This window comes from Streptomyces sp. LZ34 (genome assembly GCF_053890475.1).
In genome coordinates, this window is record NZ_CM132680.1 from 1607654 (window position 1) to 2530399 (window position 922746).

At 72.1% G+C, this 922746-nt stretch carries 653 protein-coding genes and 14 pseudogenes (2 of these 667 only partly in view); 314 read left to right on the top strand and 353 right to left on the bottom strand.

Annotation, left to right across the window (positions count from 1 at the left end):
- The 6 genes in view from ACWY4P_RS05785 to ACWY4P_RS05810 are tightly spaced (at most 47 nt apart) and all read right to left on the bottom strand, a layout consistent with a single transcriptional unit that may run on beyond the window.
- A protein-coding gene (locus tag ACWY4P_RS05785; protein ID WP_456209040.1) for an MFS transporter crosses the window boundary here: on the bottom strand, positions 1–827 show its 5' portion. The gene continues 457 nt to the left of window position 1, outside the view; the window shows 827 of its 1284 coding nt (coding positions 1–827); the start codon lies at positions 825–827; its stop codon lies beyond the left edge, outside the window.
- Positions 824–2800 carry an ABC transporter permease subunit gene (locus ACWY4P_RS05790; RefSeq protein WP_456209041.1) on the bottom strand — a complete coding sequence of 659 codons (1977 nt, stop codon included), beginning with the start codon at positions 2798–2800 and terminating at the stop codon, positions 824–826. Before ACWY4P_RS05790 ends, ACWY4P_RS05785 begins: the two co-directional genes overlap by 4 nt.
- A gap of 47 nt (positions 2801–2847) precedes the next feature.
- Positions 2848–4344 carry an ABC transporter substrate-binding protein gene (locus tag ACWY4P_RS05795; protein WP_456209042.1) on the bottom strand — a complete coding sequence of 499 codons (1497 nt, stop codon included), beginning with the start codon at positions 4342–4344 and terminating at the stop codon, positions 2848–2850.
- A gap of 34 nt (positions 4345–4378) precedes the next feature.
- Positions 4379–4981: a GNAT family N-acetyltransferase gene (locus ACWY4P_RS05800; RefSeq protein WP_456209043.1), complete on the bottom strand. Its 603-nt coding sequence runs from the start codon at positions 4979–4981 to the stop codon at positions 4379–4381.
- Positions 4982–4997: 16 nt separating this feature from the next.
- Complete coding sequence (locus ACWY4P_RS05805) at positions 4998–5789, bottom strand: ABC transporter permease (protein ID WP_456209044.1); 792 nt, start codon at positions 5787–5789, stop codon at positions 4998–5000.
- Complete coding sequence (locus ACWY4P_RS05810; protein WP_456209045.1) at positions 5786–6697, bottom strand: ABC transporter ATP-binding protein; 912 nt, start codon at positions 6695–6697, stop codon at positions 5786–5788. The genes ACWY4P_RS05805 and ACWY4P_RS05810 overlap by 4 nt, the downstream gene beginning before the upstream one ends.
- Before the next feature lie 102 nt (positions 6698–6799).
- On the opposite strand from ACWY4P_RS05810, the gene ACWY4P_RS05815 reads away from it, so the two are divergent.
- Together ACWY4P_RS05815 and ACWY4P_RS05820 are read left to right on the top strand one after the other, a co-directional pair.
- Positions 6800–8059, top strand: a complete 1260-nt coding sequence (locus ACWY4P_RS05815; RefSeq protein WP_456209046.1) for a sensor histidine kinase — start codon at positions 6800–6802, stop codon at positions 8057–8059.
- Between the two features lies 1 nt (position 8060).
- A complete protein-coding gene (locus ACWY4P_RS05820; RefSeq protein WP_456209047.1) occupies positions 8061–8711 on the top strand; it encodes a response regulator in 651 nt (216 codons plus the stop codon).
- A gap of 463 nt (positions 8712–9174) precedes the next feature.
- On the opposite strand, the pseudogene ACWY4P_RS05825 reads toward ACWY4P_RS05820, so the two are convergent.
- The 9 genes and pseudogenes from ACWY4P_RS05825 to ACWY4P_RS05865 form a co-directional block, all read right to left on the bottom strand.
- Positions 9175–9525: pseudogene (locus ACWY4P_RS05825) on the bottom strand (GtrA family protein); the annotation flags it as partial.
- 23 nt (positions 9526–9548) lie between these two features.
- The gene (locus ACWY4P_RS05830) at positions 9549–10511 is read right to left on the bottom strand and encodes a glycosyltransferase family 2 protein (RefSeq protein ID WP_456212829.1); all 963 of its coding nucleotides are present in this window, start codon (positions 10509–10511) and stop codon (positions 9549–9551) included.
- A gap of 28 nt (positions 10512–10539) precedes the next feature.
- A complete protein-coding gene (locus ACWY4P_RS05835; RefSeq protein WP_456209048.1) occupies positions 10540–13206 on the bottom strand; it encodes a YfhO family protein in 2667 nt (888 codons plus the stop codon).
- Between the two features lie 209 nt (positions 13207–13415).
- The gene (locus ACWY4P_RS05840) at positions 13416–14387 is read right to left on the bottom strand and encodes a lysylphosphatidylglycerol synthase transmembrane domain-containing protein (protein WP_456209049.1); all 972 of its coding nucleotides are present in this window, start codon (positions 14385–14387) and stop codon (positions 13416–13418) included.
- 47 nt (positions 14388–14434) lie between these two features.
- The gene (locus ACWY4P_RS05845) at positions 14435–15706 is read right to left on the bottom strand and encodes a glycosyltransferase 87 family protein (protein ID WP_456209050.1); all 1272 of its coding nucleotides are present in this window, start codon (positions 15704–15706) and stop codon (positions 14435–14437) included.
- The gene (gene mptB / locus ACWY4P_RS05850; protein WP_456209051.1) at positions 15703–17136 is read right to left on the bottom strand and encodes a polyprenol phosphomannose-dependent alpha 1,6 mannosyltransferase MptB; all 1434 of its coding nucleotides are present in this window, start codon (positions 17134–17136) and stop codon (positions 15703–15705) included. Before mptB ends, ACWY4P_RS05845 begins: the two co-directional genes overlap by 4 nt.
- Before the next feature lie 66 nt (positions 17137–17202).
- On the bottom strand, positions 17203–23832 hold the full coding sequence (locus ACWY4P_RS05855; RefSeq protein WP_456209052.1) for an SDR family NAD(P)-dependent oxidoreductase: 6630 nt from the start codon (positions 23830–23832) through the stop codon (positions 17203–17205).
- Positions 23833–23899: 67 nt separating this feature from the next.
- Positions 23900–25240 (bottom strand): beta-ketoacyl synthase N-terminal-like domain-containing protein, encoded by a 1341-nt coding sequence (locus ACWY4P_RS05860; protein ID WP_456209053.1) that lies wholly within the window; start codon positions 25238–25240, stop codon positions 23900–23902.
- A 386-nt stretch (positions 25241–25626) separates the two neighbouring features.
- Complete coding sequence (locus ACWY4P_RS05865; RefSeq protein ID WP_456209054.1) at positions 25627–26076, bottom strand: cupin domain-containing protein; 450 nt, start codon at positions 26074–26076, stop codon at positions 25627–25629.
- 152 nt (positions 26077–26228) lie between these two features.
- On the opposite strand from ACWY4P_RS05865, the gene nsrR reads away from it, so the two are divergent.
- The 4 genes and pseudogenes from nsrR (at position 26229) to ACWY4P_RS05885 (ending at position 30008) form a co-directional block, all read left to right on the top strand.
- On the top strand, positions 26229–26672 hold the full coding sequence (gene nsrR / locus ACWY4P_RS05870; protein ID WP_456209055.1) for a nitric oxide-sensing transcriptional repressor NsrR: 444 nt from the start codon (positions 26229–26231) through the stop codon (positions 26670–26672).
- Between the two features lie 91 nt (positions 26673–26763).
- Positions 26764–27996: pseudogene (locus ACWY4P_RS05875) on the top strand (globin domain-containing protein).
- A gap of 109 nt (positions 27997–28105) precedes the next feature.
- Positions 28106–28687: a ParH-like protein gene (locus ACWY4P_RS05880; RefSeq protein WP_456209056.1), complete on the top strand. Its 582-nt coding sequence runs from the start codon at positions 28106–28108 to the stop codon at positions 28685–28687.
- Positions 28668–30008: an MAB_1171c family putative transporter gene (locus tag ACWY4P_RS05885; protein ID WP_456209057.1), complete on the top strand. Its 1341-nt coding sequence runs from the start codon at positions 28668–28670 to the stop codon at positions 30006–30008. The genes ACWY4P_RS05880 and ACWY4P_RS05885 overlap by 20 nt, the downstream gene beginning before the upstream one ends.
- Here ACWY4P_RS05885 and ACWY4P_RS05890 read toward each other — a convergent pair.
- Positions 29956–32676, bottom strand: coding sequence for a LuxR C-terminal-related transcriptional regulator (locus tag ACWY4P_RS05890; protein ID WP_456209058.1), 2721 nt, complete (start codon positions 32674–32676; stop codon positions 29956–29958). The two genes, ACWY4P_RS05885 and ACWY4P_RS05890, sit on opposite strands and share 53 nt — an antisense overlap.
- Before the next feature lie 162 nt (positions 32677–32838).
- On the opposite strand from ACWY4P_RS05890, the gene ACWY4P_RS05895 reads away from it, so the two are divergent.
- Positions 32839–33303, top strand: a complete 465-nt coding sequence (locus ACWY4P_RS05895; protein ID WP_456209059.1) for an XRE family transcriptional regulator — start codon at positions 32839–32841, stop codon at positions 33301–33303.
- Between the two features lie 124 nt (positions 33304–33427).
- On the opposite strand, the gene ACWY4P_RS05900 is transcribed toward ACWY4P_RS05895, so the two are convergent.
- Positions 33428–33589, bottom strand: a complete 162-nt coding sequence (locus tag ACWY4P_RS05900) for an LxmA leader domain family RiPP (RefSeq protein WP_456209060.1) — start codon at positions 33587–33589, stop codon at positions 33428–33430.
- Between the two features lie 321 nt (positions 33590–33910).
- Between ACWY4P_RS05900 and lxmK the strand changes: the two genes are divergently transcribed.
- The 3 genes from lxmK to ACWY4P_RS05915 are packed head-to-tail and all read left to right on the top strand — an operon-like array spanning position 33911 to position 37256.
- The gene (gene lxmK / locus ACWY4P_RS05905) at positions 33911–35062 is read left to right on the top strand and encodes a class V lanthionine synthetase subunit LxmK (RefSeq protein WP_456209061.1); all 1152 of its coding nucleotides are present in this window, start codon (positions 33911–33913) and stop codon (positions 35060–35062) included.
- Positions 35059–36255, top strand: a complete 1197-nt coding sequence (locus ACWY4P_RS05910) for a T3SS effector HopA1 family protein (RefSeq protein ID WP_456209062.1) — start codon at positions 35059–35061, stop codon at positions 36253–36255. The genes lxmK and ACWY4P_RS05910 overlap by 4 nt, the downstream gene beginning before the upstream one ends.
- Positions 36256–36293: 38 nt before the next feature.
- Positions 36294–37256, top strand: a complete 963-nt coding sequence (locus ACWY4P_RS05915) for a hypothetical protein (protein WP_456209063.1) — start codon at positions 36294–36296, stop codon at positions 37254–37256.
- 69 nt (positions 37257–37325) lie between these two features.
- On the opposite strand, the gene ACWY4P_RS05920 is transcribed toward ACWY4P_RS05915, so the two are convergent.
- Positions 37326–37823, bottom strand: a complete 498-nt coding sequence (locus tag ACWY4P_RS05920) for a MarR family winged helix-turn-helix transcriptional regulator (RefSeq protein ID WP_456209064.1) — start codon at positions 37821–37823, stop codon at positions 37326–37328.
- A 46-nt stretch (positions 37824–37869) separates the two neighbouring features.
- Between ACWY4P_RS05920 and ACWY4P_RS05925 the strand changes: the two genes are divergently transcribed.
- From ACWY4P_RS05925 to ACWY4P_RS05935, 3 genes are all read left to right on the top strand, one after another.
- The gene (locus tag ACWY4P_RS05925) at positions 37870–38811 is read left to right on the top strand and encodes an EamA family transporter (protein ID WP_456209065.1); all 942 of its coding nucleotides are present in this window, start codon (positions 37870–37872) and stop codon (positions 38809–38811) included.
- A gap of 2 nt (positions 38812–38813) precedes the next feature.
- Positions 38814–39455 carry an NAD(P)-dependent oxidoreductase gene (locus tag ACWY4P_RS05930; protein ID WP_456209066.1) on the top strand — a complete coding sequence of 214 codons (642 nt, stop codon included), beginning with the start codon at positions 38814–38816 and terminating at the stop codon, positions 39453–39455.
- 187 nt (positions 39456–39642) lie between these two features.
- The gene (locus tag ACWY4P_RS05935) at positions 39643–39990 is read left to right on the top strand and encodes a hypothetical protein (RefSeq protein ID WP_456209067.1); all 348 of its coding nucleotides are present in this window, start codon (positions 39643–39645) and stop codon (positions 39988–39990) included.
- Positions 39991–40048: 58 nt separating this feature from the next.
- Here ACWY4P_RS05935 and ACWY4P_RS05940 read toward each other — a convergent pair whose 3' ends face one another.
- Positions 40049–40504 (bottom strand): winged helix-turn-helix transcriptional regulator, encoded by a 456-nt coding sequence (locus ACWY4P_RS05940; protein WP_456209068.1) that lies wholly within the window; start codon positions 40502–40504, stop codon positions 40049–40051.
- A 137-nt stretch (positions 40505–40641) separates the two neighbouring features.
- Here ACWY4P_RS05940 and ACWY4P_RS05945 point away from each other — a divergent pair, with 137 nt between their 5' ends.
- Together ACWY4P_RS05945 and ACWY4P_RS05950 are read left to right on the top strand one after the other, a co-directional pair.
- Positions 40642–41508 carry a pentapeptide repeat-containing protein gene (locus ACWY4P_RS05945; protein WP_456209069.1) on the top strand — a complete coding sequence of 289 codons (867 nt, stop codon included), beginning with the start codon at positions 40642–40644 and terminating at the stop codon, positions 41506–41508.
- Between the two features lie 202 nt (positions 41509–41710).
- A complete protein-coding gene (locus ACWY4P_RS05950) occupies positions 41711–44545 on the top strand; it encodes an AfsR/SARP family transcriptional regulator (RefSeq protein ID WP_456209070.1) in 2835 nt (944 codons plus the stop codon).
- 128 nt (positions 44546–44673) lie between these two features.
- Here ACWY4P_RS05950 and ACWY4P_RS05955 read toward each other — a convergent pair whose 3' ends face one another.
- The 3 genes from ACWY4P_RS05955 to ACWY4P_RS05965 all read right to left on the bottom strand — a co-directional run bounded on the left by ACWY4P_RS05955 (position 44674) and on the right by ACWY4P_RS05965 (position 46940).
- Positions 44674–45504 (bottom strand): SAM-dependent methyltransferase, encoded by an 831-nt coding sequence (locus tag ACWY4P_RS05955; protein WP_456209071.1) that lies wholly within the window; start codon positions 45502–45504, stop codon positions 44674–44676.
- 54 nt (positions 45505–45558) lie between these two features.
- Positions 45559–45882, bottom strand: coding sequence for a hypothetical protein (locus tag ACWY4P_RS05960; protein ID WP_456209072.1), 324 nt, complete (start codon positions 45880–45882; stop codon positions 45559–45561).
- Positions 45883–46058: 176 nt separating this feature from the next.
- The gene (locus ACWY4P_RS05965) at positions 46059–46940 is read right to left on the bottom strand and encodes an alpha/beta fold hydrolase (protein WP_456209073.1); all 882 of its coding nucleotides are present in this window, start codon (positions 46938–46940) and stop codon (positions 46059–46061) included.
- 230 nt (positions 46941–47170) lie between these two features.
- Here ACWY4P_RS05965 and ACWY4P_RS05970 point away from each other — a divergent pair, with 230 nt between their 5' ends.
- Positions 47171–48133 (top strand): anti-sigma factor RsbA family regulatory protein, encoded by a 963-nt coding sequence (locus ACWY4P_RS05970; protein ID WP_456209074.1) that lies wholly within the window; start codon positions 47171–47173, stop codon positions 48131–48133.
- A 230-nt stretch (positions 48134–48363) separates the two neighbouring features.
- On the opposite strand, the gene ACWY4P_RS05975 is transcribed toward ACWY4P_RS05970, so the two are convergent.
- The 3 genes from ACWY4P_RS05975 to ACWY4P_RS05985 are packed head-to-tail and all read right to left on the bottom strand — an operon-like array spanning position 48364 to position 50571.
- Positions 48364–49050, bottom strand: a complete 687-nt coding sequence (locus tag ACWY4P_RS05975) for an alpha/beta fold hydrolase (RefSeq protein WP_456209075.1) — start codon at positions 49048–49050, stop codon at positions 48364–48366.
- Positions 49051–49060: 10 nt separating this feature from the next.
- A complete protein-coding gene (locus ACWY4P_RS05980; protein WP_456209076.1) occupies positions 49061–50200 on the bottom strand; it encodes a flavin-dependent oxidoreductase in 1140 nt (379 codons plus the stop codon).
- A 2-nt stretch (positions 50201–50202) separates the two neighbouring features.
- The gene (locus ACWY4P_RS05985) at positions 50203–50571 is read right to left on the bottom strand and encodes a YybH family protein (RefSeq protein ID WP_456209077.1); all 369 of its coding nucleotides are present in this window, start codon (positions 50569–50571) and stop codon (positions 50203–50205) included.
- Between the two features lie 123 nt (positions 50572–50694).
- Here ACWY4P_RS05985 and ACWY4P_RS05990 point away from each other — a divergent pair, with 123 nt between their 5' ends.
- Positions 50695–51573, top strand: a complete 879-nt coding sequence (locus tag ACWY4P_RS05990) for a LysR family transcriptional regulator (protein ID WP_456209078.1) — start codon at positions 50695–50697, stop codon at positions 51571–51573.
- Between the two features lie 8 nt (positions 51574–51581).
- Here the strand turns inward: ACWY4P_RS05990 and ACWY4P_RS05995 are convergent, their stop codons facing one another.
- Positions 51582–52493, bottom strand: a complete 912-nt coding sequence (locus tag ACWY4P_RS05995; RefSeq protein WP_456209079.1) for an endonuclease/exonuclease/phosphatase family protein — start codon at positions 52491–52493, stop codon at positions 51582–51584.
- Between the two features lie 248 nt (positions 52494–52741).
- On the opposite strand from ACWY4P_RS05995, the gene ACWY4P_RS06000 reads away from it, so the two are divergent.
- The 3 genes from ACWY4P_RS06000 to ACWY4P_RS06010 are packed head-to-tail and all read left to right on the top strand — an operon-like array spanning position 52742 to position 55640.
- A complete protein-coding gene (locus ACWY4P_RS06000) occupies positions 52742–53890 on the top strand; it encodes an acyltransferase family protein (RefSeq protein ID WP_456209080.1) in 1149 nt (382 codons plus the stop codon).
- 45 nt (positions 53891–53935) lie between these two features.
- The gene (locus ACWY4P_RS06005; protein WP_456209081.1) at positions 53936–55330 is read left to right on the top strand and encodes a nicotinate phosphoribosyltransferase; all 1395 of its coding nucleotides are present in this window, start codon (positions 53936–53938) and stop codon (positions 55328–55330) included.
- A gap of 22 nt (positions 55331–55352) precedes the next feature.
- Entirely contained in the window at positions 55353–55640 is a 288-nt protein-coding gene (locus tag ACWY4P_RS06010; RefSeq protein ID WP_456209082.1) for a DUF1876 domain-containing protein, read from the top strand.
- A 34-nt stretch (positions 55641–55674) separates the two neighbouring features.
- Here ACWY4P_RS06010 and ACWY4P_RS06015 read toward each other — a convergent pair whose 3' ends face one another.
- Positions 55675–57231, bottom strand: a complete 1557-nt coding sequence (locus ACWY4P_RS06015) for a hypothetical protein (protein ID WP_456209083.1) — start codon at positions 57229–57231, stop codon at positions 55675–55677.
- Positions 57231–60440 carry a CHAT domain-containing protein gene (locus ACWY4P_RS06020; protein WP_456209084.1) on the bottom strand — a complete coding sequence of 1070 codons (3210 nt, stop codon included), beginning with the start codon at positions 60438–60440 and terminating at the stop codon, positions 57231–57233. Before ACWY4P_RS06020 ends, ACWY4P_RS06015 begins: the two co-directional genes overlap by 1 nt.
- A gap of 124 nt (positions 60441–60564) precedes the next feature.
- Here ACWY4P_RS06020 and ACWY4P_RS06025 point away from each other — a divergent pair, with 124 nt between their 5' ends.
- Positions 60565–60942 carry a hypothetical protein gene (locus ACWY4P_RS06025; RefSeq protein ID WP_456209085.1) on the top strand — a complete coding sequence of 126 codons (378 nt, stop codon included), beginning with the start codon at positions 60565–60567 and terminating at the stop codon, positions 60940–60942.
- Complete coding sequence (locus ACWY4P_RS06030; RefSeq protein WP_456209086.1) at positions 60939–62060, top strand: hypothetical protein; 1122 nt, start codon at positions 60939–60941, stop codon at positions 62058–62060. The genes ACWY4P_RS06025 and ACWY4P_RS06030 overlap by 4 nt, the downstream gene beginning before the upstream one ends.
- A gap of 43 nt (positions 62061–62103) precedes the next feature.
- On the opposite strand, the gene ACWY4P_RS06035 is transcribed toward ACWY4P_RS06030, so the two are convergent.
- From ACWY4P_RS06035 to ACWY4P_RS06045, 3 genes are all read right to left on the bottom strand, one after another.
- Positions 62104–63504 carry a S1 family peptidase gene (locus tag ACWY4P_RS06035; protein ID WP_456209087.1) on the bottom strand — a complete coding sequence of 467 codons (1401 nt, stop codon included), beginning with the start codon at positions 63502–63504 and terminating at the stop codon, positions 62104–62106.
- Positions 63429–64178, bottom strand: a complete 750-nt coding sequence (locus tag ACWY4P_RS06040) for a hypothetical protein (RefSeq protein WP_456209088.1) — start codon at positions 64176–64178, stop codon at positions 63429–63431. The genes ACWY4P_RS06035 and ACWY4P_RS06040 overlap by 76 nt, the downstream gene beginning before the upstream one ends.
- A gap of 344 nt (positions 64179–64522) precedes the next feature.
- On the bottom strand, positions 64523–65311 hold the full coding sequence (locus ACWY4P_RS06045) for a DeoR/GlpR family DNA-binding transcription regulator (protein ID WP_456209089.1): 789 nt from the start codon (positions 65309–65311) through the stop codon (positions 64523–64525).
- A gap of 185 nt (positions 65312–65496) precedes the next feature.
- On the opposite strand from ACWY4P_RS06045, the gene ACWY4P_RS06050 reads away from it, so the two are divergent.
- Complete coding sequence (locus ACWY4P_RS06050; RefSeq protein ID WP_456209090.1) at positions 65497–66003, top strand: mycothiol transferase; 507 nt, start codon at positions 65497–65499, stop codon at positions 66001–66003.
- A gap of 249 nt (positions 66004–66252) precedes the next feature.
- Positions 66253–67167: a S1 family peptidase gene (locus ACWY4P_RS06055; RefSeq protein ID WP_456209091.1), complete on the top strand. Its 915-nt coding sequence runs from the start codon at positions 66253–66255 to the stop codon at positions 67165–67167.
- Positions 67168–67262: 95 nt separating this feature from the next.
- Here ACWY4P_RS06055 and ACWY4P_RS06060 read toward each other — a convergent pair whose 3' ends face one another.
- The 6 genes from ACWY4P_RS06060 to ACWY4P_RS06085 all read right to left on the bottom strand — a co-directional run bounded on the left by ACWY4P_RS06060 (position 67263) and on the right by ACWY4P_RS06085 (position 77049).
- Positions 67263–67523 carry a WhiB family transcriptional regulator gene (locus ACWY4P_RS06060; RefSeq protein WP_456209092.1) on the bottom strand — a complete coding sequence of 87 codons (261 nt, stop codon included), beginning with the start codon at positions 67521–67523 and terminating at the stop codon, positions 67263–67265.
- Positions 67524–67869: 346 nt separating this feature from the next.
- A complete protein-coding gene (locus ACWY4P_RS06065) occupies positions 67870–71484 on the bottom strand; it encodes a hydantoinase B/oxoprolinase family protein (RefSeq protein WP_456209093.1) in 3615 nt (1204 codons plus the stop codon).
- Positions 71481–72797 carry a GDSL-type esterase/lipase family protein gene (locus ACWY4P_RS06070; RefSeq protein WP_456209094.1) on the bottom strand — a complete coding sequence of 439 codons (1317 nt, stop codon included), beginning with the start codon at positions 72795–72797 and terminating at the stop codon, positions 71481–71483. The genes ACWY4P_RS06065 and ACWY4P_RS06070 overlap by 4 nt, the downstream gene beginning before the upstream one ends.
- A complete protein-coding gene (locus ACWY4P_RS06075) occupies positions 72794–74077 on the bottom strand; it encodes a glycosyltransferase (RefSeq protein ID WP_456209095.1) in 1284 nt (427 codons plus the stop codon). Before ACWY4P_RS06075 ends, ACWY4P_RS06070 begins: the two co-directional genes overlap by 4 nt.
- A gap of 352 nt (positions 74078–74429) precedes the next feature.
- The gene (locus ACWY4P_RS06080; protein WP_456209096.1) at positions 74430–75560 is read right to left on the bottom strand and encodes a glycosyltransferase family 4 protein; all 1131 of its coding nucleotides are present in this window, start codon (positions 75558–75560) and stop codon (positions 74430–74432) included.
- A 73-nt stretch (positions 75561–75633) separates the two neighbouring features.
- The gene (locus tag ACWY4P_RS06085) at positions 75634–77049 is read right to left on the bottom strand and encodes a HEAT repeat domain-containing protein (RefSeq protein WP_456209097.1); all 1416 of its coding nucleotides are present in this window, start codon (positions 77047–77049) and stop codon (positions 75634–75636) included.
- Between the two features lie 319 nt (positions 77050–77368).
- Here ACWY4P_RS06085 and ACWY4P_RS06090 point away from each other — a divergent pair, with 319 nt between their 5' ends.
- Complete coding sequence (locus ACWY4P_RS06090) at positions 77369–78898, top strand: PP2C family protein-serine/threonine phosphatase (RefSeq protein WP_456209098.1); 1530 nt, start codon at positions 77369–77371, stop codon at positions 78896–78898.
- A gap of 36 nt (positions 78899–78934) precedes the next feature.
- Here the strand turns inward: ACWY4P_RS06090 and ACWY4P_RS06095 are convergent, their stop codons facing one another.
- Positions 78935–80470, bottom strand: coding sequence for a DNA-binding protein NsdB (locus ACWY4P_RS06095; RefSeq protein ID WP_456209099.1), 1536 nt, complete (start codon positions 80468–80470; stop codon positions 78935–78937).
- A gap of 353 nt (positions 80471–80823) precedes the next feature.
- Between ACWY4P_RS06095 and ACWY4P_RS06100 the strand changes: the two genes are divergently transcribed.
- A complete protein-coding gene (locus ACWY4P_RS06100) occupies positions 80824–81915 on the top strand; it encodes an aminoglycoside phosphotransferase family protein (RefSeq protein ID WP_456209100.1) in 1092 nt (363 codons plus the stop codon).
- 218 nt (positions 81916–82133) lie between these two features.
- The gene (locus tag ACWY4P_RS06105; protein ID WP_456209101.1) at positions 82134–84143 is read left to right on the top strand and encodes an N-acetylmuramoyl-L-alanine amidase; all 2010 of its coding nucleotides are present in this window, start codon (positions 82134–82136) and stop codon (positions 84141–84143) included.
- Between the two features lie 24 nt (positions 84144–84167).
- Here the strand turns inward: ACWY4P_RS06105 and ACWY4P_RS06110 are convergent, their stop codons facing one another.
- The 3 genes from ACWY4P_RS06110 to ACWY4P_RS06120 all read right to left on the bottom strand — a co-directional run bounded on the left by ACWY4P_RS06110 (position 84168) and on the right by ACWY4P_RS06120 (position 90164).
- The gene (locus ACWY4P_RS06110; RefSeq protein WP_456209102.1) at positions 84168–86513 is read right to left on the bottom strand and encodes a glycoside hydrolase family 95 protein; all 2346 of its coding nucleotides are present in this window, start codon (positions 86511–86513) and stop codon (positions 84168–84170) included.
- A gap of 48 nt (positions 86514–86561) precedes the next feature.
- A complete protein-coding gene (locus ACWY4P_RS06115) occupies positions 86562–87062 on the bottom strand; it encodes a hypothetical protein (RefSeq protein WP_456209103.1) in 501 nt (166 codons plus the stop codon).
- Positions 87063–87227: 165 nt separating this feature from the next.
- Positions 87228–90164, bottom strand: a complete 2937-nt coding sequence (locus ACWY4P_RS06120; RefSeq protein WP_456212830.1) for an ATP-binding protein — start codon at positions 90162–90164, stop codon at positions 87228–87230.
- Positions 90165–90414: 250 nt separating this feature from the next.
- Here ACWY4P_RS06120 and ACWY4P_RS06125 point away from each other — a divergent pair, with 250 nt between their 5' ends.
- Positions 90415–91488 carry an isoafricanol synthase gene (locus ACWY4P_RS06125; RefSeq protein ID WP_456209104.1) on the top strand — a complete coding sequence of 358 codons (1074 nt, stop codon included), beginning with the start codon at positions 90415–90417 and terminating at the stop codon, positions 91486–91488.
- On the opposite strand, the gene ACWY4P_RS06130 is transcribed toward ACWY4P_RS06125, so the two are convergent.
- A complete protein-coding gene (locus ACWY4P_RS06130) occupies positions 91485–92087 on the bottom strand; it encodes a CGNR zinc finger domain-containing protein (protein WP_456209105.1) in 603 nt (200 codons plus the stop codon). The genes ACWY4P_RS06125 and ACWY4P_RS06130 overlap by 4 nt on opposite strands.
- Before the next feature lie 48 nt (positions 92088–92135).
- Between ACWY4P_RS06130 and ACWY4P_RS06135 the strand changes: the two genes are divergently transcribed.
- The 3 genes from ACWY4P_RS06135 (at position 92136) to ACWY4P_RS06145 (ending at position 96057) form a co-directional block, all read left to right on the top strand.
- Positions 92136–92864 carry a maleylpyruvate isomerase family mycothiol-dependent enzyme gene (locus ACWY4P_RS06135; RefSeq protein WP_456209106.1) on the top strand — a complete coding sequence of 243 codons (729 nt, stop codon included), beginning with the start codon at positions 92136–92138 and terminating at the stop codon, positions 92862–92864.
- A 33-nt stretch (positions 92865–92897) separates the two neighbouring features.
- Positions 92898–93626: a leucine-rich repeat domain-containing protein gene (locus tag ACWY4P_RS06140; protein WP_456209107.1), complete on the top strand. Its 729-nt coding sequence runs from the start codon at positions 92898–92900 to the stop codon at positions 93624–93626.
- 124 nt (positions 93627–93750) lie between these two features.
- Complete coding sequence (locus tag ACWY4P_RS06145; RefSeq protein ID WP_456209108.1) at positions 93751–96057, top strand: HelD family protein; 2307 nt, start codon at positions 93751–93753, stop codon at positions 96055–96057.
- 9 nt (positions 96058–96066) lie between these two features.
- On the opposite strand, the gene ACWY4P_RS06150 is transcribed toward ACWY4P_RS06145, so the two are convergent.
- The 5 genes from ACWY4P_RS06150 to ACWY4P_RS06170 form a co-directional block, all read right to left on the bottom strand.
- Complete coding sequence (locus ACWY4P_RS06150) at positions 96067–96309, bottom strand: DUF397 domain-containing protein (RefSeq protein WP_456209109.1); 243 nt, start codon at positions 96307–96309, stop codon at positions 96067–96069.
- 151 nt (positions 96310–96460) lie between these two features.
- Positions 96461–97627, bottom strand: a complete 1167-nt coding sequence (locus tag ACWY4P_RS06155; RefSeq protein WP_456209110.1) for a thiolase domain-containing protein — start codon at positions 97625–97627, stop codon at positions 96461–96463.
- Entirely contained in the window at positions 97624–98739 is a 1116-nt protein-coding gene (locus ACWY4P_RS06160) for a thiolase domain-containing protein (RefSeq protein ID WP_456209111.1), read from the bottom strand. The genes ACWY4P_RS06155 and ACWY4P_RS06160 overlap by 4 nt, the downstream gene beginning before the upstream one ends.
- Positions 98736–99695: an OB-fold domain-containing protein gene (locus ACWY4P_RS06165; protein ID WP_456209112.1), complete on the bottom strand. Its 960-nt coding sequence runs from the start codon at positions 99693–99695 to the stop codon at positions 98736–98738. Before ACWY4P_RS06165 ends, ACWY4P_RS06160 begins: the two co-directional genes overlap by 4 nt.
- Before the next feature lie 61 nt (positions 99696–99756).
- Entirely contained in the window at positions 99757–100563 is an 807-nt protein-coding gene (locus ACWY4P_RS06170) for a crotonase/enoyl-CoA hydratase family protein (RefSeq protein WP_456209113.1), read from the bottom strand.
- 163 nt (positions 100564–100726) lie between these two features.
- Here ACWY4P_RS06170 and ACWY4P_RS06175 point away from each other — a divergent pair, with 163 nt between their 5' ends.
- Positions 100727–102388 (top strand): acyl-CoA synthetase, encoded by a 1662-nt coding sequence (locus ACWY4P_RS06175; RefSeq protein WP_456209114.1) that lies wholly within the window; start codon positions 100727–100729, stop codon positions 102386–102388.
- 32 nt (positions 102389–102420) lie between these two features.
- On the opposite strand, the gene ACWY4P_RS06180 is transcribed toward ACWY4P_RS06175, so the two are convergent.
- Complete coding sequence (locus ACWY4P_RS06180; RefSeq protein WP_456209115.1) at positions 102421–103404, bottom strand: AraC family transcriptional regulator; 984 nt, start codon at positions 103402–103404, stop codon at positions 102421–102423.
- Positions 103405–103538: 134 nt separating this feature from the next.
- Here ACWY4P_RS06180 and ACWY4P_RS06185 point away from each other — a divergent pair, with 134 nt between their 5' ends.
- Entirely contained in the window at positions 103539–104588 is a 1050-nt protein-coding gene (locus ACWY4P_RS06185; RefSeq protein WP_456209116.1) for a saccharopine dehydrogenase family protein, read from the top strand.
- Here the strand turns inward: ACWY4P_RS06185 and aroQ are convergent.
- The 15 genes and pseudogenes from aroQ to ACWY4P_RS06260 form a co-directional block, all read right to left on the bottom strand.
- Positions 104566–105264 (bottom strand): gamma subclass chorismate mutase AroQ, encoded by a 699-nt coding sequence (gene aroQ / locus ACWY4P_RS06190; protein ID WP_456209117.1) that lies wholly within the window; start codon positions 105262–105264, stop codon positions 104566–104568. The two genes, ACWY4P_RS06185 and aroQ, sit on opposite strands and share 23 nt — an antisense overlap.
- The gene (locus tag ACWY4P_RS06195; protein ID WP_456209118.1) at positions 105261–105956 is read right to left on the bottom strand and encodes an alpha/beta fold hydrolase; all 696 of its coding nucleotides are present in this window, start codon (positions 105954–105956) and stop codon (positions 105261–105263) included. The genes aroQ and ACWY4P_RS06195 overlap by 4 nt, the downstream gene beginning before the upstream one ends.
- Positions 105957–105975: 19 nt before the next feature.
- The gene (locus ACWY4P_RS06200; RefSeq protein ID WP_456209119.1) at positions 105976–107535 is read right to left on the bottom strand and encodes an acyl-CoA synthetase; all 1560 of its coding nucleotides are present in this window, start codon (positions 107533–107535) and stop codon (positions 105976–105978) included.
- 77 nt (positions 107536–107612) lie between these two features.
- Positions 107613–108716, bottom strand: a complete 1104-nt coding sequence (locus ACWY4P_RS06205; RefSeq protein WP_456209120.1) for an NAD(P)H-dependent flavin oxidoreductase — start codon at positions 108714–108716, stop codon at positions 107613–107615.
- 98 nt (positions 108717–108814) lie between these two features.
- Positions 108815–110368, bottom strand: a complete 1554-nt coding sequence (locus tag ACWY4P_RS06210) for a phytoene desaturase family protein (RefSeq protein ID WP_456209121.1) — start codon at positions 110366–110368, stop codon at positions 108815–108817.
- A gap of 71 nt (positions 110369–110439) precedes the next feature.
- The gene (locus ACWY4P_RS06215; protein ID WP_456209122.1) at positions 110440–112680 is read right to left on the bottom strand and encodes a tetratricopeptide repeat protein; all 2241 of its coding nucleotides are present in this window, start codon (positions 112678–112680) and stop codon (positions 110440–110442) included.
- A gap of 61 nt (positions 112681–112741) precedes the next feature.
- Positions 112742–113277: pseudogene (locus tag ACWY4P_RS06220) on the bottom strand (oxygenase MpaB family protein).
- 120 nt (positions 113278–113397) lie between these two features.
- Positions 113398–113799: pseudogene (locus ACWY4P_RS06225) on the bottom strand (iron chelate uptake ABC transporter family permease subunit); the annotation flags it as partial.
- A complete protein-coding gene (locus ACWY4P_RS06230; protein WP_456209123.1) occupies positions 113757–114020 on the bottom strand; it encodes a hypothetical protein in 264 nt (87 codons plus the stop codon). The pseudogene ACWY4P_RS06225 and the gene ACWY4P_RS06230, both read right to left, overlap by 43 nt.
- Positions 114021–114046: 26 nt before the next feature.
- The gene (locus ACWY4P_RS06235; RefSeq protein WP_456209124.1) at positions 114047–115237 is read right to left on the bottom strand and encodes an acyl-CoA dehydrogenase family protein; all 1191 of its coding nucleotides are present in this window, start codon (positions 115235–115237) and stop codon (positions 114047–114049) included.
- 329 nt (positions 115238–115566) lie between these two features.
- On the bottom strand, positions 115567–116277 hold the full coding sequence (locus ACWY4P_RS06240) for a glycerophosphodiester phosphodiesterase (protein ID WP_456209125.1): 711 nt from the start codon (positions 116275–116277) through the stop codon (positions 115567–115569).
- A complete protein-coding gene (locus ACWY4P_RS06245) occupies positions 116274–117620 on the bottom strand; it encodes an ABC transporter substrate-binding protein (RefSeq protein ID WP_456209126.1) in 1347 nt (448 codons plus the stop codon). The genes ACWY4P_RS06240 and ACWY4P_RS06245 overlap by 4 nt, the downstream gene beginning before the upstream one ends.
- Entirely contained in the window at positions 117617–118474 is an 858-nt protein-coding gene (locus ACWY4P_RS06250; RefSeq protein WP_456209127.1) for a carbohydrate ABC transporter permease, read from the bottom strand. The genes ACWY4P_RS06245 and ACWY4P_RS06250 overlap by 4 nt, the downstream gene beginning before the upstream one ends.
- Positions 118471–119385: a carbohydrate ABC transporter permease gene (locus ACWY4P_RS06255; RefSeq protein WP_456209128.1), complete on the bottom strand. Its 915-nt coding sequence runs from the start codon at positions 119383–119385 to the stop codon at positions 118471–118473. Before ACWY4P_RS06255 ends, ACWY4P_RS06250 begins: the two co-directional genes overlap by 4 nt.
- 207 nt (positions 119386–119592) lie before the next feature.
- Complete coding sequence (locus ACWY4P_RS06260; protein WP_456209129.1) at positions 119593–121692, bottom strand: pyridoxamine 5'-phosphate oxidase family protein; 2100 nt, start codon at positions 121690–121692, stop codon at positions 119593–119595.
- Between the two features lie 141 nt (positions 121693–121833).
- Between ACWY4P_RS06260 and dhaK the strand changes: the two genes are divergently transcribed.
- The 10 genes from dhaK to ACWY4P_RS06310 all read left to right on the top strand — a co-directional run bounded on the left by dhaK (position 121834) and on the right by ACWY4P_RS06310 (position 137649).
- Positions 121834–122826, top strand: a complete 993-nt coding sequence (dhaK, locus tag ACWY4P_RS06265; RefSeq protein WP_456212831.1) for a dihydroxyacetone kinase subunit DhaK — start codon at positions 121834–121836, stop codon at positions 122824–122826.
- Between the two features lie 109 nt (positions 122827–122935).
- Positions 122936–123541, top strand: coding sequence for a dihydroxyacetone kinase subunit DhaL (dhaL, locus tag ACWY4P_RS06270; RefSeq protein WP_456212832.1), 606 nt, complete (start codon positions 122936–122938; stop codon positions 123539–123541).
- 121 nt (positions 123542–123662) lie between these two features.
- Positions 123663–124094, top strand: coding sequence for a PTS-dependent dihydroxyacetone kinase phosphotransferase subunit DhaM (locus ACWY4P_RS06275; protein WP_456209130.1), 432 nt, complete (start codon positions 123663–123665; stop codon positions 124092–124094).
- A 152-nt stretch (positions 124095–124246) separates the two neighbouring features.
- Positions 124247–126844, top strand: coding sequence for a polysaccharide lyase family 8 super-sandwich domain-containing protein (locus ACWY4P_RS06280; protein WP_456209131.1), 2598 nt, complete (start codon positions 124247–124249; stop codon positions 126842–126844).
- Positions 126845–126994: 150 nt separating this feature from the next.
- Positions 126995–129526 (top strand): Pls/PosA family non-ribosomal peptide synthetase, encoded by a 2532-nt coding sequence (locus ACWY4P_RS06285; RefSeq protein ID WP_456209132.1) that lies wholly within the window; start codon positions 126995–126997, stop codon positions 129524–129526.
- A 15-nt stretch (positions 129527–129541) separates the two neighbouring features.
- On the top strand, positions 129542–132850 hold the full coding sequence (locus tag ACWY4P_RS06290) for a non-ribosomal peptide synthetase (protein WP_456209133.1): 3309 nt from the start codon (positions 129542–129544) through the stop codon (positions 132848–132850).
- A gap of 44 nt (positions 132851–132894) precedes the next feature.
- Positions 132895–133926, top strand: coding sequence for a TauD/TfdA family dioxygenase (locus ACWY4P_RS06295; protein ID WP_456209134.1), 1032 nt, complete (start codon positions 132895–132897; stop codon positions 133924–133926).
- Entirely contained in the window at positions 133923–135002 is a 1080-nt protein-coding gene (gene sbnB, locus ACWY4P_RS06300) for a 2,3-diaminopropionate biosynthesis protein SbnB (RefSeq protein ID WP_456209135.1), read from the top strand. The genes ACWY4P_RS06295 and sbnB overlap by 4 nt, the downstream gene beginning before the upstream one ends.
- Before the next feature lie 37 nt (positions 135003–135039).
- On the top strand, positions 135040–136020 hold the full coding sequence (gene sbnA / locus ACWY4P_RS06305; RefSeq protein ID WP_456209136.1) for a 2,3-diaminopropionate biosynthesis protein SbnA: 981 nt from the start codon (positions 135040–135042) through the stop codon (positions 136018–136020).
- A gap of 198 nt (positions 136021–136218) precedes the next feature.
- On the top strand, positions 136219–137649 hold the full coding sequence (locus tag ACWY4P_RS06310) for an MFS transporter (RefSeq protein WP_456209137.1): 1431 nt from the start codon (positions 136219–136221) through the stop codon (positions 137647–137649).
- A 75-nt stretch (positions 137650–137724) separates the two neighbouring features.
- Here the strand turns inward: ACWY4P_RS06310 and ACWY4P_RS06315 are convergent, their stop codons facing one another.
- The 3 genes from ACWY4P_RS06315 to ACWY4P_RS06325 all read right to left on the bottom strand — a co-directional run bounded on the left by ACWY4P_RS06315 (position 137725) and on the right by ACWY4P_RS06325 (position 141213).
- Complete coding sequence (locus tag ACWY4P_RS06315; protein WP_456209138.1) at positions 137725–139734, bottom strand: helix-turn-helix domain-containing protein; 2010 nt, start codon at positions 139732–139734, stop codon at positions 137725–137727.
- Positions 139735–139850: 116 nt separating this feature from the next.
- Positions 139851–140678: a 3-hydroxybutyrate dehydrogenase gene (locus ACWY4P_RS06320; protein WP_456209139.1), complete on the bottom strand. Its 828-nt coding sequence runs from the start codon at positions 140676–140678 to the stop codon at positions 139851–139853.
- A gap of 55 nt (positions 140679–140733) precedes the next feature.
- Entirely contained in the window at positions 140734–141213 is a 480-nt protein-coding gene (locus ACWY4P_RS06325; protein WP_456209140.1) for an NUDIX hydrolase, read from the bottom strand.
- Positions 141214–141460: 247 nt separating this feature from the next.
- Between ACWY4P_RS06325 and ACWY4P_RS06330 the strand changes: the two genes are divergently transcribed.
- Complete coding sequence (locus ACWY4P_RS06330) at positions 141461–142507, top strand: O-antigen ligase family protein (protein ID WP_456209141.1); 1047 nt, start codon at positions 141461–141463, stop codon at positions 142505–142507.
- 17 nt (positions 142508–142524) lie between these two features.
- Here the strand turns inward: ACWY4P_RS06330 and ACWY4P_RS06335 are convergent, their stop codons facing one another.
- From ACWY4P_RS06335 to ACWY4P_RS06380, 10 genes are all read right to left on the bottom strand, one after another.
- Entirely contained in the window at positions 142525–143901 is a 1377-nt protein-coding gene (locus tag ACWY4P_RS06335) for an aminotransferase-like domain-containing protein (protein ID WP_456209142.1), read from the bottom strand.
- Positions 143898–145079 carry an alpha-hydroxy acid oxidase gene (locus ACWY4P_RS06340; protein ID WP_456209143.1) on the bottom strand — a complete coding sequence of 394 codons (1182 nt, stop codon included), beginning with the start codon at positions 145077–145079 and terminating at the stop codon, positions 143898–143900. The genes ACWY4P_RS06335 and ACWY4P_RS06340 overlap by 4 nt, the downstream gene beginning before the upstream one ends.
- Positions 145076–146125: a 4-hydroxyphenylpyruvate dioxygenase gene (hppD, locus tag ACWY4P_RS06345; protein ID WP_456209144.1), complete on the bottom strand. Its 1050-nt coding sequence runs from the start codon at positions 146123–146125 to the stop codon at positions 145076–145078. The genes ACWY4P_RS06340 and hppD overlap by 4 nt, the downstream gene beginning before the upstream one ends.
- A gap of 121 nt (positions 146126–146246) precedes the next feature.
- Positions 146247–147575: a cysteate synthase gene (locus ACWY4P_RS06350; RefSeq protein WP_456209145.1), complete on the bottom strand. Its 1329-nt coding sequence runs from the start codon at positions 147573–147575 to the stop codon at positions 146247–146249.
- A 53-nt stretch (positions 147576–147628) separates the two neighbouring features.
- Positions 147629–155467, bottom strand: coding sequence for an amino acid adenylation domain-containing protein (locus ACWY4P_RS06355; RefSeq protein ID WP_456209146.1), 7839 nt, complete (start codon positions 155465–155467; stop codon positions 147629–147631).
- Entirely contained in the window at positions 155464–169947 is a 14484-nt protein-coding gene (locus tag ACWY4P_RS06360) for a non-ribosomal peptide synthase/polyketide synthase (RefSeq protein ID WP_456209147.1), read from the bottom strand. Before ACWY4P_RS06360 ends, ACWY4P_RS06355 begins: the two co-directional genes overlap by 4 nt.
- 18 nt (positions 169948–169965) lie before the next feature.
- Positions 169966–170184, bottom strand: coding sequence for an MbtH family protein (locus ACWY4P_RS06365; protein WP_358647784.1), 219 nt, complete (start codon positions 170182–170184; stop codon positions 169966–169968).
- A gap of 74 nt (positions 170185–170258) precedes the next feature.
- Complete coding sequence (locus ACWY4P_RS06370; RefSeq protein ID WP_456209148.1) at positions 170259–171386, bottom strand: beta-ketoacyl synthase N-terminal-like domain-containing protein; 1128 nt, start codon at positions 171384–171386, stop codon at positions 170259–170261.
- A gap of 44 nt (positions 171387–171430) precedes the next feature.
- Entirely contained in the window at positions 171431–172618 is a 1188-nt protein-coding gene (locus ACWY4P_RS06375) for a beta-ketoacyl-[acyl-carrier-protein] synthase family protein (RefSeq protein ID WP_456209149.1), read from the bottom strand.
- A gap of 59 nt (positions 172619–172677) precedes the next feature.
- Positions 172678–172923, bottom strand: coding sequence for an acyl carrier protein (locus ACWY4P_RS06380; protein WP_456209150.1), 246 nt, complete (start codon positions 172921–172923; stop codon positions 172678–172680).
- Positions 172924–173483: 560 nt separating this feature from the next.
- Between ACWY4P_RS06380 and ACWY4P_RS06385 the strand changes: the two genes are divergently transcribed.
- The 6 genes and pseudogenes from ACWY4P_RS06385 to ACWY4P_RS06410 all read left to right on the top strand — a co-directional run.
- Positions 173484–174365 (top strand): TauD/TfdA family dioxygenase, encoded by an 882-nt coding sequence (locus ACWY4P_RS06385; protein ID WP_456209151.1) that lies wholly within the window; start codon positions 173484–173486, stop codon positions 174363–174365.
- Between the two features lie 36 nt (positions 174366–174401).
- The gene (locus ACWY4P_RS06390) at positions 174402–176315 is read left to right on the top strand and encodes an ABC transporter ATP-binding protein (RefSeq protein WP_456209152.1); all 1914 of its coding nucleotides are present in this window, start codon (positions 174402–174404) and stop codon (positions 176313–176315) included.
- A gap of 102 nt (positions 176316–176417) precedes the next feature.
- The gene (locus tag ACWY4P_RS06395; protein ID WP_456209153.1) at positions 176418–177110 is read left to right on the top strand and encodes a thioesterase II family protein; all 693 of its coding nucleotides are present in this window, start codon (positions 176418–176420) and stop codon (positions 177108–177110) included.
- A 149-nt stretch (positions 177111–177259) separates the two neighbouring features.
- A complete protein-coding gene (locus tag ACWY4P_RS06400; RefSeq protein WP_456209154.1) occupies positions 177260–186535 on the top strand; it encodes an amino acid adenylation domain-containing protein in 9276 nt (3091 codons plus the stop codon).
- Positions 186532–187827, top strand: a pseudogene (locus ACWY4P_RS06405) (condensation domain-containing protein); the annotation flags it as partial. The gene ACWY4P_RS06400 and the pseudogene ACWY4P_RS06405, both read left to right, overlap by 4 nt.
- Before the next feature lie 153 nt (positions 187828–187980).
- Positions 187981–200196 (top strand): annotated as a pseudogene (locus ACWY4P_RS06410) (amino acid adenylation domain-containing protein); the annotation flags it as partial.
- Positions 200197–200309: 113 nt separating this feature from the next.
- Here ACWY4P_RS06410 and ACWY4P_RS06415 read toward each other — a convergent pair.
- From ACWY4P_RS06415 to ACWY4P_RS06425, 3 genes are all read right to left on the bottom strand, one after another.
- Complete coding sequence (locus ACWY4P_RS06415; protein WP_456209155.1) at positions 200310–201326, bottom strand: methyltransferase; 1017 nt, start codon at positions 201324–201326, stop codon at positions 200310–200312.
- Between the two features lie 117 nt (positions 201327–201443).
- On the bottom strand, positions 201444–202013 hold the full coding sequence (locus ACWY4P_RS06420) for a hypothetical protein (protein WP_456209156.1): 570 nt from the start codon (positions 202011–202013) through the stop codon (positions 201444–201446).
- 107 nt (positions 202014–202120) lie between these two features.
- Positions 202121–202945: a glutamate racemase gene (locus tag ACWY4P_RS06425; RefSeq protein ID WP_456209157.1), complete on the bottom strand. Its 825-nt coding sequence runs from the start codon at positions 202943–202945 to the stop codon at positions 202121–202123.
- A 76-nt stretch (positions 202946–203021) separates the two neighbouring features.
- Here ACWY4P_RS06425 and ACWY4P_RS06430 point away from each other — a divergent pair, with 76 nt between their 5' ends.
- Positions 203022–204242: a glycosyltransferase gene (locus ACWY4P_RS06430; RefSeq protein WP_456212833.1), complete on the top strand. Its 1221-nt coding sequence runs from the start codon at positions 203022–203024 to the stop codon at positions 204240–204242.
- Positions 204243–204251: 9 nt separating this feature from the next.
- On the opposite strand, the gene ACWY4P_RS06435 is transcribed toward ACWY4P_RS06430, so the two are convergent.
- Positions 204252–205595: a TerD family protein gene (locus ACWY4P_RS06435; RefSeq protein WP_456212834.1), complete on the bottom strand. Its 1344-nt coding sequence runs from the start codon at positions 205593–205595 to the stop codon at positions 204252–204254.
- Between the two features lie 232 nt (positions 205596–205827).
- Here ACWY4P_RS06435 and ACWY4P_RS06440 point away from each other — a divergent pair, with 232 nt between their 5' ends.
- Both ACWY4P_RS06440 and ACWY4P_RS06445 read left to right on the top strand, forming a co-directional pair.
- A complete protein-coding gene (locus ACWY4P_RS06440) occupies positions 205828–206328 on the top strand; it encodes a DUF6643 family protein (protein WP_456209158.1) in 501 nt (166 codons plus the stop codon).
- Positions 206329–206421: 93 nt separating this feature from the next.
- Positions 206422–207300: an MOSC domain-containing protein gene (locus ACWY4P_RS06445; RefSeq protein ID WP_456209159.1), complete on the top strand. Its 879-nt coding sequence runs from the start codon at positions 206422–206424 to the stop codon at positions 207298–207300.
- A gap of 269 nt (positions 207301–207569) precedes the next feature.
- Here ACWY4P_RS06445 and ACWY4P_RS06450 read toward each other — a convergent pair whose 3' ends face one another.
- The 3 genes from ACWY4P_RS06450 to ACWY4P_RS06460 form a co-directional block, all read right to left on the bottom strand.
- Positions 207570–208271 (bottom strand): response regulator, encoded by a 702-nt coding sequence (locus tag ACWY4P_RS06450; RefSeq protein ID WP_456209160.1) that lies wholly within the window; start codon positions 208269–208271, stop codon positions 207570–207572.
- A gap of 133 nt (positions 208272–208404) precedes the next feature.
- A complete protein-coding gene (locus ACWY4P_RS06455; protein ID WP_456209161.1) occupies positions 208405–209001 on the bottom strand; it encodes a TlpA family protein disulfide reductase in 597 nt (198 codons plus the stop codon).
- 54 nt (positions 209002–209055) lie between these two features.
- Positions 209056–209505: a cyclic nucleotide-binding domain-containing protein gene (locus ACWY4P_RS06460; RefSeq protein WP_456209162.1), complete on the bottom strand. Its 450-nt coding sequence runs from the start codon at positions 209503–209505 to the stop codon at positions 209056–209058.
- Positions 209506–209640: 135 nt separating this feature from the next.
- Between ACWY4P_RS06460 and ACWY4P_RS06465 the strand changes: the two genes are divergently transcribed.
- The 6 genes from ACWY4P_RS06465 to ACWY4P_RS06490 all read left to right on the top strand — a co-directional run bounded on the left by ACWY4P_RS06465 (position 209641) and on the right by ACWY4P_RS06490 (position 218926).
- Positions 209641–212022, top strand: a complete 2382-nt coding sequence (locus ACWY4P_RS06465) for a phosphoketolase family protein (RefSeq protein WP_456209163.1) — start codon at positions 209641–209643, stop codon at positions 212020–212022.
- 210 nt (positions 212023–212232) lie between these two features.
- Positions 212233–212667, top strand: a complete 435-nt coding sequence (locus ACWY4P_RS06470; protein WP_456209164.1) for an ATP-binding protein — start codon at positions 212233–212235, stop codon at positions 212665–212667.
- A gap of 143 nt (positions 212668–212810) precedes the next feature.
- Positions 212811–213707 carry a universal stress protein gene (locus tag ACWY4P_RS06475; protein ID WP_456209165.1) on the top strand — a complete coding sequence of 299 codons (897 nt, stop codon included), beginning with the start codon at positions 212811–212813 and terminating at the stop codon, positions 213705–213707.
- 182 nt (positions 213708–213889) lie between these two features.
- Entirely contained in the window at positions 213890–215608 is a 1719-nt protein-coding gene (locus tag ACWY4P_RS06480; protein ID WP_456209166.1) for a GAF domain-containing protein, read from the top strand.
- A gap of 109 nt (positions 215609–215717) precedes the next feature.
- Entirely contained in the window at positions 215718–216320 is a 603-nt protein-coding gene (locus tag ACWY4P_RS06485; RefSeq protein ID WP_456209167.1) for an Rv1733c family protein, read from the top strand.
- Between the two features lie 170 nt (positions 216321–216490).
- A complete protein-coding gene (locus ACWY4P_RS06490; protein ID WP_456209168.1) occupies positions 216491–218926 on the top strand; it encodes a right-handed parallel beta-helix repeat-containing protein in 2436 nt (811 codons plus the stop codon).
- Here ACWY4P_RS06490 and ACWY4P_RS06495 read toward each other — a convergent pair.
- The gene (locus ACWY4P_RS06495; protein ID WP_456209169.1) at positions 218896–221247 is read right to left on the bottom strand and encodes a hypothetical protein; all 2352 of its coding nucleotides are present in this window, start codon (positions 221245–221247) and stop codon (positions 218896–218898) included. The genes ACWY4P_RS06490 and ACWY4P_RS06495 overlap by 31 nt on opposite strands.
- 197 nt (positions 221248–221444) lie before the next feature.
- Between ACWY4P_RS06495 and ACWY4P_RS06500 the strand changes: the two genes are divergently transcribed.
- Both ACWY4P_RS06500 and ACWY4P_RS06505 read left to right on the top strand, forming a co-directional pair.
- Positions 221445–222278 (top strand): DeoR/GlpR family DNA-binding transcription regulator, encoded by an 834-nt coding sequence (locus ACWY4P_RS06500; protein WP_456209170.1) that lies wholly within the window; start codon positions 221445–221447, stop codon positions 222276–222278.
- A gap of 70 nt (positions 222279–222348) precedes the next feature.
- Positions 222349–222822 carry an SRPBCC family protein gene (locus ACWY4P_RS06505; protein WP_456209171.1) on the top strand — a complete coding sequence of 158 codons (474 nt, stop codon included), beginning with the start codon at positions 222349–222351 and terminating at the stop codon, positions 222820–222822.
- A 49-nt stretch (positions 222823–222871) separates the two neighbouring features.
- On the opposite strand, the gene cds1 is transcribed toward ACWY4P_RS06505, so the two are convergent.
- Positions 222872–224002: an L-cysteine desulfhydrase Cds1 gene (gene cds1, locus ACWY4P_RS06510; protein WP_456209172.1), complete on the bottom strand. Its 1131-nt coding sequence runs from the start codon at positions 224000–224002 to the stop codon at positions 222872–222874.
- A gap of 183 nt (positions 224003–224185) precedes the next feature.
- Here cds1 and ACWY4P_RS06515 point away from each other — a divergent pair, with 183 nt between their 5' ends.
- The 5 genes from ACWY4P_RS06515 (at position 224186) to ACWY4P_RS06535 (ending at position 227838) form a co-directional block, all read left to right on the top strand.
- Positions 224186–224515, top strand: coding sequence for a hypothetical protein (locus tag ACWY4P_RS06515; RefSeq protein WP_456209173.1), 330 nt, complete (start codon positions 224186–224188; stop codon positions 224513–224515).
- 502 nt (positions 224516–225017) lie between these two features.
- On the top strand, positions 225018–225560 hold the full coding sequence (locus ACWY4P_RS06520; protein ID WP_456209174.1) for an ATP-binding protein: 543 nt from the start codon (positions 225018–225020) through the stop codon (positions 225558–225560).
- A 79-nt stretch (positions 225561–225639) separates the two neighbouring features.
- A complete protein-coding gene (locus tag ACWY4P_RS06525; protein ID WP_456209175.1) occupies positions 225640–226218 on the top strand; it encodes a TetR/AcrR family transcriptional regulator in 579 nt (192 codons plus the stop codon).
- 40 nt (positions 226219–226258) lie between these two features.
- Positions 226259–226858 (top strand): DUF4865 family protein, encoded by a 600-nt coding sequence (locus ACWY4P_RS06530; RefSeq protein ID WP_456209176.1) that lies wholly within the window; start codon positions 226259–226261, stop codon positions 226856–226858.
- 35 nt (positions 226859–226893) lie between these two features.
- The gene (locus tag ACWY4P_RS06535; RefSeq protein ID WP_456209177.1) at positions 226894–227838 is read left to right on the top strand and encodes a phosphotriesterase family protein; all 945 of its coding nucleotides are present in this window, start codon (positions 226894–226896) and stop codon (positions 227836–227838) included.
- A gap of 60 nt (positions 227839–227898) precedes the next feature.
- On the opposite strand, the gene ACWY4P_RS06540 is transcribed toward ACWY4P_RS06535, so the two are convergent.
- Entirely contained in the window at positions 227899–229125 is a 1227-nt protein-coding gene (locus tag ACWY4P_RS06540; protein ID WP_456209178.1) for an ROK family protein, read from the bottom strand.
- 17 nt (positions 229126–229142) lie between these two features.
- On the opposite strand from ACWY4P_RS06540, the gene ACWY4P_RS06545 reads away from it, so the two are divergent.
- The 4 genes from ACWY4P_RS06545 to ACWY4P_RS06560 all read left to right on the top strand — a co-directional run bounded on the left by ACWY4P_RS06545 (position 229143) and on the right by ACWY4P_RS06560 (position 232480).
- The gene (locus tag ACWY4P_RS06545) at positions 229143–230399 is read left to right on the top strand and encodes an MFS transporter (RefSeq protein ID WP_456209179.1); all 1257 of its coding nucleotides are present in this window, start codon (positions 229143–229145) and stop codon (positions 230397–230399) included.
- A gap of 56 nt (positions 230400–230455) precedes the next feature.
- The gene (locus tag ACWY4P_RS06550) at positions 230456–231193 is read left to right on the top strand and encodes a maleylpyruvate isomerase family mycothiol-dependent enzyme (RefSeq protein WP_456209180.1); all 738 of its coding nucleotides are present in this window, start codon (positions 230456–230458) and stop codon (positions 231191–231193) included.
- 74 nt (positions 231194–231267) lie between these two features.
- Entirely contained in the window at positions 231268–231531 is a 264-nt protein-coding gene (locus ACWY4P_RS06555; RefSeq protein WP_456209181.1) for a DUF6332 family protein, read from the top strand.
- 61 nt (positions 231532–231592) lie between these two features.
- Positions 231593–232480, top strand: coding sequence for a DUF2797 domain-containing protein (locus ACWY4P_RS06560; protein WP_456209182.1), 888 nt, complete (start codon positions 231593–231595; stop codon positions 232478–232480).
- 67 nt (positions 232481–232547) lie between these two features.
- On the opposite strand, the gene ACWY4P_RS06565 is transcribed toward ACWY4P_RS06560, so the two are convergent.
- The 4 genes from ACWY4P_RS06565 to ACWY4P_RS06580 form a co-directional block, all read right to left on the bottom strand.
- On the bottom strand, positions 232548–233213 hold the full coding sequence (locus tag ACWY4P_RS06565) for a response regulator (RefSeq protein ID WP_456212835.1): 666 nt from the start codon (positions 233211–233213) through the stop codon (positions 232548–232550).
- A gap of 14 nt (positions 233214–233227) precedes the next feature.
- A complete protein-coding gene (locus ACWY4P_RS06570; protein ID WP_456209183.1) occupies positions 233228–234565 on the bottom strand; it encodes a sensor histidine kinase in 1338 nt (445 codons plus the stop codon).
- A 100-nt stretch (positions 234566–234665) separates the two neighbouring features.
- The gene (locus ACWY4P_RS06575) at positions 234666–235955 is read right to left on the bottom strand and encodes a M20 family metallo-hydrolase (protein WP_456209184.1); all 1290 of its coding nucleotides are present in this window, start codon (positions 235953–235955) and stop codon (positions 234666–234668) included.
- Complete coding sequence (locus ACWY4P_RS06580; protein WP_456209185.1) at positions 235952–237070, bottom strand: diaminopropionate ammonia-lyase; 1119 nt, start codon at positions 237068–237070, stop codon at positions 235952–235954. Before ACWY4P_RS06580 ends, ACWY4P_RS06575 begins: the two co-directional genes overlap by 4 nt.
- A gap of 98 nt (positions 237071–237168) precedes the next feature.
- Here ACWY4P_RS06580 and ACWY4P_RS06585 point away from each other — a divergent pair, with 98 nt between their 5' ends.
- The 12 genes from ACWY4P_RS06585 (at position 237169) to ACWY4P_RS06640 (ending at position 257896) form a co-directional block, all read left to right on the top strand.
- Entirely contained in the window at positions 237169–238095 is a 927-nt protein-coding gene (locus tag ACWY4P_RS06585) for a LysR family transcriptional regulator (protein ID WP_456209186.1), read from the top strand.
- 252 nt (positions 238096–238347) lie between these two features.
- Entirely contained in the window at positions 238348–239898 is a 1551-nt protein-coding gene (locus ACWY4P_RS06590; protein ID WP_456209187.1) for a Rieske 2Fe-2S domain-containing protein, read from the top strand.
- Positions 239899–240035: 137 nt separating this feature from the next.
- The gene (locus ACWY4P_RS06595; protein WP_456209188.1) at positions 240036–244826 is read left to right on the top strand and encodes a putative T7SS-secreted protein; all 4791 of its coding nucleotides are present in this window, start codon (positions 240036–240038) and stop codon (positions 244824–244826) included.
- 1 nt (position 244827) lies between these two features.
- A complete protein-coding gene (locus ACWY4P_RS06600; protein ID WP_456209189.1) occupies positions 244828–245145 on the top strand; it encodes a hypothetical protein in 318 nt (105 codons plus the stop codon).
- Between the two features lie 201 nt (positions 245146–245346).
- Positions 245347–246354, top strand: coding sequence for a hydroxyacid dehydrogenase (locus ACWY4P_RS06605; RefSeq protein ID WP_456209190.1), 1008 nt, complete (start codon positions 245347–245349; stop codon positions 246352–246354).
- A gap of 207 nt (positions 246355–246561) precedes the next feature.
- Positions 246562–247887, top strand: coding sequence for an ABC transporter substrate-binding protein (locus tag ACWY4P_RS06610; protein WP_456209191.1), 1326 nt, complete (start codon positions 246562–246564; stop codon positions 247885–247887).
- Positions 247880–248827, top strand: a complete 948-nt coding sequence (locus tag ACWY4P_RS06615; RefSeq protein ID WP_456209192.1) for a carbohydrate ABC transporter permease — start codon at positions 247880–247882, stop codon at positions 248825–248827. Before ACWY4P_RS06610 ends, ACWY4P_RS06615 begins: the two co-directional genes overlap by 8 nt.
- Positions 248824–249750 (top strand): carbohydrate ABC transporter permease, encoded by a 927-nt coding sequence (locus ACWY4P_RS06620; protein WP_456209193.1) that lies wholly within the window; start codon positions 248824–248826, stop codon positions 249748–249750. Before ACWY4P_RS06615 ends, ACWY4P_RS06620 begins: the two co-directional genes overlap by 4 nt.
- 109 nt (positions 249751–249859) lie before the next feature.
- The gene (locus ACWY4P_RS06625) at positions 249860–254365 is read left to right on the top strand and encodes a Tat pathway signal protein (protein ID WP_456209194.1); all 4506 of its coding nucleotides are present in this window, start codon (positions 249860–249862) and stop codon (positions 254363–254365) included.
- A gap of 158 nt (positions 254366–254523) precedes the next feature.
- Positions 254524–256512, top strand: a complete 1989-nt coding sequence (locus ACWY4P_RS06630) for an amino acid transporter (protein WP_456209195.1) — start codon at positions 254524–254526, stop codon at positions 256510–256512.
- 95 nt (positions 256513–256607) lie between these two features.
- Positions 256608–256946, top strand: coding sequence for a PadR family transcriptional regulator (locus ACWY4P_RS06635; RefSeq protein WP_353593474.1), 339 nt, complete (start codon positions 256608–256610; stop codon positions 256944–256946).
- Entirely contained in the window at positions 256943–257896 is a 954-nt protein-coding gene (locus tag ACWY4P_RS06640; RefSeq protein WP_456209196.1) for an HAAS signaling domain-containing protein, read from the top strand. The genes ACWY4P_RS06635 and ACWY4P_RS06640 overlap by 4 nt, the downstream gene beginning before the upstream one ends.
- Here the strand turns inward: ACWY4P_RS06640 and ACWY4P_RS06645 are convergent.
- The 4 genes from ACWY4P_RS06645 to ACWY4P_RS06660 form a co-directional block, all read right to left on the bottom strand.
- Positions 257868–259385: an AMP-binding protein gene (locus ACWY4P_RS06645; protein WP_456209197.1), complete on the bottom strand. Its 1518-nt coding sequence runs from the start codon at positions 259383–259385 to the stop codon at positions 257868–257870. The two genes, ACWY4P_RS06640 and ACWY4P_RS06645, sit on opposite strands and share 29 nt — an antisense overlap.
- On the bottom strand, positions 259385–259705 hold the full coding sequence (locus ACWY4P_RS06650) for an acyl carrier protein (RefSeq protein ID WP_456209198.1): 321 nt from the start codon (positions 259703–259705) through the stop codon (positions 259385–259387). Before ACWY4P_RS06650 ends, ACWY4P_RS06645 begins: the two co-directional genes overlap by 1 nt.
- 62 nt (positions 259706–259767) lie before the next feature.
- Positions 259768–260796 carry a 3-oxoacyl-[acyl-carrier-protein] synthase III C-terminal domain-containing protein gene (locus ACWY4P_RS06655; RefSeq protein ID WP_456209199.1) on the bottom strand — a complete coding sequence of 343 codons (1029 nt, stop codon included), beginning with the start codon at positions 260794–260796 and terminating at the stop codon, positions 259768–259770.
- A 30-nt stretch (positions 260797–260826) separates the two neighbouring features.
- Entirely contained in the window at positions 260827–262203 is a 1377-nt protein-coding gene (locus ACWY4P_RS06660; protein ID WP_456209200.1) for an MFS transporter, read from the bottom strand.
- Between the two features lie 534 nt (positions 262204–262737).
- Between ACWY4P_RS06660 and ACWY4P_RS06665 the strand changes: the two genes are divergently transcribed.
- Complete coding sequence (locus ACWY4P_RS06665) at positions 262738–264105, top strand: helix-turn-helix domain-containing protein (protein ID WP_456209201.1); 1368 nt, start codon at positions 262738–262740, stop codon at positions 264103–264105.
- An 18-nt stretch (positions 264106–264123) separates the two neighbouring features.
- Here ACWY4P_RS06665 and ACWY4P_RS06670 read toward each other — a convergent pair whose 3' ends face one another.
- The 6 genes and pseudogenes from ACWY4P_RS06670 to ACWY4P_RS06695 form a co-directional block, all read right to left on the bottom strand.
- On the bottom strand, positions 264124–265872 hold the full coding sequence (locus ACWY4P_RS06670) for an acyl-CoA dehydrogenase family protein (RefSeq protein WP_456209202.1): 1749 nt from the start codon (positions 265870–265872) through the stop codon (positions 264124–264126).
- 407 nt (positions 265873–266279) lie between these two features.
- Positions 266280–267500 (bottom strand): annotated as a pseudogene (locus ACWY4P_RS06675) (cytochrome P450); the annotation flags it as partial.
- A 43-nt stretch (positions 267501–267543) separates the two neighbouring features.
- On the bottom strand, positions 267544–268314 hold the full coding sequence (locus tag ACWY4P_RS06680) for an SDR family NAD(P)-dependent oxidoreductase (RefSeq protein WP_456209203.1): 771 nt from the start codon (positions 268312–268314) through the stop codon (positions 267544–267546).
- Between the two features lie 21 nt (positions 268315–268335).
- Positions 268336–269415: a guanitoxin biosynthesis L-enduracididine beta-hydroxylase GntD gene (gntD, locus tag ACWY4P_RS06685; protein WP_456209204.1), complete on the bottom strand. Its 1080-nt coding sequence runs from the start codon at positions 269413–269415 to the stop codon at positions 268336–268338.
- A gap of 182 nt (positions 269416–269597) precedes the next feature.
- Positions 269598–276218, bottom strand: coding sequence for an amino acid adenylation domain-containing protein (locus ACWY4P_RS06690; RefSeq protein ID WP_456209205.1), 6621 nt, complete (start codon positions 276216–276218; stop codon positions 269598–269600).
- Entirely contained in the window at positions 276215–279451 is a 3237-nt protein-coding gene (locus ACWY4P_RS06695; RefSeq protein ID WP_456209206.1) for an amino acid adenylation domain-containing protein, read from the bottom strand. Before ACWY4P_RS06695 ends, ACWY4P_RS06690 begins: the two co-directional genes overlap by 4 nt.
- A gap of 247 nt (positions 279452–279698) precedes the next feature.
- On the opposite strand from ACWY4P_RS06695, the gene ACWY4P_RS06700 reads away from it, so the two are divergent.
- Positions 279699–281369, top strand: a complete 1671-nt coding sequence (locus ACWY4P_RS06700; RefSeq protein ID WP_456209207.1) for an AMP-binding protein — start codon at positions 279699–279701, stop codon at positions 281367–281369.
- A gap of 128 nt (positions 281370–281497) precedes the next feature.
- Here ACWY4P_RS06700 and ACWY4P_RS06705 read toward each other — a convergent pair whose 3' ends face one another.
- On the bottom strand, positions 281498–282514 hold the full coding sequence (locus tag ACWY4P_RS06705) for a ferritin-like domain-containing protein (protein WP_456209208.1): 1017 nt from the start codon (positions 282512–282514) through the stop codon (positions 281498–281500).
- Positions 282515–282721: 207 nt separating this feature from the next.
- On the opposite strand from ACWY4P_RS06705, the gene ACWY4P_RS06710 reads away from it, so the two are divergent.
- The 5 genes from ACWY4P_RS06710 (at position 282722) to fusA (ending at position 294668) form a co-directional block, all read left to right on the top strand.
- On the top strand, positions 282722–283510 hold the full coding sequence (locus ACWY4P_RS06710) for a thioesterase II family protein (RefSeq protein ID WP_456209209.1): 789 nt from the start codon (positions 282722–282724) through the stop codon (positions 283508–283510).
- A 65-nt stretch (positions 283511–283575) separates the two neighbouring features.
- Positions 283576–284535: a TauD/TfdA family dioxygenase gene (locus tag ACWY4P_RS06715; RefSeq protein WP_456209210.1), complete on the top strand. Its 960-nt coding sequence runs from the start codon at positions 283576–283578 to the stop codon at positions 284533–284535.
- A 182-nt stretch (positions 284536–284717) separates the two neighbouring features.
- Entirely contained in the window at positions 284718–291047 is a 6330-nt protein-coding gene (locus tag ACWY4P_RS06720) for an amino acid adenylation domain-containing protein (protein WP_456209211.1), read from the top strand.
- A gap of 34 nt (positions 291048–291081) precedes the next feature.
- Positions 291082–292218, top strand: a complete 1137-nt coding sequence (locus tag ACWY4P_RS06725) for a glycine amidinotransferase (protein ID WP_456209212.1) — start codon at positions 291082–291084, stop codon at positions 292216–292218.
- A gap of 329 nt (positions 292219–292547) precedes the next feature.
- A complete protein-coding gene (gene fusA, locus ACWY4P_RS06730; RefSeq protein WP_456209213.1) occupies positions 292548–294668 on the top strand; it encodes an elongation factor G in 2121 nt (706 codons plus the stop codon).
- 108 nt (positions 294669–294776) lie between these two features.
- On the opposite strand, the gene ACWY4P_RS06735 is transcribed toward fusA, so the two are convergent.
- The 3 genes from ACWY4P_RS06735 to ACWY4P_RS06745 are packed head-to-tail and all read right to left on the bottom strand — an operon-like array spanning position 294777 to position 304893.
- On the bottom strand, positions 294777–295874 hold the full coding sequence (locus ACWY4P_RS06735; protein ID WP_456209214.1) for a hypothetical protein: 1098 nt from the start codon (positions 295872–295874) through the stop codon (positions 294777–294779).
- A gap of 47 nt (positions 295875–295921) precedes the next feature.
- Positions 295922–298717 carry a right-handed parallel beta-helix repeat-containing protein gene (locus ACWY4P_RS06740; RefSeq protein WP_456209215.1) on the bottom strand — a complete coding sequence of 932 codons (2796 nt, stop codon included), beginning with the start codon at positions 298715–298717 and terminating at the stop codon, positions 295922–295924.
- Positions 298714–304893, bottom strand: a complete 6180-nt coding sequence (locus ACWY4P_RS06745) for a putative T7SS-secreted protein (protein WP_456209216.1) — start codon at positions 304891–304893, stop codon at positions 298714–298716. Before ACWY4P_RS06745 ends, ACWY4P_RS06740 begins: the two co-directional genes overlap by 4 nt.
- A 204-nt stretch (positions 304894–305097) precedes the next feature.
- Here ACWY4P_RS06745 and ACWY4P_RS06750 point away from each other — a divergent pair, with 204 nt between their 5' ends.
- The gene (locus tag ACWY4P_RS06750) at positions 305098–306087 is read left to right on the top strand and encodes a hypothetical protein (protein WP_456209217.1); all 990 of its coding nucleotides are present in this window, start codon (positions 305098–305100) and stop codon (positions 306085–306087) included.
- A 19-nt stretch (positions 306088–306106) separates the two neighbouring features.
- Positions 306107–306412, top strand: a complete 306-nt coding sequence (locus ACWY4P_RS06755) for a hypothetical protein (RefSeq protein WP_456209218.1) — start codon at positions 306107–306109, stop codon at positions 306410–306412.
- Positions 306413–306480: 68 nt separating this feature from the next.
- On the opposite strand, the gene ACWY4P_RS06760 is transcribed toward ACWY4P_RS06755, so the two are convergent.
- The 5 genes from ACWY4P_RS06760 to ACWY4P_RS06780 form a co-directional block, all read right to left on the bottom strand.
- Positions 306481–311067 (bottom strand): FtsK/SpoIIIE domain-containing protein, encoded by a 4587-nt coding sequence (locus tag ACWY4P_RS06760; RefSeq protein WP_456209219.1) that lies wholly within the window; start codon positions 311065–311067, stop codon positions 306481–306483.
- 8 nt (positions 311068–311075) lie between these two features.
- The gene (locus tag ACWY4P_RS06765; RefSeq protein WP_456209220.1) at positions 311076–312494 is read right to left on the bottom strand and encodes a hypothetical protein; all 1419 of its coding nucleotides are present in this window, start codon (positions 312492–312494) and stop codon (positions 311076–311078) included.
- A gap of 118 nt (positions 312495–312612) precedes the next feature.
- Positions 312613–313824, bottom strand: coding sequence for an MAB_1171c family putative transporter (locus ACWY4P_RS06770; RefSeq protein ID WP_456209221.1), 1212 nt, complete (start codon positions 313822–313824; stop codon positions 312613–312615).
- The gene (locus tag ACWY4P_RS06775; protein ID WP_456209222.1) at positions 313817–314278 is read right to left on the bottom strand and encodes an ImmA/IrrE family metallo-endopeptidase; all 462 of its coding nucleotides are present in this window, start codon (positions 314276–314278) and stop codon (positions 313817–313819) included. Before ACWY4P_RS06775 ends, ACWY4P_RS06770 begins: the two co-directional genes overlap by 8 nt.
- Before the next feature lie 74 nt (positions 314279–314352).
- Positions 314353–314802 carry a helix-turn-helix domain-containing protein gene (locus ACWY4P_RS06780; RefSeq protein WP_456209223.1) on the bottom strand — a complete coding sequence of 150 codons (450 nt, stop codon included), beginning with the start codon at positions 314800–314802 and terminating at the stop codon, positions 314353–314355.
- Between the two features lie 553 nt (positions 314803–315355).
- Here ACWY4P_RS06780 and ACWY4P_RS06785 point away from each other — a divergent pair.
- Entirely contained in the window at positions 315356–316168 is an 813-nt protein-coding gene (locus ACWY4P_RS06785) for a thioesterase II family protein (RefSeq protein WP_456209224.1), read from the top strand.
- 200 nt (positions 316169–316368) lie between these two features.
- Positions 316369–317013: a TetR/AcrR family transcriptional regulator gene (locus tag ACWY4P_RS06790; protein WP_456209225.1), complete on the top strand. Its 645-nt coding sequence runs from the start codon at positions 316369–316371 to the stop codon at positions 317011–317013.
- A gap of 11 nt (positions 317014–317024) precedes the next feature.
- Here the strand turns inward: ACWY4P_RS06790 and ACWY4P_RS06795 are convergent, their stop codons facing one another.
- A complete protein-coding gene (locus ACWY4P_RS06795) occupies positions 317025–317672 on the bottom strand; it encodes a TetR/AcrR family transcriptional regulator (RefSeq protein ID WP_456209226.1) in 648 nt (215 codons plus the stop codon).
- 215 nt (positions 317673–317887) lie between these two features.
- Between ACWY4P_RS06795 and ACWY4P_RS06800 the strand changes: the two genes are divergently transcribed.
- The 4 genes from ACWY4P_RS06800 to ACWY4P_RS06815 all read left to right on the top strand — a co-directional run bounded on the left by ACWY4P_RS06800 (position 317888) and on the right by ACWY4P_RS06815 (position 323549).
- On the top strand, positions 317888–318652 hold the full coding sequence (locus ACWY4P_RS06800) for an SDR family NAD(P)-dependent oxidoreductase (RefSeq protein ID WP_456209227.1): 765 nt from the start codon (positions 317888–317890) through the stop codon (positions 318650–318652).
- 155 nt (positions 318653–318807) lie between these two features.
- The gene (locus tag ACWY4P_RS06805) at positions 318808–319563 is read left to right on the top strand and encodes an NPP1 family protein (RefSeq protein WP_456209228.1); all 756 of its coding nucleotides are present in this window, start codon (positions 318808–318810) and stop codon (positions 319561–319563) included.
- 182 nt (positions 319564–319745) lie between these two features.
- On the top strand, positions 319746–322673 hold the full coding sequence (locus ACWY4P_RS06810) for a beta-L-arabinofuranosidase domain-containing protein (protein WP_456209229.1): 2928 nt from the start codon (positions 319746–319748) through the stop codon (positions 322671–322673).
- Positions 322674–322748: 75 nt separating this feature from the next.
- Positions 322749–323549: a carbon-nitrogen hydrolase family protein gene (locus tag ACWY4P_RS06815; protein ID WP_456209230.1), complete on the top strand. Its 801-nt coding sequence runs from the start codon at positions 322749–322751 to the stop codon at positions 323547–323549.
- A gap of 42 nt (positions 323550–323591) precedes the next feature.
- On the opposite strand, the gene ACWY4P_RS06820 is transcribed toward ACWY4P_RS06815, so the two are convergent.
- Entirely contained in the window at positions 323592–324911 is a 1320-nt protein-coding gene (locus ACWY4P_RS06820) for an SLC13 family permease (RefSeq protein WP_456209231.1), read from the bottom strand.
- A 117-nt stretch (positions 324912–325028) separates the two neighbouring features.
- A complete protein-coding gene (locus ACWY4P_RS06825; RefSeq protein WP_456209232.1) occupies positions 325029–325580 on the bottom strand; it encodes a helix-turn-helix domain-containing protein in 552 nt (183 codons plus the stop codon).
- Between the two features lie 58 nt (positions 325581–325638).
- Between ACWY4P_RS06825 and ACWY4P_RS06830 the strand changes: the two genes are divergently transcribed.
- Positions 325639–326907, top strand: a complete 1269-nt coding sequence (locus ACWY4P_RS06830; RefSeq protein ID WP_456209233.1) for an alpha/beta fold hydrolase — start codon at positions 325639–325641, stop codon at positions 326905–326907.
- A 4-nt stretch (positions 326908–326911) separates the two neighbouring features.
- On the opposite strand, the gene ACWY4P_RS06835 is transcribed toward ACWY4P_RS06830, so the two are convergent.
- Positions 326912–328066 carry a Gfo/Idh/MocA family protein gene (locus ACWY4P_RS06835; RefSeq protein WP_456209234.1) on the bottom strand — a complete coding sequence of 385 codons (1155 nt, stop codon included), beginning with the start codon at positions 328064–328066 and terminating at the stop codon, positions 326912–326914.
- A gap of 147 nt (positions 328067–328213) precedes the next feature.
- Here ACWY4P_RS06835 and ACWY4P_RS06840 point away from each other — a divergent pair, with 147 nt between their 5' ends.
- Entirely contained in the window at positions 328214–329230 is a 1017-nt protein-coding gene (locus ACWY4P_RS06840; protein WP_456209235.1) for a LacI family DNA-binding transcriptional regulator, read from the top strand.
- A 17-nt stretch (positions 329231–329247) separates the two neighbouring features.
- Here the strand turns inward: ACWY4P_RS06840 and ACWY4P_RS06845 are convergent, their stop codons facing one another.
- Positions 329248–330171 (bottom strand): EamA family transporter, encoded by a 924-nt coding sequence (locus ACWY4P_RS06845; RefSeq protein ID WP_456209236.1) that lies wholly within the window; start codon positions 330169–330171, stop codon positions 329248–329250.
- 68 nt (positions 330172–330239) lie between these two features.
- On the opposite strand from ACWY4P_RS06845, the gene ACWY4P_RS06850 reads away from it, so the two are divergent.
- The gene (locus tag ACWY4P_RS06850; protein WP_456209237.1) at positions 330240–331094 is read left to right on the top strand and encodes a LysR family transcriptional regulator; all 855 of its coding nucleotides are present in this window, start codon (positions 330240–330242) and stop codon (positions 331092–331094) included.
- On the opposite strand, the gene ACWY4P_RS06855 is transcribed toward ACWY4P_RS06850, so the two are convergent.
- Positions 331079–332026, bottom strand: coding sequence for a LysR substrate-binding domain-containing protein (locus ACWY4P_RS06855; RefSeq protein ID WP_456209238.1), 948 nt, complete (start codon positions 332024–332026; stop codon positions 331079–331081). The two genes, ACWY4P_RS06850 and ACWY4P_RS06855, sit on opposite strands and share 16 nt — an antisense overlap.
- A 159-nt stretch (positions 332027–332185) precedes the next feature.
- On the opposite strand from ACWY4P_RS06855, the gene ACWY4P_RS06860 reads away from it, so the two are divergent.
- The 3 genes from ACWY4P_RS06860 to ACWY4P_RS06870 all read left to right on the top strand — a co-directional run bounded on the left by ACWY4P_RS06860 (position 332186) and on the right by ACWY4P_RS06870 (position 335969).
- Positions 332186–333364 carry an L-talarate/galactarate dehydratase gene (locus tag ACWY4P_RS06860; RefSeq protein ID WP_456209239.1) on the top strand — a complete coding sequence of 393 codons (1179 nt, stop codon included), beginning with the start codon at positions 332186–332188 and terminating at the stop codon, positions 333362–333364.
- A gap of 115 nt (positions 333365–333479) precedes the next feature.
- Positions 333480–334418 carry a 5-dehydro-4-deoxyglucarate dehydratase gene (locus ACWY4P_RS06865; protein ID WP_456212836.1) on the top strand — a complete coding sequence of 313 codons (939 nt, stop codon included), beginning with the start codon at positions 333480–333482 and terminating at the stop codon, positions 334416–334418.
- A gap of 213 nt (positions 334419–334631) precedes the next feature.
- Positions 334632–335969 carry a gluconate:H+ symporter gene (locus tag ACWY4P_RS06870; RefSeq protein WP_456209240.1) on the top strand — a complete coding sequence of 446 codons (1338 nt, stop codon included), beginning with the start codon at positions 334632–334634 and terminating at the stop codon, positions 335967–335969.
- Between the two features lie 70 nt (positions 335970–336039).
- Here the strand turns inward: ACWY4P_RS06870 and ACWY4P_RS06875 are convergent, their stop codons facing one another.
- Positions 336040–336969 (bottom strand): aldo/keto reductase, encoded by a 930-nt coding sequence (locus ACWY4P_RS06875; RefSeq protein ID WP_456212837.1) that lies wholly within the window; start codon positions 336967–336969, stop codon positions 336040–336042.
- Positions 336970–337110: 141 nt separating this feature from the next.
- On the opposite strand from ACWY4P_RS06875, the gene ACWY4P_RS06880 reads away from it, so the two are divergent.
- Positions 337111–337638: a DUF2690 domain-containing protein gene (locus tag ACWY4P_RS06880; RefSeq protein ID WP_456209241.1), complete on the top strand. Its 528-nt coding sequence runs from the start codon at positions 337111–337113 to the stop codon at positions 337636–337638.
- On the opposite strand, the gene ACWY4P_RS06885 is transcribed toward ACWY4P_RS06880, so the two are convergent.
- The 5 genes from ACWY4P_RS06885 to ACWY4P_RS06905 all read right to left on the bottom strand — a co-directional run bounded on the left by ACWY4P_RS06885 (position 337622) and on the right by ACWY4P_RS06905 (position 344691).
- Positions 337622–338632 carry an MsnO8 family LLM class oxidoreductase gene (locus ACWY4P_RS06885; RefSeq protein WP_456209242.1) on the bottom strand — a complete coding sequence of 337 codons (1011 nt, stop codon included), beginning with the start codon at positions 338630–338632 and terminating at the stop codon, positions 337622–337624. The genes ACWY4P_RS06880 and ACWY4P_RS06885 overlap by 17 nt on opposite strands.
- Before the next feature lie 66 nt (positions 338633–338698).
- A complete protein-coding gene (locus ACWY4P_RS06890; protein ID WP_456209243.1) occupies positions 338699–339460 on the bottom strand; it encodes a barstar family protein in 762 nt (253 codons plus the stop codon).
- The gene (locus tag ACWY4P_RS06895; protein ID WP_456209244.1) at positions 339447–343847 is read right to left on the bottom strand and encodes a DUF6531 domain-containing protein; all 4401 of its coding nucleotides are present in this window, start codon (positions 343845–343847) and stop codon (positions 339447–339449) included. Before ACWY4P_RS06895 ends, ACWY4P_RS06890 begins: the two co-directional genes overlap by 14 nt.
- A complete protein-coding gene (locus ACWY4P_RS06900) occupies positions 343844–344425 on the bottom strand; it encodes a hypothetical protein (protein WP_456209245.1) in 582 nt (193 codons plus the stop codon). Before ACWY4P_RS06900 ends, ACWY4P_RS06895 begins: the two co-directional genes overlap by 4 nt.
- The gene (locus tag ACWY4P_RS06905; protein ID WP_456209246.1) at positions 344422–344691 is read right to left on the bottom strand and encodes an SseB family protein; all 270 of its coding nucleotides are present in this window, start codon (positions 344689–344691) and stop codon (positions 344422–344424) included. The genes ACWY4P_RS06900 and ACWY4P_RS06905 overlap by 4 nt, the downstream gene beginning before the upstream one ends.
- Before the next feature lie 497 nt (positions 344692–345188).
- On the opposite strand from ACWY4P_RS06905, the gene ACWY4P_RS06910 reads away from it, so the two are divergent.
- Complete coding sequence (locus tag ACWY4P_RS06910) at positions 345189–345986, top strand: SDR family NAD(P)-dependent oxidoreductase (protein WP_456209247.1); 798 nt, start codon at positions 345189–345191, stop codon at positions 345984–345986.
- Positions 345987–346020: 34 nt separating this feature from the next.
- Here the strand turns inward: ACWY4P_RS06910 and ACWY4P_RS06915 are convergent, their stop codons facing one another.
- Positions 346021–347223, bottom strand: a complete 1203-nt coding sequence (locus ACWY4P_RS06915) for an RNA-guided endonuclease InsQ/TnpB family protein (RefSeq protein WP_456209248.1) — start codon at positions 347221–347223, stop codon at positions 346021–346023.
- On the opposite strand from ACWY4P_RS06915, the gene tnpA reads away from it, so the two are divergent.
- Positions 347222–347695, top strand: coding sequence for an IS200/IS605 family transposase (gene tnpA, locus ACWY4P_RS06920; protein WP_456209249.1), 474 nt, complete (start codon positions 347222–347224; stop codon positions 347693–347695). The two genes, ACWY4P_RS06915 and tnpA, sit on opposite strands and share 2 nt — an antisense overlap.
- Positions 347696–347840: 145 nt before the next feature.
- Here tnpA and ACWY4P_RS06925 read toward each other — a convergent pair whose 3' ends face one another.
- On the bottom strand, positions 347841–348866 hold the full coding sequence (locus tag ACWY4P_RS06925; RefSeq protein WP_456209250.1) for a Gfo/Idh/MocA family oxidoreductase: 1026 nt from the start codon (positions 348864–348866) through the stop codon (positions 347841–347843).
- Positions 348867–348978: 112 nt separating this feature from the next.
- Entirely contained in the window at positions 348979–349761 is a 783-nt protein-coding gene (locus ACWY4P_RS06930; RefSeq protein ID WP_456209251.1) for a TIM barrel protein, read from the bottom strand.
- Between the two features lie 230 nt (positions 349762–349991).
- Between ACWY4P_RS06930 and ACWY4P_RS06935 the strand changes: the two genes are divergently transcribed.
- Positions 349992–351140 (top strand): LacI family DNA-binding transcriptional regulator, encoded by a 1149-nt coding sequence (locus tag ACWY4P_RS06935; protein WP_456209252.1) that lies wholly within the window; start codon positions 349992–349994, stop codon positions 351138–351140.
- On the opposite strand, the gene ACWY4P_RS06940 is transcribed toward ACWY4P_RS06935, so the two are convergent.
- Positions 351091–352026, bottom strand: coding sequence for a fumarylacetoacetate hydrolase family protein (locus ACWY4P_RS06940; protein ID WP_456209253.1), 936 nt, complete (start codon positions 352024–352026; stop codon positions 351091–351093). The genes ACWY4P_RS06935 and ACWY4P_RS06940 overlap by 50 nt on opposite strands.
- Positions 352027–352263: 237 nt before the next feature.
- Between ACWY4P_RS06940 and ACWY4P_RS06945 the strand changes: the two genes are divergently transcribed.
- From ACWY4P_RS06945 to ACWY4P_RS06955, 3 genes are all read left to right on the top strand, one after another.
- Positions 352264–353781, top strand: a complete 1518-nt coding sequence (locus ACWY4P_RS06945) for a glycosyl hydrolase family 28 protein (protein WP_456209254.1) — start codon at positions 352264–352266, stop codon at positions 353779–353781.
- Positions 353778–357098, top strand: coding sequence for an alginate lyase family protein (locus tag ACWY4P_RS06950; protein WP_456209255.1), 3321 nt, complete (start codon positions 353778–353780; stop codon positions 357096–357098). The genes ACWY4P_RS06945 and ACWY4P_RS06950 overlap by 4 nt, the downstream gene beginning before the upstream one ends.
- Before the next feature lie 89 nt (positions 357099–357187).
- A complete protein-coding gene (locus ACWY4P_RS06955) occupies positions 357188–357607 on the top strand; it encodes a tautomerase family protein (RefSeq protein WP_456209256.1) in 420 nt (139 codons plus the stop codon).
- Between the two features lie 59 nt (positions 357608–357666).
- On the opposite strand, the gene ACWY4P_RS06960 is transcribed toward ACWY4P_RS06955, so the two are convergent.
- The 4 genes from ACWY4P_RS06960 to ACWY4P_RS06975 form a co-directional block, all read right to left on the bottom strand.
- Positions 357667–358230, bottom strand: a complete 564-nt coding sequence (locus ACWY4P_RS06960) for a CGNR zinc finger domain-containing protein (protein ID WP_456209257.1) — start codon at positions 358228–358230, stop codon at positions 357667–357669.
- A 124-nt stretch (positions 358231–358354) separates the two neighbouring features.
- Positions 358355–358960, bottom strand: coding sequence for a GOLPH3/VPS74 family protein (locus ACWY4P_RS06965; RefSeq protein ID WP_456209258.1), 606 nt, complete (start codon positions 358958–358960; stop codon positions 358355–358357).
- Between the two features lie 118 nt (positions 358961–359078).
- Positions 359079–360344 carry a YbfB/YjiJ family MFS transporter gene (locus ACWY4P_RS06970; RefSeq protein WP_456209259.1) on the bottom strand — a complete coding sequence of 422 codons (1266 nt, stop codon included), beginning with the start codon at positions 360342–360344 and terminating at the stop codon, positions 359079–359081.
- Between the two features lie 74 nt (positions 360345–360418).
- Complete coding sequence (locus ACWY4P_RS06975; RefSeq protein WP_456212838.1) at positions 360419–360721, bottom strand: muconolactone Delta-isomerase family protein; 303 nt, start codon at positions 360719–360721, stop codon at positions 360419–360421.
- A 126-nt stretch (positions 360722–360847) separates the two neighbouring features.
- On the opposite strand from ACWY4P_RS06975, the gene ACWY4P_RS06980 reads away from it, so the two are divergent.
- Both ACWY4P_RS06980 and ACWY4P_RS06985 read left to right on the top strand, forming a co-directional pair.
- Positions 360848–361792, top strand: coding sequence for a LysR family transcriptional regulator (locus ACWY4P_RS06980; RefSeq protein ID WP_456209260.1), 945 nt, complete (start codon positions 360848–360850; stop codon positions 361790–361792).
- Between the two features lie 242 nt (positions 361793–362034).
- Positions 362035–364434 (top strand): glycoside hydrolase family 44 protein, encoded by a 2400-nt coding sequence (locus ACWY4P_RS06985; RefSeq protein ID WP_456209261.1) that lies wholly within the window; start codon positions 362035–362037, stop codon positions 364432–364434.
- Between the two features lie 62 nt (positions 364435–364496).
- Here the strand turns inward: ACWY4P_RS06985 and ACWY4P_RS06990 are convergent, their stop codons facing one another.
- Complete coding sequence (locus tag ACWY4P_RS06990; RefSeq protein ID WP_456209262.1) at positions 364497–365012, bottom strand: hypothetical protein; 516 nt, start codon at positions 365010–365012, stop codon at positions 364497–364499.
- A gap of 134 nt (positions 365013–365146) precedes the next feature.
- Here ACWY4P_RS06990 and ACWY4P_RS06995 point away from each other — a divergent pair, with 134 nt between their 5' ends.
- From ACWY4P_RS06995 to ACWY4P_RS07020, 6 genes are all read left to right on the top strand, one after another.
- Complete coding sequence (locus ACWY4P_RS06995; RefSeq protein ID WP_456209263.1) at positions 365147–366493, top strand: BTAD domain-containing putative transcriptional regulator; 1347 nt, start codon at positions 365147–365149, stop codon at positions 366491–366493.
- Positions 366494–366616: 123 nt separating this feature from the next.
- On the top strand, positions 366617–369082 hold the full coding sequence (locus tag ACWY4P_RS07000; RefSeq protein WP_456209264.1) for an outer membrane protein assembly factor BamB family protein: 2466 nt from the start codon (positions 366617–366619) through the stop codon (positions 369080–369082).
- An 81-nt stretch (positions 369083–369163) separates the two neighbouring features.
- A complete protein-coding gene (locus ACWY4P_RS07005; protein WP_456209265.1) occupies positions 369164–371242 on the top strand; it encodes an outer membrane protein assembly factor BamB family protein in 2079 nt (692 codons plus the stop codon).
- A 5-nt stretch (positions 371243–371247) separates the two neighbouring features.
- A complete protein-coding gene (locus tag ACWY4P_RS07010; RefSeq protein WP_456209266.1) occupies positions 371248–373452 on the top strand; it encodes a protein kinase domain-containing protein in 2205 nt (734 codons plus the stop codon).
- A gap of 63 nt (positions 373453–373515) precedes the next feature.
- Entirely contained in the window at positions 373516–375624 is a 2109-nt protein-coding gene (locus ACWY4P_RS07015; RefSeq protein WP_456209267.1) for a protein kinase domain-containing protein, read from the top strand.
- 84 nt (positions 375625–375708) lie between these two features.
- A complete protein-coding gene (locus ACWY4P_RS07020) occupies positions 375709–377166 on the top strand; it encodes an alginate lyase family protein (RefSeq protein WP_456209268.1) in 1458 nt (485 codons plus the stop codon).
- 21 nt (positions 377167–377187) lie between these two features.
- Here the strand turns inward: ACWY4P_RS07020 and ACWY4P_RS07025 are convergent.
- Positions 377188–378346 (bottom strand): annotated as a pseudogene (locus ACWY4P_RS07025) (family 43 glycosylhydrolase); the annotation flags it as partial.
- Between the two features lie 112 nt (positions 378347–378458).
- On the opposite strand from ACWY4P_RS07025, the gene ACWY4P_RS07030 reads away from it, so the two are divergent.
- From ACWY4P_RS07030 to ACWY4P_RS07060, 7 genes are all read left to right on the top strand, one after another.
- Positions 378459–379082: a DUF4352 domain-containing protein gene (locus tag ACWY4P_RS07030; RefSeq protein WP_456209269.1), complete on the top strand. Its 624-nt coding sequence runs from the start codon at positions 378459–378461 to the stop codon at positions 379080–379082.
- Positions 379083–379155: 73 nt separating this feature from the next.
- Entirely contained in the window at positions 379156–380907 is a 1752-nt protein-coding gene (locus ACWY4P_RS07035; protein WP_456209270.1) for a fatty acyl-AMP ligase, read from the top strand.
- Between the two features lie 3 nt (positions 380908–380910).
- Positions 380911–394872: an SDR family NAD(P)-dependent oxidoreductase gene (locus tag ACWY4P_RS07040; RefSeq protein WP_456209271.1), complete on the top strand. Its 13962-nt coding sequence runs from the start codon at positions 380911–380913 to the stop codon at positions 394870–394872.
- A gap of 25 nt (positions 394873–394897) precedes the next feature.
- Entirely contained in the window at positions 394898–397372 is a 2475-nt protein-coding gene (locus ACWY4P_RS07045; protein ID WP_456209272.1) for a thioester reductase domain-containing protein, read from the top strand.
- The gene (locus ACWY4P_RS07050) at positions 397369–398484 is read left to right on the top strand and encodes an alpha/beta hydrolase (protein ID WP_456209273.1); all 1116 of its coding nucleotides are present in this window, start codon (positions 397369–397371) and stop codon (positions 398482–398484) included. The genes ACWY4P_RS07045 and ACWY4P_RS07050 overlap by 4 nt, the downstream gene beginning before the upstream one ends.
- Positions 398485–398548: 64 nt before the next feature.
- On the top strand, positions 398549–399331 hold the full coding sequence (locus ACWY4P_RS07055; protein WP_456209274.1) for an alpha/beta fold hydrolase: 783 nt from the start codon (positions 398549–398551) through the stop codon (positions 399329–399331).
- 47 nt (positions 399332–399378) lie between these two features.
- On the top strand, positions 399379–400464 hold the full coding sequence (locus ACWY4P_RS07060; protein ID WP_456209275.1) for a hypothetical protein: 1086 nt from the start codon (positions 399379–399381) through the stop codon (positions 400462–400464).
- 369 nt (positions 400465–400833) lie between these two features.
- Here ACWY4P_RS07060 and ACWY4P_RS07065 read toward each other — a convergent pair whose 3' ends face one another.
- Complete coding sequence (locus tag ACWY4P_RS07065; protein ID WP_456209276.1) at positions 400834–403254, bottom strand: Orn/Lys/Arg family decarboxylase; 2421 nt, start codon at positions 403252–403254, stop codon at positions 400834–400836.
- Between the two features lie 290 nt (positions 403255–403544).
- Between ACWY4P_RS07065 and ACWY4P_RS07070 the strand changes: the two genes are divergently transcribed.
- Positions 403545–405770: a family 43 glycosylhydrolase gene (locus tag ACWY4P_RS07070; protein ID WP_456209277.1), complete on the top strand. Its 2226-nt coding sequence runs from the start codon at positions 403545–403547 to the stop codon at positions 405768–405770.
- Between the two features lie 75 nt (positions 405771–405845).
- Here ACWY4P_RS07070 and ACWY4P_RS07075 read toward each other — a convergent pair whose 3' ends face one another.
- The 3 genes from ACWY4P_RS07075 to dctA form a co-directional block, all read right to left on the bottom strand.
- Entirely contained in the window at positions 405846–406937 is a 1092-nt protein-coding gene (locus tag ACWY4P_RS07075) for a tartrate dehydrogenase (protein WP_456209278.1), read from the bottom strand.
- A gap of 158 nt (positions 406938–407095) precedes the next feature.
- Complete coding sequence (locus ACWY4P_RS07080; protein WP_456209279.1) at positions 407096–408001, bottom strand: LysR family transcriptional regulator; 906 nt, start codon at positions 407999–408001, stop codon at positions 407096–407098.
- Between the two features lie 71 nt (positions 408002–408072).
- The gene (gene dctA / locus ACWY4P_RS07085; protein ID WP_456209280.1) at positions 408073–409518 is read right to left on the bottom strand and encodes a C4-dicarboxylate transporter DctA; all 1446 of its coding nucleotides are present in this window, start codon (positions 409516–409518) and stop codon (positions 408073–408075) included.
- A 283-nt stretch (positions 409519–409801) separates the two neighbouring features.
- Here dctA and ACWY4P_RS07090 point away from each other — a divergent pair, with 283 nt between their 5' ends.
- The 3 genes from ACWY4P_RS07090 (at position 409802) to ACWY4P_RS07100 (ending at position 412141) form a co-directional block, all read left to right on the top strand.
- Entirely contained in the window at positions 409802–410773 is a 972-nt protein-coding gene (locus tag ACWY4P_RS07090; RefSeq protein ID WP_456209281.1) for a DUF1996 domain-containing protein, read from the top strand.
- 76 nt (positions 410774–410849) lie between these two features.
- Positions 410850–411428, top strand: a complete 579-nt coding sequence (locus ACWY4P_RS07095) for a sigma-70 family RNA polymerase sigma factor (protein ID WP_456209282.1) — start codon at positions 410850–410852, stop codon at positions 411426–411428.
- Positions 411425–412141, top strand: a complete 717-nt coding sequence (locus ACWY4P_RS07100; RefSeq protein ID WP_456209283.1) for a zf-HC2 domain-containing protein — start codon at positions 411425–411427, stop codon at positions 412139–412141. The genes ACWY4P_RS07095 and ACWY4P_RS07100 overlap by 4 nt, the downstream gene beginning before the upstream one ends.
- A 596-nt stretch (positions 412142–412737) precedes the next feature.
- Here the strand turns inward: ACWY4P_RS07100 and ACWY4P_RS07105 are convergent.
- Together ACWY4P_RS07105 and ACWY4P_RS07110 are read right to left on the bottom strand one after the other, a co-directional pair.
- The gene (locus ACWY4P_RS07105; protein ID WP_456209284.1) at positions 412738–413517 is read right to left on the bottom strand and encodes a hypothetical protein; all 780 of its coding nucleotides are present in this window, start codon (positions 413515–413517) and stop codon (positions 412738–412740) included.
- The gene (locus ACWY4P_RS07110) at positions 413487–414074 is read right to left on the bottom strand and encodes a helix-turn-helix domain-containing protein (protein ID WP_456212839.1); all 588 of its coding nucleotides are present in this window, start codon (positions 414072–414074) and stop codon (positions 413487–413489) included. Before ACWY4P_RS07110 ends, ACWY4P_RS07105 begins: the two co-directional genes overlap by 31 nt.
- On the opposite strand from ACWY4P_RS07110, the gene ACWY4P_RS07115 reads away from it, so the two are divergent.
- The 3 genes from ACWY4P_RS07115 to argG all read left to right on the top strand — a co-directional run bounded on the left by ACWY4P_RS07115 (position 414016) and on the right by argG (position 416199).
- On the top strand, positions 414016–414165 hold the full coding sequence (locus tag ACWY4P_RS07115; protein ID WP_456213385.1) for a hypothetical protein: 150 nt from the start codon (positions 414016–414018) through the stop codon (positions 414163–414165). The two genes, ACWY4P_RS07110 and ACWY4P_RS07115, sit on opposite strands and share 59 nt — an antisense overlap.
- A gap of 125 nt (positions 414166–414290) precedes the next feature.
- Entirely contained in the window at positions 414291–414695 is a 405-nt protein-coding gene (locus tag ACWY4P_RS07120; protein WP_456209285.1) for a MauE/DoxX family redox-associated membrane protein, read from the top strand.
- 43 nt (positions 414696–414738) lie between these two features.
- Positions 414739–416199 carry an argininosuccinate synthase gene (gene argG / locus ACWY4P_RS07125; protein ID WP_456209286.1) on the top strand — a complete coding sequence of 487 codons (1461 nt, stop codon included), beginning with the start codon at positions 414739–414741 and terminating at the stop codon, positions 416197–416199.
- An 87-nt stretch (positions 416200–416286) separates the two neighbouring features.
- Here argG and amaB read toward each other — a convergent pair whose 3' ends face one another.
- The 4 genes from amaB to ACWY4P_RS07145 all read right to left on the bottom strand — a co-directional run bounded on the left by amaB (position 416287) and on the right by ACWY4P_RS07145 (position 420911).
- Entirely contained in the window at positions 416287–417816 is a 1530-nt protein-coding gene (amaB, locus tag ACWY4P_RS07130) for an L-piperidine-6-carboxylate dehydrogenase (protein ID WP_456209287.1), read from the bottom strand.
- Between the two features lie 25 nt (positions 417817–417841).
- A complete protein-coding gene (gene hglS, locus ACWY4P_RS07135; protein WP_456209288.1) occupies positions 417842–419233 on the bottom strand; it encodes a 2-oxoadipate dioxygenase/decarboxylase in 1392 nt (463 codons plus the stop codon).
- A 27-nt stretch (positions 419234–419260) separates the two neighbouring features.
- Positions 419261–420433 (bottom strand): NAD(P)/FAD-dependent oxidoreductase, encoded by a 1173-nt coding sequence (locus ACWY4P_RS07140; RefSeq protein WP_456209289.1) that lies wholly within the window; start codon positions 420431–420433, stop codon positions 419261–419263.
- 103 nt (positions 420434–420536) lie between these two features.
- Positions 420537–420911 carry a phosphotransferase gene (locus ACWY4P_RS07145; RefSeq protein WP_456209290.1) on the bottom strand — a complete coding sequence of 125 codons (375 nt, stop codon included), beginning with the start codon at positions 420909–420911 and terminating at the stop codon, positions 420537–420539.
- Positions 420912–420939: 28 nt separating this feature from the next.
- Here ACWY4P_RS07145 and ACWY4P_RS07150 point away from each other — a divergent pair.
- Positions 420940–421071, top strand: a pseudogene (locus ACWY4P_RS07150) (DNA-binding response regulator); the annotation flags it as partial.
- A gap of 468 nt (positions 421072–421539) precedes the next feature.
- Here ACWY4P_RS07150 and ACWY4P_RS07155 read toward each other — a convergent pair.
- Positions 421540–421623 (bottom strand): annotated as a pseudogene (locus ACWY4P_RS07155) (hypothetical protein); the annotation flags it as partial.
- Between ACWY4P_RS07155 and ACWY4P_RS07160 the strand changes: the two are divergent.
- Positions 421601–421810: a hypothetical protein gene (locus tag ACWY4P_RS07160; RefSeq protein ID WP_456209291.1), complete on the top strand. Its 210-nt coding sequence runs from the start codon at positions 421601–421603 to the stop codon at positions 421808–421810. The pseudogene ACWY4P_RS07155 and the gene ACWY4P_RS07160 overlap by 23 nt on opposite strands.
- Before the next feature lie 119 nt (positions 421811–421929).
- Positions 421930–422874, top strand: a complete 945-nt coding sequence (locus ACWY4P_RS07165; RefSeq protein WP_456209292.1) for a helix-turn-helix domain-containing protein — start codon at positions 421930–421932, stop codon at positions 422872–422874.
- A 10-nt stretch (positions 422875–422884) separates the two neighbouring features.
- Here the strand turns inward: ACWY4P_RS07165 and ACWY4P_RS07170 are convergent, their stop codons facing one another.
- The 4 genes from ACWY4P_RS07170 to ACWY4P_RS07185 all read right to left on the bottom strand — a co-directional run bounded on the left by ACWY4P_RS07170 (position 422885) and on the right by ACWY4P_RS07185 (position 426796).
- The gene (locus tag ACWY4P_RS07170) at positions 422885–423622 is read right to left on the bottom strand and encodes a YoaK family protein (protein WP_456209293.1); all 738 of its coding nucleotides are present in this window, start codon (positions 423620–423622) and stop codon (positions 422885–422887) included.
- Positions 423603–424124: a DoxX family protein gene (locus ACWY4P_RS07175; protein ID WP_456209294.1), complete on the bottom strand. Its 522-nt coding sequence runs from the start codon at positions 424122–424124 to the stop codon at positions 423603–423605. Before ACWY4P_RS07175 ends, ACWY4P_RS07170 begins: the two co-directional genes overlap by 20 nt.
- Before the next feature lie 49 nt (positions 424125–424173).
- Positions 424174–424836, bottom strand: a complete 663-nt coding sequence (locus ACWY4P_RS07180) for a hydrolase (protein WP_456209295.1) — start codon at positions 424834–424836, stop codon at positions 424174–424176.
- Between the two features lie 79 nt (positions 424837–424915).
- Positions 424916–426796: an amidohydrolase gene (locus tag ACWY4P_RS07185; protein ID WP_456212840.1), complete on the bottom strand. Its 1881-nt coding sequence runs from the start codon at positions 426794–426796 to the stop codon at positions 424916–424918.
- Between the two features lie 360 nt (positions 426797–427156).
- Between ACWY4P_RS07185 and ACWY4P_RS07190 the strand changes: the two genes are divergently transcribed.
- Positions 427157–428128 (top strand): alpha/beta hydrolase, encoded by a 972-nt coding sequence (locus ACWY4P_RS07190; protein ID WP_456209296.1) that lies wholly within the window; start codon positions 427157–427159, stop codon positions 428126–428128.
- Between the two features lie 14 nt (positions 428129–428142).
- Complete coding sequence (locus ACWY4P_RS07195) at positions 428143–428865, top strand: alpha/beta fold hydrolase (protein ID WP_456209297.1); 723 nt, start codon at positions 428143–428145, stop codon at positions 428863–428865.
- Here ACWY4P_RS07195 and ACWY4P_RS07200 read toward each other — a convergent pair.
- From ACWY4P_RS07200 to ACWY4P_RS07225, 6 genes and pseudogenes are all read right to left on the bottom strand, one after another.
- Positions 428834–429603: pseudogene (locus tag ACWY4P_RS07200) on the bottom strand (low temperature requirement protein A). The gene ACWY4P_RS07195 and the pseudogene ACWY4P_RS07200 sit on opposite strands and share 32 nt — an antisense overlap.
- 96 nt (positions 429604–429699) lie before the next feature.
- Positions 429700–431058, bottom strand: a complete 1359-nt coding sequence (locus tag ACWY4P_RS07205; protein WP_456209298.1) for a dihydrolipoyl dehydrogenase family protein — start codon at positions 431056–431058, stop codon at positions 429700–429702.
- A gap of 213 nt (positions 431059–431271) precedes the next feature.
- Entirely contained in the window at positions 431272–432132 is an 861-nt protein-coding gene (locus tag ACWY4P_RS07210) for a LysR family transcriptional regulator (RefSeq protein WP_456209299.1), read from the bottom strand.
- 84 nt (positions 432133–432216) lie between these two features.
- Positions 432217–435579, bottom strand: coding sequence for a type 2 lanthipeptide synthetase LanM family protein (locus ACWY4P_RS07215; protein WP_456209300.1), 3363 nt, complete (start codon positions 435577–435579; stop codon positions 432217–432219).
- Between the two features lie 204 nt (positions 435580–435783).
- Positions 435784–435954 carry a mersacidin/lichenicidin family type 2 lantibiotic gene (locus ACWY4P_RS07220; RefSeq protein ID WP_014181724.1) on the bottom strand — a complete coding sequence of 57 codons (171 nt, stop codon included), beginning with the start codon at positions 435952–435954 and terminating at the stop codon, positions 435784–435786.
- Positions 435955–436048: 94 nt separating this feature from the next.
- Positions 436049–438037 carry a BTAD domain-containing putative transcriptional regulator gene (locus ACWY4P_RS07225; RefSeq protein ID WP_456209301.1) on the bottom strand — a complete coding sequence of 663 codons (1989 nt, stop codon included), beginning with the start codon at positions 438035–438037 and terminating at the stop codon, positions 436049–436051.
- 459 nt (positions 438038–438496) lie between these two features.
- Here ACWY4P_RS07225 and ACWY4P_RS07230 point away from each other — a divergent pair, with 459 nt between their 5' ends.
- Positions 438497–439123, top strand: coding sequence for a VC0807 family protein (locus ACWY4P_RS07230; protein ID WP_456212841.1), 627 nt, complete (start codon positions 438497–438499; stop codon positions 439121–439123).
- A 46-nt stretch (positions 439124–439169) separates the two neighbouring features.
- On the opposite strand, the gene ACWY4P_RS07235 is transcribed toward ACWY4P_RS07230, so the two are convergent.
- Positions 439170–440381: a hypothetical protein gene (locus ACWY4P_RS07235; RefSeq protein ID WP_456209302.1), complete on the bottom strand. Its 1212-nt coding sequence runs from the start codon at positions 440379–440381 to the stop codon at positions 439170–439172.
- A 380-nt stretch (positions 440382–440761) separates the two neighbouring features.
- Between ACWY4P_RS07235 and ACWY4P_RS07240 the strand changes: the two genes are divergently transcribed.
- From ACWY4P_RS07240 to ACWY4P_RS07260, 5 genes are read left to right on the top strand one after another with little or no spacing between them, the layout of a single operon-like run.
- Positions 440762–441616, top strand: a complete 855-nt coding sequence (locus ACWY4P_RS07240) for an ABC transporter permease (RefSeq protein WP_456209303.1) — start codon at positions 440762–440764, stop codon at positions 441614–441616.
- Positions 441613–442500: a carbohydrate ABC transporter permease gene (locus ACWY4P_RS07245; RefSeq protein ID WP_456209304.1), complete on the top strand. Its 888-nt coding sequence runs from the start codon at positions 441613–441615 to the stop codon at positions 442498–442500. Before ACWY4P_RS07240 ends, ACWY4P_RS07245 begins: the two co-directional genes overlap by 4 nt.
- 42 nt (positions 442501–442542) lie before the next feature.
- Positions 442543–444192, top strand: a complete 1650-nt coding sequence (locus ACWY4P_RS07250) for an extracellular solute-binding protein (protein WP_456209305.1) — start codon at positions 442543–442545, stop codon at positions 444190–444192.
- Positions 444193–444236: 44 nt separating this feature from the next.
- Positions 444237–445292, top strand: a complete 1056-nt coding sequence (locus ACWY4P_RS07255) for a LacI family DNA-binding transcriptional regulator (protein WP_456209306.1) — start codon at positions 444237–444239, stop codon at positions 445290–445292.
- A 22-nt stretch (positions 445293–445314) separates the two neighbouring features.
- The gene (locus ACWY4P_RS07260) at positions 445315–447315 is read left to right on the top strand and encodes a DUF2264 domain-containing protein (protein ID WP_456209307.1); all 2001 of its coding nucleotides are present in this window, start codon (positions 445315–445317) and stop codon (positions 447313–447315) included.
- Positions 447316–447476: 161 nt separating this feature from the next.
- Here the strand turns inward: ACWY4P_RS07260 and ACWY4P_RS07265 are convergent, their stop codons facing one another.
- Entirely contained in the window at positions 447477–449129 is a 1653-nt protein-coding gene (locus ACWY4P_RS07265; protein ID WP_456209308.1) for a cellulase family glycosylhydrolase, read from the bottom strand.
- Positions 449130–449430: 301 nt separating this feature from the next.
- Here ACWY4P_RS07265 and ACWY4P_RS07270 point away from each other — a divergent pair, with 301 nt between their 5' ends.
- The 3 genes from ACWY4P_RS07270 (at position 449431) to ACWY4P_RS07280 (ending at position 458171) form a co-directional block, all read left to right on the top strand.
- Entirely contained in the window at positions 449431–452292 is a 2862-nt protein-coding gene (locus ACWY4P_RS07270) for a tetratricopeptide repeat protein (RefSeq protein WP_456209309.1), read from the top strand.
- Positions 452293–452448: 156 nt separating this feature from the next.
- Positions 452449–454890, top strand: a complete 2442-nt coding sequence (locus ACWY4P_RS07275) for a GTPase-associated protein 1-related protein (protein WP_456209310.1) — start codon at positions 452449–452451, stop codon at positions 454888–454890.
- A gap of 110 nt (positions 454891–455000) precedes the next feature.
- Positions 455001–458171, top strand: a complete 3171-nt coding sequence (locus ACWY4P_RS07280) for an amidohydrolase family protein (protein WP_456209311.1) — start codon at positions 455001–455003, stop codon at positions 458169–458171.
- Between the two features lie 93 nt (positions 458172–458264).
- Here ACWY4P_RS07280 and ACWY4P_RS07285 read toward each other — a convergent pair whose 3' ends face one another.
- Together ACWY4P_RS07285 and ACWY4P_RS07290 are read right to left on the bottom strand one after the other, a co-directional pair.
- Entirely contained in the window at positions 458265–459014 is a 750-nt protein-coding gene (locus ACWY4P_RS07285) for an SDR family oxidoreductase (protein WP_456209312.1), read from the bottom strand.
- A gap of 293 nt (positions 459015–459307) precedes the next feature.
- Positions 459308–460159: an AraC family ligand binding domain-containing protein gene (locus tag ACWY4P_RS07290; protein WP_456209313.1), complete on the bottom strand. Its 852-nt coding sequence runs from the start codon at positions 460157–460159 to the stop codon at positions 459308–459310.
- A 74-nt stretch (positions 460160–460233) separates the two neighbouring features.
- Between ACWY4P_RS07290 and ACWY4P_RS07295 the strand changes: the two genes are divergently transcribed.
- The 4 genes from ACWY4P_RS07295 (at position 460234) to ACWY4P_RS07310 (ending at position 465963) form a co-directional block, all read left to right on the top strand.
- A complete protein-coding gene (locus ACWY4P_RS07295) occupies positions 460234–461151 on the top strand; it encodes a DMT family transporter (RefSeq protein WP_456209314.1) in 918 nt (305 codons plus the stop codon).
- A 149-nt stretch (positions 461152–461300) separates the two neighbouring features.
- Positions 461301–461873 (top strand): TerD family protein, encoded by a 573-nt coding sequence (locus tag ACWY4P_RS07300; RefSeq protein ID WP_456209315.1) that lies wholly within the window; start codon positions 461301–461303, stop codon positions 461871–461873.
- A gap of 306 nt (positions 461874–462179) precedes the next feature.
- Entirely contained in the window at positions 462180–463829 is a 1650-nt protein-coding gene (locus ACWY4P_RS07305; protein ID WP_456209316.1) for a glycoside hydrolase family 43 protein, read from the top strand.
- A gap of 16 nt (positions 463830–463845) precedes the next feature.
- Positions 463846–465963 carry a non-reducing end alpha-L-arabinofuranosidase family hydrolase gene (locus ACWY4P_RS07310; protein ID WP_456209317.1) on the top strand — a complete coding sequence of 706 codons (2118 nt, stop codon included), beginning with the start codon at positions 463846–463848 and terminating at the stop codon, positions 465961–465963.
- A 165-nt stretch (positions 465964–466128) separates the two neighbouring features.
- On the opposite strand, the gene ACWY4P_RS07315 is transcribed toward ACWY4P_RS07310, so the two are convergent.
- The 4 genes from ACWY4P_RS07315 to ACWY4P_RS07330 form a co-directional block, all read right to left on the bottom strand.
- Positions 466129–466890 carry a TIGR03943 family putative permease subunit gene (locus ACWY4P_RS07315; protein ID WP_456209318.1) on the bottom strand — a complete coding sequence of 254 codons (762 nt, stop codon included), beginning with the start codon at positions 466888–466890 and terminating at the stop codon, positions 466129–466131.
- The gene (locus ACWY4P_RS07320) at positions 466887–467897 is read right to left on the bottom strand and encodes a permease (RefSeq protein WP_456209319.1); all 1011 of its coding nucleotides are present in this window, start codon (positions 467895–467897) and stop codon (positions 466887–466889) included. The genes ACWY4P_RS07315 and ACWY4P_RS07320 overlap by 4 nt, the downstream gene beginning before the upstream one ends.
- A 94-nt stretch (positions 467898–467991) precedes the next feature.
- Positions 467992–469350 carry a CAP domain-containing protein gene (locus tag ACWY4P_RS07325; RefSeq protein ID WP_456209320.1) on the bottom strand — a complete coding sequence of 453 codons (1359 nt, stop codon included), beginning with the start codon at positions 469348–469350 and terminating at the stop codon, positions 467992–467994.
- An 80-nt stretch (positions 469351–469430) separates the two neighbouring features.
- On the bottom strand, positions 469431–470876 hold the full coding sequence (locus ACWY4P_RS07330) for a glyceraldehyde-3-phosphate dehydrogenase (protein WP_456209321.1): 1446 nt from the start codon (positions 470874–470876) through the stop codon (positions 469431–469433).
- Positions 470877–470993: 117 nt separating this feature from the next.
- Here ACWY4P_RS07330 and ACWY4P_RS07335 point away from each other — a divergent pair, with 117 nt between their 5' ends.
- On the top strand, positions 470994–473774 hold the full coding sequence (locus ACWY4P_RS07335; RefSeq protein WP_456209322.1) for a SpoIIE family protein phosphatase: 2781 nt from the start codon (positions 470994–470996) through the stop codon (positions 473772–473774).
- A 28-nt stretch (positions 473775–473802) separates the two neighbouring features.
- Here the strand turns inward: ACWY4P_RS07335 and ACWY4P_RS07340 are convergent, their stop codons facing one another.
- Together ACWY4P_RS07340 and ACWY4P_RS07345 are read right to left on the bottom strand one after the other, a co-directional pair.
- Positions 473803–474018, bottom strand: coding sequence for a ferredoxin (locus ACWY4P_RS07340; RefSeq protein ID WP_456212842.1), 216 nt, complete (start codon positions 474016–474018; stop codon positions 473803–473805).
- 5 nt (positions 474019–474023) lie between these two features.
- Positions 474024–475226 carry a cytochrome P450 gene (locus ACWY4P_RS07345; RefSeq protein WP_456209323.1) on the bottom strand — a complete coding sequence of 401 codons (1203 nt, stop codon included), beginning with the start codon at positions 475224–475226 and terminating at the stop codon, positions 474024–474026.
- Positions 475227–475369: 143 nt separating this feature from the next.
- On the opposite strand from ACWY4P_RS07345, the gene ACWY4P_RS07350 reads away from it, so the two are divergent.
- Both ACWY4P_RS07350 and ACWY4P_RS07355 read left to right on the top strand, forming a co-directional pair.
- A complete protein-coding gene (locus ACWY4P_RS07350) occupies positions 475370–475990 on the top strand; it encodes a TetR/AcrR family transcriptional regulator (protein WP_456209324.1) in 621 nt (206 codons plus the stop codon).
- 36 nt (positions 475991–476026) lie between these two features.
- Positions 476027–476794, top strand: coding sequence for a sulfite exporter TauE/SafE family protein (locus ACWY4P_RS07355; RefSeq protein WP_456209325.1), 768 nt, complete (start codon positions 476027–476029; stop codon positions 476792–476794).
- A gap of 4 nt (positions 476795–476798) precedes the next feature.
- Here the strand turns inward: ACWY4P_RS07355 and ACWY4P_RS07360 are convergent, their stop codons facing one another.
- Positions 476799–478049, bottom strand: coding sequence for an MFS transporter (locus tag ACWY4P_RS07360; RefSeq protein WP_456209326.1), 1251 nt, complete (start codon positions 478047–478049; stop codon positions 476799–476801).
- A gap of 134 nt (positions 478050–478183) precedes the next feature.
- Here ACWY4P_RS07360 and ACWY4P_RS07365 point away from each other — a divergent pair, with 134 nt between their 5' ends.
- On the top strand, positions 478184–478564 hold the full coding sequence (locus ACWY4P_RS07365; RefSeq protein WP_456209327.1) for an ArsR/SmtB family transcription factor: 381 nt from the start codon (positions 478184–478186) through the stop codon (positions 478562–478564).
- Between the two features lie 27 nt (positions 478565–478591).
- Here the strand turns inward: ACWY4P_RS07365 and ACWY4P_RS07370 are convergent, their stop codons facing one another.
- A complete protein-coding gene (locus tag ACWY4P_RS07370) occupies positions 478592–479254 on the bottom strand; it encodes a TetR/AcrR family transcriptional regulator (RefSeq protein WP_456209328.1) in 663 nt (220 codons plus the stop codon).
- 199 nt (positions 479255–479453) lie between these two features.
- On the opposite strand from ACWY4P_RS07370, the gene ACWY4P_RS07375 reads away from it, so the two are divergent.
- Positions 479454–481061 carry a fatty acyl-CoA synthetase gene (locus tag ACWY4P_RS07375; RefSeq protein WP_456209329.1) on the top strand — a complete coding sequence of 536 codons (1608 nt, stop codon included), beginning with the start codon at positions 479454–479456 and terminating at the stop codon, positions 481059–481061.
- A 215-nt stretch (positions 481062–481276) separates the two neighbouring features.
- Positions 481277–482650, top strand: a complete 1374-nt coding sequence (locus ACWY4P_RS07380; protein ID WP_456212843.1) for an MFS transporter — start codon at positions 481277–481279, stop codon at positions 482648–482650.
- Between the two features lie 48 nt (positions 482651–482698).
- Here the strand turns inward: ACWY4P_RS07380 and ACWY4P_RS07385 are convergent, their stop codons facing one another.
- The 16 genes from ACWY4P_RS07385 to ACWY4P_RS07460 all read right to left on the bottom strand — a co-directional run bounded on the left by ACWY4P_RS07385 (position 482699) and on the right by ACWY4P_RS07460 (position 497830).
- Entirely contained in the window at positions 482699–484273 is a 1575-nt protein-coding gene (locus tag ACWY4P_RS07385) for an alkaline phosphatase D family protein (RefSeq protein ID WP_456209330.1), read from the bottom strand.
- A gap of 145 nt (positions 484274–484418) precedes the next feature.
- The gene (locus ACWY4P_RS07390; RefSeq protein WP_456209331.1) at positions 484419–484937 is read right to left on the bottom strand and encodes a GNAT family N-acetyltransferase; all 519 of its coding nucleotides are present in this window, start codon (positions 484935–484937) and stop codon (positions 484419–484421) included.
- 74 nt (positions 484938–485011) lie between these two features.
- Positions 485012–485602, bottom strand: coding sequence for a helix-turn-helix domain-containing protein (locus tag ACWY4P_RS07395; RefSeq protein ID WP_456209332.1), 591 nt, complete (start codon positions 485600–485602; stop codon positions 485012–485014).
- A gap of 61 nt (positions 485603–485663) precedes the next feature.
- Complete coding sequence (locus tag ACWY4P_RS07400) at positions 485664–490052, bottom strand: trypsin-like peptidase domain-containing protein (RefSeq protein ID WP_456209333.1); 4389 nt, start codon at positions 490050–490052, stop codon at positions 485664–485666.
- Between the two features lie 82 nt (positions 490053–490134).
- Positions 490135–490449, bottom strand: a complete 315-nt coding sequence (locus ACWY4P_RS07405) for a gas vesicle protein K (protein ID WP_456209334.1) — start codon at positions 490447–490449, stop codon at positions 490135–490137.
- Positions 490427–490618, bottom strand: coding sequence for a gas vesicle protein (locus ACWY4P_RS07410; protein ID WP_456209335.1), 192 nt, complete (start codon positions 490616–490618; stop codon positions 490427–490429). Before ACWY4P_RS07410 ends, ACWY4P_RS07405 begins: the two co-directional genes overlap by 23 nt.
- Positions 490615–491412: a GvpL/GvpF family gas vesicle protein gene (locus ACWY4P_RS07415; protein WP_456209336.1), complete on the bottom strand. Its 798-nt coding sequence runs from the start codon at positions 491410–491412 to the stop codon at positions 490615–490617. Before ACWY4P_RS07415 ends, ACWY4P_RS07410 begins: the two co-directional genes overlap by 4 nt.
- A complete protein-coding gene (locus ACWY4P_RS07420) occupies positions 491409–491792 on the bottom strand; it encodes a gas vesicle protein (protein WP_456209337.1) in 384 nt (127 codons plus the stop codon). Before ACWY4P_RS07420 ends, ACWY4P_RS07415 begins: the two co-directional genes overlap by 4 nt.
- The gene (locus tag ACWY4P_RS07425; protein WP_456209338.1) at positions 491789–492175 is read right to left on the bottom strand and encodes a gas vesicle protein GvpO; all 387 of its coding nucleotides are present in this window, start codon (positions 492173–492175) and stop codon (positions 491789–491791) included. Before ACWY4P_RS07425 ends, ACWY4P_RS07420 begins: the two co-directional genes overlap by 4 nt.
- 3 nt (positions 492176–492178) lie before the next feature.
- Entirely contained in the window at positions 492179–492430 is a 252-nt protein-coding gene (locus ACWY4P_RS07430) for a gas vesicle protein GvpG (RefSeq protein ID WP_456209339.1), read from the bottom strand.
- A gap of 2 nt (positions 492431–492432) precedes the next feature.
- Complete coding sequence (locus tag ACWY4P_RS07435) at positions 492433–493242, bottom strand: GvpL/GvpF family gas vesicle protein (protein ID WP_456209340.1); 810 nt, start codon at positions 493240–493242, stop codon at positions 492433–492435.
- Positions 493242–493700: a gas vesicle protein GvpJ gene (gvpJ, locus tag ACWY4P_RS07440; protein ID WP_456209341.1), complete on the bottom strand. Its 459-nt coding sequence runs from the start codon at positions 493698–493700 to the stop codon at positions 493242–493244. Before gvpJ ends, ACWY4P_RS07435 begins: the two co-directional genes overlap by 1 nt.
- Before the next feature lie 30 nt (positions 493701–493730).
- Positions 493731–494711: an SRPBCC family protein gene (locus ACWY4P_RS07445; protein WP_456209342.1), complete on the bottom strand. Its 981-nt coding sequence runs from the start codon at positions 494709–494711 to the stop codon at positions 493731–493733.
- Between the two features lie 6 nt (positions 494712–494717).
- Positions 494718–495338, bottom strand: a complete 621-nt coding sequence (locus ACWY4P_RS07450; protein WP_456209343.1) for a hypothetical protein — start codon at positions 495336–495338, stop codon at positions 494718–494720.
- A gap of 106 nt (positions 495339–495444) precedes the next feature.
- Positions 495445–496962: a glycerol kinase GlpK gene (gene glpK, locus ACWY4P_RS07455; RefSeq protein ID WP_456209344.1), complete on the bottom strand. Its 1518-nt coding sequence runs from the start codon at positions 496960–496962 to the stop codon at positions 495445–495447.
- Between the two features lie 37 nt (positions 496963–496999).
- Entirely contained in the window at positions 497000–497830 is an 831-nt protein-coding gene (locus tag ACWY4P_RS07460; RefSeq protein WP_456209345.1) for an MIP/aquaporin family protein, read from the bottom strand.
- 219 nt (positions 497831–498049) lie between these two features.
- On the opposite strand from ACWY4P_RS07460, the gene ACWY4P_RS07465 reads away from it, so the two are divergent.
- The 7 genes from ACWY4P_RS07465 to ACWY4P_RS07495 all read left to right on the top strand — a co-directional run bounded on the left by ACWY4P_RS07465 (position 498050) and on the right by ACWY4P_RS07495 (position 504098).
- Positions 498050–499321 carry an FAD-binding protein gene (locus tag ACWY4P_RS07465; RefSeq protein ID WP_456209346.1) on the top strand — a complete coding sequence of 424 codons (1272 nt, stop codon included), beginning with the start codon at positions 498050–498052 and terminating at the stop codon, positions 499319–499321.
- A gap of 269 nt (positions 499322–499590) precedes the next feature.
- Positions 499591–500253 carry a CBS domain-containing protein gene (locus tag ACWY4P_RS07470; protein ID WP_456209347.1) on the top strand — a complete coding sequence of 221 codons (663 nt, stop codon included), beginning with the start codon at positions 499591–499593 and terminating at the stop codon, positions 500251–500253.
- Between the two features lie 36 nt (positions 500254–500289).
- On the top strand, positions 500290–500553 hold the full coding sequence (locus ACWY4P_RS07475) for an SHOCT domain-containing protein (protein ID WP_456209348.1): 264 nt from the start codon (positions 500290–500292) through the stop codon (positions 500551–500553).
- A gap of 19 nt (positions 500554–500572) precedes the next feature.
- Entirely contained in the window at positions 500573–501514 is a 942-nt protein-coding gene (locus ACWY4P_RS07480; RefSeq protein ID WP_456209349.1) for a universal stress protein, read from the top strand.
- Positions 501515–501617: 103 nt separating this feature from the next.
- A complete protein-coding gene (locus ACWY4P_RS07485; RefSeq protein ID WP_456209350.1) occupies positions 501618–502700 on the top strand; it encodes a zinc-binding dehydrogenase in 1083 nt (360 codons plus the stop codon).
- Between the two features lie 6 nt (positions 502701–502706).
- A complete protein-coding gene (locus ACWY4P_RS07490; RefSeq protein WP_456209351.1) occupies positions 502707–503396 on the top strand; it encodes a pyridoxamine 5'-phosphate oxidase family protein in 690 nt (229 codons plus the stop codon).
- A 33-nt stretch (positions 503397–503429) separates the two neighbouring features.
- On the top strand, positions 503430–504098 hold the full coding sequence (locus tag ACWY4P_RS07495) for a CBS domain-containing protein (RefSeq protein WP_456209352.1): 669 nt from the start codon (positions 503430–503432) through the stop codon (positions 504096–504098).
- A gap of 58 nt (positions 504099–504156) precedes the next feature.
- Here the strand turns inward: ACWY4P_RS07495 and ACWY4P_RS07500 are convergent, their stop codons facing one another.
- Positions 504157–504738, bottom strand: coding sequence for an Rv1733c family protein (locus ACWY4P_RS07500; RefSeq protein ID WP_456209353.1), 582 nt, complete (start codon positions 504736–504738; stop codon positions 504157–504159).
- 245 nt (positions 504739–504983) lie between these two features.
- Here ACWY4P_RS07500 and ACWY4P_RS07505 point away from each other — a divergent pair, with 245 nt between their 5' ends.
- Positions 504984–505727 carry a response regulator gene (locus tag ACWY4P_RS07505; protein WP_456209354.1) on the top strand — a complete coding sequence of 248 codons (744 nt, stop codon included), beginning with the start codon at positions 504984–504986 and terminating at the stop codon, positions 505725–505727.
- Positions 505728–505834: 107 nt separating this feature from the next.
- Complete coding sequence (locus tag ACWY4P_RS07510; protein WP_456209355.1) at positions 505835–506851, top strand: hypothetical protein; 1017 nt, start codon at positions 505835–505837, stop codon at positions 506849–506851.
- Here ACWY4P_RS07510 and ACWY4P_RS07515 read toward each other — a convergent pair.
- A complete protein-coding gene (locus ACWY4P_RS07515; protein WP_456209356.1) occupies positions 506751–508463 on the bottom strand; it encodes a sensor histidine kinase in 1713 nt (570 codons plus the stop codon). The genes ACWY4P_RS07510 and ACWY4P_RS07515 overlap by 101 nt on opposite strands.
- Positions 508464–508627: 164 nt before the next feature.
- Here ACWY4P_RS07515 and ACWY4P_RS07520 point away from each other — a divergent pair, with 164 nt between their 5' ends.
- A complete protein-coding gene (locus ACWY4P_RS07520; protein ID WP_456209357.1) occupies positions 508628–513247 on the top strand; it encodes a glycoside hydrolase family 2 TIM barrel-domain containing protein in 4620 nt (1539 codons plus the stop codon).
- A 46-nt stretch (positions 513248–513293) separates the two neighbouring features.
- Here ACWY4P_RS07520 and cydC read toward each other — a convergent pair whose 3' ends face one another.
- The 4 genes from cydC to ACWY4P_RS07540 are packed head-to-tail and all read right to left on the bottom strand — an operon-like array spanning position 513294 to position 519156.
- Positions 513294–515051 (bottom strand): thiol reductant ABC exporter subunit CydC, encoded by a 1758-nt coding sequence (cydC, locus tag ACWY4P_RS07525; RefSeq protein ID WP_456209358.1) that lies wholly within the window; start codon positions 515049–515051, stop codon positions 513294–513296.
- A complete protein-coding gene (gene cydD / locus ACWY4P_RS07530) occupies positions 515048–516736 on the bottom strand; it encodes a thiol reductant ABC exporter subunit CydD (RefSeq protein WP_456209360.1) in 1689 nt (562 codons plus the stop codon). The genes cydC and cydD overlap by 4 nt, the downstream gene beginning before the upstream one ends.
- A gap of 29 nt (positions 516737–516765) precedes the next feature.
- Positions 516766–517803 carry a cytochrome d ubiquinol oxidase subunit II gene (gene cydB / locus ACWY4P_RS07535; RefSeq protein WP_456212844.1) on the bottom strand — a complete coding sequence of 346 codons (1038 nt, stop codon included), beginning with the start codon at positions 517801–517803 and terminating at the stop codon, positions 516766–516768.
- A gap of 60 nt (positions 517804–517863) precedes the next feature.
- On the bottom strand, positions 517864–519156 hold the full coding sequence (locus ACWY4P_RS07540; RefSeq protein WP_456209362.1) for a cytochrome ubiquinol oxidase subunit I: 1293 nt from the start codon (positions 519154–519156) through the stop codon (positions 517864–517866).
- Between the two features lie 202 nt (positions 519157–519358).
- Here ACWY4P_RS07540 and ACWY4P_RS07545 point away from each other — a divergent pair, with 202 nt between their 5' ends.
- Entirely contained in the window at positions 519359–520303 is a 945-nt protein-coding gene (locus ACWY4P_RS07545) for a LysR family transcriptional regulator (RefSeq protein WP_456209363.1), read from the top strand.
- A 15-nt stretch (positions 520304–520318) separates the two neighbouring features.
- On the opposite strand, the gene ACWY4P_RS07550 is transcribed toward ACWY4P_RS07545, so the two are convergent.
- On the bottom strand, positions 520319–521047 hold the full coding sequence (locus tag ACWY4P_RS07550) for an SDR family oxidoreductase (RefSeq protein ID WP_456209365.1): 729 nt from the start codon (positions 521045–521047) through the stop codon (positions 520319–520321).
- 111 nt (positions 521048–521158) lie between these two features.
- The gene (locus tag ACWY4P_RS07555; protein WP_456209366.1) at positions 521159–521827 is read right to left on the bottom strand and encodes a nitroreductase; all 669 of its coding nucleotides are present in this window, start codon (positions 521825–521827) and stop codon (positions 521159–521161) included.
- A 151-nt stretch (positions 521828–521978) separates the two neighbouring features.
- Here ACWY4P_RS07555 and ACWY4P_RS07560 point away from each other — a divergent pair, with 151 nt between their 5' ends.
- A complete protein-coding gene (locus ACWY4P_RS07560; RefSeq protein WP_456209368.1) occupies positions 521979–522629 on the top strand; it encodes an FMN-dependent NADH-azoreductase in 651 nt (216 codons plus the stop codon).
- A gap of 161 nt (positions 522630–522790) precedes the next feature.
- On the opposite strand, the gene ACWY4P_RS07565 is transcribed toward ACWY4P_RS07560, so the two are convergent.
- The 3 genes from ACWY4P_RS07565 to ACWY4P_RS07575 are packed head-to-tail and all read right to left on the bottom strand — an operon-like array spanning position 522791 to position 524688.
- The gene (locus tag ACWY4P_RS07565) at positions 522791–523279 is read right to left on the bottom strand and encodes a MarR family winged helix-turn-helix transcriptional regulator (protein ID WP_456209369.1); all 489 of its coding nucleotides are present in this window, start codon (positions 523277–523279) and stop codon (positions 522791–522793) included.
- A 49-nt stretch (positions 523280–523328) separates the two neighbouring features.
- Positions 523329–523871, bottom strand: a complete 543-nt coding sequence (locus tag ACWY4P_RS07570; RefSeq protein ID WP_456209370.1) for an NUDIX domain-containing protein — start codon at positions 523869–523871, stop codon at positions 523329–523331.
- A gap of 46 nt (positions 523872–523917) precedes the next feature.
- The gene (locus ACWY4P_RS07575) at positions 523918–524688 is read right to left on the bottom strand and encodes a class I SAM-dependent methyltransferase (RefSeq protein WP_456209371.1); all 771 of its coding nucleotides are present in this window, start codon (positions 524686–524688) and stop codon (positions 523918–523920) included.
- A 157-nt stretch (positions 524689–524845) separates the two neighbouring features.
- On the opposite strand from ACWY4P_RS07575, the gene ACWY4P_RS07580 reads away from it, so the two are divergent.
- Positions 524846–525325, top strand: coding sequence for a DUF2267 domain-containing protein (locus tag ACWY4P_RS07580; RefSeq protein ID WP_456209373.1), 480 nt, complete (start codon positions 524846–524848; stop codon positions 525323–525325).
- A gap of 74 nt (positions 525326–525399) precedes the next feature.
- Entirely contained in the window at positions 525400–526374 is a 975-nt protein-coding gene (locus ACWY4P_RS07585) for a glycosyltransferase (protein ID WP_456209374.1), read from the top strand.
- A gap of 111 nt (positions 526375–526485) precedes the next feature.
- Here ACWY4P_RS07585 and ACWY4P_RS07590 read toward each other — a convergent pair whose 3' ends face one another.
- Both ACWY4P_RS07590 and ACWY4P_RS07595 read right to left on the bottom strand, forming a co-directional pair.
- Complete coding sequence (locus tag ACWY4P_RS07590) at positions 526486–527775, bottom strand: zinc-dependent alcohol dehydrogenase (protein WP_456209375.1); 1290 nt, start codon at positions 527773–527775, stop codon at positions 526486–526488.
- Positions 527776–527859: 84 nt separating this feature from the next.
- Positions 527860–528396 carry a GNAT family N-acetyltransferase gene (locus ACWY4P_RS07595; protein WP_456209376.1) on the bottom strand — a complete coding sequence of 179 codons (537 nt, stop codon included), beginning with the start codon at positions 528394–528396 and terminating at the stop codon, positions 527860–527862.
- Between the two features lie 87 nt (positions 528397–528483).
- Here ACWY4P_RS07595 and ACWY4P_RS07600 point away from each other — a divergent pair, with 87 nt between their 5' ends.
- Positions 528484–529077, top strand: coding sequence for a helix-turn-helix domain-containing protein (locus tag ACWY4P_RS07600; protein ID WP_456209378.1), 594 nt, complete (start codon positions 528484–528486; stop codon positions 529075–529077).
- A gap of 16 nt (positions 529078–529093) precedes the next feature.
- On the opposite strand, the gene ACWY4P_RS07605 is transcribed toward ACWY4P_RS07600, so the two are convergent.
- Positions 529094–530458, bottom strand: a complete 1365-nt coding sequence (locus ACWY4P_RS07605; RefSeq protein ID WP_456209380.1) for a hypothetical protein — start codon at positions 530456–530458, stop codon at positions 529094–529096.
- Positions 530459–530550: 92 nt separating this feature from the next.
- Between ACWY4P_RS07605 and ACWY4P_RS07610 the strand changes: the two genes are divergently transcribed.
- Entirely contained in the window at positions 530551–531042 is a 492-nt protein-coding gene (locus ACWY4P_RS07610; protein WP_456209381.1) for a MaoC family dehydratase, read from the top strand.
- A gap of 1 nt (position 531043) precedes the next feature.
- On the opposite strand, the gene ACWY4P_RS07615 is transcribed toward ACWY4P_RS07610, so the two are convergent.
- From ACWY4P_RS07615 to ACWY4P_RS07645, 7 genes are read right to left on the bottom strand one after another with little or no spacing between them, the layout of a single operon-like run.
- The gene (locus ACWY4P_RS07615; protein ID WP_456209383.1) at positions 531044–532021 is read right to left on the bottom strand and encodes an ornithine cyclodeaminase family protein; all 978 of its coding nucleotides are present in this window, start codon (positions 532019–532021) and stop codon (positions 531044–531046) included.
- Positions 532018–533100, bottom strand: a complete 1083-nt coding sequence (gene dmpG / locus ACWY4P_RS07620; RefSeq protein WP_456209384.1) for a 4-hydroxy-2-oxovalerate aldolase — start codon at positions 533098–533100, stop codon at positions 532018–532020. The genes ACWY4P_RS07615 and dmpG overlap by 4 nt, the downstream gene beginning before the upstream one ends.
- Positions 533097–534023: an acetaldehyde dehydrogenase (acetylating) gene (locus ACWY4P_RS07625; protein ID WP_456209386.1), complete on the bottom strand. Its 927-nt coding sequence runs from the start codon at positions 534021–534023 to the stop codon at positions 533097–533099. Before ACWY4P_RS07625 ends, dmpG begins: the two co-directional genes overlap by 4 nt.
- Positions 534010–535023 (bottom strand): HpcH/HpaI aldolase/citrate lyase family protein, encoded by a 1014-nt coding sequence (locus tag ACWY4P_RS07630; RefSeq protein WP_456209387.1) that lies wholly within the window; start codon positions 535021–535023, stop codon positions 534010–534012. Before ACWY4P_RS07630 ends, ACWY4P_RS07625 begins: the two co-directional genes overlap by 14 nt.
- A complete protein-coding gene (locus ACWY4P_RS07635; protein ID WP_456209388.1) occupies positions 535023–536282 on the bottom strand; it encodes an 8-amino-7-oxononanoate synthase family protein in 1260 nt (419 codons plus the stop codon). Before ACWY4P_RS07635 ends, ACWY4P_RS07630 begins: the two co-directional genes overlap by 1 nt.
- Positions 536279–537127, bottom strand: a complete 849-nt coding sequence (locus ACWY4P_RS07640) for a cupin-like domain-containing protein (protein ID WP_456212845.1) — start codon at positions 537125–537127, stop codon at positions 536279–536281. The genes ACWY4P_RS07635 and ACWY4P_RS07640 overlap by 4 nt, the downstream gene beginning before the upstream one ends.
- Before the next feature lie 54 nt (positions 537128–537181).
- Positions 537182–538288 (bottom strand): MFS transporter, encoded by a 1107-nt coding sequence (locus ACWY4P_RS07645; RefSeq protein ID WP_456209389.1) that lies wholly within the window; start codon positions 538286–538288, stop codon positions 537182–537184.
- A gap of 314 nt (positions 538289–538602) precedes the next feature.
- On the opposite strand from ACWY4P_RS07645, the gene ACWY4P_RS07650 reads away from it, so the two are divergent.
- The 5 genes from ACWY4P_RS07650 to ACWY4P_RS07670 all read left to right on the top strand — a co-directional run bounded on the left by ACWY4P_RS07650 (position 538603) and on the right by ACWY4P_RS07670 (position 543797).
- Positions 538603–540138 (top strand): aminopeptidase P family protein, encoded by a 1536-nt coding sequence (locus ACWY4P_RS07650; protein ID WP_456209391.1) that lies wholly within the window; start codon positions 538603–538605, stop codon positions 540136–540138.
- Positions 540139–540419: 281 nt separating this feature from the next.
- Positions 540420–541073: a peptide deformylase gene (gene def / locus ACWY4P_RS07655; protein WP_456209393.1), complete on the top strand. Its 654-nt coding sequence runs from the start codon at positions 540420–540422 to the stop codon at positions 541071–541073.
- A gap of 215 nt (positions 541074–541288) precedes the next feature.
- On the top strand, positions 541289–542047 hold the full coding sequence (locus ACWY4P_RS07660) for a GNAT family N-acetyltransferase (protein ID WP_456209394.1): 759 nt from the start codon (positions 541289–541291) through the stop codon (positions 542045–542047).
- Positions 542048–542145: 98 nt separating this feature from the next.
- A complete protein-coding gene (locus tag ACWY4P_RS07665) occupies positions 542146–542901 on the top strand; it encodes a lysophospholipid acyltransferase family protein (protein ID WP_456209396.1) in 756 nt (251 codons plus the stop codon).
- A 317-nt stretch (positions 542902–543218) separates the two neighbouring features.
- Positions 543219–543797, top strand: a complete 579-nt coding sequence (locus ACWY4P_RS07670) for a LuxR C-terminal-related transcriptional regulator (RefSeq protein WP_456209397.1) — start codon at positions 543219–543221, stop codon at positions 543795–543797.
- Positions 543798–543904: 107 nt separating this feature from the next.
- On the opposite strand, the gene ACWY4P_RS07675 is transcribed toward ACWY4P_RS07670, so the two are convergent.
- Together ACWY4P_RS07675 and ctaD are read right to left on the bottom strand one after the other, a co-directional pair.
- Positions 543905–544255 carry a hypothetical protein gene (locus ACWY4P_RS07675; RefSeq protein ID WP_456209398.1) on the bottom strand — a complete coding sequence of 117 codons (351 nt, stop codon included), beginning with the start codon at positions 544253–544255 and terminating at the stop codon, positions 543905–543907.
- 19 nt (positions 544256–544274) lie between these two features.
- Entirely contained in the window at positions 544275–545936 is a 1662-nt protein-coding gene (gene ctaD, locus ACWY4P_RS07680) for an aa3-type cytochrome oxidase subunit I (protein ID WP_456209399.1), read from the bottom strand.
- 105 nt (positions 545937–546041) lie between these two features.
- On the opposite strand from ctaD, the gene ACWY4P_RS07685 reads away from it, so the two are divergent.
- Positions 546042–546590 (top strand): RNA polymerase sigma factor, encoded by a 549-nt coding sequence (locus ACWY4P_RS07685; protein WP_456209400.1) that lies wholly within the window; start codon positions 546042–546044, stop codon positions 546588–546590.
- Positions 546587–547558, top strand: coding sequence for a CU044_5270 family protein (locus ACWY4P_RS07690; protein WP_456209401.1), 972 nt, complete (start codon positions 546587–546589; stop codon positions 547556–547558). The genes ACWY4P_RS07685 and ACWY4P_RS07690 overlap by 4 nt, the downstream gene beginning before the upstream one ends.
- A gap of 178 nt (positions 547559–547736) precedes the next feature.
- Here ACWY4P_RS07690 and ACWY4P_RS07695 read toward each other — a convergent pair whose 3' ends face one another.
- Positions 547737–548525, bottom strand: coding sequence for an Fpg/Nei family DNA glycosylase (locus ACWY4P_RS07695; RefSeq protein WP_456209403.1), 789 nt, complete (start codon positions 548523–548525; stop codon positions 547737–547739).
- Positions 548526–548673: 148 nt separating this feature from the next.
- On the opposite strand from ACWY4P_RS07695, the gene ACWY4P_RS07700 reads away from it, so the two are divergent.
- The gene (locus ACWY4P_RS07700; protein WP_456209404.1) at positions 548674–549834 is read left to right on the top strand and encodes a PP2C family protein-serine/threonine phosphatase; all 1161 of its coding nucleotides are present in this window, start codon (positions 548674–548676) and stop codon (positions 549832–549834) included.
- Positions 549835–549876: 42 nt separating this feature from the next.
- On the opposite strand, the gene ACWY4P_RS07705 is transcribed toward ACWY4P_RS07700, so the two are convergent.
- The 4 genes from ACWY4P_RS07705 to ACWY4P_RS07720 all read right to left on the bottom strand — a co-directional run bounded on the left by ACWY4P_RS07705 (position 549877) and on the right by ACWY4P_RS07720 (position 562362).
- Positions 549877–552864, bottom strand: coding sequence for a glycosyl hydrolase (locus ACWY4P_RS07705; RefSeq protein WP_456209405.1), 2988 nt, complete (start codon positions 552862–552864; stop codon positions 549877–549879).
- On the bottom strand, positions 552861–556160 hold the full coding sequence (locus ACWY4P_RS07710; protein WP_456209406.1) for a family 78 glycoside hydrolase catalytic domain: 3300 nt from the start codon (positions 556158–556160) through the stop codon (positions 552861–552863). The genes ACWY4P_RS07705 and ACWY4P_RS07710 overlap by 4 nt, the downstream gene beginning before the upstream one ends.
- A 124-nt stretch (positions 556161–556284) precedes the next feature.
- Positions 556285–559656, bottom strand: coding sequence for a glycosylhydrolase-like jelly roll fold domain-containing protein (locus ACWY4P_RS07715; RefSeq protein ID WP_456209408.1), 3372 nt, complete (start codon positions 559654–559656; stop codon positions 556285–556287).
- Positions 559657–559797: 141 nt separating this feature from the next.
- A complete protein-coding gene (locus tag ACWY4P_RS07720; protein ID WP_456209409.1) occupies positions 559798–562362 on the bottom strand; it encodes a beta-L-arabinofuranosidase domain-containing protein in 2565 nt (854 codons plus the stop codon).
- 500 nt (positions 562363–562862) lie between these two features.
- Between ACWY4P_RS07720 and ACWY4P_RS07725 the strand changes: the two genes are divergently transcribed.
- On the top strand, positions 562863–564644 hold the full coding sequence (locus ACWY4P_RS07725) for a carbamoyltransferase family protein (protein ID WP_456209411.1): 1782 nt from the start codon (positions 562863–562865) through the stop codon (positions 564642–564644).
- Positions 564645–564688: 44 nt separating this feature from the next.
- On the opposite strand, the gene ACWY4P_RS07730 is transcribed toward ACWY4P_RS07725, so the two are convergent.
- The 6 genes from ACWY4P_RS07730 to ACWY4P_RS07755 form a co-directional block, all read right to left on the bottom strand.
- The gene (locus ACWY4P_RS07730) at positions 564689–565126 is read right to left on the bottom strand and encodes a hypothetical protein (RefSeq protein ID WP_456209412.1); all 438 of its coding nucleotides are present in this window, start codon (positions 565124–565126) and stop codon (positions 564689–564691) included.
- A 25-nt stretch (positions 565127–565151) separates the two neighbouring features.
- The gene (locus ACWY4P_RS07735) at positions 565152–567116 is read right to left on the bottom strand and encodes an aminotransferase class I/II-fold pyridoxal phosphate-dependent enzyme (RefSeq protein WP_456209413.1); all 1965 of its coding nucleotides are present in this window, start codon (positions 567114–567116) and stop codon (positions 565152–565154) included.
- Positions 567117–567138: 22 nt separating this feature from the next.
- Positions 567139–568095: an NAD-dependent epimerase/dehydratase family protein gene (locus tag ACWY4P_RS07740; protein ID WP_456209414.1), complete on the bottom strand. Its 957-nt coding sequence runs from the start codon at positions 568093–568095 to the stop codon at positions 567139–567141.
- Between the two features lie 2 nt (positions 568096–568097).
- The gene (locus ACWY4P_RS07745) at positions 568098–570887 is read right to left on the bottom strand and encodes an alpha/beta fold hydrolase (RefSeq protein ID WP_456209415.1); all 2790 of its coding nucleotides are present in this window, start codon (positions 570885–570887) and stop codon (positions 568098–568100) included.
- 288 nt (positions 570888–571175) lie between these two features.
- The gene (locus ACWY4P_RS07750) at positions 571176–572345 is read right to left on the bottom strand and encodes an ATP-grasp domain-containing protein (protein ID WP_456209416.1); all 1170 of its coding nucleotides are present in this window, start codon (positions 572343–572345) and stop codon (positions 571176–571178) included.
- Positions 572346–572538: 193 nt separating this feature from the next.
- The gene (locus ACWY4P_RS07755) at positions 572539–573300 is read right to left on the bottom strand and encodes a Mut7-C RNAse domain-containing protein (RefSeq protein WP_456209417.1); all 762 of its coding nucleotides are present in this window, start codon (positions 573298–573300) and stop codon (positions 572539–572541) included.
- Between the two features lie 414 nt (positions 573301–573714).
- Here ACWY4P_RS07755 and stsA point away from each other — a divergent pair, with 414 nt between their 5' ends.
- From stsA to ACWY4P_RS07780, 5 genes are all read left to right on the top strand, one after another.
- Positions 573715–573852 (top strand): StsA family sactipeptide RiPP, encoded by a 138-nt coding sequence (gene stsA, locus ACWY4P_RS07760; RefSeq protein WP_456209418.1) that lies wholly within the window; start codon positions 573715–573717, stop codon positions 573850–573852.
- 84 nt (positions 573853–573936) lie between these two features.
- A complete protein-coding gene (stsB, locus tag ACWY4P_RS07765) occupies positions 573937–575355 on the top strand; it encodes a StsB family radical SAM/SPASM domain sactipeptide maturase (protein ID WP_456209419.1) in 1419 nt (472 codons plus the stop codon).
- A 12-nt stretch (positions 575356–575367) separates the two neighbouring features.
- Complete coding sequence (locus tag ACWY4P_RS07770; RefSeq protein WP_456209421.1) at positions 575368–575682, top strand: PqqD family protein; 315 nt, start codon at positions 575368–575370, stop codon at positions 575680–575682.
- On the top strand, positions 575679–576629 hold the full coding sequence (locus tag ACWY4P_RS07775) for an ATP-binding cassette domain-containing protein (protein WP_456209422.1): 951 nt from the start codon (positions 575679–575681) through the stop codon (positions 576627–576629). The genes ACWY4P_RS07770 and ACWY4P_RS07775 overlap by 4 nt, the downstream gene beginning before the upstream one ends.
- Positions 576619–577461 (top strand): ABC transporter permease, encoded by an 843-nt coding sequence (locus tag ACWY4P_RS07780; protein ID WP_456209424.1) that lies wholly within the window; start codon positions 576619–576621, stop codon positions 577459–577461. The genes ACWY4P_RS07775 and ACWY4P_RS07780 overlap by 11 nt, the downstream gene beginning before the upstream one ends.
- A 67-nt stretch (positions 577462–577528) precedes the next feature.
- Here the strand turns inward: ACWY4P_RS07780 and ACWY4P_RS07785 are convergent, their stop codons facing one another.
- Both ACWY4P_RS07785 and ACWY4P_RS07790 read right to left on the bottom strand, forming a co-directional pair.
- Positions 577529–578026 carry an allene oxide cyclase barrel-like domain-containing protein gene (locus ACWY4P_RS07785; RefSeq protein ID WP_456209426.1) on the bottom strand — a complete coding sequence of 166 codons (498 nt, stop codon included), beginning with the start codon at positions 578024–578026 and terminating at the stop codon, positions 577529–577531.
- Between the two features lie 109 nt (positions 578027–578135).
- Positions 578136–579131 carry a LysR family transcriptional regulator gene (locus tag ACWY4P_RS07790; RefSeq protein WP_456209428.1) on the bottom strand — a complete coding sequence of 332 codons (996 nt, stop codon included), beginning with the start codon at positions 579129–579131 and terminating at the stop codon, positions 578136–578138.
- A gap of 37 nt (positions 579132–579168) precedes the next feature.
- On the opposite strand from ACWY4P_RS07790, the gene ACWY4P_RS07795 reads away from it, so the two are divergent.
- Complete coding sequence (locus tag ACWY4P_RS07795) at positions 579169–580077, top strand: serine hydrolase (RefSeq protein WP_456209430.1); 909 nt, start codon at positions 579169–579171, stop codon at positions 580075–580077.
- A 73-nt stretch (positions 580078–580150) separates the two neighbouring features.
- On the top strand, positions 580151–581107 hold the full coding sequence (locus ACWY4P_RS07800; RefSeq protein WP_456209431.1) for an MBL fold metallo-hydrolase: 957 nt from the start codon (positions 580151–580153) through the stop codon (positions 581105–581107).
- Positions 581108–581142: 35 nt separating this feature from the next.
- Here ACWY4P_RS07800 and ACWY4P_RS07805 read toward each other — a convergent pair whose 3' ends face one another.
- Positions 581143–581889, bottom strand: a complete 747-nt coding sequence (locus ACWY4P_RS07805) for a ribonuclease BN (protein WP_456212846.1) — start codon at positions 581887–581889, stop codon at positions 581143–581145.
- 348 nt (positions 581890–582237) lie between these two features.
- Here ACWY4P_RS07805 and ACWY4P_RS07810 point away from each other — a divergent pair, with 348 nt between their 5' ends.
- The 5 genes from ACWY4P_RS07810 (at position 582238) to ACWY4P_RS07830 (ending at position 593728) form a co-directional block, all read left to right on the top strand.
- On the top strand, positions 582238–585669 hold the full coding sequence (locus ACWY4P_RS07810) for a SpoIIE family protein phosphatase (RefSeq protein WP_456209432.1): 3432 nt from the start codon (positions 582238–582240) through the stop codon (positions 585667–585669).
- A gap of 274 nt (positions 585670–585943) precedes the next feature.
- Entirely contained in the window at positions 585944–587455 is a 1512-nt protein-coding gene (locus tag ACWY4P_RS07815; RefSeq protein ID WP_456209433.1) for a glutamate synthase subunit beta, read from the top strand.
- 194 nt (positions 587456–587649) lie between these two features.
- Positions 587650–589074, top strand: a complete 1425-nt coding sequence (locus tag ACWY4P_RS07820; protein WP_456212847.1) for a DUF2201 family putative metallopeptidase — start codon at positions 587650–587652, stop codon at positions 589072–589074.
- Positions 589075–589305: 231 nt separating this feature from the next.
- Positions 589306–591063 (top strand): ATP-binding protein, encoded by a 1758-nt coding sequence (locus ACWY4P_RS07825; protein ID WP_456212848.1) that lies wholly within the window; start codon positions 589306–589308, stop codon positions 591061–591063.
- Positions 591064–591133: 70 nt separating this feature from the next.
- Complete coding sequence (locus ACWY4P_RS07830; RefSeq protein ID WP_456209434.1) at positions 591134–593728, top strand: hypothetical protein; 2595 nt, start codon at positions 591134–591136, stop codon at positions 593726–593728.
- On the opposite strand, the gene ACWY4P_RS07835 is transcribed toward ACWY4P_RS07830, so the two are convergent.
- Together ACWY4P_RS07835 and lpdA are read right to left on the bottom strand one after the other, a co-directional pair.
- Positions 593721–596291 carry a SpoIIE family protein phosphatase gene (locus ACWY4P_RS07835; protein ID WP_456209436.1) on the bottom strand — a complete coding sequence of 857 codons (2571 nt, stop codon included), beginning with the start codon at positions 596289–596291 and terminating at the stop codon, positions 593721–593723. The genes ACWY4P_RS07830 and ACWY4P_RS07835 overlap by 8 nt on opposite strands.
- Positions 596292–596345: 54 nt before the next feature.
- Positions 596346–597746 carry a dihydrolipoyl dehydrogenase gene (lpdA, locus tag ACWY4P_RS07840; RefSeq protein WP_456209437.1) on the bottom strand — a complete coding sequence of 467 codons (1401 nt, stop codon included), beginning with the start codon at positions 597744–597746 and terminating at the stop codon, positions 596346–596348.
- An 85-nt stretch (positions 597747–597831) separates the two neighbouring features.
- Between lpdA and ACWY4P_RS07845 the strand changes: the two genes are divergently transcribed.
- Positions 597832–598206, top strand: a complete 375-nt coding sequence (locus ACWY4P_RS07845) for an RNA-binding S4 domain-containing protein (RefSeq protein WP_456212849.1) — start codon at positions 597832–597834, stop codon at positions 598204–598206.
- Positions 598207–598251: 45 nt separating this feature from the next.
- Here the strand turns inward: ACWY4P_RS07845 and ACWY4P_RS07850 are convergent, their stop codons facing one another.
- Positions 598252–599496, bottom strand: coding sequence for an FAD-dependent oxidoreductase (locus ACWY4P_RS07850; RefSeq protein WP_456209438.1), 1245 nt, complete (start codon positions 599494–599496; stop codon positions 598252–598254).
- A gap of 157 nt (positions 599497–599653) precedes the next feature.
- On the opposite strand from ACWY4P_RS07850, the gene ACWY4P_RS07855 reads away from it, so the two are divergent.
- Positions 599654–600376, top strand: coding sequence for a peptidoglycan-binding domain-containing protein (locus tag ACWY4P_RS07855; protein WP_456209440.1), 723 nt, complete (start codon positions 599654–599656; stop codon positions 600374–600376).
- A 65-nt stretch (positions 600377–600441) separates the two neighbouring features.
- Here ACWY4P_RS07855 and ACWY4P_RS07860 read toward each other — a convergent pair whose 3' ends face one another.
- Positions 600442–601191 (bottom strand): maleylpyruvate isomerase family mycothiol-dependent enzyme, encoded by a 750-nt coding sequence (locus tag ACWY4P_RS07860; RefSeq protein ID WP_456209441.1) that lies wholly within the window; start codon positions 601189–601191, stop codon positions 600442–600444.
- A 39-nt stretch (positions 601192–601230) separates the two neighbouring features.
- On the opposite strand from ACWY4P_RS07860, the gene ACWY4P_RS07865 reads away from it, so the two are divergent.
- Positions 601231–602139, top strand: coding sequence for a MerR family transcriptional regulator (locus tag ACWY4P_RS07865; protein WP_456209442.1), 909 nt, complete (start codon positions 601231–601233; stop codon positions 602137–602139).
- Positions 602140–602154: 15 nt separating this feature from the next.
- On the opposite strand, the gene ACWY4P_RS07870 is transcribed toward ACWY4P_RS07865, so the two are convergent.
- From ACWY4P_RS07870 to ACWY4P_RS07900, 7 genes are all read right to left on the bottom strand, one after another.
- The gene (locus ACWY4P_RS07870; RefSeq protein ID WP_456209444.1) at positions 602155–602730 is read right to left on the bottom strand and encodes a LuxR C-terminal-related transcriptional regulator; all 576 of its coding nucleotides are present in this window, start codon (positions 602728–602730) and stop codon (positions 602155–602157) included.
- A 479-nt stretch (positions 602731–603209) separates the two neighbouring features.
- Complete coding sequence (locus tag ACWY4P_RS07875) at positions 603210–606029, bottom strand: ATP-binding protein (protein ID WP_456209445.1); 2820 nt, start codon at positions 606027–606029, stop codon at positions 603210–603212.
- The gene (locus ACWY4P_RS07880) at positions 606019–608796 is read right to left on the bottom strand and encodes an AAA family ATPase (RefSeq protein ID WP_456209447.1); all 2778 of its coding nucleotides are present in this window, start codon (positions 608794–608796) and stop codon (positions 606019–606021) included. The genes ACWY4P_RS07875 and ACWY4P_RS07880 overlap by 11 nt, the downstream gene beginning before the upstream one ends.
- Positions 608797–608855: 59 nt before the next feature.
- Positions 608856–611798: a helix-turn-helix transcriptional regulator gene (locus ACWY4P_RS07885; protein WP_456209448.1), complete on the bottom strand. Its 2943-nt coding sequence runs from the start codon at positions 611796–611798 to the stop codon at positions 608856–608858.
- A 284-nt stretch (positions 611799–612082) separates the two neighbouring features.
- Positions 612083–612520, bottom strand: a complete 438-nt coding sequence (locus tag ACWY4P_RS07890; RefSeq protein ID WP_456209450.1) for an ATP-binding protein — start codon at positions 612518–612520, stop codon at positions 612083–612085.
- 77 nt (positions 612521–612597) lie between these two features.
- A complete protein-coding gene (locus tag ACWY4P_RS07895; protein WP_456209452.1) occupies positions 612598–612792 on the bottom strand; it encodes a DUF5999 family protein in 195 nt (64 codons plus the stop codon).
- 324 nt (positions 612793–613116) lie between these two features.
- Positions 613117–615246, bottom strand: a complete 2130-nt coding sequence (locus tag ACWY4P_RS07900; RefSeq protein WP_456209453.1) for an ATP-binding protein — start codon at positions 615244–615246, stop codon at positions 613117–613119.
- Positions 615247–615409: 163 nt separating this feature from the next.
- Here ACWY4P_RS07900 and ACWY4P_RS07905 point away from each other — a divergent pair, with 163 nt between their 5' ends.
- Complete coding sequence (locus ACWY4P_RS07905) at positions 615410–617770, top strand: ATP-binding protein (protein WP_456209454.1); 2361 nt, start codon at positions 615410–615412, stop codon at positions 617768–617770.
- 150 nt (positions 617771–617920) lie between these two features.
- Positions 617921–619837, top strand: coding sequence for an aminotransferase class I/II-fold pyridoxal phosphate-dependent enzyme (locus ACWY4P_RS07910; protein ID WP_456209456.1), 1917 nt, complete (start codon positions 617921–617923; stop codon positions 619835–619837).
- 102 nt (positions 619838–619939) lie between these two features.
- Here ACWY4P_RS07910 and ACWY4P_RS07915 read toward each other — a convergent pair whose 3' ends face one another.
- Positions 619940–620344 carry a hypothetical protein gene (locus ACWY4P_RS07915; protein ID WP_456209457.1) on the bottom strand — a complete coding sequence of 135 codons (405 nt, stop codon included), beginning with the start codon at positions 620342–620344 and terminating at the stop codon, positions 619940–619942.
- A 128-nt stretch (positions 620345–620472) separates the two neighbouring features.
- Here ACWY4P_RS07915 and ACWY4P_RS07920 point away from each other — a divergent pair, with 128 nt between their 5' ends.
- The 4 genes from ACWY4P_RS07920 (at position 620473) to ACWY4P_RS07935 (ending at position 625686) form a co-directional block, all read left to right on the top strand.
- Complete coding sequence (locus tag ACWY4P_RS07920) at positions 620473–621333, top strand: helix-turn-helix domain-containing protein (protein ID WP_456209458.1); 861 nt, start codon at positions 620473–620475, stop codon at positions 621331–621333.
- Positions 621334–621570, top strand: coding sequence for a DUF397 domain-containing protein (locus ACWY4P_RS07925; protein WP_456209460.1), 237 nt, complete (start codon positions 621334–621336; stop codon positions 621568–621570). It abuts the gene before it with no gap.
- A 48-nt stretch (positions 621571–621618) separates the two neighbouring features.
- Positions 621619–622428, top strand: coding sequence for an SAM-dependent methyltransferase (locus ACWY4P_RS07930; RefSeq protein WP_456209462.1), 810 nt, complete (start codon positions 621619–621621; stop codon positions 622426–622428).
- 2049 nt (positions 622429–624477) lie between these two features.
- Positions 624478–625686, top strand: a complete 1209-nt coding sequence (locus ACWY4P_RS07935; protein ID WP_456209463.1) for a transglycosylase family protein — start codon at positions 624478–624480, stop codon at positions 625684–625686.
- 320 nt (positions 625687–626006) lie between these two features.
- Here the strand turns inward: ACWY4P_RS07935 and ACWY4P_RS07940 are convergent, their stop codons facing one another.
- Entirely contained in the window at positions 626007–626738 is a 732-nt protein-coding gene (locus ACWY4P_RS07940) for a DUF429 domain-containing protein (protein ID WP_456209465.1), read from the bottom strand.
- A gap of 92 nt (positions 626739–626830) precedes the next feature.
- On the opposite strand from ACWY4P_RS07940, the gene ACWY4P_RS07945 reads away from it, so the two are divergent.
- Both ACWY4P_RS07945 and ACWY4P_RS07950 read left to right on the top strand, forming a co-directional pair.
- On the top strand, positions 626831–627436 hold the full coding sequence (locus ACWY4P_RS07945) for a DUF4291 domain-containing protein (RefSeq protein ID WP_456209467.1): 606 nt from the start codon (positions 626831–626833) through the stop codon (positions 627434–627436).
- A gap of 17 nt (positions 627437–627453) precedes the next feature.
- Positions 627454–628365: an aminoglycoside phosphotransferase family protein gene (locus ACWY4P_RS07950; RefSeq protein WP_456209468.1), complete on the top strand. Its 912-nt coding sequence runs from the start codon at positions 627454–627456 to the stop codon at positions 628363–628365.
- A gap of 75 nt (positions 628366–628440) precedes the next feature.
- Here ACWY4P_RS07950 and ACWY4P_RS07955 read toward each other — a convergent pair whose 3' ends face one another.
- From ACWY4P_RS07955 to ACWY4P_RS07965, 3 genes are all read right to left on the bottom strand, one after another.
- Entirely contained in the window at positions 628441–630147 is a 1707-nt protein-coding gene (locus ACWY4P_RS07955; RefSeq protein WP_456209470.1) for an ABC transporter ATP-binding protein, read from the bottom strand.
- The gene (locus ACWY4P_RS07960) at positions 630144–631871 is read right to left on the bottom strand and encodes an ABC transporter ATP-binding protein (RefSeq protein ID WP_456209471.1); all 1728 of its coding nucleotides are present in this window, start codon (positions 631869–631871) and stop codon (positions 630144–630146) included. The genes ACWY4P_RS07955 and ACWY4P_RS07960 overlap by 4 nt, the downstream gene beginning before the upstream one ends.
- Positions 631872–632045: 174 nt before the next feature.
- Entirely contained in the window at positions 632046–632621 is a 576-nt protein-coding gene (locus ACWY4P_RS07965) for a helix-turn-helix domain-containing protein (RefSeq protein ID WP_456209473.1), read from the bottom strand.
- A gap of 50 nt (positions 632622–632671) precedes the next feature.
- Here ACWY4P_RS07965 and ACWY4P_RS07970 point away from each other — a divergent pair, with 50 nt between their 5' ends.
- On the top strand, positions 632672–633196 hold the full coding sequence (locus ACWY4P_RS07970; protein WP_456209475.1) for an N-acetyltransferase family protein: 525 nt from the start codon (positions 632672–632674) through the stop codon (positions 633194–633196).
- A 61-nt stretch (positions 633197–633257) separates the two neighbouring features.
- On the opposite strand, the gene ACWY4P_RS07975 is transcribed toward ACWY4P_RS07970, so the two are convergent.
- Genes ACWY4P_RS07975 through ACWY4P_RS07985 form a run of 3 tightly spaced genes read right to left on the bottom strand, consistent with a single transcriptional unit; the run spans position 633258 to position 634951 of the window.
- On the bottom strand, positions 633258–633866 hold the full coding sequence (locus ACWY4P_RS07975) for a sugar kinase (protein ID WP_456212850.1): 609 nt from the start codon (positions 633864–633866) through the stop codon (positions 633258–633260).
- 27 nt (positions 633867–633893) lie between these two features.
- A complete protein-coding gene (locus ACWY4P_RS07980; RefSeq protein ID WP_456209476.1) occupies positions 633894–634193 on the bottom strand; it encodes a PfkB family carbohydrate kinase in 300 nt (99 codons plus the stop codon).
- Entirely contained in the window at positions 634193–634951 is a 759-nt protein-coding gene (locus ACWY4P_RS07985; RefSeq protein WP_456209478.1) for a GntR family transcriptional regulator, read from the bottom strand. Before ACWY4P_RS07985 ends, ACWY4P_RS07980 begins: the two co-directional genes overlap by 1 nt.
- A 95-nt stretch (positions 634952–635046) precedes the next feature.
- Here ACWY4P_RS07985 and manD point away from each other — a divergent pair, with 95 nt between their 5' ends.
- Positions 635047–636255, top strand: coding sequence for a D-mannonate dehydratase ManD (gene manD / locus ACWY4P_RS07990; RefSeq protein ID WP_456209480.1), 1209 nt, complete (start codon positions 635047–635049; stop codon positions 636253–636255).
- Positions 636252–637712 carry a mannitol dehydrogenase family protein gene (locus tag ACWY4P_RS07995; protein ID WP_456209482.1) on the top strand — a complete coding sequence of 487 codons (1461 nt, stop codon included), beginning with the start codon at positions 636252–636254 and terminating at the stop codon, positions 637710–637712. Before manD ends, ACWY4P_RS07995 begins: the two co-directional genes overlap by 4 nt.
- 501 nt (positions 637713–638213) lie before the next feature.
- On the opposite strand, the pseudogene ACWY4P_RS08000 reads toward ACWY4P_RS07995, so the two are convergent.
- Positions 638214–638630, bottom strand: a pseudogene (locus ACWY4P_RS08000) (SMI1/KNR4 family protein); the annotation flags it as partial.
- Positions 638631–638803: 173 nt separating this feature from the next.
- Between ACWY4P_RS08000 and ACWY4P_RS08005 the strand changes: the two are divergent.
- Positions 638804–639220, top strand: a complete 417-nt coding sequence (locus ACWY4P_RS08005) for a YchJ family protein (RefSeq protein WP_456209484.1) — start codon at positions 638804–638806, stop codon at positions 639218–639220.
- 6 nt (positions 639221–639226) lie between these two features.
- Here the strand turns inward: ACWY4P_RS08005 and ACWY4P_RS08010 are convergent, their stop codons facing one another.
- Positions 639227–640162 (bottom strand): helix-turn-helix domain-containing protein, encoded by a 936-nt coding sequence (locus ACWY4P_RS08010; protein WP_456209486.1) that lies wholly within the window; start codon positions 640160–640162, stop codon positions 639227–639229.
- Between the two features lie 322 nt (positions 640163–640484).
- Here ACWY4P_RS08010 and ACWY4P_RS08015 point away from each other — a divergent pair, with 322 nt between their 5' ends.
- The 3 genes from ACWY4P_RS08015 (at position 640485) to ACWY4P_RS08025 (ending at position 645206) form a co-directional block, all read left to right on the top strand.
- Positions 640485–640946 carry a hypothetical protein gene (locus ACWY4P_RS08015; protein ID WP_456209487.1) on the top strand — a complete coding sequence of 154 codons (462 nt, stop codon included), beginning with the start codon at positions 640485–640487 and terminating at the stop codon, positions 640944–640946.
- Positions 640943–641362 carry a spore-associated protein A gene (locus ACWY4P_RS08020; RefSeq protein ID WP_456209489.1) on the top strand — a complete coding sequence of 140 codons (420 nt, stop codon included), beginning with the start codon at positions 640943–640945 and terminating at the stop codon, positions 641360–641362. The genes ACWY4P_RS08015 and ACWY4P_RS08020 overlap by 4 nt, the downstream gene beginning before the upstream one ends.
- Before the next feature lie 304 nt (positions 641363–641666).
- The gene (locus ACWY4P_RS08025) at positions 641667–645206 is read left to right on the top strand and encodes a phosphodiester glycosidase family protein (RefSeq protein WP_456209491.1); all 3540 of its coding nucleotides are present in this window, start codon (positions 641667–641669) and stop codon (positions 645204–645206) included.
- Between the two features lie 4 nt (positions 645207–645210).
- Here ACWY4P_RS08025 and ACWY4P_RS08030 read toward each other — a convergent pair whose 3' ends face one another.
- Positions 645211–646110 (bottom strand): helix-turn-helix domain-containing protein, encoded by a 900-nt coding sequence (locus tag ACWY4P_RS08030; protein ID WP_456209493.1) that lies wholly within the window; start codon positions 646108–646110, stop codon positions 645211–645213.
- Between the two features lie 323 nt (positions 646111–646433).
- Between ACWY4P_RS08030 and ACWY4P_RS08035 the strand changes: the two genes are divergently transcribed.
- Together ACWY4P_RS08035 and ACWY4P_RS08040 are read left to right on the top strand one after the other, a co-directional pair.
- On the top strand, positions 646434–646655 hold the full coding sequence (locus ACWY4P_RS08035; protein WP_456209495.1) for a hypothetical protein: 222 nt from the start codon (positions 646434–646436) through the stop codon (positions 646653–646655).
- Positions 646652–646864 (top strand): hypothetical protein, encoded by a 213-nt coding sequence (locus ACWY4P_RS08040; RefSeq protein ID WP_456209497.1) that lies wholly within the window; start codon positions 646652–646654, stop codon positions 646862–646864. The genes ACWY4P_RS08035 and ACWY4P_RS08040 overlap by 4 nt, the downstream gene beginning before the upstream one ends.
- A 60-nt stretch (positions 646865–646924) precedes the next feature.
- Here the strand turns inward: ACWY4P_RS08040 and ACWY4P_RS08045 are convergent, their stop codons facing one another.
- Positions 646925–647470: a tyrosine-type recombinase/integrase gene (locus ACWY4P_RS08045; protein WP_456209499.1), complete on the bottom strand. Its 546-nt coding sequence runs from the start codon at positions 647468–647470 to the stop codon at positions 646925–646927.
- Between the two features lie 124 nt (positions 647471–647594).
- Between ACWY4P_RS08045 and ACWY4P_RS08050 the strand changes: the two genes are divergently transcribed.
- Complete coding sequence (locus ACWY4P_RS08050; RefSeq protein ID WP_456209501.1) at positions 647595–648098, top strand: metallophosphoesterase family protein; 504 nt, start codon at positions 647595–647597, stop codon at positions 648096–648098.
- Between the two features lie 19 nt (positions 648099–648117).
- Here ACWY4P_RS08050 and ACWY4P_RS08055 read toward each other — a convergent pair whose 3' ends face one another.
- From ACWY4P_RS08055 to ACWY4P_RS08090, 8 genes are all read right to left on the bottom strand, one after another.
- Positions 648118–650088: an amino acid transporter gene (locus ACWY4P_RS08055; protein ID WP_456209503.1), complete on the bottom strand. Its 1971-nt coding sequence runs from the start codon at positions 650086–650088 to the stop codon at positions 648118–648120.
- A gap of 161 nt (positions 650089–650249) precedes the next feature.
- Positions 650250–651047, bottom strand: a complete 798-nt coding sequence (locus ACWY4P_RS08060) for a sugar phosphate isomerase/epimerase family protein (protein WP_456209505.1) — start codon at positions 651045–651047, stop codon at positions 650250–650252.
- A complete protein-coding gene (locus ACWY4P_RS08065; protein WP_456209507.1) occupies positions 651044–653053 on the bottom strand; it encodes a DUF2264 domain-containing protein in 2010 nt (669 codons plus the stop codon). The genes ACWY4P_RS08060 and ACWY4P_RS08065 overlap by 4 nt, the downstream gene beginning before the upstream one ends.
- Before the next feature lie 177 nt (positions 653054–653230).
- A complete protein-coding gene (locus tag ACWY4P_RS08070) occupies positions 653231–654211 on the bottom strand; it encodes a hydroxyacid dehydrogenase (protein ID WP_456209509.1) in 981 nt (326 codons plus the stop codon).
- A 35-nt stretch (positions 654212–654246) separates the two neighbouring features.
- The gene (locus ACWY4P_RS08075) at positions 654247–655161 is read right to left on the bottom strand and encodes a carbohydrate ABC transporter permease (protein WP_456209511.1); all 915 of its coding nucleotides are present in this window, start codon (positions 655159–655161) and stop codon (positions 654247–654249) included.
- Positions 655161–656108, bottom strand: coding sequence for a carbohydrate ABC transporter permease (locus ACWY4P_RS08080; protein WP_456209513.1), 948 nt, complete (start codon positions 656106–656108; stop codon positions 655161–655163). Before ACWY4P_RS08080 ends, ACWY4P_RS08075 begins: the two co-directional genes overlap by 1 nt.
- Positions 656109–656183: 75 nt before the next feature.
- The gene (locus ACWY4P_RS08085) at positions 656184–657542 is read right to left on the bottom strand and encodes an ABC transporter substrate-binding protein (RefSeq protein WP_456209515.1); all 1359 of its coding nucleotides are present in this window, start codon (positions 657540–657542) and stop codon (positions 656184–656186) included.
- A gap of 101 nt (positions 657543–657643) precedes the next feature.
- Complete coding sequence (locus tag ACWY4P_RS08090; RefSeq protein ID WP_456209517.1) at positions 657644–658726, bottom strand: LacI family DNA-binding transcriptional regulator; 1083 nt, start codon at positions 658724–658726, stop codon at positions 657644–657646.
- Positions 658727–659005: 279 nt separating this feature from the next.
- Between ACWY4P_RS08090 and ACWY4P_RS08095 the strand changes: the two genes are divergently transcribed.
- Together ACWY4P_RS08095 and ACWY4P_RS08100 are read left to right on the top strand one after the other, a co-directional pair.
- Positions 659006–659485 carry a hypothetical protein gene (locus ACWY4P_RS08095; RefSeq protein ID WP_456209519.1) on the top strand — a complete coding sequence of 160 codons (480 nt, stop codon included), beginning with the start codon at positions 659006–659008 and terminating at the stop codon, positions 659483–659485.
- A 58-nt stretch (positions 659486–659543) separates the two neighbouring features.
- On the top strand, positions 659544–660095 hold the full coding sequence (locus tag ACWY4P_RS08100) for a methylated-DNA--[protein]-cysteine S-methyltransferase (RefSeq protein ID WP_456212851.1): 552 nt from the start codon (positions 659544–659546) through the stop codon (positions 660093–660095).
- A 16-nt stretch (positions 660096–660111) separates the two neighbouring features.
- Here the strand turns inward: ACWY4P_RS08100 and ACWY4P_RS08105 are convergent, their stop codons facing one another.
- A complete protein-coding gene (locus ACWY4P_RS08105; protein ID WP_456209521.1) occupies positions 660112–662133 on the bottom strand; it encodes an NAD-binding protein in 2022 nt (673 codons plus the stop codon).
- A gap of 387 nt (positions 662134–662520) precedes the next feature.
- On the opposite strand from ACWY4P_RS08105, the gene ACWY4P_RS08110 reads away from it, so the two are divergent.
- The 3 genes from ACWY4P_RS08110 to ACWY4P_RS08120 are packed head-to-tail and all read left to right on the top strand — an operon-like array spanning position 662521 to position 666021.
- Positions 662521–663930: a family 2B encapsulin nanocompartment shell protein gene (locus ACWY4P_RS08110; protein ID WP_456209523.1), complete on the top strand. Its 1410-nt coding sequence runs from the start codon at positions 662521–662523 to the stop codon at positions 663928–663930.
- A complete protein-coding gene (locus tag ACWY4P_RS08115) occupies positions 663884–665110 on the top strand; it encodes a family 2 encapsulin nanocompartment cargo protein terpene cyclase (protein ID WP_456209525.1) in 1227 nt (408 codons plus the stop codon). The genes ACWY4P_RS08110 and ACWY4P_RS08115 overlap by 47 nt, the downstream gene beginning before the upstream one ends.
- 5 nt (positions 665111–665115) lie before the next feature.
- Positions 665116–666021: a geranyl diphosphate 2-C-methyltransferase gene (locus ACWY4P_RS08120; protein WP_456209527.1), complete on the top strand. Its 906-nt coding sequence runs from the start codon at positions 665116–665118 to the stop codon at positions 666019–666021.
- A 103-nt stretch (positions 666022–666124) separates the two neighbouring features.
- Here ACWY4P_RS08120 and ACWY4P_RS08125 read toward each other — a convergent pair whose 3' ends face one another.
- The 3 genes from ACWY4P_RS08125 to ACWY4P_RS08135 all read right to left on the bottom strand — a co-directional run bounded on the left by ACWY4P_RS08125 (position 666125) and on the right by ACWY4P_RS08135 (position 667986).
- Entirely contained in the window at positions 666125–667531 is a 1407-nt protein-coding gene (locus ACWY4P_RS08125; protein ID WP_456209529.1) for an MFS transporter, read from the bottom strand.
- Between the two features lie 101 nt (positions 667532–667632).
- On the bottom strand, positions 667633–667827 hold the full coding sequence (locus ACWY4P_RS08130; RefSeq protein ID WP_456209531.1) for a hypothetical protein: 195 nt from the start codon (positions 667825–667827) through the stop codon (positions 667633–667635).
- Positions 667828–667830: 3 nt separating this feature from the next.
- Positions 667831–667986, bottom strand: a complete 156-nt coding sequence (locus ACWY4P_RS08135) for an NUDIX hydrolase (RefSeq protein ID WP_456209533.1) — start codon at positions 667984–667986, stop codon at positions 667831–667833.
- A 182-nt stretch (positions 667987–668168) separates the two neighbouring features.
- Here ACWY4P_RS08135 and ACWY4P_RS08140 point away from each other — a divergent pair, with 182 nt between their 5' ends.
- Positions 668169–668987 (top strand): class I SAM-dependent methyltransferase, encoded by an 819-nt coding sequence (locus ACWY4P_RS08140; RefSeq protein ID WP_456209535.1) that lies wholly within the window; start codon positions 668169–668171, stop codon positions 668985–668987.
- Between the two features lie 316 nt (positions 668988–669303).
- On the opposite strand, the gene ACWY4P_RS08145 is transcribed toward ACWY4P_RS08140, so the two are convergent.
- A complete protein-coding gene (locus tag ACWY4P_RS08145) occupies positions 669304–670428 on the bottom strand; it encodes an XdhC family protein (RefSeq protein ID WP_456212852.1) in 1125 nt (374 codons plus the stop codon).
- Between the two features lie 106 nt (positions 670429–670534).
- Between ACWY4P_RS08145 and ACWY4P_RS08150 the strand changes: the two genes are divergently transcribed.
- From ACWY4P_RS08150 to ACWY4P_RS08170, 5 genes are all read left to right on the top strand, one after another.
- Positions 670535–671095 carry a (2Fe-2S)-binding protein gene (locus tag ACWY4P_RS08150; protein ID WP_456209537.1) on the top strand — a complete coding sequence of 187 codons (561 nt, stop codon included), beginning with the start codon at positions 670535–670537 and terminating at the stop codon, positions 671093–671095.
- On the top strand, positions 671092–672093 hold the full coding sequence (locus tag ACWY4P_RS08155) for an FAD binding domain-containing protein (RefSeq protein WP_456209539.1): 1002 nt from the start codon (positions 671092–671094) through the stop codon (positions 672091–672093). Before ACWY4P_RS08150 ends, ACWY4P_RS08155 begins: the two co-directional genes overlap by 4 nt.
- On the top strand, positions 672090–674234 hold the full coding sequence (locus tag ACWY4P_RS08160) for a xanthine dehydrogenase family protein molybdopterin-binding subunit (protein WP_456209540.1): 2145 nt from the start codon (positions 672090–672092) through the stop codon (positions 674232–674234). The genes ACWY4P_RS08155 and ACWY4P_RS08160 overlap by 4 nt, the downstream gene beginning before the upstream one ends.
- A 10-nt stretch (positions 674235–674244) precedes the next feature.
- On the top strand, positions 674245–674874 hold the full coding sequence (locus ACWY4P_RS08165; RefSeq protein ID WP_456209542.1) for a TetR/AcrR family transcriptional regulator: 630 nt from the start codon (positions 674245–674247) through the stop codon (positions 674872–674874).
- A gap of 105 nt (positions 674875–674979) precedes the next feature.
- Positions 674980–675909, top strand: coding sequence for a siderophore-interacting protein (locus ACWY4P_RS08170; protein WP_456209544.1), 930 nt, complete (start codon positions 674980–674982; stop codon positions 675907–675909).
- A gap of 39 nt (positions 675910–675948) precedes the next feature.
- Here ACWY4P_RS08170 and ACWY4P_RS08175 read toward each other — a convergent pair whose 3' ends face one another.
- On the bottom strand, positions 675949–679605 hold the full coding sequence (locus ACWY4P_RS08175) for an AfsR/SARP family transcriptional regulator (protein WP_456209545.1): 3657 nt from the start codon (positions 679603–679605) through the stop codon (positions 675949–675951).
- Between the two features lie 142 nt (positions 679606–679747).
- Here ACWY4P_RS08175 and ACWY4P_RS08180 point away from each other — a divergent pair, with 142 nt between their 5' ends.
- From ACWY4P_RS08180 to ACWY4P_RS08190, 3 genes are all read left to right on the top strand, one after another.
- Positions 679748–680398: a LysE family translocator gene (locus ACWY4P_RS08180; RefSeq protein WP_456209547.1), complete on the top strand. Its 651-nt coding sequence runs from the start codon at positions 679748–679750 to the stop codon at positions 680396–680398.
- Between the two features lie 176 nt (positions 680399–680574).
- The gene (locus ACWY4P_RS08185; RefSeq protein ID WP_456209549.1) at positions 680575–681477 is read left to right on the top strand and encodes an MBL fold metallo-hydrolase; all 903 of its coding nucleotides are present in this window, start codon (positions 680575–680577) and stop codon (positions 681475–681477) included.
- A gap of 75 nt (positions 681478–681552) precedes the next feature.
- On the top strand, positions 681553–682929 hold the full coding sequence (locus tag ACWY4P_RS08190; RefSeq protein WP_456209550.1) for an FAD-binding oxidoreductase: 1377 nt from the start codon (positions 681553–681555) through the stop codon (positions 682927–682929).
- Between the two features lie 28 nt (positions 682930–682957).
- Here the strand turns inward: ACWY4P_RS08190 and ACWY4P_RS08195 are convergent, their stop codons facing one another.
- Complete coding sequence (locus ACWY4P_RS08195) at positions 682958–687445, bottom strand: HAD-IC family P-type ATPase (protein WP_456209551.1); 4488 nt, start codon at positions 687443–687445, stop codon at positions 682958–682960.
- Between the two features lie 88 nt (positions 687446–687533).
- Here ACWY4P_RS08195 and ACWY4P_RS08200 point away from each other — a divergent pair, with 88 nt between their 5' ends.
- The 3 genes from ACWY4P_RS08200 (at position 687534) to ACWY4P_RS08210 (ending at position 693076) form a co-directional block, all read left to right on the top strand.
- Positions 687534–688031 (top strand): hypothetical protein, encoded by a 498-nt coding sequence (locus ACWY4P_RS08200; RefSeq protein WP_456209552.1) that lies wholly within the window; start codon positions 687534–687536, stop codon positions 688029–688031.
- 170 nt (positions 688032–688201) lie between these two features.
- The gene (locus ACWY4P_RS08205; RefSeq protein WP_456209554.1) at positions 688202–691117 is read left to right on the top strand and encodes a SpoIIE family protein phosphatase; all 2916 of its coding nucleotides are present in this window, start codon (positions 688202–688204) and stop codon (positions 691115–691117) included.
- Between the two features lie 165 nt (positions 691118–691282).
- On the top strand, positions 691283–693076 hold the full coding sequence (locus ACWY4P_RS08210) for an RNA polymerase sigma factor (RefSeq protein ID WP_456209556.1): 1794 nt from the start codon (positions 691283–691285) through the stop codon (positions 693074–693076).
- 30 nt (positions 693077–693106) lie between these two features.
- Here the strand turns inward: ACWY4P_RS08210 and paaK are convergent, their stop codons facing one another.
- Both paaK and ACWY4P_RS08220 read right to left on the bottom strand, forming a co-directional pair.
- Positions 693107–694444 carry a phenylacetate--CoA ligase PaaK gene (gene paaK, locus ACWY4P_RS08215; protein ID WP_456209558.1) on the bottom strand — a complete coding sequence of 446 codons (1338 nt, stop codon included), beginning with the start codon at positions 694442–694444 and terminating at the stop codon, positions 693107–693109.
- A 217-nt stretch (positions 694445–694661) separates the two neighbouring features.
- Positions 694662–695252, bottom strand: coding sequence for a hypothetical protein (locus tag ACWY4P_RS08220; protein WP_456209559.1), 591 nt, complete (start codon positions 695250–695252; stop codon positions 694662–694664).
- A 325-nt stretch (positions 695253–695577) separates the two neighbouring features.
- On the opposite strand from ACWY4P_RS08220, the gene ACWY4P_RS08225 reads away from it, so the two are divergent.
- The 4 genes from ACWY4P_RS08225 to ACWY4P_RS08240 all read left to right on the top strand — a co-directional run bounded on the left by ACWY4P_RS08225 (position 695578) and on the right by ACWY4P_RS08240 (position 699901).
- A complete protein-coding gene (locus ACWY4P_RS08225; RefSeq protein ID WP_456209560.1) occupies positions 695578–696462 on the top strand; it encodes a lysozyme in 885 nt (294 codons plus the stop codon).
- A 218-nt stretch (positions 696463–696680) separates the two neighbouring features.
- Complete coding sequence (locus tag ACWY4P_RS08230; RefSeq protein WP_456209562.1) at positions 696681–697328, top strand: DUF4142 domain-containing protein; 648 nt, start codon at positions 696681–696683, stop codon at positions 697326–697328.
- A 9-nt stretch (positions 697329–697337) separates the two neighbouring features.
- Entirely contained in the window at positions 697338–698873 is a 1536-nt protein-coding gene (locus tag ACWY4P_RS08235) for a DUF1996 domain-containing protein (protein WP_456209564.1), read from the top strand.
- Entirely contained in the window at positions 698873–699901 is a 1029-nt protein-coding gene (locus tag ACWY4P_RS08240; RefSeq protein ID WP_456209566.1) for an RNA polymerase sigma factor, read from the top strand. Before ACWY4P_RS08235 ends, ACWY4P_RS08240 begins: the two co-directional genes overlap by 1 nt.
- 85 nt (positions 699902–699986) lie before the next feature.
- Here ACWY4P_RS08240 and ACWY4P_RS08245 read toward each other — a convergent pair whose 3' ends face one another.
- Complete coding sequence (locus ACWY4P_RS08245) at positions 699987–701195, bottom strand: PucR family transcriptional regulator (RefSeq protein ID WP_456209568.1); 1209 nt, start codon at positions 701193–701195, stop codon at positions 699987–699989.
- A 414-nt stretch (positions 701196–701609) separates the two neighbouring features.
- Here ACWY4P_RS08245 and ACWY4P_RS08250 point away from each other — a divergent pair, with 414 nt between their 5' ends.
- The 4 genes from ACWY4P_RS08250 (at position 701610) to ACWY4P_RS08265 (ending at position 705742) form a co-directional block, all read left to right on the top strand.
- Complete coding sequence (locus ACWY4P_RS08250) at positions 701610–702464, top strand: hypothetical protein (RefSeq protein WP_456209569.1); 855 nt, start codon at positions 701610–701612, stop codon at positions 702462–702464.
- Positions 702452–703966, top strand: coding sequence for an NADH-ubiquinone oxidoreductase-F iron-sulfur binding region domain-containing protein (locus ACWY4P_RS08255; protein WP_456209570.1), 1515 nt, complete (start codon positions 702452–702454; stop codon positions 703964–703966). The genes ACWY4P_RS08250 and ACWY4P_RS08255 overlap by 13 nt, the downstream gene beginning before the upstream one ends.
- A 198-nt stretch (positions 703967–704164) precedes the next feature.
- Positions 704165–705160, top strand: coding sequence for an SCO0930 family lipoprotein (locus tag ACWY4P_RS08260; RefSeq protein ID WP_456209571.1), 996 nt, complete (start codon positions 704165–704167; stop codon positions 705158–705160).
- Positions 705161–705262: 102 nt separating this feature from the next.
- Positions 705263–705742 (top strand): hypothetical protein, encoded by a 480-nt coding sequence (locus tag ACWY4P_RS08265; protein ID WP_456209573.1) that lies wholly within the window; start codon positions 705263–705265, stop codon positions 705740–705742.
- 7 nt (positions 705743–705749) lie between these two features.
- Here the strand turns inward: ACWY4P_RS08265 and ACWY4P_RS08270 are convergent, their stop codons facing one another.
- The gene (locus ACWY4P_RS08270) at positions 705750–706445 is read right to left on the bottom strand and encodes an HAD family hydrolase (RefSeq protein ID WP_456209574.1); all 696 of its coding nucleotides are present in this window, start codon (positions 706443–706445) and stop codon (positions 705750–705752) included.
- Positions 706446–706705: 260 nt separating this feature from the next.
- Positions 706706–707704 carry a ScbA/BarX family gamma-butyrolactone biosynthesis protein gene (locus ACWY4P_RS08275; RefSeq protein WP_456209576.1) on the bottom strand — a complete coding sequence of 333 codons (999 nt, stop codon included), beginning with the start codon at positions 707702–707704 and terminating at the stop codon, positions 706706–706708.
- A 111-nt stretch (positions 707705–707815) separates the two neighbouring features.
- Here ACWY4P_RS08275 and ACWY4P_RS08280 point away from each other — a divergent pair, with 111 nt between their 5' ends.
- Entirely contained in the window at positions 707816–708466 is a 651-nt protein-coding gene (locus tag ACWY4P_RS08280; protein ID WP_456209578.1) for a ScbR family autoregulator-binding transcription factor, read from the top strand.
- 46 nt (positions 708467–708512) lie between these two features.
- On the opposite strand, the gene ACWY4P_RS08285 is transcribed toward ACWY4P_RS08280, so the two are convergent.
- From ACWY4P_RS08285 to ACWY4P_RS08325, 9 genes are all read right to left on the bottom strand, one after another.
- Positions 708513–709322 carry an endonuclease I family protein gene (locus ACWY4P_RS08285; protein ID WP_456209580.1) on the bottom strand — a complete coding sequence of 270 codons (810 nt, stop codon included), beginning with the start codon at positions 709320–709322 and terminating at the stop codon, positions 708513–708515.
- A 155-nt stretch (positions 709323–709477) separates the two neighbouring features.
- Complete coding sequence (locus ACWY4P_RS08290) at positions 709478–710158, bottom strand: SDR family NAD(P)-dependent oxidoreductase (RefSeq protein ID WP_456209581.1); 681 nt, start codon at positions 710156–710158, stop codon at positions 709478–709480.
- Positions 710151–711380 (bottom strand): sialidase family protein, encoded by a 1230-nt coding sequence (locus tag ACWY4P_RS08295; protein ID WP_456209583.1) that lies wholly within the window; start codon positions 711378–711380, stop codon positions 710151–710153. Before ACWY4P_RS08295 ends, ACWY4P_RS08290 begins: the two co-directional genes overlap by 8 nt.
- A 150-nt stretch (positions 711381–711530) precedes the next feature.
- Positions 711531–712541, bottom strand: a complete 1011-nt coding sequence (locus ACWY4P_RS08300; protein WP_456209585.1) for an aldo/keto reductase — start codon at positions 712539–712541, stop codon at positions 711531–711533.
- Positions 712542–712608: 67 nt separating this feature from the next.
- Positions 712609–713499 carry an ATP-binding cassette domain-containing protein gene (locus ACWY4P_RS08305; RefSeq protein WP_456209587.1) on the bottom strand — a complete coding sequence of 297 codons (891 nt, stop codon included), beginning with the start codon at positions 713497–713499 and terminating at the stop codon, positions 712609–712611.
- A complete protein-coding gene (locus tag ACWY4P_RS08310) occupies positions 713496–714356 on the bottom strand; it encodes an ABC transporter ATP-binding protein (RefSeq protein WP_456209588.1) in 861 nt (286 codons plus the stop codon). Before ACWY4P_RS08310 ends, ACWY4P_RS08305 begins: the two co-directional genes overlap by 4 nt.
- A complete protein-coding gene (locus ACWY4P_RS08315) occupies positions 714353–715282 on the bottom strand; it encodes an ABC transporter permease (RefSeq protein WP_456209590.1) in 930 nt (309 codons plus the stop codon). Before ACWY4P_RS08315 ends, ACWY4P_RS08310 begins: the two co-directional genes overlap by 4 nt.
- A 3-nt stretch (positions 715283–715285) precedes the next feature.
- Positions 715286–716215 carry an ABC transporter permease gene (locus tag ACWY4P_RS08320; protein WP_456209592.1) on the bottom strand — a complete coding sequence of 310 codons (930 nt, stop codon included), beginning with the start codon at positions 716213–716215 and terminating at the stop codon, positions 715286–715288.
- Positions 716216–716218: 3 nt separating this feature from the next.
- Positions 716219–717793 carry an ABC transporter substrate-binding protein gene (locus ACWY4P_RS08325; protein WP_456209594.1) on the bottom strand — a complete coding sequence of 525 codons (1575 nt, stop codon included), beginning with the start codon at positions 717791–717793 and terminating at the stop codon, positions 716219–716221.
- 244 nt (positions 717794–718037) lie between these two features.
- Between ACWY4P_RS08325 and ACWY4P_RS08330 the strand changes: the two genes are divergently transcribed.
- Genes ACWY4P_RS08330 through ACWY4P_RS08340 form a run of 3 tightly spaced genes read left to right on the top strand, consistent with a single transcriptional unit; the run spans position 718038 to position 721186 of the window.
- Positions 718038–719336 (top strand): four-carbon acid sugar kinase family protein, encoded by a 1299-nt coding sequence (locus ACWY4P_RS08330; RefSeq protein ID WP_456209596.1) that lies wholly within the window; start codon positions 718038–718040, stop codon positions 719334–719336.
- Positions 719333–720367 carry a 4-hydroxythreonine-4-phosphate dehydrogenase PdxA gene (pdxA, locus tag ACWY4P_RS08335; RefSeq protein ID WP_456209597.1) on the top strand — a complete coding sequence of 345 codons (1035 nt, stop codon included), beginning with the start codon at positions 719333–719335 and terminating at the stop codon, positions 720365–720367. The genes ACWY4P_RS08330 and pdxA overlap by 4 nt, the downstream gene beginning before the upstream one ends.
- 42 nt (positions 720368–720409) lie before the next feature.
- Positions 720410–721186: a DeoR/GlpR family DNA-binding transcription regulator gene (locus ACWY4P_RS08340; RefSeq protein WP_456209598.1), complete on the top strand. Its 777-nt coding sequence runs from the start codon at positions 720410–720412 to the stop codon at positions 721184–721186.
- Between the two features lie 27 nt (positions 721187–721213).
- Here the strand turns inward: ACWY4P_RS08340 and ACWY4P_RS08345 are convergent, their stop codons facing one another.
- Together ACWY4P_RS08345 and ACWY4P_RS08350 are read right to left on the bottom strand one after the other, a co-directional pair.
- On the bottom strand, positions 721214–723007 hold the full coding sequence (locus ACWY4P_RS08345) for an ABC transporter ATP-binding protein (protein WP_456209599.1): 1794 nt from the start codon (positions 723005–723007) through the stop codon (positions 721214–721216).
- A 352-nt stretch (positions 723008–723359) separates the two neighbouring features.
- Entirely contained in the window at positions 723360–725000 is a 1641-nt protein-coding gene (locus ACWY4P_RS08350; RefSeq protein WP_456209600.1) for an ABC transporter ATP-binding protein, read from the bottom strand.
- A 254-nt stretch (positions 725001–725254) separates the two neighbouring features.
- Here ACWY4P_RS08350 and ACWY4P_RS08355 point away from each other — a divergent pair, with 254 nt between their 5' ends.
- Entirely contained in the window at positions 725255–725623 is a 369-nt protein-coding gene (locus tag ACWY4P_RS08355) for a hypothetical protein (protein WP_456209601.1), read from the top strand.
- A gap of 47 nt (positions 725624–725670) precedes the next feature.
- Here the strand turns inward: ACWY4P_RS08355 and ACWY4P_RS08360 are convergent, their stop codons facing one another.
- A complete protein-coding gene (locus ACWY4P_RS08360) occupies positions 725671–726261 on the bottom strand; it encodes an HhH-GPD-type base excision DNA repair protein (RefSeq protein ID WP_456209602.1) in 591 nt (196 codons plus the stop codon).
- Between the two features lie 231 nt (positions 726262–726492).
- Between ACWY4P_RS08360 and ACWY4P_RS08365 the strand changes: the two genes are divergently transcribed.
- Both ACWY4P_RS08365 and ACWY4P_RS08370 read left to right on the top strand, forming a co-directional pair.
- A complete protein-coding gene (locus ACWY4P_RS08365) occupies positions 726493–727278 on the top strand; it encodes a SigB/SigF/SigG family RNA polymerase sigma factor (RefSeq protein WP_456209603.1) in 786 nt (261 codons plus the stop codon).
- A 43-nt stretch (positions 727279–727321) separates the two neighbouring features.
- Positions 727322–728014, top strand: coding sequence for a dienelactone hydrolase family protein (locus ACWY4P_RS08370; RefSeq protein WP_456209604.1), 693 nt, complete (start codon positions 727322–727324; stop codon positions 728012–728014).
- A gap of 13 nt (positions 728015–728027) precedes the next feature.
- On the opposite strand, the gene ACWY4P_RS08375 is transcribed toward ACWY4P_RS08370, so the two are convergent.
- On the bottom strand, positions 728028–729089 hold the full coding sequence (locus tag ACWY4P_RS08375; protein ID WP_456209605.1) for an ATP-dependent DNA ligase: 1062 nt from the start codon (positions 729087–729089) through the stop codon (positions 728028–728030).
- A gap of 76 nt (positions 729090–729165) precedes the next feature.
- Here ACWY4P_RS08375 and ligD point away from each other — a divergent pair, with 76 nt between their 5' ends.
- A complete protein-coding gene (gene ligD / locus ACWY4P_RS08380; protein ID WP_456209606.1) occupies positions 729166–730170 on the top strand; it encodes a non-homologous end-joining DNA ligase in 1005 nt (334 codons plus the stop codon).
- A 76-nt stretch (positions 730171–730246) separates the two neighbouring features.
- On the opposite strand, the gene ACWY4P_RS08385 is transcribed toward ligD, so the two are convergent.
- From ACWY4P_RS08385 to ACWY4P_RS08400, 4 genes are all read right to left on the bottom strand, one after another.
- Positions 730247–731368 (bottom strand): asparaginase, encoded by a 1122-nt coding sequence (locus ACWY4P_RS08385; protein WP_456209607.1) that lies wholly within the window; start codon positions 731366–731368, stop codon positions 730247–730249.
- Positions 731369–731482: 114 nt separating this feature from the next.
- Entirely contained in the window at positions 731483–733576 is a 2094-nt protein-coding gene (locus ACWY4P_RS08390; RefSeq protein WP_456209608.1) for a SpoIIE family protein phosphatase, read from the bottom strand.
- Between the two features lie 351 nt (positions 733577–733927).
- Complete coding sequence (locus ACWY4P_RS08395; RefSeq protein WP_456209609.1) at positions 733928–734431, bottom strand: hypothetical protein; 504 nt, start codon at positions 734429–734431, stop codon at positions 733928–733930.
- Positions 734432–734502: 71 nt separating this feature from the next.
- Positions 734503–734928 (bottom strand): ATP-binding protein, encoded by a 426-nt coding sequence (locus ACWY4P_RS08400; RefSeq protein ID WP_456209610.1) that lies wholly within the window; start codon positions 734926–734928, stop codon positions 734503–734505.
- A gap of 399 nt (positions 734929–735327) precedes the next feature.
- Here ACWY4P_RS08400 and ACWY4P_RS08405 point away from each other — a divergent pair, with 399 nt between their 5' ends.
- Positions 735328–736152, top strand: coding sequence for an SDR family NAD(P)-dependent oxidoreductase (locus tag ACWY4P_RS08405; protein WP_456212853.1), 825 nt, complete (start codon positions 735328–735330; stop codon positions 736150–736152).
- A 116-nt stretch (positions 736153–736268) separates the two neighbouring features.
- Here the strand turns inward: ACWY4P_RS08405 and ACWY4P_RS08410 are convergent, their stop codons facing one another.
- Positions 736269–737696 (bottom strand): hypothetical protein, encoded by a 1428-nt coding sequence (locus tag ACWY4P_RS08410; protein WP_456209612.1) that lies wholly within the window; start codon positions 737694–737696, stop codon positions 736269–736271.
- Between the two features lie 290 nt (positions 737697–737986).
- Here ACWY4P_RS08410 and ACWY4P_RS08415 point away from each other — a divergent pair, with 290 nt between their 5' ends.
- The 5 genes from ACWY4P_RS08415 to ACWY4P_RS08435 all read left to right on the top strand — a co-directional run bounded on the left by ACWY4P_RS08415 (position 737987) and on the right by ACWY4P_RS08435 (position 742222).
- The gene (locus ACWY4P_RS08415; protein WP_456209613.1) at positions 737987–738808 is read left to right on the top strand and encodes a helix-turn-helix domain-containing protein; all 822 of its coding nucleotides are present in this window, start codon (positions 737987–737989) and stop codon (positions 738806–738808) included.
- Position 738809: 1 nt separating this feature from the next.
- A complete protein-coding gene (locus ACWY4P_RS08420) occupies positions 738810–739049 on the top strand; it encodes a DUF397 domain-containing protein (RefSeq protein ID WP_385616172.1) in 240 nt (79 codons plus the stop codon).
- A 168-nt stretch (positions 739050–739217) separates the two neighbouring features.
- Positions 739218–739772, top strand: a complete 555-nt coding sequence (locus tag ACWY4P_RS08425) for a hypothetical protein (protein WP_456209615.1) — start codon at positions 739218–739220, stop codon at positions 739770–739772.
- Entirely contained in the window at positions 739769–740584 is an 816-nt protein-coding gene (locus ACWY4P_RS08430; RefSeq protein WP_456209617.1) for an SAM-dependent methyltransferase, read from the top strand. Before ACWY4P_RS08425 ends, ACWY4P_RS08430 begins: the two co-directional genes overlap by 4 nt.
- Positions 740585–741076: 492 nt before the next feature.
- Positions 741077–742222 carry an acyltransferase family protein gene (locus ACWY4P_RS08435; RefSeq protein WP_456209618.1) on the top strand — a complete coding sequence of 382 codons (1146 nt, stop codon included), beginning with the start codon at positions 741077–741079 and terminating at the stop codon, positions 742220–742222.
- Here the strand turns inward: ACWY4P_RS08435 and ACWY4P_RS08440 are convergent.
- Complete coding sequence (locus ACWY4P_RS08440) at positions 742219–743445, bottom strand: acyl-CoA dehydrogenase family protein (protein WP_456209619.1); 1227 nt, start codon at positions 743443–743445, stop codon at positions 742219–742221. The two genes, ACWY4P_RS08435 and ACWY4P_RS08440, sit on opposite strands and share 4 nt — an antisense overlap.
- 153 nt (positions 743446–743598) lie before the next feature.
- On the opposite strand from ACWY4P_RS08440, the gene ACWY4P_RS08445 reads away from it, so the two are divergent.
- A complete protein-coding gene (locus ACWY4P_RS08445; protein ID WP_456209620.1) occupies positions 743599–744249 on the top strand; it encodes a TetR family transcriptional regulator in 651 nt (216 codons plus the stop codon).
- Positions 744250–744344: 95 nt separating this feature from the next.
- On the opposite strand, the gene def (ACWY4P_RS08450) is transcribed toward ACWY4P_RS08445, so the two are convergent.
- Positions 744345–744893 carry a peptide deformylase gene (gene def / locus ACWY4P_RS08450; RefSeq protein WP_456209621.1) on the bottom strand — a complete coding sequence of 183 codons (549 nt, stop codon included), beginning with the start codon at positions 744891–744893 and terminating at the stop codon, positions 744345–744347.
- 235 nt (positions 744894–745128) lie between these two features.
- On the opposite strand from def (ACWY4P_RS08450), the gene ACWY4P_RS08455 reads away from it, so the two are divergent.
- From ACWY4P_RS08455 to ACWY4P_RS08475, 5 genes are all read left to right on the top strand, one after another.
- Positions 745129–746367: a MurT ligase domain-containing protein gene (locus tag ACWY4P_RS08455; protein ID WP_456209623.1), complete on the top strand. Its 1239-nt coding sequence runs from the start codon at positions 745129–745131 to the stop codon at positions 746365–746367.
- A gap of 56 nt (positions 746368–746423) precedes the next feature.
- Complete coding sequence (locus ACWY4P_RS08460; protein WP_456209625.1) at positions 746424–747155, top strand: type 1 glutamine amidotransferase; 732 nt, start codon at positions 746424–746426, stop codon at positions 747153–747155.
- 154 nt (positions 747156–747309) lie between these two features.
- Positions 747310–748335, top strand: a complete 1026-nt coding sequence (locus ACWY4P_RS08465; RefSeq protein ID WP_456209626.1) for a 6-phosphofructokinase — start codon at positions 747310–747312, stop codon at positions 748333–748335.
- 114 nt (positions 748336–748449) lie between these two features.
- Positions 748450–749400 carry a cytochrome c oxidase assembly protein gene (locus tag ACWY4P_RS08470; protein ID WP_456209627.1) on the top strand — a complete coding sequence of 317 codons (951 nt, stop codon included), beginning with the start codon at positions 748450–748452 and terminating at the stop codon, positions 749398–749400.
- A gap of 123 nt (positions 749401–749523) precedes the next feature.
- Positions 749524–749679 (top strand): hypothetical protein, encoded by a 156-nt coding sequence (locus ACWY4P_RS08475; protein WP_043488071.1) that lies wholly within the window; start codon positions 749524–749526, stop codon positions 749677–749679.
- On the opposite strand, the gene ACWY4P_RS08480 is transcribed toward ACWY4P_RS08475, so the two are convergent.
- The 5 genes from ACWY4P_RS08480 to ACWY4P_RS08500 all read right to left on the bottom strand — a co-directional run bounded on the left by ACWY4P_RS08480 (position 749648) and on the right by ACWY4P_RS08500 (position 754198).
- Entirely contained in the window at positions 749648–751063 is a 1416-nt protein-coding gene (locus ACWY4P_RS08480) for a cytochrome P450 (protein WP_456212854.1), read from the bottom strand. The two genes, ACWY4P_RS08475 and ACWY4P_RS08480, sit on opposite strands and share 32 nt — an antisense overlap.
- Before the next feature lie 200 nt (positions 751064–751263).
- A complete protein-coding gene (locus tag ACWY4P_RS08485) occupies positions 751264–751923 on the bottom strand; it encodes a GTP-binding protein (protein WP_456209628.1) in 660 nt (219 codons plus the stop codon).
- The gene (locus ACWY4P_RS08490) at positions 751904–752263 is read right to left on the bottom strand and encodes a DUF742 domain-containing protein (RefSeq protein WP_456209629.1); all 360 of its coding nucleotides are present in this window, start codon (positions 752261–752263) and stop codon (positions 751904–751906) included. The genes ACWY4P_RS08485 and ACWY4P_RS08490 overlap by 20 nt, the downstream gene beginning before the upstream one ends.
- The gene (locus ACWY4P_RS08495; protein WP_456212855.1) at positions 752260–752646 is read right to left on the bottom strand and encodes a roadblock/LC7 domain-containing protein; all 387 of its coding nucleotides are present in this window, start codon (positions 752644–752646) and stop codon (positions 752260–752262) included. The genes ACWY4P_RS08490 and ACWY4P_RS08495 overlap by 4 nt, the downstream gene beginning before the upstream one ends.
- Before the next feature lie 25 nt (positions 752647–752671).
- Positions 752672–754198 (bottom strand): ATP-binding protein, encoded by a 1527-nt coding sequence (locus ACWY4P_RS08500; protein WP_456209630.1) that lies wholly within the window; start codon positions 754196–754198, stop codon positions 752672–752674.
- 337 nt (positions 754199–754535) lie between these two features.
- On the opposite strand from ACWY4P_RS08500, the gene ACWY4P_RS08505 reads away from it, so the two are divergent.
- Positions 754536–755588: an NAD-dependent epimerase/dehydratase family protein gene (locus ACWY4P_RS08505; protein WP_456209632.1), complete on the top strand. Its 1053-nt coding sequence runs from the start codon at positions 754536–754538 to the stop codon at positions 755586–755588.
- A 98-nt stretch (positions 755589–755686) separates the two neighbouring features.
- On the opposite strand, the gene ACWY4P_RS08510 is transcribed toward ACWY4P_RS08505, so the two are convergent.
- From ACWY4P_RS08510 to ACWY4P_RS08545, 8 genes are all read right to left on the bottom strand, one after another.
- Complete coding sequence (locus tag ACWY4P_RS08510; protein ID WP_456212856.1) at positions 755687–757264, bottom strand: alpha/beta hydrolase; 1578 nt, start codon at positions 757262–757264, stop codon at positions 755687–755689.
- 139 nt (positions 757265–757403) lie between these two features.
- Entirely contained in the window at positions 757404–758240 is an 837-nt protein-coding gene (locus ACWY4P_RS08515) for an urease accessory protein UreD (RefSeq protein WP_456209634.1), read from the bottom strand.
- Between the two features lie 491 nt (positions 758241–758731).
- Positions 758732–759448 (bottom strand): urease accessory protein UreG, encoded by a 717-nt coding sequence (gene ureG / locus ACWY4P_RS08520; RefSeq protein ID WP_456209636.1) that lies wholly within the window; start codon positions 759446–759448, stop codon positions 758732–758734.
- 124 nt (positions 759449–759572) lie between these two features.
- The gene (locus ACWY4P_RS08525; protein ID WP_456209637.1) at positions 759573–760289 is read right to left on the bottom strand and encodes an urease accessory protein UreF; all 717 of its coding nucleotides are present in this window, start codon (positions 760287–760289) and stop codon (positions 759573–759575) included.
- A gap of 32 nt (positions 760290–760321) precedes the next feature.
- Positions 760322–762043: an urease subunit alpha gene (locus ACWY4P_RS08530; protein WP_456209638.1), complete on the bottom strand. Its 1722-nt coding sequence runs from the start codon at positions 762041–762043 to the stop codon at positions 760322–760324.
- On the bottom strand, positions 762036–762347 hold the full coding sequence (locus ACWY4P_RS08535; protein ID WP_456209639.1) for an urease subunit beta: 312 nt from the start codon (positions 762345–762347) through the stop codon (positions 762036–762038). The genes ACWY4P_RS08530 and ACWY4P_RS08535 overlap by 8 nt, the downstream gene beginning before the upstream one ends.
- 15 nt (positions 762348–762362) lie before the next feature.
- Positions 762363–762665, bottom strand: a complete 303-nt coding sequence (locus ACWY4P_RS08540) for an urease subunit gamma (protein WP_456209641.1) — start codon at positions 762663–762665, stop codon at positions 762363–762365.
- Positions 762666–762985: 320 nt separating this feature from the next.
- Entirely contained in the window at positions 762986–763294 is a 309-nt protein-coding gene (locus tag ACWY4P_RS08545; protein WP_456209642.1) for a type II toxin-antitoxin system Phd/YefM family antitoxin, read from the bottom strand.
- Positions 763295–763374: 80 nt separating this feature from the next.
- Between ACWY4P_RS08545 and ACWY4P_RS08550 the strand changes: the two genes are divergently transcribed.
- The 6 genes from ACWY4P_RS08550 (at position 763375) to ACWY4P_RS08575 (ending at position 768038) form a co-directional block, all read left to right on the top strand.
- Positions 763375–764010 carry an ATP-dependent Clp protease proteolytic subunit gene (locus tag ACWY4P_RS08550; protein ID WP_456209643.1) on the top strand — a complete coding sequence of 212 codons (636 nt, stop codon included), beginning with the start codon at positions 763375–763377 and terminating at the stop codon, positions 764008–764010.
- A gap of 6 nt (positions 764011–764016) precedes the next feature.
- Positions 764017–764325 carry a hypothetical protein gene (locus ACWY4P_RS08555; protein ID WP_456209645.1) on the top strand — a complete coding sequence of 103 codons (309 nt, stop codon included), beginning with the start codon at positions 764017–764019 and terminating at the stop codon, positions 764323–764325.
- A gap of 891 nt (positions 764326–765216) precedes the next feature.
- Positions 765217–765690: a C40 family peptidase gene (locus ACWY4P_RS08560; RefSeq protein WP_456209646.1), complete on the top strand. Its 474-nt coding sequence runs from the start codon at positions 765217–765219 to the stop codon at positions 765688–765690.
- A 77-nt stretch (positions 765691–765767) separates the two neighbouring features.
- Entirely contained in the window at positions 765768–766166 is a 399-nt protein-coding gene (locus ACWY4P_RS08565; RefSeq protein ID WP_456209648.1) for a VOC family protein, read from the top strand.
- Positions 766167–766238: 72 nt separating this feature from the next.
- Positions 766239–767444, top strand: a complete 1206-nt coding sequence (locus tag ACWY4P_RS08570; protein WP_456209649.1) for a hypothetical protein — start codon at positions 766239–766241, stop codon at positions 767442–767444.
- Between the two features lie 39 nt (positions 767445–767483).
- A complete protein-coding gene (locus tag ACWY4P_RS08575; protein ID WP_456209651.1) occupies positions 767484–768038 on the top strand; it encodes a DUF6328 family protein in 555 nt (184 codons plus the stop codon).
- Here ACWY4P_RS08575 and ACWY4P_RS08580 read toward each other — a convergent pair.
- Positions 767971–768399 carry an ATP-binding protein gene (locus ACWY4P_RS08580; protein ID WP_456209652.1) on the bottom strand — a complete coding sequence of 143 codons (429 nt, stop codon included), beginning with the start codon at positions 768397–768399 and terminating at the stop codon, positions 767971–767973. The two genes, ACWY4P_RS08575 and ACWY4P_RS08580, sit on opposite strands and share 68 nt — an antisense overlap.
- 248 nt (positions 768400–768647) lie before the next feature.
- Here ACWY4P_RS08580 and ACWY4P_RS08585 point away from each other — a divergent pair, with 248 nt between their 5' ends.
- Together ACWY4P_RS08585 and ACWY4P_RS08590 are read left to right on the top strand one after the other, a co-directional pair.
- On the top strand, positions 768648–769517 hold the full coding sequence (locus ACWY4P_RS08585; RefSeq protein ID WP_456209653.1) for a helix-turn-helix domain-containing protein: 870 nt from the start codon (positions 768648–768650) through the stop codon (positions 769515–769517).
- 9 nt (positions 769518–769526) lie between these two features.
- A complete protein-coding gene (locus ACWY4P_RS08590; protein ID WP_456209655.1) occupies positions 769527–769784 on the top strand; it encodes a DUF397 domain-containing protein in 258 nt (85 codons plus the stop codon).
- Between the two features lie 9 nt (positions 769785–769793).
- Here the strand turns inward: ACWY4P_RS08590 and ACWY4P_RS08595 are convergent, their stop codons facing one another.
- On the bottom strand, positions 769794–770987 hold the full coding sequence (locus ACWY4P_RS08595; protein WP_456209657.1) for an 8-amino-7-oxononanoate synthase: 1194 nt from the start codon (positions 770985–770987) through the stop codon (positions 769794–769796).
- 243 nt (positions 770988–771230) lie between these two features.
- Between ACWY4P_RS08595 and bioB the strand changes: the two genes are divergently transcribed.
- From bioB to bioD, 3 genes are all read left to right on the top strand, one after another.
- Positions 771231–772520, top strand: a complete 1290-nt coding sequence (gene bioB / locus ACWY4P_RS08600; protein WP_456209659.1) for a biotin synthase BioB — start codon at positions 771231–771233, stop codon at positions 772518–772520.
- Positions 772513–773829, top strand: coding sequence for an adenosylmethionine--8-amino-7-oxononanoate transaminase (locus tag ACWY4P_RS08605; protein WP_456209661.1), 1317 nt, complete (start codon positions 772513–772515; stop codon positions 773827–773829). The genes bioB and ACWY4P_RS08605 overlap by 8 nt, the downstream gene beginning before the upstream one ends.
- 140 nt (positions 773830–773969) lie before the next feature.
- On the top strand, positions 773970–774683 hold the full coding sequence (gene bioD / locus ACWY4P_RS08610) for a dethiobiotin synthase (protein WP_456209663.1): 714 nt from the start codon (positions 773970–773972) through the stop codon (positions 774681–774683).
- A 94-nt stretch (positions 774684–774777) separates the two neighbouring features.
- Here the strand turns inward: bioD and ACWY4P_RS08615 are convergent, their stop codons facing one another.
- Positions 774778–777774, bottom strand: a complete 2997-nt coding sequence (locus tag ACWY4P_RS08615) for a glycoside hydrolase family 3 protein (protein WP_456209665.1) — start codon at positions 777772–777774, stop codon at positions 774778–774780.
- A gap of 431 nt (positions 777775–778205) precedes the next feature.
- Between ACWY4P_RS08615 and ACWY4P_RS08620 the strand changes: the two genes are divergently transcribed.
- The 5 genes from ACWY4P_RS08620 (at position 778206) to ACWY4P_RS08640 (ending at position 791412) form a co-directional block, all read left to right on the top strand.
- Positions 778206–780764 carry a beta-glucosidase gene (locus ACWY4P_RS08620; RefSeq protein ID WP_456209667.1) on the top strand — a complete coding sequence of 853 codons (2559 nt, stop codon included), beginning with the start codon at positions 778206–778208 and terminating at the stop codon, positions 780762–780764.
- 97 nt (positions 780765–780861) lie between these two features.
- Positions 780862–783840, top strand: coding sequence for a PQQ-dependent sugar dehydrogenase (locus ACWY4P_RS08625; RefSeq protein ID WP_456209669.1), 2979 nt, complete (start codon positions 780862–780864; stop codon positions 783838–783840).
- A gap of 81 nt (positions 783841–783921) precedes the next feature.
- Positions 783922–788934, top strand: a complete 5013-nt coding sequence (locus ACWY4P_RS08630) for an amino acid adenylation domain-containing protein (protein ID WP_456209671.1) — start codon at positions 783922–783924, stop codon at positions 788932–788934.
- Positions 788931–790217 carry a condensation domain-containing protein gene (locus ACWY4P_RS08635; RefSeq protein ID WP_456209673.1) on the top strand — a complete coding sequence of 429 codons (1287 nt, stop codon included), beginning with the start codon at positions 788931–788933 and terminating at the stop codon, positions 790215–790217. The genes ACWY4P_RS08630 and ACWY4P_RS08635 overlap by 4 nt, the downstream gene beginning before the upstream one ends.
- Positions 790210–791412, top strand: a complete 1203-nt coding sequence (locus tag ACWY4P_RS08640; RefSeq protein ID WP_456209675.1) for a cytochrome P450 — start codon at positions 790210–790212, stop codon at positions 791410–791412. Before ACWY4P_RS08635 ends, ACWY4P_RS08640 begins: the two co-directional genes overlap by 8 nt.
- A gap of 61 nt (positions 791413–791473) precedes the next feature.
- On the opposite strand, the gene ACWY4P_RS08645 is transcribed toward ACWY4P_RS08640, so the two are convergent.
- Positions 791474–792259, bottom strand: coding sequence for a DeoR/GlpR family DNA-binding transcription regulator (locus ACWY4P_RS08645; protein ID WP_456209677.1), 786 nt, complete (start codon positions 792257–792259; stop codon positions 791474–791476).
- A 122-nt stretch (positions 792260–792381) separates the two neighbouring features.
- On the opposite strand from ACWY4P_RS08645, the gene ACWY4P_RS08650 reads away from it, so the two are divergent.
- The 3 genes from ACWY4P_RS08650 (at position 792382) to ACWY4P_RS08660 (ending at position 795108) form a co-directional block, all read left to right on the top strand.
- Positions 792382–793029, top strand: a complete 648-nt coding sequence (locus ACWY4P_RS08650) for a bifunctional 4-hydroxy-2-oxoglutarate aldolase/2-dehydro-3-deoxy-phosphogluconate aldolase (protein WP_456209679.1) — start codon at positions 792382–792384, stop codon at positions 793027–793029.
- A gap of 107 nt (positions 793030–793136) precedes the next feature.
- The gene (locus ACWY4P_RS08655) at positions 793137–794456 is read left to right on the top strand and encodes an MFS transporter (protein WP_456209681.1); all 1320 of its coding nucleotides are present in this window, start codon (positions 793137–793139) and stop codon (positions 794454–794456) included.
- A gap of 61 nt (positions 794457–794517) precedes the next feature.
- Positions 794518–795108 carry an AAA family ATPase gene (locus tag ACWY4P_RS08660; protein ID WP_456209683.1) on the top strand — a complete coding sequence of 197 codons (591 nt, stop codon included), beginning with the start codon at positions 794518–794520 and terminating at the stop codon, positions 795106–795108.
- 55 nt (positions 795109–795163) lie between these two features.
- Here ACWY4P_RS08660 and ACWY4P_RS08665 read toward each other — a convergent pair whose 3' ends face one another.
- Genes ACWY4P_RS08665 through ACWY4P_RS08675 form a run of 3 tightly spaced genes read right to left on the bottom strand, consistent with a single transcriptional unit; the run spans position 795164 to position 803131 of the window.
- On the bottom strand, positions 795164–797788 hold the full coding sequence (locus tag ACWY4P_RS08665; protein ID WP_456209685.1) for a family 78 glycoside hydrolase catalytic domain: 2625 nt from the start codon (positions 797786–797788) through the stop codon (positions 795164–795166).
- Between the two features lie 4 nt (positions 797789–797792).
- Complete coding sequence (locus ACWY4P_RS08670) at positions 797793–801818, bottom strand: hypothetical protein (RefSeq protein ID WP_456209687.1); 4026 nt, start codon at positions 801816–801818, stop codon at positions 797793–797795.
- Positions 801815–803131: an MFS transporter gene (locus tag ACWY4P_RS08675; protein ID WP_456209689.1), complete on the bottom strand. Its 1317-nt coding sequence runs from the start codon at positions 803129–803131 to the stop codon at positions 801815–801817. The genes ACWY4P_RS08670 and ACWY4P_RS08675 overlap by 4 nt, the downstream gene beginning before the upstream one ends.
- Positions 803132–803412: 281 nt before the next feature.
- Here ACWY4P_RS08675 and ACWY4P_RS08680 point away from each other — a divergent pair, with 281 nt between their 5' ends.
- Positions 803413–804501 carry a LacI family DNA-binding transcriptional regulator gene (locus tag ACWY4P_RS08680; RefSeq protein WP_456209691.1) on the top strand — a complete coding sequence of 363 codons (1089 nt, stop codon included), beginning with the start codon at positions 803413–803415 and terminating at the stop codon, positions 804499–804501.
- 311 nt (positions 804502–804812) lie between these two features.
- Here the strand turns inward: ACWY4P_RS08680 and ACWY4P_RS08685 are convergent, their stop codons facing one another.
- From ACWY4P_RS08685 to ACWY4P_RS08695, 3 genes are all read right to left on the bottom strand, one after another.
- The gene (locus tag ACWY4P_RS08685) at positions 804813–805022 is read right to left on the bottom strand and encodes a DUF397 domain-containing protein (RefSeq protein ID WP_456209693.1); all 210 of its coding nucleotides are present in this window, start codon (positions 805020–805022) and stop codon (positions 804813–804815) included.
- A gap of 121 nt (positions 805023–805143) precedes the next feature.
- A complete protein-coding gene (locus tag ACWY4P_RS08690; protein WP_456209694.1) occupies positions 805144–805332 on the bottom strand; it encodes a hypothetical protein in 189 nt (62 codons plus the stop codon).
- Positions 805332–805571, bottom strand: coding sequence for a DUF7848 domain-containing protein (locus ACWY4P_RS08695; RefSeq protein WP_456209696.1), 240 nt, complete (start codon positions 805569–805571; stop codon positions 805332–805334). Before ACWY4P_RS08695 ends, ACWY4P_RS08690 begins: the two co-directional genes overlap by 1 nt.
- A gap of 473 nt (positions 805572–806044) precedes the next feature.
- On the opposite strand from ACWY4P_RS08695, the gene ACWY4P_RS08700 reads away from it, so the two are divergent.
- Both ACWY4P_RS08700 and ACWY4P_RS08705 read left to right on the top strand, forming a co-directional pair.
- Positions 806045–806929, top strand: coding sequence for an IS982 family transposase (locus tag ACWY4P_RS08700; RefSeq protein ID WP_456212806.1), 885 nt, complete (start codon positions 806045–806047; stop codon positions 806927–806929).
- Positions 806930–807014: 85 nt separating this feature from the next.
- Entirely contained in the window at positions 807015–808454 is a 1440-nt protein-coding gene (locus ACWY4P_RS08705; protein ID WP_456209698.1) for a twin-arginine translocation signal domain-containing protein, read from the top strand.
- On the opposite strand, the gene ACWY4P_RS08710 is transcribed toward ACWY4P_RS08705, so the two are convergent.
- Both ACWY4P_RS08710 and ACWY4P_RS08715 read right to left on the bottom strand, forming a co-directional pair.
- Positions 808451–808726, bottom strand: coding sequence for an alpha/beta hydrolase family protein (locus tag ACWY4P_RS08710; RefSeq protein WP_456209700.1), 276 nt, complete (start codon positions 808724–808726; stop codon positions 808451–808453). The genes ACWY4P_RS08705 and ACWY4P_RS08710 overlap by 4 nt on opposite strands.
- A gap of 187 nt (positions 808727–808913) precedes the next feature.
- Entirely contained in the window at positions 808914–809789 is an 876-nt protein-coding gene (locus tag ACWY4P_RS08715; RefSeq protein WP_456209702.1) for a sigma-70 family RNA polymerase sigma factor, read from the bottom strand.
- An 86-nt stretch (positions 809790–809875) separates the two neighbouring features.
- Here ACWY4P_RS08715 and ACWY4P_RS08720 point away from each other — a divergent pair, with 86 nt between their 5' ends.
- Positions 809876–810334: a carboxymuconolactone decarboxylase family protein gene (locus ACWY4P_RS08720; protein WP_456209704.1), complete on the top strand. Its 459-nt coding sequence runs from the start codon at positions 809876–809878 to the stop codon at positions 810332–810334.
- Positions 810335–810469: 135 nt separating this feature from the next.
- Entirely contained in the window at positions 810470–811279 is an 810-nt protein-coding gene (locus ACWY4P_RS08725) for a transposase family protein (protein WP_456209706.1), read from the top strand.
- A gap of 17 nt (positions 811280–811296) precedes the next feature.
- Here the strand turns inward: ACWY4P_RS08725 and ACWY4P_RS08730 are convergent, their stop codons facing one another.
- From ACWY4P_RS08730 to ACWY4P_RS08740, 3 genes and pseudogenes are all read right to left on the bottom strand, one after another.
- Complete coding sequence (locus tag ACWY4P_RS08730; protein ID WP_456209708.1) at positions 811297–811749, bottom strand: alpha/beta hydrolase; 453 nt, start codon at positions 811747–811749, stop codon at positions 811297–811299.
- A 123-nt stretch (positions 811750–811872) separates the two neighbouring features.
- Positions 811873–812128 (bottom strand): annotated as a pseudogene (locus ACWY4P_RS08735) (recombinase family protein); the annotation flags it as partial.
- A gap of 91 nt (positions 812129–812219) precedes the next feature.
- The gene (locus ACWY4P_RS08740; RefSeq protein WP_456209710.1) at positions 812220–812786 is read right to left on the bottom strand and encodes a snapalysin family zinc-dependent metalloprotease; all 567 of its coding nucleotides are present in this window, start codon (positions 812784–812786) and stop codon (positions 812220–812222) included.
- A 297-nt stretch (positions 812787–813083) separates the two neighbouring features.
- Here ACWY4P_RS08740 and recQ point away from each other — a divergent pair, with 297 nt between their 5' ends.
- Complete coding sequence (recQ, locus tag ACWY4P_RS08745; RefSeq protein WP_456212857.1) at positions 813084–814910, top strand: DNA helicase RecQ; 1827 nt, start codon at positions 813084–813086, stop codon at positions 814908–814910.
- A 52-nt stretch (positions 814911–814962) separates the two neighbouring features.
- Here recQ and htpG read toward each other — a convergent pair whose 3' ends face one another.
- Complete coding sequence (gene htpG / locus ACWY4P_RS08750; protein WP_456212858.1) at positions 814963–816888, bottom strand: molecular chaperone HtpG; 1926 nt, start codon at positions 816886–816888, stop codon at positions 814963–814965.
- Positions 816889–817058: 170 nt separating this feature from the next.
- On the opposite strand from htpG, the gene ACWY4P_RS08755 reads away from it, so the two are divergent.
- On the top strand, positions 817059–818039 hold the full coding sequence (locus ACWY4P_RS08755) for an Lrp/AsnC family transcriptional regulator (protein WP_456209712.1): 981 nt from the start codon (positions 817059–817061) through the stop codon (positions 818037–818039).
- 181 nt (positions 818040–818220) lie between these two features.
- Positions 818221–819189, top strand: a complete 969-nt coding sequence (locus tag ACWY4P_RS08760) for an acetylxylan esterase (protein ID WP_456209714.1) — start codon at positions 818221–818223, stop codon at positions 819187–819189.
- Between the two features lie 243 nt (positions 819190–819432).
- Here ACWY4P_RS08760 and ACWY4P_RS08765 read toward each other — a convergent pair whose 3' ends face one another.
- A complete protein-coding gene (locus tag ACWY4P_RS08765; RefSeq protein WP_456209716.1) occupies positions 819433–820176 on the bottom strand; it encodes an SDR family NAD(P)-dependent oxidoreductase in 744 nt (247 codons plus the stop codon).
- 203 nt (positions 820177–820379) lie between these two features.
- Between ACWY4P_RS08765 and ACWY4P_RS08770 the strand changes: the two genes are divergently transcribed.
- The 6 genes from ACWY4P_RS08770 to ACWY4P_RS08795 all read left to right on the top strand — a co-directional run bounded on the left by ACWY4P_RS08770 (position 820380) and on the right by ACWY4P_RS08795 (position 824537).
- Positions 820380–820850, top strand: coding sequence for an SPW repeat protein (locus ACWY4P_RS08770; RefSeq protein ID WP_456209718.1), 471 nt, complete (start codon positions 820380–820382; stop codon positions 820848–820850).
- Positions 820851–820877: 27 nt separating this feature from the next.
- Positions 820878–821036 carry a hypothetical protein gene (locus ACWY4P_RS08775; RefSeq protein ID WP_456209719.1) on the top strand — a complete coding sequence of 53 codons (159 nt, stop codon included), beginning with the start codon at positions 820878–820880 and terminating at the stop codon, positions 821034–821036.
- 97 nt (positions 821037–821133) lie between these two features.
- On the top strand, positions 821134–821958 hold the full coding sequence (locus ACWY4P_RS08780) for an LLM class F420-dependent oxidoreductase (RefSeq protein ID WP_456209721.1): 825 nt from the start codon (positions 821134–821136) through the stop codon (positions 821956–821958).
- An 18-nt stretch (positions 821959–821976) separates the two neighbouring features.
- Positions 821977–822423 (top strand): TIGR03668 family PPOX class F420-dependent oxidoreductase, encoded by a 447-nt coding sequence (locus ACWY4P_RS08785; RefSeq protein ID WP_456209723.1) that lies wholly within the window; start codon positions 821977–821979, stop codon positions 822421–822423.
- A gap of 101 nt (positions 822424–822524) precedes the next feature.
- Positions 822525–823361, top strand: coding sequence for an HdeD family acid-resistance protein (locus tag ACWY4P_RS08790; RefSeq protein WP_456209725.1), 837 nt, complete (start codon positions 822525–822527; stop codon positions 823359–823361).
- A gap of 105 nt (positions 823362–823466) precedes the next feature.
- On the top strand, positions 823467–824537 hold the full coding sequence (locus ACWY4P_RS08795; RefSeq protein WP_456209727.1) for a LacI family DNA-binding transcriptional regulator: 1071 nt from the start codon (positions 823467–823469) through the stop codon (positions 824535–824537).
- Between the two features lie 49 nt (positions 824538–824586).
- Here the strand turns inward: ACWY4P_RS08795 and ACWY4P_RS08800 are convergent, their stop codons facing one another.
- From ACWY4P_RS08800 to ACWY4P_RS08830, 7 genes are all read right to left on the bottom strand, one after another.
- Positions 824587–827091, bottom strand: a complete 2505-nt coding sequence (locus tag ACWY4P_RS08800) for a SpoIIE family protein phosphatase (protein ID WP_456209729.1) — start codon at positions 827089–827091, stop codon at positions 824587–824589.
- Positions 827092–827146: 55 nt separating this feature from the next.
- The gene (locus tag ACWY4P_RS08805) at positions 827147–827932 is read right to left on the bottom strand and encodes an ABC transporter ATP-binding protein (protein ID WP_456209731.1); all 786 of its coding nucleotides are present in this window, start codon (positions 827930–827932) and stop codon (positions 827147–827149) included.
- Positions 827929–828729, bottom strand: a complete 801-nt coding sequence (locus tag ACWY4P_RS08810) for an ATP-binding cassette domain-containing protein (RefSeq protein ID WP_456209733.1) — start codon at positions 828727–828729, stop codon at positions 827929–827931. The genes ACWY4P_RS08805 and ACWY4P_RS08810 overlap by 4 nt, the downstream gene beginning before the upstream one ends.
- Complete coding sequence (locus tag ACWY4P_RS08815; protein WP_456209734.1) at positions 828726–829616, bottom strand: ABC transporter permease; 891 nt, start codon at positions 829614–829616, stop codon at positions 828726–828728. The genes ACWY4P_RS08810 and ACWY4P_RS08815 overlap by 4 nt, the downstream gene beginning before the upstream one ends.
- Positions 829613–830578 carry an ABC transporter permease gene (locus ACWY4P_RS08820; RefSeq protein WP_456209736.1) on the bottom strand — a complete coding sequence of 322 codons (966 nt, stop codon included), beginning with the start codon at positions 830576–830578 and terminating at the stop codon, positions 829613–829615. The genes ACWY4P_RS08815 and ACWY4P_RS08820 overlap by 4 nt, the downstream gene beginning before the upstream one ends.
- On the bottom strand, positions 830578–832098 hold the full coding sequence (locus ACWY4P_RS08825) for an ABC transporter substrate-binding protein (protein WP_456209738.1): 1521 nt from the start codon (positions 832096–832098) through the stop codon (positions 830578–830580). Before ACWY4P_RS08825 ends, ACWY4P_RS08820 begins: the two co-directional genes overlap by 1 nt.
- Positions 832099–832171: 73 nt before the next feature.
- Positions 832172–832903: a DUF1684 domain-containing protein gene (locus ACWY4P_RS08830; RefSeq protein WP_456209739.1), complete on the bottom strand. Its 732-nt coding sequence runs from the start codon at positions 832901–832903 to the stop codon at positions 832172–832174.
- Between the two features lie 300 nt (positions 832904–833203).
- Here ACWY4P_RS08830 and ACWY4P_RS08835 point away from each other — a divergent pair, with 300 nt between their 5' ends.
- The 7 genes from ACWY4P_RS08835 to ACWY4P_RS08865 all read left to right on the top strand — a co-directional run bounded on the left by ACWY4P_RS08835 (position 833204) and on the right by ACWY4P_RS08865 (position 841405).
- Positions 833204–834385: an ROK family protein gene (locus ACWY4P_RS08835; protein ID WP_456209741.1), complete on the top strand. Its 1182-nt coding sequence runs from the start codon at positions 833204–833206 to the stop codon at positions 834383–834385.
- Between the two features lie 169 nt (positions 834386–834554).
- Positions 834555–836093 (top strand): sugar ABC transporter ATP-binding protein, encoded by a 1539-nt coding sequence (locus tag ACWY4P_RS08840; RefSeq protein WP_456209743.1) that lies wholly within the window; start codon positions 834555–834557, stop codon positions 836091–836093.
- 137 nt (positions 836094–836230) lie between these two features.
- Positions 836231–837175, top strand: a complete 945-nt coding sequence (locus ACWY4P_RS08845; protein WP_456212859.1) for an ABC transporter permease — start codon at positions 836231–836233, stop codon at positions 837173–837175.
- Entirely contained in the window at positions 837165–838235 is a 1071-nt protein-coding gene (locus tag ACWY4P_RS08850) for a substrate-binding domain-containing protein (protein ID WP_456209745.1), read from the top strand. Before ACWY4P_RS08845 ends, ACWY4P_RS08850 begins: the two co-directional genes overlap by 11 nt.
- A 74-nt stretch (positions 838236–838309) precedes the next feature.
- Entirely contained in the window at positions 838310–839524 is a 1215-nt protein-coding gene (locus ACWY4P_RS08855) for a Gfo/Idh/MocA family protein (RefSeq protein ID WP_456209747.1), read from the top strand.
- Between the two features lie 11 nt (positions 839525–839535).
- The gene (locus ACWY4P_RS08860) at positions 839536–840543 is read left to right on the top strand and encodes a sugar phosphate isomerase/epimerase family protein (protein WP_456209749.1); all 1008 of its coding nucleotides are present in this window, start codon (positions 839536–839538) and stop codon (positions 840541–840543) included.
- 181 nt (positions 840544–840724) lie between these two features.
- Positions 840725–841405, top strand: a complete 681-nt coding sequence (locus tag ACWY4P_RS08865; RefSeq protein ID WP_456209751.1) for a response regulator — start codon at positions 840725–840727, stop codon at positions 841403–841405.
- On the opposite strand, the gene ACWY4P_RS08870 is transcribed toward ACWY4P_RS08865, so the two are convergent.
- Positions 841402–842403, bottom strand: a complete 1002-nt coding sequence (locus ACWY4P_RS08870) for an extracellular catalytic domain type 1 short-chain-length polyhydroxyalkanoate depolymerase (RefSeq protein ID WP_456209752.1) — start codon at positions 842401–842403, stop codon at positions 841402–841404. The genes ACWY4P_RS08865 and ACWY4P_RS08870 overlap by 4 nt on opposite strands.
- Positions 842404–842430: 27 nt before the next feature.
- Here ACWY4P_RS08870 and ACWY4P_RS08875 point away from each other — a divergent pair, with 27 nt between their 5' ends.
- A complete protein-coding gene (locus ACWY4P_RS08875) occupies positions 842431–843603 on the top strand; it encodes a PucR family transcriptional regulator (RefSeq protein WP_456209753.1) in 1173 nt (390 codons plus the stop codon).
- 10 nt (positions 843604–843613) lie between these two features.
- Here ACWY4P_RS08875 and ACWY4P_RS08880 read toward each other — a convergent pair whose 3' ends face one another.
- Positions 843614–844570 (bottom strand): alpha/beta hydrolase, encoded by a 957-nt coding sequence (locus ACWY4P_RS08880; protein WP_456209755.1) that lies wholly within the window; start codon positions 844568–844570, stop codon positions 843614–843616.
- A 186-nt stretch (positions 844571–844756) separates the two neighbouring features.
- Between ACWY4P_RS08880 and ACWY4P_RS08885 the strand changes: the two genes are divergently transcribed.
- Positions 844757–846871 (top strand): hypothetical protein, encoded by a 2115-nt coding sequence (locus ACWY4P_RS08885; RefSeq protein WP_456209756.1) that lies wholly within the window; start codon positions 844757–844759, stop codon positions 846869–846871.
- 18 nt (positions 846872–846889) lie between these two features.
- Here the strand turns inward: ACWY4P_RS08885 and ACWY4P_RS08890 are convergent, their stop codons facing one another.
- The 6 genes from ACWY4P_RS08890 to ACWY4P_RS08915 all read right to left on the bottom strand — a co-directional run bounded on the left by ACWY4P_RS08890 (position 846890) and on the right by ACWY4P_RS08915 (position 855669).
- On the bottom strand, positions 846890–847849 hold the full coding sequence (locus tag ACWY4P_RS08890) for an SGNH/GDSL hydrolase family protein (RefSeq protein WP_456209758.1): 960 nt from the start codon (positions 847847–847849) through the stop codon (positions 846890–846892).
- Between the two features lie 241 nt (positions 847850–848090).
- Positions 848091–850157, bottom strand: coding sequence for an RICIN domain-containing protein (locus ACWY4P_RS08895; RefSeq protein ID WP_456209760.1), 2067 nt, complete (start codon positions 850155–850157; stop codon positions 848091–848093).
- A 75-nt stretch (positions 850158–850232) separates the two neighbouring features.
- Entirely contained in the window at positions 850233–852311 is a 2079-nt protein-coding gene (locus tag ACWY4P_RS08900; protein ID WP_456209761.1) for a beta-galactosidase, read from the bottom strand.
- Positions 852312–852421: 110 nt separating this feature from the next.
- Positions 852422–853759, bottom strand: coding sequence for an ABC transporter substrate-binding protein (locus ACWY4P_RS08905; RefSeq protein ID WP_456209762.1), 1338 nt, complete (start codon positions 853757–853759; stop codon positions 852422–852424).
- Positions 853760–853794: 35 nt separating this feature from the next.
- Positions 853795–854742: a carbohydrate ABC transporter permease gene (locus ACWY4P_RS08910; protein ID WP_456209764.1), complete on the bottom strand. Its 948-nt coding sequence runs from the start codon at positions 854740–854742 to the stop codon at positions 853795–853797.
- A 3-nt stretch (positions 854743–854745) separates the two neighbouring features.
- Positions 854746–855669, bottom strand: a complete 924-nt coding sequence (locus ACWY4P_RS08915) for a carbohydrate ABC transporter permease (protein WP_456209765.1) — start codon at positions 855667–855669, stop codon at positions 854746–854748.
- Between the two features lie 295 nt (positions 855670–855964).
- Here ACWY4P_RS08915 and ACWY4P_RS08920 point away from each other — a divergent pair, with 295 nt between their 5' ends.
- Positions 855965–856975: a LacI family DNA-binding transcriptional regulator gene (locus ACWY4P_RS08920; protein ID WP_456209767.1), complete on the top strand. Its 1011-nt coding sequence runs from the start codon at positions 855965–855967 to the stop codon at positions 856973–856975.
- Between the two features lie 24 nt (positions 856976–856999).
- Here ACWY4P_RS08920 and ACWY4P_RS08925 read toward each other — a convergent pair.
- The 8 genes and pseudogenes from ACWY4P_RS08925 to ACWY4P_RS08960 all read right to left on the bottom strand — a co-directional run bounded on the left by ACWY4P_RS08925 (position 857000) and on the right by ACWY4P_RS08960 (position 885434).
- Positions 857000–858251: pseudogene (locus ACWY4P_RS08925) on the bottom strand (SGNH/GDSL hydrolase family protein).
- Positions 858248–860632 carry a glycosyl hydrolase family 95 catalytic domain-containing protein gene (locus ACWY4P_RS08930; RefSeq protein ID WP_456209768.1) on the bottom strand — a complete coding sequence of 795 codons (2385 nt, stop codon included), beginning with the start codon at positions 860630–860632 and terminating at the stop codon, positions 858248–858250. The pseudogene ACWY4P_RS08925 and the gene ACWY4P_RS08930 overlap by 4 nt, the downstream one beginning before the upstream one ends.
- Before the next feature lie 50 nt (positions 860633–860682).
- On the bottom strand, positions 860683–862437 hold the full coding sequence (locus ACWY4P_RS08935; protein WP_456209770.1) for an alpha-galactosidase D: 1755 nt from the start codon (positions 862435–862437) through the stop codon (positions 860683–860685).
- A gap of 118 nt (positions 862438–862555) precedes the next feature.
- On the bottom strand, positions 862556–863761 hold the full coding sequence (locus tag ACWY4P_RS08940; RefSeq protein WP_456209771.1) for an ROK family transcriptional regulator: 1206 nt from the start codon (positions 863759–863761) through the stop codon (positions 862556–862558).
- A gap of 88 nt (positions 863762–863849) precedes the next feature.
- Positions 863850–866117, bottom strand: a complete 2268-nt coding sequence (locus tag ACWY4P_RS08945; protein WP_456209773.1) for a WD40 repeat domain-containing serine/threonine protein kinase — start codon at positions 866115–866117, stop codon at positions 863850–863852.
- 169 nt (positions 866118–866286) lie between these two features.
- Entirely contained in the window at positions 866287–871212 is a 4926-nt protein-coding gene (locus ACWY4P_RS08950; protein ID WP_456209774.1) for a beta-ketoacyl synthase N-terminal-like domain-containing protein, read from the bottom strand.
- On the bottom strand, positions 871205–883543 hold the full coding sequence (locus ACWY4P_RS08955) for an amino acid adenylation domain-containing protein (protein ID WP_456209776.1): 12339 nt from the start codon (positions 883541–883543) through the stop codon (positions 871205–871207). The genes ACWY4P_RS08950 and ACWY4P_RS08955 overlap by 8 nt, the downstream gene beginning before the upstream one ends.
- A gap of 61 nt (positions 883544–883604) precedes the next feature.
- Positions 883605–885434: an acyl-CoA dehydrogenase family protein gene (locus ACWY4P_RS08960; protein WP_456209778.1), complete on the bottom strand. Its 1830-nt coding sequence runs from the start codon at positions 885432–885434 to the stop codon at positions 883605–883607.
- 520 nt (positions 885435–885954) lie between these two features.
- Here ACWY4P_RS08960 and prcB point away from each other — a divergent pair.
- Both prcB and ACWY4P_RS08970 read left to right on the top strand, forming a co-directional pair.
- Positions 885955–886800, top strand: a complete 846-nt coding sequence (prcB, locus tag ACWY4P_RS08965) for a proteasome subunit beta (protein ID WP_456209779.1) — start codon at positions 885955–885957, stop codon at positions 886798–886800.
- Between the two features lie 129 nt (positions 886801–886929).
- Positions 886930–888546: an FAD-binding oxidoreductase gene (locus ACWY4P_RS08970; protein ID WP_456209781.1), complete on the top strand. Its 1617-nt coding sequence runs from the start codon at positions 886930–886932 to the stop codon at positions 888544–888546.
- 89 nt (positions 888547–888635) lie between these two features.
- On the opposite strand, the gene ACWY4P_RS08975 is transcribed toward ACWY4P_RS08970, so the two are convergent.
- Complete coding sequence (locus ACWY4P_RS08975; RefSeq protein WP_456209783.1) at positions 888636–888917, bottom strand: DUF1876 domain-containing protein; 282 nt, start codon at positions 888915–888917, stop codon at positions 888636–888638.
- 113 nt (positions 888918–889030) lie between these two features.
- Positions 889031–889273, bottom strand: a complete 243-nt coding sequence (locus tag ACWY4P_RS08980) for a hypothetical protein (protein ID WP_456209784.1) — start codon at positions 889271–889273, stop codon at positions 889031–889033.
- A 167-nt stretch (positions 889274–889440) separates the two neighbouring features.
- On the opposite strand from ACWY4P_RS08980, the gene ACWY4P_RS08985 reads away from it, so the two are divergent.
- From ACWY4P_RS08985 to ACWY4P_RS09015, 7 genes are all read left to right on the top strand, one after another.
- Positions 889441–889977, top strand: coding sequence for a hypothetical protein (locus ACWY4P_RS08985; RefSeq protein WP_456209786.1), 537 nt, complete (start codon positions 889441–889443; stop codon positions 889975–889977).
- A gap of 383 nt (positions 889978–890360) precedes the next feature.
- The gene (locus ACWY4P_RS08990) at positions 890361–891587 is read left to right on the top strand and encodes a sensor histidine kinase (RefSeq protein WP_456209788.1); all 1227 of its coding nucleotides are present in this window, start codon (positions 890361–890363) and stop codon (positions 891585–891587) included.
- A gap of 135 nt (positions 891588–891722) precedes the next feature.
- Positions 891723–895955, top strand: a complete 4233-nt coding sequence (locus ACWY4P_RS08995; RefSeq protein ID WP_456209789.1) for an FtsK/SpoIIIE domain-containing protein — start codon at positions 891723–891725, stop codon at positions 895953–895955.
- A 124-nt stretch (positions 895956–896079) separates the two neighbouring features.
- Positions 896080–896367, top strand: coding sequence for a hypothetical protein (locus ACWY4P_RS09000; RefSeq protein WP_456209791.1), 288 nt, complete (start codon positions 896080–896082; stop codon positions 896365–896367).
- Between the two features lie 13 nt (positions 896368–896380).
- Positions 896381–897940, top strand: coding sequence for a hypothetical protein (locus ACWY4P_RS09005; protein ID WP_456209793.1), 1560 nt, complete (start codon positions 896381–896383; stop codon positions 897938–897940).
- 96 nt (positions 897941–898036) lie between these two features.
- Positions 898037–898318: a hypothetical protein gene (locus ACWY4P_RS09010; protein WP_456209795.1), complete on the top strand. Its 282-nt coding sequence runs from the start codon at positions 898037–898039 to the stop codon at positions 898316–898318.
- Between the two features lie 45 nt (positions 898319–898363).
- Positions 898364–900091, top strand: coding sequence for a protein kinase domain-containing protein (locus tag ACWY4P_RS09015; RefSeq protein WP_456209796.1), 1728 nt, complete (start codon positions 898364–898366; stop codon positions 900089–900091).
- Between the two features lie 86 nt (positions 900092–900177).
- On the opposite strand, the gene ACWY4P_RS09020 is transcribed toward ACWY4P_RS09015, so the two are convergent.
- Both ACWY4P_RS09020 and ACWY4P_RS09025 read right to left on the bottom strand, forming a co-directional pair.
- Positions 900178–901017, bottom strand: coding sequence for a helix-turn-helix domain-containing protein (locus ACWY4P_RS09020; RefSeq protein ID WP_456212860.1), 840 nt, complete (start codon positions 901015–901017; stop codon positions 900178–900180).
- 240 nt (positions 901018–901257) lie between these two features.
- Entirely contained in the window at positions 901258–902268 is a 1011-nt protein-coding gene (locus ACWY4P_RS09025) for an AraC-like ligand-binding domain-containing protein (RefSeq protein WP_456209798.1), read from the bottom strand.
- A gap of 210 nt (positions 902269–902478) precedes the next feature.
- Here ACWY4P_RS09025 and ACWY4P_RS09030 point away from each other — a divergent pair, with 210 nt between their 5' ends.
- Complete coding sequence (locus tag ACWY4P_RS09030; protein ID WP_456209800.1) at positions 902479–907212, top strand: putative T7SS-secreted protein; 4734 nt, start codon at positions 902479–902481, stop codon at positions 907210–907212.
- Between the two features lie 19 nt (positions 907213–907231).
- Positions 907232–907654: a DUF7919 family protein gene (locus ACWY4P_RS09035; protein ID WP_456209802.1), complete on the top strand. Its 423-nt coding sequence runs from the start codon at positions 907232–907234 to the stop codon at positions 907652–907654.
- 50 nt (positions 907655–907704) lie between these two features.
- Here ACWY4P_RS09035 and dacB read toward each other — a convergent pair whose 3' ends face one another.
- From dacB to ACWY4P_RS09115, 16 genes are all read right to left on the bottom strand, one after another.
- Positions 907705–909294 (bottom strand): D-alanyl-D-alanine carboxypeptidase/D-alanyl-D-alanine endopeptidase, encoded by a 1590-nt coding sequence (dacB, locus tag ACWY4P_RS09040; protein ID WP_456209804.1) that lies wholly within the window; start codon positions 909292–909294, stop codon positions 907705–907707.
- Positions 909295–909513: 219 nt separating this feature from the next.
- The gene (locus ACWY4P_RS09045; protein WP_456209805.1) at positions 909514–910725 is read right to left on the bottom strand and encodes an amidase; all 1212 of its coding nucleotides are present in this window, start codon (positions 910723–910725) and stop codon (positions 909514–909516) included.
- Positions 910722–911237, bottom strand: coding sequence for a flavin reductase (locus tag ACWY4P_RS09050; protein WP_456209807.1), 516 nt, complete (start codon positions 911235–911237; stop codon positions 910722–910724). The genes ACWY4P_RS09045 and ACWY4P_RS09050 overlap by 4 nt, the downstream gene beginning before the upstream one ends.
- A gap of 38 nt (positions 911238–911275) precedes the next feature.
- Positions 911276–912229 (bottom strand): PDR/VanB family oxidoreductase, encoded by a 954-nt coding sequence (locus tag ACWY4P_RS09055; RefSeq protein WP_456209809.1) that lies wholly within the window; start codon positions 912227–912229, stop codon positions 911276–911278.
- A gap of 39 nt (positions 912230–912268) precedes the next feature.
- Positions 912269–913030 carry an SDR family NAD(P)-dependent oxidoreductase gene (locus ACWY4P_RS09060; protein ID WP_456209811.1) on the bottom strand — a complete coding sequence of 254 codons (762 nt, stop codon included), beginning with the start codon at positions 913028–913030 and terminating at the stop codon, positions 912269–912271.
- The gene (locus ACWY4P_RS09065; protein ID WP_456209813.1) at positions 913027–913551 is read right to left on the bottom strand and encodes an aromatic-ring-hydroxylating dioxygenase subunit beta; all 525 of its coding nucleotides are present in this window, start codon (positions 913549–913551) and stop codon (positions 913027–913029) included. Before ACWY4P_RS09065 ends, ACWY4P_RS09060 begins: the two co-directional genes overlap by 4 nt.
- Complete coding sequence (locus ACWY4P_RS09070; RefSeq protein WP_456209814.1) at positions 913541–914815, bottom strand: aromatic ring-hydroxylating oxygenase subunit alpha; 1275 nt, start codon at positions 914813–914815, stop codon at positions 913541–913543. The genes ACWY4P_RS09065 and ACWY4P_RS09070 overlap by 11 nt, the downstream gene beginning before the upstream one ends.
- Positions 914812–915180 carry a hypothetical protein gene (locus ACWY4P_RS09075; RefSeq protein WP_456209816.1) on the bottom strand — a complete coding sequence of 123 codons (369 nt, stop codon included), beginning with the start codon at positions 915178–915180 and terminating at the stop codon, positions 914812–914814. Before ACWY4P_RS09075 ends, ACWY4P_RS09070 begins: the two co-directional genes overlap by 4 nt.
- A gap of 45 nt (positions 915181–915225) precedes the next feature.
- Complete coding sequence (locus ACWY4P_RS09080; RefSeq protein WP_456209817.1) at positions 915226–916380, bottom strand: acyl-CoA dehydrogenase family protein; 1155 nt, start codon at positions 916378–916380, stop codon at positions 915226–915228.
- Positions 916381–916516: 136 nt separating this feature from the next.
- Positions 916517–917767, bottom strand: coding sequence for a metal-dependent hydrolase family protein (locus tag ACWY4P_RS09085; RefSeq protein ID WP_456209819.1), 1251 nt, complete (start codon positions 917765–917767; stop codon positions 916517–916519).
- 32 nt (positions 917768–917799) lie between these two features.
- A complete protein-coding gene (locus tag ACWY4P_RS09090) occupies positions 917800–918885 on the bottom strand; it encodes a PAS domain-containing sensor histidine kinase (RefSeq protein ID WP_456209821.1) in 1086 nt (361 codons plus the stop codon).
- Positions 918882–919499 carry a response regulator transcription factor gene (locus ACWY4P_RS09095; protein ID WP_456209823.1) on the bottom strand — a complete coding sequence of 206 codons (618 nt, stop codon included), beginning with the start codon at positions 919497–919499 and terminating at the stop codon, positions 918882–918884. Before ACWY4P_RS09095 ends, ACWY4P_RS09090 begins: the two co-directional genes overlap by 4 nt.
- A gap of 3 nt (positions 919500–919502) precedes the next feature.
- Entirely contained in the window at positions 919503–919763 is a 261-nt protein-coding gene (locus ACWY4P_RS09100) for a hypothetical protein (protein ID WP_456209825.1), read from the bottom strand.
- Positions 919760–920197 (bottom strand): nuclear transport factor 2 family protein, encoded by a 438-nt coding sequence (locus ACWY4P_RS09105; RefSeq protein WP_456209826.1) that lies wholly within the window; start codon positions 920195–920197, stop codon positions 919760–919762. Before ACWY4P_RS09105 ends, ACWY4P_RS09100 begins: the two co-directional genes overlap by 4 nt.
- Positions 920194–921021 carry an ATP-binding cassette domain-containing protein gene (locus tag ACWY4P_RS09110; RefSeq protein ID WP_456209828.1) on the bottom strand — a complete coding sequence of 276 codons (828 nt, stop codon included), beginning with the start codon at positions 921019–921021 and terminating at the stop codon, positions 920194–920196. The genes ACWY4P_RS09105 and ACWY4P_RS09110 overlap by 4 nt, the downstream gene beginning before the upstream one ends.
- A protein-coding gene (locus ACWY4P_RS09115; RefSeq protein WP_456209830.1) for a dipeptide/oligopeptide/nickel ABC transporter permease/ATP-binding protein crosses the window boundary here: on the bottom strand, positions 921018–922746 show its 3' portion. It continues 32 nt past the right edge of the window; 1729 of the gene's 1761 nt are visible here — the last part of the coding sequence; its start codon lies off the right edge, out of view; it ends in the stop codon at positions 921018–921020. Before ACWY4P_RS09115 ends, ACWY4P_RS09110 begins: the two co-directional genes overlap by 4 nt.

The window sequence follows — 922746 nt, forward strand, 5'->3', positions numbered from 1 at the left end:
AGCGGGGCCTGGGAGCCCGCCGCGCGCTCCACTTCCAGGGGCAGGGCGAGGTAGAGCTGGTTGTACGCCAGCAAGTAGACGCCGTACGCCAGGCACAGCGCGAGAAAGCGCCGGTTGCGCAGCAGCGCCCGTACCCCGCCCGGGGGCCGGTTGTCCCCGGGAGCCGAGCCCTTGTCGGGGGCGCGGCCGGGGATGCGCCGGGGCAGCAGCCGCAGATGTCCGGCCAGGACGAGGACGAAGACCGCCGCCCCGGCGAGGCATACGGTGCGGAAGTCCACGGCCAGCAGGAGAGCGCCCAGCAGCGGTCCGGCGAACGCGCCGGCCTGCCCGGCGACGGTGAACAGCGCCAGGACGCGGGTGCGGGGCCCGCCCCCCGCCTTCTCCCAGCCCACCGCCTGGCGGGCCACCTCGGACTCCACGGCGGGCGAGAACAGCGCGGCCGCGAAGCCGATCAGCAGCACCGCGCCGATGACCGCCCAGGTGCGCTCCGCCCAACCCAGCCACACGAAACCCGCGATCCGCAGCGCGCAGCCCGCCAGCACCACCGGCCGGATGCCGTAGCGGTCGGCCAGGGCCCCGCCCACCACGAACAGCCCCTGCTGGCTGAAGGTGCGCAGGCCCAGCACCAGGCCGACCAGCCAGCCGGCCATGCCGATGGCGGTGCCCAAGTGCTCCGCGAGGAAGGGCAGGACCGCGTAGAAGCCGATGTTGAAGGCCAGCTGGGTCCAGATCAGCAGCCGCAACAGGGGCGGCAGTGACGGCAGTCCGCCGCGCCGCCGCCAGGGTCGGGCCGCGGCAGCGGGCACCCGGGCGGGGGCGCCGGTCATCGGGCCTGCTCCCGCGCCGCGGAGGGCGCCCGGTCGCCGCGCCGGGCGCGGCCCGGCCACGGCCACCGCACCCCGTCGGCCGCGGTCACCGCCAGCGCCCCGAGGACGGCGAGCATCGCGGCGGGGGCCAGCACCGCCCAGGGGGCGCGCTCGGCGTACGGGTGGTTCTCGGCCAGCAGCAGGCCCCATTCGGGGGACGGCGGCTGGGCGCCGAGGCCGAGGAAGCCGAGGGAGGCGAGGGCGAGCGCCACCGAGGGCAGCCGCAGCAGCGCGTGCCGGGTCACCGGTGGCAGCACGGCGGGCAGCAGGGCGCGCCGCAGTATGTGCAGCCGTCCGGCGCCGAGCGCGCGGGTGGCGGCGAGGTGGGTGGTGGCGAGCTCCTGCCGCAGCAGGGCGGAGGTGTGCGCGGCCAGCGGGGCCCAGGCGACCACGGCCACGGCGAGCGCGGGCGTGGCGGGGCCGCCGCCCGTGACGCCGGTGACGAGGAGTCCGGCGAGCACGGCCGGTACGGCGTTGACGGTGTCGACGAGGGCCTCGGACAGCCGTGGCACCAGTCCGAGCGCCACCCCGGCCAGCAGCGCCGCGGCGCTGACCGCGAGCGCGAGGGCGAGGGTGGTGAGCGCGCCGTGTCCGACCCGGGCCAGCAGGTCGCGGCCCAGCGCGTCGGTGCCGAACGGGTGCGCCCAGGACGGGGGCTCGAGCCGGGCGGCGGTGTCCAGGGCAAGCGGGTCGCGGGCCAGGCCGAGGGCGATGACGCCGAGCAGCAGCGCGCCGTAGAGCAGCGGAAGCGTGCGGCGCTCGGGGGCGGTGGCCCGGTGCAGGGTGACCAGCGCGCCGTCGCGCAGCGCGGGTCCGAGCAGGGCGCGGCCCGCGAGCCGGGCCAGGCCGCCCGCGGCCGCGGCGAGCGCCACCAGGGCGAGCGTGCCGGCCTGGAGCACGGGCAGGTCCTGGGCGATGGCGGCCTCCAGGGTGAGCCGGCCGAGCCCGGGTATGTCGAAGATCTGCTCCACGGCGACGGCGCCGCCGGTGAGACCGACCACGAACAGCCCGAGGTTGGGCAGCAGTCCGGGGACGCACCGGCGCAGCGCGTGCCGGGCGATGCGCCGGCCCGGGATGCCCCGGGCGGCGGCGGCCCGCGCCCAGGGCTCGGCGAAGGCGCCGGGCAGCGCGTCGTCGAGCATCCGGCCGAGCAGCGCCCCGGTGGGCAGGCCGATGGCCAGCGCGGGCAGGACGAGCCAGCGCGGCCCGTACCAGCCGAGCGCGGGCAGCCACCCGAGCTGTACCCCGACCACGGTGGCCAGGACGGAGGCGGTCAGGAACTCGGGCAGCGCGGCGAGCATCGCCGCCGCGCCACCGGTGCGCCGCCCGGCGAGCCCGCGCCGCGCTCCCAGGCCCCGTCCGGGCGGCCTTCGCGGGCCCGTGACGCCTGGCACCGCGCCTTTCGGCGTTGTGGGGGCGTCCGCCACGCCGCGGCAGCGGTATACCGACCGCAGCGGCCCGGTACGAGGACGCCCCTCCGCCTTGCGAGCTACGGCACCAGACGCCACGGGCCCCGCGGCGTCAGGGGGCACCGCCCAGCGGTAGCTGGGGGAAGCTGATGTCACGGCCACGAAGGTCGCCCGGACCGGACCTCGCCTCAGGGTGCGCGCGCACACCGCGGCGGCGGTGACCACGGCGACGGCCAGGGCCGCTGCCATGAGCAGCAGCGAGGCGCCGAGGGCCGTGGTGACGGCGGGCAGCACTGCCTCGCCCGAGATCCAGGAGTGGCCGGCGTCGCCGCGCGGCAGCCCGCCGAGCCACTGGCCGAGCAGGTGTACGGGCCCGGCGTCGAGCCCGAGTTCGCCGCGTACGGCGGCCAGCACCTCGGGGGCGGGGTCGCGTTCGGCCGACCGTGCCTCCAGCACGGTGCGCGCGGGGTCGGTGCGGGAGAGCCACGGCAGCAGGCCGATGCCGCACAGCAGGGCGGCGGCCACGGTGACGCGCCACAGCGCGCCCGCCGGGGCGCCGCGGCGTATGGCGCTCAGCGCCGGGTCCCGGGGCCGATGAGGGTGCGCTCGTACGGGTCGAGGAGCACGCCGTGGACCGCGCTGCGGACGCCGTGGACGATCCGCTGGTGTACGAGCGGGACGGTCGCGTCCGTGCGCAGGACCTCGGCCTCCGCCGCCATCGCCGCGTCCTGGCGCTTCGCGGGGTCGGCGGTGGACTCGGCCTCGGAGACCGCCCGGTCGACCCGCTTGTCGCACAGCAGCGCCAGGTTGTAGCTGCCGTCGCAGGTGAAGTCGCTGGCGAGGACGGAGACCGGGTCGCCGGTGTCGAGCATGGTGTTGCGCGCGCCGATGAACGCGTCGAACTTGCCGGCCAGCGCGTCGCCTTCGATCCGCGAGGACTCACGCACCTCCACCGTGACGGTGAACCCGGCCTTCTTCAACTGCTGTTGCAGCACCTGCGCGACCTCGGGCAGCTCGGGCCGGTTGTCGTAGGTGGCGAGGGTGATGGCGGTGCCGTGGACGCGCGCGGCCCGTGCCCGCCCCTTCGGTTCCTCACGTTTGCCGGCCGCCCAGGTCAGGGCGGGCCCGAACACGCCTTGGCCGCGGTCGGCGTGGCCCTCGTACACGTCCTTGGCGAGGACCGAGGTGTCGACCGCCTCCCGGGCGGCGGCCCGCACCTTCGGGTCCTTGAAGGGGCCGGAGCGGGTGTTCAGCAGGAGGCTGGTGGTGCGTGCGGTGGCCAGTTCGCGGGCGGTGCCCTTGTCGAGGGAGGAGGTCTGGGCGACCGGCACCGCTTCGGCGATGTCCACCTCGCCGGTGCGCAGGGCGTTGGTGCGGGCCGTGCCGTCGGCGATGAACCGCGCGTCGATGCCGGTGGCATGGGCCCGGCCGCCCCAGTAGTCGTCGAAGCGGTTCAGGGTGGCCCGGTTGCCGCCGCCGGCCTTGGTGAGCAGATACGGTCCGGTGGCGGTGCCGGCCGGGTTGACGGTGCCCTTCGTCCGGTACGCCTTGGCGGACAGCACGGCCAGGCTCGGGCTGGACAGCCGCAGCGGCAGCGCGGGGTCGGGGTCGGCGGTGGTGACGCGGACCTGCCGCTTCCCGACGGGTTCGGCGGTGAGCTTCACCCCGGAGAGCGCGGCGGGGGCGGGGTCGGCCCCGGCGGCGTGGGTGAGAGCGGTGGCGACCGTGGCCGGGGTGAGGTCGGTCCCGTCCTGGAAGTGGGCCTCGCGCAGAGTGAACAGCCAGGCGTGCTCGCTCTCCTGACGCCACGACTCGGCGAGCGCGGGGGACGCGGCGCCGTTGGCGTCCAGCCGGGTCAGTCCCTCGGTGACGCCGAGCCGGCTGAGCAGGGTGGCGTCACTGCCGTACGGCGAGAAGTTCTCGGCGGGCGGGAAGGCGAGCGCGACGCGCAGCCGTGCGCCGGCCGAGGCGCCGGACGGGGAGGAGTTGTCGTCGGCGGCGAAGCAGCCGGAGAGCAGCGGGGCGAGCAGCAGGCCAAAGGCCAGCTGACGGCGGCGGGCGAAGCGCATGGTCCTCGTTCTCCGTGAGTTCTACGAGCGGGTTTTACGAGCGGGCCGCCGCCCAGGCTACATGATTATCATTTCCATTAATGCCATTGACTTCCTGGGCGGCCGCCCGCATGGGCACCTCGAAGTGCACGACGCTCTGCCCGCCGCCGGGCGCCGTCCGCTCGTCGCACACCACCTCCCCCAGTGACCGCCAGAAGGCCTCGGCGCCGGGCACGGCGGGATCGGTGTGCAGATAGACCGCGCGATAGCCGCCGTCCGCCGCCGCGAAGTCCAGCAATCGGCCCACCAACCGCCGGGCGAGCCCCCGCCGCCGGTGCTCGGGCCGTACGTACACCCGGCGCAGCTGCGCGGTCCGCCCCGAGGGGTAACGCTCGGCGAGTGCACGGGGGTTGGGCGGATGCGCGGGCCCCCGCGAGTCGAGCGCGCCCGTGGCGACGACCTGCCCGGCGCCCTCGTCGACCGCGACGAGCAGGGTGTGCCGCGCGGACCGGAGGTAGGCGCGCTCCGGATCGACGATGTCGCCGTGCCAGCGCGGCACATACCCCGTACCGAAGTCCCGGTACACGGTGTCGAGCATCACGCTCCGGGCACCGTCGAGGTCGCCGGGCGTGGCCGTCCTGATGCGGTAACTATGCACTTGCACATCATATGCATCAAGGGTCGCGGCGGCGCAGCACCATGGAGCCCCCGATGAGGGCCGCCGCCGTCCAGGCCAGCAGGATCACCAGCGCGGTCCCCGGGCCGAAGTCCCGGTGCGTGATGAACGACTCGTCCACCCTCACCACCTGCATCATCACCGCCCCGGCCTGGTCGGGCAGGAACTGCGCGACCGTCCGGACCTTCGGCACATTGCCGAGCCCCTGCGAGTTGAGGAAGAGCAGCGGGATCAGGATTCCGAGTGTCAGCGCCGTACTGCGCAGCATCGTGGCCACTCCGATCGAGAACGCGCACATCAGCGTCAGATACGCCCAGGCGCCGAGGGTCGCGCGCAGCACGCCGGGGTCGCCGAGGGACATGCCCTGCGGGCCGAGGGCCCACTGCGCCGCGAAGAAGGTGACGTAGACGGTGAACAGCGAAAACACCAGCGCGGTCAGCGTTGTGGCCGCCACCTTGGCCCCGTAGAACAGCCCCCGGCGCGGCACCGCCATGAGCGAGGCGCGGATGGTACCGCTGGTGTACTCGCCGCCGATCTGCAGCACACCGAACACGACGAGCGCGATCTGGCCGACGGTCAGGCCGAGGAAGCCCGCCGCGACGGGGTCGAAGTTCTCCTGCCGTTCCCGGTCCATCCGGGAGAACCCCTCGCTCATGGAGTGGCCGACGAGGAGGCCGAGACCGACGCTGACGAGGAGGGACAGCAGCAGGGTCCACAGTGTCGAACGGACGGTCCGGATCTTGATCCACTCGGCGGCGAAGGCCGCGCGCACACGGGCCGCGTCCCTCATCGCGCACCCCCCGCCCGGTGTTCGGCGGCCTCGCCCGTGAGCCGCATGAACGCCTCTTCGAGCGAGGCCTGTCGCGTGCTCACCTCGTGAACCGTCAAGCCCTGGGCCGCCGCCAGCTCGCCGACCGCCGCGGCCCGCGTCCCGTACGCCTCCAGCGCCCCGTCGGCCGCCCGCTCCACCCGGACGCCCACACCCGCCAGCGCGGCACGCATCCGCTCCAGCTCGGGCGTGCGGATCACCACACAGGAGCGGGAGTTGGCCTCGATGAACTCGCTCACGGTGGTGTCCGCGAGCAGCCTGCCGCGCCCGATCACGATGAGGTGTTCCGCGGTGAGCGCCATCTCGCTCATCAGATGGCTGGAGACGAACACCGTCCGGCCCTCCGCGGCCAGATCCTTCATGAGATTGCGGATCCAGAGGATCCCCTCGGGGTCAAGGCCGTTGACGGGCTCGTCGAACAGGAGCACCGGCGGATCGCCGAGCAGCGCCGCGGCGATGCCCAGCCGCTGGGCCATGCCGAGCGAGAGGCTTTTGGCCCGCTGACGGGCCACGCCCGCCAGCCCGACCAGCTCCAGCACCTCGCGCACCCGCGCTTCGGGGATCCGGTTGCTGCGCGCCGACCACCGCAGCGTGTCGTACACGCTGCGGCCGCCGTGCACCGCCCCGGCCTCCAGCAGCGCCCCGACCCGGCGCAGCGGATCGGGGAGGCGCCGGTAGCGGTCGCCGTCGATGAGGACATGGCCCCTGGTGGGGCGGTCGAGGTCCAGCATCATCCGCATCGTGGTGGACTTTCCCGCCCCGTTCGGCCCGAGGAATCCGGTCACCTGGCCGGGCCGCACGATGAAGGACAACCCGTCGACCGCGGTGGTGGTCCCGTACTTCTTGCTGAGGTCGCGCACTTCGATCACGCCGTTCACGTTAGGAACCGGGCCCGGTGCGGGGCTGTGGTCGAAAGTCGCCGATCGCGGCGACCAAAGTAGACAGCGCAGTTGAGGCCTTAGCCTGCTGCCATGAGCCTGCTGCCCCTGGGCCGACCTCTTCTGGCCGCCGCCGTGGTCGTGACGGACACCGCGCTGTTCATGGCCGCGCGCCACGGCGGCCCGCTCCCCTGGGCCGCCGTGGGGTACGCGCTCGCCGTGGCCGGTGTGGTCGCGCTGGGCGAGCGGGCCCCCGCGGCGGCCTTCACGGCGGCCCTGCTGCTGGCCGCGCTGACCGGGGGCTCGTACGTCCTGCTGCTGTGGGCCGCCTACGGGGCAGGACACCGCGCGGTGGCCGGGCGGGACGCGGCCCAGGTGGCGGGTGCCGCGCTCGGCTGGATCGCGGTACGGCTCGCGGCCTGGCCGGCGGACGCGCCCGCCGGACCGCAACTGATCTCGGTCTTTGTGGTGTTCGTGGCGCTGCCGCTGCTCGTCGGCCGGTATCTGGCGCAGCATCGGCGGCTGGTGGCGGAGCTGGGCCGGCGCAACCGGCGGCTGCGCCGGGAGCGGGAGCTGCTGGCCGAGCGGGAGCGGCTGCGGATACGGCTGCGGATCGCCCGGGACATGCACGACTCCCTGGGCCGCCGGCTCAGCCTGGTGTCGGTTCAGGCCGCAGCGCTGGAGGTGGCCGAGCTGCCGCCGGGGCAGCGGGAGGCCGTCCGGCAGTTGGCCGGGACGGCGCGCGGCGCCATGGACGAGCTGCACGAACTGGTCGGGGCGCTGCGGGGGACGGACGAGACGGCCGCCCGGGCACCCGGAGCGGAGGCGATCGACGAGGTCGTGGCGGAGTTCCGGGCGGCCGGGGTGCCAGTGGCGCTGCGGCGCGGCGGGAAACCCCGTCCGCTGCCCCCGGCGGCCGGGGAGGCGGTGTACCGGGTGGTCGAGGAGGGGCTGACCAACGCGGCCAGGCACGCCCCGGGCCGCCCGGTGACGGTGTGCGTCACCTGGGAGCCGGACGCGCTGCTGGTCACCGTGGTCAACCCGGTCGCGGACGAACCGCGGGACCTTGGCGAGGCGGGCGGCGGACACGGGCTGCGGGGTTTGGCGGAACGGATGCGGCAGGTCGGCGGGTTCGTCGATCACCGGCTGTCGGACGACGGTTTCCGGCTGGTGGCGATGGTGCCGACCGCCCCGGACACCCTCGCCGACGACGTCCCGGCCCTCGACCGCGACCCCGACGGCGATGACAGCGACATTCGGGTCGGGGGCCTGCGCACCGTCGCGCTCGGATTCGCCACCGCCGCCGTGATGTTCGTGGTGCTGCCGGTCGGCATGCTGCTGGGGGTGGGCTGAGGTGATCAGGGTGCTGGTGGCCGACGACGAGCCGCTGATCAGGGCCGGTATCCGCACCGTACTGGAGTCGGCGCCCGACATCGAGGTGGTCGCGGTGGCGGAGCACGGCCGGGCGGCCGTGGCCGAGGCGCTCCGGCACCGCGTGGATGTGGCCCTGGTCGACATCAACATGCCGCTGCTGGACGGGCTGAGCGCGCTGGAGGAACTGCGGCGGCAGGCGCCCGCGCTGCGCACGGTGGTGCTGACGGCGTTCGGGGCCGAGCCGAATGTGCTACGGGCGCTGCAGAGTGGCGCGGCGGGATTCGTGCTGAAGAACTGCACGCCCGACGAGCTGATCCGCGCGGTGCGCGCGGCACACGGCGGCGAGGCCTATCTGTCCCCGGCGGTGACCCGCCCGGTGCTCGACCTGATCACCCCGGTCGCGGCCGGGCGCCGCCGGGAGGCCGCGGAGCGCCTGGCGGCGCTCACCGAACGCGAGTGGCAGGTGCTGCGCCTGGTGGCCGAGGGCATGTCCAACGCCGAGATCGGCCGGGAGCTGCACATGAGCGAGAAGACCATCAAGACGTATGTGAGCCGTGTCCTGGCCAAGCTGGGCTGCTCGAACCGGGTCCAGGCCGCCCTGCTGGCCCGCGACGCGGGCCCGACCGACTGACCCGGTCGGGCGCGCCCGGGCGAGGCCCCACGGTCCTTCTCGCACGGAGATCCGCCAGAGACTCCCACGGAGATCCGCCAGACCAGAAGGGCTAGACCCCGCGGGACCCGCTCTCGATCCGGTACTGCTCCACCAGCGTCTCGAACCGCTCGGCGTCACCCTCCTCCAGGTCGACCGGGCGTGTCTCGCCGAAGGCCGCGCGCACCCGGTCGGCCACCTCCGCCGCCCGCGCACCGGAGGTGCAGACGCCGAGCACGAGCACCGTGGCGCCGTCGTCCTCGGCCCGATCGTCACCGGCGAGGGTGAAGCCCCAGGGCACCTCGCACGGGCCGTCGTGCTCGTGGTCCGGGCACAGCAGGCGGGCGATCGGCTCCTGCAGGGCGAGGGCCTCCTCGGTGCTCGCGCAGCCGTGGACGCGGATCTCGTACACGCGCGGCACCGGGTCTTCGGCGGGCCCCCGGGAAGCGGGGCCGAGCATGATCGTCCTGGACAGCACAAAGGTGAACGGCACGGCCACCGCCGCGGCCATCAGCGGGGCCGCCCGGTCCCCGAAGTGCAGGAGATCGACGAGGACATAGACCCCGCCGGTGGTGACGACGAAGTTGACGGCCGTGGTCAGGGGGAAGAGCAGGAACTTACGCCAGGTCGGGCGGGTGCGGTAGGTGAACCAGGAGTTGAGGAGGAACGAGCCGACCGTGCTGAGGGCGAAGGCGGCGACATGGGCCACCAGATACGGCAGCCAGGGCAGAAAGCCCAGGTACATGAGGTAGTACGTGGCGGTGTTGACGACACCCACCAGGCCGAATCTCAGCAGCTGGCCGAATACTGGGCGAGGCGTCACCGGACGAGGTCCTTCAGCTGGTCCTTGAACGGGGCGGTGGGGACGGCGTTGGTGGACTGTACCAGGAAGTGGGGGCGCCGCTTGACCTCGTAGTAGATGCGGCCGATGTACTCGCCGATCACTCCGACCATGACCATCTGGACGCCGGCCAGCGCGGTGATGACGACGAGGAGGGTGACATAGCCAGGGGTGTCGACCCCGTTGACCGCCGCGCTGCCCACGATCCACGCCGCGTACAGCGCGGCCACCGACAACAGCATCAGGCCGAGGTAGACCGCGGCGCGCAGTGGCTTGTTGTTGAAGGAGATCAGCCCGTCGGCCCCGTAGTTGAGCAGTTGGCCGAAGGTCCACTTGCTGCGGCCCTCCTCGCGTACGGCGTTCTCGTACTCGAAGGTCACGCTCGGGAAGCCCACCCAGGCGAACAGCCCCTTGGAGAAGCGGTTGTACTCGGTCAGCTCCAGCACGGCGTCCACCGCACGCCGGGACAGCAGCCGGAAGTCGCCGACGCCGTCGACCAGCTCCACATCGACGAAGCGGTTGATGAGCCGGTAGTAGGCGCGGGCGGTGAGGACCCGGGTGACCCGGTCGCCGTCGCGGGTGCGCTTGGCGATGACCTGGTCATGGCCCTGGGCGTGCAGCTCCACCATGCGCTTGACCAGCTCCGGCGGGTGCTGTAGATCGGCGTCCATGATGACGACGGCGTCGCCGGAGGCGTACCGCAGCCCGGCCAGCATCGCCGCTTCCTTGCCGAAATTGCGGCTGAAGGAGACGTAGCGGGCCCGGGGATCGGTTTCGGCCAGTTTTTTCAGCAGAGAAAGCGTGCGGTCCTTGCTGCCATCGTCCACATAAACGAATTCAAAATCGTGATCGACCGCCGTGAGTTCCCGGGTGAGGTGTTCATGAAAACGGTCGATCACTGCTTCTTCGTTGTAGCAGGGTACGACGATGGAAATGAGCATGGTCTCCCCCGTGCTGAATTCGCGGGCGTCAATGATGGACATGGCGGCTCTCCCGTCGGTTGCGCAGCAGCCGGTATGCGGCCGGCAGGGTCAGGACCAGCAGTGCGGCGGCTCCCACGGCGGTGCCGAGGCGCAGGCCGGGAGGGCGGAAGGTGCAGTCGATGGAGGTGGCGGAGCCGTCGAGCTCCACCGCGATCAGGCCGAGGTAGCTGTCGGCCGGGCGGTCCTGGCCGCCGCCCGTGGCGCAGCGCCAGCCCGCGATCCGCGGGGCGGCGACCACGGCGATGCCGCGGGAGCCGGGGGGCAGTTCGGCCCGGATGCCGCTGTCTGAAACGCTGTCGGAAACATGGACGGCGGTGGCGCCCTGGGCCCGGAGCCGGTCTGTGGCCGCGCGCAGCCGTCCGGTGTCCAGGCAGCCGATGGATTCGGCGGGGACGGTGCCGCCCTTCTGGATGGTCAGCCGCACCTCGACGCGTCCGGAGGCCGGGGCCTTCCCCAGCGGCTGCATGGGGGCGATCTTGGTGACCGGGTGGTCGCCCCGGAACCCGACCGGGGGCCGGTCCACGCCGCGCAGCGCGGCGACGCCCCAGTAGTGCGGCGCCCACAGGAACACCTGGGAGCCGCCCGGGCAGGTGGTGGTCAGGAGGGCTTTCGGGCGGGACCGCTTGGTCGGCCCGGGGGGCAGTCGGTAGCCCCCGTCGGGGGTGCGGGCGGCGGGCCCGCCGTCCACGGCGCGTATCGAGATCTTGCCGGGCAGGGTGTACACCCGGGCCCCGAGCAGCAGTTCCTGGTTGCGGAACGGCGAGGAGCCGAACGCGGGGGCGTTCTTGGCGGCCGGCCGGACGGTGACCAGGGGCGGTACGGCCTCGCGGGTGACATACGGCGCGATGTCGGTCGACGCGTTCGGGTCCCGGTGCGGATCGGGCGCGGAGTGGACGCGGGCGCCGACCGAGAAGATCGCGTCGGTGACCGGATTGTCCAGGCTCTGCACGGACCGGCCGCGCGAGTACCAGCCGCCGCCGAGGGCGGTGAGGGTGCGGCTGAACACATCGGCGGTGAGGCTGCTGTAGTACTGCGCGCCCTGCCCGCCGACCAGCAGCGGGTCGTTGCCGACGGTCTGCTCACGGCCCGGGTCCGTACGGTACCGGGGCCAGCCGTCCGCGTCCGCGATCAGCGCCTGCTGCGTCTGCTGGCGCTGTCCCCAGGGCGCGTAGTCGTCCAGGTGCCCCAGCCGCAGCCGGTCGGCGACGGCCATGGTGGCCGCGGACTGGCCCACCTGGGCGCCGATCAGCAGGACGACGGCGAGGACGGCGGGCAGCGGATGGCGGTGCCGGCGGGCGAGGTGGGCCAGCAGGAGGGCGGCCGCCACCGCCGCGACCCCGGCCAGCAGGAGCGGGTAGGTCCAGGGGCGCATCAGCTCGGTGGCGCGGGACGCGGCCGCCGCGATCACCGCCAGCAGCGCGCCTCCGGCGAGCAGCGGGCGCCGGCCCGGTGTGCCGTGGGCGAAGGAGAGCCAGGCGGCGGTCACCAGCAGCCCGCTCAGCACGAAGGTCTCGCGGTACTGGCTGCCGTTGGGGACGGAGAAGGCGTGCCAGGCCAGTTGGGTGGGCCCCCACTGAAAGGACAGGGTCACCCCCGCGACCAGCAGCGTCCAGCCGCTCCGCAGCCGCCGGGGGACCGCCGGGTTGAACGGCAGCGTCAGGGCGAGCAGCAGGGCCACCGTGTCGACGTAGACGGCGGGGCTGCTGAAGTTGTACGTACCCGGCAGCAGCCGGGCCATGACGTCCGTCCACGGCTTGGCCGAGAACTCCACGACCCGGCCCGGGTAGGCGTGCTTGGTGCCGAAGTAGACGACCGAGACCATGGGCGCCGCGAGGCCGACGCCGAGCGCCAGGACGCCCGCCAGCCGGGCCACCGGCCCCGGCCGCTGCCGCAGCGGGACGCCGGTGGGGGCGTGTTCCACCAGCAGCCGGGTGAGCAGCAGCAGTACGGCGCCGAGGGTGGCCATGTACGCCGTGTAGAAGTTGGCGATCCACACGAGCGCGACCAGCACCGCGCCCAGGGCGAACCGCCGGCCCGCCAGCGCCCAGTGGCCGACCAGGCAGAGCAGCGGCAGCGCGATCAGCCCGTCCAGCCACATGGGGTTGTACGAGGCCTCGGCCACGGACCAGCCGCACAGCGCGTACGAGGCGCCGAGCGCCCCGGCCGCCCACCACCGGCCGGGGCGCAGCGTCAGCAGCAGCTGGGCCATCACCGCACCGGCCGTAGCCATCTTCAGCAGCGTGATCACATACACCGCGAGGTCGATCTCGTCGCGCGGGAAGAGGGCGACGAGCAGCGCGAACGGGCTGCCGAGGTAGGTGCCCAGGTCGGGCAGGAAGCTGGCGCCGTAGCCGGACTGCCAGTTGAGGAACAGGCCGCCGGACCCACGGCCGTGCAGCAGGTCCCACAGGTGGGCGTGGAAGGGCACGAACTGGTTGCCCAGGTCGTTCACGCTGCGGGTTCTGAACCCGAAGGGGTAGCTGCGGGCCACGGCGTCGCCGAGGCAGACGGCGGCCACCGTGACCAGGGCGGCGAGCGCGGCGGCCCGGGCGCGGACGCCGCGCGGGGCGTCGGGCGGTGCGTCGGGCGCGGGCGGCGCGGCTGCTCTGTGCGGCTGGTCGTCCGGCCGGGTGCGGGCCGGTTGCCCGGTCATGAGCGATCGCATGAATTCGTCAGGATCCAATTCCGATGGATGGCGTGGGTTTTTACTTCAATTGCGCGGCGCGCTCACTCTGACTGTTTGACCCTGCGAATCCGGGATTGGTTGCCCCGCGGTCCGGGGAATTTACTGAACGATGAGAAGACTTCTGGAATTAATCCTTCGGATTTCCCGTGTTCACCTTTTCGACAGCGAGGGGAAACTCAGACGATCTTGCAGCGCACCAGGGTTCCCAGCACCAGCGCTCCGGGAATCAGCGGGAGCCACACCGTGATGAAGCGGTAGGCGAGCACCGCGGAGGTGGCGGCGTCCGCCGGGGCCCCGGCCGCGACGAGCGCGATCACCAGGGCGGCGTCCACGGACCCGATGCCCCCGGGGGACGGCACGACCGCGGCCACGACCGTCGCGGCCAGATAGGCGAGCACGACATGCGGAGCCGGCACGTCCAGTTCCACCGCCACGGCGACCGCCGCGAGCCCGGCCGCCTGTAGCACGGGGAAGGCCAGCGAACCGCCCCACAGGGCCAGCGCCCTGGACGGCCGGGCGTGCAGGGAGCGGGCGTCGGTGAGCGCGGTGACCAGGAAGGTACGGACGATCCGGCGCACCGGACGGATCGCCAGAACCGCGACCACCAGGGCGCAGACCGCCGCCCCGACCGTCAGCGGCAGCGCCGCCCCGATCCGGTCCGGGAGCAGCGGCCCGAGCCTGAGCGCTTCGGGGAAGGCGGCCAGGAGGACCAGCAGCAGCCCGATGCGGGCGGTGGCCTCCGCGAGGAAGTACAGGGCGAGCGCGGCCGAGGAGCGGGCGGCCGGGAGGCCGCAGCCGGTCATGAAGCGGATGTTGACCGCGCTCGCGCCGATCCCCGACGGCAGCAGGTGGTTGGCCGCCCCCGCGGCGAACTGGGTGGCGAACAGCCGCCCCGGAGGCAGCCGTTCCAGGACGGTTCCCTGCCGGGCGAAGGACACGGCGACCCAGCCGAGACCGGTCGTGGCGACCGCGGCGAGCAGCCAGTAGGGGTTGGCGTCAAGGAGCTGACGGGCGCCGGACCCGATGAGCGACCAGTGCCCGATCACCCATACGGAGACGACGGCGATCGGCAGCAGGCACAGGATCTGGCGCAGCGTAAGCCGCCGGCGGGCGGGGAGGCTCTGCCGCTCGGGCATCGTCGCGGGCATGTGCGCTCACAGGTGCTGAGGGGGCCGAGTGACCGGGGGCGGTGTGGTCAGGGTGTCCGCCGTGGGAGGCGTTGGGGCGTACCGCGGTCGACATCCGGTCGGCGTGGCGGTGGCGAACAGGCGACGGCCGGCTCTCGCCCGGCGACAGCCGGCTCGCGCACCGGGAGGGCGAGCAGCAGGCCGAGGCAGATCCATACGTAGGCGTTGCCGCCCAGGAAGCCGTCCAGACCGCTGGGATGGAAGCGCCACAGCCACACCACGCTGCTGCACAGGATCACATACACCGCGGCCGCCGTGGACAGCAGCCGGCGGCGGCGCGCGGGCGGCGTGCCGGGCCGCAGCCCGGTGCCGGCCAGCACGGTCAGGGCGGGGATCAGCCAGACCAGGTGGTGCACCCAGGTGATCGGGCTGACCAGGCAGGCGGCGACGCCGGTCAGCGCGAACCCCGCCGCCTCGTCCCCCACGGCGCCCGCGCGCCGCACACGATGGGCCCACACGGCCAGGACGGCGAGCGCCCCCAGCGCCCAGACGACGCCGCTCGGCGGGACGGGGTCGGCGAGCCGGGCCAGCACGCCGCGCCACGACTGGTTGGAGACATACGCGGCGACCCCGATGCGGTCGGTGTCCCACAGGTCCTCGGTCCAGTAGTCCCGCGACGCGGTCGGCGCCACCCAGGCGGCCAGCAGGGTCGCGGCCGCCGCGGTGCCCGCGGCCGTCCCGGCGGCGCGGCGGCGCCCGGTGACGGCCAGATAGCAGATGAAGATCGCCGGGGTGAGCTTGATCGCGGCGGCGAGGCCGATGCCGAACCCGGCGTACTTGCCCCGGCCGGTGGACAGCAGCCAGGCGTCGAAGAGCACGAGCGCCAGCAGGACCAGGTTGACCTGACCGAAGCTGAAGGTGTCCCGGACCGGCTCCAGCAGGGCGAACAGGCAGGCCGCCACGGCGAAGGCGAACCACCGGTGCCGGGCGTGCCGGCGCACCAGGGGACCGGTCAGCCAGTACAGCACGGCCGCCGAGGCGGCCAGGTTGAGCACCATGCAGATGGTGATCGCGCCCGGCCAGCTCACCAGGGCCATCGGCAGCATGCACAGGGCCGCGAAGGGCGGGTAGGTGAAGCCGTAGTCGGTGCCGTCCGCTCCGGGCACCGTGTAGTCGTAGATGCGCCCGCCGTCGTGCAGCCAGTGGCCGACGGTCCCGTAGTAGACGCTCAGGTCGAACCAGTCCCGGTGGAGCGGCACGGTGGCCAGGAAGAGCGCCACGGCCCCGGTCAGCCCGAGCGTCAGCAGCAGCCGGCCGCGCGTGGTGGTGGGCCCCGTCATGCCGCGTGCTCCGACCAGCGGTCCCCGGCGGCGAGTCTCGGGGCCCACTTGACGCACCACAGCGTGAGCAGCGCCAGCGCCCCGCCGCACACGGAGGAGGCCAACTGCTGTCGGTCCGGCGCGAATCCGCTGGGCAGTACGGCCAGGGCGAGCACCCCGCTCGCGGCGGCGACCGCGCGGCGTATCGGCCCGCTCGGCGCGGCGGCGGCGATGAGGAACAGCCCCCACAGCAGATACCAGGGGCGGATCGCGGGGCCGAGCACCGCCACCGCCGTCAGGCTCAGCCCCAGCGCGTAGACGGGGCGGGAGCGGGAGGCGCGCAGCCAGACGACCGACACGGTGACGGCGGTCGCCAGCAGGCCCAGCACCTGCCAGGCCGGGGTGGCCAGCGGCGCCAGACCGCTGCCGAGGGCGTCCAGACCGGCGCCGGTGGCGCGGCCGAGGGCGCTGGTCAGCGCCCAGTTGTCCGGGGAGACCGGGGTGGTCAGGGCGGTGATCCAGCCATAGCCGGTGCCGGCGACGGCCGTGGCCACGCCTGTGGTGCCGAGCGCCAGCGCGCCGGTGGCCAGCGCGGCCCGGGTACGCCGCCATCTCCCCGTCAGCAGGCCCGCCCAGAGCGCGGCGACGGCCAGCAGCCCAAGCGCGGCGGGCGCCTTGACCAGGGCGGCCAGGGTGACCAGCACGGCGCCGCAGGCAGGCCACCGGCCGGTCGCGGCCACCAGCCCGGCGCCGAGCAGCCCGATCATGACGGCGTCGTTGTGCGCCCCGCCCACCAGGTGCAGCAGCAACAGCGGGTTGAGCGCCCCCAGCCACAGGGCGGCGGCCGGATCGGTGCCGCAGCGGCGTGCGAGCGCGGGGAGGGCGAGGATCATCAGCGCCACGCCGGCCAGGGCGACCAGCCGCATGCCGAACACCCCGGCGGACACCTCCGCGCGGGAGGCGCCCACGACCGCCGTCTCGAACGCGAGGGAGACCGGGCCATAGGGGGCGGGGGTGTGCTGCCACAGGGGCGCCACCTCGGCGGCGAGCGGCCCGCCGAGCCGGGCGGGGCCGTGTACGTACACGTCGATGCGCGCGTCGACCATGGCGCCCTGGGCGAGATAGCTGTAGACGTCCCGGCTGAACAGCGGGGGCGCGGGCAGCAGCGGGGCGGCCCAGGCGGCGAGGGTCAGCAGCAGGGCGTGCGGGCCGGGCGGCCGTGGCCCGCGTACCGCGCGGCCCAGCATCAGCCAGGCCCCGACCAGCAGCACGAGGCCGAAGTACGTACTGACCAGGCCGAGCGCGACGCGGCCGGAATCGGGGACCAGGACGTCCGCCACGGGCAGCGCGCCGGCGGTCCGTCCTCCCGTCGCCAGCGCCAACGAGCCCGCGAACCCGAGCAGCAGACACTGATGAGGGAGGACGACAAGGGCGACACGGCGAGGGAACACACGACGGACCAGCACCTGACCAGAATTGGCCCGCCGTGTGGCCGAAAATTGACGCTGCGGTCACCGTCAGTCGGCGGTCAGGTGTCGGCCGTCTGGCGAGCCCCCGGCGATGTCCAACCCCATGTGCCCGGCGAGCCCGACGGCGAGCTCCGCCACCGTCGGGTGCTGCCAGACGAAGTTGGCGGCGAGCTCGACGCCCAGGGCGGATTCGAGCCGTACGCGCAACTCCATGGCCAGCAGGGAGTCGAAGCCGAGGGCCTTCAGAGAGGTCTGCGGGTCCAGCGTGGAGCCGCTGAGCCGCAAGACCGTGCGGATGTGGTCGCCCAGGTAGGCCTCCAGGGCCGAGCGGCGGGCCAGGCCCGCGGGGAGGGCGGCCAGCCGGGCGCGGATGTCGTCGGAGTCGCCCACGTCACCCGTGCGCTGTGTGCCGTCGGCGCCGTCTGTGCCGTCGCCGCCGCCGGGGAGCAGCGCGCCGAAGAGCGTGGACTGCCGCCCGGCCGCCGGGATCCAGGTGCGCGGCTCGCCGGGGATCACGCCGGTCTGTACCCGGCCGTGCGCCAGCAGGGCGCCCAGCGCCCGGATGCCCCGGTCGGTGGGGATGGTCTCGTAACCGCGGTCGGCGAAGCCGGTGGCCACGCCGGTCTCGCCCCACGGGCCCCAGTTGACCGCGAGCGTGGGCAGCCCGCGCGCGGAGCGCCAGGCGGCGAACCCGTCCAGCCAGGCGTTCGCGGCGGCGTACACGCCCTGGCCGGGGTTGCCCAACAGGGAGGCCATCGAGGAGAACACCGCGAACCAGTCGAGCGACTGCCCGGCGGTGGCCTGGTGCAGCCGCCACGCGCCGGTGGCCTTGGGCGCCCACACTCGCCGCAACTGGTCATCACGGATGTTGGTGACCGCCGCGTCGTCCAGCGCCATGGCGCTGTGCACCACCCCGCGCAGCGGCGTCCCGTCCGCGGTGGCCGCGGCCACCAGGCGCTCGGCCGTGCCCGGCCGGGCGATGTCGCCGAGCACCACGGTGATCCGGGTCCCGGCGGCCGACAGTTCGCTGAGCGCCCGCGCGGTGGCGGCCGTGGGGGCGGTGCGGCCGTTGAGCACGAGGTGTCCGGCGCGCCGGGCCGCCAGCCAGTGCGCGGTGGCCAGACCCAGGCCGCGCAGACCGCCGGTGATCACATACGCCCCACCCTCGCGCACCGGCCGCGGCCCGTCCGGCAGCACGGCGCCGGTCTCGCCCTCCTCCGGCACGGTCAGCACCAGCTTGCCGATGTGGCCGGCGCCCGCCATCAGCCGGAACGCGTCGGTGGCCGCCGACAGCGGAAACGCCGTACACCGCAGCGGCGCCAGCCGCCCTTCGGCCAACTCGGCCACCACCTCGCGCAGCGCCGCGCCGAACACCGCCAGGCGGTCGCGCTGCAGTTCGCCGAGGTCCACCGTGCTCAGGGTGATGTTGTGGCGCAGTGGCGCCAGGCCCAGCGGGGCGTCGGAGAGGATGTCGCGCACGCCCAGCTCGACGAAGCGGCCGAACGGCCGCAGCGTTTCGAGCCCGGCCCGGATCGCCGCGCCGGACAGCGAGTTGAGGACGACGTCGACGCCCTCCCCGCCGGTCGCCGCCCGCGTCTGCGCGCAGAAGTCCAGCGAGCGCGAGTCCATCACCTGGGGGATACCCATGCCGCGCAGATAGCGCCGCTTGTCCTCGCTGCCCGCGGTGGCCAGCACCTCGGCGCCCAGCAACCGCGCCACCGCGATGGCGGCCAGGCCGGTGCCGCCGGTGGCCGAGTGGATCAGTACCCGCTCCCCCGGGGCCAGCCGGGCGACATGGCGCAGGGCGTACCAGGCGGTGAGGAACGCGATGGGCAGCCCGGCGGCGGTGGCCGGGTCGAGACCGGCCGGGGCGGGGGCGACCACCTCGGCGGGGACGACGACGAACGAGCCGAACGCTCCGCCGTTCACATCCGCGGCGAGCACCCGGTCACCGACGGCGAAGTCGGTGACGCCCGCCCCGACCGCGGTCACCTCGCCCGCGCACTCGAAGCCGATGCGGTAGCGGATGTCGCTGTCGCCGGGGAGCAGCCCCATGGCGGTGAGGACGTCCCGGAAGTTCAGCCCGGCCGCGCTCACCCTCAGTTCCACCTCGCCCGCTCCCGGCCGCCGCCGTCCCGTCGCGGCGAGCTCCAGACTGCCCAGATCCCCCAGCCGGCCCGCCCGCAACCGGAAGCCGTCCACACCGCAGCGCACTGTGCGGGCGGCGGCCGCGCTGCGTTCGGCGTCCGTCAGCGGCGCGTACGCCAGCCGCGCGACGTGGCGGGCGGCGCCGCGCAAGGCGACCTCGTCCTCGGGCGCGTCCGCGAGGAGTTCCGCGACGAGGTCCGACAGCCAGGCGGGGTCGGTGGCTTGGGCGGAGTCGGCGGCCCCGGCGTTGTCGGCCGGGCCGGTGGCCCCGGCCGGTCCGGCGGCCCCCGCGGAGCCCATGGCCCCAGCCGGGTCAGTGGCCCTGGCGCGGTCCGCGCCGCCAGCCAGGTCAGCAACCCCGGCGTCGGCCCCCGCGGTGGGTGCGGTGTCCACCAGCGTGGCTCGTATCCGCGGGTGTTCGAGCGCGAGCACCCGCACCAGCCCGCGCAGCGAGCTCTGCGCCGGATCCGCCGCCTCCCCGGGCGCCACGGCCCGGGCGCCGCGGGTGACCACGTACAGGCGCGGCGGCTCCGCCCCGCGGGCGGCGATCGCCTGGGCGGCGCCGAGTGCCCTGCGGGTGCGGGCGAGGGCCTCCGTGTCCGGGTCCGCGCCGGTCCCCGCGCCGCTCAGCAAAACCACGGCCGTGGTTGCTTCCTGGGCCAGGCGGTCGGCCATGGACTCGCGGAAGGCGTCGAGGCGGCGATCCTCCGGCGGCCAGTCCCAGACGTCGGCCCGCGCCCCGGCCGCGCGCAGGGCGTCGGCCAGCTCCCGCGCCGAGGCGTCCGTCCCGCCCTCGCCGACGACCAGCCAGTCCCCCGCCGGGGCGGTGGCAGCGGGTGCCGGCCGCTCGGCGCGGTGCCAGCCGGTCTCGAGGAACCAGTGGTCGACCTCGGTGGTCTCGGGGACGGCGTGGCGCGCCAGCCGCAGCCCGTCGATGGCCAGGACCGGAGTGCCCGCACCGTCGAGCAGCCGGATGTGTCCGATGAGCGTGTCGGACGTGGCCTCGACGACGCGGGCGTGGCAGTACACCGCGGTCGCGGTATCGCCGAGGACCCGTACGGAGCGGATCCGGACCGGCAGGATCAGCCCGTGGTCGGTCTCGTGCAACAGCCCCGCTATGAGGAGTTGGCCGCACAGGTCGACGAGGGCGGGGTGGACGCGCAGCGCGTGCCCGGGAGTGCGCGCCGCCTCGGGTATCTCGACCCGCGCCCAGAAGCTGTGGCCGCGGCGGGAGGCGTGTACCTCGGTGATCCCGTTGAACGCCGGCCCGTGCTGCAGGCCGCAGGCCCGCATATGGGCGTACAGGGAGGCCGGTTCGAGGGGGACCGGGTGGCGCAGGGCGAGGGTTTCGACGGACGCGGCGCGGGGCCTCGGCGGTACGGCCGGCCTGCGCACCACCGCGGTGGACTGCCGTATCCACGTGCCGTCGGCGCCGCGCCCGAAGATCTCGCAATCGGCGCGGTCGGCGGCGGCCAGGGTGAGCGTGGTGCTGATGTCGGTGTGCTCGGCGAGCCGGAGCGGCTCCCGGAAGTGCACGTCGGTGACCTCGACTTCGGTGGGCCCGGCGTCGAACACCTCGCAGGCGGTGGTGAGCGCGAGGGCGTAGTGGGCGGCTCCGGGCAGCACGGGGGTGCCGTAGACCTTGTGGTCGTCCAGCCAGGGCAGCGCCGCGGTCCCGGCTTCGCCGTGCCAGGTGTGCCGGACGGGTTCGCCGGGCACCTCCGTGTGTGTACCGGGCAGCGGGCCGGCGGCCGGGCCCGGCCGCCGGCCCGGAACGGCCGAGAGGGCGGGCTCGGTCCAGTGGCGTTTGCGGTCGAAGGTGATGGTGGGGACGTCGGCGAGGGCGGCCCGGGGGTACAGCCGTGTCCAGTCCACGGGGACGCCCGCGCAGTGCAGAGCCGCCAGTTGGGTGCGGAGGGTGGCCGTCTCGTCCTCGTCGCGGCGCAGGGTGGGCAGCACGACCTGTCCCTCGTCCAGGCCGGCCATGCCTTCCAGGCAGCGGGCGACGGAGTGGGTGACAACCGGGTGCGGGGCGATCTCGACGTACACCAGGTGGCGGTCGGCCGCGGCGGCGGCGACCGCGGCGGCGAACCTGACCGGACGGCGCAGATTGGCACACCAGTAGTCGGCGTCGAAGGCGGGGACGGTGTGCGGATCGTCCAGCACCGTGGAGTAGAACGGCACGCGTGGCCCGCGGGGCGTCAGATCGGCGAGGGCGTCGCGCAGATCGGCCAGGAGCGGTTCGACCTGCGGGGAGTGCGAGGCGACGTCGACCGCGACCAGGGCGGCCGGTATGCCGCGCGCCTCCCAGCCGGCGACCAGACGCTCCAGGAGCGCCGTGTCTCCGGCCACGACCGTGGTGTCGGGCGCCGCCATGACCGCGACCGTGACCGGGGCTCCCGTGGCCCCGGTTCCGGCCCCGGATCCGGCGTCGAGTCCGGCGTCGAGTTCGGCCTGTACGTCGTCGGCGCCCAGGCCCACTGTGGCCATCGCGCCGCGCCCGGCGATCCGGGTCAGCAGCGCGGAGCGGCGGCAGATCACCCGTACCCCGTCGGCCAGGGACAGCGCCCCGGCCACGACCGCGGCGGCGACCTCGCCCATGGAGTGTCCGATGACCCCGGCGGGTTCCACGCCGTGGGCGCGCCAGGCCGCCGCCAGCGCGGTCTGCAGGGCGAACAGCACCGGCTGGACCCGCGCGCAGCCGGTCACCGGTTCGCCGGAGCGCACCACGTCGAGCACCGAGAACCCGGCCTCTTCGGCGATCAGTTCATCGGCCTCGGCGAGTGCGGCGGCGAAGGCGGGCTCCGCTTCCAGGAGGCCGCGCCCCATGCCCGGCCACTGCGAGCCCTGGCCGGAGAACACCCACACCGGCCGCCGGGACACCGCGGCTCCCACCTCCCCGGTCACCGCGGCGGGGTGGCTCCGGCCCGCCTGTGACGCGCGTAGAATTCGCACGAGTTCGCCCCGGGACGCCGTGATGACGCCGAGCCGCCCGCGGCCCGGGCTGCGCCGGACGGCCAGCGTGTGGGCGATGTCGCGCAGCGGTACGTCCGCGCCCTCGTCCTCCAGCCAGTCCGCGAGGCGCCCCGCCGCGGCCGGCAGGGCCGCCCGGGAGCCCGCCGGCACCAGGAAGACCAGGGGCGCCGCGTCCCGCTCGCGCCGCGGTGGCCGCACCCGCCGGCGGGCCGACGTGGCGGGTGGCTCCTCCAGCAGCACATGGGCGTTGGTCCCGGAGAATCCGAAGGAGGACACGGCGGCCAGCCGGGAGGTCGTGAGCAACGGCCAGCGCGTCGGTTCGGTAGGCACGAAGAGGCGCGTCGCATCGGCGTTCTCGATGGCCGGGTTCCAGCGGGTGAAGTGCAGATTGGGCGGGATCGTCCCGTGGCCCAGGCACAGCACCGCCTTGATCAGCCCGGCCACTCCGGCGGCGGGTTCCAGATGGCCCAGGTTGGTTTTGACCGACGCCAGGGCGCACCGGCCGGGGCCGCGCCCGTACACCTCGGCGAGGCTGGCGAACTCCACCGGGTCCCCCACCGGGGTGCCGGGGCCGTGCGCCTCGACCATCCCCACATCGCGCGGGTCGACCCCGGCCCGGGCCAGCGCCGCCTCGTACAGGGCGCGCTGGGCGGCGGCCGAGGGGGCGGCGAGTCCGTCGGACCGGCCGTCCTGGTTGACGGCGGAGCCGCGCAGCACCGCCAGGATCCGGTCGCCGTCCCGTACGGCGTCGGCGAGGCGTTTGAGCACGACGATCCCGCAGCCCTCGCCGCGTACGAACCCGTCGGCGGCGGCGTCGAAGGCATGGCAGTGCCCGCGGTGCGAGAGCATGCCCATCCGGGTGAACGAGCGCGTGATCTTGGGGTCGAACATCAGGGTGACCCCGCCGGCCAGGGCCAGGTCGCACTCCCCCGCGCGCAGCGCCTGGGCCGCGAGGTGCACCGCGACCAGCGATGAGGAGCAGGCGGTGTCCAATGCCATGCACGGGCCGTGCAGGCCCAGCAGATAGGAGATCCGGCCCGCCGCCACGCAGTGCCCGTTCGCCAGGATCGAGCCCTCGTGTTCATGTGGTTGCCAGTCGAAGCAGTCCAGGTAGTCGTGGTAGCTGAGCCCGGTGAAGACGCCGGTCGAGGTGGAGGCCAGCCGCTCCGGTGGCATCCCGGCGTGCTCCAGGGCCTCCCAGGCCACCTCCAACAGCAGTCGGTGCTGGGGGTCGAGGACGTCCGCCTCGCGGCCGGACACGCCGAAGAAGTCGGCGTCGAAGCCGGAAACGTCGCGCAGATACCCGGCGCGCACGGGCACGGGGGTGCCGTCCGCCAGGGCCTGGGCGCCGAGATCTGGGGCACCGTGCCGGGTCCACAGCTCCGCCCGCTCGGCTGGGGGATCCCCCAGCGCCTCCCGCGCCTCCATCAGCAGCCGCCACAGCGCGGCGGGCGAGTCGACGTCTCCCGGGAACCGGCAGCCCATGCCGATCACCGCGATACGGCCGGGATTTTGGCCGGGCGGTCGCCCGGCTGCGTGTGTGTTCTGACTCATCGGGTTCTCCGAGGGTTGTGCGACGGCGGGGTCGGCCGTGAGGGGTGGTTCCGCGCTGGGGTCGGCGCTAGGTGGCGTCGGGGCTGCCCAGCAGCATGGCGTGCTTCACACCACCGGTCTGGTAGCTGATGCACAGTGCGTAGTCGAAGTCGAGCGGCCGGGCGCGCGTCCCGGGCACCGGGTCGAAGGGGAGCCCGTCCATGGGCTGTTCGCAGTTGGCGGTGGGACACACCGCGCCCTGTTCCATCATCATCAGCGTCAGGCCGGCGCCCAGGCAGCCGGCCGGGGCTCCGTGGTGGCCGAAGCACGCGTCCTGCGAGGTGATCAGCACGGTGTCCGCCGCCGCCCCGTACAGGGTCCGGACCGCGCCGGCCTCCACGGCGGCCACGGCCGAGTCCCCGTGGCCACAGCTGTGGATGTAGGGCACGTCCTCGATCCGCCACCGCTCCCCCAGGCACCGGCGCACGGCGTTCGCCAACTGGGCTCCGGTGTCATCGGCGCCCAGGGGGTTCGCCAGCCCGTCGCGGGTCAGGGCGGTGGAGAGCACCTGGCCGTAGATGTGCGCGCCGCGCCGGTGGGCGCGCTCGCGGCTTTCCACGATGACGGTCGCCGCGCCCTCGCCGTAGTTGATGCACTCGGACCGCCGGTCGTACGGCCGCATCACGGCGTCGGACGAGGGGGTGAGACCCAGCATGCCGGGCTCACCGCCCATCGCCTCATGGGCGCGCCGGGCGCCCTCCAACAGGCGTTCCGCCGTCCGGATCACCTCTCTGTTGAAGACGTCGACGCCGGTCACCGCGGCGAGTTCGACCTCTCCCGCCGCGATCAGGCGCTGGGCGTGGCCGAGCTGTACGGATCCGGACGCGCAGCCACAGGCCACCGTGAAACACGGGCCGGTGGTGCGGGTCAGCGCCCCTTGCACCACGGCGACATCGGAGGGGGTGCCGCCCTGTCCGCCCGCGACGAACAGTTCCAGCGCGTCGAGTGGCGCGGTGTGCGCGGGGTCGGCGCGCAGTGCCGCCAGATAACTCTCGACATTGCTGTCGACCCCGCCGCGCCCGACGAGAAGCGCCGCTTCCCCCAGGTGGCCGGCCTGGATGTCCAGTTCGGCATCCGCGCACGCCTCCACCAGCGAAACCAATCCGAAGCGATGCGCGTCGGTGAAGTGGCGGGAGAAGAATTCCGGGATGCCGGGAACGCGCTCCGCGAACATGCCGTCGGAGAGATCGACCGAGCCGTAGTACGTCCCGTTCCGCGCGAGACAGCAGCCGCCCCGAGAGGCGATGTTCCACACCTGACCAGCGGTGAAGGCCGGCCCGCCGTCGCCCGGCAGACAGAAGCCCAGGCCGGTCACCACGGCGTCCCTGGGGCTGCCGCGGACTTCGCGGGAAGATTTCGGCGGGCTCATGACACCCTGCCGCAGCTGAGCACAGTCATGTTCTCGAATCCAATGCGATGGGGTCAGCCGCGGGTTCTTGCCGCCGTCGGCCGAGGGAAAGCCACGCCAGGCTTCAACGTTTTGTGGAATAGACGTGGAATAGACAACGTACGCCGCGGTGTCGAGAAGAGAAAGGGAGCACCGAAACACAAGGTGGTACAGGTCACGGCAAGTTGGTACCCCGCCGAATGGAATCCCGGAGACGGCGCACCCGCAGACGGCGGACGGCCCCGGCCTCGCCCACTCCCCCTCGCGCGCCCGGCGCCCGCGCGGCACCACCGCCGCGACCGGGGGCGCCGCCGCCCCTGCCTGCCGCGCTGCCCCCTCCGGTCACGCCGGTACGAAACGGCGGCGCGTCAGTCCGACGGCAGGCGGGCGCCGCACCGGGCGCAGTAACGGGCGTCGGGCTCCTGCGCGAGCCGGCCGCACTCCGTGCAGACCCGGTTGAGCAGGCAGGCCGACTCACCCCCTTCCGGGGCGGCGGCACGGATGGCGAGGCCGGGGCGGCGGCGGTGCGCCGTGAGGTAGACCAGGCCGTCCGCGCCGGCGGAGAGCGCGCGGCGGGCGCCGTGCGGCAGCCAAGCCACACAGCCGGGCTCCAGCTCCTGCCGGGTGTCCGCCACTTCGAGCCACCCGCTGCCGCCGGTCACATACAGCAGCACGTCGAGGTCCGGCTCCATATGGGCGTCGACCTGGGCGTCGGCGGGCAACCGGATCACATTGGCGTCGAGTTGGCGCCCCTCGACGGCGAGCCGCCACAGGGCCCCGCCCCGGTCCGCCGCCACGCCGCGAAGCAGGTCCGTCATCCGTCCCAGCACACCAGATACCGGCGGCATCCTCTTCCTCTTCCTCCCGTACGACCCCCGCGGTCCGCCCCCGCGCACCATGAGACGGATACCACACGGCTCCCCTCTCCCGATAACTGGAATTTAGCATGCGGATTTAATACCGTCGTGCTGTGCGACTGACCAAGTTCACGGATCTGGCGCTGCGCGCCGTGATGCGCCTCGCGGTCTCCGAGCGGGGCATTCCGCTGACCACGCGGGAGGTGGCCGAGTCGGTCAATGTGCCGTACGCGCACACGGCGAAGGCGATCACCCGGCTACAGCACCTCGGCGTGGTGGAGGCCCGGCGCGGACGCGGCGGCGGGCTCGAGCTGACCGGACTCGGGCACACCGCCTCGGTCGGCTGGCTGGTGCGCGAGCTGGAGGGCGAGGACGAGGTCGTGACCTGCGAGGGCGACGCACCCTGTCCGCTGCGCGGCGCCTGCCGGCTGCGCGGGGCGCTGCGCGCGGCGCAGGAGGCGTTCTATCGCGCGCTCGATCCGCTGACGGTGGCCGATCTGGTGACCTCACCCACCGGCCCGGTGCTGGTCGGACTGACCGGCCGCCGCCCCGAGTGAACGCCGTCGCCCCAAGAAAACAGCGCCCCGCCACAGGGGCCCATACCTGTACGGCTAAATACGAAGATCATTGACCAATTCAGGAGGCGCCGTGCTCTCCGAGCGGTCCACCCCCGTCATCCGCGCCACCCTGCCCGTCGTCGGCGCGGCCATCGAGGACATCGCCGGGCTGTTCTACCGGAAGCTGTTCGCCGCGCATCCGGACCTGCTGCGCGACCTGTTCAACCGCGGCAACCAGGCCAATGGCGAGCAGCGGAAGGCGCTGGCCGGCTCCCTCGCCGCCTTCGCCGGGCTGCTGATCGAGCGCCCCGACGCCCGGCCGGACGCGATACTCGCCCGGATCGCCAACAAGCACGCCTCCCTCGGCATCACCTCCGACCAGTACAAGGTCGTCCACCGCCACCTCCTCGCGGCCGTGGCGGAGGTGCTCGGCGACGCCTTCACCCCCGAGGCCGCCACCGCCTGGGACGAGGTCTACTGGCTGATGGCCAACGCGCTGATCGCCGTCGAGGCCCGGCTGTACCGGGAAGCCGGCGCCGCCGAGGGCCAGGTCTGGCGGCGGATGGAGATCGCCGAGCGGCGCGAGGAGACCCCCGACGTGGTGTCCCTGGTGCTGCGGCGCGCCGACGGCCTGCCCGCCGGCGCGTTCCGCCCCGGCCAGTACGTCAGCGTCCGGGTCGAACTGCCCGACGGCGCCCGCCAGATCCGCCAGTAAAGCCTCTCCGCGGCCCCCGGCCGCGCGCGGTGGCGCATCACCGTCAAGCGCGTCCGGGGCGGCGCCGGACCGCGGGGCGAGGTCTCGTCCTGGCTGCACGACAACGCCCGGGTGGGCGACGTGCTCACCGTGTCCGCCCCCTTCGGCGACCTGGTCCTGCCCGAGGGGGACGGCCCGCTGCTGCTCGCCTCCGCCGGAATCGGCGCCACGCCGATGCTGTCCATGCTCGACCACCTGGCCACCATCGGATCGGCCCGCCGGGTGACCGTGGTCCACGCCGACCGCTCCCCCGCCGACCACGCCCACAGGGACGAGCAGCGCCGGCTGGTCCGCGCGCTCCCCAACGCCCGACTGCGCCTGTGGTACGAGGAACCCGGGAAGGACGCGGCCTCCGAGGGACGCGAGGCGCCGGGCGCCGGGGCGCCGGAGGTATCGGCCGGCCGGGTCGACCTCGGCGCGCTGGACCTGCCCGCGGGGCTGACCGCCTTCCTGTGCGGTCCGCTGCCGTATCTGCGCGCGGTCCGCGGTGGCCTGCTCGGCCTCGGTGTGCCTGCCGCGGCGATCCACTACGAGATCTTCGGCCCGGACCTCTGGCTCGGCCTGGAGTAAGGCCACTTCTCGCGCTTGTGGATCCACCGGATGCCGGTACAGTCGCCAGTGCCGCGGAATCGCGGGGCAGTTGAAGGGGGCGGCTTATGCGCGCGCTGGTGGGCGGCCGGTGAACCGAGCGCGATTATGGTGGCGCAGCCGCCGGGTCGCCGACGGTCTCGAACTGCCGAGCCCCTTCGACCCGGCCGCCTTTGTGGCGCTGCTGGCCGAGCGGCGGGGACGCCCGATCGAACTGCTGCCGGTCACCGTACGCCACTCCCTCCCCTGCGGCCTGCTCGCGACCACCGACCGGGCCGACTACATCCTCTACGCGGCCGATACGACCGCCCTCCACCGGCAGCACATCGTGCTGCACGAGACCGCCCACCTGCTGTGGGGTCACGAGGGCGCGGCCGACCCGGCCTCGCTGGGCCTGCTGACCCCCCATCTGACGGGCTCTCTGGTGCGCCGGGTGCTCGGCCGGACCGTGTACACCCAGCCGCAGGAACAGGAAGCCGAGTTCCTGGCCTCCCTGATTCTCCAGCGGGCGCTGCGCAACGACCGGGGTCCGGGCGCGCCGAGCCCCGGCCAGGCCCGGCTCGGCTCGCTCGTCGGGGCGCCGCCGGAACGGCTCGCGCCGCCGGGCGGCGGGGGCGCACCGTCCGGCCGGGCCGGGGCGCCACCTGCGGGCCGTGGCCACGGCCATGGGTGACCTGCTCACCTACCTGCCCGCCGCCGCGGCGATGGCGGTGGGCTGGTACGAACTCCGGCTGGCGCGCAGACGCCGGTTCGCCCCGGGCACCCGCCAACTGTGCCTGTTCGGCCTGTGCATGGGGGCCGCGATGGCGGTCCTCGCCCCGGCGACGGTGACGGCCGCCGGCCACGTACTGCCCGCTCGGGCCGAGGCCTGGCCCCATCTCGTCGGCCGCGAACTGGAGATGGCCGCGCTCGCCTGGCTGGCGCTGGCGGCGATGGCGCTCGACCTGCCCGACGCGCGGCACATCCCGTCGCGGTGGCATGTGCGGGTCACGGTGACCGTGTGCGCGGCGGCCGCGGTGTGCTTCCTCGCCTCGGGCGCGGCGGTCGAACAGGGCGAGGTCGTCGCCCCGGGAGCGGGCGGCAGGGCCGGGCTGGTCGCGTTCGACGTGCTCTTCACGCTGTACAGCCTGTGGAGCCTGACCCTGTTCGCGCTGCCGGTCCACGCCCAGATCCGGCGCTCGGGCCCGGGCCCGTTCCGTACCGGGCTGCGGCTGGTCACCGCGAGCGCGTGCGTCGGCGGGCTGTGGGCGCTGTGGGGCCTGACGGGCGTCGCGAACATGGCCCGGACCGGCCGTCAGGGCGCGGGCACGGACCCGGTCGCGATCGTGCTGGCCGCCTCCTGCCTGGTACTGGCCTGCCTGGGCGCGACCGCCGCCCGATGGCGCGGAGCCCTGACGGCGCCCGCCCGCTGGATGCGCGCGTACCGCCGCTACCGCGCCCTGGAGCCGCTCTGGTCGGCGCTCCACGCCGCCGTCCCCGGAATCGCCCTGCGCACGCGGGCGCGCCGGCTGTCGTGGCTGCCGCCCCGCAGCGCGGAGTTCGCGCTGTACCGCCGGGTGATCGAGATCCGTGACGGATACCTGGCGCTGCGCCCGTACGCCGCGCCACCGGGCACGGCCGCGGAGGCCGGGACGGCGGATGGCGAGGGCGTCGGCGGGGGCGTGGGCGTGGGCAAGGGCGTCGAGGCCGCGGAAGCCGGAGCCGAGGAGGCCGGCGCCGCGGAGGCGGAGGCCGCCGCCGTCGCGGCGGCGATCGAGGCGGCGAGGAGCGGCGTACGGCCCGGCGGGCCGGACCCGGCCGGCGCCGCCTCCGGCCCCGCCGTCCGGCCGGTCCGGGGCACCGTCGAGGCCGAGGCGGCCTGGCTGGTCCGGGTGGCCGACGCGTTCGCCCGGTACGCGGCGGAGCGGCCGGTACGCGCCCGGGTGCCCGCCGAACCCCGACTCAGCCGGGGGCGGGAGCGGGCACCGGCGTCGGCGCCGGGGCGGAAGGGCTGAGCGCCGCGACGTCGGTCGTGTGGTGCACCCAGGTGGCGATCTCGACCCGCGAGGAGCAGCCCAGCTTCCGCATGGTCTCCCTGATGTGATTCACCACCGTCCACTCCGAGATCTGCAGCCGTCGGGCGATCTGCTTGTTGCTCAGCCCGAGGGTGATCAGGGCGGACACCTGGGACTGGCGGGGAGTGAGCGGGTCACCGGGCAGCGGGCCGCCGCACCCGAGGGGCGGGGGCGGCCGGTCGACGGCGGGCGGCCCCCCGTACGGTCCGGGGGCGCGGGCCGGGCTGGGATCGGGGCGGGGCCGGGGACCGCGCTCCGAGCGGAGGCCGGGATCCGAGGGGGAGCCGGGGTCCGGGCGCGGGCGGGGGTCTGCGCGTTCCCGGGAGCCCGGGCTCCGGCCAGGAGCCGCGGATACGTTCCGGTCCGGGGGCATGCCCGGGTTCCGGTCCGGGCCGGGGTCGGGGTCCGGATCCGGCCGGAAGAGACCGAGACGGGCCGCGAACTCCTTGACCAGATCGGCCAGCGGCGTCCCGGCCCCTTCCGACAGGGCAGCGAGGAAGCCCCGTTCGCCCAGGTGACGCCGCAGGTGCCCCTCCAGCCGCCCCACGGTGAAGTCCGGGTACGCGGGCTCGTCGAGCAGCCCGCCGACCCCGCGCGCCGCGTGGCAGCCGCCCAGGCATCTGACCACGTCGGCGGCGCGGGCGGCGGTCCTGGGCAGCAGGGGCGTGCCCAGCACCGAGAGCAGAGCGCCGAGCACGGCGGCGGCGCCGAGGGTCCGCAGACCGGCCACGGCCCGGTCGAAATAGCCGTCCGCCTCGGCGGCCCGGCCCCGCGCGGCGGCGAAGACGCTCAGTTGGAGCAGAGCGGTGCCGGAGACCAGCGCGTCGCGGCGCCGGGTGGCGCCCGACAGGGCCTCCACCGCCAGGGCCGTGGCCTTCGGCAGGCTGCCGTGCAGGAACTCCGCGAGCGAGGCGTCGAGCATGACGCGGTGGGCGGCGTGCCCGTCGCCGGTGTACGAGCGGTGGGCCCCGACCGCCGTGTGCAGGGCGGCCAGCGCCTCCCGTGGCCGGTGCGGGGCCTCGGCGATGCCTCTCAGATGGAGCAGCCGGGCCGCGAGCAGGGCGCCTTCGGGGTCGACGGCGGCAGCCCCGGCCTCGTCCCGCGCCTCGGTCTCGGCCCGGGCCGCCTCCGCCCGGCCGAGGAGGGCCAGGGCCGCCTCCGGCTCCCCCGCCCGGATCGCCGCCTCGGCCAGCAGCAGGTTGAGCCGGATACTCCGAGGCGTGCCGGCCGGGGCCTCCGGCCAGGTGGTCAGCAACTCGGCCCAGGTGAACGGGGTGCCCGAGGCATACCAGTACGTACGCGCGTGGTCCACGAGGGCGATCGCCTCGTCCGCCGCGCCGACGCCGATCAGGGTGTCCAGGGCGCAGCGGATGTTGCGCTCTTCGCTCCGGAAGGCCGTGAGCCCGGCGTGCTGGTCGCCCTCGGCGATGCGGCGGGCGGCGGTGCGGGCCAGTTCGGCGTAGTAACGGGCGTGCGCGAGCCGGAGGTCGTCGGCGGCGGGCGCGCAATCCGGCCCGGCGGCGGGGGCCGACGACTCGAAGGGGATGTGCAGCCGGGTCCGGGTGAAGCCGTCGAGACGGCCGGACGGAAGTGCGGACACGCTCAGCAGATGGTGGCCGAGCAGGGACTCCAGCGCCGTCGGGAACGCGTTGAGGGAGACGCCGGCGATCCGGCGCAGCGCCTCGGGCCCGGCCCCGCCGCTGAACAGCCGGGCACAGGCGAGCAGTCGGCGCTCGGCGTCGCCCAGTGGGGGGTGGTGCCGCGCCCGTACGGACGCGCCGGGGTCCATGGCCGGGGCGCGGGGCGGGGCCGTGGCGCGGGCCGGGCCGCCGTACGCGTCGAGCAGCCGCGCCAGGCTGCCGCTGTCGCCGACGGCCCCCGCCGGGCCCTCGGGGCCGGGGTCGAACCGCCCGTCCAGCGCGGCCCAGAGCACTTCGGGCCCCTCCAGGGCCGCGATCCGCGCCGCCAGGAGCAGGGCGCCGGGGATGCCCCGCAGTTCCGCGCAGGTGCGGGCGACCGCCTCCTGGTTGTGGTACTGGACACGGAATGCGGGGTTCAGCGCGCGTACGGAGGCCACGTACAGCCGCACGGACGGGATGCGGCACATGCCGTCGAGGTCGAGCGCCGAGCAGTCGAGCGGGACGGGCAGCGGCCCGACCGTACGGACCGCAAAGCCCGCAGAGGACGCAGCGGCCGCGGCGGCCAAGGGCTCGCGGGCGGTGACGATCAGCCTGACGCCGGTGCGCGCCACCGCGGCCGGCACGCCCGCGTGCCCGGCCGGGGCCAGGCCCTCGGCGAGGATGAGCGGCGGCTCGCCGGGGCCGCCGGAACCCCCGTCCCTGGCGGCCCTTGGGCGCTCGCGGAGGCGCTCGATGAACCGGATGAGCTCCGCGCCGGGGTCCTCGTACGCCGAGCCGTCGAAGCCGATCGTCTCGGCCCCGCTCGCCGACGCGTACGCGGCCGCGACCGCTCGGGCCAGCCGCGTCTTGCCGATGCCGGGCCCGCCGGACAGCACCACGCCGGGCGTGGCCGTGTCCGTCAGGAGCGCCAGCAGCTCGGAGATCTCACGGTCCCGTCCGAAGATCTCGCGGTCGGGCGGATCGGTCATGGACGGCTCCACGGAGTGTGTGAGCTGAGATGAATGTTGTGTGGAAGACTCTGCACATCAGCTGGGCGCTCTGTCAACTAGAATGAATGGCGGCACGTTGAGGACCTATATCCGCTGCCACCCTCGAAGAGCCGGGGCGGGCGCGAACGAAAGAGGTGCGCCGTGACAGGAGAGGTGCCCACGCCGTCGGCGCTGGCCGACAAGATCGACACTCTCTTCACGATCGTGCGCAGACCCGACCGCCAGCAGTACAGCCATGAGGAGGTGGCCCGGGCCTGCCGCGAGGCCACCGGCGAGACCTTCTCGGCCACCTATCTGTGGCAGCTGCGCACCGGGCGGCGGGACAACCCGACCAAGCGCCATCTGGAGGCGCTGGCACAGTTCTTCCAGGTCCCCCCGGCCTACTTCTTCGACGACGAGCAGGGCGCGGAGATCGCCCGCGAGCTCGAGCTGCTCGGCGCCCTGCGCGACGCGGGCGTGCGGGATGTGGCGCTGCGCGCGGTGAACCTCTCGCCCGAGGGGCTGGGCACGATCAGCGATGTGATTGACGCGATCGCCCGGCGCGAGGCGGAGGCCGCGGCGGAGGCGGAGAAGGGCGGCGCGAAGCGGCGCCGCGGCGGGGGCTGACACCGGTGTGACACCACGAGCGGGCCCCCCGACGAGATGCGTCGGGGGGCCCGCTCGTACCTACAGGGATGTGACGGCGGTGGCGTGACGCCCCCTCACATCACGCCATCGCCGTTCACACCGGCTAGTCGCCGGCGGTGACGGTGGTGATGAGCGAGAGTGTCGTGGTGATGATGGTGATGGTGGACTGCGCTTCCGGCGCGGTGCCGGTGGTGGCGAGCTCCGCCACGGCCGCGTCGGGCGTAGTGTAGGCGGCGTAACCGCCCATCAGGTCGATGGCGCTCATGACTGCTGGCTCCTCGTGTCGTGGTGTCGTGGGCGCGGTCGGGTACGCACGGGCCGGGCGCGGATTCCGCCCGGCCCGCCCTCCCCGACGTATCTCGATCCCAGCAGCCATCGCCCGGCCCGGACACCCGCAGGAAACTGGCCCAACCCTGACGGCGCGGCGGCGGTCGGCGCGAACGGCGCGGAGCAATAACCCCCGCCATCGCGCGAAACTGACAGAATCCTGCCCCCCTGACACGGCCCCCGCCGCACCGGGCCGAGGTCTGCCAGACGAAGTCCTGTCACTTTCCGTCTGATCCCGGCCATGTCTAGCGTTTCGGGCATGACAGCGACGATTCCGGCGGACGTGTACGGCGCACCGGACGCCCCGCGGCACGACCTCGCCCCGGTACCGCTCGCCGAGGCGCCCGAGGTGGGCCTCACGCTGACGCGGCTCGGTCTTTCGCCGCTGGTCTCGGACCAGCTCGTCGGCCACCCGGGCCGCAACGACAACTGGTCCGGCCGGACCGAGAACGGCGCCCAGGTTTTCGTGAAACGGCTGGACCGGCGGGCGGCCGACGCGACGGGGCGCTTCGACCGGGCATACGCCTTCCAGGTGGCGCGGGTCGCGGCCGGGCCGCTCAGCTGGAGCGCTCCGGCCTTCCTCGGCGGCGACCGTGAGGCGCTGGTCCTGGTCTACGCCCGGCTGGAGGGGGCGGTGGACGGGGCGGCGCTGGCCGAGGAGGGCCGGTTCGACGCCGCACTGGCGCGCCGCGCCGGGCGGGCGGTGGGAGAGCTGCACGGCTTCCACCCCGCCGGGGTGCCCGGGGCGGGGTCCCGCCGGGGCCGGGGCCTGGCCTCCCGGCTGTCCGCCCTGACCGTGGCGGAGTACACCCGCAGCAGCGCGGCCGAGCTCGGGTTCTGGGCGCTCTTGCAGCACGACGACGACCTCAAGGCCGGGCTGCGCGCGCTCGGCGAGCGCTCGGGCGCCGCCGCGCCGGCCCCCGCGCACGGCGACCTGAGGCTGGATCAGTTTCTGCTGCACGGCGACGAACTGCATCTGTGCGACTGGGAGGAGTTCCGCCTCGCCGATCCGGCCCGCGATATCGGCGGCTTCGTCGGACAGTGGCTGTTCCGCGCGGCCACGCTGATGTTCACCGAGTTCGAACCCGACACCCCGGAAGACCCGGCCGGCGCCGACGGCGGCACCCACGCGTCCCTGGTACGCGGCGGCGCCGACCGGCTCGACGCCGTGCGGCCGCTGATCGCCGCGTTCTGGCGGGGATACCGCGAGGCCCGGCCGGCGGCCGGCCCGGGCCTCGCGGCGCGGGCGGTGGCCTACGCCGGGTGGCATCTGTTCGACCGGGTGCTCGCCGCCGCCGCGCACAGCGCGCGGCTGACGGCCGTCCAGCGGGGGACGGCGGGCGTGGGGCGCGCCGCGCTGCTCGCGCCCGCGCGGTTCATCGACGTACTCGGGCTGGGGGACGACGCATGACGGACACCTCCGGGCGGACCGGGACGGGCCCGCTGTCGCCCGCCCTGCGCGCCGCGCTGACCCATCTGCGCCTGCGCGGCCTCCGGCCGGACGGCGCGCCGGACGTCTGGCTGGAGGAGCGCCCCATCCCGGGCGACACCGCGCGGGAGGTGCGGCTGGCCCTGGCCACCGCGCTGTACGAGCGGTGGCACGCGGGAATGGCGCTCGAGCCCAACGTGCCGACCCGGCTGCCGCGCCGCGACCACGCCTTCGAGGCCCGTCTGGTCGCCGCGACACCACACGCGAACACCCCGGTCGAGGCGGTGGCACACACCACCGCGCCACCCGGCGGCCCTCTCACGGTGGAGCTGGGGCGGGTGCGGGTGAGCCTGCCGCCCGAGGCGGTGCCGGGCCCTGTCCGGGCGGCCTTCGAGGCCGTGACACCAACGGCCGTGACACCGACGGCCACGACACCAACAGCTGCGACACCAACGGCTGCCGCGGCGGCAGGGGGCCGGAGACCGGGGGAGCAGCGCACGGCGGAGGGTCGTCCTCGCAGCGGGCGCCGCGGTCGACATGACGCCGGCGCGCGGGTGGTCGCGGAGCTGCCCGCCGTACGACCGGCCCTGTCGCCGGGGTTCCTGCTGGTGGACGGGGTCGACGGGCGGCCGGCGGCCGGGGCGGACCGCGAGCTGCTGAGGGTGTATGTCCATCTGCGGTACCCGGACGCCGCCCCGCGGGTGTGGGGTGCTCTGCTGACGCAGCTGGCCGCCCGGTCCGTGCCGTACCGGGCCAAGGTCCTCTCCCGCCCCTGGGCGTATCCGCGCCGCGACGCCATCGTGGTCTACCTGGACGCGGACCGCGCGGACGTGGTGTTCCCGCTGGCGGCGGCCGTACGCCGGCTGCCGGGCATCGGCGCGGACACCTCCGTGTTCGCGCGGCGGCTGCTCCCGGGCGTCGCCGTCGCCTGGGAGCCGCGCGACGCCCGGCCCGGGTGGCGCGGGCAGAGCTTCGGCCAACACCGCGCGGCGGCGGTCGCCGAGGGCGTCGTACGACACGCGGCGGACCCCGAACGCACGGCGCTGGCCCGGGAGATCGCGGATTCGCTGCACAGCGCCGCAGCGGACCCCGCCGAACCCGCCCGCAACCACTCCTCCCCCGGCCTGCCCGCCGCCGCCCTGCTGACCCTGCGGTCGGCTTCCTGTCCGTCCTGACCCCACGTGATACACGACCTTCGACGAGCGGAGAACTCATGCGGAGCAGAAGAGACTTACTGAGGGCGGCGACGGCCGTGGCGGGAGCCTCCGCTGTCGGCGCCATGGCCGGCAAAGCGGCCGCGGCCTCGCCCAGGGCCTCGGCAGCGGGGCCGAGACGGGTGCTGAACACCGTCGGGACGCGGCTGAACACCTTCAACGACGCGTCGGGCCGGGTGACGGTGTCCGTGTTCTCGCACCGCGGCAGCCCCGCCCAACAGCACTGGATCGACGAGACCGTGCTCGTCGGCGACGGAGACATGATCGCCATCGGCGGCGGCGCCACCGCGGTGGAGTACCCCGATGGCGCGCTGCTGACCGCCTCGTACCCCACCGACGACCTGTCGGGCTGGACGGTCGGCTCGAAGGACCATCGCGCCGCCCAGCCGCATGAGCTGGTGTCCTATGTCATCGGCCTGAAGATCGCCGGGATGAGCCGCGACGAACTGCTGCGGTCGGTGTATGTGTCCCGTGCGGACAGCGGCACCGCCCCGCACCCGGAGGCCGAGGCCGGAATTCCGTCGTCGAACGACTATGTGCTGGTTGGCGGCGGCTTCAAGGTGGAGTGGCACGGTCAGGGCAATCTGGCCACGGCCTCCTTCCCCGCCACCGAGACCTCGTGGAAGGCGCGGTCGAAGGACCATCTGGCCTCCGATCCGGCCAATCTCCGTGTGTTCGCGATCGCGCTGAAGCGAAACCTCCCGGTCGGCCGCGTCCTCACCAGCATCTCCAGGTCCGACTCCACCCAGACCCCGCACCCCGCGGCCGTGGCATCGGTGGCCCCCGGGTACGCGCTGACGGGCGGCGGCGCGGAGGTGCACTACCACAACGCGGGCAATCTGCTCTGGAAGCTCGAGCCGGCCACCACCCAGACGCCGAGCTTCAGCGCGGCCGCCAAGGACCACCTCGCGTCGGATCCCTCATCCATCACCGCCTACTCGCTCGGCATCCGCATCGGCTGACCCGCCGTCGGGCGATCCCGCGGCGGCCGCTGCGAGGGGAGCGGCCGCCGCTCAGCCCGCTCAGCCCGCTCAGTCCCTGGTGTCGCCCAGCGATTCCAGGAGATCCCGGAGCGTGCCGGCGAGGGCGTCGTGATCGGCCTTGCCGAGGGCGGCGAGCAGCCGGCTCTCGGTGGCGAGGTGGTCGGGCAGGGCCCGGTCGATGAGCGCGCGGCCCTCGTCGGTGAGGGCGACGTGCACCACCCGGCCGTCCGACTCGCTGGGTGTGCGGGTCACCAAACCGCGGGCTTCGAGCCGGTCGAGGCGCTGGGTGATGGCGCCCGAGGTGACCATGGCCGCCCGCATCAGCTCGGCGGGGGTCAGCCGGTACGGCGGCCCGCTGCGGCGCAGCGTGGCGAGCACGTCGAAGGACGCGGGGTCGAGCCCATGGGCGCTGAACGTACGGCGCGTCTCGGCCTCGATCAGCCGCGAGAGCCGTTTCAGGCGCCCGATCACCGCCATCGGCGACACATCCAGATCGGGGCGCTCCGCGCCCCACTGCGCCAACACCAGGTCCACGTGGTCTGTCACGACCCCCAGCCTAGCCAATTCCTTAGCGCTGAGGTACTTTACCTTAGTGCTAAGAAATCGAATCGGGGTCGTCCTGCTGACCGCGCTCGCGCCGGGCGTCTGGGGGACCACCTACCTCGTCACCACCGAACTGCTGCCTCCGGGCCGCCCCCTGCTCGCCGCGGTGGTCCGCGCCCTGCCGGCCGGCCTGCTGCTCGTCCTGCTCACACGGCGCCTGCCGCGGGGGATGTGGTGGTGGCGCGCGCTGGTGCTCGGAGCCCTCAACATCGGGGTGTTCTTCGCCCTTCTGTTCATCGCCGCCTACCGGCTGCCCGGCGGGGTCGCCGCCACCGTCGGCGCCCTGCAACCCCTCCTGGTCGCCGTCCTCGCCTCCGGCCTGCTCGGCGAGCGCCTTTCCCGGCGCACCGCGATCGCCGGAGTGGCGGGGGTGGCCGGCGTCAGCCTGCTCGTCCTGCGGGCGGACGCGCGCCTGGACGCCCTGGGCGTCGCCGCCGCGGCCGGGGGCGCGCTCGTCATGGCCACCGGGGTCGTCCTCAGCAAGCGGTGGGCCTCCCCCGCACCCCTGCTGGCGACCACCGGCTGGCAACTGGTCGCCGGGGGCCTGCTACTGCTCCCCGTCGCCCTCCTCGTCGAAGGGCCGCCCCCGACGACACCGACCGCCGAGAACCTGGTCGGCTACGGCTATCTCTCGATCGTCGGCGCCGCCCTCGCCTACGCCCTCTGGTTCCGCGGGATCCGCGCCCTGTCCGCCACCGACGTCACCTTCCTCGGGCTGCTCAGCCCCTTGGTCGCCACGGTGCTCGGCTGGCTCGCGCTCGGCCAGGAACTCACCGCGTGGCAGGCCCTGGGCGGAGCGGTGGTCCTCGCCGCCATGGTCATGGCCCAGACCCGCCCGGCCCGCCGCGCCGACGACGGCCGGGTACGACCGGCCCTCCCCCTCAGCGATCTCGCCGTCCGCCGGACGGCCGAGCCGAAAGGAAACCGATAGCCATGCGCATCACCGTCTTCGGAGCGGCCGGGAGTGTGGGCAGCCGTGTGGTGGCCGAGGCGCTGTCCCGGGGCCATGAGGTCACCGCCGTCGTACGGAACCAGGGCCGGCTGGGCGATCTGCCCGCCGACGCCACGGCCCGGGTCGGCGACGCGGCGGACGTCGAGGACGTGGTCCGGCTGAGCGCCGGCCAGGACCTTGTGATCACCGCCACCCGACCCGCGCCCGGCAGCGAGGACGAGCTCGTCACGGCCACAAAGGTGTTGCTCACCGGAGTGGCGAGCACCGGCGTCCGGCTGTTGATCGTCGGCGGCGCCGCCACCCTGACCGTGCCGGGCACCGGCGGCACCCTGCTCGTCGACGCGTCGGACTTCCCCGCCGCCTGGCGGGGCATCGCGCTGGCCTGCGCCGGCCAACTCGAGGCGTGCCGCGCGGAGTCGGAGGCGGACTGGGCCTATCTGAGCCCGGCCGCCCTGCTCGAACCCGGCGAGCGCACCGGCACCTACCGGCTGGGCGCCGACGAACTCCTGGTCGACGCCGCCGGCACCTCCCGCATCTCCATGGAGGACCTCGCGGTGGCCCTGCTGGACGAGGCCGAGCGGCCCCGGCACCACCGGGCCAGGTTCACCGTCGCACAGGCCTGAGAGCGTTCTCCCGCGACTCCCCCGCGACTCCCCCGCGACTCCCGCGGCTCTCCCGGGACTCCTCCGGCTCTCCCGGGACTCCTCCGGGCCCCTTCCGGACGGCCTTCGGAGACCTTGGGGACTCTTGCGGAAAAACCCGCCCGCCGGGGCCGGTCCGCGCGGATCGGCCCCGGCGTAGGCTCGCTCCATGGGTGACTTACTTCCGTTCCTGATGGTCGTCGGCTCTCTCGCCGTGGTCATGGGCTTCTTCACCTGGCTGGCCGCCCTCGTCCGGCGCCGCGGTGTCGCCGGGTCGGCGGTCCGCTCCATCGTGGACGTCTACGACCAGGCCTGGCACGCGACCGGCCACGATTCCCACTACGAGATCCAGGTGCAGGCGGAACGCAAGCTGCCGATCCCGTCGCCGGACGACCCCTGGCGTCCGGACCGCGGCGTGACCGCCCGGCCGTGGAGCGCCCGGCCGGCCCTGTCGCACCCTCGCCCCGGGCGCCGGGGGCTCGGCCGCCGGGTCCGCCGGCTGTGGCACCGCCGCTGAACGGAGGCGCCCGTCACCCGGCGGGCGGAGGAGTGGACCGCAACCGCACCGCCACGGCTCAGCCGGCCTCGGGGCCGGTGGTGGTCCATCCCGGCGCCTCGACACGGTGGGTGAGCGTCTCCCGGGACGCCCGCTGCCCGCATGCTCCGCAGACCACGACGGGATCCAACTCGGCGCCGCAGGAGTGCTCCAGCGCCACCGGGGGCCGGTCGGCGAGGTGCCGGTCGCCCCACTTCATCAGCATCAGCAGCACCGGTTCGAGCTCCCAGCCGGCCTCCGTGGGCCGGTACTCGAAGCGCTGGGGCCGCTCACTGTAGGGAACCTTCTCCAGCACGCCCGCCTCCACCAGGCGACGCAGCCGCGCCGCGAGGATGTCGCGCGGCGCCCCGATGTTGCGGACCATGGCGTCGAAGCGCCGCACCCCGAGGAACACCTCGCGGAGAACGAGCAGCGAGTGCTTCTCCCCGACCACGGCGAGCGAGTCGGCGATGGAGCAGGGTCGCGGATCCTTCATACGCACAACGTACGGGCAGTGCGTTTGGATCTCAAACCAAGAGGGGTCGGGCCGGGCCGGGGCCTCAGGGAGAATGGACACCCGTCCCGAGCGCGGCATGACAGCGGTGCTCATCTCACAGCACGAGAGCAGGCACGTTGTCCCAGAAGCGCGAAACCCCTTCGGTCGGCACCCCCGCTGCCGGCCCCGACCGGCTCACCCTGCGGGCCGACTGCGCGAACTGCTTCGGACTGTGCTGCGTCGCCCTGCCCTTCACCGCCTCGGCCGATTTCGCGGTCGACAAGGCGGCCGGGCGGCCGTGTACGAACCTCCGGACGGACTTCCGCTGCGGCATCCACGCGCAGCTGCGCGAGCGGGGCTTCTCCGGCTGCACGGTCTTCGACTGCTTCGGGGCGGGCCAGAAGGTGTCCCAGACCACCTTCGGCGGCCGGGACTGGCGGCAGGCCCCCGACACCGCGCCCCGGATGTTCGAGGTGTTCCCCGTCATGCGGGCCCTGCACGAGCTGCTGTGGTACGTGACCGAAGCGCTGGCCCTGCCGGCGGCCCGCCCCATCCACGGCGACCTCCGCCGCGCGCTGGAGGACCTCGACGGCCTCACCCGCGGCAGCGCCGAGGCCCTGGCCCAGCTGGACGTGGCGGCGCTGCGCCAGGACGTGAACGCCCTGCTGCTGCGCGCCGGCGAGCTGGCGCGGGCCCGGGTCCCGGGCCGCAAGAAGAACCACCGGGGGGCCGATCTCATCGGCGCCCGTCTGAGGGGCGCCGATCTGCGCGGCGCCAACCTTCGCGGGGCCTGTCTCATCGCGGCCGATCTGACCGGCGCGGACCTGCGGTCGGCCGATCTGACCGGGGTGGACTTCCGTGACGCCGATCTGACCGGCGCCGACCTCACCGGATCCGTCTTCCTCACCCAGGCCCAGCTCAACGCGGCCAAGGGGGACGCCACCACCAGGCTGCCGCGAACACTGAGCCGCCCGGCGCACTGGCCGTCCGCCACCACGGCCTGATCCGCCCGCGGCCGGTTTCCGGTTCTGCAAACGTTTTCGGACATTCACCCGTCAGGCCTGATGAGAACGCCGCGCGACCCGTGAATGATGCACCGGAACGGCCGATGGGGAGGTATAACCGTTGCCAGAGCGATGAGTTGACGTATCGACGAAAGAGACGAGACAGGGGCCGGGCTTGGGCCGAGGGCCTCGGAGGTAACGGGTGCGGTATCGGGTCCTGGGGGCGCTTGAGCTGTGGGACGGCGGCCGATGGATCTCCCTCGGCCCCGCCAAGTGGCGCATGCTGCTTGCGGTGCTGCTGTGCCACGCCAACCGGACCGTGCCCACCGACCGGCTCATGGACGAGCTGTGGGGCGAGGAGGGGCGCCCGCAGAGCGCGGGCAAGTTGCTCCAGACCTACGTGTCGCGGCTGCGGCAGACCCTGGGCGATGAGTCCGGTGAGGTCCTGATCACCGACAAGCAGGGCTACAAGGCACACGGGTACCGACTCACCGTGGAGGCCGCCGAGTTCGACGCGCACCGGTTCGAGCAGCTGGTCGAGGAGGGGCGGCGCGGTCTGGACCGGGACGCGCCCGAGGCCGCCGCCGAGCGGCTGCGCGAGGCGCTGGGGCTGTGGCGCGGCGCCCCGTTCCAGGGCGTGCCCCCGACCCCGGCCGTGGAGGCGGAGGCCGCGCGGCTCGAGGAGTGCCGCCTCGAGGCCGTGGACGCCCGGATCGAGGCCGATCTGCGGTGCGGCCGCCATGCCTCGGTGCTGGGCGAGCTGGAGGCCCTGACGGCCGAACACCCCTTCCGGGAGGATCTGCGCGGCCGCCGGATGCTGGCGCTGTACCGGTCCGGACGGCAGGCCGACGCCCTGGCGGCGTACCGCGATCTGCACCGGTCGCTGGCCGAGGAGCTCGGCGTCGAGCCGACCCCGGCGCTACAGCGGCTGCACCAGCGGATCCTGGCCGCCGACGAAACCCTGATGCCGCCGCCGGCCCGCGCCGCGGAGGGGGCGCCCAGCGGTAGCCGGGGGACGCCCGCCGCGCCCCCTCGGGCCGCCCCCCGGGGGCCCCGCCAGCTTCCGCCCGCCAGCCCCGCCTTCACCGGGCGCCACGGCGAGGTCGCCGTGATACGGACGCTGATCGAAGAGGCCGAGGAACACGACGGCTCCGGGGCCGCCGCGGCCGACGGCGGCGACGGGGGTGCGGGCGGGCGGCCCGTGATGATCGCGGCCATCGACGGCACCGGCGGGGTCGGCAAGTCGAGCCTGGTCATCCACGCCGCGCATCAGCTCGCCGACCGGTTCCCCGACGGCCAGCTCTACGTCGATCTGCACGGCGCCACCGCGGGGCTGACGGCTCTCGACCCCGGTGAGGTGCTCGGCCGGTTTCTGCGCGCCCTCGGGGTGGACGGCTCCAGCGTCCCCAGCTCCACCGACGAGGCGTCGGCCCAGTTCCGCTCGCTGGCGGCGGGCCGGCGGCTGCTGGTGATCCTGGACAACGCCGCCTCCGTGGAGCAGGTCCGCCCGCTGCTGCCCGCCGGGCCCGGCTGCAGCGCGCTGGTCACCAGCCGCGAGATGCTCACCACCCTCGAGGGCGCCACCCATCTGCACCTGGACGTCCTCCCCCTTGACCAGGCAGTGGCGCTGCTGGAGCGGATCGTCGGCGCGGAGCGGGTCCGGGCCGAGCCCGAGGAGGCCGAGGCCATCACCCGGCTGTGCGGCGGGCTGCCGCTGGCGCTGCGGATCGCCGGGGCCCGGCTGGCCGCCCGCCCCGGCCGGCCGCTGCGCACCCTGGTGACCAAGCTGACCGACGCGCGCGGCCGGCTGGACGAGTTGAGCTTCGGCGACCTGGCCGTGCGTACCAGCTTCCAGGTCAGCTACGACGGCTTCCGCGAGGGCCGGCGGTCCGACGACCTGGACGCGGCGCGGGCGTTCCGGCTGCTGAGCGCGTTGCCCGGGCCGGATGTGAGCCTCCCGGTGGCCACCGCCCTGTTGGGTCTGAGCGCGAGCCGGGCCGAGAGCGCGCTGGAGCGGCTGGTCGACGCACAGCTCCTGGAGAGCCCGGACTCGATCCGCTACCACATGCACGACCTGCTCCGGCTGTTCGCCTCCGAGCGGGCGGAGCAGGAGGATTCCGAGGCCGAGCGGTCGGCGGCCGTGGCGCGCGGGCTGTCCTGCTACCTGGCCACCGCGCAGCACGCGGTCACCCTGCTCGATCCGCTCCGCCCCCGGCCCGGGCGCCCCGTCGACGGCGCCGGTGCCGGCGCGGTGGTCCCGCTCGGCGACAGTACGGAGGCGGACGCCTGGCTGAAGGCCGAACTCCGCAACCTGCTGGCCGCCGTCGCCTACGCCGTGGACCGGCCGGAGCCGGTCGCGCGTCTCGGCGTGTGGCTGGCGCAGTCGCTCCAGTGGTTTCTCTATCCGCGGGCACACGCGCAGGACCTTCAGACGGTCAACGAGCTGGCGATCCAGGCCGCCCGCCGCCTCGGCGACCTGGAGAGCGAGGCGTGGGCGCTGGACCACCTCGCGGGCGCGTACTGGCTACAGCACGCGTACGACGACGTCCGGGAATGCCTGGAGTCCGCGCTGGAGATCTGGCGTGAACTGGACCATCACGAGGGCGAGCTGCGGTCGCTGTGCAACCTTGCCGACGCGCTGTGCGAGCTGGGGCTCCACGAGGAGGCCGTCGACCTGCAGAAGCGCCAGCTGGCCCTGGCCCGGGAGACCGGCGACCTGGCGGCCGAGGTGGTCGGCCTGGGCAACCTCGGCCGGGCCCACCGCGGTCTCGGCCACCCCGAGGAGGCCCTGGCCTGCTTCCAGGAGAGCCTGGAGGGCGCGCGGCGGACCGGCGACATCCACCACCAGGGGTTCGCCCTGTACGAGATGGGGATCACGTACATGGAGCAGGGGAAGTTCCCCGAGGGCCGGATCCACCTGGACCAGGCCCTGCCCGTGTGGAAGCGGCCGGGCACCTACGAGAGCTGGCGCGGGCACACCTGGAGCGGGCTCTTCCCCGCCTGTATGACGCTGCAGATCGGCCCCGGCCCGCGCTGAGACCCGGTTTCGGGCCCGTGCGGCTCGGCCGGGGTTGCTCAGGCCCGGTGGGGACGCGCGCCGTCCTCACGCCGCCCGCGCATGTAGTCGACCATGGGGACGACGCGGTCAACCAGATATTTGCGGGGTTACGGCTTGCGGGCGACGCCGCCGTAGGCCCAGACGCGGGACGGGTCGTGCTCGGCGCCGATGCCCGGCCGCCACAGCGGCAGTTGCACCAGCCCGGGTTCGAGGAGGTCGAGCCCGGTGAAGAAGTCCAGGATCTGCGACCGGTCGCGCGAGGCGGACGCGACGGGGCCGGTGAACCCGGTCCAGTCCCGGAGCGGGTTCTGGGTGAAGTCGCCGGTGACATGGGACAGGATCAGACAGCTGCCCGGCGCGGCCCAGTCCATGAGCCGGGCGATGAGCCCGTAGGGGTCGTCCGCGTCGGCGATGTAGTCGAGGACGAACGTCAGCACGATCGCCACCGGCTGCTTCGGGTCGAGCAGCCGGCGCAGTTCCTCGTGGTCCAGGATCTGCTCGGGGGTGCGCAGATCGGCCCTGATCGTCGTGGTGCCGGAGCCGGCCAGCAGCGCCCGTCCATGGCTCGCCGCGATCGGGTCGTTGTCGACGTAGACCACCCGGGCCCGTGGATTGACCGCCTGCGCGACCTCGTGCACATTCGGGTTCACCGGCAGGCCCGCGCCGATGTCCAGGAACTGGGTGATGCCGTCGTCGGCCAGGTGGCGCACGGCGCGGGCCAGGAAGCGGCGGTTGGACAGCGCGGTATCCCTGACTTCGGGGGCGACTTTCAGAAAGCGCTGGGCCTGCTCGTAGTCGGCGAGGTAGTTGTCCTTGCCGCCGACGAGATAGTTGTAGACCCGGGCCGGGTTCGCCTCACGCTCCTGGTGGCGGCCGTGTCCGGCGTGCTGCCGGATTCCCGGTGTCCTGAGCCCGATGCCGGCCCCGCTGCTGTTCATCCCGAATTCCCCTGCCACGAGCACTGCCACCGCCTCACCGCATGCCGTTACGCGTCACTGTCCGTGCGGCGCGAGCCCGGGCCGCCAGGTGACCGTCTCCCGCGGCCCCGGTTCCGCCCAGGCGACCGGGGCGCGGGACCACAGGTGGAAGGGCAGATCGACGTCCGCCCGCACCCGGCTGAGCTGCCCCCAGGAGTACACGTCCGAGTGGACCGCCGAGGCCTGCAGCGCCGCTTCGAGGCAGGCGCGTGCGGTCCTCTCCGCGCGGCAGGTGCCGCTCGGGCCGGATCCTTCCACTCCGCCGGAGACCTGATAGGTGCTCCAGGCGTAGAGGGCATCGTGCTCGGTGTGCTGTTGCTGTTGCTGGTCGACGTTCACTGGCCCTCTCCAGACGCATCCCTACCGGGCGGCTGTAGCGATGTGTCCAGCATCGAAGAGGGCGGGGTAGCGGCGGTATAGCGGCGGTAAACCGGGCGGCGGACCCGGTATACCGGATCCGCCGCCCAGGTTGCGCCCGTGTCACGCGGGGACGAGCCAAACCCCCACAAGGGGTGTTATTCGGCCAGCCAGGCCAGGATCTCGCGGTTGATGGCCTCGGGCCGCTCCAGGTGCAGGAAGTGTCCCGCCCCCTCGACCAGGTCGACGCGCGAGCCGGGCGGGAGGTGGTCCTTCGCGCTGCCGACCACGTCGGCGCCGATGCACCCGTCGGCCGTACCGTGCAGATAGAGGGTGGGCCGCTCCCCGGTGCGGGTGATGGCCTCCTGCTCGGCGGCGTACTTCTCCAGGTGCCGCGAGGGGTCGAACAGGGCGCGGTAGTAGCCGATGGCGGCCTCGAGGTTGGCCGGCTCCCGCAGGCTCTCCTTGAGGTGGGCGATGTCCTGCTCGGCGTGGTGATAGCCCGGCGACCAGTCGCGCCACAGGCCGTCGATGAGCGCCATGTCGTGCGCGGCGGCACCCGCCTCGGCCAGCGGCGTCTGGAACAGGAAGATGTAGAACGAGCGCTTGAACTGGCCGTAGTCGAAGCCGAAGAAATCGGCCAGCACCCCGCCCAGCGGAGGGACGGCCATGGTGACGGCCCGCCGCCAGCGCTGGGGGGAATGGGCGGTGGCGCCGTAGGTGGCGATCGCGCCCCAGTCGTGTCCGATGAGCACGGCGTCGCCATCGCCGCCGAGCGCGTCGTGCAGCGCGTTGGCGTCGGCGGCCAGCGCGCCGGCCTGGTACGCGCCGTCGGCGGGTATGCCGGTGGGCGCGTAGCCCCTCAGGAAGGGCGCGACGGCGTGGTAGCCCGCGTCGCCGAGGGCGGGCAGCAGATGGCGCCAGGTGTGCGCGGTGTCGGGAAAGCCGTGCAGGCACAGCGCCAACGGCGCGTCAGCCGGCCCCGCTTCGAAATAACCGAACTCAAGTCCATTAGCGTTGACGTACTTCAGCTGTGTCACGCCCGGATGCTATGCCACCCCCCAAGGCGCGTCCATGCGCCGCGGGCACACCCCGGCCAACCGTCCGCCCGGCCCGTTCGTCGCGCAACACCGTTGCGTTCAGGCATTGTTCGATGTTGAGGGCCCCCGTGCGGTGTACAGGCGAGGATGGCAGACTGCGCATCACACCGTCCTGACTTCCGAGTCGCGGACGCGTGTGCGATTTTCCGGCGCAGCGCGAGGGAGGCCCTATGACCGGCCAGAGCACCGGCCAGAGCAGTGGAGTCGCGGAGCAGCACGACTCCATGGTGCACCGCGGATTCCTCTACCAGGACGAGGAGGAGGTGGTCTCGGTCAGTGTGCCTTTCCTGCGCGCCGGTCTCGAAGCCGACGACGCCGTCGCCGTGGTCGCCTCCAAGCCGAACATCATCGCGCTGCGGGACGCCCTGGGTCAGGACGCCTCGTCGGTGCAGTTCGAGGACGCGCTCAACTGGTACCAGCACCCGGTGCGGACCATCGCCGCGTACCACGCCTACATCAAGGCCGAGAAGCCCCGCCGGGCCCGGCTGGTCGCCGAGCCGGTGTGGCAGGGGCGCACCCCGCTCGAGGTCGTGGAGTGGGCGCGCTACGAGTCCATCGTCAACGCGGCGTTCAGCGACTCCGGCGCGCGCGTGATCTGTTGCTACGACCGGCAGGCGCTGCACCCCGAGATCCTCGACTACGCGCGGCAGACCCACCCCGAGATGATCGACGGACACGGGCCGCGCAGGAGCGAGGAGTACACCGACCCGGGCCCGTTCATCGCCACCTGCGACCGCCGGCCGCTCCCCCGCGCCCCTCGGCTGGCCGAGACGATGGCGATCGACACGGCCGATCTGGACACCCTGCGCGTCTTCGCCACCGAGCGGGCCGGCCGCCATGGGCTGGCGGGGGACGCGCTGCGCGACATGGTCGCCGCCGTGGCCGAGGTGGCCACCACCGCCGTCCGGCACGGGAGCGCGCCGGCCACCCTCCGGATGTGGACCGACAACGGCGACCTGGTCGGCGAGATCTCCGGCCCCGGCCACTGGTACCCGGACGCGCTGTGGGGCTTCTCTCCGCCGGCCGACTCCGATCCCGCGTTCGGGCTGTGGGGGGTCCGCATGCTGTGCGATGTGGTGCAGATGCAGGCCGACACGGACGGCACCGTCATCAGGCTGCGCACCCGTATCTGAGTGTCCCGGCGCCTCCCTTGACCGGCGGTCGCCCACCGTGATGGCGCGTGTTCCGGAGGTGTTCACGCGCCGTCGCCTTCCGCTGTCCGGCCACGCCGCTACCGTGCCGGTCATGAACGGACTTCAGGTGTCACGCCGCGCCGTGCTCGGCGGGGTCTTGGGAGGAGCCGCGGGGCTGGTGCGGCCCGGCTGCTCGACGCCTGGCTGCTCGGCGCCCGGCGGGGGGCTCATCACCCCTGAACACTCGGCTCCGGCGCCGCCTCGAGGAGGATCTTCAGCAGCTCGTCCGGCGCGTCCCGCATGAGGTTGTGCCGGCCCTCCACGGCGTGCACCGTCCACCGCGGGTCCTCGCGCAGCCGCGCGTAGGTGGGGGCGAACGGCGACTCGCCGTCCCACCCCGTGGCGTACACGTACTCCCGGCGCCTGAAGCGCCCGAGGTCGCCGGTGAGCCGGATCCGCTGGAGGAGCGAGGCGAGCGGATGGGGCGTGGCGCGGGGGTCGAGGTACGGCAGAGGCGGCACCGCGTAGCCGGTCTCCCCGACGTCCAGGTACCACGCGCGCAGTTCGTCGGAGGCGAGGGTCCAGCAGGAGTCGCCGTCCTCGGGCACGAAGGCGTCCAGGTACACCAGGGAGTCCACCCGCTCCGGCACCCGGTCCGCGGCCCCCGTGATCACCATCCCTCCGTAGCTGTGCCCGACCAGCACCGCGTCCTCGATCGATTCGGCCGTCAGCACGTCGGCCACGTCCTGAATGTGCGTGTCGAGGTTCGCCGTGGGGCTCAGCGGCCGCGCGTGGTCGCCGAAGCCGGTGAGCGTGAGCGTGTGCACGCGGTGGCCGTGCTGCCGCAGCTGTCCGTCGAGCCGCTCGTAGCACCAGCCGCCGTGCCAGCCGCCGGGGACGAGGACGAAGGTGGCCATGTGGTGCTCCTCAGTGCTGGTGGTGGTCGGCGCGGGTGGCGCGCCGGTAGGTCGTGGTGATCCGCCCGAGTTCCTCCGGGGACCGGGCGTCCCCCGAGCGCTGCATCTCGCGGTTGGCGGCGACGACGGCGGCGGTGGCCTCCCGTCGCGCCTTCTCATAGGCGGCCAGGCCCCGGGGAAAGTCACGGGCGAGCTCCTCGGCCAGCGTCCGGGCGTCGACGATGGCCTGCGACGCCCCGTTGGCCCCGACCGGGTACATGGGGTGCGCGGCGTCGCCGAGCAGGGTGATCCGCCCTTCGCCCCAGGTGGGCAGGGGGTCGCGGTCGACCATCGGGTATTCGAGGATCACCGGGCTGTTCTTGATCAGTGCGGGGACGTCGAGCCGGCCCAGGTCCCAGGCGCCGAAGTACTCCAGCACCTCCTCGGCGCGCCCCGGGGTGTTCCAGTTCGCGTCGCCCGGCAGCGGCCCCGGCTCGGCCACCGGCACCATGGCCACCCAGTTGACCAGGGACGGGCCGATCGGATAGACGATCAGTTCGGCGTTGCCCGCGCCGCGCGCGATGGCCGCCGAGCGGCCGCCGAGGAACGGCGGGGCCTCGGCCGCCCCGCGCCACATCCGTACCCCCGACCACAGCAGCGGGCCCTGGTCCGGGTGCAGCCGCGCGCGCACCGCCGAGTGCAGCCCGTCCGCGCCGACCAGGGCCGCCGCCTCGATCTCGGCCCCGGGCACCCGGACCCGGACCCCGTCGGCATCCTGCTCGAAGTCCAGCAGCCGGGTGCCGGTGCGGACGGCGTGCGGGCCGAGCCGGTCGCGCACGGCGGCCAGCAGCAGCGACTGAAGCCGGCCGCGGTGCACGGAGTACTGCGGCCACCGGTAGCCCCCGGCGAGCCCGCGCTCCTCGGTGAAGAGGGTGTTCCCGAACTGGTCGCAGTACACGTTCTCGGCGGTGGCGACCGAGATGCGGGCGAGGTCCTCGTCGAGGCCGAGCGCGGTCAGCTCCCCCACCGCGTGCGGCAGCAGATTGATGCCGAGGCCCAGCGGGCGCAGCTCGCGCACGGCCTCGATCACGGTGGCCTCGATGCCGGCCGCGTGCAGGGTCAGCGCGGCGGTCAGCCCGCCGATCCCGGCCCCGGCGATGAGCACCCGCACGGTCAGTCCCTGATCTCGGGGCGGTCGATGACGCGCAGCCAGCTCCCGTCGGGCTGCCGCCGTACGACCTGGACCCGCCCGCCGGTGTTGTCGGCCGGGCGCGTCGAGGTGATGGCGAGGTCGCCGTTGCGGACGGTCGGCAGCGCCGGTTCCGGTTCGAAGTGGGGCACCTGCGCCAGCATCCGCTCGAACACCTCCCGGATCGCCTCGCGGCCGACCGTCCGGGACCCCGGCGGGAAGGCGAGCACGGCGTCGGGCTCGTACAGCTCGGCGAGGCCCTCGGCGTCACCGGCATTGGCCCGCTCCACGAACAGGCGGGTGAGGTCCTCGGGCTCGGTGGCCCGCTCGCGCGTGGTGTCCTGGTGGGTCATGGCTGCTCCTTGCTCTCTCGCGTCCTTCTCCTGCTGACACCTCCACTCTGCGGCCCCGCGATCTAGAAGTCCAAGAGCTGGTTGTGCTGCTTACCAGAAGCATTCGTTATAGCATCGGCCGTCATGGAACTTCGGCAGCTCGAATACTTCGTGGCCGTCGTGGAGGAGGCCAACTTCACCAGGGCGGCCGAGCGGCTCCACGTGGCCCAGCCGGGCGTCAGCGCGCAGATCAGACGTCTTGAGCATGAGCTCGGGCAGGAGCTGCTCGACCGCTCGGGGCGCTCCGTGCGGCCGACCGAGGTGGGCGCGGCGGTCCTCCCCTACGCCCGGGCCGCGCTCTCGGCGGTGTCCGGGGTGCGGATGGCCGTGGAGGAGCTGACCGGGCTGGTCCGCGGGCATGTCGCCATCGGCACGGTGACCTCCCACAACGTCGATCTGCCCACGCTGCTGGCCGAGTTCCACGAGGACCACCCGGCGGTGGAGATCACCCTCACCGCGGACAGCTCCGACCGGCTCGTCGACGCGCTGCGCGGCGGCCGGCTGGACGCGGCGATCATCGCCTACGGCACCACGCCGCCACCGGACCTCGAAATCCACATCGTCACCGAGGACGCGGTGGTCGCGGCGGTCGGCCGGGGCCATGAACTGGCGAAGCGGTCGACGATCCCGCTCGACGCCCTGCGCGACCAGGTGCTGATCAGCCTGCCCCGGGGCGCGGGCATCCGCTCACTGCTCGACGAGGCCTGCGCCACGGCCGGCTTCACCCCGCATATCGCCTTCGAGGCCGGCACCCCCGCCGTGCTCGCCGAGCTCGCGGCGCGCGGCCTGGGCGTCGCGATCGTGCCCTCGGGCATCGCGCGGCGCCGCGAGGACCTGCGGGCCCTCACGATCACCCGGCCCGCGCTGCGCGGGGCCCTCGCGTTCGCCTGGCGCGCCGAAGGCCCCATCAGCCCCGCTGCGCGCGCCCTGATCGGGCGCGCCCGGCGACTGATCGGAGGCTAAGGGCAGGCCTAGGACAGCTCCAGGACGGCCTGCACCGGGAGGTGGTCGCTGGGGAACTGGCCGTTCCGGGAGTAGGGGTTGATGGCGGCGTAGTGGGTGCGCACGGTCGGTGAGGTGAGGATCCAGTCGATCCGGTCGCCGTCCGGGACCAGCGGCTGGTAGCCGTGGAAGGTCGCGTACCGCGCGCTGCGCCGCTCGGCGGCGTCCCAGGAGTCGACGAGGGAGCCGCCGTCGAGCATCGCGTCATAGACCGGGTTGCCGTGGGCGGCGACGTTGAAGTCGCCGGTGACGATGCGGGGAAGGGCCGGGTCGAGGCCGCCGAGCCGCTCGGTGATCAGGGCGGCGGCGCGCTCGCGGGCGGGCTGGCTGCGGTGGTCGAGGTGGGTGTTGAGGGCGTAGAACTGCCCGCCGGTGCGCAGGTCATGGAAGCGGACCCAGGTGACCATGCGGACCACTGCCCCGCCCCAGGTGTTGGACCCGATCACATACGGGGTGTCGGACAGCCAGAAGTGGTCGTACTCGAGCGGTTCGAGCCGATCGGTGTTGTAGAAGACGGCCATGAACTCGTCACGGCTGCCGCCCGCCCGTCCCGTGCCCAGCCAGTCGTAGCGCAACCCCGACCGGTCCGCGTCGTGGGCGATGTCGCGCAGCTGGCCGTACAGCCCCTCCTGGGTGCCCAGCAGCTGGGGGGCCTCGCGGCGCAGCAACTCCCGCATCGCGGGGCGGCGCTGCGCCCAGGAGTTGGGCTCGGCGTCGGAGGCGAAGCGGAGGTTGAAGGTCATGACGCGCAGCCGCGCGTCGCGCTCCGAGGCGGAGTCGGCCTCGGCGGTGCTCTCGGACTGGGCGGCGAGTGGCAGAGCGAGGGCCGCGGCGGCCGCGGCGCGCATGCCGTGGCGACGGCTGAACACAGGTGCGGGCATGGCTCCTCCGTAAGGTCCGGCGATGGCCCCAAGTCTCGGGCCTCGCGGTGTGGGCGAAGTGACCTGCGGTGACCGTGCTTTGAAACGTAGGACTACCCGCGGATTGCCGCCGGGCCACCCCTCGCGCCTTCTCTCATGGCGATTTCCTCGCGGTGATCTGCCATGAGGAGGCCGAGCCGGGGCAGGCGCCCTCGGGTCCGATGACGTTCGATCAGGTATTTCGATCAAAAGGTGTCCCGGGAGACTCAGTGCAGCAGGACAGTCCCACGCGCGTGCAAACGCCGCCGGCCGCCGCTCCGCCCCGAGGCGGCGGGGCCGGGGGCCGCAAGCGCGACCCGTACTTCGACAACGCGAAGTACCTCACCATCGTGCTGGTGGCCTGCGGTCATGCCTGGGAACCGCTCACCTACGGCAGCCGGGCCGTCACCGCGGTGTATCTCACGGTGTACGCCTTCCACATGCCGGCCTTCGCTCTGATATCAGGATATTTCTCGCGCGGTTTCGACCTGGGGCCCGGGCGGATACGGCGGCTCCTGACCGGAGTCGTCGTGCCGTACCTCGTCTTCGAGGTCGCGTACACCCTCTTCTACCGCTGGGCACAGGACGACCCGGGCTATCCGATCAGCCTGCTCGACCCCTGGTATGTGATGTGGTTCCTGGTCGCGCTGTTCATCTGGCGACTCACCACGCCGCTGTGGCTGGCCCTGCGCCACCCGATGCCGATCGCGCTGGCCCTGGCCGTCCTCGCCTCGATCTCGCCGGAAGTGGGCGGCGATCTGGCCCTACAGCGGGTGCTGTCGTTCCTGCCCTACTTCGTCCTGGGACTGTCGCTGCGGCCGGAGCACTTCACCCGGCTGCGCACCCGGCGGGCCCGGCTGGCCGCGCTGCCGGTCGGCGCCGGGGCGCTGGTCGCCGCGTACGCGCTGGCGCCCCGGCTCGACGCGGGGTGGTTCTACCACCGCGGGAGCGTGACGGGCCTGGGCGTGCCGGCCTGGGCCGGGGTGTTCACCACACCCGCGCTCTTCCTGCTGGCGCTGGTACTGACGGCCGTCTTCCTGGCCTGGGTGCCCGGGCGGCAGCTGTGGATCACCGCGCTCGGCATGGGGACGATGTACGGCTATCTGCTGCATGGCTTTGTGATCAAGTCGTCTCGCTTCTGGCGCTGGTACGACCATCCATGGCTGCACACCCCCGTCGGCGAGCTGACGGTCACGGCCGCCGCGATCGCCATGATCACCTTGCTGTGCACCGCCCCCGTGCGGCGCGTCTTCCGCCCTCTGGTCGAACCCCGGATGACCTGGGCCTTCCGGCGCGAGGCCAAGGGCACTCCCCAGGACGCCACCAAGAACTCCACGAACAAGACGCAACACATCAAAACAGGGCAAGACACTCATTAGAGTGGGTGATATCCGCGCGAGACAGGCACTGAGGAGGTGCCGTCGATGTCCGAGGCGACGACCACCGACCTCTACGAGGTCACGATGGCGATGTCCTATCTGCGCGAGGGGATGACCGGCCCGGCCACCTTCAGCCTCTTCGTCCGGGACCTGCCACCCGACCGCGGCTTCCTGGTCGGCGCGGGCCTGGAGTCCGCGCTGGACTTCCTGTCCGGCTTCCGCGTCGACCCCGAGGACATCGAGGACTTCGCCGCGGTGCTGGGGCGGCCGGCCGACGAGCTGCGGCCACTGCTCGGCCTCGCGTTCACCGGCCAGGTGCGGGCGGTGCCGGAGGGCCGGGTCGTGCTCGCCGGGGAGCCCCTGCTGGAGGTCACCGCACCGCTGCCCCAGGCCCAGCTCGTCGAGACGTATCTGCTCAACCGGCTCAGCCATCAGACGGCGATCGCCTCGAAGGCCGCCCGCTGCGTCCTCGCGGCGGCGGGGCGTCCCGTCGTGGACTTCTCGCTGCGCCGCACCCACGGGCCCGAGGCGGGTTTCCACGCGGCACGGCTCGGCGGGATGGTGGGATTCGCCGGGACCAGCAATGTGGCGGCCGCCCGCGCCGAGGGCCTGCCCGCGGTGGGCACGATGGCCCACTCGTTCGTGGAGGCGTTCGAGTCGGAGGAGGCGGCGTTCCGGGCCTTCGCCCGGGCACACCCCGGACCGGTGACGCTGCTGGTGGACACGTACGACACCGAGTCGGGGGTCCACACGGCGGCGCGCGTGCTGCGAGACCTGGACCGGGGCACCCGGGGCTCCGGCTGGGCGATCCGGCTCGACAGCGGGGACCTCGGCCTGCTGGCCGGGCGGGCGCGCTCCATCCTCGACGCCGCCGGCCTCGAGGATGTGCGGATCGTGGTCAGCGGCGGCCTCGACGAGTACGCCGTGGAGGATCTGGTGCGCTCCGCGGCGCCCATCGACAGCTACGCGGTCGGCACCCGCGTCGGGGTCTGTGCCGACGCCCCGTACCTGGACTCGGCCTACAAGTTGGTCGCGTACGACGGGCGGCCGGTGATGAAGCTCTCCACGGCGAAGGCCACGGCCCCCGGCCCCAAGCAGGTCTTCCGCCGTACCGGGCAGCCCGACGTGATCGGCCTCGCGGACGAGGACCCCGCCCCGTACGGCCGCCCGGTGCTGGAGACGGTGATGCGCGGCGGCGAGCGCACCCGCGCACGCGCCACCCTGGCGGAGAGCCACCAGCGGTTCCGCGACGACCTGGCGGACCTTCCGCACCCGGCCCGCCGGATCCGCGCCCCCGCCGCCCAGCGCCCCGTCGTCTCCGAGCGCCTGGCCGCGCTCGACACGGAGGTGCGCGGCCGCATCGAGCGCGAGCTCGCCGCCGCGCGGCCGGGAAGCCCCGAACAAGCCGCGTCCGGATCACACCGGACCACCATCAGGTGAGAAATCAGGTGAGGAGTCGGCCATGCCGCAGACAGTGGAGTGGAAGGTCCACCTCTACCTCTACGAGGACCAGGGAACGACCAAGGCGCGCGTGGTGCTCGACACGAAGGACACCTCGTTCACCGGCCGGGGCGTCGCCCGGTGCAGCCCGGACGACCACGATGTGCCGGAGATCGGCGACGAGCTCGCGGCCGGGCGGGCCATGCACGACCTGGGCGAACAGCTGCTGATCGCCGCGGAACACGATATCGAGGGCGAGATCGTCTCGCACCCGCCGCGGATCCGTCCGGCGCCGGGATGGGCCCTGTGAGCGGTGCGCCCGCGCCGGGTGGTGCCCCGCACCGTCACAGGGACAGGCTGTCAAGACCCGGAAGCGACCCGCCACGGCGCCGCAGTTCCCCCAGCAGGACGGTGAACTCCTGCGCGTCCTCCAACTGGCGCAGGGCCTGGAAGCGCTCCCGCAACACATTGGCCAGCTGAAAGCGGAACTCGTCCCGCTTGGGATGGCCGAAGGGCGCGATCTCGATCCCGCCGCGCAGCAGCTCCACGGCGCGGTCGATGTCCGCCCGGTCACGGCCCTCCTGGAAGCGCCAGGCGAGCAGCTCGGCGAGGTTCGCCGCCCGGAGCGCGGACTCGATGCTGCCTTCCGCGGAAAGCCGCACGGACTCCTCTGCGACGCGGATCGTCTCTTCGAGGTCCCGCGGATCCAGAGTGCGCCGCACCCGCTGGATCATGGCCAGCGCGAGGTTGTTGAGCGCCCGCGCCCGGACGGGGTACCCGGGCGACGCCGCCTCGACGGCGCGCCTGCCCGCCTCGAGCGAGCCGGCGAGGTCGGCGTCGTCGCCCCGCGCCCCGTAGCGCTCCAGATACGCCAGACACAGATTGGTCAGCGAACCGGGGTCCTGCGCTCCGGTCAGCTCCCGCTCGAGCTCCAGCCCGCGCCGCCCCGCCGCCACGGCCTCCTCCAGGTCGGCCGGGCTACCGCCCCGACCGTAGCGCGACAGCGCCGCGTTCACCTGGTTGGAGTACAGCGTGGGCAGCATGCGGCGATCCTGCGGATCCGCGCCGGATTCCAGGCCGGTGATGGCCTCACGGCCCAGGGCGATCGCCTCGTCGTGGTCCTCGGCGCGGCCGGTCAGCGCGCCCCGGTAGGTCAGCGCCAGCACCAGGTGGTTCAGGCACTGCGTCAGATGGGCGCCCACCACGCGGGCCTCCGCCACCGCCCGGCGGCCGATCTCCACGGCCTCCTGGGCGTCGCGCTCGCCGCCCAGGGTCTGGGACCGGGTGCGCAGCGCCGCGCAGAGCATGGACAGGTCGCTCACATACGCGGGGGTACCGGGCTCGGTGTCCTCGACGGTGCGACGGCAGGCGGCGATGGACCAGGTCAGTGCCTCCACGTCCTGCCGGGACTCGGCCGACTGGAAGGCGGCCGCGGCCCGGTCGACCTGAGGCCCCGGGGGCCCGTCGGCGGCCGCCGCCCCGCCCCCTTCCGTCCGCCGCTGCTGCTGATCCAGCTGGCCCAGCTGGTCCAACTGGTCTACGAGTGGCTTGAGGAAGCGGGGGGCGCGGTGCGGGTCGGCCCGCGCCAGGACGGTGAACAGGCGCGCCGCCATCTCGGCGTCCGGGTCGTCCTCGGCCGGTGACTCATCCGCGGCGATCTTCATGCGCACCCGGAGCCGGTGGAACCAGGCCGCGAGTTCCAGGGCGGCGTGCTGGAACTCCGCGTCCTCGGCACTGCCCCGGTCCAGGTTGCGCGGCCTGGCGAAGTCCAGGAGCAGGGTGACGTCCCGCTCCGCGGCCGAGGCCAGCAACAGGTCGGGCCGCGCCAGTCGGACGAAGGCGTCCAGCCGGTCGTGCACCCTGTTCATGATCCGCTGACGCTCAGCGGTGCCCTCACTCATCACGGCCCCAAGTGGACGAAGGGACTCCAGGTCGTCACCGCGTGCGGCGACGCCGCCCGCTGTGCCAGTACGGCGCGGTGCAGTGCCACGGCGGCCCGGTCGGCGTCGAGGGCCCCGGGGACCGAGCCCGCCCGGCCGAGCTCCTCGTACACCCGCGCCGCGATCTCAGGCGTGCTCCGGTCGGAGATGAACCAGAGCGTTCCGATGGTGTGCCGGAACCCGGCCAGTTGGAGCGCCGAGGCCACGGTGATGGCCTCGTCGTCGAGTTCGCCGTGGGGGCGGGCGCTCTCGCAGGCCGACAGGAAGGCGAACTCGGCGTCCTCGGGACCGCTGCGCGGCAGGTCCGACAGGGACAGCGGGCCGTCGCCGAGGAACAGCGCGGGGCCGCCGCCGGAAGCCCGGTCGGCACCGGTCCCGTGGCAGGCGAAGTGCACCCAGGGCGCGTCCGCGAGGGCGGCCGCCACGGCCCGGCGGGTCGCCTCCGGGCCGATGAGCGTACGGGCGGCGGGGAACCGCTCAGCGACGGCCCGCGCCTCGCCTTCCACCTGCTCCAGGCGCCGGGGGACACCCGGCGACTCGGGCACCGCGACCACCAGGGGCGGGCGGGCCTCGTCCGATGTCGCCCGGTGACGCTCCCTGGCGTGGATCAGGCTCCGCAGAGTCGGCGTGTACGAGGAGACCACCCGGTCCAGGACGGTCTGCGGTTGCGAGTCGAGCCGCGAGCCGTGCAGACCGGCGGCGTGCAGCGGCAGGGCGGTCAGCGGGCCGGTCGGGCACCACCACACGCGCGGCGCGGCCGCCGGGTCCTCGGCCCGCCGGGTGAACCCGAGCTCCGCGAGCACGGGCGAGCACACGGCCTCCCACAGCCACTCGATGGCGCCGAGGACCAGCTCCCGCCCGGTGTAGCGCAGGTCCCCGTCGTCTCCCCGGTCGTCCTGTAGCAGCCCGAGCCCCACCCGGAACCGCCAGGCGTGTGCCTGGACCAGCTCCTGGCCGACCTCGGGCAGCGGCACATGGAGCGGCGGGCCCTGCGCGGTGACGATCAGCGCGTCGCAGCGCGCTTCGCTGATGTTGACCAGCACCACGGGGCCCTGGTCCGCCGCGCGGCGCAGCTCGTCGTACGACGGCTTGCGCGCGAAGCCCGCCATGCCCTCGATCTCCCGGATCCGCGAGATCAGCGCGTCCCTGCGCTCGACCGCGGCGAGCCGGGCCTGCGTCGACTCCAGCCGGCCGAGACCCCCCTGGCCCGGCTCGGGGCCCGGCTCGGCCCCGGCCCCGGCATCGACCTCGGCCTGAGCCCTGGTGAACTCCTCCGCGAGCCGCGGGGCCACGGCGGCGAGTCCGCGGGCCGCGCGCCGGGCGTCCAGCACCCGGGCGGCCAGCACGCCACGGCCCTGCTCCAGCAGCTCCACCGCCAGTGCCGTATCCCCCCGGTCGATGGCGTGCGCCGCCGCGTCGCGGGCCAGCCCCGAGGCGGAGCCGATCAGCGTCTCCTGGCCGGGGCGGTCCGCGCCGGACCACGAGACGAGTTCCAGCAGGTCGAGCGCGAGCGCATAGCCGTCCGCGGCCTGCCGCGACTCACCGAGCCGCACCGCGCGCTCCGCCCACCCGCGTGCCGCCGGCAGTCTGATGGAGGTCGGCGCCGCGTCGTCGGCGGCCGCCCGGCGGTAGACCTCCATGGCCTGGGCCAGGAGGGGCCGCCCGCCCCCGGCGGCGTGTCGCTCCGTGAGCACGTCCCCCAGCCGGACCAGCGACAGCGCACGGGCGAGGCGATCCGGGTCGTCCTCGTCGAGCAGCTGTCGGCACAGCGTCACCGCACGGTCCAGCTCGGCCACGTCGCCCGTGCGGCGGTAGCGGCTGCGCACCGCGCCGACCAGCCAGGACCTCGGTGCCGCCCGCCGCGGCGGGGACGCGCCGGCCACCGCGCCCTCCAGGTGGGCGACGGCCTCGTCCAGCAGCTCGCCGTCGCCCCTCCCGAGGGACAGCGGCTCGGCCTCCAGGCCGGTCGCGGGGGCGGGGTGGTCGCGCAGCGGATAGCCGTCCTCGATCGCCTCCTGGGCGACCAGGGCGGCTCTGGCCCGGAGCGTCCTGATGTCGTCCTCGGCCGACCGGCGGAACCGGTCGAGCACCAGCGACCCCAACAACCCCCTGGCCAGGGACGTCTGGTCCGCTTCGGCGTCCGGGTCGGCCAGGACGGCACGGGCGAGCTCCTCGGCCTCGGCCGGGCGGGAGGCGTCCAGGGTGCGGAACCGGGTCAGCGACTGGGCCAGCGCGAGCGTGAGCACGGTGCGGTCCCTGCCCGACGGCGCGGTCGCCGCCAGCCCCTCGCGCAGCAGGTCGAGATGTTGCGTGACGGTGTCCAGGTCTCCCGTGCGCTCGTACCGGTCGGCGAGCAGCGCGGCGAGGTTCAGCAGGGCGGTCCCGCGGTCCGGATGTCCCGGGGGCAGAGCGTCCAGCGCGGCGCGGTGCAGGGCGACCGTGTCGGCCTCCGCGCCTCCCCCGGAGGAGTCCAGCCGCCTGTGCGCCACGGCCAGCGCCGAGGTGAACATGGCCCGGTGGGCCGCCTGGCCGTCGCAGCCGCGCACCGCCCGCTCCAGCAGCTTCACGGCCTCCAGCAGCCGTGTCCGGTCGCCGCTCTCGCGCGCCAGGTCGAGCAGAGCCACGCCCAGGTTCCCCGTCCACAGGACGTGAGCCGCGTCCCCCTCGTCGACCAGGGCCACGGCCCGGCCGGCCGCCTCGACGGCCTCCTCGAGCACCGGCAGCTCACCCGTCCGGTCGTATTTCCCGCGCAGCAGGGCGCCGAGACTGTTCCAGGCGGTCGCGGCGGCGAGGTCGTCGGACGGCGCCCCGGGGAAAGCCGCCCCGTTCAGCGCGGCGCGCAGCCGGTCCTCGGCCTCGTCGAGCAGCGCCGCGCGGGGCGTCCCGCCCAGCTCGGCGTGGCACACCAGGGCGTTCGCGAGGGTGATCCACGTATGGCGGAGCCCTGGGTCGCTGTCGGGCGTGGCGTCGGCCGCGGCGCGCAGCGTGGTCACGCTCCGCTCGGCCTCGGCGAGGTCGCCGTAGCGCTCGGCTCGCTGCCTCAGCAGGCCGCCCAGGTCGTTCAGGACGGCCCCCCGGAGCGGATCGCCCGGCGCCATGGCGCCGGCCAGGGCCTCCAGCCGCCGGATCATCGCATCCAGGTGTGCGTCGCTGTCCGCCGCTTCCGTCACCGTGCCCCCCGTAACGGCCCGTCCGACTAATCATCAAAAACTGTACCGGGCGGCCCCCTTCAGCCAGGACAATGCTGATCCGCATCACACCTCGGTGGCAAAGAATGACGGGGAGGAATCGAACGTGGCTTCCGATCTCAAACGGTTGTGCGAGAACCTGTCGAGACTGCGCCGCGACGCCACCCGCCGCGGCGGCCACGACGAACTGCGGAACCTGCTCGACGCGCTCCGCCGCCTCGACGACCCCGACGCGCCGGACCCGACCGGGGAGGAGCTCGCCGCACTCCTGGAGCGTTTCTGGCGGTCCCGAGGGCTCACCGACGACGCCCGTTCCCCGCTTCCGGAGACCCGGCTGCCGGGGCAGCGCCCCACTCCGCCACCGGAGGGCGAGTACCGGTGTCCGCTGGAGCTGTGCGGGCGGCACCAACGGCGCTCCCCCGGCGGGCTGGTGCCGATGTGCGACGTGTTCCGCAAGCCGCTGGAATTCGAGCCCGGCCCGTGAACTCGTTCCTGTCCGAGATCGGCAAGAAGCTCGCGGAGCGGTGGGGCGCCCTGCTGACCGTCCCCGGGCTCGTCTTCCTGATGGTGCTGGCCTGCGCGCACGTCCTGGGGCACGCCCACGCCTGGGACGTGGGACTGCTGGAGGACGCGCTGCGGGACGCGGCGGCGGCGTACGACAAGCGGCCGGCCGCCGCCGTGCTCGCCGCCGTCGGCATCCTGGCCGCCGCCACGCTCGCCGGAGCGCTGGCCCGGTGGCTCGCGGCCGGCGTGGAGGCCGCGCTGCTCGCGCCCTGGCGGCGGGGGCCGGCGGCGCCGCTGGTCCGGTGGCGGCGCGGCCGCTGGGCCCGGGCGCACCGGGCGTACCTCACCGCCGTACGGGACCGTGAGCGCGCCCTGGGTGACGAGCAGCGCCACCGCGACGCGCGGGAGCGGGAGCTCACCACCGAGCGGACCCACCGCGAGGCCCGCGACCGGGCCCGCGCCGCCGAGCGGGACCACCGCGCCCGTGGCGATCAGTCGGGCGCCGACGCCTGCGCCGGCACCGCCGAGGCCGAGGAGCGGGCCCGCGCCACGCGGGACCGGGCCGCCGCGGCCCAGGCCCGCGCCGCCGCCGACCTGGGCCGCGCCGCGAGACGGCTGCGGCGGGAGGCCGCCCGGCACGCGGCCGCCCGCAACGGGGTCGCCCTCGCACCGCCCGCCCGGCCCACCTGGGCGGCCGACCGGCTGCACGCCTGCGGCGAGCGCGTGGCGGGGCAGTACGGGCTCGACCTCGACATGGTCTGGCCCCGCCTGTGGATCACCTTCCCCGACGCGGTGCGCGCGGACATCACGGCCGCCAGGACCGGCTTCGCCGACGCCTGCGCGCTCCTCGCGTGGGGGCTGGCCTGTCTCCTCGTCGGGGCCTGGTGGTATCCGGCGGCCCTCGCCGCGCCCGCCGTGCTCGCCACGGGCTGGTGGCGGGTCCGCCGGAGCGCGGCGGCGCTCGGCGACCTCGTGGAGTCCGGTACGGATCTGCACGCCGCCCGGCTCGCGGAGGACCTGGGCTTCGCGCTTCCGGCGGGCTGGGTCACCCCCGACGTCGGGGCTCGGATCCGGGAGCGGGTCCGCAAGGGGGCCTGAACCGGTGCGGGGGTGAGGTGGTCGGGCCGACGGCTGGGGAATCTCACCCCCACCGCGTGGAGTAGCCGCCGCGGTACCCCCGACGGCCCGGCCGGATGAGCAGCGTGGCGAGGAACCCGAGGAGTCCCGCGCCGATGAGCGCCAGCCCGGGGCCGAGGCCCTGTGCGTAGGCCACGATCCCGGCGAGGGTCGAGGTGTCGCCCTGAGTGCCCGGAATAATCGGGTTCGCCTGGCCGCCCTGACCGCCCTGACCGCCCGCACCGCCCGGGGCCGCCGCGTCCGCGCCGTCGGCAGGGGTGGTGGGCGCCGCGCCCGCCGCGTCGCCGTCGCTCGCCGGGGCGTTCGGGATGGACACGCCGAGGGTGGTCAGCGCCTTGGTCACCGGTTGGAAGAAGGTCACGCCCCCGCTGGTGCAGTCGCCGGTGCCGCCGGAGGTCACGCCGAGCGCCACGTTCTGGGCGAAGAGCGGTCCCCCGCTGTCGCCCGGCTCGGCGCACACATTGGTCTGGATGAGCCCGCTGACGGTGCCCTCGGGGTAGTTCACCGTCGCGTTCAACGCGGTCACCGAGCCGGAGCGCAGCCCTGAGGTGCTGCCGCTGCGGAACACCTTCTGGCCGACGACCGGGTCGGCGGCACCGGTGATCCGCACGGCCTGCCCGTTCCCGACGTTCAGCACGCTGCTCTGGTCCAAGGCGGTGTTCTGGTACTGCACCAGGGAGAAGTCGCTGCCGGGGAAGTCGCTTCTGACCGTCGTGCCGACGCTGGTGTTTCCCTGAGTGTCCGCGAACCACGCGGTGCCGCTCGGACCGCAGTGGCCCGCGGTCAGGATGAACCCGGTCTGGCCGTTGGTGACGTTGAAGCCGGCCGAGCAGCGCCCGCCCTGGGTGAAGATCGGCTCGGCGCCCAGGGTCCGGGTGGTGAAGGAGCCGGTGGTCCGCTCCATGCGCACCTCGCCGCCGATCCCCGCGGCCACGCCCTTCATCCGTGACCACTGGTCGGTGGAGACGGTGCTGTCGCCGAGCACCACCACCTCGTTGGACACGGCGTCCACCGCCCACGCGGTCCCGGTCACCCGGGGCGCCTCCCGCAGCGTCTCCGTCGCCGAGCGCAGCTGCCGCATGCTGTACCGCACCTGCTTGGCCCGCGCCCCCGCCCGGTTGACCTGGTCCGCCGCCTCCGCGTCGGTCACCGCGACCACCGCCCGCCCGTCGGAGCCGATCCAGCTGCCCGCCGTACGGGAGGTGCCGAGCTTGTCCACCAGGCTCCTGGCCAGCTTGGCGTCCCGGGCGTCTCTCGCCTCCAGGACCCGGGTGGGATCGTCGCCGGACCCGTGGGCGGGCGATCCGTCCGCCGCAGCCTGAGAGACCATCAGGCCGCCGCACACCACTGCCCCGATGGCCACGAGGCGTGCGACACGGTGCGCCCTGCGCCGCGTGTGTCCCACCACCCTGCCTCCTTAACGTCGTTCCAGCACGGCGCCGCCCCCGGCCGCCGGGGCCCGGGACGGCATGGGCCTCCCTTCCATACGGACCGCGGCGCCGTTCCGCTCACCCACGACGTCAAGTGACCCTGAAATCCGCGAATTCGGCGATGCCGCGGCCGCCGTTCCACCCGTTGGCCGCCGTCGGCGCTGCACTCACCGGTGTACATGCCACCGGAGCGGGTCAGCCGCAGCTGGACCGGGGCGGCGAAGGAGCCCTTCACGGCGACGGAGTCGAAGGTGCCGTCCTCGCCGGTGTCCCAGGACAGCGCACAGCCGTTGGACGGGGTCACCGCCAGGTTCACATATCCGGCCGAGCCGTTCGCCGCGAGGTCGTTGCGGACGATCAGCCCGGCGCGGGCCCAGCCGCCCGTGGCGTCCTGGGAGACGACCCGCACCGTGGCGGTCGAGTCGGCCCCGAGGGCGCCGGAGCGGTAGATCGCGCCGAACTCATTGGTGCCGCCCCACAGATCGGCCCCCGCGCCCTCGACGGCCAGGGTGTCCCCCGACTCGCCGAAGACCGCGTCGTTGAAGGTGACGGTCCGGTACGGCTCCCGTACCCCCGTGCCGGCCATCAGCCGGGCCGCCGCGGCGGCCGTCCCCGGGGCGCCGCTGGTGTACGAGGCGCCGGCCGCCACCCGGGTGACCAGCGGGCCGGTGGCCGCCGCCCCGGACGTCCCAACTCAAGCGGTCCCGGTCGGCTTTGGGGATGATCCGGGCCTCGACGGTGGCACCGTCCAAGGTGGTGTCCGCGGTGACGGTGAGGACGCCGTCGCGCCAGGTCCAGTCGGTGACATCGGTGCGGCGGCGAGCGATCTGCCGTCTCTGCGTGGCGGGAAGCGTACTCGTGTCCTCCTGCGGAGGGGACTTCGATGTCCCGGCCTACCACCACTGCAAGTTCTTGCTCTTTTCTGTTCATAATCCGGAGCGATACGTCAGGTGTCAACGCTTCCACTCATGGGCAACTCATCATGACGGAGTGTCAGGCTCGGATGATCCGCAGACCTGCCGTGGCGAACGGCTCGATCAGCGCGTCCGGTGCCGCCGCCTCCGTGACCAACACGTCCACGTCCTCCACCGGGCAGATCCGGGCGAAGGCCCGCTTGGCCAGCTTGGAGGAGTCGGCGACCACGACGACCTGCTGGGCGCGGCGGGCCAGCTCCCGGTTGATGCTGGCCTCGCCCTCGTGATGCGCGGCCGCGCCGTGGGCCACGTCGATCGCGTCGACGCCGAGGAAGACTTGATCGAGTGTGATCTCCCCGAGCACCTCGGTGGCCAGCGGTCCGATCAGCTCGTAGGACGCGGGGCGCGCCACGCCGCCGGTCACCACCAGCTTCACATGGCGGCGCACCACCATCTCATTCGCGATGTTCAGGGCGTTGGTGACGACGGTCAACGAGGGTTCGGCGCCCTCCGAGCCGAGGTCGGCCCGGGTGGCCAGCGCCCGGGCGACCGAGGTGGTGGTCGTGCCGCCGTTGAGGCCCACCACCGCGCCGGCCTTCACCAAGCCCGCCGCGGCATGGGCGATGCGCTCCTTCTCCGGGGCGTTGCGCGCAGCCTTGTAACGCAGCGGCAGGTCGTACGCGATGGCGTTGATCGTGGCGCCGCCGTGGGTGCGGGTGACCATCTGCTGCCGGGCGAGCTCGTCGAGGTCGCGCCGGATCGTGGCGGTCGACACCCCCAGCTCGGCCGCCGCGGCCTCGACCTCGATCCGGCCGTCGCGCGTGAGCAGTTCCAGCAGCGCGTTCCATCGCTCCTGCGGTGCCGCCATGTCGTTCCCCCCTGTCAAACGGTTGCCGCGTTCATGAAATCACACACCGCCACCCTCGCTTCTTGATCGACAGTGCGCGTTTACGCGCTCCATCGACGAGAAACACGCACTCTTATGCAGTGCCGCCCACCCTGGCGCGCCTGTCGCTCCCGCGCCTCGCGGGCGGGCGGCCTACGATCGTGAGAATGAACAGCGCAGAGGTCCTGGCCGACGCCTTCGGCCGCATCCAGGAGACGGTTCACGAAGCGGTGAAGGGGCTGACGGTGGACCAGTTGGCCACTCGCCTCGACGACAAGGCCAACACCGTCGCCTGGCTGGTGTGGCACCTGACACGGGTTCAGGACGACCATGTCTCCGAGGTCGCGGAGACCGAACAGATCTGGACCGGGCAGGGCTGGCACGACCGGTTCGAGCTGCCCTTCTCGGCGGCGGCGACGGGCTACGGGCACCGGGCCAAGGACGTGGCCGCCGTACGGGTGCCCCCGAAGCTGCTCCTCGGGTACTACGACGCCGTCCACGAGCACACGATCGGCTTCGTCCGGGGGCTGCGCGACGCCGATCTGGACGTCGTCGTGGACGAGGCGTGGACCCCTCCGGTGACGCTGGGGGTCCGGCTGGTGAGCGTCATCTCCGACGATCTACAGCACGCCGGGCAGGCCGCCTTCATCCGCGGCGTGCTGCGGCGACGGTAGCGCGGGGGCGGCAGCGCGTCCCCGCGCCCGGGGCGCGCGTTCGGGCGCGGCGGCGCGCGCGCCGGCTTGCGGGCATGATCGCCGTGATCGCGCCACTCCTCACGACCCTTCGGTACCGCCCAACCCCCCTTGTACCAGGCGAATACCGACATCACTGTTGCCAACAGGGATTCACCCGCTGAGCCCGCGCCGCCATCGGACACCGGCCGCGGCGCGGACCTCCTCACCCCCGGCATCAGGAGGACAGTCGTGAGGATCAAGCACCCACTCCGGAGAAGCGGCCCGGCGAGACGCCTCCGGACGGCGGCCCTCATAGCGGGTCTGGCCGCCGTGTTCGCGCTGACCGCGCCGGGGGCCGCGCTCGCGGACCCCGCGCGGACCTACAGCGCCTCGGAGCTCAAGGCGGCGAGCAACGCGATGCTCGCCGCGGACGTCGGCGGTACCGCGTGGACCGTCGACGAGGACAGCGGCTCCGTCCACGTCGACGTCGACAGCACCGTCTCGGCCTCCGAGCTCGCCACGCTCAAGAAGGCGGCAGGCCCGACCGGCGGCGCCCTGCACATCGAGCGCACCCGAGGGAAACTCACCCAGCTGCTCTCCGGCGGAGACCCGATCTACTCGTCCAACGGCTATCGCTGTTCGGCCGGGTTCAATGTGCACATCGGCACCTCGTACTACATCCTGACCGCCGGTCACTGCACCAACGGCTATCCGAGCTGGTCCGCCGGGCTCGGCGTGCCCATCGGCCCGACGGCCTACTCGAGCTTCCCCGTCAACGACTACGGCTACATCTCGTACACGAACCCGCTGTTGCCGCACCCCAGCAACGTGAACCTCTACAACGGCACCTACCGCCCCATCACGGGTGCCGGCAACGCGTTCGTGGGCATGCTCGTCCAGCGCAGCGGCAGCACCACGGGCCTGCACGGCGGCAGCGTCACCGGGCTCAACTACACGGTCAACTACGGCAACGGCAACATCGTCTACCAGATGATCAGGACCAATGTGTGCGCCGAGCCCGGGGACAGCGGCGGGCCGCTCTTCTCCGGCAACACCGCCATCGGCCTGACCTCCGGCGGCACCGGCAACTGCCAGACCGGCGGCGTCACGTACTACCAGCCGGTGGTCGAGGCGCTCAACAACCACGGGGCGACCATTCCCTAAGGCTCCCGTGACTCCCGTGCCACGGCGACCGGCCGCCCCACCCGGGCGGCCGGTCAGCCCTTCCCTCGGCCGCCACTCGACGAGCTGACGCTCCCTCAGCCACCGCTGCGAGGTGACCCGTGGCGCCGGGCCCGGCGGCGCAGCGCCCGGCGCTCCTCCTCACCTGTGCCGCCCCACACGCCGTGGGTCACCCCCATGCTCAGCGCGTACTCCAGGCACTCGTCGCGCACCGGGCAGCGGCCGCAGACCTCCTTGGCCCGCGCCTGCTGCTCCTGGGCCGCCGGGCCGGCCACTCCCACGGGGAAGAACAGCTCCGGATCCTCGTCCACGCACGCGGCGTGCCGCCACCACTCCATGGCCGCTCCTCAGCTACTGATCGCCGTACGGGCCCCGCTCCCAGCCCGGCAGCGGGCGGGCTCGGCGGGCTTGACGGGTGGCGAGTCCCCCACGGCCGGGGCGGCAAACGGCCGTGCCGGCGGCGAACTTCGGGCCGGCCTTCAGCGCGATCGTGACGGGACGTCAGCGCGGCGGTCGCCCGGGTATCCGGAAGGCCGGATCGCACGGCTCCCCGAACCACGCGGCCCCGCCGTCCAGCCGGATCCCCGTGAGCGCGGCCCGCCCCGACCGCGATGAGCGCCGACGCCTTCTGCCGCTCACCGACAACGCCACCCAAAAAACACCGCCCAGGGCCGCCGGCCCCGCTCAGTCGTGCGGCGGCCCGTAGCCGCCGCCTCCTGGCGTGTGGACGACGAGCACGTCCCCCGCCCCGACCTCGGCCGCGTCGCAGCCGCCGAGCCGGTCCACCGAGCCGTCGGCGCGCTCGATCCGGTTCGCGCCGCACGCGCCCGGCTCGCCGCCCGCCATGCCGTACGGAGGCACCCGCCGGTGGCCCGTCAGCAGTGCCACGGTCATCGGCTCCAGGAAGCGGATGCGCCGGGTGACGCCGTGGCCGCCGCGCCAGCGGCCGCGGCCGCCGCTGCCGCGCCGTACCTCGAAGGCGTCCACGCGTACCGGGTAGCGCCACTCCAGGACCTCGGGGTCGGTCAGCCGCGAGTTGGTCATATGGGTCTGCACGGCGTCGGCGCCATCGAAGCCGTCCCCGGCGCCCGAGCCGCTGGCGACGGTCTCGTAGTACTGCACACGGTCATTGCCGAAGGTCACGTTGTTCATCGTGCCGGAGCCCTCGGCCTGCACCCCCAGCGCCCCGTACAGCGCGCCGGTGACGGCCTGTGAGGTCTCCACGTTGCCCGCGACCGTGGCGGCCGGGAAGACGGGCGCGAGCATCGAGCCCTCGGGGATACGGACTTCCAGGGGCTTGAGGCAGCCGCTGTTGAGCGGGATGTCCTCGGCCACCAGCGTCCGGAAGACATACAGCACCGCCGCCATCACCACCGAGCTCGGCGCGTTGGCGTTGCCCGGCTGCTGCGGTGAGGTGCCGGTGAAGTCCAGCACGGCCCCGCGCGCCGCACGGTCCACCCGCAGGGCCACCTGGATGACCGCGCCGCTGTCCGTCTCGTAGCGGTACGAGCCGTCCTTGAGACGCGCGACGATGCGGCGCACGGACTCCTCGGCGTTGTCCTGCACGTGTCCCATATAGGCGTGCACGACGTCCAGCCCGAACTGCCCGATCATCCGGCGCAGTTCATGGATGCCCTTCTCGTTGGCGGCGATCTGGGCCCGCAGATCGGCGAGGTTGGCGTCGGGGGCGCGCGACGGATACGGCCCCGAGGTCAGCAGCTCGCGGGTCTCGCGCTCGCGCAGCCGGCCGTCCCGTACCAGCAGCCAGTTGTCGAAGAGCACGCCCTCCTCCTCGATCCTGCGGCTGAAGGCGGGCATCGAGCCGGGGGTGATGCCGCCGATCTCGGCGTGGTGGCCGCGCGAGGCCACGAGGAACAGCAGCTCGGTGCCCTTGTCGTCGAAGACGGGCGTGACGACGGTGACGTCCGGCAGGTGGGTGCCGCCGTGGTACGGGTCGTTGATGGCGTACACATCGCCCGGCTGCATCGCGCCCCCGTTGCGCCGCAGCACCTCCTTGATGGACTCGCCCATGGACCCGAGGTGCACCGGGATGTGCGGGGCGTTGGCGATCAGGTTTCCCTCGGCGTCGAAGAGGGCGCAGGAGAAGTCCAGCCGCTCCTTGATGTTCACGGAGTGGGCGGTGTTCTCCAGGCGCAGGCCCATCTGCTCGGCGATCGCCATGAAGAGGCTGTTGAACACCTCCAGCATCACCGGGTCGACCTCGGTGCCGACCGCCACGGTGCGCGGGCGCGGCCTCACCCGGGTGAGCAGCAGATGGCCGCGCTCGCCGACGGCGGCCCGCCATCCGGGGCCGACGACAGTGGTGGCGTCCGCCTCGGCGATGATCGCCGGACCGGCGACGGCGTCCCCGGGGCACAGGCCGGCCCGCTCGTACAGCAGGGTGTCCCGCCACGCGCCCTCGGTGAACATCCGCACGGTCGCGGCCGGGGCCGGCGCGCCCGCGCGCCCCGGCCGGCCGTCCGCGTACCCGCCCGTGGGGGCCGTGGGGCCCGCCGCGCCGACGGCCTCGACCGACACCGCCTCGGCGACGAGCGGCTTGTCCATGGTGAAGGCGTAGCGCGCGCGATGCGCCCGTACGAACTCCTCGGCCATCGCCGCGGCGGTGTCCAGGGGGACGGGGATGGCGGAGTCGGTTCCCGCGTACCGCAGATGGACCCGGGCCGAGGTGGTCACGGTCTCCTCGGGGACGCCGTCCGCGCGCAGCTCGGCGCGTGTCCGCATCTCCAGCCTCGCGCAGGTCTCGCGCACCCGCGCCAGGGTGGCCTCGCTCAGCTCCGTCTCGAGGGCCTGTTCGCGCATGGCGGTGGCGTCGGCCACGCCGATGCCGTACGCGGAGAGCACGCCCGCGAGCGGCGGCACGACCACCGTGCCCACGCCGAGGGCGTCGGCGACCGCGCACGCGTGCTGGCCGCCCGCGCCGCCGAAGCTGGTGAGCGCGTAGCGGGTGATGTCGTGGCCGCGCTGCACGGAGATCTTCTTGACGGCGTTGGCCATGCCCAGCACCGCGATGTCCAGGAAACCGGCCGCGACCTCCTCCGGCCCGCGCCGGTCGCCCGTCGCCTCCGCGATCCGGCCGGCGAGCGCGGCGAAGCGGGTGCGCACCGTCTCCGCGTCCAGGGGCTGGTCGCCATGGGGGCCGAAGACCGCCGGGAAGTGGCCGGGCTGGACACGGCCCACCATCACGTTCGCGTCGGTCACGGTCAGCGGGCCGCCGCGCCGGTAGCAGGCCGGGCCCGGGACGGCCCCGGCGGAGTCGGGCCCCACGCGATAGCGCCGCCCGTCGAAGTGGAGCACCGAGCCGCCGCCCGCCGCGACGGTGTGGATGTTCATCATCGGGGCACGCATCCGCACCCCCGCCACCTCGGTGCCGAAGACCCGCTCGAACTCGCCCGCGTAGTGGGACACATCGGTCGAGGTGCCGCCCATGTCGAAGCCGATGACCCGATGGTGGCCCGCCTCGCCGGAGGCGCGCACCATACCGACCACCCCGCCCGCGGGCCCGGACAGCACCGCGTCCTTGCCCCGGAAGTGCGAGGCCTCGCGCAGCCCGCCGTTGGACTGCATGAACATCAGCCGGATGCCGCGCAGCTCGGCGGCCACGTCCTCGACATAACGGCGCAGGATCGGGGAGAGATACGCGTCGACGACGGTGGTGTCGCCGCGCGGCACCAGCTTCATCAGCGGGCTCACCTCGTGTGAGCAGCTGACCTGCGTGAAGCCCAGCTCGCGGGCCACCGCCCCGACGGCCTGCTCGTGCGCGGCGTGGCGGTAGCCGTGCAACAGCACGACGGCGGCGCTGCGGAAGCCGTCCCGGTACGCGGAGCGCAGCGCGTCCGCGGTCGCGTCCAGGTCCGGCTCGCGCACCACGCCACCGTGGGCGTCCACGCGCTCGGGCACCTCGACGACCCGGTCGTACAGCGCCTCGGGGAGCAGGATCCGGCGGTCGAACAGGCGCGGGCGGTTCTGGTAGGCGATGCGCAGGGCGTCCCGGAAGCCTTCGGTGACGACCAGGACGGTCGGCTCACCCGTGCGCTCCAGCAGGGCGTTGGTGGCGACGGTGGTGCCCATCTTGACGACGGCGATCCGGTCGGCCGGGATGGGCTCGTCGGGTGCCAGTCCGAGCGTCAGCCGGATACCGGCGATGGCCGCGTCCCGGTATCGCTCGGGGTGCTGCGACAGCAGCTTGCGGGCCACCAGGCGGCCGTCCGGGCGCTTGCCCACGACGTCCGTGAAGGTCCCGCCACGGTCGATCCAGAACTCCCAGCGTCCCGTCGTCACCCCGCCATTGTCGCCCCATTCGCCCGGACGGCCCGGTCGGCGTGGCAGGTGTCGTCGGGAAGGCGGACGTGGTCGGGGTGGCAGACGTGGTCGGTGTCGTGGGGCTGGTGGGCGGTCCGTTCCGGTGTGATCGCCGCGAGGGCGGCACAGGTCTCCCGGCGGTCCCGCGCGTCGAGCCGGTGGCCGGTGCCCAGCACGGCGTGGCGGCACTCCAGCGCCGCCAGCCGGAGCAGGTCGGGCAGCAGGTCGGTGCAGCGGTCCGCGACCCAGCGGGTGCCACGTGTCGCCATCCACCAGGCGCCGGAGAGGAGCGACGGCGGCGGGCCGTCGAGCGCCTCGGCGGGCGGATGGCCGGTGGCCAGCCCGCGTGCGGTGAGGGCCGCGTGGAACTCCCGCGCCAGCAACCGGTGTCCGAGCTCGCTCGGATGCAGCCGGTCCACGCTCCACGCCGCCCGCTCGGCGACCCAGGCGTGGTCCGCGAGGTGTACGTGCACGGCCTCGTACCGCCGGGACAGCGTGTGCACGACGGTGTTCACGGCGCGCATCCGGCGGGCCAGGGGCCGGGCGAGCGGGGCCGGCAGCCCCAGCATCCGGCCGGGGTCGGGGAGACACGCGGTGAGCACCACGGTGCCCTCGGCACGCAGTGTGCCGATGACCGTGTCGAGCGCCTCGGCGACCCGCCGGATGTCGAACGCGGCTCGGAGGGTGTCGTTCGCGCCGACCACGACCGAGGCGAGGTGCGGTCGGGCGGCACGGGCGGCGGCCAGCTGCACATCGGCGACGTCAGTGGAGAGCGCGCCACTACGGGAGACGTTCACGAGCTCCACGGCCCCCGGCCGAGGCGCGAGCCCGCCCGCCAGGTGCACGGCCCAGCCGCGCCATCCCCCGCCGGGCGCGGGGTCGCCCATCCCCTCGGTCAGCGAGTCGCCGAGCGCCGCAAAGCGCAGGACGTGCGGTGAGCGGTCGACGGCGGGACGGCCCGGGGCCCGCGGCCGCTGTGCGGCCGGATGGCCGCTCGGCTCGTCCGGGACGCGCACCGCACCGGCGGGCACGGCATCGAACTCCGCGACGACAGCCGGGGCGGCCGAAACCGACGGCCATGGAGAGCGGGCCGGGAGCGGGCCGACGGTCAGCCCGCGCGGTTCGCCGTCCCGGCCGCCCTGCTCGGCCGTCGCCCCGCCCGGCCGCTGCCCGGCGGCTCGCCGCGCAGCGGTACGCGGCGCCACGACGACACCCTCGGGCGGGACATCCCGGCCCTCCCGCCCGGCCGGATCCGCCGGTACCGGGGCGCCCGGCCCCCGCACCGCGGTCACAGCCGCCGCCCCGCGCCGCGCGACCGCCCCGCGAGGCCCGTCCTGCGGGCGGCCGACGCGTCGTGGATGGGCAACCCACCGGGCACGGGCGGCGCGTCGTGGACGGGCGGCGCGTCGTGGGCCGCGAGGAACGCGGCCACCGCCTCCGGCCAGCTGTAGCGCTCGGCCCGGGCGCGGGCCGTCGCGCGACGGGTGGCCTCGGGGCGGGACAGCAGGTGTTCAACGGCGTCCGCGAACGCCGCGCCGTGGTCGGCCGCCGTCGCGCCCGCGGGGCCGACGATAGCCGGGAGGGCGGACAGCTCGCTCACGACGACGGGCGTACCGCACGCCAGCGCCTCCAGCGCGGCCAGCCCGAAGGTCTCCGCGGGCCCCGGGGCGAGCACGACGTCCGCGCTGGCCTGGAGCGCGGCGAGCGCGCCCCGGTCGGCGACATGGCCCAGGAACGCGGCCGGGAGCCCCTCCTCGCGGGCGCGGGCCTCGAGGCGGGGCCGCAGCGGGCCGTCCCCCGCGACCACGAGTGCCGCTCCGACGCCCCGCCGGCGCAGCTCGGCGAGCGCGTCGAGCGCGCGGCCGGGCCGCTTCTCGGGCGACAGGCGCGAGCACATCACCAGGAGCACCGCGGCCCCGTCCCGGTGCCGGTCGCGCAGCGCCGGGTCGCGGTGGGCCGGGCGGAAGTGGTCCAGGTCCACGCCCAACGGGGCGCGTACGACATTGCGCGCGCCGATCCGTACAAACTCGCGCGCCGCCCACTCCGTCGTGCAGACGATCCGCGAATACGCCCGCGCGGTGCGCCGATTCAGCCGGTCGGCGGCCCGTCGGGCGGCGGCTTCGGGGACGCCCCAGGTGCGCAGTACACCGTCGGCACTCTCGTGGGAGACCATCAGGGAGGGCACGCGGGCGCGGCGGGCCCACTCCCCCGTCCACCTCAGGGTGGTCCGGTCGGACACCTCGAGCCGGTCGGGCGCGAGCCCTTCCAGCAGCCGCGCCAGCCGTCGGCGGTCGGTCAGCACGCGGTAGCCGCCCGTGCCGGGCACCTGGGGCCCCGGGACGGTGATCACCCTCCCCTGGGGGGTGAGCTCGTCCGAGGCGTGCGCGCCCGGCACGACCAGGACCGGCTCGTGCCCGGCCGCCCGGTAGCCCGCGCCGAGCTCGCGCAGCGCGGTGCGCAGCCCGCCGGACGAGGGGGTGACGAAGTTGGCGAGCCTGACGATCCGCAGGGGCGCGCGCCCCCCGTTCGGGTCATGGGCCGACGCACCCGCCCGCGACGGCGCGGCGCTCATGCCCCTCCCTCCCGCTCAGTCCTGCCGCGCTCCAACGCGCGAGCTTCCCTCATCACTGCTCGCTCCTCCGTCACTGCGCGGCTCCTCACTCCAGCCCGCACAGCGCGCCAAGACACGCGCCCCTCCCCCCGCTCAGCCTTGCCGCGCTCCAACGCGCGAGCTTCCCTCGTCACCGCTCGCTCCTCCGTCACTGCGCGGCTCCTCACTCCAGCCCGCACAGCGCGCCAAGACACGCGCCCCTCCCCCCGCTCAGCCTTGCCGCGCTCCAACGCACGAGCTTCCCTCGTCACCGCTCGCTCCTCCGTCACTGCGCGGCTCCTCACTCCAGCCCGCACAGCGCGCCAAGACACGCTCATGCGGCCACCGCCGTGCGGGCCGCGAGCACCTCGGAGTAGTGCTCGATCAGCTGGTCGCCGACCGCCTCCCAGGTGCGGCCCTGGACCGCTTCGTGCCCCGCGCCGCCGAGCGCCGAGCGCAGCCGCGGGTCGGCCGCGAGGAGGGAGACGGCGTCGGCGATCGCGGTCGCGTCGCGGGGCGGTACCAGCAGGCCGGTGCGGCCGTGGTCGACCAGGTCGAGCGGGCCGCCGGCCGCGGGGGCGATCACGGGGACGCCGCTGGCCTGGGCCTCCTGCACCGTCTGGCAGAAGGTCTCCTGCGGGCCGGTGTGCACGAAGACGTCCAGGGACGCGAAGACGCGGGCGAGTTCGTCGCCGGTGCGACGCCCCAGGAAGCGGGCCCCGGGCAGCGCGGCGCGCAGGCCCGGCTCGCTGGGGCCGTCCCCGACGATGACCACCCGGACGCCGGGGAGCGCGCAGACGGAGGCGAGGAGCTCGACGTTCTTCTCGGGCGCGAGCCGGCCGACGTAGCCGACGATCAGCTCGCCGCCGGGGGCGAGGGTGCGGCGCAGTTCGGTGTCGCGGCGCTCGGGGGTGAAGCGTTCGGTGTCGACGCCGCGCGCCCACAGCCGTACCCGCGGCACGCCGTGGTCGTCGAGGTCGCGGGCGGCGGCGGTGGACGGGGCGAGGGTCCGGTCGGCCGCGGTGTGCACGGCGCGTATCCGGCGCCAGGCCGCGTTCTCGCCCTTGCCGAGGTAGGTACGGGCGTAGCCGGCCAGGTCGGTCTGGTAGACGGCGACGGCGGGGATGCGCAGCCGCAGCGCGGCGGTCATGCCGCGGGCGCCGAGGACGAAGGGGCTGGCGAGGTGGACGACGTCGGTGCGGTGGGCGGTCAGGGCGGCGGCGAGCCGTCGGCTGGGGAGGGCGACGCGCACCTGGGGATAGCCGGGGAGGGGCAGGGAGGCGATGCGGAGGACGGGGTAGGGGCGGGAGGCGTCGGGGTCCGCCGGGCCGTCGTGCGCCACGGCGGGCGCGATGACCAGCGGCTGGTGGCCGCGCCGGTGCAGGTGCCGGGCGGTCTGTAGGGCGCAGTGGGCGACGCCGTTGACGTCGGGCGGGAAGGATTCGGTGACGATGGCGACACGCATACCCGTGTTGTCGGCGTACGAAGGGTGGCCCCGGCATCGTGCAGCTTTCGGGACGTGGAACGTCCCATGAGCGTTAGTCCTCGGGGCCGAAGCGGCTGCGGACCGCCGTCTGGACCTCCGCCTCCTCCGCCGGGTCGGCGGCGAGTCTGCGGAGCTGCTCGACGACGCGGGCGTCGGCGGTGGTGGCGTGCCGGGCGGCCAGTTCGCGGGTGCTCTCCTCGCAGTCCCAGAGGCATTCGACCGCGAAGCCCGCGCCGAAGGACGGGTCGGTGGCGGCCAGGGCGCGCGCCGCGCGGCCGCGGAGGTGGGAGGAGGCGGTCTCGCGGTAGACGTGGCGCAGCACGGGGGCCGCGCAGGCGATCCTCAGCCGTCCGGCGCCGTCGACGAGGGTCCACAGGGCCTGGGCGTCGGGGCCTTCGCCCCGGACCGTGTCGCGCAGGGCGGAGAGCACGAGGGGCGCGTCGTACTGCCCGCCCCGGCAGGCGAGCATGGCGGCGGCCGCGGCGCCGAGGGGGTCGGGGCGCTGGGCCCAGAGCCGGGCCCGGTCGAGGGCGGCGATGCTGCGCATCCGCTCGAAGGCGGCGAGGGCTCCTTGGGAGACCAGCTCGGAGGCGGAGGGGTCGGTGACGGCGGCTTCGATCAGGTCGAGTACCTCGGGGTCGCCGGTCTCCGCGAGATGCCGCAGCGCCGCGGCACGGGCCGCGTCGGGCGCGGCCGCGGCGGCGGCGAGGAGTTCGGGCCGGTCCTCGGGACCGGCGACGGCGGCCAGGCAGCGGGCCGCGGCGTCGGGGCGGCGGGCGCCGGGCCGCAGGTCGTCCTCCTGCTGGGCCCACAGGAGCACGTCGTGGACGCTCCAGCCGGGGCGCGGGCCCGAGGGGCGCAGCTGGCGCTGCCAGCGGTCGAAGGAGCCCTGTTCCTGAGCGGCGTGCACCCGGGCCCCGTGCCGGGGGTCGTCGGCCCACAGCCGCCAGGGCCGGGGTTCGTAGGCGCCGCGCACGGCGGCGGCGAGTTCGGCGTCGCCTTCGGGGGTCTCGGGATATCTGGCGAGGACGGCGGGGGCGAGGGCGCGCAGCTCGGTGTCCCCGTCGCGCAGGGCCAGCTCGTCCAGCGCCCACTGCCAGTTGCCGCCGGTCGCCGCGTAGCGGCGGAGCAGGCGGAGGGCGTCCTCGCGGCCGTACGAGGCGAGGTGGCCGAGGACGGCGAGGGCGAGGCCGGTGCGCTCCTCGGCGGCGTCGATGAGGTCGTCGGGGTCGAAGAGGTGCTGTTCGATCTCGTCGAGCCCGGCGTCGAGTTCGAGGCAGAGCCGGGCGTAGTACAAGGAGCGGTTCTCGACCTGCCAGTCACGCCGGGGGTCGCGCAGCACACAGTGGTGCAGTGCCGCGAGCGCCTCGGCCCGCGGCGCGGCGAGGGCGTGCAGGGTCCCGTCGCCGCGGCCTCGCTGGAGGAGGCCGAGCAGGGTGCCGCTGGGCGCTATGTCTGGATCGAACATGAGGTCAGCATCCGGTGCGGGGGGTTCGCTGGCAACGGGATTTCCGTCGATCGGCATTCTTGCCGGTGTCCGGGCGTGATATGCGCGATGAACGTGGATCAACGCCCGGGACCATGAGATCCCGAGCGCCGCAGCCTACCCGGAACAGCCCATTCCACCGAACCGTGCCGACTTGCCCCGGACAGCCACTGGCATATGCCAAAAGCACCACCGTATCGGGTATTGCCAAACCGCTTACGCGATGTCGCAGCCTGTGCAAGAGTCGTAACCGGTCCTTCCCTCACGACCCGGCCACGCCGTGCCCGTATCGGAGAACGTCATGCCGTCCCCCCGCTCCGCGGACCATTCCGCAGCCCAGCCTCCCCAGCCTCCCAGGGACACGGTCGACACACTCATCTCACAGACCCGGCGGCTGCGCGGCGGCGTCGATGCCGTCCGCCGGGACACCACGGCGGACATCGACCGTACGGACGACCCCCAGCTGCGCTGGCAGCGCGCGCTGTGCGACCTCGCGGTCCACCATCTGGACGACCTTGGCCGGCATCTGGACCAGCTGCGCGAGGGACTGCCCGCCGACCCGGCCGAGGCCGAGGCGCCCACGGAGACGGAAGCGGAGGGCCGGCCCGGCGCCCGCTCCGCCCCCGAGCCGCCCCCGCCGCCGGGCTCCGCCTACGCCACGTCCGCGCGGGACGCCGGGCCCGACGGGCACGGCTCGCTGCTGAGCCGGGTCGGCAGCGCCGAGTGGAACCTCCTCACCGACGCCGTGACCTGGTCGGACGAGCTGTACCAGATCTTCGACCGGGCCCCCGAGGACGGCGGGCTGACCTTGGACGAGCTGCCCTCCTGGGTGTTCTCCGAGGACCAGCCGACCCTGACCGCGCTGGTCACCGACTGTCTCGTCGACGGCAAGCCGATCGACGGGGAATTCCGCATCGTGCGCGCCGACGGCGTGGTGCGCACGGTCCATATGTCGGGCGAGCCCGTGCTCGACGGCGACGGCAGCACCGCGTCCATGTGGGCCGTGCTGCGGGACGTCAGCGAGCTGCGGCGCAGCGAGCGGGCGGTGCGCGAGAGCCGTGACTCGCTGCGGCGACAGCGGCATATCGCGCAGACCGAGCGCCGGGTCGCGGTCGAGCTACAGGAGGCCGTGCTGCCCGTGTGGCGGGGCTCCCCTCGGCTCTCCCCGGGGGGAGCGGCCGCCCTGGACCTCGCCGCCCACTACTTCCCCGCCTCGACCAGCACGCTGATCGGTGGCGACTGGTACGACGCGCTGGAGCTGCCCGACGGCCGGACCCTGCTCAGCGTCGGCGACCTCACCGGCCACGGCGTGGCCGCCACCTCCGGCGTGGCGATGCTGCTCGGCGCGGTGCGCGGCATGGCCGTGGCCGGGGTGGCGCCGGGCGCCCTGATGGGCTGGCTCAACCAACTGCTCGACGCCTCCGCGCAGCCTGCCCTGGGCAGCGCCGTGTGCGGCCGGTACGACCCCGTCGCCCGCACCCTGGTGTGGGCGCAGGCAGCGCACCCCGCCCCGCTGCTCTTCCGCGACGGGACGGGGCGCGCCCTCCAGTCACCGGGCGGCGTACTGCTCGGCGCCACGCCGGGAGCGACATACACCCAGCACGATGAGCGGCTGGAGCCCGGCGATCTGCTGGTGCTGCACACCGGAGGGCTCTGGCCGTTCGGCGCGGACGCCGACGGTGACGCGGGGGCCGAGCGGCTGCTCGGGCTCGCGCCGCGGTTCGCCACCGCTCGCAGCGCACAGGAGTGCGTACGGGCCGTAGTGGAGGCCTTCGACGACGAGCGGCGCGAGGACGACGCGTGCGTGCTGATCGCGCGGGTCAGCTCGTAGCGCGTCAGCCGAGCGCGCGGGTCGGGGCGTAGCGCGTCAGATGACAGCCGTCTTTCCGTCACCGCCCAGCGCTCCGCCGCCCGTTATTCCGCCGCCCGGTGTCTTCGGGCCGGAACCCTTGGGCCCCAGCCCTTTCGGCGCCCGCTGCTCGATCTCCTCGCGCAGTCTCTGGATGTCGGGGCGCGTGGAGTACCGGCCGGTGAGCCGGTACATCTCGCGCAGCCGGTCCCAGGTGCGGTGGGAGGAGTTGTGCTCGATGGTCAGCAGGGCCAGGCGCGCGTACTTGTCCGCCTGCTCCGGATCGTCGCCGAGGAAGCACGCCGAGGCGATCGAGATGTGGTCGAAGATCTGCGACCGGTCGCGGCCCTCCTCCCGCATCCGCAGCCCCTCCTTGGCATGCCGCTGCGCGATCACCGCGGCCCCGAACTCATGCTCCGCGAGCGTGCGGTAGACCAGCCCCTCCATGCCGTGCAGATCCGCCTCGTTGAACAGCTGCATCCAACTCGGCGGCGGCACGTCCCCCTTGTCCGAGACGAACAGCTCCTCCGCCTGGCCCAGGGTGCGGCGCACCGCCTGACCGTGGCCCATCGACGCCTGCGCCCAGGCCTCGATGGTGCAGAACATGGCGCGGGTGCGGGGCAGCGTCTCCTCGCCCGCGCCGGACTTGGCGAGTTTCATCAGATCAAGTGCGTCGTCCGGCCGGCCCAGGTGGACCATCTGCCGGGCGGCCCGGGAGAGCGCCTCGCCGGCCCGGGGGCGGTCGCCGCCCTCGCGGGCCGCGTGCGCGGCGATGAGGAAGTACTTCTGGGCGGTGGGCTCCAGGCCCACGTCGTGGGACATCCACCCGGCGAGCACGGCCAGGTTGGCCGCGACGCCCCACAACCGGCGCTGCAGCGCCGGGGGGTGGCGGTAGGCGAGCATCCCGCCCACCTCGTTGAGCTGGCCCACCACGGCCTTGCGCTGTAGTCCCCCGCCGCGGGCGGCGTCCCAGGCGCGGAAGACGTCGACCGAGTGCTCGAGCGCGTCGATCTCCTGGGAGCCCACGGGGGCCGCCTCGTAGCGGTCGAAGCCGGCGAAGTCCGCGGACAGCGGATCGTCGGTACGGGGGGCGTCGGTGGCGAGAGTCGGGTCACTGTGCAGCCAGTCGTGCATGGCACCGGTGATGGCTGATCCTGCGGCGAGCGCGGCGCCCGCACCCACCAAGCCGCGTCGGTTGAACATAAGGTCCATTCCCGTGAATTCGGTGAGGACCGCGGCCGTGGACTCGGGCGCCCAGAGCAGCCCGTCCGCGGACTGCCCCTTCCCCGCGCGCCCCTGCCGTGCGAACCCGAGGTCCTCGATGGTCACGACTCGACCGAGGCGCTCGGTGAACAGGGCGGCCAAAACCTTGGGCACGGGATCGCGCGGCACTTCGCCGGTGTCGATCCAACGCCGCACCCGCGAGGTGTCGGTCGCCAGCTGCGGATGGCCCATGGCCGCCGCCTTCCGGTTCACGAGCCTCGCGAGTTCCCCCTTGGACCAGCCGGCGATGCCGAACAGGTCCGCGAGACGGGTGTTGGGTTCCCTCGTCACGTCAAGCCCCCAGGTTCTCGGCTGACTTGACAGTAACGGGCCAGTCACGGCCCGTGCGACTATTCGCCAGGGTTCGCCAGGGTCCGCCAGATGGTGTGCCACCCGCGGGCGGGTGTGGTGTAGGACCGCGCCACCCGGCCCGGCGGCGTTCGGCGAACGGCTGTCGGTCAAGTGGCACCAGGCAAGTGACATCAGGCAACTGGCATCAGTCGACCGACAACTGAGTGAACCAGCCGGACGAGCACGACCAGCCGGACCAGACGGACCAGCGGACCGCATTCCCCAGGGTGCGGCCTCGCCCCGGGGCCGGGAGGCGCGCGACTCGTCGGCACACGAAGGGATCTGTATTGTCCATGTACGCAGCATCGTCCTCCGTGTCCGCCCCACCCCGGCCGTACCGTCGGCAACCGCCCGGCGCCGGGCCGTTCCTGGATCCCGCCCCCGGCGGGCGAGCGAGGCGGGCCCCGGGCCCCGGCCCGCTGAGCGGGAGACTCGACATGTCCGGCCCGCAAGGAGCACAGCTGCGCACGGCGATCGCGTCGGTCCACCGCATCTGTCCGGAGTTCAACCCCGTCCAGGTGCTCCGGCGCAGCGGGCGGTCCGTGCTCCTGGTCGGCACCACGGGCCGCACCACCGCGGTCGCCAAGTGCCTGCTGGACCACTCCCCGGCCTGGGCCGAGCGGTTCCGGCGGGAAATAGCGATGTACCGGGCGTTCGTACGCCACCGCCCGCCGGTCCGGGTGCCCCGGCTGATCGCGGCGGACCCGGACAACTGCACCCTGGTCATCGAGCGGATGCCCGGGCGGGTGGCGGCGTCCCAGCGCCACCCCGCCGAGCCGCCGCCGCGCGCCGATGTGCGGGCCGCGCTCGGCGCCATCTGCCGGATCAATCTGTGGCGGCCGCCCGCCGATCTGTTCGACGCGCCGATCGACTACGCGGCCCGGCTGGCGCGCTACCACGAGCTCGGGCTGCTCACCGACCGGGACATGGGCGATCTGCGGAAGCTGCTGCGCGGTCTGGCGCACACCTCCGGCCGCCAGAGCCAGTTCTGCCACGGCGACGCGTTACTGAACAACATCCTGCTCTCCCCGGCCGGGGCGGCGCTCATCGACTGGGACCACGCGGGCTGGTATCTGCCCGGGTACGACCTGGCCACGCTGTGGGCCGCGCTCGGCGACGCGCCGGGGCCGCGGCGCCAGATCAGCCAGCTGGCGCAGGCGGCTGGGCCCGACGCGCGGGACGCCTTCCTGGTGAATCTGATGCTCGTACTGACGCGGGAGATCCGCCAGTACGAAACCGCCGTGCAGCGCGCCATGCACGACCCCGCCCCCGTGGCTCCGGGCGCGGTCGGGGCCGGCGAGGAGCAGCGTCTGCTGCTGCGCCGTCTGCACGACGACTGCTCCCTCGCGCGGCGTGCCGTGCGGGCCGCGGTCGGAACCCGTTGAGCCGCGGGGCGCGTCACCGGTCTGGACCAGTGACGCGCCGCAGGCCCGTACGCCCGTGCCGGGAAACCCCTCGGCACGGGCGTTGACGTGCAAACCCCCCGGCGGTCGAACATGATTGACGGATCGCCCGGCAGCGGATACCTCTAGGTGGGCTCAGCCCCGCACGCACGACCAGCGCACACCCGGCGCACGCCCGGCCCGCCTTGGAGGAGGCTGCAATGCGAGGATCCGCACAGGACAGCGCGCACGACTCGAACAGACCGGTGTCCGGCCCCACGCGACGGACCGCCCTGCGGACCGCGGGCGCCGCCGCGTCGGCCGCCTTTCTGCTCCCCCTCGCGGCTGAGGCCCCGGCCGCCCTGGCCGACGAGCCCCGGTCCGGGAGCGACGCCCTGCAGCGGGCCTTCGCCGCCGCGGCGAAGGAGTACGGCGTCCCGCTGAGCGTGCTGCTGGGCGTGTCGTATCTACAGTCGCGCTGGGACGGCCACGGCGGCGCGCCCAGCGTCACCGGTGGCTACGGCCCCATGCACCTCACCGACGCGACCACCGCCCTGACCCGCACCCCGCACCACAGCCACGGCACGGAGGACGCGCGCGGCGACCTGGCGCGCCCCCATCCGGTGCCCGACACCGAGGTGCCCCAGGCGCGGCAGCTGCCCGCGCGGCTGCGGACCCTGGAGCGGGCCGCCGAGCTGAGCGGACTGTCCGGCGCGGCGCTGCGCGGCGACGAGGCGGCCAACGTACGCGGTGGCGCGGCCCTGCTGGCCGCCGAGCAGAAGAAGCTGGGGCTGCCGCTGAGCGAGGACCCGGCCGACTGGTACGCGGCGGTGGCGGCCTACTCCGGCTCCGACAACGCCACGGCGGCCGCCGTGTTCGCCGACGACGTCTTCGAGGTGATCCGCGGCGGCGCGGCGCGCACCACGGGCGCGGGCGAGGCGGTCTCGCTGTCGGCCGCGCCCGAGGTGTCCCCCGACACCCGGCAGTTGCGGGCGCTGGGTCTGCCGTCCGTCACGCGGGATCCGAACGTCGACGCGCCCAAGGGCGTCTCGTGCGAGTGGATCCCGGCGCCCTACGAGCAGTTCGGCGACAACGACTACGGCAACCACGACCTGGGCAACCGCCCCGAGTCCCAGACGATCGACTACATCGTCATCCATGACACCGAGGGCACCTGGGACGTCTGCCTCAAGCTGATCCAGGACCCCACGTATGTGTCCTGGCAGTACACCCTGCGCTCCGCCGACGGGCACATCGCCCAGCACCTGGCGCTCAAGGACGTCGGCTGGCACGCGGGCAACTGGTACGTCAACGCCAAGTCGATCGGGCTGGAGCACGAGGGTTTCCTCACCGCCCCCGACGCCTGGTACACGGAGGCGATGTATCGCGCCTCGGCCCGGCTGGTGCGCTATCTCGCCCGGAAGTACGACATCCCGCTGGACCGCCAGCACATCCTGGGCCATGACAACGTCCCCGGCACCACCACCCCGAACATCAAGGGCATGCACACCGACCCCGGCCCCTACTGGGACTGGGCGCACTACTTCACCCTCCTCGGCGCGCCCTTCCACACCACCGCGGGCCCGGGCGGCGGGCTGGTCACCATCCGCCCCGACTACGACACCCACCAGCCCGTGTACACCGGCTGCGACACCGCCGGACAGCCGTGCGCCCCGCACGGCTCGGGCGCGGTGCGGCTGCACACCGCGCCGAGCGCGGACGCCCCGCTGGTCAAGGACATCGGGCTGCGCCCCGACGGGGCTGACTCCACCACCGGCGTCAACGACACCGGCGCCCGTGCGTCGACCGGCCAGCGGTTCGCGGTCGCGGAGCGCCAGGGCGACTGGACGGCCATCTGGTATCTGGGGCAGAAGGCCTGGTTCGAGAACCCCAAGCGCCGGCCGACCGCGGTGAACGGGAAGGGCCTGGTCGTCACTCCGAAGGACGGCGCGGCGGATGTGCCGGTGTACGGCCGCGCCTACCCGGAGCAGGAGGCATACCCGGAGGGCGTGCCGGTGCAGGCCGTCTCGCCGCTGTCGTACAAGCTGCTCGCGGGGCAGCGGTACGCGCTGGGCCTGAAGACCCAGGGCGAGTATTTGTGGGCCACCACCTTCGACCCGGCGGGCCACAAGGTGGTGCGCGGCCAGGACACGTACTACCAGATCCAGTTCGGCCACCGGGTGGCGTTCGTACGGGCCGCCGATGTGCGGATCGAGCCCTCCGACCGGTAGTCGCGAGCTCGCTTCGGGGGCGCTTCAGCCGCGTGCGGTGAAGGTGTAGGTGTGGCCGCCGAGGGCCGCGAGCGTGACCGTGTCGGCTTCGTGCCGGACGGTCACCTCGCGGCCCTCGGCGGCCTTTGTGGCGTCTGTGGCGTCATGCGCGGCATACGGGCCGTCAAAGAGGCCGCTGCGCACGCGTATCACCCCGTCACGGCCGACTACCAGGGTGACGGCCCGCGCCCGGCCACCGCGCCAGGCGATGTCGACGGTCACATCTCCTCGCGCCCGCAGGCCCCGGGCCGCCCCGTCCGGCCAGCGGTCCGGCAGGGCGGGCAGCACATCCACCACGCCGTGGTGGCTCTGTAGCAGCATCTCCGCGACCCCGGCGGCGGCGCCGAAGTTGCCGTCGATCTGGAACGGCGGGTGGGTGTCCCACAGGTTGGGCAGCGTGGAGTGGATCAACTGCTCGGCGAGCAGCCGGTGCGCGCGGTCGCCGTCGCGCAGCCGGGCCCAGAAATTGACCTTCCAGGCCTTGCTCCAGCCGGTGCCGCCGTCACCGCGCGCCTCCAGGGACACCCGGGCGGCGTCCGCCCACCGCGTCCCCGGCTGGATCTGCCGCCCGGGGTGGAGGGCGAAGAGGTGGGAGGCGTGCCGGTGGTCGTCCTCCGGGTCGTCCAAGTCGGCCTTCCACTCCTGCAACTGCCCCCAGGAGCCGATGCGCAGCCCCGGGTCGAGTGCGTCCAGGGCGCGCTGGAGGTGATCACGGAAGGCGGGGTCGTCGCCGAGCGCGTGGGCCGCCTCCAGGGTGGCGGCGAACAGGTCGTGGACGATCTGCTGGGACATCGAGGCGCCCGCGGTGAACTCGCCGTGCTCGGGCGAGTAGCTCGGCGTCACCACGAGCGTGCCGTCCCTGGGGTCGGTGCGCAGCGTGTCCAGCCAGAACTCGGCGGCCTCGCGCATCGCCGGATAGGCCACCTCGCGCAGGAAGCCGGTGTCGAGGGTGAAGCGGTAGTGCTCGTAGAGGTGGTGGACGAGCCAGGCGGCGGCTTCGGGGAACCAGAAGGCGGTCGGCCAGTCGTGTACGCCGGTGAAGCCGTACGCATTGGTCTCGTTGTGCACCACCCACCCGCGCGCGCCGAACATCCGCCGCGCCGAGCGGCGGCCGGGGGCGCGCAGGGCGGTGATGAAGCGGTGCAGGGGCTCGGTGGTCTCGGCGAGGCCCAGGGGGTGGGCGGGCCAGTAGTTCATCTGGAGGTTGATGTTGGTGTGGTAGTCGCCGGACCACGGCGGGGCGGTGGTGTGGTTCCACAGGCCCTGGAGGTTGGCCGGGAGCAGGGAGCCGGGCCGGGAGGAGGCGATGAGGAGATAGCGGCCGTACGCGAGGTACAGCGTCTCCAGCGCCCGGTCGGCCGGGCTGTCGCCGCCGGTGTACCGGGCCAGCAGCTGGCCGGTGGGCTCCTCGGCCGGGGCCTGCCCACCCAGGTCGAGGGACACTCGGTCGAACAGCCGCCGGTGGTCGCGGACATGGCGTACGACGAGCGACTGGTAGCGCTCGCGGGCGGCGGCGTCCACGGCCTCGGTGACCGCCCGGTGGGGGTCCGTGCCGCGGTAGCCGGGGTAGGTGTCGGCGTAGTCCGTACCGGCCGCGAGGACGAACCAGGCGCTGTCGGCGCCCGCGACGGTGAGCGTGCCGTCGTCCCCGGCGGTGATGGTGCCGCCCGGGGCCACCACCCGCACCTGGGCCTCGAATCGCAGCCCGCCTTCCGCCAGCGCGCCGCGCGCGGTCAGCCGCCCGCCCTCGGCCGTGACCCGGTGGTCGGCGCGCGGTGAGGTGTAGCGCAGAGTGAAGCCGACCGCGCCGGGGCGGTCGGCGCTCAGCCGTCCGGCAATCACCCGATCGGGGTATGAGGCCAGGAACTCCCGTTGGTAACGCGTCCCTTGGGCGGTGTACACCACGGTCGCGATGCCGTTGCGGAGGTCGAGTGCGCGACGGTAGCCGTCCGGGGCCTCGGGCGCGCCGGGCAGCTCCAGCCACAGATCACCGAACGTCTGGTAGGCGCCGTAGCCGGTCCTGGCCTGGCCGAGCCGGGCCGCCACCTCGGCGGGGTCGGCGGCGCCGTCCTCGTCGATGCGCCGCTGGACCGCCTCCAGCGCGCCGGGCCTGGGCTCGTGCCAGTCGCCGAAGTCATAGCCCGGCACGCCGGGGCCGCCGGTCCACAGGCTCTTCTCGTTGAACTGGATCCGTTCGCGGGCGAGCCCGCCGAAGACCGTCGCGCCGAGCGTGCCGTTGCCGAGAGGCAGCGCCTGGCCCTCCCAATCCTCGGCGGGCCTGTCGTACCAGAGCGTGTCGGACGCAGACGTGTCGTACGGGTGGAGCCGCATCGCCACCCCCCTCGGTGCGACGAGCCCGCAGCCGCCAAGCGTCGGGCCTCAGCCCTGCTGGAACATCTCCGCGGGCAGCGGCTTGAGCAGCCGGTAGAGGTCGTCGGTGATGGGCCGGTCCCAGCTGGCGATGGTGACCAGGACACCGTCGCTGCGGTCGAACTGGGCGCAGGAGATCCGGCCCTCGGAGAGCTTGATGCGGCGCACGATGAGGAGGTTGTCCTCGTGCATGACCGGGGTGTCCTCGGTGTCCACCACCTGGACCGGCTCGTCGTTTCCGAGGGCCGCCAGCAGCTGCGTCACCTCGAACGGCACCTGCCCCTCGGCCAGCTCGCGAGCCGGGGACCCCTCGGGCAGATTCCCGATGATCATCGCGGGGCCGCGCCCGCCGAACAGGTCGTAGCGCAGGAAGACGCCCTGGCAGCTGCCGTCGGGCGCGGGCAGCAGCCCGGCCCCGAGATCGCCGGGCCAGTCCCCCGGGTCCATGGCCAGGACGTCGAAGTCCGGACCGGTGGGCGTGGCGGGGCTGCGGCGGCGGAGGAACGACATGCGGACATGGTACGTGCCCCGGCGCCGGAATCGGCCCCGGGGAGCGGCGAGGCGGGGCCCCGCACCGGCTGCCCCACACCGCCGCCCGCGCACCGCCGCACGCGCGCGGATGCCCACGCACCACCAGCCCCGCACCGGCGGACGCGCGCGCCGGGCGGGCCCGGGTCAGCGTCCGGACACCGGGCGCGGGACACGGGCGCCGATGGCGAGGCCGGCCGGGGCGCCCAGGACCTTGGCCAGCCCGGTGCGGTCGGTGCCCACCTTGCGGTAGACGCCGGACAGCACCTGGGCCACCTCGCGCTCCTCCATGCCCAGCTCGTCGCCGATCCGGTCGTCGGCCCAGCCGAGGGCGGCCCGCTCGGCGGCGGCCTGTTCCTGGGAGGTGAGCGGGGTGCCGTGGTCGGCGCGCAGCTGAAGCGGGCGCAGCCCGGTGGCGGACAGCTCGTCCCGGGCCCGCACCGCGAGCACGTCGGCCCCGCACCGCACCGCGCCTTCCAGCCCGCGGTAGAGCCGCTCCCCGGCCTCCTGCGGCAGCCCGATCCGGCGCAGGGCGGCGCCGTGGTCGACCAGGGCGACGGCCAGGTCGTAGGCGGACGGCGAGCGTTCGAGGTGGTCGACGGCCTCGGCCAGCAGCCTGAGCCGCTCCGGCCCCTGGGCCACGAGCCCGGCGGTGTGCAGCGCCCTGCCGATCATGGAGTGGGCGCCGAACTGGCGGGCGCGGCGCACCGCGTCCCGGGCCACTTCGGCCGCCTGCCGTGGCTCGGTGAGCGCCAGGGCCTGGGCCAGGTGCAGCTGCCAGGGACACCAGGCGGGGTTGCGCATGCCGCGCCGGTCCATCCGGTGGCCGACCTCGGCGAGCCGCTGCCGGGCCTCGCTGTGCATATTGCGGGCCAGCAGCAGTTCGCCGCGCACGGTCGGCGCGTCCGGACACAGGAGGGCCGGGAGGATGTTTCCGCCGCAGGAGTGCTCGGCGGCGAACTCCTGGGCCTCCTCGACGCGGCCGCGGCTGAGCAGGGTCTCCACGAGGGTGCCGACGGCGGTCCAGTGGGCGGGCGTCTCCGGCCCGACCAGGTCGGCGATCCGCAGCCCCTCGCGGGCGAGTTCCTCGGCCTCGGCGAGCGCCCCGCGGCGGTAGCGGACATGGCCGAGGAGGGTCAGGCCGAACGCCAGGTGCGCGCCGTGCCAGCCCTTCCGCTCGCACTCCGCGACGCCGTCCGCGAACAGCTCCTCGGCGCGGCCCGGCTGGTCGCAGTGGAGGAAGGTCAGGGCGACCAGGATGGGCACCTCGAAGCCCCACTCGTCGTCGGTCCAGCTCAGCCCGTCGTCCAGGGCCTCGTCGGCGTAGCGCAGGGCGATGGCGGCCGGTTCGCCGCGCGTCATCGCGTCGAAGGCGCGCAGGCCCCGCAGATAGCGCTCGGCCATGCCGCGGCCGGAGAGCCGGTCCACCAGTCGGGCCAGCCGGCGGGAGCGGGCGGGTGAGTCCTGGCCGTCGGCGCGGAACATGTTCCACATGATCTGTTCGGCCTGCATCCGCAGCCGGGTGCGGGCGCTGGTGGCCCGCCCGGCCTCGGCTGCCACGACCTGCGCGGCCTCCTCCATGCGGCCGCTGTGGCCGTACGCCTGCGCCAGCCGGTAGGTGACCGCCTCGCGCAGCTCGGGGCCGAGCGCGGGCTCCTCGAGGGCGGCCCGCAGGTGGTTGACGGTGACGGCGGGCTCGCTGAGCTGGGCGGCGCAGCCCAGCTCGTAGAGCACGGCGGGCCGCTCCTGAAGCGAGGGCGGTTCGCGCAGCGCCCGGGCGAGGCAGCGGCGCGCGGCGTCGGGCGCGCCGGCCCGCAGGTATTCCCGGGCGGCCGCGCGCAGATGGCGCACCACCCAGGAGTCGGCCTCGGGATGCAGCTCCAGCAGATGCCGGCCGGCGGCCCCGGAGCCGCGGCCCGCGGACAGGACCGTCGCGGCGGCGCTGCCGTGCATGGCCACGCGCAGGGCGCCGGGGATCGCGCGGTAGACGGCGGTGGCGATGAGCGGATGAAGAAATTCGAGGGGCCGCTCCTCCGGCGTCGGGCGGGGCAGGGCGAAGATACGGGCGTCGGCCAGCCGCAGGGCCAGCTCGGCGGTCTCGGAGGCGGACAGGCCCGCGACATCCGCGGCCAGGGCCGGGGTGGCCTCGCTGCCGAGGACCGCGACGGCCCAGGCGAGCCGGACGGCGGCGGTGCCGAGCCGGGTCAGCCGGTCGTTGAGGCCGTCCTTGGCGGTGGAGACCAGCTCGCGCAGGTGGGCGAGGTTGACGGACTGCGGCTTCAGGTCGCGCTCGCGGACCTTGGCGGTGAGCTCGACGACCTCGAAGGGGTTGCCGCCGGTGACCGCCCAGCACTCGCGGCAGAAGGACTCGTCCGCCTCCGCGCCGAGCGCCTCGCGCACGATCCGGCCGACCGCGCCCGGGGTGAGCGGCGCCAGCAGCCGGGGCCGCGAGCCCTGGCGCTCGGTGAGTCCGCGCAGCGCCGCGGCGTCGGCGGACAGCTCCTCGGGACGGTAGCCGACCGCGAGCAGCATGGGCAGGTCGACGACGCGGGGCGCGAACCGGGTGAGCCAGTCGAGGGATTCGGTGTCGGCCCAGTGGGCGTCGTCCAGGATCATGACGACCGGGGCCTGCTGGACGGCGAAGCGGGTCACCAGCCAGTCCAGGCCGTCGCGCACCCCGTGCGGGTCGGGCGAGCCGCCGTCGGCGGAGACCACCAGGCCCACGGCGGGCGCGACGATGTCGTACCAGCCGCCAAGGATCCTGCGGTGGGTTTCCTCGCCGGTCGCCGCGAGCACGGGCTGGAAGAGCTGGCGCACGACGTGGAAGGCGACGCCCTGCTCCTGCTCGCCGGCGCGCGCCGAGAGCACCGTGCAGCCACGGGCGGCGGCCCGCCGCCGGACCTCGCCGAGCAGCGCGGTCTTGCCGGCGCCGCCCGGCCCCGCGAACGCGACCACCCCGCCGATGCGCGGCCCGCCCGGGTCGCCGGCCGGATCCCCGCACAGTTCGGTCAACGCGAGGTCCATCGCGCTGAGTTCGGACTCCCTCTCCAGCAGCGTCCGGCGCCCCCGGCCCTGTCGTCTCATGTTCTCCGCCACGCTCGTACCCCTTCGGCAGGTACAGCTGAGCGTAGCCCGATCGGGACGCTCCGTAGCGCCGTATGCGGGGAATTTTCTGGCGGCATTGCCATTGGCACACGCCAATTCGACAGGCGCCCTATCGAAGGGAACAGCGACCGCGCCACCATGTCCGGGTGCAGCGAGGACCGTGGCGCGAAGGGGGCCGGTCCCTGGCGCCGACGCGGTCCCGTATGTCCTGAGGGGGCGGATACGGACCATGGACGAGGCAGGTTCACCACCACCAGCAACCCGGCCGGCGGCGCTCTTCGGCTTCCCGGCGGCCGATCTGATCAGCCCTGACGCCGAGGCCGCGCGGCGGCACACCATCCAGTGGCTGTCGCGGTACGGCGTCTTCCAGGGGGACGCGTCGGTGGCGGAGTACGACGCGCTGCGGTTCGATCTGCTGGCGGCACACTTCTACCCGGGCGAGACGGGCGCCGACCTGGCCTTGGGCAATGACCTGTGCGGGTGGTACTTCGTCTTCGACGACCAGTTCGACGGAGAGCTGGGATGCCGGCCCCGGGAGGTGTTACGGCTGCTGGACGCCGTCGTCCGGGCGGCGGAGGAGGCGGAAGAGCCGGTTGGGAGGGCCGCCGGGCACAGCCCCGGCGGCCCTCTCGTCGAGAGCTTCCGCGACCTGTGGCGGCGCATCCACCACGGCAGGCCGCGAGTGTGGCGGGAACGTTTCCGCCGCCACTGGATGGAGTATCTGCACTCCTACCACCGCGAGGCGCTGGGCCGCACCGGGAGCCGCCCGCGCTCGGTGGAGGCGGTGGTGGCCCTGCGCCGCCACTCGATCGGCGTGCAGCCGTGCCTTGACCTCAACGAGCGGTTCGGCGGATACGCCCTGCCGGAGGCGGTGCACGGCGGCTTCCCGCTCGCGCGGATGCGGACGGCCACCGACGATGTGGTGGTCTTCACCAATGACATCGTCTCGCTGGCCAAGGAGCTGGCCGCCGGGGACGTCCACAACAGCGTGATCGTCCAGCGGGAGCTCACGGGCGGCACCCTGGAGGAGGCCGTGGGGCATATCGCCCGCCTCGCCGACGCCCGCTACCGGTGGTTCGAGGAGACCGCCGCGCGGCTGCCCACGCTCCTCGCCGGGGCCGGGGCGGACACCCTGCGGCATGTCGCGCACTACGTGGACGGCATGCGGCATGTGATGCGGGGCAATCTCGCGTGGTCGTATCAGACGGCCCGGTACGACGAGCGCGGCATCGCGGCGGTGAGCCGCGGGCGGCAGCGGCCGTGGGCGGGCCTCGACGCGTACGTGGCACCGGCATCGTTCTAGGACTCCGTCCGGTGGCGGCGGTGGTGGCGGGCGACGCGGGCGCGGTTGCCGCAGGACGGCTTGCACCACTCCTGGCGGGGATGGTCCTTGACGAAGTAGCGGACACAGCGCGGGGCGGGGCAGGCCCGCAGCCGCTCTCGCTCCGGCCCGGCGAGAAACCCGATGGCGTCGCGGGCGAGCGCCGCCACCAGCCGGTCGGCGTCGGTGAAGCCCGGCGGCCGCGCGGCGCGGATCACGGGGGCACTGCCCTCGGCCCACTCCAGGCACGAAGCGCCGGGGACCCGGGCCGCCGCCGCGTTCAGCCGCGCCACGGCCAGTTCCCCGGGCAGCAGCCGGTGGGCGTCGGCGGAGCTCGGCGGGCCGGGCCGCACCGCGCGGGCGAACAGCGCGCGGACGGCGGCGCGCAGGTCGCGTACGGCGTCGAGCGCGGCCGCGTCCGCGGTGAAGTCCTGGGCGTCCAGCGCGTCCCCCAGCGGCTCGGCCAGCTCCCGCACCCAGGCGGTCAGCCCTTCGGGCGTGGCCAGGTCGTCGGCCACCCCGCCGTTCCCGTCGTGGCGGATGGTGACGGCGAGCGCGAGGGCGAGTCGGTCATCGGACATGAGGTTAATGGTAGCCTCCCGATCCAACCATTAGCCCCTGGGGGACGTATGGACGAGACGAACACAGACACGAACGCGGGCACGGCCGCCGACGGCGCGGCGCGGGTGGTCGCCGCCGTACTCTCCGGACACCAGCGGCTGCGCACCCTGCTGGACGGCCTGACCGAGGCCGCGGCACGCGAGCCGAGCGCGCTGCCCGGCTGGAGCCGGGCGCATGTGCTGGCGCACATCGGGGGCGTCGGGTCGGCGCTCGCCCGGCAGGCCAGGTTCGCGCTGCGGGGCGAGCTGGTCGAGGTGTACGACGGGGGCCGCCCGGCCCGGGATGCCGCGATCGAGGCGGGTTCGAAGCGCACGGCGGACGAGCTGCGGCACGCCGTGACCGAGGCCCTCGCGGAGGCGGAGGGCGCCTTCACCGCGGTGGGCCCGCGGGACTGGGAGCGGCCCGTCCACTACCGCGACGGGGATGTGCGGGGCGTTTTGTTGTGCTGGTGGCGGGAGTTGGAGATCCACACCGCGGACGCGCTGCTCGACTACGGCCCCGGCGACTGGTCGCGCGACTTCTGCGCGCACGCACTGGACTTCCTCGCCCCGCGCGCACCGCTCGACACCCGGCTGACCCTGGAGGCCACCGACGGACCGGAGCGGCGCACCTACGGATCGGGCGGACCGCTGACCGTACGGGGGCGGCTGACCGATCTCACCGCGTGGCTGGCCGGACGCACCCCCGCCGGCCCGCTGGACCCGGAGGCGCTCCCCGAACTCCGCCCCTGGCCTTAGGCCATGACCGGGCGGCCCATAGAGTCCGCCCCCATGACGGATGTACTCAACCTCTGGAAGGCGGGTCTCGGCGCCGTGCCCGAGGACGTATGGGGGCGCACCGGGCTGCGGGTGCTGATTCTCGCGGACAACGGACTCACCCGCCTCTCCCCGGACATCGGCCGCCTCCACCGCCTGCACACGCTCGACCTGGGGCACAACCAGCTCGCCGAAGCGCCCGGCGAACTCGGCGAGCTGCGGAGCCTGACCCGGTATCTGTATCTGCACGACAACCGCCTGACCCGGCTGCCGTCCGAGCTCGGCCGGCTGGACCGGCTGGCGTATCTCAATGTCGGCGAGAACCGGATCGGTGAACTGCCGCCGGAGACCGGCGACATGGCGGGCCTGGTGGAGCTGCGCGCGCAACACAACGAGCTGGCCGGGCTGCCCGAGTCGGTCGGGCGGCTCGGCCGGCTGCGGGAGCTGTGGCTGCGCGGCAATCGCATCACATCCCTGCCCGCCGCCTTCTCCGCGCTCACCCAGCTGCGCCACCTCGAACTGCGGGACAACGCCCTGGAGTCGGTGCCCGAGCCGCTGCGCGCGCTGCCGCTGCTGCGCCAACTCGACCTGCGGAGCAACCGGCTGTGCGGGATTCCGGACTGGATCGCGGAGCTGCCGTCCCTGGAGAAGCTCGATCTGCGGTGGAACGGATTCGAGGAGCGAGGAGACGATCTGCGGCCACTGCAGGCACTCAGGGAAAAGGGCTGTGCCGTGCTCACCTGAGGGCCGCCTCGGCCCTGTTCGGGCCACGGCTGGGCTGTGGGGGCGCGGAAGCTGATACGCTCCATCACTTGATGCGCAAAACTTCACAACACAGAAGTCGCTAAAACGGGAGTGTATCAGCGCGATGAAAGCCCGTCAAGCCGCCCCCTCAGCCCTTGCCCAGGCCCTGCGCACCGAGCAGAGCTACGTGACCGCCCTGTACGAACGGCTCGACACCCTGCGCGAGCGCGAAGAGGAAGGTCTGAGCGCGGTGCTGCGCGACGGCGCGCACGGCGGGACGCGCCAGGCACTGGTCGAGCGCGAGGTGCGCGCCGAGGAACAGGCCCGGAGCATCGCCCGGTTCAACGGGGTCGAGGGCGGCCTGTGCTTCGGGCGCATCGACCATGCGGACCACGCGGGCGGCGCCAGCCACTACATCGGCCGGATCGGGCTGCGGGACGACGCTCACGAGCCGCTGCTGGTCGACTGGCGGGCGCCGGCCGCCCGCCCCTTCTACGCCGCCTCCCCCACCGCCCCCGGCACCCTGGTGCGCCGCCGCCATCTGCACACCCGGGGCCGGAGGGTGACCGGCGTCGACGACGAGGTGTTCGACCTCGACGGCATCGGCGAGGCCGAGCAGCGCGGGCTGGTCGGCGAGGCCGCGCTGCTGGCCGCGCTGCGCCGGGGCCGCACCGGCCGGATGACGGACGTGGTGGCCACCATCCAGACCGAGCAGGACCGGGTGATCCGGTCCGGACTCCAGGGGGTGCTCGTCGTCCAGGGCGGGCCGGGCACCGGAAAGACCGTGGCCGCGCTGCACCGGGCGGCGTATCTGCTCTACACCTACCGCGACACCCTGGCGCGCCGCGGCGTGCTGATCATCGGCCCGGGCGCGGCCTTTCTGCACTACATCGGCCAGGTGCTGCCCTCCCTCGGCGAGACCGACGTGGTGCTCACCCCGCTGGGCGGGCTGTTCCCCGGGGTGTCGGCGACGGCCGAGGACGGGGCGCGGGCCGCGGTCGTCAAGGGCGACCCGCGGATGGCGGAGGTGATCGCCGCTGCCGTACGGGGCCGGCAGCTGCCGCCCGCGGGCCACGTCGACATCCCGCTGGAGGACGAGGCGCTGCCGCTGCGGCTGTCCCGGCAGGCGTGCGCACACGCCCGCGAGCGCGCACAGGCGCTGCACGCGCCGCACAACGTGGCCCGCAAGCGCTTCGTGCTCGACCTGCTCGACGCCCTCGTACGGGAGCGGGCGCGGCAGCACCGACGGCCGCTGGACGAGGAGGAGCTGCGCCACGGCCCGGCGGAGCTGTGGGCACAGCCGCCGGTCCGCGCGGCGCTCGACGCGCTGTGGCCGCCGCTCACTCCACAGCGGCTGGTCGCCGATCTGCTCTCGGACGCCGGCCGACTGCGCTCGGCCGCGCCGCTGCTGACCGACGACGAGCGGGCCGCGCTGCTGCGCGTGCCGGACGCGCCGTGGACGGTGGGCGACGTACCGCTGCTGGACGAGGCCGCCGAGCTGCTGGGCACCGACGACTCCGCCGAGCGGGCCAGAGCCCGGGCGGCCGAGGAGGAGCGGCGGGAGGGGGAGCGCTACGCGCGGGAGGTACTACAGATCGTCGGCTTGGACGAGGTGGCGGACGAGGGCGAGGGCGAAGGCCCCGTCCCGGTCGACGCGGCCGCCCTCGCCGCCCGCCACCTGGACAGCGGGCCGGTGCGCAGCACCGCCCAGCGCGCCGCCGCCGACCGCTCATGGGCCTACGGCCATGTGATCGTGGACGAGGCGCAGGAGTTGTCGGCGATGGCCTGGCGGATGGTGATGCGGCGGGTGCCCACGCGGTCCATGACGGTCGTCGGCGATGTGGCCCAGACCGGCAGCCCGGCCGGGGCGAACTCCTGGGGGCAGATGCTCGATCCGTACACCCGGGGCGGGTGGCGCGAGGAGCGGCTGACGGTCAACTACCGCACCCCGGCGGAGGTGATGGACCTGGCCGCGGACGTGCTGGCCGAGGCGGCGCCCGGGCTGTCGGCCCCCGAGTCGGTGCGCCGGGAAGGGCGGCGGCCGTTGGCCGTACGGGCCCCCCGGGGCCGGCTGGCGCGCGAGGTGACGCGGGCCGTCGAGGCCGACCTGGCGGACCTGGCCGAGCAGGGCGGCGGCCGGCTCGCGGTGGTGGCCGCGGACCGGGCGGTGCGGGCGCTGGCGCGGGCGCTGCCCGACGCCGTCCGCGGCGACCGGCCCGACGCGCTGGACTCCCCGCTGGTGCTGCTGACCGTGGCCCAGGCCAAGGGGCTGGAGTTCGACCGCGCGGTGGTCGCGGACCCGGCCGGGATCCGGTCCCAGTCCCCCAAGGGCGGGCACGATCTGTATGTGGCGATCACGCGGGTGACGCGGCGGCTGACGGTCGTGTACGAGGGCGAGCTGCCCGAGGTGCTCGGACGGCTCGCCCCGTGACCCCTCGGCTCAGGTCAGGTCGAACTCGCCGTCGCGCGCGCCGATCACGAAGGCGCGCCACTCGGCGGGGGAGAAGATCAGGGCCGGATCCTGCGGCCGGCGCCTGTGACGCATGGCGATATAGCCCTCGACGAAGGCGATCTCGACATCGCCCACGCCCTGACTGCTCGACTTCCACTGGGCGGTGGTGAGATCGAGGTCGGGCTTCTCGGCGCTGCCTGCCAGGGGCTGTTCGGTGGTGGTGTCGGCCACGTGGTTGGCTCCTCCCGGATCGTCGTCCCCGCCCCACCCTAGCGATCGCGACCGGCGCCGCACAGGCCGCGAAAGAAGGACGGCACCGCACACGCGGGCGTACGGCGGGACGACGGCAGGTATCCGGCGGGGGCCGGGCCCGGGGGCGCGGTCAGCCGGCCGGGGGCTCGGCCGCCACCAGCCACATCGAGAAGAACTGCGACCCACCGCCGTAGGCGTGCCCGAGCGCCTTGCGCGCGCCCTCCACCTGGTGCTCCCCCGCCTGCCCGCGCACCTGGAGCGCGGCCTCGGCGAAGCGGATCATCCCGGAGGCGCCGATGGGGTTGGTGGACAGCACCCCGCCCGACGGGTTGACCGGCAGATCGCCGTCGATCTCGGTCACGCCCGACTCGGTGAGCTTCCAGCCCTCGCCCTCGGCGGCGAAGCCCAGGTTCTCCAGCCACATCGGCTCGTACCAGCTGAACGGCACATACATCTCCACCGCGTCGATCTCCCGGCGCGGGTCGCTGATCCCGGCCTGCCGGTAGACATCGGCCGCGCAGTCCTGGCCGGCCCGCGGCGAGACGAAGTCCTTGCCCGCGAAGAGGGTCGGCTCGCTCCGCATGGCGCCGCCGTGCACCCAGGCGGGCGGCGCGGGCGCGCGGGCCGCGCCGGCCCGGTCGGTGAGCACCATGGCGCAGGCGCCGTCGGAGGACGGGCAGGTCTCCGAGTAGCGGACGGGGTCCCACAGCATCGGGGAAGCCTGCACCTTCTCCAGGGTCAGATCCCGCTCGTGGAGGTGGGCGTAGGGGTTCCGCAGGGCGTTGCGGCGGTCCTTGTACGCGACGAGCGACCCGATGGCGGCCGGGGCGCCGGTCCGCCGCATATAGGCCCGGATGTGGGGGGCGAAGAAGCCGCCCGCCCCGGCCAGCAGCGGCTGTTGGAAGGGGATGGGCAGGGAGAGCCCCCACATGGCGTTGGACTCCGACTGCTTTTCGAAGGCCAGGGTGAGGACGGTCCGGTGGACGCGGGCGGCCACCAGGTTCGCGGCGACCAGCGCGGTGGAGCCGCCGACCGAGCCCGCGGTGTGCACCCGCAGCATGGGCTTGCCGACCGCGCCGAGCGCGTCGGCGAGGTAGAGCTCGGGCATCATCACGCCCTCGAAGAAGTCGGGGGCCTTGCCGATGACGACGGCGTCGATGTCCGCCCAGGTCAGCTGGGCGTCCTCGAGGGCGCGTACGGCGGCCTCGCGGACCAGCCCGGCGATCGACACATCCCGGCGGGCGGCGGTGTGCTTGGTCTGGCCGACTCCGACGACGGCGATGGGCTCCTTGCTCATGCTCCTCCCTCCAGGACCGCCACGAGGTTGTGCTGCAGGCACGGCCCGGAGGTGGCGTGTGCGACGGCCCGGTCGGACTCGCCGCGGTGGATGCGGGCCGCGGCCTCGCCGAGGCGGATCAGCCCGGCGGCCATCATGGGGTTGGCGGCGAGCGCGCCGCCGGACGGATTGACGCGTACGTCGTCGCCCAGCTCCAGCTCGCGGCGCAGGATCACCTCCTGTGAGGTGAACGGCGCGTGCAGTTCGGCGGTGTCGACGGGCACGTCGGCATCGTCGAACAGACCGGCGTTGCGCGCGGCGAGCCGGGTCGAGGGGGAGCGGGTGAGGTCCCGTACGCCCAGTCCGTGCGGATCGATGCGGTGGTCCATACCGCGGATCCACGCGGGGCGCGGGCAGAGGCGGCGCGCGGTGTCACCGGCGGCGAGGACGACGGCGGCCGCGCCGTCGCCGATGGGCGGGCAGTCGTGGCGGCGCAGCGGCCGCACCAGGTAGGGGTCCTCGAGCAGCGCGTCCGGGGCCGCGGATCCGGCCAGTTGGGCGTGCGGGTTGTGTTCGGCGGCGCCGCGGCTGCGCGCGGCGACCCCGGCGAGGGCGCGCTCGTCGGTGGCTCCCTCGTCGATGAGCGCCTGGGCCTGGAGGGCGGCCAGGGACACCGGGTCCGGCCACAGCGGGGCGAGGTAGTAGGGGTCGAGCTGGCGGGTCAGCACGTCGCGCAGCTCTCCCGGCGAGGACTTGCCGTAGGAGTAGACGAGCGCCGTGTCGGCCTCCCCGGCCAGCAGCTTGACCCACGCCTCGTACAGCGCCCAGGCGCCGTCCATCTCCACATGCGACTCGGAGATCGGCGGCCAGGCGCCGACGCCGTCCAGCGCCATGGTGAAGGAGAAGGCGCGGCCGGCCAGATAGTCGGAGGAGCCGGAGCAGGTGAAGTCGATCTCGCCGGTGCGCAGGCCGACCGCGCCGAGCACCTCGTGCAGGACCGGCATCAGCATCTCGACCTCGGAGAGCTCCGCGGACCGGCGCCGGTGGCGGGTCTGCGCGAAGGCCACGATGGCCACGTTCCGGGCGTCCGAGGTGGGTGCCCCTTCTTCCGCTTCTTCCGCGTGCGGCTTCACACGAGCTCCTTGTAGGTGTCGTAGTCCGCGTCGGGCTCGCCGGTGGGGCGGTAGTGGTCGGGGTAGCGCCCGTCCTCGGACCACACCGCCTCGACGCGCAGCCCCATCCGCACCTGGTCGTAGGGGATGCCGCCGATGCGGCCGTGGAGCGCGAGGTCCGCGCCGTCCAGGGCGATGTGCGCGTAGACGTACGGCACCTCGATGTCGAGGTTCTTCGCCTTGATGTTGACGATGCAGAAGGTGGTGACGGTGCCGCGCGGACCGACCTCGACCTGTTCGTCGGTGGCGACGCCGCAGGTGGGGCAGGCGCCACGGGGCGGGACATACACCTTGCGGCAGGACGGGCAGCGCTCCCCCATGGTCCGCTGGTCGGCGAGTGCGGCGATGTAGCGGGACTGGGCGCGGCCGGGCGAGTACACGTAGTCCAGGCGGGCGGCCGCCACGATGCCCTGGACGGGGTCGGCGAACTCGCCGCCGTGCGGGGCGGTTCGCGGGTCCGGCTCGCTCTCGTACGGTTCGAAGCAGGCGATGTCGGTGATGGCGCCGGTCCGCTCCTCGGCCCATCGTACGCGCACCCGCATGCCGGTGCGCACGGCGTCGGGGCCGGGCGCGTCGAGGGCGTGGAGCAGGGCGGTGTCGGCGCCGTCGAGCCGCACCAGCACCCAGGCGAAGGGGGTGGTGAGGGGCTGTCCACGGCGCGGGACGGGGTTCCAGGCCCAGGTGGTGACGGTGCCCGTGGTGCCGACCTCGACGAGGTCGCGGATCTCCTCGGCGGTGACCGGGTCGTACTCGACGGGGGGCACGAGCACCCGGCCGTCGGCGGTTCGTACGCCGAGCACGGCGCGCTCGCGCAGCCCGGTCAGGAAGGCGCTCTGGACGGGGCCGAGGGAGCGGGTGAAGGGGAACTCGACGACCAGAGGGGCGGAAAGCACCTCGGGCGCGGGAGCCGGTGTCATTGTGTGCCTCTCCTCATTTTTTTGAGGGCTCGGTTCGCCTCCGGGGCGCGCGGGGGTGCGCTCAGGCCCGTCGGTAGACCGGCGGTCGCTTCTCCGCGAAGGCCTTCGAGCCCTCCTTCGCGTCGGCGGTGCCGAAGATGGGCCAGCCGCGTTCGAGTTCGGACTTCAGGCCGTCGGCCTCGGTCATCTCCGCCGTCTCGTAGACGGACGCCTTGACGGCCTCGACGGCGAGCGGGCCATTGGCGTTGATCAGCTCGGCGATCTCCAGGGCCGTCTCCAGGGCCGTGCCGTCGGGGACGACCCGGCCGATCAGCCCGATCCGCTCGGCCTCCTCGGCGGTGTACGGGCGTCCGGTCAGCAGCATCTCCAGCGCGTGGGTGCGCGGGACCTGGCGGGCCAGGCGGACCGTGGAGCCGCCGATGGGGAACAGGCCGCGCCTGACCTCGAAGAGCCCGAAGGTGGCGCCGCGCCCAGCGACGCGGATGTCGGTGCCCTGAAGGATTTCCGTGCCGCCCGCGACACAGTGCCCTTCGACGGCGGCGATCACCGGCTTGCGCGGCCGGTGGTGCCGGAGCATCGCCTTCCAGTGCAGGTCGGGATCGGCCTTGAGCCGGTCCCGGTAGTGCTGTCCGGCCATCCCGTCACCGCCCGCGAGGGCCTTGAGGTCCATGCCCGCGCAGAAGCCCCCGCCGGCCCCGGTGAGCACCACCGACCGGATGTCGTCGTCCTCGTCGGCCTGTGCCCAGCCGTCGTGGAGGCCGACCAGCATCGGCAGCGAGAGCGCGTTCTTGGCCTCCGGACGGTTCAGGGTGAGCACCAGCGTCGCGCCGACGCGCTCCACCGTCAGATGTTCGGTCCCGCTTGTCACGGCAGTCCTCCCGTCTCGACCTAGAACAGGTTGCAGGAGGCGCCGGACGACTTCAAGAGAAATCTGATGCTCAGTCAGATTTATTGGCCGTGTGCCTTCACATCTCTTCCGGACGGCGCTCCAATGACCGCCAAGCCCGCCCGATGTCAGGTCAGGAGGAGCCGTGGAGTACAACCTTGCCGACCTGTTCGAGTCGATCGTCGACACCGTGCCCGGCAGAGAGGCACTGGTGTATCTCGACCACCCCGGCACGGGGGTCGAGCGAAGGCTGACCTACGCCCAGCTCGACGCGGCCGCCAACCGGCTCGCCCACCATCTGCGGGACTCCGGCATCGCGCCGGGCGAACACGTCGGCCTGCACCTGTACAACGGCGTCGAGTATCTCCAGACCTCCCTCGCCTGCCTGAAGATCCGGGCCGTACCTGTGAACGTCAACTACCGCTACGTCGAGGAAGAGCTGATCTACCTCTACCGGGACGCCGACCTGGCGGCGCTGGTGTACGACGCCGAGTTCGGCGACCGGGTGGCCGCCGCGCTCCCCCGCACCGATACCGTGCGCCACCTCATCCGGGTCGGCACACCGGCCGGGGAAGGGCCGGTTCCCGACCCCGCGCCCGTGCCCTTCGAGGAGGCCGAGGCCTCGGGCTCGCCCCTGCGCGACTTCCCGGCGCGCTCCGCCGACGACCGGTTCATCATCTACACCGGTGGCACCACGGGCATGCCCAAGGGCGTGCTGTGGCGGCAGGAGGACCTGTTCTTCTCCGGGCTCGGCGGCGGCGCGCCGACCGGCGAGCCGGTCGGCCGGCCCGAGGAGCTGGCGGAGCGGGTGGCGGCCGGCGGCGAGGGCCTGGTGTTCTTCCCCACCCCGCCGCTGATGCACGGCACCTCCACGCTCACTGCCTTCATCGGCTTCTACTTCGGCCAGAAGGTGGTCATCCACCGTAAATTCGTGGCCGAAGAGGTGCTGCGCACGATCGAGAAGGAGAAGGTCACCAGCGTCTCGGTGGTCGGCGACGCGATGCTGCGCCCCCTGGTGGACGCCCTGGCCGGCCCCCTCGAGGGCACCGACTGCTCCTCGCTGTTCAGCGTCAGCAGCTCGGGCGCGGTCCTGTCGGACACCGTGCGGGCCCAGTTCGCCGAGCTGGCGCCGCACACCATGCTGCTGAACAACTTCGGCTCCTCGGAGTCCGGCTTCAACGGCACCGCCACCGAGGACGCGGGCCCCCAGAAGGGCTTCCGGGTGCGCGTCAACGCCCGTACCTCGGTGGTCGACCCGGCGACGTACCGGCCCGTGGCGCCCGGCGAGCCCGGCCGTATCGCCCAGCGCGGCCATGTGCCGCTCGGCTACTACAACGACCCGAAGAAGACCGCCGAGACGTTCTTCGAGGCGGACGGCGAGCGCGGGGTGCTGCTCGGCGACATGGGCACGGTCGACGAGAACGGCGTGATCACGGTCCTGGGGCGCGGCTCGCAGTGCATCAACACCGGCGGCGAGAAGGTCTATCCAGAGGAGGTCGAACAGGCGCTGAAGGCCCATCCGGACGTGTACGACGCGCTGGTGGCGGGCGTGCCGGACAAGCGCTGGGGCAGCCGCGTCGCGGCCGTCGTCCAGCCCCGCCAGGGCGCGGCACGGCTCACGGCCGACGCCGTACGGGCGCACTGCCGCACCCGGCTCGCGGGCTACAAGATCCCGCGTACGGTCGTCTTCAGCGACCACATCCAGCGCTCGCCCAGCGGCAAGGCGGACTACCGCTGGGCGAGGGACGTCGCGGCGCGGGCGGACCGGCCGGCGGACTCCCCGCCGGCGGGGAGCGTAGGGGCGTGAGGGCGGGCGCGCCACGCCCGGGCGACCTGCGGCTACGCGGCCCCCGGCTCGCTGAGGGCCACTCCGTCGCGCCGGTAGCCGCCGGGGGCCACCCCGTACTCCCGCTTGAACGCCTTGGCGAACGCGAATTCCGAGGTATATCCGGTGCGTTCGGCCACCGCGCGCAGCGGCAGCTCCGAAGCGCGCAGCAGCCGGGCCGCCAGCGTCATCCGCCACCACGTCAGATACGCGAGCGGCGGCTGCCCGGCGAGCGCCGTGAAGCGCCGGGCGAACGCCGCCCGGGACAGCCCCGCGGCCTGCCCCAGCGTCTCGACGGTCCAGGGGTGGGCGGGGTCGCGGTGGATGGCGCGCAGCGCCTCGGAGACGGCCCGGTCGTGCAGGGCGGCGGCCCAGCCGGTGCTCGCGCGGTCGGACTGCTCCTCGTACCAGGCGCGCAGCACATACAGCAGCAGCATGTCGAGCAGCGAGGTCAGCACCGCGCTCGCGCCCGGGCGTGGCCGCTCCAGCTCGCCGCCGAGCAGTTCGACGGCGGAGCGCAGTTCGGGGTGGCGGCCGAGCCGGGCCGGTATGTGGAGGGCCTGCGGCAGATCGCCGAGGAGGGGGTGCGGCCGGGCCCTGTCGAGGAAGTAGGCGCCGCAGAGCAACAGCGTGTCCGGGCGCGGGCGCCGATCCGCGCCCGCGGCCCTGTCGGCGTCCGGGGCAGCGGTGTCCGAGAAAGTGGTGTTGTCTTCGACGAAGGGATCCGGGAGGGAGCCGCGGAACTCGGCCAGTGGGGTGTGCGGACTGTCGGCGAGGCCGTATCCACGCCCGTGCGGCACGAACACCACGTCCCCCGGGCCCAGCGCGACCGGCTCGCCGTCGCGCGGCAGCATCCAGCACGTCCCCTGTAGCACGACGTGGAAGCCCGCGCCCTCGGAGTCGGGGAAGCGCACGCCCCAGAGGCCGTGCTTCTCGGTGCGCCCGGCGTGTGGCCGCCCGGCGCGCATGGAGGTGATCGCGTCGCTGAGGACATCCATGCGCGCCACCATATCGGCACCGCGCCGCGCGCGAGACGAACGGACATGTTCCGAATACTGTGAGGCATCCAGAATCTCTCCGGTTCTTCCTACGGTGGGTCACAAGCCAGAAGGCACACCCAGAGGAGAACCTTGTGAAGATCGCCGTCTTTGGCGCGAGTGGTTACACCGGCAGGCTCGCGGTCGCGGAGGCGCGGCGCCACGGCATCGACGTGGTGCTGGTGGGGCGCGGCGCCGAGCGGCTGCGCGCCGCCGCGTCGGAAGCCGGATTCCAGGACGCGGAGATACGGATCGCGGACGCCGAGGACCACGACGCGCTCGTCGCCGCCTTCCGCGACACCGACGCCGTCGTCAACTGCGCGGGGCCGTTCACCCGGTGGGGAGAGGGCGTGGTGCGCGCCGCCATCGCCGCGCACAGTCACTATGTCGACATCACGGGCGAACAGCTCTACATCCGGCACATCTTCGACACCTTCGGCACGGAGGCCGAGCGCGCCGGGGTCGCCGTCGTCCCCGGTGTCACCGATGACGGCCTTCCCAGCGACCTGCTCGCCGCCTTGACCGCCGCGCGCGTGGGCGGCGAGGCGGAGGAGATCGCCATCGCCGTCGACATCGTCAGTGGCGGCGCCTCGCGGGGCACCATCCGCTCGATGGGCGCGATGCGGGACACGCTGCTCGACGGCGGTCTCGGCTACGAGGACGGGCAGTTGTCCTCGCGGGCGACCGCCCGCCGCAAGGAGATCGTGCTGCCCGGCGGCGCGGCGCCGACGCCCGTGGTGCGGTTCGCGCTGCCCGCGGTGGTGACCGTGCCCCGCCATGTGCGCACCCGGCACCTGGAGGGCCTCACCTCCCAGGAGGTGTACGAGCTCTTCACGCGGCTGTCCCCCGAGTTGGCCGAGCAGGTGCCGGAAGGCCCGACGGCCGCGGAGCGCAAGGCGATGCGGTGGGCCTTCGCCGTGGAGGTGCTCGGCACCGGCGCCCGGCGCGCCCGGGGTGAGGTGCGCGGCTCCGACGCGTACGGCACCACCGCCGTGATCGCCGTGGAGGCGGCCCGCCGGCTCGCCGCCGGGGGCGCCCCCGCCGGGGTCCTCGCCCCCGCCCAGGCCTTCGACGCCGCCGGGTTCCTCGACTTCCTCGGGGACCACGGCGTCAGTTGGTCCGTCAGCGACGTCCAGGAGGCGTAGCCCCGCACACCGACCGCAGCGACCGCTCCAGCGCCACGGAGTGCAACGCGTCCAGCCGCCTGTCGTGACGGGTTCGCACCGCGGCCACCGTGAGCCACCCCGCGCACGACCGCGGCGCCACCGCCCAGCCCCAGTCCTGTGCCGAGTCCGCGATGGCCCGCACCAGCTCGCCGTTGATCCGGTTGATCTCCAGCCGGACCTTGGACAGGTCGGGGCGTTCGGTGGGCGCCTGGGCGGGGTCGGCCTCCCACCGCCGGTACAGGCCGCGCTGGACGAGCTTGTTGGCCTCGATCTGGTCGCGGAAGATCCGCACGGTGGCCTCCGGGTCCGCGCCGAGCGCGCGGGCCTGCTCGGCCACCGCCTCCAGCACCTGTCGCTCCCGCTCCGGGTCGTCGATGGGGCTGTCGGTGCCCCCGCGCGGCGGAGCCGCATATCGATACTTCGCGGCCGCCACCTGATCGGCGGTCAGCAGCCGCTGGGCGGACAGGTCGGCGATCGGCAGCAGCCGGCCGTACGGAGGTGTCGGCGCCCCTGCGGAAGCCGGAGCCGAGGCCGGGGCGGAAACGGCCGGAGCCGCCTCGGCCGCGGCCGCGCCGGGCGCCACCGTGGCCACCAGGCCGAGGGCCACGGCGGCGGTCAGCGCATGGCGCAGCGCCCCCTTCGGCGTCAGTGTCATGCCTCTGCCTCCAGGAACGGGCGCACCTCGGCGAGGAACTCCTCGGGGCGGTTCTCGTGGACGAGATGCCCCGCGTCGATGGTGACCAGGCGGCAGTCGGGTATCCGCTCGGCCATGTCGGCCAGCAGCTCCTGCGGGATGTAGCTGTCCGGGCCGCCGCCGATCACCAGGGTCGGGGCGGTGATCGCCGGGAACTCCTCGATCCACCGCGGGTCCGGCGCGTTGCGCTGCTCGGTGAACTGGGTCTCGGCCGCCCAGTCGAAGGTCAGCCGCCCCTCCGGGCGCCCGGGCACCTCCAGCGGCGGGTCCTGGGGCCACAGCGGCGGGGTGTCCTCGATCACCAGCCGCTCGACGAGGCCGGGGTGGCGCTGGGCGAGGAGGTAGCCGATCACGCCGCCGTAGGAGTGCCCGACGACCGAGACGCGCGGCAGTCCGAGGGCCGTGAGGAAGCCGACGACGTCGTCGCGCACCCGCTCCAGGCTATAGTCCCCGGGCCAGTCGCTGGCCCCGTGGCCGCGCAGATCGAGCGCGTACACCCGCCGGGTGCGGGCGAGTTCGGGGGCGATTCCCAGCCAGTCGGCGCCGTCCGCGCCAAGGCCGGCCAGCAGCAGGACGGGGGGAGCCTCGCGCTCCCCCCATACCCGGTACGCCAGCTCGATCCCGTCCACCTCGACGATGTCAAGTGTGTGCATACGGCTGAGACTACCCGCGTCACACCGCTCGCTCACGCCCCTCCCAGTACGGCTCGCGCAGCCGCCGCTTGTAGAGCTTGCCGTTGGGGTCCCGCGGCATCTCGGCGATGAAGTCCACCGACTTGGGGCGCTTGTATCCGGCCAGCCGCCCCTCGCAGTGGGCGAGCAGCTGCCGCTCCAGCTCGGGCCCCGGCTCCTGCCCCGGAGCGGGCTCCACGACCGCCTTGACCTCCTCGCCCCAGTCGTCGTGCGGGATACCGAAGGCGGCGGCGTCGGCGACGGCGGGGTGGGTGAGCAGCTCGGCCTCGATCTCGGCCGGGTAGATGTTGACGCCGCCGGAGATGATCAGGTCGATCTTGCGGTCGCGGAGGTAGAGATAGCCGTCCTCGTCGAGCAGGCCGAGGTCGCCGACCGTGAAGAAGTCGCCGATGCGGTTCTTGCGCGTCTTGGCCTCGTCCTTGTGGTAGGCGAAGCCGCCCGTGGTCATCCGCATGTAGACGGTGCCGAGTTCACCGGCCGGGAGCCGGTTGGCCTCGTCGTCGAAGATCGCCAGTTCGCTGATCGGCCAGGGCCTGCCGACCGTCCCCGGCTTCTTGAGCCAGTCCTCGGTGGTGGCGAAGGCTCCGCCTCCTTCGCTGGCCGCGTAGTACTCCTCGACGCAGCTGCCCCACCAGTCGATCATCGCGCGCTTGATGTGGTCGGGGCAGGGGGCGGCCCCGTGAATGGCGTGGCGCATCGAGGACACGTCGTAGCGCCGCCTGACCTCTTCGGGCAGTGCCAGCAGCCGGTGGAACTGGGTGGGGACCATATGGGTGTGCGTGCAGCGGTGCGCGTCGATGAGGCGCAGCATCTCCTCGGGCGTCCACTTGTCCATGAGGACCAGCCGGTGGCCGATGTGCAGGGAGGAGGAGGCGAACTGGAGCACCGCGGTGTGGTAGAGCGGTGAGCACACCAGATGGACGTTGTCGGGCTCCTCATCGCGGGGTTTGATGCCGAAGAAGCGCAGAAAGCCGCCGAGGTGGGCGTCCTCGGGGAGGGCTCCGGTCAGCGGGCGCCGGATGCCGCGCGGGCGGCCCGTCGTTCCGGAGGTGTAGTTCATCACCCAGCCCAGCTCGCGGTCCGCGGGCGGCTGATCGGGCTGTCCCTCCAGCAGCTCGGCGTACGGGCGGAAGCCGCCGATCTCGCCGACCGCGTAGCGATGGGTGGCGGGCAGCCCGGCCTCGTCGGCGGCCAGGGTGGCCTGCTCGCCGAAGCGCTCGTGGGCGATCAGCACCTTGGCGCCGGAGTCCGAGACGATCCAGGCGATCTCGGGGCCGACCAGGTGGTGGTTGACGGGCACCAGATAGAGCCCGGCCTGGGTGGCGGCGAGCGCGGCCGTGAAGAACTCGACGCCGTTGGGCAGCACCACCGCGAAGGCGTCGCCCCGCCGCAGACCCGCGGCGCGCAACCCGCCGACGAGCCGGTTGCAGGCGGCGTGCAGCCGGGCGGCGGTCCACTCCTCGCCGTCCGGGGCGACGAGAACGGTGCGGTCGGGTTCGAGCGCGGCCTGGGCCCAGAAGCCGTTGGGTGTACGGGACATGACGGTCCGGTCCTCCTTCTGGCGGCGTAGCAGGCAGGGGGCGTTTTTTGTTGGGGAGCGGTCGGGGCCGGACGGGCTCAGGCCCGTCCGGCGATGCGGTTGACGCGGTCGATGGCGCGCTCGAAGCCGCGGGTCAGGTCGTCGAAGACGGCCTGCACCGGGCGTTTGGTCTCCATCCGGCCGACGATCTGCCCGACCGGCGTGCCGAGCAGCGGCTCCACCTCGTACTTCTGGATGCGCGAGACGGCCTCGGCCACGAGCAGCCCCTGTAGGGGCATCGGCAGCGGGTCCGGGCCCTCGGCGTCCTCCCAGGCGTCGGTCCACTCGGTGCGCAGCTGCCGGGCGGGTTTGCCGGTGAGGGCGCGGGAGCGGACGGTGTCGCCGGAGCCGGCCGCCAGCAGCTTCTGGGTGAGCGCGGGCGAGGTGAGCGCGGCCTCGTCGGTGGTGAGCCAGAGGGAGCCGAGCCAGACGCCCTGCGCGCCGAGCGCGAGCCCGGCGGCGATCTGCTCGCCGCTGCCGATGCCGCCGGCCGCGAGCACGGGCAGCGGGTCCACCGCCCGTACCACCTCCGGGGTGAGCACCATGGACGCGATCTCGCCGGTGTGGCCGCCCGCCTCGTAGCCCTGCGCGACCACGATGTCCAGCCCCGCGTCCTGGTGGTGCCGGGCATGGCGCGCGCTGCCCGCGAGCGCCGCGACGAGGATGCCGTGGCCGTGGGCGCGCTCGACGACATCGGCGGGCGGCGAGCCGAGGGCGTTGGCCAGGAGCTTGACGGGGTAGTCGAAGGCCACGTCCAGCTGGCTGCGGGCGACATGCTCCAGCCAGCCGGTGATCCGCCAGCCGGAGGCCTCGCCCTCGGGGAGCTCGGGAACGCCGTGCTTGGCGAGGGTCTCCTGGACGAACCGGCGGTGCCCTTCGGGGATCATCGCCTCGATGTCCGCCTCGGTCACCCCCTCGACCTTCTTCGCCGGCATGACGACATCGATGCCGTACGGCTTGCCGTCGGTGTGCTCCTGCACCCAGTCGAGGTCGCGCGCCAGCTCGTCCGCCGCGCCGTAGCGGACCGCGCCGAGTACGCCGAACCCGCCGGCCCGGGTGATCGCGGCGGCCACGGCGGGGAACGGCGTGAAGCCGAAGATGGCGTGCTCGACACCCAGCTTTTTACTCAGCTCCGTCTCCATGAGCGGCAGGATGCCGCAGGGCGGCGGACGAAGGAAGAGGTTTTTCTGACGCAACGTCAGATTCTTTGGTCTCCTTCTTCGGTCTGGACCGTGCGCGGCTACCGGCCGAGGACCGCCATGGCCGCGTTGTGCCCCGGGATCCCGCTCACCCCGCCGCCGCGCACCGCGCCCGCGCCGCAGAGCAGCACATTGGCGTGGCGCGTCTCCACACCCCAGCGGCCGGTGCCCTCCTGGGCGTACGGGAACGCCAGCTCGCGGTGGAAGATGTTGCCGCCCGGCAGCCGCAGCTCCCGCTCCAGGTCCAGCGGGCTCTTCGCCTCGATGCAGGGCATGCCCTCGGCGTCGTACGCGAGGCAGTCGGCGATCGGCTCGGCGAGCTGGGCGTCGAGTAGTTCGAGGGTGGCCTCCAGCAGCGCGGCGAGCGCCACGTCGTGGCCGGCGGCGAAGAGCCGCGCGGGGGCGTGCAGTCCGAACAGGGTCAGGGTCTGGTGGCCCTCCCGGACCAGCTCGGGGGCCAGGATCGACGGGTCGGTCAGCGAGTGGCAGTAGATCTCCGAGGGCGGACGCCGGGGCAGCCCGCCCGCCGCGGCCTGGCCATAGGCGGCCTCCAGATCGCCGTAGCCCTCGGCGATGTGGAACGTCCCGGCGAACGCCTCGCGCGGGTCGACGTCGGGGTCGCGCAGCGCGGGCAGCCGGCGCAGCAGCATGTTCACCTTGAGCTGCGCGCCCTCGGCGGGCGGGTCGGGCGGCTCGTCGCCCAGGAGCCTGGCCAGCTCCCGCGGGGCGGCCCCGACGAGCACGTATCGGGCCCCCACCAGGCCCTCCCCTTCCGCGTCACGGAACATCACCTCCGCGGACTTCCCGTCGGTGGCGATGGCGGTCACCTCACAGCCGGTGGCGATCCGGGCGCCCGCCGCGCGGGCCGCGTCCGCGAGCGCGTCGGTCAGCGCGCCCATGCCGCCGACCGGCACGTCCCAGTCGCCGGTGCCGCCGCCGATCACGTGGTAGAGGAAGCAGCGGTTCTGACGCAGCGACGGGTCGTGGGCGTGGGTGAAGGTGCCGATCAGCCCGTCGGTGAGGACCACGCCCCGGACCAGGTCGTCCTCGAACTCCGCCTCGACCGCCTCGCCGAGGGGCCGTTCGAACAGCGCCCGCCAGGCCGTCTCGTCGCCGATCCGCGCGCGCAGCGCCTCGCGCGTGGGCAGCGGTTCGGTGAGCGTCGGGAACACCCGCTCGGCCACCCGCCGGGTCATCCCGTAAAAGCGCTGCCAGGACTCGTACTCCCGGTCCGAGCCGGTCAGCCGGGCGAACGACTCGCGGGTGCGGGCCGCGCCGCCGCCCACCAGCAGTCCGGTGGGGCGCCCGGCCCGGACGGCGGGGGTGTACGAGGACACGGTCCGCTTGGCGACGGCGAAGCGCAGCCCGAGGTCGTCCACGATCCGCCGCGGGAGCAGGCTCACCAGATACGAGTAGCGGGAGAGCCGCGCGTCGACCCCGGCGAAGGGGCGCGTGGAGACGGCGGCGCCGCCGGTGTGGCCGAGCCGCTCCATGAGGAGCACCCTGCGGCCGGCGCGGGCGAGGTAGGCGGCGGCGACCAGACCGTTGTGGCCGCCGCCGACGATGACGGCGTCGTACGCGTCGCTGTGAGGCATACCCACTGACTAACACGCGGTCATCGCCGGGGCCAGCACGCGGCGGGGCGGGGCGGGGCGGGCCCGGCGTCTCACTCGCGCCGGCGGCGCACCTCCGCCATCCGCCGGTACAGCTCGACGGCCTCCTCCCGCCGCCCCAACTGCTCCAGGCACCGCGCCTCGTCGCCGCGGCTGGCGAGGGCGTCGGGGTGGTCGGCGCCCAGCACGCGCTCGCGGGCCCGGGCGACCAGGCTGTAGAGCTCCAGGGCGTCGGTCCAGTTGCCCAGCCAGCCGAGGGCCACCGCCACCTCTCGGTGGCTGACCAGGGTGTCGGGGTGGTCCGGGCCCAGCGTCCGCTCGCGGAGGGCGGAGACGTCGCGGGCCTCGGCCAGGGCCTCCTCCCAGCGGCCCATGCGCCCGAGGTTGACGCCGAGGCCATGCCGGGCGCGCAGGGTCTCCGGGTCGGTCGGGCCCTGGGCGCGGGCGCGGTCGACGACGAGGGCGCGGTAGAGCGTCAGGGCCTCCGCGCTGCGGCCGAGCCGGCCCAGGCTGATGCCGACCTCGTAGCGGGCCGCGAGGGTGTCCGGGTGGTCGGGGCCGAGGGTCCGGGCGCGGGCGTCGGCCACTTCGCGGTAGGTGCGCAGCGCCTCGCTCCAGCGGCCCAGCTGGCCGAGGGCGTAGCCGACCTCGTACCGGGTGACCAGGGTGTCGGGGTGGTCGAGGCCCAGCACCCGGGCGCGGGCGGCGGCCACCTCGCACGCCATGTGGTGGCAGTCCTCGAGCCGCCCCAGGCGGCCCAGGTTGAAGGCGAGGTTGTGGCGGCAGCGCAGCGTATCGGGGTGCTCGGCGCCCATCGTCCGCTCGCGGACCGCCAGCACGGCGGCGTAGACCTGGTGGGCCTCGAAGTGACGGCCGAGGCGGCTGAGCGCGAACGCGGTCTCCTGCCGGGCGGCCAGCGTGTCCGGGTGCTCGGGGCCGAGCACCCGCTCACGGCCCGCGGCCACCCGCCCGTACTCGCCCAGCGCGTCGCCGTGGCGGCCCAGCCGTCCGAGGGCGAAGGCGGCCTCGTAACGGCTGGCGAGGGTGTCGGGGTGGTCGGGGCCCAGCACGCGCTCGCGCTCGGCGGCGACCTCCCGGTGCGTTTGGCCCGCCTCCTCCCAGCGGCCCTGCAGGGCGAGGCTCATCCCGATGTTGTGCCGGACGGCGAAGGTGGCGAGCAAGCTCGGCGGGGCGGGCGGCGGCGCGGCCGCGGGCGGCCCGGCGAGCGATGGCGGCGCCGGGCCGCCGGTCCACGCCCCGGTGAGCCCGGCGGCCGCGTCCGACGCGCCCGGCGGCGCCTCGGTCCGGGCGGCCGGGACCGCCGGGGAACCGGTGGTCATGTGCCGGGCCCAGGCGGGCAGGCCGGCCGACCGCTGCGCGGCGAACTCGGCGCCGGGGCCCGGCAGGGTCCACGCCGGGACGAGGGGCTGCCCGGCCCCCCAGGTCGCGCGGGCCAGGGCGATCCGCTTGGCCAGGTCGGAGGCGTCGCGCGGGCGGTCTTCCGGTTCCTTGGCCAGCAGGTCGAGGATCACTCGCTCGAAGGGCTCGGGGATCTCGGGCCGCTGGCGGCGCGGCGGCTCGGGCGGGGTGTCACGGTGGCCGACGAGCACCGCCCAGGCGTCGTCGAGGTCGAACGGCGGCGCGCCGGTGGCCAGTTCGTACAGCACACAGCCCAGGGAGTACAGATCGCTGCGGTGGTCGACGGCGCCGCCCGCGATCTGCTCGGGCGACATGTAGTGCGGGGTGCCCATGGCGATGCCCGTCCCGGTGAGCCGGGCCGTGAAGCCGATGTCATGGCCGAGCCGGGCGATGCCGAAGTCGCAGATCTTCACCGAGCCGTCGGCCAGCCGCATGATGTTGGCGGGCTTGAGGTCCCGGTGGACGATGCCCTGGTCATGGGTGTACGCGAGCGCGACGGCGAGCTGGCCGGCCATGTCCAGGACGTCGGGGACCGGCAGCGGACGCTGCTCGTTGTCCTCCAGCAGCTGGCTGAGGTTGCGCCCCTCCAGCAGCTCCATCACCAGATACAGGACGCCCTCGTGCTCCCCGAAGTCATGCACCACGGTCACCCCGCGGTGCTGCAGCGAGGCCGCGACCCGCGCCTCGCGGCGGAACCGCTCGCGCAGCACGTCCATGAAGGACGGGTCCCGCTGCTGCCCCATCGGTTTGAGGCACTTGACGGCGACGCGCCGCCCGAGCGACTCGTCGAGCGCCCGCCACACCTCGCCCATTCCCCCGCGCCCGATCAGATCGAGCAGCCGGTACCGGCCCTGGATCAGCCTGGTGTCCGCCATGGTCCCCCTGCCTCCGGCGGGAGTGCCGCCTCCCGCCGCCCCCGTGGCAGCCGACGGCTCGTCATGGAGCCCTCGACGCCTCCCCGTTGTCCAGTATGGCCGCGTTTTGGCGCAACTTGTAGACCGAGGGACGAGTGCCGGGACCCAGCCGTTCGACGGCCCGCAGGATGTGCTTGGGCGGCAGCTGCCGGCGGAGGGTGGGCGGGATGCGGCGCAGCACCCGGCCGGCCGCCCGCAGACGGCGGGTGACGACGGCGGGGCGGGTGCAGGCCGGCCGTACAGCTCGTGGGCGTACGGGGGCAGGCTGGCGTAGGCGAGTGCGGAGACGCGCCCCCACATCAACGCACGCGCTGGCACAAGCAGGGGATGAACGGGCGGTCTGCGCAAAAAGGCGTCGACTTCCCCGGCCTCGGGGGGGTGGGCGAGCGCCGGGCGCACCTTCTCGACGTACGCGGCGAGTTCCGCCGTATCGGCGGGGACGCCCGCGGGGTCGAGGCCGACCAGCCGGGCGGACTCGCGGTTCTCGTCCACATAGGCGTCCGCGAGCGGATGCAGCGCCTGAAGACAGAGCGCGCACACGCCCGCGATCCACATCATGGGGTCGCCGTGCGTCTGCCAGGTGACCGAGTCGGGCCCGTACAGCCCCGGGTCGCCCGCGAACCGCCCTCGCGCATCCCGCGGGAGCCCTCCGTCGCCGGAGTCACAGGTTCCAACCGGTCAGATCCGGCCCGCTCGGCGCTGCCGCCGGAGCAGCAGCGCCAGGTACAGCCCTCCGACCACCGCGGTCACCACGCCGACCGGCAGTTGGACCGTCTCGTGGCCGACGCGCTGAGCGGCGAAGTCCGCGGTGACCACGAGCAGGGCTCCGGCGCAGGTGGCCGCCGACAGATTGGGCCCGGGGACGCGGGTGCGCCGCCGGGCCAGCTGGGGGGCGACGAGCGCCACGAACGGGATCGGGCCGGCGGCGGCGGTGGCCACGGCACAGGCCGCCGTGGCCAGCACGAGCGTCAGCAGCCGGGTGCGCGGCACGGATACCCCGAGCCCGCCCGCCACGTCGTCTCCCATTTCCAGGATCCTCAGCCGACTCGCGGCGAGCACGACCAGCGGCAGCACCACGAGCAGTCCGAGGGCGGCCGGGCGGGCGTGTTGCCGATGGACAGGCTGTAGGTCTTGCCCCGCAACCCCGGATGGTCGGCCTTGACCTTCGCGATGCCGCCCTCGGTGTCTTTGATGAGTTTCTCGGCCTGTTCCTCCTTACCGACGGCCTTGCCTACCACCCGCACGTGTTCCTGCCAGGTCTGCGCTCCCCACGACGTGGCGTAGCCAACGGTCGGCGCCACCGCGGAGAGGCTTGATGGTCACGGAGCTAACGGCGCACCCTCGGCATCTCCAGGCCGATCCACGAGATGATCTCCCGCTGCACCTCGTTGTTGCCGCCGCCGAAGGTGAACACGACGCTGCTGCGGTAGCCGCGCTCGAGCTCGCCGTGGAGCACCGCGCCCGCCGACCCCTCCTTGAGCGGGCCCGCCGCGCCGACGACCTCCATCAGCCAGGCGTACGCGTCGCGGCGCGCCTCGGAGCCGTACACCTTGACCGCGGAGGCGTCCTGGGGGGTGAGCGCGTCGCGCTGGAGGGCGTCCACCATCTGCCAGTTGAGCAGCTTCATGGCGTCGAGCCTGGCGTGGGTACGGGCCAGCCGCCCGCGCACCCAGCCCAGGTCGATGACGCGGCGGCCGTCGGCGAGCTTGGTGTCGGCGGCCCACTGCCGGACGCCGCGCAGGGCGCGGATGGCCATCGTGCCGTGGGCGGCGAGGGTGACCCGCTCGTAGTTGAGCTGGGTGGTGATCAGCCGCCAGCCCTCGTTCTCCGCGCCGACCCGGCGGGTGGCCGGCACCCGGATGTTCTCGTAGTAGCTGGCGGTGGTGTCGTGGGAGGCGAGGGTGGTGATGACGGTGCAGGAGTAGCCGGGGTCGCTGGTCGGCACCAGCAGGATGGTGATGCCCTTGTGGGGCTTGGCGCCGGGGTCGGTGCGGACCGCGAGCCAGACCCAGTCGGCGGTGTCGCCGTTGGTGGTCCAGGTCTTCTGGCCGTTGACGGTGTAGTGGCCGGTTTCGGGATCACCCTCACGTACCGCGCGGGTCTTGAGCGAGGCGAGGTCGGTGCCCGCGTCGGGCTCGCTGTAACCGATGGCGAAGTCGATCTCGCCGGAGAGGATCCTCGGCAGGAAATACTCCTTCTGCTCGTCGGTGCCGTGGCGCATCAGGGTGGGCCCGACCGTGTTGAGCGCCATGAGGGGCAGCGGCACGCCCGCCTGGGCGGCCTCGTCGAAGAAGATGAACTGTTCCACCGGGCCCAGCCCCCGCCCGCCGTACTCCCGCGGCCAGCCCACGCCCAGCCAGCCGTCCGCGCCGAGGCGGCGGATGGTCTCCCGGTAGAACCGCTTCTGCCCCGCTGGGTCGGCGTAGCGGGCATAGGCGTCGTCGGGGACCAGCTCGGTGAAGTACGCGCGCAGTTCGTTGCGCAGTTCCCGCTGCTCGGGGGTGTAGTCGAGGTGCACGGCCCCTCCTGGAGTCTCGCGTCCGCCGCGTAGGCGCCTGGAATCGAGGGGCACGGTAGAACGTGTTACAACAATACGGAAGGGCCACGGCCCCGGACGCCGCATCCGCCGAGGCGGCGTCCGGGCCTAAGCGGCCCCGGGGAAGTAGGGGTGGGTTCCTGCGTTGTCTGGTGCGGTGCATCGCAAGGCGGAGGATCGCCCTCGTAGTGGGCCTACTCGGGCGAGTCCGACAACGCAGCGAGGTGCCGTGCCAGGCGGCGCAGGGACGTGCCTCTACTTACCCGGGGTCGCTTGGCATCCCGGCCGGGCGGACAGCCGGCCACGAGCGGTCAGACCGCTCGCAGCCAACCGTCGATCAGCGCGGGATGGTCGGTGGTGACCGCGTCGGCGCCCAGGGCCACACAGCGCGCCAGCCGCGGCGGGTCGGCGGCGGGCCAGGCGTCCACCCGCAGCCCCTGGGCGTGGCACCGCTCGACCAGGTCGGCCGTCAGCTCGGGGGTGAGCTCCGGGCAGACCCAGGTGGCCTTCACCTCCGCGGCGCGCGCGGGCAGTTCCTCCGTGGGGCGGGCGGTGATCAGCCCCCGTTCCACCCGGGGCATCAGCCGCGCGGCGTTGTCGAGCACCTCGGCGTGGAAGGAGGTGAGCACCACGCGCTCGGGCAGTGGTGCGTGCCGGTCGAACTCGGCCAGGGCCGCCACCGCCTCGGGGGCCTTGATCTCCACCTGGACCAGGCCGGGAAAGGCGTCCAAGGCCTCGCGGAGCGTGGGGATCCGCTCGCCCTGCCCGGCGTCGAACTCCCGCAACTCGGCCAGGGAGAGCGAGGCGACCTCGCCCGTGCCGTCGGTGGTGCGGTCCACTGTGGCGTCGTGGATCACCACGAGGTGGCCGTCGCGGGACACCCGCACATCCAGTTCGACGCCCTCGGCGCCGACCCGGTGCGCGCGGCGGAAGGAGCGCAGGGTGTTCTCCGGCTCGTCGGCCCTGGCACCCCGGTGTCCGTAGACCAGCGGGCGTGCGGCGGTGGGCTCGGGCGGCGTCACAGGTGCTCCTCGATGGACTGGCGGTGCCGGTCCACCCCCTTGCGCAGCCGGGTGGCGACGTCGGAGAACGCCTGGTGCGCCGGGGTGTTGCCGGTCCAGATCTTCTGTAGCCCGGTGTAGATCTGGACATTGGCGTTGGGCACCATCATCCGCACCTGGTCCCCCTTGCGGGTGTGCGGCAGCTGCTTCACCGCGGTGGAGAAGTTGGGGTCCTCGGCGAGCAGCTTCGCCAGCGCCGGGGACTTGGTGGCGGCCGGGACCACCGGCAGGTAGCCCGTCTGGACGGTCCACTGGGCCGCGTTCTCCGGCCGCGCCAGGAAGCGTACGAACTCCGCCGCGGCCTGTTTGCGTTCCTTGGGCACCCGCTTGAACATGCCGAGCCCGCCGCCGCCCGTGGTCACCCCGAACTCCTTGTGCCGGGGCAGGAATCCGGTGCCCAGCTCCCAGCCGCCGGCCTTGGCCATCTCGGAGATCTTCTTCAGCCCGCCGGTGGAGGTGATCAGGGTGGCGATCAGCTGGTTGCCCATGTCCCCGGCGGGGTCGGTGGACATATAGGCGATGCGGTCCTTGTGGACCAGCCTGCGCTGCCACTCCCCGGCCGCGACGGTGGCCTCGTCGTCGATGGTGACGTCAAGCCCCTTGGAGTACGCGCCGCCCCACTGCCAGGCGGTGCACTGGAACTGCCAGTCCCCGTCGATCTTCTGATACGCCTCCATGGCGACCCGCTTGCCCTGCGTCTTCAGCCGGGTGATCTCCTTGGCCCAGCCGTACATCTCCTCCCAGGTCTCGGGCGCCCGGTCGGGCACTCCGGCCTTCTTGAAGAGGGTGCGGTTGAAGTAGAAGAGCGGTGTGGAGCGGGCCAGCGGCAGCCACCAGTGGTGGCCCTTGACCCGCCCCTCCCCCAGCAGCTTCGCGTTGTAGGTGGCGCGCAGCTCGCCGGGGTCGATGTAGTCGTCCCAGGGCTCGAGCGCGTCCCCGAAGTAGAAGCGGTACCACTTCACATCGGACAGCACGCACAGGTCGGGCGCCTGGCCGGCGAGCAGACCGACGACCGCCTTCTGGGCGCATTCGTCGTACGTGCCCTGGAACTGGACCTCCACATAGATGTCGCGCTGCTCGCGGTTGAACTTGTCGGCGAGATCCTGGAGGGCTTTTCCGGGCACATCCGCGAAGGTGGACCACAGAACGGTGCGGGTCCGCCCGGCATAGCGGTCGGGGACCGATCCGCCCGGCTGGTCCACCGGCCCGGTGGTGGCGCCGCAGGCACTCAGCAGCGCGGCGGCCGTGGGCGCCCCGGCCGCGAGGGTGAGAAAGCGCCGGCGGCTGGGGAGGCTCTGGCTCACTTCCCGGCTCCCTGGGTCAGCCCGGCGATGATGTAGCGCTGGGCGATGAAGAAGACGATGAGCACCGGCAGGATCACCATCACCGTGCCGGCCAGGATGGCGCCCCAGTTGGCATAGGTCTCCTGGTCCCGCAGGAAGAGAAGGCCGACCGGCAGGGTGCGCATATCGGCGCTGCTGGTCACGATCAGCGGCCAGATGAAGTCGTTCCACTTGGTCACCATGATCACGATGGCGACGGTGATCACCATGGGCCGCGACATGGGCAGCACCACGCGGAAGAGGGTGCGCAGATGGCCCGCCCCGTCGATCCGGGCCGCGTCCATGACCTCCATGGGGAGCGTCAGCATGTGCTGGCGCAGCAGGAACGTGCCGAAGACCGACCCGAGGCCCGGGGCGATCAGGCCAGCCCAGGTGTTGACCCAGCCCAGCTGGGCGATGGTCAGGAAGTTCGGCAGCAGGGTGACATGGCCGGGGACCATCATGGCGCCCAGCAGGAAGAGGAACAGCCACTTCTTGCCGGGGAAGGGCAGGAAGACGAAGGCGTACGCGCACAGCAGCGCGGAACACAGCTCGATGGCGGTGCCGACGACGGAGACCACGAGGGAGTTGAGGAAGAACCGGTCGAAGGGGGCGGCGTTCCAGGCGTCGGAGAAGTTGCTCCAGCGCAGGTCGGTGGGGACCCAGTGGGGCGGATAGGCATAGATCTGGGGGTTGGTCTTCAGCGCCGAGGAGGCCAGCCAGTACAGCGGGCCGGCCGCGATGAGCGCGACCAGGACGAGGAGCGCGTACAGGCCCAGGCGCCGGGCCCGGCCACCGGGACGGCGGGAGGGCGCCGCCGGGTCGAGGGCGGTCACTGGTAGTGCACCTTTCGCTCGAGGTAGCGGGCCTGTCCCGCGGTGATCAGCAGGAGCACGGCGAACATGATCATCGCCCCGGCGGCGGCACGCCCCGCGTCGAAGGCGCGGAACCCCTGGTCGTAGATGAACCAGCTGAGGATGGAGGTGGAGGTGCCCGGACCGCCTCCGGTCATCACGGCCAGCACGTCGAATGCCTGGAAGGTGCTGATGGTGCAGGTCACCAGGAGGAAGAAGGTGACCGGTGAGAGCAGCGGGAGGGTGATCCGGCGCAGCCGCGTCCAGGGCCCGGCGCCGTCCAGCGCTGCGGCCTCGTACACCTCCTTGGGCAGGCCCTGGAGGCCGGCCAGGTAGACCACGGCGACGAATCCGGCGTTCTTCCAGAGATAGACCAGGATCAGGCCGGTCAGCGCCCACTTCGAGTCGGTCATCATCGCCGGGGCGGTCAGCCCGAGCGGGGCCATCAGCGGGCGTATCAGCCCGTAGTTGGGGTCGAAGACAAACAGCCACAGGGTGCCGACGGCGGCCCCGGAGAGCACATACGGGGCGAAGGTCAGCGTCCGCACCACACCCCGGCCGCGCAGCTTCTGATTCAGGAGCAGCGCGGTGGCCAGCCCCAGGACGATGCCGCCGGCCACGATGCCGACGACGAAGATGACGGTGGTCCACAAGGTGGCGCGGAAGTCGGGGTCGGTCAGCAGATCGGTGTAGTTACCGAGGCCGACGAAGTCCTTGGCCGGGGAGATCATGTCCCAGTCGGTCAGGCTGAGATAGCCGTTGTAGACCACCGGCCAGTAGGCGAAGAGCAGCAGGAACAAGAAGTTCGGGGCGGCGAACGCGGCGAAGAGCAGATAGTCGCGCCGTCTGCGCCTGGCGCGCAGACGGCGGCCGGCGTCGTCGATGGCAGACAAGGGGAGTTGATCCTTCCGAACTGCGCCCCGAGGAGCCCCCAGCTACCGCTGGGAGGTGCCCCCAGGGACGTGCTGGTGACAGCCCCAAGGGATACCAACAGAGTTGATGAGAAGGAAACACCTTGTCGTGTTACAACTTGGCCTACTTCACATGTCCAGCTGGCGTTTTCTCACTCCTTCCGTGAACAGACCCTGGAAACACGGGCCTCAGCTCGCGCCCACCCCCCGCTGGGGGCTGTCGCCCGCCCCGCGCCGGGTTGTCCGCACCGGCTCGCCCGGGCGCCAGGTCTGCAGCACCAGGTCGGAACCCTCCACGGCGGTGCGCACCACCTCGGTCACCTCGACGCGGAAGAGGTGGAACGGCTCCGGGGGGCGGACCTCCGCGGCGAAGCGGGCGAGCGCCTCCGGGTCGGTCACCTCCGCGGCGCGCCCGCTGACCCGCACGTCGCCGCCGTCCGCCGCGGCGTCAGGACCCGGGTTGGCGTGGATCGCGAAGCGCGTGTCGCGCCGCAGATCCAGGGCCTTGCGCGAGTCCGGCATCATGCCGAGCCACATCTCGCCGAAGCGGAAGTCCGTTTCGAGGCCGGTCACGCGCGGGCTGCCGTCCTGGCGCAGGGTGGCCAGCACCTGGTGCCGGTAGCGCTGGAACCGCTCCCGCACCACGGCGGAGAACGCGGGCTCCGCGGCCTCGAACCCGGCCCAACTCGTCGTCTTCGCAGTCATCATGGCGCCCATCGCGCCGGGATTACCGGACACCTTCTGCCGGGACTGGAGCTCGCGCGCCTGGTCCGGGGGCAGATGGGCGATCCAGTCCGTGCCGGGCAGCCGATACGCCATCCAGGTCTGGGCGTAGGCCGGGGGGCGGGGCCGGGAGCGGTGGGTGAGCAGGGCGGTGGGTTCCCGGGCGGACCGCAGCACCAGCGCCGAGGGCGTGATGGACCGGTTGTTCCCGCTGGTCTGGGCCGAGGCGCAGCCCGCGTGGTACGCGATGGGCAGGGCGTGGTCGCCGGCGACCAGGCACGGCGACCGCAGCCCCAGCCGGTGCAGCCCGGCCGCGGCCGTCCGGTAGCCCCCGTTGACCTTCTCCGACTGGGTGGCCGAGCGGCCGAGCACCACGTGTTGGGAGGCCAGCTGGAGGGTGATGACCACACCGAGCGCGACCGCCACGGGCTGCGGGGAGCGCGCGGCCTGGACGGCGCGGAGCACCAGCTCGGCCACGGGGAGCGCGAGCAGGGCGTAGGAGGGCATCAGGAAGCGCGGCGCGAAGTAGCCGATGAACAGCAGATACGGGACGGCGAGCGAGGCGGCGCAGACCATCGGCAGGACGGTCAGCGCGAGCGGGTGGCCGTGGTGCGGGGCGCCCGGGCGGGCCACGCGCTCCCGGCGGTCGCGGCGGTCCCGTACGGCGACGACGACTGCGGCGGCGGTCAGCAGCGGCAGCGCCAGCCACCACATGGTCAGCTCCGGGTGGCGCAGCGGCACCTCGCACGGACGGCACAGCTGCGGCCCGTTCAGGCTGCGCAGCGCCGCCCCGACGTTGAAGTGCAGCCCCATGCCCCCCTCGACATCGCTGGAGACGCTCAGCCGCTCCAGGACGCCGCCGAAGCGGGCGTACGCCTCGCCCACCCACTGCGCGGCGCCCAGCACGAGCCCGCCGAGCAGCGCGGGCAGGGCCGGCCGCCACGCCCTGACGGCCACGGCCACGACCAGCAGCGGCAGGGCCAGCCAGCCCCCGTCGGGGGTCCGTACGAGGGTGACGCCCGCGATGACGGCGGCCAGCCACCAGCGCGCGTTCCGCTCGGCGGGGGCGCGCAGAAACCAGCCGACGGCGGCGACCGCACCGATCGCCACCCACAGGTTCGGCATCACCGCGGGTCCGCTGATCTGGGTGATCCACAGCCCGGCGAACAGGAGTGCGGCCAGGGCGACCGTGCCGTGGTCGAACATCCGGCGCCACACCCGGAAGGCGGCGTACAGGGCGACGGCGGACAGCACCGCGAGGAGTACCCGCAGCACCGGAATGGAGGAGGTCACGGCGACGACCGGGGCGACCAGCATGCTGATGCCGCGGGAGCGCGGGGCGCTGAAGTACGCGGCCGGGTTACGCGGGTCGACCTGGGAGACGTACACCGACTCGTCCCAGCCCAGGGCGTGCGTGGTGTGCGGGATGACCACGAGGAGCTGGACGAGGGCGTAACCGGCGGCCACCAGCGCGAGCCAGGGCGCGGGGCGGCGATGGCGCGCCGGCTCGAAGGGTTGTGGGCGCGGGCGCGGGGTGGCGGCCGCCGGGGCGACAGTATTCTCCATGCGCGAACCATATGATGGTTTTGTACCTTTTTCTCCGCATTGATCCGTTCGGCTCAGCATCCAAGGGGTGCCATGGGCGCCGGAGATCCGTAGGATTTTCATCCCGCGTACAGCTCCACCCGGCGGAGAACGGACATGCATATGAAGATGCTGATCAACGTTGCCGAGACCGTGGTCGCCGACGCTCTGCGCGGAATGGCCGCCGCGCATCCCGAGTTGACGGTGGACGTCGAGAACCGGGTGATCGTCCGGCGGGACGCCCCGGTGGCCGGCAAGGTGGGGCTGGTCTCCGGCGGCGGATCGGGGCACGAGCCGCTGCACGGGGGGTTCGTCGGGCCCGGGATGCTGGACGCGGCCTGCCCCGGCGAGGTCTTCACCTCCCCCGTGCCCGATCAGATGGCGCGGGCCGCGGCCGCCGTGGACAGCGGCACAGGGGTCCTGTTCATCATCAAGAACTACACCGGCGACGTCCTCAACTTCGACATGGCGGCCGAGCTCGCCGAGGACGAGGGCGTACAGATCGCCAAGGTCCTGGTCAACGATGACGTGGCGGTGACCGACAGCCTCTACACCGCCGGGCGGCGGGGCACCGGGGCGACGCTGTTCGTGGAGAAGATCGCCGGCGCGGCGGCCGAGGAGGGCGCGCCACTGGACCGGGTGGCGGCGCTCGCCCGGCAGGTCAACGAGTCGTCGCGGAGCTTCGGCGTCGCCCTCAGCCCGTGCACCACCCCCGCCAAGGGCGGCCCGACCTTCGACCTCCCGGCCGGGGAGCTGGAGTTGGGCGTGGGCATCCACGGCGAGCCCGGGCGCGAGCGGCGGGCCATGATGACCTCCCGCGAGATCGCCGACTTCGCGGTGAACGCGGTGCTGGAGGACCTGCGGCCCGACAACCCGGTCCTCGTCCTCGTCAACGGCATGGGGGCGACGCCGCTGCTGGAGCTGTACGGCTTCGCCGCCGAGGTGCACCGGGTGCTCGGCGAGCGCCAGGTGGCCGTGGCACGTACGCTCGTCGGCAACTACGTCACCTCGCTCGACATGGCGGGCGCTTCGGTGACCCTGTGCCGGGTCGACGAGGAACTGCTGCGACTGTGGGACGCGCCGGTACGGACCGCCGGGCTGCGCTGGGGCTGCTGACCGGGACCGGCCCCTTCCGCCGCTACGTACGCTGTCGCCGTGTGGCCATTCGACTGAGGAGGCGTCTGTGTCCAGCTCAGTGTCCAGCAGGGAAACCGCCAGCGAACCGGTGCTCGACACCGCCTTCTTCCACCGCTGGCTCACCGTGGCGGCCGCGGCCATCGGCCGCGAGGCCGCCAGACTGACCGATCTGGACTCGGCGATCGGCGACGCCGACCACGGCAGCAACATGCAGCGTGGTTTCACGGCCGTGACCGAAGCCCTGGAGAAGGAGCCGCCGGGCCCGCCGGGGGCCGTGCTGACCCTGGCCGGCCGTCAGCTGATCTCCAAGGTGGGCGGCGCCTCGGGACCGCTGTACGGGACGCTGCTGCGGCGGACGGGCAAGGCGCTCGGCGACGCCGAACAGGTCACCGTCCGGCAGCTGGCCGACGCGCTGCGCACCGGCGTGGACGCGGTGGCCCAGCTCGGCGGCTCCGCGCCCGGCGACAAGACGATGCTGGACGCGCTCGTCCCCGCGGTGGACGCGCTGGCCGCGGACGGCGGATCCTTCGCGGCGGCGAGCGAGGCCGCGGACAAGGGCGCGCTGGCCACCGTGCCGATGCTCGCGCGCAAGGGCCGGGCGAGCTATCTGGGTGAGCGCAGCATCGGCCATCAGGACCCCGGCGCCACATCGTCGGCACTGCTGTTCGCGGCCCTCGCGGAGGTGACGGTGTGAGCGTGTCTTGGCGCGCTGCGCGGGCTGGACTGAGGAGCCGCGCAGCGACGAAGGAGCGAGCAGTGACGAAGGAAGCCCGCGCGTTGGAGCGCGCCAAGACTGAGCGGGAAGGAGGGGCTCCATGAGCGAGGAAGCGCTGCGCGGCGCGGACGCGGAGAAGCGAGTCGGCGTGGTGCTGGTGTCGCACAGCGCCGCGGTCGCCCAGTCGGTGGCGCAGCTGGCCACTGGACTGGCCGGTGGCAGCACGGCACCGGTCGCCGCCGCAGGCGGCACCCCGGACGGCGGGCTGGGCACCAGCCCGGAGCTGGTCGCCGAGGCGGCTCACGCGGTCGACCAGGGCGCGGGCGTGGCGGTCCTCGTCGACCTGGGCAGCGCCGTGCTGACCGTGAAGGCGCTGCTGGCCGAGGGCGACGAGCTGCCCCCGGGCTCCCGGCTGGTGGACGCGCCGCTGGTGGAGGGTTCGGTGGCGGCGGTCGTCGCCGCCTCGGCGGGGGCGGACGTGGACGCGGTCGCGCGGGCGGCCGAGGAGGCGTACGACTACCGCAAGGTCTGATCCGGGACGGGCGGTGAACGCCCCCAGACGTGAACAGCCATGGACAGCCATGGACAGCCATGAACATGCAATCATCGCCCGGACTGGTGACAGGGGAGGTCACTGTTGGTTGAATGCGCCGAGCGCTTTCCGGCCAACCCCTGGAGCGTCCCGTGCGGATCTCACGTCGTGCCCTGTTGTCGATCGTCCCGGCGGCGACGCTGTCGGCAGTGGTGTTGCCGCAGCGAGCCTGGTCCCAGGCGCCCCGGGACGCGACACCCGCCGACGCCGCCGCGGACCACGCCACGCTGATCGACAACACCGTCGCCGTCCTCGCCGGCACCGCCGACTCCAACGCCCGGCCGGAGGTCGCCGCCAAGCTCGCCTCCATCGCCCAGGCCGCCGGCACCCGGCTGGCCGCCCTGGACGGCGCCGGGCCGGGCGAGCTGTTCCGCGGCCTCCCGCTGGGGACCAGTGACACCAACCTGACGGCGTCCTTCCAGTATCTGTACGAGATCGCCCTCGCCACCCGCACCCGCGGCGGCACGGCCCCCGGCCCCGGCGGTGACACGGCCGTCCAGCGGCGGGTCATCGACGGCCTGGTCCGGCTCCACGACGACTACTACGGCGACCAGGCGAAGGGCTACTACGGCAACTGGTTCAACTGGGAGATCGGCATCTCCTCCCATCTGACCCGGACCCTCGTCCTCCTACAGGACGAGCTCGCCGCGTACCGCCCCGGCCTGACCGCCACCTGCGTCGCCTCGATGGACGCCTACCTCCGCAACGGCAAGGCCGGCGACGTCGACCTCGACTCCCGCTTCCACACCGGCGCCAACCTCGCCGACATCACCGCCAACCGGATCCTCCAAGGCGCCGTGCTCGGCGACGACGCCCGTATCACCAAGGCCGTCGCCGACCAGCTGACCGTCCTCGCCACCATCGACCCCTACCACCTCAGGCACAACGTCACCGACGGCTTCTACGCCGACGGTTCCTTCATCCAGCACGCCTCCGTCGCCTACACCGGCTCCTACGGCAAGGGCCTGCTCACCCGCATGGTCCAGGCCGTCAAGATTCTCGAAGGCACCGGCTACGTCCAGGGCGAGGACCTCGTCGGCACCGTGCGGGACTGGGTGGTGCGCGGCTTCGCCCCGCTGGTCTTCGAGGGCTGGATGATGGAGATCGTCAAGGGCCGCGGGGTGTCCCGGACCACCACGGGATACACCGATGTCGCGGAGGTCGTCGAGGCCGTCGTCGACCTCTCCGGCTACGCGGACGGGACCGACGCCACCGCCCTCAAGAGCTATGTCAAGTTCGTCCGGCAGACCTCCCGGGCCGCCCTCGACCCGGCGCGCTTCCTCTCCCCCGTCAGCGTGGCCCGCTACGCCGACATCCTCGCCGACACGGGGATCCCGGCGAAGGACCTCAACCCGGCCGAGCGGCACGTCGCGTTCAACGCGATGGACAAAACCGTCCACCGGCGCCCCGGCTATGCCTTCGCCCTCGCCCGGAGCTCACCGAGGATCAGCAAGTACGAGTACATGAACGGCGAGAACCTCATGCCGTGGTTCCAGGGCGAGGGCGCCCACTACCTCTATCTCTCCGGCCAGGACCAGACCCAGGCCTTCGGCGTCGACTACTTCACCACCGTCTCGCCCTACCGCCTGGCCGGCGTCACCGCCCCCGTGGAGACCCGCCGTACGATCCCCGAGCTCTACGGCGGCCTGTGGTACGACAACCCGGAGCGCGGCTTCACCTCCTCCTCCGAGTCGCAGAACACCTACGTCTACTTCCCCCGCGGCGCGGGCGGACTCTCCGGCGGCGCCTGCCTCGGCGCGTACGGCGCGGCCGGGCTCGTACAGGCCGACGACGTCGCGTACGCCGCCCAGCAGGACGGCACCCTGCCCGACGACTTCGTCGCCTACCGCAACGCCCGCGCCACCAAGTCGTGGTTCATGCTCGACGACGAGATCGTCGTCCTCGCCGCGGGGGTGGGCGACCCGGCGGGACGCGCGGTGACAACGACCCTCGACAGCCGGGTCAGCCGGGTCAGCCGCGTCGCCCAGCCGTCGGACACCGTCGCTCTCACCGGGCAGCTGCGGGACGGCACCCCGTGGTCCGGCACCGGCAGCGCCCCGCTGGCCTGGCTGCGCTACGCCGACGCGGACCAGGGCACCGCGGTCGGCTATGTGTTCCTGGACGGGCGGCGGCCCACCGTGGCGCTCGAGACGGTCACCCGCAGTCGACGCGCCGTCCGCGTGTCCAACCCCGACACCATGGTGACCAAGCAGGTCTTCTCCGTGTCCGTCGAGCAGCCGGCCGGCGCGCCGCCCGCCTCGATGGCCTACGCCCTCGTCCCGAACGCGTCCGAGCGGCAGCTGATGGCGTACGCCGGCGGGCCGGTGTCCGTCCTGGCCAACACCGCGCGCGTCCAGGCGGTGCGGCACAAGGCCCTCGGCCTGGTCGCCGTCAATGTCTTCGCCCCCGGCAACCACCACGCCGGACACCTGTCGATCGACGGCCCGGCGTCGGTGATCGTCCGTGAGGGGCGCGACGGAACCGTGTCGGTCGCCGTGTCCGACCCGACGACCGAGCGCGACACCGTCTCGGTCGTCATCCGGGGCCGCGCCCTGCGGGCCGGCTCGGCGGACGAGGGCGTGCGGGTCGACCGCGTCCCCGGCGGCACCCGAATCCGCGTCACCACCCGCCACGCCTATGGACGGAGCCTCACGGCCACGCTGCGCGGACGCCGGTCGGCGGGAGCATAGCCAACAGGCCGGAGGAAAAGGGCTCCTCACCCGGTCGGTGGAGGAAATCGAGGAACACCGGGCCGCCGAACATTACTCTCGAGTCATCGCGATCGAGTCCGAGCGGCAACCAGTGACCCGTGGTCACGGAAATTTCCTCCAGGAGCTCGAATGGCTGAGAATTCCGCCGAAGTCTTGATATCGGAGCCCGACGAACCCGCGATCGACGGACGCGCCGACCCGGCGGGGACGGACATCGAGAGGAAACTCGCCGAAATACTGGCCGAGGTCGTATCCGCCGAACACGTTTCGGCCGCCAGCCACTTCTTCACCGACCTCGGCGCGAACTCCTTGGTCATGGCCCAATTCTGCGCGCGGGTCAGAAAGAGACCGGACCTGCCGTCCGTGTCGATGAAGGACATCTATCGACACCCCACGATCCAAAGCCTGGCGGCGGCTGTCGCGGACGCCACCGCCACCGCCACCGCTGTCGATTCACCGCCCCTGACACCGCCACCGGCGCAGGTGGTGTCGTCGACGCGGAACAAACCGGCACGCACGCTGGATTACGTCCTGTGCGGAACACTCCAGTTTCTGGTTTTCCTGGGATATTCCTTCGTCACCGGGCTCGTCGCCGCCCGAGGCTATGAATGGGTCGCCGCCGGCCCGGGCCTGGTCGACATCTATCTGCGGTCGGTCCTGTTCGGCGGCATCGGCTTCGTCGCCCTGTGCACACTCCCGATCATGGCCAAATGGATCCTCATCGGCCGCTGGAAACCCCACGAGTTCCCGGTGTGGAGCCTGGCCTATGTGCGCTTTTGGATCGTCAAAGCGCTGCTCCACGCCAATCCGATGCACTTCTTCATCGGCAATCCGCTGTATGTGCTGTACCTGCGGGCGCTGGGCGCGCGGATCGGCAAGGGAGTCACCATCCTCTCCCACTCCATCCCCGTCTGCACCGACCTGCTCACCATCGGAGCCGGCACGGTGATCCGCAAGGACTCGTTCTTCCTCGGTTACCGGGCGCATGCCGGGCGCATCCAGACCGGCCGGGTCACGCTCGGACGGGACGTGTTCATCGGCGAGAAGACCGTGCTCGACATCGACACCTCGATGGGCGACGGAGCACAGCTCGGCCACACATCCGCCCTGTACCGCGGCCAGGTGGTCCCGAACGGCGAGCGCCGTCACGGGTCACCGGCGCAGCCGACGGAGATCGACTACGTCAGGCTCGGGCCGGCCGGGTGCGGCACCCCACGCCGGTTCCGCTTCGGCCTCGCCACCCTGTTCCAGCTGTTCCTCCTGTACCTGCCGCTGACCGTCGGCGGTATGTACATGCTGTTTCAGGCGATTCCGGCGCTTGACAGGCGACCGGGCGCGGGCACGGCCGGAATCGCCTCGTCGAATTTCCTCATCGACGCGCTGCTCGTGTCCGTCGTGCTGTTCTTCGGCTTCGTCGTCGTGGGCCTCGCCGTGGTGTGCACCGTTCCACGCCTGCTGAATCTGGCCATCAAGCCCGACAAGGTCTACCCGCTCTACGGCTTCCACTACGCGGCGCACCGGGCGATTTCCGGCATGACGAACCTGAAGTTCTTCACGTGGCTCTTCGGGGACAGCTCCTACATCGTCCATTATCTCCGCGGCCTCGGATACGACTTGTCCCGGGTCGAGCAGACGGGATCCAACTTCGGCACGGAGGTGCGGCACGAGACCCCGTATCTGGCCTCCGTGGGAAGCGGAACGATGGTGGCCGACGGCCTTTCCATTATCAATGCGGAATTCTCGAGCACGTCTTTCCGAGTGTCCCGGGCGTCACTCGGAGCGAATAACTTCCTCGGTAACAACATCGCCTATCCGGCCGGGGCCAGGACGGGTGACAACTGCCTGCTCGCGACGAAGGTGATGGTACCCCTCGACGGTGAAATCCGCGAAGGGGTGGGATTGCTCGGATCGCCCTGTTTCGAGATTCCTCGGTCTGTGGAGCGCGACTCCAGATTCGACCACCTCAGGACTGGGGGCGAACTGCGCCGCAGCCTCGCCGCGAAGAACCGCTACAACGTCCGCTCCATGGTTTTCTTCCTGCTCGTACGGTGGCTGCACACCTTTGTACTCACGGTGCTCGGTCTCGCCTCGATCGGACTGTACGGTGTGCTCGGGCATGTGGTGATCGCCGCGTACCTGGCTCTCGCGCTCGGATTCACCGCCCTCTACTTCGTCCTGGTGGAGCGCTGCGTCGCATCATTCCGCGCGCTGCGCCCCCGGCTGTGCTCCATCTACGACCCGTACTTCTGGTGGCACGAGCGGCTCTGGAAGGTGCCGGACGAGTACCTCAATGTGTTCAACGGAACCCCCTTCAAGAATGTGATCTGGCGGCTGTTGGGGGTTCGCATCGGCAGCAGGGTCTTCGACGACGGCTGCTATGTGACCGAGCGGACGCTCACCGCCGTCGGGGACGACTGCACACTCAACGCCGGGAGCAAAATCCAGTGCCACTCGCAGGAGGACGGCACCTTCAAGTCCGACCGGACCACGCTCGGTGCCGACTGCACCCTCGGGATCGGCACACATGTGCACTACGGCGTGACGATGGGCGACGGCGTCGTGCTGGCACCCGATTCCTTCCTCATGAAAGGCGAGGAAGTCCCCCCGAACGCACGGTGGGGAGGAAACCCGGCCACGGAGATGGCCGATACGGCGAGTTGAGGTATGGGCCATTCGATGGGAGCACACGTGGAAGCGGATCAGGAGTGTGGGAGCGGTGTCCCGGCCGCTGGTGGATTCCCCGTCGTCCCGCGATGGACCCGGGAGCCGGTGCCGGGTGTGGCCGAGTACGAAGCGGCGGTGCCGGGCGACGTGGTTGCGGAGGTGCGCGGGCTGGCGGAGGAGTTGGGGGTGCCCATGAGCGCGGTGCTGTTGGCCGCGCACGCCAAGGTGCTGTCCACGCTGTCGGGGGAGCAGGAGGTGGTGACGGGTTATGCCGCCGACGCGACGGACCGTCCGCTGCCGTGCCGGCTGACCGTCGCACCCGAGTCGTGGCGCGCGCTGGTGCTGAGCGCTCATCGCGTCGCGGCCGAGTCGCCGGCGCACCGGGAGCTTCCGGCCGGTGAGCCGCGGCGAGAGCCGGAGGTGGCGGGTTACGAGGTCGTGTTCGACCCGGCGGGCGCTGAGCGCCCGCTGGCCGACGGCGTGGTGCTGGGGGTGGGCTGGTGTGATCGGGGCGGACGGCTGGTGGCGCGGCTGCGGTATCGCGCCGAGGTGATCGATGGCGAGTGCGCGGCCCGGATCGGCGGCTACCACCTGGCCGCGCTGGGCCTGGTGGCGGCGGATGTGGACGCCGAGCACGCGCGGCAGAGCCTGCTCTCGACCGAGGAGGCGCGCCATCAGCTCGAAGGGCTGGCCGGGCCGCGCCGGATGCTGCCACCGGGGCGCGCACACGAACTGTTCGAACAGCGGGCGCGGGCGCATCCGGAGGCGGTGGCGGCAGTGCACGGCGACCGCCGGTGGACGTACGGGGAGCTGAACGCGCGCGCGAACCGGCTGGCGCGGGCGCTGCTGGCGCGGGGGCTGGGCCGGGAAGGGGTGGTGGGGGTGGTCACCGAGCGCGGCCTTGACTGGCTGGCCGCGGTGTTGGCGGTGTTCAAGGCCGGGGGCGTGTATCTGCCGATCGAGCCCCACTTTCCCGCCGGCCGTATCGCGGCGACGTTGTCGCGTGCGGAGTGCCGACTGGTGCTCACCGAGTCCGGCAGCACGCACACCCTCGATCAGGCCCTGGCCACGCTGCCGGGAGTGAAGAGGGTGCTGGTCGAGGCGGCGTATGCGGAACAGCACGCCGACGCTGACCTCGGGGTGAAGGTCGCGGCCGAACAGCTGGCCTACATCTACTTCACCTCCGGCTCCACCGGCGAACCGAAGGGCGCGATGTGTGAGCACGCGGGCATGCTCAACCACCTTTACGCCAAGATCGATGACCTGGGGATCGGTCAGGGTCGGGTGGTGGCGCAGACGGCCCCGCAGTGTTTCGACATCTCGCTGTGGCAGTTGCTGGCCGCGCTTCTGGTGGGCGGACGGACGCTGCTGGTCAGCCAGGAGGTGGTGGTGGACGCGGAGTCGTTCGTCGACACGCTTGTCCGTGGCCGGGCCGCCGTGGTGCAGGTCGTGCCCTCCTATCTGGAGGTGGTGGTGTCGTACCTGGAGCAGTACCCCCGCGATATGCCCGACCTGAGGTGTGTCTCGGTGACCGGTGAGGCGTTGCAGCGGGAGCTGGTCCAGCGCTGGTTCGCCATCCAGCCGGGGATCAAGGTGGTCAACGCCTATGGGCTGACCGAGACCTCGGACGACACCAACCACGAGGTGATGGACGGGGTGCCGGAGCGGGTGCTGTTGGGCCGTGCGGTCAACAACGTGCGCGTCTACGTCGTCGACGATCGTCTGTCGCTGGTGCCGCTGGGCGCCCCAGGGCTGATCGCGTTCTCCGGGGTGTGCGTGGGGCGGGGGTATGTCAATGACCCCGAGCGGACCCGTGAGGCCTATCGGGATGATCCGTACCGGCCGGGTGAGCGGCTCTATCTGGGCGGTGACTGGGGGCGCTGGCATCCCGGCGGCAAGCTGGAGTTCCTCGGCCGCCGGGACAACCAGGTCAAGATCCGTGGTTTCCGTATCGAGATCGGTGAGATCGAGAACACTCTGCTGCGGGTACCCGGGGTACGAAACGCCGCGGTGGTCGTCGCCGAGCGGCCCGGCCACAGCACGCACCTGATCGCTTTCCACAGCGGCCGGCGCCAGGAGGCGGACGTACTGCGCGAGGCGCTGAGCACTGTGCTGCCCGCCTACATGGTCCCCTCCGCCTTTCACTGGCAGCACGACCTGCCCCTGACCGCCAACGGCAAGATCGACCGGAAGGCCCTGACCGCGCTGGCCGAACAGGTCCCGCCCGCCGAACAGACCACATCGGGCAGGAAAGGCGACGTCGCCGGAGACCACCACCACGCTCCGCGCACCCCGACCGAGCGGAAGCTGGCGGCGGCCTGGGGCGAGTTGCTGGGCATTCCCCGGCACCAGATCGGCCTACAGGACCATTTCTTCGACTCCGGCGGCACCTCGCTGTCTGCCGTGAAACTCACCATCGCCCTGGACCGCGCGGTGTCCCTCAAGGACATCACTCGCCACCCGGTGCTCGCCGACCTCGCCGCACTCCTCGACGGCACGTCCCGGCGGCGCCCAGGGCTGCTCCAGCTCCTGTCGAACCAGCCACGGTCGGAATCGGACGGTGCCCCGGAGTGCGCCCTGGTGTGCTTCCCTTACGCGGGCGGCAACGCGGTGAACTTCCGCCCGATGGCCGACGCTCTGACGGGCCGGGGGCCCGCGGTCTACGCCGTCGACCTGCCCGGTCACGACCTGACCGCCCAGGGCGAGCCGTTCGCGCCGATAACGCGGGTGGCGGAGCAGGTCATCGCCGAGATCACCGGGCATGGCCTGAGCAGGGTCATGCTGTGGGGCCACTCCTCAGGCGCCGCGGTTGCCGTGGAGACCGCGAGGAAACTGCGGGAGTGCGGGGTGGACGTCCCGCGCGTGTTCCTGGGCGCACAGTTGCTCGGCACGGCCACCGCCCGGGACACCGCCATCACTGAGTTGACGGGGCAGACCGACGCCGAGATCGCCGCGAAGCTCAGCGCGCACGGCGGCTACCCCGAACTCGCCGAGCTGAACGAGCGACACACCGAGCGTATCGGCGCCGCCTACCGGCACGACTGCATGGCCGCACATCACTATTTCAGCGACGCCCTGGGAACCCCGCCAACAACGAAGCTCTCCGCACCGGTCACCGTCGTCATCGCCGCCGACGACCCGACCACGGCGGGGTATCGCGACCGGTACCGCGACTGGCGGCTCCTGGCCGAGCGGGTGGACCTGCACGAGCTCGCCGACGGCGGCCACTACTTCCCGCGTACCCGTCCGATCGAAACGGCACAGGCCGTCCTGAGTGCCGTCGAATCGCCGACCCCGGCGGAATCGCTGGCCCCCTCGTGAGGCTCCTCCTCGAGCCTTCTGAGTGGCGATCGAAAGGAACCCAGATGTCGTCCACATCCCTGGAACACCGGTCCGCGGTGGATCCCCCGGCCACCGCTGAGAGGCGCCCCCTACGACCGGGCAGACCTCCGATTCTGCATGTCGAGTCCCCTCAGGACGCGCCGGCCTGGGCGGCCGAGCACCGCGAGGCGCTGCGCGCACGGGTCGCCGAGCACGGTGTGCTTCTCGTCCGCGGCCTGGGGCTGCGCGAAGTGGATCAGGTCGGTGCCGTCTTCTCGCGACTGGCAGGTGAGCTGATGGCGGAGCGGGAGGCTTTCGCTCCCCGGCAGGTCCACGGCCCTGGGCTGTACTCCACCACCACCTGGCCGGCCAACCAGCCGATGTGTATGCACCATGAACTGAGCTACAGACTGGAATGCCCCGGCCTGATGCTGTTCGCCTGTCTGAGAGCGCCCAGCGAGGGCGGGGCAACCGCGGTGGCCGACGCGGAGCGTGTGCTTCAGGCGCTGCCCGCCGCGCTGACCGAGCGGTTCGAGCGAGAAGGCTGGCTGCTCACCCGCAGCTACAACGACGAGATCGGGGCGTCCGTGGCGGAGTCGTTCGGCACCGAGGAGCCCGCCGCCATCGAGCGCTACTGCCGCGCCCACGCCATCGACTTCGCCTGGCAACCCGACGGCTCTCTGCACACCCGGCAGCGCCGCGCCGCCGTGGTACGGCACCCGCTCACCGGCCGACGCTGCTGGTTCAACCAGATCGCCTTCCTGAACGAGTGGACACTGGCCCCGGAGGTACGCGAGTACCTGGTGGACGTCTACGGGGAGGACGGGCTGCCGTTCAACACCCGCTTCGCTGACGGCACCCCGCTCGGCGAGGACGTCGTCCAGTTGCTCAACTCCACCTACGAGGCCCACACCGCACGCGAGCCCTGGCAGGCCGGCGACCTGATGCTGGTCGACAACATTCGCACCGCGCACAGCAGAGAGGCCTTCACCGGAGAGCGCCAGGTGCTGGTCGCCATGGCCGAGCCCCAGCGCCTGGCCGACCACTGCCCGACCGTGGAGGTGGCTCGGTCATGAACCCGCTGCTGTCCCCCGCCCCGCGGCCCGCCACCTCCCACCCGGTCCCGGCGCCGACCTTCGCGGTGATCTCCGGTGGTCAGGTACAGCAGGCACTCGACGGGCGCGAGAAACAGGTCGTGGAGCTGGTCGAGGCCACCTACCGCCTGCACGGCGCCGGGGACTCGGTCAACCCCCCGTCGTACTTCCTGCGCTTCCCCGACCGCCCCACAGCCCGGATCATCGCGCTGCCGGCCTCCGTCGGCGGGCCGGTACACGTGGACGGGATGAAATGGATCTCCAGTTTCCCGGCCAATGTGGCAGCCGGCCTGCCCCGGGCCTCCGCGGTCCTCATCCTCAACGACCCCGACACCGGCTACCCCTTCGCCTGCCTGGAGAGCTCGATCATCAGCGCCGGCAGAACCGCGGCGTCCGCCGCGCTGGCAGCCGACTGGCTCAGCCGCGCCAGGCTCCGCCCCACCCGTATCGGATTCTTCGGCACGGGCCTGATCGCCCGCTACATCCACACCTTCCTCGCCGGCACCGGCTGGACGTTCGACGCCATCGGCGTGCACGACGTGTCCGCCGAGAGCGCCGCGGGCTTCCGCGGCTATCTGCGGCGGGCCGGCGCCCTGGGACACACCGGGCAGGTCACCGTCCACGACAGCGCCGAGGACCTGGTGCGCTCCAGTGACCTGGTGGTCTTCGCCACCATCGCGGGCCAACCTCACATCACCGACCCGGGCTGGTTCACCCACCACCCCCTGGTCCTGCATGTGTCCCTGCGCGACCTCGCACCCGAGATCCTGCTCGCCTCGGCCAACATCGTCGACGACATCGAGCACTGTCTGAAAGCCGACACCTCCCCCCACTTGGCCGAGCAGCTCACCGGCAACCGCGACTTCCTGTACGGCACCCTCGACGACGTCATGACCGGGCGGTTGACCCCGCCGACCGACCGGCCAGTGATCTTCTCGCCCTTCGGACTCGGCGTGCTCGACCTCGCCGTCGGCAAGTACGTCTACGACGAAGTGGTCCGGGCCGGACACCTCCACCTCATCGACGACTTCTTCCACGACCTGCGCCGGTACGGCTGACAGTCCTGTCTCTCAGCTCTGGCATCAGGAGGCCAGCGTGCCTGTCATATCCGCACCCCATGCCTTCAACGAGAGCCGACTCTACGTCGATCTCCGGTCCATCTTCGGGCGCTCCCTCTACCTGAAGTGCGAGGGCTTCAACTTCGCCGGCTCGATCAAATTGAAGGCCGCGGTCGAGATGGTGGAGACCGCCGAGCGGCACGGAGTCCTGACGCCGGATTCGATCCTGGTCGAGTCCTCGTCCGGAAACCTGGGCGTAGCGCTCAGCATGATCGCCGCCAGCAAGGGCTACCGGTTTCTCTGTGTGACGGACTCCCGTTGCAACCTGTCGGCCAGATTGCTGATGGAGGCGCTGGGCAGCAAAGTGCACACCATCGCCGACCTGGACCCCAACGGCGGCTTCCTGGGCGCCCGGCTCGACTACGTACGCGCGCTGTGCGCCTCCGATGACCGATACGTGTGGCTCAGCCAGTACACCAACCCGGGCAACTGGCGGGCGCACTACCGTAGGACGGGCCCGGAAATCGCCCGCCAGTTCCCGCGCCTGGACGTGCTGTTCATCGGCGCGGGCACCACCGGGACCCTGATGGGCTGCGCACGCTACTTCCGGGAATGGCACCGGCCGGTGCGGATCGTCGCCGTTGACAGCGCCGGATCGGTGACCTTCGGTGGCAAGCCCGGCCCTAGGATGATTCCCGGTCTGGGTATGAGCATCCGCCCCCCGCTGCTCAACGAGTCCTACGTGGACGAGGTGATACGGGTCGAGGAGGCGGACACCATCCGTGCCTGCCACCGTCTGGCCAGACGCGGGTTCCTGTTCGGCGGCTCCACCGGGACGGTGATCAGCGGCGCGATGGAGTGGTTGGGCCGACGTCAAACACCCGGCCTCACCGCGGTGGCCATCGCCCCGGACCTCGGCGAGCGCTATCTCGACACCATCTACCAGAGCGCCTGGCTGCAGGATCTGTACGGAGATCACATCCTCGACTCCGAGGAGGTGACCGCCGATTCCCGGTGAGCCGGGCTCAGCCGCGGGCGGCGGGCCGACCGGCTGAAACCCCGGAACGGCCCGTCCAGCGCACGGGAACCAGACGCGGAGGCCGCACGCACACTCCGCCCCCGAAGTATGGTGTCCCACCACATGTGCCACTGACCTGCGTGTTCCTACCTTGTGCGGACACGTACGCGTCCCATCGAACTCCTGGAAGTGGTGCACATGGCCTCCGCAGCATCCGCTCCCCCGACGCCCGCGGCACCCGCGCGGCTCCCCCGCATCGTCGCCGCGAGCCTCATCGGCACCACCATCGAGTGGTACGACTTCTTCCTGTACGGCTCCGCCGCCGCGCTCGTCTTCAACAAGCTCTTCTTCCCCGACTCCGATCCGCTGGTCGGCACGCTGCTGTCCTTCCTGACCTACGCGGTCGGCTTCGCCGCCCGGCCCGTCGGCGCGCTGGTCTTCGGACACTACGGCGACCGGCTCGGCCGCAAGAAGCTGCTGGTCCTGAGCCTGCTGCTGATGGGCGGGGCGACCTGTGCGATCGGCCTGCTGCCGACCCACGCCACGGTGGGCTCCGCCGCGCCCGTGCTGCTGACCGCGCTGCGCCTGGTCCAGGGGTTCGCGCTCGGCGGCGAATGGGGCGGGGCGGTGCTGCTGGTGTCCGAGCACGGGGACGCGCGGCGACGCGGCTTCTGGGCGTCATGGCCGCAGACCGGCGCGCCGGCCGGACAGCTGCTGGCCACCGGCGTGCTGTCGGCGCTGACCGCCACGCTGTCCGACGACGCGTTCCAGTCCTGGGGCTGGCGGGTGCCGTTCCTGCTCTCGGGCGTGCTGGTCCTGATCGGCTTGTGGATTCGTCTCTCTGTCGATGAATCACCGGTCTTCAAGGCGGCCCTGGCGCGGGCCGAGGCCCGCAAGGCCGAGGCCGGCCGGGCGGGCGAACTGGCCGAGAAGTCGCCGCTGGTGGCCGTCCTGCGCCATCACTGGCGGGACGTGCTGGTCGCGATGGGCGCCCGGATGGCGGAGAACATCAGCTACTACGTCATCACGGCCTTCGTCCTGGTCTACGCGACCTCCGACCATGTGGGCCTCGGCAAGCAGACCGCGCTCAACGCCGTGCTGATCGCCTCCGCCGTGCACTTCGCGGTGATCCCGGCCTGGGGCGCGCTGTCGGACCGTATCGGCCGCCGCCCGGTGTATCTGCTGGGGGCCGCGGGCGTGGGCGCGTGGGCCTTCCCCTTCTTCGCCCTCATCGACACCGGGAGCTTCGGGGCGCTGGTGCTCGCGGTCACGGTCGGACTGATCTTCCACGGCGCGATGTACGCCCCGCAGGCGGCCTTCTTCTCCGAGATGTTCGCGACCCGGATGCGCTACTCGGGCGCCTCGATCGGCGCCCAGTTCTCGTCGGTCGCGGCCGGCGCGCCCGCCCCGTTGATCGCCACGGCGCTGCTGGCCGACTACGGCAGCTCCACGCCGATCGCGCTCTACGTCATCGCGGCGGCGCTGCTGACCCTGGTGGCGGTCGGCGCCGCCAAGGAGACCCGGGAGCGCGACCTGTCCGGGATCGAGCCGGAGTCGGCTCCACAGCCGGCCGCGGCGCGGCAGGGCGCGAACGAGCCGGGCACGGCGCCCCGTTCGGCCTCGGCCTGACGGCCTGCGGGAGGGGCCGGGCAGCCTCCCGGCCCTTCCCGATGCGCGCGGGCCGTTCCCGCTGCGGCGCGGGCCTCAGCCGGCGACCGCCGAGGCCAGTCGGTGCAGCCGCAGCGCGAGCTGCACCTCCAGGGCGCGGGACGGCGACTGCCAGTCGGGGCCGAGCAGCCGCCCCACCCGCTCCAGCCGCTGCGCCACCGTATTGACGTGGACGTGCAGTTCGTCCTTGGTACGGGCCGGGCTCATCCCGCTCGCGAAGTACGCGTCGAGGGTGTGGACCAGGTCCGTACCGCGCCGCGCGTCGTAGTCGACCACCGCGCCGATGGTGCGGTCGACGAACCCCGCCACACGGGCGGCGTCCCCCGCGCCGTCGCGGGCGCCGGCCAGCAGGAGGCCGAGGAAGCCGAAGTCCTCGGCCGCGGCGCCCTGGCCGCCGCGTCCCAGCACCCGCAGCGCCTCCAGACAGCGCCGCGCCTCCGCGTACGCCGAGGCCACCTCGCCGGGGCGGGCGGCGGGCGCGGGCACCGGCGCGGAGGCGCCGACGGTGACCGCCGCGTGCACGGCGGTGCCGAGCTGACGGGCGGTGCGGCGGGCGAGGGCGTCGGCGCCCTCGCCGTCGGCCAGGGGCAGCAGGAGGACGGTGCCGCCGTCGCGGGCGGCGGCCAGGCCGTGCCGGGTGGCCGCCAGATGGGAGGCGGCGGACCACAGGCGCTGCCGGCCGGCCGCCTCGTCCGACGGCGGCCCGGCCGACTGCTCCTGTGGTCCGCCCCCGGGCCCGCAGGGTCCCGGGCCGGACGCCCCGCCGGGCCCGCCGCCGTTGGCCGCGCCGGGCGGCGCGCCGGGCGCGTCGATCCCGGCGGCGAGCACGACATGGGGCGCGTCCAGGTCCGCCCGCAGCCGGGCGGCTCGCTCGCGCAGCAGCCGCGGCTCGCGGTCGGGGGCGTCGAGCAGGTCGTCCAGCAGCTCACCCCGTACGCGCTGTTCGGCCTCGTCCGCCGAGCGCCGGGCCAGCTGCAGCAGCGAGGTCACCATGGCGGCCCGTTCGAGGGTGCGCTGGTCCATGGGGTCGAGGCGGGGGTGACCGCGCAGCACGAGCGCGCCGAACAGCTCGCCGCTCGCGGAGACAGCGGCGATCCAGTCCTCGCCGTGCCGTACCGCGTGGCCGTCGGCCCGGGAGCGGTCCACGGCCGCGGCCGGCGCCGCATATGCCTCGGCGAACTCCACCGTCCCGCTGAGGACCTCGGCCACGGCGGCCGCCACGTCGTGCACCCCGCCACCGCGCAGCACCAGCTCGGTCAGCCGGTCGTGCACCTCCGAGGCGCGCTCGATGACCCCGCTGCGATCGCGGATGATCTCGTTGGCGGCCTCCAGCTCGGCGAGCGCCGAACGCGTCTCGGCCAGCAGATTGGCCGTGTCGATCGCGACGGCAGCGTGGGCGGCGAAGGAGCCGAGCAGGGCGATCTGTTCGCGCTCGAAGACGCGGGCGCGGCGGTCCGCGGCGAACAGCACGCCGATGACCCCGCTGCCCAGCATCAGCGGCACGCCGAGGATAGCCACAAGACCCTCGTCGGTGACGCCCGCGTCGATGGTCCGGGTGTGCTGGAACCGCCCGTCGTCGAAATAGCTCTCGGTCACATACGGGCGGGCGGTCTGCGCGACCAGCCCGCCGAGCCCCTCCCCCATGCCGAGCCGCAGCTGCTGGAAGCGGGCCGAGACCGAACCGTCCGTGACCCTCATATAGGTGTCCCCGGCCTGGGGGTCGTTGAGCGTGAGATAGGCGACCTCGGTGCCGAGCAGCGAGCGGGCGCGCTGCACGATGGCCTGGAGCACCGCGTCCAGGTCGCGCAGCCCCGCCAGGTCGTGCGCGGTCTCGAAGAGCGCGGACAGCTCGGCCTCGCGGCGTCTGCGCCCCTCCAACTCGCCGCGTACGCGCAGGGCCGGCAGCTTGGCGCGCTCCAGGGCCGCGAGCCGGGCGGCCGACGCCCCCTCGGCGCGGGCGCGCAGCACCGGACGCTCGTACGCCTCCGCGGGCGCGCCGCGCGCGAGCAGTTCCAGGTACGGGGTCTCCGGCTGATCATCGGACATGGTCACAGGGATACTCCCGCCGGGCTCGGACCCGCCAGTGGCCGGGCGGAACCCCGACCCCCGCTCCGGCGCCCGCTCGGCCGGGCGGGCCGCCGTACGCCCGGGCAGCCGCCCGCTCAGTGGGCGGTCCATCCGCCGTCCATGGCGAGCGAGGCGCCGGTGATGAAGGAGGCGTGCGGGCCGCAGAGGTAGGCGACGGCCTCGGCGACCTCCTCCGGCTCGACGAGCCGCTTGACCGCGGAGTCGGCCAGCATGATCTCGGAGACCACCCGCTCCGGAGGGATGCCGTGGGCGGCGGCCTGGTCGGCGATCTGCCGCTCCACGAGCGGGGTGCGGACATAGCCGGGGTTGACGCAGTTGGAGGTGACCCCATGGGCGGCGCCCTCCAGGGCCGCGACCTTGGAGAGCCCTTCCAGCCCGTGTTTGGCGGCCACGTACGCCGACTTGAAGGCCGAGGCGCGCAGCCCGTGGACGGAGGAGATGTTGACGATCCGCCCCCAGCCCTGGGCGTACATATGCGGCAGCGCACCCCGCACCAGCCGGAAGGGGGCCTCCAGCATCACCGTGAGCACCCGGGAGAAGACCTCGGGAGGGAAGTCCTCGATGGGCCGCACGAGTTGCAGTCCGGCGTTGTTGACCAGGATGTCGACGCCCGCGGCGGCCCGCTCGGCCGCGTCGAGGTCGGTCAGGTCGAGCGCCCGCGTCTCCACCCTCCCCGGCAGCCCGGGGGCCCGCTCGTCCCGGGCCGCCACGGCGGCGAGCCCCGCGAGCCCCGCGAGCCCTTCCTCGTCCTGGTCGACCGCCAGGACCGTGGCCCCGGCGGCGGCCAGCCGGAGGGTACAGGCCCGGCCGATGCCACCGGCTGCCCCGGTGACCAGTGCGGTACGGCCGCCGAGGCCGGGGGCGGCCCCGGCGGCGGGGCCCGGTGTGGTGGACGCGCTCATGAAGGGCAGGCTAGGCGGCGGCCGGGGCCCGACCGATGTGCGCCCGGCACATACTTCACTCCGGAATGGTGGAATCGAACCACGTCGGGCCGTCCTCGAGGGCCCGCTTGATCCGGGTCAGCGCGTACTCGTCCAACTCGGGCAGCGCGTCGAGCGCGAACCAGCCCACCTCCAGGGACTCCTCGTCGTTCACCCGGGCCTCGCCGCCCACCGCGCGGCAGCGGAAACAGATGTCGACGAACTGGCATACGTCCTTGTTGGGATAGGTCACCGGCTCCGCGGTGTGGACGAGCACGATGCGCTCGGGGACACAGCGCACCGCCGTCTCCTCGTACACCTCGCGCACCACCGTCGTCGCGGGCTGCTCGCCGGGTTCGGGGATGCCGGAGGGGAGCGCCCAGCGGCCGTTGTCGGCTCGGCGCCCGAGCAGCACTCTGTCCTCGTCGTCGAGGACGACGGCGCTCGCACCCGGCAGGAACAGCAGTTGGTGACCCGCGGTGGCCCGCAGCTCGCGGATGAAGTCGGGAGTAGGCATGCGTCGAGGCTATCGGTCCGGGCGAGCGGCATCGGATGCCACTCACGTCACAGCCGGACGCCTTCCACACAGCCGACACACATAAGCCGCATCGTTTCTGCGCAACATATACACATACCCGGCCACAGTCGCTACGGTATCCGTCCTGGCCCGCATGCGGTCTTTGGCCGCCTCCGGCGGGCCCCCGGCCCCCGCGGACGGCCGGCCCGGCACGCGGTGCCCGTCACGACTCGGGGGGTCGAACGGGATGGCGTCTTCAGCGGCACGGCCTGTCGTACGGGAACACAACAGCGCGCCCGACCTCGTGGGCGCCGCGGTCCTCGGCTGCTGCGCCGCCTGGGCCCTGGTCTGCGCCACGGGCCGCACCGCCCGCCCCGAAGGCGTCCTGCTCGCCGTGCTGGCCGTCGCCGCCGGCTACGCGTGCGGCCGGATCGCCGGATCGCTGCTGCCGGTCGCCTCCACCGCGGCCGCCGCGCTGGCGGGCCTCGGTCTGGCCTGCACCGTCCCGGACGGGGCGAGCGGCCAAGGCGGTGCCCACGCGGCACAGTTCACGCTCGCCGTCGGAGCCGCCTGCGGCGCGGCCTGGGCCGCCCGGTCGGCCGCGCTCCGGCTGGCCCTGCGCCTGCTGGCCGTGTCGATCACGGCCATGGCCTTAGTGGCCGGCTCGACGGTGGGCTGCGTGGCCGGGGCCCTGGTGCTGGTCTGTTCGCTCGCCGTCGCCCGGACCCGCCGCCGGCTGCCGGGGCTGGCCGGGCTGGCCCTGATCGCGGCGGTGGCCGTCGGCGGCTGCTGGGCCATGGCCGAGGACGCCCTCCCCGGCGCGCTCTCGGCGCCCTTGCGCGACCGGCTGGGCGAGCACCGGGTGCGGCTGTGGCACGACGCCGTCCAGATCGCCGAACACGGCCCGCTGCGCGGAGCGGGGCCCGACCGGTTCGGCGAGCTGAGCCCCACAGCCCAGCGGTCGCCCGCCGCGGACGACACGCCGTACTCGGCCCCGCTACAGCAGGCCGCCGGCCAGGGGCTGCCGGGCCTTGCCCTGCTGGGCGCGGCCTTCGGCTGGCTGCTGTACGCGCTGTGGCGCTCGCCCCGCCACACACCGGCCGTCCTGACGGCGGCCGCCGCCCTGACCGCACTGGCCGTCGAGTCGGCCCTCGGCAACGCACTCAGCTTCCCGGAGGTGACCGCCGGGGCCGGCCTGATCGCGGGGCTGGCCACAGCGCGGCTGCCGGAGCCGGACCCGGGCCCGTTCGCGGGCGAGCCCCCGCCCCTGGGCCCGGTCCCGGCGGCGCACTGACCGTGCGCGGGGCCCGGTCACCGCGCCGCGGCACACTCCCGCACCAGGGACGCCAACCGGTCCAGCCCGACGTCGATGGTTTCCGGCATCAGCTGGCTCAGGGAGAGACGGATCTGCTCGTATCCGCCGTCTCCGCCGTAGAAGTGGGACATGGGAGTCCACAACACGCCGTGTTCCTTGGCGGAGTACTCGAGCAGCTCGTCATCCGCCCGGAACGGAACCGTCAGGGTGAGGAAGAAGCCGCCGGTGGGGGTGTTCCAGGAGATCCGGGGCCCGGGCGCCTGAAGCCCTGGCGCCGGATCTCTCGGGAAGCGGCGAGCCAGCCCTTCGAGGATCAGTCGGAGATTGCGCTGGTAGACCTCGATCTCCCGGCGGTTCGCGGCCGGGAGGCTGTAACCGTGCTCCACCAGCGCCCCGCCGACCACGGCTTGGGCCCAGGGCGAGGTGTTCACCGTGAGCATGCTCTTGATGGTCGAGAGGTGGTCGGCGAGGAGGGAGGTGCCGCCGTTCTCGTCCACCACACGCTGATCGGCGACCGCGTAGCCCACCCGCGCCCCCGGCAGGACCGTCTTGGCGAACGAGCCGAGCCGGACGACCCTGCGCCCGGTGTCCAGCGCCTTCAACGACGGCAGCCTGTCCGCTCCGGCGAACACGCCGTACGCGTTGTCCTCCAGCAGGAGCAGATCCTCCGCCTCGGCCACCCGCAGCAGCTCCCGCCGCGCCTCGAGATCCAGGCTGATGCCGGTCGGGTTGGCCACATCCGGCACGATGTACAGGGCGCGTGGCCGCAGGCCCGAAGCGCGGGCCTCGGCTATCTGCGCAGCGAGGTCGTCGAAGTCGATCCCCCGGTCGCCCCCGCGGACCGGGCGGACGGGGAGATCGACGAGGCGCGCCGCGCCCGTCAGCCCGACGTATGTGGGAGAGATCGCGAGGACGATGTCCTGCGGGCCGGTGCGCAGGGCCCGCAGCACCAGGAACATCGCCTCCTGGCAGCCGACCGTGATGACCAGGGATTCGCTGGAGACCGAGATTCCCTCATCGACTTCCAGATGTCTGGCGACCAGCTCATGGATGATGCCCTTGGTCCGGCCGTACTGGAGAACCGTCCGCTTCGCCTCGGCCTCGGTCATGCCCCGCTCGCGGCGCAGATGGTCGATGAAGACATCTACGTAGCGGTGGACTTCGGCGAAGTCCAGGAACTCCTCGCTCGGGCGCCCGGCCGCGAACGAGATGGCGTTCGGAAACCGGATGGCGACTTCGTTGAGGAAGTTCATCGAGGCCATCGCCGGGTCCGCGAGCGAGCCGTGCAGCTGCGACAGCCGCACGTCGTGGACATCGCTCGCGCGTACATCGGTGGCGCAGACATCGTCGGCGCGGTCACCGAAATCGGTCATTGGTGGTCACCCCCACAGTGGCATGGCATGGTCGTCGTCCGCAGTCGGGCCACGGCGGCCAGGTCGGGGCACCCCGCCAGGGCCATGGCGTGCCGGAACTCCTCCCCCAGAAGCGACAGGACTCGCGCACACCCCGCCTCGCCACCGGCCGCGAGCCCCCACATGACGGGACGCCCCAGCAGAACACCCGAGGCGCCCAGCGCCAGCGCGCCCAACACGTCGGCGCCGCTCCGGATCCCGCTGTCCACCAGCACCTGGCAGCTCTCCCCGAACGCGCCCCTGACGGCCTCCACGACACCGGGCAGCGCCACGGCGGTGGGCACGGCCCCGTCCAGCTGCCGCCCTCCGTGGTTGGACACCACCACCGCAGCCGCTCCGAGCTCGGCCGCGCGCAGGGCGTCGGCCGGATGCGACAGCCCCTTGACGACGAGAGGCAGACCGGTGCGCTCCCGCAGCCACTCGATGTCATGCCAGGTGAACGACGGCGCGAAGGCGGATGCGGTGTGTGTGGCGACGGCCGAGCCGCGTTCGGCGCGTTCATGTGCACTGCTCATGGCTCCGCCGTCCAGGTTGGCGGCCCGGATGGCCGGCGGCAGCACGAAACCGTGCCTCATGTCGCGCAGCCGCCGCCCCATGACCGGCACATCCACGGTCAGGACCAGCGCTTCGCTTCCGATCGCCTCGGCCCGCTGGACCAGGTCGAGGACGGCGCCCTTGTCCCGTAGCCAATAGAGCTGGAACCAGGTGGTGGCGCCGGTGGCCGCGATCTCCTCCATGGGGACGCTGCTCAGCGTGGACACCGTATAGGGCACTCCGCTGTCCGCCGCCGCCCGCGCGACCGCGAGCTCCCCCTCGGGGTGGAACAGACGCTGATACGCGATGGGCGCCACGGCCACGGGCAGCGCGGCCGGGCTGCCCACCAGCGAACAGGTCGGGTCACAGGACGACACATCGGCGAGCACACGGGGCACCACCGCGACGCGGTCGAACGCACTGCGGTTGCCGGCCAGTGTCCGCTCCCGCTCCGCGCCGCCCTCCAGCCAGTCGCAGAGCTCGACGCTGAGCTCCGAACGCGCGAGATCCGCGAAGTCCGCCACGGAAAGGGCGGCCGCGACGGGATCGGTCGGTCCCGCGCCGGCGCGGTCGCCCGATCCCTGGTCGGCGGGGAGCTTGGTCACTCCGCCTGCCCCTTCGCCGCCGCCGCGCGCTGCAGCTCGATCGCCTCGTAGAGCGCCCGGATGTTGTTGCTGCCGAACGTAGTGGCCCGAATGCGTTCGATGACCTCGAAGAAGAGCGTCCCCCGAGGATGCACGGAACGGGTGAATATCTGAAAGAGCTGGCCGTCGTGGTCCTCGTCCACCAGCACACTCAGCTCCCGGAGTTGCTCGACCGAATGGCGCAGCGGCGTCAGCCGAGCGGTGAGCAGATCGTAATAGGTCGCCGGGGTAATCAAGAAGGGCACGCCACGTCCGCCCATCGTGCCGACGCTGTGCACGATGTCGTCCGTGGCGAACGCCACATGCTGAACCCCGGCCCCGCCGTGATCGGCGAGGAAGCTCTCGATCTGCCCCGCGCGCGCTCCCGGCATCGGCTCGATCAGCGTGAAGGTCACCTCGCCCGAACGGCTCTGCACCACGGCCGAGTCCATCCCCATCGGGCCCACCTCGATGCGCTCTTTGAAGACCACCGGCATGTCGAAGACGTCGGCGTAGAAGCTCGCGGCCGCCGACAGCTCACCCAGCGGCAGGCATACCGCGAAGTGGTCGACGTGCAGCAGCCCGACCGGGTCCTCAGTCGTCAACTCCTCAGCCGTCAGCGGGCGTGGCTCGGGCAGCCCCGGAAGGCGGTCGACCGACGCACCAGGGCGCCGCTCCACCAGCGTATGGATCACATCCCCGAAGCCGGCCACCGCCGCGGTGACACACCCGTCCTCTTCCCGCGGCGGCGCCACCTCCACGGCCCCATTGGCCATCAGCTCGGCGTACGTGGCGCGGACGTCCGTAACGCGCAGAGCGATATCGGCGACGCCGTCGCCGTGTCGCTCGACATAGGCCCGCGCGGGGTGGCCATCGGAGAGGGCCTGCGTCACCAGCAGTCGAATACGGTTCCGTCCCAGCAACGCGGACCGGTGATCGCCCCCACGGCTGCCACGGGTCGGCGGTACGAGCAGCTCCAGTCCGTAACCGGCGGACAGTTCACTCACTGTCGCCTCGACGTCGGTCACAAAGAACTCGATGTGGTCCAGGGTCAGGCCGGTCAGTCCGGAATGGTTGACACCATCAGTCATGGGAAATGCTCTCCTTGATTCCTTGAGGATTCCGTGGAGTTGCTTTGACTGGTCTCAATCAGGAAATCTGAAGATCAACAGAGAAGAGCCCCGCTATTCGATCGACCGCCTCCTCCAAAGACCCCCGGGGCACGATGCGCAGACTGGGTTCGGCCTGAATCGGCGAACGATCCCGCGCCATTCTCACCCGCCCGCCGCCGGTCACATTGAGGAGAACGGAAGCGTCTTGCGGAATTCTCCCCTCCCGCACCGCGGTGAGGAGAGAGGCAACGGCCACCGCAGCTGCCGGCTCGATATCGATCGACTCAATGTCGTTGAACATGTCCATGGCCGCACCGGCCGACTCACCATCGACCGCGAGGACATCGCCGTCGCTCTCGACAAGCACATCATAGACCCCGGAATGAACCGCATAGGGCGGAAACCGGTTCGTGAGCTCATCGGCGAACGCACGCCGCACGGCACGCTTGTCGTCGTCCACGGAACCGCGGACCAGGAAGCGCTGACCGGCCTGCCACGCCCTGTGAATGGGGGCGAACGAATCATTCTGGGAGAGGAAAAGCCTCGGCAGCGCCTCCTTCGACGAATTCCAGGGGGTTCCCGCCGTCAAGCGCTTCGCGGCCTCGTGGACCGCGATACCACCGGCGGCGCTGCCAACGGCTTGGAAGTAGAAGTCCGGCAGCTCGCCCATGGCCTCCACCGCGGAGTACATGACCGTCGCCAGCCCATCGCGGCGCCCCACATTGCGCACCCCTCCCTCCAACTGGAAGCCGGGCAACTTCCCCACCGCCTCGGACAGCGCGATGGCATCCGCATAGTCGGCGTCTTCCAGAACGACCAGCCGGACCAACGGATGCAGCGCCTCGGGCAGCTTCAGCCGACCGAGCCCGACCGCCGGCACGATGAGGAGACACGGCTGCCCGTAGCGGGAACAGACGGAGGCGAAGGCGGCCGCCGTATTACCGGCCGAGGCCACCACCAGGACCACGGGATCCTTCGGCAGCCTGCCGAGAACCGTATAGGCCTCCAGTTCCTTGAACGTCCCGGTCTCCAGATTCCCGCCGCGCTCGGGCCAGTACCCATTGAACGCCACCCAGAGGCCGGGAATCCCCACAAGACGGGAGAGCCGCTCGCTCCGGAACACCACGGGGCGCCCGGAGCCCGGGATCTCCCGGTCGACCGGCAGCCAGTGACGGTATCGGAAGATCCCCTCGCCCTCACGCACCGGTGTGAAGTTGTTCTCCGTGTATTCCGTATGAAGCAGCGCGGGCTCATGACCAATGGGGCATGCGAGCATCACCCCGTCATCCACATACCTTTTTCCGCAAAACGAACACATCAATGAATAGTGGCGTTTACCCGACACTTCCACTCCGATGTCTCCCATTCCGAGAATCTCACGACCCGGCCCACAGGGCAGGGCAGGGTCCGCCCACACGGCTATTGCTCCGGCCTCCGCATGGGCCTCAGCTTCGGTCGCGTCGGCTGCGCGGCGGATGCGTCGATGTGTTCGCTGAGACCGACGACAGTGGGGGCTTTGAACAGGGCGCGGATGGCGAGTTCGACGCCAAGGACGGTCCGGATACGGCTCACCAGCCGGGTGGCGAGGAGCGAATGCCCACCCAGCGTGAAGAAGTCGTCGTCGATGCCCACTTCGGGAATCCCGAGGACTTCGGCGAACAGCCCGCACAGCGTCTCTTCGCGCGGTGTGCGCGGGGCACGCCGCGAGGCGGACGCGACGTGGTTCGGGGCGGGCAGGGCGTTCCGGTCGAGCTTTCCGTTGGGCGTCAGCGGCAGTCGTTCGAGCACGACGAGCGCCGAGGGCACCATGTAGTCGGGGAGCCGGTCCTTGGCCAGGCTCTGCACTTCGGCGGTGTCCAGGCCCGCTTCCGTGTCGGCCGTGTCGGCCGGTACGAGGTAGCCGATGAGGCGTTTGTCGCCGGGTTGGTCTTCGCGTACGAGGACGGCGGCTTGGGTGACCGTGTCATGACTGGTCAGGACGGCTTCGATTTCGCCGGGTTCGATGCGGAAGCCGCGTATCTTGACTTGGGTGTCCGTGCGGCCGAGGTGTTCGAGTGTGCCCTCGGTGTTCCAGCGTGCGAGGTCACCGGTGCGATACATGCGCGTGCCGGGCAGGCCGAACGGGTCGGGGACGAAACGTTCGGCGGTGAGGGCGGGCCGGTTCAGGTATCCGCGGGCGAGTTGTGCGCCGGCGATGTAAAGCTCGCCAGGGGTTCCGGTGGGGGTGGGGCGCAGAGCATCGTCCAGGACGTAGGTGCGGGTGTTCCACATGGGGCGGCCGATGGGGATGGTTCCGGTGGCCTGTGTGCCGGTGATGGGTGTGGTGATGGGGTGGTCGGTGGCGCCGACGGTGGTTTCGGTGGGGCCGTAGTGGTTGATGACGGGGATGTTGGGGTGGCGGGTGTGCCAGGTGTGGAGCGCTTCGGCGGGGAGAGGTTCGCCGCCGATGATGAGGCGACCGGATGGCCGGTGAGCGGAGTCTTCGAGTAGGGGGAGGTGGCTGGGGGTGATCTTGATCAGGCTGACGGGTTCGTTGTGGGGGTGTGCGGATGTGGGGGTGGAGTCCCAGGGGGCGATGCGGACCCGGCCGCCGCTGATCAGGGTGCCGTAGAGCACGGTGATACCGATATCGAAGGACACCGAGGCGTGGGCGACTGTTGTGCCGGAGAGTTCGGGGTAGGCCTCGGGGCAGCGGGCCAGGTAGTTCACCAGGGACTGGTGGGAGATGACCACGCCTTTGGGCCGGCCGGTGGAGCCGGAGGTGTAGATGGCATACACCGGATGGCCGGCCAGCAGCGCTCCCGCGCGGTCGGCATCGGCCACGTCCGTGGCGGGCTGCCCGGCGATCCGCGCAGCCGTCTCAGCAGCATCCACCACCACACACAGACCAGGCCGGCCGTCCGGGGTGGGCAGGGTGGTGGCGGTTGCGGTGTCGGTGACCAGGAGCAGCGGATCCGCGTCCCGCAGCATGTAGCTGATCCGCTCCGCGGGCAGCTCCGGATCCACCGGCACATACCCCGCCCCCGACTTCATCACCGCCAGCAACGCCACCACCAGATGGACCGAACGGGGCAGCGCCACCCCCACCAGCCGCTCCGGCCCGGCCCCCCGACCGATCAGATACCGCGCCAGCCGATTCGCCCGAGCGTTCAGCCCGGCGTACGTCAGCTCCTGGCCCTCGAAGACCACCGCGACCGTATCCGGGGTCCGCGCCACCTGCGCCTCGAACAACTCCGGCACCACCACATCCGGCACCGCATGCGCCGTGTCATTCCAGTCGACCAGCACCCGCCGCCGCTCAGCCTCACCCAACACATCAACCCGCCCCACCGGCACATCCGGATCAGCCGCAACCGCCTCCAACACCCGCACAAAACGAGCAGCCAACGCCTCAACAGTGACCTGGTCGAACAGATCGCCGCGGTAGTCGAACCGGAACTGGAGTTGGCGGCCGGGAACTACTGCCAGGGTGAGCGGGTAGTGGTTGCCGCTCCTGATTTCTTCCTTCGTGAACTGGAGCTCTCCCGGGCCGTCAGCGTCAGAAAGGCTGACGGGATAGTTCTCGAAGACGATGACCGTATCGAAGAGTTCGCCGATTCCCACCGCCTTCTGGATGTCGGCAAGCCCAAGGTGCTGATGGGCCAACAGCTCGGTCTGTTCCTGCTGCACGCGCGTCAGCAATGCGCTGATCGGTTCGCTGGGCCGCAGGGTAACGCGGACGGGGAGGGTGTTGATGAAGAGGCCGACCATGGTTTCGATGTGGGGGATGTGTGGGGGTCGGCCGTTGGTGGTGGCGCCGAAGGTGATGTCGTGTTGTGCGGTGGTGTGGTTGAGGAGGATGGCCCAGGCGGTTTGGATGAGGGTGTTGAGGGTGGTGTTGTGGTGGCGTGCGGTGGTGGTGAGTTGGTGGGTGGTGTGGGTGGTGAGGTGGTGGGTGTGGTGTTGGGGTGGTTGGGGGGTGCGGGTGGGGTCGTGGGGGGTGAGTCGGGTGGGTTGTTGGAGGTTGTGGAGGGTGTGGCGCCAGGTGTTTTCGGCGGTGGTGCGGTCTTGGGTGGTGATCCAGGTGAGGTAGTCGCGGTAGGGGGTGGTCGGGGGCAGTCCGGCTGCGGTCTCGTGGCCTTGGTGGGTGTAGAGGGTGAACAGTTCTTGCATGAGGACGGGGAGGGACCAGCCGTCGAGGAGGATGTGGTGGTTGGTGAAGATGAGGCGGTAGTGGTGGTGGGCGAGGTGGATGAGGGTGAAGCGGATGAGTGGTGGCTGGTCGAGGTCGAAGCGGCGGGCTTGGTCCTCTTCCAGCCAGGTGGCGAGTGAGGCTTGCTGTGTGTCGGGGTTGAGGTGGGTCCAGTCGAGTTCTTGCCAGGGGAGGTGGGTTTGGGTGGGGATGATTTGGATGGGGTGGGTGAGGTTTTCGTGGTGGAAGCCGGCGCGGAGGTTGGGGTGGCGTGTGAGGAGGGTGGTGAGGGAGGTTTTGAGGGTGGGGATGTTGAGGGGGCCGGTGATGCGGAAGGTTTGCTGGGAGGTGTAGGGGTCGTGGCCGTGGGTGTCGTAGAGGGTGTGGAAGAGGAGGCCTTCTTGGAGGGGTGCGAGGGGCCAGATGTCGGTGGTGTGGGGGTGGGTGGTTTCGAGGTGGTCGATGTCGGCTTGGGTGAGGTGGAGGAGGGGGAGGTCTGAGGGGGTGCGGCCGCCGGTGTGGGGGAGGGTGGCGTGTGCGGTGAGGGCGGTGAGGGCTTGGTGGTAGGTGTCGGCGAGTTTTTGGATGTCGGTGTGGGTGAGGAGGGTGTCGGGCCAGGTGAGGGTGGTGGTGAGGGTGGGGCCGTGGGGGGTGTCCTGGGTGAGGGTGTTGATGGTGAGGGTGTGGGTGAGGGGCATGTCGGGGTCGGGGCCGGAGCCTGCTGTGGTGGCGTGGGCGGCTGGTGTCCAGTTGGTGGGGCCTCCGGTGGGGAGGCGGCCGAGGTAGTTGAAGCCGATCTGTGGGGTGGCCAGGTGGGTGAGGTGGGGTTTGGTGGTGGGGTTGAGGTAGCGCAGGAGTCCGTAGCCGATCCCGTTGTTGGGGGTGGCGCGGAGTTGTTCTTTGATGCGTTTGAGGATGCGTCCGAGGTCGGCTCCGCCGGCCCAGGCCTGGGCCTGGTTGAAGATGCCTGGATCCAGTCGGACGGGGTGGTGGGAGGTGAACCAGCCGATGGTGTTGGACAGTTGGGCGCCTTCTACGGTGTTTTCGTGGCGTCCGTGGGATTCCAGGTCGACCAGCAGGCCTTGTCCGGTGTGCTGGCCGCGGTCGGTGCGCCATTTGGTCATGGCCAGGGTGAGTGCGGTGAGGAGGATGTCGTTGATGCCGGCGTGGAAGAGGGCGGGGAGGTGGGTGAGGAGTGGTTCGGTGTGTTCGCAGGGCAGGGTGATGGTCAGTCGGCGGGCGTGGGCTGCGGTGTCGCGGGTGGGGTCCAGGGGGCGGGTGCCCAGGAGCGGGTCGGTGGTTTTCCCCACGTTCTGCCACCAGGGGAGTTCTTTCTCCCATTGGGTGTTCTGGGCTGTTTGGGCGAGTCCTGTGGCCCATTGCCGGAAGGAGGTTTCTGCGGGCTGGAGGGCGGGGGTGGTGTGGGTGGTGGCTGCTTCCCAGGCGGTTTGGAGGTCGGGGAGCAGGATCCGCCAGGACACCCCGTCGATTACGAGGTGATGGACCACGATCAGCAGCCGGCCCGGGGTCTGGGGGCCGGTGTCGAACCATACGGCCTGGAGCATGAGTCCGGAGGTGGGTGCGAGCCGTTCCCGGGCGGCGTGGGCTTCTTCGGTGATGGTGTTGCTCAGGTCATCGTCGGTCAGGCCGGTGGTGTCCACGCGTCGCACGCATTGTGTGGCGTGGATGTGGCCGGCGGGCGGGATCTGGAGTTCCCATGTGGTGGTGTCGCTTGGGGTGGTGAGGCGGGCGCGGAGTGCGTCGTGATGGTCGAGTACCGTCTGTATTGCGGTGGTGAGGTGTTCCATGCCCAGCCCGGGGGGTGCCTGGAGGAGGACTCCCTGGCTGAAGCGGTCCACCCGGCCGCCCAGCTCATACAACCGATGCATCACCGGCGTCAGTACAACGCTGCCCACTCCACTGTCCGGCGTGCCGCTCCCGGCGTGTGGGCCCGTGTCGTTGAGGCCGGGTTCTGTGGCGATCCGGGCGAGGGCTTCGACGGTCTTGCGTTCGAACACGTCCCGGGGTGTGAAGACCAGACCGGCTGCCCGGGCGCGGGCGACCAGCTGGATCGACACGATGCTGTCACCGCCCAGATCGAAGAAACCGTCATCGATCCCGACTCTGGGCACCCCCAGAACCTCAGCGAACAGCTTGCACAACACCTCTTCCCGCCCCGTCCGCGCCACCCGCCCGCCAACAGCCACGGCATAACCGGGAACAGGCAAAGCCCCCCGGTCCAGCTTCCCATTCGCCGTCAACGGCAGCCGGTCCAGCACAACGAGCGCCGAAGGCACCATGTAATCCGGAAGCCGATCCCCGACGGCATGCAACACCCTGTCAGCATCGACACCCACCCCCACATCAGCGGGCACCACATAACCCACCAACCGCCTCTCACCAGGCCGATCCTCACGCACCACAACAGCCGCCTGAACCACCCCCACAACCCCCACCAGAACAGCCTCAACCTCACCCGGCTCAATACGAAAACCACGCACCTTGACCTGCGCATCAGAACGACCGAGGTGCTCAAGCGTGCCGTCGGTGTTCCAGCGTGCGAGATCACCGGTGCGGTACATCCGCGTGCCAGGCGGGCCGAACGGGTCAGGGACGAAACGTTCACCGGTAAGCGCAGGCCGGTGGAGATATCCACGGGCCAGACCCGAGCCCGCGATGTAAAGCTCCCCCGCCACCCCCACGGGTACAGGACGCAAGGCATGGTCCAGGACGTAGGTGCGGGTGTTGTCCATGGGCCGGCCGATGGGTACTGAGGTGCCGGGTGGGGTGGTGGGGGTCATGAGGTGTTGGGTGGCGCACAGGGTGATTTCCGTGGGTCCGTACAGGGACCTGACCCTGATCTGCGGGCAGGCTTGGAGGACGCGTTGGACGGCGGTGGGGGAGACCACGTCACCGCCGGTCAGTACCTCCTGGACCTGGCCGAAACACCCGGGATCCTCTTCCGCGATCACCCGGAACAACCCCGCCGTCACATGCACCGCACTCACCCGGCCACCCGCCACCAGCCCACGCAACACCTGAGCATCAACCGGCTCGTTGGGAGCCACGACAATCCGGCCGCCGGAGAGCAGGGGAACCCAGATCTCGTAATCAGACGCGTCGAAGGCATGGGGGGCGTGCATCAGCACCCGCTCATGCACACCATCCGCACCACCCGCCCAGGAGGTGTCCAGGGCCAGTTCCACCACGCCCCGGTGGGGTACGGCCACGCCCTTCGGCTCGCCGGTGGAGCCCGAGGTGTACATCACATAGGCGAGCTGCAGCGGATGCCTGCCACCCACGACCACGTTGCTGTCGTCGGTGTCGTCAGCGGTCAGGACCTCGCCGGTCACCTCGACCACACGCGCATCACCGGCGAACCCGCCCGCCTGTGCGGCCCGGTCGGTGAGCAGCACCCCGGCGCCGCAGTCACGCATGACCGAACACAGCCGCTCCACCGGATAGCCCTCATGCAACGGAACATAAAACCCGCCCGCCTTCACCACAGCCAGCAGAACGGCTATCAGGTCAGCGGAACGCTCCATCCACACCGCCACCGCATCCCCCGGCCCCACCCCCAACCCCACCAGATACCGCGCCAGCCGATTCGCCCGCGCGTTCAGCCCGGCGTACGTCAGCTCCTGGCCCTCGAAGACCACCGCGACCGTATCCGGGGTCCGCGCCACCTGCGCCTCGAACAACTCCGGCAGCACCGCATCCGGCATCCGACGCCCGGTGTCATTCCACCCGGACAGCACCTGCTGCCGCTCGGCCTCCCCCAACACATCAATCCGCCCCACCGGCACATCCAGATCAGCGGCCATCGCCTCCAACACCCGCACCAGACGACCAGCCAGCACCTCCACCCACTCACGCTCAAACAAACCAGGCTGATAATCCAGCCGTAGTTCCAACCCTCGGCCGGGAACGACCATAAGGCTGACTGGATAGTGAGTGGCATCGCGCACGGAGATATCCGCGACCTGAACTCCTTCATCCAGCGCCGCGGACGCCGCGGATTCCACTGGATAGTTCTCGAATACAACGACCGTGTCGAACAGCTCCTCATGGCCGCTCGCACGCTGAATTCGAGACAACCCCAGATGTTGGTGGTCCATAAGGCGGGACTGCTGATCCTGCACCTGTGTCAGCAACTCGCTCAACGGCTGGGAGGAGTCGAGACGTATGCGTACAGGCAGCGTGTTGATGAACAGGCCGACCATCTTTTCGACGCTCGGGATCTCCGGCGGCCGGCCGGCGACCGTGACACCGAAGACCAGGTCATCGCGCCCGGTCAGCCGGCTCAACAAAATAGCCCAGGAACCTTGGATCAGGGTATTCAGCGTAAGGTCATGAGCGCGTGCGGTGGCGCTGAGCTTGTCGGCCAGTTCTTGCGAAACCGCATGCGTCAGCCGATCGGGAGCGGCAGCGGCCTGCTTCTTCCCCGTAATATCGATACGGGTGGGCCCGTCCAGATCGGCCAGCGCTTCCCGCCAAGCCGCCTCCGCAGCCTCGGTGTCCTGCCTGGCTATCCATGCCAGATAATCCCGATAAGATGGCACGAATGGCAGCTGTGAATCGTCGCCGCGACACTTGTAGAGCGTGAACAGCTCACGGAAGAGAACAGCATTGGACCACCCATCCAACAAGATGTGATGGTTCGACCAGATGAGGCAGTGATCGTCCTCGCGCATACGGACCAGCGTGCAACGCAGCAGCGGAGCCTTGCTCAGATCAAATCCCTGAGCACGGTCTTCCTCTGCGATCCGGGCCCGTTCGGCCTCGCGTTCGGCTGATCCAAGGCGTTCCAGATCAACTTCACGCCAGGGCAATTCAACATCACCCATCACCATCTGGACGGGCTTCCCTGACTTACGGTAGCGAAAGCGGACCCGCAAACTCGCATGTCGCGCGAGCATCGCCTCTGCCGCGAGCCTGAGCGCACTGGTGTCCAGCTTCCCCGCCAGCCGGATGACAACTTGAACGGCGTAGGTGTCAGCCGCCCCATTGTCGTACAGGGAGTGGAAGTACAGCCCTTCCTGCAGAGGCGACAACGGCAGGAGATCTTCGATCTTCGAACGCTTCACAGCAGACCTTCCGTTCCGTCTTCCATCTCAGCAAGCTCGAACTCGTCGATCTCGTCCTGACTCAGGTCGAGCAGTCCCACATCGGACGGGGTAAGCCCTCCGGCGTCCGGCTGTGCCGCACGGTCCGCGATCACTTCGAGAACTTCAAGGAAAGAATCCGCCAGCTCCTGAACCCGTTCTTCGGTGAACACGCTGGTCGGCCACGACCACGTCACCATCAGCTGCGGCCCGTCATAGGTGTCTTGAACCACCGCATCGACGATAAGGCTGTGACTCATCGGCATATCTGGATCCGCTCCAGCCCCTGCCTTGCTCCCGGGAACGAGAGTCCAATTCGCCGCCGTCTGCGGATCGTTCTCCCCGGTGACAGCTACTCTGCCCAGATAGTTGAAGAGGACTTGGGCACTTCCCTTTTTCCTCAAATCCGAGTTCCCCTGCGGATGGAGATAGCGCAACAGCCCGTATCCCATACCGTTGTGTGGCACAGCCCGCAGCTGCTCCTTGACGCTCTTCAGTGCGCCATCGACAGCGGACCCATGCAGGCCGCCACTCCCCCGGGTCTCCACGGAGATACGAACGGGGAACGTACTCGTGAACCACCCAACCGTGCGTGACAGGTCGATCCCGTCCACAAGGTGTTCGCGACCATGTCCTTCGAGCTCGACAAGCAGATCCGTACCACCGCCGGCCCCGGTTCCATCCCTCCAGCCATCCATGGAGAGCGCGAGAGCGGTCAGCAGCACATCGTCGATGCCACAGCGGAACAGCGTGGGGATATGAGTAAGGAGAGAAGCCGTCCGCTCCACTGGCAGGGCGAACGTCAGGTCTCCCGCCGTCGCCCAGGTGTCCTTGCCCGGTTCCAGCGCCCGCGTACCCAGCAGGGGATCCGGGGCATCGAGGATCTTCTCCCATAGCGGCAGCTCCACAAGGTGCTCGCCCGCCCGCGCGACCAGCTTGGTGGCCCAGTGGCGGAACGAGGTGCCCACCGGCTGGAGGACAGGGTCGGCCCCGGCCGTGGCCGCCTCCCAGGCAGCGCGGAGGTCGGGCAACAGGATTCGCCAGGACACCCCGTCGACCACCAGGTGGTGCGCTACCACCAGCAGCCGTCCCGGTGTGTCAGGGCCGAAGTCAAACCAGACCGCCTGAACCATCGTCCCTGACCTGGGTGAAAGCCGCTCTCGCGCGGCTTCCGCCTCGGCCCCGATCATCTTTCTCAGAGCGTCTTCGGCCAGACCGGCCACGTCCACACACCGCACGCACTCCGCCGCACGCACCCCACCGACAGCGGAGATCTCGAGCTCCCATTCCCCGTCCCTGTCGATCAGTTGGGCACGGAGCGCATGATGGTGATCCAGGATCGCCTGCATCGCCACAACCAGTTCCTCCAGACCCAGCCGCTCGGGAACCTGGAGCAACACCCCCTGACTGAAGCGGTCGATGGAGCCACCGCGCCCACGCAGCTGATGCATGACCGGTGTCAGGGCCACAGCGCCGAAAGGGCTGTCGCCCTTCGTGTCCGCAACGGCGGCGTCGGCATCGGTGGCGACCAGCGCCAAAGCCTCCACGGTCTTTCGCTCGAACACGTCCCGCGGGGTGATGACCAGGCCGGCTGCCCGTGCCCGGGCGACCAGCTGGATCGACACGATGCTGTCGCCCCCCAGGTCGAAGAAGCTGTCATCGACGCCGACCTTGGGAACGCCGAGGACTTCGGCGAACAACCCGCACAGCAGCTCTTCCCTGGGCGTCCGCGCGGCCCGTCCCGAAGCCGACGCGCCATAGTCCGGAGCGGGCAGGGCCTTCCGATCCAGCTTCCCGTTCGGGGTCAGTGGCAAGCGGTCGAGCACCACCAACACCGACGGCACCATGTACTCCGGCAACCGATCCCTGACCAGGTCAAGCACCTGGGCCGTGTCGACCACCGTTCCCCCGCCCACAGGCACGGCATAGCCGACCAGGCGCCTCTCGCCGGGCCGGTCCTCCCGTACCACGGCAGCGGCCTGGGCGACGGCGTCATGCGCCACCAGGACGCTCTCCACCTCACCCAGCTCGATACGGAAACCACGCACCTTCACCTGGCCATCCGCACGCCCCAGGAACTCCAGCGCCCCATCCGGGCGCCACCGGACCACGTCCCCGGTCCGATACATCCGCGCCCCGGCCTCACCGAACGGATCCGCCACAAACCGCTCGGCTGTCAGACCCGGCCGTCCCAAATAGCCTCGCGCCACTTGCGCGCCGGCGACATAGAGCTCGCCGGAAGCCCCGACCGGGACCGGTGAGAGCCCGGCGTCCAGTACATACAGGCGCGTGTTCCACACCGGACGGCCGATGGGCACCGAGGCGTCGTCGCTCTCTCGGCACTCCCAGTAGGTCACATCCACAGTGGCCTCGGTGGGCCCGTACAGGTTGTGCAAGCGCGAGTTCAGGGTGCGGAGGGCCTTGTTCCGTAGCTCTGCGGGAAGTGCTTCCCCACTACACACAACGTTCCGCAAGCTGGCGCACGTAGACGCAGCCGGTTCCTGGATGAACTCGCGCAGCATCGAAGGAACGAAATGCGCCGTGGTGACCCCGGCATCGCGGATCAGTGCGGCAAGCTCAGCAGGATCCCGGTGGACACCGGGTGAAGCGACGACCGACACCGCTCCCGCGATCAGCGGGAGGAAGTACTCCCAGACCGAGACATCGAACCCGGACGGTGTCTTCTGCAACACCCGATCACCGGCAGCCAGACGATATTCCGTCTTCATCCACAGCAACCGGTTCACCACGCCGCGGTGCGGCACTGCCACGCCCTTGGGGTGGCCGGTGGAGCCGGAGGTGTAGATGACGTAAGCGGGATGCTGCGACAGCAGGCCGGCGATGCGGTCGGTGTCGCTGACGTCGGTGTCGGGGTGCGCGGTGATGGCCGTGCGGGTGTCGGCCGTGTCCAGTTCTATGCGAGGGAGATCGTCGGCTGGAGCAAGGGCGGGGGAGGTGGTGGTGTCGGTGATCAGGAGCGCGGGGGCCGCGTCCTGGAGCATGTAGTGGATGCGGTCGGCGGGGTAGTCGGGGTCGATGGGCAGATAGCCGGCGCCCGCTTTGAGGATGGCCAGCAGTGTCACGACAAGTTCGGCCGAGCGCGGCAGCGCCACCGCCACCAGCCGCTCCGGCCCGGCGCCCCGCCCGATCAGGTACCGCGCCAGCCGGTTGACCCGGGCGTTCAGGTCGCCATACGTCAGATCCTGTCCTTCGAAGACGACCGCGACCGCGTCGGGGGTGCGCTTGACCTGGGCCTCGAAGAGCTCGGGCAGCAGGGCATCCGGGAGCGGGTGTGCGGTGTCGTTCCAGAGGGTGAGGACCTGCTGCCGCTCAGTGTCACCGAGCACATCGATCCGGCTGACCGGCAGATCCGGATCCGCGGTGACCGACTCCAGAACCCGCACCAGCCGAGCAGCCAACGCCTCCATGGTCGTGGCGTGGAAGAGGTCTGTGCGGTAGTCGAGGTGTCCGGTGAGCCCGTTGGGGGTGCCGTCCGCCGTACGGGATTCCCTGAGGTTGAAGGCCAGGTCGAATTTGGCGGTGGTGCCGCCCAATGGCTGGCGGGTGACGTGGAGGCCGGGGAGGTCGAGGTTGGGTTGGGTGTTGTTTTGGAGGGTGAGCATGATTTGGAAGAGGGGGTGGTGTGTCAGGGAGCGTTGTGGGTTGAGGATTTCGACGAGGCGTTCGAAGGGGGTGTCTTGGTGTGTGTAGGCGGTGAGGTTTGTTTCTCGTGTGCGTTGGATGAGTTCGCGGTAGGTGGGGTTGTTGCTGGTGTCGGTGCGTAGGACGAGGGTGTTGACGAAGAAGCCGATGAGGTTGTCGAGGGCGTCGTCGGTGCGTCCGGCGATGGGGGTGCCGATGGGGATGTCGTGGCCGGCGCCCATGCGGGTGAGGAGGACGGCGAGTGCGGCTTGGATGGTCATGAAGAGGCTTGCGCCGCTGTCGTGGGCGAGCGCGACGAGTTGGGTGTGTGTGGGGGCTGGGATGTGGAGGGTGACGCTGTTGCCGTGGTGTGAGGTGATGGCGGGGCGGGGGTGGTCGGTGGGTAGTTCGAGCTGTTCGGGTGTGCCGGCCAGGGTGGTGGTCCAGTAGTCCAGCTGGGTGGAGATCAGGCTGTTGGGGTCGTCTTCGCTGCCGAGGGTGTCCCGTTGCCACAGGGTGTAGTCGGCGTACTGTGCGGGCAGTGCGGGCCATTGGGGTGCCCGGTTGTTGGTGCGGGCCTGGTAGGCGGTGGACAGGTCGCGGGCGAAGGGGGTGAGGGACCAGCCGTCGGCGGCGATGTGATGGACCACGGCCAGCAGGACATGGTCCTGCGGCCCCAGCACGAACAGCCGTACCCGCAGTGGCAGGTCATGGGCGAGGTCGAACCCGGCGCGGGCGTGATGGGCCAGCGCGTCGGTGAGTTCTTCCTCGGTGATGGTTCCGGTCACGGCAAGGGGTGGCACTGCCGCATCGCCCTGGAGGATGTGCTGGTAAGGCCGGCCATCGGCCTGGGGGAAGAGGGTTCGCAGGCTCTCATGCCGACCGACCACGTCTGTCAGGGCCAGGCGCAGGGCGTCGATGTCCAGCCGGCCGCGCAGCCGTAGAGACAGGGGAATGTTGTAGGTGCCCGAGGGGCCTTCCAACTGGCCCAGGAACCACAGCCGGCGCTGCGCGAACGACAAAGGTACGGTCCCGGGCCGTGGCCTGCCGGTCAGTGGCTGCCGTACCAGGCTGGTTTCTTGGTCTGCTCGTGCGCTCAGGCCGGCGACGGTGGGGGCTTCGAAGAGGGCGCGGATGGTGAGTTCGACGTCCAGGGTGGTGCGGATACGGCTGATCAGGCGGGTGGCGAGGAGGGAGTGCCCGCCGAGCGCGAAGAAACTGTCGTCGATACCCACTTCCGCGACGCCCAGGACTTCGGCGAACAGGCCGCACAGAATCTCCTCGCGCGGTGTGCGGGGCGCGCGGCGGGTGACCGTGGTGGTGTAGTCGGGGGCGGGCAGAGCCTTGCGGTCCACCTTCCCGTTCGGCGTCAGAGGCAGCCGCTCCAGGACCACCAGCGCCGAGGGCACCATGTAATCCGGCAGCCGCTCCCTGGCCACCCCCAGCACCCGAACAACATCAACACCCACACCCCCACCCACACTTCGACTCGCGCCTGTGGGTACTACGTAGCCGATGAGGCGTTTGTCTCCGGGCCGGTCCTCCCGGACCTGTACCACCGCCTGGGCCACCGTTTCATGACCGGCCAGGACCGCTTCGATCTCACCGGGCTCGATACGGAAACCACGCACCTTCACCTGCGCGTCCGCACGCCCCAGGAACTCCAGCTGCCCGTCCGGCCGCCACCGCACCACATCCCCCGTCCGGTACATCCGCGACCCCGCAACCCCCGCGAACGGATCCGCCACAAACCGCTCACCCGTCAGACCCGCCCGCCCCCAATACCCCTGCGCCAGCCCCGCCCCCGCCACATACAACTCCCCCGCCACACCCACCGCCACCGCACGCAAACCCCCATCCAGTACATACACCCGCGTATTCCCCAACGGACGCCCGATCGGCGGCACCCCCACCCCCACCCCCACCCCGGACCCGCCACCCACCACCGGCACAACCCCACCAACACGCTCCTTCAACACGGCCACCGTCGACCAGACCGTCGTCTCCGTCGGCCCATAACAGTTCACCACCTCACCCCCCAGCTCACACATCCGCTCCGCCAGCCCCGGCGGCAGAGCCTCACCCCCCACCAGCATCCGCAAACCCCCCACACACCCCGGCACCTGCGACACCAACTCCTCCCACAACGACGGAGTGGCCTGCATCACCGACACACCCGCCGACTCCACCAACGCACCCAACGCAAACACATCCCGCACCACCCCCGACCCCGCCACCACCACACCAGCCCCACACACCAACGGCAAAAACAACTCCAACACCGCAATATCAAAAGCCACCGTCGTCACCGCCAACAAACGATCACCCCCACCCAACCCACAAAACCCACCCGCCACCCGCAGAAAATTCACCAGCCCACGATGCGGCACCACCACACCCTTCGGCCGCCCCGTCGACCCCGACGTATACACCACATACGCCGGATGATCACCCGAGACCACCCCCAACCGCTCACCACCCACCACATCCCCACCACCACAACCCGCCACCCCAGCCACCACATCCACCCCATCCACCACCACCAAATCAACACCCACCACCCCACCCAACACACCCGACCCCACCACCACCGAATCCGTCACCACCACCACCGGCCCCGCATCCCCCAACACAAACCCCACACGATCAGCCGGATAACCCGGATCCACCGGCACATACCCAGCCCCCGCCTTCAACACCGCCAACAACACCACCACCAAATCAACCCCACGCGACAACACCACCCCCACCAAACACCCCGGACCCACCCCACGCCCCACCAAATACCGCGCCAACCGATTCGCCCGCACATTCAACTCACCATAAGACAACACCTCACCCCCACACACCAACGCCACCGCACCCGGAGTCCGCACCACCTGCGCCTCAAACAACTCCGACACCACCACACCCGAAACCGGCCACCCCGTATCATTCCAATCAAACAACACCCGCCGCCGCTCAACCTCACCCAACACATCAACCCGACCGATGGGAATGTCGGGATTACTGGTGACCGTTTCCAGGACGCGGCTCAGCCGATTGCTAAGCCCCTCGACCGTGGCAAGGTCGAAGATATCGGTACGGTATTCGAGCTGCCCGATCAGCCCGCCAGGGGCGCCGTTCGCCGTGCGTTGTTCGCTGAGATTGACCGTGAGATCGAATTTGGCGGCGATACCGCCCAGCGGCTGATGGATGACGTCCAGCCCAGACAAGTCGAGGTCTGGTTGGGTGTTGTTCTGGAAGGAGAGCATCACCTGGAACAGGGGATGCCGGGCCGTCGAACGCTGCGGGTTGAGCACCTCCACCAGCCGCTCGAAAGGCACATCCTGATGCGCGAACGCCGCCAGGTCCGTCTCTCGCACCCGCTCCACCAGCTCACGGAACGTGGGATCCCCACTGACATCCGTACGCAGCACCAGCGTGTTGACGAAAAAGCCAATGAGATCGTCCAGGGCATCGTCGGTACGCCCCGCGATCGGCGTGCCGATGGGGATGTCACTGCCCGCGCCCATACGGGTGAGAAGGACGGCCAGGGCAGCCTGGACGGTCATGAACACACTCGCGCCGGTGCCATGGGCCAGGTCCACCAGTCGGCCATGCACCTCGGCCGACACCCGCACCGCCACACTGCCACCCTCATGCGACGCCACCGCCGGCCGAGGCCGGTCCACCGGCAGCTCCAGCTGCTCCGGCACACCCGCCAGAGCGGCCGTCCAGTAGGCCAGTTGCCGCGAGATCACGCTGTCCGGGTCATCCTCACTGCCCAGGACCTCCCGCTGCCACAAGGCGTAGTCCGCGTACTGCACCGGCAGCGCATGCCACTGCGGCGCCTGCCCGTGTTGCACGCGTGCCGTGTAGGCCGACGACAGATCGTGGGCGAAGGGTGCCAGCGACCATCCATCCGCAGCGATGTGATGCACCACGGCCAGCAGCACATACTCATCCGGCCTCAACACAAACAACCGCATGCGCACCGGTAGATCACTTGAGAGGTCGAACCCGGCGCCAACCTCCCTGGCCAGTGCCTCGGCCAGTTCCGCCTCAGTGGCCTCAATCACCACGAGCGACGGTACGGCCGTACCGTCTTCAACAATGTGCTGATGGGGCTGGCCGTCGGCCTCCGGAAAAATCGTCCGCAGGCTCTCATGCCGCCCGACCACATCCCCCAGAGCCAGGCGCAGCGCATCGACGTCCAGCTGTCCCCGCAGCCGGAGCGACAACGGAATGTTGTACGTGCCCGACAGCCCTTCCAGCTGGCCCAGGAACCACAGCCGACGCTGTGCGAACGACACCGGCACCACCCCGGGCCGCACCCTTGTGGTCAACGGCAGCCGTGCCAGCCCCTCATTCTGGTCCAGATGCGCGTTCAGACCAGCCACGGTCGGAGACTCGAAGAGAGCACGGATGCCCAACTCCACGCCCAGGGCACTGCGGATACGGCTGATCAGCCGAGTCGCGAGAAGCGAATGCCCACCCAGCGTGAAGAAGTTGTCGTCGATGCCGACTTCTGTGACTCGTAGGATTTCGGCGAAGAGTGTGGAGAGGGTTTGTTCGCGTGGTGTGCGTGGGGTTCGTCGGGTGGTGGGGGTTGTGTAGTGGGGGGTGGGGAGGGCTTTGTGGTCGAGTTTTCCGTTGGGTGTGAGGGGGAGGTGGTTGAGTGTGACGAGTGTGGTGGGGACCATGTAGTCGGGGAGTTGGTTCCGGAGTGTGCGGAGGACTTCTGTGGTGTTGATTCCTGTTTCGGGGTTGGTGGGTACTGTGTAGCCGGTGAGGCGTTTGTCGCCGGGTTGGTCTTCTCGTACGAGTACGACGGCTTGGGCGATGGTGTGGTGGGTGGTGAGTGCGGTTTCGATTTCGCTGGGTTCGATGCGGAAGCCGCGTATTTTGATTTGGGTGTCGGTGCGGCCGAGGTAGTGGAGTGTGCCGTCGGGGTTCCAGCGTGCGAGGTCGCCGGTGCGGTACATGCGGGTGCCGGGTGGGCCGTAGGGGTTGGGGATGAAGCGTTCGGCGGTGAGGGTGGGGCGGTTGAGGTATCCGCGGGCGAGTTGTGTGCCGGCGATGTAGAGCTCGCCGGGGGTTCCGGTGGGTGTGGGGCGCAGGGCGTCGTCGAGGATGTAGGTGTGGGTGTTCCACATGGGGCGGCCGATGGGGATGGTGCCGCTGGTGTGTGTGCCGCTGGTGGCGGTGCCTGTGGGTGTGGGTGGGGGGATGGGGTGGTCGGTGGCGCCGACGGTGGTTTCGGTGGGGCCGTAGTGGTTGATGACGGGGGTGTGGGGGTGGTTGGTCTGCCAGGTGTGGACGGCTTCGGTGGGGACTGCTTCGCCGCCGAGCATGAGTTGGCCGGTGGGTTCGAGGGGGGTGTTTTCGAGGAGGGGGAGGTGGCTGGGGGTGAGTTTCATGAAGGTGATTGGTGTGTCACCGGGCTGTTGGTCTGTGGCGGTGGTTGTGGGTGTGGTTGTGGGTGTGGTTGTGGGTGTGGTGGGGGTGAGGGTGGTGATGTGGACGCGTCCGCCGCAGATGAGGGCGCCGTAGAGGACGGTGACGCCGGCGTCGAAGGAGACGGAGGCGTGGAGGACGGTGGCTCCGGTGAGGGTGGGGTAGGCGTGGGGGCATCGGGCGGTGTAGTTGAGTAGGGCCTGGTGGGGGATGAGTACGCCTTTGGGGTGGCCGGTGGAGCCGGAGGTGTAGATCACGTAGGCGGGGTGCTGGGGCAGCAGTTCACCGGTGCGGTCGGTGTCGGTGACGTCCGCGTCGGGTTGTGCGGTGATTGCGGCAAGTGTGTCGGCTTCGTCGAGTTGGGTGTGGGGGAGGTGGTGGAGTGGGGGGAGGGTGGGGGAGGTGGTGGTGTCGGTGATCAGGAGTGTGGGGGTTGCGTCCTGGAGCATGTAGTGGATGCGGTCGGTGGGGTAGTCGGGGTCGATGGGGAGGTAGCCGGCGCCTGTTTTGAGGATGGCCAGCAGTGTCACGACCAGTTCGGCTGAGCGGGGCAGTGCTACTGCCACCAGCTGTTCCGGGCCGGCGGCGTGTCCGATCAGGTGCCGTGCGAGGCGGTTGGCCCGGGTGTTGAGGTCGGCGTATGACACCTTCTGGTTTTCGAAGACGACTGCGATGGCGTCGGGGGTGCGCTTGACCTGGGCTTCGAACAGCCCGGGCAGGAGGGTGTCGGGGAGGGGGTGTGTGGTGTCGTTCCACAGGGTGAGGAGTCGGTGCCGCTCGGCGGTGCCGAGGACGTCGATCCGGCTGACGGGCAGATCCGGATCCGTGGTGACCGACTCCAGCACCCGCACCAGCCGAGCAGCCAACGCCTCCATCGACACCGGGTCGAAGAGATCGGTGCGGTAGTCGACATGCCCGCTCAGCCCGTCGGGGGCGCCGTCCACCGTGCGGTGTTCACTGAGGTTGACCGTCAGATCGAACTTGACCGCCACCGCACCCAACGGCTGATCAGTGATGAGGAGGCCGGGCATGGTGAGGTCTGGTCGGGTGTTGTTCTGGAAGGAGAGCATCACCTGGAACAGGGGATGCCGGGCCATCGAGCGCTGCGGGTTGAGCACCTCCACCAGCCGCTCGAACGGCACATCCTGATGCGCGAACGCCGCCAGGTCCGTCTCCCGCACCCGCTCCACCAGCTCACGGAACGTGGGATCCCCACCGACATCCGTACGCAGCACCAGCGTATTGACGAAGAAACCGACCAGATCATCCAGAGCATCATCAGTACGCCCGGCCACCGCCGTACCGATCGGAACATCACAACCCGCACCCATACGCGCGAGAAGAACAGCCAGAGCAGCCTGCACCACCATGAACACACTCGCACCACTGCCATGCGCCAGCTCCACCAGCCCCCCATGCACCCCCGCCGGCACCCGCACCCCAACACTCGCACCCACATGCGACGCCACCGCCGGCCGCGGCCGGTCCACCGGCAACTCCAACTGCTCCGGCACACCCGCCAGAACACCCGACCAGTAACCCAACTGCCGCGAAATCACACTCCCCGGATCATCCTCACTCCCCAACACCTCCCGCTGCCACAACGTGTAATCCGCATACTGCACCCCCAACGGCTCCCACCCCGGAACCCCACCCCCCACACGCGCCGCATAAGCCACCGACAGATCCCGCGCCAACGGAGCCATCGACCACCCATCCGCCGCAATATGATGCACCACCACCAACAACACAAACTCATCCCCACCCAGCACAAACAACCGCACCCGCAACGGAAGCTCACACGACAGATCAAACCCAGCCCCCGCCACCCCCACCAACAACCCCGCAAGCTCCCCCTCACCCACCCCAGCCACCTCAACCACCTCAAACGAAGGCACCGCCACCCCAGCCCCCACAACCCGCTGAAAAGGCTGCCCATCAACCTGCGGAAACACCGTCCGCAAACTCTCATGCCGCCCCACCACATCACCCACCGCCAACCGCAACGCCCCCACATCCAACCGCCCCCGCAACCGCAACGACAACGGCACGTTATACGTACCCGACACCCCCTCCAACTGCCCCAAAAACCACAACCGACGCTGCGCAAAAGACACCGGCACCGCCTCCGGCCGCGCGCGCACCCCGAGCTTGGCCCGGGTGGTATTCCCGGCCGAGGCCTCAAAGTGCTCGACCAGGTCGGCCACGGTCGGGGCCTCGAACAAGGCACGGATACTGAGGTCGGTGTCCAGAGTGGTCCGGATGCGGCTGATCAACCGTGTCGCCAGCAGAGAGTGTCCGCCGAGCGCGAAGAAGCTGTCGTCGATGCCGACCTCGGCAACCCCCAGCACCTCCGCGAACAGGCTGCACAGAACCTCCTCCCTCGGTGTCCGCGGCCCCCGCCCGGATGTGGCTGCGGCATGGTCCGGAGCGGGCAGAGCCTTGCGGTCCAGTTTGCCGTTCGGCGTCAGCGGCAGGCGTTCCAACACCACCAAAGCGGACGGCACCATGTAATCCGGCAGCCGATCCCTGACGAACCCCAGCACCGCTGCCGTATCGGTCTGCACCCCACTGTCCGCGGGCGGCACCACGTATCCGACCAGACGCCTGTCGCCCGGCCGGTCTTCTCGCACCAGCACCGCTGCCTGCGCCACCGTGTCCTGTGCTGCCAGAACGGCTTCGATCTCGCCCAGCTCGATACGGAAACCGCGCACCTTGACCTGGGCGTCCGCACGCCCCAGGAACTCCAGCTGCCCGTCCGGCCGCCACCGCACCACATCCCCCGTCCGGTACATCCGCGACCCCACAGCCGCGCCGAACGGATCTGCCACAAACCGCTCCGCCGTCACGGCGGGCTGACTCACATACCCCCGTGCCAGCCCGGCCCCGGCCACATACAGCTCCCCCGCCACGCCCACCGGCACCGGTTGCAGTCCCGTATCCAGCACATACACGCTGAGGTCGGCTATCTGGCGGCCGATGACCCCCGCTTCTTCGGCTGGTGAGGTCGCGCTGAGCGGAGCGATGGTGACGTGAACCGTGGTCTCGGTGATGCCATACATGTTCACCAGGACAGGGCGCTCACCGGAATGATGCTGGTACCAGTCCGTCAGCCGCCGTGTATCGAGCGCTTCGCCGCCAAAGATGATGAAACGGGTGGCGGAGAACCAATCGTGGGACGGTTCCTCGGCCTCAGCCTCGACCTCGACCTCGGCCTGCATCAATTGGTAGAAAGCGGAAGGCGTCTGATTGAGGACCGTCACGCCTTCGTCGCGGATCAGCTTGAGCATCAGGTCCGGCGAGCGGCTTGCCGTGTAACCGACCACGACAAGGCGACCGCCGTGCAGGAGAGACCCCCATACCTCCCAGACGGAAAAGTCGAAGGCATATGAATGGAACATGGTCCAGACGTCCGTGGCCTGGAACTGAAACTGGTCTCTCGTGGCAGACAGCAGACGGACCACATTCTCGTGCGTGACCGCCACGCCCTTGGGCCGGCCCGTCGAGCCGGAGGTGTAGATGACATAGGCCGGGTGCCCGGGCAGCAGTGCCGTTGCCCTGTCCGCATTTGCCACATCGGTGTCCGGACAGCGCTCGACGGCCTTTACCACCTCGGCCTGGTCGAGCAGGACGAGCTGAGTCCGCCCAGGGGAATCCTGAGCGGTGTCCCGGTGCAGTCGGTCGGTGATGGTCGTGTGGGTGACCAGCAGGGCGGGCTCGGCGTCCTGGAGCATTCCGCGGATTCGGTCGGCCGGGTAATCAGGATCGACGGGCACATATCCCGCCCCTGACTTGAGCACCGCCAACAATGCCACCACCAGCTCGGCAGAGCGAGGCAGCGCTAAGGCCACGAGCCGCTCGGGCCCTGCACCTCGCGAGATCAGATACCGGGCCAGCCGATTGGCCCGCGCGTTGAGCTCCCCGTATGTCAGCTCCTGGCCTTCGAAGGCAACGGCCACAGCGTCCGGCGCACTCCGCACCTGTGCCTCGAAGAGCTCCGGCAGCGCCGCGTCCGGCTTCTGGTGTACCGGGTCGTTCCATCCGAAAAGGAGCTGCTGACGCTCGGCGGGGTCCAGGACGTCGGCATGTGCGATCGCGATGTCCGGCTCGGCGATCAAGTTCTTGAGAAGCCGGAGGAAGTTCTTTTGGAGGCGCTCCAGTTCGTCACGGCTGTACAGCGCGACGTTTCCGTCGAAGTCTATCGAGATACCGGAACCGTCATCCCCACCTCGCACGACGATGCAAAGATCACGCACAGGGCCGTTGGAGAGGTTGTGCGCGATGACCGGCCGGTCGGTGAAGTAGATGTCCTCATCGAAGGAAATGATGTTCGCGGATACATTCCAGAGGGGCTGGTCTCGACCGAGAGAGCGAAGCTCACGGACGAGCTCTTCCGACCTGTAGCGTTGCCGACGGAGAGATCCACGGACCTCGCGCGTCGACTGCTCGATCAGCGCCGCGAAAGTCATGTCGGGACGCAGGTTGAAGCGCAGGGCCAGGACGTCCGAGGTGGTGCCCGGAGTGATCCTTGAATTCGCGCTCTTGCGCCCCATCACGGGAAGTCCGAAGACAAGGTCCTGGCTCCCCGACAGCCGGTTCAGATACGTCGCGACGGCGGCGACGGTGACGACCGACCAGGTTGTTCGCGCGGCAAGGGCCACCGCCCGCAGGCGATCGGCTTCTACGGGGTTCAACTCGCCCGACGCGCGAATGAAATCTCCGCCCGCGCGGGCGTTGCCGGCGGCTGGGCTCACCGCGTCCGGATGGTCCGCAAATTTGTCGATCCAGTACTGTCGGTCGCTCGAGAACCTTTCGGAGGTGCGGTATTCGGACTGTTCTCGCAGAAGCAGATCGTAGGATCCGAGGGTCCCGGCGGAGTGGGGAACCCCCTTCCTCAAATCCTGGTATATCTCGGCAAGGCGGCGCTGGAATATGACGCCGCCGTAGGAGTCCATCACAATGTGATGGCTTCGCGCATACCAAAGGGTCAGGTCTTGAGAGACGGTGAACAGAGCGAATGTGTAGACCTGTCCGCTGCCCAGCGGTACCGGCTGGGCCAGATCATGGTTGATCCACTGCTCCGCCGCCGCTATCGGGTCCGGTTCCGCCGAGACGTCAATGATGGATACGTCCGGGTCCGAAGGGGCCTGGACGGTTTGCCAGACCTTGCCGTCATCCTCCTCGAATCGGACGTGAAGCACCTCCGCTTCGCTGAAAGCATGGCAGAAGGCCTCACAGAACAGGGCCAGGTCCAGTTCGCCATGGATTTCGACGAATTCACCGACGTTGTAGGAGCGACCGGTCGGATCCAGCTTGTGGCCAAACCAAATCCCCGACTGGGCCGTCGACAGTTCTCGACGCGTGTTCCGACCTTCAGGCATCGTCACTCACCTTGACTGCTACGAAGCTGCTTCGTTCATGGCCTTGACCAAGCTACGAGGCCGCATGTCGGTCCAGTGCTCGTTGATGTAGTCGAGACATGCCTGCCGGCTGTCCTCGCCGTGCACAGAGACCCATCCGGCCGGTACCTCCACAAACGTAGGCCACAGGGAATGCTGGCCTTCGTCGTTGACGAGAACCAGGTACGTGCCGTCGGGGTCTTCGAACGGGTTGGTCATGACTTTCCTCCACTCGAATGCATAACAGGACGGGTTTCACTGCCGGCTGCCGCCGGGCATCCTTCGGGTTTGTCTTACTGTCGGTCTTGCCGGACGCCTTCGAGCAGGCGAATGATCCCGCAGGCGACCGACCCATCGGGGTCGACTGAGCTGACGACGCCGAGACGACCAACCGATTCCGGGGAGTGGGCGGCAACGCTGAGCATGCCGATGATGTCAAACCCCGCAGAGGCCGCGGAGGTGTCGCCGATCAAATCCCAGACGGATATGCGAGAGAGCGCGGTGGAGTCGAAGAGACTCCCGAGAAGCCTGTTCTCCTCTTCTCCCGCAGGACCGGCAATTCCACTGGGTACGACGGCCCAGACGTCGTCCGCGGTCGCCTTGGCGGTGGCGAGTGCGCCGTGCAGGCATGCGCTGAGAGCGCCGCTGAGGTCGTCGTCCGTGTCGACGCGGAACTCCAGTGCGAGGACTTCGGCCAGGGCGGGACGGTGCGCGGAAGGCAGTGACGCTTCGGTCTCCAGCAGGAGGAGAGCGCACCCCTCCCCCAGCACCACGTCCCCTCCCCCGCGTCGGTGGTGTTCCATCCACGAGCGAGCGTTCGAGTACTCCTCGACGCCACCGCACAGCACTCGGTCGGCACGCTGATGCGTCAGCAGGCGCTGCCCGTATTTGAGAGCCAACAGCGCGGCCACTCTGCCGCCCGCGATGGTGCTGTTGGGTCCTTGAAGCCGGTGCCAGATGGCGCTGGCTGAAGCGGCGCGGTTCATGACCATGTTCGGGACGAGCGCGGCCGGCACATGGTGCGGTCTGGGTCCTGTCAGGGACGCCTTGGTGAAGTCCATATAGCTCTGAGGGGTACCGGTGGTGGTGCCCATGACCATCGCGGTGTTCGGCCCGTCGGCTATCGGGGCTTCCTCGGGCGCCTCGTGGAAGAGTTCCCGTACCGCGGTGACCGCCAGGGCGGCCTCACGCCCCAGTATGCGCGTTCCACTCTTTCCCAGAACCTCTCGTATGTTGAAGTCGGGAACCAGGCAGATGTTGGTATCCGGGACGGTCTGCCAATCGTCGGGATCCGGGGGTCCTGCGGTTTTTCGTCCGGCGTGCAGTCCCTCGGAGAACGCGACTCTGCCTATTCCGAAGGGGGAAACAGCCGACCATCCGGAGATATAGATCGGGTTCGGCCGGCTGGGCTCGTCGCTCATCGCTGGTGTTCCCTCTCTAGTAGCAGGCACGCTGGATGCGCGACTCAACGCGGATCTTTGGTGTATTTACCGAGCATGACGACAGCGTTGTTCCCACCGAACGCAAGGCCGTTGTTCTGCACGATGCGCACCTCCGCGTCGAGACTTTCATTGGGAACGCAGTCGATGGGGCATTCGGGGTCCGCCCGGCGGTGGTTGGCCGTCGGCGGGATGAATCCGTGTGTGATGGCGAGGGCACCGGCGATGGCCCCGAGGGCGCTCGCTGCCCCCATGGTGTGGCCGATCATGGACTTGATGCCGACCATCGGGGGTGGGTTGTCGCCGTAGACCTGCTGGATCGCCCGGGTCTCGGTGAGGTCGTTCATTTTGGTGCCGGTGCCGTGCGCGGAAATGAGGTCGACGTCCTCGGGCTTCAGGTCCGCGTCATCGAGCGCGAGGCGTATGCAGCGTGCGACGCTGTCTTCTTCGGGTGCGGTGGGATGGTGCGCGTCGCAGTTCAGCCCGTATCCCAGGATCTCCGCATAGACATGCGCTCCCCGAGCGAGCGCGGACTCTTCGCTTTCGAGAAGCATGACGCCGGCGCCCTCGCCGGTCAGCAGTCCCTCTCGATCCGCGTCGAAAGGGCGGCATTCATCAGGGGAGATGAGCCCGACCCGATAGAATCCTGCGAAGGTCTTACGGCACAGCCCGTCGGAACCGCCTACCAACGCATAGTCGACTTCCCCTGAACGCACCGCGTCAAGGCCGCTGCCCAGCGCGTAGTTGCCTGCGGAGCAGGCCGTGGGGAGCGTCGAGACTTCGACGTTCGAGAGTCGGAATTCCTTGGCGACGGCCATCGACAAGCTCAGGGCGGGGGCTCGACGGGCGATCTCCGGCTCCATACGGTCCGGCCCGTGGCGTAAGGCCGTCTCGGCCAAGTGGTCGAGGTCATGGCCTTCGCCGTCGGTTGTCCCGATCGCTATCAAGCCGCGCTTGTTCCGTAGATCTTCTTCGGTCAGATCGGCGTCCGCCACTGCCATGCGTGCCGCCGCTACCGAAAACTGAGATGCTCGGCCGAGGTCGGCGATGGGGATCCGATGAACAAAGTCCGCCAGATCGATATTGGACAGTTGATGGCCGCGCGCGTACTGAAATCCAGCTGTATCGAACAAGGTGATAGGAGCCGTGCCAACACGTCCGGCACGCAAGGCATCTTTATATTCCGTCACCCCGTTACCAACACTGGAAAGCACTCCCGCTCCGGTGAGGAGCACCCGGCGACGACTCGGGTCAGCTTCCCTTATTGACAAGACTACTTGGCTCCGTATTCGTCGAGTACCTCCAGGATGGCGTCAATGTTGACCATCCGCGAGGCCGCCTTGGGGTCGATCTCGACAGAAAAAGTCGTCTCAAGGTGGGTCAGAATCTCGATGGCATCGAGTGAGTCGGCTCCGTGCTCTTCCACAAGCAGGCCGGTTCGAGTGAGGCTCGATTCATCCAGCTCAACAACGTTAGCAACGATCTCGCGGACCTTCGCCTCGCGCTCGGCATCGGACAATGCGATCCCCCATCTCTCAGCACACAAGGTTGCAGGCAGGTACAGGCCAGACACTGGTTCGCTGCCATTGACCAGTCCGGCTCATCCTCCACAGGATTCTCTCTGGGACATGGCACGGCACGGATGCCAATTATTTAGGCCTCAACCGTTTCCAGACATCCCCTCGGGCGCAGTGTATCCACCAACTCTGCCATCGCGTCTACCAGTTCGCTCGATTTGCCATTCAATCTGCCCTGAATCCAGGCACTTGAACGAAGACATCCCATTTAATCTGCTTGGCACCACGCCAAGGACCCGAGTTGACCCGATGCGTTCACCCGCTCACCCCGAGTTCCGCATCAGGCAGTTGACGGCAGACCGTTCGCCCAACTTGTGCAACAGACGCGCCTCCACAGAAGCCGATAGGCCAGTAGGGTCAGTTGGGCGCAACTCAGGCCATGCCAGGCTTGCTTGGGATCGGCTGACCGTCCCCGGTGGGGCGACAGCCACGTTGGAGAGGATTCGGACGGTTGATAGCTCCGAGTTGGCAGCCGCGTGAACTGACTCCGGACAGCGGGAGTGTGTCAGCGAACCCGGCCGGACTGGTCGACCTGTTAAACCTGGTCGATCTGACCGATTTGCTGGTGAAAGAGAAGGCGCTCATCTTCCGTGGATTCGGCATCACCGCCGAGTCCTATGACGAGGTGGCCACCGCCCTCCTGCCTCGCCGCCTGGCGTACATCCACGGAAACTCGCCGCGTACCAAAGTCGGACAGAACGTCTACACATCGACCGAATACCCGCCCGAGTTCACCATCTCCATGCACAATGAGATGTCCTACGCGCACACTTGGCCATCGCGGCTGCTGTTCTTCTGCGAGCGGGCTCCTACCAGTGGCGGTGCCACTCCCGTGGTCGACGGACAACTCTGGCTGGAGGCCATAGACCCCGAGATCCGAGGCGCTTTCGCGGGAGGAGTCCGGTACATTCAGAACCTCCACGACGGTTACGGACTCGGCAAGAGCTGGCAGGCCACATTCGAGACCGAGGACCCCTCGGAGGTCGAGGCGTTCCTGGATAACGCTGGAGCCGACTGGAAATGGAAGGGCGACGGCACTCTATGGATCAGTCAGCTGCGCCCGGCCACGGTACGGCACCCCGTCACCGACACCGAGGTGTGGTTCAACCAGGCTGATCAGTTCCACGTCGCGGGCCTGGGCGACGATGCCCGGGAGATGGCCGAGTTGCTGTCCGAAGATGAGATGCCGCAGTCCGTCACCTTCGCCGACGGCAGCCCCATCCCCGCCGAGCACATCACGCATATCCAGGAGACCGGGCTTCGCCTGGCCGTCGATGTGGATTGGCAAGCCGGGAGTCTGCTCCTCATCGACAACGTGCTCGTGGGCCACGGCCGACGGCCGTTCGCCGGCCCACGCCGGGTGTTGGTCGCGATGTCGGACTGACAGTGTCTTCGGACTGACGGTGTCTAGGGACGGGTGATGGCACGATCAGCGGCCGCGGGAAGGCCGAACCAGCGCTCGATGGACTTCAAGGGGTCGAGCAAGCGGCTTATTGCCCAGTTCAAACCGGAACGGGTCACGGTCTCCGCCATGCTGCTCGTCGGTGTGCCGAGCGTCGCGCTCTCCGTACTGGGGCCGAAGATCCTCGGCCAGGCAACCGACCTGATCTTCGCCGGGCTGGTGGGGCGCCGACTGCCCGATGGAAGGTCCAAGGAACAAGTCATCGCCGAGATGCGGGCCAAGGGTGAGGACGGGGTCGGTGTCCTGTCCGGGGTGGACTTCACACCGGGCAAGGGCATCGACTCGGGCGCGGTGGGCTCCGTCGTGCTGCTCGCCCTCGGCGTCTTTCTGCTGGCCGGGCTGCTGATGGCGGTGGCGACTCGGCTGTCCAACCGCGTGATCAACCGGACGGTGTTCCGGATGCGCGGGGAGGTGCAGGCCAAGCTGTCACGGCTGCCGCTGTCGTACTTCGACACGCGGCAGCGGGGCGAGGTGCTCAGCCGGGCCACCAATGACCTCGACAACATCAATCAGACTCTGCAACAGACGATGGGCCAGCTCATCAACTCGCTGTTCACCATCATCGGCGTGCTGGGGATGATGTTCTGGATCTCCCCCCTGCTTGCCTTGGTCGCGCTGATCACCGTGCCGCTGTCGGCGGTCGTGGCCATGCGGGTCGGCAAGCGGTCGCAGCCGCTGTTCGCTCAGCAGTGGAAGTCCACCGGCAAGCTGAACGGACACATCGAGGAGATGTACACCGGCCATGCCCTGGTGAAGGCCTTCGGCCGCGAAGAGGCATCGGCCCGGGCATTCGCCGAACACAACGAGGCCCTCTACCGAGTCGGCTTCAAGGCCCAGTTCAACAGTGGGCTCATGCAACCCCTGATGTTCTTCGTCTCGAACCTGAACTATGTGCTGGTGGCGGTCGTGGGCGGGCTGCGGGTGGCCTCCGGTGCGCTGTCCATCGGAGATGTGCAGGCGTTCATCCAGTACTCACGGCAAATCAGCCAGCCACTGACACAGGTGGCCTCGATGGCGAACATGGTGCAATCGGGGGTCGCCTCCGCTGAGCGGATCTTCGAGCTACTGGACGCGGAGGAACAATCGCCCGAACCCGGCTCGTCAGCCCGCCCCACAGAGCTGAAGGGCAGCGTCTCGTTCGAAAGCGTGTCGTTCCGCTACCACCCCGATAAACCGCTCATCGAGGACCTCTCGCTGACCGTCGCGCCCGGGCAGACAGTCGCCATCGTCGGACCGACCGGCGCGGGGAAGACCACGCTGGTCAACCTGTTGATGCGCTTCTACGAGCTGACCGGCGGGCGGATCACGGTGGACGGGGCCGACATCTCACGCATGCCTCGCGAGCAGCTCCGGGCCGGCATCGGCATGGTTCTCCAGGACACCTGGCTGTTCGGCGGCACCATCGCGGACAATATCGCCTACGGCTCCGCCAGATCCGTCACCCGCCACGAGATCGAGGAGGCGGCGCGCGCCGCGCATGCCGACCGCTTCATCCGGACACTGCCGGATGGCTACGACACAGTCCTCGACGACGAGGGAACGGGCGTGAGTGCCGGCGAGAAGCAGCTCATCACCATCGCTCGCGCCTTCATCTCCGATCCCGTGATCCTGGTCCTGGACGAGGCGACCAGCTCGGTCGACACCCGCACCGAAGCACTGATCCAGAAGGCGATGGCACAGCTTGCCCACGGCCGTACGAGCTTTGTCGTCGCTCACCGGCTCTCGACCATCCGGGATGCGGACACCATCTTGGTGATGGAGGAAGGCTCGATCGTCGAGCAGGGAGCACACGAAAAGTTGCTGGCGGCCGGTGGGGCCTACGCCCGGCTCTACAAGGCGCAATTCGAGCAGGTTGGCGGGGCAGCCGACTAAACACCGACATCGCAAAGGCCATCGAAAAACGGGGATAAGTTGCTCAGTACAGGTTTCAATCCAACAGATCGCTGGATCCGCCGGAACAGAACTTCAAGCAACTTGCGTCTGCGCTTGGTCTGCTTCCCTCATGCAGGTGGCTCCGCCAATTTTTTCTATTCATGGTCAGATTTCCTGCCGACCGATGTGGAGTTGCTCTCCGTCCAGTACCCGGGTCGACAAGAACGCCTCACCGAACCCTGCGTCGAGAAAATGGACGAACTCGTCGCCGGGATCACCAATTCTCTGTCGCGTTTCCTCGATCATCCCTTTGTTCTGTTCGGGCACAGCATGGGGGCATCGGTAGCCTTCGAGGTCTCTCGTCAACTGGAGAGAACCTTCGGAGTCAGCCCAAGAATGCTGTACGTCTCGGGGCAGGAGGCTCCCCACATGCCGATGCGACGGGAGCCGGTCAGCGACGATGACGAAGCTCTGCTCTCCGAAATCCGCAGGATAAACGGCGGCGACGCGGAAGTGCTCGACGACCCGGACCTCAGGGAATTGGCGCTGCCAGCGATTCGCGCCGACTTCCGCCTGCTCGAGGCATACCGCCCTCAACCGGTCAGATCGATTTCAGCACCTATCACCTCATACGTGGGTGACAAGGACATCGACGTGGACTTCGACAACGCGCGGGCATGGGCGCAGTCAACGCTGGGGACTTTCCGCTTCCAGACCTTCCCCGGCGGGCACTTCTACCTATCGGACTGCAAACCCGGGTTCGTCTCCGATCTCGTCCGCAGAGTGGATCAATAGCCTGCCTCAGCACGGCCACCGCTGACTTGCCGCCACGCCTCGCCCTGGCGGAAGACTTCTCCCTGCTCGATTACCAAGAAAGGCCATGACTTGTGATTCCGGTGTCTTTTGCGCAGCGTCGGTTGTGGTTTTTGGGGCAGTTGGAGGGGGTGTCGGGTACGTATAACGTGCCGTTGTCGTTGCGGTTGCGGGGGCGGTTGGATGTGGGGGCGTTGCGGTTGGCGGTGGGTGATGTGGTGGGGCGGCATGAGAGTTTGCGGACGGTGTTTCCGCAGGTTGATGGGCAGCCTTTTCAGCGGGTTGTGGGGGCTGGGGTGGCGGTGCCTTCGTTTGAGGTGGTTGAGGTGGCTGGGGTGGGTGAGGGGGAGCTTGCGGGGTTGTTGGTGGGGGTGGCGGGGGCTGGGTTTGATCTGTCGTGTGAGCTTCCGTTGCGGGTGCGGTTGTTTGTGCTGGGTGGGGATGAGTTTGTGTTGTTGGTGGTGGTGCATCATATTGCGGCGGATGGGTGGTCGATGGCTCCGTTGGCGCGGGATCTGTCGGTGGCTTATGCGGCGCGTGTGGGGGGTGGGGTTCCGGGGTGGGAGCCGTTGGGGGTGCAGTATGCGGATTACACGTTGTGGCAGCGGGAGGTGTTGGGGAGTGAGGATGATCCGGGGAGTGTGATTTCGCGGCAGTTGGGTTACTGGTCGGGTGTTCTGGCGGGTGTGCCGGAGCAGTTGGAGTTGCCGGTGGACCGGCCGCGGCCGGCGGTGGCGTCGCATGTGGGTGCGAGTGTTGGGGTGCGGGTGCCGGCGGGGGTGCATGGGGGGCTGGTGGAGCTGGCGCATGGCAGTGGTGCGAGTGTGTTCATGGTGGTGCAGGCTGCTCTGGCTGTTCTTCTCGCGCGTATGGGTGCGGGTTGTGATGTTCCGATCGGTACGGCGGTGGCCGGGCGTACTGATGATGCTCTGGATGATCTGGTCGGTTTCTTCGTCAATACGCTGGTGCTGCGTACGGATGTCGGTGGGGATCCCACGTTCCGTGAGCTGGTGGAGCGGGTGCGGGAGACGGACCTGGCGGCGTTCGCGCATCAGGATGTGCCCTTTGAGCGGCTGGTGGAGGTGCTCAACCCGCAGCGCTCGATGGCCCGGCATCCCCTGTTCCAGGTGATGCTCTCCTTCCAGAACAACACCCGACCAGACCTCACCATGCCCGGCCTCCACATCACCCACCAGCCGCTGCAAGACGTCTCAGCCAGGTTCGACCTGACGGTCAACCTCGGTGAACACCGCACCGAAGACGGTGCTCCCAACGGCATGGCCGGCCGACTCGACTACCGCACCGATCTGTTCGACCAGGTCACAGTTGAGGCGTTGGCTGCTCGTTTTGTGCGGGTGTTGGAGGCGGTTGCGGCTGATCCGGATGTGCCGGTGGGGCGGGTTGATGTGTTGGGTGAGGCTGAGCGGCGGCGGGTGCTGGTCGACTGGAATGACACGGCGCATGCGGTGCCGGATGTGGTGGTGCCGGAGTTGTTCGAGGCGCAGGTGGCGCGGACCCCGGATGCGGTCGCGGTCGTGTGTGAGGGTGAGGAGCTGACGTATGCCGGGCTGAACGCTCGGGCGAACCGGCTGGCGCGGTATCTGATCGGTCGGGGGGCCGGGCCGGAGCGGCTGGTGGGGGTGGCGCTGCCCCGTTCGGTCCATCTGGTGGTGGCGTTGCTGGCGGTGATGAAGTCGGGGGCGGGGTATGTGCCGGTGGATCCGGAGCTGCCCGCGGAGCGGATCAGCTACATGCTGCGGGACGCGGATCCGCTGCTCCTGGTCACCGACACCGCAACCGCCACCACCCTGCCCACCCCGGACGGCCGGCCTGGTCTGTGTGTGGTGGTGGATGCTGCTGAGACGGCTGCGCGGATCGCCGGGCAGCCCGCCACGGACGTGGCCGATGCCGACCGCGCGGGAGCGCTGCTGGCCGGCCATCCGGTGTATGCCATCTACACCTCCGGCTCCACCGGCCGGCCCAAAGGCGTGGTCATCTCCCACCAGTCCCTGGTGAACTACCTGGCCCGCTGCCCCGAGGCCTACCCCGAACTCTCCGGCACAACAGTCGCCCACGCCTCGGTGTCCTTCGACACCGGTATCACCGTGCTCTACGGCACCCTGATCAGCGGCGGCCGGATCCGCATCACCCCCTGGGACTCCACCCCCACACCCGCACACCCCCACAACGAACCCGTCAGCCTGATCAAGATCACCCCCAGCCACCTCCCCCTACTCGAAGACTCCGCTCACCGGCCATCCGGTCGCCTCATCATCGGCGGCGAACCCCTCCCCGCCGAAGCCCTCCACACCTGGCACACCCACCACCCCAACATCCCCGTCACCAATAGCTACGGCCCCACCGAAACCACCATTGCCGCCACCGACCACACCATCACCACACCCACCGGCGGGGCGCCGACCACCGCGACCATCCCCATCGGCCGCCCCATGTGGAACACCCGCACCTACGTGCTGGACCACGCCCTACGCCCCGTGCCGGTAGGGGTGGCGGGGGAGCTTTACATCGCGGGCTCGGGTCTGGCCCGTGGATATCTCCACCGGCCTGCGCTTACCGCCGAACGTTTCATTCCCGACCCGTTCGGCCCGCCCGGCACCCGCATGTACCGCACCGGTGATCTCGCACGCTGGAACACCGACGGCACGCTTGAGCACCTCGGCCGCACGGACACCCAAGTCAAGATACGCGGCTTCCGCATCGAACCCGGCGAAATCGAAGCCGTCCTGACCAGTCATGACGCGGTCACCCAAGCCGCCGTCCTCGTACGCGAAGACCAACCCGGCGACAAACGGCTCGTGGGCTATGCCGTACCCGTCGACGCGGAGACGGGTGTCGATGCTGACAGGGTGTTGCATGCCGTCGGGGATCGGCTTCCGGATTACATGGTGCCTTCGGCGCTCGTTGTGCTGGACCGGCTGCCGTTGACGGCGAATGGGAAGCTGGACCGGGGGGCTTTGCCTGTTCCCGGTTATGCCGTGGCTGTTGGCGGGCGGGTGGCGCGGACGGGGCGGGAAGAGGTGTTGTGCAAGCTGTTCGCTGAGGTTCTGGGGGTGCCCAGAGTCGGGATCGATGACGGTTTCTTCGATCTGGGCGGTGACAGCATCGTGTCGATCCAGCTGGTCGCCCGCGCCCGGGCAGCCGGTCTGGTCTTCACACCCCGGGACGTGTTCGAACGCAAGACCGTCGAAGCCCTCGCCCGGATCGCCACAGAACCCGGCCTCAACGACACGGGCCCACACGCCGGGAGCGGCACGCCGGACAGTGGAGTGGGCAGCGTTGTACTGACGCCGGTGATGCATCGGTTGTATGAGCTGGGCGGCCGGGTGGACCGCTTCAGCCAGGGAGTCCTCCTCCAGGCACCCCCCGGGCTGGGCATGGAACACCTCACCACCGCAATACAGACGGTACTCGACCATCACGACGCACTCCGCGCCCGCCTCACCACCCCAAGCGACACCACCACATGGGAACTCCAGATCCCGCCCGCCGGCCACATCCACGCCACACAATGCGTGCGACGCGTGGACACCACCGGCCTGACCGACGATGACCTGAGCAACACCATCACCGAAGAAGCCCACGCCGCCCGGGAACGGCTCGCACCCACCTCCGGACTCATGCTCCAGGCCGTATGGTTCGACACCGGCCCCCAGACCCCGGGCCGGCTGCTGATCGTGGTCCATCACCTCGTAATCGACGGGGTGTCCTGGCGGATCCTGCTCCCCGACCTCCAAACCGCCTGGGAAGCAGCCACCACCCACACCACCCCCGCCCTCCAGCCCGCAGAAACCTCCTTCCGGCAATGGGCCACAGGACTCGCCCAAACAGCCCAGAACACCCAATGGGAGAAAGAACTCCCCTGGTGGCAGAACGTGGGGAAAACCACCGACCCGCTCCTGGGCACCCGCCCCCTGGACCCCACCCGCGACACCGCAGCCCACGCCCGCCGACTGACCATCACCCTGCCCTGCGAACACACCGAACCACTCCTCACCCACCTCCCCGCCCTCTTCCACGCCGGCATCAACGACATCCTCCTCACCGCACTCACCCTGGCCATGACCAAATGGCGCACCGACCGCGGCCAGCACACCGGACAAGGCCTGCTGGTCGACCTGGAATCCCACGGACGCCACGAAAACACCGTAGAAGGCGCCCAACTGTCCAACACCATCGGCTGGTTCACCTCCCACCACCCCGTCCGACTGGATCCAGGCATCTTCAACCAGGCCCAGGCCTGGGCCGGCGGAGCCGACCTCGGACGCATCCTCAAACGCATCAAAGAACAACTCCGCGCCACCCCCAACAACGGGATCGGCTACGGACTCCTGCGCTACCTCAACCCCACCACCAAACCCCACCTCACCCACCTGGCCACCCCACAGATCGGCTTCAACTACCTCGGCCGCCTCCCCACCGGAGGCCCCACCAACTGGACACCAGCCGCCCACGCCACCACAGCAGGCTCCGGCCCCGACCCCGACATGCCCCTCACCCACACCCTCACCATCAACACCCTCACCCAGGACACCCCCCACGGCCCCACCCTCACCACCACCCTCACCTGGCCCGACACCCTCCTCACCCACACCGACATCCAAAAACTCGCCGACACCTACCACCAAGCCCTCACCGCCCTCACCGCACACGCCACCCTCCCCCACACCGGCGGCCGCACCCCCTCAGACCTCCCCCTCCTCCACCTCACCCAAGCCGACATCGACCACCTCGAAACCACCCACCCCCACACCACCGACATCTGGCCCCTCGCACCCCTCCAAGAAGGCCTCCTCTTCCACACCCTCTACGACACCCACGGCCACGACCCCTACACCTCCCAGCAAACCTTCCGCATCACCGGCCCCCTCAACATCCCCACCCTCAAAACCTCCCTCACCACCCTCCTCACACGCCACCCCAACCTCCGCGCCGGCTTCCACCACGAAAACCTCACCCACCCCATCCAAATCATCCCCACCCAAACCCACCTCCCCTGGCAAGAACTCGACTGGACCCACCTCAACCCCGACACACAGCAAGCCTCACTCGCCACCTGGCTGGAAGAGGACCAAGCCCGCCGCTTCGACCTCGACCAGCCACCACTCATCCGCTTCACCCTCATCCACCTCGCCCACCACCACTACCGCCTCATCTTCACCAACCACCACATCCTCCTCGACGGCTGGTCCCTCCCCGTCCTCATGCAAGAACTGTTCACCCTCTACACCCACCAAGGCCACGAGACCGCAGCCGGACTGCCCCCGACCACCCCCTACCGCGACTACCTCACCTGGATCACCACCCAAGACCGCACCACCGCCGAAAACACCTGGCGCCACACCCTCCACAACCTCCAACAACCCACCCGACTCACCCCCCACGACCCCACCCGCACCCCCCAACCACCCCAACACCACACCCACCACCTCACCACCCACACCACCCACCAACTCACCACCACCGCACGCCACCACAACACCACCCTCAACACCCTCATCCAAACCGCCTGGGCCATCCTCCTCAACCACACCACCGCACAACACGACATCACCTTCGGCGCCACCACCAACGGCCGACCCCCACACATCCCCCACATCGAAACCATGGTCGGCCTCTTCATCAACACCCTCCCCGTCCGCGTACAACTCAACAACACCCAAACCCTCGCCCAAACAGTCACACAACTCCAAGACCAACAAACCCGCCTCATGCAACACCAACACCTGGGGCTCGCGCAGATTCAACGCTTGGCAGGGCATGACGAGCTATTTGACACCGTCATAATTTTTGAGAATTACCCGCTCAAGACCGCAGACGCGCCCGACCTCGGCAAGAATGGATTGACATTCGTAAAGGAATCCGGTCGCAGCGGAAATCACTACCCGCTCAGCCTCATCGTGATGCCCGGGCAAGAACTCGAATTCCGCCTGGAATATCAGCCTGGTTTGTTTGAGCGTGAGTGGGTGGAGGTGCTGGCTGGTCGTCTGGTGCGGGTGTTGGAGGCGATGGCCGCTGATCTGGATGTGCCGGTGGGGCGGATTGATGTGTTGGGGGAGGCCGAGCGGCAGCAGGTGCTGTCCGGGTGGAATGACACCGGGCGTCGGATGCCGGATGCGCTGCTGCCGGAGTTGTTCGAGGCGCAGGTGGCGCGGACCCCGGATACGGTCGCGGTGGTCTTCGAGGGCCAGGAGCTGACGTATGGCGAGTTGAATGTGCGGGCGAATCGGCTGGCCCGGTACCTCATCGGGCTGGGGGTGGGGCCGGGGGATGCGGTGGCGGTGTGGATGGAGCGTTCCGCCGATCTGATAGCCGTTCTGCTGGCTGTGGTGAAGGCGGGCGGGTTTTATGTTCCGTTGCATGAGGGCTATCCGGTGGAGCGGCTGCGTTCGGTCATGCGCGACTGCGGCGCCGGGGTGCTGCTCACCGACCGGGCCGCACAGGCGGGCGGGTTCGCCGGTGATGCGCGTGTGGTCGAGGTGACCGGCGAGGTCCTGACCGCTGACGACACCGACGACAGCAACGTGGTCGTGGGTGGCAGGCATCCGCTGCAGCTCGCCTATGTGATGTACACCTCGGGCTCCACCGGCGAGCCGAAGGGCGTGGCCGTACCCCACCGGGGCGTGGTGGAACTGGCCCTCGACACCTCCTGGGCCAGCGACACAGACAACGCGCACAAGCGCGTCCTGATGCACGCCCCACACGCCTTCGACGCCTCCGACTACGAGATCTGGGTCCCCCTGCTCTCCGGCGGCCGCATCGTCGTAGCTCCCAACGAGCCGGTTGATGCTCAGGTGTTGCGTGGGCTGGTGGCGGGTGGCCGGGTGAGTGCGGTGCATGTGACGGCGGGGTTGTTCCGGGTGATCGCGGAAGAGGATCCCGGGTGTTTCGGCCAGGTCCAGGAGGTACTGACCGGCGGCGACGTGGTCTCCCCCACCGCCGTCCAACGCGTCCTCCAAGCCTGCCCGCAAATCAGGGTCAGATCCCTGTACGGACCCACGGAAATCACCCTGTGCGCCACCCAACACCTCATGACCCCCACCACCCCACCCGGCACCTCAGTACCCATCGGCCGACCCATGGACAACACCCGCACCTACGTCCTGGACCACGCCCTACGCCCCGTACCCCCGGGAGTCGCAGGCGAGCTCTACATCGCCGGAACCGGCCTGGCCCGTGGATATCTCCACCGGCCTGTCCTTACCGCCGAACGTTTCGTCCCTGACCCGTTCGGCCCGCCCGGCACCCGCATGTACCGCACCGGCGACCTCGCACGCTGGAACACCGACGGCACACTCGAACACCTCGGCCGCACGGACACCCAAGTCAAGATACGCGGCTTCCGCATCGAACCCGGCGAAATCGAAGCCGTCCTGACCACTCATGACACGGTTGCCCAAGCCGCCGTCCTCGTACGCGAAGACCAACCCGGCGACAAACGGCTCGTGGGCTATGCCCTACCCGCCGACGCGGAAACGGGCGTCGACACCGCCAAGGTGTTGCACACCGTCAGGGACCGGCTCCCGGACTACATGGTCCCCTCGGCTCTCATCGTGCTCGACCGGCTGCCGCTGACGCCCAACGGGAAACTCGACCGGAAAGCCCTGCCCGCCCCCGACTACACCGTGTCCGCTGCCGGGCGTGCCGCACGGACACCACGCGAGCGAGCCCTGTGCAAGCTCTTCGCCGATGTCCTGGGAGTGCCCAACGTCGGCATCGATGACAGTTTCTTCGATCTGGGTGGCGACAGCATCGTGTCGATCCAGTTGGTCGCCCGCGCCCGGGCTGCCGGTCTGGTCTTCACGCCCCGGGACGTGTTCGAGCGCAAGACCGTCGAAGCTCTCGCTCTGGTCGCAGCGGACACCGGTGCCACAGCTCCGAGCGGGGACACGGCCCAAGCTCTCGGCACCGTGGTGCCGACGCCGATCATGCACCAACTACGTGAGCGTGGCGGACCGGTGGAACGGTTCAGTCAGGGAGTGCTGCTCCAGGTTCCCGAACGGCTGGGTCTGGACAATCTCATCGTGGCGGTACAGGCCCTCCTGGACCACCACGACGCTCTCCGCGCCAGCCTCGTGGACCGTGCGGGCGACGCATGGGAGCTGGAGATTCCCGCCGCCGGCGCGGTGCGCGCGGCAGAGTGTGTGCATCGCGTCGACGTTTCCGGTCTGACCGACGATGCTCTGAGCAAGGTCATCGCAGCGGAGGCAGAATCCGCCCGGGAGCGGCTCTCGCCCAGGTCGGGGGCGATGGTTCAGGCCGTGTGGTTCGACTCCGGCCCCGACACGGCCGGGCGGCTGCTGATCGTGGTGCATCACTTGGTCGTCGACGGGGTGTCCTGGCGAATCCTGCTCCCCGACCTCCAGGCGGCCTGGGAAGCAGCCACCACCCAGACCACCCCCACACTCCAGCCGGTCGGCACTTCCTTCCGCCAATGGGCTGTCGATCTGGCCGAATACGCCCAGGCTCCGGAGCGGGTGCGGGAACTCCCCCTGTGGCAGGCCATCCGCCAATCCCCGGAACCACAAATCGGCGCCCGCCCTCTGGACCCCGCCCGGGACACCCTCAACACCGCACAGCGCATAACGGTGACCCTGGCCCCGGAACAGACCGAGCCTCTGCTCACCCAGGTCCCCGCCTTGTTCCACGCCGGTATCAACGATGTCCTGCTGACCGCCCTGACGCTGGCAGTGATCCGTTGGCGGGCCGGGCGCGGCCGACATGACGGAGACAGCGGACTGCTCGTCGATCTTGAAAGCCACGGGCGTCATGAGAGCATCACGGCAGCCGAGCTTTCCCGGACGGTGGGCTGGTTCACCTCCCAATACCCGGTCAGGCTGGATCCAGGGAGCTTCGATGAAGCTCAGGCCTGGGCCGGCGGAGACGACCTGGGGCGCGTCCTCAAACGCATCAAGGAACAACTCCGGGCTGTTCCGCACGACGGGATGGGCTACGGACTCCTGCGCTACCTCAACCCCGCCACCAGCCCCCACCTCGCCGACCTCCCGGCCCCGCAGATCGGGTTCAACTACCTCGGGCGCCTGCCCATCGGCCAGGCCGCCCATTGGGCACCGGCCGCTGAATCCACCGCGGCAGGCTCCGGCGCCGACCCCCGCATGGCCCTGTCTCACACCCTGGCCATCGGCTCACTCACCCAGGACACCCCGCAGGGCCCCACTCTCACGACCACCTTCACCTGGCCGGACACCGTTCTCACCCGTAAGGAGATTCAGCAACTCGCCGACGGCTACCACCAGGCGCTGACCGCACTCACCCGCCACGCCACCCGCCCGGACGCCGGCGGCCGCACGCCCTCAGACCTGCCCCTACTCGGAATCAACCAGGCGGACATCGACCGCCTGGAAAAGGTGTGGAGGAAGAAGAAGTGACTCAGCACGAACTGGAAGACATTCTTCCTCTCGCACCGTTGCAGGAAGGCCTGCTCTTCCACGCTCTCTATGACACCGACAGCCGGGACATGTACACGACCCAGTTCTCCTTCCGAGTGGAGGGGGCACTGGATGTGCCGGTTCTCAAGGCCTCAGTGCGGGCGCTTCTCCGCCGCCATGCGAATCTGCGGGCCGGATTCCTTCACGAGGGCCTGTCCCGCCCGGTGCAGGTCATTCCGCGCGAGGTGGAACTGCCTTGGGAGGAGATCGACTGGACCCACCTCGACCCCGATACGCAGGAGAGCTCTCTCGCTGCCTGGCTGGAGGAGGATCAGGGTCGTCGGTTCGACCTCGATGAGCCGCCGCTGATCCGGTTCACCCTCATCCACCTCGCCCACCACCACTACCGCCTCATCTTCACCAACCATCACATCCTCCTCGACGGCTGGTCCCTGCCCGTCCTCATGCGGGAACTGTTCACCCTTTACGCCCACCAAGGCCACGAGACCGCAGCCGGACTGCCCTCGACCACCCCCTACCGCGACTACCTCGCCTGGATCACCGCCCAAGACCGCACCACCGCCGAAAACACCTGGCGCCACACCCTCCGCAACCTCCAACAACCCACCCGACTCACCCCCCACGACCCCACCCGCACCCCCCAACCACCCCAACGCCACACCCACCACCTCACCACCCACACCACCCACCAACTCACCACCACCGCACGCCACCACAACACCACCCTCAACACCCTCATCCAAACCGCCTGGGCCATCCTCCTCAACCACACCACCGGACAACACGACATCACCTTCGGCGCCACCACCAACGGCCGACCCCCACACATCCCCCACATCGAAACCATGGTCGGCCTCTTCATCAACACCCTCCCCGTCCGCGTACAACTCAACAACACCCAAACCCTCGCCCAAACAGTCACACAACTCCAAGACCAACAAACCCGCCTCATGCAACACCAACACCTGGGGCTTACCGATATACAGAAACTCGTCGGCATCGGCGAACTCTTCGACACCGTCATCATCTTCGAAAATTACCCGGTAAATCTCGCAGAGAGCTCGGGAGCCGTCCAAGCATCCTCCGGCTCTGTCGATAAGCTGCGGATCATACCTGCGGGTACCCGCGATGCCACGCACTACCCACTAACTCTTGTTGTGGCCCCCGGGCCCCCCTTGGAATTGCGCCTGGACTATCGCCCGGACCTCTTCGACCACAGCACCATCGAGGCGATGGCCGTCCGTTTGGAGCGGATACTGAAAGCCATGGCCGCCGATATGGATATGCCGGTCGGTCGGGTTGATGTGTTGGGTGAGGTTGAGCGGCGGCGGGTGTTGTTTGATTGGAATGATACGGGGTGGCCGGTTTCGGGTGTGGTGGTGTCGGAGTTGTTTGAGGCGCAGGTGGTGCGGACTCCGGGTGCGGTGGCGTTGGTGTGTGGGGGTGAGGTGTTGTCTTATGGTGAGTTGAATGTGCGGGCGAATCGGTTGGCGCGGTATTTGGTGGGGCGTGGGGTGGGTCCGGGGTGTTTGGTGGGGGTGGTGTTGTCGCGTGGGGTTGATTTGGTGGTGGTGTTGTTGGCGGTGTTGAAGGCGGGGGCTGGGTATGTGCCGGTGGATCCGGGTTATCCGGCTGATCGTGTGGGGTTTGTGTTGGGGGATGCGGGGCCGGTGGTGGTGGTGACGGATTCGGTGGTGGTGGGGTCGGGTGTGTTGGGTGGGGTGGTGGGTGTTGATTTGGTGGTGGTGGATGGGGTGGATGTGGTGGCTGGGGTGGCGGGTTGTGGTGGTGGGGATGTGGTGGGTGGTGAGCGGTTGGGGGTGGTCTCGGGTGATCATCCGGCGTATGTGGTGTATACGTCGGGGTCGACGGGGCGGCCGAAGGGTGTGGTGGTGCCGCATCGTGGGCTGGTGAATTTTCTGCGGGTGGCGGGTGGGTTTTGTGGGTTGGGTGGGGGTGATCGTTTGTTGGCGGTGACGACGGTGGCTTTTGATATTGCGGTGTTGGAGTTGTTTTTGCCGTTGGTGTGTGGGGCTGGTGTGGTGGTGGCGGGGTCGGGGGTGGTGCGGGATGTGTTTGCGTTGGGTGCGTTGGTGGAGTCGGCGGGTGTGTCGGTGATGCAGGCCACTCCGTCGTTGTGGGAGGAGTTGGTGTCGCAGGTGCCGGGGTGTGTGGGGGGTTTGCGGATGCTGGTGGGGGGTGAGGCTCTGCCGCCGGGGCTGGCGGAGCGGATGTGTGAGCTGGGGGGTGAGGTGGTGAACTGTTATGGGCCGACGGAGACGACGGTCTGGTCGACGGTGGCCGTGTTGAAGGAGCGTGTTGGTGGGGTTGTGCCGGTGGTGGGTGGCGGGTCCGGGGTGGGGGTGGGGGTGGGGGTGCCGCCGATCGGGCGTCCGTTGGGGAATACGCGGGTGTATGTACTGGATGGGGGTTTGCGTGCGGTGGCGGTGGGTGTGGCGGGGGAGTTGTATGTGGCGGGGGCGGGGCTGGCGCAGGGGTATTGGGGGCGGGCGGGTCTGACGGGTGAGCGGTTTGTGGCGGATCCGTTCGCGGGGGTTGCGGGGTCGCGGATGTACCGGACGGGGGATGTGGTGCGGTGGCGGCCGGACGGGCAGCTGGAGTTCCTGGGGCGTGCGGACGCGCAGGTGAAGGTGCGTGGTTTCCGTATCGAGCCCGGTGAGATCGAAGCGGTCCTGGCCGGTCATGAAACGGTGGCCCAGGCGGTGGTACAGGTCCGGGAGGACCGGCCCGGAGACAAACGCCTCATCGGCTACGTAGTACCCACAGGCGCGAGTCGAAGTGTGGGTGGGGGTGTGGGTGTTGATGTTGTTCGGGTGCTGGGGGTGGCCAGGGAGCGGCTGCCGGATTACATGGTGCCCTCGGCGCTGGTGGTCCTGGAGCGGCTGCCTCTGACGCCGAACGGGAAGGTGGACCGCAAGGCTCTGCCCGCCCCCGACTACACCACCACGGTCACCCGCCGCGCGCCCCGCACACCGCGCGAGGAGATTCTGTGCGGCCTGTTCGCCGAAGTCCTGGGCGTCGCGGAAGTGGGTATCGACGACAGTTTCTTCGCGCTCGGCGGGCACTCCCTCCTCGCCACCCGCCTGATCAGCCGTATCCGCACCACCCTGGACGTCGAACTCACCATCCGCGCCCTCTTCGAAGCCCCCACCGTCGCCGGCCTGAGCGCACGAGCAGACCAAGAAACCAGCCTGGTACGGCAGCCACTGACCGGCAGGCCACGGCCCGGGACCGTACCTTTGTCGTTCGCGCAGCGCCGGCTGTGGTTCCTGGGCCAGTTGGAAGGCCCCTCGGGCACCTACAACATTCCCCTGTCTCTACGGCTGCGCGGCCGGCTGGACATCGACGCCCTGCGCCTGGCCCTGACAGACGTGGTCGGTCGGCATGAGAGCCTGCGAACCCTCTTCCCCCAGGCCGATGGCCGGCCTTACCAGCACATCCTCCAGGGCGATGCGGCAGTGCCACCCCTTGCCGTGACCGGAACCATCACCGAGGAAGAACTCACCGACGCGCTGGCCCATCACGCCCGCGCCGGGTTCGACCTCGCCCATGACCTGCCACTGCGGGTACGGCTGTTCGTGCTGGGGCCGCAGGACCATGTCCTGCTGGCCGTGGTCCATCACATCGCCGCCGACGGCTGGTCCCTCACCCCCTTCGCCCGCGACCTGTCCACCGCCTACCAGGCCCGCACCAACAACCGGGCACCCCAATGGCCCGCACTGCCCGCACAGTACGCCGACTACACCCTGTGGCAACGGGACACCCTCGGCAGCGAAGACGACCCCAACAGCCTGATCTCCACCCAGCTGGACTACTGGACCACCACCCTGGCCGGCACACCCGAACAGCTCGAACTACCCACCGACCACCCCCGCCCCGCCATCACCTCACACCACGGCAACAGCGTCACCCTCCACATCCCAGCCCCCACACACACCCAACTCGTCGCGCTCGCCCACGACAGCGGCGCAAGCCTCTTCATGACCATCCAAGCCGCACTCGCCGTCCTCCTCACCCGCATGGGCGCCGGCCACGACATCCCCATCGGCACCCCCATCGCCGGACGCACCGACGACGCCCTCGACAACCTCATCGGCTTCTTCGTCAACACCCTCGTCCTACGCACCGACACCAGCAACAACCCCACCTACCGCGAACTCATCCAACGCACACGAGAAACAAACCTCACCGCCTACACACACCAAGACACCCCCTTCGAACGCCTCGTCGAAATCCTCAACCCACAACGCTCCCTGACACACCACCCCCTCTTCCAAATCATGCTCACCCTCCAAAACAACACCCAACCCAACCTCGACCTCCCCGGCCTCCACGTCACCCGCCAGCCATTGGGCGGCACCACCGCCAAATTCGACCTGGCCTTCAACCTCAGGGAATCCCGTACGGCGGACGGCACCCCCAACGGGCTCACCGGACACCTCGACTACCGCACAGACCTCTTCCGCCCCGCCACCACCGAAGCACTCGCCACACGCCTGCAACGGGTGCTGGAGACCGTGCTCGCGGACCCGGACATCCCCATCGACCGAGTCGACATACTCGACGAAGCCGAACGCCGGCAGATTCTGTCCGGGTGGAATGACACCGGGCGTCGGATGCCGGATGCGGTGCTGCCGGAGTTGTTCGAGGCGCAGGTGGCGCGGACCCCGGATGCGGTCGCGGTGGTCTTCGAGGGCCAGGAGCTGACGTACGCCGGGCTGAACGCGCGGGCGAATCGGCTGGCCCGGTACCTCATCGGGCTGGGGGTCGGGCCGGGGCATGCGGTGGCGGTGTGGATGGAGCGTTCCGCCGACCTGATAGCCGTTCTGCTGGCTGTGCTGAAGGCAGGCGGGTTCTACGTGCCGTTGCATGAGGGCTATCCGGTGGAGCGGCTGCGTTCGGTCATGCGCGACTGCGGCGCCGGCGTGCTGCTCACCGACCGGCCCGCACAGGCGGGCGGGTTCGCCGGTGATGCGCGTGTGGTCGAGGTGACTGGCGAGGTCCTGACCGCTGACGACACCGACCACAGCAACGTGGTCGTGGGCGGCAGGCATCCGCTGCAGCTCGCCTATGTGATGTACACCTCGGGCTCCACCGGCGAGCCGAAGGGCGTGGCCGTACCCCACCGGGGCGTGGTGGAACTGGCCCTGGACACCTCCTGGGCCAGCGACACAGACAACGCGCACAAGCGCGTCCTGATGCACGCCCCACACGCCTTCGACGCCTCCGACTACGAGATCTGGGTCCCCCTGCTCTCCGGCGGCCGCATCGTCGTGGCCCCCAACGAACAGATCGACGCCAAAGCACTACGCACGCTCATCAGCGATGGCCAGGTCACTGCCATCGAGCTGACGGCGGGGTTGTTCCGGGTGATCGCGGAAGAGGATCCCGGGTGTTTCGGCCAGGTCCAGGAGGTACTGACCGGCGGCGACGTGGTCTCCCCCACCGCCGTCCAACGCGTCCTCCAAGCCTGCCCGCAAATCAGGGTCAGATCCCTGTACGGACCCACAGAAATCACCCTGTGCGCCACCCAACACCTCATGACCCCCACCACCCCACCCGGCACCTCAGTACCCATCGGCCGACCCATGGACAACACCCGCACCTACGTCCTGGACCACGCCCTACGCCCCGTACCCCCGGGAGTCGCAGGCGAGCTCTACATCGCCGGAACCGGCCTGGCCCACGGCTACATCAATCAGCCCACCACCACCGCCGAACGCTTCATCCCAGACCCGTTCGGCCCACCCGGCACCCGCATGTACCGCACCGGCGACCTCGCACGCTGGAACACCGACGGCACACTCGAACACCTCGGCCGCACCGACACCCAAGTCAAGATACGCGGCTTCCGCATCGAACCCGGCGAAATCGAAGCCGCCCTGACCAGTCATGACACGGTTGCCCAAGCCGCCGTCCTCGTACGCGAAGACCAACCCGGCGACAAACGGCTGGTCGGCTACGTAGTGCCTACGGATGCGGGAGTGCGAGTTGACACCGCTCAGGTGCTGGAGGCGGCCAGGGACCGGCTGCCGGATTACATGGTCCCCTCGGCACTCGTCGTACTCGAGCGACTGCCCCTGACCTCGAACGGCAAGCTGGACCGCAAGGCTCTGCCCGCCCCCGACTACACCGCATCCACCACCCGCCGCGCACCCCGCACACCGCACGAGGAGATCCTGTGCGGTCTCTTCGCCGAAGTCCTCGCGGTCCCCGAAGTCGGCATCGACGACAGCTTCTTCGCACTCGGCGGGCACTCCCTCCTCGCCACCCGCCTGATCAGCCGTATCCGCACCACCCTGGACGTCGAACTCACCATCCGCGCCCTCTTCGAAGCCCCCACCGTCGCCGGCCTCGCCGAACACCTCCAGACATCCGACAGCCACACCACACGCCCCAAACTCACGACGCAAACCCGGCCCGGGACCGTACCTTTGTCGTTCGCGCAGCGCCGGCTGTGGTTCCTCGGCCAGCTCGAAGGCCCCTCGGGCACCTACAACATCCCCCTGTCTCTACGGCTGCGCGGCCGGCTGGACATCGACGCCCTGCGCCTGGCCCTGACAGACGTGGTCGAGCGGCATGAGAGCCTGCGAACCCTCTTCCCCCAGATCGACGGCCAGCCCCACCAGCACATCCTCCAAGGCGACGCGGCATCGGTCTTCGAAGTGCTGGACATCGCCGGCGAAGACCTGGCCGAGGCACTGAAGCGGGAGGCCGCCACTGGGTTCGACCTTGCCCGCGATCTGCCGCTGCGTGTGCGGCTGTTCGTGCTCGGGGCGGATGAGTACGTACTGCTGGCAGTGGTGCATCACATCGCCGCCGACGGCTGGTCGATAGCGCCCTTCGCCCGCGACCTGACCACCGCCTACAAGGCCCGCACCAACGGCAAGGCACCCGGATGGCGTGCGCTGCCGGTGCAGTACGCGGACTACACCCTCTGGCAGCAGGGAATCCTCGGCCACGAAGACGACCCCGACAGCTTGGTCACCGCCCAGCTGGACTACTGGACCACCACCCTGGCCGGTGTGCCCGAGCAGCTGGAACTGCCGGTCGACCGCCCCCGGCCCGCGGTGGCATCGTACGAGGGCGGCAGCGTGGCGCTGCATGTGCCGGCGACCGTACACGCCCGGCTGGTGGCGCTGGCCCACAACAGCGGCGCAAGCGTCTTCATGACCGTCCAAGCCGCCCTGGCCGTCCTCCTGAGCCGCGTGGGCGCGGGCCACGACATCCCGATCGGCACTCCGATCGCCGGACGTACCGATGACGCGCTGGACGACCTGGTCGGCTTCTTCGTCAACACCCTCGTCCTGCGCACCGACACCAGCGGCGACCCCACCTTCCGCGAACTCATCGAACGCGTACGGGAAACAGACCTGGCCGCCTACGCACACCAGGACGTGCCCTTCGAACGCCTCGTGGAAGTCCTCAACCCACAACGCTCCCTGGCACACCACCCCCTCTTCCAGGTGATGCTCGCCCTCCAGAACAACACCCAACCCAACCTCGACCTCCCCGGCCTCCACGTCACCCGCCAGCCATTGGGTGACACCGCCGCCAAATTCGACCTGACCGTCAATCTCAGCGAACACCGCACCGCAGACGGCTCCGCCGACGGACTCACCGGACACCTCGACTACCGCACCGACCTCTTCCGCCCCGCCACCGTCGAAGCACTGGCCACACGGCTCGTGCGCGTCCTGGCCACAGTCACCACCGATCCGGAAACCCGTGTCAGCCAGATCGACATCCTCGGCGAGACCGAGCGGCAGCAGGTCCTCACCCTCTGGAACGACACCGCACACCCGCTCCCGGACGCCCTGCTGCCGGAGCTCTTCGAGGCCCAGGTCAAGCGCACCCCCGACGCGGTCGCGGTCGTGTTCGAGGGCCAGGAGGTGTCGTACGCCGACCTCAATGCCCGGGCGAACCGACTGGCGCGGTACCTGATCGCCCACGGCGCCGGGCCGGAGCGGCTGGTAGGGGTGGCACTGCCACGCTCGGCCGAACTTGTCGTGACACTGCTGGCCATCCTCAAAGCGGGCGCCGCCTATCTGCCCATCGACCCCGACTACCCCGCCGACCGCATCCACTACATGCTCCAGGACGCGGCCCCCACGCTCCTGATCGCCGACACCACCACCTCCCCCACCCTCCCCCCGGCGGAGCATCTGCCTCGGCTGATGGTGGATGACGCGAGGACCGCTCAATACGATGACGCGGATGTGGTGGACGCCGACCGCACGGGCGGCCTGCTCCCCCAGCATCCCGCCTACGTCTTTTACACCTCCGGCTCGACCGGTCGCCCCAAGGGCGTAACAGTCCAGCAGCGCAGCGTGGTCAATCTCATCACCTGGGCCGCTTCCGAGTTCGGGCCCGATCGATTGACTCATGTGTACGTGTCGACGTCTCTCAACTTCGACGTCTCGGTCTTCGAGCTCTTCACACCTCTCGTCGCTGGTGGACGCGTCGAGGTGGTCCCCGACCTGCTCGCTCTTGGTGGCAATGTGCCGAGCAGTGGGTCTTCCTGCCTCATCAGCGGTGTCCCCTCTGTTGTCTCGACCCTCCTCAGCAGCAGCGGGCACATTGATGCGGGAACGGTGGTGCTGGCCGGCGAAGCCATGACGTCGAGCGTGGCGAACGCCATTCGTGCCGCCGTTCCGGGAGGTCGGTTCGCGAACTGCTACGGCCCTACCGAAGCCACCGTCTACTCCACGTCATGGTTCACCGACGACGAGCTGACCGCCGCTCCTCCAATCGGTCACCCCGTGTGGAACACGCAGGTGTATGTGCTGGATACGGCACTGCAACCAGTACCGGTCGGGGTGCCCGGCGAGCTCTACATCGCCGGCGCACAACTGGCCCGCGGGTATCTGGGACGGCCCGGACTGACAGCCGAGCGGTTTGTGGCGAATCCGTTCGGCACGACTGCGGGGTCGCGGATGTACCGGACGGGGGATGTGGTGCGGTGGCGGCCGGACGGGCAGTTGGAGTTCCTGGGGCGTGCGGACGCCCAGGTCAAGGTGCGTGGTTTCCGTATCGAGCCCGGTGAGGTGGAGGGTGTCCTGGCGGCGCATGACGCCGTGGCACAGACCGCCGTCCTGGTACGGGAGGACCGGCCCGGAGACAGGCGTCTGGTCGGCTATGTGGTGCCCGCGGACGCCGGTGTGAGCCTTGACACCGCTCAGGTACTGGCAGCGGCCAGAGGCCGACTTCCGGACTACATGGTCCCCTCGGCACTCGTCGTACTCGAGCGGCTTCCCTTGACCCCGAACGGCAAGCTGGACCGCAAGGCCCTGCCCGCCCCCGACTACACCACCACGGTCACCCGCCGCGCACCCCGCACACCGCGCGAGGAGATCCTGTGCGGCCTGTTCGCCGAAGTCCTGGGCGTCGCCGAAGTCGGCATCGACGACAGTTTCTTCGCACTCGGCGGGCACTCTCTCCTCGCCACCCGCCTGATCAGCCGCATCCGCACCACCCTGGGCGTGGAGCTGGGTATCCGCGCTCTCTTCGAGTCCCCGACCGTAGCGGGACTGAGCGCACGAACAGATCAAGAAACCAGCCTGGCACGACAGCCATTGACCGGCAGGCCACGGCCCGAGACCGTACCGGTCTCCTTCGCACAGCGCCGACTGTGGTTCCTCGGCCAACTCGAAGGCCCCTCGGGCACCTACAACATCCCCATGTCCCTACGGCTGCGAGGGCGGCTGGACGTCGACGCCCTGCTCCTGGCCGTAGGGGATGTGGTCGAGCGGCACGAGAGCCTGCGGACACTCTTCCCCCAGGCCGACGGCCGGCCCCGTCAACACGTTCTCCAAGGCAACGCGGCATCGGTATTCCAGGTGTTGGACGTGGCCGAGAAGGACCTGGCCGAAGCACTGATGAGGGAGGCCCGCGCCGGGTTCGACCTCTCGTGTGACCTTCCGCTGCGCGTACGGCTGTTCGTCGTGGCGCCGGATGAGTACGTACTGCTGGCGGTCGTGCATCACATCGCCGCCGACGGCTGGTCGATGGCGCCCTTCGCCCGCGACCTGACCACCGCCTACAAGGCCCGCACCGACGGCAAGGCACCCGGATGGCGTGCGCTGCCGGTGCAGTACGCGGACTACGCCCTGTGGCAGCGGGAGGTGCTGGGCAGTGAGGATGACCCGAACAGTGTGATCTCGCGGCAACTCGCCTACTGGACGGCCGCTCTGGCGGGCGTGCCGGAGCAGTTGGAGCTGCCGGTGGACCGGCCCCGGCCCGCCGTGGCATCGCACGAGGGCGCCAGCGTGGCCGTACGGGTGCCGGCCGAGGTGCACACGCGGCTGATGGAACTGGCGCACGACAGCGGGGCAAGCGTCTTCATGACCGTCCAGGCCGCCTTGGCCGTCCTTCTCACCCGGATAGGCGCGGGCAGTGACATCCCCATCGGCACCCCGATCGCCGGGCGTACCGATGACGCTCTGGATGATCTGGTCGGTTTCTTCGTCAACACGCTGGTGCTGCGTACGGATGTCAGTGGGGATCCCACGTTCCGTGAGCTGGTGGAGCGGGTGCGGGAGACGGACCTGGCCGCCTACGCCCACCAGGACGTGCCCTTCGAGCGGCTGGTGGAGGTGCTCAACCCGCAGCGCTCGATGGCCCGGCATCCCCTGTTCCAGGTGATGCTCTCCTTCCAGAACAACACCCGGCCCAATCTCGACCTTCCAGGTCTGGACATCACTCCTCAGCCGTTGGGCGGGATCGCCGCCAGATTCGACCTCACCGTGAACCTCAGCGAACACCGCACGGTGGACGGCGCCCCCGACGGGCTGAGCGGGCATGTCGACTACCGCACCGATCTCTTCGACCCGGTGTCGATGGAGGCGTTGGCTGCTCGGCTGGTGCGGGTGCTGGAGTCGGTCACCACGGATCCGGATCTGCCCGTCAGCCGGATCGACGTCCTCGGCACCGCCGAGCGGCACCGACTCCTCACCCTGTGGAACGACACCACACACCCCCTCCCCGACACCCTCCTGCCCGGGCTGTTCGAAGCCCAGGTCAAGCGCACCCCCGACGCCATCGCAGTCGTCTTCGAAAACCAGAAGGTGTCATACGCCGACCTCAACACCCGGGCCAACCGCCTCGCACGGCACCTGATCGGACACGCCGCCGGGCCGGAACAGCTGGTGGCAGTAGCACTGCCCCGCTCAGCCGAACTTGTCGTGACACTGCTGGCCATCCTCAAAACAGGCGCCGGCTACCTCCCCATCGACCCCGACTACCCCACCGACCGCATCCACTACATGCTCCAGGACGCAACCCCCACACTCCTGATCACCGACACCACCACCTCCCCCACCCTCCCCCCACTCCACCACCTCCCCCACACCCAACTCGACGAAGCCGACACACTTGCCGCAATCACCGCACAACCCGACGCGGACGTCACCGACACCGACCGCACCGGTGAACTGCTGCCCCAGCACCCCGCCTACGTGATCTACACCTCCGGCTCCACCGGCCACCCCAAAGGCGTACTCATCCCCCACCAGGCCCTACTCAACTACACCGCCCGATGCCCCCACGCCTACCCCACCCTCACCGGAGCCACCGTCCTCCACGCCTCCGTCTCCTTCGACGCCGGCGTCACCGTCCTCTACGGCGCCCTCATCTGCGGCGGACGCGTCCACATCACCACCCTCACCCCCACCACACCCACAACCACACCCACAACCACACCCACAACCACCGCCACAGACCAACAGCCCGGTGACACACCAATCACCTTCATGAAACTCACCCCCAGCCACCTCCCCCTCCTCGAAAACACCCCCCTCGAACCCACCGGCCAACTCATGCTCGGCGGCGAAGCAGTCCCCACCGAAGCCGTCCACACCTGGCAGACCAACCACCCCCACACCCCCGTCATCAACCACTACGGCCCCACCGAAACCACCGTCGGCGCCACCGACCACCCCATCCCCCCACCCACACCCACAGGCACCGCCACCAGCGGCACACACACCAGCGGCACCATCCCCATCGGCCGCCCCATGTGGAACACCCACACCTACATCCTCGACGACGCCCTGCGCCCCACACCCACCGGAACCCCCGGCGAGCTCTACATCGCCGGCACACAACTCGCCCGCGGATACCTCAACCGCCCCACCCTCACCGCCGAACGCTTCATCCCCAACCCCTACGGCCCACCCGGCACCCGCATGTACCGCACCGGCGACCTCGCACGCTGGAACCCCGACGGCACACTCCACTACCTCGGCCGCACCGACACCCAAATCAAAATACGCGGCTTCCGCATCGAACCCAGCGAAATCGAAACCGCACTCACCACCCACCACACCATCGCCCAAGCCGTCGTACTCGTACGAGAAGACCAACCCGGCGACAAACGCCTCACCGGCTACACAGTACCCACCAACCCCGAAACAGGAATCAACACCACAGAAGTCCTCCGCACACTCCGGAACCAACTCCCCGACTACATGGTCCCCACCACACTCGTCACACTCAACCACCTCCCCCTCACACCCAACGGAAAACTCGACCACAAAGCCCTCCCCACCCCCCACTACACAACCCCCACCACCCGACGAACCCCACGCACACCACGCGAACAAACCCTCTCCACACTCTTCGCCGAAATCCTACGAGTCACAGAAGTCGGCATCGACGACAACTTCTTCACGCTGGGCGGACACTCCCTCCTCGCCACCCGCCTGATCAGCCGCATCCGCACCACCCTGGACGTCGAACTCACCATCCGCGCCCTCTTCGAAGCCCCCACCGTCGCAGGCCTCGCCGAACGCATCGACGACGGGGCAGGCCAGGATCCGTTCGACCCGCTCCTCCCCATCCGCTCGAGCGGTGACGAGCCACCGCTGTTCTGCGTGCATCCGGTATCAGGGCTCAGCTGGTGTTACGCCGGTCTGCTGCGGCACATACCAGAAGAAGTCCCTGTTTACGGGCTTCAGTCGCGCGGCCTGATGGGTAAGGAGCCGCTGCCGACCTCACTGGAGGAAATGGCGCAGGACTACGTGGAACTGATGCGTTCCGTTCAGCCCGTCGGCCCTTACCGGCTGCTCGGCTGGTCTTTCGGAGGGCTGGTCGCCCACGCCGTAGCGGTACTGCTTCAGAGTCAGGGGGAAGTCGTCAGCGTGCTGACCATGCTCGACGCCTATCCACACGACGGGGCTTCCCCATCCGGCCCGGAAAAAGAAGAGGACCTCATAGCCGCATTGGCGGAGGGTGCCGGATATGAAATCCCGGAGGATGCCGATGCGGCGGATCTCTCCGTCCTCCTCCACGACTACGCCAGGCAGCACATGGGAGAGGTGACGGGAGGCATCACCCTCAGCGAGGACGAAATATCCGCGCTGGCCGTCGCGGTCGGCAACAACCGGGGGCTCGGGCGCTCCGCCACGCCGGAAAAGTTCTCCGGCGATGTGCTGTTCTTCACCGCGGCCGTCGACAACCATATGCCGGTGGCCGCTCCTCAGGCGTGGGCTCCGTATATCACGGGGCACGTGCACGAGCACCCGGTCCCGTGTGAGCATGTCCGCATGATGCAGCCCGGCCCGCTCGCCGAGATCGGACGAGTGCTGGCCGCGTCGCTGGAGGGGCGGCCGGAGCGGTAAGCGGTCGGTTCACAGACAGCGTGTGTGTGCCTGGTGGCGCGGCGTAGGTGCCGCGCCACCAGGCACACCGGATCGCGCCGAAAAGCGCGGCATCAGCGTCTACCCAAAACAGCCTATCTGGCTTCCAGAACCGAGAAGTAAGAGCCGGAAATGGGGGTCACATTCGAAAGAACGAATCCGGAATCGCTCAGCAGGGTCTCGAATTCCGCTGCCGTTCGCTCACGACCGCCGGTGAGCACCATCATCCCGATGTCGCTCCATCGACTGGGGTGCCATTCCTGGTCCTCCGGCACCAGCATCTCCACGATCAATAGCCGCCCGCCGTCCCGCAGCGCCTTTCTGCTGTTGCGCAGAATGGTGACCACTTGGGCATCCGTCCAGTCGTGCAGAACGCTGCACAGCATGTGGGTGTCGGCCCCTGAAGGCAGCGATTCGAAGAAGTCGCCTTTTTCGAGCCGACAGCGTTCGCCAAGCGACCGGATGTGCTCGGAATCCTTGACCATGTCGACGACCGACGGCCGGTCGAAGAGAATTCCCTTGACGTGATCGGCTTCGCGCAGGACGCGCTCCAGCATAAAGCCGTCACCGCCCCCGATGTCCATGACGACGTCCGACTGCCGCCAGTCGGGGGTCGAGGAGAACTGTCCGTACAGCCGCCCGGTCCGCTCCCGCATACGGCGCAGGAAAGCGCGATCGGCGTCGCCGTCGGAATTCTTGTGTGTGAAGAAATCTCCGCCGTGGACGCTGTCGAAGACCGAGCGCCCGCTGCGGATGGTGTCGATACCGCGGAGCCAGGCCCGTTGGGAGTCGGCGTTCAGTACGGATTCGCGGACGCTGTTCGGGGCGTCCGCGCGGAGGCGGTGTCCGCTCTCGGTCAGTCGGAAGGAGCGGGACGGATCCTCCAGGAGCAGGCCCACCGACACCAGGGCACGCAGCAGGCGGTAGAGGGATTCGGTGTCCGCCTCCGTGGCAGTGGCTATGTCCTCGACGGTCACGGTGTCCGTCGCCAGGACATCGGCGATGCCGAGTTCGGCCGTGATGCGCAGTACGTGCGGCAGCACGGCGACGCAGCTGTCGTCCGCCAGGGCCAGGTAGTCCGCGAGCAGTGCTTCTGGTGTGAGTGCGCTCATCTGCCGACCTCTCTCATATGGATTTCCTTCCGGGGCCGAACGGGGGAACGGCCCGGGAGGGCATACCTTCCGGGCCGTCATTCGAGATCATGTATAGACGGTGGCGTCGGACGGAATCTAGGCCTGCGAGGCCCCGGCCGCGATGCCGCGCAGGCGGTCGCGGATCACCCGCACCGCGGCCTCGGCGTTGTCCACCGTGACGGTGAAGATCCGGCCGTCGCCGAGCCGGACCACCAGGCCCTCGCCACGGCGCACGATCACCGCGGTGCCCTTCTCGGGGCGCCAGCGGTAGCCCCAGCCGCCCCACTGGCATGGGGTGACCCGGGGTGCGAAGTCCGCGTGGACCACGTCGTTGAGCGGGATGCGGCGACGGGGCAGCCCCATGTGGCCGCAGCGCACCTCCAGGGCCTCCTCGTCGACCCGTACGGCCACATGGACGAAGGCCAGGGTGCCGAAGAGCATCAGCAGTCCGGCCGCGAGGCAGCCGATCACGGACATGAGGAGGGGGGCCACGCCCGAGGTCCATGGAGAGACGACGGCCAGGTCGATGCCGAGCGCCACGCAGGCGGCGCCCCCGGCAGCCAGCAGCCACTGGGCGCGGTTGTGCGCACGCCCGGTCCAGACCTCAGGGGGCCGCCCGGCCGCGGCCCGCTCGTCGCGCTCGTCGTCCTCGCCGTGGTGCCTCATAGCTGGCAGGGTACTCACGTTCCGGTACCTCGGCAGAGGACTGTGGTGAGGACTGTGGTAAGGACCATGAAAGCCCTGCGGGCAGGCTCAGCCCCGGGCCGGGGGTATCAGCCCCGGGCCAGGGGTTCGGCCGCCAGCAGACGGCCCTCGGCATAGGCCAGGGCGGCCTCGGGCATCGCGGCCTCGCGGCCGCTGAGGATCACGGTGAGCCGCCCCTGGGAAAGGTCCGCGAGGGCCGACGAGGCCGCCTGGGCCGCCGCGCCCGAGGGGGCGGGTGCGGCGCCGATCCGGCGCAGGGCCTGGGCTGCGACGGCCCCGGCGGATGCGTGCAGGGCGATCGGCGGGGCGTCGGCCGGCTGGACGGCGGCCCGGATGCGGTCGGCGACCAGCTCGTAGTGGGTGCAGCCCAGGACGAGGGCCCGGATGTCGCGCGGGGTGCGGGCCGCGGCGTCGGCCACCGCGGCGGCGATCGCCGCCGAGTCGGCCCGCTGTACGGCCTCGGCGAGCCCCGGGCAGGCCACCTCCGTCACGGTGACCCCGTCCGCGAAGTCGCGGATGAGCCGACGCTGGTAAGGGCTGCCCGTGGTGGCAGGTGTGGCCCAGATCGCGATGGGTCCGCCGCCGGCCGCCGCGGGCTTGATCGCGGGCACGGTACCGATGATCGGCAGCGCGGGCTCCAGCTCGGCCCGCAGCGCGGGCAGGGCGTGCACGGAGGCGGTGTTGCAGGCGACGATCAGCGCGTCGGGGCGGTGGGCGGCGGCGGCGCGGACGCAGGCCAGCGCACGCTGGGTGACGTCTTCGGGGGTGCGGGGGCCCCAGGGCATGCTGTCGGGGTCCGAGGAGAGAACGACATCGGCGTCCGGCCGGAGCCGGTGCACCGCGGCCGCTGCCGGGAGCAGGCCGATTCCGGAGTCCATGAGCGCGATCTTCACCCGGTCACCTTAATGGATCGCCCCGATGCGCCCGGCGGCCGGGCTTTCGTTCGGGCAGACTGCCACGGTGAACGCGCTGACGTGGATCGCCGTCGGGTCACTTGCCGTGTGGGTGTGGCTGCTGCTGGGCCAGGGCTTCTTCTGGCGTACGGACGTCCGGCTGCCGGGCGGCCGCGTGCCGGTGGACCGCGGCGGCGAGCCCGTCGCCCCGGGCCATGACCCGGTGGACCTCAGCGCTGAGGAATGCTGGCCGCCGGTCGCCGTCGTCGTCCCCGCCCGGGACGAGGCCGCCGTCCTCCCGGTGAGTCTGCCGTCGTTGCTGGCGCAGGACTATCCGGGGCCGGCGGAGATCTTCCTCGTCGACGACGGCAGTACGGACGGCACGGGCAAGCTGGCCCGTGCACTCGCCGATGAGCACGGCGGGCTGCCGCTGACCGTGGACTCGCCCGGTGAGCCGCCACCGGGCTGGACGGGCAAGCTGTGGGCGGTGCGCCACGGCATGACGCTCGCCGAGGCCCGCCCGGACACGGAGTATCTGCTGCTGACCGACGCGGACATCGCGCATGAGCCGGACTCCCTGCGTGAGTTGGTGCGGGCGGCGAGCGGCTCCGGGCTCGACCTGGTGTCGCAGATGGCGCGGCTGCGGGTGGTGACCGCGTGGGAGCGGCTGATCGTCCCGGCGTTCGTGTACTTCTTCGCGCAGCTCTACCCGTTCCGGTGGGTCAACCGGGCGGGGGCGCGGACGGCGGCGGCCGCGGGCGGGTGTGTGCTGCTGCGGCGGGAGGCGGCCGAGCGGGCCGGGGTCCCGGATGCCGTCCGGCACGCGGTCATCGACGACGTGGCGGTGGCCCGGGCGGTGAAGCGCAGCGGGGGGAGGATCTGGCTGGGGCTCGCGGACCGGGTGGACAGCGTGCGGCCGTATCCGCGGCTGGGTGAGCTGTGGCGGATGGTCTCGCGAAGTGCCTACGCGCAGCTGCGGCACAATCCACTGCTGCTGGTGGCCACGGTGGCGGGGCTCACGCTGGTGTACCTGGTGCCCCCGGTGGCGCTGTGTGCGGGGCTGCTCGCGGGCCGTCCGGCGCTGTGGGCTACGGGCGGGGCCGCGTGGGCGCTGATGGCCGTGACGTACGTCCCGATGCTGCGCTACTACCGGCAGACGCTGTGGCTGGCGCCGCTGCTGCCGGTCACGGCGCTGCTGTATCTGCTGATGACCGTGGATTCGGCGGTGCGGCACTACCAGGGGCGCGGCGCCGCGTGGAAGGGGCGTACCTACGCCCGCCCCGGCGCCGCGCCCTGACAGCCCGTCTCACTTACGGCCGGGTGTCCAGTTCATGCCCCAGCCGTAGGCGTAGTCGAGGGTGCGCTGGGGGCTGACGCCGCGTTCGGGCACCAGGTAGCGGGCCTCGCGCTGGACCACGAGGTCACCGCCGTTGTTGGTGATCAGCGCGAGGGCGCAGACCGGGGAGGGGACGGTGCACTCGTCGAGCGAGAAGTCGATGGGTGCGCCGTGCTGCGGCTGAAGGGTGACCGTGGCATTGAGGTTGGCGAAGCTGCGGGCACCCTCGTAGACCGTGACGAAGACGAGGATGCGGCGGAACGCGTTCTTCTGGTCGAGGTTGATGGTGAGGTTCTCGCCGGATGTCCGGGCGCCGGTGCGGTCGTCGGCGTCGAGCTGGATGAACGGCGGCTGGTGCAGCGAGCCGAAGGAGTTGCCGAGCGCCTGCACCACGCCCTTGCTGCCGTCGGAGAGCTCGAACAGCGCGCCCAGGTCGAGGTCGAGGTCTCCGTGCATGGCGATGGCCTTGCCGAGCTTCTGGGCCCAGCCCTGGAACTGTTTGCGCACCTGCCAGTTGAGGTTCACCCGCATGGCGCCTGAGGTACCGCCCTGCTTGCTGAGCGAGACGGAGGGGGCCTCCTTGGTCAGGGTGACCTTGGACAGGCTCACCGGGGCGGAAGCGGGAGCCGGGTGGCCGGGGGCCGGCGGCGCGGCGGCCGGGTACGCGGGCGCGGTCGGCGGCGGAAGCGGCACGGCGGGCTGCGCGGGCGGCGGGGGCGGAAGTGGCGCGGACGGCTGTACGGGCGCGGGGGCGGCGGTCGGGGCGGGGACGGAGGCGGGGCCCGGAGCGTGCTGGGGCTCGTCGACGCTGATGCCGAAGTCCGTGGCGAGGCCCGCGAGTCCACTGCCGTAACCCTGGCCGACGGCGCGGAACTTCCACGCGCCCTGCCTCCGGTAGAGCTCGCCGAGCACAAACGCGGTCTCGACAGTGGCGTCCTCGCTGTCGAACCGGGCGAGCTCGGCACCGCCCGAGGCGTCCAGCACCCGGATGAACAGGCCCGGGACCCGGCCGAAGCCGCCGCCGTCCGCGGACGCGGCGAGCACCACGGTCTCGATGGCGGGCTCCACCCGGCCGAAGTCCACCGAAAGGGTGTCGGTCACGGTGTCACCGGCGGTCCGCTTGCCTTCGTGGCGTACGGCGCCGGAGGAGTGTGCCGGCTGGTTGTAGAAGACGAAGTCCGCGTCGGAACGGACCTTTCCGGATACCAGCAGCAGCGCCGAGGCGTCGACGTCCGGCACCCCCGGGCCGGTGCGCCAGCCCAGTTCGACCCGCACCGCCGACACCGGAACCGGAACATTGCTGCCTTTGCGCATCGCCATGCTGTCCCCCTGCCTTTCTGATCTGTTCATTTCGTCACGGACACACGATCATCGGACCGCGGCCGGTAACCCGTCGAAAACGCGCTCTTTACAGGATCTCAACGTACCCTGCCGACCGTTTTTCCCGGGTTCGCTCGGATTGGGGAACCCCGACCGCTCCCAGCCGGTAAAACAACCCTCTTACCGGACTCCCCAATCGGCACATCGTGGGCTTAACTTATGGGCTATGACCTCCCCCCGCGGTAGCTACGGCAGCGGCTACTACTCCTCGTCGTCCTTCCCGGACACCCCCATCTACGACAGTCTCGTCGCCGAGCGGGGGACACCGCAGATCGCGCCCATCCGGGTGGCCCCGCCGTACGACACCGGCAGCCACCTCCCGGCGCTCCCCTCCGCGCTGCCCGCACTGCCGGCGGCGCCCTCCCCGCAGTACAACCCCTCGCAGGGGTACCAGGCGGGTGGCGGACAGCCACAGCCCAACGGGCTGCAGCAGGCGCCTTCGCCGTACATCCCGCCGCAGGCGACGGGTCCGCGCGGCTACCCGGGGGCGCAGCAGCCCCCGCAGCAGCAGCGTCCGGCGGCGCCCACGGGCTACGAGGCGATGCGCCCGGCCATGCCGCGCCCCGCCGCGCCCCGGCCGGCGGCCCCGGCGCCGTCGCCGTACGAGGACCCCTACGGCCGTCAGCAGTACCCCGGCCGACCGCAGCAGCAGGGGGGCGGCTACTGAGCCATCCGGCGCGGCGGGGTCCGGGTCGGGTGGCCCGGGCCGGGGCGTGACGTGGGCACGGCGCTGTCGGACCCGGCTGGCAAGATTGTCGGCATGGTCAATCCAGCGCTGAGCGCCATCCACGTGTACCCCGTCAAGTCGGTCGCGGGGGCCGCTCCTCTCGAGGCGGCCGTCGAGCCGTGGGGGCTTGCGGGAGACCGGAGGTGGATGGTCGTCGAGCCCGGTGGACGGTATGTGACGCAGCGCCAGCAGGCCCGGCTGGCGCTGGTTTCCGCCCAGCCGCTGCCCGGTGGCGGGATCCGGCTCAGTGCGGCCGGGCATGAGCCGCTGGCGGTCGCCGTGCCCGGGCCGGGGGACGCCGCGGCGGTGTCGACCGTATGGCTGCACAAGGAAGCGGTCGAGGTGGTCTCGGCGGGCGCGGCGGCCGACGAGTGGTTCAGCGGCTTTCTGGGCTCTCCGGTCCGTCTGGTCCATCTGGACGATCCGGCGCGCCGCAGGCCGCTGACTCCGGAGTACGCGCGCGAGGGCGAGACCGTGAGCCTCGCGGATGAGTTTCCGCTGCTGCTCACCACCACCGCGTCGTTGGACGCGCTCAACTCGCTCATCGCCCAGGGGGATCACCCGGACGAGGGGCCGCTGCCGATGAACCGCTTCCGGCCGAATGTGGTGGTCGAGGGCACCGCCCCCTGGGCGGAGGACGGCTGGCGGCGGATACGGATCGGCGAGGTCGGCTTCCGGGTCACCAAGCCCTGTGCCCGGTGCGTGATCACCACCACCGACCAGGAGACCGCCGAGCGCGGCAAGGAGCCGCTGCGTACGCTGGCCCGCCACCGGCGCTCCGGTGATCGGCTCCTCTTCGGCCAGAACCTGGTCCCGGAGCTCCCCGCGCTCCCCCGGACCATCGGGCCCTCGGGGGAAGAGCGCGGCGCGGGGACGCTGCGGGTGGGCGACCGGGTGGAGATCCTCGAGTAGCCGACGGCCCCGGCCGGCCCGGTCATCAGGGCCGTTCGGCCCCTTCCCGGTGCGCAGGCGACTCCCCGATGCTGATCACCAGCACCTGGGAACCATCCTCGCCACCGGGGCTCGCCGGGCTCTCACTCCACTGCGGTGAGGAGCCACACGGACGGGCGCGCCCCCGTGCGGCGTGGGGGCGCGAGACCGGAAGGGGAGTCCGGCCTCGCGCTCCCACGCAAGGCCGGTCCATGCGATGCCGGCCTATGCGACTGCCGACCCATCCGACGTCACTCGCTCGCGCGCCGGTCCCTGATCCGTTCGGCGATGACCGCGGCCTGAATGCGCCGTCCCACGCCCAGCTTCGACAAGATCGCCGAGATGCGGTTCTTGACCGTCTTCTCCGCGAGAAACAGCCGCTCGGCGATCTGGCGGTTGGTCAGCCCCTCGCCGATGAGCTCCAGGATCTCCCGCTCGCGCGGCGACAGCCGCTCCAACTCGACCGGCCCGCTGGGCTGTGGCCCGCGCAGCCGGGCCATCACGCGCGCGGTCGCGCCCGGGTCGAGCATGGAGCGGCCGCCGGCCACGGTGCGTACGGCCGACACCAGGTCGGAGCCGTTGATCTGCTTGAGCACATAGCCCGCCGCCCCGGCCATGATGGCGTCGAAGAGCGCCTCGTCGTCGTCGAAGGAGGTGAGCATCAGGCAGGCCAGTTCGGGCAACCGGGCCCGCAGCTCGCGGCACACCTCGATCCCCTCGTGGTCGCCGCCCTCGGCCGAGGAGCCGAGCCGTACGTCGAGCACCGCGACCCGGGGCCGGACGGCGGGGGCACGGGCCATGGCCTCGCGCGCGTTGGCCGCCTCCCCCACGACGCACAGGTCGGGCTCCGCGTCGAGCAGATCGCGCAGTCCGCGACGCACCACTTCGTGGTCGTCGAGCAGAAAGACCCCGATGCGTTCAAGGGGCCTCGCGGGGTCGGCTGTCGAAGCCACTGCCTCTCCCTCCATGGCGCGCGGGGCACGCCGATCGTGATCCGCCGCCCAGCTTTCCGCCCCGTCGCCGCGCGGGGTAAGGGGCCGTTCGGCCCTCGGCCACCACGAACGCCTGCCAGCCCAGCGGGCCGCCTCAGGCCTGCTTCTTCTCCGCGATGAGCGGCCGCAGCACCCTGCGCAGATCCCGCTCGCTCAGCGGCACCAGCGCACGGGCCGCGAGCCGTCCGCCGCGGTCGAGGAAGATGGTCGAGGGGATGGCCTGCGGGTTGACGCTGCCCCTGGGGAGCTTGAGCACGATCCTGCCCATCTGGTCGTAGAGGCTGGGGTACGGGACGCCGTACTCCTCCTCGAACCTGGCGGCCGCCTCCCGGCTCGGGTCCCGGGTGTTGATGCCGACGAACCGTACGCCCTCGGCCTCGGTCTCCTTCGCCACCTTCACCAGATTGGGCGCCTCGGCCCTGCACGGCCCGCAATTCGAGCCCCAGAGGTTGACCACGACGACGTGGCCCTTGTAGTCCGCGAGGTCCAGCGGCTTGCCCTCGAGCGTCTTGCCGGAGATCCCCCGCAGCTGCTGGCGCTCGCCCGGTGAGTAGCTGCTGATCACCTCGTTGCCGCCACCCGGCTTCGAGGGGTCGTCCCCGGAGGAGCTCGCCCCCGTCCCGCAGGCCGACAGGAGCAGGACGGCTGCCAGCGCGGCGGCCGAACCGGAGGTGAGATGACGGGTGTTCATACGATCAGCTTCGCAGGTCGCGGGTGCGCCTCGGCTCCCGGGTCCCCGGTCCGTTCACGGCGAGATGCCGCCGGCGTACGGCCCGTACAGGTCCAGCAGACGGGTGCGGGCGGACTGAAGCCGGCGTCCGATCACCTGGGCGCAGGCGAGGGCGAGGGCGTAGCCGAGCTCGGTGTCCTCGTCGCACAGCCGGCGTACCGCCTCCGCGTCGAATTCGTGTGCGCGCACCGGGCTGAGCGCCTCCGCGCCCAGGTGCCAGGTGTCCGGCGGGAAGAGCCAGGACCAGCCGATCAGCTCACCGGGGCCGAGAGTCTCGATCACGGCGGCGCGCCGGCCGGGGACGTGCAGGTCGAGGGTGACCGAGCCGGTGCGGATGATCCAGAAGTGGTCGGCCTTGCGGCCCTCCTCGAAGATGCGGCCGCCCGCGGGGAAGGACACTTCGCGGGCGAGCGCCATCAGCCGATCGCGGTGCTCCGTCTTGAGCGAGCTGAGAAGTCCCTTCATGACCTCACTGTGCCGTCTCCCGCCCCTCCGCGCCCTTCGGCGCGGACCGTGAAGGCGGGCCGAAGGGCGGCCGTGCCCCGCTTATGGCATCGTCGTACATGGGTCCTGAGGCCGCCCGCTCTCACGGAGTCACGCATGGGACCGCAAGCCACGCTCGCCGACCGCGAGCTGCACAGCCTGGACGCCCACTGGCGGGCGCTGAACTATCTGGCGGCGGGCCAGATCTATCTGACCGGCAATCCGCTGCTGGCCGAGCCGCTGCGCCCCGGGCACATCAAACCGCGGCTGCTGGGCCACTGGGGCACCTGTCCCGGGCTGAACCTCGTCTACACGCATATGAACCGGGTGATCTCGGCGCGCGACCTGGACGCGGTGTGCGTCTGGGGCCCGGGCCACGGCGGGCCGGCCGTGTTCGCCGGGGCCTGGCTGGAGGGCACGTACGGGGAGCTGTGTCCGGACCTGGGGCGGGACGTGGCCGGGATGACCCGGCTCTTCCGCGGGTTTTCCACGCCCGGCGGGGTGCCCAGCCATGCCGCGCCGCAGGTGCCCGGCTCGTTCCACGAGGGCGGGGAGCTCGGCTACTCCCTCGCGCACGCCTATGGCGCGGCGCTGGACAACCCCGGTCTGGTGGTCACCTGTGTGGTCGGCGACGGGGAGGCGGAGACCGGGCCGCTGGCCACCTCCTGGCACGCGAACAAGTTCCTGGATCCGGTGTACGACGGCGCCGTGCTGCCGGTGCTGCACCTCAACGGCTACAAGATCGCCAATCCGTCCGTGCTGGCCCGGCTGCCCGAGGGGGAGCTGGACGAGCTGCTGCGCGGCTACGGCCACGAGCCGCTGTACGTCACCGCCGCCGCGGGCGAGGACCCGGCGCAGGCGCACCACGCCATGGCGGCGGCGCTCGATCTCGCGCTGGACCGGATCGCCGCCTTCCAGCGGGCCGCGCGCGACGGCGACGGGGCGCGGAAGCGGCCGCACTGGCCGGTGATCGTGCTGCGCACGCCCAAGGGCTGGACCGGCCCGGCCGAGGTGGACGGGGTCCCCGTGGAGGGCACCTGGCGCGCCCACCAGGTGCCGCTCGCCGGAGTCCGGGAGGATCCGGGGCGGCTGCGGAAGCTGGAGCGGTGGCTGCGCTCGTACCGGCCGGACGAGCTCTTCGGTGCCGACGGCCGCCCGCGCCCGGAGGTCCTGGCCTGTGTGCCGGCGGGCGATCGCAGGCTCGGCGCCAATCCGCACGCCAACGGCGGCCGGCTGCTGCGCGAGCTGCCGCTGCCCGACCTGGCCGGGCACGCCGTCACCGTGGACAAGCCCGGCACCCGGCTGCACGAGCCGACGCGGGTGCTCGGCGGGATGCTGCGCCAGGTGATGGCCGATACGGCCGAGCGCCGCGACTTCCGCCTGGTGGGGCCGGACGAGACGGCGTCCAACCGGCTGGAGGAGGTGTACACGGTGACGGACAAGGCCTGGCAGGCCGAGACAGTGGAGACGGATGAGCACCTGGGGCCGCACGGCCGGGTCATGGAGGTCCTGTCCGAGCACCTGTGCCAGGGCTGGCTCGAGGGGTATCTGCTGACCGGGCGGCACGGTCTGTTCTCCTCGTACGAGGCGTTCACCGACATCGTCGCCAGCATGGCCGCCCAGCACGTCAAGTGGGTCCAGACCGCCCGTACGATCCCCTGGCGGGCCCCGATCGCCGCCCTGAACTACCTGCTGACCTCACATGTGTGGCGGCAGGACCACAACGGCTTCTCCCATCAGAACCCCGGGTTCATCGATCACATCCTCAACAAGGACCCGCACACGGTGCGCGTCTACCTTCCGCCGGACGCCAACTCCCTGCTGTGCGTCGCCGATCATGTGCTGCGCACCCGGGACGTGGTCAATGTGGTGGTGGCGGGCAAGCAGCCCTGCTTCGACTGGCTGGGCCTGGAGCAGGCCCGTGACCACTGCGCGCGCGGCCTCGGCATCTGGGAGTGGGCGGGGACGGAGCGGCCGGGCGGCGAGCCGGAGGCGGTTCTCGCCTGCGCCGGGGACGTGCCCACCCAGGAGGCGCTGGCGGCGGCGTCGATCCTGCGCACGCGGCTGCCGGAGCTGGCCGTCCGGGTCGTCAACGTCGTCGACATGACCAAGCTGCTGCCGCGTCAGGAGCATCCGCACGGGCTGACGGACCGCGAGTTCGACGCGGTCTTCACCCGCGACCGGCCGGTGATCTTCGCGTATCACGGCTATCCGTGGCTGATCCACCGGCTCACCTACCGGCGGGCGGTCCATCCGCGAATCCATGTGCGCGGCTACAAGGAGATGGGCGCCACGACCACGCCCTTCGACATGGTCGTACGCAATGACCTCGACCGCTACCGGCTGGTCATGGATGTGCTGGACCGGGTGCCGGGGCTCGCGGTCCGCGCCGCCGGGCTGCGCCAGGCCATGGAGGACATGCGCCACCGGCACCACGACTGGATCCGGCGGCACGGCGTGGATCTGCCGGAGGTGGTGGAGTGGAGCTGGCCGGGCTGAGCGGACCGATGCGAGCGGACCGATGCAAGCGGTAGCCGATGGGAAGCGGTAGGCGCTCAGTAGGTTGTGGGCACCGTACGTCCACTTCCGGTCACAAATGGTGTCCGAGCCGTCATCCTCGGTCCTGGCGTGCGCGGGCGGCGTATGGCTCGTACCCTCGGCTCCTTCATCGACCCTGCTGTCGCTCGCACTCGTCAACGGGAGGCACCGGTGCCGGCGCAACCCCGCCTGTGGTCCGCCGATCCAGCCGATCAAGCCGTCGAACGTCTGCTACAGCGCCGCTTCACCGCGCGCGAGCTGCCGCTGCTGCGCGTGCAGATCGAGGAGTGCGCGGCCTGGGCCGGGCTGGCCGAGACGCGCCGGGGCGACTTCGTCCTGGCCGTGGACGCGGTCGCCACCAACGCGGTGGAGCACGCGGGCGGTGAGGGGGTCCTGCTGCTGCGGCGGGTGGGCGACGAGCTGGAGTGCCGGATCAGCGACTCGGGCCCCGGCTTCTCCGAGGACGTCATCCCCCGGATCCTGCCCGGCCTGGACGGGGCGACCAGCGGACGCGGGCTGTGGCTGACCCGCCTGGTCACCGACCGGCTCGCGGTCAGCGCGGGCGCGGTGGGGGCGGTCGTGACGCTCGCGATGCGGCTGCGCTGAACGGGTTCGCCCCCTCACCCGCCCGCCTTCTGCTCATCGGCCCGCCACGCGCGCTGGCCGGTCCCGACTCCCGGCAGGACAACGATCCCGACTCCCGGCAGGACAATGGGAAGGAACACATCCATGTGCTGACATGAGAGGCGGTGGGCACGGTGGAGCTTCCCATCGTGGTGGGGGTGGACGGCTCGGACGCCGCCTTCGACGCACTGGACTGGGCGGCCGGCATGGCCGCGCGGCGCCGGCTGCCGCTGCGCATCGTCCACGCGTCCCTGTGGGAGCGCTACGAGGGCTACATCCCCGCCACCTCGCCGGACCGCCCGGCCGAACGGGTCCGCAGCGAGACCGTGCTGGCCATGGCCGCCGAGCGGGCGGGACGGCGCGCCTCGGCGCTCAAGGTGATGACGGACGTGGCGCCCGACGACGCGGTGACGGCCCTGCTGCGCGCCGCGCAGAGCGGGGACGCGGTGGTCGTGGGCTCGCGGGGGCGCGGGGAGTTCGCGTCCCTGCTGCTGGGCTCGGTGGGGCTGGGGATCGCGGCCCGCGCGCACTGTCCGGTGGTGGTGGTCCGCGGCCGCCCGGAGAATGTGCAGGGCCGGCTGAACCGGGTGACGGTGGGCATCGCCGAGCGCGAGCGCCCCGGCGGGCCCGAATACGCCGCGGGCGCGGCCGCGAACGCCTTCGCGCTCCTCGAGGCGCGGCTGCGCGGCTGCGAGCTGGAGGCGGTGCACGCCTGGCGCTACGCGGCCGCCGAGGCGGCCGGAGAGCACGGGGGCCCCGAGGAGCGGGCGCGGCGCGCCGGCGAACTCCTCGACGAGGCGCTGGGCGGCGCCTCGGCGGCGGCGCTGCCGCCCGTGCCGGTGGCGCACCGCGTGGTCGAGGCGTCGCCGCGCAAGGCCCTGCTGGACGCCTCGGCGCACTCCGACCTGCTGGTGGTGGGGGCGCGGCGGCGGCACGGCCACTTCGGGATGCAGCTGGGCCTGGTCAACCACGCGGTGCTGCACCACGCGCAGTGCCCGGTGGCGGTGGTCCCGCAGAGCTAGGGCCTGCCGTCGGGCGACTTGGTGTTGGGCACGCGCGCCCCCAGGTCCTGTGTTCCCGATCTCTGCGGCGGTGACATCAGCGGCTGACGCCGCGGGGCCGCGGAGATCGGGGATACCGGGCCTGAGGGCCCCCGGCGCGGCTAGGCTGCCGTCAAGCGGCTGACGGGCGCGACGGAGGCCAGGTGTCGGGCACTGCGGATCAGGGGCGCCATCCGGCACTGCCCCAACTGCGTCTGGACCAGCTCCTCGACGAGTTGCAGGCGCGGCTGGACGCGGCGCGCGCCACGCAGGGCCGTACGCACAACCTGCTCGAGGCGGTGCTGAGCGTCGGCCGCGAGCTGGATCTGGAGCAGGTGCTGCGGCGGATCGTGGAGGCCGCGGTGGTGCTGGCCGACGCGGAGTACGGCGCGCTGGGCGTGGTCGACCAGCACCGTCTGTCGCAGTTTCTGCCGGTGGGCATATCCGAGGACCTGGCGCGGCGCATAGGGCCGCTGCCCGGCGGCCATGGCCTGCTCGGCGAGCTGATCCGCCGTCCGCAGCCGGTGCGGCTGACCGATCTGGCCGCGCACCCGTCCAGCCAAGGCTTTCCGGAGCACCATCCGCCCATGCGGTCGTTCCTGGGGGTGCCGATCCGGGTCCGCGACGAGGTCTTCGGGATTCTGTATCTGACCGAGAAGCGCGGCGGCGCGGCCTTCGACCCCGAGGACGAGGCGGTGCTGACCACCTTGTCGGTCGCCGCGGGCGTGGCCATCGACAACGCCCGGCTGTATCACGAGAGCAGGCGCCGCGAGCAGTGGCTGGAGGCGTCGGGTGTGATCACCCGGACGCTGCTGGCCGGCACCCCGTCGGGCGAGGCGCTGAGCCTGATCGCCCGCCTCGCCCTTCAGGTGTCCCTGGCCGACTCGGCGGCGGTGCTGCTGCCGGCCGAGGGGACGGGCAGCCTGCTGGTGGAGGTGGCCGAGGGCCATGACGCGGAGCGGCTCGGCGGGCAGGTGGTGCCGTCGGACGGGTCGCTGGCCGGGCTGGCCGCGCGCACCGGCCGGCCCGCGGTCAGCGGCGACGTACGGAACGATCCGCGGGCCTTTCCGATCCCGGCCCGGGAGGGGGAGTTCGGCCCGCTGGTGGCCGTCCCGCTGGTCGCGGGCGAGCGGAGTTCGGGGGCGCTGCGGCTGTGCCGGCTCGCCGGGCGGCCGCCGTTCGACGACCACGAGGTGGCGCTGCTCTCCGGCTTCGCGGCGCAGGCGGCGCTGGCCCTGGAACTGGCCCGGCACCGCGCCGAGTCCGAGCGGCTGGCGCTGCGTCACGACCGCGACCGGATCGCGCGTGATCTGCACGACCTGGCGATCCAGCGGCTGTTCGCGACGGGCCTGACGCTGCAGAGCGCGAGTCGGCTGATCAAGCACCCCGAGGCGGCGGAGCGGGTGGGGCGGGCGGTGGACGACCTGGACGAGACCATCAAGATCATCCGTTCCACGATCTTCGCGCTGCGGGTGGTCGGGGACGGCGACGCCGAGGCCACCGGTCTGCGGTGGCGCCTGGCCAAGGCCGTCCGGTCGGCGTCCGATGTGCTCGGCTTCACCCCGTCGCTGGTGGTGGAGGGCCCGGTCGACACGGATGTGCCGGACGAGGTGGCCGACCAGGTGCTGGCGGTGCTCGCGGAGGCGCTCAGCAACACCGCCCGACACGCGCACGCGCGGCGGGTGGACGTACGGCTGAGCGTCGGGGCGGAGGTCACCTTGACCATCGCGGACGACGGGGTGGGCATGGGCGGCAGCGCGCCCAGCGGCGGCCTGGTCAACATGCGCTCCAGAGCACAACTCCACGACGGCGCCCTGCACATCGAAGTGCCCGAGGCGGGGGGTACACGGCTGGTGTGGCGGGTACCCCTGGCAACCGGCTGAGCTTACGCGACGGAAGGCCCGACCTCGTGATATTGCTCTCTCTTCGACGAATCCACGTATTTCCGGCCCGGCATGCGGTATCCACAAATGGGGAAGGGGGTGCGTGAGCATGCGGACGATCCGGGGACTGTGGCGCTGGCGGCGCAACCCGCTGCGCCGTAGGACGGACCTCGCCGAGGCGTGGGCGGCGCTGCTGGCCGTGCTGCTCATCGTCCTCGTGGCCCCCGCGGTCGGCTGGGTGACGGGCTCGCTCACGCATGGGGCGCTGCAAGAGGCCGTGCGCGAGCAGCGGGCGCAGCGTCAGTTGGTCACGGCGACCGTGGTGAAGGTCCTGCCGCACCCTCGTATCGACTCCGACCCGGAGACCGCCTCGGCGCGTGACGCGCACCGCCGGGTGTTCGCCAAGTGGACCGGGCCGGACGGCAGCAAGCACTCCGGGGCGCTCGGCACCCACCCGGGCGCCGACGCCGGCGAGCGGTTCCGGATCTGGACCGACGGCCTGGGCCGGCCGACGGGCCGCCCGCTGGACGAGGCGACCGCCGTCACCCATGCCGTGCTGGCCGGGTTGGGGGCGGGAACGGCCGCGGCGGGGCTGTTCGAGGGCACCCGGCGGCTGGTCGTATGGCGGCTGATGCGCAGGCGTTACGCCCAGTGGGACGTCGCGTGGGAGCGGGCCGGCCAGGACTGGGGCCGGGCGGGTGCCGGCAGCTGACGGCCGGGTGCCACCACATCGCGCCACGCTGAGCCGCGGGGTCGGAGCCGAGCGTTCCGGGCGCGTCAACTCCAGGCCCGCCGCGCACGCTACGGTGGGGCCTTCACAGCAGCACAGCGGCACAGTCGCACGCAGTCGGCATACGCACGAGGTGGGGGCACGACAGCACCATGGCACAGGGCTCGGTCGTCCAGGTGACACACAGCGGAACGTCGCGGTGGCGGCGCCGCACAGGAGAGTACGCCTCCCTCTCGGCGGCCCTGGAGGCCGCGGGGGACGGTGACGTGCTCTCCATCTCCCCCGGCACCTACCGCGAGAATCTGGTGGTGGGCCGGGCCGTCACCCTGCGCGGCCCCGAGGGCTCGGGGCGCGGCTCGGTACGGATCGCCCCGACCGACGGTGTCGCCCTGACCATACGTGCGTCCGCGGTGATCCAGGACCTGCACATCGAGGGCCAGGATTCGGCCTCGCCCGCGCTGCTCGTCGAGGACGGCGCCCCGGAGCTCGCGGATGTGCGGGTGGCGACGCGCTCGGCGGTGGGGATCGAGGTGCGCGGCGGCGCCCGGCCCACCGTGCGGCGCTGCACCGTGGACAATCCGGCGGGCGTGGGGGTCGGCGTGCTCGACGGGGCCGGTGGGGTGTTCGAGGACTGCGAGGTGGTGGCGGCGGGCCAGTCGGGCGTCGATGTGCGCGGCGGCGGGCATCCGCGGCTCGAGCGCTGCCGTGTGCACCACGCCTCGGGCGCGGGACTGTCGCTGACCGGCGAGGGCAGCACGCTGGAGGCGGTCGGCTGCGAGGTGTACGAGGTCCGGGGCGCCGGTGTGCAGGTCTCGGGGCGCGCCACGGGATCTCTGACCGACTGTCGGGTGCACCGGACGGCCGCCGACGGAGTCAACCTCGACACGGACGCGGTGCTCACCCTCGCGGACTGCGACATCCACGACGTTCCGGAGAACGCGATCGACCTGCGGTCCCGGTCGGTGCTGACCCTGACCCGTTCGAAGGTGCGCCGGTTCGGGCGCAACGGCCTGTCGGTGTGGGACCCGGGCACGCGCGTGGACGCCAACCAGTGCGAGCTGCACGAGAGTACGGGTGACTATCCGGCGGTGTGGGTGAGCGACGGGGCGACCGCGGTCCTGGACTCGTGCCGGGTGCACGATGTGCCGGACGCGCTGTTCGTGCTCGACCGGGGCTCGCGCGTGGACGTCGTCGACAGTGATCTGTCGCAGGTGCGCAACACGGCGGTGTCGGTGAGCGACGGGGCGACCGCGCAGCTGGACGACTGCCGGATCCGCGAGGCGGCCACGGGCGCCTGGTTCCGCGACCACGGCAGCGGCGGCACGCTGGCGGGCTGCACCATCGACGGGGCCGCGACGGGCGTGATCGTCACCAAGGGCGCCGACCCCACGGTCGAGCGCACCACGGTCACCTCCCCCACCGAGGCCGGCTTCTATGTGTCGGCCGAGGGCCGCGGCACCTTCCACAACTGCCGGGTGACCGGCAGCAGCGGCTACGGCTTCCACATCATCGACGGCTGCCGGACCACCTTGACCCGGTGCCGTACGGAGCGGTGCTCGCGCGGCGGTTACGAGTTCTCCGAGGCCGGTCCGATCGTGGAGGACTGCACGAGCGACGAGAGCGCGGCCACGCCCGCCGCGCGGTCGGCCGCCCCGGCGGCCGGGAAGCCCGCGGTGGAGACGGCCACGTCGACGGGCGGGCTGCTGGGCAGCATGCCGGCGCAGCGCACCTCCGACGGAGGCGCCCCGGCCGCGCCCGCCGCGCCTCCGGTGGAGGTGCGCCCGTCCAACGCCGTGCTGGGCGAACTGGACGCGCTGGTGGGCCTGGAGAGCGTCAAGCGCGAGGTGCGCGCCCTCACCGACATGATCGAGGTGGGCCGGCGCCGCCAGCAGGCGGGGCTCAAGGCCGCGTCGGTGCGCCGCCATCTGGTCTTCACCGGCTCCCCCGGCACCGGCAAGACCACGGTGGCCCGGCTGTACGGGGAGATCCTGGCCTCGCTCGGGGTGCTGGAGCGCGGCCATCTGGTGGAGGTCTCCCGGGTGGACCTGGTCGGCGAGCACATCGGCTCGACGGCGATCCGCACCCAGGAGGCGTTCGACCGGGCGCGCGGCGGCGTGCTGTTCATCGACGAGGCGTACGCGCTGTCGCCGGAGGACTCCGGCCGGGACTTCGGCCGTGAGGCGATCGACACGCTGGTGAAGCTGATGGAGGACCATCGGGAGGCGGTGGTGGTCATCGTGGCGGGCTACACCGAGGAGATGCGGCGCTTCCTGTCCGTCAACCCGGGCGTGGCGTCCCGCTTCTCGCGCACCATCACCTTCGGGGACTACGCCCCGGAGGAGTTGCTGCGGATCGTGGAGCAGCAGGCGGAGGAGCACGAGTACCGGATCGGCGACGGCGCGGCCGAGGCGCTGCTGAAGTACTTCACGGCGATCCCCAAGGGCCCGGCGTTCGGCAACGGCCGCACCGCCCGCCAGACCTTCGAGGCCATGGTGGAGCGGCACGCGGGCCGGGTGGCGCAGCTGACCGACCCGAGCACGGACGACCTCACGCTGCTCTATCGGGAGGACCTGCCGGAGCTCTTGTGAGGCGGCGGGTGCTGTTCCGGGAGACGGGCCAGCAGCCCGGCCCGCTCCCGGTCGAAGGCGGGGTCGGCCTGGTAGTCCGCGTGGCCGAGGATCGGGGCGGGCAGCGGGTGGTCGGGGGTGCGGCCGTAGGCGAGCGGGTCCTTGAGCCCGTCGTGGTCCACCTCGGGCCCGGTGCCGTCCGGCAGCCGGATGGGGCCGCCTATGGGGTCGGTGTACCGCCACAGGTTGCGCCAGCAGCGCACCTCGTCGTGCAGGGAGCACAGCTCGGCCGTGCCGAAGTAGGCGGGGAACCAGCGCCCGTACAGCCGCTCCAGGGGTGAGCCATAGGTGAGCAGCGCGACCCGGCCGCGGGTGCGCCGGTTCACCTGCCAGACCGCGGCGGCGGCCAGCACGCTGCCCTGGGAGTGGCCGGAGATCACCAGCCGGCCGTCGTGGCGCCGGGTCCAGGTCTCCATCCGCCAGGTCAGGTCGGGGACGGCCCGCTCGGCGTAGCAGGGGGGCGCGAAGGGGTGGGCGGCGCGCGGCCAGAAGGTGCCGACGTCCCACAGGATGCCGATGGTGCGGCGGGCCGAGGGGCTGCGGTAGGCGCGGCGGGCCCAGGTGACGAGCAGCAGGAACGCCAGACCCATCAGCCAGGAGCCGAGCCCCTGCGCGGTCTGGGCGGCGGCCTCGACGAACGGGGGCGTGCCGTCGGCGGCCCGTCCGGGCACCTGGTGGGTGGCCCAGGCCCCGGCGACCGCGCCCGCGCCGAGGAGCAGGGTGAACAGGGCGACGGGGCCGACGATGCCCGGGGCGGAGTCGGTCAGCCCGGCGCGGGCGATCACCCCCGCGATCTTGCGGGTGCGCACCGCGTCGGGACGCTCCCCCGGATAGCCGTCGGGCACGGTGCGCACCAGCCGCCGTCGTACCCGCCACACCCGGACGGCGAAGAACAGGGCCACCAGCACCATCACGAGCAGCACCGCGGGGATGACCGCGGCCTGCCAGGACAGCAGGACCGGGGGGCCTTCCATCGGGGCGCCGCTGTCCATGCCGGGCGTGGCGTCGCCGTCCAGCCAGTCGGCGACGCGCTGGGCGACGCCGCCGGAGAGCACCGCGCCAAGACCGCAGGCCAGCATCGCCACCGCCGGACCGGCCAGGCCGCGCAGCGGGGTGCGCCCGGCGGGCGCCGCCCGGTACAGCGCCAGGGCGCAGCCGGCCAGGGCGACGACCAGGGTGCCCTGGGTGAGCGCGAGGACGCCGAAGGTCGCGTCGCCCGGCAGCCGCCCCTGGGAGGTCCAGCCGGGCCGGGACCAGCCGGCGTACAGCATGGCCAGGGCGAGCAGGCCGAGGGCGGCGCCGGGCAGGGCGGTGGTGGTGATCCGGTCCAGCTCGTCGTCGAGCCTGGTCTCGCTGCGGCCCCGGCGGCACACCACGTACACCACGAGCAGGCCGCCCGCGACGAGCAGCGCGAGCAGCAGCCGGCCGAAGGCGTCGAGGAGGGCGCTGCCGCCCGGCTCGCGGTCATGGGCGGCGGTGGCCGCGGTGAGGCCCGCCGCGACGGTCAGGAAGCACGCGGCGGTGTGCGCGGCGCGCAGCCGGGCGACGATCCTGCGGCCGTACCAGAAGCCGGGCAGGCACAGCGCGGCGCGGTTGCCCGAGGCGGGGTCGGACTCGTCCACCGGCCGGCGCAGCGGGGGCTGTGACTCGTACGCGCTCCAGGTGCGGTTGGACAGGTACCACAGCAGTCCGCCGAGCGCGGTGGGCACGAGCGAGGCCAGGGCGAGGCGGCGGCCGGGCTGGCTCCACCAGCCGTGGTCCCGCGGCGACATGAAGCCGAGCCAGGACCTGTGGCCCCCGCAGGCCTGCGAGCCGGCGCACTGCCACGCCACCAGGTCGAGGGCCACCTCGCAGGCCCCGGCGATCAGCAGGACGGTCAGGCTCAGCGCGATCAGCCGCACCAGGAGGCCGTAGGCGCGCACGGTGCGTTCACGCCGGTCGGCGGCGGGCCGCATCCAGTGGGCGAGGTTGGCGACCATGAAGGGCAGCAGGAGCAGCCACAGCGCGCGGGCGCCGTTGCCGGAGGTGAGGTTGGACCAGCAGTAGGCCTCGCGGACCGGCGACTCGCGGTAGTCCTGCGGGCGGTCCTCGGCGTCGGCGTCCTCGACGCGCCGGTAGACCCCCGCGGTCTCGTCGCCGGTGACCAGCACGGTCCGCGGGTCGGTGAGCATCTCCTGCGGGGTGGTCCCGCCGACGCCGTGAACCAGTAACTCCAGGTCGGGCGGGGGCTGGCCGCCCGCTTCCGCCGCCGTGTCCGTACCCGTACGCGTCACTGCTGCCACCGTGCCCCCCGATCCCGGTGTGGTCGTCCCGTCCAGGATCGTGCCCTCGGCGCGCGTGCCCGACGCCGCAGCGCCGGGCGTGGCGAAATCGTAATCCCGTGTTCGGGGGCGATCGTGCGGCCCGGCGGCGTGCGAAGATGTGCCCGCGGGCGGATGGCGGATGAAGGATGACGAGAAACGGGAAGGGACGGGCCGCGGTGAGCGACAACCAGAATCTCCTTGCCGAGCAGCGGCGTGCCCTGATCCTCGACGAGGTGAGACGGCGCGGCGGGGTGCGGGTCAACGAGCTGACCCGCAAGCTGAACGTGTCGGACATGACGGTCCGTCGCGATCTGGACGCCCTGGCCCGGCTGGGCATGGTGGAGAAGGTGCACGGCGGCGCGGTGCCGGTCGCCGAGGCGAGCACCTACGAGCCGGGGTTCGAGGCCAAGTCGGGCCTTGAGCTGAGCGCCAAGGAGGACATCGCGAAGGCCGCGGCGGCGATGGCCGCGCCCGGCACGGCGATCGCGCTGGCCGGCGGGACCACGGCGTTCGCGCTGGCGCAGCAGTTGCTGGATGTTCCGGACCTGACCGTGGTGACGAACTCGGTGCGGGTGGCGGACGTCTTCTACAACGCGCAGCGGTCGGCCGCGGGCGGCGGGGCGGGGCCGCGCCCGGGGGCGGCGACGGTGGTGCTCACCGGCGGGGTGCGCACCCCCTCGGACACGCTGGTGGGTCCGGTCGCGGACGCCGCGGTCCGCTCGCTCCACTTCGATGTGCTGTTCCTGGGAGTGCACGGGATATCGGTGGAGGCCGGCCTGTCGACCCCGAACCTGGCAGAGGCGGAGACCAACCGGCACTTCGTCCGCTCGGCGCGGCGAGTGGTGGTGGTCGCCGACCACACCAAGTGGGGCACGGTGGGCCTGAGTTCCTTCGCGTCGCTGGACGAGGTGGACGCGCTGGTGACGGACCCGGGGCTGCCCCAGGAGGCGCGGGCGGAGATCCTGGAGCATCTGCCGGGGGAGCTGGTGGTGGCGGGTGAGGCCGGGTGAGCGGGGAGAAGGAGCCATCGAGCCGGCCGGCGCCGCAGACATCTGACGGGCAGTCAGTTAACGTGGCGGCATGAGGCATCGTCTGCGTCCCGTGGGTCTCGACTATGTCCGCACGGCCCCGCTGCGGCTGGTCTTCGTCGCCGAGGCCGCCGCTCCGCCCGAGGCGGTGTTCAAGGCGCTGACCGACGTCGAGAACTGGCCGCGCTGGTATCGCCAGGTCGCCGCCGCCCGGTCCACCGACGACGGCGGGGGCCGCGAGATCCGGCTGAAGGGCGGCACCCGCTTCGTCGAGACGGTCATGGCGGCGGACCCCGCGGAGCGCTACGCCTATCGCGTGGACCGGACCAATGTGCCGGGGCTGCGCGCCCTGTTGGAGGAGTGGCGGCTGGTGCCGTCCGCCTCCGGCACCGGCTCCCTGGTGCGGTACACCTTCGCGGTGGACGGGGTGGGGCCGCTGCGGGGCGCCCTGCGGCTGCTGCGGCCGGGCCTGCGGCGCGCCTTCCGCGACGCGGTACGCGCGCTGGACCGCCGGCTGGCCGCCTGACGGAGCGCTGGCGTAGGCCGGCCGCTGCTGCGGCCGGCCGCTCGAGGCGCTAGCGCGGCCAGCGACCCGTCGCGAGGAAGGCGTCGATGGCCTCGGCGTAGGGCGTGATGTCCAGCCCCTGCTCCGCCAGCCAGGCGTCCGAGTAGTACTTGTCGAGATAGCGGTCGCCAGGGTCGCACAGGAGCGCGACGACGCTACCCGTGCGCCCCCCGGCGACCATCTCCGCGACGATCTTCAGCGCACTCCACAGCCCGGTACCCGTGGAGCCGCCCGCCTTGCGCCCGATGGCCCGTTCCAGGGCGCGTACGGCGGCGATGCTCGCCGCGTCCGGGACCTTCATCATCCGGTCGATCGCGCCGGGTACGAAGCTGGGTTCCATCCGGGGCCGGCCGATGCCCTCGATGCGCGAGCCGTGCTCGCTCGAGGCCGCCGCGTCGTCGTGGACCCAGCCGTCGAAGAAGCAGGAGTTCTCCGGGTCGGCGACGCAGACCCGGGTGTCGTACTGCATGTAGTGGACGTAGCGGGCGATGGTCGCGGAGGTGCCGCCGGTGCCGGCGGTGGCCACCACCCAGGCGGGCTCGGGGTGGCGCTCCAGGCGCAGCTGCTGGTAGATCGACTCGGCGATGTTGTTGTTGCCGCGCCAGTCGGTGGCTCGTTCGGCGTAGGTGAACTGGTCCATGTAGTGGCCGCCGGACTTGGCCGCGAGCGCGACGGACTCCTCGTACATCGTGCGCGGGTCGTCCACGAAATGGCACCGGCCGCCGTGGAATTCGATCAGGCGGCACTTCTCGCGGCTGGTCGTGCGCGGCATCACCGCGATGAAGGGCACGCCGATCAGCCGCGCGAAGTACGCCTCGGAGACGGCGGTGGAGCCGCTGGACGCCTCGATGACGGGCCTGCCGGGGCGGATCCAGCCGTTGCACAGCCCGTAGAGGAACAGCGAGCGGGCGAGCCGGTGCTTGAGGCTGCCGGTGGGATGGGTGGACTCGTCCTTGAGGTAGAGGTCGATCCCCCACCGCTCCGGCAGCGGGAAGCGCAGCAGGTGGGTGTCCGCGGAGCGGTTGGCGTCGGCCTGGACCTTGCGGACGGCCTCCTTGAGCCACTCCCGGTAGCCGGGGTCGCTGCGATCGATGTCGATGGTGCCGACGGTCTCATCGACCGCGCCCACTGTGCTCTCCACGCGCCGCTCCTTGCTTCCTGTGCTGACCCCAGTGGCGCACTCGGACCTTTTCGGATCATAAGTGGGCACCAGTGCGCCCTGGTATCCCGGGCCCGTCCCGGGCACACTGCGCAGCAGGGAAGATGTGGAAAACATGGGAGAGCGGCGCGCATGCCGGCGAGAGACACCGGGGAGGCGGTCACAATGGCCGATACCGAGTTCAACGCCCGCGGGGTGCGGATCGAGCGGTTTCTGCGCTCGGTCACGCATGCCGGACAGGTCCTGATCAAGGACGGCAGGCTGCAGCTGCTGACCAGCTACGGCCGGGAGATCGACAGCGCGCCCGTGCAGTCGGTCCACGCGAGCAAGCCGTGGTTCACGGACGGCGACCAGGCCCTCGCGACGGTCAACGGCACCCGCTACCGCCTCACTCTGGGCGAGCGGGACGCCGCGTCGAAGGCCGCCGCACCCGGCGCCGCCAGCCGCTTCCTCGACGTGATCCGCACCGCGCGAGGCCACTCGCCCAAGGGCTGACGCCTCCCCCGGCCACCGCTGGGAGGTGCCCCTGAGTTGCGCATACGGGCGGCGGGGTTGACCCTGGACGCACATCGATATCACTGAGGGTCAACGGGCGGTGACGCTGAGAACCGGCTCTCCCGGTCGCGCCCGGCAGCCACCACCGGTGACGGTGGCCGCCGCACGCGTTCGACGCCCGCATCCGAATCAGGCATAGGACTTGATCCGCAATCCTCAGAGGAGGTACGGACTGCATCCGGTTCGGCTGGTCCGGGCGCTCCGGCGTGGTCACCTTGCGGTGTCCCATCCGGGGTTGCTCGGGGCGTGTCCGGAATTCGGGGAGCAGAGGCCCGTAATTCAACAGGCTGCCGCAGGCGTTGTGCCGGCAATCCGGCGGTCAGCACCTCACGCGGTTGACTCACACAGGCCGTCTTCTCGGCCTTCGTCGATCACACCAGCCCACCAGGTCAGCGAATCACGGAACACCTCTTAGCCCCAACTTCTTCAGGGAGTCGCAGCCGTGATCAGTCGTCCAAGCAGACATTGCACGGTGGAGCTGCAGGCCCTGCCGTCGCGGATCGGGCAGGTCCGCAGAATCGTGTCCGCGCAATTGCGCTACTGGCATCTGGATCCGCTCATCGATCCCGCCGCGCTCGCCGTCACCGAGTTGCTCACCAACGTCCACCGGCACGTCGAGCCGGACAAGCAGTGCACGGTGGAGATCGCCCTCATGCTGGACCGCCTGACGGTCTCGGTCCGCGATCAGGATCCCCGGCTCCCGCGCGTCCGCGAGTGCGACCTGCTGGCCACCCATGGTCGCGGACTCGCCCTGGTCGCGGCGGTGAGCCAGAGCTGGGGCATGCACGCCCGGGACGACGGCAGCGGGAAGGTCGTGTGGTTCACCCTGGCCGTGCCGCAGCCCGCCGCCCCCGCCAAGCCCCCCTTCGCGGCGCATGGCGCGGGCCGCACCGCCCCGCCCGACCGCACCGACCTCTCCCGCCCCGCGCCGCCGCCCGGCGTCCGGGAGCGGGCGCCCGCCGCGCCGTCCGCCGTGCCCCGCTGAGCCGCGCACCCCCGGGTCCGGCACCGTGTCGGACCCGGCATCGCACCCATCTGTACTTACTAGTATGTACAGTGCTTCCATGAGCACTGCGGAACGGTTGATCGAGAGCACCCAGGACCTGCTGTGGGAGCGCGGCTACGTGGGCACCAGCCCCAAGGCCATCCAGCAGCGCGCCGGCGCGGGCCAGGGCAGCATGTACCACCACTTCAGCGGCAAGCCCGACCTCGCGCTCGCCGCCATCCGCCGCACCGCGGAGCAGATGCGGGCCACGGCCGACGCGTGCTTCTCCGCCCCCGGGACCGCGTACGACCGCATACGCGCCTATCTGCTGCGGGAGCGTGAAGTGCTGCGGGGCTGCCCGATCGGCCGGCTGACGATGGACCCGGACATCATCGCCGACCCCACGCTGCGCGAGCCGGTGGCGGAGACGCTCGACTGGCTGCGCGCACGGCTGGCCCGGATCGTCTCCGAGGGCGTGGAGCACGGGGAGTTCGACGCGGAGCTCGACCCGGAGCGGACCGCCGCCTCGGTCGTCGCGACGGTCCAGGGCGGATATGTGGTGGCCCGCGCCGCGGGGTCGCCGGCGCCCTTCGACAGCGCCGTACAGGGCCTGTTGGATCTGCTCGCCGCCCGCGCGCCCCGCCGGTCCGCCCCGTAAGGCGCCCTGCGCCCCCGGCCTGACACGACAGGAGTTCTCCTTGCACGCCATGCAGTACCGGATCACCCTGCCCGCCGACTACGACATGAAGATCATCCGCCACCGGGTGGAGTCGAAGGGCCCTGCGCTGGACGACTTCCCGGGGCTCGGCCTGAAGGCGTACGGCATCCGCGAGCGCGGGGTCGACGGCTCCCCCGTCAACCAGTACGCACCGTTCTATCTGTGGGCCGCGCCGGAGGCCATGAACCGCTTCCTGTGGGGCCCCGGATTCCAGGGCATCGTCCGGGACTTCGGCCGCCCCGCGGTCGAGAGCTGGCAGGGGCTCGCCTTCGAGCACGGCCCGGCCCTGGCCGCCGTACCGCGCACCGGCACCCGCCACGCCGTGGCCGTCCCGGCGGGCGACCCTTCGGGCGGCGGTCCTACGGGCGCGGTCGAGGGCGCGCTGGAGGAGCTGCGGCGGCTGGCCCGTACGGAGGGGGTGCACTCGACGGCCCTCGGTATCGACCCGCGCGGCTGGGAGCTGGTGCACTTCACCCTCTGGGAGGACGCCGCCGCGCCCGACGCCCCCGGCGACCGCTACCAGGTGCTCCATCTGTCCGCGCCGGACCTGGCCCAACTCCCCCGCGGGCGTCAGTGGTGAGCGCGACCGGACACGCCGGAAAGGCGAGACAGGCCATGGAGCAGACCGGCGCGCAGACCGCCGCGCAGACCACCGTACGGACCGTGCTCGGAGATGTCCCCGGCGACGCGCTGGGCGTCTGCGACGCGCACGACCATCTGTTCTTCCGCAGCGCGCTGCTGCCGGGGCAGGAGCTGGCCGACGTGGCCGCGGCGGCCGCGGAGCTGCGGGCCTTCCACGGGCTCGGCGGGGGCGCGGTGGTGCAGTGGACGCCCTACGGCCTCGGGCGGGCGGCCGGCGAGCTGGCCGGGCTCTCCCGGTCCACCGGCGTCCATCTGGTGGCCGCGACGGGGCTGCACCAGGCGCACCACTACGCGCCGGGCACCGTCGAGGCGGTGCTCGACGGGCTCGCCGAGCTCTTCGTCGACGAGCTGACGCGCGGCATCGGCGGGATGGGCCCCCGCGCCGGACTGATCAAGGTCGCGGGCGGCTTCCACGGCCTCGACGCCCATGCTCGCCGCACGATGGCCGCGGCCGCCCACGCCCACCACCGCACCGGCGCGCCCATCGCCGTCCACCTGGAGCTGGGGACGGCCGCGCTGGACGTCCTGGACCTGCTGTGCGACGAGCACGGGGTGGCGCCGCAGCGGGTGATCCTCGGCCACCTGAACCGCTCGCCGGACTCGGTCGTGCACCAACAGGCGGCCAAGGCCGGGGCGTTCCTCGCCTTCGACGGGCCCTCCCGCGCGAACCACGCCATGGACTGGCGGCTGCCCGACGCGCTGGCCGCGCTCGTGGACGCCGGCCACGCCGACCAGCTGCTGCTGGGCGGCGACACGACCACGGCCGCGGCCCGGTCGGTGAACGGCGGCCCGGGCATGCCGTATCTGCTCCGCCGGCTGCGCCCGCGGCTCGAACTCGCCCTGGGGGCCGACGTGGTGCGCCAGATGCTCACCGCCAACCCGGCCCGCGCCCTGGCCACGGTCTGGCGCGCGAGCTGAAGCACGGGCCCGCGGGCGGGCCGAAGGCGGGCCCGGGGCGCGGCCGTGCCGTACCCCGGGTCACGCCGCGCCGAGCGCCTCGAGCGGGTCGTCGAGCACCCCCTGCCAGGCCAACTCCGCCGCGCCGACCAGGCTGTTGTGGTCCAGGGTGCACGGCAGGACGGGTACGCCCCCGCTGCGCCCCCACAGGCTGCGCTCGGCCACGACCGCCCGCAGCCGCTCCGGGTCGGCCTCCAGGAGCTCGCGGTGCAGCCCGCCGAGGATGATGCGGTCGGGGTTGAGGATGTTGACGAGCCCGGCGAGCCCGAGGCCGAGCCGGTCGATGAGGAGGTCGGCGGCGGCCCGCACGGACGGGTCGGCGTACTCCTCGCGGAGCAGGTCGCGTGCCTGCTGGAGGAGGGACACCTCGGGTCCCGGGTCACGCCCCGCGGCGACGAGGAGGGCCAGCGGGTCGGCCTCGATGTCCAGACAGCCGCGGCTGCCGCAGTGGCAGAGCGGTCCCTCCGGGTTGACGGTCAGGTGGCCGACCTCGAGGGCCAGGCCCGCGCTGCCGGTGTGCAGCCGCCCGTCGAGGACCAGCGCCCCGCCGACCCCGCGGTGGCCGGTGGCGACACAGAGCAGGTGCCGGGCGCCGCGGCCCGCGCCATGGCGGTGCTCGGCCAGCGCCGCGAGGTTGACGTCGTTGCCGGCGAGGCCGGTGAGGGGCGCCCCGGACGGGCCGCGGACACCCGCCGCCGCGAGGCTCCGGGTGAACAGCTCGCGTACGGGCGCGCCCGCGGGCCAGGCGATGTGCAGCGGGTTGAGGGCGGTGCCCTCCGGTTCCGCCACCGCGGAGGGGACCGCGAGCCCGGCGCCCACGCAGCGGCGGCCGCTCGCGCGCAGCAGCCGGGCCCCGGCCTCGACGACCGCGTCGATGACATGCGCCGGATCGGCGGGCACGGTCATGCAGCCGGGGTCGGTGGCCACGATCCGGCCGCCGAGCCCGACCAGAGCCGCGCGGAAGCCGTCGGCGTGCACTTGGGCGGCGAGGGCCACCGGGCCATGGGGCGCGATCGAGAGCCGGTGCGAGGGGCGGCCCTGCGCCCCGGCGGCCCCGAGCGGGCGCGAGTCGACCTGGATCAGGCCGAGCGCTTCGAGTTCGGCGGCGACGGCGCCCGCGGTCGCTCGGGTCACGCCGAGTTCGGTCGTGAGCACCGCCCGCGTGGGCGCCCGGCCGGTGTGTACGAGCTCCAGCGCCGGGCCGAGAGCGCTTCGGCCCCGCTCGAGCCTTGTCCGTGTCTGGGTCACGCCCCTATTCTCACTTTGTGCCGACACGAAACAAAATATGGGCGGCCATTCCGGGGAGAAAGCGCTCCGCCCCGGCCGACCCTTCGCTCTCGCAACTACGCGCCGTCATCACGGCGTTCTTCGCCCTCGACGGATTCGTGTTCGCCGGTTGGGTGGTCCGGATCCCCGCGATCAAGGACCGGACCGGCGCCTCGGAAGGCGCCCTCGGGCTCGCCCTGCTCGGCGTGTCCGCGGGGGCGGTGGCCACCATGATGGTCACCGGCCGGCTCTGCCGCCGCTTCGGCAGCCACCCCACGACGGTAGCCGCGGCCGTCCTGCTCTCGCTCAGCGTCGCACTGCCGCCGCTGACCGGCTCCGCGCTCGCGCTCGGACTGGTCCTGCTGGTCTTCGGGGCCGGGTTCGGCGGGCTCAATGTCGCCATGAACAGCGCGGCCGTCGATCTCATCGCCGCGCTGCGCCGCCCCGTCATGCCCGGCTTCCACGCCGCGTTCAGCCTGGGCGGGATGGCCGGGGCCGCCCTCGGCGGGCTGATCGCGGGGCGGCTCAGCCCCACCATCCACCTGTCGCTGCTCGCCGCGGCCGGGCTGCTGCTCGCGGCGGTCGCGGGCCGGGCGCTGATCCGCCTCCCCGTCCCCGTACCCGTCCCCGTACCGGGGCCGCCCGGGGAGAGCACAGCTCCGGCCGGGCCGACGCCCGGGGGTGATTCCCGGAGCGCGGCGCGCCGGCTCGTCGCCGTCTTCGGCCTGATCGCGCTGTGCACGGCGTACGGCGAGGGGGCGATGGCCGACTGGGCCGCGCTCCATCTGGACCAGGACCTGCACGCGTCCCCGGGGGTGGCCGCGGCGGGCTACTCGGTCTTCGCCCTGATGATGGCCGTCGGCAGACTGAGCGGCACCGCGCTCCTCGAACGGCTCGGCCAGACCCGCACGCTGGTCGCGGGCGGCACCACGGCAGCGGCCGGCATGCTGCTGGGCGCGCTCGCCCCCACCGTCTGGCTCGCGCTCCTCGGCTTCGCCGTCACCGGTCTCGGCCTGGCCAACCTCTTCCCGGTCGCCATCGCGCGGGCGGGCGCCCTGACCGGGCCGAGCGGGGTCGCCGCGGCCTCCACCTTCGGCTACGGCGGCATGCTGCTCGGCCCGCCGGCCATCGGCTTCCTGGCCGACGGGTTCTCCCTGCCGACCGCCCTGACCACGGTCGCCCTGCTGGCGGCGGTGGCGGCGGCCGTCGCGTACGGCGCGCGCCGGGCAGGTCAGCCCGCCGACCAGTCGGCGTGAGCCCATCTCCACTGCCCGGGCACGGGATGTTCGATCAAGACTGACAGAATTACGCCATGGACATTGCCGAGTTGATCGACGCTCTGGACCGGGAGGGTCGGCTGCTGGCCGACGCCGCGCAGCAGGCCGGGCCGGACGCGCAGGTGCCCACGTGCCCCGATTGGCGGGTACGGGACCTGGTGGCACACGTCGGGATGGTGCACCGCTGGGTGACCCGTATCCTCACCGAGGGGCTGACCGAAGTGGTGCGGCCCCAGCCCGGCCAGGAGCCCGAGGACGCAGATCTGACGCCCTGGTTCCGCGACGGCCACGGCGCGCTGGTCAAGGCGCTGAACGAGGCCGACCCGGAGGGGCGGTACTTCACCATCCTGTTCACCTCGGACTCACCGCTCGCGTTCTGGGCCCGGCGGCAGGCACACGAGACGGCGATCCACCGGGTCGACGCGGAGTCGGCGCTCGGCAAGGACCTCTCCCCCGTCGCCCCGGCCTTCGCGGCCGACGGCCTCGGCGAGCTGCTGACCGGGTTCCACGCCACCGAGCGGAGCAAGGTGCGGACGGAGACACCGCGCACCCTGCGGCTGCGGGCCACGGACGCCGAGGTCGTCTGGACGGTGCGGCTGTCCGACGGCCCTCCGCGCGCCGAGGTCGGCGACGCGGGAGACGCCGACTGCGAGCTGTCCGGTTCGGCGGAGGAGCTGTATCTGACGCTGTGGAACCGCCTGCCGATGGCGCGGCTGCGGGCCACGGGCGACACATCGCTGGCCGAACTGTGGCGGGAGCGCTCGGGCTTCTGAGGCGGGCGGGGCGTATACCGGGCTTTCCGGTGTACGCCCCGCTGCGTCCCTCGGCGAGACCCTAGGCTGGTGGCATGACAGACATGCACCCCGTGAGCGGTCCTCGCACCCAGGCCGACCGCGACGCCGTCACCGTGGAGATCATGTTCGCGGTCGTCACCGGCGCCCTGCTGGCAGCCCTGCTGTTCTTCGTCTGCGCGAGCCCGGCCCTCTTCGGCGACCTGGGCCGAGCGGCGGAGAAGACCTGGCTGACGGGCGCCGCCATCACGGCCACCGTCGGGTTCGCCGCCCGGGTCCTCCAGGTCCTGTGGTGGCTGCCGCACAAGCGGCACCGCTGACGTTCTCCCCCGGTAGGCAAGAGGCCCTGAGACAAGAGGCCCTGAGGCAAGAGGTCCTGGTATGACGCATTGGCGGTGCGCGGGGCTGCGCTGGGGGCGGTCGGGCCCCGCGCTGGCCTGGCATCACCCCGCCCACGGCGACCGCGCCTCCCCGCTATCGCCCGGCCGCCCGCTGGGCTTCACCACCGGGCCCGGCCGCCGGTGCGTCGGCGTGCGCAGGGGCGCCCGGCACACGCCGTGCCCGGCGGGCGCCGAGGTGCCCGCGTCCGCCGTCTCCGCCCAGTGCCCGGACTGCGCCCGGCTGGACCGCTCGTACTCCGTCGCCGCCGACACCCGCACCGACGACCCACGCCCGTACGACGTCTATCTCGCCTGGTTCGGCCCGGATCTGATCAAGGTCGGGATCACCGCCGCCGAGCGCGAGGGCGCCCGGCTGCTCGAACAGGCCGCGCTCTCCTGCACCTTGCTCGGACGCGGCCCTCTGATGGCCGCCCGCCGGGCGGAGGCCGTGCTGGGTGCCGCGCTCGGCGTCCCCGATCGTATCCCGTACGCCGCCAAGCGCGCCGTGCGCGAGGCCCCGCCGCCCCAGCGGGAGCGCGCGGCCCAACTCGCCGCGCTCCACGCGCGGGCCTGCGCCCTGGACGGCCTCCCGGAGTCCCTCGCCCTCTGTCCGTGTGCGCCCGTCCACCATGACGCCGTCTTCCATCTGGACCGTGTGCGCCCGGCGCACGGCGTCATCCGGCTCGCCCCCGGCCGTACGGTGGCGGGCCATGTGGAGGCCGTGGCCGGGCCGGACGTCCACCTGACCGACTCGGCCGGCCGCTCCCTGCTGCTCGACACCCGGCAGCTGGCGGGCTGGCCACTGGCCGCGGCCCCCGCGGACGCCGCCACCACGGCGGAGGTGGCCGCGCCGGTGCGGGAGGCGGCGGAGCCCGAGGCGCTGTTCTGACCTCCGTTCCGGCCTCTGTTTCCGGCCTCTGTGCCTGGCCTCTGTTTCCGGCCTCTGTTCCGGCAGATCAGCCGAGCCAGCCCGGGCGGACCAGTCCAGACTCGTAGGCGAGGACGACGAGTTGGGCGCGGTCGCGCGCGCCCAGTTTGATCATCGTGCGGCTGACGTGGGTCTTGGCGGTGAGCGGGCTGACGACCAGCCGCCGCGCGATCTCCTCGTTCGACAGCCCGATGCCCACGAGCGCCATGACCTCCCGCTCGCGCTCGGTCAGCTCGGCGAGCGCGGCGGCGGGCGCCGGCTCCTTCGACCGGGTGGCGAACTCGGCGATGAGCCGGCGCGTGACGCCGGGCGAGAGCAGCGCGTCGCCCGCGACGACCGCCCGTACGGCGCGCAGCAGTTCCTCGGGCTCGGTGTCCTTGACCAGAAAGCCGGAGGCGCCCGCGCGGATCGCCTCGAAGACGTACTCGTCGAGCTCGAAGGTGGTCAGCATGACCACCTTCACCTCGCCCAGCGCGGGGTCCTCGGTGATCCGGCGGGTGGCGGCGAGGCCGTCGAGGACCGGCATGCGGATGTCCATCAGGACCACCTCCGGGCGCAGTTCCCGGACCTGGTCCACCGCCCGCTGGCCGTCGGCGGCCTCGCCGACCACCTCGATGTCCGGCTGGGCGTCCAGCAGGGCGCGGAATCCGGCGCGGACCAGTATCTGGTCGTCGGCGAGCATTACCCGGATCAAGGGGCTCAAGGGGCTCAAGGGGCCTCCATGGTCGCTTCGCCCGACGGCATCCCCGACGGCGTCTCGTGCCGCGGCGTCGGGGACACCGTAGCGGCGGTGAGCGGGAGGCGGGCCCGAACCCCGAAGCCGCCGTCCGGGCGCTGCCCGGCCGTCACCGTGCCGCCGAGCGCGGCGACCCGCTCACGCATGCCGACCAGGCCGTTGCCACCACCGGTGACGCCACGGGGCCCGCCGCCGGCCATGCCACTGGTCATGCCGATGGCGGTCGCCGGACCGTCGTCGTCGATCCGCAGCTCCAGCTCGGCCGGGGCGTAGCGCAGCAGGACCCGGGCGGTGCGGGAGCCGGAGTGGCGGACGACGTTGGTCAGGGCCTCCTGGACGATACGGAAGGCGGCGAGGTCGGCGCCGGGCGGCAGGGCGGCCCGTACACCGTCCACCTCGACGCTCACCGCGAGGCCCATGCCACGGGCCTGTTCGGTCAGCTCGTCCAGCCGGTCCAGGCCGGGGGCGGGCGAGCGGGGCGCGGCCCCGGGGGCCCTGAGGGTGTCCAGGACCTGGCGGACCTCGCCCAGCGCCTCCTTGCTGGCCGCCTTGATGGTGGTCAGGGCGGTGCGGGCCTGCTCGGGGTCCTGGTCGAGGAGGGCGAGGCCGACGCCCGCCTGGACGTTGATGACCGAGATGCTGTGGGCGAGGACGTCGTGCAGCTCGCGGGCGATGCGCAGCCGCTCCTCGTCGGCCCGTCTCCGCTCCGCCGCCTCCCGCTCGGCCCGCTCACGGGCCCACTGCTCCCGCCGTACGCGGACGAGTTCGGAGGCGGCGACGACCGCCACCGCCCAGGCCGCGACGACCGCCTCCGTCCCCCAGGCGGCGGGGCCGTCGCCCCCGGGCGGCAGCCATCGATAGAGCCAGTGCGAGATGAGCAGATGGGCGGTCCACAGCGCCCCGAGCGCGCTCCAGGCGGCCACCCGCCGACCGGCGGCGACAGCGGCGAAGCAGGCGACGACAACGCTGAGGAAGACGGGGCCGTAGGGGTATCCGGCGCCGAGGTAGAGCACGGTGACGGCCGAGGTGCCGAGGACGGCGAGCCGGGGGTGTCGGTGGCGCATCAAAAGCAGCGCGGGCCCGGCCACCAGCAGCGCCCGGCCGACGAGGCCGAGGTCGGCCCGCTCGGGCCGGGTGTGCGCGGCGAACTGCGTCCCGACCAGCTGGAGGAACACGACGACCAGCGAGGAGCGCCACGGCAGGCGGGCGGCGGGGCGGGCCTCGAGGCCCGCGCTCCGCCACGGAGGACCCCAGGTCCGGGCGGCCGCCCGCCCGGACCTGGGGTGCCGTCCCGGGGAGAATTCACGCATACCCGCAACGCTAGACCGCCCCGGGCGGCGACGGCGTCGCCCCGGGGCGGTGGCCGGGCGTACTCCCGGTGGAGTACGTGGCGTGGCCGCCGGACGCCGCCTACCCGATCACGTCGTCACAGGCGAGCCGTACGAGGGTGGTGGCCAGGACGTCCACGCCGTGCGCGCAGGCCTCGGGGGTGGAGTACTCGCGGGGGTTGTGGCTGATGCCGTCGTACTCGCCCCGGACGAAGATCATGGCGGTGGGGCAGAGCGCGGCGATCTCCTGGGCGTCGTGGCCCGCGCCGGAGAGCAGCGGGACATGCCGCAGACCGTGGTCGTCGGCGGCCTGGGCGATGACCTCCCGCACGCCCTCGTCGAAGGGGACGTGGGCGGTCCTGGCCATCCGCCGGGTGGTGACGCCGAAGCCGGGCTCCTCCCCCTCCAGGGTCCGCAGGAAGTCCGCGAGGTCGGCTTCCGCGCGGGCCATCCGCGCGTCGTCGGGGTTGCGCAGGTCGACGGTCAGCTCGGCACGGGCCGGGACGATGTTGGTCAGGTCCGGGTGGACGGTCAGGTGGCCGACGGTGGCCCGCAGGTCGCCGTACGCGCCGGAGTCGACCATCTCGCGCAGCCTGACCACGATCCGGGCGGCCGCGAGACCGGCGTCGGCGCGCAGCTCGGTGGGGGTGGTGCCGGCGTGGGCGGCGCGGCCGTGGACGGTGATCTCCTGCCAGGAGATGCCCTGGACGCCGGTGACCACGCCGACCTCCACCCCGGCCCGGGCCAGGACGGGGCCCTGCTCGATGTGGCACTCCACGTAGGCGTGCGGTGGATCGAGGCGCTCGTCAAAGGGGCCGGCGAACCCGGTGCGGGCCAGCTCCGCACCGAGGGTGGCGCCGTCACGGTCGGTGAGAGCGTGGGCGTGGGCGAGCGGGAGGCGGCCCGCGGCGACCGCGCTGCCGAGCATGTCGGTGCCGAAGCGGACGCCCTCCTCCTCGGTGAAGACGGCGACCTCCAGGGGGCGGCGGGTGGTGATGCCGCGCTCGTTGAGGGTGCGGACGACCTCGATGCCGCCGAGCACGCCCAGGCAGCCGTCGAACGCGCCGGCGGTGGCGACGCTGTCGAGGTGGGAGCCGGTGAGCACCGGGCGGGCGGTGGGGTCGGTGCCCTCGCGGCGCCCGTAGATGTTGCCCATCGTGTCGACGCGCACGGTCAGGCCGGCCTGCTCCATCCAGGAGACGACCAGGCGCCGCCCGGCCGCGTCCGCGTCGGTGAGGGCCAGGCGGTTCACTCCGCGCAGGCCGGTGCGCTCGTCGTCGTACGCGCCGATCCCGGCAAGATCCATCAGCGACCGCCACAGGCGGCTCCCGTCCACGGTGATCGCGGGGGTGAGGGTGTCCGGGGTGGTCATGAACGGTGCTCCTGGAGATGGGGGTTGGCGTCGGCGCCTTCGGTGCTGAGCAGGACAAGGCTGGAGTCGGGCCCGAGGCCCAGGGCGGTGCGCCGGGCGCCTGCTCCCTCGCCGGTGAGCGCGGCGCGGACGCCGGCCAGCGAGGCGGCGCCGCAGGGGCCGCAGGGGACGCCGAGCGCGCCGAGGTCGCGGGCGGCCCGGGCGCTGTCCGCGTCGGTGACGGCGACGGCGGCGTCCAGGCCGTCGCGCAGATAGGGCCAGGCGATGCTGGAGGGGGTCTGGCAGTTGAGGCCCGCCATGGCAGTCTCGCCGGTCGCCACGCTGACCGGCTCCCGCCCGCGGAGGCTCTCCAGCACGCAGGCCGCGGCCTCGGGCTCGACCGCCAGCAGGGCCGTGGTGCCCTGGGCGGGGCGGCCGCGGTAGTGGGTGACGGCGGCCTGGGCGAGGGAGCCCACCCCCACGGGCACGGCGACCAGGCCGGCCGGCCCGGCGCCGGCGGTGGCCAGCTGTGCGTCGAGCTCGGCGAAGAGGGTGGAGTAGCCCTCCACGATCCAGCCGGGGATCCGTTCGTAGCCGGGCCAGGCGGTGTCCTGGACGAGGACCGCGTCCGGCGCGGCGGCCTCGGCAGCCGCCCGGCGCACCGCCTCGTCGTACGGCCCGGCGACCCGGACGATCCGCGCCCCTTCGGCGGCGATGGCGGCCGCGGCGGCCGGGTGCACGCCCTCGGGGACGAACACGCGGGCGCGCTGACCGAGCAGCCGGGCGGTGCGGGCCACGGCGCGGCCGTGGTTGCCGTCGGTGGCGGTGACCAGGGTGACCGGGCCGGCCGGCGCCCGGTCGCCCGTCCGCTCGGCGAGGATCCGGTGGACCGCCCAGGACGCGCCCAGCGCCTTGAACGCGGGCAGGCCCAGGCGGGACGACTCGTCCTTGACGAGGACCCGGGCGACCCCCAACTCGTCGGCGAGAGCGGGGAGTTCGAGCAGCGGGGTGGGGGCGTAGTCGGGCAGCGCGGCGTGGAAGTCGCGTACGTGGGTGGGGGCGGGGTCGCAGGTCCAGGTCCGGGCGGCGGGGTGCGCGAACCACGGCAGCGAGCGGGGGAAAGCGATCTCAGGCACCCGACCAGCGTGCGATGCGTCCCTTCCGTCGGTCCAGCGAATGTTTCCGATCTATATTCATCAGAAATACCGATGTATCGAGGAAGGCCGGTCCGCCGATGTTCGATCTGCACCGGCTGCGCCTGCTGCGCGAGCTGAAGCACCGCGGCACGCTCGCGGCCGTCGCCGCCGCCCTGTCGTACAGCCCGTCCTCCGTCTCCCAGCAGCTCTCCCAGCTGGAGGCGGAGGTCGGGGTGAAGCTGCTGGAGCCGGTGGGGCGGCGGGTGCGGCTCACCCCGCAGGCCGAGATCCTGGTCGGCCACACCGAGGCGGTGCTCGAACGTCTGGAGCGCGCCGAGGCGGACATCGCCACCTCGCTCACCGACCTCACCGGCACCCTGCGCATCGCGTCCTTCCAGACCGCCGCCCTGGCCCTGGTGCCGGCCGCGCTGACCCAGCTGCGCGACCTCCACCCCCGGCTGCGGGTCCATGTCACCCAGACCGAGCCCGAGAGGTCCCTCCCGGCGCTGCTCGCCCGCGACTTCGACCTGGTGATCGCCGAGGAGTACCCGGGGAACCCCAACCCCCGGCCCGCGGAGCTCGAGCAGGAGGACCTGTGCGACGACCCGATGCGGCTGGCGCTGCCCGGCGCGGTGGACGCCGAGGGCCCGCAGGCGGGCTTGCGTTCGCTGGCCGGTCACCCCTGGGTCATGGAGCCCGAGGGCACCGCCGCCCGGCACTGGGCGATGACCCTGTGCCGCACCGCCGGGTTCGAGCCCGACGTGCGGTTCGAGTCCACCGACATCCTGCTGCATCTGCGCCTCGTGGAGCAGGGCCACGCCGCCACGCTGCTGCCGGACCTGGTGTGGAGCGGGCGGCCGCCGACGGTCGCGCTGCGCACGCTGCCGCGCGGCCACCGGGAGCGCAGGCTGTTCACCGCCGTCCGCCGTGGCCGAAGCCGACACCCTGCCATCCAGGCCTGCCGGCAGGCCCTCCGGCAGGCGGTCACCATGATCGCGGACCGCCCCGCCGACCCTACTTGGTGAGTCGGGACACGCCACCCGACACCACGCCTCGCGACACGCCGCACTACGGCAACCGGGCGACGTTCGACCAGGCGAAACCACACCCCGGCCACCGCCCCTGGCCTGGCCATCCGCGTGTCCCGGTGTCCGGGGACACTTCCGCTGCGGGTGCACACGCACCGAAATCCGCACACAGTGAAAACCGTGACGCACCGGCCCCTTCCGTGACGGTTGGGGCGGGTGACCTACGGAGCCGGGCTGAGGTGCTGTGCTATGCGTGTGACCGGACTTGGGCATGCTGGACTGTTCATCGAGACCGCCGCCGGAACGGTGCTCTGCGACCCCTGGGTCAACCCGGCCTTCTTCGGCTCGTGGTTCCCGTTCCCCGACAACACGGACCTGGACTGGGACCACTACGGACGGGCCGCGGACTACCTGTACGTATCGCATCTGCACCGCGACCACTTCGACGCGGAGAACCTGCGCCGCAATGTGCGCAAGGACCTCACCGTGCTGCTCCCCGCCTTCGCCACCGACGAGTTGGAGTGCGAGCTGCGCGCGCTCGGCTTCAGCGAGTTCCTGCGCACCAGCAGCGGTGTCCCGGTCGAGCGCGATGGCCTGCGCATCATGATCACCGCCCTGACCGGTCCCGGCGACGGCCCCATCGGCGACTCCGCGCTGTCGCTGGACGACGGGGAGACGGTGCTGCTCAACCAGAACGACGCGCACCCGCTGGACATACCCTCGATCCGGGCGTTCGGCGAGGTCGACGCGCACTTCCTGCAGTTCTCCGGGGCGATTTGGTGGCCGATGGTCTACCAACTGCCGGACACCGCGAAGCGGGAGTTCGCCGCCCGCAAGCGCGAGGGGCAGTCCGAGCGGGCCCTGCGCTATATCGACGCCGTCGAGGCCAAGCATGTGTTCCCCAACGCCGGACCGCCCTGTTTCCTCGACGAGGACCTGTTCCGGTTCAACGGCACCGGCCGCGACGGGGAGAGCATCTTCGTCGACCAGAGGGAGTTCCTGGCGGAGCTCGCCGAGGCGCGGCCGGACACCTCGGCGCACCTGCTGCTGCCGGGCACCGTCGCCGAGCCGCAGCGCACCGCGTGCAAGCTCACCCACCGCTACACCGCGAAGGAGATCGACCACATCTTCGAGCACAAGGGCGCGTACCTGCGTGAGTTCGCCCGCAGACAGCAGCCCGCGCTCGCCGCCGAGCGCGCCTCGCGCGCCCCGGCGCTGCCGCCCGAACGCCTGCTGGCCGAGCTGAAGCAGTGGTGGGAACCGCTGCTGGCGCGCGCGGACCGGATCTGCGACGGGGTCGGCGGCCCGGCCCGGCTGGATGTCGACGACACCCCGATCGTGATCGACTTCCCGGCTCGCCAGGTCCGCCGGTGGGAGGGCCAGCGCTGCCGCTACACGCTGTCCACCACGGGCGACCTGGTGGCCACCAATATCGCCCGGCGCGAGGTCGACTGGTCCAACAGCCTGCTGCTGTCCCTGCGCTTCAGCGCCAGCCGGATCGGGCCGTACAACGAGTTCCTGTACGTGTTCTTCAAGTGTCTGTCCAGTGAACGCATCGAGTACGTGGAGAACTATTACGACTCCGGGCACGACGACGGCCAGCACGTCGAGCTGGACGGCTGGCGTGTCCAGCGGCGCTGCCCCCATCTGCGCGCGGACCTCGGCCGGTTCGGACAGCTCGACGGCGACGAGCTCACCTGCACCCTGCACGGCTGGCGCTACGACCTGTCCACCGGCCGCTGTCTGACCGCGGACGGCCACGACATCCGGGCCGAGCGGATCGCCCCGGCTGATGGCTGATCACGAGGGGGGAAACGCGGGAACCCGGAGCAGCCTGTTCCGCGTCGTGAGCGACAGGACACCGTGTTGTACGGTGCGCAAAGTCGCAGAACGCAGGTCAGGGCGAGATAAGCCCCGGGGCAGGGAGACAAGGTCTGATGGGGTGGGATCTGACCCCCGATTGGCTGGACGACGCGGTCGAGTCGGGCACGGAGGCCGTCGGGGACGGTGTCGAGTGGCTGGGCAACAAGACCGCGGAGGGTCTGGACAAGGTCGGGTGGGAGAGCGGAGCGGACTGGGTCCGTGACAAGTCCCGTTCGGCGGCGAACGCGCTGGGCGCCGATGTCGCCGAGATGCAGCTGGACGAGACCGAGGACCCGAAGAAACTCATCTTCGGCAGCGCCGGCAAGCTCCGGTCCACCGCCACACATCTGCGGGACTTCCAGAAGGCCTTCGACCAGGTCGGCAACGGCCTCAAGGGGCTGGACGCCTCCCACCTCAAGGGCAAAAGCGCGGACGCCTTCCGCGACAAGGTGTCCATCGAGCCGAAGAAGTGGTTCAAAGCCGCCGACGCCTGCGAGAAGGCCGCGGTGGCACTGGAAGGCTTCGCGGGCACCGTGGAGTGGGCGCAGGGCCAGGCGGCAGAGGCGGTCGAGGCGTACAAGGCGGCGAAGAGGGCGTCGGAGGAGGCGCGGTCGGCCTACAACGGGAAGGTGGACACGTACAACGCGGCGGTGGACAAGTACAAGGCCGCCGTGGAGGACGGCAAGGAGCCGGGGGCCAAGCCGAAGGAGCCGGCGGAATTCGCCGACCCGGGCCCCGCCAAGGCCAAGGCGGCGCAGGAGAAGCTGGACGAGGCGCGGCGGCAGCGGAACAAGGCGGAGGAGACGGCGGTGAAGGCGGTGGCGCAGGCGCGGGACGCCGCCCCGCCCAAGCCCTCCTACGCCGAGCAGGTGGGGGACGGCCTGGAGGGCCTGCAGCTGGACTCGTCGCACTTGGTCGGGGGTGTGGTGAAGGGGACGGCAGGCCTGGTCAACTTCGCCCGCCAGCTCAATCCGCTGGACCTGTACAACATCACGCACCCGGCTGAGTACGTCACGAATCTGAACAGCACCGCGGCCGGGCTGGTCACGCTGGCCAATGACCCGGTGGGTGCGGGCAAGAACATGCTCGACGCCTTCGCCAAGGACCCGGCGGAAGGGCTGGGGCGTCTGGTGCCCGAGCTGGTCGGCACCAAGGGTCTCGGTATGGCCCGGGAAGGCATGGCGGCGGCCAAGTACGCCCGGGGCGGGGAGGACGCGGCGCGTGCGGCGCTGCGCAAGGAGGGCTCGCACCCCTTCGCGCGCAAGGATGCCGGGAAGACCTGCAACGGCACGGACCCGGTGGACCTGGCGACGGGGAAGATGTTCCTGCCGCAGACGGATGTGACGCTGCCGGGCGAGCTGCCGCTGGTCTTCCGGCGCCGGGTGGAGTCCGGGTATGCGGCGGGGGGCTGGTTCGGGCCGTCGTGGTCGAGCACCGCCGACCAGCGGCTGGAGATCGACGCCGAGGGCGTCGTGTTCATCAGCGAGGACGGGCTGCTGCTGTCCTATCCGCACCCGGCCCCCGGCCTGCCGACGCTCCCGGTGGCGGGTCCGCGGTGGCCGCTGGAGCGGGACGCCGACGGCGACTACACCCTCACCGACCCCGCCACCGGCGGCACCCTCCACTTCACCGGCCCGAACGGCCCGGACGGCGGGGACGGCCCGGGTGGCGGGGGTGACGGGGTCGCGCGGCTGGAGCGGATCACGGACCGAAGCGGCCACTTCATCACCTTCGACCACGACAGCGACGGGGCGCCCACCGGCATCGTGCACTCCGCCGGCTATCACCTGAAGCTGACCACGCACAACGGCCGGATCACCGCCCTCCACCTGGCCGGTGCCGCGCCCGACGGCTCGGACCAGGAGCTCCTCCGCTACCGCTACACCGACGGCAACCTCACCGAGGTCATCAACTCCTCCGGCCTCCCCCTGCGGTTCGAGTACGACGACGAAGCCCGCGTCATCTCCTGGACCGACACCAACGACCGCCGCTATGACTACGTCTACGACAACCGCGACCGCTGCATCGCGGAAGGCGGCGAAGCAGGCCACATATCGGTCCGTATCAGCTACCACGACGCCGACCAGACCACCGGCCACCGCATCACCACCGTCACCACCCCCGACGGCCACGCCAGCCGCTACGTCATCAACGACGCCTGCCAGGTCATCGCCCAGACCGATCCGCTGGGCAACACCACCCGCACCACCTACGACCGCCACCACCGGCCCCTGACCCACACCGACCCGCTCGGCCATACCACCACCTACACCTATGACGAGGCAGGCCACCTCACCACGGTCACCCGCCCCGACGGCCTGCAAGCCGAGGCCACCTACAACGCGCTTGGCCTGCCGCTGACCGTCACCGGCCCGGACGGCGCCACCTGGCACAACACCTACGACGAGGCAGGCCGACGCACCAGCGTCACCGACCCGACCGGCCACACCACCCGCTATGCCCACGACGAGCAGGGCCGTCAGACCGCGGTCACCAATCCCCTCGGCGAGACCACTCACATCCGCTGCGACGCCGCGGGCCTCCCAGCGGAAATCACCGATCCGCTCGGTGCCACCACCCGCTACCAGCGCGACCCGTTCGGCCGCCCCACCACCGTCACCGACCCCCTCGGCCACACCACCCGGCTGGAGTGGACGGTCGAGGGCAAGCTCGCCACCCGCACCCACGCGGACGGCACCAGCGAGTCCTGGACCTACGACGGCGAGGGCAACTGCACCAGCCACAGCGGGCCGACCGGCACCACCACCTACGAGTACACCCACTTCGACCTGCTCGCCGCCCGCACCGGCCCGGACGGGCTGCGCTACGCGTTCGCCCACGACACCGCGCTGCGCCTCACCCAGGTCACCAACCCTCAGGGGCTGACCTGGAGTTACGAGTACGATGCGGCGGGCCGTCTGCTGTCCGAGACGGACTTCGACGACCGTGTCCTCACCTACACCCACGACGCCGCGGGCCGGCTGACCACCCGTACCAACCCCCTCGGCCAGACCGTGGCCTTCACCCGTGACCCGCTCGGCCGCACCGTCCGCAAGACCGCCGACGGCCGGACCACCGCCTACGCCTACGACCCCGCCGGACGCCTCACCTCGGCCACCGGACCCGACACCGAGGTGGTCTACCAGCGCGACCGCATGGGCCGCGTCAAATCCGAGATGATCGGCGGCCGGGTCCTGGCCCACACCTACGACGCCCTGGGCCGCCGCACCCGCCGCACCACCCCCACCGGCGCCACGACCACGTACGCCTACGACCCGGCGGGCAACCAGACCACCCTCACCACCTCCGGCCACACCCTCGACTTCGACCACGACGCCACAGGCCGCGAAACCACCCGCCACATCGACGACACCCTCACCTTCACCCACACCTGGGACCCCCTCGGCCGGCTCACCGCACAAACCCTCACCGGCCCCGCCGCCTCCGACCCCCTCCACCACCGGGCCTACACCTACCGCCCCGACGGCCACCTCACCGCCATCGACGACCACCACACCGGCCCCCGCACCTTCACCCTCGACGACACGGGCCGCGTCACCGCCGTCCAGGCGCGACGCTGGACCGAGAGCTACGCCTACGACGAGGCGGGCAACCAGACCCACGCCACCTGGCCCGAACGACACCCCGGCACCGATGCGACCGGAGACCGCGCCTACTCCGGCACCCGCATCACCCGCGCGGGAAACGTCCGCTACGAACACGACGAAGCGGGCCGCCTCACCCTCCGCCAGAAGACCCGCCTGTCGAAGAAATCCGACACCTGGCGCTACACCTGGGACAGCGAGGATCACCTCACTTGTGTCACCACCCCCGACGGCACGGTGTGGCGCTACCTCTACGACCCACTCGGCCGCCGCACCGCCAAACAACGCCTCGCCCCCGACGGCCACACCGTCGCCGAGCAGACCGACTTCACCTGGGACGGCTCCACCCTCGTCGAACAGACCACCACGACGCCCGGCCTGCCGCGGCCTGTCACTCTCACCTGGGACCACCAAGGCCTGCACCCGGTCGCCCAGACCGAGCGGATCACCGACACCACCACCCAGCAGGAGGTCGATCGGCGGTTCTTCGCGATCGTCACCGACCTCGTCGGCACCCCCACCCACCTGGTCGACGAGTCCGGTGACATCGCCTGGAACACCCGTACCACCCTCTGGGGCACCACCACCTGGACCGCCGACAGCACCACCTACACGCCCCTCCGCTTCCCCGGCCAGTACTACGACCCGGAAACCGGCCTCCACTACAACCACCACCGCTACTACGACCCCGAAACCGCCCGCTACACCACCCCCGACCCCCTCGGCCTCTCCCCCGCCCCGAACCCCGCCACCTACGTCCACAACCCCACCACCTGGGCCGACCCCCACGGTCTGACCCCATGCAGGCCTTCCCTCATGGAACGCCTGAGGTCCGTGTTCGGCAGGGAGTCCGCGGCTCCGCCGACGCCGGAACCGGCGGCTGCCCGGCCGCCCCTCATGCTGGAGTCGCCCCAGCCCGGCATCGGCGCCGTCAGCGAGTTGCACGGACCGTTCCACCGGCTGGGCTCGCCGACTCAGACGGTCGAGGTGACGCAGCAGGTCGTCCAGTCGGGAGAGTTGTGGGGACGCGCCTCACGCTGGGGAGGCGAGGAGATGGTCCAGGCCCACCGAGGCGCCATTCCGGACAGCGCGCCACCTGGGAGTTTCGAGTTCTACACCTCCGTCGAGCCCAAGCCGGCGAGAAACACACCGCCCGGCTATGTGGCGTGGGAGCTCGGCAGCGAGTCGGGGGTGGGTAGAGTCCACCACAACGGCGAGGACTTCGCCTCGATCCCCGCCTTCGTCACGGAGGTGAGGTAGCGTGCGGCGCATTGACGCGGCGGATTTCCACGGGTCCCCGCAGGCGTATGTCGCCCAGCTCGATGTGACGACCGAGAGCCTGGAGTCCCGCTGGGGCGCTCATGAGGTGACCCAGGACGATCTGGGCGACTGGCTCACCTTCGCCTTCACTCTCGACAGCGGAACGCTCGCCGCCCTGGTGCGGGAGGTACAGAACGCCCCGCACCCCGGCTACATCCTGACGGCGATCGGGGACGCGGATCCACGCGCGGTACTGAGCGCGTTCCTTGCGGAATCGGGGCTGAGCGCGGACAGCGTCACCCATAAAAGCTTCGACTGAGGCAGCCTCAAGCCCGGGACACGACGAAGGGCCCGGCGCCGGCACACCGCCGGCGCCGGGCCCTTCGTCGTCCCGGGATCCACCCATGGAAACCGGTCACCCTCCACACTCCAGCTGTTCGCTCCATTGACCCTCTCATCAGTGCCACCCTAGCGTAGAGACCGGTTGCTATGACGTTCCCCCGAGTCGGAGGCCACTGCCTTGCCCGAACGCCCACTGGCGTTGTTCGCCATGAGTACGAAGACCCTGCCCAGCGTCTACCCCCCCGAGGTGCTGGACCGGCTTCAGGCCTCCGTGGAGGTCGATCCCTCGCTGATCGCCGAGGACTTCCGGGACCCCCGGGTGCGGAGCGCCCTCGGACGGGCCGAGATCCTGCTCACCGGCTGGGGCTGTCCGTTGATCGACGCGGCGGTGCTCGACGCCGCCCCCGGACTGCGGGCCGTGCTGCACGCCGCGGGCTCGGTCAAGGGCATCATGGCCCCCGGCTGGTGGCAGCGCGGGCTGGTCGTCTCGTCCGCCGCGGACGCCAACGCGCTGCCGGTCGCCGAGTACACCCTCGGCATGATCATCCTGGCGGGCAAGGACCTCTTCGCCGCCCGCGAGCGCTACCGCTCGCTGCGCACCTTCCCCCTCGCCGAGATCCTCCCCGGCATCGGCAACTTCGGGCGCCGCGTCGGCATCGTCGGCGCCTCACGGATCGGGCGCCGCGTCATCGAACTGCTGCGCCCGCTGGACTTCGAGGTGCTCCTCGCCGATCCATACGTCGGCGAGGACGAGGCGGCCGCGCTCGGCGTCCAGCTGCTGCCGCTGGACGCGCTGCTCCGGCGCAGCGACATCGTCTCGATCCACGCCCCCGCGATTCCCGAGACCTACCACATGATCGGCCGCCGTGAGCTCGCGCTGATGCCGGACGGCGCGGCCCTGATCAACACCGCGCGCGGCAGCCTGGTGGACCACGACGCGCTGGCCGAGGAGGTGCGCACCGAGCGGATCAGCGCCGTCCTCGATGTCACGGAGCCGGAGCCGCTGCCCGCGGACTCCCCGCTCTTCGAGCTGCCGGGCGCCTTCATCACCCCGCACCTGGCGGGGTCGCAGGGCAACGAGGTGCGCCGGCTCGGCCTGTCGGTAGTCGGCGAGTTGGAGCGGCTGCTGGCCGGGGTGCCACTGGCCCATCAGGTGGATCACACGGAGCTGGAACGCGCCGCCTGAGACTCTTTCAGCAATCGATCTCTACACCGAACCCCTGGCGAACTCCGAGCTACTGGTTCGTATCACCGACCATGAGCAGCGAAGTTGCCGATACTCCAAGATTTCCGCGTACGACATCTTGTCCAACCGAACCCCCACCTCTAGCTTCCACAGAGACCGATTTCTATGGGTAGTCGGTCCGTTTTCCCGGATCCCCAGGAGGATTCCATGAACAGCAAGCGGGTCAGAGTGGCCACCTGTGCAGCGGTGGCGCTCTCCGTCGTCCTGACCGGCTGCGGCGGCGACACGGCCGGGAAGGCCGGGGGCCCGGTCACCATCGAGTACTGGAACTGGCTCGAGGCCAAGAACATCGACCCGGTGGTCGCCAAGTTCAACGCGACACACAAGGACATCAAGCTCAAGTTCGTGAAGCAGGCCGACAACCCCGGCACCCAGCAGAATCTGCGCAACGCGGTCGCCGCCCAGAAACATGTCCCGTGTCTGGTCCAGAACTTCGGCGAGGCGCCGTCCCTGGCCTCCGAGGGGCTGGCCCAGGACGTGACGGAGGAGCTGACGCCGTATCTGAAGAAGGGCCTGTTCGCCGAGTCGGCGCTGCCCTCCGCACGGGCGGTGGACAAGTACTACGCGGTCCCGGGCGGCGCCACGCCCCCGTTCATGGTGATCAACCGCAAGGTGTACGACAAGTACGGCGTCGAGACGCCCAAGACCTGGGACGATGTGATCGCCGCGGGCAAGGAGTTCAAGAAGCACGGCATCTATGTCATGAATCTGGCGGGTGAGGACCCCAGCACCCTCATCGAACTGGTGCAGCAGGCCGGGGGCTCCTGGTACAAGATCGACGGAGACAAGTGGAAGATTGACTTCCTGTCCCCCGAGTCACTCAAGGCCGCCGTTGTCATCCAGCAGCTGGTCGACAACGACCTGGTGGCCCATCAGACGTATACGGACAGGCCCGCGCTCATCAACTACTTCGACTCCGGGAAGATGGTGTCCCTGCCCACCTCCACCTGGCAGTTGCAGAACTACGAGCGCGAGTACAAGAAGTCGCTGGGCGACTGGGAACCGGTGGACCGGCCGCAGTTCAAGGACGCCACCGAGTTCGTCACCCCGATGCACTCGCCGACCAGCGGCCTGATCGTGCCCAAGGGCTGCGACCACGTGAAGGAGGCGGTCGAGGCCGCGGTGTGGCTGAACACCTCGAAGGACTCGACCGACGCCTCGTACCAGAAGGACACCAAGCAGTACACCTGGCCGGGCGCGGTCCCCGACCCCTCCCCGTGGGTCGACTCGGCGGTGCCGGAGAAGCTCTTCGGCCCCCGGAAGTCCAAGGCACGGGGCGTGATCCTCAAGTCCGTCAAGGCGGGCCGGGACAACTGGGTGGCGGGCCCCAACTACACGGGCATGTTCGCCGAGCTCCAGGACCAGTGGGCGAAGGTCACCGCGAAGAAGACCACCATGAAGGCGGCGCTGGAGCACATGCAGACCTGGACGGTGGCCGACCTCAAGCGGAAGAACATCAACGTCGATGGCTGAGACCATGGCCACGGGCCCTCGACCCGCGCCGGGCGCGGCGCCGCCACGGCTGCCGTGGCGGCGGATGATGGCGCTGAAGGGGGCGTCCTTCACCGCCCCCTTCTTCATCGGCTTCGCCCTCTTCACCCTGGCCCCCGTCCTCCTCGCCCTGCGCGAGAGCCTCTACTCCAAGAAGAGCTCCGGGCTCGGATTCGGCGAGAAGACCGTCGAGTTCACCGGGTTCGACAACTTCGCGCGGGGCCTGGAGGACGCCCACTTCTGGGCCGCGATGCTGCGGGTGGCGCTCTTCGCCGCGGTGGCCATCCCCACCATCATGCTGCTCAGCCTGATGATGGCGCTGCTGCTCGACGCGCTGAGCCACCGCCTCGCCGCCCGCTTCCGGGTGCCGCTGCTCATCCCGTACATGATTCCGGGCATTGTCGCGATCCTGATCTGGATCTACATCTACAGCCCGGTGGTGGGCCCGCTGACGCCGTTCCTCGCCCTCTTCGGGATCGACGCGGACTTCTACAGCGGCGAGATGATCTGGATCTCCCTCGGCAACCTGCTGGCCTGGAGCGGCGTCGGCTTCAACATGCTCATCGTCTACTCGGCGTTGCAGGCCGTGCCGCGCGAGATCTTCGACAGCGCCCGGGTGGACGGCGCCTCCGAGTGGCGCATCGCCTGGTCGATCAAGGTGCCGCTGGTGCGCCGGTCCCTGGTGCTGATCACCGTGCTCAGCATCATCGGCACCCTACAGATCTTCAGCGACCCGATGCTGTTCCGGACCATGACCCCGGAGACCGTGACCCGCGACTTCACCCCGATCATGGCGATCTACGACTGGGCGTTCCAGCAGGGCGAGTTCAACTACGCCGCCGCACTGTCCATCATCCTCGCCCTGGTGGTCGGCGCCGCGTCCGCCGTCTTCTACAAGCTCACCAACAAGGCGCCCGTATGACAGCGACACTCCAGCCCGCGCCCGCACCCGCACCCGCCGCCAAGCAGCGCGCCGTACGACGCCGCACCGCGCCCGGCGCGGTCCGGCACGGCACGCGCACCAAGGTCCTGATCATCACCGGTCTGGCGTTCTTCGTCATCTACTCCCTGGCCCCGGTGTGGTGGCTGCTGGTGGCCGCCACCAAGAGCCAGGGCGATCTGTACACCTCCAACGGCCTGTGGTTCTCCCGGATGAACCTCGGGGACAACCTGCACCAGCTGTTCACCTACCAGGACGGCATCTTCCTCCGGTGGATGTGGAACACCGTCTACTACGGGGTCGTGGGCACCGCCGGGATGACACTGATCTGCGTCGCCTGCGGCTATGGGCTCGCGATGTACGAGTTCCGCGGCCGGGGCGTGCTGATGGGCTGCATCATCGGCTCGTTCCTGGTGCCCAGCGCGCTGCTCACCATCCCCTCGTTCCTGCTCTACAGCGACCTCCAGCTGATCGACACGCCCTACGCGATCATCCTGCCCGGCTTCTTCAACGCCTTCTCCGTCTATCTGGCGAAGGTGTACGCGGAGGGGGCCATCCCGCCCGAGCTGCTGGAGGCCGCCCGTATCGACGGAGCGGGCGAGTACCGCATCTTCTTCCAGATCGGCGTCCGTCTGATGTCGACCGGGGCCGCCACCATCTTTCTGCTCGGCTTCGTCGCCAACTGGAACAACTTCTTCGGACCGCTGATCTTCCTGCGCAGCCAGGAGAAGTGGACCGTGATGCTGGGCCTCTATTCCTGGCTCAAGGTCAAAATGGACACCTCCACCGATCTGACCGGCATGGTCGTCGTCGGCTCGATCGTCTCGCTGCTCCCGATGGTGATCCTGATGACCTCCCTACAGCGCTTCTGGCGCTCGGGCATCACGCTCGGCAGCCTCAAGTGACGCCCCGCGGCCACGCCCCATGCTGATCACAGGTTGATCCCCCGCCGAACCCCCTTTCGGCCCTCCCCGCCTCGCCCTTCGCAAGGATTCGCAAGGAGACGACTTCGCCATGCCCATCAGCAGAAGAACCGTGCTGCGCACCGCGGCCGCCGGCACCTCGGCCGCGGCCGCCGGCGCCTGGCTCTGGACCACCGCGCCCGCCGCCGAGGCCGCCGAAGGGGCGGGCGGGGCCACGGGCGACCGCCTGGACCTGCTCGACTTCGGCGACGCGGCGGCCGAGGCGGCACACGGCCTCGTGGCCGCCGACACCGCGGTCGTCGACGGCCGTGCCGGGGACCGGGCCCGGGTCGCGAAACCGCTGGACCCGCCGGACATCAAGGGCGGTGAGCTGCGGTTCACCATGAAGGTGGACCCGGTGCGGCAGAACTACCTCACCGTGAAGTTCTGGGGCGGCGACACCTCGCCGTACAAGACCATCGCGTATATCAACGGCGAGCAGATCGGCTACCGCCGCTCCGGCGACTACGAGGCGCTGAACATCGGCACGGTGCGCCCCCTGCCGGGCCGGTTCTTCTACGCCACCGTCATGCTGCCGCTGGAGCACACCCACGGCCGGGAGCAGGCCGAGATCACCCTGCGCACCTACGACAGCGCCTTCAGCGCGAAGGTCACCGCCGACTCGCGGGGCTACTACCGCGCGTACACCCACACCGGCGCGTATCTGGCGGTCGGCGACGAACCGCGGCCCGACTACACGCCGCCCACCGACACCGTGGCAGACCTCGGCGAGAGCGAGAAGCAGGCGCTGGTCGACGGGTATGTCGCCGGTCAGGTGAAGCTCTTCGACGGCCACTCCGCGAAGATCGACGCGTCCGCCGCCGGCAGGCTGTCCATCGTCCGCTACGAGGACGAACTCCTCTTCTACAGCGGCGCCCTGGCCACCGCCACCTGGTGTCCCGCGAAGTCGGCCGCCGAGAAGAAGGCCGCGCTGCTGCGGATCTTCAAGTGTGTCGACAACCACACCAAGGACTACTACGGCAACACCAAGCTGCTGGCGCGCGGCGGCCACCAGGGCGACTGGGGCGGCTACTACGGGGCGCTCGGCCAGGCTCTGTACATCGTCGAGAACCTGATCGACGACAACGATGTCTACGGCCGTGACGCCTTCGATGCCTTCCTCGACGAGGAGTTCACCACCGGTACCAAGGAAGGCGAGACCTCCCTCAAGGACGTCGACTTCGACGGTGGCAGGCTCACCCGGCGGGCCGCCTGGGGCCGGGTCCTCAAGGCCAACTTCGACTACGCCCGCTCCCGTCTGTCGTACATCTACAACCAGGTGCTGTACTGCTACGAGGGCGCCTGGGAGGCCCACGAAGGACTGCGGGTCATCGGCTCGAAGTTCTACGAGGGCAAGGCGCGCAGCCACCGCATCGCGGGCGAGCTGCTCGGATGTGAACCGTTCCTCGGCGAGGAGGTGCTGGTCGGGCCGGACGGGCAGGATCTGGACCTGTTCCACTCGCTCTTCTACCACGACACCACGGCCCGCTGGACCGAGGACTACATCCGCTATGTCATCAAGGGCCTGGCCACCTCGAAGCTCGACAAGGACGGCCACGTGGTGCGCCGGCTGCCGCTGGGCAGGCACTACACCACCATGACCGAGAGCGGCCACACCCGCGAGAACGGCTATGTGGCCAACTACGGCGAGGCGACCAACTACCTCCCCCAGTGGTTCCACCGCACCTGGGGCCACCGGGGCGACGAGGAGCTGAACGACCGGATTCTCGAGCTGGCGCTGCGCAATCTGCACGCGCGCTCCTACGCCCGCCACACCGACCTGGACAACGGTCTCAAGCGCATCATGCGCATGGAGATGGTCATCGACGAGCGCAACGCCAACTACCCGGGGTTCCCCGGCTATGTGCTGCGCCAGTCCGAGGGCAAGATCATGCTTTATGTGTCGCTCGCCCGGCACATCGAGGAGCACGCCGAGCGGTACGCGGGCTCCGCCTGGGCGGCCACCCGGGCGTACGCCCGCGAGGCGGTCGGCTTCGCGCAGCAGCAGCTGGCCGACCACCAGTACTTCAACACCTTCTCGTCGGTCGCGGGCCAGAACAAGTACGACCTTGGGCTCGGCGAGACATACGCCTATCTGAAGGACCAGAAGCCCACCGGGATCGTCCATCCGCACACCGACTTCGCCTGCTACACCGCCGCGGAGCTCTCCGCGCTCGCGGTGCGCCGAAGCGACTACGAGCGCTTCGCGTGGGTGGATGTGGACTGCATGTTCGTGTCGCTGCGGGACGGCGACACCCATCTGTTCGGCCAGCTCAACGAGCGCCAGCGCGGTTTCGCCCGCAACGGCAGGCTGCATGTGCGCCGCCCCGACCACGACCAGCTGGTGCAGCTGGGCACCGACGCGGTGTTCCAGTACCGGGACTACTGGGCCCGCATGGACAACATCGACGTCGACTTCATGGAGGACCAGCAGACCGGCGACTCCACCGCGCCGCAGGCCCTCGCGGGCGAGATCGCGCCGATCACCTACCAGCCGGGCGTCGGCACGGTCCACCGCGAGAACTTCGAGGCCGACCACGCCTACTCCGGCTATCCCGATCTGCTGACCGCCCGCTACGGCCGCTACTTCTTCGTCTTCAACACCACGCGCACGGTGTACGGCAACGAGCGCTCCTTCACCGTCGAACTGCCCGCCGACCACACCGGCTCCACCGTGACCGACCTGGTCACCGGCCGGGAACTGCCGGTCGTCAAGGGCGCGGTGCGGATCGGCCCGAAGAGCGGTCTGGTGCTGAAGCTCTCCTCCGCCGAGGCCGCGGCCGCACCGCCCGCCCATGTCGACTTCGTGCACACCCTGCCCGGCGACGGCGCCATCGCGGTCACCTGGCAGACCACCGCGGGCGCCACGCACTACGAGGTGCGCCGGGCGACCCGCGCCACCGGCCCGTACACACTGCTCGCGCCGAAGGCCACCGGCCGTTACCACCTGGACCGCACCGCCCGGCGCGGCGCCACCTACTACTACACGGTCACCGGCGTGAACGGGCAGGGCTCCGGACTGCCGTCGCACACCATACGCGCCGAACTGCCCGCCCCCGCCACGCCCGCGCTGCTGAAGTCCGGGTGGCGCGACGACGCGCTGGGCGGCGCGCACCCAGGCAGCACCGCCGTGCGCGGCACCACGGTCCGCGTCCTGGGCGCACACGGCGACGGGCTGGGCGAGGGCGACGACTACGACGTGCTGAAGCGGGACATCGAGGACGCGCTGCACTACGCCAGCCGCCCCGCGGCCGGAAGCTGGACGCTGACCGCCCGCCTGGAGACGGCCCGTGGCTCGCTCACCGGCCTGCTGCTGCGCGACAAGCTCACCGCCAACACCCGCTATCTGTTCTTCGGTGCCGATCGGGACGGCAACCTCGTGCTGCGCAACCGCACCCGCGACAGCCGCCACGACTGGCAGGACGACAAGCGCTCGCCGATCGTCGACAAGCTCGACGGCCACACCCTGGCCGCCACCCCGTATCTGCGGCTCGTCCGGGACTTCGCCACCCACCGGGTGCAGGCCCAGACCTCCCCCGACGGCGAGACCTGGCTGACGGTCGGCACGCTGTTCACGCCGCTGCCGTACGCCGTCCACGCGGGGCTCGCCGCCACCGGGGACGCCACCTTCGCGCGGGTGGCGCTGGAGGCCCTGTCGGCGCAGGCGCTGCTGGTCTCGGTCGAGCGAAACGAAGGGGACGCGGCGACCGTCACCGTCCGCTGGAACAAGCCCGACGACGCGATCGGCTTCACCCTGGCCCGCTCCGCCGACGGGCAGAAGTGGGAGAACGTGGTCGAGAACAGCCGTGGCTACGCCCACAAGGAGGAGGGGTTCCGCCACGGCAAGCGTTACTACCAGGTGACGGCCACCCTCGTCGGCGGCGGCACCCGGACCACGGCCGAGCCCGCCGTCGCCGTCGCCGAGACCCTCGCCCAGGTGCTGGCCCGCGCCCGGAAGACCGTTCCGGCCGACTGGACGAAGAAGAGCTACGCCGCGTTCACCGCGGAGCTCGACCGGATCGAGAAGGCGGCGGACGGGGCCGGGGCCGACCAGGACGCCCTGATCGACGACGCGTACGCGGCGTATGAGCTGCTGGTGTCCGTGGACACGCTGCTCCGCAAGTTCGAGATCACGCAGGGCATGGTCCAGGCGTCCACCGTCGAGTGGCCGGGGAAGGGCACCAAGGAGTCCAACGGCTGGAAGGCGTTCGACGGCGACTCCGCCACGTACACCGACACCCTGGCCGCCGAGAGCTGGATCGACATCGACGCCGGCGACAAGGGGCCGATCACCGTCGACCGGATCCGGGTCTTCCCGCGGACCGACGCCGCGGACAAGATCCTGCGCGCGAACGGCACCGTGTTCCGCGGCTCCGACGACGGCGGGCAGACCTGGACGGACCTGCACACGCTCAGTGGGATCTCCGCCGCCCAGTGGTACGAGGTGAAGCTCGCCGAACGCGCCTCCTACCGGCTGATCCGCGTCCACGACGGCCACGACGGGCGCTGCAACCTCGCCGAGATCGAGTTCTGGTACCTGCTGCCCGACACCGCGTGACCGCGTGCGCACCGTGCGCACGCCACCCGCCGTGAAGCGGGTGCGACACGCCGGGCCCGACCACACCGCCGTGGGGCGCCGGAGAGGGGCACGTCTACCCTGATCTGGCCGTCGCCTCGGCGGTGTGTTCGGTTTTGGGAAGCGACAGGAGCACCACGATGACCACCTCCGCCGAAGTGGAATCCCCTCCGGAGGAGCCGGGTGAGAGTCATTTCCGCGCCTGGATGCTCAAGGGCCTGTCCGACATGGGCAAACAGCAGCCGGGGCCGCAGGCCCAGGGTTCCGAGGGCTCCGGGGGTTCCGAGGGCCACCGCGGTCAGCGGTGGTGGCGGGTGATGTGCCTGACCGGTGTGGACTACTTCTCCACCCTCGGCTACCAGCCCGGCATCGCCGCCCTCGCCGCCGGGCTGCTGTCCCCCATCGCCACCCTGGTGCTGGTGGTCGTCACCCTGGCCGGCGCGCTGCCGGTCTACCGGCGCGTGGCGCAGGAGAGCCCGCACGGCGAGGGGTCCATCGCCATGCTGGAGCGGCTGCTGACCTTCTGGAAGGGCAAGCTGTTCGTCCTGACGCTGCTCGGGTTCGCCGCCACCGACTTCCTGATCACCATCACCCTCTCCGCGGCCGACGCCTCCACCCACCTCGTCGAGAACCCGCACTTCACCAATACCCTGCACGGCCACGAGGTCGTCATCACCCTGGGCCTGGTCGCCCTCCTCGGCGCGGTCTTCCTCAAGGGCTTCACGGAGGCCATCGGGGTGGCGGTGGTCCTGGTCGGCGTCTATCTGGTGCTCAACGCGGTGGTGGTCCTGGTCGGCCTGTGGCATGTGGCCACCGCCTCGCACGTGGTCACCGACTGGTCCCAGGCGCTCACCGCCGAACACGGCAACCCGCTCGTCATGGTCGGTCTGGCGCTGGTGGTGTTCCCCAAGCTGGCGCTCGGCCTGTCCGGCTTCGAGACCGGCGTGGCCGTCATGCCCCACGTCGAGGGCGACCCCGGTGACACCGAGGAGCGGCCCGTGGGGCGGATCCGGGACACGAAGAAGCTGCTCACCACCGCCGCGGTGATCATGAGCGTCTTCCTGATCGCCACCAGCGTCATCACCACCCTCCTCATCCCCCAGGACGAGTTCAAGGACGGCGGCGAGGCCAACGGCCGCGCGCTCGCCTATCTGGCGCACGAGTACCTGGGCTCCGCGTTCGGCAGCGTCTACGACGCCGCGACCGTCGGCATCCTGTGGTTCGCCGGCGCCTCGGCCATGGCCGGGCTGCTCAACCTCATGCCGCGCTATCTGCCCCGCTACGGCATGGCGCCCCACTGGGCCCGCGCCGTACGCCCCATGGTCATCGTCTTCATCCTCGTCGCCTTCCTGGTGACCTGGATCTTCGACGCCGATGTCGACGCGCAGGGCGGCGCCTACGCCACCGGGGTGCTGGTCCTGATGACCTCCGCCGCGATCGCCGTCACCATCGCCGCCCGGCGCGCCCGGCAGCGCGGCTGGACGATCGGCTTCGCCGTCATCTCCGCCGTCTTTCTCTACACGACCGCGGTCAATGTCGTGGAGCGGCCCGACGGTGTGAAGATCGGCGCCTGCTTCATCGCGGGCATCATGGCCGTCTCCCTGCTGTCCCGGCTGGCCCGCGCCTTCGAGCTGCGCGTCACCGATGTGGACCTGGACCCCATGGCCGAGCGGTTCGTCCGCGACACCGCCACCCGCCGGATGCGGTTCATCGCCAACGAGCCCGACAGCCGCGACGCGGCCGAGTACCGCGACAAGATCCAGCAGATCCGGGCGGACAACGACATTCCCGTCGAGGAGGACTTCGTCTTCGTCGAGGTCACCGTCCGCGACGCCTCCGACTTCGAATCCGCGCTGCGTGTCCGGGGCGAGGTGCTGCACGGGCGCTACCGGGTGCTCACCCTCGACGGCTCCAGCATCCCCAACTCGCTGGCCGCGCTGCTGCTGCAGGTGCGGGACCTGACGGGGCGGCGGCCACATATCTACTTCGAGTGGACCGAAGGCAGCCCCTTCGCCCAGTTCCTGCGGTTCTTCCTGTTCGGCCAGGGCGAGGTCGCCCCGGTCACCCGCGAGGTGCTCCGCGAGGCCGAGCCCGACCGGACCCGCCGCCCCCACGTACACGTCGGCTGAGCCGTACACATCGGCTGAGCCGCCGCGAGTTCTCTGAGCGTCACCCGGACCCCGAGGGGTGACATTAGTGTGTGCCGCACAGTATCGTGTGACGCGTGTCCGTAGAAGAACTGACCCTTGCCCAGGCTCAGGAGCTGCGTCGCGGGACGGTCGTGCTGGCCTGCCTGGCGCTGCTCCGGAAGCCGAGTTACGGCTACGCGCTCTTGGAGACGCTCAATGACGCGGGGGTTACCGTCGACGGCAACACCTTGTACCCCTTGCTACGCCGGCTGGAGAAACAGGGTCTGCTCACCAGCGAGTGGAACACCGACGAGTCCCGGCCGCGAAAGTTCTACCAGGTCAGCCCCGACGGCTCCCAGGTCCGCACCGGTCTGGTGCGCGAGTGGCAGGACCTTGTCTCCTCGATTTCACGACTCACCAAGGAGAGCGGATGAGTACGAGCGTGCTCACTGAGCGGTATGTGCACGAGGTCGTCCGGCGGCTGCCGGCCGACCAGCGGGACGACATCGCCGAAGAGCTGCGCACGACGATCGCCGACACCGTCGAGGGGCGCGGCTCGGCCGACCCGCGGGTGGCGGAGCGCGAGGTGCTCAGCGAGCTGGGCGACCCGGTCCGGTACGCCGCTCGTTATACGGAACGGCCGCTCGCGCTGATCGGACCCGACCTCTATCCGACGTATTTCCGCCTGCTCGTCACCCTGCTGTGCACCGTGCTGCCGGCGGTCACCTTCGGGCTCGTCGTCCTGGACGTCCTGGACAACGACGACCTCGGCTCGGCCATAGGCGGCGGCGTCGACACGTTGTTCACGCTCGGCTGCCAGATGATCGCCGTGGTCACCGTGGTGTTCGCCGTGATGGAGCGGGTCCGGCACCGCAAGGGCGTGGTCGATGCCGCCACTTGGACACCCGACGACCTGCCCGAGGCCCGGCAGCCGGACAAGGGCGGAGTCGGGGCCTGTGCCGCGGCGGTGTGGTACGGGCTGCTGTTCGGGCTGATCATCTGGCAGCACACCGCCGAGCCCTACCGGGCGGACGGTGCGGGCGGGGACGGCAAGCGGATCGAGGTGCTGAACCCGGAGCTGTGGTCGGGCTGGGCGTGGCCGATGCTCGCCGGGCTCGCCGGGCTCGTGGTGGTCCAGCTGGCCCGGGTGGCCATGCGCGGCTGGACCGTTCCGCTGGCCGCCGGAAACGCCGTCGCCCAGGCGGTGTTCACGCTCCCGCTGGCCTGGGTGTTCTACCGGAAGACCTTCTTCAACCCGGACTTCCTCGCGGACGCCGACACCCTGTGGTCTCAATCGGACCAGGCCTATGCCGGCACGGCGCTGATCGTGCTCGCCTTGGGTGTGAGCGGAGTGTTCAAGAGCTTCCGCGCGGCGCGTGCGTGATCCTCGCCCCGGCCAGCGACTCCCTGATCCGGTTCCGGTCGATCTTGCCGGTGGAGGTCCTGGGCAGCGGGTCGGCCACCGTCTCGATCACGCCGGGGATGGCCGCCCGCACCGTGCGCTCCGCGCAGTACTGCCGCAGGGCCAGCACCCCCACGGAGCCCGGCTCGGCGAGGCGCAGCCGGGCGTGCAGACGGTGTCCCGCCACCGGATCGGGGATCGCGACGACGGCGGCCTCGACGACCGCCGGGTGGTCCAGCAGGATGCCCTCGACCTGCTGGGTGCTCACCTGGAAGCCCCGCACCTTCACCATGAAGTCGGTGCGCCCGAGGATGCTGAGAGAGCCGTCCCCGTGCCGGGTGGCGATGTCGCCGCTGCGGTAGTAGACGAGGCCGGGCACGCCGTCCGGGTGCGGGGCGAACTTCTCGTCGTTCGGCACATTCGCATAACCCGCGGTCTGGAAGGGCGTGTTGACGAGCAGCTCGCCCTGTCCGGGGCCGGTCAGCGCGCGCCCGTTCTCGCCGACGAGCAGCCAGCTGACACCCGGCAGCGAGCGGCCGATCGGCAGCGGGGTGCGGACGGGCCGGGCGCGATCCACCTCGTGGAGAAAGCTGTTGTTCGTCTCGGTGCAGCCATAGTTGTTGTACCAGCGGGCGTTCGGGAAGACCGTGAAGAGCCCGGCCAGCACCCGCGCGGGCATGCTGTCGCCGGCGAAGACGAGGTGCTCGGGCCCGGCCGGCGGCTCTTCGCCGGCTGACGCCTCCACGAGCAGCTGGAAGAGCAGCGGTACGCCCTGGATCAGCGAGACGCGGTGGTCGACGACCAGATCGCGCAGATACCCCGCCGAGGCGCCCCGGTCGGGGTCGGCCAGGACGACGGTGCCGCCGTACGCCAGGGTGGTCCACACATCCAGCAGGCACAGGTCGAAGTTGAGCGGCGCGTAGTTGAGGACGGCCGTGCCCGCCGTGATCCCGAACGTCTCGGCCCCCCACGCGGTGAACCGGGTGACCGCCCCGAACGACAGCGGAACGATCTTCGGGAGGCCGGTCGAGCCGGAGGTGGTGAGCATGAAGCCGATGGCGTCGTCGTCGACCGGTGCCGGCGGCGCCTCCCCGGCGCTGCCGGACACCGCGTGCGGGTCCACCACCCGGTCGATCAGCGGGCCGGCGGCCAGGCCGAGGACGACCTGGCATCCCGCCTGCTGGTACAGCTCTTTCGCCGGGGTGTCGGGCAGTTCGTGGGACGGCAGCAGAAGGCGGCGGCCGGCCATCAGGGCGCCCAGCACCAGGGCCACCGCCTCGGGTGATTTGCGCACCCGCAGGCCCACCGGGCGGGAGGCGTCCGGGGCGGCGGTCTCCACCTGGGCGCGGGCCCGGCAGGCCATGGCGTACAGCTCGGCGTAGCCGATCGCGCGGTCCTCCCAGATGAGCGCGGGCGCGGCGGGGCGGGAGGCCGCGTGCTGGGCGAAGGCCGTCACGAAGGTGTGGGCCATCAGTGTCCCTCCCCGGCCGCCGCGCGCTCGGCCGTGGTCAGGATGGCGCCCACCGAGCGGAAGTTTCTGCTGGTCAGCTCCGCGTCGGGGACGACGATGCGGTGGCGGTCCGCCAGCCATTCGGCGATCCGCAACACACCGAGGCTGTCGATCACGGCGGTGGCCAGCAGGTCGTACTCCGCGTCGAGGTCCGCCGCGTCGACGCCGGGCAGAAACCGCTCGACGACGAAGGCGGCGATGTCGCCCTCGGAAACGGCCGACGCGGTCTGGGGTGCGGTCGGGGGTGCCGTCGCTGACGCGGGGTGGGGCTGCGCGGACATGCTGTTTCCCTCCACTGGTTCCTGACGTCCTCACACGTCGATGGGCTCACACCTCGGTGAGCTCACACCTCGATGAGCGTGCAGAACCAGTGCATGCCCGGCGCTGCGACACCCACCAGTGCCACGAGATCCCCCGGCGCCACCTCGGCGGCCTCGATGTGCCGCCGCAGACAGATCAGCTGGTCGGCGGCGCCCATGTGGCCCAGTTCGCGGGCGAGTTCGGCGTTGGTGCGCTCCATGGGGAGGCCGACGGCGTCGGCGGCCTCGCGGATCGCCTGCTGGTTGTCGTTGAGGTAGATGAGACGGGCGAGTTGGGTCCGGTCCTTGCCGGCACGCGCGAGGGCCTGGTCGACCACGTCCGCGATCCGCCCGCTGATCTCCTTCATGAACACCTGGAAGCGCTCGGGGTCGCGGCCGAAGTGACGGAAGATCCCGACCATCGGGTCCGCGTGCAGATCGCCGCGGCCCGCGGGCGGTGCGGGAGCGGCGGAACCGCCGAACTCGATACGGAAGAAATCCGCGTACTCGGGGTTGGTGAAGTGGGCGGAGGAGAGCCGGCGCAGGCGTGGGTGCCCGCGTCGCAGCACGGCCGCGACGGCGCCGTCGCTGGCGATGGCGCCGTTGAAGTCCATCCTGTTGGTGTGCGCCTCACTGGCCACGTTGACCAGGGCCACCAGCACGGTGTCGGTGTCGGCCGAGAGCGCCATCGCGCCCGCCGCGTGGTCGAGCGCCACCGACCAGGCGGCGCACACCTGGGTGAACAGCACGGTGGGGGTGCCATACGCGCCCAACGCCCGGGCCACGGCGGCCGAGGAGTCCCAGCCCAGGTACTCCGGGATGTCGGAGTGGCCGACGACGATCAGGTCGATGTCGAGGATGTCGAGGTCCGCGTTGGCCAGGGCCTCGCGGGCCGCCTCGGCCGCGAGGTCGGTGGCCGTGACGCCGTCGGCCACCCGGTGGTAGGTCTCGTACCCCAGGGCGCCGACGACCTCGGGGTCGGGCACATACGCGCCGGCCGTCTCGGCCACACCGCGCGGTTCCCCGAAGGAGGTGCCCGTCGCGACGATGCCCATCTCCACTGAAGTGGCCACGTGTTGTCCCTTCGCTCCCGCGGTGGGTGTTCACCGCTGCAGGGTCGAGCCCCCGGCCTGCGGGTGAACGGGTTCGGTTTCGGACGGATGGCCGACCGCCGGGGGCGGGGCCGGAAGTTCGGGCACCTCGGCCAGCGGGATGTCCAGGACACGCAGTTGGCGCCGGGCGGTGTGCAGCGCGATCGCCAGCAGGGCCATGGCCACGGCCAGGATCAGCACGGCCGTCTCCACCCCCAGGGCGTCGGCGAGGACGCCGGCCGCCAGCGGACCGATCCACTGCATTCCCTGGAAGAAGAACTGGCTGGTCGCGGCGACCCTGCCCAGATACGCGTCCGGGACCAGCCGGACCTCGTACGACTCGATGACGACGTTCATCGGCACCATGCTGGTCATGCCGGCCATCAGGACCAGACCGATCTGCCACGGCTGAGGGACCAGCGCCACGACGGCGAAGGACGCCACGAAGACCCAGGCGGAGAGCAGCAGAACCCGCCGCGCGCCCAGCCTCCGCATCAACCACGGTCCGGCGACGGCCCCGATGACACCGCCGACGACCGCGAGCGAGGTCGCGACACCGACCGCGGTGGGCCCGCCGCCGCGGTGCCGCACCAGCACGACGAACAGGAGGGTGAGCCCTTGCGCCACGGTGTTGAGCAGGGCCCCCCACGCGAGGGTGAACACGAGATAGTCGCTGCGTCTGATCAGGCGCAGGCCGTCCCTCATGTCCTCGGCCAGACCGGTCCGCCGCTCGCCGTCGGTGTGCCGGTCCGGGCCGAGGGGGCGGCGGATGAGCAGCGAGCTCAGGGTGATGAAGACGAAGGAGACGGCGTCGAAGAGGAACGGGATCCAGCGGGCCGTGGCGTACAGCAGGCCCCCGAGGGGGGCGCCGACGAGTTGCACGACCATGTCGCGGCCCATGCCCTGTGCCGTCGCGGTGGCGATCTGCTCCTTGGGGACGATCCGGCGCAGCACCGGTGTCGAGACGCCGACCTTCAGCCCGGCGGCCAACCCGCTGACCAGGGCCAGCGCGTCGAGTCCCAGCACCGGTGGGTCGCCCCGGTACACCAGCAGGGCGACAGCGCCCATGGCCACCGCTTCGACCAGCGGGACCAGAGAAAGGATGGCGCGGCGCGACACACGGTCCGCGAGCGCTCCGCCCACCGCGAGGGTGCCGAGTTTGCCGAGCATGTGCAGGACGGTGATGGTGCCGGCCTGTGTCGCCGACCCGGTGGCGTAGAGCATGAGCAGGGGGAAGGCGAGCGTGGAGACGCTGGTGCCCAGCGTGGACAGGCCGTTTCCGGACCACCAGTACAGGTAGTCGCGGTCGCGCCACAGCGACGGCCGCCTCCCCTGAGCGCTCTGTGTCTCCTCGGGCTCCTCAGGCTCCTCGGGACGTGACCGCGCCATCGCCTCCGCCCCCCTGTTCATTCGCTGTCTCGCCCGTCCGGGCCCGCGCTGTGGATCTCGCGCAGCATGCTGGTCGATGCGTGCTGGCCCGGGCCAGGCAGTGCACCGGCAACTCGCGGGGGAGATTTGCCGCTTACCGAGGGGAGTGGCCGCGTGACAAAGAACGAATGTTTCAAGAGCGCGGAATGTCGGGATGTCCACTTCCAGTGGCATTGGCGGAGTTGTCAACTAGTGGACACTTGGCGCTTTCATGTCAAGGTTACCACTCCCCCTCGGGCAAGTTGTCGAGTAGGGTCCGGTTCTTGCCACACCGCCACACCTCGGTCTCCTTGCTGTTCAACGGGGACATTGTCATTGCGTGCGAGTGACTTTTCGGGTTCTCGAGCATGCACAAGCGGGGAAGCAAGGAGGTCTGATGAGGGTCGATTTCGCCAGGCTGCGATCGGCCGGGTGGCGCACCGTACGGGATGCGCAGAGGCAGCGCATGTCTCATCGCAAAGGGGGATTCACTCAGTGGTGATTCCGAATGAATTCATGTCGTTCGACGGAACCGACATTCATCAGCTGCGCGACTTTCTACTCAGCCAACGCCGAATCTCCGGCTGGACGCAGGAGGAGCTCTCCGAGCGCTCCGGTGTCAGCGTGCGGACGATCCGCAATCTGGAGACGGGTTCCAACACCAACCCGCGCAGAACCTCGGTGGCCCTGCTGCTCAGCGCCTTGGGCGCGGCGCCCGCCACGCCACCCGAGATGGCGCCCTGGGGCGCGGACGACATGGCGGCGCTGTTCGAACAGCTCCCGGAGGCACACCGGAACCGCACGTCGGAGCCCTCGCCGTGGCACGGCCCCCGGCCTCTCGGCGATCCGTTAGTGGGCAGACAGATCGATATGCGCCATGTTCTGGCCTCCGCCCAGCGCAGCCGGCTGGTCGTCCTCACCGGGCCGGGCGGTGTGGGCAAGACGCGGCTGGCCCTCGCGGCGGCGTCCCGGCTGCGCCCGCTGTTCCGCGGCGGAGTGGCCGTCGTCGAGTTGCGCGACTGCCCGCCCGAACATGCCGACCCCGCACACGCACGCGCCGAGTTGACGCGCGTCACACGGGATTTCACCGGCGAAGCGGGACATGCCCTCGCAGGCGCGCGCGGCGGCCGGCGGCTGCTCGTGCTCGACGGCGCCGAGCATGTCGCCCAGCAGACCGCCCGCGCCGCGCGGCAGTTGCTCGACGAGCATCCCGGGCTCCATCTGCTGGTGACCTCGCGCCGTGCGCTGGCCGCCAGCGCGGCCGAGACCTGGGAGGTCGAGCCGCTGCGCGTGGACGGCCCCAACGGCCGTGACATGCCCGTGCCGAGTGCGGTGGAGCTCCTTCTGCGCCGGGTGCAGGCCGGTTTGCCGACCTTGGACCTCGCCCATCACCTCCCGCTGGTCACCACGTTGTGCCGACTCCTCGACGGCGTACCGCTGGCCATCGAGATCGCCGCACAGCGGCTCAGATCACTGCCGCTGACCTCTCTCCTCCAGGAAGACACCCTCTTCCACCTGCTCGGCCAGGCCGACACGGGGGGCCTGAGCGCGCATCGCACGCTGTCCGACAGCGTGCGCTGGAGCTACGACCTGCTCCCCGCACCACACCGCGAGCTGCTGCGCGACCTGGTCGCCTTGCCGGACGGCTTCTCGCTGGACGATGTGCTGACCGCACAGCCGAGCCGCCGCCCGGAGATGGTGCGGGTGGCCCATCTGCTGGCCGAGCTCGCGGACGCCTCGCTGGTCCAGACCCATCGGGAACGGCAGTACACCTACCGCATCCATGCGCTGGTGCGGCATGTCGTGACGCAGCTGGAGCGACACCCCCAGAACACCGACACCGGCACCGGTGCCGCCACCGGTGCCGCCCGGACGGCCGCCTGACCGGTGGCCGGTCCACCTTCAGCTCTCCGCCGTTCCGGCGGCTTCCCTGACGGCCCGGAGCGAGAAGTACTCCGGGCCGTCAAGTCGGGCGAACATCAGTTCCTCCAGCCATGGCAGCAGGCTCTCGTCCAGCCCGGCCGTGGGGTCGAGCCGGGCGAGCAGCCGTTGCAGCACGAGGACCAGCCATCCGGTGCCGCCGGCCGAGGCCCGCTCCCGCGTGAAGGAGTACAGCCAGGTGTACAGGCATGAGGCGGCCGCGTGGTGGACGCAGTGCTCGGCGGCCCGGTCCTGTCCCTCGGTCGTCGCCGCGTCGAGCGACTCGGCGGCGATCCGCGTATAGAAGGCCGCTCGGCGTGCCGACAGCGCGTCAAGGACCTTGAGCAACGCGTCCGCCTCGGACACCGGGAGTTCGCGCTCCGCGATCAGGCGCGCCTCGGCCACCGCCGGGCCCCACCCCCGGGTGATCTCGTCCTCGGTGGCGTTGGTCAGCCGCAGCGCCCGGCCCGAGGGATGCCACACCGGGGCCTCCTGGGACCCGTCGAAGAGCTGACGCAGCACACCGTCCTGGCCGGGGGCGGGACGGTCCGCCACCCGGGCCACGGCGGGCAGCTGCGAGGCGATGCCATGGAGGTTGACATGGGTGGTGCCCTCGAAGACGCTCGCGATCGCGTGGTCGCGCTGGAGCTTCTGGAAGACGCCGGAGGCCACGCCCTCGCGCAGATAGCCGCGGGCTCCCAGGACCCGGGCGGCCTCCTGCACGACCTCCTCGCCCAGCGTCGGCACCAGGTACTTGACCACGGAGGACCACAGGCTGAGCCGGGACGGGGCGACCGACAGCGCGCGTGCCACCGGCAGCGTGGTGCACTCGGCGATCAGCAGGTCGAGGTGCGCGCGCACCAAGTGCCGCCGGATGACGGGGATGCGGTAGATCTCGTGCCCGTACAGCACCCGCTCTCGCGCATGGCGCAGCGCGATCCGCAGCACCGAGTCCATGGTGCCGAGCGACAGCGCGCCGATGGCGGTGCGGGTGATCTGCAGCACCTGCAGGATCTGGGGCAGGCCCCCGCCGGGGCGGCCGAGCAGCGCGCCGGCCGGCACCTCGGTGTCCCGGAAGGTGATCCCGCTGAGGTCGTGGCCGCGCAGGCCCACCGTCCGCACGAAGGGATGGTTCTCCCAGCTCCCGGCCGCGAGCCGCCGCTTGTCGACCAGCAGCAGGGACGGGCCGGCGCCCTCGACGGCCGCGTAGACGCTGAGGAAACGGCCCCGGGTGGCGTTGCCGACGGGCCACTTCTCCCCGGTGAGGACATACCCGTCACCGTCCGGCGACGCCGTCGTCTCATTGGTCCCCAGGTCGCTGCCGTGGTCCGGTTCGGACACCGCGAAGCACGCCAGATCCCCGTCGAGCAGGCCCCGCGCCACCAGGGCCCGCTGCTCCTCGTCCCCCCACAGCCACACCGGGTTGACGCCGAGGAGCGCCGAGCCGAACATCACCGCGACGGTCAGATTGCGGCGCGCGAGCGCACGGGTCAGCAGGACCAGCTGCTCCAGGTTGCGCAGCCGGCCGCCGAACTCCTCGGGCACCAGATACCGGCTGAACCCCCACGCCCGGACCAGGTCCACCGCCCCCGGGGGCAGCGCGCCCAGCTCCTCGTGCTCGACCGTCTCCGCGTGGCTGAACGGACCGCCACGCGCCGCCGGGTCGCCGAGCGCCCGCTCGAAGTCCGCGGCCAGCGCGTAGGAAGGGCGGTCGGACACCTCGCCGGTCATGCCGTGGGGGCCTCGGCGCCGTAGCGGGCGAAGAGGGCGGTGAGCTCCTCGTCGTCGGGAAGCTGTGCCCGGCCGCTCGCCACTTCGGTGGAGACGAACTCGACCACGTCCTTGACGCGCTCCAGTTTCATGGTCTCCTCGGGGGTCAGCGCCCGGAGGCCGTACAGATCCTCCAGGTTGTAGCCGAGTTCCGCGAGTACGAGGGAGTGGAAGCCGAGATCGCCGACGAGGCGGTGGTCGAGCTCGACCTGGTCGAGCTTGCGCGGGGCGACCAGCCGGACCATGCCGCACACCACGGCGGAGACGGCTTCGGCGCCGACGGCGGCAGGAGTGTGAGTCATGTTTCCGACGGTAAGCCCGGCCGCGGGCCCCTCCCAGGCAATGGGCCCGGCAAGCACACGGCAACTCGGCGTGAGGGACACCGGCAGCGCCGACATGCCGCTCAGGAAGTTGGAGTACACATACCGCGGCGGGCCCGCGGGCTCGGCCTTGGCGACCAGGTCCCGCAGGCTCTCCAGAAGGGCCGTCAGCTCGGCGCGGGCCAGGAACGCGCCGAGGCAGAAGTGCGAGCCGTGCGCGAACGACAGGTGTTTGTTGGGGGTGCGGGAGAGGTCGAAGTCGTCCGGCCGGTCGAAGACCCGCTCGTCGCGGTTGGCGGAGGCCAGCCAGGTGACCACGATGTCGCCCGCCTCGACGAACCGGTCGTCGAGGAGGACGTCCCGGGTCGCGGTCCGGCCGCTGTGCAGGGCCGGGGTGGTCCAGCGCAGCACCTCCTCGACGGCCGAGGCGGTGGTCACCCGGCCGGAGGTGAGGGCCTGCCACTGGTCCTCGTGCTCCATCAGCGCCCGCAGGCCGCCGACCATCGCGAACCGGGTCGTCTCGTGTCCGCCCATGATGATGCTGTAGCAGTTGAAGACGATCTCCTCGTGGGTCAGCGGCCGGCCGTCGATCTCCCTGGTCACCAGGAGGCTGACCACGTCGTCGTACGGTTTGGCGCGGCGCTGGGCGGCCAGCTTTGAGAAGTAGAGCAGCAGGCCGTTCCGGGACGCCCAGGTGGCCTCCTCGGTGGGTGCGCCGTCCGCCGAGGACAGCGCGCCGGAGGTGAGGTCGATGATGTGCTGCCGTTCGGTGGCCGGGACACCGAGCAGATCGCAGATGGCGGCGAGCGGAATGTGCGCGGCCACATCGGCGGCGAAGTCCACCTCGCCCCGCTCCACCGCCTCCTTGACCAGGGCGTGCGTACCGCGCCGGACGCTGTCGACCACCACCTCGAGAGAGCGCGGCGAGAACGGCTTCAGCAGGGCGCTGCGCAGCGCCCGGTGCGGCCTGCCGTCGGTGACGGCGAGCATCTGCCCGGCCGCCGAGTCGCCGCCGGCCAGCAGGGTGTCGAGCACATTGCCGCGCTCGGAGGTGAAGGTCTCGCTGTCGTTGAGCACCGAGACGACATCGGCGTAGCCGCTCACCGCCCAGAACCCGGGGCCGCGCGCGGTCTCGGGCTGCCAGTGCACGGGGGCCTCGGCGCGCAGCCGGCGCCACAGCGGCCCCAGGTCGTGGTGGGCGTGCAGCAGGGGATCGGCGAGATCCAGTTGGTCGAGCGATTCCGGGGCAGGGGCCCGTCGGGTGTCCATGGCTGTTTCCTCAGGCGTGGTGGCGGGATGCTGCGACGGGGGCTCAGCCCAGTGGCTTGGTGGGGCCGGGGAAGAACGCGGTGGTCGCCCCGGCGGTCTCGGCGCCGTCCACCACGAACTGCTGGCCCGATACGAACGACGCCTGCGGGGAGGCCAGGAAGTGGAAGACGTCCGCGATCTCCTCGGGGAGGGCGTGGCGGCGGGCCGGGATGCGCTCGTTGACCTCGTCGAGCATGGCGTTGGTGTACTCGGCGCGCTGCATGGGGGTCAGCACGGCGCCGGGCGCCACACAGGCGGTCCTGATGAGTGGGGCCAGCTCGACGGCGAAGGTCTGGCACAGCGAGGCCACCCCCGCCTTGCTGGCGTTGTAGTCCGCGTAGAGCGGATAGCCGCGGGAACCGTTGACCGACGCGGTGGCCAGCAGGACGCCCTCGCCCCGGCGCAGCATGTGCGGGACGGCGTGGCGCCACAGGGCGAGGACACCCATCAGGTTGACGTCCAGGGTGCGCCGCGCCTCGTCCTCCGTGAGGTCGAGGATGCCGTGCCGGACACTGATGCCGGCGTTGGCGATGACGACGTCGATGCGGCCTCGCTCGGCGTGCACCTGGTCGACGGCGGCGCGGACGCCCGGCCAGTCGGCGACGTCCAGCTCGACCCAGCGGACCCGGCCCCCGCCCTCGCGGGGGCCGTCCACCGTGCCCGGGGCGGGCGGCTGGAGGTCGAGGTTGACCACATAGTCGCCGGAGCGGGCGAACCGCTCGGCGGTGGCGTGGCCGATTCCGCTGGACGCGCCGGACACGATGACGGTGCGCATGGGATGTGACTGCCTTTCCGGTCAGACGATGACACGGGGGTGTTCCAGGGCGTATCCGCTGAGGTTGCGCCGCAGATTGCGGCTGACGGTGAGCTTCTTGAGCCAGCGGTCGGTCCCGTCGTACCGCGGGGTGAACGGGCGGCGGCCGTGCACGGCGCGGTAGTTGTCCACGATCAGCAGCGAGCCGGGGCCCACCACGATCTCCCGCTGGACGCGCCGCAGCTCGTCCATGAGCCGGTCGAGCGCGGCCGCCGCCTCGGTGTCCCCGGAACCCACGCGCATGAAGGGCCGGTCGATGCGCAGATACGGGTTGAGCCGGTCGCCGAACAGCACGGCGGTGGGCACCGGCCGGTCCGTCATGGCGTACAGCCGGGCCAGCGCGGGGTGGCGGGGCGCGGACGCCTCCAGCTGCCGGATGTGTTCGGTGTCCGGCAGGATGTGGAAGCGCTCCTCGGCGAGCACCGTGCGGTCGTGGTCGCTCAGCCGGACATCGCGGACGGAGGCTACGACGGTCGGCACCCGGTCCGGGTTGCGCAGGCCGAACAGCAGCAGGTAGTCGCAGCGGTTGGGGTGGAAGCCGTCCTCGGTGTGGAACTCCAGCAGGCTCTCGCTGCCGTAGCCGCTCTGGCGCCGCTCGTCGCCGCGGATCGGCAGGATGTTCTGGATGATGCGGCCCTTCTGGAGGGTCGCCCAGCCGAACGGGTCGCCCAGCGCCAGCCCGCACATCGCCAGCCACAGCTCCTGCGCCCTGGCCTCCGCGCCGGCAATGGCCTCGCGCCAGTGGCCGGGGGTGGGGCCGATCCGGGCGTCGTCCACCGGGAAGCCGTGCACCAGGCACGCGGCCGTGCTCTCGGTGCGGCGGTAGGAGAGGAGGAAGCCGCGCAGCCCGGCGGGCAGCAGCTCCTCGGCCGCGTGGTCGCCGTCGTAGAACTCCGGCAGGTCCGGGGCCCCGTGGGCGTCCGCGAGCCGTGACGCGGCGGCCCGCAACTCGGCGGCCTCGCGGGCGTCGAGGTGGTATTCGAGGGGGGTGTCGGGGCTACTGGGGACCGGGTCGGCCGCGCCCGGGCGGAGGGCGCGGGCAGCGGGATAGGTGCTTGTCATGTCGATGGTCCTCCACCGGGTCGTGACCGCTCGGGTCGTCCGTCGTTCGGTCCTGTGCGGCCCGCGCACCGCTGCCGGGCCGCGTGGTGGTGCCTCACGGGGCCGACCGAGCAGGGTCCCGGCCGTGTTGGCCCAGTGGTCGTGCGAACGGAGTGTTCGATGTGTTCGGCCGCCGCCGGGGCTCAGACCGGCTCCTGCCAGTCCTCGGCGAAGGCGTCGAGTTCGTGCTGCTCCAGGGTGATCAGCGGCTCTTCCGGGTCGGCCGCGCCGGTGGCCGGGTGCGGGTCCGGACTGTCCATGTGCGGGTCCGGAGCGAGTTCCTTCACCGCATCGGCGAGCGCGGCCACGGTCTTGTGGGTGAACACATCGCGCGGCGCCATGTCCAGGCCGTCCGCGTGGGCCAGGGTGACGAGCTTGACCGAGCTGATCGAGTCGCCGCCGAGGTCGAAGAAGCTGTCGTCGATGCCGACCCGCTCGACCTGGAGGGCCTGCGCGAACAGCGCGCACAGCCGCTCCTCGCGGGCGGTTCGGGGAGCCCGGCCGGCGGGGGTGCCGGAGAAGTCGGGCGCGGGCAGGGCGCCCCGGTCGAGCTTGCCGCTCGGCGTGACCGGCAGCCGGTCGAGGACGACGACGGCCGCGGGCACCATGTGGTCGGGCAGGGCGGCGGCGACCCGCCCGCGCAGGGCCGCCGGATCCGGCCGGGCACCGGCGGCCGGGGAGACGTACGCCACCAGCCGCCGGCCGGCCGGGTCCTCGCGGGCGACCACGACCGCCTGGGCGACCGTGGGGTCGTCGGCGAGCGCGGTCTCGATCTCGCCGGGCTCGATGCGGAAGCCGCGCACCTTGACCTGCTGGTCCGCCCGGCCCAGGTACTCCAGGGCGCCGTGCGGCATGCGGCGCGCCAGGTCGCCGGTGCGGTACATGCGCGACCCGGCCGGGCCGTACGGGTCGGCCACGAACCGCTCCGCGGTGAGCCGGGCCCGGCCCAGGTAGCCGCGCGCGAGCCCCTCCCCCGCCAGATACAGCTCACCCGGCGCTCCCACCGGCACCGGTCGCAGCGCGCCGTCCAGCAGGTAGACGCGCGCCCCCGTGACCGGCTCGCCGAGCGGTGGTCTGGTCCGGCCCGCCAGCGGGCGGCTCATCGTGGCCATGACGGTCGCCTCGGTCGGACCGTAGGCGTTGACCATGCGACGCCCGGCCGACCAGCGTTCGACCAGTTCCGGCGGACACGCCTCGCCCCCTACGACGAGGGTGACACCGGCCGGCAGACCGTCCTCGGGCAGCACGGCGAGCGAGGACGGCGGCAGCAGCAGGGCGGTCACGCCGTGCCGGGCCACGGTGGCCGCCAGGGCAGGGCCCGGCAGCAGTTCGTCGGGGGTCGCGACGACCGCGCTCGCCCCGGTCAGCAGGGCGGTGGTCAGCTCCCACACCGAGGCGTCGAAGCTCGGGGAGGCGAACAGCAGCACCCGCTCGTCCGCGCGCAGTCGCAGGCGGGTGCGCTGCTGGGCGACCAGGGCGGCGATGCCGCGGTGGGGCACCAGCACGCCCTTGGGGCGGCCGGTGGACCCGGAGGTGTAGATGAGATACGCGGTGTTCTCGGGCCGCAGCGGCGCCACCCGGTCGGCGTCGGTCAGGTCCTCGCCCGACAACCCGCCGGTCACATCGCCGGCCACATCAGCGGCCAAGCCAGCGGCCACATCGGCGTTGGTGTCGAGGAGTTGAGAGGGCGTGTCCATACCGTCCAGGCACAGGGTCCGCTCGGCGCCCGCCTCGGCCATCAGCCCGGCCGCCTCGGCGGTGGTGAGGACGAGCGCGGGCCGCGCGTCGGCGATGACCTGGCGCAGCCGCTCCGGCGGGTATCCGAGGTCCAGCGGCAGATGGACGGCGCCGGCCTTGAGGACGGCCACGACGGCGAGAACGGAGCGGGCCGACTTGGGGAGCGCGACCGCGACGATGTCCTCGGGCCCGATGCCCCGGGCCACCAGCGCCCGGGCCAGCCGGTTGGCCCGCGCGTTGAGGTCGGCGTAACTGACTGCCAGCGGTCCTTCGTACACCGCGACGGCCTCGGGCCGGGCCCGGACCCGCTCCTCGAAGAGCTCGGGGAAGGTCGTCGCTGGGATGGTGTGCGACGGGCCGTCGGCGGCTGCGCGGAACCGCTTGCGCTCCCCCGCCGTGAGCAGGTCGATACGGCCCAGCGGCGCCGCCGGGTCGGCCACGAAGCCGTCGAGGACCTTGCCCACCCGGGTGAGGAGGGCCTGGCAGGCCTCGGCGGTGAACAGGTCGGCCCGGTAGCTGAGTTCGAGGCTCAGGCGCTCGCCCGGCACCACGACCAGGCTGAGCGGATAGTGGGTGGCGCCGGGCACGGGCCGGTCGTCGACGGAGATCCGCAGGCCGGGGATGTGCTTCTGGACGGCTTCCCCGTCGACAGGGGTGTTCTCGAACCCGACGACGGTGTCGAAGAGTTCCCCGAGACCCAGGGTCCGCCGCACATCGGCGAGGCCCAGATGCTGGTACGGGCCCAGCTCGGCCTGGCGGCGCTGGAGATCGGCCAGGACCTGGACGAGCGGCCGTGCCGGGTCGAGCCGCACCCGGACCGCCACGGTGTTCATGAGCAGGCCGACGATGTCCTCGGAGCCCGGCAGCTCCGGCGGGCGTCCGGCGCAGGTCGCGCCGAACACGATGTCGTCGCGGCCCAGCAGCTGGCCGAGCGCCACCGCCCACGCTCCCTGGACCACGGTGTTGAGGGTGAGGCCCGCGCTCCGTGCCGCGGTGGCCAGCGCCGTGGTCCGCGCGGGGTCGAGGAGCTCGGTCGCCAGATGGGGCACGGTCGCGGTGGCGGCCTCGGCGTCGGGGGCGACGAGTGTCGGCTCGTCCAAGCCGGCCAGTTCTTCGGCCCAGGCCCGCGCCGCCCGCTCGTCGTCCTGGGTGGCGAGCCAGCGGAGGAAGTCGGCGAACTGCACGGGCGGGGGGTCCCCGGCGCGGTCATCCCCGGCGTCGCCCCCTGTGGCGTAGAGGGCGAACAGGTCGCGGAAGAACAGCGGCAGCGACCAGCCGTCCAGCAGCCCGTGGTGATACGACACCAGCAGCAGGTGGTCCTCGGCCGCGAGCCGGACCAGAGTGGCCCGCAGCAGCGGCGGCTCGGCGAGGTCGAAGCGGCGCAGCCGGTCCTCGTCGATCAGCTCGGCGAGGCGGTGGCGGCGCTCGTCCTCGGCGAGCCCCGAGAGGTCGGCCTCCCGCCAGGGCACGCTCAGCCCCTCGTGCACCACCTGGACCAGACGGCCGGAGCTCAGGAGGGTGAAGGAGACCCGCAGGGCGCCGTGGCGGGCGACGAGTGCCCCGACGGCCTCGCGCAGCGCGTCGGGCGAGAGCGGGCCCGCGAGCCGTACGGGGGCCTGGGCCGTGTACACGTCGATGCCGTCGGCGGCGAGCACCGCGTGGAAGTGCATGCCCTGCTGCAAGGGGGTCAGTGGCAGCACATCGGCGATCCGTCGGCCGTTCTGGGCCAGTTCCGCCCGCTCGGCGCCGGAGAGCGAGACCAGCGGCCCCGCGGGCGCGCTGTCCTGACCGCGCGCTTCGCCCCGCGGGCCGCTGTCGGTGTCGGTGGCTACTTCGGCGAGCCGGGCGATGGTCGGGTGGAGGAAGATGTCCTTGGTGGTGATGGCCAGCTGGGCCCGGTGGGCGCGGGCCGCCAGCTGCATGGCGATGATCGAGTCGCCGCCGAGGTCGAAGAAGCTGTCGTCCACGCCGATCCGGGGCCGGCCGAGCACCTCGGAGAACACCTCGTGCAGCACCCGCTCCCGCTCGGAGGAGGGGGCCCGGTACTCGCCCGCGGCCTGGAAGCTCGGCGCGGGCAGCGCCGCCCGGTCCACCTTGCCGTTCGGCGTGAGCGGCACGGCATCGACCACCATCACGACCGCCGGGACCATATACGCCGGCAGCCGACGCGCCACCCACTCGCGCAGTGCGGCGGGGTCGGGCCGGGCGCCGGGCGAGGCGCACACGTAGCCCACGACGCGCCGCACACCGGACGGGTCGGTGGACACCGCCGCCACCGCCCGCGCCACCGCGGGCGCCGCCGCCAGCGCGGCTTCGATCTCGCCCAGCTCGACGCGGTGGCCGCGTATCTTGACCTGGGAGTCCGCTCGCCCGCAGTACTCCACGACCCCGTCCGGACGGCGGCGCCCCAGGTCACCGGTGCGATACATACGGGCGCCCGCCGGGCCGAACACATCGGCCACGAAGCGCTCCGCCGTCGGTCCCGGGCGTCCCAGGTAGCCGCGGGAGACCCCGGCGCCGGCGATGTACAGCTCGCCGACCACCCCGTCCGGCACCGGCCGCAGAAACGGGTCGAGCACATACACCCGGGCGTTGTCGGCGGGGTGGCCGATGGCGGGCCGGCCGCCGCCGTGCCAGAGCATCGCGTCGACCGTGCACTCGGCGGGGCCGTAGAGGTTGTACACCGACAGGCCCGGCACTCCGTGCAGTTCGGCCCACAGGTCGTCGGCGACCTCCTCGCCGCCGAGCGCCAGGACACCCGCCCGGTGCCGCTCCCCCTCCGCCTCGAACATGCCCGCGGCCAGCATCTGACGGGCGACGGACGGCGTGGTGTCGAGCACGTCGACCCCGGCCGCCACGGCGTGGTCGACCAGCGCCAGGGCGTCCTTGCGCACGGTGTCGTCGACGATGTGCAGTTCGTTCCCGGCGACCAGCCACAGCAGCTGGCTGAAGGAGGCGTCGAAGCCGAGTGAGTTGGTGAGCGCGGCCCGCAGCGGCCGGCCGCCCGCCCGCGTCCGCTCCGGTTCGAAGAAGTTCGCCCGGTGGCTGTGGAACATGTTGGCCAGGTTGCGGTGCTCGACGGCGACCCCCTTGGGCCGGCCGGTGGAGCCGGAGGTGTAGATCACATACGCCAGGTGGCCGGGCAGCGGGGCGCCGGGGCGGCTGCCGGTGTCGAGGTCCGTGGCGGCGCCCCGGTCCGTGGCGTCTTCGGGCAGCGTGGCCTCGTCGACCCGCAGTGTCGGTATCCCGCCGAGACCGCGCACGGCGTGTGCGGTCTCGGCGGTGGCCAGGACGAGGGCCGGTCCGGCCTCCGCGCAGATCGCCGCGATCCGCTCCCGGGGGTGCTCGGTGTCGATCGGCAGATATCCGGCCCCCGACTTCCAGACCGCCCAGATAGCCGTCACCGCCGCCACGGTCCGGGGCAGGGCGACGCCCACGAGGCGGTCCGGGCCCGCGCCGTGGGCCACCAGCAGCCGGGCGAGCCGGTTGGCGTCGGCGTCGAGCTCCTCGAAGGTCAGGCTGGTCGTGGCGTCGGTGACGGCGACCGCGTGGGGGGTCGTACGGACCTGCGCCTCGAACAGCTCGGGCAGGGTCCCGCCCGGGTGCGCCACGGTCCGGCCGCTCGACGCACGCAGGATCCGCCGCCGCTCGGCGTCGGAGCACAGGGGCAGCCGCCCGGCGGGCGCCTCGGGCCGGTCGGCGATGTCCTGGACCAGGGCGCACAGGCGGCGCAGCACCTCGGCCGCCGCCTCGCCGGTGAAGGAGTCCTCGCGGTAGTTGAGTTCGAAGCGCAGCCGGGCGCCGGGGTGGACGGCCAGGCTCAACGGATAGTGGGTGCCCTCGAAGGCGTCCTCGACGGCGTCCCGCAGCAGGGTGACGGCGAGCCCCGCAACCGAGGAGCCCTGGACGGCTTCGTCGACGGGGACGTTCTCGAAGGCGACGGTGGTGTCGAAGAGTTCGGTGGCGCCGACGGCGCGGTGGATGTCGGCGAGACCCAGGTACTCGTGCCTGGTCAGGGCCGCCTGTTCGCGCTGGACTCGGGCCAGCAGATCCGCCACGGGCTCGGCCGGGTCGACCCGTACCCGGGCGGGCACCGTGTTCATCATCAGACCCACCATGCGCTCGCTGCCCGGAAGTTGGGGCGGGCGCCCGGCGACGGTGTTGCCGTAGACGACGTCCCGCCGTCCGGTGAGCACCGTCAGCAGCAGCGCCCACGCGCCCTGGACCACGGTGTTGGTGGTGAGGTCGCGCGAGCGGGCCGTGGCGGTGAGCCGTGCCGTGTCGGCCTCGGACAGCTCCGCGACGACGCGCTGCTGGCCGCGGCCGGGGGTGCCGGTGCCCGCTCCGCCTCCCACCAGCGTCGCGCCGTCGAGCCCGGACAGCGCGGCCTGCCAGGCGCGCTCGGCCTCGGCGTGGTCCTGTTCGGAGAGCCAGCCGAGGTATTCGCCGAACGACGGGGCGGCCTCCAGCCGCTCGGCGGTGCCGCCGTCCCGGTAGATACGGAACAGGTCGGCGAGGACCAGGGGCAGCGACCAGCCGTCCAGCAGGATGTGGTGGTTGGTGAGCACGAGGACATGCCGGTCGGGTGCCAGTCGCACCAGGGTGAACCGCAGCAGCGGCGGCTTCGCCATCTCGAAGCGCCGGGAGCGGTCTTCGGCCAGCAGCCGGGTGAGCCGCGCCCGGCGCTCCCCGGCGCCGCGGCCGGAGAGGTCGACCTCCTCCCATGATGGCTCGACCGCGCGGGCGATGGCCTGGACGGCCTCGCCCGAGCGGCGCCGCAGAAACCCGGCGCGCAGGCTCGCGTGGCGGGCCGGCAGGGCGAGGCAGGAGCGGCGCAGCGCCTCGGTGTCGAGCGGCCCGGCCAGTTCCAGGGGGGTCTGCACGGTATAGAAATCGACAGGGCCGCCAGGGCCGCCGGGCCCGCCGGGTGTGCTCTTGGCGTCCCCCTCGTCGAAGAGGGCGTGGAAGAGGATGCCCTGCTGCAACGGCGAGAGCGGCAGCACCGTTTCCAGGGATGTCTGTTTCACCGTGATGTCTCCCACTGGGCTTCGAGCTCGTCGAGTTCTTCCGCGTCGATGTGCAGCAGGCTCCCCGCGTCCCGCGGTGTCCCGGCCTCGGGGCCGGTGTCCTGGGCCACTTCGGCGAGCCGGGCGATGGTCTTGCAGTGGAAGATGTCGTTGCTGGTGACGGCGAGTCCTGCCGCGTGGGCGCGGGCCGCCAGCCGCATGGCGACGACCGAGTCGCCGCCGAGGTCGAAGAAGCTGTCGTCCACGCCGATCCGCTCCTCGCCGAGCACCTCGGTGAACACCTCGTGCAGGACCCGCTCCCGCTCGGAGGAGGGGGCCCGGTACGCGCTCGCGGCCCGGAAGCACGGGGCGGGCAGCGCCGCGCGGTCCACCTTGCCGTTCGGTGTGAGCGGCACGGCGTCGACCACCACCACGACCGCCGGGACCATGTACGCCGGCAGCCGGCGCGCCACGAACGCGCGCAGCTCGGCAGGGTCGGTGTCCGCGGCGGCGACGGCGTACGCGACCAGGTGTCTGATCCCCGGCCGGTCCTCACGGACGACCGCGACGGCCCCGCCGACCCCGGGCGCCTGCGCGAGGACGGCCTCGACCTCGCCCGGCTCGATGCGGTGGCCGCGCAGTTTGACCTGGCTGTCGGCGCGGCCGAGATAGGCCAGTTCGCCGTCCGCCGTCCACCGGGCCAGGTCGCCGGTCCGGTACATCCGTGCGCCGGGCGGGCCGAAGGGGTCGGCGACGAACCGCTCCGCGGTGACCCGGGGGCGGCCGAGGTAGCCGCGGGCGAGCCCGTCGCCGCTCAGATACACCTCGCCCGCGACACCGGGCGGCACCGGCCGCAGCGCGGAGTCGAGCAGCCGGACCCGGCCGCCGGGGACCGAGTGCCCCATGGGCGGGACGGTCCGGCCGGACAGCGGCCCGGTCTGGGTGGCGATGACGGTCGCCTCGGTGGGGCCGTAGGCGTTGACCATGTGCCGTCCCGGGGACCAGCGGGCGACCAGCTCCGGCGGGCAGGCCTCGGCGCCGACGACCAGATTGACGCCCGGGGGCAGGCTGTCCGGCGGCATGGCGGAGAGCGCCGAGGGGGCGAGCAGCAGGCAGTCGACCCCCAGCTCGGCCACGAGCTCGGCCAGCGGTGGCCCGGGCACCAGCCGTTCGGGCGGGGCGACCACCGCGGCGGCGCCGGTGAGCAGCGCCACGCACAGCTCCCACACCGACGCGTCGAAGCTCGGTGACGCGAACTGGAGCACCCGGGTGTCCGGGGTCAGCCGGAGCCGGTCCCGCTGGTGCCGCAGCAGGGCGGCCAGGCCCGTGTGGGTGACGACGACGCCCTTGGGGCGGCCGGTCGAGCCGGAGGTGTAGATGACATACGCCGGGTGCCCGGGCCGCAGCGGCGCCCGGCGGTCGCGGTCGTCGAGGTCGGTGTCGGTGTTGGTGTTGGTGTCGGGCAGTCCCGACAGGGGGTGGCCGGTGGGGCGGTCCGCGTCGTCCAGGTACAGCCGCGGCACGTCCGGGGCCGTCGTTCCGTCGTCGGCCGCCCGTGTGGTCAGCAGGAGCAGCGGCTCGGTGTCGTCGAGCATGGCGGTGATCCGCGCCCGCGGGTAGCCGAGGTCGACCGGGAGGTACGCGGCGCCCGACTTCATCACCGCGATCACGGCCGTCAGCGCGGCGATGCCGCGCGGCAGGGCGACGGCCACCAGGCGCTCGGGGCCGGCGCCGCGCTCGGCCAGGGCCCTGGCGAGGCGGTTGGCGCGGGAGTTCAGCTCGGCGTAGTCGAGGGCGCCCTCGGTGGAGAGCACCGCGGGGGCGTGCGGTGTCCGGCGGACCTGCTCCTCGAACAGCTCCGGGAAGGTCCGTGGCGCGATGTGCCGCGCCGGACCCGGCGGCCGGCCGACGGCGAGCGCCCGGGCGCGTTCGGCCGCCGTCAGGACGTCCACCCGGGCGAGCGGGAGGTCCGGCGGGGCGGCGAGGAAACGGGCGAGGAACTCGGTGAACCGGGCCTGGTGCGCGGCCAGTTCGGCGGCGGTGTAGCGGTCGGGGTTCGCCTCGAACTCGACGCGCGCGTCCTGGCCGTCGGGCCCGGGGTGGCAGGTGATGTTGAGATCGGTGACCGGGCCGCCGGACAGCGCGGTGAGATGGGCCTCACGGCCGGTGAAGGCGGTCTCCGAGCCCGCCGGCACGATGTTCACCAGTGCGCCGAAGAGCTGCTCGTCGGTGCCGAGGAGGCGCAGGTCGCGGCGGAGCTCGTCGTACGGATAGCGCTGGTGGGTGAGGAGTTCGCCGAGCCGCCGCGCGACCTGCCGGACCAGCGGCGCCCGGCCCGCCGCCGGGCTGACGGTGAGCCGCAGCGGGAGGGTGTTCGACAGCATGCCGGGCACGTTCCGCGACCGGGCGCCGACGCGTGCGGTGACCGGCACGCCGACGGTGAGGTCCTCGGCCCCGGTCGTGCCCTGGAGATAGGCGGCGACCGCCGCCAGCATCGGCACCGTCCACGGCGCCCGGGCGTCCCGCCCCGCGGCCCGCAGCGCCCGCAGCTCGGCCGCTGACAGCGCGGTCGTCACCGAGAGCGCGTGCCCCGCGGCGCCCGTCGGCACCCCCGGCGCGAGCGACGCGGTCTCGGGCCGCTCGGCGAAGACCTCGTTCCAGTACTTCTGGTCCGTGGTGTAGTCGTCCGACGCGCGGTAGTCCGCCTCCTCCGCCAGCAGCTCCTCCAGGCGGCCCAGTGGCTCGCCCGTCGGCTCCGTCCCGGCGGCCAGGGCCTCGTAGTGGGCGGCGATCCGGCGCGAGTGCAGCACCGAGCCGAAGGCGTCGGACAGGATGTGGTGGCTGCGCTGGTACCACACGTGGTGGTCGGCGCCGATCCGCATGAGGACGTGCCCGGACAGCACGTCCTCGAACAGGTCGCGCGGGGTGGCGCGGTCGCGGTCGATCAGCGCGTGGGCGGTGGCGAGGGGGTCCGTCTCGCCGCTGAGGTCGATCTCCCGCCACGACGAGCGGCCGGGTGCGACCGGCCGCTGGTACAGCCCGCCCGGCCGCTCCACCAGCTCGACGTCCCAGCTGCCGCTCTCCCCCTCCGCCCGGCGGATCGCCCGCCGCAGCAGCTCCCCGTCCACCGGTCCCCGAAGCTCCATGGCGGCCACGGTGTTGTAGGCCGGGTTGTCGGGCTGGAGGCGCTGGGCGTGGAACACACCCCGCTGGGCGGCCGTGAGCGGAAGCAGCTCGGTGTCGCGTGAAGTCATCGGGTCGTAACCGCTCTCTCCTGCGCTCCGACGGACCGCTCCGCCGGACCAAGGGCTCGCAATCTCGGTCGATGCTGCATCGGTGGCGCCGCCGCTTGCCAGGCAATCGACCGGCAATCGCGGTTGCTGGTCGAAATGCCGCCCGGGCCCGGGCGAGTTACCGGCCGCTTGCCTGGTGGCGACGGGGCCTCGTGGCGATGCTGTGCGGCAGCCGGGCACGCGGCCGCGCCCCGAAGGACGTACGGGCGTGGCCCGTGCACTCCTGGAAAGGACGGGGACGTTGGGAATCCCGGACCGAGGCCTGCTCGACTGGCTGGACGAGGCGTCCACCGAGCGCGGCCTGTACTACGCGAACCACGACGACGGCTGGGACTTCTGGTCCTACCGCGACCTGGGCCGGCTGGTGCTCACCACGGCCGCCGCGCTGCGGGCGAACGGGGTCGGGCGCGGCGAGGTGGTGGCGCTGGTGCAGCGCTCGAGCCCGGGCTTCGTCGCCGGGTTCTTCGGCGCTCTGGCCGCCGGTGCGACACCGTGCGCCATCGCCCCGCCGTTCGCCTACCAGCGGGCCGACGAGTACGAGACGCACGCCGCCCATCTGCTGCGGGCCGTGCGCCCCGCGGCGGTCGTCTGCGACGACGAGTCGCTGGAGCGCCTCCGCAAGATCGCCGCCGACCAGGGCATCGGCGAACCGGTGGCCTTCGACCAGCTCGTCGCGGACACCGAGCCGCTGGCGAAGCCACTGCCGCTTCCCGAGACCGCGCTGCTGCAGTTCACCTCCGGGTCGAGCGGCTTCTCGCGGGGGGTGCGGATCTCCGCCGAGGCGCTGCGGACCAACATCGGCGGGATGGGCTCCTGGCTGGGCTGTGCCCCGCGCCGCCCCGCGGCCAGCTGGCTGCCGGTCCACCACGACATGGGCCTGGTCGGCTTTCTGCTGAACGTCGTCGTCACCGGCTTCGACGGGTGGATGCTCCAGCCGGACGACTTCATCCGCTCCCCGCAGCGCTATCTGCGCTGCCTCAGCGACCGGCGCATCGTCATGACGGCCATGCCCAACTTCGGCCTGTCGTACATCCTGCGCCGGGTCAGACCCGCCGATCTGGAGGGCCTGCGCTTCGATGCGCTCCGGGCCGTCATCATCGGCGCGGAGCGGGTCGACCCGCGGGTGCTGCGCGACTTCCACGCGCTGCTGGGCCCGTACGGCCTCGACCGCGGCGCGCTGGTCCCCGCGTACGGAAGCGCGGAGGCCACCCTCGCGGTGACCGGTCTGCCCCCCGGCGAGGGCTGGAGGACGGGACAGCCCGACAGCAGCGCCGGCGACGCCGCGTCCCTCGCCGGGACGGCGGTGGTCGGCTGCGGCCGGCCGCTGCCGGGCCGGACGGTGACGATCGTGTCCGAGGACGGGGTACCGCTCCCGGACGGGCGGGTCGGCGAGATCCTCGTCAGCGGGGTGTCGATCGCGAGCGGATACCTCGGCGACACCGGCTCCGCCTCCGGGACCAGCCTCGGCGACGAGGGGCTGCGCACCGGAGACGCGGGGTTCCTGCGTGACGGACAGCTGTTCGTGATCGGCCGGCTGGGCGACGGGCTCAAGGTCAGCGGGAAGATGGTGTTCGCGGAGAGCCTGGAGACCCTGCTGCACCAGCGAGGTGTCCCCGAGCGCCGGGTCGCCGTCCTCCTCGGGGTCCGCGACGCCACGCCCACCGGGGTGGCCGTGTTCGCGGGGGTCCAGCCCGAGTGGCGGCGGATCGCCCACGAGGTGCTGTCCGAGTGGCTCGGCGAGGCCGAGCTGTTGTCCGTCGAGGTGCCCCGGGGCGGGATCGCGGTCACCTCCAGCGGAAAGCCCCGGCGCCGCGTCATCTGGCAGGCGGTGTGCTCCGGCGCGTACGACGCGGCGGCCCGGCCGCTGACCGCGGACTGACCCGGCGCGGACATACGACGTGCCCGGCGCGCGGTGCGCGCCGGGCAACGGGGTGTCGCGCCGGGCCCGGTCGGGCTGGGCCCGGTTGGGCTGGGCCCGATGCACTCAAGGTCCGCCCGGGGCCGCGGTCAGCGGCTCGTCATCACCTCGGGGCGCACCAGATTCTCCGCGAGCAGCAGCTCCTTCACCCGCTCCGACAGCAGGCCCAGCTGCCGCAGCACATGGATCACCTGCTGGAACAGCAGCTGCCGGTAGGTGGCCATCATCGGGTTGGTCCGGGCAAAGTGCAGCCCCTTGGCCACGTCGAGCTCCATCCGCTCCCACACCTCGCGGAGCATGAAGCGGCGGGACATCAGCCGGATGGACTCCAGCAGGAAGTCCTCGCGCTCGCGCAGCTCGGCCGCGGTCGCCTGCTCGTACATGCCGGTGAGCGTGGTGACGCCGAACGCGATGTGCCGGGCCTCGTCACTCGCGACCATCTTGGTGATCTGCCGGATCAGCGGGTCGCCGAAGCCACTGCTGGCGAGCCGGAGCCCGGTGATCGCCAGGCCCTCCATGACGACCTGCATGCCGAGGTAGACGATGTCCCACCGGGACTCCGACAGCACGTCGTGGAGCAGCGTCCCGAGCCCGGGGTTGACCGGGTAGACGGTGCCCAGCTTCTCGTCCATGTAGCGCGCGAAGGCCTCGACATGCCGCGCCTCGTCGGCGACCTGGGAGGCGGCGTAGGTCTTGGCGTCCATGTCGGGCACGGTCTCCACCAGCCGGGCCGTGGTCACCAGCGCGCCCTGCTCGCCGTGGAGGAACTGGCTGCACATCCACGCCTGGTACTCCCAGCGGAACTGGGTGAGCAGTTCGCGTGGCACCGGGCTGCCCTCGCCGACGACGAAGCCGGCGAGCCGCGCCCCGTTCTCCTCCGTCAGCTCGGCCCCGAACCGGACGTCGTGGTCCCAGTCGATGTCGGTGGTGGCGTTCCACTGCGCGGCCTTGTTCTTCTCGTACAGGTTCCACACCCGGCTGTCGCGCTTCCCGTAGTCCCAGTTCAGGCACGCCTGGGTGAGGGACTCGACCTTCATCAGGTCCGCCGTCACGGCGTCCAGGACGAAGAAGGGCGAGTCGGCGGCCTCGTCAGGAGCAACGGTCATGGAAGTGCGATCCCCTCGGGCACAAGGGCGGGACGGTCGCCACGATCCTCACCGGGCCGGCCGGCCACCGGCCAGGCAGGCTCGGGGGCAATTTCGCGGCAGCCCGGTTGCCGGTCCCCGTGCCTGGCCCGGTTGCCACCCCCGGGCCACGATGGGGCCGCCGGGGCCACCGCCCCGAGGTGAGTGACGGGCGACGAAAGGAGCGGGATGCGAACCCATACCGCCGTGCCACCCTCCCACCCCGCGAACCCACCGGCGCGTGGTGTGGACACTCCGTGGATCGTCGGCCGGGTGACCGCGCCCAGCCCCCGGCTGCGGCTGTTCTGTCTGCCCCAGGCGGGTGGCAGCGCGGGGTCGTTCGCGCCGTGGCGCCTCATCCCGCCCGACGGCATCGAACTGGCGACGGTGGAACTCCCCGGCCGTGGTGTGCGCGCCGGAGAGCTGGTGCCGGACACCCTGGAGGAGCTGGCCGACGCGGTGCTCGACGGCATCGCGGGCGAGTTCGACCTTCCGTACGCGCTCTTCGGCCACAGCTTCGGCGCGCTCCTCGGCTACGAGATCGCCGTCCGCGCCGGCCGGCGTGGCCTGCCGCTGCCCCACGCGCTGCTCGTCTCCGCGTCCCGGGCGCCGCACACCCCGGTGCCGAGGCGGATCTCGGACCGGGACGACCAGGGGTTGCTCGCCTGGCTGGAGGGGTTCGGCGGCTTCCCGCCCGGCCTTCGGGAGTATCCGTCGTATCTGCGGTACGCGCTGCGGACGGTCCGCCGCGACCTCGCCCTCACCGAGGTGTACCGGAGCGCGGGGCCAGTGCCGGTGGGCTGCCCGTTGCATGTCTTCGGCGGCGCCGAGGACCCGCTGGTGGGCGGGGCCCAGCTGGAGCGCTGGCGCGCGTGTGCCTCGGCCGGGTTCACCCTCCGGCTGCTGCCCGGCGGGCACGACTACCTCTTCACCGGCGCTCCGGCCGTGCTCGACGCCGTCACGGCGGTGCTCGGCTGACCGGTGGTGTTCTCACCGATACCGGGGCACCGACACCGGGCCCCTTCCCCAGGGAGTTGTGACGCGTGGACGAGCTGACCGGCATCACCGTGTTGGAGGCGGACGGCGAGCGGCTGGGGTCCTTTGTGCACCGGCATGTCCCGGCGATCGACGAGGCCGTCGCGGGGGCCGGGGCCGTGCTCATCCGGGGGGCCGGCGCCGAGGGCGTCGGGGATTTCCAACAGGCCCTGGACCGACTCGGGTTCAAGCCGCTGGAGTACACCGAGCGCTCCACGCCGCGCAGCGAGGTGGGCGACGGGGTCTTCACCTCCACCGAGTACCCGGCGCGCGAGGTGATCCCGCAGCACTGCGAGTCGTCGTACGCCGGTGCCTGGCCGGGCCGGCTGGCCTTCTTCTGCGCCACCCCGGCGGCCACCGGCGGCGCCACCCCGATCACCGATGTCGCGCGGGTGCTGGAGGACATCCCGGACGAGGTGCTGCGGACCGTGGAGGCGCGGGGGCTGCGCTATGTGCGGAACTACGGCAGCGGAGTCGGCCTCGACTGGCGCGAGGCCTTCCAGACCGACAGCCGCGCGGAGGTGGCCCGGTACTGCGCGGCGGGCGGCCTGGAGTGGGAGTGGCTGGAGGACGACCGGCTGCGCACGGTGCGCGGGGCTCCGGCGACCGTGGCGCACCCCGGCACCGGACGTCGGGTGTGGTTCAACCACCTGGTGCTGTTCCACCAGTCCTCGCTGCCGCGGGGGCTGCGGACGGATCTGGTGGCGCTGTTCGGCGGGGGCGGACTCCCCAACGACGTGCTGTTCGGCGACGGGGGCACGGTCCCGGACGAGATGGTCGCCGCGGTCCGTACGGCCTTCGAGCGCCGTGCGCAACGCTTCGACTGGCGGCGCCACGACCTGCTGGTGATCGACAACATGCGCTGGTCGCACGGCAGGGAGGCGTTCACCGGGGAGCGCCGGGTGCTGGTGTCCATGTCCGACCTGATCACCAGGGCCGACCGGGCGGAGCCGGCCCTGCGCGGCTGAGAGGCAGGGAAGCTGCCGGTCGGCTGCCTGGCCCGCGCATCGGCCGCGCGACATCATCGTCGCGCATGGCCGAAAACCGTCAGTTCACCTTCCCGCCACGCCTTCCCATGACCTACCGCTGACACGGTGCGCGCTTCTGCGCGCGCCGCCGACCGCTTCCGGGGAACCTGACAGTGAACGAAGTGTCCCAGTCGCCGATCGAGTCCGTGCTGCCCCTCACCCCGCTACAGGAGGGCATGCTCTTCCACGCTCTGTACGACTCGGAGGCTGCGGACGTCTACACCATCCAGGCCCCCCTCGAACTGCTCGGAGACGTCTCGGCGAAGGCTCTGCGCGCGGCCTGCGCCGCCACCCTCGCGCGCCACGCCGTGCTGCGCGCCGGTTTCCGCCAGCGGGGAAACGGGCAGGCGGTGCAGCTGATCCGGCGGACCGTGCGGACGCCGTGGACCGAGCTCGACCTCTCCGCGGACCCCGAGTCCGTACGCCGGAAGAAGCTGCTTGCCTTCCTCGAGGAGGAGCGGTCGCGCCGCTTCGACATGACGGCCCCGCCGCTGATGCGGTTCGCGCTCGTCCGTCTGGCCGAGAGCCACTACGCGTTCGTTCTGACGTACCACCACATCCTGCTCGACGGCTGGTCCCTGCCGCTGGTGCTGGAGGACCTGTTCACCTTCTACCGCCGGAAAACGGAGGCGGCAGCGGGGGATGACGGTGCGGGCGACGGCGAGCCGCGGCCGGTCACCCCGTTCTCCGACTTCCTGCGGTGGCTCTCCCGGCAGGACCGCTCCGCTGCCGAGGCGGCGTGGCGGACGGCCCTCCAGGGGCTGTCCGAGCCGACGCTCGTCGCCGCCGGAGCACCCGTGGCGGGCGACGGGGAGATGCCCGGCCTGACCCATGTCACGCTTCCCGAGGACGCCACCGAGGCGCTGTCGGCGACCGCCCGGAAACACGGGCTGACCCTCAACACGGTGGTGCAGGGCGTCTGGTCGCTGCTGCTGTCCCTGCTGACCGGGCGGGACGACGTGGTGTTCGGCCAGACCGTGCACGGCCGCCCGCCGCAGCTGCCCGGCGCCGACTCGGTGGTGGGCCTGCTCATGAACGCGCTCCCGGTCCGGGTGCGGATCGACCCGGCGGAGCCGATGGCCGCGCTGTTCGCCCGGGTCCAGGACGAGCAGCTCGCGCTGGCTCCGCATCAGCACCTCGGGCTGACCGAGGTGCGGCGGCTGTCCGGTCTTGACACGCTGTACGACACCTCGACCGGTTTCGGCGACGCGCCCTTCGACTGGGCATCCGTGCGGGACAGCGTGCCGGGCCTGCGGATCGCCCCACTCGCCGAAGACACGGATGACGGGGCGGACGAGGCGGACGGGGCGGATGAGGGGGACACTCAGGCGAACGCCGGCCGGCAGGAGATCACCGGCGCCACCCACTACCCGCTGAGCGTGGTCGCCATACCCGGCCGCCGGCTGAGCCTGCACATCAGCTACCGGCGGTGTCTGTTCGACGGCGCCCGCCTGGAGCTGATCCGCACCCGGCTGCGGTTGCTGCTGGACACCTTCGTCCACTCCCCCACGACCCCTGTCGCCCACCTCTCGCTGCTGACCGACCGGGAGCGCGAGCAGGTACTGGGCGAGTGGGCCCACCGCCTGGAGGCGCCGTCGCCCGAGGCGTACGGACGCGATCGGGCGACGCTCACTCACCGCTTCGAGGCCCAGGCGCGCCGAACCCCCGACGCGCCGGCCGTGGCCGACTCGGCGGACACCCTCAGCTACCGTCGGCTCGACGAGGCCGCCAACCGGCTGGCCCGGCTCCTGCTGCGGCGCGGCGTACGGCCGGGAGACCTCGTCGCCGTGGCGCTGCCGCGCGGTACCGACCTGATCGTGGCGCTGCTGGCGGCCCTGAAGGCGGGGGCCGGATATCTGCCGGTCGACCCCGGATATCCGCCGGAACGCGTGTCCTTCATGCTCGCGGACGCCGCCCCGTCCGCCGTCGTCTGCGCGGACACCGGCCACCCCGCGCTGGCCGCGCACCCGTCGGCGGTCCCGCTCGGCGACCCCGCCGTGCGGGCGGAGCTGGCGGCGCTGCCGGGACACGGGGTGGACGACGCCGAGCGCGGGGCGCCGATCCGCCCCGCCGACTGCGCCTACGTCATCTACACCTCGGGGTCGACCGGCCGCCCCAAGGGGGTGGCGGTGGAACACCGCACGGTCGACAACTACCTGGCCTTCGCCCGCGCGGCCTACCCGGGCCTGACCGCACAGGCGCTGGTGCACTCGCCGCCGTCCTTCGACCTCACCGTCACCGGCATCTTCGGCCCGCTGACCTCGGGCGGCCTGGTGCGTATGGTCGACCTGGACGACTTCGACGCCCCGCCCGGGGCCGAGGGCGGTGCGCCCGCGTTCGTCAAGGCCACGCCCAGCCATCTGCCGGTGCTGGTCGCCTCCGACGCGTGGTACTCGCCGACCGGCGAACTCGTCCTGGGCGGCGAGCAGTTGACCGGGGAGGCGCTGGCCGCGTGGCGGGCCCGCCACCCTCAGGTGACGGTCGTGAACGAGTACGGCCCCACGGAGGCGACCGTGGGCTGTGTGGAACACCGCCTGGAGCCCGGGGACCCGCTGCCGCGGGGTGCGGTGCCGATCGGCCGGCCCGTTCCCGGCGCCCGGATCTATGTCCTGGACCCGTGTCTGCGCCCCGTCCCGGCGGGCGTCCCCGGCGAGCTGTACATCGGTGGCGAGGTGCTCGCCCGCGGCTATGTCGGACGGCCGGGGCTCACCGCGGACCGCTTTGTCGCCGACCCGTTCGGCGCGCCCGGTGGCCGGATGTACCGGACCGGAGACATCGCCTGGTGGCGCCCCGACGGCACCGTGGTCTACGGCGGCCGGGCCGACGACCAGGTCAAGGTCCGTGGCTTCCGGATCGAACTGGGCGAGATCGAGGCCGTGGTGGGAAGCGACCCCGCCGTCGCCCAGGTGGCCGCGGCGGTGCGGGAGGACCGCCCGGGTGCGCCGCGCCTGGTGGCGTACGTCGTGGCGGCGCCCGGACGGGACGCCGAACTGGCCACACTGGCGGAACGGGTCGCGGCGAAACTGCCCGCGTACCTGCTCCCCTCGGCGTTCGTCTCGCTGCCCGCGCTGCCGCTGAGCCCGAACGGCAAGGTCGACCGGGCGGCGCTGCCCGAGCCGGAACGGGCGGAGCAGACGACACCGCCGCGGCAGGAGGCCGGGGAGGCCCGGCGGGATCCGGGGGCGGAGCAGGACGCGGCGGCCACGCTCGCCGGACTCTTCGCGCAGGTGCTCGGCGCGCACGAGGTCGGGGCCTCGGACGACTTCTTCGCCCTCGGCGGCGATTCCATCACCGTGATCCAACTGGTGGCCCGGGCGCGCGAGGCGGGCCTGCGGTTCACCCCCAAGCAGGTCTTCACCCATCGCACGGCCGACGCCCTGGCCGCGTCCCTGCGGCAGGAGGCGCCCCCGGCCCCGGCGGCCGGCTCCCCCGCCCCTGACGGGGCGTCCGCCGTCGTCCCCGCCACGCCGATCACGCGGTGGCTCCTGGAACGCGGCGGCGCGATCGACGCCTTCCACCAGTCGACGCTGCTGCGTGTGGCGCCCGGGCTCGGCACCGACCGGCTGGCCACCGCCGTCCGAGCCGTGGTGGAGCGGCACCAGGCGCTGCGCGCCCGCCTGCGGGACGACGGCTCCCTCGCCCTGGGCCCGGTGGACCCGGGCCGGCCGCGCGCGGCGGTCCGGCGGGTCGACGTCTCCGGTCTGGCCGCGGGCGACCTCCGCCGCCGGATCTCCGACTGCGCCGGGGAGGACGCCGACGCCCTCGCCCCGCGCGACGGCGTGATGCTGCGGGCCACCTGGTTCGACGGCGGCGCGGGCCGGCCGGGGCGGTTGCTCGTCACCGTCCACCACCTGGCCGTCGACGCGGTCTCCTGGCACATCCTGCTGACCGATCTGTACACCGCCTGGCAAAGTCGTACGGCGGCCAGTGCCGCCCCGGAGCCGGACCCGGTGCCCGTCCCGCTGCGGGACTGGAGCCACCGGCTGTACGCCGCGGCGAAGGCGCCCACCGTGCTGGACGAGCTCCCCTTGTGGCGCCGGATCCTGCGCGCGGGCGGGATCGCGCTGACCGACACCCGGCTCTCGCCGTCCCGGGACATCCACGCGACGGCCGGGGAACTCGCCCTCACCCTCCCCGAGGACCTGACCGCGCCGCTGCTCACCACGGTGCCCGCCGCCTTCTCCGCCGACACCAGGGAGGTGCTGCTCACCGGCCTGGCGCTCGCCCTCGCCGCCTGGCGGCGCCCCGGTGCCGGCGCCGCCACCGGCACCGCGGTGCTGGTCGATGTGGAGGGGCACGGCCGTGAGCCCCTCGGCGAGGACGAGGACATCGATCTGTCGGGCACCGTGGGCTGGCTCACCTCGTTGTATCCGGTGCGGCTCGACGCCGGGTTCGGCGACTGGGACCCGGACGGCGATCCGGCACCCGCACGCCTCGGGGAGGCCGTGCGCCGGGTCACGGACCAGGTCCGGGAGATCCCCCGGCGCGGCATCGCCTTCGGCCTGCTGCGCCATCTGAACCGGGACGCGGCCGCCGAGCTGTCGGCCTTCCCCGACCCGCAGATCGGGTTCAACTACCTCGGCCGACAGGACGGTTCCGCCGACGGGGACTGGAGCGTGGCACCCGAGTCGGACGCGCTGCCGAGCGGGGCCGATCCGCGGATGCCGATGGCGCATGTCATCGAGGTGAACGCGGCGGTCGAGGACGGCCCGGCAGGGCCGCGGCTGGCCGCCCACTGGCTGTGGGCCCCTCGTCTGCTGACCGAGGGCGAGGCCGGTGAACTGGCCCGGCTCTGGTTCGCCGCACTGCGCGCGCTGGTGGCGTACGGGACGAGCGAGGAAGTGCCCGCGCCCGTGCCCACGCGGCCGGTGGCGGACGCCGCGGAGCGGGACGAGGCGGAGCTGTCCCGGCTCGGCGCCCGGATCGGCATGCCCGTCGCCCAACTGCTGCCGCTCGCCCCGACCCAGGAGGGGCTGCTCTTCCACGCCCGGTACGACAGCGGGGACCTGGACGTCTACAACGTGCAGATCACGCTGGAGGTGCGGGGCCGGCTCGACGCCGAGCGGTTCCGGGGCGCGTGCGACGCGCTGCTGCGCCGCCACCCGATGCTGCGCGCCGGCTTTCTTCAGCGGCGGTCGGGAGATCCGGTGCAGGTCATCCCGGAACGGGTCCGGATGCCCTGGCACACCCACGACCTGACCGGCCTCGACCCGCGGGAGCGGGACGCGCGGCTGGAGGCGCGGCTGGACGCCGACCGGCGGCAACGCTTCGATGTGGCCCGGCCGCCGCTGGCGCGCTGCACCCTGGTCACGCTCGCCGAGGACCGGCAGACGCTGGCCTTGAGCATGCACCATCTGCTGGTGGACGGCTGGACCACCTCGCTGCTGCTGCGCGACCTGCTCGCGCTCTTCGACCACGGCGAGGACAGCGGTCTGCCGACGCCCGGTCACTACCCCGACTATCTGCGGTGGCTGGCCGCGCAGGACCGCGAGGAGGCGCACGCCGCCTGGAGCGGCGCGCTGGCGGGCCTGACCGAGCCCACCCTGGTCTGCCCGGGCCAGGACACCGCGCGGATCCGCGTCCTGCCGGAGCGCGTCGTCGTCGAGCTGTCCGAGCCGGACACCTCCGCTCTGCTCGAGGCGTCACGACGAGCCGGTGTCACGCTCAACACCTTGCTGCGGGCCGCGTGGGCGCTGTGTCTGCACCGGCGGACCGGACACCGGGACATCGTCTTCGGGGCCACGGTCTCGGGGCGGGTCGCCGAGCTGCCGCAGGTCGAGGAGATGGTGGGCCTGTTCGTCAACACCGTGCCGGTGCGGGTGCGTCTGGACGCGGCCGAGCCGGTGGCCGAGCTGCTGGCGCGGCTCCAGGGAGAGCATGCCGAGCTCCTCCCGTACCACCACCTCGCCCTGACGGACATCCAGCGGGCGACGGGGCTCGGCACACTGTTCGACACCTGCGTCGTCTTCGAGAACTTCCCGACCGCCGAGGCCCTGCCCAGCCCGGAGGACGGCCTGCGGCTGACGGACGTGGCCGGATACGACGCCTACCACTACCCCCTGAAGCTGATGGTCGCGCCCGGCCGGCGGCTGCACCTCGAGGTCAGCTACCGCCCCGACCTGTTCGATGCCGAGGACGGCCGGCACGTGGTCGGACAGCTGCGGGAACTCCTGGCCGACCTGCCGGCGGCCCTGGCGGCCCCGACCGGACACTTTCTCACCGACGTCACCACACCGGCCGTCGAACCCGCGGTGCGGCGGCTGTGCGAGCTGATCGCCGAGGTGCTGGGACGCGGGTCCGTCGGGCCTGACGACGACGTGTTCGCCCTCGGCTGCGACTCGCTGACCGCGCTGCGCCTGGCGGGCCGGATCGAAGCGGAGCTGGATCGGACCGTCGATGTCGCGACCGTGTTCCGCTGCCGTACGGCGCGGTCCCTCGGTGACGCACTCTGACCCCGTCTTACGGAACAGGCAGGTGGACGCGCACATGCGAGACTCGACGGTCGTCAATTCATGGAACGAGTGGGACCCGCTCCAGGAGATCGTGGTCGGCTCCGCCGACAACGCCTGCTTCGAGCCCACGGAGCCGGGCAGCCGCCCCGCGATACGCGACGCCCCCGACGCGCCGTTCCCCACCGGACCGAAGTCCGAGGAGGCCATCGAGCGGGCCAACGAGGAACTGGGCGGGCTGGTGGCCCTGCTGGAGTCCCAGGGGATCACGGTGCGCCGCCCCGAGCCGCATGACTTCTCCACCCCGGTCCGCACCCCCGGCTTCGAGGTCGGGAACCAGTACTGCGCGGTCTGCCCGCGCGATGTGATGATCACCGTGGGCAACGAGATCATCGAGGCCACCATGTCGCGCCGGGCCCGGTACTTCGAATACCAGCCCTACCGCAAGCTGGTGTACGAGTACTGGAACGCCGACCCGCGCGTCGAGTGGACGACCGCGCCCAAGCCGTCGATGCGCGACGGGATGTACCGCGAGGAGTTCTGGGAGTGGCCGCTGGAGCAGCGGCACGCACGGATGCACTCCTTCGAGTTCTGCGTGGGCCAGGACGAGGTGGTCTTCGACGCCGCCGACATGAGCCGGCTGGGGCGCGACATCCTGGTCCAGGAGTCGATGACCACCAACCGGGCGGGCATCCGCTGGCTGAAGCGGCATCTGGAGCCGCGCGGCTTCCGGGTCCATACGGTCCACTTCCCGCTGGACTTCTTCCCCTCGCACATCGACTGCACCTTTGTGCCGCTGCGCCCGGGCCTGGTCCTCACCAACCCCGAGCGGCCACTGCGCGAAGGCGAGGAGAAGATGTTCCTCGCGAACGACTGGGAGCTGGTCGACGTCCCGCAACCCGTCCTGGGCAATGACGAGATGCCCCGGTACTGCCAGTCCTCCAAGTGGCTTTCGATGAACGTGCTCAGCATCTCGCCGACCAAGGTGATCTGCGAGGAGCGGGAGAAGCCGCTCCAGGACCTGCTCGCCAAGCTCGACTTCGAGGTGTTCACCGTTCCGTTCCGCCATGTGTTCGAGTACGGGGGCTCCCTCCACTGCGCCACCTGGGATGTGCGCCGCGCGGGCACCCGCGAGGACTACTTCCCCGCCCTCCGGTACGAGCCCCTGGTCTGACCCACGGGCTGGAACACCAGGCGCGCAAAACCAGGTGCCCCGCCCGTACCGGATTCCCTACACTCGCCACGAACCGCGCCATCGCGGCGCGTTTCGTGACGAATGAGGGGAGCCCGCCGTGCGTGACCGCACCGCTGTCGTCGTTCCCCCGTCACGGTACGAGGTGATCCTGGTGTCTTCGGGCGTCCGGTGTCGGCTGCGCGGCCGACGCCGGACGCCCGTGACGAACGCATGACGGCTCCCTGGGAGTTCCGCCTGGCCTGACCACGGGCCGTTTCGTCCGGGAATCGCGCCGCCCTGTTCTGGATCACCCCGAAAGGCCCTGGGCCGTGCGTACCGACTTCAACCGTCACCGTCATCCCGCCACTCCGCTCGCGAATCCGCTCGCCGCGGTCCGCAACCTGGGCATCCTGGCCCACGTGGACGCGGGCAAGACCACCGTCACCGAGCGGATCCTGTACCTCACCGGAGCCACCCACAAGCGTGGCGAGGTCCATGACGGCACCACCGTCACCGACTTCGACGCCCAGGAGCGCGACCGTGGCATCACCATCTTCGCCGCGGCGGTGAGCTGCGCCTGGGACGACCACCGGATCAATCTGATCGACACCCCCGGCCACGTCGACTTCTCGGACGAGGTGGAGCGCTCGCTGCGGGTGCTCGACGGGGCCATCGCGGTGTTCGACGCCGTCGCGGGGGTCGAGCCGCAGAGCGAGTCGGTGTGGCGGCAGTGCGACCGGCACGGCGTGCCGCGGATCGCCTTCGTCAACAAGCTGGACCGCGCCGGTGCCGACCTGGACACGGCGGTCGAGTCGATCCGGGAGCGACTGCATCCGGCCCCGCTGGTCGTCCAGCTGCCGATCGGCTCGGAGGACGGGTTCACCGGGGTGGTGGATCTGCTGCGGATGCGCGCGCTGGTGTGGCCCGACGGCCACGGCCCGTACGAGGAGGGCCCGGTGCCGGACGCCCTGCGGGAGGAGGCGCTGCGCCGACGCCGGCTGCTGGAGGAGGCGGTGGCGGAGCTCCACCCGGGCGCGCTGGAGGAGTTCTGCGCGGAGTCGGCGGTCTCCACACCGACCCTGGCCTGCGCGCTGCGCGAGCTGACCCGCGGCGGCGAGGGCGTGGTGGTGCTGTGCGGCTCGGCCTACCGCAACCGCGGCATCGAGCCGCTGCTGGACGCCGCCGTGGCGTATCTGCCCTCGCCGCTGGATGTGGCGGCGGTGCGCGGCACCCGGGGCGAGGCGGTGGAGGAGCGGGCCGCCGACCCCCAGGGGCCGTTCGCGGCGCTGGTGTTCAAGGTGACGTCGACCGCCACCGGGCGGCTCACGTATCTGCGGGTGTATTCGGGAACGATCGACAAGGGAGAGGCGGTGTTGGACGTGGGCGCGCGGCGCACCGAGCGGATCGGCCGCATCCTGCGGGTCCAGGCCGACCGGCACGCGGAGGTGGACCGGGCGGTGGCCGGGGACATCGTCGCGGTGATCGGGCCGAAGGCCGCCCGCGCCGGGGCCACGCTGTGCACGCCGTCGGCTCCGCTGCTCCTCGAACCGCCCACGGTCGCCGACCCGGTGGTCTCCGTGGCGGTCGAGGCCCGCGGGCGCGCCGACGCCGACCGGCTGGCCACGGCGTTGGCGCGGCTGGTGGAGGAGGATCCCTCGCTCGCGGTCAGGACCGACTCCGAGACCGGGCAGACGGTGCTGTCGGGGATGGGCGAACTCCATCTGGAGGTGGCGGTGGAGAAGCTGCGCCGCGCCCAGGGGCTGGACGTCGGCGTCGGACGGCCGCGCGTGGCCTACCGGGAGACGGTCGTCCGCGGGGTGTCCGGGCTGGTGTACCGGCATGTCAAACAGGACGGCGGCGCCGGTCAGTTCGCCCATGTCGTGCTCGACACGGAGCCGCTCGAGGCCGCGCCGGACACCGCACCGGCCGCCGGGGGCACGGACTTCGTGTTCCGGTCGGCCGTCGTCGGCGGACGGGTGCCGCAGGAGTACGTCCGGGCGGTGGAGGCCGGCTGCCGGGACGCCCTGGCCGAGGGGCCGCTCGGCGGCCACCCGGTGACCGGCGTACGGGTCACCCTGACCGACGGGGCCACCCATCCGAAGGACTCCTCCGAGATGGCGTTCCGTACGGCGGGACGGCTCGCGCTCCGGGAGGCGCTGCGGGCCGGCGCGATGGCGGTCCTGGAGCCGGTGGCCGAGGTCACGGCCACGGTGCCGGAGGACGCCGTGGGCGCGGTGCTCGGCGATCTGGCGGCGCGGCGCGGCCGGGTCTCGGGCACGGTCGCCCGGGCGGGCACGGCGGTCATCACGGCGACCGTGCCGCTGGCCGAGTTGTTCGGCTACGCGACCAGGCTGCGCAGCCGGACCCAGGGCCGGGGAACCTTCACCACCCGGCCCGCCGGCTACGCCCCGGCCCCCGCCGCGGCGTCCGCCGGGACACCGCCCCGGTAGCCCGGCGACGGCCCCGCCCCTGATCCGGGCGGGGCCGTCCATGAATCCTCGCCCGCCGAACAGCCGTAGTGAGGCGACGGCCGGACGACCCCTCCGAGCCGGGAGGGGTCAGGTCCGGCAGGTGACCTTCATCTGGGCGGCCGCGTGATGGGCCAGGTTCCAGCCGGCCGACCAGTCGTCACCGCGGTCGAGCAGCTTGATGCCGATCTTGCCCTGCTTCACCGCGAAGCTGCCCGCGTTCACCCACTGGCCGCGGTGGCCGGCCTGGTTGATGGTGAAGGCGTCGTACTTCGTGGTCCGGTCGAAGGGGTCGGTGAGGACGTGGTACATGGTGGGGTGGCCGGCGACATCGCGGTCGTTGGGGCCCTTGGGGACATACACCGACAGCTGGCAGCTCTTGGCCGAGGTGCCCGGCTCCCACCACCACATCACGCGGCTGTTGGCGTCCTTGGCCGCGTCGCCGGACATCGGCACGGAGGCGAACACGCCGTTGCAGCCGTGGCCCACATAGCCGCCACCGCCGAGCGAGTACCAGCCGCCGTCGCCGTCGGTGAAGCGGTTCTGCTCGTAGTAGCCGCCCCGCGGCGGGGTCGGGCAGCTCGGCCCGGCATAGTCGGTGTAGATCACCTTGCTGCCCGAAGACTTGGGCGCCCCGCCCCCGCCACCGCCGCCGCTCGTGGCCGGGGTGTCGGCGCCGCCGCCCTTCGACCCGCCGGAACCGTCGCCCCCGGAGGAGGACGGCGCCCCCGTGTCGTTGCCGCCGCCACCGCCACCACCACTGCCGCTTCCACTGCCACCCCCGGAGCCGCTCCCGCCGTTGGTCCCGCCCGGGGCGCCCTTGTCGCCGGTGGAGGGTGCCTCGCCGCCGTCCTTGGCCCCGCCGCCCGGCTTCGGGGAGGAGGAGGTGCCCTTGGCCCGGTCCGTGGCCGTGTGCCGCGCGGCGACGGTCTTGGCGGTGTCGGTGGCGGTGTTCTCGTCAGCTTCGAATCGCAGCTGGGACACGCCCGTGGAGACCAGCACCACGGCGCCGACCGCAAGACCGGCGGTCACCGGCAGCCCGACCACCGTGGTCCACACCCGGCGGCCCGGCGCCAGACCGCGCAGCGGCACCCGGGTCCGCCGGGCGAAGGTGTCCGCGAACCCGCGCTGCGCCGTCCGATCCCTGTCCTGTGTCGTGCCCTGTTTCTCGCGGCTCGGCTCGGACACCGCGGCCTCCTTCTGAGAGCTGTTGTTCGTCGATCGGGGTGCCGCGGTCACCGCGGTGGCTCCGGCAGCTCGGGCACATCGAGTTCGGAGAGCGTCATCAGCTCGCTCTCCGAGGGGGTTTCGATCTCCGACACCCGGTACGCCTGGCGCTCCGTCATGGCCTGGAACACCTGTCGGGCGGAGCGGCCGTTGCCGAACCGGCCGTCTCTGGGCAGGAGTTCGAAGTAGCCCGTGAGGGAGGTGCGGGCGGCGTCGGTCAGATCGTACTGGTGCGAGACGGCGTGCCGCTCCACGATGCGCAGCAGTTCCTCGGTGTCGTAGTCCTCGAACATCAGGGTGCGGTTGAAGCGGGAGGACAGGCCGGGGTTGGAGTCGATGAAGTGCTCCATCTCGTTCGGATAGCCCGCCACGATGACCACCACCGAGTCCCGGTGGTCCTCCATCAGCTTGACCAGGGTGGCGATGGCCTCCTGCGCGAAGTCGTTGCCGCCCCCGCCCTGCGCCGGGGCCAGCGAGTACGCCTCGTCGATGAACAGCACTCCGCCCATGGCCTCCTGGAACACCCGCTGTGTCTTGGGACCGGTGTGGCCGACGTACTCGCCCACCAGCGAGGAGCGGTCGGCCTCCACCAGATGGCCGCGCTCCAGCAGCCCCACGGCGGCCAGGATCCGGCCGTACAGCCGGGCGACGGTGGTCTTGCCGGTGCCCGGGTTGCCCGCGAACACCAGATGGCGGCTCAGCGGCGGGGCCGCGAGCCCGGCGCTCTCCCGGCGCTGGACCGTACGCATCAGCTTGACCAGCGACGCGACGTCCTGCTTGACCCGGGCCAGGCCGACCAGCCGGTCGAGTTCGCCGAGCAGCTCCTCCAGGGTGTCCTCCGAGGCGGGGGACTCCTCCGGCGCGGAGGCCCCCTCGGCCCCGGAGGCCTGCCCGGCCCCGGGCCCCGCCGGCTTCGGCCCCGGCGCGCCCTCGGCGGTCTCCGGCGCGGGCCACCGCGCGGACTTCACCCGGACCGAGACGCAGTCCACCACCTCCGGCCGGGCCCCGGGCTCGGCGCTCAGGTCCTCCGCGGCGTCCCGGACCCGGATCCGGCGCAGCACGGGCGCGGCCCGGTCGGCCAGATGCACCGCCGGGAAGCCGGGCCGGACGATGTCCAGGTCCTCGAAGACCCCGGCGCCGCCCCCGTCCAGGATCAGGCCGTTCTTGCCGGGCCGGACGATCCGTACGCCGGTCACCCGCGGCGCGGCCTCGCCCGCCACGACCAGTCCGGAGCCGGTCGCCTCGCGGATCTCGGTGTCGGTGACCCGCGCGGTGGCGCCCGTGATGAACACCAGGCCCGCGGTGCCCGGCCGCAGGATCCGGCCGCCGGACACCTCGGCGTCGCCGGGGCCGAGGGTGATTCCGGCCCGCTCGGCGTCGCTCACCTCGCAGTCGGTGAGCCGCAGCGGACCGCCCGCCCCGGCCGTGATGCCGCTCAGACAGCGGGTCACGGCGAGCCCGGAGGCCGCGGCGCGGGCCGCGCCGGCCAGGTCCAGGCCCGACATGCCGCAGTCGGTGAGGCGGGTGTCGGTGAGCGTCACGGCGGCCTCGTCGACGGCGTGCACCCCGTGCTCGGGGGTGCCGCCCGCCCGCACCCGGGTGAGCGAGACCGTTGTCCGCTCGCCGAGGTGTACGGCGCTGTAACGGCAGCCGGTCAGCTCGCTGTCGTTGAGGTCGACGGCTGCGGTGCCGGTGGCCAGCAGCCCGTTGGCGGCCGAGTCCCGTACGGTCACCTCGCACGCGGTCAGCCGGGCGGAGCCGTGCGCGCCGAGCGCCGTGGCCCCGGTGCGTACGACCGTGACGGCGGCCAGCCGCACCCGGGCGCCGTCGCCCGCCGCCACGCCGGAGCCCGCGCAGTCGCGCAGCGCGGACGCGGTGACCCGAAGCTGCGCGGGGCCGGTGACGCCGATCGCGTCGGCCGCCGGGCCGGTCAGCTCGCAGCCGCGCAGCACGACACCGCCGGTGGCGTCGCCGGCGTCGTTGGCGTCACCGGTGTCCGTGGCGGCGGTGGCTTCAGGGGGTTCGGGCTCCGGCAGCGGTGAGCTGCCCAGCGCGCGGACCGCCTCACCCCCGCTGTCCCGGATCCGGCAGTCCGTCAGCAGCGCGGCGGCCCGGTCCTCGGTGAGCAGTCCGCTGCGGCCGGGGCGGTCGACCAGGCAGCCGCGCAGCACCGCGCGGGCGTCCTCGCGCAGCCGTACGCCGGAGCCTGCCGCGGCCCGGATCTCGGTGCGCACCAGCTCCACGCGCGTGGTGCCGCCGACCACCAGTCCCGTGCCGTCGGTGTCCGCCACCAGGCAGCCGGTGAGCCGGACGGTGCCCGTGGTGCGCAGCAGCACCCCGGCCAGCGCGGCGCCGGACAGCACTGCGTCGGCCATCCGCAGCGCGGCGTCGCCGCGCACCTCCAGCCGCCCGTGCCGCACCCCGCCGCCCGTCCAGTCGGTGGCGCCGCCCGCGAGCAGGGCGGCGGGCTGGTCCGCGGCCGCGCCGCGCACGGTCACCCCGCGCAGCGTCGGCCGCGCGCCGGGCAGCACCTCCAGGGCGGGCCGGCCGGGGGCGGGCGCGGCGAGCGTCACGGTGGCGCCCGGCGGCGGACCGTCGGCCGCGGGCGTGTCGTCGCCGTCCGGGTCCGCCGCGGTGAGCGTCACGTGTCCGGCGACGCGTACATTCTCCTCGTAGCGGCCGGGGGCGATACGGATCTCGTCGCCGTCCGCCGCGTCCCGCAGCGCCGCGGCGATGGTCCGGTAGGGCCGGTGTCCTTGCGCCGAGACCAGGCGCACCGGGGCGTCGAGGCCGATGGACGTCATGCGCTACCTCCGAACGGGCCGGGCGGCCGGGGGTTTTGAGGGCCTCGGTGCTCAAGCCGGTCCAGGTTCGTCCGGGCCTCCTGGAGCCTGGCCAAGGCGTGTGCCTCGTCGGCGATGGCGCGTTCGAGCTCGCTCGGCCCGGAACTGCCCCCGGCCGTCCGGCCGGTACGCGCCGCGACCGTCTGGCGCCACTCGGACGCCCGGCGCAGAGCCGTGCCGGCGTCCGCGACGGCCTGCTCGGCGGTGGCCAATGCGGCCGGGTCGGGCTGGCCAACGGGGGACGGGAGCTGCGGGAGTTGCGGGACGGGCGGGGCGGGCTGCGCGGGGGCTCGGGAAGCCCGCGCCTTGCCCTTGCCCTTCCCCTTGCCCGTAGGCGCGGCGTCGGCGGAGCCGTCCTGGGTGGCGCGGGGGCGCTTGGCCGGCCCGGGTGCGTCGACGGACCCCGAGGCGTCCGCGCCGCGTGGGCGTTTGCCCTTCGGGACGGGCACATTCCCGCCGTCCTGCCCGCCCGCGGCGCCGCGCCGGCCGCCCCCGCGCTTCGTGGGTGGCTGGTCGGGGACGAGCGCCGACCAGCCGCTGCCGTCGTAGCTGGAGTCCCAGGTGAGGTGCAGCGGCGGTCGGCGGTTTCTGGCCGTGACCCCGACGGCCTCGACCGTGAAGGTCGTTCCGTCCCCGCCGGTGACCCGGATGTCCCGGCCGAGCGCCGCCGCGTACTGGGTCAGCAGGACGTGCCGGGCCGGGTCGACGGGAAGGGTGCCGTCCGTGCCGCAGAACGTCTGGAAATTGGTCTTCGACGGGTGCAGCCTGCCGTTCACCAGCCGTGGGAAGAAATCCTCGACGTCGATGCCGGCGCCGTTGATCTGGTCCAGCATCCGGCCGAGCGAGTTGGCGCCGCCCTGGCGCAGGTCCTGGAAGGCGCGCCCGACCAGGTTGCGCATCATCTGGAGCGGGTGCAACGAGGAGTCCCCGGAGATGATGGCCGCCTGCTCAAGGGCGTGGAAGAAGGTGCCGGGGGGCGTGGGGAGCTGTCCGCGCGCCAGGTGTTCACGGTTGAAGTAGGACAGATGACGGGCGAGATAGCCCTCGTCGTGGGTGAGCGCGAGGGACTGCGCGGCAAGCCGCATCTGCTCGGGGTCGATGCCCGCGAACAGCCGCGGCCCGCCGCCTGGCATCGGGGCGGACACCGCGAGACCCACCCGGTTCTTGCCCACGATGCCCAGGCTGTCGTCCAGCGCCGCCGACAGGTCGGCGGCGATCCGGGTGCTGGGCAGTTCGCCGGGCGGGTGGTGGATCGGCCACAGGGGGTCGTTCCAATTGCCTTCCCTGATGGTCTGTTTGAAGGAGTCGCGGAGCGGCTTCAGCTCGATGCCCTCGCGGGCGGCCTGGCTGTTCTGGCCCGCGCCGAGCGCATCGCGGCTGAACAGCCGGTCGAGGGGGTTCTTGAGACCCGCGTGGTCCTGCGGCAGCTTGCCGTCCTTGTACCAGGACTTCATCAGCCGGGACAGGTCGGTCTCGGTGGACGCCTCCTGGAACTTGGTCAGATACGACACGCCCCGGTGCGGCAAGGTGTTGTTCTTGGCGTGCACCTCGCGCAGGGTGCGCAGCTCATCGAGCGTCTGAGCCCCGATGTCCGCCGAGGGGGTGCGCAGCGACTGGTCGAGCTCCCAGGCGTTCAGCCGGTTGAGCCGTTCGCTCAGCTCGCCGAACTCGGCCCCGCCGAGACCGAACCTCACCCGGATCAGATCGTCGGTGAGCAGGGTCGCGGCGGCGTCCACGAAGAGGTTGGGCTCGGGGGCGTACGGCAGCTGCGGGTGGAGGCCGGTGAGCCGGTCGCGGATCCGCATGTCCTGCTCGATCCTGCGGACGAATTCCAGCCGCATGTCCTCCAGCGGGGGTCTGGCGTTCTTCCGCTCCTTCAGCGTCTCGCCGTCGAGCCTGGCCCGGGTGTCGTCGATCAGTCGGTCGACGCTGCCGACGGGCGGTGGCTCGGGCACCCGGTAGCCGCCCGCCATCATCAGCGGCCGCATCGGGTTGCCCACCTCGTATCCGTCCTCCACGACCCTCAGAGCGCCCTCCCAGTACTGGAAGACGTGTTGGTCGCCGGGAACCAGGTGGGGGTAGTTGTCGAAGTCCATGATCGAGTGGTACGGGTGCAGGTTGTCGGCCATCATCGAGCGGACCATGTGGCGGGTGGCCTCGCTGTCGAGGGTGAGGTTGCGCGCCGTCCCGTAGGTGAAGTGGCCGGCCGGGTACGGACCGAGCGGTGTGGCCACCAGGGCCAGCGGATGCCCGAAGGTGGTCTGGCCGAGGGCGTTCGCGATGGCCTGGCGGATCGCGGGCAGTTGGGCGTGGGAGCCGTTGACCCCGATCACCACGCCGATCCGGCCGTCGAAGCCGTTGAGTTGGTGGGTAAGGGCGTTCAGGAAGCCCTGAAGGCCGTCGCCGAGCTGGTCGAACCGGACGATCGCCGTGACCACGAAGCCGAGCTCGCGCGGCTGGGTCTCGATGGCGCGGACCCAGGTCATGTAGTCCGCGCCCGTCATGCCCGCGTGGCCGCCGTTCGTCAGCTGCAGGAAGGCGTCGTTCACCATGGTGTTCGCCGGGGCGCCGCCCGGCACGGTGCCGGACGGGGGCCAGACATGGGAGCCGCCGGTCGGGGCGGTGACGGCGTGGCCGGCCGGGGGCGGGTCCACGTCCATCGCGCTCGGCTCGGGGGTCCGGTCCGGCGCGCTGCCGCGTGGAGTGCCCGGGTCCGTGGCGTCGGTGATGTCGTCCATGACATCGTCCATGGCGTCGTCCACGTCGTCCATGGCCTGGGTCTCAGGGGACGGCGGCGGCGTGTCACCCATGGAGGCGTCGGACGGGGAGGGCGAGTGCCGGGCGCCGCCCGGCAGTCCGCCCCGCTCCTGGAACATCCGGCCGGTGATGGCCCGCATTTGCCGGTGTGTACGCTGCGGGTCGATGCCCAGCCCGTCCAGCCGGGACTCGGCCGCGTCGACGCGCGCGCGGGCCGCGCCGAGCCCGTCCAGCGCGCTGAGCTGGGCGGCGGACGGCCCCCGGGAGCCGCCCTGCCCCGGCGGGGGCGTGGTCAGCTCCACCTGCCGCTCGGCGGTGGCCAGGTCGGACAGGGCGCGCTCGTACGACGCCCACGCGTTGAGCCGCGCGGCGGCCTCGGAGCCGCTGGTGCCGCCCATGATGAGCTGGTGGCTCTCCCGGATGCGCTGGTTGATCGCGGCCATGGGAGACAGCCCGCCGAACCGGCCCTTGCCCGGGGACGGCGGGGCGTACGACGGCGGCATATCGGCCGCCGTCGCCTCCCGGTACGGCGGGGGCGGCTGCACCGCCGTCTCGCCCGTCTTGGGGAGCCCACTGTGCGGGGCGGTCTCGGGCGGGCGGCCGGGGTGCGCGACGAGGTCCAGCGCGTCCCCCGTCGCCTTGGCACCCCCGCTCCCGGCGGCGTCGAGCGGGCCCCGCGCGGACACTCCGCCGGCCGGCGGCGCCGACCGCGCGCTGAGGCCACCCGCCGCGGACGGCGGTGGCGCGGCGCGCTCGCCGCGCAGCAGGTCCATGGCCAGGTCATGCGCGGCGGCGGCCGACAACGGCTCCGGGGCACGGACGGCGGCGCCCGGCGGCGCGGCGGCGCCCGCACCGGCCGGTCCGCCGCGCCCGGGGGCGCCCGGAGGCGCGGCGGCCGCCGCCGGGCTGCCCGGCGGCGGCGCGACGGCTCCCGAGTGAACCGGGCCGCCCGGCACCGCGCTCGCCGCGCCCGCATGGGCGGGCGTGCCCGGGTCGGCATGGGTCGCCGGAGCCGTACCATGCGCCCCCGCGCCCACCGGTGCGTGCGCCGGGACGCCGGGCACGGGACTGCCGACGACCCCCGCGGGCGCCGCGGCCGACGCCGCGCCCGCCTGCGCGGGCGTACCCGGGACCGCGTGGCTGCCCGGGCCGACGTGAGTCGCCGGAACCGGGCCGTGTGCCCCCGCACCGACCGGTGGCGCGTGCGCCGGGGCGCCCGGCACGGGACTGCCGACGACCCCCGCGGGCGCCGCGGCCGACGCCGCGCCCGCCTGCGCGGGCGTACCCGGGACCGCGTGGCCGCCCGGGCCGGCATGGACCGCCGGAGCCGGGCCATGTGCCCCCGCACCCAACGGCGCGTGCGCCGGAGCCCCCGGCGCGGGGCTGCCGACGACCCCCACAGGCGGGGAAACAGCCGCCGCACCCCCATGCGCCATGTGCGCCGGGGCCCCCGGCGCGGCACCGCCGACAACCCCCACAGGCGGGGACGCCGCCGCCGCGCCGGTGGGGACCGGGGCGGTGCCGGCGACTGCGTGCGCGTCGACGGTCCGAGGGGCCGCGTCGCCGATCCGCAGGGTGATGCCGTCGCCCCGGATGGCGGTGACGGCGACATCTCCGTGGGCGAGGGCATTCAGCTCAGGGAAGGTCAGATCGTGCAGCGCCTCGGCGTGTCCCACCGCGCCGCGGGCCATGGTGACCCCGTCGGAGACACCGCCGGCCGAGGCGACGCCGGGGACGGACTCCTGGGCGGTGTGGGACACCGGGGACGGGGTGTGCGCATCGCGCAGCAGGTCGATGGCAGTGTGGCCGGGGAGCAGCAGATTGTTGTCCAGCCGCACCTGGCCCGCGGCGAAGTCCATCTGGTGGAGCGTCTGGAGGGCCTGGCCGCCGGGGGCCGCGTGGGCGGCCGGGACGACCAGGCCACCCGGGCTGGTGGTCATCCCGTGCGGCAGCGGCACGGTGGTCAGGCCGTGGGACGCGCCGCCGAGCCCCTGTGGGGTCAGGGCGCCCAGGTTGACGGTGGGCAGCTCAGTCAGCGGGGTCAGCGGTACGGCTCCCAGGGTGCCCGTACCGAGGCCGCCCAGGTGGAGGCCGCCCCCCGGCAGGAACGCGCCGGGTGGCCGGATGAGGCCGGTGGGCACCAGGGCACCGGAGCCGGTCCCCACCGGAGGGATGCCGTGCAGGGCCGCGTCCATACGCCCGGCGCCCGCGAGCAGGGCGTGCAACTCGGGCTGGGCGATGCCGAGGACGCGCTCGCCGAAGGCGAGCCGGGCGGCGCCGCCGATGCCGAGGACGCCGAGTTCGGTGAAGTTCAGCGGGAGGAGGGTGGCGGCGCCGAGCCGCGCGAGCCGCTGTAGGTTCGCCAGCGAGTAGGCGCCCGCCTTGGCCCAGCCGCCGGTCGCGGAGGCGGTGACGCGCGCCCAGTCGCTGCCGATCGCGCCGATCGCGCTGTTCCAGCCGCCGCGCAGGGCGTTGCCGAAGCCCTTGCCCAGCGCGATGACGTCGATTTTGACCAGCGGGGCGAGATGGGCGCCGATCACCATCGGGGCCACGACGATCTTGGGCAGCCCGGTGAGCGAGGAGAAGTGGCTGATCTGGCCGAAAATGCCACGGCCCGCGCCGGTGAGGCCGCTGATGCCGCTCTTGAGGCCGTTGCCGAGGCCCTTGAGGATGGCGCCGACGTTGATGGCCTTGGTGGTGGGGAAGAGCACGCCGAGGAAGGCCAGGCCGAGTTCGAGCCCGCTGGCCTTGCCCTGGCTGAAGTCCACGATGGTCTTGATGAGCAGGGCGGCGTTCATGCCCCAGGCGAGGATGCCGAGGATGCCACCGGTGAAGACCGCGATCACGGAGATGATGATGGTCAGCCACTGGAACGCCTCCCAGAACAGGTCACAGTCGCTGACCGGCTGCACCATCATCGCGCCCGCGTCGTGGAGTTGGCGGCGCAGCTCGCCCGCGGCGGCGGAGAGGTCGGAGCGGGCGTCCTCGGCGCGCTGGGTGAGCTGCTGCCGCTGCGGGTCGTCCTCGGCCAGCCCCTGGACGGCGGAGAGCGCCTGGTCGGCCTCGCCCTGAGCGGTCTCGACGGCGGTCGCGTAGGCGCGGATGGCCGCCTCGGCCTTGTGGAAGGACTCCTCGACATGGCCGACGAAGTTGTACAGGTGGCTGTCCACCATCTCGCGCAGCCGGTCGGCGGTGACGCCGATGAACCGCTGTCCGTCGCCCGCGGTGTTCTGCAGTTCGCGCAGCCCGTTGTTGATGACCCCGGCGGAGGTCGCCAGGTCGCGCATGGTGTCGGCGATGGTGTTCAGCGTGGTGGGGTCACCCGGGACCGGGTCACCGCCGAGACCGAGCGCGCTCCAGTCGCCGGGACGGGTCGGCACGCCCTTCCTCCCCCCTGACGTCTACCTGTTGTACGGGCCCCGCTCCGGCGGGCGCCTACACTTGCCTGACGCACCAACAGACGAAAGCGGTTCACCGGAATGAACGGTACGTCAGGTCCGGTTAATCCCTGAACCGGACCGCACTTTCGGGCCGTTGGTCACGGTGGAGCAGTGAGCCCGTACCGAGCGAACCCAGGGGGGACCGTGCCGGACATCGTTGTCGACTACGAGCTGCTCAATCAGGTCGCACTGAAGGCCAGCAGCCTCAAGGAGCAGGTGCAGCAGGCCCGGGAGAGCAAGCAGGACTACACCGCCGAACAGGTGGGCGCGGGCGGCGTCTCCACCGCCATCCAGGCGTACTACTCGGTCTGGAAGGGCTCGTTCAAGCGCTCCGAGGAGAAGCTGGAGAAGCTTCACAACCTGTACGAGGGCGTCGCGAAAGGCTGGGCGGACTGGGACTTCCGGCTGGCCGGGGAGGCCAGCAAGCAGGAGGCGTCGCTGGCCGCGGATCTCTACCGCACGCAGAAGGAGATCTGGGACGACTGGCAGGAGGCCGTCGCCAAGGGGTACGTCGATCCGAACGACCCGCACGCGCCGAAGCCGCCGGGCGAGCGCGAGAGTCAGTGGACGACCACCGACGGCAACGGCAACACCACCACGACGACCTACGAGTACGGCCCGGACGGCAAGCCCACCAAGATCACTACGACGATCACCACCAGCAGCGGGCTCACCTCCACCGACACCACCAACTACCACCCCGACGGCACCTACGACTCGACCGCCACCGATGTCTACGGCAACGTCACCACCACGACGGGCACCTCGCAGACGACCGAGTCGGGGGACCACCGCAACACCAAGGACACCTTCAGCAGCACCACCAAGACCCCGGACGGCAAGCAGTCCACCACCACCGGCACCACCACCTCGGACTACAACACCGCCACCGGCCACCGGGACTCCACCACGACCTACACCACCGTCGGTCCCGACGGCGACGGCAACGAACAGACCGTGCACGGCACGACCACGTCCTCGGTCGATGTGAACGGCCACGAAGTGATCGAGACCATCGAGGTCCACGAGGACGGCAGCGGCACCCGGACGGTGGAGACGGACGGCCGCAAGGAGGAGTGGACCAGCGACCACGCGAACCAGAACACCGGCTGGGTCCCCAAGGAAGACGACTAGACAAGGCAGGAAAGACACCATGCCCGCAGGCAACATCAACCTCGACTACGCCGAGATCATGCGCGTCTCCGGGGTCATGAACCAGGCCGTCAACGACATCAACCCGCATCTGCTGTCCACCAAGACCTCGGTGGAGGGGCTCTTGGACAACGGCCTGTTCATGCAGCAGAGCAGCCCGGCGATGAAGGCCTCCTACGAGAAGCTGACGGCCTCGCTGCAGCAGGCGGTGGAGAGCATCAACAGCTTCGCCACCCAGTTCACCAAGATCAAGGAGTCCGTCGAGCAGATGGACAAGGACATCGCCGCCAGCACCAACAACGCCTGACCCGGGCCGTGAACAGGGGGCCGAGCTCCCGCTCCGGAACGCATCGGAGCGGGAGCCGGTCAGCCGGGTCAGTCCATGCCGTCCGACCGCAGCACCGTCTCGGGGACCAGCACCGACACCAGCGCCCCGGTGACCGGGTCGACGGTCAGCCCGCGCCCCGGGACCGGCCGCCCGCGCAGCAGGTCGTACGGGACCCGCACCCCCAGCAGATCCCCCTCGCCCGGCGACTGCGGGGACAGCAGCAGCCCCTTGCGGACCCGGCGGACCTGGCCGAGCCAGCCGATGCCCGCGGAGGTGAGGGTCTCGGCGGTGGCCGCCACCGCGAGCCCCTGGCCGCGGTCCCGGCCGGTGGCGGCGATCTCCCGCAGCACCGAGTCGGCGGACGGCATCTGCGCCAGCAGGTCCGCGTCGTCCACCAGCACCACCACAGGGCCCGCCTCGGCCTCCAGCGCCTGCCGCACCTCGTCCGCGCCCGGGTCGGGCGTCTCGATGACCTGAGCCCGCGGATGCCTGCCCAGGCCCCGCAGCGGCGACTCGCGCGGGGTGAGCGCGACCACCCGTGCCCCGCCCGCCAGCAGCGACACCGCGAGGCTCGCCAGCGCCGTGGAGCGGCCCGCCCCGGGCGGCCCACTGATCATGAACGACGGGGCGTCCGCCGCGAAGTCCACCCCGACCGGGCCGAGGTCGTCGCCGCCCACCCCGAGCAGCCCCCACAGCGGGCGGCGCGAACCGGCGGGCACCTTCTCGTAGGCGTCGGTGAACGTCACCCGCTTCGGCAGGCTCGCCACCTTCACCGGGCGCAGCGCGGCGGGCACCTCGCGGTCCCGGCGGGCGGCCTCGGCGCCGATCCGCCGCAGCGCCTCCGCCTGGTCGCGCCCGGCGCCCACCGCGCTCAACATGGCCACCTGCACCTCGGTGGCGCTGCCGCCGCGCCAGCCGCGCCCCTGCGGCACCACGGCCGGGATCTGCTTGGCCGGGATCTGCGCCAGCATGTACTCGCTGCGGTCGGTCAGCCGCAGCAGCAGCCGCTCGTCGTTCAGCGACGCCACCTTGCCGGACAGCAGGGCGCGTTCGGAGGTGGCGATCACATGCAGGCCCATCGGGGCGCCCTCGCGGATCAGCGCGGTGAGCTCCTGCACCGGCCGTCCGCCGTCGTGGTCGCCGAGCAGCGCGGTCAGCGAGTCCCAGCCGTCGATGAGCAGCACCGTGTGGGCGGGGCGCTCGGCGGGCGGCAGCAGGGAGCGCAGTTCGGCCAGGTTCGCCGCGCCGTGCGAGGTCAGCAGCTCCTGCCGGCGCCCCATCTCGGCGATGAGCCGCGCCAGCAGCCGGTTCAGCCGCTCCAGGTCGGCCCGGGGCACCACCGCGCCGCAGTGCGGCAGTTCGCTCAGCGCCGCCAGTGCGCCGCCGGCCGCGTCGATGCCGTAGAGGTGGACGTCGGCGCAGGAGTGGCGGCGGGCCAGCGCGCCCGCGATGGTCCGCAGCGCCTGGGAGCGGCCCGAGCGCGGCGTCCCGATGATGTAGAGGTGCCCGAAGCGGGAGAGGTCCAGCTCCAGCGGCTCCTGGCGCTGGGCGCCCGGCAGGTCGGCCAGCGCCCAGGGCACCGGCGCGAGCCCGCCGCCCGGCCGGCCGGGCCGGGCCGGAAGCTCCTCCAGGGTGATCGTCTGCGGCAGCGGGGGCAGCCACGGGCTGGGCTGCGGCGCGATGGCGAGCGAGGCGGCGGCCTCCCGTACGGATTCCACGAGCGCGGTCAGATCGGTGGGCACATCATCGGCGCCCAGCGGCGGCAGCTCGTCCTCGGCCTCGTGCGCGGGGCCCGGTTCGGCCGCCGTACGGCCCAGCAGCGACCAGGTCAGCTCGGCGGCCCAGACCATGGCTTCGGGCGCCTCGGCCGGGGCGGGCCCGGGGGCCTCGTCCAGGCGCGGGGCGCCCACGAAGGCCGTCTGGAACGGCAGCACCGAGCGGTGGCCGGTCCGGGCCAGGGCCCGGCCCGGGGTGGCGCCGGAGATCGTCACCGCGTCGTTGACCTCCAGCACGTCCTGGCTGTCCATCGCGTCGGTGACGCGCAGCGCGATCCGCAGGTTGGTGTTGGCCCGGATGTCGGCGGTGATCACGCCGGCGGGCCGCTGCGTGGCCAGCAGCAGATGCAGCCCGAGGGAGCGGCCGCGCTGGGCGATGCCGACCAGCCCGGGGATGAACTCCTGGACGTCGCGCGCCAGCGTCGCGAACTCGTCGATGACCAGCAGCAGCCGGGGCAGCGGGGGCAGCGCCGGATCGCGCCGCCGCATCGTCCGGTACTCGCCGTGGTCCTTCGCCCCGGCCTCCACCAGCACCCGCTCACGCCGGACCAGCTCGGCGGTCAGCGAGGCCAGGGCCCGCTCCACCAGATGGCTGTCGAGGTCGGTGACCATGCCGAGCACATGCGGCAGCCGTACGCAGTCCTTGAAGGCGCTGCCGCCCTTGTAGTCGACCAGGACGAACGTCATCTCGTCCGGCCGGTTGACCGCCGCCAGCGAGGCCACCAGCGTCTGGAGCAGCTCCGACTTGCCGGCGCCCGTGGTGCCCGCGATCAGCCCGTGCGGGCCGTCCTTGACCAGGTCGAAGCTGACCGGTCCGGTGTAGCCGACGCCCAGCAGCGCCCCGGTGGACGCCGGCCGCTTGCCCCAGCGGCGGACCAGCTCCTCGGCCCTCGGCGGCTCCAGGTCCAGCAGCCCGAGCAGCCGCACCTGGTCCGGCAGGCCGTCCGAGCCGTCCGGTGTGACGTCCCGTACGGCCGCCAGCGCGCGGGCGATCCGCTCGCACCACTCGGTGTCCACCTGGTCGGGGCGGATGCCGGTCACATCGGCGCTTCCGGTGCGGCGCACCGTCAGCTCGCGCGCGCCCACCGCGCAGACCGTGACGCACTCCTCGGGAAGCATCCGCTCCTCCTGGTCCAGGCAGATCAGGAACACCCGTACCGACGGGCCCTCCTTGAGCACCTGGACCACTCCGGGCACATCGCGCAGCCGCCGCGCCCCGTCGAGCACCACCACCAGGTCCGGCTCGCTCAGCAGGGCACCGCTCATCGCGGAGTCCCGGGCCCGCATCCTCGACCGGATGGCCGAGACCAGCTCGGAGACCCGGTTGGCGACGGTCTCCGGGTCGTTGCCGACCGTCACCGACGGGCCGCCGGAGCGCGCCGCCGCCACCCCGCCGCGGCCCGGGCGGGCGTGCGGCAGCCAGCGCATCCACTCCCAGGCGGAGGCCCCCGCCATGTCCGTCAGCACGGTCACCCGTACGTCCCGGGGGCTGTGCAACACCGCCGCCTGCGCCACCGCCCAGCGGGCCAGCGCCCGGGCCGCTTCCCGCTCCCCCGCGATGCCGACCACGCCGTCGGCGCACAGGTCCACCTGGACCGGCATGTCCGGGATCCGCCAGTTCACCGAGCGGTGGTTGTCCTCGCGGGAGCTGTCGTCGATGGTCAGCAGTGAGGACTGGCCGACCGTCCCCACCCGCAGCGCCAGATGGTCCGGGTGGCCGCGCCGCCGCTCCCACAGCCTGGTGCCCGGCCCGACCGCCCACAGCCCGGTGGTGGCCGGATCGGGCCCCGAGGCGACCCTCAGCCGCCGCTCGCGCTCGACCTTCTCCCGTACGTCGGCCTCCAGTGAGGCGCGGCGCGCGCGGTAACTCGCCACGCCGGCCAGGTACTCGCGCTTGCCGCTGCGGCGGGTGGTCACATAGTTCGCGATGGCCAGGAACGGGCTGAAGACCGCGAACATCAGATAGAAGTACGACCCGAGGAACGTCACCATGGCGATGCCGAGGAACATCGGCGCCACGACCACCAGCACCGGGATCGACCGCCGCGACGGCGGGGTCGGCGGGGCGGGCAGCACAAACCGCTCCGGGGTCAGCGGCGGGATGATCCTCGGCGGCCGGTTGAAGTCCAGATACGCGCCGTCGGCCGACACCGTCACCGCCGCGTCGGCCTCGGTGGGCTCCGCGACCCGCAGCAGGTACTCCCCGAGGACCAGCTCGCCGTCCAGCGGCCACTGTGTCCAGCCGCGCGGCACCGGCTCGTGCCGGTCGGCGTCCGGGTCCGGCAGCGGGGGCGGCGGTGCGGGCGGCAGTGGGACGGCGTCGGCGCGCGGCCGCTCCGGGGGCGGCTCGGGCACCGACAGCGCCACGGCGGGGCCCGCCTGACCAGTGTTCAGCAGCACGCCGCCGTCGGGGCGGACCGTCACCCGGATCCCCTCGGGCGGTACGTCGCGGCCTTCCAGCCGCACCGCGCTGCCGGGCTCCGGGCCCACCGTGTACGTACCGGGCCGCAGCAGCCATACGCGCCCCGCGCCGCGCCCGCCCACGAGCTGTAGCTCGACCTGGGGGCCGCGCGGCAACCGCTCGCCGTCGGCGGACCGCGAGGGCGGCGGGAGCTCCTCGCGCCCGGGCCCGTACGCACCCCCGTCCCCCGGCGCCGGAGCCCCGAGCCCCAGCCGGGCGCCGTCCCGAACTCCGGCCGCCGCCAACGGCAGCTCGGCGGGCAGCGGCCGGTCTCCGAGGAACAGCTCGGCGCCCTGGGGGCCCGTGGCGTGGCCCATCTCGGCCAGCCGGACGGCGACGGCCCGCGCGGTGGTGGCACCGCTCGCATCGAGCATGACGTCGCTGTCGGCAACGCTCACAAAAAGTCTCACGGCTGCGAAGAGGTCCGTTCGTTTGTCGTGCCGGATGCGGCGGAGATGCCGCCGGACCGCGACGGCGGCACGGCGGGAGCGGGCTCGGCAAGGTCGCCGTCGTCCCCGGGGCCTTCGGGCCGGGCCGGGTCCGGCTCGGTGAGGTCGGGCTCGGCGAGGCCGGATTCGCCGCGCGGGCCCGGGACCGGGGCCGGTCCCGCCTCGGCGGCCCGGCTGCCGGACGGAGACGAGGAAGGGGCCGTCTTCGGGGCGGGGGCCGTCTTCGGGGCGGGCTCCGCGAAGTCCGCTGCGACATCCGTCTCGAAGTCCGCCGCGAAGTCGGCGTCGGCGAAGGCCTCGTGGACCGGGACCGCCGCGTCCCGCGGCTCCGCGGTCCCGGTGCCGGGCCCGGGAGCCACGGTGGCCGGCCCGGCCGGACCCGGGCCCAGGACGGCGGTCCCGGCGGGCGGCCGCCGACGGTCGCGGCGGATGGTGCGGGCGATGGCCCGGGGCAGGGCGGCGGACTCCAGATCGAGGTGGAGGCCTGGGGCCAGGAGGCGGCCGCCGGGCTCGGCGTGGAGCGTCCAGCAGGCGCCGGGGACACGGCCGCCGACGAGGGTCCGGAGGCGGCCGTCGGCGCCGAGTCCGGAGAGCCGGGTGGCCTGCTCCGGGGTCGGGGACCAGCACACGACGACCGGTGTCGCCGGGGCCTCGGCGAACACGCCGTCGGGAAGGGGGGCGAAGTGGGTGTCGAGGAGGGTGTCGAGGTCGGGGCCGGAGTGGCGGGGGTGCACGCCGCGGGCCACATGGACCGGCGGGCCGTCCGGCAGGTGATCGATCTGCGCGGCCAGGGCCTGCAGCACGCCCCGCGCGGCGTGCGGGTCGCCTTCGACCGCGAGGGCGGCGGGGCCGCGCATCCAGTCCACGAGGACGGCACCGGGCAGCCGTCGGTCGACGCCGACGGCGAGGAGCAGGCGTTCCGGGCCATCGGACGGGGCGACGGAGGTGGCCGGGGCCGACCAGGACCACTCCCCCGGTTCGGCGGTGGCCTTCTGCCAGGGCCCGGTGGGGGGCAGCGGGTCGCGCCCGGCCAGGGTGACGCGGACCCGGTCGCGGGCCGGGCTCAGCTGGACCGCCAGGGCGTAACAGCCGTCATCCGTGGTGGAGTCGGCGTGGTCGAGCGCGGCGAGCGCGGTGCCGGGCGCGGCGGGGTCGGCGAGATAGCCGGAGAGGATCCGGGCCCAGCGGCGGTGGCGCCGGAAGACGCGGAAGGGTTCGGCAAACGCCCGGCGCGTCATCCGCGCTTCCCAGACGATACGGCGGCAGGTGCGGCGGAAGCCGCCCTGGGCTCTGATCAACCGCGCGCTCAGCCACACCAGCAGAGTGAAAGCGGCGAGGAAGCCGAGGAGGATCAGCCAGGAGGCACGATCGGGCATGCCGAGAGCGAGCCGTGTGTACACCGGAACCTCACGCTGGGGACGGGTCGGGGAAGCGAACGCTGAATGGCATGTGATGCCCTGTCACCGAACCACCATACGGCGCGGAGACCGGAGTTCACTGCTCAGTCTCCGCCAGAACGCGCGCGATGAGGGGGCTGTCGAGCTGGCGGGCCACGGCGACCAGGTGTCTGCGTTCGGCCTGCGGTGGCACGTCGATGCCCGGCAGCCGCTCGCAGGGCCGCCGCGGGGGCCGCCCGGACCGCAAGGCTTCCAGAGCTCCCCTGATGCCCGCCGCGGCGGCCAGCGCGTCGCGGTCCGGTGAGTCGTAGCCGTGTTCGTCGGTGAGGCGCCGTGCGACGTTCACGATGTTCTGGGAGGTCCAGGGGCGCAGTGCGAGCTGTCCGTCGCGGATCTCATGGGCCCGGCGCAGGGTGTGGAACTCCCAGGCGGAGCCGGAGGGCGGGCTGTGGAGGACGACACCGGGGTCGGCCTGGGTCACGGTGGTCCACAGCGTCTCCAGGGCGTAGAAGTCGCGGCGGCGCTGTCGCCGGGTCCGCAGGGCGGCACAGGTCCATCCGGTGGCCGTGATCACCCCGCCGAGGGAGGACAGCCCGGGGCCCACATCGGTGGACAGGACGTCCAGCGCGCCGGAGCCGAGCACCGCGCCGAAAATCGCGATGACCTTGCACAGGCCGTAACTTCCGATGAATGTGCAGCCGATCACCAGGAGACGCAGACTGCGGCGCAGGATCGGATCGTGAACGTCCGTCAGGCGTTGGTAGCACACGTACACCATCGACCACAGCGCCCACCCGAAGGCCGCCTGATACACCAGCAGAAAGGCGAGCACGGGCGGGCGGTCGGCGAAGGTGGTGTCGAAGGTCAGGGGCTCTTCGCCGGCGGGCAGGTCGGCGGAGAGGAACAACACCCACATGACGGCGACGGCAGCGGCATAGACCGGCAGGACGCGGCGCAAGGCGCCGCGCATGCCGGCCCCCCGAGGCGGCCGGCCACCTTCGCTGACGGCGAGCCGCCGTGGTGACCACAGCAGCGCCAGTACGCGGAGGCAGCCGAAGCACACGATGACCTCGGTGTAGACGACGAGGGTCGCCAGATTGGAGATCCCGCTCGTCTCCCCGATCCACCGGTAGACCACCGGGGCGGCGGCGGTGAAGGCGGTGCCGCCGGCCAGGGCCCCCACGGCCATCAGCAGGAGGCTGGGGATCCGTTCGCCGGCCCAGGCCAGTGCCTTGTACCCGGCCAGCCCGTACATGACGGCGCTCACGGTGACGTAGGCGAGGGTGTGCATGCCACCGGCCTCAGACATGACGCCCTTCCCGGTGGACCAGGGACGGGGCGAGCTGGGCGGCAGGACCGACGTCGGGCGCGAGGTTCAACTGCTGGTACAGCAGCGTGCCGATGGTCTCGGCCTCGTGCTCAGTGGGGTCGTCGTAGTGGGAGCGCCCCAATACCCGGCGTACCACGGCGGGATCGATGGCGTCGTGCCGGGGAAGGTGGCCGAGCAGCAGGTGCGCGAGTTCATGGCAGACGACCAGCAGTTGATGGGCGCGGCTGGTGTGCTTGGGGTAGTAGATGCGATCGTGCGTCAGGTACTGCTCGTACCTTCCGGTCGGCTCGCCGGGCACCACGTCCTGTTCGATCAGTCGCAGCGTCCGCCGGGAGCGGGCCTCATAGGCGGCGTGCAGCTCGGCGAGGGTCGGATGGGGCGGTAAACCCAGGTCTTTCAACAGGGCCCGGACCCTGCGCCGTTCGGACCGCATGCCCACACTGTCGTCCTTTCCTTCGGCGCGCTGTCAGGGGGTCGGTCCTCGCGCGGATTTCGGACGCGGCCGATTCACCGCGGCTTTCTTTCACGGCCCTTGTGCTGACGGGCGACGGCGCGGCGCAGCTGGTCCACCAGGGTGCAGACGGTCTCGCGCATGTCGTGGGGCAATACCGCGACGCCCTCGGCGATCTGACGGACCTGGTCGTCGTCGAGCAGCCCGGCGTTCGCCTGTGCCGAACCGCCGGCGATGTGAGTCGAGCCGCCGGCGGCGCGGTTCCGTTGGCCGAGGGGCTCGCCGCGGCGCTCTTGTTCGATGGCCCGCAAGTGCCCCTCGACGTCGCGCGCGTAGGGGTTCTCGTCGGGGGAGAAGAAGTACTCCACGCGCACCCCGAACAAGGTGGCCAACGCGACCGCCCGGTCGGCCCGGGGGACCGAGCGGCCGTTGCGCAGGTTGCTGATCTGGCTCACGGACATCCCGACGGCTTCCGCGATCTCCCGCTCCGTGTACGGCCTGCCCAAGTCGGCGGGGTAGATGACCTCTTGCAGGCGCTGGAAGCGTCGCGCGAAGCACTCTGCCGCGTCATGACGTCCTGACGTCCGCGGACGTTCTCCAGGGTTGTGCTGCGGGGGCGACATACCCGTGGATCCTAAGCGAACCGCCAGGCGGCCACGGCAGCTTCACCCGCGCCGGTTCCAAAAAACTGTGACCGGCGAGCCCTGGATTGCCCGATATGGGGAAGATGCGTCCGAGGCTGGCCGAATTAGTTGACAGTGCCGACGGGCGTATTACAGGATCACCTCGCTCGCACGGTCCGGCACCGACCAGCCAACGGGGGCAGGGGGCACCGCCAGACAGGTTCGCTCCATCATGCGTCTTGGAAACACACCCTTAGTTCAGCACAACTCCTGATCAAGTAGAGCCGTTATTTCGGTAAAGGAATTTCCTTGACGCGGGACGAGCCCTTCCGCGGCGTGCGCCAAGAGAATTCACTGACGCTCGCGTTGATTAATGGGGACCGTCGCGCGGCGGGGCAAGGAAAAGCGGACATGCACAGCAGACAGGGGGAATGGCATGCGTGTCAGGACGGTTGACGGTCACCTCCTGATCGGTGACCCCAGGCTGCCGCTGCGGGTGCTCTTCTTCCACTACGCGGGCGCGACCGCACTGTCCATGCTTCCGCTCGCCCGCGCCCTGCCGCCGGGCTGTGCCGCGGTCGCGTTCGAGCTGGACGGCCGGGGGGAGCTGACCGACGCTCCCCCGGTGCGCAGCTTCGACGACGCGGTGAAGCGGCTCCTCCCGGCGTTCCGCAGCTGGGTCGACCGACCCGCCGTGGTGGTGGGGCACGACGTGGGCGCCCTCCTCGCCCACGCTCTGGTCTCGGCGCTGCCCGACGAACAGCGGCGCCACATCAGGGACGTCGTGCTGTCGGGGTCCCGGTCCCCGGCGACCACCGCGCGGCTGGCGGCGCACCCGCGCGCCCCCTTCTTGACCAGGGCCCGGGAGGAACTCGTCACGGAGCTGCGGCGCCACGGCGGCTGCCCCGCGGAGCTGTTCGACTACCCGCACATGCTCGACCTCGCGGTCACGATGCTCGGCCAGGACCTGCATCTCATGGATACGTACCGCGAACCGCCCACCATGCCGGCGCATGGCGGAACGGACTACCACGTGTGGTTCGGCCGCGGCGACCAGAGCCTGTCCCCCGCGGAGCTGGAGCGGTGGCGGCTGAGCACGCCGTCCTCGCCGCAGCCGCGGGACTTCGCCGGCGGCCACGCCTTCCTGTGCCAGGAGCGGCCGCCGGCCGTCGCCCTCCGCGAGCTGGTGAGCGGCCGGCTGGCCGCTGTCGCCGGCGTCCCGCCGTCCCCGCAGTGCGGCGCCGCCTGAAAGCACCACGGAGGAATTTAAAGCAACTGCTTGACTCGGGCCGCGTGGATGGGGTTGCCTGACCGTGTGGCCAAGGAGGCCCTCGAGGTGCTGTTGCGTAGGCTTCCCTCCTTGGAATCCGCTGTTGCGGTGGAGAACCTGCGGCGGCTCGAGGGACTGGCCGTCGGAGGGGAGCGAGAAGTCCCGGTGCGGTGGTGATCATGGCCGGCAGGACGGTACGGGCGGAGCAGGTCAGCGCGACGCGGGAGCTGATCCTGACCGCGGCGGAGCGGCTGTTCGCCGAGCGCGGGGTGTACGCGGTGTCCAACCGTCAGGTCAGCGAGGCCGCGGGACAGGGGAACAACGCCGCGGTCGGTTATCACTTCGGCACCAAGGCCGACCTGGTGCGCGCCATCGCGCGCAAACACTCCGAACAGATCGAGCGGATCCGCGCCCGGCTGCTGGCCGAGACCGGCGACTCCGACGACATCCGCGACTGGGTGGCCTGCCTGGTGCGACCGGTCCCCGAGCATCTGGCGGCCCTGGGCAGCCCGACGTGGTACGCGCGGTTCTGTGCTCAGGTGATGACCGACCCCGCGCTCCACGAGATCATCGTCGAGGAGTCCCTGTCCTCCGCGTCCCTGCTGCACGTCATCGAAGGACTGAACCGGCGCCTGCCCGACCTGCCCGCCGAGGTCCGCGCCGAGCGCGGCGCCATGGCGCGCGAGCTCATCCTGCACATCAGCGCCGAGCGTGAGCGCGCGCTCGCGGTGAACACCCCTACGCCCCGCGCCTCCTGGCACGACACCGCCACCGGACTGATCGACGCGATCGTCGGCCTGTGGCTGGCCCCGGTCACGCGCTGAGGGAATCGACCTCAGATGGCCAGGCCTTCGGTGGCCTTGAGCACCGCCCGCCGGAACGCCTCCGCGTCGGCGGCCCCGTCCGCCTCCACGGACCGCTGAGCCCACTCCTCCGCGGCCACCCGCAGCGCCCCGTTGAGCATCACCGCCTTGATCCTCGGCAGCAGATCCGCGGGATCGGCTCCGGTGCGGGCGGCGATGATCTCGGTGAAGACGGGTTCGGCGTCATGGTGGACCTGGAGCCAGACGGCGCGCAGCCCCGGCTCCTCGGGGAGCAGGCGGATCAGCTCGCGGAGCGCGGAGGAGGCATCCTGCGGGTCGGCCGCCGCGGGCAGGTCCCACTGGATCCCCTCGCAGAAGGGACGGTCCATGGGCCAGTCGCGCAGCCGCCGGGCGACGGTCTCCAGGCCGGCGGCCAGCAGCGGACGGACACACTCCTCCTTGGAGGGGAAGTAGCGCCACAGCGTGCGGGGCGAGATACCGGCGGCGCGGGCGATCTCCTCGCCCGCGGTCGCCGCCACCCCGCGCTCGCCGAACAGCCGCACCGCCTCATGGGCGATCTCCAGGCGGGTGGCCGCCTTGCGCCGTTCGGTCAGCGGCGGACGACCGGCCGGCCGGGCCGTGCGGGCCGCCACGGCCGCCCGCGTTCCAGGCTGCTCCACGGTGGTCCCCCTTCCGCTGCTCGAGGGCGATGTCCCGGTGGGTTCCCACCTTAGCCAGCGATTTCGGCCCCCGCGCCGGTCGGCACGGGCCACCGGACCCTATTTTCGCCCCTGGATGCCACCATGGCAGTCAGTGCCAAAAACCTCTAGGGTGAGCGCCGGGCGGACGCACGACGGAGTGTCCGTCTGCCGTGTACGGAGGAAGGGATCACCTTGTGAGCAGCACCGGCCTTCAGGGGCGCAGTGTCGTCGTCACCGGAGCGGGATCGGGGATCGGCCGGGCCGCGGCCCTCGCCTTCGCCCGGGAGGGGGCGAAGGTACTGGTCGCCGACCTCGACCAGGAAGGCGCCGACCAGGTCGTCGAGACGATCACGGCCGAGGGGGGAACCGCCCACGCGGTCGTCGGCGATCTGGGCGACCAGCAGGTGGCGGACCGGGTCGTCGCCACGGCCGTGGAGGCCTTCGGCGGGCTGGACGTCCTGGTCAACAACGCCGGGATCATGGACCATATGTCCGCGCTCGGCGAGACCGACGACGCCGAGTGGGGCCGTGTGATCCGGGTGAATCTGACGGCGCCCTTTCTGCTGACGCGTGCCGCGCTGCCGCACATGCTGGCCGCGGGCCGCGGCTCGATCGTCTTCACCGCCTCCGAAGCAGCCCTGCGCGGCAGTGCCGCCGGTGCCGCCTATACAGCCTCCAAGCACGGTGTCGTGGGCCTGGTGAAGTCCCTCGCCGTGATGTACCGGGACCAGGGGATCCGCGCCAACGCCATCGCGCCCGGCGGCACCGCGACCGCCATCCGGGTCGAGGCCCGGCCGGGGGCCCTCGGGCCGACCGTGATCGGCGCCCACGCCAGTGGCATCGGCCGGATAGCCGCCGCCGAGGAGCAGGCCGCCGCCATCCTCTTCCTCGCCTCCGACGCCGCCGGCAACGTCAACGGTGTCGTCCTGCCCGTCGACAACGGCTGGTCCGCCGTCTGACCCGGCCCCCAACTCCCCTACGACCCCCGTTGGTTGACTCTTCACCTCGGTGACATCTGTCGCCGCTGACGCCGTCAGGGAAGGACCGAAGGCTGACCAGGGCATGCCAACTCCCGATAGCCTGCCCCACACCCCCGGTCCACCAGGAGGACGCAGTGACGACAAGCTCGCGCATCCGCAAGGTCCCGCTCATCCTCGGCAGCGCCGTCGCGCTGGTCATCGCCTTTCCGGGCAGCGCGCTCGCCGACCCCCCGAAGGCACTGCCCGCCAACGCGGACGGAATGGAGCAGACGTTCCAGCCGGCCTACGACTACGACACGGACGGCTGCTACCCGAGCCCCGCCATCGGACCCGACGGAACTCTCAACGGCGGCCTCAACCCGTCCGGGAACCCCAACGGCCAGTGCCACGACGCGTCCGACCTCGACAACACCAACGGATACGCGCGCTACAAGTGCAACAACGGCTGGTGCGCGATCATTTACGGCCTCTACTTCGAGAAGGACCAGGCGACGATCGGCGGACACCGCCACGACTGGGAACACGTCGTGGTGTGGGTGCAGAACAACCAGGCGCAGTACGTCTCCACCTCCGCCCACGGCAATTTCCAGGTCCACAGCCGTGACCAGATCCGGTGGGACGGAACGCACCCGAAGGTCGTTTACCACAAGGACGGCCTGAGCACCCACGCCTTCCGCGCCGCGACCTCGGGCGACGAGCCCCCGGAGAACCACTACCACACCTGGCAGTTCCCCAGCCTGGTCGGCTGGAACGGCTACCCCGCGGGGATCCGCGACAAGCTGAGCCAGGCCGACTTCGGCAGCGCCACCTTCGGCCTCAAGGACGGCAACTTCAACGCCCATCTCGCGAAGGCCAAGCCGGCCGGGATTCCGTTCGACCCCAACGCCTGACGGGCGGGGCCGGGGGCGGCACGGACCGCCGCGCCGCCCCCGGCCGCACCGCCCCCAGCCACACAGCACGAGCCCGGATCCCGCACCGACGCATTGACGCGCTCTCAGCAGACCTCTACCTTTTGCTCGACCTCTCGAACCTTGTTCGACACTTCGGACAAGTATCCCTGGAATGAGGCCCGATGACCGCACCGCTGAGAAGGCGTGTCTTCCTCCGTACCGCGACAGGAGTCGCCGCGGCGCCCCTCGTCTCGGCCGTCGGCGCCGACCCGGCGGTGTCCGCCGAGCCCGCGGGGTCCGCCGGCTCGGCCGGCTCCGCCGCGGCCGCCGCGGCCGCCTCGGCGGCAGTGGCGCGCCCCGTGCGGCCGTTCGCGCTGAAGGACGTCACGCTGGGCGAGGGCCTCTTCGCCACCAAGCGCCAGTTGATGCTCGACTACGGCCGGGGCTACGACGTCGACCGGCTGCTCCAGGTCTTCCGCGCCAACGCCGGGCTCGACACGCGCGGCGCCGTCGCGCCGGGCGGCTGGGAGGGGCTGGACGGCGAGGCCAACGGCAACCTCCGCGGCCACTACACCGGCCACTTCCTCACCATGCTCGCCCAGGCGTACGGCAGCACCGGCGAGGAGGCGTACGCGGAGAAGATCCGCGCCATGGTCGGCGCCCTGACCGAGGTCCGCGAGGCGCTCCGCGAGGAGCCGCGCGCGCTCGGTGTGCCGGGCAGATTCGGCATGGCGGTGGAGCAGATCCGCGGCTCCTACCAGTACATCGACCTGCCCGCCGATGTGCTCGGCGCGGCCGGCGCCCTCACCCTCTCCGCCTGGATACGCCCGGCGCACACCGCCGACTGGGCCCGCGTCTTCGACTTCGGCAACGACACGACCCGCTATCTCTACCTGGCCGCGCGCAACGCGGGCGGCGTCCCGCGGTTCGCCATCACCACCGGCGGCCCCGGCCAGGAGCAGGCGCTCGACGGCACCGCGCCGCTGCCGCCGCACGAGTGGAGCCATGTGGCCGTGACGCTCACCGGCAGCACCGGGACGCTCTACGTCAACGGCGCCGCGGTGCGCACGAACACCGCCCTGACCCTCACCCCCGCCGCGCTCGGCGCCCTGGCCCACGGCTGGCTGGGCCGCTCGGGCTTCCCCGGCGACCCGGTCTTCGCCGGCGCCTTCGACGAAGTGAACATCTGGTCGCGGGCGCTGACCGCCGCCGAGATCGCCGAGCTCCAGGACACCCCGGCCGCCGACATCTCCGCGGGCCCGGGCGATCTGGCCTCGTACGGACTCGGCGAGAGCGGCGCCACCACCTTCGCGGACGCGTCCGGACACGGGCGGCCCGCCACCCTGCGCCGCACCTGGGGCGGCCCCAGCCATCCGGGGTTTCTCGCCGCGTACCCGGAGACGCAGTTCATCACCCTGGAGTCGATGACCAAGGGCGACTACACGGTGGTGTGGGCGCCGTACTACACCGCGCACAAGATCCTGCGGGGGCTCCTCGACGCGTATCTGAACACCGAGGACGCCCGGGCGCTCGACCTCGCGAGCGGTATGTGCGACTGGATGCACTCACGCCTGTCCAAGCTGCCCGCGGCCACGCTGCAACGCATGTGGGGGATCTTCTCCAGCGGCGAGTTCGGCGGGATCGTCGAGGCGATCTGCGACCTCCACGCGATCACCGGCAAGGCCGAACACCTCGCCCTGGCCCGGCTGTTCGACCTCGACCGGCTCATCGACGCCTGCGCCGCGGGCGAGGACATCCTCAGCGGGCTGCACGCCAACCAGCACATCCCCATCTTCACCGGACTGCTCCGGCTGTACGACGAAACCGGCGAGGAACGTTACCTGAAGGCCGCTCAGAACTTCTGGGGCATGGTCGTCCCGACCCGCATGTACGGCATCGGCGGCACCAGCACCGCGGAGTTCTGGAAGGACGCCGGGACCATCTCCGGAACGCTCAGCGACACCAACGCCGAGACGTGCTGCGCGTACAACATGCTCAAGCTCACCCGGACGCTGTTCTTCCACCGGCAGGATCCGGCCTACATGGATTACTACGAGCGCGCCCTCTACAACCAGGTCCTCGGCTCCAAGCAGGACCGGGCCGACCAGGAAAAGCCCCTCGTCACGTACTTCATCGGCCTGCTGCCCGGCCACGTCCGCGACTACACCCCCAAGGCGGGCACCACCTGCTGCGAGGGCACGGGCATGGAGAGCGCCACCAAATACCAGGACTCGGTGTACTTCGCGGCCTCCGACGCCACCGCCCTCTACGTCAACCTGTCCAGCCCCTCCACGCTGACCTGGGCCGACCGGGGCATCACCGTCACCCAGACCACCCGCTACCCGGTCGAGCAGGGCACCACGCTCACCATCCGGGGAAGGCAGGCCGCCTTCGACCTCCGCCTGCGGGTGCCCGCCTGGGCGACCGGCGGCTTCCGGGTCACGGTCAACGGAAAGCGGGCCAAGGGGACCCCGGTCCCCGGCAGCTACTTCACGGTGTCCCGGACCTGGCGCGACGGGGACACGGTCCGCGTCTCGGTCCCCTTCCGGCTGAGGGTCGAGACGGCTCTCGACGACCCGGCGACGCAGACCCTCTTCTACGGCCCCGTCAACCTGGTGGCCCGCGACCCCGGCCGGGACTACCTGCGGCTGGGGCTGTACCGCAACGCGGCCCTGTCGGGCGACCTGCTGCCTTCGCTCACCCCCGTGCCGGGCAAGCCGCTCCACTACACCCTGGGCGAGGTCGAACTGGCGCCGTTCCACGAGGGCACCGAGGACCCCACACACGCCTACTTCCGGCGAGCCGAGCCCGCCGTCGTCTTCGGCGGCACCGACTCCGGCATAGCCAACCCCGCCAAGTCCGACGGCACCACGCTCCTTGACGAGATCTGGGCCGGGGCCCCGTTCGGGAGCAAGGCCGCACTCGTCCGACATGTGGAGACCACGGTGGACACGTGGGTGACGGCCGGGCTGCTCGGCCGGGCCGAGGGCCAGGCCGTGGTGCGCACCGCGCGCAACGCCTCGTACACCCCTGACACGCCGACCGGGCCTCACGTCGGCGCGGATCCTGCGCAGTCCCGGGTGCGGGACGAGCGCTCGGGCCGCGGGTAGGGACGAGAGAGTAGGGACGAGAGAGAGGACCGCGCGACTCGGCCCGCCCGACCCCGACAGAGAGGCCCACACCCCATGCGCATCGCACTGAGCCAGATCACCACCGGCCCGGAGCCCCAGCGGAACCTGGCCGTCCTGCGCGAGCAGGCGGGCCGCGCGGCGGAGGCCGGCGCCCGTCTCGTGGTGTTCCCCGAAGCGGCGATGGCGTGCTTCGGCACCCGGCTCGGTCCGCTCGCCGAGCCGTTGGACGGCCCGTGGGCCACCGAGGTCCGGCAGATCGCCAAGGACACGGGTCTGGTGGTCGTGGCGGGCATGTTCACCCCGGCACGAGACGGCCGGGTGACCAACACCCTGCTGGCCACCGGCCCCGGGGTGGAGACCTCCTACGACAAGATCCATCTGTATGACGCCTTCGGCTTCACCGAGTCCAGGACCGTGGCCCCGGGCTCGAAGGTGGTGACCTTCGACCTCGACGGCGTCCGGATCGGCCTGGCCACCTGCTACGACGTGCGCTTCCCCGAACTGTTCCGGGCCCACGCCGACGCCGGCGCGCAGCTCTCGCTGCTGCCCGCCTCCTGGGGCGCGGGGCCCGGCAAGCGCGAACAGTGGGAGCTGCTCATCCGGGCGCGGGCGCTGGACGCCACCGTATGGCTGGCCGCCGTGGGCCAGGCCGACCCCGCGGCCACCGGGCTCGCGCCCGCGACCTCCGCCCCCACCGGCATCGGCCACAGCGCCCTCATCGGCCCCGACGGCACCGTGCGGGAGCGGCTGGAGGCGGGCCCGGGCCTTCTGGTGGGGGACGTGGACCGCGCCGAGGTCGCCGCCGTGCGGCGCTCGGTGTCCGTCCTGGCCAACCGCAGGCTGGGCGCCCCTTGAGCCGACCGGGGCTTCAGGGGACCGACGGACGCGAAGGAGTCCTCAGCCCAGGCCCGGCACCACCATGGCCAGCCAGGCCACGGCCGGGACCACCGCCACCACCACTCCCCCGTACACCATCAGCTGCCGGAAGAACCGGTCCCGGTCGACGTCGGGCGCGGCCGCGAGCACCAGGGCGCCGTTGGTGGAGAAGGGGCTGACGTCGACCACGGTGGCCGAGACCGAGAGGGCGGCGACCATCCCGACCGCGCCGATGTCGCCCTTGGCGAGGAAGGGGACCGCGAGCGGTATCAGCGCGCCCATGATGCCGACGGACGAGGCGAAGGCGGAGATGATGGCGCCGATGTAGCACAGCAGGAGCGCCGCGAGGAGGGGGACGCCGATGTCGCTGACGGCCCGCCCCGCGTAGTCGATGGTGCCCATCTCCTGGAGCACGCCGACATAGGTGAGCACCCCGCAGATCAGCAGCACCGTCGGCCAGGAGATCTCGTTGGCCGCCTTCTTGCCGTCCTTGGGCCAGAACAGGCTCAGCAGGGCGGCGAGGGTGATCGCGGCGAGGCCCGCGTCGAGGTCGAAGACGAGCACGGCGACGACGAGGGCGACCAGGGCGAGGAGGGTCGCCACCCGGTCGGGGGTCAGGCCGAGCGCCGATTCCCCGGCGGGCGGGCCGGTGGGCGCCGGGCCGCTCCCGTCGGCCGGTGCGGGCTCGGTGGCGGCAGCGGCCGGGGCGGCCGGCCGGGGTGCCGTGGCCGCGTGGCGCGGCAGCTTCAGGCCGCCGCAGACGACGAAGACGACGGCGGCGATGACCAGGTTGACCACCAGACTGGCCAGGAAGAGCGTGATCTCGTTGCCCGGCAGCTTCTCCCGTTCCACGATCCCGTTCACGATCGAGCCGTAGATGCTGATCGGCGAGAAGCCGCCGCCCTGGGCGCCGTGCACCACCATGGCCCCCATCAGCAGCGGGCTGATGTCGTACCGCGCGGCGAAGCTCAGCGCGATGGGGGCGACGATGGCCACGGCGGCCGGGCTCACCGCGCCGATCGCGGTGAGCACACCGGTGATCGCGAACATCACCCAGGGGATCAGCGCCACCCGCCCGCGCACGAGTCTGACGGCGGCGTGGACCAGCCACTCCGTGGTGCCGTTGGCCCGGGCGAGGGCGAACAGATACGTCACACCCACGAGGACCACGAACAGGTCTCCGGGGAAGCCCGCGAAGATGCCGTCCGCGTCAAGGTCGGCGACCAGCTCTCCCACGCCGAACGCGGCGGCGAAGGACAGGGCTCCCATGTTGACGGACCGGGTGGTGGCCAGCACGAAGACCGCCACCAGCACAATGATCGAGATGAGTTCGGGGGACAATGAGAGCTCCCGTCGCCAAGTGGCCAGTGGCTGAATCACGGTGGGCCCCACGGTGCGTCATAGTCAATAGATCGGCGAGCCTTCGCTCGCTCCCTCTCCTTACGGCGCCCCCGCTCCTTACGGCTCGGTGGGGTCGGCGGGCGGCTCCTCGGCCGGGAAGAGGATCGGGCTGATCAGGTAGCGGGCGCGGTCGGCCGTGGGCCGGTTGGCCAGCCGGGGCGCGATCGCGGCGCGCAACTCGCCGATCAGCTCCTGGAGTTCGTCCCGGGTGAGCCAGGCCGCGTGCTGCCGGTAGCCGACGAGATCCGCCACCGGGTCGGCACCGTCCCGGTCGAGGTAGGCGTTGAACTCGGCGGCCAGGGTGGCCATCGCCGCGGCGAACCCGCGCCGGTAGTCGTCGAGCGACAGCGACTCCATCATGCCGGCGTCGATGACCGCTCGTTCCTGACACAGCCGGTATCGGCGCTCCACCGCGCCGCGCACCCGCCGTTCTTCGGCCACCTCCAGGATCCCCCCGGCCGCGAGCAGATCGATATGCCGGTAGACCGTGGCCTTCGAGACATCGGGGATCCGAGCACACAACTGGGACGTCGTCAGCTGCCGTTCCCCGCGCAGCGCGTGCACAACCCGAAGCCGCACCGGGTGCGCCAGAAGCTCCAACGTGTCCATCGCCCAACGATCTCACATGTGCTACCTTTCGCAAAAATGAGAACGTAGGAGGGGCGGGATGACGACAGGGACCGATCCGGCGACGACCGCCGTCGCGGTCGTCGAGATGGCGCGCAAGGGATGCTTCGCCGAGATCGAGGGGCTGTTCGCGCCGCCGCTGCGGGCGGCCGTGTCCGCCGAGATGCTGAAGGTCGCCTGGGCGCTCGAGACGGGCAAGCACGGAGCGGTCACCGCCATCGGGGAGCCGGTGAGCGAGCCGGCCGGGGCGGGGCGGGTCCGGGTGAGCGTCCCCGTGTCCTGCGAGCGCGGGGGGCTCACCGTCGTCATGTCGGTCGACGACGCCGGCGATCTGAACGGTCTGCGGTTCGCGCCCGCGACCACCGTCTCGTGGACACCGCCGCCGTATGCCGCTCCGGAGAGGTTCGAGGAGAGCGAGGTCACGCTCGGCTCCGCGCCGCTCGCCGTGTCCGGCACGCTGAGCCTGCCGCCGGGGCCGGGCCCCTGGCCGGGCGTGGTGTTGCTCGCCGGAGGGGGACCCTTCGACCGCGACGGGACCGGCGGGCCGAACAAGCCGCTCAAGGACCTCGCATGGGGGCTGGCGAGCCGGGGCGTGGCGGTGCTGCGGTTCGACAAGGTCACCTACACCCACCCCGGCCAGGTGGCGGCCGCGCCCGGCTTCACGATGGCCGACGAGTACGTCCCGCACGCGGTCGCCGCCGTGCGGGCGCTCCGGCGCGAGCCGACCGTGGATCCGGCGCGGGTCTTCGTGGTCGGCCACAGCATGGGCGGCAAGGCGGCCCCGCGGGTGGCGGCCGCCGAGCCGTCGGTCGCCGGTCTGGTGCTCCTGGCCGGTGACGCGCAGCCGATGCACGAGGCCGCGGTCCGCGTCACGCGCCACCTCGCCTCGCTGAACCCCGGCCCCGCCGCGCACGCCGCCGTCGAGGCGATGGCGCGTCAGGCCGCCGTGGTCGCGAGCCCCGACCTGTCGCCCTCGACACCGGCGGAAACACTCCCGCTCGGCCTGTCGGCCGCGTACTGGCTCGACCTGCGCGACTACGACCCGGTCGCGACCGCGGCGGAACTGGACAGACCCATGCTCGTGCTCCAGGGCGGTCGCGACTATCAGGTGACCGTCGCGGACGATCTCTCACGGTGGCAGGCGGGCCTCGCCCGCCGACCCGATGTGACGACGCGCGTGTACGAGGCCGACAACCACCTGTTCTTTCCCGGCTCGGGCCCCTCCACGCCCGCCGAATACGAAGCCGCGCAACACGTCGACCCGGCCGTCGTCGCCGATATCGCCGAGTGGCTGACGCCACCAGCGTGAGTGTTCAGGCCAGGTTCACCCAGGCGCGCCGCGCGGCGGAGCGGGCCATGGCGTCCAGCGCGGCGGCGCTGTGGACGGCGTCGTCCAGGGTGGCGCCGTACGCCGTGCTCTCGGCGATGGAGCGCAGGAAGTGGTACGCCTCGATGACCTTGAGATCGTCGTAGCTCATGCTGTTGGCCGAGCCGGGCTGGAAGGCGCCGTACTCGCCGTGTCCGGGGCCCACGTACACGGTGCTGACGGGCTGGTCCTGGTAGGCGGTGCCGCGGCTGACGCCGAGCTCACCCATGCGGCGGAAGTCCCAGAAGACCGCGCCCTTGGTGCCGTGGATCTCGAAGCCGAAGTTGTTCTGCTCGCCGGCCGAGACCCGGCACGCCTCCAGCACACCCCGCCCGCCGGAGGCGAAGCGCAGCAGGCAGGAGACGTAGTCCTCGTTCTCCACCGGGCCCAACTCGCCGCCCGTGGAGCGGGTGTGGCCGGCGGTGGCCCCGGTGGGGCGGGCCCGCTCGGGCACGAAGACCGCGGTGTCGGCGGCCAGCGACTCGATCTCGCCGACCAGAAAGCGCGCCAGGTCCACGCCGTGCGAGGCCAGGTCGCCGAGCACTCCGCTGCCGCCGCGCCGGCGCTCGTACCGCCAGGTCAGGGCACCTTCGGGGTGGGCGGCGTAGTCGCTGAACAGCCGGATGCGGACATGGGTGACGGCGCCGATCTCCCCGGCGGCGATCAGTTCGCGGGCGGCGGCGACGGCGGGCGCGTTGCGGTAGTTGAAGCCGACGGTGCCCTGGACACCGGCCTTGGCCACGGCACCGGCGACCGCGCGGGCGTCCTCAGCGGTCAGGCCGACCGGCTTCTCGATCCAGATGTGCTTGCCCGCCTCGGCCATGGCGGTGCCGATCTCGCGGTGCAGGAAGTTCGGGGCGGCGATGCTCACCGCCCGGACCCGGGGGTCGGCGGCCACCTCCCGCCAGTCCCGGGCCGCGGTGGCGAAGCCGTACCGCTCGGCGGCCTCTTCGGCCCGGCCGGGCACCTCGTCGGCCACGACGACCAGTTCGGGCCGCACGGACAGCTGGGGGAAGTGGTGCGGCACGCGGGTGTACGCCTGGGTGTGCACCCGTCCCATCCAGCCGAACCCCACGACGGCGACGCCGAGCGTACTCACCATGACTGCTCTCCCATGACTGCCCTGTTCGGGACCATGACCGCTCTGTTTTGGACCGGTCCATAACTTCCCGGCCCACCCTGAGGCCCGTCTCCACACCTGTCAATCCCCCTTTGACAACCCGGGGCGCGCCATGGAACGGTCCAGTACATGAGACCACCGACGATCCGCGATGTCGCCGAACGGGCCGGAGTGTCGAAATCGCTGGTCTCCCTTGTGCTGCGCGGCTCGGGCCAGGTCCGCCCGGAGAAGCGGCAGGCCGTCCTGGACGCCGTCGAGGAGCTCGGGTACCGGCCCAACGCCGCCGCGCGCAGCCTCAGTGAGCGGCGCACCCGCACCGTCGGGGTGCTCCTGAACGACATGCGCAACCCCTGGTTCGTGGAGTTGCTCGACGGCCTCAACTCCCGGCTGCACGACTCCGGTCTGCGCATGCTGCTGGCCGACGGCCACCTCAATCGGCGCCTCGGCGAGGACCTCACCCGCACCTTCACGGATCTGCGGGTCGACGGCCTGATCGCCGTCGGCACGCTGCCGGCCCCCGAGGCGCTGCGCACCGCGGCCGGGCAGGTGCCCATCGTGGTGGCGGGCGCCCGCGAGCCCGTGCTGCCCGGCGTGGACGTCGTCGCGGGCGACGACGAGCACGGCGCCCGCCTGGCCACCGAACACCTCATCGGCCTCGGCCACCGGCGCATCGCCCATATCGCGGGGCAGGGGGCGGTCGGCGAGTTGCGCCGCCGTGGCTTCGAGGCGGTGATGCGCGAGCGCGGACTGGGCGGAACGGCGCGCGTGGAGCAGGGCGACCTGACCGAGGAGGGCGGCTATCGGGCCACGGTGCGGCTGCTCAGCGCCCGCGAGCGGCCCACCGCCGTCTTCGCGTTCAACGACATAGCCGGTGTCGGCGCCCTGTCGGCCGCCGAGGAGCTCGGCCTCCAGGTGCCCCGCGACCTGTCCCTCGTCGGCTACGACAACACCTACCTCGCGCGCCTGCGCCATCTGTGGCTCACCACCGTGGACAACGCCAGCCACGACGTGGGCCGCCGTGCCGCGCAGTGTCTGCTCGACCGGATCGCCGACCCCGGCCGCCCCGGCGAGACCGTCCTGACCACCCCGGCCCTCGAAGTCCGCGGCACGACGGCGCGGTGCCCCGGCCCGCCCGGCCCGCCGTAGCCGCCGCGGGCCGTCGCCTACCGGGGCGTCGTCTCCGGCGCGGTCCGGCCCGTGAGGCTGAGCGCGTTGGCCACCACGACGGCTCCCATGCCGGTCCACTCGATCCACCCCAGGCGCTGCCCGAGTACGACCCATCCCACCACGGCGGCGAGGACGGGGTTGACGCTCATGAAGAGCCCGAAGGCCGGTGCCGGTACGCGGCGCAGGGTGAACAGGTCCGCGAGGTACGGCACGGCCGACGAGAGGACCCCGGCGGCGACGGCGCAGCCGACGGCCTGCGCGGTCGGCGGCTGCCTGACGGCGAGGACGACCCCGACGGGCAGGAACATCAGGGCGGAGAGCGCTGCGGCGGCCGCCGATCCCTGCGCCCCGGGGATGCGTTGGCCGACGGTGCGGTTGAGCAGGATGTAGGACGCCCAGCAGACGGCGGCCAGCAGGCCCAGGCCCATCCCGAGGTAGTCGGCGGAGGGCCGCGGGCGCATCAGGATGACGACACCCGCCGCGGCCAGCACCGCCCAGCACGCGTCCGCGCGGCGGCGTGAGGCGGCCAGGGCGATGGCGAGCGGGCCGAGGAACTCCAGGGTCACCGCCAGCCCGAGGCCGATGCGGTCGATGGCGCTGTAGAGGGAGAGGTTCATCGTCCCGAACACCAGGGCCAGCAGCAGCACCGGCCACCACTGTGGCCAGGTGAAGGTGCGCGGCCGGGGGCGGCCGACGGCGATCAGGACGATGGCGGCGACGTACTGGCGCACCGCGACGACGCCGAGGGGGCCGAGCACGGGGAAGGCGAAGGACCCGGTCGCGGCGCCGATCTGGTTGGACAGGCCGCTGCCGGCCATGGTGGCCACACCGGCCAGGCGCCCTCCCCCGGGCTTCGGGGCGAAGGCTGCCGGGGCCGTCCGGTGCGCGGAGGCTGCCGCACGTGCGGATGCTGTTCGCATGCCCTGATCCTGCGGCGGCCCGGAGCTTGCGCAAAATGCATCGACGCCTCGGTCTATACGCTTGAGTCATGGATGTGGAGCTGCGTCAGTTGCGCTGTCTGCTGGCGATCGTCGACGAGGGCAGTTTCACCGACGCCGCCCTCGCGCTCGGCGTCTCCCAGGCGGCCGTGTCCCGCACGCTCGCCTCGCTCGAGCGCGCGCTCGGGGTGCGGCTGCTGCTGCGGACCTCCCGCGAGGTGACGCCGACGGGCACCGGTCTGCGCGTCGTGGCGCACGCCCGGCGGGTGCTCGGCGAGGTGGACGGGCTGGTCCGGGAGGCGGCCTCGGGCCACCGCCGGCTGCGGATCGGTTACGCCTGGTCGGCGGTGGGCCGCCATACGCTGGTCTTTCAGCGCCGTTGGGCTCAGGCGGTCCCCGAGACGGATCTACAGCTGATCCGCGTCAACTCCGCCACCGCGGGGCTGGCCGAGGGTGTCTGCGACCTCGCCGTCGTGCGCAAGGCCCTGGACGACCGCCGCTTCGACTCCGCCATCGTGGGTCTTGAGCGGCGCCTGTGCGCCCTGGCCACCGACGACCCGCTGGCCCCGCGCCGTTCGGTCGGGCTCGCCGACCTCAGCGGGCGCACCCTGCTGGTCGACCGGCGGACCGGCACCACCACCGCGGAGTTGTGGCCCTCCGGCTCACGCCCGGCGACCGAGGAGTCACACGATATCGACGACTGGCTCACCATGATCTCCACGGGCCGCTGTGTGGGGATCACGGCGGAGTCCACCGCGCACCAGTATCCGCGGCCCGGCGTCGTCTACCGGCCGGTGCGCGATGCCGAGCCGATCGCGGTGCGGCTCGTCTGGTGGCGGGACGATCCGCATCCCTCCGTCCCGGCCGTGATCGAACTGCTCACCGCGCTCTATCGCACGGGGTGAGGACCCGGCTCGGGCGACGGCGTCGGTGACGGTGGCAGTGGCGGTGGCGGTGGCGACGGCAGGTGGCGGAGCAGCGCGTGCAGCACCGGGTTGTCGTTGTTCTCGCGCCAGACGAGGTTGAGCTCCACGGGGTAGGGGGTCTCCAGCTCGACCGGCTTGAAGACGACGTCGGCGTAGCGCAGCTGCGCGGCGGCCTCGGGGACCAGGGACACCCCCAGGCTGCAGTTGACCAGGGCCAGAATGCTGTGGACCTGGCTCAGGTACTGGGAGAAGACGGGGGCCACGTGCGCCGCGCTGAAGATGCTGATGAGCAGCTCGTGGAAGTAGCGGGAGTCCGTGGGTGAGTACATCAGGAACGGCTGACCGTCGAAGTCCGCGACCTGGAGCGCTCCCTCGCGCGCCGCCAGGGGGTGCTCCCTCGGCAGCGCCGCGAGCAGCCGCTCTCGTACGGCCGGGCGGGACCGCAGGTCCGGGCCGGTGACCGAGGGCCGGCCGAGACCGAGGTCCAGGCGGTTTTGGGTGAGGGCTTCCAACTGGTCGCGGGTGACCATCTCTTGCAGCACGACCTCCGCGCGGGGCATGGCCGCGCGGGCGGTTTCCAGGAGGGTGCCGAGCGTGGAGTAGGCGCTGGCCGCGGTGAAGCCGATGGCGATGCTCCCCGCTTCCCCGGTCGACACCTGCCGGACGGCGAGCGCGGCGTGTTCGGACTGGCGCAGGATACGGCGGGCCTCGGTCAGGAAGGCGCGCCCCGCGGGGGTGAGCCGCACCGATCGGTTGGTGCGCTCCAGGAGCCGGACCCGAAGATCGTTCTCCAGCAGCTGGATCTGGCGACTCAGCGGTGGTTGTGTCATCTTGAGCCGCTCGGCGGCCCGGGTGAAGTGCAGTTCCTCGGCGACCGCCACGAAACTGGCAAGTTGAGCGAGAGTGAACAATGATGCTCTCCCTGTATCAGCGCATACAAATTTTAAGTTAGACGGAGATCAATCGACCACTTAGCTTCAAGGGGCGGCCGAGCGAGACGCCCGCGACACCGCGACCGGGCCATCTCAAGGGCCGGTCGACCCGCCCGCACTCAGAGGGAACGCTAAGTGATGAGCACACCGGAAACGACGGCACATGCCGCGCAGCAGGCAGGCGAGGCGACCCTCGACAGGATCTCCTGGATCAAGCTGTCCTCGGTCACCCTGCCGCTGGCCACTCCCATCAGCGACGCGAAGGTCTTCACCGGACGGCAGAAGCCGATGACCGAGGTGGCTTTCCTCTTCGTCGAGCTGGCCACCGAGGGGGGACATCAGGGCATCGGTTTCAGCTACTCCAAGCGAGCCGGCGGCCCCGGTCAGTTCGCACACGCCAAGGAGATCGCCCCCACCCTGCTGGGCGAGGACCCCAGCGACATCGCCAAGCTCTGGACGAAGCTGGTGTGGGCGGGCGCCTCCGTCGGGCGCAGCGGGCTGTCCACCCAGGCGGTGGCGGCCTTCGACATCGCCCTGTGGGATCTGAAGGCCAAGCGGGCCGGTCTGCCCCTGGCCAAGCTGCTGGGCGCCCATCGCGACTCCGTGCGCTGCTACAACACCTCCGGTGGCTTTCTGCACACGCCCACCGAGGAGCTGCTGGAGAACGCCTCCCGCTCCGTGGCCGAGGGCATCGGCGGCATCAAGATCAAGGTCGGCCACCCCGACGGCAAGGTGGATCTGGGCCGGGTGACCGCCGTGCGTGAGCACCTGGGCGACGAGGTGCCGCTCATGGTCGACGCCAACCAGCAGTGGGACCGGCCCACCGCCCAGCGCATGGGACGCGCCCTGGAGGAGTTCGGCCTGATCTGGATCGAGGAGCCGCTGGACGCCTATGACGCCCGCGGCCACGCCGCCCTCGCGGCCTCGCTGGACACCCCGGTGGCCACCGGGGAGATGCTGGCCAGTGTCGCCGAACACTGGGAGCTGATCCGCAACGAGGCCGCGGACATCATCCAGCCCGACGCGCCGCGCATCGGCGGCATCACCCAGTTCCTCAAACTGGCCACTCTCGCCGAGCACCACCACCTCCAGCTCGCTCCGCACTTCGCGATGGAGATCCACCTCCACCTCGCCGCCGCCTATCCGTATGAGCCGTGGGTGGAGCACTTCGACTGGCTGGAGCCGCTCTTCAACGAGCGCCTGCGGATCAGCGGCGGCCGTATGCATGTGTCCTCCCGGCCGGGTCTCGGCATCACCCTCAGCGAGCAGGCCCGGGCCTGGACACAGGCGGACTACGAGCTCGGTACGCGTCCCTGAACGTACCGCTCCGCGGAAATCGGGTCGCACACCCATTGACCTGTTGGGTGGGCCACCCTAACCTCCATTCCCATATCTAAACTCAGTGCACGTATGTGGAGATTAGTTCATGACTATGAACACGGCGGTCCAGGATGTCGCGCAGCGACTGCGTGACGGTATGGCGCGCGGTGTGCTGTCCTTCCCGCTCACCAGCTTCGGTGACGACGGCAGCCTCGACCTGGACGCCTACCGCGAGTATCTGACCGATCAGTTGGCCACCGACCCCGGCGCGGTGTTCCCCGCGTGTGGCACCGGAGAGTTCACCGCCCTGGACGAGGACGAGTACGGCCAGGTGATCGCCACCGCGGTGGAGGTGGCCGACGGCCGCATGCCGGTGGTCGCGGGCATCGGCTACGGCTACGCACAGGCGCTGCGCTTCGCCCGGGTCGCGGAGGAGGCCGGCGCGGACGCCGCTCTGGTGCTCCCCCACTACCTGGTCAAGGCCCCGCAGGACGGCCTGGTGGAGCAGGTGCGCCGGATCGCCTCCGGGACCGGGCTGCCGCTCATCGCCTACCAGCGCGACCACGTGGCGTTCAACATCGACGGCCTGCGGCGGATCGCGGAGATCCCCACCGTCATCGGTCTGAAGGACGGACACAGCGACCTGGACCGGCTCCAGCGGCTGACCCTCAACGCCCCCGACGACCTCCTGTTCTTCAACGGGGCCGCCACCGCCGAGGTGCAGGCACGCGCATACGCCGCCGTCGGCGTGCCCGCGTACTCCTCCGCCGTCCACGCCTTCGCACCCGAGATCGCCAACGCGTTCTTCATCGCGCTGCGGGACGGCGACGACGAGAGCGTGGACACGCTGCTGCGTGACTTCTACGTCCCGCTGGTCGAGCTGCGCGACCGGGTACCGGGCTATGCCGTATCGCTGGTCAAGGCCGCCGCCCGGCTGCGCGGCAAGCCGGTCGGCCCGGTGCGCGCCCCGCTCACCGACCCCAGCCCCGAAGACCTCGCCGACCTGGAGAAACTCCTGGAGACCGGTCTGAGCCTCGTAGCCGGCCGCTGACCACGACACACACCGATGGGATCCGGGCGGCCCAGCGCGCCGCCCGGCCCAGCCTCCGCCGCATCGCAGCGACGAGGGCCCTGACGGCGCGGCCGCCCGCCATGACCGCGCCATCCCCCACACCCCCTCCACCCGATCCGTACACGCCCCATGGATCGGAAGCCATTTTCTCGGAAGCCACTTTCTGAGCGCAGTTCAAAGGGGAACTGACCCATGCCTCTCGTCGTAGTAGGAATCAGCGTTCTCGCGCTGCTCTTCCTGATGACCAAGGTGAAGCTGAACGGCTTCATCTCCCTCCTCCTCGTGGCCGTCGCCGTGGCGCTGGTCCGAGGCGTCCCGATGGAGAAGATCCCGGACGTCCTCGGTGAGGGTGTCGGAGGGCAGATCGGCGACACCCTGATCGTCGTCGGACTCGGCGCCATGCTCGGGCGTGTCATGGGCGACTCCGGCGCCGCCCAGCGGATATCCGGCAAACTCATCGACACCTTCGGTCTGCGCCGGGTCCAGGTGGCCATGGTGGTCACGGCCATGCTCCTGGGCGTGACGATGTTCTACGAGGTCGCCTTCGTGATCATCGTGCCCGTCGCGTTCACCATCGTCCGGGTGACGGGCAAGAACCTGCTGTGGGTCGGGCTCCCGATGTCGATCGCCCTGTCGACCATGCACAGCTTCCTGCCGCCCCACCCCGGCCCCACCGCCGTCGCCGCCACCTTCCACGCCTCCGTCGGGCTGACCCTCTTCTACGGCCTGTTCTTCGCCATCCCCTTCGGAGCGCTCATCGCCCTGGTGTGGCCGCGCCTCCCGTTCGTCAAGAAGATGAACCCCACCATGCCCAAGGGCCTGGTCTCGGAGCGCACCTTCACCGAGGAGGAGATGCCCAGCATGGGCTGGTCCCTCTCGGTGGCCCTGGTCCCGGTGGTGCTGATCGCGTTCGCCGCCGTGTACGACATGGCGGTGTCCGAGTCCAACCCCGCCCGGCCCTTCATCACCTTCATCGGCTCGGCGCCGGTCGCCCTGCTGCTGACGCTGCTCCTGGCCGTCTGGGCGTTCGGCCCGCGCATCGGCCGGTCGCTCGCCGAGGTCAGCGCGTCCTGCAACTCGGCGGCCCAGGCGATGGCCATGATCCTGCTGGTGATCGGCGCGGGCGGTGCCTTCAAGGGCGTCCTCGTCGAGGGCGGCATCTCCGACTACATCAAGGACGTCACCGAGGGCTGGAACATCTCGCCGATCATCCTGGCATGGCTGATCGCCGTCATCCTCCGCATAGCCCTCGGATCGGCGACGGTCGCCGTCGTCACCGCCGCCGGTGTGGTGGCGCCGCTGGTCGCGGACAGTGGAGTCCACCCCGAGCTCATGGTCCTGGCCGTCTCCTGTGGGTCCATCGCCTTCAGCCACGTCAACGACCCCGGGTTCTGGATGTTCAAGGAGTACTTCAACCTCTCCGTCATCGACGCCATCAAGGCACGCACCACCTACACCACCACCCTCGCGGTGCTCGGTCTCGGCGGCGTCCTCGCTGTCGAGGCCTGCCTCGACGCGCTAGGCGTCTAGCCGCCCCTCACCCACGCGCTCGCTCCGATGCCGGTTCCCCTCCGGCGTCGGAGCGAGCGCGTGTGGCGTGTCACCCTCCGCCGCCTGTCACCCCTTCGGTGTCACGGCCTTTCGGTGTCACGGCGGACGCTTCCTCGTCGGTGAGCCGCAGCGCCCCCGCGGCCACGTTCTCCACGAGGTGGTCCGGGTTGCCGGTGCCCGGAATGGCCAGCACATGCGGTCCCTGCCGCAGCGTCCACGCCAGCCGGACCTGCGCGGGGGTCACCTCGTGTGCGCGGGCGACGGCGAGCACCGCCTCGCTGTCGGTCGCGGTCGCGCCGGACTCGCGCCCGGCGCCGGCGATCGCGAAGAACGGCACATAGGCGATGCCCTGCTCGCCACAGGCCCGCAGAAAATCCCGCTCCTGGGCCGGCGCGCCGATGCCGTAGGCATTCTGCACACAGACCACCGGCGCGATGGCCTGGGCCTCGGTCAGATGCTCGGGCGTGGCATTGGACAGGCCGAGGTGGCGTATGAGCCCGGCGTCGCGAAGGTCGGCCAGGGCGCCGAAGTGATCCGAAACGGAGCCGGACTTCCGGCTCGGCGGCACCCGCAGATTCACCACATCCAGGTGGTCACGGCCCAGCTGGCGCAGGTTCTCCTCGACCTGACCGCGCAACTGGTCCGGTGTGGCCCACCACCACGCGCCCGACAGGTCCCGGCCCGGCCAGACCTTCGTGGCGATGACAAGGTCGTCCGGGTAGGGCGCCAGCGCCCGGTTGATCAGCTCGTTGGCGGACCGCAGCGACGAGAAGTAGAACGCCGCCGTGTCAATGTGGTTGACGCCGAGCTCGATCGCTCGCCGTAGCACCCCGATCGACCGGTCGCGGTCGCTCGGGGCGCCGAGCTCGAGGGCGGCGCCGCCCGTCAGCCGCATCGCCCCGAATCCGAGGCGGTTGACGGTCAGATCGCCCAGGGTCCAGGTACCCGCGTCCGCGGCGGTGTACGTCTCTTCGGTCATGCTCGGCCTCACGTCGTTGCCCCCTTGGTTGGTGTGGTCATCAGGCATGAAAAAAGCCTCCTCGGCGGAGGCGGATCCGCGGCAAGGAGGCTCAACAACTGCTGAGTACTATACCGCGAACCGGGGGCTGCTGCGTGTGCTGTGGGAGTCGGCCTCGGACGCCTGGGCGACGGGACAGGGCCCGAAGGAGCCCAAGGGCCCGAAGACGGCGGACGAGGCCGGGACGGCGGAAGAGCCGGAGGCGGCGGAGGCGGCGCGTCGCGGGGCCGGGGAGCACCGCCGGGCCAACCCGGCCCGGCCGGATACGGCGCCCCTCCCGCAGGACGATCGCCGGCGCCGCGGTGGCGGTGTGGGGCCTGCTCGCCCTGCGCGGACCGCTCATGCCAGGGCCGGGATCCGTACCGGGAGGCGTGCGACCGCGACAGCGTCACGGTCCATGCGCCGAGCACGGAGGGCCGGATCCTGCGCCTGCGGTACAGCCCGGTGTGCCGGGCCGTATGGGCGGAAGTGGATCCGGCGGGCAGCACCGAACAGCTGCTGGCTGCCGCCGGGGGGCCACGGCGCGGACCGTGCCCCGGGGCGCGCCCCGCACCGCGATGGTGGCAGCCGACCAGCACCGGGCACGGGCCTGTCCGGCCTACCGGCCGCCGGCTCATCGGCTGCCGCTGAGACCCGCGATCCGGGCCAGCCCGCGGTGGGATGCGATCAGGGCGTCCCGGTCGTAGGTGCTGGTCGTGACCATGATCTCCTGGGCGTCGGTCTCCTTGATCACCGTCTCCAGCTCGTCGGCCACCTGCTCCTCGGTGCCGTGAATGTGGCCGCGCAGGGCCGACTCGTAGAGGTCCCGCTCCTTCGGACTCATGCTCCGCCGCTCGACCTCCTCCGCCGGGACGAGCGGCGGAAACGTGCCATGGGTGCTCGAGTACGCGATGGCCCACGCCTCGGGGATCAGCAGCCGGCGCGCCAGCTCGGGGGTCTCGGCGACGGCGACCGTGCCCGCGGCGACGACGTACGGCTCGTCGGCCCACGCGGAGGCGCGGAAAGCGCCGCGGTAGCGCTCGATCGCACGCAGGAGCTTCTCGCGGCCCCTGAGGTCGCCGATCACTAGCGGGAGCCCGGCCTCGGCGGCGATCGCGGCGCCCTCGCCCGTGGCCAGGACATACGGCGGGACCCGCAGCCCCTCGGCGGGGCGGGCGTGGACGCGGGTCGGCGAGGTGCCCTCGAACCAGCCGAGGAGCTCGGCCAGCTGCCCCGCGAAGTCGTCGGCGTCGTCCTTGTCCCGGCCCAGCGCCTTGCGCACGCCGTTGGTGAAGCCGACCGAGCGGCCCAGGCCCATGTCGATCCGCCCGGGGAAGAGGGACTCCAGGACGCCGAACTGCTCGGCGACCACGAGCGGTTGGTGGTTCGGCAGCATCACCCCGCCGGTGCCGACCCGGATCGTGCGCGTGGCGGCGGCGATCGCGGCGGCCAGCACGGTCGGCGCCGAGCCCGCGACACCGGGCACGCCGTGGTGCTCGGCGACCCAGATCCGGTGGTAGCCGAGCCGCTCCGCCTCCTGGGCCAGGCGCACGGTGTCGCGCAGCGCCTGCGGACCGCCGTGTCCCTCCCGGGTCCGCGAGCGGTCGAGGATCGAGAACCGAGTCGAGGCGATCACTGAGCTCACTCAGGGTTCAACGCCTCACGGCCCCCGGCATTCCCGCCGCGCCGAGGCCCGGCACCGGCCACGCCATCAGTCGGCGGGCGGGTACTCGATCTCGATTCCGTATTCATCCAGCACGGAGAGCACATCGCCCAGCTCTTCGCCGCCGACGTTGCGCCGCGACGTCTCGACGTCCCGCCACACCAGCCGGAAAGGCGGCTTCCGGCGAGCACCGCTGTTGATGAGGCAGTCGCCGAGTGCGTTGAGGTTGGAGCCGAAATAACCGCCCGGTCCGTTGACGGCCTCGCCCAGTTCGCAGTAAAAGCCGGCGATATCGGCGAGGTCCGCTCCCGCGATTTCGCACGTGGTCGCGTCCCCGTAGCGTTTGGCCAGGTGGCCCGTGCGGAACCAAGCCGTTTGGACCACGTGGAGCCAGCTGTCATGCGCTTCGGGGGGAAGCTTCTTCCACATTCCGGATTCGGCCGGGGGGCCCTGTGCCCAGGTTTGCCAGATCTCTCGCGCATACGGGTAGGGGGAGCCGTACCCGAAGAAAGACAGGGCCAGATCGGTGCCGCCCGGGACGCTCACGCTGTCCCTGAGGTCCGTCACCTCGACTCTGCCGATGTAGTAGCCGCCGATCTCGCGTCCTCGGACGTCCCTCACCTGCAACTCGACGTCCTCGAAGAGGACGGGAACCCGCCCCGGGCGCAGTGACGATCCGACCGCGGTGATGGTCTCCGACTCGCCGATCGAGGGATCGACGAAGAAGCCGCGGACATCGGTTGCGGTGAGAATCTCCCGCTCCGTCTCGTCTTCGACGAATCGGTACATGACCACGTCAGTTCCAACCATCGTCGGGGAAATGGGGTGCCTTGAAGGGGTGGATGGTTTTGTAGTGGTCCATGGTCCACCCCATCACCTTACGTCCGTCAGGGAGTTCCTTCACGAGGATCCGGGAGTTCTCGGGGTCCTTGGCATGTGGGACACGATATTCCAAGGAATCCTTCCACGGGGCCTCATGCTTTTTCCGCCCCTCGAATATCTTCGGGTCTCCCGTGTCCGGATCCGTCTGCCGGACGCCATGCCCCTGCCTGATGTCCTCGTATGCCCTGACGAACGTCTTCGGCAGCCCCTGCGGCATCGGGTCCGAGAGGCGTGGCGGCTTCTTGTCGCCGCACCCTTCGAGGCCGAGCGGGTCCTGCCAGGTGTGTGGGTTGGGTACATACGTCTGCGGGCTGGGCGCCGGGGCGAGACCGAGCGGGTCCGGGGTGAGGTACCGGGCCGTCTCGGGATCGTAGTATCGGAAGTGGTTGTAGTGCAGACCGGTTTCCGGGTCGGCGTACTGGCCGGGGAAGCGGAGCGGGCAGTCCGTGGCATCGGATGGCGCGGCGAGCGGGGTGCCCCAGAGGGTGGTGCGGTGTTGCCAGGCCAGGTGGCCGTCGGGCGTGACCAGTTCCGTAGGGGTGCCGGTCGGGTCGGTGACCACGGCGTGGAAGCCGGAGGAGCCCAGCTCACGGTCGGTCTGAGTCAGGGGACGGTGGCTGTCCGGGGCGTAGTCCCAGGTGGTGGTCGCCCCGTCGTGGGTGGCCTGCTCGGCCAGGCGACTGGCGTCCCAGCTGAACGTGAGCGGGTTCCCGTCCGGGCTTGTCTTCGCAATGCGCCGGCCCAGAGCGTCGTAGGTGTACGTCCACTCCTCGCCGTGTGGGGTGGTCGTTCTGGTGAGCCGGTCTTCCGCGTTCCAGGTGTAGGTCCAGGTGCGGGTCTGCCCGTTGAGGAGTCTGCGGGTCCTGCGGATCAGGCGGCCGGCCGCGTCGTGTTCGTAGGTGGTGCGGCCGGCATGGCGGATGAGGGTGCCCTCGTAGGCGCGGTCACCGGTCGCCGCGTGGCCCGGCGCGGTGGCGTGGGTCTGGTTGCCCGCCGTGTCGTAGGCGTACTTCTCCGCCCAGCCGTGCGCCTGGACGCCCGTCACCCGGCCCATGGTGTCCAGCGTGAAATGCCTTGTGCCGGAGGTGAGTTCACGGATCTGGGTGACATGGCCGTCGGGGCGGTAGGTGTAGGTGCGGTGCTGGAGGAGATCCCGGGCCGAGGTGGAGACGCCCTGGGCCGCCAGGCGGCCCACCTCGTCCCAGGCCTGGTCGAGAGTGATGTCTCCGGTGGCGCGCCCTGTCTCGCGGCCCGCCGCGTCATGTGTGAACGTGAGGGTGTGGCCGTCCGTGGTCAGCGTGGCCGGACGGCCCGCCGCGTCATACGTCCAGGTGGACATCACACCCGAGGGCGTCGTGCGGTGGATCCGGTTGCCCGCCTCGTCATAGCCGTACGTCGTCGTGCGGCCGTTGACCGTCTCGGAGACGACGCGGCCCACCGGGTCGCGTTCCAGAGCCAGCTCGGCGTCCGCCTTCGCCGCGCGGACGAGGACGCCGTTCGGGTCATACGCGTACGTCGTCACCTCGTCCGTGGTCTCGTCGCGCTGGGCGACCAGGCGGCCCGCCGCGTCGAGCGTGTGGCGCAGCGTCTCGCCCAGCGCGTTGGTCTGGGCGGTGAGGCGGCCCGCCGCGTCGCGTTCATACGTGCGGGTGGCGCCGTTGAAGTCCGTCTCGGCGATCAGATGGCCGGCCGCGTCGTACTCGTAACGCCACTGCTTGCCCTGGGGATTGGTGACCTCGGTGAGGCGCAGTTCGGTGTCGTACGCGAAGGCGTAGGTGGCGCCGTCGGGGTCGGTGCGGGTGGCGGGCAGGTCGAAGTGGGTGTGGGTGTAGGTGGTGGTGTGTCCGGCCTGGTCGGTGTGGCGGGCGAGGTTGCCTTCGACATCCCACTGCCACACCTCACGGGCGCCGTCCGGCCCCTCGCGCCAGGCAGGTTTGCCTTCGATGGTCCAGCCGTGGCGGGTGGTGTGCCCCAGGGGGTCGGTGACGGATGTGACCTGGCCGTGGGGGCCTCGGCGTACCTGGGTGGTCTGGCCCTGAGGGTCGGTGATGGTGACCGGGAGGCCGGCCGCGTCCGTGGTGACCTGGGTGGTGTGGCCCAGGGGGTCGGTGATCGTCGAGAGGTGGCCCGACTCGTCGTAGGTGTACCGCGTGGTGGCGCCGCTCGGATCGGTCGTGGCCGTGCGCGCCCCGCGGTCGTCGTAGGTGTGGCGCCACACCGCGCCGCCCGGCTCGCGGATCTCCACCGGGAGACCCCAGGCGTCGTGGACGGCCTCCGTCACGGTGCCGTCGGACCTCTCCACGGCCGTGAGCCGACCGTCGTCGTCGTACCGGTAGCGCGTGGTGTGGCCCAGCGGATCGGTGATGGCGAGGGGGTGGCGGTTGCTCTCGTCCCATTCGGTGCGGGTGGTGTTGCCCAGCGGATCCGTTTCCTCGATGACCTTGTAGGCCTCGTTGCGGACGTAGGTGGTGGTGTTGGACTGCGAGTCGGTGTAGTGGGTGGTGCGCGCCGCCGTGTCGTAGTGCAGGCGGCCGGAGAGGATGCCGTCGGGGCCGATTCCGCGCAGCACCCGGCCCGCGTGGTCGTAGACGTAGGCGTACGAGGTGCCGTTGCGGTCCGTCCAGGACGTGACGCGGTGCTCGTCGTCGTACCGGTAGCGCAGCGGCTTGCCGGTCGAGTTGATGACCTCGGTCAGGTCGCCCGCTTCGTCGTAGCCGAAGGAGATCAGGGTCGTGCTGGTCTCGTTCCGCTCACCGTGCAGCAGGCGCAGGGACGTGATCCGCAGCAGGCGAGGATCCGTGTCGACCGCGACGTGGTAGCCGCCGGAGTGGACGATCTCCTTCGGCGCCCCCTTCTCGTCGTACCCGACGTCGATGCGGTCGCCCTCGCCCGTCCGGTCGGTGATCGCCTTCAGAGCCAGCTCCCGACCGCCCAACGGCAACGGGGCGAAGTGCAGGGTGCGGTTGTGTTCCGGGGCGGTGATGGTGAAGGTGCCGTCGGGCTTGCCGTCCCAGTACAGCGGCCACCGTGGACCGTTCGTGGGGAGCGTCGGGACGTCGGGCCGCGGCACCGGATAGGTGAGCAGCATGCCGTCGTCGGTGATGTAGACGACGCCGGCGTCGTCGATTTCGAGGCGCTGGTCGAGGGTGCCGGCCCAGGTGCGGCCGAACCAGCCTCCGCACGGGTGCCCCGAGGCATAGTGGCGCTCCAGCACCAGCGGCAGGGCACCGGGCAGGCTGACATCGGTGGCGGACATGACCATCTCGCCGGTCGCGACATCGATCGGCTCACCGGTCGTGCACCGGTCCCCGCTGGGCGTGCAGCTCCCCTTGGGGTCGCTGTCCGCGTGCCTGCGGGCGCTGCCGTCCCGGCGCAGTCCGCGTTCGCGGTTCAGCAGGCGTTGTGCGGCGTTCTTGGCGACGGAGCCGCCGCGTCGTACGGCGCCGGAGCCGCCGGTGGCCAGGGCGAGGAGGAGTTCGGGGGTGAGCTGGCCGGCGGCGCGGGCGGGGTTGCGCTGCCACTCGTCCCAGTTGGTGACGGCCTTGGCGAACTCCTTGGGATGGTCGACGGCGTAGGCCACGCCGTCCTGGATGCCGGCCAGATGAAGGCCGAGACCCCCGGGCCCGTCGTTGACCAGGTCGTCGAACCCCTCGTACCACCCGGACACGGTGTCGCCGGCGCCGCCGGCGAAGTCCCCCAGCCCCTTTTTGAACTTGTCCCAGCCCTTGGGCGCCGGGGGCTTGTCCGGGGCCTTCTCCGCCGCCTTGCCGAGTTTCTTCTTCGCCGCGTCGATAACGAGCTGCAGCTCGCTCTCCAGCCTGTCCAGACGGCGGTAGCACCCCTCCAGCGCGGCGATCCCCGGATCGTCCTCGGGAGGACGATCCGGCAGGGAATCGTCCTTGCGGTCCACGGCCGCGTTGTACGCGTCGACCTTCTTCCAGTACGCCCTGGACGCCGCCCGCGCGGCATCCGCGTCCTCGATGACCGGCTTGACCCGCTTGTGGACCGAACGCAGCTTGTCGGCATACGAGTCCAGGGCGTTCGCGGCGGCGTGGAAGTACGTCTGCGCGGACTCCAGCTCCAGGGGAAGCTTCTGAGTCGCCTTCCGGAAACCCTCCGAGCCGGCCCCGGTCCAGTCCATCAGCGACAGGACATCCAGCTGACCCTGCCCATCCTTGAACGCCCCCGCATAGGCACGGAGCCTGACCACCAGATCATCGACATCGGACGGATTGCCGTAGATGACCTCACCCGGCTCCGCACCCGGCGGTATCCGCTCGGCCGAACCGCCCTCCATCGCATCCCGGGAGGTCACGCGATCGTCCCCTTCGAACCACCATCGACGACCCAGCCACCGTCATACAACTTGCGAGGATTCCCAGGCGGGTCATAGGACCCACCAGACCCACCACTCCCCCCGGACCCGCCGGACCCGCCATCGTCGAGCCAGGGCTCCTGATAGATCTCAGGCGGCGGGTCGAACTTCGGCCTGGACCCCTCCTGCCACGCCCTCAGACCGCGTTCACCGAACGGCAGCTTGGCGATGTTGTCCTCGGTCGGCGCGAAATCCTTGATCCGCAACAGATCGGCCAGCACATACGCGGCGATGACCTGCCGCAGCGTGGCCACCACGGTGTCCGTGTGCTCGGCCACCCGCCCCATGCCGAACCCCCAGGACGAGAGCATCTTCTCCGCCGAGTCATAGACATCGAAGTCGGCCGAGTTCTGGATATGCTCCGACAGTTTCTTCCAATCGCCCTTGATCCTGCGCGCGGCGACCACCGACTCCTCCAACGGAGTCAGCACCTTACGCACCGAAGCAATCTCGACCTTGTAGCCATCGCCCGGCTTCGGACCACTGGAGCCCGGCTTCTCCTCGCCATGACCGCTCACTCCGCACCCCCGGCGTCCATGGTCCGAACCGCCTCCGCATCCAGCACGACCGTCCGCGGGCCCAGCGGGTCCACCAGCGCGCGTACGCCCTCGGGCAGCAGCTCGACGAGGTCCTCGACGGTCGTGGACGCCCAGGCACAGGGCCCGGCGAACAGCGCGAGTCTCTCCAAGGAGCTGAAGACCGGCACCACCGCGCCCTCCTCCGTCTCGGAGACCAAGAAGCCCGGCTCTTCGGGTCGCTGGAAGTACAGACGCGCGGATCGCATCTTCGCCAGCCGTTCCGAACGAGACATCATCGCGACCGTTTCGGCACGGATCAACTCGCGCAACGACATCTGTTCCCCCATTTCCAAACGCGTCTGACCAGGCAAAAGCCCACCGACCATGATCACACAGGCGCCCCATACCCCGGTGAGCCCACTCCGTCCGCGTCCACGGCGGAGCCCGCCTTCCGGTCAACTGTACGTGCCGCCTCTCGCGTCCACGCAGGTCAACAGGTGGCGATCCGGCGCACGGAGCTTCCTCGCCGGGTGCCACCGCGCGGGGCGCGCGTCGACCGCCTCGCCGTGGCCGAAATCATCGCACCACCAGGACGCATATATGGCGCGCTTGCAACTAAACGCGCATGCAATTATCGTGATCGCTTGTCATTCGGCGTGGCCCCACGACCACACACCCGGACCACTGTTTTCGCGGCACCGACATGGACACCCGACACCCATTGCCTCTTGGTTCGCGTACCTCATCCCTCTGGAGGAGCACCGTGCTGATCGATCTCTCCGGCAAGACCGCCCTCGTCACCGGGTCGACCCAGGGCATCGGCTTCGCCATCGCCGCCGGCCTGGCGCGGGCGGGCGCCCGTGTCGCCGTCAACGGACGCCGGGAGGAGTCCGTGGCGGCCGCCATCGCGAAACTGGAGGGGGCGGCGGACGGCGGTGGCGCCTTCGTCCCCGCCCCGGGTGACATCACCACCGTTGACGGCGCCCAGCAGGTCACCGCCGCCGTCCCGGACGTCGACATCCTCGTCAACAACCTGGGCATCTTCGGCGCCGCGCCGGCACTGGAGATCAGCGACGACGAGTGGCGACGCTATTTCGAAGTGAACGTGCTGGCCGCCGTGCGGATGATCCGCGCCTGTCTGCCCGCGATGAAGGGCCGGTCCTGGGGCCGGATCATAAACGTCGCCAGCGACTCCGCCGTCGTCATCCCCGCCGAAATGATCCACTACGGCATGTCGAAGACCGCCCTGCTCGCGGTGACCCGCGGCTTCGCCAAGGAGGCCGCGGGTTCCGGGGTGACCGTCAACTCACTGATCGCCGGACCGACGCACACCGGCGGCGTCGAGGAGTTCGTGTACGAGCTGGTGGACTCCGGCCTGCCCTGGGACGAGGCGCAGCGGCAGTTCATGGCCAAGCACCGGCCGCAGTCGCTGCTCCAGAGGCTGATCGAGCCGGAGGAGATCGCCCATATGGCGGTCTATCTCAGCTCTCCCTTCGCGTCGGCCACCACGGGCGGGGCCGTGCGCGTCGACGGCGGCTACGTCGACTCCATCCTCCCTTGAAGTGCTCTCCCGGATGAATCCGGGAGATTCCTGCCTACCTTGCGGTGGCGGGCTTGGCGCGGCGTGCGCGCCTGACGACTGCCCTTCCGGCAGCCGGGATGAGCGCAAGGCCCATCCGGTACAGGTGCAAGACGTTCCGGGCTCCGTTGTGGTCGGCGTTGCCCACCCAGCCGCAGTCGGGGTTCTTGCACACGAACACGGCCTGGGACTCCCGGCTCCCCGGTGTGGTGAACCCACACATCCAGCAGCGCTGGGAGGTGCCGGGGGCGGGAACCTTGTGCAGAGTGCCGCCGTGGCGGGCGGTCTTGTACCTCAGCAACTCGACAGTGCGGCCCCATGCCTCGCCGCTGATGGCGCGGTTGAGGCCGGACTTCTGGGCGACGTTCTTCCCCGGCCTCTCTACGGTGCCTTTGGCGCTCTTGACCATGTTCGTGATGTTCAGGTCTTCCACCACGACCACGCTGTACTTCGCGGCGATGGCAGTGGTGGCCTTGTGCTGCCAGTCCAGGTGTCTGCGCTTGGCTCTCGCGCGGAGTCCCGCGATCTGGTCATAGGTGGTCCGCAGGCGGTGGGAGGTGCGCTCTCCCCGTTTGCGGAAGCTCTTGCGGTGCGCGGCCCGCTGCTCGAGCCGGCCAAGCTTGGCTTGTTCCGTCGCGGTCAGCCATGCGTGGTGGTCGTATGTTGTGCCGTCGGAGAGAGCGAGCGGCACGGTGACTCCCACGTCGATGCCGACTTCGGGGCCGGTGTGTGGTTCGGGGGTGGGTTCGAGGGTCTGGACGCGGAAGGCTATGTGCCAGCCGAGCGCGTCTTTGACCAGCCGGGCCCCGGTGATCCGGTTGTCGGCGTTGGCGTGCTTTCCCACGGGCAGGTCTTTGGTCCAGCGGAACCGGACCCGGCCGATCCTGGGGATGTTGACCATGCCCCAGCGGCGGTGCACCCGAGTGATGTGCGGGTCCCGGCCCTGGGGGATGTCCACGGACATCACCGTGCGGAAGCGGGCTTTGAACTCCGGGGCGCCCGCGCGGCCTTCCCAGCAGTTCTTCCATGCCTGGAAGTACGTCTTGAGTACAGCCTGGGCGGCCTGGGCGGGGAGGGCGGCGAGCCAGTCGATCTCCTTGCGGGCCTGGCGGATCGCCGCGTCCGCCACCGTAAGGGAACGCTTGCCCCTGGGCAGCATGGTCCACCAGTCGTGCAGCAGGTTCCACAGGGTGCGGGCAGCGTGTGCCTGACCGTCCATGAGCTGGACCTGTGCAGGCGTCAGCGCCAGCCGGGCGCGATGCCCGAACTGCCGCTTCTCGACGAATCCCGATGTACGCACCGGGCGCCACGTCGTCCACAACCTGCACGTCCATTCGGTTTTCGTCACCAAGTACCGGCGGCGGGCCTTCACCAGCGAAATGCTGTTCAGGTGCGAGGAGATCATGCGTGAGGTGTGCGGGGACTTCGAAGCGGAGCTCAAACAGTTCAACGGCGAGGAAGACCACGTACACCTGCTCGTGCACTACCCGCCCAAGGTCCAGCTCTCCAAGCTGGTCAACTCCCTCAAAGGCGTCTCGTCGCGCTACCTGCGCAAGGAGTACGACGCTCACGTACACCGCTACCTGTGGGGCGGACACTTCTGGTCCGGGTCCTACTTCGCCGGATCATGCGGAGGCGCCCCGCTGACCGTCGTACGCCAGTACATCGAGAACCAGCAGCGCCCCGCGTAGCCAGCCGAGGCCACCACTGCCGACCCGTGCTCACGTGCGGGCCACAGCAATGTCGGGACGCGCTTCACCACCGCCCTGAAGGGCGGCGCACTGCGCAAGATCAAAGGTAGACCTCGCGCAGCGGAAGCCTTGAGGAGGCTCGGCGTCAACGGTCCTGGAGCTCGTCGATACGGACCGGGCCGCCCGTGGTGATCGACCGGATGGCGGCGAGGGCCATGGACAGCGCGGCGCGGGCGTCCTCGCCGGTGACGGAGGGGGTGCCCGCCGTGCGCACGCGATCGGTGAAGTCGGCGAGTTCGGCGACGTAGGCGTCGCGAAAGAGATCCTGGTCGTAGCCGACACAGTCGGCGGCGATGCCGTCCGGGCCGTAGGCCGTCAGATGGCTGCGGCGGAGCTCGCCCATGGTGAGCATGCCGGCCGAGCCGAAGACCTCGCCACGGACGTCATAGCCGTATACGGCCTGGAAGTTGGCCTCGGCGGTGGCGAGCGCGCCGTTGTCGAAGCGGATGGTGACGAGGGCGGTGTCGAGCAGGCCGCGGTCCTTGAAATCGGGGCGGATCAGGGCGTCGGCCATGGCGAAGACCTCGACCGGCTCGGCACCGGGGTTGAGGAAGCGCAGGGTGTCGAAGTCGTGGATAAGGGTCTCCAGGAAGATCGTCCACGGCGGGATGGGCGCCGGGTCGGCCAGCTTGGGGTCGCGGGTGAGCGAGCGCAGCAGCTGCGGGGTGCCGATGGCGCCGGCGGCGATCTTGTCGTGGGCGGCGCGGAAACCCGTGTCGTAGCGGCGGTTGAAGCCCACCTGGAGGGGGACGCCCGCGTCGGCGGCGGCCGCGATGGCGCGGTCCGCCTCGGCGAGGCTGACCGCCATGGGCTTCTCGCAGTAGACGGCCTTGCCCTGCCGGGCCGCGGCCTCGACGAGGTCGGCGTGGGTGCGCGCCGGGGTGGCGATGACCACCGCCTCGATGCCGGGGTCGGCGAACAGCTCCCCGATCTCGGTGTACGCCGTGGGGCAGCCGAGCCGGTCGCCGAGCCGCCGCGCGGCGCCCGGGGCCGGGTCGGCGATGGCGGCGAGCCGTACGCCGGGAAGGCGGTGGGCGAGGGTTTCGGCGTGGAAGGAGCCCATCCGTCCGGCGCCGACGAGGCCGACGGGGAGGGGGTTTCGCGTGGTCATGCGGGTGCTCCGGATGTCCGTAGGGGGCGTGATGCCCGTAAGGGGCGTGATGTCCGTAGGAGGGTGTCCGTAGGGGGGTGTTCGTAGGGCGCGATGTCCGTAGGGGGTGCGGTCAGAGGCTGAAGGCGGAGCGGAACCGCTCCAGGGCGAGGCCGCTGTCGCCGGAGGCCCATGCCTCCATGGCGACCACGCCGCCGTAGCCGAGGGCCGCGAGGGTGTGTGCGACGGCCGGGTAGTTGATCTCCCCGGTGCCGGGCTCACAGCGGCCGGGTACGTCGGCCACTTGGATCTCGCCGATGAGGCCCTGGCCATGGGCCCGGCGGATCAGCTCGATCAGGTTTCCCTCGCCGATTTGGGCGTGGTAGAGGTCCAGGTTCATCCGCAGACCGGGCCGGTCCACGGCGGCGACCAGGGCCAGGGTGTCGGCGGCCGTCGCGAACGGCACACCGGGGTGGTCGACGGCGGTGTTGAGGTTTTCCAGGGTGAAGGTGACCCCGGTGCGCTCGCCCAGTTCGGCGAGGCGGGTGAGGGTGCGGTGGGCGGCGATCCACATCTCCCCGGTGGCCTCCCCCGCCACCGGCACCACCGGCAGACCGTCGCCGTCCAGGCCGGTGCCGTGCAGATTCAGCCGGGGGCAGCCGAGCCGTTCGGCCACCTTGACCGACTCCTCGGCGGTACGCAGAAGTTCGGCCGCCCCGTCCTCGTCCGTGAGGCTGCCGCGCAGATAGCCGGTCATCGAGGAGAACACCGCGCCGCTGCGCTCGAGGGCGGCCAGGTCGTGGCGGGTCCAGTCCCAGATCTCGACCTGGAAGCCGGCGTCGTGGATGCGCCGCGCCCGCTCCTGGATGGGCAGATCCCGGAAGACCATCTCGGCACAGACCGCCAATGTGTACATCGCTGCTCGACCTCTCTGCGACCCGTTCGACGAGACCTCTGACCAGAACCGACTAGAACGTTCTAGTCGCGGGCAGCAGTACGCCACTCGGCCCGGCGCCCTGTCAAGAGGTGGCCACACAGCCGACTAGAACGTTATAGAAGTCGTGGAGCCGCGGCATTCGCGGTGGTGTCCCGCTCGGCTACGATCGACGGCCGGACGACGAAACCTCAACTCCAGGGAGACCAGTGGTGCCACCGACGCCGGCCGTCCCCCAGGGGAAGCGCCCCACCCTCGCCGATGTCGCGGCGCGGGCAGGCGTGTCGACGGCGCTGGTCTCCATCGTGATGCGCGACGCGAAAGGCGCCGGCGCCGACACCCGCGAGCGGGTCCTCGAGGCCGCGCGGGAAATCGGCTACCGGCCCGACGCGAGGGCGCGGCTGCTGCGCAGCCACCGGTCCCATCTCCTCGGGGTGCAGTTCGGCCTCCAGCACCCGTTCCACTCCGATCTGCTGGAGGGCATCTACGCGGTGGCCGAGCCGGCCGGCTACCAGATCGCGCTGAGCGCCGTATCCGCCGGCCGCGGCGAGCAGCGCGCCACCGACACCCTGCTGGCCGACCGCTGCGAGGCCCTGATCCTGCTCGGCCCGCAGGCCCCCACCGCGCGGCTGGCGGAGCTCGCCGGGCAACTGCCGGTCGTCTCCGTGGCCCGCCGGCTGCGCGGGTCCGTCCCGGGTGTGGAGGTCGTACGGACCGCCGACGACGAAGGCGCCCGCCAGGCCGTGGACCACCTGGTGGCCCTCGGCCACCGCGACATCGCCCACATCGACGGCGGCAGGGCACCGGGCGCCGCCGACCGGCGCCGCGGCTACCGCACCGCCATGAACCGCCACGGCCTCGCCGACCGCGCCCGCGTCCTGCCCGGCGGCCTGACCGAGGAGGAGGGCGCCACGGCGGCCCGCGCCCTCCTGGCCGCCGACCCCCGGCCCACAGCCGTCCTGGCCTTCAACGACCGCTGCGCCACCGGCGTCCTCGACATCCTCCTCCGCGCCCGGGTGTCCGTCCCCGACGAGATCTCCGTCATCGGCTTCGACGACAGCCACCTGGCCCGCCTGGCCCATATCAACCTCACCACCGTCGGCCAGGACATCCCCCGCCTGGCCGAACTCGCCGTCGGCCGGGCCATCGCACGGCTGGAGGGGGCGGGCGCCGCCGGCGGCGAACCGTCCGCCGCCGAGACATCCAGCGGGGACACATCTGGTACGGACACATCCGGCGGGGAAGCCGTCGTCGCCCCCCGCCTCGTGGTCCGGGGGACCACAGCCGCCCCCGCCCGCCGCCCCGGCGGGCTCACCCCGGGAAGCGGCTCCGGTGCGCACGGCGCGTCAGCGGGCGGCTGACCGCCTCCACCAGCCAGTCCAGTTCGGCCTGGCGGGCCCGTACCGGGTTGCGCAGCGTGCCGACCCCGTCGATGGATATCTCCACCACGTCCCCGGCGCTCAGTGTGAAGTCGAGCGCGGGCACGATGCCCGTGCCGGTGGACAGCACCGCGCCGTCGGGGAAGGGCTGGGAGCGCCACAGGTGGTCCACCAGCCCTCCCGGGGTGCGGTGGAACGCGGCGGTGGAGGTCGTCCCCCGGTAGGCCGCCTCGCCGTCGCGCCACACCACCAGGCTGATGCCCAGCGCGTCGGGTGCCTCGACCTCCCAGGCGGGCACGATGCCCGAGGACACCGCGGCGCTTCCGGCGTAGATCTTCGCCTGGGGGAGGTAAAGCGGATTCTCGCCCTCGATGGAGCGTGAACTGACGTCGTCGGAGACCAGATAGCCGACGGTCTCGCCGTGCCGGTTGAGGACCAGCGCCAGTTCGGGCTCGGGGACGTTCAGCTCGGAGTCGTCCCGTACGGCGATCGGCTCACCGTCGGTCACCACGCGCCAGGGGGACGACTTGAAGAACAGCTCCGGGCGCTCGGCGTCGTAGATCCGCTCGTAGACCGACTGCTCGGTGCTCTCCTCCACCCTGGCCTCGCGCGAGCGCTCGTAGGTCACCCCCGCGGCCCACAGCTCCATCAGCCCGTCGAGCGGCGGCAGCAGCAGAACGTCCCGCTCGTCCGCGGCGGCCGGGCCGGCGGCGGTCTCCTCGACCAGGGTCCGCAGCTCCGCCGTGGACAGCCGCAGCACCTCGGCGACCAGCGGCGCTCCGGTGAAGGTCCGGATCGCGCCGGTGTCGTCGGAGACTCCGGTCCGTACGGTCTCGGTGTCGTCAGCGAAGCGCACGATGCGCGTCATATGTCGTCCTCTCCGTTCCTGACGGTGTGATCCGTCCTACCCCACCGGGGGCTGTCGCATCGTGCCCGGCGCATGTGCGCCCAAACACCTCGCACAACCGGTTGCCGGGAGCTTGGCACAGTTTTTTTCGAAAGTATGCCGTGACTCTTGACGCCCTTTCGCGACAGGAAGAGGCTCGGGCCACCCGACCTTAGCAACCGGTTGCTATGACGTTTTCACGCTCGCAAGGAGTCAGGCATGAACACGCCCCTGTCCCGCCGTACCGCCCTCCAGGCGGCGGGCGCCACGGCCCTCGCCGCCGGCCTCACCGGCACCGCGGCCGCGTCCGCCCGGGCGCAGCAGGCGGACGACCCCGCGCCCACGCTGGTCACGTACGACATACCGAACGGAGCCCCGGTCAAGACCGACAGCTTCGCCGTCAAGGTCCGTACACCGGGCGGCGGCTGGCAGAGACTCGGCACCTATCTGGCCACCCTGAACCTGGTCAACACCGCCACCGGCTCCGGCCAGCAGCAGAAGTCGTCCCTCGCGTACTTCGACTTCTCGGGCGGCGTCGAGGTCGAGGTGACCTACGTCAAGGGCGGCGTGGACAAGGTGCGCGTCCGCCCCGACTCGTACGGCATCGTTCCCGATGTCCTCGGCGACACGCTGCGGTTCACCCTCGACCGGCCGCGCAACGTCGTCGTCCAGGTCAACGACGACATCTTCGACTGTCTGCACCTGTTCGCCCGCCCCCTGGAGAAGCACCGTCCCGCCGAGGACGACCCCGACGTCATCTACTTCGGCCCCGGTGTGCACACCACCCCCGGTGGCACGGTGGCCGTGCCCTCGGGCAAGACCGTGTATCTGCACGGCGGCGCGGTGCTCAAGTCGCGGGTGGTGTTCAAGGACGTCCGGGACGCCCGGCTGATCGGGCGCGGCGTGATCCACGCGGCGGCCGGCGGGGGCGCCACCGTCGAGGGCTCCTCGGACATCTCCATCGGCGAGGTCACCATGCTCAACCCGGACGGCTACGCGGTCACCATCGGCGAGTCGAAGGACGTCACCATCCGCGGGATGGGCTCCTTCAGCTCCAAGGGCTGGGGCGACGGCATCGACATCTTCTCCAGCTCCCATGTCACCATCGACGGCGTCTTCATGCGCAACGCCGACGACTGCGTCGCGATCTACACCCACCGCTGGGACTACTACGGCGACACCCGCCACATCACCGTCAAGAACTCCACCCTGTGGGCGGACGTCGCCCACCCCATCAACGTGGGCACCCACGGCAACTCCGACAGCCCCGAGGTCCTGGAGAACCTCACCTTCAAGAACCTCGACATCTGCGACCACCGCGAACCCCAGATGGGCTACCAGGGCTGCATCGCGCTCAACCCCGGGGACTCCAACCTGATCAGGAACGTGCGCGTCGACGGTGTCCGGGTCGAGGACTTCCGGGAGGGCCAGCTGATCCATATGCGGGTCATGTACAACACGAAGTACAACACCTCGGTCGGGCGTGGCATCGAGGACGTCTACATCAAGGACCTCAGCTACACCGGCACCCACACCAACACCTGTCTGCTGCTCGGTTACGACGCCGAGCACGCCGTCAAGAACGTCACCTTCGAGAACCTGGTGATCAACGGCAAGGTCATCGCCGACACGATGAAGAAGCCCGGCTGGTACCTCGCCACGGACTACATCCCGATGCACACCAACGAGCATGTGACCAACCTGAAGTTCATCACCACCGCCGAGGCCGCGTCATGACGAACCCCGCACCCAGCCGCCGGGGTTTCCTCGGCGGCTCCGCGGCCCTGCTGCTGGCCTCGGGCGCGAGCGGGCTGCTCATGCCCGGCTCGGCCCGGGCCCAGGAGAACACCGCACTCCGGAGCTTCGCCCACCCCGGGCTGCTGCACAGCGCCGCGGACCTCGCCCGGATGAAGGCCGCGGTGGCCGCCAAGGAATCTCCCGTCTACGACGGGTATCTGGCGCTCGCCGCGCACGCCCGCTCCTCGGCGTCGTACACCGTGCAGAACACGGGCCAGATCACCTCCTGGGGCCGTGGCCCCTCGAACTACATGAGTCAGGCCGTCGCGGACTCGGCCGCCGCCTACCAGAACGCCCTCATGTGGTGCGTGACCGGCGAGCGCGCCCATGCCGACAAGGCCCGCGACATCCTCGACGCCTGGTCGGCCTCGCTCACCGCCGTGACCGGGGCGGACGGCCCGCTCGGCGCCGGGCTCCAGGCCTTCAAGTTCGTCAACGCGGCCGAGCTGCTGCGCCACGGCGACTACGACGGCTGGGCCCGGGCCTCCATCGCCCGCTGCGAGGAGTCCTTCCTGCGGGTCTGGTATCCGGCCGTGTCGGGCTACATGCTGTACGCCAACGGCAACTGGGACCTCACGGCCCTCCAGTCCATCCTGGCCATCGGCGTCTTCTGCGAGGAGCCCACCCTCTTCGAGGACGCGCTGCGCTTCGCCGCGGCCGGCGCGGGCAACGGCAGCGTCCGGCACCGCATCGTCACCGACGCGGGCCAGGGCCAGGAGAGCGGGCGCGACCAGGCCCATGAACAGCTCGCGGTCGGCCTGCTCGGCGACGCCGCCCAGGTCGCCTGGAACCAGGGCGTCGACCTGTGGGGCTTCGACGACCACCGCATCCTCGGATGCGTCGAATACGCCGCCCGCTACAACCTCGGCGACGACGTCCCCTTCACCCCCGACCTCGACCGGACGGGCAAGTACCTCAAGACGACCGTGTCCGACAAGGTCCGCGGCACCCTGCCGCCGGTCTACGAGATGGCGTACGCACACTACGCCGGTGTGCGCGGCCTCGACGCCCCGTACACGAAGCGGGCCGTCTTCCGGGGCGCGGGCGGCGCGCGCGTGGTGGAGGGCGGCAACGACGACCTGCCGAGCTGGGGCACGCTCACCTATGCCGGGGCGCAGGCGTCACCCGCCGCGCCCACGGCCCCCGCCGGGACCACCGCGACCGGCGACGGCCACGCCGTCACCGTGTCCTGGCTGCCGTCCGCGTGGGCGACCGCGTACACGGTCCGCCGGGCCACCCGCCCCACGGGGCCGTATGAGCGGATCGCGTCCGGCGTGGCGACCCCGGCGTATGTGGATCGGGACGTGCGCGCGGGCCGGACGTACTACTACACGGTCAGCGCCACCAACGCGCGCGGCGGAAGCGGCGATTCGGGCTGGGCCGCGGCGACCGCCGGGCTCCCCCGCCCCTGGGCGACCCGGGACGTGGGGGACGCGAGGATCCCCGGCTCCGCCGGCTTCGACGGCGAGCGCTTCGTCCTGGAGGCGAGCGGCACCGCGGACACCTACCGCCTCGTACACCTCCCGCTGGCCGGTGACGGCACGGTCACCGCACGCGTCGTATGGCCGCTCAGCTCCCAGTACTCCAAGATCGGGGTCACCCTCCGCGATTCCCTCGACGCGGCCGCCCCGCACGCCTCCATGCTGATCCAGGGGCTGCCGCTGCACACCTGGAGCGGCGTGTGGACGGTGCGCCCCTCGGCCGCGGCCGCCACCTCCGCGACCGGGAGCACTCCCGTGCCACCGTCCCAGCGGCAGGCCATCACCACCGCCGCGGCCTTCCCGATCTCCGACCTCGGCACCCTGCCGGAGTCGGCGACGCCCCTGGAGGCCCCGTATGTCGAGGGCGCGGGCGACGGCTACCGGCTGCGGGCGCCGTACTGGGTGCGGGTGCGGCGTCAGGGCGGACGCTGCACCGGATCCATCTCCCCGGACGGCGTCCGGTGGACCGAAGTCGGCGCCAGCGACGTCGAGTTGGGGCGAACGGCGTACGCGGGGCTGGTCCTCACCTCCGCTCTGGGCGTGGCCGAGGCCTACGCCGAGACCGGCACCGGGGCCTTCGACAACGTCAGCGTCACCTCCGCCACCGGCCCGGTCTGGTCCGTGCCACGCCCCGCGCGCGCCGCCACCGACCTGCGGGCCGCCACCGGCACCGACGCCGTCGAGCTGGCCTGGACCGACCCGGACCTCTCGGCCCGATACGCGGTGCTGCGGGCCCCTCGCGCCGACGGCCCCTATGAGACCGTCGCCACCGGCATCGGCCCGGTCGGCTTCGGCACCCGCATCCGGTACGCGGACGCGACCGGCGCGCCCGGTACGACGTACCACTACACCGTCGCGAAGACCAACAGCGGCGGCCACGGCCCGCGCTCGGCGCCCGCCGAGGCGCGGATGCCCACCCCCGCCGCGCCACACCTCACCTCCACCGCCACGGTGTTCGCGAACCAGGGTGTTCCCTTCCGGCATCTGCTCCGGGCCTCGCACGAGCCCGTACGGTTCCTCGCCGACGGCCTGCCCAAGGGGCTGAGCGTCGACAAGCGCACCGGGCTCATCTCCGGAACACCCACCGAAACCGGCGAGTTCGGCGTCACCACCACCGCGGCCAACGCGGCCGGTGCCGCGACGGGTACGCTCACGCTCACCGTGGGCACGCCTCCGCCCGAGCCCTGGTCGTACGGCGATCTCGGCGACCCGGTCCTCGACGAGCGCGCGTTCGGGACCTTCGGCGTGGTGGCGATCCGTACGCCCGGAAGCACCGCGTACGACGACGGGGCCTTTGTCGTACGCGGCGCGGGAGTCGACCTCAGCGTCAACGGCCAGGGGATGACCGGGCAGTTCGTGCGGCGGCCCGTCACCGGCGACTGCGAGATCACCGCCCGGCTCGTCTCCCGCGCGGGCGCCGCCGCCTCGGACCGGGTGGGGCTGCTCATGGCCAAGTCCCTGTCGCCGTTCGACCAGGCGGCCGGAGCGATCGTCACAGGCGGGACCGCCGCGCAGCTCATGCTGCGCACCACCGTAGCCGGCGCCTCCGCCTTCACCGGCACCAGCAGTGCCCGGCTCCCCTGCCTGCTGCGGCTGAGGCGCACCGGGACCGCCTTCGCCGCCGCCGTTTCCGGCGATGACGGTGCCACCTGGACCTCCCTCGCCGAGGGAGCGATCCCCGGCTTCGGTGACGCGCCCTACTACGTGGGGCTTGTGGTCTGCTCCCGCGATCCCCTGGCCCACAGCACCACCCGGTTCGACCAGGTGAGCAGTTGACTGTACCTACTAGTATGTACGAGCGTGGTCGGCGACAGGCTCCGGACAAGCTCCGAGGCGACAAGCCCACTGAGGGGAGAACCGCTGACATGCCATTCGTCCGCATCGACGCGCTGGGGGCCGACAGCGACCGGCTCGACGCGCTCGGCCGCGCCGTACACGACGCCATGGTCGAGACCATCGGCTTCCCGCCCGACGACCGGTTTCACGTCCTGGCCGGCCACGACGGCGTCGGCAGCACACTGCGCTACGACAACTACCTCGGTGTGCGGCGCGACGACGGCGTCGTGTACATCGCGATCACCATGCGCTCCGGACGCCCGCCCGCGCGGAAACGGGCGCTGTACCGGCGGATCGCCGAGCTCGCCCACGCGTACGCGGGGACCGAGCCGCGGAACGTGTTCATCGTGCTGACCGAGAACGAGTCGATCGACTGGTCGTTCGGCCACGGGGTGGCGCAGTACGCCGATTCCTCCGACGCGACCGGCCCGAGCGCGGGGGAGGTCTGACACGGCGCTCACCCGGTCGGCGTCATCCCTGTGTGACAGGTGACGCCGGCCGTGTCGCGTCAGCCTGCCGCGGCCACCTGCGCCTGCTTCTTGCGGGCGCGATAGGCCGCGGCCTTGAGCCTGTTCCCACAGGACTCCATGCCGCACCACTGCCGGCGCATCCCGCGCGACCGGTCGATGTAGACGCGGGTGCAGACGGGGTTGCCGCACTCCTTGAGCAGCGGCACATCCGGCCCGCCGAGAAGCTCGACGGCGTGCCGCGCCACGGTGGAGAGCGCCTCCTCCGGCGTCGCGTCGGCCCACCGGCCCGACACGGTGAGCTGGGGCGTGACGGGAGGCTTGCGGGCCATGCCATTCACCATGGCCAGCGCCTCACTGTCGTAGACGCCCCCGGCGATGCGGGCGGTGACCAGCTCATAGATGGCCTCCCGTACGGCAATCGCCTGCTCGACGTCGGCCTCCTGACCGGCGGAGACCTCGTCGACGATTCCCGACTCCAGATACCAGGCGTCCAGCCGGTCCGGCGACACGAACATCTCGAACCGCACCGAACGGCGAGCGCGGAGCGTCGCGGCGAAGTCGAGAGCGGGGCTGCCGCACAGAAACACATGATCCAGATTCACGTCACCATCTTGGCGGGTGACCATGACTTCCGCAAGGATCGTCACCGGCCGGACGGGTGATGGACGGCGCCCCGGTCACCAGCGCGCGAGCACGGCCCGCCGCGGCGCGCCCCGCTATTCGCCTCTATTCGCCTCGCCAGATGTTGTCGAAGGCCGCTTCCTCGATGGCGCGCCGCTGCCGTACGGCTTCCAGCTCCATCACCGCGTCGTTCACCGCGGCGAGCACCGTCACCACCGCCTCGTCGGCCACGTCCGGAGAGTCTCCGGGCGGCTCCTCGCGAATCCCGACGGCCGCCGCGAGGGCGGCGAGGACGGGCTCGTCCGATGTCCAGCGGTCCGCCGCCTCGTGGTGTGCGGGTGAGTCGGCCAGAGCGGGCCGGCCGGTCCGGAAGGGTGTCCAGCGGTGGCGGCGCCGGGTGATCTCCCCCTCCTGCTCCAGCGCGGCCGCGTAGGCCGCGGACAGGCCGCGGCCCCGGCGCCACAGCCAGTCGCCGACCGACTCGTACGGCGCCTGTCGATCCAGCGACGACGCGGCCTCGTTCAACAGACGATCGGCGATCGGCGGCTGGAGACCCGGCACGATGACGTCGCCGTCCAGGCTGAGCGCTTGGGCACCGATGAGGTCGATCATCTCGGCCCCCGCGAGCCCGAGCGACAGATCTCCGCGCTCCACTGGACGGTCGGGCACCGTTTCCATGGCGACGATCAACAGGTCCCGCGGTGTGGTCATGAGTGGCTCCACGTCAGAGGCATCGATGGCGATACGTCGCTGAGCGGCCGACCCCGTAAACAGCGTCGGTGTCCGGCGGAGGAGTTTCCCGTACGTGGCCGACTGTAGCGCGCCCCGGTCAGGGGCGGTCCGACCTGATGACCTCGGTTTCCTCCGCCGCGGACGTCCGTACGGGGACGGCACGCCGCACCACGGCCATGTGATGCGGGAAGCCGATGCGGAGGAGCGCGGCGGCGAGGGCCGCGACGAGGACCACCAGGGCGGCCAGGATCAGGGCCTGGTGGTAGCCGTGATGGAGCAGCGGGCTGACGGCCAGGGGGCCGAGGATCTGGCCGACGGAATATCCGGCGGTCAGCAGGGCGACGGAGCGGGGGAAGCGCAGGTGGGCGCCGGTGGCCAGGGCGAGGGTGCTGACGCCGAGGAAGGTCGCGCCGAAGAGGAAGGCGGAGATCAGGGCGGCCGCCACCCCGCCGACCAGGGCGGGCAGAGCGATACCGACCGCCTGGATCACCAGCGCGGCGAGCAGCACGTCGGGACGGGACCAGCGGCGTCCCAGCCAGGCCCAGAGTGCCGAGGACGGCACGGCGGCCAGGCCCACCAGCACCCAGGCGCCGCTGCCGAGCCAGCCCGGGGAGCCCTGCTCGATCGCCGCCACCAGGAAGGTGCCGGCGACGATATAGCCGATGCCCTCCAGGGTGTAGCTGACGAACAGCGCGCCGAACCAGCGGTGCGTACGCGTCCGCGGCCGGTCGGGCGCCGCCGCCGTGGCCACGTCGCCGGTGGCCGTGGGCGGGATCTCCGGCCGGAGATCCCAGGAGACGGCGGCGAAGAGGACGGTGAGTCCGGCCGCGGCCCACCAGGCGGCCTGCCAGTCGGCGACGGTGCGCAGCAGGAGGATCAGCAGCCCGGACAGGGCGATGCCCGCGCCGACCCCGCCGAAGGCCCAGCCGGGCAGGTGGGCGGGGTGTTCCCGCAGATGGCTGAGGAGCGAGCCGGCCGCGATGACGAAGATCAGGGCGCTGGCCACCCCGGCCAGCAGCCGCAGCGCGATCCATGCGGCGGCGCTGTGTGTGGCGGACATCCCGGCGAGCGTGCCGGTCAGCACGATCAGCGAGCCGCGCAGCACGGCGGGCGAGCGGACCACCGCGGGCATCAGGGTGCCGATGAGCGCGCCGATGAGGTAGCCGACGTAGTTGGCGGTGGCCAGGTTGGCGCCGACGGCGGCGGACAGCCCGGCCTGGGTGTGCATCAGGGGAAGGATCGGGGTGTAGACGAACCGGCCGACCCCCATGCCCGCCGCGAGCGCCGCGGCGGCCTGGGCGACGTGCGCCCAGGGCGTGTGGAGGGGGTGATTGGGAGAGTGTCGCCGGGTTCGGGCGCTCATGAGAGGTCCTCGTGTGATGGTGCGCGTCGTACGGCCGCGGTGCGCGGTTGCGGCCTGGGGTCCGGGTGCGGCGGTTACGGCGTGGGGTCCGTCCAGCCCGGATCGTTGGGGTGGGACTGGAGCGCGGTGACGGTGAGGGTCATCCAGGAGCGCAGGGGCAGCGTGCCGAGCACCTTCTCGTGAAGTTCGCCCTCGTCCGCGGCACGCCACACGCCGACGCTGCGCAGTTCGCCGACCGGGCGCCACAGGCGCACCAGGTGGCCGGTGGTGGCCAACTCCTCGGCGCGGACCGCCTCGGCGGCGCGGCGGCGGTCGACCTCGGCCTGGGGGGTGTCCTCGGGGACCGTGGTGGTGATCTCGACCAGGAACTCTCGCATGGCGGAGAGGGTCTCCGCGGTGACCTGCCTTCGGGCGTTCATGGGCTCATCCTGACCCTGTCACCAGGGCAGATGCCACGACCGGCGTCCTCCCTGCTGGGAGCCGCGGCCTCCCAGCGACGTAGCATGACAGGCGTGGAACTGCGCCAACTGCGGTACTTCCTCGCGGTCGCCGAGGAGCTGAACTTCGGTCGGGCCGCCGAGCGGCTGCTGATCGCCGGCCCGTCCCTGTCCCAGCAGATCAAGGCGCTCGAACGCGACCTCGGCGTGCGGCTCTTCGACCGCGATCGCCGCTCCGTGGCCCTCACCCCGGCCGGAGCGGCCCTGCTCCCGCACACCCGCGCCCTGCTGGACCGCGCCGACGACCTCCAGAGCCGCGCCCGCCGACTGGCCGGGTCCGAGGCCGTACGGCTCGGCTACGTCAGCTGGCTCCCCGCCGATCTGACCACCCGCACCTCCGCGGTGGCCCAGCTGCACCTGGACGCATGGGTCGCGCCCTCCCACACCCAGGCCGCACGGGTCGCCGACGGCAGCCTGGACCTCGCCGTGTGCTGGGTACGCGACGAGGACCTGCGCCGGCACGGCCTGCGGGCCCGGCTCATCGGCGCCGACCGGCTCCACGCCGTCTCCACCGGAGACGACACCGGCGACATCCGGGCCCGGGACACCGTCGTCCTCCTCGACGACGACGCCACGTCCTGGTCGTCCTGGAACGCCTACGCGGAGCGGCTGGCCCACGACACCGGCGCCCGTGCGGTGCGCATCCGCGACGGCGGCATCACCGGCCCGGCGTTCCACGACCACGTTCGCCGCAGCCGCCGCCCGGTCATCCACTCCCCCAAGGGCCGCGCCGACTCCCTTCCGCCGGACCTGGTCCACCGCCCCGTGATCGAGCCGAAGATCTACTGGACCTGGTCCCTGGTCCTGCGCGCCGACGAAACGCGTGCCGCGGTCCAGGCGGTCACCGACGCCCTCGCCGAAGGCGTCGGCGACCTCGGCATCCACGCCCCGGACGCCTGGCTGCCCGCCGGCGACCCGCATGGCGCCCCGCACGGTGGCCGCGGCCGGTGACCGCGGCCGGTGACGGCCGGACTCGGCGGGACGAGGTCCCGGTCGGGCCGCTCAAGCCCCTTGACAGTGCCCCGGGGCTCGCTGACCATGTGAAGGCCTTGGGAGCGCTCCCACAACCATTCCCCCCCGTCGTCAGGCCGTACGGCACTGCCCCCCTCGGTGCCATGGCCCGTGCACCCGTGTCCCGCCGCGCGGGCCTGGCTGAGCCGTGTCGCATGGCCGTTGAGAAGGAGACCATGCGCATGACTCCAAGAGCCGCGCTGGTGGCCGCGGTACTGCTGGTGGCCGGTGCCGGTCTGGCCGATCCCGTCCGGGCGAGCGACTTACCGGACCGAGGCGCGCGGCCCGCCTCCGCCGCCGCGGACGGCCCCGCCCTCAGGGTCGACGCCACCACCGGGCGCCACGCGATCGACCCGCACGTCTACGGGATCAACTTCGCCGAGGAGTCGCTGGCCAAGGAGCTGCGGCTGCCGGTACGGCGATGGGGCGGAAACGCCACGACCCGCTACAACTACAAGCTCGACGCCTACAACGCGGGCTCGGACTGGTACTTCGAGAACCTGTACTACGAGAACGGCACCGCCCAGCTGCCGGACGGCTCGGAAGCCGACAAGTTCGTCGAGCAGAACCGCCGCACCGGCACCGACACCGTACTGACCGTGCCGATGATCGGCTCGACGACGGCGGCCCGCAACGCCGCCTGCGGCTTCAGCATCACCAAGTACGGGCCCCAGAAGGGCAGCGACGCCCAGTGGCGCCCGGACTGCGGCAACGGCGTGAAGAGTGACGACACCAACGTCACCGGCAACGACCCCGCCGACACCAGCGTCGCCGCCGGCCCGGAGTTCACCAAGGGCTGGGTGGAGTATCTGAACCGCGCCTACGGGTCCGCGGGAGCCGGCGGGGTGCGCTTCTACAACCTCGACAACGAGCCCGACCTGTGGTTCACCACCCACCGGGATGTCCACCCGGCCGGAGCGGGCTATGACGAGATACGTGACAGCACCTACGCCACCGCCGCCGCGATCAAGGACGCCGACCCAGGCGCCCAGACCCTCGGCCCGGTCGGCTGGGGCCTGAACTCCCTCATCTACTCCGGCCTCGACCAGAAGACCTGCGGCGAAAAGGGCGGCGACTGCTGGTCCAACCCCCCGGACCGGGCGGCCCACGGCGGGCTGCAGTTCGCCCCCTGGTACCTCCAGCAGATGAAGGCCTACGAGCAGAGCCACGGCCGCCGCATCCTGGACTACTTCGACAATCACGTCTACCCGCAGCAGTCCGGGGTGTCCAGCGGCAACGACGACCCCGCCACCCAGGAGCTGCGGCTGCGCTCCACGCGGCAGCTGTGGGACCCCACGTATGTGGACGAGAGCTGGATCAACCAGCCCGTCCAGTTCATCCCGCGCATGCGCTCCCTCGTCGATGAGAACTACCCGGGCACCAAGCTCGCCATCACCGAGTACAACTGGGGCGCGCTGGACCACATCGACGGCGCCCTCGCACAGGCCGATGTGCTCGGCATCTTCGGGCGGGAGGGACTCGACCTGGCCACCTTGTGGGCACCGCCCAAGTCCACCGACCCCGGCGCCTACGCCTTCCGCATGTTCCGCAACTACGACGGCAACGGCGGCTCCTTCGGCGACACCGCGGTCCAGGCGGCCAGCGCCGACCAGGAGAAGCTCTCGGTCTACGCGGCCGAGCGCGACAGCGACCACGCGCTGACCGTGATCGTCGTCAACAAGACCACCGGTGATCTGACCGCCCCGGTGTCCATGACCGGCCGCACCGGGTCGGCCGGCTCGGCGCAGGTCTACCGCTACGGCCAGGACGACGTCACCTCGATCAAGCACCTGGCCGACCAGCCGCTGACCGACGGCGGGTTCACCACCACCTTCCCCGCGTACTCCATCACCGAGTACGTCCTGCCCGCCGGCTCCTCCGAGGCGAAGCCGCCCACCGCCCCCGGCACCCCGGCCGCCACCGCGGTCGGTTCGGACCGGGCCACCCTGTCCTGGGCCGCGTCCAGCGCCGGCTCGTCCCCGGTGGCGAGCTACCAGGTGTACTCCGGCGACCCCGCGGGCACCGCCCCGGTGGCCACGGTCGACGCCCCCGCCACGAGCGCCACCGTCACCGGCCTCTCCCCGGCCACCGCCTACACCTTCCGCGTCGTGGCGAAGGACACCGCGGGCCGCAGCTCGCCACCCTCGGCCCCGGTGCGGGTGACCACCGCCGCGGCCCCGGCCGCCACCTGCACGGTCGACTACCGGGTGAGCAACGACTGGGGCTCCGGCTTCACGGCCACCGTCACCCTCACCAACAAGGGCCCCGCCCTGAACGGCTGGCAGCTGGGCCTCTCCTTCACCGGCAACCAGAAGGTCACCCAGGGCTGGAACGGCACCTGGAGCCAGAGCGGCACCCAGGTCACCGTCAAGGACGCCGGCTGGAACGCCACCCTGGCCACCGGCGCCTCCACCACCATCGGCTTCAACGGCACCTACACCGGCACCAACCCCGCGCCGCGGAACTACACGCTGAACGGCAAGTCCTGCACCGTCCCCGGCACCACGGCCGCCGCGCATATCGCGGCCCTGGCCGGACACGACCCCGGCACCCACGCGGTACGCGGACACACCACCCGGTGAGCCGCGCCCTGTGAGCCGTACGCGCGAGGCCCGCGGACACCCGTCCGCGGGCCTTGCGCGGCTCAGTCGATACGGGCGCAGAGCGCGTCGGTCGTGCCGTGCGACATGGTCAGCGTCTTGTACCCGGCGGCGCTGATGTCCGCCGTGTAAACGCCGTCGACGATGTAGAGGCCACGCGCCAGAGTGCCGCCGTTCTCGCCGAAGCCGAACAGTACGGGGCCGAGCACGGACCACAGCTGGGAGCCGTCCGTGCGGTAGTCGACGATCGCCCTGCCGCCGGCGTCCGCGTCGTAGAAGGCGCCGGTATCCGTGTTGGTGACCCGCACGATCAAGTCCCCCTTGTACTGGACCCGCTTCGGCGTGCCGTCGGGGTAGGTGTCCAGCACCCGCCGCACGACCTCGTCGACGACGGGTTCGCCGTGGACGGGGAAGTCGCAGCGGACGCCGGCCGCCGTGTCGAACGGAGCCTGCGGCGCGGGTTCCCAGCCCCGCCCGGGGGACGTGGAGGTGGCCGACGCGGGCGTCGCGCCGACGAGGACGGCGGCAAGTACGGGCAGAGCGGCCCAGGTTCGTCGCATGCTTTCTCCTGGCGAGGTGAGGTGTGGGAGATCCGGACCTCAGATCCGGACCTCAGATTCGCCCCGGCCGCTGACCAGATTCTCACCACACGGGACCTGGGGCCGGCTGACGCGGGACTAGGCTGACCGCGACCATGGAGTTCCAATTGCTCGGCCCGTTCGAGGCCCGCCACGAGGGAGAGCGCGTCGTGGTGGGCAGCCGCCGTCAGGAGCGGTGCCTGCTGGGCATCCTGCTGCTGGACGCCGGCCGCGCCGTGACCACCGCGCGCCTCATCGACCTGCTGTGGAACGGCGCCCCGCCCGCCTCGGCCCGCTCCACCGTGCACACTTACATCGGCAGGCTGCGGGCCCGCCTCACCCCGTACGGGCTGTGCGTCGAGACCCGCCACGACGGCTACGCGGTGGACCCCGGCCCGCACGCCATCGACGCCCTGGAGTTCCTCGACCTCGTCGGAAAGGCGGCCGCCGATCACGACCCCGGGGAGCGGGTGCGCACCTACGACCGGGCCCTGGCGCTGTGGCGGGGCCCGCTGCTCGCCGACGTGATCGACGATCAGCTACGCGGCCGGCTCGGCGGGCACCTCGGCGAGCTGCGCCTGTCCGCCCTGGAACAGCGGGCCGAGGACCGGCTCGCCATGGGGCTGCACGAGCGGGTCCTCGCGGATCTGACGCCGCTGGCCCAGGAGTTCCCGGCCCGCGAACGGCTCGTCGTCGCCCAGATGACCGCCCTGTACCGCGACGGCCGTCGAGCCGACGCCCTCGAGCTCTACCGGCGCACGCGCCAGGTGCTGGTGACCGAGCTGGGCATCGAACCGGGCCCCGCGCTGACCACGCTCCACGAGCGCCTCCTGCGGGACGACCCCCGGCTGGACCGGCCTCCGGCGCCCCAGTACGCGGTACGGGTCGGCGAGGAGTGGCTGCCGTGGAACACCAGCGGCCATCCGGCGCTGGAGTTCTGCAACACGTACGCGGGCTGGGGCGGCTCGCGGCTCCCGGGCTCGGAGTGGCTGCGCGGGTACTCCACCCTGGCCGTATGGGCCGGCCACCTGGACCTGGTCGACGCCCCGCTCGTCGACCGGCTGCTCCAGCAGGCGCGGGAGCGCCCCGACGAGGCCGCCGCCGTCCTGGCCGAGGCCCGGGTGTTCCGCGCCGACCTGTACGCCTGCCTGACCGATCCGCACGATGTCCGCGCGTTCAACGCGGTGGCCGCCGTCGCGCAGCGCGCCGCCGGATCCGCGGTCCTCACCCGGGGCGAGGACGGCCTGGGCCAGTGGCGGCTGTCCCCGGCCGCCGGTCTGCGGCTGCCCCTGCTCGCCGCCGCACGCAGCGCGGCGGACCTCCTGGCGGACCCCCACCGGTTCACGATCCGCGGCTGTCCCAGCGAGGACTGCGGCTGGCTCTTCCTCAACGGGAGCGGCCGGCGCCGCTGGTGCAGCCTGGCCACCTGCGGCAGCCGGCGCCGGCCTCCCGTGTCCTGCTGATGGCCGCCCGGTGGCCGCTGGGGCGCGAGTCGCCCAAGCGGTCGCCCTCCGGGGGTGGCTTCGTGGGTTTCGGCGCGAAGCGGATAGCCTCCTCATGCTTTGCGAGCCACACACGGGAGTGGGATGGAACCCCTGCGCCATGACGACCCGCGCCATGTGGGCCCCTATGTGCTCATCGGCCGTCTGGAAGCGGCCCTGGACGACGTCCCCGCGGTCGAACGCAGGTACCTCGCCCGGCCCGTCAGTGGCGAGCGCACGGTCCACGTCACCACTCCCCTGGCGGAGTTCGACGAGGACACGGCGTACGGGGCCCGCTTCCGGGCCGAGGCCGAGCAGGCGCGCCGGCTGACCGGTCGCGTCGGATGGCTGGCGCCCGCCACGGAGGTGTCCGCGGAGCGGGAGCGGCCCGCCTGGCACGCCTGCCCGTACCGGCCCGGACTGCCGCTGCCCGAAGCGCTGGTGGCGTACGGGGGGCCGCTTCCGGAGCGGACCGCGCGCGCGCTGGGCGCGGCCGTCGCGGAGGCCCTCGCACAGCTGCACACGGTGGGCCTCGCACACGCGGGGCTGACGCCGTGGGCGGTGCTGGTCGGCGACCGGCCGCGGATCACGGGATTCGGCGCGGTCCGCGCGGTGGCGCCGGACGGTCAGGACCGGTCGGGGCTGCCGGGGATGGTGGCCGAGTACACGGCACCGGAGCAGCTGACCGGTGGCCGCCCGCGCCCGCCGGGGGATGTGTACGCGCTGGGCGCGGTCCTCTCGTACGCGGCGACCGGGCGTCCGGCCGCCCGGCCCGGCGAACTGCCGGAGCCGCTGCGCGAGGTCATCACGGCCTGCCTGGCCCCGGACCCGGCGGACCGGCCGAGCGCGGCCGCGCTCCTGGCGGAGCTGATACGGGGCACCGCGGGCGACGCGCACGCCCCCGCGGGCGAGATGGCGACGCTGCCGGGCGGCGGGCGGGCGGACACCGTCCTGGACGGGGGCGCGAGCGGGGCCGCGAGCGTGCTGGGGCCGGGCTGGCTGCCGGGACGGGTGATCGCGGCGATGGCAAGGCAGGCGGCACGGGTGCTGGCCGCGGAGGCGGAAGGTGCGGAGGGCGCGGAGGGCGCAGCCGCCACCGAGCCGAGTGCCGAGCCCTCCTGGCCCGCGGCCACCCGCACCCCGGCCCCGGCCATGGAGCGCGCCCCGGCCGTCCCGGCGCCGTCCCCGGCCGCACAGGCCGCCCCGGCCGCGCAACCCGCGACGGCCCGCCCGCCGCAGCCCGGACCGTCACAGCCCGGGCCACTGCACGCCGCCGACACCGCGCCCGCGGCCACCGGCACCGGCCGTCGCCCGTCCCGGCGGGTGCTGCTCACGGGCGTCACGGCCGGAGTGGCAGGCGCGGCGCTGGGCTTCGGGGCCGTCACCGCCATGGGCGTCGGCGACGACAAGAAGCCCGCACGGCGTCCCCGGGCGATCCGCGGGGTCCCGCCGGTCCCGCTGTGGGAGTACCGCGCCCGCGACACGTCGACCGTCGGCCCCGTCGTCTGGCGCGACGAGATCGTGGTGATGGCCGCCGGCACCCAGGTCTTCGGGCTGTCCCTGCGCACCGGCAAGCGGCTGTGGATCACGGACGGTGTGCCGGCGGGCCCCGCCGTCGATGTCGGCAACGGACTGATCATGATCCCCGACATGGGTCCACCCGGCTTCCTGTCCGCGCGGAGCGGGAGGATGCGCTGGCGGGAGGCGAAGTACGACGACACGCGCACGGGCGGCGACCTGAGGCAGGTACTCGAAGTCCGGGGCGGGGTCGTCTGGTTCACCGTCCTCAGCCGAGGCGAGGACCTGGTGCGGAAGACCACGTCCGTCGTCGCGTACGACGTCGGCGCGCGGCGGGAGCGGTGGCGCAGCCCGCTCCCCGAGGCCTTCACCGCCATGCCGGCGGCGCCCGGCAAACAACGGCTGGTGAGTCCGCTGCCCCTCAAGGACGCCTCTGTCATACCGGAGGCACACGGCGACAACGAGGCACAGGGCAGGACGAGGACGGACACCAAGCGCTTTGTCGCCCTCAGCCGTCGCGACGGCCGCCGGCTGTGGACGAGGACGTACGACGGCGTCACGCTCGACGCCGACGTGATCCCCCTCGCGCCGGGGAGCGCGCTCGCCGCCGACGGCCAGGGCACCCTGCGGGCCCTCGGCCTCCCTGACGGCGCAAAGAAGTGGACGACGCGACTCCGGTCGGACGCGGCGGCCTTCGGCACCCCCGCCGTCCACGGTGGCAGGGTCTATGTGGCGGACGGCGTGTCCGCCGTCACGGCGGTGGACGCCAGGACCGGCGAGGTGGCGTGGCACAGCGACCCCAAGCTCCTGACGGTCGAACTGCTGGACAACGTCGAGACCTTGGTGACGCCGTCCGGCAGGACGGTACTGGCGGTCTCGCCGGCCGAGGTCGTGGCCTTTCGCGCCACGGACGGCGCGATCCTGTGGCGGTTCTCGGACGTCAGTGGCGCATCCGGCGGGCTCGGCGCGGGTCCGGGGAAGATGGTCGCCTTCGGCGGCGGGGTCGCGATCGTGCTCAGCCACAAGTCCGTGTACGCGCTGCCACTGGAGTGACCCGGCCCATGAATCCGGCACCACGGCCGTCCCCTAAGCTCCCCATAGGCAGGGAGATCAGCGGGCGACCGAGGGGGATGGATGGAGCCGCGGCAACGCGTCGGCCCGTATCGTGTCATCGCCGGTTCGGACTGGGACGCGGACCACACGCGGTACTGCCTGGCTCTGGAGCCCAAGGCCCCTGGCCGCGCGGTGGTGCTCGCGATGCCGCCCACGGCGCTCGCGGAGGACACGGCGTTCCGCGTCCGGTTCCGTTCGGAAGCCGAGAACTCGCGGCGGCTGACCGGCCCCGCCGTGCCGCCCGTGGTGGCTGTCGCCCCCGACGGGCCCGGACTCCCCTGGGTCGCCACCGGCTACGTCCCGGCGCTGCCGCTGCCACAGGCTCTCGCCGCCGCCGGGGGCCGGCTGCCGGAGCCGACCGTACGGGCGCTCGGCGCGGCACTCGCCCAGGCGTTGGCGAACGCACACGCCAACGGGCTGGTGCACGCCGGGATTTCCCCCGCCACCGTCCTGCTCGCCACCGACGGCCCCCGGCTGCTCGGCTACGGCGCCACGCGGGCCGCGACGTCCGACCGGCAGCCGCCGGGGCGGTCGCCGGGGCGACCGCCGGAGCAGGTGGCGGGCGGGTGGCCACAGCCGCCGGGGGACGTCTTCGCGCTGGGCACCGTCCTGGCGTACGCGGCCACCGGCCGGCCGCACCCGGAGCCGGAGGCGCTACCCGAGTCCCTGCGCCGCGCCATCACCGCCGCTCGCGCCCACGACCCCGGGCTGCGGCCCCGGGCGGCCGACCTCGCCGCCGAGCTGGCCCCGCCGCCCGCGCCCGGCTGGCTGCCGTCGTCCGTCACCACGGCGATCGACCGGCAGGAAGCCACGGTCCGGACGGCGGAGGCCGAAGCGGAGGCGGACGCCGCCGCGGCCGGGTCACCCACCGCCGCGCCCGGGCCGGCCGCCCCTGCCACCGGTCGCCGCACGCTCCTCGTGGGTGCCACGGCGGCGGTCGCCGGACTGGTCCTGGGGGGAGTCGCCGCTTTCGCCGCCTCCGGTGACAAGGAGCGCGCTCGGCCCAAGCCCCGCCGTACCCGCTTTCCGGGCGTCGCGCCCAAGCCGCTGTGGCGCGCCGAACTCCCGGCCCGGGTCGGCGATCGCGCCAAGGGCAGCCCGCCGCTCATCTGGCGGGACCGGATCGTCGTCCATGCCGCCGGTCGCGGCGTCGTGGGCATCGATCTGCACACCGGCGAAAGGCTCTGGACCCTCGACGACCTCCCCGTGCGCGGGGACATGTACGACCTCGGCGGCGAACTGATCCTGATCCCCGGCGACACGTTCAAGGCCGTCTCCGCGCGCACCGGCGCGGTGGAGTGGTCGGCCGCCGCCTACTCCCCCGGCCGCGCCTACGCCTTCGACGCGCCGCTCGCGCTGTCCGGCGACACGTTCTGGTTCACCGCCTCCCGAACCGGCCGGGCCTCGAAGGACAGCCGAGCCTGGGGACGGGTCGTCGCGTACGACACCGAGGCGCGCGAGCAGCGCTGGGCCCTCCCGTTCGGGACACCGGGCAAGGGAAAGGCGCTGCTGCAACGGGACTTCCTGCTGCTGTCGGACGCCGACGGCGGCCACACCGCCGTCGACCGGCGCCGCGGCCGGAAGCTGTGGACCCGGACGTACCGTGGCATGCCCGACGGCCAGGAGCCGCCCGTCTACACCGGCACCCCCGACGACCTGCTCGTGGTCACCCTCGCCGGAAACCTGCGCGCCTTTCGGATGCGCAGCGGCGAGCAGGCCTGGGCGTTCGGCTCGGAGACCGGCCTGTTCGGCCGCGCGCTGCGCCACGGTGCCCACCTGTACGTGACCGACACGCTCGCCCGCACCTATGCCCTGGACGCGGCCGACGGCGGCCTGAAGTGGAAGCGCGACAACGGCGTTTCCGTGGGGGCCAGCCTGCCGTACCCCGTCACCTCGGTGAGCGGCTCCGGCCGCACCGTGCTCGCCTCCACCGCGGGCTCCGTCGACGCCTACGCCGCGGACGACGGCACGCTGCTGTGGCGCTTCACCGCGGTGGGCGGGGGCAAGGAGAAAGGGTTCACCGGGGCTGTCGTCGGCTGCGGCGCGGGCGTGGCCCTGGTGCGGAACGACCGTGTCCTGTACGCGCTTCCAGTGGACTGATGACCATGGCTTCTCCCCTCACCCACGACGATCCGCAGGCCCTGGGCCCGTACCGGCTCATCGCCCGGCTCGGCGCCGGTGGCATGGGCGTGGTCTACCTGGGCCGCTCGTCCGGCGGCCGCACGGTCGCGCTCAAGACCATGCACGCCAGGACGGCGTCGGACACCGAATTCCGCACCCGCTTCCGGCTGGAGACGGACGCGGCCCGCGTCATCGGCGGGGAGTACGGGGCCGAGGTCATCGACGCCGACCCGCTGGCCCAGACCCCCTGGCTGGCCACCGAATACGTGCTGGGCCCGCCGCTGGACGAGGCGGTCGCGCTGTGCGGCCCGCTGCCGGAGAGTTGCGTACGGCCGCTGGGCGCCGCGCTGTGCGAGGCGCTCGGCCGGCTGCACGCCTCGGACGTCGTCCACCGCGATCTGAAGCCCTCCAACATCCTGCTCAGCGCCTTCGGCCCGAAGGTCATCGACTTCGGCATCGCGCGCGCCATCGGCGACGACCGGCTGACCCGTACCGGCCGGGCCGCGGGCACCCCGGCCTTCATGTCGCCCGAGCAGGCCACGGGCGGGGAACACACCCCGGCCGGTGACGTGTTCGCGCTGGCGGGCGTGCTGGTCTTCGCGGCGACCGGCGCCGGGCCGTTCGGGAGCGGGCAGCCGGCGGATCTGCTCTACCGCGTGCGGTACGGGGAGCCGGAGCTGACCGCGGTCCCGGGCGGGCTGCGGCCGGTGCTGCGGCGCTGCCTCGCCAAGGAGCCGGGGCAGCGCCCGGGCACCGACGAGCTGCGTGCCCAACTCCACGACAGGACTGGGGAGTTCGCCGACCATCTGCCGGAGATCGTGCTCGCGGACATCGCCCGGCGCTGCGTGCAGGCGTACGAGATCGCCCCGCGGCGCCTGCCCGCGCCGGCCGAAGCCCCCGAGCCCGCCCCGGCCTCCGGCGCCCGGCGCCCGTCCCGGCGGACGGCGCTGGCCCTGGCCGGCGGGGGCGCGCTGGCGCTCGCGGGCGCGGGCTACGCCGCCTGGTCATGGCGGTCGCGTGGCGGCTCCGGGTCCGGGCCGGACACCGGGCCAAGCTCAACCGCGCGCGCGGCCAACGTGCCACCGGACGCGGCGTGGCGGCGGGAGACACCCGAGATCAGCGTCCTCGAAGCCCCGCAGATCGTGGGCTCCGCGGTGGTCATGCTCACGGACGACGGCGCCCTGGCCCTGGACGCGAAGCGCGGCACCCGGCTGTGGACCTCCGACGCCATGGACGCCGGCTACGCCATGACCACGGACGGGAGACGGCTCTTCGCCCTCCAGGACCGATACTACGGTGACGCCCTCGCCGTGACACGCGTCGATCCGAAGACCGGCAATCCCGACGCCGCCGTGCTGCGCGCCACGAGATGGGAGCCGTCCAGCACCACCCTGCTGACCGCCACCGCCGACTCGCTGTACGCCATCTCCCGCGACGAGAAGGCCGGCAACCTGGCCAAGGGCTGGTATCTCCTCAAATTCGACCTCGACTCGGGCGCGGAGCGGTGGCGGCAGCCGTTCGCCCGGTCGACGCCGAGCGATGCCGACACCGCGGTCGTCGCGTCGGTCTCCGGCCGCCGTCTGCTGCTGGCCGGCGGCAGCGGGCTCGAGCTGGAGGTGCGGGACACCCGGACGGGCGCGCGGCTGTGGCAGCGGAGCGTCCCCACCCATGTGGAGTTTCCGGAGTCGCTGCAGAGGACCGCCCGGGGGCAACTGGCGCTCTCCCCCACCCACGTCTACGTCGGAGCCGACGAGATCTTCGCCCTGCGCCTGAGCGACGGCAGGATCTCCTGGCGCTTCGGCAAGGGGCGTGAGGTGGGCGAGGACTTCGACGCGAGGGAGCGTCGCTACGGACCGCCCGCGGTCCGCGGCGGCGTGGTGTACGCGGCGGAGGGTGACCGCGGACTCGTCGCCCTGGACGGCGCAACGGGGAGGCTCCGCTGGGCGGAGAAACCGACGGGGCTGGCCGCCGAGTTCCACAGCGCACCGCTCGTCGGTGACACATACGTCTACGGAACGGTCGACAGCCGACGCTGGATCTCCGCCGTGGACCGCACCCGGCACGCCTCCGCCTGGACCTTCAACGCCCCCGAGGGCGGCGGCATCGGGCGCGCGGCCGTGGCACACCGCCAAGCGCGGCGCGCCATCGTGGCCAGCGGACACGTCGTCGCCGCCATCCCCCTCGAATAGGCCGCATAGGCCGCACAGCCCGCACAGCCCGAAAACAGCCCGCGCAGCCCTTCCAGGAGACACATGAAGCCCCTCGGCCCCGGCGACCCGCTCCGCCTCGGCCCCTACCGTCTGATCGGCGTGCTCGGCGCGGGCGGCATGGGCCAGGTCTATCTCGGGCGGGACCGGACCGGGCGCACCGCCGCGGTGAAGGTGCTGCTGCCGGAGTTCGCCCACCGGCAGGAGATGGCCCGGCGCTTCGTCCGCGAGGCGCAGGCGGCCCAGGCGGTGCGCGGCAAGGGTGTCGCCCGGGTCCTGATGGCTCACTCGGACGACAACGCCGACGCCGACGCCTCCTCGGGGGGCCGTCCGTGGATCGCCACGGAGTTCCTGGCCGGGCCGACGCTGGAGGGCGCCGTGGAGCGGTACGGGCCCCTCGGCGACGCCGACGTGCGGGCGCTGGGGGCGGCTGTCGCCCGTACCCTCGCGGACATTCACGCGGCCGGCCTGGTGCACCGCGACATCAAGCCGCCCAACACCGTGCTGACCTCGGCCGGGCCACGCGTCATCGACTTCGGCATCGCCCGGCCCGAACACGGGCTCACCCTCACCGCCACCGGCCAGGCCCCGGTGACCCCCGGCTACGGCGCCCCTGAGCAGGTGCTGGGGCAGCGGGTCGGGCCGCCCGGGGACGTGTTCTCCCTCGGCTGTGTCCTGGCGTACGCGGCGACCGGGCAGCGGGCCTACGACGGCGGGCATGTGGCGGCCGTGCAGTACGAAGTGGTGCACGGCGAACCCCGGCTGGACGGCGTGCACCCCGAGCTGCGGGCCGTGATCGCCCCCTGCTTCGCCAAGGACCCGGCGCACCGCCCCCTCCCGGAACAGCTCGCCCGGGCCCTCGCGCCGCCGCGCCGGGCCGTACCCGCGTGGCGCACGGGGCCGCTCGCCGACGACATCGCCGTACGCGAGGCCGAGGCGGAGCGGCTGGCGGCCTTCCCCACCGACGACACCGTCTCGCCACGGCCCGGCCGTCGCCGCGCGCTTTCCCTGCTGGCCGTGGGTGTCACCGCGGCGGTGGCGGGGGTGGGCACGGGGGCGTGGTGGCTGCTGGACGACCGTGGCCGACGGGCCGAGGACTGGGCCGCCGACCCGCTGCCCGAGCCCGCGTCCGGTAACCAGACACCGCCGCGGCCACTGTGGGGACCGGTGTCCGGGGCGGCCGCGGGCTCGGTCAGCGGGTCGCCGGCGCCCCTGCCGGTGCGCGATGTGGTCGTCGTCGGCGCCGCGGGCGGCGGGCTGCGGGCGTACGGCGTCACCGACGGTCGGCGGCGGTGGGATGTCCCCGGCGCGGCGGCCGCCGCGCGGTACCTCGCCCCGTCCCACGACCTCCTCCTCACCGCCGACGCGCGCGGCACGCTGCTCGCGCTGGACCCCGCGGAGGACGGGAGGCGGCGGTGGGCGGCCGCCGCCGACGTGGCCATGCTGCTCGCCGCCGACGAGGAGGCGGTCTACGTCGTCACCCGTCAGGGCCGCTTCCGAGCGGTGGAGCTGGAGTCCCGCAGGCCGCGGTGGACGGTGCCGGCACCGGTGCGCACCTCCCTCAAGGACCCCGCGCTGGCGGCCGTGGGCCGGCAACGGCTGGTGGTCTGCGGCTCGGACGGCACCGTGGCGGCGCTCGACACCCGTACCGGACAGGCCGCGTGGCCCGCGCGCAAGGGCCGGAGCGCCAAGGCCCTCGCCCCCGCCGTCGCCGGGGACACCGTCTACCTCGGCGGCCGCTCGCTGACCGCCCTGGCCTTGGCCGACGGCGCGGTGAAGTGGTCCCACCGCGCCGAAACAACCGGCGACCAGGGCTCGGACGGCTGGACCGCGCCCACCGTCTCGGGCGCTGCCCTGTACGCGGCCGACGGGACGGAGCTGCGGCGGCGCCGTCTCACCGACGGCGGCCAGTCCTGGACGTATCCGCTGCCGTACGAGGCGCCACCCTCGGATCCACCCGTGGTCGAGGGGCACGGCGTGTGGATCGCCCTGGACCGGTCCGGTGGTGCCGGGGTCGGGACGGTACGGGCCAGGGACGGCGTCGGTGTGTGGCAGCACAGCGCGGGCCAGGCGGGCAGGTTGACGGCGGCGGGCGCGGGCAACCGTGTGTTTCTGCTGCGCGGCGGCGCCCTGACCGCGATGCCCGTCTTCTGACACCGCCCGGGCCCGATTTTCTGTTATCGCCCGCGCTCCGCCGCGTCCCCTGTGCGTACGGATCCGAATCCGAGGAGCACAGCAGTGGCAGCAGACATCAGCCGCAGGAACATCTTGAAGATCGCCGGGGCCGCGGCGGGTGCCGGAGGCATCGGGACGGTCGCCGCCGCGGGCCCGGCCTCGGCGGCCGGGACCTTCGCGCACCCGGGGATGCTGCACACCCGGGCGGACCTCGACCGCATGGCCGCCAAGGTGAAGGCGGGCGCCGCGCCCTACCAGGCGGGCTTCGCCAGGCTGACCGCCAACCCCCACGCGGGGGCCGCCTGGAAGGCCAACCCGCAGCCGACCGTCTACCGGGGTTCGGGCTCGCCGGAGAACTACCGCACGCTCTACAACGACATCCACGCCGCCTACCAGAACGCCCTGCGCTGGCACATCACCGGCGACACCGCGCACGCGGACACCGCCCGCGATGTCCTCAACGCGTGGTCGGCCAGGCTGACCAGGCTGGACGGCTCAGCCGACCGGTTCCTCGCGGCGGGCCTGTACGGCTACCAGTTCGCCAACGCCGCCGAGTTGCTGCGCGGCTACGAGGGGTTCGAGCTGGCCCGCTTCCAGAAGATGCTGCGCGAGGTGTTCTGCACGGTCAGCGAGGACTTCCTCACCCGCCACAACGGCGCGTACATCACCAACTACTGGGCCAACTGGGACCTGACGGCCATGGCCTGCGTGCTGGCCACCGGGATCCTCTGCGACGACCGTGCCAAGGTCGACCGTGCGGTGAGCTACTTCAAGCACGGCAAGGGCATGGGCTCGATCAAGAACGCCATCCCCGTCGTCCACTCCGACGGCCTCGCCGAGTGGGTCGAGGCGGGCCGCGACCAGGGGCACGCCCTGCTCGGTGTCGGACTGATGGGCACCATCTGCGAGATGGCCTGGAACCAGGGCATCGACCTGTACGGATACGACGACAGCCGCTTCTTCAAGGGCGCCGAGTACGTCGCCAAGTGGAGCCTGGGCGGGGATGTCCCCTTCACCCCCTACACCCGGCAGAAGGGCGCCCCCGGCGTCTGGTCGGGGACGGAGACCGTCACCGAGGCGGCGAACGCCGACCCGGCCATGGTCAGGCCAATCTGGGCCATGATCGCCAACCACTACACCAAGCGCCGGGGCCGGTCCGCGCCGTATGTCACCCGGATCGCCGCCAAGGCCACTCCGGAGGGCGGCGGCGGGGACTACGGCCCCAACAGCGGCGGCTACGACCAACTCGGCTTCGGCACCCTGTGCTTCACCCGGGACCGGACCCCCGCCCCGTCCCCGGCCTCGTCCTCTTCCCCCTCCCCTTCCGCCTCCGCCTCCGCCTCCGGTTCGTCGTCCTCCGCCGCGCCCTCCTCGGCCCGGCCGCAGGGCGGCCGAGGCGACCTGGCGGCCACCGGCTCGGGTGAGCTGGTCGGGGTCGCCGCCGCCACCGGGGTCGCCGCCCTCGCGGGCGGGCTGCTCCTGCTGCGCCGCCGCGGCCGGTCCGGTGGCGACGTGTCGTAAGACGTGTCGTAACAGGCCTGATCAGTGAGTGTCGGCGGCGGTCGGCCGGTAGTCGAACCAGTCGAAGGCGGCGCTGCCTTCGGTGACGTACATGCCGATCACACGGCCGGTGAAGCCGCCGCCGACCTCGGTGGACAGATAGCGGCCGTCGAGTTCGGCCAGTCGCAGGGGTTCGGGCCCCTCGACGGAGAAGGCGAGCGTGTCCGGTCCGCCGGCCCGGACGCCGAGCGGTTGCCGCGCGTGTTCGGCGGAGGTGACGGAGGGGGCGAACACGCCGGTGGTGCGTATGTCGATGGCCAGGGTGACCGGGCCCGGCTCCACCGGGTGTCGTGCGACGCGCCGGCGCAGCGGACCGATCCGGGCGATCACGCTCACCTCTCCCTCGGCTACCTCGAGGTCGTAGTGGTGGGCCTCGTCCATGCGCACCGAGAGCCCGGCGCGGGCCGAGCCGGGGTCAAGGAGGGCCGTCACCCGGCAGTCGGGGTGCTGCTGCCGGCGCCCGAGGAAGGTGTGGCCCGGGCGGTCGAGAGTGGTCCCCGTCGCATGCAGCGTCAGCCACCCCGGCCGGTCGGCCAGCGACCAGGAGCCGGCGGGGCGGCTGCGCGGGGAGATCCAGCCGGGCGCCGGCGCCGGGCCGTCGAAGTCGTCCCGGGGCGGCTCGGGGTCGAGCGGCCACCACGCGGCCGGGGCGGGGTGCCGGCCCCGTACGGGCCCGACCTCGGGCCATCCGTCCACCCATCGCACGGGGGTCAGAAACGTCTCCCGGCCCAGGACATGGAAGCTCGGGAAGAAGCCACGGGGGCGCGTGGCCAGCAGCAGCATCCACCAGGTGCCGTCGGGCGCGCACACCAGGTCGGCGTGGCCGGTGCTCTGGATCGGCAGGTCGGTGCCGCGGTGGGAGAGGATCGGGTTGGCCGGGGCCGCCTCGTAGGGGCCGCGCGGCGAACGGGCGCGGGCGATGGACACGCAGTGTCCGCGCTCGGTGCCGCCCTCGGCGAGCATGAGGTACCACCAGTCGCCGACGCGGTACAGATGCGGGGCCTCGGGATGCTGCAGCCCCATCCCGGACCACACCGGCCAGGGGCCCTCCAGCACCGTTCCGGACGATGAAGTGCCCTCGGCCGCTGACATTGGTGGTGATCATGTAGAAGCGGCCGTCGTGGTGACGGATGGTCGGCGCGAGACGGTCTGCCTTCCGAACAACATCCCGTCGTACTTCCGTGCATACTGAGCCCTCTCGGACGGCATGGGGAGCCGTCCACGTATTCATGGGGGCTGGGTTTTCCATGCGCATGTCCAGGTACGCCGTCGGAGCGGCGTCCGCGGCCCTTCTCGGGGCCGTTCTGGTGGGTTGCTCGTCGGACGGTGGGGGCGACTCGGAGAAGTCCGCTCCGTCCACCGCGCCCCCGACGGCTGAGAAGGCCGTCGAGGAGTCGCCGTCGCCGTCTCCATCGCCCACGAAGTCCGCGGCCCCGGTGATCGCCGTGGGCCAGACGGGGACGTTCGACATCGGCGAGACGGACGAGTACGGCGAGAACTACAAGGTGACCTCGGAGATGCGGGTGACGGCCGTCAGCGCGAAGTACGTGACGCCGGCCGAGATCGACACGACGAACACACCGGAGAACGGTCAATACGTCGTCCTCACGCTCACCTTGAAGAACGTGGGCAAGGCGCCCGTGGAGATCTCGACGTACGGGCAGACGACGTGGGAGGACGGCCAGACATCCGCGCAGGACGCGACCACGCTGGAAGGTGTTGGGGACGGGCCGGACCTCGACACGACGTACAAGCCGGGGCAGTCCGTCACGGGGAAGCTCGTCCTCGATGTCGCCCGCCGTGGCGGGAAGGTGAGTTACGTCGGGGGCGATGACCCGAGCGCGGGGCCGTCGTTCGTGGTGAAGCTGCCGAAGTAGGCAGTCGAGGAACGCGTCCACTCCGTGGGACTGCCCCGTTCTACCCGGGTCACCCGACCGTACCCTGATGCGCATGTCTGACTCGCTGGTCAACATGATGACTGCTCAGGAGTCGTGCCAGCCCGGCCGAATCGCCTATCGCTACCTCGCCACGGGAGACTGTGACGGAGAAATTCAGGAATTGTCGTACGGGCGGCTGGGCCGGCGTTCCCGGGCCATCGGTGCCTGGCTTCAGGAGCGCGGCCTCGCCGGTTCCCGTGCGCTGCTGCTGTATCCGCCCGGCGTCGAATTCATCTGTGGCTATATGGGGTGCCTCTCGGCCGGGGTCATCGCGGTGCCGGGCGTGCCGCCGCAGGGGCGGCGGCAGAACCACCGGGCCCTGACCAGGATGAAGCGCCTGATCGCCGACGCGGACGTCAAGGTGATCCTGGGCGGCCGGCAGGTCATCGAGGCTCTGGACGGCATAGCGGAGCACCTTCCCCAACTGGCCGACATCACCTGCGTCGCCACCGAGGAAATACCCGACGAGGCGGAGCATTCCTGGCGCGCATCCGATATCAAGCCGGATTCGGTCGCGTTTCTCCAGTACACGTCCGGATCGACCTCGGCTCCGCGCGGCGTGACGGTGACGCATGGCAATCTGATGGACAACCAGCGGGTCCTCACCGAAGGATTCGGGCACACCCCTGACGCGATCGCGGAGTGCGGCGGGGAGCTGTTCGTCAGCTGGCTGCCGGTGTATCACGACATGGGCCTCATCGCTCCCGTGCTCAACACCCTTTACCTGGGCGCGACGTCCACCCTCTTCTCCCCGCTGCATTTCCTCCAGCAGCCCGAGCGCTGGCTGACCGCCATGTCGCGGTACCGCCCGCACACCAGCGGGGCGCCCAACTTCGCGTACGAGCTGTGTCTGCGGCATGCCACGCCCGAGCTCATGGGCCGCCTCGACCTGGGGCGGTGGCGGGTGGCGTTCAACGGCGCCGAGCCGGTACGGGCCGCGACGCTGCGGCGGTTCTCCGACACCTTCGCCGCCGCCGGCTTCCGGCGTGAGGCCTTCCTCCCGTGCTACGGGCTCGCGGAGGCGACCCTGATGGTGAGCGGCAACGCCGTGGACGCGGCACCGACGCTGATCACCCGGCCCGACATCGGTTCGCGCCCCGGGACGACGGACGCGGAACTGGTCGGCTGCGGCCGGCCGGGTCCCGGCATGACGGTGCTGATCGTCGACGGCGAACGCCTTGAGGAGTGCCCCGAAGGCGGGGTCGGCGAGATCTGGGTCGCGGGCGAGAGCGTCGCCCGTGGCTACTGGCGCAACGCCCTCGCGACCCGCGAGGTGTTCCGGGCGTCGCTGAAGGACGGCAGGAGCGGATTCCTCAGGACGGGCGACCTGGGATTCCTGCGGAACGGAGAGCTGTTCATCACCGGCCGCCTCAAGGACCTGATGGTGATCGACGGGCGCAACCACTACCCCCAGGACCTGGAGCTCTCGGCCGAGATGTCCCACCCCGCGCTCCGGCCCGGCTGCACCGCCGCGTTCTCCGTCGAGGACGGGGCGCTGGGCGAACAGCCGGTCGTCGTCGCGGAGGCGTCGCCGGAGGTCGCGCCCGAGTTCGACCGGATCACCGCCCTGATCCGCAGCACGATCGGCGAGGCCCACGGCCTGTCGGTGCGGGACGTCGTCCTGGTCAGCCCCGGCACCATCCCCAAGACGTCCAGCGGCAAGATCCAGCGCCACGCCTCCCGGACGGCGTATCTGGAGGGGACGCTCTCTGTGGTCGGGTCGCCGGTCGGGTCGTCGGTCGGCTCCGCCAACGGCAGCGCCTAGCCCATGTCCGCGAGGAAGTTCACCGAGGCCTCCACCGAGGCCGTCCGGGCGTGGCTGGTGCGGGCCGTCGCCGACCGTACCGGGCTCGATCCGCTGCGGGTCGAGGTCGAGCGGCCGATCGCCGAATTCGGCCTGGGGTCGCGCGATCTGGTGACGCTGGCCGTGGGGCTCTCCGAGCGGATCGGCCGTCAGCTGGATCCGTCCCTCCTCTACGACCACCCCACCATCTCCTCGATCGCCGAAGCGCTGTCCGGCGCCGGCCCCGCCCCCGGGTCCGCCCCCTTCGCCTCGTCCGGCGCCCGGGCGGCGGGCCCGGCGGACGACATCGCGATCATCTCGATGGCCTGCCACTTCCCCGGTGGCGCGGACGACCCGGAGGGGCTGTGGCGGCTCCTGGCCGCGGGCGAGGACGCCATCCGCGAAGTCCCCGCGGGCCGTTGGAACACCCAGGCGCTGTACGACCCGGACCCGGAGGCCACCGGCAAGGCGTACACCCTGCGCGGCGGGTTCCTCTCCGGCATCGACCGCTTCGACGCCTCGTTCTTCGGGATCGCACCGCGCGAGGCGGCCGCGATGGACCCCCAGCAGCGGCTGCTGCTGCAGACCGGCTGGGAGGCGATCGAGCGGGCCGGGATGGTCCCCCGGGCGCTGAGCGGCAGCTCCACCGGCGTCTACCTGGGCCTGTACGACAGCGGCTATCTGGCCTCGGCCGGTCTGGGGCAGTTGGACGGGCACGTCGGCACGGGCGCGGCGGCGAGCGTCGCCTCGGGCCGCCTCGCGTACGCGCTGGATCTGCGGGGCCCGGCCGTGACGGTCGACACCGCCTGCTCCTCCTCGCTCGTCGCCCTGCACCTGGCCGCGCGGGCGCTGGCGGGCGGCGAGTGCGATCTCGCCCTGGCCGGCGGCGTCACGCTGATGGTCACCCCGCGCGGCCACGTCGAGTTCAGCAGGCTCCGCGGGCTGTCGCCCACCGGGCGGTGCCGGCCGTTCTCGAACGACGCGGACGGTGTGGTGTGGGCCGAGGGCTGCGGATTGGTGCTGCTCAAGCGGCTGGCCGACGCACGGCGGGACGGCGACCGGGTCCTCGCGGTCGTCAAGGGCTCGGCGATCAACCAGGACGGCCGCAGCCAGGGGCTGAGCGCCCCCAGCGGCCCGGCGCAGGAGCGGGTCGTACGCGCCGCCCTGGACGCCGCGGGCCTCGAACCGCACGACGTGGACCACGTGGAGGCGCACGGCACCGGCACCCGGCTCGGTGACCCCATCGAGGGCCGCGCGCTGGCCTCCGTCTTCGGCCCCGGCCGACCGGCCGACCGGCCGCTGGGCGTGGGGTCCCTGAAGTCGAACATCGGCCACGCGCAGGCCGCGGCGGGGATCGCCGGCGTCATCAAGACGGTGCTGGCCCTGCGGCACGAGCTGCTTCCGGCGTCGCTGTACGCCGAGAACCCGACCGAGCAGATCGACTGGGCGGGCGGCGGCCTGGAGGTGCCCGGCCGTGCGCGGGCGTGGCCGCGCGGCGAGCGGGTCCGGCGCGCCGGGGTGAGCGCGTTCGGGATCAGCGGGACCAACGCGCATGTGGTGATCGAGGAGGCCCCGGAGGACCTGGAGCCATCCGCCGCGCCGTCGCGGCAGGACGACACCGGCGGTGAGCGGGAGGTGACGCTCTTTCCGCTGTCGGCCCGCGGCCTGCCCGCGCTGCGCGGACAGGCCGGCCGGCTCCTCGACGCCCTGACGGCCGAACCGGGCCCGCCCCTGTCCGCCGTCGCCGCGACGCTGGCGCATCGCCGTACGCACTTCGAGCGGCGCGCCGTCGTCGTGGCGCGCCACCGCGACGAGTTGCTGAGCGGGTTGCGCGGCCTGGCCTCCGGGCGGCCCGACGAGGAGCTGGTCGTGGGGGCGCGGGAGACGCTTCCGCCGGGGAAGCTGGCCTTCGTGTTCCCCGGCCAGGGTGCGCAGTGGGCCGGGATGGCGCGTGATCTGCTGGCCCGCTCCCCACTGTTCGCGGACGAGCTCGACCGCTGTGACGCGGCCCTGCGCCCGTACACCGGCTGGTCGGTCGTGGCCGTCCTGCGCGGCGACGCGCAGGCGCCTCCCCTGGAGCGGGTCGATGTCGTCCAGCCGGTGCTGTTCGCCGTCATGGTGTCCCTGGCGGCGGTGTGGCGGGCCCGCGGGGTGCGGCCGGACGCCGTGGTGGGGCACAGCCAGGGCGAGGTCGCCGCGGCCTGCGTCGCCGGGGGCTTAAGTCTGCACGACGCGGCGGCCGTGGTCGCGCTGCGCAGCCTGGCGCTGACGGGCGTGGTGGGGACCGGCGCCATGGCCGTGGTGGCCCTGCCGTACGAGGAGGTCGAGGCCCGCCTCGCGGAGCTGGGCGGGAAGGTGTCCGTCGCGGCCGTCAACAGCGGCAGGTCGACGGTGGTGGCCGGGGACGTGGCCGAGCTGGAGTCCCTGCTGGCCGGCCTGGAGCGGGAGCAGGTGTTCACCCGGCGGCTCGAAGTCGACTACGCGTCGCACAGCGCGCGGGTCGAGCCCGTACGCGAGGCGATCCTGTCCGACCTCGACGGCATCGTCACCTGTCCGGCGTCCGTGGCGTGGTACTCAACGGTGTTCGGCGGGCCGGTCGGCGAGGAGCTGGAGGCCGACTACTGGTACCGCAATCTGCGCGAGCCGGTCCGCTTCGCCGCCACCGTGGAGCGCATGGCGGCCGACGGATACCGGTGTTTCGTCGAGCTCAGCCCGCATCCGTCGCTGATCACCGCCCTGCGGACGGTCGCCGAGGACACCGGACACGAGCTGGTCGCCGTCGGCTCCCTGCGGCGCGACGAGGACGGGCCCGCCTGTCTGGACCGGGCGGCGGCCGAACTGCATGTCCACGGGCGGGAGATCGACTGGTCGCGCCTGGTCGCCGACGGTGCGTGGGCCGAGTTGCCGACGTACGCGTGGGACCCGCAGCGCTACTGGACCGAGCCCGACTCCTCGGCCGGCGCCTCAAGCCTGCTCCCCCGCGCCGGGCACCCGCTGCTCGGGGTTCAGCTGCGGTCGCCGGACGCGACGCGCTGGACGTTCCGGGGCGAGTGGTCCCGCGCCACGGCCGAGTGGCTGCCCGACCACACCGTGTTCGGGCAGGTCGTGGTCTCGGGGACGACCGTGGCGGAGCTGTGCCGGGCCGCGCTCGCCATAGCCGGCCCCGACGGTCCGGCCGACGTGGCAGACCTGCTGCTGCTCGCGCCCCTGACGCTGCCCGCCTCCGGCACGGTGGAGGTGTCCGTCGAGGTGGTGGCCGCGGACCCGCGGGCCGTGCCTGAGGTCTTCGTGCACAGCCGCCCGCGCGGGCCGGAGTCCGAGTCCTCGGGGTGGACGCTGCACGCCACCGCGTCGGCCGGCGAGCCCGCCACCGGCCCCTTCGGCCCGCCGCCGGTGTGGCCGGAGGCGCCCGAGCCGTGCTGGGGCGCGGACACGTATGCGCGTCTCGCCGAGGCAGGCCTCGCCTATGGTCCGGCGTTCCAGTGCGTCCGGTCGGCGGTGCGCACCGGCGACGGTGAGCTGCTGGCCCGTCTGTCGCTCCCGTCGCGGGCCCGCGACGTGGCGGACCCGTATCCGGTCCATCCGGCCCTGCTGGACGCCGCGTTACATGTGGCCGCCGCGTTCGACACCTCGGGCCGGGTGCTGCTCCCGGTCGCCATCGGCCGGTGCGAACTGCTGCCGGGCGGCGCGGCCGACCTCACCGCGGCCGTGCGGCGCACCGGCGGCTCGGGGGCGGATGTCACGCTGGACGTGACGCTGTGGGACCCCGACGGCCTTCCGGCGGGGCGTCTGGAGGGCGTACGGCTGCGCGCCGCCGACCCGGCTGATCTGCGGGGCGCCGCCGAGAGCGCTCGGCATCTGTACGAGGTGGCGTGGACGGCCGTGGCCACCGAGGCCGAGCCGGACGGCACTCCGTCGCCGGGCGATGGCTGGGCCCTGCTCGGCGACCCTTCGGACGGGCAGGTGGCAGCGGCCCGCAGGAGTCTCGACCCGGCGGGCACCGGGGTGCGTACGGCCGCCGCGGTGGACGCGGTGCCGGAGGGCGCCGACACGCTGGTCAGGTTCTGGCCGAGCTCCGACCGAGGGGGCGAACCGGCCGCCGGTGCGGAGGAGTTGGCGGCCGCCGGCCTTGCCGAGCTGCGGGCCCTCCTCGCGCTTCCGCGGGACCGGGCGCCGTCACGGGTCGTCTGGGTGACCCTCGGCGCGGTCGCGGCTGACGGCGGCGACATGGTGCCGGGCCTGGCCCAGTCGGCGCTGTGGGGCCTGGCCCGCAGCGCGCGCACCGAACACCCTGAACTCGGACTGCGCCTGGTCGACCTTGACGGCCCCGGCCCATGGCCCGCCCTGCCCGCCGCCGTGGCGGAGCCCGACGAGCCGGAACTCGCGGTCCGCGGCAGCAGGTTGCTCGCGCCGCGCCTCGTACGCGCCCGCGCCGACGACGACCTCCGGGACGCGGCCGGCCCGGAGCCGGCCGGGCGCGCCACGGCGGTGCCCACCGACGGCACGGTGCTGGTCACCGGCGGCCTGGGCGCGGTGGGCCGGCACCTCGCGCGGTGGCTGGCGAAGCACGGCGTTCCACGGCTGCTGCTGACCTCCCGGCGGGGCCCCGACGACCCGCGCCACGCCGAGATCATCGCGGAGCTGGCCGCGCTCGGCGCCGAGGTCGACGTGGTGGCGTGCGATGTGGCGGACGGGACGGCGCTCGCCGAGGTGCTCGGTGGCGTCGGCCGCGAGCTGCCGCTGCGCGGTGTCGTGCACTGCGCGGGCCTGCTGGCCGACGGGGTGCTCGCCGAGCAGACGCCCGAGCGGTTCGCGGAGGTACTGCGCCCCAAGGTGGCGGGCGCGGCCAACCTCCACCGGCTCACCGCCGACGCACCGCTGGACTTGTTCCTGCTGGTGTCCTCGGCCGCCGGGGTGGTGGGGAACGCCGGGCAGAGCAACTACGCGGCCGCCAACGTGTTTCTCGACCAACTGGCCCATCACCGGCGGGCGTTGGGCCTTGCCGGCGTTTCGGTCTCCTTCGGGGCCTGGTCGGGGGCCGGGCTCGCCGCCGAACACGCGGACCTGGAGCGGATGGCCGGGGCCGGGTACCGCGCCCTGACCCCCGATCAGGCCTGCGAGCTGGTCGAGCTCTCGCTGTCGCGCCGGGCGCCGCATCTGGTGGCCTGGGCGCTGGACCGGCCGCGGCTGCGCGACACCTTGGCCCGTGACGGCGGCCCGGCGGCGCTGTGGCGCACGCTGCTGCCCGCTCCCCGGGCGGTCCGGGACGGCTCCGAGCCGACGGCCCGGCTGGCCCGGCTGGTCCGGCTCCCGGAGGCCGAGCGCGCCGAACGGGTGCTGTCCCTGGTCCGCGAGGAGGCGTCCCGGGTCCTGGGGCTGCGCTCGCCGGACGCCATCCGCCCCGACCAGCCGCTGCGCGAGCTGGGCATGGACTCGCTCATGGCCGTCGAGCTGCGCAACCGGATCGGTGCCCGGCTCGGCTCCCGGCTGGCGGCCACCGTACTGTTCGACCACCCGACGACGGCCCGGCTCGCGGACCATCTGCTGGGCACCGTGCTCGCGTCGGGCGACCCTGCCGCCGAGCGGCCCGCGACCGGCGCCCCGCGGGCGCGCGGCGGGTCCGACGAGCCCGTGGCCGTGGTCTCCATGGCCTGCCGGCTGCCGGGTGGCGTCGCCGCCCCCGAGGCGCTGTGGGATCTGCTCGCCGACGGCCGCGACGCGGTCGGGCCGTTCCCGGCGGACCGCTGGGACGTCGCGTCGCTGTACGACCCCGATCCGGAGGCCCCGGGCAAGACCTACGCCCGGGAGGGCGGGTTCCTCCAGGACATCGACGCCTTCGACGCGGGCTTCTTCGACATCACCCCGCGCGAGGCCGCCGCGATGGACCCCCAGCAGCGGCTGCTGCTGGAGACGGCGTGGGAGGCGCTGGAGCGCGCCGGGATCGTGCCGGCCGCGCTCGCGGGCAGCACCACCGGTGTGTACGTCGGCATGTTCGGCAGCGACTACCTGGCCGGGTCCCGGCTCGACCAGTTGGACGGCCATGTCGGCACGGGGACGGCGCTCAGCGTGGCCTCGGGCCGGCTCGCCTACGCTCTGGGGCTGCACGGCCCGGCCCTGACCGTGGACACCGCGTGCTCCTCCTCGCTCGCCGCGGTGCACCTGGCCGCCCAGGCGCTGCGCTCCGGCGAGTGCGACCTGGCGCTGACCGGCGGGGTGACGCTGATGGTGACGCCGCAGACGTTCGTGGAGTTCAGCCGGTTGCGGGGGCTGTCCCCGACCGGTCGCTGCCGGTCGTTCTCCGACGACGCCGACGGCGCCGTCTGGGCCGAGGGCGCGGGGATGGTGGTGCTCAAGCGGCTGGGCGACGCGCGGCGCGACGGCGACGAGGTGCTCGCGGTGCTGCGCGGCACCGCGGTCAACCAGGACGGCCGCAGTCAGGGTCTCTCGGCCCCGAACGGCCCGGCCCAGGAGCGGGTCGTCCGCCGGGCCCTGGAGCTGTCCGGCCTCGCGCCCGCGGACATCGACTACGTGGAAGCGCACGGCACGGGCACCACACTGGGCGACCCGATCGAGGCGGGCGCCCTGTCGGAGGTGTTCGGCGCCTCCCGCCCGCAGGGCCGCCCGCTGCACCTGGGCTCGCTCAAGTCGAACCTCGGCCATCTACAGGCCGCTTCGGGCATCGCCGGTCTGATCAAGGTGGTGCTCGCGCTGCGCCACGAGACGCTGCCGCGCACCCTGCACGCCGCCCGGCCCAGCCGCCACGTGGACTGGGACGGCAGCGGGCTGCGGCTGCTGCGGGAGCCGGTGGCGTGGCCGTCGGGCGCGCGGGTGCGGCGCGCGGGGGTCAGCGCGTTCGGGATCAGTGGCACCAACGCCCACGTGGTCGTGGAGGAAGCCCCACATCAGCCTCGGCCATTACGGCCCGCGCCGGTCTCCCCGCGGGCCGAAGCACCCCCGGAGCGGCGGCTGTTCGTGGTGTCCGCGCGCAGCGACGCCGCCCTGCGCGGCCAGGCCGCCCGGCTCGCCGGACACCTGGCGGCGCTCCCGGCCGACGGTCCCGCCCCCGCGCTGCCGGACCTCGCCTATACGCTGGCCCGCCACCGGAGCCACTTCGAGCGGCGCGCGGCGGTGCTGGCCGGCGACCGGGGTGAGTTGCTGGCCGGTCTCGGCGCCGTGGCGAGGGGAGAGGCTCAAACGGAGGCGCGAGCAGACGTGTCGCTGTCGCCGCCGGGGGCCGCGCCCGCGGGCAAGGTGGCGTTCGTCTTCCCCGGGCACGGCGGACAGTGGCCCGGCATGGGCGTGGAACTGATGGCCGGCTCGGAGGCGTTCCGGGAGGAGCTGTCCCGCTGCGACGCGGCGATCGCCCGCCACACCGGCTGGTCGGTGCTCGCGGTGGTGCGCGGCGAGGAGGGCGCGCCCGGCCTCGAGGCGACGGACATCCTGCAGCCGGTGCTGTTCGCGGTCAACGCCGCGCTGGCCGCCGCCTGGCGCTCGCTGGGGGTTGCCCCCGACGCGGTGGTCGGCCACAGCCTGGGCGAGATCGCCGCGGCGTACGGCGCGGGTGCCCTCACCCTGGACGACGCCGCGGCCGTGGTGGCCCGGCGGGCCCGCGCGGTGGTGCCGCTGGCCGGTGCGGGCGGGCTGCTGTCCGTGGAGCTGCCGCGCGAAGAGGTCGAACGCCTCCTCGCCCCGTACCCGGACCGGCTGTTCGTGGCGGCCGTCAACAGCGGCACGTCCACCACCGTCTCCGGTGACCTCGACGCGCTGGCCGAGCTGCGGCGGCGGCTCGACCAGGAGGGAGTGGCCGCGCGGCGGCTGTCAGCGGCGTTCCCCTCCCACAGCCCGCTGATGGCTCCGCTGCGCGGGGAACTGCTCGACGCCCTGGAGGGGGTCCGGGGCACGCGGGCGCGGACCCCGCTGTACTCGACGGTGCTGGCGGAACCCGTCGCCGGTGACCGGCTGGACGCCGACTACTGGTACGCGAATCTGCGGGAGCCGGTCCGGTTCGCCGACACGGTGCGGCGCATGCTGGACGACGGCTACCGCTACTTCGTCGAGCTGAGCCCGCATCCGTCGCTGGGCCCGGCGATCGAGTCCGTCGCCGCCGAGGCCGGGGTCGACGCGGTGAGCGTCGGCTCGCTGCGCCGCGACGACGGCGGCCGGGACGGGCTGCTGCGCCGGCTCGGGCGGCTGTACGGCGCGGGGCACACGCCCGACTGGTCGGCCCTGTTCCCGGCGGGCCGCCGCGCCGACCTGCCCACGTACGCCTTCGCCCAGGAGCGCCACTGGCTGTCGGCCGCTCCCGCGCTGCCGTCGGGGCCGGGCACCTCGCCACTGGTCGGCACGCATCTGGAGGTCAGCGACGAACCGGACCGGCACCTCTTCCAGACCGACATCGACCTGCGGGACAGCCGGTTCGGCTATCTGTCCGACCACCGGGTCGCCGGGGAGGTGTGGCTGCCCGCCGCGGCCTTCCTGGAAATGGCGCTCTCGGCGGCTTCGGCGCTCCAAGAGGGCGGACCGGTGCGGCTGGCCGAGGTCGCGTTCGAGGCGCCGCTGCGCCTGGAGCCGGAGACGCCCGTACGGCTACAGCTGGTCCTGCGGCAGGACGGCGGACCAGGCGGCGTCCGGAGCTTCACCATCGCCTCGGCGGCCTCGAACGAGCGGCGGCCGACGTGGGTACGGCACGTCAGCGGGCGCATCACCCACGTCGGCGCAGAGCCCGCCGACGAGGCCGGCGCCGAGCCGGGCGCCGCTCACGAAGGACTCGCCGCACTGCGGGACATGTGCGCCGACGCGGTCGACATGGCCGGTGTCCACGCCGGTCTTGCCGCCCTGGGCATTGACTACGGCCCGGCGTTCCGGCGCCTGGCGGAGGGCCGGCGCTCGGATGTGGCGGCGCTCGGCCGGCTGACCGAACTGCCCGCCTCCGGGCATCTGCTGCACCCTGCGATCCTCGACGCCGCCTTCCAGACGGCCGCCCTGCCGGGCGACGCCCCCGCGGGCCGGGCGTTCGTACCCGCCGGGGTCGGACGGCTGACGTTCACGGGACTGGGCACCGCACCGGCCTGGGCGACCTGCCGGCTGCGCGCGGTGGACGGGGACACCGTGACCCTGGATCTGCGGCTCTGGGACGAGCGGGAACAACTCGTCCTGGACATCGAGGGATTCCGGCTGGCCGCGCTGTCCCCGCTGGACGGGTCGCTCTTCGAGACGCGGTGGCTGCCCCGGCCCGCCGCGCGGGAGGTGCCCACCCAGGGCAGTTGGCTGATCCTGTCCGACGAGTCGGGCGTGGGGGCCGCGCTCAGCGGCCTGCTCGGCCCGGTGCCGCACGTGGTGGCCCGCAGGGGCGACACCTTCGCGGCCGAGGCACCGGGGCGCTACCGGCTCGATCCGCTGAACCCGCGGCACCTGACGCGCCTGCTGGCGGAGGCCTTCCCCGAGGGCCCGCCCGAACGGGTGGTCCAGCTGTCCGCCCTGGACGCCCCGGCGATCGCCCCGATGACCGACTCGATGACCGACCCGATGGCCGACTCGGCGATCGACCCGGCCGAGGCGGCCGCCCGGGCCGCCCGGCTGTGCTGCCTGACCACCCTCCACCTGGTACGGGCGCTCGCCGAGCGTCCCCACGGCCGGGCCCCGCGCCTGTTCCTCGTCGTACGGGGCGCTCAGGCCGCCGGGGACAGCACCGAGGTGACACACCCACAGCAGGCGCTCGGCTGGGGCTTCGGCCTCGCGGTGGCCCAGGAGTACCCGGAGCTGGCCACCACGCTGATCGACCTGCCGACCGACGGCGGCCTCGACGCCCTGTGGACACAGCTGCGGCACGCCGACGACGAGCGCCTGGTCGCGCTGCGCGGGACGGGCCGCCTGGTCCCGCGCCTCGTACGCACCCGCCCGGACGACGCCGGGCGCGGCGAGTTCAGCCCCGACGGCACGTATCTGATCACCGGTGGCCTCGGCGGCCTCGGCCGGGTCGTCGCCGAGCGCCTGGTGCGGCGCGGGGCGCGTCGGCTGGCGCTGCTGAGCCGGGGCGCGCCCACCCCGGAGGCGGCGCGCTGGCTCGAGGCCCTGCGGGGGCGCGGCGTCACCGTATGCCACGCCCGGGCGGATGTCGCCGACCGGGAGGGTCTGGCCGCCGCGCTGGACGGGCTGCGGCGCGAACTCGGCCCGGTCACCGGCGTCGTCCACACCGCCGGCGTGCTCGACGACGCCACCCTGCCGAATCTGACGGACGAGCGGGTGCTGCGCGTCCTCGCCCCCAAGGTGCTGGGCACGGCCCTGCTCACGGAGCTGGTGCCGGAGGCGGAGAGCCTGGTGCTGTTCTCGTCGGCGGCGGGCCTGCTCGGCTCGGCCGGGCAGAGCCCGTACTGCGCGGCGAACGCCTTCCTGGACTCCTGGGCACACCATCTCGCCCGCGCCGGCCGGCCGGCGCTCAGCCTCGACTGGGGCGCCTGGACGGGCGTCGGGCTGGTCGCCGAGTCCGACACCCGGGCCGCATCGGTGAGCCGGTCGGGCCTGGTCGGCTTCTCCCCGCAGGAGGGAGGCGAACTGTTCGAGCGGCTGTTGCCCACGGCACGCCGCCAACTCGCGCCGCTCGCCCTGGACTGGGCGGCGCTCGCGCTCGACCCGGACGCGGCACGGTCGCGGCCGTTGCTGTCCGACCTGGTCACCGCCCGGCGCGCCCCGGCCGCCGCGCCGGGCGCGGACGGGCTGGTCGACCGGGTGCTCGCGGCCACGACGGCCCGGGAGCGGACCGACCGGCTGGAGGCCTATGTACGGGCCAGGGTCGGCGAGGTGGCCGGCCTCGGTGTCACGGACGCCGCCTCCACCACGGCCCTGAAGGAGCTGGGTCTCGACTCCCTGATGATCGTCGGGCTGCGCAACGCCTTCACCCGCGAACTCGGTGTCGAACTGCCCGCCGCCGCGGTGTTCTCGGCGGCCGACATCCGCGGCCTCGCGCGGGACCTGGGCGCGGCGCTGACCGAGCGGGGCACCACCGCCGGGCCGGGTTCCGCCCTTCCGGCGGCCGAGGCAGAGGTGCCCGAGGCCGAGCTGCGGACCGCGACCCGCGACGTGGTACGGCTGCTGCGCAGCGCCCGGCAGGACACACCGGGCGCCGCGCACGCCATCGGCCTCGCGGTCCGGCTCACCGTGCCCACCACCCGGCGGCGGCTGACGGACATCCTCGCCCGGCTGGCCGGGCGGCACGCGGCGCTGCGCACGGCGATCCTCACGGGCGCCGGGGAGGGCCCACGGCTGCGGGTCGAGCGCGAGCCCGCCGGCCCCCTGCTGCGCTGGACCGAACTCGGCGGCGGCGCGGACGGGGACGCCGAGGTGGACGGGCGGCTGCGGGAGCTGCTGGAGCCGCCGTTCGACCTGGCGTCCGCGCCGCTGTGGCGGTTCGAGCTGCTCGACCGCGGCCACCGGGGCCAGACCCTGGTGTTCGGCGCGCACCACGCGGTGAGCGATCTGCAGTCGCTGCTGCTCGTGGCGGCCGAGATCGACCGCGAGCTGTCCGGCACCCCGCTGGGCGACACCGTCTCCAACCGCGACATCGACCTGCTGCTCCAGGCACAGAAGGCGCAAGAGGCACAGCAGGCACAGCAGGCGCGGCCTGCCGACCGGCCCGGCGACGCGGCGGCCGACTGGCGCGAGGCGTTCACCGGCAGCGCCCGGCTCGATCTGACGCTCGCGCGACCGCGCCCGCCGGTGCGCTCCTTCCGGGCGGGCAGCGTGACCCTGGCGATTCCCGACCCGCTCATGGAGCGGGTGTCGTCCCGGGCGAGCCAACTGGCGATCACACCGGCTGCCTTCTGCCTGGGCACCCTGACCGTGCTGCTCGCCCGCGAGCGGGAGCGCGACCGATTCGTGCTCGCCGTCCCGGTGGACACCCGTATCCACGTCGACGCGTACGACGCGGTGGGCTTCTTCGGGGTGCCGGTGCCCATCCCGGCCCAGGCCACGCCCGGCGAGGCGATCCACGACGTACTGCGCCGCACCGACGGCCGCCTGGACCGGGTCCTGACGAAGGGCGCCATGTTCTCCGACGCCCTGTCAGCGCTCGCCGCGCAGGGGCTCCACCGGGAGAACGCGCCGCTCGTCGAGGTGTACTTCAACTACGTACGGTCCTCGGCGGCGCGGCTGGACAACCTGGAGGTCCTTCCGGCCGGGACCGGATACTCCGACCTCGACCTGATGGTCACCATGACGCCGGACGCCGGACGGCTGCGGCTGGACTACAGCCTGGACATCATGGACGAGGCCGGCTGCACCGCGCTCGGTGAGAGGTTCCTGCGGCTGCTCGCCGAAGCGGCCGACGATCCCGCGGCGCCGGCCCGTCCCGCGGCCCCGCGCCCCTCGCTCGCCCTCGCGGCCACCTTCGCCCTCGGCAACCTGCCGCTGCTGTGCGAGACGGCCCTGAACGACACCTCGTCAGGGGGCGGTGACGGCGGGGTGACGGTCCTGGAGGCGCCCTATCACCATGTCCTGGCGAGCCTGCGGGATCCCTCCGGAGTCTTCGCCGACTCCTCGACGGCGCTCGGCGTGGTGCTGCTGAGGGCCGCCGACCTGGAACGGTTCGGGCCGGTCAACGACGCGCTGCTCGCCGAGTTGCTTACGGAGTACCCGGCCGCGCTGCGGGCCCTGTCCGAGCGGACCCGGACGCCGCTGGTCGTCGGGTTCCTGCCGTCCTCGTACGGCGACGACCGGCTGGAGCGGTGGGAGCGCGAGGTGGCCGCCGAGCTCTCGGACCTGCCCGGCGTCGCGGTGCTGCGCCCCGACGACTGGACCCGGCACCACGCCGTCGCGGACCGGCTCGACGACCACACCGACAAACTGGCGCACCTGCCGTTCACCCCGCCGTTCCAGGCGGCCGTGGCCCTCACCCTGGCCGAGGTGGTACGGGCCGTGCGCCGCACGCCGCCGAAGGTGATCGCGGTGGACGGCGACGAGACGCTGTGGAGCGGCGTGGCCGGGGAGGTCGGCCCGGACGGCGTGGACCTCGGCGGCCCTCGCGCCCTGCTGGCCCGCCGGCTGCTCCAGTGGCGTGCCGCCGGGGCCCTGCTGGTCCTGGTCAGCAACAACGACGAGGCCACGGTACGGGCCGTTCTGGACCGCCCGGACAGCCTCCTGCGGGCGGAGCACTTCAGCGTGGTCTCCGCCACGTGGGGCCGCAAGGCGGAACGGCTGGAGGCCGCGGCACGCACCCTCAACCTGGGCCTCGACAGCTTCGTGTTCCTCGACGACAACCCGGTCGAGATCGCCGCCATGCGGTCCGCGCTGCCCGAGGTGCTGTCCGTGACCTGCCCGGCGGCCGGGGAGTTGGCGCCCTTCCTGGCCCGACTGTGGCCGCTGGTCCCCGCGGCGGCCACGGCGGAGGACTCGCTGCGCGCGGAGTTCTACCGCCAGGAGCGGGCCCGCGACGCGGTGCGCGAGCGGGCCGGGTTCGAGGAGTTCCTCGCCCAGCTGGACCTGGAGGTCGACATCCGGCCGCTGTCCGAACCCGATGTCCAGCGCGCCGAGCAACTCGTACGCCGCACCAACCAGTTCACCCTGCGCGCCCGGTCGGCCGACGGCGGCGATCTGGAGCGGTGGCGTCGGCAGGGCGAGGTGTGGACGGCCGCGGCCCGTGACCGGTTCGGGGACTACGGGCAGATCGGGCTGCTCGCGGTCCGCCAGGAGGGCGACCGGCTCGACGTCCTGGCCTGGATGCTCAGCTGCCGTGCGCTCGGCCGCGGGGTGGAGGAGCGGCTGCTGGGGTGGCTGGCGGACCGCGCCGATGCCCTGGGCTGCGCGAAGGTGCGCCTGACGGCGGAGCGGACACCGCGCAACGTACCGGCCCGGCGGCTGCTCGCCGCGCTGGGCGGCGGCGAGCCGGACGATACGCGGCTGACGCTCGTGACGACGCCGGAGCACCTGCGGGCGTTCCGGTCCTGGCAGCAGTGAATTGACGAAGGGACGGAAAGACCGCGTGAGTGACGAGGCCATGCAGGTGGGCGCGGCGGACGAGGGGCAGCGGCAGACCGGCGAGTCGATCGAACGGGGCGACGGCGGGCTCAGCGTGGCCGACCTGCTGGCCCTGGCCCTGCCCGGGGCCGCGTCGGCACCGGCCGCGGCCCACGCAACAGCGGGCGACGGGCCCGGCGACGGACCGACCGCGGAGACCGGCGCGGAGACCGGCGCGGGTGTCGGCGCCGACGTCGGCGCGAAGGTCGATACCGACGTGGACCGCCTGGCGGAGGCCATCGCCGCCGCGGCGGCCCGCTTTCTGCCCGACGGCCGGATGGCGCCCGACACCGACTTCTTCGACGCCGGGGGCACCTCCGTCGACGCGGTGGAACTGGTCGCGGCGGTGGCCCGGGAGTCGGGTGTGGAGCTCGCCCTGGACGATGTGTTCGCGGACGCCCGGCCGCGCCGTCTCGCCGAACGTTGGCTCTCGGCCACCGGGATCCAGGCCGTGCACACCCCGCCCGCGAACACCTCGCCCACCGACGCCCCGGACACCCCGCCCACCGACATCCCGGCCACCGACGCCCCGGCCCCGAGCCCGGCGGCCCCCGTCCCCGCGGCCCAGGCCGCCCCGGCGGCCCCCGCGGCCCGTGCCCTGCCCGCGCGCGCGGCCGACGAGGACCTCGACCTGGTCCTGGCCGACCTCGCCCGCGCCGACGCCCTCCCGTGGACGGGCCCGCCGGAGTCCGCCGCGCCCCGCCGGATCCTGCTGACCGGGGCGACCGGCTTCCTCGGCGGCCACATGCTCCTCGATCTGCTGCGGTACAGCGACGCCCACGTCTACTGTCTGGTCCGCGCGGCCGACGAGGACGAGGCCACGCAGCGGCTCGGCGCGGCGCTGGCCGGCTTCGCCCTGCCGTGGTCCTCGGAGATCCGCAGGCGGGTGACGGTGCTGCCGGGCGACCTCCGCCGACCGCGCCTCGGCCTGCCGGAGGACCGCTGGGGCGCGCTGGCCGAGGAGCTGGACTCCGTCGTCAGCGTGGCGGCGGCGGTGGACTTTCTGCGCGGCTACCCGTCGCTGCGACAGAGCAACGTGATCGGGCCGCTGACGCTGGCGGAGCTGGCGGCGACCGGGCGGCCCAAGCCGCTGCACCACATTTCGTCGATCGCGGTCTTCAACCAGGTCGGCATCGCCTCCATGGGCGAGGACGACCCGCTCGCCCGCATCGACCGCCTCGTCGCCGGCTACGACAAGTCCAAGTGGGCCGCCGAGACCGCGCTGCGGCGCGCCCGTGACCACGGCCTGGTGGTCACCGTGATGCGCCCCGGAGGCATCGGCGGACACACCAAGACGGGCACGTACAACGCCCAGGACCTCAGCAGCGGGCTGATCTCGGCGTTCGGCCGGTTCCGTACCGTGCCCGCCTTCCGCTACCTCAACGCCGCCCCGGTGGACTGGGTGAGCCGGGTGGCGGCGGCCGTGATCTGCGAACCCGACGCCTGGGGCTACAACTACAACCTGACGGGTGTCCCGAACACCCTGGACGACGTGGTGCGGGACATGGGGTTCGGCGGCATGAACGTACGCGTACAGGACTGGGACGAGTGGCGGGCCGACGCCCTGGCCCGCCTCGAGGCCGAGCCGGTCCCCGGGCTGGACTTCCTGACCAGGCTGTTGCGCAACCCCGCGGCCCTGAAGCTGTGCGAGGCGACGCTGAAGGGGCCGGCCGCCACCGACGAGCGCACCGAGGCGTTCGTCGCCGCGCACGACCTGCCGGCCGCCGCCCGGTACGACACCCAGGCGCAGCTGAAGACGTTCGAGCGGCTGGCCAAGGACGGCCTCGGCCGGCTGCCCGACCGCGAGGACCCGCCGTACCTGTGGTTCCCCGAGACGATCGAGGGGAGCCTGGGCTCGGTCGGCGGGCCCGCGCACAGCGGGTGCACGCTGTCGCTGACCCTGTCGATCGCGAGCATGTACCAGCTGGTGCGGGAGCGCCGGGTCGATGTCCGCGGAGAGCTCTCCTGCGCGCTGCTGCACCCCGAGCCGGTCGTGGTGGAGCGGGGCGATCTGTGGGTCCGCCCGCAGGAGGGGATACCGCTGCGGCACGGTCTGCGGCATCAACTGCTGCTCTACCGGCTGCGGTTGCGGGACGCCGATGGCCGGGGGTGGTGGCTGGAGGGCCGGAAGTTCGCCCGTGCGCGGCGCGATGTGTGGCGGCAGACGCGGGCGCTGACCGTCGAGATCGGCCGCGAGGGCGAGCCGGCGAGCCTGGCGGGCGAGGTCGTCGTGCCCGCCGACAGCTATGTGCGCGACCAGATCGACGGCATCCGGGTCGATCCGCGCCTCTCCGCTCAGGAGAAGCGGGTCGCCAAGCTGACGTGGCTGGCCTGGTTCGGCCGGGAGGTGGGCCGCGGCCTGATCGGCCCGTTCGCCCGGGTCGGGGCGGACCTGCTCGACCTTCGCCGGAACCCGACGCTGACGGAGCGCACCCGATGACCTCGCTGACCCCGATGACCCGGATCACCCTGCGACCGCTGTACGCCCGGCTCGACGAGGCGACCGTCGAGGAGATCCCCTTCCGGGCCAAGGACGGGACCCGGCTCGGCCTGAGCAGGGTCACCACCGGCTCGTCCCCCGGCCAGGGGCACCGGCCCGCGGTGCTGCTGCTGCACGGCCACACCGCGTCCTCCGACATGTTCCTGCTGCCCGAGACCCGCAACCTGGTCGAGGTGCTGCTGGACGAGGGGTACGAACCGTGGCTGCTCGACTGGCGGGGCAGCTGCCGGCTCCCGTACAACGAGACCGGCCGCCGGTACACGTACGACGATGTCGCCGTGTACGACATCCCGGAGGCGGTGGCGCTGGTCCGGCAGCGGATCGGCGACCGGCCGCTGTTCGTCGTGGCCCACTGCATGGGCGCGCTCGCGCTGTCGATGAGCATGACGGCGGGGCTGGTGCCGGGGCTCGCCGGGGTGGTGGCGCAGGGGGTGTTTCTGACGCCGAAGCTGGCGGGCCGGACGTCCCTGCGGATGACGCTGGCCGCCGAGCTGCTGAAGTCCCGTGTCGACCACATCCCCGTGGACTTCCGCAAGGTGGGCTTCTGGTCGCGGTACACCCCGCTGTTCGCCCTGGCCTCCCGGAAGGCGAGCTGCCCGGACCCGACCTGCCAGATCCTGCACAACTCGGCCTGGGGTACGGGGGCTTCGCTGTTCGTGCACGAGCATCTGTCCGCCACCACCCACGACCGTCTGGCGGAGCTGCTCGGCCCGGCGCCGCTGTGGATCCTGCCGCATCTGCGCCGGATCGAGCTGGCGCGCAGCGTGGTGCGCTGGCACCACGGGGACGACCGCTACCGGGCGCTGCCGGAGAACGCCCTGGACCGGGCCGACCGCATCGACTGCCCGGTACTGCTGCTCTCCGGCAGCGAGAACGGGCTGTGGCTGGACTCCCAGAAGCTCTGTCACGAGGTCCTCGCCGCGCGTCAGCCGCAGCTGGATGTGGCGTACGCCGAGGTCCCCGGCTACGGTCACCTCGACACGTTCATCGGCCGGGGCGCCGCCCTCGATGTGTTCGGGCACATCCTCGACTTCCTGGGCAAGCGCCGGTGATCGACCGGTGGACCACAGCTCCCGTACCCGCACCGCACGCACCACAGCCCGGAGGTCATGACCCATGCCGCAGCTCGAAGTCGGTGGCGCCAGACTGACGTTCGACGACGAGGGTCGCCGCGACGGCGTGCCGCTGGTGTTCATCCACGGCTGGACGGCCAATCGGCACCGCTGGGACCACCAGATGGCGCACTTCGCCCCGCACCGGCGGGTGATCCGACTCGATCTGCGCGGGCACGGCGAGAGCGACGGCATGCCGCACACCGTCGCGGAGCTGGCGGGCGACGTGTCCGCCCTGCTGGACCGGCTGGAGGTCGACCGCTTCGTCCCGGTCGGCCACTCGATGGGCGGCATGATCGCCCAGACGCTGGCGCTTGACCACCCGGAGCGGATCGAGCGCATGGTGCTGGTGAACTCGATCAGCCGGATGGCCTACAGCCGCGGCCGCGGCCTGCTGATGGCGGTCTCGACACTGCTGCCGTTCCGCGTCTTCGTCACGGTCAACATCCAGCGGGCCTTCGGCCCCGGCTATCCGCGCGCGGAGGTGCGCGAGTACGCCCGGGCCTCCGCGACCACGCCGCGCGAGGTGGTCATGACGTGCTACGACGCGATGCGGGCCTTCGATGTGCTGGACCGGGTCGGCGAGATCCGGACGCCCACCCTGCTGCTGCACGGCTATCACGACATCCAGCTGCCGGTGTCGCAGATGCTGCGGATGGCCAAGGACTATCCGGACGCGGTGGTACGGATCGTCGACGCGGGGCACGAGCTGCCGGTGGAGAACCCCGCCGCGGTCAGCTCGGCGGTCGACTGGTTCCTGACGGCGGGAGGTTCGGGCACCGCGTAGCCGGGGTGCCGTCCGGTGGTGTGCACGGGATCCTTAGAGTCGCGTCCATGACGAGAACCACACCGCCGCGCCCGCTGGATGTCGAGGCGCTCTTCCCGGAACTGGCCGCACACCGCGGCACAACGACCCGGCTGCACCCGCGACCGGGCAGCCCGGGGGTGTCGGACAGTTCAGTGGGCGGTCCGCTGCTGTGGCCGGCGGACGAGCCGTGGCCGGTGTGCACCGAGCCGCACCGGCGCGGGCGCGGCCGGCGTCCCGCGGACATCCACCGGGCACGCCGGGTGCTGGCCGCCGCGTGGGCCCGCGACCCGGCCTCGGGCCCCACCGAGGAGGAGCGGCGGCTCCTGACGGAGCTGCGGCGTGAACACCGTGTCGCGGGGATCGAGGACACCGACCCGCTGCCGATGATCGGGGTCGCCCAGCTGTACCGGCGGGACGTCCCCGACCTGGCCGCGGGGCCGGACGGCTGCGATCTTCTCCAGGTGTTCTGGTGCCCCTTCGACCGACACGGCAGGACCGGGTACGGCATGTCGCCGCGGCTGCTCTGGCGCCGGTCGTGGGAGGTCGGTGAGGTGCTGGCCGCGCCGCCGCGGCCGGAGGTCGTGGGCTTCGAGGGGTACCTGGCGGAGCCCTGTGTGCTGCACCCGGAGCAGGTGGCCACCTATCCGTTCGCCGGGCTGCTGCCCGAGGACCTGGCAGCCCGGATAGACGCCCGGGAGGAGGCCCTCGAGGAGGAGGCCGAGGCGGCGGAGGCGGACTGTGGCGCGGAGGGCCACAGCGAGGAGGGCCACGGCGAGGAGGCCTCCGCGCATGGCGCCGAACCGCCCGCCTACCAGTACGACCTGTCCATTCCGCCCGGCTGGCGCGCCGGCGGTTTCGCGTCGTGGCATCTGACCGACCCCGCCCCCATGAACTGCCGGGCCTGCGCGACGCCGATGGAGCTGCTGCTGACGATCGACAGCTCGGAGTGGGACGGCGGCAGCCACAGCTGGATCCCGCTGGAGGAGCGGGACCTTCCCGAGCGTCAGCGCTCCCCCACGCCGACCGAGGTGACCGTGGGCCGCTGGGGTGAGTTGAATGTCTTCGCCTGCCCGGACGATCCCGGGCATCCGCACCGCTGGAGCATCCAGTAAGCAGCTCGGGCGTTACCACGCCAGGCGCCTGTCGGGCACCGAGCACGCACACCTGTTCCGGCACGGCCGAGACGCGGTCAGTCGCGGCCGGCGGGGACCTCTGCCGCCGCGATGCCACCGCCCTGGCCTTCCATGGTGCTGGCCGGCACAAAACGAGTACCCCGCCCGCTGCATGGCCCGCTCCAGCGCGATCAGCAGTTTCGAGGGGCCGACCCCGGCGACCCGGGCGACGTCCATCATCCCGGGCCGTCCGCGACGACGCCGAGTCAGCTGAGAGGAGTCCTCTGGACCGGCGGCCGACATGGTGTCTCCTGTGTGGTGCCGCGTGCGGCGCCCTTGTTCCCCCGTAGGGCTCGAGAGTGGTGAGCGTCAGGACGAGGCCGAGTCGGCGGGCGTGGCGTCCTCGCCGAGGGCCGGGGCTGGGACTGGGATGACAAGCCTGCGCGGATCGCCCAGGGCGCCGCGGTGGGTCTCCTCGCCCCGGGCCAGGCACTCGATCAGATAGTCGCCGGTGTCGGAGTCGATGGTCACCCCGTGGGTCTCGCTGCGGAATCCGGGAAAGCGCCGGTCGAACGACTCCAGCGCGGTCAGATAGCGCAGCAGCGGACCGCTCGCGGTGCCGATGCCCTCGCCGGGCATCAGCACCGGGATACCGGGCGGAGTCACGGTGACCATGGCCGCGGCCACCCGCCCCGCCGCCTCGGCCAGCCGCACCCGCTCGGTGCCGCCGCGGATCAGCCGCTGATAGCACAGCTGCGGCGGGACGACCGGCTCCGGCAGCTCCTGGAAGGCGGTGTCCAGCAGCTGTACCAGGCTCACCTCACGCAGGTGGTCGTGCATCTCCTGGCACAGCCCGCGCAGGGTCCGGCCGGTGTAGCGGTTGGGGTATGCGGTGACCAGCTCGGGCAGCACACGGTCGAGCGGCGCGTCCTCGTCGTAGAGGGACTTGAAGTCCATCAGGGCGTCGAGCAGGGTGCCCCACTTGCCCTTGGTGATGCCCATGGAGAACAGGACCAGCGTGGTGTAGCTGTCCGTCTTCTCCACCACGACGTTCCGCGTGGCCAGGTAGGAGGTGAGGACCCGGGCGGGGATGCCCCACTCGGCCATCCGGCCGGTCGCGTCGATCCCCGGGCAGGTCACGGTCACCTTGAGCGGATCGAGCATGCAGTAGCCCTGGCCGAGCCCGGGGAAGCCATGCCACTCGGCTCCCGGCTCCAGCTCCCAGCACGAGGGTTCGGTGCGCAGCAGCTCGACCGGGGCCTCGTCGAAGGACAGCCGCTCTCCGCCGGCCGGATCGGTCACCGCTTCCGGCTGCCAGACCCCGAAGAACCAGGCGGGACGGTCCCCGGCGGCCTTGATACGACGCCCGATCCGCACCACCGCCTGGCGGAAGCGGATCGCCTCGGTCACCGCCTCGTCGATGAGCCAGCGGCCTTGTGGCCCGTCCATCATCGCGGTGGCGACGTCCAGGGAGGCGATCATCGGGTACAGCGGAGAGGTGGTGCCGTGCATCATCAACACCTCGTTGAACCGGTCGTGCTCCACCGGGGCTCGTGGCGCGGGCTTGATGTGCACCATGGCGCTCTGCGACAGCGCGGCCAGCAGCTTGTGGGTGGACTGGGTGGCGAAGACGGTGGGCCGGTCCGGCCCGGGGAAGGTGTCGGGCCCGACCGACATGCCGTAGCGCCCGGCGTAGAGCGGGTGGAAGCGGGCGTAGGCGAACCAGGCCTCGTCGAAGTGGACCCGGGGTGTGCTGGCCGCGAGCCCTTGGGCGGCTTGAACGGCGTCGTAGCACAGGCCGTCGTAGGTGGAGTTGGTGAACACCGCGTACTGGGCCTGAGGGGAGAGCGCGCCGCGCGCCAGTGGGTTTCCCGCGATACGAGCGGTCACCGTCTCCCCTTGGATCTCGCCCGGCGGCAGCGGCCCGGACAGCCCGTAGCCATTGCGCGTGGGGATCAGATAGACCGGCCGGGAGCCGGAGATGACCAGGCCGTGCAGCACCGACTTGTGGCAGTTGCGATCGACCAGGGCGATCTCGTCGCGGGTGACGCAGAAGTGGCCGACCAGACGGTCGCAGGTGGAGTCGCCGTGGAGGACGAAGTAACTGAGGTCGGCGCCGAAGACCCGGGCGGCGTTCCGCTCCGCCTCGCCGATCGGTCCGGTGTGCTCGAACAGGGAGCCGAGCGCCTCCACCGAGATCGACAGATCGCTTCGGAACAGCCGCTCCCCGAAGTAGTCATGGAAGGAGCGGCCCACCGGTGACTTCAGAAAGGCGACACCGCCGGAGTGTGCGGGGGTGTGCCAGGAGTACTCATGCGTGTCGTCGAAACGCCGCAACGCCTTGAAGAACGGCGGCAGAAGGGCCTCGCGGTAGGCGCGGGCGGCACTGGAGATCCGTCCGGCGATGAAGGCGGCGGTGTCCTCGGCCGGCCAGACATAGCCGATCACGGTCTCCGACACCCACAGCGGCAGGTCCTCGAAGTGCTCATCGGCCGTGATCAGGAAGACCGGCAGATCCTGGAACCGCCGGCCGATGTGGCGCAGCACCACGGCGCCGCCCGGTTCGCCGTCCCACCCGCCGCTGTGCGGATCGAGGCCCCAGTCCACCAGCGCGGCGGCCAGACCGGCCTCGGTGCGCAGCACGGTCTGGGCGTCGGCGCCGGTGCCGGCCCACCGCACCGCGAAGCCGCCGGCCTCGAGCTCCTCACGGATCCTGCGCAGCTGCTCGGCTGCGGCCGTGTCGTCCCCGGGGTGCTCCCGGACCGCGAACAGAACGGTATTGCCCGCCATTTCCCCATCCCCCTTCTTATCCCCCTCGTTGCCCCGTCACCCCCGTCCGTTCAGTGTCCGGGGGACGGACCCACGTACGACGGCATAGCCGGGGAAGGTCACACGAAAGGAGGAAATACCGTCCCGCCGGGGGCCGACGGCGCACCGAGCCCATCTCGAACGAACGGCACAGCGCGGCCGAAAACTTTCGCTCCCATGAGCGGCCGCCCACCCATTGACGTGCGGGATTCGACTGACCACACTCAGGCCAGCAGTTCAACAGAATCCATCAGACTCCCACAGGATGTTTCATGGCGTCCCGCACAGGCCGAACCTTCCTCCTGCCACTGCTCGTCCTGTTCACGATGGTGGTGAGCCTCCTGGCCGCATCGCCCAGTCCCGCACAGAGCGGCGAAGCGCCATCGGTGGCGCAGCCGAGACCGAAGTACGCCGGCTATCTCTTCACCTACTTCACCGGTGAGGGCACGGCCGACGGCGAACAGATACGGATGGCCCTCAGCCGCGGCAACGACCCGCTGCACTGGCGCGAGCTGAACGCCGGCAAGCCCGTCCTCACCTCCAGCCTCGGCGAGAAGGGGCTGCGCGACCCGTTCGTCATCCGCTCCCCCAAGGGCGACAAGTTCTATCTGATCGCCACCGATCTGCGGATGTACCAGAACTCCAGCGGCACCTGGGACCAGGTGCAGCGCACCGGCAGCAAGTCGATCATGGTGTGGGAGTCGACGGACCTGGTCCACTGGACCGACCAGCGTCTCGTCAAGGTCTCGCCGGACACGGCGGGCAACACCTGGGCACCCGAGGCGTACTACGACGAGGATCTCGGCGAGTACGTCGTCTTCTGGGCCTCGAAGCTCTACGCCGAGGACGACCCGAACCACACCGGCGACACGTACAACAAGATGCTGTACGCGACGACGAAGGACTTCCGCAGCTTCAGCGAGCCCAAGGTGTGGAACGACCCCGGCTACTCGGTCATCGACTCCACCGTCATCAAGGACAAGGGCACGTACTACCGGTTCACCAAGGACGAGCGCGACCCGTCCTCCGGCACGCCCTGCTCGAAGTTCATCACGGCCGAGAAGTCCACCTCGCTGACGGACACCTCGTACGACTTCGTCGCCGACTGCATCGGCAAGGGCGCGATCGACCGCGGCGAGGGCCCGACGATCTTCAAGTCGAACACCGAGGACAAGTGGTATCTGTTCATCGACGAGTTCGGCGGCCGCGGCTACATCCCGTTCGAGACCACCGACCTCGGCTCGGGCACATGGACGCCCTCCGAGAACTACCAGCTGCCCGCCAGCCCCCGGCACGGCACCGTGATCCCGGTGACGCAGGCGGAGTACGACCGGCTGCTGAGCGCCTACCCGGCGTCCTCCACCTCGCTCGCCGACGTGACGGCCAAGGGCCAGAACGGGTACGCGGTCGTCACCGAGGCGAGCGGCAAGGTCGTGCTGCCGATGGATCCGAAGGCGGATCTCAGGCGTCTCGCGCCCCGCTTCGCGCTCCCGGCCGGCGCCACCCTCAGCCCGGCCTCCGGCACCCGGCGGGACTTCCGCAAGGCCCGGACGTACACGCTGAAGACCGCCGACGGGACGACCCGCGACTGGACCGTCGAGGCCGTGCCGATGCGCAGCCCGGTGCTGCCCGGGCTGAACGCCGACCCGGACATCCAGTACTTCGACGGCCGCTACTGGATCTACCCGACGACCGACGGCTTCCGTGGCTGGAGCGGGACCAAGTTCACGGCGTACTCGTCGAAAGACCTGGTCCACTGGGAGAACCACGGGGTGATCCTGGATCTCGGCCCCGATGTGAGCTGGGCGGACAACAACGCGTGGGCGCCCGCGGTGGCCGAGCGGGACGGCAAGTACTACTTCTACTTCTGCGCCGAACAGCAGATCGGCGTCGCGGTCGCCGACTCCCCCGGCGGCCCCTTCAAGGACGCGCTGGGCAAACCGCTGGTGGCCAAGGGCCAGTTCGCGGGCCAGATGATCGACCCGGCGGTGTTCACGGACGATGACGGCCAGGCGTATCTGTACTGGGGCAACGGCCAGGCGTACGGTGTGCCGCTGAACGCCGATATGACGTCCTTCGACGCTTCGAAGGTGCGGAAGTTCACCCCGGACAACTTCCGGGAGGGCTCCTTCGTCGTCAAGCGCAAGGGCACGTACTACCTCATGTGGTCCGAGGACGACACCCGCAGCGAGGACTACCACGTCGCCTACGCCACCGGTACGACACCCCTCGGCCCGTGGACCAAGCGGGGCACGATCCTCTCCAAGCGCACCGAGTACGGGATCAAGGGGCCGGGCCACCACTCGGTGGTGAACGTCCCCGGGACGGACGACTGGTACATCGCCTATCACCGGTTCGCCGTGAACGGCCCCGGGAAGGCGGGGGGCGACGGCACACACCGCGAGACCACCATCGACCGTATGGAGTTCGCGGCCGACGGGACGATCAAGCCGGTGGTGCCGACCCTGGAGTCCATCGCCCCGGTCCGCGGGCGCTGACCGGGGGTTGCGGACACCCGGACGGATCTGACGGGCTGGGGCCGCGCGGCCCCGGCCCGTCAGCGTTGTCCCCGGTCAGATGTTGAGCGCGTCGATGAGGGCCTTGGTGACGTCCTCGGTGGCGGCGGTGCCGCCGATGTCGCGGGTGAGGATCCCCGCGGCCGTGGTGGCCTCGATCGCCCGGTGCAGACGGGCGGCCTGGTCCGGGAGGCCGAAGTGTTCCAGCATCAGGGCGGCGCTGCCGACCGCGCCGATCGGGTTGGCGAGGCCCTGGCCCGCGATGTCCGGGGCAGAGCCGTGCACGGGTTCGAACATGCTGGGGAAACGGCGCTCGGGGTTGAGGTTGGCGCTCGCGGCCAGGCCGAGGCTGCCGGCGAGGGCGCTGCCGAGGTCGGAGAGGATATCGGCGTTGAGGTTGGAGGCGACGACGACGGAGAGATCTTCTGGGCGGAGGACGAACTTCGCGGACATCGCGTCCACCAGCACGCTCTCGGTCTCGACGTCCGGGTAGTCCGCGGCGACCTGCTTGAACACGTCGTCCCACAGCACCATGCCGTACTGCTGGGCGTTGCTCTTGGTGACCGATGAGACCTTGCGGCGGGCGCGGGTGCGGGCGAGCTCGAAGGCGAAGCGCATGATGCGTTCGCAGCCGACCTCGGTGAACAGGGCGGACTGCACGGCCACTTCACCCCCCGGCCCGCGGCCGGAGAGGTTACGGCCGCCCAGCCCCGCGTATTCGCCTTCGCTGTTCTCGCGGACGACCACCCAGTCGAGCTCGGTGTCGTCGGCCTTGCGCAGCGGGCTTTGGACACCGGGCAGGAAGCGCACGGGGCGGACGTTGGCCCACTGGTCGAAGCTCTGGCAGATCTTCAGGCGCAGCCCCCAGAGGCTGATGTGGTCGGGGACAGTGGGCCAGCCGACCGCGCCGAAGTAGATGGCGTCGAAGTCCTTCAGCCGGTCCAGGCCGTCGTCGTCGATCATCTTGCCGGTGCGCTCGTAGAAGTCACACCCCCAGGGAAACTCCTCCCACGCGAAGGCGAATGCCTCATCGGAGCCCTGGGAATCCGCGGCCAGGGCGTCCAGGACGGCACGTCCTGCGGCGACAACCTCCTTGCCCACTCCGTCGGCGGGGATGGCGGCTATGCGGAACGTGCGAGTTGTGGTCATCGGTGCCTCCGGCGCGTGGCAGGGCTGCGTGGGTTTCCCGAACGGGCCCGGGCGGTGAGCGCCCGGCGTGTGCTGTGTGTTCGGTCGGTTCGAGTCAACACACCAGGGTCGTGGCCCGTCCAAGACCTGCTTTCGATGCGACCTATAGGCGTGACCGATCAGTTCTTCTGGGCGCGCTGCCGGGCCAGTGCCGTGGTGAGGGCGAGAAACGCGCGGGCGGCGGGGGTGAGATGTGCGGGGAGGCTGACCATCGCCACATGGAGGTGGGCGGTGTGCTCGATGGGCGCCACCACGGCCCCGCACCGCCGGGCCAGCCAGGTCCAGGAGGAGGGCAGCACGGCGACTCCCACCCCGGAGAGGACCAGGGGCAGGATCGAGGTGCGGTGGTCGACGACGGTCACGATCCCGGTGCCACTGCCACCCGCGGTGATCTCGTCCACGATGCTGCGCATCAGACTGCCCGGCCGCGAGGCGATGAGCTTCTGTCCGGCGAGCTCATCGGGCCGGATCGCCATATCGTCCCGGATGGGCCCGTGTGGCTGTGGCGCCGCGACCACCACGAACGGCTGGTCCTCGACCTGCAGTACATCCAGCCCGGACACCGCCACCGGACTCGCCGAACCGAGCAGCCCCAGCTCGCATGCGCCACTGCGCACCATGGACACCACCTCGTCGGGTGTGAAGGCGGCCCGGGTGCTGACCGTGACCGCCGGATACCGCTCGGCGAAACGCTGGACGAGGGTGGTCAGCGGCTCGATCCCGGGCGAGGGCATGGTGGCCACCTCGACGGTCCCGCCGTGCAGCCCGGAGAGCGCGGCGGCGGTGTCGCGTACGGCCGTCATGTCCCGCAGCACCCGCCGGCTGGGCTCCAGCAGCTCCGCACCGGCCTCGCTGAGCACGACACCCCGCCCCACCCGGTGGAAGAGCGCCACCCCGAGATCGGCTTCCAGGTTGGCCATCGCCTGGGACAGGGACGGCTGAGCCACGTGCAGCGCGGCGGCGGCCTTGCTGAAGCCGCCGTGCTCGACGATGGCGAGGAAGTACTCGAGCTGCCGGGCGTCCATGGCGCCTCTCCACATCGTTGACCTCGTCCGATAGGCGCAGCCTACCTATCAGCCTCCTTATGGGGCAGTCTTCACGCCGAGGCCGGGGCGGACGAGGTGTCCGGGGCGCGGGCCGGAGCCGGCACGGTGTCCTCGGCCTCGACGGACACCGGCGGCTCCCCGGCCCGGCCCGCCAGCACCTCCCGGGCCCTGGCCAGGTCCAGGCCGTTCTCCCACTTGGCAACGAACAGCGTGGCCACGGCATTGCCGAAGAAGTTCACCAGCGCCCGGCACTCCGACATGAACTTGTCGATGCCGAACACGAGCATGATGCCCGCGGCCGGGACATGGCCGACCGTCGACAGGGTCGCGGTGAGCGCGATGAAACCACCCCCGGCGACGCCCGCGGCGCCCTTGGACGTCAGCAGCATGACCGCGAGCAGGCCGAGTTGCTGGGTGATGGACAGCGGAGTGTCGGTGGCCTGGGCGATATAGACCGTGGCGAGGGAGAGATAGATCGCCGCGCCGTCGAGGTTGAAGCTGTAGCCGGTCGGCACGACAAGACCGACCGTGGACCGCTCGACCCCCATGAACCGCAGCTTGCGCATGAGCCCCGGCAACGCGGGCTCGGCGGTGGACGTGCCCAGGATGAGGAAGAACTCCTCCTTGAAGTAGCGGAAGAGCTGGAAGATGTTCAGCTTCACATACGCGGCGAGCACACCGCCCAGGACGACCACGACGAACAACAGCGAGGTGGCGTAGAAGAGCAGGATCAGCGAGCCGAGGCTGGTCAGCGTGGACAGGCCGAACTTTCCGATGGCGTACGACATCGCGCCGAAGGCGCCGAGTGGCGCGACCTTCATGACGAAGGACAGCACCTTGAACACGACCTCGGTGAGGCGATGGACACCCGCGATGATCGGCTCCCCCACCGCACCCACGGCCTTGAGCGCGATACCGAAGATCACGGCCAGGAAGATGACCTGGAGGATGTCGCCCTCGACAAAGGCCCCGAAGAAACTGTTCGGCACCACATGGGTCAGAAACTCCCACCAGTGCTGATGCCGGCCTTGCTCGATGTACTGTCCGGCGTCGCCCGAGGTGTCGAGCGTCGACGGATCGGCGTGCACACCGTCGCCGAGGCGGACGATATTGATGGCCACCAGGCCCGTCAGCAGCGCGACAATTGTGCCGATCTGGAAGTAGGTCAGCGCCTTGATACCGGTCAGGCCGACCTTCTTCAGATCCGCCACCCCGGCGATACCGCCGATGATGGTCAGGAAGACGATCGGCCCGATCAGCATCTTCATCGCGGTGATGAACGTCGTGCCGATCGGCTCCATCGAGGTGGCCAGATCCGGCCATCGCCACCCCAGCACGATGCCGATGACGATCGCCACGAGCACCTGTATGTACAGCTGCCGGAACCATGGCTTCGCGGTGTCCCTCGTATCCCGGATCTCCCGGGTGTTCCGGGTGTCTCGCGTGTCCGAGGCTTCCTGTACGCCGTCTGCGGCACCGTCCGGGGTATGCACCATTGCGACCTCCCTGCACGCACGACACCGAGCCCGATCGGCATCGCGCTGACTTCCGCCACAGTGAACCGGGTCACACGCCGGGGGTCCACGACCAAAAATCGATGCCCCGTATAGGTGCTCCCTATCAAATCCGCCGCAGGTGGCCGCCCCCTATGCCGCCCCCCTATAAGGAATTCCCCGACGGAGCCTCCGCTCCGGCTCGACGCCGGCCTTGATGGGGCCGGGCAAGTGCTGGGACCCTGCTCCCGTGTGGCTTCGACACCTCCGCCCAAGGTCCCGGCCGGTGCCGGTGGTTCTCACCGTGACGCTCTGTCTGTCCGTGATCGTCGCCGTGGGGGTGGTCTTCGCCGCCGGCCGTGCGGCTCCGGACCGTACGGGGCCCTCGGCCGACCGCCATGTCGAGATCACCGCCGTTTCTCCGGCCGTCGTCCCGGCGACCGGGCCGGACGCCTCCACGGGATCCTTCACGGAGGACTGCGGGCGCAACGAGAACGCGCACCACAACGCCGACAATGTCGTCGTGGCCCCGGGCGTGGTGGGCGGCGCCCACCACACCCATGACTACGTGGGCAATGTGTCGACCGACGCCCTGTCGACCAACGAGAGCCTGACCCGGGCCGGAACCACCTGCGCGGGCGGCGACCGCTCGACGTACTACTGGCCGGTGATCCGGCGGCTGGATCGCGCCGGCAGCGACGCCCATGCCGTGGGCGGAGGGGCGGACGGCAACACCGGCGCGATCGTGACACCGTCGTCGGTCCGGGTGGAGTTCCGCGGCAACCCGGTGAGCAAGGTGGTCGCCATGCCCCGGTTCCTGCGGCTGGTCACGGGAGACGCGGTCGCGGCGACCGCGGGCGGCGATGCGCGGATACGGGCCCAGTGGGGCTGTTCCGGCCACCCCGGGCGGTTCACGACGGCGTATACGAGGTGCCCCCAGGGCAGCGGGCCCACCCGTACCTTCGACTTCCCCAGCTGCTGGAACGGACTTGCCACCGACAGCCCCGACCACCGCGCCCATGTGGTGTTCCCCGCCGTCAACGGCGTCTGCCCACAGGCCACCTTCCCGGTGCCGCAGCTGCGGATCACCGTCGCGTACGACCTCCCGCACGGCACGCGCTACGCCGTGGACTCCTTCCCGGAGCAACGGCGTGATCCGAGGACCGACCACGCGATTGTCATCAACGTGATGACGGACCGCCGGATGGCGGCGCTGGTGCGCTGTATCAACGAGGGCCGCCACTGCCAGTCCGAGTGACGAAGGCCACAGTGAACCAAGGCCGTTCGGGATCCGTGTTCAGCGCGTCAGCTCAGGAGAGGACGGGAGTGGGTGGATGGCGGCGGCACTATGGTCCCGCACTCGCAAGAAGCAACAGAGAACGAGTGACGAGGCACTGATCCGGGCTCTCTACGAGGAACACGGCAGAGCACTACTCGCCTATGCGCAGCGGTTGACCGGCGACCACAGCGCCGCGGAGGACGTGGTCCAGGAGACGCTGATCCGAGCCTGGAAGAACCCCGACGCGCTGGTCAACGGCAAGGGCTCGGTGCGCGGCTGGCTGCTCACCGTGGCCCGCAACATCGTCACCGACCGGTACCGGGCCAAGGCGGCACGGCCGACCGAGGTCGCCGAGTCCGCGGCCACCACGCCCGTGGCGCAGGACCACGCGGACGCCGTGGTGAATTCGATGCTCGTGATGGAAGCGCTCGACCAGCTTTCCCCGGACCACCGGGATGTGCTGAGGGAAATTTATTTCCAGGGGAGGAGCGTCGCCGAAGCGGCGAAAAGTCTCGGGATTCCACCCGGAACCGTGAAGTCGCGATCACACTATGCCTTGAAGGCACTGCGTGAAATGTACAGGGACAAACCGACGACAGCGAAGCTCGTCGCGCTGAAGGAGGTGGCGGTATGAGCATTCAGCAGCATGACAACAGCGAACTGCTCGGCGCCTACGTTCTCGGCGCGCTGGATGAGCAGGAGGTGCGGGCCATCGACGAACATGTGGCGTCGTGCCGGAGATGCCGCGACGAACTGGACGGGCTGCGGGAGATGGAGTCCGCGCTGGGTGAGGTGCCCCCCGAGGCGTTTCTCGACGGTCCGCCGGACGGCGGGGATCTGCTGCTGCAGCGCACCCTGCGGCAGGCCCGCGGCGAACGCGAGGGCATGGAGCGCAGACAGCGGGTGGTCCTGGCCGCCGTCGCGGCGGTCGCGGCGGCGGCCGTACTGGGCGGCGGTGTGCTGATCGGCCGGCACACCGGCGGGCAGACGACGGAGATCGCGGAGCGCCCGCCAGCCTCGACCTCGGCTCCGGCCACTCCCCCGGCCGGTACGAAGGTGGCCTCGGTGACCAGCGCCGAGACGGGCAGCCGGATGACGGTACGGGTGACCCCGGCGGCCGACTGGGTCCGGATCAACGCCTCGGTCAATGGCATCCCGGCGGGCGAGCGCTGCCGCTTGGTGGTGGTGTCCGACGACGGCAGCCGCGAAGTGGCCGGGAGCTGGCTCGTCTCGGGCGAGAAGAAGGGGGCCAACCTCGACGGCTCGGCGGCCGTACCGGCCGACAAGGTCGCCAAGGTCGTGGTGGAGAACGACAAGGGCAAGGAGTACGTGTCGGTCAAACTCTGACGAACGACCAGTCCCACCCCATCGGCACGCTCCCCTCAGCGCGCGCACTCCCCGGCCGGGCCCGCCCGGCCGGGGCAAGGGGCCACAGCTTCCGCACTCACACCGCGGGGACTTTCTCCCGCGCCTCCTTCACGGGGACGGGGCGGCCGAGGCCGCGGTCGTCGCCAGGCCCATTCCGGCCCCGACGAGCAGCAGCCCAGGCACCAGCCACGCGGGGGGATCGGAGCTCAGCCGCACGAACGGCACCGCGCCCGGGGTCAGCAGAAGCGTCAGCAGCGCGCCGGCGGCGCTGGTCAGCAGGCCACCGACGATCAGCGGGCGGGGCCCGACGCGGCCTGAAACTGTACCTTCCTGAAGGTGTGGTCACTGGGACGCGCGAGCGCGGTTCAGCAGTCCGCTCAGGAATCGCCCGGTGTGCGAGCGCGGGTGGTCCGCGAGCTGTTCCCGCCGGGAGCGAGCCAGGCCCCGGCGCAGGCCGGGACCGCCGCCCCGGACGCCGAGCTGCTCTCCGAGCGCGCGGGCACCTGTCTCCAGGTCCCCCCGCACATGGCGCCCGACCGCTTCCCGCACTTCCGGGTGGTGCAGGACCTGGTGACCTACCTCAGGGAGCATCCGGGGCGCTGGCCCGGAGCGCGCGCCAGGGAGCTGCGGGAACACGCCTGCGATCGGCAGCAGGCCGAGCACCGCGGGCTGCTGGGGAGGCTCCCGGCGAGCGATCCCCCCGCGGACAACATCCGGGGGTGGCTGCTGCGCGTCGGCTGGCTGTCGTTCACCCGGAGACTTCCCCGGAGACTGTGGTCCTGGTGGACGTCGGCGAAGGTGATGCGCGCCTGGCTGGCCGGCCTGCCGGTGGCGGCGGGCGGCCGGACGCTGTTCGCGGTGATGGACCAGGTGGCCGCCGTCCAGGCGGTGCGGCTGAGGACCAACCCCCACCACGAAGAGGCCCTCCAGGAACTGGAGGAGCTGCTGGTGCGGGCCCTGCTGGAGGACCTGCGCACCCCGCCCGTGGGCGGGGTGCTGCCCAGGCGGCGGCGCCGCACCGCACGGCCGGTGCTCCTGGTGGAGTTGCCGCCGACCGGGGCGCAGGGCGCCCGTGCGGCCGAGCGCTTCCTGCGCGCGCTGCACCGGATGCGGGACACCGCGGCGCAGCCGGGGCCGCTGGTCATCGCCGTCGGGCAGCCGTCCCCGGCTCTCCTCGCCGAGTTGGGCGGCCCGGCGGAGAGCAACTTCACCCAGGCCGGGCTCCAGCTGGGCCAGAAGGACGGCCCACCGGTCCTGGTGACCTTCAGCAAGGCCGCGCTCGCGGGCCCCGGGCTGCCCGTGGGCCCGGTGGCCCCGAGGACCTTCAAGCTGAGCTCGCGGACCACCACGTCCATCGTCGCGGCCCTCGGGCGGTCCGGCGCGCCGACGGCAGGGAGCCCGGTGTCCGCCCGAGGAGCTTCCGCGACGTCCGGGTCAGATGTGCCTGGTCGGCGAAGCCCGCGGCCGCCGCGGCCGCAGCCGGTGAGGCGCCGGGCAGGGCGGCGACCGCGTCCCGCAGCCGTGCCCACTGCCGCAGGGCGGCGAGTGGTGTCCCCGCCGATGCGCGGACCAGTGCGCGCAGCCGCGGGGGTGACAGGCCCACCTCGGCGGCGACGGCGGCGAGCGGGGCGCCGGGGCCGGGGCGCGTGATCTCCCGAAGGGCGTGGGCCACGCGCGTATCGAGCGCGGGTGGCCTTCCGGTCAGGGAGAGGAGCTCGCCGTAGGCCGCGTCCGGGTGCGGGGCGAAGGCGTCGCCACAGGCGGCGATCGGCCCCAGCGCCGCGAGCAGGCGCCGCACCGTCGCGGCGTCGAGCCGTACGGGGCCGTGGCCGGGGGGTATCAGCCACGGTTCGATGAACAGCGCGGCGTACGCGGAGGTGGCCGCGCAGGTGTGGACGAGCCGCGGGGGCACGAGCAGCCCGGGCGCCGCGACGCTGCGGCCGCCCTCGGGCCGGATCAGGGCGTGGCCGCCGATCGGCAGCACGGCCTTCCAGACCGGGTGACCGTGGCGGGTCACCTGGAAGGCGGCCGACTCGGCGAACAGCGTCGCCCGGGCGCCGGCGGCGAACACGACGCGGCGATCGTTTTGTTCAAGACTCCATGTGCGGGGTGGTCGGATCATCTCGCCATGGACCCTATCGCCGGCTCTGTCTCCGGCTCCGTCTCCGCCGTCGTTCTGTCGGTGTTCCTCATGGCGGTCGGCGTCACGCACTTCGCGGCCCCCGGCTACTTCCGTTCCCTGGTGCCGTCCTGGCTGGACCGCGCCGGGCCGCTCGTGGCGGCTTCCGGGGCTGCCGAGATCGTCGTCGGTCTGCTGGTGCTGGTGCCCCGTAGCCGTGCGGCCGGGGCGTGGGCGGCCGCCGGTCTGATCACCGTGTATCTGGTCTCCCACCTGGACGCCCTGCGGCAGGCGCGCCGCGGGCACCCGCGGGTGCTGCTGAGGCCTTGCGGTGTGGCGGCGCGGCTGGTGGTCAACCTGGGGTACATCGGCTGGGCCGTCGCGGTCGCGGAGGCGGCCCCAGGGGCGTCATAAATCGCCGCTTGCATGATCATGCGTGGTCATGCATACTTCTGCCGTGTCCAAAGTTCTCACCTCCCTGCCTGTCGGCGAGCGCGTCGGGATCGCCTTCTCCGGTGGCCTCGACACCTCGGTAGCCGTCGCGTGGATGCGCGACAAGGGTGCGGTGCCATGCACCTACACCGCAGACATCGGCCAGTACGACGAGCCCGACATCGCCTCGGTGCCCGGGCGCGCCACGGCATACGGCGCGGAGGTCGCCCGGCTGGTCGACTGCCGGGCGGCCCTCGTGGAGGAGGGTCTCGCGGCCCTGGCCTGCGGGGCGTTCCACATCCGGTCCGGTGGCCGCAGCTACTTCAACACCACCCCGCTCGGGCGAGCGGTCACCGGCACCCTGCTGGTGCGCGCGATGCTCGAGGACGATGTGCAGATCTGGGGCGACGGCTCCACCTTCAAGGGCAATGACATCGAGCGGTTCTACCGCTACGGTCTGCTGGCCAACCCCTCCCTGCGGATCTACAAGCCGTGGCTCGACGCCGACTTCGTCAGCGAGCTCGGCGGCCGCAAGGAGATGTCGGAGTGGCTGGTCGCCCACGGCCTGCCCTACCGGGACAGCACGGAGAAGGCCTACTCCACCGACGCCAACATCTGGGGCGCGACGCACGAGGCCAAGGCGCTCGAGCACCTCGACGCGGGCATCGAGCTCGTTGAGCCGATCATGGGCGTGCGATTCTGGGACCCGACCGTCGACATAGCGGCCGAGGACGTCACGATCGGCTTCGAGCAGGGCCGGCCGGTGACGATCAACGGCAAGGAGTTCGCCTCCGCCGTCGATCTGGTGCTGGAGGCCAATGCCATCGGCGGCCGGCACGGCCTGGGCATGTCCGACCAGATCGAGAACCGCGTCATCGAGGCCAAGAGCCGGGGCATCTACGAGGCGCCGGGCATGGCGCTGCTGCACGCGGCGTACGAGCGGCTGGTCAACGCGATCCACAACGAGGACACCGTCGCCAGCTACCACAACGAGGGGCGGCGGCTCGGCAGGCTGATGTACGAGGGCCGCTGGCTGGACCCGCAGGCGCTGATGGTGCGCGAGGCGCTGCAGCGCTGGGTCGGTGCGGCGATCACCGGCGAGGTGACCCTGCGGCTGAGGCGCGGTGAGGACTACTCCATCCTGGACACCGCCGGGCCCGCGTTCAGCTACCACCCGGACAAGCTCTCCATGGAGCGGACCGAGGACTCCGCCTTCGGGCCGGTGGACCGGATCGGCCAGCTCACCATGCGCAACCTCGACATCGCGGACTCCCGCGCCAAGCTCGAGCAGTACGCCGGGCTGGGCATGGTCGGCAGCTCCCACCCGGCGTTGATCGGCGCCGCGCAAGCGGCCTCGACGGGGCTGATCGGCGCGATGCCCCAGGGCGCGTCCGAGGCGATCGTCTCGGACGGCCAGGTCTCGGGCGACGACCAGCTGGACGACCAGCTGCTCGACCGCGCCGCGATGGAGTTCGGCGCCGACTGACCGCCCCCTGGTCACTCACGTACGACGCGGCGGCCCTCGCCCGGTTCCGATCCGGGTGAGGGCCGCCGCGTCTACAAGAATCGGCGTCTACAAGAAGCTGACGTTCTGGGCCAGGGAGAGCCGGCTGGAGTAGTTGACGGTGTTGGTGGCGCGGCGCATGTACGCCCGCCAGGCGTCGGAGCCCGACTCACGGCCGCCCCCGGTCTCCTTCTCGCCGCCGAAGGCGCCGCCGATCTCCGCACCGGAGGTGCCGATGTTGACGTTGGCGATGCCGCAGTCGGAGCCCTCCGCCGACAGGAAGATCTCGGCTTCCTGCTGGTCGCGGGTGAAGATGCTGGACGACAGGCCCTGCGGGACGTCGTTGTGCAGCGCGATGGCCTCGTCGAGGGTGTCGTAGGTCAGCACGTACAGGATCGGGGCGAACGTCTCCTCCCGTACGACGTCGGTCTGTTCGGCGACGCGGACGATGGCCGGCTCGACGTAGGCGGCCCGGGGCGCGGCGTCGGCCAGTCGCCGGTCGCCGCCCGCCAGGATCTCGCCGCCCTGGGCCCGCGCGCGGGTCAGGGCGTCGCGCATGCCGTCGAGGGCGGCGGTGGAGATGAGCGGCCCGACGAGCGTGGCCTCGTCGAAGGGGTCGCCGACGGGGAGCTTCCGGTAGGCGGCGGTCAGGCGCTCGACGAGGCTGTCGGCGATGTCCCGGTGGACGATGAGGCGGCGCAGGGTGGTGCAGCGCTGCCCCGCCGTACCGGCCGCCGCGAAGACGCTGCCCTGGACGGCGAGGTCCAGGTCGGCGGAGGGGGCGACGACGGCCGCGTTGTTGCCGCCGAGCTCCAGCAGGCTGCGCCCGAACCGGGCCGCGACGCGGGGGCCGACCTCGCGCCCCATGCGGGTGGAGCCGGTGGCGCTGACGAGCGCGACGCGGGGGTCGTCGACCAGCCTCTCGCCGATGGCGCGGTCGCCGAGCAGCAGGCGGTGTACGTCGCGGGGTGCGCCGGCCTCCTCGGCGGCCCGGGCCAGCAGGTGGTCGCAGGCCAGCGAGATCAGCGGGGTCAGCTCGGAGGGCTTCCAGACGACGGTGTCGCCGCAGACGAGGGCGATGGCGGTGTTCCAGGACCACACGGCGGCGGGGAAGTTGAAGGCGGAGATGACGCCGACCACGCCGAGCGGGTGCCAGGTCTCGGCGAGACGGTGGCCCGGGCGTTCGGAGGCGATCGTGCGCCCGTACAACTGGCGCGACAGGCCCACCGCGAACTCGCAGATGTCGATCATCTCCTGCACCTCGCCGAGCGCCTCGGAGCGGATCTTGCCCGCTTCGATCGTCACGAGATCGGCCAGGTCGCTCTTGTGCTCGCGCAGCGATTCGCCCAGGCGGCGGACGAGCTCACCGCGGCGCGGGGCGGGTGTGGTGCGCCAGGTGAGGAAGGCCGCGCGAGTGGCGGCGAGCGCCTCTTCGGTGTCGGAGGCGGTGGAGGCCGTGAGGCCGAAGAGATTCTCCCCGGTGATCGGGGTTCGGGCGGGGAAGTCGGCACCTTCCGGCACGGTGACACCGATGCGCTCGAGGGCGGTGAGCGCGCGTGCGCGCAGACGGTCGGTGGTGGGCGGTGCGGTGCTTGTCATGGGAGTCCCTTGAGGGGGTGGGAGGTCAGCGGAGGGTGCGGTCGAGCTCCAGCTCGGCGGCGATCTGCGCGAGGGAGCGGTTCTGCTGCTGCTCGTAGAGGGCGAAGGGGTCCAGGACTTCGCGCCCGATGGCTCCGGAGAGCCATGCGGCGTCATACGCGGTGCCTTCGTGGTCGCTGTTCCGCGTGCCCTCGCCGCTGAGGTTGGACTGGAAGATCCCGGCCGCGGAACGGGGCAGGAAGTCCTCGTAGACGATGGGCTCGGCGCGCACCCAGCCCCGCTCCACCAGGGCGCCGAGGTCGGCGGGCGGACGGCTGCCGTCACGTGGCCGGTCGGGGGCCACCCGGTAGGTGAAGTAGGCCAGGCCCTGGGCGGCGAGCTCCCGCTCGCTGCCGGGCATGTGCTGTTCCCATATGGCGCGGGCGAGTTCGCCCCGCACGGCCGCGGGCCGGTCGGCCGCCCGCTGGTCGACCAGGGTGAGCAGTCGGTCGTAGAGAGCTCGGCCTTCCCGGGTGAGGGCGATACCGCGGGCCTCGACCTCACCGAAGCGCACCCGCAGGGCGCCGCTCACCACACTGCCGTCGGGGGTACGCAGGGCGCGGGGCTCGGCGAGGGCACGGAAGGAGGTCTGACGCAGCAGGACGTCGGGGCCCTGCCACCTCGGCGGGCCCTGGATGGTGTCGATCATCTCGATGCCGCGCTCGGTCATCCGCCGGTAGAGCTCGTCGATGTCCAGCACGCGCGGGGTGAGGTGGTTGATGTGGGTGCTGCGGACGCCGCCGATGTCCGCGGCGACGGCGGAGATCCGCTCCAGGGTCTCGTACCACGCCTGGTCGACCGGCTCGGGCGACAGCTCGAAGGCGTGCACGGCGAGTCGCAGAAAGCGCTCGGCGTCCGCCTCGGGCAGCTCCCGCTCCGCCGCGGCGCGGTCGGCGAGGGCGAGCAGCTCCGGGGGGAACAGTTCGCGGCCGGCGAGGAAGGTTTCCAGACGGGAACGCAGATCGGCGTCGAAGAACCGCGGATCGGCGGGGGTGAGCATGGAGGTGAAGACCCGGAAGGGGTTTCGGGCCAGTTCCGCGCCGTCGACGGGCCGGAAGGCGGTCGAGACGACGGGGACGGCGCTGGCGGCGGCCTCACGCAGGTCGTAGAAGCCGACGGGGTGCATGCCCAGGGCCGCGAAGACGCGGGCGACCTGCCGCAACTCCCGTGGGGTGCCGACCCGGATGGCGCCATGGCGCTCGGCGGTCACCCGGCTGATGGATCCCAGGCGCTCGGCGTCGGCGCCCTGGGCGCGCAGGACGTCCTCGTTGACCTCTCGTGAGACGTCCACGAGTGTGGTGTAGGCGGGGACCTCCTTCCCGTACATCTCCGAGAGCCGCGCGGCGAAAGCGGCCCGCAGCCGCCATTGGCTGATCATCGATTTCCTGGCCTTTCGGTCGGGGGTTCACACCACGTGGGCTTCGGGTCGGGCCCCGGCGCCGGTCCGGAAGCGATCGGCGCTGAGGGGGGTGATGTCGACGCACGGTTCGCGTTCCAGATAGAGGTCGCGTACGACTTCGCCGACCGCCGGGGCCTGGAGGAAGCCGTGGCCGGAGAAGCCGGTGGCGTACAGGAAGTTGCTCAGTGCGTGCGAGCGGCCGATCAGCGCGTTGTGGTCCGGGGTGACCTCGTACAGGCCGGCCCATCCGCTGACGGTCTCCATGTCCGCCAGGGCGGGGGCGCGGTGCCGCGCGACGGCGCGGAACAGCTCCAGCCACTCCGGGGTCCAGGTGGTGTCGAAGCCGTCCGGCTGGTCGGGGTCGGCCAGGCCGAACAGCAGGCCGTCGTCGCTGTTGTGGAAGTAGGCCGTCGAGGAGAAGTCGATGGTGAAGGGGATGCGCGGGGCGGGCGGGGTGAGCGGAGCGGTGAGGGCCAGCTGGCGTCGCACCGGTCGTACGGGGAGGCTGACGCCGGCCATGGCGCCGATCTCCGCCGACCAGGCACCGGCCGCGCAGATGACGGTGGCGCAGGCGATGCGGCCGTGATCGGTGTGCACCGCGGTCACCCGGTCGCCGGTGGTGTCGATGCCGGTGACCGCGGTGTGCGTCGCGAAAGTGACACCGGCCCGGGCCGCGGCGCGCGCATACCCGCGCACGACCCGTCCGGGGCGGGCGTGGCCATCGGTGGGCGAGTAGGCGGCGGCCACCAGCCCTTCGGTGCTGAGGTAGGGGCACAGCCGCTGGGCCTCGTCGGGGCCGATCATACGGCTGGGGACGTCCAGGCCGTTCTGGATGTCGACGCTGATCTCGAAGTCCGCGGCCTGCCGGTCGCTGGTGAGCAGGAAGAGGTAGCCGACGGTGTCGAGCCGGATGTCGGCGCCGGGGCGGTGCGGGAAGTCCTGGTAGGCGCGCAGGCTTCGGCTACCCAGTTCGATGTTGAGCGGGTCGGAGAACTGGGCCCGTACGCCGCCGATCGGCTTGCCCGAGCTGCCGCCGCCCAGGTCGTCGCGCTCGACGACGACGATGTTCGCCACCCCGGCCTCGGCGAGGTGAAACGCGGTGCCGGCACCCATCACCCCGCCGCCGATGATCACGACATCGGCGGCGGGCGGAACGGTGCGGAAGGTGAATGAGGACAACTGGCCGATCCCTTCCAGAGGCCGACGCCGGGGGCCTCGGAAGGTCCGTCCGGGCGTGGCGTGGGCTGTCGCTGCGTGGCGGTGCTGATCAGCTATCTGCGCGTCATCGTGCAGCAACCCAACCGTTGACGTCTATGAACAAGGAGTGCGCACATCGGGTTGCAAGCCATCGCCGCCCTGCGACGGTTGCAGCGTCGAGCAGGGCGCGCGCCCACTGGTCTTCGCGCTGCTCGATGTATTCGGCGTCGCTTCGCCAGGCGTCCCTGTGTCCCTCGGCCCACCAGGCCGCCCACGGCTGGTTGCCCCGGGCGGCCTGGTCGCGCAGGAAATCGTGCATGGCGTACGCGACATCCCGCAGGCGGGAACCTGGGCCGGCGGTGTCCCAGTCGATGAAGGCCCACTGGTCCTCGTCGCCGACCACGAGATTCCATGGCGCGAGGTCCTGATGGGCGATGATGTCACTGCCCTCGGCAGGCATCAGCACCTGTCAGTGCGCGTCGGGCACGGCGCTGTCCGTCGGGGCCAGCGGCTTCCTGCTGAAGGATGTCACCCCCGAACACCTGGCGGCGGCCGTACAGCTGGTCGACACGGGCGACGCCCTGCCGGCCCCGTCCATCACCCGGCGGCTGGTGGAGCGCTGTCCACCCTCGGCGCGCTCCTGGGCCTCGCCGGCCGGGTCGATGTGGCCGCCTCCTGCTCGCTGTCGCACGTCCCGCTCGACGCGGCGGCGGAGCAGGGCATCGACCCGCAGATCGCCCGCGCCGAAGTTGCGGGCGGCCGCCGCCGCGAGCCCGCTGGACGAGCCGCTGAGTCGAGCCGCCGGCTTTCCTCCGGCAGCAAGGCGGACAGCTTCGCCAGCTGGGCACGCCGGCCGGAGAAAGCCGGCAGGTCCTGTGGCAACTGGGCGGGCCGCGGCTCGGAGTACCCGTCCCCCGGCAAGGGATGGCCGACAGCGGGATCGCCGACAGGAGCCCGTCGTCCGCCGGCTCCCCGCCGAGCGCGGCCCCGGAGCCCGCGGCGGGGCGCGCAGCCGGCCGGGGCTCGCGCAGCACCGCCGAGTGGGCGTCGGACAGCTCCCGTCCCGGGGCCAGGCCCAGTTCGTCCGCGAGCCGGGCGACGGCGGCGCGGTAGGTCTCCAGCGCTGGCCCCGACCTCTCGGCGCCCGCCGTGGCCGACCTCGCCGGACTCACCGATCAGGAGAGCGATCTGCTGCTCGCCGAGCTCACCCGGGCCCACCTGGTCGCCGAGCCGAGCCCCGGCCGGTACTCCGTCCACGACCTGCTGCGCGCCTATGCCACGGGGCTCGACGAGGAGTCCGAGCAGCGGACCGCACCGGGCGTTCACCTTCGGGAGCGGGACGCCAACCATGGTCACTGAAGTGACACTTTTTTGTACTTCCTGTGCTTGTACGGTCACTTGCGAAAAGAACAAGGCCCTCCCCCCGGCGACAAAAGCAGAGGGCGGGGGCCATTCGTCGGGTGCCGGTGAAGGCGCAAGTGAGAATCGGCCGCACCGCGGATCCGCAGGAGGAGACCCCCGGAACCGTCGCCGGGTATGAGGGCGCGCGGTTCTGGATGTCCGTCGGTCTGGACATCGCCGTCATGGAGGCCGCGGCGCGGATGTCCCTCGGCGACGGCCGGTCGGATCCGGAGACGGCCGTATCGGTCGTGTCCGACGAGCCTCCGCGCCGTGGCCCCCGTCTGGTCGCACACGACCGGGGCGACTATCTCTTCGTGGGGCTGCGGGGCGCAGGCGGTGGCTCCACCGGGCCCGCCGGACCGGAGACGCTGCTGTACCCGGGGGACATCCTCTTCTACGACGCCGAACTCCCCCACCTGCTGGAGATGCCCGCCGGTTCCCGGCTGAAGATCTTCCTGCTGCCGCGGCATCTGCTCGGCGTCGAGAAGCACGACCTGCGCCGGATCACGGCGGCTCCCGTCCGCGGCGGATCACTGCTCGGCTCCCTGGTGTCGCCGTTCCTGTCCGAGCTGGCCGAGATGGTGACCTCCGCCGCTCCCGCCGTCGGCGAAGTCGTCGCCCGCAACGCGCTGGATCTCCTGGCCACCCTCGCCATGGAGCAGCTCGCCCCGCCGCCCGCCGATATCGCGGACGCGCGCCGGGCGCTGCTGCTGAAGATCCAGCGCTTCATCACCCAGCACCTCTCCGACCCCGACCTCTCGCCGGAGGCCATCGCCCGCGCCCACCACATCTCGGTGCGCTATCTGCACAAGCTCTTCCGGGACGAGGGCACCACGGTCGGGCGCTGGATACGGCGCCGCCGGCTGGAGAAGTGCCAGCGCGAACTGGTCCTGGCCCGGGGGCGCCAGACCATCGCGGCGGTGGCCCGCCGCTGGGGGTTCATCAGCCCGACGCACTTCAGCCGGGTGTTCCGGGCCACCTACGGGATGTCCCCCAGCGAATGGCAGGGCGCCGCCGGCTGACCGGCGGCACTCAGGTCGTCGGCGGGGCCCAGTGGGCGTCGGCGGTCGAGACGCGGTGGGTGACCACCGCGGTGACCAGGAGCAGCAGCAGGGCCAGCCCGAGGGCCGCCGCGAGATGTGTGTGCAGCACCAACAGGGCGCCGACCAGGGCCCCGAGGAACATCGCCAGTACGGACAGGATCCGCCGGCCGGGCCGTGGCGCCGTGCCCCCGGCCGGGGTGGAGTCGGCGGCGAGCCCGGTCAAGGTGAGGGTGAGGACGGTGGTGGTCAGGTCGGGGACGCCGAGGCGCCGGGCCACGGCGTTCTGTAGCCCCATGGCCAGGCCCAGCAGCACGATCAGGACGTACTCGACTGCGGTGGTGACCCGGCCGTCGGCGACGGCCGCGGTGGCTGCGGCCGCGCCGACCAGGACCGTCTGGATGCCGGTGGAGACGGCCAGCAGCCGTCCGCGATGCGCCGCCAGCCGGGTCGCGAGCCGGCCTCCGGCGAGCGCGCCGGTCAGGAACACCACCAGGGAGACGAGGGACGCCAGGGCGGAGAGTCCCTGGGCGCCCGCCAGGGCGAAGCCGAGGAAGACCACATTGCCCGTCATGTTGGCGACGAAGACATGCCCGAGTCCCAGGTAGCTCACCGCGTCGACCACGCCGGTGACCAGGGTCAGGGTCAGCATCAGCGGCGGCAGCGGGCCGTGCCGGTCCGCGCGGGGCGGCACGAGGGTGCGGGCCGCGTCAGTCAGCAGTGCGCGCATCGGCCGTCGTCCTCTCCTCGGTGGCTGAACGGTGCAGGACCAGGCGGGTGAGCAGGCCGCTGGCCAGGCCGAGCACGACCGTCGCCGACGACAGCCACACCGGCCAGTCCAGGCCCATCGCGTGGTCGGCGGACCACCGGCCCGAGCCCGTGAAGGACAGCGCCGCGCTGACGACGACCAGCACCAGGGGGTACTCGTAGCCGTCGTTCTGCACCCACAGTCCGTGCGGCCACTTGACGGTGATCGCGACGGTCATCACACCGATGGCGACCATGGCCACCATCGGCGTGAGTGCCCCGAGGGCCAGGAACAGGCCCGAACCGATCTGGCCGGCGCCCGCGGCGAGCGCGGTGAGGGAACCACCGCGAAACCCGTCGTGCCGGAACTCCTCGGTTCCCCCTGCCAGACCATGGCCGCCGAGGCGGAAGCTCACCTTCTGCACTCCGTGGCCGGCGATGAGCAGGCCCACCACCACCCGGAGGATCAGCAGTCCGGTGTCCATCGTGTTGTGTTCCTGTTCCTGGTCTCGTGACCGGTGTCGGGAGCCGGGGTCAGCCGGCCGCGTGGGCGTCGATCATGGACTGCGCGTAGAAGACACCGAGGCCGTAGGCGCCGGCGTGCTCCTTCACGACCTCCGTGACGGGGCCGTAGGTCTCCGTCCTGGCCCAGTCGCGCTGCAGCTCCAGCAGTACCTGCACCCAGGTCACCGGCACCGCGCCGGCCTGGATCATCCGCTGGAGCGCGTGCTCGTGGGCCTGGGGGGTGACACCGCCCGAGGCGTCGGAGACGACATAGACCTCATAGCCCTGGGCGATCATGGACAGCACGGGCAGCACCAGGCAGACCTCGGTCCACAGCCCGGCGATGACCACCTTGGTACGGCCGGTGGCCTTCACCGTCTCGACGAGCGCCGGATCCTCCCAGGCGTTCATCGAGGTACGGTCGATGATCTTGGCGTCGGGGAAGACCTCCGCCAGCTGCGGCAGGATCGGGCCGGAGAAGGACTCGGCGGCCACGGTGGTCAGGACCGCCGGCGCATCGAAGACCTTGGCCGCCTTGGCCAGGCCGACGGTGGCATTGATGATCGCGGTGCGGTCGCCGCTGCCGGTGCCGAAGAACATCTGCGGCTGGTGGTCCACGAACAGCACCACGGCGTTGTCCGGGGTGAGCAGGTCCGGGCTCGGTACGGCGCTGACCTCGTTGATGTCGACCATCGCGGTTTCCCTTCGATTCTGGACGTTTCTGGACGTTTCTGGGCAGTGTCAGGAGGTGTCTGGACGGTGTGAGAAACCGTCAGAGGACGAAGCAGGGGTCGTACGACTCGGGGCGGGCCTCCGCGGCCAGTCCGCGCCGGACGCGCCACTGCCAGTGGAGTTCCGACTCGGCGGCGGCCTGGCCCAGCAGCTCCGCCTGACGGGCGCCGGAGCCACCGGATCCCCCGATGGCCCGATAGCCGCCGAAGTGCGCCACCGGGCTCCACTCGGGGCTGACGGCCGGGATCTCCTCCGCCATCCCCTCGTACTCCGCCTCGGCGTGGACAATCCGGCCGCCGACGACGGTCAGCAGCGACTCGATGTGCGGGATGTCCCGCTCCCGCACGGTGAAGTAGTCGTCGGACAGGATCGCGAGGTCGCCGAAGAAGCCCTCCCGCAGGATGCCCTTGACGTCCTGCTCGCCGGTCAGAGCGGCACCGGCCCGGGTGTACATGGCGAGTGCGGTCTCCCGGTCGACCCGGTTCTGCGGCGGCCGGAGGGCCGAACCGCCGAGGGTCCGGCCGGAGACCAGCCAGTGCAGCGCGACCCAGGGGTTGTAGGAGGACACCCGGGTGGCGTCGGTGCCGGCGCCGACGGTCAGCCCGCGCTCCAGCATGGCCCGTACCGGCGGAGCTTCGGCGGCGGCGCCGAGGCCGTACCGGCGCGCGAACACCTCGCCCTGGAACGACATCCGGTTCTGCACGGACATCGCCCCGCCCAGGGCCGCGACGCGGTCGAGGCTGTCTGGGGACACGGTCTCCGCGTGGTCGAACAGCCATCTGTTCCCGGCCGGGAAGAGACCCTCCGCGGCGAGCTTCTCGAACACCGCCAGGTCGCGCCTGATGGTCTCGTCGTAGGTGGCGTGCAGACGGAAGCCCCAGCCGTGCTCCATGAGGAGGCGTACCGCCTTCTCGAACGCGGCCTCGTAGTCGCCGCTCAGCTCCGGGCGGGGCTCGGCGAAGTTCTCGAAGTCGGCGGCGGCCCAGGTCAGGTTCTCGCCGGCGCCGTTCAGCCGTAGCCACTCGTCCCCGTCCTCGGGACGGACCATCTCGATCCAGCGGGCGAGGTCGTCGAGCTCCTGGCCGGCGGTCTGCGGGAACAGGTGGTAGGCGATACGCAGCGTCAGCTCCCCGTCCCTGGCCAGCTCGGTGACGGTGCCGTAGTTGTCGGGGAAGTTCTGGAACCCCCCGGCGGCGTCGATCGCGGAGGTCAGCCCGAAGCGGTTCAGCTCGCGCAGAAAGTGGCGGGTCGAGGTCTTCTTGTGCTCCCCGTCCAGCAACGGGGCCTTGGCGAGCGTGGAGTAGAGGATCAGAGCGCTGGGAGCGGCCAGCAGCACGCCGTTGGGCTCGCCGTTCCTGCCCCGTACGATCTGGCCGCCCCGGGGGGCGGGGGTGTCCTTGGTGTAGCCGACGGCGCGGAGCGCCGCCCGGTTCAGGATCGCAGACTGGTACAGATGCAGGACGAAGACCGGGGTGTCCGGTGCGGCGGCGTTGAGCTCGGCGGGGGTAGGCAGCCGCCGTTCGGCGAACTGCTCGGCCGACCACCCTCCCACCACCCGCACCCACTGCCCCTTCGGGGTGCGGACCGCCTGCTCCCGCAGCATCGCCAGGGCCTGACGCAGCGTGGGCACGCCGTCCCAGCGCAGCTCAAGGACATAGTTGAGGCCTCCCCGGATCACGTGCAGATGGGCGTCGTTGAGCCCCGGGATCACGCGTCGGCCGAGTGCGTCGGCCACGGTGGTGGCCGGGCCGACGAAGGGCGCGATCTCCGCGTCGTCCCCGACGGCCGTGACGAGGCCGTCGCGGATGGCCAGGGCTCCGGCGTGCGGGCGGCCGCTGTCTCCGGTATAGATCTTGGCATTGCGGACGATCACGTCCGCGGCATCGTCGGCGGCGCGGGGAACCAACCCGCCGACCGGCATTGTAGGCACCTCGGCAGACTCCAAATGACGATGTCGGGATTCCGTCATATGCGGAAGGTGGCAGCGGTCGAATGGGCTGGAATAGTCGACGGGCTTTACCGGACCGGTCCCACTCGGCCGTTCCTTCAGGACATTAGGGCTCGCCGGCGCCCCCGTATGGCCCGGCAGCGCACTGCTTTCGGTCCGACAGCGCACGGGGCGGCGCCGCGTCCCCACGAATGGCGCTGTGGGGAAAGACTCGGTGCGCTGACGGGCAAGAGACATCCACCGGCCGACTCTAGGGTGACCCAGCAACCGGGGAGATTTTCGCGTTCTTCCCGGAATTCTCATTCGCATCCCCGCACCACTCTGGAGAACCAGATGTCCGACGCCTTCGTGCCGGTCCAGCCCGTCCTGGAACCGGCCGCGGCCGCCTTCGCCGAAGCCACCGCCAAGCCGCCGTACCTCTTCGACCTGCCCCCGGCGGAGGGCCGGGCGGCGGTCGACGAGGTGCAGTCCGGCGAGATCGACAAGCCGGAGGTCGACGAGGAGTGGATCACCGTGGCCGGTGGTCCCACGGGCAGTGTCCGGGCCCGGATCGTCAAGCCGGCGGGTGCCACCGGGGAACTGCCGGTCATCCTGTACATCCACGGAGCGGGGTGGGTGTTCGGCAACGCCCACACCCATGACCGCCTGGTGCGCGAACTCGCCGTCGGCGCGGGCGCGGCCGTGGTCTTCTCCGAGTACGACCGGTCGCCGGAGGCCCGGTACCCGGTGGCCATCGAGCAGAACTACGCGGTCGCCCAGTGGGTGGTCCGGGAGGGCGGATCCAAGGGTCTTGACGGCACCCGTCTGGCCGTGGCCGGGGACTCCGTCGGCGGCAACATGACCGCGGCGCTGACCTTGATGGCCAAGGAGCGCGGCGATGTGCCGCTGGTCCAGCAGGTGCTGTTCTACCCGGTCACGGACGCGAACTTCGACACCGGCTCGTACCACCAGTTCGCCACCGGGTACTTCCTGCGCCGGGACGGCATGCAGTGGTTCTGGGACCAGTACACCACCGACGAGACGCACCGGGCCGAGATCACCGCCTCCCCGCTCCGCTCCACCACGGAGCAGCTCACCGATCTGCCTCCGGCCCTGGTCATCACCGCCGAGGCGGACGTCCTCCGGGACGAGGGCGAAGCGTACGCCAACAAGCTCCGCGAGGCCGGTGTCCCGGTCACCGCCGTGCGTTTCCAGGGCATCATCCACGACTTCGTCATGCTCAACGCCCTGCGCGGGACCCATGCCGCGCAGGCCGCCATCAAGCTGGCCGCAGACACGCTGGGCGCTGCGCTCAAGAAGCGCTGAGAAGGGGATCCGACATGACTTCACCTACCGCTCCGACCGTTCTTCTGGTCCACGGCGCGTTCGCCGACGCGGCCAGCTGGTCCGGCGTCATCCGCGAGCTCCAGAGCCACGGCGTATCCGTGGTGGCGCCGCCCAACCCGCTGCGGGGCCTGGCGTCCGACGCCGCGTATGTCGCCTCCGCCGCCGCCCAGATCGACGGCCCCGTCATCCTGGTCGGCCACTCCTACGGCGGTGCGGTCATCACCGTCGCCGGGGCCGCCGAGAACGTCGTCGGGCTGGTGTTCGTCGCCGCGTACGTCCTGGAGGAGGGGGAGAGCCTGGGCGAGCTGCAGGGGCGCTTCCCCGCACCGCCGCTGGCGGACAACCTGCGCCCCGCGACCTTCCCGGTCGAGGGCGCCGAGCCCGCGGTGGAGCTCACCATCGTGCCCGAGGCCTTCCCGTCGGTGTTCGCCGCCGACGTACCCGAGGAGGTCACCAAGGTCCTGGCGGCGGCGCAGCGCCCGCTCGCCGCCGCGGCGTTCGACGAGCCGGCCCGGACCACCGCCTGGAAGACCAAGCCCTCCTGGGCGGTGGTGGCCGACGCGGACCAGGCCATCAACCCCGAGGTGCAGCGCTTCGCGGCGAGGCGGGCGGGAGCGACCGTCGTCGAGGTCGAAGGCGCCTCGCACGCCGTCGCGGTGTCCCAGCCGAAGGCCGTCGCGGACCTCATTCTCGAGGCCGTCCGCGCGGCGGGCTGACGCCTGCGGCCCGGCCGCCGCAGGTCGCCGTGGCGACCGCGGCCAGCGCCGCCAGGACGATCCCCGTGCCCAGGGCCGGCGCCGGGGAGAAGGCGGTCAGGAGGACGAGGACGGCGGCGAGGAGGAAGGGCACGGACTCGGCGGCGCGCCGGTGGTGGGGCCGCAGATGCAGCGCCCACACGGTGAGCAGGAAGACGGCCGCCGGGATGGCCACCATGGCACCGGCGGCCTGCGGGGACACGTCCGCGCGGTGGGTGACCTGGTCGGCGCTCACCGCCAGGCCCGCCCCGACGGCGGCCGCCGAACCGAAGATCAGATAGTGGCCGTAGGCCCACAGGAATCTTCTGCCGGGGGCCTGGTGCGTGGTGGCGAGCAGGGTGTGCGCGGGCCGGGCGAAATACAGCCACCACATGGCGAAGACCATGAGCAGCCCGCCCGCCGCCACCACGCACAGCGGCCCGGTGCCGCGGTGCGCGTCGAAGGCGGTGCGGACCGCGGCCGTGGCGGCGGCGACGGACTCGCCGAGCACGATCAGCGTGAACAGTTCGTAGCGCTCGGCGATGTGGCGCGGATGCCAGGGGGTCATCCCGGCAGTTGCGCCCGCTCCGGGAGGAACAGCGACACCACCCAGCCGACCTGGCAGGCCACCACTCCGCAGGCGAAGCGCAGGGTGGTCCGGCGCCGGGCGGGGTCGGCCCGCGCGGCGCGCAGCCACAGCCCGGCCAGCGCGGTGCGCATCACGACGTATCCCAGCGCGATGACGGCGAGGTCGTTCCCCTCGAACGCCCGCCGCGTCCGCCTCACGCGGCTGTCCAAGGGGCCGCGGCGCACCGGTCAGTCCAGGGCCGCGAGGGCGGCTTCGACGGTCCGGTGGAAGGTGGGATAGGCATAGATCATGTTCCTGAGTCGATCGACGGGCACTCTCGCGTGGACGGCGACCCCCAGGCCGCACAGCACTTCGCCGCCCGCGGGCCCCGCCGAGGTGGCACCGACCAGGACGCCGCGGTCGGCGTCCTGGACCAGCTTGACGAAGCCCTCGTTGCCCGCCTTGTGGATCCAGCCCCGGGTGGAGGAGGACATCGGGAGAACGCTGGTGTTCACCCGCAGGCCCTGGTCGCGGGCGCGCCGCTCGGTGAGCCCCACCGCGCCGATCTCCGGGTCGGTGAACACCACACGGGGCAGCGCCCGGTAGTCGGCCTCGGGGCCGGGCTGCCCGAGGATGTCCCGGACCGCGATCCGCGCCTGGTACATCGACACATGGGTGAAGGCACCCCGGCCGGTGATGTCCCCGACCGCCCACAGACCCTCGCCGGCGCGCATCCGCCCATCGGTGGGCACCGCCGCGGCCGTCGGGTCGACACCAGCGGTCTCCACGCCCAGCCCGGCCAGCTCGACGCCGCGGCCGGTGGCGACCAGCAGCCGCTCGGCGTCGACCGCCTCCCCGTTGTCGAGGTGGACGGTGAACACCGCGCCGTCGTGGCTCACCCGCTCGGCCCGGACGGCCGTCAGCACGGTCACGCCCTCGGCTCGCAGGACGTCCGCGGCAAGCCGCCCGCTCTCCGGCTCCTCCGCCGACAGCAGCCGGTCCTGGCCCTCGACGACGGTGACGCGGCACCCGAAGCGCGCGAAGACCTGGGCGAGCTCCACCCCGATGCTGCCGCCGCCCAGCACGGTCAACGAGGCGGGCAGTTCCTTCGCCGCCACGGCGTCCCGGTTGCTCCAGTACGGGGTGGCGGCCAGCCCCGGGACCGGGGGGATCCGGGGTCGGCCGCCGGTGGCCAGGACCACGCCCCGCCGGGCCCGGAAGGCGCGGCCGTCGACGGACACCTCGCGCGGACCGGTCAGCCGCCCGACGCCGCGGACCAGCCGCCCGCCCTTGCCGGTCAGCCGGTCGGCCGCCACCTGGTCGTTCCAGTCGTCGGTGGCCTCGTCCCGGATACGCGCGGCCACCTGGCCCCAGTCCGGGCGGACGGAGGCGTCCCCGGCGAGGCCGGGGACACGGCGGGCCTCGGCGAGCAGATTGCCCGCACGGATCATCATCTTGCTGGGCACACAGCCCCAGTACGGGCACTCGCCTCCGACGAGTTCGGCCTCCACCGCGACCACGTCGAGACCGGCCTCGGCCAGCGTGCCCGCGACGTACTCCCCGCCCGGCCCCAGGCCGACCACGACCACGTCCGTCTGCTCGCTCATGCCCGTCCATCCCCTCGATGTCAGCTCGATGTCGGCTCGCGGGACCGCTGTCGAAGCCGCCGCGCCCCGACCGTAGACGCGCGCGGCACCGGCGGTGTGTCCACCAGCGCACGGGGCATTGCCCAGGAGCGAACCGCGGTAGCGCGCGCCTCGGGCCCCTGCGCCAGAAGGGCGAGGCGCCGGGCCGGGGCTCGCGGCCCGCGGCCGTCGGCGTCAGGTGATGTGGCGCAGCAGCGCGGCGGCCGCCGGAGGCGTCTCGCCCCGGGGCCGCACCACCATCACGTGCCAGCGCGGCGGGTTCCGGGCGAATCTGCGCAGCGCCAGGTCGGGGAAGCGAGCGGCGATCGACTCCGGCATGACACACACCCCGAGGTCGTGCCGGACCAGTTCGGACGCCGCGACGATGTCGTTGACCTCGAATTCGGTGCCGCGCTCGGCCAGGGCGGCCCGGAAGGCCCGGTCCACCGCGGAGCGGATCGCCCAGCCGGGCGTGAAGTCGATGAACGGCATCCGGGCGACCTCGGCGAAGGTGACCTGGTCGTCCTGGGCGAAGCCACGCGCCGGCGAGGCCGCGAGCACCATCTCCTCACGCACCAGCGGCCGGGTTACCAGCCCCCGCTGCTGCTGGCGGTCGAGGGCCACCACGGCCAGGTCCACCGAGCCGTCGCGCAGCGCATCCCGGATGTCGGCCACCGGCCCCTGCCGGAGCCGGACGGCCACCCGTGGGTGTTCCGCCCGCAGCCGGGCCAGCGCACGGTGCAGGCCGACCCAGACACCCTGCATCGTGCCGACCGTGACCTGCCCCCGCAGCTCGCCCCGCGCGACGTCGACCGCCGCCCGTGCCTGCTCCGCCGCCCGCAACGCCGCGCGGGCGGCGGGCACGAACGCCTCACCGGCCGAGGTGAGGGCGACCCGATGCGTGGTGCGGTCGAAGAGCCGGGTCCCCATCTCCTTCTCCAGCGCGCGCACCGTACCGGACACCGCCGACTGCACCACGTGCAGCCGCCGCGCCGCCGCGGTGAACCCGCCTTCCTCGGCGACCGCGACGACGACCTCCATCTGCCGCAGATCCATACCCACTCCCCGAAGGACGAGCCGTTGCGGGCCATCTCCCGAAGAGATCAGCGCCCGCCTCGATCATCGCACGGGGCCCTGGCCTCACCGGCGGGGGCGCCCCGGCACCGGCGGGTGCAGCAGCAGGACGGAGGGCACCTGGTCCGGGCAGGCGAAGCGCAGCAGCTGGTGCCCCACCCCCGAGATGCCCGTCAGCAGGCCCGGCGTCTCGCTCCGGGTCGGCGAACCGCACACCCAGCCGTGGACCGCGGCGGCGTCGAGCTTCTCCCCCAGCAACCGCATCAGCGCACCGGGCTCGGACCGGCCGCTCCGCTCGGCCAGCAGGAGGAGTTCGAGGTTGCCGAGATCGCCGTGGCACATGCTGTCGCTGCCGCGGCCCGTGAGGCGGTGGGCGCCGGCGCCGTCGAGCCGCAGCGCCGCCATGGCCTGGGCGGCCAGCTCCTCCTCCCGGCCGGCGGTCCCGGGCCTGCCGATCAGGTCGAGCCGGGACATGCCGATGCCCGCGGCCCCGTGGCACCACAGCGACCGGAAGGGGGACACGGCCTCGGTGCGGAAGTCGGGCCAGTTCCCCGCCTCGGTGTCGAACACCTCCGTCTCGTACGCCAGCCCGCCGGCCACCGCCTCGGCGCAGCCCTCGTCGGGCGCGAGGGGGTGCAGCCGGGCCAGGGCGGTCACGATGCCCGCCGTTCCATGGGCGAAGCCGGTGAGCGGCCGGTTGCTGTCGATCTGGTGGTGTTCCCAGGTCAGACCGCGCCCGGTGGAGCCGGGGACGGCGCCGGTGACCAGGTGGCGGGCGGCGGCGCGGGCGAGGGCCGCCGCTCGTCCGTCGAGGTCGTGCCCGGCGTCGATCAGGGTGAGCAGGGTCAGGGCGCAGCCCGCCGAGCCGGCCACGACGTCGAACGCCTTGGCGCTGCCCAGGGCCCGTTCCGCGGCGGACAGCGCCGGCTCGCGCACCGCGGCCAGATGCGGTGTGCCGCCCAGCAGCCGGTCGAGGTGCGCCAGGAAGTACAGCGGCCCCATCCAGCCGCCGAACGCTCCGATGTCCGGGTCCTCGCCGCGGCCCGCTCCGCCGCGGGCCTGGGCGGCGGCGTTCGCGTGGATCCGGCGGACCACCTCGTCGGCGACGTCCAACGCCAGCTGGGTGAAACGCCGCTGGCCGCTGATCCGGCCCAGCCGGGCGAGGAAGAGACCGATGCCGGAGAGTCCCGAGTAGAGGTCCTCGCCGAGCGGGGCGAGGTCCCAGACCCCGTGCGCCACCGGCTGCGGTGCGACCCAGCCGACCCGCCCCTCCCGGACGATCGCGAGGTGCCGTACCCGGTCGCCGATCGCGGTGGCGGCGGCGACGAGTTCCGCCGCGTCGGCGGTACGGGGCCGCGGCCTCGCCCGGCCGAGGACCGCGGCGGGCCGCTCTTCCAGCAGGCTCACATCGACGCTGCCGACGAAGGACCCGGCGATGATCCGCTCCTGGAACTCCCGGTCCTCGGGGCCCATGGCCTCGATGCGGCGGCGCACCGCGCCGAGCGCCGGCTCGTCGAAGAACCCGGGCACGGACCGCCCGTCGTCGAGCAGCAGCTTCCGCGACCCCGGCAGTGCCTCGAACAGCGGGATGTCCCCGCGCAGCACCGCGTCCATCTCGGCGCGTACGACCGCTTCGCCCGCGGCTCCCGCGTACCGTCCCGCGACCAGCCGGGCCGTGCTGCGCTCCCGTTCCAGCGCGTCCCGCAGGAAGTCCGGGTGGGTGCTCTCGGCGAGCACCTTGGCGTAGACGAAACTCGCCCTGGGCAGGAAGCGCACGGGTGTGCCGGCGAAGCCGGCCACCAGGCCGCCGGGGGCCAGGAGTTCCGCGCGCCGGGCGCTGATCCAGTCGTAGCCGAAGCGGAAACCCGCCAGCACATCGGGGGTGTGGTCCGCGGGGTCGGCGGGCGTGCCGTCGGGCAGCCGCGGCCGGTTCTCCCCACCGGCGGTGGCCACGTGTTCCCACACGATGTGCACCTCGTCGGTCCCCGGGTTCTTCTCGACGGGCACCGGCACGACGGACGGCTGGTCCTGGGCTCCGTTCAGTCCGCTGTAGTCCGCGGCGGGCGCGCCCGCCGCGGTCCGGTCCAGCACCACCTTGGTGGGCAGCAGCGCGGTGGCCCGCACCGATTCGCGCAGCGCGACGAGGGCCGGCTCGTCCGGCTCCCGCTTCCCGGCGCCGTCTCCCCCGCGCTCGGGGGCGCGGGGGTGCAGCAGCGCTTCGAGGTCGACGAGCACCGGGTGTTCGCCGGCGGCGATGATGTTCTCGTGGTGGAAGTCGGTGCCGCCCAGCGCGTGCACCAGGGCCAGCAGCGCGCCGGTACGCCAGTAGAAGCCGGCCACGTCCTGGGCCGCCGGGCAGGGCCGGGCCGTCACGCACTCCGCCCAGCCGTGGTCCGCGCGGGTCAGTGTGCGCGGGGTGCGCACGGCGTACGGGCTGTCCTCGTTGAAGCGGTGCAGGACGCGTGCGAACTGCTCGTCGACGGCGAGCGACCGCGGTTTGTAGAACACCGACGGCGCGTCGTGGAAGTCGACGCGGCACACCGAGCTGCCCCGGCGGTGAACGTCGCCGTGGCCGAAGCGCACCGCCGCCACGCCGCCCGGACGGGCGCCGGACAGCAGGTCGTCGCACAGCTCGCCGAGGTCGTCGCGCAGATGCCGGGCGAAGCGCGTACGGCTCGCCACCCAGCTGTCGAGCAGTTCGGCCACGCACCGGGCCAGCACCGGGTACTCCGTCCACAGGCGGTGCTGCTCCCGGGGGCTGGTGAGAGAGTCGACGAAGAGGCGGTAGCGCTCCTCGCCGGTCCTTCCGGACGCCAGTCGGCCCTCGACGCGCGCCACGTTGATCTCCAGGATCATGGTGGGCTTCAGCACCATGGCCAGCCGGGCCAGCGGCACGCTCGTGGACAGGGCTTCGCACAGCCCGTCCAGTTCCGCGGGGAACGGGCCGAGGCGGCGCAGGGCCGTGCGCATCCGCCGCTGCGCCTGCCGGACGAGGGGTTCGGCGACACGCAGGAGGCCCGGCAGCGGTTCCGTGCCGGGCGGGGCGGGGGCCGGGCGTGCGGAGCGCACCTGCCGCGCCCACGCGGGGCGGCGGGGCAGCCGGGCGGCGAGCGCCGTGGGGTCCTCGCCGAGCAGCCGGTGCAGCACCGGCGCCGTGACCGCGACCGAGCGGAGTCCGTCGACGAAGCGCTCGTCCGGGCCGCGAAAGGGCGCGAGCGCCCGCCAGCCGGCGAGCCGGTCCGCCGCCGGGGCCGGGGCCGTGGGCGGCGGTGGTGCGGAGGAAGGGGTGACGCGTTCCCGCAGGTAGCATCCCGCGGCCCAGAAGCCGGGGGCCAGGCCTGGGGCCGGGACCGCGGTCGGGTCGGGGGCCGGGGGCGAGTCCGGGGCCGGAGCGGCGGTGTGCTCGCCGGGCGGACGGCTGAGCGGCATCGGATGTCCTTTCGTAGCGGGAAGCACCGGCCGGATGCGGGTCTGCCTCGTACGCCTCCTCGTACGACTCCGCGTACGCCGCGCGTACGCGTCCGCGCGGCAGACCGGCGCCGGCCCGTACGGAACGGGCCGGCGCCGGCTTCAATGGGTGCGGTGGCCGTCGCTACGGGCGGTCACTGCGGAGTGCTGCGGGTGCTGCCAGGGTCAGCCGCAGCACTGGAAGAAGGGCTGCGTGGAGAGGGTCACGGCGGCCACGGAGGTGCCCTCGTCGGCGAGGTCGGCGGTCAGGTCCACCACGCCCGCCGGGTGGCCCGGGTCCACCGCGAGGCCCTCGCGGTACGTGGCGTCCTTCCAGGCAGTCACGGTGCTGTTCATAAGAGTCTCCCCTTTATGAAATCGGTGTACAGGGCGTGCGGTACCCGGCCCACAGCCGCGTTCCGCGGAAACACCCGGACGTTAACGCGCGCCGCTACGGAATCCCTACCTCCGCTCTATCCGTCCGCCGCGTATCGCCGGAGAACCCCGGCCCCCCGGCGATAACGTCCCGGGCGGTCCGGTATCCGAAGTGGAACTGACCGCAATTGCCGCGATACGCGGAGTCGGGAAGCGCGTCGGAAGGCGTGCCGGAAGGCGTGTCGGGAAGCGTGGCGCGAAGATGCTCGCGCAGTAACGCGTGCATGGCGTAGGCCCACTCCCGCGGGCGCGCGGCGCGTACGGGGCGCAGCAGATTGCGGTCCGTCAGCTCGTCGAGGAGGGCGGCCGCGGCCGTACCGGAACAGCCGAGGAGCGGGCCGGCCGTGCCGGGCGTCAGCCGCTCCGCGTCCAACGCGGCCAGGGCCGTCAGGGCGCGCCTGCTCTCCTCGGTGAGCCGGCCGCACGCCTCGTCGAAGGCGTCGGCCAGGCTGCGTCCCGGCAGGCTCAGCCGACTCGCCGGATTCCGGGCGCCGGTGAGGGAGGAGGCGACATGCTCCAGGGACCAGTGGGGCCGGGCCGCGAGCACATTGCCGACCGCGCGGAGGGCGGCCGGCAGCCCTCCGCACAGCGCGAGCACCTCGTCGAGCTGTCGGCCCTGCTCCTCGAACCTCCCGGGGCACAGCCCGGAGGACAGCAGCGCGCGGGACTCCTCGGCGCCCAGCACATCGAGCGGCACCCGGACGGCGCCGTCGACGGCGAGATGGGACACCTGTGTCGTGACGCACATCGCGGAGCCGCCCCCGGTGGGGATGACCGCCCGCAGGTCGTCCGCCTCGGTGACGTTGTCGATGAGCACCATGACCCGGCGGGTGGCGATGAGGCTCCGGTACACGTCCTGCCGCACGGCCCAGGAGCCGGGCTGCTCCTCCTCCGGAACGCCCAGGCCGTGCAGCAGCCGCCCCAGGACGCCCCGCAGGCCCTCCTCGGTGCGCGGGAAGGCGGACCCGTCGATGTACAGCAGGCCGTCGGGGAAGCTGTCGCGCGTCAGATGTGCGGTGTGGACCGCCAGCGCGCTCTTGCCCACCCCGGTCATGCCGCTGACGATGACGGCGCGCGCCGCGGTGCCCGGCCGCGCGGCGGAGCCGGCCGTGAGCGTGTCGACGACGAGCCGCCGCTCCCGGCCGCGCCCGATGAAGTCGGGGATGTCCGGGGGCAGCTGGTTCACGAAGGGGCCCGCGGGGCCGGTGCGGTCCGGCCGGGCCGCGGTGGCTGTGAGCCGGGCCCGCCCCTGCCGCTGGTCGGCCGCGGGCGCGCCGCGGTCCATGGAGAGCAGCTGGTGATAGAGGTGCTGGAGGTCCTCGGCGGGGTCGGTGCCCAGCTCGGCGGCCAGCCGCCGCTGGAGGCAGAGATAGACGTTCAGCGCGTCGCTGCGCCGGCCGCTGCGGTCGAGGGCGAGCATCAGGTGATGGTGGAGGCGCTCGTGGGTGGGGTGGGCCGCGACGAGATCGACCAGTTCGGGCACCAGCTCGGCGGCGTCCCGTGTCTCCAGGTCGGCCCCTATCCGGTGCTCCAGGGCGAAGAGGCGCAGCTCTTCCAGCCGGCCGGCCTCGCGGTCGAAGGGCTCGCCTTCCAGGTGCTGGAACGCCGACGGGCCGCGCCATCTGCCCAGGCAGGTCCGCAGCACGGCCGTGGCCTCGCCGTGCCGCCCGGCCGCCCGCAGCGCGATGGCCCGGCTGACCTCCTCCTCGAAGACCTGGGCGTCGATCGAGCCCGGGGACGGCGTCAGGGAATAGCCGGACGGGACCGTTTTGATGGTCTCCGGGCCGAGGATGTGTCTGAATGAGGAGATACGGCTGTGGATTTGCGCCAACGCGGTCCGCGGTGGCCTGCGCGGCCAGAGCGTATCCACGATCTGCGGCACCGGTACGGTGCTGCCGGAGCGGGCGAGCAGCAGCGCGAGCAGTACCTGCTGCTTCGGGCCGCCAATGGCGACGGGCCGGCCGAGGGACAGCACCTGAAGCGGACCCAATACGCTGAAATGCAAACCAGTGCTCCTTACAGGATGAGCCCAATGACCGCTATTTTGCTGGGGTTCTCCGAAGATGCAAGGTGATTCTGTTGGTGAATTAGCCGATGCGCTTTGACGGGAATTTCGACAAATAGCCGACGGGAAGTGCCGCAGGACCGGACCGCACCCGGCGAGGTGACGCATCCGCGTGGCCGCTCGCTCTTGGGGCGACCACCGCTTGGCCGGTCACCCGATGAGGACCTTCCGCCCATATTTTGGTGACATTTGGCAAGCCGGAACTGGCCCCCGCCGCGCGCCTGCCCTAGTCTCCTTGCCGCACCACCAAGCACGTCTTACGGGGGAACTGTGACCAGTCAGGACACGACCACGCAGAGCGCTCAGAGCGCACCCGACACGCAGTCGGCGCGGCCCGACGAACGCCCGGCGCCGCCCGCTCGTTCCAGGGGCGCCGCCGCTCTCGGCTGGGCTCTCACCATCGCCCTCAACGTCGTCGCCCCGATCATCACGTACAACGCGCTCCACGACCACGGCTGGAGCGAATTCGCCGCGCTTCTGGCCAGCGGTGCCTGGCCGGTGCTCGACAGCGCCGTCCATCTCGTGTGGCGCCGCCACCTCGACGAATTCGCCATCGTCACCCTGGTGTTCCTCGTGATCACGGCCGTGGTGTCGCTGGTCGGCGCCCACTCGGCCCGTGCTCTGCTGATCAAGGACTCGGGCGTGACGGGCCTGTTCGGGCTGCTGTGCCTGGCGACGCTGCTGGCGCCGCGCCCGCTGATGTTCTACTTCGGGCGCAAGTTCGCCACCGACGGCACCGAGGCGAGCACCGCCTGGTGGAACGGCCTGTGGCAGTTCGAGGGGTTCCGCAGGACCATGACGACGATGACGGCGGTCTGGGGCGTGGCGTACCTGCTGGAGGCCGGGGTCCGGGTCGCGCTGGCCTACTCACTGCCCACCGACACCATGGTGGTCGTCAGCCCGGTCCTGATCTATGGCGTGCTCGGCGCCCTCGCCCTGTGGACGGGCTGGTACGCCAAGCGGTCGCAGCGCAAGGGCGAGGAGCGTGCCGCGGCGGCCGAGGCAGCGGCCGCCGCTCACACCTGACGGGCCCCGGGGCACCGTCGCCGTACGTACGCTCGCCCCGGGCGGTTCAGCAGATGCTCTGGGCGCTGTTCACCAGCCGGTTGTTGCGGAACTCGGTGTTCTCGCCGCAGGGGCTCTCCCTGATGGCCGAGTTGGTCACGGTGAGGTTCTGGACGGTGATGTCCCGGTTGTTGGCGAACTCCGTGCGTGCGGCGAGCCGGATCTCGCCTCCGCCGGTGACGGTGCCGCTCTGTGCGGCGAGGTTCACGTTGTAGCAGTTCTCCACCAGGATCGCGTTATTGCCGGTATTCGAGATCGTCACCTTGTCGATGACCGCGCCCCCGCTCTCGGAGACACAGAACACTCCGCGCCCGCCGCCGCGCGCGATGACCTCGCCCACCCGGATATTGGTGGGATAGCCGCTGCCGACACGGCCATTGCGGTTGGCCATGCGGAAGGCCGCATAGCCGGTGCCGGCGCCCGCGTTGTCCGCGTCGACCTTGGTGACGGTGGCGTTGATGGTCTGATTGCGCAGCAGGCCCGACTCGCCCACGTTCCGCGCGGTGACCGTGCCGATGGTGATGCCGTCCACACCGTATGTCTCCACCGCGTGGCTGGAGGCCCCGGAGACGTAGACGTTGTCGATCCTGACGTTCTTCGTCCACTGACTGGTGTCGCCGCGGTTGTCGATCCTGACCCCGAGGCCGGCCGACAGGCGCATGTCGATCTGGCCGAGCACCACGTTCTGGACGTTGCGCAGGAAGATCCCGTACAGCGGGCTGCCGGTGACCTTGAGGTTCTGGATCTCGATGTCCCGTGCGCCACGGGCGTAGACCGGCGCCTGATCCCCGGAGCCGCTGCCGGTGACATTGATCGTGCCGCAGACGTCCAGCGCCGTGTAACTGGGCAGCGAGACCCGTGAGTTGGCGCTGACGGAGCCGGAGCCACGGACGACGACGCGCTCCTTGGAGGTGCGGCCGGCCGTCAGACTGTTGATCGCCGCCTGCATCGCGGCCCGCATATCGGTGCCCGTGTACACGACGCCGCTCCCGTGCCGCGCGGTCCAGGTACTGCCGCTCAGCACGGCCTCCGCCTGGTACGAGCCGTCGCCGCAGGCCGCGATCCGCGGCGGGGCCCCGGCGGCGGTCGGCTCCGCGGGGCCGGGGATCGCCGCGGCGACGGCCGACGGACTCGGCCCGGCGGCGAGAGCGAGGAGCGCCACGGCGCCGGTCGCGGCTGCCCGTGTCCGGTGAGGGGAAGGTACGGCTCTGCGTCCCATCTCGTCATCTCCTGTGTGGGGGTCGGCTCCCCGCCCTGCGCCCGCGCATCGCTGGAGTGACGCCTCCTCACACACCGGTCGGCGGCAGGGCGGAGCAAGCGCTTTCTGGAGTGTGGCCGCGAGTCTGGCAGCGCCCGGCACGAGCGTCAAGGCGCGGCGTCAGCCATGGAACCAGAGATGTGTCAGAGGTGTTGACCCCACGCTGAAAACGTTTTAACTTCCCCTCACTCCATACCCACAGCCGAGGAGGCTCCGTGGCAGCGTTGCTACGCGAGCGCCCTGGGAAATCGACGGTGAGCCGCCCCTCCCGTCACCCGTCAGGCGCTTCAATCAAGCGAAAAGGTTTTCAAAGACGCCGCAGCCGGACGCTGTTCCTGCTGATGGTGCCCGGGCTCGCGTACTTCCTGGTGTTCCACTACGGCGCGCTGGTCGGCAACGTCATCGCCTTCAAGGAGTACGTGCCCTTCGACGGCATCTGGGGCAGCCCCTGGACCGGTCTCGGCAACTTCCAGCGGATGCTGGAAGACGGCGCTTTCTGGGACGCGGTGCTGAACACCGTCTGGATCGCGGTCCTCCAGCTGGTGTTCTACTTCCCCGTCCCGCTCGCCCTCGCGCTGCTGCTGCACAGCCTCACCTGGTCCACCGTGCGCCGCTTCGTGCAGTCGGTGGTGTATCTGCCGCACTTCATCTCGTGGGTGATAGTCGTCGCCCTGTTCCAGCAGGTCCTGGGGGACACGGGCATGCTGAACGGCTACCTCGGCGACGCGGGTCTGCACACCGTGGACATCATCGGCAACCCGGACGCCTTCAAGCCGCTGGTGGTGGCGCAGGTGATCTGGAAGGACGCCGGCTGGGGCACCATCATCTTCCTGGCCGCGCTGTCGCAGGTCGACGAGCAGCAGTACGAGGCCGCCGCGATCGACGGGGCGGGGCCCTGGCGGCGCTTCTGGCACATCACGCTGCCCGCGATCCGCCCGGTGATCGTGCTGCTGCTCATCATGCGGCTGGGCGACATCCTCTCCGTCGGCTTCGAGCAGATGCTGCTCCAGCGCGACGCGGTCGGCCCACAGGCCGCCGAGATCATCGACACCTTCGTCTACTACCAGGGCATCGTCGGCGGCGACTACGGATTCGCGGCGGCCGCGGGCCTGTTCAAGGGCCTGGTCGGCGCCCTGCTCGTGTACGCGGCCAACAAGGTCGCCCACCGGCTCGGTGAACAGGGGGTCTACAGGTGAGCGCCCAGGTACGGCCCGGCTGGATGGAGAAGCCCAAGCCCGTCACTCAGGCCGCCAAGGCGGTCGCCCTCGTCGTGGTCGTGCTGCTGGTCTGTGTGCCGTTCCTCGTGATCCTGTCGACCTCGCTCGCCTCCCAGCGCGAGGTGGTGGCGGGCGGCGGCTGGGTGCTGTGGCCCGAGAACCCGACCCTCAAGGCCTACCGGGACATCCTCGACGGCGGCATCGTCACCCATGCGCTCGGCGTCAGCGCGGGCGTCACCGTCGTCGGCACACTGCTCAGCCTCGTCTGCACGGTCACCCTCGCCTACGCCCTGTCCCGCCCGGGCGTGTTCGGCGGCAGGCCCGTACTCCTGCTCGTCCTGTTCACCTTCCTCTTCCCGCCCGGCATGATCCCGAACTTCCTGCTCGTCAAGGAACTCGGGCTGCTCGACTCCTACGCCTCGCTGATCCTCCCGGTGCTGATCAGCGTGTTCAACCTGGTCGTCCTGCGCGGCTTCTTCCAGGCCATCCCCGAGGAGCTGTACGAGGCGGCCCGCCTGGACGGCGCCGGAGACCTGCGCGTCCTGTGGTCGGTCGTGCTGCCCCTGTCGAAGGCCGCGCTGGCCGTCGTCGGCCTGTTCTACGCCGTGGCCTACTGGAACTCCTGGTTCTACGCCTCGCTCTACCTCGAGAGCGACCACTGGCCGCTCCAGCAGGTGCTGCGCACCTATGTCGTGACCGGCTCCGGGCTCACGGACACCACCACCGGCGAGGCCACGGTGAACGCACCGCAGACGATCCAGATGGCGATTCTGGTGATCGCCACCGTGCCGATCCTGCTCGTCTACCCCTTCCTTCAGAAGTACTTCACCAAGGGCGTGCTCACCGGCGCCATCAAGAGCTGAGAACCACCAGCAAGAGCCGCAACCCAGAAAGGTCACTCGCCCATGCCCAGCATGTCCCGACGCACTCTGCTGCGTTCCATGGCCACCGGTGGCGCCGCGGTGTGCGTCCCCGGTCTGCTGACCGCGTGCTCCACCGGTTCGGACGACGGCGACGTCTCCAACGCGGGCAAGAAGCTCGCCGCGTGGCCCGCCTACCAGGCGGCCTCGGGCGCCAAGCCCGACCTCGCCCCCACCGAGTCGGGCGTCCAGGCCGGCTACACCTCCTACCCCTCCGACCTGGCCACGTCGGTCGCGCGCACCCCGGGCGACGGCTCCACGGTCAAGGTCATGTCCGTCACCTTCGGCACACCGCCGAAGGGACGCGGGCAGAACCAGTACTGGCGGGCCGTCGAGAAGGCCCTCGGCGTCAAGATCGAGTTCACCATCATCTCGCAGGCCGACTACCAGAAGAAGATGGCCACGGTGATGGCCCGCGACCCCGAGTCGCTGCCGGACATCATCAACATGTTCTCCGGGTTCGTCCTGCCCCGTGAGGCGCAGTTCGTGCAGCGCAGGGCCGAGGACCTGACGCCGTTCCTGTCGGGCGAGGCCGTCAACGACTACCCCAACCTGGCGGGCATCCCCACCCACGCCTGGCGCGACATGGGCCGCATCGGCGGCCGCCTCTACGGCATCCCTCTCGAACGCCCACTGCCCGGCTCCACACTGTGGATCAACCAGGGCATGTTCACCGACGCCGGCATGAAACAGGGCTGGACCTCCCAGGACTTCGCCGACGTGGCCAAGAAGGCCACCCACGGCAAGACCTACGCGCTGGGCGCGACCACCGGCTCCCTGTTCGGCAACGGGGTGCACTCCGCCGCCCACAACGCCCCGCAGGGCTGGGCCGTCGACAAGAAGGGCACCTTCCACCCGAACTACACCGACGAGCGCTACCAGGCGGCGATCGCCTACCAGGCACAGCTCCGCAAGAACGGCTCCTACCACCCCGACGCCACCTCGCTGTCAGCGGTGGACCTGAACACCCTGTTCCTCAACGGCACCGCCGGCTCGATGCAGAACGGCTTCGGCTCCTACCAGACCCTCTACCCCGACTCCAAGGGCCTGCTCACCCCCGCACCCGCCCTGCCCTACAGCGTGGACGGCACCCCCGGCGGCCTCGTCGCCGCCCGCCGCTCCTTCGGGTACACCATCCTGAAGAAGGCCAAGAAGGAACGCATCGAACTGCTGCTGCGCCTCCTCGACTACCTGGCCGCCCCGTTCGGCACCAAGGAATGGGAGCTGATGCACTACGGCCTGGAGGGCGTGCACTTCACCCGGGACAAGGACGGCGCGCCGAAGACCAGCAAGCTGGGTCAGGTGGAGAACGTCAACAACCTCCCCTTCAGATATCTGGCCGAGGGACCCCAGGTGCTCTTCGTGCCGGGCAGGCCGGAGGCCGTGCGCGCGCTGCACGACTGGCAGCAGAAGGTCGTCCCGGTCGCCATCCGCAACGCGTCGTACGGGCTGCAGTCCCGCACGTTCACCGCGCAGGGCACCACCCTCAGGGCCCTGATGGACGACACCATCACCGCGGTCATCGCCGGGCGTTCCCCGATGTCCGAGTACGAGGCCGCCGTCAAGACGTGGCGCTCCCGCGGTGGCGACCGGATGGCCGAGGAGTTCGCCAAGGACCACGCCGCCAACAGCTGAGACGGCACCGACGACCACGTTGCGCGAGGAAATGAGGGAACGGCATGGCGGCAAGGGGGCGGGTCACGATCCGCGAGGTGGCGGAGCGGGCGGGCGTATCCGCGGCCACCGTCTCCCGCGCGCTGAGCGGACACCACCCCGTGCCGCCGGCCACCCGCGCCCGAGTGCTCCGTGCCGCGCGGGCGCTGGACTACGTCGCCAACGCCCATGCCCGCGCCCTGGTCGGCGGCGGCCGCACGATGGTCGCCGTCGTCCTGCGCCAGGTCACCAATCCGTTCTACGCCATGGTCGCCGAGGGCGTCGAAGCGGAGGCGACGGCCCACGGCCGGCTGTGCCTGGTCGGCAGCACCGGCGGCGACCCGCAGCGGGAGATGGAGTTCGTACAGCTCATGCGGGAGGAGGGCGCCGGCGTGGTCATCCTGGCGGGCGGCGTCGTCGAGGACGACGCCTACCGGGAACGTGTGGCCCACTATGCCCACGCCCTGGACGCGGCCGGCTCCCGCCTGGTGCTGTGCGGCCGTCCCTCACCCGACCCCGACCTGCCTGCGCTGGTCGTCGTCTTCGACAACGAGGCCGGCGCCAAGGCCATCACCAGCCACCTGATCTCGACGGGACACCGGCGGATCGTGTTCCTGGGCGGACTGCCCGGCAACACGGCCCTGGACGCCCGCGTTTCCGGCTACCGTGCCGCGCTCGCCGCACACGGCCTGCCGGCCGAGTCCGCGCACATCGTCGACTGCGGCCTGGGCCGCGCGGCAGGACATCGCGCGATGGCCGAACTCCTCAAGGAGGCACCGCAGTTCACCGCGGTATTCGCCGGGGACGACATGGTCGCCGCGGGCGCCCTGCGCGCCATCGCCGAAGCGGGTCTGCGCGTCCCCGACGACATCTCCCTCGTCGGCTACAACGACATCCCCCTCGCCCAGGACTTCAACCCCCCGCTCACCACCGTCCGTACCCCCGCCGAGGAACTGGGGCGGGCCGCGGTACGCCTGGCCCTGCGCGATCCCGAAGAGACCGCCGAGACCCAGCATGTGCTCGGCACCCACATCGTCGTACGCGACAGCGTGAGCCCGCCCTCGTCCGCACGCGCACAGTGACACACGGAGGACCCGACCCGGCATGACCGCGCCGCATCTCTCGGTCGACACCAACCACCTGCCGCCCCCAGACCCCATCCGGTCGCCGTACACGGGATACACCCGTGCCCACTGGGAGGCCACCGCCGACCGCCTGCTGACCGCACTCGTCCCGTACGCCTCGCCCGGCCTGGCCCAGTACCGGCTCCCCGGCCCGGCCGGCTACGCCGGCGCATGGTCGGACGGGCTCGAGGGCTACGCCCGCTCCTTCCTGCTCGCCGCCTTCCGCATCGCCGGCGCCGGCGGAACCGACACCCCCGGCAGCACCAACAGCGCAGTTGTCCAGGCCCTCATCGAGCGCTACGCCACCGGCCTCGCCACCGGCACCGACCCCCGCCACCCGGAGCGGTGGCCCCCCATCGCCGACCGCGCCCAGCCCATGGTGGAGGCCGCGTCCATCGCGATCGCCCTGCACGAGACGCGCCCGTGGCTCTGGGACCGACTGCCCGACCCCGTACGCCAACGGGCCGCCGCATGGCTCGGCGGTTTCGTGGGGGCCACCGCCAACGACTCCAACTGGCGTCTCTTCCAGGTCATCACCGAAGAATTCCTCGCCTCGGTCGACGCACCCCACAGCCGCGCCGAGATCGACGCGGGCCTGGCACGCCTGGACGACTGGTACCGGGGCCACGGCTGGTACACGGACGGCGACGGACAGAAATTCGACTACTACAACGCCTGGGCCCTGCATCTGTACCCCGTCCTGTGGGCGCGCATCGCCGGGCCCCGCGCCGACCCCGCCCTGGTCGCCGAACACCGGGCCCGCCTGCACACCTTCCTCGACACCCACCAGTACTTCTTCGGCTCCGACGGCGCACCCGTCCACCAGGGCCGCTCCCTCACCTACCGCTATGCCACCACCGCGCCCCTGTGGGCGGGCGCCCTCACCGACGCCACCCCGCTGCCGCCCGGCCGTACCCGCCGGCTGGCCTCCGGCGCCCTGAAACACTTCGCCGACCACGGCATCCCCGACCCGAACGGACTGCTGAGCCTGGGCTGGTACCGCCCCTTCCGCCCGGCCACCCAGCCCTACTCCGGACCCGCCTCCCCCTACTGGGCGAGCAAGGCCTTCCTCGGCCTGCTGCTCCCCGCCGACCACCCGGTGTGGACGGCGACCGAGGAGCCCGGCCCCGTGGAGACCGCCGACCACTGCCTGGCCCTGCCCGCCCCGGGCTGGCTGCTGCACTCCACCGCGGCCGACGGGATCGTACGCCTGGTCAACCACGGCAGCGACCGGCTGCCGCCCCCGCCCGCCGCCCCACAGGACAGCCCGCACTACACCCGGCTCGCCTACTCCACCGCCACCGCGCCGGAAACCCCGCCCGGCGACGAACCGCCCGGCCCCGACAACCACATCGCGCTGCTGCACCCCTCGGGCCCCTCCCGCCGGGGCCGCATCCACCCGCTGTACGCCGAAGGCCGTCGCGCCGCCTCGTGGCACACCCCGCTCGGCCCGGAGGGCGAGGGGCCCTCGCACTCCGCCTCACGCATCGCCACGGCCGGCCTCGTGCACGGACCCTGGGAGGTGCGGGTGCACCATGTCCAGGCCCCGCCCGGCACCGCCGTGCGCGAAGGCGGCTGGGCCGTGGCCTGCGACACCGCCCCACCCGCCGCGGACACCGGCCCCGGCTGGGCACTGGCCCGGCGCCGCGACGGCCTGACCACCGCGCTCGTGGGCCTGCTCGGATGGGAGAGCGAGGACGGGCTGCCCCGCGGAACGGTGGCGCAGGCGCGGGACCACAACGCCTACGGCCGCTACTCGGCAACCCCCCTGCTCACCCTGGACCGGCACCCCGGCGGCACCCGGTTGCTGGTGACGCTGGTCCTCCTCACGGCCGACCCGGCCCGGTGCCGCGACATCCACACCGTGCGCTCCGGCGCCCGGGCCGGTATGGCGCCGGACGGATCCGTGGAGATCCGCTTCCCGGACGGGGCGATCGAGCGGGTGCGAGCGGACACCCTCACTCCTGGGCCCGAGCGCTAGGCCCTGTCTCCCCGATCTCTGCGGGCCCGCGACGCCTGGCACGCACGCTCGCTGCGTTGTCGGGCTCGCCCGAGTAGGCCCACTACGAGGGCGACCCTCCGCCTTGCGATCGCACGCGCCAGACGCCGCGGGCTGATCCACAGAGACCGGGGAGACAGGGCCTAGCCGGTGGCGCAGGCGCTGCCGCTGAGGGTGAAGGCGGTCGGCGCGGAGTTGGTGCCGCCCTTGTTGGCGGTGAAGCCGAGGGTGACCGAGCCGCCGGCGGGGATGGTGGAGGTGTAGGCGGCGGGGGTGACGGTCACCGCGGCGCCCGTCTGCTGGGGTGTGCCGCCCCACATGTTGGTGATGGTCTGGCCGTTGGCGAAGGAGAACCCCAGATTCCAGCCGTTGATGGCGGCGGTGCCGGTGTTGCGGATGGAGATCTCGCCCTGGAAGCCGCTGCCCCAGTCGCCCACGACGCGGTAGCCGACCGAGCAGCCGGCCCCGGAGCCGCCGCCCGCCTCGGTGGTGACCCCGACCGTCGCCGAGCGGGCCGAGCGGTTGCCGGCCGCGTCCCGGGCGTAGACGGCGAAGGTGTAGGAGGTGGCGGCGGACAGGCCGGTGATGGTGGCGCCGGTGCCGGTCGATGTGGCGACCCTCGTCTCGGTGCCGCCGCTGACGCGGACGATGTCATAGGCGGCGACACCGACGTTGTCGGTGGCGGCGGGCCAGGTCAGCGTGGCGGAGGTGGCCGTCACGGCCGAGGCGGTCGGGGTGCCGGGGGTGGTCGGGGCCTGGGTGTCGCCGCCGGAGCCACCGCTGTAGACGGTGGCCTCGCGGGAGGTCTGGGCGATGCCGTTGGCGCCGTTGAAGACGCGCTTGCCCCAATCGGTGAGCTTGTTGGGGTCGAAGTCGGTGGTCATGTCCAGGATGGGATCGGTGTTCCCGCTCCAGGACCAGGCCAGATAGCCGAGCTTCAGCTGCTGGGCGGTGGCCATCATGGTGTTCTCGTCAGGGTCGCCGTACTGGTCGGGGGGTCCGCCGAACTCACCGATGAGGATGGGCAGACGGGCGCTGACGAAGGCGTTCAGATAGTCGGTGATCTCCTGTGCCGTGTCGTAGACGCTGTACATGTGGATCGAGAAGATCAGATTGCCGGTGGAGTCGGCCTTGTAGACGGTCTGCGCGTTGTCGCGCATGACGCCCTGCCAGTCCTGGCCCCAGTTGGGGGCGTCGACCATGATCGTGTGCTGGAACCCGGCGTTGCGCAGCTTCTTGACGGCGGCGACGGTGGGATCGGTCCAGCCGGCGGGGTTGGTGTTGCCCCAGGGCTCATTGCCGATGTTGATGACGATGTAGTTCTCTTCGCCGGTGAGCACGCTCTTGAGGCCGATCCAGTAGTCGGCGGCCTGGTCGAGCGAGGCGGCCGCGGACTCCTCGCCGTAGCCCGTGGTGTCGTGCACCTCCAGTACGCAGATGAGCCGGTTGGCCTTGCACTGGGCGACGATGGCGGCCACGTCCTCGGGGCTGTTCTTGGTCCAGCGGTGGCCGTTGGAGAGGACGACGCGGACGGTGTTGGCGCCCAGTGCCTTGATGTCGGCAAGCGACTGGGTCTCGCCCGGGTACCACGTGTGGGCGTGGTTGACGCCGCGCATGATGAAGTCGTTGCCGTTGCCCTCCAGCAGACGGCCGTCGCTGATGTGGAGGCCGGTGGCCAGCGGGGCGCGCGACTCGGCGGCCTGGGCGGCGGCTTGGGCGGCCGGGCCGAGGCCCACGATCCCGAGGAGGCCGGCCAGTACCGCCAGCAGGACGGCCAGGGAACTCTTTCGTCTCATCGCGACTCCAAGAAGTGAGCGCCTGACGGCTGACGCGGTCAAAGAATTGGGAGCGCTCCCATCAATGCATCACGCCCGAGACACGTCAAGGTCTCCGGCGGGAGCCGGTCCGTCTCGCCACATGGGGGCATTAGGCACCGTTGAGGGCTTGAGGACTGTTTGCGGTTAATCACCACACACGACCCGGGTTTGGGGTTTACTTAACTGAAAGGACTGGTCTACGCCGCCCCGACCAGCGCGCGGATGACCAGTGGCAGGCGTGCCCGCTACGGGCACAGGCCAACGGGGGGATCAACCGGATATGACCACGCCCACGCCCGTCCTCACCGCGCTGGCGATCTACGAAGCCGGCAAGAAGGCGTACGAGGCATACCAAGGCATCTGCGCGTTCGTCAGCCTCGGCAGGGAGGACCCCACTCCCGAAGAGGAGATCCTGGCCAAACTGGACGTGCTGCACCAGGACTTCGTCGCCCTCCAGGGGCGGTTCGACGAGGTGCTCGAAGCCGTCAAGCAGGCGGTCAGGGTCGAGCAGCAGGCGTATGTCCTGGGGCTACAGCGCGACCTGGACGGCCTGCGCGGACGGGCCCGCACGGCCACGGACGAGCTCAACAGCTGGGTCGCCGGCGGGCGCAAGGACCCGCTGCTGCGGTCCAACGCGGACAACAACTCCCGGCTCGCGGCGAATACGCTGCTGGAAGGCGACTCCTTCTTCTACCGGCCGGATCCCAACTCGTCCGAAAGCGTCTTCGACCACCGGCTGGCGTACATCGCGTATGTCTATGCGCTGACCGTTCGGTTCGGCGTGATCGCCGGGCTCAATCCGCAGTACCGCGAGGACAGGCTGGCCCGCGAGGAGCTGGCCCGGCACGCGGCGCGGCTCGACTGGGTGTTCCTCCACGCCGACCAGGCCATCGAACCGCACACAGGCGGCGGTGTGGACCCCGCCGGAAGCTACTTCGTGGGCTACCAGTGCGTGGACCGCATCACCGGCTTCGACACGGGGCACGACGACACCGGGTGGCGTCCGGGAGGGCAGGCCGAGTACGACGACGCCCGGGCCTACTACGCCGACCAGCTCCGCGCCGACATGCGGGTCAGGGTCGGTCTGGCCAAACTCATGGCCTTCCACGACACCGTGGCCTACTGGGCCAAGGACCCGCGCACTCCGGGATGGTCCCCCTGGATGCCGGTCGAGGTGCCGGACACCATGGCAGCCGTGACCGCCGCGTCGGACCGGCCGGGACGCACCGTGCTGGTGTGGCGGGATCCGAAGAAGGTACAGCTGCGCGCCACCTCCTACGACTCCACCGCGACCGCACCGGCCTGGAAGCCGTCGGTGGCCATCAGCGCGGAGAACGCGGTGCGGGAGGACCCCAAGCCTCGCGCGCTGTCTTCAGGGCCGGGCCTGGTCACGGTCCTGTGGCAGGGCAAGGACGGCGCCATCTACGCCACGCGCACCGACCCCCGGCAGCCCACCGGTTGGCTGGCCGCCCCGGTCAAGGTGAGCGGCGACTCCACCGACATCTCGTATGCCGAGGCCGCCGCCACACCTGGCTCGGTCGTCGTGGTGTGGCGCGACAACGGGACCCTCACGCTGATGGCCGCGTTCCAGGACGCCAAGGGAGCGTGGGGCGCGCCACAGCCGGCCACCCCGGCGGGCGCCGTGCCACTGGGCTCGGACCTCACAGTGGCCTGTCCGTCGCCCGGGGTGGTGATGGCGCTGTGGACCATGAACGAGCACACGGTCCACAGCGTCACCTACGACTCCCATGCGACCACCCCCGCCTGGAGCGCACCCGCGCAGATCGCCGAGTTCCCCGGAACCGACTTTCCGTCGACCATTCACGCCGCGGGCACCGGCGACGGAAAGGCCGACGTGGTCTGGCAGGGCAAGTTCGGGGCCATGTGGAACATCCACTACGACGGAGGCTGGAGCGCGCCGGCCGAGATCACCCCGCAGCACCTCACCACATGGGGCCAGCCCTACACGATCGTCCCGGCGGTGACCGGGGACCGGCGGCTCAACCTCTTCTGGCAGGGCCGGGACAGCCGCGTGCAGACCATCTACCGGGATCCTCAACAGCCCACGTGGACGGCGCCGTTGCGGCTCGGACAGCCCTGGTGGTCGTACGCCGAGCTCGCCGCGGTGCCGCTGACGGCGGGGAGCGTATCGCTCTACCGGGTCGACTTCGGCAGCGAGATCGGTGAGGTGCAGAAACTCCTGACCTCCTTCTACGACACGGCCACGCCAAGCACGTCGGCCCGTATCGCGGATGCGCGGGCCCTGATGGCGAGGGCGCAGACCCTGTGGAACCTCCCGGGCCCGCTGCGCGACGAGGCCATCGCCCGGGCGGCCGACGGACTCTCCATCACCCGTGAGGTCGTGGCGCAGGACCCCGACTATCGCGCGACGCTCGCGTCGTGGCTGGTGTTCCCCGTGGGCAGCTATCTGTTGGCCGCCGGTCGCTACGACGAGGCCGTCACACGTATGCAGGAGGCGCTGGGCCTGTACGACGCGTTGACCCGGGAGCAGCCCGACTCCGACGAGCTGGCGTACAAGAAAGCCGTGACGCTGGTCAATCTGGCACAGGCCCTGTGGGCGAAGCCCGACCACGCCCAGGGTGTCCAGCGGGCCATCGAGGCGACCGACCTGCTCCGCCGGCTCACCGCCAGGAAACCCTCCTACCGGGCGGGGCTCGCGTCGTGGCTGGTGTTCCCCGCGGGCACCTATCTGTTGGGCACGCGCCGCTACGACGAGGCGATCGCCCGGGAGCAGGAGGCGCTGGGGCTGTACGACGCGCTGATCCAGGAGCAGCCCGACTCCGACGAGCTCGTCTACAAGAAGGCCTGGGTGCTCGTCAATCTGGCACAGGCCCTGTGGGGCAAGCCCGACCACGCCCAGGGCGCGCAGCGCGCCGTCCAGGCGACCGATCTGCTCCGCCGGCTTGCCGCCGAGAACCTCAAGTACCGTAGGGGGCTGGGTGACTGGCTGTTGTGGCCGACGATTCCGTATCTGCGCCAGTCCGGCCAGCGGGATCAGGCCCTCGCGCGGGCGCAGGAGGCCGTGGACATCTTCACCTCACTCAATGCCACCGATCCCGTGACCTATGGGCCGAAGCTGGACCAGGCGAAGAAGCTTCTCGCTGACATCCAGGCCGGCTAGAAGACCCGCTGGGACCGGTTCCGCCCCGGTCCCAGCGGTCCGCCGCCGCCACCGCGGGCGAACCTGGGGAGTCCGCCACCGGAGCGGTGGGTCTGCTGTGATAATCCTTGCTCACAGTCGACGGTGAGCAGGGGAGCGGGCGGTGGTGCTGGAGCCGTGGAGGCCCGGACTATGAACCTGGCGCAGTTGCATTACGCCTCGGCACCGCCGGGGCCCGACGGATCCGGATTGCGGTTCACCGCGGTCAGTCCCGCGGTGCCACCGTCGCTGCTCGGGGAGGTCGAGCAGCTCATCGGATACGAGCCGCCGCCTGACGCGCCCCCGCGTCCCTCCGACTCCGAACGCGCCTCGTTCCCCGAGGCGTTCAGTTACAGTCGGCTCTCCGACGGCAGCGGGCTGCTGGCCCGTACGGTCTACGCGGGAGCCGACTCCAGCGGCCGCTGGGGCAGCTTCCACGGCCATGCCGTGTTTCTGCCCACGGGAGCCTCGCTTCCGGGCGGCGCACTGCCCATCACCGCGTGGGGTTCCCCGCAGTGGGCGGCTCGCGCGCCCGAGGGCGGGGTGCTCGAGCCCCTGGAGGCGCTGACCGCCTCCGGACGCCTGGGCCGGGACGGCCTGGTCGCTTTCGCGGGCTCCCGGGCGCCGTGGCTCGCGCGCTTCTTCGCCGATCTGCGCGGGCTGAGCGAGGACGAGTCCGCGCCACAGATCATCCTCCTCGAGCGGGACAGCGCCGATGTGGCCCGGTGGATCGCCCTGGCGTGCACCGCGTTGCCGCGTGACCTCGCCCACGAGCTGACGTTCACCACCTGTACGCCGCGGCCGGAGCTCTCCCGGCAGCAGGTCATCGGCGTACGGCCGGAAGACGGCCGAGAGCTGACCGACCACGGCCACCGCTACCGTGTGTACGACGTGGCCGGCCGGAAGACCGGGGAGCCGGTGTCGGACGCCTGGGCCGAGGCGGCCGCGGGCATCTGGCTGGGCGGTGCCCCCGAGTTGTTCAAGGAGGCCGACGCGCTCCCGGGAGGCCCGTTCGCCCCCGGGACGCTCGCCGTCGCCGCGCTGTGCGCGGGGCTCGACCTCGGCACCACCGGCCGCGCCGAGGCCGCGGACTGGACACGCCACCACCCGGAGGCCTTGGGGGACGAGCGGCTGCACCGGCTGCTGACGGCGCTGTGTGCGCCGGTCGGAGACCGGTCCGAGGCCGAAAAGGCGGCCCTGACGGGGCTGTTCACCTGCCTGGACGGCAGGGTGCCGACCTCCGTCAGCACACCGCTCGCCGCGCTGGTGCTGACCGAAGCCGTCCGTGCGCCCGCGGCCGGCCCGGGGCTCGAAGCCCTGCGGCCCGACGCGCTCACCGAGGAGGTCCGGCTGCGCCTGGCGGGCGAACTCGCGGCCGATCTGCGCGCCGGCGTGGCGGACCCCGAACAGGGCGCCGCACGCCCCTTGGAGCTGCTGCGTATCGCCGATCTGCTCGGCGTGGACTGCTCGGATCTGCTGCCGGAGGTGGCATATCGGCTCGCCCATGCGCTGCTGGCCGACCCGGAGTCGGCACACACCCCCGCCGTTGGTCTGGCGTTGGAGGAGCACTTCGCGTTGCGGACCGCGCTGCTCGGCAGGCTGGACACCCTGGCCGCGGGCGATCCGCCCGCGGCGGCCCGGCTGCTGGCCCGGGTTCCGCTGCGGTTCGCGGAGAGCCAAGCCCTGCCCCATCTGCGCATGTGTGCCGAGGCGCCGCGGGTGACGAGGGGCGGAGGCGACCGCGCCACCGCGCTGAACGCCGTGTTGCGCTCCGGCGGCGTCTCGGTGTTCGCCGAGCCGCTCGTCCTGCGTACCGCGGTCCGGCTGGTATGGGAGGACGGCACGCCGACCGCCCGAGAGGCCCGGCTGATGCTCGGCGACATCGGATCCGACGCCCACCGCACGGCCGGCACCTCGTCCAGCCTGCTCAAGGCCGCGCTCGAAGGACCCGCGGACGATGCGGACGTACCCGATCTCGCCCATGACCTCCTGCGCTGTTTCTCCGAGGATCTGACAGCGCGTGACCGTGCGTCGCTGCTGCTCCTGGAGTTCGCCCGCGATCTCCGGAGCCGTCGCGCCGAGCCCGGCTGGGCCGAGCGGGCGCTGTCCCTCCGGGCCACGGCGGAGCCGGTCGAACCCACGGTTCTCGAGCATGCCTTCGGAGCGCTCGCGGACCGTGTGCTGTCCGAGGACGCCCCGGACGGCGAGCTGTACGCACTGATCCACAGCGGGGACCCGGGCCTCGTCGCAGCCTACGGCCGGGCCGCGCGGTCCGAGCGGGTGCGTGACCGGCTCCACGCCGATCCCTCTTATGTGGCCGAGTGCTTCACCGCGTGGAGCTCACATCCCCAGGCGGGTGGCGCCTGGCAGGAGACGCGGACGGCGCTGCTGGACTCGGTGCTCCGTCCGGTGGTGCGGACGCTGCCCGACGCGCATATCGCCTCCGTCGAGAGCTGTCTGGAGCGTACGAGCATCCGCTGGGCCGAGGAGTTCCGGGCGTGGAACCGTCCCGGCGCGTTCGGCCGACTCGGTCGGCGCCTGGCCGGCCGGCGGCGAAGAGGTGCATCCGAAGGGCAGTGAATTCAGACCGGTTTTAGGCCCCCGTGTCACCCTGCTGCCGCAGGTCCTTTTCGCGCGCTCCGGCGCGCTTTGGATCGGCCGAGCCGATATTCGAGCAGGGGGACAGGACGTTGGAATTATCACGCAGATCACTCATCCAGCAGAGCGGCAAGGCGGCCGTCGGGGCCGGTGCCCTGTGGCTGGGCGGCCCCTTGGCCGACCTCGCCACCGAGGCATCCGCGGCACCGGGTAAGGCGGAGGACGACACCCGGCAGATCACCGTCAGCCAGGCCACCAACGCGTCCGCCGCCCTCTCCCCCGACGGCCGCACCGTCGTCATGGACCTGCTCAACCTGCTGTGGACCCTCCCGGCGCAGGGCGGCGAGGCCACCAGGCTGACCGACATCGACCAGGAGGCGAGCGAGCCCGACTTCTCGCCCGACGGCCGCCATCTGGTCTACCAGTCCTACGCCGACGGCAACTTCCACCTCTGGCTCGCCCGCGCGGACGGCACCAAGGCCCGGCGGCTCACCGAGGGTGACATCGACCACCGCGAGCCTCGCTTCTCCCCGGACGGCGGCCGGATCGCCTACGCGGCCGAGACGGACGGGCACTACGCCATTCACGTCCTCGACCTCGACACCGGCAAGAGCAAGCGCTGGACCTCCGGCACGGACGCCACGGTCCAGGAGGCGCAGCCCTTCTGGCATCCCGACGGAAACGCCATCGTCTTCACCAGCGGCAAGGGCGACGCCCCGCAGACCGTCGTCCAGGTCGACGCCGACGGCAAGCGCACCACGCTCGTCACCGTCACCGAGGGGCGGGTGGCGGGGCCGTCCCTGTCCCCCGACGGCACGAAGCTGGCGTATGTCCACCTCACCTCGTCGGCCGCCGGCCTCGTCGTCGACGGGAAGGTCGTTTCCGCCGACCGTGAGGAGGTCTTCCCGTTCGCCGCGCGCTGGCCCTCCGACGGCGAGGTGTTCTACACGGCCGACGGGAAGATCCGCCGACGGTCGGTCACCGCTGGATCGGTGGACGACATCCCCTTCACCGTCCACCTCACCGTGCCGCGCGTCCCGGAGCGGCCCTCCGCACGGGACTTCGACTCCACCGCGCCGCGCGAGGTCAAAGGCATCGTCAGCCCATGTCTGTCACCCGACGGCAGCCGGATCGCCTTCGCCGCGCTCGGCGACATCTGGGTCGGCCGCATCGGTTCCACGCCCAAGGCCGTGGTGTCCGACGGGAACATCAACAGCGGCCCTGCCTGGCACCCCGACGGGTCCACCCTGGTGTATGTCAGCGACCGGGGTGGCGGCCGCACGACCAACCTGTGGCTCCACGATCTCGACAGCGGCGAGGACCGCCGGCTGACCGACCTTCAGGGCCAGTTGACCTGGCCCGTCTTCAGCCCCGACGGCGCAACCGTCGCCTTCTCCTTCTGGTCCAGCATCCTGCAGACCGTCGATGTCGCCTCCGGTGCCGTACGCACCGTGACCTGGGGCGGCAGACCCGCCTTCTCCGCCGACGGCACCAAGCTGTCGTGCGCCGCGCTGGTGCCCGCCACGCCCCGCTACCGCGAAGGCTCCAACCGCGTCCTGACCATCGACCTCGACAGTGGAGAGACCCACTACGACGAGCCGGTGCCGGGAAAGTCCCTTGCGAACACCATGGACGCCGGGCCCGTCTACTCACCCGACGGTCAGTACACCGCGTACATCGTCGGCGGCACCGTGCACCTCAGCGCCCTCGACTCCGCCGGCCGACCGACCGGCCCCGCCCGCAAGTTGAACGGCGAGACCGCCGACTGCCCCAGCTGGAGCGCCGACTCGCGTTCCCTGCTCTACCTCTCCAACGGCCGGCTGCGTCTCGCCGACGCCCGCACGGGCCGCGCGACCACGGTCCCGACCGAGCTGACCTGGCGCCAGGCCAAGCAGTCCGGCCGCACCGTCGTGCAGGTGGGGGCGCTCTGGGACGGCACGGGCGAGACCTTGCGGCACGACGTGGACATCGTCATCAAGGACAACCGCATCGAGCGGGTCGTGGAGCGCGGCTCCGTCGGCGGGGATCGCATCGTCGACGCCCGCGGTCTGACCGCGCTGCCCGGCCTGATCGCCCTCCACGAGCACGCGCCCTGGCTGCTGACCGAGACCACGAAGCTATGGCTGTCGTTCGGCATCACCACGCTGCGCTCCCCGGGCGGCCCGCACTACGAATCGGTCGAGGTCAAGGAGGCCATCGACTCCGGACGCCGCATCGGGCCACGCCTCTTCGCGGCCGGTAACGCGCTCGAGGGCTCCCGTTCCTTCTACGCCGTCGGCCGCCCCATAACGAACGAGGAGGAGCTGGCGCGGGAGGTGGCCAAAGCCGCGGCGCTCGGCCACGACCTGCTCAAGGCCTATGTGCGGCTGCCGTACGCACTGCAGCGCGCCGCCGTACGAGCGATCCACCGCCTCGGCCTGCCCCTTACCTCCCACTACCTGTTCGGCCCGCTCGGCTTCGGCGCCGACGGCGTCGAACACATCGGCGGCACCAGCCGCTACGGCCGCCGCCAGAAGGAGACCCACCTCGGCCACACCTACCAGGATGTCACCGAGCCGCTGATCGCTTCCGGCATGGTCTTCACCCCGACGCTGGGACTGTCCGGCGCGGGTCTGTCCGCCACCCGCGCCGCGCTGTACCGGTACGCCCAGTGGGCGGTCGGCGACCGACGGCTGACATCGCTGACGATGGAGGCGGAGTACGAGGACTTCCGTAAGGGCGTGGCCGACGCGCAGCAGAACGAGCCGACCGACCAGCTTGCCTTCGCCGCCCGGCACGGGGCGACACTGCGCGGGCTGCTGGAGAGGGGGGCGCAGGTGGGGATCGGCACCGACAGCCCACTGGTGCCCCCGGCCGTCTACTACCACCTGAATATGCAGACCATGGTGCGCCACGGCGCCAGCCCGTACCAGGCGCTGCGCTCCGCCACCGTGACGGGCGCGCGGGCGCTGGGCATGAGCGCCCACCTGGGCACGGTCGAGCCGGGGAAGCTCGCCGACCTGGTGCTGGTGGAGGGCAACCCGCTGAGTGACATCACGGCGGCCGCGGCGGTGCGGCAGGTGGTGCTCGGTGGCGTGGTGCACACGGTGGACGACCTGGTGGCCGAGGGGCCGGGAGCGGCTCGCGACGCCTCCGCCGCGAGGACGGCCGCGTCGAAGGCCGCGTCGAGGGCTACGCCGAGGGCCGAGGACGTGCCGCAGGGCCCGGCCCGGGAGCGCTATTGGTGGCACCGGGAGGAGCACGCACCCGGCCCCTGCTGCTGAGCCGCCTCCCCGGCGGCGAGTCCGAGTCCCTCCCGGGCCGAGCCCTGGCCTGGGGCCGGGGCTGGACCCGGGGCGTCCGCCTTCGGAGGGCCGTCAGACGATGCCGCCGTTGGCACGGACGACCTGGCCGTTGACCCAGTGGCCGGCCGGTGAGGCGAGGAAGGCGACGACGTTTGCGATGTCGGCGGGGGTGCCGAGGCGCTCCAGCGGGGGCTGGGCGGCCAGCCGGGCGACGGTCTCCTCGTCCTTGCCCTCGAGGAACAGGTCGGTGGCGGTGGGGCCGGGGGCGACGGTGTTGACCGTGACGTCCCGGCCACGCAGCTCGCGCGCGAGGACCATCGTGAGCGCCTCGACAGCGCCCTTGCTGGCGCTGTAGGCGCCGTAGCCCGGGAAGGCCAGGCCCACCACGGAGGTGGAGAAGGTGACGATCGCCCCGCCACCGCGGATCCTCCGGGCGGACTGCTGGGCGATGACGAAGGTGCCGCGGATGTTGGTGCGGTGCACCGCGTCCAGCTGCGCCAGGTCCAGGTCGGCGACCGGGGCCAGGTACATGCGGCCGGCCGCGTGGACGACGACGTCGACTCCGCCGTACTCGGCCTCCGCGGTGTCGAAGAGCGCGGCCACCTGCTGCTCGTCGGCGACGTCGGCCCGGACGGCGACCGCCCTGCCGCCGACGGCGGTGATCTCTTTGACGGCGGCCTCGGCCAGATCACGGTTGCCCGCGTACCCGACCACGACGGCGTATCCATCGGCGGCCAGCCGGCTCACCGTCTCGCGGCCGATGCCACGGGAACCGCCCGTGACGATGGCGACGCGGCTCTTCGCGGTTTCTTGGGTGGACATGGAGACTCCTGCACGTGATGCCCCGGATGGGGATGGAACGTCGGATGGACCGTGGCGCCGGGCGACGGTTTCGGTGCCTGTGTCGCTGTCGCTGTCGGCGAGCCGACGGTGCTCTGCCTGTGTCTCCATCGTGGGCCGGTGTCCCCGTGCCGGCCAGGGCTGTCTCCACCCCTGCCGCCCCGGCGGAGCACACGGCCGTCGCGGCGGGCGGCGCGCAGGAAGATGATGGTGGGGACGGCACAGACCAGGATGGCCACGACGCTCGCCTCCGGTCCGAAGGTGCCACCCCCGAGCTACCCGACACCCAGCGCTCGGCGAAAGGTGCCCGGAGTCAGGCCATAGGTGCGGTGGAACCAGCGGGTGAAGTGGGCCTGGTCGGCGAAGCCGGTGGCCGCTGCCGCGGCCGCCGGGCTGATCCCGGTGGTCATCAGCTCACGGGCGCGGCGAAGGCGGAGCTGGCGCTGGTAGGCGCTGGGGGCCAGGCCGTATTCGGCGCGGAAGGCGCGGTAGAGGGTGTAGCGGCTACAGCCGATCGTCTCGGCCAGGGCGTCGGCGGGCAGGGGTGCCGGGGTCGGTTCGAGACAGGACTCACGGAGGAGGGCGAGGGCCCGGCGGGCGATCTGACGCTGGGCGCTCGCCGATTCCGTGCGGAGGCGGGGGGCGCGGGTGGCGCCGCGGCGGGCCATCGCGAGCACGGCCGCGGTCAGGCATTCGTCCCGTACGCCGGGGTCCGCGGGTCCGCTGAGCACGGCGTAGAGGCGGGCGAGAGCCCCGGTCAGCGCGAGGTCGTTGAGGACGGGCTGTCCGAACAGGGGCATGGCCGCGGCGCCCCCGCCGGCCGCGTCGGTGAGGACGTCGCGCACCAGCGCGGGGCCGATGTGCACGATGCGGTACTGGTAGCCCAGTTCCGCGGCGGCCCGGCCGTCGTGCACATCGTCCGGGTTGAAGGCCATCACCATCCCGGCGCCGCTCGTGTGGGCCTCGCCGCGGCAGTGGAATCGCTGGGCGCCGACGTCGGTGATGCCGAAGGAGTACGTGTCGTGGCTGTGCGGCGCGTACACATGGTCGAAGAAGTGGGCGCGCATCGCCTCCAGCGGATGCGAGCCGTCCCGCCAGTACCGCACCCAGCTCCGTTCCGTTCCCATGGCCTCATTGTGCTGTAGCTGGTGTGCGCACGGACGTTCAAGACGGGCGCGGGGCGGGTCGCCAGTGTGGTGGCATGGCATCGAAGCAGGGCTTGAGCGGTCCCTATGCGCTCCTGTCGGTCACCATGGTGTTGTGGGGAAGTGCCTTCTCCAGCTCCAAGTCGGTGGTGGACCACGTTCCGCACACCGTTGCCGCACTGATGCGTTTCGGTGGTGCGGCGCTCGCGCTGCTGCTGGCCGTACGGGTGTCCGGGGGCCGACGGCGGACGGAGGTGGCGGCGCGCCATGGGTGGCGCGCGGCGCTGGCGGGGGTGCTGGGCGTGTTCGCGTACAACGCCCTCTTCTTCTGGGGGCTTTCGCTGGCGCCCTCCTTGGACGCCGGCATTCTCATTCCGGTCATGAGCCCGGTGCTCACCAGTGCCTTTCTCCTGGTGGTACGGCGTGAGCGGGCCTCGGCGGGGCGTATCGCCGGGCTCGGCACGGGACTGGCCGGGGCCGTGGTCTTCTTCCTGGGGGCGGGCGGCACCTCGTCCGGGGGCGGTGACTCGACACGGCTCGCGGGGGACGCGCTGTTCCTCCTCAGCGCGGTGTGCTGGGCCGCGTACACCCTGGCCGGGCCGCGGGTGCTGGCCGGTATCGAGCCGCTGCGGGCCACGACATACGCCACGTGTGCGGGCGCCGTCCTCCTGGCGGTGATCGCCGCGCCCGACCTGCCGAAGGTGCGCTGGGGCGAGTTGCCGACCGGGGTGTGGCTGAACGCCGCGTACCTCGCCGTGTGCGCCGCCGCTGTCGCCAACCTGTTGTATTACCGGGGAATCGCGGCTGTGGGGCCCGCATCGGCGTCTCTCATGATGTTCCTGGTCCCGGTCGTCAACACCGTGTGCGCCACGCTCTTCATGGGCGAGTCGTTCGGCCGGGTGCAGGGCGCGGGGGCGCTCCTGCTGATGGCGGGTGCCGTCCTGAGTCTTCATACCCGCAGGTCGACCACATGAGTACAGGTGACTCGTCGGCGAAACCCCATCATCTGCTTCTACATAGCTGTAGATTATGGTCTGCGAACGGGCCACCCGCGGCGATTCCCGGCGCCATCGGCATGCCCGTCCGCTCCATGGAACACCGCACATACAAAGGGGAACACTTCATGGCCGTGAGCCTGTCCAAGGGCAGCAACTACTCCCTCACCCGCACCGAGCCCGGCCTCGCCAGCGTGGTCATCGGTCTGGGCTGGAAGGTGAACACCGGCCCCGGTGACGTGGACCTGGATGCGAGCGCCCTCGTACTGGGCGGCGATGGACGGGTTCTGTCGGACCAGCACTTCGTCTTCTTCAACAACCGGACGACGCCGGAGGGTTCGGTCCGCCACACCGGCGACAACAAGACCGGCGAAGGCGAGGGTGACGACGAGCAGATCGCCGTGGACTTCAACCTGCTTCCGCCACACACCGAGTCCGTGGTGTTCGTGACGTCGGTCCACAACGAGGGCGGGGCGGCCATCACCTTCGGCCGGATCCGCGACGCGTACATTCGCGTGGTTCACCAGGCGACGGGCGTGGAGATGTGTCGCTACGAGCTGACCGAGGACGCATACGACCAGACCGCGATGGTGTTCGGCCGGCTCTACCGGCGCGAGGCCGAGTGGAAGTTCCGCGCCATCGGCCAGGGCTGTGCGACGGGCCTCGCCGGGATCGCCAAGGACTACGGCGTCAACGTGTAGCCGTGTCCGCGTAGTCGACTCTCCTTCTCCAGCGGTGCTCCTCGGAGCACCGCTGGTTCCGTCGGCGCGGCATGATGCCGCAGTGCCAGATGGTGCGAGAGGTATTGACGCTTCCGGCGAGTCACCTATCATCCTCAACGTCCGGACAACCGGCCGCTATTCGGCATGCCGAACGTCGCGCCATCAGACCGGGGCACACAGCGCGGACCGAGCACGGCACCACCCACACCCCCATACCGGCAAGGCCTTCCCGCCGTCCCGCACCCGCCCGTGGGAGCGGTCCCACAGCGCAAGGGAGTGCGTCACATGTCATGGACCCATCACCCTCACAGCCGCCGGAGAGCACTGACGACAGCCACCGGCCTGATCGCCGCGACCGCCGTCCCCATGACCACCGCCCCGCGCGCCACGGCGTCGGCCCGCACGGCAAAGGCGCAGGGCCCGTCCGCCGCTGCCGCGTCGTACACCAACCCGGTGATCTGGCAGGACTTCGCCGACATCGACATCATCCGCGTCGGTGACACGTACTACTACTCGGCCTCCACGATGCACTACTCGCCGGGGGCGCCCATCCTCCGCTCGTACGACCTGGTCAACTGGGAGTTCGCCGGACACTCGGTACCGGTCCTGGACTTCGGCTCCAAGTACGACCTGAACGGGGCGCGCGGCTATGTCCGGGGCATCTGGGCCTCGTCGCTCGGCTACCGGCCGAGCAACAGGACCTTCTACTGGCTGGGGCAGATCGACTTCGCCAAGACGTACATCTACACCGCCACCGCCGTCGAAGGGCCCTGGAGCAGGCTGACGACGATCGACAACGCGTACTACGACGCCGGTCTGCTCGTCGACAGCGACGACACCCTGTACGTGGCGTACGGGAACACCACCATCAGCGTGGCCCAGCTCTCCGCCGACGGACGCACTCAGGTCCGCACCCAGCAAGTGTTCTCCACTCCATCGAGCATCGGCACCCTGGAGGGCTCCCGCTTCTACAAGATCAACGGGAACTACTACATCTTCCTCACCCGCCCCGCCAACGGCCAGTACATCCTGAAGTCGACCAGCGGCCCCTTCGGCCCCTACACGCTGCGCCAGGTCCTCCTCGACCTGCGCGGCCCGGTCTCCGGTGGCGGGGTACCGCACCAGGGCGGACTGGTGCAGACACAGAACGGCGCCTGGCACTACCTGGCCTTCGTCGACTCCTACCCCGGCGGCCGGATCCCCGTCCTTGCCCCGATCACCTGGACCTCGGACGGCTGGCCCGTCATCCAACTCGTCAACGGCGCCTGGGGCGCCTCGTACCCCAGCCCGGCCGTCCCGGCCCCGCCCCGCCAGGTCACGCCGCTCACCGGTGTCGACACCTTCGACGGCACCACCCTCACACCGAAGTGGGAGTGGAACCACAACCCCGACAACAGCAAGTGGTCCGTCAACAACGGCCTGACCCTGCGCACCGCGACGGTCACCCGCGATCTGTACTGGGCGCGCAACACCCTCACCCACCGGATCCAGGGGCCCACCTCCACCGCCACGATCCAGCTCGACTACTCCACGATGCGCGACGGCGACCGAGCCGGGCTCGCCCTCCTGCGTGACTCCTCCGCATGGATCGGCGTCACCCGGGACGGCGGCGCGACCAGGGTGGCGATGGTGAACGGCCTGACCATGGACGGCAACTGGAACACCACCGGCACCGGCACCGAGGCCGCGAGCGCCAACGTGTCCGGCGGCCGCATATGGCTACGGGCCAACGCCGACATCCGCCCCGGCGCCGCCCGCCCCGGCACCTTCTCCTACAGCACCGACGGCACCACCTTCACCCGCCTCGGGCCCTCTTTCACGATGGGCAACGACTGGCGGTTCTTCATGGGCTACCGCTACGCCATCTTCAACTACGCCACCCAGGCACTCGGCGGCTCGGTGAGAGTCGCGCGCTTCGAACTGAGCACGCCCTGACCGCTCGAGGAGAGACATGACCCTTCTGATCCGATCCGGCCGACGCCGCGCCTCGGCGTTAGGGCTCCTGGCCGCCGGCGTCATGGCGGTGGCCGGGACCGCGACCGCCGCACCCGCCACTGCCACTGCCACTGCCACTGCCACTGCCACTGGCCCAGACTCCGCCGCAGCCTCCATTCGGGCCTCCACCTTGGGTGCGCAGGCGGCCCAGTCCGGGCGGTACTTCGGGGCCGCCGTGGCCGCCGGCAAGCTCGGCGACGGTACGTACTCGACCATCCTGGACCGCGAGTTCAACATGGTCACTCCCGAGAACGAGATGAAGTGGGACACCACCGAGCGGTCCCGCGGCTCGTTCAACTTCGGCCCCGCCGACCAGATCGTGAACCGCGCCACCTCGCACGGCCAGCGCGTACGGGGTCACACCCTGGTCTGGCACTCCCAGCTGCCCAGCTGGGTCAGCTCCATCGGCGACGCGAACACCCTGCGCAGCGTGATGAACAACCACATCAACGGCGTGATGGGCCACTACAAGGGCAAGGTCTACGCGTGGGACGTGGTGAACGAGGCGTTCGCCGACGGCGGCAGCGGAGCGCACCGCCCCTCGGTGTTCCAGAACCTGCTGGGCGACGGCTTCATCGAGGAGGCCTTCCGTACCGCGCGGGCGGCCGACCCGTCGGCCAAGCTCTGCTACAACGACTACAACATCGAGAACTGGAGCGACGCCAAGACCCAGGGCGTCTACCGCATGGTGCGCGACTTCAAGTCGCGTGGCGTGCCCATCGACTGTGTCGGCTTCCAGGCCCACTTCGGCACCGGCGGCCCGCCGGCCAGCTTCCAGACCACCCTGTCGAACTTCGCCGCCCTCGGTGTGGATGTGCAGATCACCGAGCTGGACATCGCGCAGGCACCGACGACCGCGTACGCGAACACCGTCAAGGCCTGCATGAACGTGGCGCGGTGCAACGGCCTCACTACATGGGGCATCCGGGACACCGACTCCTGGCGCGCCGGGGAGAAGCCGCTGCTCTTCGACGGCAACGGCAACAAGAAGGCCGCCTACAACTCGGCGCTGACCGCGCTGGGCGGCACCCCCGCGGCGAAGGGCACGGCGAACACCGTGCCGAAGGCCGCGGCAAAGGACCCGGCGAAGAGCGCGGCGTCCCCCGGTTCGGCGGCCGCCCTGCCCGGCAGCTTCAGCTGGAGCTCCAGCGGGGTCCTGATGTCCCCCAAGTCGGACTCCACCCACAATATCGCCGGGCTCAAGGACCCCACCGTGGTCTACTACAACGGCAAGTACCACGTGTTCGCCAGCATCGCCAGCTCCTCCGGATACAGCCTGGTGTATCTGAACTTCACCGACTGGTCCCAGGCGGCCTCGGCCCCGCACTACTACCTGGACCGCAGCGGCATCGGCACCGGATACCGGGCCGCCCCCCAGGTGTTCTACTTCGCGCCCCAGCGCACCTGGTACCTCGTGTACCAGACCGGCAACGCCTCGTACTCCACCAACACCGACATCAGCAACCCGAACGGGTGGAGCGCCCCGCGCAACTTCTACTCCTCGATGCCGGACATCATCAAGCAGAACATCGGCAACGGCTACTGGGTCGACATGTGGGTGATCTGCGACAGCGCCAACTGCTATCTGTTCTCCTCCGACGACAACGGGCATCTGTACCGCTCACAGACCACCCTCGCCCAGTTCCCCAACGGGTTCACCAACACCGTCATCGCCGCCCAGGACTCCAACAAATACGCCCTCTTCGAGGCGAGCAACGTGTACAAGGTGCAGGGCAGCAACCAGTACCTGCTGATCGTCGAGGCCATCGGCTCGGACGGACGGCGCTACTTCCGCTCCTGGACCTCCGGCAGCATCGGCGGCTCCTGGACACCGCTGGCCGCCTCCGAGAGCAACCCGTTCGCCCGGGCCAGCAACACCACCTTCCCCGCGGGAGCCTGGACGAAGGACGTCAGCCACGGCGAGCTGATCCGCGCCGGATACGACCAGACCCTCACCATCAACCCCTGCAAGATGCAGTACCTCTACCAAGGCATGAACCCCAACGCCGGCGGCGACTACAACACCCTGCCGTGGCGGCTCGGCCTGCTCACCCAGACCAACTCCTCCTGCTGACCGACCACCGGGGTCGCCGCGGATCCCGCACGGGGACCGCGGCGGCCCCACCGACGGAAGGGAGTGCCGCTCGTGTCACGCAGATGATGTCGAGAGGTATCTCAACGAGCTCCCGGCCGGCCGGCAGCGATGACGCCTCCAGGCGGGGAAGGGGTGAACAACGGTTCAGCCGTTCCAGCTCTCGTCGTACGGGTCGCGCGGGGTGGCGACCGGTCTGGCCCGGCTGACGTCGAAGAACGGGATGGGGCCGCCGCCCAGGGGGTCCTTGGTCTGTTTACCGATGTAGGTGCCGGTGACCTCGAGCCAGGTGTCGGGTTGCACGACGGGAGGGATCCGTCCGGTCAGCCCGATCTTGACGGGTTGGGCATCGGCGGCGCAGCAGTTGAGGGCCATGCGGACGAGATAGGGTGCGCCGCCTGGGTCGAAGGCGATGAAGCCGGTGATTTTGATCCGCCGATGGCGGAGGGAGTGTCCGTGGTCGTAGACCGCGCGACCGGCGTAATCGGCCACGCTCAGCCGGAGCGGGTCCTTGGCCGGCAGGTCGGGGAAGCCCCAGGGGCGTTGCAGGGCCGTGCCGGTGTGCATGGCGCTGTAGGAGCCGAGGGCGGGTGGGGCGACCAGGATGAGAGCGAAGAGGGGCAGGACGAGGAGCCAGGCCACGCGTGGTTCGCGGTGGACGTGGCCGCCCCCGCCGTGGTCGCCCCCGCCGTCGCTCCCGCGCTCGGGCTCAGGGTCCCGGGGTGCGCTCGGCTGCCGTAGTTCGTACCAGACGGTGGCGACGGCGGCGACGATCAGGACGCCCCCGGAGGCCAGCAGCAGCGGGCGCAACCCGGCCTTGACGTAACGGAGGTAGAGATCGGTGCAGCCGGCCCGCAGCATCGCCACTCCGACCAGGAACAGCACCACCGCCTGTGCCTTCCGGTTCACAGCAGGACCGCCCCGACCAGGGCCGACACCAGGACCGCCAGGGCGAAGGTGGCGGGGGCGAACCGCAGCGCGAAGGCGCGGCCGAACGTGCCCGCCTGCATGGCGAAGAGTTTCAGGTCGATCATCGGCCCGACGACGAGGAACGCCAACCGGGCGGTGAGCGAGAACTGCGACAGGGACGCGGCCACGAACGCGTCGGCCTCCGAGCAGATCGACAACAGCACCGCGAGGATCGCGAGCGCGAGGATCGACATCAAGGGGTCATCGGCCGCGGTGCGCAGCCAACGCGCCGGCACCACGGCCTTGAGCGTGGCCGCGGCCATCGCGCCGACGACGAGGAAGCCGCCGGCGTGCATCACATCGTGCCGTACGGACCCCCAGAACGCCGCCCCCTTGCCGTGGCCGTCGAGCGCGGGACGGGAGGGTGGGCGCAGCCAGTCGGCGCGGCCCAGCCGCTGCCACAACCAGCCCATGACGCAGGCCACGAGCAGACTGGCCACGAACCGGGCGAGGACCATACGCGGTTCGCCGGGGAACGCGACGGCGGTGGCGGTCAGCACGATCGGGTTGATCGCAGGGGCCGACAGCAGAAACGCCAACGCCGCCGCGGGGGTGACGCCCCGGCGCACCAGTGCCCCGGCCACCGGCACGGAGGCGCACTCGCAACCGGGCAGGACCGCCCCGGCCACCCCGGCGACCGGCACCGCCAGGGCGGGCCGCCGCGGCAGCGCGCGGGCGAAGAACGACGGCGGGACGAACACGGCGATGAGCGCCGACAGCAGCACACCGAGGACGAGGAAGGGCAGGGCCTGCACGATCACCGCGACGAACACGGTCATCCAGCTCTGCATCACCGGGGCGGACAAGGCCCGGCGTACCGGCCCCTGCGCCGCCACCAGCAGGACCAGCAGCATGGTCAGGACGAGCGAGGAATCCAACCGCCCGCCCCGACGATCGTCCGCGTCACTGTGGTCGGCCCGGGGCGGGGCTGCTTTGACGGTGGCCACGGTGGGCACCTCCGACGTCGAGGGGGTTCGCGAGTGGGTTCCTCTGCCCTTCAGTACGCCGGCGCGCGCACAACTGCTCACTCGCCGCGGGGTGTCACGCACTGCCGAACAGCTGCGTCCAGTACGTGCCCGCCCGGCTCCCGGTCGCGTAGCCGATTCCGATGTGGCTGAACTCCGGTTTCAGGATGTTCGCGCGGTGTCCGGGGCTGTTCATCCAGCCCCGGACCACCTCCGGTGGAGTCCGCTGACCGCACGCGATGTTCTCGCCGATGCCGCGATGGCGGCATCCGGCGGCTGTCGCCCGGTCCCACGGCTGGCTGCCCTCGGGTGCGGTGTGGGAGTAGAAGTCGCGGGCGACCATGTCCTCGCTGTGCCGCTGCGCGGCCGCGGTCAGGTTCGGGTCCGGGGCGAGCGGCCGCAGTCCGGCCGCGGCGCGCTCCGCGTTGGTGAGCGCGCGGACGGCGTCCGCCGTACGGGCGAGGCCCGCGGGCGTGAACGGCTGGGCCCACAGCACGGTCCAGAAGACCTCCCCCGAGCGGCCGCCGACGGCCCGGCCCATCCCGAGGTGCGCGATCGAGGCATCCCGGAACGGCGCGCCGCGCTCACCGTCCCCAAGGCAGTAGTCCACGAACTCGGCCGCCGTACGGGGCCCGGAGACGATGTGCTCGGCGATGGTCAGGCAGGCGTAACCGGTGGCGGCGATCCGGTGGAAGACCGATGTCCCGTCGGGGCTTTCGAGGCCGAGGCGGCCCTGCGAGGCCATGGCGTCGGCATGGGTCCGGGCGGCCGTGCTCAGCCGGGCGTCGAGGGTGACGGCCGGGGCCCCGGTCCGCGACCGTACGTCGTTGACCAGGCCGAGGAGGCCGTCGGGGTCAGGAGCGGCACCCGTCGCAGACACAGCGGGAGACACAGCGGGCGACGGAGCGGGCCGCGGAGACGGCGGAGGTGGCAGAGGGGGTGGCGGCTGCCCGCCGTCGTCCGCGACGTCGACGCCGAAGTCCCTTGCCACCCCGGCCAGCCCCTCCGCGTACCCCTGCCCCAGGGCCCGCACCTTCCACCGGTCGCCGCGCCGGTAGACCTCGGCGAGCAGCAGCACCGTCTCATGTGTCGGGCGCGGCGGGGTGAACCGGATGGCCGGCGCCCCGCTCTCCCCCGTGACCGTCATGGTGGGGGCGGGCAGTCGGCCGAGCGGCGTGCCGGGGTCGGCGGGGCTGATCACCACCGTGACACGGCTCGCGCCGGGTCGCAGCCGCCCCGGCCAGACGGTGACGGTGTCGCCCCGCAGCCGGGCGCCGGGGGCGGAGGGCTGGTTGAAGAAGACGAAGTCGCCGTCCCCTGCGACCTTTCCGTCCTCTCCGGTGATCAGCACGGACAGGTCGAAGGGGCCCGGCACCCGGATCGACAGCGCGCCGTCCGGAATCAATGCGTTTCCGCCAGGAACCAGTTCGCCCATGTCACACCCAACGCGGCAGCGGCGCGGGGGGTTCCGGCGCCCCGCCTGCCGGGACGCCGGATCGGTCAGTGCACCGGGATTCAGACCAGCGGGGCCGGGTAGGTCGGGTACTCCACCCCGGAGACATGCTGGACGACGCGGATGACCTGGCAGGAGTAGCCGAACTCGTTGTCGTACCAGAGGTAGAGGATCGCGTTGTCCCCGTCGACCTTGGTGGCGCCGGCGTCGACGATCGAGGCGTGGCGCGAGCCGATGAAGTCGCTCGAGACCGCGTCCGGGGCGCTGGTGAAGTCGATCTGGCGCTTGAGCGGCGAGGTCAGCGACACATCGCGGAGGTGGTCGAGGACCTCCTCGCGGGTGGTCTCGCGGCCGAGCCGCAGGCTGAGGATCGCGATTGAGACATCCGGCACCGGGACCCGGATGGAGCTGCCGGTGATCGTCGCCTTGAGGTCGGGCAGCGCCTTGGCGACGGCGGAGGCCGCGCCGGTCTCGGTGATGACCATGTTGAGCGGCGCCGAGCGGCCGCGGCGGTCCGACTTGTGGTAGTTGTCCAGCAGGTTCTGGTCGTTGGTGAACGAGTGGACGGTCTCGACGTGGCCGCGCAGGACGCCGTACTCGTCCGCCATCGCCTTCAGCGGCGGGACGATCGCGTTTGTGGTGCAGGAGGCACAGGACAGGATCTGCTCATCCGGCTTGATCATGTCGTGGTTGACGCCATGGACGACGTTGGGGACGTCGCCCTTGCCCGGCGCGGTCAGGACGACCTTCTCGATGCCGGGCTGGAGGTGCTGGGACAGGCCCTCGCGGTCGCGCCACTTGCCGGTGTTGTCGATGAGGATGGCGTCCTTGATGCCGTACGCCGGGTAGTCCACCGACGTCGGGTCGTCGGAGTAGATCACCTTGATCTCGTTGCCGTTGGCGACGATCGTGCTGTTCGCCTCGTCGACCGTGATCGTGCCGTGGAACTGGCCGTGAATGGAGTCACGGCGCAGCAGCGAGGCGCGCTTGACGAGGTCCTGGCCAACGCCCTTGCGGACGACGATGGCGCGTAGCCGCAGGCCGTTGCCGGAGCCGGACTTCTCGATGAGGAGGCGGGCGAGGAGGCGGCCGATGCGGCCGAATCCGTAGAGGACGACGTCGCGCGGCTCACGGCACTCGATCTTGTTGGCGCCCGTGGCGCCGGCGACGGCCTCGGCGGTGAACTTCTCCACCGGGAGACCGCGGTCGTCGGTCTTGTACATCGCGGCGAGCATGCCGATGTCGATCTGGGCGGGGCCGAGGTCGAGCGTGGTGAGAGCCCGCAGGAACGGCAGCGTGTCGGTGACCGAGAGTTCCGTACCGGCGATCTGCCGGGCGAACCGGTGCGTCTTCAGGATGCTGACCACTGACTTGTTCACCAAGGAGCGGCTGTGGAGCAGGACCGTGACGTCCCGCTCGCGGTGCAGCTTGCCGATGATCGGGATCATCGACTCCGCGATCTCCTCGCGGTGTTTCCAGTTGGTGAACGAGTCCTCGTTGACAGTCACAAATTTATCTTTCGAGCTAGGCGGCGCTCATATGCTAACCCCCCGCCATTTTGATCTTTCAAACGGTGCCACCCGAGCCCTGTCGATCGCGATGAATGGAGTGTTATAAATGCGGACATGAGCACACATGCTCGTATGTCCTGGCGGCGGCGTCGGCCCCGGTCCGGGTCCGAAGCGCTCCACACACCCCCCCGGAGACGGCTGGGGCCCCTCTCACGTGCCCGGAGCGTCGCCGCCCAGGTGTTCGTCCTCCAGCTTCTGCTGATCCTGGTCCTGGTCGCCGGGGCGGTCGTGACCCTCGCGCTACAGGCGCAGAGCCAGGGCATGGAGGACGCCCGCCGCCGCTCTCTCGCGGTCGCCGGGACGTTCGCGCACGCTCCCGGGGTGGCCCAGGCCATGACCAGCGACCACCCGGCCGCGCTGCTCCGGTCCGCCGCCGAAGCGGCGAGGCAGGGCTCCGACGTCGACAGCGTCGTGGTGTTCGACCGCCGCGGGATCCGTCTCACCCACCCCGACGCGGCGTTGGTCGGCAAGCGGATCATCGGGCCCGCCAAGCTGGTGCGGGAAGAGCTGGCCGGAAAGACGATCACGCAGACATTTCGCGCGAGCCAGGGCCTCTCCGTGATCTCGGCGGTCCCCGTCACCAGGTCCGACGGCAGCGTCCTCGGCGGGGTGTCGGTCGGCGTCAAGGTCGAGAGCGTGAACGGCGTGGTGGACCGGCGGCTACCGCTGCTGCTGGGCAGCGCCGCCGGGGCGCTGACCCTGGCCACCTGCGGGACGGCGCTGATCAGCAGGCGGGTGCGGCGGCAGACCCACGGCCTGGGCGCCGCGGAGATGACGCGGATGTACGAACACCACGACGCGGTGTTGCACTCGGTCCGTGAAGGGGTGCTGGTGCTGGCCGCGGACGGGCGGCTGCTGCTGGTCAACAGCGAGGCCCGGGAGCTGCTCGGCCTCGCTCCGGACGCCGAGGGACGGCATATCGGCGAGCTCGGCCTTGAGCCGCACCTGACGGAACTGCTGGCTTCGGGGCGACCCGTCACGGATGAGGTGCACCCCAGCGGCAACCGGCTACTGGCGGTCAATGTCCGGTCCACGGACCGTTCGGGCGGCCCCGCCGGGAGCGTGGCGACGCTCAGGGACACCACCGAGCTTCAGGCGCTGTCCGGCCGGGCCGCGGCGGCCCGCGAGCGGCTGGAGCTGTTGTACGACGCCGGGGTGCGGATCGGCTCGACGCTGGAACTGACCGAGACCACCGAGAAGCTGGTGGAAGTGGCCGCCCCCCGGTTCGCCGACATCGTCACCGTCGAGCTGCTGGACCCCGTGCTCCAGGGCGAGGAACCCGAGCCCCCGTACGAGGTGCTGCACCGGACGGCGGTGGGCGGCGATACCACCGGACACCCCCTCTTCCGCCCGGGTGAGCGGGCCGTCTATCTGCCCGCCGCACCGCAGAGCGAGGCCCTGCGGACCGGCCGTGCCATCCTTCAGGCCGAGGTGAGCGACACCACCGAGCTCGGTGCCCATGGCGGCCCCCTCCCCGACCACGGGGTCGAGTCGCTGATCACGGTTCCGCTGCGCTATCGCGGCGTCACCCTGGGACTGGCCAACTTCTGGCGGACGCGGCGGAGCGAACCGTTCGAGGAAGAGGATCTGGCGATCGCCGGGGAGCTGACCGCGCGCACCGCCATCTGTGTCGACAACGCTCGCCGATACGCCCGCGAACACGCCATGGTCACCACCCTCCAGCGCAACCTGCTGCCCGGCAGTCTGCCCGATCAGGACGCCGCTGAGGTGGCCTCGCGCTACCTGCCCGCGCAGGGCGGGACGAGCGGGAGCTGGTTCGATGTCATCCCGCTGCCCGGTCACCGGGTCGCCCTGGTCGTCGGGAAGGTGGCCGGGCAGGGCCTGCACGCCGCGGCCACGATGGGCCGGCTGCGCATCGCGGTCCAGAACTTCTCGGCCCTGGACCTGCCCCCCGACGAGCTCCTCTCCCTCCTGGACGAGCTGGTCACCCGGCTCGACCTGGAGCAGGAGGCCGACCCGGACGGCACGCGGATCACCGGAGCCACCTGCCTGTACGCGATCTACGACTCGGTGCGTGGCCGTTGCACCGTGGCCCGGGCCGGCCACCCGGGGCCCGTGCTGGTGGGCCCGGACGGCACCGTGGACACCCCCGAGGTGCCGGTCTCCCCGCCCCTGGGCCTGGGAGGGGAGCCCTTCGAGGTGGCCGAGCTCCCGCTGGCCGCGGGGACTCGCCTGGTGCTGTACACCAACGGGCTCCTCGAAAGCCATGACGGCGCCCCCGACACCGGCCTTGACCTGCTGCGCCGCGCTCTCGCCGACCGCCCGGGCCTCGACCCCGAGGAGACCTGCCAGAGCCTGGTCGACACCGCGCTCGCCGCCCACCCGAGCGATGACGTCGCCCTGCTGGTGGCCCGCACCCGCGTGCTCGCCCCGGAGCACGTGGCCGAGTGGGATGTGCCGCTCGACCCGGCGGCGGTGGCCCCGCTCCGCGCCGCGTGCGCCCAGAGGATACGGGCGTGGGGTCTGGAGGAGGCCGACTACACCGCCGAACTGATCATCAGCGAACTGATCACCAATGCCCTGCGGTACGGCGCTCCTCCCGTACGCCTACGGCTGCTCCGCGGCCGCGACCTGACCTTCGAGGTCTCCGACGGCAGCAGCACCTCGCCCCATCTGCGGCGGGCCAGGGCCACCGATGAGGGCGGCCGCGGCCTGTTCCTGGTCTCCCAGTTCGCCCAGCGCTGGGGCACCCGCTACACCCCTCAGGGCAAGGTCATCTGGGCCGAGCAGGCCCTGAACGGTACGGCGGCGCTCGATGGCGCCCAGGCGCTGGGGGACAGTCTGGTCGGCCAAGGGGATCCGTCGGCCCTGTGACGGCCGGCGTACGGGCCCCCAGGCGGGGTCAGGGGCGTGGCCCGACCGTCGCGGCGCCGTCCCGGACGGTGATCGCCGCCGCGGGACAGGAGTCCGCCGCATCCAGCACCCGCTCCTCCTCCGGGACCTCGTCGGCCAGTGGATGGGCATGTTCCGCGTCGAGGGCGAACAGATCGGGAGCGATGCCGGCACACATGCCGGACGCGATGCACCGGTCCCCGTCGATCTCGGCCTTCCAGGTCATCTCGCTCACCACCCGATCGGCATGACGCGCGGTCCGCGGACCAGCATCTGGTCCTTCCACACCACATCCCCGGCCAGGCGCAGCCCGGGGAAGCGGGTGATCAGCGCGCCGAGCGCCTCCTGGAGCTCCAGACGGGCCAGGGGCGCCCCGAGGCAGTGGTGCACACCGTGGCCGAAGCCCAGATGCTGGGTGGCGGGGCGGGCCACGTTCAGTTTGCCCGGCTCGTCGAAGCGCAGCGCGTCGCGGTTGGCGGAGCCGACGGCGACGAGGACGGGCTCTCCGGCGCGCACCAGTGTGCCGCCCACCTCGATGTCCTCGGTGGCGTAGCGGGGCTGGGAGGCGCCCTTGCCCAGTGGTACGAAGCGCAGCAGCTCCTCGACCGCGCCGTTCAGCAGGGCGGGTTCCTCGCGCAGGCGGCGGAGTTCGTCGGGGTGGTCCAGGAGGGTCAGCAGGAAGTTGGGGATCTGGCTGGCCGTGGTCTCGTGCCCGGCCACCAGAATGCCGACGCACAGGTCGACGAGTTCGAGCTCGGAGAGCCGGTCGCCGGCGTCCCGGGCCTCGATCAGCGAGGTCATGAGGTCGTCCTGGGGCGCGGCGCGGTGGGCCTCGATCAGCCCGGCCATGTAGGCGCGCAGTTCGTCGCGGTTGCGGTCGTACTCCTCGGCGCTCAAGGAGCTGGTGGACAGCGCGGCGTCGCTCCAGGCCCGGAACTTGGGCCGGTCCTCCTCCGGCACCCCGAGCAGCCGGCAGATGACCCCGACCGGGATGGGCAGGGCGTAGCGGTCGACCAGGTCCACGGGCGGCCCGGCGGCCTCCAGCCCGTCGAGGAGTCCGTGGGTCAACTGCCGCACCGACGGCCGGAGTTTCTCCACCTGGTGGACGGTGAACGCCTTGGCGACGAGGGTGCGCAGCCGGGTGTGCTCGGGCGGGTCCATGGTCAGGATGCCGCTGTCGCGCCGACCCTCGCCCTGCCGGGGCTCGTCGTGGTGGAGCGCCTCGGCGCGGCTGAAACGCCGGTCCCCGAGCACCAGCCGGGCTTCGGCGTAGCGCGTGACGAGCCAGGCGGGCTCGCCGTACGCCATGCGCACCCGCACTAACCCCGGGTGGTTCCTGGCCTCCTCGTACGCCTCGCTGAGCCCCAGACCTTCGGAGGAGTTGAAGGGATAGGCAATCTCTGTCGACTGCACTGCCGTCTCCGCTGTGGTCACCGTGACCTCCCTTGCGTAAGCACGTGCTTACAAACGTAGGAGTCGCTCCTTGGTACGGTCAACGGCCCGATTGCGCCGTTGATCCGGCGATCCCCCCGTAGGACCGCGGGGATCGCGGGGAAGCGGACGAGAGGAGTGTCGCGATGGGTACGACCACGTCAGAGGGGCGGCGGCGGGATGCGCAGGGCACGCGGCGGCGGCTGCGGGAGGCCGCGTCCGCGCTGTTCGCCGAGCGGGGTTATGAGCGGACGACGGTCCGTGAGATCGCGGATCGCGCCGGAGTGAACCAGGCGCTGCTCTTCCGTTATTACGGCTCGAAAAGAGCGTTGTTCGGCGAGGTGGTGGCGCACGACGGGGAGGAGCAGATGCGCAGCACCCCGCCCGGCGAACTGCTCGAGGCCGCCCTGCGCGGGCTGCTCGCCCACCGCGGAAGGGAGCCGGGGAACCGCGCGCTGGCGACCCTGCTGCGCTCCGTCGGCAGCGGTGACGAGATCGGTACGGCGGTACGTGCGGTCAGCGACGACTACGCACGGGTGCTCGCGTCCCTGAGCAGCGCCGACAACCGTGCTCTGCGGGCGGACCTGGCGTTGTCCTGGATGCTCGGGATCGGCATGATGCGGGTGGTCGTCGGCAAGGAGCCGCTGGCCGACGCCGACCCGGACGAGGTGTGTGCGCTGGTCATGGCCGCACTGGGCACCCTGCTCGACGGCCTGCCGGAGATACCGGCGCAGGGTTCGGTGAACACCGAAACATCGGTCCCTTAGCGTCGGTGCCATGAGAATCTTGCGAGAGGACACCATATGACGCCGGGCGAGATGGTCGCCGTCTGCGTGTCGGGCATCGGTGCGGGCGCCATCAACGCCGTCGTCGGTTCGGGGACCCTGATCACCTTCCCGGTTCTGCTCGCGACCGGCCTGCCACCCGTCACCGCCACGGTGTCCAACGCGCTCGGCCTGATCCCCGGCTCCATCAGCGGAGCCATCGGCTATCGGAGCGAACTCAGCGGCCAGCGCCGGCGCGTGCTGAAGCTCGGCGTCGGCGCCGTGCTGGGCAGCTTCGCCGGCGCCACGCTCCTGCTGGCCCTTCCCTCGACGGCGTTCGAGACGGTCGTGCCCGTCCTCGTCGGCCTCGCTCTCGTGCTGGTCGCGCTCCAGCCCGTGATCGGCAAGCGGGTGCGCCGCCGCCGCGAGCGGGCCGGGCGGGCCGCCCACCGCGACGGTGGCCCACTGCTGTTCGCGGGCCTGATGCTGGCCAGCGTCTACGGCGGCTACTTCGCCGCCGCGCAAGGCATCATCTACATGTCCTTGATGGGCATGCTGCTGGACGAGCCCATGCAGCGCCTCAACGCTGTCAAGAACGTCCTCGCCGCCGTCGTCAACACGGTCGCCGCGGTCTTCTTCCTCTTCGTCGCGGACTTCGACTGGACGGCCGTGGCGCTCATCGCGGTCGGCTCGGCGCTCGGCGGCCAGATCGGCGCCAAGGCGGGCCGCCGGCTGCGCCCCGCGGTCCTGCGGACCCTCATTGTGACGATCGGCACCGTGTCCATCGCCCAGATGCTGCTCGGCTGACGGGTCACGACGCGGCGGTACGGCGCTGGGCGAGCACCACGCCCCCTCCGGCGAGCGCCGCGGCCGCGACGGCGGCGCTGAAGACGGTGGTGGCCCGCGACAGGCCAACCGCGTCGCCGAGGTATCCGACCGCGACCGGCAGCAGTCCGGCGGGGATGTAGCCGCCCACGTTCAGCGCCGCGTTGGCCTCGGCCAGCCGGGCGGCCGGCACATGGGCGCCGATCAGCGTCAGTCCGCCCAGCTGCCCCATCCCCTGCCCCGCGCCGGCCAGCACCGCCGCGACGGCCAGCAGCGGGGCGGAGGACAGCTGGACGGCCAGCGCCAGCGAGACCATGGCCACGACGGTGGACGCGGCCCCGGCCGCCAGGATGGCGCCCACCCTCAGCCGCCGCACGGCGAACTGGACGGCGGTCGCGGCCGTGAACATCACGAAGGCGGTGGCCCCGGCCACGACGCGGCTGGTGGTGCCGAGCAGGTCCGCCAGGAGCGAGGGGCCGAGCGAGAGGACGAAGGAGGTGGAGGTGATGCCGGGGGCGAACACCACGATGCCCAGCAGGAGGTGGACACGGTTGGCGCGTGGCACGGACGGCACACGGACCCAGGCGCCCCGCCGCGGACCGACGGGACGGCGCAGCGGCATGCGCAGCACGACGAGTACCGCCAGGGACAGCAGCACGATCTCCACCAGGAACACGGTGACCGTGGGGCCGGGCAGGGTCTCCGAGAGGATGCCGGCCAGCAGCGGGCCGAGCCCCGCCCCCAGGACCATGGCCGTGGAGGCCAGCAGCGCGGCGAGCCGCTTGCGGTCCGGTCCCGCCACGTCGCTCACGGCCGCCATGCCCGCCGAGACGATGGAGCCGACCGCCACGCCGCTCAGCAGCCGGGCGATCGCCAGGGCCACGATCGAGCCGGCCGTCGCGAACAGCACACTGGCCACGATGCCAATCGCGAGGGCCGGCAGCAGGACCGGCTTGCGGCCGACCCGGTCCGACACCACCCCGGCCACCAGCAGGGCCGCGATCAGGCCCACGATGTAGCAGGCGAAGACGACGGTCAGGGTCCCGGAGGAGAACCCGAGCTCCTTCTGCCACAGGACGTACAGCGGGGTGGCCGTGTTGGACAGGATGAACACGGCGGTCACCGGCCACGCCGCGAGCCAGACCTCACGGCGCGGCGGGGGCTCGGCCGCGGTTGCCGTCGCCGTCGTCGCCCTCACCGGTGTTTCGGTGTGCCGGACGCTCCCTGCGCTCCCCATGAAGTCTCCCCTCCAAGCCGCACAACAAGCTGTACGAGAAAAGTCGAACCACTAGTACGGCAAGAGTCGAACATAAACTCCGGTACGATTCAACTCGTACTGATGGTTGTGTTGTCTTCCCCGAGGTGACGTGGATGCCGCAGACCGCCACGGCCGACCGGTTCGCCGGCCCCTACCCCGCCCCCGTCGACCTGCCGGAACCCCTACCCGAGCCCGCCCGCGACGAGCTGCGCCTCGAGGCGGTGATGGCGGCGCTGAGCGACCCGCTGCGCATGGGTGTGGTCCGCACCCTGCTCCTGGACTCCGAGGCGTTCGACCACCCCTGCGGCTGGTTCGGCATCGATCGCCCGAAGTCGTCGCTCACCCACCACTTCCGCGCCCTGCGCGACGCGGGTCTGATCCGGCAGCGCCAGTACGGCCTGGAGCGCCGCAGCCATGTGCGCATCGACGACCTGGAGGCGCGGTTTCCCGGGCTGCTCGACCTGATCGCCGACTGGACCCCGCCCGAGAAGTGAGTCCCGCGATGCGATGAGCCCCGCGCTTCAGCCCGCCGCCAGGGCCTCCACCGTGGCGACGGTGCGGTCGACGACCGTGTCGTACAGGCGGCGCTGGGCGTCCGGCAGCCGGGGCAGCAGCGGGGCCACGGCCTCCTGCTCCTCCTGGGGTCGCAAAGCCAGGGCCTCCCGCAGCGCGGCCATCTTCTGCTCGGCGGGGCGCCGGTGGGTCTCGTACACGGCGTGGCCGATGACGGTGGAGCAGACGAGGGTGACGGCCAGGGCGAGCTCCTCCTCGCCCAGCCGCAGCGGGCGCAGCACGCGGGTGAGGGTGACCAGCGCGGGCACCCACGCGGGCTGTTGGGTCGCGGCCATGTAGGAAAGCAACTGCCGGTAGGGCAGCAGGCGGTCGCGGCTGGTGTGCATCCAGGCGCGCAGCTGGTCCTGCCAGGTGTCGCCGGGGGGATCGGTGTGCTCCGCGTCCGCGATGATTCGGTCGGCGACGGCCTGGAGCAGATCGTCCCGGTCGGGGAAGTAGCGGTAGAGGGCCATGGGGGCGGAGTCCACGGCCTCGGCGACCCGTTTGACGGTCAGTACGACACCGGGCTCACGCGCCGCCAGTTCCGCGGCGGCGCGGACGATCTGATCGCGCGACAGGCGCGGCGGACGCCCCCTTCCCCTGCGGGCCGTCCCGTCCGCCTGCTGCGCCATCCGGTGGATCCCCTCTTCCGTCCGTCCCCCGCCCGCCGACGCGGGCACCGAAGGCCAAGGCTACGCACACCCTTTTGGGTGGCTCGGTTCTCCCCCAGCTACCGCGGGGAGACCCCCCGGCCGGGGCCTTGCCCGGCCCGGTGCACCGTGTCAGCGTGGCGAGCGTTCCGTCCCGCCCCTTCACCTCGGGAGATCTCCGGTGACCGCACCTTCCCTGCCCGCGGACGTCGCACGCGCCCGCCGCCATGGCATCGCCGACCTGCTGTCGCGGACCGCGGCGCGGGTGCCCGCCAGGACGGCGGTCGTGTTCGGCGCCCTCCGCCAGTCGTACGCGGAGCTGGACGCGCTGGTGAGCCGGACCGCGGGGGCGCTCGCGGCCCGCGGGGTCGCCCAGGGCGACCGGGTGGTGCTGTACGCCCGCAACTCGCACGGTTTCGTGGTGGCCTACTTCGCGCTCGCGCGGCTGGGCGCGGTGTCCGTGCCGGTCAACTTCATGCTGACGCCGCCGGAGGTCGCCTATGTGCTGCGCCACTCGGGCGCCGTCGGCGTCATCGCGGGCGCCGAGCTCACCGGCGCCGCGGACGCCGCCCTGGCCGAGGCCGCGCCGCCGCGGATCGCGCTGCGGGCCGCGATCGGCGGCGGGCCGGAGGAGCGCGCCGGGTGGGAGGACCTGGCGGCGCTGGGCGCGGAGGGCAGCCATCCGGTGCCCGACCCGGTGGTGGCCGACGACGAGCCCGTACAGCTGATGTACACCTCGGGTACCGAGTCGCGGCCCAAGGGCGCCATCATGACCAGCCGCGGTCTCATCTCCCAGTACCAGACGGCGATCGTCGACGGCGGCATGTCCGGCGACGATGTGGAGATCCACGCGCTGCCGCTGTACCACTGTGCCCAGTTGCACGCCTTCCTCACCCCCGACGTCTACCTCGGCGCCACCTCGGTCGTCCTTCCCGGCCCCGATCCGGCGGCGCTGCTCGCGGCGGTGGCGGCCGAGCGGGCGACCAAGCTGTTCGCGCCGCCGACCGTGTGGATCTCCCTGCTGCGCCATCCGGAGTTCGACCGCCATGACCTGTCCTCGCTGCGCAAGGGCTACTACGGCGCCGCGGCCATGCCGGTGCCCGTGCTGGCCGAGCTGCGCCGGCGGCTGCCTGGCCTGGCGCTGTACAACTTCTACGGGCAGACCGAGATGTCGCCGATCGCGACCGTGCTGGGCCCGGCCGACCAGGAGCGCAAGGCGGGTTCGGCGGGGCGTCCGGGCCTGAATGTGGAGACTCGGCTCGTCGATGAGCGGGACCGCCCGGTGGCGCCGGGGACGGTCGGCGAGATCGTGCACCGCGGTCCGCATGTCACGCCGGGCTACTGGCGGGACCCGGAGCGGACGGCCGGGGCGTTCCGGGACGGCTGGTTCCACAGCGGCGACCTCGGCGTCTTCGACGAGGAGGGGTATCTGACGATCGTCGACCGCAAGAAGGACATGGTCAACAGCGGTGGGGAGAACGTCTCGGGGCGCGAGGTGGAGGAGGTCATCCACGCCCATCCGGCGGTCACGGAGGCCGCGGTGTTCGGCGTGCCGCACCCGTACTGGATCGAGGCGGTGACGGCGGTGGTGGTGGCGGGGCCCGGTGGTCGGCCGGCGGCCGAGGAGCTGATCGCGCACTGCCGCGAGCGGCTGGCGGGCTTCAAGGTGCCCAAGTACGTGGTCTTCGCCGAGTCGCTGCCGAAGAACCCGAGCGGCAAGATCCTCAAGCGCGAACTCCGGGACGAGTACGCCTACTTGGGGGAGGTCACCGACCCCGCCCAGATTTGACGTACGCGTTACACAAAAATGTGCGACACTTGCCGCCGCCCCCTGAGGGGGCGTCATACAACAGCGGCGGCATGGTGCGTTCCGTGGCGTCGGCACTCCGGAGGACACCCGTGGCCCAAGCGCCCGATACGGCCGAGACGACGACGGACACCCACGCACCGCGCACCGGACCGGTGGTCGCGGTGCTCGCCTTCGGCGGGATCGTGGTCGCCCTGATGCAGACGCTCGTGGTCCCGCTCATCCCGGACCTCCCGGCGCTGCTGCACACCTCGGCCTCGGACGCCTCGTGGGCCATCACCGCCACGCTGCTGGCCGGCGCCGTGGCCACCCCCGTGCTGGGGCGGCTCGGCGACATGTACGGCAAGCGGCGGATGCTGCTGATCAGCCTGGGCATGCTGGTGGCCGGGTCGGTGGTGTGCGCGCTCAGCGACTCGCTGGCGCCCATGGTCGTCGGCCGTACGCTGCAGGGCTTCTCGTCGGGCGTCATCCCGCTGGGCATCAGCATCATGCGGGACGAGCTCCCGGCCGAGCGGCTCGGCTCGGCCATGGCGCTGATGAGTTCGTCGCTGGGGGTCGGCGGCGCGCTGGGGCTGCCCGGCGCCGCGGCCCTGGCCGAACACGCCGACTGGCATGTGCTGTTCTGGGTGTCGGCGGCCGCGGGCGTGGTGGTGATCGCGCTGGTGCTGGCGGTGGTCCCGGAGTCCCCGGTCCGCGGCGGCGGCAGGTTCGACCTGGTGGGGGCCGCCGGGCTGTCGGCCGGTCTGCTGTGTCTGCTGCTGGCCGTCTCCAAGGGCGCCGACTGGGGCTGGACCAGCCCGCTCACCGACGGGCTGTTCAGCGCGTCGGTGGTGATCCTGCTGCTGTGGGGGCGGTGGGAACTGCGGGTGGGCCAGCCGCTGGTGGATCTGCGCACCACGGCGCGGCGTCAGGTGCTGCTGACCAATCTCGCCTCGATCGTGATCGGCTTCGCGATGTACGGCATGTCGCTGGCGCTGCCGCAGCTGCTCCAGCTGCCGGAGGTCACCGGCTACGGCCTGGGCCAGTCGATGATGACGGCGGGCCTGTGCCTGGGCCCCTCCGGGCTGGTGATGATGGCCGTGTCGCCGGTCTCCGCGCGGATCACCGCCACATGGGGCCCGAAGTTCTCGCTGCTGATCGGCTCGGCGGTGATCGCCGTCGGATACCTGCTGGCCATCGCCCTCATGGCCGAGGTCTGGCAGATCGTCCTCGTCTCGTGTGTCATCGGCGCCGGGATCGGCTTCGCGTACGCCTCCATGCCGGCGCTGATCATGTCGGCGGTGCCGGTGTCCGAGACGGGCGCGGCCAACGGCCTCAACACCTTGATGCGGGCCATCGGCACCTCGACCTCCAGCGCGGTGGTCGGCGTCGTCCTCGCCCATATGACCACCCGCCTCGGCCCGCTCGCGGTGCCCTCCGAGGACGGCTTCCGCACCGCCTTCGCCATGGGCGCCGGCGGTGCGGTGGTGGCGCTGCTGATCGCCGCGCTGATACCGGGGAAGGGCGCGGGCCGGCCCGCCGCCACCGCCGCCGGGGCGGCGGCCGGCCCGCAGCCGGTACGCAACGGCTGACCTACCGTAAGGCCGTAGGACCCTAGTGGCGGTGGCGGTGGCCGGGGGTCAGGCCAGTTCGACTCCGGGCCGTCCGTTCTCCACCCGCAGCCGGGCCAGGGCCCGCGCGGCCGACTGGGGCTGGGTGACGGTGTCCACGATCCGCACCTGGGCGTCGATCCCGCCGCGGTCGATGTCGAAGAGGTGGTATCCCCGGTGGGCGTCGAGGAGCTTCCAGTGCGGGTTGTCGGGGACCAAGGGGTCGAACTCGGCGTGGAAGGCGGCCTGGTCCTGGTCCCCGTTCGAGGAGATGGACGTGCCCACGAACTCGGCGCCCACCACCGGCGAGGCGGGGTCGGCGTAGTCCCGCTTGAGGTCGCTGATCATCGTCAGGTGGCGGTCCCCGGAGAGCACCACCGGGTTGCGGACATGGGCGAACTCGGCCATCAGGGCGTTGCGTTCCGCCTGGTAGCCGTCCCAGGCGTCGTAGAACCAGAGCTTGCCCGGGCCCGCGAGCCGGTCGGTCTCGGCCATCATGATCTGTGACCCGATCAGATTCCAGCGGGCGGGCGAGCGGCGCAACCCGTCCAGCAGCCACTGCTTCTGCTCGGCGCCGAGCATCGTCAGCAGCGGGCTCTGCGCGGCCTCCTGCGTGGTGACCTGGTCGCTGCGGTACTGCCGGGTGTCCAGCACCTGTAGCCGGGCCAGGCGGCCGAAGTCGAGGCTGCGGTACATCCTGATGTGCGGGCCGTTCGGCACGGCGGTGGCCCGCACCGGCATGTGCTCGTAGTACGCCTGGTAAGCGGCGGTCAGCCGGGCGACGAACGCGTCGTGCGGCTGCTTGTCCGGGTCCTGGGGGATCTCGCCCGCCCAGTCGTTGTCCACCTCGTGGTCGTCGAAGGTGACGATCCAGGGCGCCTGGGCGTGCATCCGGGCGAGGTCGGGGTCGGTGTGGTACTGGGCGTAGCGGTTGCGGTACTGGACGAGCGAGAACGGCTCGCCGCTGCCCTCGTGGCGGCGTACGGCGGTGGCGGCGGGGGTGCTCTCGTAGATGTAGTCGCCGATGAACAGCACGGCGTCCGGGTCCTGTTCGGCCATGTCGGCGTACGGCGTGAAGTAGCCGTGCTGCCAGTTCTGGCAGGAGGCCAGGGCCAGGCGCAGCGGGGTGGTGGCGTGCGGCGAGGGGGCGGTGCGGGTGCGGCCGGCCGGGGATATCTGGTCCGCGGCGCGGAAGCGGTACCAGTACTCGCGGTGCGGCCGCAGGCCGCGTACGTCCACGTGGACGCTGTGGCCGAGGGCGGGCTGGGCCTGCGCGGTCCCCTGCCTGACGATGCGTCGGAAGCGCGGGTCCTCGGCCACCTGCCAGGCGACGTCGACGGCCCGGTCGGGCATGCCGCCGCCGTTCAGCGGGTCGGGGGCGAGGCGGGTCCACAGCACCACCCCGTCGGGCAGCGGGTCACCCGAGGCCACGCCGAGGGTGAAGACGCCGCTGGGAAGCGCGGGGTCCGCGGCGCGGGCGGTGCCCGCGAGGGCCAACTGGCCCACGGCTGCCGCGCCGACGGCCGCGGCGCCGGCGGCGAGGAATCGGCGTCTGTCGGATGGGCGTCTGTCGGATGGCTGTGTCTCGGTGGCCTGTCCAGGCATGGCGGTCCCTCTCGTCCGTCGGGCGATGGGTCATTGTGACCGGACGAGACGTTTTCAGGCAGACCTGGGGCGGCCCCTGAACTGGGGCCGTCCGGAAGATGACACATGCATGATCAATAAGCGTTCAGTGGGCGGAACAGGCGCGTCAGGCCAGCTGTTTGTAGTAGAAGCTGCAGTCCTGGAGAGCGCCGGCCGGATCGGCCGCGTACCCGGGGACGATGCCGTAGCGGGTCCAGCCGGCGGCGCCGTAGAGGTGGTCCGCGACGCTGCCGGTCTCGGTGTCCAGCATCAGGAGGGTGGCCCCGGCCCCGGCGGCGGCCTGTTCCGCGGTGGCGAGGAGCGTGCGGCCCAGGCCCTGGCCGCGGGCCTCGCGGTGCACGATGAGCTTGAGAACCTCGGCGCGGTGGCGGCCGTTGGGCTTTGGCTCCAGGGCGAGACTGACGGTGCCGGCGATGCCGTCGGGGCCATGGGCGGCCCACACGGCGAGGCTGCCGTCGGCCACGGCGGGCTGCCGGGCGAGCCACCAGTCCACCGCCGCGCTCTGGTCGAAGGAGGCGAGAAAGCCGAGGGAGAAGCCGCCGCGCACGGCGTCAACCAGGAGGTCGGCCAGGCTTTTGACGCTGTCGTGGAACGCGTCGGCGGACAGGCGGGTGATGGTGTGCACTGCGGGCTTCCTTCGCTCGGTGCCGGTCAGGGGCGTACGACATCGGCGCCGCCGCGGCGGCCGGGGGCGGACGCTCACGGCGGGACGACCACCAGGGCGTAGCGCACGGGGTCCGGCCCCGGGCAGCGGAACCGCGACCGGTCCCACAGCCGGAAGCGCAGGCAGTCCCCCGCCCGCAGCTCGTGCGCCGCGCCCCTCACGGTGACTTCGAGCACCCCGTCCAGCACCCAGATGTGCTGTTCCAGGCCCGGCACGGGCGGGGTGTCGTACGAGATGTCCGCGCCCGGCCGCAGGATTCCCTCGACGAGCTCACCGCGCAGCCCGGGGTGGGGCGGGGACACCGACCGCCGGGTGAAGCCCGACTTCTCGTCCCGCCACACCGTCTGCCGGTCGGCCCGGACCAGCCGTGGCGGCTCGTCCTCCACCTCGGCCAGCAGCCGGGACATGGTCCGCTCATACACCGCGCACAGCCTGCCCAGCAGCGCCGCGGTCGGGCTGATCTCCGCCCGCTCCAGCCGGGACAGCGTGGAGCGGCTGATGCCCGTACGCCGCGCCAGCTCGTCCAGGGACCAGCCGCGCTCCACCCGCAGCTCGGCGAGCCGGCCCGCGAGCCGGGCCTCCAAGGGCTCGGGGCCGGGCGACGCCCCCTCTTCAGCCGATCCCATCGATCTCACAATCGGGAATGTATCCCAGATATGAGAGACAAACCAAAACGGGGGCCGGGCCTCAGGCGCCGTCGGTCGGGTCCGGTCGGCGGAGCAACGCCTCCATGAGGGGCGGGACCCGGCTGTCGGTGCGCTCGGCCGTGCCGAGCCACCGCAGGGCGTGCCCGGCGCAGTCGTCGTACTGTCCGGGCGTCAGATCGGGCCGGCTCAGAAGCGCCGCCAGGAAGTTCCCCGCGAAGGTGTGCGTGGCGTGGACGCCGAGCCAGTCGAGCGCCATCGGGACGACGACGTCACCGCGGGCCGCGTCGCGATGGCCGTTCGTCAGCAGCTGCTCCAGGATCAGGCCGGCGAACGTGGTGGTCGGGTTGGCCCTCAGCCACTCCAGCGCCCGGTCGGCGGCCCGCTCCCGCCGCTCGTCGTCCAGATCGGCCCGGGACAGCAGGACGCGCAGCGGCTGCCCCCATTTGCTCCAGGCCGGGCTGTCGGCCAGGTGCTCCAGCGCGCGGTCGGCGAGCCGCGCCACCTGGTCGGGGCGGATGTCCCGGCGCCGCAGGACGGACGGCAGCAGTTCCCGGACGCCCCGCCGCGAATCCATCAGCGCGAGCGCCTGGTCGGCGATGCGGGCGCCGAGGTCGGGGGGCACCTCGCCCAGCCGGCACAGCTGCCGGACCCGCTGCGAGCCGAGCTCGGCGGGGTGGTCGGCGAGCCGCCGCAGGGCGAGTTCCGCGGCGCGGCCGCGCTGCTCCGGGTCGAGCCCCGGCTGTCCCAGCAGCGGCCACACCACCAACCCGGCCTGTCTGCTCGTGTGGTGGAGCTCCAGCCAGCGGAAGGCATGGCGGACGGCACGGTCCGCCCACTCGGGCCCGGGGCCGGTGTCCGGGGCCGGGTGTGCGTGGAGGTGGCCGAGCAGCCGTCCGAGGACGTACACCGCGTGGTCGGCCATGCCGTGGGCCCGCAGCCAGGCGAGGGCGAAGGTGATGGCCCGGCCGTGGCCCGGATGTCCGTCGCGGCCCAGATGTCTGAGGACGGCGCCGAGCACGAACCGCGCCTCCACATCGGTGTGGCGGGGCTCCAGCCAGGTCAGGGCGGAGCCGACGGCGGCGGCCGTGACCTCCTCGGACAGATCGTCGCGCGCGAGCAGGCGGCGGAACACGAACGACGCGGCGTCACAGGTGCCGTGGTCGTGCAGCCAGGCGAGCGCGTACTCGGTGGCGGCGCACCCGGCCCCCTGCCCCCCGTCGAGCGCGGGGTGGTCGAGCACCGGGTCGAGGACGTAGCAGGCTTCCAGGGTGGTGTGGTGGATCTGGAGCCAGCCGAGCGCCGCGGCACAGGCCTCCGGACCGTGCGGGCCCGGCAGCGCGAGCAACCCGGGCAGCACCGAGCGGGCGGATTCGGCCCTGTGGTGGGCCGCGAGCCAGGCGAGGGTCCGCTCGACGACGGGGCGGGTCAGCGCCGGAGGCAGGGCCGGGTGATCGAGCAGCGGCCGCAGCACATAGGCGGCGTCTTCCCGCGTGCCGTGGTGCTCCAGCCACATCACGGCGGCGGCCGTCGCCTCGGCCGTCCAGATCCGCTCCGGGTCGTCCCGGGAGAGCAGCGGTCGGAGCACGAACGACGCGTCGGCGCTGGTGCCGTGGGCCACCAGCCAGCGCGCCGCGTGGCCCACCGCGCGCTCGACGTCCTCGGCCGCGAGATGGGGGTGGGAGAGCACATGGCCGACGACGAAGCTGGCCTCCCAGGAGGTGTCCTGGACCTTCAGCCAGGCCAGTGCGTGTCCGATCGTGCCGGCGTGCCACGACGCGTCGGCTTCCGGACGGGTGAGCAGGGGCCGCAGGAGGAACGAGGCGTCGGGATCGCCCTTGTGGGAGGTGAGCCACAGATGGCCGAGTCGGACGGCGCGGTCGAGCCGGGCGCGGGGCAGGTCGGTGCGGTAGAGAACCGTCCGCAGCAGGTGGACCGTCGCCGCCACGGGAAGGTATCGGTGGATTCCGGTCAGTCCGAGGTCCAGGACGCGCCCCATGACATCGGCCGTCAGGTCGTCCCGGTCGAGCAGGGCCACGAAGACCGGCCGGTTGCGCGGGCCGACGCCGTGGATCGCGAGCCACTCCACCGCCTCGTGGACGGCGGCGGCCCGCTGCTCGTCCGGCAGGCCGGTCGCCCGGGCCAGCGCTTCGACGACGCCGCGGGCCTCGGACTGGTCGCGGTGGTGCCTCAGCCAGTCCAGGGCAGCGGTGGCGAGGCGCTCGGGGACGGCGTCGGACGTGTTCCTGAGGGCGTTGGCGAACAGGTTCCGCACCAGGGGCGGGGACTCCTGCCCGGCCGCGCGCAGCCAGGGCTCCACGAGCCGGTCCCACACGGCCACGGTGCCGGACTGCCAGGGCGCCCCGGCGAGCAGGGTCAGCAGGGCCGTACCGCCCGTCTCCCGCTCCGCCGGGCCGCTCAGCCGCTCGCCGAGGGCGAGGGCCTGGGAGTCGAGCCAGTCCTCGCAGACCATCCGGACGTCGGTCTGCGCCTCCGTGCCCAGGTCGGCGGCCCATCGGCGCACATGGCCCGCCGCCAGCCGCAGGGTGCGCGTGCTGACGAGGGCGGCGGAGAACAGTTCCCTGGCCGTGTCGCCCTGGAACCACGGCCCGTCCGGAAAGCACGCCTTGTGCAGGAACTCGTCGGCCACGGTGTCGTGTACGACGTCGAGTTCGCCGTCGGAGGACAGCAGCCACCCCAGACGGACCAGGCCGCCGACCACGCCCTCGGCTCCGGTCGCCGGTTTCGGGCCCTCGTGGTGGTCGAGGAAGTACTTGACGGCCTCCTGGACCGCCGTCCGGTCCTGCGCGCACGACGCCGCCGCGACGGCCGCGGCGAGCAGCGCGGTCCTGGGCTGTCCCGGGCTCGCCCGGCCGGGCCCGTCGGCATCGCGCAGGCCGCCGCGCAGGCCGGGGAAGTCCTCGTCCGTACGCTGCCGCGCCCAGAACGACAGGTCGTCGCTGCCCACCGTGGACAGTTCCCGCAGCGTCGCGCCGTCGCGCGCGCCCGACTCGATCGCCTGGGCCCGCATCAGGGCGACGGCCGGGCGGCGCCCACCGCACAGTGCGGCGACCGCCACCTGGCCGAATTCGGCCACCGCACTCGGGGCGACCCTGGCCAGGATCCGGTCGGTGACCGCCCTTTGGTAGTCGTCGTCCTGGCACACGTCCTGCCACTCGAAGAGACGGCGCCGGTCCTGCCGCTCGACGATGCTCCGCCTGCCAGGACGTACGGAGGCGAGGCACGCCACCCGGGTGCCCGGCGACTCGCGCTCCTCCAACTCGTCGACGAGGTGGGTCAGGTTCAGCTCCGCGTAGGTGTCCAGGTAGTCGAAGACCAGCAGCACGTTCTGTCGGGGCGGCATGCTCACCGCGGCGACCAGGTCCGCGGCCGTGACCCGGGCGTCCGCCGCTATGTGCAGCACCCGCCAGCCGTCCGTCCGGTCGGCCTCGGCCGCCACCTCGAAGCAGGTACGGGTCTTGCCGGCACCGGCCGGGCCGATCAGGATGACCCCGCGCGCGGGCTCCGGCGACGGCGCCGTGAGCCGGGCCCACAGATTGACCGGGTCGGCCGGATGCCGCCCCTGCTGCGGGCGGACGAAGGGGAGCCGGTCCTCCGTCAGGTACTTCTTCTTGTTCGCGCCGCGCGCGAGCTCCTGCGCATGGGTGCGGATGCCCCGCGCGGGCCGCCGCGCGTCCTCGTCCGGCGCGGATCGCGGCGGGCCGGAGTGCGGCACCACGTCCGGCAGATGGGCGAGGCGCAGGCGGTGGCCGAGCAGCGACTCCAGCCGGTCGAGCTCGTCCCCCTTCAGCTCCTTCTCCAGCACCTCGGCCCAACGGCCCACATGACTCGCGGCCAGCCGCCCCGGCCCCTCGAAGGTGTGGTGTTCCGCGACCACGCCGACGAGCCGGCCACCGCTGAACACCGCCGCGCCGGACATGCCCTCCCAGGGGGACCGCCCGGGGCCGACACTCGCCGGCGGGACGTCGACCTTCAGCTCGAGCGTGCCTTCACGGCGGTTGGAGAACGCCGGGCAGGTGGCGAACACATGCGCCACGTCGCGGTATCGGGCATCGCCGTCACGGAGCTTGTGCAGCGGAAACCCCGCGGCGCTGCACCGCACCTCGGCGTCGTGCTCGCCGACCCGGCCCAGCGGGGTGGGACCCTCCTCCAAGGCGGCCCCGGCGAAGGTGAGGACGGCGACATGGATCCCGTCGTGCCGCCACGCCACCGACGCCTCGAACGTACGCTCCGCGGGCCGGTCGGCGTCGAACCGCACAGCCACCGTGAGCGCGTCGTCGACGACGTGCGCGGCGGTCAGCACCGTGCCCGTCGCGATCAGATAGCCCGATCCCCGGCGCCCCCGGTCGTCCCGCAGCGTGACGATGACCTCGGCGACCCGCCCGGCCTCGACCTCGGCTCCCCCTGCCATGCGGAGCATGGTAATCACCCCGGCGGCGACCGGGCCAAGTCCCGCTCCTTGGTGGCGAGTTATCGTCGCGCGCCAGGCCCCCTTAGTCGCGGGGAAGCAGCGGGCCCAGCGGGCCGAGGTCGAGGTTCAGGTCCTCCTGCGTCAGGCCGAAGTGCTCGCGCAGCTCGGCCATGTTCTCCTCCAGGGCCATCAGGGTCAGGCCCAGTTCCTCGATCTGCTCGTCGCTCAGGCCGCCCTGGTCGACCCGGCGCAGCGCTTGACGCTCCATCAGCTGGCGCAGCAGCTCCACGATGGTCAGCACCAGGCCGGCCAGGCTGTGCCGCACCGATTCGGGGTCCACGGTGATGCGCCGCGGGTCGCCGGGACGGCGGTCGTCAGGGACGCGGTTGGTGGTCATCTTCGGCTTCCACTCGTACGGAAGCGATCAGGGCCCGAAGGGAGATGCGTACGAGATCGATGTCGGCGATGCACAGGGTGATCTCCCCGCTGATCACGACCCCTCCCGCCAGCACCCGGTCGAGCAGGTCCACCAGGGCCACTTCACGCCGTTCGATCGCATCCGTCACGGCTCCTCCGCTTCCGGTCGCGGCAGGGCCGTGAACGAGTACGGCGGCCACGGGCCGCTGAGCTCCAGGCCGACCTCGGGGAAGCGCTCCCCGAGCGCGGTGACGGCCGCGGTGAACTCATCGGTGCGGTCATCCGGCACCAGATAGGAGTTGTTGAGGACCATCCACCCCTCGTACGCGGCGAGCGCCGCGTCCTGCGGCGGGTGTTCGGCGGTCGCGACCGCCAGTCGGGCCAGGGTCGCGTGGACCTCCTCCGCCCGCTCGGTGGCGCGCAGATGGGCCGTCTCCTGCTCCTGCCGCTGGGCGCGGCGGCGGGCGAGGTAGGCGGCTCCGGGCCGCACAAGGGCGCCGTCCGCGGCCTCGGCGGGGTCCGGGAGGAAGGCCCTCGGATCGACGTAGGCCTTCACGCCCCACTCGGTCCGCCCGGCCACCCGCCGCAGCGCGGCCGCGAAGTCCGCCCGCCGCTCCTCCAGCATGGCGCGGACCCGGTCGTCGTCGTGGTAGAGCGTCGCGAAGCGCAGTGGGACGACATGCCGCCGGCCGGCGGCCGCGTCGATGACCTGGTGGTGGGCGCGGGCCGCCCCCTCCAGCCAGCGCAGGTCCTCCAGGTGCTCGCGCAGCGCCCGCTCGGCGAAGTCGCTCAGCGGTACGGAACCGACCACGGCCGCGAGTCCCCCGCCCTCGACCACGCGCACCGGCTCGCCCGCCACGCCGGTGAGGCCCGAGGGCACACCGGCGTCGGCCACATCCGCGGATGTCACCGCGTACAGCCACGTGGCCTCGGTCCCGGTCACTCCTCTCCTTCCTCCCGTTCTCTCCGTTCCTCCTGGCGCGCGCCGTGGCCGGTCTCCAGCTCGCCGATCCGCCGCCGCAGCCGTTCGTTCTCCTCCAGGACGTCCCGGGCTCCGGAGGAGAGCGTGGGGTCGTGCTCCCACCAGTCGATGCCCATCTCACGGGCCCGGTCGACGGAGGCGACCAGCAGCCGGATCTTGATCGTGAGCAGTTCGATGTCCAGCAGGTTGATCCGGATGTCGCCGGCGATGACGATCCCCTTGTCGAGCACGCGCTCGAGGATGTCGGCCAGGTTGGCGGGCTCGTGGCGGGCCGGCTCGCGGGAGGTGCCCTCGCGCCGGCTCGGCACGTACCCGCCGGACTGGCCGAAGTTCTCGCTCATCCGCCCTCCCCCAACTGGCCACGGGAGTAGCGCTGCCCGCGGTGGCAGGAGACGAGGCCGCCGCCGTCGTCCACCGTGACGCGGTAGAGGGCGAGGACATCCGCGGTGTCCGGCACCCGGTGGACCTCCACCACCTCGACCCCGACGGTCCAGCCCTCCTCCCCGCGCTCCAGTGAGACCACGCCCTCGGGCTCCTCCCCGGTCAGCTCCCACACCTGGCGCACGGCGCTCACCGCGGCCCCGCGGGCGTCCATGTGCCGCCGCCGGGGGCGTCGCTCGCGGTCCTCGCGGCGGTCCCGCTCGTCGTCACGGCGGTCGTCACGGCGGTCGTCACGGCGGTCGTCACGGCGGCCGTCGCGGTCGTCCCGCTCCGCACGGGACACGGCTCATACCTCCAGGCCCCCGGCCGACTGGCTGCCCCGCATCAGCCGGCCGACCAGTTCGCTCTCCAGCTCCGCCGCCTCCTCGTCGGACAGCTCGCCCGCCTCGCGGGCCTCCGCGACCTCCTCCAGGCGCTCGTGGATCACCGTGGGGTCGTACAGCTCCCGCAGTGCCTCCTGACGCAGTTGCTCGGCGACCCACGCCACCCCGCGCACCGGCGCCAGCGGGAGGGTCAGCAGACCGGTGAACAGACCCATGGCTAGCCGCCTTCCTCACCCCGGCGCAGCGCGTCCGCCACGAAGTCGTACGGGGCCTGCGGCCCGAGCAGACGCAGCCGGACCCGGCCGTGCCACTCCTGGGCCAGCTCCTCCGCGGCCTGCTCGAACGCCTTGCGTTTGTGGTCCTCGATCAGGAAGGCGGCCGTCACCACCCCTTCGGCGGACGCCGGCTCGGAGGTCGCCACCGCGAGGGCGAACGGTGCCAGCCGGTGCTCGATCTCCCGGGCGTCCGTCTCCCGTTTGGCGGCGATGGCCTCCACGACCAGCTGTCCCAGCTGGATGCGCTGGTCGTATCCGGCGCCCTCGGGGAGCCCTTCCAGCTCATCGCGCAGCCGCCTGGCCTCGACGTGTTCCTCCAGCACCTCGCCCAGCACCTCGTCCTGGACGTAGCGGGCCCTGAGCGTGAACTGCGCGCTGCCGCGGAGCCGGTCGAGGGCCCAGCCGAAGTCGTCGTGGCCATCGGTCAGCAGTTCGTCGGTCACCGCCTGCGGATTCCGCACCACCGTGCCGAACCGGAAGGGCAGCACGGGCAGGCCCGAGGCGGCCAGCGTGTCCAGCACCCGGGCGTGGGCGCTGAGGTCGTCGGGGGTGCCGAGCGGCTTGCTCGTGGGCACCTCACCCACCACCGCGGCCAGCCCGCCGTGCCTGATGAAGGTGATCGGGGACCCCTGGTCACCGATGGTGCCGACCGCGGGCAGGTCCCTGACCGCCTGGTCGGCCTGGTCACCCTGGGCGCCCTTCTCGTCGGGGACCACCCCGTACACGTAGCAGGCATGTCCGTTCTCGGCCATCACCGCTCGCGCTCCCTGTCACTCGGCTGGCTCTTCCTGCGCCGGGGCCGGTCCTCGGCATCGCGCCGGCGCGCTCCCTCTCTCTCCTCTTCGTCTTCCTCGTCGTCCGCGGGCTGGAGGAGGTCGCTGACCTTCTCCTTGACGCCCTCCAGCGCGCCCTTGGTCTTCTGGCGTGCGCCACCCTCGCGCATCTCGTCCATCAGACCCGGCAGACCTCGGGTCTCGGTCCCGCTGCGGGCGATGTCGAGCCGGCTCGTCGCCTCGGCGAACTTCAGATACGTGTCGACGCTGGCGACGACGATGCGGGCGTCCACCGTCAGCAGCTCGATGCCGACCAGCGACACCCGGACGTAGACGTCGATGACCAGTCCCTTGTCCAGGATCACGCCGACCACGTCGGCGAGACCGCTGGAAGAGGGCCGGTCCAGATAATGGCCCTGCTGGCTTGCTACGGTCACCACGCTCACCCGTTCCGGGGCGGGGGTCCGTCAGCGGCGCGAGCGCCGCCGGGGCTCCTCCTCCTCGTCCTCCTCCTCTTCGTTCTCCTGCTCGTACTCGCCTTCCGCTTCCGCCTCTTCGTCGTATGCGTCCTCGCCGCCCCGGGTGCCGCGCTCCTCGTCGTCGTACGCGTCCTCGTCCTCTTCGTCGTACTCGTCCCTGGGCTCCTCGTCCTCGCGCTCCTCGTCCTCCGCGGGGACGACCTCGCCGTCATGGATCTCGCCGCGCCAGCCCTCGACCTCGTCGGGGTGCAGGATCACCTCGGACATGACATGGCGGCGGTAGTGCTTCAGCTCCAGGCGCGCGCGGCGGCCCTGGGCCCGCCAGATGTTGCCGGTGTGCTCGAACAAGCCCTGCGGGTGGTACTGGAGGACGAGCAGGATCCGGGTGAGGTGGGGGGCCAGCTCGTGGAAGGTGACCGCGCCGTCCGCGTGACCCTTCTGACCCCGGGACCGCCATACGATGCGCTGGTCGGGCACCTGGTCGATGATCTCGGCGTGCCACTTGCGGTGCGAGAGGAAGATCTGGGCCTTCCAGTCGACCTCCTCGTCGCTTGTCTGCTCGACGTCCTCCACCTTCTTCATGAAGCTGGGGAAGTCCTCGAACTGCGTCCACTGGTTGTAGGCGATCGAGACGGGGACACCCACGTCGATCTGCTCGACGATGTTGATGACCTTGAGCTTCTTGCCCTTGCCCCCGCCACCTCCCCCGCCGAGGCCCGGGATGACCTCCTTGGCCTTGTCCTTCACCTTCTCCATGACGTGCTTCGCGCCCATCTTGAGCAGCGGCTTCATCGGCATCTTGAGTCCGAGGCCACCGCCGTCCCCGAGGTGGCCGACCGTGCTCAGGGCGCGCTCGCCCAGCGCCACGAGCACGTCCTGCGTGTCCTTCTTCAGCCGCTCGGTGGGCAGTTCCTTGGTCAGCATGGCGAGCCCGCCCCCACGACGGTCTCCGTCTGATCGCTCAGCCATAGCTCCTCACCCTCGGCCTCGCCGCTCGGGCCCTCCGGCACCGGCCTTCTTCCTGGGCCGCTCCGGACCGTCGCCCGTCCTCTTGCGCCTGGTCTCCTGTTCGCCGCCACGGGAGCGCTCCTCGCGTTCGGACCCCCGCTCGCCCCCGCGCTCCGCGTTCCGCGCCTTCGAATCGCCGGACTCCTTGCTCTCCTTGCTCTCCTTGCTCTCCTTGCTCTCCTTGCTCTCCTTGCTCTCCTTGCTCTCCTTGGACTCCTTGGGCTCCTTGGGCTCCTTGGACTCCTTGGACTCCCTCTGACCGTCGCTCTCCTTGTGGCCGTCGGCGCCGCGCAGCGCCGCGGCCCGGTGCTCCAGCCGGTCACTCAGCGCGTCGATGCGGTGGCTGGCCGCCGACATGGCCGCCGACCGTCCGGCCGCCATCAGCTGGTCGCGCACATCGTGGCCGAGCTTGCCGAGCTTGCCGAGCTCGGAGGACTTGAGCTGCTCCGGGCCCGCCGCGCTCCGGCCCGCCACGAGCCGCCTGCCCGCGGTCAGGCCGGCGAGGGCGACTGCCGAACGCATCCGGTGACCGCGCCCGAAGAGATAGCCGCTGGTGAAAGCGAGCGCCACTTGACCGTTGTTCGTCATCCGCTCATACCTCCCCTGTCGGGTGAGCGCACTATGTGGACATATCACCCAGTATGGTGCATTTCATCCGTCGCGTTGAGCGCGGGTACGAAGCTAGGCCGTCACGCTATTGAACCTTCACCCAGTCAAGCGTGCGCTCGACGGCCCGCTTCCAGCCCGCGTAGCCCTCATCTCTCCGCTCCCGGCGCCACTGGGGCTCCCACCGCTTGGACTCCTGCCAATGGGAGCGCAGCTCGTCGGTGTCCCGCCAGAACCCGGTGGCCAGGCCCGCGGCGTAGGCGGCGCCGAGCGCGGTGGTCTCGGCGATCCGCGGGCGGCTGACCGGGACGCCGAGGACATCGGCCTGGATCTGCATGCACAGGTCGTTCGCGGTGACCCCGCCGTCCACCTTGAGCACATCGAGGTGGACTCCCGAGTCCTGCTCCATGGCCTCCACCACGTCCCGGCTCTGGTAGCAGATGGCCTCCAGCGTGGCCCGCGCCAGGTGGCCGGCGCTGTGGTAGCGGGAGAGCCCGACGATCGCGCCGCGCGCGTCGGAGCGCCAGTACGGGGCGAACAGCCCGGAGAAGGCCGGGACGAAGTAGATCCCGCCGCTGTCCTCGACCGTGAGCGCCAGCCGCTCGCTCTCGGCCGCATCATCGATGATCTTCAGCTGGTCGCGCAGCCACTGCACGGCCGAGCCGGTCACCGCGATGGAGCCCTCCAGGGCGTAGACGGCGGGGCTGTCGCCGAACCGGTACGCCACGGTGGTGAGCAGCCCGCTTCGGGAGCGGACGAGTTCGGTGCCCGTGTTGAGCAGCAGGAAGTTGCCGGTGCCGTAGGTGTTCTTCGCCTCGCCGGGCGCGAAGCACACTTGGCCGACGGTGGCCGCCTGCTGGTCGCCGAGCACGCCGGTGATGGGAATGGCGGCGCGCAGCGGGCGGGTGGTGCGGGTCCGGCCGAACGCCTCGGGGTGGGCGGACGGGTTGATCGTCGGCAGCATCGCCCGCGGCACGCCGAAGATCTCCAGCAGCTCGTCGTCCCAGTCCAGGGTCTCCAGGTTCATCAGCATGGTGCGGCTGGCGTTGGTCACATCGGTGGCGTGGACACCGCCACCGGGGCCGCCGGTGAGGTTCCACAGCACCCAGCTGTCGGTGTTCCCGAAGAGGGCGTGACCGCGCTCGGCGGCCTCACGGACGCCGTCGACGTTCTCCAGGATCCACTGGATCTTCGCGCCGGAGAAGTAGGTGGCCGGCGGCAGGCCGGCCTTGCGGCGGATGACCTCGCCGCGGCCGTCGCGTTCCAGGGCGGCGGCGATGGTGTCGGTGCGGGTGTCCTGCCAGACGATGGCGTCGTAGTACGGCATCCCGTTGCGCGGATCCCAGACGACGGTGGTCTCCCGCTGGTTGGTGATGCCGATCGCGGCCAGGTCGGAGGGCGCCAGTCCGCCGACCCGGATCGCGTTCTGCATGACCGAGTTGGTCCGCCCCCAGATCTCCACCGGGTCGTGCTCGACCCACCCGGAGCGCGGCAGGATCTGGCGGTGTTCGAGCTGGGACCTCGCCACTTCGCCGCCGTCGTGGTCGAAGATCATAAAGCGGGTGCTGGTGGTTCCCTGGTCCACCGCACCGACGAATTCCGGCATCCTGCCGCCTCTCGTGGCTCGGGGTTCGGCTCGGGTCTCAGGTTTCGGCGGCCGGGGTCTGCCCCACCTCCTGCGGCCCGGCCCCGGTCACCGGGAGGAAGGGGCTGACCAGGACCCGGTAGAGGGCCGCGCCGACCAGGCCGCCGACGAGAGGGCCGACGATGGGCACCCAGAAGTAGAGGTTTCCGTACTGGTCCCGCCAGGCGGTGTGATAGCCGGTGATGAAGCTGGCGAGGCGGGGCCCGAAGTCACGGGCCGGATTGATGGCGTACCCCGCGTCGGTGCCCCAGGCCATGCCGATGGCGACCACGATGAGCCCGATGACGACGGCGGCGAGGTTGGCGCCCGGGGGTGTGTTCAGCAGGTCGGTGACCGCGAAGACCAGCAGCATCAGGATCGCGGTGCCGATGGCCTGGTCGCGCAGCGCGCCCCACTCGCTCACCGGAAGCGCGCCGTTGCCGGGGAGGGTGGAGAAGACGAACTGGGTCTTGAGGGTGTGGCCCGGATCGGCCTTGGCCAGCACCTCGGTGTAGTTCCAGCGCACCAGCAGGGCCGCGACGAACGCCCCGGCGGTCTGTGCGATCGCGTACGGCAGGACCTTGTTCCACGGGAATCCCTTGAAGGCCGCCAGGGAGAGGGTGACGGCGGGGTTGAGGTGGCCGCCGCTGAGCCGGGCCGCGACGTACACCCCGAAGGTGACGCCGAGCCCCCAGGCCCAGGCGATGCTGTCGTGGTCGCCGAGCCCGGCGGCGACGACCTGGGCCACCACGCCGCAGCCGAAGAGGATGAGGACCATGGTGCCGACGAACTCCGCGGACAGCTCGCCGAGCAGCCCCGCCCGGTGGACGACTGGTTTCTGCTCGCTCATGGGGCCACCTGTCTCCGGCGCTTTGACGACCATCGTGGACGGGCCGGGTCCCGGCGGCTTGCGCAGCGGGGCCGATCGGGGCAACCCGGGGGCGCGTGGGGCTGTACGGGGAGGTCGGCGGCCCTGTACTACGGTCGTGGCCGCCTCGTCGGGCGGCCTCTCCGGCCAGAGCGCTCTGGCCGGAACCGAGCACTTCCCAGGACAGGATCAGGAACGCGGATGCTGACAACCGGAGCCCCGACGAACTGGGCCGGCAACATCACCTTCGGCGCGGCGCGGGTGCACCACCCGGCCTCGGTCACCGAGCTGCGACGGATCGTCGGCTCCGCCGAGCGCGTCCGCGCGCTCGGCACCGGCCACTCCTTCAACCGCATAGCCGACACCAGCGGCGATCTGATCCGCCTCGACCGGCTGCCGCACCGGGTCGAGATCGACCCCGACGGCTCGCGGGTGACCGTCGCCGCGGGCATGCGGTACGCGCAGGTCGCCGAGGCCCTCCAGGCGGCCGGGCACGCGCTGGCCAACCTCGCCTCGCTGCCGCACATCACGGTCGCGGGGGCCTGCGCGACCGGCACCCACGGCTCCGGCGACGCGCAGCGGAGCCTGGCGGCGTCGGTGGCGGGGCTGGAGATCGTCGGCCCGGAGGGGGACCTGACGCGGCTGAGCCGGGAGGCGGACGCGGACCGGCTGGCCGGGGCGGTGGTCTCGCTGGGCGGTCTTGGCATCGTCACCGGCGTCACCTTGGACATCGAGCCGGCCTACGACGTGGCCCAGTGGGTCTACGACGGGCTGCCCCTGGACCGGCTGGCCGACCGGTTCGACGAGGTGTCCGGCGCCGCGTACAGCGTGAGCGTGTTCACCGACTGGCACGCCGGGGACGGGGTGGTGTGGCTCAAGTGCCGCACCGACCGGCCCGGTCCGCCCCGGCCGGGACAGCCGTGGCTGGGCGCCCGCCCGGCCGACGGCCCGCGCCACCCCGTGCCCGGGATGCCGCCCTCGCACTGCACCCGGCAGGCGGGCGTGCCCGGGCCGTGGCACGAGCGGCTGCCGCACTTCCGGCCGGACTTCACCCCCAGCAGCGGCGAGGAGCTCCAGTCGGAACTCATCCTCCCGCGCGGCGCGGCGCCCGAGGCCTTCGCGGCGCTGCGCCGGCTGGGCGGCCGGATCGCGCCGGTGCTGCTGGTGTCCGAGGTCCGTACGATCGCCGCCGACGACCTGTGGCTGAGCCCGGCGTACGGCCGTGACAGCGTCGCCCTCCACTTCACCTGGGTGCCGGACCGCACCGCGGTGCTGGAGGTCGTCGCCGCGATCGAGGAGGAGCTGCTGCCGCTGGGGGCGCGGCCGCACTGGGGCAAGCTGACCGCGGCCGCGCCCGGGGACGTGGTCGCGGGCTACGAACGGGCCGCGGACTTCGGGCGGTTGCTGCGCGAGTACGACCCGGCGGGGAAGTTCCGCAACCCGTACCTGGACCGCCTGTTCCCGGCGGGGTGACGCCCCGGGCTGCGTGTTGTCCGGCTGAAACCCTGTGACCGGCGAGTGAGCCGAAGGGGCGCGACCCTGTCGAAAGGGAGAGCGCGCGGAGGCCCTGAGGAACGAAGGGTCGAGCACGGTCGACCGTCGACAGGGGCTGAGGCGCCCCGGAGGCGAACCGAGCCACAAAAAGGGAGGGCCGAACGTCCTTCAGGGGACCCCAGGCAGCCCATGCGGCCCGGGGTCCCACCGCGGGAGGCTGGTCGTACAGGGCGGAGAAGGAGCCCGCGATGAAGCACCGCAAGATCGGCAATGTGATGACCGACGACGTCGTCCGGGTCGGCTCCGGTGCCTCGCCCCACGAGGTCATGGAGCTGCTCGCGCGGCATCGCATCGGCGGGCTGCCCGTGGTGGACGAGGACGAGAAGGTCGTCGGGGTGGTCTCGGGGGCCGATCTGCGCACCAGGTCCGGCGCCCGCACCGTGGGGCAGCTGATGTCGCGGCCCGCGATCACCGTGCGCCCGCAGGACAGCGTGGTCGACGCCGCGCGGACCATGGCGCGGCACGGCGTGGAGCGGCTGCCGGTGCTCGACGAGGAGGACCGGCTGGTCGGCATCGTCACCCGGCGCGACCTGCTGGGGGTCTTCCTCCGCCCGGACCACGAGATCCGCGCCGAGGTGATCGACGAGGTGCTGGTCCGCTCCCTGTGGCTGCTGCCCCACGCGGTCGCCGTCACGGTGACCGACGGGGTGGTGCGGCTGGAGGGGCAGCTGGAGCGGCACAGCGAGGTCCCCATCGCGGTGCGGATGGCCGGCCAGGTGGACGGGGTGGTGGCCGTCGTCGACCGCCTCACCTACCGGGTCGACGACGCGGCGCCGCGGAGCGGCGCGCCGGGGGCGGACCAGGTGGCGGGCCGACGGGCCGGGGCGGACCGGCCGGCGGGGGGAAGGTGAGCGGGCCGGGCTCGGGTGAGGTGAAGGAGATCCGGCATGTACTGGTGGTACGACCACGTGACGAGCGGCTGGGGCTACACCCTGCTGGCCTTCATCGCGCTCGCGCTGTGGGCTCTGGTGGCCCTGGTGGCGGTGGCCCTGTTCCGGCACCTGGAGCCCGGCCTGCGCGTCCCCTGGTCCTCGGCGGAACGGGTGCTCTCCGAGCGGTTCGCCCGCGGCGAGATCGACGAGGACGAGTACCGGACACGGCTGGCCGTGCTGCGCGGGCGGACACCGCCGCCCAAGGCCAGGCCCGGGTGAGGAGGGGAGGTCGTCGCTCATGACGCGTTCGGGCGCCCCAACCTCCGGCGCCGCGTCCTCCGGCACCCCGTCGCCCAACGGCCGGGTCGTGGTGGGCCTGGACGGCTCCGACAGTGCGTGGGTCGCGCTGGACCGGGCGATCGGCGAGGCCCAGCGCCGCGGGACGACGCTGGAGATCGTGCACGCCTGGCCGTGGGCCCAGACCGACCCGGTCGCCTTCGGCGCGGTCACCGAGGCGCACCAGACCCCGGTGGAGATCGCCCGGACGGTGTTGCGGCTGGCGGTGGCGCGGGTCGCCGAGCAGACTCCGGAGCTGCGGGTGGTGCCCACCCTCACGGCGCAGGACGCGGTGCCGGAGCTGCTGCGCATCGGCGAGGACGCGGCACTGACCGTCATCGGCACCCGCGGCCTGGGGGGCTTCACCGGGCTGCTGCTGGGCTCGGTGGGGCTGCGGCTGGCCGCGCACACCGCGCGCCCACTGCTGGTGGTGCGGGGCGACATCCCGGCCGCGTACGGCCCCGAGGGCCACGGCAAGGTCCTGGTCGGGGTCGAGGCGAGCGCGGACGAGGCCGCGGCGCGGTACGCGTTCGAGGAGGCGGTGCGGCGCGGCGCGCGGCTGCGTGTGCTGTACGCGGGGGCGCACCCGCAGGTGTTCGGGGACGATCACTCGCTGCCCTCGCGGGAGGATCCGGCCGCGCGGGCCGAGCAGGAGCACGCGGGTGCGCGCCAGGTGGTCGCGGCGCTGAGCGAGGAGTTCGGGGAGGTGCGGGTGCGCGAGCACACGGCCCACGGCGCCCCGGCGCCCGCTCTGGTGGAGGGATCGCGCGCGGCGGACGTCTTGGTCCTCCCGGTCCACCGCCGTACGGCCCCGCTGGGCATGCAGCTCGGCCCGGTCACCCACGCGGTGCTGCACCACTCCCACTGCCCGGTGGTGCTCGTCCCGATCGACCGGCGCGACTGAGACCGACCGGCGCGGTGAACCCCTGCACGGTCCGTGCTCAGCGAGGACAATTGGGTATATCACCATTTAGGGGACATACCCGAGGGGAAGTGGGGAAGCGGTCATGAAAGCACTCGTCTTCCACGGACCCGGGAGCTCCTCCTGGGAGGACGTTCCCGACCCCGGCCTCCAGGAGACCGCCGACGCGATCGTCCGTGTCGACACCACCACCATCTGCGGCACCGATCTGCACATCCTGAACGGCGATGTGCCGGACATCCGGCCCGGTACGGTCCTCGGCCACGAGGCCGTCGGCGAGGTCGTCGAGACCGGCGACGACGTGCGCACCGTACGCCCCGGGGACCGGGTGCTGGTCTCCTGCGTCTCGCCGTGCGGCCGCTGCCGGTTCTGCCGGGAGCAGGCGTACGGTCAGTGCCACGGCGGCGGGGGCTGGGTCCTGGGGCGGCTGATCGACGGCACCCAGGCCGAGTACGTCCGGGTCCCCTTCGCCGACCTGTCCTTGCATCCGCTGGCCGGCGCGGCCGACACCCTCGAAGTCGTCCTGCTGGCCGATGTCTTCCCCACCGCCTACGAGGTGGGGGTACTGAACGCGGGGGTGCGGCCCGGGGACACGGTCGCGGTCGTCGGCACCGGGCCCGTCGGGCTCGCCGCGATCGCCACCGCGGAGTTCTTCTCCCCCGCCCGGATCATCGCCGTGGACCTGCTGCCCGCCCGGCTGGAGGCGGCCAAGCGGCTGGGCGCCGACGCGGTGGTGCAGACCACGGAGGGGCCCGAGCCACTGGTCGAGGACCTCACCGGAGGCCTCGGCGCCGATGTGGTCATCGAGGCGGTGGGCACCCCCGAGAGCTTCGAGGCGTGCACGCGCATGGCGCGGCCCGGCGGGCGGATCGCCAACATCGGCGTGCACGGCCGGCCCGTGACGCTGCATCTGGAGGACCTGTGGATGCGGAATCTGACGATCACCACCGGTCTCGTCGACACCCGCACCACGCCCACGCTGCTGTCCATGCTGGCCACCGGGCGGCTGCCCGCGGCGTCGTCGCTCATCACCCACACCTTCGAGCTCGACCAGATGGAGGAGGCGTACGACGTCTTCTCGCGGGCGGCCGACACCGGTGCGCTCAAGATCGCAATCGGGGTGCCCACCAGGCCGCTGGTGCCCAGAGAGACGAACGGAGAGAAGTGATCGGCCATGTCCGAACCAGCACGGCCGGACCAGGCCCCCACCCGGCCTGCCGCCGGCGGCGGAGGTGACATCGGGCGGCGCGTGGCCCGGCGGCGCGAGCGGCTTGGGCTCAGCCGGGAGGACGTGGCCGCCAGGGCGGGCACGGCGCCGGGCTATCTGAAGTCCCTGGAGGAGAGTCCCGCCGCCCCCGGCGCGGGTTTCCTCCTGCGGCTGGCCGCGGCCCTGGACACCACCGCCGCCGAGCTCCAGGGCCGGGGCGGCGGGGCCCGGCCGCCCGGCCCGGGCCGCAAGACCGACCACCCGGACCTGGTGGAGCTGGGCCCCGAGGAGTGCCGCCACCTGCTCTCCACCCACGAGGTGGGGAGGATCTCGGTGTCCACCTCGTGGGGGCCCGCCATCGTCCCGGTCGACTACCGCGTCGTCGACGACGCGGTGGTCTTCCGCACCGCCCCCGACGCCTCCCCGGCCGCCGCCGCGGGCTCACAGGTCGCGTTCGAGGTGGACCACATCGACGAGACGCTCAGCGAGGGCTGGAGCGTGCTCGTCGTGGGGCGGGCCCGGCAGATCACCGAGCCGGAGGCCGTACGGCGCCTGGCCGGCCGGGAGTACCACAGGCCCTGGCCGGGCGGCAGCCGCGACCTGTGGCTGAGCATCGACCCCACCAGCGTCACGGGGCGTCGGATCCGCGTGCGCTGAGCGCGGGCCACTGAAGCAAGGAAGGAGGTCCCGGTGCATCGGACCTCGCACATCGTGAGTGATGTGATGACCCATACCGTCGTCGCCGTCGGCCGCGAGGCCCCGTTCAAGGAGATCGTGAAGACGCTGGAGCAGTGGAAGGTGAGTGCCCTGCCGGTCCTGGAGGGCGAGGGGAGGGTGATCGGCGTGGTCTCGGAGGCCGATCTGCTGCCCAAGGAGGAGTTCCGGGACAGCGACCCGACCCGGCTCAGCCGGCTGCGCGACCTGCCCGACGTCGCGAAGGCGGTCGCGGTGACCGCCGACGAGCTGATGACCTCCCCCGCCATCACCGTGCACGCGAGCGCGACCTTGGCCGAGACCGCCCGGATCATGACCCACAAGCGCGTCAAGCGGCTTCCCGTGGTCGATGACGAGGGCCGGCTGGAGGGCATCGTCAGCCGTGCCGATCTGCTGAAGGTGTTTCTGCGCGCGGACGAGGACATCGAGGAGGAAGTGCGGCGCGAGGTCGTGTCGTACCTCTTCCCGGCCTCGGCGGAGCAGCCGGTGCGGGTCAGCGTGCGGGAGGGCGTGGTCACCCTCACCGGCCAGATCAGAGACGCCGCCCTGATCCCGGCGGCGGCGCGGCTGATCCGCTCGGTCGAGGGCGTGGTGGACTTCGACAACCGGCTGACCGCGGCCCACCGCGTCACCCGGCCGTCGTGACCGCCACGGCTCCGGCCGTCGTGACCTGCGCGGCTCCGGCCGTCGTGACCGCCACGGCTCAGCCGCCGCGGCTGCTCCAGCGCGGCTCGACCTCGGCCCATGCGCGCTCCCACTGCGCGGCGCGGCAGCGGTCCAGCCGCCACCGTACGACGCGCCGGCCGGCCAGGGTCACCAGGCATACGCCGGTGGCCGCCGTGGCACCGGTCAGGGCCGCCCGGCTCTCGGCCTCCTGCTGGGTGAGCGGCTCGGGGACCAGCCGGCCGCGCCCGTCGATCCACACCACGGCCACCGTGCCCGCCGCGCGCCCCTGGCGTACCTGTGCGGTGCCGGTGTGGACCGTGCCGTCGGGCGCCTTCCAGCGCACGGTGGCGGGCACGCGGTCGGCTCTGGTGCCGTCGGTGCCGGGCGCCGCCATGGGGGCGTCCTCCAGCAGCCGCGCCGGAACGTGGTGCCGCTCGGCACGCTGCGCCAGCAGGGGCCGCTCCACAGCAGCGGAGGTGGCCACGCCGGCCGCCGTGCCGCCGACCGCCATCACCAGGCCGGCCACCAGCGCGACCCAGGCCTCCACGACGTCCGAACGCCGCTTGAGCGGGTTGCGCCGCCACCGCCAGCACAGCCGCCCCCGCGCCTTCGCGCTCATCGCCGCACCCCCAGTCGCGTACTGTCGCGTGCTGCTCGGCGGAAACCCGCGCGGCAGCGCGAGGGCTCCCTGTGACGACCCTCCCACGCGCGAGCCGGATGGGCGAGGGCCGGGCAGACCCGGCGGCGGGGACCATCGGTCCCGCGGCCCGATCGCGGGGCCCGTTCGGCCCTGGCGCGCCCACCCGGAGCGCGCCATGATCAATCCCAGAGGGCCGGGCCACGACAACCGTGCGGAAGGCCGCCATGACCGACTCACCACACCACCCCCCGCCGACGCCGATCAGCCCGACCAGCCCCATCAGCCCGATCAGAGTCTTTCTGCTGGACGACCACGAGGTCGTACGGCGCGGGCTGCGCGACCTCCTCGACGCCGAACCGGACATCGAGGTGGTCGGCGACGCGGGGACCGTCGCTGAGGCGCTCGCCCGGGGGCCCGCGCTACGGCCCGATGTCGCGATCCTGGACGTGCGGCTGCCGGACGGGGACGGGGTCACCGTCTGCCGCGAACTGCGCTCCGCCATGCCCCGGCTGGCCTGCCTGATGCTGACCTCGTTCGACGACGACGATGCGCTGCTGGACGCGATCATGGCGGGGGCCGCGGGATACGTCCTCAAGCAGATCAAGGGTTCCGACCTGGTCTCCGCCGTGCGCACGGTCGCGTCCGGCCAGTCGATGCTCGACCCGGCCACCACCGCCCGGCTGATGAGCACCCTGCGCGGGGAGAGCGCCGAGCCGCAGCCGCGGGACGAGACGCTGGCCGGGCTGTCCACCCGGGAGCGGGAGATCCTGACCCTGATCGGCGAGGGAATGACCAACCGGCAGATCGGCAAGCGGCTCTATCTGTCCGAGAAGACAGTGAAGAACCACATCTCCCGCCTGCTGGCCAAGCTCGGCGTCGAACGCCGCGTCCAGGCGGCCGTGATCGCCACCCATGCGGAACCGCGGCACCCCGGGGGCCCCTCCGCCCGGCCGGACCCCACCCGCTGACACCGGGCCCACCCGGTCCCCCTCAGGGACCATTGGCCCCTGCCCGCGCCCGCCCCCTCCCCCGCAGGCTGAATGACCGGTACTGCGCGACCGCCGAGGAGATCACCATGCGCCCCTCAGCACTCGACGCGGCGGCACTGGAGAAGCTGATCTCAGCCGCTGTGGCCGCCCCGTCGATGCACAACACCCAGCCCTGGCACTACCGGCTCGACCCCGACACCCTCACGCTGGAAGTGCGCGCCGACCCCGAGCGCGTCCCGCGCCGGGCCGACCCCGGGGGGCGGGCCCTGAGCATCTCCGCCGGGGCGGCCGTGTTCAACCTGCGCGTCGCCATGGCCCACTTCGGCTGGCGGCCCGTGATCCGGCTGATGCCACGGCCCTCGGAGCCGGACCTGCTGGCCACCCTGCGTCCGGACGCCGCCCCGGACGCCCGGGGCGGGGCCGACGGCCACCCGGGCGATCCGGGCGATCCGGGCCACCTGGGCGCTCTGTACGAGGTGATCTGGCGGCGGCAGAGCAACCGCTTCCCGTTCTCCGGCCGACGGCTGCCGCACCGGGTGCTCACCGAGCTGGCCGAGGCCGCGCACGCGGACGGCGCGGCCCTGTGCTTCCCCCGCGCCGAGGAGATCTCACAGCTGTTGCGCATCACCGCGGAGGCCGAGCGGCGCAACGCCCGCGACCGCGACCGGCCGGGTCCGCAGGGGAACGGGCGGACCGCCGTCCTCGAGCAGCGGCCGACCGTCGCCGTGCTGACCACACGCCACGACCGGTGCGGCGACTGGCTGCGGGCCGGCCAGGCGCTCCAGCACGTCCTGCTGGTGGCCACCGCGCACACGGCGCGGGCCGCGCTGCTGCACCAGGCCCTGGAGTGGCCCGATCTGCGCTGGGCGCTCAGCGACAACCGCCGCGCCCCGGACCATGTGCAGATGCTGATCCGGCTCGGATACGGCCCGGCCGGCCCGGCCGCGGTCGGTGCGGCCACGGCCCTCAGCCCTGCCGCGGTCGCCGATCCTGCTCCGGCCGTCAGTCCTGCCGCAGCGGAACGCTCCACACCAGGCGCGTGCCGCCGCCCGGCGGCACCTCCAGCGCCAGTTCACCGCCGCGCTTCGCGGCCCGCTCGGTGAGGTTCCGCAGCCCGCTGCGCCGCCCGCCCTCCGGAATGCCCACCCCGTCGTCGGTGACCGTGAGGGTCAGCCGACCGGACCCGACGACCAGGGAGATCTCCGCGCCGCCGGCCCGCGCGTGGCGGGCGATGTTGGACAGCGCCTCGGCCAGGACCGCGACCACGTCGTCCGCGACCGCGTACGGCACATCGGTGTCGACCAGCCCCTCCGTACGCAGCGAGGGCGTGAACCCCAGCGCGGGCACGGCCTCCTCGACCGTCCTGGCCGTGCGCACCCGCAGCCCCTGGGCGGCCGGTCCCGCCTCGTGCGACCGCAGACCGAAGATCGTCGACCGAATGATCTTGATGGTGTCGTCCAGGTCGTCCACCACCCGCAACAGGCGCTCGGAGCCCTCCGGGTGGTGGACGAAACGCATGGTGGACTGAAGCGACATCCCCGCGGCGAACAGCCGCTGGATGGCCAGGTCGTGCAGATCGCGGGCGATCCGGTCGCGGTCCTCCAGCAGCGCCAGCTGCTCGGCGTCGCGCCGCCGCTCGGCCAGCCTCATGGCGATCGCCGCCTGACCGGCGAAGCCGAGCAGCATGTCCGTCTCCACCGGGGTGAACGGCGCGCTGCCCACCGCGCGGGCCAGCGACAGCACCCCCTGGACCCCCTCGCTGGTCCGCATCGGGACCGCCACCGCGGGACCGAGGCCCGTCCAGCGCTTGGGACCCAGCGTGATCCGTGGATCGTTCTCGACGTCGACGGTGGTGATGGCCTCGGACGCGAGGAAGGCGGCGCCGGCGAACGAGCCCCGACAGGGCAGCACGAGACCGCGGTGCGCCTCGGCGTCGATGCCGTCCGCGAGCGCCACCTGGAGGTCGGCGGTCCCCTCGACCGGCAGCGCGAGCACGCCCAGGTCCGCCGCGAGGAGGTGCCGGGCGTGCCCGACGATCAGCCCGAGCACCCGGGTCTCGTCCACCCCGGACAGCAGGCCCCTGGTGACCTCCGCGTTCGCCTCCAGCCAGCGCTGGCGGTGCCGGGCCTCCTCGTACAGCCGGGCGTTCTCGATGGCCACGCCGGCCGCCACGGCGAGGGTGGACAGCACCGTCTCGTCCTCGCCGTCGAACTCCTTACCGCTCCGCTTCTCCGTCAGGTAGAGATTGCCGAAGACCTCGTCCCGCACCCGGATGGGCACCCCCAGGAACGAGTGCATGGGCGGATGCCCCGCCGGAAAGCCGTAGGAGGCCGAGTGCTCGGACAGCTCGGCCAGCCGCAGCGGCTCGGGGTGGCGGATGAGCTCGCCCAGGATGCCGTGGCCGGACGGCAGCGCCCCGATCGCCGCGGTCTGCTCCTCGTCGACGCCCACGGTCAGAAACTCCGCGAGCCGCCGGTCCTCGCCGATCACACCCAGGGCGCCGTACTCGGCGTCCACCAGGACCACGGCCGCCTCGACGATCCGCCGCAGCACCTGCGGCAGATCCAGCTCCCGGCCGACCGAGAGCACGGCCTCCAGCAGGCTGTGCACCCTGTCCTGCGTCCCCCGCACCGCGTCGATGCGCATCTGCAGCTCGTCCAGCAGCTCGTCGAGCCGCAGCCGAGGCAGATCCCTGGAGCCCCTCACGCTACCCATGCCCACCGGCGCCTCCCACTCCTTACGGTAGCCGCGCACCGCGGTCGGTGAATGCTGTCCGGAGTCTTGGCGCGAAAGAGTGCGTTGGCTAATGTTCGGCCTTGTTGATTTCGGATTGTTTCGGCAACCCCTGTGTATCGACACGAAAGAAGGGTGGGCCGCCGATGCCCCGGCTCCTTCGCTCCTTCCGCCTCCTCCCCCGGCTGATCCCCCGACTGGTCCCCCTGGCCCTGGCCGGAACGCTGCTGACCCCCGTCCCCGCCGCGACGGCGAGCCCCTCGGCCCCGCCCGCGGACGTGTACGAACTCCTCGAGGACCCCGAGGTCACCGCGATCGGGCAAGAGCCGGCCCACGCGCCGCTGACGCCGTACGACAACGCCGCCGACGCGCTCGAGGGCGGCCAGGACACCCCCTGGACCAAGTCGCTCGACGGCTCCTGGAAGATCCATATGTCCGACCGCCCCGAGGAGGTCCCCAAGGACTTCTTCGCCGAGGGCTATGACACCTCGCGGGCGGGCTGGCGCAGCGTGAGCGTGCCGCACACCTGGCAGACGGACGGCCTGGACCACCCGGTGTTCCGCAACATCCCCACCGAGATGTATCCGGACGACCCGCCGAAGGTTCCGCACGACGTCAACCCGACCGGTGCCTACGTCAAGACCTTCCAGCTGCCCGGCAGTTGGGAGAGGCGGCGGACCTTCCTGCGCTTCGAGGGCGTCACCAGCGGCTATCTGGTCTGGGTCAACGGCTCGTACGCCGGGTACGACCAGGGCGGCTACACGCCCGCGGAGTTCGACATCAGCGAGCGGCTCCACCCGGGCCGGAACACGGTCGCGGTGCAGGTGCACCGCTGGGGTTCCGGGGCCCATCTGGAGGACTACGACCAGTGGCGCTTCTCGGGCATCTTCCGCTCGGTCGGCCTGTACTCCACCCCGGCGACCCGGCTGCGCGACGTCACCGTCAAGACCGATCTGGACGCCGCCTACCGAGACGCCCGGCTGACCGCCCGGGTGGATGTCGCCGCCGCGGGCCCGGCCGGGCAGAGCGCAGCCGGCGCGGCTGAGCGCAAGGTCACCGGAACGCTGTACGACCGGCGCGGACGCAAGGTGACAACGATGTCGGGTACGGTCGATCCCGGCGACGGCACCGGCTCCGCCACCCTGAGCGCCCAGATCGCCGACCCCGACAAGTGGACCGACGAGACTCCGAACCTCCACACCCTCGTCGTCCAGCTCCACGGCCCCGACGGCCGGGTGACCCAGACCACCGCCCAGCCGGTCGGCTTCCGCGAGATCGAGATCAAGGACAAGCGGCTCCTCGTCAACGGCAAGCGCATCCTCGTCAAGGGCGTCAACCGCGCCGAGACCGATCCGAACACCGGCCGTCACGCCACCAGGGAGCGCACCGCCTCCGACGTCTCCCTGATGAAGCAGCTCAACATCAACTCGGTCCGCACCTCGCACTACCCGTCCGATCCGTATCTGTACGAGCTGGCCGACGCGCGCGGGCTGTGGATCGACGACGAGGTCGACATCGAGACCCACCACCACGACGGCTGCCCGGACGACTGCCTGGCCGAGCGGCCCGAGTGGCAGAAGGCGTTCCTGGACCGGCTCACCGCGATGTACGAGCGGGACAAGAACCATCCCAGCGTCCTGATGTGGGACACCTGCAACGAGGCGGGCCTGGGCAAGGCCCACTACGCGATGGCCGAGTTCCTGGACCGTGAGGACCCGGCCCGCCCGGTCTACCACCAGCCCAACAGCCCCGACGGCGACGCCCCGTTCGCCGATGTCTGGGGGCCGCGCTACCCCTCCCCCGCGGGCCTGGAGGAGAAGGCGAAGGCCACCACCAAGCCGATCATCATGGGCGAGTACGCCCACGCCATGGGCAACTCACTCGGCAACTTCCGGGAGTTCTGGGACGTCGTCCGCAAATACCCCCAGGTCCAGGGCGGCTACATCTGGGACTGGGCGGAGCAGAACATCACCCAGCCGCTGCTCACCACCCCCGACTCCTCCGGCAACGACATCCTGTCCTACGTCTCCGGGAAGCCCGCTCTGGTGGCGGGACACCGGGGCAAGGCGCTGGAGCTGTCCGGCCTCGACGACTTCGTGGAGGTCTACCGCGACCCGAAGCTCGACGCGGTGACGGACGCGCTCACTCTGGACGCCTGGGTGAAACCCGCCGACTGGACAGGCAGTTTCACCGTCATCGCGAAGGGCGACCGCAGCTACGCCCTCAAGATGCGCGACAAGGACACCCTGGAGTTCTTCGTCTACGGCGACGGGGAGTGGCACACCGTCGCGGCCGACGTCCCCGGCGACTGGTACGGCTCCTGGCACCGCGTGTCCGGCACCTTCGACGGCTCGGCGCTGAAGCTCTACATCGACGGCGGGCAAGCCGCCTCCGCCGACTGGCGCGGAACGGTCGGCTACTCCGCCCAGCCGGTGAACATCGGCCGCAACCCGGAGACCGACCAGGAGAACATCCGCAGCCGCATGGCACACGGCACGGTCGACCAGGTCCGCGTCTATCACAAGGCGCTCGGGCCCGATCAGCTCGCCGCCGACCCCGGCTCGGACGCGGTGCTCGCGCTCGACTTCGACCGGCTCGACCGGAAGGGGGACTTCCTGTCCTATGGCGCGGGGACCGGCGGGGTCGACGGGGTGGTCTCCGCCGACCGCACCGTACAGCCCGAGGCCCGCGCCATGGCGGCGGTGCACGCCCCGGTCCGGATCTCCGGCGCCGAGGCCGCGTCGGGGCGGATCGATGTGCTCAACGAGCGCTCCTTCACCGGCACCGGCGACCTCAGGCTGCGGTGGCGGATCACCGAGGGCGCCAGGACCCGGGCCCAAGGGACCCGCTCCCTCGCCCTCGACCCCGGCGAGCGACAGCGCATCCGGCTGCCGAAGCCGCCCGCCAACCCCAAGGACGCCGACCGGCAGCTCACCGTGGAGGCGGTGCTGGCCAAGGACACCGCCTGGGCGAAGGCCGGGCACCGCGTCGCGGTCGAGCAGTTCGACATCGGCGGCGCGCAGCTCGCGGGCACCACGCCGGCCAAGGCGCCCGGCAAACTGACCACCGCCACGGCCGGCGGCCGGATCACCGTCATGGGGAAGGGCTTCTCGTACGGTTTCGACCGCACGAGCGGTGAGCTGATCTCGATGCGGGCCGACGGACGGGAGCTGCTCGGCTCCGGCCCCGAACTCGACGCCTGGCGCGCCCCGGTCAGCAATGAGATCGGTTCCGAGGAAGGGCCGTGGCGCGAGGCGGGCCTGGACCGGCTGCGGACCGAGCCGGGCAAGGTCACGGTCGCCCGGCGGGGCGGCGAGGTCACCGTGACCGTGCCCGCCACGGCCGCCGCGCCCGGCGTCAAGGACTCCTCCTTCGCGCAGACCCTCCGGTACACGGTGAGCGGCACCGGGGAGCTGCGGCTGGACCACCGCGTCGAGGCTCGGGGCAAGGCGCGCACGGTGCCCTACCTGCCCCGGATCGGACTCTCGCTGCGGCTGCCGGAGCGGTACGACACGTTCACCTGGTACGGGCGCGGTCCGCAGGAGAACTACAACGACCGCGAGGACGGCGCCCCCGTGGGGGTGTACTCCACGGATGTGGACGAGCAGTTCGCGGGATACACCAGGCCCCAGGACTACGGAAATCATGAGGACGTCCGCTGGGCGTCGCTGTCCGACGGCGAAAACGGCCTGCTGGTCTCGGCCTCCGGGTCGGGATCCGGATCCGGATCCGGGGGCTTCTCGGCCGGGGTCACCCCGTACACCGGCATCGACCGCGCCGCGTATCCGTTCGCCCTCCAGAAGAACCCCGGTGGCAACACCCTGCACCTGGACCACGCGGTGAGCGGCGTGAGCGAGACCTTCCACACCGTGCTGCCCCAGTACCAGGTGCGGCCCGCCCGGGAGTACGCCTACACGCTGCGCATACGCCCGCTGACCGGCGTCGAGGCCCGCACCGGCACCCCGCGCGGCCCGGTCGTCTGCGCCCCCGAGGCCAGGCTCACCGCCGCCGACACCACCGTGCCGGCCGGCGACTCCACCTCGGCCGAGCTGACCGTCACCAACCCCTGCGACACCCCGCTGCGCGACGTCACCGCGGCCCTCGACCTCGCCGACGGCTGGACCGCCGAGCCCGGCACCGTCGACCTCGGCGACCTCGCGGCGGGCGGGACCGCGACCGTACGGACCAAGGTCACCCGCGGCGAGGGCGCCCCGGACGGGCTGCGGCCCGCCGTCGCCGACGTCCGCGCGACCTCGGCCGGCGGGGCGCGGGTGAGCAGCTCGGCGGCGGTCGACCTCGACGGCACGCCTCCCCCGCCGCGTGGCGAGGTGTCCGTGTCCACGCGCGACTTCATCACCGCCGACAACGGCTGGGGCCCGGTCGAACGGGACCGCAGCAACGGCGAGTCGGCCCCCGGCGACGGCAAGACGCTCACCATCGGCGGCAAGACCTACGAACACGGCCTCGGCGTGCACGCCGACTCCACGGTGGAGGTCTTCCTGGGCGGCAACTGCTCGACCTTCACCGCCGAGGTGGGCGTGGACGACGAGGTGGCCGGTGACGGCAGCGTCGCCTTCGAGGTCTACGCCGATGGTGAGCGGGTCCACCGCGGCGACGTCGTCGACGGCGCGGACTCCGCCGTCCCGATCGAGGCCACGGTCGAGGGCGCGCAGGTGCTGCGTCTGCGGGTCACCGACGGGGGCGACGGGAACGCCCACGACCACGCGGATTGGGGGGCGGCGACGGTGCACTGCGGCTCGGCCTGACGCGACGGCCGGTTCCGCTCCCCACCCCTTCCGGCGCCGGGCACCTTCAGAGCGCCATGGCGGCAAGGCCGTCCTGAGTGACGGGGCGGATCCGGCCGCGGTCGAGGGTCACGATCTGGTCGGCGGCGGCGAGGCCCGACCGCTCGTGGGTGACCAGGAGCGTGGTGCGGCCGCGGGTGGCCTCGAGGATGTCGGCGAGCACGGCGGCGGCGGTGTCCGGGTCGAGTCCTTCGGTGGGTTCGTCGAGGACGAGGACGGGCGGGTCGGCGAGCAGCGCGCGGGCCAGGAGCAGGCGTCTGCGCTGGCCACCCGACATCGTGGCGCCGTCCCCGCCGAGGAGGGTGTCCCAGCGGTCGGGCAGCGACTCGATCCAGCCCAGGAGCCGGGCCCTGCGGGCCGCTTCGCGCAGGTCGGCGTCCGTGGCGTCGGGGTGGGCCAGGAGCAGGTTGGCGCGGATCGTGGCGTGGAAGACGTGCGCGTCCTGGGTCATGCCGGTGATCACGCGGCGGGCGTCCGCGGCTGCGCAGTCTCGAAGTTCGCGCTGTTCGCGCGGGTCGCCCCCGCCGACGCGGATGCTTCCGGCTTCGTACGGGACGAACCGCATGAGGGCCGCGATCAGCGTCGACTTGCCGGACCCGCTGGCGCCGAGGAGCACGACCCGGCGGCCGGGCGGCAGCCGCAGGCTCACCCCGTCCAGGGCCGGGGGGCCGCCGGGGTGGTGGCGCACCCGCAGGTCGGTGATGTCCACGCCGAGCGGCTCGTCGGTGGGGAGCGGGGCCGGGGCGGGCGGGTCGGTGACGGGGGGCGGCGCGTCGAAGAGGTCGGCCAACCGGCGTGCGGAGGCCCGCACCTCGGCGAGGCGGCGGGCGGCGGCGGGCAGTGGCGCGAGGGCCTCGAAGGAGACCAGCGCGAGGACCGCGAGGACGGTGAGGTGTACGGCGGGCAGCGCACCGGCCGCGTGCGCGCGCAGCGCGAGCCAGCTGACGCCGACCGTCGCCCCGCCCTGGAGCAGCAGTACCACGGCCGAGGCGAGCGAAGTGGTCAGGGCGCCGCGGCGCTCCAGCGCGGCGATCCGGGCGGAGGCGCGGCGGGCCCGCTCGTGGGCGCGGCCCCGGGCGCCGTACGCGGCGAGGTCGGCCGCTCCCTGGGTCACGTCCACGGTGAGTGCGGCGAGTTCGGCGCGCGCCGCCTTCTCCGCGCGGCCCGCGCGGCGGGACAGCGCGAGCACCAGGGCGGGCACGAGGAGCCCCGCCACGGCCAGGAGCAGCCCGAGCAGGACGCCTGCCCGCGGCAGCAGCACCGTGGCCGTTCCGGTGGCGGTCGCGGTGACCGCGCAGGCGGCCGCGGCCGGGATCAGGACCCTCAGCAGCAGGTCCTGGGCGGCGTCGACGTCGTCGACGAGGCGGGTCAGCAGGTCTCCGCTGCGAAAGGCGGGGGTGCCCGCCGGGGCGAGCGGCACCAGCGCCTCGTACACCCGGGTGCGGAAGCCCGCCACAGCTCGCAGCACGCCGTCGTGGCCCAGCAGCCGGTCGGCGTAGCGCAGCGCTCCGCGCCCCAGGGCCAGGGCGCGTACGGCGACGATCGCGACGCTCACCGAGGCGAGCGGCGGCTGCTGCGCGGCGCGGGTGATCAGCCAGGCGGCGGTGGCCATCAGCGCGGCGGCGGCGAGGTCACTGCCGGCCGAGGCGAGCGCGGCGGGCAGCAGCCTGCGCCAGTACGGGAGGAGGTGGCGCAGGAGGCGGACGGTGGGGCGGGGCCCGCGCGCCCGGACGGGGGCGTCGGCGGCCTTGGCGTGGGGGGTCATGAGGCCACCAGCCCTTCCGCGGGCGCCGGTCGGGGGAGGGCGAGGCTGCCTGCTCGTAGCGTGATGATCCGGTCGGCGTGGGGCAGCAGGCTCGTGCGGTGCGCGACCACGACCGAGGTTCGGCCGCGCATGAGGTCGACCGTGGCGCGCGTGACGGCGGCCTCGCTCTCGGGGTCGAGGTGGGCGGTCGGTTCGTCGAGGAGCAGCACGGGGGCGTCCTTGAGGAACGCGCGGGCCAGGGCGATCCGTTGGCGCTGCCCGGCGGAGAGCCCGGCGCCGTGCTCGCCGAGCACGGTGTCGTACGCCTGTGGCAGCTCCTCGATGAAGAGGTCGGCCGAGGCGGCGCGGGCCGCCTCCCGCACCTCGGCGTCGCTCGCGTCCGGGCGCCCGAGGCGGATGTTGTCCGCGATGGACTCCGCGAACAGGTGCGGGCGCTGCGGCACCCACGCCACCCGGGCGCGCCACTCGTCGAGGTCGAGGCGGGTGAGGTCGGTGCCGCCGACCGCGACCCGGCCCGCCCCGGGGGTCACGAGGCCGAGGAGCAGCGACAGCAGCGTGGACTTGCCCGCGCCGCTCGGGCCGACCAGGGCCACGTGCTCGCCGGGGCGGACAGAGAGCGAGACATGTCGGAGGGCGGGCTCGGCGCGGCCCGGGTACTGGACCGTGACCTCGTCGAGGCGCAGGTGCGCCGTGCGGGCGTCGGGGGCCGGGGCGCGGTCGGTGCGCGCCTCGGGCGCGTCCTCGCCGTCGAGGACGGCGAAGACCCGCTCGGCCACCGCGATGCCCTCGGCGCTGTCGTGGAAGGCCGCGCCCGCGGCGCGCAGCGGCAGATACGCCTCGGGGGCGAGGAACAGGACGGTCAGGGCCGTGCGCAGGTCCATCTCGCCGCCGAGCAGCCGCAGCCCGACCGGGACGGCCACCAGCGCCACGGAGAGGGTGGCGACCGTCTCCAGGACGAAGGAGGAGAGGAACGCCACGCGCAGCGTCCGCATGGTGGCCCGCCGGTGGGCGTCCGCCATCTCGCCCACCACCCGGGTCTGGTGCCGCTCGCGGCCGAACGCGCGCAGCGTCGGCAGCCCGGCCACCACGTCGAGGAAGTGGCCGCCCAGCCGCGCCAGCAACCGCCATTGGCTCGCGGTGCGCTGGGCGGTGTGCCTGCCGATCAACGCGCCGAACACGGGGATCAGCGGCAGCGTCACGACGATGATCAGCGCCGAGGTCCAGTCGGTCCACGACAGCCAGGCGACGACCGTGAGGGGCACCACCGCGGTGGCCGCCATCGTGGGCAGGTAGCCGACGACGTACGGGTCCAGGGCGTCGAGGCCGCGGGTGAGCAGCGTGGCCGTCTCGCCGTGGCGGCGGGCCGCCAGTCGCAGGGGGCTGGTGTGCCGCAGCCGACCGGTGATCCGGTCCCGCAGCGTGCGCTTGGCGTCGGCCGCGGCACGCTGAGCGAGCACCCCGCGGGCCCAGGTCAGCAGCGCGCGCAGCGCCATGACGGCGCCCAACGCGGCCAGCGGCGTGATCCGGAACCTGCGCCCGGCAAAGCCGTCCGCGAGGACCGTCGCCAGCAGGCCCGCCTGGGCGACGACGAGCCCGGCGCCCAGCAGCGCCAGCGCCGTGACGTACGTCATGTGGCGCCGCAGCACCGGGAGTTCCCGCATCAGGCGGCGTTCGACCGGCTTCATCCTGGTACCCCTCTTGTCGCTTCCGCGACTCAGAAGTAGCTGGGGTGACGGCGGCCCGTCCGTCCCCGGAAGGCCCACCAGCTCCACGTCTGATACGCGAGGATCACCGGGATCAGCACCACCCCGAACGCGGTCAGGATCTTCAACGTGGCGCCGTCCGTGACCGCCTTGTGAACCGTCAGCCCGGCGCCGGCCGAGCTGACCAGGACGTACGGGTAGTGGCCGGCCCCCACGAGCAGCACGGGCAGCGCGGTCGCGCAGCAGGTGGCCACGAACGCCCGGCCGTGGTGCCCGCGGGAGAGGTACCACCAGGCGCCGGCGAGCGCCGCCGCGAACAGGACGGCGAGAACCGCCGAGGTCACGCGGTTCGTCATCGTGGCACCCGCCCCGAAGAGCGTCAGCAGCAGCGCGAGGGAACCCACGGCGCCGGCGTCACGCAGCAGGGTGGCGCCCCGTCGCCGTGCCCTGGAGGCGAGTTCGGGGCCCGAGCGCAGCGCGAGGAAGGCCGCCCCGTGCGCCGCGAAGAGCAGCGCGGTGGTCACCCCACAGGTCAGCACGAATGGCGTGAGCACGTCGCCGGGCCCGATGTGGAAGGTCCCGTCGGCCCGGCGGGGCACGCCATGGAGCAGCAGGCCCAGGACGAGTCCCCAGCACAAAGCGGGCAGTGCGCCGCCGAACACGATCAGGGCGTCCCAGCACCGGCGGCCGCGGGCGCTGTGGGCGCGGCCGCGCAGTTGGATCGCGGCGTTGCCGAGGACCAGGCCGACGAGGATCGCCACGATCAGCGGGTACAGGCCGGGCAGGAGGCTGCCCTCCAGGTGCGGGAAGGCCCCGAACAGGACGCCGGTGAAGGCGACCAGCCAGACCTCGTTGCCCAGGAAGAACGGCGCGATGGCATCGAGGGCGCCGTTCCGGCCGCTCCGCTCGGCTTCTTGACCGTCCTGACCGCCTCGGCTGCCGCCGAGGAAGGGGTGCAGCATCTGCACGCCGTAGTCGTAGCCGCCGAGCACGAAGTACCCGGCGAGAAGCAGGCCGAGGAGGGCCAGCCAGAGGGTCTCCAGACTCATCTCGCTCAACTTTCCATTGCAGAAGTGGAGTTCATCTCGGTACGCGCCGGTCGGACCGGCTCAGAAGGCCGGGACCGTCTGCTTCTCGTCGGCGCGGCCGCCGGGCACGTCGTCGGCGAGCGGCTCGGTGGCGCCGAGCTGGGTGGCATCCGGGCCGCGGCGGGCGAAGCGGGCGATCAGGGTCCAGTTCGTCACCGCCAGCGCGACGAAGATGGCGATGAACGCGGCGCAGGACACGGCCAGCGAGGCCCTGCTGACGTGAGAGAGCGCGTCCTCGACCGTCAACTGGCCGTAGACGAGCCAGGGTTGACGCCCGACCTCGCGGACGACCCAGCCGCCCACGGAGGCGATGAAGGGGACCGGAATCATGGCCGTCATCAGGTACGCGAGGGGACACCAACGCACCAGCCGGTCCTTCCACAGCAGGAAGACGGCGATGAACGTGATGGTGGACACGGCGTTGCCGGTGATCGTCATCACGTCCATCGAGATCCGCAGCAAGTCCTGCCAGGGCACGTAGTCGCCGGGCCCGTGCTCCTTGACGAGCTGCGCCTGCAGCTCGGCGACGCCGCTGTTGTCCATGACGGCCACCTTCATCGGCTGGGTCCGCTCGAGGACGGGGATCTGCAGGTCGCCGACGATGATGACGAAGAAGGAGGCGAGCGTGCCCACCCAGAGCCCCAGGCGCAGGGAGCCGCGGAACAGGTCGGTCTCCTTGGTGCCCCGGGCGAAGTGGAAGGCGCTGATCCCGGCGACGAAGACGCCGCCCGTCGTCAGCGCGGCGAGCGTGAGGTGGGCGAGCGCGATCAGGGCGCTGGGGTTGGTGAGCAGCGCCCCGAAGTCCGTCAGGTAGGCGACGCCGCCGCGCACTTCGTAGCCGACGGGGTGCTGCATGAAGCCGTTGGCGATGAGGATCCAGTAGCCGGAGGCGTACGCGGTCAGGGCGACCAGCCAGATGAGCGCGACGTGCACGCCCCTGCGCAGGCGGCCCCAGCCGAAGATCCACATGCCGAGGAAGGTGGACTCGGCGAAGAAGGCGATGAGGGTTTCGAGTGCCAGCGGGGCGCCGAAGACGTTGCCCGCGAACTTGCTCAGGCCGCTCCAGCTGAGCCCGAACTGGAACTCCATGACGAGGCCGGTGACGATGCCGACCGCGTAGTTGATGACGTAGAGCTGGCCCCAGAAGCGGGTCATACGCTCCCGGACGGCTCTCTTGGCGGGATCACGGGTGAACGCGGCCCGGGTGTGCATGATCGCCACGATGGGGACGAGCCCCATGGTGAGGATCACGAACAGCCAGTGGACGCCGGTCGTGGCCGCGAACTGGAGTCGGGCCAGATCCGCAGCGCTCATGATGCGACCTTCCTGGGGAACGGGTGGCCGGTTGGACGGCGGACGGGTGCGGGGCCCTCGCTTCGCGTGTGCGGGTGCCGGGCTCCGTTGCCCGCCACCTGTGCGGTGACCCCGCTGGAAACGGTAGGGAGAATTACTTATGCATTCCAAGACCGGTTTTGCTATGTAAATATGACCCGGAAGGCATAAGCGAAGGGGACCCGTGGATCTGCTGCAGTTGCGCTACTTCCAGGCCGTCGCCCGTTACGAGCACATCAGCCGCGCCGCGGAGGAGCTGCGCATCGCCCAGCCCTCGCTCAGCCGCGCCATCGCGCGCCTGGAGGCCGAGCTGGGCTCCCCGCTCTTCGACCGGCAGGGCCGCCGTATCAGGCTCAACCAGTACGGTGCGATGTTCCTGCGCCACGTCGACCGCGCCCTGCGCGAGCTCGACGACGGCCGCAGGGCCCTGCGCGACGCCCGTGACACGGGGCTCGGCCGCGTCAGCGTCGCCTCGGAGACCCTCCTGACGATCACCCATGCCCTCGGCAGCTTCCGGGCCGCTCATCCCCGTGCCGACGTTCGGCTCTTCCAGTCGAACGCGGAGGAGATGGACCGCCAACTGCGCGCCGGAGAGGTCGACTTCTGTGTGGCCTCGCAGCCGCTGACCGGCACGAACCTCGAATCGATCGAGCTCGCCCGCGAGGAGGTACTGCTCGCGGTTCCGCGCGGACACTGGCTCGACGGGCGGGAGAGCGTGACGATCCCCGAGATCGCCGACGAGCCCTTCGTCACCACGCGCCCGGGCCATTGGCAGCGCGCGCTCCTCGACCGGCTGTGCGCGTCCGAGGGGCTCACGCCGCTGCTGTCCTGCGAGGGCGACGAACCGGGTGCCAGCCAGGACATGATCAGCGCAGGCCTCGGCATCGGCCTCATCCCGGCGATGTCCCGCCAGACCGGTTCGGACTCGTACGTCCCGGTCGCGTGGGTGCACATGAACGCGCCCGACTGCCACCGGGTGATCACCCTCGTGTGGAGCCGCGACACCTACCTGTCCGAAGCCGCCCTGAAATTCCGGGAGTTCATCACCAGCAGGCCCTTCATGACACACCGCCTGCCCGACCGGCGCCGCGAGCACGGCCACGATCCGTCCCGCGATCTGCCGGCCTGAGAGGGCGTGAGCGAGTCAGGAGAGCCAGTCGGTGTAGCGGGTGGGGGCGAGCCGAGCGCCCTTGTCGGTGAGGACGTCACCCTTGACGACGGCGAACATGCCGGCGGTGGGGTCCGTAACGACGGTGCGGTTGTCGCCCTTGTGGGACAGGGTGATCCGGCCGAGCTCGTCCAGGGAGAAGATCTCGGGGCCGCCGATGTTGCGAATGCCCCTCAGCGGGGCGCCCGCGGCGACCTCCGCCACCGCGGCGGCCACGTCCTTGGCGGCGATCGGCTGGATCGGCGTGGCGGGCAACCGGACGGTGTTGTCGTCGGCGGTCCAGGACAGGACGGCGTCCATGAACTCCATGAACTGCGTTGCCCGGACGATCGAGTAGGGGATCGGTCCGGCCGCGAGGATCTCCTCCTGGAGCGCCTTGGCCCGGTAGTAGTCGAGCTCCGGCACCTGGTCCGTGCCGACGATCGAAAGGATGACGAAGTGGCCGACGCCGCCCCTCTGGGCCGCGGCCAGCAGGTTGTCCATCGAGGTCTGGAAGAAGGCCGGGGAGGCCTCGTCGAAGGTCGGGGAGTTCGTCAGGTTGACGACGACGTCGGCTCCCGCCACCGCCTCGTCCAGTCCCTGACCGCTGATGACGTCGACGCCGGTGGACTGCGAGTGCGGTACCGCCTCGTGCCCGGCAGCATTCAGATTCTTGACGACCTGCGACCCGATCAGCCCGGTACCGCCAATGACTGCGAACTTCATGGCATGCCTTTCGTCGGGAATTTACCCAGAATATGACATATGCCCCTAGGGGGCGTGGCGAGCCGCGGGCGCCCTACCGGGCCGGACCCGCGCACTCGGCGTCGACCGGTGTCAGCAACCGTCGACGAACGTGACCGTCTCGTCGAGCGGCGCCCGGCCCGTACGGCTGTAACCCACCGTGACGTCCTCGAACCCGATCGACATGCCACAGAAGAGGATCAGCTCATCCGGGGGTGACAGGACCTCCGCGACGCTCTTGCGAAACTTCGCCCACGCCATCTGCGTGCAACTGTGCAGCCCTTCGGCGCGGAGCAGCAGCATGACGGTCTGGAGATACATGCCGATGTCGGACCATTGGGCCGGGCCCAGGTCACGGTCGATGTAGCAGAACAGGGCGGCGGGCGCACCGAAGCAGTCCCAGTTCGCGGAAGAGGCCCTCTGGCGCGCCTCTATGTCCTCGCGCGGAATACCGAGTGCGCCGTAGCGCTGCTCGCCGAAGGCGGATCGGCGTTCGCAGTACGGGGACTTCAGGCCGGGCGGGTACTGCTCGTACTCCGGCTCATCCCAGGGGTCGCCCGCGGCCAGGCGCTCGGCAGCGCGCTTTTTGAGCCCGGCCAGCGGCCCGCCGGTCAGCACGTAGGCGTGCCACGGCTGGAGGTTCGATGCGGACGGCGCCCAAGCCGCGGCGGACAGCACGCGCTCCAGCACCTCCCTCGGGACATCCCGGTCGATGAATCCGCGCACGGCCCGTCGGCTCGTGACCGCCTCATAGACGTCCAAGATCGCCTTCCTCCCAGCTGCTCAACGCGTCTACCTCCGTTACACTCACAACGGTATCATTCAATACTGTCTCGTGTGTAACTATCATCGAGTACGGAATCCCCAGACCCCTGGCTCCCCGCCTCGGGCACCGCTCTTTTGGAGAAAGTCCATGGCCACGCTGCTGCACATCGACTCGTCCGTATTCCCCGGCGAGGCGTCCTCGTCCCGTTCGCTCGCGAACGTCTTCCGCAAGGCATGGGAGGAGCAGCACCCGCAGGGCACGGTGATCTACCGCGACCTCGCCGCCAGCCCTGTCCCGCACATCACCGCCGACGCCTGGTCCGCCGGTTACGCCGCCCCGTCCGAGCGCACCCCGGAGCAGTCCGCCGCGTTCGCCGCGCGCGAGAAGCTCATCGAGGAACTGGAGCAGGCGGACGCCGTCCTGATCGGCGCCCCCATGCACAACTACTCGATCCCGTCGACCCTCAAGGCGTGGCTGGACAACGTGTTCCTGCTCGGCCGCACCGCGGGCGAGGCCCCCTCCGCCCAGGGCACCCCGGCCGTCGTCATCGCCAGCCGCGGCGGCTCCTACGCACCGGGCACCCCGCGCGAGGGCTTCGAGTTCGTACTGAACTACCTGGAGGCCGTACTCGGGGGCACCCTCGGCCTGGACCTCGACTTCATCGTCCCGGAACTCACCATGGCCCCCCGCAACCCGGCCATGTCCGCACTGGTCCCCCTCTACGAGGCCTCCCGCGAGCGCGCCTTCGAGGACGCGACCACCAAGGCCAAGGAACTCGCGGAGCGCCTCGCCGCGTAGCCCCCGGGCCCTGGACGCCGTGTGGCGCCTCACCCCAGGACGTCACACGGCGCCCTCGTCACCTGTCCCCCCTCCGGCGGTGACGGTGGCGCCGGACAACTCGCTCGCCGCCGGCGGCGAAGCGCGCCCACGCGACAGGCAACCGATGCGTGTGGGCGCGCTCAGTCCTCACTGCCCGCGGGATAGGCAAGCCGGGTCAGCAGATCCGCCAGCCGCTCGGGCTCGCCGGGCTCCAGTTCGGCGACCAGCCGCTCGGCCAGCGGCTCCGCCGCCACATGAGCCGCGTCGAAAAGCTCGATGCCCTGGGGCGTGATCTCCACCGCGCGCACCCGCCGGTCCCCCGGAACCGCCTTGCGTACGGCCAGCCCCCTGCGCTCCAGGTCGTCCACGACCCGCATGATTCCCGCCTTGTCCGTCCCCGTCGCCGCCGCCAAGTCCCGCTGCGCCGTCGGGCCACGGTCGACGAGCACGATCAGCACGGCAAAATGCCGCAACTCGATGCCGAGCGGCCGAAGCGCCTCCGTCATCACCGCGGCCGCGTGCCAGTGCGCCCGGCGCAGCAGCAGGCCGAGGGCGAAAGGCGAGGCGTCCCCACGGCGGCCGGACGCACGCGAGGCGGTGGTCTTATGAGGAACGTCGGCGGCGGTCATGAGCGCATTTTACCAGCCATTCACTCATTCGATACGGTATCATTTGAAATTAAATGCGTTCGACGAGTCGGTCGAGGAAGATCTCCTGCTTGGCCACGATCTTCTGCCGCGCTTGCCTGAGATCCAGCCAGGCCACCCGGTCGATCTCGGGGAAGGCCTGAAGCCGCCCGGAACCCCTCGGCCACTCCATCTCGAAGGTGCCCGGGGTGACCCGCCGCGGGTCGAGGTCTCCCGCCAGCGCCCATACCGTCACGACCTTGCCCCCGGTCTGCCGGACGGAGCCGAGCGGAAGGAGACCGCCCGGGGGCGGCGGCAGGCCGAGCTCCTCCTGGAACTCCCGGCGTGCCGCGGCCTCCGGGTCCTCGTCCGGCTCGTACTCGCCCTTGGGGATGGACCACGCGCGCTCGTCCTTGCGCGCCCAGAAGGGCCCGCCCATGTGGCCGAGAAGGACCTGCGCGGCGGAGGCCGGGGCCGGCTCCGCCGAGTCCGCCACTGCCGGGTCCGCCACTGCCGGGTCCGTCTCTGGCGCGTCCGTCTCTGCCGCGTCCACCCCGCGGAACAGCAGGATTCCGGCGCTTCGCTTTGCCGTCACAGTGCCCAGTGTGCGCGGCGCCCGCCCGGCCCGCCGCCGCGGCTCATCAGCCCTTGCGGGCGTAGCCGAGATAGGTGACCTGAGGCCGGGCGTCGGGGGCCAGGACGAAGTCGACGATGGGCGGGATCTCCTCGTCGGTGATCCGCCCTCGGCGGCGAGCCATCGTGGCCTTGACCAGGCCGCGCGGATCACGGGGCTTGAAGTCGCAGATGTCCTCGTTGCGCAGCCCGTGGCGGCGCAACGCCTCGGTCAGTTCGGCGGGGGTGCGCAGCCGTGCCGCGGCGTAGCGCCCGGGCGGCATGATCCGGGTCATGGGCAGGCGCTGGAAGGCGACGAGGTAGATCAGCCGGGACAGCGGGGTGCGGTTGACGGTGTCGTAGACCAGCACGCCGTCCGGCGCGAGCGCCCGGGCCGCCTCCGCCAGGACCCGGTCGAGGGCCGGGGTGACCTCGAAGGTGTCCGCGCAGTAGACGAGATCGAACGCGCCGTCGGCGACGCCCAGTTCCTCCGGCCGCGCGGTTTCGTACCGGACGACGAGGTGCTCCCGCTCGTCCGCTTCCCGCGCGATCGCCGTCGCGGAGGCGGACGGGTCGACGGCGAGGACGTCGAATCCCAGCCCGGCCAGGCCGCGGGCCAGCAGTCCGCGTCCGCTCCCCACCACCAGGGCCCGGCTCCCGGCCGCGGTCAGGCCGACGCTCCGCAGGGTTTTGCCCACGTACTCCAGGCGGCTGGCCTGGAAGGCGACGGCTCTGATCTGACGGCCGTCCACCGCTTCGGGTAACGGTGAGTCCAGTTCGATGCGCGGCGCTCGGGCCATCCTCTACTCCCTCTTCTCCCTTTTCGGTCTTGCCCTCGTGTGCGGCTGGTCCGACGGTAACAAGGGGGCGCAGGGCGGCCGATCACCGACGGTTCGCGGGGGCGGCCGTGGGCACTCGGCTGACGATGCCGACACCGCGACGCTGGGGGTGCTGATCATGCGCTACGAAGAGCTGACAAGGCAGGTCCAGGCGCTGGCGCAGCTGCCCGACCTGCGGTCGGCGGAGCAGGCGGTGCGCGCCACGCTCGAGACCCTCGCCGAGCGGATTCCGGACGGTCTGGCCGACCACATGGCGGCGCAGCTGCCGGCCGAGGCGGCCGACTCCATGCGGCGGGTGGCCGCGTCCCACGAGGCCTCGTCCGAGGAGCGGGCCTACCGGCGCGACCACGGCGAGCGGTTCGACCTCACCGGCTTCGCGGGGCGGATCGCCTGGCGCGCCCGGACCTCGGAGGAGGAGGCGCTCCGGGAGGCGAGCGTGTTCTTCGAGGTGCTGGACTCCGCGGTGAGCCCGGAGCTGATGGAGAGGCTGTACAAGGCGCTGCCGAGCGACATCCGGGAGCTGCTGCCGGAGGCGCGGGCCTTCGAAAGCCAACGGGGCCAAGGGAGCCGGGGAGCCAGGGGAGACCAGGAGGAGTAGGAAGGCCGAGCAGGCCGCGGCTCATCCGTTTTGTCGCGTTGCAAGGGGTTACTCACCCTGAGCGAGGTGAGCACATGAACATACTGATCTGGCATGTGCACGGCTCCTGGACCACGGCGTTCGTCCAAGGCCCGCACCGCTACCTGGTGCCGGCCCTGCCCGACCGCGGGCCCGACGGCCTCGGCCGCGGGCGCACGTTCACCTGGCCCGCCTCGGTCACCGAGCTGAGCCCCATGCTGCTGCGGGACGCCCCGGTCGACCTGGTGGTCCTCCAGCGGCCGCACGAGGCGGCGCTCGCCGAGTGCTGGCTGGGCGGACGCCGCCCCGGGCGCGATCTGCCCGCCGTCTACGTGGAGCACAACACGCCGGACGGAAACGTCCCCCACACCCGCCACCCCTGTGCGGACCGGGACGACCTGCGCGGCGTGCCCCTGGTGCACGTCACCCACTTCAACCAGCTCTTCTGGGACAGCGGCACCGCCCCCACCACCGTCGTCGAGCACGGTGTCGTCGACCCGGGCCATCTGTACACCGGGGAGCTGGACCGCGCCGCGGTCGTCGTCAACGACCCGGTCCCGCGCGGCCGCACCGCGGGCACCGATCTGCTGCCCGCGCTGAGCCGGGCGGCGCCGCTGGACGTCTTCGGCCTGCGTACGGAGGGGCTCGCCGCGTATCTGGGCCTGTCCGGGGACCGTCTGCGCCGCGCGGAGCTGCCACAGGCCCGGCTGCACGCCGAGATGGCCCGCCGCCGTCTGTATCTGCACCCGGTGCGCTGGACCTCGCTGGGGCTGTCCCTCCTGGAGGCCATGCACCTGGGCATGCCCGTCGTCGGCCTGGCCACCACCGAGGCGGTCGAGGCGGTGCCCGAGGGCGCCGGTGTGCTCTCCACCCGCCCCGAGGTCCTCGCCCGCGCCGCGCGGACCTATCTCCGGGAGCCGGCGGCGGCGGCCGAGGACGGGGCGCGGGCCCGCCGCGCGGCGCTCGAGCGGTACGGGCTCAAGCGCTTCCTGGACGACTGGGAGCGGCTGTTGGCGGAGGTGACCCGCTGATGTCCCGGCCTTGTCCCGACATCGAGGACACGAGCCACCGCCCCTGACCCTGAGCCCGTGGCACGGGGTCAGGGTCAGGGGCGGTGGCTCACGCGTTCATTCCGCCGCCGGTCAGCCGTGGGCGCCGGCCGTGGTGGCCGCGCCGGTACCCGCGGCGTGTCCCTGGCCCGGCGCCACGCTGCCGGCTCCGCCGATGCCCAGGGCCACCTTGGTCCAGCCCTGTTCGCGGCGGTCGAAGGCGCGGTATGCCTCGATGGCGTCCTGGGTGCCCGACCAGTGGGTGATCAGCGGGGAGGGGTCGAGCTCGCCGGAGGCGACCATCGAGACCAGATGGGGCAGATAGTGGCGGTGGTGGCAGTTGCCCATCTTGACGGTGAGGTTCTTCTGGAACGCCTCACCGATCGGGAAGTGCTGCGCCTGCGGCGGATAGACGCCCACGATCCCCAGCGTGCCGGCCTTGGCGGCCATCTGGATGGCCCAGCGGGTGGCCAGCGACGGGGCGTCGCCGGGCCGCCAGGTGCCCTGGTCGTCGGGGTTCTGCTCGGGGGCGGTCTCCCGCAGCTCGTGGGCGAACTCCTCCCGCTGCCCGGCCAGGGTGTCCACCGCGGGGCCGTGGTCGGGGCTCGCGGCATCGATACCGACGGCGTCGATGACCCGGTCCGCGCCGATGCCACCGGTCAGCTCGCGCACGGCGGACACCGGCTCCTCGGCGTTGAAATCGATGGTCTCGGCGTGCTGTCGCTGGGCCAGTTCGAGCCGGTCGACGACCCCGTCGACGACGATGACCCGGCCCGCACCGCACAGCCGGGCGCAGGAGATCGCCGCCTGCCCGACAGGGCCCGCGCCAAGCACGGCGACCGTGTCGCCGGTGCCGATCTCGGCGAGCTTGGCGCCGAACCACGCGGTGGGGTAGATGTCCGAGAGCAGGATGGCCTGGGCGTCGTCCACGGAGTCGGGCAGCGGTACGAGCCCGGTGTGCGCGTACGGGACCCGGGCGTACTCCGCCTGTAGCCCGTCCAGTCCCCCGGCGGACTCGGGACCACCGAAGAAGGTGGTGCCCGCCAGGGGCCCGTGGGGGTTGGCCCGGTCGCACTGGGCGTGGTAACCGGCCCGGCAGTAGCTGCACACCCCGCAGGCGACGGTGGAGGGGATCACCACCCGGTCTCCGGGGCGGAAGTTGCGCACCCCGCCGGCCACCTCCTCGACGATGCCCACGGCCTCATGGCCGAGGATCCGCCCCTCCCGCATGCCCGTCATGGTGCCGCGCACGAAGTGCAGATCGGTGCCGCAGATCGCCGAGGTGGTGATCCGTACGATCGCGTCATACGCGTCCTGGATCTTGGGTTGGTGCACGTCCTCGAGGCGGATGTCGCCTACGGAATGCCATACGACAGCTTTCATGGTTGCTCGCTTCCTGGGCGACAGGATGGTTCCCGGCCTACCGGGGTGCCCAGGCGGGAGCGGGGGAAACAGACGGCCCGCGCGCTACCAGACGTCGCCGTCGCGCCAGTCGCAGATCAGCTCGGCGGAGACATCCAGGGGTGCCGCCGCCGGGAAGACGAAGATCCACCCGTCCTCCTCCGCGGTGCGCCGGACGCCCTCGGGGGTGAGCGCCGAGGTCGGCCCCTGCCACCGCTGCCAGCCGCGCGCCGTGTAGAAGTCCACCGCCTCGTCGCTGGAGGACAGCGCGCCGAGGTCGTACGCACCGCGCACCACCCGCTCCAGCTCCGCCATCATGGCCGCGCCGTGGCCCCGCCCCCGCCGGTCCGCCCGCACCCCGACGCCCTCCACATAGCCCGCGCGCAACGCCCGCCCGCCGTGCAGCAGCCGCCGCTGCACCACGGACGCATGGCCGATCAGCTCGCCGTTCTCCCAGGCCAGGGCGTGGATGCCGCCCAGGGCGTGTTCCCAGTCGTGGTCGCTCAGGTCGCCCTCGAAGACCTCGTATTCGAGGAGGGCACGCGCCGCCTTGAGGGTGGCGGGATCCAGACCGGAGGTGTGTGCGGTGTGTATATCGGTCATGACGCCATCGTCACACCCGGCGGCCCGGCGGTGCAGCGGAATTCCGTCCGCTTGACAAAGCCCCTTGCCGGAACGGCAAATAGAAGGGTGACGGACGAGGATTTCTCGAGTGTGCTGACAAGTGTGGGGCCGCGGCTGCGGGCGCTGCGCCAGACGCGTGGCGCAACGCTGTCCCAGCTGAGCGAGACGACCGGGATCTCGGTGAGCACCCTCTCGCGCCTGGAGTCGGGGCAGCGGAAGCCGACCCTGGAGCTGCTGCTGCCCCTGGCCAAGGCCCATCAGGTGCCGCTGGACGAGCTGGTCGGCGCGCCCGCCACCGGTGACCCCCGCATCCATCCGCGCCCCTTCACCCGGCACGGAAGGGTCTTCGTGCCGCTGACCCGCCACCTCGGCGGGCTGCACGCCTACAAGATGATCCTGCCCGCCCGGCAGACATCCGAGGGCACTCGGCTCGAGCAGAAGGTGCACGAGGGGTACGAGTGGCTCTATGTGCTCTCCGGCCGGCTGCATATCGCTCTGGGCGAGCGCGACCTCGTCCTCACCGCGGGCGAGGCCGCCGAGTTCGACACCCGTGTCCCCCACGGCTTCGCCGCCGCGGGAGACCAGCCCGTCGAGGTACTGAGCCTCTTCGGGGCCCAGGGCGAGCGGATGCACGTAAGGGCCCGCCCCTCGGGCGGCTGAGAGCGCCCCGGAGCGCCTAGATGGCCACCACGCAGTCGTCGGAGCTGTTGGCGCCCAGGACGCTGACGATCCCCGCGGTGCCGTCGCCGAAGAACCGGGAGAACATGCCCGCCGGCCGGCCGCCGAAGAACAAGGGCCCGAACACCGGGGCCACATCGGCGTCATGTGGCTCCTCGGCGCCGTCGGCGACCATCGCCAGCCGACAGGTGCGGGGCGCCACGAACTCCTGCACCACGCTGGTGCCCGTCCCCGCGGCCGCGGCCACCGCCGCCTCCCACTCCGCCTGGCCGGTCTCCCGGCCGATGACGACCTGCTTGCCGCTCATCCCGATGCTCTCCTTGAGCACCAGCAGCTCGCGGTTGTCCACGACGAACGGGACGAGGTCGACCTTCCGCTCGCCCCGGCTCGTCCACCGGTGGGACAGAACCCGTGTCCACGGCAGATATCTGTCGACCAGGGCCCGCTCCGCCGCGCTCATCCATGGCCGCCCCTCCGACAGCAGGCCCATGGTCAGCTTGCTGGACAGAAACGTGGAGGTCTGGGTCCCCACCAGCAGACAGCCGTTGTCCAGCGCGGCCTGTACCGGCGCGGTGTCGATGCCCAGCTCGGCCCAGTCGGGGATGGTGAAGTTCCGCAGCCCGAGCGGGTAGCGCAGCCGCGGCGGGCAGTCCCAGGCCTCGTGCAGATCCTCGGGCTCGAAGAAGCGCGCCGTCAGCCCGTGGCTGTTGAAGTGGTCGGCCTCCACGTCGAAGTACCGGGTGGACTCCACGCCCTGGTCACGGGCGCTGCCCACCAGAGCCACCCGGGGCGCCACGGCCAGCTCCGCGCACAACCCCCGGAACATCTCGGCGCGCACGGCGAACGGGTCCTGGTAGCCGAACGGCACCCGGCCCGCGTCGTCGGCGTAGAGCTTGCGCCACACCTCGAGACGGCAGTGTGTCTCCACCGGGCCGCCGAGCGCCCCGCTGACGTTGAACTCCAGAAACCGCGGCCCGTGCGCCCCGATCACGATGTCCGGCCGGGCCACGCAGTCCGCGTAGCGCTCCTCGACGAACTGGTCGGCCATGAACAACTGGTGTTCGCTCGCCGGCATGCGGTACGCCGCCAGCCTGCCGTCCGTGGTGGGCGCGGACTCCAGGGCGGTGCGGCGCACCAGGTCGAGCAGCGCGGCGGTGGCGCGGAACAACTCGGCGTACGACGCGCGCGGCAGCGCGATCGGCGCGGCGGGCAGCAGTGGCTGGTGCGGCCAGCCGGTGTCCCGGATCCCGGTGCGCAGCATCTCCCGGATGGTGTCCGCGGGCGCGGCGGGCTTCAGCCGGTGGCGGCCGAACCACGGGTGTCCCCACGTCCCCCGGGTGCCGACGTCCTCGAGCGCGCCCATCCGGCCTCCCCCCATCCCTGTCGGCCCAATCGCCTTCGTGGCAGCTGCATTGGCGAGACGTCAGCATAGTCAGCGCCGCTACCCTTGGCGGCATGACGCTGCGCCGGGTCCAGGACAACGAGTACGTCGAAGAGCACGGCGGGGACTACGAGGACTTCGAGCCCGGCATGGTGATCCGCCACTGGCCGGGCCGGACCATCACCGAGACCGACAACACCTGGCTGACCCTGCTGACCATGAACCAGCACCCGCTGCACTTCGACCGGACCTACGGGGAGGGCGCCGAGTACGGGCGGGTGCTGGTCAACAGCGGGATCACGCTGTGTCTGGTCGGTGGCATGACCGTGCAGGCGCTGTCCGCGCGGGCGGTGGCCAACCTCGGCTGGGACAAGGTCCGGTTGAAGGAGCCGGTGTTCGTCGGCGACACCCTCTATGCGACCAGCCGGATCCTCGGCAAGCGGCTGTCCAGGTCCCGACCGGGGCAGGGGATCATCACGGTGGAGACCACCGGCGCCAAGTCGACCGGGGAGACGGTCATCGTGTTCGAGCGGTCCTTCATGGTGCGCTGCCGCGAGGCGGGCTGACTCACCCCCCGCCGGCGCCCGCGGCCTCGTGGAGCGCGGCCGCGGCGGCGGTGTCCTCGATGGCCATGCCCACCCCGCGGAACACCGAGGTCCGGCCGTCGGCTGAGTGCCGCGGCGCGCTTGCCCCGTTCACCAGGGCGCCCAGTTCGTGCAGCTCGGCGACGCCGATCAGCCCGTCGGCCAGGGCGGCCCGCACCTCGCCCGCGTCCTCGAGCGCGGCGGCCCGCTCCTCCACGACGACGAACGCGGACGCCAGGAGTGCCGGGTCGACCTCGATCGCGTCCTCATGGGTCCCGCCGATCACGTTGATATGCGCCCCGGGGGTCACCCAGTCGGCCGCCACCAGCGGTGTCCGGTCGTCGGTCGAGGTCGCCGTGCAGATGACCGCGGCGTCGGCTACGGCGTCCTTCGGGGTGTCGCACACCGAGACCCGTATCCGGTGGCCGGCGGTGGCGCGGAGCCACTCGGCGAACGTCTCCGTACGGGCCCGGGTGCGGGAGAACACCCGGACCGAGCGGATCGGGCGTACGGCGGACACGGCCCGCACCAGCGCCCGGGCCTGCACCCCGGCGCCGAGGACGGCCAGGTCCTCGGCGCCCTCGGGGGCGCACAGGCGGGTCGCCAGGCCGGCCACCGCACCGGTGCGGACGGCGGTCAGCTCGGCGCCGTCCAGCAGCGCGGTGATCCGCCCGGTGTCCAGGTCGGTCAGTACGACCACACCGTGGATCAGCGGCAGCCCGCGGTCCGGGTTGTCCGGCGTGAGCGTGGTGATCTTGACGCTGCCCACCCCGCGCCGCTCCCAGACCGCCGTTCCGGCCAACAACTGCCGCCGCGGGCCGTGCTCGATGATGGTCCGGGCCGGGGACCGCGTCCGGCCCGCCGACAGATCGGCGAACACCTCGGCCAGCGCGTCGATCACCCGCACCAGCCGGTCCGGGCCCGCCATGTCCTGCGCGCCGATGGTCACCGGCCCGCTCATGGGCCTCCCTCCCGCTCAGTCTTGCCGCGCTCCAACGCACGGGCTTCCCTCGTCACCGCTCGCTCCTCCGTCGCTGCGCGGCTCAGCTCGGCGACCACGTCGACGATCAGGTCCTCCTGCCCGGCGATGGCCTGTCGCCTGCCGAGCTCGAAGAACACATCGCGCGGGTCGACTCCGGCCCGCCCGGAGCGGTCGAGCACCTGATGCTTGAAACCGGAGAACACCCCGGCCAGACCGCTGACGATGGACAGCGAGCCGGTGACCGGCGGCGCGGACATCAGCTCCCGCTCGGCGAACTCGGCGGCGTCGAGCAGCGCGTACAGGTCGATGCCGGTCTGGAACCCGGTGCGCTCCAGCACCGGCACCACCACCTCGAGCTGGGTGTTGCCCGCCCCGGCCCCGAAGCCGCGCGCGCAGCCGTCGATGATCCCGGCCCCCGCCTCGGCGGCGGCCACGGAGTTGGCGACCGCCATGCCGAGGTTGTTGTGCCCATGGAAGATCACCGGAACGTCCAAGGGCCCGACGGCCTCGACCATCGCGCCGATCCGTTCGGTGACGTCCTGGGGCAGGAAGTGGCCCGCGGAGTCCATGATGCCCACCGCCCGTGCCCCGTACCCGACCGCGCGCACGGCGTGCTCGGCCAGTTCGGCGGGGGTGGCCATATGGCTCATCATCAGCACGCAGTGTGCCTCCGCGCCCTCCTCCCCCAGGAGCCCGAGGTGGCGCTCGGCCAGCGAGGTCTCGGTGCAGTGCACGCCGATACGGATCACATCGGCGCCGTGCGCCACCGCCTTGCGCAGATCGTCGGAGGTGCCCCAGCCGGGCAGCATGAACACCCCCATTTTGCTGTGCCGCAGGGCTTCCCGCACGGTCGACAGCATCTCGTCGTCGCTGACGGCGGCCCGTCCCACCTGGAGGGAGGAGGCGCCCAGACCGTTGCCGTGGCCCACCTCCACCACCGGGATCCCGGCCGCGTCGGCCGCCTCGGCGTACCCCCGCAACGCCGCCACGCCGAGTTGGTGGCGCACCGCGTGCTGGCCGTCGCGCAAGGTGGGGTCGTGGATCACCACGGAGCTCATCGGCCCACCGCCCTCCGGGCGGCCGGGGCGAGCCGGGCCGCGTGCTGCTCGGCGACCAGGATGGCGGCCGAGTTGATGATGTCCAGGTTCCCGGCGTACCGGGGCAGTACGTCGCTGTCCGCGGGGACCTCCAGGGAGACCACGACCCGGTCGCCGGTCACCGTGCAGGCGACGACCTCGTACCCGGGTTGCTGCGCCCGCACCCGCTGGGCCGCGTCGGCCACCAGGGTGCGCACCGCCTCGGCGTCCGCCCCGGGGATGACCGCTTGGACGGCGGTCCGAAAGGTCGCCGGGGGCACGGCCGGGCTGATGTTGAGGATCGCCTTGGTGTCGCGCACACCGGAGAACGCGGTGAGGGCGTGCTGGGTCGTGGCGACGTATTCGTCGAGGTTGAGCCGGGTGGCCCGGCCCGCGATGGTACTGGCCACGGTGGAGACGACCTCGATGTACTCCACCTCGAACCGGTGGGCGAGGGCGTGTGCGATCGGGATCGACGCCTGTCCGCCACAGCTGATGAGGCTGACGTTGCGCTCGGCCGGCGGGTGGGGCCCGGTCACCGTGGGCACCACCATCCGGCCGACCCGGCTGGGGGTCAGGTCGATCAGCAGCGTGTCCAGCGGCTGGAGCAGCCGCCAGTGTTCGGCGTGCGACATCGCGTTGGTGGCGTCGAACACCACGTCGTACGGGCGCGGGGCCGCGAGGATCGCGTCAATGCCCTCCGCCGTGGTCGGACAGCCGAGCCCGGCGGCGTGCCGCAGCCCGGCGGACTCGGGGTTGCGCCCGGCCACCAGGCCGCAGTTCAGCACGGTGGAGCGGTGTACCTTGCCGACCAGGTCCTGGCCGATGGCGCCGGTGCCGATGACGGCGACGGTGATGGGCGGGATGGTGCCGGGCCCGGCGGTAGCGCGCTCAGTGACCGTCATGGCCCGCCTCCTCGCCGCCGCCACCGACGCCGCCGCTGCCACCGACACTGCCGGTGCCGCTGCCACCGACGCCGCCACCCTCACCACCCGTGCCGCCGTCCCGGCCGAACCGCTCGGCCCAGGCGTCCCCGCGCGCCACCGTCGCACGGGCCATCCGGGCGAACGGCGGCCCGACCATGTTCCCGTCCAGGACCGCGATCCCACCGTCCGCCGCCCGCACGGCCTCGGTCACCCGCCGGGCCAGCCGCAGCCCGGCCGGGTCGGGCCGCAGGGCCCGGTTGATCGCGCCCAGCTCCCTCGGGTGCACGGTCACCTTGCCGTGGAAGCCCAGCTCGCGCACCCGGTCGATCTCCTGCGCCAGCGTTTCGGGCTCGGCCAGCCGGAAGTTGGCGGTGTCGATCAGGGCGGTGCCGTGCCGGGCCCCGGCCAGGGCCATCGCCTGGCGGGCCGCGAGCAGGCCCGCCCAGCTGATCTCGATGCCCAGGGCCGCGGCCAGGTCCGCCGAGCCGAGGATCAGCCCATCGGCAACCGCCGCGATGGCGTCGATGTCGGCGACGGCGGCCGGGGTCTCCACGGTCACATAGATCTCCGGGCGGATCCCCGCCGAGGCGAGGGTGTCGCGCATCAGCACCACCTCCACCGCGGACTTCACCATCGTCATCACGATGAAGCCGGGCTTGACCGGGCATTCGGTGAGCATCACCAGGTCGTGCACCGCCTCGATGGTGCCCAGTTCGTTGACGCGCACGGCCGCGTTCGCCGGCTCCGGCGCCTTCTCCAGCGCCGCCCGGCACACCCTGCGCGCCGCGGGCTTCTCCGGCGGCGGGACGGCGTCCTCCAGGTCGACCAGATGCACATCCGCGTCGTAGGACCACGCCCCCACGACCCGGTCCAGCGACAGCGCGGGCGTGTACAGGATGGAGCGCGGGATCGCCCGGGCGGCGCCCGTCGGCGTCGGAGTCGGCGTCCGCGGCAGTGTCGGCGGCAGCGGCAGTGTCATCAGGGTGCCTCCTCCGGCGCGGGGGCCGCCTGCTGGACGCCCACCTCGGCAAGGGCCGCGCACAGCCCGCGGATCTGCTCCTCGGTCTGGCCCGCGCGGAGCATCACCCGCAGGCCCGCGGTGCCGCGGGAGACGATCGGGAAGAACACCGGCGAGACATAGAACCCGGCCTGGTACACCCGGCGGCCCGCCTCGATGACCGTCTCGTCGCTCATCGGGACGACCCGGATCGGGAATGTCGTCCCGGCCTGCCCGGTCTTGATGTGGCTGTCGAACAGCTCGATGTTGGCCCGCAGCCGCCGCTGGAGAGCGGTCAGCTCCTCGGTGCGGTGGATCTCCGCCGAGGCCAGCGAGGCCCCGACCGCGGCCGTGTTCATCGGCTGCGAGTAGCTGAGGGCACCCGCGAACCGCTCGACCACGCGCAGCGTCTCCTTCGGGTGGCCGTCGAGCAGGATCGCCGCGCCGCTGGTCCCGAACGCCTTGTTCAGGGTCGCGACGGTGATCGTCCGCTCGTCCAGCACCGGGCAGTGCGAGCGGATGTAGCCGATGCCGCGCTCCCCGTACGCCGAGATGGAGTGCGAGTCGTCGTAGTACACCAGCAGGCCGTACTTGTCCTGTAGCTCCGCCAGCTCCCGCACCGGCGCGTACCCGCCCAGGCTGTCCGAGCCGTCCACGACGTAGGCGACCCGCTCGTACCGCCCGCACATGTCCTCGAGGAACCCGAGGTCGTGGTGGCCGCAGGTCACCACCTCCGTCTCGTCGGCGCAGGCCGGCTTGGCCCCGGCCATCGACACATGGCAGTTCTTGTCGAACACCATCAGCGGTCTGACCCCGTTGCCCAGATGCCCGGAGGCGATCAGCGGCAGCAGTCCGGCGCTGGCGACGCCCGCCGAGATCGCGGCCACCACCTCGGCGCCGAACAGCTCGCCGAGCGAGGCCTCCAGCTCCAGCAGGGCCGGGATCTGCACCCGGCTGCGCGGAATGCAGTGGTCCAGCACGCCGAACCGGCGCAGCGCGGCGACCGCGCCCTCGATGACCTGGGGGTGCGAGTCCAGGTCCAGATAGGAGCAGCAGGTGAAGTTGGTGAACTCGTGGCCGTCCGCGGTGTGCAGCACGCCGGCCCTGCCGTCTTCGAGATCGGCCACGATCCCGGCCAGCCCGCTGCGCTCGGACAGGTCCCAGAACGCGTTCCCGACGCCGACGGCCTTGTCGTTGTTGCGGTACCGGTGCGTGGGCTCGATGGCCTTGCGCCCGGTCATGACGCCGCCTCGGCGGGCTGGTAGTTGTAGACGCCCTTGAGCTTGCGGTACGCGGCCGTGTAGAGCGCGACGCCGAGCACATAGGGTCTGCGGAGGATCTTCGGGTCGCGCAGCCAGAAGTTCATGTTGATGTTCATCTCGTCCAGCGACTCGGCCTGGTGCCACCAGCCGAGCGGGAGGTAGAGCATCTGTCCGGGCTCCAGGATCAGCTCCCGGCGCTCGGCCAGCCTGGCGGCGAGCTTCGGGAAGCGCCGCCGGTCGACGTCGTCGAAGTCGAAGACCTGCGACTTGTCGCCGAACCCGCGCACCATCGACCTCGGGTAGTACTCCCGGAATCCCGGGGGCGCCAGAACGAACCGCTTACGGCCCTCCAGCGCTATGTTGAAGTTCTCCAGCTCGTCGAAGTGGCTTTGGGTGAACACTCCGCGGTGGCTGATCCACACGTTGGCCGCGTTCAACGAGCGCCGGTAGTCGAACAGTTCCTCGGCGTCAAAGCCGAGGATCGCGTCGACATCGGCCGGGCTGTTGCGGATGTTCGACACGATACGGTTCCAGGTGCCGGGGTCGGTCCGGTATCGCTCGTCGGCGAAGAACTCGCGGAGCCGGATCTCCTTGGTGGTCCAACGCCGTGAATTCTGTTTGTCACTCGGCTCGGTGAAGAGGGTCACCTTCATGTTTCCGAGGCGCTCGGCCACGCCCTCCCTGCCGAGACCCCTGGCGCCTTTCGGCAAATTGATCACCACTGGGACATCTGCCCGGATGAGGGCCCGTCGCCCGAAGGCTGTGAACTCGTCGAACGAGAGACGGGGAACCGGTAATCCCCCGAGACCCTCCCGCTCGGACATGTGATGCGCTGTGCTCACAACTCTGTCCTCATTGCTCTCGTGACGTCATTGTTCTCATACGGTGGTTTCCGAAGCCGGTCCCGGGGCCGGCCTGGTCCTCAGGAGCGCCGGCTGTCCCATGAGGCTCAGCCCCATGGCGAGGATCCCGCCGCCGACCGCCGCCCACGCCGCCTGCTCGAAGCCGCCCGGGTCGGCCAACCGCCCGCCCACGGCCGTGCCCAGGGCGATGCCGAGGGCCCCGGCGCTGGTGAGCCACGAGAACCCCTCCGACAAGGAGCCCTTGGGGGCCAGCGACTCCAGCAGCGTGCTGCCCGCGATCAGCCCCGGGGAGATCGCCACGCCCGCGACGACGGCGAGGAAGGCCATCACCACAGAGGAGTCCGCGAAGGCCAGGGGAACCACGCCGAGCGTCAGCAGGGACGTGGTGATCGAGAGCAGCCGCGCCTGCGACAGCCGCCAGTTCACCGCCCCGTAGACGGCTCCGGCGATCAGGCTGCCCACTGCCGTCAGCGACAGGAACACACCGGCCAGCCCGGAGGCCGACCGCTCCTGGGCGAACGCGATCATCGTGACGTCGACCGCGCCGAGCAGGAACCCCATCCCGGCGTAGGAGACCATCAGCACCCGGACCCCGGGCACCGCGATGGCGCGCTCGGGGCCGCGGCCCGGGGCCGGCTCGGGCACCGGCTCGGACCGGTGGTGCAGCGCCACGGCGATGGAGCCGGTCAAGGTCAGCGCCGCGCAGGCGATCAGGCCCGCGGCCGGGTGCACCGCCGAGGCCAGGGCGGTGGCCAGCAGCGGCCCCAGCAGGAAAATCGTCTCGTCCAGCATGGATTCCAGGGCATAGGCCGTCCGCAGCACTCTGCGGTCGGCCATCGCCGCCCACCGCGCCCGCATGAACGAGGTGAACGAGACCGAGGCGCACCCGGTGGCCACCGCCGGGACGATCAGCAGCCACAGCGGGGCCTCGAGCAGGATCGACACCAGCAGCAGCGTCATCCCCACGGCGTGCGCCACGGATGCGGTGAGCAGCACCCGCCGCTGGCTGAGCCGGTCGGCCAGCCGCCCCAGCACCGGGCTGGCCACCCCCTGCGAGACCAGCATGGCCGCGGCCACCGTCCCGGCGTCCGCCAGCGACCCGGTGACCGAGGAGATCAGCATCAGACAACTCAAGGACCGCATGGCGATGGGGAATCGGCCGATCATCCCCCAGAACGCCAGCGCGGCGGCGCCGGGCGCCCGTAGTAATCGGAAATAGGACCCGAGCCCGGAATTCGAGCTCGTTGTACCTTCGGACACCCTGCCCCCGTCAGTGCGAAACAGCCATTCCGAAAATTCCTGACGATCTCGAGCCGGAAAACCCGGTCACGCCACAGATCAAGGAACGAATTGTTCCGCACCGACTGTGCCGATCCCCCGCGCCCCTGCCCAATACAGCGAATCGTCATAATAGGCTGGCCACCACCCGGTTGGCCATGGGTGATTCGATCGAGGAGGCAGTCGTGACCGAGCGGACGTCCGAGAGCCAGGGGCCCACGCAGGAGCTCCAGCCCCCGGAGGGCCCCGAGGGCGAGCAGACCGAGACCTTAAAGCCGCGCAAGAACAGCCTGGAGCGTGGCGTGAGCGACGAGCTCGCCGAGAACATGAAGCAGGGCTGGGCCGACACCGAGCGGCACGACCTCGAGCCCATCCCGCAGGCCGCGCACACCGCCCGCCGCCGCGCCGAGCTCTCCGCCCGCTTCACCGGCGAGCGCCTGGTGATTCCCGCCGGCCATCTGAAGATCCGCGCCAATGACACGGACTTCCCCTTCCGCCCCTCCTCCGACTACGTCTATCTGACCGGCGACCGGCCCGCTGAGTGCGCTGACGGCGTCCTGGTGCTGGAGCCCCGGGGCGAGGGCGGCCACGAGGCCACCGCGTATCTGCTGCCCCGCTCCGACCGCGAGAACGGCGAGTTCTGGCTCTCGGCCCAGGGCGAGCTGTGGGACGGCCGGCGCAACAGCCTCACCGAGAACGAGAAGCTCCTCGGCCTGCCCTGCAAGGACGTCCGCAAGCTGGCCGACGAGCTCAAGAAGGCGACCGGCCCGGTCCGCGTGCTGCGCGGCTACGACTCCGGCGTCGAGGCCGCCTTGCACGACAAGGTGACCGCCGAGCGCGACGAGGAGTTCCGCGTCTTCCTCTCCGAGATGCGCCGGGTCAAGGACGAGTTCGAGATCGCCGATCTGCGCTTCGCCTGCGAGGCCACCGCGCGCGGCTTCGAGGACGTGGTCAAGGTCCTCGACAAGGCCGAGGCCACCTCCGAGCGCTACATCGAGGGCACCTTCTTCCTGCGCGCCCGCGTCGAGGGCAACGCCGTCGGCTACGCCTCCATCTGCGCCGCCGGCCCGCACGCGACCACCGTGCACTGGGTGCGCAACGACGGCCCGGTCCGCTCCGGCGAACTGCTGCTGCTCGACGCGGGCGTGGAGACCCGCAACCTCTACACCGCCGATGTGACCCGCACCCTGCCCATCGGCGGCCGCTTCACCCCGATCCAGCGCAAGATCTACGACGCGGTGTACGACGCGCAGGAGGCCGGCATCGCCGCCGTCAAGCCCGGCGCCGCCTACCGCGACTTCCACGAGGCCGCCCAGCGGGTGCTCACCGAGCGCCTGGTCGCCTGGGGCCTGCTCGGCGACCTGTCGGTGGACAAGGCCCTGGAGCTCGGCATGCAGCGCCGCTGGACCCTGCACGGCACCGGCCACATGCTCGGCCTCGACGTCCACGACTGCGCCGCGGCCCGCACCGAGATGTACGCCAACGGCACGCTGGAGCCCGGCATGGTGCTCACCGTCGAGCCCGGGCTGTACTTCCAGCCCGACGACCTGACCGTGCCCGAGGAGTACCGAGGCATCGGGGTGCGCATCGAGGACGACATCCTCATCACCGACGACGGCACCGAGAACCTCTCGGCCGGCCTGCCCCGGCAGGCGGACGAGGTCGAGGCCTGGATGGCCGCCCTGAAGGCCTGACGCCCCCGTCGAGGCCGGGCCCGGCGCCGCGCGGCCGGCCGGGGGCACCGCCTGTCCGGGACAGCACGCCCGGTGCGCCGCGAGGCTGCCGCCCCGCGGCGCACAACGGGGAGAGTCACCGCGGAGCGGCAGCCGGTCCGAGTCGACGCGACCCGGGAGAGACTCCGGAGGCGTGGGTTCCCCGGAGACTCGTCGGGGAGTACGGACCACGGCCCCATGTTGTTCAGCCTTCCACTACATTCGGTTTGCCGCGGCGGCCCGGCCCTTGCCAGGCTGTTCCCATGCCGACCACCCCGCTGCCCGAGTTCGTCGACGAACTCCTCGCCGGCCCCCGCCCGTTGCCCATCGTCTCCGCGGGCGTCCCGGTCCTGCGCCGGCCCGCCCTTCCGTACGAGGGGCAGCTGTCCGCCGAGCGGCTGGACCGGCTGGTGCGGGCGATGCGGGAGACCATGCACGCCGCCCCGGGGGTGGGCCTGGCCGCCCCGCAGATCGGCATTCCGCTGCGGATCGCGGTCATCGAGGACCCGGCCGAGGTCAGCGCGGAGGTGCGGGAGGCGCGCGGGCGGGTGCCGCAGCCCTTCCGGGTTCTGGTCAATCCCTCGTACGAGCCGGTGGGCGATCCCAGCCGCCGGGCGGCGTTCTTCGAGGGCTGCCTCAGCGTGCCCGGCTGGCAGGCCGTGGTCGCCCGCCCCGAGCGGATCCGGCTGCGGGGCCAGGACGAGCGGGGGCGCGAGCTGGACGAGGAGTTCGCGGGGTGGCCCGCGCGTATCGTCCAGCACGAGACGGACCACCTCGACGGCACGCTCTACCTCGACCGGGCCGAGACCCGCTCGCTCGCCAACGCGCGGTCCGTCGCCGAGTTGTGGTCCCAGCCCACCCCCGCCGAAGCGGCCCACGCCCTCGGCTTCCCCCTGCCGGGCCCCGTCGAGCGGTAAACCCCGTCTCGGACGACACATGGGCGTCGCCCGGGTGGACATCGCGTGTGTCCTGGTGGACATCGCGTGTCGCGCCCGCGGCGGCACACGTTCGTCACCGACCGGCAGTCGTCGAATCACCGTCCGGACACTGCCGCGTTCTCGTGCCGGGGCAACACTGGCGAAGCCATTCCACGCCTTCGCTGGTGCTCGATTCCCCTGAACGGAGAACAGGAATGCCCGTGCTCTCGACAACCTCGGTTCCGGCGGACGCCGGCTCGTACGTCACCTCGATCGCGCACACCGAAGAGCAGATCCACGCCGCCCAGCGGCTGCGCTACCAGGTCTTCGGACAGGAAAAGGGAGCCCGGCTGCACACGTCGGTCGGCGACCGGGACGTGGACGAGTTCGACGAGGTCATGGACCATCTGATCGTCACGGACACGGCGACGGACACCGTGGTCGGCACCTACCGGCTGCTGCCGCCCGGGCGCAGCGAGCGGCTGTTCTCGGACACCGAGTTCGACCTGCGCGGGCTTCCGGACGAGGTCCGCTCGTCGATGGTCGAGGCGGGCCGGGCCTGTGTCCACCCCGACCACCGCTCGGGCGCGGTGATCAACATGATGTGGGCCGGGCTCGCCCGTTATGTGCTGTTGTCCGGGCACCGCTATCTCGCGGGCTGCGCCTCGGTCCCGCTGGCCGACGGCGGGCAGGCCGCGGCGAACGCCTGGCTGCTGGGCACCACCCGGCACGCCGCGCCGGCCGAGGTGCGGGTGCGCCCGCGCGACCCCTGGATGCCCACCCGGGCGCTGGTCGCCGAGCCGGGCTACGCCGCGCTGCCGCCCCTGCTGCGCGGCTATCTGCGGATCGGGGCCTGGATGTGCGGGGCGCCGCAGCACGAGCGGGACTTCGACGACGCCGACTTCTTCGTGCTGCTGGACACGGAGCGGATGAACGACCGCTATCGGCGCTTCTTCCTGGGCGAGCCCCGATGACCCTCCCGGTGCGGGAGCCCCTGCGGGCGGGGGCCGTGGGGGGTGCGGGGGCCGCCTGGTCCGCGTGGACCGCGTGGTCACCGTGTACCGCCCGCTGTGTGGCGCACGCCGCCGCGCGGGTGCCGGTCTCGCGCGTGGCCGGGCGTGCCGCGTCCTTCGCCCGGGTGGCGGTGGGCGCGCTGCTGCGCGGCGGGCGGCTCGCCGAGCCTGAAACCCTGCGCGCCCACGCCGCGGCGGTGCTGGACGCCCTGGACATCCGGCTCGAGGTGCGCGGCGGGCCGCTGAGCGTGCCGGGCGGTACGGGCACCCTGGTCGTCGCGAACCACATCTCCTGGCTGGACATCATCGCCCTGCTCGCCGTGGAGCCGGTGACCATGCTCGCCAAACGGGAGGTCGGGGAGTGGCCGGCGGTCGGCCCGCTGGTGCGGCGGGCGGGGACGCTGTTCATCGACCGCGGCACCCTGCGCGGGCTGCCGGACACCGTCGCGATGGTGTCCGGGCAACTGCGGTCCGGACGCTCGGTCATGGTCTTCCCGCAGGGTGTCACCTGGTGTGCCGGGACGGGCGGCCGCTTCCGGCGGGCCACCTTCCAGGCGGCGATCGACGCGGGGGCGCCGGTCCGGCCGGTGACCCTGGACTACTTCCAGCACGGAGCGCCGACCACGGTGGCCGCCTTCGTCGGCGAGGACGACTTCGGCAGCTCCGTGCGGCGGGTCCTGGGCGCGGCCGGGCTGACGGCGCGGGTGCGGATGCACGAACCGCTGTCGGCCCTGCCGGGCGTGGACGACCGGCGGACCCTCGCCGCCCGCGCCCAGGCGTCCGTGTGCGGAGCGGAGATGTCCGCACACGGCTGACCCCCGGGCTCCCTGCGGACCGGGGCCGACACGGACCCGCCGGCGCTCTTCCGCCGCGCGGCAGGCCGGAGTTGAACGTATGCTCTGAACTCCATTCGGGCAGAAACGGGCACAAGTCTTTCGCATACGGTCAGGGACAACAGGGCGTGGTGTTGGTATACACCTTGAAGCGGACCTGAACACCCGTCACCAGAGTCCACAGCCGTTGCCGAAATAACAGAAAGTGGTGACTCCCCTTGGCTGCCCACCCCCACACTGCCCAGGTCACCCCCGATCGCCCCAAAACCCCTGGAAGGGGGAGCCGGTACGCCACCGGCATGGCCACACTCACCTCCGATCTGCGGGTCCTCGCGGGTGACGACGACTTCTTCCGCCACTTCGGCGGTTCGTCGGCGGAGCTCTGCGGTCGCGACCTGTACGATCTGCTGCATCCCAGCGCGCCTTCCGTCCTGCGGGAACACTTCTCGCGCCTGCACGATGGGCGGCGCACCCGCTTCACCGAGCGGGTCGTCGGATGCCGCACGGACGGCCAGGTGTTCTCCGGCGATCTGACCGGCACGGCCATCGAGGGCCCCTCGGATCAGCTGTCCGCCATCGTCGTGCTGGTCAAGCCGGACGACGAGGCGGCGGCCACCGACGAAGCGGCCACGGTACGGCGGCTGTTGCTCTCCCCACTGGAGGCCCGGATACTCGAAGGAGTGGCCACCGGCGCCTCGACCGTGCAGCTGGCCTCCAAGCTCTATCTGAGCAGGCAGGGCATCGAGTACCACGTGGGCTCGATGCTACGGAAACTCAAGGCGCCCAACCGCGCGGCCCTGGTGTCCCGCGCCTACGCGGCAGGCATGCTGACCGTGGGCACCTGGCCGGCCCGGGTGCTCCCGGACTACGTCAAATAACTCCCGCCCGGCGGCACGGCAGGGGGCGTGCCGCCGAGGGGGGAGTTGAGACCTCGGTTCTCCCCCCAGCCGCCGCTGGGAGGTGCCCCCGGCCGGGGGGCATGCCGCTACCCCGCGGCGAGCGTGGCGGCGACGACGGTCAGGGCGACCCCACCGAGCAGGGCGGCCACCAGCAGTCGGAGCCGCAGCCGGTGGTAGATCCGCTGGTACTCCGCGCGCAGTTCCTCACCGCGCCGCGCCACCTTGCGCAGGGTCTGCTCGGCGAGGTCCCACTGGTCCTGCGCGTAGAGGCGTTCGACCTCCTCGCGCTGGGCGACGGTCAGCCAGTCCAGCCGGCCCGCGAACCGGCGCGCGCGGTCCGAGGCCCGGTCGCGTTCCGCCTGGAGCAGCAGATAGCCCTCGAGTTGGCTGATGCCCATGGCGACGTCGCCGGGACGCGGGGCGCCGGCCCCGCTCACGCCCCTGTCTCCCGCTCGCTCATGCCACCGGCTCCCGCTCGGCGACCTCGGGGTGGTGCAGGTCGAACGCCGGGGATTCGGAGCGGATCCGGGGCAGCGAGGTGAAGTTGTGCCGTGGCGGCGGGCAGGAGGTCGCCCACTCCAGCGAGCGGCCGTAGCCCCACGGGTCGTCCACCTCGACCTTCTTGCCGTACTTGGCGGTCTTCCAGACGTTGTAGAAGAACGGCAGGATCGACAGGCCGAGCACGAAGGAGAAGATCGTCGAGACGGTGTTCAGCGTGGTGAAGCCGTCGGCGGCGAGATAGTCCGGAATCCTGCGGATCATTCCTTCCGTCCCCAGCCAGTGCTGGACGAGGAAGGTGCCGTGGAAGCCGATGAACAGGGTCCAGAAGGTGATCTTGCCGAGGCGCTCGTCCAGCATCTTGCCGGTGAACTTCGGCCACCAGAAGTGGAATCCGGCGAACATCGCGAAGACGACCGTACCGAAGACCACGTAGTGGAAGTGCGCCACCACGAAGTAGGTGTCCGAGACGTGGAAGTCCATCGGCGGCGAGGCCAGGATGACACCGGTCAGACCGCCGAAGACAAACGTGATCAGGAAGCCGATCGTCCACAGCATCGGCGTCTCGAAACTCAGCGACCCCTTCCACATCGTGCCGATCCAGTTGAAGAACTTCACCCCGGTGGGCACCGCGATCAGGAATGTCATGAAGGAGAAGAACGGCAGGAGCACACCGCCTGTGACGTACATGTGGTGCGCCCACACCGTCACCGACAGGCCCGCGATCGAGATCGTCGCACCGATCAGCCCGATGTAACCGAACATCGGCTTGCGCGAGAAGACCGGAATGACCTCGGAGATGATCCCGAAGAACGGCAGCGCGATGATGTACACCTCGGGATGGCCGAAGAACCAGAACAGGTGCTGCCACAGCAGCGCCCCGCCGTTGGCCGCGTCGAAGATATGCGCCCCGAACTGACGGTCCGCCTCCAGGGCGAACAGCGCGGCGGCCAGCACCGGGAAGGCCAGCAGCACCAGCACACCGGTGAGCAGCACGTTCCAGGTGAAGATCGGCATGCGGAACATCGTCATGCCCGGAGCGCGCATGCAGATGATGGTGGTGATGAAGTTGACCGAGCCGAGGATCGTGCCGAAGCCGGAGAAGGCCAGACCCATGATCCACATATCGGCGCCCACGCCCGGCGAGCGGACCGCGTCCGACAGCGGCGAGTAGGCGAACCAGCCGAAGTCGGCCGCGCCCTGCGGGGTGAGGAACCCGGCCACCGCGATCAGCGAGCCGAACAGGTACAGCCAGTAGGCGAACATGTTCAGCCGCGGGAACGCCACATCCGGCGCACCGATCTGCAACGGCATGATCCAGTTCGCGAAGCCGGCGAACAGCGGGGTGGCGAACATCAGCAGCATGATCGTGCCATGCATGGTGAACGCCTGGTTGAACTGCTCGTTCGACATGATCTGGTGCCCCGGGCGGGCCAGCTCGGCGCGCATGAACAGCGCCAGGATCCCACCGATGCAGAAGAAGGCGAACGACGTGACGAGATAGAGCGTCCCGATCGTCTTGTGGTCGGTGGTCGTCAGCCACCGCACGGCCGCGGAACCGGGGCTGGAGCGGCGCGTGGGCAGGGGCGCCGGTGCCGCGACAACACTGTTGTTACTCATGTCCGCTAGGTGTCCGGCACCCTCCTCGATCATCACAGGGGAGGCGGGAAAAAGTGATTTTCCCGGGGGTGTGATGATCGGGAGCATGCCGGACACCTACCGGGCATGAGCCCCGACGCAGCCTTCGACACCGCCTACCGTGAGCATTACTGGGCGGTGAGCCGCTTCGTGGCCCGACGGCTGGACGGCGAGCCGGGCGAGGTCGAGGAAGTGGTCGCGGAGGTGTTCGCCGTGGCCTGGCGGCGCCGCCGCGACCTGCCCGAGTCGCCCTTGCCCTGGCTCTACGCGGTGGCGCGCAACTGCCTGGCCAACGCCGTGCGCGGGCGCGGCCGGTACCGCAGACTCCTGGCCAGACTCGGCCATCACGAGGCGACGGGCGGTCAGCGCACCGTGGCGAGCCCGGACGCCGAGCGGCCGGGCTCGTGGGTGCTGGAGGCGCTGGACCGGCTCACCGAGGCCGACCAGGAGGTGCTGAAGCTGACGGCGTGGGAGGAGCTGACCGTCGAGGAGCTGGCCACCGCCCTGGGGTGCGGCCGGTCGGCCGCGGCCATGCGGCTGCACCGAGCCCGGCAGCGGCTGCGGGAGCAGATCGACACGGTGCGCGGGGCTGTCCCGGTACCGGCGCGGACGAGCACGAAGGATGAACGGAAATGACCGACGAACTCGACCTGCTCCGCGGCGCCAACCCCGTCCCCGCCGACGCCGACCGCTGGCGGGACCGCCCGCTGGACGGCGAAGGCGAGCGGCGGCTGCGGCAACTGGTGACCGGCGCGCGGCGGCGCCGTACCGTCCGGCGGGTCGTCGTGGGCGTGGCCATGGCGACAGCGGGCGCGGTCGTCGCGATCGCCCTGACCGTCTCGGGCCCGGCCGCCTCCCCGGCCGTGGCCGCCCCGGTGGCGCTGCGGCCGCACGCCTCCAGCGCCGACGTGTCGCTCGCGGAGATCGCCCGCCGGGCCCGGGCCGCGGCGGCCGCCGAGCCCGGGAGGTCGGTGCGCGGCAGCCATGTCCAGGACTGGTCGCTGGGTCTGGAGTCGGGGAAGGACGCGGTGACGGTCCCCCAGGAGACGCTGACCCGCTGGAACGCGGACGGCAGCGGCTCGCTGCTCGTGGTCGCCACCGACCCCCGCCACCCGGGGCACCCGGTCATCGACGACGGCGTGCCGCCGCGTACGGTCCACGACGGCAAGGTGGTGCGCCGGGAGAGCTATCCGGCGGGCATCGACGGCGCGAACCAGAGCTTCTTCGAGGCTCCGCCGGCCGGCGCCGCCGCGCTGCGCGACTACCTCGCCGTCTGGCACCCGGACGCGGACCGCGATCCGGACGAGCTGCTGGGCGCGGTAGGGGCCTTCCTCCGGGTGTGGACACCCGGCCCGCGCGAGATCGCGAACCTCGCCACCCTGCTCTCCCGTGACGCGGGCCTGCGCCCGGCCGGCCGGGTCACCGACCGGATGGGCCGGGAGGGGCAGGCGTTCGTGCGCGCCGGGGGCGGACTACAGCGCATGGTCGTCCTCGATCCGGACGACGGGAGGGTGCTCGACGTGGAGGAGACCTGCACCCGCGACGACCCCGAGTACCGGGTCGAGGCGGGCGATGTGCTCTCGTACACGGCCTGGCTGTCCTGACGGTGGATCCTGCCGCGCGCGGAGCCGTGTATCGCAGAGCGGCGAGGGACCACAGGCGGCGCGCGCCCTCGCCCGGCCCGCCGCTGTACGGGCCCCGAGACCGCTGCTCCCGAGCAAAGGTGTGCCCCGCCCCGTCATGACCCGCCGCGTCATGACCCGCCCGTCATGACCCGCCGCGTCATGACCCGCCCGGCTGACAGCGGGGGCACCAGGTGGTGGTCCGCCCGGCCATCCGGCTGCGGCGCAGTGGGCCGCCGCACCGCGGGCAGTGCGGGTCGGGGTCGTCGCGGCGGCCGGTGAGCCAGGAGGGGCTGGTGGGCACGTGCCCCGCCTGCACCGAGGTGCGCAGCACGCCGCGCATCGCGCGCTCCAGCCGGGCGCGTTCCTCGGGGGTCAGCTCGGCGGTCCGCCGCGCCGGGTGGATGCCCGCGCGCCACAGGATCTCGTCGCCGAGCAGATTGCCGAGCCCGGCGACGACGGACTGGTCGGTGAGGGTCGCCTTGACCCGTCCGCGCCGCCCCGCCAGCCGTTTGTCGAGTTCGGCGCGGCTCACGGACAGCGCGTCCGGGCCCTGGTCGCCCAGGATCCGGTCGACGTCGGAGTCGGTGTCGGCCAGCCACAGGCCGCGCAGCTTGCGCTGGTCCCGGTAGCGGAGGTCGTGGCCGTCGTCGAGGACGAAGGTGACGCGGTCGTGCGGGTGGGGCGGGTCGTCATGCGCACGGCACAGCAGGTCTCCGGTCATCCCGAAGTGCAGGAGTACGGTGGGACCGTCGGTATGGGCGATCAGCCACTTGCCGTGTCGCTCCGGTGCGTCGAAGCGGCGGCCGGTCAGCTCCCGCCGCAGCCGCTGAGGTGTCACCCCGCGCAGCACCCCGGCGTCGCTCACCTCGACGCGCTCCACCCGGCGGCCCTCCGCGCAGGAGGCCAAAACCCGCCGAAAACCCTCAACATCCGGCAGCTCAGGCATAACGCCACATTACGCCCGAACGGCCGACCATACTCCTCAAGGCACAGGACATGACACGGGCACCGCGCGGCGCCCGCCCCTCATGATTTACTGCCTTTACCCCCCGTTAACACCTGAATGTGCCGTAATCCGATTAAAGTAGCCGGTTATGCGATTCCTCCGCTCTTCAGCGGACCGGGGAGCTCACGGTCACAACCGTAAGCTCTTCGTGATTGCCCGGTGCCTGCCCTTCGTGGCCATGGCGGCCGTGGTCACGATCGAGTTCTCACCGGCCCATGTCATATACACCGGCCCCCTGCTGTCCCCGGCCCCGGCGCTGGCCGCGGTGACCATGGGACCGCTCGGCACGGGCGCGGTGGCCCTGCTCGCCTTCGGGGTGAGCTCGACCACCGCGACGGTCAACCAGGCCTGGGGCACCCAGCAGGTGTACGCCAACATGGCCGCGCTGCTGCTGGTGGCGATCGCGAGCGTGGTGGGCAGCACCGTACGGGTCCGCAGGACGCGCGAGCTGACGCAGGCGCGGCGGATCGCCGAGGTCTCCCAGAACGTGGTGCTGCGGCCGCTGCCCACCCGGATGGGCATGGTGATGGCCGCCAGCGTGTATCTGGCGGCCGAGCGGGGGGCACAGATCGGCGGCGATCTCTACGAGGCGATGACCACCCGGTTCGGGGTGCGCCTGATCGTCGGGGACGTACGGGGCAAGGGGCTGGCGGCCGTGCGGTCGGCCGCCGCGGTACTGGGCGCCTTCCGCGAGGCGGTGCACTACGAGAGAGACCTGGCCGAGGTCATGCACCGCTGCGCGGCCGCGCTGCAGCGGGAGTACGCGCTGCTGGACCGGACCGACCCGCGGAACTGGGAGGAGCAGGCCGAGCAGTTCGTCACCGTACTGCTGGCGCAGGTGCCGGACGACGCGACGATCCAGCTGATCAACCGCGGCCATCCGCCGCCGCTGATCGTCCAGGGCGGGTGCGTGCGGACCCTCGACCCCGTCCGCCCGCTGCCCCCGCTCGGCCTGGAGGAGTTCCTCACCGGCCCGCCCATCGCCACCGAGAGCTATCCGTTCGCCGCGGGTGAACGGCTGCTGCTGCACACCGACGGCGTGCTGGAGGCGCGCAACCGCTCCCACGAGTTCTTCCCGCTGCCGGAGACCCTGCGGATCCTGGACGGCGCCACCCCGGAGGAGTACCTGGAGCGGCTGCGCCAGGCACTGGTTCGGCACGCCGAGGGGCGCCTGGCCGACGACGCGGCGATGATCCTGATCGAACGGGCCGACGCGGCCTCCGGGGTCGTCCTGCCCGGCGACCCGTAGGCCCCGCCGGGCAGGTTCGGGCAGGTCCGGGCCGGTCACGGCTCAGTCGGCGGACACCACCGCCCGTCCGTAGGGCACCAGGCGGACCGGCCCGATCAGGCCGTACCGCTGCCGCCCCGCGGCGCCGAACTCCGCCGGGCGGACGGTCCGCAGCCGGTTCAGCAGCGTGGTGGCCACCTCGACCTCGATGGTGTTCGCGCCGCGCCGCAGCAGGCCCCCGAGGTCCACCACACCCGTCACCTGGTCCACGGGGCCCACCGCGGTGCCGTTGACGGAGACCCGATAGGTGTCGAAGACCTCCCCCAGCTCCAGCCGGGCGCCGGTGGCTCCGGTCCAGCCCCGCCCCAGCCGGACGGTGGCGCGGTAGCGCCCGACGCCCGAGACGTCCGCCAGGCCGGGGAGATCCGGCCAGGCCGCGAGGGCGTCGAGGTCCAGCCGGTGGTCCACCGTGACATGGCGGTCGGGCGAGCGGCCCGGCCGCCAGTCCGCCACCCGCAGCGACCAGCGGTCCAGGGTGAGCGGCGCGGGCAGCTCGCCGATGCGTACGACGACCTTCCGGCCGTCGCTCAGCACGGCCTCGCGGGCGCCGGGCCGGGTGTCCACCACCTCCAGAACGCCGTCCGCGACCCGCGCCGACTCGGCGTCCGTGCTCAGCGCGTGGAGCGGCCCGGAGCCGCGCGCGAGCGCGACGAGGGCGGTGGCCCCGGGCGCCAGGGTCATCCGCACCGCGACCCGGCCCCCGTCGTCCCGGTGGACGGCGACCGGCGCCACCTCACCAGTCCAGGCGTCGAGCGCGTACGGGGTGGCCTTCGCCCACGGCGAGGCGATGGCCACCTCGTGGTCCACCGCCGCGGTCGCCGAGCCGTTGGCGAAGAAGTGGTAGGCCACGTCCCGCGCCGCCCGGTGGGCGTGCAGCAGCGGCGAGCGCGCCGCGTACGCCACCTCGGGCTCGATGCCCAGGTCCTCCAGGGCCGCGGGGATGTCGGGCCGGTCGGCGACGCCCCGCACCCCGGGGACGGCGAGCAGCCGGGTGATCAGGGCGCGCAACTGGTCGTCGTCGGCGTCGCCGTCGCGCGGCAGCCCGGGCACATGCCCGTCCGACCAGTCCCCCACCACGATCATCGGCAGGCCGTCCTCGGCCAGCTCGATCAGCCGGCGGGCCGTCTCCAGTTCCAGGGTGTGCTCACGCCCGATCATGACGTCGCCCTCCAGCACCAGGACCTTGAAGGCGGGCCCGTCGGGCGCCAGCCGCCCGCCCCGCACCACGGCGCTCGGCAGGCCGAGCGAGCGCGGGCTGAGGAAGGTGTGCGTCCAGCCGAGCGGCACCCCGTCCGAGGTGAACCAGGGCGCGCCGAGCCCCGAGCCCGCGTAGCCCTTCTGGCGCAGCACGGCCACGTCCACCCGGTGGGTGCCGGTCTGCAGCACGCCCTGGATCCGGCCGAGGTATCCGGCCACGTCGGGCGCATGCCGCCAGGCCGGGGTGCGCGGCCCCCAGGCCTCGCCGTACCCGGGGCCGCCGTGGTACGGGGAGAACGCGGCGAAGCCCGGCCAGGCGGCGCCGGGCGCGGTCGCGTAGCCGAAGCCGTGGATCACCGCCTGGTTGACGCCCGCGCAGTACTGGGTGACCAGCTTGCGCAGCGTGGCGTCCCAGGTGGTGGCGTACGCGCCGCCCGCCGTGGCGCCCGCCTCGTTGGACAGCACCCGCCCGCCGCCCATGTCCCGGCCGCCGGCCAGACAACGGAAGTCGTCGAGGTTCTTGAAGCCCAGCGACTCCCCTTCGGGGATGTCCAGGAGCGAGGCGCTGTGGATCGCGTCGGTCTCCAGGCCGTACGGCTGGACGCGCAGGGCCAGGCCCAGCGAGTGGGCCCAGTCGCGCAGCGGCAGCAGGTGGTGTTCCAGATACAGATCGGTGATGACCTGCATGTAGTCGCGGCGCACCGCCTTGTTGGTGGCGGCGTCGAAGGAGAAGACGTACTTCTCGTCCTTCTCGACCACCGCGGCCAGATACGGCAGCAGGGGGTGGCCGGTCCGCCGCTCGAACTCCTCCGCCAGGCCGGGGGTCCACAAGGTGGCGTCGGTCTCGATCTCCAGGGAGTCCTCGAACAGGGCGCCCCCGGCCCGGCGCAGCAGCTCGCGGACCCGGCGGGTGAGGATGCGGCGCTCCCAGAAGTCGGTGACCGCGCGGGTGCCGGCGGCGCTGAAGTGGTCGACGACATAGGCGAGCGGGGAGGTGTGGGCGGGGCCCTCGGGCCGCTGCCCGGAGCCGCGTTCCCAGTACGAGATCACCGCCCACTGGCCGTCGTCGGGCGCGGCCCACTGGAGCGCCCCGTCGCGGACCAGCGCGGTCAGGTCGGTGACCGAGTCCCGGTCCAGCGACAGCGGCGCCGGGGCCGCCGCGGCGCCGCCGCTGATCCGGGCCCCCTGCACCCACAGCAGCCGCCGGTCGGACACGCCCTCGGCCGCGGGCACCACCGGCGGCGGCACCGGGCCCGCGTAGGAGCCCTGAGAACCCTGGAAGACGGCCAGGCCGTGGGCCAGCTCGTGGGCCGCCGCGGCGCTGTCCGGGGTGACGGTGGGCACGGCGGCGGGCCAGGCCGGGCCGATGGCGACGTCGACGGTGAGGCCGCGCCGATCGGCCCGGCGCAGCGCGCTCTCCAGCCCGGCGACCCAGGCCGCTGTCCCCCAGCCGTAGCGCTCGGCGTCGATCGGCTCGCTCAGGCTGTGGGTGACGGCCGCGACCTCCACCCCGCCGAACCCGGCATCGGCGATCTGGTCGACCTCCCGGGCGATCTCGGCCGGGTCCACCAGGCCGTCCGGCCACCACCAGCGGAACTTGGGCCGCACCGCGCGGCCGGGCGAGGCGAACGCGGCGGCGAAGCCGGGCCGCGGGGCCTTGCCGCGCGCCGCGGCGGGCGCCGTGGCCGGCGCCGCCGCAACCGGGAGCGCCGCGGCCGCGCCGGCCGCGGCGCCCAGGCCGAGCAGGGTCCGGCGGCGCGGGCCGTTCTCAGTGGGGCGGCTCGTCTCGCTCATGCGTCGCTCCCGGTCCGCGGCTCGGATACGGACTGGTATACGGACGTGAAACTCCAGGTCCCGGAGGCGACCTCGTACACCCGCGCGCCGTCCTCCGTGCGCAGCGGGCGCGCCCCGTCCGGCGCCCCCACGGCCCCGGAGGTGATGGGCACCCGCACCTCGGCGGTGGTCCCGGCGGGCACCGTCACGGTCAGCCGGTACGCGGAGCCCTCGCGCCGCCAGGCGCTGCGGGCCGGGCCGTACGGGGTGGTGTACGAGGCGGCCGCCGAGGTCAGATCGCCGACGACGGCGGGCGCGAAGAGCAGCCTGCGGTAGCCGATCGAGTCGTCGGTCTGCCGGATCCCGGCGAGGGAGCCGGTGAACCAGGAGTCGACCGCGCCGAGCATGAAGTGGTTCTGGGACTGGCCGGAGCCGCCGTCCCAGGTCTCGCCGAGCGTGGTGTTGCCGTGCTCGACCTGGTAGCCGTAGCTCGGGCTGTCGGTCCGGGTGGCGATCCGGTAGACCACGTCGTCGCGCCCGGCCGCGGAGAGCACCCGGAAGGCTGCGGGCAGCGAGATCTCGCCGAGCACGAGGTGGTCGCCGGCCTGCTCGACACCGTGCACGAAGTGGTCGAGGAGCCGCTGCCGCTGGCCGTCGGGGACGGCCCCCATGTCCAGCGCGAGCGCCTCCGCCCCGTGTCCGCCACCGCCGAAGGTGCCGGTCGTGGCGTCGTAGTACTTCGCGGACAGGGCGGCGACGGAGGCGCCCGCCCGCTCGCGGAAGGCGGCGGCGTCCTCGCGCTCGCCGAGCACACCGGCGATCCGGCTGAGCGCGTCGGTGACCCGCCAGTAGCCGTAGGTGCCCGCGACGGCGCGCGGGAAGGTGCGGTCGGGGGTGATCCAGTCGCCCAGGCCGTAGTCGAGGATGCCGTCGGTGACCTGCCGCTCGAGGAAGGCCGCGTACTCCTTCATCTTCGGGTAGTAGGCGCGCAGCGTCTCCCGGTCGCCGTAGGTGGTGTACAGCTGCCAGGGGACGAGGACGAACGCCCCGCCCCAGTTGGCGTCGTTGCGGTAGGCGCCCGGCAGCAGGGTGTAGTCCGGCACGGTGCTCGGGATCAGGCCGTCGGGGGTCTGCGCGTCGGCCATGTCGCGGACGATCTTGCGCAGCTGGGACTGCATGTCGTAGTTGGCGGCCAGGGCGGGGAAGACCAGCTGGTCCTGCTCCAGCCAGCCGAGCTTCTCGCGGCTGGGGCAGTCGGTGAGCACGCTCATCATGTTGCTTTCGATGGCGCCCCGGATGAGCCCGTGGATGCCGTTGAGCAGCTCGTTGGAGCTGGTGAACTCCCCCGCGGAGGCGTTGTCGGTGCGCAGCACCAGGCCGCGTACGGACACCTCGGCGCCGGCGGGCAGCCCCTTCAGCTCCAGATAGCGGAAACCGTGGTAGCTGAAGCGCGGATGCCAGGTCTCCGCCCCGCTGCCGGCCGTGGTGTAGCTGTCCCACAGCGGTGCGCCGACGTTGCTGATGGACTGGTGGGCGTGGCCGTCCTTGAGGCTCTCGGCGGGGTAGATCCGCACGGCGGTGCCCTCGGGCGCGCGCACGGTGATCTCGGGCCATCCGGCGATGTTGCGCCCGAGGTCGAACACCCGGCTGCCCTGCGGGGAGTTCGCGACCTCGGTGCCCTTCAGCGTCTCGGTCACCCGGATCGGCTCGGTCTCGCGGGCGCTGACCCGGGCCGGGGTGGCGGAGGTGCCGGGCGCGGCGACCACGGTGGCGGGCCGCCAGCCGGAGCGGTCCCCGCCGGGCCGGTCCCACCGCGGGAGCTCCCGGCGGGCGTCGTAGTCCTCTCCCCCGTACCAGTTGGAGGAGGTGGTGGGGCCCAGGGTGGTGCGCCAGTCGGGGCCGCTGGCGATGCGCAGAACAGTACTGTCGGCGAGGGTGATCTCCAGCTGGGCGAGCAGCTTGGAGTCGCTGAGGTTGCCGTACAGCTTGCGGTACCGGTCGGCGGTGCTCACGACGTTGGCCATGCCGTTGCCCAGCTCGACCCCGAGGGTGTTGGCGCCGCGCCGCAGCCGCTTGGTCACGTCGTAGGTGGCGTACTGCACGCGGTCGGCGAAGTCGGTGTTGGCGGGCTCCAGTACGGCGTCGCCCACGGGGCGGCCGTTGATCCGGGCGTCGTGGACCCCGAGGCCGGTCAGGTAGAGCCGGGCGGAGCGGATGCCCTTCGGGACGGTGAAGTCCTTGGCGAACAGCGGGAGTCCGGCGGGGAGATAGGGCTTCGGCGGTGTCTGCCCGGTGACGCGGGCGGCCTCGGTGAACGGGCCGGTGGCCGCGTCCGAGGTGGAGACGGTGTAGTCGACGGGGAAGCCCGGCACCCGGCCGTCGGCGGTGAGGACGTCGGCCCGCGGGTAGAGCAGCACCCGGTCGAAGCGGGCGGTCTGCTTCAGGTCCAGGGTGAGGGTGATCGGTGTGGCGGAGACATCGGCGTCGGGGTGCGGTTTGCTCGCGTACCCGGCGGCGGTCTGCGCCCCGCTGTTGGTGAGTCCGTCCACGGCGAGGGCGGGTTCCCAGGTCTTGCGGACGGTGTTGCTCTCCGAGGCGGTGACCGCCGCCCCCTTGGCGAGGTCGGGGCCGTCGGGGTCGGCGGAGTCGCGCACCTCGACCTCGGCCAGCTGAAGCCGCCGGGTGAGGGCGGGGAAGTCGCCTTCGGCGAGCGGCAGGCCGAGCCGGGTGATGTCGAGCCGCACATAGCGGGCGGTGGTCTTCGGCAGGTCGACGGCCACGGGCGTGACCTCACGGCCGCCCAGCTGCCAGTCGGGGTGGCCGATCCACTGGGCGGACCAGTCCTTCGGGGAGGTCAGCCCGGTCTCGAAGACGGACGGTGCGCTCCAGCCGGACGCCCGGCCGGCGCCGCGGCCGGCCCACACCTTGACCCGCCAGTACACGCGGGTGCGCGGGCCGAGCCGGTCGCCCGCGTAGGTGGTCCGCGGCGCGGCGGAGCCGACCTCGCCCGAGTCCCACAGGTCGGGGCGGCCCGCGTCGAGCCGGGCCGCGCTGGTGGCGGCCTGCACGCGGTAGGCGCGCTGCACGGTGTCCCGGCCGGTGACGGTCGGCCGCCAGCTGAGCTCGGGCGTGGTGTCGTCGATGCCGAGCGCCTGCCGCAGGGCCCCGGTGCGCAGCGCGGTGGGGCGGCCGGTGTCGCTCGCCTCGGCGGGGGCCGCCGAGGGCACGGTGGTGGCCAGGACGGCGAGGGCCGCCAGGGCGGTGGTCGCGAGCCTGCGGCGCAGCGGTGGCCGCGGGGGGCGGTCTGGTCGATGCATGGGCAATCTCCGTGAGTGTTCGGGCCCGGGAGGGACACGGGCGGAAGTCGGGCGCGCTCGAACGCGAAACGGGCGTGAAACGGGCGCGGGGCGGCCCGCGGGGCAGACGCCGGTCGGGCCCGGGTCAGGTGGCGCGGGTGAGACGGACCGTCACCGGGCGCAGCGGGCGCAGCGCCACCGGCCCCAGCAGCCCGGACGGCAGCGCCTTGCCGCGCTCGTTGGCGAGGGTGTTGGCGACGCGGACCGCGATGGTGTTGACGCCGGGGCGCAGGTGGTCGGTGACGTCCACGGTGTACGGGGCCCACAGCGCGGGCGGCAGCGCGGTGCCGCCCACCGTCACCCGGGCCACCTCGCGCACCTCGCCGAGGTCGAGGTGGAGGCGGCGGCCGTCGAGGTCCGCCCGGGTGAGGGTGATGTCCTTGGTGTAGGTGGCGCTGCCGGAGAAGCGCGGGTCCAGGTCGGTCCAGCTGCCGAGTGGCCGGACGACGGGCTCGGCGCCGTCCCGCTCCAGGGTCAGGGTCCAGTCGCCGTCCAGCGGAATCGCCCGCAGCGGGTCGGTGACCTGGACCTCGCCGCGGTAGACGTGGCGCCCATCGGCGCCGGTGAACGCGTACCGGCCGGGGGCGTCGGCCAGCGCCTTCGCCCGCAGCCGGCCGCCCTCGGCGGCCACGGCGGTGACCGGGAGGTCCGCCCGGGTCAGATGGGGGCGCGCCGGGGCGCCCGCGCGGAACACCACGGCCAGCGTCTCGTACGGGCGAAGGCGCAGCGGCAGCCGGGTGGCCTCGGCGCCGGGCCGGCCCGCCGCGTCGTGGACGGGGGCGGCGGTGACCGTGCCGGTGGCCGGGTCGCGCAGCTCGGGTGCGCCGCCGACCGGGAAAACCGCCTCGGTGACCACGGTTTCGGCGCTCTCGTTGTTGAGCAGGAAGGCCGTGTCCCGGCCGGAGGTGGTGCGCAGCACCAGCACCGAGGCGGCGGGGGGATCGAGCACGGCGGCCGCGGCTCCCGTGGCGCGGGCCGCCTCGCCCAGGCCGTCGGGGACCGCGACCCGCACGGCCCGGCCCCGGCCGACCCGGCGGCTGCCCGGGCTCTGCTCGGGGAACAGCGCCCGCAGGGCGCGGCGCAGCGCGGCGTCGTCGCCGCCCGCCTCCTGGCCGGGCAGCTCGCCGACGGCGATGACCGTGCCGCCGCGGCGGGCGAACTCGGCAAGGGTACGGGCGGTGGCGGCGTCCAGGACCGGGGTGTCCGGCAGAACGGCCACCTCGTAGCGGGCGTGTCCGACGGCCAGGGTGCCGCCGTCGGTCCTGGCGTGGTCCCGCAGCGCCCGGTCGCCGGACAGGGCGCCCTCGTGGACGAGGTCGAAATCGGTCTGGGCGCTCTCCAGCGCCCGGGCGGCCGCGCCGAACGCGGTGTCCAGCGCGGTGCCCTGGTCGGTGCCGCGCCACTGCTCGGCGGCGCGCTGCGGCTGGATCAGGGCGGTGCGGGCGCCGGAGGTGCCGCGGACGGACTCCATCACCCGCCCGGTCCAGTCCGCCAGCGGGCGCATCGCCCACCACCAGGGGGCGCGCGGGCCGAAGGGCGGCGGGAAGTAGACCCGTGTCTCGTCGGTCCACAGCGCGTGCAGCACGGTCAGGTTGACGCCCCGGGCGGCGGCCGCGCCCAGCAGCGCGTGGGCGAAGGCGGGCGCGACCTGCCAGCCCATGTTGCCGAAGGCCTCCAGCAACACCCGCTCGCGGCCCGCCTGGTGGGCGGCGCTCGCCGGGTTGCGCGGGATCATGGTGGGCTTGCCCGCCTCGTACTCGGCGGTGATGATGTCCCCGCCGGGGATCTGCGCCCACTGGTTGACCTTGTGCAGATCGCCGGTGGAGGCGATGCGCTTGGCGGGGGCGGTCTCGTCGTAGAGCGGGTTGGTGATCAGGGCGACGCGCCGCTCGGCGTACCAGCGGGCCTGCTTGCGGAAGGAGAGCGCGAACCGGTCGGACACCGCCTGCCAGAAGCGCCCGCGCAGCACCCGGCCCTCCCGGCCGAGGCCGTCGTCGAAGAGCGCGGCGTACGCCCGGCCGGGCTCGGCGCCGACCGCCCGCAGGGCCGCCTCCAGCGTGGGCGACCAGGGCGCCCGCTTGAAGTGCGGCTCCGCGGAGGCGAAGAACGGCTCGTCGTCCCAGAAGCCGGGCACGACGGTGCCGAAGTAGCGGCCGAATCTGCGGTGGTACTCACCGGGCACCATGTCCAGCAGCAGCTCGATGGGTTCCTCGTCGAGCAGGTCGACATAGGCGCGGCTGTAGCCCTGGGTGTCGTCCGCCAGGGTGGTCCCGCCGAACACATCGATCTGCCACCGCCCCGCGGGCACCTCCCAGCGGCGGGTGGTCCCCAGCCGCTCGGTGAGCTCGACCAGCCGCGTGGCGTCGTCGGCGCCGGCCGGGCGGGCGGCGGCCGCCACCGGCGCGGCGGTCTCGGGGCCGCGGCGCGTGGCGAACTCGCCGGGGGCGGCCGGGTCGGCGAAGTCCTCGCGGTAGAGGACCGTGCCGTCGGCCGCGGTGACGGTCAGGTCCTCCCACAGGGCGCGCTGGGTGCCGGTGGCGTGCACACCGACGCTGCCCGCCGGGTGGGTTTCATCGGTGACCGTGCCCTTGTCCTTGTCGTCCAGCCGGACGGTGAGCGTGGCGCCGCTGACGGTCACCCGCAGGGCGTGGAACTTGGTCCGGTTGAAGCCGTCCGTGCGGGTGCTGCGGGCGAGTTCGGTCCGCTCGCCGTTGTTCAGCCGGGAGATCGTGACCACCCCGGTCTGGTCGAACTCGACCACATAGCCATCGTGGCCGTCATCGCCGGAGGCGGCGGTGGAGGCGCGCAGCAGCAGACCGGCGGCGGCCGTCTCGGCCTTGACGCTGCCGGTGACCGTGCAGTCGCCCCAGCGGGCCCCGCGGCGCAGCACCGCCGCGCCGCCGAGCACCGCGGCGTCGGCCACCAGCCGGCCGCTCTCGACGCCGACGCCGGTGGTCTCGTACAGGTCGACGGTGGCCGGTCCCTCCACCACGGTGGTGGACCGCCACAGCGCCTTGAGCCGCAGCTCGGGGCGGGCGGGGTAGTGGCGGGTCCCGACCGTACCGCCGTTCACGATCAGGCCGGCGGCGCGCCCGCTGGGGAAGTGGTTGTCATTGAACACCCACACCCGCATCCCGGTGCGCTCGGCGACGGCTAGGACGTGTCCGACCACGTCGAACCAGCCCTCGCTGAAGAACACCGGGCTCATCTCGGCGTTGTCGAAGGGGAAGATGACGACCTCGTACATCCCCTTGTCGCGCAGTTCGGCCAGCTGGCGGTCGATCAGCTCGTGGGTGACCGGCCCGTTCCAGTACCAGTACACCGTGGGGCGGCTGTCGCGGCGCGGGTCGGTGAACCGGGCGGCCGCAAAGCCCGTCCCGGCCGCGGACTCCGCGTGGGCCGGGCCCGCGCCGGGCAGGCCGGTGCCGAGTGCGGCGACGACCGCCCCGGAGGCCATGACGAAGTGGCGCCTGGTCGGTCGGATCGGTCTTTCGGGCTCTGGTGTGCCGGTTTCAGGCATGGTGATACTCCCGCAGGGGCAGGGGTGCGGACGGGGGTGGGGTGGGCTGGACGTTGGGGGTCGGCCGGATCAGCCGGCTCAGCTGTTGGCGCGGTGCAGCGCTGCGACCTCGGCGGCGGTCAGGGCGCGCCCCAGGACGCGGAAGTCCGCGACGGTGCCGTGCAGATAGGGGTGGGTCGTGTTCTGGGAGCGGCCGAGGTAGTTGCGAGTGGTCGCGCCGAGCAGCAGCGGCCCGGAGACCACCGCGTCGTTGCGCCCGGCCTCCTCGCCGTCCACGTACAGCACGCCGGTGCCGCCGCCGAGGGTGAGCGCCAGATGGGTCCACCGGCCCGGCTCCAGGGCGGCCGAGGCATCGATGTAATCCTCCGCCTCCATGCCCGCGATCTTCCACGCCGCGCGGGCCTTCCCGGCGCCGGTGCGCGGGGTGAGGAAGAGGTAGGTGTTCTTGTGGAAGCCGAGGTCGAAGACGCGGGCGGAGTTGGCCACGCTCTCCAGGAACACTCTCACCGAGAGGGTGAGTTCGGGCAGGCCCGTCAGCAGACCGGGGGGCAGCGCGACATGGCCGTCCTTCCCGTCCAGCGCGACCGCCCGCGGTCCCGCGGTGGTCCATGTGGCGCCGCCGGCCAGCCGGGCGTCCGGGAAGCGGCGCAGCGCGTCCGCGCTGGTCGCCCCGGCGCCTTCGGCCAGCGGAAAACGGGCGATCTCGCGCCGCCGGGGGCCGCGCGGCGGGACGGCGAAGTAGACGTTGTAGCTCTGGTGGTGCACTCGGTGGAAGGGCAGCAGCGGGACCTTCGCGCCCCCGGCCACGGCGGTGAACTCCGGCCCGCCGCGCCCCGCCACCGGCCGCAGCGAGGACGGCTCGATATCCGGGATGGTGCGCGGGCCGTGCTCGCCGTACGCACCGGCCAGCACCAGCGGGCCGTACGACACCGCCTTGATGTGCGGGTTGTCCGGCGCCGGGCGCCACACCAGCTCGCGCGGGAAGGTCAGCTCGACCGTGTCACCGGTGCGCCAGTGCCGGTCGAGGGTCAGATAGCGGCCCGGCACCGGCTTGGCGTCCACGGGGCGGCCGCCCACCAGCACCCGGGCCCGGGACCCGTACCGCAGCCACCCGGGCACGCGCACCTTCAGGGCGAGCCGCCCGCCGCCCTCGGTGACGGTCAGCCGGACGGTGCCGGTGTCGGGGTAGCCGGTCCGCTGGAGCAGCCGGAATCCGCGCTCGGCCCACGCCACTTCGGAGGGGATGAAGAGGTTGACGTAGAGGGCGCCGGCGTCCTCGTCGCGGAAGTAGATGGTGTCGGCGAACTTGGTGTGGGTCTCCATCCCGGTGCCGTGGTCGCAGGAGAAGTTGTCGTAGTCGCCGCTGTAGCTGCCCGGCGCCGAGCCCAGGCCGCCCTTGGGCTGCCGGCGCGACCCGGCCCACAGACCGGTGTAGTACGTGACGAAGCCGTGGTCGGAGCCGGGGTCCTGCTCGCCGAGCAGCTGGTTGTACAGCGTCCACTCGTAGTGGTCCATGTACGCCGCCCTGCCCGGGTCGTGGAGGAACAGCCGGCGGCCGATCTTGAGCATGTTGTAGCTGTTGCAGTTCTCGCAGGTGTCCTCGGACAGCCTGCTGACGATCTGCCCGGGCGGGCCGAAGAGCTCCTGGTTGGAGTTGCCGCCGATGACATACGAGTGGTCGCGCACCACGATGTCCCAGAAGTTCCGCGCGATCCGCAGATAGCGCGGGTCCCCGGTGGCCCGGTACTCCTCGGCCGCGCCCACGATCTTGGCGATCTCGGTGTTCGCATGGCGCCCGTCGAGCTCGTCGCGCCCCTCGGCCAGCGGGCCGTAGAGCGACTCGTGGTCGAAGCGGCGCGCGGTGCGCAGATGGACGGGGTCGCCGGTGACCAGATACAGCCCCGCCAGCACCTCGTTCATGCCGCCGAACTCCACGCCGAGGAGCCGCTGCATGGTGGCCTCGTCGAGCGGGGAAGTGCGGGAGTCGACCCAGGCCGCCATCCCCCGCAACACCTCCAGGGCCTGGTCGTTTCCGCTGAGCCGGTGCTGGTCCAGCAGCCCGGCCATGATCTTGTGGATGGTGTAGTACGGGGCCCACGGCTTGCCGCCCGCCTCGAGCTCGTCGAAGATCCGCTCGGGAAACGCGGACAGATACCCGGCCCGGTAGCCCGCGCCGGGCGAGGCCGCCTGGCACTCGGCGAGCGCCGCGACGATCCGCCGCGCCTTGTCCGCGTAGGTCTCCTCGCCGGTGTTCGCATGGGCGAAAGCCAGCGCGGAGAGCAGATGCCCGGTGCTGTGGCCGCGCAGCAGCACGTTCGGCGCCTCCCAGCCGCCGCACGGCTCGGCGGTGGAGGGCAGTTGGACATTGAGCCGGAAGGTGTGCAGCAGCCGCTCCGGGTCGACGAAGCGCAGATAGGCCAGGGTGCGCCGCATGTTGGCCAGGAACGGGCTCTCCAGCAGCCGTACGGCCGAGAGCGGGAAGGGCGCCAGCCGCGCGGGGGCGGCCCCGGCGGGGGCGGAGTCGGCGAAAGCGGGGGCGGGGGCGGGCAGCCCCACGGCCCACGCGGCCGCGGCCGCGCCACCCGCGGCCAGCGCCCGTCTACGGCTCATAGGGGACCCTGCGACTGATCCGGATCCGGTCATGGTGGTGCGTCTCCTTCGGGGGCAGGGCGGTCCCCGCGTAGACCCGCCCGAAGTTGAAACGTTTCGATTTGATTGCCAGGAAGTTATGGGCGCACGGCGCCGTGCGTCAAGGGTTGTGCCGTCCAAAGAAGTTGACACGATTCAGCCACCGGGCGGACCGACCCGCGGACCGAGCCCCGGACCCTGCCCTCAGCGGGCTGGGCCGGGCCCGCTGAGTCCCGCCGGGCCCGCGACGCGTGGGCCGCGCCCCCCAGCCACCGCCGGGAGGCCCGGATCCGCGTGGGCCCGGACGGGCGCGGCGACGGTCATCGGCACGGGAAATCCTCCCCGTGTGTCGGATATTGAGCGGTACGACATTCGGCGCGAATTTCTCCCGGGGGTGCCGCCGCCGGGGAAAGCAAACCACCATCTGTTTACGCATCATGCCTATCCCTCGTGTATGCGGGCCGAGTAGCCTGTTCTTCCTGCCGTTACTGTCGTGCTTGGGAGGCTGAGAGCCAGTGATCGTGCTCGGTTACAACGGATTCAGCAGAGGCGCGGAGCTTTTCGGACGTCTCTACGGGGCGACCGGCGTCGGCCGTAATCTTTTGGTGGGTCATGACGCCGCGGCGGCTCTGGTCATCGACGGCGAGTTGGTCGCGGCGGTCGAGGAGGAGCGACTGAGCCGGGTCAAGAAGACCTCGGACTTTCCGGCCAACGCAATCAAGTGGTGCCTGAACTCCGCCGGTGTCGACCTCGACCAGGTGGACGTTTTCGCTTTCCCCTGGCGCTTTTCGCCGGCCGTGGCCGAGGAGATGATTTCGCAGATATGTGACTCCGACCTGCCGGTCACGGCCAAGTTCGACGCCCTGCGCAGCGCCGGTGAGGTCTACACCGACATGTTCAGCCGCGACGCGGTGTACGGCGACTTCGTCCAGCACACCGGCTACGAGCTGGACCCCAACAAGCTCGCCCTGGTGCCCCATCATCTGGCCCATCTCATGTGCGGCGCCTACCTGGCCGGCGGGGGCGACGCCGCCTTCCTGGTGAGCGACGGCCGGGCGGAGACCCTGTCCGCCGTCATGGGCGAGCTACGGAACGGCGTGGTCCGCCTGATCGACGAGAGCGCCGTCCCCATGACCAGCTCGCTGGGTGTGGCCTACGGGCGGATCACGCGCTACCTGGGGTTCGTGCCCAACAACGACGAGTACAAGGTCATGGGCATGGCCGCGTACGGCCCGCCGCCGCAGCACAACCCCCTGCTCGAACGCGTGGTGCGGCTGCACGAGGACGGCTCGTACACCATCTCCATCCCCATGGACATCGGGGCCTACTACGCGCTGTTCGACAGCCTGTTCGGCGGCGACAGCGAGAAGCGCGAGCAGTTCGACTTCCGGGTCAAGGTCGCCGGGCTGGCCCAGCACATGGTCGAGGCCATCACCGCTCATCAGCTGCGGACGCTGACCGCCGCCTCCAGCCTGGACACCCTGCTCTTCGAGGGCGGTCTGGCGCTCAACTGCGTGGCCAACACGAAGATGCTGGAGAGGTCGTCGTTCACCGGCATGGAGGTCAGCTTCGGGGCCAGCGACCCGGGTGTCGCCATCGGCGCGGCCGTGTACACCGCCGGCCTCAGGAATCGGCCCGCCGGCGCGGTCACCACCCCCTACCTGGGGCCCTCGTACGACGAGCAGCAGGTCCTGGACGCGCTGGCCCAGTACGCGGACCGCGTCGAGTGGCAGGAGGAGCCCGACGCCGCCGCGGTCGCCGACAGAACGGCGGAGCTGCTGGCCGGGAAGAACGTCGTGGGCTGGTTCCAGGGCCGCGCCGAGTTCGGCCCGCGCGCCCTGGGGAACCGCAGCATCCTCGCCAACCCGGCCTTCCCCGACATCAAGGACATCATCAATCTCCGGGTGAAACACCGGGAGCCCTTCCGCCCGTTCGCGCCCGTCGTCCTCGAATCCGAGGCTCCGCGCGTCTTCGAGCTGGGCAAGAAGACCTCGTCTCCCTATATGACCTTCGTCTTCCCGGTGCGGAAGGAGTACCGGGAGCGGATCCCCGGCGCCTGTCACGTGGACGGCACGGCACGGGTCCAGACGGTCGACGAGCGGCAGAACCCCGCGCTCGCGGAGCTGTTGCGCGCCTTCACGGCGCGTACGGAGGTGCCCTGCCTCCTCAACACCTCGTTCAACGTGGCCGGTGAGCCCATCGTCTGCTCGCCGCGGGACGCGTTGGAGTGCTTCCTCGCCACCGAGATCGACTACCTGGTCATCGACCGGTTCGTGGTCACCAAGAAGGAAGGCTGAGCGGCCGGCCCGCAGGGCGGGTTCGCCCTGCGGGCCGACACACCTCAAGCCTTTCGGAGCTCAATGGGCTCGTTCGGCCCACCCTTTGTCTCAATGGTCAGGAACGACAGAACTTCATCGCCGATATTCTTCAGGTCATGCAGGTGGAACCGTCCCGCGGCGAAATCAAAATACTGGGTCTGTCCACGGACAAAGGAGATCTCTCGCGTGCTGCCATCGCTGTTGTGCTGGCGGGCTCGGCCGCTTGTGAGGGCTATCCAGTGGTAGTCCAGCACGTGTCGATGGACGGGAACTCGCTCTCCCGGCAGAAGATGGGTCTCCCAGATGCGCAGCGAATCGGTCTCGTTGAGCAGCGACTGACCAATGCAGCCGTTATGGGCGTTGTTGTCGAATTCCTTCTTCAGCTCGGGGCTCCAGCGAGCGAATCCTTCGGCGACGACAGTGCCGACGAGAGGGAGAACAGAGGAAGAACCATTACCCACGAACTGAATCCTTTCGGTCTTGGTGTCACACGGCGGAAGAGAGTGCTTCGAGCAGCGCATTGTTCGCGCGCTGGTCGCCGATGGTGATGCGGCAGGTATCGGGGACGAGGCGCCCGGTGTCGGCGACGACTATCCCGGCGGCGCGAAGCTGATCCATCACGCGCTCGTGCTTGTGCAGCCGGACGAGCAGGAAGTTGGTGTCCGAGGGGAACACTCGGTCCACCGCGGGGTGGCCGGCCAGTGCCGAGGCCATCCGATCACGCTCGGTACGAATGCGCTCGATGCCGGCGAGCACCGGTGGGGAGTTGGTCAGCCGGTCCCGCACGGCGCGCTGCGACGCGTTGGTGAACCCGAAGGGCACCTGCACCCGCCGCAGAGCCTCGATGATGCCGGGGTTCGCCAGGGCGATCCCACAGCGCGCGCCGGCCAGACCCCATGCTTTGGAGAGCGTCCTGAGCACGATGAGGTTGTCGTGCTGGGCGACCAGCCCGGCGTACGAGGGCTTCTCGCTGAATTCGACATAGGCTTCGTCGATCACCACCAGCCCACGGCCGCGCGTCACCAGGGCGTGTACCTGCCCCGGATCGATCCTGGTCCCGCTGGGGTTGCCCGGATCGCACAGGATGGTGACCCGCGGATCAGCCGCCAGGATCCGCTCGGTGTCGACCTGGGACAGGTCGTCGCCACCCAGCGGCACCTCGGTGACGGGCAGGCGCAGGACGCGGGCGAAGTGGTCGTAGAGCGGAAAGGTGGGGGGCGTGACGCAGACGCCCTCGCCCGGCGAGGCCAGCGCCGCCAGGAGCAGCAGGACGCCGTCCACCGCCCCGCTGGTGAACAGCAGGTGATCCGCGCTCAACGCACCGACGCCGTCGTGCCCGGGCAGCTTCGAGATGGTCCTCAGATACGTGCCGGCAAGCTCTGCCGTATCGAGCTCGGGATAGTTGCCATCGGCGCCCAGGAACGGATTGGTGTTGCTCGACAGGTCGATCTGGTCGAACCGTGGCACATGGCGAAAGCGGGCCGGGCCCGGGACCGGCACCGTCGCGACGGGGGGCGCCGCGAAGTCCGACAGCGCCTGCTCTTCTTTCTCCTCCGGGGCCGTGAGGCCGGGGGCCCGCAGCCAGTGGTCGAGGGGGATGAACAGGTCCGCTCCGAGGCACCGCATGTGGTGCGCCTCCCCCCGGCCGAGGTGGACCCAGTCCAGGCCGGACTGCCGGGCGTGGAGGTACAGCCGGTATACGGACGCCAGGTGGAGGTCGCGCCGCGCGACGGGATCCTCGTGATCGATGGCCTGCGTGAGGACGTAGAACCCCCGGCCGTTGTGGGACCGCGTCATCAGCCCGGCCTGGACCACGGTGTTCCCGCTGCGGCGCACGAACATCTCGGTGCGATCCGCCAACTCCGCCCGTGCCAGCGCGTCGAGGGCGTCCGCGTTGTAAAGGTTGTCGTGGCCTCCGTCGCGCTCGGCCCGGCGCCGGTGGAGCTCCACGAAGGCATCCCGCGCCCAGGCCTTCCCGTCGAGCTCACTCAGCGGGAGGCGCTCCCAGGTGACTTCACCGGACACCTCCTCGTGACGGCGGCGCAGCTCCCCGAGTTGCTCGGCACCGATGCGCTCCCGCAGGACATCGTCCACGTCTCCGGGCAGCCGGACGACACACTCGCCGTCGGCGGCGACGGGGACGAGGCCGGCTGCCCGCAGCGCGCTGGTGTCGTCGCCGCGGCGCACGTTGGGCACGAGGATCTGGTCCACGTCCAGCGCCGCCGCGCGGCGGACCAGTTCATCGACGGTGTGCGGGGCGGGGGCGGGGTTGGTCGGGTTGTACAGGGATCCGCCGCCGACCAGGGTCGGGCGCTCGAGCACCGTGGCGTCCAGTGCCGCGAACGCGTCGGCGGCTTCGCCCAGTCGATCCAAGGAGCACACCGGCACACGGGACCCGAGGGCAGCGCACAGCACGTGCTGAAGCGCCTCGATATCTACGGACCTGCGCATGCTCGTTCTCCACTCCTCTTGGTCACTTGGATATCTCAGCTCCGTGGGCATCGACGTACTCGTCGATGCGGTCGCGGTATTCCTCGAACAAGTCGGCCAAGGTGCGGGCGATACCGCTCTTCCAGCCGATGGAGCAGTCGCCGATCAGGTCGCGGCGGGCGCCGTGGTCGAAGATCGCGGTTTCCCGGCTGTAGTCGCCGCGGTCCAGTCGCACCGGCACCCCGGTGAGCTCGGACATGTACTCCAGCAGATCGGTGACGCCGACCTCCTCGTCACCGCCCCAGTTCACCACCCGCGCGGGCACCCGCGCGACATCCCACAGCAGCGGTACCTGGCGGACGACGTCATCGGTGTGCAGCAGATTGCAGTAGTTCTGCCCCTCGCGCGGCACCGCGCACGGCTGGCCCCGGCGCATCTCCCTGAACAAGATCATGGGCACGCCGCCGTGGCCGTACGGGCCGTAGGCGATGTTGAGGCGGGCTATCACCGTCGGCAGCGCGAGTGCTTCGGCCAGGCCGCGCACCACCCCTTCGGCGGTGATCTTGGCGACGGGGTAGGTCGGCAGCCACGGCGCCGCGCCGCCCAGAGGGTCGCTCTCCCGGTACCGATGTGTCCGGTCGGCCCGGTTGTAGACCACTCCGGACGAGACGTACAGGAACGACTCGGCCGCGGAGCAGTGTGTCATCAGCCGTGCGGTGCCGACGGCGTTGACGCGCGTGGTTTCCTCGAAGTCATGGCCGTCGCCCCGGTGCACCGCCGAGTGCAGTACATGGGTGAAGTCGCGCGGCAGGCCCTCCAGATCGTCGGTGGCCATGTCCCAGGTGGCGGTGTGGACGCCCAGTTCTCCGAGGGCCTTGCGGGCGTCCGCGTCGCCGAACCGGCCCAGGCACCACACCTCGTTGTCGGCGGCCAGCGCCTCGGCGACGGGCCTCGCGACCTGTCCGGTTCCCCCGGTGATGAGAATCTTCTTGCCCTGCATGATCAGCGGCTCCCGGTCGTGTCAGCGGTCGCGTCGGCCCCCTCGCCGCCGAGCGCGCGGGCCAGTTCCTGTCGCAAGGTCGCCTGGAAGGTCTGCACATGCTGCGGACTCATCAAGGTGTAGTGCTCCCCGTCGACCTCGATATAGGTGTTGGGGTCACGAGTGAACTCGTCCCAGTGGCTCAGCTGGTCGTCCAGCCACTCCTGTTTGGTGCCGCGCAGCGGAGTGCAGTAGAAGACCTTGACCTGCCCGACCGATCCCGACGGTTCGTAGTCGCGGCCCAGGTGCACCATGCTCTGGGCCAGGTCGACCCAGGCGGTGAACCGTTCGAGGGTGAGGTCCAGTTCGGTCAGGCGGCGCGGCGGTGCGTGATCGATCAGATGGGCCAGTTGGTCGGCCTCGGGCAGCGGGCGGAGCGTGGCGGTCAGCTCCTCGATGTCGGCGGCGTTGATCAGCTCCAGGAACAGCGCCAGGTTGATCGCGCCGTCGGTGAAGGTGATCTCGTTCATGCGGTCGGAGATCCGCGGCGGCAGGTTGAAGACCCCCACGAAGTCGACCTGGTCGCCATCGGCTTCCAGCCGCTTGGCGATCTCGAACGCCACCGCCCCGCCGTAGGAGTACCCCGCGACGGCGTACGGGCCGCTGGGCTGCACCCGCCGGATGGCGTCCACATAGGTGTCGACCATGTCGGCGAACGACGCGAAGTGGGTCTCGCCCTGCCCGAACCCGCGCGCCCGCAGCGCGTAGAACGGCCGCTCGCCCGTGAAGTACTTGGCGAGGTTGATGAACACCAGCACCTCCCCCAGGCCGGGATGGACGCAGAACAGGGGCGTCCCGTCCCCGGTGACCTGCAACGGCACCAGCGGATCGTAGGCGGAGTCCCCGTCGGCGCCCTGGCCGCCCCTCAGACGGCCGGCCAGCGCGCGTACGGTCGGGGCCTGTAGGAGCGTCGACATCGGCAGGTCGTCGATGCCGAACTCGATTTGAATTTCCAGCTTGAGCCGCAACACGTCCAGCGAGGTTCCGCCCAGATCGAAGAAACTGGCAGTCGCCGGCACCTTCTCGGTGTTCAGTACGCGGGCGTAGATGTCGGCCAGCGCTGTCTCGACGTCACCCTCCGGCGTCACATAGCCGCCCAGGAACCGGGTGCTCACCTCGTCCGACCGACGGACCGCCGCGTCCAGGCTCCCGGCCTCGACGGCCGCGCGCAGCCGCGACCGTTGGATCTTGCCGAGGTTGCCGCGGGGGATCTCGTCCTCGGCGACGGGGAGGATCAGCTGCGGGCGGAAGCCCCAGTGCATCACCGTGGAGCTGCGGATCGCCACGATGGCCCGGTACACGGCCGTGTCGTCGGCGGGGTCGCCCGCCGGCACGAACGCGACGGCGAGTTGTTCGGAATCGGCCCCCTCCGGTCGGATCGGGAAGGCCGCGACCTGCCCGCGTCTCACCCCGTCCAGCTCGTCCAGGGCCGCTTCCAGATCGTGGCTGTAGTAGTTGACTCCGCTGACGATGACGGAGTCCTTGGTGCGGCCGACCAGCATCAGCCGCCCCTCGGAGTCGAGGTAGCCCAGGTCGCCGGTGCGGAACCAGCCGTCGGGGGTGAAGGCCTGTGCGGTGGCCTGGTCATTGCCGAAGTAGCCGGCGGAGACCATCGGCCCGCGCAGCTGCACCTCACCCGGCTCGGCCGACGCGGGCCGGTCGGTGGAGGCCAGCACCGTGCCGTCGCCGCCCGTGATGCGGATCCGCAGACCCCGTGCCGGGCGGCCCAGTGGAGGGAACTCCGTCTCGAGGTCCTGGGTGGCGAAGTCGCGGTTGAAGATGGAGCCCGCGCAGGTCTCGGTCATCCCGAACGCGGGCACGATCACGTCCTCGCGCAATCCGTAAGGGGCCAGCGCACCCAGGAATGTCCGTACGGTGGCGGTCACGGTGGCCTCACCGCCGGAGATGATGTGCCGCACCCGCGACAGATCCAGCTCCTCCGGCGAGGGCCGCCGCCCGGCGAGGGCCTGGTTGATCTGCCCGAACAGGAAGTTGGGGGTGAAGGTCACGCGCACCCGATGGGCGGCGAGCAATTCGAGGAACTCCACCGGGTCCGCCAGCACCGTGGCCGGAACCGTCATGACCTGGTCGGCTCCGTTGAACATCGGCAGCAGGTGTGCCTCGATCGCGGCGATGTGATCGGCCGAGATCCAGTTCAACGAGGTGTCGTCGGGCCCGAGTTCCAGCGCACCCGCCTTACCTGCCTGAGCGGCCACCAGATTGGCGTGGGTGAGCCTGACCGCCTTGCTCGATCCGGTGGACCCGGAGGTGAGCATCAGCAGGGCGAGGTCGTCCGGCGCGGGGGTATGGAGCTGCTCGTGCTCGGCCGGGGCATGACTCAACTCCTCCACGGTCACCGTCCGCAGCCCGACATCGGGCAGGTCTCCATGAGCCGCCTTGGAGACGACCATCAACGGGTCGCCCAAGAGCGTCCGCAGATGCTCCAGTTGGGCGCGCCACCGGGAGGGGTCGGCCGGCGGTGCGATCGGGCACGGCACGACACCGGCGAGCACACACCCCCAGAAGGCACGGAAGAAGTTCTCCGGATCATTGGCCTCGATCAGCACCCGGTCGCCCGGGGCGGTGCCGTGCCCGCGCAGCCCGTGAGCGATCCGGCAGGCGCACTCCCGCAACTCGACGTACGACAGGAACGAACCCCCGATGGAGGTGCTGAAGGTAATGCCTCGAGTGGTGTCGGAAGCGGCGCGTTCGAGCAGCTGGGGGAGCGTCGAGGCGGGAAGTCGATCCGGCATAGGGAAAGTCCTCCGATCGGAAGTGACGGAAAACAAGAGAGAGCAGAGGCGCGGGCGCCGCGTGTCGAGAAAGACACCAGGCCTGGCTCTGAATTCCCATCGCGAACGGATGGTTATGGGGATCCTGGGGATGGCACGGATCTTGGGCGGGTCACAGGTGGTGAGTCACAGATGAATTAGTATGGGGCCGGGCGCGGCGTGGCGCCTGCGGCACGGAGGAGCGCGGCGGGGTGATCTCATGGGTGCCGGGCGTCCGGGCCGGCGGCCCGGTCCGGGCGGTCCAGCAGATCAGGTGGACCCGGCCTCACTGAATCGCACGATGTCCTCGATCATTTTCTGCAGTTTCAGCTCGTCCGGGTCGGATACGAGTGCTTTGCCAACGAGGCCGTACGGCCCGATCGGCGCATCAGGCGATGAATCGTAATCAATCTCATCGAAAATGAAGTTGCGTTCGAAGTCCTCTTGGGTCAGATTGCCGCTCTTGGCAGGGCGTAGCAGAATACATCCGGCGAAGCGCTCCGGTGCCCTGCTGTTGCTCAGGGCTTGAGACGCCCCTTCCCCGAGTGCGAGGCTGATTTCGACGTCGAAGAGGTCGACGCCGTATGTCAACTTGTTCATCTGAGGGGTCAGCCCTCCTGGGATGCGGATGGCGCACTCGCCGAAAGTCAGCCCCGTCTCTGTCGTGAAGATCTCCAGGTGGAATACGCAATCAGGTGCGTTCAGGCTGGTGAGTACCTGCGTGGCAAGCGTCTCCGCCTGATGGAACAGGGTCGGATGCCGCCTTCTGTCCAGTAGGTAGGCGGCCATGATGCCGCCTTGTGCGGCCCTCAGCGGTGATACGTGGTAGTTGCTCATGGACGACCATCGGAGATCGCCATTCTCCCAGACCCCGTCGATATAAACTTCCGGGGCGTCTATGAAGGACTCGGCGACGATCTGGACGTCCGAGTGGCCCGGGAACGGCTCCAGGGCTCGTGAATATTCTTCCGGGGAACGGACGATGCTGGTACGGAGCGAGCCGGCTCCGTTCGCCGGCTTGATCACGAAGACACTCCCCAGGTCGTCGGCGAGATCCGCGAACGACGTGTCCTGTGACGCATACCGGCAGCGAGCCCGCCTGATATGAGACGGCAGCTTGCTCTTCTGAAGGTACTTGTCCCGGAAATAAAGAACTGACTTTGAATCTGCGTTCCCGGGCAGGTTCAGCTGTTGCCGCAGATAGGCTGCCCCGAATACACCCATTTCATGGACACTCAGCACCCCTGCCACATCATCGAGGCGCGCGGAGAGTACTGCTCGCAATACTTCCTGGACGTCCTCGATATCGATGACACGCTTGAATCGTCGATCCTTCGGGGGGATCGCCGGTTTCTGCGCGATATAGAACGGGTCCAGGCCCCGGTGCCGCAGAGCCTGGTCGAGATCGGCTCTATATCCGATGACAATCATCGTCGGCATTCTCGCCTCCCCGTAAGACGGCCGACCTAAACGCTTGGTCACTTTGTCGAGGCCAGCGCAACGGCATCGTCGCACAGGGATACAGAGTTGTGATCCTTTACCGATGGGCTGTGATGCAAGTCACAAGTTAGGGCATGGGTGGGAATCGAATCGTTTAGTCCATTCCTGCTCCACAAGGCGTATTTTGCCGACCTCAGCCGAAACGCGCAGGCGAGGACCTGTCGTCAATGGGGGCGCCGAACTCCCCCATCGCCTGACGGACGATCTCCTCCAGCCGAGCGTGGTGCGCGCCACGCCAGTACACGCGCTCGCAGGCGGTGCACTGGGCGAAGACGTCGTAGGTGCGCCGCGTGCCGTGCTCCAGGCGCTCACGGACGGCGTCCTTGTCGGCGTCCTCCAGCGGCCCGTTGCACGCGGTGCACCGCGTCCAGGGGGCGAGCGGCGGGGTGAACCGGCCGAGCACATCACGCAGTTGGTCGTCGGGGCGGTCGCTGTAGACGAACGCCCCGGCCCACAGCTCGCGGCGGCGCAGCAGCCCCCGGTCCCGGGAGAGCAACACCCGCCGCTGGGCGGCGGAGAGCGCGGCCAGGGCGGGGTCGCCGATGTCCTCGCTCTCGTAGGCCGCGTCCACACCCAGCAGCCGCAGCCGCCGCGCGAGCGTGCCCAGATGCACATCGAGCAGGAAGCGCAGCGGCGCGCCGGGCACCCGCTGCGGCCGCGCCATCGCGCGCACCTCCACGAACTCCCCCGCGCGGGGCACATGCGATACCGGAGTCTCGTGTCCGTCCACGACCAGCCCGCCGACCTCGGTGAGCGGAACGCCGAGCGACTCGACGACGTGTCCGAGCGTGGACGCCCCGTCGGTGACGACAGCGGTCCGATCCTGGCGCCGCTCGGGGACGGCGAACATCCGCAGTTCGGGGGCCAGGCTGAGGTGGATCTCCGGTCCGTTCACATGGCCAGCATGCCAGGCCCCGGGGCGGGGTGTCGGGGAGGGCCGCACAAAGGAAATCCAACCACTCCCGTCACTTTCGTTGCCTCCCGCCGCTCGCCATCGGAAGGCAGAAATGATCGATACGCGGAGCGCAAGGGCCTCTCGGGCGCAATCAAATCGGCGGGAGGAAAATGGCGCGAACATTGTGCCCGTTCGGGCACCCCGATCGCCGACCATCCGGATCGCTTTGTTCCTGTTGACACTCGCGACCGGCCGCCCCAATGCTGTGAGGGTTCGGCCGATCTGCCGCACAACCCACACCCGCCCTTGCGATGGGAATACGCCATGCCCCCATCGCCCATCGCGCCCGGAAATCAGGGCCGACCTGCCTGAGTGCGGGTGACCGCAAGCGCCAATCGCGAGAAAGGACGAATCATGGAAAGTCCTGCCTGGGTGAAGCCGGAAATGCTTCCGACCGAGTTCGACATCGACCAGCCGTGCTCCTGCGACTGTTCGGGCGGTGCCGGCGCCGGGTCCGGTAACGCCGAGTCCGAGCCGAGACTCGAGATCTGACCGACGGCTGTCGGCAGTCCCCGTCAGCCGGCAGGCGGGGCCCGGCGCGCGGCCGGCGCCCCGCCTGCTCATCGGAGGTGCAGGATGAAGCTACTGGAACAGTGGTCCGACCTGGTCGTTCCCGAAGATCTCGTCTATTTCCGGCACTCGGAAAGGCAGCTGGTCGCCAACCCCGAACTCGCGGCCTGGTGTGTGCTGACCGATCCCGAATCCGCCGTGCTGAAGGCGCTCAGCCGCGGTCAGGAGCCCCCGCCGTACGACGGCGGACCCGCCGGGGTGGAGCGCGTCCTGGCCAAGCTCGTGCTCAAGTGGATCGTCTATCTGCCCAGGCACCGCCCGGTGGTGCGCCAGCCCGAGCCGAGCCTCACCACCGTCTACTACGCGATCACCGACGGCTGTAATCTGCGCTGCCCGTACTGCTATGCCTCGTCGGAGAAGTGCCTGCCCGGGGAGCTGTCCACACAGGAATCGCTCGATCTCGTCGACCAGGCGGCGGACCTGGGCGTGCGGCAGATGATCTTCACGGGCGGCGAACCGATGCTGCGCAAGGACCTGTTCCTGGTCGCCTCGCACGCCCGCGACCGCGGACTGACCGTCAACATGATCACCAATGGCACGATGATCCGCACGGCGGAGATCGCGCGGCGGATCTCGGAGATCTTCGGCACGGTGACCGTGAGCGTGGACGGCGGCACGGCGGAAATTCACGAGCGGACCCGCGGCAAGGGCACGTTCGCCCGGACCGGCAAGGGGCTGGGACTGCTCAACGAGGCGGGCGTCGTCCCGGTCATCAACCATGTGGTGACACCGGAGAACGTGGACGCCCTGGAGAAGGTCTGCGCATTCGTGGACGATCTCAAGGTGCGCCGGGTGCGCCTCATGTACCACTCGGACCTCGGCCGCGCGGCGACCGACGGATACGATTTTGGATGGCGGGACTTCCAGAAGGTCCAGGAATTCTTCTGGACCAATCCGATGGCCGAGAAGCTTCTCCCCGACGGCCCGAAGGCCAGCAAGCCCTGCACCATCAGGGGAAACTGCGGCATGGGCGGCAATGAGATCTATATAAATTCACTGGGCGATGTGTATCCGTGCAAACTCGTCACCGAGCCGGTGCACAAGGCCGGTAACGTACGGGAGCACCGGCTCGCCGACCTCTTCGAGGCCCCCGTGCTGGCCGATATGCGCGGCAACAGCGTGTTCAGCGGCGAGAACCTCAAGGACTGCCGGCGCTGCTACATCAGGGCGGCCTGCGGCGGTGGCTGCCGGGCGTACCACATGGCGGAGAGCGGGGATGTGCACCGCAACGGCCGCCATCTGTGCCGGATGCTGCGCCACTCCATGATCTCCAACTGGTGGCGGGCCGCCGGAGTGTCCGGACACCAACTCACCGAACACCAGGACCAGATGCTCCAGCCCCACCTGGTCCGGGACGACACGGTCCATCCGGTGTACGAGGACTGGAAGACCACGGGCCGCCGCCTCCTCCCCCTCGTCGACTGAAGGGATACGTCCATGCGCTACCGGATCGCCCCCGACGTCGTCTGGATGGCCGACGACGGCGAAGTGCGGCTCTACGACGCCGGTGCAGGTGAGTTCCAGACCCTCAACAGCACGGGGGCCGAGCTGTGGATCCTCGTGTCCGAGGGACAATCCCTCGACGCGGACGCCCTCGCGTCCCGGATGGCGCAGCGGTACGCCGCCGAGGACTCCGGCCAGGCGGCCGTGGTCGTGCGGGATGTGCGCGAGTTCCTGGACACGCTGGTCGGGCAGGGGCTCCTGCTGGCCGACGACGTCGCCCCGTCCGGGACGGCGGGCCCGTCGGCATGACGCCCGCGGTCCGTGCGCATGAGCTGGTCAAACGGTACGACGGCATGGAACACGACGCGGTGAGCCGCCTGTCGTTCGCCATCGAGCCGGGCGAGGTGATCGGGCTGCTGGGCCCGAACGGGGCCGGGAAGACCACGCTCATCAAGATGATCTGCGGGGCCACGGTGCCCACCCGGGGCGCCGTCGAGGTGTTCGGCGCCGACCCCGCGGCGCCGACCGGAGCGGCCAAGCGCGGTATCGGCGTCGTCCACCAGAGCGGGCCGTTCGACATGATGCTGCCCGCCCTGGACAATCTGCGCAGCGCCGCCCGGTACAAGGGGCTGCGCTGGCGCGACATCCGACGGCAGGTGGACGATCTGCTCACCGCCTTCGGCCTGGACGGCAAGACCGCCCAGCTCACCTTCACCCTCTCCGGAGGGGAGAGGAGGCGCCTACAGGTCATTCGGGCGCTGCTCGGCGATCCGCCACTGCTGCTGCTCGACGAGCCCTCCGCCGGGCTGGATGTGAGCGGCCGCCGCCAGGTGTGGTCGCTGCTGCACGAACTCCGCCGCCGACACGGCACCACCATGCTGTGGACCAGCCACTACGTGGAGGAGGTGGAGCGCAACTGCAAGCGGGTCCTGGTGGTCAACCACGGCACGCTGGTCGAGTTCGCGGCCCCGCGCGAACTCGCCGAGCGGTTCGGCGGCCAGGTGGCGCTGGTGCGCCCGGAGCGCCCGCGGGACACCGACGAGTTGCTGGCCGTGCTCGGCCGGGCGCGGCCACCGCTACAGGTCACGGCCATCGAGGGCGAGGTGGAGGTCAGGGGCCAGGGCATGCGGGCCAGCCTCCCCGCGCTGCTGACCCGTGCGGAGGCGCACGGGATCGGCATCGGGGCGGTCGAATACCGCACGCCGTCGCTGGAGGACGCCTTTCTGACGCTCGTGGGGGCCGACCATGACGGCTGATCTCGCCCCAGGACCGTCCACGGGACCATCCGCGGAAACGGCGCCCGCGCCGGCGCCACCGTCCCTGCTGCGCGGCGACGTCGCGGCGACGATGTACCGCGAGTACCTGCTCCTCACCCGCAACCGCACCAATCTGCTGCTCGCCATCACCCCGAGCGCCGTGTACCTGCTCCTCTTCGCCACCTCCCTGTCCCGTCTGATCGGGGACGTGCGGTACGAGGGCCGTCTCGTCGGCTACCCGGAATTCGCCGTCCCCGCCCTGCTGCTCTCCTCGATGCTCGCGGCGGCCACCACCGCGGGCGCCTCCCTCTTCCAGGAGCGCATGGGACGGATGGACGTGGAACTCTGGTCCTACCCCTTGCGGCGCGGCAGTTATGTGGCGGGCAAGCTCATCGTCAGCACGCTGCTCATCCTCGCGCAGACCCTGGCCGCGCTGGGAGTCTCCCTCCTCGTGTTCACCTTCCGCTGGCCGCCCGGCCACTGGGCGGCGATCCTGTGCGGGATCGCCGTCGCGTCGATGGCCTTCAACGGTCTCTATCTGCTGCTCGCCACCTTGTTCAAGGATTTCCAGCGCTTCACGGTGACCATCAACGTGCTCGCGCCCACGCTCCTGTTCGCCAGCCCCTCGTTCTATCCCGCGCCGCAGATGGCCCCCGTGCTGCGCTGGCTGTCCTGGGCCAATCCGGTGACCTACGGGATCCGCTGCATCCGCGACGGGGCCCTCTTCGGGTTCGGCGCCGCCTGGCCCTGGATGCTGACGATGCTCGCCATCGCGGCCGTCGCCTGTGCCCTCATCGGACGCTCTCTGATGGCTCGCGCCCGCGAGATCTGACGCCGGCGGATCCGGGCAGCGCCGTTCGTGCCCGGCCCGGGTCCGCCATGCGGGCGTGATCTGCCGGTCAGGGGATGACGTGGACGACGACCTCCGTCTGGGCGGCGCCCGGGTTGACGGCATGGATGAAACCGTGTGCGGTGCTGTAGCTGCCCGTGCCTCCCCTGATGGCCAGAGTGACATCCGAGGGGCCGTCGGCCGTGATCGTGAACTGTCCCTGGAAGGTGATCTGGCCCTGCGGCAGCACAAGAGTGCCCTGACACTGCAGGTCGCTCTCGCCGACGGCCGTGACCCGGGTCAGCGTGCACACCTCGCTGAAGGTGCCCACCGGTTGGCCGTTCTGCAGCAGGTTTCCGGTGATGATGAGCTCGTCTCCCTGGCTCGGCCCGAGGCCGTCGAGGTCCAGGAGGCTCTGGTCGGTCGGCTGCGTGACCAGGTGGTAGACGGTCTCCTGATGGGACGGGTCGAGGTCGTCGTCCCCAAGGGCCGAAGCCGGGGCGGCGCAGGCCACAAGGGCGGCAAGCCCGGTGGCCGCGCTGAGGCCGACACGCTTCAGGTGATGCATGGCGCTTATCTCCTCTGCAAAGCACAGGGCCAACAATGCCCATGTGTCATATAAGGAGAGGATCTGATCAAGATCGTGACCCCGCGACAGCTCCTGGCCATCCGGGTGATCAGCCATCCGGGTGATCCGGCGCGGGCCCGGCGCCCGGCTCGAACACCACCGACCACGGCCTCGGCCGCTCCTCGTCCGAGCGGGCGGGCAGCCGCCGTGCCGTCGTCGCGTCGCGAGCCACGACCTCCGCGACGATGCGCGCGAACCGCCGGGCCTCCGGATGCGTACGCTCCTGTGGCCAGACGGCGGACATCTGCTGGACGAGCGGGCGCCCCGCCAGCGGGCGCCAGACCACCCGTGGTTCCCGTCCGGCCACCCGGCCGTCGTCGAAGGCCACCCCGCACCCGGCGGAGACCAGGCCGACCAGGAACTCGGGGTTGCGCGCATGGCGGACGGCGGGCGGGGCGAAGCCGCCCGCCCGGCAGAGGTCGAGCGTCCGGTCGTACCAGCCGGGGGCGCCCGCCCGAGGGAAGAGGACCAGGTCATGGCCGGAGAGATCGGCCAAGGAGACCTCCGGCAGACGGGCGAGCGGGGACGTACGGGCCAGCACCACCCCCAGCTCGACCCCGACCATGGGGCCGAGCGTCAGATCAGTGGCGTCGACAGGGTGTTGCACCCAGCCCACGTCGAGCCGCCCGCAGGACAGCAGCCGCAGCTGCTCGGCGGTGTCCACCTCCTGGAGATCGATCCGCGCGCCCGGGCACTGGTCGGCGCAGGCCGCCAGCAGCGCGTGCAGGGTGCGGGCGGGCGTCTGGGGCGGCACTCCGGCCCGCAGGGTGGCCAGCTCTCCGGCGCGGGCACGGTGCATCACCGTACGCAGCCGCTCCTCGCGGGCCAGCAGCTCGCGCGACTCCTGGAGCAGCAGCGCACCGGCGGCGGTGAGCCGCACCTGGCGGCGGGACCGGTCGAACAGCTCCACCCCCATCTCGCTCTCGAGCCTGCGGACGGCCTGGCTCAGCGGAGGCTGCGCCATGCCGAGCAGGTCGGCGGCGCGGCTGAAGTGCAGCTCCTCGGCGACGACAATGAACAGCCGCAGGTGGCGTATGAGATCCACCGGCCGACCATACGCGACGCACGAGGGGGACCACACGGTGACTGCGGCTGAGAGCGCTGAGATCGAGGAGCAGGTGGCGGCGGTCTTCGAGGCCGCGGGGGCGCGCGGACGGCTGCACGCGGTCGGTGTCGGAGGCGGGCGGGAGGTCGGCGTCGGCGCGGACGAGCCGGTGGTCATCGCGTCCGTGTTCAAGATCCTCCTGGTGCTTGAGTTCGCGCGGCAGTCGGCGGCCGGACAGCTCGACCCACGGGAGCGGGTGCTGCTGACGGCGGCCGACCGCCTCGGCGGGTGGGGCACCGCCGGATGTCTCGACGACGTCGAGACATCCCTGCGCGACCTGGCGTACTTCGCCCTCTCGGTGAGCGACAACACGGCGGCCGACGTGCTGATGCACCGGGTGGGCCCGGACACGGTGCGGCTGCTGGCCGCCGAACTCGGCCTGGACCGCACGGTGGTCGTGGGCGGCCCGCGGGAGCTGCTGGAGTCCATGCTGGAGGACGTGGGCGCCCGCGACGAGGCCGAGTTCGCCGCCGTCTTCCCCACCCTGGGCCCCGAGCGGGTGCGGGGGCTGCGCGTGCTCGACCCGCGGCGGACCACCAGCAGCACGGCCCGCGACATCACCCGGCTGCTGGGGCTGATCTGGCGGGACGAGGCGGGACCGCCGCAGGCCTGCGCGCAGGTGCGCGAGCTGATGGCCCGGCAGGTCTTCCGCCACCGGCTGGTCTCCGGGTTCCCCGGTGACGTACGGGTGGCCGCGAAGACGGGGACCCTGCCGAGCCTGCACATGGAGGCGGGCGTGGTCCACTACCCGGACGGCGGCCGGTACGCGGTCGCGGTCTTCGCCCGGACCCGCGAGCCCGGCACCGCGAACCCGGCCGTGGACGCGGCGATCGGCCGGGCGGCCCGGCTGGCTGTGGATCACCTCAGAGGCTCTGACCTGCTGTGATATGCACTCGGATATCGATGCGGGGAAGTTTTGATCTTGGACGGGGGCGGTCGGCGCCTGCTGTGCTGTGGCCATGGACGACGAGCAGAGACCACGCTTCACCCGCCGCCTGCTGTTCCGGGGAGCCGCCGCGGGGGCGGCCGTCCCGGTGCTGTCGACGGCCTCCACGGCCGCCGGCGCACCGCGCCGGAGCAGCAAGGTCTCGGGGGCGGAGTTCCGCTGGCTGGGGACCACCGGGTGGCGGATCGACTTCGACGGGCGGACCGTGCTCTCCGACCCCTATCTGACCCGCTTCAAGACCGGCCTGTTCGCGGGCTCCTTCGACGCGCGCACCAAACTGGAGACCAACGAGGAGCTGGTCACCCGGCACATCGGCCGCCCGGAGCTGGTGCTGGTCAGCCACAGCCATTGGGACCACATCAACGACGTGCCGTTCATCGCCCGTTCCACCGAGGCGCGGATCGTGGGCACGGAGACCACGTACCACCTGCTGCGGGCCTTCGGGATCGACGCGAGCAGGCTGATCGTGGTCAAGGGCGGGGAGGTGCTGGACTTCGGCGGATACGTGGTGGAGGTGGTCTCCAGCCGCCACAGCCGCAACAAGACCCAGGGCTACTTCGCCCCGGGCACGCTGAACACCCCGCCCGCCACCAGGCCGGAGACCATCTCCGACCTGCCGGAGGGGGACACCCTGGCGTTCCAGGTGACGGTCGGCGACGGCCCGTCGGCGTTCCTGATGGGGGCGAGCGACTTCAGCGAACGGGACGCCGAGGGCCTGCGGCCCGATGTGGCGATGGTCGCGGTGCCGAACAGCACCTCGACGCACCGCTATGTGCCCCGGCTGCTGGCGGCCCTCGGGCGCCCGGGCACCGTCGTGCCGGTGCACTGGGACGTCTTCGAGACCCCGCTGAAGGACGGCCCCCAGCAGGACCCGACGATGGACCTGGACGGCTTCCAGGCTCAGGTGCGGGCGGCCGCGCCCGGGACGCGGATCCTGCTGCCGGACTATCTGACTCCGTATCGTTTCTGAGCTCACCGTCTCCCGGTCGCGCCGACGGGCCGGCGTCAGCCCTTCCGGCGCCGGCGCCGGTGCGACAGCAGCACCCACTCCTCGTGCAGCAGCCTGCCGAGGAGTGGCCCGCCGAACACCACGTAGCCGACGCCGACCAGCCAGGACTGGACGACCAGGACCGTGCCGACCGGGCCGTACGAGACGGCGCTCGAGGCGATCAGCGGGGAGAACACCAGCCGGGAGAACATCCGCAGGCCGAACAGCCCGGCCCCGGTCGCCAGCGCTCCGGGCAGCAGGGCGCCCCAGCCGATCCGCCCGCCGAGCAGCACGTGCTGCGACCACCAGAAGAACACCACCGTCCCCACGATCCCGATCCACAGCCGCCACCCCGGCCCGAGGTGCGAGGACAGCAGGAGGTAGCCGATGAGCACCGCGAGCCACACCAGATGCCGCCAGACGGTGTGCCAGCGGCCCGGGGGCAGCTCCCACACCTTCTCGTAGCCGGTCTGCACCGCCGCGCCGAACCGGAGGCCGAAGACGCACAGCGTCGCCAGACCGAACGCCGTCGTGGTCTCCAATGCCTGCCGCGGCGGAGCGAACAGCCGCCTCACCTCGTCCCGCGACCCGTTGGACACCCCGAGGCCCTCGGCCAGCCACTGGGCGAACCCGTGCCGGTTCACCGGGTCGGCCGCGGCGACCACGATGAGCAGCGGTACGAGGGTGAGGAACCCGAGCGCGGCGAACCCCATGGCCCGGTGCAGCAGTTCGAACTCGCTGCCGCGCCGCCAGCCGCGCCCCACCGGGGAGGCGTGGAAGGCCTCGTGCAGCCGTTTGAAGGGGGATTCATGGTCCCGCCGCGCCTTTTCGCCGCGCCGCGGCTCGTCGTCTCGCGGTGATCCGTCGTCCCGCGGTGATCCGTTGTCCCGCGGGGTGGGCCCGCGCACTCAGTAGGGGTGCCGGTCGGGCTTGACCATCCACGCCCGCGTGTTCCCCATGGTGAACCTCCGCTCAGCCTGTGCTCGGGTTCCGCGCGGAACACCGTACCAATTATTCCGCAAGTCCGTTTTGATCTAGCTACTCCAGACGGTTGGCCGTGGCTGCCCGGGCGACACCGCTGTGCCACACTGTGACTGAGGAGAGCCGACTCCATGAACGGGCCCGAGAGGCAGCACTCAGAGGTGGAGGAGCTGTTCGCCGCGGGCGGTTCGCTGGGCAGGCTGATGAGCGGCATCGACTGGGCGGCGACCCCCCTGGGACGGACGGATGTGTGGCCTGCCCGGCTGACCGAGGCCCTCCGTATCGTCCTCGACTCGGTACAGCCGATGGCGCTGTTCTGGGGCCCCGAATTCCGGATGCTGTACAACGAGGGCTACACCACCATCATCGGCAGCAAGCATCCAGGGGCGCTGGGCCGGCCGTGCGTCGAGGTGTTCCCGGAGAACTGGGAGACGACCACGGGTCCGCTGTTCCACTCCGTGGTGGACAGCCGCAAGCCGATCCTGATCAACGACATGGGTTTCGCATTCATCCGGGGCGGCTTCCTGGAGCAGTCCTATTACGACATCTCCTTCCAGCCGATGCCGATGCCGGACGGCACGGTGGGCGGTGTGCTGTGCGTCGTCACCGAGACCACGGCCCGGGTGCTCAGTGAACGGCGTATGCGGCTGCTGGCCGCGCTGGGCTCCAGGACGGCCGGACTGCTCTCCCCGCAGGACGTGGCGCGAGTGGTCGCGGAGGTGCTGGACTCCCACCGCGAGGACGTTCCGTTCATCGCCGTCTATCTGGCGTCGGGGCCCGGCGAGCTGCGGCTGGCCGCCGGCACGGCCGGCGCGGGGGACGCCACCCGGCCGCCGCCCGGGGAGCTCCGGCTCGACCGGACCGCCGAGGAGGACGGGCTCGCGGCGCGCGTGGCCGCGGTGGTCGGGGACGCCGCCCCGGCCTGGCTCCCGGGCGCGCTGCTCGGGCGGCCGGGAGAGGAGGCGCTGGCCCATCCGCTCATCCGCTCGGGCGAGGTGGCGGGCGTACTCGTCATGGGCGTCAACCCCAAGCTGCCCGTCAACGCGCCCTACCGGGACTTCTACGATGTGCTCTCCTCCGGTGTCAGCGCGGCGCTCGCGGCGGCGCACACCCAGCAGGAGCACCGCCGGCGCGCGGAGGCGCTGGCCGAGCTGGACCGCGCCAAGACGACGTTCTTCTCCAATGTCAGCCATGAGTTCCGCACCCCGTTGACCCTGCTGCTGGGGCCGGTGCAACAGGCCCTCTCGGTGGAGGACCGGCCCGAGCGGCGCAGGCAGCTGGAGCTCGCCGAGCGCAGCGCGCTGCGCCTGTTGAAGCTGGTCAACACGCTGCTCGATGTCTCCCGGGCGGAGGCCGGGCGGCTGAGTGGCAGCTTCGAGCCGGTGGATCTGTCGCGTGTCACGGTGGAGCTGGCGGCGGTGTTCCGCTCCGCCTTCGACCTGGCGGGGCTGAGCCTGCGGGTGGAGTGTCCCCCGCTGCCCAGGCCGGTGCATGTGGACCGGGAGATGTGGGAGAAGATCGTCCTCAATCTGCTCAGCAACGCCCTGAAGTTCACCTTCGCGGGCGGGGTCACGGTGCGGATGGCCGCCGTCGGGGACCGGGCGCGGCTGACGGTGGCGGACACCGGCACCGGTGTGCCCCCGGAGGAGCTGCCGTATCTGTTCGACCGCTTTCACCAGGTGCGCGGGGCGCGCTCACGCTCGCACGAGGGCAGTGGCATCGGCCTCGCGCTGGTCAAGGACCTGGTCGAGCTGCACATGGGCACCGTCTCGGTGAGCAGCAGGCCGGGCGAGGGCACCACGTTCACTGTCGAGGTGCCGTTCGGCACCGCCCATCTGGCGGCGGGGGCCGCCGTCACCGGTGTCCACGACCGGACCGCCCGGCAGGAGCGCACCGCCGCCTATGCCGGGGAGGCGCTGCACTGGCTGCAGAGCGACGCGGACGTACCCACGACCACTGTCACCGGCACCGCCCCGGCCCCCGCTGCCGACGAGAGGTCTCCGGTGGCCGCGCAGGAGGGCGACGGCGCCCGTCGGCCGCTGCTGCTGGTCGCCGACGACAACGCCGATGTGCGCGGCTACCTCAAGGAACTGCTCGGCCCGGACCACGATGTGCTGCTGGCCGGGGACGGCCGGGCGGCGCTGGAGACCGCCCTGTCGCGCCCGGTCGACCTGGTGCTGACCGATGTGATGATGCCCCGGCTGGACGGATTCGCGCTCGTACGGGCGCTGCGCTCGGATCCGCGGACCACCCGCCTGCCGATCATCGTGCTGACCGCCAGGGCCGGGGAGGAGGCGACGGTACAGGGCCTGCGGGCGGGCGCGGACGACTACCTCGCCAAGCCCTTCTCCGCCCGCCAGCTGCTCGCCCGGGTGCGCGCCAACCTGGAGCTGTCGCGGCTGCGCGAGCAGGTGCTCAGCGAGAGCCGCCGCCACGCGGCCACGCTCACCTCCCTCGCCCAGGCGAGCATGCTGTTCTCCGACAGCCTCGACCCGCCGCAGGTGCTGGAGACCGCGGAGGAGGTGCTGATTCCGGCCCTCGCCGACGAGATCCGGATCCACGTCACCGACCCGCGGGCCGAGCAGTCCGTGTTCGCCGCGGGTGAGCGGTCGGCCGGGGCGGAGGAGCTGGAGCGCGCCCTCGGCGACAGCCTCGGGGCGGGCCGCGCCGGGGCGCCCCCGCCCGAAACCGTCCTGTCCGTGCCGCTGGTCTCCCACGGCCGGACGCTGGGGGCCCTGGCCGTCGCCAGGCGCGGGCGGGCGTACCGCGAGGAGGACCGGGGCCACCTCGAATCCCTCGCCAGCAGGCTGGCTCTCGCCTACGACAACGCCGCCCGGTTCCGCAACGAGCGCCGGCTCGCGCTGACCCTGCAGCGGGCGTTGCTGCCCCAGCACCTGCCCCAGGTGGCCGGTCTGCGCACCGCGTCCTACTACCGGGCCAGCACCACCGGTACGGAGATCGGCGGCGACTGGTACGACGTCATCGCGCTGCCCGGCGGGGTCATGGGGCTGGCGATCGGCGATGTGATGGGTCACGACGTGAACGCCGCGACCGTGATGGGCCGGCTGCGGCCCGCCCTGCGCGGCTTCGCGCTCGACCGCGCCTCCCCGGGCGCGCTCCTCGCCAAGCTGGACGCGTATCTGCGGTCGCTGGACGTCGAACACTTCGCGACGTGTCTGTACGCGGTGTACGAGCCGCGGACCCGCCAGCTGCGGTGGGCGTCCTGCGGGCACCCTCCGCCGCTGGTGGTGGCGGGCGAGGCCACCGGTTTCCTGGAGACCCGGCCGGGCGCTCCGCTGGGGCTGGCGCAGGGGGCGCCGGAGGACCACGAGACGCGGCTGCCGGTCGGCGCCGGGCTGCTGCTGTTCACCGACGGTCTGGTGGAGAACAGCAGGCTCTCCATCGACGAAGGGCTGGCGGCCCTGCGGGCGACCTGCGCGGGGCTGCCCGAGGCGGCGCGGCTCGACCCGCAGCGGATCATCGATGGCTCCATGGGTCTGCTCCGCGCCCCCGGACACGTCGACGACGACACCGCCCTGCTCGCCGCGTCGGCCGGCTCCTGAGCCTCAGCCAGGTTCCGGGTTCCCGCCGGGTCCTGGGGCCCGCTCCAGCAGCTCGACCGTGGCGTCCACCGGAATCACGCCGCCCCGGAGCGCCACGAGCCCTGTCGCGGCGGGGCCGCGCGGCGGCCGCGGGTGGTGGCGCCGGGCACGCTTGCGCCCGGACGTACAGTGGGGAAAGGCGTGGTGTGCCGCGGTGCGCCCGCCTCCACGCGGCCGGCCCGTGACACGCATGGACACGGACCGTCACGAATAGACACGGGTAAGGAATGCCGCCATGGCCGACCCGAAGGGCTTTCTCACCACACCCCGCCGGCTTCCGCCGCGCCGCCCGGTGGCCGAGCGGGTGCGGGACTGGAACGAGGTCCAGGTGCCCGGCGGCCTGCTGCCGATCGTCGGCGCCCAGGCCGGGCGCTGCATGGACTGCGGCATCCCGTTCTGCCACGAGGGCTGCCCGCTGGGAAACCTCGTCCCCGAGTGGAACGACCTGGTCTCGCGCGGCGACTGGCGGCGGGCGAGCGAGCGGCTGCACGCGACCAACAACTTCCCGGAGTTCACCGGCCGCCTGTGCCCGGCACCCTGCGAGAGCGGATGCGTGCTGGCCATCAACCAGCCCGCGGTGACCATCGAGAACGTCGAGCGGGCCATCGTGGACCGGGCGTGGGAGAGCGGCTATGTGACCCCGAAGCCACCGGAGCGGCTGTCCGGGAAGACCGTCGCGGTCATCGGTTCGGGCCCGGCGGGCCTGGCCGCGGCCCAGCAGCTGACCCGCGCCGGACACACGGTGGCGGTGTACGAGCGGGCCGACCGGGTGGGGGGCCTGCTGCGCTACGGGATCCCCGAGTTCAAGATGGAGAAGCGCCACCTCGACCGCCGCCTGGCGCAGATGCGCGCGGAGGGCACCAAGTTCCGTACCGGCGTGGGTGTGGGCACCGACGTGGACGCCGCCGAGCTGCGGGCCCGCTACGACGCGCTGGTCATCGCGGTCGGGGCCACGGCGTGGCGGGAGCTGCCGGTGCCGGGTCGGGAGTTGGCCGGAATACACCAGGCGATGGAGTATCTGCCGCTGGCCAACCGGGTCCAGGAGGGCGACTTCGCCCGGCCGCCGATCACGGCCGAGGGCAGACACGTGGTGATCGTCGGCGGCGGGGACACCGGCGCGGACTGCCTGGGCACCGTGCTGCGGCAGGGCGCGGCCTCCGTCACCCAGCTGGACATCCACGCCCGGCCCGGGGCCGAGCGGCCCGAGGACCAGCCCTGGCCGGTCCACCCCAAGATCTACCGGATGTCCGCCGCCCACGAGGAGGCCCAGGAGCTGGGCGTGTCCCCGGACGCCGACGTGGACGCGCGGCTGTTCTCGGCCGCCACCATCCGCTTCGAGGGGGCGGACCCCGGCGCGGCGGGGGCGGCGGAGGCGACGGGCGGCGTCCGGGCGCTGCGTCTGGTCGGGGTCGACGCGGACGGGCGGCCCGAGCCGGGCTCCGAGCGGGTGCTGCGGGCCGACATGGTCCTCCTGGCGCTGGGCTTCTCGGGTCCGGAGCGGGACGGCGGTCTGCTCGACCAGCTCGGTCTGGAACTCGACGCCTGGGGCAACATCGCCCGGGACGAGGGGTTCGCCACCAGCAGCGAAGGCGTCTTCGTGGCGGGTGACGCGGGCCGCGGCCAGTCGCTGATCGTGTGGGCCCTCGCCGAGGGCCGTTCCGCCGCCGCGGCCGTGGACCGCTATCTCGCGGGCTCCACGGCGCTCCCGGCCCCCGTCACCCCGGCGGACCGGCCGCGCGTGGTCTGAGCACCGCGCCCCGGCGGATCCGCCGCATCGGCCCCGGGGCGGCGCTGTCAGACCCGGTGGATAACGTTCTTGGTGGTGGGGCCGTCCACGGCCGGGCCGGAACGCGGCGATAAACGCGATAAAGGCGATAAGGCGACAAAGGGGAGACAGTGGCACGGGTGACGGGGGAGAGCCGGCATGCCGCGGCGCGGGGGGTGATCGACCTGAGCGACCGCCGGGCGCTGCTGGAGTGTCAGGTGGCGGATCCGGCGGTGGCGGAGCAGGGCCGTCGGCTCAAGGAGGCGGCGCTGCTGGACTTCGGGGTCAAGGACAGCGTGGTGGGCTCGTGGCTGTACGCCAAGTGTCACCACCAGATCGCCACCGCGGCGGTGGCCACGGCGGCGGTGGTGGCTGTGGGCGACGGCAGCTGCCTGCTGCTGTACAACCCGGAGTTCTTCGTCCGGATCGGGCCGAGCGGAGTGCGGTTCGTCCTGTTCCACGAGGCGCGCCACCTGATCCACCGCCATCTGTACGTGGACGAGGAGCTGCGCGCCGACCCCGTCTTCGAGTTGGCCGCCGAGGTGGCGATCAACCATGTGGCCATGGTCCGGCTGGGGCGTACGGAGCTGCCCGCCCAGCAGGTGCCGGACGGCCACGGCGGGACCCGCGGCGAGCCGGTGGGCGTCGACCCGCGCGAGGTGCACCGGCGGTATGTGGCCGACCTGGCCGAGCAGGGCCTGACGCCGCTGTCCTACCGGGACTTCGTCGACACCGACCTCGGGGTGTACGGCGAGCTCAAGCGGATGAGCCGGCCCCCCGTACCGCCAGCGGTGTGCATCCATATGCGCCTGGCCGGGGCCGAGCAGGGCGAAGGGGCGGGCCCCAGGCTGCCGATGGACCAGGAGACGCTCTCCTCGGTCGTCGAGGCCACCCTGGACGAGGCGATGCGGGCGGCGCTGCGCGGCGAGGGCATCGCCCGGGAGGAGATGCTGGCCCTGGCGGACCGCACCGCCGGGGGCGGAAAGCGGCTGGAGCGCATGTGGGGCCGGATGGGCCTGGCCGCGCTGCGTGGGGAGACCCCGCGGACCCGGCGGGTGGAGTGGTGGCGGCGCTGGCTCTCCGATGTGCTGGCCTCCAAGCTGCGCGAGGGTGAGCGGCTGGTCTATCCGAAGAAGCAGGGGGCCGTGCTGCTGGCGCTGGGCCACGAGCCGATGCTCTCCCGGCGGGGCGCGGAGCGCACCAAGGTGGTGGTGGTCGCGCTGGACACCTCGGGGTCGATGCCGCAGGCGGTGGTCGACTGGATCACCTCGCTGGTGGGGCAGACCGACGGGGTGGAGAGCCACTGGCTGAGCTTCGACGGCGCCGTGATGCCCTTCGTCCCCGGGGAGCGGGTGCTCGGCGGCGGCGGGACGAACTTCCAACAGGTCATCGACTATGTCGAGGGCCGACTGGCGGTGAACGGGCGGCGGTTCGAGGAGCGCGCCGACGCGGTGATCATGGTCACCGACGGATATGCGCCCAGGGTCACCCCCGCCCACCCCGACCGGTGGATCTGGTTGATCACGGACGGCGGGGACGACTGGCCGGAGCGGCACGATCCACCGATGGCCTGCCACCGAGTGGTCACGGGCGACAGCTGACGGTCGACTCGCCGCCGGCCGTTTCGGACAATCGACAGACACACAACGAGGGAACAAGCCACTGTGAGCAGCGTGGAGACGATGGCACCGGCCGCGGGGGACGCGTCCGACGGGCGGGCGGGGCGGAAGACGCGGGAAACCCAGAAGATCCAGAAGGACCAGAAGGCCCAGAAGACATCGAAGCGGACCGGGCCGGGCAGCGGCGCCCGTCTGGAGCAGTTCATCAGCGCGATGATCGCCATGGGACAGACCGGGCAGGTCTTCGGGGAGCACGGCATCGGCAAGACGTCCACGTTTCTCTCCTACGTCCCCAAGGCACACCCCGGCACCGAGGTGATCCTGGTCCCGGCGGCCAATCTGACCCCGGACGACCTGCTGGTCAACGCGCCGGTGCGGGACGACCACAGCGGCGAGCTGGTCCTCACCCAACTGATCATGCGTCAGCTCACCCCCGGCAAACCCTTTGTGCTGCTGATCGACGACTCGCTTCAGGCCGGCGAGACCATTCAGTCCCAGCTGATGCAGATCGCCTGCAACTGGACGCTCGGCGAGCACGATCTGCGCGCGCTCGGCTGCGTCGGCGTCTTCCTCGCCGACAACGAGTCGCTGGCCGAGACCAGCGCCCGGCGCAGCGATCTGGCCGTTCTGGACCGTATGGTCACCCTGCGGGTGACCGCCAATGACACCGCCTGGCGGCAGAAGCTGGCCGAGCGCTACGCGGACTGGGACCTGACCGAGGTGTTCCGGCTCTGGGCCGGGCTGACCCCGCGGCTGCGCTCGCTGCTGTCTCCGCGCACCCTCCAGCACGTACTGGACTGCGCCCGCGCCGGGTTTCCGTTCTCCTGGGGGCTGCCGCTGGTCGGCGGTCAGCGGCTGCGCCTGCGGGATGTGAAGTCGGACGGCAAGCCGGGCCCCGACCGCACGGCCGAGATCCTGGACGGCATCGCGGCCGCCATCGGCTGCCCGAACCCGGCGACCATCGCCGATCCGGTGCGCGCCATTTTGCGCACCGCCGTCCGGGAGAACTGGTCCGTGCTGCTCCAGGGCCCGCCCGGCTGCGGCAAAACGGAGATCACCAAGGCGGTGGTCCGGGAGGAGACGGGGCGCGACCCGGTCTACTTCTCGCTGCCGGTGACCAACGTCGAGGACCTGTGTGTGCCGATCCCGACGCCCGACGGCACCTTGGACACGCTGCTCAGCCGCTCGCTCATGGGGCCCGAGCCCAAGGTGATCGTCTGGGACGAGTACAACCGGCCCAAGGACAAGGCCACGTTCGCCAAGCTGATGGAGATCACCCAGGAGTGGTCGCTCGCCGGGCGGCCGATTCCCGGGCTGTGCGCCCAGATAGCGCTGCAGAACCCGCCGTACCACCTCGGCCGCAAGCTGCTGGTCAGCAGCAACAACGTGGCGCAGGCCAGCCGCTTCACGGTCAGCTACGAGGTGAGCCCGCAGGACATCCCCGCCAATGAGTGGCTGATCGACACCTACGGCGAGGTGGCCGAGACGGCGCTGGAGTGGTGGAAGAGCGACATCGACGACGAGGGCCGGGAGTGGATCACCAAGCGGACCCTGGAGCGGCTGATCAAGCTGCATCGGGCCGGGCAGCCGCTGGAAATGGGGCTGATCTACCTCGGCGACGGGGAGTACGCCCCGGTGCCGCTGTCCCAGCTCGAGGCGCGGCTGTCGGAGAGCTCCGGCCGGAAGGTCATCGGGCTGCGGGAGCTGGCGCGCGATGCGGCGGAGTGGGAGGCCAGGCTGGCCGCGGCCTGTGAGAGCTCGTCCGAGGGCACCAATGACACCGATCTGGTGCACCAGGTGTTCGCCAACGCCGAGGTCTCCCAGCTGAAGCGCCATGCCGAGGTGGTCGCGCGGCTGCTGCGCCATATGCCGCCGAAGCTGCGCGCCGCCCATCTGGTGGGGCAGACCCCGGAGCGGCAGCGGTTCTGGATCGGCGCGCTGTCCAGGATGGCCGAGCGCCGCGCCCCATGATCCCCGCTCCTCCCGCCCCTCCCGCCCCCTTGGCATCGCCCTTCTCAACGATCGGAGAACACCCGGCGTGGTGACCCTCGACGAATTCCTGCTCTCGGCCACGTTCCGGCTGGCCGGCCCCGCACTCGCCCCTGACCTGATGGCCCGGCTGCGCGAGGAGACCATGTCGCTGATGTCCGGACGGGCGCCGCTGCCCGGCTATCTGGTGGATGAGGCGTTCGCCAAGAGCGACGCCGAACTGGTCTGGGCCCTGGCGGGATGCTCGCTGAACGCCGAGCGCGAGCCGGCGCTGTTGCGCCTCGCCGGGCTGGGCTACACGGCCCTGGGCCCAAGGCTCTACCGGGGGTACGGCGACCGTCGGAAGCTGCGGGCCGCGGTGCTGGAGGGCGCGAAGCGGAATCTGGACGACCCCGACTGGCATGAGCCGGACGGGCTGGTGGAGTATCTGCTGAACGTCTCCGGCCGGGGTGAGCTCATCCCCGCGCTGCGCGCGCCCTTCCCCAGCGTCGTGCGCCACGCCCTGAAGTCCGTCGGCCACGAGGCGGGGGCGGACGACCAGCTGGCGGCCTGCCGGGCGGTGCTCACCTACGGCGGCGTGGCCGAGCTGGCCACGCTCGCCGAACTGCCCGCGCTGCGCCCGGCGGTGGCGGAGCTGGTGCGCCGGGCGGTGGCCGCGCCGGACCCGGCGGCCGTGCTGGAGAGCGCCTCGGCGGCCGAGGCCGCCGACGGGGCCACCGACGAGGCCGCGGGACCCGTACCGGCCACCGGCGCCCCGCCCCTGTCCGGGGCGGACCTGGTGAACCGGCTGCGCGAGGTGAGGTGGGAGCGCGACGCATTCCCCCTGGACAGCGTGGACTGGGACCCGCTGCTGGTCGAGCACCGGCGCGAGCCCCTGCCGAACGGCGCGCTCCTCATGCTGGCGGCCCGCCAGGACTGCCCGGACGAGATCGTGCTGGCGGCCTACAAGAAGTCGCCCCGCCATCTCCCCGGCACCTCCCCGCTGCCGTGGCAGCTGCTCACGGACGGCGACTGGAACGACTCCCACTCCCGCTTCGACCTGTCCAAGCTGCTGGGCCGGGGCATCCACAGTGGTGACTATCCGGTGCCCCGGGTGCTGGCGGAGATCCGCCCCGCCCGTACGGTCCTCAACTCGCTGCCCTACGGCGAGGCTCCCGTCCGCGAGGCACTGGCCTCCCTGGTGGCCGAGCTCGGCGAGGACTTCGCCACCTGGCGCGCCCTGTATTCGCTGATGCCCCGCTTCGCCGGGACGAGCACGGAGCTGTTCGCCGCGGCCCGCGAGCAGACGGCCAAGCACCGGGGCAAGCCCTGGCCCCGGGCGCTGGCCGCCGAGTACCCGGCCAGCGCACCGGAGGGTGCCCGGGCGGTGTTCCTGCAGCTGTACGCTCTGGCCACCGAGGACGTCCGGACGGCGCTGGCCGAGCACCTGGACCGCCGCACCATCCAGCATGTGCTGGTCCATCACCAGCCCTCGGCCGCCCTGCGCGACCGCTTCGTCGCGCTGCACGGGGTCTCCGTGCTGGCCGGTATCGCCTCCAGCTGGGAGCTGCCGGAGGACACCATCGCGGAGCTGCTGCTCCACGACGACCCCGAGATCAACGCCAAGCTGTATGTCCACACCCCCCTGAGCCCCGAGCAGCGCCGGCAGATCATGGCCGGCCGGCGCAGTCGGCCCGACAGCGGCGAGGGGCCGCTGCCGCTCGCCGAGGAGGTGTTCGGGGCCCTGCGGGACAGCGGGCGCCGCCACTGGCTGCTGCCGATCTGCGAGGCCGGCGATCCGCGCCTCGCCCGCATCCTGCTCGGCAAGATCAAACTGCATACGCTCGCCGGGCAGCTGCTCCTGCTGGTGCGGCTGTGGGAGCGGCACGGCGCGGAGGAGGTGCGCGCGCTGCTCGACGAGACCGAGTTCCCCGAGCGGCGCAGCAAGAAGCACCCGCTGCCGGCGGCCACCCACAAGATCGTCCGGTCCGCGCTGGAGGCGGCGGACGGCCTGGCCGAGCTGCGCGAGCGGCTCGCGGCGGCGCGGTCGCCCGCGAGCCGGGCGGCATTTTTGCGCACCGCGGCCGAGGGCCGGCGCGACCAGCTCACCGGGGCGCTGGAGCGGCTGACCGAGGAGACCGGCCCGGGCCTCCCGTGGGAGGAGCTGACAGCCGAGCACGGCCGCGAACCGCTGCCGGACGCCCTGCTGGTCGAGCTGGCGACGCACGGCGAATTCCCGGAGGAGCTGCGCGCCGACTGCCGGGCCGCGGAGGTGCGGCTGGAGCACCGGGACCATCCGCACCGCCTCACCGGCCCCCGCCCCACCGCGCTGGACCTGCTGCGCCACCACCAGCTGCCCCCGTACACGTACGGACACCAGAACTGGCTGAAAATGGCGCTGTCCTACGGGCACCTGACCTTGTCGGACATCCTGCACGAGGCCCGGCCCGCCGCCGTCGCCGCGACCTTCCTGGCGAACCGTCACGAGGAGTCCGGAGACGGCGGCAGGGACGAGCAGCTGAGCCGGGTCCGCCAGGAGACCATGGACCTGATCACCGCCCACCTGGGCAAGGATCCGGAGGCGTGGGCGGTGGCCATGCGGCTGATGCCCGAGTTCACCGGCACCCTCCCGGAGCTGCTGGCCACCACGGCGGCGGTGATCAGCTGAGGGCGAGCACGGAGGAGAGGGACGACGCGGACGACTCGGGCGGCAGCGTCTGCTCGGTCCAGATGACCTTGCCTCTCCTGGTGTAGCGGGTGCCCCAGCGGTCGACCATCTGGGCCACCAGGAACAGCCCGCGCCCGCCCTCGTCGGTGATGGCGGCCCGGCGCAGATGGGGCGCGGTGGTGCTGCCGTCGGCGACCTCGCAGATCAGGGCCCGGTCGCGGAGCAGGCGCAGCCGGATGGGGCCGGAGGCGTGGCGGACGGCGTTGCCGAGCAGTTCGCTGACCACCAGCTCGGTGGTGAAGGCCGCCTCCTCCAGGCCCCAGTCCGCGAGGGTGCGGGCCACGGCGGCCCGCATGTCGGCGACCACCGCGGGGTCCGAGGGGAGGTCCCAGGAGGCGATGTGGTCCTCGGCCAGGCCGGTGGCGCCGGCGACGAGCAGCGCCATGTCGTCGGTGGGGTGGCTCGACGGCAGGGCCTCCATCACCGTCCGGCAGGTGCGCTCGGGGTCGGGGTCTGCGCGGGCGAGCGCGCCGAGCAGCCGCTCGATACCGGCGTCGACATCGACGCCGTCGGTCCGGAGGAGCCCTTTGGTGTACAGCACCAGGCGGCTGCCTTCGGGGAAGTCGATCTCGGCGGTCTCGAAGGGCAGCCCGCCCAGGCCCAGCGGCGGTCCGGCGGGCAGGTCCAGGAGGGTCACCGTGCCGTCCGGGCGCACCAGGGCGGGCGGCGGGTGGCCGGCCCGCGCCAGGCCGCAGCGCCCGGCGACCGGGTCATAGATCGCGTACAGGCAGGTGGCGCCGGCGACCCCGGGGCCGGGGGACGGACCGTCCGCGACGGCCTCCTCCTGGTCCAGGTGGTCCACCACGTCGTCGAGGGCGGTCAGCAGCTCTTCGGGGGGCAGGTCGAGCGAGGAGAAGTTGTGCACGGCGGTGCGCAGCCGGCCCATGGTGGCGGCGGCGTGCAGACCGTGGCCGACGACGTCGCCGACGACGAAGGCGACGCGGGCGCCGGACAGGGGGATGACGTCGTACCAGTCCCCGCCCACCCCGGCGTGCCCGGGCACATAGCGGTGGGCGACCTCGACGGCCTCGTGCTCGGGCAGCTCGCGGGGCAGCAGGCTCTGCTGGAGGGCCACCGCGGTGGCGTGCTCGCGCGCGTAGCGGCGGGCGTTGTCGATGTACGCGCCCGCCTGGCTGACCAGTTCCTCGGCGAGGGTGAGATCGTCGTCCTCGAAGGGCGCCGCGCGTGCCGAGCGCCAGAATTCGGCTTGGCCCAGGATGACGCCGCGCGCCGTGAGCGGCACCGTCACCGAGCCGATCGGCTCACTCCCCAGGGAGAGCGGGAGGCGTCTCGCCGGCTGCTCGCCGCTGATCGCGACGCGGCGCATCCGGGTGTCCGCCACTCCGGGACGGGCCCCCGGCTCCTCACCGCGCAGAACCCACTCCATCAGGTCGACGGTCACGACGTCGGCGAAGCGCTCCACGACGACCTGCGCCAGCTCCTGGGCGGTGCGCACCATGTCGAGCGTGGTGCCGACCTCGACGCCCGCGTCGTACAGCAGCTCCAGGCGCTCCCGCGCCCGGTCGGCCTTGTCCGTCAGGGCTTGGAGCTCGGTGGTGTCGCGCAGGGTGGCGACGCTGCCCCAGGGCTGTCCGCGCCGGCGGGCCGGGCGCTGGCTGACGCACAGCAGCCGCTCCCCCACCGGGTGGATTTCGTCGGTGGCCAGGCGGCCCGAGGCGAGCAGGGCGGCGGTGTCCGGCGGGAGGCCCGCGTCGGTCACCTGCTTTCCCTGGGCGTCGGGCGGCAGCGCGAGGAGCCGGCGCGCCTCGTCGTTGGCGAGTAGCAGCCTTCCCCCGTGGTCGACGATCAGCACGCCCTCCCGCACGGCGCGCAGCACGGCGTCGTGGTGCTCGTACATCCTGGCGATCTCGGCGGGCCCGAGGCCATGGGTCTGGAGCCGCAGCCGCCGGCTCACCAGCGCCGCCCCGCTCGCGCCGAGCACGAGGGCCAGGCCCAGGGAACCGAGGATGACGGGCAGCTGGCGGTCGACCGAGCGGCGTACGTTCGGGATCGTGACCCCGGCGTTGACGATGCCGACCACCTTTCCCCTGGAGTCGGTGACCGGGACCGCCGCGCGGATGGAGGGGGCGGAGAGGGTCACGCCGGGGACCTTGTCGGTGAAGGAGCGGCCCACCGTGGCCGGGTAGAGGGGGCGGTCGACGCGCTTGCCGATCTCGCGGGGGTTGGGGTGGGTGTAGCGGATGCCGCTCGGGCTCGTCACCACGATGTAGTCGATGCCGGCGTCGCGTCTGACCCGCTCGGCGGAGGGCTGGAGCGTCGTGGTCGGATGGCGGGACTCCAGGGCGGGGAGGACTCCCGGGGCGCGGGCGAAGGAGTGGGCCACGGCGAGCGCGCGGCCCCGGGCCTGGTTCTCGCCGTTGCTCCGGGCCTGTAGGACCAGCGCGGCGCCCGCGGCGGCGACGAGCAGCGCCGTGATCACCAGCAGCAGGGCGAGCGCCTGTCCGGCGACACTGCGGAAGCGCAGCGCCGAGCCCACCTTCATCTGGTCTTTCTAGCACATTTAGGGCATTCGCACCGCTGCTGGTGGCGCAGCCGCTCACATATTGATCATGTGGCCCGCGAGGCCGTGCACGGCCTCCTTGACCGCCTCGGAGAGCGTGGGGTGCGCGTGGACATTGCGCGCCACCTCGTGCGCGGTCAGATCCCAGAGCTGGGCCAGCGTCAGCTCCGGCAGCAGCTCGGTGACCTCCGGGCCGATCAGATGGGCGCCCAGCAGCTCGCCGTGGCGGCCGTCCCCGATGAGCTTCACAAAGCCGACCGGGTCCCCGATGCCCTGCGCCTTCCCGTTCGCGGTGAACGGGAACTTCGCCACCCGCACGTCGAAGCCCCGCTCCCGGGCCTGGGCCTCGGTCCAGCCGAAGCTGGCGATCTGGGGCCGGCAGAAGGTCGCCCGCGGAATCATCACGTAGTCCAGCGCCATGGTCTCCGCGCCCGCGATCGTCTCGGCGGCGACCACGCCCATCGCCTCGGCCGCGTGGGCGAGCATCAGCCGCGCGGTGACGTCCCCGACCGCGAAGATATGCGGCACGCTGGTGCGGCAGTACGCGTCGACGGCGATGGCGCCCCGGTCACTCAGCCGGACGCCGGTGTTCTCCAGCCCGTAGCCGGTGACCCGGGGCCGGAAACCGATCGCCTGAAGCACCGCCTGGGCCTGTAGCGTCTGCCGCTGGCCGCCCGTGGTCACCATGACCTTCACCGAGGGGCCCGAGTCGTTGATCGCCTCGACCCGGGTGGAGGTGAGGACGTCGATACCGAGCCTGCGGTAGCGGCGCGCGAGCTCCGCGGAGACCTCCTCGTCCTCCAGCGGGACGATCCGGTCCAGGAACTCCACCAGCGTCACCCGCACCCCGTAGCTGCGCATGATGTACGCGAACTCGACGCCGATGGCGCCCGCCCCTGCGATGATCACGCTCTCGGGCAGCTCGGGGTCGAGGATCTGCTCCTCGTAGGTCACCACCCGCTCGCTGACCGAGGTGCCGGGCAGCAGATTGGTGATCGCGCCGGTGGCGATCACGCAGTGGCCGAAGGTGAGGGTCTCCGCTCCCCCGGCGGCCAGGTCGATCCGCAGCGTACGGTCGTCGGCGAAAGTGCCCCGGCCGTCGTACTGGGCGATCTCGTTCTTCTTCATCAGGTAGTGGACCCCCCTGACGCGTCCGTCGGCGACCTTGCGGCTGCGCTCGTAGGCCACCTGGTAGTCCAGGATCACCTGCCCGTCCACCCGGATGCCGAAGGTCTGGGCCTCCTTGGTGAACAGATGGACCAGCTCGGCGTTGCGCAGCAGGGCCTTGGAGGGGATACAGCCCACGTTCAGGCACACCCCTCCCCAGAACCGCTCCTCCACGACGGCCACGGACAGGCCGAGTTGCGCGGCGCGGATCGCCGCGACATAGCCGCCCGAGCCCGCCCCCAGGACCACGACGTCAAAGTGTGCGCTCATGCGTCGCACCTTAGACAGCAATACCGGATAAAGCAGGACGTATCGCCCCGGACGGAGCCGATAGAGTCAGGGCATGGCTTCAGGTATGGCTTCAGACGAGGCGCCGGTACGGGTCGACAGCTGGATCTGGTCCGTACGGCTGACGAAGACGCGGTCGCTGGCCGCCACGGCCTGCCGCGGCGGCCACGTCCGCGTCAACGGGGATCGCGTGAAGGCCGCCCACGCCGTGCGGCCCGGGGACGAGGTGCGGCTCTTCCACGCCGGGCGCGAGCGGATCGTCGTGGTGAAACGCCTGGTGCGCAAGCGGGTCGGGGCGGCCGTCGCGGCGGAGTGCTTCGTCGACAACTCCCCTCCCCCGCCACCGCGCGAGGAGCTCGCCGAGGTCGGCCATCGCGACCGCGGCGCCGGCCGCCCGACCAAGCGGGACCGGCGCGATATGGAGCGGCTGCGCGGCCTCTGAGCGGCCGGGCCCGCCACCGCGCCGCGCCGCCTGCGCCGAACCGATTCAGCGCAGGGCGGCGGCGGGCGGGTGCTCGCGCTGCGCTCCGTAGGCCAGGAAGTACGCCGGGGCCCGCTTCAGCCAGGGCGCCGCGTTCAGCACCCGCACCACCCGGGGCGGCCGGGACCCGTCGCCGAACGGGGTGCGGCCGGCCAGCACCGGCCCGATGACCCGCGCATGGGCGGTCCGCTGCAGCGCCTGCGCCGCCGCGGCGGTCGGCCATCTGCGGCGCTGCACCTCGCGCACCTCCCGCAGCCCGACACTGCCCCTGGCGCCGCCTGCGGCCAGCGGCCCGGCGAGGATACGGGCGGCGGCCACGGCGTCCTGGACGGCGAGGTTGATGCCGATTCCGAACACCGGCGACATCGCGTGTGCCGCGTCCCCGATGCACAGCAGCCCGGGGCGGTGCCAGCGCCGGAGCCGGTCCAGCCGTACGTCGAGCAGCTTCACCTCGTCCCATGACCGCAGGTCATGGGTGCGGTCCGCCAGCCACGGGGCGACCGCCGCGAACTCGGCCATGAACCGGTCCAGACCCGCCGCGCGCCGGGCCGCGTCGGTGCCCTTGGGGATCAGCGCGGCGCACTGCCAGTACTCCCCGCGGTCGATCATGGCGGTCAGGAAGCGGTCACCGGCGTTTCCCACCAGCCCCCGCGGGTCGCCCTCGTGCCGCGGCAGCCGGAACCACCAGGCGTCCATCGGGCAGGGGAACTCCCGCAGCCCCAGTTCGGGCAGCCGCCTGGCCAGCGAGCCCCGGCCGTCGCAGGCCACGGTCAGGGTGGCCCGCAGCTCGCCGGTGCTCCCGTCCGCGGTGCGGTAGCGCACCCCCGCGACCCGGCCGCCCTCCATGAGGAAGGAGGTCGCCTCGGTGTTCATGCGCAACCGGAAGGAGGGCTCCCGCTCGCCCTCGTCCGCCAGCAGGTTCAGCAGATCCCACTGCGGGACCATCGCGACGTAGTTGTACTTGCCCGGCAGCGCACCGATGTCGCCCACGGTGAACAGCGAGCGGCCCGGGCCGATCGGCAGCTGAATGGTGTGCACATGCCGCTGTGGCAGCGCGGCGAACCGTTCGGCGAGGCCCAGTTCGTCCAGGAGCGACAGCGTGCTCGGGTGCACGGTGTCGCCACGGAAGTCACGCAGGAAGTCGCCGTGCTTCTCCAGGACCGTGACCTCCACCCCGGCGCGCGCCAGCAGCAGCCCGAGCACCATCCCGGCCGGCCCGCCGCCCACCACACAACACCTCGTGTGTTCCATCGTCTCCGCTCCCTTCGGCTCCCGGCCACGGTATCCGGGGAGGAAATGGCGCGGCCGGCAAGGACACCTCCGGTTGAGTCTCCCGGGGCTCCCGTCCGTATCTCCTTCCAACGGGTCCTGACGGCCCTGACGGCGCGGTGCGCAGGAGGAGGTCTGTATGGCTGCCGGAACCGATCCCGAACAGCCCACCGGGCGGCAGGTGATCGAGCCGACCCGGATCTTCCGTGCGGTCGCGAAGCCCGACGGGGAGGGCGGCCCGCCGGCCGATGCCTGGATGGAGGAGCTGGACCTCTTCCGCCCGCTGGTCGAGCCGCCGCCACCCCGCGCGGACGACATCGCCGACGCGGACACCGAGGAGTTCGACCCCGGTCTGCGGACGGCCGCCGAGCCGCCGGACTCCGCCGCCGGGCACGCCGCCCCCGCCGCGTCCCCGCTCTGGCGCCGGCCGCGCCCCGCCGCCCTGGCCACCGCGGGGGCGGTCGGGGCGGCCCTCGCCCTCGCGCTCGTCCTGCTCCTTCCCGGCGCCGACGGAAGCACCGCGGCGCAGCCGGATCCGGGGGGCGGCACCCCGTCCCGCGGTACGTCGGCCCCCGCGTCGCCCGCGGCGCCCACCGAGTCCGCCGCCCCGCCGGCCGGCGCCGGACAACAGGAGGGCCAGGGCGCGGTGCTGTCCCTGGGGGACAGCGGCCCCGAGGTCTCCGAGCTCCAGTCCCGGCTGCTGCGGATCCCGGACGTGTACGCGGGCGGGTCGGTCAACGGCCGGTACGACCAGAGCCTCGCCTCCGCCGTGGCCCGCTTCCAGCTGTGGTACGGGATACGCGGCGACGAGGACGGGGTGTACGGCGACGACACCCGGCGCGACCTGGAGTCCCGCACATGAACCCCGAGCCGCGCCGGGGTTCATGCCCGGGGCGCTCACAGCACGGTGGCCGACCGTCAGCGTGCCTACAGCGCGGAGTGGGCCAGCCAGTGGTCGAACAGCCGCCCGTCCCCTTCGACCGCCACGCGCTGCGGCGGCAGGCGTCGCATCAGCACCAACAGCAGGTCTTCCACCGCACCCGTCACCGTGACATCCGTCGAACCCTGGCCCCGCCGCCACGACACCCCCGTCGGCGTGCGCGTGATCACCCACCCCTCGATCGACTCTTCGGAAGGCCGCAGCCCGATCGAGCCCGCACCCCACAGCGAAGCCACCGCGGGCTTCAACGCCGCGGTCACCGGCGAGGACAGCAGCTCCAGGCACTGGGTCACCGCGTCGGCCGCCAGGTCGGGTTCGAGGGCGTACTCCACACCGGCCGACAACGCGGCGTCGACGGCGTGCACCGATGTGTCGTGCGTCGCCTGCCGCAGCCAGAACGATGCCGGTCCCGGCCCGGCGACCGTCCATACCTCCGTGCCAGGACCGACCGCCCGCACCGCCTCGACAAGCTCCGAAGCCCCCGCGAGCAGCCATGCCCGCCAGTCCTGCGGGAGCACCGCTTCACGCGGATCAGGGATGCCGTCGGCCGAGCCGCCACGAACGATTCCCGCCGCCCAGCGCGACGCCTGCCCGAGGTGTCCGACGAGGACCCGAAGCCGCCACTCAGGGCACGTCGGCACGGGAGCGTCCCAGTCGGTTCCGTCCACGGCATCCGCGAACGCCGCGGTTTGTACGAGCAGGCCCGAGGCCAGCCGGTCGATATGAGGCTGTGTCATGCCGCGTACGGTAGGAACTCCACCCGGGTGGAGGTTCAAGTGCGCGAGGACACCTTGTCCATCGGCGAGCTCTCACAGCGGACCGGCGTGCCCGTGCGCACGATCCGCTTCTACTGCGACGAGGGCTTCGTCGAGTCGGTCCGCAGCACCGGTGGGCACCGTCGCTTCCGCACGGACACGGTCGAACGGTTGACGCTGCTGCGCCGGCTGCGAGCGCTCGGACTCGGGCTGACGGCGATCGACGCCGTGCTCAGCGGTCGGCGATCCGTCGCCGAAGCCGCCGCGCGAGAACGCGCGAAGATCGACGTCGAGCTGGCCGCGTTGGCCTGGCGCCGCGCCTCGCTCCGGGCGGTCGAGCAAGCGGCACCGGCCGAGCGGGCCGCGAGGTTGGAACTGCTGGCCGCGGTCACCGACGGCCGGGCGGCACAGCATGTCCTCGAGGCGTTCTGGAGCCGCCTCGCCCTGCCCTCGATGCCCGAGGACGGGGCCGGCATGTTCCTCTCCGTCAGCGTCCCCGAGCCACCTGACGACCCCACTCCCGAGCAGGTGGTCGCCTACGCCACGCTGGTCGCGATCGTCGACGACCACCGGCTCCGGCAACAGATCTGGGCACGCGCACGTACCGGTGAAGAGTTCATCGCCTACCGGAACGCCTTGCTGGACCGGGGAATCGGCGAAGCGTGCGAGCTCGCGCGCCCACGCGTGCGGGCGGGCGAGCGGCCGGGCCCCGGCCCGTTGCTCGACCGGTTCGTCGAGGTGCACGCGACAACGCGGGGCACGCCTGACAGCCCGGCGTTCCGGCGCGCCCTGCTGCGCACCGCGGCGGTCGACCGAAGCCCGGGCCTGCGCCGCTACTGGGAACTCGTCGGCGATGTCACGGGCGAGGCCGTCACCGTCGGCGAGGCGCACTCCTGGTTGCTGGACTCGCTCGACCGCGCGGTGGCGTAGGCAGCGAGCGGGCGATCACTTGACGAAGTCCCGGACCACCTTCGGGGGCCAGGAGCCCACTTCGAGCACGCCCATGGAGTAGGCGCGGGAGACCAGGGCGGCCCGGTTGGGGACCCGCAACTTACGCAGTAATCGCGTCACGTGGTACTCGACCCCCTGGCGGCTGAGGTAGAGCCGGGACGCCAGCGGGATGGTCGAGACCCCGGCGGCGATGCCTTCCAGGATGCGCGCCTCGATCTCGGTGATGACCTTCTTGTGTTGGGTGACGACGTCCGCGTCCTCGGAGGCGGCGGATGAGCGCATCACGACCAGGATCGAGGCGACGCGGGAGGTCTCCCCGCGCACCGGGACCGCCGTGAGCGCACTGGTGAACGCCGTGCCCTCGGCCGCGACGGCGACGACGTGGGTGGCGAACCGGCGGCGGCTGCCGTCGACGAGCCGGGCGAACTGGTGCCTGAGCGGCTGCCGCAGGCTCGGATGGGCCAGGTCGCAGAAGGCGCGGCCGCAGAAGTCCGTGGAGGAGCCTCCGAACTGCCGGAAGAACTCCTGGTTCGCCTGCTGGACGAGCAGGTTGGCGTCGAGGCGGGCCACACACGCGCCTGGCTGGTCGAACTGCCCGAGGAGGTCGGCGTACTCGAGCTGATCACGTCCTGCGTCGTGGGATATCGCTGTGTCTGCGGGCGCGGGAATCGCCAATGGCCTGCCGTCCCTTCAGGGATCCGTTCCCCGGAAAAAGCGGGAACGAAATAGTGGTCGTGCAATTTAATATTCCGGTTCGGAGACTAGGTAGCCCCGGACACGGGAGTCAACGTCCACTGGCGGCGCGCCGCAAATCCTGTGGTGCGTACGGCGGATGGTTCGGTCCTCGGGCCGCGGTTTCGGTGGTTCGGTTCGGTGTCCCCACCAGGCACACCGAACCTATGTCAACGCTCTGACCTGGCCAACAGGTTGCCTCGCCGAGACATGTCCGTCCGCCGCCCCGGGTGCGGGGACATCGGCCGCACTTCGGGTCGCGGTCGCACCGTGGCAAGCACGAGGGGACACGGCCGGACGGCCGTGCATTAGCAGCGTTAACTGCCTTTGACCGCTTGCAGCCGCGGCAGGGCGGCGATGAGTTCGCGCCGCCCGGATACGGACAGCTTGCGATAAGAATTCGTCAGATGCTTCTCGACGGCACGGGACGTCACGCCCAGCTCCCCGGCGATCTCCGTATTGGTCAGCCCGCGGCCGGCCAGGGCCACCACCCGCCGCTCGGTGCGGGTCAGCGCGTCCTCCAGCCTTACGGTGCCGTCCCCGCCGTCGCCGCGGGCCCGTTCGACCAGCCACGGCGCCTCGCACTCGGCGGCCAGCGCCGCGGCCTCCCGCAGCATGTCCTCGGCCTCGGCGCGGCCTTCGAGGCGTCGGCCCAGCAGCAGGAGGGAGCGGGCCAGTTCGAGTTCGTTGGCCGAGCCGCGCAGCACGCCGACCGCCTCGCGCAGCAGATCATCGCCCGTCTCGCCGCCCATCAGCGTGCCCTTGAGCCGCAGCGCCCGGCCCATGGCGATGGGCGCGCCCCACTCCTCGGCCCGCAGCCGGTCCTCTTCGGCGAGCGCGAGCGCCGAGCGGATGTCGCCCAGCCGCTGGTACAGGCCGGCCGCGCGGAGCCGCCACGGGAACAGCACCGGGTTGCGCCAGCCCGCCGCCTCCAGCCGGCGGCCGCAGGCCATCAGGGTCTCCACGGCGACTGCCCAGCGGCCGCGGTGGGCGTCCACGGACGCGCCGAGGAACTGCACCGCCGCCGCCAGGGGCAGGCAGGAGGACGTGCGCCGGGATGCGTCCTCCAGAACCCGTTCGCTCAGCGCGGGGTCGCCGATCTCCAGGGCCGTGCGGATGAGGGCGACGGTGGAGGGGACGCCGAGTTCGTGCCAGTGGGCCTCGGACAGCCGCAGGGCGCGCTCGGCGTGGGCGTGGGCCAGGACCGGCCGGCCGCGCGCCATGAGCACCATCGCCCGCTCGAGATGGCCGAACCCGTCGGCGACCGTGGCATCGTCCTGCCGTCTGATCCGCTGCTCGACGGACAGCCAGGAGCCGACGGCGTCGGCGGAGTCGGCGGCGACCAGCGCGACGGTGGCCAACGGCAGCGCGGAGTACACCCGCGCCGACGCGACCGGTTCGCGCTCCAGAAGGCGCTTCGCCAGCCGGGTGACCTCGGCCGCGGGCCGCCCACAGGTGAGTGTGGCGGCGCTGACCAGCACCGCGACCAGTTCGCGCTCGGCGGCCGTGGCCGTCGGCGGCTCCTCCCCCATCCCGTACAGCCGCTCCACCGCCGAGGCCAGCTCAGCCGGGTCGTCGATGCCGCCTTGGCGCAGCCGCGCCTCCAGCCGCAGGGCCACCTCGCGCGTCGCTCCCTCCAGCGCGTCCGGCGGGCCGAGCTCCTCGGCGACCTGCCGCAGCAGGTCGATGGCCGAGGGACGCGTCAGACCCATGACGGCCGGTGTGAGCCGCAGCGCCGCGGCGGCCCGGTGGCCGACCGTGGGGAGCAGGGGGATCGCCTGGGAGATATGACGTTCGCACGCCACCGGGTCGAGGCCGCGCTCCGCGGTGGCCAGGTCGATCAGCAGCCGCGCCCGGCCCTCGCCCGACAGGGAGCCGTCCAGCAGGGCGCGCCGCAGGTAGCGTACGGCGGCCTCGGGAGCGCCCCGGCGCAGCGCCACGTCCGCGGCGGCCCGCAGCACGTCCACCGACCACGGGTGGCGGGAGGTGACGCCCGCCATCAGCTGGGCGGCCACCCGTTCGTCGGAGCGCCCGGCGCGGTACAGCAGCTCCGCCGCGCGGTCGTGCAGCCGTTCCCGCTCCGCGACGGCCAGCGAGGACTGGACGGCGTCCGCCACGACGGGGTGGACGAACCGCGGCTCCCGCTCGTCGGCCGCCAGCCCCAGCGCGTGCAGGGCGCGCAGCGCCGCCGCGAAGTCGATCGGGTCCAGGCCGGCCAGCCGGGGGACGAGTACGGAGTCGCCCTGGTCGCCGAAGACCGCGATCGCGGCGGCCAGGTCACGTACCGGCCGCGGCTGTAGGCGTACGCATCTGGCCAGCCGCTCGCGCAGGTCGGAAGGGCGCGCCGCGCGGACCGCGCCGACCCGGTCGGCGGTCGGCCGGTGACCGGCCGCCGCCAGGTCCAGCAGTACGGAGGTCAGCGACAACGGGCTGCCGGCGCAGGTCTCGTGGCAGGCGTGGATGAACTCCTCGTCGCCCGGCTCGCCGAAGTGGTCGCGGATCAACTCCGCGGTGGCCGCGGAGGACAGCGGGCGGGGGCGCAGCCGGTGTGTCGCGGCCTCGACGACCTCGCTCAGCAGGGGGTGCCGTCCGCGGGGTTCCCCGTCGCGCAGGGTGCACACCAGGACGGCGCGCAGCCCTCGCAGCCGCTTGGCCAGGTAGGCCAGCCAGCGCAGCGAGGGCGTGTCCACCCACTGCAGGTCGTCCACCAGGATCAGCAGCGGGCCGTCGGCGCAGACGCCTTCCAGCAGCGAGCGCAAGGCCCTGAGCACCGGCTCGTAAGCGGCGGTGGGACGGTCGTCCACGGGCATGGCCTCGTCGGCGAGGGCCAGGTGGGCGAAGCCTGCGCTCTCGCGCGTCCAGCGCTCGCGCAGCTCCCGGGGGGCGCCCGCCAGCAGGCTGTCGAACAGCTGGCGCACCACGCCGAAGGCGAAGTCCTGTTCCACCGGGGCGGCGTTGGCGCGCAGCACGCGCACGCCCTCGGCCTCGTTCACGGCTCGCGCGGGCAGCTGCTGGAGCAGCGCGGACCGGCCGATGCCGAGCGGGCCGGTCAGCAGGACGAGGGAGGGCCCGCCCTCGCGGGCGGCCCGTAGCGCGCCGGTGATCTGCGCCAGTTCGACGTCCCGCTCATGCAACATCCGTGTCGTAGCCCTCCATCGAGCGCACCAGCTCACGCAGTTCGGCCCGGCCGCTGATCCGCAGCTTCTTGTACGCCCCGCTCAGCCGCAGCTCCACCGTGCGGGTGGTGACCGAGAGCGTGTCGGCGATGTCCCGGTTGCCGTGCCCGAGGCCCGCGAGGGTGGCGGTCCGCCGCTCGACGTCGGACAGCACGGCCCAGGCGGCGGGCAGGCCGCGGCCCGCGGCGCAGGGCGGTCTGCCGAGCCGCTGGGCGAGTGCGCGCGCCCGCGCGGCCAACCTGCTGCCGGGCTGGGCCGAGGTGAGCCGGGACAACTCGGCGATCAGGGGCTCCGCGGCCTTCCGACGCCCGGCGTCCAGCTCCACCGTGGCCAGTTCGATCAACGCCCCGGCGTAGGCCATGTGGGCGGGGGTGGCGCGGAGGGTGCGCACGGCCTCGCGCAGTCTGGTGGCCCGTCCGTCGCGGGCCACCCGTCCGACGCCCAGCTCGGCCCAGCCGACGGCGCTCGGCGCGCCCCAGCGCCGGGCCAGCGCGAGCTCTTCGCGGCTGAGCCGGTGTGCCTCCTGGTGGTGGCCGAGTGCGTGGCAGGCCCGGGCGGCCATGGAACGCCAGGGCAGCAGGGCCGGGTTGAGGTACTGCAGGCGCAGCAGCCGCCGGCCGGCGGCCAGCAGCAGGTCGATCGCCTCGACCGGTTTGCCGTCGGCGATGTCCACCAGCGCCCTGGCGAACAGCAGATGGGCCCCCGCCATGCTGTTCCACGACGCGTCGGGGTCGGGCAGGGCCATGAGCGCCGCGGTCTGCTTGCGGTCGCCGCTCTCCAGCGCGACGAGGATCCGTACGGCCCGCGCGTAGGGGGCGTAGAGAGGGTGCAGGTGGGTGTGCGGCAGGGCCCGCTCGGCGGCGGCGACATCCCGCTCGGCCAGATCGGGCCGGCCCCGGCGCAGGTTCAGATCGCCGCGCCCGGTCAGCACCAGCGCGGCGGCGGCGCGGGCGTGGCCGCGCCGCGCCTCGGTGAGCAGGGCGTCAAGCCGCAGCCCGGCCTCGTCCATCTCGTCTGCCAGGCACAGCGCCCGGCACGCCGCCAGCCGGGGCAGCAACAGCCCACCCTCGTCGGCGGGGCCGGCGAAGGCGCTGCGGGCCAGCGCTCTGGTGGTGAGCAGGTCCTCGCCGAGCAGGGCCAGCTGCCAGGCGCGCGCCCCGGCCTGGGCGGGCGAGGTGGGGTGGGCGGGGAGCGGGGGGACCTCGTGCAGCAGCAGGTCGGTGTCGTCGTGGCGGCCCAGTTCGGCGAGCCAGAACAGGGCGATCAGGGAGCTGCGTTCGCCGTCCCGCGCGGCGGGCAGCGCGTCCGTCAGCGCCCGGCGTACGACGTCGGCGCCGCCGCGGGCCAGCGCCAGGTCCGCGGCGCGCAACCGCGCCCCGGCGAGCTCGGCACCCGGTGAGCGGAGGATCTGGGCGAACCGGCGGTCCCCGGCCTCCGGCGCGTCCAGCACCTCGACGGCGGCGAGCCGAAGGCTCAGCCGGGCCCGCTGCTCGCGGTCCAGCGGCTCCTCCAGCGCGCGGGCCAGACAGGCGATCGCGTGGCCGTGGTCGGCGGCGCGCAGCGCGTCGGCGCCGGCGCCGCGCAGTACGTGGACGGCCCAGGGCTCCCCGATCGGGCGGGCGGCGAGCAGCAGCCGGGCGATGTCCGCGTCGTCCACGGCGGCCCGGTGGGCGAGCTCCGCGGCGCGCGCGTACAGGTCGGCCCGCTCGTCGGCGGGCATCTCCTCCAGCACCCGGGCCCGGACCTCCGGGCCGGTCAGCCGCGGCGCCGCTCCGCTGCCCGAGGCGGTGAGCCCGGTCGCCTCCAGCGTCTCGCGCAGCCCCGCCTCGTACTCCGGGCGCGGCCGGGCGAGGGTGCATACGAGGGGGAAGTCCAGCAGGTCGCCGCAGACGGCCAGGGCACGCAGGACCGCGACCGCCGGGGCGGGCAGACCGCGCAGCGCGCGGGTGGCGTGGTCGGCGGTGGCGGCGGCCGCGATGGCACGCAGCTGGGGGATCCGGGCGTCGGCCGGTTCGTGTCCGGCGTCGCCGAAGCGGCGCAGCGCGTCGTGGAGCACCGCCGGGTTGCCCCCGGTGGCCTCGGCCGCCACCGCGGTGAACCGTTCCTGCCCCTGGCCGCCGCACACCAGGGTCACCGCGACGGCGGCCTGGGCGGGGCCCAGCGGCGGAAGCACCAGCCGGGACACACCGAGCGCCGGCGGGGAAACGGTGCGCGACAGCGGGGAAACGGGGACCGGCCCCGGGGCGCCGTCGGACAGAGGCACGGGGCCGGTGGCGCCGGCCAGCACCATGACCGGCGCCCCGGGCAGCCGCCGCACCAGTGCCTGGAGCCAGTGCAGCGAGTCCGGGTCCAGCCACTGCAGGTCCGCCACGGCCAGCAGCGTCGGCCGGTCCCGGGCCGTGCGCAGCAGCTCGGCCAGGCCCGGTAACGGCCCGTCGCGCCCGGACGGGTCCCCGCCGGGTACGGCGTCGGCGGGCGATCCCAGCAGCTGTGTCACCGCCGCGTACGGCAGATCGCTCTCGCCGGGGGCGCCCTGGGCGCGCAGCACACGCAGGCCGCGGTCCTCGGCGAGCCGGGCCGCCCACCGCAGCAGCGCGTTCTGTCCGAAGCCCGCCGGCCCGCCCAGGGTGATCACCGCCGGGCGCCGCGCGCTCAGGCCGCTGACGGCCTCGGCCAGGACCTCTTGCTCAGGTTCGCGCCCGAGGAGCGGGAGCCCGGGGAGCTGCATGGCGCGCACTATACACCGCGTTTATAGTCGGGGCGAGCCCGATCGCCGGGTCTCACCGCTCAGCGCCTGCCGCGGGACGCGGAGACCCACGCGGGCGCCTGCGCGCCCGGGGCGGTCGGGGAGCGCAGCACCGCGCCGAGCTCGGCGCGGTGACCGACGCTCAACTTGCGGTAGACGCTGGTCAGATGCATCTCCACGGTGCGCACCGTGACGAACAGCGACTCCGCTATCTCGCGGTTGCCCGCCCCGGCCGCGGCGAGGCCCGCGACCGTGCGCTCCATGCCGGTCAGCAGATCGACCGGCGAGGTGGTGATCTCCCGCATCCGGCCGCCGGAGGCCACCAGCCGCCGCCGGGCCTCCTTGGCGAGCGCGAGCGCCCCGCAGCGCCAGGCGAGGTCGGCGGCGGTCCGCAGATGCTCCCGCGCGCCGCGCGGGTCGCCCGCCTCCAGCAGCGTCCCGCCCAGCAGGTACTCGGCCCGGGCGTGCTCGGCCCGGGCGGGCGACCGGGACAGCAGCTCGACCGACTCGGCGAGCAGTTCGACGCCCGGGCGCCCCTTGGTGGTCACGCCCCGGGCGAGCGCGGCCAGCCCGAGCGCGCGGGAAGTCCCCCACCGGCGGGCCAGCCCGACGCCCCACTCGACGAGGTCGGCGGCCTCCTCGGGGCGCTCCAGCTCCGCGAGCAGACAGGCCGCCTCGGCCCACCAGGGCGCGAACGCCGGGTTGGTGAACTTCGCCTCCTCCAGGGACCTGCCGCAGTCGAGCAGCAGGCCGAGCGCCGTCTCGCCGTCGCCCAGCGCCCACCGGGCCCGCGCCCGCGCCATCAGATACCAGTGGTACTCCAGCACGAAACCGTCCAGGTTCGGCCGGGCGATGCGCTCCAGCAGCGCCTCGGCCCGCTCCGGCTCGCCGCGGTCGATGAGCGCGGTGGCCAGCGCCGTCTGCGGCATGGTCACATTGCCGCTCCACCGCTCCTCGGCGGTGATCTCCACCGCGGTCTGGGCGTCGGCCAGGGCGTCGGGGATCTCGCCCATCGCGTGCAGCATCAGGGCACGGGAGGACAGCGCGAGCACATACGTCCACACCGCCGCGTTCTCCTGGCTGTAGCGCAGCGCGCGGTCCAGCGCCTCCAACGAGCCCCGGGCGTCGTCGGCGAGGCCGAGCGTGAACGCGGAGAAGACCATCGGCAGGGTGCCGGTCGCGGCGTCCGACGCCCGCTGCGCGCGCCGGGCCTGACGTACCGCCCGCTCCGCCGAGCGGCCGGCCATCGCCGTCAGAACGCTCATCATGGCCAGCGTCTGGCGCTGCGCCGGGGTGTCCCCGGCCGGGGCGGCCATCCGCGCGAAACGGGCACGGACGGCGGTGATCGTCGCCTTCTCGTCGCACCCGGTGATCAGCAGCACCGACTGCACGAGGCCGCGCAGCTCGCGGGCTGCGGGATCGGGGTGGGGGTCGGACCCCAGCTCGGCCTCCAGCGCGTCCAGGACCTCGCCGAGCACCCGTACGGCGACGGGCGCCCGCTGCACGGTCAGACAGGCCAACCCCAGCTGTACGGCGAGGGTCGCCTTCACCCGTACGTCCACGGCCAGCGCCAGCGCCTCCTCCAGCAGCGCGATGGCCTCCGGCGGGTTGATCTCCGCCAGCGACCTGGCCAGCTGGGCGCGCGCCGAGACACTGTGCGGCTCCGCCTCCATGACCCGGTACAGATAGCGGACCGCCGCCTCGGGGGCGCCCCGCCTCTCGGCCCCCGCGGCCGCCTCCCGCAGAACCCGCCGCATCCAGGGCTGGTCCACGACGGGCACCAGCAGAAGCTGGCCCGCGACCTCCTCGGCGGGCCGCCCCGCGTCGCTGAGCAGCAGCGCCGCCCTGGCCCGCAGCTCACCCAGCTCCTCGGCCGCGGACGAGTCGAGCACCGCCGAGCGCACCACGTCGTGCACCAGGTCCACCCGGTCGGGAGCCACCACCTCGGCGCGCCGCAGCGCCGCCACCGCCTCCTCGACCAGTGCGGCGGGCACCCCGGCCAGCGCCCCGACGTGCTCCGCCTCCTCCTCACCGAGCACCGCGATCGCGGTGGCCACATCGCGCACCCAGGGGGACAGCCGGCCCATCAGGGCGCGCACGGACAGCGCGACCACGCCCTGGCCCACTTCGGCGACCGCGCCCAGGCCCTTCTCGTCCGGCGATGCTCCCAGGGACCGCAGTTCGCTGAGCAGCTTGGCGAGCATCAGGGGGTTGCCCCCGGAGACGGCCGCGGCACGCTCGACGAAGGCGGTGTCGAGGACATGGTCGGGCGACGGAAAGACCCGCCTGACCATCTCGCCGACCCCCTCGTCGGTCAGCGGCTCCAGGCGGATCGCCGTGGAGCGGGGCTGGGCCGCGATGTCCTCGAGCGCGCCGGGGGCGGCCGGCTCGGCCTCGGTGCGCTGGGCCAGCACCACCAGCAGCGGCAGGTCGTCCGCGCGGCGCAGCAGGAAGTCGATCCAGCGCAGCGACCGCTCGTCGCACCAGTGCGCGTCGTCCAGGACCAGTACGAGCGGGCCGCGCGCCGTCAGGTTGACCGCGAGCCAGTAGAGCCCGTGGAGCACGGGGTAGACGTTCGCGGCCGTGCCCGGCTCCTCTCCTCCGGGGGAGGGCCGCAGGGCGGGCAGCGCGCGGCGGGCGCTGCCCTTCAGCAGCGGTAATTCGTGACCGCCTTCAGCCCCGGTCTCGGCCTCGGCCTCCGCCTCGGTGAGCCCCAAGCGGCCGAACAGAGCCCGTACGCCGCCGTAGCCCGCGTTGGTGACGACCTCGCCGCACCGGCCATGGAGCACCGTCATGCCCTGGCACGCCCCGCCGTTCACGAAGGCGTGCAGCAGAGTGGTCTTGCCGATACCGGCCGGGCCGGACAGGATCACAAGACCGGCGCGTCCGGAGCGCGCCGCCTCGGCATGGTCCCCCAGCGCCGCCAGCTCGCGGGCGCGCCCGATCAGAGTGTCGGGTAACCAGGAGTCGCCGGTCCGGTCCATCACAGTAGCCCCCTCGCGCCCCAACTCGCTGCGATAAGCCGGAAAGTGTGCTACTCACTGCGATTGTGAGACTACACGAGTGATACGAAGGTGATCAACCGATACGACAGTGATTGGTGATGTCTTCCGGAATCGGTGTTCGCGCCACGGCGGGCGCGGACATGTCGAGGCCCGGGGACGGAAGTCGCGGTGGAGGGCACTCACCTTCCGGTCCCCGGGCCGTTCGGCATCACGGAGTGCGTGTATGCGCTGTACCGTCCGATGGCATCTCCTTTCGTCGTGGGTCACCTGTCGTCAGGGTTCTGACGTCCCTTGGCGCCGGGGCGGACGTGCAGTTCGAACCACACGGTCTTGCCCGCCCCCGTCCGGTGGCTGCCCCAGCAGCGGGCCAGCAGATCGATCATGTAGAGGCCTCGGCCGCCCTCGTCGTCGTCGCAGGCCTGGCGCGCCTGCGGCGGCGTGGGGTCGGCGTCCTCCACCTCACAGCGCAGCGCGTCCTCCGCGGGGCACAGGCACAGCGTCAGCCGGACCGCCCCGCCGGTGTGCCGCAGCGCGTTGGTGACCGCCTCGCTGACCAGCAGCTCGGCGTCTTCCGCCGACCCGGCGAGCGCCCATACGGCCAGCTGCGACAGGACCAGCCGACGAGCGCTCGGCACCGAGGAGGGATGGGGCGGCAACACCCAGGAGACCCCCCGGTCGGCGACGCGGGCACCACGCCGCACCGGCCGCCGGAGGGTACCTGGCGGCGGGGCCACGGCCACTGCGGGAGGGGCCACCGCCCAGCGGCAGCTGAGGGAGTTCATGCGGCCTGGTCCGGACAGGTACGGGGGGCGGGGATGACGCGTCCGTCGGGGAGCAGTTCACCCGTGTCCGCGAAGATCACCACACCATTGCACAGAAGGCTCCACCCTTGTTCGGGGTGGGTGGCCACGAGACGCGCCGAGTCGTGGTCGGAGGCGTCAGGGGGCGGACAGGGGGGCTGATGATCACACATGGCTGAGGCCTTCGATCTTCCGCCGACTTCCGGCGGAATCCGGAATCGAGACGACCACCAGCATGCGTCCGGCCACATCTCCCGGGGAGGGGAGAAATCCCCGCATGGGTACCCGATCCGCGGCGGCGGAGCCCCCGGCCGCCGCCGCTTCGGCGGGCTCGCCCCGGCGGCCACGGCCCCGGAGGCGCCCCTGCGGCCTCAAGGACCCCCGGTCACCACGCGGCGGGGAGATCTCCCTGCGAAGGCCGGCGTACCCACCGACGCCGCGCTGCGGTCGACGGTCCGACGGGACCCTCGGGACCCACCCCGCGTCGGGTCGGTGGCTCACGCGCCGGCCGAGGCCGCGCGGCGGCCGTGGGGGTGGGGGCGGCGTGGGTCGTGCAGGGCGGTGGCCGCAGCCTCGTCGGCCGTCAGCCGCGCCCCCGCCCGGTACGCGGCGGCGTACGCGCGGGTTCCCAGGTCGGCGCGGAGCCGGGCGGCGACCTCGTCGTGCACGGCGGCCAGGTGCCGGAACCCCGAGGGCGAGGCGCCGAGGGAGCTCCACATCGCGTCCGCCGAGCCCAGCAGCCGCGCGCCGCGCTCGGGCTGCCCGCCGAAGGCCGCGGTCCAGGCCAGCACCTCGAGGCACAGCGCCATCCCCCACCCGTCGTGCACCGCCCAGCGGGTCCGCAGCGCGTCCCGCACCAGGGCGGTCGCGCGTCGCCGGTCGCCGCGGTGCCAGGTGTGCAGGCCGAGCGCCCACAGCGCGTAGGAGCGGGCCCACTGGGCCCCGGCGGCCTCGCACAGCGCCAGGCACTCCTCGCCGTAGACCGACGCGCGGGCGTCGCCGGACAGGGCGCAGGCCATGGTCAGCTGGTAGAGGGCGGTCATCATGCCGTTGCGGTCGCGGGCCGCGCGATGGCCCTCCAGCGCCTTCTCGATGAGGCGGATCGCCCGGGGGAAGTCTCCCTCGTACAGCGCGAGGGCGCCCCGGTGCTGGGTGGCGCGGTTCAGGGTGGGCTCGTGCCCGAGCCGGAGGGCCAGCTCCCGGCACTCGTCGAGCCGGGGCAGCGCCGAGGCCGTGTCCCCCTGGAGCGCCGCGAGCCACGCGTCCACCCACAGGGCCTTGCCGCGGACCACGGTGTCCTCGGGGGCGAGCCACAGCGCCTGTTCGAGCCAGTGGCGGCCCTCGCCGAGGCTGCCGCCGCAGATCCAGTGGGGCCACAGCCCCGCGGCGATCTCCAGCCCCGCGCGGGCCTCGCCGGGCTCGGCGCAGCAGAACTCCAGGGCCGCGCGGAGATTCGCGAGCTCGCCGCGCAGCCGGGTGAGCCACTCCTCCTGCCGTGGGGTGAGCCACTCCCCCTCGGCCTCGCGCACCAGGTCGCGGTACCAGTCGCGGTGGCTCCGCCGCAACGCCGCCGCCTGCCCGTATCCGGCCAGCCGCGCCCGGCCGTACTTCCGGATCGTCTCCAGCAGCCGGTAGCGCACCTCGTGGCCCCGCTCCTCCCGCACCAGAATCGACTTGTCGACCAGCCCGGCCACGAGGTCGAGCACGTCCTCGCGGTCGACGCCGTCGCCGGAGCAGACCTGTTCCGCCGCCCGCAGGCCGAAGTCCCCGGCGAACACCGACACCCGGGCCCACAGGGTCCGCTCGCCCGGGGAGCACAGGTCGAAGCTCCAGTCGACGGCCGCGCCCAGGCTCTCGTGGCGGGAGCGGGTCGCTGCGGCTTCCTCCGCCGCGGGCTCCTCCGCCGCGGGCGCCTCCCCCGCGGGCTCCAGCCACTGGTCCAGCTGCTCCAGCACCTGCTCGGGGCTGAGGGTCCGCAGCCCGACCGCGGCCAGTTCGATGGCCAGCGGGAGGCCGTCCAGCCGCCCGCACAGCAGGGCCACAGCGTCGCCGTTGTGCGTGTCGAGGGTGAACGAGGGCGACACCCGCGCCGCGCGGGCCACGAAGAGCTGGACCGCCGGGTAGCGGACCAGCGCCTGGGGGCTGTGCCGCCGGTGCGGCTCGGGCACGGGCAGCGCGGGCACCCACAGGACCGCCTCCCCCTCCACCCGCAGCGGCTCGCGGCTGGTGGCCAGCACACACAGCCGGGGGGCCCGCCGCAGCAAGCGGTCGGCGAGCAGCGCGCAGGGCTCCACCAGGTGCTCGCAGTTGTCGAGGACCAGCAGCGCCCGCTTGCCGCTCAGCTGGTCGCCCAGCACCTCCACCGCGGGCCGGGCGGCCTGGTCCCGCAGCCCCACCGCGCTCGCGACGGTCTGCGGGAGCAGGCTCGGGTCCTCCAGCGCGGCGAGTTCGGCCGTCCACACGCCGTCCGGGAAGTCCCCGCGCACCAGGTCGGCCACGCTCAGCGCCAGCCGGCTCTTGCCCACCCCCGCGACGCCGGTGAGGGTGAGCAGCCGCGTACGTCCGAGCAACCTCCGGGCCTCGGACAGCTCGCTCGCCCGCCCAACCATATGGCTCAAATGACGCATTACCACTATTCTGCCTGCTCCCCGCCATCCTCTCCTGGCCCCGCGTCATTCCCCCGGGCCCTGCGCGCCCCGGAAAGTCCAGGGCATAGCCTGGAAGCGTCGGCCCGGTCGGCACGCTCGACGGCGTCCGCGGCCCGTCGGCCGGGACTGGTTCGAGGCATCCATGAGCGCGGTGGCATCAGACACCTCGAACGGGCGGCACACCGGAAGGCTGCCGGCCGAGGTGACGAGTTTTGTGGGACGTCGGCACGAAACGGCCGAGGTCAAGCGACTGCTGTCCGCCTCGCGGCTGGTGACCTTGACCGGGGTGGGCGGGGTCGGCAAGACCCGGCTGGCGCTGCGGGTGGCCGAGGACGCGCGCCGGGCGTTCCCGGACGGGGTGTGGCTGGTCGAGCTGGCCGCGCTGGCCGACCCGGAGCTGCTGGCGCAGAGCGTGAGCGAGGCGCTGGAACTGCGGGACCACTCCTCCCGGCCCGCGGTCGACGCCCTGGTCGACCATCTGCGGGACAAGCAGGCGCTGATCCTGCTGGACAACTGTGAGCAGCTGGTGGAGGCGTGTGCGCTGCTCACCGGCCGGCTGCTGCGCGAGGCCCCCCGGCTGCGCGTGCTGGTCACCAGCCGACAGGCGCTGGGCACGACCGGCGAGCAGACGCTGCCCGTTCCCGCGCTGGCGCTGCCGGACGCCGAGGGCCCCCGGCTGTCCATCGCGGCCCTGGCGCAGTGCGACGCCGTGCGGCTGTTCGTGGAGCGGGCCGGCGCCATCCTGCCCGGGTTCGCCGTCACCGAGGCCAACCGGGACGCGGTGGAGCGGGTCTGCCGCCGGCTGGACGGCATTCCGCTGGGCATCGAGCTGGCGGCGGTGCGGCTGCGGGCGCTGTCCGTACAACAGCTGTTCGACCGGCTGGACGACCGGTTCCGGCTGCTCACCACGGGCTCGCGGGCGGTCCTGCCGCGCCATCAGACGCTGCGGGCGCTCGTCGACTGGAGCTACGACCTGTGCACCGACAAGGAGCAGCTGCTGTGGGCCCGGGTCTCGGTGTTCGCCGGGAGCCTGGATCTGGAGGCGGCCGAGGCGGTGTGCGGCGGGGACGGCATCGACCGCGAGGAGGTGCTGGACCTGGTGGCCGGGCTGGTGGACAAGTCGGTGCTGATCCGGGAGGACCACCCGGAGGCGGTGCGGTACCGGATGCTGGACACGCTGTGCCACTACGGGCGGGAACGGCTCGCCGCGGCCGGGGAGGAGACGGTGCGGCTGCGCCGCCATCAGGACTACTACCAGCGGTTGGCGGCCACGGCGCGCGCGGAGCTGTTCGGCCCCTCGCAGGTGCCGTGGTTCGCCCGGCTCCAGCGGGAACACGCCAATCTGCGCGCCGCGCTGGAGTACAGCTTCACCGAGCCCGGGCAGGCCCCGGCCGGGCTCGGTATCGCGACCGACCTGCTCTACCACTGGATCACCAGCTACTACCTCGCCGAGGGGCGCGGCTGGTTGGACCGGGGCCTGGCCCTGTGCCCCGGGCCGACCGAGGTGCGCGCCCGCGCGCTGTGGACCGACAGCTGGCTGGCCATCATCCAGTCCGACATCGACGCGGCCGCCGCGATGCTGGAGGAGTGCCGGGCGCTCGGCGGCCGGCTGCGGCAGGACGCGATCCTCGGCTATGTCGCGCTCTACTCCGGGATGATCGCCATGTACCGGGGCGACTCCGAGCCGGCGATCGGGCTGTACGAGGAGGCCGTGGCGCGCCATCGCGCCGCCGACGACCCGGTGGGGCTGGCGCTCGCGCTCATCCGGCTCTCCCTGGCCCACTCCTTCCTGGGCGACTCACCGCGCGCCATCGCGGTGGGCGAGGAGTCGCTGGCGGTGTGCGACGCGTACGGGGAGGGCTGGCACCGGGCGTACACGACGATGGCGCTCGGCGTCGAGGTGTGGCGCCAGGGCGACCATGAGCGCGCGGCCGGCCTGGAGAGGGAGAGCCTGACCTTCAACCGCTCGCTGGACGACCCGCTGGGGGTCGGGGTCAATCTGGAGGTGCTGGCCTGGATCTCGGCCTCGCAGAGCCGCTACCAGCGGGCCGCCAGGCTGCTGGGCGCCCTGCGGAACATCTGGCAGACCATCGGCGCCCCGCTGTCCGGATACGGCCACCTCGTCCGCTATCACGAGGCCTGCGAGGCGGACGCCCGCCGGGCCCTGGGCAAGCAGGCGTTCCAGGCGGCCGTGAAGGAGGGCTCCCGGCTCACCTACGATGAGGCGCTGGCCTACGCGCTCCAGGACCAGTTGCCCACCCGGGCCCCGGCCGGAGAGGGCGAGCAGCCCTCGCCGCTGACGCCGCGGGAGACCGAGATCGCGCGACTGGTGGCGCAGGGGCTGAGCAACAAGGAGATCGCGGCCGCGCTGGTGATCGCCCAGCGCACCGCCGAGGGCCATATCGAGCATATTCTGAGCAAGCTCGGGTTCAACTCGCGGGCTCAGGTGGCAGTCTGGGCCGCCGGACAGAACTGGTCCGAACAGGATGTTGAGGCGGAATGATAACCGCTCACTTGTTCCCTTGTCCCGAACTTCTCAAACACCCCACGAAAATCCTCAGTGGACCAACGTTTGAGGGATCATGCAGCAGGCTCTGGAGACAGAGCAGCAACGGTCGTGTCCGCACGGCCCCGTGACCGAGGAGGTCCTGCTGTGACTGTTGCCGCAGTCGGCAATTCCGGTAATGCCATGGAGCTGTTCCGTGGCACCAACCACAGCCCGTCGTATTTCTCGCTCTCCCGCGCGGGAGTGGGCCAAGACGTCGTCGACTTCTGCATCCCCTGCAACCCGTACTTCCCCACGCCCGCCATGTTCGCGGTGCTGGCGGTCCGGCTGCGGGACATCCTCACGTACTACCCGAGCTCGGCGGACACCATCACCGCCGAGCTGGCCAGCCTGCTCGGGCTGCAACCGCAGACCATGGCGATGGGCAACGGCTCGACCGAGCTCATCACCTGGATCGACCACCTGATGGTCAAGGAAAGCCTGGCGGTGCCGATCCCCACCTTCGGCCGGTGGACCGACCAGCCGATGGAGACCGGCAAGCGCGTCGACATGTTCCAGCTCCCGGAGATGGACGGCTTCCGGCTCGACCCGGACGCCTTCGTCTCCTTCGTGAGGTCCCGGGGGTCTCGGGTCGCGGTGATCTGCAACCCGAACAACCCGGACGGCGGACTGCTGCCCCGGCACGCCGTCGTCGCCATGATGGACGCCCTCGCCGACCTCGATTTGATCGTCATCGACGAGTCCTTTCTGGAGTTCGCCGACGCCGAGGCCTATCCGAGCGTCGTGGACGAGGCGGTGCTGCGGCCCAACGTCATCGTGCTGCGCAGCCTCGGCAAGAACTTCGGCCTGCACGGGGTCCGTTTCGGCTATCTGGTCGCCAATCCGGCGCTCGCCGTCCAGATCCGCTCCCGGTTGCCGAAATGGAATCTCAATTCCTTCGCCGAGGTCATCGTCTTCATGCTGAAGCGATACCAGCCGGAGTACGCACAGAGCCTGCGCATGCTCAGCCGCGACCGGCAGGAGATGACCGCTCAGCTGGCCAACCTGCCCGGGCTGACGGTCTATCCCTCCCAGGGCAACTTCGTCTTCGTCAAGCTCCCCGAGGGCGCCGACGGCGCCCAGGTGCGTGACCGGCTGCTGTCCGAACACGGCGTGCTGGTCCGCGAATGCGGCAACAAGCTGGGCAGCAACAGCCAGTTCATGCGGCTGGTGGTGCGCTCCCAGCCGGATGTGCAGCGGCTGCTGACCGGGCTGAGCACGGTGCTGTACGGCACGGCCTGGTACGCCCCGCAGCCCCTCCTGGAGCAGCAGCCGTCCTACGCGCTGGAGCAGCAGCCCTCGTACGCCCTGCCGCAGCAGTCTCCGTACGGGCTGCCGCAGCAACCCTCGTACGCGCTCCCGCAGCAGCCCTCGTACGCCCTGCCGCAGCAACCTTCGTACGCCCTGCCGGAGCAGCCCTCGTACGCCTTGCCGCAGCCGCAGTCCGAGCTCCAGCTGCTGCTCCACTCCGCGCAGCAACAACAGCAACAGCAACAACCGGCCCTGTACCCCGCCACCCCGCTCCAGACGACGCAGGACACCTATGGGGTGTACGCGGCGCAGCAGGCGATGTCCGCGGCCTATCCGCAGCCCCAGGCGCAGCCGATGGCCGAGCTGACCCCCGCCGCGTACACCCCCGCGGGCCAGATGCCGCCCTTCCAGGCCCAGCAGACGACGGGCGCCTACGCCCGGCTCCAGGCCATGCAGCAGGCCTTGCAGCAGTCGCCGCAGCCGAGCGCGCCGCAGCCCGCGCAGCCCCAGCCCGGGCCAACGGCGCAACAGCAGCCCTCGGGCGGCCGGATGACGGTCTACGCGCCGGACCCGGCGGCCGTCGGGGCGGACATGTCGATGGACGACACCCTCATCTACATGCCGACGGTCGTCACCGACTCCATACCCGACCCGGCCCCGGCCGCTCCGGCCGCGGCGCGTCCCTCCATCGACAGCGACGACCCGCCCGGCGGGGGCGCCCTGCGCCGCTATCCGCGCCCCGCCGCGTATCTGCAGACCGACAACGGTTCATGACGGCGGGCACGGGCCCCGGGGCCCGTCCACGGACGGGCCCCGGCCGGGCGAGACACAGCCCCTGAACGGGGCCGGACGGGACGTTACGGCCCCGGACAGGGCCTAGCCGGGCCAGGCCGGGGAGATTCCGGCGACCGCGCACACGGCGATGTGCAGCACCAGCGGGTGGGTGTACGGCACGGTGCCCTCGGGCCGGTGGATCAGCCGGGGCGCCTCGGCCACCAGGTCCGGCCGCTCCGGCGCGTCGGGCACCACCGCGCCGACCGAATACAGAGCGATCGCGGGCCAGTTGAGCCCACAGTCCGACCGCGGCGGGACGATCCACCACCATCGGCCGGCGGCGGAGTAGACACAGCCCGCCCTGGGCAGCAGCTCCATGACCTGATGTCCATGCCGCTCCGGCAGGGCGATGGCGTCGTATCCGGCGTCGGCGAACAGCGTGGGCGGCAGCTCCAGACGCTGTCGACAGCCGGGCCTGGGCGGCGCCGCGGGAGTTGACGGGATCACGACGCCACTATGCGTAACGCCTCGTGCACTTGGCAAGAGGCACTCTGAAAAGTGCAGAGTCGCAAGTGCAGTGTGTCCGCTCCATTCAGGGCATGACACACTTCGGGCATCAGCTGCGGGAGGTAGAAGTGAGTGAACCGCGGTCCGCCCCGACCGTGGGCCAGGTCGTCCTCGGCAAGCGCCTGCGGGACCTGCGGGAGAGAGCGGATCTCAAGCGCGAGCAGGCCGCCAAGGTGCTGCATGTGGCCCCCGCCACCATCCGCAGGATGGAGACCGCCGAAGTCGCCCTGAAAATCCCGTATGTGCGGATGCTGCTGGACGCCTACGGTGTCACCGGCGGCGAGGCCGAGGCGTTCATCGCCCTGACCGAGGAGGCCAACCGGCCCGGCTGGTGGCAGCGGTTCCACGACATCCTGCCGGACTGGTTCAGCGTGCATGTCAGCCTGGAGGGCGCGGCCGCGGTCATCCGCGCGTACGAGCCGCACTTCATCCCCGGCCTGTTGCAGACCGAGGACTACGCCCGGGCGATCATGCGCACCGGCGCCGTCGGCCAGGTCGACGCCGAGGAGTCCGAGCGGCATGTCGCCCTGCGCATGGAGCGCCAGACGCTGCTCACCCGCGAGGACGCCCCGCATCTGTGGGTGGTGATGGACGAGACCGTGCTGCGCCGCCCCGTCGGCACCCCCGAGGTCATGCGGGGGCAGATCGACCGGCTGCTGACGGCCACCGAGCGGCCCAACGTCACCCTGCAGATCGCGGAGTTCTCCTCGGGACACCACCCGGGGACCTACGGGCCCTTCGTCCTCTTCCGCTTCGCTGTACCCGAACTGCCGGACATGGTCTACGTCGAGTACCTGACCGGCGCCGTCTACCTCGACGAACGTGTCGAGGTGGCCTCCCATCTGGAGGTCCTGGACCGCATGGCGGCCCAGGCGGCAACCGCACGACGCACAAAGGAAATCCTCCGCGATTTCCGCAAGGAGCACTGAATGGATCGCATTTACAACGGCATGCGCGCGGCCGACCTCGGCACCGAGGGCTGGCACAAGCCGTGGAGCGGCGGCAACGGCGGCAACTGCGTCGAGGCCAGGAAGCTGGACGACGGCCGGGTCGCGCTCCGTCAGTCCACCGATCCGGAGGGCCCGGTGCTGATCTACACCCGCAGCGAGATCATCGCCTTCATCCAGGGCGCCAAGGCCGGCAAGGCCGACTTCCTGGTCTCCTGACGCACCCGCACCCCCGAACTGTCGCGCCGACCCCCATGGAGCGCTTTCATGTCAGCATCCGGGCCCGAGCCCACCAGAATCGACACCAGCAGGCCCCATCCGGCCCGCGTCTACGACTACATACTCGGCGGCAAGAACAACTACCCCGTCGATGAACAACTGGCCGTACAAGTCCTCGACATCGACCCCTCGGTCAGAAACTCCGCCAAGATCAACCGCCTGTTCATGCACCGCGCGACCGAGTGGCTCGCCCGCGCCGGCACCCGCCAGTTCCTCGACATCGGCACCGGGATTCCCACCGAGCCCAACCTCCACCAGGTCGCCCAGCGGATCGCCTCCGACTCCCACGTGGTCTACACGGACAACGACCCCATCGTGCTGCGCCACGCCGAAGCCCTGCTGCGCAGCACCCCGGAGGGGGCCACCCACTACCTCGAAGCGGATGTACGCGAACCCGGGGAGATCATCGAGCTGGCCGCCGAGGTGCTCGACCTGAGCCGGCCGGTCGCCCTCTCCCTCATCTCGCTCATGCACTTCATCCCGGACGAGGACGGCGCCTACGACCTGGTGCACGGCCTGATGGACGCGCTCGCCCCCGGCAGCCACCTGGTGTTCTCCCACGCCACCTCCGACGGCAGCGAGAAGGAGGCGGAGCGGGTCGTGGCCCTGTACCGCGAGGGTGGTGTGACCCTGCGGCCACGCACCCGGGCGGAGGTGGCGAGGTTCTTCCACGGCCTGGAGCCCGTCGGCCCGGCGCCGGTCCTGGTCTCGCGCTGGCGGCCGGGCGCCGAGGAGGAGGAACTCGCCCCCGACGGCCCGCCGGTCACCGTCTACGCGGGCCTGGCACGCAAGCCCTGAGCCTGCGGCGTGGTACCGAACGCCGACACCGCCCGCCGCCGCCCCCCGGCAGCGGGCGAGCAGGTCAGCAGGTGCTGTCCGGTGTTCGACAGGCGGTCGGCGGCATGCGACGGCGCGGCGTGCGCCCCCCGGTCGGGCGTCCAGCGGCATGACGTACGCATGGATACGACACATCACGTACGGCGGCGAGCGGCGGCGACCGCCGTACGCCGTAGGCGCGGTGCGCTCCCCCGGCGGTGCGAGCCCGGTCGCGGGCCCTTGCCGATCACCGGCGGACGAGGCCCTGGATAAAGAGGGACCGATGCCCTCCGGGGTCCCGACTGGGCGGCGGGGAGAGTTGGTTATTCACAAGCCGCCGCGGCGGGCGGTCTGCGGAGGAAGTCGATGTGATTGACATGGTATGCGCGGCGGCGCGCCTCCCGCTATACGTGGACCGCCTGATTCTCCGCCAGTTTCCGGCCCTGGGGCGGCGATCGCCTTTTCGGGAGAAGCACGGCGGTGCGGCGGATCTTTCCCTATCCCGCCCCTCATCCCGCCCCGTGCGGGCGGCATCGTTTTGCGGCTCCGGCCCGTAGCACCGGCTCCGCCCCGGGCCGCGGACCGGGGGCCGAGCCTCGCACGGCAGAGCGGATATCACCACGGCCGAGAAGGGACGGTTCACGCGCAAGGTCGATTTTACGGACCGGCCGCGTAGCGGCGGGTTCCGCCTCCGTCTCAGGCCCGGCCCGGAGGCCGAACGCCGCGCGGTGAGCCGCAAATCCATCCGGCCGGTAAGGAACCCGTCAGCCGGGAGACTCCATCCCGCGCCCCTGGCCGGGGCGGAGTCCGCACATCGGGGAGCCTTAAATCGATACGGATGAGAAGGGACGCCCCGCCCTCGGGGCACCGGCGACGTCGATATCGGGCCTCGCCGCGCAGCCCACGCTCCCCCTCGGGCCCGGGCCGGAGGCGGGAACTCCGCACGGCGGCCCCACACGGCGCGCCGCACATCCATACCCCCAGGAGGGAGCGGGCCCGCGGGCGGCGACCCGGCATGGCTCGTCGCCCACGGGGAGGCGCCGCCCCAGGCCCCGAACCGGGCCGGTGCCCTCCGCGCGACGGAGCCGCACAGGCATACCTCCGCGAAGGGTCGACTCACAGTCCGCGTCGATAGTCGATATACGAACCGCCTCGTACGACAAGCTCCGCTCCAGGACCGGGCCCTGCGATCAAACCCCGCACCAGGGACCGCAAATCCATCCGCCCAGGGCGGAACGGGTCACCGTCGGGCCTGGATCTCGATATGCCGTGCGCCGCGACTCGATGACGACCCGTCGAAACAAGCGCGACGTCCCTTCACATGCGGTGCGTCACCCGAGGGCCACGGCCGGGGCGAACGCCCAGGCCCGACCGCCACCGTCCCCAGGACGCATCCGTACTTCTTCTCCCCTTCTCCCCTTCTCCTCTTCTTCGCGGCTTCTTCTCTCTCCCGCTTCCCTCCCGCTTCTCTCCCGCTCTCCAACGGGTGGGCCCGCCCGGGCCGCCGCGCTTTTCCCCTCCCCTCCCGGCCGGATCCCCACGGCGGGAGCGGGGGACCGGCCCGGCACGGGGCCGGCGGATTCCGGGCGGCGGCGGAGTGCCGGCCCCGGCGGCACCCGGTCTCCCCCGCACCGCGCGTATTTCGTCCCTCACCGCGGCCTGCGGTACCGAGGGAGGGCCGGTAAACCAATCCCGCGGATTACCCGGCCCGTCCGCACCGGGAAAGAATCATTTCCCGCCGGGCCCGGGCCCGGCCGGACCTCGGCCCCGGCGCCGAGCGGGGCGCGGCGAGCACCCACCGCGTCCAGGCCGCCGCCCGCGCCGGGCCGAGCCGTGCGCCCCCCGCCCTCCACGCGCCTTGCCGTGCACGGCTGAGGGAGCATCAGCTTCCCCAGGGGTGGCGTTCGACGGCGCGCGGCGGTCCGTGAGGCCCCCTGCGCCTTGTGACCTGCGGCGCCCGGCTGCGGTACTCGTACAGCCCGCCGGGGCCGCCGGTGGGCGAGTCGAACGCTCGTGGAGAGGAACAGGCCCATGGCCCAACGAGGAAGTCACCGCCGTTCCGCACCGCCCAGCCGGATCTCGCCCCTGTGTGCCGCCCTCACCGCGGGCAGCGTGGGGATCATCCTGCCGTTCCTGGGCGCCGATGTGGCCGCCGCGGCCCCCTCGGAGACCTGGGACAAGGTCGCCCAGTGCGAGAGCGGCGGCGACTGGGACATCAACACCGGCAACGGGTACTACGGCGGGCTGCAGTTCTCCCAGCACACCTGGGCGGCCTTCGGTGGCACCAGGTACGCCGCCCGGGCCGATCTGGCGACCCGGGCCGAGCAGATCACCGTGGCCGAGGCGGTGCTGCGCCGCCAGGGTCCGGGCGCCTGGCCGGTCTGCTCGGTACGGGGGCGGCTGACCCGCGACAGCCGGCCCGCGGCCGGCGCGAGCCGCGGCGGCTCCCAGCACTCCGCGGGGTCGGGCCAGTCCGCGGGGTCCGGCCACCACTCCCCCGCCCCGCGGCGGCACGCCACCGGCTCCGGGCCGTACCGGGTGACGCCCGGGGACACGCTGTCGCGCATCGCGCTGCGCAAGTCCGTGGGCGGCGGCTGGAAGTCGCTCTACCGCGCCAACCGGAGCACCATCGGACCCGACCCGGACAAGATCTACCCCGGTCAGCGGCTCGCCCTCCCCTCCCGCACCGGCAAGGCGCGCACGGCGGCGGCGCACGGGAAGCAGCCGCACGCGAAGCAGCCGCGCTCCGCGCGAAGTAGCCACCAACAGGCCGGCAAGGGACGGGCCACCACGTCGGACACCTCGGCGCACGGCGCCCGGCGGCCCGCCGCCCAGCGCCGCCATGTGGCCCCGGTCAGCGGCCCGGTCGGCACGTCCTACGGCGTCCGCGGCCCGCGCTGGGCCAGCGGCCACCACACCGGGGTGGACTTCGTGGTGCCCGTCGGCACCGGGGTGCGCGCGGCCTCCGCGGGCGTCGTGGTGACCGCGGGCTGGGGCGGCTCCTACGGCTACGAGGTGGTGATCCGCCACTCGGACGGCCTCTACACCCAGTACGCGCACCTGTCCTCGCTGGCGGTGCGCCCCGGACAGACGGTGGACGCCGGCCTGCGGATCGGCCGCTCCGGCGCCACCGGCAACGCCACCGGACCGCACCTCCACTTCGAGGTGCGCACCGGCCCGCGCTACGGCTCGGACGTCGACCCCGTCGCGTATCTGCGCTCACGCGGAGTCGCCGTCTGACACCTGGCCGGACCGGCTAACGGGAGGCCGCCCGGAGGAGGGGGCCGGGCGGCCCCCTCCTTTTACGGAGCTCGCTTCGCCTCCGGGGCGCCTCAGCCACTGTCGACGGTCGACCACGCGGCGGTAGCCGCATATCGATCGCAGCCTCGGCCCTTCGTACCTCAGGGCCTCCGCGCGCTCTCCCTTTCACAGCGCACATCAGCGCCTCCGGCGCGGGCGGCGCGCCCCTTCGGCTCACTCACTCCCACGCTTCGCCCCGTAACGGATCCGGTCGGCATCGGAGGATGCCGGCCGGATCCGACCTATACCACCTCATCCGGTCAGTACCAGATGGCGACCGGGAGCCCGTCGCGCGCCGTCTCGGGCGGGTCGGGCAGGCTCGCCGCGGTGCCGAGGGCGATCCGGTGCGCGCTCCAGGCCGCCGCCGCGGCGTCCAGGACGTCGTCGGGCGGGACCCGGCCCGCCGGGCCGAGTTCGTCGGACACGGTGATGCCCTGCTCGCCGAGCAGCCGCCGCCGCTGGGCCTGGCCGTTCCAGCTCTTCTTGCTCCAGGCCACCGGGCGGCCGCCGTTCATGGCCGCGAAGGAGACCTCCGGGTGCACCTCGTACAGGCGCCGCTCACCGCCCTCGCGGCAGGCGTTGGCCTCCCGCAGCTTCGTCACCAGGCCCCAGGACTGGCGGGACAGCCCCAAGCCCGTGAGGCGCCGGCAACACTCGTTGGCCGCGTCGTAGCCGGACTCCTCCCACACCGGGCGCGGCGGCACCGGGAAGACCCGCGAGCGGTGCGGGGCCACCCGGGCGAGCGCCAGCTCGTCCGCGCGGCGCCGCCCCGCCTCCAGCAGCCCCAACGGCATGTCGACCGCCACCACGGCGGCCGCCGGCACTCGCGTCAGCAGCGCGGCCAGCGCCGGATCCATGTCGGCGCCCGCGAACCGGCCGCCGCGCAGGGTCACCGCCACCCAGCCGGCCGGGCAGGCGTCCACCCCCACGACATGCGGGGTCGCGTCTCCGCCGGCGGGAGAGGTGTCGGACAAGTCGCTTTCGGAACCCATGCGCCCTATCTGACCACGCGGCCCGGCCTCGCCGCCCGGCACCGCCGTAATTCGCTGGCCGCCGACGGCCGGTGCCCGCCACCCTGGTGGCCATGCAAGAACCGCGACATCGGATCCGCGCGCTCCACACGGAGTCCACGGTCACCGTCTACCAGGCGTACGCTCCGCACCTCGGCCTGCCCGCGGCCCGCGACGGCCGCTTCCCGGCCGCCTGGAAGCGGGACCGGATGACCTGGATCAAGCCGTCGTTCCTGTGGATGATGTACCGCTGCGGCTGGGGCGCCAAGGAGGGACAGGAGACCGTCCTGGCCGTCGAGATCACCCGCGAAGGGTTCGATTGGGCGCTGGGCCGGTCGTGCCTGTCGCACTACGAGCGCGGGCTCCACCCCGACCAGGCCGCCTGGAAGCGGGCGTTGAAGGCCGCCCCCGCGCGCGTCCAGTGGGACCCGGAGCGCGATCTGCGGCTGCGGCCGTTCCCGTATCGCTCGCTACAGCTCGGCCTCTCGGGCGAGGCGGCGCGCCGTTACGCGGACGAGTGGACGGTCTCGATCACCGATGTGACCCCGCTGGCGCACGAGATCCACGCCCTGGTGCGCCGGGACGAACTCGACGCGGCCGCGAAGCTGCTGCCTGAGGAGCGCCCGTACCCGGCCGGGGACGAGCTGCTGAACCATCTACGCGCGCCCGTGGCGTGCTGAGTGAGGAGAGACCGCTGATGAGCGCGGGCAGGATGCACGCGGACGAGTTCGACATCGACGTACCGCTCGTGCGGCGGCTGGTGGCCGCGCGGTTCCCGCAGTGGGCGCAGCTGCCCGTGGAGCGGTTTCCGTCGGACGGCACGTCCAACGCGATGTTCCGGCTCGGCGACGGGATGGCCGTGCGGCTCCCCCTCGCCGAGCGGCTCGTGGGGGATGTGGAGTTCGAGCACCGGTGGCTGCCGCGGCTCGCCCCGCTGCTGCCGTTCGACATCCCCGTGGTGCTCGGAGAAGGGCTGCCCGCCGAGGACTTCCCCTGGCCCTGGTCCGTCCACCGCTGGCTCGACGGCGAGAACCCGGTCGCCGGCCGCCTCGCCGACCCCGCCGGGCTCGCCGCGGACCTGGCGGCGTTCATCGCCGCGCTGCGCCGGATCGAGCTCGCGGACGGCCCGGCCGCCTACCGGGGCGGGCCGTTGGCCACGCAGGACGCCGAAACCCGCACCGCGATCGGGGAACTGAGCGGCATCATTGACACGCGGGCCGCCACCGCGGCGTGGGAGGCGGCCCTGAAGGCGCCCGAGTGGTCCGGCCCGCCCGTGTGGGTCCACTCCGATCTGATGCCCGGCAATCTGCTGGTCGACCGCGGTCGGCTGAGCGCGGTCATCGACTTCGCGACCGTGGGCGTGGGAGATCCCGCCTGCGATCTGATCGCCGCCTGGAACCTCCTCCCCGCCCAGGTGCGGGACGGCTTCCGCACGGCCGTCGGCGCCGACGACGCGACCTGGGCGCGCGGCCGCGGCCGGGCCCTGTCCATGGCGCTCATCCAACTCCCGTACTACCAGCACACGAACCCGGGGATCGCGGCCAACGCGCGCCATGTGATCCGGGAGGTGCTGGCGGACCACGAGCGCGGCCCGGAGCGAAGCGGCTGACCGTGGCGCCGCCGCGCCACCCGCCCGCCCCGGGCACCGCCCGGCCGTCCGCCAATCGCCTATGCGGCTATGCGGCTATTCCAGAGTTTCCCGCGACCACAGCCGCCGCATCTCCGGGCAGCTCTCCAGCAGTTCGTCCAGCGTCCCGCGGCCGACCACCCGGCCCCGGTCCAGGACGACGACCTGGTCGGCCCGGGCCAGCACGGCCGGCCGGTGGGAGACGACCAGCAGCGTGGCGACGCCGGTGATCCGCCCCCACAGCAGCTGTTCGGTCTCCCCGTCCAGCGCCGAGGACAGGTCGTCCACCACCAGCAGGTCGGGCGAGCGGACCAGGGCCCGGGCGACGGTCACCCGCTGGGCCTGGCCGCCGGACAGCCGCATGCCCCGGGGGCCGACCACCGTGTCCAGGCCCTCGGGCAGCGCGGCCAGGTCGCGGTCGAACGCCGCCGGCCCCACCGCCCGCTCGATGTGCCCGGGATCCCAGCCGAGCAGCAGGTTCTCCCGCAGCGTGGCGGAGAACAGCCGCGGCACCTGGCCGACGTACGCGACCCGGCCGGGCACCAGGAAGCCGCCGGGGTCGACGACTGGTCTGCCGTTCCAGCGGATCGTGCCGGCCACCGGCGGTTCCAGCCCGAGCAGGGTGCGCAGCAGCGTCGTCTTGCCCGAGCCGACCGCCCCGGTGATCACGGTGAGGGTGCCCCGTTCGATCTCCAGGTCCACCCCGTACAGGCCGTGCCGGGCGGCCAGCCCCCGCGCCTGAAGTGTCTTCAGCGGGTCGGCGTGGGCCGCCGGGACCGCGGCCGGGTAATCCCGGTGGAACCAGACGCCGGTGTCGCGGGACAGGCTGTCGTCCGGGCCGGTCATCCGGGTGAGCCGTTCGGTGGAGACGGCCGCCTGGGGCATCCGGGCCAGGATCGAACCGACGGTCCGCGGCAGCGCGGTCAGCCAGCCGATGTACGTGGTGAACAGCGCCAGGTCGCCCGCGGTGAACTCGCCGCGGCGCATGGCCGGGGCGGCCAGCAGCAGCACCAGGCCGACGCTGATCTCAACGCTCGCGCCGGTGGCGGTGGCCAGCAGGTCGGTGGCGAGCCGGTCCTTGACCGCCGCGTCGCGGCGCAGCCGGTTGTGCGCCCGCAGCCGTTCCAGCGCCGCTTTCTCGGCCCCGGCGGTCTTGATGGCGAGCACACCGTTGAAAATCTCGCCGAGGTGGCCGGTGACGGCCGCGCCGCGCACGGCGGCCTGCCGGTGCAGCCGCCCGGTCAGCCGGTTCAGCAGCCGGCTCGCCACGGCGATCGCGAGGGCGGGCACGATCAGGGCCAGGGTGGCGGCCGGGTGGATGGACACCATGATCGCCAGCGCGGCGGTGCTGAAGAGCGCGGCTCCGGCCAGGGGCACCGACTCGTCCACGAACTCGACCACGTCGGCCGCGTCGTCGCGCAGCCGGGCGAGCGCCTCACCGGACGAGTGCGGCACGCGCCCCTTGCCGCTCAGGATCGAGCGCAGCACATTGCCCCGCAGCAGGGCCGCCGCCGCGCTCCACCAGTAGTCGCCGTACGTCCAGGCGATGACGATGGTCAGGCCGCGGACCAGCTCCACCCCCACGAAGGCCGCGCACAGCAGCAGCGGCACCCGGCCCACGGTGAGATGGTCGAACATCCGCTGGAGGATCAGCCCGCCGACGAGCGGCAGCGCGCTGGCCGGCATCCACAACAGGCCGCCGATGAGGTAGCGGCGCAGATCGAAGCGGACCAGGGTGGCGGTCACCGCCGCGAGGGGGCTCATCGGCGCACCCCCGCGAGCATCCGCGCGAACCGGCTGGCGGGGTCGGCGAGAAGCTCTTCCCGCCTGCCGTGCTCGACGACCTTTCCGTCGGACAGGACCGCGATCCGGTCCACGCGGGACAGCGATTCGAGCCGGTGCGCGATGAGCACCCCGGTACGGCCGGTCAGCAGCCGGGCCGTGCTGTGGCCGATGTGGCGCTCGGTGGCCGGGTCGAGCCGGCTGGACACCTCGTCGAGCACCACGAGCCCGGGGTCGGCGAGCAGGGCCCGGGCGAAGGCCAGCAGCTGCGCCTGGCCCGCGGAGACCTTGCCGAGCGGGGCGTCGAGATCCCAGTCGGGAAGCCCCACTTCGGCCAGGACGGCCCTCAGCCGGCCGTCCTCGTATCCGGGGCGGAACAGGGTGAGGTTGTCCCGGACGTCGGCGGCGAACAGCTGCACGTCCTGGGTGACCACGGCGATCCTGTCGCGGAGCGAGGTGGTGTCCACCTCGCGCAGGTCCAGGCCGCCGACCCGGACGGCGCCCGCCGACGGGTCGTACAGCCGGGCCACCAGGCGGGCGATGGTGGTCTTGCCGCTGCCGCTGCGGCCGACCAGGCCGAGCGTCTCGCCCGGCGCGAGGGTGAGGGTGATGTCGCGCAGCACCGGCTCGCCCTCTTCGCCGTCTTCGCCGTCGTACGCGAAGTCGACGCCGTCCAGCTCCAGCCGCAGCGGCCCGGTCGCGGGCAGTTCCTCGGCGGGGGCCGGGACGGTCAGCGTGCGGCGCTCGGCCAGCAGGTCACCGATGCGGGCCACTCCGGCGAGGGCGGTCTGGTAGTGGCGCAGCTGGTCGATCAGCCGCTCGAACGGGGTGCGGACCATCAGCGTGTACTGGAACAGCAGCACCGCGGTGCCGATGCTGAGGGTGCCCGACAGGCCCGCCATGAGCGCCGTGCCGACCGCGAACGCCACGCTGGTGGCGGCCAGGACGGAGCTGCCCACCGCGCTGGCGCGCCGTCCGGTGCGCCACAGCACGGCGCCGGCCTGGTGGAACCGGCGGACGGTGTGCTCGCCGGCCCCGTTGGCGCGCAGGTCCTCGGCTCCGGCGAGGCGTTCCTCCAGGAAGCCGAAGAGCGTGGCGTCGGCCGCCCGGGCGCGGGTGGCGGAGGGTACGGCGAGGCGCTGTGCGTGGACCATGCCGAGGCCGATCAGCGCACAGTAGGCCAGCAGGGCCGCGCCGATGCGCGGGTCGACCGCCCACACCACCGCGATCACTCCGCACAGCAGCAGCACCCCGGCCACGACGTCCAGCAGGAACGCCACGACGAAGTCGGCGATGGCGGACACATCGCCGTCCACCCGCTCGATCAGCTCGCCGGGGGTGTGCCGGCCGTGGAAGGCCAGGTCCAGGCCGAGGGTGTGCTCGGCCAGGTGTTCACGCAGCCGGTTGGTGCCGTCCCAGGCCGCCTTGCCGGCCAGCCAGGCGGTGACGGTGCGGGCACCCTGCCCGGCGACGGCCAGGGCGAGGTAGCCCAGCGCGGTGAGGGTGAGCGTGCGGGTGTCGTCGCCGGCGCTCGCGCCGTCGACGAGCCGGCGGGTGAACTGGGGTGCCGCCAGCGGCAGGGCGGTGGCGGCGGTGATGGTCAGGGCCAGGAGTACGGCGGGGCCGCGGCCTGGCAGGAGGAAACGGAGAACGTGCCTACCGGAGGTCGTCCTCCTTGCGGCGGGCAGGGTCGATGAGGTCGACAAACGTCATGTCCTTCGCGCGGATGGCAGGGGAGATGTGGATGGACATGAACGTGTGCCTCATTGTGCCTCCTCGATCGGCGGACCTGCCGGTGGTGAGTAGAGCAGGCGGCGCGCCCGAGCGGCAATCGAATATCACCGTGGCCTCGTCAACGGGGCCTCGTCACCGTCGCCTCGTCAACGGGGCTGTGCCGCGCGAGGCCGCATGATGAGCACTGCGACATGGTAAGTGCACGGCACGCGCCCGGGGTTGGCGTAGGCGTGGGTAACGTCGGCGGCGAAGTACACCGAGTCCCCGGCGTCGAGCTCCACTGTCCTGCTCGCGAGGGTCAGCCGCAGGGTCCCCGACTCCACGGCGACGAACTCATGGGAGCCCGGGGCGTACGCGGGGAACCGGCCCGCGTCGCAGCCGGGCGGCAGGGTGGTGCGGATCCACTCGAAGTTCACGCCGGGCACCACGGGGGTGAGGACGGTCCGCCGCCACCCTCCGGGCTCCTCGACGGTGTCCTGGTCGGCCGCCCTGCGCACGATGACGCGGCTGTCCTCGGGCTGAGCGACGAGTTCGGCGAGCGGCACGCCGAGCCCGTCGGCGATGCGGGCGAGGACGAGGACCGTGGGCGCCTTCTGGCCGCGCTCGACCGAGGACAGCATGCTCACGCTCACCTCGGCCGCCCCGGCCAGCTGCTGAAGGGTCAGGCCGCGCTCGTGCCGCAGTCCCTGCACACGGGCGCCCAGGGTCGCGAGATCCAGCATTCCCCTATAATAACAACTACTTCCTCTATAGCGAAAAGAGCACCGCGACCATGACACCCCCGGAAGCGACCATCCGGCCGGCGGTCCACGCCGACCTGAAGGCCGTGGCCGACATCTACGCGCACTACGTCCGCCACACCGTGACCACCTTCGACGAGACCCCCCGCTCCGCCGCCGACTGGGAGCAGCGCCTCGACGATCTCACCGGCCGCGGCCTGCCCTTCCTGGTAGCCGAACTCTCCGGCGCCGTGGCGGGGTTCGCGTACGCTGGGCCATGGCGGCCCAAGCCCGCGTACCGGTACACGGTGGAGGACACCGTCTACCTCGCCCCCGACGCCACCGGCCGGGGGCTGGGCACCGCCCTGCTGGGCCCCCTGATCGCCGAGGCCGGCCGGGCCGGGCGACGGCAGATGATCGCGGTCATCGCGGACACCGGCAGCGACGCCTCGGCCGCCCTGCACCGCCGCTTCGGCTTCACCGACGCGGGCCGGCTGACCGCCGTGGGCCACAAGCACGGCCGCTGGGTCGACACGCTGCTCATGCAACGGCCTCTGTCGGCGCAGGCGCGCTCGTGAGGTGAGGCCAGGCGGGGTCCGCCGCACGGCCACCACAGGCGTCAAGATCCGCCGGACACTCTTAGCGAACCACGTCCTCCGTGGCACCGAGCAGTGTCAGCTCGGAGCGGGTCGGCATGCCTTCCCAGTCTCCGGAGACGGTGCAGGCGAAGGCGCCCGTGGTCACCGCGGTCTCCAGCCGGGCGCGGGCCGGCACGCCCCGCAGCAGCTCGGCCAGATAGCCGGCGACGAAGGCGTCTCCCGCGCCCACCGGGTCCACCGCGTCGACCGGGACGGCCGGGACGCACAGCCGCTCGCCGTCCACAACCGCCGCGCACCCGTCGGCGCCGAGCTTGATGACGGCCTGCGCGGGGCCCAGCCGGGTGAGGGCGGTGGCGAGGGCGAGCGGATCGTCGTCATCCGGCACGAAGAGCGTGGCCTCCTCCCGCCCGGCGAAGACGACATCGCAGCCGCGCACCAGGTCCAGCAGCTGCTTGCCGGCGGACTCGCGGGACCACAGCTTGGCACGGTAGTTGACGTCGAAGGAGACGGTCAGCCCGTGCCGGCGGGCGAGTCCGACGGCGTGTCGTACGGCCTCGGCGGCCGAGTCCGAGAGCGCGGGGGTGATGCCGGTGATGTGGAGCAGGGCGGCCCGCGCGACGGTCTCCTCGGCGATGTCCTCGGGCCGCAGCCGGGAGCCCGCGCTGCCCGCGCGGTACTACCAGACGCTCAGGGAGCGCGAGGTGCGCCGCTCCTTGACCATCAGCCCGGTGGCGGCGGCCGGGTCGGTGACCGCCCGTACTTCGCCGAAGGAGTCGGCGCCCACCCTGCCGATCCAGGTGACGGGGGTGCCCAGCCGCCGCAGCGCCACGGCCACATTGCTCTCCGCCCCGCCCATGCCCACCGACATGCTGGGCACATGCCGCAACGGCCCGACCCGCTCGGCCGCGAGCAGCGCCATGGTCTCCCCGAGCGTGACCACACCCTGGCCGCTCCCCCGCCCGGCCGGTGCCCGCATCAGGCCTCCCTTCGGGAGCCGCCGCGCCGGGCGGTCTCGCGGCGCGGCCGGACGGGCGCCTCCTGGTCGCTGAACAGCTCGGGGTGGCGGGCCCGGATCTTCTCCACATCGCTGAAGACCAGCCGCAGATGCGAGCGCAGCGCCTCGTCGGCCCGGTCCAGATCACCCGCGTCCAACAGGTCGACGATCGCCCGGTGCTGGCCGACCAGCAGGGTCATCTGCGCCGTCAGCGGCAGTGACAGCCGGCGCGCCCGGTCGAGCTGGGCCTTGGCCTGGCTGACCACCGGCCAGGCGGAGCCGTGTCCGCTGACGGCCATCAGCCGGGCGTGGAACTCCTCGTCGAGCTGGAAAAAGCCCTCCCGGTCGGTCCGCCGGTCGGCCTCCTCCTGGGCGGCGAGCAGCGCCTTCAGGTCGGCGATGTCGCGCTCGGTGGCCCGGCCCACCGCGTCGCGCAGGGCCGCGCGCTCCAGCGCCTCCCGGATGAACTGGGCCGAGGCGACGTCCCGTTCGCGGATCCGCGAGACGAACGTCCCCATCTGCGGATAGATGTCGACGAGACCTTCGTCGGCGAGCAGGATCAGGCTCTCGCGCACGGGGGTGCGGCTGACGCCGAGCTCGGCCGCCAGCTCGTTCTCGGAGATGGCCGCCCCAGGCGCCAGTTCCAGGCCGACGATGCGCGAGCGCAGCACCTCATGGACCAGTTGCCGGGTGTTGCGCCCCCGGGAACGTGCCGCGTGCAGTCCTTCCACCGGTGCCATCGAGCCCCTTCCCGTCCCTTGACCCACTCGACCGCAATACTTGTATGGTAGTCGACCAATGAGCTGGACTCCACCCCGCACCCTAGGAGCAGCACATGGCCACGATCACCGAGGCGACGGTCATCGTCACCTCGCCCGGCCGCAACTTCGTGACGCTGAAGGTGACCACGTCCGACGGCGTGACCGGACTCGGTGACGCGACCTTGAACGGCCGTGAGCTCGCGGTCGCCTCGTATCTGCGCGACCACCTCGTACCGCTGCTGATCGGCCGGGACCCCGCCCGCATCGAGGACATGTGGCAGTACCTCTACAAGGGCGCGTACTGGCGCCGCGGCCCGGTGACGATGACCGCCATCGCGGCCGTCGACACCGCGCTGTGGGACATCAAGGGCAAGGTCGCCGGCATGCCCGTGTACGACCTGCTGGGCGGCCGGGCCCGCGACGGGGCCATGGTCTACGGCCACGCCAGCGGCGGCGACATCCCCGAACTCCTCGACGACGTCGCCCGCTTCCAGGACCTGGGCTACCGCGCGATCCGCGCCCAGGCCGCCGTCCCCGGCTCGCCGGGCAGCTACGGGGTGCGCAAGGGAGTGGTCTACGAACCCGCCGCCTCCGCCCTGCCCCAGGAACAGACCTGGTCCACCGAGGACTACCTGGACTTCGCGCCCCGCCTGCTGACCGCGGTCCGCGAGCGGTTCGGCTTCGGCTTCCATCTGCTGCACGACGTCCACCACCGGCTGACACCCACCGAGGCGGGCCGGCTCGGCCACCAGCTGGAGGACCTGCGGCTGTTCTGGATGGAGGACCCCACCCCCGCCGAACTCCAGGAGTCCTTCCGCCAGATCCGCCGGTCCACCACCACCCCCATCGCGGTCGGCGAGGTGTTCAACTCCATCTGGGACTGCCAGCAGCTCATCACCGAGCGGCTCATCGACTACATCCGCGCCACCGTCGTCCACGCCGGCGGCATCACCCACCTGCGGCGGATCTTCCACCTCGCCGAGCTCTACCAGGTGCGCACCGGCTCCCACGGGGCCACCGACCTGTCACCGGTGTCCCTGGCCGCCAACATCCACCTGGACGTCACCGTCCCCAACTTCGGCGTCCAGGAGTACATGGGCCACGAACCGCTCACCCACGAGGTGTTCCGCCCCGCCTACGAGCTGCGCGACGGCGCCCTCTACCCCTCCGACGCTCCCGGCCTCGGCGTCGAACTCGACGAGGAGGCGGCCGCCCGCTTCCCGTACGACCCCAAGTACCTGCCGGTGAGCCGCCGCACCGACGGGTCGGTGCACGACTGGTGAGCGCCACACCCCGCGACCAGGCCACGCCCGCCCCCACCGGGGAACGGCTGTCCGACAGCACCCTGCGCGCCGTCCCCGCCGCGAGCCGGCCCGCGATCGACCGCGGCGCGCTGCGGCCGCGCCTCGTCCACCTGGGCATCGGCGCCTTCCACCGGGCCCACCAGGCCGTCTATACGGAGCAGGCCGAGGCGTCCGCCGGCGGCGGGTGGGGAATCGCCGGCGTCACCCAGCGCAGCAGGACCGTCGTGGACGCGCTGCGTCCCCAGGACGGGCTGTACTCGCTCACCGAGCGCCGCCCCGACGGGCCGGTCACCCGCGTCGTCGGCACCGTGACCGAGGTGCTGCACGCGGCGGACGACGGCGCCCGCCTCACCGAGCTGCTCGCCTCCCCGGACGTCACCGTCGTCACCCTCACCGTGACCGAGAAGGGCTACCGCCGGGACCCCGCGACCGGCGGCCTCGGCCTGGCCGACCCGCTGACACGTGACGATCTCACGGGCGCGCCCACCCCGGCGACCGTGGTCGGACAGCTGGCACACGGCCTCCGCGCCCGGCTGCGCTCCGGCGGCGCGCCCCTGTCGGTGGTCTCGTGCGACAACATGGCCGGCAACGGCGCGGTCGTACGCCGCCTGGTACGGGAGTTCCTCGCCGCCACCAGATGGAACGAACGCGAACGCCTGCTGGAGTGGACGGCCACCTCGGTCGCCTTCCCCTCCACCGTCGTCGACCGCATCGTCCCCGCCACCACCGAGGGCGACCTGCACACCGCCGCCCGCGCCCTGACCCTGCGCGACGAGGGCGCGGTGACCGCGGAGCCCTTCACCCAGTGGGTACTCGAGGACACCTTCACCGCCGACCGACCGCGCTGGGAGGCCGGCGGCGCGCGCTTCGTCGGCGATGTCGCCCCGTACCAGCTCACCAAGCTCCGGCTGCTCAACGGCTCGCACTCGCTCCTCGCCTATCTGGGCCTGGCGGCCGGCTGCGAGACGGTGGCCGATGTCATGGCCACCGGGTGGGGCGAGGACACCGTCCGCGCCTTCTGCGCGGAGGCCGCCGCGAGCCTGCCCCCGGCCGACGGCCTGGACATCCCCGGCTACGTCGACAGCCTCGTACGCCGCTTCGCCAACCCCGCGATGCACCACCGGATCCGGCAGATCGCCGCCGACGGATCGCTGAAGATCCCCGAGCGGTGGCTGGCCCCGCTGCGGGAACTGCGCGCCACCGGCCAGGACACCCCCCAGCTGGCCGCCGCGCTCGCCGCCTGGGCCCGCGCCACCCGGGACACCCCCGCCGAGGACCCGGCCGCCGAGCAACTGCGCCGCGCCTGGGACCGGCCGGTCCCGGACGCCCTGCGCGCACTGCTGCTCCTGCTCGGCGCCGAGGACCTCGCGGAGGACACCGCCCTGGTCAAAGCGGTGAACCGGGAGCTGAACTCCCCGGCCGCCCGGCCGCGCTGACACCCGTGCCCGCCCTTCCCCCGGCTCCCCTCGCTCGGTCGCCGGCCTGCCCGCCGATGTCGCGCCGCTGCGGCTGACTACGGCCTGATGAGGGTGCCGGTGGTGCGGAACGCGTCCCTGGTGTTCAGGCCGAGGCGGGCCGACCAGGTCAGGGCATCGTCGAGGGTGGCCTCGTCGAGGGTCGCCTCGTCGGCCAGACGGGCGGCGGCGAGGATGGGCGGGGCCTCGCCCTCGTCCAGCAGTTCGGTCCACTGCTGAGTGGTGAGGGCCAGGTAGCGCAGGTCGGGCAGGTCGGCCAGGACGGCCAGGTCGCGGACGGTGGCCCGGGAGAGGTCGCCCGACGATCCTCTCGGGGCCGAGACGGCGGGCGGGCTCCAGCAGGGAGATGTACCCGTCGTCCTTCTCGTAGGCTCCCCGCTCCAGCAGTTTCAGGTGGTGGCCGAGCAGCGAGGTTATCGAGTCGGCGACGTAGGCCGGGCCGGCGTCGTAGTCGCGGCCGATGCGAATCACCTGGCCGGGACGGCCGTTCCGGGCCGGGGCAAGGTCCACCGCCAGGTAGTTGCCGTCCTCGCCGCTGCCGAAGGGCAGCCAGGCCGGGTGCCCGCCGCAGCGGCGGACGGTGTCGGCCGGGTCGGTGTCGAAGACGACCGAGTGCCAGGCCAGCTCCCAGCTGCACCAGCTCGGTTCGCGCCGGCCGGCATGGACGGCGACCAGGCCCTTCAGCGCCAACCAGGCATTCCCCCCGAGCAGGTAGCGGTGCTCGAAGCCGATGCCGTCGCCGTCGGCGATCGAGTACAGCGCCCGCAGGTCGGCGGGCAGGGGCTGGCCGATGCGGCGTTCGGCCTCGTCGAGCGCGGCGGCGGACGCGGGCGGCGGCAGTTGCTCGGGCCGCCCCAGGATCGCGGCACGCCGCTCCATGTAATCTCCTCGACGATCCGCCGCGCGGCCCGCTCAACCATGTCGTGCTCCCGTTCCTGTCGGTACCGCCGGTCATCATCGCAGTGGGCGGTGACAGAGCGGACCGGCCACAGCCTCCCCTCAGCCCCCGGCCCCGGGGCGGACACCGGAGCGCGCCCCGTCACAATGGGGCCATGTCCCGACGCGCACGACGCCCGCAGCCGCCCCGCCCGGCCCCCTGCCCCTGCGGGCTGCCCGCCGCCTACGACGACTGCTGCGGCAGACTGCACCACGGGCAGACCCGGGCGGCCACCGCCGAGCAGCTGATGCGCTCCCGCTACAGCGCCTTCGTCCGCCGGGACGAGGCGTATCTGCTGCGCAGCTGGCACCCCGACACCAGGCCGCCCCGCGTCGGCTTCGACCCCGCGCTGCGCTGGCAGGGTCTGGACGTCCTCGGCACCACCGAGGGCAGCGCGTTCCACACCACCGGCACCGTCGAGTTCCGCGCCCACTACACCGAGCACGGCCGGGCCGGGGAACTCCGCGAGAACAGCCGGTTCGTACGCCACGACGGGGACTGGGTCTACCTCGACGGCGTCATCGACGCCTGAGCCGCGCTACGGACTACAGCCCGTTTCCCCGGGCGACCGCCGGAAGACCGAGTTTCTGAAGTCGCTGGGCGCCGTTCCATAAGCGGCGCGAAAGGCGCGGCTGAAGTCCGCGAGGTGTCGGAATCCCCACCGGATGGCGATGTCGCCTATCGTCCGGTGCCTCAACCGCGGGTCGATGAGGTCGGTCCGGCACCGTTCCAGACGGCGGCGTCGAATCGTGGCGCTGACCGTCCCGGGCTGCGTCCGGAACAGCAGATGCAGCGTGCGTACGGAGATGTGGTGGTGCGCGGCGATGGCGGCCGGCCGCAGTTCGGGATCGCCCAGGTTGTGATCGATGAACGCGTTGACGCGTACGAGCAGCACGTGCTCGCGGGTCTCCACGGGCAGGGCGTCACCAACGTCGAGCAGGGCCGCGAAGAAGGCAGCGGCCAGATCGACACCGATCGTGCCCATACGGTGGAGTTCCGCGAGACCGCCGTGGGCGGCACTGTCCGGGAAGCCGGACAGGAAGTGGCCGAGCAGCACCCCTGCGGGAGATCGGGCGACGAGAGATCTGCCCAGCAGCTGGTCCATTTTGTCGAACGGCAGCGGCAGGGAGGTTCTGGGCAACTGCATCAGGCTCACTCGATGCCGGCAGCCATCCTGGCTCGGGAAGTCGGCGGCCAGCGGGTGAGACGTGTCGAAAACGGCCATGCCACCGGATGTGAGGCAGGCGACGTTGCGGGACTGCTCCAGTTGGATCATGCTGCCCTGCACCAGGAACAGGAAGTAGTTCTCCGGGTCGTGGCGCCGGATTTGGGCAGGTCCACGACGGGCCGACAACGGTGAGAAGGAGAATGTCGCCACCCGGGTACTGGGCAGGTCGACAGCGTGGACTCTCCCGCGGAAAGGGTTCGTCCGGTCGCTGGTCAGCGTCACGGACATGACATCGTTCTCCATCATGTGCCGCCACCACTCGAGCCGGTCCCGCGGTGGCACTCCATCGGTGGACAGCGACACCAGTGGCCCCGGTGCGCCCGACCGCCCCTGGCCCGACTCCCCTCCAGTCGACCTGTGCACGTAGAGATGATCCCGGCCGGGACAAGGCTGCGTACAGGCTGTTGTCGGTCAAAGCGCCAGACATCGAGCACGGCCCGCACCGCCTGCGCGGTATGCCAACGAAGACTGCACGGAGTGCTAACGCCCGCGGAGACAGTCGACGCCAGACTCGGCTCGCACCGGATCGTTCTTCTTCCACGACTAAGCACGACTAAGGGGGACCACCGTGCGTTTCCAGTTCCATGGAGCTGTACGGCGTGCCGTCACCGCCGCCGCCTCGCTGGCTCTGTGCGCGGGCGGCCTGGTGGTGAGCAGCGCGGGAACCGCCCACGCCGCCGCCATCTGCGCCGGCACGAAGATCGACACGCTGGAGTTCTACTCCGGCTACACGTACCTGTACTACAGCAGCGCCACAGGTAAGAACTGCGCCTACACAGTCCCCAAGTCGGGCAGTGGTACACGGCAGTTCATGTATGTGGGCCTCTTCCGGGCCAGCGACAACGCCGGGGTGTGGGACGAGGGCGACTACACCCAGTACGCGGGCCCGGTATACCTGGACGCCCGTGGCACCTGCGTCCTCTTCAACGGCCAGGTCAGTTCCTGGTCCGGCAACTCCGGCTGGGGGCACTGCGGCGCCCTGGCGGCCGCCGAGGACGCGCTCCCGACGGCGTCGGCGGTCGTGCGATGAGGCGCCCGCCGCGCTCCGCCCAGCGGATCGCGACCGTCGCCGGCGCACTGGTCCTGGCCGCGGCGGGCATGGTGGCCACCTCGACCACCGCGCACGCCGCCTCGTACAACGGCGTGTGCGGTGCGGGCTACGGCGTGGTCGAATCGGCCGCCATCGGCGACGCCGGCACGCTGTTCCTGACCTGGAACGGTTCGACCGGCAAGAACTGCGCCGTCGCGGTGCGCAACGCGCCGGGCGCGGCCATCTGGATGGAGGTCTGGGTGTCGCGTACCGCCGACGGTGGCGGCGACGTCGACAACGGCTACTTCACCAGCTACGCGGGCCCGGTGTATGTCAGCGGCCGCAACACCTGCATCGCCTTCAGCGGCACGATCGGCAGCCAGTCGGTCACGCGAGGCCCCGGCCACTGCGGCTGACCCCCAGGCACAGGGCTCAAGCGGACGCCCTCCGGGCGTGTCCGCAAGCCCCGGACGGGCTGAAATCAGCCCGCCCGGGGACGCCCCCGGCTACCGCTGGGAGGTACCCCCGCCCAGCGGTAGCCGGGGGAGCTTGAGGACCGGGGTCCGGGACGGGGCCCCCACGCGGCGGGCCCCGGGGGTCGCGCGCCGCGATGTTTCCCAGGATGTTGCCGACGACTCCTGGCGCAAGGTCAACTCCCCCCGGGATGCTGGGGCGCTGTGCGTGTGAACCACGCGAAGCCGAGGGTTCCCTGGAGTTGCCGTGCCCCCTGTCGCTCTCGCCAGACCCGTGGCGGTGCTGGCCGCGGTGTCCGCCCTGTTGCTGGGCGCCGCCGGTCAGGCCGCCGCTGACAGCACCCCCTCCCCCGCTCCCGAGCCGCTGCCCCGGTCCTCCGCCGAGATGCTGCGGCCCGTCGCGCCGCCGGCCGCCAGCGGTGCGCGCGGGCGGGACGGCGCCGCGGTGCGGTCCGTCGTCGACGGCGACGGGATCGAGACCGCCCGCAGCTCGCGGCCGGTCGCCCCCGGGACCGAGCTGACCTCGTACGACCGGCTGGAGTCCGACAAGTGGCTGCGGGTCGACTCGCTGTCGGTGGACCTGGCGAGCGGCACGAAGGTCGACTACCTCTACCCAGGCCAGGTCGCCGCCCGCGACACCGTCTCCAAGCTGGCCGCCGAGCACGACCCGGGGCCGGGCCGTCGTACGGTCGCCGCCATCAACGGCGACTTCTTCGACATCAACCAGACCGGCGCGCCCGAGGGAACCGGCATCAGCGCGGGCCGCGTGGTCAGTTCGGCCTCGTCCGGCGCGGCCGGGGGCCGCGCGGTCGGCATCGGGCCCGGCGCCGCGGGCCGGGTCCTCCAGCTGTACTTCGACGGCACGCTCACCCTCCCCGACGGCCCGCACCCGCTCGCCGCGCTCAACTCGGCCAATGTGCCCGCCCAGGGCATCGGCGCGTACACCGCCCAGTGGGGGGAGGCGGACCGCGCCCAGACCGTCGACGGGGCCGGAACGAAGCGCACCGCCGAAGTGGCCGTCGTGGACGGCAAGGTCACCTCCGTGGCCACCGCGCCCGGCAAGGGCGCGATACCCCCCGGCACCACGCTGCTGATCGGCCGCGACGCGGGAGCCGACGCGCTGGCGAACCTGGCCGTCGGCGACGCGGTCTCGTGGGAGTACCACCCGCGCCCCGACAGCGGCGACGTGCCCGACACGGCGGTCAGCGGCCGGGAGTTGCTGGTCGTGGACGGCAAGGCGGTCGGCCACGACGGCGAGGGCAACAACACCGCCGCCCCGCGCACGGCGGTCGGCTTCTCCCGCGACGGCCGTACGATGCGGGTCCTCACCGTGGACGGGCGGCAGGCCGACAGCGGCGGCGTCACGCTCACCGAACTCGGCGTGATGATGAAGGACGCGGGCGCCTACAGCGCGCTCAACCTCGACGGCGGCGGCTCCTCCACGCTGGTGGCCCGCGCGCCCGGCAGCGACACGGCGCGGGTGGAGAACAGCCCGTCCGACGGCAGCGAGCGCACCGTCCCCAACGGCCTGGCGTTCACCGCCCCCGACGGCAGCGGCCGGCTCAAGGGCTTCTGGGTGGAGACCGCGGCCGCCGCCGGAGCGGCGCCCACCGTCGACCCCGTCAAGGGCGGCCACCCCGAGCGCGTCTTCCCAGGGCTGACCCGGCAGTTGACCGCCGCCGGATACGACGAGACGTACGGACCCGCCGAGGGCGCTCCGACCTGGCGCTCGGCCGACCCGCACATCGGGCGGGTGGACGCCGACGGCACCTTCACCGCCCGGCACAGCGGCGACACGTCGGTCACGGCCCGCCGGGGAGCCGCGAAGGGCGACATCGAGCTGACCGTCCTCGACGACCTGGACCGGATCCAGCCCACCACCCGGCTGATCGGCCTGAAGGACGCCGAGGCCACCGGCCGCTTCGGGGTGGTGGGCCTGGACGCGCACGGCACCAGCGCGCCCGTCGAACCGTCCGACGTCCGGCTCGACTACGACCACGACCTCTTCGACATCACCCCGGACCAGGACTCGGGGGACTTCACCGTCAAGGCCCACGGTGGACAGGGCGCAGGTCAGGTCAAGGTCACCGTGGCGGGCACCACCACCCGGCTCGCGGTCACCGTAGGGCTGACCGAGCGGCAGGAGGCCGCCTTCGACGACGCCGCGCAGTGGACGTTCAGCCAGGCCCGCGCCTCCGGCTCGATCGCGGCCACGCCCGACGGCCACAGCGGCACCACCGGTCTTGAGCTGACCTACGACTTCACCCAGTCCACCGCCACCCGCGCCGCGTACGTCAGCCCGCCGCAGCAGATCGCCGTGGAGGGCCAGCCGCAGTCGTTCGGCCTGTGGATCAAGGGGGACGGCAAAGGGGCGTGGCCCACGCTCCACCTCAAGGACGCGGCGGGCTCCGACCAGTTGCTGCGCGGCCCGTATGTCACCTGGACCGGCTGGCGGCACGTCGACTTCGCCGTCCCGGCCGGGGTCTCGTATCCGCTGAAGGTCAACCGCTTCTATCTCGCCGAGACCGGCGCCACCCGCCAGTACACCGGCCGTATCACCATCGACGACCTCACCGCGCAGGTCCCGCCCGCCGTGGACCTGCCCGCCCAGACGGCCTATCCGGACCCGCTGATCACCACCGCCGCACGCGCCGAGGGCCGCGACTGGCGGTTCGCGGTGATGTCGGACGCCCAGTTCGTGGCCCGCGACCCGGACAGCGCGATCGTCGCCCAGGCCCGCCGCACCCTGCGCGAGATCAAGGCGGCGCGCCCCGACTTCCTGGTCATCGACGGCGATCTGGTCGACGAGGGCTCCCCCGCCGACCTCGCCTTCGCCCGCAAGGTCCTCACCGAGGAGCTGGGCGACGCCGTGCCCTGGACTTACGTGCCGGGCAACCATGAGGTAATGGGCGGGAAGATCGACAACTTCGAGTCCGAATTCGGCCCCGCGCACCGCGTCTTCGACCACCGAGGCACCCGCTTCATCACCCTGGACACCTCCAGCCTGAGCCTGCGCGGCGGCGGATTCGACCAGATCCAGGAGTTGCGCGCCCAGCTCGACGCGGCGGCGAAGGACCCGGAGGTCGGCTCGGTGATGGTGATCGAGCATGTGCCCCCGCGCGACCCCACCCCGCAGCAGGGCAGCCAGCTCGGCGACCGCAAGGAGGCCGCGCTGCTGGAGGGCTGGCTCGCCCAGTTCCGCCGTACGACCGGCAAGGGCGCGGCGTTCATCGGCGGCCATGTGGGCACCTTCCACGCCTCGCGGGTCGACGGCGTGCCGTATCTGATCAACGGCAACTCGGGCAAGAACCCGGCCACCCCGCCCGACCAGGGCGGCTTCACCGGCTGGTCCATGGTCGGCGTCGACCGGGTCTCCCGGCACGAGCAGGCCCGCGCCCGGCAGGCCCCGTGGACCGGCGGGCCCGACTGGGTGTCCGTACAGACCAGGGCACACGTAGATGGGCTGACCGTCACCGCCCCGGCCGAACTGCCCGCCGGGCAGCACGCCGAGGTCACCGCGACCGTGCTCCAGGGCGAGGGCGCCAACCCCCGCCGGGTGCCGGTCGGCTTCCCGGTGAGCGCGGACTGGACCGGATCGCCGAACCTCTTCGTCGGCGACCCGGACGACGCCCGGCACCGGCCGCGCTACGTCGCCGCGTACGACCCGACGACGGGCCGGCTCACCGCGCTGCGCCCGGGGTCCGCGACCCTCTCGGTGACGGTGAACGGGGCCGTGGCGAAGGCGAGCTTCACCGTCACGGCCCAGCAACTCCGTACCGCGGGGTAGTGCGTCACATGTCCCGCCGAACGCCGTCCACTTCGTCCAGATAGGCGCCCAGCGGCTGCAGAGCCGCCCACAACTGTTCGAAGTGGGCGGCGAAGTAGCTCATAAAGGTGGGGTCCTCCACGCTGAAGCCGTTCAGCTTCTGGCGGGGACCGCCGGAGAAGGCCAGGAACACCACGCTGTCGTCGATCAGGGCCATGTTGAGGCCGTCGGCCGAGGCCGTCCAGCGCAGCACGCCGGCCTCGTAGTTGAGGATGTGTCTGCTGTCCTGGTAGTGCTGGCGCGCCCAGGACAGCATGTCCCGGTCGGGGCGCCCTTCGTGCTCGGGCACCCCGATGATGCGCCGCACACACCGCTCGTCCTCGGTGTCCTCACCGGCCCAGTCCAAGATCGCCTGGAAGTACTCGGCCGAGGCTCGGGTGGTGTACTGGCTCGGCGGATAGCGGCGGTTGTAGGTGACCCGGATCTCCGAGTGGGCCTGGCGCACACGCTCACAGGCCGCCTCGTAGAACTCGCGGTTGTTGCGGTACCAGCGCGCGGCCAGCATCGCCTGGCCCACGGCCGCCGGCCCCTCCTCGATCGGCACCACCACCGCCGCTGCGGCTCCGGTGACCGCCCCCTTCGGCCCCTGACGCAGTTCGTCGAGCTCCCGCTTGGCCCGCAGCCAGTACTCCTGCCACTCCTTGGTGCCCCCGTCACACGCCTCCACGAACGCCGCGGTGTGCGGCCAGCTGGGAAACCGGCGGCCGTTGAGGATCGCGGAGACGGTGCTGCGCGCACAGCCCATCTTTCTCGCGAGGGTCTCCTCCGTGGGCTCGTTGAACGTGCGCCGCCGCAGCTCACGCAGTTGCGCGGCGAAGGCGAGCTGCGGGGTCGGTGGGAGTGACGGTGTACGCCGGTCGGACATGGTGCTCCCCCCTGATGGACACAGAACGGCACTGAGCGTCCGTCATTGTCCGTGCTTGCTACGGGCGTTCACCAGATTACCGTGAGTGCACTTCCCGTGACCGTGAAGTTCCCCGCCCGTCTGCGATTCGTTGTCCTGGCCAGGGCCCGGATCCACACTCCTGACAAGCGGCCGCCACCGGCCGGCACTGGCCGACACCGAGAGGAAGGAGTACCCCATGTGATCCGATCGACCGCCGGACAGTAGGCCCCGGCCTGGGACTTCCCACAACAAGCCAAAGGCCGCCCCCTGGTGCTTCTGGCTGGAAGCAGGGAGCGGCCTTCATGCTCGAAACACAAGGAGACCTCGTGCTCGTCAGTTTCAGGATAGACCTCCCGCGCGTCAGCGCGGCCTTCGTAGGGCTGCTGGTGCTGGGCGTCGTACTGGTGATGTCCCCCTCGGCCGCCGCGGCGGCCCCCGCCGCCCTCCAGGAGGCGCGGTGGCTGCTGCCGGCCGCCGTCGGCCTGCTGCTCGGTGTGCGGTCCGGTGTGAGGACCGCGCGATGAACCCCCGCGAGCTGGTGCTGACCTGCCCGCGGTGCGCGGAGCGCGGCCCGCATGTCGTGTACTCCACGCCGGTGGTGGGCTGCGCAGGCCAGTTGCTGATCGCCGAGTCGGCGGAGTGCCGACGCTGTCGTCACCGCACCGCACAGCGCGTGGGGCGGCTGGAGAGGTGCCTCCCGGGCGGCCTTCCGGCCCGTACGGACTGCCCGTGACGGCGTCCTCACCCCGGGGGTGGGGCGGCCCGGCCGCCTCACCCCTCGGGCGCCGCGTCCTCAGGTCTGCGACCAGACGCGGCGGAGCTGTTCGAAGCGGGTGGGCAGCGGGGGGCGCCGGGCGGCGTAGGTCGCGTTGGTGCGGTGGACGAAGCGGCGCCAGGAGAGCACCAGGCCCTGGCGGGTGATGGGCAGCCCGGCCGCGACGGTGACCCCGTTGTCATGGGTGTGGTGCACCGTCAGAAGTAACGCCCTCGGCACCGTCCCCTCCAGCTCCGCGCATAGCTCCTGACGCACCCGCAGCCATCGCCGCAGCACGATGACCGTGCCCGGATCCAGGCCGTGCCGGCGCGGGACGCGGTGCTTGCCGTGTTCGATGGTCACCCAGCCCGCCTCCAGGTCCAGCGCGTCGGTGCTGCAGCGCAGCAGGTCCCCGTACCGGGCGCCGGTGGCCCGGGCCAGCCCGACCACCACGGCCAGCCGCACCGTCTCCGGCCGCGTGCCCTGCTCCAGCGCCTGCACCGACAGCAGCCGCCACACCCACTCCGCCTCCGCGGCCGACACCACCGGCCGCGGATACCGGTCGGCCGTCGCGTTCCCCGTCATCCCCGTCATCCCCGCCCGCCTCTCCGGACCCGGTCCGATCCGCTTGGCACACTATTTATCGCACTCTACTTCCCACTTCCGACAGCGGGCACTCCATGGCAGGCCGGCGCGGTACGGTCGCCGGGTGCGGTTGCTGCTCATGTCCGACACCCATGTCCCGCGGCGCGCCAGGGAGCTCCCGGAGGAGTTGCTGGCGCAGGTGGCGCACGCCGATGTGGTGATCCACGCCGGGGACTGGGTCGACACCGCCACCCTCGACCTGCTGGAGGCCCGCTCCCGGCGGCTGATCGGGGTGTACGGCAACAACGACGGGCCGCCGCTCCGAGCGCGGCTGCCGGAGGTGGCGTACGCGGAGCTGGGCGGGGTGCGGTTCGGGGTGGTGCACGAGACCGGGGCGGCGCGGGGGCGGGAGGCGCGCTGTGCCGCGCGCTTCCCCGAGCTGGATGTGCTGGTGTTCGGCCACAGCCATATCCCGTGGGACTCGATGGCCGAGGACCGGCTGCGGCTGCTCAACCCGGGCTCCCCCACCGACCGGCGACAGCAGCCCCACCGCACCTATATGACGGCCGACGTGTCGGCGGGGCTGCTGGCCCGCGTGCGGCTCCACCGGCTGCCGCCCCGCCGATGACGTCCGGACACGCGGCCACTCAGCCGACGTGGACGTGCGGGCGCCGGGCCCGGTCCGGCTCGGCCTCGCGGAGCACCTCACGGGTGACGGGCGCGACCTCCCCCTGCCCGAAGAGGAAGAACCGCAGGAAGTGGGCGATGGGGTTGCCCTCGGTCCACTCGAAGTAGATGTGCGGCCGTTGGCCCGTCAGATCCCGTACGTGCAGCAGCATCCCGGCGAGCGCGTTGGGGATGGAGGAGCTGATCACCGTCAGCACGCGGAAGCGGCCGTGCAGCACCTCCCCGCACACCCGCAGCTCCGCCTCGAACTCCGACGGGTCCGAGACGGTGACCTCGACGAAGACGAGGTCCTCCTCGGGCGGTAGGTCGTTGTCCTGCCGGATCTGGCGGAGCTTGTCGCGGTACTCGGCCATGTCGCGGCTGTCCGGCTCGTTCGCGATGAACCGGATGGTGCGGTGGGCCATGTCCCGCACGAACCGGTCGGCCATGGGGTCGAGGTCCACCTGGGTGACGCGCAGTTCGAAGGCGCGGGCGACCCGGGACATCAGGGAGAGCCCGATGATGGCGGCGATGAAGCAGGCGCCGATCTTCACGCCGTCTGGCCGCTCCACGACGTTCGCCGCCGTGGTGTACACGAAGACCGCCGCGATGGTGGCGAAGACGGCCGTCCAGCGGCGCTGCCGGGCCTTGCGCGCGGCGATGGTGACGGCGATCGCGGCGGAGCAGATGAGCACCAGCACCCCGGTGGCGTACGCGCCGCCCTGGGCGTCGACGTCGGCGTCGAAGATCCAGGTCACCAGGAAGGCGATGAGGGTGAAGACCAGCACCATGGGGCGCACCGCGCGGGCCCAGTGCGGCGCCATGCCGTACCGCGGCAGATAGCGGGGCATCAGGTTGAGCAGCCCGGCCATGGCCGAGGCGCCGGCGAACCAGAGGATGACGATGGTGGAGACGTCGTAGACGCTGCCGAAGCCGTTGCCCAGGTACTCATGGGCCAGATAAGCGAGGGCGCGGCCGTTGGCGACCCCGCCGGGCTCGAACTCCCGGTGCGGGATCAGCAGGGTGGTGATGAAGCTGGTGGCGATCAGGAAGACGCTCATGATCAGCGCGGCCGTGGTCAGCAGCTTCTTGGTCCCGCGGATCCGCCCGGCCGGACACTCCTCGGTGTCGCCGGAGTCCCCTTCGACATGCGGCATGACGGCCACGCCGGTCTCGAAGCCGGACAGGCCCAGCGCCAGCTTGGGGAAGACGAGCAGCGCGACCCCGATCATCAGCAGCGGGTTGCCGTGCTCGGTGGTCAGCGCCCGGGTCCAGTCCGGGACCACGTGCGGCTCGGTGAGCACATGCTCCAGACCCACCACCACGACGACCACGTTCAGCGTCAGATAGATGCCGACCAGCACCACCGCCAGTCCGATGGCCTCGGTGAAGCCCTTGAGGAACACGGCGCCGAGCAGGGCGATCAGCACCAGCGTGACGGCCACCTCATGGCCGTGCAGGCCGCCGCCGACGTTGGGGTTCTCGACCAGGTGGGCGGTGGCGTCGGCCGCCGAAAGGGTGATGGTGATCAGGAAGTCGGTCGCCGCGAACCCCAGCAGGACCAGGACGAACAGCTTGCCCTGCCAGAACGACAGCAGCCGCTCCAGCATCGCGATCGAGCCCTGGCCGTGCGGGCTCTCCTCGGCCACCCGCCGGTACACCGGCAGCGCGCCGGCGACGGTGACCAGCACGAGCACCAGCGTGGCCACCGGGGAGAGCACACCCGCCGCCAGGGCGGCGATGCCCGGCTGGTAGCCCAGGGTGGAGAAGTAGTCCACACCGGTCAGACACATGACCTTCCACCAGGGCCGCCCCGGGTGTTCGACCGGCAGTTGGGCATGCGGGCCGGGCTGCTGCTTGGCCATGTCGGCGAGGCCCTCGAGCATCCAGGTGCGCAGGCCCCGCCGCATCCGTCCCCCGGCACCGGGGCCCGCACGGGCGGAGCTGGCCATCACGTACTCCTTCGGCAGACGGCCAGGTCAGAGTACGGGGCGGTCGGGACGGAGCCGGTTATGGCACACCGCGCGGCCGGGTGCGACGCGGCCCAACCCGCGGCCGGGGGCACCTCCCAGCGGTAGCTGGGGGAGAACCGAGCCCTCAAAAAAGGGAGCCGTCACCGGCCGACCAGTGTCCGCAGCGTCGCCGCCTCCCTCGGCAGGATCTTTTCGTCGTCCCCGGGCACGAACTCCAGCAGTACGTCCAACGGGGCGCCGGCCCGTGCGGCGCGGTGGGCGCGCAGCCGCTCGAAGGCGCCGCGCCACATCGCCTCGCGGGCCGACAGCGGCAGCCGGGTGGTGCCGGGCCACCAGGAGAAGGCGTGCACCGCGGCCACCCGGTCGATCAGCGCGTCGAGGCCGGACAGCACCTCGGCGTCGGACAGCACAGGTTCAACAGGCGGCTGCCAGTAGCTGTGCAGGTCGTCCCGGCCGACCTCGTCGAGCAGCCCGAGGGTGTGGTCGGCGCCGTCGGTGAGGGTGTTCCGGTGGAATTCGTACGCGAGCGCCACCCCGGCGTCGGCCGCGAGCGCGGCGGCGCGCCGGGTGTCCTCGACGATCTGCCGGCGCCGCTCGGGCGGGGTCTCGCGGGTGCCGGTGGCGCCCGCCCAGATCCGCACCCGCGCCGCGCCGAGCAGCAGCGCCGAGCGCAGGACCGCGTCGAACTCCTCCGGGTCGCTCACCCCGGCGCGGTAGTACGAGCCGTACGACGCGACCGCGAGGCCCGCCTGCTCGGTGGCCTCGCGCACCCGGCGGGCGGCCCGCTCGTCTCCGGCGGGCACATGGCGGTCCGCGCCCCACTCCACGCACTCCAGGCCCGCCCCGGCCACGGCGGCGATCACCTGGTCCGGGTCCAGCCGGCGGAAGGTGACGGAGCAGATGCCCAGGCGGGTGGTGGCCTCGGGGGCGCCGGTCATGCGGTCTCCTCCGTCACCCGCGGGGCGTCCCCGTCCGGGCCGCCGCCGAAGTCGACCACGGTGCTGCCTCCGTCCGGCCAGCGGACCGTGACGGCCGGTCCGTTCACCTCCGCGGTGACGAGCCCGGCCAGGGGCGGGGCGTCGGGGTCGCCGGTGAGCGAGGCGAGCGCGGCGAAGACGGTGCCGGACTCCTCCTCGCCGACGGTGCCGGTGAGTTCGGGGACCAGGGCCCAGGGCCCGTACGCGGTGCCCTGCGGGGCCCTGCGCACCGCGGAGCTCCGCCAGCCGTGCAAGGGCAGCAGCCGGCCGGTGACCTCGGGCCCCGCCAGGCATGTCTCCCCCGCCGGGGTGACCCCGTCCGCCTGCTCGGCGGCGGTGCCCGGCGGGACGGCGACGGCCCAGCCGCTGTGGTGGACCGCCGTGCCGGCGGGGACGTTGACCGTGCGGTGCACCCGCAGCTCCAGTGGGCCGCGGGCCAGGGTCAGGCTGTCGATGCGCGCGGCGGGCAGCACGGGGCCGCCGTCGGGGAAGACGGGGATGTGCGAGGAGGCCAGCCAGTCGGGGCCCGCGGCCAGCGGGGTGATCCGGAGCCGGAAGCTGCGCAGCCCGCGCGCCTCGAGGCCGATGTGGTTGTCGGGGGTGTTGGCGGCGCTGGTCGGGCCGGTGCGGGTGGAGTAGGCGAGGCGCGCGTACAGCGGGTCGCCGGGGGGCCGCTCCGCGTCCCAGGGGCGGATCTTGGCACTGCCGTGGTTGTGCAGCCGCACCAGCCCGTCGCGGCCGGTGGTCTGCACCAGGAAGCCGGGGGCGGGCAGCGCCAGCACCCGGTCCGGTCCCTGGGACGGGGCCGGTTCCTCCGTGGCGGTCCACACCGGGTGGTCGGGCGGGAGCAGCAGGGCGAGGAACCCCTTGGACGCCCAGTAGGGGGAGCCCGGTCCCGAGTAGCGTTGCAGCGTGGCCTCGTGGGGCCCGTACCAGCCCAGACTCAGCACGCCGTCCTCGGTGAGCGCGCCGCGGTCGAGGAAGTGGCGCAGCGCCCCGCTGAGCACGCGCCGGGTGGCGCCCGGGGCCAGCGGGGTGTGGTCGGTGAGGGCACCGAGCGCGACGGCGGCGCCGGCGGCGAAGCGGTAGGTGAGGGAGCGGCCGTGGTGGATGGGGGCGCCGTCGGCGTCGAAGAGCAGCGAGAACCCTTCGAGGAACTCGCGCAGCCGCGGGCCGAGGCGGTCCAGCAGCGCGCGGTCGTCGGCGAGGTGGGCGTGCAGCAGCGGATACAGGTGGAGGGCCCAGCCGTTGTAGTGGTCAAAGGCCCGCCCGTCGCCGTCGGTGTACCAGCCCTGGCCGCGGTACCAGCCTTCGAGCAGGTCGAGGGCGCGCTCGATGGCCCGGGCGGTCTCGGCGTCGCCGCGCCCGACGGACTCCAGGAATCCGGCGACGGTCAGCGGGAAGAGGTACCAGTTGTTGGGCGCGGGGGTGTGCCGCAGCGCGCCGCGCAGCCATTCCTCGGTGCGGTCCCGGGCGGCGGAGGGCAGCTTCTTCCAGGTCCACGGCGCGGTCAGGCGCAGGGCCAGCGCCACGGACGCGGACTCCACCATCGGCTGGCCCTGGATGCCGTGATGGCCGATCAGCGGCCAGGACTCGGCGTCGTCCCGCCCGGGGGTGAGGGTGCCGCGCTCGATGCCCGCGGTGTAGCGGGGCAGGAAGCTGTGCGGGTCGGCTCCACCGGCGCCCGCGACACGCAGGGCGGCCAGCAGGAAGGTGCGGGCGAATCCTTCGAGGCCGTCGGAGCGCACACCGGATCTCGACGGCGGCCCGGGCAGGTCGATCAGGCCGTGGCCGGGGGTGGCGTACCGCAGGGCGGCGCGCAGCATCCCGTCGGCGGCGGCCTCCCAGTGGGCGCGGGTCAGTCCGGTGTGCGGGCTGAGCGCGCGGTCGTCGGCGGGGAGCGGGAAGGGGAGCGGCGGGGTGGGGGTGAGGGGCATGGCGGGGGTGGGCATGGCGGGGGTGGGCATGGCGGGGGTGGGTCTCCTACTCGCGTCTGTGCTGGATGGCCCGGTGTCCGGCCTCAGGCGTCAGGCGTCAGGTGTCCGGCGTCAGGTGTCCGGCGTCAGGTGTCCGGCGTCACGCGTCAGGTGTTGGGCGTCATGTGTCAGGTGTTGGCGTCACGTGTCAGGTGTTGGCGTCACGTGTCAGGCCGAGCGGTCGAGGATCTCCGGGCGTACCGGATGGGCGAACGGCCGCCCCTGGACGTAGCCCTCGACCTCGCCGATCGCCAGGTCGGCGAGGCGCTTCAGCTCGCCGCCCTTCGATCCGGCGATATGCGGCGTGATCAGCACGTGGTCGCAGTCGTGCAGTGGCGAGTCGGCGGGCAGCACCTCCGGTTCGGTGACGTCCAGCACCGCGTACAGCCGCCCGGCCAGCACCTCGTCGGCCAGCGCGGGCTGGTCCACGATCGGGGCGCGGGCGGTGTTGATCAGCGTGCCGCCGGTGCGCATGGCCGCCAGCAGCTCGCGGCTGACCAGGCCGCGGGTCTGGGGCAGCAGCGGGGTGTGCACGCTGACCACGTCGCTCGTGGCGAACAGGTCCGCCAGCGGGACCGGGCGGGCACCCAGCTCGCTGGCCTCCTCGGCCGTGACGTAGGGGTCGTACAGCAGCACGTCGAGGTCGTGCGGGCGCAGCAGCTCGATGACGCGGCGGCCGATGGCGGAGGCGCTGAGGATGCCCACCGTCCGGCGGTAGTTGCCCGCCTCGGGGTACCGCTCGGTCCAGTCGATCCGGCGGCGCTCGGCGCGGTAGTCGCGGGCGATGTCCAGGACGCGTTTGTTGGCGAGCAGGATCATGGCGAGGGTGTACTCGGCGACGGGTACGGCGTTGGCCGCGGCGGCCGAGGAGACCGCGATGCCGCGCTCCCAGCAGGCGTCGGTGATGTGGTGGCGTACGGTCCCGGCGGTGTGCACGATGGCGCGCAGCCGGGGGGCGGCGTCCAGCGCCGGGTGGTCGACGGGTGGGCAGCCCCAGCCGGTGATCAGCAGTTCGGCGGTGGCGAGTGCGTGCTGGGCGGTCGGGGTGGTGAAGTCGTCGAGGACGAGTCCCGGGTCGAGGTCGGTCAGCCGGGTCAGCCGGGCCAGCGCCTCGGCGTCGAGCACCTGCCGCGCGGTCCTGGAAGCCATGGCGAGGACGGCGCGCGGTCGGGGGTGCGGTGGGATCACTTGACGCTCCCTGCGGTGAGGCCGGACTTCCAGTAGCGCTGGAGCAGTACGAAGGCCGCGATCAGCGGGACGACGGCGAGCAGCGAGCCGATGACGACGAGGGGGTAGTACTCGGGCGAGACGGTGGCGGCGCTGTTCCAGGTGTAGAGGCCGAGGCTGAGCGGATACAGGTGCTGGTCGGACAGCATCACCATGGGGAGGAAGAAATTGTTCCAGATGGCGGTGAGCTGGAAGAGGAAGACGGTCACGAATCCGGGCCCGAGCATCCTGAGGCTGACCCGGACATAGGTCTGCAGCTCGCCCGCGCCGTCCATCCGGGACGCCTCCAGGACCTCGTTCGGTACATAGCCGCTGCTGAGCAGGCGGGCGAGGTAGACGCCGAAGGGATTGAAGAGGGCCGGGATGAAGACCGCCCAGAAGGTGTTGACCATGCCGATGTTGGAGGCCACCAGATACAGCGGGAGGGCCAGCACGGTCGGCGGCACCATGACACCGGTGAGGACGAGGCCGAACAGCTTCTCCTTGTGCCGGAACTCGTACTTGTCGAAGGCGTAGCCCGCGGCGACGCTGATGAGCGAGCCGACCAGGGCGCCGACGACCGCGTACAGCAGGCTGTTGACGTACCACTCGCCGTAGAGCCCGCCGTCCATGGAGAACAGGTCGGAGAGGTTGCGCGCGAAGGAGAAGTCGCCGAGGGAGAAGATGTCGCTGCCGAAGAGGGCGTCGGCGTTCTTGGTGGACGCCAGCACCAGCCACAGCGCGGGCAGCATGGTGTAGAGGGCGGCGATCAGGACCACCGCGTTGGCGATGCCACGGCTGGTCAGCTTGGAGCGCCCGAAGGGCTTGCCGAGCGGTCTCGCCGGCGGCCCGCCGGAGGCGTTCACGGGGGTGGTGGGTGTGGTCGTGGTCATCACGCTCTCCGTTCCCGGCGGCCCGACCAGCGCGTCACTGCGTACGACAGGACACAGGTGACGATCAGGAGGATGACGGAGGCCGCGGAGGCCAGTCCGTAGTTGTTGCGGCGGAAGGCCGCGTCATAGATGTACATGTTGGGGGTGAAGCGGGAGTTGACCATTGGGGTGGCCTGGTTCATCAGCATGGGTTCGGTGAACAGCTGGAGCGCGCCGATCAGGGAGAACATGCACACCATGACGACGGAGCCCCTGATGATGGGCACCTTGACCTGGAGCGCGGTGCGGATGCCCCCGGCGCCGTCGATGGTCGCCGCCTCGATCACCTCACGCGGCAGCGCCTGGAGCGCGGCATAGAAGATGATCATGTTGTAGCCGAGCCCGCTCCACAGGGCGATGTTGACGATCGACGGCAGCACGGTGTGCAGGCCGAGGAAGTCGATGGTGATGTCGGCCTGGGCGAAGAGTTTGATGACCGGGCTGAGCCCCGGGGTGTAGAGGTACAGCCAGATGACGGCCGCGATGATGCCGGGGACGGCGTGCGGCAGATAGACCAGCATCTGCGCGGTCCGCCGCAGCCGGATGAGCCCCGAGTCGAGCAGCAGGGCGAGCGCGAGCGCGCTGATGACCACGAGGGGTACGAAGATCACGCAATAGAGGGCGATGGTGCCGAACCCGGAGAGGAAGCTCGGGTCCTCCAGCACCGAGAGATAGCTGCGCAGCCCGGTGAAGACGGTGCGCCCACCGCCGAAGCCGAGACCTTCGTGGTCCTCGGAGAAGAGGCTGAGGTAGATGGCGTAGCCGACGGGGATCAGGAACACGGCGATGAGCAGCGCCGTGAAGGGGGTCAGCAGAACGGCGGCGGCGATCCTCTGCTGGCGTCGTCCGGTTCTGCGGGGCGGGTCGGCGGCGGCCGCCGATGGCGGTGCCGTCCGTTTCGAGGACATGAGTGTGCTCACGGGTTACCTCGGCTTGGGCGGGATGAGGTGCGGCTCAGGAGTGAGACGGAGGGGTCGCGGGGCTCAGCCGGTGGTGACCGACAGGCCGAGGCTCTTCAGATCGGGCAGCGTTTTGCTCTGGGCGTCGCGCAGGGCCTTCAGGATGTCGCCGTTGCCGACACCGGCCTTCGCGAGCCCGTCGTCGCCGGAGGTGGTGGTCGAGACCATCCGCGGCCCCCACTTCCAGGTCGGGGAGATCAGCTCGGCCTGCTCCTGGAAGAGGCCGAAGATGTCCTGGCCGGAGTAGTAGCTGGTGTCCATCTCCTTGCGGGCGACCGGGACCAGACTGGGCACGACCGGGAAGGCGCTGCTGACACCGCTGCCGAGCTTGGCGCGCAGAGCGTCGGGGCTGGTCACCATCCAGGAGATGAACTCCATGGCCTCCTTGGGGTGGTGACTGTCCTTGGTGACCATGAAGGTCGAGCCGCCCTGGGTGCTCACCTTCGGCTTGGCCGGGTCCCACTGCGGAACCGGCGCGATGGCCCATTTGCCCTTGCCGTCGGGGGTGGACGCCATCATGGACCCCGCGGCCCAGGCGCCCGCCAGATAGCCGACCGTCTCCCCGCTGCGCAGATGGGCCCGCCACTGCTGACTGGACCCGGGCTCCACGCGTACCAGGTCGTCGTCCATCAGCCGCTGCCAGTACCGGGCGACCTTGCGGGTGGGGGCGTCGTCCATGGAGATGCGCCAGGTGTCGTCGGCGGTGTCGTACCACTGGGCCCCGGCCTGCCAGGCGTAGGCGGCCATGTAGAGCGTGCCGCCGGTGGTGAAGAGGCTGGCCATACGGGAACGCGGCTGGGCCTTCTTGAGCTTGCGGGCCGAGCTCTCGAACTCCGCCCAGGTCTTGGGCACCGGGATGTGGTTCTTGGCGAAGATGTCCTTGCGGTACAGGAAGACCATCGGCTCGATGTCCACCGGTACGGCGTAGGTGCGCCCGTCGAAGGTGGTGAGGTCCAGCGCCTGCGGCAGGATCTTGCGGCGCACCGAGTCGGGCAGCAGCTTGGTGATGTCCCGGGGCACGCCGTCAATGGTGAAACTGGGCAGCTGCGGGTATTCGATGGTGGCCACATCGGGGGAGTTGCCCGCGCGTGCGGCGTTGCTGAGCTTGGCCCAGCCGCCCTGCTCCCCCGAGGGAACCTGCTGGAAATCGACCTTGATCTTGGTGTGGGTGCGGTTGAACTCGTCGACGACCTCCTGACTGCCGCGCAGCGCCGACCAGAAAGTGAGGCGCACGGGACCGTCGCCGACATTGCCGGACCCGCGACTTGTAGAACAGCCCGCACAGCCCGCCAGAACGAGAACGAGCAGGGTGAGCAGTGCCGTTGTTCCGGCTGTGGCCCGGCGTCCGGTTGCCAGGCGTCCTGGGCGTCTATGACCAGGCATGGACCCTCCCCTGATTTCAACGGTGGAGTCAGGGGAATCCTGATCGCTTGACTGAAAAGCCGTCAATACATCGAACAGAAGAAACTGAATCGGTCAAACGATCAGAGAAGCGGGGCGGTCGAATCCCGGACGACCAGCCTCGGAAGCAGCTCCAGATGGCGGGGGGCGCCGGCCCACCGTCCCGCCTGCGTCCGCTCCAGCTGACGGGTCAGCAGTTCCAGCGCGGCCCGTCCGATCTCCCCCTTGGGCGGGGACACCGCGGTCAGCGCGATCTGCCCCATATCGGCGACCACGTCGTTGTACGCGACCACCGAGCAGTCGCGGGGGACCTCGACACCCGCCTCGCGCAGCCGCTGGACCAGCACCAGTGCGTCCATGTCGCCGTGGATCAGCGCGGCGGTGGCCCCGGCGCGGCGCACCGCGTCCGCCAGGTCCGCCTCCCGCGGATCGCGGGGACGGGGATCGGGCCCCGCGGTGCGCGAACTGAGAATGACCGGGCACCCCTCGCCGATGCCACGGGCCGCGGTCTGCGCGGCGAACTCCGAGCGGATCACCCGCGCGGTGGGGCTGTCGTCGCGCGCCGCCAGCACGATCCGCCGATGGCCCAGGGAGGTCAGGTGGTCGAGCGCCAGATGCACCCCGTAGGCGTGGTCCGAGCGCACACAGTCCAGTCCGTAGATGGCGCTGTCCCGATGGGGGCGGCGCTCCACCAGCACCACGGGGACCTCCAGGGCGCCGAGCCACGCGTGGTCCCGCTCCGTCTCCGCCGCGGCGCGCCAGCGCGGTGAGAGCAGCAGACCGCACGCGCCCGCCTCCAGCGCCTGGCGGACCGCGGGCTCGGTCCCGTGGTCGTCCGCCGCGATGTGCAGCGCGAGCCGCAGACCGGCCTTCTCGGCGGCCTCGCGCGCCGCCTGGACGGCTTCGGTGAGATAGGTGTTGCGCTCCGGGACCACCATGCCGACGGTGTCGCCGGTGGCGGTGGACTCCTCGGCCATCGGCCGCAGCGAGCGCGCCACCCCGTGGCCGCGGCGCAGCTCCCCGCGCCGGGCCAGGTCCTCCACGTCCCGCCGCACGGTGACGACGGACACCCCCAGCTCATCCGCGAGATCGGTGATCCGCGCGAGGCCCCGGGCCTCCACCAGTCCCGCGATCCGTGCCTGCCGCTTTCCCGCCGGCTCCCGCATGCACCCCACCCCTGACGCGATCGGCTTTCGTCTTCAGTCGAAACACCGCCATAGTAGCGATCATTCGATCAATACCAAGCGGCCCCCAGAACGGGGCCGACGGCCGGCCCACGGCTGGCCCACGGCCGGCCCACGGCTGAAGCAAAAACGACGGGGTGTTGAACGAGGCGTTGAACGGGAGGGGGCGGTCGCACGTACCACCCTCCGTGCGCCGGTGCGCGGCGCACGACGCCGACCCGACAGCGGCCCAACGGCTGCCCGACGCTTGGAGACCCGATCGTGAACGAGCCGGCCACCCCTCTCGTACAAGCTCTCCCGGGCGGAGAAGCGGAGCTCCGCCTCGTGCTCCATCTGTCCTGGGAGGACATCGCCAGGCTCGGCCAGGAGGCCGGCCGGCTGGCCGCCCAGCTACAGCGACCGGTGAGCCTCGACGAGGCCGTCAGCCACCGGCTGCGCGGCCGGCCGGCCGCCGCCCACGCCAAGCCCGCCCCTGACCGCGGCCAGCCGCTCGCCGCCCCCGCCCCGGCTCCCGCCGCGCCCCTGACGGCCCGGTCCCCCGGCGAACAGGCCCGGCAGGCGATCGAGAAGATCAACGGCTCCGTCCAGCACTACCAGGGCGGCGCCGAGACCACGGGCGCACCGCCCGGCCCGGCCCCCGAGGCGATCCCGAGCGACGCCCGGGGCATCCTGGAGCGCCCCACCCGCCCGCCGTCCCCCGTCAACGGCGCCAGCGACCACAACCAGTTGAGGGGCGCCTGAGGACATACTGCTCGGACCAGGTGTCGGCGCTGCCCAGTAGGGTCGCCGGGTGAGCGTGATGTGGGTGACCGTGAAGACGCCGCTGCCCACCGGGCGGATGCGGGTGGGCATGACCGACCGGGGCGTGGTGGCGGCGGCCTACACCCCGCAGGGCGCGGCCGGGTTGCCGACGGGGCCGCTGATATCCGAGGCCTCCGGCGACCGCAGGGCGGTGGCGGTGGCCGACCGCTTCGCCGACTACTTCGCTGGGCGGCGGCGGGAGTTGGAGCTACCGCTCGACTGGCAACTGACCTCCGGAGTGCAGCAGGCCGTGCTGCGCACGCTCCAGCGGACCGTCGGTTTCGGCCGCACCATCACGTACGGCGAACTCGCCGAGCGCAGCGGGGCGTTCGCGGCGGCGGATCCGGAGCAGCGGGCGCTCGCGGCGCGCACGGTGGGTTCGATCATGGGCTCCAACCCGATCTCGCTGCTGGTGCCGTGCCACCGCGTGGTGGCCGCCGATGGCATCGGCGGCTTCGGTGGTGGGGAGGCGGGGCTCGCGGTCAAGCGGTGGCTGCTGACCCTGGAGGGGTCCTTGGCCCCCACGCTGGACTGGGCGGGCCCGTCCTGACCCCGTAGGCCCTGCCTCAGGCCGGGCCCGGGGCGGCGGGGCGCGCGGCGGGTTCCGTACGGCCGGACACCGGCCCGCGACCGAGGAGTTCGCCCAGGCCCTGACGGGTGGCGGCCAGCACCACGCGGTCCTGGGGCCGCAGGACGTAGTCCGGCGGGAGGTCCCACACCAGGCCCCGCTGCCGCCCGCTGCCGTCGTCCGGGGGCGCCACGGCCAGATCGCGCAACCGGCCGCCGGGGTCCGCGGTGTCCAGGGCGACCACCCGCCAGGCACCCGGCCGGAACGCCTCGGCGACGGTGCGGCCCGCCAGCTGCGGATGGCCCGCGGCCGGCAGCGCGGCGAAGAGCAGCACTCGCCGCTCGACCGGGACCGCGCCGAGGATCTGACGCCCCATCATGGCACCCGCGAAGGCCGGGGCCGCCAGGGTGGACACGCTCCGGCTGCGGGTCAGCGCCTGCGGGTGCGCGGCCCGCAGGGTGCGGTAGACGGCTCTGGCGAAGCGGTCGTCGTACAGCCGCATGGCCACCCGCAGGCCGGGCTCGAGCGAGCGGGCGTACAGCGCGGCCTCCAGGTTGGTGGTGTCGGAGCTGGTGACCGCGAGCAGCGCATGTGCCCGGTCGATCTTGGCGGCCTCCAGCACGCCCTCCTCCGTGACATCGCCGAGGACCGTGGGCACCCTCAGCCGACGGGCCAGCGGAATGCCGCGGGCCTGGGGGTCCTCCTCCACGCACACCACCGGGATGTCCAGCTCCCGCAGCCGGGCCAGCACCCGGGTGCCGACCTTGCCGAGGCCGAGCAGTACGACATGGCCGGACATCCCGCGGGGCGGCCGGCGCAGCGCGGACGCGGTCCTGAAGGTGCCGAGCCCCTCCAGCGTGGCGGCCACCAGGACGGGCAGCAGCATCAGGCCGACCAGCCCGGACAGCAGTTGCAGAATCTGCCGGGCGAGCGGCTGGCCGAGCGCGGGGTCACCAATGCCAAGGATGTCCAGCAGCGTCACATAGGCGGCGCGCAGCGGGTGTTCCCCGGTGATCTGCCAGGATGCGACGGCGAGGGCCACCAGCACCGCGGCGAACCCCGCGACGGTCCGCCGCAGCCGGCGGGAGAACAGCGAGCCGAGCGGCACGCCCCGGCCGCCGAGCCGGCGCGGGGGCAGCGCGGATCCGGTGTGCGAGACGGCCTCCAGCACCACCGTACGGCGCCCGGTCGCCGCCGCCACGGCTTGGTCGTCGGGCAGCATGCGCGGCCCTTCGGCCCCGCTGCTGTCCGAACCTTCCAGGCCCGCCGGGTCGTTGGTGGTCGAGGAGAGCAGGGCGAGGGTGCAGAGCCCGGGGTCGGCGACCGCGTCGCGGCCGGACGGGGTGTGGATGGCGGCCCGCAGCAGCACCCCGTCGGCCTGGATCACCTTGCTGGTGCCCGCCACGGCGGTGGCCGCGAGCGCGGGCGCGGCGGTGTCCGCGTCCGACAGGACGGTGGTCGAGGCGTCCAGATCCGCCGCGTCGAGGCCGGGGTCGGCAACCGCCGCGGCCTGGTCGAGCAGCTCCCGCAGATGCTCGCCGAGCTTACGGTTGTAGAGGCGGATCACCAGCCGCAGCCGGGGGTTGAGGCGGCGGGCGCGCAGCGCGGCGTGGATGTTGATCTCGTCGTCGTCGTAGACCAGCGCGAGGGCGGCGGCCCGGTCCACCCCGGCCTCGGCGAGCACCTCGTCGTCCGGCTCGACCGCCTCCAGGACGCGTATGCCCGCGCCCGAAGGCGCGGCGGCGGGCTCCGGCGGGGCCAGCGACGGGCGGCCGACGGCCGCCGTCACCCGCCCGAACAGCGCCGCGGCCCGCGCCCGGCCGCGCCCGGCTCCCGGCGCCGCGGTCCGCGCCGACTGTGGCTCCCAGGCGGAGGGCGTGGCGGGGATGACGACGGTCACCCGCTCCCCGTAGACCTCCTTGAGTTCGGCGGCGAGGCGGTGGGCGAGCGCGTCGTCGCCGCACACGACCATGTGCGGGCCGGACGGCTCCGCCGGCGGCTGCTGGGGCAGGGTGGGCATGCGGGGAGTCTCCTGTGCCGCTCGGCGGTAGGGTGCACCGCTCTCGAACGGAAGAGCGGACTCAACAGGCCAACTTAGTAGACGTGTTCGACAGTCAAGGGCCGACAGGCCCGAATCCCGCATCGGGCGCACCGGCCGATCGTGGCCGAATACCGTCGGCCGCCCGGGCAAACATTATGACCGGTCAGATCATCTCATCGAGTTAATCCCCACGGCATCCCCCGGCCCGCCGGGCACACCGGCCATTACCGTTCCCCGAGATCTGGACGGATTCCCGGATGTTCGCCCCCTCCTTTCCTCTTTCCCGGTGACGCGTTTCCCGGTGCCGGGTTTCCCGGTGCCGCGCACGCACGCCGGTCACCGCCCTTACGAAGGAGAGTTCGCCCGATGACTGTTGATATCAGCCCGGAAGCACAGCCGGAGCCGCCTCGGCAGTCCAGCCTCAGCACGGCGGCCGCCCGAAACCTCGCCACCACGACCAAGTCCGCCCCGCAGATGCAGGGGATCACCTCTCGCTGGCTGCTGCGGACGCTCCCCTGGGTGGAGGCCAAGGGCGGCACCTACCGGGTGAACCGTCGGCTGAGCTACACGGTCGGCGACGGACGCGTGGAGTTCGTTCAGGATGGTGCCGACGTCCGGGTGATCCCCCGCGAGCTCGGCGAACTGGCCCTGCTGCGCGGCTTCGAGGACGTGGAGGTGCTGACCGCGATCGCCGGCCGGTGCGTCCAGCGCGACTTCCGCGCCGGCGAAGTGCTGGTCGAGCGCGGTACGCCCGCCCAGCAGATCCACCTGATCGCCCGCGGCCGCATCCGCCAGACCTCCGTCGGCAAGTACGGCGATGAGGTCGCCGTCGCCGTACTCGCCGACGGCGACCGGTTCGGTGAGAACGCCCTGTTGGACGCGGACACCCCGTGGGACTGCACCGCCACCGCCGAGACCGCCGGCACCCTGCTCACCCTGTCCCGCGCCGACTTCGCCGCCGTGCTGTCCGCGGCGCCGGGCCTCCAAGCCCACATCCAGCGGTTCAGCTCACTTCTCCGCCAGCGGCAGACCCGTCACGGCGAGGCCGAGATCGCGATGTCGGCCGGCCACGCCGGCGAGCCCGAGCTGCCCGGGACGTTCGTCGACTACGAACTGAAACCGCGCGAGTACGAACTCTCCGCGGCGCAGACCATTCTGCGGGTCCACACGAGGGTCGCCGACCTCTACAACGGGCCGATGAACCAGACAGAGGAGCAGCTCAGGCTCGTCATCGAGGCGCTGCGCGAGCGCCAGGAGCACGAGCTGATCAACAACCGGGAGTTCGGTCTGCTCCGCAACGCCGATTTCAAGCAGCGCATCCAGCCCCACTCCGGCCCGCCCACCCCGGACGACCTCGACGAACTGCTCTGCCGCCGCCGCGGCTCCAAGTTCTTCCTCGCCCACCCCAGGACGATCGCGGCGATCGGACGTGAGTTCAACTCCCGCGGGCTCTACCCGAACCACGTCGATCTCGGTGGGCAGCAGGTCCCGGCCTGGCGCGGCGTCCCGATCCTGCCCTGCAACAAGATCCCCATCACCAAGGAGAACACCAGCTCGATCCTCGTCATGCGCACCGGCGAGGACAACCAGGGCGTCGTCGGTCTGCGCCAGACCGGCCTGCCGGAGGAGTACGAACCGGGCCTGTCGGTGCGTTTCATGGGCATCGACGAAAAATCGATCACCTCCTACCTCGTCACCACCTACTACTCCGCCGCCATCCTTGTGCCGGATGCGCTCGGCGTATTGGAGAACGTGCAGATCGCCAGGCACGACTAGTCAGAAGGAGCCATGGATGCCCGCCCCTGAGCCTTCCCCTCCGCAGTCGAGCCTGCCTGCGGCCGCTTCCCGCTTCGAGGCACCGAGCACCGTCCTGGAACGGATCCTGCGTGGCCCCAGTGGCCTGGGCACGGCGAGCCTGCACCTGGCCCGGCGCGAGGAGCCGCCGACGCCGCTGGAACCGCCGGCGGCTCCGGCGGAAGGCAACCCGGTCCCGGGCCTCTACCACCACCCGGTGCCGGAGCCCGACCCCGCGCGGGTGGCGGAGGTCGGCCGCAGGATCAAGGCCTGGGCGTTGGACGAGGTCGACCTGTACCCCGAGGACTGGGAGGACCAGTTCGACGGCTTCTCCGTGGGGCGCTACATGGTCGCCTGCCATCCGGACGCTCCCACCGTCGACCACCTGATGCTCGCCGCGCGCCTGATGGTCGCCGAGAACGCGGTGGACGACTGCTACTGCGAGGACCACGGAGGCTCGCCCGTCGGCCTCGGCGGACGCCTTCTGCTGGCGCACACCGCCCTCGACCCCCTGCACACGACGGAGGAGTACCAACCGCGGTGGGCGGAGTCGCTCCATTCGGACGCGCCTCGACGCGCCTATCGCTCCGCCATGGAGTACTTCCTCCAAAAGGCCGGCCCCTCCCAGGCCGACCGGTTCCGGCACGACATGGCCCGTCTGCACATGGGGTACCTCGCCGAGGCCGCCTGGGCCCAGACGGACCACCTCCCCGAGGTGTGGGAATACCTGGCGATGCGCCAGTTCAACAACTTCCGTCCCTGCCCCACCATCACCGACACCGTCGGCGGCTACGAGCTGCCCGCGGACCTGCACGCCCAGCCCGCCATGCAGCGGGTCATCGCGCTCGCCGGCAACGCCACCACCATCGTGAACGACCTGTACTCGTACACCAAGGAACTCGCCGGCCCCGGTCGGCACCTGAATCTGCCCGTGGTGATCGCCGAACGTGAGGGCATCTCCGACCGCGAGGCCTATGTGAGGGCGGTCGAGGTCCACAACGAGCTCATGCACGACTTCGAGGCCGAAGCAGCGGCCCTGGCCGCCGCCTGCCCCGTCCCAAGCGTGCAGCGCTTTGTGCGGGGCGTGGCCGTGTGGGTCGACGGCAACCACTACTGGCACCAGACCAACACCTATCGCTACAGCCTGCCCGACTTCTGGTAAGAAGAATGGACTTATCCGTGACCAGCGCCGATCTCACCACCGTCCCCACCTCTACCAGCACCTCCGTGTTCATCCCCGCCCCGATGACGCCCTACCAGGGGGACATCGCCCGCTACTGGGACCGCGAGGCCAGGCCCGTGAACCTGCGTCTCGGCGATGTCGACGGCCTTTACCACCACCACTACGGCATCGGCGACGTCGACCACGCCGCCCTCGGCGACGCCGACGACAGCGCATACGAGAAGAGGCTGATCGCCGAGCTCCACCGCCTGGAGTCGGCGCAGGCCGGACTCCTCCTGGACCACCTCGGCCCCATTGAGCGCGACGACACCCTCGTGGACGCCGGGTGCGGCCGCGGCGGCTCGATGGTCATGGCCCACCAGCGCTTCGGGTGCAAGGTCGAGGGCGTCACGCTGTCGGCCAAGCAGGCCGACTTCGCCAACCAGCGTGCCCGTGAACTCGGCATCGAGGACCACGTCCACGCCCACGTCTGCAACATGCTCGGTACACCCTTCGAGACCGGGCAGGCCGCGGCCTCGTGGAACAACGAGTCGAGCATGTACGTCGACCTGCACGACCTCTTCGCCGAGCACTCCCGCGTCCTCGCGGTCGGCGGCCGCTACGTGACCATCACCGGCTGCTGGAACCCGCGTTACGGCCAGCCCTCGAAGTGGGTCTCCCAGATCAACGCGCACTTCGAGTGCAACATCCACTCCCGCCGGGAGTACCTGCGCGCCATGGCCGACAATCGGCTCGTACCGCAGGCCGTCATCGACCTCACTCCCGCGACCCTGCCCTACTGGGCGCTGCGGGCCACGTCCTCACTGGTCACAGGCATTGAGGAAGCGTTCATCAACTCCTACAAGGACGGCTCCTTCCAGTACTTCCTGATCGCGGCCGACCGCGTCTGACCGCCTGCCGGCCGAAAGGGCCGGGCCCGTCCCCGACGGGCCCGGCACCGCCGGTAGCCGGCGGAGAACCGAGCCCTGAACAGCGGTTTGCGTCGGCGTGTCCTCAGCCGGTGTAGCGCCGGAAGGAGGGGGCCGTGGCCGTCAGGGCGAGCATGATGACGGCGACCAGAAGCCCGCCCGCGGTCACCGCCAATCGGGGGCCGACCAGCGAGCCGGCCGTGCCGTGCAGCAGGTCGGCCAGGCGCGGGCCGCCGGCCACCACGACCGTGAAGATGCCCTGCATCCGGCCGCGCATGTCGTCGGTGGCGGCCGACTGGAGGATCGCCCCGCGGAAGACCATGGAGACCATGTCGGCGACCCCCGCCACGGCCAGGAAGGCCGCCGCCCACCACAGTCCGCCGCTCAGCCCGAACCCGGTGATGGCCAGCCCCCAGACCACCACGGCGGCGCTGACCATCAGCCCGTGCCGGCGGGCCCGCGAGAAGGTCCCCGACAGCAGCCCGCCGACCACCGCCCCGATGGGTATCGCCGCGAACAGCAGCCCGAGCGCGAACCCTTCGCCCCAGGGCGCGTACGTACTCGACGCCAGCTGCGGGAACAGCGCCCGCGGCATGCCGAAGACCATCGCGACGATGTCCGCGAGGAAGGACAGCAGCAGCACCCGCTGCGCCACGATGTAACGGAACCCGTCGGCCACCTCCCGCCCGCCGGCCCGCCGCCGGCCGCGTGCCTTGCCCTCACTGGCCCCGTCGCCCCCGTCCAGCGGGGGCAGCGCGGGCAGCCGCCACACGGCCCACAGGGTGACGCACAGCGCGACGGCGTCGATCAGATACAGCGTGGACAGTCCGATGAGCGGGATCAGCGCCCCCGCCAGCAGCGGCCCGAGGACCATGCCGGTCTGCGCGACGGTGGACTGCAGGGCGCCCGCGGCGGGCAGCTCCTCGGCGGGGACGAGCCGGGCTATCGAGGCGCTGCGGGCGGGGAAGTTGATGCCGAACAGGCCCTGCTGGGCGGCGAGCAGCACCATCAGCAGCGCCACCGAGTGGATCCCGGCGGCGGACTGCGCCCAGAACAGCACCGAGATGACGGCGATGCCCACGCCGGTGACCAGCATCAGGGTCCGCCGGTCCACCCGGTCGGCGACCGCGCCACCCCACAGCGCGAAGACCACGAGCGGCAGCAGCCCCGCGAAGCTCGCGTAGCCGACCCAGGCCGAGGAGCCGGTGAGGTCGTAGACCTGCTTGGGCACGGCCACCGCGGTGAGCTGGCTGCCGATCGTGGTGATGGAGGTGGACGCCCACAGGCGGCGGAACGGGCGGTGCCGCAGAGGCCGCACATCCATGACCCACCGCCGCCACCCCTTCCCGCCCGGCTCGTTCCCGTCCGGCTCGTTCCCATCCGGCTCGTTCCCATCCGGCTCGTTCCCATCCGGCTCGTTCCCGTTCGGCCCGGCGGGCTCGCCCTCGCTCGCCGGGCCGGCTTCCTCGTCGGTGCTCCTCGCGGTGTCCACGGCTGGGTTGATTCCTCCTACATCCATTCCGGAAACGGGACCATTGTGTCCCCGCCCCAGCCCCGGCGCGGAGTCATCTCACCCTCCGGCCACGAGGACGCTCATCTGTCCGCGAGCAACAGCGCCAAGGGCCCGGCCGGAAGAAGGAAGCGGCCTTGCGTGGCCGCGTTGATCGCGTCGCCCATCGGCCACCAGGAGAGTTCGAAGTCCTCCTCGGTGGGGGTGAGCTCCTGCGGCCCGCGAGTCAGGTGCCGGGCCTCGAAGAGGTGCACGCGCGCCGTCGACCCGAGAGTCATCGCCTACGAACCAAGGGCCCGCCACGCCCCGGCGGTGATCCCGGCCTCCTCCCGCAGCTCGCGGCGCGCGCACTCCTCCACCGTCTCATCGCCTGCCCGCCGCCCGCCCGGCAGGAACAGGTACTCACCACCATGGCGAGGGAAGACGGCGCTCAGCACGCCACCGTGCTCGCAGCGGAGCCTGCGCGGCGTACAGCAAGCATCTCCAAACGGCTCCTGGCCGTGAGCGCCCGCCTCTCCGAGCCCGTTTACGCGCGTTCACCAATGGTTCTTGATCTCCGCGAGAATGTCAGGGAAGTCTGCTCACGCCCCGCCCTCACGAACCCCCCGGAGCCGGCCAAGTGACGACCAATACGGAACAGCAGGACGCAGCCGTAGCCGACAGAAAACTCCTCGCGCGGAGCGCCTACTCGGACGGACGTCACCTGGCAGCACGACAGTCCATCTACCGATGGCAACAGCCCCGGTACGACCTACCGGGAATCGTCGCGGAGGAACTGGCGGGCACCCGCGGGACCGTTGTCGACATCGGCTGCGGCAACGGGAAGTTTGTCAGCCGACTGCGCAAAGATCGCCCGGACCTTCGCGTGGTGGGCGTGGACGTCTCGGAGGGGATCCTCGCCGACGTCGAAAATCCCGTCCTCGTGGCCGATGCCCAAACCCTGCCCCTCGCAAAGGGGACGGCCGACGCGGTCCTGGCCCTGCACATGCTGTACCACGTGGGGGACGTACCGGCCACGGTCCAAGAACTGGCACGGGTTCTCCGGCCGGGTGGCGTGGTCATCGCCTCGACCAACAGCACTACTGACAAACGGGAGATGGACCAGCTGTGGAAACGGGCCGCAGGGGACGTCCTCGGCATTCCCGAAGGGCCCACGCGGGTCTCCCTCAGTTCGCGCTTCTCACTGGAGGCAGCCCCTGACCTTCTCGGGACGGCATTCAGCGACATCCGCGTGCGGAAACTCCCCGGGATCATCGAGGTCACCGATCCGGCCCCGGTCGTCGCCCACCTGGCCTCGTACGAGGCGTGGGCCGAGCAGTGCGGTGTCCCGTTCGTGGAGACCGTGGCCAGGGCGCGCGAGTTGGTCGCCGATGCCATCTCCTCTGCCGGTTCGTTCCGCGTCACCTGCCTCGGCGGCATCCTGGTATGCCGGTCGTAGGCCCACCAAGCGGCGAGTCGGCTCACAGCAAGATGAGGCCGGTCAGGGGGGCGTGCGTGTGCCGTCCCAGGGACTCGTAGAGGGCCTTGCCCTCAACCGTCGCTCCGAGCACCGCGGTCCGGGCGCCCTGTTCGGCGGACGAGTTGGCCAGGGTGCATATGACCAGACTGCCCAGGCCCTTGCGCCGGTGGGTGGCAGCGGTCTCTGTCTGGCTCGACGGCGGCGGTGTGGCCGACCGGCGGGAGGGCAACCTGGCCGCGGGCGGCGAAGGCGCCCTCGGCCAGGGCGACGAGCGAGCAGGGGAAGCCGCTGCATGTTACACGTGGTGGATCTTGCCGGTGCGCGAGGTCAGGCGGGTGCCGCTGCCGCCCCAGCGGTCGGCGACGATCTCGGCGGCGATGCTGACCGCGGTCTCCTCGGGGGTACGGGCGCCCAGGTCGAGGCCGATGGGGGAGGCCAGGCGGGCCAGGCGGTCTTCGCCGAGGCCGCGCTCGCGCAGGCGGCGCAGCCGGTCCTCGTGGGTGCGGCGGGAGCCCATGGCGCCGATGTAGCCGAGCGGGAGGCGCAGGGCGACCTCGAGCAGCGGCACGTCGAACTTGGGGTCGTGGGTGAGGACGCAGACCACGGTTCGCTCGTCCAGCCGGCCCGCCTCCGCCTCGGCCCGCAGATAGCGGTGCGGCCAGTCGGCCACGACCTCGTGCGCCTCGGGGAAGCGGCGCCGGGTGGCGAAGACGGGGCGGGCGTCGCAGACGGTGACCCGGTAGCCGAGGAAGCCGCCGAGCCGGGCCAGTGCCGCCGCGAAGTCGACGGCGCCGAAGACCAGCAGTCTGGGCGGGGCGGCGTGGGCGGAGACGAACAGGGTCAGCTCCTGGCCGAGGCGCCGGCCGCCGTAGCCGTGGCGCAGGGTGCCGGTGCGCCCGCCGGCCAGCATGCCGCGCGCGGCCTCGGCGGCCGCCGCGTCCAGCCGCTCGGAGCCGAGCGACCCGGTGGTGCCCTCGGGCCGGACCACCAGGCGGCGGCCCAGCCTGCCCGCGGGGTCGGGGCCGTCGACGGCCACGCAGGTCACCTCGGCCACCGGCGCCCCGCCCCGGATCGCCGCGGCCACCTCGTCGAACTCGGGAAATGCCGTGGGGTCGATCCGCTCCACGTAGATGTCGATGACTCCGCCGCAGGTCAGCCCGACCGCGAAGGCGTCGTCGTCGCTCACCCCGTAGCGCTGGAGCACCGGTGTGCCCGAGGCGATGACCTCCTGGGCCAGTTCGTAGACCGCGCCCTCGACACAGCCGCCCGAGACGCTGCCGACGGCGGAGCCGTCCGGCCCGACCAGCATGCTCGTGCCCGGCGGCAGGGGTGAGGAGCGCCAGGTGTCCACGACCGTGGCGCGGGCGAAGGGCTCGCCCGCCTGCCACCACCGGTGCGCCTCCTCGACCGCCACCGGCATCTGGCCACCCGGGGTCCCGGCACCCGGCATCTCGACACGCGGCACCTCTGCCTCTGGCATGTCTGAAATTCCCTCAGCTCATGTAAGAGATTGATACATTGGATGTATGAGCCTCTCACATTCGTCTCCGAGTAGCGACATCACTTTGCGCATCAACGGCACCGAACACGCCCTGACCGTGGACAACCGGACCACCCTGCTCGACGTGCTGCGTGAGCGGCTGGGGCTGACCGGCGCGAAGAAGGGCTGCGACCACGGGCAGTGCGGCGCCTGCACCGTCCTGATGGACGGCGAGCGGGTGAACAGCTGCCTGATCTTCGCGGTGGCGGCCGAGGGGCGGGAGCTGGTCTCGATCGAGGGGGTGGCGGACCTGACGGAAGGCGCGGACCTGCACCCGGTGCAGCGCGCGTTCCTCGACCACGACGGGCTCCAGTGCGGCTACTGCACCCCGGGCCAGATCTGCTCGGCCATCGGGGCGCTCGGCGAGGCCCGGCGCGGCTGGCCGAGCCAGGTGACCAAGGACATCGCCGCCGCCGCGGGCGTCGGCGCGCTGGACCACGAGGAGGTCCGCGAGCGGATGAGCGGCAATCTGTGCCGCTGCGGCGCCTACGGCGGCATCGTGGAAGCGGTCCTGGAGGCGGCGGGCGCGGACGGGGGCGCGCGATGAAAGAGTTCGCATACGTACGCGCCGCCGACGCCGCCGAGGCGGCCGCGCTGGTGGCGGACCGGCCCGACGCCGTGTATCTGGGCGGCGGCACCAATCTGGTGGACCTGATGAAGCTCGGCGTCGCCGGGCCGGGCCTGGTCGTGGACGTCTCGCGGCTGGACCACGACCGGATCGAGCACCACGCCGACGGCTCGGCGCTGATCGGCGCCGCGGTGCGCAACGGCGAGCTGGCCGGCGACCCGGGCGTGCGGGAGCGTTTCCCGCTGCTGTCGCAGGCGCTGCTGGCGGGCGCGTCGGGGCAGCTGCGCACGGTCGCCACGGTGGCGGGCAACCTGCTGCAGCGCACCCGCTGCGGCTACTTCCAGGACGTGACCAAGCCCTGCAACAAGCGCGAGCCGGGCTCGGGCTGTCCCGCGATCGAGGGCGCGCACCGCGAACTCGCGATCCTTGGCACCTCCGAGCACTGCGTGGCCGGCCACCCGTCGGATATGGCGGTCGCCCTGGTCGCGCTGGACGCGGTGGTGCGGCTGCGGTCGGCGGACGGCGCCATGCGCACCGTTCCGGTGGAGGAGCTGTACGTGCTGCCCGGCGACACGCCGCAGCGGGAGACCGTGCTGGTCCATGGCGACCTGATCACCGCCGTGGAGCTGCCGGCGCCGCCGCCGGGCGCGGCGATGGCCTACCGCAAGGTACGCGACCGCCGCTCGTATGCGTTCGCGCTGGTCAGCGTCGGTGCGGCGGTGAGTGTGGACGAGGCGGGCCGGCTGGCGGACGTCCGGATCGCGCTCGGCGGCGTGGCGCCGCGCCCATGGCGGGCCAGGACGGCGGAGGACCTGCTGCGGGGGCGGCGCCCGGACGAGGAGACGCTGCGCGAGGCGGCGCGGGCCGAGCTGGCGGCCGCCCGCCCGCTGCGGGACAACGCGTTCAAGGTCGACCTGACCATTGATCTGATCGTCGCGGCCATCCGCGACCTGGTCGCGAGGAAGGACCGCGGATGACCACCGTCGAGCAGACGATCGGCGCCCCGCTGACCCGGGTGGACGGCCCCCAGAAGGTCACCGGGGAGGCGCTGTACGCCTATGAGTTCCCGACCCCGGACATCACCTATGCCTGGCCGGTGCAGTCGACGATCGCCCGCGGCCGGGTGACGGAGGTGGACGCGTCCGCGGCCCTCGCCCTGCCGGGCGTGCTGACCGTCCTCGACTCCGGCAACACCCCGCGGCTGAACGCGGACGCGGAGGTGAGCGCCGACCTGTTCGTACTGCAGTCCCCCGAGGTGGCCTACCACGGCCAGATCGTGGCGGCGGTGGTGGCCACCTCCCTGGAGTCCGCGCGCGAGGCCGCGGCGGCGGTGCGGCTGAGCTACGCGCCCGAGCCGCACGACGTGGTGCTGCGCGCGGACGACGAGGCGGCGTACGTCCCCGAGCGGGTGACCGACGGCGAACCCGGGTTCCAGGAGCGCGGCGATGTGGAGCGCGCCCTGGCGGCCGCCCCGGTGCGCACCGACGCCACGTACACCACTCCGGTGGAGCATCCGAGCCCGATGGAGCCGCATGCCACCATCGCCTCCTGGCAGGAGGGCCGGCTGACCCTGCACGACTCCAACCAGGGCCCGCGTATGGCCGCGCAGGTGATGGCCGGGCTGTTCGGGCTCGACCTGGACGCGGTGGAGGTGGTCACCGAACACGTCGGCGGCGGCTTCGGGTCCAAGGGCATTCCGCGCTCGCCCGCCGTCCTGGCGGTGCTGGCCTCCCAGGTCGTACGGCGGCCGGTGAAGATCGCGCTGTCCCGGCAGCAGATGTTCGCGCTGGTCCCCCACCGGGCGCCGACGATCCAGCGGATCAGGCTTGGGGCCGAGCGGGACGGCCGGCTGACCGCGATCGACCACGAGTCGGTGCAGCCGCGGTCGAGGATGCTGGAGTTCGCCGACCAGACGGTGTCCTCGACGCGGATGATGTACGCGGCGCCGGATGTCCGTACCACCGTGAAGGTGGCGCCGCTGGACATCATGACGCCCGCCTGGTTCCGCGCCCCCGGCCACACCCCGGGCATGTTCGCGCTCGAGTCGGCCATCGACGAGCTGGCCGTCGAGCTGGGCATGGACCCGATCGAGCTGCGCATCCGCAACGAACCGGAGCTGGACCCGGGCACCGGCAAGCCGTTCAGCAGCCGCAGCCTGGTCGAGTGTCTGCGCGAAGGCGCCGCGCGCTTCGGCTGGGAGCGGCGCGATCCGGCCCCGGGGGTCCGCCGGGAGGGGCGCTGGCTGGTCGGCACCGGCATGGCCGCCTCGCACCACCCCGACTACACCTGGCCCTCGACGGCCACCGCGCGCGCCGAGCCGGACGGGACCTTTGTGGTGCGGATCGGCGCGGTCGACATCGGGACCGGGGCGCGCACGGCGCTCACGCAGGTGGCGGCGGACGCGCTCGAGGTGCCCCTGACGCGGCTGCGGCTGGAGATCGGCCGGGCGTCGCTGGGCGTGGCGCCGTTCGCGGGCGGCTCGATGGGCACGTCCTCGTGGGGCTGGGCCGTCCACAAGGCGTGCCGCGCGCTGGTGGAGGAGATGCGCGGCTACGCGGGTGTCGTCCCGGACGGGGGCCTGGAGGTGATGGCCGACACCACCGAGGACCTCCAGGAGCGGGCGGATCTCTCACGCCACACCTTCGGCGCGCAGTTCGCCCAGGTGCGGGTGGACGCCGACACCGGCGAGATCCGCGTCGACCGGATGCTGGGGGTGTTCGCGGCCGGCCGGATCCTCAGCCCCACCACGGCCCGCTCGCAGTTCCTCGGTGCGATGACGATGGGGCTCTCGATGGCGCTGCTGGAGGTCGGCGAGGTGGACCCGGCGTTCGGCGACTTCGCCAACCACGACTTCGCGGGCTACCACATCGCCGCCAACGCCGATGTGCCGAAGCTGGAGGCGCACTGGCTGGACGAGCGCGACGACCAGCTCAACCCGGTCGGTGGCAAGGGCATCGGCGAGCTGGGCATCGTGGGCTCGGCGGCCGCGATCGCGAACGCCTTCCACCACGCCACCGGGGTGCGGGTGCGCGATCTGCCGATCCGGATCGAGCGGTCGCGCGAGGCCCTGCGGGCGATGCGCGACCGGGCCGGGGAGCGCGGAACGGGGGTCCGGTAAGGTCAGCCGGATGGCATACAGCGGCAAGGGACGCGGCGCGTACCACCACGGCGACCTTGCCGCCGCACTGGTCCGGGCGACGCTGGAGATCGTCGACGAGGTGGGGGTGCGCGGCTTCTCCGTGGCCGAGGCCGCGCGCCGCACCCAGGTGAGCCCCGGGGCGCCGTACCGCCACTTCGCCGACCGCGACGCGCTGTTGGCGGCCGCCGCTCTGGAGGTCTCGCGCAGGCTGCGGGCGATCCATCTCCAGGCCATGGCCACGGCCTCCTCGCCCCATGAGCGCCTCGCCATGGTCGCCGGCAGCTATGTGCGCGCCGCCGCGGTGCACCGGGGCGGCTTCGACCTGCTCTTCGCCCCCGGTCTGCGCGCCCACCACCTCGAACTGCGCAACAGCACCCGGGAGTTCATCGACCTGCTGCTGCCGAGCGCGTTCGAGGTGGTGCCGCAGGGTCAGGGGGCGCAGACCGCCGTCGAGCTGCTCGAGGCGCTCTCGGCGGTGGCGCGCGGCTATGTCGCCCTCCTGCTCGACGGGATATTCGGCGACCCCGGCGCGGTGGCGGCGGATGTCGCCGCCCGCGCCACGCGGGCGGCCCGTGCCCTCGTGGACGGCTATGGACTCCCGGATACGGCCCCTCTGTAGGCGAGCTGTCGACCGGTTGTAGGGAGCCGCTGGGACCGTCGTGGGCATGGGCGGCACACCCGATGTGCCACCCGGTCCAAGCCACTACGGCCCTCAGGAGGTTCGGTGCAGCAGTCGTTGCCGGTCCGGTTCATCCAGGTCACCGAGGTCCAGCGGATCACCCCGCGCATGGCGCGCGTGACCTTCGACGGGGACGGCCTCGCCGACTTCGTCTGCGACGCGCCCGACCAGCAGGTCAAGTTGTACTTCCCCAGGCCCGGCCAGTCGGCGCCCCGCCTCCCGGAGCCCGGCGCGGACGGCGATGTGATGCGGTGGTACCAGGCGTACCAGGCGATCCCCGAGGACGAGCGGCCGTGGATGCGCAGCTACACCATCCGGGCGCACCACCCGCGGCGCCGTTCGTTGGACATCGACTTTGTCCTGCACGGAGACGGTGACGGGGGCGGGGACGGGGGCGGGGGCGGGGACACTGGCGGAGACGGTGACGCTGGCCCGGCGACACGCTGGGCGCGGGCGGCCCGGCCCGGCGACACGCTCGGCATGTTCGGCCCCTCGGCGGCCTTCGCCCGCCCCGTGCCGCTCGGCGTGGCCGACTGGACGCTGCTGGCCGGGGACGAGTCCGCGCTGCCCGCGATCGGCACGCTGATCGAGGCGCTGCCCGAGGGCGCCCGCGCGGTGGCGTACATCGAGGTCGCCGACGCGGCGGAGGAGCAGCGCTTCACGACCGGGGGCGAGGTGGAGGTGCACTGGCTGCACCGGAACGGCCGCCCCGCCGGAAGCGGCGGGCTCCTGCTCGACGCGGTGCGCTCGGCCGCCTTCCCGCCCGGCTCGGTGTTCGCGTGGCTGGCCGGTGAGGCGGGGGCGGTACGGAGCCTGCGCCGGCACCTGGTCGACGAGCGCGGCATCGACCGGCGGTCGGTCGACTTCACCGGCTACTGGCGGCTGAAGCTCACCCAGGACGACGCCCCGACGGAGGAGGACCTGGCCGAGGCTCGGGAGCGGGTGGCGGACGCGCAGCCGGGGCCCAACGGCTGAGGCCCCCCTTTTTTGAGGCTCGGTTCTCCCCCAGCGCCGTCACACGAGCGCGGCGGCCTCCTGCACCGTGAGGTCGCCGCCCTCGGCGTACGCGCGCTCGTACGTGCGCGCGTCCAGCGCGCGGCGCAGCTCCGCCTCGGCCCGCTGCCGTACCTCGGCCGCGGCCGAGAAGGAGCGGAAGCAGAAGCCCTCCATCACGGGCCCGTGGTCGTAGGCCCCCAGCAGCCGCGCCCCGTCCTCCGCCGCGCCCAGGTGCGCCTTGGCCCAGGCGGCGCTGATGAACTGCTCGGCGATCAGATGCGGGGCGACCAGGTAGGCCAGGGTCTCCAAGGAGCGCACGGCACGCCGGAGGTGCTCCTGGGCGCGCTCGTACGCGCCGTCCAGGCAGTCCAGCCAGCCGTGCAGGCCCGCCACCATGCCGGTGAGGAACGCCGGGGTGGCGGCCGGAAAGGCCTGCTCCAGTTGGTCGAGCTGGTCCCGCGCGGGGCCGGTGCGGCCGGTGCGGCCGAGGTGCTGGACCAGTATCAGCCGCGCCGTGTCCAGGGTCTCCCCGGCGTACTGGCCCGACTCCACCACCGCGTGGCGCAGCAGCCGCTCGGCCTCGGCCTCCTCCCACGCGTCCCGGGCGACCTCCAGCCGTACGGACGCCAGCTTGGCCTTGAGCACGGGGATCTGGGCCCAGGCGCCGCCCCGCGCGGAGCTCCCGATGGCGCGCGCGTAGTCGGTGGCGGCCTCCCCGTACCGGCCCCGCCACTCGGACGCCTCGCCGCGCGCGGACAGCGACTCGGCGATCCCCCATGGATCACCGGCCCGCTCGAACTGGGCCAGCGCCCGGTCGGCGTCGCCCGCCGCCCGCTCGGGGCCGCCCGGGTGGTCGTACCGCAGCCTCGCGCGCAGCAGCAGGGCGAGGCCGAGCTCCCAGACGTGCCCGAGCTCCCGGCAGTCCCGCACCATGGCGTCCAGCATCTCGCCGAGGCTCGCGGCCTGACCGGTGAGCAGTTTGGCGGAGAACCACATGAGGCCCGGCTGGCGGCAGGTCTGCGGCATCCCCGGCCGGTACGCGTCGACGATCCCGCGCAGGTACTCCTGGGCGCCTTCCCGGTCCGCCGAGGTGGCGCCGCCGCCTCCGTCGCTCGCGAAGACCATCAGCCGCGCCCCGCGCCGGGCCTCCCACAGCTGTTCCTCGGACCAGGGCGGCGCCTGGCCGGTACAGGGGTCGGCCAGCGGCACGGCGGGCCGTACGGGCGGGAGGAAGGGGTCGGGGCCGAGCGCGGCGACGGCGGGCGCCCAGGCGCGGGCGTCCCCGTGGTGGTTGCGCAGCTGCCAGAACCAGCTCATGGAGAGCGCCAGGCACAGCGCCTCCTGCTCCTCCCGCAGCTCCACGGCCCGCCGCAGCGCGGCCCGTACGTTGTCGTGCTCCGCCTCGAACCGCTCCAGCCACCGCGCCTGCTCAGGCCCGCGCAGCAGCGGGTCGCCGGTGCGGACCAGTTCGCGGTAGACGGTCAGGTGCCGCCGCTCGACGGCCTCCCGCTCCCCGGCCTCGGCCAGCCGCCACGCGGCGTACTCGGCGACGGTCTCCAGCAGCCGGTAGCGCATCCCGCCCGGGCCCTCGGGGACGGCGAGCACGAGCGACTTGTCGACAAGGGAACCCAGGATGTCGAAGGTGTCCTTCGGGGCGGGGTCGGCCCAGTCGCCCGGGTCGTCACGGGTGGGGTGCCCCGTGGCGCCCCCGGCGCAGACGGCCTCGGCCTCCTCCAGCGCACAGCCGCCCGAGAAGACGGCCAGCCGCCGCAGCACGGTCCGCTCGCCGTCGTCCAGCAGGTCCCAGGACCAGTCCACCACCGCCCGCAGCGTCCGCTGCCGGGGCAGTGCGGTCCGGTGGCCGCCGGTCAGCAGCCGGAAACGGCTGTCCAGGCGGTCGGCGATCTGGCGCGGGGTCAGCGCCCGCAGCCGGGCCGCGGCCAGCTCCACGGCCAGCGGCAGGCCGTCGAGCCGACGGCAGATCTCCACGCAGGCGGACCGGTCGTCCTCGACGCGGAACCCGGGGCGCACGGCGGCGCCGCGCTCGGCGAACAGCCGCAGCGCCACCTCGGGCGGCAGCGGCTCGACGGGCCGTACCCACTCGCCCGGCACGCCCAGCGGCTCCCGGCTGGTGGCCAGCACGGTCACGTCCGGACAGCCGGTGAGCAGGGTCTGGGCCAACTCGGCTGCGGCGCCGACCACATGCTCGCAGTTGTCCAGGACGAGCAGCATCCGGCGCCGGCCGCAGTGCTCCACCAGTTCCGCGAGGGGGCCGGGCGCGGCTCCCTCGGCCGCCCTCAGCTCCCGGGCGCCGGGCCCTCGCAGCGCCGTATCGCGCGCCCCGAGGGCGGTCAGCACCGCCTCCGCCACGGCGTCTCCGCCCCGTACGGGCGCCAGCTCGGCCACCCACACCCCGCCCGGCCACGCCCCATCCGGCCACGCCCCATCCGCCCCGTCCCCGGCCGCCGCGTCCCCGGCCGCCGTCTCGGCGGCCTCCAGGGCCAGTCGGGTCTTCCCGACGCCGCCGGGACCCATCAGGGTGATCAGCCGCCGGGTGCGCAACTCACCGACCAGCCCGTCCAGTTCGGCCTCGCGCCCCACGAAGGTGGTCAGCCGGGGCCGCAGATTCCCCACCCCACGCCGCCCGCCGCGCCCGCGCTGCCCGCCATCTCCGCCGCGCCCGCCGGGCCCGGGGCGCCCAGGGCGCGCGCCATGCTCAGGGGCGCCGCTCGCGGCGTGCCGCTGCGTAGCGCCTTGTCTGTCGTACCCCGGTGCGCCGCCGTCGCCGCGCCGGGGCGCGCCTCCTGGCCCGTCAGGTCGTGGCCAACCGCCGTGCTCCCCGTGCCGCTTCGAGCCGCCCCGCCTACCGCTCCCGCCATGCCGCGCCGGGCCGTTTGGCGGCGCCGAAGTCACATCCTCGGCCAGCAGTTCGGCGTGCAGGGCGCGCAGTTCGCCGCTCGGATCCGCGCCGAGGCGATCGGCGAGCCGGAGGCGGACCTCCTCGTACGCCTGAAGGGCCTCGGCACGGCGGCCGGTGGTGCGCAAGGCGCGGATCCACAGCGCCTGGAGTGGCTCGTCCAGCGGCCCCTGGCCCGCCAGCGCAGCCAGGTCGGCCAGGGCGCCCTCCGCGCGGCCCAGCGCCACCTCGGCCGCCAGGCGGTCCCGGCGCGCCTGGGCGTGGCGCCGTTCGGCTCGTACGGCGGCGGGGCCGCCGCGCGAGGCTGGCGACACTCCTTTGGCCCCGCTCGGCAGATCCGCGAGCAGCTGGCCGCGCCACAGCTTCAGCGCCTGATCGAGCAGCGTGGCGGCCTCGCGCGCGTCGCCCGCGCCGAGGGCGGCGGAGCCCTCCGCCGCCAGCCGCTCGAAGCGGAACAAATCGATATCGTCCGGCTCCGCCACCAGGCGGTAGCCTCCGGGCACCGAGGCCACCGCGCCCTTGCCCAGCGCCCGCCGCAGCCGTCCCACCAACGCCTGCACCGCCGCCACTTCGTCGGCGGGCGGCGCTTCGTCCTCGCCCCAGACCTGGGTGGCCAGCTGCGCCGTGGACGCCGGACGGCCGCCACCCATGGCCAGCGCGCCCAGCAGCGCGCGCAACCGGGCGCCGCCGAGCGGCACCTCGGTGCCGTCCGGACGGAGGGCCTGGGTGGCGCCGAGCACACGGTAGCGGTACGTCACCCGCCCATTGTCCCCGCACCGCCGCCCGGGCCGACCCCAGCCGTGTCCCCACCCCCCGGCCCTGCCCCTGACCAGCGCTCCCCCGACCACCGCACCGCGAAAACGCCTTGGCCGATCTCACCGCCGCGGTGATACTCGCCGCATGGATCTCTCCCTCATCGCCGCCTTCGTGGTGGCCGCCTTCCTGCTCAGCGTCGCCCCCGGCCCGGACATGCTCTTCATCGTGGCCAACGCCACGGCCGGAGGCCGCCGCGCCGGGCTGGTGGCCGCCCTCGGCATGTCGACCGGTCTGGCCGTGCACACGCTCGCCGCGGCGCTCGGCCTGAGCGCGCTGTTCCGGGCGGCCCCGGAGGCGCTGGAGGTGGTGCGGCTGGCCGGCGCGGTGTTCCTGATCTACCTCGCCGTCACCTCCTGGCGGGCGGGCCGCCGTACGCCCGGCGAGGCCGACCAGGGTCCCGCAGCGGCCACCGCGCCCCGGCGGCCGCTGCGCAAGCTCTATCTGATGGCGACGCTCACCAATGTGGCCAACCCCAAGGTCATCCTCTTCTACCTGGCGTTTCTGCCGCAGTTCCTCACCGTGGGCGATTCGGCGTGGCCGGTGTGGCTACAGCTGCTGACCCTCGGCGGGCTGTTCATCATGGTCGGGCTGCCGGTGGACGCCACGGTCGGGCTGGCCGCCGGAAGCCTGGCCGACAAGCTTCTCAGCCGGCCCTCCTTCCGCCGCCGGCTGGAGCGGGCGTCGGCCGTGGTCTTCGGCGGGCTCGCGGTCCGGCTGGCGCTCGACAGCCGCTGAGCGACAAAACGACAAATCACCAAAAATCTTCCCCGTGTGCCGCGGTCGCGCAGAGTCCCCTCCCCGGAAAACAACAAGGCCCGGCCCCCCTTCTTTTATGCGCCGCGCCCGGGATATCCATGAGGTGAGCGGCCGAGCACCGGCCGTGACCGGCACAGACGGAAGGACCTGGGACGATGAGCGACGACACGGCACGGCCGGACCCCGGACAGGGCGGCTGGTACGTGGACGACCGCTGTACGAACTGCGATGTGGCGCGGCAACTCGCCCCAGGGCTGATCGGTGAGGCCGACGGCCGCTCGCGGGTGCTGCGCCAGCCGCGCGACGAGGCCGAGACCGCGCTGCTGCACACCGCCGCGTACGCCTGCCACACCCGGTCGATCCGCCCCCCGGCCGGGCGGCGGCTCGACCCGGCGCTCGACCCGTTTCCGCTGGCCCTGGACGACTCCGTCTGGCTGTGCGGACACAACTCGACGCACACCGCCGCGGCCAACTCCTACCTGCTGCGCCGCCCGTCGGGAAACGTCATGGTCGACACACCGCGCTGGAGCGAGGCGCTGGCGGAGCGGTACGAGGCGCTCGGCCCGGTGGCCGATGTGCTGCTCACTCACCGCGACCACGCCGCGCACGGCCGCCGCTGGGCGGACCGCTTCGGCGCCCGGCTGTTGATCCACGAGGGCGACCTGGCCGCGGCCCCGGACGCCGACCGCGTGCTGCGGGGCACCGAGCCGGTCGAGGTCGCCGACGGCGTGGTCGCCCATCCGCTCCCCGGGCACACCGAGGGCAGCGTGCTCTATGTGGCGGACGAGCGGTACTGCTTCAGCGGCGACAGCCTCTACTGGTCGCGCACCACGGCGGACATCGAGGTCGTGGAGAGCGTGACCTGGTATTCCATCGAGGAGCTGGCCGCGTCCCTGGCCCGCTCGGCCCCGCGTCTGCGCTTCGAGTGGCTACTGCCCGGCCATGGAGACCGCAAGCGGCTGCCCGCCGCGGAGACGGCCCGTCGCCTGGCGGGGCTGACGGACCGGGTGCGGGCGCTGAGGCCCCGGCCGGTCGACTTCTCGGCCGTCCGCTGGTGAGCGGCCGGCCGGCCACCCCCGTAGGCTGGGAGAAACCAAGTCCTCTGCCGTGGCGCCAGGCGCGAGGAGGGCGGTATGGGCAGATACGCGCGGGCCATCGAGGGGGCGGTCGTCCGGCGGGGCGACCCCGGCTTTGAGAAGCTCCGGGCGAGCATGGTGTGGAACGAGCTGACACCGGCCCGGTCCCCGGATGTGATCGTGGTGGCCGCCTCCGAGCGGGACGTTCCCGAAGCGGTGCTGCTGGCCCGCTCCGGCGGCATGCGGATCGCCGTACGGGCCGGCGGACACAGCTGGTGCGGCTCGCCGCTGCACGAGGGCGGGATGCTCATCGACCTCTCGGGACTGCGCCGGTACGCGATCGACCCGGCGTCCCGGACGGCCCGTGTGCAGCCGGGGGTGACGGGCGGGGAGCTGGCCGCGCGGCTGGCGCGCTACCAACTGGCGTATGCCGTGGGGCACTGCGAGTCGGTGGCGATGGGCGGATACCTGCTCAGCGGCGGCCTCGGCTGGAACTCCGGGGCCTGGGGCCCGGCCTGCGCGGGCGTCCGGCGCGTCGAGGCGGTCACCGCGGACGGCGAGGTGATCAGGTGCGACGCGCGGGAGAACGCGGACCTGTTCTGGGCGGCGCGGGGCGCGGGGCCCGGTTTCTGCGCCGCCGCCACCGGATTCGACCTCGCCCTGCACCCCCTGCCCGCGGCCGCCGCGACGACCACCTACGCTCTCCCCCTCGCCGACGTCGAAGAGGTGGCGCGGCAGATCACCGGGGTCTCGGACCGGCTCCCCGCCGAGGTGGAGCTGACCCTCCAACTCGCGACGGCCGGCCCGGACATGTGGCCCACCCCGCCCAGGCCCCCGGTGATCACCGTCACCGCCACCGCGTTCGCCGACTCGTGGCGGGAGGCCGTCCGCCGCACCGAGCCCCTGCGGAGCTGCCCCGCCGTGGAACACGCGGTGTTCCGCGGCGAGAGCGAGCCGGCCTCCTTCGAGGCCCTGTGCGGCGGTTCCTCGTCCGCCTGGTCTGCCAGGCCGACGAGATACCGCTTCGCGGTGGACACTTTGTGGTCCGACGAGGACCTGGGGACGCTGCTGGCCCCGCTCGCCGAGGCCATCGCCGCCGCGCCCTCCGACAAGTCGCTCGTCCTGGCGCCCTTCCGGCCCGCCTCCCGGGACGAGCGGCTGCCGGCCGACATGGCGTTCTCGGTGCTCGGCAGGTCGTACGTCGTGCCGTACGCGGTCTGGGACGGCCCGGGCCGGGACGAGGCCAACGTCCGGTGGCTGCGGGAGGCGATGGGCCGGGTGGAGCCACTGGGCACCGGGCACTACATCGGCGAGGCCGACCTCACCGCCGCCCCCGCCCGCGCCGAGCGGTCCTACACACCGGACGGCTGGCGGCGGCTGCGGGAGGTGCGGGCGCGGTACGACCCCGACGGCGTCTTCCACACGTACCTTTGAGGCCGGTTCCCGCAGCGACTCGGACGGCCTAGTCCGCCATGCCGCGCACCAGCAACAGTGCCGAGCCGACCAGGGTGGCCGTGACGATGGAGCCCATGGTGATGCCCCACGCCACCGGGCCCAGCGGGGTGCAGCCGAAGAACTGGCTGACGCCCGGCGTCTGGACGATGCCCGCGAGGACCGCCGCGGAGCCGAATCCCGCGATCAGGACGTGCCGGTCCAGTCCGCCGGTGGCCAGGGTCTGGGCGAGCTGGGTGCCGACCAGGGCGACGAGCGCGACCGTGCTCGCGCGGCGGCCGCGGCCGGTGAGCCGGGCGCCGGACCAGGCCATGCCCGCGCCGAGGGCGGTGATGACGCCGCGGAGCAGCATCTCCTTGGTCAGGGCGGTGCCGAGGGAGCGGTGCGGGCCTTCGCGCAGCAGCCGCTCACCGGTGTGGCCGGTCGGCTCGCGCACCGCGATGGCGAGCGCGGGCGCGAGGTCGGTCAACAGGTTGACCAGCATGATCTGCCGGGCGCTCAGCGGTGTGCCGCCGGTGAGCGAGGCGGTGACCACGCTGAAGGTGACCTCTCCCAGGTTGCCGCCGATGAGGATGGCGAGCGCGGCCCGCACGGAGGCCCACATGGCCCGCCCCTCCATGAGCGCCGAGACGATGGTCTCCAGTCGGTCGTCGCCGACGACCAGGTCCGCGGCGGCGGTCGCGGCGGGTGTCCCGCGTCGGCCCAGGGCGATCCCGACGTCCGCGAGGCGGATGGCGGGGGCGTCGTTGGCCCCGTCGCCGGTCATCGCCACGACCCGCCCGAGGCGCTGGTACGCCTGGACGATGCGGACCTTGTGGTGCGGGCTGCACCGGGCGATCACGTCGACGGTGGGCAGCAGTTCGTCGAGTCTGGCGTCGTCGAGCTCGTCCAGCTCGGGCCCCGTGCACACCTTCGGTTCTGGGACGTCGCTGACGGTCGCGGCGATGGCGTCCGCGGTGGCCGGGTGGTCGCCGGTGAGCATCACCGTGTGCACGCCCGCCTCGTGCAGCCGCCTGGTGGCGGGGGCGGCGCTCGTGCGGACCGGGTCGGCCAGCGCGATGAACCCGAGGAAGACCAGGTCGCGTACGGCCTCGTCGGTGAGCTCCTCGTCCTCGGCCATGGGGCGTTCGGCCACGGCCAGGACCCGGCGGCCCGCCCCGGCGAGCTCCTCGGCGCGGTCGGTGAGTTCCTGGGCGGCGGCGGTGTCCAGCGGGGTCTGCGCGTCCCGGGTCCGCCGGCGGGTGCAGCGGCGCAGCACGTTCTCCGGTGCGCCCTTCACGCTCAGCAGCGCGCCGCGCGAGGTGCGCCCGGCGGTGGCGTGGTAGGCCCGGGACGGTTCAAAGGGCAGTGCGTCGGTGCGCCGCCAGCGGGGGGCGCCGTGTCGTACGGCGGCGCCGGCGCGGCGGGCTCCGGCCATCACCGCACGGTCGGTCTGGTGGGCCATGGGCTCCGCCTGCCGGGCCGGCGGGGTGGCGCGCAGCGCGGCGGCGAGCACCGCCTTGCGCGGGTTGTCGAGCCGGTCGGCGGGCAGTTCGTCCTCTCCGTCGCTGACGGCCGCGAGTTGGAGGTTGCCCTCGGTGAGGGTGCCGGTCTTGTCGAAGCACAGGACGTCGGCGCGGCCGAGCGCCTCGATGGTGCGGGGGTTGCGGACCAGGGCGCCGAGGTCGGCCAGGCGGCGGGCGGCGGCGAGCTGGGCCGCGTTGACCAGGAAGGGCAGCCCTTCGGGTACGGAGGCGACGGCGAGGTTCACCGACTGGGCGAGCGTGTCGGCCAGCTTGCGGCCGTGCAGCATCCCGGCCACGGACACCGCGGACGCGGAGCCGAGGGCGATGGGCAGGCTGGCCCGGGTGAGTTTGGTCAGCCGGGCCTCCACCCCGGTGACGGGCGCGGCCTGGCGCGCGGTGGCCAGGCTGCGGCCGACCTCGGTGGAGGTGCCGGTGGCCACCACGACGGCCACCGCCCGCCCGGCGGAGACGGTGGTGCCCTCGTAGAGCATCGAGCGGCGCCCGGTGATGTCCGCGGCGACCACCGGCGCCGGGTCCTTGGGCACCGGGAGGGACTCGCCGGTCAGCGAGGACTCGTCGACCTCGAGGCCCTCGGTCTCCAGCAGCCGGCAGTCGGCGGGCACCACGTCCTCGGGGCGCAGCACGACGAGGTCGCCGGGCACCAGGTCACCGGCGGCGACCAGCCGCTCGGTGCCGCCGCGGCGTACCCGCGCGCCGATGGCCGAGCGGGCGAACAGCTCCGCCAGGGCGTGCTCGGTCCTGACCCGCTGGACCCCGCCGACCAGCGCGGAGGTCCCGGTGATGGCGGCCACCAGGGCGGCGTCGGTGCGCGATCCCACGGCCGCGGCCAGCGCGGCCCCGGCGGCGAGCACCGGGGTGAGGGGGTTGGCCAGCTCCTCGATGAACGCCGCGGGCAGGCTGGTGCCGGGCGGCTCGCCGGTGCGCGGCGCGCCGGGGGCGCGGGCGCGGGCGGCGGCCTCGGCCGGGGCGAGTCCTTCGGACCGGGTGCCCAGGCGTTCCAGTACGCGCGGGCCGGGCATCAGATGCCAGGGGAAGGAGGTCACCGGCGGTGCCAGGGGGCGCGCTATCAGCTGCCGGGCGCGCCAGTTGCCCATGCAGAAGGCGATGGTCCCGGCGGCGTTGCTGGCGCCGGTGGAGCGCGCGGCGGCCTGTCGGCGCCGGGCCTTGAGCGCGGCGACGGCGCCGACGCCGCTGCCGCCGGCCGCGAGTACGGCGCTGTCCCGGTCGACCCGGGCGGCCACCCCCACGGCGTCCACGATCACCCCGGCCGACTCCAGGTCCGCGCCGACCAGCAGATGCGCTCCCCAGGCCGGGGGCTCGCCGTCGCGGTGGGTGCCGATGCCGCAGTCGGCGGCGCCCAGCGCCCGGCGGTTGCCCGAGAGCAGCAGGAGCACGGCGCCGTCGGCCTGGAGGGCGCGCACCGAGGCCACCAGGCGTCCTCCGGCGGGCACCACCGCGTCGGCGAAGGCGAACGCCGGGTGCGGGCGGTCGGTGGCCAGGACGACGCGAGCGCCCGCCCGGCGGGCGGCGGCCGCCACGGCCTCGGCGCCCGGGACGGTCTGCGCGGCCAGCCCCACCACGGCCTGGAGGCGGCGTCCCTTGGCCAGGCCGAGGACGCGCTCGCTGCCCTTGCGGCGCAGACGGGTGGCGGCCTGGCTGCCCGTACGGCCCGTCAGGTCGAGCCGGTCCAGCGGCCCCAGCGCCCAGCCCTGGCCGTTCCGGCGGACCTCCAGGGGGCCGTCGGGGTCGAAGAGGTCGAAGAGCCGCTCGGCGATCAGCGGGGCCTCGGCCCCGCCGAGCACGTCCACGTCGATGGGCTCGTACCGGTCGCTTCGCAGCGCCTCCTCGTCCAGCACCACCGTGTCGACCTGGCCCAGCCGCCGCAGCGCTCCGCGGTCCATGGCCACCACGCCGCGCAGCGCGAGAAAGCGGCCGAGGCTGGTCGCGAAGCCCTCCCGGCCGGCCCCCGGCGCCTTCGGTACGGAGGCCAGCGCCACGGCGAGGCCGCGGCGCGGGCCGCCGAACGGCACGGCGAGGGCGCCGGCGAGGACCCCGGCCCGCATGGACCGCTCCGCGTAGCGCGTGGTCGCGTCCCTCGGGGGCGTTCCGGGCCGCTCGACGATGATCGGCTCGGCCGCCACGTCCCGCGGGCCGTGCACCAGATGCGGCTCGGCCGCCTCCCAGGCCTGGCTCTCCGCGTCGGCCTCCCGCCACTGGGCTATGCGCTCGACCGTGTCGAGCGCGAGCCCTCCGCCGCGGGTGGCCACGCCCTGGGCGAGCGCGCTCACCGCGGTCAGGGCCGAGTCGGCCCGCTCCGCGCCGCCGATCGCCGCGGCCAGCCGGCGTACCCGCGGGTGGTGCTGGAGCAGGGAGGCCAGCGCGCCCACCTCGGTGGGCAGTTTGAGCCAGGGGGCCAGGCGCAGCGCGGTGGACAGGCTCAGGCCCACGGCGTCCGCGGTCAGCGCGGAGACGGACTCGGGGGTGCTGGCCCCTTCGGAGGGGTGGTGCGGCTCCGGGCACCACTCGTCGAACTCCTCGGCCTCGGTGGCGGCTCTGTGCGCTTCGGCCTGCTCGACCAGGGCGACCAGCTCGGACTCGCGCGGCGGCGGGGAGACGAGCGACACCACGACGCGCTCGGTGGGCGCGTTGACCCGCGCCCACCGGACACCGGGGTGCGATTCGAGCGCCGTCTCCACGCGGCGGCCCACCCGCTCGCCCCCGATGCCGTGCACCCCGCGGACCTCGATGTAGCAGCGCCCGGGGTGGGACCACACTCCGCGCCGCGGCAGGCTGGCCAGCCGTCCGACCAGTCCGGCCGCGCCGCGCAGGCCGGCGGTCACCCCGCCGGTGAGGGGTCCCAGCAGCGGGGGCGCCGGGATGCGCGGTCCCGACCGCCCTGATCGTTCCTGCTGCTCCGCCTGCTCCGGCTGCTCTGACCGGTCTGGCTGCTCCGACCGTGGTGCCTGTGACATCGACGCGACCTCCCTACCTCCCTGCACGAAGTAAATCCCGATTACCCTGAAAAGTGAGGAATTACCGCAACGTCAACCATGTGTGGACGTGAGATCTGTGAGTACTCCCACCACCCGCAAGCGCGGGTCCTCGGACAAGACGAAGACAGCGGCCCGGCAGAAGACGACGGCCGAGCGGAAGACGACGGCCGAGCGGAAGACGACGGGGCGGCGGAAGACGACGGCCGCCGCGAAGAGCACAACCGGCACCGCCGCGAAGAGCACCAAGGCCGTGACGAAGGCCGGGAGGCCGGCCAAGGCCAGGGCGGACGGCGACAAGCGGTCCTTCACCGTCACCGTCCCCACGATGGGGAGCGTGGCGGGCGGCCTGATGGACGCGGCGCTGCTGCCGGTGGCGGTGGCCCGCCGGTGGCTGCCCGCCAAGGGTGGCCTGCCGCTGTACGTGGGCCTGGGCGTCCTGGGCGTCGCGGACGCGCTCGAGTGGCCGGTGGCCGTGGGCATCGGCATCGGCTACGCCGTGCTGCGCCGCGGCGGCGTCATGGCGCCCCCGTCCACCGGCCGCCGGACCCTCGCCCAAGCGGCCTGAAAGGCACCTGTTCGGGCGCTCCGCCCGACGGGCCGGCGCCGTCCGGGCCCCGGCCCGTCGGGCGCGGAGGGGTCACCCCGCATACCGCTCGCTCCCCTGCTGGCATATGTCCTTCTTTGGGGTGAAACTTGAATCCCGAAAGAGGGAGCCTTCCTCGGGGAAGTGATGAAGTGCCGGTCAGCTGGGACGACACCGCCGTCCTCACCGATGCCCACGACCGCTTTCTGGCGGGCAGAGGGGTCAGGCGCGCCGTGCGTCCGCCGATCCTCAGCTCCTGGGAGCGCTGCCGGTCGCTGGGCATCGCCGCCGACCACGTGGACGTGCTGTACCACACGGAGCTGGACCTCGGCGGCAGCCTCGCCGAGGCCGCCCGGCCGGTGCTGGACCGGCTCGAGTCCCAGGTGTCCGGCATCCGGGTGAGCGCGGTCCTGTGCGACCAGGGCGCCCGGGTGCTGGAGCGCCGGGTCGGTGAGCACTCGCTCAACCGCTTCCTGGACTCCCTGAACCTCGCCCCCGGCTTCGGCTTCTCCGAGGAGCTCACCGGCACCAACGGCATGGGCACCGCGCTCGCGGCCCGGCAGCCCGCCTTCGTGTGCGGCCGGGAGCACTTCGCCGACATCATGCGACAGTTCGCCTGCGCCGCCGCCCCCATCCGTGACCCCTTGAGCGGGCGCGTCCTCGGCGCGCTGGACCTGACCTGCGACCACCGCCACGCCGACGTCTCGATGCTGGGCCTGGTCCACCAGGCGGCGGTCGATGTGGAGCAGCGGCTGCTCGACCGCATCACCGCCCGCGAGCGGGCCCTGCTCGCCGCTTTCGCCGCCGGCCGCTCCCGGGAGGCCGCCGACGCCCTCGACCGGCGGGATCAGCTGGTGCTTGAGGAGCTGGCCATGCAGCTCATCGCCGGCGGCCGCGCCTGTGTCGTGGAGACGCGGCTCCCCGAGGGGCGCGGCGTCACGCTCTGGTGCCACGAGACCCGCATCCCCACCGGCGCGACCGGCTTCCTCGTCGAGGCCGTGCTGCCCGGCGGCCGGCGGTACCGCTGTGCCCCCGAGGACCGTACGGACTCCCCCGACCCTCGTGTCCTCGCGGGCGAAAGGCCCGTCCTCGCGGGCGGAAGCCCGATGTCCCGCCCGCCGCTCACCCCGGAGAGCCTCGCGCTTCCCGCGTTCCCGGCCGCCGACGGCCCCACCCCGCCGGCCGCGTCGGGCCGCCCCGGCTCCGTCCCTCCCCAGGCCCCTCCCCCGGAGCCTCCCCTCATGGCCTCCTCCGATGTGTGGGCGCGGGGCAGTCCGCTGGCCGTCGGGGAGCCCGGCGTCAGCCGCCTGGCGCTGCTGGCCCGGGAGCGGCTGGGGCTGCTGTGCGAGGCGGGCGTGACCGTCGGCACCACCTTGGACGTCACCCGCACCGCCGAGGAGCTGACCGAGGTGGCCGCGCCGCGGTTCGCCGACTACGTCGCCGTGGACCTGCCCGACTGCGTGCTGCGCGGCGAGGAGCCGCTACGGACCGACGGCCCGCTGCTGCGGGTGGCGATGGCGGGGGTGCGCGCGGCGTCCCGCCTGTACCCGGTGGGCGAGTCGATCAGCTACGCCCCCGCCACGCCGCACGCCCGCGCGCTCGCCACCGGCGAGCCCGTACTCGAGCCGTATCTGAACGAGGCGTACGGCTGGCTGGCCAACAACCCGGCCCGCGGCGGGCAGGTGCTGCGGGCGGGGATCCACTCGCTGATCGCGGTGCCGATGCGGGCCCGGGGCGTCGTCCTGGGCGTGGCCTCCTTCTACCGCTCCGCGCTCAAGCAGCCCTTCGAGGAGGACGATCTGTCCTTGGCCGAGGACCTGGTCAGCCGCGCCGCCGTGTGCATCGACAACGCGCGGCGCTTCACCCGCGAGCACGCGACCGCGCTGGCGCTGCAGCGCAGCCTGCTCCCCCGCGGGCTGCCCGCGCAGCACGCCGTGGAGGCCGCCCACCGCTATCGGCCCGCCACGACCTGGGTCGGGGGCGACTGGTTCGATGTGATTCCGCTGTCCGGCTCCCGGGTGGCCCTGGCGGTCGGCGACGTGGTCGGGCACGGGCTGCACGCGACGGCGACCATGGGCAGGCTGCGCACGGCCGTCCACAACTTCTCGGCGCTGGATCTGGCGGTCGACGAGGTCCTCACCCAACTCGACGATCTGGTCTGCCGCCTCGACCCGGACGCGATGGGCCCGGACGCGTTGGACGGCGGCCCGGCGGGCACGGACGCGCACCCGACGGACACCGGGCCCGAGCCGGGCGGCGAGCGCGAGCCGGGCATCGTCGGCTCCGGCTGTCTGTACGCCGTCTACGACCCGGTGAGCCGCCACTGCACCGCCGCCCGGGCCGGACACCCGCCGCCCGTCCTGGTCCTGCCCGACGGCACCGTGGAGTTCCCCGACGTGCCCCCGGGGCCGCCGCTCGGCGTGGGCGGCCTGCCGTTCGAGACCGCCGACTTCGAGGTCCCCGAGGGCAGCCTGCTGGTGCTCTACACCGATGGCCTGCTCACCGGCGGCGGCCGCGACGCGGAGGTCGGCCTCGAGCGGCTGCGCGCCGCCCTGGCCCGCCCGGGCCGTACGCCGGACCAGGCCTGCGCCGCCCTGGAGTCCCTGCTTCCGGACCGTCCCGTGGACGATGTGGTGCTGCTCGTGGCCCGCACCCGGGCCCTGGGCGAGGACCAGGTCGCCGTCTGGGACCTGCCCGCGGATCCGGCCGAGGTGTCCCGGGCGCGCCGGGAGGTCGTCGCGCGGCTGACCGAGTGGGGTCTGGAGGAGCCGGCGTTCACCACCGAGCTGATCGTCAGCGAGCTGGTCACCAACGCCATCCGGTACGGCCACGAGCCGCTCCAGCTGCGGCTGCTGCGCGAGCGCGCGCTCATCTGCGAGATGGCCGACGGCAGCAGCACCTCCCCGCGGCTGCGCCGGGCCCGCACCACCGACGAGGGCGGCCGCGGGCTGTTCCTGGTCGCCCAGCTCGCCCAGCGCTGGGGCACCCGCTACACCGAGCACGGCAAGGTGATCTGGACCGAGCAGCCACTGCCCCGGCGTCACCCGGAGCCGGCACCGCGGCGGTGACGCTCTTCCCTGCCCCGACGGACCGCCCCGGGTTCCGGGGGGCAACCGGTTTCCGGGATTTGTGTTATCCAGACCGCGCGGCTCCGTCTCCTGTGGGGGGCGCCCCGACATGACCGGGGTGGTCGGCCGTAATGGGGCCCTGATCGGGAGAGAGCGAGGTGGCGCGTGCGCACCAAGGAGCAGTCGGACGCCGCGGTGGTCGCGGCGGCGCGGGCCGGGGACCAGCGAGCGCTGGCGGAGCTGCTGGAGGAGTATCTGCCGCTGGTCTACAACGTCGTGGGCCGGGCCCTGGACGGCCATGCGGACGTCGATGACGTGGTGCAGGAGACGATGCTGCGGGCGGTGACGGGGCTCGGGGGCCTGGCCGACCCGCAGCGCTTCCGCTCCTGGCTGGTGGCGATAGCCCTGACCCAGGTGCGCCAGCGCTGGCGCGACCGGCAGGCGGGGGCGCGGGCCGGGCATCTGGAGGAGGCGGCCGAGGTGGCCGATCCCGGTGCGGACTTCGCCGAGCTGACCGTGTTGCGGCTCGGGCTGTCCGGGCAGCGGCGGGAGGTCGTGGAGGCGACCCACTGGCTGGAGCGGGACGAGCGGGAGGTGCTGTCGCTGTGGTGGCTGGAGACCGCGGGCGAGCTGACCCGCGCCGAGCTCGCGGCGGCCTGCGAACTCGCCCCGAAACACGCCGCGGTGCGGGTCCAGCGGGTCAAGAGCCGTCTGGACACCGCCCGGGGTGTGGTGCGGGCGCTGCGCGCGTCGCCGCGCTGCCCCGAGCTGTCGGCGCTGGTGAAGACGTGGGACGGCAGACCGTCCGTGCTGTGGCGCAAGCGCCTGGCCCGGCATGTCGGGCAGTGCCCGGAGTGCGGGTTCGCCGCGGCCGATCTGGTGCCCGCCGAGGGGCTGTTGGTCGGCATGGCCCTGGTGCCGCTGCCGGCGGGGCTGGCCGCGTACGCGCTGGGGCAGCTGGTCTCGGGGTCGTCCGCGGTGGCGGCCGCGGGCGCCGCCGCGGCATCGCAGACGGCCGGGGGCAAACTGGCCCAGATCCTGGCGCAGGCCACGGCGAAGCCGGTGGTGGCGGTGGTCGCAGCGGGCGGTCTGGCGGTCGCCGGTGCCGCTCTGTACGTCCAGGCCGGGCCCGGCTCCGCCCCGGACCACGGGCGTCCGCCGTCCGCCGCGGCGTCCACCGCACCCGCCGCGCCCAAGGCGTCGTCGGCGGCGCCGACCGGGGAGGTGGGCGAGGCTGTCTCCCGGCCGCCGTCGCGCAAGCCGAAGTCCTCCCGGTCCGCCTCCGCCTCGGCGGTCCCGCGCTCGCTGTACGGCACGGTGGTCGACAAGGCCGACGCGGCCCCGGCGGCCACCGCCCGCCCCGGTCCGCTGCCGGTGCGGCCCGAGGGGCGTCCGATCACCGGGTCGGGGAGCTATGAGCAGCCGGGGCCCGGCAGGTATGTGATGGTCAACAACGCCCAGTACGTGACGCTGACCGGGCAGGGCTATGTCCTGGTCCGCTGGCAGCTGGTGCCCGCCGAGCGGTCCGGCCGGCTGCGGATGCCCAGCTGGACCGGGCTGAGCGGGCGGCTGTTCCATGTGGCCTCCGGCGGGGGACGCCGCATGGACGACCAGATACCGGGGGCCGCGGACCGGCCGCACACCTGGATGGGCAGCGCCGCCACGGGGTTCGACACCCTGCCGGCGGGCGCCCAGCAGATGTGGCAGAACGAGTACTACTACCTCGACGGCAGCGTCACGCTCCATCTCAACGAGGACTGGGCCGACTACAACCTCACCGTCTCCGCCGTGGACCGGGCCGGGATCCTCCAGGACATCCGGCAGCCGCCCGGGGACGCGGCGATCCGCTACGGGCTGGTGCGGGACACCGGCACCGACGCCGCCCCGGTCCCGCAGTACGTGACCCGCTCGCGCTCCGCCGACCCCTTCACCGTGCCGCTCCGCGGCGAGCTGCGCTGATCTGATGCGCCACCACCGCCGACGGCCACCTCAGCGCAGGTCCTTGACCCGGCGGAGCTTTCCGACGGAGCGCTCCAGCGACTCCGGCTCGACGACCGCCACCTCGACGGTCAGGCCCGCCCCGTCCTTGACCGCCTGGGCGATGGCCCGCTCGGCGGCCGCGCGCGCCTCGGGCGTGGCGCCGGGGCGCGCCTCGGCCCGGACGGTGAGCTGGTCCATCCGGCCGCGCCGGGTCAGCACCAGCTGGAAGTGCGGGGCGACACCCGGGGTGCGCAGCACGATCTCCTCGATCTGGCTGGGGAAGAGGTTCACCCCGCGCAGGATGATCATGTCGTCGCAGCGGCCGGTGATCTTCTGGATGCGGCGGAACGCGGGCCGGGCCGTGCCGGGCAGCAGCCGGGTCAGATCGCGGGTGCGGTAGCGGATGACGGGGAGGGCCTCCTTGGTCAGGGAGGTCAGGACCAGCTCGCCCTCCTCGCCGTCGGCCACCGGCTCGTCGGTGAGCGGGTCCACGATCTCGGGGTAGAAGTGGTCCTCCCACACATGCAGCCCGTCCTTGGTCTCCACGCACTCCTGGGCCACCCCGGGGCCGATCACCTCGGACAGCCCGTAGATGTCCACCGCGTGGAGGTCCGCGCGCTCCTCGATCTCCCGGCGCATCTCCTCCGTCCACGGCTCGGCGCCGAAGACGCCGACCTCGAGGGAGGTGGTGCGCGGGTCGATGCCCTGGCGCTCGAACTCGTCGAGGAGGGTGAGCATGTAGGAGGGGGTGACCATGATGACCTCGGGCCTGAAGTCCTCGATGATCCGCACCTGGCGGGCGGTCATGCCGCCGGAGGCGGGGACGACGGCGCAGCCGAGGCGCTCGGCGCCGTAGTGGGCGCCGAGGCCGCCGGTGAACAGGCCGTACCCGTAGGAGACATGCACCATCTGGCCGGGGCGCCCGCCGGCCGCGCGCAGCGAGCGGGCGACCACGTCGGCCCACATGGACAGGTCGTTCGCGGTGTAGCCCACGACGGTGGGGCGGCCGGTGGTGCCGCTGGAGGCGTGGACACGGCGCAGCTGCGAGCGGTCCACGGCGAGCAGGCCGAAGGGGTAGGTGTCGCGCAGATCGGCCTTGGTGGTGAGGGGGAAGCGGGCCAGGTCCTCCAGGGTGCGGCAGTCCTCGGGCTCGACGCCGGCCGCGCGGAACTTCGCCCGGTACGGCTCGACATGGTCGTACACCCGCCTGAGGGTGGTCCGCAGCCGGGCGAGCTGCGTCTCGCGCAGCTCTTCGGGTCCCATCCGTTCGGCGGCGTCGAGGAGTTCGGCCGGCGGCGGGGATCCCAGCCGGCGCCCGCCACCCGTCGTATGCGTCGACACCGTCATGCCTTGGCACCACCCCATGGACCGACCGAACATTCGGTATACCGTGCGACGCGATCAAGTAATCCAGCATCCGACGGGCCTGTCAAGGGGTGGCGCAGGCGCGCGGAAGGGACGCCGTTCCCCCTCTCCCTGTCCCCTATATAGAGCCCCTTGTATCGGGCCCTCTGTACGGGCCCTATATAGGGGACAGAGAGAGGGCCTGAGACCGGCCGTCGCCTCAGCCCGAGGGGGGCGGGTTCGAGGCGGACGGGGAGGACTCGTACGCGGTGGACTTCTCGATGGTGCCGCCGAGCTTGTCCCGGGCGGCCTTCAGGGAGCGCATGGAATCCGCCGAGACCACCCAGCGGTTGCCGACCAGAAAGCTGCCGCCGTACATCTGCGCGTAGCCCAGCCAGTCCTGCTGCCCCTTGGCGGTCACAAAGCTGAGGAAGACATAGTTCTTCTTCTTGCCGACATGACAGACCCCCTGACGGTAGTCGTCGACGTCCGTGGTGATCTCCGGCTTGCAGCCCATGGTCCCGGCCAGCTTCTCGACACTGGCCGGACGGGCGGCCGGGGCGCTCGCGCTCGGCTTGGCCTTTCCGCCCTCGCCGATCGACGCCTTGTCGGTGTCGGCGTCCGAACCGCACCCGGCGGCCAGCAGCGCCACGGCCGCGACGGCCGGCAGCACCGCGCCCGCGCCGACACGGGCGCGGCGCGGCGCGGCCCATGGCCGGGGGCGCGGGGTCGCCGCGGCGCGGCCGGGGGCCGGACGGGAGGCGTCTTCCGGGAAGCACCTTCGCGGTGCGTGCTCGGGCTTCACGTCCACCGGTACGTACGCGGCGGGCGGGCCGTTCAGCGGATCCCGGAATTCGTCCGCGCTTCCGCGGAACCAACCCGGGGCGAGCGGGGGAGGTATCGGGATTTACGCGCCCGCTTCGTAGTGTCCGGCGGCAGAACACCCCCTGGCCAGGTCCGTGGCCTTTGCTGATTTTGCGGCGCGGGGAAGTTTGTCCGACTCGGGCCCGCAGGACCGGGTTTGGGGCCGGAGCAGACCAACGGGAGTCGCATTTGCCCTTCCACCCCCGTGATCTACGCGCGTATCTTCGCCGCACCGCACTTCCCCCCACGCGACACCGAGTTCGGAGGAACAAATGTCTTCACGTACCGGTAAGGGCGTCCACAGGTCACGCCCCGCTCTGCGCTCGCCCTACGCCATGGGCGGATTGGCCCTCGCGGTCACCGCCGCCCTGGCCTCGCTCGTGCCCGCCATGGCCTCGACCACCGAGGGGTCCGAGGCCGGCGCGGCGCGGACCCAGGCCCCCGCGCACCCGGAGCGGGACTGGATGGGCTCGACCGTCGCCGAGCACGAGGGCGGCGACCCGAAGGCGACACCCCGGGCCACGGCGGCCGCCACGGTGGAGGGGGTCGACGTCAGCAACCACCAGGGCACGGTCAACTGGACGTCGCTTTGGAACAAGAACGTCCGGTTCGCCTACGTCAAGGCCACCGAGAGCACGACGTACAAGAACCCCAAGTTCGCCTCGCAGTACAACGGCGCCGCCAACAAGGGCATGATCCGCGGCGCGTACCACTTCGCCCTGCCGAACAAGTCCAGCGGCACCGCGCAGGCGGACTACTTCGTGAGCAACGGCGGCGGCTGGTCCGCCGACGGCAAGACCCTCCCGCCCGTGCTGGACATCGAGTACAACCCGTACGGCGGGTCCTGCTACGGCAAGACCAAGGCCCAGATGGTCACCTGGATCAAGGACTTCAGCGCCCGGGTCAAGAAGCGCACCGGGCGTGATCCGGTGCTCTACACGACCACCAGCTGGTGGAAGTCCTGCACCGGCAACAGCGCGGCGTTCGGCGCGAAGAACCCGCTGTGGCTCGCGCGCTACGCGTCGACACCGGGGGCGCTGCCGGCCGGCTGGAGGACCCACACCATCTGGCAGTACACGTCCTCCGGGCCGGTGGTGGGCGACCACAACAAGTTCAACGGCAGCCTGGCCCGGCTGAAGGCCCTGGCCAAGGGGTGACCCCGGCGGCCGACACCCCCTGACCGGGCAACTCCCGCCCCCTGATCGGGTAAAACGGACGTAAAGCACCAGCTCAGGGGGCGGGACACAAAACAGTTCGGCAGGGTACCAGCAAGTAGAGATGGCTGTCAGGTCTTTATTCATTGGTGATGAGCTCTCCACTCCCGGCCCACACCAGGCACTAGCGTCCGGTGTCACTCCGAACCAAGGAGGGCGCTGTGCGATCAGCCATCAGCAGATCCATTGCTTCCAGCCGCACGATCGGGACCGGGCTCATCATTGGTGCGCTCGCCATGACGCTCGCGGCACTGCTCATCCCCGTGAGCCTGTTCGGCGAAAGCAGCGCCGCAGCGCTCCCAAGCGGGGTCATCGACGACGGCAAAGGAACCATCAGCACGCAATACGGACCGCTCACCGCGGTCGACAGGGACTTCGTCCGCAAGGTCAAGCTCGCCGGCCTGTGGGAGCTCCCCTCGGGACGCATGGCGAAGGAGCGCGGTAACACCGACGCCGTGAAGACCGCGGGAGATCACCTCATCGAGGGCCACACCGAGCTGGACCGCCGATCCAACGAGGTGGGCCAGGCTCTCGGGATTCCCCTGCCCACCCAGCCCAACGAGCAACAGCAGGGCTGGCTCAACGAAATGACCAGCGCCGCGTCACCGGCCGAGTTCCAGCGCCTGTTCGCCAACCTGCTGCGCGCGGCGCACGGGAAGGTCTTCGGCCTGGTGGCTCAGGTACGGGCGCAGAGCGAGAACTCCATGGTCAGGTCCCTCGCGACAAGGGCCAACGCAGTCGTTCTCGACCACATCACGGTCCTTGAGGACACCGGGCTTGTCGACTTCGAGGCCCTCAACACAAAGTGAAGTGATCTCATGACGCAACAGACCCATAAACGCGGGCGTTTCACGAACAAGACCGTGGCCATCGTGGCCGCGCTGGCGCTCGGCGGCGGTGGAGCCGCCATCATCGCGGCGAACGCGTCCGCGAGCGGCGACAAGAACTCCGGCCAGGACCGGACGCTGTCGGCGACGTCGGGCACGATCAACTGCCCCGACGTGGGCCAGAAGCTCAGCAGCGTCCCGCGCCAGGCACGCGCAGAGGTCGACAAGAACCTGGCCGAGCTCGACTCCCAGGTGGCCAACGCCTACCAGCGGATGGCGAAGAAGGAGGCGGGCACGGACTCCGTGCTCACCACGCTCCAGCAGCAGCGCACGGCCACCTTGGACCGCATCGGGACCGCCATCGGCCGCAGCGCCCAACGCCCCGCGGGCCTCGATCAGATGAGCGCCTGCAAGATGCAGACCAACTTCGCCGGGCAGGGCCGTGGCAACGGCCAGGGTGGCAACCAGCAGGGTGGCGGACAGCAGGGCAACCAGCAGGGCGGCAACCAGCAAGGCGGTGGCCAGCAGGGCGGCAACAACCAGGGCGGCAACGGCGGACAGCAGGGCAACCAGCAGGGCGGCAACCAGCAAGGTGGCGGCGAGCAGGGCGGCAACAACCAGGGCGGCAACGGCGGACAGCAGGGCAACGGCCCCTCGCCGGAGGACTTCGTCGACATCACGAAGGTGCAGCCCAACGTCAAGGAGCCGCAGAACCAGGGCGGCGCGTCCAAGGGCAGCTTCGTCTCGGAGTGCGGGGTCAACGAGGAGGGCATCCGCAACTCCGACAACGTGATCGTGGCGCCCGGTGTGGGCAACGGCGCCCACCACACCCACGACTACGTGGGCAACAAGACCACGAGCGCCAACTCCACCAACGACAGCCTGGCCGCGGGCGAGACCACCTGCAGCAACGGCGACCAGTCCACGTACTACTGGCCGGTGGTCCGGGTCCAGGACGGCACTCAGGAGAAGGACGCCAACCAGCTCGGCGGTGGCCTCGAGGGGAACGTCGGCCGGATCCTCACCCCCAAGAGCTCCACGATCGAGTTCAAGGGCAGCCCGGTCGGCAAGGTCACCGCGATGCCCCGCTTCCTGCGGATCATCACCGGTGACGCCAAGGCCTTCACCAACGGCACGGCCAACGCCAACGCCCACTGGAGCTGCACCGGCTTCGAGGACCGTCAGCTGACCGACAAGTACCCGATCTGCCCGGAGGGCAGCGACGTGGTGCGCAGCTTCGCCTTCCAGAGCTGCTGGGACGGCAAGAACATCGACAGCGCCAACCACCGTGACCACGTGGCCTTCGCCCAGGAGGACGGCTCCTGCGCCAACGGCTTCCAGGCGATCCCCCAGCTGGTGAACAAGATCACCTATGAGGTCCCGGCGGGCGAGACCTACGCGGTCGACGGCTTCCCCGAGCAGTTGCACAAGCCCATCACCGACCACGACGACTTCATCAACGTGATGTCGGACCAGCTGATGAACGAGGCGGTGGACTGCATCAACAGCGGCCGGAAGTGCGGCTGATGCCCCACCAACGCCAGGCGTGCGCCGACCGGTCTTCGGTCGGCGCACGCCGCGTTCCGGCGCAGCACGAGGCCGCGGACGACCCGGCCGCCGGCGATCCCGCCGCAGAACACCCGGACCATCCGGACCGCCCGGACCGCCCGGCCGGGTCCGATCCCGAGCGGTTACCCGAGCAGTCGCCCGAGCGGTTACCCGCGCGGGCGGGGCCGGAGCCCCGAGGCCGCGAGCCTTCGCCCTCGGACCAGGAACTCACCCGGCGGCTCAAGGACGGGTACCGTTCGGGTACCACGAGCCCGACGGCCGGTGAGATCCTCTACCGCCGCCACCGCGAGGCGGCGCTCGCGTACGCCCGCACCTGTTGCCGCACCCTCCACGACGCCGAGGACCTCGTGTCCGAGGCGTTCATTCGTACCTTCCAGGCCGTCCGGTCGGGCGGGGGCCCGCGCGGCCCCTGGCGCCCGTACCTGCTGACCGTCATCCGCCACACCGCGATCGAGTGGAGCACCGGCGAGCGTCAGGTGCTGCTCACCGCGGACTTCGAGTGCTGGCGGCAGCAGTCGACCGAGGCGGACCCCCAGCAGCGCCTGCTGGCCGACGAGGACCGCAGGCTGCTGATCAGTAGTTTCCGGACCCTCCCCGCGCGGTGGCGGACCGTGCTGTGGCACACGTTGGTGGAGGACGACTCCCCGCATCGCGTCGCCGCGCTGATGGGCCTGTCCCCCAGCGGTCTCACCTCCTTGGCCTTCCGGGCCCGCGAGGGGCTGCGCGAGGCGTATCTGCGCGCCCATGTGCAATCCGCATCTGTGTCCGCGTCTGCATCCGCGGACAATGACCGCTGCCGCCACTTCGGCTCCATGATCGGCGCGTTGGTGCGGCGTGGCACCGTACGCGGCCGTGGTCTCGCGCGCCATCTCGCCGAGTGCGGCCTCTGCTCGCACGCGTACCACGAGTTGCTCGCCCTCAACGCGGCCATGCCCGACGCCACTCGGGCCACGGAGTCCGCGGGAGCCGCGGGGTCCCGGGGCTGAGCGCCCGGACGACGAGCGCACACATGGAACTGCCGGCCGCGGATCGCGGCCGGCAGTTCCATGTGTGGGGCTCATGGCCCCTCGCTCACAGTCCGTTGACGCGCGCCTCCCTCGCCATGCCGCCCACGGGCCGCAGGCCGGTCGGCGCTCCGCGGCCCCTGCGGGTGACCGCCCGGGAGTAGTGGCGCCGGATCCGGTCCATCTGCGCCATCAGCCGGCGGCCACGCAGCGCCATCTCCAGCTCGAAGCGTATCCGCGGGTCCCGCAGGCCCGGCCCGAAGAGCTTCTCGATCTGCCGCAGCCGGTAGCGCACGGTCTGGGGATGCACCTTGAGCGCCTTGGCGGCCTCGGGCGCGCCACCGCCCTCGAGCCAGGCGAGCAGGGTCATCTGCAACCGCTCGCTCTGCCGGGGGGTCAGCCCGGCCAGCGGCTTGAGCCATCGGGAGGCCAACGCCCGTACCAGCGACTCGTCCTGGAGGAGCAGCAGCGTCGAGAGGTGGTCGTCCACGAAGAGGATCCGGGCCTCGGGGCCGCTGCGCGCATGGGTCATGGTCAGCAGCCGCCGGGCCCACCGCACCGAGGAGGCCGCGTCGTTCAGCGGAACGACATGGCCGACGGCGGCGGTACGGCCGCGCAGCGCGGCCTCCAGCGCACCGCGCGCGGAGGCGGGCTCGGTGCCGGGGTCCCGGTCGGGGTCCGGCTCGGCGGTGGCTCCCGGGTCGGCCAGGGGGGTGTCCGGGCCGGTTGCCGGGCCGGTGCCGGTGCCGGTGTCGGCGGCCGGGTCGGGGATCAGCAGGCACAGCTCGTCGCCGACGGCGCCGATGAGGGTGTCGCCGAACACCGCGGCCAGCTGCGGCGCCTCGCCCGGGGTGGGCAGGGCGATGGCCTGGATCGTTTCAGGCAGGGGCCAGCGGGCGGCCCGGGACAGTTCGGCCAGGCCACGCTCGGATACGGGTACCTCGCCGACCAGGGCCTCGAAGAGGTCGCGCCTGGCCCGCTCGGGCGGTACCTCGGTCAGGGGGCCACGGCCCCGGGCGCCGTCGGCCACCGCTTGCTCGGTGGCCTCCTCGCCAGGGGTCCGGTAGCCGAGTGCCGTCAGGAGAGCCTGTTCGACTGTCCATCGCACCTTGTCACGCTCAGTGTCCTCCAAGAGGTCGGCGAATCCCGGAATTCTGCGCCGAAGGGTCTCAATCACCTCTTCGGCCAGGGACGGGAGTTCATTGCGCAGGACGCGGGTCCGCTCGCCACGGGTGGGACGGGGGGACCAGATGCGGTTCGCGAGTTCGCCCATCATTACCTCGTTCTTGCCGGGGGGAGGCCTGGCCGTTGGGGGGTCGGTCAGGCCCGTGGAGGTTGCCTCCGTCGCCGGTCGTCCGCTCCGGAAAAGGGAGTCGAGGGTCCTCCGATGAATCTTGGAGGAGCCCCTCCCCTACCGGTCCCGGCGCTTTGCCGGGTCTTTGCCATCGAAATGACAGTGGAGCAGCCCGAGACGGTGTGGGCAGTGGTCGTCCACAAGAAGTTGTCACATTACGACAAATCTTATGGAGATCACGTGTAGTTCGGAGATGCTGCCGTACCCAAAGACGACTTGACGTACTCGTCACTCGCGCGATCAGGCGCGATCGGGAGGCTTTCGATGCCCATGCCCCAGCCGCCGACTCCCCCGATTCCGGGGCCGCGCCGCAGGGCTCGCCACGGCGGATCAACCATGCCACAAGGACCCGGAGGGCCCGGAGGACGACGAGCCGACCGCCGAGCCCGCCCGGTCCGGGCCGGCATCGGCTGGCCGCGCCACACCGCGCTGTACGCCGCTGTCGCGGCGGTCATTCTTTCGCTGATCGTCGCAGGCAACGCCGGTGCGTTTTCGCAAACTTGGGCCTTCCTGGACTTCGGGGCCGGTGTCCTCGCACTGGTCTCGCTGAGCAGCGCCGTGCTGTGGGGCCTGGCGGCCACCGACCGGCTGATCCTCCACTCGAAGCACCGGCTGCTCGCCCAGGGTGTCCACCGCGGCGCCGCGGTGGCCGGCCTGCTCTTTCTCGTCCTCCATGTGTGGGTGAAGGTGGCGGAGAGTCACACGAGCGCGGCGGCCATCGTGGTACCGTTCGCTGACGCAAATAAACCTGTGCTGATCGGACTTGGCACCTTGGCTGGATACCTGTTCATCACGGCGGCGGTGACAGGAGCGGTTCGCAGCTCCTTCGCCTCCGCCGGCAAGTCCCGCTGGCGGTACCGCTGGTGGCGGGCGCTGCATGTGGCCGCGTACCCCGCGTGGTGCGCCGCGCTGATCCACGGTCTGAAGAGCGGCCGCGCCGCGAAGGACTGGGCGACCGCCGGATATGTCATGGCGCTGGCCGCCGTGGTCATCACCTTGTGGATCCGGCTCGCCACCCGCCGGGCCGAGCGCAGCGAGCGCGACGCCATTGTCACCGGCCAGATGAACACCATCGGTGGTGGCCAGGGCGGCGGGCCCCGCAGGTCCGTGCCGTCCACGCCCCCGACGGCCGGCGGGGCCTCCTCCCGTGACGGTGAACCCCTCGGCGCCTCGCGCGGGTGGGGCGCGTGATCTCGACCAAACCCAGACTGGCCTGCATCGATCCGCCCCGGCTGCTGGCCGGGCTGGATGAGACATACCGGCTCGACCGCGTCGGACACCTGACCGTCCACGGCTCGATGCCCGCGCTGCGCGCGGACGAGCTGGTGGCTCTCGCGGAGAACATCGACCTGCGCGGCCGAGGCGGCGCGGGTTTTCCGTTCGCCAAGAAGGTGACGGCCGTCATCGAGTCGGCCGGCCGCCGGGACGGCCGCTGCGCGGTGGTGGTCAACGGCAGCGAGGGCGAGCCCAGTTGCCTCAAGGACACCGCGCTGCTGCTGCACACCCCGCATCTGGTCATCGACGGCGCCGTGCTGGCCGCCACCGCGATGGGCGCCGACGATGTGGCCATCGCCGTTCACCGGCCGGATGTCGAGGAGTCGCTGAGCGCCGCCATCGCCGAGCGCGGCCCGAGCGGGCCGCGGGTGCAGGTGAGCGTGACGGACGACCGCTTCGTGGCCGGCGAGGGCGGCGCCGTCATCAACGGCATCAGCGGCGCCCCGGCCATCCCCAACGGCCGCAAGATCCGCACCAGTGACAGCGGCCTGGGCGGACTGCCGACCCTGCTGTCCAACACCGAGACCTTCGCCCAACTCGCCGTGGCCGCACGGATGGGCGCCCTGCCGTTCCGCTCGGTGGGGCTGCCCACCGAACCCGGCACCACCCTGCTGACGGTGGGCGGGAAGTACGTCATGGAGACCCCCTTCGGGGTGCCGCTCAGCTACGTTCTGGAGCTGTGCGGCCTCACCCCGGGCCAGGGTGTTCTGGTGGGCGGCTACCACGGCAAGTGGCTGCTGCCCGACAGCCTCGCCTCGGTCAACATCTCCCGGGAGTCCATGGAGAAGTACAACGCGCGGCTCGGGGCCGGAGCGGTGCTGCCGATCCCGGAGAACACCTGCCCGGTCGGCGAGACCGCGCGGGTGGCGCGCTGGCTGGCGGGCGAGACGGCCAACCAGTGCGGGCCCTGCTTCATCGGGCTGCCCGCGCTCGCGGACGCCATCGACCAGGTCGAACAGGGCGGTGGCCAGGCGGCGTTGGACAATGTGAACGGGTACATCCAGTCGGTGAAGCGCCGTGGCGCCTGTAGCCACCCCGATGGCACGGCCGGCTTTGTGACCACCGCGCTGGACGCGTTTCCGGACGAGTTCCGGGAACACGCGCTCGGCGCCGGGTGCGGCCGCCCCACGCTCGGGGTACTGCCGCTGACCGACGGCGCCCCCTCCGGGCCGCTGGCCCTGCCCCCCGGCCCCTCCGCCGCCCGGCGGGACGACCGGGACGCCTCGGAGCAGCTCCTCGTGGACTGGACGCTGTGCCAGGGCCATGGGCTGTGCGCGGACATCCTCCCCGAGGTGATCGAGCTCGGCATCGACGGCTACCCGCACCAGGCCAAGTACGGTGTGCCGCGCCAGCTGCGCGGGCAGGCCGTCCGCGCGGTGCGGCGCTGCCCCGCGCTCGCGCTGCGGATGGAGGCGTAAACCGGCGCCCATCTTCCACCTCCCACTTCTCGACGGCCGTCATGGAACGGCCGTCGATTCGTTTGCGCTCAACGAACACCGTGTTTTGTGCGTCTGATGACAAATTCCGAAGCCCATGAACGCCCGCCGAGACCCCCTCCGTATGCAAGTGACGTCGGCGCAAAACAGCCGCCGGACCGCAAGCTTGAAGGAGTGGGCATGAAGAAGCGGCAGATCGCGTTCGCCGGAGCCTCCGTCGCGATGGTCCTGTTGACCGCGGCGTGCGGCCAGAGCGAGAACAAGTCCGCGGGCAGCGCCAACGTCCAGCCCATCGGCGGCACCCAGACCGTGGGCGTCGGCGCCACCCCCGGGTCGTCGGGCTACGGCACCAGCGCCGGCACCGGGAACGAGGCCGGGGGCGACAGCGGCGACGCCGCCTCGCAGTCCGGCAAGGACGCGCTGACCGGCCCGGCCAAGCAGCTGTCCGTGCGGGACGTCCCCAAGCTGGGCTCGGTCGTCACCGACAGCAAGGGCTGGACGCTCTACCGGTTCGACGAGGACACCGCCGGCGCCTCCCCCAAGTCCAGCTGCAACGACGCCTGCGCCACCAAGTGGCCGCCGGTGCCCGCGAGCGACGCCACCGTCAGCACCGGGATCGACCAGAAGGAGCTCGGCTCGGTCACCCGCGCCGACGGCACCAAGCAGCTGACGCTGGGCGACTGGCCGGTGTACCGCTTCGCCGGGGACACCAAGGCCGGGGACACCAAGGGCCATGGCGTGGGCGGCACCTGGAACGCGCTGGCGCCCGACGGCAAGCCGGCCGGGAAGAAGGCCGCCCAGGACGACAGCCTCCAGCTCTCGGTCAACAGCAACGCCAAGCTCGGTAAGATCGTCGTGGACGGGCAGGGCATGACCGTCTACCGGTTCGACAAGGACAGCGCCTGGCCGATGAAGACCGGCTGCCTGAACGCCTGCCTGGAGACCTGGAAGCCCGTCAAGCCCGTCGACACCAGCAAGGTCGCCGGGGTCGACCCCAAGAAGCTCACCACCTTCACCAGGCCTGACGGTTCCAAGCAGCTGGCCTTCGACTGCTGGCTGCTGTACACGTTCACCGGGGACACCAAGCCCGGCGACACCAACGGACAGGGCAAGCAGGGGCTGTGGTTCGCGGTCACCGACAAGGCGAAGAAGGCCGGCGTGGCCGCCTCGGAGTGATACACAGGCAGCGGTCCGTACGAAGCAGCGGTCCACCGAGCGGGGGGCCCGAGGCCATGAGGGCACCGGGCCACCCCGCCGGACCACCATCGGGAGGTTGACGTGTCACACGTACTGCGCGCCACCGCGCTCTGCGCGGTGCTGCTGGTGAGCGGCTGCGCCGGGAGCGAGGGGCAGGGCCACGCGAGCCACGCGCAGAAGAAGGCCTCCCCGTCCGCCGCCAAGGCCGCCGGACCCGCGTCGCTGACGAAGATCGCCCATGCCATCGGCTGCAAGGCGAACGTCGTCACCGACGCCGATGAGCTGCGCCAGGCGGCGTGCAAGGCCGGCAAGGCTCAGTACACCCTGGTCACCTTCGCCACCGACAAGGGAAAGCGCGACTGGCTGTCGGTGTCCAAGGACTACGGCGGCACCTATCTGGTGGGCTACCGCTGGTCGGTGACGGCCCCGTCGGAGGACTCCCTGAAGCCGCTGCGCGTCAAGCTCGGCGGCACCATCGAGACCGGGACCTCCCACGCGGGCATGGAGATGGAGCCCGGGAAGGGCCACACCGAGCACACCGAGCACGCCCAGCACCACTGACCTCGGGTCAGGGTCTGCGGCTGTCCACCCACTTGACCAGGTCGGGGTCGGCGAGGCTGGCGACCCAGAGATCCACCGGTGGAGTTTCGTCGGCGTCGTCGGCGTCTTGCAGGGGTTTGCGCGGGCCCACCGCCAGGACTCTGAGCCCGGCCCGGGACGCGGACAGAAAGCCGCAGGGGGAGTCCTCCACCGCCAGGGCGTCGCCAGGGGCCGCACCGCACAGCCGGGCGGCCTCCAGATAGACGTCCGGATACGGCTTGGGGCGCACCTCCCCCTCCGGGACGAGCACATGGCCGAAGTACCGCAGCAGCCCCGCGCGGGACAGCCCGGCCTCGACCACGTCGCGCGGGCAGTTGCTCGCGACGGCCAGCGGGGCGAACGCCGCGGCTTTGCGGACGAGTTCGGTGGCGCCCGGCATGGTGACCGGGTCGTCGGCCACCAGTTGGCGGAAGCTCGCGAGGAGTTGCCCGGTCATCTGCCCGGCGAGGGCGGGGGCCCCGGCGTACTCGGCCAGCATGCGGCCGCACTCGGTGTAGTGGAGGCCCTTGGTGGCTTGCGCGAACTCCCGGTCAGGGGCGCTGCCGTGGCGGCTGAGCACCACTTCGCGCGCCTTTTCCCAGTGGCGTTCGGAGTCCATGAGGGTGCCGTCGCAGTCGAAGACGATGGCGGCGGGGGTCCAAGCGAGAAGCGTGTTGGCTGTCATCTGCCTGCCGTTCCATGGGAGTGGACGAATCGGCGCAGGGGGTGCCTGTACCTGCGGAAGAGCAGCGCAGTGAGGTTCCTGGCGGCTCAGGCGCGAGAGCGCCAACCGCTGCCGTCCGACGCGCGAGCGTCTGATCGCGTGCGCGATGCGGGAAGCCGTACAGGCGGAGAGTCGCCTGCCCGAAAGATAACGATCACTACGGTAGTTTGATGACCCGCAGTAAGCAAGAAATTACTATGTGTCGGCGTTTTGTTCGTCGCTCAGAGGTACTGGAGCACGCCGGCCGCGGTCCACTCCCCCGCCTGCCTCAGCCGGAAGACACAGGTCCTGCCGTGCGGGACACACTCCACCCGGGCGGGCGGGGCGAATTCGGTGAACCGAAGGGCGCGGAGCCGGCAGCCGACGGGGCGGGTGTGAACACCCTCCGTCGCCAACGCCACGGCCTGGCGGGCGGCTTCCAGCAGCACCAGGCCCGGCACGTGGTCGCTCCAGTGGTCGAAGAAGAAGGGGTGGCGGGGGTCCGCCGGGTCCAGGCGCAGGGTGCCCGCCTCCCGCACCACCAGGACGTCGCGCGCCGCCGGCACGGCCACGGACCGCGGCGAGGGCCGCGCGAGGACAGAGGACCGCGGCCGCTCGGCCGGCCCCGGCGCCGCGCGGCGGGCCGTCTCATACGCCTCCGGGGCGAGGAAGCGCGCGGTGCCGCCGGCCCGCGCGAAGTGCACCCCGTCCGCGAGAAGTCCGATGTCGAGCCGCAGGCCGGAGACGAACCGGCCGCAGGGCGTGGTGCGTACGTCGGTCACCGCGGCGCGGCAGACCACGTCCGTGGCCCCGTGTTCGGCCCGCGGCTCGGCGGCCGGGTCGAGCGCGAAGGAGAGGTCCCTGATCACGAAGTGCGCCCCGGCGGGGGTGGCGAAGTGCCGGGAGGGCAGATAGATGCCCAGCTGGCGCAGGGTCTCGGCGACCATCAGGGGGTGGTGGCGGCCGTCTTGGCCATGCGGGAACGTGGGGTGGGAGCGGGGCCACTGCACCGCGGCCACGAACCGGTCGCCACCCAGCGCGCGCACGTCGGTGAGCAGCACTTCGGCGACCGAGGCGCGGTGCACCGCCTCGCGCGCCACGGTGCGGGACCAGCTCAGCCGCCGCGCCACGAGCTCCCACGGCTCCGGGGCCTGCGGGCGCCGGGGGCGCCGCTGACCCCGCCGACCCTTCGAGGGCTCCGGCGGCTCCGGAAAGCCACGCACCTCACCAATGATCGCCATAAAATACTAGTAATCGTGGACCTGTGGGTCTTCGCCTCCATGACATGCGACAAGTCCGCTAAGTTCACCCCGACAACGCACCGCACGCGACGGAACGAGGACGGACACCACGTGCAAGAGCGGGCCGAGCAGACACGCCGATCCCTCCTGGAAGCGGCGGCTTCCCTCTTCGACGAACGGGGCTACGCCGGCACCAGCATCAGCGATATCGCCGCCCGGTCCGGCCATACCAGCGGCGCCATCTACTTCCACTACGCGAGCAAGGAGAAACTCGCGCTCGCCGTCGTCGAGGGACACTTCGCCACCTGGCCACCGCTGATCGAGCGGCACGCCAACACCGGCACCGACACCGCCGCCGACACCGCCACCGGCGCCCCGGCCCTGGAGCAGTTGGTGCGGCTGAGCTTCGCGGTGGCCCGCGCCTTCCGCGACGACATCGTCGTACGGGCGGGGGCGCGGCTGTGGACGGAGCGCACGCTGATCGCGGCGCCGCTCCCGCCGCCCTTCGTCGGCTGGATCGACGCCGTGACCGCGATGCTGGAGCGGGCGCACGCCGAGGGCGACCTCGCCCCGCACATCGACCCCGAGCGCGCCGCCCGGACCGTCGTCTGTGCCTTCTTCGGCGTGCACACCGTCTCCGAGGCCCTGGACCGGCGCCGGTCCATCGAGGACCATCTCGCCGATCTCTGGGCGCTTCTGCTGCCTTCGCTTCAGACCCGCCCCATCGCCGCGAAGCTGTTCCCGATGGCCCGGCAGGGCTGAGAACGGGGCCGGGGCGGAGCTGTGGGCGGGCCCTGCGGCCTCGGGGCTACCAGATCTCGTCGACCCACTCGGGGTGGTCGACGAACGGGTTCCGGTTGTGCTGGTAGTCGTCGTATATCACCTGGTTGCGCCGCTGCTCGAAGGTGTCCGGCGGGTCCTCGGCGTTCCACTTGCGCAGGACGGACAGCCGCCCCAGATAAGGCTGGCTGCCGTTGCCCGCCTTGTCGTTGACCTCGAGGTCGGCGAAGCCGTCGCCGCCCTCGTAGCGCACCGCCATGTAGAAGATCATGCGGGCCACATCGCCCTTGACGGCGTCGCGGGGCTCGAAGGAGTCGGCGTCGGTGTAGTTGCCGGGTGCCTCGGACACCTGGGAACCGCCCTCGTCGAAGTCCTTGTTCCCACGTGTACTGTTGACCGACACGTCCTCGGGGCGCAGATGGTGCAGATCGGTGCCCGGACCGGTCGCGGTGCCGAAGTCGCCGTGCGACTTGGCCCAGACGTGTTCCCGGTTCCAGTCGTTGGCGTTGCCGCCGTTGGAACTCTTGCTCTGCGACCGGCCGGAGTAGAGCAGGATGACGTTGGCGGAGTTGCGCGGGTCCTCATCGGTGTTCTTGAGGGCGTCCCACACCTGGCTGTACGAGATCTTGGTGTTGGTGCTGATGATCTTGTACAGCGCGTCCTTGAGCGGCTGCCCCGTCTTGCCGATCGCGTCCTTGTAGTACGTGTCGTCGTAGCCACCGGCTCGCGCCGTGTCGGCGAGCGCGGTGCCGGCGGTGGCGGGGGTCTGCGCGGTGGCGGTCACAGCCACCGCGCAGACCAGCAGGGCCAGGGATTTCCAGCGGGTCACACGGGTCATGTGCACAGGCGGTCCTCTCCCCGATTCACGTTCGATCGCCGAAAGCGTGTCAGAGAGCCGATCTCCCAAAGGTGAACGGCAGGGAGAGGTTTTGTGACAGGGTCATGACCAAAGCCCGCTGGGGGAAGGGCTCCGCCCCTCTCTCCCCCCGGGGGTTACAGCGACGCGCCCCCGCACATCACCAGCGTCTGACCGGTGGTCGAGCCGCCCTCCGGGCCGAGCAGAAACGACGTCAGCCCGGCGACCTCCTCGGGGCGTACGAGCCTGCCCAGCGGCGGCACGACCGGAGGGGTCGCGCTGCGGCCGGGGTCCCGCAGCATCGGGGTGTCCGTGGGGCCGGGGGCCACCACGTTCACCGTGATCGCGCGGGGCGCCAGCTCCGCGGCCCAGGACCGGGCCATGGCCGCCAGCGCCGCCTTGGTGGCCGCGTACTGGCTCTTGCCCGGCACACCGGTCATGGTGCGGCTGCCCACGAGCACCACCCGCCCCCCGTCCGCGATCCGGTCCACCAAGGTGTCGACCAGGACCTCGGCCGCCTGCACATGCACCCGCCACATCAGGTCCCCGTCGGCCGCCGACAGCCCACCGAGCCGGGCGGAGCGCTGGACACCCGCCGCGTGCACGATCGCGTCCACCCCGGCCACCGGGGCGAGCGCGTCCCGCAGCACCTCCGGGGCGGCCAGATCGACCGGGATCCAGCGCATCCGCTCGGCGGACACCGGCTCCGTACGGCTGATCCCGGTGATCCGCCACCCCTCCTCCAGCAGCCGGGCGGCGATGGCGGCGCCGATGCCGGAGCTGGCGCCGGTGACCACCGCGTGGCGGGGCTCAGACATCGCCCGCCCAATCCGGCGCCACCCGCACGTACTTGATGGCCCGGCGGTGGTAGGTGTACGCGATGTGCAGCGCGCCGTCCGGTGTCTGCGTCACGGAGGGGTAGGACAGCTCGCGGTTGAGGCGGTCGCGCGAGTTGTTGGTCAGGCAATGCCCGTCGCCGGTGTCGAGATCCCGGCGGTGCGGCCAGGTGTGGCCGCCGTCGGACGAGAGGGCGAGGGTCATCGGGGCCCGTGGCGCGCCCCAGAAGGCGGTCTTGCCGCCGTCGGCCACCGCGGGCGCGGCGGTGGCGGCCGGGGACTCGCCCGCCTGGCCGTCGTCGTCGATCTCGTCGTAGAGCGACACCCGGCGCGCGACCGCGTCCGCGGCGCTGCTGTGGTTGTAGACCAGCGCGAGCCGTCCGTCGGCGAGCGGGACGTACTGGATGGAGGAGTTGTTGTTGGGCAGCTCCGTCGGCACCGGCTCGCTCCAGCTCTCGCCCCCGTCGCGGGAGTGCGAGCGGTACACCGCGTCCGCCCACCGGCTGCGGAACAGGGCGAGCAGGGTGCCGTCGGGCAGCGGGTGGATGTTCATGTGCACACATCCGGTGGACCCGGGCACCGGCCGCTCCCGCCAGGTCCGCCCCTGGTCATCGCTGATCATCACCGCGCTGGTGTCGTGGTCGCCCACCCATGGGATGCCCGGGGTGGCCACGCAGTGGAACACCGGCAGCAGCCACCGGCCGTCGTCCAGGACGACCGGGGGCTGACGTACGAAGACACCACCCGCCGCGGTGGCCGGGAACAGGGTGCGCGCCGGCCCCCAGGTGGCGCCCCCGTCCGGCGAGGTACGCAGCCGCACCTCGGCGGTGTCCTGATTGCCCGCCTGCTGAGCGGTGTGCAGCAGCCACAGCTCGCCGGTCGGAGCGGCGAAGAGCACGGGGTTCTGCTCCGAGCGCGCCGGGTCGTCGGAGAGTCGCACCGGGTCGGTCCAGGTGTCCGAGCCCGGGGCGAGCCGGGAGAACCACACACAGATGTCGGCGACACCCTCCTGCGTACCGCCGAACCACACGCACCCCAGGTCGCCCCCGGGCAGGACGGCCAGGTTGGCGGCGTGGTTCTGCACGGCGGGGGCGGGCAGGAACGCCTCGGCGCGCGCCGGGTCGTCCGGGCGCGAGCGCACCCGCCCGTCGGTCCGCAGCGCCTCGGCGGCCTGCGCTGGAGTGGTGTCGTGATCGGCGGTCATGCCGCGGGCTCCTTCGATGGTGCGGGTGTGGGCGGGGGTGTCGGGTGGCGCGAGGGCGAGTGAGCCGAAGGGGCTGAGGCGCCCTGGCGGGGGCACCTCCCAGCGGTAGCTGGGGGAGAACCGAGCCTCATAAAGAAAGGGGGGCGCAACTCAGCGGTTGTACGCGGGCATCGGCCCCCGCAGCCGGGTCCCGACCTCGTCGCAGGCCGCGACCACGTCGGCCGGCAGCGGGCCCGCCTCGGCCGCCGCCACATTGGCCCGCAGGTGCTCGACGCGCGACCCGCCGAGCAGCAGCGCGTCCACCCCGTCCCGGCCGAGCAGCCACCGCAGCGACAGCTCGACGAGTCCGAGGCCCGCGCCCTCGGCGATCCGGGCCAGGTCCTGGACGGCCTCGAAGAGCCGGGGGTCCCAGTACCGTTGCCGGTACATCTCGGCCAGCCGGGAGTCGCCGAACCGCCCCGACTCGGGCGTCTCCTCGAAGACATGGCGACCGGTCAGCAGTCCGCCACCGAGCGGGTTGTAGACCATGGTGCGCACCCCGCTGGTGGCCGCGTACTCCAGATACTCCTCCTCCACCCGCCGGGCCAGCAGGTTGTACAGCTGCTGGGCGACCACCGGCCGCGGCGCGCCCACCCGCTCCGCGGTGTGGCCGACCTCCGCGATCTGCCAGGCCGCGTAGTTGGACACGCCCAGCGCCAGGACCTTGCCCTCGGCGACGAACTCGGCGACGGTGCCGAGGGTCTCCTCGAGCGGGGCCGACCGGTCGGGCTGGTGCAGATAGAAGAGGTCGACGTGGTCGGTGTTCAGGCGCCGCAGGCTGCCTTCGAGAGCCGCCCGCAGCCCGCGCGCGGACAGCGGGGAGTGGTCGCCGTGGTCGGGGTGCGGCATTCCGGCCTTGGTGGCCAGCACGATCCGGTCCCGGCGGCCGGGCAGCAGCTCGGCGAGGATCGTCTCCGTGACCCCGCCGGCGTAGGCGTTGGCGGTGTCCACACCGGTCACCCCGGCGTCGAGCGCCGCGTCCAGCATCGCGGCGGCCCCGGCGCGGTCGACCGTGTCGCCGAAGGTCATGGTGCCCAGCACCAGGCGCGAGAGCGGCACCGGCACGCCGGGCAGCCGCACCGCGCCGGGCGAGGTCCGGGAGGTGGTGTCGGGGTGGGTCATCAGGGGGTGGCTCCTTCGGCCGGCGCCCCGGCGCGCATGGCGCGCCGGGGCGTGACGGGATGGCGGATCAGGACGGGGTGGCGGGGTCCGGCGACATCGCGGGGTCGGGCGACCTCGCCGGGTCGGGTGACGCCGCGGCCGCGGTGGCGATCGCGGAGACCAGGGCGCGCGGCTTGCGCCCCCGCATCGTCGTCGGGTCGAGGGCGGCGCGGCGCAGCGCCCTGGTGTACGGCTCGGCGGGCGCGGCGAGGACCGTCTCCGTGGGGCCGGACTCGACGACCCGCCCGCCGCGCATCACCACGACCTCGGAGCTGATCTCGCGGACCACTCCGAGGTTGTGCGAGATGACGATGTAGGCGAGCTGCCGCTCGGTCTGTAGATCGCGCAGCAGCTTGAGCACCTGCGCCTGGACGGAGACGTCCAGCGCGGAGGTGGCCTCGTCGCAGACCAGCAGCTCGGGGTCGCTGGCCAGGGCGCGGGCGATGCCGATCCGCTGCCGCTGCCCTCCGGAGAACTCGCCGGGGCGCCGGTGGAGGGCGCTGGCGGGCAGCCCCACCTGGTCGATCAGCTCCGCGGCCCGGCGGGCGCGCTCGGCCTTGGAGGTGACACCGGCCAGCCGCAGCGGCTCGGCCACGGTCTCCTCGGCCGTCAGATGGGGGTCCAGGGAGCCGTAGGGGTCCTGGAAGACCATCTGCACCCGGCGGCGCAGCGGGCGCAGCCGCCGCTCCGGGAGGGTGGCGATGTCGGTGCCGTCGAGCAGGATGCGGCCGGCCGTGGGGCGCAGCAGCCGGACGAGGGAGCGGGCGATGGTGGACTTGCCGCAGCCGGACTCGCCGACGATGGCGAGCGACCCGCCGCGCTCGACGGTGAAGCCGACGCCGTCCACGGCGCGGAACTTCCCGCCGTGGACGGGGTATTCGACGACGAGGTCCTCGACGGCCAGCAGGGGTGTGGTCACAGCGCCTCCCGGGGTGCGGCGGCGGGGGCCTTGGGGGCGCTCTCGTCCCAGGGGCCCAGGGTGGGGACGGCGGCGAGCAGGCCGCGGGTGTACGGCTCGGCGGGGTGGTCCACGATCCGCTCGACCGGGCCGGACTCCACGAACCGGCCGTCGCGCATGACGTGGATGCGGTCGGACACCAGCCGGGCCACGCCCAGGTCGTGGGTGATCATCAGGATGCCGATGCCGGTGCGCTCCTGCAACTCCATGAGCAGGTCCAGGACGCCGGCCTGGACGGTGACGTCCAGGGCCGAGGTCGGCTCGTCGGCGACCAGCAGTTTCGGCTCGGCGGCCAGGGCGATGGCGATGAGGACACGCTGGAGCATGCCACCGGAGAACTGGTGCGGGTAGGCGCCCCAGCGGGTCTCGGGGTGCGGGATCCGCACCCGGCCGAGGAGTTCGATGCCGCGGGTGCGCGCCTCGGCCTTGGACAGTTCGGGGTGGCGCAGCCGCAGCGCCTCGCCCAGCTGGTGGCCGATGGTGTGCACGGGGCTGAGCGCGGTCATCGGGTCCTGCGGGATGAGGGAGACGCCGCGGCCGCGGATCCGCCGGATGGCCTTGGGGTCGGCGATGATGTCGCAGCCGAGCACGCGGGCGGTGCCGGAGAGTACGGCCAGCCCCTCGGGCAGCAGGCGCAGCAGGCCCATGGCGGTGGTCGACTTGCCGGAGCCGGACTCGCCGATGAGCGTGACCGTCTCGCCCGGGGCGATGGTGAAGCCGACCCCGTCGACGGCGCGGACCACGCCGCTGTCGGTGATCAGCTCGATCTGTAGGTCCTCGACCTCCAGCAGGGGGGCCGTCTCGCTGGTCTCGCTCATGAGGACACCTCCGTGGCGCGTCGGCGGGTGCGGTCGCGCAGACCGTCGCCCAGCAGGTTGACCCCGACCACCAGGAGCACGATGACCAGTCCGGGCAGGGTCACCAGCCACCAGGAGGTGGTGATGTAGTCCTGGCCGTCGGAGATGATCCGCCCCCAGGTGGCGAACGGCCGCTGGGGCCCGGCGCCGAGGTAACTCAGCGCGCTCTCCAGCAGCACCGCCTGGGCGAGCAGCAGGAGGACGACCAGGGACGCCTGGCGGACGATGTTGGGGATGACGTGGCGGGCCAGGATGGCGATCTGGCGCAGTCCGAGCACCCGGGCGGCGGCCACGTACGGCTTCTCCCGCTCGACCAGGACCAGCGACCGGGTGAGCCGGGCCACCTCGGGCCACTGGGCGACCGCGATCACGCAGGTGATGACGGTGACGGAGGGGCCGAAGAGGGCGACGACCAGCAGCAGCATCATCAGCAGCGGCAGCGACATCTGCGCCTCCAGCAGCCGGGAGACGACCGCGTCGACCCAGCGGCCGAAGTATCCGGCCGCGGCGCCGGCGACGATGCCGATGAGGCCGGAGACGACGACCGCCAGCACGCCGACGGTCAGCGACACCTGGCCGCCGTGCAGTACCCGGGAGAGCAGGTCACGGCCGAGCTGGTCGGTGCCGAAGAGGTGGCCGTCGGTCAGCGGCGGCAGCCGGCGCGCGGAGAGGTCCTGGTCGTCGGCTCCGGCCAGCGGCAGCACCTGGGCGAGGGCCACGGGGACCACCACCAGCAGGGTGCACACGGCGCCGATCCACAGTTTCAGGCTCGCGCTGCGGCGGCGCCGGGTGGCGGTGGCGCGGCTGCGGTCCTTCGCGGTGACCGCGCTCGGGCGGGGCGGCTGGGCCGTCTCGGCCGGGGCCGGGGGTTCGAGGGCGCCTTTCATGTCTCAGGCCGCCTTTCCCAGGCGCACCCGCGGGTCGAGCAGCGGGTAGGCCAGGTCGATGAGGAGTTGGACGAAGACCGCCAGGGCGGCGGTGACCAGGACGGTGGCCTGGATGAGCGGGTAGTCGCGGGTCTCCAGGGCGCGGACGACGAGGGAGCCGACGCCGGGCCAGCCGAAGACCACCTCGACCACCACGACGCCGTTGAGCATCGCGGCGAATCGGGTGCCGAGCGCGGTCAGCACCGGGATGGCGGAGTTACCCAGGGCGTAGCGCCAGGTCAGCGCGCGTTCGGAGACGCCGCGGGAGCGGGCGACGGTGATGTACGGGGAGGCGAGGGCCGCGACCATCTCGCGGCGGACCAGCCGGGATATCAGCGCCATCTGGAGGACCGCCACGGTGACGGTCGGCAGGATCAGGCCGCCCCAGGTGGTGAACCCGGAGGCGGGGAGCACCGGCACCAGCACGGCGAAGACGGTCAGCAGCATGACGCCGATCCAGAAGTCCGGCATGGACTGCCCGGCGATGGTGAGGACGTTGGCGCCCAGCTCGCGCTTGGTGTCGGCGCGGCGGGCCATCCACACGCCGAGCGGTACGGCGACGAGCGTGGTGAGCGCGATCGCGGCGACGGAGAGGGTGATGGTGTACGGGACGCGGTCGAGCACCACGTCGAAGGCGGGGGCGTGGAAGGAGTAGCTGGTGCCGAGGTCGCCGGTGAACAGGTCGCGCAGGAAGACCCCGTACTGCGTGAGCAGGCTGTCGTTCAGGCCGAACTGTTCACGGATCCGCGCCAGGTCCTCGCTGGTCGGGTTGGGGCCGGCCAGGGCCGCGGCGGGGTCGCCGGGTGCCATGCGCACCAGCACGAAGACGGTGGAGAGGGTGAGGAAGATGGTCAGGACGCTCTGGCCCAGGCGGCGGAGGAGATAGCGGATCATGGGTCAGCCCTCCAGGCGCACGGCGGCGAGGTCATAGGAGTTCACCTGTAGGAGCCGCACGTCCTGTACGCGGGTGCGGCGGGCCAGCACCACATTGGGGATGAAGGCCCACAGGCAGGGGCGGGTGTCCCAGATCTCCTTCTGGACCGCGGCGAGCTTCTTGTTCCGGGTCTCTTCGTCGCTCTCGGAGGAGGCGTCGGCCAGCCGGGCCGCGATCTCGGGGAAGACATAGCCCTGGTAGGTGTCCCGGGTCTTCTCCTTCTCGGGGGTGCCCGCGTACATGCCCTGGAGGCTGGTGCTGGCGTAGCCGGTGGGGACGGAGTAGCCGTTGCCGAGGACGTCCCAGTCGCCGCGGCGGCCCTGCCGCCACTGCAGGATGTCGCCGCCCGGCTGGAACTGCTGCAGCGAGGCGCGGACGCCGACGGCCCGCAACATCTCCAGCACGGCCTCCATCACCGAGGTGTCCCCGGGAAACTCGCCCGACTCCCAGATGATCTTCACCTTGAGGTTGTCGGCGCCCAGCGCGGCCAGCCGTTTGCGGGCCTTGCCGGGGTCGTGGACATAGGACCCGGTGCGCACCGCGCCCCGCAGGGCCAGCGGGACCACGCCCTCGGCCTGCTGGGCGGAGCCGGTGAGCACATCGCGCACCAGGGCCTCGCCGTCGATGGCGTAGCTGAGCGCCTCGCGCACCCGGGGGTCGGCCAGCGGATGTCCCCGGGGCTTGCGGAAGTTGAAGAACAGCTGGTTGACCCGGGTGCCCGTGGTGCGGTCGAGCCGCACGCCGGGCAGGCCGCGCAGCTGCTCCGCGGAGTCGGGGGTGATGGTGTCGATCACGTCGAGTTCGCCGCTGCGCACCGCGACGACGCGGCTGGACTCCTCGGGGACGAAGCGCACCCGCACCTTCTCGATGGCGGGGCGCCGTCCCCAGTAGTTGCGGTTGGCGGTCAGGGAGTACTCGCCGGTGCCGGAGTTCGCCGAGGTGACGACGTACGGGCCGGAGCCCACCCCGCCGGACAGCTCCTCGGGACGGTTCTTGGCGGCGGGGCTGATCAGGATGTTGGCCATCAGCTGGTCGAGGATCGGCACCGGGTGCTCGGTGCGCAGATGGAAGGTGCGCTCGTTCACCGGCTCGACGACGGGCAGCTCGGGGAACAGGCCGATCAGGAAGGATCCGTTGACGCCCGCGTACATCTTCAGGGCGGTGGCCACGTCCTTGACCGTGACCGGGGTGCCGTCGGAGTACCGGACTCCGGCCCGTAGCCGCACCGTCCAGCGGGTGGGCTCGGTCATCTCGAAGCGGTCGGCGAGCACCAGCTCGGTCTTCAGGCCCCGCCCGATCCGGGTGAGCCCCTGACGGACGGCGCGCTGCACCGTGACCGCCGCGTCGAACTGGTTGAGCTTGTTGTCGAGGCTGACCAGGGAGCGGTTCAGGCCCAGGCTGATGGTGCCGGGACCGGGGGCACCGGTGGGCCCCGCGCACCCGGCCAGGGGGCCGAGGGCGAGGCCGGCTGTGGCACTCGCGCCCAGGCGCAGCACGGTCCGCCGACTGGGGTGCGGACCGGATGAGAAACGGGTCATCGTCGACCTCTCGGCATTTCAGGGGAGCGACCGGCTCGCTCGATCCGCCCGGATCGCGGCCGGGCGGGTCATCGTGTCGCGGCGGTCACCGTGGCATGAATGCGCGTTTCACGCAATACCCCTCGCACACTTCGCGCAAGGTGTGTCATCATCGAGACCGCCGGGGCGGCGCGTGCCGCCGCCTCCCCTTTCCCTGCACTTCCGTGCCCTTCCGCGCTGTCCCTGGTCGTTCGAGGAGGTACCGGTGGAACCGAAGCCCAGCAGGCGACTGCTCGCCGTCGCGGACGACCTGTCCGGCGCGGCCGAGACGGCCGCCGGGCTTGAATCGCGCACAACGCGCAGTCGGGTGGTGCTCGTTCGGGACGCGGCCGCCCCTCGCCACCCGGGCGAGGCGACCGTGCTGGACCTCGACTCGCGCCATCTGCCCGCCGTCGAGGCGGCCGAGGCCGTCCGCGCCGCGCTGGCCCTGCCGCCCCCGGGCGACACCCTGGTGCTGAAGAAGATCGACTCGCTGCTGCGGGGCAATATCGCCGCCGAGGTCGCCGCCCTCGCCGCGGGCGGAGCGGGCGTGGTCGTCGCGCCCGCGCTGCCCGCCGCCGGGCGCGCGGTGCGCGCGGGCGTCGTCCATCTCGGCGCCACCCCGCTCCACCACAGCGACGCCTGGCGCGCCGAGCCGGTGCCCCCGCCGCGCTCGGTGCCCGGCGCGCTCGGCCCGGCCCGCACCGCGCTCGTCCCGCTCACGGCCGTACGGGCCTCCCGGCGCACCCTGCTGGCCGCGCTGCGGGCCGCCCTCGCCGAGGGGCGGGTGGCCGTCTGCGACGCGGAGACCGACGCCGACCTCGACGCGGTCGTCGAGGCCGCGCTGGCCGACGGGCCCGGCACCCGCCTGGTCGGCTCCGGCGGCCTGGCCGCCGCCCTCGGCCGCCACCTGGCGGGCGGCGAGCCGCCCCGGGCCGAAACCGCCGCCAATACTGCCGAGACCGCCGAGACAGGCGCCGAGACCGCCGCGCCATCCCAGGCCACGGCGGGCGCGGCCGGCCCGCGGCCGCTGCTGGTCGTGGTCGGCACGGCCGAACCCTCGGCCGCCGAACAGATCCGGCGGCTGGCCGCCGACGGCGCCACCGTCCTGCGACTCCCCCTCGAAGCCCTGTGCGCGGACGACTCGGCCGCGCCGATGGCACTGCCGCCGTTCCACGACGCGGTGACCGTCTTCACCCCAGCGCCCGGCCCGGCCCCCGCCGCCCTCTCGCCCCGGCGGCTGGTGCGCGGCCTCGCCCGCGCCGTCGCCGCCGCCGTCGCCCGCCACGACGGGGCCGTCGACCTCGTCCTGACCGGCGGGGAGACCGCCCGCCGGGTGCTGGACGCGCTCGGCGTCACCGAGCTCCACCCCGTCGGCCAGGTGCACCACGGCGCCGTACACCTCCGCACCCCCGACGGGCGATCCGTCGTGACCCGCCCGGGCAGCTTCGGCGACGCTGACTCACTGCGGCAGATCGTCCACGCGCTGCGCCCCCACCCGACTCAACGGAAGGTCCGTCCATGAACCCATCCCCCAACCCCGGCTCCCCCGCCGACGGCCCGCTCCCCCTCATCGCGGTCACCATGGGCGACGGCGCGGGCATCGGGCCGGAGGTGATCGTCCCCGCCCTGCTCGACCAGGCCACGCTGCGGCGCTGCCGCCCGGTGGTCATCGGGGACGCGGCGCGGCTGCGCCAGGCCGCCCGGCTGCGGGGCGTCGACTGCGAGATCGTCCCCGTCTCCGCGCCCGGAGAGGCCGAGTTCACCCCGGGGCGGATCAATGTGATCGACCTGGACCTGCTCCCCGCCGACCTGCCCTGGGGGCAGTTGTCCGCGGTGGCCGGGGACGCCGCCTACCAGTACGTACGGGCGGCCGCCGAACTGGCCATGAGCGGCGCGGTGCAGGGCATCTGCACCGCCCCCCTGAACAAGGAGGCCCTGCACGCGGGCGGCCACATCTTCCCCGGGCACACCGAGCTCCTCGCCCATCTCACCGGCGTCGAGGAGGTGTCGATGATGCTGGCCACCCCGACCGTGAAGGTCATCCACGTCACCACGCACATCGGCCTGATCGACGCGGTCAACCGGATCGAACCCGGTCTCGTCGAGCGCACCGTGCGCCGCGGCCACGAGGCGATGGTCCGCGCCGGGACCCCGAACCCGGTGATCGGGGTGTGCGGCATCAACCCGCACGCCGGCGAGAACGGGCTGTTCGGCTACGGCGAGGAGGAGGAGAAGATCGTCCCCGCGCTGGAGGTGCTGCGCGCGGAGGGCATCGACGCCCGCGGCCCGCTCCCCGCCGACACCGCCTTCTTCCTGGCCGGCCGCGGCGACTACGACCTGATCGTGGCGATGTACCACGACCAGGGGCACGGCCCGGTCAAGGTGCTCGGCCTGGAGGCCGGGGTCAATCTGACCGTCGGACTGCCCGTCATCCGCACCTCCGTCGACCACGGCACCGCTTTCGACATCGCCGGTACCGGCAAGGCGGACGCCGGTAGCATGATCGAGGCCCTGCGGCAGGCGGCCGAGATGTCCTCGGCCCCCGCCCGGTGACCCGGTGACGCGAGGACCAGAAGGACGAGTGACGAGTTGACGATGCCTGCCCAGGGAGCGCGGGGCCGCCGCGACCAGATCGTCCACCTCGCCACCACCACGGGCCTGGCGAGCGTGGAGGAGCTGTCCCGCGCCTTCGGGGTCACCGCCTCCACCATCCGCCGCGACCTCGCCCAACTGACCGCCGCCGGACGGCTGGCCCGCACCTACGGCGGGGCGATGGCCCTGGTGGCGCACCCCGAGGCGTCACTGCGCCAGCGCACCGGCGAGGCCTTCGAGGCCAAGCGGGCCATCGCCCGGTGGGCGGCGGAACGGATCCGTACGGGCGAGACGGTCCTGCTCGACGCGGGCTCGACCGTCGCCGCCCTGGCCCATGAGCTGCGCACGGCCGAGGATCTGACGGTGGCGACGACCGGGCTCACCGCGCTCCAGGAGCTCTCCGACGTGGACGGCGTGCGGGTGGAGTGCCTCGGCGGCACCCTGCGCCCGCTGAGCCAGAGCTTCGTCGGGCCGCTCGCCGAAGCCGCGCTGGAGCGGATGACCTTCGACCGGGTCTTCCTGGGCGCCGACGGCGTGACGGCCCGACACGGCCTGTGCGAGGCGGACCTGCGCCAGACCCGCCTCAAGGAGCTGATGGCCCGCCGGGCCGACGCCGTCTATGTGCTGGCCCACGCGGCGAAGCTCGGCCGCCACCCCTTCCACACCTGGGTCCAGCTGCCGCCGGGGTGGACGCTGGTGACGGACGGCGCCGCCGACCAGGACGAGGTGCGGGCGCTGCGGGCGGCCGGGGTCGAGGTCGTTCTCGTCGACGCGCAGTGACGCGGCCGCGCCCCGGGCCGGGGCCGGTCAGGTACGGCCGTGCCAGGAGGCCCAGAGCGCGGCGTACGCGCCACCGCGCCGCACCAGCTCCTCGTGCGGCCCGAGTTCGGTGATCCGCCCCTCCTCCATCACCGCCACCCGGTCGGCGTCGTGGGCGGTGTGCAGCCGGTGGGCGATCGCCACGACGGTACGCCCTTCGAGGACCGCGGCGAGCGACCGCTCGGTGTCCCGGGCCGCGCGCGGATCGAGCAGCGAGGTGGCCTCGTCCAGCACCAGCGTGTGCGGATCGGCGAGGATCAGCCGGGCCAGGGAGAGTTGCTGCGCGCGGTCGGGCGGCAGGGCCGCGCCACCGGCTCCCACCCGGGCGTCGAGCCCCGTCTCCGCGGCCCACTCCCAGGCGCCGACCGCCCGCAGCGCCCGTTCCAGCTCGGCGTCGTCCGCCCCGGGCCGGGCGATGAGCAGGTTGTCGCGCACCGTGCCGCGGAAGACATAGGTCTCCTGGGTGACCAGGGCGACCTCGCCGCGCAGTTCGGCCGGCGAGAGATCCGTCAGCGCCACTCCCCCGACGGTGACCGCGCCGGTGCGCGGGGAGTGGATCCCGGCGAGCAGCCGGCCGAGGGTGGACTTGCCCGCGCCCGACGGGCCGACGACGGCCAGCCGCTCTCCCCGCTCGATCCGCAGGTCGATGCCGCGCAGCACGTCCCGGCCGTCCCGGTAGGCGTAGCTCACCCCGCTGACCTCGAGGTCCCGGTGCCCCTGGAGATCCCGGCGGGCCGCCTGGCCCCGCCCGCTCCCCCTGGGCGCGGCCCCCGTGGCATCGGGCCCCAGGACATCGGCCCCCGTGGCATCGGGCCGTCGGCCGACCCCCAGCAGCCGGGCCAGCGAGGCGGAGCCGGTCTGCAGGTCGCCCAGCGAGTACAACAGCGTGTCGACCGGCCCCAGCAGCTGCTGGACGTAGAGCGTGGCCGCGGTGACCGACGCCAGCGAGACCAGGCCGTCGATGGCGAAGAGCCCGCCGATGACCAGCGTGGCCGCCACCGGCAGGACATACGCGGTGTCGATGATCGGCAGGAACACGGTGAGCAGCCCCACCGTGTGGCGCTCGGTGGCGTAGGACCCGGCGATGTCCTGGTCCGTCCGGGCGGTACGGCGCTCGGCGATGCGCAGCGCCTCGACCGTACGGGCCCCCTCGACGGTCTCCGTGAGGCCCTCGGTGAGCTGGGAGTAGGAGGCGCTCTGGGCCAGGAAGGCGTCGCGGGCGCGGCCGAAGAACCACCGGGAGGCGGCCCACAGGATGGGGACGGCGATCAGGCAGGGGAAGGCGAGCAGCGGGCCGACCACGGCCATCGCCCCGAGGGTTACCAGGATCGTGACCAGCGCGGTGAGGGCGGCGGGCACGGCGCCGCGCACCACGCGGGAGAGCACGGCCACATCGCGCGTGGTCCGGGTGACCAGGTCGCCCGAGCCCGCCCGCTCGACGGTGGCGAGCGGCAGTGTCAGCACATCGTCGACGAACCGCTCGCGCAGCTCGGCCAGGACCTTCTCGCCCAGCCTGGCCGAGGCGTAGCCGGCGGCGTGCGTCAGCAGCGCCTGGGCCGCGATGAACGCGCAGATCAGCAGCGCGGTGCGGGGGATGTCGGCGGCGCCGCGCCCGGCGTCCTCGACCAGGCCGCCCAGCAGCCAGGGGCCCACCAGGCCGCAGACCGCGGCCAGGCCGTACAGCGCCAGGACGGCGGCCAGCTCGCGCGAGTGACGCCGGGCCAGCCGGCGGGCGTGGGCACGGACGTCTTTCGCGGCGGCGACGGGCAGCGGGATGCTCATGGCCGGCCCTCCCACTCAGTCCCGGCGCGCTCCAACGCACGAGCTTCCCTCGTCACTGCTCGCTCCTCCGTCGCTGCGCGGCTCCTCAGTCCAGCCCGCGCAGCGCGCCGAGACACGCACCCCTCCTCCCACTCAGTCCCGGCGCGCTCCAACGCACGAGCTTCCCTCGTCACTGCTCGCTCCTCCGTCGCTGCGCGGCTCCTCAGTCCAGCCCGCGCAGCGCGCCGAGACACGCACCCCTCCCCCCGCTCAGTCCCGGCGCGCTCCAACGCACGAGCTTCCCTCGTCACTGCTCGCTCCTCCGTCGCTGCGCGGCTCCTCAGTCCAGCCCGCGCAGCGCGCCAGGACACGCTCATATCGCTTCCTCCTCTCGGGCGACGACGGCCCGGTAGCGGGGGTCGCCGAGGAGTTCGCTGTGCGTGCCCTGGGCGACGGCCTTCGCGCTCTCCACGTAGACGACGTGGTCCGCCCGGTCGAGCAGGATCGGGCTGGTGGTGAACACAACGGTGGTGCGGCCCGCGCGATGGGCGCCGAGACCGCGGGCGACGCGGGCCTCGGTGTGGGCGTCGACCGCGCTGGTGGGCTCGACCAGGACCAGCACCTCCGGGTCGGCCATCAGGGCCCGCACCAGCCGCAGCCGCTGCTGCTGTCCGCCGGAGAGGTCGCGCCCGGCCGCGGCGATCACGGTGTCCAGCCCGTCCGGCAGGCCCTCGACGATGTCGCGCGCGGAGGCGGTGTCCAGCGCCCGTTCCAGCAGCTCGCGGGTATCGGGCCGGGGCCCGACGGGGTCCAGTTCGGCGCCCAGCGGGCCGGCGAAGAGCAGGTCGTCGTTGGTGGCGACGAGAATGCGCCGCCGCACCTCCTCCAGCGGCAGATCGGCGAGCGGCGCGTCCTCCCAGGTGACGGCGGAGTCGACGTAGCGGCCCAGCCGGTCGGCGAGCGTGGCGGAGTCGCCCGGGGAGGCGCAGGCCACGGCCGTGAACCGGCCCGGTGCCACGGCCAGTCCCGAGTCGGGGTCGGCCAGCGGGTTCCCCCGGCTGCCGCTGGAAGGTACCCCCTGCCCAGCGGCAGCGGGGGCAGGCGCCGAGCCGGTGTGCGGCCGGGGCGGACCGGTGCCGGAGGAGAGCTCGGGCGTGAGCGCGAGCAAGCGGGTGACGCGGCGGGCGGCCACATGGCCCCGGGTCACCTGCCCGGCGGCGTCGGTGAGCCGCCGCAGCGGATCGGCCAGGTAGACGGCGTAGCCGTAGAACGCGACGAGCTGCCCGGCGCCGATCCGGCCGGTCTCCACATAGCGCGCCCCCAGCCAGACGACGACGCAGGTCAACAGGCCCGGTAGCAGCACCTTGACGGCGCCGAACAGGGCATCCACACGGGCGAGCGCCACTCCCGCGGCGCGCAGCCGCTGGGAGTCGGCGCGGTAGCGCTCGGCGAAGACCTCCTCGCCGCCGATGCCACGCAGCACGCGCAGACCGCTGACGATGTCGACGGCCCGGCCGGTCAGTTCGGCCTGGTGCTCGCGCAGCCGCTCCTGGCGCCGGTGCAGCGGGCGGATCAGCAGCGCGACCGCCCAGACCATGAGCGGCACACCGGCCAGCACCACGACGCCGAGCCGCCAGGAGGCGTCCAGCATGATGGCGGCGATGGCGGCGATGGCCACGACCGCGCCGCTGCCGCGGGCGGTACCGGCCAGCGCCTCGCCGATCCGGTCGATGTCCGCCACACCGGCGTTGACGATCTCGCCCTTGGCCACGCGCTTGGGCAGGGTGGCGCCGAGCGTGGCGGTCTGGCGGGCGATGAGCTGCATGGTGCGGTAGGAGGCACCGAGCCGGGTGGTGAGGGTGCAGCGGTCGCGCAGAATGCTGGCGCCGGCCTGCACCATGCCGAGCACCAGCACCGCGCCGCCCCACAGCAGCAGCGCCCGCCGGTCCCGGTCGATGATTCCGGTGTCGATGGCGGCGCCGATCGCGGCCGGTACGAGCGCCTGGGCCAGCACACAGAGAATTCCCCACAAAATACCGAGAAACACCGAGAAACGTAGATGGCGCAGATTCCAGGCGAGCCATAACAGATAGGATGTGGGGGAACGATGATCTGGAGTTCCGGATTCCGGATCAGGGAAGCGTCGCATGGCACGCCGATGCTAGTGATGCCGGTCGCCGACCGCCGCTGAATTTCCCGGCATTTCGACGGGGCGGGCGGAGGAGGCATGGACGGGGGGCGGTGGGGCACTCGCGTCGCGATGGATGAGTGACCGTCGTAGGAATTCTGGAGGTCACCGTGGTACGGCAGGCCGATCCCCGGCACCTCTCCCTGGACGACCGCGACCCCGCGCCGCCGTCGCCGACCCCGTCGCCCGGCCCGGGCGGGCCGGAGCCGGGCCCCGGACCGGGTCCCGAGCCGAGTCCGACGCCCGGACCGCCGCCCGGACCGCCGCCGGACCCCGCCCCCGGCCCGCCGCCGGGCCCACCCCCGAGCCCGCCGCCCAGCCCGACGCCGGGCCCGCCGCCGGGCCCGCCGCCGGGCCCGCCGCCGCACCCGGTGCCCCAGCCGCCCGGCCCCGATCCGGTCCCGGACCCCTCCCCCGCCCCCGGGCCGCTCACCCGGCAGGCCCGCTGACGGAGGCGAACCGAGCCCTGAAAACCAGGCGAACCGGGCCCTGAAAACTAGCGCTTCGGCGGCGCCGCCTTGGCGGCCCGCTTGGCCTCCTGCTTGTAGGCGCGGACCTTGTCCAGCGATTCGGGTCCCGTGATGTCGGCGACCGAGCGGTACGAGCCCTCCTCGCCGTAAGGGCCCGCCGCCTCGCGCCATCCCTCGGGCCGCACGCCGAACTGCTTGCCGAGCAGCGCCAGGAAGATCTGCGACTTCTGCTTGCCGAAGCCGGGCAGTGCGTTCAGCCGGCCGAGCAGCTCCTTACCACTGGCGACGTCCCGCCACAGGGCGGCGGCGTCGCCGTCGTACTGGTCGACCAGGTACTGGCACAGCTGCTGCACCCGCTTGGCCATGGACCCCGGATACCGGTGCACCGCGGGTTTGGCCGACAGCACCTCGGCGAACCGCTCCGGGTCGCAGGCGGCGATCTCATGCGCGTCCAGGTCGTCGCCGCCCATGCGCCGCGCGATGGTGTACGGCCCGGAGAACGCCCATTCCATGGGCACCTGCTGGTCGAGCAGCATGCCGGTCAGCGCGGCCAGCGGGCTGCGTCCGAGCAATTCATCGGCCTCGGGCCGCTGGGCGAGGCGAAGGGTCACGTCCATCCCGTCCGAGTACCCCCCGCGACCGGACCGAACCGGTCTCCCCCGGCCGGGATCCCCCGTACGGGGGACACTCGCCCCGCAATTCAGCCGAATTGCGAGGTATTCGGGACCGTGCGAATCTGGTGGCGATCCTGAATTCGATCAACCAGAGGGAGACCGAGCGCGGCGGGACATTAGCGCATCGATGTGCCGCGGGCAGGATGTGACATCGGACCACGGAGACGAGTGACCATGTCAGCAACCGCGACTCGCCACCGGCGCCATGACGACACTCCCGATACCGACGGTGACTTCGCTCGCCTTTCCCGATTGCCGTCGGGTCCGGAGCGCGACGCCCTGCGAGAGGCGATCATCTGCGCCTGGCTGCCCGTGGCAAAGCGCCTGGCGCTGCGTTTCCGCAATAAGGGCGAGAACATGGAAGACCTCACCCAGGTCGCCTCTCTCGCGCTGGTGAAGGCGGTCGACCGCTACGACCCCGACCTCGGCCACGCATTTCCCTCGTATGCGATCCCGGTCATCACCGGTGAACTCAAGCGGCACTTCCGCGACTATCTGTGGACGCTGCACGTCCCCCGCAATATTCAGGAAGTCCGCTCCCGCACCCGCTCGGCGCGCGACGCCCTCGAACAGGAACTCGGCGGCCGCACCCCCACCATCACCGAGATCTCCACCCGCACCGGCATGCCCAAGGAAGATGTGAAAGCGGGCCTGGAGGCCAGCGCCTCCTGCACCCCGCTGTCCCTCAACGCCGCGGTCCAGGGCGCCGAGGAGCGGCTGCTCTCCGAGACGGTGGGCGCGGACGACGCGGCGATCGAGCGGGTCGTCAACCGGGAGGCGCTCCGGGCGCTGATCACCCACCTTTCGGAACAGGACCGCTACGTCCTGTATCTGCGGTTCTTCGTCGGCCTCTCGCAGAGCCAGATCGGCGAGATCCTCGGGTTCTCGCAGATGCACATATCCCGCCGGCTCTCCCGGCTGTACAGCGAATTGAGGCAGGGTCTGCTGGCCCATACCTGATCCCGCCGGGCGGGGCCCTGCCCGGCCGCGCAGGAGGTGGCCGATGGTCTCGGAGACGGCCCGCATCGCCGCGGACGACGCGCTGCTGGTGGGCGATCTGGTGATACCCGAGGGGGCCCGCGGCGTGGTGGCCTTCGCCCACGGCAGCGGCAGCTCCCGGCACAGCCCGCGCAACCGCTCGGTGGCCGAGGTGCTGCAACGGGCGGGCCTGGGGACGCTGCTGTTCGACCTGCTCACCATGGACGAGGAGCGGGTGGACGCGATCACCGCCGAGCACCGCTTCGACATCCCCTTGCTGGGCCGGCGCCTGGTGGCGGCGGTGGACTGGCTCGGCGGGCACCCGGCGACCGCCGCCCTGCCGGTCGGGCTGTTCGGCGCCAGCACGGGCGCGGCGGCGGCGCTGGTGGCCGCGGCGGAGCGGCCGGAGCGGGTGCGGGCCGTGGTCTCCCGCGGCGGCCGCCCCGACCTGGCGGGCGGTGTGCTCTCCCGGGTCCGCGCTCCGGTGCTGCTGGTGGTGGGCGGCGAGGACCACGAGGTGCTGCGGCTCAACGAGCAGGCGGCGGCCATGCTGGCGGCGCCCCACTCCGTGCATGTGGTGCCCGGCGCGACCCATCTGTTCGAGGAGCCGGGGACGCTGGCCCAGGCGGCCGAGGCGGCCCGCGACTGGTTCCTGGACATGACCACGGCCCCCGCGGCAGGGCCGGGCGGCTCCCGCCGGTCCCCCCGGCGGCCTTGAGTTTGAGGGAGCGTCAGGAGCCCAGCACCTCCCACAGGTCGTAACACACCGGCTCCTCCAGCTGGGCGTAGCCGCACCCCCGCGGCTCGCGGTCGGGCCGCCAGCGGCGGAACCGGGCCGTGTGGCGGAAGCGGTCGCCCTGCATATGGTCGTACGCCACCTCGCACACCCGCTCCGGCCGCAGCGGCACCCACGACAGGTCCTTGACGCCGGTCCAGCGGCTGGGCGCGCCGGGCATCCGGCCGCGCGCCTGGGCCTCCTCGCTGGCCCAGTCGGCCCAGGGGTGTCCTTCGAGGGTGTCCATCCGCAGCGGCTCCAGCTCGGTCATGAGCTCCTGCCGGCGCCGCATCGAGAACGCGCCGCACACGCCGACGTGCTGGAGCCGGCCGGCGGTGTCGTACAGGCCCAGCAGCAGCGAGCCGACGACCGGGCCGGACTTGTGCGGCCGCATGCCCGCCACCACGCAGTCCGCGGTCCGCTCGTGTTTGACCTTGACCATGACCCGCTCCCCCGGCCGGTAGCCGAGGTCGGGGCGTTTGGCGATGACGCCGTCCAGGCCCGCCCCCTCGAACTGCTGGAACCACCGCTCGGCGACCTCGAGGTCATCGGTCCAGGGCGCGGTGAAGACCGGGTCGGCGGCGGCGCGCAGCGCCTCGGTCAGCGCGTCCCGCCGCTGCCGCAGGGGCGTGTCCATCAGGGACTCGTCGCCCAGCGCCAGCAGGTCGAAGGCGACAAAGCTCGCCGGAGTCACCTCGGCCAGGTGCCGCACCCGCGATTCGGCGGGGTGGATGCGCTCCAGGAGCGCGTCGAAGTCCAGGCGACCCCCGCGCACGATGACGATCTCGCCGTCGAGGACACAGCGCGGCGGCAGATTCGCCGCCAGGGCGCCGACCAGTTCCGGGAAGTAGCGGGTCAGCGGCTTGCCCGAGCGGCTGACCAGCTCGACCTCGTCCCCGTCGCGGAAGACTATGGCCCGGAAGCCGTCCCATTTCGCCTCGTACCGCATGCCCGGCGGGATGGCGGCCGCGGACTTGGCCAGCATCGGCTCCACGGGCGGCATGACCGGAAGGTCCATGCCCCGATTGTGTGCCCCTCCCCGGCCCCGCGCCCGCCGGGAGGTGGCCTCGGGCCCGCGGGCCTAGCGTGGATCCATGGGAGAGACGGCGGAGCTCACGGTCGGTGAGCGCACGGTACGGCTGACCAACCCCGGCAAGCTCTATTTTCCGCAGCGGGGCTTCACCAAGCTGGACGTCGCCCGCTACTACCTGGCCGTCGGCGACGGCATCCTGCGGGCGCTGCGGGACCGGCCGACGATGCTGGAGCGCTACCCGGACGGCGTAGCGGGCGAGTCGTTCTTCCAGAAGCGGGCGCCGAAGAACCTGCCCGACTGGATTCCGACCGGGCGGATCTCCTTCCCCAGCGGGCGCCACGCGGACGAGATCTGCCCCACCGAGCCCGCGGCCGTCGTCTGGGCGGCGAATCTGGGGTGTCTGACCTTCCACCCGTGGCCGGTCCGGCGGCAGGACACCGACCACCCCGACGAGCTGCGGATCGACCTGGACCCGCAGCCGGGGACCGACTACGAGGACGCGGTGTGGGCGGCCGGCCGGCTGCGGCCGGTGCTGGAGGAGCTGGGGCTACGGGGGTGGCCGAAGACCTCGGGCGGCCGTGGGCTGCATGTGTTCGTGCCCATCGAGCCGGTGTGGACCTTCACCCAGGTGCGCCGGGCCGCGATCGCCATCGCGCGTGAGCTGGAGCGGCGCGCGCCGCGGCGGATCACCACGGCGTGGTGGAAGGAGGAGCGCGGCGAGAAGGTGTTCGTGGACTACAACCAGACGGCCCGCGACCGGACCATCGCCAGCGCCTATTCCGTGCGCCCCCGGCCGCACGCCCCGGTCTCGGCGCCGCTGCGCTGGGAGGAGGTGCCGGATGCCAGGCCGCAGGACTTCGATCTGGCCACCATGCCGGTGCGGTTCCGGGAGCTGGGCGATGTGCACGCCGACATGGACCGGCAGGCCTGCCGTCTGGAGGCCGCCCTGGAGCTGGCCGACCGGGACGAGCGGGAGCACGGCCTGGGCGATCTGCCCTATCCGCCCGAGCATCCGAAGATGAAGGGCGAGCCGAAGCGGGTGCAGCCCAGCCGCGCCAAGAAGTGAGGCGGCGGTCGCCTGGCGCAGGCGGTTGCCGGTCGCGGTACGTTCCGCGGCCCCCGGAGTACCGCGACCGGCGAGCTCACCGCCGGGGGGTGACGAACTGGGCGGTGCCCAGGGTCGCGAACCACTGGCGGATCCGGTTCTGGTCGTCCGTCCTGGCGAGCGAGAGCAGGAGCAGCAGCCGCGCCTTCTGCGGCGTGAGGTCCGCGGCGCCGATGACGCCGTCGGTGTTCTCGTCGTATACGGCGCCGGAGCCGGTGCGGGTCGTCGACGCGAAGATCACGCCGTTCTTGACCGCGTCCTTGCGCGCCTCGGACATCTGCGGGGAGATGCCGCCCGCGCCGGTCCCGGCGGTCACGACCCCGTCCGCCCCGGCGTCGGCGAACGCCTTGACGGCCTCGCCACCGGCGTCCTGGTAGCTGTAGGCGATCTCGACCTTGGGCAGCGTCTTGCCCATCTTGTCCAGGTCGAAGGGGGTCTCCCAGGTCTTCTTGCCGCACTGCTGGATGCGCGCGGGCGCCCGGTTGAGCCGGATGTTGTCCTGGTCGACGACGCCGAGCTCACCGCTGGCGCCGCTGTTGAAGGTGTCCATCCGCAGCGCGTCGGTCTTGCGGACCTCACGGGCGGCCTGGATCTGGTCGTTGAGCATCAGAACGGTGCCGTAGCAGGTGGTCTTCCCGCTGGCGGCGAGGTGGATGGCGTTGTAGAGGTTGGCCGGCGCGTCGGTGCCGATCACTGTCCAGGGGCGCATCGATCCGGTGAGGACCACCGGCTTGTCGCTGCGGACGGTCAGGTCCAGCCAGTACGCGAACTCCTCCATGGTGTCGGTGCCGGTGGTGACCACGACCGCGTCGTTCGTCTTCAGCGCCTGGTCGACCGTGGCCGTCAGCCTGCGGTAGTCGGCGATCGAGTAGCTGCCGGAGCCCTTGTTGCCGAACTGCTCGGGGGTGACGTCGGCGATCGTGTCCACCTCCGGCTTGAGGTCATTGACCATCTTGGAGATCGGCAGCTTCCCCGACTCGTAGTCCTGGAAGGACACCCGGCTCTTGCTGACGCCGGAGATGGTGCCGCCGGTGCCGATGACGGCGACCTTCGGCACGGGCTTCTTGTCGGGCTCCGCGCCGGCGACCGAGGCGGTCGTACCGAGGGCGAGGGATATGAGGGTGAACAGCACCGTGGAGCGGCGGGCGAGCTTACGCATCAGGGGAAGGGTCTCCTCGACCGGGGTGTGACGGGACCACTGGACGGATGGAAACTTGCCGCATACATGTTTCCCGGGTGTTCGATGATCGTGAACACACGATTGCCGCCCACGCTAAGCAGCGCTTCCCCCGTCAGGCGAGCGCTCGCGCAGCCGCGCCAGGAGCAGCGCCACATCGTCGTCCGGCGCCCCGTGCAGGGCGGCCAGCACCTGGTCGCAGGTCCGCTCCAGCGGGCCCTGCGGGCGGCCCAGCAGCTCCAGCAGGGTGCGCAGGCCCACGTCGATGGACTGGTGGCGCTTCTCGACCAGACCGTCGGTGAACAGGGCCAGCAGGGTCCCCGGCGACAGCTCGCACTCGACCGAGGCGAACGGCACTCCGCCCACGCCCAGCGGCGCGCCGCTGGGCATGTCGAGGAGTTCGGCCGGCCCGCCCGGGCGCACCAGCACCGGTGGCAGATGGCCGGCGGTGGACAGCCGGCACCGGCCGCTGCGCGGGTCGCAGACCGCGTACAGGCAGGTGGCGATCGAGTCGCCCAGCGTGGTGGTGATGTCGTCGAGGTGGCGCAGCAGCTCGGCGGGCGCCAGGTCGAGCTGGGCGAAGGCCCGGGTGGCGGTGCGCAGCTGGCCCATGATCGCCGCGGCGTGGATGCCCTTGCCCATCACATCCCCGACCACCAGGGCCACCTTGCTGTCCTTGAGGGACAGCACATCGAACCAGTCGCCACCGGCCGCGCTGACCGCGGGCAGATACCGCGAGGCGATCTCCAGGCCGTCCAGGTCGCGCGGCTGCTGGGGCAGCAGGCTGCGCTGGAGGGTGAGCGCCGCGTCGCGCTCCCGGGCGTACAGGCGGGCGTTGTCGATGCACAGTGCGGCGCGGGTGGCCAGTTCGCAGGCGAGGGTGAGGTCCTGCTCGTCGAAGGGCCGGTCGTTGATCGTACGGTGCAGACTGAGGGTGCCGAGCACGCTGCCGCGGGCGATCAGCGGGGCCGCCAGATAGGAGTGGACGCCTTCCTTGTGCAGCACGGCGGCGGCCGCCTCGTTCCGCGCGATGCGCCGCAGGTCCTCGTCGGAAACCCGGGGCACGAAGATCGGCTGGGCGTCGCGGACACAGCGCGTGATCATGCGGCTGGGGTCGTACCGGGCGATCTCGCCGACCGGGTCCGCCGCGTGCACGGCGTGGGTGGGGTAGCCCGCGGCCACGGCCAGCGCCCGGAAACGGGCCGAGCCGTCGGCGCCCAGTCTGGCCATGGGCTCGCGGTGCACCACGGCGTCCAGCACATCCACGGCGGCGAGGTCGGCCAGCCGGGGCACGGTGACATCGGCCAGCTCCTGGGCGGTCTGCCGCAGGTCCAAGGTGGTGCCGATACGCACTCCGGCCTCGGCGATGAGGCCCAGCCGCTCGCGGGCCTCGGCGATCTCGCTGGTCGCCCGGTGGCGCCTGGACACATCGATCACCGAGATCGCGACGCCCAGCACGCGCCCGCTGGGATCCTCCAGCCGGTAGTACGACTCCGACCAGGCGTGGTCGTGGTCCGGGTCGGCCGGGGTGCGGCCGACGGTCTGCTGGTCGAGCACCGGCCGCCCGGTCTCCATGACGTGCAGGATGGCGGCCTCGACGGCCCCGGTGTCCATGTTCGGCAGCACCTCGGCGAGGCGCCGGCCGCGCACCAGCTCCTGGGACAGGCCGTTCATCTTCTGGAGGGCCGGGTTGGCCAGGGCCCACCGCAGGTCCGTGTCGAACACGGCGAGGCCCACGGGCGACTGCTCGACCAGGAAGCCGGAGACGGCCAGGTCGGTCTCCAGCTGCCGTACGGTGCCCTCGTCGGCCGCGAGCCCGAGGGCGTAGGCGTCGCCGCGGGAGTCCCGCAGTCCCATGGTGCGGAACTCCACCCGCAGGGCGGAGCCGTCCTTGTGCCGGACCGGAAAGACGCCCGCCCACATCCTGCCCGCCTGCACCCGCGCGAACAGCTCCGCGGCGGACCGCCGGTTCTCGCGGTCGACCAGCAGGTGGGCGGCGTTGCGGCCGAGGGCCTCGGAGGCCCGGTAGCCGAGCAGCTGCTCGGCCTCCGGGCTCCACAGGGCGATGCGGCCGTCGCTGTCCAGCACCACCGCGGCGACCCGCAGCAGATCGAGCAGGCCACCCGGGGCGGCTGCGAGATCGTTCAGGCCCGCCTCGCCGTCCCCTCGCGGGCGGTCTTGCGCAGTCATCCCGGTACCTCATTCCCGCTGCCCGTACGCAGGGGCCGACGCGGCACCAGCGGACGGCCGGGCGGGCCTCCGGCTCTCCGTGCCCTTCTTCTGTCATACCTCTCCCGGCCCGGCCGCGCACACCCAGGTCACACGGCGGGCGCGGCCGCGACGGTCAGGTGGTGAGACGGTCCGGCCAGGTGCCCAGGGCGCGCAGCACGGTGTCGGCGGTGCGCTCCAGATAGTCGGCGTCGGGCCGCACCCCGCGACGCGGGATACCCGAAGGAGTTCGCCGCCATGCCGGCCGGGCTCGACGAGGACATTTCCGCGACTTCGCCATCGAGCACCGCGCGGACTGGGCCTGAGCGGGGCCTAGCGGAACAGGGCGGATGAGGCGCGGCCCCGGGGCCTGGGCGGCGCGCTGTCCCGCAGCGCGGCCCACAGCGCCCGGCTGTCGGTGAGCGGGCCGCCCGGCCTGACCAGCCAGATGTGGCCCTGCCGTACGCACCCGGGCCGGGGGCAGCGCAGCACCCGGCCCGGCCCGGCGGCGGCCACGGCGCGGCGGCGGCCGTGGCCGGTGCCCTGAAGCCACGCCTTCCACTCCCGGGCCGAGCCGGGCGGCACGAGGAAGGAGAGCACATGGCTGGCGGTGGCCAGCATCACCGGGCCGACGACCGCGTCACGCCGCCGCAGCGCCTGGACCACGGCCATCCCGGTGCCCTCGGACATCCGGACCAGGTCGAAGAGCGGGCCCACCGGGAGGTCGGCGAGGCCGTCGCCGCTGGCCCACTGCACGCGCACCCGGCCGGGCTCCTCGCCGACCGACGACAGCAGCCAGTCGGCCGCGGTGGTCTCCACGGTGCCTCGCCCACGCATGTCGCCTCCAGTCTCCCCGCCGCCTCGCCCGCTCCGGTCGCACCGCCCCGCCATCGGCCCGGCCGCGGCGCCTACCGCGCCGGCCCGAGCGCCAGCGTGAACCACACCTTCTTGCCCGCGCCGTCCCCGTCCGGCGGATCGGTGCCCCAGTCGCTCGCCAGGCCGTCGACGATGGCCAGCCCCCGCCCGGACTCCTCCGTCTCGGCCGCCGTACGGAAGACCGGCCGGACCGGCGAGCCGTCGGCCACCGCGATGCGCAGCTCGTCCCCGGCGGGCTGCACGCCCACGGTGACGGTGACGGTGTCGCCGGGGCCGCTGCTGCCGTGCTCCACCGCGTTCGCGAACAGCTCGTTCGTGGCCAGCACCGCGCTGTCCACGGCATGATCCAGCTGCCAGTACTTCAGGAAGGCGGTGAGCATCCGGCGGACGGCGAAGGCCCGGTCGGTCCGGGCCGGGAACTCGGCCCGGAAGAAGTGGCGGGTCGCCAAGGAGATCACCGGCCCCTCCCCGCGGGCCGAGGTCGTCGGGCCTGTCGCACTTGTCGCGCCTGTCGGGCCGATAACGCGCCCGGCGTGGGTGGTTGATGCCCCGGTAAGCGGGTAAGCGCATGCCTACGGCCCCCACCGCGGCATCCGCGCCGGGGGCGAGGGGTGCGCGCCCCTCGGCCCACCCACCGGGGCCGACCGCCACGGGCGGCTGCGGCCCGGTCGCGGTGGCTGCCGGGTTGCGGCATGGGTTCCTCCTTCGAAGACAGCTGGACGTACGTCGGTCGCCGTTCACGTAGACAAACGGTTGGACGGTCCGGTCGGCGAGGGGGCACGGGGGTTGTTCGGTTGCACGGGCGTAGTGGTTGGGGTCGCACGCCACGCGGACTGTACGGTCCGGGCGTGGCAAGCGTGAGTGAGGACTGCCGGCAGGAGCCCTGCCCGGCCGCGCGGTCCGGTGTGGACGGCAAGCGGATCGTGGTCACCGGGGGCACCCGGGGCCTGGGCGAACAGATCGTGCGCCTGCTGCTGGCGGACGGCGCCTCGGTGGCCACCTGTGCGCGGTCGGCGCCCGATCTGACGGCCCTGGCCAAGTCGCTGCCCGACCAGGGGCGCGAGGCGCTGTTCACGCGGGCGCTGGACGTCATGGAGCCGGGTCCGCTGGAGGAGTTCGTCAAGGGCGCAGCGGAACGTTTCGGCGGTCTGGACGGCGTGGTGGCCTGCGCCGGCGGCGCCCGCGGCGGCGGCCTGGAGGAGGCGGATGCCCACGACTGGGCCGCCACCTGGGAGTTGAACGTCGGACATACCGCCCGGCTGGTGCGGGCCGCCGTGCCGCATCTGCGCGGGGCGCGCGGGTCCGGGGGCGGATCGGTCGTGGTCATCGCCTCCATCTCCGGCTGGAAGCCGGGACCGCAGGCCCAGTACGGCGCGGCGAAGGCCGCCCAGATCCACCTCGCGGCCTCGCTGGCCCGCGAACTCGGACCCGACAACATCCGGGTGAACGCCGTCTCCCCCGGGTCGATGCTCATCCCCGGCAAGCGCTGGGACCGGATGCGCGACGAGGAGCCGGAGGCGTTCGCCGGGTTCGCGGCGGAGTTCCCGAGCGGCGAACTGGTCGCGCCGCAGGAGGTGGCGCGGGTCGTCGCGTTCCTTCTCTCGGACGCCTCCAGCGGCGTCTCCGGCGCCCATGTCCCGGTCGACCGCGCCCAGAACGCCCCGAGCCCGGAGGGTTATTAACGGCCTCGCCCGGGCCCTGCACACCCCCGGCGGTGCAGGGCCCGGGCGAGGCTCCCTTCCGGGCCGCATGGCGGTGGAGCCCGGAAGGAGCCGGGGAAAGGGTGCCGTAGCGCGTCTCAGGCCGCCGCGCCGAGCAGGACCCGGGAGCGGAGCTCGAAGTCGCGGACCATGGGCTCGCCGCGGTGCGGCCGCAGCCGGGTACGGAAGTCGCGCAGGGCCTGGACCGAGCGCTCGCTGTGCACACCGCTGAGCGCGCTGAGCGCCTCGTCGGCGGTGCCGATCGCCTCGTCGAGCCGGTTCTGCTGCAAATGGGCGGTGGCCAGGACCGAGCGGCTGATGGCCTGGCGGCGGCGCCGGTCGCCGTTGGCCCGCACCGACTCATCGGCCGCGCGCTCCGCCTCCGCGGCGCTGCCCAGGTCGCGGAAGCACAGCGCGCCCTCGGCCGCCAGGTAGTGGTGGTCGAGGAAGCGGACCCACTCCGACTCCTCCTCGGCACCCCGGCTCGCCGCCAGCGCGGCGTCCGCCGAGCGCAGCGCGCGGGCGGCCTCGCGGGGCTCGCCGAGGGCGGCGTATCCACGGGCCGCCATGGCGTGCAGCCGCATCAGTCCCAGGGGGCTGCCCGCGTTCTTCGCCGTGACCACGCCCACCCGGGCGAGCTCGACGCCCGCCTGGGGCTGGCCGAGGTTGGTGGCCAGGTGGGACAGGCCGGCCAGGACCTGGCCGCCGAGGACCCGGTCGCCGCCTTCCGCGCACAGCCGCAGCGCCTGGGTCATATAGCGCTGGGCCAAGCCGTATTCGGCGTTGTCGTAGCTGCTCCAGCCGGCCATCGCGGCCAGCTTGGCCGCGGCGGTGAACAGCGCGCGCCGCTCGCCCGCGGCCACGCCGCGGCGCTGGAGCATGGGGACGACCTCGGTCGACAGGTACAGGACGATGCTGGCGCGGACCTGGCCGCCGCCGAAGCGGTTGTCCATCTCGTCGAACATGCTGATCGCGGCGCGGACCTGCTCGATCCGGCCGGCGTCGGCGGCAGCGGCCGGACCGCCGGCGGCCGGGCCGGCGGTGCCCTGGCTCTCGACCAGCCACAGCAGCCATTCGCGCTGCGGGGTCACCAGCGCGCCGGCGACGAAGGGGACCGCGCCCAGCAGGCTGCGGCGGGATATGTCGGTGGAGCCGAGTTCGGCGAGCGTGTGCAAGGTTTCCGCCACGTCCTCCCGGTAGGCCAGCGCCCTGGCGACGACCGGGCGCTGTCGGTCGGGGATGAAGCCGAGCTCGGCGGGGGCCATCGGCCGGCCGAGCCGGTGGGAGAGCACGGCCGCGATCAGTTCCGGCGTCGTACCGCGCGGCTGGCCGCCCTGAAGCCAGCGGGTGACCGACGCCTTGTCGTAGTTGGAGGAGTGCCCCTGACGGCGGCCCAGCTCATTGACGCGCAGGGCCAATGAGGCGTACGAGCAGCCGGATTCCTTGAGGGCCGCGGCCAGCGCCTGGTTGGTGGCCGAGCCCCGGCGCCGGGTGCCCGGCGCCGCGCTGTCGGTCACCGCGGCCACCCCTGACCCATGCTGTCGCCGCGCGCCGCCGAGCCGCTGGGTGCCCGTAACGCCCTAGCGGACAAAGGTGGTTGAGGGCACCAGCCGTGGTGCGTGAGATGAGTCACGTGTCCCACTATGCGCGCCGACAGGCTCAGCTCGCAAGCTTCGTTCTGATAATTTCAAAACGATCCGCATCGCTCTGTCCGGTGCTCGGAGGTCATGGCACACTGCACCCACATGACGGCGATTCCGGGAGGCAGGACGTGAGTGAGGCACGGCCGGGAAGCGCCGCTCCCACCGTCTTACGCATGGTCCTGGGCAAGCGCCTGCGCCATCTGCGGGAGCGGGCCAAGGTGTCGTTCGAGGAGGCCGCCCGGGCCGTCGAGGTCACCCCGCTGACGGTCCGCCGGATGGAGAAGGCCGAGGTCGGCCTGAAGATCCCGTACGTCAAGGAGTTGCTGCGGACCTACGGCGTCCCCTCACCGGAGATCGACGACTTCCTGGACCTGACCCGGGAGGCCAACCAGCCCGGCTGGTGGCACCAGTTCCGCGATGTCGTCCCGGAGTGGTTCAGCGCGTATGTGAGCCTGGAGAGCGAGGCCACCGTCATCCGCGCCTACGAACCGCACTACGTCCCCGGCCTGCTCCAGACCGAGGACTACGCCCGCGCGGTGCTGCGCGCCGGTTTCCCCAATGACGCGGACGAGGAGATCGAGCGCCGGATCGCCCTGCGCGTCAAGCGCCAGAGCCTGCTCTCCAAGCCGGACGCCCCGGCCATCTGGGCCATCCTGGAGGAGACGGCGCTGCGCCGCCCCGTCGGCGGCACCGAGGTGATGCGCCGGCAGATCGACCACCTCACCGAGGCCCTGGCGATGCCCAAGGTCCGGCTCCAGATCATGCGGTTCGCGGCGGGGCCGCACCCCGGGGCCTTCGGTCCCCTGCACTACTTCCGGTTCGGATTCTCCGAACTGCCCGACGTCGTCTACACCGAAAGCGTCACCGGCGCGGTCTATGTGGACCAGCCGGCCGAAGTCGTCACCTGTCTCGAGGTGCTGGACCGGATGGCCGTCCAGGCCGAGCCGGTCGGCGAGACGATTCCCATCCTGGCCGAACTGCGTAAGGAGCTCTGACATGACGGACCCGGTCTACAGCGGAATGCCGGCCATGGACCTCGGTACAGAGGGCTGGGAAAAGCCCTGGAGCGGAACCAACGGCGGCACCTGCATCGAGGCCAAGCGGCTGCCGGACGGCCGGGTCGCGCTCCGTCAGTCCACGGACCCGGCCGGCCCCGCCCTGATCTACTCCCGGGCCGAGGTCGCCTCGTTCCTCGAAGCCGCGAAGGCCGGCCGGGCCGACTTCCTCATCGCCTGAACGGCCCCCGCCACCGGGGAAAGCCATCCCGGAAAGCCATCCCGCGAACCACTACGCCCGCACAACCGCACAACCCGGCCCCGGACTCCCCTCCAACGACCGGGCCCCGCACACTGAATGCCCCGTGCGAGATCGACGGACGGCTGTGAGATGACCGGGGTGGCGGGGATGGACCTTCACGAGGCTGCGCGGCACCGCGTACTGATCGTGGAGGGCTGTGCCGGCGCCACCCGGGCCGGGCTGCTGACCTGGCTGGCCCACCGCCACGGGTTCGCCGTCGAGCGCTCGCCCACCGAACTGCCCGCGCTCGACCCGGCGCGGCCGTACCGGGAGATGCTGCGGCGCGCCGGGCCGCTCGCGGTGGACTCCGGGTTCGTCGGCGAGCTCGTCTACGGGCCGCTGCGCCGGGGACACTCCCGGGTGACGTGGATCGAGGCCTTCGACTTCGCCGAGACGGTGGCCGAGCGCGGCGGCGCGTTCGTCCATCTCACGGCTCCGCCGCCGACGCCCACGGAGCGGCCGGCCAGGCGGGGCGCCGTGGCCACGGCCGCGGCCATGGCGGAGACCGAGGCCGCGACCGCCGCCTATGAGCGCGCCTTCACGACCCTCTCCCAGCACGTCCCGGTGTTCACCGTGGGCTCAGGCGCCGTGAAGTATCCCGCCGCGGCGGTAAGTTGGAGCTCCGAGCACGGCCTCACGCATGGCAGGAGAATCCCTAGATGACTCACGGCTCGTCCACCCCCGGTCGGCAGGCGGCCTTAGGCAAGATCGATACGTCCGTGCCGCACTCGGCTCGCATCTGGAACTACTGGATGGGCGGCAAGGACAACTACGAGGTCGACCGGATCGCCGGCGACCAGTACCGCCAGGTCGCGCCGAACATCGAGGACATGGCCCGCGCCTCCCGGGCGTATCTGATCCGCACGGTGACGCATGTGGCCGGGGAGGCCGGGATCCGGCAGTTCCTGGACATCGGCACCGGGCTGCCGACGTACGACAACACCCACCAGGTCGCCCAGCGGATCGCCCCCGAGGCCCGCATCGTCTACGTCGACAACGACCCCCTGGTGCTCAGGCACGCCCAGGCCCTGCTGACCAGCACCCCCGAGGGCGTCACCGACTACATCGACGCCGATCTGCACGAGCCCGACAGAATCATCGAGGCCGCGAGCAAGACGCTGGACTTCAGCCGCCCCGTCGCGCTGATGCTGATGGGCATCCTGGGCCATATCCAGGACTATGACGAGGCTGTGGCCATCACGCGGCGGCTCCAGGAGGCGCTCCCCTCCGGCAGCTACTTCGTGCACTACGACAGCACGGACACGGACCGGGCGCTCAAGGAGGCCCAGCAGGGCTACGACGACACCGGTGCCGTCCCGTACGTCCTGCGCCCCCTCGACCAGATCACGCGCTTCTACGACGGGTTGGAACTGATCGAGCCCGGCATCGTCTCCTGCCCCCTGTGGCGCCCCGAGCCCACCGACGCGCCCATCGAGAAGACGGACGTCCACGGGGGCGTCGCACGCAAATCCTGAGGACCCCGTTCCTCCCCGGACAGAGCCGCCTCTCCCCGGTGCGGACCGGGCAGAGGCGGCTCTGTCTGGGTAGCGAGCATTTTCCACTGAATTGGCTCCCCCGGCATCACAGCGCTTCACGGAATAGAATTGCCGATTCCTTGACACGAAGAAGCGTGACCTTGCTACGGTCCTCCCTGAACGGGTGGCGGCCACGCGAAGACACGGCCCGCCATACGGCTTTTGCGCGGTGAAAGGCATCGGACATATCCGGCCTAGCATGCCGGCGTAACGGGGGAACAGAGTCGTGAGTTGGCGTCGACGCCGTACTGTCTGTCGTTTATCCCGCCGCACCAGGGGTGGGGTCCGCGAGCTTTATGCACCCTGGCTCGTAGCGGAATTCTGAATCCCCCTCCCGAGGCCGCTCCTCCCATTTCGTCACCGCATTTGTCGCCGAATCCGTCCCCAGACCAGGAAGGCGCTTTTGTGATGCCCAGACCCACGACTTCCAGATTGCCCTCACTGACCGGCTTGCGGTTCCTCGCCGCGGTCATGGTGTTCTCCGTACACGGATCGGCGGTGGCCGTCTTCCGGGACGGCGAGGTCACCGCCGACTACTACCGGTGGTTCAGCAATGCCGGCCCGGTCGGCGTCTCGTTCTTCTTCATCCTCAGCGGATTCGTACTGACCTGGTCGATGCGGCCCTCCGACACCACACGAAGATTCTGGCGCCGCCGGATCGTCAAGATCTTTCCCAACCATCTGGTAACGCTCGCCGCCGCCCTGATCCTGATGTCGCTGACCAGCACGGCGATCGCGTTTCCCGAAACACTCCCCAACGTGTTCCTGCTCCAGGCCTGGGTGCCGGACACCGCTTATGTGTCCACGGGCAACGAGGTGAGCTGGTCGCTGTCGGTGGAGCTGTTCTTCTACCTGTCCTTTCCGCTCCTCATCAAGGTCATCGGCAAGCTCTCGCCGAGCAAGCTCTGGTACGCCGCCGTGGGAATCGCCGCCCTGATCGTGCTGGTGCCGGTGATCTCCCGGAACCTCGTGACGGGCTACCCTCCCTACCCGACCCTGCCGGTGTCGTACGAGCAGATCTATTTCGTCTATGTCTTCCCGGTGTGCCGCCTGCTGGAGTTCGTCCTTGGCATGCTGATGGCCCGCATCCTGCTCACCGGCCGGTGGATCGGTCTGGGCGTCCTGCCCGCGGCGCTGCTGGGGGTCGTGGCGTACGTGGGCACCATCCACATCGAGCACCCGGCGCTCTACGACTACGGGACGCCGACCGTCATCCCCCTCGCGCTGTTGATCACGGCCGCCGCCGTGTCGGACGTCAAGGGCCGGCAAACCTGGCTGAGCAGCCGTGCCATGGTGTGGCTCGGGGAGATCTCCTTCGCCTTCTACCTGGTCCACCACATGGTCCTGAAGTACGGCCACCGGGCGTTCGGATCGCAGCCCAACGCCATTGGCCAGCCCTCCGGGCCGATGTGGTCGACCCCTGTCGGCATCCTTTTCCTGGTGGGCGGCCTCCTCGTCTCGATCCTCGTGGCCTGGGGTCTGTACGCGCTGGTCGAGCGCCCCGCCATGCGTCGCTGGGGTCGCTCGCCGGCAGCCGCTGATGCCGCGGCCGCGGCGACCGCCCGGACCGAGGTCTAACGGATCTGCATACCGGACAGGGTGCGGGCGATGACCAGCCGCTGGATCTCGCTCGTGCCCTCGAAGATCGTGAAGATCGCCGCGTCGCGGTGCATCCGCTCCACCGGGTACTCACGGGTGAATCCGTTGCCCCCGAGGATCTGCACCGCCTGGGCCGTCACCGCCTTCGCCGTCTCCCCGGCGAAGAGCTTGGACATCGACCCCTCGGCGGCGGTGAAGGGCTTGCCCGCGGTGGCCATCCAGGAGGCGCGCCACACCAGCAGGCGCGCCGCGTCGATCCGGGTGCGCATGTCGGCGAGCTGGAAGGCGATGCCCTGGTTGTCGATGATGGGCCGGCCGAACTGCACCCGGTTCTTGGCGTATTCGAGCGCGACCTCGTACGCCGCGCGGGCCACGCCGACCGCCTGGGCGCCGACCGCCGGGCGCGAGGCCTCGAAGGTCGCCATGGCGGCGTTCTTGCCGCGCTCGGTGCCGGCGCGGGCCCGCTCGCGGGCGCGGGCGAGGCGCTCGTCGAGCTTCTCCTTGCCGCCGAGCAGACAGTGGCCGGGGACGCGGACGTCTTCCAGGACCACCTCGGCGGTGTGCGAGGCGCGGATGCCGTGCTTCTTGAACTTCTGGCCCTGGGAGAGGCCGGGCGTGCCCGGGGGCACCACGAAGGAGGCGTGGCCGCGGGCGCCCAGCTCCGGGTCGACGGAGGCGATCACGACGTGGACGCCCGCGATGCCGCCGTTGGTGACCCAGGTCTTGGTGCCGTTGATGACCCATTCGTCCTTGGCCTCGTCGTAGACGGCCCGGGTGCGCATCGCGGCGACGTCCGACCCGGCGTCCGGCTCGGAGGAGCAGAACGCGGCGACCTTCACGTCGTTCGCGTCGCCGTACATGGGCGGGATCCAGGTGCCGACCTGTTCCTCGGTGCCGTTGGCGAGGACGGCGACGGCGGCCAGGGAGGTGCCGACGATGGAGAGCGCGATGCCTGCGTCGCCCCAGAAGAGCTCCTCCATCGTCATCGGGATGCCGAGGCCGGTGGGGTCGAAGTACTGCTGGGCGTAGAAGTCCAGCGAGTACAGTCCGATCTTGGCGGCCTCCTGGATGATCGGCCAGGGGGTCTCCTCCCGCTCGTCCCATTCCGCGGCGGCCGGGCGCACCACATCGACCGCAAATCCGTGAATCCAGTCGCGGACCGCCTTCTGGTCGTCGTCGAGCTCGAACGAGAATTCCGGCATTACCCCTCCACCTGACTATTACCGTCGGTAACTAGAGTCTGTTACTCATGAGTAGACGATGTCAACTCCCCCCGCCGATCCACCCCCTCGCACCAGCCAAGGGTGTTACGTTTCGCAGGCGTAAAGAAGCATCAGGGGGCGGGAGGCGACTTCATGGACACCGGCACCAGCCAGCGCGACGATCAGCAGCAGGCGGCCCAGCGGCGGCGCAAGGAGCTGCTGGAGGCGGCGGACCGGGTGGTGCTGCGGGACGGGCCCGACGCCTCGATGAACGCCATCGCGGCGGAGGCGGGCATCACCAAACCCATCCTGTACCGCCACTTCGGCGACAAGAGCGGGCTCTACCGCGCCCTCGCCAAGCGCCACACCGACGCGCTGCTCGCCTCACTGCGCGCCGCCCTCGACGCCCCCAACGACCGCCGGGAGCGCGTCGAGGCCACGCTGGACACCTATCTGGCGGCGATAGAGGCACGCCCGCAGGTCTACCGCTTCCTGATGCACCCCGCCGAGGACGCCCCCCAGGCGGAGCGGGGCTTCGACGTCGGCCGCCACTCGGCCCCGGTGCTGCGCCGCCTCGGCGAGGAGCTGGCGAAGGTGATCGCCGATCGGCTCGAGCTCGGCCCCGGCGGCACGGAGCTGGCCCGGGTCTGGGGACACGGGATCGTCGGCATGATGCACGCGGCGGGCGACTGGTGGCTGCGCGAGCGGCCCTGTTCCCGCGCCCAGTTGGTGAGGCATCTCACCGATCTGCTGTGGGGGCGGCTGACCACGATGGACGACCGCGTCGGCGCGCCCGGCTTCTGAGCGGGGACGGGGCCACAGGGTCTGGACGGGGCCACAGGGTCTGGACTGGGCCACAGGGTCTGGACTGGGCCGCGGTTCTGGACGGGGTCACAGGTCTAGGAGGCGTCCGCGGCCCAGGGCGCCCGCCGTACGGCCCGCAGCGCCCGGCGGCGGCGCAGTCCGGTGAGCCGGTCGGTGAACAGGCGCCCGTCGAGGTGGTCGCACTCGTGTTGCAGACAGCGCGCGAAGAAGCCCGTGCCCTCCACCCGCACCGGCTCCCCGGTCACGGTCACGCCCTCCACGACCGCGTGGTCGTGGCGCGGGGTGCCCGCCTCGATACCGGGCAGCGAGAGACAGCCCTCCGGCCCCCGTACCGTCACCCCGCCGACCTCGACCAGCCGCGGATTGACCACATGCCCCAGGTGCCGGCGGTCCTCGTCGTCCGGGCAGTCATGGACGAACACCCGCAGACCCACCCCGACCTGATTGGCGGCGAGACCGACGCCCTGCGCCGCGTACATCGTCGCGTACATGTCCTCGACCAGCCGGACCAGGGCCGCGTCGAAGACGGTGACCTCCTCGCAGGGCATGGCCAGCACCGGATCGCCGAGCAGCCGCATCGGCCGCACCAGTCCGTGACTGCCCGGGATCGCGCCGTTTCGCATGGCAACAAAGCGTACGCGTCCGGTGAGGGACGCACGGCGCCGCTGCGGGCTTACGCACGGCGCGGCCGCGGGCTTACTCGTCTAGGTTGTGCGGGTGAGATTCGGGACAGCCCCCGGATCTCGATAGGCTGATCCCCGACCGTGGCCTCCCGGCTGGCGATTCGGCCCGGAGGGGGCGTACCACCGGCGCCTCAGGGGGCAAGCGCGGCGCCGGTATGCGAGGAGGACGAAGACGATGGCAGGCAACTCGGAGCCGCTGTCGCCGCGGGCCAAGCTGGCCGTGACGGCGGGCAAGGCCGCGGCGGCGGTGTCGCGGGCGGCGGGCCGCGGCAGCGGATCGGTGATCGGCGGCAAGGTGGCTCTGCGGCTCGATCCCGAGCTGCTGGGCAGGCTGGCGCGGCACCTGGACGTGATCCTGGTGTCGGCGACCAACGGCAAGACCACGACCACCCGGCTCATCGCCGAGGCGCTGCGGGCGGCCGGGCCGGTCGTCTCCAACGCGCTCGGGGCGAACATGCCCGCTGGTATCACCTCGGCGCTCGCCGGCGGCTCCGACGCCCGCTACGGCGTGATCGAGGTCGACGAGAAGTACCTCGCCGGGGTGGCGCGCGACACGGAGCCGAAGGCCATCGCGCTGCTCAACCTCTCGCGCGACCAGCTCGACCGGGCCGCCGAGACGCGCATGCTCGCCGAGAAGTGGCGTGAGGGCCTCTCCGGCACCAAGGCCGTGGTGATCGCGAACGCGGACGACCCGCTGATCGTCTGGGCCGCCTCCTCCTCGCCCAATGTGGTCTGGGTCGCGGCGGGCCAGGAGTGGAAGGACGACGCCTGGTCCTGCCCGTCCTGCGGCGGCGTGCTCCAGCGCCCCGGCGACGACTGGGTCTGCGCGGACTGCGGCTTCCGCCGCCCCGTCCCCACCTGGGCGCTCAACGGCGACTACGTTCTGGACCCGCACGGCTCGGCCTGGCCGATCCACCTCCAGCTCCCCGGCCGCGCCAACAAGGCCAACGCCGCCACCTCGGCGGCCGTCGCGGCGACCTTCGGGGTGCCGCCGCAGGTGGCGCTGGAGCGGATGTACCAGGTCCAGGCGGTCGCCGGACGGTACGACGTGGTCACCTTCCAGGAGCGCCAGCTGCGGCTGCTGCTGGCCAAGAACCCCGCCGGATGGCTGGAGACCTTCTCCCTGATCGACCCGCCGCCCACCCCGGTGATCCTGTCGGTGAACGCCCGCGGCGCGGACGGCACCGACACCTCCTGGCTGTGGGACGTGGACTACACCCGGCTCGCCGGGCACCCGATCTGTGTGATCGGCGACCGCAAGCTGGACCTGGCGGTGCGGCTGGAGGTCGCCGGGCTGGACTTCCGGGTCTGCGAGACCGTGGACGAGGCCGTGCAGATCGCCCCGCCCGGCCGGATCGAGGCGATCGCCAACTACACCGCGTTCCAGGACCTGCGCCGCCGCGTGGGCAACTGAGTCCGCAGCACGAGTGAGTCCCCACGAGCGAAAAGGGCATAAGGGAATTGCGACGGATGAACCAGAACAGCCTGCGCCTGGTGTGGGTCTACCCGGACCTGCTGAGTACCTATGGCGACCAGGGGAACGCGCTGGTGGTGGAGCGCCGGGCGCGCCAGCGCGGACTGGAGGTCTCCCGCCTCGACGTCCGTTCCGACCAGCAGATCCCCACCTCCGGTGACATCTATCTGATCGGCGGCGGCGAGGACCGGCCGCAGCGGCTGGCGGCCGAGCGGCTGCGCCGCGACGGCGGGCTGAACCGCGCGGTGTCCAACGGCGCCATCGTGTTCTCGGTGTGCGCGGGCTACCAGATCCTGGGTCATGAGTTCATCAACGACCTCGGGCAGCGCGAGCCGGGCCTGGGGCTGCTCGATGTGGTCAGCACCCGGGGCGAGGGCGAGCGCTGCGTCGGCGATGTGCTGGGCGACATCGACGACCGGCTGGGGCTGCCGCCGCTGACCGGCTTCGAGAACCACCAGGGCGTCACCCACCTGGGCCCGGCCGCGCGCCCCTTCGCGCGCGTCCGGTTCGGCAACGGCAACGGCACGGGCGACGGCACCGAGGGCGCGTACAACGACACCGTCTTCGGCACCTACATGCACGGCCCGGTGATGGCGCGCAACCCGCACATCGCGGACCTGCTGCTGAAGCTGGCGCTGGATGTGAACGCGCTGCCGCCGGTGAACGACCAGTGGTACGAGGCGCTGCGCAACGAGCGGATCGCGGCGGCCACCCAGACCTCCGCATAGGCCTCACGGGCCTCGTATCCGGCGGCCCGCCGGCCCCGGGCGCCCGCATGGCGGACACACCACGGCCCCGCCGCCCCCCTCGCTTGTAGGGTGGCGGGGTCCCGCCGGACGCCGCGGTCCGGCCGTCAGCCCACACTGCAGAGGTATCAGGGCCATGCGCATTGGTGTGCTCACATCCGGCGGCGACTGCCCCGGCCTGAACGCTGTGATCAGGTCCATCGTGCACCGCGCGGTCGTCGACCATGGCGACGAGGTGATCGGCTTCCAGGACGGCTGGAAGGGCCTGCTGGAGTGCGACTACCGCAAGCTCGACCTGGACGCCGTGAGCGGCATCCTGGCGCTCGGGGGCACCATCCTCGGCTCCACCCGGGTGCAGCCCACGCGGCTGCGTGACGGCGTCGAGCGCGCCAAGGGACATGTCGCCGAGCTCGGCCTGGACGCGATCATCCCGATCGGCGGAGAGGGCACGCTCAAGGCGGCCCGGCTGCTGTCGGACTCCGGGCTGCCGATCGTCGGCGTCCCCAAGACGATCGACAACGACATCGCGTCCACCGATGTGACCTTCGGCTTCGACACGGCGGTCGGGGTGGCCACCGAGGCCCTGGACCGGTTGAAGACCACCGCCGAGTCGCACCAGCGGGTGTTGATCGTCGAGGTCATGGGGCGGCACACCGGCTGGATCGCGCTGCACTCCGGCATGGCCGCGGGCGCCCACGCGATCGTGGTGCCGGAGCGCCCGTTTCACATCGACGAGCTGACCAAGGTCGTCGGGGCGCGCTTCGAGGCGGGCAAGAAGTTCGCGATCGTGGTCGTGGCGGAGGGCGCCAAGCCGCGCGAGGGCACCATGGCCTTCGAGGCGGGCGGCAGGGACGTCTACGGACATGAGCGGTTCGCCGGCGTGGCCCGGCAGCTCGCCGTCGAGCTGGAGCGGCGCCTGGAAAAGGAGGCGCGGCCGGTGATCCTGGGGCATGTCCAGCGGGGCGGCACGCCGACGGCGTACGACCGGGTGCTGGCCACCCGGTTCGGCTGGCACGCGGTCGAGGCCGTGCACCGCGGCGACTTCGGAAAGATGACGGCGCTGCGCGGCACGGACATCACGCTGGTGCCGCTCGCGGAGGCCGTGGAGCACCTCAAGACGGTACCCGCGGAGCGGTACGCCGAGGCCGAGTGCGTACTCTGAGTACCGCGTCAGCCGAGAACTGGGGCTGACGCCGGGACCATCAATTGCGCCACCACTACGGCGAGTAACCACGTCCGCGAAAGCGGCGCCGGCTTGGGCGCAAAAGGGAGACACATGGATCACGGCGGGCACGGCATGCCCATGGATCTGCCGCCGTTCACGCTGTCGCGCGGGCTGGAGTTCGGCGGGGACACGTTCTTCCTGATCGGCTGCATCGTGGCGCTCGCCCTGTACGGCTGGGGCGTGGCGCGGCTGATGCGGCGCGGCGACCGCTGGCCGGTGAGCCGGACCGTGTCGTTCGCGCTGGGGGTCCTCACCATCGCGCTGGTGATGTGCACGAAGCTCAATGACTACGGCATGGTCATGTTCAGCGTGCACATGGTCCAGCACATGGTCGTCAGCATGGTCTCCCCGATCCTGCTGCTGCTCGGCGCCCCGGTGACGCTGACCCTGCGGGCCCTGCCGACGGCCGCGCGCGGCCGCAAGGGGCCCAGGGAGCTGCTGGTCGCGCTCTTGCACAGCCGCTATGTGCGGATCGTCAGCCACCCGGCGTTCACGATCCCGCTGTTCATCGCGAGCCTCTACGGGCTCTACTTCACCCCGCTCTTCGACTTCCTCATGGAGAGCAAGGTCGGGCATATCGCGATGATGTCCCACTTCCTGCTGGTGGGCCTGTTCTTCTTCTGGCCGATCATGGGGGTGGACCCGGGCCCGCACCGGCCCGGCTATGTGATGCGGATGCTGGAGCTCTTCGCGGGCATGCCCTTCCACGCCTTCTTCGGGATCGCCCTGATGATGGCGAGCGAGCCCATGGTCGGCGCCTACGAGCACCCGCCCGCCTCGCTCGGCATCGACGCGCTGTCCGACCAGACGGCTGCGGGCGGCATCGCCTGGGCCTTCAGTGAGATCCCCTCGGTGATCGTCCTGGTCGCGCTGGTCGCCCAGTGGTACAAGTCCGACCAGCGCCAGGCGCGGCGCGCGGACCGTACGGCGGACCGGGACGGCGACCAGGAGCTCGCGGCGTACAACGCCTATCTGGCGTCGCTCCAGGCCCGCGGCCGGTAGGCCGCTTTCGGTCGGAGAAGAGCATCACTTCGCTGCCCTCGCCGCCTGACGCTCTCTAGCGGTGAGGGCGGTGTCCGTAAGACCATGTCCTCTGGGCCGTTGGGGGCTGAGGAGGTTGCGGGGATGCCCGGATCTGCGAAGGCGATGACAGCGTGCACGGTAGGGGGCCTGGTCCTGGTGACCGCGTACTCGGTGGCCCTCGGCAGCAATGGGTGGCTCTGGTTCGGCTGGGTGGTGCTCGGGCTGCTCACCGTCGGGGTGGTGGTGGCCCGGGCCTGAGCCCGCGCCACAGGGAACGCCACCACGACCGGCGCCCGGAGGGCCGCGCCCCGGGCTCGGCGACCACCGCGCGCGGCAGCGCCGGCGGGTTCGGCGGGCTCGACGCGTCCGGCGGGCTCGACGCGTCCGGCGGGCTCGACGCGTCCGGCGGGTCCGACCGGTTCGGCGTGGGCATATAGCGGGCCAGGAAGTCCGGTGCCAGCAGGCCTGTCTCGGTCTCCACGGTGTCCGAGCCGCCGTGGCGCGGCGTGAACTCTGCGGGCAGCGACACCAGGTGGCGGGAGATCCATGAGGCCGTCCAGCTCAGCTCGGTCTCCGGGGCCGCCAGCCGCAGATCGGGCAGGCGCAGCAGCAGGGTGTCGATGCCGGTGTCGGTGATGGCACGGCCGATGTCCTGGCCTGGGCATTCGTGCGGCCCGCCGCTGAAGGAGAGGTGCGAGCGGTTGCCGTACATGGGCGCGGCGATGTCGGGGCGGATGGCGGGGTCGACGTTACCGGCGGCCAGGCCGAGCAGCAGCATGTCCCCGGCCCTGATCTGCCGCCCGCCCAGCTCCGTGTCGCCGGTCGCCCAGCGGCCGGGGATCACGGCGAGCGGCGGTTCGTTCCACAGCACATGCTCGATGGCGTCCGGCAGGGTCATCTGCCCGCCGGCCAGGGAGGCACGGAAGCGCGGGTCGGTGAGCACCATCCGCAGCGTGTTGGCCATCAGGTTGGTGGTGGTCTCGTTGCCGGTGAGCAGCACGAGCCGCAGATGCTGGACGACCTCCTCCCGGGTCAGCCCGGAGGGGTGGTCCAGCAGCCAGGAGGCCAGGTCCGCGCCGGGCTCGGCGCGCTTGCGCGCCACGAGGTTCTCCAGGGTCTCGGTGACGTACGCATTGCTGCTGAGGGCCGTCTCCGTGCCCTTCATCAGGTCCCGGGTGGCCTCGACCAGGCGCGGGCCGTACTCGTCGGGCATGCCGAGCAGATGGGTGAGCACCAGCATGGGCAGCTGCTGGGCGAATGCGGTCACCAGCTCGGCGTGCCCGTCGGCGGCGAACGCGTCGACCAGTTGGTGGGTGAACCGGGTGATCTGGCGGCGCATCCCACGCCGGTCGAAGCGGTTCATGCTCTCGGTGAGCGCCGCGCGCAGCCGCTCGTGCTCGGCGCCGTCGGCGAAGGTGCACATGGGCTGCCAGCCGACCACCGGCAGCAGCGGCGAGTCGGGGGCGACCCGGCCTTCCCGCCAGTCGCCCCAGTGGCGGGAGTCGCGGGAGAAGCGGGAGGGGGTGCGGGCCACTTCCAGGTTCTCCCGGTAGCCCAGGAGCAGCCACGCGGGCAGGTCGCCGGCGAGCCGGACGGGGGCCACCGCGCCGTGCTCGGCGCGCAGCCGCTCGTAGAGGCCCATCGGGTCGGCTTCGTTCTCGGGGCCGAAGAGGTCCGCCGCGGTGCCGGAGCGGATGGCGGCGTGGGCGGGGCATCCGGGGGGAGGCAGGGCCGCGGGCCCGGCGCCGAGGTGGTCCGTGCCGAGGTGGTCCGTGCCGAGGTGGTCGGCGTTGAGATGGTCGGCGCTCCAGGGGCCGGTGCCCAGGTGGTCGGGGGGTGGGGTCACGGGGTCTCCGGGGTCACGGTGATGAGGGAGCGCAGATAGCGCACAAGAGTCAGCAGGGTGTCGCGGCTGGACCCGCGGTCCCGGGCGTCACAGTCGATCATGGGTACGGAGTCGGGCAGGTCCATCGCGGCGCGCAGCTCGGACATGGGGTGGACGGGGGCCCCGGGGAAGGCGTTGACGGCGACGACGAAGGGCACGGCGCGCTCCTCCAGCCGCCCGACCACGTCGAAGCTGACCTCCAGGCGCCGGGTGTCGACGAGCACGACGGCGCCCAGGGCGCCCTCGAACAGGCCGTCCCACAGGAACCAGAAGCGCTCCTGGCCGGGCGTGCCGAACAGATAGAGCACCAGCCGGTCGTTCAGGCTGATCCGGCCGAAGTCCATCGCCACGGTGGTCTCGGTCTTGCGCTCCACCCCGGCGATGTCGTCCACGCCGACCCCGGCCTGGGTCATGGTCTCCTCAGTGGTGAGCGGCCGGATCTCGCTCACCGAGCCGACCATCGTCGTCTTGCCGACGCCGAACCCCCCGACGATCACTACCTTGACCGCCGAGCTCACCGAGGGCGGCAGGGTGTCCTCGCTGCGCGGTCCGACGAGCGCTTCGGAGCCGGCACGCGTTTCAGAGCCGGCGAGCGCTTCAGAGCTTCTGTAGTCCATGCATCACCGCCTGGAGGAGTTCGGGGTCGGGCAGCGCGGCGGCGGGGACCGGCGCCCGGGTTTCCACCTGATCGTCTCCGAGCAGGTCCGTGAGCAGCACGGCGACCGCGGAGACGGGCAGGGCCAGATACGCGGAGATCTCGGCGACGGACAGCGGGAACTGGCACATCCTCAGCAGGGCCGCGCACTCGGGGCGCGTCCCCGGCTCCGGCTCGGCCCGCGCCACGATCAGGGTGACCAACTCGACGTCGGCCCGCCCGGACCGGCGCGCGCGGTTGTCGGTGAGGGTGTACAGCCGCTCGGGGGCGCCTTCGGCGAGGCGCTCCCGCGGTTCGCTCATGCCGTCCGCCCGTCGACACGTGGTGGGCTGCTCAGGTGTTCGCCGAGCCGGGCCACCAGGCTTCTCATGCACTGGCCCATGAGCCCGGCGTCCACGCTCTCCTCGGCCAGCACCGCCAGATACGCTCCGACGCCCGCCGCCATCAGATAGAAGAACCCGCCGCCGACCTCGATGGCGACCAGTCTCATCCGCCCGTCGCCCGCGGGGAATTCGGCGGCGATCGCCCCCGAGAGGCTCTGCAGCCCCGCGCAGGCGGCGGCCAGCCGGTCGGCGGTTTCCTCGTCGGTGCCGATCTGTGCCATGCACAGGCCGTCCGAGGAGAGGAGCACCACGTGGCGGGTCTGCGGAACGCTGGTCGCCAGGTCCCGGAGCATCCAGTCCATGTTGTACCGCGGTTGCGTCACTTGCCTATTCACCCTTATCCGACTCATGCGAGGTGTTCGACGATTCATCACCGTGCGGACGGCCGGATTCGGTGTTCTCGGCCGCACCGGAAATGCCGTTGAAGAACGGGGCCAGCCACAATCCCGGCTCCACGGGCGGCTCGGCCGACGCCGGGGGCCCCGGTCGCGCGGGCGCGGAGCCGGTCTCGACCCGGACGGGCCGGGTGACCTGGGGCATCCGACGGCGACGCTGCGGCAGTCCGACGGTGTTGTGCGGCACCGGGACGCGAACCCGACCCGCGAGGTCGGGGCCGGGGCCGGTACGCGTCGGCGGCGGGGTGGGCGTCGGCCGGGTCACCGGCTTGGGCGGGGGCAGCTTGGCGGCCACGGCGATCATGCCGCCGGGCGCGGGGGTGGTGCAGGTGATGTTCTGCGGTACGACCAGGACCGCGCGGACGCCGCCGTACGCGGAGGGGCGCAGCGAGAACTGGAAGCGGTACTTGTGGGCGAGCCTGCCGACCACCGCGAGCCCCAGGCGCGGCGTCTCGCCCAGGTCGTTGAGGTCGAGCCCGGCCGCCGCGTGGGCCAAGACCAGGTCGGTGCGTCTGCGGGCCTCCTCCGTCAGGCCCACCCCGGCGTCCTCGATCTCGATGGCGACCCCGGACTGGACCTCGACCGCGGTCAGGTGCACCCGGGTCTTCGGCGGTGAGTAGCGGGTGGCGTTGTCCAGCAGTTCGGCCATGGCGTGGATCAGCGGCTCGACGCTCGGGCCGACGATGCCGACGTCCGCCACCGAGTGCAGATCGACCCGCTGGTACTCCAGGATCCGCGACATGGCGCCGCGGCAGACGTTGTACAGCGGCACCGGGTTCTGCCACTGACGGCCCGGGCGGGAGTTGCCGAGTACCGCGATGCTGTCCGCCATCCTGCCGATCAGCGCGTTCCCGTGGTCGAGGTGGAGCAGATCGTCGAACACCTCGGGGTCGGCGCCGTGCTTGTCCTCCATCTCCCGCATGTCGTAGGCCTGCTGGTGGGTGATGGCCTGGACGCGACGGGCGATGTTGACGAAGGCCCGCTGTGCGGCGTCCCTGAGGTCCTCCTCGGCCCGCACGGTGTGCAGCATCGCCTCCAGGACCGCCCGGTGCGCGGACTCGAAGTCCGGGTCGAGGCACGGCGCGTGGTCGATGTCCTTCATCACGTCGGCGGGCTCCGCGCCGCGCCGCAGCCGATCCACGGCCACGGGGAGCAGTTCCTTGGCCAGCCGCCTGGTCTCCACCTCCTGGTCGACCAGGCGCTGCCGCAGCGCGGCCTCCCGCTCGGCGGCCTTCAGGCGCAGCACCGCGGTGGCCCGCCCGCGGCGCACCGCCTCCGCCGCCGCCACGGCCACCGCCAGCGTCGCCGCCAGGCCGCACCAGACGACCGCCGCCCGCGCCCCGGTGGGGACCCGGGCCGCGGCCAGGGCGGCGGCCAGCGCCGTCGCGGCGGGAGGGATCAGCCATACGAGCGCGGAGGCGGGCCGCCGGCCTCCAGGTGACGAGCCAGCAAAAACCATGGGCGTCCTTAAGAACAGCGGAGAGAACAACGGAGAGAACAACGGAGAGAGCAATGGAGAGAGCAACGTGGGAAACCGCGTGCGAAAAGCTCGTGATGAGCCGGAGCCCGCTATGAGCCAAGGAGCATAGCGCTTTCGCCAGATGCCGAGACGAATATGCGTTTTTCTCGATAATGCACTGAAGCATGAATGGAAATAGCGCAAGAACCGATCAGGTTCTTTCATTTTCATTGCTTCATCGAAATCTTTTGGACCGGGCGGCCGTTGCGCCCAGAGCGGATCAGCGCAGGGCGAACGGGCCTGGGCCAGGGCGCCGGAGGGCTCGTAGCGTCCCCGTATGACCATGGGAAACGCATTCGTGATCGGGGCCACGGGACAGATCGGGCGGGCGGCAGTGCGCGCGCTCGCCGCCGAGGGCTGGCAGGTGCGGGCCGCCTCGCGCGGCGGCGGCCGCGACGAGCGGTGGCCCGAGGACGTACGGACCGTGACCGTGGACCGGGAGGACGACGCCGCGCTGGCGGCGGCCCTCGGGGACGGCTGCGATGTGCTGCTGGACTGTGTGGCCTACGGGGCGGGCCACGCCCGGCAGTTGCTCGGCCTCGCCGATCGGATCGGCTCGGCGGTGGTGATCTCCAGCTGCGCCGTCTACCAGGACGACCGGGGCCGCGGCTTCGACACCCAGGACGAGCCGGACGGCTTCCCGGAGTTCCCGGTGCCGCTCCCCGAGTCGCAGCCGACCGTCCCGCCGAGCGAGGACACCTACAGCACGGCCAAGGTCGCGCTGGAGCAAGAGCTGCTGGACGCCGGGGACCGGCTGCCGACCACGCTGCTGCGCGCCGGGGCGATCCACGGCCCGCACAGCCCCCTGCCCCGCGAGGCGTACTTCGTCAAGCGGGTGCTCGACGGGCGGCCGGTGCGGATCCTCGCCCACGGGGGCGCGAGCCGGTTCCACCCGGTGCACGTGGACAACCTCGCCGAGCTGGTCCGCCTGGCCGCCCGCAAGCCCGGCTCCCGGGCGCTCAACGCGGGCGATCCCCAGGCGCCGACGGTCGCCGAGATCGCGGCCGCGGTGGACGCGGCGATGGGCGCCACCAGCGAGCTGATCACGATCGACGGCGAGCCGCCGCGCCCGGGCCTGGGACAGACCCCCTGGAGCACGCCCCGGCCGATGGTGTTGGACATGTCGGCGGCGGAGCGCGAGCTGGGCTACCGGGCGGCGACCGGGTACGTCGAATCACTGCCGGAGACGGTGGAGTGGACGGCCCGTCAGCTGGCGGGCGGCCGGGACTGGCGGGAGGCGTTCCCGCTCCTGGCGAAGGCGTACGGGCCGCCGGGCGATCTCTTCGACTACGCCACGGAGGACGCGTGGCTGGCCGAGGGCGGGCGGTGATCCTGCTGACGGCCAACAGGGCGCGCTGACGGCGCCGGGCCCCGTTCCGTGGGTGCGTACACACCCGCGGAACGGGGCCCGGGCCCGGTTCGCTCCGGCTACTTGGCGGCAGCCGGGGCGGGCGTGGCGTGCGGGCCGCACGTCACGTCCTGGGCGTCCACCGTGCCCTTCAGCAGATAGGCGTCCACCCGGTCGTTGATGCACGCGTTGACCAGGCCGGTGACACCGTGCGAGCCGGCGTCCTTCTCGGTGATCAGACGCGAGCCCTTCAGCCGCTTGTGCAGCTCGACGGCACCGTCGTACGGGGTGGCGGCGTCGCGCGTGCTCTGCACGATGAGCGTCTTCGGCAGCCCCTTGTCCGCGCCGACCTCCAGCGGGGTCTGCTGCGGGGCGTCCCAGGTGGCACACGGCAGGTTCATCCAGGCGTTCGCCCAGGTCATGAACGGGTAGTCCGTGTGGAGCCGGGTGTTGTCCCGGTCCCAGGTGCGCCAGCTGGTCGGCCACTTGGCGTCGGCGCACTCCACCGCCGTGTAGACGGCGTTGCCGTTCTCCGAGGCGATGTTGCCCGCGGTGTCGGACAGGTCCGGGCCCGCCGCCTCGACCAGCTGCTTCTCGTCACCGGCGAGATAGGCGCTCCACACCGCGGCGACCGGGGCCCACGAGGAGTCGTAGTACGGCGCGCTCTGGAAGAAGCCCACCAGCTCGGCCGGGCCGACGACCCCGCCGATCGGGTGCTTCTTGGCGGCCGCGCGCAGCGTCTCCCACTGCTTCTGGACCTTCTCCGGAGTGTCGCCGATGTGGTAGGTCGCGTCGTTCTTGGCGACCCACGCCGTCCAGTCCTTCCAGCGGGTCTCGAAGGCGACGTCCTGGTCCAGGTTGGCCTGGTACCAGATCTTCTCCCGCGACGGGTTGACCACGCTGTCGACGATCATGCGGCGCACATGCGTCGGGAAGAGCGTCGCGTACACGCCGCCGATGTAGGTGCCGTAGGACACGCCGAGGTAGTTGAGCTTCTTCTCGCCGAGCGCGGCCCGGATGACGTCGATGTCCCGAGCCGTGTTGGGCGTCGTCAGGTACGGCAGCATCCATCCGCTGCGCTCCGCGCAGCCCTGCGCGTACTCCTTGGCGAGCTTGCGCTGTACGCGCTTGTCCGCCTCGCTGTCCGGCACCGGGTCCAGCTTCGGCGCCTTGACGTACTCCTGCGGGTCGGCACAGGAGATGGCAGCCGAGTGGCCGACCCCGCGCGGGTCGAAGCCGACGAAGTCGTACGCCTTCGAGGTCTTCGTCCACAGCGGGTTCTCGGTGGTGACCCGGCGCGGGAACTTCAGGCCGGAGCCGCCGGGCCCGCCCGGGTTGTAGATCAGCGCACCCTGGCGCTCGGTGGCGCTCCCGGTGTTGCCGATCCGGTCCACGGCGAGCTTGATGGTGCGGCCATACGGCTTGGCGTAGTCGAGCGGGACCGTCACATAGCCGCACTGGATGGGCTTCTCCAGAGCCCAGTCGGCCGGGCAGTCCTGCCAGTCGATGCCCGCGTCGGCGGCCCTGGCCGCGGCGATCTGAACGCCGCGCGCCTCCGCCGATCCCCCCGGCACACGCCCCTTCGCGTTGGCCATGGGCGTGGCCAGTGCGCCCGCTATCAGCGCCCCGGTGAGCACGCCGCCGGCCGCGCCGAGCATTGCTGTACGTCTCACGTAGGTAATCCCCCTGCTCAATTCGCGCCGCGCGGTCGCGGCGATGATCACAGAGTGTCAGGAGGATCCTCGCGCCTCACTGACCGGTCGGTACAGGGCAAAGCATGAAATCAGCGTTTCTTTATCAACACATGAACATCCTGCCATCGACGGCCCCTTGGACGGCCTCGCGCCACCCGGACACGTCGCGGCCGGCCACGTCGTCGAACAGCCGCCGCAGCCGCAGCGCGTCCGGCGCCACCGCGGTGACCAGGGCGGCGGGGCCCGCGAGCGGGGTGAGGACCGCCGTCTCGCCGAGCTGCCGGACGGGCACCGGCCGGTCCTCGAACGCCGGGTCGACGAACACGAGTTGACCGGTCGCCCGGAACCCGCCGAGGACCGCGCCGCCGTCCCAGCCGGGCGTCCCCGGCCCGTAGCCGAGCTCCTGGTCCAGCAGGAGCCGCCCGGCGCGGTACACCGTCAGACGGTTCGTCAGCCGCCCCGGCGGCTCTCCGGCCCGGCCGAGTACCTGCTCCTCGCGCAGCAGCAGACGGGCGGTGGGGGCGAGCTCGACGCGGCAGGCCATCCGCAGGTCGCTGCCGCGCGCGGAGATGAGCGGCTCGGGGTGCCAGCACAGCGTCGCGCCCTCGCCGACGGTGAGCCGTATGTCGTAGTGGGCGGGCTCGGCCGACCGGCCGGGCAGGGCGATGGTGGCCGCCGCGGAACCGACGCACAGCCGCGCCCCGGGCCCGGCCACCACATCGAGGGCGAGCCGGTCCCCGCCGAGCGGGGCGCTCATCGCCCCGACCACGGTCACCCGCGCCTCCGCCTCCACCGCCCGGGTCCGCCGCAACGCGAGCGGCCCGCCCCCGGCGAGCACGGGCAACGCGGTCCCGCCACGCCCGTCCGCCTCGGCGACGATCCGGGCGACGGCCCGCACGCCCGACGCGGGGGTGGGTACGCCTGGAGCGGCAGGACGCACGCCTGATGTGGCGGCCGGTTCGTCCCACTCAGCGGGCCGCACGCCGCCCGCCGAGGCGGGCAGGGCCCCCTCGGCCGCCTGCGCGCCTGGCGCGGCGGCGGGTACGCCTGGCCCGGCGGGACACACGCCTGCCGGCGGGGCGGGTACGCCCGACGCGACCGCCCGAACACCCGACACAGTGGCGGGTACGCCTGGGACGGCGGGACCCACGTCCGCCGCGGCGACGGGTACGCCCGACACCGCGGGCCGCACGCCGCCCGCCGAGGCGGGCAGGGGCCGCTCGGCCGCCCGTGCGCCTGGCGCGGCAGCGGGTACGCCTCGCTCGGCGGGACGCACGCCCGCCGCCGCGACCGGTCCCCCTGCCGCAACGCGTTCTGCGTCCGCGCCGGCGGTCGGGGCGGGGGCGCGTCGGCCTCGCTGGCCGGGCGGGGGGCCCGCGGCCGGGGCTGCCGTGGCCCGCGGGCCGCATCCGTCCGGCGGAGGCGGCGGCGTCACGCGCGGGCCGCCGTCCAGTCGGCCAGCCGCTCGCGCACCCAGTCCGCGACCGGCTTGACGCCGTTCTCGGCGACCAGGGACGTGAAGGCGACGGGCAGGTCGCCGCGCTGGACGCGCGCGTCACGGGCCATGCGCTCCAGGTCGGAGCCGACGTAGGGCGCGAGGTCGGTCTTGTTGACGACCAGGAGGTCGGCGGTGGTCACGCCGGGCCCTCCCTTGCGCGGGATGTCGTCGCCGCCCGCCACGTCGATGACGAAGATCTGGGCGTCGACCAGTCCCTTGGAGAAGGTCGCGGTGAGGTTGTCGCCGCCGGACTCGATGAAGACGATGTCGAGGCCGCCGAGCGGGCCGATGGCGTCCTCGAGGTCCTCGACCGCTTCGAGGTTGGCGGAGATGTCGTCGCGGATCGCGGTGTGCGGGCAGGCGCCGGTCTCCACGGCCGTGATGCGCGTCGCCGGCAGGACGGCGTTGCGCAGCAGGAACTCGGCGTCCTCGCGGGTGTAGATGTCGTTGGTGACCACGGCGATCGACAGCTCGTCGCGCAGCGCGCGGCACAGCGCGGCGACGGTCGCGGTCTTCCCGGACCCCACCGGGCCGCCGAGGCCGATGCGCAGGGCGCGGCGGGTGCCGTCGGGGCGGCGGGGGTCGGCGGCGCTGTAGGTGTGGCGCTGGGGGTAGGCGCCGGCGTGGTCGAGATGGTCGTCGAGATGCATGACGGCTCCGGATGGCTCGGGGGCGGGGCTCGGATGGGGTGCGCCGCCGCGGCGCTACCGCGGTTCCGCCGCGGTTCCGCCGCGGTTCCCCCGCGGCTGCTGCGGCTTGCGGCTGCTGCGGCTCCTACGAGGCGAAGAGGCGTACGGGCCAGGCCGCGTGCGCTTCGGCGGTGATGTCGAGCAGCGGCGCGGAGGCGGCGGGCAGCACGTCCGGGCCCTCGTCGAGGGCCCGTCGGGCCGCCTCGGCGGCCTGTGCCGCGACCTGGTCGAGCTCGGGGACGAGGCGGGCCAGCACGGCGGTGGCGTCGAAGGGGTTCAGGCTCAGCAGCCGTACGGCGGCGGTCGCGGGCCCGCTGACCGACTCGTACGCGGCGATGTGCGCGGCGTCCGGCGGGCTCGCCCCGGCGGCGCGCACGGCGAGGCCGAGGACGATCGGCTGGTGGACGCCGCGCGGGCGGGCCGTGGCGAGGGCGTCGAGCTCCGGGCCGGGCCAGGTGGCCCGTGCGGCGCGCATCATCTGGCGGCCGAGCCGCCGAGCGGTGGCGCGCAGGGCGGGGGCCGGGGTACGGGCGTCGGCGGCCTCGTCGAGCACCAGCGGGTCGAGCCCGGCGGCGGCCGCGGCGGCGAGCCCGGCCGCGGTGAGCCCGGCGGTGTGCAGCCGGCCCCGGCAGAACTCCTCCAGGGACCCCGCGTCCCGGATCCGGCCCGCCTTGACGGCGGCCTCGGCGCCCCCGGAGTGCGCATGGCCTCCGGCGGGGAACCGGCCGTCGGCGAGGACGAGCAGCGCCGCCCGGGCGGCGGGCCCGCCCCCGGAAGTGCTCGCGTCCTCGGGCACAGGCATGGTCTGCACATACACCTCGGAACCTCAGAACCTCAGAAGAGGAAGTAGCGCTGGGCCATGGGCAGTTCCGTCGCCGGGGCCGGTTCGACCGGCTCGCCGTCGATGGTCACCGTGAAGGTGTCGGGGTCGACCTCGACATGCGGGCGGGCGTCGTTCTCCCGCATGTCGGCCTTCGTGACGCCGCGCGTGCTGCGGATCGGGGCGAACCGCTTGCCGAGGCCGAGCCGCTCCACCAGGCCGTCGTCGAGCGCGGTCCGCGTGACGAAGTTGAGCGAGTTCGCGGCCGGGGCGCGGCCGATCGCGCCGAACATGGGACGTGGCAGGACCGGCTGCGGCGTGGGGATGGACGCGTTGGCGTCGCCCATCTGCGCGTACGCGATCTGTCCGCCCTTGATGACCAGTTGCGGCTTGACGCCGAAGAACGCCGGGTCCCACAGCACCAGATCGGCGAGCTTCCCGGTCTCCACGGAGCCGATCTCGCGGTCCAGGCCTTGGGCGACGGCCGGGTTGATGGTGTATTTGGCGACATAGCGACGTGCCCGGTGGTTGTCGGCGCGGCCGTCGCCGGGCAGGGCGCCGCGCCGGCGCTTCATGACGTGCGCGGTCTGCCAGGTGCGCAGCACGACCTCGCCGACCCGCCCCATGGCCTGGGAGTCGGAGGAGATGATCGAGATGGCGCCGAGGTCGTGCAGGATGTCCTCGGCCGCGATGGTGCTCGGCCGGATGCGGGACTCGGCGAAGGCGAGGTCCTCGGGGACGGCGGGGTTGAGGTGGTGGCAGACCATCAGCATGTCGAGGTGTTCCTCGACGGTGTTGACGGTGTGCGGGCGGGTCGGGTTGGTGGAGCTGGGCAGCACGTTCGGCTGGGAGACCACGGTGATGATGTCCGGCGCGTGCCCGCCGCCCGCGCCCTCGGTGTGGTACGCGTGGATGGAGCGCCCGGCGATGGCGGCGAGTGTGTCGCCGACGAAGCCCGCCTCGTTGAGCGTGTCGGTGTGGATGGCGAGTTGGGCGCCGCTCTCCTCGCACACCCGCAGGCAGGCGTCGATGGCGGCGGGGGTGGCCCCCCAGTCCTCATGGATCTTGAACCCGAGGGCGCCGCCCCGCAGCTGGGAGTACATCGCCTCGCGCGAGACGGTGTTGCCCTTGCCGAGCAGCCCGATGTTGACGGGACAGCCCTCCAGTGCCTCGAACATCCGGGCCAGATGCCAGGGGCCCGGCGTGATGGTGGTCGCCTTGGTGCCCTCGGCGGGTCCGGTGCCGCCGCCGACCAGGGTGGTGATGCCCGCCGCGAGTGCCTCGTCGGCGATGGTCGGGGAGATGAAGTGGACGTGGGCGTCGATGGCCCCGGCGGTGAGGATCTTGCCGTTGCCCGCGATGACCTCGGTCTCCGGCCCGATGACGAGGTCGGGGTGGACTCCGTCCATGGTGTCCGGGTTCCCCGCCTTGCCGATGCCGGTGATCCGGCCGTCGCGCAGGCCGACGTCGGCCTTGACGATGCCCCAGTGGTCCAGGATCACGGCGCCGGTGATCACGGTGTCGGGGGTGCCTTCGGCGCGCGTGGCGCGGGACTGGCCCATGGACTCGCGGATCACTTTGCCGCCGCCGAAAACCGCTTCGTCCCCGGCGCGCCCGGGGCCGCCGGCGCGGTCCTCCTCGATCTCGATGAGGAGGTCGGTGTCGGCGAGCCGTATACGATCGCCGGCGGTCGGCCCGAAGAGATCCGCGTACGCGGCGCGGCTGAGTTCAGTCATCGAGAGAGCCTCCGATTTCCCCGCGCAGCCCGGGTACGACGCGCTCGCCCGCTATCGGGACCAGCTCGACCTCGACAGGGATGCCGGGCTCGAAGCGCACGGCGGTGCCCGCGGCGATGTGCAGGCGCTTGCCGTGGGCGGCGGTGCGGTCGAAGTCGAGGCCGGGGTTCGCCTCGGCGAAGTGGTAGTGGGAGCCGACCTGGACGGGCCGGTCGGCGGCGTTGAGCACGGTGAGGCGGGTGACGGGACGGCCTTCGTTGAGGCTTATCGGCTCGTCCGCGTGCAGGATCTCTCCGGGTATCACGGAAGGCGCCCTCCGTCAGGCAATGGGCTGGTGGACGGTGACGAGCTTGGTGCCGTCGGGGAAGGTGGCCTCGACCTGGACGTCGTGGATCATCTCCGGGACGCCCTCCATGACCTCCTCGCGGGTGAGCACCTCGCGGCCCGAGGACATGAGCTCGGCGACCGTACGGCCGTCGCGGGCGCCCTCCAGGATGTGCGCGGTGATCAGCGCGACGGCCTCCGGGTGGTTGAGGAGAACTCCGCGGGCCCGTCGCTTCCCGGCCACGTCGGCAGCCACGTGGATGAGCAATCGTTCCTGCTCGTGCGGGGTCAACTGCACGCCTACCACCTCACACTCGTCCCGTCGGGCGGGGTCGTCCGCGGTGGTGGGCGCCGGTCCCTCGCCCGGGGGAGAATCGCCCGCTCACCTGCGGCCCAGGGCGGCTCGCACCCGGTTTCGGAAGGCTAGTTCCGCGGCGTTTCCACAGCGTTAACTGCGACGGCTGTGATGGGTGTGACCGGGGGCCGGGGCGGGGTTGGGTCAGGTCGGGCCGCGTCGGGCAGAGCGCGGGGTGGGCAGGGCGAACGGCTCGCGCGGCACCGGGGCGCCGCCGCGACGCCCCACCGGCCTCGGCCCCGACCGCCTCGGCCGCGACCGCCTCAGCCGCGACCGCGCCGCCGGTCCCCGGCGTCCGGGCCGCGGTGCTCCGCCGCGATGCCGAACCGCCGCCGTTCGCTGGGAGCGGACGCCGCCGGGCGGACGGCCGAGACCGTGCTGATCACCTGCTCCTCCGCGCCCGCCTCGCTCGCCTCGATCTCCTCAAGTCGCCGCAGGTCATCGGCCGAGACCAGGGCCACGAGCGGTTTTCCGTGCCGCGTCACGACCACCCGCTCGCCGCCGTAGACAACGCGGTTGATCAGCTCCGCGAGCTCTGCTCGGGCTTGCGTCACCGGAATCTCGTAGGCCATGCTCCCCATCATAACGGGATGTACGTCCTGTACATTTTTTACGGACGCCCGATCACCACCTGACACCGAGAGGTGACGCGATGGAACGCCCGACGGCGCGCTACGTCCTGCCCGAGTTCACCGAGCGCACGAGCAACGGGGTCCGCACCATGGACCCGTACTCCAAGCTGCTGTCCGAGCGCATCGTCTTCCTCGGCACCCAGGTCGACGACACCTCGGCCAACGACGTGATCGCACAGCTCATCCACCTCGAGCACGCCGGGCCCGACCAGGACATCTCGCTGTACATCAACTCTCCCGGCGGCTCTTTCTCCGCCATGACGGCGATCTACGACACGATGCACTTCGTCACGTGCGACGTGGAGACGATCTGCCTGGGCCAGGCCGCCTCCGCGGCCGCCGTACTGCTCGCCGCCGGCGCCCCGGGCAAGCGCTTCGCGCTGCCGGGCGCGCGGGTCCTCATCCACCAGCCGTCGTTCAGCGAGCCCATCCAGGGCACGACCTCCGATCTGGAGCTCCAGGCCAAGGAGATGCTGCGCACCCGCGACCTCCTGGAGGAGCTGCTGGTGCGGCACACCGGGCAGACCGCCGAGCGCGTCCGCTCCGACATCGAACGCGACAAGATCTTCGGCGCGGAGGGCGCGGTGGCGTACGGGCTCGTGGACCGGCTCACCGAGAGCCGTAAGCGCCCGCAGGCGCTGCGCGGCGCGAGGTGAACGGCCGTGCTGCCACCTGAACTGCCCCCGCTGCCCGCGCTCACCCGCGCGGAGGGCGCGCTGGTGGACGGCTATCTGGACGCGGTCGACCTGCTCGGCCGGATCAACCCGGCCCGCGGCAACGACACCTACGCGGGGCTGCGGGCCGCACAGGCCCTGGTGGGGAAGGCCGCCGCCCTTCGAGACGCGCTGGCGCTGATGCACGAGCGGGGCGAGAGCCGGCTGCATGCCACGACACTGGAGCGGGCCCTGCGCGTACTGGACGGAGAACGCCGCACCGAGCGCGTCACGCTTCCCCCGACGTCTGCGCCCTGACACAGGGGAAGCGGGGCCGCTCGCGCGGGACGCGCGGCGGCTGCGCTCACGCGGGACGCACGAAAGACGCGCTCACGCGTAGTGCGTGGCGGGCGCGCTCGCCCATGATGGCCGGCGGGCACGCTCACGCGGGACGCACAGCAGACGCGCTCACCCGTAGTACACGGCACACGCGCTCACGCGCAGCAGGTGGCGGGCCCGCTCGCCCGTGGTGCACGGCGGCCGCGCTCACCCATGACGGCTGGCGGGCACGCTCACGCGGGACGCACAGCAGACGCGCCCGCCCATGGTGCGCGGCGGGCGCGCTCACGCGCAGTACGTGGCGGGCCCGCTCACCCGTGGTGCGCGGCAGACGCGCTCGCGCGTCGCACGCGGCGGGTGCGCTCACCCATGATGGCCGGCGGGCACGCTCACGCGGGACGCACAGCAGACGCGCCCGCCCATGGTGCGCGGCGGGCGCGCTCACGCGCAGTACGTGGCGGGCCCGCTCACCCGTGGTGCGCGGCAGACGCGCCGCGCCCCGGGTCACCCGGATGGCGCAACCCGGCCCCGGCGCCCCCGCCGCCCCGCTTGCGCGGGTGGCGGGCGGCGCCCTTCGCCTCCCGCCGGTCTCCCCGGTCTCCCCGGCCTCCGCAGCCTCCCCGGCTTCCCGCCTCGGCCGAGCCCTCCGGGAACCGGGGCACTGCCCCATCCCCGGCGGGCTCCGGGGCGGAACCCGCCGGGGATGGGGGCGTTCACCCGAACAGGGCAATCGTGAACGAGTTCACAAAGCCCGCCCGGCTCGGCATCCATGCCGGGCTGCGGCACCATCCCAGGGACGACAGGACCCGCCGCGCCGGGCGCCTGGCCGGCCTGGGTCGGGCGGGCCCCGGCAGACGAAGGGGGTGCGCGATGAATGCGCACATACGAGTCCCTGCAGCCGTATCCCGGGCCGGCGCCGTCTCGGCCCTCACCGTCGCCGCGGTCGGCGGCCCCATAGCGGGGCCGGTGATTCCGCAGCAGGCCGATGCGGCATCCGCCGCCGCGAAGGCGCTACAGGTCGCCGCCTCGAAGAAGGGAGCCCCGTACAAATACGGGGCCGCCGGCCCCAACCGCTTCGACTGCTCGGGCCTGACCCAGTACGCGTACAAGCGGGCCGGAAAGCGGCTGCCGCGCACCGCGGCCTCGCAGTACAACCGCACCCGTCACATCAAGGCCGCCTCCCGTCACGGCGGCGACCTGGTGTTCTTCCACTCCGGGAGCAGCGTCTACCACGTGGGCCTGTACGCGGGGCGCGGCCGGATCTGGCACGCGCCCAAGCCGGGGACCGTGGTGCGGCTGGAGCGCCTCTGGACCAAGAAGGTCTGGTACGGCAAGGTGCGCTGACGCAGAGGCCCGACTGTCAGTAGGCGCGGGTACGTTGACGGGGTCGGGAAAGTCCGTCCATCACCGTAAGGGGTCACATGTCATATCTGAACCCGGTCCGGAACATCACCTTCGACGCCCATGACCCGTACGCCCTGGCTCAGTTCTGGTCCGCCTTGACCGGGTATGTGCTGGAGGACTCCGCGCCGGACGACGACGAGGTCCTGCTCTCCGCGAACCAGACCGGCGTCCCGGGCCTGCTGTTCCTGCGGGTGCCGGACGCCAAGACCGTCAAGAACCGCGTCCACCTCGACATCCAGCCGCCCTCGGGCACGCGGGACGCCGAGGTGGAGCGGCTGCTCTCGCTGGGCGCGAAGGCCGTCGACGACCGGCGCACGGAGGACGGGCTCGGCTGGGTGGTGATGGCGGACCCCGAGGGAAACGAGTTCTGCGTCGAGCGCAGCGCCGTCGAGCGGGGCCTGGTGGAACCGATGTGACGCAACGACGTCTTCGACACCCGCGCCAACGCGCGTAGCGTGGCCGGTGTCGGCAGCAGGAGGGGGCTTGTGGTGACCGAGCAGTTCCAGGCGGACCGGACCTACGACCATGTGTACCTGGTCTTCATCGACACGGCCGGGTATTCGACGATCGTCCTGTCGAACCCGAGAGACCGCGCCGCCCACGCCTTCGACCTGCTGCGCGAGCGCATGCGCACACGGCTCGCGCAGCAGGCGGCGGAGCGCCGCTGCGCCCGCAGCGGGGTGTGGAGCTGGCGGGGCGACGGCGGCTTCTTCGCCGTCCATGACGACAGCGAGAGCGTGGCCCGCGATGTCGCGCTGGAGGCGGCCAGGACCTTCCTCACCCTGGACCTGCTCCATCTGCGGGACGAGTTCGCGCGGGCGGGCGTGGGCGGCGAGCTGCATCTGCGGATGGCCGTGCACAAGGGGACGATCCAGCACACCGGTGAGGGGCGGACCGGCACCATCCACTCCCCCGACATCAATTTGGCCGCCCATCTGGAGAAAGCGACCCCCCGGGACTGCCTGGCGATCTCCGAGGACGTGTACCGCACCGCGGGCCCGTACGCGGAGCAGTTCGCGCCCGTGGGGAGCCACGAGGGCAAGCGCGTCTATCTGATGGCCGGGGACGGCGGCCCGGAGCGGGCGGCCAAGGCCTGGCTGGCGAGCCGCGGGCTGGACGGGGGCACAGCGGTCCACGCGTATCCCGAGCGGCCGAGCTCCGAGGAGAAGGCGCGGCTGCTGGACGCGGCGTCCGAGGAGGTCCTCGACATGGGCACGGCGCTGCGCACCTCCTCCGGCCGGCTGGTCACCACCGAGCGCCCGGCCCGCTATCGCGACGCGGTCCTCGGCCTGCTGCGCCGGGGCGGCGTCTACAGCTGCTTTCTGCTCGACCCGTCCTCGGACGCCGCGGCCACGCTGGCGCGGCAGTACCAGGAGGACATGACGAGGAAGATCAAGGATTCGCTGGAGCGGTTCGGCCGGTTCAAGGAGCGCTATGGCGCCGAGGCCGAGGGGCTGCGGGTGTACCAGACGGACGAGTTCCCGGGGTTCTCTGCGCTGGCCGTCGACGTACGGCGGCCCGACGGGCTGATCCTCTACTCCTCGTATCTCATGGGCACCAGCCCGTACGGCGTGATCGAGCGCGGCGATATGCCGCACTATCTGATCAGCCCGGCGGCCGGGCCGGTGTTCGGGCGCATACGGGAGCTGGCCGAGGCCCGCGGCGCCACGGGCGGAGTCAAGCGCGTCCTGTGAGCCCGCGTACTTCGAGCCGCCGCGGTAACCCGCAAGGTCATGAACGAGGAGGGTGGACGCGCGGGTGGGCTCACGGCCCGCCACGAGACCGCGCTGGAGCGTGACGACCGCAATTTCGCCGAGTTGCTACAGGAGCTGCGAGTCACCCAGACCGGGGTGCAGATCCTGTTCGCCTTCCTGCTGACGCTGGCGTTCACCCAGCGGTTCGGCAGCCTGGACAGCGTGCAGCGCGGCACCTACATCGCCACCCTGCTGCTGGCGGTGGTCGCCGCGGCGCTGTTCACCGCTCCGGCCGCCATCCACCGCGCGCTGTTCCGGCGGGGCGCCAAGCACCGGATCGTCGACGTCTCCTCCCGGCTGGCGACCGTCGGGCTCGGCTTCCTGGCGCTGGCCTTCACGGGGTCGGTGCTGCTGGTGGTGGACGTCGTGCTGGGGCGGGGCCCGGGGATCGCCGCCGCGTCGGGCACCTTGGCCGTGTGCTGCGGGCTGTGGGGCCTGCTGCCCCGGCTGATCGGGAGGCACCCGCTCAGCCCACGGGGACGGTCCAGGGCAGCGCGATCCAGACGGTCTTCCCGCCCTCGGGCGTCGGAATGACGGACACCTCGCCACCCGACTCCGCGGCCAGCGACCGGATGATCAACAGGCCCCGGCCGTTGTCCTGATGGGTGGCGGGGGGCAGCCGTTTGGGCCATCTGGGGTGGCTGTCGGTGACGCCGATGCTCAGCCGCTCCTCGTGCTCCAGCCGCAGATCCACGGTGAAGGTGGGCGACTGGCCCATCGTGTGCTGGACGGCGTTGGTGGCGAGTTCGGAGACGACGAGCCGTACGATGCCGACGGTCTCCGCGTCCGTCGGCAGACCCCATTCGGTCAGCACGCTCGTCACATATCTTCGCGCCGCGGTCACCGACACCGGCGCGCTCGGCAGAGTGACGGATGCTTCCTGGTGGTCAGCCATGGCGACCCTGTCCCTTCCCGTCGGGGCGCGGCTGCGGACGCGTGCGAGTGGTAATGCCAAGCCAGTGAAGTCATGGGCAGCCCCGGCGGCTCTAGCGTCAGAGTGCCATCGATGGACCGCACAACGGGTGCGATCCACCGAGTTATGCATATATCTGTCGCTCGAAACGGTGAACTCTGCTACGGAAGACCGGATTTGAGCGGCACACTGGCGACCGGGAATTCGAGAGAATAGCGAAAGGGGATGTCATGCGGTACGGCCCTGCGGTGCGCCGCCGCAAGCTCGGTGCGGAACTCCGCCGCCTACGCGATCTCGCCGGACTCACCAGCGGCGAGGCCGCGCGCCGGGTGGGTTGGCACCAGTCGAAGGTGAGTCGGCTGGAGACCGGGCGCAGCGGCGCGAGACCGTCCGATGTGGCGCGGCTGCTGGATGTCTACGGGGTCGCGGACCCGGAGCTGCGCGCCCTGCTGGAGGCGCTGTGCGGCGGGGGCGCCTCGGATCCGGAGGGGTCGCGGCGCGGCTGGTGGTACGCGTACCGCGATCTGCTGCCGCCCGCCTACCGGGACTTCATCAGCCTGGAGTCGGAGGCCTCGGCCGCGTCCACCCTGGAGACCACGGTGGTGCCGGGCCTGCTGCAGACCCCGGACTACGCGCGGGCGGTGACCCGGGCGGCGCTGCCGGCTCTGCCCCCGCCGCAGGTGGACACGCTGGTGGAGGTGCGGATCGCGCGTCAGTCGGTGCTGCGCGGGGCGCGGCCGCTGCGGCTGCACGCGGTGCTCGACGAGGCGGCGCTGCGGCGCGAGGTGGGCGGGCCCGGGGTGATGGCGGCTCAGCTGCGGCATCTGGCCGAGGTCGCGGAGCTGCCGCAAGTGCGGCTGCAGGTACTGCCGTTCTCGGCCGGAATGCCCATTGGCATCACTGGTCCTTTCATTATTTTTTCCTTTTCGCACATTACTGATCTCGATGTTGTTGTTCTCGACCACTTGACGAGTAGCCTCTACCTGGAACGGAAAGAAGACCTCCGGGCGTACAGCACCGCGTTCGACACGCTGCGGACCAACGCCCTGACCGTCAAGGAATCGTTGACCTTCATCACCAAAATCGGGGGCGGCGCCTGAGGGGGCACCATGTCCACAACGTCCTGGTCCCTACCCTGCGATTCGGCACTGCGCGATGCGCATTGGCGGCGCAGCAGCTACAGCACCGGAATGAACAACTGCGTGGAGACGGCCTCACTCGCGCCCGGCCTGCTGGCCGTGCGCGACTCCAAGAACACAGCCGGCCCCGCGCTGCTGTTCGCCCCGGAGGTCTGGATCACGTTCGTCGACGCACTCCGGGGCAGCGCGCTCGACACCGGCGGAGCCACGCGCCGACAGCAGAGCTGAGCTGAGCCGTCAGGCGGTCGGCGCGGTCCGTACGATCGCGTCGGCCGCCTTCTCGATCTGCTGGTCGGTCAGATCCGCCCGGGCCGCCAGCCGCAGCCGGGAGATCCCGTCCGGGACGGACGGCGGGCGGAAGCAGCCGACGGCCAGCCCGGCCGCGCGGCAGTCCGCGGCCCACCGCACCGCCCGCTCGGGCGAGGGGGCCCGCACCGACACCACCGACGCGTCGGGCCGCACCGCGCTCAGCCCGGCGGCGGTGAGCCGTTCGTACAGCCCGGTGGCCACGGCACGGGCGCGGGCGGCGCGCTCCGGCTCGCGGCCCAGCAGGCGCAGACTCGCCAGGGCGGCGCCTACGGCGGCCGGGTTGAGGCCGGTGTCGAAGATGAACGTGCGGGCGGAGTTGACCAGGTGTTCGATCACCCGGGCCGGTCCCAGGACGGCCCCGCCCTGACTTCCCAGCGCCTTCGAGAGCGTGACGGTCGCGACCACGTCGGGCGCGCCCGCGAGCCCGGCTCCCTGCGGCGCGCCGCGCCCGCCGTCCCCGAGCACGCCGAAGCCATGCGCGTCGTCCACGACCAGGGCCGCGCCGTGCGCGCGGCAGGCGGCGGCGAGGCCGGACAGCGGTGCGGCGTCGCCGTCGACGGAGAAGACGGAGTCGGTGACCACGAGCGCGCGGCGGCGCGGCCGCCCGGCGCCCCCGGCCGTCGCCTCGGCGTCAAGGGCGGTCTCCAGGGCCTTGCGTACCGCCTCGGGATCGGCGTGCGGGACGACGGCGACCTCGGCCCTGGACAGCCGGCAACCGTCAATGAGCGAGGCGTGGTTGCCCGCGTCGGACAGGACCAGGGCGTCGCGACCGCTCAGCGCGGTGACGGCGGCGAGGTTCGCCGCGTAGCCGGAGGAGAACACCAGGGCCGCCTCGAAGCCGCAGAACGCGGCGAGCTCCGCCTCCAGCGCCGCGTGCAGCTCCGTGTGCCCGGTGACCAGCCGGGACCCGGTCGAGCCCGCCCCCCAGCGGGCCGCCGCCGCGCCGGCCGCGGCCGTCACCTCCGGGTGCCTGGCCAGGCCCAGGTAATCGTTGCCCGCGAGGTCGAGCAGCGGGGAATCGGCGGGGCGGGGGTTGAGCGTACGGACGAGTCCAGCACGGCTCCGCCGTTCGCTCTGCTCGTCGATCCACTCGAACGGGTCGTCCTGGCGTTCCTGGGGCATATGCCGTCCCTGCCTTCCGTCCACTGCAATCGCCACGCGGCAGAGCCGGCTGTGTCAGTCTGCGGCTCCGCCGCGTGGCGATGCAGCCGGCTCCGCCGCTCGGCGGGCGCCAACTGTCGGGTCCCGATAGAACGTAGCGGCGTCCATGCATGGGCAGGGTGTGGCAATACACACACCTGGAACGAGTGGTGTTGTGCGGTCCCTCCTTTGCCCCGGGCCCTGGGGCAGGGCAGGATCGGCGCCATGGAGCTGCTGAACACGCTGGTGGACAAGGGGCTGCGGCGCGAGCTGCCGACCCGAGAAGAGGCCCTCGCCGTGCTGGCGACCGCCGACGACGACATGCTCGACGTGGTGGCCGCGGCGGGCAAGGTGCGCCGCGCCTGGTTCGGGCGGCGGGTGAAGCTCAACTATCTGGTCAACCTCAAGTCCGGGCTGTGCCCCGAGGACTGCTCGTACTGCTCGCAGCGGCTCGGCTCGCGCGCCGACATCCTCAAGTACACCTGGCTGAAGCCCGACGAGGCCGCGGCCGCCGCGGGCGCGGGAGTCTCAGGCGGCGCCAAGCGGGTCTGTCTGGTCGCCAGCGGGCGCGGCCCGACGGACCGGGACGTGGAGCGGGTCTCCCGGACCATCGAGGCGATCAAGGAGCAGCACGAGGGCGTCGAGGTGTGCGCCTGCCTCGGTCTGCTCTCCGACGGGCAGGCTACGCGACTGCGGGACGCGGGCGCCGACGCGTACAACCACAACCTCAACACCTCGGAAGCCACATACGGGGACATCACCACCACCCACACCTACGCCGACCGGGTGACGACCGTCCAGCAGGCCCAGGCGGCGGGCATGTCCGCCTGCTCCGGGCTGATCGCGGGCATGGGCGAGACGGACGAGGACCTGGTCGACGTGGTCTTCTCGCTCCGCGCGCTGGACCCCGACTCGGTCCCGGTCAACTTCCTCATCCCCATCGAGGGCACCCCGCTCGCCGAGGAGTGGCAGCTCACCCCGCAGCGCTGTCTGCGGATCCTGGCGATGGTGCGGTTCGTCTGCCCGGACGTCGAGGTACGGCTCGCGGGCGGACGGGAGATCCATCTGCGCTCGCTCCAGCCGCTCGCGCTGCACCTGGCGAACTCGATCTTCCTGGGCGACTATCTGACCACCGAGGGCCAGGCCGGCAAGGACGACCTCGCGATGATCGCCGACGCCGGCTTCGAGGTGGAGGGCACGGACACCACGACACTGCCCACGCACCGGGCCGACGCGCTCGCGGCGGCCCGGGCGGGCTGCGGTTCGCACGGCGGTTCTGATGCGGAGGCGGTGGGCGCGGGCTGCGGTTCGGCGGGCGGGGGCTGCGCGCCGTGCGGCGACGCCGCGCCCGCGGCGGTGCCCACCGCTGGCGCGGGAGCCGCGGCGGGGGCGGGAGCCGGAGCCGCGGCGGGAGCCGAGCCCGCGCCCGCCGCCGCGCCGGCCGCCGGCGCCCGTACCGACCTGGTCGCCGTGCGCCGCCGCGGCGCGGGCACGGACCTGCCGCCCAATGCCTGAGCCGCTGCTGACGCCCGGCGAGCTGCTGGCCCTGGATCGGCGGCACGTCTGGCATCCGTACGGACCGATGCCCGGCCGCCAGGACCCGCTGATCGTGGAGTCCGCCGCCGGAGTCCGGCTGCGCCTGGCCGAACCGGCGGAAGGCCGACGGGAGTTGGTCGACGGGATGTCGTCGTGGTGGTCCGCCGTCCACGGCTACAACCACCCGGTGCTCAACGACGCGGCGCGCGGCCAACTGGACCGGATGAGCCATGTCATGTTCGGCGGGCTCACCCACGAGCCCGCCGTACGGCTGGCCGCCCGCCTCGTGGAGATCACCCCCGAGCCGCTCGAACACGTCTTCCTGGCGGACTCCGGCTCGGTCTCGGTCGAGGTCGCGGTCAAGATGTGCCTGCAGTACTGGCGCTCGCTGGGCCGCCCCGCCAAGCGGCGGCTGCTCACCTGGCGCGGTGGCTACCACGGCGACACCTGGCAGCCGATGGCGGTGTGCGACCCGGACGGCGGCATGCACCACCTGTGGTCGGGCCTGCTGCCCCGTCAGATCTTCGCGGACGCGCCCCCGCCCGGCTACGACGCCCCGCCGGACCCCGCGTACGAGGCGCATCTGCGCGACCTGGTCGCACGCCACTCGCACGAGCTCGCCGCGGTGATCGTCGAACCGGTGGTGCAGGGCGCGGGCGGGATGCGCTTCCACTCCCCCGGCCTGCTGCGGGTGTTGCGCGAGGCCTGCGACGAGCACGACGTGCTGCTGGTCTTCGACGAGATCGCGACCGGCTTCGGCCGCACGGGTGAACTCTTCGCGGCCGGACACGCGGGCGTCAGCCCCGATGTGATGTGCCTGGGCAAGGCGCTCACCGGCGGCTATCTGACGCTCGCCGCCACGCTGTGCACGCCACGCGTGGCGGACGGCATCTCGCGCGGTGAGCTCCCGGTGCTCGCCCACGGCCCGACCTTCATGGGCAACCCCCTGGCGACCGCCGTCGCGCTCGCCTCGATCGACCTGCTGCTCGGCCACGACTGGCGGCAGGAGATCAAGCGCATCGAGGCGGGACTGCGGGACGGCCTGGCCGCCACGGCCGCACTGCCCGGCGTACGCGACGTCCGGGTCCTCGGCGCCATCGGCGTCGTCCAGCTCGACCACGCCCTCGACGAGGCAGGCATGGCGGCCGCGACCCGCGCGGCGGTACGTGAGGGCGTATGGCTGCGGCCGTTCCGCGACCTGCTGTACACGATGCCGCCGTACATCACGAGCGACGACGACGTGACCCGCATCTGCGCGGCCCTGCACGCGGCGGCCCGCGCGGGCTGATGCGGACGGGACACCGGGCCGCCCCCGGCCAGGGCGGACCGCACCCGCCCGGTCCGGCGGACCGCCCGGCGGTGCCGAACCGGCCTCAACCCCTCCGTGGACAGAACCCGTACCCGCACGACAGCGAAAGGCGCGACCACATGCCCGTACTCGTGATCACCGGCACCGGCACGGAGATCGGCAAGACCATCACCACCGCGGCGGTCGCCGCCACCGCGCTGGCCGCCGGCCGGTCCGTGGCGGTGCTCAAGCCGGCGCAGACCGGGGTCGGGGAGGACGAGCCGGGGGACGCCGCGGAGGTGGCGCGGCTGGCGGGGGCGGTCACGCAGGCGGAACTCGCCCGCTATCCGGAGCCGTTGGCCCCGGCCACCGCCGCCCGGCGGGCCGGCCACGCCCCGGTGCGCCCGTACGAGGTGGCCGAGGCGGCGGGGAAGTTGGCCGCCGAGCACGACCTGGTGCTCGTGGAGGGCGCGGGCGGGCTGCTGGTGCGCTTTGACGAGGAGGGCGCGACGCTCGCGGACGCGGCCCGGCTGCTGGGCGCGCCCGTGCTGGTCGTCGTGCACGCGGGCCTGGGGACGCTCAACACGACCACCCTGACGGCGGAGGCGCTGCGCGCCCGGGGCCTGGACTGCCCCGGCGTCGTCATCGGCAGCTGGCCCAAGGCCCCGGGTCTCGCGGACCGCTGCAACCTCGCGGACCTGCCGGAGGCGGCGGGCGCTCCCCTGCTGGGCGCCCTCCCCCATGGCGCTGCGGCCCTCCCGCCCCTCGGCTTCCGCGCCGCGGCCCCCGGGTGGCTGGCCCCCGAGCTCGACGGGACCTGGAGCGCGGAGCGGTTCGCCGCGGCGCAGGGCTGACTGTGCTGACCGTGCCGTGCTGACCGTGCCGTGCTGACCGTGCGGCGGGGCGCACGCGATGATCGCGTACGCCCCGCCGACTCACCCGGCCACCTCACCCCGCGGCGCGATAGGCCGCCGTCAACTTCCCCAGCGCCCCCACCACGTCCCCGCTGAGCAGCAGATGGTCCGCCTCGGCGAAGGGTTTCGCCACCGCTGGGGTGATCTTCTGACCGACCCGGTCCTGGACCAGGAGCCGCGCGGCCGTCGCGATCGCACGCCCCCGCGCGGAGTCCGCGCGCCCCGCCTTCCGGGCGGCCTTCGCCTCGGCGGTCAGCTCCCCGAGGCGCTTCGCGCCGTCCTCACCGGGTGCGCGGGCCGACGTCGTCAGCCCCCACCCGTACGGGTACTGCGGGTCGTACGTCGCGTCGCCCACGTTGATCGGCAGCTGCGCCTCGGACCTGGGCCAGGTCACCGGCAGCTGCCCGATGAAGGCCCGCTTGCCGTACAGGACGTCCGCGACGCCGTCGCCCTCCGTGCCGGGCAGCCAGGACGCGACGAGGGCGTCGATGTCGCCGAGCCGGTCGCCGACGAGCTGCGGACGCCCGGAGACGATCAGCACCGCGCACTTCATGGCGCCGCACACCCGGTCGACCGCAGCCTGGTCGGCGTCGGACAGCCGCAGGTCATGGCCGTTGCCGACATCGCCCGCCCCCTCGGCGTACGGGGTCTCGCCGACGACCACGACCCCGACGTCGTGTCCGGCCGTCGGGGCGGAGGCGTCCTTGGAGTAGGTGATGGCCGAGCCCCCGGTCCCCCCAATCGGCGAATGCGCCTTCCGCATGCCCTCCAGGATCGTGGTGCCCTCGGTGTTCCGGCCGGAGGAGCCCTGCCAGGTGATGGTCCAGCCGCCGGTCTGGTTGCCGAGGTCGTCGGCGTTGGACCCGGCGACGTACACCTTCTGGGAGGGCTTCAGGGGCAGCACCCCTCCGTCGTTCTTCAGCAGCACCTGTGACTTCGCGGCCGCCTCGCGGGCGACGGCCCGATGCCCTGCCGAGCCGATCCGGTCGAGGTTCGAGGTATCGGCGTTGCCAGCCTTGTCGGCGTACCGCTTTTCAAAGAGGCCGAGCCGGAATTTGGCCGTCAGGATGCGGGAGACCGCGTCGTCGATCCGGGCCCGGCTGATCCGGCCGGCCTTCACCTCGTCGACGAGCGTGGTGCGGAAGTCCGCGTACGCCGTGGGCACCATGATCATGTCCACCCCGGCGTTCACCGAGGTGCGGACGTCGCTCGGGTAGTCCCCGGGGATCTGGTCGATGGCCTGCCAGTCGCTGATGACGAAGCCCTCGAAGCCCATCCGGTCCTTCAGCACGCCGTTGATCATCGCGCCGTCGGCGTGCGTCTTGAGCGGCGCCCGCCCGTCGCCGAGGATGTCGAGCGAGGAGTACGAGGGCATGACCGTGCCCACCCCGCGGTCCACGGCCTCCCGGAACGGCGCGAGGTGGACCTTCTCCAGCTCCTCGCGGGTGACCTTGGTGACGCCCTGGTCGATGGTGTAGCTGCCGGTGGTCGAGGACCCGAACGCGGTGCCGCCGTCCCCGACGAAGTGCTTCGCGGTGGTCAGCACCTTGTCGGAACGGTCCAGGTCCTTGCCCGAGGGCGAGCCCTGCATGCCCTTGATGACCGTCTCCATGGCGGTGACCAGCGCCGGGTCCTCGCCGAAGGACTCGTACGCCCGTCCCCACCGCTCGTCGCGCGACACGCACAGGCAGGGCGCGAAGTCCCAGGGGACGCCGGTGGCGCGCACCTCGGAGGCGGTCACCGCACCGGTCCTCTCGGCCAGCCGGGGGTCACGGGTCGCGCCGAGGCCGATGTTGTGCGGCATGATCGTCGATCCGGCGACGTTGTTGTGGCCATGGACCGCGTCCACGCCGTACACCAGCGGGATCTGGAAGCGGGTGGCCTGGGCGCGCAGCTGGAAGGCGTCCACCATCCGCGCCCAGGCCTCGGGCGTGTTGGGGGTGGGCACCGAGCCGCCGCCGGACAGCAGGGAGCCGAGACCGTAGGTCGCGATGTCGCCCGGCGGGGCGAGCGCGTTGCGCTCGGCCTGCGTCATCTGCCCGGCCTTCTCTTCGAGCGACATCCGGGAGAGCAGGTCCTTGACCCGGCGCCGCACCGGGAGCTCGGGGTCGAGATACGGCAGCCCATGCACGTCGATCACGGCCCGCGGCGGCTCGGCGGGGGCCTTGGCGCCGGAGACGGTGAGCCGGAGCGGGATGGTCTCGGCCGGTTCGGCGCCGCCGCCCCTCGCGGTGACGACCTCGACGGTGCGCGAGGCGCCGGAGGCGGTGCCGGCCGGGAAGGTCACGCTGCCCTCGACCGGTCGGTAGTCCTCACCGGAGGTGGCGGTGCCCCCGTCCGCGTCGGTGGCGTAGTCGACGGTGACGGGTTCGTCGATCGGCACGGAGCCGGTGGTGGCGACGGAGATCTTGACCCGGGCGGTCGCGCCCTCCTTGACCGGGTGGACGGGGGCGTCGGTGACCACCTGTGCCGCGAGCGAACCGTCGGCCTTCCCGTACAGCTCGACCCCGTCGAACGCGAACCGGCCCTTCTGACCGGCCGGGAGGGTGACCGCGTAGCCCCAGGTCCCGGTGAGGCCCAGAACATGGTCGATGCCGCCGACCGGCTGGTAGTCGGTGCGGTACCGGAAGTCGGAGAAGGGGATCTCGACGCGGTGCCAGCCCTGCCAGTCGTCGGTGAAGGAGGCGGTCCACAGCTCGGAGGCCTCGCCGTTGGCCCCGCCGTCCTTGATCTCGAAGTTGATCCGCTTGCCCGAGCCGGGCGGCAGGGGCGCGGTGTTCTGGCCGTACCACCAGAAGCGGATGCCCTTGGCGGCGGACCAGTCGTGGGCGGGCCGGTCGAAGGCGAAGTCGTGAGTGAAGCCGCCCCAGCCGCTGATGTCGTACGAGCCTTCCAGCACCTTGGCCCCCTCGGGGGCGTCGGCGCGCTCCACGAGCTTCAGGGCGGGCTGGTCGTCGGCGTCGCCGCCCCAGGTGAAGATTGCCTCGGCGGGCGGCGAGGCGAACGGCACCTCTCCCTCGAAGCGGTCCACGGGGACGGGCACAGGCTCGTCGGCCGCGGCCGCGCCGCCTCCCGTGAGGGGCAGTAACGCGGCGACGACGGCCCCGGCGATGAGCGACGCCGCCGTGGCTCCGCGTCTTCCGTGCTGTCTGCTCTGTCTGCTCTGTCTGCTCTGTGTTCGCTGTCTTCGCTGTCTTCGCTGACATGGCATCGCGGCTCCTTCGCGTGCGTTCAATTCATAAACTCATGACGAGAAATCACGAGCAACATCCATCACGGATCTTGACCACTCAATTTCAAATGATCGACACTCGGCACACGTGCCAGGGAGCTGACACGCGTGATCACTTCAGCATTTGTCCGGATTACGGGACCCGGATCTTACCGCCGTGCGAACGGATCCCGCATGCCGTCGTTCCGCGCGGCTAACTTCACTCCTCAGAAGGGCTGTTGGTGATGACCGTGTCGTTCAGTAAGAGACCTGAAGGTCCAAGTCGCCGTGAACTGGTCAGGCGACTGGGCGGTACGGCTGCCGCGTTCGCGTTCCTGGCGGCCGCGGGGCCGCTGGCGACCGCCGCCCCCGCGGCCGCGGCTTCGAAGCGCGTACGGAACCTGCTCACTCGACTCACCCTCGACGAGAAGATCTCCCTGGTCCACGGCGCCACCGACCCGCAGCGACTCGGCCAGGCCGGGTACGTCCCGGGCATCGCCCGCCTGGGCATACCCGAGCTGCGGCTGTCCGACGGCCCGGCAGGCGTCAACGTGGCCGCGTCAGCGACCGGACTGCCGCCGGTATCCACCCTGGCCGCCGCCTTCAACCCCCGCCTGGCCCGCGAATACGGCGAAGTGATGGGCCGCGAGGGACGGGCACTGGGCATGGACGTCCTGCTGGCCCCGCAGATCGAGCTGTCCCGGGCCCCTTACTTCAGCCGGAACAAGGACCAAGCGGGCGAGGATCCCTTCCTCAACTCGGCCATCGCGGTCGCCCAGATCCACGGCGTACAGGCGCAGGGCATGCTCGCCATGGCCAAGCACTACCTGGCCAACAACCAGCGCCTGCACGAGTTCGACCGGGCGACCCCCGAGACCAGCTACGACTTCCGGGTCGACGACCGCACCCTGCACGAGCTCTACCTTCCCGCCTGGGAGGCCGTGGTCCGCGCCGGGGTCTCGTCGGTGATGGCGGCCTACAACCATCTCAACGGCGAGTGGAACGCCGAGCACAAGCCGACTCTGACCGACATCCTCCGTGGCGAGCTCGGCTTCGAGGGGTTCGTGACCTCGGACTGGGGTGCCACCCACAGCATCTCCGTCGAGGCCGGACTCGACATGCAGATGCCCGACGGATCCTTCTTCGGGGATCCGTTGAAGGCGGCGATCCAGGCCGGCACGATCCCGGAGTCAGCGCTGGACACGGCCGTGGGGCGGCTCCTCGGGCAGTACGACCGTTTCGGCCTCCTCGACGGCAGCCGCGAACCCGCGCCGAGGACCGTCGACATCGAGACCGGTGCCCGCGTCGCCCGCGAGGTCGCCACCCAGGGTGCGGTGCTGCTGGCCAATGACGGTGGGCTGCCGCTGTCCCGCGAGGCGCTCGGCTCCCTCGCTCTGATCGGTCCTACGGCCGCGCAGGTGGCGGTGTCGGTCGCGGGCGAGCGCGCGTACGGATTCGAGGACCGCATGATCGGTCCGCTCGACGCGCTGAAGCGGACCTCGGGCGCCGACATCGCCTTCTCCGTCGGCGTCGACCTCACGGGGAGGGCCGTCCCGGCCTCGGTGCTCACCCCCGCCTCCGGCGTGACCGACCCGAACATCGACCACACGGGGGCGAACGCCCTCCCGACCGGCTCCACCTACACCTGGACCGGCACCCTCACCCCGCCCACCACCGGCGAGTACGCCCTGAAGATCCAGGGCTGGGGCGGCGCCGTCACCCTCACCCTCGACGGCACCCAGATCGCCTCCGCCGCCTCGTCCCGCGACAACTTCGTACGCAAGTGGTCGAGCATCGTGCCCACCACCGACGGTCTCGACAACGGCATGGCCACGGCTCGACTCACCGCGGGCCGGGCCTACTCGGTGAAGGTCACCGCCACCGGCTGGGCGGAGACCGTCCACGACCGGGGGCCGGTCCAGGTCCGCTTCGCCTGGGTCACCCCCGAGCAGCGCGCCGCCGACATCGCGGCCGCCGCCCGGCTGGCGAAGAGGGTGCACACTCCGGTCGTCTTCGCCTTCAACGGCTCCGGCGGAACCACCGGCGGCTCCGGCGACCGTACGACCCTGACCATGCCGCTGCACCAGGACGAGCTGATCGAGGCGGTCGCGGACGCCAACCCCCGCACCGTCGTCGTCCTCAACGCCGGCGACCCGGTCACCATGCCCTGGCGCGACAAGATCGGCACCATCCTGCTCGCCGGATACGTCGGCCAGGAGGGCGGCTGGTCCACCGCCGACCTGCTGCTCGGTCGCGCCAACCCCGGCGGCAAGCTGACGATGACGTATCCGAAAAAGGAGGCCGACCACCCGGTCCTCGACCCGGCCCACCCCGAGCGCTACTACGGCGTCGACCACACGGTGACGTACAGCGAGGGCATCTTCGTCGGCTACCGCCACTTCGACAAGCACGGCATCGAACCGCTCTTCCCCTTCGGACACGGCCTGTCCTACACGCGGTTCGGCTACTCACGGCTCTCCGTCCACCGCCACGGGCGCGGCCTGACGGTGTCGTTCACCCTCACCAACCAGGGCCGCCGCACGGGGGCCGAGGTCGCCCAGGTCTACGCCGGGGCGCCCGCGAGCGCGCCGGTCGAGACGGCGGTCAGGACCCTCGCGGCCTTCCAGCGCGTGGAGCTGAAGCCCGGAGAATCCCGTCGCGTCAGCCTGGAGATCGACGAACGGCAGTTGTCGTACTGGGACACCACGAGCAAGGACTGGGTGCTGCCGCGTGGCCGGCGATCCGTGTACGTCGGATCCTCCTCGCGCGACATCCGTCTGAGCGGCGTTACGTCGATCAATGACGCGTGAACGCCCGCGTCAAACGCTTGCATGCCTCTTGACGTGAACGCGTCGCTGGGTGTCACTGTTAGGAATCTTTCCTATCATTCTGACCGGGAGGAACCCTGTGGCACCCATCCCCCGCAGACCGCGCCGAGCGGTCGGCGCCTTCCTGGCCGCGGCCACCGCGGCCTTAGCCATCGCCCTGCCGAATCTCAGCGCGGCCCAGCCCTCCGGAGCGACGGTCGCCGCCGCGCCCGTGCGGTACGAGGCCGAGTCCGCGGTCATCTCCGCGGGCGCGGCCGAGTCCAACCACGACGGCTACTCCGGCTCCGGATTCGTCAACTTCGACAATGAGACCGGGAGCTACGTCGAGTTCACGGTGGACGCCCCGGCCGCGGGCAGCGCCACCCTGACCCTTGGCTACGCCAACGGCACGGACGCCAACCGCCCGCTGGACATCGCCGTGGGCGGCGAGCAGGCGGTGGACGGCCTGGCGTTCCCGGCCACCGGCGCCTGGACCAGTTGGTCGTCCGTGACCACCACGGTCACCCTCAAGGCGGGTGCCAACACCATCCGCACGACCTCGGCGGCGGCCGAGGGCGGGCCCAACCTCGACTACGTCGATGTCACCGCCGCCGACGGACCGGCCGGAACGGACTACGAGGCCGAGTCGGCGGACATCTCCCAGGGTGCCGTCGAGTCCAACCACGCGGGCCACTCCGGCACCGGATTCGTGAACTTCGACGTCGTCACGGGCGCGTACGTCGAATTCACCGTCGACGCCGCACAGGCCGGCCCCGCCCGGCTCGACTTCCGCTACGCCGGCGCCACCGCCGACCGCCCGCTCGACATCGCCGTCAACGGCGCCACCGTCGCCGACGACCTCTCCTTCCCGGCGACCGGCGCCTGGACCACGTGGAAGACGGTCAGCGTGAACGCCACGCTCAAGGCCGGCGGCAACACGGTCCGCGCGACCACCTCCGGCGTCGACGGCCCCAATCTCGACAAGCTGACCGTCACCCCGACCGGCCCCGCCGACACCGAGCGGCCGAGCGCCCCCGCGAACCTGCGCAAGGACAAGGAGCCGACGGCCACCACCGTCTCGCTGGCCTGGGACGCGGCCACCGACAACGTGGGCGTCACCGGCTACGACATCTATCAGCACGGCCAGTTGATGAAGAAGGTCGGCGCGGACGTCCTCGCGGCGACCGTCGAGAGCCTCGCCCCCGAGACCTCGTACGACTGGACCGTCTTCGCCCGGGACGCGGCCGGGAACGCCTCGGAGGCGTCCAACGCCGTCACCATCGCGACCCTGCCCGCCCCGCCGGACACCGAGCCGCCGACCGTCCCGGGCAACCTGACCTCCCCGTCCAAGACGGCCACGACCGTCGATCTGGCCTGGTCCGCGTCCAGCGACAACGTCAAGGTCACGGGCTACGAGATCTACCGCGACGGCGCGCTGTCCGGCACCTCCGAGACCACCACCACCAGCGTCGCGGGCCTGAGCCCGAACACCGCGTACGCCTTCAAGGTCAGGGCGTACGACTTCAAGGGCAACAAGTCCCCCTTCACGCCCGAGATCACGGTGACCACCTCCGGAAGCCAGCCGGGCGGCACCCCCGACCCCGGCACGGTCAGCACCCTCGCGAGCGGGGTGGACGTGGCCTGGGGCCTCGGCTTCCTGCCCGACGGCACGGGCATCTTCACCGAGCGCAACACCTTCAACGTCTACAAGCTGACCAAGTCCGGTACGAAGACCCTGGTGGGCAAGGTGCCCAACTCCCAGACCACCGGCGGCGAGGGCGGTCTGCTGGGCATCGAGGTCTCCCCGACCTTCGCCACCGACCACTACCTCTACTTCGTCCACACCTCCAGCGAAGGCAACCGCATCGCCCGGATGACGCTGGAGAACAACACCCTCAGCGGCTACAAGGTGCTGCTTCAGGGCATGGAGAAGAGCCGCTACCACAATGGCGGACGGCTGCGCTTCGGCCCCGACGGCAAGCTGTACGCCTCCATGGGCGACGCCCAGACCGAGTCGCGGGCGCAGGACCGGAACTCGCTCAACGGCAAGATCCTCAGGATCAACCCCGACGGCTCGATCCCGTCCGACAACCCCTTCGGCAACGCCGTCTGGTCACTCGGCCACCGCAACCCGCAGGGCCTGGACTTCGACTCCAAGGGCCGTCTGTGGGAGTCCGAGTTCGGCAACAGCGTCATGGACGAGGTCAACCTCATCCAGAAGGGCGGCAACTACGGCTGGCCCAACTGCGAGGGCACCAGCGGCGACTGCTCGGGCTCCGGCTACATCGCGCCGAAGAAGACCTGGTCCACCTCCTCGGCCTCGCCCAGCGGGCTGACGATCATCAATGACCATGTCTTCGTCGCCACCACCGTGGGGAAGCGCGTCTACCGGATGCGGATCGACTCCTCGTCGAACCTCGTCGAGCAGAAGACGTACTTCCAGGGGACCTACGACCGGCTGCGCACGGTCGAGGTCGACCACGACGGCGACATCTGGCTCACCACCTCGACCGACAAGGACGGCACGGACGGCAACGACCGCATCCTGCGGATCGACATCGTCTACTCGGACGACAACACCGCCGGTGAGTTCAAGCTGAACAGCAGCGCCTTCAACGACAACGCGACCATCCCCGCGCGCCACACCTGCGCCGGGGACGGAACGGCGGGCCGGGACCCCTCGCCCCCGCTGGCCTGGGGCGCCGGAACCACCGGCGCGCGCAGCTGGGCCATCGTCTTCGCCGATGTCGCGAACGGCGGCAACAAGCTCCACTGGGCAATCTGGGACATCCCGGCGGCCAAGCCGGCACTGCCCGAGGCGCTGGGGTCCGGATTCAACGTCCCCGGCCAGGACGGCGCCAAGCAGAAGGCCATGGGCAGCGGCGCCAACGCCCAGCAGTACTTCGGGCCCTGTCCCGGCGGTTCGACGCACCCGTACACCTTCACCCTCTACGCGGTGAATACCGCGACCGTGCCCGGGATCGACTCCGGCTCGTCGATGGCCCAGATCGAGACGGCGATCAAGAACGCGAGCACAGCGAACGTGAAGCTGCGCGGCAACTCGAACGCCGGCACGTAGCACCCGAGCACCCGAGGCGGCGCGTACAGTGCGCTCAGGCATGAGGGCGCCCCCGGCGCCCTCATGCCTACACTCGATCGCGTGTCCGAACCTGAGCTGCCCCGGCTGTCCACCGGGACCGAGTACGACTGCCTCCTCGCCGGCTTACGCGGGCTCTCGCCGTGGGCCACCACCCGCCCGCTCGCCGCACCGCACCGGCGGCCCGATGCGATTCCCGCCGCCCGGGAGGCGTGGTGTTCGGCGGGCGCGACGATCGCGGAGAGGTGTTCCGCCGATCCGTCCGGGACAGCGCTGTCCGACGGTGTGGCCGAGGTCGGTTATGGCGAGCTCGACGCGCGGGTGAACGCCCTCGCGGCCGCCCTCGTGCGGCGCGGCATCACCAGGGGCGAGATCGTCGCGCTCGTCTTCGACCGAGGTGTGGCGTTCGTGGTGGCATTGCTCGCCGTGTGGCGGGCCGGAGCCGCGTATCTGCCGCTGTCCCCGTCGCACCCCGAGGCGTGGCTCACCGGCGTCGCCCGGCAGGCCGGGGTCGCGCTGGTGGTCGGCGCGCCGATTCCCGGCTTTCCACATCTGGACGAGGTGCCCGAGGCCGCCGAACCGGTCGCGGACCGGAACACTCCCGAAGACCTGGCGTATGTGATCGCCACCTCCGGGTCGACGGGCACGCCGAAGCTGGTCATGATCGAGCACGGCGGCCTGGTGAACCTGGTGCACGCGCAGCGCGAGTACCTCGGCGGAGTGCCGGCGCGCTCACGGGTGCTCCAGTTCCCGCACCCGGCCTTCGACGCCGCCCTGTTCAACGTCCTGATGGCGTTGTCGAACGGCGCCCGGCTGGAGGTGCTGGGCGGCGCGCACTTATCCGGCGATCCGCTCGCGGAGGCGCTGACCGGCAGGCGCGTCACGCACGCGGTGCTGCCGGCGGCGGTGGTGCGCACCCTGCGGCCGGGCCGGTTCCCGGAGCTGGACGTGCTGATGAGCATCGGTGATGTGTGCCTGCCGGAGACCGCCCGCCAGTGGAGTGCGCACCACCGGTTCGTGAACGGCTACGGCCCCACCGAGACCACGATCTGCGCCACGCTGCACACCTCGGTGGGTGCGGAGCGGACCCGTGTGCCGATCGGACGCCCGATCGCGGGCTGCCATGTCGTCATCCTGGACGAGGAACACCACCCGGTCCCACCGGGCGCGGTCGGGGAGATCTGCATCGGCGGACTCGGCGTGGGCCGCGGCTACTTGGGGCAGCCGGAGCTGACCGCCGAACGGTTCATCCCCGATCCGGCGGGCGGCAGGCTCTACCGCAGCGGCGATCTGGGGCGCACGCTCGCCGACGGGTCGATCGAGTTCCTCGGACGCCTGGACGACCAGGTGAAGCTGCGCGGCGCGCGGGTCGAGCTCGGTCAGGTGGAAGGCGCGCTCGCGGCGCTGCCCGGTGTGCGCGACGCGCTGGCGGTGGTCGACCGGCAGGGTGAGCCGCGGCTGCTCGGATACGTGATCACCGACACCGGCGCCGACCCCGAGGAGCTGAGGGCGTCGTTGGCGTCCACGCTGCCCGCGTACCTGGTGCCCGACCAGGTCGTCCTGGTCGACCGCTGGCCGCTCACCATCAGCGGCAAGGTGGACCGGGCCGCCCTGCCCCGGCCAGGACGGGCGGCACGCGAGACGGACGCGCCGCGGAACGAGACCGAGGCCGAGGTGGTCCGGGTCGCCGCCGAACTGCTCGGCGCGGAACGGGTCGGTGTGCACGACGACCTGTTCGACCTCGGAGCCAACTCGCTCTTCGCCACGCAGCTCGTGGCCCGGCTGCGGTCGCGGCTGGGTGTCGAGGTCGCGCTGCGGACGGTGCTGGAGTGCGGCACGGCGGCCGGGATCGCGGCCGGAATCGGCGGCGAGGCCACTGACCGCGGGCCCCGGCCCGGTGCGGAGCCGGAGCCGTCGTCCGGGCAGCGGCGCGTGTGGCTGATGCACGGGCTGAGCCCGGACGCCCGTGCCTACCATGCGCAGTCGGTGTTCCGGCTCGCCGGGGAGCTGTCCCTGGAGTCGCTGGAGGCGAGTCTCACCGAGCTCGTGCGGGCGCACGACGTGCTGCGCAGCCGGTTCGTCGAGGTCGACGGCGAGCTCGGCTGCGTGGTCGACGAGCCACGGCCGGTCGCGCTGGAGGTCCGCGACCTGAGCGGTTCCGAGGACCAGGCCACGGCCGTCGGCGCGGCGGTGCGCGAGCTGCTGGGCGCGCCGTTCGACCTGGCGCACGAGCCGCCGTACCGCTGGGCACTGCTGCGGCTCGGCGCCGAGGAGCATGTGTTCGTGTGTGTGGAACACCATCTGGTGCACGACGGCTGGTCGTTCCATGTGTTCGTGCGCGACCTGCTGGACGGCTACTCCGAGCACCTCGAGCGCGGCAGGATCAGCCGTCCGGCGCCGCCGGTCGGCTACTACGACTACGCGCGCTGGCAACGGCAGTGGCTGGAGTCCGCGGAGGCCGACGGACAACGGGCGTTCTGGCGGGCGGAGCTCGACGGTGCCGAGACCGTGCTGCGGCTGCCGCACCGCGCCGGGGCCCGCGCCACCGGCTTCCGCGGCCGCGCGCCGCGGCTCGAGATCGACGGCGAGTTGGCCCGTCGCCTCGCGGATCTCGCCGAGCGCTCGGGCGTCTCCCTGTTCACGACGCTGCTGGCCGCGTTCTTCGTGTTGCTGCACCACAGCACCGGCTCCCGTGACCTGCTGGTCGGGTCCGGGGTGGCGAACCGGCGATGGCGGCAGACCGAGGACGTCCTCGGCATGTTCGTCAACACCGTGGTGTTCCGGGGGAGGTTCGACGGCGACCCGACGTTCGCCGAGTTCCTGCGGCGGATCCACGAGCGGTCGCTCGCCGTGTACGAACACCAGGAGCTGCCCTACGACCTGATCTTCGCCGAGTCGCCGGCCGGACACGGAGACGGGGCGCGCCCGCTGGTGCAGGCGATGTTCAACTTCCACGACTCGCCGCTGGGGCCGCTGCGGCCGACTCCGCTCGATGTGACGGTCGTCGAGGGTGTGGGCAACGGGTCGGCCAAGTTCGACCTGTCCGTCATCGCGGTGCCGCGCTACGCCGAGGCCGGTCGTATCTCGCGGCTCGCGGGTGATCTGATCACGATCCCGCGGTCGGCCGGACCGGTGCTGCCCAGCTCGCGCTCCGCGCTGCAAGGCATCACGCTGGCGTGGGAGTTCGACACCGATCTGTTCGACGAATCCTTCTGCGCGCATCTGCTGACGGCGTTCGAGACGCTGCTCCGGACTCTTGTAAACGGGGCTGACGGGGCTGACACGCCGGTGTCGCGGCTCTCGCCGGTGGACGAGCGGACCCGCGGGCAGCTGCTCGAGTGGGGGCGGGGCAGGCGCGCCGAGCCGCCGTCGTGGTGGGTGCCGGACCTGGTCGCCCGCTGGGTGCGCGACACCCCGGACGCGCTCGCCGTCGCGGGCCCTGATCCGCTGACCTATGCCGAACTGGGGGCGCGGTCCGATGAGGTGGCTCGGTATCTGCGAGGGTCCGGGCTCGGCGGTGGCGACGTGGTGGCGGTGCGCGTGGCGCACTCGCCGGAGGCCGTCGTGGCGCAACTCGCCGTGATGAAGTCCGGCGCCGCGTATCTGCCGTTCGATCCGGCGCACCCGTCGGCCCGGCTGGGCGCCCTGATGGCCGACTGTGGGGCGAGAGTGGTCGTGACGACCGCCGCGCTCGCCGCCGACCTGCCCGCGGGCGCGATCGCCGTGGTGCTGGAGGACGTTCCCGAGACCGGTGGCGACCTGCCCGTCGGCGTCGGCACCGACGCCTGCTATGTCATGTATACCTCCGGCAGCACCGGCCGGCCCAAGGGCATCGTGGTCGAGCATCGCTCGGTCGCCGCCCGCCTGCACGACGACGGATTCGCCGGTCTCGCCCCCGGCGACACTCACCTCGCGGTCGCCACCATGGCGTTCGACGTGTCCGTACTGGAGATCTGGGGCCCGCTCGTGAGCGGCGCGACCGTGCGATTCCTGCCGCCTCCCTGGCATGTGGCCGACTTGGCACGCGCCCTGGAGGAGCCCACGGTGAGCCACGCCGCACTGTCCACGGCGGTGTTCCACGAACTGGTCGCCGAGGCGCCCGAGGCGGTCCGCGGGCTGCGGAGCCTGCTCGTCGCCGGTGACGTGATGTCGCCGGAGTCGCTCAAGGACTTGGCCGCCAGGGGGATCACCTCCGTCGCCAATGTGTACGGACCGACGGAGACCACGGTGATCGTCACCGGAATCCGGATGGACGCGTGGCGCCCGGCCGACCAGCCGCGCGTGCCGATCGGGCGTCCGCTGCCGAACACCTCGGTGTATGTCCTCGACGAGCACCTGCGGTTGGTGCCGCCCGGCGTGGTGGGGGAGATCTGCGTCGGTGGCCCGGTGGTGGCGCGCGGCTATGTGCGACCGGCGCCGGGGTTCGTGCCGAACCCGTTCGGGGAGGGAATGCTCTACCGCACCGGCGACCGGGGGCGCTGGCTCGACGGCGGGGTGCTCGACTTCGCCGGGCGCGCCGACGACCAGGTCAAGATACGCGGGTTCCGGGTGGAGCCCGCCGAGGTCCGCGCGGCGCTCCTGGCACTGCCCATGGTGCGGGACGCGGTCGTCGTGGCGGACCGCGCCGCGGACCGGCTGGTGGCGCATGTGGTGAGCGCGGAGTCCGGCGCCGCCGTCCGGCGCGCGCTCGCCGCCGAGGTCCCCGGCCACCTGGTGCCGAGCGTGGTCGTGCCGCACGAGCGGTTGCCGGTCAACTCCGTAGGAAAGGTCGACGTGCGGGCGCTCGGACTGCCGCCGCGGCCGGTGGAGTCGGCCGCGCCGCGGACCGCGCTGGAGACTCTGCTCGTGGACGTGGCCGCCGAGGTGCTGGGCGTCCGGCCGGGCGTGCACGACAACGTGTTCGAGCTCGGCATGCACTCGTTACAGGCGATGCGGCTCGCGTCCCGCGTCGCCGCCGCGACCGGCCGCGCGGTCGGGCTCGGCCTGGTGCTCGCCCAGCCGACCGTCGCCCGGCTCGCCTCCGCGCTGGAGTCGGCGCCCGCCGAGGCCGAAAAGATCACCAGGATCCCGCGGTGAGCACCTCGTTCCCGCTGTCGGCAGCGCAACGGGCCGTCTGGGCACGGCACACGCGGGACCCCAGCGGACACCGGCAGAGCACCCTGCGCACGTTCGCGGTGGCCGGAACCCTGGACCTGGCGGCGCTACGTACCGCGCTCGAAGCGCTCGTACGGCGGCACGAACCGCTGCGGACCGTCTACCTCGACGGGCCCGTACAGCAGATCCGTCCCGACGCGCCGGTGGCGGTCCGGATCGTCTCCGAGCCGCCCCGGCCGAGCGCCTTCGACCTGGCCCGCGGGCCGCTGTTGCGCGTGGACGTCCGCCCCACCGACCCGAACCGGCACGAGGTCACGTTCTCATCGCATCTGCTGGCGGCCGACGGCTGGTCGCTGGACGTGTTCTTCACCGAGCTCGCGGCCTGCTACCGCGCCGCGCTGCGCGGCGAGTCCGCCGCCCTGCCCGAGCTCGCCGTCCAATACGTCGACTGGGCGGCATGGCAGGCCGAGCGGCTGACTCCGGAGCGGACCGGTGAACTCGTACGCTGGTGGCGCGGTGCGCTCGAGAGATACCCGCGGCCACGCGGCGCGGGTGCCAGCCCCACCGGTGGGCCCGGCCGGGGCAGACGCCGGGCCGTGGCGCTGGACACCGGTCTGGTGAGCGCCGTCCGCGACCTGAGCGCCGCCCACGGCCATACCGCGTTCACGGTGCTCGCGGCGGCGTGCGCGATCGCGCTGACCCGGCGCACCGGTCAGGACCGGGTGCTGCTGGGCCTCGCGGTCGCGGGCCGCGACCGGCCCGAAGTGGCCGGTGTCCTCGGTTTCTTCACCACCCTCTCGGTGCTGCCGGTGGACCTGACTCAGGACCCCCCTTTCGGCGTGCTGCTCGGGCGGGTGGCCGCGGCGACGGCGGCCACCTACCAACACCGCGACCTGCCACTCGACGAGATGGCGGCCGCGCTCGGGGGCCCGGACGACCTGGACCGCACGCCCTGGGTACAGGCGATCTTCGCGCACCACCCACCGGGCAGCGTCGGCGAACTCCGTCTCGACGGCTGCGAGGCCGCCGAGCTCCCGGTTCTCGACACGGCCAAGTTCGAACTGACCGTCCGCGTCGAGGACACCCCCGACGGCGCCGGTACGGTCTGGGCGGAGTACGACACCGCCCGCTACCGCGATCCCGAGATGGATTCGCTGCTCAAGGCCTACCAGGCCGTCCTGCACGCGGTCGTGGCCCGGCCGAGGACACCGGTGTCCGCGCTGCGCGCGCTCGAACCACCACCCGGAGGACACGTCCGTGGCTGAGTTACCCACCTACCCGTTCGCCAGGGATCCGGAGCACCCGCTCGACCCGCCGCCCGAGTGCCGCGAGCTCCGCGCGTCCGCGTCGCTCACGCGGGTACGGGCGTGGGACGGCAGCACGCCATGGCTGATCACCCGCTACGAGGACGCCCGGCGCGCGCTGGTGGACCGGCGGCTCACCATGGACGTCACCTCGCCCGGCTTCCCGCACACCTCGCCGTCGTCGCGGTTGCGTGCCCAGGGCGCCGTCTTCTTCTCATCCCGCCCCGAGGAACGGTACGCGGCCGGGCGAGCGATGATGATCAGGGAGTTCACCCCGCGCCGGATGGCCGAGCTGCGGCCCTTCGTCCAGCGCGTGGCGGACGGGGAGATCGACGCCATGCTCGCCGGACCGCGTCCGGCCGACCTGGTCGAGGCCTTCGCGTTGCCCCTCGCCATCAAGGTGATCTGCGAGTTCCTCGGTGTCCCGGTCGCCGACCGCGGCCGCTTGCACGAGCTCAGCCGCGTCCTCGGTTCCCGCACGGCGCCCGCCGAGCGGGTCGCCTCGGCGCTGTCCGAGATGGACGCGTACTTCCGCGCACTGGTCGCCGACCCGGGCGACGGGCTCATGGGCCGGATCGTGCGCGCCTACGTGGAGACCGGTGAACTGTCCGAAGCGGACGCCGCGGCCGACTTCCAGGGCCTGTTCTTCACCGGTCACGGCCCGACCGCGTACATGATCGCGACGGGTGTGGTGGCACTGCTGCGCCACCCCGAGCAGATCGAGGTGCTGACCGGCACCGACGACGAGTACGTCCACGCGACGGCGATCCAGGAACTCCTGCGTTACGTCACCGTGTCGCACAACGCGAGGCAGCGCGCCGCCACCGACGACGTCGAGATCGGGGAGACGCTCATCCGCCGAGGAGAGGGCGTGCTCATCCAGATCGACTCGGCGAACCGTGACGAGACCGCCTTCCCCGACCCCGACCGCCTCAACCTGCGCCGCACCCCGTCGCGGCGGCATGTCGCGCTCGGGCTGGGCGCACACCACTGCACAGGCCATGCGCTGGCCGACATCGAACTGGACGTCGCCTACACCACGCTGTTCCGCCGGCTGCCCGGCCTGCGGCTCGCCACCGACTTCGCGGAGGTGCCCTTCAAGTTCGACGAAAACCTCCTCGGGGTGCACGCGTTGCCGGTGACCTGGGGCGCGTGAGCGCCGGCTCTTCCGAGCACGGGGCCGGTCCGTCGGGCCGGCCCCTTCGTCATGCGGCGGCTCAGTCCGCGCGCAGCACGGTCGGCCCCTCCTCCGTGATGCGGGCGACCACCTCGGAGGGCATCCCCTCGTCGGTCACGATGGTGTCGAGCCGGTCGAGGGCGGTCACGTTGAACCGCTCGACGGTGCCCCACTTCGTACTGTCGGCGAGCAGCGCGACCGAGGAAGCCGCCTCCATGACCGCGCGCTTGAGCAGCACTTTCTCGGTCGAGTGGCTGGTCACGCCGTGGGACAGGTCCCAGGAGCCGGCACTCAGGAAGAAGAGGTCGACGTTCAGCGCCCCGATCGTCTTGGCGGCGAGCAGCCCGCTGCTCGAACCGCTCGACACATCGACCTCGCCACCCGTGTGGATGGTGTGCACGGACGGAAGGTCGCAGAGCGCCAGAACGGCGTGGAAGTCATTGGTGACGACGGTGAGGTCACTGCGGGCGGCCAGGAACGGCACGACCGACTGGCAGGTCGTGCCCGCGTCGAGAAACACGACCATACCGTCCTCGACGAGGCGCGCCGCCCGGTCGGCGATGGCCCGCTTGCGGGGCATCTCCAGTGCCGCCCGCGACGCCCGTTCGCGGGGCGGCGCGTGGCCGGTCCAGTCCGCCAGCCTGACCCCGCCCTGCACCGAGACCACCTGACCGTTCCTCTCGAGGGCGGCGATGTCCCGGCGCACCGTCATGTGGGAGACGTTCAGCCGAGCGGTCAGGTCGCGGATGCTGAGCAATCCGCTGCTCCTCAGCAGGCGCAGGAGTTCCTGATGGCGTTGCTCGGGGATCAGGGGTGCCCTGCTCAATGCGTCTCCTCGTTCGCTGCGTCTGCCCGATTCCCACGGCGACGGGGCCGTGGGTGATCAGCTTAACTTCACTTCATCCAGGGCGTGACAAAATGTGAATCCGTGTTCTAGCGTGTTCCACCATGGTAGTAAAGTTTAATGCGCTGGAATCGATCACCCGTACGGGTGCCCTTCTCATCGTCCGCCTGGACAGCGCCCAGGAAGCCCTGGCCGTCTCGGAAGCGGCGATCGAGGGCGGTATACGGGCGCTGGAGATCACCCTCTCGGTGCCGGGTGCGCTGGACGTGATCTCGAAGCTCTCCGACCGCTACGCCGACGACGGGGTCGTCATCGGCGCCGGCACGGTGCTGGACGAGCACGCGGCACACACCTGCATCTCCGCCGGCGCACGGCTGCTGGTCAGCCCCAATCTGAACCCGGCGATGCTCGCCACCGCCAACCGCTACCAGGCCGTCACGGTCAGTGGCGCCTTCTCCCCGTCGGAGATCGTCGACACCATGCAGGCGGGCGCCGACATCGTGAAACTCTTCCCGGCCGAGTTCCTCGGCCCGCAGTACGTCCGGACGGTCAGGGCCCCGCTCCCGCAGGCACCGCTGATGCCCACGGGCGGCGTCACCCCGGACAATGTCAAGGAGTGGTTCGACGCCGGCGTCGTCGCGGTGGGCGTCGGCAGCTTCGTCACCAAGGCCGCCCGTCCCGACGGCGACTACCGGCGCGTCACCGAGGCCGCCTCGACCATCCTGCGCGCCATCGAAGACTCGCGGGCGTAGCGCCCGCAAGCCGGTCCCTCTCCCCGTTTGCCGGCTGCGTTTCCCGGCCGCGTCCCGTCGGCGCCTCCGTCCCCAACCCCTTGACGTGGTTCTCTTAGGAGCTCCCCATGGCCCAGCAGTCCCTCACGCTCGAATCTCTCGACACGGGCTGCCCAGACCTGAGAAAAGCGATCCGCATTCGCTGGGTCCTGGTGGCTCTCCTCGTGATCGGCGGTGTCGTCAACTACCTCGACCGCGCCACCCTGAGCGTCGCCAACACGACCATCTCCCACGAGTTCGGTCTGAACTCCACCGAGATGGGGCTGCTGCTCGCGGCCTTCGCCTGGCCGTACGCCATCGCCAACCTCCCGGCCGGCTACCTCGTCGACCGCTTCGGCGCCAAGCGGATGTACGCCTGGGCCGCCGGGCTCTGGTCGCTGATGGGGATGGTCACGGCGGCCGCGAACTCCTTCGGTCTGCTCTACGCGGCCCGGGTCGCCCTCGGCGTGGCAGAGTCCCCCTTCTTCACGGCCAGCCTGAAGGTGAACGAAACCTGGTTCGCCAAGGACGAGCGCGCCCTGCCGATCTCGATCGTCAACACGGGATCGCAGATCGCGAACGCCATCGCTCCGCCGCTCCTCACCGTCCTCATGCTGAGCTTCGGATGGCGCGGCATGTTCGTCGCCGTGGGCGCGCTGGGCATCGTGGTCATGCTGGTGTGGCTGCGTATCTACCGGGACCCCACCCTGCGCGAGATGGCGCTGATCAAGGGCGAGCAGGCGGCGGCCGAGGCCCGCGAAGCCCGCACGGGCAAGGGTGAGGAGAAGGCGAGCTGGGGACAGCTGTTCCGGCAGCGGAACACCTTCTTCATGATCCTGGGTGCCTTCGGCATCTTCTACACGGTCTGGGTCTACCTGACCTGGCTGCCCAGCTACCTTCAGACCTCCCGCGGCTTCAGCCTCTCGGAAACCGGCTGGCTGTCCTCTCTGCCCTACCTCTGCGGTATCGCCGGTGTCCTCGCCGGCGGCCTCCTCTCCGGGCGACTGATACGCCAAGGCTTCTCCGCGGTCACCTCCCGCAAGGTCCCCATCGTCGGCGGCGCGGCTCTGGCGGCCGCCGCGGTCCTTCCCGTGGCGTACGTCGAGAGCACCCCGCTCGCGATCGCCCTGCTGTCCCTCGGCTACTTCGCCGCCCAGGTACCGATGGGCTGCCTGTGGACCCTGGCCTCCGACATAGCGGAGCCGCACCAGGTGGCCTCCTTGGGCGCCATTCAGAACTTCGGCGGATTCCTCGGGGCGGCCATGGCCCCCATCGTCACCGGTGCGATCCTCGACACCACGGGCAACAACTACACCTTCGTCTTCCTCGTCGGCGGAGCGCTGCTGCTCATCGGCGCCATGTCCTACCTGTTCTTCGTCAAGGACCGCCGGGCCGCCGCCACCGCCTGACCCGGCACGGAGCGCGCCGACGATGGCCCGCCCCGCTCCCCACACCCCATGAGAGCCGCACATGACCATCCCCCGGGCCTTCTTCGTGATCGGGCCGGCCGGGTCCGGAAAGACCAGCGTGGCCCAGCTGCTCGCCCAGCAGGCCGACGCCACCTACATCGACAAGGACACCGCCTGCAACCGCTTCACCGAAGCACTCCTCGAACTCGCGGGTACGGACAAGACCGAGCGTGACCTCAACCCGTACTACCAGTCCGTGGTGATGGACCTCGAGTACCTGACGATCCTGGACCTGGCCAGGGACAACCTGGCCACGGGCCGACCGGTCGTGCTGGACGCTCCTTTCGGTCGCTACTTCTCCCGGCCCGACTACCTCGACGAGGTCGCCGAGCGGCACTCCTGGCCGCGCCACGTCGAGCCCGTGGTGGTGCGGGTCCAGGTGGACTCGGACACCGCCCGGGAACGCGTCCGCGCACGGGGCTACGCACGGGACCTGTCCAAGCTCGCCGACTGGGACAGCTTCTGGGAGAAGGCACAGAACAACGTGTGCCGCTGGTCGTGCGGCCTCCGGCTGGTGTTCGACAACCGGGCCGACGGCATCACCGCGGCCTCGGTCGCCCGCGCGCTGGACGGTCTGCCCCGACATCCTTGACCGGCCGTCCTCCCTCGACCTGTCGCGCGGTACCTGGGGGCCATCCCTTTCCGGCTCAGCTCATGGAGCGCATGGTGAAGGTGTGCCGCCCGGAGCCCACCTCGAACGGCTCGGCGTCGCCCGGCAGCTGGACCTCGGCCCGGGTGTTCGGCGGCACCAGCACCTCGACGACCAGCCGGCGGCCCCCGTCGCCCTCGTAGCGCCAGCCCGCCTCGGCCCGCCCGTACGGGGTCAGATGGGCCGCCTTCGCGTGCCGGAGCCCGCCGCCGGGGACGGGCGCGATCCGCAGCCGGCGCCAGCCGGGGGCGGCCGGGGCCAGCCCGGCGACGGTGCGGTGGAGCCAGTCGGCGACCGCGCCGAGCGCGTAGTGGTTGAAGGAGGTCATCTCGCCCGGGTTGATGGTGCCGTCGGGCAGCATGGAGTCCCAGCGCTCCCAGATGGTGGTCGCGCCCATGGTGACCGGGTACAGCCAGGACGGGCAGCCCCGCTCCAGCAGCATCCGGTAGGCGAGTTCGGGCTCGCCGGCCGCGCAGAGCGCGTCGCAGATCAGCGGGGTGCCCGCGAACCCCGTGGCGATCCGGAAGTCCGCGTCCCGCACGATCGCCGCCAGCCGCGCCCCGGCCCCCGCCCGCTGGCGCTCGGTCGGCAGCAGCGCGAAGCACAGCGCCAGCGCGTAGGCGGTCTGCGCGTCGGAGGACAGCCGCCCGGCCGGCGTCACGAACTCCTCGTGGAAGGCGGCCCGCGCCTCCTCGGCCAGCTGGTCGTAGCGGAGCGCGTCGTCCGATTCGCCCAGCAGCCGGGCGGTCTCCGCCAGCACCTCGGCCGAGCGCACCAGATAGGCGCCCGCCACCAGGTCGCCATCCGTGCGGGCGGCGTCCGGCCGGTCCGGCGGGGCCGCCGGGTCGAGCCAGTCGCCCAAGTGCCGGTGGTCGCGCCACAGCCCGCCGCGCTCGCGCGCGTACCGGGCGGCGGTCTCCACCCAGGCGCGCATGCTGGGGTACTGGTCGCGCAGCACCCCCAGGTCGCCGAAGCGCTGGTGGAGCACCCACGGCAGCAGCACCGCGACATCCGCCCAGACGGCCTGCGCCCTGGGAAAGACGCCGAGGTCCCCCGGGAGGATGTCGGGCACCACGAGCGGCGGCACCTGCTCGGGGTGGGCCAGCTGCTCGGCGGCCAGGTCCCGCAGCCAGCCGGCGAGCATGCCGGAGCAGTCGTACAGGAAGGCGGCGGTCGGCGCGAACACCTGGATGTCGCCGGTCCAGCCCAGCCGTTCGTCGCGCTGCGGGCAGTCGGTGGGGATGTCCAGGAAGTTGCCGCGCATGCTCCAGACGACGTTTTCGTGCAGCCGCTCCACCAGCGGCTCGGAGCAGGAGAACCAGCCGGTGCGCGCCATGTCGGTGTGCACCACCACCGCCCGCACATCAGCCGGGTCCAGCGGCCCCGGCCAGCCGGTGACCTCCGCGTAGCGGAAGCCGTGGAAGGTGAACCGCGGCTCGTAGATCTCGGTGCCCTCGCCGCGCAGGGTGTAGACGTCGGTGGCCTTGGCCTCGCGCAGCGGCCGCACCCCCAGCTCGCCACCTTCCAGCACCTCGGCGTGGCGCAGCGTGACGGTGTGCCCGGCCGGGCCGCTGACCGTGATGCGCAGCCGCCCCACCAGGTTCTGGCCGAAGTCCAGGACGGTACGGCCCGACGGCGTGGTGATCACCTCGGTCGGCGCCAGGGTCTGCACGCGGCGGACCGGCGGGCCGGTCGGCGCCACCAGCTCCCCGGCCGGCGGGTCGGTCTCCTCCACCGGGCTCCAGCCGGTGGTGTCATGGCCGGGCCGGGACCAGCCGTCGCGCTCCAGGCGGGCGTCGTACACCTCGCCGTCGTAGATCTCCGAGCGCAGCAGGGGGCCGGTGGTCGCCCGCCAGTCGGAGTCGGTGGCCACGGTCTCCCGGGACCCGTCGGCGTAGCGGATCTCCAGCTGGGCCAGCAGCGCGGTCCGCTCGCCCCAGATGGCGCGCCGCCCGCCCCCGAAGCCGATGCGGCCCGCGTACCAGCCCTCCCCCAGCAGCGCGCCGACGGCGTTCGCGCCCTCGCGCAGCAGGCCGGTCACGTCGTACGTCTGGTAGCGCAGCCGGTGGGCGTACGAGGTCCAGCCCGGGGCGAGTACGTGGTCGCCGACCCGCACCCCGTTGAGCTCGGCCTCGTACACGCCGCAGGCGGTGACGTACAGCCGCGCGGAGGCCACCGGCCCGCGGACGGTGAACTCGCGGCGCAGCAGGGCCACCGGCCCCGGGGCGGCCGGGGCGGCCGGGTCTTGGGGTCGGTCGGGTGTGATGGGGCGGGCCGTCCAGTCCTCGGGCCGCAGGAGCCCCGCCTCCGCGTGGGCGGGCTCGGACCACGCGGAGGGCTCGTCGCCGCCGGTCCCCCAGACCCGGACGCTCACGGCCACCCGCTGCCGGGAGCGCAGCGCCGGGCCCGGCCAGGGGACGAGCACGGACTCCGCGGACTCCACCCGCCCGGGCGCGGCGAGTTCGGTGCCGTCCTCGGCGCACACCCGCACCTCGTAGGCGGTCTGCTGCCAGCCCTCGGCGTCGGTGGCGGTGCGCCAGCTCAGCCGGGGCTCGGCCGCGCCGATGCCGAGCGGCTCCCGGTGGTGTTCAAAGACCGGTGTGGTGACGTGCACGGGGTTCATTCCTTTACGAGTCGGATACGAGTCGGAGTCGGACCGGGCCGAACAGGCCCGTGCGTACCTGGCCCGCCGCGACCGCGCGGGTCGGCGAGGCGTCGTCGAGATACCCGGCGAGCGTGCCGCTTATGACGATCTCGATGTTGTTGTCGCCCGCCCTCAGGGCGTCGGTGACCTCGACCGTCCACGGCCCCCACACCCGGCGGCCGACCGGGGTGCCGTTGACGCGGATCTCGGCGGTGCCGCGTACCTCCCCGAGGTCGAGCAGGGCGCGCCCGGCCGGTGCGGTCGGCAGGTGGGCGGTGGTGCGGTAGCGGACCCGTCCGCCCAGGGCGCGCAGGCCGAGCTCCTCCCAGGCGGCGAGCTCCACCTCCGCCTCGGCCACCTCGGCCTCGATCGCCGCGTCGAGCAGCGCGCCACCCCGGCGGCCGTCCACCGCGACCACCTTGAGCAGCACCGGAGTGGCGGCGGCCAGTGGGGCGGGCAGCCGTACCCATCCGTCGCCGTCCGTCGCGTACTCCCGGCCCTCGACCAGGACCGTGACCTCGAGCGGGGTGGGGACGCGCAGCGCCGTCGTGCCGAGCGGGGCCGGGAAGCGCAGCCACTCCACGCGCTCGGGCCCGGGCGCCAGGTCCGGGACGAGCCGCTCGGCAACACCGCCACCGCCGCCGGGGGCGGCGGCCGGCTCCAGCCAGTGGGCGTCGGGCAGCGGATGGGGGCGGGCCCAGGAGCAGACCCACCGCGGATCGCGGCCACCGCTCGCGATCCGCAGCCGCAGCGGCACGGGCGCGCCGTCGCGGCTCGCCTGCCAGCCGCTGCCACCGCCGCTGATCCAGCCGCTGATCCAGCCGAGGCCGCCGCGCGTCGCCGGGGCCGAGTCGAGGGCCGCCCCGGTCGGGGTGGTGCCCGCGTCGGTGACCCGCAGCGTGAGCGTGTTCTCGCCGACGCGCAGCAGTTCGCCGAGGTCATACGGGTGCACTCGGATGTCGCGGTGGCCCGGATACGGGCTGAAGTCGCCCTGGCGGCCCACCTCGACGCCGTTGACCAGGACGGCACACGCGCCGTCGGCGGCCACCTGGACGACCGGGTCGGCCGGGACCCGGTCCAGGCGGGCCCGCAGCGTCAGCTCGTGGGTGCGGCCGGCGACCGAGCCGTCCCCGGCCTCCATCCACTCGGGGCGGCGGAACGCGTCCGGGTCGCGAACCACCGCGAACGACGCGCGCACCGGCCCGTCCTCGACGGCCGTCAGCTCGATCTCCAGGGCGACGGTGCGGCCGCGGACGGACGGCGGCAGCGGGCCGACGGTGCGATACCCCTCCCCCGCCACGGGCAGCTCCGCCCCGTCGAGCAGCACCGTGCGCGCCGCGTTGGCGCCCACCGCGAGATGCAGCCCGTCGCGGTCGGGGATCGTGAGGTGCGTACGGACCGCGACGCGGCCGCCCGCCGGGACGGCGCGCCAGTCCAGGAACTCCTCGGGGACATATCCCTTGGGGCCCAGCCGCTCGTCGTGCAGCGGGTCGTCGGGGATGCCGCGCGACAGCGACCACACCGCGGGCCGCCACTCGCCCGAGGCCGGGTCCGGGTCCGGGCCCCGGACCAGCGCGAACGGGCCGAAGCCGGCGGTGACGGGCCGCCACTCCCGCCCGTCCCCGGGTTCCAGGTGTTCCAGCCGCCAGACCTCGATGGGCAGCACCCCCGTACGGTGCGCCGCCGCGAGATCCCCGTCGCTGTTGTCCAGGGTGGAGGTGGCGAGCCCGCGCCAGGGGCCGGGCAGCGGGAGGGTCCCGGTGGTCGGGCCGAGGGGGACGCGGGTCGGCTCCGGCAGCTCCTCGGCGAGCACCACCAGCGCCACCGCCCCGTCCTCGAACGGCACCTCGAGGAGCCAGGCCCCGTCCGGCGCCCGGGTGACGGCCAGTTCGGTGCGGTCTCCGGTGCCCGGGTCCCAGCGCTGGGCGCGCGGCCGGGCCGGGCCTTCCAGGCGCACCCGGGCCGTGCGGCCGTCGGCGGGGACGAAGTCGTAGCCGTCGGTGCGCAGTTGTTCCCAGTACCGCTCCCAGGAGAAGCCGTCGGTGGGCCAGTCGCCCATGGGGAAGGCGACGATCGGCGCCTTGGTGCCACTGCGGTCGTCGTGCGCGACCAGGGCGAGGACCAGCGCGTCGCCGTGGCGGCGGAGCAGGTACGGCGCGTCGGCGGTGACCCGCACCTGGCCCCGGGCCACCGCGGCGGGCACCCGCCCGGCGCTCTCGACGACCGTGACCAGGCCCCGCGCGACGGCGTCGGCGAACAGCCGGGCGGTGTTGTCGCCGTCGGTACCGGGGCCGCCGGGGAACAGCTCGGGCACCCGGGCCACGCACACCACCCGGCCGCCCGCCGCCGCGAAGCGGACCAGCGTACGGGCCGCCGCGGCGTGCAGGGCCCGCGGCCCGGGCAGCACCACGGTGCGGTAGCGCTCCTGGCCGATGACCAGGGCGGGGCCCGCCTCATCGGCGGTCACCTCGCCTCCGGCGAGCGTGTTCTCGTCGAAGGTGTCGTGGTCGAGACCCGCGCGCTCCAGCACCCCGCGGCGCTCGGCGAACCAGCAGTTGACGCCGTTCAGCTCGTGGTACAGGCGCCCCGCCTCGGTCGCCGGCGGCAGCGGCCCGTCCAGCGTGAGATACGCCTGCGCGGTCGTCGTCGGCGACAGCAGGACCGTGTCGCACACATGGGTGCCCTCGGTCAGCACGGAGCACAGCCGCGCCACGGCGGTGGCGAACACGTGGTACGAGGACCAGTACGGCTGGCGCCAGCAGGTGGACGGCGGCGCCCACTCCCACCAGCCGCCGACGGTGCTGTAGTAGACGGCGTGCGGGTCGTACAGGTTGGCGCCGCGGCGCAGGAAGGGCGCGAGCCAGTCGTAGGTCTCCTCCAGCGTGCCGCCCCAGCCGGAGGAGTGGAACGCCTCGATCCAGGTGCGCCGATGGCCCAACGCGTGCGCCATCGAGCTGTGCGCCTTGGCGTCGCCCCAGTGGTCGCTGCCCGGCGCCCCGTATCCGGCGTGGGTGCCCTGGTAGTCGCCGTACACCCGGACACCGCCCACCGGGTCCCCCTCGCGGGCCGGCGAGGGCTGGTCGAAGCCGCAGACCAGGCCGTGTCGCGAGAAGAACGCCTCCTGGGGGTCGAAGAAGGCCCGGCGGCCCAGCCGGGCACGGTGCTCGTGGTAGTCGCGGCGCACCCGCGCGGCGTGCGGGTCCCCGCCCTCCCACAGCGCCCACAGCTCGGGCACCAGGTCGTAGCCGTACACCGCGGCGAAGCTCGCGGCGAAGTCGCGGCCCCAGGTGGGCATGGCGGGCAGCTCGTCCTGGAAGAAACCGCCGATGGCGCGGCCGAACCACTTTCCGACGTGCCGCTCCAGGGTGCCGTGCACCCGGTCGAGCAGCGCCGCGCAGGCGGCCTCGCCGAAGTAGTCGAAGCCGCTGACCCCGCTGTGCACCAGGGTGATCTCGGCGGGGCCGCCGCTCCAGCGGGCCGCGCCGCCGCTGAGGGGCACCGCGACCCGCCCGGCCGCGGCGCCGCCGTCCTGGGCGGGGACCGGGGCGGGGACGGCGTACGCGGCGAGCAGGGTGTGGCCGGTCGGTGGCCGCACCACCGTCTCGCCACCCTCCGCGCGGGCACTCGTACGGTAGAGGGCGAGCCCGGCGAACTCCGGGTTACGCGCGGTCAGTTGGCCCTGGAAGTTGGCGCCGGAGAAGCCGATCTGGTCGTACATCCACAGGCTGAACCCCAGCTCGTCGGCGTCCGCGCAGGCCCCGTCGAGCAGCCGCAGCCACTCCTCGCTCAGATACGGCGGGTCGTCGGCCAGCGAGCCGAAGGTGGGGCCGGTCGGCGCGAGACACATCACGACGGCCTGCCGGATGCCCTGGGAGGTCAGCTCCGCCATCTGCCGGCGCAGCCGCTCCCGGGTGACCTTCGCGCCGCTCCACCACCAGATCGGCAGCGGCCCGTACTCGGGTGCGGGGTCGGTGAACCGGGAGAGCAGTTCGTCCGCGGCCCCCGTCACGCGGCCGCCCGGCGCTCGGCCTCGATCGCGTCCAGGGACTTCCCGGCCGTGTCCGGCATGAAGAAGTAGCCGATGCCCCCGCTGATGACCAGGAACGCGGTCAGCAGGGCCGCGATGGTGCTGATCCCCGTGTCGGCGAGGTGGGGCACGAAGTAGCTCCAGATGCCGAGGCAGGTGCGCGCCGCGCCGAAGGTGAAGCCCTGGGCGGTGCCGCGCAGCATGGTCGGGAAGAGCTCCTGGCTGAACGTCTTGTAGACCGCCTCACCGGCCAGCGAGGCCCCCACGCCGAACAGGAAGGTGTTGAGGAGGATCGTCGGCACGGTGAAGGGGAACCACAGGAAGAGCGCGTAGGCGACGATCTGCATCACCGCTCCGATGGCCCACAGCTGCCGGCGGGTGCGGTGGTCGCGGTCGGTCAGCGGCATGAACACCAGGACGGTCGCGGCGATGCCGACGCCGAACCCGGCGCAGGACAGCGCCACGCTCGTCCCCTGGCCCCCCGCGCCCAGGTTCTTGACCATGTACGGGGTGAACAGGCCCGCGGTGCCCGCGGCCAGGTTCCAGAAGAGGTAGAAGCTTCCGGTCCACAGCAGCGCCTTCAGGTGCGCCCCGCGGAACAGCTCCCGCACCCCGGCCGTGGCGGCCGCTCCCTTGCTCGCCGCCTTGCTCGCCGCGGCCTTCCACACCGCCGACTCGGTCATCCCTCGGCGCAGCGCCCAGGTGATCAGCGCGACCACGAACAGATGGAGGAAGACGATGCGGATGCCCAGCAGATCCAGCGGAGAGAGCACGAGCGCGAGCAGGAGCACGATCATCGGCCCGACGTTCCAGGCGACCTGGGTGAACCCGAGCAGCTTGCCCCGGGCCCTGGCCGGCGAGAACTCCCCCACCAGGGCCAGCGAGGTCGGCACGTCGGCGCCCACCGCCACGCCCACCACGAAGGTGCCGATGAACAGCATCGCCGGGTTGACTGCGAGCGCGATCAACAGGATCGCGGCCGCGTAGACCAGCAGATCCCACTGGTAGATCCGCTTGCGGCCGAGCTTGTCGCCGAGCCGGCCGCCGATGAAGGCCCCGACCGCCGCGCCGATGGCGTTGGGCCCGATGGCCGCGAGCGCGCCGACGCCGGTGAGGCCCGAGTCGCTGAGGCCGAGTTCGTCCTGGAAGAGCGCCAGGCCCGCGCCCAGCGCCACGATCGACCCCGCGTCCAGGTACGAGGCCATGCCGGCCAGGACCGACCACTTCCACTGCTGACGGCTGATGGTGCCCTCGGCTTCGGCCGAGGGGGCTTGGGCCGATTGATTCATGCTCATCCGGTCGCTCCCGTCTTCATTGACATGCTCCGGAGTTCCGATTCGGAGAAACGTGGAACGGTCTCCGAATTGAAACGACTCAACCGTGAGGGAGGGCGATGCGGGGGTCAAGTCTCAGGCAGGTAACGATGCGAATAGCCGCGTACCCCGGCCATCGGGGCCAAGCCCCCATTCGACGGCGTACAGTGGGCGGCTGTAGACCGTTTCACAGGACAGCTTCACAGGACAGCGACTCTTGGGCACTGCGCGTGGAGCGCGCTCCGAGCTGGAGGTAAGCCCCCATGGCCCCCACGAGTGATCGGCGCCGCGTGACGATCACGGACGTCGCGCTGCACGCCGGGGTCTCGAAGTCGGCCGTGTCCAAGGTGCTGCGCAACGCCTACGGGGTGAGCCCCGCCATGGCGGAGCGCGTGCGCTCCGCCATGGCCGAGCTCGACTACCGCCCGCACGCGGCCGCCCGCGGCATGCGCGGCCGTACGTACACGGTCGGCGTCCTGCTGGACAACATCCGCAACGCCTTCTTCGCCGACATCCTCGACGGCGTCAACTCCGCGCTGCGGGGCGGCGACTACCAGGTGCTGATCGGCGCGGCCGGCTTCGGCGAGGAGGACCAGACCAGGCTGGCCCGGGCCCTGGTGGACCGCCAGATGGACGGGCTGATCCTCATCGGCCCCGGCTTCCCCCGCACCGAGGTGCTGCGGACCGCGGCCACCGTGCCCACGGTGGTGATCGGCCACCACGACGTGGCCGAGGAACACGACTCGGTCGTCGACGCTGACGCCCTCGGCGCGGGCCTGGTGGTCGACCACCTGGTCCGGCTCGGCCACCGCCGCATCGCGCTGACCTCCACCCCCGGCAACCGGGGCAGCGGCTGGTCGGGCACCCCCGAGCGGGTCCAGCGCCGCGGCTACCACGAGGCGATGCGGCGGCATGGCCTACAGGACCTGGCGCGGGTCGCCATGACCGCCTTCTCAGAGGAGGGCGGCTACCGGGCGGGGATGGAGCTGCTGGCCGCGGCGGACCGACCGACCGCCGTCTTCGCCGGGGCGGACGTCGCCGCCATGGGCGTCTTCCGCGCCGCGCGCGAGCTGGGGCTGCGGATCCCCGAGGACTTCTCGCTGGCCGGCTACAACAACACCGCCGTCGCCGCGCTCGCCCCCGTCCGGCTCACCAGCGTCGACCAGGCGGGCGGCCTGATGGGCACGACGGCGGCGCGGCTGCTGCTGGAGCGCATCGAGGGCCGCACGCGGTCCGTGCTGATGACGGTGTCCCCGACCCTGGTCGCCCGCGGCACGACGGGCCCCCCGCCCTCCCCCCGCGGCGGCCAAGGGGGAACCGCTGGTTCGGGAGGTCCCGACGCTCGTGAGTAAGAGTTGTGAAGCGTAACGGCTGGTCAGCCCCGCCAGCGGCGTCACCACGAACATCATCACTGTCAGAGCATGCGGAAGCCCCGCCCATGCGCGCGAAGGACGCATAGACGGGGCCGGTTGGGGTCCCGCTCAGTGCTCGCGTGGCTGAATGGGAGCACGCGTAGCCGGGTGCCGCCGCCACCACAAGCCCCGGCAGGCCGGCAGCGAGAGGCCGAAGAACGCCCCGCACCGCGCACACCAGGGGAGCCCGCTCTCCGGGTCCGTAGGGCACTCGGCGGCGCAGCGAGGGCACTTCTCCATGGGACCTACTCTCAGACGCTCAGGTCGAACTCTCCGGCCTTCACGGCGTTGGTGAGCGTCACCCACTGTTCCGCCGTCATGGTGACGATGGTCTCGGGCCGCTCGCTGTCCCGCAACGCCACCGCACCAGACACGTTCACGGCCACCTGCGGGCAGTTGTTGACCTTCGCGTCACGGCAGGCTGCCGCGCTGACGAATTCGAACTCCGGACGTTCAGCCATGGTGCCCATCCCTTCCCTGTACGTGCGGGGAATCGGTCCCCGCGCCGTCTTGCGACCCGCCCCGGTGGGCACTCGACCTGTCCAAGGGTTAGTGATCACCACCGGGACGGGGATCAGTGGACTACTCGCTGGACAGACAGGCGGTACACGTGACTGTTCGCTGCCACTCGTCCACCTCACCGGACGTGCCACAGAGGGGCTTCCCGTCTCGCACCTTGTGCACGGTCATCACGTCGTCTGCGACCGTGCCCGGTGTCCAGTCGGAGGCTTCGATGCCCTTCGCCCGCTGCTGCTCCAGTCCTCTTGCCATCACTGCCACGCTCCCGCCTCGAACCGGTACGGGCGAGTGATGTGCTCCCGGTATTCCTGATGGTCAGGGTTGGCCTTGAGGGGCTGAACCGCCCATGCCGTGCCGACTTCGAACTCTTCGGTCTTCTCGCTGGTCTCGTCACATGCCTTGCACTGCATTGCCGACGTGATCGGCTCAGCTTCCGGGCGAAGGTCGGGCCGGATCGTGTAGTCACGGAACCGGTAGATAGCGCGGGTCACGCCCTCGCCCTCCCCAGGTGTCGCCGGATGGCGGCGGCCAGGTCGTCCGCGCGCTCCGCCAGCTCCTCAAGCGTGGGCCGTTCATCACTGGCGTGCGGCTGTGCCTGCCCGGCGCGCGGGGTCCGAACAGAGCCCATCTCACCCATTCGAGTGCTCGTGATAGACACCTCATTGTCGGTCTGCTCCCTTCAGATCGACCACGCCCCGGGCCGTCCCAAGCTGCGCCGGGGTCTTGGCTGTCCGGCACGGACGTGTGCCGTCCGAAGAGCTTCCAGCGGGCCCCACCCCGAAAGGAACAGCGAACGGGGAACCCCACAACCCCATTTGGGGAACCCCATTCCGGCCCGTTTGGGGAACCCCGTTCGGGGCCCGGGGGCTACCCTGAAAAGAGATCACTCCCGTCCCTGCTAGATGATTGAGTCCGATGTTTGTGCTGGCCGCGACTATGGCGAAGGGCGCCCGTTGGCTTGGTTGTGACTCCTTGCCTGGACGCCCTTCTGGCGGCACTGTACGTGTTCATCGACGACCATGTGGCTCCCCGTCGCCGGATCGGGCGACCTCCAAAACTGACGGACGCCGAACTGCTGTGCCTGGCGGTTGCCCAGGTCCTGCTGGGCTTCTCTTCCGCACGGCACTGGATTCGCTTCGCCCACGCCCGGCTCGGGCACTTGTTCCGCTACCTGCCCCAGCAGTCCGCCTACAACAAGCGGCTCAACGCCGCCGGACCGCTGATCAGCACCGTGATCGAGGCGCTGGCCAGGCAGGTGCCGAGCTGGCACGACGACCTGCGGCTGATCGATTCCACCCCACTGCCGTGTGCGGCCTCCCGCGAGACGGTCAAACGCTCCGACCTGGCCGGGCACGCCGGATACGGCTACTGCCGCAGCCACTCCCGCTTCTTCTGGGGCTTCCGGCTCTACCTGCTGACCACCGCCGAGGGCATGCCGATCTCCTGGTGCCTGGCCAACCCCAAGCTCGGCGAGCGGGAGGTGATGTGCGCGTTGCTGGAACGCGACCACCACCTCGTCCGCGCCGGTCAGGTGATCCTTGCGGACAAGGGCTTCGCCGGGCGGGAGTTCGAGGCGTTCCTGACCGAGCGTCTGGGTGTCCATCTGGTACGGCCGGACCGGAAGGACGAGCCGGTCCGACACGGCCGCCTCGCCCGCGTCCGCCAGTGGATCGAAGCCGTCATCGACACGCTCAAGGGTCAGCTCGGCCTGGAACGACACGGTGGCAGAACCCTGCATGGGGTGTTCGCCCGCACCGGCCAACGACTCCTCGCCCTCGCAGCCGGCATCTGGCACAACTGGACCACCGGCGCCAAGATCAAGCGATCCCTGATCGCCTACGACCACTGAAAACATCGGACTCATTCATCTAGGTGGCCCATGGACGAACCTCTTCCGTCTCGTCAACAGGCGTACGGGCTCAAGTCATGCGGTCATGGCGGCGGCCATCGGAAAGATGACCAGCTCGCGGGTCAGCGACATCATCCGGGGCGTCCGTGGCATCCGGGGACACGAAGTCATCGAACGCGTGGCCGACGGCTTCGGCATCCCTGGGACAATGCTCGGATTACCGAGACGGCCATGGGAGGGTTCCCCAGAAGATATTAACCGAACCGGCAACGCCCGCAGTAGTGTCGGGACTGCAATCGACCTCGGAGTCAAAGCACAACGTGAACCATCCGACACCATTCCGTCAAATACGCCCGACACGCCCGGTACCGTGCTGCTACCCCTTGTCGTGAATGGCCGGACGGCCATGGTTCCGATAGATAGCAAAACGCTGGAATCTCATGGACTCGGCAATCTGCTTGACCAATTGAAATCTTCCGAAAATTCCGCAAGGGTTACCGCATTCCCCACGGAACACGAGACGATGAGCCCGTTTAATCGCCGAGATCTCCTCAAAGGCGGCATTGCCGCTACTGCTCTTGCAGCGTTGAGCCTTGAAGAACTTCAGCATGTGACTGCCGCCTTGAACAATGCCCACCGCTATCTTGATGGCCCGGTGGTTGGATATTTCCGTAGCCAACTCGAAATGGCCAAACGTGACGACGGAACGCTAGGCGCGCAGAAGACATTGCCAGCGGTTCTGGGCTTGTTGGGGGCCATTGAGCAGCGGGCCCGGAATGTGATGCCTGCTGTGCGGCGGGAGTTGCTATCGGTTGGCGCAGACGGCGCAGAGTTTGCCGGATGGCTGTATCGCGATATCCATCGACCGACTACCGCAATTTTCTGGTATGACCGGGCCATGGAGTGGACACAAGAAGCCGACGACCCCGCCATGCAAGGATATATGCTGCTCAAAAAATCGCAAATGGCATACGACGACGGCGACCCGGTGCGCATGTTGACACTGGCGCAAGCGGGTCAACATGCGCGATGGAATCTCCCCACCCGAGTGCAAGCAGAGATGTTGCAACAAGAAGCGCTCGGGTGCGCCATGCTTGGCGAACGGCTGTCACTGGTCGAACAGAAATTCAGTACGGCTCACGAACTACTTACCCGCGCTGCTGACAGCGAGTCAAGCACCCTCGGCGCGTACTTCAACGAACATACGTTGAGGATTCGAAATGCCGTGATTTACACCGAGGCCGGCAAGCCAAGCCTCGCCGCAGACCTGTTCGGCGAAATCATTGCAACTGGTATGCTTTCCCGCCGCGATGCAGGGTTCTTCAATGCACGACGGTCGGCGGCACTGGCGCTCAGCGGCGAGCCGGACGAGGCGGCTCGGATTGGTACGGCTTCGGCCGCGGTAGCCGGAGCCGTGAAGTCAGAACGCACCATGCGGGTATTGAGTGAGGTATTGCAGACGCTAAGTCGCTGGCGGAGTCGGCCTGCGGTGCAAGAATTCCGCGAAGCGCTCCGCGCCGCCTAATGCTGCGAGGAATTCGCGGTCAGCCAGTCAGTCAGGGTTCGGATGACGAACGTCTGCCATTCCTGGCTCTGGGGATTAAGATACTGCGGGTCGTCGTGCACGGCGAAACCGTGCTGCGCCCCCTCAATCTCGATGAGTTCACAGGGGGCGCGGAACTGCCGTACCGCGGCCCTCGACGATTCGATAGGCACGAACGTATCTTTGGTGCCGTGCACAATGAGCGTCGGGGCCCGCACCTCGCCAAGTATCTTGTACGGGTGCAGCCAGAACACCTCGTTAAATAGAGGCCGTCCATGCCGGAGTGTCGGCGTGAACTGGATGAAGCCGTGTTCGGTGAGTTGCTGTGCTACCTCGTCGCTGATCGAATCATCAACCCAGTGAGGTTTTCTCAGAGGCTAACGTCTCTGCGGGATCCGGCGTGGACCACTTCGAGCATGCGCGGCCTTCGCCGGTAGGGAGTCACACCGGGTCCGGCAGGTCCATGAGCGCGAGTTTGGCCGGGTCGACCACGGCGGTGATCTCGGTGATCTGGCCGTCGGCGACAGTGAAGGCCAGGAGGGAAAGCGGGGTGCCATCCTCGCTCCAGGAGATGACGCCGGGGCGGCCGTTGACGGTCGCCGCATGTCCTCGTGCCGCACTGCCGGCCAATCGCGCGCGGGTGGCGACTTCGGTGGCCCCGAGCGTGACGAACGTGCCATTCGGGGTGTGAACGGTGAACCTCACTTCGGGGTGGAGAACCTGCAGTAGCTGCTCGAACCGGCCGTCGCGGGCTGCGGCCAGGAAAGCTTGGACCACCTCGCGTTGTTGTCGTCCGGCGCTTGCCGGCTGCTGGGCGGCCTGTACCTTCCTGCGGGCGCGGCTGGCGAGCATTTTGGTCGCGTCGGCGGATTTTCCGAGAATGGTGCCGATCTCCGCGAAGGGCACGGCGAACACGTCGTGCAGCACGAACGCCAGTCGTTCGTCAGGGCGCAGCGAGTTGAGGACCGTGAGGAGCGCGAGGCCGACGGAGTCCCCGATTGCCGCGAGGTCTTCCGGAGCGGGAGCGTCGTCGAGCGTCACGGTAAATTCGGGCAGCTGGTCGTCGAAGGAGACTTCTGGGCGCGTCCGGCCCGACCGCAGGACATCGAGGCTGAGGCGGCCAACCACGGTGGTCAGCCAGCCGCCGAGGTTGTCGATGGTGTCGATGTCCTGGCGGGAGAGACGCAACCACGCCTCTTGGACCACGTCTTCCGCATCGGCATGTGATCCGAGCATGCGGTAGGCGACGGCGCGGAGCCGGTCACGGTGGGACTCGAAGGCATCGACGATCGGGTCCGCAGGATGGGCGCCAGCCATGTTGTTACCTCCGTGGAAGCTGCTCCGTCATAGGGATGACGCGCACAGGCGCCGCAACGTAACCCGATGAAGGAGAGCACTCCCACATGGAAAACCGGCTCAAGAACAAGAACACGAACAACCCCGATGTGTGGACCGCGGTCCAGCACCTCCAGAAGGCGATCGCCGCCGGGGGCGTCGACCCGAAGCTGCTCGCGCTGGTCCACCTGCGCACCAGCCAGATCAACAGCTGCTCGGCGTGCATCTACGCCAGTGTCGCCGGCGGGAAGAAGGCTGGTGACACCGACGAGCGGCTGCACAACGTCGCAGCGTGGCGCGAGGCGCCGTTCTATACCGACGCGGAACGCGCGGCACTGGCGCTGACCGAGGCTGCCACCCGGCTGCAGGACGGTGCGCCGGGCGTCACCGACGAGATCTGGGAAGAGGCCAACGCCCACTTCACCGAGGAGCAGATCAGCGCGATCAACCTGGAGATCGCGCTGACCAACTTCTTCAACCGGATCAACCGCACCATCAAGGAACCGGCCGGCAAGACCTGGGGCTGAGCCCAGCGCGGCTCTTACCCACTGAGGCTTCCCCAGCGAAATGATCTCCGGGTGGCCCACGAGGCCGGGCAGGCGTGAAGCCCCTGGTAGGACTGGTCTGCCAAGATCATGTCCGCTCGAACCAGAGGCTTCACGTTGGTCACCTATGATGCCGCGCTCGACGTCCCACGCCACATCGTGGAGTTCCTCGCCCGGCTGCTGGCCGCCCATCGGCGCGGGATCGGCACCCCGAAGCGCTCTCGCGCCCTGGGCCCGTTCCGCCAGGCCGTACTGGTGCTGCGCTGGTTCCGAGAACACGGCTGCGTGCACTGCCTGGCCCGGGACGCCGGGATCTCGCAGGCCACCGGCTACCGCTACCTCCATGAGGGCATCGGCGTGCTGGCCGCCCAAGCTCCTGATCTGCACGAGGTGTTGGACCTCTGCCGCGCAGAGGGGATGACACACGTGGTGCTGGACGGCACGCTGATCGCCTGCGACCGGCTGGCCGGGGTCCGGGAAAACGGCAACGATCTGTGGTTCTCCCAGAAACACAAGAGCTTCGGCGGCAACATTCAGTTCCTGGCCGCGCCGGACGGCACCCCGTTGTGGGTCTCCGATGTCGAGCCGGGTTCCACCCCGGACATCACCGCAGCCCGTATCCACGTGCTGCCCGCGCTGTACAAGGCCGCCGCCGACGGGCTTCCCACGCTCGCCGACAAGGGCTACATCGGCGCCGGCATCGGCATTTACGTGCCCGTACGCCGTCCCAAAGGCCACTCCGAGACCGCCCTGGACCGAGGAACCCGCGCCACGAATGCGCTGATCAGACACATGAGGGCGCGCGGCGAGCGGACCGCGGCGGAACTGAAGGAACGCTGGCGAGCCCTCAAGCACGTCACCCTCAGCCCTAGCAGAATCGGCGACATAGCCCGCGCCGCACTCGTTCTCAATGGGCACTGGAAATAATCTTCATTGAGAAAACCTCAGTAGGCCCGCGTGTCGATAGTGCGCCATTTGTAGTCCAACTGAGGATTGAACAACACCAGTCGCGAAAGTTCCCCCGGACGCTTGGCAGCGTAGTAAGCACAGATGCCACCGCCGAAGCTGGCGCCCAACAATGTGATTTCCTGAGCGTCGGTGGCTTCGCGGACATAGGCGATGGCCACGCGAATGTCATTGAGGATGGTGGCGAGCGTCAACTCCTCTTGTCGGCCCTCACTTTCACCGTGGCCGCGCGTGTCGAAGCGGAGAGACACCACACCATCGTCAGCCAAACCGGCGGCCAGGCGAGTGAAGAACCCGCCTTCTTCACGGGTGACGCCACCGCCGTGCACCAGCACGACAGCGTGTGCACTCGGTGTGTCGGGGCTCACGAGTGTGCCCGCCAAGTACAGGCCGTCGAGCGTCCGAAGCGTCACGCCGTCAGATGTAGGCATGGCACAAGGCTAGTGCTGAGGCGTCGAACGATGCGACACGGACAGCCCTGGCCTGCGGCTGAGGCCTGCATGAAAGCCCCGCCTCGTGACTATTCATGGCCACGGTTGCGCATGTCGCCCATTGGCCCGGTCGAACCGCCACCACACCAGCGCGTCGGACTCGTCCCGAAATAGCGAGCCAGCCGCCGAGCTGCGGATGATCGAACGGGCCGATCCTGGATGCGCTCACGTCAAGGTCAACGGCTTCGCGGAGCGCGTCACCCTCGCCGAAGTTGATCCCGAGAGCGACAGCGGCTATGTCGTCGGCTTCGCGCTGCCGCTCCGGGCTGGTGGTCTCGTCCGTATGGACCGAGAGCCCGACGCACCAGACCCCGCGCAGGGTCTCGGCGGGAGGGGTCGAGGTGGGGAAAGGCCCGCCGGGCGGGCCCGGGAGCGCGGGCCGGGAGCGGTGCTCCCGGCCCGCGCGGGGGTCAGTCCACGAACAGCAGGTCGCGCGTGGCTGCCGCCCCGGTGAGCGCGCCGGCGAAGTTGTCCTCGACCTCCGCCTTCTCGGCCGCGTTGGGGTTGGGGTTGGTGCACGAGGTACCGGCCGTGGAGCCGGACATCAGGCTTGAGCAGGGGCCCGGCTTCATGTCGGGCAGGCCCAGGATGTGGCCGAGCTCGTGGGACGAGATCCGCACGGTGTTGTAGCCCTCGTCGACGGCCTGCCGCCCGAAGTAGATCGTGCCGCTGCCCAGGCTGGTCGTGGCGGTGCGCGGCCAGCCGTTGTCCGCGATGATGCGGATGTTCGCCCGCTGCCCCGAGGCGACCGGCTTCAGCTCCACGTTGGCCACGCTGTCGTTCCAGATCGCGGCGCCCTTGGTGACGGCGTCCTTGAACTCCGCGGCCTGGGACGAGTCGTACGTCAGCACCCTCGCGGCGATGGCGTGCTGCTGCGCCGTCCCGGACGCGGGCGCCGCCACCGCTTGGCCGCCCGCCAGGGCGAGCACCGCCACCGCGACGGCGGGTAATGCACGCAGAGCCTTGCTGGATCTCACGATCGGCCTCCTCGTGGGGTAAGGGGTGTATCGATTGCGGCTCCGCCGCGCGGTCATTGACGCGAGCATGACGATTCCGCATGCCTCACGGCCACACTGCCCACCCACAGCCATCCCCAACCGACCCCTTCGGGTGTCCGTCCCACGGCCCGATCCACTCATTCGGCCCACTACACTCGCCGGGTGGCTCTCCCCGATAACGATCCCCTCACGAACGGTGACGTCAGCGACCCGGCCCCAGGCGAACCGGACCCCAGAGAACCGGATCCAAGCACTACAGGCGGTGCGAGCGACGCGCTGCGCGTCCTGCGCCGGATCTTCGGTTATGACGCGTTCCGGGGCGATCAGCAAGAGATCATCGACCATGTCGTCGCCGGAGGCGACGCCCTGGTCCTGATGCCGACCGGCGGCGGCAAATCGCTGTGCTACCAGATCCCCGCGCTCGTCCGGAAGGGCGTCGGTGTCGTCGTCTCGCCGCTCATCGCACTGATGCAGGACCAGGTCGACGCGTTGCGGGCGCTCGGCGTACGGGCCGGGTTCCTCAACTCCACCCAGGACCTGGACGAGCGGCGGCTGGTCGAGGCGGAGTTCCTCGCGGGCGAGCTGGACCTGTTGTATCTCGCGCCGGAGCGGCTGCGGGTGGAGTCGACGCTCGCGCTGCTGAGCCGGGGCTCCATCTCGCTGTTCGCCATCGACGAGGCGCACTGCGTGGCCCAGTGGGGGCACGACTTCCGCCCCGACTATCTGGCGCTGTCCGAGCTGCACGAGCGCTGGCCAGACGTGCCCCGCATCGCGCTGACCGCGACCGCCACCGAGGCCACCCACACCGAGATCGCCTCGCGGCTGAAGCTCCAGGACGCCCGCCACTTCGTGGCGAGCTTCGACCGGCCGAACATCCAGTACCGCATCGCCCCCAAGAACGACCCCAAGCGGCAGTTGCTGGAGCTGCTGCGCACCGAGCACCCGGGGGACGCGGGCATCGTCTACTGCCTGTCGCGGGCCTCGGTCGAGAAGACCGCCGAGTTCCTGGTGAAGAACGGGATCGCGGCGCTGCCCTACCACGCGGGGCTGGACCCCAGGACCCGGGCCGAGAATCAGGCGCGGTTCCTGCGGGAGGACGGGCTGGTCGTGGTCGCCACGATCGCGTTCGGCATGGGCATCGACAAGCCCGATGTGCGGTTTGTCGCCCATCTGGACCTGCCCAAGTCGGTCGAGGGCTACTACCAGGAGACGGGCCGGGCCGGGCGGGACGGGCTGCCCTCCACCGCCTGGCTGGCCTACGGCCTCCAGGACGTCGTACAGCAGCGCAAGATGATCGACGGCTCGGAGGGCGACGCGGCCCACCGGCGCCGCCTCGCCGCCCACCTGGACGCGATGCTGGCACTGTGCGAGACGCTCGAGTGCCGGCGGGTGGGGCTGCTGGCCTACTTCGGTCAGCAGAGCACCGCGTGCGGCAACTGCGATACGTGTCTGACGCCCGCGGAGTCCTGGGACGGCACCGTCGCCGCGCAGAAGCTGCTGTCGACGGTGGTACGGCTCAAGCGGGAGCGGAACCAGAAGTTCGGCGCCGGCCAGGTGATCGACATCCTGCTCGGCAAGAAGACCGCCAAGGTGATCCAGTTCGACCATGACGCCCTGTCCGTGTTCGGGATCGGCACGGAGCTGCGCGAGGCCGACTGGCGGGGCGTGGTGCGCCAGCTGCTCGCCCAGGGACTGATCTCCGTGGAGGGCGACTACGGCACGCTGGTGCTCTCCGAGACCAGCGGCGAGGTGCTGGGCGGGGGGCGCCAGGTGATGCTGCGGCGCGAGCCGGAGCGGGCGCCACGGGCCGCGGAGGCCTCGTCGTCGTCCGGCAAGTCCGGCCGCGCCGCCGCCCCGGTGGATCTGCCGCCGGAGGCGGTGCCGGTGTTCGAGCGGCTGCGCGCCTGGCGCGGGGCCACCGCCAAGGAGCAGGGCGTCCCGGCGTATGTGATCTTCCATGACGCCACGCTGCGCCAGATCGCGACCCTGTCGCCCGGCACCCTTGCGGAGCTCGGCACGATCAGTGGTGTCGGCGAGAACAAGCTGGCCAAGTACGGGCAGCAGATCCTGGATACCCTCGCGCTCACGCTCGCGGAGGAGTGACGCGTACGCGGGGAGGGCCGGCGGTCGGCCCTCCCCGCGTACGGTGTGCGCGTTACAGCGTGTGCTGCAGCCGGTCCGCCATCAGCTTGATGAAGCGCGCCGGATCGCTCAGCTCGCCGCCCTCGGCGAGCAGCGCCATGCCGTGGATGAGCTCGGCCGTCTCCGCCAGCCCGTCCGCGTTCCCGTCCGCGCTGTGGGCCTCGCGCAGGCCGGTCACCAGCGGGTGCGTGGGATTGAGCTCGAGGATGCGTTTGACCTGGGGCATGTCCTGGCCCATGGCGCGGAACATGTTCTCCAGAGCCGGGGTGACGTCGTGGGTGTCACCCACGACGCACGCGGGCGAGGTGGTGAGCCGGGAGGACAGCCGCACCTCCTTCACCTGCTCGCTCAGGGTCGTCGTCATCCAGGACAGCAGCTCGGCGAAGTCCTTCTGCCGCTGCTCGCGCTCGGCCTCGCCCTCCTTCTTCTCCTCCTCGGTGTCGAGATCGACCTCTCCCTTGGCGATCGACTGGAACTGCTTGCCGTCGAACTCCGGCACGGACCCGACCCACATCTCGTCGATCGGATCGGTGAGCAGCAGCACCTCGTAGCCCTTGGCCTGGAAGGCCTCCATGTGGGGCGAGCTCTCGATGATCGAGCGCGACTCGCCCGTCACGTAGTAGATGTGCTGCTGGCCCTCCTTCATGCGGTCCATGTACTGCCGCAGGCTGGTGGGCTGCTCCGCGTCGTGGGTCGAGGCGAACGAGGAGATCTCCAGGATCGCGTCGCGGTTCTCGAAGTCGTCGAGGAGCCCTTCCTTGACGGCGCGGCCGAACTCCCTCCAGAACGTGGCGTAGCCCTCGGCGTTGGCGGACATCATGTCCTTGACCGTCGACAGCACCTTCTTGACCAGGCGCCGGCGCATCAGCTGGATCTGGCGGTCCTGCTGGAGGGTCTCGCGGGACACGTTCAGCGACAGGTCCTGCGCGTCGACGACGCCCTTGACGAAGCGCAGATACTCCGGCATGAGCTCTTCGCAGTCGTCCATGATGAACACGCGCTTGACGTAGAGCTGCACACCGCGCTTGCGCTCCCGCATGAACAGGTCCAGCGGCGCCTGGGACGGGATGAACAGCAGCGCCTGGTACTCGAAGGTCCCCTCCGCCTGCATGCGGATGGTCTCGAGCGGGTTGTTCCAGTCGTGGCTAATGTGCTTGTAGAACTCGTGGTACTCGTCGTCGGTGACCTCGTCCCGGGAGCGCGCCCACAGCGCCTTCATCGAGTTGAGCGTCTCGACCTCGGGCTCGGTCGCGGTCGCGGTCTCGGCCTCGGCGTCGCCGTCCCCGTCGTCATCCGTGTCCGTGGCCGTGGCCGTGGCCGCGTTGGTGGAGTCGGCGGCCATGCGGATGGGCCAGGTGATGAAGTCGGAGTATCGCTTGACGATCTCCTTGAGCTTCCGCGGGGAGGTGTAGTCGTAGAGGTGGTCCTCGGTGTCCTCCGGCTTCAGCCGCAGGGTGACGGAGGTGCCCTGGGGCGCCTCGTCGACCGCCTCGATCGTGTAGGTGCCCTCGCCCGTGGACTCCCAGCGGGTGCCCTGGCTCTCCGTCGCGTGCCGGGTCAACAGCGTGACCTGGTCGGCCACCATGAAGCCCGAGTAGAAGCCGACGCCGAACTGCCCGATGAGGTCCTGCGAGGCCGCGGCGTCCTTCGACTCCTCCTTCGACTCCTTCAGTTCGCGAAGGAACTCGGCGGTGCCGGACTTGGCTATGGTGCCGATGAGTTGGACCACCTCGTCGTGCGACATGCCGATGCCGTTGTCGCGCACGGTCAACGTGCGGCGCTCCTTGTCCACCTCGATCTCGACATGGAGATCGGACGTGTCCGCCTGTAGGTCGGTGCCACGGAGCGCTTCCAGCCGCAGTTTGTCCAAGGCGTCTGAGGCGTTGGAGATGAGCTCCCGCAGAAAGACGTCCTTGTTGGAGTAGATGGAGTGGATCATCAACTGCAGGAGCTGGCGCGCCTCGACCTGAAACTCGAACGTTTCGGCCTGTGTGTTCACATGCTTCCTTTCACGAGCGCGTACCTCTAGCGAGTACCTGACGTCAGCTTAGAGGCGGAGGCCGCCCTCACAGGGCCCGAACGGGGTGCAAACTGGCATGCTGACGGCCGATGAACACGGATACCGTCACGCTCGACGACATCGACCGGGGCCTGGTCCACGCCCTCCAGATCGACGGCCGGGCGTCGCTGCGCACGCTGGGCGAGGCCCTCGGCGTCTCCGAGAACACCGTCGCCCGCCGCTATCGCCGACTGCGCTCCGCCGGGGTGCTGCGCGTGGTGGGCGTCCTCAACGGCGGCCGGCTCGGCTACAACGCCTGGACCATCCGCCTCCAGTGCACCCCGGACGCGGCGGGCGCCATCGCCCGGGCGCTCGCCGCCCGCCCCGACACCTCGTATGTCCATCTGCTCTCGGGCGGTACCGAGATCTCATGCAGCGCGCAGACCCGCTCCAGCGACGAGAGCGACGCGCTGCTGCTGCACCGGCTCCCCCGTACCGGCCGGATCACCTCCATCTCCGCCCATCTGCTGCTCGGCCACTCCGCCCTGCCCCACAACTGGGCGGGTCCGGCCCGGCTGACCCCGGGGCAGACCGCGTTGCTCAGCCCGCCACCGGTCGCCAACGCCGACGCCGACGCCGAGGTCGCCCTGGACGCCGGGGACCAGCCGCTGTTCGACGTGCTGTCCCGGGACGGCCGGGCGAGCTACGCCGAACTGGCCTCCGCCACCGGCTGGTCCGACTCCACGGTCCGCCGCCGGCTGACCGCGCTGCGCCGGGCCGGGGTGCTCACCTTCCTGGTCGACATCCCGCCCGCCGCGCTCGGCTTCCGCGCCGAGGCGCGGCTGTGGATGTCGGTGCGGCCGTCGCGGCTGGCCGCCGTGGCGGCCGCGATGGCCGAACACCCCGAGGTGTCGCTGGTCGCCATGACCACCGGCCCGACCAATCTCCTCGGCGCCGTCAACTGCCGGGACGCCCAGCACCTCGCGCGTTATCTCACCGAGCGGATCGCGTCGCTGGAGGCGATCCGCTCCCTGGAGACGGCCCCGGTCATCCGCACCGTCAAGCGCGCCGGGGCGCTGCTGCCGATCTGAACGAGGCCGCGCGGCGCGGCCGGCGCGGACCCGGGCCCCTGCCCTGGCCCGTTGCCCCCTCGCCCCCTTGCCCCTCGCCCCCTTGCCCCCTTGCCCCCTTGCCCCCTTGCCCCCTTGCCCCCTTGCCAGGGAGAGTCGCGCGATGGTTTCCTTCGCACGGCATGAAGGGAGCTTGCTGTCCATGGCCCTGTTCGACCTTCCGCTCGACGAGTTGCGCGACTACCGGCCGCGCGTCCCCGAGCCCGAGGACTTCGACCGGTTCTGGGAGAAGACCCTCGCCGAGGCCCGTGACCACGAGCTGAACGCCACCTTCGAGCCCGTCGCCACGGCGCTCACCGGCGTGGCGGTGTACGACGTCACCTTCGCGGGGTTCGGCGGCCACCCGGTCAAGGGCTGGTTTCTGCACCCGGCCGGGGCCCGGGAGCCGCTGCCCGTCGTGGTCGAGTACATCGGCTACGGCGGCGGACGCGGGCTGCCGCACACCCATCTGCTGTGGCCGACCGCGGGCTTCGCCCACCTCGTGATGGACACCCGCGGCCAGGGCAGCGGGTGGGTCAGCGGCGACACCCCGGACCCGGTCGGCTCCGGGCCCGCGTACCCGGGGTTCATGACCCGGGGCATCGAGAACCCCGAGGACTACTACTACCGGCGGGTCTTCACCGACGCCGTGCGCGCGGTGGAGGCGGCCCGCTCCCATCCGCTGACCGACCCCGCCCGCACCGCGGTCACCGGCGCCAGCCAGGGCGGGGGCATCGCCCTGGCCGCGGGCGGCCTGGTGCCCGACCTGGCCGCGATCGTCCCCGACGTGCCCTTCCTGTGCCACTTCGGGCGCGCGGCGACGCTGACCGACCGCGATCCGTACCGCGAGATCGGCAAGTACCTCAAGACCCACCGCGGCCGGGACGAGCGGGTCTTCCGTACGCTCTCCTACTTCGACGGGGTCCACTTCGCCGCCCGGGGGCGGGCGCCGGCGCTCTTCTCCACCGCGCTGGAGGACGCGACCTGCCCGCCGTCCACCGTGTTCGCCGCGTACAACGCCTACGCGGGCGAGGACAAGCACATCGAGGTGTACTCGTTCAACGATCACGAGGGCGGCGGACCCGTCCATCAGGAGGTCCAGCTGGACTGGCTGCCGCCAAGGCTGCGGTAGCCCCCAAAAAACTCCCCCAAAACCCCAAGGACGGACGGCCGTGCCCGGAGATGGTTGGGGAGCCTTCGAAGAGGCTCCCTCCGGGCCGGCTGTCCGTCCTTCTTCCCCCCACCTTGCGCGGATAAATCCTGGCTGACGGCCAGGGGCGAAGGCAGGGCCGACCGACCCCTGAACCAGGGCCGTCCGGCCCTGGACGAGTGGGGCCGTCGGCCGCCGGAGTTGGTGGCCCAGCGGACCGGCGGCCTAGCGGCCGAACTGTGCGCCACCGTTGATGTGCAGCACCTGGCCGGTGACATAGGCGGCCTCCGGGGAGGCCAGATAGCGGATGGCGGCCGCGATCTCGGCGGGGTGGCCGGGCTGCCCGGTGAGCGTCTGCCCGATCTGCTGCGCGATGAACTCGGGAGTGCCCCGCTCGCCGAAGAACTCGGTGTCCTGGACATAGCCGGGGGCCACCGCGTTGACGGTGATGCCCTCCGCGCCCAGGCGCTTGGCCAGGTCATAGGTGTAGACGTGGAGATGCGCCTTGGTGCCGCCGTACGAGCCGGGGCCGCGCAGCGCCGCCACGGAGGACAGGTGCACGATCCGGCCGCCGGGCCGGGTGAGATGCGGCAGCAGGGCCTCGGTCAGGAGCACCGCGGTCAGTACGTTGGCCGAGAAGTTCCGCTGGAACTGGTCGGCTATGCCTTCGAGGGTGCCGTCGTTGCCGGGTGCGACGTTGCCGCCCGCGTTGGTGACCACGACGTCGACCGGGCCGTCCGCGGCGATGAACTCGGCGGCGCGCCGGGTCTGTCCGGGGTCGCTGAGGTCGGCGCTGGTCCAGGTGACCAGGTCGGCCCCGTGTGCGGCGTTGACCTTGTCCGCGGCCTCGCGGAGCACCTCGGCGCGGCGCCCGACGATGACCACCCGGTCCCCGTCCGCGGCGAAGGACTCGGCGGCCGCCAGCCCGATGCCCGTGCCGCCGCCCGACACCACGATCCGTCGTCCCATCCCGGCCTCCCCGTACAGCTTATTGAATTCCGGTCATATTCGTGAACAGACGCTAGGGAGTAAGCGCATTCCTGTCAATGGCGCCGGGACCGGCACCACCGCGCCGCGGGCACGGCGCCGCGAAGTTTATGACCGCTTGCGCGATATCAGGCGACATATCGGGTATTCGGGGGTACGGAGCGAATTGACCGCAGGAGGCGATCATGACGGAACCGACCCATGCGACCATGGAGTCCCATCCGGACATCCTGGCGATGCGGGAACGCCACACCTGGGCCGAGCAGGCCGCGAGCACTCCCGTGGCCCAGGCCGTCGAAGCGATGTCCCTGATCACCGGTCTCTACCTTGCCGCTTCCCCCTGGATCGTGGGTTTCAACGGCATGATGACCCTGGCCGTGACCAATCTGATCACCGGAATCGCTTACGCACTGCTCATGGGCGGCTTCGGCCAAGCCTATGAGCGCACCCACGGCATGGCCTGGGCCGCCGCGCTACTGGGCGTCTGGAGCATCGTCGCGCCGTGGCTGGTGGCGGGAAACGTGGCCACTACCCGCACCATCATCAGCAACATCATCGCCGGTGCTGTCGCCGTGCTGCTCGCACTCGTCGCCAGCTCGCAGGCGAAGACGGCCGCCCCGGGCCGCCGGGGCCCGGCCGCCCGCTCGGAGCGCTGACGGCCCGGGACAGAACGGAGGCGTGCGATGACCGAGCCATACCGTTCCACCCCGTCCCAGGCGGAAGGCGAGCGCGAGAACGAAACACCCGGGCGCGCCGTGCACCCCGATGTGCCGGTGTCGACCCCCTCACAAGCGGAAGGGGAGCGCGAGGAGGAAGAGAACGAGAAGAAGAAGAAGAAGTAGCGGCATACGCGGGCTCGGAGCCCCAAAGGCTCTCCCCGGTGCCCGGGCCGGGCCGGTGACGGCGGTCACCGGCCCTCCTCGACAAGGAGGAGCCGCCGTGAAATGCGGTGTATCGACCTTCGTCACCGACCAGGGGATCGGGCCGGCCCCGCTGGGACGAGCCCTCGACGAGCGGGGCTTCGACTCGCTCTTCATCGCCGAGCACACCCACATCCCGGTGGACCGCCGCACGCCCTACCCGGGGGGCGGGGAGCTACCGGGGATGTACTACCGCACGCTCGACCCGTTCGTCGTGCTGAGCGCCATCGCCGCCGTCACCGAACGGCTGCTGCTGGGGACCGGCATCGCCTTGGTGGCGCAACGGGACCCGATCGTCACGGCAAAGGAGGTGGCCTCGCTCGACCTGGTCTCCGGCGGGCGAGCCGTCTTCGGAATCGGCATCGGATGGAACCGCGAGGAGATGGAGAACCACGGTACGGACCCGTCCACGCGAGGGCGTCTGGTGAACGAGCGGCTCCAGGCGATGCGCGAGCTGTGGACGAAGGAGAAGGCCGAATTCCACGGGGAATTCGTGAACTTCGACCCGGTGTACCTCTGGCCCAAACCGGTACAGCGTCCGCACCCGCCGATCTATGTGGGCGGCGGCGAGGGCGCCTTCCAGCGCATCGCCACCCTCGGGGACGCGTGGCTGGCCAACAGTCTGCCGCCGGAGCAGCTGGCCCCGCTGATCGAACGGCTACGGAGTGTGGCCGGCCGGGACGTGCCGGTGACGGTTTACGCGGCGCCCGCCACACCGGAGGCGGTCGAGGCATACGGGCGGCTGGGCGTGGAGCGGGTTCTGTTCTATCTGCCGACTGCGCCGGAGGGCGAAACGCTCGGCCATCTCGACACGATGGCCCAGGTCGCCGCCCGGTTCCGGTGAGCCGCCGGGAGCCGCGCGGTGCCCACGACGACGAGCGTCCAGGCCCGGGAGCGCTTCGCGCGGGCCAGGGTCGCCCGGCTGGCGACCGTCGGTGCCGGGGGCCGACCACACCTGGTGCCGGTGGTGTTCGCGCTGACCGGTGACACGGTGGCGACGGCGGTCGACCACAAACCGAAGCGCTCGGCGCGGCTCACACGCCTGGACAACATCCGGGCCAACCCCGCCGTGTGCCTCCTGGTGGACGGCTACGACGAGGACTGGGACCTCCTGTGGTGGGCACGGGCCGACGGCACGGCCCGTGTCCTGCCGCCCGCGGACGGGTCGGCCACCTCCGCCGCGTACGTCCGGCTGCTGACCGACAAGTACGCGGCGCAGTACACGGACCGGCCGCCGCGGGGGCCGGTCGTGGAGATCGCGGTCGACCGGTGGAGCGGCTGGCAGGCCACCGAGGGCGGCTCCGCGTGAGGCCGCCCGGGGCCACTGCGTCACCGGGCGAAGAAACGCATACGGGGAGAGGATGGTGGTGTCGGATACGGCCTTCTGTTCCATCGAGGAGGTGGACGGCCATGAGTTTCTCCTCCGGCGACGCACACGGCCCCGAGCAGCGACGCGAGCAGCCCTACGGCCCCGAGCAGCGACGCGAGCAGCCCTACGGCCCCGAGCAGCGACGCGAGCAGCCCTACGGCCCCGAGCAGCGACGCGAGCAGCCCTACGGCCCCGAGCAGCGAGGTGCGGAGCCCTACGGCGGCACGGCTCAGCGGGGCGAGCGGCCCCCGTACGCCGAGAGCCCGTTCGCCGGTGCCCTGGGCATGTTGTCCAACGCCGCCTGGCAGGTCCTGGTGACCACGGGCATCGTCGCGATCGCGCTGGGCGTCATGGTGCTGGCCTGGCCGGGAAGCACCCTGGCGGTGCTCGGCGCGCTGTTCGGCGCCTATCTGCTGATCACCGGGATCTTCCAGCTGGCGGGGGCCTTCGGCGCCCATGTGCCGGGGCATCTGCGCGTGCTGAGCTTCGTCAGCGGCGGGCTCGCCGTGCTGCTCGGCCTGCTCTGCTTCCGGGGACCGGCGCAGTCGATCCTGCTGCTGGCCCTGTGGATCGGGTTCGCCTGGCTGCTGCGGGGCGTCATGCTGACCGCCGCGGCCATCTCCCACGAGGGGCTTCCGGCCCGCGGCTGGCAGATCTTCTTCGGTGTCGTCAGCATGCTGGCCGGCATCATCCTGATCGTCGCGCCCTTCGGTTCCATCACGGCGCTCGCCGTGGTGGCCGGCATCTGGCTGCTGGCGCTGGGCGTGATCGAGGTCTTCCACGGCGTCCAGCTGCGCGTCCAGCTGGGCCACCACCCCCCGAGCAAGGCGGAACACCGCCCGCACTTCCCGCGCTTCCGGCCGCATCCGCAGCCGTAGCCCCCTTCATGGCTCTCCCCGCGCGTCTCCCCCGCTGTTAGCCTCTGGTGCGGCAACCGGTTGTCATACGGTTACCCGACTCGGGGGCAGAGCGAGGGGTGGGCCATGGTGCGGAAGGGCGGCGGCAACGGCGGGGGGCGTCGCACGATCCGGGATGTCGCGGCCCGCGCGGGGGTGTCCGCGTCCACGGTGTCACGGGTGCTCGGCGGCGTGTACCCGGTCAGTACGCGGACGCGCACCCGGGTGCTGCGGGCGGTCCGCGAGCTGGACTATGTCGCCGACGCCCACGCCAAGGCGGTGGCGGGCGCCGGCACCCCGACGCTCGCGTTCGTCCTCGACGACATCACCGGCCCGTCGTTCGCGCACATGGCACACGGCGTGGAGCGCGAGGCGGCCCGGCTCGGACATCTGTGCCTGGTGTGCAGCACGGACGGTGACGCCGACCACGAGCTGCGGTTCATCGAGATGATGCGCGCCCAGCGCGCCGCCGCCGTGATCCTGGTGGGCGGCACCGCGGACACCCCCGACTACCGCGGGCGCATGGCCCGTATCGCAGACTCGCTGGCGTCGGCCGGCTCGCGGCTGGTGCTGTGCGGGCGGCCGCCGCTGGACCCCGGCACCCCGGTGACGGTCATCGAGTACGACAACGAGGGCGGGGCCCACGCGCTCTGCTCCCATGTCCTCGCCCAGGGCCACCGGCGCGTCCTCTTCCTCGGGGGCAAGCCGGAGAACACCGCGGGCCGGGGCCGCGAGCGCGGCTATCTGGCGGCGTACCGCGCCCGCGGCCTCGATCCGGACCCGGCGCTGCGCCTGTCCGGCGACTTCACCCGTGACTCGGGCCACCGCCTGATGCGCCAAGCCCTCGATGCGGGGCTGGAGTTCACCGCCGTGGTGGCCGCCACGGACATGGTCGCGGCGGGGGCGCTCACCGCGCTCCACGAGGCGGGCCTGCGCGTGCCCGGCGATGTGTCGCTCGCCGGGTACGACGACATCCCGTTCGCCCGGGATCTGCGCCCGCCGCTGACCACGGTCCATGTGCCCTACGAGGAACTGGGCCGGCTCGCCGTCCGTACCGGCCTCGGCAGAACACCGGACACCCCGGACGAACACCTGCTCCTGGGCACCCATGTCGTGATCCGCGACTCGGTGGCCCCGCCGGCCGGGGCGGCCCGATAACCGCCGCCCGGTGTCCGGGCCACGACAACCGGTTTCCGTCCCCGGGCCGTCATCCGGTGCCGAGGGCGGAGCCCCCCAGGGCCGCGCTCAGCGCGGCGGCCTGGGGCTCGAGAGGCTGCTCGGTCCAGACCGTCTTGCCCTCGGTGGTGTACCGGGTGCCCCAGTCCTGGGCGATATGGGCGATGAGGAACAGCCCGCGGCCGCCCTCGTCCGTCATGCCGGCCCGGCGCAGATGCGGGGAGGTGCTGCTGCGGTCGGAGACCTCGCAGATCAGGGCGCGCTCGCGGATCAGGCGCAGCCGGATCGGCGGGGAGCCGTACCGCAGGGCGTTGGTGACCAGTTCGCTGACGACCAGTTCGGTGGTGAAGGCCAGGTCGTCCAGCCCCCACTCGCCCAGCTTCCCGGCGGCCCAGGTGCGGGCGTCCGAGACGGCGGCCGGGTCGTAGGGGATCTCCCGGGAGGTCACCCGCTCGGCGCCGAGGGCGTGGGTGCGTGCCAGCAGCAGGGCCACGTCGTCGACCGGCGGGGTGACCGGCAGGGTGTCCATGACCTTCGCGGACAGGGTGGTCAAGGGCTCCTCCGGCCTGGCCAGCGCGGCGCACAGCCGCTCGATCCCGGTGTCGGCGTCGAGGCCGCGCGCGGTGATGAGGCCGTTGGTGTACAGGGCGAGCACGCTGCCCTCGTCGAGTGTGAGCTCGACGTTTTCGAACGGCAGGCTGCCAAGGCCCAGGGGCGGTCCGCCGGGCAGGTCGAGCACCTGGGCGCTGCCCCCGGGGACGGCCACCAGCGGCGGAGGGTGTCCCGCCCGGGCCAGTGCGCAGCGCCGGCTGACCGGGTCGTAGACCGCGTACAGACAGGTGGCCCCCACGACTCCGGCTTCGGCGGCGGGCCCGCCGTGGCCCTCCGCCTCCGTCAGCCGTCCGATCAGGCCGTCGAGGTGGGCCAGCAGCTCATCGGGGCCCAGGTCGAGGACGGCGAGCGTCTGTACGGCGGTGCGCAGCCTGCCCATCGTGGCGGCGGCGTGGATTCCGTGCCCGACCACATCGCCGACGACCAGCCCGACCCGCGCCCCGGACAGCGGGATCACATCGAACCAGTCCCCGCCGACTCCGGCCCGCGGGTCGGCGGGCAGATAGAGCGAGGCGGCCTCCACCGCGGTCTGCTCGGGAGCCCCCTGCGGCAGCAGATCGCGCTGAAGGGTCAGGGCGGCGTTGTGCTCACGGGTGAACCGGCGGGCGTTGTCCACCGAGACGGCCATCCGGGACACCAGCTCGGTCGCCAGGGCCAGGTCCGTCTCGTGGAAGGGCTGTGGCCGTCGCCCGCGCCAGAAGAGGGCCACTCCCAGGTGGCTGCCCCGGGCCCGCATCGGCACCACCATCAGCGAGTGGAAGCCCGACTCCCGCATCCGGGCCACCGATTCCGGCGACTGCGGGTCCCGCGCCGCGCCCTCGCCGGGGCGTGGCTCCAGCCGCGCCGCCAGCCGCGGCCGGCCGGTGCGCAGCGCCAGGGCTACGGGTGAGGTCGCGGGGTAGGTGGTGGTCTCCCCCACCTTGATCAGCCGGTCCGGCCAGCCATTGCGTACGGACCGCAGGCCGGCCCGGCGCAGCGCGGCCGCCCCCGTACGGCGGTCCCGCGCCGTGCGCACCTCGTCCCCGCGGAACACCGAGTCCAGCAGGTCCACGGTGACGAGGTCGGCGAGTGCGGGCACGGCCACGTCGGCCAGGTCCTGAGCGGTCTGTTCCACGTTCAGCGTCCGGCCGATGCGCTCGCTGGCCTGGTCCAGCAGGGCCAGCCGGCGGCGGGCCAGATAGCGGTCGGTGACGTCGATGGTCATGGTGCACAGGCCCAGCGGGTTCCCCGCGCCGTCGTCCAGCCGGAAGACGGAGGTCAGCATCGCCTGCTCCCGATCGGGGTGCCACAGCGGATAACCCACGTACTCGCGTCCCAGCAGCGGCGCGCCGGTGACCAGCACCTCGCGCCACTCCCGCTCGACGGCCTCGATGTCGAAGCCGGGGCCCAGCTCCGCCAGGGAGCGCCCGAGCCACTTCTCGACCGGGGCGCCGCTGGAGCGCGCCGTCGCCGCGTTCACCCAGACGTACGTCAGGTCGGTGTTCAGCACGCCCATGCAGACGGGCGAGAGCGCGAACATCCGCTCGATCACCGACCCGCTGGCGCCCCACCACGGGACCCCTGTCGTGCTGACGGCGCTCACCACCCACCGGGTGGTGCCCTCGCCGCCCGTGACGGCGTTGACCCGCACGCCGAGATCCACGCGGTGCCCGTCCCGGGTCACCGCGGGCACCAGCCCGCTCCAGCTGCCCTCGTCCCTGATCCACTCCAGGGCGGCCGCGACGCCCCGGGCGTCCGGCTCCACGGCGAGCAGCTCTCCCACGGGGGTGCCGAGCACATCGGCGGAACGGAAACCGAGCAGCCCGGTGGCCTCGACGCTCCATCCCGTGACGACCCCGTGTTCATCGAGGAGGGCCGTGGCCGTCTCGGCGGCCCCGAACGGAACCCCCGGCGCCGCGGCTCCCGCTTCCTTGGCTCTCACCATCGTCAGTCGCCAGTTCTGCCCTCGCGGCCCAGGCTACTCCGCGGTGGGCGGGTGATCAGGCGGGCAGGCGCGGCACGCTGTCGACGAGGCGGCGGGTGTACGCGTGCGCCGGGTCGCCCAGCACCTGGGCGGTGTCGCCCTGCTCCACGATGCGGCCGCGCTCCAGGACCGCGGTGCGTTCGCACAGGGAGGCGACCACCGACAGGTCGTGGGAGACCATGACGATCGTCAGCCCCCGCTCCTGCTGCAACTCGGCCAGCAGGTCGACGACTTTGACCCGGGTCGTGACGTCGAGCGCGCTGACGGGTTCGTCGGCGAGCAGCACGCGCGGGTCGCACACGGTGGCACGGGCGATCGCGATGCGCTGGCGCTGCCCGCCGGAGAACTCGTGCGGATAGCGTTCCGCGGCGTCGGCCGGCAGCCCGACCCGTTCCAGGGCGTCGGCCACCTTGGGCGCCGCCGTACGCCTGCTGTCGATGCCGAGGGAGCGCAGCGGCTCGGCCACGGTGGCGCCCACGCGGCGGCGCGGGTCGAGCGACGAGTACGGGTCCTGGAAGACGCACTGCACGCTGCTCCGGAACCGGCGCATGAGTCCGGCGTCGCGGAGTCTCAGCGCCTCGCCGTCGAAGCGCACGGTGCCGGAGGTGGGCCGGGCGAGCCCGAGCAGCAGGCGCAGCAGGGTCGTCTTGCCCGCGCCCGACTCTCCGACCAGGGCGAGGCTGTGTCCCGCCGCGACGGTGAGGGACACGTCCTCGAGGACGGGGGCGGCGCTCCCCCGGTAGCGGAACGCGATGTCGTTCAGTTCCAGCACGGGGGTCATCGCGTCCGGTACGGGGGTCATCGCGCGCTCCTCTGCTCCAGGGCGGACTCCAGCCGTCGGGCGCTGGTCACCAGCGCCTTGGTGTACTCCTCGCGCGGCGCCCGGACGATCTCGTCGACGGTGCCCTCCTCCACGGCGCGGCCGTCCTTCATGACCAGGGCCCGGTCGGTGACCTTGGCGACGACCGCCAGGTCGTGGCTGACGAACAGGACCGCCATCTCGCGGTCGCGCACCAGGGTGTCGATCAGCGCGATTATCTCGGCCTGCACGGACACATCCAGCGCGGTGGTCGGCTCGTCCGCGATGAGCAGCTTCGGCTCGCAGGCCAGCGCCATGGCCAGCGCCACGCGCTGGCGCTGACCGCCGGAGATCTCATGCGGGAAGGCGCGGGCGATACGGCCGGGCTCGGGCAGCCGCACCTGCTCCAGCGCCTCGGTGACGGCCCGCTTGAGGGCGCCGCCGGTCAGTCCCCGCCTCCTGCGGAGCGGTTCGGCGATCTGCCGGCCCACCCGCATCAGCGGGTCGAGCGCGGTGAGCGGCTCCTGGAAGACGATGGCGGCGTCCCGGCCGCGTACGCCGGTGAGCCGCTTCTCGCTCGCGCCCACGATCTGGGTGCCGCCCAGCTCGACGCTGCCGGTGGCGGTCATGCCCTCGGGCAGCAGTCCGAGGACGGCGAGGGTGGTCAGCGACTTGCCGGAGCCCGACTCGCCGATGACGCCGAGCCGTTCGCCGGGGGCGATGGACAGCGAGAGGTCGTCCACGAGGGTGCGCCCGTCCGCCGTACGGACGGTGAGGCCGCGTACGTCGAGGAGGGTCATGCGCGCCTCCGCCGGGTCGCCGGGTCGAGGGTGTCGCGCAGGCCGTCGGCGATGAGGTTCACGCCGATGACGAGCAGCACGAGCAGGATGCCGGGGGCGAGCGCGCCCGCCGGGGCGGTGGTGAAGGTGGCCTGAGCCTCCTGGAGCATGCGGCCCCACGAGGCGTTCGGCGGCGGCGCTCCGAGGCCCAGGTAGGACAGCCCGGCCTCGGCCAGGACCGCGAGTCCGAACTGGAGCGCCAGGTTGACCACGAGGGTGGGCCAGATGTTGGGCAGGACGTGTCCGGCCACGATGCGGGGCCAGGAGGTGCCCGAGGTGCGGGCGGCGGTGATGTAGTCCTGCGCCAGGACCCGTTTGACCAGGATGCGCACCAGGCGGGCCACGACCGCGCTCTGCGCGAGGCCGATCGCCAGCACGGCCGACCCCAGGGTGGCCGAGCGGGCGGCGACGATCAGCATGGCGAGCAGCAGCGTCGGGAAGGCGATCAGGATGTCGAGGAACGCGGAGAGCGTGTCGTCGAGCCAGCCCTGGGCGAACGCGGTCAGCACGCCCAGGGTGACCCCGACCGCGGCCGCGACGAGGACGGATCCGAGCCCCGCCTCGACGGCGATCCGGGAGCCGGTCATGGCCTGGGTGAACAGGTCGCGGCCGAGCTTGTCGGTGCCCAGGAGGTGGTCCGCGGCGGGTCCGGTGAGCCGTCCGCCGGAGGTGTCGTCGGCGGCGTACGGGAGCCAGACCAGGGAGACGAGGGCGAGCAGGAAGATCAGGCCGGCCAGGGCGCAGCCGACGAGCAGCGTGTACGACCGCCTGGCCGAAGGCTTGGCTGCGGCCTTGGCCGTGACCGGGGGCCGGGCCGGGGCGTTGGCCGGGGATGTCGCGCGTGTCATCGGGCGCCTCCCGACAGCCGGCCCCGCAGCCGCGGGTCGATGATCCGCTGGACGAGGTCGGCCGCGAAGCCGATGAGCAGCACCGCGAGCGTGGAGACGAACAGCACGCCCTGGATGACCGGGTAGTCGTGCTGGGCGATGCCGGTGGCGAGCATCGAGCCCAGGCCCGGCAGCGCGAACACCGACTCCACGACGACCGCGCCGAGCAGCGTGGACGCCAGCTCGATGCCGAGGATCGAGATCACCGGCACGGAGGCGTTGCGCAGCCCGTGCCGCCACATGGCCCGCCCGGGCGAGGCGCCCAGGGCCCGTGCGGTCCGCAGATAGTCGCTGCCCAGGACGTCGAGGGTGGCCGACCGGACGTACCGGGTCAGCGAGGCGCCCATCACCAGCGCGATCGTGACGACCGGCAGCGCGAGCGAGCGGATCGCCTCGGCCGGGTCGGCCCAGCCGTCCTGGGGGAAGCCGCCCGCGGGCAGCCATCCGGTGTTCAGCGCGAAAACAGCGATAAGAATCATGCCGAGCCAGAACACCGGGATCGCGATGCCCAGCTGCGACACCGCGCTGAGCAGTGCGCCGTACCAGGTACGCCGCTTGTACGCGGCGACGAACCCGGCCGGCACGGCGATGAGCACCGCCAGCACGAAGGCCGCGAGCGTCAGCGGGATCGTGACGTTCAGCCGCGCGGAGACTTCGGGCCCGACCGGCAGCGAGCTGACGAACGACGTGCCGAGGTCGCCCCTGGCCAGCTGCCCGATCCAGTGCGTGAACTGCTCGGGCAGCGGCCGGTCGGAGCCGATGGAGTGGCGTGCCGCCGCGATCTGCTCGGGGCCGGCGCCCACCGAGGTGAGCGCGTTGGCGGGGTCCCCGGGCAGCATGCGCAGCAGCACGAACAGCACCACGCTCGCAAGCGCCAGGGACACCAGCAGGAAGGCGAGACGGCGCAGGAGGTACCGCGCCATCAGCCCTTCTTCTGGATGTCGTAGGCGAAGAACTGCGAGTTGAGGCCGTTGACGGGGTAGCCGGACAGCCTGCTGTTCGCGACGACGATCTGCGGGTACAGGTACAGCCAGTCGCTGGCCGCGTCCTCGGCGGTCTTGCGGTTGACCTTCTTCAGCAGCTCGGTCTGCCCGGCCGCGGTGGGCGCCGCCTCCGCCTGCTCCACCCACCGGGTGACCTGCTTGTTGTCGTAGCCCCAGTAGAAGTCGGGGTTGCCGTACCAGACCAGGTCGCGGTCGTTGACGTGTTCCTGGAGCGTGGCCGTGAAGTCGTGGTTCTTGTAGACCTTCGTGTACCACTCGTCGGGCGTGATGGTGTGGATCTTGACGGTGATGCCGACCTTGGCGAGCTGCGACTTGATGAAGGTGGCCGCGGTCGGGTGCGGGTCGTAGTTCGGGGTGTCGAGGGTGAAGGTGAAGCCGTTCTGGTAGCCGGCCTCCTTCAGGAGCTTCTCGGCCCGGGCGGTGTCATACGCGTTGACCTTGGTGAGGTCCTCGTACCAGGGGTCGGTGGGCGGCACCATCGAGCCGATGAGCTTGCCGTACCCGCCCCAGACGGACTCCAGCAGCTTCTTGTCGTCGATGGCCGCGGACACCGCCTGGCGGACCCGGACGTCGGTGAACGGCTTGGCCTTGTCGTTGAAGGCGAGCAGCAGCTTGGTCGTCGAGTCGCCGTCGTTGACCTTGTAGTTCCGGTTGTTCTTGAACTGGTCGAGGGCGTCGGGCGACTGCTCGCTGGTGACCACGTCCACCGCGTTGGTCAGCAGCGCGTTGTTCAGCGCCGTGGCGTTCTTGTAGTAGTGGAAGACGACGCCCTTGTTGGCGGCCGTGCGGCCCCAGTAGCCGGCGAACCGGTCGAGGCTGAGGGCCGAGCCGCGGGTCCACTTGTTCAGCGTGTACGGTCCGGTGCCATCCTCGCTCGTCTTCAGGCTCTTCGCCTCGGAGTTGATGATCCAGACGTACGAGAGGTTGTAGACGAAGGAGATCGACTTCTTCGACAGCGTGACCTTTACGGTCTTCGCGTCGGGCGTGGCGACGTCCTTGATGACCTCGAGGTTGCTCTTGCGGGCGGACTGCGAGTCCTTCGCGATCACCTTCTCCAGGCTGTACTTGACGTCCTGGCTGGTGAGCTTCTTGCCGCTGTGGAACTTCACGCCGTCGCGCAGGGTGAAGGTGTAGGTGAGCCCGTCGCCGCTGACCTTGTAGTCCTGGGCGAGCAGTTTCTCGACCTTGCCGTTGTCGGTGAGCCGGAACAGCCCTTCGTACACATTGCCGGCCAGCGCCTCGGTGACGCCCTGGCCGCCGCCCGCGGTGTTGTCGAGGTTCTGCGGCTCGTAGAGCGAGCCGACGTTGACGGTGGCGTTCTTGTCGTACGCCCCGCCCGAGGCGCCTCCTCCGTTCGAGCCCCCGCCGCAGGCGGTGAGGGTCAGGGCGAGGGTGGCGGCCGTGGCGCCGCCGTACAGGGCGGACTTCGTGATGTTCATGGAGGGGTGCGCTCTTTTTCCTGCGGGGGTGTGCTGCGGAGGGTGTGCTGCGGAGGGGGGTGCTGCGGAGGGATCAGTGCTGCGCGGGGAAGCCGTCGCGGAAGACCGGGCGCTGCTCACCGGCCTCGACGGGCAGGTGGAAGCGGTTCTGCCGCGGCGGCATCGGACAGTTGTACTGGTCGGAGAATCCGCAGGGCGGCACGAAGGCGCGGTTGAAGTCCAGGCGGACCCGGCCCGGGTCGGCGGTGCGCTCCACGAAGAGGAAGCGCCCGGCGCCGTAGGTGGTGTCGCCGTTGGTGGGGTCGCCGAAGACGAGCAGCAGGGTGCCGTCGTCGTCGAAGGCGCTGAGCGTGTAGTCGCGGCCGTCCACGATGAGCGCGATGTCGCCCGGCACGACCAGGTCGCGGGTGCCGCCGTTGTCCCGGATGTGCTCGAACGCGACGCGCCGGGCGCCCGGCACCGGGTGGTAGGTGGCTTCGAGGACCCATGCCGGGTCGTACGGGAAGGCGTCGATGCGCTCGAAGTGGCGGATGGCCGGCGACCGGGCGTCCCAGAAGCGCAGGCCGTGCTCGGGCTCGCCGGTGACCAGATCGGTGCGGGCGAGGGTGGTGACGGTCACCTGCTCCGGCTGCCCCGCGCGGGCCGCGTCGAGGTCGGGGCGCTCACCGGCCGGCGACCAGCGGGTCTCGACGAGGGCGAGGTTCCCGGTGGCGGAGGTGACCGAACGCCGACGCCGGGCGCGCCAGGCCTCCCAGGCCGCGGCGGGGTCGACGGTCGGCTGATCCGGGGTGGTGGTGCGGGTCACGGCGGGTGGCTCATTTCGGAGTGCGTCACGCCTCGATGATCACGCTGCGTGAATAACCCAAAGGGCTTTCTTTATCATCCATAAGTCGACCTAATGTCAAATTCGCACCACATGGCGAGACGGGACCGCCTCACAGGGGGGTGCGGGCGACAGGCTCAGCGAGGCTTTGTCCTGAGACAGGAGAAAGTCTGCATCGATTGCAGCGTAAGTTCTTCCCACGCCGGGCTACCGCTGCTACGTTCCCCGTGAAAGCCCGACCAGTGGCATGCCGATGACGGCGGGAGGGGCAGTGTGAGGCGCATGACGGCACGACCCGCGAACGCCCATCAGGCGCGTCTGCTGCGCTTGCTGCGCGACGGGGGACCCACCTCCCGGGCGCAGCTGGGCGACCGGATGGACCTCTCGCGCTCCCGGCTGGCCGTGGAGGTCGACCGGCTGCTCGACACCGGGCTCGTGATCGCCGACGGGCTCGCCGCCTCCCGCGGCGGGCGCCGCTCGCACAACATCCGTCTCGCGCCCACGCTGCGCTTCCTCGGCGTCGACATCGGCGCCACCTCGGTCGACGTGGCCGTCACCAACGCCGAGCTGGAGGTGCTCGGCCACCTCACCCAGCCCATGGATGTGCGCGAGGGCCCGGTCGCGGTCTTCGAGCAGGTCCTGGCCATGGCCGCGAAGCTCCGGGCGTCCGGTGTGGCCGAGGGGTTCGACGGGGCCGGGATCGGGGTCCCGGGCCCGGTGCGCTTCCCCGAGGGGGTGCCCGTCGCGCCGCCGATCATGCCCGGGTGGGACGGCTTCCCCGTACGGGAGGCGCTCAGCCAGGAGCTGGGCTGCCCCGTCATGGTGGACAACGACGTGAACCTGATGGCGATGGGAGAGCAGCAGGCGGGCGTCGCGCGCTCCGCGAAGGACTTCCTCTGCGTCAAGATCGGCACGGGCATCGGCTGCGGCATCGTGGTCGGGGGCGAGGTCTACCGCGGTACGACCGGCAGCGCGGGCGACATCGGCCATATCCAGGCCGAACCCGACGGCCGGCCGTGCGCCTGCGGCAACCGCGGCTGCCTGGAGGCGTACTTCGGCGGCGCGGCGCTCGCCCGCGACGCCGAGGCGGCCGCGCGGGAGGGCCGGTCCGCCGAACTGGCCACCCGGCTGGAGGCCGCCGGGAGCCTCGCCGCCACCGATGTCGCCGCCGCCGCCGCGGCGGGCGACGCCGCCGCGCTCGACCTCATCCGCGACGGCGGCACCCGCACCGGCCAGGTCCTCGCCTCGCTCGTCAGCTTCTTCAACCCCGGCCTGGTGGTGATCGGCGGCGGGGTGACCGGCCTCGGCCACACCCTGCTCGCCGCCATCCGCACCCAGGTCTACCGCCAGTCACTGCCGCTGGCCACCGGCAACCTCCCCATCGTGCTGGGCGAACTCGGCCCCGTGGCCGGGGTCACCGGGGCGGCCCGCCTGATCAGCGACCACCTCTTCTCCCCGGCCTGACCCGACACACCACACGCACCACACTCACCGCACGCACCGCACACCCGTAAACCGCGCGACGCGCGCCTCACCCCGCATCCCGCACGACGCACCACGCGCACCACACCACCCCCCGCCGCTCCGCGATCAGCCCTGCCCACTCACCGGCACACCGCCGAGGAGGCCCGCCATGGCACCGCCCGAACCACCACCACTGCTCACCATGTCCGCGATCGTCAAGTCCTTCCCCGGCGTACGGGCCCTCGACGGGGTCGACCTCGACGTCGAGGCGGGCGAGGTCCACTGTCTGCTCGGCCAGAACGGCGCGGGCAAGTCCACCCTCATCAAGGTGCTGGCCGGGGCCCACCAGCCCGACCACGGCGAGATCCGCTGGCAGGGCCACCCGGTGCGGCTCAAGTCGCCGGTCGCCGCCATGCGCCTGGGCATCGCCACCATCTACCAGGAACTCGACCTGGTGGAGGGGCTGTCCGTGGCCGAGAACGTCTTCCTCGGCCATGAGCTCGCCACCGGCGGGTTTCTGCGCCCCCGCTCGGCCCGCGCCGCCACCGCCGACCTCCTCGCCCGCCTCGGCCACCCCGAGATCGCCCCGGACGCGCTGGTCGGCACGCTCTCCGCGGCCGGACAGCAGATCGTCTCCATGGCCCGCGCCCTCTCCCACGACGTGCGCCTGATCGTCATGGACGAGCCGTCCGCCGCCCTCGACCCCGACGAGGTGGACAACCTCTTCCGCATCGTCGCCGACCTGACCGCGAGCGGCGTCGCCGTCGTCTACATCTCCCACCGGCTGGAGGAGATCCGCCGCATCGGCGACCGCGTCTCCGTCCTCAAGGACGGCCGCGTCGCCGCCCGCGGACTCCCCGCCCGCACCACCCCGACCCGCGAGATCGTCGCCCTGATGACCGGCCGCGACGTCGAGTACGCCTTCCCTGAGCGGGCCGAAGGGGCCGCGGGGACCGCGGACCCGGGCGGCGCCCCTCCCGTGCTGCGGCTGGAGGGGCTGGCCAGGGCACGCGAGTTCGAGCCGCTCGACCTGGACCTGCGCCCCGGCGAGATCGTGGGGCTGGCCGGCCTCGTCGGCTCCGGCCGCTCGGAAATCCTGGAGACCGTCTACGGGGCCCGGCGGCCGACCGCCGGCCGCGTCCTCGTCGACGGGCGCCCGCTGCGCCCCGGCAGCGTCACCGCCGCCGTACGCGCCGGGCTCGGCCTCGCCCCCGAGGAGCGCAAGGCCCAGGGGCTGTTGATGCTGGAGTCCGTCACCCGCAACGTCTCGGTGTCCTCGCTGGCCCGCTTCTCGCGCGCCGGGTGGCTGGACCGCAAGGCCGAACGGAGCGCGGCCCGGGAGGCCGTACGGGATCTGTCGCTGCGCCCGGACGACCCCGAGCGCCCGGTGCGGACCCTGTCCGGCGGCAACCAGCAAAAAGCCGTGCTCGCCCGCTGGCTGCTGCGCGGCTGCCGCGTACTGCTGCTGGACGAGCCCACGCGCGGCGTCGACGTGGGCGCCCGCGCCGAGCTGTACGCCCTGATCCGACGCCTCGCCGACGACGGCGTGGCCGTCCTGCTCGTCTCCAGCGAACTGCCCGAGGTCCTCGGCCTGGCCGACCGGGTGCTGGTGCTCCGCGAAGGCCGCGTCGTACACACCGCGCCCGCGCGGGAGCTGGACGAACACCGCGTCCTCGACCTCGTCATGGAAGGGAGCCCGTCGTGCTGAACCAACCCGGGGGGCGGCCGGTGTCCGCCGCCCCCGCGGACGCCGTCCCCGAACCCACCGCCACGCTCACCAAGGAGAGCCCGCCCGGCACACCCGCCGGACCTCCGCCGGTCGTCGGACGCTCCGCGCGCGACCGGCTGTGGGCGCTCGCCGACCTGCGCAACCTGTCCCTGGTCGGGGTCCTCGCGGTGCTGATCGCCGTGGGCGGCTTCACCAAGCCCGACGAATTCCTGAGCACCGGCAATCTGCAACTCGTGCTCACCCAGGCGTCCGTCATCGGCGTCGTCACCGTCGGCATGACCTTCGTCATCACCAGCGGCGGCATCGACCTGTCCGTCGGCGCGATGGTCGCCCTCGCCTCCGTGTGGGCCACGACGCTGGCCACCCAGGACTTCGGGCTCGGCGGCATCCTGATGTGCGCCGTCCTCGTCGGGCTCGGCTGCGGTCTGGTCAACGGCGTGCTCATCGCGTACGGCGGCATGGTGCCCTTCATCGCCACCCTCGCCATGCTCGCCTCGGCCCGCGGCCTCGCGCTGCATATCAGCGACGGCAAGACGCAGGTCGTCACCGTGCAGCCGGTCCTGGACCTGGGGCTGCCCGACTCGTACGTGCTGGGCATCCCGCCGCTTGTGATGATCTTCGCCTTGGTCACCGTGGTCGGCTGGCTGGTGCTGAACCGTACGACCTTCGGCCGGCGCACCATCGCCGTCGGCGGCAACGCGGAGGCCGCCCGGCTCGCGGGCATCGACGTCAAACGACAGCGCCTGCTGCTGTATCTGCTGTCCGGGCTGTGCTGCGGCATCGCCGCGTTCATGCTGATCATCCTCACCGGCTCCGGCCAGAACACCAACGGCAACCTCTACGAACTCGACGCCATCGCCGCCGCGATCATCGGCGGCACGCTGCTCAGCGGCGGCCGGGGCACCATCACCGGCTCCGTCCTCGGCGTCCTCGTCTTCACCACCATCACCAACCTGTTCGCCCTGAACAACCTGCAGACCGATGTCCAGCAGATCGCCAAGGGCGCGATCATCGTCGCCGCCGTCCTGGTCCAGAAGGGTCGTACCAGCCATGAGGGATAACCCACGCACCCCGGCCGACTCGCCGATGCGCACCAGCCGCAGAAACCTGCTCTTCGGCACCGCCGCCGCGGGTGCGCTCTTCGCCGCCGGCTGTACCAGCAACGAGAACAACGAGAGCTCGGACGACAGCCGGCAGGCCGCGAACACGGCCGACACCAAGCCCGGCAAGAAGGTCACCATCGGCTTCGCCGGCCCCCAGGCCGACCACGGCTGGCTCAACGCCATCAACCAGCAGGCCAAGCGGCGCGCCAAGGAGTACGAGGACGTCTCCCTCCAGATCACCGAAGGCTCCAATGACACCGCCCAGCAGATCGGCCAGATCGAGACCCTGATCAACAAGAAGGTCGACGTCCTGGTCATCCTGCCCGCCGACGGCAAGGCGCTGACCCAGGTCGGGCTGAAGGCGATGAAGGCGGGCATCCCCGTCGTCAACCTCGACCGGATCTTCGCCTCCCCGCAGGCGTACCGCTGCTGGATCGGCGGCGACAACTACGGCATGGGGCTCAACGCGGGCCGCTACATCGGCGAGCAGCTCAAGGGCAAGAAGAACGCGAAGGTCGTCGAGTTGGCCGGCCTTGACAACCTGGAGCTGACCGGGCAGCGCACCAAGGGGTTCGACGACGCGCTGAAGAACTACCCCAACATCGAGAAGGTCGGCCGCCAGGCCGCCGAGTTCACCGTCGAGTCGGGCCAGTCGAAGATGGCCCAACTGCTACAGGCGCATTCGAAGTTCGACGCGCTCTGGAACCACGACGACGACCAGGGCGTGGGCGCCGAGCGCGCCATCCAGCAGGCCGGGCGGGACGACTTCCTCATGGTCGGCGGCGCGGGCGCCAAGCGCGCCATGGACGCCATCAAGGCCGACAACACCGTGCTGAAGGCCACCGTCCTCTACCCGCCGACGATGGCCGCCTCCGCCATCGACCTCGCCCGCGCGCTCGGCCAGGGCAAGGGCGTCGGCGGCCTCGCCGAGCTGGAGATCCCGGCCTCCCTGACGCTCTACTCCGCCGTGGTCACCAAGGACAACGTCGACGAGTACCTCCCCACGGGATTCAGCTAACCCACCCCGTCGGCCCCGGTCCGACCCCTGATCTGGCCCTGATCTGGCCCCTGATCCCACGGAGAAGGAGTCCCATGGAACGTCCTGCGGAAACAACGAAGCCCACTCTCGGTGTCGGCATGGTGGGCTACGCCTTCATGGGCGCCGCCCACTCCCAGGGGTGGCGCACCGCGGGCCGCGTCTTCGACCTGCCGCTGCGCCCGACCATGTCCGCCGTCTGCGGCCGCGACCCGGACGCGGTGCGGGCCGCGGCCGAAAAACACGGCTGGGCGGCCGCCGAGACCGACTGGCGCGCCCTGATCGCCCGCGACGACGTGCAGCTCGTCGACATCTGCACGCCCGGCGACAGCCACGCCGAGATCGCCATCGCCGCGCTGGAAGCGGGCAAGCACGTGCTGTGCGAGAAGCCGCTCGCCAACTCGGTCGCCGAGGCCGAGGCCATGGTGGAGGCGGCGCGGCGGGCGCGGGAGCGCGGGCAGATCGCGATGGTGGGGTTCAACTACCGCCGCACGCCCGCCATCGCGCACGCCCGCCGGATGGTGCGGGACGGGCGGCTCGGGGTGCTGCGGCACGTACGGGTGTCGTATCTGCAGGACTGGATCGTCGATCCGGAGTTCCCGCTGGTGTGGCGGCTGCGGCGGGAGCACGCGGGCTCCGGCGCGCTCGGCGACCTGGGCGCCCATATCGTCGACCTCGCGCAGTATCTGGCGGGCGAGCCGCTGGTCGGGGTCTCGGCGCTGACCGAGACCTTCGTACGGGAGCGGCCGCTGCCCGCCGGGGCGGCGACCGCCGGGACGGCGACCACCGGCCTCGGTGGCCAGACGGGCGGCGGCGCGCGCGGGCCGGTCACGGTCGACGACGCGGCGCTGTTCAGCGGGCGGCTGGCCTCCGGCGCGCTCGCGTCCTTCGAGGCCACCCGGTTCGCGGCGGGCCGCAAGAACGCGCTGCGGATCGAGCTCAACGGCGAGCGCGGTTCGCTCGCCTTCGACCTGGAGCGGCTCAACGAGCTGCACTTCCACGACCACACCGAGCCCGCCGCCGACGCCGGATTCCGCCGGATCCTGGTCACCGAGCCCGAACACCCCTACCTGGAGGCGTGGTGGCCGGCCGGCCACGCCCTCGGGTACGAGCACACCTTCGTCCATCAGGCGCGCGACCTGGTGCTGGCCATCGACACACGGACCGAGCCCGAGCCGTCCTTCGCGGACGGGCTACAGGTGCAGCGGGTGCTCGCCGCGGTCGAGGAGAGCGCCGAGAAGAACTGCGTCTACACCCCGGTACCCGCCTGAGGAGGCCCCGCATGCCCAGACAATTCACTCTCTTCACCGGACAGTGGGCCGACCTGCCGCTCGAGGAGGTCTGCCGACTGGCCCGCGACTTCGGCTACGACGGACTCGAACTCGCCTGCTGGGGAGACCACTTCGAGGTGGACCGGGCGCTCGCCGAGCCCGGCTACCTGGACGGCCGGCGGCAGCTGCTGGAGAAGTACGGGCTCCAGTGCTGGGCCATCTCCAACCACCTGGTCGGCCAGGCCGTGTGCGACTCCCCCATCGACGAGCGCCACCAGGCCATCGTGCCGGGCCGGATCTGGGGCGACGGCGACCCGGAGGGGGTACGGCGGCGGGCGGCGGCCGAGATGGCGGACACCGCGCGGGCCGCGGCCGCCTTCGGGGTCCGTACCGTCGTCGGCTTCACCGGGTCGTCCATCTGGCACCTGGTGGCGATGTTCCCGCCGGTGCCGCCGCATATGATCGAGCGCGGCTACGAGGACTTCGCCGAGCGCTGGAACCCGGTCCTGGACGTGTTCGACGCGGAGGGCGTGCGGTTCGCCCACGAGGTGCACCCGAGCGAGATCGCGTACGACTACTGGACCACCCAGCGCGCGCTCGAAGCGGTCGGCCACCGCCCCGCCTTCGGGCTCAACTTCGACCCCAGCCACTTCGTCTGGCAGGACCTCGACCCGGTCGGCTTCCTGTGGGACTTCCGCGACCGGATCTACCACGTGGACTGCAAGGAGGCCCGGAAGCGGCTGGACGGCCGCAACGGCCGGCTCGGCTCGCATCTGCCCTGGGGCGACCCGCGGCGCGGCTGGGACTTCGTCTCGGCCGGGCACGGCGATGTGCCGTGGGAGGACGTGTTCCGGATGCTGCGCTCCATCGGGTACGACGGGCCGGTGTCGGTGGAGTGGGAGGACGCCGGGATGGACCGGCTCCAGGGCGCGCCCGAGGCGCTGAAGCGGCTGAAGGCGTACGACTTCGACCCGCCGACCGCCTCCTTCGACGCGGCCTTCGGCGGCGGGAACAGCTGAGGGGGCCGCGGGACCGTCGGGGGGCTCTGTCGGGGCTCTCAGGAGGGGAAGGGCCGCCCGTGCGAGGGTCACGGGCGGCCCTGAGGCCGCTTCCGCGCCGGATGGCTCACCATGGTGACAGCAGGTCGGCCGATGTGCCGCCGCACCACTGCGCCCCCGAGCCGGAAGAAGACCGCACCCCATGACCATCCGTGTCCTGCTCGCCGACGACCAGACCCTGCTGCGGGCCACCTTCCGGATCCTGATCGACTCCTGCGAGGACATGGAGGTGGTGGCGGAGGCCGCCGACGGTGGGGAGGCGGCCACGCTCACCCGCGCGCACGGCCCCGACGTCGTCGTCATGGACATCCGCATGCCCGGCACCGACGGCCTGGCCGCGACCGCCGCGATCTGCGCCGACCCGGAGCTGACCGCCACCCGCGTGCTGATCCTCACCACCTTCGAGACCGACGAATACGTGGCCCAGGCGCTCCGCGCAGGCGCGAGCGGCTTTCTCGGCAAGGACGTGGGCGCCGACGAACTGCTCACCGGCATCCGCACCGTGGCCTCCGGCGACTCCCTGCTCTCCCCCGTGGCCACCCGCGCCCTGATCACCCGCTTCCTCTCCGCCCCCGACCCCGAAACCCCGCTGGCGCCGAGCGAGCTGCTCGCCTCGCTCACCGCCCGCGAGCGGGAGGTGATGGCCCTGGCGGCCGAGGGGAAGTCCAACGCCGAGATCGCCGAGGTGCTCGTGGTCAGCCCCCTGACGGTACGCACCCACGTGCACCGTGCCATGACCAAGCTGGGCGCGCGGGACCGCGCCCAGCTGGTCGTCATCGCGTACCAGTCGGGGCTGGTACGTCCCGCGCCGCCGCGCGACTAGCGCTGGCTGTCCAGGCCCTGGCTGTCCAGGCCGAAGAAGGTGATGGCCCGGGCGGCCATGCCGGCGAGCGGAAGCGAGTGTCCCGTGCCCTGGACGCTGATGGCCTCGACCGGGGCCCGGTCACCGGTGGCTCCGTAGCGGGTGCGGGTCCAGTTGGTCTGCGGACGGTCCGTGCTCGCGGGTGTCTGGCTCACCCCGAGGACATTGGTCCACTGCTTGATCTCCTCACCGAAGTTCGGATAGCGCAGGGTGGCGTCCTCGGTGCCGTGCCACAGCTGCATCCTCGGCCGGGCGCCCGTGTATCCGGGGTAGGCCGCGCGGGCCAGATCGCCCCACTGCTGCGGTGTCTTGGTGATCGTGCCGTTGGCGCAGGCGGTGTTCCAGCCCGATCCGTCCGTGGTGGCGAAGCAGCCGAAGGGCACGCCCGCGAACGCGGCGCCCGCCTTGAACACGTCCGGGTAGTCGCCGAGCAGCACGTTGGTCATCATGGCGCCCGAGGAGGCTCCGGTGACATAGACCCGGCCGGGGTCGGCGTTGTTGCGCTGGAGGGCATAGCGGACCATCGACGCGATGCCCACCGGGTCGCTGCCCCCGTCGCGCCGCAGCGCCTGCGGCGAGGAGACGTCGAAGCAGGCGCCGCTGCGGGTGGCGGACGGGTAGATGACGATGAAGCCGTAGCGGTCGGCCAGGGAGGCGAACTCGGTGCCGGAGTAGAACGCGGGACCCGAGCCCGTGCAGTAGTGCACCGCGACGAGGACCGCGGGTCGCGCCGCGACGTTGTTCGGCACGTACTGGTACATCCTGAGATTGCTCGGGTTGTTGCCGAATCCGGTCACCTCGGTGAGCGTGGCGGCCGCCGCGGGAGACGGTGTCAGCAGGAACAGCGACGCCAGCAGCGGCAGGACGCCGCCGAGTAACGCCGCGAGCACGGACCTGGGTGTTCTGCGCCGCCTTCCGGCCGTGTCGGTGGTTCCCGTCGACGGGGGGCTGTTGGTCATGTCCCTGTCCTTTCTAAACTTGTGGCTGTGAAGGGCTTGCTGCTGCGGCTCTCGGCGCTCGACGCGGATGCCGCCACCGCGGTTCGCGTGATCGCCCACTTCGAGGCGCTGCTGGGCAGCGGCGCCCTCGATGCGACATCGCTGGCCCGGTCCACCGCGGGGCTCGCCGAGTGCGCGGCGGGCCTGGAGCTGCCCGACGGCCGCGGGGCCCGGTTCGGGCCGGGCGGCGCCGCCCTCCCGGGTGAGCCGGAGGTGGTGTCCCAGGGCGCGGAGCTCGGCCCGTCCGGGCGGGTGTGGCTGGAGCGGCCGGGGCCGCCGGGGCCGTTCGACGACCTGATCCTCGAGTGGATGGCCATCGCCGCACGGACCCTGTGCGGCAGCCCGGCACCGCCCCGTACGCCCCTTGCATCTCGTACCCCCAGTGCGCCCGATGTGGCCGATCCCGCGCTGATGGAACTGGTGCTGTCCGAGCGCGAATCCGACCACGACCGCGCCCGCGCGCTACGGCTGCTGGGCCTGGCCCCCGAACTGCCGCTGCGGATGGTGGCGGTGCGCGGCGCCCCGGCCGTCGACGCGGGCCTGGACGCGGTCGCGCTGCTCGGCCGCGCGGGGCTCGAGGCCGTCGTCCGGGTCACCCGGACCGGCCCCTGGGGCACGGTCCTGGTGCAGCCCCCGGACGGGGCGGCCGGCTCACCGGCCCCGGCACTACAGGCCGCGGTGGCCGACCCCCTCCGCGGCCCGGGAGTGCCGCGCGACGCGGCGCGCCGGCTGCGGGTCGGCGTCGGCGGCCTGGTCCCCGCGCTGGCGGCCCGCGACTCCTGGCGCCAAGCGTGCACGGCGCTGCGGTTCGCGGTGGCGGGCAGCCCGCGCGAGGCGGTGGCCGACCACGACGCGCTCGGCCCGGTCGCGCTGCTGGCCGACATCCCGGCGGCGCGGCTGGGCGCGCTGCCCGAGGCGCGGCAGCTGGACGCGCTGGCCACCCAGCCGAACGGATGCCTCACCATCGCCGCCCTGGCCGCCTTCTGCCGCACCGGCTCGCTGCGCCAGGCCGCCGCGGAACTGCATCTGCACCACAGCTCCGTGGCCGCGCGGCTGGCCCATGTGGAGGCGGCACTGGGCTGGCGGCTACGCGACCCCGAACACCGCTTCCACGCCCAACTCGCCCTGTACGCCAGACGCTTGGCCGCCGCACCGGACTGAAGGCGGCCGCTCATCGGCCCAGCGCCCGCCGCAGGACCGTGACCGTCTCGTCGCTCATGCGCCGCGCCACCCCGGCGTACTCCACGGCCGCCGCGCCGTGGAAGGTGCCCGGGAAGAGGTGCAGCTCGGTCGGGACACCGGCGGCCAGCAGGGCGCGCGCGTAATCGATGCCCTCGTCGCGCAGCGGGTCGAACTGCATCACCGCGACGTAGGCGGGCGGCAGCCCCCGCAGCTCGGCCACGCCGGCCCGGGCGGGGGCCGCGTACGGCGGCACGTCCCCCGTACCGGGCACCCCGGCGCCGAGGTACGCCTCCCAGCTCTGCCGGGCGAGGTCGCGGGTCCATACGGGCGTGTCGGTGAAGGCCCGCGCGCTCGGCGTGTCCAGCCGGTCGTCGAGCGCGGGGCTGCCCAGGAACTGGAAGCGGATCCCGGGGCCGCCGCGGAGGTGGGCGAGCATCGTCAGCGCGGTGGCCATGCCCGCCCCGGAGCTGTCACCGAGAACCGCGATCCGGTCGGCCGCCACGGCCGGCCCCGCATCGCCCTTCGCCAGCAGGCACAGCCCGGCGTAACAGTCCTCCAGACCGGCGGGGAAGGGATGTTCGGGCGCCAGCCGGTAGTCCGGCGAGACCACCACGGCGTCAAGCTCGCGGCACAGGCGCAGGTTGAAGGCGTGGTCCACGTCCGGCGAGCCCAGCATGAAGCCGCCGCCGTGGATGCTGAAGACGGCGGGCAGCGGCCCGGCCGCGCCCCGCGGCCGGTAGGTGCGCAGCGCCACGTCCGGCGCGCCCTCCGGCCCGGGCGCCACCGCCTGTCCGACCTCCACCCCCGCGCCGTCCACGGCCGCGAGCCGCCCGGCGACCTCCCGCGCCTGCGCGGCCCGCGCGGCGGCCAGGTCGGCGAGGTCGACCGAAGGGATCAAGGCCACGGCCGCGGCGAGTTCGGGGTCGAACGGGTAGTCGTAGGCCATGTCCCACACCGTGCCACGGGGCGGCCGCGCGGGTCATCAGACAGGCGTCGGGACAACGGTCCCCCTCGCCCGACTTCCGTGCGGCCCCACCAGACACTCCCGTCCCGTGCGTTCATGGGGCACCGCCTGGCCGGCCGCGCCGGAAATCGACCGGCGGCGGCCCCGTCGATCAGGCACCATGGGCCGGTGACCAGCAAATCCCCGACGCGTCCGGCTCCCCTGGAGCGGTTCCAGGCAGTCCTGTCCGGTCTCTCCGAGGTCAGGGAGGGCACCATCGACGACTTGGTCGACGCCCTGACGCACCTCGACACGGCCGGTGAGGCGACGGGCGACGCCACCGACGCCACGGCGGCGCTGCGCATGCTCGGCAAGCGGCCGGGCGTCGTCCTGCGGCTGGACGGGCAGGTGCGGTGGGTGCAGTTGCGCCCGTTGTGGTCCACCTCCGTGGACCCGAAGGCGACGCCGCCCACGCCGGAGTACGACCGCCCCGTGGCGCTGGCGTTCGCCTGCTCGCACGGCGACGGGCGGGTCCGCGAACGCGCGGTCCGCCGGATCCTGGACCGGCCGAGCCCCGAACTCATGCCCTTCCTGGTGCTGCGCACCGGCGACTGGGTCCGTCAGGTGCGCGAGCGGGCCCGGGCGGGCCTGACTGACCTGCTGCAGCGGGACCCGGCGCGGTTCGTCCCGGCCGCGGCGCCGACCGCGCTGCTCGCCGACCGCCGCCGGCGCGGCGACTTCGCCCGCCGACAGGTCCTCGCCGCGCTGCTGTCCGCCCCCGGAGCGGCCCTGTTGGAGGGCTTGCTCACCTCCCCGCTGCGCGAACAGCGGCGGTTCGCGCTCGAGGTGGCGGGGGCGACCGGTCGCCTCTCCCTCCGGGTGCTGATCTCGCTGGCGGAGGGCGACACCGACGTACGGATACGGGCCCGGGCGGCCGAGGCGGCCGCCCGCGAGGCGGTCTGGACCGACCGGGCCGACCTGCTGCGGCGGCTGGCCGCCGCGCGCCACCGCGAGGTACGGGCCACCGCCCTGACCGGGCTGATACGCGCGGGACACCCGGAAGAGGCCACGGGGGCACTGGACGACCCGGCGGGCCTGGTCCGGGCCGTGGCGCGGGACGCCGCCCGCCGCACCGGCACCGACGTGCCCGCCCACTACCGCGCGGCGGTGAGCGCCCCGCAGCCGCCGACCGGGGCCGTCGACGGGCTCGCCGAGATCGGAAGCGCCGCCGACGCCCAGCTGCTTCTCCCCCTGCTCGACCACCCACAAGCCGCGATCCGCGCCCATGCGCTGCACGCGCTGCGCACCCTCGGCGCGGCGCCGGCCGACCGTGTCGTCCCCCTGCTGCGCGACCCCTCGGCCAAGGTGATCCGCCAAGCCGTCACCGCACTGCGCCCGCATACCGCAAAGCTGCCGCCCGGCCTGGCCGCCGCACTGCTCGCCGACCCCCGTGCGGCCGTACGCCGCGCCGGCTACCGGTTGCTGTCCGAACCCGAATCCGGGCCCGAATCCGGACCCGTGGCCCGGCTGCGTACTCTCCTGCCGCTGGCCGCCGACCCCGACCCCCGGCTGTCCGCCCGCGTGGCCGCGGACGTCACGGCCCTGGCCCGCGGGCTGCATCCGGCGCCGGGGCGCGGGCGCGCGGTGGCGTACCTCGACACCACGGCCGAACAGCGCGCCGATCTGCTCGCCCTGACCGACGCCGCCGCGGCGGCCCTCCCCCACCGCACCCGCCAGCTCCTGTACGAGGGGCTGGACCCGATCTCCTGCACGGCAGAGCTGCTCAGGGCCCGCCACGGCCCCCACCCCGATACGGTCAATCCGCTCATCGAGCTGAGGGCCACGTTCACCGCCCGGGATGCCCGCGCCACGGTCGGCCTGATCCGAGACGTGCTGCTCGCCGTCCTCGAACACGCCACGGCCCCCGCCGGGAACTGGCCGGCCGACGAGGAGTGGCCCGCCCTTCTCCCCGAGTGGTTCGTCCAGCGCTGCGCCCCCGAGTCCCCACCTGGGCGGACGGATCCCGGCACCTGGCTGGCCCGGTGGCGCGACCTGACGCAGCGTCAGCGGCAGGCCGAGGCGATCGCCAACGCGACGGCGGACTGGCGGCTCGCCGACTGGCTCGACCTCTTCGACCCCGAAGGACTGGCCGATTCCCGCAGCTGGCGCTTCTGGGAGAGCGGCGCCACCACCAGGACCAGCGGCTGGGTACGGCTCGGCGTGGACGGCCACCCGTACGGCGGCCGAAGGGCGCTGATGTGGCTGATCGAGGCCGCCGGCGGATACGACATCGACCTGCCGTGACGGGTGGTTGGAAGCGGGTCAGGCGGTCGTGATCTTCTTGATCGTCTCCGCGACCAGCCCTGCCTGCAGATCGCGCCCGGTGCGATTCGGGTGCACGAACCACGGCAGCCGCAGTCCGAGCAGGCTCACTTCGGACTTCTCCAGCATGGCACCGACGCCCCGTTGCTCGCCGCCGCACGCGGTGTGGGCGCCGGTCTGGTGGTAGACGTCGACGAATGAGGCGCCCGCGGCCTGCGCCTCGTGCTCCATCAGGTCGTTGAGGGGCGCCTGGACCTCCTTGTCCAGGAACGTCAGCGCGTCCTCATTGATGTCGGCGAGCGGTTTCTCGGTGCCGCCAGGGATGGGTTCGAGGCACGCGGACGTGTCCTCGGGCACGATCCTGGGATAGCCCACCAGCACGGTGTCCGCGCCGGAGGCCGTTTCACGGATCTCGCGGAACATCCTTCGCAGGTCCCGCTCCGCCGTCAGGAACCGCTCGTCGAGCCAGTCGGCCCCGGCGCCGTGCTGGAAGAACTCACGGCAGGCGGAGGCCGGTGAGTCCTCGTCCACCGGGTCGGCGGGCAGCAGCACTCCGTCGCTGCCCCGGAGCCGCTCCGAACACTGCTTCATGATGCGGGCGAAGCCCACCGTGTTGCCGCCGAGGCTGCCCACCACCAGCTGGGTGTCCGGGCGCAGGGCGTTCTTCTGCGGTACGACGGTGCCTTGCAGGAGATCCTGCGACTCCCATACGTGGTGGATCTGCGCACTGCCACAGGACACATCTGCCTGGACGTCCAGCGGGACGCCCTCCTCGGCCAGCTCGCCGACGGCCACCGCGGGATAGTTGTCGTTGGCCCTGAAGCACAGGGCGGGTGTGGTGCCGACGGGGCCGATGCCGAAGTTGGCCGTATAGGAGTCGCCGATGAACACGGTGCGGACGGCCTCCGCCGAGGGGGCGGCGGCGGTGGGGGCACCGGCGGCCGGGGTCGCGGCGGACAAGCACGTTCCCAGAGCCACGAGCGTGGCGACAACGGACTTTCGCACGAAGGGTTCCTCTCCGAGGTGCCCGGCAGGGCGTGGACGATTGACGCGGCGCATTGAATCCGCCGCGGCTCGTATCGCCCTGGAGCCGGTGAGCGTGAGCGGGGCCGGCCTCGGCCGTATATGACGCTGCCCCCGCCACGGGAGAATCCGTGGCGGGGGCAGCGGTGTTCGGCGAGCCGTTGTCCGCCGTGAGGCGCTATGCGGCCGAGCCGGAGCGACCGGTCGTCACGTCGGTCACCTTCCAGCGCTGGTTGGCGCCTGAGTTCGGCTGCCAGGTGGAGACGGTGGCCCCGTCGTGCGTGGCCTGGCCGGAGACCTCCAGGAGGGTGCCGGTGGCGGCGTTGACGAGGGTCCAGGTGCCATCGCCGGTCGTCGACATGATCCACCGGGTGGCCTTGTCGCGGGCGCCGTGGTCGGGTTCCAGGACCGCGGCGCCGTCCCGGACGGCGAGGCGCTTGCCGTCCGCCGCGTTGGTGAACACATACCGCTGCCGGTTGCCGTCGCCGCTGAGCTGACGGAGCTGCCAGCGCTGGGTGGCGTCGGCCGCGTCGGCGCTCGCGGTCTTGATGACGAGGCCGGTGCCGCCTTCCGCGACGGTGAGCGCCTTGCCGCTCTGGGCGCCGGTCAGCTGGTAGGTGTGGCCCTTGCGCAGCAGCGGGGCGTCCTTCGCGGTGCCGGACACCCCGTTGACGAGGAAGGAGGTCACCGATTCGGCCGGCACGGTGAAGGTGGCGCGCCGGTCGGTGACCGCGATCGGGCGGTGCCGCTCGAGCTTGCCCTCGGCGCTGGTCACGACGGGGGTGACGGTGGCGCCGCGGGAGACGTCGGCGAACTTGGACAGGTCGATGGTGACCGTGCGCTCGGCGGTGGTGCTGTTGACGTGGACGACGGTGGCGCCGTTGCCCCGCCGGGAGACGGCGGCGGCGCTGGAGGTGTCGTCGACCTTCACCAGCCGGTCACCGGGCTTGATGTAGTGAGTGAAGTTCCTGGCGGTGTCGAACTTGGTGTTGGTGCGGATCGGGCAGGTCTTGAGGGTGTCCTTCGAGGTGCAGCTGAACGGAAGCTGGATGCTGCCCCAGTTGCCACCCTTGGCGGACTCCCCGCCGGGCTTCATGTTGTCGTAGTCCTCGACCGGCTGCCAGAAGACCCAGGCCCGGGGCTCGAGTTCACGCAGGTCGTCGACGATGTGCTGGGCCAGTCCGAGGCCGGGCCGCATGTCCTGGAAGTCCTGGCCGTCGCCCCAGTCGCCCTCGACCTCGCTCATCCACAGCGGCTTGTCCGCAGCCTTGGCCAGGTCGCGTACGGCAGTGCGGCCGCCGGTGCCGTAGGTGTGCACATTCATCTGGCCGACCAGGTCACGCACCTCCTTCGGGTACGTGTTCCAGTTCTGGGCGAAGATGTTCGGGTTCGTCTCGTCCATCGCCGAGATCTTCGCGCCGGTCCTGGCCTGCTTCAGGGCGGGGGCCAGGGCGCGGATCACCTTCTGCTGGAGTTCGGGGCCGATGTGGGCCCCTTCCTGGCGGCCGCCGACGGGCTGGCCGTCGGCTCCCAGGCGGGTGCTCCAGTAGTTGGTGTTGGGCTCGTTGAAGGGGTCGACGGTGTCGACCTTGATGCCGTGCGCCTTCTCCAGCCGCTTGGTGGCGCCGGCCAGATAGGCGGCGAAGTCGTCGACGGAGTCGGTCTTGAGCTGGTCGGCGGTGGCGTTGAAGCCGCCGGAGACGTAGCCGCTGGTGGTCATGAACCACGGCGGAGAGTTGCTGAACGTCTCCCAGTGGTCGATGTCGCCCTTGATCCGGTCCACCCACCAGCGCTGCTTCGCGTCGGCGTCCGGGTTCCAGTCAGCCGGGTCGTCGGCGCCCCACCAGTCGGTGTCCTCGCGGGTGGTGCCTTCGGGCGCCTTCCACCAGCCCGGGACCGCCCCTCCGGCGCGCAGGTAGTCCTTGACGTCCGGGGCGTTGCCGCCGCCGATGTTGTAGCGGGCGATGTTCAGGGCCAGGCCGTCGTCGCCGAAGAGGAGCGCGGCCAGCTTCTGGCGTATCTCCTCGGGGTAACCGCCGGTGACATTGGCGAACCAGACCAGGCTGGTGCCCCAGCCCTCGAACTTCTGCTGCTGATAGGAGGGGTCGGGCCGGACGGTCACGGCCTCCGCCTGCGCCTGCGCCTCCGCCTGCGGGGACGGTGCGCTGATCAGGGCGGCGCCCGTGGCCAGGGCGGTGACGCCGATGGCCCCCAGGAGGCGTCTTGTGCGGGTACGGCGTTCCATCGTGTGCTCCCAGCTCGTCAGTGGTCGCTTCGGTGGGACGGCATGCCCAGCGGACATGCCCGTGTGGGGGGTGTGTCAGGAGGCGGGCTGTCGCACCACGGCGACCTCCCGCGGCCGCAGGGTGAGCGAGCCGTCGGCGGCCGCGGTGCCGCCGGACAGCGGCTCCCCGGTGAGGCCGGGCAGGCTCACCTGCTCGTCGGTGCGGTTGACGAGGAACAGGTAGCGGGCATCGGCGGTGCGGCGCACCGTCAGCTCGACGCGCCCGCGCACCTCGGCGGGCAGCTCGCTGTGGACTCCGGCGCCCTCCAGCAGGCCCGGCAGGAGGCGGGTGAGCCCGTCGGCGCCCAGCCGGGTGGAGACATACGCGGCCGAGCCCTGGCCCACCGCGCGGCGGGTGATGGCGGGGCGGCCGGCGTAGGTGCCGGTGCGGTAGTGGGCGAGGGTCCGCACGTCGGGGTCGGTGACGGTGATCTGGTCGGTCCACAGGGTGCCGGTGGCCGGGCCCGCCGGGGTGCTCTGGCCGTCCAGGCCGTCCAGTTCGACGGCGTGGTCGGCGAGCAGCGGGCCGAACTCCTCGATACGGATGCCGAGCAGCTCGCGCAGGGCCCCGGGGTAGCCGCCCAGCCAGACGTGGTCGTTCTCGTCGACGACGCCGGAGAAGTACGTGGTGACCAGGTGGCCGCCCGTCTCGACGTACCGCGTGAGCTCCTTGGCCAGGGCCTGGGGCACCACATGCAGCACGGGCGCGATCAGCAGCCGGTAGTCGCCGAGGTCGGCCCGGGTGGTGATGACATCGGCCCGGATGCCCAGGGCGAGGAGGGCGGAGTACCAGTCGAGGGCCTCTTGGCGGTAGTTGAGGCGGGAGCTGGGGTGGGAGTCCTGCTCGCTGGCCCACCACGAGTCCCAGTCGTATACGATCCCGACCCGCGCCCGCTCGCGCTCGGCCCCGGCGACCGGCGCCAGCGCCTGAAGGGTGGCGCCCAGCTCGGTCACGGCGCGGAAGACATCGCTGTCGGCCCCGGCGTGCGGCACCATCGCCGAGTGGTACTTCTCGGCCCCGGCCGCCGACTGCCGCCACTGGAAGAAGCAGACCGCGTCGGCGCCGTGCGCGACATGCAGCAGGGAGTCGCGCGCGAGGTCGCCCGGGCGCTTGGCCAGGTTGACGGGCTGCCAGTTGACCGCGCTGGTGGAGTGCTCCATGAGGAACCACGGGCGCCCGCTCGCGATGCCGCTGGTGAGGTTGGCGGAGAAGGACAGCTCGTCGCGGTCCTGGGGACCGGGGTGGACGTAGTGGTCGTTGGAGACGAAGTCGATCTCGTCGGCCCAGTCGGGGTAGTTCATCCCCTTGGTCTCGCCCATCACCATGAAGTTGGTGGTGACGGGCACACCGGGGGTGATCTCGCGCAGGATGTCGCGCTCCGCGCGCAGATACTCCTTCAGCGCGTCGGAGGAGAAGCGCTTGAAGTCGAGCTGCTGGGTGGGGTTGGGGTGGGACGCGGCCAGCCGGGGCGGCAGGATCTGCTCCCAGTCGCTGTAGCGCTGGGACCAGAACGCGGTGCCCCAGGCGTGGTTGAGCGCGTCGAGGCTCTCGTAGCGCGCACGCAGCCAGTCGCGGAAGGCGCGGGCGGCGTCGTCGGAGTAGTCGTAGATGTTGTGGCAGCCCAGCTCGTTGGACACATGCCAGGCCACCAGGGCGGGGTGGTCGGCGTAGCGCCGGGCCATCTGGGTCACCAGGCGCAGGGCGTGGTCGCGGAAGACCGGCGAGGTGGGGCGCCAGTGCTGCCGCGCCCCCGGCCACACGGTCTCACCGGAGGCGGTCACCGGGAGGATCTCCGGGTGCGCGGTGGTGAGCCAGGGCGGCGGGGAGGCGGTGGCGGTGGCCAGGTCGACCCCGATGCCGCCCGCGTGCAGGAGGTCCATGATCTCGTCGAGCCACTCGAAGTCCCACCGGTCCAGGGTCGGCTGGATGCGGGCCCAGGAGAAGATCGCCACGGAGACGACATTGACGCCGGCCTGGCGCATCAGCCGGACGTCCTCCTCCCACACCTCGCGCGGCCACTGCTCGGGGTTGTAGTCGGCGCCGAAGGCGAGGCGGGGGGAGGCGGGGTCACCGTCCGACCCGTGCGGCAGCCGGGAGAGGAGGGTGGAGATCATGGTGGTCCTTCCGGTGTACCGCACGGGGTGGCGCGGCGTTGGTGCTGGTGGTGCTCAGAGCGTCCGGCAGCAGGGCACGCGGCGTGGCGCGCCCTGCTGCCGGACGGTCCTTACTTCGAGACCGTGAAGCCCTGCTCGCTGCCGTACTTGACGGAGGCGTCCTGCCAGGCCTTCAGCCCCTTGGTCAGCGGGGTGTTCGAGACATAGGCCTTGCCGACGCTGTCGTTGAAGATCGAGTTGGCGTACACCTGGTAGGGGAGGTACGACCAGCCGCTGCCGACGTTCGCGGCCGAGTCGGCGAAGATCTTGTTGGCCTTCTGCCCGCCGAAGTACGGGAACTCGGTGTTCTGGAACGCCTCGGACTGGAGGTCCGCCGTGGTCGCCGGGAAGGCGCCGCCCTTGAGCCGGGTCTGCACGCCCTTGCCGGCGTTCGCGTACTCGGTGAAGGCGTAGGCGAGCTCCTTGTTCTTGCCCGCCGAGGGCAGGGCCAGCGAGCTGCCGCCGTTCTCGGCTGTCGTCTTGTCGCCCTTGGTCCACTGCGGCAGCGGGGCCACGCGCCAGTCGCCGGAGGCGTTCTTCACGCCGGAGACGAAGTTGGCGGGCATCCAGGCGCCGGTGGTCAGGGTGGCGATGTCGCCGTTGCCCAGCCCCTTGTACCAGTCGTCGGTCCAGCCGGTGACGGGCGCGAGGAGCTTCTCGTCGATGAGCTTCTGCCAGGTCTTGGTGTAGGTGGCGGCGCCCTTGTCGGAGAAGTCGATCTTCACGTTGGTGCCGTCGACCTGGTACGGGCGCGAGCCGGCCTGCCACAGCAGGCTGGTGGTCATGCCCGCCTCGCCGGTGTCGCTGGTGATGTAGACCTTCGGGTCGGCCTTGTGCAGCTTGCGTGCCGCGTCGACGTACTCGTCCCAGGTGGTGGGCACCGCGACCTTGTACTTGTCGAAGATCTTCTTGTTGTAGAAGAGCGCCATCGGGCCGGAGTCCATGGGCAGCGCGTAGATCTTGTCGCCGGACTTCACCGAGTTCCACGGGCCGGGCGAGTAGGTCTTGGAGAGCTTGTCGGCGCCGAACCCGGACAGGTCGGTCACGGCCTTGGTCAGCGAGAACTGGCCGAGCGCGTAGTACTCGATCTGCGCGACGTCCGGGACGCCCTTCTTCGCCGCTATGGCGTTCTGGAGGGCGGTGTACTGGTCCTTGTTGGTGCCCGCGTTGACGAGGTTGACGTGGACCTTGGGGTGTTCCTTCTCGAAGTCCTTGACGACCTGCTTGAGCGTGGGCTCCCAGGCCCAGACGGTGATGGAGCCGCCCTTCTTCAGGGCCGCCTGGATGTCCCCTGCGGAAACCTTCTTACCGCTGGAGTCGTCGTCGGAGCCGCCGCAAGCGGTCGCTCCCAGGGCGAGGGCACAGACGAGGCCGATGCCGCGCAGCATGCGGCGAGTGTTCATCGACATGGAGGTGCATCCACTTCTGCGTGGTGGGGTGAGGGTTATTCCTTGACGCTTCCGGCGGCGAGTCCGGACTGCCAGTACTTCTGCAGCAGCAGGAAGGCGGCGATCAGGGGGATGATGGTGATCAGCGAACCGGTGATCACCAGGTTGAAGACGGGTTCGCCACCGGCCGTCTGGGCCTGGGCGTTCCAGCTGTTCAGCCCCAGGGTCAGCGGATACCAGTCCGGGTCCTTGAGCATGATCAGCGGCAGGAAGTAGTTGTTCCAGGTCGCGACCATCGTGAACAGCAGCACGGTCACGATGCCCGGCGCCAGCAGCGGCAGGCTGACCTGGAAGAAGGTGCGCAGCTCGCTCGCGCCGTCGATGCGGGCGGCCTCCAGCAGCTCGGTGGGGATGGCCTCGGTGGCGAAGACCCACATCAGATACAGGCCGAAGGGCGAGATGAGCGAGGGGACGATCACCGCCCAGGGGGTGTTGGTCAGCCCCATCTTGCTGAACATCAGGAAGGTGGGGACCGCCAGCGCGGTGGTCGGCACGGCGACGGCCCCGATGACGACGGCGAAGACGGCGCGCTTGCCGGGGAAGCTGAACTTCGCGAGGGCGTAGCCGCCCAGGACCGCGAGGAAGGTGGCGCCACCGGCGCCGAGCACCACATACAGCAGGGTGTTCAGCAGCCAGCGGACGAAGACCCCGTCGTTGTAGGTGAACGTCTCACGGATGTTGTCCCACAGGGCGAAGTGGTCGCTGAACCACAGCCCGGAGGAGGTGGCCAGCCCTTCCTGGGTCTTGGTGGAGCTGATGACCAGCCATATCAGCGGCACCAGGGAGTACAGCAGTACCAGACCGGTCAGCACGGTCAGCAGCACACTGCGGCGCGGGAGTCGCCTTTCGGCGGTCCGGCGCGGTGTGCGCAGCCGCGGTGCGTGGCCGGAGGACTTGGCCCGCACGGGCGTGGGCTTGGAAGCGGTGGTGGCGGGACTGCTCATGGTTCACGCTCCCTTGCGCATGCCGCGCAGCTGGACGACATAGGCGATGACCATGGTGATCAGCCCCATGACGATGGCGACCGTCGCGGAGTAGTTGTGCTGCTGGCCGTTGAAGGACAGCGTGTAGGTGTAGTAGTTGGGGGTGTAGTCGGTGGCGATCGCGTTCGGCGCCAGGGGCTTCAGGATGCTCGGCTCGTTGAACAGCTGGAAGCTGCCGATGATCGAGAAGATCGTCGCGATGACGAGGGCTCCGCGGATCGCGGGAAGCTTGATGGCGGTGATGACGCGGAGCTGTCCGGCGCCGTCGATCTCCGCGGCCTCGTACAGGGAGTGCGGGATCACCCGCAGCGCCGAGTAGAAGATCAGCATGTTGTAGCCGACGAACTCCCAGGTGACGATGTTGCCGATCGAGGCCAGGATCAGGTCGGGCGAGAGCGGATCGGGCAGCGAGACACCGAAGGCGTCGTTGATGTCCCCCACCAGGCCGAAGCGGGTGCCGTACATGAAGGCCCACATCAGCGTGGCCACCACGGCGGGCACCGCATAGGGCAGGAAGATCGAGATCCGGAAGAAGTTCTTGCCGTACAGCCGCCCGCTGTCCAGCGCGAGCGCGACGAGCAGGGCGATGCCCAGCATGATCGGCACCTGGACCGCCAGGAACAGCCCCACCCGGGTCACACCGGCCCAGAACTGGTCGTCCTGAAGCGCCTGCTGGTAGTTGTCCAGGCCCACGAAGCTGTTGCCGCCGATCAGCCTGTCCCGGAAGAGGCTGAGGTAGATCGAATACCCGATGGGAGCCAGAAAGACCAGGGCGAAGACCACCACAAAGGGGCCGACGAACCCCCACCCCGTCCAGGACCGGCGGTCCCGTTTCAGCGAAGCCCGTGCCGTGCGGTCCACGGCCGCCGGCGGTTGCAGCGTCGTCATGTCGTTCCTCGTTCATCCCTCTCGGACCTGACAGCCCGGCGCCCACGCGATGTTCACGTAAACACCACACCCCGTAAGAGGCCTTGACGGGTGTTATGTTTACGTAAACATCTGGTGGCGGCATGTCTACACTGCCCGAATGTCGACGGTCAAGGGTCGTCGGCCGGAGAATCCACGAAACATTGGATAAAAGGGGGCATAGATGGACGCAGCGGACGGCGCCTCCGTGAGTACGCCGCAGACCCGGGTGAGGGCCGGAACAACACGCGCCGACCGACGGGTCCAGCGCGCTTCCATGGCGGACGTCGCCCGCCTGGCCGGTGTCTCCTCGCAGACGGTCTCCCGTGTCTCCAACGGCTACTCAGGGGTGACCGAGGAAACCCGGCAGCAGGTCCTCGCGGCGATGAAGGAGCTGGGCTACCGGCCCAACAGCGCCGCCCGGGCGCTCAAGCGCGGCGAGTTCCGCACCATCGGTGTCATCACCTTCAGCCTTGCCACGACCGGCAATGTGCGCACCCTGGAGGCGATCGCCACCTCCGCGGCCCATGAGGGCTACGCCGTGACGCTCCTGCCCGTCGCGGTCCCCACCCAGGACGAGGTGCGGGGCGCCTTCTCCCGGCTGGGGGAGCTCGCCGTCGACGCCGTCATCGTCATCATGGAAGTGCACCTGCTCGACGCGGCCACCGTCTCGCTGCCGCCCAACGTCCAAGTGGTCGTGGCCGATTCGGACGCGGGCGACCGCTACAGCGTGGTCGACACCGACCAGGCCGGCGGAACCCGCGCCGCCGTGCGCCACCTGCTCGACCTCGGCCACCGCACGGTGTGGCACCTGGCCGGCCCGGAGGAGTCCTTCGCCGCGCAGCGCCGCGCCGACGCGTGGCGGGTCACCCTCACCGACGCGGGAAGTGTCCCGCCACCCCTGGTGCGGGGCGACTGGTCGGCGGAGTCCGGCTACCAGGCCGGACTCCGCCTCGCCGACGAGGCCGGCTGCACGGCGGTGTTCGCCGCCAACGACCAGATGGCTCTCGGCCTGCTGCGGGCCCTGCACGAACGCGGCAGGAAGGTGCCCGAGGACGTCAGCGTCATCGGCTTCGACGACATCGCCGAGGCCGGCTCCTTCCTGCCTCCCCTGACCACCGTCCACCAGGACTTCGCGGAGGTGGGGCGGCGCTGTGTCGAGGGAGTGCTCCGGCAGATACGCGAGGACGTGACGGAACCCGGCACCACGCTGGTCCCGACCCAGCTCGTGCTGCGCGGCAGCACCGCGCCACCGCCGTCGCCGCCCTCGCCACCCTCGTCGCCATAGGGCATATCCGCCGCGCGCCGCGCGTCAGGGCCGGGCCGGCCCGGCGCAGTCGAGGCTTCCGAGATCGACGGCGTCGGCCATCGCCTGCATGCCCTTGTCGTTGCGGTGCACATGGTCACCGCCGTCGAAGACCGGGAGCATCCTCTCGTGGTCGTAGGGGCTGCGCAGGATGCGGTCGAAGTCGGTCACCGCGTCGAACTCACCGCTGTCCCTGACGAACGCGTTGACCTCCTGGCGTACGGCCTCCGCGGCCTCATCCCACTCGGACCACCCTTTGAAGGGCGCGATGGTGGCGCCGGCGACACACTTCCCCTCCGCGTGCGCTCGGCGGATCACCTCCCGGTAGCCGGCGATCAGGTCCTGGGGGGTGACACCCGTATGGGCCTTGATGTCGTTCACGCCCTCGAAGAGGAACACCGTGCGCACGCCGGGCTGGGACAGCACGTCCCGGTCCAGCCGGTGGAGGGCGCTCTGCCCGGCGCCGTCCGCCAGGACCTTGTTGCCGGAGATTCCCTCGTTGGCCACTCCCTTGACGGTCGTGGCCGCGGTCCGCAATCTGCGGGCGAGGTAGTCGGGCCAGCGGCGGTTCAGGTCGGCGGTGGACTGCCAGCCGTCCGTGATGGAGTCCCCGAGGACGGCGACCGCGCCGGTGGTCGCCTTGGGCCGTACGGACACGGCGTCCACGTAGTACCAGGAGCCGATCCGCTCCGGCCACGCCGAGGCGCCCTCCTCGGCCGTGTGGTCGCCCCAGGTCGCGTACGACGTCTGCATGGCCATCCCGTGTCCGGTCGCCGGGCCCGCCGCGTCCGGTGTGTGCAGGCTGACCACCAGGTTGACCGCGGCGGGCAGTCTGCCGGGCAGCTCGTCGCTGTACGCGGTCGCCCCCGCCGGCAGGGTCACCGTCCGCGCGCCGCCGAACGTCAGGGGCCGGTTGCTGCCGCGGACCAGTGCCGCGCCCTGCTCCTGGATGCCGACGTATACGTTGTCGAAGGTGACGGGCCGGTCGCCGAAGGCATTTGGACAGCCGGATGCGCGGGTCGTCTCCCGCCACGCTGGTGTGGACGACGAGCCGGTATCCGCGGTCGGCGGCGCCGTCGCCCACGCGGTCCGCGGAGGCTCCCCAGGTCACCACGTGGCCGGGTGTCCGGGCCGCGGAGGGCCCGCTGTCGGGCGCCGCGCCCGCCGCGTACGCGGTGGCGGTGGCGGTGGCGGCCTGCAGGGCCGCGGTGAGCACCAGCGCGGTCAGCCTACGCACTCCCGTGAACCGGGCCCTCACCGGACGAAGTCCTTGAGCGTGACGGAGTGTCCGGGTCTGAGCGTGACGGTCCGGGAGTTGTCCGCGTAGACCACGGTCGTGGTCCGGCCGCCGACGCTGCGGATGCGCACCTCGCTCGGTTTCCCGTCCCGCCAGCGCAGGTCGACGACGAAGCCGCCGCGCGCGCCGACCCCGGTGATGTGACCCGCCGCGGCCCAGGCGTCGGGGAGCGCCGGCAGCAGTTCCAGGTGGCCGGGGCGGGAGTACAGAAGCATCTCGATCATCGCCGCCGGTGTGCCGAAGTTGGCGTCGATCTGGAAGATGCCGCGGCCCTGTTCCACCTCGTAGATGTCGAAGAGGTTGAACGCGGTGCCGTTGCCGCCCCCGGTCGAGGGGCGAAGGTTGCCCACGACGAGCCGGTAGGCCTTGTCCGCGTTCTTCAGCCGGGCCCAGCACAGGGCGCGCCAGGCGTTCGCCCAGCCGAAGCTGTTCATGCCGCGCGCCGCGAGCAGGGCGGTGGCGCCGTCCACGATGTCGGCCGGGGCGGAGCCGTCGGGGCGGATGCGGTCGCCGGGGAAGAGTCCGACGAGGGGGGACAGATGCCGGTGGGTGGTCTCGCCAAGGTTGTCGGGTGACATCCACTCCTCCAGCCAGCCCGTCCTGGGGCTGACCCGCGGCAGATACAGTCGCCTGCGCAGGGAGGCGATCGTGTCCGCGTATCCGGCGTCCTTGCGCAATGTGGCGGCGGCGTCGCAGTAGTTGCCGAACAGGGCCCACACCAGCTCCTGGGCGTAGGTGATGCCCTTGGCGTCGAGCGGGCCGTGTTCCGGCGACCAGTCGCTGTCGGCGATGAGGACCTCCGCGGAGGAGCCCTCCGGCACCGTGGTGAGCAGCCGCTTCTCCCAGAACTCGCAGGCGCCCTTGAGGAGGGGGTAGATCTTCTCCAGGTGGGAGCGGGACTGCGTGAACTCGTAGTGCTCCCACAGGGTGGTGCACAGCCAGGCGTTGCCGGCCGGATGCCACCACCAGCCCTGTCCGCCGTGGATATTGGTCGAGATGGCGACGGTCCAGCCGGCGATCTCTCCGTCGGAGTTGCGGTATCGGTTGCGCGGGTCGTTGAAGAGGGAGTGCGTGAGGCTCGTCCAGGACGGCAGCTGGGCCAGACAGTAGTCGGTGAGCGCGTCGAAACACTGGGACAGACCGGCGCGGTCGGCCATCCAGTAGTTCATCTGGATGTTGATATCGGTGTGGTAGTCGCCCATCCAGTCGGGGTCGTTGCCGTCCAGCCACAGTCCCTGCAGTCCCGCCGGCAGGCTGCCGCGCGACCCGGAGATCATCAGATAGCGTCCGAACTGCAGGTAGTCGGCCTCGAGTTCGGGGTCGGGCACGCCGTCGCGGGCGCGGGCCTTGACGCGCTCCCAGGTGTCCAGGGCGCGCTGGGCGGCGGACGATCTGCCGAGGGAGAGGTCCAGCTGTTCGAACAGGGCCCCGTGGTCGGCGACATGAGTGTGCCGCAGGGTGTCCGCCGAGTGGGCGGCGGCGGCGCGGACCTTGGTGCGGGCCAGCTTCTCGGGGTCGAGGGACGCGTCGCGGTAGTGAGTGGAGGCGTCGGGCACGTAGTTGGTGCCGCCGCTGACCACCACGGTGAGGTCCGCGCACCCGGAGAAGGAGATCCGCGAGCCGTTCACGGTGATGCGCCCGCCGTTTCCGTACGCCGTGGCCGCGGCGCCGTAGCGGAGGCTGTTGGGGAAGGCCGCGCCGAAGGAGACGTGTCGCCGCCCGCCTGTGGTGGTCTCGCCGTGGGTGCCGTCGAGAGTGATGGTGCCGCTGTAGCGACCGCCTCCGCTCTGGGTGAAGTGCACAACGATCGCGTCGTCGGGGCGGCTGGCGAATATCTCGCGGCGGTAGGTCACACCGGAGCGCACATACGACGTCGTGAGCAGGCCACGGGCCAGGTCGAGACCGCGGCGGTAGTCGGAGACGGCGGACAGGTCGTGGTCGGGGATGTCGACGACGAGGCGGCCGAGCAGGGTGAGGGAGCCGAAGTCGGCGCGGCCGTAGGGGAACTGGCCGTCGGCGTCGAGGGTGTCGTTGAGGCCGCCGGTCCACATCGTGGCATCGGTGATCAGCAGGAGTTCCCGGCCGGGGTCGTTTCCGGCGAGGGCTCCGATCCGGCCGTTTCCGACGGGCAGACCCTGTTCGATCATCGAGTGGTCGTCGGCAGGGGCCTGCCACCACAGCTCGTGGGGCGATGGATCGCCGGGCACGGACGCGTCCGCGGGCCTCCGGGGGGCGGCGGAGGCGGTGAAGGCGGGCAGGGCGCCCAGTGCGGTGGCGAAGCCGGCCGCGCCGGCCAGGGAGAGCAGAGTTCTTCTACGGGGGTCGGTCGGGCGAGTGGGCATGGCGGACTCCGATGCGGGAGTGGGCCCGGCGGGGCCGGGCCCGGGGGCGGTCAGGACGACTTGGGCACGTCGATCCGGTCGATGTCCGGCGCGTAGCCCGACCCGCTGTCGAAGGTGATCGTGTTGACGCCCGCCTTGAGCGTCAGGGGCACACTGACGGTCTCGACGGTCCCCCAGTCACCGGTGGAGGGGAACCTGTGGCGGGTGGCGCCGCCTCCGCCCACGGAGATGTCGACCGAGCGGGGGTCACCGCTGACATAGGCGACCTTGACCAGGTGGACGCCGGCCTTGTCGACGGTGATGTCGTTGAAGCGGAGCGTGCCGCCGAGATAGAGGTTGCCGACCTTGTGGTCGCCGGAGCAGTCGGAGCAGTCGGCGACGGAGGCGTTGCCGCCGAGGGTGTTCGCCGAGGACTCGGCCTCGTAGGCGGTCGTGGTGAGCGGCCCGCCGCGCGGGGTGACCGTGAACAGGCGGGAGCCATGCGCGGGCAGCGCCGAAGTGATCTTGTTCTGGTACGTGCCGAGGTTCTCGTGGTTCCACAGGTCACGGACGGCGGCCTTGCCGGTGAAACCGAGGGCCGCCCAGTCGGCGGTGACGGCGGCGGGCCTGTCGGCGAGATTGAACAGGGCCACCGTGTAGCTGCCGTCGGGGTTCTTCGCCGCCCACACCTGCTGCGGATCGGCGGGGGTGACGGGGCGGGCGGGCGGGGCCTCGCTCTGGTTGACGGCGATGACCTCGCGGTTGGTCAGCAGGGACAGACCGTAGGAGTCGAGGCGGGTGAGGTCGTCGCCCGTGTAGAGCGGGGACTTGGCGATGGCCCACAGGGTGGCGTAGCTCTGCCGCTCGGCCCTGGTGAGGCCGTCCATCTCCCCGTTGCCGACGTTCAGGGAGTCGAGGTCGTTCCAGCCTCCGGGGCCCGCGTGCCGAGTCCAGCCCGGGGCGTCGTCCCAGCGGTCGTCGACGGAGTTCTCCCAGCTGACGAGGGTGTTGCAGTAGCACTCGACGTCGGTGTCGATGCGCCAGCCGTTGGAGTACTTCTTCCAGTCGGCGACGCGCCCGATGTCCAGGGACCAGGAGATCTCGAGGTGGATGGGGCGGCCGGTGGCGGCGATGGCCTTCTGCCAGGCGGCCACGTCCGCCGCGTTGTCGTACTGGTCGCCGCTCTTGCCGGAGCCGGGGCCGACGCCGTCGAGCTTGAGGAAGTCGTATCCCCAGTCCGCGAACAGCCGTGCCTGGGAGTCGACGTACTTCTGGGCGCAGGGGCGGGAGAAGTCGAGCTTATAGGCGCTGTCCCAGCCGTTGGTGGTGCGCAGGTCGTCATGGACGATGTCGGCGGTGGTGCAGCCGTCGGCGTTCCAGACCGGGACCCTGCCGTCGCCGAACGCCTCCTTCTCCAGGCCCACGGGCAGATAGATGCCCGCTTTGAGGCCCTTGGCATGGATGCGGTCGGCGACCGCCTTCATGCCGCTCGGAAACCGGACGGGGTCGGCCTTCTGCCGGGCGTACTGGTCGAACGCGGGCTTCCAGGCCTTGTCGCGCCACCAGCCGGCGTCGATGTTGACGTACTCGTAGCCGTACTTCTTGAGCTTGGCGGCCAACGCGTCGGTCTGCTCGAGAACGTTCGCCTCGGTGAGGTAGCTGTAGTCGCCGTCCGGGTTGAGGCCCGGATACTTCGACGACTGCATGCTCCAACTCGTCCAGCCCATATACGGCTTGGCCGCGACACCGGGCGTACCGGCCCCGGCATCCGCGCGGGCCGCCGGTACGGCGGTCGCGGCGCCGGCGGTGAGGACGAGGACCATCATGGCTCTCAGGCCGTGAACAACTTTGGACGTGGCGGAGTACGGGGATGACCACATGGGTCGTACCTCCTGGCGATGGGTCCGCGGGCCGGGGCGGCTCAGCCCTTGCCCGAGTCGATGTTCAGCTGTGCTCCCGTGCGCTGGTCGGTGTCTGATCGGATGAAGGTCTGATGAAGGACTGAATCGCGATGGCCGCGGCGCCACGCGCCCATTCCTCGAAGGGCAGCGGGCGGGTCTGGATGTCGCAGCGCGCGGCGGAGCCGAAGGCGGCCGCGGCGAACGCGTCACGGACCTGCTCGGCGAACAGGTCGTAGGCGGCCAGGCCCTCGCCCGAGATGATCACGCGCTCGGGGCCGAGCAGGTTGGCCACGGTCGCGAGGGCGCGCCCGATCGCCTCCCCGGCCCGCGCGTATGCCTCCCGCGCTCCGGGGACGCCGCGGCGCGCCAGGTCCACGGCCTGCGTGGGGCCGGCGACATCGACGCCCGTCGCCTCCCGGATCCGGGCGAGGATCGCGGCGTCCCCCGCGATGGCCTCCACACAGCCGCGGTTACCGCAGTGGCAGAGCGGACCGGCCGGGTCGATGGTCACATGACCGATCTCACCGGCCACCCCCTGCGCTCCCGCGACGACCCGGCCGTGGACCACAAGCCCGCAGCCGATGCCCGCGCCGACCGTGACCACGGCGAAGTTCGACAGCCCCACGCCGCCGCCGAACCACTGCTCGGCGACGGTCAGCGCGCGAACGTCGTTGTCGACGGTGACCGGCAGGCCGGTGGTCGTGGCGGCGAGTTCGGCGAGCGGGATGCCCCGCCACTCCAGGAACGGCGAGTAGCGGACGACGCCCCGCACACGGTCCACGTCTCCGGAGACGGCGACCCCCAGCCCCAGGACCGGCACGCCGAGGCCGTCGGCCTCGATGAGCAACGCCCCCACCAGCTCGGCCACCGCGGCCAGCACCGCCCTGGGGTCACGGGCCGGGAGTGGCATGTGCCGGGCGGCACAGACGCGGCAGCACAGGTCCGTGAGCACGCCGATGACCTCGTCGCCGGTCACCTTGACCCCGGCGAACAGCGCGCGCCCGCCGTCGACCCGGACGGGGTTGGCCGGACGCCCGAGCGTCGGACGCGCTTCCTCCGCCACGTCCTCCACCAGATACGCGGACTCGATCAGGGGCCGGACCGCCTTGGTGACCGCGGCCGCGGACAGGCCGGTGCGCCGGGCCAGTTCGGGCCGCGTGAGCGGGCCATGGGACAAGAGCGTGGTGAAGATGTGCGAGGCGGCCGGCGTACGGACCGGGAACGCCTCGCCGTGGGAGGCCGACTGCATGGCCGGGAACCTATGGCCCTTATTTTCCGCTGTCAATTAAAGAAGCAGGAATCTCTCAAGGTTGGCCTGCATCGGATCAGGGTCAGGGTCAGGTGAGCTTCCAGAGGGCCAGGCGGTAGTCCAGGGACACGGCCAGGAGTTTGCTGTCGGGGCTGAAGGCGAGGGCGTCCGAGAAGCTCTGCCGGGCCTCTGACAGGGCCTCCGCCGCCTCCTCGATGCTTTTGTCGAGCGTGCGCACGGGGTTCCAGGTGGCGGTGGACCAGACCTGGACCGCCCCGCCCGCCTCGCTGGCGGCCAGGGACTTGCCGTCCGGGCTGAACGCCACGGAGCCGATCATCTGCGAGGTGAAGGTCAGGGTCTCGATCTTCTTGCGACTGCCGGTGTCCCACAGCCTGACTCCTTCGACCCCGGCGTCAGCCGCGAGGACCTTGCCGTCCGGGCTCAGCGCGAGGTCGTACAGGCCGTCCTTGCCCCCCTGGACAGTGGCGGTGATACTCCGCCGGCCGATGTCCCAGAAGTGCAGCTTCCCCTCCGTGGTGGAGGCGATGAGGGTGCGGCCGTCCTTGGTGAACACGACGGACGCCACCCACCCCTTGTTCACATCCGTCGTGGGGCCCGCGGGGTCGACGAGGGTGGCGACCTTGTCGCGGGACCTGACGTCCCACAGCGTGATGGTGGTGTTCGAGCTGTACGCCAGGGTCTTTCCGTCCCGGCTGAACGCCACGGAGTCGTACTCGGAGTCCTTCTGGTTCTTGTCGCCGTGGAGCGTGGCCACCTTCTTGCGCGACGCGACGTCCCACAGCGTGATCGTCGCGTAGTCGTCGATGCCGGCGAGGAGCGAGCCGTCCGGGCTGAACGCCAGGTCGCCGATGGAGTTGTCGACCCCTCCCGCGCCGGGCGCGCTGAGGACGGCCGCCATCTTCAGGGTGGGGCTGCGCCACAGCACGACGTTGCCGTTCAGGTCACCGAGGGCGATGAACCTGCCGTCCGGGCTGAACCGCACGGCGGTCAGCATGCTGCCCCGCTTGTCGGACACGGTGACCATCGACGTCCGCTTGGGGGTGGGCGACTTGGACCGCGACGCGCTCGGGCTCGCCGTCCGCGGCCGCGATGTGCTCGGCGACGGGGACTCCCCGGAACCCCCCTTGGCCGAGGCCCCGGAGAACCGGTCCACGGCGAGTGGGACGGCGACGGCGGCAGTGACACCGGCGCCCAGCGCGCCGAGCAGGAGAACGCGGCGGGTCGGGCGGGGAGTCCCCGCGGGAGGGGCGGCCGGTGCGCCCGCCGGAGGGGCGGCCGGTGGGGCGGGGTGCTGTGGGGCCGTAGGCGGGGCTGCCGTGCGGGCGAGGTTCTGTGGGGCGGTAGGCGGGTCTGCGGGCAGGCGCGCGGTGCCGCCCGCTCCTGGCGCGGCGCGGAGGACGACCGTCCCGGCCCCGGACGCCACGAGCGCGCCGCCGTCCTCGGGCAGACCGAGGACCCGGGCGATCTCGGCCTGCTGCGCGTCGATCAGGTCGTGTACGGCGGGCGGCCAGGGTCGCGCGGACGGGGCGAGTTGCCCGACGAGCTCCAGGATCCCGGCCGGAGTGGGCCGCTGGGACGGGTCCTTGTCCAGACACCGTTCGACGAGGCCGCGCAACTCGTCCGGGAGCGGCGAGAGGTCGGGTTCGCTGTGCACGACGTTGTAGAGCATCTGAAGCGTGGACGAACCGGCGAACGGGACCCGCCCGGTGCACGCCTGGAACAGCACCGCGCCGAGCGAGAACACATCGCTGGCCGGGGTGAGTTCGCGGCTCTCCGCCTGTTCCGGGGACATGAAGGCGGGTGAGCCGACCAGCCAGCCCGTGTGAGTGATCTTGGTGATGTGCTCGCTGTCGATCGCTCGTGCGATCCCGAAGTCGATGACCCGGGGCCCGTCGGCGGCGAGCAGCACATTGGACGGCTTGAGGTCGCGGTGGATCAGCCCGGCCCGGTGGATCTCGGCCAGGGCCGCGGCGAGCCCCGCGGCCAGGCGCACCGTCGTCTCGGGCGTCAACGGAGCGACGTTTTCCACGGCTTGGCCCAGTGCAGGGCCCGGTACGAACACCGAGGCCAGCCACGGCAGCGGCGCGTCCGCGTCCGCGTCGACCACGGCGGCCGTATACGCGCCGGACACCTTGCTGGACGCCTCCACCTCGCGGCGGAAGCGCGTACGGAACCCGTCGTCCTCCACGAACTGCGAGCGCACCACCTTGACCGCCACCAGGCGCCCGTCCGGTGCGACACCGAGCAGCACCCGCCCCATGCCGCCCCGACCCAGCTCGGCCACCAGCCGGTACGGACCGGCCACCGGCCGGTCCGTCTCCCCCAACAGCTCCATCGGCCCTCTCCGACTCATCAGTGCCTGCGCACAACTCCGGGCAGATGAACCCGCCGCACGCATCGTCGCGCCCAGTGGATCCTGTCACGCCCCCTGTGTGCAAGGGCTGTTGTCGCAGGCAGGGGCTGCTCGGCAGCGAGGGAGGACCGCGGACCCGGACGGGCCGCCGTCAGCGGTCCGGGGCGTCCAGGGCTCGGCGCACCTGATGGGCCAGGGCCGAGGCATGGGGCTCGGTCAGCATGGTCCAGTGCTTGCCCGAGCAGGGCAGGACGGTCAGCCCGCCGGGGTGCAACGCGCTCAGCCAGGTGCGCAGCCGCGCCTCGGTCCGGTGGGTGAGCCCGGCCTTGAACAGCACCGTAGGGCAGGACACCGGCCTCGGCCGATAGCGCAGCATGGCCCGTAGATAGGCCCGGAAGACCCGGCTCGCCCCGGGCACCGACCGCACCGTACGGCCCGCGGGCCCGATCTGGAGTGCGACCAGCGCCTGGTGCCACAGGCCCGCGGCCAGGTGCTGTGGAGCGGAGCCCAGGGGTCGGCCGCCGCTGTCCGGCGCGAAACCGTCCAGGAACAGCAGCAGTTCCACCCGCTCGCCGGCCCGCTCCAGCTGCGCCGCCATCTCGTGGGCCACCAGGCCGCCCACCGACCAGCCGCCCACCGCGTACGGGCCGTGCGGCCGCACCGCGCGCAGCACGCGGATGTGGTGGGCGGCCAGGTCCTCGACGCGGTCGGGGATGGGCGCGCCGCCCAGCAGCCCCGGGGCGTCGATCCCGTATACGGGCCGGTCCCCGCCGACGGCCCGGGCGAACTCCCGGTAGCACAGCGAGCTCCCGGCGGCGGGGGCGGCGAGGAAGAGGGGCGTGCCGTCGCCGCCCTCGTGGAAGCGGACCAGTTCGCGGGGGGCTGCTGGGGTCCGCTGGGGCCGGGTGTCCCCGGTCTCCCCTCGGTCGTCCCTTGTGCCCCCGGCGTCCTGGGCCAGCGCGGCCAGTCGGCCGAAGGTCGGCTGTTCCAGGAACTCCGCCAGGGGGACGGCGATCCCCAGGTCTTCGTGGACGCGGCCGCGCAGCCGTACGGCCATGAGCGAATCGCCGCCCAGGGCGAAGAAGTCGTCCTCGTCACGGGCCGAGGACGTGCCCAGGAGCCGGTTCCAGATGGCCGCCAATCCCGCTTCTGCGGACGGAACCTGGGCATCCGACGCCACTCGCGGATCCTGCACGGCATGAGGGTGCGGGTCTGGCTCGCCGGAGGGGCCCGAGGGCGCCACCGCTTCGTCGACCACCGCTTCGTCGACCGACGCCAGCAGGACCGCGTGGTCCGCCGAGGGCCGCCGCACCACCGCGACGTCCGAGAACCCGGCGTCGTCGAGCGCCCGCCGCCAGCCGTCGGCGGGCAGATGGACGGAGTCGGTGCGCAGGTCGTCCGCGAAGTCCCACCAGCCGGGCGCCAGGCCCCACATGAAGTGGGTCCACAGCGCCACCCGCGTGACCTCGACGGCCCCCAGCCAGCCGCCCGTGGCCAACAGCCCCCTCAGCCTGCGCAGCGCCGCGGGCAGGTCGGGCACCACATGGAGGGCGTTGTAGGCGAGCACGATGTCGAAGCCACCGGCGGCGAACCCTTGGGCGCCGAGGTCCTTGCCGAGGTCGAGCCGCGCGCACCGGAGCTGTCGCCGGCCCAGCTCGGCCGCGCGTTCCCGGGCCCGGCTCAGGGCCAGGGCGCTGATGTCGGTGAAGGTGTAGAGGTCCTGGGGATGGGCCGGCCAGGACTCCAGCACCCGCCCGGTGAGCTCCCCGGTTCCACCGCCGACCTCGAGCACGCGCAGCGGCCGGTCCGCCTCGCGCGGCCCCCGGCTGGTGGCCACGGCCGCCGCCAGCTGGTCCAGGCAGGGCCCCGCGTCGGCGACGTCGACCATATTGTCCGTCAGACAGGCGCGCAGAAGTGTGTCGCTGCCGTCCGGGTAGAGCACGGAGACCGGCTCGCGGTCGCCGGCCAGCACCTGGGGGTAGGCGTCCGCGCAGTGGTCGAGCATCCGGCGCAGCCCGCGCACCTCGTCGAGCCGGGCCGGGTCGAGCGCGGAGCGCAGCCGCTCCTCTATGTCGTCGGGGACCAGGAGGCGGTGGCCGTCCGGGGCCGCGTCCGCCGGTTCTTCGGTGAGGAAGCCGTGTTCGGTCATGGCCCGGACCATCAGCCGGGCCGGTCCGATGAGTTTGCCGTGGCCGGCCAGCCGGTCCGTCAGTTCCCGTGCGTTCACGGCGTCGCCGGGCGCGAGGCGGCCGATCCGCAGCCCGAGCCGGGTGGCCAGGGCCGCGGTGTACGCGTCGAGGCGGCGCACCAGGGCGGGCCGCTCGGACAGCGTGGGCCGGTCCGCGGCCGCCGGGGCCTGGAGGTCTTCGGCGATCTGCCGCGCGGTCGTGGCGTGCGCGGGGCGCGGCAGGCTCGGGGCCGGCTCGGTCGTCGCCGGTCCGGCCGGAGCCCGTACGACCGGGCCCGTGGCCTGGCCGGTGCCGGTGCCGGTGCCGCAGGGCCTGGAGTCCAGGGGGTGGGGCGGCAGGGAGCAGCGGTGCCGGGACCCGCCCGCGAACTGCCCGACCTCCACGCTCAGCCCGGCCTCCCACAGCCTGCCGACCGCTTCCAGGACCCGCGCCTCGGCGTCGTCCGTCGCACCGTCGAGCAGCGGGACCGTGAGGTGGCGCGCGGTGTGGCGGGGGTGGTCGCGGACCGCCCGGCTCATGGAGGCGCCCGGCCCGAGTTCGACGAACAGCTCGGCGCCGCCCGACAACAGCGTGTCCAGGCCCTGCCGCAGCCGCACGGTGTCCGTCAGCTGGGCGGCCCAGTAATCGGCCGACGCCACCTCGTCGGGGGTGGCCCAGCCGCCGGTGACGTTGGACACCAGCGGTGTCTGAGGGGCCTTCGCGGTCAGCCGCGCCACGCGGGCGCGCAGCGCGGCCGCGGCCGGGGCCATCTGCGGGGAGTGGAAGGCCCTGCGGGTCTCCAGCAGGCGGGTGGGCCAGCCGTCCAGTCGCTCGGAGAGCCGCTGGACCGCCTCCGGCGGGCCGGAGAGGATCAGGCGGTCGTGGCCGTCCACGGCCACCGCGGGCCGGGGCTCGGGCAGTCGCGCGAGTGCCTGTGTCACGGCCTCGCGGGCGCCGTCCCGTACCAGCTCGACGGCGAGCATCCGGCCGGGAGCGGTGCCCCTGGTGGCCAGCGCCCGGGTGTGCACCAGGCGCAGCGCGTCGGGGAGTTCCCACACCCCGGCCGCCAGGGCGGCGGCGTACTCGCCGATGCTGTTGCCCATCACGGCGCTCGGCCTGATGTCCCAGCCGTCCAGGGTGCGGGTGAGGGCGTGTCCGAGGGCGAAGAGACCGAGCTGCTGGTGGACGGGGTCGTGGTACCACTCCGCCGGTGTCCGCGGGCTCAGCAACGCCGACAGGTCCGTATCGGCCTCCTGCCGGGCCCATGCGCGTACCTCGTCGAAGGCCTCGGCGAACGCGGGCAGCACGGCATACGCCCCGGCGGCGGCTCCGCCCGGGCGCAGGGTGCCCTGCCCCGGGTAGAGGAAGGCGACCCCGGCCGGCTCGGGTGGCGCCGGACCGTCCGGCAGGGGCTCCCCGAGCGCTTCGGCGGCCCGCGCCACCTCGCGGGCGACGACGGTGGCGCGGTGTGCGTACCGGCGCCGGCCGTCGGCCAGGGTGCGCGCCACCTCGTCCAGCCGCGGCGCCGGGTCGTCCCGCAGCCGCTGGGCCAGCTCGCTCCGGGCGGTGCGCAGCGCCTCGGGGGACGCGGCGGACACCGCCAGCAGACGCGGCCCGCGCGCTCCCACGCGGGTGGCGGGCGGTGTCGGGGCGGCCTCCAGGACTGCGTGCGCGTTGGTCCCGCCGACGCCGAAGGAACTGACGCCGGCGAGCGCCGGCCGGCCCTCGGGCCAGGGGCCGTGGCGGTCGGCGACGGTGAACGGCGTGGTTTCGAGCTTCATCAGAGGGTTGGGCCGCCGGAAGTGCATGGTCGGCACCAGCTCCCGGTGGCGCAGCATCAGCGCCGTCTTGATCAGGCCGCTGACGCCGGAGGCCGAGCCGGTGTGCCCGATGTTGCCCTTGACCGCGCCCAGGAGGCAGGACCCGACCGCGTCCGTGGTGGTGCGGAACGCGGCGGTGAGCGCGGCCACTTCCACCGGGTCGCCCAGTCGGGTGGCGGTGCCGTGTGCCTCGACGTAGCCGATGTCCGCCGGGTCGACATCAGCCCGGCCGAGGGCCGCCAGGATGACACCGCGCTGCCCGCCGGGCGAGGGCGCGGTGAACCCGGCCTTGTCTCCCCCGTCGTTGTTGACGGCCGTGCCACGGATGACTGCCACCACCCGGTCGCCGTCGCGCAGCGCGTCCTCCAGCCGGCGCAGCACCACAACACCCGCGCCCGAGCTGGAGACGGTGCCGGCGGCGTCGGCGTCGAACGGGCGGCAGTGGCCGTCGGGCGACAGGATGCCGCCCTCCTCGTACACATAGCCCGTCACCTGTGGGAAGAAGAGCCCCACGCCCCCCGCGAGAGCGGCGTCGCACTCGTATCCGAGCAGGCTCTGCACCGCCTGGTGCACCGCGACCAGCGAGGTGGAGCAGGCCGTCTGCACCGTCAGCGCGGGCCCGGTGAGCCTGAGTTTGTACGCGGCCCGCGTCGCCAGGAAGTCCTTGTCGCGGCCGAGGGTCTGGCTGACGAGCTCCTCCTGCGAAGCGCCCAGGGGCACGGCGTCGCAGCCGGCGAACACCCCGATCGGGCCCGGGAAGCGGTGCGGGTCGATGGCCGCGTCGTCCAGGGCGGTACTGGCACACTCCAGGAACACCCGCTGCTGTGGGTCGATGCCACGGGCCTCGCCGAGGCTGTAGCCGAAGAACGACCAGTCGAAGTGGTCGGCTCCGGCCACCACTCCGCGCGCGGCCACGAAGTCCGGCCGCTCCGCGAGCCGTCGGTCGACACCCGCGGCGGCGAGCTGGTCCGGGGTGAAGCGGGAGACGGTGTCCCGGCCGGCCACCAGGTTGTCCCAGAACGCGCGGACGTCCCCGGCGCCCGGCAGTCGGCAGGCCATGCCGACGATGGCCACGGCGTCCTCATGCATCGGTTTCCTCCGTCCGGCCGGTGTTGGGGCGTCGGTCGCGCTGTCTGGACCGGCGGCCCTTCCGCGCCCGCTCCCGGAAGTCCTCCGCCGCCGATGCCGCGTGTTCGCGCTCGTCAGGCCCGTCGATCGCCCGGGCCATGGCGTGGACCGTGGCGTGTTCGAAGAGCCGCTGGACGGGCAGCTCGATACCGAAAGCTCCCTCCAGTCGGCGCTGGAGGGTGGCCAGGCGCAGCGAGTCGCCGCCCAGGTCGAAGAAGTTGTCGTGCACGCCGACGGTGTCCACGCCCAGCACCTCGCGCCACAGGGCCGCGATGCGCCGCTCCCGGTCGCCCTGGGGCGCCACGGCCGGGGCCGCGCCCACCAGGTCCGCGCGCCCGGGCCGGGGCAGGGCCGCGTGGTCGACCTTGCCGTGCGGGGTGAGCGGCAACGTGTCGAGCCAGACCAGAGCGTCCGGGACCAGCGGGGGCGGCAGCGTCTCACGCAGCGCCGCGAGCACCGCCTGGCTCGCGGCCGCGGTCGCGGGGACCGCGTCGGCGTCGGCGCCGGGCACCGCGTATGCCACCAGTTGCGCGGACGCGGCCTCGAAGGCGCGTACGGCGGCCTGGGCGACCAGCGGGTGCGCGGCCAGCCGGGCCTCGATCTCCTCCGGCTCGATGCGGTGTCCGCGCACCTTGAGCTGACGGTCCGCCCGGCCGATGAACTCCAGTGTTCCGTCGGGCAGCCAGCGCCCCAGGTCCCCGGTGCGGTAGACGGGGCCGGGCGCGCCCTCGGGGCCGTCGGGAAGAAACCGTTCGGCGGTCAGCTCGGGGCGTCGCCAGTAGCCGAGCGCCACTCCGCTGCCGCCGATGAGGATCTCGCCCTTGACGCCGACGGGGCAGCGGTGGCCCGACTCGTCGACCACGTGGACGCGGACCCCGGCCGCCGGGCGGCCGACGCGCCCCGGGCGGAAGTCCGCCTCGCCGGGGGTGAGGGTGTGGCTGGCCGCGGTCACGGTCGCCTCGGTCGGCCCGTAGCAGTTGACCAGCCCGTACGGCAGGCCGGGCGGTGGCGCGGAGCCGAGCGCCGCGCCGCCGTAGACCAGCCGCCGCAGCGCCCGGGGCGGCTCGCCGTGCGCCCAGATGGTCTCGGCGAGCGCCGCGGGCACGACGGCGACGGTCACCTGGTGGGTGTCCAGCCATCCGGACACCTCGCCGGGGAACACGGTGCCGGGGTGCGGGACGAGTGCCGCGCCCGCGGTCAGGGTCGGCCAGATCTCCGAGACGGCGGCGTCGAAGCCGACGTTGACGATCTGGCTCACCCGGTCGGCCGGCCCCAGGGCGAGCAGGTCGGCGAACCACAGGGCGTGCTGGGCGAGCCCTCCGTGGCGGACGACGACGCCCTTGGGCAGGCCGGTGGATCCCGAGGTGTAGACGACATACGCCGGGTCGTCGGCGCCGGGCGGCTCGGGCGCGGCTCCCAGGGGGCTGCCGTCTGCCGTGTTCCGGGTCTCCTCGGCCACGTCGAACACGGCGATCTCATCCGGCAGTTGGTGTCCCCGGTCGGTGAGGACCACCCGGGCGCCCAGGTCGTCGAGGATGTACGCGATGCGCTCGGGCGGGTATCCGGGGTCCACCGGGCAGTACGCGCAACCGGCGTACCACGCCGCCAGCATCGCCACGACCAGGTCGGGTCCCCGGTCGAGCAGCACGGCCACGACCGGTTCCCCTTGGCGCGCCGGTCGCTCGATGCGCGCCGCGAGCCGTCGGGCGCGGGCGTCCAGCGCGGCGTAGCCGATCGGGCCCTCGGGGGTGTCGACAGCCGTGGCGTCCGGTGTGGCCCTCACGCGTGCGGCGATCAGGTGCGGCACCGTCGTGGGCGGCGCGGCGGCGGGCCCTTCCTCGAGTGCGGCGAGCGCGGCGCGCTCGTCGGCGCCGACGCGGGGCAGCGAGGTCAGCGGGCGGTCGGGCCGGTCCACGAGGTCGGCGAGCACCGCGGCGGTCAGGGCCGCCAGGCGCTCGGCCTCCGCGCGCCCGATGCGGTCGCCGCGGTAGGCCAGCAGCCCGCGCAGGGTGCCGTTCTGCTCCTGGAAGGACACCGTCACGGCGCCCTTGGCGGCCCAGTCGGCGCCTTCGCCGCTCAGCGCGAACCGCCGCAGGCGGTGGCCGCCGAGGGCCGGGGCCCGGGTCTCGGGGACGACGGGGGTCAGGGCGAGGTCGGCGTAGGGGGTGATGCCGTAGCGGCGCTCGGGATTGAGCGCGGCCACGACCTGGTCGAACGGCACATGCTGGTCCTCCAGCGCCTCCAGCACCCGCTCCCGCATCCCGCGGAGCAGCGACACCACCGTGGTCTCCGCATCCACCACCGACCGGATCACCACCGTGTTCGTGCACGGCCCCACCACCGAACCAAAACGCTCACCCCCACGGTTCGCCACCGGACACCCGAACGTCACATCCCGCTCACCACTCCACCGATGCAACGCCCCCGCGAACCCCGCCGCCACCGCCATGAACCACGACACACTCTCCCGCTCCGACACCCCACGCAACCGCTCCAGCACCCCCACCCCCAACGGAACCTCCACCACACCCGACGGCCCCACCACCCCAGGCTCCGGCCACGACACATACGCCGGCGCCCCCGCAAGCCGCCCACACCACCGCTCCACCCCCGCACGACCCACCACCGAACCCACCAACTCACCCTGCACCCGCACAAACTCCCGATACTGCACCACCCCGGCGGCAGCCCCCTGCCGGAGTACGGAAGTGTGCGCGGTTTCGGCCAGGGCGGTCAGCAGCTCGCGGAGCAGCCCGGCGAGCTCCTCGGCGTCCCGTCGGCTCAGCTGGTCGCCCCGGTACGACAGGCCCACGCGGTCCCGCCCGTCCTCGCGGAAGACGGTGACGGTGACCGGGAACTTCTGCTCCGCGGCGAGCTGACTGCTCATCACCGGGGTCAGCACGGTGCCGCCCAGGGGGTAGCCGTCGTCCACCGGTGCCAGGTTGAGGACCGCGCCGGCGTAGGGGGTGATGCCGTAGCGGCGCTCGGGATTGAGCGCGGCGACCACCTGGTCGAACGGCACATGCTGGTCCTCCAGCGCCTCCAGCACCCGCTCCCGCATCCCGCGGAGCAGCGACACCACCGTGGTCTCCGCATCCACCACCGACCGGATCACCACCGTGTTCGTGCACGGCCCCACCACCGAACCAAAACGCTCACCCCCACGGTTCGCCACCGGACACCCGAACGTCACATCCCGCTCACCACTCCACCGATGCAACGCCCCCGCGAACCCCGCCGCCACCGCCATGAACCACGACACACTCTCCCGCTCCGACACCCCACGCAACCGCTCCAGCACCCCCACCCCCAACGGAACCTCCACCACACCCGACGGCCCCACCACCCCAGGCTCCGGCCACGACACATACGCCGGCGCCCCCGCAAGCCGCCCACACCACCGCTCCACCCCCGCACGACCCACCACCGAACCCACCAACTCACCCTGCACCCGCACAAACTCCCGATACTGCACCGCGTCATCGCCCAGTCCCGCGCCCTCGTACGCCGCGTTCATGTCCTCGACGAGGGGCACCAGGGACGGGCCGTCGCACACGAGGTGGTGCAGGCACAGCACGAACAGCTGGCCGTGGTCGCCCAGGTCGATCAGGGCGGGCCGCAGCAGTCGGCCGGACGCCGGGTCGAAGGGCGCCCCGGCGATCTCGCGGACCCATTCCCGCCACCGCGCGTCCTGCTCGGCCGGGTCGACGTCCGACAGGTCCACCTCTTCCAGGGGCGGCGACCAGGGTTCGCCGATCCGCTGCCACAGCCGGCCGCCGCGCTCCACGAACCCGGTGCGCAGCGCCTCGTGGCGGGCCACCACGGAGTCCAGGGACCGGCGCAGCCGCCCGGGGTCCAGACGTCCGCCGCGCACCCGCCACACCAGGGGCATCGCATAGCGATCGGGGCCGGAGGAGAGCTGCTCGTCCAGGGCGATACGGCGCTGGAAGTCCGACGCGGGCACGAGCACTCCGTCCGCCGCGTCCGCCGTGTCCGGTCCTTCGTCGGAGACGGGGCCGGGCGGGCGGTGTCCGTGCGCCGCGAGCGCCTCGTCGATCCGGTCCGCCAGGTCCCCCAGCCGCGGGTTCTCGAACACCGTGCGCACCGGCAGGTCGACGCCGAAGCGCGTCGACACCTGGGACAGCAGGGTGGCGGCCAGCAGGGAGTGTCCGCCCGCCTCGAAGAAGGAGGTGTCGGCGAAGATCTCCGGGACGGGCAGCAGGTCGTCCCACAGCGGGGCGAGGGCCCGGGCCGTCTCGGTGCGCGGAGCGCTGCCCGCCCCGTCCGTGAGCACGGTGCTCCGGGCGGCCAGCTCGGCGAGGTCCACCTTCCCGTTGGCCGAGAGGGGGATGCGGTCCGCCACCTTGAAGACCGAGGGCACCATGTACTCGGGCAGCCGCTCGGCGAGCCGGGCGCGAATCTCTCCCGCGCTCGGCACGTTCGTCGGGCACCAGACGTGGGCCACCAGGCGGTCGGCGTCCGCATCGTCCACGGTGACCACGGCCTGCGCGACGTCGGGGTGCCCGGTCAGGCAGGTCTCGACCTCGGCGGGCTCGATGCGGTAGCCGCGCACCTCCAGTTGGTCGTCCATCCGCCCCAGGTACTCCAGCGTGCCGTCGGGCAGATAGCGGCCCAGGTCACCGCTGCGGTAGAGGCGGCCGGAACCGTACGGGTCGGGCACGAACCGCTCGCGCTCCAGCTCCGGCCGCCCCACATACCCGGCCGCCACCCCCTCGCCACCGACACAGATCTCCCCCACCGCGCCGACCGGCAGCAGCCGGTGCCGTCCCGCGGAGGGGTACGGGTCGAGGAGGCGGACGGCGGTGGTCGGGATGGGCGTGCCGATCGGGCTGCGGTCGGCCGCGATGTCCTCGGCGGTGATGGTCCGGGCGGTGACATGCACGGTGGTCTCGGTGATCCCGTACATGTTGACCACCTCGGTGCCGGGGTGTCCGGCCGGCCAGTCGCCGAGGGTGGCCGGGGCGAATCTGGCCCCGCCGAGGATGACGTACCGCAGGCTCGCCATGCGCCGCTCCTCGGTGTCCGTGACCCGGACGAGCTGCGCGAACATCCCCGGGGTCTGGTTGAGGACCGTCACCCGGTGGCGGCGTACCAGCTCCGCCACGCGCCGCGGGTCACGCAGCTCGCCGCCGTCCGGCACCACGAGCCGTCCCCCGTGTACCAGGCAGCCGAAGATCTCCCAGACGGAGAAGTCGAAGGCGTACGAGTGGGCGAGGACCCACACGTCGTCGGGGCCGAAGCGGAACGGCGACCGGTCGTTGACCAGCAGCCGCACCACATTGCGGTGGGTGACCCGCACCCCCTTCGGGCGGCCGGTGGTGCCCGAGGTGTAGATGACGTAGGCGAGGTCGTCCGGGGCGGGCTCGGGCAGGGCCTCTTGGTCCGGGGGTGCGGTGGCGAGGTCGATCTCGTCGAGGCGTACGGTCCGGCCCCCGAAGCCGGGATCAGCAGTCCGTACCGAGTCCGTGAGCAGCAGGGTCGCCGCGCTGTCCGTGAGGATGAAGGCCGCGCGGTCCGCCGGGGCGGCCGGGTCGACCGGTACGTACGCCGCCCCGGCCAGCAACACCGCCAGGACCGCCTCGACCTGCGCGGGCCCCCGTTCGACGCGCAGTCCGACGGTGTCGCCCGGCCGTACGCCGTGGTCGGCGAGGACCCGGGCCAGGCGCCCGGCGCGCTCGACGAGCTGCCGGTAGGTGAGCGTGCCCTCGCCCCTGGCCAGGGCCACCCGGTCCGGGTGGCGCGCGGCCCGCTCGCTCACCAGGCGGGCGAGCGTGGTGTGCGGGTAGTCGGCGGCCGTGTCGTTCCACTCCTCGATCTGGCGGTGGCGCTCGGCCTCCGTGAGCGGTTCGAAGGCGCCGAGGGGCATGTCGGGCCGGGTGGCCGCGTCGCGCAGCAGTCGTTGCCAGTGCTCCGCGAAGAGCCGCATCCGGGCCGGGTCGTAGTACAGGCCGTTGAACACCAGCCGCCCGCCGACGCCGACCCCCCGGCCGTCCTCGGCGGCGCCCGTGTGTCGCAGCGTCAGGAGCAGGTCACACTTGCCCAGGCCCGCGACGGGGGTGGGCGGTTGGCCTTCGGGCGTGTCGTGCTCGAAGTCGAACACCACGTCGAAGAGGGCGGTCCGGCTCATGTCCTTGGGCGGGGCGACACGCCGCGCCACGTCGTCGAACGGGGCCAGCCCGCAGGCGCGCACCTCCCTCAGGCCCGCCTCGCACGCCCGCGCCCAGGACGCGAAGGACTGCTCGTGGGCGCCGCGCAGCCGCAGCGGCAGGAAGTCGTCGACCGGACCCACCACGTGGGCCGTGGTGGTGTCACGGCGCGGGTTCGTCACGCCCACGGTGAGATCGGTCTGCCCCGAGTACCACATGAGCAGGGTGGTGTACGCCGCGAGCAGCGCGGCCTCGGTGCTGACGCCCTCGCTCCGCGCGAACTCGGCGATGCCCGTGTCGTCCGGGAGGTCGACCGGCAGGGAGTGTTCCTCGTAGATGTGGACGGCGGCCCTGGCCCGGTCCTCGGGCAGCCGCAGGGCTCCGCTCCCGCCGTCGAGCAGTTCGGCGAGGCGGGCCGTCTGGCGCTCTTCGGCCTCGGTGTCCCGCGCCTGCCACCACTGGATGAACGAGTCGGGGGCGGGCGGAAGTTGGCCGCCGGCGAGCAGGGTCGCGATCTCCTGGCCGACGGTCCGCAGCGAGGCGCGGTCGGCCACGGCGAGATGCGCGACGAGCACGAGGGCGCACCCCTCAGCCTTGTCCGGGCCCTGCGGCGCGACCGCGACCCGGAACAGCGGTCCCTCGGCGAGGTGGAAGGGACGGCGCAGCCAGGCGGCGACCCCGTCGGGGGCGGTGTCCGTCAGGGTGGCGCACTCGACGGGCACACGCTCGTGGACGCGCTGGACGCAGGTCCCGCTGGAGAGTTCCACCGTGGTGCGCAGCGCCGGGTGGCGGTCCAGGACCGCCGCGACCGCCCGGCGCAGCTCGGCTTCGCCGGGGGTGGCGTCCAGGGCGAGCAGCTGGGACACGTTGTGGTAGACGGGGGCGTCCTCGTACACCGTGCCCCGCTCGAAGTGTTCGACGAAGGCCATGCGCTGCTGGTGCGGGGTGGCCGGGTACTCCTGACGCGGGGCCGCCTGGACGGCCTGCCCCACGCACTCGGCGTAGGCCCGTTCCAGATCCCGCAGGAAGACCGGTTCGGAGCCGATGTCCCACACCAGGTGGTGCAGACAGCACATCAGCAGCTGGTCCCGGCCGTCCTCCTCCAGGTCCACCAGCATGACGCGCAGCAGCCGTCCCGAGGCGATGTCGAAGGGCTCCTGCGCGAGGGCGTCCAGTGCCGCGCGGGCGTCGGCCAAGCGGCTTTCGCCGGTGGCGCCCTCGGCGGCGCGGTGCGCCACCTCCGGGACCCACGGCTCGCCCACGACCTGCTGCGGCCTGCCGTCGGGCCCCCGTTCGACGAAGCGGGTGCGCAACGCCTCGTGGCGGGCCACGACCTGGCCGAGCGCGGTGCGCAGGGCGGCCGGGTCCAGCCCGCCCCGGACGCGCCAGGCCAGCGGCACGTTGTACAACGAGCCGGTGCCGCGCAGCCGCTCGTCCAGCCAGATCCGCTCCTGGAAGCCGGACACGGGGAAGCCGTCCCCCGAATCCTCGGACGCCTCCTCGGACACGTCTTCCGACACCTCAACGGGGGCGCGGCGCGCGTCGAGCTCCTGGGCCAGGGATGTCAGGCGCGGGTTCTCGAAGACGGTGCGCAGGGAGATGTCCACGCCGAGCCGCGCCGAGACCCGCGAGACGAGGCGGGTGGCGAGGAGGGAGTGTCCGCCCAGCGCGAAGAAGTCGGGGCGTGCGGCCGGATCGACCTCGGTCCGCAGCAGCTCCGACCAGATGGCGGCGAGTTCCCGCTCGGTGGCGGTGGCGGTGGCGGTGACCTCGGTGTCCGACGCGCCCGCCCGCGCCGCGGCTGTCTCGTCGCCGGGCTCCGGCGGGGCCCCGGCCGGGTCCGCCACCGGCGGCAGCTCGGCGCGGTTCACCTTGCCGTTGACGGACAGCGGCAGGTGGTCGAGCACGACATACGCGGACGGCGTCATGTAGTCGGGCAGCTGTTGCTGTGCGTACGCCTCGATGGCCGCGGCCAGTTCCGGGTACGGCTCCGGCCGGATCGGCTGGTTGGTGAACGCCTCCGCCGGGGCGTCCGCCATGAGCGTACGGCGCCTGGGGTAGACGTCGGAGACGAAGTCCGGCGCCTTCGGCCCGGCGCTCGCGGGCAGCGCCGCGGGGTCCAGGAACAGCACGTCGAGACTGCCGTCCGCGGCCGTCTCCGCCCAGGTGAGCACGGTACGCAGGCCAAGGCCCCGGCCGAGCGCGGCGAAGTCCTCGGGGTCGGGGCACCCGTCATCCCGGACACCGCCGTCGAAGACACCGCCGTCGAGGGCGTCGCGGGCCGCGGCGACACCGGTGCCCGCGCACACCTCGTGCTCGGCCCGCAGCAGCGGGAGCACCCGGGCGTTGGGCACCCCCGTGAGCCGCAGCGCGGACGGCTGCTTGTCGCGCAGACAGCGGCCCACATCGGCCAGATCGGCGACGTCGTGGCCCCAGCGCGCCACCGTGGCGTCGGCGCACGAATAGGGCTCGGCGTCGGCGGACACCTTGCGCAGCACGGCCTCGTAGCGGAACTGGGTGAGTTCGTTGTGCGCACGGCCGCGCTTGATCCGCACATCGACACCGGCGACCTCGGGCAGCGCGCCCAGGTGTTCGGTGAAGAACTCCGGCTCCACGAGGAGTTCCTTCTCGTGCAGGACCGCCCGCTCCACCACGCGCTTCAGCCCGGCGAGATCGGAAGGATCAGAAAGATCGGCGAGGTCGGAGGGATCGGCGAGGTCGGAGGGATCGGCGAGGTCGGAGAGGTCGCCGCCCTCGGCCGCCGCGCGCCGCAGTTCGACTCCGGTGCGGAACTCCCGCAGCAGCCGCTTGGGCCGTACGTCTCCGACGAAGAGGTGGCCGCCGGGCGTCAGGGCGTCCAGCGCGCCGCGCAGCGCCGCGGACAGGTAGGCGGCGCTCGGCAGGTACTGCACCACCGAGTTCACGACGACACAGTCGAAGTGTTCCAGCGGGATGCCCGACAGGTCCCGGGCCTCGCGCCGCAGCAGCCGCACCCGGCCCGTGAGCCGCTCGTCCTCGCGCACCTTCGCCGCCAGCCGGGAGACGGCGCGCTCGGAGAAGTCGGTGGCCCAGTACTCCGCGCAATGCGGGGCCAGGCGGGCGAGGAGCAGCCCGCTGCCGACCCCGATCTCCAGGACGCGGCGCGGGCGCAGCGCGAGGACGCGGTCGACGGTGCGGTCGCGCCACTCCCGCATCTCGTGCCGTGGGATGGGCGTGCCGCGGTAGCTGTCCATCCAGCCGCCGAAGTCCTCGCCGAGCGGGGTCTGGTCTCCCTCGCGGTACATGTCCTCGTACACGTCCTGCCACTCGCGGACGCGCTCGAACTCGTGCGCGTCCCCGGCGCCGTCCGGCGGGGCCGTGTCCTGCTCGGCTGCGTCCTGCTCGGCTGCGTCCTCCTCCGCCGTGTCCTGCCCGGCCGTGGGCACCAGGTAGGCCACCAGGCGCTTTCCGCCTCCCGGGGCGGGCTGGGGCACGACGACGGCCCGCGCCACGTCCGGGTGGCGTTCCAGGCTCAGTTCGATGTCGTGGGGCTCGACCCGGAAGCCGCGGATCTTCACCTGGTCGTCGGCGCGGCCGAGGAAGACGAGGGTGGAGTCGGGGGCCAGGCGCACCAGGTCGCCGGTGCGGTACATGCGGCCGGGGTGGAAGGGGTTGGCGCGGAAGCGCTCGCGGGTGGCTTCGGGGCGGTTGACGTAGCCGGCCGAGACATGCGCGCCGCCCACCCACAGCTCGCCCGGAGCGCCCTGGGGCACAGGGCACCCGTCCGCGTCGAGCACGTACAGAGTGGTGTTGTCCATCGCCCGGCCGATGGGGACCGGGCCTCGCGGTGCCCGGGTCATGCGGTGGCGGGTGGCGAACGTCGTGGTCTCGGTGGGGCCGTAGCCGTTGACGACGACGATGCCCGGGCAGGTGTCGAACACCCGGGCCACGGCCGCCCCGGACACCACGTCGCCGCCGGTCCACACCTCGCGCAGGCCGCGCAGACAGTCGGGCTCCTCCTCGGCCAGGGCGGCGAAGAGCCCTGCGGTCAGCCACGCCGCGGTCACGCCGTGGCGCGCGATCGCCCCGCGCAGCGTGGCCGGGAGCAGCGCCCCCGGCGGCGCCACGCAGATCTGCCCGCCGGACAGCAGGGGGACCCACAGCTCGTACAGCACGGCGTCGAAGGCGTGCGGCGAGTGCCACAGGACCCGCTGGTGCGCACCGCCCGACCAGCAGCGATCGTAGGCGAGGGCGACGATGTTGCGGTGGGTGAGCTGGACGCCGGAGGGCACACCGGTCGAGCCGGAGGTGTACATCACACAGGCCGGCGCGTCCGGGGACACCGGTTCGTCCCGTGTCGGCGGCACAGGCGGCGCGGTCAGGGCGAGCTCGGCCACGTCGGCGACGGGCAGACCGGCACCGGCCTGCTCGCGCACCACGGGCAGCTCGCGCGTGGCGCCGTCGACCAGCAGCAGGTCGCCGTCGGTCTCGGAGATCAGTGCGCGCAGACGGGTGGCGGGCTGCCGCTCGTCCAACGGCACATAGGCCGCGCCGGTCTTCAGGACGGCCAGCAGGGCGACCAGCAGCTCGACGGACCGCTCCATGAACACCAGGGCGGTGGAACCGGCGCGCAGGCCCCGCTCGCGCAGCAGCCCGGCGAGCCGGTCGGACCGCGCGTCGAGCTCCCGATAGCTCAGCTCCGTATCGCCGCCGGCCACGGCCACCGCGTCCGGGGTGCGGGCGGCCTGCTGCCTCAGCAGCTCGCCCAGGGACGCCTCGGGCAGGGGCTGAGCAGCCTTATTCCATGCGTCGAGGAGCCGGCCGCGCTCGTGGGGGCCGGTGTACGCAGCTCTCGCCACGGGGCGGTGGACGGTGTCGGGCCCGAGCCCGTCCAGCAGGGTGGCCAACCGCTCGTGGTGGTCGGCGAGGGCGGCGTCGTCGCACCGGTCGGGGTGCACGTCCAGGGTGAGCCGCAGATCCTCGCTGCCGGTGTGCTGGAAGCAGCACAGGGTGAGGTCTTCGGTCGGCATGATGGAGAGGTTGTGCAGGGTCCCCGACGCGCCGCCGAGGTCGATCGTGCCCAGCGGCGGCACCAGGTTGACCAGCGGTCCGGCGATACGTCTGCGCTCGGGCCAGCCGAGCTCCCGGCGCAGGTCGTCGCTGCGGTAGCGGTGGTGCGCCACCGCCTGTGCGACGGCCTCGTGGGTGTCGGCGAGCAGCCCGGCCCAGGTGGTGGCGGCGGTGACCCGCAGCCGCAGCGGAAGGGCGTCGGACATCAGCCCGGGGAACCGCTCGGCGGTGGGCGTCGCGCGGCTGCGGCTGGCCAGGCCCACCACGATGTCCTCACGGCCGGTCATCCGGGCGCTGTACGCGGCGACGGTGGCGATCAGCGCCCGGGGGAAGTTGGTGCCCGCCTCCCGCGCCGCCGCGCGCAGGGCCCGGTGCCGGTCGGCGGGCAGGGTGAAGGCCACCCGCCGCACCGCGTGCGCTGCCAGTGCCGTGCCGCTCCCCTCGGTCAGGTCGAGGGGATCCGGGCGGTCGGCGAAGCGGTCGAGCCAGTAGGCCCTGCTGGCCGCGTACTCCGCGGTGCCGCGGTAGCGGGCCGCCTCGTCCAGGGCCTCGCCGAGGGTCTGGAACCGCGCCGGGGGGACCGGCCCGCCCGTCCGCAGCGCGCGGTAGACCTCGGCGACCCGGTGCGCGATGAGGTTGAAGGCGTATCCGTCGGTGACCATGTGGTGGTAGCGCTGGGCCCATAAGGTGCGCCCGGGGGCGACTTCGAGGATCGCGAAGTCGCTGACGTGGCCCGCCTCCAGGTCGAAGGGGAGGCGCAGGAACCGCTGCAGCCATGTGTGCGCCGCGGCCATGGGGTCCGGCTCGGTGGTGAAGTCGTGCACGGCGATATGCGGGGCGGTGGGTTCCAGCAGGATCTGCCCCGGCGGGTCCGACCGGCCGTCGAAGCGGACGTGCAGTCCGTCGGCCTCCATGACCACGCGTGTGACCGCGTCGATGAGCAGGGCGGTGTCCACCGCTCCCTGGATGTCGAGGTATTGCAGGCAGTTGTAGGCGGGACTGGTCGGATCCAGGTGCTGCGCGTACCAGATGCCGGACTGGGACGGGGACAGGGGATGGGTCGGACGAGAAACCATGGCTGTTCCTGCTTCCTCTTCCTGCGCGCCGGGGTGCGGGTGCCTGGGCCTGCCGGTCCGGTTACGACATGTCGGGGTCGGACACGTCAGCGGCGGACACGTCAGGCGCGGACACGTCAGGGGCGGACACATCACGGCCGGACAGGTCGGTGACGATGTCGTCGAGCAGCCCGCCGTGGCCGTCCCCGGTGATCCACTGCCGGGTCACCCGGCCGGTGTCGGGCCGCTCCTCCTCCAGCGCTTCGCGCGCGTGTCCGGCGATCCGGCTCAGGGCCCCGGTGCAGTAGATGTCGGCCAGGTCCTGTGCCTCGGTGTCGTGTTCCGCGGTGCGCCGGGCCGCCCGCGCGAGGACCAGGCTCGCGGCCATGATCTCGGTGACCCAGCGGGCGACCGCGATCAGCGTGTGCTCCTGCGCGAAGAGCGTCTCGTCGTCCGGGTAGGCCTCGGCCAGCCCCGCGCAGCGGGCGCGGAACTCCTCGACGGAGTCGTGCAGTTCGGACAGGTGGCGTTGGTTGCGCGGGGTGAGCGCGGCGGTCAGCCGCTCCCGTGCCTCCGCGGCCTGCTGGGCGCCCTGTCCGTCGTCGAGGGCGCCCGCGCGGTGGTAGGAGAAGATCGCCAGCTTGGAGAGCCAGTAGTCCAGCTGGAAGTCCACCCCGCCCGAGATCCGCAGGTTCCTGGCGTCGCGGAAGGAGCGCTCCAGGGGTACGGGCGGCGCACCGCGCGCCGCCTTGCTGGCCGCGGTCTCGTAACCCTCCGCCGCGAACAGCGACATGGTGCGGTCCACGACGCCCCAGCACAGCAGCGAGCACAGGTTCTTGGCGACGACCTGCTCGAAGAGCGGGTTGAGGCCCGCGTCCTCGCACAGCAGGCTCCACTCGGCGACCGCCTCGAGCGCGAAGGTGTCGGCGAGGGACTGGCCGATGAGGTGCTGGATCTCCTCGTACTCCGCCAGCGGGACGCCGTCCACACGGCGGCGCTGCACAAAGCCGCGCGACCACTCCAGACACAGCTTGGCGATCGCCAGGGACGGTGCCGCGATGAGATACATCCGTCCCAGGATCGCCAGCCCGCCGGCCTGGGCGGTGATCCGCACATCGTGGGCGCTGGGCTTCTCCACGAAGACGTGGTCCCGGGGCACGCGCACCCGGTCCAGGGTGAACCCTCCGTTGGGGAAGCCCTTGATGCCCATGAACTCGTGCTCGGCCGACCGCCGCACACCGGGCGCGTCCGGGTCGACGACCACCAGTCTGCGCATCTCCCGGCCGTCCTCCTGGACGGTGGCCACCACCCCGAGCAGCTCCGCGAAGGGGGCGTTGCCGCTGAACACCTTTTCGCCGCTGACCAGGTAGGCATGTCCGTCCTCGGTGGGGACGGCGACGGTCTCCCTCCGATGATTGGCCGCGCCGGACGGTTCCGTATCGGCGAAGCTGGATATCAGCCCGCGCGCGACGCGCTCGCTGAGCATGTCGCGCAGTGGACCGTCGGGAAGAACCTGGACCAGCGGGGCAAAGCCGATCGAGTTCTGCACCGCGACCACCAGACCGAGCGGAAGCGACCAGCTGGAAATGGTCTGAATGACGCGGAACGCATTGAGGTCGGACAAAGCGAGGCCGCCCAGCTTCCGGGGGCTCTGCAGTTTCACGTAACTGCTCTCCCGCAGCCGTTTGATGGCCTCCCGGGGCAGTTCTCCGGTCTTCTCCACAAGCGCGGGATCCACTAACCCACGGGCGAACTCCTTGGCATCGGCGACTAGCGCGTCACCCTGTTTACGGTCGCTCTCCGGCTGCACCGGAAACGGATGAACGAGATCCAGCCGCAGTGAGCCGCGGAAGATCTCTTCCAGGAAGCTGGTCCTCCCCGGCACGTTCATGGCGTTGAGCGGACGAGACATGAAGCATCCCTCCTGCGAAAAGACAAAATCAAGCCAGCGCGCAGGCGCGCGCTCGGTGACGTGATCAGAAGTAAGAAGGAATGGGGAAAGGGATCGCAGAACCGGACAGGGGTACGCGCATCGGGAACCGGCGCGGGTGGGCGACGCTCAGCCCGAACCGACACCTCCCGGCTCACGGACGACGCGTCGGCCCGGGCGGCCGTTACGCGGTGACACGGTCGTCGAACACGCCGGATAACGGGCCGGACCAGGGGAAACACGATGCGACATGCGCAGCCGACGTGCCATAGCCTCCCCCTCGTACCGGACTTCGGAAATTACCCACACCCTCGTACGGCCGGGCGCCCGAGGTCAACACCTCGGGTATGGCAGCCAAAGGACAGCTTCTCCCGGCAGCCCCGTCCCGCGGCAGTAGTTTTCGGGCGCAACTACCGTGAGTCTCTTCATGGATTGCCCGGGGCGGGGGTGGGGTAATGTGCGGCCAGCAGGAGCCGCCGATGTCTCTCGGGAAGGAACGTGCATGACCTTCGACGCGCGAAAGACCGGCGGCCTGCCACCCGCTTTCCTGGCCGCCGAGACGTCCTCCTTCCTGGATTTCCTGAAGGCCCAGGCTCCCCAGCTCCTGCCCGCCGAGCGGCGGCTGCCGCCCGCCCGTGGCGACTTCGAAGCACCGCACGGCACGACCGTCATCGCGGCGACCTATGCGGACGGTGTGCTGGTGGCCGGCGACCGGCGCGTCACGATGGGCAACCTCATCGCGCACCGGGAATACGAGAAGGTGTTCCCGGCCGATGAACACTCCGCGATCGCCATCGCCGGCACCGCGGGCCTGGCGGTGGAACTCGTCAAGCTCTTGCAGCTGGAACTCGAGCACTACGAGAAAATAGAAGGCACGGCCCTCTCCCTGGACGGCAAGGCCAACCGGCTGACCAGGATGGTCCGGGACAATCTCAGCATGGCCATGCAGGGCATGGCGGTGGTCCCGCTCTTCGCGGGCTACGACGTGTACAAGGGCGTCGGGCGTGTCTTCTCCTATGATGTCACCGGCAACCGCTCCGAGGAGCGGGGCTTCGCCACCACCGGTTCCGGTTCGGTCCACGCCCGGGGCTCGCTGAAGAAGCTCTACCGGGAGGGCATGCCGGAGCGGGACATCGTCACCGCCGTCGTGCAGGCGCTCTACGACGCCGCGGACGAGGACTCCGCCACGGGCGGCCCCGATCTCACCCGGCGGCTGTTCCCCCTCATCGCCCTCATCACCGAGGACGGGTACCGGCGGCTCGACCAGGACGAGGTCGCGGCGGTCGCGCAGGCCGTCGTCGAGCGGCGCCACACGGCGCCCGACGGACCCCAGGCACCGGTCCTGTAGGCCACGCACACCCGAGCGCCGCTGAGCCGCGCACACCCGTGGGCCGCTGAGCCGCGCACATCCGCAGGCCGCGCACACCGCTCTCCGGCGGTGTTCCGTTTTTGTTTCACACCGCGAGGAGATACGACCATGTCCGGGGTCAACCGCCGTCAGCTTCTGCGGAACGCCACCGCCGCCGCGTCCGGGGTCATCGGGGGGTTAGCCCTGGACACCCCGGCCAGTGCGGCCGAGAGCGCCGCGGAGGCCGGCTGCACACCCCCACTCGGCCCGGTCAAGGCCGGACCCGACGACGCGCGCTACGCGTATCTGGTGCGGCGCGGCCAGAAGCGCTGGGTGGGCACGCCGGACCACGCATGGGTGGTCGGCTCGACCGAACAGGTCGTGGGGGCGGTCCAGGAGGCCGTGGACTCCGGCAAGCGGATCGCCGTGCGCAGCGGCGGACACTGCGCGGAGGGGTGGGTGGACGACCCGGCCGTGCGGGTGCTCATCGACATGTCCGGGATGACGCAGGTCTCGTACGACCCGGCGCGCCGCGCCTTCGCCGTGGAGCCCGGCGCCACCCTGGGCGAGGTGTACCGACGGCTGGCGCTGGGCTGGGGTGTGACGATTCCGGCCGGGTGGTGTCCCGGGGTCGGGGCGGGCGGCCATATCTGCGGGGGTGGCTACGGTGTGCTGTCCCGCGCGATGGGGCTGGTCGTGGACCATCTCTACGCCGTCGAGGTCGTGGTGGTCGACCAGGCCGGCAAGGCGTCGGCCGTGGTCGCCACGCGTGAGGCGGCCGACCCGAACCGCGAGCTGTGGTGGGGCCACACCGGGGGCGGTGGCGGAAACTTCGGCGTGGTGACCCGGTACTGGCTGCGCACGCCGGGAGCGGAGGGCTCCGACCCGGGGCGGCTGCTGCCGCGGGCGCCCAAGAGCGCGATCGCCTTCTCCAGCCAGTGGCCGTGGCAGGCCCTGAAGCTGGATGAGACGAAGTTCACCCGGCTGATCCGCAATCACATGGACTGGTGCGAGCGCAACAGCGCGGTCGGCGCGGCGGCCACCCGGCTGTACGCCGACCTGACGGTGGGCCGCAAGGCCAACGACCTCAACCTCGCCAGCGGCCAGGTGTTCGGCCCCGACGCCGCCGAGCTGCTGGACGACTATCTCGCCGCCCTCGGCGCCGGGGTGGGCACCCCGGTCAACGTGGTCAGGACCGAGCAGCCGTGGCTGGCCGCGGCGCTGGACGGCCCGAACTCGGACATCTACCGGCTCAAGATCAAGTCGGGCTATCTGCGCAAGGGCTTCTCCGACGCCCAGCTCGCCGCCATCTACGAGAACCTCACCCGTGAGCAGGATCCGAAGCTGCTCTTCGGTTCGGTGGGCATCGCCAGTTACGGCGGGCAGATCAGCGCGGTGGCCCCGGACGCCACCGCGTTTCCGCACCGCGACGCGGTGATGCGGGTCCAGTACACCGCGGCGTGGGACGACCCCGGCCAGGACGCCACCTACGTCGAGTGGCTGCGGAGGCTGTACCGCGAGATCTACACCGATACCCACGGGGTGCCGGATCCGAAGGACGGCGCCTACATCAACTACCCGGACGACGACCTGGCGGACCCCTCCGTGAACTCCTCGGGTGTCCCCTGGTCCACGCTGTATTTCAAGGGCAACTACCCGAGGCTTCAGAAGGTCAAGGCCGCCTGGGACCCGAAGAACATCTTCACGCACACGCTGGGCATCGAGCCGCCGAAAACCGCCCGATGACCGCCACGGGGTGACCGGCCACCCGCGACCGGACGCCGGCGTCGGTGAGGTGCCCGCCGGCGTCCGCCCGGTGGCGGACGGCCCGCCGCTCAGTGGTTCAGATGCAGCGGATACGACGTACGGCCGGACGCCGCGTCGATCTCTCCATGCGCCTTCTCCAGCAACTTCGTCGCCAGCTCGTTGAGCGCCCTGGCGCCCGCGATCTCCTCGCCGACCCGCGGCTGGTTGGCGTCGGCGGGAGCCCGGCTGGCGGCCCCGTGGCCCCGCACCTCGCTCCCGTCGGCGAGCCGGACCAGGGCGGCGGCGCGGGTGTGGCGGCTGTCCTCGTCAAATTCCAGTTCGACATGCCAGCCCGCGGTGGTCTGTGGCATGACGATCACCTCCGGAATCGCTCCTGCCGGCAAGTGTCCACTCCCAGCGTGCCTCCACTCCCCCACACCCGCACCACCTGGCTCATGCCCGCGCCACCCGGCGCGTTCCGCGATCAGGTGGCGAAGATCAGCCAGAGGTCCCAGCCGCCGTCCTTGGCCCGGCACTCGTAGCCGTCGGCCCCGCGGGTCAGGAAGTCCTCGCCGACGGCCACGCACTCGTCATGGGCCGCGTAGTGGTCGTGGTACTGGTAGTAGTCCATGACGCTGAAGCTCGTGGCCTCGGCGTGGTGACCGGCCGTCGCGGCCGTCGCGGCCGCTGCCGCCGGACCGCCGACGAGCGCGAGACCGACTGCCACCGCCGCGCCAACTCCTAACGCGTGCAAGCGAGTTCTCATGGAAAGCCCTCCCTGGAAACGGTCAGTGCCCCTCATTCGCCCCTCATTCAAGGAGAGATTCACCCACCCGACAAGACCCATGAAGGTTAGGTTAGGCAAACCTAACTTCTCCCCTATGCTGTTGCCTCATGGACTTCTGGGAACTGACAGGCGTGAGTCTCGGCTACGCGCTCTTACTGGTCGCGCTGTTCACCGCGGTTCTCGTAGGGGCGCTCCACATCGCCCGGGACGCCCTGCTCACGGACTACCCGCCCGCGATCCAACAGCGGTACGGGGAGCAGAGCGCACGGGGACGGCGCACCGCGGTCGTGGCCGGGCTGCTGAATCTGGCGGTGTTCATCGCGGTGCCACTGCTCGGCGTCCTCGACCTGCGCGACCGGGCGGACGGCTCGCTCGGCTTCTGGCCGCCGTTCGCCCTCGGCACGGTCTGCTTCCTCGCCCTCACCCTCTTCGACCTGGTGGTCCTGGACTGGTGGCTGTTCTGCCGCGTACAGCCGCGCTTCATGGTGCTGCCCGGCACGGAAGGCATGCCCGAGTACCGCGACTACGCCTTCCACTTCCGTGTGCTCACGCCCCGGCCCGTGCCGTGGCCGCTGGTGGCCATCCCCGGATACGGGACGGCCGTGGGCGCCGTCACCTCGCTCGCCGAGGCCCTGACCGGCTGAGGCCGCTGCCGCCGGGGGTCATGCCCGGGAACGACCTGGTGGGCGCCGGGTACTGCGTTCTCAGTACCCGCGATTGTCGGCAGCCGCACGACGACGGACGGGCCGCGCGCCGGGAGCCTGGAGAGGTATCCCGAGTCCAGATGCGGAGACCCCCGTCCCATGGCTGCAAGGCGGCCGCCGGCTTCCTGCTGTCGGTGCTCGCGGCCTTCGGCGCGGTCGTCGCGGTCTTTTCCTGGTCACCCGCATGCGCGAGGCGTACGTCCACGGGGACCGGCCCGGCCAGGCGATCGTCACCGGGTTCCGGCACAGCGCCCGGGCGGCCCCGTGGGCCGTACGCACGCGACATCGTCCACCATGGAGCCAGACCCCGACCGGAGAACCCGATGACCAACAGCCTGGAGCGCTATACGGAGCGCCATCACCGCGCCTTCGACCTGGTCGTGGCCGGGGTGCTGTTCGGCTTCGTCGTCCTCGGCGCCGCGCTCAGCACGCCGGGTGGCACCTCGCCGACGTCGGGCCCGGCCCTGCTCGTCGCGGGCTTCTCCTGCGCCGCCCTGGTGGGATGCCGCAGTCACCCGCGCACCGCCGTCGCCGTGACGGCGGTCTGTGCCGCGGCCGCCAGTGCGGTCGGCTATCTGCTCACCCCCCTGTTGCTGGCCCCGGCCATGACGGCGCTCTACTGGCTGGCCACGCTCACCGAGCGGAAGGTCACCTACGCCTACTGCCTGGCCACCATCGCCGCGCTGGTGACCACCGCGATGATCGCCGACCCCGGCCACCACGCGCTGGTGCTCAAGACCATCGGCCCGGCCGTGTGGCTGCTGCTGCCCGTCGCCGCCGGCCGCGCGGTCCGGATACGGCGTGCCTATACGGAAGCCGTCATGGAGGCCGCACAGGCCCGCGCCGAACACGCCGAGCGCACCCGCGAGGAGGAGGCGCGGCACCGGGTCGCCGAGGAGCGCATGCGGATCGCCCGCGAGCTGCACGACGTCGTCGCCCACCACCTGGCCCTGGCCAACGCCCAGGCGGGCACCGCCGCACACCTCGCCCGGAACCACCCCGACCAGGCCCACAAGATCCTCACCGACCTGGCCTCCACCACCTCCTCCGCGCTGCGCGAGCTCAAGGCCACCGTCGGCCTGCTGCGCCGGACGGACGAGCCGGCCGCGCCCCTGGAACCCAGCCCCGGACTCGACCGGCTCCCCGAGCTGACCGCCGCGTTCGCCTCCGCCGGGCTCCCGGTCACGGTCACCACGCGCGGCGAGCCGCGGCGGCTCTCCCCGGGAGTGGATCTGACCGCTTTCCGGATCGTGCAGGAGGCCCTCACCAACGTCACCAAGCACGCCGCCGCGCACGCCGCGCAGGTACGGCTCAGCTACTCCCGCGACCTGCTGACCATCAGCGTCACCGACGACGGAACCGCCACGGCCGCCGCCGCACCGGCGCCCGGACGCGGCTTCGGCCTCATCGGCATGCGCGAGCGCGCCCACTCGGTGGGCGGCGCGCTCACCACGGGCCGCCGCCCGGAAGGCGGCTTCGAGGTCACCGCCGAACTGCCGCTGCACCCCGGCCCGGAACCCGCGCCGCGGGCCGAAGAGCGGGAGGCCTGACGCGCCTTCGGCCGCGTCACACGCATTGCGCGCTGGGTCAACGACTGTGCGCTCGCTGTCAATGCCTTCCGGCCGGGCCCGCGGGAGACTCGACGCGCCCCTTCGTCACCTGACCCACCATGGAGGGACTGCGCGGTGCGGATCGTCTATGCCGACGGCAAGACCGAGCGGGAAATGGAACTGCGCGTCGGCCGGCCGAACGCCACGCTGGCCGACCTCGCCGCGGCCTTGGACATACCGGCCAGCGGACTGAGCATCGACGGCCGGACGGCGCCGCCGGAAACGGGGCTGAGCGAGTCCGGCCTCGCCCACGGATCGCGGGTGGCCCGGGCGGGCTGGGGCTCCGCCGGCGGGCCGCGGGTGGCGGCCGCCGTACTGCGGGTGGTCGGCGGGCTCGAGGCCGGGCACAGCATTCCGCTGCGGGTGGGCAGGACGGTCATCGGCCGCGGTGCCGAGGCGGATGTGCGGGTCGTGGCCACGGGGGTGTCCAGGCTGCACGCCGCGCTGGAGGTCTCGGCCGACGGGCAGGTGCACATCACCGACCTGGACTCGGTCAACGGCACCGACGTGTGCGGCGAGCGCATCTCCAAGGCCGTCCGGCTCCAGCCCGAGGACCTGGTCTCGCTGGGTGGCGAGGTGATGGTGCGCGTCCTGCCACCGGACCGCCTCGGCCCCGTGCAGCGGGTCAACCCGGTCCGGGAGGTGGGGCCCGGTGGCACCCTGCCGTTCAACCGCCCACCGCGTGGCGGCAGGCCGGGAGAGCCGCCGCGGATCGCCGCGCCCGCGCCGCCGCCGAGCGCCAACAAGGCTCCGTTCTCCATCTCCAGCATGCTCGGTCCGCTGGTCCTGGCCGGTGCGATCGTCGGCCTCACCCACGACATCCGCTACGCGGCCATCGCGGCGCTCACCCCCCTGATGTTCTTGGGGAACTTCATGGAGGACCGGCTGCGGGGCCGCTTCACCTTCCGGCGCGGGATGCGGGATCACACCGCCCGGGTCGCGGAGTTCGAGCAGACCGTGGCCACGCGCCACGCGGCCGAGATCCGTACCCGCCGGGCGGCCCATCCCGACCCCGCGGAGGTGGTCCACCGGGCGACCGCGCCGGGGGTCGCCCTGTGGGAACGGCGCCCGGGCGCCCCGGACTTCCTCAAGACGGTGGTCGGCACCGCCGACCTGTCCTGGAATCCACCGCTGGAGACCAGCTCCTCGGGGCCGGCGCCGGAGGTGGCGGACATCGTGGGTGCGCGGCATGTGCTGCCGCAGGTGCCGGTCGTGGTCGGGGTGTCGGCCGGTGAGGCGGTGGGGTTCGAGGGGGACCGGCGGGCGGCCCTCGCCATCGCCCGGTCCCTGCTGTGCCAGGCGGTGGTGGGGAGCGGGCCGGCGGATGTGACGCTGGCGGTGTTCGCCGACCCGGAACGGCTCGCCGACTGGGACTGGACGAAGTGGCTGCCGCACGGCGCGGACCCGCAGTCGGGTACGACGCGGCTGGCGGCGGTCGGGCCCGAGCAGTCCGAAGCGCTGGCCCGCGGTCTGCTGGCCGCCGCGCCCCGGCGTACGGAGGGCGGCGCCGGCCCGGTGCTGCTGGTGGTCGTGGACGGCGCCACACTGCTGGAGGGCCGGCCCTGCCCGCTGCGGGACCTGCTCGCCGACCGCACCCTGCGCTGCGGTGCCCTGGTACTCACCACCCGGCTGCCCGCGCTGTGCACCTCGGTGGTCACCGCCGCGGCGGACGGCCGTGGCCGGGTGCGCGACGTGGCCTCCGACGAGGTGGTGTCGGATGTGCTGCTGGGCGGCATGCCGGTGGCCGAGGCGCGCGCCACCGCCCGGGCGCTGGCCCGGTTCGAGGACCCGGAGCTACGGGTCGAGGGCGCGGGGCTGCCCGACCGTATCTCCCTGCTGCCGCTGCTGGATCTGGCCGCCGTCTCCGGGGCCGAGGTCGGCCACCGCTGGAAGACGCGGGCCCCGGCCCTGCGGGTGCAGGCCGTGCTCGGGGTCAGCGAGCGGGACCTGTTCACCGTGGACCTCGACGACGACGGGCCGCACGCGCTGATCGCCGGGACCACCGGATCCGGCAAGAGCGAGCTGCTGCGCACCCTCATCGCGAGCATGGCCACCGACGCCGACCCCGAGCATCTGACCTTCGCGCTGGTGGACTACAAGGGTGGCGGCGCCCTGGACGAGTGCACCGAACTCCCGCACACCGTCGGCCTGGTCACCGACCTCGACGAGCAGCTCAGCGAGCGCGCCCTGCGCTGTCTGGACGCCGAGCTGCGCCACCGCGAACGCCTGCTGCGCGAGGTGGGCCTGAGCCATATCCGCGACTACCAACGGCTGCGTGACACCGGAGACCCGGGCATGGAACCGATGCCCCGGCTCGCCGTCGTGATCGACGAGTTCGCCACCCTGGTCAAGGCCCTGCCGGACTTCGTCGACTCACTGGTGAGCATCGCACAGCGCGGACGCACCCTCGGCGTCCACCTGATCATGGCCACCCAGCGGCCCGCCGGCTCGGTCAACGACGCCATCAAGAACAACGTCAAACTGCGGATCGCGCTGCGCCTCGAGAGCACCGGGGACTCGGGCGACGTCATCGACAGCCCGGCCGCGGCCGGGATCGGCACCCGCCAGTGGGGACGCGCCTACTACCGGCTCAGCGCGCGGGAGGTGCTGCCGGTGCAGACCGCGCTGTCCACCGGGGTCACCCCGCAGGCCGCGGTCACCGCCCCGGTGACGATCGCACCGTTCATCCTGGGCATGCCCGTTCTGACGGCGGCCACCGACGGCACGGAAGGCGAGACCGATCTACGACGGCTGGTCACGGCCACGCGGCAGGCCGCGGACCTCTCCGGATTCGCCCCGCCGCGGCGGCCCTGGCCCGATCCGCTGCCCGACGTCCTCCACCGCGCGGACCTCCCCCCGGTCGCCGAACAGGGCCTGCACACCGAGACCGCCGGGCTGCCCTCCTGGGCGCTCGCCGACGATCCCGACCGGCAGCGGCAGTACGCGGTCGGCTGGGACCCGGCCGCGGGAAACCTCCTGGTCTACGGGGTAGGCGGCTCGGGCACCTCCACCGCCCTGGCCGCGCTCGCCCTGGCCGTCGCCGCCTCCTGCCCGCCCGACCGGCACCACATCTTCGCCCTCGACCTCGGCGCGGGCGACCTGGCCCCGCTGGCCGCGCTCCCGCACACCGGCGCCCACATCGGGTCCGGCGAGCGCGAACGGCAGGTGCGGCTGATCAAGCTGCTGCGCCGGGAGCTCGACGAACGCAAGTCCCGCGGCCCGGCCGGCTCCCCGGACTGGCTGGTGCTGCTGGACAACCTCGGCGCCCTGATCTCGGACTTCGACAAGGACGTGGCGGGGATGAACCTGATCGACGAGCTCGCCCGCGTCTACGCCGACGGCCCCGCGGTCGGCATCAGGTTCGCGGTCAGCGCCGACCGCTCCGGCGCCGTGCCGTCGGCCTGGTCCGCCCTGACGCAGACCAAGCTGCTGCTGCGGCTGGCCGACCCCGGCGAGTACGGATACTTCGACCTGCCGCGCAACGCGGTCCCCAGCTATGTACCGGGCCGGGCGGTCGTGGCCGCCAGCCGGCAGGTGATCCAGATCGGCTGGCCGGGCGAGGACCTGGCGGCGGCGGTCGCGGACACCGCCACCCGGTGGGCCGATGCCCAGCGCAGCGCCCCGGGGGTCGGGCTGCTGCCCACCGACGTGGCCGCCACCGGCCTCACGGCGCCGGCCCAGACCGCCGCGGACCCCTGGTGGCTGCCAGTCGGCATGGACTCCGACACCCTCGGCTGCGCCGGGCTGCGGCTGTACGAGCGCGAACACGCCCTGATCGCCGGGCCGCAGCGGTCCGGCCGCAGCACGGCCCTGTGCACCCTCGCCCGGCTCGTGACGGCGTCGGCGTCAGCGTCGGCGTCCACCGAAGCCCCGCCCACGGTCATCGGCTTCGCCCCGCGCCGCTCCCCGCTGCGGGACCTGTCCGGGCTGACCGCCCTGGTCACCACGTACGACGAGCTCGAACGGGCCCTCGCGGCCCTCCCCCTGGACCGGCCCGCCCTCCTCCTGGCCGACGACGCCGACACGGTGGAGGACGAGCGCGGCTTCCTGGAACAGTGGCTGTCCTTCCCCGCCACCGGCCACCACCTGATCGCCGCCGGCCGCGCCGACGCCCTGCGCCGCGCGTACGGCCACTGGACCCAACGCGCCCGCGACAGCCGCTGCGGCGTCCTCCTGTGCCCCGACCACGACCTCGACGGCGACCTGCTGGGCACCGAGCTGCCCCGCCACGACCGCATGGCGCCGCTGCCGGGGCGGGGCTACCTCGTGGTGGACGGGGTCGCGGCGGGGGTGCAGGTGGCGAACTGACGTAGAGCCATTGGCATATGACGCATTGCACGGAGTGCATATGGACTGTGCGTCCCAGGTCAATGACACGGCGAAGCCCGGGGCCGGAGAATTCTCGAGTGAGCCACACAGGGGGAACTGACTGATGCCACCGAAGTATGACTTCGACGCCGCCGAGCGGCTCAGGCAACAGCTTTCCCAGCTCGTCGACAAGCTCGACTGGTACATCTGGCTGCGCGAGGGCCAGCGCAAGGCTCTGCTAGGCGCCCCCCACAGCGACAACTGGCAGGGCGCGAAGCGCAACCGTTTTGAAACCGACTACGCCCGCCAGCGGGCGGCGCTCACCGATCTCAAGGCCGCGGCCCTCAGGCTCCAGTCACAGGTGAACCAGGCGACCGCGTCGGCGCACGCCGCCGAGAAGACCAAGGACTAGGTACGGCAGCGACATGACCACCGTCTCCGCGATTCCGGAGAACCTGTACAGGTACTCCGATGTGTGCACCAACGGTGCCGAGCAGCTGCAGACCTGGGTCCGCACGGTCCTCGGGCCTACGCTCATGGCGTATCAGAACGGCGGTGGATTCTGCGAGCCCATTGACGGGCGGGTCGCCACGCAGGTGGCGGCCGCGTATTACACCGACCGGGACGTGAGGACTGTCGGCCAGGCGTTCCTTCAGGCCGGAGGCGTTCTCGTACGGGGGCGGAACCAGCCGATCCGCGCCAACGAGAAGGCCGTCAACGCGGCTTTTACGAAACTGCAGACAGAGGCCGCGCGTCAGCAGGCAGAGGCCGCGCATCAAGTGCAGATCAACGCGGGGGCAGCGCTCGCCAAGCGCCTGATGAACGCCGAGCCCGTCGAGGTCACCGGCATCATCAGGGAACTCGCCAAACACGGCAACGACCCCTATTTCAGCGCGGGTTTCTACAACAACCTGGACGAGCGGCGCATCGAGACCGCGATGGCACAGGGTGGCATTCCGGCACTGGTGAGCGCCTACTCGAGCGGCATGCTGGACAAGAAGGTCTACGCCGGCGTCAACGCCCGGCTCGCCAGGCCCGTCCCCGAGGTCCGCTTCGCCGTGAACCTCGAAGACCATTACATGACCGCGGCCCAGAAGATGGAGTTCCTCAACGCTATCGGCGCCAATCCGGCGGCCGCCCGCAACTTCGCCCAGTCGCTGAGCCAGGCCCAGCTCAGGAGTCTCTTCGAAGGCCCCATGGCGAAGGAGCCGCTGTGGCGGAGCAAAGTGGCCGGGGTCCTCTCGTCAGGCATACCGACATGGCCGGGCGGCGCGCAGCCTCCCGACAGCTCGACGGATCTCTCCTACGAGCTCTGGTTCGCCGGCTACCTTCCTTACCCGTCCGTGGATCCCGACGGGAGTAAATACTCCCGTGAGCAGGACGCGGTTCTGAGTTGGATCGAGCTGCACCGAGAGACCATCTTCCAGGAAGCGCGACGGTACAACATCGACCCGAAGGCCATCGTGGCCGCCATCGCCTGGGAAGGGATCGTGAACAACTGGCAACCCTTCCCCTCGCCAATTCCCCCCAACGTCCCTGCGCCCTTGGGCCGGCATGCGATCGGCCCGGGCAAGGTACACATCGACACGGCTGTCGTCAAACAGATCGAGGCTCGGGGATATCTTCCCCACAGGGGGCTGTTCGAGCGCGAGGCGATACTGGCCACCCCCGAAGGGTCGATCAAATACATCGCCGCGATCATGGGTGCCTTCGCGGATGTTACGGACCGCGAGGGGCACCACGGGAGTATCCGCTACAGGCCCGAGATACTCGCCAGTGAGTTCCAAGGAAGGGACCTGGAGGCCTGGGAACGGCATCTCCGGGCCAAGCCGCCGGGCGAACCATTCGTGCCCGGGAACGACATGGGCAAATGGACCGCCCGGAATGGGGGCTTCCTGAACGACGCCCTGCGGCTCTGGGAGGGGAATGAACCCGCATCGCCCCCTGCGACACCCACGCCCGGAACCAGCCCAACTCCTCGTTGATGAGGCGCCTTCAGACGCCGCCCCAAGACACCCCCGTCGTAAATCAGCCACCTGATCGACGACTCAAGAAATACACGAGAACACAGGAGAAACACCATGGCAGGCACGGTCAAGGTCGACGACGCGGCACACGCCGCAAGCCGCAAGTTCCTCGGCATCATCGACGGCGGATTCCAGCAGTCCATCAGCCAGCTCTCCGCCGCCGGGAACATCCTCAGCGACCAGAGCCACTGGGACGGCAAGCACGCAGCCGAGTTCCGCTCCGCCTGGAGCGGAGCCCAGGCGGATCTGAACAAGATCAAGCAGTCCCTGGACGAGTTCCAGCGGAAGTTCGACTCGGTCCTGAAGAACATCACCCAGGCCGGCGGCAACGGCTGACCGTGTCCGAGGGCGTCACAGCAGGAACTCCCTAAGGAAACTCCTATGTCTGAGAGGGATCCGGTCCACCCCTGGACCGGGGAGCTGAACCCCGCCGACCTCGAACGCCTCGGCGCGGAGCCGTTGCGGCGGTCGGACCCGGTGGCGATCGGGCCCTATCGGGTGCTCGCGCGCCTGGGTGGCGGGGGGATGGGCCGGCTCTACCTCGGGCGGGAAGCGGGCGTGGAGGGGGAGGCGGCGGCCCCGTACGGGGCGGGGGCGCTGGTGGCCGTCAAGGTCATCCGGCCGGAGCACGCCGAGGACCCGAGGTTCCGGCGCCGGTTCGAGCGCGAGGTCGAGGTCGTACGGCGGGTCCACGGGAAGTACACGGCGGGGCTGCTCGGTTCGGGCTTCGACGAGGAGGAGCGCCTGTGGATGGCGACCGCGTACGTCCCGGGGCCAAGCCTCGACGACGCGGTGCGCCGCTTCGGCCCACTGCCCGCGCCGGTCGTGTGGCGGCTGGCGGGCGAGATCGGGGAGGCGCTCGCCACGCTCGCCGCCGCCGGGATCGTCCACCGCGATCTCAAGCCGTCCAATGTCCTGCTGGGCGCGGACGGGGCAAGGGTCATCGACTTCGGGGTCGCCCACACCACTGACGCCAGTGTGCTGACCATGACCGGTCAGCATGTGGGCACCCCGGCGTTCATGTCCCCCGAGCAGGCCGACGGCCGGGAGGCGGGCACCGCTTCGGACGTCTTCTCGCTCGGCTCGGTGCTGGCGCACGCGGCGACCGGCAGAACGCCGTTCGGCGAGGGGTCGACGGCCGATGTCGTCCACCGCGTGGTCTACTCGCCGCCGAGCGAAGACGTGCTGGCCAGGGTGGCGGAGTCCGATCCGGCCCTGGCGGAGCTGGTGGGCCGCTGTCTGGACAAGAGCCCGGAGGGGCGGCCGAGCCCGCAGGAGGTCGTCGACGCGGCGCGGCAGCACGCGTCGGCCCGGGAGTGGCCGTCGTCGCTCGCGGAGCTGATCGGGGCCCGCTCCGAGTGGAGCGGGCACGCCGCCGCCGTGTCGCCGATGGATCAGCTGACCATCCTTCGCCGCGGCGCGCCGGAGCGTACGCTGCGGCCGGCGGCGCCCAAGAGCCGCCGTGGCCTGGCGTGGGCCGCCGCGGCCGCCGTCGTCGCCGTGGCCATCGGTGTGGTGGCCTTCGTCGCACCGGGGATGGGCTCCTCGGACGACGGCAAAAAGAAGGTCGCCGCGACCGCCACCAAGTCCGCGCAGCACCCGCGGGCGTCGAAGTCACCCGCGGCGAAGCACTCGCCGAAGCCGTCGCCGGGCACGACGTCTCCCTCTGCGAACCCCCCGGCCGGTGGCAATGGTGGTGGCGACGGCGGCGACGGCGGCGATGGGGGCGGGGGCGGGGGCGGCGGCGGGGGCGGCGGCTCCGAGGAGACCCAGCCCCCTGCCAACCCGAACCCACCGGCCAAGACCACCACTGCCACCCCGGACCCGCCCAAGCAGACGCAGACTCCGCCCAAGACCCCGGCGCCGAAGCCGTGGAAGTCCTGCCGCTACTACTCCGGCAGCGCGCTCACCCAAATCAACGACCGGGGCGACCGCGTCCGCCAGGTGCAGTGCATCCTCAAGGCCCGCAAGTACGACATCGGCCCCGGCGGTGTCGACGGGGAATTCGGCCCCGACACACGGGCGGCGGTCAAGCGATTCCAGCAGATTCACGGCCTGCACGTCGACGGCCAAGTGGGAGAGGACACCTGGCCGGCGCTCCGCGCCTGAGCGGAAACGACACTAAAACGCCGCAGAAACGACACGGCTGAGCCGGCGGTCCCCCGCCGGCTCAGCCACAGCGCCCCCGGCGACCGCTATCGGACGTCTACGGGCACACCCTCGCGCCTGCGGTACTCGCCGGGTGTGATCCCGTACTCCTTCTTGAAGGCCCGGTTGAACACCGCCGCGTCCTGGAAGCCCCACTGTGCCCGGATCACGGTCATGCTCTGCCCCGCGAGGCAGGGGTTGGTCAGATCGGCCCGGCAGCGCTCCAGCCGCCGCTCCCGGACGAACCCGCCGACCGTCTGCTCGTCCTGCCGGAACAAGTGGTGCAGATAGCGGACCGAGATGTGGTGCGCCGTCGCGATGGTCGTCGGCGACAGGTCGGGATCACCGAGGTTGCGGTCGATGTACGACTTGATCTCCCTCAGGAGCGCCGCCTGCCGCGGCAGGCGCGCCGCGTCGTCCCGTAGGTCGGTCACACTGCTGAGGAACGCCACCGCCAGATCGACCGCGGCGCGCCCCACCCAGGTCGCCTGCGGGATCTCCACCGCCCCGGCAGGCCCGGCCAGCCCCTCCAGGAACCGCGCGAGGAGGGCCGCCGGGCCCGCGTCCGAGGACGTCGGCCGCGCCGCGAAGCCGCGCAGTGCGTGGTGCGGCAGCGACAGCGCGCTTCCCGGCAGATGCAGGACCATCGCCCGGGGCGGTCTCGCCGGGTCGGCCGCCGCCGCGTCGAACGGCTCCCATGGGTCCCACAACACCAATTGGCCGGGCTCCAGACGTTTGGCACCGGGCCCCCGGCCCAGCGTCAGCGGCCCGTCGGACACCAGGACCAGCCACCATGCCCGCGGATCGCCGCTCCGGGCAGGCCGGCGGGTGTGCGACGGACTCGGTACGGACAGCGAAGACAGCCCGGGAAAGCGCAGCACGGTCATCCGCACGGGCCCCAACTCCAGCTCGGTGCGGTGCCCGGGCCGGCCACGGTCGCTTGTCGAAAAGGCAGTCGCCGTCGGCTGCCGTGAGCGTAAGAGCGATGGCAATGTAATGGTGTTACCTTCCCCGTATCAGGCGCGGCATGACCACGGCGCACCGGAGGGGCGCGCCGACACCATTGCCTGCTCAACGAGTCTGCCGAGGTGGTGCGGGGCACGTCCTTAGCGCTGGGCGCCAGCCGCTTAGCGCTGGGCGCCAATCAAGTCGCTCCCCCGGCTACCGCTGTGTGGCGCCCCCTGGGCGAGGTGCCGGAAGTCCTTGGGCGGCATGCCGTAAGCGGCACGGAAGGCGCGGGTGAAGTCGGCCGGCCGGGGAAATCCCCAGCGGGCGGCGATGGCGTGGATGGGCCGCGTACGCAGCCCCGGATCGGCCAGCTCTCGGCGGGCCTGTTCCAGCCGTTGGCAGCGGATGTAGGCGGAGACCGTGGTGTTCTGCTGACGGAACAGACGGTGCAGGGAGCGGACCGAGATGTGCTGGGCCGCCGCGATCTGCTCGGGAGTCAACTCGGGGTCGGTCAGGTGCTGGTGGATGTAGCTGTGGACGCGCATGGCCAGGGCGTGCTGGAAGGTCTCGGGCGGCTCTTGGCCAGCGAACTGGTGGGCGAGCACGGCGGTGGCCAGGTCGAGCGCGATGACACCCAACCGCACGGAATCCGAGGGTCCGTAGGACGTGGTGTCGTTGAGCAGGCCCGTGAGGAAGTCGGTGAGCAGGGCGCCCATCCCGGCCCGCCCCGGCAGCCTGATCGCGCACCGCCGGTCGGCGAGACCGTCGGGCAGCGGCAGCAGCGCCCGCGGGATCAGCATCTCCGCGGCCGAAACCGTGCCGCCCGCCGCGTCCAGTCGGCCCCGATACGGGTGCGAACTACCGATCAGCACAAGGTCACCCCGCTCGACCAGGATCTCCCGGCCGTCCTGGACAACCCCCATGTGCCCGCACAGGGGCACCGCGAGGTAGTAGATCTCGGGGTCGGACTTCCGGATCAACGTCGCGGTCCGGACGGAGTCCAGAGGCGGACAGGTGAACAGGGAAACCTGGAGGATGCCAAGGTCCAGCACCCGCAGGGTGCCCTGGAAGTCGGCGCTGTGTTCCGTACGGATCTCATGAGGCGAGTGGCTCTCGAACGCCAGATCGCGCCACCTCTCGAACCGGTCCGCCGCGGGCAGTTCATCGCTGCGGAATAACGTCTCGATCACTCTCCGTGCCTCCCCCGAAGGTCCTGATGCCCGACCGTCCCGACGGCTGACGGCCTGACCCCGACTCGTAGTGAGTCTGGGCGCCGATCGAGTTGTTGCGCAGCCCCCAATCGCCGCGCGCAACAATCCTGACCTCGGCCGATCACGCCGAGCAGGGGCCGGTACCCTCATCCGGAATGCCGTGAGGTCCTGGTACGGGGGTAACTGCGCGTGGGACTAGGTGACTTCGTTCCGGATGGGTTTGAGGACTGGGTCGATGACCGGGTCGAGGATGTCGGTGAGGCGGTCGATGGCGCGGGGGACTGGACGGCGGACCGGCTGGATGACGTCGGCTGGGAGAGCGGTGCGGACTGGGTCCGTGACAAGTCGGACTCGGCGGCGAACGCGCTGGGCGCGGATGTCGATGAGATGCAGCTGGGTGAGACCGAGGATGCGAAGAAGCTGATCCACGGCAGCCCTGGCAAGCTGCGCTCGACCGCGAGTCATCTGACCGACTTCAAGACCGCGTTCAACAACGTGGGCAAGGGGCTGCAGGGTCTTGGCAGCGGGTCGCTGAAGGGGAAGTCGGCGGACGCGTTCCGGGAGAGCGTGTCGGTCGAGCCGAAGAAGTGGTTCACGGCGGCGGACGCGTGTGAGAAGGCGTCGGGGGCGCTGGAGCGGTTCGCGGGGACGGTGGAGTGGGCGCAGGGTCAGGCGGAGGAGGCGGTCCGGCAGTACAAGAAGGGGAAGAAGGCCTCCGACGACGCCCGTTCGGCGCACAACGGCAGGGTGTCGGCGTACAACGACGCGGTGGAGGCGTACAACGCGAAACCCGCCGACAAGCGTGACCCCTCCAGCCTGCCGGACAAGCCGGGCACCTTCCATGACCCCGGGGCGGCCGATATCAAGGCCGCTGAGGACCTGTTGAAGGAGGCGCGGCGGCAGCGGAATGAGGCGCATGGGGTGGCGAAGGCGGCGGTGGAGGTGGCGCGGGATGCCGCGCCGAAGAAGCCGTCGTACGCGCAGCAGGTGGGGGATGGGCTGACCGGGCTGAGCCTGGACACGGGCCATTTCCTGGGTGGTGTGGTGAAGGGGACGGCGGGGCTGCTGAACTTTGCGCGGCAGGTGAACCCGCTGGACCTGTACAACATCACCCATCCCGCCGAGTACGTCACCAACCTGAACAACACGGCCGCTGGTCTGGTGCGGATGGCCAACGACCCGGGCGCGGCACTCAAGGGCATGTGGGACGCGTTCCAGAAGGATCCCTCCGAGGGGCTGGGCCGGTTGGTGCCGGAGCTGCTCGGGACCAAGGGTCTTGGCGGGGCGAAGGCGGCCGTCACCGCCGCCGAGCGGCTGCCCGCGACCGTGGCCCGGGCCGAGCGGCCCGCTCTGGAAACGCTGGCCAAGGACGGCCCGGCCCCGCATGCCACGCCCGATGGGGCGAAGACCGCCGGGGGAACCGACCCGGTGGATCTGGCGACGGGGCGGATGTATCTTCCGCAGCGGGATGTGGTGTTGCCGGGGGCGTTGCCGCTGGTGTTCGTGCGGCGGGCGGAGTCGGGGTACCGGGCGGGGCGGTGGTTCGGGCCCACCTGGTCGAGCACGGCCGATCAGCGGCTGGAGATCGGCGCGCGGGGTGTGGTGTTCGTCGCCGAGGACGGACTGCTGCTGTCGTATCCGCACCCGGCACCCGGCGTGCCGACGCTGCCCGAGCTGGGCCCGCGGCGGCCGTTGGAGCGGACGGTGGAGGGGGATTACACACTCACCGATCCGGACACCGGACGTATCTGGTACTTCACCGGGCCGGAGGGCGGGGGCGACGGCGAGGCCCTGCTCGCGGAGATCAGCGACCGCAACGGCCACCGCCTGACCTTTGAGTACGACACGCACGGCACCCCGACCGGCATCGTCCACAGCGGCGGCTACCGCCTCAACATCACCACCGACGAGGGCCGTATCACCGCCCTCCACCTGGCCGGAGCCGACCAGGAGCTCATCCGCTACGCCTACACCGACGGCAACCTCACCGAGGTCACCAACTCCTCCGGGCTGCCCCTGCGCTTCGAGTACGACGCCGACCGCCGGATCATCGCATGGACCGACACCAACAACCGCCGCTACGACTACGTCTACGACAACCGCGACCGCTGCATCGCCCAAGGCGGCACCGAGGGCCATATCGCGCTGCGCATCGACTACGGCCCCACGGATGAACGGACCGGCCACCGGGTCACCACCGTCACCACGCCCGAGGGCCACACCACCCGCTACCTGGTCAACGACCGCTGCCAGGTCATCGCCGTCACGGACGCCGTCGGCAACACGGTCCGCACCCGGCGGGACCACTACGGCCGCGCCCTGTCCCGCACCGACGCCCTGGGCCGGACCACCAGCTACGACTACGACCCGGCCGGTCGGCTGACCTCCGTGGCCACCCCCGACGGTCCCCGGCGGACCGCCTCCTACAACGCCCTGGGCCTCCCGGTGAAGGTTGTCCAGGCCGACGGGGCCACCTGGGCTTACGCCTACGACGAGCGGGGCAATCGCACCGCCGTCACCGACCCGTTGGGCACCACCACCCGCTACACCTACGACGACCTGGGCCATCTGGCCTCGGTCACCAACGCACTCGGCGCCACCACCCGCGTCCGCTGCGACCCGGCCGGGCTCCCCACCCGGATCACCGACCCCCTGGGCGCGGCCACCACCTACCACCGCGACGCCTTCGGCCGCCCCACCACCATCACCGACCCCCTCGGCGCACCCACCCACCTCGAATGGACCACCGAGGGCAAACTCGCCCGGCGCACCGCCCCGGACGGCACCCAGCAGACCTGGACCTACGACGGCGAAGGCAACCTCACCGCCCATGTGGACGCGAGCGACGGCGTGACCACGTACGAGTACACCCATTTCGACCTGCTGACCGCCCAGACCGGCCCGGACGGCACCCGCCACGAGTTCACGCACGACACCCAGCTACGCCTCACCCAGGTCACCAATCCCCAGGGCCTGACCTGGAGTTACGCCTACGATGCGGTCGGCCGACTGCTCGCCCAGACGGACTTCGACGGGCGCACCCTCAGCTACGCCTATGACGCGGCGGGCCAACTGATCTCCCTCACCAATCCCCTGGGCCAGACCGTCTCCCTCGAACACGACGCCCGCGGCCGGATCGTCCGCAAGGACGCCGACGGCCAGGTCACCACCTTCACCTACGACCCGGCCGGGCAGCTGACGGAGGCCATCGGCCCGGACGCGGCGCTGACGTACCGGCGGGACCGGATGGGCCGGGTGACAGCCGAGATGGTCGACGGCCGGGTGCTGACCCATGCCTACGACGCCCTGGGCCGCACCGTGCGCCGCACCACCCCCTCCGGCGCGAAGTCCACCTTCGCCTACGACGCGGCGGGGCACCGCACCACGCTCACGACATGCGGCCAGATTCTCGACTTCGCGTACGACGCGGTGGGCCGGGAGACCGCCCGCCACTTGGGCGACACCGCGACACTCGCGCAGATCTGGGACCCAACCGGGCGGCTTTCCGAGCAGACCCTGACCGGACCGGCAGGCGACATCACCCAGCACCGCGCGTACACCTACCGCCCCGACGGCCACCTCACCGGCATCGACGACCAACTGCGCGGCCCCCGTGCATTCGACCTCGACGCGGCGGGCCGGGTCACCACCGTCCGCGCCGAGGACTGGACCGAGACCTACGCCTACGACGACGCGGGCAACCAGACCCACGCCACCTGGCCCACCGACCACCCAGCCGCCGCCGACACCACCGGCCCTCGCACGTACACCGGCACCCGCATCACCCGCGCCGGACGCGTCCGCTACGAACACGACGCCGCGGGCCGCCTCATCCTCCGCCAGAAGACCCGCCCCTCCCGCAAGCCCGACACCTGGCGCTACACCTGGGACGCGGAGAACCACCTCACCACCGTCACCACCCCCGACGGCACCACCTGGCGCTACCTCTACGACCCCCTCGGCCGCCGCACCGCCAAACAACGCCTCGCCCACGACGGCGAGACCGTCCTCGAACAGGTCGACTTCACCTGGGACGGCACCACTCTCATCGAACAGACCACCACCACCGCCCCAGATCTCCCCGACCCGGTGACGCTGACCTGGCACCACGACGGTGTACGGCCGGTGGCACAGACCGAGCGCGTCACCGAGGCCACCAGCCGGCGCGAGATCGACCGCCAGTTCTTCACCATCGTCACCGACCTGGTTGGCACTCCGAGCGAACTCGTCGACGAGAACGGCGACATCGCCTGGCAGACCCGTACCACCCACTGGGGCACCGCGACGTGGGGCCACGACAGCACCACGTACACCCCACTCCGCTTCCCCGGCCAGTACTACGACCCCGAAAGCGGCCTCCACTACAACCACCACCGCTACTACGACCCCGAAACCGCCCGCTACACCACCCCCGACCCCCTCGGCCTCGCCCCCGCCCCCAACCCCGCCGCCTACGTCCCCAATCCCCATCTCTGGATCGACCCATTGGGTCTCTCCCCCTGCACCAGCGCGAGCCCGGATTTCGACGGCCTCGACTGGTTTGACGACGCCGACGACGTGGGCGAGGTCGCATCGTTCTGGTACGTGTCCGGCCGTCCGGACCGCGAAATGGTGTTCAGCGGCCATGGCGGCATAAGAGCGGGCGACACCAGCATGACCACGGTCCCTGAAGGCACGAGCGTGGCAATGTACAGCGAACACGGCGAGGTGATCTACAACGACGAGGTCACCCTCATTGAAACAGGCACCCCCACCCCGACGATAACCTACAAGCCGGGACAGCAAGTGGAGGACTATTCGCTGTTCCCGCCCGACGGTCTGACCGTCAGCGGCAGGACCGTGACCCGAGAGACCCGCCTCTCCCAACTTCTCCAGCCGAACATGGGCCGCGTACACTGGGGCGCTTGCCGCTCGATCATCTGAGAACCAGGAGTCTACTGCGGTGACCCACTACGCGGACCTGACTCCGTACGTATACACCTCGGGATCGGTCCCCCAGGGAATCGAAGCGGTCAATATCGGATGGCTGGAGCCCGGCGAGGAATTCCCCCGGGGCACGGCTCCGGAGGAATTCGTCCAGTCCCTCGCCCTGCTGTGCCGGGACGACCGTCATATGGTGATGCGCGGGTGGCACCACTGTGCGCTCCCCCACCCGGGCGGGACGGACGAGTACCCGGTGGTCATCCACATCGGCCAGGAGCGGGTTTCCCTCGGCAGCGCCGAGGTGCGGGTGGTGGGCCGCGACGGCAGGTGGCTGGTCGCGCCCAATCTCGTCCACCACTACGTCACCGCGCACTCCTACCTCCCGCCGGAGGAGTTCATCGAGGCGGTCACGGCACGCAGGACCGCCGTACCGCGGGTGTGACGCGCCGGGGCGGGTGACCCCCACCCCGGCGCCACGGCTCCCGGGGCGGCTCAGCAGCGCCGGGGCTTGGTCCAGGAGCACTCGACGTCGTCCGCCCCGGCCCGCTTCGGCACGGCGCGCGGCCGGACGGCGGTGCCGGTCCGGTCCGCCCCGGACTTCGCGAGCGTGACCACGATCGCGTCCTCCAGGCTCTTCACCGACGGGGCGAGGTAGTTGTTGAGGACGACGCTGTAGACCAGCTCCCTGCCGTCCGCGTCGGTGACATACCCCGAGAGCGCGGAGGCGCCGGTCAGCGAGCCGGTCTTGCCGCGGGCGTTGCCCGCCGCCGGGGTGCCGCACATCCGTGAGCGCAGGGTGCCGCCCACGAACCGGTCCGGGTCGCAGGCCACCGGCAGCGAGGCGTACCAGTCGGCGTACCAGGGCTCGTCGCGCACCGACAGCAGCAGCTCGCTGAGGCGCCCGGCCGCGATGTTGTCCATCCGGGACAGCCCGGAGCCGTCGACCTGGCGCACCGAGCCGATGTCCACCTTTTGCTTCTTCAGCCAGTCGGACACGGCGGCGAGGCCCGCGCTCCAGGTGCCGCGGCCCGCCGTCTCGTAGCCGATGGTCTTGGTGAGCACTTCGGCGTGGATGTTGTTGGACAGCTTCATGAAGGGGATGAGGAGCTTTTTGAGCGGCATCGACTGGTGCGAGGCGAGCCGCCTCGCGTCCGGCGGGGTGGCCCGGCCGAGGCGGGTGGCCCCGGTGACGTGGATGCCGTGGCGGGCCAGCGCGTCGGCGAACACCGAGGCGGCGTAGCCGGTGGGCTCCCAGACGCTGACCCACTCCTTGGCCGGCCCGCTTCCCACGGGGAGGGCGCCGCTGACGGTGATGGTGTTGGAGCCGTGCTGCCGCTCGACGGAGAGGGTGGAGCCGCTGCCGGTGGCGGCGGTGGTGGCGCGGTTGTCGATGCGGACGTAGCCCGTCTTCGGGGTGAGCGTGACCTTCGGCCGCTCGCCCGGCGCCGCGCCGGGGGCGGTCTCGACGATGACGCTGCCCGCGTCGTAGTCGGTGTCGGGGGCGAGGGTGAGCGGGGAGATCTGGGCCGCGTAGTAGGAGGACTCGTCGTCGGCGGCCCAGGAGCGGCCGACGCGCTGGGTGTCGAACCGGGTGTCGTCGGCGATCAACCGCCCGGTGACCCGGGTGATCCCCGACTCGGCGAGCCGCGCGGCGAGCCGTTCGTAGTCCGCGGCGAGCATCGTCGGGTCGCCGGTGCCTCGAAGATACAGATCGCCCCGCAGCACCCGCCCCTGGCGGCTGCCGTCGGTGAGCACCTCGGTGCGGTAGGTGTAGTCGGGGCCGAGCAGCCCCATGGCGGCGGCCGAGGTGAACAGCTTGGTGTTGGAGGCGGGCATCAGCCGGTCGTCGGGCCTGTGCTGGTAGAGGACGGCGCCGGAGTCGGCGTCGGCGACCACCACGCCCGCCGCGCCGCCCTTCAGCAGCGGGTCGGCGAGGATGGTGTCGAGGGCGTCGCCGAGGCCGGCGCGGGAGGTGTCCGCACCGGCGGGTGAGCTCCAGCTGAGGGTGCAGACGAGGCCGATGACGAGGGGCCAGATCCAGGCGCGCGTAAGGCGGTTCACGTGATCCGCGGGTCTACTCATGGCACCGGAGGATCCCGTACGGCGGCCCGCCGCGACAGAGCGCGGTGCGCGGTCCCGTCGGGCCGCGGGCCCGAGAAGACAGCCCGGACGGGGTCTGGCCGGCCGTGGCTCCCTCCAGCCGCCGCAGGGCGGTGTCCACGTCCGAGCCGGGTTCAGCCGGGCCTTCCGCGCCGCGTACGGGCTTCCGCCCAAGGACTACCGGCACCGGGCGCTGGCCCTTCACGCCCCGTCAGGGTGAATGGCCTCCTCGGTTCTGGCGGCGACCCCGAGCAGTCGGCCCACGCGGTCGGGGTGGCCCACGAGTTGGAGACCGAGCGGCATGCCGCTCGGGTCGCGGTGGCCGGGGACGGTGACGGCCGGCAGGCCGAGGAGTTGCCAGGGGCGGCTGAGGACGGGCGTGCCGGTGGCGCCAAGGCCGTGCGGGGCGGGCCCGGGGGCGGCGGGGCCGAGGATGGCGTCGGCGTCGGACAGCAGCTCGAGCAGCCGGGCGCGGGCGGCGCGGGCGGTCTCCAGGGCCGCCCGGTAGTCGGTCTCGGGTGTTCCGCGTCCGCGGTCCAGCAGGTCGCGCAGGTGTGTGCTGAGAGCCTCGGCGTGCTCTGCGTGCTCGGCGGCGAGGGAGCGGGCCGCCTCGTAGGCCATGACCGTGGCGTGTCCTTCGGCGAGCGCGGGTGTACGCGCCTGGGTGCCGAGGTCGGTCGTCGCCGCCCCGGAGGCCGCCAGGGCCTCGCCGGTGCGGTGGAGGGCGGCCAGCATCTCCGGGGCGACGTCGGTGAGTTCGGTGCCGGGCCACACCAGAATCCGCGGCGACTCCGGCTCTTCGGCACGTGTGCCGTCGACGGCCTCGACGGCCCTGGCCAGGTCGGCCACTCGGGCGGCGAGCAGCCCGGGCGCGTCCAGGCTCGGGCTGAGTCCGGTGAAGCCTCGCGTGGACCAGGCGCCGACCGGGGCGACGTAGCCCGCGACACCGCAGAAGGAGGCGGGCCTGGTCAGCGAACCGGCGGTCTGCGAGCCCAGGGCGAGCGGCACCACGCCCGCCGCGACGGCGGCGGCCGAGCCGCTGGAGGAGCCGCCGGGGGTGTGGTCCGGGTTGCGCGGGTTGCGGGTGGGCCCGGGCTGGAAGTACGCGAACTCGGTGGTGACCGTCTTGCCCAGAGGGACCGCGCCGGCCCGGCGCAGCCGGTCCACCAGCCAGGCGTCGTGCGCGGCGATCCGCCCGCGGCGCAGCGGGGTGCCGCATTCGGTGGGCAGCCCGGCGACGTCGATGATGTCCTTCACGCCGAACGGCACGCCGCGCAGGGGTCCGTCCGGCGCCCGCTCGGCCGCCGCGCGGGCACCGTCGGGGTCCACGCGGACCCAGGCCCGGATCTCGGGCTCGGTCCGCTCCAGGCGGCGCAGCGCGTCGTCGACCGCGGCCGTGCGCCGGGGCGTCACGGACGCGCGCCTTCCGGCACCAGGGGCGCGGCGTCGAGGCGGTGGAACGACCGGTTGAAGTAGACGAGACTCTGGCCGCCCGGCCGGGTGCGGAGCTGCTCGATGTCGACGAAGAGCACACTGTGGGAGCCCATGGGAACGGCGTGTTTGATGGTCCCGACGGCGGTCACCAGGGCGTCCTTGAGGACCGGCAGGTCCTGGGCGCGGTCCCACACGTCCCAGGTGAAGCGCTCGGCCATGGCCACCTTGGTGACCCCGGCGAAGTGCAGGGCGAGTTCCTGCTGCTCTCCGCCCAGGACGTTGACGCACACCCGTCCGTTCGCCTGGAAGACGCCGTGCATGGCGCTGCCGCGGTTGAGGCAGACCAGGAGGGTCGGCGGATCGTCGGTGACGGAGCAGACGGCGCTGACGGTGATGCCGCAGCGGCCGTTCGGGCCGTCCGTGGTCAGGATGTTGACGGCCGCCGGAAGGTGGGCCATCGCCTCCCGGAAGTCGGTCTGGCTGGGGGTCACGGCGATGCCGCTCCTCTCCTGGTTCGGTTCGGACTCGCTCACCACAGCTCGACCACCAGCCGTGGTGAGGTCGCGCGCGACACACAGGCGGCGATCTGGTCTCCGGCCGCCTTCTCCTTGGCCGACAGGCAGTGGTCGCGGTGATCGGGTTCGCCTTCGAGGACCCGCAGGACACAGGTTCCGCAGATGCCTTCGCGGCAGGAGGTCTCCAGCGGGACGCCGTTCTCCTCCAGCACGTCCGCGATGCTCTTTCCGGGCGGCACGGTGAAGACCTCGCCGGTGTCCAGCTCGACCTCGAAGCCGTCGCCGGCACCGGTGTCCGCCGGTGTCCCCGCCTGGAACGCCTCGGAGTGGATCCGCTCCTCGGGCAGTCCGAGGGCCGCGAGGTCGCGGACGCGTGCCATGAAACTCTGGGGGCCGCAGGTGTACACATGCGCGTCGGCCGGAAGCCCTGCCAGCGCTGCCGCCAGCTCGCGGGCCACCGCCTGCCGGCCGGCGCCGAAGTGGCTGACGACGCGGTCGGCGAAGGCGGACTTCTCCAGCAGCCCGGCGAAGGCCGCCTCGGCGCGGCGCCGCGCCACGTAGTGCAGCCGGAACTCGGCTCCCCGGGCGTGCAGTTCGTACGCCATCGCCAGCAGCGGCGTGATCCCGATCCCGGCCGCCACCAGGTGGTGCTCCCCCGCTTCCGGGGCGAGGCCGAACAGCCGGCGGGGTGTGCCGATGGTCAGCTCCGTGCCCCGCTCGGCCTTGTCGTGCAGGGCCTGGGAGCCGCCCCGCGAGTTCTGCTCGCGTTTGACGGCGATGGTGTACGCGCCGGTGTCGTCGGGCGGTCCGCACAGCGAGTAGGGGCGGGTGATCCCCGTGGGTCCGGTCACGTCGATGTGCGCGCCGGCCGGGTACGGAGCGAGGGTGGCGCCGTCGGAGCGGACGAGCCGGAGGACCTTGACCGTGTCGGTTTCGACGTGGGTCTCGGTGACGGTGACAGTGAACATCCGTCTGCCTTCGCGTTCGGTGTGGTGCTGACGGCGCTGTCAGCGCATGAACAGGCCGCCGTTGGCGTCCCAGCACGCTCCGGTGACCGCGTCCGCGTGCTCGGCGGCGAGCAGCACGGCCATGTCGGCGATGAACCGCGGGCGCCCCAACCGCCTGACGGGGGCCTGCTGTTCGATGGCGGCGAGCTGGTCCGGTGGCACCATCTCGCGGACCACCGGCAGGTCCTGGGGGCCCGGGGAGATGGCGTTCACCGTCACTCCGTGCGGGCCGAGTTCGCGGGCGAACACCTTCGTCAGGGTGGCCACTCCTCCCTTCGCCGCCGCGTAGTGGGCGCCGGTGGCCGTGCCGCCGTTCTGGCCGGCGAGGGAGGCGAGGTTGACGATGCGTCCGTAGCCCCGCTCGGCGAAGTAGGCGCCGAAGACCTGGCAGCCGAAGAAGGTGCCGTTGAGGTTGGTCGACACGGTCCGCTCGAAGCTGTCGGGGCTGATCTCCATCGGCGCCTCGGCCTTGGCCTGTCCGGCGTTGTTGACCAGCACATGGACGGCTCCCCAGCGCTCGGCCAGCTGGTCGCGGACCCGGACGAAGGCGTCCTTGTCGCGCACGTCAAGACCGAGCCCGACGGCGGCGCCGCCGTCCGGGTCGAGGTCCGCCGCGGCCTGCGCCGCCGCCTTCTCGTCCAGGTCGGTGACCGCGACGTGGTAGCCCCGGTCGTACAGCTGCCCGGCGATGCAGGCGCCCAGTCCGCGGGCCGCTCCGGTGACGACCGCGACCCGCCGCCTCCCGTCCTCGTGCGGGCTCACAGCAGGAATCCCGATGCCGTGACGGTGTCCTCGGAGTTGACCAGCCGCACGATCTTCCGGTGGATCCGGGGACCGGCCTCCCCGAACACGATCCGATGGGTGACGTCGGCCGCCAGCACGAAGGTCTCCTCGCGCTTGTAGCCGACCAGGATCTGTGCCGAGCAGATCTCGAGCGCGTCCTCCTCGCGGCCGGTCACCACGAACCGGGAGACCGAGCGGACCGTCCGGGCGGCGGCGGCCGCCGAGATGGAGAAGCCACCGGTGAGGCGCTCGATGCGCATCCGGCGCATCCGGTCGTCGTCGTAGACGAGGTTGAGCCGGGAGGCGAAGTCGGTCGCGTCGCGGTCGATCGGGACGATGTACTCGCCGCCCTCGGCCCACAGCCGGTCCCATTCCTCGTAGGCCCGCGCGTCCAGCAGCCGGGCCTCGCGCCAGATCAGGGAGACGGCGGCGAGGGCTCGGGGGTCCTCGAGCGGGAGTTCCGCGGCCGCGAAGGCCGTGCTGAGGGTGTCACGTGGCATCGGTCATCATCGCCTTCCACATCGCGTAGGCCTCTCGCATGCCGGTCTCGTCGGTCGCGTGGGACGTGGGCCGGCCGAGGTCGTCGGGCTTCTCGCGGCCGAGGCCGCGGTTGACGAGGATCGGCATGTCCGCGCCCCCGGCCACGCCGCGCTGGACGCGGTTCCACGCCTCGGCGTCGTCGGGGCTGCCGAAGCCGAAGGGTCCCTGGAAGTGCTCGTGGATGCGCAGCCGTTCACGGTTGACGATCTCCGGGCCGCCGTCCAGGCCGAGCGCCACATGCCGGATCTCGGTCTCCGCGACCGAGATCGGCCGCAGGACCCGGAAGAAGCTCATCGACATGGCGACGTTCGGGAACAGGTTGAGGTTGAACCCGGCGCCGTGCAGCGAGCGGACGATGCGCCGTACGCGGTCCGGGGGCAGGTCCTTCGACAGCTCCTCGACGATGTGGCCGAAGCGGTCCTGGAGCTTCTCCGTGCCGTCGTCGACGTCGAGGTCGGCGTGTTCGGCGACGGAGACGGACACGCTGTGGCCGTTGCCGAGGGCGTGGGTGACCGCGGTCTCGTCGGTCATGATCGAGAGCATGCTCGCGGTCTCGGCGTCCACCGAGGACATCCAGGACCGGTGCACGATCGGGAAGTGGTACCAGTCGGTGGTGTTCTCCAGCTGGATCTTCCAGTTGCCCTGGAACCTGAACCTGTGCTCGCCCTGCACCTTGATCGGGTAGCCCGCGCCCTGCTTCATGAAGCGGTCGATCCACAGCCGGGCCCCGCCGAGGAAGTCCTCCAACGGCTCGATGTCGTGGTCGAAGCTCGCGAAGATCATGCCCGCGTAGGTGCCGGTCCTGAGCCGCTGGAGCGGCAGGTCCTTCTTCTCGATGACGTCCTCGTAGCCCTCGGGGTACGGGATGCCGCGCAGGGTGCCGTCCAGGGCGTAGGACCAGGCGTGGTACGGACAGGTGAAGCCGTTGCCGTTGCCCTTGGGGACCTCGCAGACGCTGGCTCCGCGGTGGCGGCAGCGGTTGAGCAGGACGTTGATCCCGCCGCGGCGGTCCCGGCTGACGATGACCGGGCGGCGCCCCACCCAGGCCGTTTTGAAGTCGCCGGCCTTGGCGACCTCGCTCTCGTGAGCCACCCACACCCAGGTCCGGTGGAAGATCCGGTCCATCTCCCGCTCGAAGAGGGCCGGGTCGGTGTAGAGGGTTCCGGCGACGCGGTCGGACTCGACGAGGGAGGCGATGTCGGGAGTCTTGGAACGCGCGGTCACCGGGCGGCCTCCGGCTCGGGCAGCGGACGGCCGAGGCGCGCCTCGATCTTCATATAGCGCCACAGGCCGTGCTCGCCGACCTGGACCGTGCGGAAGAGGTTGCAGGCCGCGGCCACCGTCGGCTGGTCGACGACGTCGGCGAGGACGTAACAGGTCCAGGGCCAGGAGTCGGAGGGGCCGACCAGGTGCTGGTCGTCGTCGATGGTGCCGAGGACACTCACCCCGGGCAGCTCGTGGAGCCGGGCGAGCATGGTCGTGAAGCCGTCCCAGACGGTCTTGCCCTGGCCGGTGGGCAGGTCGAAGAAGTTCTGGTTGACGCCGATGCAGAACAGCACGCGCAAGGGTGCGTTGCCGGGTTCGGACACGGGTTCCTGCCTTTCGGAGGTGGCCGGGATGAGAGGTAGCCGGGGTCAGAGGTAGCCGGGGAAGGGCTGGACGCCCATGAGGACCGCGCCGGCGCCGTCGTACATGCCTTCCTGGAGGAACGCGTGTTGCGGGACGACCGAGGCGTCGCGCAGATAGCGCTGCATGGGGCCGCCGTCGGCGATGGCGGCGATGCCGCCGAGCTGATAGGCGGCGCGTACGACCTCGAAGGAGGTCTTGGCGAGGTGGGCGGAGGCGAGGCGCAGCAGGCTGGCCTGTCCGGGGCTCGCGGGGTCCCCCGCCGCCACGGTGGCCCACACGTCCTCGGTGGTCTCGTAGAAGAAGGCGCGTGCGGACCTGAGCTGGGCTTCGGCCTGGCCGACCGCGATGCGGTAGGTGGCGCGCTCGGCGGGCCCGGGCGCGCCGGTGTGGCCCGCGCGGCCGCCGTCGGCGATGGCCCGGTCGAGGGCGGCGCGGGCGATACCGGCGCCGACGACGGCCAGGACCTGGGCGGCGTACGGGACGGTCGGGTAGCGGTAGAGCGGTTCGTCGACGGTGGGCTCGCCGCCGCGGACGAACGTCCACTCCTCGGGGACGACGGCCCCGTCGACCTTCAGGTCATGGCTTCCGGTGCCGCGCAGGCCGACCACGTCCCAGTTCTCGACGATCTCCACCTGCTCGGGCCGCAGCACCGCGGTCAGGGGCCGGCCCGCCCTGTCCTCGCCGGCCTTGATGCCCACGCCGAGAACGTCCGCGCCCTTGCAGCCGCTGGCGAACTTCCAGCGGCCGGCGATCCGGTAGCCGCCCGGGACCCGCTCGGCGGGCTGCACCGGGAACAGTCCGCCGGCGAAGACCACATCGGGCCCGGCGGCGTACAGCTCGGCCTGGGTCTCCAGCGGAAGCGCGGCCAGATATACGAGGGACGAGCCGAAGCTCGCGACCCAGCCGGCCGACCCGTCCACGACCGATATCCGTTCGACGAGACGGAGGAATTCGGCGGGCGGCAGGGCGTCGCCCCCGAATTTCTTCGGCGTACTCGCCCGGTAGATTCCCGCGTTCCTGAATTCGGCGATCATGTCCCGGGGGACGTGCCGCTTCTCCTCGAATTCGGCCAGCCGCTCGGCGACCACGGCCAGCAGCCGGTCGAACGCCGCGGCCGACCGCCCTTCGGCCGCCGCCGCGGCATCCGGCATCTGCGTCATGAGCGATTCCCCTCGCGTTGCCGGGCGGTTCTCCCGCCCGCCTTGCCATCACGCTATGGGCCGCGGCTCATCCGCCTCAATTGGGCGGTGGATGCATCGCGTAGGGGATTTCCCGTAGCCGCGCCGCCGTTTTCGATCAGCTCTCCTGCCCGGGGGAAATCCGGGCGGCTCCGGTGAGGAGATCCTTTTGCACGGTTCCCGACTGCGCGACGAGAACGATGTTCTCGGGGCGGCCGAGTGCGGCGATGTCGTGCAGCGGGTCCCGGTCGACGACCACGAAATCGGCCGTCTTCCCGGCCTCCAGGGAGCCCAGACGGTCGTCGAGGCCGAGCAGGCGGGCCGCGTTCAGCGTCCCGGCCCCGATCGCGTCGAGCGGCTCCATGCCCAGCTCCACCAGGTACGACAGCTCGAGCAGATTGCGGCCGTGCGGGACCACACCCGCGTCCGTACCGAGCGCGATGGGGACACCGCGGCCGATGGCATGGGCGATGTTCTCCTTGGTGATCCCGGACCAGCGGCTCTTCTTGCGGAAGTGGTGGTCGGGCATCGCCGCCGGGTCGAGCGGGGCGAAGACGGTGGACAGGGTGGGGACGAGGAAGGTGCCCTGCTCCAGGGCCAGATCGCACAGCTCGTCGGTCAGACCGTAGCCGTGCTCGACGCTGGTGACGCCGGCCCGGACGGCGTTGCGGATGCCGTCGGTGCCCTGGGCGTGTGCGGCCACGGGCTTCCCTCGGTGCCGCGCCGCCTCGTCGACCACGGCCCTCAGCTCGTCGTAGGTCAGCCCCTCGTCGTCGGGGTCGTCGTGGGGGCTGCCCATGCCGCCGGTGGCGCAGACCTTGACGACGTCCGCTCCCGCACGCAGCATGCGCCGGGCCGCGACGCGCGCCTCGTCGGCCGTGTCGGCGATCTCGCCGAGATGCGGGGCGGCGTCGGTCCCGTCGGGCAGCGAACAGTCGGCGTGCCCGCCGGTGTGGCCGATCACCTTGACGGCGACCTGGAGCCGGGGGCCGGTGATCAGCCCTCGCTCGAGCGCGGTGCGGTAGCCGGCGGGCACCCCGCCGAGGTCGCGGAGTGTCGTCACGCCCGCGTGCAGGGTGGCCCGCAGTCGCTCCGCGACCTCGAAGGTCTCCACCGTCGCGTCCGCCGCCAGCCCCGCGATCAGCCCGCGGCCCGGTGTCATGCACAGGTGCGCGTGGCAGTCGAAGAAGCCGGGCAGCACGGTGCGGCCGCCCAGGTCCACCGTCGTGGCCGCGGGGGTCTTCGGCGCGGCTGCCGCCGGGCCCGCGTATGCGATCAGCCCGTCGTCGTCCACGACGAGGACCGCGTCGGGGATCGGGGCGGCGCCGGTACCGTCGATCAGGGCGGCGTGTTCGTATCTGGTGCTCATGAAAACTCCCATGGAACGGATGACGCCGCCACTCACGGTGGAGCCGGCGGCAGGCTGAACCGGAAGACCGCGCCGCGGGGTTCGTTCGCGCACACGTCGATCCGGCCGCCGTGGCGGGTGATGATGCGGTGGCTGAGGGCGAGGCCGATGCCGCTGCCGTTCTCCTTGGCGGTGAACACGCCCTCGAAGATCCGGTCGCCGGGAGGCGGCCCCTGGCCCCGGTCCCGGACCGCGAGCCGGGCCGAACCGTCCTCGCCGCGCCCGGTGGTGATCCGTACGTCGCGCTCGGCCCGCGGCCAGCGGGCCATCTCGTCGACCGCGTTGAAGGCGAGGTTCATCACGACCTGCCCGATGAGCACGCTCTCGCAGCGCACCGGCAGCGGCTCGTCGGTGAGGTCGAACGCGACGGCCACCGAGTGCTCCTGGGCCCGCAGCTCGATGAAGTACGCGCAGTCGCGCACGATCGCGTTGAGGTCGGTCAGCTGCTCGGACTGGTCCAGGCGGCCGACGTAACTCCGCAGGCTGTCCAGGATCCGCCGGGCCCGCTCGATCTGCCGCACGGCGTTGTCAAGACCCCAGGCCACGGACCGGTCACCGGTCCCGAGCCGGCCGCGCGCCCCTTCGACGAAGTTGTACGCGGCCGCGAGCGGCTGGCTCACCTCGTGGGCGATGGCCATCGCCATGTCGCCCATGGCGTTGTAGCGGGCCAGATGGTCGAGGTCGCGGCGCACCGCCTTCTCCTGGGCGATGTCCCGGAACTGGACCATCACCACCGTCCGGGCCGGCAGCTCGACGCGGATCGCGATGGCCTCGGTGAGGATCTCCTCACCGCTCTTGGACCGGTAACACCACTCGGTGGCGCTCTCGCCGTGCTCCACGGCCCGGCCGAGCCAGCGGTGGCCGAGTTCGCGGCTGTACTGGCGGGCGTTCTTGCTCATGTCCGGCGCCTTGAGCGGCCGCAGCTCGTCGACGGTCCAGCCGAGCAGTTCGCAGGCCGCCCCGTTCGCCCAGAGGATCTCGTAGGTCCGGGCGTCGTGCAGCAGCACGCAGTACTTCAGGGCCTGCGTCAGCGCCCGGAAGTCGGCCGGCACGAGGCGGTCCACGGGGGTCTCGCTCATGGGTCCACCGGGAGTCGCAGCCCCAGCCGGAGCACGTCGTGCACGAGCGTGGCCATGCTCTCGGCAGCGGCCTTCTCCCGGATTCGGGCGCGATGCACATCGACGGTCTTGGCGCTGATGCCGAGCCGTGTCGCGATCTGCTTGTTCGGCACGCCGTCGACGGCCAGCGCCAGCACCTCCCGTTCGCGGGCGGTCAGGCGGTCCAGCCTCGCGCGCAGCTCGCGCTGTTCGGCGGCTCGCTCGTAGCGTTCCCGCGCGGTGCGCCGTAGGGCCTGCACGACGTCGAGCATGTGCTGGGGGTCGTACGGCTTCTCCAGGAAGTCGACGGCGCCGTTCTGAAGGGCGCGTACGGACATCCGGATGTCGCCGTGCGCGGAGACGAACACGACGGGCAGGGGGGCGCCCGTCTCGTTCAGCAGGTGCTGGACGTCGAACCCGCTGAGCTCGGGCATCCGGACGTCGAGGACCAGGCAGGCGGGCCGGTCGCGGTCGTAGGAGCGCAGAAAGGTCCGGGCGTCCCGGAAGCGCTCCGAGCGGATGCCGACCGACTCCAGGAGCCAGGCGAGCGACTCGCTCAGCTCCTCGTCGTCGTCCAGGATGTAGACGAGGCACATCTGTCAGCCGTCCCAGGCGGCCCGGGCTGTCCAGTACTCGCTGCCGTCGGCGCTGGTCCCGTGCCGCCACTCGGTCGTGCGGCGCAGGGCGGGTTCGACGCGTGCGGTCGCCTGGTCGGCGCCCTCGGGTCCGTTCTCGTCGACCTGCCAGTGGACCCAGTTCAGCTCGCGGCCCGTGCTGTCGTGCACGAACAGGTCGACGTGGGGCCAGCCGTAGTGGTGGGTGTCGGCGTAGCAGGTGAGCAGCATCGTGCGGTCGGTCATCGCTCCCCCGGCAGTGGTGCGCTGAAGAGTCGTTCGGTGCGGAAGGCGGAGATACGGGGCCGGTCGGGGTCCAGGCGGAAGGTCACCTCGAGGCGGGCGACCGCGATCTCGGCATCGCCCGAATCGTCACGCGAGAGCTGCTGCATCCGCCAACTGCCGTGTGCGGCGTTGTCGTTGATCTCGACGGTGCCGGGAAACAGCAGATGGACGTTGGCCCGGAAGTGGGGGTTGGGCGGCAGATAGGCCGACAGCATCCCGACGATCGCCTCGCGCCCCTCGATCCGGCCGAACTTCTCGGCGTACGCGGCTCCGCCGCCTTCCCACACGGCGTCCTCGGTGAACAGGTCCGCCAGCTCGCCCTCCGCGCTCGCGGGAACGTCGCACAGCGCGAGGTAGCGGTTCAGGGTGGCGAGAACATCGTTCCCGCGACTCATGACGCGGCCGCCTTCAGCCGCTCCGCCCGGCGCCGTGCCTGGCGCTCGGGGTCCGGCACGGGCGCCGCGAGCAACAGCCGCTTGGTGTACTCGTGTTCCGGGCGCTCGGTGACCCGGGCGGCGTCCCCCGTCTCCACGATGTCGCCGCGGTAGAGCACGGCCACCCGGTGGCTGATGTGCCGCACGACGGACAGGTCGTGGGTGACGAAGAGGTACGCCACCCCGGTCGCCTCCTGGATCTCGATGAACAGGTCGAGCACCCGGGCCTGGGTCGTCAGGTCGAGGGCGCTGACCGGCTCGTCGCAGACGATCAGCTTCGGGTCCCGGCACAGGGCGCGCGCGATCGCGATGCGCTGGCGCTGGCCGCCGGAGAACTCGCGGGGCAGCCGGCGGGCCGCGTCCTGGGGGAGATACACGTAGTCCAGCAGCTTCTGCACCCGGCGCTCCGCGTCCGCGCGCGCGACGCCGGTCACCAGCAGCGGCTCGGTGAGGATGTCCATGACCGTCATGGCCGGGTTCAGCGAGGTGAACGGGTCCTGGAAGACGACCTGGATGTCCTTGCTGAGCGCGCGCCGCTCCCGCTTGCCGAGCCGGGAGACGGGCCTTCCGGCGTACCGGATCTCGCCGCCGGTGACGGGGGCGAGGCCGAGGACGGCCCGGCCCAGGGTCGTCTTGCCGGAGCCGGACTCGCCGACCAGGCCGAGGGTCTCGCCGGGGGCGATGGTCAGGGAGACGCCGTGCAGAACGCGGAAGGGCTTTCCGCGGCGGGTCTTTCCGGGGTACTCCACGACGACATCGTCGAGTTCGAGGAGCGGAGCGGTCATGACGTCACCTCATCGCGGGGCTTGGCGGGAACGCGCGGCTCACCGCGCGCGGGGCCGCCTTCGAGCGTCGAGTCCAGGAGCATGCGCGTATAGGCGTGCCCGGGCGCCGCGAAGATCTGCCCGGCCGGCGCGGTCTCCACGATGCGGCCCTTCTGCATGACCGCGACCCGGTCGCAGATGTCGGCCACGACACCGAAGTCGTGGGTCACCAGAATCATCCCCATCTCGCGCTCCCGCTGGAGCGAGCGCATCAGGTCCAGCACCTCGGCCTGCACGGTGACGTCCAGTGCCGTGGTCGGCTCGTCGGCGATGAGCAGCCGCGGGTCGCAGGACACGGCGCCGGCGATGAGGACGCGCTGGGCCATGCCGCCGGAAATCTGGTGCGGATACGACCTGAACACCCGCTCCGGGTCCGGGATGCCGACCCGCGCGAGAAGGCCGAGCGCCTTGGCGCGGGCCTCGGCCCGGGACAGCCCCAGGTGCTTGCGCATGGGCTCCACGAGCTGGAAGCCGAGCCGGAAACACGGGTCCAGGTTGGACATGGGCTCCTGGGGGATGTACCCGATGCCGCGGCCGCGCAGGGCGTTCAGCGCGGCGAGGTCGAGACCCAGCAGCTCCCGCCCGTCGAAGACCAGCTGGTCCGCCGTCACCTCGGCCTCGTTCGGCAGCAGCCCGAGGACGGAGAACGCGGTCTGGCTCTTGCCGGAGCCGGACTCACCGACCAGACCCAGCACCTCACCGCGCGCCACGGTGAGGCTCACCCCGTCCACGACGGTCTTGTCGCCGCCGGGCTTCGGGTAGCTGACGCGCAGCCCCTCCACGGTGAGGAGGCGGTCCGCGGGCGGCTGGACCGCCGGGGCCGCGGCCCTTCGCTCGACGCGCCTGCGGCGCTTCACCACCCGGGGCTCGGTCGTGCCCAGCGCGTCCCGCACCGCGTTGCCCAGCAGGCTCGACGCCAGGATGGTCACGCCCATCGCGGCGCCCGGCCAGGCCAGCAGCTGTGGCGCGTTGTAGATGTTGGTGAAGGCATCGCTCAGCATCGCGCCCCAGCTGGCCTGGGACGCCTTGCCCAGGCCGAGGAAGGCGAGCCCCGCCTGGATGCCGATCGCCACGGCGAACACCTGGGTGGCCTGGATGACGGACGGCGCGATCACCACGGGCAGGATGTGCCGTCGCATGATGCGCCCGTCGCCGAGCCCCGAGACGCGCGCGGCGTCCACGTACAGCTCCTCGCGGACCGCGATCACGGACGCCCGGATGAGCCGGAAGACCATCGGCGCCATGATGACGCCGAGCACGACCATGGCGACGTTGAGGTCCTGCGAGACGGCCGCCATCACGACCAGCATCACGATGATGGCGGGCACGGCCATGATGATGTTGACGAGCCAGCCGGCCACCGCGTCGAACCAGCCGCGGTAGAAGCCGCTGATCAGGCCGAGCGGCCCGCCGACCGCGAAGGCGACGAGGACGGCGAGCGTGCCGCCCAGGAGGCTGGTGCGGCCTCCGTACAGCAGCCGCGAGAGCACGTCCCGGCCGACGCCGTCGCCGCCGAGCGGGTGGCTGCCCGACATGGGGGCGAGCGTGTCCGCCATGACGCTGCGGTCCGGGGCGTGGTCGGTGAGCAGGGGTGCCGCCAGGGCGGCGGTGAGCACCAGGGCCAGGAGGGCCAGGCAGCCGACGGCCACCGGATCGCGCAGCGTGCGGCGCAGGAGGCGGTCCCGC

What these genes read in the sequence shown, in the direction of transcription:
- ACWY4P_RS05795 (WP_456209042.1), bottom strand. Translation starts at nt 4,344, where the DNA reads ATGCGCTTCGCCCGCCGCCGTCAGCTGGCCTTTGGCCTGCTGCTCGCC.
- ACWY4P_RS05805 (WP_456209044.1), bottom strand. Translation starts at nt 5,789, where the DNA reads ATGAGGGACGCGGCCCGTGTGCGCGCGGCCTTCGCCGCCGAGTGGATC.
- ACWY4P_RS05815 (WP_456209046.1), top strand. Translation starts at nt 6,800, where the DNA reads ATGAGCCTGCTGCCCCTGGGCCGACCTCTTCTGGCCGCCGCCGTGGTC.
- ACWY4P_RS05830 (WP_456212829.1), bottom strand. Translation starts at nt 10,511, where the DNA reads ATGCTCATTTCCATCGTCGTACCCTGCTACAACGAAGAAGCAGTGATC.
- ACWY4P_RS05835 (WP_456209048.1), bottom strand. Translation starts at nt 13,206, where the DNA reads ATGACCGGGCAACCGGCCCGCACCCGGCCGGACGACCAGCCGCACAGA.
- ACWY4P_RS05840 (WP_456209049.1), bottom strand. Translation starts at nt 14,387, where the DNA reads ATGCCCGCGACGATGCCCGAGCGGCAGAGCCTCCCCGCCCGCCGGCGG.
- ACWY4P_RS05845 (WP_456209050.1), bottom strand. Translation starts at nt 15,706, where the DNA reads ATGACGGGGCCCACCACCACGCGCGGCCGGCTGCTGCTGACGCTCGGG.
- ACWY4P_RS05855 (WP_456209052.1), bottom strand. Translation starts at nt 23,832, where the DNA reads ATGAGTCAGAACACACACGCAGCCGGGCGACCGCCCGGCCAAAATCCC.
- ACWY4P_RS05860 (WP_456209053.1), bottom strand. Translation starts at nt 25,240, where the DNA reads ATGAGCCCGCCGAAATCTTCCCGCGAAGTCCGCGGCAGCCCCAGGGAC.
- ACWY4P_RS05865 (WP_456209054.1), bottom strand. Translation starts at nt 26,076, where the DNA reads ATGACGGACCTGCTTCGCGGCGTGGCGGCGGACCGGGGCGGGGCCCTG.
- ACWY4P_RS05890 (WP_456209058.1), bottom strand. Translation starts at nt 32,676, where the DNA reads ATGACCGATCCGCCCGACCGCGAGATCTTCGGACGGGACCGTGAGATC.
- ACWY4P_RS05900 (WP_456209060.1), bottom strand. Translation starts at nt 33,589, where the DNA reads ATGAGCGCCATCGACCTGATGGGCGGTTACGCCGCCTACACTACGCCC.
- lxmK (WP_456209061.1), top strand. Translation starts at nt 33,911, where the DNA reads ATGACAGCGACGATTCCGGCGGACGTGTACGGCGCACCGGACGCCCCG.
- ACWY4P_RS05910 (WP_456209062.1), top strand. Translation starts at nt 35,059, where the DNA reads ATGACGGACACCTCCGGGCGGACCGGGACGGGCCCGCTGTCGCCCGCC.
- ACWY4P_RS05915 (WP_456209063.1), top strand. Translation starts at nt 36,294, where the DNA reads ATGCGGAGCAGAAGAGACTTACTGAGGGCGGCGACGGCCGTGGCGGGA.
- ACWY4P_RS05930 (WP_456209066.1), top strand. Translation starts at nt 38,814, where the DNA reads ATGCGCATCACCGTCTTCGGAGCGGCCGGGAGTGTGGGCAGCCGTGTG.
- ACWY4P_RS05935 (WP_456209067.1), top strand. Translation starts at nt 39,643, where the DNA reads ATGGGTGACTTACTTCCGTTCCTGATGGTCGTCGGCTCTCTCGCCGTG.
- ACWY4P_RS05940 (WP_456209068.1), bottom strand. Translation starts at nt 40,504, where the DNA reads ATGAAGGATCCGCGACCCTGCTCCATCGCCGACTCGCTCGCCGTGGTC.
- ACWY4P_RS05955 (WP_456209071.1), bottom strand. Translation starts at nt 45,504, where the DNA reads ATGAACAGCAGCGGGGCCGGCATCGGGCTCAGGACACCGGGAATCCGG.
- ACWY4P_RS05970 (WP_456209074.1), top strand. Translation starts at nt 47,171, where the DNA reads ATGACCGGCCAGAGCACCGGCCAGAGCAGTGGAGTCGCGGAGCAGCAC.
- ACWY4P_RS05975 (WP_456209075.1), bottom strand. Translation starts at nt 49,050, where the DNA reads ATGGCCACCTTCGTCCTCGTCCCCGGCGGCTGGCACGGCGGCTGGTGC.
- ACWY4P_RS05985 (WP_456209077.1), bottom strand. Translation starts at nt 50,571, where the DNA reads ATGACCCACCAGGACACCACGCGCGAGCGGGCCACCGAGCCCGAGGAC.
- ACWY4P_RS05990 (WP_456209078.1), top strand. Translation starts at nt 50,695, where the DNA reads ATGGAACTTCGGCAGCTCGAATACTTCGTGGCCGTCGTGGAGGAGGCC.
- ACWY4P_RS05995 (WP_456209079.1), bottom strand. Translation starts at nt 52,493, where the DNA reads ATGCCCGCACCTGTGTTCAGCCGTCGCCACGGCATGCGCGCCGCGGCC.
- ACWY4P_RS06005 (WP_456209081.1), top strand. Translation starts at nt 53,936, where the DNA reads ATGTCCGAGGCGACGACCACCGACCTCTACGAGGTCACGATGGCGATG.
- ACWY4P_RS06010 (WP_456209082.1), top strand. Translation starts at nt 55,353, where the DNA reads ATGCCGCAGACAGTGGAGTGGAAGGTCCACCTCTACCTCTACGAGGAC.
- ACWY4P_RS06015 (WP_456209083.1), bottom strand. Translation starts at nt 57,231, where the DNA reads ATGAGTGAGGGCACCGCTGAGCGTCAGCGGATCATGAACAGGGTGCAC.
- ACWY4P_RS06045 (WP_456209089.1), bottom strand. Translation starts at nt 65,311, where the DNA reads ATGGCGGCACCGCAGGAGCGATGGAACGCGCTGCTGGAACTGCTCACG.
- ACWY4P_RS06050 (WP_456209090.1), top strand. Translation starts at nt 65,497, where the DNA reads ATGAACAGCGCAGAGGTCCTGGCCGACGCCTTCGGCCGCATCCAGGAG.
- ACWY4P_RS06060 (WP_456209092.1), bottom strand. Translation starts at nt 67,523, where the DNA reads ATGGAGTGGTGGCGGCACGCCGCGTGCGTGGACGAGGATCCGGAGCTG.
- ACWY4P_RS06075 (WP_456209095.1), bottom strand. Translation starts at nt 74,077, where the DNA reads ATGAGCGCCGCGCCGTCGCGGGCGGGTGCGTCGGCCCATGACCCGAAC.
- ACWY4P_RS06080 (WP_456209096.1), bottom strand. Translation starts at nt 75,560, where the DNA reads ATGCGTGTCGCCATCGTCACCGAATCCTTCCCGCCCGACGTCAACGGC.
- ACWY4P_RS06085 (WP_456209097.1), bottom strand. Translation starts at nt 77,049, where the DNA reads ATGTTCGATCCAGACATAGCGCCCAGCGGCACCCTGCTCGGCCTCCTC.
- ACWY4P_RS06090 (WP_456209098.1), top strand. Translation starts at nt 77,369, where the DNA reads ATGCCGTCCCCCCGCTCCGCGGACCATTCCGCAGCCCAGCCTCCCCAG.
- ACWY4P_RS06100 (WP_456209100.1), top strand. Translation starts at nt 80,824, where the DNA reads ATGTACGCAGCATCGTCCTCCGTGTCCGCCCCACCCCGGCCGTACCGT.
- ACWY4P_RS06105 (WP_456209101.1), top strand. Translation starts at nt 82,134, where the DNA reads ATGCGAGGATCCGCACAGGACAGCGCGCACGACTCGAACAGACCGGTG.
- ACWY4P_RS06110 (WP_456209102.1), bottom strand. Translation starts at nt 86,513, where the DNA reads ATGCGGCTCCACCCGTACGACACGTCTGCGTCCGACACGCTCTGGTAC.
- ACWY4P_RS06115 (WP_456209103.1), bottom strand. Translation starts at nt 87,062, where the DNA reads ATGTCGTTCCTCCGCCGCCGCAGCCCCGCCACGCCCACCGGTCCGGAC.
- ACWY4P_RS06120 (WP_456212830.1), bottom strand. Translation starts at nt 90,164, where the DNA reads ATGAGACGACAGGGCCGGGGGCGCCGGACGCTGCTGGAGAGGGAGTCC.
- ACWY4P_RS06125 (WP_456209104.1), top strand. Translation starts at nt 90,415, where the DNA reads ATGGACGAGGCAGGTTCACCACCACCAGCAACCCGGCCGGCGGCGCTC.
- ACWY4P_RS06130 (WP_456209105.1), bottom strand. Translation starts at nt 92,087, where the DNA reads ATGTCCGATGACCGACTCGCCCTCGCGCTCGCCGTCACCATCCGCCAC.
- ACWY4P_RS06135 (WP_456209106.1), top strand. Translation starts at nt 92,136, where the DNA reads ATGGACGAGACGAACACAGACACGAACGCGGGCACGGCCGCCGACGGC.
- ACWY4P_RS06140 (WP_456209107.1), top strand. Translation starts at nt 92,898, where the DNA reads ATGACGGATGTACTCAACCTCTGGAAGGCGGGTCTCGGCGCCGTGCCC.
- ACWY4P_RS06145 (WP_456209108.1), top strand. Translation starts at nt 93,751, where the DNA reads ATGAAAGCCCGTCAAGCCGCCCCCTCAGCCCTTGCCCAGGCCCTGCGC.
- ACWY4P_RS06155 (WP_456209110.1), bottom strand. Translation starts at nt 97,627, where the DNA reads ATGAGCAAGGAGCCCATCGCCGTCGTCGGAGTCGGCCAGACCAAGCAC.
- ACWY4P_RS06165 (WP_456209112.1), bottom strand. Translation starts at nt 99,695, where the DNA reads ATGACACCGGCTCCCGCGCCCGAGGTGCTTTCCGCCCCTCTGGTCGTC.
- ACWY4P_RS06180 (WP_456209115.1), bottom strand. Translation starts at nt 103,404, where the DNA reads ATGGATGTCCTCAGCGACGCGATCACCTCCATGCGCGCCGGGCGGCCA.
- aroQ (WP_456209117.1), bottom strand. Translation starts at nt 105,264, where the DNA reads ATGACACTGACGCCGAAGGGGGCGCTGCGCCATGCGCTGACCGCCGCC.
- ACWY4P_RS06195 (WP_456209118.1), bottom strand. Translation starts at nt 105,956, where the DNA reads ATGCACACACTTGACATCGTCGAGGTGGACGGGATCGAGCTGGCGTAC.
- ACWY4P_RS06200 (WP_456209119.1), bottom strand. Translation starts at nt 107,535, where the DNA reads ATGTCCCGTACACCCAACGGCTTCTGGGCCCAGGCCGCGCTCGAACCC.
- ACWY4P_RS06205 (WP_456209120.1), bottom strand. Translation starts at nt 108,716, where the DNA reads ATGGAGACGGAGCTGAGTAAAAAGCTGGGTGTCGAGCACGCCATCTTC.
- ACWY4P_RS06210 (WP_456209121.1), bottom strand. Translation starts at nt 110,368, where the DNA reads ATGCCTCACAGCGACGCGTACGACGCCGTCATCGTCGGCGGCGGCCAC.
- ACWY4P_RS06215 (WP_456209122.1), bottom strand. Translation starts at nt 112,680, where the DNA reads ATGGCGGACACCAGGCTGATCCAGGGCCGGTACCGGCTGCTCGATCTG.
- ACWY4P_RS06260 (WP_456209129.1), bottom strand. Translation starts at nt 121,692, where the DNA reads ATGGAGAATACTGTCGCCCCGGCGGCCGCCACCCCGCGCCCGCGCCCA.
- dhaK (WP_456212831.1), top strand. Translation starts at nt 121,834, where the DNA reads ATGAAGATGCTGATCAACGTTGCCGAGACCGTGGTCGCCGACGCTCTG.
- ACWY4P_RS06275 (WP_456209130.1), top strand. Translation starts at nt 123,663, where the DNA reads ATGAGCGAGGAAGCGCTGCGCGGCGCGGACGCGGAGAAGCGAGTCGGC.
- ACWY4P_RS06285 (WP_456209132.1), top strand. Translation starts at nt 126,995, where the DNA reads ATGGCTGAGAATTCCGCCGAAGTCTTGATATCGGAGCCCGACGAACCC.
- ACWY4P_RS06290 (WP_456209133.1), top strand. Translation starts at nt 129,542, where the DNA reads ATGGGAGCACACGTGGAAGCGGATCAGGAGTGTGGGAGCGGTGTCCCG.
- ACWY4P_RS06295 (WP_456209134.1), top strand. Translation starts at nt 132,895, where the DNA reads ATGTCGTCCACATCCCTGGAACACCGGTCCGCGGTGGATCCCCCGGCC.
- sbnB (WP_456209135.1), top strand. Translation starts at nt 133,923, where the DNA reads ATGAACCCGCTGCTGTCCCCCGCCCCGCGGCCCGCCACCTCCCACCCG.
- ACWY4P_RS06310 (WP_456209137.1), top strand. Translation starts at nt 136,219, where the DNA reads ATGGCCTCCGCAGCATCCGCTCCCCCGACGCCCGCGGCACCCGCGCGG.
- ACWY4P_RS06315 (WP_456209138.1), bottom strand. Translation starts at nt 139,734, where the DNA reads ATGTCCGATGATCAGCCGGAGACCCCGTACCTGGAACTGCTCGCGCGC.
- ACWY4P_RS06320 (WP_456209139.1), bottom strand. Translation starts at nt 140,678, where the DNA reads ATGAGCGCGTCCACCACACCGGGCCCCGCCGCCGGGGCCGCCCCCGGC.
- ACWY4P_RS06325 (WP_456209140.1), bottom strand. Translation starts at nt 141,213, where the DNA reads ATGCCTACTCCCGACTTCATCCGCGAGCTGCGGGCCACCGCGGGTCAC.
- ACWY4P_RS06330 (WP_456209141.1), top strand. Translation starts at nt 141,461, where the DNA reads ATGGCGTCTTCAGCGGCACGGCCTGTCGTACGGGAACACAACAGCGCG.
- ACWY4P_RS06335 (WP_456209142.1), bottom strand. Translation starts at nt 143,901, where the DNA reads ATGACCGATTTCGGTGACCGCGCCGACGATGTCTGCGCCACCGATGTA.
- ACWY4P_RS06350 (WP_456209145.1), bottom strand. Translation starts at nt 147,575, where the DNA reads ATGGGAGACATCGGAGTGGAAGTGTCGGGTAAACGCCACTATTCATTG.
- ACWY4P_RS06360 (WP_456209147.1), bottom strand. Translation starts at nt 169,947, where the DNA reads ATGCCTGAAGGTCGGAACACGCGTCGAGAACTGTCGACGGCCCAGTCG.
- ACWY4P_RS06365 (WP_358647784.1), bottom strand. Translation starts at nt 170,184, where the DNA reads ATGACCAACCCGTTCGAAGACCCCGACGGCACGTACCTGGTTCTCGTC.
- ACWY4P_RS06370 (WP_456209148.1), bottom strand. Translation starts at nt 171,386, where the DNA reads ATGAGCGACGAGCCCAGCCGGCCGAACCCGATCTATATCTCCGGATGG.
- ACWY4P_RS06390 (WP_456209152.1), top strand. Translation starts at nt 174,402, where the DNA reads ATGGCACGATCAGCGGCCGCGGGAAGGCCGAACCAGCGCTCGATGGAC.
- ACWY4P_RS06415 (WP_456209155.1), bottom strand. Translation starts at nt 201,326, where the DNA reads ATGAGCGCACTCACACCAGAAGCACTGCTCGCGGACTACCTGGCCCTG.
- ACWY4P_RS06420 (WP_456209156.1), bottom strand. Translation starts at nt 202,013, where the DNA reads ATGAGGCACCACGGCGAGGACGACGAGCGCGACGAGCGGGCCGCGGCC.
- ACWY4P_RS06435 (WP_456212834.1), bottom strand. Translation starts at nt 205,595, where the DNA reads ATGCGCAAAGGCAGCAATGTTCCGGTTCCGGTGTCGGCGGTGCGGGTC.
- ACWY4P_RS06440 (WP_456209158.1), top strand. Translation starts at nt 205,828, where the DNA reads ATGACCTCCCCCCGCGGTAGCTACGGCAGCGGCTACTACTCCTCGTCG.
- ACWY4P_RS06445 (WP_456209159.1), top strand. Translation starts at nt 206,422, where the DNA reads ATGGTCAATCCAGCGCTGAGCGCCATCCACGTGTACCCCGTCAAGTCG.
- ACWY4P_RS06455 (WP_456209161.1), bottom strand. Translation starts at nt 209,001, where the DNA reads ATGAACACCCGTCATCTCACCTCCGGTTCGGCCGCCGCGCTGGCAGCC.
- ACWY4P_RS06460 (WP_456209162.1), bottom strand. Translation starts at nt 209,505, where the DNA reads ATGAAGGGACTTCTCAGCTCGCTCAAGACGGAGCACCGCGATCGGCTG.
- ACWY4P_RS06465 (WP_456209163.1), top strand. Translation starts at nt 209,641, where the DNA reads ATGGGACCGCAAGCCACGCTCGCCGACCGCGAGCTGCACAGCCTGGAC.
- ACWY4P_RS06485 (WP_456209167.1), top strand. Translation starts at nt 215,718, where the DNA reads ATGCGGACGATCCGGGGACTGTGGCGCTGGCGGCGCAACCCGCTGCGC.
- ACWY4P_RS06490 (WP_456209168.1), top strand. Translation starts at nt 216,491, where the DNA reads ATGGCACAGGGCTCGGTCGTCCAGGTGACACACAGCGGAACGTCGCGG.
- ACWY4P_RS06505 (WP_456209171.1), top strand. Translation starts at nt 222,349, where the DNA reads ATGAGGCATCGTCTGCGTCCCGTGGGTCTCGACTATGTCCGCACGGCC.
- ACWY4P_RS06515 (WP_456209173.1), top strand. Translation starts at nt 224,186, where the DNA reads ATGGCCGATACCGAGTTCAACGCCCGCGGGGTGCGGATCGAGCGGTTT.
- ACWY4P_RS06525 (WP_456209175.1), top strand. Translation starts at nt 225,640, where the DNA reads ATGAGCACTGCGGAACGGTTGATCGAGAGCACCCAGGACCTGCTGTGG.
- ACWY4P_RS06535 (WP_456209177.1), top strand. Translation starts at nt 226,894, where the DNA reads ATGGAGCAGACCGGCGCGCAGACCGCCGCGCAGACCACCGTACGGACC.
- ACWY4P_RS06550 (WP_456209180.1), top strand. Translation starts at nt 230,456, where the DNA reads ATGGACATTGCCGAGTTGATCGACGCTCTGGACCGGGAGGGTCGGCTG.
- ACWY4P_RS06555 (WP_456209181.1), top strand. Translation starts at nt 231,268, where the DNA reads ATGACAGACATGCACCCCGTGAGCGGTCCTCGCACCCAGGCCGACCGC.
- ACWY4P_RS06560 (WP_456209182.1), top strand. Translation starts at nt 231,593, where the DNA reads ATGACGCATTGGCGGTGCGCGGGGCTGCGCTGGGGGCGGTCGGGCCCC.
- ACWY4P_RS06570 (WP_456209183.1), bottom strand. Translation starts at nt 234,565, where the DNA reads ATGCGTGAATTCTCCCCGGGACGGCACCCCAGGTCCGGGCGGGCGGCC.
- ACWY4P_RS06575 (WP_456209184.1), bottom strand. Translation starts at nt 235,955, where the DNA reads ATGACCACCCCGGACACCCTCACCCCCGCGATCACCGTGGACGGGAGC.
- ACWY4P_RS06585 (WP_456209186.1), top strand. Translation starts at nt 237,169, where the DNA reads ATGTTCGATCTGCACCGGCTGCGCCTGCTGCGCGAGCTGAAGCACCGC.
- ACWY4P_RS06590 (WP_456209187.1), top strand. Translation starts at nt 238,348, where the DNA reads ATGCGTGTGACCGGACTTGGGCATGCTGGACTGTTCATCGAGACCGCC.
- ACWY4P_RS06595 (WP_456209188.1), top strand. Translation starts at nt 240,036, where the DNA reads ATGGGGTGGGATCTGACCCCCGATTGGCTGGACGACGCGGTCGAGTCG.
- ACWY4P_RS06610 (WP_456209191.1), top strand. Translation starts at nt 246,562, where the DNA reads ATGAACAGCAAGCGGGTCAGAGTGGCCACCTGTGCAGCGGTGGCGCTC.
- ACWY4P_RS06615 (WP_456209192.1), top strand. Translation starts at nt 247,880, where the DNA reads ATGGCTGAGACCATGGCCACGGGCCCTCGACCCGCGCCGGGCGCGGCG.
- ACWY4P_RS06620 (WP_456209193.1), top strand. Translation starts at nt 248,824, where the DNA reads ATGACAGCGACACTCCAGCCCGCGCCCGCACCCGCACCCGCCGCCAAG.
- ACWY4P_RS06625 (WP_456209194.1), top strand. Translation starts at nt 249,860, where the DNA reads ATGCCCATCAGCAGAAGAACCGTGCTGCGCACCGCGGCCGCCGGCACC.
- ACWY4P_RS06630 (WP_456209195.1), top strand. Translation starts at nt 254,524, where the DNA reads ATGACCACCTCCGCCGAAGTGGAATCCCCTCCGGAGGAGCCGGGTGAG.
- ACWY4P_RS06640 (WP_456209196.1), top strand. Translation starts at nt 256,943, where the DNA reads ATGAGTACGAGCGTGCTCACTGAGCGGTATGTGCACGAGGTCGTCCGG.
- ACWY4P_RS06645 (WP_456209197.1), bottom strand. Translation starts at nt 259,385, where the DNA reads ATGGCCCACACCTTCGTGACGGCCTTCGCCCAGCACGCGGCCTCCCGC.
- ACWY4P_RS06650 (WP_456209198.1), bottom strand. Translation starts at nt 259,705, where the DNA reads ATGTCCGCGCAGCCCCACCCCGCGTCAGCGACGGCACCCCCGACCGCA.
- ACWY4P_RS06660 (WP_456209200.1), bottom strand. Translation starts at nt 262,203, where the DNA reads ATGGCGCGGTCACGTCCCGAGGAGCCTGAGGAGCCCGAGGAGACACAG.
- ACWY4P_RS06665 (WP_456209201.1), top strand. Translation starts at nt 262,738, where the DNA reads ATGTCGTTCGACGGAACCGACATTCATCAGCTGCGCGACTTTCTACTC.
- ACWY4P_RS06670 (WP_456209202.1), bottom strand. Translation starts at nt 265,872, where the DNA reads ATGACCGGCGAGGTGTCCGACCGCCCTTCCTACGCGCTGGCCGCGGAC.
- ACWY4P_RS06680 (WP_456209203.1), bottom strand. Translation starts at nt 268,314, where the DNA reads ATGCGCACCGTCATCGTGTCCGGCGCGTCCAGCGGAATCGGCCACGCC.
- gntD (WP_456209204.1), bottom strand. Translation starts at nt 269,415, where the DNA reads ATGACAAGCACCTATCCCGCTGCCCGCGCCCTCCGCCCGGGCGCGGCC.
- ACWY4P_RS06695 (WP_456209206.1), bottom strand. Translation starts at nt 279,451, where the DNA reads ATGACTTCACGCGACACCGAGCTGCTTCCGCTCACGGCCGCCCAGCGG.
- ACWY4P_RS06705 (WP_456209208.1), bottom strand. Translation starts at nt 282,514, where the DNA reads ATGACCGTTGCTCCTGACGAGGCCGCCGACTCGCCCTTCTTCGTCCTG.
- ACWY4P_RS06710 (WP_456209209.1), top strand. Translation starts at nt 282,722, where the DNA reads ATGCGAACCCATACCGCCGTGCCACCCTCCCACCCCGCGAACCCACCG.
- ACWY4P_RS06725 (WP_456209212.1), top strand. Translation starts at nt 291,082, where the DNA reads ATGCGAGACTCGACGGTCGTCAATTCATGGAACGAGTGGGACCCGCTC.
- ACWY4P_RS06740 (WP_456209215.1), bottom strand. Translation starts at nt 298,717, where the DNA reads ATGACGTCCATCGGCCTCGACGCCCCGGTGCGCCTGGTCTCGGCGCAA.
- ACWY4P_RS06755 (WP_456209218.1), top strand. Translation starts at nt 306,107, where the DNA reads ATGCCCGCAGGCAACATCAACCTCGACTACGCCGAGATCATGCGCGTC.
- ACWY4P_RS06765 (WP_456209220.1), bottom strand. Translation starts at nt 312,494, where the DNA reads ATGCCCGATCGTGCCTCCTGGCTGATCCTCCTCGGCTTCCTCGCCGCT.
- ACWY4P_RS06770 (WP_456209221.1), bottom strand. Translation starts at nt 313,824, where the DNA reads ATGTCTGAGGCCGGTGGCATGCACACCCTCGCCTACGTCACCGTGAGC.
- ACWY4P_RS06775 (WP_456209222.1), bottom strand. Translation starts at nt 314,278, where the DNA reads ATGCGGTCCGAACGGCGCAGGGTCCGGGCCCTGTTGAAAGACCTGGGT.
- ACWY4P_RS06785 (WP_456209224.1), top strand. Translation starts at nt 315,356, where the DNA reads ATGCGTGTCAGGACGGTTGACGGTCACCTCCTGATCGGTGACCCCAGG.
- ACWY4P_RS06790 (WP_456209225.1), top strand. Translation starts at nt 316,369, where the DNA reads ATGGCCGGCAGGACGGTACGGGCGGAGCAGGTCAGCGCGACGCGGGAG.
- ACWY4P_RS06810 (WP_456209229.1), top strand. Translation starts at nt 319,746, where the DNA reads ATGACCGCACCGCTGAGAAGGCGTGTCTTCCTCCGTACCGCGACAGGA.
- ACWY4P_RS06815 (WP_456209230.1), top strand. Translation starts at nt 322,749, where the DNA reads ATGCGCATCGCACTGAGCCAGATCACCACCGGCCCGGAGCCCCAGCGG.
- ACWY4P_RS06825 (WP_456209232.1), bottom strand. Translation starts at nt 325,580, where the DNA reads ATGGACACGTTGGAGCTTCTGGCGCACCCGGTGCGGCTTCGGGTTGTG.
- ACWY4P_RS06830 (WP_456209233.1), top strand. Translation starts at nt 325,639, where the DNA reads ATGACGACAGGGACCGATCCGGCGACGACCGCCGTCGCGGTCGTCGAG.
- ACWY4P_RS06835 (WP_456209234.1), bottom strand. Translation starts at nt 328,066, where the DNA reads ATGGTGAGTACGCTCGGCGTCGCCGTCGTGGGGTTCGGCTGGATGGGA.
- ACWY4P_RS06840 (WP_456209235.1), top strand. Translation starts at nt 328,214, where the DNA reads ATGAGACCACCGACGATCCGCGATGTCGCCGAACGGGCCGGAGTGTCG.
- ACWY4P_RS06845 (WP_456209236.1), bottom strand. Translation starts at nt 330,171, where the DNA reads ATGCGAACAGCATCCGCACGTGCGGCAGCCTCCGCGCACCGGACGGCC.
- ACWY4P_RS06850 (WP_456209237.1), top strand. Translation starts at nt 330,240, where the DNA reads ATGGATGTGGAGCTGCGTCAGTTGCGCTGTCTGCTGGCGATCGTCGAC.
- ACWY4P_RS06860 (WP_456209239.1), top strand. Translation starts at nt 332,186, where the DNA reads ATGAGCACACCGGAAACGACGGCACATGCCGCGCAGCAGGCAGGCGAG.
- ACWY4P_RS06865 (WP_456212836.1), top strand. Translation starts at nt 333,480, where the DNA reads ATGAACACGGCGGTCCAGGATGTCGCGCAGCGACTGCGTGACGGTATG.
- ACWY4P_RS06870 (WP_456209240.1), top strand. Translation starts at nt 334,632, where the DNA reads ATGCCTCTCGTCGTAGTAGGAATCAGCGTTCTCGCGCTGCTCTTCCTG.
- ACWY4P_RS06875 (WP_456212837.1), bottom strand. Translation starts at nt 336,969, where the DNA reads ATGACCGAAGAGACGTACACCGCCGCGGACGCGGGTACCTGGACCCTG.
- ACWY4P_RS06890 (WP_456209243.1), bottom strand. Translation starts at nt 339,460, where the DNA reads ATGGTTGGAACTGACGTGGTCATGTACCGATTCGTCGAAGACGAGACG.
- ACWY4P_RS06905 (WP_456209246.1), bottom strand. Translation starts at nt 344,691, where the DNA reads ATGCGATCCGCGCGTCTGTACTTCCAGCGACCCGAAGAGCCGGGCTTC.
- tnpA (WP_456209249.1), top strand. Translation starts at nt 347,222, where the DNA reads ATGAGCTGGACCTGTGCAGGCGTCAGCGCCAGCCGGGCGCGATGCCCG.
- ACWY4P_RS06915 (WP_456209248.1), bottom strand. Translation starts at nt 347,223, where the DNA reads ATGGACGGTCAGGCACACGCTGCCCGCACCCTGTGGAACCTGCTGCAC.
- ACWY4P_RS06925 (WP_456209250.1), bottom strand. Translation starts at nt 348,866, where the DNA reads ATGACCACGCGAAACCCCCTCCCCGTCGGCCTCGTCGGCGCCGGACGG.
- ACWY4P_RS06930 (WP_456209251.1), bottom strand. Translation starts at nt 349,761, where the DNA reads ATGTACACATTGGCGGTCTGTGCCGAGATGGTCTTCCGGGATCTGCCC.
- ACWY4P_RS06940 (WP_456209253.1), bottom strand. Translation starts at nt 352,026, where the DNA reads ATGACGCGCATCGTGCGCTTCGCTGACGACACCGAGACCGTACGGACC.
- ACWY4P_RS06945 (WP_456209254.1), top strand. Translation starts at nt 352,264, where the DNA reads ATGAACACGCCCCTGTCCCGCCGTACCGCCCTCCAGGCGGCGGGCGCC.
- ACWY4P_RS06950 (WP_456209255.1), top strand. Translation starts at nt 353,778, where the DNA reads ATGACGAACCCCGCACCCAGCCGCCGGGGTTTCCTCGGCGGCTCCGCG.
- ACWY4P_RS06955 (WP_456209256.1), top strand. Translation starts at nt 357,188, where the DNA reads ATGCCATTCGTCCGCATCGACGCGCTGGGGGCCGACAGCGACCGGCTC.
- ACWY4P_RS06965 (WP_456209258.1), bottom strand. Translation starts at nt 358,960, where the DNA reads ATGACCACACCGCGGGACCTGTTGATCGTCGCCATGGAAACGGTGCCC.
- ACWY4P_RS06970 (WP_456209259.1), bottom strand. Translation starts at nt 360,344, where the DNA reads ATGAGCGCCCGAACCCGGCGACACTCTCCCAATCACCCCCTCCACACG.
- ACWY4P_RS06975 (WP_456212838.1), bottom strand. Translation starts at nt 360,721, where the DNA reads ATGCGAGAGTTCCTGGTCGAGATCACCACCACGGTCCCCGAGGACACC.
- ACWY4P_RS06980 (WP_456209260.1), top strand. Translation starts at nt 360,848, where the DNA reads ATGACAGGCGTGGAACTGCGCCAACTGCGGTACTTCCTCGCGGTCGCC.
- ACWY4P_RS06985 (WP_456209261.1), top strand. Translation starts at nt 362,035, where the DNA reads ATGACTCCAAGAGCCGCGCTGGTGGCCGCGGTACTGCTGGTGGCCGGT.
- ACWY4P_RS06990 (WP_456209262.1), bottom strand. Translation starts at nt 365,012, where the DNA reads ATGCGACGAACCTGGGCCGCTCTGCCCGTACTTGCCGCCGTCCTCGTC.
- ACWY4P_RS06995 (WP_456209263.1), top strand. Translation starts at nt 365,147, where the DNA reads ATGGAGTTCCAATTGCTCGGCCCGTTCGAGGCCCGCCACGAGGGAGAG.
- ACWY4P_RS07000 (WP_456209264.1), top strand. Translation starts at nt 366,617, where the DNA reads ATGGAACCCCTGCGCCATGACGACCCGCGCCATGTGGGCCCCTATGTG.
- ACWY4P_RS07005 (WP_456209265.1), top strand. Translation starts at nt 369,164, where the DNA reads ATGGAGCCGCGGCAACGCGTCGGCCCGTATCGTGTCATCGCCGGTTCG.
- ACWY4P_RS07010 (WP_456209266.1), top strand. Translation starts at nt 371,248, where the DNA reads ATGGCTTCTCCCCTCACCCACGACGATCCGCAGGCCCTGGGCCCGTAC.
- ACWY4P_RS07015 (WP_456209267.1), top strand. Translation starts at nt 373,516, where the DNA reads ATGAAGCCCCTCGGCCCCGGCGACCCGCTCCGCCTCGGCCCCTACCGT.
- ACWY4P_RS07030 (WP_456209269.1), top strand. Translation starts at nt 378,459, where the DNA reads ATGTCCAGGTACGCCGTCGGAGCGGCGTCCGCGGCCCTTCTCGGGGCC.
- ACWY4P_RS07035 (WP_456209270.1), top strand. Translation starts at nt 379,156, where the DNA reads ATGTCTGACTCGCTGGTCAACATGATGACTGCTCAGGAGTCGTGCCAG.
- ACWY4P_RS07040 (WP_456209271.1), top strand. Translation starts at nt 380,911, where the DNA reads ATGTCCGCGAGGAAGTTCACCGAGGCCTCCACCGAGGCCGTCCGGGCG.
- ACWY4P_RS07050 (WP_456209273.1), top strand. Translation starts at nt 397,369, where the DNA reads ATGACCTCGCTGACCCCGATGACCCGGATCACCCTGCGACCGCTGTAC.
- ACWY4P_RS07055 (WP_456209274.1), top strand. Translation starts at nt 398,549, where the DNA reads ATGCCGCAGCTCGAAGTCGGTGGCGCCAGACTGACGTTCGACGACGAG.
- ACWY4P_RS07060 (WP_456209275.1), top strand. Translation starts at nt 399,379, where the DNA reads ATGACGAGAACCACACCGCCGCGCCCGCTGGATGTCGAGGCGCTCTTC.
- ACWY4P_RS07065 (WP_456209276.1), bottom strand. Translation starts at nt 403,254, where the DNA reads ATGGCGGGCAATACCGTTCTGTTCGCGGTCCGGGAGCACCCCGGGGAC.
- ACWY4P_RS07070 (WP_456209277.1), top strand. Translation starts at nt 403,545, where the DNA reads ATGGCGTCCCGCACAGGCCGAACCTTCCTCCTGCCACTGCTCGTCCTG.
- ACWY4P_RS07075 (WP_456209278.1), bottom strand. Translation starts at nt 406,937, where the DNA reads ATGACCACAACTCGCACGTTCCGCATAGCCGCCATCCCCGCCGACGGA.
- ACWY4P_RS07080 (WP_456209279.1), bottom strand. Translation starts at nt 408,001, where the DNA reads ATGGACGCCCGGCAGCTCGAGTACTTCCTCGCCATCGTCGAGCACGGC.
- dctA (WP_456209280.1), bottom strand. Translation starts at nt 409,518, where the DNA reads ATGGTGCATACCCCGGACGGTGCCGCAGACGGCGTACAGGAAGCCTCG.
- ACWY4P_RS07095 (WP_456209282.1), top strand. Translation starts at nt 410,850, where the DNA reads ATGGCGGCGGCACTATGGTCCCGCACTCGCAAGAAGCAACAGAGAACG.
- ACWY4P_RS07100 (WP_456209283.1), top strand. Translation starts at nt 411,425, where the DNA reads ATGAGCATTCAGCAGCATGACAACAGCGAACTGCTCGGCGCCTACGTT.
- ACWY4P_RS07105 (WP_456209284.1), bottom strand. Translation starts at nt 413,517, where the DNA reads ATGGACGTGGTGGTCCGCGAGCTCAGCTTGAAGGTCCTCGGGGCCACC.
- ACWY4P_RS07115 (WP_456213385.1), top strand. Translation starts at nt 414,016, where the DNA reads ATGAACAGCGCGGCGTACGCGGAGGTGGCCGCGCAGGTGTGGACGAGC.
- ACWY4P_RS07120 (WP_456209285.1), top strand. Translation starts at nt 414,291, where the DNA reads ATGGACCCTATCGCCGGCTCTGTCTCCGGCTCCGTCTCCGCCGTCGTT.
- amaB (WP_456209287.1), bottom strand. Translation starts at nt 417,816, where the DNA reads ATGACAAGCACCGCACCGCCCACCACCGACCGTCTGCGCGCACGCGCG.
- hglS (WP_456209288.1), bottom strand. Translation starts at nt 419,233, where the DNA reads ATGATCAGCCAATGGCGGCTGCGGGCCGCTTTCGCCGCGCGGCTCTCG.
- ACWY4P_RS07145 (WP_456209290.1), bottom strand. Translation starts at nt 420,911, where the DNA reads ATGCCTGCCGAGGGCAGTGACATCATCGCCCATCAGGACCTCGCGCCA.
- ACWY4P_RS07170 (WP_456209293.1), bottom strand. Translation starts at nt 423,622, where the DNA reads ATGCGCGCACTGCTGACTGACGCGGCCCGCACCCTCGTGCCGCCCCGC.
- ACWY4P_RS07175 (WP_456209294.1), bottom strand. Translation starts at nt 424,124, where the DNA reads ATGGACACCGGACTGCTGATCCTCCGGGTGGTGGTGGGCCTGCTCATC.
- ACWY4P_RS07180 (WP_456209295.1), bottom strand. Translation starts at nt 424,836, where the DNA reads ATGGTCGACATCAACGAGGTCAGCGCCGTACCGAGCCCGGACCTGCTC.
- ACWY4P_RS07185 (WP_456212840.1), bottom strand. Translation starts at nt 426,796, where the DNA reads ATGCCGGTCGGCGGGTTGGTTCCCCGCGCCGCCGACGATGCCGCGGAC.
- ACWY4P_RS07190 (WP_456209296.1), top strand. Translation starts at nt 427,157, where the DNA reads ATGTCCGACGCCTTCGTGCCGGTCCAGCCCGTCCTGGAACCGGCCGCG.
- ACWY4P_RS07195 (WP_456209297.1), top strand. Translation starts at nt 428,143, where the DNA reads ATGACTTCACCTACCGCTCCGACCGTTCTTCTGGTCCACGGCGCGTTC.
- ACWY4P_RS07205 (WP_456209298.1), bottom strand. Translation starts at nt 431,058, where the DNA reads ATGAGCGAGCAGACGGACGTGGTCGTGGTCGGCCTGGGGCCGGGCGGG.
- ACWY4P_RS07210 (WP_456209299.1), bottom strand. Translation starts at nt 432,132, where the DNA reads ATGGATCTGCGGCAGATGGAGGTCGTCGTCGCGGTCGCCGAGGAAGGC.
- ACWY4P_RS07215 (WP_456209300.1), bottom strand. Translation starts at nt 435,579, where the DNA reads ATGCCGCTCAGCCGTCCGCCCGGCGAGCACACCGCCGCTCCGGCCCCG.
- ACWY4P_RS07220 (WP_014181724.1), bottom strand. Translation starts at nt 435,954, where the DNA reads ATGAACAGCACCGTGACTGCCTGGAAGGACGCCACGTACCGCGAGGGC.
- ACWY4P_RS07235 (WP_456209302.1), bottom strand. Translation starts at nt 440,381, where the DNA reads ATGGGACGCAGAGCCGTACCTTCCCCTCACCGGACACGGGCAGCCGCG.
- ACWY4P_RS07240 (WP_456209303.1), top strand. Translation starts at nt 440,762, where the DNA reads ATGGTGCCCGGGCTCGCGTACTTCCTGGTGTTCCACTACGGCGCGCTG.
- ACWY4P_RS07250 (WP_456209305.1), top strand. Translation starts at nt 442,543, where the DNA reads ATGCCCAGCATGTCCCGACGCACTCTGCTGCGTTCCATGGCCACCGGT.
- ACWY4P_RS07255 (WP_456209306.1), top strand. Translation starts at nt 444,237, where the DNA reads ATGGCGGCAAGGGGGCGGGTCACGATCCGCGAGGTGGCGGAGCGGGCG.
- ACWY4P_RS07260 (WP_456209307.1), top strand. Translation starts at nt 445,315, where the DNA reads ATGACCGCGCCGCATCTCTCGGTCGACACCAACCACCTGCCGCCCCCA.
- ACWY4P_RS07265 (WP_456209308.1), bottom strand. Translation starts at nt 449,129, where the DNA reads ATGAGACGAAAGAGTTCCCTGGCCGTCCTGCTGGCGGTACTGGCCGGC.
- ACWY4P_RS07270 (WP_456209309.1), top strand. Translation starts at nt 449,431, where the DNA reads ATGACCACGCCCACGCCCGTCCTCACCGCGCTGGCGATCTACGAAGCC.
- ACWY4P_RS07285 (WP_456209312.1), bottom strand. Translation starts at nt 459,014, where the DNA reads ATGTCCACCCAAGAAACCGCGAAGAGCCGCGTCGCCATCGTCACGGGC.
- ACWY4P_RS07290 (WP_456209313.1), bottom strand. Translation starts at nt 460,159, where the DNA reads ATGGGAACGGAACGGAGCTGGGTGCGGTACTGGCGGGACGGCTCGCAT.
- ACWY4P_RS07295 (WP_456209314.1), top strand. Translation starts at nt 460,234, where the DNA reads ATGGCATCGAAGCAGGGCTTGAGCGGTCCCTATGCGCTCCTGTCGGTC.
- ACWY4P_RS07300 (WP_456209315.1), top strand. Translation starts at nt 461,301, where the DNA reads ATGGCCGTGAGCCTGTCCAAGGGCAGCAACTACTCCCTCACCCGCACC.
- ACWY4P_RS07305 (WP_456209316.1), top strand. Translation starts at nt 462,180, where the DNA reads ATGTCATGGACCCATCACCCTCACAGCCGCCGGAGAGCACTGACGACA.
- ACWY4P_RS07310 (WP_456209317.1), top strand. Translation starts at nt 463,846, where the DNA reads ATGACCCTTCTGATCCGATCCGGCCGACGCCGCGCCTCGGCGTTAGGG.
- ACWY4P_RS07325 (WP_456209320.1), bottom strand. Translation starts at nt 469,350, where the DNA reads ATGGGCGAACTGGTTCCTGGCGGAAACGCATTGATTCCGGACGGCGCG.
- ACWY4P_RS07335 (WP_456209322.1), top strand. Translation starts at nt 470,994, where the DNA reads ATGAGCACACATGCTCGTATGTCCTGGCGGCGGCGTCGGCCCCGGTCC.
- ACWY4P_RS07340 (WP_456212842.1), bottom strand. Translation starts at nt 474,018, where the DNA reads ATGACCTGGAAGGCCGAGATCGACGGGGACCGGTGCATCGCGTCCGGC.
- ACWY4P_RS07350 (WP_456209324.1), top strand. Translation starts at nt 475,370, where the DNA reads ATGGGTACGACCACGTCAGAGGGGCGGCGGCGGGATGCGCAGGGCACG.
- ACWY4P_RS07355 (WP_456209325.1), top strand. Translation starts at nt 476,027, where the DNA reads ATGACGCCGGGCGAGATGGTCGCCGTCTGCGTGTCGGGCATCGGTGCG.
- ACWY4P_RS07360 (WP_456209326.1), bottom strand. Translation starts at nt 478,049, where the DNA reads ATGGGGAGCGCAGGGAGCGTCCGGCACACCGAAACACCGGTGAGGGCG.
- ACWY4P_RS07365 (WP_456209327.1), top strand. Translation starts at nt 478,184, where the DNA reads ATGCCGCAGACCGCCACGGCCGACCGGTTCGCCGGCCCCTACCCCGCC.
- ACWY4P_RS07370 (WP_456209328.1), bottom strand. Translation starts at nt 479,254, where the DNA reads ATGGCGCAGCAGGCGGACGGGACGGCCCGCAGGGGAAGGGGGCGTCCG.
- ACWY4P_RS07380 (WP_456212843.1), top strand. Translation starts at nt 481,277, where the DNA reads ATGCAGACGCTCGTGGTCCCGCTCATCCCGGACCTCCCGGCGCTGCTG.
- ACWY4P_RS07385 (WP_456209330.1), bottom strand. Translation starts at nt 484,273, where the DNA reads ATGCCTGGACAGGCCACCGAGACACAGCCATCCGACAGACGCCCATCC.
- ACWY4P_RS07395 (WP_456209332.1), bottom strand. Translation starts at nt 485,602, where the DNA reads ATGGGATCGGCTGAAGAGGGGGCGTCGCCCGGCCCCGAGCCCTTGGAG.
- ACWY4P_RS07400 (WP_456209333.1), bottom strand. Translation starts at nt 490,052, where the DNA reads ATGGCAGGGGGAGCCGAGGTCGAGGCCGGGCGGGTCGCCGAGGTCATC.
- ACWY4P_RS07405 (WP_456209334.1), bottom strand. Translation starts at nt 490,449, where the DNA reads ATGACCACCAACCGCGTCCCTGACGACCGCCGTCCCGGCGACCCGCGG.
- ACWY4P_RS07420 (WP_456209337.1), bottom strand. Translation starts at nt 491,792, where the DNA reads ATGAGCGAGAACTTCGGCCAGTCCGGCGGGTACGTGCCGAGCCGGCGC.
- ACWY4P_RS07430 (WP_456209339.1), bottom strand. Translation starts at nt 492,430, where the DNA reads ATGGGTCTGTTCACCGGTCTGCTGACCCTCCCGCTGGCGCCGGTGCGC.
- ACWY4P_RS07435 (WP_456209340.1), bottom strand. Translation starts at nt 493,242, where the DNA reads ATGGCCGAGAACGGACATGCCTGCTACGTGTACGGGGTGGTCCCCGAC.
- ACWY4P_RS07445 (WP_456209342.1), bottom strand. Translation starts at nt 494,711, where the DNA reads ATGGCTGAGCGATCAGACGGAGACCGTCGTGGGGGCGGGCTCGCCATG.
- ACWY4P_RS07450 (WP_456209343.1), bottom strand. Translation starts at nt 495,338, where the DNA reads ATGACGAACAACGGTCAAGTGGCGCTCGCTTTCACCAGCGGCTATCTC.
- glpK (WP_456209344.1), bottom strand. Translation starts at nt 496,962, where the DNA reads ATGCCGGAATTCGTCGGTGCGGTGGACCAGGGAACCACCAGCACCCGC.
- ACWY4P_RS07460 (WP_456209345.1), bottom strand. Translation starts at nt 497,830, where the DNA reads ATGAGCGAGCAGAAACCAGTCGTCCACCGGGCGGGGCTGCTCGGCGAG.
- ACWY4P_RS07465 (WP_456209346.1), top strand. Translation starts at nt 498,050, where the DNA reads ATGCTGACAACCGGAGCCCCGACGAACTGGGCCGGCAACATCACCTTC.
- ACWY4P_RS07470 (WP_456209347.1), top strand. Translation starts at nt 499,591, where the DNA reads ATGAAGCACCGCAAGATCGGCAATGTGATGACCGACGACGTCGTCCGG.
- ACWY4P_RS07475 (WP_456209348.1), top strand. Translation starts at nt 500,290, where the DNA reads ATGTACTGGTGGTACGACCACGTGACGAGCGGCTGGGGCTACACCCTG.
- ACWY4P_RS07480 (WP_456209349.1), top strand. Translation starts at nt 500,573, where the DNA reads ATGACGCGTTCGGGCGCCCCAACCTCCGGCGCCGCGTCCTCCGGCACC.
- ACWY4P_RS07485 (WP_456209350.1), top strand. Translation starts at nt 501,618, where the DNA reads ATGAAAGCACTCGTCTTCCACGGACCCGGGAGCTCCTCCTGGGAGGAC.
- ACWY4P_RS07490 (WP_456209351.1), top strand. Translation starts at nt 502,707, where the DNA reads ATGTCCGAACCAGCACGGCCGGACCAGGCCCCCACCCGGCCTGCCGCC.
- ACWY4P_RS07500 (WP_456209353.1), bottom strand. Translation starts at nt 504,738, where the DNA reads ATGAGCGCGAAGGCGCGGGGGCGGCTGTGCTGGCGGTGGCGGCGCAAC.
- ACWY4P_RS07505 (WP_456209354.1), top strand. Translation starts at nt 504,984, where the DNA reads ATGACCGACTCACCACACCACCCCCCGCCGACGCCGATCAGCCCGACC.
- ACWY4P_RS07510 (WP_456209355.1), top strand. Translation starts at nt 505,835, where the DNA reads ATGCGCCCCTCAGCACTCGACGCGGCGGCACTGGAGAAGCTGATCTCA.
- ACWY4P_RS07515 (WP_456209356.1), bottom strand. Translation starts at nt 508,463, where the DNA reads ATGGGTAGCGTGAGGGGCTCCAGGGATCTGCCTCGGCTGCGGCTCGAC.
- ACWY4P_RS07520 (WP_456209357.1), top strand. Translation starts at nt 508,628, where the DNA reads ATGCCCCGGCTCCTTCGCTCCTTCCGCCTCCTCCCCCGGCTGATCCCC.
- cydC (WP_456209358.1), bottom strand. Translation starts at nt 515,051, where the DNA reads ATGACCCCCCACGCCAAGGCCGCCGACGCCCCCGTCCGGGCGCGCGGG.
- cydD (WP_456209360.1), bottom strand. Translation starts at nt 516,736, where the DNA reads ATGAAGCCGGTCGAACGCCGCCTGATGCGGGAACTCCCGGTGCTGCGG.
- cydB (WP_456212844.1), bottom strand. Translation starts at nt 517,803, where the DNA reads ATGAGTCTGGAGACCCTCTGGCTGGCCCTCCTCGGCCTGCTTCTCGCC.
- ACWY4P_RS07540 (WP_456209362.1), bottom strand. Translation starts at nt 519,156, where the DNA reads ATGAGCGCTGCGGATCTGGCCCGACTCCAGTTCGCGGCCACGACCGGC.
- ACWY4P_RS07550 (WP_456209365.1), bottom strand. Translation starts at nt 521,047, where the DNA reads ATGAAGTTCGCAGTCATTGGCGGTACCGGGCTGATCGGGTCGCAGGTC.
- ACWY4P_RS07560 (WP_456209368.1), top strand. Translation starts at nt 521,979, where the DNA reads ATGGCCACGCTGCTGCACATCGACTCGTCCGTATTCCCCGGCGAGGCG.
- ACWY4P_RS07565 (WP_456209369.1), bottom strand. Translation starts at nt 523,279, where the DNA reads ATGACCGCCGCCGACGTTCCTCATAAGACCACCGCCTCGCGTGCGTCC.
- ACWY4P_RS07575 (WP_456209371.1), bottom strand. Translation starts at nt 524,688, where the DNA reads ATGGCCCGAGCGCCGCGCATCGAACTGGACTCACCGTTACCCGAAGCG.
- ACWY4P_RS07580 (WP_456209373.1), top strand. Translation starts at nt 524,846, where the DNA reads ATGCGCTACGAAGAGCTGACAAGGCAGGTCCAGGCGCTGGCGCAGCTG.
- ACWY4P_RS07585 (WP_456209374.1), top strand. Translation starts at nt 525,400, where the DNA reads ATGAACATACTGATCTGGCATGTGCACGGCTCCTGGACCACGGCGTTC.
- ACWY4P_RS07590 (WP_456209375.1), bottom strand. Translation starts at nt 527,775, where the DNA reads ATGAAAGCTGTCGTATGGCATTCCGTAGGCGACATCCGCCTCGAGGAC.
- ACWY4P_RS07595 (WP_456209376.1), bottom strand. Translation starts at nt 528,396, where the DNA reads ATGACCGATATACACACCGCACACACCTCCGGTCTGGATCCCGCCACC.
- ACWY4P_RS07605 (WP_456209380.1), bottom strand. Translation starts at nt 530,458, where the DNA reads ATGGGCGCGCTCGAGGACGTCGGCACCCGGGGGACGTGGGGACACCCG.
- ACWY4P_RS07610 (WP_456209381.1), top strand. Translation starts at nt 530,551, where the DNA reads ATGACGCTGCGCCGGGTCCAGGACAACGAGTACGTCGAAGAGCACGGC.
- ACWY4P_RS07615 (WP_456209383.1), bottom strand. Translation starts at nt 532,021, where the DNA reads ATGAGCGGGCCGGTGACCATCGGCGCGCAGGACATGGCGGGCCCGGAC.
- dmpG (WP_456209384.1), bottom strand. Translation starts at nt 533,100, where the DNA reads ATGAGCTCCGTGGTGATCCACGACCCCACCTTGCGCGACGGCCAGCAC.
- ACWY4P_RS07625 (WP_456209386.1), bottom strand. Translation starts at nt 534,023, where the DNA reads ATGACGGTCACTGAGCGCGCTACCGCCGGGCCCGGCACCATCCCGCCC.
- ACWY4P_RS07630 (WP_456209387.1), bottom strand. Translation starts at nt 535,023, where the DNA reads ATGACACTGCCGCTGCCGCCGACACTGCCGCGGACGCCGACTCCGACG.
- ACWY4P_RS07635 (WP_456209388.1), bottom strand. Translation starts at nt 536,282, where the DNA reads ATGACCGGGCGCAAGGCCATCGAGCCCACGCACCGGTACCGCAACAAC.
- ACWY4P_RS07640 (WP_456212845.1), bottom strand. Translation starts at nt 537,127, where the DNA reads ATGTCCGAGCGGGAGGGTCTCGGGGGATTACCGGTTCCCCGTCTCTCG.
- ACWY4P_RS07645 (WP_456209389.1), bottom strand. Translation starts at nt 538,288, where the DNA reads ATGCTGATCTCCTCGGTCACCGGGTCGCTGGCGGACGCCGGGACGGTG.
- ACWY4P_RS07650 (WP_456209391.1), top strand. Translation starts at nt 538,603, where the DNA reads ATGGGTGATTCGATCGAGGAGGCAGTCGTGACCGAGCGGACGTCCGAG.
- def (WP_456209393.1), top strand. Translation starts at nt 540,420, where the DNA reads ATGCCGACCACCCCGCTGCCCGAGTTCGTCGACGAACTCCTCGCCGGC.
- ACWY4P_RS07660 (WP_456209394.1), top strand. Translation starts at nt 541,289, where the DNA reads ATGCCCGTGCTCTCGACAACCTCGGTTCCGGCGGACGCCGGCTCGTAC.
- ACWY4P_RS07670 (WP_456209397.1), top strand. Translation starts at nt 543,219, where the DNA reads ATGGCCACACTCACCTCCGATCTGCGGGTCCTCGCGGGTGACGACGAC.
- ctaD (WP_456209399.1), bottom strand. Translation starts at nt 545,936, where the DNA reads ATGAGTAACAACAGTGTTGTCGCGGCACCGGCGCCCCTGCCCACGCGC.
- ACWY4P_RS07685 (WP_456209400.1), top strand. Translation starts at nt 546,042, where the DNA reads ATGAGCCCCGACGCAGCCTTCGACACCGCCTACCGTGAGCATTACTGG.
- ACWY4P_RS07690 (WP_456209401.1), top strand. Translation starts at nt 546,587, where the DNA reads ATGACCGACGAACTCGACCTGCTCCGCGGCGCCAACCCCGTCCCCGCC.
- ACWY4P_RS07695 (WP_456209403.1), bottom strand. Translation starts at nt 548,525, where the DNA reads ATGCCTGAGCTGCCGGATGTTGAGGGTTTTCGGCGGGTTTTGGCCTCC.
- ACWY4P_RS07700 (WP_456209404.1), top strand. Translation starts at nt 548,674, where the DNA reads ATGCGATTCCTCCGCTCTTCAGCGGACCGGGGAGCTCACGGTCACAAC.
- ACWY4P_RS07705 (WP_456209405.1), bottom strand. Translation starts at nt 552,864, where the DNA reads ATGAGCGAGACGAGCCGCCCCACTGAGAACGGCCCGCGCCGCCGGACC.
- ACWY4P_RS07710 (WP_456209406.1), bottom strand. Translation starts at nt 556,160, where the DNA reads ATGCATCGACCAGACCGCCCCCCGCGGCCACCGCTGCGCCGCAGGCTC.
- ACWY4P_RS07715 (WP_456209408.1), bottom strand. Translation starts at nt 559,656, where the DNA reads ATGGCCTCCGGGGCGGTCGTCGCCGCACTCGGCACCGGCCTGCCCGGC.
- ACWY4P_RS07720 (WP_456209409.1), bottom strand. Translation starts at nt 562,362, where the DNA reads ATGACCGGATCCGGATCAGTCGCAGGGTCCCCTATGAGCCGTAGACGG.
- ACWY4P_RS07735 (WP_456209413.1), bottom strand. Translation starts at nt 567,116, where the DNA reads ATGCGCAGGTCCGTAGATATCGAGGCGCTTCAGCACGTGCTGTGCGCT.
- ACWY4P_RS07740 (WP_456209414.1), bottom strand. Translation starts at nt 568,095, where the DNA reads ATGCAGGGCAAGAAGATTCTCATCACCGGGGGAACCGGACAGGTCGCG.
- ACWY4P_RS07745 (WP_456209415.1), bottom strand. Translation starts at nt 570,887, where the DNA reads ATGCCGGATCGACTTCCCGCCTCGACGCTCCCCCAGCTGCTCGAACGC.
- ACWY4P_RS07750 (WP_456209416.1), bottom strand. Translation starts at nt 572,345, where the DNA reads ATGCCGACGATGATTGTCATCGGATATAGAGCCGATCTCGACCAGGCT.
- stsA (WP_456209418.1), top strand. Translation starts at nt 573,715, where the DNA reads ATGGAAAGTCCTGCCTGGGTGAAGCCGGAAATGCTTCCGACCGAGTTC.
- stsB (WP_456209419.1), top strand. Translation starts at nt 573,937, where the DNA reads ATGAAGCTACTGGAACAGTGGTCCGACCTGGTCGTTCCCGAAGATCTC.
- ACWY4P_RS07770 (WP_456209421.1), top strand. Translation starts at nt 575,368, where the DNA reads ATGCGCTACCGGATCGCCCCCGACGTCGTCTGGATGGCCGACGACGGC.
- ACWY4P_RS07775 (WP_456209422.1), top strand. Translation starts at nt 575,679, where the DNA reads ATGACGCCCGCGGTCCGTGCGCATGAGCTGGTCAAACGGTACGACGGC.
- ACWY4P_RS07780 (WP_456209424.1), top strand. Translation starts at nt 576,619, where the DNA reads ATGACGGCTGATCTCGCCCCAGGACCGTCCACGGGACCATCCGCGGAA.
- ACWY4P_RS07785 (WP_456209426.1), bottom strand. Translation starts at nt 578,026, where the DNA reads ATGCATCACCTGAAGCGTGTCGGCCTCAGCGCGGCCACCGGGCTTGCC.
- ACWY4P_RS07800 (WP_456209431.1), top strand. Translation starts at nt 580,151, where the DNA reads ATGGACGACGAGCAGAGACCACGCTTCACCCGCCGCCTGCTGTTCCGG.
- ACWY4P_RS07810 (WP_456209432.1), top strand. Translation starts at nt 582,238, where the DNA reads ATGAACGGGCCCGAGAGGCAGCACTCAGAGGTGGAGGAGCTGTTCGCC.
- ACWY4P_RS07815 (WP_456209433.1), top strand. Translation starts at nt 585,944, where the DNA reads ATGGCCGACCCGAAGGGCTTTCTCACCACACCCCGCCGGCTTCCGCCG.
- ACWY4P_RS07825 (WP_456212848.1), top strand. Translation starts at nt 589,306, where the DNA reads ATGATCGCCATGGGACAGACCGGGCAGGTCTTCGGGGAGCACGGCATC.
- ACWY4P_RS07835 (WP_456209436.1), bottom strand. Translation starts at nt 596,291, where the DNA reads ATGAAGGTGGGCTCGGCGCTGCGCTTCCGCAGTGTCGCCGGACAGGCG.
- lpdA (WP_456209437.1), bottom strand. Translation starts at nt 597,746, where the DNA reads ATGAGCGCACACTTTGACGTCGTGGTCCTGGGGGCGGGCTCGGGCGGC.
- ACWY4P_RS07845 (WP_456212849.1), top strand. Translation starts at nt 597,832, where the DNA reads ATGGCTTCAGACGAGGCGCCGGTACGGGTCGACAGCTGGATCTGGTCC.
- ACWY4P_RS07850 (WP_456209438.1), bottom strand. Translation starts at nt 599,496, where the DNA reads ATGGAACACACGAGGTGTTGTGTGGTGGGCGGCGGGCCGGCCGGGATG.
- ACWY4P_RS07855 (WP_456209440.1), top strand. Translation starts at nt 599,654, where the DNA reads ATGGCTGCCGGAACCGATCCCGAACAGCCCACCGGGCGGCAGGTGATC.
- ACWY4P_RS07860 (WP_456209441.1), bottom strand. Translation starts at nt 601,191, where the DNA reads ATGACACAGCCTCATATCGACCGGCTGGCCTCGGGCCTGCTCGTACAA.
- ACWY4P_RS07875 (WP_456209445.1), bottom strand. Translation starts at nt 606,029, where the DNA reads ATGTTGCATGAGCGGGACGTCGAACTGGCGCAGATCACCGGCGCGCTA.
- ACWY4P_RS07880 (WP_456209447.1), bottom strand. Translation starts at nt 608,796, where the DNA reads ATGCAGCTCCCCGGGCTCCCGCTCCTCGGGCGCGAACCTGAGCAAGAG.
- ACWY4P_RS07885 (WP_456209448.1), bottom strand. Translation starts at nt 611,798, where the DNA reads ATGGACCGGACCGGCGACTCCTGGTTACCCGACACTCTGATCGGGCGC.
- ACWY4P_RS07895 (WP_456209452.1), bottom strand. Translation starts at nt 612,792, where the DNA reads ATGTGTGATCATCAGCCCCCCTGTCCGCCCCCTGACGCCTCCGACCAC.
- ACWY4P_RS07900 (WP_456209453.1), bottom strand. Translation starts at nt 615,246, where the DNA reads ATGCGTCATTTGAGCCATATGGTTGGGCGGGCGAGCGAGCTGTCCGAG.
- ACWY4P_RS07905 (WP_456209454.1), top strand. Translation starts at nt 615,410, where the DNA reads ATGAGCGCGGTGGCATCAGACACCTCGAACGGGCGGCACACCGGAAGG.
- ACWY4P_RS07925 (WP_456209460.1), top strand. Translation starts at nt 621,334, where the DNA reads ATGGATCGCATTTACAACGGCATGCGCGCGGCCGACCTCGGCACCGAG.
- ACWY4P_RS07930 (WP_456209462.1), top strand. Translation starts at nt 621,619, where the DNA reads ATGTCAGCATCCGGGCCCGAGCCCACCAGAATCGACACCAGCAGGCCC.
- ACWY4P_RS07935 (WP_456209463.1), top strand. Translation starts at nt 624,478, where the DNA reads ATGGCCCAACGAGGAAGTCACCGCCGTTCCGCACCGCCCAGCCGGATC.
- ACWY4P_RS07940 (WP_456209465.1), bottom strand. Translation starts at nt 626,738, where the DNA reads ATGGGTTCCGAAAGCGACTTGTCCGACACCTCTCCCGCCGGCGGAGAC.
- ACWY4P_RS07945 (WP_456209467.1), top strand. Translation starts at nt 626,831, where the DNA reads ATGCAAGAACCGCGACATCGGATCCGCGCGCTCCACACGGAGTCCACG.
- ACWY4P_RS07950 (WP_456209468.1), top strand. Translation starts at nt 627,454, where the DNA reads ATGAGCGCGGGCAGGATGCACGCGGACGAGTTCGACATCGACGTACCG.
- ACWY4P_RS07955 (WP_456209470.1), bottom strand. Translation starts at nt 630,147, where the DNA reads ATGAGCCCCCTCGCGGCGGTGACCGCCACCCTGGTCCGCTTCGATCTG.
- ACWY4P_RS07965 (WP_456209473.1), bottom strand. Translation starts at nt 632,621, where the DNA reads ATGCTGGATCTCGCGACCCTGGGCGCCCGTGTGCAGGGACTGCGGCAC.
- ACWY4P_RS07970 (WP_456209475.1), top strand. Translation starts at nt 632,672, where the DNA reads ATGACACCCCCGGAAGCGACCATCCGGCCGGCGGTCCACGCCGACCTG.
- ACWY4P_RS07980 (WP_456209476.1), bottom strand. Translation starts at nt 634,193, where the DNA reads ATGCGGGCACCGGCCGGGCGGGGGAGCGGCCAGGGTGTGGTCACGCTC.
- ACWY4P_RS07985 (WP_456209478.1), bottom strand. Translation starts at nt 634,951, where the DNA reads ATGGCACCGGTGGAAGGACTGCACGCGGCACGTTCCCGGGGGCGCAAC.
- manD (WP_456209480.1), top strand. Translation starts at nt 635,047, where the DNA reads ATGGCCACGATCACCGAGGCGACGGTCATCGTCACCTCGCCCGGCCGC.
- ACWY4P_RS08005 (WP_456209484.1), top strand. Translation starts at nt 638,804, where the DNA reads ATGTCCCGACGCGCACGACGCCCGCAGCCGCCCCGCCCGGCCCCCTGC.
- ACWY4P_RS08010 (WP_456209486.1), bottom strand. Translation starts at nt 640,162, where the DNA reads ATGATGGAGAACGATGTCATGTCCGTGACGCTGACCAGCGACCGGACG.
- ACWY4P_RS08020 (WP_456209489.1), top strand. Translation starts at nt 640,943, where the DNA reads ATGAGGCGCCCGCCGCGCTCCGCCCAGCGGATCGCGACCGTCGCCGGC.
- ACWY4P_RS08030 (WP_456209493.1), bottom strand. Translation starts at nt 646,110, where the DNA reads ATGTCCGACCGGCGTACACCGTCACTCCCACCGACCCCGCAGCTCGCC.
- ACWY4P_RS08035 (WP_456209495.1), top strand. Translation starts at nt 646,434, where the DNA reads ATGCTCGAAACACAAGGAGACCTCGTGCTCGTCAGTTTCAGGATAGAC.
- ACWY4P_RS08040 (WP_456209497.1), top strand. Translation starts at nt 646,652, where the DNA reads ATGAACCCCCGCGAGCTGGTGCTGACCTGCCCGCGGTGCGCGGAGCGC.
- ACWY4P_RS08045 (WP_456209499.1), bottom strand. Translation starts at nt 647,470, where the DNA reads ATGACGGGGAACGCGACGGCCGACCGGTATCCGCGGCCGGTGGTGTCG.
- ACWY4P_RS08055 (WP_456209503.1), bottom strand. Translation starts at nt 650,088, where the DNA reads ATGGCCAGCTCCGCCCGTGCGGGCCCCGGTGCCGGGGGACGGATGCGG.
- ACWY4P_RS08060 (WP_456209505.1), bottom strand. Translation starts at nt 651,047, where the DNA reads ATGACCGGCGCCCCCGAGGCCACCACCCGCCTGGGCATCTGCTCCGTC.
- ACWY4P_RS08065 (WP_456209507.1), bottom strand. Translation starts at nt 653,053, where the DNA reads ATGCCCACCCCCGCCATGCCCACCCCCGCCATGCCCCTCACCCCCACC.
- ACWY4P_RS08070 (WP_456209509.1), bottom strand. Translation starts at nt 654,211, where the DNA reads ATGGCTTCCAGGACCGCGCGGCAGGTGCTCGACGCCGAGGCGCTGGCC.
- ACWY4P_RS08075 (WP_456209511.1), bottom strand. Translation starts at nt 655,161, where the DNA reads ATGACCACGACCACACCCACCACCCCCGTGAACGCCTCCGGCGGGCCG.
- ACWY4P_RS08080 (WP_456209513.1), bottom strand. Translation starts at nt 656,108, where the DNA reads ATGTCCTCGAAACGGACGGCACCGCCATCGGCGGCCGCCGCCGACCCG.
- ACWY4P_RS08085 (WP_456209515.1), bottom strand. Translation starts at nt 657,542, where the DNA reads ATGCCTGGTCATAGACGCCCAGGACGCCTGGCAACCGGACGCCGGGCC.
- ACWY4P_RS08090 (WP_456209517.1), bottom strand. Translation starts at nt 658,726, where the DNA reads ATGCGGGAGCCGGCGGGAAAGCGGCAGGCACGGATCGCGGGACTGGTG.
- ACWY4P_RS08100 (WP_456212851.1), top strand. Translation starts at nt 659,544, where the DNA reads ATGTGGGTGACCGTGAAGACGCCGCTGCCCACCGGGCGGATGCGGGTG.
- ACWY4P_RS08105 (WP_456209521.1), bottom strand. Translation starts at nt 662,133, where the DNA reads ATGCCCACCCTGCCCCAGCAGCCGCCGGCGGAGCCGTCCGGCCCGCAC.
- ACWY4P_RS08110 (WP_456209523.1), top strand. Translation starts at nt 662,521, where the DNA reads ATGACTGTTGATATCAGCCCGGAAGCACAGCCGGAGCCGCCTCGGCAG.
- ACWY4P_RS08115 (WP_456209525.1), top strand. Translation starts at nt 663,884, where the DNA reads ATGCGCTCGGCGTATTGGAGAACGTGCAGATCGCCAGGCACGACTAGT.
- ACWY4P_RS08120 (WP_456209527.1), top strand. Translation starts at nt 665,116, where the DNA reads ATGGACTTATCCGTGACCAGCGCCGATCTCACCACCGTCCCCACCTCT.
- ACWY4P_RS08130 (WP_456209531.1), bottom strand. Translation starts at nt 667,827, where the DNA reads ATGACTCTCGGGTCGACGGCGCGCGTGCACCTCTTCGAGGCCCGGCAC.
- ACWY4P_RS08145 (WP_456212852.1), bottom strand. Translation starts at nt 670,428, where the DNA reads ATGCCGGTGGCGGTCGAGGAGGCGCACCGGTGGTGGCAGGCGGGCGAG.
- ACWY4P_RS08150 (WP_456209537.1), top strand. Translation starts at nt 670,535, where the DNA reads ATGAGCCTCTCACATTCGTCTCCGAGTAGCGACATCACTTTGCGCATC.
- ACWY4P_RS08155 (WP_456209539.1), top strand. Translation starts at nt 671,092, where the DNA reads ATGAAAGAGTTCGCATACGTACGCGCCGCCGACGCCGCCGAGGCGGCC.
- ACWY4P_RS08160 (WP_456209540.1), top strand. Translation starts at nt 672,090, where the DNA reads ATGACCACCGTCGAGCAGACGATCGGCGCCCCGCTGACCCGGGTGGAC.
- ACWY4P_RS08165 (WP_456209542.1), top strand. Translation starts at nt 674,245, where the DNA reads ATGGCATACAGCGGCAAGGGACGCGGCGCGTACCACCACGGCGACCTT.
- ACWY4P_RS08180 (WP_456209547.1), top strand. Translation starts at nt 679,748, where the DNA reads ATGGATCTCTCCCTCATCGCCGCCTTCGTGGTGGCCGCCTTCCTGCTC.
- ACWY4P_RS08185 (WP_456209549.1), top strand. Translation starts at nt 680,575, where the DNA reads ATGAGCGACGACACGGCACGGCCGGACCCCGGACAGGGCGGCTGGTAC.
- ACWY4P_RS08190 (WP_456209550.1), top strand. Translation starts at nt 681,553, where the DNA reads ATGGGCAGATACGCGCGGGCCATCGAGGGGGCGGTCGTCCGGCGGGGC.
- ACWY4P_RS08195 (WP_456209551.1), bottom strand. Translation starts at nt 687,445, where the DNA reads ATGTCACAGGCACCACGGTCGGAGCAGCCAGACCGGTCAGAGCAGCCG.
- paaK (WP_456209558.1), bottom strand. Translation starts at nt 694,444, where the DNA reads ATGACGGTGTCGACGCATACGACGGGTGGCGGGCGCCGGCTGGGATCC.
- ACWY4P_RS08225 (WP_456209560.1), top strand. Translation starts at nt 695,578, where the DNA reads ATGTCTTCACGTACCGGTAAGGGCGTCCACAGGTCACGCCCCGCTCTG.
- ACWY4P_RS08235 (WP_456209564.1), top strand. Translation starts at nt 697,338, where the DNA reads ATGACGCAACAGACCCATAAACGCGGGCGTTTCACGAACAAGACCGTG.
- ACWY4P_RS08240 (WP_456209566.1), top strand. Translation starts at nt 698,873, where the DNA reads ATGCCCCACCAACGCCAGGCGTGCGCCGACCGGTCTTCGGTCGGCGCA.
- ACWY4P_RS08245 (WP_456209568.1), bottom strand. Translation starts at nt 701,195, where the DNA reads ATGATGGGCGAACTCGCGAACCGCATCTGGTCCCCCCGTCCCACCCGT.
- ACWY4P_RS08250 (WP_456209569.1), top strand. Translation starts at nt 701,610, where the DNA reads ATGCCACAAGGACCCGGAGGGCCCGGAGGACGACGAGCCGACCGCCGA.
- ACWY4P_RS08260 (WP_456209571.1), top strand. Translation starts at nt 704,165, where the DNA reads ATGAAGAAGCGGCAGATCGCGTTCGCCGGAGCCTCCGTCGCGATGGTC.
- ACWY4P_RS08270 (WP_456209574.1), bottom strand. Translation starts at nt 706,445, where the DNA reads ATGACAGCCAACACGCTTCTCGCTTGGACCCCCGCCGCCATCGTCTTC.
- ACWY4P_RS08275 (WP_456209576.1), bottom strand. Translation starts at nt 707,704, where the DNA reads ATGGCGATCATTGGTGAGGTGCGTGGCTTTCCGGAGCCGCCGGAGCCC.
- ACWY4P_RS08285 (WP_456209580.1), bottom strand. Translation starts at nt 709,322, where the DNA reads ATGACCCGTGTGACCCGCTGGAAATCCCTGGCCCTGCTGGTCTGCGCG.
- ACWY4P_RS08290 (WP_456209581.1), bottom strand. Translation starts at nt 710,158, where the DNA reads ATGTCTGAGCCCCGCCACGCGGTGGTCACCGGCGCCAGCTCCGGCATC.
- ACWY4P_RS08295 (WP_456209583.1), bottom strand. Translation starts at nt 711,380, where the DNA reads ATGACCGCCGATCACGACACCACTCCAGCGCAGGCCGCCGAGGCGCTG.
- ACWY4P_RS08300 (WP_456209585.1), bottom strand. Translation starts at nt 712,541, where the DNA reads ATGACCCACCCCGACACCACCTCCCGGACCTCGCCCGGCGCGGTGCGG.
- ACWY4P_RS08310 (WP_456209588.1), bottom strand. Translation starts at nt 714,356, where the DNA reads ATGAGCGAGACCAGCGAGACGGCCCCCCTGCTGGAGGTCGAGGACCTA.
- ACWY4P_RS08315 (WP_456209590.1), bottom strand. Translation starts at nt 715,282, where the DNA reads ATGAAAGGCGCCCTCGAACCCCCGGCCCCGGCCGAGACGGCCCAGCCG.
- ACWY4P_RS08320 (WP_456209592.1), bottom strand. Translation starts at nt 716,215, where the DNA reads ATGATCCGCTATCTCCTCCGCCGCCTGGGCCAGAGCGTCCTGACCATC.
- ACWY4P_RS08325 (WP_456209594.1), bottom strand. Translation starts at nt 717,793, where the DNA reads ATGACCCGTTTCTCATCCGGTCCGCACCCCAGTCGGCGGACCGTGCTG.
- pdxA (WP_456209597.1), top strand. Translation starts at nt 719,333, where the DNA reads ATGAACCCATCCCCCAACCCCGGCTCCCCCGCCGACGGCCCGCTCCCC.
- ACWY4P_RS08340 (WP_456209598.1), top strand. Translation starts at nt 720,410, where the DNA reads ATGCCTGCCCAGGGAGCGCGGGGCCGCCGCGACCAGATCGTCCACCTC.
- ACWY4P_RS08345 (WP_456209599.1), bottom strand. Translation starts at nt 723,007, where the DNA reads ATGAGCATCCCGCTGCCCGTCGCCGCCGCGAAAGACGTCCGTGCCCAC.
- ACWY4P_RS08360 (WP_456209602.1), bottom strand. Translation starts at nt 726,261, where the DNA reads ATGGACGTGACCCTTCGCCTCGCCCAGCGGCCCGAGGCCGATGAATTG.
- ACWY4P_RS08365 (WP_456209603.1), top strand. Translation starts at nt 726,493, where the DNA reads ATGTCAGCAACCGCGACTCGCCACCGGCGCCATGACGACACTCCCGAT.
- ACWY4P_RS08370 (WP_456209604.1), top strand. Translation starts at nt 727,322, where the DNA reads ATGGTCTCGGAGACGGCCCGCATCGCCGCGGACGACGCGCTGCTGGTG.
- ACWY4P_RS08375 (WP_456209605.1), bottom strand. Translation starts at nt 729,089, where the DNA reads ATGGACCTTCCGGTCATGCCGCCCGTGGAGCCGATGCTGGCCAAGTCC.
- ligD (WP_456209606.1), top strand. Translation starts at nt 729,166, where the DNA reads ATGGGAGAGACGGCGGAGCTCACGGTCGGTGAGCGCACGGTACGGCTG.
- ACWY4P_RS08385 (WP_456209607.1), bottom strand. Translation starts at nt 731,368, where the DNA reads ATGCGTAAGCTCGCCCGCCGCTCCACGGTGCTGTTCACCCTCATATCC.
- ACWY4P_RS08390 (WP_456209608.1), bottom strand. Translation starts at nt 733,576, where the DNA reads ATGACTGCGCAAGACCGCCCGCGAGGGGACGGCGAGGCGGGCCTGAAC.
- ACWY4P_RS08395 (WP_456209609.1), bottom strand. Translation starts at nt 734,431, where the DNA reads ATGCGTGGGCGAGGCACCGTGGAGACCACCGCGGCCGACTGGCTGCTG.
- ACWY4P_RS08415 (WP_456209613.1), top strand. Translation starts at nt 737,987, where the DNA reads ATGGTCCTGGGCAAGCGCCTGCGCCATCTGCGGGAGCGGGCCAAGGTG.
- ACWY4P_RS08420 (WP_385616172.1), top strand. Translation starts at nt 738,810, where the DNA reads ATGACGGACCCGGTCTACAGCGGAATGCCGGCCATGGACCTCGGTACA.
- ACWY4P_RS08425 (WP_456209615.1), top strand. Translation starts at nt 739,218, where the DNA reads ATGGACCTTCACGAGGCTGCGCGGCACCGCGTACTGATCGTGGAGGGC.
- ACWY4P_RS08430 (WP_456209617.1), top strand. Translation starts at nt 739,769, where the DNA reads ATGACTCACGGCTCGTCCACCCCCGGTCGGCAGGCGGCCTTAGGCAAG.
- ACWY4P_RS08440 (WP_456209619.1), bottom strand. Translation starts at nt 743,445, where the DNA reads ATGCCGGAATTCTCGTTCGAGCTCGACGACGACCAGAAGGCGGTCCGC.
- ACWY4P_RS08445 (WP_456209620.1), top strand. Translation starts at nt 743,599, where the DNA reads ATGGACACCGGCACCAGCCAGCGCGACGATCAGCAGCAGGCGGCCCAG.
- def (WP_456209621.1), bottom strand. Translation starts at nt 744,893, where the DNA reads ATGCGAAACGGCGCGATCCCGGGCAGTCACGGACTGGTGCGGCCGATG.
- ACWY4P_RS08455 (WP_456209623.1), top strand. Translation starts at nt 745,129, where the DNA reads ATGGCAGGCAACTCGGAGCCGCTGTCGCCGCGGGCCAAGCTGGCCGTG.
- ACWY4P_RS08460 (WP_456209625.1), top strand. Translation starts at nt 746,424, where the DNA reads ATGAACCAGAACAGCCTGCGCCTGGTGTGGGTCTACCCGGACCTGCTG.
- ACWY4P_RS08465 (WP_456209626.1), top strand. Translation starts at nt 747,310, where the DNA reads ATGCGCATTGGTGTGCTCACATCCGGCGGCGACTGCCCCGGCCTGAAC.
- ACWY4P_RS08470 (WP_456209627.1), top strand. Translation starts at nt 748,450, where the DNA reads ATGGATCACGGCGGGCACGGCATGCCCATGGATCTGCCGCCGTTCACG.
- ACWY4P_RS08475 (WP_043488071.1), top strand. Translation starts at nt 749,524, where the DNA reads ATGCCCGGATCTGCGAAGGCGATGACAGCGTGCACGGTAGGGGGCCTG.
- ACWY4P_RS08480 (WP_456212854.1), bottom strand. Translation starts at nt 751,063, where the DNA reads ATGGGCCTCTACGAGCGGCTGCGCGCCGAGCACGGCGCGGTGGCCCCC.
- ACWY4P_RS08485 (WP_456209628.1), bottom strand. Translation starts at nt 751,923, where the DNA reads ATGGACTACAGAAGCTCTGAAGCGCTCGCCGGCTCTGAAACGCGTGCC.
- ACWY4P_RS08490 (WP_456209629.1), bottom strand. Translation starts at nt 752,263, where the DNA reads ATGAGCGAACCGCGGGAGCGCCTCGCCGAAGGCGCCCCCGAGCGGCTG.
- ACWY4P_RS08495 (WP_456212855.1), bottom strand. Translation starts at nt 752,646, where the DNA reads ATGGACTGGATGCTCCGGGACCTGGCGACCAGCGTTCCGCAGACCCGC.
- ACWY4P_RS08500 (WP_456209630.1), bottom strand. Translation starts at nt 754,198, where the DNA reads ATGGTTTTTGCTGGCTCGTCACCTGGAGGCCGGCGGCCCGCCTCCGCG.
- ACWY4P_RS08505 (WP_456209632.1), top strand. Translation starts at nt 754,536, where the DNA reads ATGACCATGGGAAACGCATTCGTGATCGGGGCCACGGGACAGATCGGG.
- ACWY4P_RS08510 (WP_456212856.1), bottom strand. Translation starts at nt 757,264, where the DNA reads ATGCTCGGCGCGGCCGGCGGCGTGCTCACCGGGGCGCTGATAGCGGGC.
- ureG (WP_456209636.1), bottom strand. Translation starts at nt 759,448, where the DNA reads ATGCATCTCGACGACCATCTCGACCACGCCGGCGCCTACCCCCAGCGC.
- ACWY4P_RS08525 (WP_456209637.1), bottom strand. Translation starts at nt 760,289, where the DNA reads ATGCCTGTGCCCGAGGACGCGAGCACTTCCGGGGGCGGGCCCGCCGCC.
- ACWY4P_RS08530 (WP_456209638.1), bottom strand. Translation starts at nt 762,043, where the DNA reads ATGACTGAACTCAGCCGCGCCGCGTACGCGGATCTCTTCGGGCCGACC.
- ACWY4P_RS08545 (WP_456209642.1), bottom strand. Translation starts at nt 763,294, where the DNA reads ATGGCCTACGAGATTCCGGTGACGCAAGCCCGAGCAGAGCTCGCGGAG.
- ACWY4P_RS08550 (WP_456209643.1), top strand. Translation starts at nt 763,375, where the DNA reads ATGGAACGCCCGACGGCGCGCTACGTCCTGCCCGAGTTCACCGAGCGC.
- ACWY4P_RS08560 (WP_456209646.1), top strand. Translation starts at nt 765,217, where the DNA reads ATGAATGCGCACATACGAGTCCCTGCAGCCGTATCCCGGGCCGGCGCC.
- ACWY4P_RS08565 (WP_456209648.1), top strand. Translation starts at nt 765,768, where the DNA reads ATGTCATATCTGAACCCGGTCCGGAACATCACCTTCGACGCCCATGAC.
- ACWY4P_RS08575 (WP_456209651.1), top strand. Translation starts at nt 767,484, where the DNA reads ATGAACGAGGAGGGTGGACGCGCGGGTGGGCTCACGGCCCGCCACGAG.
- ACWY4P_RS08580 (WP_456209652.1), bottom strand. Translation starts at nt 768,399, where the DNA reads ATGGCTGACCACCAGGAAGCATCCGTCACTCTGCCGAGCGCGCCGGTG.
- ACWY4P_RS08585 (WP_456209653.1), top strand. Translation starts at nt 768,648, where the DNA reads ATGCGGTACGGCCCTGCGGTGCGCCGCCGCAAGCTCGGTGCGGAACTC.
- ACWY4P_RS08590 (WP_456209655.1), top strand. Translation starts at nt 769,527, where the DNA reads ATGTCCACAACGTCCTGGTCCCTACCCTGCGATTCGGCACTGCGCGAT.
- ACWY4P_RS08595 (WP_456209657.1), bottom strand. Translation starts at nt 770,987, where the DNA reads ATGCCCCAGGAACGCCAGGACGACCCGTTCGAGTGGATCGACGAGCAG.
- bioB (WP_456209659.1), top strand. Translation starts at nt 771,231, where the DNA reads ATGGAGCTGCTGAACACGCTGGTGGACAAGGGGCTGCGGCGCGAGCTG.
- ACWY4P_RS08605 (WP_456209661.1), top strand. Translation starts at nt 772,513, where the DNA reads ATGCCTGAGCCGCTGCTGACGCCCGGCGAGCTGCTGGCCCTGGATCGG.
- bioD (WP_456209663.1), top strand. Translation starts at nt 773,970, where the DNA reads ATGCCCGTACTCGTGATCACCGGCACCGGCACGGAGATCGGCAAGACC.
- ACWY4P_RS08650 (WP_456209679.1), top strand. Translation starts at nt 792,382, where the DNA reads ATGGTAGTAAAGTTTAATGCGCTGGAATCGATCACCCGTACGGGTGCC.
- ACWY4P_RS08655 (WP_456209681.1), top strand. Translation starts at nt 793,137, where the DNA reads ATGGCCCAGCAGTCCCTCACGCTCGAATCTCTCGACACGGGCTGCCCA.
- ACWY4P_RS08660 (WP_456209683.1), top strand. Translation starts at nt 794,518, where the DNA reads ATGACCATCCCCCGGGCCTTCTTCGTGATCGGGCCGGCCGGGTCCGGA.
- ACWY4P_RS08665 (WP_456209685.1), bottom strand. Translation starts at nt 797,788, where the DNA reads ATGAACCCCGTGCACGTCACCACACCGGTCTTTGAACACCACCGGGAG.
- ACWY4P_RS08675 (WP_456209689.1), bottom strand. Translation starts at nt 803,131, where the DNA reads ATGAGCATGAATCAATCGGCCCAAGCCCCCTCGGCCGAAGCCGAGGGC.
- ACWY4P_RS08680 (WP_456209691.1), top strand. Translation starts at nt 803,413, where the DNA reads ATGGCCCCCACGAGTGATCGGCGCCGCGTGACGATCACGGACGTCGCG.
- ACWY4P_RS08685 (WP_456209693.1), bottom strand. Translation starts at nt 805,022, where the DNA reads ATGGCTGAACGTCCGGAGTTCGAATTCGTCAGCGCGGCAGCCTGCCGT.
- ACWY4P_RS08690 (WP_456209694.1), bottom strand. Translation starts at nt 805,332, where the DNA reads ATGGCAAGAGGACTGGAGCAGCAGCGGGCGAAGGGCATCGAAGCCTCC.
- ACWY4P_RS08705 (WP_456209698.1), top strand. Translation starts at nt 807,015, where the DNA reads ATGGCGGCGGCCATCGGAAAGATGACCAGCTCGCGGGTCAGCGACATC.
- ACWY4P_RS08715 (WP_456209702.1), bottom strand. Translation starts at nt 809,789, where the DNA reads ATGGCTGGCGCCCATCCTGCGGACCCGATCGTCGATGCCTTCGAGTCC.
- ACWY4P_RS08720 (WP_456209704.1), top strand. Translation starts at nt 809,876, where the DNA reads ATGGAAAACCGGCTCAAGAACAAGAACACGAACAACCCCGATGTGTGG.
- ACWY4P_RS08730 (WP_456209708.1), bottom strand. Translation starts at nt 811,749, where the DNA reads ATGCCTACATCTGACGGCGTGACGCTTCGGACGCTCGACGGCCTGTAC.
- htpG (WP_456212858.1), bottom strand. Translation starts at nt 816,888, where the DNA reads ATGATCCACTCCATCTACTCCAACAAGGACGTCTTTCTGCGGGAGCTC.
- ACWY4P_RS08755 (WP_456209712.1), top strand. Translation starts at nt 817,059, where the DNA reads ATGAACACGGATACCGTCACGCTCGACGACATCGACCGGGGCCTGGTC.
- ACWY4P_RS08760 (WP_456209714.1), top strand. Translation starts at nt 818,221, where the DNA reads ATGGCCCTGTTCGACCTTCCGCTCGACGAGTTGCGCGACTACCGGCCG.
- ACWY4P_RS08765 (WP_456209716.1), bottom strand. Translation starts at nt 820,176, where the DNA reads ATGGGACGACGGATCGTGGTGTCGGGCGGCGGCACGGGCATCGGGCTG.
- ACWY4P_RS08770 (WP_456209718.1), top strand. Translation starts at nt 820,380, where the DNA reads ATGACGGAACCGACCCATGCGACCATGGAGTCCCATCCGGACATCCTG.
- ACWY4P_RS08775 (WP_456209719.1), top strand. Translation starts at nt 820,878, where the DNA reads ATGACCGAGCCATACCGTTCCACCCCGTCCCAGGCGGAAGGCGAGCGC.
- ACWY4P_RS08790 (WP_456209725.1), top strand. Translation starts at nt 822,525, where the DNA reads ATGAGTTTCTCCTCCGGCGACGCACACGGCCCCGAGCAGCGACGCGAG.
- ACWY4P_RS08795 (WP_456209727.1), top strand. Translation starts at nt 823,467, where the DNA reads ATGGTGCGGAAGGGCGGCGGCAACGGCGGGGGGCGTCGCACGATCCGG.
- ACWY4P_RS08800 (WP_456209729.1), bottom strand. Translation starts at nt 827,091, where the DNA reads ATGGTGAGAGCCAAGGAAGCGGGAGCCGCGGCGCCGGGGGTTCCGTTC.
- ACWY4P_RS08805 (WP_456209731.1), bottom strand. Translation starts at nt 827,932, where the DNA reads ATGACCCCCGTACCGGACGCGATGACCCCCGTGCTGGAACTGAACGAC.
- ACWY4P_RS08810 (WP_456209733.1), bottom strand. Translation starts at nt 828,729, where the DNA reads ATGACCCTCCTCGACGTACGCGGCCTCACCGTCCGTACGGCGGACGGG.
- ACWY4P_RS08815 (WP_456209734.1), bottom strand. Translation starts at nt 829,616, where the DNA reads ATGACACGCGCGACATCCCCGGCCAACGCCCCGGCCCGGCCCCCGGTC.
- ACWY4P_RS08820 (WP_456209736.1), bottom strand. Translation starts at nt 830,578, where the DNA reads ATGGCGCGGTACCTCCTGCGCCGTCTCGCCTTCCTGCTGGTGTCCCTG.
- ACWY4P_RS08825 (WP_456209738.1), bottom strand. Translation starts at nt 832,098, where the DNA reads ATGAACATCACGAAGTCCGCCCTGTACGGCGGCGCCACGGCCGCCACC.
- ACWY4P_RS08835 (WP_456209741.1), top strand. Translation starts at nt 833,204, where the DNA reads ATGACGGCACGACCCGCGAACGCCCATCAGGCGCGTCTGCTGCGCTTG.
- ACWY4P_RS08840 (WP_456209743.1), top strand. Translation starts at nt 834,555, where the DNA reads ATGGCACCGCCCGAACCACCACCACTGCTCACCATGTCCGCGATCGTC.
- ACWY4P_RS08850 (WP_456209745.1), top strand. Translation starts at nt 837,165, where the DNA reads ATGAGGGATAACCCACGCACCCCGGCCGACTCGCCGATGCGCACCAGC.
- ACWY4P_RS08855 (WP_456209747.1), top strand. Translation starts at nt 838,310, where the DNA reads ATGGAACGTCCTGCGGAAACAACGAAGCCCACTCTCGGTGTCGGCATG.
- ACWY4P_RS08860 (WP_456209749.1), top strand. Translation starts at nt 839,536, where the DNA reads ATGCCCAGACAATTCACTCTCTTCACCGGACAGTGGGCCGACCTGCCG.
- ACWY4P_RS08865 (WP_456209751.1), top strand. Translation starts at nt 840,725, where the DNA reads ATGACCATCCGTGTCCTGCTCGCCGACGACCAGACCCTGCTGCGGGCC.
- ACWY4P_RS08870 (WP_456209752.1), bottom strand. Translation starts at nt 842,403, where the DNA reads ATGACCAACAGCCCCCCGTCGACGGGAACCACCGACACGGCCGGAAGG.
- ACWY4P_RS08880 (WP_456209755.1), bottom strand. Translation starts at nt 844,570, where the DNA reads ATGGCCTACGACTACCCGTTCGACCCCGAACTCGCCGCGGCCGTGGCC.
- ACWY4P_RS08895 (WP_456209760.1), bottom strand. Translation starts at nt 850,157, where the DNA reads ATGGAACGCCGTACCCGCACAAGACGCCTCCTGGGGGCCATCGGCGTC.
- ACWY4P_RS08900 (WP_456209761.1), bottom strand. Translation starts at nt 852,311, where the DNA reads ATGATCTCCACCCTCCTCTCCCGGCTGCCGCACGGGTCGGACGGTGAC.
- ACWY4P_RS08905 (WP_456209762.1), bottom strand. Translation starts at nt 853,759, where the DNA reads ATGTCGATGAACACTCGCCGCATGCTGCGCGGCATCGGCCTCGTCTGT.
- ACWY4P_RS08910 (WP_456209764.1), bottom strand. Translation starts at nt 854,742, where the DNA reads ATGAGCAGTCCCGCCACCACCGCTTCCAAGCCCACGCCCGTGCGGGCC.
- ACWY4P_RS08915 (WP_456209765.1), bottom strand. Translation starts at nt 855,669, where the DNA reads ATGACGACGCTGCAACCGCCGGCGGCCGTGGACCGCACGGCACGGGCT.
- ACWY4P_RS08920 (WP_456209767.1), top strand. Translation starts at nt 855,965, where the DNA reads ATGGCGGACGTCGCCCGCCTGGCCGGTGTCTCCTCGCAGACGGTCTCC.
- ACWY4P_RS08930 (WP_456209768.1), bottom strand. Translation starts at nt 860,632, where the DNA reads ATGCCCACTCGCCCGACCGACCCCCGTAGAAGAACTCTGCTCTCCCTG.
- ACWY4P_RS08935 (WP_456209770.1), bottom strand. Translation starts at nt 862,437, where the DNA reads ATGATGGTCCTCGTCCTCACCGCCGGCGCCGCGACCGCCGTACCGGCG.
- ACWY4P_RS08940 (WP_456209771.1), bottom strand. Translation starts at nt 863,761, where the DNA reads ATGCAGTCGGCCTCCCACGGCGAGGCGTTCCCGGTCCGTACGCCGGCC.
- ACWY4P_RS08945 (WP_456209773.1), bottom strand. Translation starts at nt 866,117, where the DNA reads ATGGAGCTGTTGGGGGAGACGGACCGGCCGGTGGCCGGTCCGTACCGG.
- ACWY4P_RS08950 (WP_456209774.1), bottom strand. Translation starts at nt 871,212, where the DNA reads ATGCATGAGGACGCCGTGGCCATCGTCGGCATGGCCTGCCGACTGCCG.
- ACWY4P_RS08955 (WP_456209776.1), bottom strand. Translation starts at nt 883,543, where the DNA reads ATGGTTTCTCGTCCGACCCATCCCCTGTCCCCGTCCCAGTCCGGCATC.
- ACWY4P_RS08960 (WP_456209778.1), bottom strand. Translation starts at nt 885,434, where the DNA reads ATGTCTCGTCCGCTCAACGCCATGAACGTGCCGGGGAGGACCAGCTTC.
- prcB (WP_456209779.1), top strand. Translation starts at nt 885,955, where the DNA reads ATGACCTTCGACGCGCGAAAGACCGGCGGCCTGCCACCCGCTTTCCTG.
- ACWY4P_RS08970 (WP_456209781.1), top strand. Translation starts at nt 886,930, where the DNA reads ATGTCCGGGGTCAACCGCCGTCAGCTTCTGCGGAACGCCACCGCCGCC.
- ACWY4P_RS08975 (WP_456209783.1), bottom strand. Translation starts at nt 888,917, where the DNA reads ATGCCACAGACCACCGCGGGCTGGCATGTCGAACTGGAATTTGACGAG.
- ACWY4P_RS08985 (WP_456209786.1), top strand. Translation starts at nt 889,441, where the DNA reads ATGGACTTCTGGGAACTGACAGGCGTGAGTCTCGGCTACGCGCTCTTA.
- ACWY4P_RS08990 (WP_456209788.1), top strand. Translation starts at nt 890,361, where the DNA reads ATGACCAACAGCCTGGAGCGCTATACGGAGCGCCATCACCGCGCCTTC.
- ACWY4P_RS09000 (WP_456209791.1), top strand. Translation starts at nt 896,080, where the DNA reads ATGCCACCGAAGTATGACTTCGACGCCGCCGAGCGGCTCAGGCAACAG.
- ACWY4P_RS09005 (WP_456209793.1), top strand. Translation starts at nt 896,381, where the DNA reads ATGACCACCGTCTCCGCGATTCCGGAGAACCTGTACAGGTACTCCGAT.
- ACWY4P_RS09010 (WP_456209795.1), top strand. Translation starts at nt 898,037, where the DNA reads ATGGCAGGCACGGTCAAGGTCGACGACGCGGCACACGCCGCAAGCCGC.
- ACWY4P_RS09015 (WP_456209796.1), top strand. Translation starts at nt 898,364, where the DNA reads ATGTCTGAGAGGGATCCGGTCCACCCCTGGACCGGGGAGCTGAACCCC.
- ACWY4P_RS09020 (WP_456212860.1), bottom strand. Translation starts at nt 901,017, where the DNA reads ATGACCGTGCTGCGCTTTCCCGGGCTGTCTTCGCTGTCCGTACCGAGT.
- dacB (WP_456209804.1), bottom strand. Translation starts at nt 909,294, where the DNA reads ATGAGTAGACCCGCGGATCACGTGAACCGCCTTACGCGCGCCTGGATC.
- ACWY4P_RS09055 (WP_456209809.1), bottom strand. Translation starts at nt 912,229, where the DNA reads ATGTTCACTGTCACCGTCACCGAGACCCACGTCGAAACCGACACGGTC.
- ACWY4P_RS09065 (WP_456209813.1), bottom strand. Translation starts at nt 913,551, where the DNA reads ATGCCACGTGACACCCTCAGCACGGCCTTCGCGGCCGCGGAACTCCCG.
- ACWY4P_RS09080 (WP_456209817.1), bottom strand. Translation starts at nt 916,380, where the DNA reads ATGACGCAGATGCCGGATGCCGCGGCGGCGGCCGAAGGGCGGTCGGCC.
- ACWY4P_RS09085 (WP_456209819.1), bottom strand. Translation starts at nt 917,767, where the DNA reads ATGAGCACCAGATACGAACACGCCGCCCTGATCGACGGTACCGGCGCC.
- ACWY4P_RS09090 (WP_456209821.1), bottom strand. Translation starts at nt 918,885, where the DNA reads ATGAGCGAGACCCCCGTGGACCGCCTCGTGCCGGCCGACTTCCGGGCG.
- ACWY4P_RS09095 (WP_456209823.1), bottom strand. Translation starts at nt 919,499, where the DNA reads ATGTGCCTCGTCTACATCCTGGACGACGACGAGGAGCTGAGCGAGTCG.
- ACWY4P_RS09100 (WP_456209825.1), bottom strand. Translation starts at nt 919,763, where the DNA reads ATGACCGACCGCACGATGCTGCTCACCTGCTACGCCGACACCCACCAC.
- ACWY4P_RS09105 (WP_456209826.1), bottom strand. Translation starts at nt 920,197, where the DNA reads ATGAGTCGCGGGAACGATGTTCTCGCCACCCTGAACCGCTACCTCGCG.
- ACWY4P_RS09110 (WP_456209828.1), bottom strand. Translation starts at nt 921,021, where the DNA reads ATGACCGCTCCGCTCCTCGAACTCGACGATGTCGTCGTGGAGTACCCC.